This is a genomic window from Bacillus sp. LR--39, assembly GCF_053613335.1.
Window position 1 is genome coordinate 57,672 of record NZ_JBSIOT010000002.1, and the last position, 922,746, is coordinate 980,417.

Genomic DNA, 922,746 nt, shown 5'->3' on the forward strand with positions numbered 1-922,746 from the left:
TCCGCTCAGTCATGGTGTAAGAATCTCCTTTATCCTTCATTTTCACTTTCAGCATATGCCCCGGTTCCGATGTTGTTCCTGATGTTTTGAAGTTTCCAGAAAGGGAAAATCAATGTAAAGGAAATACGAAATAGAGGTGAAACTATATGTGGGACATGATAAAGAACTTCTTCCTTTTCAGCAGCGGGGTTTTGCAGGCGACCACTCTCTTACTTATCGTTATCGTCTTGTTATATGTACGAAAAACCAAAAAGAAAAACAGAGATACTTCTGGTTTCATGGATGATCAGGATCACTGATACAACGGGCATTCTTTCACTGGGATGTCCGTTTGTCTGTTTTCATGTTTCACATGGAACATTGCGGCTGTCCGCGCTCATTTTACTTGCGATTTCGACTTATGTTAAAATATATACGTGTATTTTGGAGAGTTTATGGAAAATTCAGGTCTTGAAAGAGACATTGCGGCGTCAAAAGAGCAGTCGTCTAAGCTGCTCTTTTCTATTCGTATGTTCGAATGATACAAGGTTTGAGGTGAGTAAGTGAAAAATACAAGGGCTCTAATAGAAGGCGCCATTTTGATCAGTATTTTTGCAATCATTTCCCTTTTGGTCGTGTACCTCCCTTTACTGGGGGCAATTCTTTTCTTTGCTTTGCCGCTGCCGATCATTCTTTACACCATTCGGAACGGTCTGAAGCCCGGGGTATGGATGGGGCTTGCCAGCCTTCCTGTCAGCTTTATTGTAAGTTCGTTTACCGGGCTTACAGGCGCTTTTACGGCGGCCTGTACGGGAATTGCCATGGGATATTATTTTAAAAAGAAAAAGCCCGGCTATGCGGTTGCTGCCGGCGCTATGGCGTATGTGCTGTGCGGCGTCGTTTTTTTTGTGGTCAGCATCGTGTTCCTTAACATGAATGTGGTTGATACCACCATGTCCCAGCTTCGGGAGTCGCTGTCTGTGGCTGATACCATGTCAAAACAGCTGGGTTACGGAGACCAGTTCGGGAAGCAGATCAAGCTGATGGAAAGTCAGCTGAGCACGGTTCAATATCTTTTTCCGACAGTGCTCGTATTGACCGGCATCGTTTTTTCTTTCCTCAGTTATGCTATGGCAAGGCCGCTTTTACGGCGATTTTCCCCTGATCTTCCGAAGATGAAGCCTTTTAGAGATCTCAAACTCCCGCAAAGCGTTGTCATTCTGTATTTTATTGTGACGATATTAGGGTTTCTGCCTTTAGAAAAAGGGCATATGCTGTATTCGGTTTCATTGAATGGGGGATTTATTCTCAGCTTGCTGATTTGTATTCAAGGATTAGCGTTTATTTTTTTCTATTGCCATGAGATGGAGATGCCGAAAGCCGTGCCTGTATTAGCAATTGTGCTGGGGGTGCTTTTTCCGCTCATCTTGTCCGTGTATCTCCTCTTAGGCATCATTGACATAGGCTTTAACATAAGAAATAAGGTGACGCGAAATTGAGTGTGACTTACAGGTGGGGAGTTGATAGAAATGCCTAGTTTTTATGAAAAACCGTTGTTTCGGTATCCCATCTATGCATTGATTGCATTGTCAATCATCATAATCCTCATCAGCATTTACTTTAACTGGCTGATAGGAGCCATCGGTGTTGTGCTGCTCGCCGTGATCTTGTTTTTCATCAAGCGTGCGGATTCTCTGATCAGAAAAGAAATTGACGATTATATCTCCACGTTATCGTATAGATTGAAAAAAGTAGGCGAAGAGGCATTAATGGAAATGCCTATCGGGATTATGCTGTTTAATGATCAATATTACATTGAGTGGGCGAATCCGTTTTTGTCTTCCTGTTTTAATGAAAGCACGCTCGTCGGACGCTCGCTATATGACACATGCGAGGCCGTCGTGCCGCTGATCAAGCAGGAGGTCGATTCGGAAACGATCACCTTGAATGAGCGGAAGTTTAAAGTAGTGATTAAAAGAGATGAGCGCCTGCTTTATTTCTTTGATGTGACAGAACAGATTCAGATTGAAAAGCAGTACGAAAATGAGAGAACCGTGCTGGCATATATCTTCTTAGATAACTATGATGACGTCACACAGGGGCTGGACGACCAAACGAGAAGCACGATGAACAGCCAGGTCACCTCATTATTAAATGCGTGGGCGCAGGAGTACGGTATTTTTCTGAAACGGACGTCCTCGGAGCGGTTTATCGCGGTGTTAAATGAACACATTTTAACGGAGCTTGAAAACGCGAAATTTTCAATTTTGGATGAAATCCGAGAAAAAACATCCGTCCACACTGTATCTTTGACCCTCAGCATCGGGATCGGCGCATCGGTTTCTTCCTTGAAGGAGCTTGGAGATCTGGCGCAGTCCAGCCTCGATTTGGCTCTCGGCCGCGGAGGCGACCAAGTGGCGATCAAAATGCCGAACGGCAAGGTGAAATTTTACGGCGGCAAAACGAATCCGATGGAGAAGCGCACAAGGGTGCGCGCCCGGGTGATTTCTCACGCGCTCAAGGAAATTGTCTCAGAAAGCAGCAATGTCATTATTATGGGGCACAAATTTCCTGATATGGACGCGGTCGGAGCCGCAATCGGAATATTGAAGGTGGCGCAGGCCAACGGCAAAGAAGGCTACATCGTCATTGATCCGAACCAGATCGGATCAAGCGTTCAGCGCCTGATTGAAGAAATTAAGAAATATGAAGAGCTGTGGTCGCGGTTCATCACGCCGGAAGAGGCGATGGAAATTTCAAATGATGACACGCTGCTTGTCGTCGTTGATACACATAAACCATCCCTTGTGATGGAAGAGCGTCTCGTGAACAAAATCGAGCACATCGTTGTGATTGACCACCACCGCAGAGGCGAGGAATTTATTAAAGACCCGCTGCTCGTTTATATGGAGCCATACGCTTCATCCACCGCAGAACTCGTGACGGAGCTGCTTGAATACCAGCCGAAGCGGCTCAAAATCAATATGATTGAAGCGACGGCCCTGTTAGCTGGTATAATAGTGGATACGAAGAGCTTTTCCCTTCGCACGGGCTCGCGGACGTTCGACGCCGCTTCTTATTTGAGAGCGAAAGGCGCAGATACGGTTCTGGTGCAGAAAGTTCTCAAAGAATCCGTCGGTTCTTATATCAAGCGGGCGAAGCTGATCCAGCATACGTCTCTTTATAAAGAACATATCGCGATTGCTTCTCTTCCTGAGAACGAAGAGGAGTACTTTGACCAGGTGCTGATTGCGCAGGCGGCTGATTCCCTCTTATCGATGAGTGAAGTGGAAGCTTCATTTGCGGTAGCCAGACGGGATGAGCATACGGTGTGCATCAGTGCGAGATCGCTGGGCGAGGTCAATGTGCAGATTATTATGGAGGCGCTGGATGGCGGAGGGCATTTAACCAATGCGGCAACCCAGTTATCGGGCATTTCTGTCTCAGAAGCGCTCGTCCGGCTGAAGGAAGCCATTGATGAATATTTTGAGGGAGGCGTTCAGAGATGAAGGTTATTTTCTTACAAGATGTAAAAGGTAAAGGAAAAAAAGGCGAAATGAAAAACGTAGCAGACGGTTATGCACATAACTTTCTCATTAAAAAAGGCCTCGCTGTCGAAGCAAATGCGACAAACATCAGCGCATTGAAAGGACAGAAAGAAAAAGAGAAAAAAGAAGCGATTGCCGAGCTTGAAAGAGCGAAAGATTTGAAAGAAACGCTTGAACAGCTGACTGTTGAGCTGAGTGCCAAATCCGGTGAAGGCGGCCGCCTGTTCGGGTCTGTCACAAGCAAGCAGATCGCAGAAGCGCTGCAAAAAACGCATAAGATTAAAGTGGATAAACGGAAACTGGAGCTCCAAGACGGTATCCGCACACTGGGATATACAAACGTTCCTGTAAAGCTGCACCCTGAAGTTCAGGCTGTGCTGAAGGTTCACGTAAAAGAAGAAGCGTAACACACAATGAAAAACCCGCCGATCCGGCGGGTTTTTTTTATGTCAGCAGACGGCGCAGCGCAAGAAAATGATGAGATTGTTTCATTTCCGATCGCTACCAGATTGCATATTATATTACATCATAACGAAGGATGTGTCGGTATGAAACGATTTTTTTCTGAAACATATTTTAATAATCCGGAGAATAAAAAGGCGCTGGAGCATTATCCGCTGATCGGAGACGGAAAAGACGGGGAAGTCTACCGCTTAACACACAACAAATGCATAAAATACTTCTTTGAAAAAGGGACATGCAAGAAGGAATTGGCGGCTTTAAAGACCGGACAAGGTTCCCCGGTGATTCCAAGACTGTATGAATACGGAGATCGTTATATTGTGATGGAATATGTCCAAGGCACCTCTCTTGCCCGCCATATCAGAAAAGAAAAATCCCTGTCCGTCAAACTGACTGCTGATATTTTAAATATGCTGGATGAATTAAAAAGAATCGGTTTTACCAGATGGGATGCCGAAATCAGGCACATTCTGATTAACGAACACGGAAATCTTAAGGTCATCGACCATAAAAGAGCTTTTTCCGCCATTACCCGGTTTCCCGTAAAACTATTAAAAGGACTGGACAAATACGGCTTGGCGGATGAGTTTTTGAACACTATAAAAAAATTAAATCCGTCACGTTACCTGGAATGGCAGCCGCACATGTAAGTTTCTGAAAATCCGCATATGTAAGTTTCCTTTTTTTAGGGTCGTCATATGATATTTGTAACATTTGTTTGGTGGAGTGTGGAAAAAATGGCAGAATACATTATGGTTATCGGCGCTCATCCCGATGATGAACTATTGGGAGCAGCGGGCACCATAAAACGGCTGATCAATGAAGGATATAAAGTGATTTCCATTATTACGGCATTAGGAAGAAAAGAAGAAGCTCATCATATTAAACAATTAGGCGAACGCGCGAATCAAGAGCTTGGAATTGAGAAAGTCATCTTTTTGGAGCATACGAATTTAGAGCTGGAATGTATCCCTCTTCATAAGCTTGTCAAAGAATTAGAGCAGCTCATTCGCGTCTATCAGCCTGATAAAATCTTTACACATCATTACGGCGATATCAATATGGACCACCAGAGAACATTCCAAGCAGTTTTAACAGCCGCCAGACCGCTTCCGAATCAAAAGCCTATCGAACTGCTTACGTTCGAAACGCTATCTTCAAGCGAGTGGGAGAGGAATACGGCTGATAAACTCTTCAAACCTAATTACTTCGTTAACATCACAGACACAATGGATGCCAAACTCGCGGCGCTTCACCACTATGACGTAGAAATGAGGGATTACCCTCATCCCCGTTCATATGAAGGCGTTAAACATTTAGGAAGAGTCAGAGGGATGACGGCGGGTGTAGAATACGCTGAAGCTTTTGAAGTCGTGCGGAGGATCTGGAAATGATCAAGACATTTTCCGTCCCGTATCCGTATATGGTTCAGACGCTTGACCGCTACTACGGGGTCAAAACGCTCCCTCAAAAAAAGGCGGCAGTAAAGACACAGTTAAAACATGAACATCATATTCCGCGGTTATACAGGAAAAAAAAGAAGTTATCCATTTTGATTGCCACGTTTTGGGACTACCCGCACACGGGCGGTTTATCAAACTATATTAAAACGCTTAGTGAAGGCCTGAAAAAGAGGGGTCATAAGGTCGATGTCATCTCCCCTAATCTGTTTCCGTCCGCACAGGTAAAAGAACTGCGGGCGGCTGTTGTTCCGAAGTTAAAAGATTTCTTTAAGGACAGATATGGGGATTATAACAATCATATTTTGAAAAATAATAGGCTGATGTTTATATACGAGCAAATGCTTCAAAAGATTCATTTGGAAAGATATGATGTGTTTCATGCTCAAGATTTATTTACAGCCAATATATTAGGCAGATTCAATCAAATCTATAAGAAACCTTTATTTTTCACACCGCATGGCATGTTTACTTTCAACAGACTTAAATTTCACATCTTTAAAAAAGGATCGGTAGAAGAGTTTTATTATAAAAAACTAGAGATGAAAGCCATTGAATACGCAGATCGCCTGATTATTATCAGCGATACGTTCCGCAGCCCGCTCATGAAGCTCGGAGCCGAACAGGAAGACATGACAACGGTGATCACAGGAATCGATTACGATGCAAAAACAGGCGGGAAAAGAAAAATCCCGCTGCCGAAAAATAAGATCATCATCTCGTGTATTGCAAGATTAGGCCCGAGAAAAGGACATAATCATTTGCTTGACGCACTTTCACGAATTCCGTCTGATGTGCTTGAACATGTTCAAGTGCTGATCGCGGGCGACGGAGAGATGAGGAGCGCCTTAGAGGAACAGGCTCGAAAACTGAATCTATCTATGGTCTCCTTTTTAGGAAAAAGAGATGATGTTCCCGCTATTTTGAATATGACGGATATATTCGTACTGCCGACCATTAATGATAGTCTGCCCATCTCGATTATTGAAGCGATGTTCAGCGGCTCGGCTATCATCGCGACCGATTGCGGGGGTATTCCGGATCTGATCCGCCATAACAAAACGGGACTTATTGTCGAGCCGGGAAATGCAAAGGTTCTTGCCCGGGCTTTAGCGTTTTTTATCTCTAACAAATCTGCGCGGGAGAAGGCTGCTTCAAACGCAAAGGCCTACGCGGAGAAATATTTAAGCAGTGAGACGATGATAAAAAATATCGAATCGATTTATCAAAATACCAACAGCTCGGAGGGAGATCATGAAACATGAACATGCAGCCGTTGTACTTGATTTCAGTGCAAACGGGATTGGGATCATTCGCAGTCTGGCCCGAAGAGGAATCGATGTTTACGCGTTTGACACGGAGGGACCTTATCGTATCGGAAAATCAAGATTGGCAGATTGCGGGATATGTCCCAGCCCTTTAACACAAGAGGAAGAACTGCTGACATTCCTGACTGATTTCGGGAAGCGATTCCAAGCAAAGCCGGTTCTGTACGCAGGATCTGATGATTATGCGGGATTTATATCTAAATTCCGCGAGACATTAGCCGGTTTTTTTTTATTTTTGCTCCCGAGCCGCTCTCTGTTAGAAACGGTCTTAGATAAAAGCAAAGCATATGAATTAGCGGTCAAGCATAACATCCCCTGCCCGAAAACCTTTTTTCCGAACAACCGGGATGAGCTGGAAGAGGCCATCGCCAATATTGACTTCCCGTGTATTTTAAAACCGGTGGCCGGCCATGAATACAGAAAAAAAGTAAACAAAAAAGCAATTGTAATGAAGGATGCCGCACAATTGCGCAAGGAGTTCAGCTCCTACAGAGAAAATGGAGAACTGCTCGTACAGGAGATCATCCCCGGAGACAACCAGTGTTTTTATAAAGTCGCCACTTTTTATGATGACCAAATGAAATTAATCGGTTTATTCTCTCTGCAAAAGAACCATCAATTCCCTGCTGATTTTGGCGCGGGGGCCCACGTCGTCAGCAAACGGCTTCCTGATTTAATCGAGAAGACCCTGCCGTTTTTTGAAGCGATTCAGCTGAAGGGAGTAGGCATGGCGGAATTTAAAAAGGATCCCCGGGACAATGTTTACAAGTTTATCGAAATTAATCCGCGCTTTTGGCTCAGCCATAGCCTGACAGAACCGGCAGGCATTCATTTCGTTTACATGTACTATCTGTATTTGACCGGACAACATGTGAAGCCCCAGCTCGAACAAAAAGACGGAATCAACTGGATTTATGAGGTGCGTTACTTCTTAACGTTTTTGAAGAAACGAAAAAGAGGAGAAATGACGTTCCGGGATTTTTGGAAAGGGTGTAAAGGAAAAAAAGAGTACGCTCTTTTTGCTTGGAATGACCCGATGCCATTTATCAGAAACACTTGGTCTCATCTCAAAAACAGCTGGAAACGGAAGCGGAAGGAAGATCGGCATGTATGAAAAGGAGATTTTGTATGGCGCATTTCAAAAACTGAGAATTGACGAAAAACTGTCGTATTCGTTCGGTGAAAGGGCTGCGGTGAATCCGGATGACATCACATGCCTGAAATCAACGGACAGAAGCTCCATTTATAAACTGTCTGTAAAGAAAAAATCCGGCACTGTTCCGCTGATATTGAAGGTATATAAATCTTCCCGTGAAAAAAACAAGGTCGAGATTAATATATACGGGAAAGCCCGTTCTGTTTTAGGGGATTTGCTGCCGGACATCTATCATATAGAAGAAAGTGACCATGAAACGTGGATATTTATGGAGTTTGTCAGCCAGATCAGGGGACAGCTTACATTTCACCCGAAGCATTTCAAGTATATTATTCCGTCTGTCGCAGAACTGCACAGCCGCACCTTTGAAAACAAGAATATTTCTGACGGTAAATGGCGGTCGTGGCTGCCGGTATACGAATCGGAAACCATGAGAAAAGGGCGTAAAAAGCAGATCAAAAAGACAGCGGAATTATTGGATAGAGCTCTTAAAGATGAGCGCACAAAAGATATCGTGAAGCCTCATTATCGGCAAATCACAAACTTGCTTGAGCAAGAGGAGCCGGATTTTTTCCCTGAATTGATACAAAACGGCTCAGCCATCACACACGGTGATCTTCATATGCAGAATATCTGCACCCACGATGCGTCCGGACATGAACCGTGGGATATTCAATTCATCGATTGGGAATCCGCAAAATACGCGCCGGTTTGGTTTGATATGACGGTGCTGGTCGAAATTCTGCTTGGCTTCAGAAAAGATTGGAGCCGGCACGCAGAAGATATTCGGACGTATTGCGTAAAAGTGTATACGAAAGAAATGAAAAAGCGGGGCATTCATTTTCAGACCCCTCCTATGACGCTTTATAAAATGGCTTATTTGCAGAGAACACTTGAGAAAGGGCTTCATACCCAATTGCGGAGAATCTTCGACAATCGGGGAGGGGAACTGCTGCCGTATCATGTTGACAAAGTGTCAAAATGGGGACGGGAATTAGGATTATAAGTTTGAGAGAGGGGGAGCGGATTTGAAAGAAGAGATTGGCAAGCCGAACGGTCTGGTGCCTCCAGCCTTATTGCGCGTCATGGATCAATCTTACGGGATCGAACATCAAGGTGAGCCAGAGATGCTGTATTCATTCTGTGCGGAAGGAAAAAGCTCCCCCAAACGAAAAAAGCCATTGCGTATTCTGTACGCAACCTTTCTCCGTTACCCGAATGTCGGAGGGTTGGCGAGTTATATCACATCAATTAAGACCGGTTTTGAGCGCATCGGTCATCAGGCGGATGTCATCTCGCCGCTCCAAATGCCGCCAACTTTTTTTCAGGAAGATATCCCGCGGGCCGCTGACGAGATCAGAGCGTTTCTTGTTGGCAGATACGGCGCCGCAAATGAAAAGTTTGTGAAGAATCTCAGCTATTTACATGTCTTTCAAAGATTTTTGAAGGAGAAAGACTTAGAACAATATGACCTGTTTCACGCGCAGGATTTATTTGCGGTATTTTTGCTGGGATACCTTAATCAAGCGTATCGGCGTCCTCTTTTTTTCACGCCGCACGGACATTTTACGAAAAGCCGGATGAAGTTTCATAAAATCCAAAAGGGTTCAATAGAAGAGGCATATTTCAGTGAAATAGAAAGGCAGGGTATTCGGGCTTCGGATAAAATCATTACAATCAGCGACTCCTTTCACGAGCCCTTGCTGGAGTACGGAGCGAAGGAGGCTCAGCTGACGACTGTTCATACCGGCATTGACATTCAGGATGCCCCTGAGTCAAAACGTGCTGAAAAGCTCGTGATTGCGTGCGTTTCCCGTCTGACCGAGCGAAAAGGACATGATGTGATGTTGGACGCTCTCGCCCGCATCCGGCACCATTTATCCGGAGTTGATATATGGATCATCGGAGACGGAAACATGAGAGGGTTTCTGGAGGAAAAGAAACGGAAACTGGGCCTCTCAAATGTGTTTTTCCTCGGAAAACGACGTGATGTGCCGGCGCTTTTGGCTGAATCATCTATATTTGTCCTGCCGACATTGAATGATAATTTCCCTATAGCGATCATCGAAGCGATGTTCTCAGGTCAAGCCATTGTCGCAACTGACTGCGGAGGAATCCCTGAGATGATCCGGCATGAGGCCACAGGGCTTATCTGTCAGCCCGGCAACAGCCGCGAACTTGCTGATGCTCTCGTAATGCTGATTACGGATCAGTCTCTCAGGGAACGGCTTGGAAAAGAAGCGCGCTCCTATGCGGGCCGGCATCTGCGTCAGGAACTGATGGTTTCAAAAATAGAAAGGATTTATCAATCATTTTTCTGAATGATACCGGCGCCGCATGACAGGTGCTTCAAGAGCAAAATAAAGAGGCCGGTGTTTAACTATCCAGCCTCTTTCCGAACTATTTTTTCATCTCATACAGAGTCTGCTGACTTTGTCCGCCCGGGCCGCCTGTCATTCCTTGCCGGGCTGAGCTTGTTTTTCCGGTGCTGTATTGGTCAGCTGAGATTTTTGTGCCGTTCTTTTTAATCCATGAGACAAGCTTCGTGTTGCCTGAACTGTTTCCGGATAATAAGAAATACTTCACTTTTCCATCATCAACAAGTTTTTTCAGCTGTGAGACTGTTTTACCAAAATTTTCTTTACGGAAAAAAGAGGCGGAAAGCCATCGCTTCCGCCTCCCGCACATATATATGAGAGAGCAGCCTTTATTTGTGATCGTTCTCTTTTTGGATTTCAGCTAATTTGGCAAGCAGAATGTGCTGAGGCATGTGCATGATTCTCTCAAGCGGCATATTCAGTGATTCTGCGAGCTTTTGCGCCGTTTCGGCGGAAATTTGCAGCGGTTTCATGTGATCACTCCTTCCGTTTCTTTATTGTACTAAAATCAGAAATCTATCGTAAGAGGATATGACAAAGGAATGGAGGTTTGAAAAGCGGGGCTTTATAACAGAATGGGGGAGGTTTTTTATGCAATCGCCATTGATGTTATTACAGCTGAAGCTGGCTGATTATCAGAAAAAAGCCGCAGAACTGCGGACAATTGACGAATTTATCATACTGAAACAGACATTGCAGGACATGATGAAAGTATTCGCCGCCTGTGAAGAATGGGAGCTGTATCAAAAAACGGCCGATCTCATGGCGCAGACGGTGCTGCACATCCGTTTCATCGAATAAGAAAAGCCCTCGCTCGGGCGAAGGCTTTTCTTAAAAGGACCGTTCTTCTTCAATGTTTTTATGCTGATCATAAATGACAAGCTTAGACGGGCTGTTCTCTTTAGCCGTCTGCTCCGCTTTCTCGATCGCCGCGTCCTTTGATGTATAAAGAGCCGTCGGCGCCACATTTTCCACCTTCACAAACCATCCGTCCGCATCAACACTGGGTGTTACTGCATATGTTTTCATCCTTCTTACCTCCTGGTTTCGATTTATTTATCAGTTTCCCGGCATTCAGAATGGCGAAACACGCAGCCGCTGTTTGACAAATACAGGGAAAGTGATATTTTTCTATTCTTTTTCATGAGAAATGGTAAAATGGAGTTTGGATATTTTTTAAGGAGAGGACGGTGCTTAGCATGACAGACCTTCTGAATGATCGGCTGCCGCCGCAAAACATAGAAGCTGAGCAGGCCGTGTTAGGTGCTGTTTTTTTACAGCCGTCTGCGTTGACACTGGCTTCTGAAGTGTTGATTCCGGATGATTTCTACAGAATGTCACATCAAAAAATTTACAATGCCATGCTCGTGCTCGGAGACCGCGGTGAACCGGTTGATTTGGTCACGGTAACGTCAGAGCTTGCGAATACCGATTTGTTAGAAGAGGTGGGAGGCGTCTCTTACCTGACGGACATCGCGAATTCCGTTCCGACAGCGGCTAATATAGAATATTACGCGAAAATCGTTGAGGAAAAATCCATTCTCCGCCGTTTAATCAGAACGGCGACCTCGATTGCTCAAGACGGGTATACGCGCGAGGATGAAGTTGAAGATTTATTAAGCGATGCGGAAAAAACGATTATGGAGGTCGCGCAGCGAAAAAATTCGGGCGCCTTCCAAAATATTAAAGACGTGCTTGTGCAAACATATGACAACATTGAGCAGCTTCACAACCGGAAAGGCGATATTACCGGGATTCCGACCGGTTTTATCGAGCTTGACCGGATGACGGCGGGGTTTCAGCGGAATGATTTGATCATTGTCGCGGCCCGTCCGTCTGTGGGGAAAACGGCGTTCGCCTTAAATATTGCGCAAAACGTGGCCACCAAAACGGATGAGAGCGTCGCGATATTCAGTCTTGAGATGGGTGCCGAGCAGCTTGTCATGCGTATGCTCTGCGCCGAAGGGAATATTAACGCCCAAAATCTCAGAACGGGAAATCTGACGGAAGAAGATTGGGGCAAGCTGACGATGGCGATGGGAAGCCTGTCAAACAGCGGTATCTTTATAGATGACACCCCCGGCATCCGCGTCAGCGAAATCCGTTCAAAATGCCGCCGGCTGAAGCAGGAAAACGGATTGGGCATGATTTTAATTGACTACTTGCAGCTCATTCAGGGAAGCGGCCGTTCGAGCGACAACCGCCAGCAAGAGGTATCGGAAATTTCACGGGCGCTAAAAGCGCTGGCGCGGGAGCTTGAAGTCCCGGTCATCGCTCTGTCTCAGCTCTCCCGGGGTGTTGAGCAGCGGCAGGATAAACGTCCGATGATGTCAGATATCCGTGAGTCGGGAAGTATTGAGCAGGATGCCGACATCGTCGCCTTCCTGTATCGTGATGATTACTATGATAAAGAATCCGAAAACAAAAACATCATCGAGATCATTATCGCCAAACAGCGTAACGGCCCGGTGGGCACCGTCTCACTGGCTTTTGTGAAAGAATATAATAAGTTCGTAAACCTGGAAAGGCGCTTTGATGACGGCGGTGTTCCGGCAGGTGCGTAAAGCCTCAAGCAATGTCTTGAGGCTTTTTTTCATCCGAAAGAATGAGAGAATGCCGTCCGTTCGGCAGACGAAAAAAAGAAAGCGCTTTTATATAATGGCATGAAGGGAGGGATGATGATGACAATTGAATTTCCGCAATTTCAAGCGGCGCAAATCCGGATTGCCCGGCCGACCGGACAGCTTAAGGAAATCATCAGATTTTATGAAGAGGGCCTCGGGCTGAAGAGGGTCGGCAGCTTTTCCGGACATAGAGGCTACAGCGGTGTCATGTTCGGCCTGCCCCATACGCAATATCACTTAGAATTCACCGAAGAAACCGGCTCGTCTCAACCAGCGCCCGTTCCGCACGGCGACAGCCTGCTTGTCTTTTACATCCAGGATCAGCAGGAGGTCATTCGCATCAGCACGAAATTAAAGCAGATGGGATATGAGGAGAAAGCACCCGAAAACCCGTACTGGAAAGAAAAAGGCGTGACCATCGAAGATCCTGACGGCTGGCGGGTCGTCCTGATGAATACAAGCGGCATATAAATGACTGTCTGAAGAACCCTGATTACGGGTTCTTTTTCTTATTAAAGCATGAAAGTTTCGGGAGTAATAGATAGCAAATGAAAGAGAAAACGCTTTTAATCATGTTTAAGGCGAACAAATATAGATTGATAAGATTTTAATGTTCGGATTTAAGATTGACTTTCTGTTTCGGCACTGATACACTTAATTTGTTTGAATGAGACATCGTTTTGAAAGGTTAACGGAGGTGCACGGATATATGTCTTCAGTAGTCGTAGTAGGTACGCAGTGGGGCGATGAAGGAAAAGGTAAAATTACAGATTTCCTATCAGAAAATGCAGAAGTGATCGCACGTTATCAAGGCGGAAACAATGCAGGACATACCATCAAGTTTGATGGCGTCACGTACAAGCTTCATTTAATCCCATCAGGAATTTTTTATAAAGAAAAAGCGTGTGTCATCGGGAACGGAATGGTTGTTGATCCGAAAGCGCTCATAACGGAGCTTGCGTATCTTCATGAACGCAATGTGAGCACGGATAACTTGAGAATCAGCAACAGAGCCCACGTCATTCTTCCATACCATCTGAAACTGGATGAAGTAGAAGAAGAACGCAAAGGGGCCAACAAGATCGGCACAACGAAAAAAGGCATCGGACCTGCTTATATGGACAAAGCGGCGCGGATCGGCATCCGGATCGCAGACCTGCTAGATCGTGACGTGTTTGCAGAAAAGCTTGAACGGAACCTTGAAGAGAAAAACCGTCTGCTTGAAAAAATGTATGAAACGGAAGGCTTCAAAATTGAAGATATTCTGGATGAGTATTATGAATACGGCCAGCAGATTAAAAAGTATGTATGCGATACATCCGTCGTCTTAAATGACGCGCTGGATGAAGGCCGCCGCGTTTTATTTGAAGGCGCTCAAGGGGTTATGCTTGATATTGACCAAGGGACATACCCGTTTGTCACTTCATCCAACCCGGTCGCCGGAGGGGTGACGATCGGTTCAGGCGTAGGCCCGACAAAAATCCAGCACGTCGTCGGTGTATCTAAAGCGTACACAACCCGTGTCGGTGACGGTCCTTTCCCGACTGAGCTGAAAGATGAAATCGGAGATCAAATCCGTGAAGTCGGACGCGAATACGGCACAACGACAGGCCGTCCGCGCCGTGTCGGCTGGTTTGACAGCGTTGTTGTCCGCCACGCCCGCCGCGTCAGCGGAATCACAGATCTTTCTCTGAATTCAATCGATGTGCTGACTGGCATTGAAACATTGAAAATCTGTGTCGCTTACCGCTACAAAGGTGAAGTGATTGAAGAATTTCCGGCAAGTCTGAAAGCTCTCGCAGAGTGTGAACCGGTATATGAAGAAATGCCTGGCTGGACGGAAGATATCACAGGCGCAAAAACATTAAGCGATCTTCCTGAAAATGCGCGCCATTATCTGGAACGCGTGTCTCAGCTGACAGGTATTCCGCTTTCTATTTTCTCTGTCGGTCCCGACCGTTCACAAACGAACGTCATCCGCAGTGTATACCGCGCTAACTAAGAATTTGCAGCAAACAAGCCTCCGGTCACGGAGGCTTGTTTTTTTATGTAGGAAAAAAATAATAGATTTTTTTCAAAAAAGTAGTTGCCACTTTCGAATGTTCTATGATATTATAAATCTCGTTGTTACGGAACAGCTTCAATAGAGTACTGCAAGAAAGCTTTTGTCTCAATGCTCTATGATACATAATCCGACACATCAAGAGCCATTAGCTCAGTTGGTAGAGCATCTGACTTTTAATCAGAGGGTCGAAGGTTCGAGTCCTTCATGGCTCACCACTTTTTATGGCCCGTTGGTCAAGCGGTTAAGACACCGCCCTTTCACGGCGGTAACACGGGTTCGAATCCCGTACGGGTCATTGATTTACTTTAGCGTTATTGCTAACTCCTTATTTGTCCTCGGAGGGCCGCCACGATACGGCTCTCCGGACAAATTACTGTAAGGTCCGGTAGTTCAGTTGGTTAGAATGCCTGCCTGTCACGCAGGAGGTCGCGGGTTCGAGTCCCGTCCGGACCGCCATTTTACTTTACTTTATAGTATAGAAAAGAAACATCTGGCTCGGTAGCTCAGTTGGTAGAGCAACGGACTGAAAATCCGTGTGTCGGCGGTTCGATTCCGTCCCGAGCCACTTACCCAAACGCATCTGCAATAGTAGGTGCGTTTTTTCTTTTGTTATAAAAAAAGGGAGAGCCGGCTTTTCAGCCGGCCCAGAAGAAGACGTCAAACACTAGACGGCGTTTTTTTTCGTGAGGTTTCAAAAAAATATTATTTTTTAAAAGAAAATAAAAAACATGACAAAAGGATGGCAGTTCAATACGTTTTTGCGCTGTTCTCTTTAATTTTTTTATCTTTTGACCTGAAACCGTTATAATAGACGGGGAACGTTTTTCACGATCCGAATTGTGATCATCATGAAACATCAATAGATGAAATGAAGTCATTCTGGCAGGAGGAAAATCAAGATGATGGATAAGAAAATCCTTGTAGTCGATGATGAAAAACCGATTGCAGATATATTAGAGTTTAATTTAAGAAAAGAAGGCTATGACGTGCATTGTGCGTACGACGGAAACGAAGCCGTGGAAATGGTGGAGGAGCTTCAGCCTGATTTAATTCTTTTAGATATTATGCTTCCGAATAAAGACGGAGTTGAAGTGTGCCGGGAAGTCCGGAAAAAATATGATATGCCGATTATTATGCTGACGGCAAAAGACTCGGAGATTGACAAGGTCATCGGGCTTGAAATCGGAGCGGATGACTATGTCACGAAGCCTTTCAGCACGCGTGAGCTTCTGGCCCGCGTCAAAGCGAACCTGCGCCGCCAGCTTACGGTTGCGCCGGCTGAGGAAGAATCAGCTTCTAATGACATTCATATCGGTTCTCTCGTCATCTTCCCTGACGCTTATGTCGTATCAAAAAGAGAAGAAACGATCGAGCTGACCCATCGTGAGTTTGAATTGCTTCATTACTTAGCCAAACATATCGGACAGGTTATGACGCGTGAGCATCTGCTGCAGACTGTGTGGGGCTATGACTATTTCGGTGACGTGAGAACGGTGGATGTAACAGTGCGCCGCCTTCGCGAGAAAATCGAGGATAATCCGAGCCATCCGAACTGGATCGTCACAAGACGGGGTGTCGGTTATTACTTGAGAAACCCTGAACAGGACTAACCGGCGATGAATAAGGTTGGTTTTTTTCGGTCGATTCAGTTTAAGATCACGCTGATCTATGTGCTTCTCATTATCATCGCCATGCAGATTATCGGCGTGTACTTTGTGAAACAGGTGGAGAATTCTCTTCTCAAGTCCTATGAATTATCGTTAAATCAGCGGATTGACAATCTATCCTATTATATTGAGCAGGAATATAAAGGAGATAATGACAGCACCGTCATTAAAGATGACGTCAAACGGATTTTGAATGATTTTACGAAGAATAATGAAATACGGGAGATTACATTTGTTGATAAAAGCTATGAGGTCGTCGGTTCTTCGAGGCCTTATGGCGAGGAAATAGCGGGGAAACAGACGACTGACCCGATTTTTAAACGGATTTTCTCAACAAAACAGGCCTATTCAAAAAAATATTATGATCCTAAAAGCAAAAACAGAGTGCTGATTTCAGCGAAACCTGTCGTCACAGAGAATCAGGAAGTTGTCGGCGCGATTTATGTCGTGGCCAGTATGGAAGATACCTTTAACCAGATGAAAACCGTCAACTCGATTCTTGCTTCTGGAACAGGCTTAGCCCTTGTTCTGACGGCTCTTCTCGGTATATTTCTCGCCCGCACCATTACCCATCCGCTGTCGGATATGCGTAAGCAGGCGATGGAACTGGCAAAAGGGAATTTCTCCAGAAAGGTGCGGAAATACGGGCATGATGAAATCGGTCAGCTCGCAACGACATTCAACCATCTGACGAGAGAGCTTGAAGATGCCCAAGCCATGACGGAAGGGGAGAGAAGAAAGCTTTCTTCCGTTATCGCGTATATGACGGACGGTGTTATCGCTACGAATCGCAACGGGGCTATTATTCTTTTAAACAGCCCTGCGCTTGAGCTTCTGAATGTTTCACGTGAAACGGCTTTAGAGATGCCGATCACGTCTTTATTGGGCATAAAAGAGAACTTTACATTTGAGGATTTAGTAGAACAGCAGGATTCAATGCTGCTGGAGATCGAACGTGACGATGAGACGACTGTACTGCGGGTGAATTTTTCCGTTATTCAGAGAGAGCACGGAAAAATCGACGGTTTAATCGCGGTTCTTTATGATGTCACCGAACAGGAAAAACTCGATCGGGAACGCAGAGAGTTCGTTGCCAACGTGTCTCATGAGCTGCGGACACCGCTGACGACCATGCGAAGCTATTTAGAGGCGCTTGCGGAAGGCGCGTGGGAAAACAAAGATATCGCTCCTCGTTTCTTAATGGTGACCCAAAATGAGACTGAGCGCATGATCAGATTGGTGAACGACCTGCTCCAGCTTTCTAAATTCGACAGCAAAGATTATCAGTTTAATCGGGAGTGGATTCATATGATCCGCTTTATGTCACTGATTATCGATCGTTTTGAAATGACGAAAGAACAGCATGTCGAATTTATCCGCGAGCTTCCGGACAGAAATCTGTACGTGGAGATTGATCAGGATAAAGTGACGCAGGTTCTCGATAATATCATTTCTAACGCACTGAAATACTCACCGGAAGGCGGACATGTCACTTTCTCAGTCGATGTGAATGAGAAAGAAGAGCTGCTTTATATCAGCGTAAAAGATGAAGGTATCGGCATTCCGAAAAAAGATGTGGAAAAAGTCTTTGACCGTTTCTACAGAGTGGATAAAGCGCGCACAAGAAAACTCGGCGGCACCGGGCTCGGCCTTGCGATTGCAAAAGAGATGGTTCAGGCTCACGGCGGAGACATTTGGGCCGACAGTGTAGAAGGCAAAGGAACGAAGATTACATTTACTCTTCCATATAAAGAAGAGCAAGAGGATGATTGGGATGAGGCGTGAAAATATAAAAACAGTCATACTGTCAGTGCTGGTCGTCATTAGTCTTGTTTTAACATGGGGAATTTGGACATTCCAGCCCAATTTTTCAGAAGGCACGGCCTCAACCAAATCGACTGTCCGGGAAAAGCATAAAATTGATAAAACGAGCCAAAAAGTATCGCAAACGGTAAAACCCCGGGATATGTTTATTCATACAAACGGCTCTCATTACAAAGTGAATGATGAGACGCTCTTTAATGACCTGTGGGCGGATTTGCCGCAATGGGAAGTAAAAGGGATGAAGGATATTTCCGATCAATACGACAAGCTCGGTTTTAAAAATTGGCTTTACGGCAGAAACGGCAACTCGGCAAAGCTCGATCTGCAATTCAATGACACCATTCCGATTGATTTCTTCCAAACGATGTTTAAATGGTCGAATCCGTCAATGGAATACAGCTCATTTGACCATATTGTCATTCCATTTAATGAGAATAAGACAAATAAAAAGATTTACATGGTCTCATACAGCAAGCAGCTGATTTTGGAAGTGACTGTGGAATCGGCGAATTACCGCAATCTGATGAATGAGCTGTACAGCAAAAAGTCGAGTATGCCGTTATACCACCTCTATTCGGTCGGAAAAAGCAAAGAATTTCTCATGCCGAATGCGCGGTTTAATATGAAGGAAAAAGAATTTATTACTGAAACCATTAAGACGAACCTGTTTAAGCAGACACTTTTTAATGATCCGAGCACGGTCAGAGAAGACCCGAATTACAATCGGAATGTGCTGACTGACGGAATCAGCCGTCTGGAAATCAATTCGACACAGCGGCAGATTCAATTCCAGCATCGGAACCTGGCACAAAGCGCTTCTTATCAAACAGGCGAGCTGATTAAGAAAAGCTATAAATATTTAGAGGATACGGGAAGCTGGACGGATCATTATCAATTTTTCAATGTGAGTGATAACCAGCAGCTGAGTTTCTACATGTTTAAAGACCAAATGCCTGTGATCAACAGCATGTCTAAGCCTTTCGGATCCGGACCTGTTTTGACCCTGCAATGGGCCAATGACGAGGTTCTCAGCTACAAGCGGCCGAACTATGTTCTCGGACCGAATCCGATTAAAACAAAAGACGTAAAAATGATGAACGGCAATGAGGTTGTGTCTCTGCTGGAGCAGCAGGATAAATACGACGTGAACAAAATCGACCAGATCTTCCTGTCCTATCAAATGGTCTCTTCATCAACGAATGATCTCGTTGAGCTGGAACCCGTCTGGAGTATGAAAATCAACGGGAAGATCGTCCCGATTACGAAAGATCTGCTGGGGAAGGAGGAGGACGATAATGGAGTGGAATAAGACAAAAACGATCTTCATCATTGCCTTCCTCATCCTCGATATTTTTCTCGGCTATCAGTTTTTTGAAAAACGCTCGAGCAGTGAATACGAAGTGATTAAAAATTCAAATGTGGAAAAAGACATGGAGATGGATCATATCACTTTCGGCAACCTGTCTTCTGATTCCGCGACGGGCTACCGGCTGACGGCGGGCCAAAAGGTATTTACCGCAGAAGATATTGATGCTTTGAAAGATCAAAAGCCTTTAATGGAGATGCCGGCGGATGATCATAAGGTTACGACGCTGAAAATGAAACTTACCGATCCGGTCGGTTTATCGAAGCAAAAACCGCAGGAGGATGCGGAATCGCTCGTCAGCTCTAAAATAACCGGCGGTGAAAAATATAAACTGTGGAAAGTCGACAAGGATAAAAAACAGATCATTTTTTACCAGATGTATGACGGCCAGTTTATATATCAGGATTTTGACTCGTCCACGGATGCGATCGGACAGGTGATTCTGCATCTGAACGATAAAAACGAGGTCGTATCTTACGAGCAGACCATGCTGGAGTCATTCAAGCGAATCCAGACGGAGAGCCTGATTCCTGAGCTTGATGCGGTCGAATTATTGTATTCTCAAAATTACTTAAAAGCGAATTGCGCCGTTAAAAGCGTTAAGTTCGGCTATATTGCCCAATATCCGCTGACAAGTACGCAGGTGCTGGCGCCGGTATGGAGAATTACAATCGAAGATAAGTCAAAAGGGACGAAGAAAAAGACACTGCAAACGTACACTGTGAACGCATTGGAAAGTACAGTCATTGATAACAATCAAAATAAATAATGGAGTGAGACACAATGGGCTTGCAATTTAGCGTGCTTGCGAGCGGGAGTACCGGAAATGCGTTTTATCTGGAGACAGATGAGCACTCTTTTCTGGTGGATGCCGGCCTGAGCGGTAAAGCGATGGACGGGCTGATGGAGAGAATCGGCCGCAAGATAGACGACGTCGACGGCATCTTTGTCACTCACGAGCACAGCGACCATATTAAAGGGCTCGGCGTCATTGCGAGAAAGTACGGACTTCCCGTCTACGCCAATGAAAAGACGTGGAAAGCGATGGAGAATCAGATCGGCAAGCTGGATACCGGACAAAAGTTTCTGTTCCCGATGGAAAGCGTGAAATCCTTCGGCGGGCTTGATGTCGAGTCATTCGGCGTCTCTCATGACGCGGCCGAGCCGATGTTTTATGTTTTCCACTACCAAGGCAGAAAGCTCGCGCTGATGACGGACACCGGGTATGTGAGCGACAGAATGAAAGGCATTATCCGTTCGGCCAATGTGTTTGTGTTTGAAAGCAACCATGATGTCGGCATGCTGCAAATGGGCAGATACCCATGGAGCATTAAGCGGCGGATTTTAAGCGATGTCGGCCACGTCTCGAATGAAGATGCGGCGCTCGCCATGACTGATGTCATTGGCGACGGCACATCGCGCATCTATTTGGCGCATCTGAGCCAAGACAACAATATGAAGGAACTGGCGAGAATGTCCGTGCAGCAGACATTGGCTGCGAAAGGATTTGTCGCCGGGGAAACGTTTCAGTTATTTGATACCGATCCGAAAATCCCGACGCCGCTGTGCGCCGTGTAATTTTTCCAAATGAATCATGATTATTAATCCGCGATCTGACCCACACTATAAGCAAATCGAGTAACCTTGAAAGGATTTGAGATAGGGTGGATTATAATCGCGATGATGAACAGTACGCCTCCGAACAGCCCCGCCGCAGCAAGAGAGGGTACTTTCTATCAAGTCTGATCGGCGTCATCGTCGGGGCCGCGCTCATGGCATTCCTGCTGCCGTACTGGACAGGCGGAGACCATGGGGAAAGCAGCAAAAGCACCAGCCAGCGTCTCGGCAGCGAACAGGTGAAAACAGTCAACGTAAATGTCAATGACGCTGTCACGAATATGGTCAGCCGTGTATCGGATTCGGTAGTCGGCGTTCTCAATATCCAAAAGACCGATATTTGGGGAGAGGGCGGCGAAGCGGGAAGCGGGTCGGGCGTCATTTACAAAAAGAACGGAAACACTTCTTATATCGTAACCAATCACCATGTCATTGAAGGTGCGACTGAGATTGAGATCAGCCTGAAGGATGGCTCACGCGTGCCTGCTGAGCTGATCGGGAGCGACCGTCTGATGGATCTCGCCGTGCTGAAGGTGAAGTCTGATAAGATCAAATCGGCCGCCCAGTTCGGCAATTCCGATCAGGTCAAAGTCGGAGAACCGGTCATTGCGATCGGAAATCCGCTCGGACTTGAATTTGCGGGATCAGTGACACAGGGGATCATTTCAGGCACGGAAAGGGCGGTGCCTGTTGACTCAAACGGCGACGGACAGCCGGATTGGAATGCGGAAGTGCTGCAGACCGATGCCGCGATTAACCCCGGCAACAGCGGCGGCGCTTTGATGGATATATCGGGCAAGGTGGTCGGCATCAACTCAATGAAGATCGCTGAATCCGCCGTTGAAGGCATCGGCCTGTCCATCCCGTCAAAGCTTGTCATTCCCGTTATTCAGGATTTAGAAAAATACGGAGAAGTCAGACGGCCTTTCCTCGGTATTGAGATGAAATCCTTAACGGATATTGCGAGTTACCATTGGAGCCAGACGCTGAAACTTCCGAAAGGCGTTAAAACCGGGGCGGTCATTATGGGTGTCGACGCGTTTTCACCGGCGGGAAAAGCGGGTTTGAAAAAGCTCGACGTGATTACCGGGTTCGACGGACATAAGGTCAATGACGTTGTGGATCTCCGTGAGCGCCTGTATCGCAAAAAGATCGGCGACCGTGTGAACATCACGTTCTACCGTTCGGGAAAGAAAAAAACAGCGGAAGTCAAACTGACAGAAGCGGATCGATTACAAAAATAAAAAAACAGCCCGGATATCCGGGCTGTTTTTTATTGATTTATTTGTTAATATTATACTATTGTGAAAACGGGAGGTGAAACACATGAAAACGGCTGATGTGATCATCGTATTGAATGAAATTGAAGGTGAATGTGAAGGAAGAATTATTTTAGAATGCAGAATTTAAGAACATGAAACATGTCATACCAAACGTCCTTTTTCAGGGCGCTTTTTTTATGCCTTTTTTCAGAGGCCATAAAAAAGAACTGAACGCGGGTCACAACACGTTCAGTTAAAAAATGGGTATATTTAGAAAAAGGTAGACATGAACTTAGAACTTTGTGATTGAAACAGACTGGTGCTGCTGAATTGAAGCGGCAGATGAAACTGCCGGCAGCTTTTTTGTTGTTATTTGCAGATGGCTCCGTTTTGAGCGTTTACTTTCACCAATTCAGCTTAGATTCCGTTTTGTTTCAGATAAAAGCGAATAATAGAAGGGGAAGCGAAAAAAATAAACACAGGCTGATACATCTAAGGAGAGACTGCATCATGGAGAAGTTGAAAGGCATCAAGCTGCTGAGTGCAGACGGCGAGTCTGCACTCATTGATTCTTTAACGATGGGGCTTCATCACGGAACGGTCCTCGGAGAAGACAATATCGTCGAGGTGTACATCCGTTCTTTGCGCGAAAAGCTGAAGGACAAAGAACACAAGGTGATTCGCACGGTTCGGGGCGCCGGGTACAGGGTGGATCTGGCATGAAACGGCTGTACAGAACCCTGCGATTCCAGCTCCTGTTCAGGTCACTGGCGATTTTGGCTTTGCTGTTATGTTTTATCGGCGGCACTCAGTACATGTTTATGACACGGACGATGTATGAAAATCAGGCGATCAGCATTCAGAGTGATATCAATTCAATGGATCAAAGCGTATGGAGGTCAATCACAACCCTTGCCCGTTCCGAAACACCGGCTCATCCGAATTTGATTTACCCCGGGGTGACGGTTGCTTTTATCAATCCATCATACAAGATGTCTGTTTTATCAGAAGACCCGCACGCGGGGGCCGCTCCTTCTTTTCCGAAAAAAGTGTATCAGGATGCGCTGAAAGATACAATGGCGCTTCACTATCAGGTGGCTCACAATAAGGCGGGTGAGGAAATCATCGTCGTGTTTCAGGCGATTTCCGTTGACGGAAGGCAGGCGGGAGTTGTGCAGATGAGCACGCTGACCCAGCCTCTGAATGATTCGCTTTTCCGCCAGATCAGCATTTTCGCGGTGCTTTCCTTTGCGGCTTTGGTCATCGGACTGTTTGTTTTCTTGCCGGTGATCCGGCTCACACTCAAGCCGCTGTCCCGCATTGTGCGTATGATGGGTGACATTCATGCCGGAAGTCTCGATAAACGGCTGCCGATCGACAGGAAGCAGGCCGAAATTGAGTCATTGGGCATCTCCATCAATCAGATGCTGGAACGGATTGAAACCTCTTTTCAAGCGGAAAAAGAAGCGAAGGAACGAATCCGGCAGTTTGTATCAGACGCATCACATGAGCTGAGAACGCCGCTTACCTCCATTCACGGCTTTATCGAAATTTTAATGCGCGGAGCGGCGGAGAAGCCGGAGCAGAAAGAAAAAGCGCTTCAAAGCATGTACGCGGAATCCGCCAGGGCAAATAAGCTGATAGAGGATCTTCTGTTTCTCGCGAAGATTGACCGGGTGCCGAGCTTTGAAATGAAAAAAGGCGCATTGGGAGACGTCATTTTGGAAATGGAGGCTCAGCTGAAGCTGCTCGCGAGAAACCGGAAGCTCGAGTTCTTTGTCGATCAAAAGATAGAAGCCGTTTTTGACAAAGACAAAATGAAGCAGGTCATTCTCAATCTATTTTACAATGCGGTGCAGCATACGGATGAAGACACGGGTGTCATCACCGTCTCCCTGCAGAAAGACGGAGGAATCATGCTTATGATTGCGGATAACGGAACGGGAATCGCTCCGGAGCATGTGCCTCATTTGTTTGACCGGTTTTACAGGGCGGAAACCTCCCGATCCCGTCAATCCGGCGGCGCGGGGCTGGGTCTTGCCATTACAAAAACCATTATCGACAGCCATAACGGAACAATTGAAGTGAAAAGTGAGCAGGGAAAAGGCTCCGTGTTCATCATCCGGCTGCCGGGATAAACCGGGAAGCAGGAAGAAATATCACAATTTATATATAAATTCTAAATTTTCAAAAAATAACTTGTCCTTTTCCAATATTGATGATAATATCTAGTTATTGGTAAAGGGGGTGTGTACTGATGAAGATTGAAGAACTTGATCTTGATACAGAAACAGCAAGCTTGGTGCATCGCTGCTAGTAAAGCCGTGACTCCCCTCATTGGGGAGTTATTATCTTTCAGGGGGTATGTCATGATGTCAACTGACTGTAAGCGCTGGAAGTTTAAAGACAGCGTGCAGGTGCTGACCTACACGGCGCATATTATCATTCAATATCGAAAGGCGATTAAGCTTGCGCATACGAGTGAGATCAAAGAGGCGGTTGAACGGCTGATCACCGGCTGTGAAAAACAAGAGCTTTCTGATCTTCTGGGGGAGGAAGCGGGAAACCAGTTTTTCGATGCGTTAATGAAATTGGATGCTTTAATAGAGCCATGGCAAAACAGCCGTGAAGGCCGCATCACTGAAAAGCAGCTGTACCATTTTGAGAAATACAACCAAAACCCCAATCTGATCCAAGAGAGATTAGACGGCAGCAGGGCAGCGATCGTGGGTCTGGGGGGCGTCGGAACGATCATTCTTCAAAACCTTTTGGCGGCGGGCATGCAGCATTTTATTCTCATTGATTTCGATGCCGTATCAGTACATAACCTGAACAGACAATTCGTCTATAATAAATCTTCTGTAGGCAAATTAAAGATCTCAGAATGCAGAGATTATATTGCGGGTATCAATCCCCATGCGGACGCAGCACTTTACCATAAGGAAATTACACAGCCGCAGGACCTGCGTGTGTTAGATCCGTATGAAATTGATATCGTCATAAATGCCGCTGACAAACCCCATAACATTTCTGAATGGGTTTACCGGTATTGCAAGGAGCGGAATATCGCGTTTATGACCGGGGGTGTCGGCAGCTTCAGCGGCCAATGGGGGCCTCTGCTCACGCCTGAATCCTATCAATCCGGCATCACCTATGAAAAAAACATGCCGGCCGGACTTCTGAACTGTTACCCCGATGAGCCGATCAAAGGTTCCTTAGGAGCGACAAACGGTATTATATCCTCGTTTATGTCTCATGACATTATCACATACCTTGCAGGCGGAAGCCCGAAATCCCTGAATACCCGCATCGGCCTGGACTTTGACGGACTTCATATTACAGAAACGAAGCTTTCTCAAAAGGAAAGCGCTTTATGAAGACGATGCATCGTACGGCGAGAAAACCGGGCGACCCTCTGAAAATAGAAATCGACACAAGCCCGATACGCTTGAACCCATTAGATACGCAGGATTACACAAGCAAGATGATTTGCAGCATTATGTATGAAAGCCTGCAGGACGGCTATAACTGCCGGATCATCCGCAAAGATCCCCGCACCTGTCAGGTGGACATTCACCCGGACTATTTAGGTGACGCCGAGGGTGTGGTTCAAACGATCATCTATCATCTGACGAAAGAAAATCAAAGCCCCCATCTCGGCAGTTTCCTGAACATAAAACAGGCCGTTCCGTATGTAAAAGGCCTTGTCTCATCCGATCAGCTCGGGGTGAACGTAACAGGCGATAAACGCTTTGAAGTCACCTTGGACGAGCCGTCTGATGAGATAGAAGCCGTTTTGCAGAGCAGCTTTCTGATTCCGGGGACCGCCGGGGGCGATGTGCCGGAAAACGGCCCGTACCGATTCAAGCGAACGTTTGAGAAGGGGCTGGAATTTGAGCGGAATCCGCAATATAAAATGACGCCCGCGGATCACCGCACGGTTCAGACCATCCAATTTATTTTGAATGATGATCTGGAAAAAAGCATCGGGCTGTACGAAGCGAATCAAACGGACGTGACCTGCCACACCCAGTTTCATCATTCAAACATGAGGTATCGGCAGTATGCTGATTTTAAAGAAAATCATTTGCCGATGTTATTTACCTTCAAGGTAAAGGACGGCATGCTGAGAACTTTCATTCAGCATTATTTTGATAGACAAAAGCTGGCCGGGGATTTGGGGCATATCATCACACCGACTGATTCACTGATCGGTATATGGGAAAGCGGGAGGACACCGCAGAAAGATCCGCCCCTTTTGACAAGAGAAGAGCCGATCCGAATCGTTTATGCCGATTATTATCCCAACGGAGAGATCATTGAAAGGCTGGCTGATCTGTTTCGGCGGGCCGGAGCGGACGTATCCGTCTCACGCGTCAGTCATTTCAATGATTATTATCATATGGATAAAAGCGGGTTTGATATTGAACTCCATTTGTTCCTGCCGGCTTACATGCATGAGCTGAGCTATATCAAATATTTCATCCGCGACATCAGCGATCCGGAGAAGAAAAAAACGATCATTGATGCCATAGGATCTGAAAAAAAGAAGGAACTTTTTGGGTTATTCGAGAATACAACTCATTATTGCCCAATTTGTTTTGGGAAAAGTCTGTATCTGCAAGATCCATGTATAGAGGGTTTTAGTGTAAAGACTGACGGGCTCCTTTCTGTTCATGATGTTAAATGCAGATAGCTGGAAAGGGGTATTCATTTGCGGAATCGAAATTTGCTTTACTTCTCCGGTTTTTTCGGAAACTTCTTTTTCGAACGGGGAATTTGGATTTTATATTTAACAAGCATGAATTATTCATTGTTTCTTGTGGGCATCCTGCAATCGGTCCTGAATTTGGCGATGTTTCTGGCGGAAGTGCCGAGCGGCGTCATCTCGGACAGAATCGGGAGAAAAAAATCGCTCTTGCTCGGCCATTTTATGGTCATTATCTATTTGGTGATGTTCCTGAGCTTCCATAACTTCATCGCCCTCTTCATCGCCCATATTATATACGGTATCGGGCTGACGTTTATATCAGGAACGGATCACGCCTTTTTGTTTGATTCACTGAAAGAACAAGGGAAAGAAAAGTGGTACGGCAAATCCATCGGAAATTATAACGGACTTGTCATCCTCGGTCTTGCGATTGCCATGGGCATCGGCGGCTACTTGCAGGAAATATCATGGTCATATGTGTTTATCGCCGGGATTGTCACTCAGCTGATTGCAATGGCGGTCATTACACAGCTGACGGAAATCAAATTTGAAAACAGTGAACACGAAACGCAGACGGTCGGTGACATCTTAAAAGAAGTCAAAGATTTCTTCAGACTGAACAAAGCCTTTAAATATCTGGTGCTGTCACTCTCCGTTTTCTTTGCGATTACATCGGTTTTTTATATGTACGGACAAGATTTGTTAAGTCAGGAAGGGCTGTCCGTGCGCAATATATCCATTATTTTTGCGGGACTGTCCATCTTGCAGGCGCTGTGCTCCATCTTTTCTTCCAAGCCGGCGGAAAAATTCACGCCGAGGCGCGTGCTTCTGCTGACATTCTGCATCATCGGGGCGGCCTATCTGTTTATACCTTCGGGCAGTCTGTACGTGACGATTGCAGCTTTTGTCGTCATTAACGCGCTCTATGATGTGATAGAACCCGTATCCAGTCAGGTGGTGAATAATGAGATTCCGTCCAGAACGAGAGCCACGCTGCTGTCCATTATCAGTTTGATGACCTCGCTCTTCATGTTCATTGCCTTTCCGTTTATCGGATTCTTAACGGACTATTTTGATTCAGCTTTGCTGCTGACCGCAATCGGGGTATTATCCATCTTATTGTCGCTGTTTATGATGCTCAGCTTTTACAAACTGAAAGCGAGCGTCGCCATCCAGAATAAAGTCGAGCTTTGAACCAGAATGACAAAGGGATGATGTGAGTTGCTGAATATTCATAATCTTACGGTAAATTTAGCAGGGGATACGATTTTCAAACAAGTTTCTTTTTTCATCAATGAAGGCGAAAAAGTGCTTGTGGCCGGGCCGAACGGTTCCGGCAAAAGCACGCTGTTCAGGGTGCTTTCCGGAGAGCTTGAGGCAGATGAAGGAACGATTGCGATCAACAAAGGGGCGAAAGTCGGTTTGCTGAAGCAGATCGCTGATCCCCATGAGGATCTGACGTTGTATCAATATCTGGAAAAATCGTTTGAAGCTCTCGCGGCGATCCAGAAGGAAATGAAGGCCATTGAGCTGAAACTTTCGGAACCGATGAGTGATGACGAGCTGACTGCTTTATTGGAAAAATACAGTCAATACACGGAAACATTTGAGCGGAACAACGGCTACCAGATGCATGCGATGATTGACGAGGTATGCAACGGGCTCAGCCTCAGCGAATTAAAGGATCAGCCGTTTTCAAAGCTGAGCGGCGGCGAAAAAACAAAAGCCGGCCTTGCCGAAATTTTAATCCGCAACGACGACGTTATATTGCTGGACGAGCCGACCAACCATTTGGACGTCCATGCGATTGAGTGGCTTGAAGGGTTTATTAAAAAATCGAACAAAACCATTCTGTTTACGACCCACGATAAAACGTTTGCCGACCAAACGGCGATGAAGGTGCTCGAGATTGACGATACCGAGGTGAAGATTTGGCCTTACGGTTTCAGCGAATACTTGAAAAAGCGGGAAGAATTCATCATCGCCCAGTTTGAGAAATATGAAGAACAGCAGAGAAAAATACAGAAGATGAAGGAATCCATCGCCCAGCTGAGAGATTGGGCCAACCGTTCAAATCCGCCGTCTGTCGGCCTGCACAGACGCGCGAATAATATGGAAAAGGCGCTGAAAAGGATTGAGCTGATTAATAAGCCGGTCCGGACGGAGCAAAAATTAAAAAACGCATTTCAGGAAGCGGGCGCCGGTTCAAAAGATATTGTGTTCATTGAAAACGGAAAGGTGACCAACGGATCTTCCCTTTTATATCAAAATGTGAACCTGCGCATAAAGCATAAAGACAGAATCGGCATCGTCGGCAGAAACGGCGTCGGCAAAACAACGCTGATCCGCTGCATCATCGGGGAAAGAGAACTGTCGGACGGCACCATTAAAGTGGGGGAAAATCTTAAAATAGGCTACATTGATCAAAAGAGCCATGTAGGAGATTCGAGCCAGACGATTCTGCAATTCTTTAAAGAAAATCTGCTGACTGAAGAGGGCATGGCCCGGAATATGCTGGCCAAGTACGGATTTTACGGGTCGTCGGTCTTTAAAAAACTTTCCGTCCTGTCGGGCGGTGAGAGAATCAGGCTGAAGCTGTCCATCTTAATGGAAAAAAAGCTGAATGTCCTGATCCTGGATGAGCCGACCAACCACTTGGATATTGAATCTCAGGAAATTCTCGAAAACAGCCTGATGCAGTTTCAAGGCACCATCATCTGCGTTTCTCATGACAGAAACCTGCTGGAGAAGTTCAACAAGATTTTCTGGCTTGAGAATCAAAACGTCACCATCTTTTCAGGTCCATACAGTTACGCCAAACAAAAAAAACGGCAGATTGCCGAATAAAAGGGGAATGGATATGACCATTGACAGACTGACAATCAATGAGTTATCGTACGATCTTTTTGTAAGCGAGTATGCTGATAAGAAACCTTTTATTTTGACGGGGGCAATGGATCACTGGGAATGCAGGCCGTGGACGCTTGAATACATTGATGAACACTATGGAGACAGAATGGTCACCATCCGGAAATCAGATATCGAAGGGGTCAAAACGTTTAAACAAGTAAAGCTTTCCAACTATATCGAGTACATTGATCAGAATGATGACAAATGGTACTGTGACTGGAATTTTACGCAGCTGAACCAAAATGACTTAGACCTTGTCTATTCCGCACCCGAATATTTTACAAAAGACACATTGAGAGCGGATGAAGAAACGGGACGGGATTGGAAATGGTTCTTTCTCGGTTCTAAGCAGACAGGCACACCGCTGCATCAGGATTTTAACAACACGCACGCGTGGAACGGCGTCATTTTCGGGGAGAAGGAATGGATCTTCTATCATCCGGACGACTCTCCGTATTTGTACGAAGGAAATATCAATGTCTTTGATGAAAAAGACATTGAGCAAAAACCGCTGGTGCAAAAGGCGTCTCCGATCCGCTTCAGACAAAAGGCGGGAGAAATCATTTACGCACCGCGCCATTGGTGGCATCAAGTCGAGAATACGGAACATACACTGGCAGTGAGTGAGAACTTTTGGTTTACCGGAGAGCGGCTTGCCAATCAGGTATAAACGAAAGGCTGAGGAGCATCTCAGCCTTTTTTTGTATGGATTCATTTCATCCGGTCCAGACCGAATTTTTTCAGGCGGTATTGCAGGCTCTGTCTGCTGATTCCGAGCTCGTTTGCCGTTTTGGAAATGTTATTGCCGTGTTTTCTCAGGGTTTTTTCGATCATGTATTTTTCGAAGTTTTCCATTTTGTCTTTTAAATCTGTGCCGGGCTGGGTGCTTGCGGCGGCTTTGCTTTCCGTGTCAGCGGGTTTGATTTTCATCCGGTATTGATAAGGCAGGTGGGCCGCCGTAATCGTCGTTTCATCCGTCATAAAGTTCATGGCGCCTTCAATCATATGTTCAAGCTCGCGAATGTTGCCTGGCCAGTCATATTCCAGGAAAAATCGCTGCACATCGTCACTGATCGAATCGACATGCATTTGAAACAGGTGATTGTTTTTCTGGATAAAGACTTCGGCCAGAGGCAGAATATCCTCCTTTCGCTCCCGGAGCGGGGGAATGATCAGCGTGACAACGCTTAAGCGGTAGTATAAATCTTTGCGCAGCCGCTCTTCTGAAATGGCGGTGATCGGGTCTTCATTCATCGTGGCGATGATGCGGACGTCAATCGGTTTGTCCTGAGCTGATCCGATGCGCCTGATTTTCTTTTCCTGCAGGGCGCGGAGCAGTTTTGCCTGCAGGCTGAGATTGAGCGAGTTGATCTCATCAAGGAGCAGGGTGCCTCCCTGCGCCTGCTCAAATAAGCCGGGCTGGTCGATGGCTCCGGTAAAGGCGCCTTTTTTCGTGCCGAATAAAATACTTTCGACCAGGCTGTCCGGCAGGGCGGCGCAGTTTTGTGAGATGAACGGGGCGCCTGAGCGCTGGCTGCCGTTGTGAATGCTTTGGGCGAACAGTTCCTTGCCCGTTCCCGTCTCGCCGGCCAAAAGCACCGATGATGAGGTGCGGGTTGCCCGTTTTGCGTTTTCGATGACTTCCCGAATAACCGAGCTGTTGCCGAGAATACTGTCAAACGTGTAGCTGTTCTGTTCTTTCCTGTGCATGTTCTCCCTGATCAGCCGTTCGAGCTTGGTGACGTCCTTGGCGATTTCCACGGCTCCCTTGATTTCGCCGTTTTGCACAATCGGGAAGGTGTGGTTGATCGTCGTGATTTCCTGGCCTTTGTTATTGAAATAGCTTTGCTTTACATTTTTAATCGTTTTGCCTTCTTGAAGGGCCTGAACGAGCGTGCTGTCCTGCTGATTGGAAAACATAAATACATCAGTCAGGTTTTTATGCAGGACGTCCCGTTCATCCATATCTTCAATCTGCATCATTTTCTTATTGTAAATGACGGTGCTGCCCTTCTCGTCCACCACATGCAGCCCGACATCAATCTCTTCCAGAATGCTTTGTAACACGAGTGTGTAAAATTCGCTGGTTGTGTGCAGGTCAATTCCCCCTCTCAATCGTCTTAACATTCATTATTTTAAAATAAATCGAACGGGAAACGCAAAAAAATTTTGCGCTTGGACGATGTTTAAAAATAAATGGAAATTGAGGTAATAAAACCATTGACTTTTTTAGGGAAATGATTGATATTTAGATATATACTTAAATATCTAAATCATGTACGTATGAGAGGGGGAAAGTTTTTGAATAAAGCTTTTAAAGCACTGGCCGATCCTACAAGGAGAAAAATTTTGGATTTGTTAAAGAAACAAGACATGACAGCTGGCGAAATTGCGGAACACTTCGACATGTCAAAACCCAGTATTTCTCATCACCTTACCATATTGAAAAATACTGATTTGGTTCACGATGAGAGGAAAGGCCAATTTATTATGTATTCATTAAATACCACTGTATTACAGGATCTTATAGGCTGGTTCTTTTCTCTGACTGATTCAGAACATGATAATAAGAAAGGCGGGGAATCATGAAAAAATATCTCTTTTCAGCAGGAATCATAGTTTTAACTGTTTTCACATGGGTTTGCACATATTCATCTTTACCGGACAATTTGGCGACACACTGGGGATTAAACGGAAGTGCAAATGATTACCAAACGAAAGCTAATGCGATGACGATGCTTATTGGCATCATGATTATTCTATATATTTTAATGGTTCTCACCCCTAAGATTGATCCTAAAAATAACTACAAAACATTTACCCGGCCATATATGGCTATATTTAATACAATGTTTGCGGTTCTGTTTGTCATTAATCTGATGACCATCTTGACCGGCCTGGGATATGATCTCTCTATATCTTATTTAGGAAACTTTATAGTGGGAGTCATTTTCATGGTGTTTGGAAACTTCATTCAGATCGTTAAGCCTAATTTCTTTTTAGGGATAAGAACACCTTGGACGCTGAGCAGTGAAAGAGTTTGGAAGGATACACACAGGGTTAGTTCGAAAATTTTTGTCTTAGCGGGCATACTCATGATGCTTGCAGCTTTTTTGCCGCCGGTATATAGAGTGTCAGTCATTTTCATTGCGGCAATCGGCTGTATCATATTATCTTTACTATATTCTTACATTGTATATCAGAGACAATTGAATAAATAATTGTTGGATAGGAGCAATCTAATTGGATTGCTCCTATTTTGTCAGCGGGAAACGCAAAAAAATTTTGCGCTTGGCTGAAGTTTGCACGCAAACTGCCGGAATATTTTGCAGGAAAAGAAAGAATGCTGGCGAAACATCCCGTTTTTTCGGATTGGCACGGAACTTGCTTTATAAAAAGGGAAAGCAAGATCTAATGTTGAATGATTACAAAACAAGGGGGAATCAGATTATGTCAGCTTTCACAAAATCTCAAGAAATTATCAGCCAAACTTCACATTACGGCGCGAACAATTATCATCCTCTGCCGATTGTTATTTCCGAAGCGCAGGGTGTTTGGGTAAAAGACCCTGAAGGCAATCAATATATGGATATGCTGAGTGCTTATTCTGCGGTGAACCAGGGGCACAGACATCCGAAGATCATTCAGGCGCTGAAGGATCAGGCGGATAAAATCACTCTGACGTCACGCGCGTTCCATAATGATCAGCTCGGTCCGTTTTATGAGAAAACAGCCAAGCTGACCGGAAAAGATATGATTCTGCCGATGAATACGGGGGCAGAAGCCGTTGAATCCGCTGTCAAAGCGGCGAGACGCTGGGCATATGAGGTCAAAGGAGTAGCGGATAATCAGGCGGAAATCATTGCGTGTATCGGCAACTTCCACGGCAGAACGATGCTTGCGGTATCCCTTTCTTCAGAAGATGAGTATAAACGCGGTTTCGGACCTATGCTTCCGGGTATAAAATTAATTCCATACGGAGACGCAGAAGCGCTGCGCCGGGCGATTACGCCGAACACAGCCGCTTTCTTATTCGAACCGATTCAGGGAGAAGCGGGCATCGTCATTCCGCCGGAAGGATTTTTACAAGAAGCGGCCGCCATTTGTAAGGAAGAAAATGTACTTCTGATCGCTGATGAAATTCAGACGGGACTCGGCCGCACAGGGAAAACATTCGCGGTTGACTGGGAAAATATCGTACCGGATATGTTCATCTTAGGCAAAGCGCTCGGCGGGGGCGTCTTCCCGATTTCGTGCATCGCGGCGAATCGTGACATTCTCGGCGTGTTTAACCCGGGCTCCCACGGCTCAACATTCGGCGGAAACCCGCTCGCTTGCGCGGTATCGCTCGCATCTCTTGAACTCCTTGAGGAAGAAGGGCTGGCAGAGCGTTCCCTTCAGCTTGGCCGTTATTTTAAAGAAGAGCTTGAGAAAATTGATAACCCGATCATAAAAGACGTGCGCGGTCGCGGCCTGTTTATCGGCGTTGAACTGACAGAAGCGGCCCGCCCGTACTGTGAAAAGCTGAAAGGCGAAGGGCTTTTATGCAAAGAAACACATGATACCGTGATCCGTTTTGCACCGCCGTTAATGATTTCCAAGGAAGACTTGGACTGGGCGATCCAAAAGATCACAAATGTGCTTCAAAACGCGTAAAACCTTGATGCGGCAATGCTTTCCCTCGGCTTGTATGGAATTTACAAATAAAAAATTCAGCACACTCTATTTGCGCGGCGACAGTATTTTAGTATAATGTATCTTTATGTACGAAAATGAATTTCATATAACATTCATATACAAATAGAGGCTCTTTGGACAGCAAATCGGTTTCAAAGCACCGGCTTGGTTCCAATACAAGTTGCTGAAGGGGTGCAGAATAGTGAATACAAATCAAAAAGAGAATCAGCTTCAGCGCACAATGAAATCACGCCATTTGTTTATGATTTCTTTGGGCGGAGTGATCGGCACCGGGTTTTTCCTGAGTACCGGATTTACAATTAACCAGGCGGGACCGCTGGGCGCGGTTCTGTCTTATCTGGTCGGCGGTTTTATTATGTTTTTGACAATGCTCTGCTTAGGCGAGCTTGCGGTTGCCCTTCCTGTATCAGGGTCGTTTCAGACGTACGCAACCAAATTCATCAGCCCCGCTTTCGGTTTCGCATTCGGCTGGCTGTACTGGCTCGGCTGGGCGGTAACATGCGCCATTGAGTTTTTATCTGCGGGACAATTGATGCTCCGCTGGTTTCCGCATGTTCCCGTATGGGTATGGTGCCTCGTGTTTGTCGGACTGATGTTTCTTTTGAACGCCATTACCACAAAAGCGTTCGCTGAGTCGGAATTTTGGTTTTCCGGTATTAAAATTTTAGTCATTCTGCTGTTTATTATTTTGGGCGGCGCCGCCATGTTCGGCCTGATTGACATGAAACACGGCGAGCAGGCTCCTTTCTTCTCTCATTTTTATGAGGATGGATTGTTTCCGAACGGCATTAAGGCTATGCTTATTACGATGATTACCGTAAACTTCGCGTTCCAGGGAACGGAGCTGATCGGGGTTGCCGCGGGAGAAAGTGAAAATCCCGAGAAAACGATTCCGCGCTCTATCCGGCAGACGGTATGGAGAACGCTTGTCTTTTTCGTTCTCTCCATCATCGTCATTGCCGGGATGATTCCGTGGAAGCAGGCGGGAGTGGTCGAAAGCCCGTTTGTCGTGGTGTTTGAACAAATCGGTATTCCATATGCGGCCGATATTATGAACTTTGTTATCTTAATTGCGCTGCTCTCAGTGGCCAACTCAGGCCTGTTTGCATCGACGCGTATCCTATATGCCATGGCGAACGAAGGACAAGCCTTTAAATCGCTCGGCAAAATAAATAAACGCGGCGTGCCGATGAACGCTCTGATCGTGACGCTGGCCGTCGCCTGCCTGTCCCTGCTGTCTAAGGTGGCAGCGCCGGAAGTCGTTTATATGTTTCTCTTATCATTAGCCGGACTAAGCGCGCAGGTCGGCTGGATTACGATTTCCCTGTCGCAGCTGATGTTCAGACGGAAATACATCCGCGAAGGCGGCAAAGTGGAAGACCTGAAGTTTAAAACACCGCTGTACCCGGTGCTGCCTATTATCGGGCTGACGTTAAATACGGTTGTTCTGATCAGTCTCGCATTTGATTCAGAACAGCGGCTCGCCCTTTATTGCGGCATCCCGTTCATGGCGGTGTGCGTTATCGTTTATCATCTGTATGTAAAAAAGCATAAGCAGTCAGAAAAACAGATAGAGCTTTAAATCTTTTCGTGTCCAAGTCATCTTTGAGAAACCCGCACAGGACAACATACAACATGTTGAGGTGGAAAAACGGATGAACAAGAATATCTCAGTTATTGGAATGCCGATGGATTTAGGACAAGCACGACGCGGAGTGGACATGGGCCCGAGCGCCATCCGCTACGCGCATCTCATTGAACGGTTATCTGACATGGGGTATGCGGTGGAAGACTTAGGCGACATCCCCGTCAATCGTGAAAAACTCAAAAATGATGAAGAGCTGAAAAATTTGAACTCTGTGCTCTCGGGGAACGAGCAGCTCGCCCAAAAGGTGGACAGCGTCATTGAGAATGAGCGGTTCCCTCTCGTCCTGGGCGGCGATCACAGCATCGCGATCGGAACGCTGACAGGAACGGCAAAGCACTATAAACAGCTCGGCGTCATCTGGTACGACGCGCATGGCGACTTAAACACCCTGGAAACATCGCCGTCAGGCAATATTCACGGAATGCCGCTGGCCGTCAGCCTTGGCGTCGGGCACGACACGCTGGTGAACCTGGGCGGGTATGCTCCGAAAATCAAGCCGGAGAACGTCGTCATCATCGGCGCGAGATCGCTTGATGAAGGCGAGCGTGAATACATTAAGGAAACAGGCATGAAGGTCTATACGATGCATGAGATTGACCGCCTCGGCATGACAAAGGTCATTGAAGAGACGATTGACTACTTGTCAGACTGTGACGGCGTTCACCTCAGCCTTGACCTCGACGGCCTTGATCCGAGCGACGCGCCCGGCGTAGGCACGCCTGTCGTCGGCGGCATCAGCTACCGTGAAAGCCACTTGGCAATGGAAATGCTGTATGATGCCGACATCATCACTTCAGCTGAATTTGTCGAAGTCAACCCGATCCTCGATCACAAAAACAAAACCGGCAAAACAGCGGTCGAGCTGGTGGAATCTTTGTTGGGAAAAAAACTATTATAAAATATACGCCTCCGCACTTGCGGGGGTTTTTTTTGTTGCCACGAGGAAACTAGCGGGCTGTCACCCTCTTTTTAGACCTGTAAATATGATATATTTATTACACAAAATGGGAAAGGGAGGTGTCCTGACAGATGGCTGAAGTGATGGCCCACGAAACAGTTGCGAAAAAAATCAGTGACTGGTATGAGGAAATCAAAAAGCACAACACTGAATCGGCTGAGGCGTTAAGAGAACAACTGCTTACGGATCTGCAAAATATGACACAAAATCAAACGGTGCTCCTTTATTTTAATTTAATTGATTCCCGCTATAAGCTTTTGATGGAAGAGTATGAGAAAACAGACGGCATTTTAAAAACGATCCAGCTGAACGCCGATAAAGAAAAAACAGACCAGATGATTCAATACTATTATTATTTCTTTTCCGGAATGCACGAGTTTTACCGTAAACGGTTTATGAACGCCATTAATTTTTACCGGATTGCTGAAAGCAGGCTTCGGCACATACCGAATGAGATTGAAAGAGCCGAGTTTAATTATCAAGTGGCGATTGCCTACTATGAAATCCGCCAAAACTACTTTGCGATGAACCATGCGGAAAAAGCGTTGGAGATCTACAAAGCCAATGAAATGTACGCGGTCAGAGAAGCACAGTGTTTAATGGTGATCGGCTGTAACAGAATGGACTTGTTTCACTACCAGAAAGCCGAAGAGCTCCTGCAGACGGCGGTTCATCAAGCCGCCAAAGCGGGCGATCCGCATATTGAGGCGCTCGCCCACTTTAACGCAGGCATTTGCTATGAAAGACAGGAAAAGCTTGAGGAGGCGCGGGTCGAGTTTGAAACGGCTCTCGATCAAAAGGAGCATTTGCAATCAGCATATTCGGTGCGGAGTCTGTACATGCTGGCCAGAGTGTTATTGAAACAGGAACAGATGGATGAGGGCCGGTTTTGGCTGCATAAAGCGCTGAATGCCGCTGAAGAAAAAAACGAGCCCGTATACACCCAAAAGCTGCGCATCTTACAGCATGTCTTTATTGACCGCAATGAAGAAGCGCTTGAATCAGCTTTCGCCGAGTTAAGAAGGAAAGAGCTGTGGAGTGACGTTTCCGATTTGTCGTATCAGGCCGCGGCGCATTTTAAAAAACAGGAGAATTACAAACTGGCGGCGAAGTATTTTCAGGAATCAATTGATGCCAATGACCAAATTTTGAGATTAACGGAGGGGATTCGTAATGAAAACATGTAAATTCATTGTACTCTCAGCAGCCTTGGCAAGTCTCATTTCGATTGGATTATTTGCGCAAACTGGTTCAACGGCACAAGCCGAACAAATCATAAAACCGGCGGAAAACGGAGCCTTCGGATAATACTTCATGATACCGCTTTCAATCCGTGTTTTGTAAGGAGTGATTCAATGGCTATCACGCTGCAGCCGATGACAGGACAAGAATTTCAGTCCTATCTCGCCCATTCAACCAAGCATTACGCTGAAGAAAAGGTAAAAGCGGGAACGTGGCTGCCTGACGAAGCGCCGGAGTTAGCGAAGCTGGCGTTTGAAGACCTGCTTCCTGACGGCTTGGAGACGGCCGATCACTATTTATGGACGCTGACATTGGACGGAAAGGAAAATGCCGGCTGGCTGTGGCTGCACGCCGATCCGGACCACCCGCAGCAGGACGCGTTTATTTATGATTTCGGCCTTCATCCGCCTTTCCGCGGCAAAGGCTATGCAAAAGAGGCACTCGCAAGGCTGGAGGACAAAGCCAAAGACCTGGGTGTCCGCAAGATTTCTCTCCATGTGTTCGCTCATAACGAAACGGCGCGGAAGCTGTATGAGAAGACGGGATTTCTGGAGACGGATGTCATCATGAGCAAAAAGCTGTCGTGAAAAGGGGCCCGCACGCTGGGCCTCTTTTGTTATTCATCTAACAATGTCATCATGTGTTCCGGATAACGCTCGCCGGCCGCGGTGCCGATCGGAAACATCTCATCCAATCGTGCCTTCACATCCTCGGGAAGCACAATGTCGAGAGCGGCGAGGTTCTCTTCCAAGTAGTGTTTCTTTTTTGTTCCCGGGATCGGAATGAGATCATCGCCGTTTGCGAGAACCCATGCGAGCGCAAGCTGAGGCGCGGTGATATTCATTTCCCGGGCAATGGCGGTAAGTTTTTGGACGAGCCCTATATTCACCGCCAAATTGTCTCCCTGGAATCTCGGCGTTCTTCTTCTGTAATCATCGGCATCCAGCTGCTCGGTCGACGTCATCTTTCCGGAAAGAAAACCTCTGCCGAGCGGACTGTAAGGCACAAATGAGATGCCGAGCTCACGGCAGGCGGGCAGCACATGCTCCTCCGCTTCCCTGCTCCATAAAGAATATTCCGATTGAAGCGCGGCAATCGGATGAATGCGGACGGCGCGCCTGATCGTTTCTGCGGAAGCCTCTGACAATCCGATAAATCTCACCTTTCCTTCGTCTATCAGCTCCTTCATGGCGCCGACGGTTTCTTCAATCGGCACCCGCGGATCAACCCGGTGCAGATAATAAAGGTCGATATAATCCGTCCCAAGGCGTTTCAGACTGGCGTCACACGCTTTTTTCACATAATCGGGCCGTCCGTTAATTTCGATAAACTCACCCTTTTTACTTCGGACATAACCGAATTTCGTCGCGAGGCACAGCTCCTTTCTGAATGGGGCGAGCGCTCTGCCGACAAGTTCTTCATTCGCACCCAATCCGTATTGATCAGCCGTATCAAACACATTCACGCCGAGATGAACGGCATGATGCAGTGTGGAAATCGACTCTTCCTCACTCTGGCTGCCATAGTATTCCGACATGCCCATGCACCCTAACCCCATTGCGGAAACCCGCATCGAACCGATCGTTCTGTCCTTCATATGTCCTCCCCCTTTCTTGTATGATAACCGGATTTCCTGATATTTGAAAATGATTTATGCATATGATTTACATATTGTTATAAAATTTTTAAAAATCTGTAAATTATATATTTTTTCATCACAATTTCGTCATATAATGAAAATGTGGAAAAATTATACTCAAAGAAAAGAGGCGAAGTCAATGTGTAAAAAGCTGTTCAAAGCCGTTCTCCCGTTTGCCCTGTCATTCACCATGGTTCTGTCGTTCTCCGGTATGAATGTAAAAGCGAAAGAAACAGAAGCAGCCCGCTACGCAAAAGAAATCGCAGACCTTCAGCAGGGCACGACTCCTCAAGACGTTCTCCAATCCGCCAAAGAGCTTGCCAAACAGAAGCACGTTTCAACAGAAGCAATTCTCAAGCAGTTTCATCAAGAAATCACGGCAGACAAGGTGCAAGGAAATGTAATCGCTTCCAAAGAAGGGCTCTCTACAATGGGCGGATCATCAGGCACAAAAAAACTTCCGAAAAGCACAAAAGGCAATATTTATTACACGAACTCATACACGGCTTATTACAACCACGGGCATGTCGGCATGTATTCATCCGCTGATAAAATTGTTGAATCCGTGCCGGGAGACGGCGTCCGCCAGATTGCTTATAACGGCAGAGAAGTCGAAGACAATTCAATCGTTCAGACCGTGAAAGTCACTGATGCCCAAAAACAAGCCGCCGCTGACTGGGCCGTATCAAGAGTGGGTGATGAGTACTCCTTCAACTTCGTCAATAACAGAAATACGGGCCATGAAGGCGCCAAAAACTGCTCAAAACTGCTGTGGTCGGCATTCCTTTTAAAAGCCGGGATTGATATCGACTCTAACGGCGGCTTAGGCGTATATCCGCGCGACATCACAAGCTCGTCCTACACAACCACGATTCTGACCATTCACTAAGGAGAATAACGTGAAAAAAATCATCTGGATACCCTTAGTGATCATCGCCGCCGCAGCGGTCTTATGCTTCTTCTATTTTCGCACGGAAGATCCTGCGGAGGTCGCGAGAAACACATTAAATGACCCTGATTTTCTGAAAGATAAAGAGGCGCTGCTGTATTTCTCCACTGCCGCTGACCAAGACACGTTCGGCGGCGGAAAAAGCTACGCCCTCTTCGCCGATGAAAAAGGGCGGCTCTCTTCTTATCAAATGAAGGGGCTTGAGCTCGGATCGGCCAAAGTGCATGACGAAAGCGTGCTGCTGGAGGACAAAAAAGGAATCTACACCGTTCAGGGCGGCCTTCACACGTATAAAAGAGCGTACCAGCATACGGGAGACAGCGCGGGATATATCGAGCGGGCGAAAGGCTTTTACACGCTGTATAATTCGGGCTACGACAAGAGCGGCGGCAGCTATCGCTCAGAGCTGTACCGCCAGATTGACGGCAGGTGGAAGCAAGACGTCATTCCGCACTACATCCGCGCTTCAGGCTTTTTTAAAGATCATCTTTTCGCGCTCACGCCGACAGATGACGAAAAAGGCTATCACATCCAAGACATTCAGGCCGATAAAGAGAAGCTCCATACAACATCAATCGCGACATGGACGTATAAAGAAGGCACGTCTGTCGAATCCCAGCTCGCCGCGGACGACAGCGCCATCTGCTTTGTCACCAGAGGGGAAAAAGCCGATCACATCTATCAAATGGTGAAAGTCATGAAACACAGCGGCGCTATCAAAACATATGACATCGCCACTTATAAAAATGACGAACAGACGATCTATGACTCCATGCCGTTCAGCTTCAAAAAAAGCTTTTTCATGGAGCAGCGCAGCTTCTATTTCGTTGACGGCTTCGGAACCGTCTACCGCATCAACCCTGAGACCGGAAAAAGCAAAAAGGCCTTCATCCTCCCCGCATCACGAATGAAAGCCGACTTCAAGGAGCTGACCCATCAAAACGGAAAGCTGTATCTGTTCACATACAGCTACAAAAAGCCCGCCAAAATCGAATCCTTCGACCTGAAAACGGGCAAAAAGCTGAACGATCTGGCCATTCCAAACCTGCAAGACATCGTCACGCCGAAAAGCCATCTTAAGCTGTACGATGTGCAGGTGATGGGTGGGTTTTGAAGAGTATAAACATTTCGGAAGAGCTTGCCGCTTTTGGTAAGCTTTTTATAATGAAACGTTACTGCAAGAAAGAAGGGGTTCATTTGAAATCATTCAGTATCTTCTTATTGTTGTCCGTCATTTGTATAACCATTGTTTTTGTCATAATGAATATGTTGATTGGATACCCTGAGGTGAGTAACGGGGCATTGATTATGATTGTATATATCGTTGTGACCCTCATGATAAGGCAATATAACAAGAGAAAAGCCGACCGAACATAGAGATAGAGGAATTTAGGAGGGAGCCGATGAAGAAAAAGCTTGCCGCGGTGACCGTCACCCGTAATAACCAACTCTTTTTTAAACGGCGGAAGGCTGGACTGGATAGATGTATGCTCTACACTGCTGGCGTATCTATTAGGAATTCTGTTCGTCCTTCGCTTAGAAAAAAGAGAAAACACGTAAAGAGCCGGATGCTGAAAACACCGGCTCTTTTTGCGCGTGATTTGCCGAATTGTGGATAAAACTCAGCCCGAAGCACTACTAACATGTGTATAAATAGGTTATATTGAAAAGAGAACAATTGCCGCGCGCAAAAGAAAACCGGAGGACGTAACTATGAAAACCGCTTATTATTCTTGTGAAGAACATATCGAAACCGTGCTGGACATGTACATAGATGATCATGAGCTTCCGCCCGAAATCAGAAAAATCGAACATACTAACAGTTTATCCACAGCCTGTGAATTATGTGGGGACACTGCAACATATCTAGTAGGGAACGAATGATCCTACACAAAATACAGAAAAGATATCCACAATTGTGGACAATATATATGAATAACTTGTTTCTAAAGTGGGGATGACCTGTGAATATCAATATTGTGACCATCGGAAAACTAAAAGAAAAATACCTCAAGCAAGGCATTGAAGAATACAAAAAACGACTCTCAGCCTACGCAAAAATCGACATCATCGAACTCCCGGACGAAAAAGCTCCGGAAAACCTGAGCGACCAAGACATGAAAATCGTCAAAGACAAAGAAGGCGAACGCATCCTGGCCAAAATCAGCCCGGACACCCACGTCATCGCCCTCGCCATCGAAGGAAAAATGAAAACATCCGAAGAACTGGCCGATACAATAGATAAGCTGGCGACATATGGAAAAAGCAAAATCACCTTCGTCATCGGCGGCTCACTCGGCCTAAGCGACGCCGTCATGAAGCGCGCAGACGACAAACTGTCATTCTCAAAAATGACGTTTCCTCATCAGCTCATGCGTCTGATTTTAGTGGAGCAGGTTTATCGGGCTTTTCGGATTAATCGTGGGGAGCCTTATCATAAGTGAGTGGGGTTTTTAAAAGATTCCTTTTTTATTATAGGTATTAATGGAAAGTGGAGTTATGATAAAAAACATACATACCCATAAATGTAATGAAATAATATGAGGGGAGTTGAAGTATATCAATGGCACAATCTTTAGAAAGTAAAAACTGTGAGTGTGAAGTTTGTAAAAATAATCATGAATTTATTCTTCCCAGAGATATTATTGAAGCAGTTCAAAATCGAAATCTAGTAATTTTTGCAGGAGCAGGAGTAAGTACTGAATCCAGAAGTGTGTATAACTATACACTATATGAGGAAATAAAAGATTTATTAAATTTAGACAAAGGTGCAAATTTGTCATTTTCTGAATTAATGAGTCAATTTTGTAAGCAACCAAATGGACGTGCAAAGCTCCTAAGAAAAATTAAAGATAGACTTGATTATGTAGGTTCTTTCCCAGAACTAGAAAGAAGAGCTTCGAAATTCCATAATGAGCTTTCAACAATACATCAAATTACAGAAATAATTACTACGAATTGGGACGACTTGTTTGAAAGAAAATGTGGAGCTGTACCTATTGTTACAGTTCAAGATTTTGCATTTTGGAATAATCCAGGAAGAAAGGTTTTGAAAATCCATGGTTCAATAAATAACTATGGGACAGTTATAGCGACTAAGGAAGATTATGATAAATGCTATCAATCTTTAAATAGTGGAATTATTGGAAGCTCGTTAAAGACTATGCTTGCTACAAAATGTGTTGTCTTTATAGGTTATTCATTTGGAGACGAGGATTTTAATAAGATTCATTACTCTTTAATAGAAGAAATGAAGGATTTTCTTCCACATGCATATATAGTTACCTTAGATAAAAAAGCTGAAGAAAAATTTAGCAATATAAATATTACACCTGTTATAACAGATGCAACATTTTTCATAAAGGTATTAAAAGAACATTTAATACATTTGAATTTAATAGTACCTGATGAAAACTTTGAAGATATATATGATGTTTTAGAGTTGGTCCAAGAGGAACATACTAGAATTTCATCTTCATTTAACATAAAAGAAAATCCTCAAGTAATTTTAACCTTATGTTATCAAGATGGTCTTATTCACTCGTTTGAAAGAATTTTAGCAATGAGGAAGACAGGTGATTATTCAAACCCTCAACAAGTAAGGATAATAATAAATAACTATGAAAATATAAAACAACAAAAATATAATAAAGGTGTTTATCATGATGTGGCTTATATTGATGGTTATATCACTGGATTAATATACTTCTTGTATAACGAAGAATTGGATTGCCTACCTTGTTATTATGTGTTTGGTCATGAGGAGGATATTTTTGATTTTGAAGAGTTTCTAGAAATTATAGTAAATTCAGAAATTATACATCCTGAATCTTATAAATATGCTTTGAATATTGCCAATAAAATTGATAATAAAAACGGAGATACTGTATTTCATCACACACCCTTTTTATAAAAAATTTTTATATGGAGGCTTTTTAAAGTGAGTGAAGTTATACCAAGAGAGATAGTTTTTGAGAAACTATTTAATGCATTTAACTATGGAAATTTAGGGATGTTCATTGGAGCGGGGTTTTCTAAGGCTGCTATTGGTGATGATTTTCCACCAGCTTTAGGTTGGTTTGAATTAATTAAAGAAGCAAGTGGAGAATTTGAGATAGAATTCCCGAACGATGAAGAATTAATTGGTGTTTCATTACCTGAGTTAGCAACTTTGATTTGTAAAAGGTTAGCGATTAAGCGAAGTATCGATTATGTTGAAGCTAAACGTATATTTAAAAAAGAAATTTGTAATTTATCTAACTGGCTTCCGAGTGAAGAAAGGACCTTAGAGTTTAGAGAAATCTTTGATATCTTAAGCCCTTCATGGATAGTTACCACAAACTACGATTTAGTTCTTGAAACTATTCTTACGGGGAAGAGTAAGAGTCTTAGTCCGATGAATTATTTATCTGCTCCTAAAAGTATTGTTCCCATTTATCATCTACATGGAACTAGATTAGATTCTGAATCAATTATTATTACTCAGGAAGATTATATACCGCTTTTTAGACCCAATGAATATAGGCAGGCTAAATTAGCAATGACGATAAGAGAATCTACTACCTTAATTCTGGGTTATGGGTTAGGGGATGTAAATGTTTTGTCAGCAGTTGATTGGTCTAAAAATATTTACACAGAAGAAAACGAATACCCTTATGAAATCATACAAGCTCTTTGGACATCCTCACCAAAAGAGGAAGCCTACAGAGATGAAAATGGAAATGTAATCATTGAAATAAGTGACTTAGAAAAGTTTTTAAATGAGTTGATTGTCTTTATTGTTGCAAAACAAGAAGATTATGATAATAAATTAGCTCAATTAAATAAGCTGATAGGTAAGTTAAAAGGAGGGAATGAAGAGTTCGTACAATCCTTTATAGACAATAGGGAGGTCAGATTAAAATTAATTGATGTTTTATCAAGATTTGAACACCATATGATTTCTCCATATATACAGTTCCTCACAGTTTGTATAAGTAAGGTTTGGGAAAAAACTTCTGAAAATGGAGCATTTAAAATGTATGATAAATATTTAACTATAATTTTAGACATTGTAGTTAATTATGATTACAGAAAAATGTCACCAAGGCTATTTCAGCTAACTGCACAATCGTTAGATAGGGTTCTAAACTATGTAAGTTCAAGTATATCTAGGATGTTATACGGACATAGTTGGTCGGCCACAGAATCATGGCACATCAGAAAGAAAGATGTTCCTCAAGAAATGATACATCAATTGTATCATTATTCTAAGCAACATATTCTTACTAACCTAAATCGACAATTAAAGGAACTTGTTGCAGAAGATGATAGATAACCTCATTTAGATACATCACGGAAAACTTTAACAGAAGTGAGCGAAGTTTTATAAGACAAATATCCTTTTGATTACAAACTAATCTAAAAGGATATTTGTTTAGGTAGAAATTATAATGTCTACTATGTTAAAGAAAGTGATGAAAATTCTCGAAAAATGTAAAATTAATGATATAAAGTTGATGAAATGGATCAGCCTCATTAAATCCAAACAGTACCACTTGTTCGAAAGACTTCTAGTTGAAATCTAATTTTGTCCATGAAAAACTCTGCATTTTTAAAATGAAATACACAAATGCAACTTATAATTCAAGTTTTCTATATATGGATGATGATGGGGGATAGTATGAACGGAAGGAAAGACATATTAAGTGCTTGGATTACGATAGAGCAACTATCAGAAGGTTCTATTAATAAAAAAGATAAAGCGCTAAAGCCTTTACATACGGTGGAGAAGGACTGGAATAAGTTTTTTTTAGACTTTTTAAGTAAACAAAAAGAACAGCAAAAGGTATCAGATAAGATCTTTAAGAAGTCGGGATTAGTATTATATTTTGATATATTCAATTTTCAAGAGATTGTTGACATATTGAGGGAGAAATATAAGATCGCTAAGAACTACGAAGAAGTTAGTAACTCTGACAAATTCACCTTCTCTGTATATTTTGATAACCAGTTAAATTTTATAGCAGAAAAATTGTTCTATACGATGAGCGGTTATATCCGCCGACATGGCGATTTACCGAAAGATATTTTAAAAGTTGAAAACTCATTTAGAGAAGACTTGAACAGGAAATTTGATGAGGATTTTAATACCGCAATTTCTGAACTCTTACAAAATTATAATGTTAATACAGAAAATTTCCGCTATGCATTTGTGAAAAACTTGGATAATGGAGATGTGAATCTACATTCGTTCTTTGTTGGAGATCTGAACAAAGCAAAGACAATCACTAATAAAAATTTGGATAGATATTTTAATGGCTTTTCTGGATACAGAAAAAATTTAGATGGTAAAAAAGAATCAACTCATTTTAATTCACATATTTTCGAGATGATTTTGCAACCTAAATTTTATCCGTCGGGACGTTTCCCAAGTAATCCTGATTTTGCGCTTTCATTCATGCAACAGGTTGCGGTAAATCTTGCTTTACATGATGAAAATGATATTCGTAGTGTCAATGGACCGCCAGGAACAGGGAAAACAACACTGTTAAAAGATATTTTCGCTGATTTAGTAGTGCAACAGGCAGCGGAAATCTCACAGCTGTCTGATAAAAATATTCAAGGTAGTCTAGTTTATTGGCAGAGTGCTAAACTTGGTGTTTTACCGCATTCCATTTCAGATAAGAATATTATTGTAGCAAGTTCAAACAATGGGGCAGTCCAAAACATTGTTAAGGAGCTACCAAAGAAAGAGAAGATTGCTGATGATTTTCAAAAGCAACTAGAGGAAGCGAATTATTTTAAAGATATTTCTAATTCTAAATTAACCGGTGAAGGTTTCGGAAAAAATCGCAAGATAAAAAGTGAGCTTTTAAATGAGGATAATTGGGGTACATTTTCGTTGGAAGGCGGAGCATCATCAAACATTAACAAGTTACTTTTAACTATCGAAGTAATTGAAAAGGATTTAGGAGAAAATTATGAAGCGAATACAGATGTAAGTGTATATCAAGAATTCTCACGTCTCTATGATGAATTAAAAACTGAAAGAGAAAAAATTCAAGAATATAGCGAGAAAATGTATTCTCTTCAAAAATTTAAAACCAAGCATAAGGAGCAAACCATTGCTTTTGAACAAGAAGTAACAGAGAAACGAGCAAATTTGATTTCACAGGAGGAAGAAGCACAGCGTGAACTTGAAAGGCTGGGACAAGAAAGCGTAAATCTCCAAAAAAAGTTATCGGATTGTTCCATTGAAATCAAAAATTTGAATGATTTACAAGCTCAAGCTGAACGAAATTATGATGTAGTTACTTCACAAAAGCCAAGTTTTTTATGGTTCCAGAAAATATTTAATAAATCAAAAGTTGAGCTGTATTTCAAAAATCTCAATAATACGAATGCCTATTTAAATCATCTTTCTCAACAAAAGACTAAATTGTTAAATGAGCGCATGAAATTCGAAAATGCACTAAAGGTAAATGCTGTTAAAATCGAATATACTCGGCAACAAATTCAGGACATAAAAGCTGATTTCGAACAATGGATGACTACTCAACAAAATGATTTTAAGAAATTGGAACAAGAAATTGCGTTATTGGAAAAACTCAAATTTCAAAGTGGAATAGAAGAACTAGATTTCTCACTATCATATGATGAACTTCAAAAGTCTAATCCATGGTTTACCAAGCGCTTTCGTATTTTACAATCAGAATTATTTATTTCAGCCTTAAAGGTTAGAAAGCAATTCCTGTATGTAAACAGAAAGAATTTGAGAGCGGCAAGAATTATTTGGAATAAACAGTCCGAATACATTGGAAAAGAGAATGGATATCAGTTAATTTCAGAATCATGGCAATGGTTGAATTTCGCTATCCCTGTTGTCAGTACTACCTTTGCCAGCTTTGGCAGGATGTTTAAAAACCTTAATGAAAACTCAATAGGTAACCTATTCATAGATGAGGCAGGTCAAGCACTACCGCAGGCAAGTGTTGGCGCAATTTTTAGAAGTAAAAAGGTTATGGTGGTTGGGGACCCATCACAAATAAAACCAGTATTGACGTTAGATTCAAATGTCCTGACATTGATTGGAAGATATTATAAAGTTGATGAAAAATTTGTCTCTGCTGATGCTTCTACTCAAACGATTGTGGATGCCGCAAGTCAGTATGGTTTTCAAAAAAATGAGGATGAATGGATTGGCATACCACTTTGGGTGCACAGACGTTCAAATTATCCGATGTTTACGATTTCAAATGAAATCTCGTATGATGGGTTGATGGTACAAGGTAAATCAGAAGATGAGTCACAAGGAAAATCACAATGGTATGATTCAACCGGAAAAGCAAATGACAAATTTGTTAAAGAACAAGCTGACTTACTGAAAAGTCTGATTGATAAGCGTTTGCAGGAAAATCCAGACTTAGCTGAAGAAATCTATGTTATATCTCCATTTAGAAATGTGGCTTATAAACTTGCACAAGTTTTAGATGAAATTAACTTTACGAAACACGAAAATGGGAAAACAACAAATATTGGAACTGTCCATACTTTTCAAGGAAAAGAAGCAAAAATTGTCTATTTTGTTCTTGGAGCGGACACTAATAGCAGTGGGGCAGCAAGATGGGCTGTTTCTGATCCAAATATGATGAATGTTGCAGCTACACGAGCTAAAGAAGAATTTTATGTTATTGGCGATAAGAAATTGTATGCCTCACTTGGGAGTGAAGTGGCAAATAAAACGATTTCGATTATTGAAGACTATAACAGGTAATCAGCGGTAGTATTCTAGTGAAATGTAACTGGCCTTAAGTCCTTAAAATATCCTTTTTATTGTGATGTAGAAAAGTTCAGAGAAACGTATTGTAGTCATCTGCCAAATTAAAATGTAATGGAAATATCATTTTTAATACTAACCAAGAATAGAATAAACTCTATTGTTGAACCGCTTTAAATCATAAAGGTAAACATACATTTTTAATAATCTTGAATCCGATCATTACTGTATTACTGTTTAAGCTTCATTTTAAGATTAAATAGGATTATTTTCTCGCTGAAACTAAACTTCCGCTCAAACATAGTGTTCAAAACCTAAGCTTCCTTTACCTGCTCTCAAGGTACAATAGAGAATAATAGCCTGGTTTCTGCTTATAGAATTCATTTTTATTTCCTACACATGGTAAAAGAAGCAACCTACTGTTGCTTCTCTTTCACCATCTTTATAAAGAGAAAGAAGACAATGAATACAATAAAATAATTCAATGGATTCTTAACGATGTTTATCTCCAGGGAAATCTGTAAGAGTATCCAGAGAATGAAGATGGCTAGTATTGAAGGAATGATGATTTTGTACATGTCGACCACCTTCCATAGTTAGTAAGAGAAAGGGGCGCGGGCCCCTTTTTCTTCATGGTTAAAAGCAAGATGCGGCAGCTCCTGTCATTGCACCGCCAACAGCGCCGGTAATTGCTCCAACGGCACCCGCTCCTACTGTTCCGATGCCGGGTATTGTGACTGTTCCTACAGCAGCTCCTGCGAGACCCAGTGTGCCGCCTCCAGTTACCGCACCGCCGCCAGTACCTAAAATACATTTCCCGACTGATTGGGTGCTGATTGAACCGCTCGTTTTTCCAGCGTCTTTGTTCATGACTTTGACTAAAACGCCATTTTTAATTTTTTCATATTTCAGTGTAACGGGTTCACCATTTTTGTCAGTAGAGCTTTTCGGAAGAGCCTGCTCCTCGCCCGTTATGTTGTCTTTTAGGGTTGCATTGCCTTTAGCGTCAATATGAACATCTGCATGATTGAACGTCATCTTCAGCTCACTGTCGTTGAGGTTTTCAACTTTGTATGTAGCTTGGGATTCTGCGGCAGCCGCAGAATGGGGTAAAACCGGGAGGGCAAAGGCACCTGCTAGGAATACCAAGGCTGCCAGTTTCACTGCGGTTAGCTTCATTTTGCTTTGCATAATTGATCCTCCTCCTTTGGTTGCCATACTAACAAAGGCATTCTGCTTCTTAAACCCTTACCATATAAAATGATAAAAAATTCACCCAATTTCATCACATTAACCAACAAGGTTTGTATGTTTCCCTTCGAAAGTCATAGGAGAGCAGGGTTCATATCTGATGCGAAGTTATCAAGGAGGGAAGAAACCAGAAGAGCCCAGAGAAGCACCTTTATTGCGACAACAGCTTCTTTCGCTTTTTCCATACAACAGTATAAATCCCTTTCCGTCACGGAAACCTAGTGGAAAAGGTTTCTGAAAGGAGGGGGCGTATGATGAAAGGTGAAAAAATTCAAAACAAAACATCTTTGGTTTGGAAGATGGCGATTGCCTCTGCGGTTTCTTGGGAAGCGGCAAAACTGGCGGGCTCTGATCACCCGTATTTAGCGCCGCTATCTGTTATCTTATGTTTGCAGCCAACGATAGATCAGTCGATTCGCTTTTCTTTTCATCGTATTGCGGGAACTGCGATTGGGATCATGTTAACGTCCTATCTTGTCAGTCACTTGCCAATGAATGGCTGGATGCTGGGGCTGTTCCTGTTAGGCGGGACCTATATTGCAAAGTGGTTACGAATAGATGTAACGGTTCTGCATCAGGTAGCGCTCACCATTTTATTGGTCTTTACGTTTGAACGGAACTCTAAAGATTATGCATTCGACCGAATAATCGATACGGTGATCGGCGTCATCATCGCCATTCTGGTTCACATGTTCCTTTTTCCGCCGGACTACACAAAAAAGGCAGCGGACTCTTTTCAAACATTGGCTCGTCAGCTTTCCGGCACACTTTCAGACCTTTCCAAATGGGTTCAATCAGAGTGGGGACAAGGAAAAGGGAACCTTATGGAATATAAAATGAACAATCTTCTGCAGGAGCTGCATACGGCAAAAGAGATGCTGCAAACAGCCTCTGACAGCTTAAAATTCAACCCCGTCAGAAAACACATCATTTCAAGCTATCAAATAGAGATGCAAAAGTTGAACGCCGGATTTGAGTATCTATCAAATATAGTGAAAACGTTAAAAGAATGGGAAACAGAGGGGGAGTTATCTGCCAGTGACAAAAGGGAGCTGGGGAATGATTTACAAGTGTTAAGTGAATACTTTGCGGGTTTTAAAGGAATACAGCAGGGTGAAACAGGCAACTGGAAACAGAAGGAACAGAGCGTGTTGTTGGAATCTCTCCGTTCCGACATGCTGTCGCACCCGCCGCCCGGTCATAAGGTCTATAAAGACTCTTTTTTTTTAGAAACGAAGAAATTGCTGAAGCGTTTGTAATGTTTTCCGGAAAAAAAGAATACGGATATACAGATGCAGATATGATCAGGTAAAAGCGGGGGACATGAAATGGATGATATACACCGGATTTTGGATGTCATCGCCAATTCTAAAAAAGCTAAGGTACTGGCTACCATCATTAAAACAGAGGGGTCCGCTTATAAGAAAGAAGGGGCTTCGATGCTGATTTTAGGGGATAAAACAAGAGTCGGAATGTTATCCGCCGGTTGTCTGGAAGAAGACCTCGTTGAACGGTCGGAACAGGTCTGGACTGCAGGAGAGCCGTTGATTGTCCGCTTTGATATGAGCTCGGAAGACGATTTATCCTGGGGACAGGGCGTTGGCTGTAATGGTGTTTTGACGGTTTTACTTGAGCCTGTAAAAGGGGAATTGGAACGAAATCTGATAACAGTCAAGACATGCTTAGATGAAAAAAAGTCTGTGACCCGAATGAAACGATTCACTAAAACGTTAGAGCCGAAGGAAGATCTGTATATAGCTGAAGACGGCAGCGTGTTTGGAACCGGGGATGTTATGGAACAAGGCCGTATTCAAAAACTGAGACAGACGGAAAAGGGAATCAAAAGGGATGAACATACCTCTGATTTATTTTTTATCCATCAGATGGTGCCAAAACCTTGTTTATATGTCTTCGGAGCAGGGGAAGATGCGAAGCCGTTAGTTTCGTTGGCAGCTCGTGCGGGTTTTCATGTGACGGTGATTGACTGGCGCCCCGCTTTATGTCATCACGGCCATTTTCCTGAAGCCGGACGTTTGATTACAGGAGCACCGGAAGAAGTCATGGAAGGTCTGAGCATGACAAAAAGGGATTTTGTTGTCATTATGACGCACAGCTTTCAAAAAGATCAGATCATTTTACATACATTTAAAAATAAGAATGTATTTTATAAAGGCGTATTAGGCCCCAGAAGGCGTACGGAGCGGCTTTTAGGCGGGGCTGAGATTCCGGAAGATATACATTCCCCTATCGGACTTCCCATCGGGGCACAAGGCCCTGAGGAGATTGCTGTAAGTATTGTCGGCGAGATGATTCAAAAAATGCGAAAACAAAGGTCTCGCTTATGAAAACAGCAGCCATTTACCTGGCAGCCGGTACAAGCAGACGCATGGGGACGGATAAGCGCAGTTTAGTTCTCAATGGCGTCTCTCTGGGAAGTATGGCACTTAAAAATGCCTTGTTATCTGAATTAGATCATATTTTCGTTATTACGAGAAAGGGAGATTCACTGCATTGGCTTTCGGATGTTTTCTTTTTAGATCCCATATCAAATAAGTGGAGTCAGGCAGAATGTGAGCAAGCGGGTAAAGGCCAAGGCCATTCTATACAATGCGGTGTGAAAAAAGCGGCAGAGTACGAGGCTGACGCCGTTATCATTCTCCTTGCAGATCAGCCGTTTGTCACCGCAGATATCATCAATACGTTAATTGATTCCTATCAAAAGGAGCGCCGTTATTCATTTATCGCCGCTGAAAATCATCATCTTCCTATGCCCCCCATTTTATTCTCCAATCAATGTTTTCCGGTATTGCATCAGTTAAAGGGAGACCAGGGCGCCCGGCATGTCATCCGTGAAAGTATGATCAATACGGGAAAAATGATCAGCTTTCAAGACCCTTTGCTTTTTTATGACGTCGATACAGCTGAAGATTATACGCTGCTGCTGAATAAATTCGGGGAGTGAATGAGTTGGAGTATATCGGGAAGAGTGTCATTCGGAAAGAGGCCCTTGAAAAAGTGACGGGTAAAGCGAAATATACGGATGATTTTCAAGAAACAGGCACATTACACGCAAAAATGCTGATCAGTCCATATGCTCATGCCGATATTGTGTCTATGGACTTTTCAGAAGCTTGGAAGATTCCCGGAGTGAGAGCGATATTGGGAGATGAACCTTTTCCGCTTGCAGGTGAGGAAATTAAAGACAGGTCGCCGATTGCTTATAAAAGGGTCAGATACCATGGTGAGCCGGTTGCTGTTGTTGTTGCGGAAAATCCGATTACAGCTAAAAAGGCAGCGGATGCCATCAAAGTATCCTATAAACCTCTTCCCGTCGTCAATTCCCCCCCGTGAGGCCTTTCAAAAGGATGCGCCGCTCGTCCATGAACATGCGGACCGCTATGAGAAGACAAAAGGTGTATTCCCGGTTCCGAAGACAAATATCGCAAACCTGGATAAGGTTAGAAAAGGAAATATTGAAGACGGGTTTAGGGAAAGTGATGTGACAGCAGAATTCCAGATTTCCTTTAACCCTTCTGATCACGCTGCGATGGAGACAAGATGCTCGATCGCTGAAATTCGCGCGGATGAGGAGATTATCATTACCACATCCTCTCAAGCTCCTTTTGCCATTAAAAAATTAATGCAGTGGTATTTTGGAATCGAACCCGGAAAGGTTATCGTCAAAACGCCTTTAGTAGGAGGAGCGTACGGGGGAAAAGCAGCCGTTCAGTTAGAGGTGATTGCCTATTTGGCATCAAAAGCAGTCGGAGGCCGGCCCGTCAAATTGTTTAATACGAGAGAAGAGGATCTGATCACATCTCCCGTTCATGTAGGATTGGATGCTATTGTCAAATTAGGGGCTACAAAGGATGGAATCTTAAAGGCGGCAGACATTCAGTTTTTATTTGATGGCGGAGCGTATTCTGATAAAGGAGTGGACATCAGCCGGGCTGCGGTGGTTGATTGTACGGGTCCGTACGCTATCGACCATATACGGTGTGATTCATATTGTATGTATACGAATCATCCATATCCAAGTGCATTCAGGGGCTACAGCCATGCTGAAGTGTTATTCGCCTTTGAGCGGACGATGGATGTATTGGCGGAAAAGCTGAACATGGACCCGTTAGAACTCCGCTATAAAAATGCCATTCGCCCCGGTGACACCACACCGACTCAAGTTCTTCTCAATTCAAGCACGGTCGGAAATGTGCCGAAGTGCATTGAAAGATTAAAGGAATTAATGAATTGGGACGAGGGACAGCGAATTGAAATCGATGGCCGGAAGATACGGGCGAAGGGAATCAGCTGCATTTGGAAAACTTCAACATTTGATACAAATGCAACGTCCGGGGTTCTTTTAACCTTTAATCCCGATGGAAGCATTAATTTGATGTCAGGCGTAGTGGAAATTGGAACAGGGACAAAAACAGTGCTAGCCCAAATCCTGGCGGAACGAATGAAAATGGATATAAACAAAATTCATGTAAAAATGCTTATAGATACACAAACAACACCCGAGCATTGGAAAACCGTGGGGAGCAGAGGGACGTTAATGGCCGGAAATGCCGTACTGAATGCAGCGGAGGAAGCCATTCGAAAGCTGAAAGACGTGGCATCATGTGTGTTGCGGGTTCCTGTCGAGGAATTGGAAGTGGCCGACGGAAAGGTTTATTTTATAGATCATCCTTCTGTACATGTTGACATAAAAGACATTGCTTACGGATATACGTTTCCAAATGGAAATACCATTGGCGGCCAAATCATTGCGAGCGGCAATTACACATTAACCCGGATGACGAATTTAGACCGGGAAACGGGAAGAGGAAAGCCGGGACCCGAATGGGCTGTCGGTGCTCAGGGAATTGAAGTTGAGTTGGATAAACGGGATTATACGTACCGAATTACAAAAGCCTATTCTGTTGTGGATATAGGAACTGTATTGAATGAAAAAGCTGCAAGGGGTCAAGTGATGGGGGGGATGAGTATGGGAATCGCATTTGGAGGAAGAGAAACCTTTGTATTTGATCCGTATGGCAGAGTATTAAATCCTCAGCTTAGAACATACCGCCCCCTTCACTATGGAGAGCAGCCTGAATATATCATTGAATTTGTTGAAACCCCGCATGTGATCGCGCCTTATGGAGCGCGCGGCGGCGGGGAACACGGACTGTTGGGGATGCCGGCAGCATTGGGAAATTGCCTTTCCGCCGCTTTAGGTGTCCAATTGAATCAACTTCCTCTCATTCCCGAACAATTATGGAGGACGCAAGAGGGGTGGAAAGATGATACCGTTTGATTTTAATTATTTTAAACCGAAGACCATTCAAGAAACAACCGGCCTGTTTCACTCGCTTGCGGCCGAAAAGAAAACACCAATGTATTATTCCGGCGGCACGGAAATTATCACGTTAGGAAGGCTGAATATCATCTATACGGATGCGGTGATAGATATGAACGCGCTTCCGGGATTTCAAACCATCCGATTTTATGAACATGATCTGGTGATCGGAGCAGGCGTGTCATTAACGAAACTGGAGGAAGAAAATCCATTTCCGCTATTAAGTAAAACGGTAAGTGAAATTGCGGATCGGACGACTCGAAATAAAATCAGCCTGGGCGGAAACATATGCGGGGGCATCTATTACCGTGAGGCCGTGCTGCCGTTGCTGATTTCTGATAGTTTGCTAGGGATTGCAGGGAGAGCGGGGATTCATTATCGCCCCATAAATAAAGTATTTAACAGGGAAATACAGTTGCGAAAAGGAGATTTTTTATTTCATGTCGTTGTCGATCGAGCGTATGTTGACCTGCCATTTGTCAGTATCAAAAGAAGACAGCAGTGGAATGTCGGGTATCCATTGGTGACAGTCTGTGCGCTGAAAAAAGATGATGAGATCAGAATGGCCTTCAGCGGCGTATGTCCATTTCCGTTTCGTTCTGCTGAAATGGAGGCTGTGCTTAACGATAAAAGCTATTCATTAGAAGATAGAGTGCACCGGTCTTTACAGTATGTACCCAAACCCGTTCTTGATGACGCAGAAGGCTCAAGTGAATACCGAATATTTGTCTTGCAAAATACAATTTTAGATGCCTTATGGGAATTAGAAGGAGGTCCAAATGTCTGATCCTATTACGTTGAAAGTAAATGGCGAGGAAAGACAGATTACGGTCAGACCGGCTGATACTTTATTATTTGCTCTTCGTCTTCGTCTCGGATTAACTGGTGCAAAGCCGGGCTGCTTAAATGGGGATTGCGGCGCCTGTACGGTATTAACGGACGGGGTGCCGATGAAATCTTGCTTAATGCTTGCGGCAGAAGGGGAAGGAAAGGACATTACGACAATTGAAGGACTGATCAATACACCGATTCAAAAGGCCTTTATTGAAAAATTCGCGTTTCAATGCGGTTATTGTACACCGGGTTTTCTCATGAATTGTCATGCTTTAGTGAATACTGAGCCGAATGCAAGTGATGACACGATAAAAAATTGGCTGGAGTCCAATATTTGCAGATGCACGGGTTATAGGGAGATTGAAGAAGCGGTTAAATCCGTTTTACATACAGGGAAAGGGACTTCTTAGTTCGCAACCGTAAAAAAAGAGCCCAGAGAATCATCCCTGAACTCCATATTCTTCACTTCATATACCGATACTCCCGCAGTTTCTCCAAAATCGCCACTTCTTTCATCAGTTCTTCACCGACGTTTGTTTCTTTCACTTTCTTCCGCTCCAGCTCTTTGTCGACTAATCGTTTCACTGTTAAGACGTCGGTTCCGGTGTTCAGCACTTCGGCCTTGGAGTTAAAGTGTTTATGGGCGACGAGCTGCATGCCGTAGGAGTTGTATAAGAGCGTGTAGCCGGCGATGCCTGTTGTGGATTGGTAGGATTTGGAGAAGCCGCCGTCGATGACGATCATTTTTCCGTTTGCCTTGATCGGATCTTCGCCTTCGATTTCTTTTACCGGTGTATGGCCGTTGATGATATGGCCGTGATCCGGGTTAAGGCCGAATTCCTTCAGGATGTTTCGGCAGGTTGCTTCGTCTTCACGCAAATAGTAATACGGGTTTTTCTTTTCTTTATGCGTTTCCTTCTCTTTAATGAAATACCGCTCAAAGGTGGTCATGGCGCGTTTTCCGAAGAGGGAGGAGTATTCGCCTGTCCATAAGTACCACGTCATATCTGTCGCCAGATCATCGGTTTCTTCCGGATGGGCAAACGCTTCCCGTAAGAACCGTTCAAATACATCGAGCAGCTCACGGCCCGCATAAGCTTTATCCTCTATCATCATCGTTTCCATGCTGCCGTTTTCATCGACGGGAATACAGCCGTGAATCAGCAGGTTGCCGTTATATTTTAGATAAAGGCTGCCTTTTTTCATCATAAAATTCATATGGCGGCCCAGCTTTTCGGAGTTCTGAACAGAGAACAGCAGCTTGTCCATGACTTCTGCTTCTTCTTCTAACAGCTCGTCAGGCTGTTTAGGATTCACCGTCGCAAAGCAGGTGTTTTCCAGTTGATATGTTTTTCCGTTCAGCGTGATTTCATTGCGGTCATAATCGATCTTTTCCAGTAACAGCCGTTCCTCCATATTAAAGTTCGGCCGTCTCTTAATAATCGGGCTCTCAAGCTTGAATTGGATCATCGCGATCGCCTGATGAATTTTTGTGATTTGTTTAATCTCATCTTCCGGTCTGTTTTCGTCCGCTTTCGGACGGAAAGACGGGTTATCATCGTAATACTTTTCGGCAAGGTTCAATAGCGGTCTCAGATTGATGCCGTAAACGTCCTCAATAATGTCCAGATTGTCATAGCGGGCACAGATGCGGATAATGTTTGCCAGGCATACTTTTGAGCCGGAATAAGCGCCTATCCAGAGAACATCATGATTCCCCCATTGAATATCCACTGAATGATAGTTGATCAGTTCTTCCATGATTTTATCCGGCTGTGGTCCGCGGTCGTAAATATCGCCGACAACATGCAGATGGTCGACCACCAATCGCTGCGTGCTGTAGGCAAGACCGGTGATCAGCTTATCGGCCTGACCGAGCGCAATGATCTGTTCTATGATTTCGGAATAGTATTGTTCTTTGTTGGCGGCTTGTTCTGTTTTGTACAGCAGCTCTTCAGAAATATAAGCAAATTGGGCGGGCAGTGCTTTGCGCAATTTGGAGCGGGTGTACTTGGAAGAACAATAAGAAACGAGCTTAATCATCCGATGAATCGTTTCTTTATACCACTCATTTAATGCCTCTTTCGTATCAAAGTCATGTTTGATCAGCTTTAGTTTGTCCTCAGGGTAATAGACCAAAGCCGCCAGTTCATCAATTTGTCTATCGTAAATGACGCCGCTGAAAATATCGCGGATCTTCTCTTTTACTCTTCCTGAACCGTTCCGCAGCACGTGCTGGAATGCCTGATACTCCCCGTGCAGATCACTGACGAAATGCTCGGTTCCTTTCGGCAGGTTCAGTATCGCTTTCAGATTAATGATTTCCGTGACCACTTTTTCTTCACAATCGTATTTTTGTGCGAGCAGATCTAAATATTTGGTTTCCAATCTCGTCCATCCCCTTTTTATTTACGAGCCATTGTATGGTAAGGTGAATTTAAAGTATGACATAAAGTTTACATCATTAGACCTTATATGATAGTACCGCAAATCGCCTTTTTGAGACAATGAAAACGGAAAATACGGCGCTTCAGGCATCGAAAATTGGACCGGGATAACGCCGTGAGCTCATCCCCCTATTGACAATGAATTCAACTTCCATTAAAATAAAAAGTTAGCTGATAGGTATTTCTATCATAAACTCAATACGTAGCAGGCTATGATTGCTGTGGGTCGCACTACAGCAGGAGCGGCTTCTGGAGAGACCGCGGATTTTCCGCGGCGCCGAAGGGTTCACAATCTCAGGCAAAAGGACAGAAGAGTACCGAATATGTATTTGTCATGCTGTTGATTGTCAGCGGCGCAGATATAATTTGATATTCTTATGACCATGAGATTGGAGGGCATCCAATCTCTTTTTTTATTGGCTTTTTTTGCTCGTCGTTCACTAGAGAGGTAAGGAGGAGTCAGATGTGGAGCAGCGAGAGCTAAAGAGGGACTTATCGAATCGGCACGTGCAGCTGATCGCCATTGGCGGCACGATCGGCACCGGATTGTTTTTAGGGTCTGGTAAGGCGATTCAGCTGGCGGGTCCTTCTATCATCTTTGCGTATTTTATTGTAGGTATTGCGCTTTTTTTCGTCATGCGGGCGCTGGGAGAACTGCTGTTATCTAAAGCGGGCTACCAATCATTAACGGATATTGCCGAGGCGTATTTAGGGCCGCGTGCAGCGTTTGTCACCGGCTGGACCTATTGGTTTTGCTGGATTATGACGGCTATGGCGGATGTGATCGCCGTCGGTGTGTATGTGAAATATTGGTTTGATATTCCGCAGTGGATTCCGGCACTTATCTGTTTGCTCATTTTATTAGGGCTTAATCTGTTAACGGTTAAGATTTTTGGAGAATTGGAGTTTTGGTTCGCCTTAATTAAGGTAGTCACGATTCTCGCGTTAATTGTCATCGGGGTGGTTCTGCTGGTGATTGGGTTCAAAACGCATACCGGAACGGTTTCAGCGGCGAATCTGTGGGATCACGGCGGTTTGTTTCCGAACGGATTTTCAGGCTTTTTGCTTTCGTTCCAGATGGTGATCTTCGCCTATGTCGGTGTGGAATTAGTGGGTGTGTCGGCGGCGGAAACGTCAAATCCGAAAAAAAATATTCCGTCCGCTATCAATAAAATTCCTTTACGGATTTTATTTTTCTACGTCGGGGCATTGCTCATTCTTTTATGTATTAACCCGTGGATGCAGCTGAATGCGGCGGAAAGTCCTTTTGTGAAGACCTTCAGTCTGGTCGGCATCCCGTTAGCCGCGGGAATCATTAATTTTGTCGTATTAACGTCTGCCGCTTCTGCTTGTAACAGCGGGATGTTTTCAACAAGCCGGATTTTGTATAACTTAAGCAAAACGAAACAAGCGCCTGCAAGTTTTGCGAAGCTGAATAAAAATCATGTGCCGAGCCGCGCATTATGGATATCGGTTATTGTGCTGTCAGCTGGCGCTCTTTTAAGCAAATTGATACCGGAAGCGGCTTTTGGCATCGTGACAACCATCAGCGCGATTTGTTTCATTTGGGTGTGGGGCGTGATTCTGGTCTGTCATATCAGATACAGGAAAACCCGTCCGGACTTACACGCAAGCTCGTCTTTCAAGGCGCCGTTTGCACCGTTTATCAATTACGCCGTGCTGGCGCTGTTTGCCGTCATTCTGGTGATTATGCTGTTTGCGGATGCGACGCGCCCGGCTTTGCTGCTGACGCCGCTGTGGTTTATTGGACTGTTTCTTATCTATCGGGCGAGAGGGAGAAAGACAGATTGAATTGCTTCAGACGGTGTACTGCCATGCAGTATGCCGTTTTTTGTTTTGATTGGAAAGCGGGAATATTTGTTAGAATTCAGGCTATAATGATTGTATAATTTAAAAAAGTGTATAATTTTAAATCAAGCGAGGTGATAATATGAAGTATGAGAAGTTATCTAAGCTTTTTTATAAAATGGATGCTGATTCATATGAGAAAGAATGTAAAAAGAGAACAAGCAGCTATGGCAGTTATTCAACATCACTAAACATACGGGGGTTCCGAAAAGGCCGACCCACGGACGATTCATTTGAGCTATTTTATGTGAATACACATAAACTCATGAAGCTGAATAATGAAGTGTTGTTAAACAGTTCCAAAATTTCATCCCTTATCAGTCAGCTCCCCGAATTTGCCGTCAAACCGTATTTTGATAAATTAATTATTAATGAAGCCCAGAGTAATAATGAAATTGAAGGAATCCGCAGTACAAAAAAAGAATTGAAAGAGGCTCTTAAAGCGTTAGAACAATCCGAGCCCTCACATAAGCGGTTTGTTGGATTGATGAAAACATATCAATTTATAGACCGAATTCCGTCGTTTACAAGCATTCATGACTTTAGGGAATTATATGACGAGCTGGTCGCAGATGAAATCGGAGCAGAAGATGCGCCGGATGGTGAGCTATTCAGAAAAGGCTATGTTGAAGTGAACGATGGGAACATGACCACCCATATCGGCGTTAATTCTGAACAGAAGATAACAGAAGCGCTTGAGGCTTTAATTGCTTATCTTCATGATGAAACACATCCCCAGCTGTATCGTTACATGACAGCTCATTACTACTACGAATACATTCATCCTTTTTATGACGGCAATGGAAGAACAGGACGCCTTATCGTTGGGAGTTATTTGTCCCGATACTTAGAAAAATATTCAGCCATCACTTTTTCTTACGCAGTTAATAAGAACAAAGATAAGTATTACAAGGCATTAGAGGAAATTCCCGCACCTTTAAACCGGGGAGAGCTGACTTTTTATTTAATGGATATGCTGGAATTGCTTCTGTCAGGACAAAAAGGGATTATTGAGGATCTTGAATTTAATTTAATGAAACTGAAACGAATTAGGAACTATATTGATAGCGATCAATGGGCTGATTATAAGGATGAACGTGATATTTTTAATATCATTATCACGATTAATGTATTTGTAAATGATCAGGTTACGCTGTCGGTGCAAGATTTAATGGAGCTCTCAAATAAATCGAGACATAAAATTAACAGAGTAATGGATTATTTAGAACAGCAAGGATTTGTTGAGCTGGTAAGCAGAAGGCCAAAATCTTATAAAATCAGCGAGGATTGTTTAGAGGAAATACTGCCTTCTTAATTAGTATATTTAAAAAGCCGCCATTCATATGGCGGCTTTTTTACATTAATTCCGGATCAAATAATCAAATGCGCCTAAAGCGGCAGTTGCACCTGATCCCATGGAGATAATGATTTGGTTGTACGGGCCGTCTGTGCAGTCCCCTGCGGCAAATAGGCCGGGAACGCTTGTCGCGCCGCTCTTATCGACGATGATTTCGCCGATGCGGTTGCGTTCGACAGTTTCGTCTAACCATTCTGTATTAGGCACGAGACCGATTTGGACGAATACACCTTGAAGTTCAACGTGTTTTTCTTCGCCTGTTTCACGGTCAACGAACGTAATGCCGTTTACGTTTTGGTCGCCTGTGATTTCTTTCGTTTGTGCATTTTTGTGCACAGTGACGTTTGGCAGGCTGTAGAGACGTTTTTGCAGGACTTCGTCTGCTTTCAGTTCAGGCGCGAATTCCAGCACAGTCACGTGATTGACGATACCTGCAAGGTCAATCGCCGCTTCGATTCCGGAGTTTCCGCCGCCGATAACCGCTACGTCTTTGCCTTCAAACAATGGTCCGTCACAGTGCGGGCAGTAAGCGACACCTTTGTTTTTGAACTCTTGCTCACCAGGTACGTTGACATTGCGCCAGCGGGCACCTGTTGAAAGGATCACTGTTTTACTTTTCAGTACAGCGCCGTTTTCAAGTTCAAGTTCGAAGAGGTCTTTTTTCTCAAGGCGTTTCGCACGCTGAAGGTTCATGACGTCAATATCATAATCTTTCACGTGCTCTTCAAGGCTTGCAGCGAGCTTCGGTCCTTCAGTCGCTTTGACGCTGATGAAGTTTTCGATGCTCATGGTGTCGAGTACCTGGCCGCCGAAGCGTTCAGCGACGACACCGGTGCGGATGCCTTTACGCGCCGTGTAGATCGCCGCGCTTGCGCCGGCAGGTCCGCCGCCGACAACAAGAACGTCAAACGGCTCTTTGTCGGCAAACTCAGACGCATCTGCGCCGCTGCCCATTTTTGCGAGAATCTCTTCGATGGTCATACGGCCGCTTCCGAAAGATTCACCGTTTAAGAAAACAGTCGGAACAGCCATAATGTTTTTGCTTTCTACTTCTTCTTTGAATGCCGCGCCGTCAATCATTGTATGTGTGATATTCGGGTTGAGCACGCTCATCATGTTTAATGCTTGGACGACATCAGGGCAGTTGTGGCACGTCAGGCTGATATAAGACTCAAAGCGGTATTCTCCGCTGATGTTCTTAATCTGGTCAATGACCTTTTGATCAGCCTTAGGCGCTCTGCCGCTGACTTGAAGCAATGCCAGCACTAATGATGTAAATTCGTGGCCGAGAGGAACACCGGCGAATGTAACGCCTGTGTCTTCTCCGGTACGATTAACGCTGAAGCTCGGTGTTCTGTTTAATTCAGTTTTTTCAACTGAAATTTTAGATGACATGGAAGCCAGCTCGTCAACGAGAGCCAGCATGTCCTTAGAAGTGTCATCGTCACCGGCGCTTACTTTGAGAACAATGTCGTTCTCAATTAGCTGCATGTATTGATTTAATTGTGCTTTGATATTTGCATCAAGTACCAATGGAATGCACTCCTTAGATTTTACCTACCAAATCAAGGCTAGGTGTAAGTGTTTCGCCGCCTTCTTCCCATTTAGCCGGGCAGACTTCACCTGGGTTTTGACGAACGTATTGAGCTGCTTTTACTTTGTTTACAAGGTTGCTTGCGTCACGGCCGATACCGCCTGCATTGATTTCAACTGTTTGGATGACGCCATCAGGATCGATGATGAATGTTCCGCGGTCAGCAAGACCAGTTTCTTCGTCAAGAACGTCGAAGTTGCGGGAGATCGTTTGAGATGGGTCACCGATCATTGCGTAAGTGATTTTGCCGATTTTTTCAGAGCTGTCATGCCAGCCTTTGTGTACGAAGTGAGTATCTGTAGAAACAGAGTATACTTCAACACCTAATTCTTTCAGTGCAGCGTATTGTCCTTGAAGATCTTCAAGTTCAGTCGGGCAAACGAAAGAGAAATCCGCTGGGTAGAAGCAGAAAACGCTCCATTGACCTTTCAAATCTTCGTTAGTTACATCGATGAATTCACCGTTTTTGAAAGCTTTTGCTTCGAATGGCAGTACTTCTTTTCCGATTAAAGACATAATATCTTCCTCCTGAAATGTGATTTGAAATATATTAAAAAGACAAAGCATTCACTTTATCTTTCAATAATAATTCTAATTATATATAGATTATTAAATAACATTTATTTTTTGTCAAGCTATATGGGGTATTATTTTCTGCTTTTTTTGCTTTAGACGTTCAAAAACACCTGGTATAAGCGGTTTGGCGCTGTTTGTCCTGTTTAGCGCCGGGCGAAAGGGGGATTCTCAATTGGTGCATTGAAACAGTAGGAATCAACCCTTCTATATGGCAGTATAAACCAAAGGGGGTATGATCATGCAAATAAATAACATTACTTTGTACAGTTGTGCGTTGGAGGAGACGAAACACTTCTATGAACGGGTGTTAGGTTTTCCTTTAATTGATGAGTCCGGTGATTCGTTTACAATCAAGGCGGGAGAAAGTGAGTTGGAATTCAGGCGCGCCGATTCTCACTCTCATCCGACGTATCATTTCGCGTTTAACATTCCGAATAATCGTTTTGATGAGGCGAAGGCGTGGATAAAGGATAAAGTCGTTTTTCAAACGGAAGATGGGGAGGATGAGGTGTATTTCTCTCATATTCAGGCGCGTTCCTTTTATTTCAAAGATCCGTCCAACAATCTGGCGGAATTCATCGCGAGAGAAACATCGCCGCCAAGCGCGGAACGTTTTTCGATTGAGTCCGTTCTGAATATCGGTGAGGTGAATCTGACGGCTGCCGGGGTCGTATCAACCGGGAGGGAGCTGCAGCGTTTCGGCATTCCGGTGAGAAAGCATGCGCCCCTTAGGGAAGACGGGTTTCATTTTATGGGTGATTACAATGATGGGGCGTTTTTGCTTTTAGGGGCGAGCGGCCGCCGCTGGATTTTTTCTGATCAGCATGCGGAGTTCCATCCGCTGTCTGTCATTGTGAACGGGACGGTCCGCATTGAGGCTGACGGAAAGGGCGGCATTGACATCAGGCGGGCACAGCCGTCATAAAAAAGCCCGGGCTCAAAAGGCCCGGACTTGAGGTCATTATTTATAGACAACACGGGTGCTGCACATGATGTCGTGCAGCGTTTTTTTCTCTCCGAAGGCGCCCATGATGAATCCGATATAAAGAATGAGCTTAGATATGATATATGCGAAAGCGCGTCCGAAGGCCTGGCCGATGGATATCCGTCCGCCATCCTCATTGACGACCTTAAGGCCGAGCAATGCTTTTCCCAGAGTCCCCTGCATCTTTGAGGCCGTGAGCAGGCTGAAATATAAGATACTGATCACAAAAGAGCTCACAAGAATCGGGATGACGCCGAACACCAGAAAAGAGATGTTAAACTGATTTTCGGTCATGAAGGGGTCAGCCGCCGCAACGCCTGCCGCAAATAAAAAAGAGACCATAAATTGAATGATAAAAATCGGAATTCCTATGATGATTTGATCAATGACGTAAGCCAGAAACCGAATCCAAAATCCTGCCGGTCTTTCCATGTATCTTTTTCTCTCCCTTGCTTTAATCTGGAATATTATACGTAATCATTCCGGATTTTGCAATGGAGCTTAAGCTTCTGCGAGCAGCCTCTTTCTCCATGCCAAGCGTCCCATGATCAGTCCGAAAGCCAGAAGGGCAAACATGATGCCGCACCACATCAGCTGATGGACTCCCAAATGTGAAATAAACCAGCCGCCCGCCGCCGTTCCGATGGTGATGCCGAGGTTGGAAAAGGAGACAAACAGGCTGTTGCCGAATTCGGGGGCCTCCTTTGCTTCCGCAGTAAGCCATGTCTGGCTGACAATGAGCCCGCCGGAATGAACGGCGCCCCATACGAAGACGAGGACGGCCATCGGCGCGAAAGACGTCCCAAACCCGTATATGAGCAAGTAGGCGGCTGTATAAAGAAGCGGAAACAGGATGACGGTCTTTTTCATATTTTTATATAACAAAGCACCGAAGACGAAATTCCCGGCTATCATAATCACTCCGAAGCCCATCAGCATGAAGCTGACCCATGTACCATTCATATGGGACACCCGTCCGAGGTACTCCGCAAAATAGCTGTAGACAGAAAACATGGCCGCAAAGAGACAGGTGACGGCAGCGATATTGAGCCACAAAGCCGGTTTGCGAAGGATGCCGAGCTGGCTTCTGAAAGACATTTTTTCTGTGACCGGCATGGATGGCAAAAAGAGAAGAATGCCCGTGAACGCGATGAGACTGATGATAGCGCCGAATAAGAAGGCGGCTTCAAGGGAGAGACGATCCGCCAGATAAGACGTGAAAGGCACGCCGAACGCAAAGCCGGCGGTGATGCCTGAAAAGACTTTCGTTACTGCTTTTCCGGATTGGCCGGCGGGGACAAGCCGGGCCGCGGCCGCAAGCGCTACAGAAAAGAACACCGGGTGGCATAAAGCCGGAATGATCCGAAACGCCAGCATGACACTGAAATGCGCCGTATACGCGTAGACCGCATTTGAAACGGCAAACATCAGCACCGCCAAAAGCAGAATGTATTTCCGGTTTATGCCTGAAGCAAGCAAGGTCAAAAACGGTCCCGACACAGCAACGATGAACGCGAAAATACTGACAAGCCACCCCGCTTTTGAAGCAGAAATATGAAATCTGTCCGCCACTTGCGGAAGAACGCCGATAATGCCCATTTCGGTCGTGATAATTCCGAAAACCCCTAATGCCAAAAACAGAATGAAGATGGAACTGCTTTTTTTCATTGTTATGTATGCCTCCTTTTATAACTACATATATAGATAAATAGATATGTTATAACAAAAAAAGCCCTCCTTTCATGGTTATAGCTGGTGCTGAACATAGTCAGCAAAGGCTTTAATTTGTTTTTCATTCCTTCTGTAATAGGTCCATTTTCCGATTCGTTCGGATTCCAGCAGGCCGGCTTTTTGCATGGTCAGCAGGTAGCTGGAGATGACGGACTGCGCAAGCCCCGACTTTGCCTGAATATCACCGACGCAAATTCCGGTGCGGAAACTGAGTCCCTGATCAAGATAAGGTCTTTCATCAAAATGGTCCTCCGGGTGTTTAAGCCACGTCATAATATCACTTCGTGTTTTGTTAGATAACGCTTTATGAATCAATATCGGTTCCATAACGTTTATTATATCTATTTTTCTGGATTTGTAAATTCGTTTTTGGGAAAACATTCTCAAATTAAGTAAATATCGTGCTAAAATATAACATATTATCAGATTACCGGTAAAAAAGCCGGGTTATTGTCAGGAGGATATTCACATGAATCAAAAGAAAAAAGGTGCGGTTGCGGTGACCTTGCTTTCCGCTCTGCTGTTTTGTTTATTGCCGGTCCTCGTCTCGCTTTCTCCGCTTGCGGAAACGGGGCCGAACGCGAATCGTTTTAATTCCGCGGGCATGTGGGCCGCCGTCGGCCAGATCCTTGTGATATATGCGGTCCCGCTCATTTTGTATATTCTCGGTATTCGTGTCATGAAAATCATCATGGCCGTTTTTTGCGGAATCGGGCTTATCATTTGCGCGGCTGTCTTGTTGGTGACGTTATTGACCGCAATTTCCTTAGGGCAGGAGCTGTCTCTTTATTACGGCCTTTTCGTTTGGTCAGGCGCGGCTTTTATCGTCAATGTGGTGTGGTATATTGCCGCGTTTCGATCATCCCCGAAGCATCAGCAGGCTATGTGACATTTGTTCTATAAATCTACCGAAAATACAAATATTTCATAGGTTAATTATGGTATGATCAAAGTGGTATAGCAGCTTTTAATAGAAACGGGAGGAACTGACATTGAAAAAAAAGACAGCTTCATTGCGAGTGAAAACATTGGCGGCCGGCGCTGCGGTTGCTGCGGCTTTATCTGTGGGAGCGGTTACTGATCTGCCGGGGGCAAAATGGCTGCATCCGGCGGCTGCTCAAGCCGCGGAAACGGTATTTAAACAAAATCATGCGGCATCCGGTTTCTTGGCGGGACGGTATGACGCGCAGGCGATGTCTCCGACGATGTTCAACTGGTCAAGAGAAAGCCGGTTTACAAGCACTGCCGATGGCGCATTAAAATGGGAAAAGAATGTTCCGGCCAATCCTCAAAACGGTGCGGGAGCCGCGGTTGATGGGGACGGCACCGTATTTATTCAATCAAAAGACGGGAAGCTCACGGCGTATCATCCGAACGGTACTGTGAAATGGGTGACGGAAAACCTTGGGACGACCTATACGCTGACTCCGGTGCTCGGAACAAACGGTGTCATTTATCTTCCTTCTCACGATAAAAAACTATATTTCATCGACAAAGAAACCGGAAACATTTTAACATCGGTTCCGCTGAGCGGAGCGCCGAGTTCCGATGCGGCTATCGGCTCTGACGGCACGCTGTATGTGTCGACGCTGGATAACTATATCTATGCGATTAAACCGACGTCGGCTTCGACATGGACGCAAAAGTGGAAGTTTAAAACAAACGGCGTGGTCGGCTCCGCTCCCGTGTTAGCATCAAACGGCACTCTGTATACGGCAACGTACAATAATATCTTTTACGCGATCAATTCCGGAACGGGCCAAGTGAAATGGTCAAAAACGACGTCCAACGGGTTTAAAGGTTATCCGGTTATTGATAGAGACGGCACCGTTTACGCCGGAAACCAGGACGGCAACTTATACGCCTATACATCAACGGGTGCTGTAAAGTGGACGTTCCCGTTAAACGGTTTCTCCAGCTCTTCATTAGCGATCGACCATAACGGCAATGTGTATATCGGTTCCGGAAGCGGCGAGCTGTTTTCCATCAGCAAAACCGGCAATATGAACTGGTCTTTCTATACGGACGGGCCTGTGAGAACGGCGCCGCTGATTGATGCGGACGGCAATGTGTACTTCGGTTCTGACGATAAAAATGTCTATGCGGTTGACGCTGACGGCAATGAAAAATGGCGCTATCAAACAGACAGCAATGTCATTTCCTCCCCGGTTCTGGCTGAAGACGGCACGCTCTATGTCGGCACTTATACGAAACTGCTCGCATTCGGAGCAAAAAAATAATAAAAAAGAATCCGCGTCGTCTGCGCGGATTCTTTTTTTATTTAGAGGCTTGAATAAATACGCCTTTTTCATGAGAGAATTCTTTAAAGCCGTACACACCGTGATATGAACCGATCCCGCTCGTATTGACACCGCCGAACGGAAGGTTGACGTCAGTGAAATGAACGACGACATCATTGACAGAAGCATTGCCGGACGTCGTATGCTGCAGCACATAATCGATCAGCTCCTGATTATGGCTGAATACATACAAGGCAAGCGGCTTGTCCCGTTCAGTGATGTAATCAACGGCTTCACTGATATCTTCGTAATTCATAATCGGCAGAATCGGTGCGAAGATTTCTTCCTGCATGATCTTCATATCAGGCGTGACGTTTGTCAGCACGGTCGGAGAAATCGTGCGGTCATGCGCATCGAATACGCCGCCGAACGCCGTTTTCGCCCCTTTTTCAATGGCATCATCATACAGGGCTTTGACACGGTTAAAGTTGCGGTCGTTGACAATCTGCGTGAATTTATTGCGGTCAACCGTATGATCATCCTCCATAAAACCTGCATTGACAATGGTTTGCAAGAGATCTGTAAAGATGCTCTGCACTTCTTTCTTCATAAGGAGATAGTCAGGTGCGATACATGTTTGCCCCGCATTGACAAATTTGCCGACGGCGATTTTTTTCGCCGCGTCCATCAAATCATAGCCGCTGTCGATGATCGTCGGGCTTTTTCCGCCAAGCTCAAGCGTGACGGACGACAAGTGCTTCGCCGCTGCCGTCATGACGATTTTACCGACATTCGTGCTTCCGGTGAAGAAAATGTGGTCAAACGGATGGTCGAGCAGTTCTGTGGCGACATCGACCTCACCTTCAAAAATGGCGACTTCTTCTTCGTGAAATGCCTCGCGAATAACTGTCGCGGCGATATGGCTCGTCTCCATCGTAAAATCAGACAGCTTCACAATCGCGCTGTTGCCGGCCGCAATGGCAGCCGCAAGCGGAGCCATCGTCAGCATAAACGGATAATTCCATGGGCCGAGAATTAAGGTGACGCCTTTTGGCTCATACATTAATACGCCGTCAGCGTCGGGGCTGACGGATGAGCCGACGCGTTTCGGCGCCATCCAGGTGTCGAGATTGTTCATATTATCTTTAATCGCCTTGATCGTTCCCTGCGTTTCCGCTCTTTTCACCTCATGATAAGGCTTGCGGACGTCCCGTCTGATCGCCTCGATGATTTCTTCTTCATGTGCGGTGACGGCATCTAAAAAGCGCTGAAGCTTTTCTCTGCGCTGCCCGGCTGTTGAAGCACGCAGCGTTTTTTGATTTTTTTTCTGAAGCTCAAAGACGCGTTTGATGTCTGCTTTTATATGCTGATCCATCGGTCTTCCTCCTCTGGTTGCTTTTTTGTTTCTTCAGGGCCTATTATAATGTGATGTGTTTTTGCGGCAAAGACAGCGTAAACACATCTATACGTTACCGTACAAATTGCGGTGATCTGTCTAATGAAAGGAGTGTCTCTTATGCCGGATTCTGTGACAACTGACATCAAACAAGCGCTTTTGGCCATGCTTGGAGAGCGGGATATCCGCCGTGTGACCATGAAGGACATCGCCGAACGGTCGCACGTGAGCCGGGGGACACTGTACCTTTATTACGAGGATAAATATGCGATTTTAGAGGATATAGAAGAAGAAATGAAAGACGGACTGAGCGAAGCGCTTTATGATTCACTGAAGAATAAAGATGTTCTTCATTTACATGGCGGATGGCAAAAAGTGCATCCGACCCTGTCTTTTGTTGACCGGCATCGGGAGTTTTTTCAAACGATGATGGACCGTCATAAAATGCCGTATTTTCACTTTCATGCTTTTTTAAAAGATGTGTTCCGGCATGATGTGCTGCTGTCACCGGTCAATGCGGATTTCTCACCGACTGAACAGGATATGTACATTCATTACCGCGCGTTATACACATATGCCATTGTGTTGTACTGGCTGAATGAGGAGCCCGGGGCATCCCCGGAAGCGATCAGCGGACAGGTGTGGGATTTGATTTCTCAAAAACGGTTTTACTGGCTGTTCGGCCGCCGGGTACCGGAACAAGAAGAAAAAAAGCCCGCCGACCGCCGGGTGACCCGAACGAGGCAGGCCTTGCAAGAAGCCATGATCGGCTTAATGGCGGAAAAAAAAGAGTACGCGGCGATTACGATTTCCGATATTGCCCGTCAAAGCAACCTCCGCCGTGCCACTTTTTATGACCATTACGCCAACAAAGAAGCATTGCTGAAAACGATCATCCATCAATCATGCCGGGATCTGATCGGATTATTGACCGTAAAAGGAGAGCCTGCCGACTGTTCCATGGAAGAAGCGGAAGCCGCGCTCGTCCGTCTCTTTTCCGCACTGTCGGACGGCATGCCGCTCGTCCATTTTCTGAGAGAGGGTTCCGGAGTGCCTGACGTCATCCCGGAAATGTTCAGAGCGCTGCAATCGTTTTATCTTCATCAGCCCCTGCACATTCAGGCGGGGAAAAAGCTCTATGCATATTATGTCGCGTCCATGCTCGTCGGTCTGATTCAATATCGTCTTCATGAAGGAAAAGACCACGCGCCGGACATGCTGGCCCGGGAGTTTCTGCAGTTTTTGGATGTGAAGAAGTATCGGGTGATTTTGCTGTGAGGATGATGAAAAAGAACTCAGCCGAAAACAGGCGGGTTCTTTTTTGCTGTTTTCTTTGAGAAGTGCCGATATGAAGTGTCCGGCTTTATCCCTTATAAAAAAGAAACCTTATGACGCCTGATCAGCATTCTGCCGCCAAACATGACAAATGTCATATTCGGGGCATGATGGCTGCTACTACAAAAGCGTCTGGCGCCCCGTTATACTTGGGATCATAATGAAAAAGAAGGGACATGACATTTATGATCAATCATGCCGCAACTCAAAAACAAGCGTCTTTAAAAAAGCAGGTTGCCGCATTTTCCGGCGCCGATACAAAGCATAGTGTCATTCAGCTTTTCAACACGTTTGTGCCGTTCTTTGCCCTTTGGTTTCTTGCTTACCTCAGCCTTGATGTCTCCTATCTTCTGACCCTCGCCTTTACTGTTATAGCAGCGGGATTTTTGACAAGAATCTTTATTATTTTCCACGACTGCTGCCATCAATCCTTTTTCAAACAAAAGAAGCTGAACCGGCTGTTCGGGTTTATTTCAGGTGTGCTGACACTGTTTCCGTTCCTTCAATGGCAACGCAGCCACTCCATTCATCATGCGACAAGCAGCAACTTAGATAAACGGGGCACCGGCGATATTTGGATGATGACTGTCAAGGAATACAACGAAGCCTCAGCTTGGACAAAAATACGCTACAGAATTTATCGCAATCCGTTTATTATGTTTATTCTCGGACCGATTTACGTATTTCTGATTCAAAACCGTTTTAATGTAAAAGGCGCCCGCCGCAAGGAGCGCTGGAACACCTATTTCACGAACGCGGCGATTGTCTTATTGGCTGCTGCGACGTGCCTGCTTGTCGGCTGGGAAAACTTTTTGCTTGTTCAGGGTCCGATTTTCCTTATTTCGGGGTCAATCGGCGTCTGGCTCTTTTATGTTCAGCACACGTTTGAGGATTCTTATTTTGAAGCAGATGAGCATTGGGATTATGTGCAGGCCGCGGTAGAAGGAAGCTCCTTTTACAAGCTTCCGAAGCTTTTGCAATGGCTGACGGGCAATATCGGCTACCATCATGTCCACCACTTAAGCCCGAAAGTGCCGAACTACAAGCTGGAAGCCGCTCATGAGGGGCACGAGCCTTTAAAAAACGTACCGACCATTACGCTTAAAACAAGTCTTGAATCCATGAAATTCCGTTTGTGGGATGAGGACGAAAAGCAATTTGTCACCTTTCGGGAGGCGCGGAAAAAACCGGCGCCCCATCCGGTGCCGAAAGAACCTTTAAAGAAAAATGCCTGATATGGCGCGCGGCTCTTTCTCTTATCAGAAAGAGCCTTCTCTTCATGCGTGAGGATGCAATGAAGGCGGTGTTTTGATAAAGTGATGGTAGACACAAGCAGCAGAAGGTGGAACAAAGATGAAGAAGTATTTTAAATTTCAAAAACTGAACGGGATTTCTCCTTATATATGGATGATTTTTTTCATCTTGCCTTTTTATTTTATTTTTAAAAGCTCTTCTACCTTTGTCATCGTGGCCGGCATCATTTTCACACTTGTTTTCTTTGGCGCATACCGCTTCGCATTTGTTGCAAAAGGCTGGCCGCTTTACTTATGGGCGCTTCTTCTGATCGGCATTTCGACCGGCTCAGCCATGCTGTTCAGCTATATTTATTTCGCCTTCTTTATCGCCTACTTCATCGGCCATATCCGAGACAAAGTTCCATTTTACATCTTATATTACATTCATATCATCAGTGCGGCGGTTGCCGTCAACTTCAGCCTTGTTCTGAAAAAAGAGTGGTTTTTGACACAGATTCCGTTTATCGTCATTACACTGATCAGTGCCATCCTGCTCCCGCTCAGCATTCGAAGCAGAAAGGCACGGGAGCGCCTTGAAGAGAAATTAGAATATGCAAATGAGCGAATCGCCGATCTTGTGAAGCTGGAAGAAAGGCAGCGCATCGCCCGGGATCTTCACGATACACTTGGACAAAAGCTCTCCTTAATCGGACTGAAAAGCGACCTCGCCCGAAAGCTGATTTACAAGGACCCTGAACAGGCCCGCACTGAGCTGAAAAGCGTGCAGCAGACGGCCCGCACCTCCTTAAATGAGGTCAGAAAAATCGTCTCATCGATGAAAGGCATCCGATTGAAGGATGAGCTCGGCAATGTTCGGCAAATTCTTGAAGCGGCAGGAATTGAATTTGTGTATGAAGAAAAAGAAGCGCCAAAACATATCTCTCTGCTGAACGAAAACATCGTCAGCATGTGCATAAAAGAAGCCGTCACCAATGTCGTGAAGCACAGCGGCGCCAAAGTATGCCATATCACCATTCAGCAGCTTTGGAAAGAGGTTGTCATTACGGTGGAAGATGACGGCAGCTTTCAATGCAAAGAAGACCGCTTTTTTTCAAAGGGGCACGGCCTGCTTGGAATGAGGGAACGTCTTGAATTCGCAAACGGCAGTTTAGCCGTCGATACAGCCGCCGGAACAAAGCTGACCATGAGAATCCCGAATGATTCAAAATCAAAAGAAAAGGATGGTAGCAGATGATCAACATCTTCATTGCCGAGGATCAGCAAATGCTGCTCGGCGCACTCGGTTCACTGTTGAATTTAGAAGAGGATATGACGGTTGTCGGCCAAGGCACAAGCGGCCAGGATGCCATCGATTTCGTGGGAAAACATGCGCCCGACATTTGTCTGATGGATATCGAAATGCCCGGGAAATCAGGCCTTGAAGCGGCAGAAGAACTCAAGGACAGCGGTGTGAAAATCATCATTTTGACGACCTTTGCCCGCTCCGGCTATTTTCAGCGGGCGCTAAAAGCAGGCGTCAGCGGGTACATGCTCAAGGACAGCCCGAGCGATGAGCTCGTCAGCGCCATCCGCAGCGTCATGAAAGGAAGACGCGTCTACGCACCTGAATTAATGGAGGACATCTATAGTGAAGAGAACCCGCTGACCGAACGGGAAAAAGAGGTGCTCGAGCTTGTGGCAGACGGAAAAAACACGAAAGAAATCGCAAACGCCCTCAGCATTAAAAGCGGCACAGTCCGCAATTACGTTTCGATGATCCTTGATAAATTAGAAGTGAAAAATCGAATTGAAGCCATTACCCGATCAAAGGAAAAGGGCTGGTTTAAGTAACCCGCCCTCAGCTTGTTCAGCCAGTGTTTTTGCACTGGCTTGTTTCTTTTTCACCGTCACTCCGTCTCTTCCTTCCACTTCTTATCAATCAGCATTTTCCCCGGCCAAGTGTATGCCATGATGCCGCCGTCTGCGGTGATGTCTTCTCCCGTGACGTAAGAGCTGTCGTCTGAAGCGAGGAAGAGCGCGACGGCTGCCATTTCTTCCGGTTTTCCGAGCCGGCCGAGCGGCGTGATCCATTTGTTGGCTTCACGGAACGCTTCGCCCATTTCGTCTTCTGTCGTGCCTGCCAATTTATCAATGAGCGGCGTTTCAATCGTCCCCGGCGATAAGGAATTGACGCGGATTCCGCTTCTGGCGTAATCAATGGCCATCGCTCTCGTCAGGTTCGTGATTCCGCCTTTTGCGGCGTTATAGCCGGAGCGGTCAAGGTCTGCGGCCCGGCCGGACATGGAGGAGGTGTTGATGATGGAGCCTCCTTTTTCGAGCATGAGCGGAATCAGGTATTTGCTGCACAGAAATGTGCCGCGCAGATCGACGGCGATGATCCGGTCAAACAGGTCGACCGGGTATTCATGGACTTTTCCGCCCTCTTGGTCAACACCGGCATTGTTAAACAGAATATCAATTGCTCCGTACTTTTGCTGAATGCTGTCCGCAAAAGACTTTACGTTTTCTTCGTCTGATACATCAAGGTGAAAGGCTTCTGCTTCTCCGCCGTTTTTTCTGATGGCGCTGACGGTTTCGTTCAGTTCGCTTTCATTGATGTCACCGCAGATCACGCGGGCGCCTTCATCGGCGAAAACCCGTGCCGTCGCTTGTCCGATGCCTGTCGCGGCCCCTGTGATGATTGCGGTTTTGTCTGTTAATCTTCCCATATTGCGATTCCTCCTTTTTTATATCTGTTCCCGCTGAATAGGGGGATAAACATATGGAGGTCTATTTCTAAATACCTATTAAATATGTTAATATTATGTATATATATCATTGGGAGGTTTACATATTTTGAAGATACAGCATAAGAAGGAGATAGCGTTTTATTGTTATGCCATTGTTCCTATGGGATTTGTGATTTACACCGTTATCTCTATTCTATTTCAGGACATCACATTTCCTCTCACTGTAAGAAATGTTCTGCATGAGTCTTTGCGAAACTTGGGATCTCTTATCTTATTTAGTTTGTTTTTCTACCCGTCATACATATGGATGAAGAAGGAATTCGGCCGCCGGAAAGAAGCAGAGAAGAGAGGATGATCAACATTCTCTCTTTTTTATTAATAAAATGGGTGAAATGAATCCATTAACATGTTAAATTTACAATATATGCATCTGCTAATGCTAGTTGACAATTGTCACTGTATATGATAAATAGATGCTGAAAAGATTTTACATAACATCAAAGCATAATTAAAGGAGAGATCTGAAGTGCGGAAAAAAAAGTTTAAAGCAGAATCCAAGCGATTGCTGGACATGATGATTAACTCCATTTACACGCAGAAGGAAATTTTTCTCCGCGAGTTAATTTCCAACGCGAGCGATGCGATTGACAAAATCTATTACAAGGCGTTAACCGATGATTCATTAACGTTTGATCAAGACAATTACTACATAAAAGTGACGGCGGACAAAGAAGCGAGAACGCTCACCGTCACAGACACCGGTATCGGGATGACAAAAGACGAGCTTGAACAGCATCTCGGCACGATTGCGAAAAGCGGTTCACTCGCTTTCAAGCAAGAAAATGACTCGAAAGACGGCCATGACATTATCGGCCAGTTCGGCGTCGGATTTTATGCGGCGTTTATGGTGGCTGATAAAGTCACGGTGAAAAGTAAAGCGCTCGGCAGTGACGAGGCGTATGTGTGGGAGTCGGAAGGGGCTGCCGGCTACACGATCGCGCCGTGTGACAAGGAAACCGTCGGTACGGAAATCACCTTGAAAATAAAAGAAAACACAGAAGATGAAAGCTATGATGAGTTTTTAGAAAACTACCGCATCAAAGCGATCGTGAAAAAGTACTCTGATTTTATCCGCTACCCGATCAAAATGGAAGAGACGGTCAACAAGCCGAAAGAGGGCAGCGAGAACGAATTTGAAGAAGTTCAGGAAGAACAGACGGTCAACAGCATGGTGCCGATCTGGAGAAAAAACAAAAGCGAGCTGACGGATGAGGATTACGAGGCTTTTTACGCCGAGAAGCATTACGGTTTTGATAAACCGCTGACCCATGTGCATATCAGCGTCGATGGAGCGGTGCGCTACAATTCGATTTTGTTTATTCCGGAAAACATGCCGTTTGACTATTATACGAAGGAATTCGAAAAAGGATTGGAGCTGTATTCCAACGGCGTGCTGATCATGAACAAATGCGCCGACCTGCTGCCGGATCATTTCAGCTTTGTAAAAGGCATGGTGGATTCTGAGGATCTGTCGCTGAACATTTCCAGAGAGATGCTGCAGCACGACCGCCAGCTGAAGCTGATTGCGAAAAACATCAATAAAAAAATCAAAGCCGAGCTGAAGAGCCTGCTGAAGAACAAAAGGGAAAAATACGAATCTTTCTATGAATCTTTCGGCAGACAGCTGAAATTCGGTGTCTATAATGATTTCGGCGCGAATAAAGACGTATTAAAAGATCTGCTTCTCTTCTATTCATCTAAGGAGAAAAAGCTCGTCACTCTGGACGAATATGTGTCCAGAATGCCTGAGGATCAAAAATATATCTATTACGCGTCCGGCGATTCATATGAGCGGATTGAAAAGCTGCCGCAAACTGAAATGGTGGCGGACAAAGGCTACGAGATTTTATATTTCACGGAAGATATTGATGAATTCGCGATCAAAATGCTGACAAGCTATGAGGAAAAAGAGTTCAAATCCGTATCCAGCGCCGACTTAGGCATCGACAGTGACGAAGATGAAAAGCAGACTGAAGCCGAAGAGAACGAATATAAAGACCTGTTCGAAAGCATGAAAGAGATTCTTGCGGATAAAGTAAAGAACGTCAGAGCATCGAAACGTTTAAAATCCCATCCGGTCTGCTTTGCGACAGACGGCGAAGTGACGATCGAAATGGAAAAAGTGTTGAACGCCATGCCTGACAGCCAGCAGGTCAAAGCGGAAAAAGTGCTGGAAATCAACCCGAATCACGAAGTGTTTGAGACGTTAAAGAACGCTCACGGACAAGATCGGGAAAAGATTGCATTATACACAAACCTTCTCTACAATCAGGCGCTTCTGATTGAAGGGCTGCCGATCCATGATCCGGTCGAGTTTACGAATGACATCTGCAAAGTCATGGTATGACGCTAAAAAGGAATCGCCCGGCGGGGGCGATTCCTTTTTTTATTACAGTGTGCGCTGTTTAAGAATTTGATTTTGTTTGCTGCGCTTCTTTAAGGAGAACCGTTTTTTCAAGTGCGTTTCGATTTCTTCTAAACTTCTGCCCTTCGTTTCAGGAACGATGTAAGCGGCGAAGAAGAAGGATGAGAGGCAAATGACTGAGAATATTCCGAATACCCAGCCGATGCCCATGGCGCTCAGCATAAGCGGGAATACCAGTGAAACGATCAGGTTGGTTGCCGACAGAATCAATGTCGTAAATCCTGTTGCGGCTCCGCGTGCGTTTGACGGGAACAGCTCCGGCATCAGGACCCACACAACGGGACCCCATGTCGCCTGATAGAAAACGATATAGATGCCGAGAAACAGCACGGTCAGCCATGCCGTTGAAGCTGACAGGCCGGCCAGAAGGAGAATGGCTGATAGTGACGCCAGGCTCAAGGTAATGCCGACACTTCCCCACATCAGCAGTTTTTTCCGGCCGATCCGGTCAATTAAGATCATGGCGGTGATACACATGATGACGTTTAAGACACCGATGCCCATCGTGCCGAGAACGGACGCCGAAGTGCCGAGTCCGGCCTTTGTAAAGATGGTCGGCGCATAGTAAATCACCGTGTTGATACCGACCGCCTGCTGGAAGATGGCGAGGCCGATCCCGATCAGCAGCATAGGGCGGATCCATTTGGCTTTCAGCAAGCCGAGTGTAGATTCTTTTTTCTCGGCTTCACCTTGTTTCATTTCCGCCAATTCAACGGCGATATCCTCTTTGTCGTGAGTCATTTCCATGACTTGTCTGGCTTCCTTCTCACGGCCGCGTTTGACGAGCCATCTCGGAGATTCCGGCATAAACGCGATTCCGATTAATAAAAGCGCCGCCGGTACTGCGGCGAGACCGACCATCCAGCGCCAAGCTTCAAACGGGGTGAATATGTAATTCACAATATATGCGAGTAAAATTCCGGTTACAATCATTAAGTTATTCAATGTGCCGAGCGTTCCGCGTATTTTTGTCGGCGCCATCTCAGATAGATAAACGGGAACCAGCGCCGTTGAGCCGCCGACGGCTAACCCGAGAATGACACGGGAGATAATCAGCATGGTGACGGTTTGCGAAGCCGCACACGCAAGCGCGCCGATAATAAAAATGAGTGAAAGGACGAAAACCACTTTTCTCCGGCCCCATCGGTCAGAGCATGTCCCGCTTAAGGCGGACCCGAAAATCGCACCGAGCAGCAGCATGCTGACGACCAATCCTTCGGTCAGCGTGTTTAAAGGAATATCATTGTTAATAAATAACAAAGCCCCTGAAATCACACCGGTGTCATAGCCGTAAAGCAGCCCGCCTAATGCTCCGAAAAAGTAAATCAGGTATTTTTTGGTGTTTTTCTTCACAGATGATCCTCCTCATCTTTTGGAACGCATAATAGTTTATTTAGATAACTATTTCATTCCCCGAAGAGAAAAATATAAACATAAAAAACACGCCCCTTTTAAAAGGCGTGTTTTTTTTTCTTTCTTAGGAAAACAGCTTGTCGATAAACGCGATTTCTTCAGCAGATAGCGTAATGGAGGCTGCTTTCATGTTGTCTTTTAATTGATCCGCACGTTTGGCGCCCGGAATCAGGATATCGATTTCAGGTCTCGCCAAGTACCAGGCAAGCACGATATGCGCCGTATCGGCATTGTGCTTTTCGGCAATTGGTTTGAGCTGGTTGACTTTTTTGATGTTTTCTTTAAACTGCTCCCCTTGGAAATGCGCCTGGTCATTGCGCAGGTCGCCTTCAGGGAAGGTTGTGTTCTCGTCGTATTTGCCGGCCAGCAGTCCGGATACGAGCGGGAAGTACGGAATGAATGAGATGCCGTGTTCTGTCGTATAAGGGAAGAAAGTCTTTTCCGCCTCACGGTTCAGCAGGTTGTATTCTCCTTGAATCACGTCGACTAAGCCGTCTTTATTGGCTTCTTTCAGCTGCTCCAATGAGAAATTGGATACGCCGATGGAACGGATTTTTCCTTCTTTTTTCAGCTCATTCAATGCTTGAACGGCTTCGTCCTTCGGCGTGTGCTCATCCGGGAAATGGATGTAGAATAAATCAATGTAATCAGTCTGCAGGCGTTTCAGGCTGTCTTCGACCGATTGTTTCAAAAAGGCCGGTGAGTTGTCGAAAACAAAGTCATCGCCTTCTTTTCTGTGAGCGGCTTTTGTGGCGATGAAGACATCCTCGCGGTTAAAGTCTTTCAGCACCTCGCCGATTAATTCTTCAGAACGGCCCACACCGTAAATATAGGCGGTATCTAACATGGTAACGCCGCTTTTAATCGCTTCCCGGACCAATTCTTTTCCTGTTTCTTCATTCAGATTCGGATAGAGATTGTGTCCGCCGACCGCATTTGTTCCCAAACCGATCGGAAATACCTGTAGGTCAGTTTTGCCGATTGTTACTTTGCTCATGTTTTCGCCCCCTGAAAAAATTGGATATCATAGCGACTGCCGGAAAAATACGGCAGCGTTCTCTATTAACTATAACGCTATGCCAAGTGAATGTCGATTTGATGCTCTTGGCAATACTTCGTATATTCCTCATCGAGCTGCTGAGAAGTGACGATGCTGTGAAGCCGGTCGAAAGGCGCGTATGTCAAAAGCGTGGATTTGCCGAATTTGGAATGATCCGCGAGCAGATACACTTCGTTCGCCTTTTCGGAAATTCTCTTTTTCACCTCGTATTCCAGTAAGTCGGAATTCGTCAGGCCGTGGGTGATCGTTGTCCCGGTAGCGGACATGAACGCCTTGTTAATGTTGTATTTATTGAGTGTGCTCGGATCATCAATGCCGACAAACGACCTTGTCTTCCGTTTGTAGTTATTGCCGATGATGATCAGGTCGATATTTTTCATGGATGAAGCCGCGTTAATAATATCAAGGCTGTTCGTCAAAACCGTTACATTCTTATCGGGATCAAGCGTCTCCAGCATCGATTTGGTCGTCGTGCCGGAATCAATAAACACAAGATCATGATCCTCGATAAATCGTGACGCATAGCGGGCGATTTTGATTTTTTCATCCTGATGTTGAATGGTGCGGTTTTCAAAAGGGACGAGCACAGATTTTTCGGCTGACGTCACGCCGCCGTATACCTTTTTGATAACCCCTTTTTCCGCAAGCTTATTAATATCGCGTCTGACCGTGTTTTTAGAGACGTTGAATACCTCGCACAGCTCATCCAGCGAAGTGGCTCCGTGTTTGAGAATGTATTCTTCCATCTCCTGAATCCGCATCAGTTTCATAAAAAAACTCCTTCTAGAATTCTTAAAGTAATTAAAATATATAATAAACACCAGAAGTTAATCAATAGTTACTTAACAAATGATAAAAAAGAGGGTTCACACCGTACGATTCGACACGGTTCTCCAAGTTCCTGTTTTCCCGTTCAAAAAAAGCATGATAAAAATAATGAAAAAATTTTGATTTTTTAGATTGACTTGAAGGTTTGTTGGGCTTACAATGTAACCAAGAAATGACCAAAATATAACCTATAAAATCAAAAGTGAAAGATGTAACCGTTTGCTTTTTTCCGTCACATGATCAACTTTTACATGGAAAGATTGGGAGTCACCATCATTTTAGCATTTGTAAGCGTTTAATTCATGTCTTTTATATGTAAAAGATGAATATATTCATCCGTTATTACCCAGTTGAACAGGATGCTTACTATTTAAGGAGGCAATGAGAATGGCAGAGATCAGAAAACTGAAAAACTACATCAATGGTGAATGGGTTGAAAGTAAGACAGATCAATATGAAGACGTTGTCAATCCGGCTACAAAAGAAGTGATGTGCCAGGTTCCGATTTCTACGCGGGAGGATGTGGAATACGCCGTCCGCTCAGCGTCAGAGGCGTTTCAAACATGGTCAAAGACGGCAGTGCCGCGCCGTGCGAGAATTCTATTTAACTATCAGCAGCTTCTCCAGCAGAACAAAGAAGAGCTTGCCCGTCTGATCACTTTGGAAAACGGTAAAAACACGACGGAAGCACTCGGTGAAGTGGGACGCGGAATTGAAAACGTCGAATTCGCAGCGGGAGCGCCGTCACTCATGATGGGCGATTCACTCGCCTCCATCGCGACGGATGTAGAGGCGGCGAACTACCGCTATCCGATCGGGGTGGTCGGCGGTATCGCACCGTTCAACTTCCCGATGATGGTCCCGTGCTGGATGTTCCCGATGGCGATTTCATTAGGAAACACTTTCATTCTGAAGCCGTCTGAGCGCACGCCGCTGTTAACGGAAAAACTGGCAGAGCTGTTTGAACAGGCCGGTCTGCCGAAGGGCGTCTTCAATGTCGTGCACGGCGCGCATGACGTCGTAAACGGCGTTCTTGAACATCCGGAGATTAAAGCCATCTCATTCGTCGGTTCAAAACCTGTCGGCGAGTATGTTTTCAAAAAAGGCAGCGAACATTTGAAACGCGTGCAGGCGTTAACGGGCGCGAAAAACCATACGATCGTGTTAAATGACGCCCACCTTGAAGATACGGTGACAAACATTATCGGCGCGGCATTCGGTTCGGCAGGAGAGCGCTGCATGGCATGCGCGGTTGTGACGGTTGAAGAGGGAATCGCCGATGAGTTTATGGCGAAATTACAGGAAAAGGTCGCAGACATCAAGATCGGAAACGGACTGGATGACGGCGTGTTCTTAGGCCCGGTCATCCGCGAGGACAACAAAAAACGGACGCACAGCTATATTGAAAAAGGCATCGAAGAAGGAGCGAGACTTCTTTGTGACGGGCGTGAAAACGCAACGGAAGACGGCTATTTCGTCGGACCGACAATTTTTGACAACGTGACGACGGATATGACGATCTGGAAAGATGAAATCTTTGCGCCCGTTCTGTCGGTCATCCGCGTGAAAAACTTAAAAGAAGCGGTGGACATCGCCAACCAGTCTGAATTTGCGAACGGCGCGTGTCTGTTCACTTCAAATGCGAACGCGATCCGCTACTTCCGTGAAAATATTGATGCGGGAATGCTCGGCATCAACCTTGGCGTCCCGGCGCCGATGGCATTCTTCCCGTTCTCTGGCTGGAAGTCTTCTTTCTTCGGCACATTGCACGCAAACGGAAAAGACAGCGTCGACTTCTATACACGTAAAAAAGTCGTGACGGCACGATACCCGTCTCCTGACTTCAATTGATCTGACAGCCGGCCCGGACGGCTTTGTGATTCCGTCCGGGTTTTCTTTTACCATCAATTAAGGAGGAATAAACATGAGTCATTTGCTGCGCAAACCGCAGGCCGATGAGATTTCTCAAGGCGTGAACATCATACATGACGTCACTTCAGCCAATTCAGACCTCAAATACGTCGGATTTAAAGTCGTTGACCTCACTCCCGGTTCCGCATATACAGAAGATTTGAAAAAGACGGAGTGCTGCATCGTTGCGGTAACGGGAAAAATCACCGTCACTGATTATGATCAGACATTTGAAAGCATCGGCACCCGTGAAAGCGTATTTGAAAGAAAACCGACGGACAGCGTTTATGTGTCCAATGACCGCTCTTTTGGAATCACAGCGGTCAGCGGGGCGAGGGTCGCGCTGTGCTATTCTCCGTCCGAACGCCAGCTTCCGACAAAGCTGATTAAAGCGGAAGACAACGGTGTGGAACATCGCGGCAAGCTGGCAAACAAACGAACCGTTCATAATATTCTCCCCGATTCAGATCCATCGGCAAACAGCCTTCTCGTTGTTGAAGTTTACACGGACAGCGGCAACTGGTCGAGCTACCCGCCTCATAAACATGACCAAGACAATCTGCCGGCTGAATCCTTTTTAGAAGAAACCTATTACCATGAAACGGACCCGCCGCAGGGGTTTGTCTTCCAGCGTGTGTACACGGACGACCGCTCGATTGACGAGACGATGACCGCAGAAAATGAAAACGTTGTCATCGTCCCGGCGGGCTATCACCCGGTTGGTGTTCCGGACGGGTATACCTCTTACTACCTGAATGTAATGGCGGGACCGACACGAAAATGGAAGTTTCATAATGATCCGGCCCATGAATGGATCCTGAAACGCTAACCAGTGAGGAGTGGCAGATAACGATGAAATATACGTTTAATGAAGAAAAAGAGTTTGATATTGTCGCGATCGGACGCGCGTGTATTGATTTGAACGCGGCGGAATACAACCGGCCGATGGAAGAAACGATGACGTTTTCTAAATATGTCGGCGGCTCCCCGGCAAATATTGCGATCGGCAGCGCCAAGCTCGGATTAAAAGCAGGTTTTATCGGCAAAATCCCGGATGACCAGCACGGCAGATTCATCGTTTCCTATATGCAGGAAAAGGGCGTTGATACGTCACAAATGACCGTTGACAGAGAAGGGCGCAAAGCCGGGCTCGCTTTTACGGAAATTCTCAGTCCCGAAGAGTGCAGCATTCTGATGTACCGGGATGACGTGGCGGATTTGTATCTTGAGCCGTCCGAAGTCAATGAAGGCTACATCGCAAACGCGAAAATGCTGCTCGTTTCAGGTACGGCGCTTGCGAAAAGCCCGTCGCGCGAAGCCGTCTTAAAAGCGGTGCATATCGCAAAAAAACATGACGTAAAAGTCGTGTTTGAGCTCGACTACCGTCCGTATACATGGCAATCGGCAGAAGAAACAGCCGTGTACTACACGCTGGCGGCGGAACAATCCGATATCGTCATCGGTACGCGTGACGAATTTGACGTAATGGAAAACCGCAGCGGCGGAGATAACGATGAAACCGTCCGCTATTTGTTTGCCCACTCCGCTGATCTTGTCGTCATTAAGCATGGCGTTGACGGATCATACGCATACAGCAGATCGGGAGAAGTTTTCCGGGCGCATGCCTATAAAACAAAGGTGCTGAAGACCTTCGGAGCGGGTGATTCCTATGCGTCAGCCTTCATCTACGGACTTGTCAGCGGCCGGGATATTGAAACGGCTTTAAAATACGGGAGCGCTTCCGCTTCCATCGTCGTCAGCAGACACAGCTCCTCAGAAGCAATGCCGGCTGCCGGTGAAATCATCGAACTGATTGAAGCGCAGCACAGTCTTAACGGTAAATAGAACGTATAAAAGGTGGGATCGTTTGTGGGTAATACAATTCGCTTAACGACAGCACAAGCGCTGATAAAATTCTTGAACCGGCAGTACATTCATGTTGACGGAAAAGAAGAGCCGTTCGTTGAGGGCATCTTCACGATTTTCGGCCATGGAAATGTGTTGGGGATCGGGCAGGCGCTTGAGCAGGACGCCGGGCACCTGAAAGTCTATCAAGGCAAAAACGAACAAGGCATGGCGCATGCCGCGATGGCATACAGCAAGCAGATGCTGAGAAGAAAAATTTACGCGGTATCGACTTCGGTCGGTCCGGGTGCCGCTAACTTGACGGCTGCCGCGGGTACGGCGCTGGCCAATCATATCCCGGTGCTGCTGCTTCCGGCCGATACCTTTGCGACGAGGCAGCCTGACCCGGTGCTTCAGCAGGTGGAGCAGGAATACAGTGCCGCCGTCACGACAAACGATGCGTTAAAGCCCGTGTCCCGCTATTGGGACCGCATCACCCGCCCCGAGCAGCTGATGAGCAGCTTAATCCGGGCATTTGAAGTGATGACAGATCCGGCAAAAGCGGGTCCGGCGACCATCTGCATTTCTCAGGATGTAGAGGGAGAAGCATTTGATTTTGATGAAAGCTTCTTTGAAAAACGCGTTCATTACATTGACCGGATGCAGCCGAGCGAGCGTGAGCTGAAAGGCGCCGCAGAGAGAATTAAGGAGAGCAGCCGTCCCGTCATTTTAGTGGGCGGAGGCGCGAAGTACTCCGGCGCGCGTGAGGAATTAATCGCGCTTTCTGAAACATACGGCATTCCGCTTGTCGAAACGCAGGCCGGCAAGTCAACGGTTGAAGCTGATTTCGCCAACAATCTTGGCGGCATGGGCATCACGGGCACACTCGCCGCAAACAAAGCCGCCCGCCAGGCTGATCTGATCATCGGTGTCGGCACACGGTACACGGACTTTGCGACATCCTCGAAAACGGCGTTTGATTTTGACAAAGCAAAATTTTTGAATATCAATGTCAGCCGCATGCAGGCTTACAAGCTTGACGCGTTTCAGGTCGTAGCCGATGCGAAAGTGACGCTCGGCAGGCTGCACGGCTTATTAGACGGATATAAAAGTGCATTCGGCACGGCGATTAAAGATTGGAAAGATGAATGGCTGGCTGAACGGGACCGGCTCGGCAAGGTCACTTTTACACGTGACGCGTTCAAACCGGAAATTAAAAACCATTTCTCACAGGACGTGTTAAACGAGTATGCCGACGCGCTCGAGACTGAGCTGCCGCAGACAACGGCGCTGTTGACCATCAATGACACGATTCCTGAAGACAGCGTCGTCATCAGCTCGGCGGGGTCTCTTCCGGGAGATTTGCAGCGGCTGTGGCATTCCAACGTCCCGAATACGTACCACCTCGAGTACGGCTATTCCTGCATGGGGTATGAAGTATCGGGCACACTCGGCCTCAAGCTGGCTCATCCCGACAAAGAAGTCTATTCTCTCGTCGGTGACGGAAGCTTTCTGATGCTGCACTCAGAGCTGATTACCGCGCTTCAATATAACAAAAAAATCAATGTCCTGCTCTTTGACAACTCGGGATTCGGCTGTATCAACAACCTGCAGATGGATCACGGGAGCGGCAGTTATTTCTGCGAGTTCCGCACCGAGGACAATCAGATTTTAAACGTTGATTACGCGAAGGTGGCAGAGGGCTACGGCGCTAAAACTTACAGAGCCAATACGGTTGAAGAACTGAAAGCGGCGCTTGAAGATGCGAAAACGCAAGATGTATCCACTTTAATTGAAATGAAGGTTCTGCCGAAAACGATGACGGACGGCTATGACAGCTGGTGGCATGTCGGCGTGGCGGAAGTGTCAGAGCAGGAAAGCGTTCAGCGGGCATACGAAGCGAAAGAGACGAAGCTGAAGTCTGCGAAGCAGTACTAGAGGGGAGGCATCACGATGGGCAAACAAGATATTCTGTGGGGCATCGCTCCTATTGGGTGGCGCAATGACGATATGCCGGAAATCGGAGCCGGGAATACGCTGCAGCATTTGTTAAGCGATATTGTTGTCGCCGGCTTTCAAGGTACGGAAGTGGGAGGGTTTTTCCCTGAACCCTCCGTCCTCAATAAGGAGCTGGCTCTCCGGAACTTGCGGATTGCGGGGAAATGGTTCAGCAGCTTTATCATACAAGACGGTATTGAAAAAACGGCTGAACAATTTACAGAACACTGTGATTATTTGCAGAAAGTCGGAGCGGATGTCGCCACCGTTTCTGAACAGACGTACAGTGTTCAAGGCTTGGACATTGATGTATTTAAGAAAAAACCGCACTTCTCAGATGAAGAATGGGATACGCTGTGCCAAGGCTTGAACCGTCTCGGGAAAATCGCTGACGAATACGGGCTGGATCTCACGTTTCATCATCATCTCGGCACAGGCGTCCAGACGGCGGAAGAAGTTGACCGGCTGATGGATGGAACGGACCCGCGGTATGTCCATTTACTATATGATACCGGCCATGCCTATATCTCGGACGGAGACTATATGACGATTCTCAACAAGCATATGGATCGGATCAGACACGTTCATTTCAAGGACGCGCGGTTTGACATTATGGAGCGGTGCAGACAGGAAGGCAAGTCATTCAGGCAGTCGTTTTTACAAGGCATTTTTACGGTTCCCGGAGACGGATGCATCGATTTTACCGAAGTGTACCGAGCGCTCGTCCGTCATGATTATTCAGGCTGGATCGTCATCGAAGCCGAACAAGACCCGGCAGTCGCCAATCCGCTTGAGTACGCGCTGATTGCGAGAAAGTACATCGACAGTGAACTGCTTGATCCTGCAAATTAGAGGGGGACTTATATGAATAGTGCCAAGGCGGAATCAGCTTTCAGCAAAAGGACTATCGCCGCAGCATTAGCAAATTACATTGATGCAGGTTCCATTGTGGCAGGATCAGCGGGTTTATCTATGTGGGTCAGCTACTTGAAGCTGTCCGACAGTCAGATCGGATTGCTCGGCGCCTTCAGCGCAAATGCGATATCAGCGGCCGTCGGAGCGCTGCTCGGCGGGTATTTGGCTGATAAGGTCGGCCGAAAAGCTGTATACACAAACAGTATGCTCGTCTACGCCTTAGGAATTTGTTTGGTTTTGTTTGGATTCAACTTTCCCATGTTGTTATGCGGATACATGATTGTCGGGATTTCTGTAGGCGCGGATATTACGGCTTCATGGACCATTATCGCGGAAAACGCCCCTGAGAAAAACCGGGCGAGGCATTGCGGAGTGGCGCAGGTGGCGTGGGCCGCCGGAGCCGTTGTGGTTCTGCTGTTATCCGTTTTGGTCGGTGACCTCGGGCTTTTAGGAAATAAAATTGTCTTTGCGCATCTATTGGTGATCGCCCTGATCACATATGTGATAAGAAAGCGTTTACCTGAGTCGGATGCCTGGAAAAACAGTGAAGAGCGGCCTGTTGCCGTAAAAAAAACATCTTATTTTGACCTGCTTCAGCCGAAATTTTTCAAGAACATTTTGTTTTTAATGGGTGTGTTTCTCGTATGGAATCTCGCAGCGGGCGTCATGGGATTCTTCATGCCGTACATCTACCAGCAGGTCGGCGGCGTATCCGCAAATACGGCCAACATTCTGCAGATGGCCCTGTTTATCTTCACCGGGCTCGGCGTCGTCTGTATCTTCATGCCTTTTGCAGATAAATATCGGAAAACGGTGTTCGGAATCTGCGCATGTATGGCCGTTGTCGGCTGGTCGCTGTTTTTGCTGCCGTTTCGGGGACTCCCGATGCTGCTTTTGTTTGTTTTAGCGATCGGCATCAATAACGGAGCCGGCCAGCAGGCGAACTACCAGCTGTGGGCAAGCGAGCTGTTCCCGACAGAACACAGAGCGTCAGCACAAGGGCTCATGTTCTTTCTCGTCCGTATTTCAATCGGCATTTGGAGTTTATTTGTGCCGGTCATCATGTCACAATTCGGCATCGGTTTTATGGCCGGTATTCTGCTCATATGTGTGACGGCCAGTATGATCATCGGGCTTGTCTTCGCGCCGAATACGTCCGGCAAGTCGCTTGAACAGATACAGGAGGAACTGTACGGCGCTCCTCAGGACGGCAGCGGGAAAAGAAAGACGAGAACCATTATTTGATTATCAGAAGGAGTGGCGATCAATGAATTTACGTATAGGTGTTATCGGAACCGGTGCTATCGGAAAAGAGCACATCAACCGCATCACAAATAAGCTGTCAGGTGCGGAAATTACCGCTGTCACAGATGTGAATCAGGAGGCCGCGCAGCAGACCGTTCAGGATTTCAATTTGAACGCCTCCGTTTATCCTGATGACGACAGCCTCCTCGCTGCTGAAAATGTGGATGCCGTCTTAGTGACAAGCTGGGGCCCGGCTCATGAGTCCAGCGTTTTGAAAGCGATTCAGCACGGCAAGCACGTGTTTTGTGAAAAGCCGCTTGCGACAACGGCAGAAGGCTGTATGCGCATTGTCGAGGAAGAAATGAAGACGGGAAAACGATTGGTGCAGGTAGGTTTCATGCGCAGATATGACAGCGGTTACGTTCAGCTGAAAGAAGCGATTGACAACCGCGTGGTCGGCGAGCCGCTGATGATTCACTGTGCGCACCGCAACCCGACAGTCGCATCGAATTATTCAACGGACATGGCCGTCGTCGATACGCTCGTTCATGAAATTGATGTCCTCCACTGGCTCGTCAATGACGACTATGAATCCGTACAGGTGATCTATCCGAAGAAATCAAAAAATGCGCTGCCGCATCTGAAAGATCCGCAGATGGTCATCATCGAAACAAAAGGCGGCATCGTCATCAATGCCGAAATCTACGTGAACTGTAAATACGGCTATGACATTCAATGTGAAATCGTCGGGGAAGACGGCGTTATCAAGCTTCCGGAACCGTCAAGCATCAGCTTGAGAAAAGAAGGGACATTCAGCACCGATATCCTGATGGACTGGCAGCGCCGATTTGTGGCTGCGTATGATGTGGAAATTCAAGACTTCATTGATTCGATCCGGAATAAAGGCGAAGTCAGCGGTCCGACGGCATGGGACGGTTATATTGCCGCGGTGACAACTGACGCGTGCGTAAAAGCTCAGGAATCCGGCCAGAAAGAGCCAGTGGCGCTTCAAGAGAAACCGGCATTCTACCAATCATTTACGACTGTGAACAAATAATAGATCGGGAGTGAAAGAAATGAAACTGGCCTTAGATCCATCCATGTACCGCGATGATTTAACTTTGGAGGAAACGGTCTATAAAACGGCGGAACTCGGATACGAATATATCGAACTGTCTCCGCGCGAGGATTTTTGTCCTTTCTATAAATATCCGAAAGTCGATTCAGCAAAAATCAAACAATTGAAGCGCCTTTTAAAAGATACAGGTGTGAAGCTGTCTTCTCTTCTTCCGCTTTACCACTGGGCGGGTCCTGATGAAGACCGCCGACAGGCCGCCGTGCGCAACTGGAAACGGGCGATCGAAATTGCGGTTGAACTTGAAGTGGATTTGATGAACAGTGAATTCAGCGGTTCAAAATATGATCCGTTGACAAGTGAAGAAAAATTCATCAAATCCATGGATGAACTGCTGCCCGTCTTTGAAAAAGAAGGCGTTAAACTCAATCTTCAAGCTCACCCGTATGATTTTATCGAAACGCACAAAGGCGCGATGGATATGATCCGCGCGCTTGACAAGGATTGGATCAATCTTGTCTACTCGACTGCGCATACGTTCTTCTATGATGACGGAAAAGGCGATATTGCGACCATGTTTGATGAAGCCGGCGACCGCCTCACACATGTTTTATTTGCAGATACTTTTAATCATAAAGCGGCGCATGGCCTGCGCTACATCGTCAACCCGCCTGACGCGAAAGTAACGGTTCACCAGCATTTGGACATCGGGCAAGGCGAGGTCGATTTTGAGACGATTTTCAGAAAGATGAGAGAGATGAAATTCGACGGAATCGCGACGAACGCCGTTTTTGCTTGGGTCGGCGAAAGAGCGGATGAATCAAGCCGGACCACGCTTAAGAAATTAAAGGAAGAACTGGGTATGGCATAAGCTGAGTATGGAGTTCGGTGGAGCGGGGCAAACAAGCCCTCCAGCCGGACTCCCTTCATATCGAAAACGCGGATGGGAGAGGCTGACATGAAACTTTGCTTTAATGAAGCGACTACGCTGGAGAATTCAAACCTGAAACAGGATTTAGAACTGTGCGAAAAGCACGGCTATGATTATATTGAAATCCGCACAATGGATAAGCTGCCGGAATACTTAAAAGACCATTCACTGGCCGATCTGGCGGAATATTTTCGAACCCATCACATTAAACCGCTTGCCCTGAACGCATTGGTTTTTTTCAACAACCGTGATGAGAAGGGCTATAGGGAAATCATTTCGGAATTCAAAAGCATGATGGAAACCTGCAGGACGCTCGGCGTGAAATATGTGGTGGCCGTGCCGCTTGTGACAGAGCAGAAGATTGTAAAAGAAGAGATCAAAAAGAGCAGTGTAGAGGTGCTGACTGAGCTTTCAGATATCGCGGAGCCGTACGGCGTAAAAATCGCGCTTGAATTTGTCGGCCACCCGCAATGTACGGTCAATACATTTGAACAGGCGTATGACATCGTGAACGCTGTCGGCCGCGATAATGTCGGACTGGTGTTTGACAGCTTCCATTTCCACGCGATGGGCTCCAATATTGAGAGCTTGAAGCAGGCGGACGGAAAGAAAATTTTCATCTATCATATCGACGATACAGAAGACTTCCCGATCGGCTTTTTAACGGATGAAGACCGCGTCTGGCCGGGACAAGGGGCGATTGACTTAGATGCCCACTTATCAGCACTGAAGGAAATCGGTTTTTCAGATGTTGTATCGGTTGAGCTCTTCCGCCCTGAATACTATAAGCTGAGTGCTGAGGAAGCCATTCAAACAGCGAAAAAAACAACAGTGGACGTCGTATCAAAATACTTCAATATCTAATGGAAAAAGGAGGGGTGAACATGGCTTTTGTCACCATGAAACATCTTCTTGCAGAAGCGAAACGGGAGCATTATGCAGTCGGCCAGTTTAATATCAACGGCCTCCAATGGACGAAGGCGATTCTGCAAGCGGCGCAAAAGGAGCAATCGCCGGTCATCGCCGCGGCTTCCGATCGTCTGGTCGACTATTTAGGCGGATTTAAAACGATTTCCGCCATGGTCGGCGCGTTAATGGAAGAAATGGCGATTACCGTTCCCGTCGTGCTCCATCTTGATCACGGAAGCAGTGCGGAACGCTGCAGACAGGCCATTGACGCCGGATTCAGCTCAGTGATGATTGACGGCTCCCATCATCCGATTGATGAGAACATCGCGATGACAAAAGAAGTTACCGCTTATGCCGCTAAGCACGGCGTCTCAGTAGAAGCAGAAGTCGGTACGGTCGGCGGCATGGAAGACGGGCTGGTCGGCGGTGTCCGCTATGCCGATGTCGCCGAATGTGAGCGGATCGTCAAAGAAACCAATATCGACGCGCTGGCCGCCGCCCTCGGCTCCGTCCACGGCAAATATCAAGGTGAACCGAATCTCGGATTTAAAGAAATGGAGGCTATCTCCCGCATGACTGATATTCCTCTCGTTCTTCACGGAGCATCCGGGATTCCGCAGGATCAGATCAAAAAAGCCATCACGCTCGGCCACGCGAAGATCAATATCAATACGGAATGTATGGCAGCCTGGACAGACGAAACACGCCGCATGTTTCAGAAAAACAGCGATCTGTACGAACCGCGCGGCTACATGACACCCGGCATTGAAGCCGTGGAAGAGACGGTGCGAAGCAAAATGAGAGAGTTCGGATCAGCCGGTAAAGCCGTAAAGCAGCAGGTCGGCTGATGAAAAGCACTCACAACATCGTGAGTGCTTTCGTCTTTCCGTTTATTTCCTTCTCGCGTTTCACCAAAGTATCACAATCAAATCAACCTGTTCAACCTTTTCAGGCACTTTCAATCCAAGCGAATTGTATACAGCTTGCCCCCTCGTTTACTATAGTTATGAAAACTAGAATTCGTTATTTTCCTTTTCTTTATCGATGACGTCGGTAACTGTCTTTTTTGTTAAAATAATCTATAAGTCATGTATCTTTATCTTTCGCAGTGATTTCATTATTACCTTGTCTCGAATTCTCATAAGTTTATACCGCATATACCCTACGTAAGGTCTCGTTTAGTAAAATTTCTTATTCCGTAAACCAGGAGACCGAGACATGTTATTACCATAATTGAGTAAAATAGGAAGCTTGATTGAATCGGTGATTCATCTTCGGGTGACATTGCTAACATAGGCTGTGTCCATGGATATACTTGACCTAATGGTGTACTGGCAATAATAATGGCCGGTAATGTAAAAACAATGCTAACAGCGAGTGGTATGCCAAATGTTTTAGACCTGATTGAAACAATAAGCTGCAATAAAATTAATGGTAAACAAGCTAAGATCCCTCTAATTCCATAACCTAGAATTGTAAGTAAAGGAAGAGTCCCGCTTATGCCTAACATATAACCGAATCCAATAAATAAGAGGATTAAAATGAACATACTAATGAATATCATGCGGACCACTGTCAGAAACTTTCCCAGTAAGATATCTGAGTGTTTGACTGGTAAGGCTAGAAGCTGTTTCCAACCGCCTCCTACATGTTCCCCCCTGCAAACAAGGGCGGCGAAAATTCCCACTACGATAGGCAATACAAAAGGGCCCATAAATAAGGCAACTTGTGTCCAAGCCTCTACCCAGGGATTGTCTCCAGGATTCATAAAAAGGTTATAGTTTTTAATAAAGTTAGTGTATGCCAGGGATACACCTAACAAAGGCCCTAATAAATAGATGATCCATAACTTTGATCGCTTAAGCTTTAAACGTTCTACAAATAAAATGTTTTTCAAGTATTTCGCCTCCTTTTTACAAAGCATCCCGTTTAGCAAAATGAATAGAGCCTAGAAATAATATAATTATCCCTAAGAAAAGGCTAATGCAAAGGTAAGATGAAAGATCTGGGTTATATCCTATCCCTTCATACTGCAGAATGACTGTCGAAGATTGACTAGGATAAGCCAGTGGAAACCACCTCGTTGATTGAGCAGCTGCCAAAAACAAACCCATTATAGATGATACTGATCCTACAAGAATTGAGAATGCCTGGTTGCTAAACACCATAGATAACCATATCTGGAAGGCCATTATAGGCAGTACTGTAACTAACATGCTGTAACTATCTCCAAACAAAAGTCCCCAAGGTACACTACCTTCGAAACCTACCAGTTTGCCCAGCAGTACCATGCCGAGCAAGAAGATTGTTGACGAAATAAATAAACTGACTACTAAGTAAATAAATTTGCTTACATAAATTCGCATTCTAGATACGGGAAAAGAAAGGGTTTGCTTCCATCCGTTTGCTTGATGCTCTATATTTGCTATTATTGACGCAGAAAGTGTGGCGGCTAATGGAAAACCCAGACCAAATAACAAACTGTTATCATACAGTAAATACATCCACATTGATCCAGCATGGAACATTTCAGCTTGTTTTTCCACGTATTCAGATCGATAAGTAAGATTTACCAACTCATATGCTATAATGAGTAAGGGAACCAATAAGACTACAATCAATAACGACGAACGTTTCAGTTTTAATTGATCTGCCCATAATAACTTTTTCATAGACTTCCCTCTGTACCGGTTAATTCTAAAAAAATATCCTCAAGTGATCGTGTCTTTTCTTCAAGTCGAAATACAGACAGCCCTGAATGAAGAAGTATGGAATTGATTTCTGAAACAAATTCCGGTTCTGTTTGAGACAGCCACAAATAATTTTTTTGTAAATCAACCTTTAATCCTTTCCTGTTTAGTATTGTTTTTGCTTCGATTACGTCACTAACACCGACTTTTAATAGTGGTTTTCGTTTTTGATGTAAACTTGCAATCGAGTCCTGAAAAATCATCCTTCCATTGTTGATAATTCCCACTTGAGTAGCCATTTGATCTATTTCACTCAATAAGTGGCTGGATACAATAACACTCATTCCCGATTTAGGCAATTCTTTAATTAGCTCTCTTATTTCTTGGATACCGGATGGATCTAAACCGTTTGTCGGTTCATCCAGAATTAATAAATCAGGACTGCTTAACAGGGCAACTGCAATTCCCAAACGTTGTTTCATTCCAAGGGAATACTCCTTAGTCAGTCGATTTGCTACTTTAGATAACCTTACAGTTTCCAATACTTCATTGACCCGTTGTTCCGGAAGTCCTCGTAACCTCCTAACAGCTTCTAAGTTTTCGTAACCTGTTAAATTACCATAATAAGTTGGAGATTCTACCAGTGACCCGATTCTTTGCAATATCTGCAAACGATTCTTGTTTAGGTTTTGGCCAAAGATTTCGATGTTTCCTTTTGTTGGTTTAATTAAACCTAATAACATTCGGATGGTTGTTGTTTTACCAGCACCATTCGGTCCAAGAAAACCATAAATTTCGCCGCGCCTCATCCTTAAGTTTAATCCATCAACAGAAGTATGCTTTTTATACTTTTTAGTTAGATCGTGTGTTACCACTATTTGATCATTCATTTGTCTCTCACCTCACTTTTATCATAAGCGATGTTCTTTAAACACAAACGAAACTCTTCCTAAACATTCACTTAACGACATCCCTTGTTTATTTTCTGTATGTAGTTATATTGATCCCTGAATATCAAGGTTAAAATATCAAAAGAATATTCTGAACCCTTAACGAAAGTTAAATTCTTTCCTTTTCCGACCTTTATGTCATTGATCTCATATAAAATAAGAAATAAAAAGGAGGATAACTTATGACGTTAGAAGAGAACAAAATCCTCATGGTGGATGATGACGAACATATCTTAAACTTATTAATAACTTGCTTTGAAAAGGAAGGTTTCAGCAATATTTCCACAGCTATGACAGGGAGCGAAACCCTTCTGAAAATCGATCAGGAACTTCCAAATATTATTTTGTTAGATGTCATGCTTCCGGACACTGATGGCTTCACCTTATGCAGCAAAATACGCTCCCATACAAATGTGCCGATACTCTTCTTAACAGCAAAAACAACAGATTTAGATAAATTGCAAGGGTTTAGTTTTGGGGGAGATGACTATATTACTAAACCATTTAATCCACTGGAAATTGTAGCTCGTGTAAAAGCCCAATTAAAGAGAACGACTCAGATCTCTTCTTCTTACCATCTAAAACAGGTATACGATTATGAACATTTTAAAATAGATCCCAATACCGGAAGACTTGTTGTTAACGGGACAAGAATCGATTGCCCTGCTCAGGAAATGAAACTTCTGATTTATTTCTGTGAACATCCCAATCAAATTTTAAGTAAACACCAAATTTATAAAGATGTGTGGGGGGAGTTTTACGGCGGAGATAGTACTGTAATGGTACATGTAAGACGATTACGTGAAAAATTAGAAGAAGACCCGAGCAGACCAAGATGGATTAAAACGGTTCGAGGACAGGGCTATATATTTGAAGCAGAGCCTATAGATGAGGATTTATTTTGAAGCTGAGAAATAGGATAGCATTTTACTTCGTATCGAGACTTTTTTTACTCATGTTTATTTGGGGTCTGCTCATTGTGGGCAGTATCATATTTTTCAGCCTCGTCTTAGGTCAGAATAAAATGGAAACGCCGCACTTATCCTTAAAAAAAATTGTTGACCAAACAGTTGTTGCAGATAAACAATTTTCAATAAATACGAAAGCAAAAGAAGATTTATTAGAGAACCGAATGTGGATTCAAATTTTAGATGAACAAGGAGATGAGGTTTTTTCTTTTAATAAACCTAAAAATATACCTAAGCATTATATTCTTGGAGAGTTAATATCAGATTACATGTATCCTGCCAAAAAAGGTTATCAATTATCTACGTGGTACGAAACGAAAAACAATCAGGATTTAACATGGGTATTGGGAAAGCCGATGGAAAAAAATAACCCTTTTTTCTATTGGGTGAATAACTTGTGGATAGTTTCTATTATTATGGCAGGGATTGTAATTGCAATATTTTACGGAAAAAAACTAGGTGCTCCCCTGCTGTTTATTGTATCTTGGATTGAGAATTTGTCTAAAGAAAAATATGAAGAACCTTATGATTGGAAGTTTCATTCAAGCAAATATAGACATAATAAATCTGGATATAAGACCTATCAAGAATTAATGCAGGCTCTGTCTGAACTTACCTCAACGCTTCAAAGGAATAAGGCTGAGCGAGAATTATTGGAAAAGACACGAGAAGAGTGGATGGCCGGTGTCTCACATGATTTGAAAACCCCTCTTTCGGTTATTAAGGGATATACGGTTCTTTTATCTTCAAATGAATATGAGTGGGAAAATCAGCAAGTGCGTGATTTTTCCTTAATAATGGAAGAACGTGTCGAATATATGGAAAAGCTGATTGAAGATTTCAACTTAACTTTTCAATTGAAAAATGAGTCGCTTCCAATCGATCTTGAAGAAAAAAACGTAGTGAAAGTAATTCATGACACTTTAGAAAAAATGAAGTTGCTACCGGAGTCAGAAAATAAGAGATTCGCTATAGAATCCAGTCACAATAAGATACTTTTTAATATGGATGAAAGGTACCTAAAGCGCGCAGTTGAAAACTTGATTGCTAATTGTATTAAACATAATCCTCCGGGCACTAAAATAAAGGTCATATTATATCAGGACGTGTTACATGACAATGAAATACAAATTATAATAGAAGACGATGGGATAGGAATGGACGAAGAGACGGTCGAATGTTTATTTGATCGGTATTTCAGAGGGACAAGCGCTACGTCAAATAACTCAGGGACTGGATTAGGAATGGCTATTGCTCAGCAAATTATCAAGGCACATGGGGGAAATATTGATATATATAGTCAGCCGGGAATTGGCACAAGATTTAAAATTACCTTTCCGAGTCCGCCATCTAAGTATAACAATGTCAATTAGAAATAATCGATCTTACATTGAGAAAGGGAGAAGCGGGTCTTTTATAAAGGCCCGCTTTCTCATGTTGCAGAGAACCGATGAAAGCATTATGATGGGGGCATCAAATAATGAGGGCTCCGAAAAGCCGTATCCTTTTGGAGGATGGTTGCATGAATAAAATCATGATTGTGGAAGATAGTGAAGACATTCGCGGACTATTGCAGAATTACCTTGAAAAATACGGATATCAAACCGTGGCCGCCGCGGATTTCACGGCTGTTCTTGATGTTTTTTTGCGGGAAAAGCCTGATGTGGTGCTGCTTGATATCAATCTGCCGTCTTATGACGGCTATTATTGGTGCCGCCAGATCCGCCAGCATTCTACAAGCCCGATCATTTTCATCTCAGCCAGAAGCGGGGAAATGGATCAAGTGATGGCGATTGAAAACGGCGGAGATGATTATATCGAAAAACCGTTTTCTTATGATATTGTGCTGGCGAAAATCAAAAGCCAGATCCGCAGGGCATACGGAGAGTACGCCGCCAAGCAGGGAGAGAAAGTGGTTGAATATGCCGGTGTGCAGCTCTTTGTGGAACGGTTTGAACTGCGCTTTCAGGACGAAAAAAGCGAGCTTTCTAAAAAAGAAAGCAAGCTTTTAGAAGTGCTGCTTGAGCGGGGAGAAAAGGTGACGAGTCGGGACCGTCTCATGGAAAAAACGTGGGACACCGACATTTTCGTCGATGATAATACACTTAACGTGTATATCACGCGGCTCAGAAAAAAACTGCGGGAGCTGAATGCGCCTGTTTCCATTGAATCGGTGCGGGGCGAAGGCTACCAGCTGAGGGCGCTGTCATGAAGCTGTTTCTCCGGTCTCATGCCGTGCTGATTCTGCTTTTTCTCCTTCAAGGGCTGTTTGTCTTCTTTTATTACTGGTTTGCGGGTCTTCATTCTTTTTCCCACCTGTTTTACATATTGGGCGTGCAGCTTCTTATTTTGGCGGGTTATCTTGCCTACCGCTGGTACAAAGACCGCGGCGTGTATCATTGGCTCAGCTCGGAGCAGGAAGGGACGGACATCCCGTATCTCGGTTCTTCAGTATTCTGTTCAGAGCTGTATGAAAAGCAGATGGAGCTGATCCGGCTGCAGCACCAGAAGCTCCATGAGACCGAAGCCAAGCTTGACGCGCGGGTGACGTATATGAACCAATGGGTGCACCAAGTAAAGACGCCGCTGTCAGTCATTAATTTAATCATTCAGGAAGAGGATGAGCCCGTCTTTGAACAAATCAAAAAAGAAGTCCGGCAGATTGAATTCGGGCTGGAGACGCTTCTTTATTCATCAAGGCTCGACCTGTTTGAGCGGGATTTTAAAGTTGAAGCGGTTTCCTTAGCAGAGCTTCTCCAATCGGTCATTCAAAGCTATAAACGATTTTTTATTCAATACCGCGTCTATCCGAAAATGGATATTCGCGATGATCATCAGATTTACACCGATGCGAAATGGCTCAAATTTGCGATCGGCCAAGTGGTCACAAATGCGGTCAAGTATTCGGCAGGCAAGAGTGACAGACTGGAGCTGAATGTCTTCCGCGATGAAGACAGGACGGTGCTTGAAGTCAAAGATTACGGTGTCGGGATTCCCTCGCAGGACATCAAGCGGGTGTTTGATCCTTATTACACCGGTGAAAACGGACGGCGTTTCCAAGAATCTACGGGAATCGGCCTCCATCTCGTCAAAGAAATTACGGGCAAGCTCAATCATACGGTGGACATCACTTCTTCCGCCGGTGAAGGGACATCGGTCCGATTTTCATTTCTTACAAAAATGTAAGACTGCGTTAAGAAAACAACATAGCTCGTTCTGTTTCCCCTTGATAACATGGATTTATGTCAAGGGGATTTTTTATGCTGAACGCCCCGGCGCTACATGAAAGCAGCCCAGATTAACAAGAATAAAACCATAAGGAGGATTTTCATGGCGAATATGCTTGAAGTCAAACATATAAATAAAACCTATAAAGGACAAGTGTCCTATCAAGCTTTAAAACAAATTTCGTTTTCAATAGAAGAAGGCGGGTTCACGGCGGTGATGGGGCCATCCGGGTCCGGAAAAACAACGCTTTTGAATATCATTTCAACGATTGACCGTCCGGATTCAGGCGATATCCTGATTCACGGAGAAAACCCGCACCGGCTGAAGCGGACAAAGCTCGCTCATTTCCGCCGCAAGCAGCTCGGATTTGTGTTTCAGGATTTCAACCTTCTGGACACACTGACCGTCGGTGAAAATATCATGCTGCCGTTAACGCTTGAAAAAGAAGCGCCGTCTGTCATGGAAGAAAAACTGCACGGCATCGCGGCAAAGCTCGGAATCGAAGACCTGCTCAACAAACGGACGTTTGAAGTATCCGGCGGACAGCGCCAGCGGGCCGCCATCGCAAGGGCGGTCATTCATAAGCCGTCACTCATTCTGGCCGATGAACCGACGGGAAACCTTGATTCCAAAGCGTCAAAAGACGTCATGGAAACGATGCAGAGCCTGAATCAGGATGATCATGTCACGGCTTTGATGGTGACCCACGATCCGGTTGCGGCAAGCTACTGCCGCCGCGTCATCTTTATAAAAGACGGCGAACTGTTTAATGAGATTTACCGCGGGGAAAACCGCCAAGTCTTTTATGAACAAATTCTCGATGTGCTGTCTATGCTGGGGGGAAACGCAAATGACCTTTCTTCAGTTCGCTTATAAAAACGTCACGAGAAACAAAAGGGCCTATCTTGCATTCTTCTTGAGCAGCGCTTTTTCCGTTTTGATTTTCTTTACCTTTGCGATGTTCCTGTTTCATCCGGCACTAAAGGAAGGCTACCTGAATAACATCGCCAGAAAAGGCTTAACCGCCGCGGAATGGATGATCTTTGTTTTTTCTTTCTTATTTGTTCTGTATTCGGTTAACGCATTTTTGAAATCGAGAAATAAAGAATTCGGTATTCTGCTGATGCAGGGCATCACGCCGGTGCAGCTGAGAAAGCTCATTACGGCGGAAAACATGATCATCGGCGTCATGTCGATCGCAGCCGGGATTATCGGAGGCTTCATTTTTTCGAAAACGTTCTTTACGGTCGGCGCTTATATTTTAGAAATGGACGCGCTGCCTCTGTACATGCCTTGGAAAGCGCTCGGTATTACGGCCGGCGGATTTCTGCTCTTATTTTTCCTTTTATCGCAGTTCACGATCCTTTTTGTCAGATCAAATACGGTGATCAAATTAATAAAGGGCACTGACAAGATCAAGCCGGAGCCGAAGCCGTCCGTGCTTCTGTCCTTATTCGGCATCGCCTGTCTTTGCGGCGGGTACGGCATGGTTTTAAAAGGCAATGTCCACGGGATCGAGCCGTTCATCATTTTACTGCTTACCGTTATCGGCACGTATTTCTTTTTCAGCCAAAGCAGCATCTGGATTCTGCGCGCGCTGAAGAAGTGGAAAACCTTTTATCTGCGCGGGAAAAATGTCATTTGGGTTTCTGACCTTGTCTATCGTTTAAAAGACAACGCCCGCCTGTTCTTTATCGTCAGCATTATTTCCGCGGTAGCGTTTACTGCGACAGGCGTGCTCGCGATGTACAAATCGACCGTCGGAGCAGAAGAGTCCGCCTATGAGATGGAGTATGTATCTTTCAGCAATAATCCAAAAGAACAGACTCATTTGAAAGATATTGACCATGAACTGAAAACACACGGCTTTACGTATAAGAAAGACAAAATAGATGTTTCCTATGTCCGCTATCAGAAAGGGGATACTGTTCCGCCTGTTTACATGATCAGCGAATCGGAGGCGGCGAAGTACTTCCATGTTAATCTAAACGGCCTGAAACATGGCGAGGCCGTCTATTTCCCGGGCACGTATGACCGCAATTTCAAAAACGAAGCGCCGGATCAGCTGAAGCTGCTGAACCAAAAAGGCAAGCCGTCTGACCAAAAACTGACGGTAAAAGAAGTCAAAAAACCGCTGATCTCATTGAATGCCATCATCGCGGTGAACGATCAAACCTTTGATCAGCTGAAATCACTCGGTGAGAAAGCGTCATTATACGGCTACAGCTATGATCATTGGAAAGACAGTCTAGGGATCAGCCAATCCTTGAAAAATGAGATTTACGGCAACTATATCGACGTCCATTCTGATTTTATGGCAAAAGCTGGGACGTACTATGATACGGTGCAGCTGCCGAGCCTGAGTTTATTCATCGGCCTGTTTATCGCGATCGTCTTCTTTGTCGCGGCAGCAAGTTTCTTATATTTCAGGCTGTTCACCGATTTAGATGAAGACCGGGAGCGCTACCGTTCACTGGCCAAAATTGGCCTGAGTGAGCGTGAAATGGCACAAAGCGTAACGATACAATTGGCGATTTTGTTCTTCTTCCCATTTGTCATTGCCGTCATGCATACGCTGTTTGCTTTGAGAACATTGGCCGTGGAAGGCTATTCCGATGTAGCGGGGCCGCTCAGTCTGACCATCGGAGGGTTTTTCATCTTTCAGCTTCTGTTCTTCCTCGCGGTGCGGACAAGCTATTTGAAAAAAATGAACAAGTAAGGGGAGTGCACAGATGAAAAAAGCATTGGCAATCCTGGCCGTCTTGGCGGCCGCTGCCGTCATATACGGACTTCTCTTTTTTCATAATGATGTTACAGACAGATTTAATCCGTTTATTCACCAGCAAGATGTCTATGTGCAGATTGATCGAGATGGCAAACATCTTAGCCCGGGCGGTACTGAGTATACATTAGACGGATATAATGCATCCGGGAAAAAAGAAGAAGTGACCTTTTTCGCCGGGAAAGACCTTCGAAAGAACGCGTATTTGAAGGTGAAGGCGAAAGGAAAGTATGTCGAGACCTGGGAAGAAGTCAGATTTGAAGATATGCCGGGCTCCGTACAGTCAAAATTAAAGTGAACATGAAAAGCGGCACAGTGTCATGACTGTGCCGCTTTTTTTATTTTTTATTTTCTTCAGCCCGTTTGATCAGCATGTCGGTGATGATATCCATCTGTTTGCTGACGGCAATCGGGTCATACGGATAGAAGGTGTTGAAATCGTTAATAAAGACACGATTGTGTTTTACGGCATCGAGATTTTTCCAAACGGATGAATCTTTCAGACGCTCAAATGTGTTGCTTTCTCCATTCGGATTGTAATCGGTAATGAACATATAATCAGCCGCATATTGAGGGATGACCTCTTGGGAAACCTGTTTCATGGCGCCCGTTTTCATGATGTTTTTTTCAATTTTGGCCGGCGCTTTCAATCCGAGCGCGTTATAAACGGCTTGGCCGCCGCGGCCGGAATTGTCATTGAAAACCCAGATCTCGCCTTTATCCGTCGTTTCATAAAGGCCGACTGTCTCGTCTTTGCCGATCACGTTTTTGAGGCGCTTTTGATTCGCTTCGGCTTTTTTGTTGAAGTCTGCCATAAAGCTTTTGGCTTTATCCTTCGCTCCGGCAATGTCGCCGAATAGGCTGACCGTATCTTTCGTATTCTTTGCGGTGTTAAAAGGAATGACAATCGTCGGCGCGATTTTTGATAGTTTCTCGTATTGGTCTTCCTTCATCAGCACGATTAAATCAGGCTTCAGCTGCATCACTTTCTCCACATTGACGGGATTGCCGATGTCAGTAATGTTTTTCAGCTGTTTTTTGATAAACGGATTTTTGAAAGTCCATGAGCCCGCCCCGACGACATTTGCGTCAACGGACAGCAGCTCACCTGCATAAAAGTCAGTGACGATCCGTTTCGGATGTGCGGGTATGTCAATATTTCCTTTTGTTGATTCATATGTACGCATGTCTGTCTTTCCTTTGCCTGATGCCGATCCGTTGTTCTCCTTCGCGCCGCTGCAAGCGCTTAATGCGAAAACAAGCAGAAGTGCCAGGCCGATCAGCCATGATTGTTTCTTCATAATGATCCCCCTATTTCAGTGATAATGATTATCATTATTAATATAGCAGGAAGTCGTCATTCCGTCTATGTTTTTTATAGAAAACCTTCCTTGATTATCCATGTTATAGTAGTAAAGGAGGAATGAATGTTGATTACGAAAAGAGGGATTTGGTGGGAAGTGCTGCACAGCTGGTGGCTGCTGCTGACTTTTGCGCCGTTTGCGCTGACCGCTTTCTTGGCCTTTTTCTATATCGGCTACCGGGCCAAGAACAAAAAATGGCTGAAATACGGACTTATCTATTTTATTAGCAATTGCTTTTGTGCTGCCGAGCACGCCGGGCGTGTATATCGTGCTGCCTTTATGGATCATCTCCATTATCCACGGGCTGAAAGTGCGGGCGGCTTATTTAATACAGCTTGATGTGTTTAAACAAAACGTCGAAGCAAGAGCGTTTGAAGCGGTAAGGCATGAGGCTGAAGCAAAATTCGGCGGAAAACCCGCTCATCGCATTGATCTGACAAAACAGAGATAAAAACAAATGACAAAGCCGGTATCTCGCGCTTTGTCATTTGCATGACCGGCCTATTGCTGGTATGAATGCTGCTGAAACGGTGTGTGATGCTGTGTTTGCGGGAATGAAGAAACATTAGTGTTCGCCATCGGTGCAGGCATGTGTCCGCTTACTTCCTGCTGAAGCTGATTGCACACATTTACGATTTGCTGGCATTTCTGAATGGCCCTTCATGCCCCTGCAGCGCTTGCTGAATGGTATGAACGGCATGCTGTTCATGGTTAAGCATCTGCTGAAGCATTTGAATGTTTTGCTGTTCCTGCTGGAGCATTTGCTTGTACTGCTGACTGCTTTGCTGTGTCTGCTGAATAAGCTGCTGTGCTGTTTGGCGGCATTGCTGCAGCTGATTTCCGCTGTATTGGTTTTGGTACATCATGAAGACCTCCCGGAGTGATTGATTTTACACATTTATCATGTGAAAGAATTGGAGAGGCATTCATGCAAGAAAAGGATTCAAATATTTACCTATTATGTACAGAGCGGAATACAAGGCTCGGGATGGCCTGTCGAGCTTTGTATTCCGGCCCTTTTTCTCAGAAGCCGCCTTCTGTAGCTTGAAAAGGAATATTGAGTCTGTTTTCGACTGCGCGCAGGCGCTGATTCAAACGGTTTAAGCGGCGGGTATGGATATCAATGGACTGGCTCAGCCGTCTGATCTGCTCATTCATACGCGTGATTTCCCGGTTTTGGCGCTGGTCTTCATTTGAGAGGCGGGTGAGCTCTCTCGATTGCTGGGCGTTTTGTCTTTCAAGCTGGGCGACTCTCCGTTCTAAAGCCGTCGGCTGCCGCTCTTCGGACTGAGGGGGCGCATAATAATAGCTTTCCTGCTGCTGATACGGCTCATACTCAACGCGGTTCACTTCGTATTCCTGCTGCTGAGGGAAATAGGCAGTCGGGGTGTAGTACTGATATGGGTTCATTCATCATTCTCCTTATCTAGTGAAGTCTTTATACACTATGTAGTCAATTGCACAGTGCCACGGCATCCGCCTAACTTACAGACGTAAAAAAAGCTTCAAAGGAAGGTGATCATGTTGCGGAACATACGGATTTTCATCATGACGGTTCTTGTTTTCGGATGCGTCATGATAACAGGCTGCTCGCAAAAGAAAGCAGACGATACCCCTTTTTATTACGGGACATGGGATGCGGGGCTGAAACCGGGCCCGATGGACGGGGTCAGATCTGAAACCGTCACGTTTACGAAAGACAGCGTGCTGACAAAGCAGGTCATTAAAGGCCGCGGCGAGGTTCCCATGCCCTCGGATGTGTACAAGGTGATCTCACAAAACACGGACGGAACGATCGAGATTGAATACCTCGGACATCCGCACCCCGTCAAAAGCACGTTGAAAAGAGGAAAAAACGGTACGCTCATTTGGAAGATATACGGAGAAACAAAAACAATGACAAGAATAAAAACCGGCGGGGAGGATGCACATGAGAAATAAGGCTGCCGACAGACTCGTTTTGACGGGTGTCATCGTACATATCATTCAATGGTTTTCACTGTTATGGTTATTTTTTATGCTTTTTGATCAGTTCGGGCGTTTTACCATTTACAATCCCAATGTCGTCAACGGCAGCATGCAGTCTTTTTCATTCTTTGATATGATGCGCGCTCTTCTGTTTTCCGGCACGCTGCGGAATACGCTTCTGCTGTTTCTGTTTGCGGCAATGCTCATTTACTTGTGGGTGAACGCTCTGTTTATCCTGCTGGAAATCGTTTCTTATATCATGATCAGGCGGAACAGCCGTTCATTATGGGCATACTTTCCCGCAGCGATGGGAATAAAGCTTGCCCTTCTGGACATAGCGGCCGTCCCTTTCTTTGCGGCGGGGCTGATGCTCTTGAAGCAGAAAACAGATGACGGCGGCGAACAAGCTGACAAGGGGAAAAGACGGCCCCGCATCCGGAGGCAGGCCCGGTATACGAAGAGAAGGCGGAGAAACTCGTCCGTTTGATTTTTCATTGAAACGAAAAAACGATATGATGAAAGCATAAGAAGAAAAGGATACAAAGGAGATGCAGGATGTACAAGTTAATCGCAATAGATATGGACGGAACACTACTAAACGATCATCATGAAGTGACGGCTGAAGTCCGCGGGGCGCTTGATGCCGCCAAAGCGGAAGGGGTCAATATCGTCCTGTGCACGGGCCGGCCGATCGGCGGCGTGCGTCGGTATTTGGAAGAGCTGAACTTACAGGAAGAAGGCGACTTTGTGATTGCCTATAACGGCGCACTCGTCCAAAATACGTATACAAACGGTGTCGTGGCCGAGCAGTCATTAGGTTATGAGGATTTGAAGTCGCTTTACGAGCTGAGCTTACAGCTGGATACTCCGATGCATTACTTTGACACAGCCAATCTGTACACGCCGAACCGGGATATCAGTGAATACACGGTATACGAATCATACATTACGAAAGTGCCGCTTCATTTCCGCACGATCGATGAAGTGCCGAAGGATATTCTGATTCCGAAAGTCATGTTCATTGACGATCCGGACAAGCTGGAGAAAGCGATCGCTTCCATTCCGGAATCATTCAAAGAAACATACACAATGGTCAAAAGTGCGCCATTCTTCCATGAGATTCTTCACCCGAAAGTCAGTAAAGGAAACGCGGTTAAGCTGCTGGCCGAAAAACTCGGCATTGAACAGAAAGACGTCATGGCAATCGGCGATAACGGCAACGACATGTCCATGATTCAGTGGGCCGGCTGCGGTGTGGCAATGGCCAATGCCATCCCGGAAGTAAGGGAGATTGCCGATTTTGAAACAAAATCAAATAACGAACACGGCGTGGCGCATGCGATTCAGGAGCTTGTGCTGAAAAAATAGGCACCCCATGAGAGGGTGCTTTTTTACCGCGTGTTTTGGTGATATGATAAGCGGAGAGGGGAGGCGCGACATGGATCGTGAAAAACAGCAGCTCAGCATAGAAGCGGCAAAACTATATTATCAATCAGATTACAGCCAGCAGCAGATCGCCGAACGGCTTAATCTGTCACGCCCTACCGTTTCAAGGCTGCTTCAGTACGCAAAGGAAAAAGGGTATGTGCAAATTCGCGTCATGGACCCATTTGAGGATCTGGACGAACTCGGCGCGAAGCTGGAAGAAAAATACGGGCTGCTTGAGGCGCACGTCGTCTTTTCTCCAAGCGACGATTACCAGGCCATTACACATTACTTAAGCCGCTATGGCGCAGACTATATGCATAAAACCGTAAAGGACGGCGATATACTCGGCGTAAGCTGGGGGACGACGATGTACCAGATCGCAAGCCGCATGGAGCCGAAGCAGGTAAAGAGCGTTGAAGTTGTGCAGTTGAAAGGCGGCATCAGTCATTCCAATGTCAATACGTATTCGTCAGAAACGATTCAGCTGTTCGCCGAAGCATTTCAGACGATGCCGAGGTATTTGCCGCTGCCGGTTATATTTGACAGCGCCGATGTGAAACAGATGGTCGATCGGGACAGACATATTAAGCGGATCATTGAAATGGGCAGACAAGCTAATATCGCCCTGTTTACGGTCGGAACCGTCCGGGATGAGGCGCTGCTTTTCAGACTCGGCTATTTCCGGGAAGAAGAGAAACAATTACTGAAAGCACGCGGAGTCGGCGATATTTGTTCGCGCTTTTTTGACGCGGAAGGCAGGATTTGCAGCAGCAGCATTAACGGCCGGACGATCGGAGTCGAGCTCAGCGACTTGAAAATGAAAGAGCGTTCGATTCTGGTGGCGGGCGGCAGCAGAAAATGCAAGGCCATTCACGGTGCCCTGAGAGGAAAGTACGCCAACGTTTTGATTACCGATCAGCATACGGCCAAAAAACTCATTCAAGAATTGTGACAATTCATGAACATAATTTCAATTACCAATTTACATATGTTCAAAATTCGGTTATTCTAAACGTATCCTAGGAAAAAGGAAGTGCATACAATGTCAATTGCAAGTCAAATAGACCATACTGCTTTGAAACCGCATACACAAAAAGCAGATATTTTACAACTGATAAAAGAAGCAAAAGAATATAAATTCGCTTCCGTTTGTGTAAACCCAACTTGGGTCAAACTCGCAGCGGAGGAACTGAAGGGCACGGGAGTTGACGTTTGCACCGTTATCGGATTTCCTCTCGGCGCAACGACATCGGAAACAAAAGCATTTGAAACGAAGGATGCCATCTCAAAAGGAGCCACTGAGGTTGACATGGTCATCAATATCGGCGCATTAAAAGACGGCGATGATGAAGTGGTTGAAGCTGATATCCGCGCGGTAGTTGAAGCAGCTGATAAAAAAGCGCTCGTCAAAGTGATCATCGAAACATGCCTTTTGACAGATGAAGAAAAAGAGCGCGCGTGCCGCTTAGCGGTATCAGCAGGCGCCGATTTCGTCAAAACGTCTACCGGTTTTTCTACAGGCGGGGCAACGGCTGAAGATATCGCTCTTATGAGAAAAACAGTCGGACCGGACATCGGGGTCAAAGCATCAGGCGGCATCAGAACAAAAGCTGATGTTGACAGCATGATCGCTGCGGGCGCGAGCCGGATCGGCGCAAGTGCGGGCGTCTCTATCGTGAGCGGCGGAGACAGCGGCAGCAGCGACTATTAATCAGCAGTGCGGAAGCTGAAAGCTTCCGCCATCCTCTTTCTTTGTTGATGCATAAAAAATTGTAAGCGAATACAAATAAAAGGAGAACACATATGAAGTATCTCATCGGAATTATCGGAATCATTGTGTTTTTAGGTCTTGCCTGGCTTGCCAGCAACGGCAAAAAAAGAATCAGAATCCGGCCGATCGCCGTCATGCTCGTGCTGCAGCTGATTCTCGGTTATATTCTCCTCAACACCGGTATCGGGAATTTTCTTGTCGGCGGTTTTGCAAAAGGATTTAACTACTTGCTGGAATATGCATCAGAAGGGATTAACTTTGTATTCGGCGGGCTTGTGAATGCGAAACAGACGACGTTCTTCATGAGCGTGCTTCTGCCGATCGTTTTTATATCCGCTTTAATCGGAATTCTGCAGCACTGGAAGGTCCTCCCCTTCATCACGAAGTATATCGGTCTTGCGTTAAGCAAGGTGAACGGAATGGGGAAAATCGAATCTTACAACGCTGTCGCATCTGCGATTTTAGGGCAATCAGAAGTCTTTATCAGTTTGAAAAAACAGCTCGGTTATCTTACTGAACAGCGCTTATATACGCTTTGCGCGTCCGCAATGTCGACGGTCTCAATGTCGATCGTCGGTTCTTACATGATGATGCTGAAGCCTGAATACGTCGTGACGGCGCTTGTGCTGAACTTATTCGGCGGATTTATCATCGCTTCTATCATCAACCCGTACACCGTCAGCAAAGAAGAGGATTTGATCGTCGTTCCTGAAGAAGAAAAGCAATCCTTTTTTGAAGTGCTCGGTGAGTATATAATGGATGGATTCAGAGTCGCCGTCGTCGTAGCGGCGATGCTGATCGGATTTGTTGCACTCATTGCCCTGGTCAACGGCGTTTTTAACGCGGTCTTCGGCATTACATTCCAGGCGCTGCTCGGATATGTATTCGCGCCGTTTGCGTTTTTAACCGGTATTCCGTGGAATGAAGCGGTGAGCGCCGGAAGCATTATGGCGACGAAAATGGTATCGAATGAATTTGTGGCGATGCAGACACTCTCATCCGGCGATTTCCATTTCAGTGCGCATACACAGGCAGTGGTATCTGTATTCCTTGTCTCATTCGCGAATTTCTCCTCTATCGGGATCATTACCGGTGCGGTGAAAGGGCTGCATGAAAAACAAGGAAACGTCGTCGCGCGGTTCGGGCTGAAGCTGCTGTACGGCGCAACGCTCGTCAGCTTCCTGACAGCGGCGATCGTCGGATTGATTCACTGAACATAAATGAAGGACAGGTGATAGATCATGAGAATGGTAGATCTTATTGTAAAAAAACAAAATGGAAAAGAACTGACAACAGAAGAAATTCAATTTTTCGTAAAAGGATACACGGACGGAAGCATCCCTGATTATCAGGCAAGCGCGCTGGCTATGGCGATTTACTTTCAGGATATGACGGATCAGGAGCGCGCCGATCTGACAATGGCGATGGTGAATTCAGGGGAAACGATTGATCTTTCCGCCATTGAAGGCATTAAGGTCGACAAGCACTCTACGGGCGGGGTCGGCGACACGACAACTCTCGTACTCGCACCGCTCGTCGCGGCGCTCGGCGTTCCCGTTGCTAAAATGTCCGGCCGCGGTCTTGGCCATACGGGGGGAACCATTGATAAGCTGGAAGCGATCGAAGGCTTCCACGTGGAATTGTCAAAAGATGAATTCATCAAGCTTGTGAACCGCGACAAAGTAGCGGTCATCGGACAAAGCGGCAATTTGACGCCTGCCGATAAAAAGCTGTATGCGCTGCGTGATGTAACGGGTACGGTGAACTCCATCCCGCTGATCGCAAGCTCAATTATGAGTAAAAAAATCGCAGCCGGAGCAGATGCCATCGTGCTTGACGTCAAAACGGGCGCCGGCGCGTTTATGAAAACGGATGAAGACGCCGTGAACCTCGCCAAAGCAATGGTCCGCATCGGAAACAACGTCGGCCGCCAGACGATGGCCGTGATTTCTGACATGTCGCAGCCGCTCGGTTTTGCGATCGGGAATGCTCTGGAAGTACAAGAAGCCATTGATACGTTAAGAGGGGAAGGGCCTGAAGACTTAAACGAACTCGTCCTCACGCTCGGCAGCCAAATGGTCGTATTGGCGAAAAAAGCCGAGACATTGGAAGAAGCGAGAACGAAGCTGCAGGAAGTCATGAAAAACGGCAAAGCGCTTGAAAAGTTCAAAGAGTTCCTGAGCAATCAGGGAGGAGACGCTTCTGTCGTTGACGATCCGTCCAAACTTCCGCAGGCGGCGTACAAAATTGACGTTCCGGCGAAAGAAGCGGGTGTCGTTTCAGAAATCGTCGCCGACGAAATCGGCGTCGCAGCGATGCTGTTAGGCGCGGGACGTGCGACAAAAGAGGACGAAATCGATCTTGCCGTCGGCATTATGCTCCGCAAAAAAGTCGGTGACAACGTCGAAAAAGGCGAGCCGCTCGTCACCCTTTACGCCAACCGCGAAAACGTTGATGACGTGACCGCCAAAGTCTATGACAACATCCGCATCTCAGAAAAAGCGGAAGCGCCGAAACTGATTCATACGCTGATTACGGAATAAGAGAAGAAAGGCACATACCTCATCAGTATGTGCCTTTTTTTATGGCATGGTTTTATCCAAATGAATGTCACGGACGGATTGTTTCGGCTGTTTCTTTCTCAAAAAACGAATGAGATAGCACAGGATCATACAAGGAATTCCGCAGAAGAGGGCGATTCTTTGATTGGGATCAAATGCAAGGCCTACGCATGAAGCGAAACATAAGATCACAGCGGCGATCGGAACGAGAGGGTATAACGGTGTGCGGAAGGTCAGATCCGAGACGCGTCCGCCATTTTTTACATAATGTTTTCGAAATAACAGCTGAGACAGGGCGATACTCATCCACACCACGACGCCGGCAAATCCGGCTATTGCCACAAGCACCACGTAGACCGTGCCCGGGGCGGCGATGCTTGAGATCAAGGATATGCAGGATACGGCCATGCTGGCGAGCAGAGCATTCAGCGGAATGCCTTTCGACGTGATTTTTTTGAACCGGGCGCTGATCATGTTTTCATTCGCCAGAGACCACAGCATCCGGGTGGAAGCATACAGTCCGGAGTTGGCGACAGAAAGCAAAGCCGTTAAAATCACGAAGTTCATGATATCTGCGGCGTATGGGATACCGATTTGGGAAAAGACCGCGACAAACGGACTTTCAATCACACCGGCTTCCTTCCAGGAGATCAGTCCGGACAGCACAAAAATGGCGCCGATAAAAAAGATAACCGTTCTCCAGGCGACATTCCGGATCGAACGCGGAATATCTTTTGCCGGATTGGCGGTTTCACCCGCCGTAATTCCGATCAGCTCCGTCCCTGAAAAGGCGAAGCTTACGGAAATCATTGCGATGAAAACCGCAAGAAAGCCGTTCGGAAACAGTCCGCCGTTTGAGGTGAAATTCGACAGCATTGGAGCTTCACTCGAACCGTGCAATGAAATCAAACCGAACATCGCGGCGCCGCCTAAGATGATAAATAAAAGGATGGTGACGATTTTGACGCTGGAAAACCAAAACTCTGTTTCTGCAAACAATTTAACGGAGAATGCATTGGCGGCAAAAAGGAGAGCCGCGAAAATCGCGCTCCACATCCAGACGCTGCTGTGGGGAAACCAGCGCTGCATAAGGATACCGGAAGCTGTAAACTCCGATCCTACCGTCACCACCCAATTCACCCAATACATGATACCGACCATAAAACCTGTGGACGGTCCGATAAACGTTGTCGCATACGTTTGAAATGAACCGGTCACAGGCATGGCTACTGACAATTCTCCGAGACACTGCATGACAAGATACATCATCAAGCCGCCGATCAGGTAAGCGGCGATCGTCCCGCCCGGCCCGGCCTGGCTCAATGTATACCCTGTGCTCAAAAACAGCCCCGTGCCGATGACTCCTCCCAATGAAATCATAAATAAGTGCCTGCTTTTCATCGTGCGCTTTAGTTGATTGCCGCCTTGATCAACATCCATCGTGATCTCCCCCTTTTTGCGTGGCGTGAGAATCTTCCGGCAGCAGAGAGCACGCGTGCCGGAATTGACTTTAACGTGACAATTTAAATCCCTTTAATGCATGTAAAATGACGTGTGCGGCTGCCCGGCTTGTCATATCGCGAAAATCAAGTGTCGGATCAACCTCAACGATCTCAATACCCGAGATGTCAGCCTCCTGGGCTAAAAACCTGACCGCCTGAAGCAGTTCTTCGGTATACAGACCTCCGGGGCCGATCGCGGGGCAGCCGGGCGCATGAGCTTGATCCAGCACATCCATATCAACCGAAATAAAAATGGTGTCGGTTCTTTTTTGAACGGCCGGCAAGACCTCTTGTATCGTTCGGAGGAGCCCTTTCTCCCGGATCATCTCCATTGTATACACTTCTGCCTGCCGCTCTTTTACATATTGTTCATATGCCAAGCTGTTGCTGAACTCCCTGATTCCAAGCTGAATCAGGTTTTGTCCGCTTATGATATTTTCATCTAACAGCCGGCGGAATGGCGTGCCGTTTGTCGGCCCTCCGTCTTTTGTGTTGCGGACATCGTGGTGGGCGTCGAATTGAAAGACGGCCGTTGTTCCTTTCGTTTCCGCAATGGCTTTAATGGTGGAATAACTGATGGAGTTGTCGCCGCCGAGAATGACGGGCACCCAGTCAGGCTGGTCCGTCAGAATGTCATGAATGGTCCGATAAATGTGTTCGTGAGATTTAACGACATCCGTGACATGAATCTGAATATCACCGATATCGTACAGATGGTCAATGACATGCTCCCGCAGCTCTGCGGAATATGCGGAAATCCCGCCGAGCGCCCGGCGGATCGCACCGGGGGCAAAGCAGGCACCGGAATGGCTGATTGACGACTTAGAAAGCGGAACGCCGATCAAAGCCGGCCCTTTGATCGTTTGTCCCGCCCACGCTTCCGTCACATCGCCGATCCTTGTCACATGGCGGTCGTTGAAGAGGGAGCCGGCTTTTTGCAGAAACGGATACTTATCCAAGAGCGGCTCCCTCCCTTGAAACGACCGTCTTTCCGTTCTTGATGACACGGTGTACATGATTGACGCCGTAATGATACGGGATATACATGTAATTCGGCGCTTCCCAAATGACAATGTCAGCCGCCCGTCCGGCTTTAATTTGTCCGGCCTCTTCGCCTTTTCCGATCGCATACGCGGCATTAACGGTGACAGCGTGCCAGATTTCTTCTGCGGTCATTTTTAAATGAAGCGCGGCAATCGACATGATGAGCTGGAGATTTTCCGTCGGTGAGCTGCCCGGGTTGAAGTCAGTCGCCAAACTGACCCGTACGCCCGCATCAATCATCTCCCGGGCTCTCGCATAAGTGTGTTTGCCGAGATAGAAAGTCGTGCCCGGCAGCAGGACAGCGATCGTTCCGGACTCCGCTAGCTTTTCGATGCCTTCGTCAGACGCCCCCACCAAATGATCGGCAGAAACAGCATGCAGCTCTGCCGCCAATTCCGCGCCGCCGAGCGGGTCAATCTCATCAGCATGGATTTTCAGGCCGAAACCAGCTTCAGCCGCCTTTTTCAGGTAGTCCCGTGACTGGCTGACGGTAAAGACGCCTGTTTCTGTGAAAATATCGGCAAATTGCGCGAGGCCTTTTTCTTTTATTTCAGGCAAAAGCTGCAGCATGCGATTCAGAAATTCGTCAGGGCTGTTACGGTACTCAGGCGGAATGGCGTGTGCCCCCATAAAGGTCGTGACAAGGTCGATCGGCTGGCGCCCGCCCAGTTTTTTCGCTGCGGTCAGCTGTTTCAGCTCCGTGTCTTTGTCGAGTCCGTACCCGCTTTTTACTTCCGCGGTCGTGATGCCGTATGACAGCATGCGTCCGAGGTGGAAAAGCCCTTTTTCAATCAGTTCTTCTTCGGAAGCGGCTTTCGTGTCTTTGACCGTTGACAAAATACCGCCGCCTTGCGCCAGAATATCCAAGTAGGACATGCCCTGAATTTTTAAATTCAGTTCTTTTTCCCGGGACCCCCCGAATACAAGATGGGTATGGGGATCGACGAGGCCGGGGGTGACGAGCCGTCCCCCGCAGTCGATGATGTCTCGTGCCTCGTATCCTTCCTCCGCTCCTTGATGTCCGGCAAAAACAATGCGCCCGTCGTGAATGCCGATGACGGCATCTTCCGTGACACGAAGATCTTGCATGCTTCCGCCTGATCGGGGGCCGCCGGATTCCATCGTCAGCAGCTGGCCGATGTTGGTGAGTATGGTATCTATTTGTTTCGGCATGTTACCGCTCCTTTTTCATCGGTATCATAATGTCTTGTTCCTCGGCGACTTGAGCCGCTTTTTCATAACCTGCGTCCGCATGGCGGATGATGCCCATTCCCGGATCGCTTGTCAGAACGCGGGAAAGCCGCTGTTCCGCAAGGATGCTGCCGTCAGCGACCGCGACCATTCCCGCGTGAAGGGAATACCCCATGCCGACGCCCCCGCCGTGGTGAAAAGAAACCCAGCTTGCGCCTGAGGCCGTGTTGATCAGCGCGTTCAGCACCGCCCAATCGCCGACCGCGTCGCTTCCGTCTTTCATCGCTTCTGTTTCCCGATTCGGAGAGGCGACAGATCCGCAGTCTAAATGGTCTCTTCCGATGACGATCGGGGCTTTCAGCTCGCCGTTTCTGACCAATTCATTGATGGCGAGCCCCATCTTTTCCCGTTCACCGTAGCCGAGCCAGCAAATACGGGACGGCAGGCCTTGGAATGTGACTTTTTTCTGCGCCATGTCAATCCAGCGGTGAAGGGCTTGATTTTCTGGAAACAGCTCTTTTAATAAAGCGTCCGTGCGGTATATATCTTCAGGGTCTCCCGACAGCGCAGCCCAGCGGAACGGCCCTTTTCCTTCACAAAATAACGGCCGGATGTAGGCGGGAACGAATCCCGGGAAATCAAAAGCATCGGCGAGCCCCTCATCTTTGGCAGCTTGGCGGATATTGTTGCCGTAATCAAAGACGATAGCCCCTTTTTTCTTGAAGGCGAGCATGGCTTCCACATGCTTTTTCATACTCTGCTTGGAAAGCCTTACGTATAATTCAGGCTGATCCCGGCGCAGGCAGTCGGCCTCTTCAAGTGAGTATCCTGCCGGAATATAGCCGATCAGCGGGTCGTGAGCGGAAGTCTGATCGGTTACGATGTCAATATGGACGCCGCGGTTCAAAAGCTCATGATGCACCTCAGCCGCATTGCCGAGAAGGCCGATTGATAAAGGTTCTCCGGCTTGTCTGGCTGCTTCGGCCCAGCGCAGCGCTTCGTCAATTGATGCGGTTTTACGGTCGCAATAGTTTGTTTCCATCCGTTTATCAATCCGTGTTTCATCCGCTTCAACGGCGATGACGACGCCGTCATTCATCGTGACGGACAGCGGCTGGGCGCCTCCCATTCCGCCAAGTCCGGCCGTCAGCGTTAGGGTTCCTTTCAGACTGCCGCCGAAATGCTGTCTCGCAAGCTCCGCAAAGGTTTCATAGGTGCCTTGCAAAATACCTTGTGAGCCGATATAAATCCAGCTGCCGGCCGTCATCTGCCCGTACATCATCAGCCCTTTTTTCTCAAGGTCATGGAAATGCTCCCAATCCGCCCATTTCGGCACGAGAACCGAATTAGCCAGCAGGACGCGGGGCGCGCGGCTGTGCGTGCGGAACAGTCCGACCGGTTTTCCGGATTGAATCAGCAGTGTTTCATCATCTTTTAACGTTTTGAGGGAGCGCTCAATCGCGTGAAAAGCATCCCAGTTTCGCGCGGCCTTGCCTATGCCGCCGTATACGATCAATTCCTCCGGCTTTTCGGCAACCTCCGGGTCAAGGTTGTTTCGGAGCATGCGGAGCACGGCTTCCTGCTCCCATCCTAAGCATTCAAGTTCGGTGCCGCGGCCGGCGCGGATTGATTTCTTTACATCAGTCATCTTGTAAGTCCCCCTTCATTGGTCATCAGTTTTTGGTGATGCTCATTCGGCAGAAAAGACTCCTTCTTCAGCCAGTCACTCAGATGCTCGATGTCATAAGAAAACACGCGGTCTTCTTGTATGGACGGCACGATGTTTCTCATTTCGTGATAGAGCTGTTTTGTGTACGAGGCGCAATGTTCCGCACCCCGGTATTCCACGGCCTGCAGCGCGCAAATGGCTTCAACGGCAAGCACCCGTCTCGTATTCGCAATGATCTGGTAGGCGTGCCTTGAGGCGATGGTTCCCATGCTGACGTGATCCTCCTGGTTTGCCGATGAAGGAATTGAATCGACACTGGCGGGATGGGCCAGGGTTTTATTTTCTGACACGAGGGAGGCCGCCGCATATTGCATGATCATCGCTCCGGATTGTAAGCCGGGCTGAGGGCTCAGAAAGGGCGGCAGGTCATTCAGCTGCGGATTCACAAGCCGTTCGATACGGCGTTCAGAAATATTCGCAAGTTCGGCCGCCGCCACTTTGAGAAAATCCATGGCAAAGGCGATCGGCTGTCCGTGAAAGTTTCCGCCTGAGATGATTTTGGCGCCGTCTTCGAAAATGAGCGGGTTATCTGTCGCGGCATTCATCTCAATTTCTAATTTTTCTTTTACATACGCTAATGTCTGCCATGATGCGCCATGGACTTGAGGAATACAGCGGATTGAATAGGCGTCCTGGACACGCAGCTCCCCTTGGACGGTCGTCAGCTTGCTGTCTGACAAGTAATAGCGGATTCGCTCGGCGACATCCATCTGTTCCTGATAACCGCGGGCGGCATGAATGTCCTCGTCAAACGCATCGATAATGCCCTGAAGGCCTTCGATCGTTAAGCTCGCGATCCGTTCCGACTGATAGGCCAGCTTTTCGGCTTCGAGGTAAGCGATCAGCCCCATCGCGGTCATGGCCTGCGTTCCGTTGATCAGCGCGAGCCCTTCCTTAGAGGTCAGGACGGCCGGCTGAAGGTTTGTCTTTTCTAAAGCATGAGCTGTCGGCATCCGGGCCCCTTCGTAAAAGACTTCGCCTTGCCCGATAAGCGCCAGTGCGAGATGAGAAAGCGGCGCCAAATCTCCGCTCGCCCCCAGTGACCCTTGCTGCGGGATGACCGGGTGAATGCGATGATTGAGATACGCGAGCAGTTGATCAATCAGCTCAGTCCGCACGCCGGAAAAGCCTTTCAGCAGGGCATTGGCTCGCAAAAGCAGCATGGCCCGCGATACAGATTCCGGAAACGGATCACCGACGCCGCACGCGTGAGAAAGAATCAGATTCAGCTGCAGATCCGCGGCGTCTTCTTTTTGAATCAGCACATCGCTGAACTTGCCGAATCCCGTCGTAATCCCGTAAATGGTCTTCTCTTCTTGAACGATCCGTTCAACCGCCGCCCTGCTTTTTTTCACACGTTTCATGCTTTCGGCAGATGCTTGAACCTCTTCAAAATCAAACAGCACACGCTGGGCATCTGCGGTTGTCAGTGAGGAACCGTCTAACGTCACCATCATTTCAACCCCTTTTCCTTTACTTTGGTAAAGCGCCCATACAAAAAGGAGCTATGCCATGAAAATGATATTTCACGCATAGCCCCCTATCATCTGAAATCTATGGGCTGATTCATATGTGATTAATTCCGACCCCGAATGTTTCGTGCTCAAGCCCCTTAATCGGAGCCCCGATCGTGCCGTAAAGTGAAACGGCGATCCAATCGCCTTCCGCCTCGCTTTCATACGGATTTCCCCGCAAGACGGCAAACTTCAGGCCCACGGTACGAAGCAACGAGCCAAGCAGCATTTCGCCCCGCGTCACTCCGTGCAAAGCTTCCATTGTGGCATGATACAGCGCATGTGATTCGCGATAACCCTCAGATTGAATGACACCGCTCTTTTTGGAAGCGGTTTCAATTGCAGCTACTACCTTATGCGCATCCATTGAACCCACCCTGCCGAGACAGACTTTCCAGCCGTCCCGTTCCAGCCGGCTGATCTGCTGGTTTTCTTCAGTCTCATGAAGCAGAAGAAGGACGGACAATCGCCCGATGCGGCGGTCTTTGTGTAAGGTCATATATGCTTCACTCAATTCTTAAATATTCTGATAACTAGTAACTGTTTTTTATATTAAGTGTTTGCGAATCAGAAGTCAAAACTTTTTTTCCAGTCTTTCACAAATCAGATTGCTATCGAAGTAAAGCGGTACATCGTGAAGTCGGCGCTGTTGATCACATATTTCCGCCATCCGCATCATAAAATGGAGCGTTGTCTTGAAAGCGTTTTAAGAAAAGAAGAGAGCGAGGCGATTTCAGAAAATGAAAACTAGTTTCTTTCGTGTGTGCCTGGTCTCAGCAGCGGTCATCGGGTTCACTCTGCCGCAGGCAAAAGCCCAGCATCCGGTTTTTTCAGAGGTCAGCGTGCATGATCCGTCCGTCATCAAAACAGGCGATACATATTATGTATTCGGCTCGCATTTGGCTTCCGCCAAGTCGAAAAACCTGATGCAGTGGCAGCAGATGTCTTCGAGCGTCAATCCCAATAATCCCCTGATCCCGAACGTCTACACCGAATTAAAAGAGACATTCGACTGGGCCCAGTCTGATACGCTGTGGGCGCCGGATGTCGCCCAGCTGTCTGACGGGAAATATTACATGTACTATAACGCCTGTAAAGGAGACTCACCGAGATCCGCTCTCGGTGTCGCCGTGAGTGACAAGATCGAAGGACCCTACAAAAACAAAGGCATCTTTTTGAAATCGGGCATGGAAGGAAAAAGCGAAGACGGCACGAGGTACAATGCAAACGTTCATCCGAATGTCGTAGATCCGCAAACGTTTTTTGACCATAAAGGCAAGCTCTGGATGGTGTACGGCTCTTACTCCGGGGGGATTTTTATACTAGAAATGAATCCGAAAACCGGTTTCCCGCTCCCGAACCAAGGCTACGGAAAAAAACTGCTCGGCGGAAATCACAGCAGAATCGAAGGCCCGTACATCAGCTACAATCCGGAAACGAAATATTACTATCTGTATCTGTCATTCGGCGGACTTGACACAGCCGGCGGTTATCATATGCGTGTGGCGCGTTCCAAAAATCCGGACGGTCCGTACTATGACGCCGCAGGCCATAACATGCTTGATGCCAAAGGAAAAGACGGCAGCTTCTTCGATGACAAAGCAATTGAACCGTACGGGGTCAAACTCATGGGCGGCTACAGCTTCGCCTCACAATCTGAAAAAGGCACGGGCTACGTATCGCCGGGACACAACTCCGTGTTTTACGACGGGAAAACGAAACGATCATACCTCATTTTCCACACCCGTTTCCCGAACAGAGGCGAAGAGCACGAAGTCAGAGTGCATCGGCTGTACATGAACAAAGACGGATGGCCCGTTGCAGCGCCATACCGCTATGCGGGAGAACCGGATACACACATATCGGCGGCCGCCGTATCCGGAACCTACAAACTCATCCAGCACGGAAAAGACATCACAGCTACGATCAAAACCCCAAAAAACATCCGGCTTAACAACGACGGCACCATTTCCGGGGAAATGACCGGAACCTGGACAATAACGGACAGCAGCAAAGCCCGAATCAACCTGAACGGCACAAATTATGACGGCGTCTTCCTGAAAGAATGGGACTCGGCGAGAGAGAAAGAAGTTGTGACGTTTAGTGTGCTGAGCGGTGATGGGGAGGCTGTTTGGGGAGTGAAGTGAGGTGGACTCAGAATCTTCTTTTAATTAAGAAGGTTCTTTTTTTTGTAATATAAAAAAGCACTTGAAAAGTAATTAATACTCTATAGAGTATAATATTGTTATAGAGATTGTTTTATTATAGTTGTAAGTTCTTTTAAAACAAGTTTATTTTTTGAAAGAGGAGAAATATGAGTAATGTTGTACTTCAAAGCTTTTTAGAAAAGGTTATAGCGAAAAAGATTTTAGATAAGTTAAATAGTATCCGGGATAATAGTAATATTAAACAAACTCATTTAAGTACAAAAGCCGGTAAGAGTGATAATGCTTTTAACAAAATGCTGAATGAAATGAAGGTTCCTAAAATATCAACAGTTTTGAGATACCTCGATGCTACTAATGAGCTGCTGAAAGAAAATAAAATGAATGAAATAACAATAGACGAGCTTTTGGATATTGAAATTCTAGAAATAGTGAGAAGAACAAATAACATTACAGATGGCGATTTTGACAGTTATATTGAACACAATAAGGATTTTTTAAAAGGTATAACGTTCTATTTTGAAATTATGAAAAAGAAAAAAATAATGAGTATTGAAGAAGAAAAACTTTATATGAAAATTAAAGAATTATAAACAGAAATGGAGACTGAGATATGGCAGCAGAAAGACTTATTTGGTTCATTACAAGGCCGGAAAGGGATCCAAAGTTTCACAAGGAAGCCATAAAGGCTTTATATAAAGCAACTGATGAATTAAAACTGACTTGGTCAGGTAATAGAGAAGTACACAAAAGATATGAACAAGAGTTAGCAGATATAGGTATTAAAAGACAGAATATAAGTGAGAGCGGATCGGGCGGGAGAACATGGATGGCATTACTAAGGACTTTTGCTTATTGTTATTTAGATGAAGAGGGAAAGGTTGTACTGACTAAAGCCGGAAGGTCTATACTAAAAGAGGAAAAAGTATATCAAAATATTCGGAAGCAGATACTCACCTTTCAATATCCAAATGCATACTTCTTAGAAAAAGGATTTAAACCTAAGTTTCATGAGGACTTTCAAATACGTCCCGTAAGATTTTTAATTAAATTAGTTAATCAAGAATCGCTAGATTATTATGTTACAAAAGAAGAAATTACCTATTTTGTAATGGTGGCCCAAAAAGATAATCAAATAAAAGAAATAACAGAAAGTATTATCAATTTCCGAAATTCTAGTGTTGAAGAACAAAATAAATTAAAACAAAATATAGCTGAAAAGTTCGAACATAGAGAGAGGTCAGATAAAGGAGCTCGAGATTTCAATACTGCTCATTCTGATGTTGCGCATACTTTTATGCTGATAAGCGAATATACAGGATTGGTGAAATATGTTCGAGGCAAAGCATTAATAGTTGAAAATTCCAAAAAAGAGGAAATAAAAAATGAGATGGAAATATTGGATGCAAAGTATCCGTTTAATAAACGCTATCTCATTTCTTTGCAAAGAATGTTTGAAAATAACGGATTAGATGTTGACAGCTACAAAGCAAGCTCCTTCCATAACATAAAACCTGCAACTAATTCATTAAAAACAAAAAGGAAGCTTCAAAGTATTCTTAAAAATATACCTACTCCGTCTATGCTTGATAAAGAAGATCTTGTTGGAATTCTAAATGAAGAATTTCCTCGGAGTGATGCAGAAGAGTATGCTGATGAAATCCTGGCTGATATTCAATATAAAGCCTTAAATATTAACTTTGTCGAGAGCTACTTAAATGAGAACAGCGATCATCAATTTGAAAAAAGTACGGGAAACATTTTTAAAGCGTTGGGTTTTGAGGTCACAATGCATCCTAAAGCTTTAAATGGGGAAAGAACAGAAATTGATATTTTAATCAGTTATGGTAACGTGTATGGAATAATAGATGCAAAGAGATACAAGGATAAGTTTACATTAAGTGCTTCTTTTGCCTCTCATATGGCTTCGGAATATATACCAAATTATAAAGGTTACGAGGATAAAGAAATGGTTTTTTATGGGTACGTAACAGCATCAAATGAATTTAGAGGTGTTAAAAATTTAGAAAAAATAAAAAGATTAACTGAAAGAAATCTTCAGGGATACTCTGTTGATGGTATTATGCTGAATTCTAAAACTTTATTAGGATTACTGGATTATTGTATAGAAAATGAATTAATGCCTGAACAAAGAGTAAGTATTTTTCTCGGAGCAGTAAAAAATAAGAGTTTTTCATCATTTGAACAATTACTAAAAGAAGTCAACAAAGGTTAAGAGATTGAATTATGCATTTAGAGTAGAAACTTTAAATTATCTATTAGTACTATGTTTTTAAGCGTGCTTACAGAGTTGTGCTTATATTTATAGAGTGCCTGAATTAGAAAAAGGAATCTGACTGCAGATTCCTTTTCCTTAAATCATATAAGGAACTTTTTCCTCTTTAACTAACTCTTTAAAAGTCCATTTTGGCTCAATAGAGTCATATTCAATACCAGCAAACGTTTTTAGTATCGCTTCTGCAATAATTTGAGCAGCTTTTGGAGGGACAGCCATGCCGATTTGCTGTCTTACCTTTTCTTTCTTTCCTTCAAATACAAAATGATCAGGAAAGGTTTGCAGGCGTGCCCGTTCTCTATTGGTTAAGGCGCGAGGCTCTTCCCAATGGTATACGTGAGTGCCGCCGCCCCCGCTTCCAGTCACCGTATAAGATGGTTCATCCGGATGAAGACGTTTATAAATCTGACTCATTCGGGCACCTTTCACTTTGAGTCGTAATTCTTCCGGGATGCCCTCATACCAGGCGTTCTTTCCGGGAGGAATATAGTTCAGCATCTCAATAGTTTTTTGATTATGTTTCGTAGGCTCATGATTTTCAGTAAAATCAAGAATAGGCGGATTATTGAGTGCGTCGTATGCAGTAACATACTGATTAGGAGTAGTAGGAGCAGGAATTTTGAATTCTAAATTCTGGTCTTTTCTGATACCTACTATAATAATACGGTGTCTTTTTTGCGGTACGCCGTATTCCTCAAATTTATATAAGTGAGGAGTGATTGTATAACCCATCCCCGCTTCTCCCAGTTCTCTCAATATCTGAATAAAAGCTTTACCTTCATTTGCACTTTGCAGACCGCCCACATTTTCAGCAATAAAAAATTTCGGATTATGATAATTGAGCACCTTTACACCATATGAGTAAAGAGGGCCGTAATCTCCGCTCATTCCTTTATGTTCTCCAACTATACTGTAATCATTGCAAGGGAATCCAAAGGCTAATGCATCTATAGGAGGGAGGCTTTCTATATCCAATTCTTGCACAGGACCCTCAATTACTGACGGGTCATCAATATTTTTGCAGATATTTCTTCTGTATGTTTTACATGCAGATTCGTCATAATCATTAGACCACTCATGTTTTATGCTGTATTCATTACCGGAACTGTCAACGACACGGGCACTTGTAATTCCTAAAGACAGTCCTCCTGGTCCGCTGAACAATTCTCCTTTTCGGAAGATCATATAAAAACCTCCATTTGTTGATCTCATACACATTATAAACTATAACACATCTTAACGCTAAAAAGAGAACGTTTGTTTCGCGAATTTAAAAGGAGAAAACTTTTGTTTTAATAGAAGATTTAAATGTTTTCATTGAGGGAAAACTTTTACAAATCGGGAGGGGAATCGTATGGCTGACACTCATACAAAAGAACAAAGAAGAAAGAATATGCAGGCGATTAAAGCAAAATCAAAATTAGAAGATAAAGTATCCGCAGCCTTATGGAACAGGGGGCTGCGATTCAGAAGAAATGTTTCATCTCTTTTTGGTAAGCCAGATATAGCTATTAAAAAATACAAAATTGTTATCTTTGTTGATTCTTGCTTTTGGCACGGATGCAGCTCTCACGGAAATCAGCCAAAAAGCAACAAAGTGTATTGGGAGAAAAAACTGAAGCGGAATAAGGAAAGAGATCAAAAGGTTACTTCCTACTATATAAAACATGGCTGGCATATATTAAGGGTTTGGGAACATGCTTTTAAAGAGAATTTTGAAAGAACAATAGATGAGATAGAAACTTTTATAAAAACGAATATGTAGATAACTGATTATAAATTTTCCGGTGATAAATAATTCCTTTTTCCTTTTCATCCAAATAAACCCATAGTGTAACATGAAAATAGTCTATAATGCCCAAAATTTACAAGCGAGGTGTTTACTTATACTAGCAGAGATGAACGCATTACATTCGGCAAGAGCCGACTTTGATATAAAACAAGAGCACATTCATGCCCTGAAACAAGTCAGACATGAAATAACAAATTTAAAACATGAGTTTGCAGATATCAACCATTTGATCAGTCAGCCTCATTTATCCCCGCATACGTGGAAAGGGAGCCATGCAAAGGCCTTTGAAGAGTGTCGCGAAGATATGGCACATGCCTGGGCTGATATCAAAAAGGACCAGGTGAACGGGATAATTGAACGCATTAATGAAAAGATTTCTATATTAGAGGGTGACGTGCATACACTTCAGCACAGAATACGATCAATTGAGAATGAGATCCGAAAACAAAAAGAGAAGAGATGAGGTGCGATATGGGACAGGAGATCAAGATGGATTTCCATATGGTAAAGCAGGGGACAAACTGAAGCTGTATCAAGCCCATTTTTGCAAAGTGAGGTTATGCCCTATGTGTGCGTGGCGCCGGTCGTTAAAAATTGCTTATCATAATAAATTAATTGTAGAAGAAGCTAACCGGCAGTACGGTTGCGGGTGGATTTTTCTCACGCTGACTGTCAGAAATATAGCAGGAGAAGAGCTGAAGTCTAAGATTTCTGACATGATGAAAGGGTTTAATCGTCTCATGAAATACAAAAGGGTCGATACAGCGGTACTTGGCTATTTTAGAGCTTTAGAGATTACTAAAAATCATGAAGAAGATACATATCATCCGCATTTTCATGTGTTATTGCCTGTGAAGAGAAGTTATTTTGGCAAAAATTATATCAAGCAGGCAGAATGGACAAGTCTTTGGAAAAGGGCGATGAAACTGGACTATACGCCGATTGTTGACATTCGAAGAGTCAAGGGAAGAGCTAAAATTGATGCTGAGCAAATTGAGAGCGATGTGCGAGAAGCCATGATGGAGCAAAAAGCAGTTCTCGAAATTTCTAAATATCCTGTTAAGGACACGGATGTGGTGCGTGGCAGCAAGGTGACGGATGATAACTTAAATACTGTGTTTTACTTGGATGATGCGCTTTCTGCGCGAAGGCTGATCGGGTACGGCGGCATTTTGAAGGAGATAGGAGATACATAAAGATCTGAGATCTGAACCTTGAAGATGCGGAAGACGGCGATCTGGTTAAGATTGATGAGGAAGACGATGAGGTGGCAAACAGCGCTTTTGAGGTCATGGCTTATTGGCATCCCGGCATCAAAAATTACATAATCAAGTGAAAGGGAGCAGGCCATGTGGCTTGCTCTCTTACTTTGTAGAACCGTTATTCAATACAAGCAGAAACGATGGCCGTAATGCCAAAGAAGTCCATTATCGCCTCTTTTATTTCAGGGCTGGCTTTTGAAGCTGCTTTGGAGACTGCTTTGTTCCAAGCGGTTTTTTTACTGCGGTATTTTTTCTTGTAATAATTGTAGTACTGATATGTTTTAGTGACGAATGTCTTTACTCCACCCAAGGCTTTTATTGCCTTTTTGATCTTTAACAATTTTGCAGGAGCGAAAGCTAGGCTGGCAAGTGCGGTACCAACAGCACTTATACAACCTAGTACACCTTGAGTCTTGAATGGTTTGTCCGATTGATGAAGCTCAGTTGCAGCGGCGTTCATATCATTGATTAGCGATTGATCATCGATGTTATTTCTGAACCAATCTAAAATTGCATCAGAACCTTGGTTGACCACTGAGTCAGGTATGTTTTCAATTGCGTATAATGCTTTTTGACTAGAAAGCAAACTTGAAAATTCTTTTTCGAGATTAGTGTCTCGAACTAATGATTGATTATTCGGTGATTCAGCGGCTTCAGCGGCTGTCGTTCCAAGGATTGAAAATAAAAACACTGAAACAACTGCCAAAATAATTTTACTTCTGTACTTTAGAACAAATTTCATATTATCCCCCTTTTTTACTTAAAAATACCTTGTAAATTATAAACCATTTTACCGCTTGATTCCATAGCGGAAATTGTGTCATGATGGATTTAGGTATATAAAGTGTTTAACAGAAAGAGTGAGGGGATCAGCAATGAGTGACAAAAAATATGAATCTATACACTGGTTTGCGTCAGTACTAGCGTTTTTATTAATAATTTTGAATAGCTTTTTTACAAAAATTGAGGGTGTAACTGTTGGTATTGCGATTGTATACATAGTGATCATGGGAATTGTTAGGAGTACATGGAAAAAAGCTAAAATAGATTAAGCAGGCCTTCAGGCCTGTTTTTTTATTGCGGTGCAAAAGAGAGAAAATTGTTATGCATGAGTGAAAAAATAAAAAAGTGGACTCGGTGAAAGTCTCCTTTTTTGTAACACGCCTGACGGAAATCGAGAGATTTAGCATGTACACAGGGTTGTGTGTATAAGTGCGCCATTTTCCGTGTGTTCTATTTCCAAAATTGCCACTACTTTTTTTGTTTAGTGGCTGCGATCCTTTTTTGTGTCTCTAGCGACTTCCGTAATGCCGCAGTGAGTGTCTCGTGTCTTTCATGCTGTCTTTTTTCGAATTGTTCCATCCGTTCTGCCATTCTTTGGTTGAATTCTTCCTGTCGCTTCATGAATTCCACCAAAGGATTGTCCTGTAGCGATGTAGCGGTATCCGATATGGTCAGTTTTGAACGATGCAGGCTTGCTATATGCTTTACCGTTTCGTCGAATGAGTGTCCATTGATCTTAGTCATTGTACATAGATACTCTAAAGTCTTTACGTCATCCTCGGACGATAATTTGACTCCCGAATCCATCACGAATCACCTCGTAAAATAGGTTCGCTATGGCGAGGTCAGACACCTTTAAGTGTTGCACCCTTTATTATGATTTGAGTTGTTTTGAAAAGGGTGCATTTTAAAAGGCGCTGCATACCTAAACGAGAGGAAAAATCCAGTCATGACAGGGGACTGACTGGGTTCTTTTGTGTTTGAGTTTGTTTTGGAATTTAGGAGCGGTCCGAGTGCCCAGTTATACGCACCAAATAAATTGGAGCGTACTGGCGAAAATGACCCGCAGGGCCTTTTGATAAAGAGGAGGGGGTAGTAATGCAAGAGATTGATTTTGAAATAGGGATGAAATATGTAAGAGCAACCCTTGGCTTTGAGGGCTTAGTGCTGACGGAAGAAGAGGAAAAGCTCTTAGAAAGGCGGTTTCATGGAGAAATCACAGAAGAAGAATACATACGAAAAGCGCTAGAGCTGTCTTATTCCGGTAGTTCAAAATAAGGGATGTGAAGTTTTCGAGGGGTTGGGAAGGAGCCGAAAAAATGAATGTTGATAAGAAGAGGGAAATCCAAAGAAAATATAAAGAGCAAATGCGAAGGAAAAAAGTGACCTACACTGTAGAAGCAGTGGTTGTTACTGCGATTGTTGTGTTAATTATTTTTTTGAATTGCGTTATTAAAGGATTTTAGGGAAGCAAGCGAATAGGGCATGAGTCAACGGTAACCGGACCGTAGGGAGGATTAAGGAGTTGACTCACTCAGCGCCACCCGAACCCTTTTAGAATGAAAAAACGCTACGGCTATATCTATGCCGACCGCGGTAATGATGGAAAAGGCACGTTTGAAAGAAAAAGAAAAGTTTTTATTGGTATAAAGACGTCATCGCTACAAACGGATAAAGTCTGTAAACGCAATGTTCCAAAGCAAGCCGGCAAAATTGACATTCAGCAAAGAGAGGAGGACAATAAAAGCAGAAAGGCGGGATTCATATGTTTAAAAAAATTCTTGCAGCAGTAGACGGTTCAGACATGAGCGGCAAAGCTTTGGAAGCAGCGATCCATCTGGCGAAAGAACAGCAGGCTGAACTCACCATTCTCTATGCGGGACGTGAAGCCGTTGTCTCCACATCAGCCTTAACAGGGATTGTCTATGTTCCGGAAAACTTCATTGAAGACATTAAACATGAAGTCGAGCAAAAAGGAGCGGCCATTCTGGAAGAGGCCAAGCAGAAAGCGGCTGAAAGCGGGGTAAACGCGGAAAGCCTGTACGTCCAAGGCGAACCTGCGCATCAAATTTTAAACATAGCGAAAGAACAGCATTTCAATCTGATTGTCGTCGGAAGCCGCGGAATCAGCGGATTTAAAGAAATGATGCTCGGAAGCGTGAGCCATAAGGTCTCACAATTGTCTCCTTGTCCTGTACTGATCGTTCATTAAACGGAAGACCCTGCTGATGCGGGGTTTTTTTAATGAGAAAGACCCCCGTCTTTCGAAAAATAGGATGAAATCTTCCTCTGAATCAAGTAAAATGGCTGTTAGTATTTGTCTGAATAAACAGTCAATGATATGGGGGAAGCAAATCAATGCAAGCTGAACAAACATCAAATGCCGTCATCAAAATGGTCATTTCCATGGTCATTTTCGGATCAATCGGCTTTTTCTCGGAACATACGAATGTGCCTTCAATTGAACTGGTCTTTGTGAGATGTCTGTGCGCCTCATTGTTTCTGGGCGTTTGCTGGTTTGGTTCCGGACGGCACCGCACCGAACAATGGAACCGGCGTGAGGTGCTGCAGACACTGGCCTGCGGATTTTTTCTCGTGCTGAACTGGGTGTTTTTATTTAAATCATTTGAGGAGACATCAGTGACGATAGCGATTTCCGTTTATCATTTGGCTCCGGTTCTCGTCCTTCTTCTAGGGAGCCTTATATACCGGGAGAAACTGCATATTGTGTCCGTCACTTCCATCGTGATTTGTTTTCTGGGCACCGCCCTGATTTCCGGCATCAACGGAAATACATCATTTTCTCAGCTGATGGGATCGGGTATTATTTGGGCCGTGCTGGCCGCCCTTTTTTACGCTTTTACGACACTGGCCGGGAAAGGCATCAACAGCCTCAGCCCATACGCCGTCACCTGTTTGCAGACCGGATTGGGCGTTATCATTCTTCTCCCGTTCGTCCGTTTCGGCGCTTTTTCTGATTTGTCGCATGTGAACTGGATCATGATTGTGTCAACCGGTATCATTCATACGGGAATTGTGTATTTGCTCTTTTTTGACAGCTTGCGGTTTTTATCCACCCGGTTTATTTCAATCATCGTATTTCTTGATCCGGCGGTGGCGATTGTGCTTGACACCGTATTTACGGGATTTCGCCCCGACCTTTATCAATCTTTGGGGATTGTATTGATTTTTGCGGGAATGGCGCTGTCCCTGATTCGAAAGCAAAAAGCCGTGCCGGCGGAAACTCAGGCAGACAGCACCCGTATATAGGCGGCCGTATCGGCTGCTTTTTTTGTTTTGGGGCTTTTCAGCCATAACGAAAAAGCAGACAAACAGATCATGGAAAAAGAGGATGGTAATTGTATAATACTTCTTGTGCTTACAATTTAAGAGATTAAAGGAGTGAAGGGCATGATAAAGAAGACGCGTCATCTCGCTTTCTTGGCTGCACTCGGCTTTGCGCTTTGTCTGACCATCGTATGTTCCGTATCAAAACAGGCAGAAGCGGCAGCAGCTTATCCGGATGTGATGCAGGGACTTACCGGATTCGCGGGAAATGCGAAGGATCATAACGGAAAAGCAAAATCCGCCGTATCGGGAGGCCAGGGCGGCCCCGTCGTCTACGTCAGCAATCTTAATGATCTGAATAACAATGCGGGCGGAACGGACCGCAAAACCATCGTCATCACAAGTGATATTTCTTCCCCGGGTAAAGCCGTTGTGACAGTCGGCGCCAATAAAACGATCGTCGGCTCTTATACCAGCCACAGGCTGACCAACATCTATCTGACCACCGGCTCCGGCTCAAACAATGTGATTTTCAAAAATCTCATTATCAGCCATAGTGCCGCCATTACGGGCAACAACGACATTCCGGTGTACATAGCGAACGGACAGAATTACTGGATTGACCACGTGTGGTTTGAAGGACACAGCTACAATCCGAACAGCCACAGTGATTTGGGAAAGCTTCTGTATGTCGGCGCTAAAGCGGATTTTGTGACGCTGTCTAACTCTAAATTCACAGACCATCTGTACGGCCTGATTCTCGGTTATCCGAATGATGATAACGAAGGGCGCAATTATATCGGCTATCCGCATATGACGATCACCAACAACTATTTTAATAACGTCTATGTCCGTTCACCGGGCCTGATGAGATACGGCTATTTTCATGCGAAAAACAACTATGTGACCAATTTCAATTTAGGATTCACCATTCATACAAACGCGACTGTCTTCTCAGAAGCCAACTATTTCGGTAACGGAAATGAAAAAGGCGGAATGATAGACGACTACGGGACGGCCCAATTCACCGACATCGGTTCATTCCCGTCGCTCAAAGCCCCGAAATCACCGCGCACCGGCTGGAATCCGAGATCAAATTACAGCTACGGCACCCTTTCAGCCCAGGACGCCAAAAACTTCGCCAAATCCTATGCGGGAGCGCAAAATACAAATCTCCGCTATCCATAATACGAAAAACCGCCGGCAGCCGGCGGTTTTTTTTATGATAAAAGGTTAGAAGTTCCAGTTATATCTAAAATAACCTTTAATGTCTACTTGTATTATGGATTTGTATTACAAGTGGGGTATCTGTGAAATTTTAAAAAAGAACAAGTGAAAAAGCAGTCCCCCGAATGGCCCGGCAAAACGTCAGGGTAAAGCGGCGGCATTTCGCGTATAATGAAGGGAGCCGGACAGAGAAGGAGTTTAGTCATGAATGAGTTTAATGAATATGCGATCAGCCCCGAGATCCGACGGGCGCTGAATGGCTTGCAATACACCGAGCCGACTGAAGTGCAGCGGCGCGTCATCCCCGCCGCGCTGCAAAAAAAAGACCTCGTCGTCAAATCGCAGACGGGCAGCGGCAAAACCGCGGCTTTCGGCATTCCGATCTGTGAGCTTGCGGAGTGGGAGGAAAACAAACCGCAGGCGCTGATTTTAACGCCGACCCGCGAGCTTGCGGCGCAGATTAAAGAAGATATCACGAATATCGGCCGTTTCAAACGGATAAAAGCCACGGCGGTTTTCGGAAAAGCTTCTTTTGACAAACAGAAAACCGAACTGAAGCAAAAAAGCCACGTCGTTGCCGGAACGCCGGGGCGTGTGCTTGATCATATAGAGAAAGGGACGCTGCCGCTTGAACGGCTGGCGTATGTAGTGATTGACGAAGCGGATGAAATGCTGAATATGGGATTTATTGAACAGGTGGAAGCCATCATTCAGCATCTGCCGAAAAACAGAGTCACCATGCTGTTTTCAGCGACGCTGCCGGATGACGTCGAGAAGCTGAGCCGCACATATATGAAAGACCCTGAATTGATTGAAGTAAAAGCGGAAGGCCTGACGACAAAAGACATTGAGCATTTTGTCACCAGAACAGAAGAAGAGGACAAAACATCCTTGCTGCGAGATGTCCTGATCACCGAAAACCCGGACAGCTGCATCATATTCTGCCGGACAAAAGAAAGAGTCATCCAGTTAACCGATGAGCTGGACAGGCTGGGCTACCCTTGCGATAAAATTCACGGCGGCATGGTGCAGGAAGACCGCTTTGACGTCATGAATGAATTCAAGCGCGGCGAGTTCCGCTATCTCATTGCGACCGATGTTGCCGCCAGAGGAATTGATATTGAAAACATCAGCCTCGTCATCAATTATGATATTCCGCTTGAAAAAGAAAGCTATGTACACCGCACCGGCAGAACGGGCCGCGCCGGACACCGCGGACTGGCCGTTACGTTTGTGACACCGTCTGAATCGCGGTTTCTGAATGACATTGAGACATATATCGGTTTCCGCATCCAGAAGCGGGAGGCGCCGTCTGAGAAAGAAACAGCGGAACGGAAAGCGGCTTTTGCGGAAAAATTGAACGCCCGCCCCGATGTCAAAACAGACAAAAGCGAACAGTTAAACAAAGACATCATGAAGCTGTACTTTAACGGCGGGAAAAAGAAAAAACTCAGAGCGGTCGATTTTGTCGGAACGATTGCGAAAATCGACGGCGTTTCAGCCGATGATATCGGGATTATCACGATTTTGGACAACGCATCGTACGTCGAAATTCTGAACGGCAAAGGCCCGCACGTTCTTGACATCATGAAAAATACGACGGTCAAAGGCAAAAAACTGAAAGTCCATAAAGCCAAGAAATAAAAAAAAAGCCTGCCGCGCGCAGGCTTTTTTTACGTCGTCTCCTCAGGCACGAACGCAAGGATGGCAATGCCGATCACAAATAACAAAATCAGGCTGAACACGGCGGCTGACGAATTTCCGGTCAGCTGGGCGGTCACGGCAATCAAAAGAGGGCCGATAATCGAAGCGAACTTGCCGAAGATATTATAAAAGCCGAAAAACTCATTGGCGTTCTGTTTGGGGACAAGCTTGGCAAAGTAAGAGCGGCTCAACGCCTGAATGCCTCCTTGGGAAGTGGCGACAAGCATAGCCAAGACCCAGAAATCAAAAGCGGAATCCATAAAATAAGCATACGTGCAGACAATCATATACACGCCGATTCCGGCATAAAGCATCGTTTTTCCTTTAAATCGTTCGGCCAGCCGTCCGTACAAAATCGAAAAAGGCGCGGCGACGACCTGAGTGACAAATAAAACAATCAGCAGATTTGCCGCGCTGATGCCGAGGTCAGCCCCGTATGACGTGGACATCGTAATGATGGTGCCGACCCCGTCGATGTAGAAGAAATAGGCGAGCAGAAACAAAAACAGTGCCCGGTGCTTCCTGATCTGCTTCAGCGTGCCGGCCAGCCGTATAAAACTGCTGAATACAAGCCGCGGCTCCCTCTCGATATAATAGCGCTGGCGGACGCGGAGAAGGAGCGGGATCGAAAACAGCCCCCACCATGCCGCCGTAATCAAAAAGGCAATGCGGCCGGCAGCCTGGGCGGACAGCGGAATCACCTCCGCTTGGGCTGAAAGAATGACGGCAATGCTGAGGAGAAAAGGGATCGTGCTGCCGATATAGCCCAGTCCAAATCCCCTGGCGGACACCATATTCATCCGCTCCTTTGCGGCCACATCAACGAGAAACGCATCATAAAACACATTAGACCCGGCAAAGCCGATCGTGGAAATCGTATAACAAATTAATAACAGCATCCAAGATTCGCCGGGAATCAAAGCCAGCGCGGCTGTACCCGCCACACCGATCAGAAGAAAGAAGGCAAAAAACCGTTTCTTGCATCCTTTGTAGTCGGCAATCGTTCCTAAGACGGGACCGAGCATCGCCAAAATAAAAGTCGCGGCGGCAATCGTATAGCCCAAATAAGCGGTGGAATCAGCCGCGCTGACACCGTTTTCCGCCGCCGCGGCTTTAAAAAACAAGGGGAAAACAGCCGTCATAATAATGACCGAATAAGCTGAATTGGCCCAATCATACAGCATCCAGCTGCTTTCTTCTTTCGAAAACCGTTTCATCACACACGCTCCTTCCCAAAAAACGGTTCTCTGCATTATATGCGCCTCATCCGCATCGTTGGACAAAGATTTCTGAACGGCGTTTTCTGATTGACCTGGAGATATTGAACTACTTTAAATGTGTAGCAGGTAAATGGTCAGGCGGGAGGGAGACAGAATTCAAGATTGCGAAAGTCATTAATAATGTCGTCAGTGTGCTCAAAGAAGGCAATCAGGAATTGGTCATCATGGGCCGGGGCATTCCATTTTAGTTTCCTTGTATTTATTTTGTCTTACATTCACATATGACTTGGTTAAGGCAGGCAAAACCTAAATTACAATGAGCGCAGATCATCTCTGTTTGTGCTGATGGTAATTTAGGTCTTTTTAAGTTTCGTTTTTATCATTATTCTGACTGATGTTCCCTTTTACAGAATCATGTATGATCGATAAAGAAATCGCTTTCAAAGAAAGGGGAATGCCAACATGTTTTATCGTATGAAACGAGTGCTGCTGCTTCTTGTCACTGGATTATTTTTGAGTTTGTGTGCGATCACTTCTACTGCATCAGCTCAAACAGGCGGATCGTTTTTTGAACCTTTTAACAGCTATAACTCCGGATTATGGCAAAAAGCAAATGGTTACTCCAATGGAGATATGTTCAACTGCACGTGGCGTGCAAATAATGTGTCCGTGACGTCATCAGGTGAAATGCGATTGGCGCTGACAAGCCCGTCTTATAACAAGTTTGACTGCGGGGAGAACCGCTCCGCTCAAACCTATGGCTATGGACTTTATGAAGTCAGAATGAAACCGGCTAAAAACACAGGGATCGTTTCATCGTTCTTCACTTATACAGGTCCAACGGATGGTACTCCTTGGGATGAGATTGATATCGAATTTTTAGGAAAAGACACGACAAAGGTTCAATTTAATTATTATACAAATGGAAAGGGAAATCATGAGAAGGTCGCGGATCTCGGATTTGATGCGGCCAATGCCTATCATACGTATGCGTTCGATTGGCAGCCAAACTCTATTAAATGGTATGTCGATGGGCAATTAAAACATACTGCGACAAGCCAAATCCCGACAACACCGGGAAAAATCATGATGAACTTATGGAATGGGATAGGTGTCGATGACTGGCTCGGTTCCTACAATGGTGTAAATCCGCTATACGCTCATTATGACTGGGTGCGCTATACAAAAAAATAATGTAATGTACAGAAAAGGATTTCCGCCATCGGAAATCCTTTTTTAATTAAAACGAAATAATCCCAATCAAAAGCGCCGCAATCGTCATCACAATCGTTGTCCCCACGGCCCATTTAATAGTGAATTTTTGATGATCGCCAAAGCTGACGCCCGCCATTCCGACCAGTAGATAGGTGGATGGCACAAGCGGGCTGAGCAGATGCACCGGCTGGCCCAGCAAGGAGGCTCTTCCGATTTCAGCGGCGTCTATTCCGTAAGCGGAAGCGGCTTCAGCGATGATGGGAAGCACACCGAAGTAAAAGGCGTCATTCGACATGAAAAAGGTGAAAGGCATGCTGGCAATCGCAGTGATCAACGGCAGATGCGGGCCCATGGCATCAGGGATGAGGGAAACGAGAGAATGCGCCATCGCATCGACCATTTTTGTGCCTGAGAGAATACCTGTAAATATGCCTGCCGCAAACACCATTGAGACAACGTTTAACGCATTACCCGCATGTGCCGAAATCCGTTTCTGCTGCTCTTTGACATTTGGATAGTTGATCATCAAGGCGATGGCGAACGCAATCATAAAAAGAACAGGGAGCGGCAGCAGGCTGGTGATCAGCGCGGCCATCAGAGCGACAGTCAGCAGCAGGTTGAACCATTGGAGAGCGGGACGCTTCAGCGGCGCTGCCTCCGGATCAGAAGACGGCGCGTGTTCAATCGAAATGATGCCGAGCCGCTTCCGTTCTTTTTTTCCGAGGAGATAAGCAACGGCGATCACCCAGAGAATGCCGGCGATCATAGCGGGAATCAGCGGCGTAAAAACTTCTGACGTGTCCAATTTCAAGGAAGCCAAAACCCTCGCCGTCGGCCCGCCCCACGGAATAATATTCATGACCCCCGAACCGAGCATCGCAATTCCCGCCAGCACCAAACGGTTCATGCCGAGCCGTTTGTAAAGGGGCAGCATTGCCGCAATCGTAATCATATACGTTGTTGTTCCATCTCCGTCCAGCGAAATGGTCATCGTCAGAACCGCTGTGCCGATGGCGATTTTTAACGGATCCCCTTTGACAAGCGATAGGATTTTGGCAATGAGGGGATCAAACAGACCTGAGTCAATCATAATGCCGAAATACAGGATGGCGAATAACAGCATGATCCCGGTTGGAGCGAGGTCTGTAACGCCTTGAATCATCATCTCGCCGAGATCTTTGCCAAATCCGCTGATCAGGGCAAACACAACAGGAACGACAATCAAAGCAATAAGAGCGGAAAGCCGGTTAGACATAATAAGATACATAAAGACAATCATCATCACAAAACCGAGTATGGCAAGCACGATATGACCTCCCCTGTTCAACAGCTGTATTGGTAAGCGCTTTCACGATTTATTTCTGTGAAAATGGCTTATTTCAAAATGTGTATGACCGCATATGTAAATACAGACCTAAAATCCTAATGAGCGGATCAGCAGTTTATATGAAGAACGCCGCGGGTAAATGTGCTATAGAATGTTTCGTTTTAAAAGGGGGAACTGACATGAGTGATGATCAAAACAAACGAGTAAATGAACACTCAAAGGACGAACAGCTGGAGCAGTACCGGTCTGGTAACAGCGGCAAAAAAATGACGACCAATCAGGGGCTTCGCGTGTCTGAGGATGAGCATTCTTTAAAAGCGGGCGTCCGCGGCCCCACGCTGATGGAGGATTTTCATTTTCGTGAAAAAATGACGCACTTTGACCACGAGCGGATTCCGGAACGGGTCGTTCATGCGCGCGGGTACGGCGTTCATGGGCATTTTCAGGTGTACGAACCGATGACGGAATATACACGGGCGAAATTTTTGCAGGACCCGTCCGTCAAAACGCCTGTTTTCGTCCGTTTTTCAACAGTGGCGGGTTCCAAGGGGTCAGCCGACACCGTCCGTGACGCCAGGGGATTTGCGACGAAGTTTTATACTGAAGAAGGGAACTATGATCTCGTCGGAAACAATATTCCGGTGTTCTTCATTCAGGACGCGATCAAATTCCCGGATCTCGTTCACGCCATAAAACCGGAACCGCACAATGAAATGCCGCAGGCCGCGACGGCTCATGATACGTTCTGGGATTTTGTCGCAAACAATCCTGAATCCGCGCACATGGTCATGTGGACGATGTCTGACCGCGGCATCCCGCGAAGCTATCGGATGATGGAGGGCTTCGGCGTGCATACGTTCCGTTTCGTCAACGAGAAAGGAAAAGCGCGCTTTGTAAAATTCCACTGGAAACCTGTGCTCGGCGTTCATTCCCTCGTATGGGATGAAGCGCAGAAAATTGCCGGGAAAGATCCCGATTTCAATCGCCGCGACCTGTGGGAAACGATTGAAAACGGCGGCAAAGTCGAGTATGAGCTCGGTGTTCAGATGATAGACGAAGAAGACGAGTTCAAATTTGATTTTGATATCCTTGATCCGACAAAACTGTGGCCGGAAGAATTGGTTCCCGTCAAGCTGATCGGAAAAATGACCCTCGATCGCAATCAGGACAATGTCTTTGCGGAAACAGAACAGGTCGCATTCCACCCGGGAAATGTCGTGCCGGGCATCGATTTTACCAATGACCCGCTTCTTCAAGGCCGGCTTTTCTCTTATACGGATACACAGCTCATCCGTCTTGGCGGGCCGAATTTTCACGAGATTCCGATCAACCGGCCGGTCTGCCCGTTCCATAACAACCAATACGACGGCTACCATCGGATGACGATTAATAAGGGCCCTGTCGCCTATCATAAAAATTCCCTGCAGAACAATGATCCGTCGCCGGCCTCAGAAGAAGAAGGCGGATACGTTCATTACCAGGAAAAAGTAGAAGGCAGAAAAATCCGCCAGCGCAGTGAGAGTTTCAATGACTATTTTTCTCAGGCCAAGATGTTCTGGAACAGCATGTCTCCCGCCGAGAAAGAACATATCATCTCCGCGTTCTGTTTTGAGGTCGGAAAAGTGAACAGCAAGGATGTGCAGCAGCAGGTGATTGATGTCTTCAGTCATGTCGACGCAGGGCTTGCCGAGTGTGTTGCGAAAGGAATCGGCGTGAACCCGCCGCCGAAGGATCGTGAATCTGACGAAACGTTCACTTCCCCGGCCTTAAGCCAGGAAAACACGGTGAAAACGGCAGCGACAAGGCAGGTTGCGGTTTTAACCGACCACGGGTTTTCTGATGAGAAAGTCAAACAAGTGCTTGACGCATGCAAACAGGCGGGAGTCAGAGCCGATATCATCAGCCCCGCGCTGGGAACTATCAAGGGAGAAAACGGTACGGAGCTGGAAGCGTCAGCCACTTTCCTGACAGCGGATTCCGTCCTGTACGACGCTGTTTTCATTCCGGGCGGAAAACAAAGCACAGACAGCCTCAAAGCCCAAAAATCGGCCAGAGACTTCGTCAGCGAAGCTTTCAGCCATTACAAAGCGATCGGCGCCTCCGGTGAAGGAAAAGAACTTCTCGCCCTCGCCGCCGGAACCGAAAGCGGCCCCGGTCTTGTTCCGGACGGAAACTGCGAACAATTTCTGAAAGCCGTGGCTGAGCATCGGCATTGGGACAGAAACATATAAGAATGAAAAAGCGCCTTTTATGAAGGAGGCGCTTTTTTCTTGTGAGAGTGAAATATCTGAGGAGAAAACGAAAATGCTTCCGTGCAAATCCGTACCTTCCGCTGTCCGGGACATTCAGACAACAGTTTTAGAGAGTCAGGGCATGCGCCATTTAAAGCAGGCGGGTTGATGAAATAATATGTTTCACCCTCTTTGGTTTACTTCCGCTCTGTGTTTGTGTATCTTAGGGGTAGATTTTCTGGAGGAGCGAATGATAGTGAAGCCGTTTACCGAAAAACAACTTGAAGAATATTACCGGCGTGACGAAAACATGATGATTTTGGTGTTTGCCCAATGGTGCGTCAATCATGACCTTGATCCGATGGCCATTTACAGCAAGGCTTATCCCGGACAGCCTTTAAACGAAGAGCTGCGAAAAACGGCTGAAGAACTTGTCGTGCCGAAGGAGGAATCAGAACCGATTCCTGATCAAACTGTCATCGGCGTTTTGGAGATGTTCGGCAACTCCGATTTGGCAGAAGCCGTTTATGAAGCCATTGCGCAAAGACCTTCACGGTAAAAGAGGCGTGGATTTTCCATGTCTCTTTTTTTTATGGAGAAAATGTGAAAGAAGGCCCAGAAACAATTTGCTGATCCGCGCTGTCTATAGAGTGTAACCCGTTTTCAAAAAGGGAACGGTAATGAAAAGGAGGAGTTGTGATGAAAAAGGCATTCAAAATGATGGCGGCCGTGCTCTTAACCGTGCTGACAGCCGCGCCGTTCGGAGGTTTCGCGCCTTCAGCCGAGGCCGCGCAAACCGCAAAGCCCGTTGTCAAAAGCCATACGTATAAGCATGTAAAACAGCTGACATACCCCGAGGTCACAAATACGGGAAACGCATCTTTTGAAAAGAAAATCAATCAGGACTTCAAACGTTATATTGAACAATCGTATCAAGAATATGTGAAAAACAAAAAAGACGGTGAAAAACAAGGCTACAAAGCGGAATACCAGGCAGATTTCAAGGTGAAGTATAATCAAGACGGCAAGCTCAGCATTCAGACGGAAGACTACAGTTACACAGGCGGCGCACACGGGCTGACATCCGTTCAGACCTTTAATTACGACTTGGCCGCAAAAAAACGGGTCACACTCAATGATGTGCTGAATACAAAAACGAAAGCTAACAAGACGAGAGACTATCTTTACGGCTACATCAAGAAACATGACGATCTGTTCGATCAGGACGTTAAAAAACAGGAGATCATCCTGAATAACGAAAGACCTTTCTTCTTTACGAAAAACGGCATTGCCGTTGTGTTCGGACAATATGATCTCGGACCGTACGCGGCAGGAATCCGGGACGTTTTCGTACCTGCATCCGTCTATCAATAAAAAAAAGCGATATCACTCCAAAACGGAGCGGTATCGCTTTTTTTCTTTTACCAGACAAACAATCCGACAATCGCCGCGCTCAATAAGGAAACGGCAATTCCGCTGACAAGCAGCTTCCAGACGTTTTTTCCGATGATGGCTGATTTTTCACCATCAAGCAGAGATTGATAAGATCCGTAGATCATACCGATGGTGCTGAAGTTTGCGAATGATGTCAGGAATGTCGTAGCCACGGCAATCGTGTGCGGCGGGAGTGAATTCAGCTGCCCTTTCAGATCGGCCATTGCCACAAATTCATTCGTCGCGAGCTTGATGCCCATCAGCTGTGCGACATACATCGCGTCATGTACGCCTAATCCGAGAAGGAAGGCAAACGGACTGAAGATGTATGAGAAAATCTTTTGAATGGTCAAACCGTGCACGAACAGTCCGAGTACGCCGTTTAACGCGGCCGTTAACGCCACATAGCCGATTACCATCGCTAAAATGACAATGACCATGTTCATGCCGACAAGCATACTGTTAGAAATCGTGGAGAAGAAGTCTTTTTTCTCCGCTTTTGAAGGAACGTAAATAATATCATCCTCTTTAGAAACGTCCACAGGATTCAGCATATTGGCGATTAAAAGCGCGTTTAAGCAATTCAGCGGGATGGCTGTAAACACATAAGTGGACGGAACCATCGTCAAGTACGATCCGATGATCGAGCCGCTGATGCTGCTCATGCTCATCAGCCCGAATGTCAGAAGCCGGTTGTTGCTGACGGCGGCAAGCTGCTGGCGGATGACGGCTAAAGCTTCCGTATTTCCTAAAAACATCATCTGGATGGAGAAAAAGCTCTCCAGTTTCGGCAGACGGGATATTTTAGAAATCAGCCAGCCGATTTTATCAATGAGCCACGGCAGAATACCGAAATACGACAGCATATCAAAGAAGGTCACGACGAAGATAATCGGCAGCAATGCGCTGAAGAAAAAATCAACCGTCGGGTTCGCCATGACAGACGGAAAAGCGAACGCAATCCCTTGACTGGCGCAGGAAATCAGCCATGTAAAGAACGCGCCGATCTTCCCGATGACAAAGCCGCCGATTTTTGTCCCTAACATAAACCAAGTAATCAGAAACTCAAAGACGAGGAGCATGACAATCGGACGCCATTTAATCTTCTTCTTGTTGGGAGAGCATAAGAAAACAACAGCCATGACAACAATGAGACCGACAATGTTCAATAAAAAGTACATGTGAGCAACTCCTATAAGGGTATTATGGAAATAAAAAAAGCTCTTATTCGTCACAAATTCCTGAAAGCCAGAAAGTGTGATAAATAAGAGCCAAAAGAAAAGAATAGACAGCGTCATATGCTTTTCACTCGTTCAAATTTATGCAAACTTTCTTGTAGTCTAGTCTTTTACGGCACTAGGTAGAAACAATCAGACCATATTACTGATCATATACAAGAATAACGATATTACATGAGATAGCAGTATTTTATCGTTTCAATTTTTGAAAATCAACCTTTTTAGATATTTTCAAAATAATAAATTTATATTATAAATAAAGAAAATAAAGGATGTCTATAAGTAATTGGATAATAAAGGTGTAAAAAACTCCTAAAAACCGTTCCGGTTCATTGTAAAGACGGGATGCAGCTGATAAAATGGATCTGAGGGCACAGCCTTCAAAAGACGGCAGAAAAGGGGTCATTTTCGTGATCATCCAATTCATTCGTTACAGATAATGAGAGGTATAGATAAATAGGTAAAACCTTCCAATTTGGCAAGGTTTATTTGTCTATGCCTTTTTCATTTCATCGGAATAACGAATGAATGAGGTGTTTTTTTTGACGTCTATAAAAAGAAAACGCGCGGAATTACTGCAATCATGCCAATCCGTGTTCAGGTGTCCGCTATGCCGGTCGGCCATGGCGGTCTCACGATACCGAAGCTTGATTTGCGGACAGGGGCATACATTTGATATATCAAAGCAGGGATATGTGAATTTCCTCAATAAATCGGTCAAAACCCGCTATGACAGGCAGCTGTTCGAAGCGAGACGCGAGCTTTTTGACAGCCGGGAATTTTTTGGGCCGGTTCAAAAGGAGATCGCCGCCGTCATCAGCCGTAAGCAATCTCCGCATAAACCGGCGGCGATATTGGATGCGGGGTGCGGAGAAGGCTCTCATTTAGCCGCCGTATGCAAATTGCTTCAGCCCGCTTTTTCCGTGACGGGAATCGGCATTGATCTCTCGAAAGAAGGTGTGCTGCATGCCGCAAAGGCCTTCGGGAATCATTTGGTTTTTGCCGTCGCTGATGTGGCGGATGCGCCGTTTGCCGACAGCTGTTTTGATGTCGTGATGTCTGTTTTATCACCTTGGAATTACAAGGAATGCAGCAGACTTTTACGAAAGGGCGGCACAGTCATTAAAGCGGTGCCGCGGCGTGATTATTTGAAGGAAGTAAGGGAATTTTTCTTCGGAGACAGCCCTCGGCGGAAAGACACCGCCGATTCTGCGGCCGGACGATTCCAAGCGGGCTTTCAAACCTTTGAGCGCAAACGGCTGTGTTACACGAAGACCTTAGCGCAGCCTGACCTCGAGCGGCTTGTGAAAATGACGCCCTTAACATGGAAATGTACTGATGACAGCATCCGGCGGTTTATCAGCCGGAAAGAGGCTGCTGTCACGATAGATATCGATATTTTAATCGGGACCGATCCGCTGTAAAACGGAAAAGACACGCTGATCGCGTGTCTTTTTTTTTATTTCCAGACTTCACCGGCAATGTTGACGACATGGCGCAGTTTCGCCCATTGCTGTTCTTCTGTGATCAGGTTTCCTTCCTCAGTGGAGGCGAATCCGCATTGCGGGCTGAGGCAAAGCTGATCCAGACTGACATATTGTGAAGCTTCTTCAATCCGGCGTTTAATCGCGTCCTTGTCTTCAAGTTCGCCATGTTTCGACGTAATCAATCCAAGCACAAGCTGAAGATCAGAGCGTTTGACATAACGAAGCGGTTCAAAGCCGCCGGAGCGGGAATCATCATATTCCAGGAACAATCCGTCAAGATCAAGCCCGTCAAAAATCGTTTCAGCCGCTGCATCATAGCCGCCTTCAGCCGTCCATGTGGATTGGAAGTTGCCGCGGCAGATATGCATCGTAACCTTCAGATCGTCAGGGCGGTCCTTGATGGCGTCATTAATGGAAGCTGCAAACAGCTTGCGCAGCTCATCCGGCGTTGTGCCGAAAGCTTCAATCTGACGAAGCCCCGCTTCCGATAAGAAAACGGCCCATGCGGTGTCATCGAGCTGAAGGTAGCGGCACCCGGCGTCATAGAAAGCTTGAATCGCTTTTTTATACGCCTTTGACACATCGTGCTGAAATTGTTTGTAATCATTCTGGTAGGACGCTTTTTCCAATTTTCCGCGGAAAAACAGCATATTCGGACTGGGGATGGTCATTTTCGGAACAGCATCGCCGGCAATGCTGTGCAGGAATTTATAATCTTCGAGCATCGGATGCTGAGAAAAATCAATATCTCCCGTTACTTTAATGCCGCGCGCTTTCGTCTGTACGTTGTGAAACTGAATGCCGCTTTCAGGCGTAAATGCCTCAACCCCGTCTAAATTTTCGAGAAAATCAAAATGCCACCAGGCACGGCGGAATTCGCCGTCAGTCACGACATTGAGGCCGGTTTCTTTCTGCTTTTCCACGCTGCGGATGATTTCTCTGTTTTCGATTTCGCGCAGCTGTTCTGCTGAAATCTCACCTGCCGCTCTTTGCAGGCGGGCTTGCTTCACAGCCGCCGGCCGCAGCAGGCTTCCGACCTGATCTGCGCGAAACGGCGGGTTTTTTCTTAGAAGAGTATGCAATGGTTGTTCTGTGTTTTGCTGTGACATGAACGATTCCTTCTTTCCTGATGAAATATAAAAAAACTCTTCCCTCGGATAGGGAAGAGCTTGCGTCCGCAAATCTCAACCTTATCTTCAGGATTTAGCACCATTCTGCTGAACAGCGGTTGCCGGGTATCATAGGGCCAGTCCCTCCACCTCTCTTGATAAGGAAATATGCTATTTTTCAGAATAAACTGTAATACTCTAATCTTAGTATGTTTTCTCATATTGTCAATATATTTCGATAAATATTTTTATTTGTCACCCTCAAATAGAATCATATCTATCACGATGGCGATCGCAAGACAAAGAGCAATATCCTCTTCCTTTTCAATCTGCAAATGATAGGAATCGCCCCAGCTCATCCATGATTTGGTGACGGTCATCCGGTTTGATTTTCCGTCTGTCACTTGAAAATTCCGCCCCCACACATCGCCGGTAAGGTCCCAGCCGACCCCGGAAATTTCAAATTTCGGTTTGAAAAACGTGACTTTCTTGATGACTTGGCAGACGGGTTTGCCGCTGACGGAAATCTCGTAACGGGGAACGAGCGACATCAGTTTCTGATTGACGCTGGCGAGCGTGCGGCCGTCCAAATCAGTCAGCTTCAGTTCATCACCGAATGAAAACAGCTTTCCTTCAACATTGTAGACTTCTTTTCCGCTTTCAAGAAACACTTGAAAACGATTCTTAAACGTAAACATTCGCTCTTTGATGTAAAAATGGTACATAAAAAAACTCCTTTTTTATGTTGTACGAAAAAAGGAGGCGGTTGGTTTCATATCGGCCGGGTGCATAAAAAAAAGGCTGCCGATTTTGCGGCAGCTGTCGTTTTTATGATAGCGGCATCCGGCGTTTTTGACGGATCGCATTTAAATCAATGATGTTATTCGTGTCGGCAGCTGTCACCAGCGGGCTTGTCTTTGGCGTTTTCCGGCGGTTGTCCTTACTGAAAGAGAAAACAAGATACCCTGTCAAAGCAGCAAAAATAAGTAGCATCATTTTACATACCTCCCAAAAAAAGTTTTGGTATTATTATTGTACGAAAAAACAAACGAAAAGTATTCAAACAATTGTCACTTTTTTAAAAAATAACGTCATTTTCCGTAAAAATAACTATGGGTTGAAGAAATTTTGCTCTTGTTGTGGTTCTATAGATTGTATCGGCTGATGGATGATGATCGTTTATATAACTTTTTCACTATTTTTTGTAAGTGTCTAAATAACTATTTCAGTGTTTTCGTTTGCCTTGTGTTATTCAGTACCCTAAAAAACCTTATAATATGCAAAATAACTGCTTCTAACAGATGACTGCGAGTTGACAGCGCTTTCTTTATTTTTTTAAAGAAAACGAGATGTTATCTTAAAAAAATCGTTTGAACATTTTCCGCAGTTTTTTAAAAGGGTTTGATTTTGTCTCCAGAACACGCGGGTCTTTTAAGGTTTTTTTCAATTCTTTCGCTACAGTCCCTCTTGCCATAGTCTTCACTCCTTCTTTCCAATTCATACCTTATATACGGAAAGAAAGAAGGAAAGGTTTCATGTGAAAGAAAAAAACCAAAGCATGGGGCTTTGGTTTTAAGCGCGCTCTTCAAAGAGCCTGGCGATTTCAACAATGACGTTTACCGCCTTTTCCATATGATCGACGGAAATGTATTCATATTTTCCGTGGAAGTTTTGGCCGCCCGTAAAAATGTTCGGTGTCGGCAGTCCCATGTAAGAGAGCTGTGATCCGTCGGTTCCGCCCCGGATCGGTTCGATAATCGGTTCGATGTCGAGGTTTTTCATGGCTTGATAGGCGACATCGACTATCTCTTTGACCGGTTCTATTTTTTCTCTCATGTTGTAATATTGATCACGCAGTTCAAGCTTGATGCTTTCGTTGCCGTATTTGGCCGCCAGCGCATCGGCGGTTTTCTGCATATATTCTTTTCGTTCTGCAAAGCGGTCTCTGTCAAAGTCTCTGATGATGTACGACAGGGCGGCTTCAGAAACGTCTCCGTTCATGGAAAGTAAATGATAGAAGCCTTCATACCCTTCCGTATATTCCGGCGCTTCTTCTTTCGGCAGCGCGTGGTGAAATTCCATCGCGATTTTTGAAGCGTTGACCATTTTGTTTTTCGCCGTTCCCGGGTGGACGCTTTTTCCGTAACAAGTAAGCTTTGCGGCTGCTGCGTTAAAGCTTTCATATTGCAGTTCGCCGAGGGGGCCTCCGTCTATCGTGTAGGCGAATGCGGCGTTGAAGCGGCCGACATCGAATTTGTGAGGGCCTCTGCCGATTTCTTCATCGGGCGTGAACGCGACCCGGATCGTTCCGTGTTTGATGTCCGGATGTTTGATCAAGTACGCCATTGCCGTCATGATTTCAGCAATGCCCGCTTTGTTGTCGGCTCCGAGCAGCGTCGTGCCGTCTGTTGTGATCAGCGTCTGGCCTTTATAGCGGGAGAGCTCTGGGAATTGCTCAGGCGACAGGACGACATTGAGTTTGTCATTCAGAACGATATCATGTCCGTCGTAGCTCTCAATAATCTGAGGATTCACATTTTTTCCGGTAAAATCGGTCGCGGTGTCCACGTGAGCCAGAAAACCGACAGTCGGCACGTCTTTATCCGTATTTGCCGGCAGAGTCGCCATGACGTACCCATTGTCATCGACTGTGATGTCTGTCATGCCGATCGACTTTAATTCATCTGCCAGCATGTTGGCCAATGTCAGCTGGCCGGGGGTTGAAGGGCAGTTTTCATTGTTTTCGTCAGACTGTGTATCGACTTTTACATAAGAGGTAAAGCGTTCAATGATTTCATTTTTCATACCGTCATCTCCTTTGTCTTATCTTACCATGCGCGGGGGAGGGATTTCTATTTCGCAACCGTTTTGAATCGAGGGCTCTGTTTTTTACGCGAATGAAAATAAATTATGAAGAAACGATGACTAAACGATTAAACTTTTTGGAAATGGATGATTGAGGAAGAAAAAACCGATATAATATGGTCAATTCATTCAATAGGGGAGGCTTTCTTCATGGCGATTTTAGTGACAGGCGGAGCGGGTTATATCGGAAGCCACACATGTGTCGAGCTGTTAAACGGCGGCTATGACATCGTGGTTTTGGATAATCTGTCAAATAGTTCACCGGAAGCATTGGAGCGTGTGAAAGATATTACCGGAAAAGGGCTTGTGTTTTATGAAGCGGATCTCCTTGACCGTGACGCCGTTCACCGGGTGTTTGCTGAAAATGAGATTGAAGCCGTCATTCATTTTGCGGGATTAAAAGCGGTCGGTGAGTCTGTGGCTGTTCCGCTTCGTTATTATCATAATAATCTGACGGGGACGTTTATTTTATGTGAAGCCATGCAGGCACACGGTGTGAAAAAAATCGTCTTCAGTTCTTCAGCGACGGTTTACGGCGTTCCGGAAACAACGCCGATCACTGAGGATTTTCCATTAAGCGCGACCAATCCTTACGGGCAGACAAAGCTGATGCTGGAACAGATTTTACGCGATCTGCATAAAGCGGACTCTGAATGGAGCATTGCGCTGCTCCGCTACTTTAATCCGTTCGGCGCGCACCCGAGCGGCCGGATCGGAGAAGACCCGAACGGCATCCCGAATAATTTAATGCCGTACGTCGCCCAAGTCGCTGTCGGCAAGCTTGAGCAATTGCAGGTGTTCGGCAATGATTATCCGACAAAGGACGGCACCGGCGTGCGGGATTACATCCATGTCGTTGACCTTGCCGAGGGCCACGTCAGAGCGCTTGAGAAGGTGCTGAACACAACAGGCGCGGATGCCTATAATCTCGGCACGGGAAGAGGCTACAGCGTTCTTGAGATGGTCAAGGCGTTTGAAAAAGTATCAGGAAAAGAAGTGCCGTACCGTTTTGCCGCCCGGCGCCCGGGAGACATCGCCGCATGCTTCGCAGACCCGGCAAAAGCGAAGGCTGAATTAGGCTGGGAAGCAAAGCGCGGGCTTGAAGAAATGTGCGCCGACTCTTGGAAGTGGCAGTCCTCCAATGTGAACGGGTACCAAAAGGTGTAAAAAGAAAGAGACCTTCAAATGATGAAGGTCTCTTTTTTTACGGTCATTATTTAATTTTCACTTCAACATCGTTGCTGAACTTTAATTTCCAAGTGCCTTTAGAGTATGCGTTTTTATCAACTTCAAAAGCTTTTACGTCAGTAACTTTAATGTTCGGGTTCAAGTCACTTAAAATTTTACTGTTGTCTACTTTTGTTTCTGTTGCATAGCTTGAAGAAGCATCAATATCTGAATCATAGGATGTTCCTTTAGAATCTACTAATTTCGCTCTTGGAATGGAGAAAGAGCTTAACGGCTTGTTTGAAACATTTTTAACTGTGTATTGAACAGCTACGATAACGCCGCCGTCAGACGCTTTTTTCTCGACAAATTGAGAGCCTACTGAATCTCTTTTTTCCACTTTGGTAACGGTAACTTCAGTTTTCTCAGTCTTAACAGTGTCACCGATGTTATACAGTTTTTCCTTGGATTCCGCAGCTTTTGAAGACGCGGTTTTAGATGATGAAGATCCGCCTCCGCCGCCGATGTTTACGAGAATGATAATAACCACTACCGCCAGAAGCAATGTGATAATTTTATGTCTCATAAAAAAGTTTCTCTGATCTTTACCGCAGTTTGGGCATTTTTTAACGCCTTTAGCGATTTCTTTGCCGCATGCCTTACAAGACACCAGGTTGCCTGCCATAATATTTCCTCCTATGTAAACTATTTCTTAAAAACTACATACTATAATGCCTGTAAAATAACCTATAGTCAATAATATTTTGAGAAAAAAAGTATTTTAATGATTTTTTAGTCATGTATTTTAAGGGCCTTTTTTAGTATCGGCAGATCGTTCGAATTTTTTATATGTTTATTGAAAAAAAGAGTGGTTGAACATGTTCGTGATTTCCCGTATAATCTTGAAAGATATACAAAAACTGAACATAAAAAACAGTGGTTTTCTAGGGTTCCGCAATGCTGAATTGGTCTGGACCGAGAGAAAACACACAGCAGGTTCCTGCTGTGACACGTTGGGATAAAAGCCCGGGAGTTTCTGCTCTTTTAATGAAGAGTGCTCTCCCGGGCTTTTTTGATTTTATATAAAGGGAGTGTCTGGGATGAAAAAGAGATTGCTGGATGTGCTGATGCTGATTATTGGGGCTTTTATCTTTGCTTTGGCCGTTAATTTATTCGCCATTCCGAATGATCTTGGAGAGGGCGGGGTAACGGGAATCACCCTGATCTTGTACTATGTGTTTGAATGGTCGCCCGGGGTGACGAATATCATTTTGAACGGGATCTTATTGATTATCGGATATAAATTTTTAGACGGAAAAACAACGCTTTATACGATCATTACCGTTGTTGCCAATTCACTGTTTCTGCATCTGACGCATGATTGGCACTCGCCTTCACATGAACTCATTATTAATACTATTTTTGCGGGTGTGTTTGCCGGTGTCGGAATCGGGATCATTATTCGAGTCGGAGGAACGACTGCGGGTTCTGCCATTTTGGCGAGGATTGCGAACAAATATCTCGATTGGAATATCAGCTATGCGCTTTTGTTCTTTGATCTGATTGTCGTCTTCAGTTCTTATTTCATCATCGGTGCGGAAAAAATGATGTTTACCATTGTCATGCTGTACATCGGAACGAAGGTGATGGACTTTATCATTGAAGGCCTGAATACGAAAAAAGCGGTGACGATTATATCTGAGCATAAGCACGAAATCGCTGAACAGGTCAACACGCTTATGGACAGAGGGGTTACGCTGCTGTCGGGTAAAGGAAATTACACGGGGCAGTCGAAGGAAATTTTATATATCGTCATCCAGAAACAAGAGCTTTCCATGCTCAAAAAAATTATTAAAAGCTGTGATACAAAAGCGTTTGTCATTGTTCATGATGTGCGTGACGTCTTTGGTGAAGGCTTCGTCGATATCTCTAAATAAAAAGGATCCCTCTGCCGGCGCGGAGGGTTTTTTCTTATGCCGGCAGAAGCTGTTATGATCCGTTTCCCGGGAAATAGCCTGAAAGCTGTTTCTTAAAACGAAGTGGATACAATCGGCCGGACGTTTTATACTGAAAATATGATAGAGCGATAGAGAGGAGCGCATATGAACCCGTTATTGGCAATTTACCCGAGGGCTGTGTTGTCTGATACGTGCTGTACGGCGGAGGATGTCTTTTGCTTTTATGATGAGAAAAGGCGGGTCTATGTCACCATTCCGAAGGAGGATATTGCCCCGAAGGAGAAACTGCTTCTGGAATCATTTTTGACGCCCGCTGAAGAAAAAGGCGATTTTTTTCCGGAGACGGCGGCAGCAAAGAGGTGGCGGCGGTTTCTGCTGGAAGAGGGTCCGGTGCCTGATGTCAAGGAGCCTCGTGTCCGTTTTATCCATTATGACTTATTGAGAGAACGGGACTGGGGGGCATTTACGGAAGCGCTGCGCCATTTCTGGCCGGTTTCATATACAGTTGTCCGGACGGGAAGGGATCAAGGCGTGATTGTGGAGGAAGAAAAGCTGGAAGCGCCAGATTCGGATGACATCGCATCTTTTGTGAAGATTCTCGAAGGCGATTTTTATTTCAGTGTCCGTTTTTTCATCGGAAGGTATTACGGCGCGGGAGAACGTCTGCGCCTTCATTATCGGAGAGAACAGCAATATTGTCAGATTGGCCGGCGACATCTCCCGCAGCTGAGCACGCTGACCGCGGAAACGGTATTTCCGGCCATGCTCATGGAAGAAAGCAGAGAAAAGCTCTCAGCCTTGCTTCACGAAGAAGCGGCGCTGCTGTTTCAGAAAGAACCGGGGCTGAAGCATACGATTCAGACTTTTATTGAACATAACTCGAACATGTCGCTCACATCGAAAAAACTGCATTTGCACCGCAACAGTCTTCAATATCGGATTGATAAATTCGCGGAACGCTCAGGTATTGATATTAAGACATATCGGGGCGCCCTGCTGGCTTATTTCATTTGTCTGCAGTCTGAAAAATCACATTAAATGGGAAATGTGCACGAAGGCAGCGGACTTTTTTTATGAACATTGCCTATATCCGCCGCCGTCTGACGCTGTTACAATCCTATTTAAGAAAGCGGTTACAAAAAAGGAGAGATGACATGGCGGAACTTCGGCTGGAGCATATTTATAAGTATTACGATCAAAAAGAAGCGGCTGTCGATGATTTTAACCTTCATATTAAAGATAAAGAGTTTATCGTGTTTGTCGGTCCGTCGGGTTGCGGCAAGTCGACAACTTTGCGGATGGTTGCCGGGCTGGAGGATATTACGAAGGGTGATTTCTATATCGGTGACACGAGAGTGAATGACATCGCTCCTAAAGACAGGGATATCGCCATGGTGTTTCAAAACTATGCGTTATATCCGCACATGACGGTCTATGATAATATCGCTTTCGGTCTGAAGCTGAGGAAGATGCCGAAACCTGAGATTAAAAAACGGGTCGAAGAAGCGGCGAAAATGCTGGGGCTCACAGAGTATCTGCACCGCAAACCGAAAGCGCTCTCCGGCGGGCAGCGGCAGCGGGTTGCATTGGGACGGGCGATTGTCAGGGATGCCAAAGTGTTCTTAATGGATGAGCCGCTGTCAAATCTGGACGCAAAGCTTCGGGTGCAGATGCGGGCAGAAATTATTAAGCTGCATCAAAGGCTGCAAACAACCACAATCTATGTGACGCACGACCAAACAGAAGCACTGACGATGGCGACACGCATCGTAGTCATGAAGGACGGAAAAATTCAGCAGATCGGCACCCCGAAAGACGTGTATGAACATCCGGAAAACGTATTTGTCGGCGGGTTCATCGGCTCCCCAGCGATGAACTTTTTCAAAGGAAAGCTGACGGACGGCGCCATTCAGATCGGTTCAGCCGCTCTCAGCGTGCCGGAAGGGAAAATGAAAATGCTACGGGAAAAAGGGTATGCCGGCAAAGATGTTATCTTCGGCATCCGCCCGGAAGACATACATGACGAGCTGATTGTGGTAGAATCCTATAAGAATTCATCCATCACAGCTAAAATCAATGTCGCGGAATTGCTCGGGTCAGAAATTATGGTCTATTCCCGGATCGGGGATCAGGATTTTATCGCCCGGATTGACGCCCGCCATGACATTCGTGCCGGTGAGGAATTGACCGTCGCTTTCGACATGAATAAGGCTCACTTTTTTGACAGTGAAACAGAAATCAGAATCCGCTCATAACGCAAAGCCGGACAGCTGGATGTCCGGCTTTTTTGATGTAACAATTTATGACGCATAACCGATATAAAAAGTAAATAGAAGACAGAAAGCAGGAAAACGATGAAACGCATGATCATGTGCATGTGCCTTTTGGCTGCCGTGTTTACGCTTGCCGCTTGCTCGGGCCATGAGGCAAGCGCCGAACAAAGCATTCCGAAGGCAGAAGCGCACCACGATAAAAAATCTGTAAAGCGCCAAATCAAAAAAGAGCCGGATACGTCCGCCTGGGTTAAAACGAAAGGAACGGCAAGACTGCCGATTCTGATGTACCACAGCATTTCTGAGGGAAACAGCCTGCGTGTGCCGAAGGAAGAATTCCGGCAGCATATGAAGTGGCTTCATGATCACGGCTATTATACGATGACTCCTGAAGAGGCCTATCTGATGCTGACGGAGGATAAGGAGCCGCGTGAAAAATGTGTTCTGATCACATTTGATGACGGCTATACCGACAATGTGAAAGCGGCCTATCCCATTTTAAAGAAATACAAGATGAAAGCGACAATCTTTATGATCGGAAACTTTATCGGGCATAAGAATCATCTGACTGAGAAGCAGATGAAGGAGATGGCCGCCCACGGCATTTCCATTCAGAGCCATACGATGAACCATCTCGAATTGAACGGGCTCACACCGCAGCAGCAGCGACGTGAAATGAGGGACTCTAAGCGTTTATTTGATCAAATGTTCGGGCAGCGGACGTCTATGATCAGCTACCCTGTCGGACGATATAATAAGGAAACATTAAAAGCCGCCGCCGCGTCAGGCTACCGTATGGCGGTCACGACGGAGCCGGGAGCGGCGTCAAGAGATCAGGGGCTTTACGGGCTTCACCGCGTCCGTGTGTCGCCGGGCATGTCCGGCGCGGCATTCGGCTCTTATATTCAAAATGTGATGAAATAACAGAGCCTCCGCATATGCGGAGGCTTTTTTCAGTTTAATAGAATTGATGAAGCAGCAGAAGGGTGACACTCACGGTAATCGCTCCGCCGATCCTGGTCGACACTTGGGCGAACGGCATCAGCTCAAGCCGTTCAGCGGCGCTCAAGATCGCGACGTCGCCGGTGCCGCCCTGGCCGGAATGGCAGGCATTAATAATCGCCGTCTCAATCGGATACAGATTCAGCCATTTTCCGGTCAGAAAACCGACGGCCATCATCGTGACGACGATTGATAAAATGGTAATGATGTTGCTGATCGTAAACGCCGCAATCAGCTTGTCCCACGGTGTCATTGAAACGCCGATCGCAAATAAGAGCGGATAGGTCACGGCTGTCGAGAAAAAGCGCGAGACGCCGAAGGCTCCGTTTTCAATCGAAGCCGGCGCCAGCCTGAACAGCTTAATGAGAACGGCAAGGACGAGCATCACGACAGGAGCCGGAAGCTGAAAGAAATCATGCGCCAGCATGCCGACCAAATAGAGGGAAACCGCTAAAATACCGCCCGAAGCGAAAAAGGACAAATCAAACGTTTTATCATTGGTAGGCTGTTCCAATGCGGGAGCGGAATGATCAGACTTATCAACCTTCCCGTTGCCCGTCCATTCCGGTTTGCGTTTCCCGATGACATTCAGCAAACCCGATAACATAATGGCGCACAGGCTGCCGAGCATGATGGACGGCAGCACAAGCGCAAAGGCGTCTCCCTGGGACATCGGCATCATATCGGAGTAGCCGATGGATAAAGGAATCGCGCCTTCACCGACACCCCCCGCCATAATCGGAACGACAATATAAAGCAGCGTGTGCTGAAAGCCGAGCCCGAGCAGCGTCCCGACGCATAAGCCGACGATGGCGGCCGCGATTGAGCCGGCGATCAGCGGAATAAAAATCTTGACGAAAGCTTTGACGAGCGTCTCTCTTTTCATCCCGAGAATACTGCCGACGACGATACCGGCAATAAATAGATAGAGAAAGTTGGAGCTTTCCGTGAATTTTGTTGTTGAAGTAATAATGTCTTTCGGAAGCAAGTGGTAGTAGACGACAGCGGATGGAATAAAGGTTGCGAGAATCGCAGGGCCGCCGATGGACCGCACGATCGGAATGGATTTTCCGATCTGGCCGAAGGTAAATCCGAAAAAACTCATGACGGCAATTGATGTCAGAATGTCGCTTTTTACATCACGGCTCATGACAAACACCGTAATAAGCAAAAAAAGCAGGATATAAATAGGAAGAGGAATAATGCCGATTCTTATATTCATTGCTCTGGCAAACCAGTTATCAGTCCGTTCCTGTTTTTGGATTGAATCCGTTTGCAATTTTGGTTGAAGTTCTCCCATGCTTGTTCCCCCAGTCGTTATGTAGTGAAAAAATATCCCCATTTAAAGTTTACTAAAAAATTTAAATTGTTCATATATTATGAATTTACTAGAGGACATGTTTTCTTCACATTTTCTTTCTCGAAATGGCAATTTGGCGGGCTTTTTCACCGAGAAAAGCATTTTGTTCGCCACACGAATAAAAAAGAGGTACGATATCAAAGGGACAAATATCCTATGTGCTGACATAAAATCTCTACAAATCCGACATTAATCGGTCACAATTTCAGCCTTATTTTAGGTATATTGATCTTTTTTTTTAGGCTGAATCGTTGTAAAGTAATGATATTGAATCATTTCTATGACAGCCGCTGTCCCCCAGGGTGTACAGGCTGATATTTCAATAGTTTTGACGAATTTGTGAAACATTGAGCAAATATATCATTTTTTGTGAAATACCGAGCAATGATTTCGCTATGTTTGTGAAATGTTGAGCAATTTACCAGATTGGAGGAAAAACATCATGAGTGAGTTGGTATTAGCCCGCATTCAATTTGCATCTACAACATTGTTTCACTTCTTGTTTGTGCCTTTGTCTATCGGGCTTGTGTTTATGGTTGCTTTGATGGAGACGCTTTATGTTGTCAAAAAACAAGAGACCTATCTCAAAATGGCTAAATTTTGGGGGCATCTCTTTTTAATTAACTTCGCTGTCGGCGTCGTCACAGGGATTCTTCAGGAATTCCAGTTCGGATTGAACTGGTCTGATTATTCCCGTTTTGTCGGAGACGTATTTGGTGCTCCGCTTGCGGTTGAAGCGCTTTTGGCGTTTTTTATGGAGTCTATTTTTATCGGATTATGGATTTTCGGCTGGGACCGTTTATCTAAAAAAGTGCATTTGCTTTGCATTTGGCTTGTGTCCTTCGGAACGATTATGTCATCTTTCTGGATTTTGACGGCAAACTCATTCATGCAGGAGCCGGTCGGCTTTGCGATTAAAAACGGCCGCGCGGAAATGAATGATTTCGGGGCGCTTCTGACAAACCCTCAGCTTTGGGTTGAATTCCCTCACGTCATTTTCGGGGCGCTTGCGACGGGTGCTTTCTTTATCGCCGGTGTCAGCGCATTTAAATTATTGAAGAAAAAAGAAGTGCCTTTCTTCCATAAATCTTTCAAGCTTTCGATGATTGTCGGTCTGATCGCCGGTATCGGCGTTGCGTTCAGCGGACATATGCAGGCTGAGCATTTAATGGAATCGCAGCCGATGAAAATGGCTGCCAGTGAAGCGCTTTGGGATGACAGCGGTGATCCTGCCGCGTGGACGGCTTTTGCGAATATTGATACGAATAAAGAAAAAAACACATCAGAAATTTCAATTCCTTACGCACTCAGCTACTTGGCTTACCAGAAGTTCAGCGGCAGTGTGAAAGGGATGAAAACACTTCAAAAAGAATACGAAAAAACGTACGGAAAAGGCGACTATATCCCGCCTGTTAAAACGACGTTCTGGAGTTTCCGCATTATGGCGGGAGCGGGCGCGCTTATGATTTTTGCCGCGATTGCCGGCTTTATTCTGAACCGCCGCAAAAAGCTTCATACGAGCAAGTGGTATTTACGGGGCATGATCGCACTGATCGCATTTCCATTCATTGCGAACTCTGCCGGTTGGATTATGACTGAAATCGGCCGCCAGCCGTGGACGGTCATGGGACAATTGACGACCGCACAATCCGTTTCTCCTAACGTAACGACGGGATCTCTGCTGTTTTCAATTATCAGCTTCGGCGTCATGTACTTGATTTTAGGCGCGCTGCTTGTTTTCCTATTCGTTCGTGAAATTAAAAAAGGTGCGGACCATGATGATCATAAGGATGTTCCTGTGTCAACGGATCCGTTCAGTCAGGAGGTCTACCATGGGGTCACTTCATGATCTTTGGTTTATACTCGTTTCAGTTTTGTTTGTCGGATTTTTCTTTTTAGAGGGTTTTGATTTCGGTGTCGGCATTTCGACCCGATTTCTTGGCCATAATGAATTAGAACGCAGAGTGCTGGTTAACACCATCGGCCCGTTCTGGGATGCGAATGAGGTGTGGCTTATCACAGGTACGGGAGCGATCTTCGCGGCATTCCCGAACTGGTATGCGACGATGCTGAGCGGATATTACATTCCGTTTATCATCATTCTTCTTGCCTTGATGGGGCGCGGCGTGGCATTTGAATTCCGCGGCCAAGTGAATAATCTGAAATGGGTCAAAACATGGGACTGGGTGATTTTCTTCGGCAGCCTTATCCCGCCATTTGTATTCGGACTTATTTTCACAAGCTTGTTCCGCGGTGTGCCGATTGACGGACATATGAACATTCACGCAGGTTTTTCAGATATTGTGAACGTGTATTCCGTTCTTGGCGGAGCAGCCGTCACCCTTCTTTCATTCCTGCACGGTTTAATGTTTATCACCCTGCGCACGATCGGTGATTTACAAGAGCGTGCGAGAAAAATGGCAAAACGCGTAATCGGTGTTATCTTTCTTGTTGTACTTGCTTTCTTTGCGATGTCTGCATACGATACGGATATGTTTACACGCCGGGCAAACATCACGATTCCGGTATTCGTGCTGATTGTCATCTGCAACGTTCTTGCCGTTGTGTTCATGAGCAAGAAAAAAGACGGCTGGGCATTCGGTATGACCGGCGCGGGTCTTGCTTTGACAGTTGCGATGATTTTTATCTCTCTGTTCCCGCGCGTCATGGTCAGCTCGCTGACAAGCGCGTATGACTTAACAGTAGCTAACGCGTCTTCCGGTGATTATTCACTTAAGGTCATGACAATTGTCGCACTGACTCTGCTGCCGTTTGTCATCGGCAGTCAGATCTGGAGCTATTATGTCTTCCGGAAACGCGTCAGCCATAAGGAGCCTATGACTTATTAATGGGAAAAGACCTGTTTCTTTATAAAGGAATGAAGCGGATTCTTGCGATCATTACGGGATTAACGATTATACAAACGGCCGCCATCATCTTGCAGGCGGAATGGCTGAGCCAGGCGGTAACCGGATTATTTAACGGGAAGCGGATTGCTTCTCTTTATCCGGTTATCGGCTTTTTCCTGCTTGCGTTTTTGGTCCGGCATGCGGTGACAACGGTCCGGCAGAAAATCGTGTACCAATATGCCGCGCAAACCGGCGCAGACTTAAGAAAAAGATTTCTTGAGCAATTGTTCCGTCTCGGCCCCCGCTTTGCGAAAAAAGAGGGGACGGGCCGGATGGTGACGCTGGCGATGGAAGGCATCAGCCAGTTCCGCCGTTATTTAGAGCTGTTTCTGCCGAAAATGGTCAGCATGGCGATTGTGCCGGCGGCCGTTGTTATTTACGTGTTTTTTCAGGATAAAACATCGGCATTGATTCTGATTCTTGCGCTTCCGATTTTGATTGTATTTATGATTCTGCTCGGACTTGTGGCACAGAAAAAAGCCGATCGCCAATGGAAGTCCTATCAGACGCTTTCCAATCATTTCGTGGATTCGCTCCGCGGACTGGAGACATTGCGGTTTTTAGGATTAAGCAAATCACACAGTAAAAACATCTTTCATGTCAGTGAGAGATACCGCAAGGCGACGATGAGCACGCTTCGGGTCGCGTTTTTATCATCATTCGCCCTGGATTTCTTTACGATGCTGTCGGTGGCGACAGTGGCGGTGTTTCTCGGCTTGCGGCTGATAGACGGACAAATTCTGCTCGGGCCGGCATTGACCGCGCTCATTCTCGCGCCTGAATATTTTCTCCCGGTCCGCGAAGTGGGGAATGATTACCACGCGACGTTAAACGGGCAGGAGGCGGGGAAAACCATTCAAGCGATTTTGGCGCAGCCCGGTTTTAAAGAAGAAAAGCCGCTCGAACTTGATACGTGGACTGACGGGGATGAATTACAGCTTACGCGTTTGTCCGTCCGAGAATCGATGTCTGAATTTCATTTGTCCTTTAAAGGGAAGAAGAAAATCGGAATTATCGGGGAAAGCGGTGCGGGAAAATCGACACTCATTGATGTGCTGGGCGGCTTTTTAGAGCCTGCGTCCGGTGAGATCAAGGTAAACGGTGAATCCCGCTCGCATCTGCAGTCGGACGGCTGGCAGAAGCAGCTGCTCTATATTCCGCAGCACCCGTACATTTTTGATGACACGCTTTTGAATAATATCCGGTTTTATCATCCTGATGCTTCCCGTGAGGAAACGGCGCAGGCCGCTGCTTCGGGGGGTCTTTCCGAACTGATCCGTGATCTGCCCGGCGGTCTTGACGGCCGGATCGGCGAGGGCGGACGGGCGCTCAGCGGAGGGCAGGCTCAGCGTGTCGCGCTGGCCAGAGCCTTTTTAGGAAACCGTCCGATTCTCCTTTTGGATGAGCCGACCGCTCACCTTGATATTGAAACAGAATATGAAATAAAAGAAACGATGAAAGACCTGTTTGAAAACAAACTTGTCTTTCTGGCCACTCACCGTCTTCACTGGATGCTTGAGATGGACGAAATTATCGTGCTTGATGACGGCGCGGTGGCGGAAATCGGCACCCACGACGAATTGATGGCGAAACAAGGCGTATACGCCAAACTTGTAAAGGCGCAACTGGGGGAAAGAACATGAGAAAAGAAGAATGGATTCTGCCGTATATGAAGCAAAATGCCCGTTTGTTTGTTCTTGTGATTTTTTTAGGCGCGGTGACGATTTTTTCGGCGGCCTTTCTCATGTTCACTTCCGGTTTTTTGATCTCTAAGTCGGCGACCAGGCCTGAGAATATCCTGCTGGTGTACGTTCCGATTGTGGCCGTGCGGACCTTCGGGATTGCCCGTTCGGTCTCACGGTACGCCGAGCGTCTGACGGGGCACCATATCATTTTGAAAATCGTGTCCGACATGAGGGTGCGGCTTTACAATATGCTGGAGCCGGCCTCGCTCATGCTTTCATCCCGTTTTCGGACGGGCGACATGCTCGGCATTTTGGCTGAGGATATTGAGCATTTGCAGGATGCGTTTTTAAAAACGATTTTCCCGGCGGTTTCCGCTTTGCTGCTGTATGCGGCCTCCGTTATCGGACTCGGCTTTTTTTCCTGGCCGTTTGCCGCTTTTGCGGCGATTTACCTGTTTATATTGGTTGTATTGTTTCCGGTTGTGTCGCTTCTTGTGACGAGAGCGAAAAACATGAGGCTGAAAAGCGGCCGGAATACGCTCTACAGCCGGCTGACAGATGCCGTGCTCGGCGTGAGCGACTGGATGTTCTCGGGACGCCAGGCGGCCTTTATTTCCTCATATGAAGAGAAAGAGAAGGCGTGGTTTGACCTTGAAAGCAAACGTCAGCGGTTTACGAGATGGCGTGATCTCGCCGCGCAATGTCTTGTCGGCGGCTTCATATTGATCATGCTGTTCTGGACGGCGGGTCAGTATGCGGACGGCAGCATCGCCAACACGATGATCGCGGCCTTTGTGCTTGTCGTATTTCCATTGACGGAGGCGTTTCTGCCCCTTTCGGATGCGCTGACGGAAGTGCCTTCTTATCAGGATTCCATCAAAAGAATGAGTAAGGCGGCTCCGGAGCTGCGAAGTGGTGAGGTGAAGCAGACGGATGAGAAACTGGATGTATCGGATGTGACACTTACATTTGATAACGTGACGTTTTCTTATGATCAGCACAGTCATGTGCTTGACCGTTTTTCCTTCACTCTCCGCCAAGGTGAAAAAATGGCGCTGCTCGGCAGGAGCGGCTCCGGTAAGTCGACCTCTCTCGCTTTAATTGAAGGCGCCTTAGTTCCCGATTCGGGCAAAGTGATGCTGAACGGGCTGGAAACTGCGGCCGTGCGGGAGCAGATTTCCTCAGCGGTGGCCGTTTTGAATCAGAAACCTCATCTCTTTAACACGAGCATTATGAACAATATCCGGCTCGGAAACGGCAAGGCGAGTGATGAAGATGTTAAGCGTGCGGCGCGGCAAGTGAAGCTGCATGATTATATTGAATCACTGCCTGACGGATATGAAACGTCCGTGCAGGAGACGGGGATTCGTTTCTCAGGCGGGGAACGGCAGCGGATCGCGCTTGCCCGTATTCTTCTCCAAGACACGCCGGTCATTATCCTTGATGAACCGACGGTCGGCCTTGATGCGGTCACTGAACGCGAATTGCTTGATACGATTTTTGATGTCTTTAAAGAGAAAACGATCCTCTGGATTACACACCATTTAGCTGGTGTGGAAACAGCTGATAAAATCGTCTTTTTAGAAAATGGAAAAGCAGAAATGGAAGGAACCCATCAAGAGCTGCTTGCAGAAAACGAACGGTACCGGAAGCTTTACCGTCTTGATGTTCCGATCAGAACATAAACAGCCGCAAACGAGCGGCTGTTTTTTTGTGCGGTTTAAAATCTCTTCTTGTTTGGAATATAAATAGGAGACAGAAGAGGAGGTACAGAGATGAATATAATGGATTGGACGGAACAGGATGTGAAAGATACGCTGCCGAAGCGGGAGGCAGACAGCCATAAAGGAACGTTCGGGACGGCGTTATTGCTGGCCGGGAGCGATGACATGCCGGGAGCCGCCCTTCTGGCCGGATTGGGCGCGATGAGAAGCGGTGTCGGCAAGCTCGTCATCGGTACATCGGCAGGCGTCATCCCGCTTATCGTCCCGGTGCTGCCGGAAGCGACGTACTGGCGTGACGGCTGGAAAAAAGCCGCGGCGGGCCAGCCCGGGGAAACCATCCGGGCCGCTGCCATCGGGCCGGGCCTTCCCCAAACAGACGAAGTGCAGCAGGCGGCTGATCAGCTGCTTTCTGCCGATTATCCCGTCATACTGGACGCGGGCGCCATTACGAAAAGAACCTATCCAAAGAGGAAAGCCCCTGTGATCTTGACGCCTCATCCCGGCGAATTTTCCAGAATGACAGGCCTTCCGATTCAAGAGATTCAGCAGAACAGAGCGGGATATGCCGCGGAATGGGCGGAGCGGCTTCACGCCACGATTGTCCTGAAAGGAAACGAAACCATTATCGCTTTTCCCGACGGGGAATGCCGCAGAAATACAACCGGAAACGGCGCGCTTGCAAAAGGGGGGACCGGCGACACGCTGACGGGAATGATTCTCGGCATGCTGTGCTGTCATCAAGACCCGAAACATGCCGTATTGAACGCCGTCCGCCTTCACGGCGAATGTGCGGAATTATGGACGAAAGAGCGCTCCGCCCATACCTTATTGGCGCACGAACTTTCTGAACTGCTGCCGCGTGTATGGAAGGAATATGAATAAAGAAAAGGCGTCTTCATAGGGAAGGCGTCTTTTCGGTTGCGGAAAAACTTTAACAGCAATTATTTTTGAGTATTCATTCTAATCCGATAAAATAAAAAAGATAGATTTCAAAAGATGGTGACTTTCTCATGTTTCGCAGGTCTGCTTGAAAAAGAAATTAACTAGATATCAACCATCCTTTTGGAATCACTGTAGCGGGAAGAGATGACCCGTTTTACACATACAACTACCCTAAAAAATTTTTGGTGTCGTTTTTATTTAATCTATGCATGATATGGTGTGCAGCCGTGTCTTATTCACTGATCCGCGTATTTTAAAAGTGAGTAGCAAAAAGCATGAATACACAAGAAGAACGAACGAACAAGATACACAAATATATATAAGCTATACTTTAAGGTTACTGTGTCAGACCAGACATGACTGAATATATTCTTTACCTAGAGATCCTATTATTGGGATTACACCAATTTACACATTGTTGCTACATAATATCAGCAATAAGAGGTGGTTATATTTTTGCTAAATATAAAGATTATATCAACTTAATTTAAATCATAATAGGTAATTTTTAATATTTAAGGGAATATTAAAGTGATTAATTATTGTGTAAATAATTCACCTATAATACTATATATAAGTAAATATTTATTAAAAGGAGTGATAATGGTGTGGACCATTTGTTTTAAAGAATTTAAAAGTCTGTTTAAGAGCGTGAAATCCATTATAACGATAGCAATTCTATTTGCAGTTTCGTATTTAGTTGCTGATTTAATGGAGAGTGTTTCTAAAATCGAAGATTTAGGATTGGATTCAAATGGATATGCGATGGGGATATTTAGTATTGTGTTTCTTATCGGTCTTTTATTAATTTCAGGGCTATCACACGATATTATAAATAGAGAAATTAATATGAGGACTATGCGGTTTTTAGTAACTAAATCATCAAGATTGAAAATTTTGTTGGGGAAATTTTTTGGAATATGGCTATTTTGGCTGTTTTGTATTATAGCCTCATACATATTAATCTCTTTTGTATCAAAAGAATTTTTTTGGTCAGGTGTCGCGGAATGTATGACGTTTATAACTGTTGGAATATCTTTCACGATACTTTTTTCTGTGGTTATTCCAAAACCCGGAGTATCAATGTTTTTTAGTATTATATTTTCTTTGGTTTTTCCTGCGATAAGTCTGTGGGCTCTCTTCTCATCGAATGGTTGGATTAGTTGGTTTAAGTATCTTACACCTTTTTATTACTCATATTTAGGCGGATACTTTATTTTAATAAATCTTGTTTACGCCACCATCATATTATATGTCGCAATAGTTCTATTTAAAAGGAGAGATTTGTAATGACCGCTATCGAAATTAATGATCTAACTAAAGTGTATGGTTCAAAAACTGTAGTCAATAAAGTCAGTCTTCAGGTAGAACGTGGGGAGATATATGGATTCTTGGGGAGAAATGGAGCCGGAAAATCAACCTTTATAAACATGATTACGGGAATAATTCGACCGACCTCTGGAAGTTTTAAATTGCTTAATGAAGAATCCCTTGACAAAATCAAAAATCGTATAGGTGTACTTCCGGACTATTCTACTTTGTATGACTCTATGTCAGCTGTTGACCATCTAAAGTATTTCTCAAAAATTAATGGAAGAAAAATTTCAACTCCCCAATGTGAGAATGTTTTGGAAAGAGTAGGATTGATCAAAGATGCAAATAAAAAAGTAGGTAAGTACTCATTCGGGATGAAAAAGAAACTTGGAATTGCGCAATCAATTGTACATGATCCTGACTTAATTTTCTTGGATGAACCTACATCAGGGGTTGATGCAGAATCTGCATTACTTCTTCAAAGTTTAATCGTAAGCTTACAAGAAGAAGGTAAAACTATTTTTATGACATCTCACAATTTAAACGAAATTGAAAAAATCTGTTCAAAGATTGCTATTATGAAAAAAGGAAGTATCTTCAATGAAGGTACTTTAATTGAGTTGAAAAAGCAATATACATCTAATATTAAAGTGAAATTTAAACACTCTGTAAAAGAAGAAAATCTTAATGATATTAAAGATGCAGTGGGCAACTTTGGATCCGATATTTTCATTAAGAAGAATGAATTCTCACTTTCTGTAAGTTCTGAAGACAAAATTCCAGCTATTATTAGGATATTAACTGAAAGGAATATCGATATATATAGAGTAATAGTTGAAGAGCCAAGCCTTGAGGAAATATTCATGGGATAATTAAAATAAGTCCCCCGTTTTTATAAAAGCGGGGGTTACTTTCCAGGTTGCAACAATAATTTTTTATAATAAGGGACTAACAAAAAAATTTCTTTATATAATGAAAAATTAAATTTATATCAGGAGTTTTTGTTTGAAAGCTTTAACAATAATCCCCACTCTGGTCTGCGCATTTAGTTTCTTGGATATCCGAGCTATATAATACTCGATCATCCTTTGAGAATAATTTAGTTTATCTGCAATTTGTTTATTGGGCATCTCACATGCAATTAACTTAATTATTTCTTGTTCAATTTCAGATATATTATTTGTTCTGTTTGCCATCACAATCTCCTTTTTGAATATATTATAACAAATTAACGGGAATTTTTTGCCAATCAGAGGTTTTAGGTACCTAAACCTATTTAATTTGTTGTTTTTATTAATTATTGTGTCATGAAAAGGTAAGGGAAACCTAGTTATAAAGTAACATCTTCACCTTTTTGGGTACTGACTTTCTAAATATTGAAAGAACCTAGTACAAAAGATCCTTGTGTTGTTTCTTTGTAAAAGTATGTTTGAAAGTGTGATTTTAATATGAATAAATTAAAAGTAATGATTTTAGAAAGCGATATATCCGATTTGTATAGATTAGTCAATTTAGTAAACAGTATATCTGAATTAGAGTTGGTTTTTGCTACTACAAGAGCAGAAGAGCTGCTGAAGGAAATTAACACAAATAAATTTGATATTGCCATCTTAGACCTGAGTATTTCAAATACTTATGGTTTTGAAGTTGCAGAGTTTCTAACGATTAATTATCCGAATGTGAAAATAATATTCATAAGTTCCTACATTGAGTTTGGAATTAGAGCTTATAAGTATTATCCGGAAGATTATTTGGTTAAACCAATTAATGTATTTCGTTTAAATCAAACTGTAAAAAGAATTATGAGTCATGCCTTTAATTTTTATAAAAGTAAAAAAATAGTGATAAAAAATAAGGGATTATCAAAGTTCATTGATATAGAAGATATAAATTATATTGAGAAAAAAAAAGACAATACGAAAATTCATTTAGTAAATGAGGAAATTATTGATAGTAAGGAAAGTTTGAATGATTTAGAAATTAAACTTCAGAGTTATGGTTTTTTCAGAATACATCAGTCCTATATAGTACCCTTTAAAAAAATAGAAGAAATAAAACCTGATAATTATATGAAATCATATAATCTTAAACTTAAAGATACAGATGAAATTTTATCACTTAGTCGGAATAAATATAAAATATTAAAAGATATGTTATTTGATTGATATAGCGCTTCATTAACAAACAATTCCATCTATAGATTAGATGGAATTGTTTGTTAAAGTCTGGACAGCAGTTTTGAAAATTATTATTTAAAAAAATCAATAATGGTATTTAGAATACCGGTGAATTTCAACAAAAGAAATATTACACAGATAATAGAGAAGCCCAAACTAATTTTCTCTAAAGTTGTCTTTTTCTCATTTTTACTTGACATAATATTAATCTCCTTTTTTTGATACATATGTTTTTTTGCTGTTATACAGCATAATAAATATTATTATTAATAGGGTTATTAATATAAAAATAGAACGGTTTGATAAATGATTTTGAAGAAGTGTTAAGTTAATAATTTCATATATGAGACTAAATGAAATTATTAAAGGAACATTCCATATAAGAAAATGAGTGAAAATAATAAAAGCTAAAGACCCATTATATCTATATCCATGAGAATTATAATTACTTTTTTGGAAAACTCTTCTCAGCATTACTTTTGAATTAATATATGTCAGAATCATCAATTCCAACAAGCCGAAAAGAAAATACTCCCATCTTAAAGATTCCGTTAAAAATACTATAACCAAATAAATTCCTGCGATGCCAGTCGATATCAAGTATAGGTATCGACTTCTTATTCTGTACAACGACTCCAAATCAAAAGGTATTGTAAACAATAAATCTTTATGATTAAGATCGTCTGATTGCACAAGAGATAATGAAATAGAGGTAATGACCATAGCAAAAACAGTAATAAAAATAGGTAACAAATGCTCCGAAGATACGAATTTATTTCTAATTTCAATTACACTGGTGAAAAGTATAGGTGTTATATATATTGAAAACATTTTCGGAGATCTAATGAGATAAAGAATATCTTTTTTCAAAAAATAGTTTTGAATATACTTATTAATAAATAAAGAAACTTTCCTTGCATAAAATGATTTTTCAAGCTCCCGGGATGAGATTGATAATAATCCTTTACGATAACAATGCTTTGTGAGATAAAAAGCGATTGCTGTTATTACTAAACTGTAGAAAATTATCAACAGGATAAAAATCAATACATCGGAGGCATCTGCATGATTTAATATTAAAAAGTCTGAATATTTCACAACTCCGTAAAGTATGTACTTTGTGGTGCTATTTTGTGCTATAAAATAAGATTTATAGTTATTTGAAAAGATTATTAATCCAATTACTGCGACTGCAAAAATAGTCATTAAAGTATAGGCAACAGTTTTTAGACCATGTCCTTTAGAGATAAGAAAGGCAAGGGCAAAGAAAATGTGAGTAAGAGAACTGCAAAAGAAAGATACAGAAATAATCTGAATCATTGTGGCTAATACAATATTAAATTCTAAATTCCCGGCGAAGAAATTCGCAATAACAAATGGAGTTAAGAAACATCCAGTTAAAATCATTGTTTCTAAAGTTACAACAAAAAATCTTGAAAGTATTATTTGAGATTTTTGGATTGGAGCTATAATTAATATCTCGCGTTCAATTGAAAGGAAGTACTCTTTATAATATTGTTTTACTGAAGAAGAAAAGGATATAAGACAAAGGAAAGCATAAAGCCCAAGGGTATACTTATTCATATTAACTTGTATATTATGAGGGAACAATTTTATAATGAAATAAAGGATTAATGTTAAAAAGGAAATTAAAATAACAAAAGCAATTCTTTGGGCGTATAAGTCAATCCTAGAATTTTTTTTGGTATTAGCAGTATTGCTGATTTTATATTTAAACTTTAAATAATTATAAAAATTCATACTTCTCTTCCTTCTACCGCAGAAACTAAATATTCTTCAACGCTGTTAAGCGTGTTACGTATTTCGCTTACTGAGATATTATCTCTAATTATTTTTCCTTTATCTATAATATATACAACGTCAGCAATTTCTTCAATAATATCTAATGAATGAGAAGATAAAAAAACAGTTCCACCATTATCAGTAAAGTCGTTCAGCATTTTTTTGAATTGTTTAATACTTAGGGGATCAAGGCCTAATGTAGGTTCATCATACAATAACAGTTTTGGTTGATGTATGATAGATGAGATAATACATACTTTTTGCTTATTCCCTCTCGATAAAGACTGAATAAGGGTATTTCTGTACTCTTCCATTTCATAGTGCTCTAGGTATTTGTCTATTGCTTCTTTTATTTGACCTTCATCTTTCATTCCATAAAGATAGGCTATAAAATTTAAATGTTCAAAAACAGTCAGCTTCTCAAAAACAGCGGGGTAATCCGGACAGTAACCAATATATCTCTTATAGTCATTTTGATTATAATTAATCTTATTATTTAAAAAGTAGACTTCACCTTGATTTGGCAATTCAATACCCATAACAATCTTAATAGTAGTTGACTTCCCAGCACCATTTCGTCCTAAATACCCACAAATCGTTCCCTTTTTTATCTTGAGAGATTCAATAGAAAGAATGTTTTTCTCGTCATAGGTTTTTTTAACATTTTCAATACGAAGAATTTCCAAGTAGATAAATCTCCTTTTTTATTATATATTATATGGATTATTCTTTTAATATATAATAACATTTAAAGAACTACACATCAAGAATGGGGTATAATCCAACTTGTTGTGTAGTTCATTTGTATTACTTAGCCAAGAATCATTTTAATAACGTCGTATACAGAATATCCTTTTAGGAACCAATCAACGATTTTTCCTGGGTGTTTTTGGATATACGCAAGGATTTTCTTTCCACTTGTATATGAATATTTAGCGGCTGCAGCAGCTAAGTTACCTGCCCATTTTAAGAATGATGCGACCTTACCCCACGGTACTTTAGATACAAGAGCTTTTAATGCTTTTAAAATTGGTCCGAACAATTTGTTTCCTCCTATTTTTCAAGAAATTATTTACAAAGGCCTTTGTCGCTTTTTATATTAACTAGAAAAATAAGCAAATTCAATATATTCCAGTTTTAATTTCGGTTATCCGAAATGTTTTATGGATAGAATGTTTGAAATATTGTTCTTTAGAACTTGCGGGAGAAGGATTAATTTAGGGATAAGGTATGGGTTAATTTAATTGATTTTTTTAGATTCATCTAGAACTTTCTTTCTAGAGATGATTTTGATCACACGTTGTTTCAGACGGTGCTTCATCAGGACATAATACAGCAGCGACGGAACGGCCAGGCCGATGACCCAGGCAATGTCGCCTCCGCCGAATATTTCAGCGAGCGGCCCGATGTAAAAGGATGTATTGATGAACGGGATTTCTAATATAATCGACAAAACGAAGGCGGCCGCTGTAATCCAATTGACCCTGCCATATTGTCCGTTGACGTCAAACATCGATTTGACGTGGTATTTTCCGCGTCGGATAAAATAGTAATCCACGAGGTTGATCGCCGTCCATGGAATTAAGAAATAACTGATGAAAAAGATGAAATTTAAAAACAGTTCCATGAAATTGCTTTGGCCCAAGAGACTTAATACAGTACCCGCTGCCGTCACACAAAGGATCATTACCACTCTCGTTTTCGGCGTCACCTTCAGTTTTAAAAACGGCTCCAAAGTAGTCGTCGTTGACATAAAGGCTCCGTATAAATTAAAGACGTTGATCGCCATTTGTCCGAACAGGACAATGATCAGCATAATAAAGGAAAACGGACCGAACAATCGGACAATCTCATTTCCCGCATTAGCGGTAAATTCCGGGAGCGCCGTCGTCAAAATGGCGCCGAGAAGCATCATCCAGATGGAACTGACTGACGTACCTGCGTAGCTGTACCAAAAGGTATGCGATGCCGGTGTTTTGACCGGCAGATAACGGGAATAATCTGCGACATATGGCGCATATGCCAGCTGCCATGTGGCCACCGCGCTGACCGCCACTAGAAAAACAGGCAGATCTAATGAGCCGGGCACCCAGCTTCCTGAAGGAATCGGCAGTTGAAAAATAAGAATCGTTGCAGCAAAAAAAACGGCAAAGGAGGTCCAAGAGAGGATTTTCTGCATTTTGTGAATCAGATCATGACCGTAGATCGTGAGTAAAAAACAGATGGCGCTTAAGCCGATAATACACCATGAAGCCGGAATCGGTACAAAGCTGCTCAGTGTACCGGCTGCGAGAATCGTACTGCTCGCAAAGAAGCCCAGGTAGATAAACATGACCAAAAAGAGGGGCAGAATCGCTCCGATCACGCCGAATTGCGCGCGGCTTTGAATCATTTGCGGAATTCCGAGCTGAGGTCCTTGTGCGGAATGAGACGCCATAAAGATTGCGCCGATAAAGGTCCCGATAATAATGGCGGCGATACTCCAAAAGAGATCGAGTCCCATTGTAACGGGCAGTGTGCCTGTGACTAACGTCGTAATATGCATATTAGCCCCGAACCAGACGGGGAATAAATCTTTAGCCTTTCCGTGTCTTTCGTCATGCGGAATATGTTCAATCGTTCGCCTTTCTACTTTCAATAGATAATCTCCTCCGTATGTTCTTCTTTAACATAAAGACATAGCTTAACAGATTGACCTGCCGTTTACAAATTCCAGCATGCAGGAAAAACATTGAAAAGCCTCGCTGACAGCCGTTCAAAAGTTTTTTTGAAAAACGGAACAAACACTGCCGCCAAAACGATTTGCCAGGGTTTAAAAGGCATGGATATGCTTACGGACTAATATGTATTAAGGAGAAATGTGTCAATCTTTTGACGAATGGAGCCATTATTCGTTAAGCTGAAAGAATAGTTTACTTTGTGTAAATTTCATAAATGAAAAGGGGATTGATGATATGTGTACAAGTCTTACATTGAAAACGACAGACGGTAATCACCTATTGGCGCGAACGATGGATTTTGCATTTCAGCTCGGTACGGACGTCGTGCTTTACCCTCGTCAGTACAGCTGGAAAAGCGAAGCTGACGGCAGGATGCATAAGACGAAATACGCATTTATCGGCATGGGGAGAAATCTCGGCAATGTTCTGTTTGCCGATGGCGTAAATGAAAAAGGGCTGTCGTGCGCGACGCTGTATTTTCCGGGCTTTGCGGGATACGAGAAAGCGGAACGGGAGGGCACCTGTCACATCGCTCCTCATGAGTTTGTCACCTGGGCCTTATCAAACTGTGAATCTCTTGAAGACATAAAGGAAAAGCTCTCAATGCTGACGATCGTAGAGAAGAAGTTAATGTTATTGGATACGGTGCTGCCTCTTCATTGGATTTTATCAGACCGCACGGGCGGCTGCATTGTCATCGAGCCGACACCGGAGGGAATGAAAGTATATGACAACCAACCCGGAGTGATGACCAACAGTCCGGAATTTCCTTGGCATGTGACCAATCTGCGCCATTATATCGGAATCAGGCCGCAGCAGTCAGAAAGCAAAACATTGGGCGGAATGACATTAACCGCTTTCGGCCAAGGATCTGGAACAATCGGGCTTCCCGGTGATTACACGCCGCCATCCCGATTCATCAGAGCCGCTTATCTGAAAGAGCATTTAGAGCCTGCCGCCCATGAAACGGATGGCGTTACGGCCGCTTTTCACGTGCTGTCCAATGTGAATATTCCAAAAGGCGCGGTGATCACGGAGGAGAATGAAATTGATTATACGCAGTATACGTCGGTTATGTGCTGTGACACCGGGAACTACTACTTTCATCTGTACGACAACCGGCAGATTCACAAAGTAAGTTTATTCCATGAAGATCTTGACCGTCCGGAGCCGAAAGTATTTGCGGCCGCGGCGGAGCAGAATATACAGGAGCTGAATTAGCTCAAAAAAAAACAGGACGCGATTGTCCTGTTTTTTTATTTAATACGGATCAGACGGATGGCTTTCCTGTTCAGCCTGTTTTGCGGCTTGTGCCGTATCAGTAGTGCCGATCGGCCCGCCGCTGTTGCTTTCGGAGGCTTTTTTCAGCCCTTCCGCAACACGTTTTCCGTAGTCCGGATCTGCTTTTGTGAAATTCTCAATCATTTGATCCTGAATGTCTTTCCGGCAGGAAGAAAGCGTATTGACCAAGTTTGTGATCAATTCGTTCCGTTCAAATTCCGAAAATCTGCGGTATGTTTCTCCGGCCTGGCCGAAGTTATTCGACCGGTCGATCGCTTCCCGCTTCACATCGCCTTCGACATGAGGTGTATGGTCTTTCCCATCCTGCTTTGCTTCGTTGAGTCCTCCCATAATGGACGGCTCATAGTTGACGTGCGGGTTTTGTCCTTCTGCCCGATCGACCCGATACTGCATTTGCCCGCCTTCCTGGTTGGTGGCGACATGCTTTTTCGGCGAGTTGATCGGAAGCTGCAGGTAATTTGCGCCGACCCGGTACCGCTGGGTATCTGAATAGGCGAATGTCCGCCCCTGAAGTAATTTGTCATCTGAAAAATCAAGGCCGTCCACAAGCACGCCCGTTCCGAATGAGGCCTGTTCCACCTCGGCATGGTAGTTTTCCGGGTTTTTGTTCAGAACCAATTTACCGATCGGCTTCCAAGGGAAATCGTCTTTATACCACAGCTTGGTCGGATCAAGCGGATCAAAATCCAGCTCGGGGTGTTCGTCATCAGTCATGATTTGCGCATACACTTCCCATTCAGGGTAATCGCCTTTTTCAATCGCTTCATACAAATCCTGTGTCGCATGGTTAAAGTTTTTCCCCTGAATCTCTTCCGCTTCCTTCTGTGTCAGGTTGCGGATGCCCTGTTTCGGTTCAAAGTGATATTTGACGAGCACGGCTTTTCCTTCTTCATTGACCCATTTGTAGGCATGGACGCCTGAGCCCTGCATCTGCCGGTAGTTGGCCGGGATGCCCCACGGCGAAAACAAGAAAGTGATCATATGAGTCGCTTCCGGTGATTGGGAAATGAAGTCGAAAATACGCTCGCCGTCCTGAATGTTCGTAACCGGATCAGGCTGAAATGCGTGCACAAGATCCGGAAACTTCAGCGGATCACGGATAAAAAAGATTTTCAGGTTGTTGCCGACCAGATCCCAGTTGCCGTCTTCGGTATAAAGCTTAACGGCAAAACCCCGGGGATCACGCAATGTTTCGGGGGAATGCTTTCCGTGGTTGACGGTAGAAAACCGCACAAACGCCGGAGTTTTCGTTCCTTTCTTTTGAAACACTTTCGCTCTTGTGTATGTAGAAATCGCCTCGTCTCCAAAACTTCCGTACGCCTCAAAGTATCCGTGTGCCCCGGCGCCGCGCGCGTGAACGACGCGCTCGGGAATCCGTTCGCGGTCAAAGTGGCTGATTTTCTCCAAAAAATCATAATTCTCCAATGTCGTCGGTCCTCTATTGCCGACTGTCCTGACATTCTGGTTGTCAGTGACCGGATGGCCCTGCCGGTTTGTCAGCGTGTCTTCTGACTCGCCTTTACCGGTCGTCTTACTGGAAAGCGTTTCTTCGCTGTTTTTGTTATTTTCCATTGTTGAACCCTCCTTTTTGAACGGTAACAATATGCCCAGCAGAGCCGTTTCTTAAAACCGATTTTCAAAAGAAACAGTTATTCCGCGATCGGCGTCAAGGACCCGCCGTTCCATATTTCGCCCTTGTTCAGCGTCCAGCTGTTTTGATAAAGGCTTTGCGCGCCTTGATTGGCCGCCGGACTTAATTGTTCATCCCATGTCAAAAAGTACGTTGTCTCGGGATACTTTTGCCTGATCGCATTGATAAAAGCATCATAATCAAAGCTTCCGATATTGCCGGACGGACCGGTTTCGGCAAAGGCAAACGGTTTTTTCAGAGACAGCATTTCATCATAGCCTGCTATCGCATACGGATCAGTGAAGTAAGCGTCCAGACCGGTAATATCCACATAAGATGAGCCTGGGTAGAAGTCTGTTTTAAAGTCTCTGTTGGCATCCGGCGAATACACCCACAAAAGGTTATCCAATCCTCTTGTCTCTGTCATATAGCGGTATATCTTCTTGTAAAGCTCTTTGTACAGCGAGATTCTTTCATTGTCTTTTTGGTTGTAGCCTGTCAGCCCCCACCAGAACCACTCGCCGTTCATTTCATGCAGCGGTCTGAACAGAACGGTGACGCCTTGATTTTTCAGCTGAGTAAGGCCGTCGGCGATTTTGCTGAGCAGCGCCTCAAGGCGTTTTCCTTCAACAGTTGAAGGGTCCAGGATGTTTTTGTACTGGCTGTTTGAGATGGCCGTTTTATAGTTTCCGGATGGAAAAGCCGGATTTGCGAGATGCAGGCTGACCTGAGGGAGGCCGCCGCTTTTCCAGTATGAGATTAAGCTGCTGTTGCAGCTGTAATCGATAGTATCGGTGATATCCGCTGTTTCAAGCCATCCTCTCCCATAGTCACAGCCGTAGATGGCGGGAGACTGTCCCGTCGCGTTTTTCAAACGGTTTTCCTCTGTCATTGAAAAAGTGACATCGCTGTACCCGCCGAACGCCCCGGACATGACCCTGTTTTCTGAACGGTTGGGCAGGTGCGCCAGCCAGTTCATGATATCTGTTGTCGTCTGCTGGGCATTTGGATTGACGGGATAAACGGTGTGAGCCGATATCGGACTGGCGGCTCCTAAGAGTAATAAAACGATAGACAGGCAGACTGCTAACTTTTTGAGCATAAAAAAGACCTCCTGATTTTTAGGGTGATGAAGGATGTGAAACGATAACCTCACAATCTCCTTCTATAACAAAATCTCCGGAATCCGCCGGCACGATAAAGTGATCGCCTTTGTGAACGGGGCATCCATCCAGTTCTCCGTGTCCTTTAATGACGCTTGCGAGTAAATACCGGCCGGGTGCGGGGAATGATGCTTTCCCGCTCACATTCCATTGATAAACTGAAAAGAACGGTGTTTCGGCGAGTGTTGTAATAAGAGCATCTCCGATCCGATGCTTTGTGCTTTTTACTTTTTCATCGGTATGAGGAATCTCTGTTACGTCAATTGCTTTCTGAAGATGAAGCTCGCGTTTATTCCCGTTCCCATCCGTCCGGTCATAGTCGTAAAGCCGGTAGGTGGCATCAGAGCTTTGCTGGATTTCAAGAACGAGCGTACCTTCACATAAAGCGTGCAGTGTGCCGCTCGGGACATAGAAAAAGTCGCCGGGTTTAATAGGGATGCGGCGGAGCAGGTGATCCCACTCGTTTCGTTCAATGAGCCGAACGAAGTCTTCTCTCGTTTGGGCGCGATGCCCTAAAATGAGCTCCGCGTCTTTTTTGCAGTCCAATATGTACCAGCATTCCGTTTTTCCGAGTTCTCCGTTTTCATGCCGATGTGCATATGCGTCGTCCGGGTGAACCTGTACGGATAAGTCCATATTTGCGTCAAGAATTTTTGTGAGCAGGGGAAAAGCGTCTTCTTTCGGATGTCCGAACAGGTCAGGGTGTTCATTCCAGAGACGGTGTAATGATGTTCCGAAAAAAGGCCCGTTCCGCACGATGGATGTGCCGTGCGGATGAGCTGAAATCGCCCAGCACTCTCCCGTCCGCTCAGAAGGAATCTCATACCCGAATGTATCGCGCAGCTTCGTCCCGCCCCATAATCTTTCTTTAAAAACCGGTTCCAAAAATAAGAGCTTCGTCATTTTCCCGCCTCCCGGTTTGCCGCTTCTAAGGCCTGCTCCGCCAATACGAGCGAACCGGCCGCACCGGAGTGAATCCCTAATTGAGGGGGAACGATGTATTTTTCAATATCGGGCAGATCAATATATTGATTCAGCCGCTTTTTCACGTGCTGACGGATAGAAGAGAACAGCTGATGCTGTTTCATAACACCCCCGCCGAGGATGATTTTTTCCGGCGAAAGTATGAGAATATACTGCACAAGCGCTTCGGCAATATAATAGGCCTCAAGCTCCCACACTTCCTGCTGATCCGTGAGCAGAAATGCTTTTTCCCCCAGCGTTTCTCTATGGCGGGGCCTGCCGCGAGGCCTTCCAGACAATCTGTATGGTAAGGGCAATTGCCTTTGTAGCCGTCGTCCGGATGTCTTCTGACATAAATGTGGCCCATTTCAGGGTGAGACAGCCCTTGAACAAATCTGCCGTTCATGATGGCGCCCGCGCCGATGCCTGTGCCGACCGTCAAATAGAGGCAGCTGTCCGCGTTTTTGGCCGCGCCGAAAGAAGCTTCTCCAAGCGCCGCCGCATTAACGTCGGTGGTGAAGCCTGCGGGAATATCCAGAGCGCTTTTGATCGTTTGAAGAATAGGGCAGTTCCGCCAGGCTGTCTTCGGCGTCGCGGTGATGCACCCGTATGTTTGACTGTCGGGACGGATATCAATCGGCCCGAACGACCCGATGCCGATGGCGTCTATCGGGAATTCTTCAAAGTAACGGATCACCTGTCTGAGTGTGTCATCCGGTTCTCCCGTCGGAAACTCTGCTCTGTCCAGAATGGTGCCGTCTCTTTGTCCGGCGGCACAGACAAATTTCGTGCCGCCGGCTTCAATACCTCCAAGCATGGCCGTCCCTCCTCATCTGTTAAAATCCGTTTTGATCGGAAACGGATTTGAACCAGCGGCCGCTTTTTTTGACGGTCCGTTCGCCCCCGTTTTCCAGATTGACAGATACAAAGCCGTAGCGGTTTTTATAAGCGTTTGTCCAAGACCAGTTGTCCATGAAAGTCCACAGGTGATAGCCTTTTACATTTGAACCTTCTCCGATGGCCCGATGCACCCATTTCAGATGTTCCTGGATAAATTCAATCCTGTAATCATCCTGAATGATGCCGTTTTCATCGCGGAAGCGTTCTTCGCCTTCTACTCCCATGCCGTTCTCAGAAATAAAACACTCGATATTTCCGTAATGTTCTCTGAGATTGGTGAGAATGTCATAGATTCCTTTTTCGTAAATTTCCCAACCGCGATGAGGGTTCATTTTCCGGCCGGGCATGACATACGGATCGAAGAAACGCTCAGGCAGGAAAGGGGCATGCGGATTCGGAACATGTTCTTTTGCCTTGACGCGCCTCGGCTGGTAGTAGTTCACGCCTAACAGGTCAACCGTATGCTCCTGAATGAGGCGGAGATCTTCTTTCTCATAATGCGGCAGAAAGCCTTCCGCCTTGAGAATCTCGACAAGCTCCTCAGGAAATTCGCCCTTTACGGCGGGATCTAGAAATGAACGGTTGAAAAAGGCGTCGGCAATCCGGGACGCTTTGACATCTTCAGGATGTGAGCTTCTCGGATAAGAAGGCGTCAGATTCAGAATGATTCCGATTTGTCCATCCTGTTTCAATTCTCTGTAGGCTTTGACAGCCCTTGCATTCGACAGCAGGGTATGGAAGCCGGCCTGCACCGCTTCTTGAAAATTAACGTGATTCGGGTAGTGAAAGTCGTATAAGTAGCCGCCTTCAATCGGCACAATCGGCTCGTTGTGAGTGAACCATTTTTTCACCTTGTCACCGAATAGCGAAAAGCATGTTTTGGCGTAATGTTCAAACGCGTCAACGGTGTTCCGGCTGACCCAGCCCCCCTTACGCTGAAGGGCGAGCGGCATGTCAAAGTGAAACAAATTGACAAACGGCTCAATGTGATGGGCAAGCATTTCATCGATGACGTCCTGATAAAACGCGACCGCTTTCTGATTGACCTCGCCAGTTCCGTCCGGAATCAATCTTGACCAGGAAATAGACAGCCGGAAGGAGTTGTGGCCGATTTCTTTCATCAGCCGGATATCCTCCTTGTATTGATCGTAAAAACGTGACGTGTCGCCGGGACCGACGCCGTTAAAAAAACGGCTCGGCTCTTTTTCATACCAGTAATCCCATATGTTTTGGCTTTTTCCGTCTCTGTCGGCGGCGCCTTCTGTTTGGGTGGCGGAGGCGGAAGACCCCCACCAGAATCCTTCCGGAAAACGATATTGAATATTTGATTCAGTCAATTGATTTCTCTCCCTTACTGCGATTTTGATTACATACTCATGCTGTCATCCCGGGCATGCTGCTCGGTCTCAGCTTCTTTTTCCTTTGCCATGTTTAATTTGTCCAGCGCTTTAAGAAACGGGAGCCAGATGACAAACACAATACAGAGGTTGACCAGCTGCATAATGCCGCCCATGACGGAATTGGTCGCCATAATCCCGTTAATGAATAGGGGGACGGTCCAAGGCACGGTCACGCCGGTAGGAGGGGGCACGATCCCCGCCGACATGGCCAGGTAGGTGACAAGGGTGACAACCATCGGCGCGATCACCCACGGAATGATAATGATCGGGTTCATCACGATCGGCAAACCGAAAATAACCGGCTCATTGACATTGAAAATGCCTGGCGCGAGACCGAGTTTGGATATCTGTTTCATCTGTTTGCTTTTCATAAAAAGCAAGATGGCGATCACTATGGCCAATGTCATTCCGGTTCCGCCCATTCCGACGGTGTAAATCTCCATAAACGGCTTAGAAATAATATGGGGAATCTCTTTTCCCGCTGTATACGCAGCCAAATTTTCGACCTGTAATGTATTCCAAATCGGGTCCATCACGGAATTGATAATGATTTGTCCGTGAAGTCCGAAAAACCATAAAATCTGAATAAAGAAAACAGCGATTAATGTAGGGATGATGCCGCTTCCAAGTCCGACAAGCGGGGCTTGAACCGTATGATAAATGACATCATGCAGATTGGTGTGAAAGATTTGGGTGACAGCCGCATTGATCAAGAGGAAGACGGTAAGCGTGATAAAAGCCGGAATCAATGCGGCGAACGATTTAGCAACAGCCGGAGGAACACCGGCAGGCATCTTAATCGTTAAGTTTCTCTGGACGATTCTTCTGTAGATTTCACCTGACAAAAACGCGGTAATCATGCCGAGAAACATCCCTTTTGCTCCAAGCCGGTCAACCGGAATGACGCCTGCGACCGCTTTGCCCGTTTCCGGCTCTAAGACGAACGGGGTGAGCAGCAGAAAAGAAACCAATGCGATCGCTCCGCCGAATACGGCCTCCACTTCGTAGCTTTTGGAAAGGTAATAGCCGATCCCGAAGACGACAAAAATGGACATAATCCCCATCGTCGCCGTCGAAGCGCCGCCAAATCCGGATTGAAAGACAGACAGTGCGGAGCTGCTCATGATTTTGTTTAAAAATGGCAGGTTCGTCAGCACGACGAACACCGAACCGAAAATGGTCAGCGGAAACGCCAGCATAAAAGCATCCCGTAAGACTTGCAAGTAGCGGTTATTGTTTAATTTGCCAGCGATCGGAATAAGGAATTGGCTGATTTTCTCAAACACGTCTTCACCCCCGGCTTTCTATAAATTTTTTGATTGAAATAAGTCGAGCATTTCTTTAACGAGCTCTTTCATTGAAAGCGCTGACATTAAGTGGTCTTCAGCATGCATAAAAAGCAGAGAGACATCCGTCTTGGCGCCGCCGGCTTCTTTTTGAATCATCTGAAAATGGATGTCGTGCGCTTTCCCCAGTTCTTCTTCAGCCTTTGTCAGAAAGGTGCCTGACTCATCTGTCCGGCCGTCTTTATATGCGCGTATCGATTGAATAATATTGCTGCGGGCATTGCCGCTGTGAAGAATCAGCTGAAAACTGATCTGTTCATCCGTGTACGTTTCCATGCTTATCGCCTCCTTTATTTGTTCTCTATCAAGGCAACGGCCTGTTCGTATGCTTTTTTGCCGTCCCCCATGCCGTATGCCATCATATCAATCACATCAACGGTGATGTGAAGCGGGTCCGCCTCTTTCTGAAGCTCACCTTTTAAAAAACTCATCTGCGGGCCGATAAGTACGACGTCTGCATCTTTCATCGCTTCTTTTGCTTTATCCTGTCCGACTGCCCAAATCTCGGCTTCCTCACCGATGGAGCGGGCGTAATTCTGCATTTTCGTGACAAGAAGGCTGGTGGACATGCCTGAGCTGCAGGCTAATAAAATTCTTTTCATGAGGAATCCCTTCTTTCGTAAAGTTAAAACGTTTTCATGAATATTATAATCTTTTCAAATTAAATGTCTATACTTTTAAAATATAAAAGTTTTACTTTTCGGATTTTTGACACAAAAAAACCTTTTAAGATTCAACTTAAAAGGTTTTTCATCTCAAGCGAGCCATAACAGCCATAAATAGAGTCCGATCAGGGTGATAAATAACGTCGGAATGGTTAATATCAGACCTGTCTTGAAATACATTCCCCAGGAAATTTTCACGTTTTTCCGGCTCAGCACGTGGAGCCATAACAATGTCGCCAGCGATCCGATCGGCGTGATTTTCGGCCCGAGGTCCGAACCGATAACATTCGCGTAAATCAATGCTTCTCTCATCAGCCCGTGAGTGCCCGTTCCGCTGATGGCTATGGCGTCAATCATCACCGTCGGCAGGTTATTCATAACGGAGGAGAGAATCGCAGCGATAAACCCCATTCCGAGTGTGCCCGCAAACAAACCGTGATCCGCCGCTTTCTGAATAAGCTGAGAAAGAAGATCCGTCAGTCCGGCATTCCGCAAGCTGTACACGACAACATACATGCCGACAGAAAAAAACACGATGGCCCACGGGGCGTCCTTGATGACTTGTTTCGCAGGGACGGCGGGGCTTCGCTGCGCCAGAATGAGAAAAATGACCGCGATGGAGCCGGCAACGAAGGAAACGGGTATCGACAGCAGTTCGCTGACGAAATATCCGATCAATAAAACGGCCAGCACAGCCCACGATAACCGGAAAAGGCGTTCATCCTTAATCGCGGATGCCGGATGTTTCACAAGACCGGTGTCATACCGTTTCGGAATGTTTTTTCTGAAATAGAGATACAGCACCAAAATGCTTGCCGCCAGAGAAAAAAGGTTGGGCACCAGCATGCGTGATGCATATTCAATGTACCCGATATGAAAGTAATCGGCGGATACAATATTGACCAAATTGCTTACAACGAGCGGAAGCGAGGTGGTGTCGGCGATGAATCCTCCGGCGATAATAAACGGAAAAACCAGCTTTTCAGGTAAATTCAAAGCCCGCACCATCGCCAGTACGATCGGCGTCAAAATGAGCGCCGCTCCGTCATTGGCAAACAGGGCGGAGACAACAGCCCCTAAGACCGACACATAGAGAAACATCCGCAGCCCGCTGCCTTTGGCCGCCATGGCCATATGCAGCGCGGCCCACTCAAAAAAACCGATACTGTCAAGAATCAATGAAATGATAATAATGGCGATAAAGGCAAGTGTCGCATTCCAGACGATTCCCGTCACTTCCGCGATATCGTGCAGGCTGACTGCTCCGGCGATCAAAGCGAGGACCGCTCCGCCGCAGGCAGACCAGCCGATTGATACATGTTTCGGCTGCCATATGACAAACACAAGTGTCAGCACAAAAATCAGCGCTGATAAAACCGCAACTCCCAAGAATATATCCCCCTTACCGGCATGTAACAGTGACTTCTTTTTGCCGCAATGTCTGTAAAACTTCGTCCTTTTCATCTATCTGCTGCAGAATCGAGCAAACCAGCGCGTATTTCGGACCGGACGGATGAATGGCATAGTACCGCCACTGGCCCTCGCGTCTTTCCCGCACAAGGCCGGCGTTCTTTAATTTCCGTAAGTGCTGGCTGATGCCGGGCTGACTTATATCAAAAATAGCTGTCAGCTCGCAGACACAATATTCCTTATCCTCCAGAAGCTTCAGCATCAAAAGCCTCGTCCGGTCGCTTAGAAGCTTGAGGCACTGGCTGATCCCTTCGGAACTTAAAACATGATGCCGCCGTTCCATGCGCTCACTCCTTTTTCACACTATTATATAAGCAGATGTTTATATAAGTAAACGACAATATAAAAAAGCCGGTCTTGCTCTTTTTGCAAAACCGGCTCATGTTTATTTTTGGAACAGTTTTTTCGCTTCATCCATTGCTAATTTATTTCCCAGTGCTGAATAATCAAGCCAAGGCTGATCGGCAATTTTATAGACGTGGTTTGATTTCACGGCCTTCAGCCCTTTCCATACAGCGCTTTTTTGCAATTCTTTATAGGCTTGCTGTGACTTGTCGTCTCTGTTAACGACGACGAAAATCGCATCCGCGTTGTAATCAGGCAGCACTTCTTGAGAAATGACTTCATAAGGGCGGGAGGTGTTCATTTCTTTAATGCCGTCAGCCGGTTTCAGCTTCAGATCGTCAAACAGAATCGGTCCCATCGGACGGCGTGTGCTGAAGACGCGAAGCTCTTTTGCGTTCACGCGGATCGCCATGACTTTGGCGTTTTTCCCTAATTCCTTATTCATCATGGATCTGACTTGTTTTGTTTCATCTTCGTAATCTTGAATAAATGTTTTCGCTTCTTTTTCACGGTTGACGATTTTTCCGATGTCTTTTAAATGATCGCGCCATGTGCCTTTATCAAGGTCGAAAACGTGTGTGTTTCCGATTTTCTTGTATTTTGACAAATCTTTTCCCGCAAATTCTTTATCAAGATAAATGTTGTCTGGATTCAGCTCAAGTAAAGCTTCCATATCCGGGTCTGAGGCAGGTCCGAGTTTTTTCGTGTCTTTCAGCTGATTTTTCACATGAGGGAGAAAATCTTTTAATTCTCCGCCCACGACGGAACCGGCCGGTGTAACGCCGAGAGCCAGCAGATCATTTGTCAGGTGAATGGACATCGAAGCGATTTTATGATCGCCGGATTTCTTTTTTGACTCCGGCTGTGTTGAATCGGATTGGCAGGCAGCCAATAAGAAAATACACATGAAACTGATGAGCGCAATTATTTTTTTCATGGGAATACTCCTTGTTTTATGATTTGATTTTCATGACGAGATAGAGAAAATACGGCGCGCCGATGGCTGCAGCAACCACGCCGGCCGGAATGGCGTTCGGCTGAAACAAAGACCGGCCGATGGTGTCTGCCGCGACAAGAATGACAAGTCCGATTAATCCTGCAATCGGAATAATATGCTGATGCATGGTGCCGACGAGCCGTCTTGCCAAGTGAGGGGCGGCAAAGCCGATAAAGCCGATTCCCCCGGCCATCGCAACGCTCGCGCAGGACAAGCCGACCGCTATGGCGATCAGCATGATCCTTTTTCTCTGCACGTGTGCGCCGAGCCCCGCGGCTGCCTGGTCACCGAGCATTAAAATATTCAAAGACCGGGCGTTCAGCCATGCAAGCGGTGCGAGAATGCCGATCCAGGGCAATAGCGACCACACGTGAATCCAATCCCTGCCCCAGACGTTTCCCACCAGCCAGCGGGAAGCGAATGTATAAGTTTCTTCATTCAGGCGCAGCGACATAAACAATGTAACGGCGCTGAAGCCTGCGGAAACGGCGATCCCGACTAACAGCATGCGGATCGTTAAAAAACCGTTCAGCCTGTCGTACGTAAGCACTACGATCAGCAGGGCGGCGAGTGTTCCGCCCGCAAACGTAAACAGCGGGATGAACATCGACGCCTGCGCCTCCAAGGAATGAAAGAATGTGATATACATCATCAAACCGAAGGAAGCGCCGGCATGCAGTCCGAGAATGCCCGGATCGGCAAGCGGATTTCGGGATACACCCTGCAAAATAGCGCCCGACACTCCTAAACCGATGCCGGCCAGCATCGTCACCAGAATCCGGGGAAGCCGGTAATCGAATAAAACGGTTGTGCTCTGAAACGTGCCGTATCCGAACAGCGTTTTTCCCACGGTGAGAGGAGAAAGCCGGAATGAGCCCGTATGCAGCCCGATCAGAATCATGCAAACGGCGATGACCAGCAGAATGAGTCCTGCCGCCGCCGCTTTTTTTGTTTCTTTCTGCACTTTCATTTATAAGTCTCTCCCTTCCTTGCGGGCAATATAAAGAAAGAAAGGGACACCGACAAGTGCGACCATAATGCCTATCGCCAATTCCCTCGGGGGACTGACCGTGCGCGAGGCCAGGTCAGCCAAAATCAATAGAATCGCGCCGAGTAACGCGGACATCGGAATAATCAGCCTGTACGTAACGCCGACGATCTTTCGCGCGATATGGGGAATAACCAGCCCGACAAAGCCGATCGCGCCGGCAGCGGAAACAGACACACCGGCAAGAACGACGGCGATCATTAATCCGGCGGCACGCGTCAGCACCGTGTTCACCCCTAAATTCGCCGCCACGTCATTTCCCATTGAGAGAAGGGTGACGGACCGGCCCATGAATGTCGCGAGAATGATGAAGACTGCAATCACGGGAACAAGGACTTGTAAATGAGCCCACTTGATCCCTGACACCCCGCCGGCGTACCAGAAGGCCAAATCCTGGCTTAAATCGTAATAAATCGCCACACCGGTACTGAGTGAATGTAAAAGAGCGGCCACGACCGCCCCGGCAAGCGTCACCTTTAAAGGTGTCATGCTGCCTTTTCCCGCCGCACTGATAAAGAAAATCAAGCCGGTGCTTGCCAGTGCTCCCAAAAATGACATCACCATCAGCAGGGCGTATGACAAATGAGGGAAAAAAGCAAAACTGAGCGCAACAACAAACATGGCGCCCGCGTTTACGCCTAAGACACCCGAATCGGCAAGCGGATTTCTCGTGACACCCTGCATGAGGGCGCCGGCTGCGGCAAAAGCGGCTCCTGTAACGGCCGCCCCTAGCACCCTCGGAAGACGCAATTCATGAATGATCTGCTGGCCCGTTATGTTCGGATTGTAATCAGCAGCAGCCGACCAAACCGTATGTAAAGTAATGTCTTTCGCGCCGAATGAGACGGCGAAAAAAATAGATACAAGCAGCCCGATCACCGCGATCAGGAAGAAAACCCCGTTTTTTAAGATGCTGATCAGACGGTTTGCGGACGTGACAGAATCGCTCAAAAATCAATTCACCTACTTTTATGATCATTGTCCGGTATTTATTGAATATGAGAATCATTTTCATTTGAACCATCATATTATACCGAGCCGATTTTCAAAACGCAATAGAGCGTTCAACAATGATGTCCTTTTTTTTCATGTTTATATTGTAAAAAAGAAGTGAAAAACGTGAAAGAGGAAATAGCTATATTCAGAAAGGAGGGAGGCAAATGGCGGGAGAACGAAAGCCTTTGCCGATTGAATTTTACCAGAGGCCGTCAGTGGAGCTTGCCCCTTTATTGCTCGGCTGTCTTTTGGTGAAGGAGACGGACGAGGGAACGGCTTCAGGTTTTATCGTGGAAACGGAAGCTTATATGGGAGCGGATGACCGGGCGGCGCACAGCTTCGGCAACCGGCGTACGAAACGGACGGAAATTATGTTCCATGAGGCGGGCCGCATTTATACATATGTCATGCACACTCATACATTAATGAACGTCGTCGCCGCGGACATCGGCATTCCGCAGGCCGTGTTAATCAGGGCGGCGGAGCCTCATGAAGGACAGTTCCTGATGGAGAGCAGGAGACCGGGCAGACCCCCGAGAGAGTGGACAAACGGCCCGGGAAAACTGACGAAAGCGATGGGCATTTCAATGAACGACTACGGCGGCATGATCACGGAACCGCCGCTGTATATTACCGAGGGCTTTACGCCTGAACATATATCAACAGGCCCGAGAATCGGGATTGACAACAGCGGAGAAGCCCGGGATTATCCGTGGCGCTATTGGGTGACGGGGAACCGGTATGTCTCACGCTGACCATGTTTATAACCGCTGATAACAGGGGAAAGACAAGGTAAAAGAAAGGGGATTCAGACATTGAAAAAATTTTTCAAAACGATTATCAAATGGGCGCCCGTCATCTATCCGATCATCAGAAAAATCATAAAAGAACGGAAGGCATCTAAGCGGAACCGCATGTCCGCATCCCGAACAGCCGGCTGATCCGGCTGTTTTTTTACGGGCTTGGCATCGGATTGCCGCATTGACTTGAAATCCTTCCCATTATAGAATTTACATACATTTACCCCTTCCTCATTCTTTTTGCCCATTTTTCACGTCTGCATCTGATCTGATAGGAGGTTTTTCTCATGCTTCATGGGCGGCTTCGTGAACTTCTGCGCTTGCTTTTAGCTGCTGAAACACCGGTTACAAGCTCAGTCATCGCTGCAAATGTAAAGGTAACGACACGGACGGTCCGCAATGACATAAAGGAACTGCAAACCATTGTAGAAAAACACGGCGCATCCATTCAATCTGTCAGAGGGAGCGGCTATAAGCTGCTGATCCGGAATGAACAGCCGTTTAAAAACTGGCTTCAGGACAATTTCCAGCAAAACAGCACCGTGCCGATTTTTCCCGATGAACGGATAGATTACCTTATGAAAAGAATGCTTCTGACCGACGGCTACCTCAAGCTGGATGACTTGGCGGAAGAACTGTTCATCAGTAAATCCACACTTCAATCTGATTTAAAAGAAGTCAAAAAACGGCTCCGCCCCTATGACATCATTTTGGAAACAAGGCCGAACTACGGCTTTAAGCTGCGCGGCGAAGAGCTCCGCCTCCGTTATTGTATGGCGGAATACTTAGTGGACGACCGCGAGCCTGAGCCTGATCTCCTGAGTGAAAAGGCCGGTATTCTGCCGAAAGACGACATTCATGTGATCCGCACAGCCATTATGAAGCAGGTTCGAAACCATAAGATCCCGCTTTCTTTCTTCGGCCTGAACAATCTCATCATCCATATCGCCATTGCCTGCAAACGAATCCGGACAGAAAACTATGTATCTCTCATTCCGGAAGATCTTCATGATATTAAGCTTGAAACAGAATATCAGTCAGCGGAAGCCATCGTAAAAGAGCTTGAATCTGCGCTTTCGGTCACCTTTCCCGAACAGGAAACCGCCTATATCGCCATTCACCTGCTCGGGACAAAGCGCATGACCCAGTCACAACTGGAAGGAAAAGAGCTTACAAGGCTGATAGACGGAGAAACCAGCCATTTGACGGAGGCCATGATCGAAGCCATTGAGCGGGAGCTGAAGCTCGGAATCACGGATGACAATGAGCTGAAAGCGGGTCTTGCGCTCCATATCAAGCCGGCGATTAACCGAAACCGGTACGGAATGAACCTGAGAAATCCCATGCTCGCCGCCATAAAGGAAAATTATCCGCTCGCATTTGAAGCGGGAGTGATTGCGGGAATCGTGATCAAGGAGCAAACCGGCATTGATATTCATGAAAATGAGATCGGATATTTGGCGCTTCATTTCGGAGCCGCCATCGAAAGGAGAAAGACGGAACGGCCGCCTAAGCGCTGTCTGATTGTCTGTGCGTCCGGCGCCGGCAGCGCGCAGCTTTTAAGAGAAAAGCTCCGTTCCCGGTTCGCAAAGCGTCTTGAAATCGTCGGAACGGCTGATTACTGCAGCCTTGACCAGCTTTCCTTTGAGTCGATTGATTTTGTGGTCAGCACAGTGCCGATCAAAAAAGACCTGCCAGTTCCCGTATTAAAGGTTCAGACGCTGTTGGGCGGCGGGGATTTTACAAAAATCGACGCCATGCTGGAAGAAAAGCGGGAACAATTGAACTTTCTGAAACCGGAGCTGGTATTTTTGCAGCAGGATCTGGAGACGAAGGAGGACGTTATCCGTTTTCTCGGACAGCAGGTTGCAGAAGCCGGCCTCGCTTCTGATTCTCTGACCGATTCTATTTTTGAAAGGGAAGCGATTTCTCCTACGAGTTTCGGCAATCTTACGGCGATTCCGCACCCGCTCGTTCCGCAGACAGACACGACGTTTTGGGCGGTATGCACGCTGAAGAAACCGATTGACTGGGCGGATAAGCGTGTCCAATTTGTCTGCCTGCTCTGCGTCGAGAAAGAAAGCAAGGCCGACCTCCAGCATATGTACAAATGGCTCGGCGGGATGTTAGATGATCCGGCCGCGGTAAGCCGTCTCTTAAAATGCACAACCTATCAGGAGGTTTTACGAGTATTCAGAGACAAACGATCAGAGAAAGACCGGGATACACCTTTTTTCCGTTAGCAGCGGAAAAAGCCTGAGTAGTTATGAAAGCGATTTCATAATATGATGGTACTAACATCGAGACATACAAAATATCAAACTTTCAGGAGGTCTTTTACATGAATATATTACTCGTTTGTGCAGCAGGGATGTCAACAAGCTTACTCGTCACCAAGATGGAAAAAAGCGCGCAGGAACAAGGAAAAGAATATAAAATCTGGGCGGTGTCAGGCGATTCAGTCAACCAGCATATTGATAAAGCGGACGTATTGCTGCTTGGGCCTCAAGTCCGTTATTTGCTTCCGCAGCTGAAAAAATTGGGTGAATCAAAAGGAGTGCCGGTTGAAGTCATCAATACCGTCCATTACGGCACGTGCAACGGAGCGGAGGTTCTGAAATCAGCGGAACAGCTCGGAAACGCATCGTAGAAAGGGGCGGGCCGTGTGAATAAGGTGAACCAGTTTTTAGAAGAGAAAGTCATGCCCATTGCCGGAAAAATTGCCTCCCAGCGGCATCTGCAAGCATTGCGTGACGGGATCATCCTCACCATGCCGCTTATCATCATCGGTTCGTTTTTTCTGATCATCGGCAACCTGCCGATTCCGGGATATGCGGATTTCATGGCAAAGACGTTCGGAAGCGCCTGGTCTCAAAAACTGCAATATCCGGTTGATGCGACCTTTGAAATCATGGGTCTTGTCGCCGCTTTCGGAATCGCCTACCGCCTGGCCGAAAAATACGGGGTGGACGCTTTATCGGCCGGTGCGATATCTTTGGCGGCGTTTCTCTTGGCAACGCCGTACAAAGTTCCGTTTCTGCCTTCCGGCGCCAAAGAGGAAATCATGGTGGGCGGCGGCATCCCGCTGTCTCTCATGGGAAGCAAAGGGCTGTTTGTCGCGATGATCATCGCCATGCTGTCGACGGAAATTTACCGCCTGATCATCCAGCGGAATTTCGTCTTCAAAATGCCGGACGGCGTGCCTCCGGCGGTCAGCAAATCATTTGTCGCTTTAATTCCCGGCTTTGCCGTCATCTTTCTGATCTGGGGCGCGCGTTTAATTGTCGAAGCGACGCCGTTTGAAAGCCTTCATAACATTGTAAGCGTTGTACTGGGGACGCCGCTCTCGATTCTTGGGGGAAGTCTCGGCGGAAGCCTGATAGCCGAAGCGGTTCAAATGCTCTTGTGGGCGTGCGGATTACACGGGGCAAACATAGTCGGCGGCGTCATGGCGCCGATCTGGTTCGGAGCGATGGATGCCAACCGGATTGCGTTTCAGGCGGGCGATGCGCTTCCGAATATTTTCACCCAGCAGTTTTTTGAAATCTGGATCAACATCGGCGGAAGCGGCGCGACACTGGCGCTCGTGGTCACCATGTTTCTCCGTTCGCGAAGCAAGCAGATGAAGCAGCTTGGGAAACTCGCCATCGGGCCGGCCGTCTTTAATATTAATGAGCCGATTATTTTCGGAATGCCGATCGTCATGAACCCGATGCTTCTCATTCCGTTCATTATCACACCGCTTGTCACACTGGTCTTTACCTATATCGGCATGAGCACTGGCCTCGTCGCTAAACCTGCCGGCATTGCCGTCCCATGGACGATGCCGCCGATTTTCTCCGGCTATCTTGCCACGGGCGGAAAAATATCAGGGGCTGTCATGCAGGCGATTAATATCATCACAGCCTTTATCGTGTACTATCCGTTCTTCAGAATGTGGGATTCGCAAAAGCTGAAAGAAGAAAACGAACTTGAACAATCGCAGGCGCCAGCCGTACAGGGAGACGAAAAAGCCGTGCTGTAGAGAAAGGGAGTGAAACACATGAATGAAAAAATGGAACAGACCATTTTTCAGATCATCCTGCATGGCGGCAACGGCAGAAGCGCATCAATGGAAGCCATTGCCGCCGCAAAGCGGGGGGACAGAGCCATGGCCGAGGAAAAGCTTCAGGAAGCCGCAAGGGAACTGACCGAAGCCCATCATTATCAGACAGAACTGATCCAAAATGAAGCCGGCGGAGAAAAAACAGACATGACGCTTTTGATGGTGCATGCGCAAGATCATTTAATGAATGCCATGACCGTGAAAGACTTGGCCGCTGAGTTAGTCGAGATTTACGAAAAAGTGAGTCTGCAAGGGGGAGCAAAAATATGACAAAAGGAATTAAAATTGTAACGATCGGCGGAGGTTCAAGCTATACACCGGAGCTTGTGGAAGGCATCATTAAGCGCTATGAGGAACTGCCTGTCAGAGAATTATGGCTCGTCGACATTCCTGAAGGCGAGAAAAAACTCAATATCGTCGGCACGCTTGCAAAACGCATGGTCGAAAAAGCGGGTGTTCCGATAGAGATTCACCTGACGCTTGACCGGAGAGAAGCTTTGAAGGATGCGGATTTCGTAACGACTCAATTCCGCGTCGGCCTTCTTGAGGCCCGCGCCAAAGATGAACGGATTCCGTTAAAATACGGCGTAATCGGCCAGGAGACAAACGGTCCGGGCGGTTTATTCAAAGGGCTGCGCACCATCCCGGTTATTCTGGAAATCGCGAAAGACATCGAAGAGCTTTGTCCGAATGCATGGCTCGTGAATTTCACAAACCCTGCCGGCATGGTTACCGAGGCCTTGCTCCGCTACTCGAATCTCACAAAAGTCGTCGGTCTCTGCAATGTGCCGATCGGCATTAAAATGGGCGTCGCAAAAGCATTGGATGTGGATGTCAGCCGGATCGAAGTGCAATTTGCCGGGCTGAATCACATGGTCTTCGGATTAGATGTTTTCTTAGACGGCGTCAGCGTGAAAGATCAAGTCATTGAAGCCATGGGAGACCCGGAAAACGCCATGACGATGAAAAATATTTCAGGCGCGGAATGGGAGCCTGAATTCTTGAAGGCGCTTGATTTGATTCCTTGCGGCTACCACCGCTATTATTTCAAAACGAAAGAAATGCTCGAGCATGAAATAGAAGCGTCACAGACGGAGGGCACACGCGCCGAGGTCGTGCAGAAGGTTGAGAAAGAACTGTTCGAACTGTACAAAGATCCGAATCTCGCTATCAAACCGCCGCAGCTTGAAAAACGGGGCGGAGCGTACTACAGTGACGCGGCCTGCAACCTGATCAGCTCCATCTATAACGACAAACATGATATCCAGCCCGTCAATACAATAAACAACGGCGCGATCGCCAGCATTCCGAATGACTCAGCGGTCGAAGTGAACTGTGTCATGACGAAAGACGGTCCGAAACCGATCGCCGTCGGTGATCTGCCGGTGTCTGTCCGCGGACTCGTCCAGCAAATCAAATCATTTGAGCGCGTCGCCGCTGAAGCAGCCGTCACGGGAGATTATCAAACGGCGCTACTTGCGATGACGATCAACCCTCTCGTCCCGTCAGACTCCGTGGCAAAGGCCATTCTGGATGAAATGCTTGAGGCCCACAAAGAACATCTGCCTCATTTCTTTAAGTCGATTGAAGCATAAGAGCAGTAAAAAAAACCCGGATTCGCTTCCGGGTTTTTTGCTTATTTTGATTCGCTTAGTGAGGCGACTTCTGTCGTCCAGCCGAACACGTCGGCTTCCGCGCCTTTTTGAATGCCTGTAATGGTATCGTACAATTTCTTCGAGATCTCTCCGGTTTCACCGCTGCCGATGACAAGACTTTCATCATTCCAGATCAGTTCGCCGACCGGAGAAATGACCGCCGCCGTACCGGTTCCGAATGTTTCTTCCAATCGGCCGTCACGATGCGCCTGAATGATTTCATCGATCGAAATCTTTCGCTCAGACACAGTCAGTCCCCAATGTTTGAGAAGGGTGATGACGGAATTTCTCGTAATTCCTTCAAGAATGCTTCCGTTCAGCTCCGGCGTCACGATCTCGCCGCTGATTTTGAAGAAGATGTTCATGCTGCCGACTTCTTCGATGTATTTTTTCTCAATGCCGTCAAGCCATAAAACCTGGGAAAATCCCTTCTCTTCCGCAACCTGCTGCGCTTTCAGGCTTGATGCGTAGTTGCCGGCGGTTTTCGCGTTTCCGGTGCCGCCTTTGACGGCGCGCACGAATTCGTTTTCCACGGCGATTTTTACCGGTTTAATGCCTTCTTTGTAATAAGAGCCGACCGGGGAAAGAATGATAAACAGCTTGTACGTATGGGATGCCGCTACACCGAGGAAAGGCTCAGTCGCAATGATAAACGGACGGATATAAAGGGAAGTGCCTTCCGCTTTCGGAATCCAGTCTTTGTCGATGGCTACGAGCTGTTTCAGGCCTTCAAGAACAAGCTCTTCATCAATGAGCGGGATGCAAAGGCGGTCATTTGACTGGTTCAGGCGCTCCATATTTTTCTCCGGTCTGAACAGAAGCACTTCCTGATCCTTCGTTACATACGCTTTAAGCCCTTCAAAAACGGTTTGGCCGTAATGATAAACCATGGCCGCAGGATCCATTGAGATGGACTGATAAGGGATAATTCTCGGATCGTACCAGCCTTGATCAGCATCGTAATCCATAACAAACATATGGTCGGTGAAAATTCTGCCGAACGCAAGGTCATGGGGGTCCGGTTTCGGTTTTTTGGCTGAAGTCAATTCAACACGAATATCTTGTTTCATAATGTTCTGTCTCCCTATTGGTGTTATTGTCAAACTTATTTGAAAATAATTTATATTCTATTGTATACCTTCAACAAATATTCGCAATAGTTTTCCTCAAATTTGTGAAAAAATCAAATCACATAAAAAGCAGGGGAGAGAATGCCCCCTGCTTGTTCGTTTTTACGTATTCTGTCATCACCGTGCTCAGTGAACCGTCACCTTGCCGGTTTTGTAAAACTGCTCCATTGCTTTATCGACGTACACCCAGCCCTTCCAGGCGATATGGATGGTGTCTTTCATAAAGTACGGATCATATTCGTGCCCGGATAAGTCGGCAACCTGAAAGCCCTTCGCTTTAATTTGCTTAGTGACTTTTTTGTAGTAATCAGTCCGGCCTTTTTTCGGGAAGCCGGTGTAGTCATACCATTTTCCGTTGACAGGAATAACCACGAACATCGGCTCAGCGCCGGCATCTTTCAGAATGTCCAGCATATCCGCAAAGTCGTGATATTCGACTGATTTGGCGTATGTTCTTTTTTTGTTGATTCCTTTCACTCTCTTTACTTTCTTCTTAATCTTTTTATAAGAAGCGTCATCGATATAGAAAGGATTGGACTTGGAGCTCCGTTCTCCTAATTGAGCGGCAGCTGTTTTTAACTCTGACCACGATTTCCCTTTCAGGTTTTCAGAGATCGTCCGTTCAGGGCCCTTGGTTTCTCCCATTGAATAATAAAGATCTTTTTTCTCAAGCAGAGAATAATAAGCTTTGGCAGCCGGCATGACCGCTTTCACTTTCCATGATTGTCCGTTGACCATTCCCTTGTATAATTCAGAAAGGACGGCATCATGCTGAACGACTTTAAAACGGAGCATGCGCTTCATCATGTTCTTTTTGACCGCGGGATCAATCTGGTTATTAAATGCTAAATCCAATGCCTGAAGTGATGAAAAATTCGGCGCAAAGTGCTGTTCATCAGAACCTTTTTTGATAAACCATTGCGGAGAAACAATGAATACCAGTTTTTTGCCCTTCAGCTGCTGATAATGCGCCGCAAAGTTCACGGCGTGTATCAAGGATTGGTCCCCGCCTTTTCCGACAAGATAAGGAGTAAAGCCTTGGTTGTTCACTTGGAAATAGTTGGACGGGTGAAACTCATCCAGTCTTGAAAGCTCGGAAGAACCGAAAATCGGCATATACTTCGAGTCTTCGAACATTTTGTTTTGCAGATAGAGCCCCTGGAACATATTCGGATTTAAGGCTGCCGCCGACTCTTCGACACGTTTTTCAGGAATGAAGCGCGTAAGCCATGAAGCCGGAACTGCGATAGCTCCGACAAACAGGACGAACGCTAAAATAATTGGTCCAAAGAAACGCTTTTTCATTTACTTCAACTCAGTCAGTTTGTTTACAATGTTGTTTGGCGTATTCCACTCGTCACGGTCAAATTCAGTGATCGGCACTGTAATGCCGAAGCGGTTTTCGATGGCGACCAGCAGTTCTACAGTTCCGAAAGAATCAAGCAGTCCTTCTTCAAAGATTTCAATATCAGGATTTTCTTTCACAGCGTCCTCCTGACAAACTTCAGCTAATACGTCTAATACTTCCTGTTTAAATTCCATGTGTTTTCAATCTCCTTTAGTGATGAAATGGTTTTCCTGAGAAAATATAAAATCCGAAACATACGAAATGGAATGTGATGACGATGGCTAAAAAGGCCGTAAAACGATTGGCGGGCAGCCATTTGTATTTCTTATTCCATTTCTCAAAAAAGTTATACCCGGTCATTAATACGGCGTGGTACAGGCCGTATACAATATATTGCAGGGCGAGTCCGTGCCAGACGCCCATCAGCATGAACAGCAGGAAATACCCGATGTTCGAGACGGCCATCCGGTTCTTTATCCATTTTTTCTTTGTCATCCAGAAAACAAAGCGCATAAATACGTAGTCTCTGAACCAGAAGGATAAGGACATGTGCCAGCGGTTCCAGAAGTCTTTAATGTTTTTGCTGATAAACGGCTTATTAAAGTTTTCCGGAGATTTGATACCCATGATATAGCTTACACCGACGGCAAACATCGTGTAACCCGCAAAATCAAAAAACAGGTACAAGCTGTATCCGTACATGTACAGCACATTACCCCACAGTTTGCTGTGGGTGATATGAGACAGATTCATAATGAAATACGTGTTAATCGCATATCCGATAATGAATTTGTATAAGAAACCGATAAAAATTTTATGAATGCCGGTATACAGTAAATCAGCGTATTCTCCCTTTGTCCATACTTTCTGTTCGTCCTTGGCAAATCTGCGGTATCTGTCGATCGGACCGGAAGAAATGGTCGGGAAAAACATAATAAAGTACAAAAGGCGGTGAAGCGGCATTTTTTCTTTAATCAGCCCGTCTCTCGTTTCCATGATCAGCTGGACGCCTTTAAATGTCAAATAAGAAATTCCTAAGAAACTGATCAGGTTATGAACCGGGTGATGAGGCGCCGGCGGAAAGAAAAACGGCCATAATTTAGATAAAAACAGGGGTAAAATGGACGCGATCACGGCCATACTGAAGACAAAGCCGCTGTTGGCTTTCAGTCTGTAAGCGAGATAACCCCTGATTAAAAGCACCTGCCACAGCGTAAAGATACATAGTGCGATCACGCCGTGCAGATCATGCGCGAAAATCAAAGCCAATACGATGATGGATATAAACATGTTGTATCCTTGGAATCTCTTGCCGTTCAGCCCTAAAATAATCGTCGGCAAAAGAAGGATTCCAAGTAAGATAAAGAAGAAAAACGAGCTGTAAGGCGTCATACAAGAACCTCTTCGCCAATGCGTTTACGGTCGATTTTTCCGTTCGCAGTCATTTGAATGTGATCCTGATAAATGAATTTTCTCGGAATCATGTAGGCCGGAAGCGAAGTAGCCAGTTCTTTCTTAATGGCGCTTGTCAGCTGGAATTCTTTTTCAAAATCATGTTTCTCAGGCACGATGGCGGCAATTAAATATTCGACAGGTCCGTTAGGCTGATACGGGATGACAACCGCCGTGCGCACATATTGAGACTGCCTTACATGTACTTCGATTTCCTCCAGCTCCATGCGGTAGCCGTGAAGCTTAATCTGGAAATCAAGGCGTCCTTGGCAGAAAATCTGACCATCCTGAACATAACCGGCATCACCCGTGTGATATGCCCACTGGCCGTCGATCGGGAAAAACGCTTTTTCCGTCAGAGAAGGCTCTCCGAGATAGCCTTTGCTTACGCTCGGGCCCGCGATGATGATTTCCCCTTTTTCTCCGTCCGGAAGCTTATTCCCGTTTTCATCCATGATGAAGATATCCATATCGGGTTTTGCAAAACCGACAGGCAGAGATTCATGTTCATCGATGATCTGCTGCGTAATTTCAACGGAGGTGACGGCAACCGTTGTTTCAGTCGGGCCGTATGTATTGAATACGCGCGCCTTCGGAAAACGGTTTAACAGCTCCTGTGCCACGGCAGCCGGAAGCGCTTCTCCGCAAAACATAAATACTTCTGCCTCAGGCAGGAGTTCCTGCGTAAAGCCGGGGTCCATCAGACACATTTGGACGAAAGACGGCGTCGATGTCCAGACGTTCAGTTTGGATTTCTCCAATTCTTCAAATAGTACTTTCGGTTTATTGATTTTGTCTTTCGTTACGCAGTGCAGCGTACCTCCCGTTTGAAGCGACGGGAAAATGTCCATGACCGATAAATCAAAAGAAAACGGAGCTTGGTTTAAGAATGTCTTACCCTCGCCCACAGGAAAATCCCTGCAGATCCAGTCAGTGAAGCTTTGCAGGTTATCGGCCGATATCTGCACGCCCTTCGGATTTCCCGTGCTGCCGGACGTGTAAATAATGTAAAACGTATCCAGCTCTTTTACCCAGTTCTCACGGCTGAGGTCTGCATCTCCGTCAGCTGCAAGCTCTTCGGGCGTAACGGTTTTAATCAGATTGCTTCCCGTATCGACTGCATCGCCCGATACGCTGATAAGCAGCTCTGCGCCTGAGCTTTCAATGATTTTGACGATCCGCTCCGCCGGAATGGAAACATCGACAGGGATGTAAGGGCGGCCCGCTTTGACGCTTCCTAAGAAAGAAACGATCATATTCGGCTCCATATGTCCGTAAACCAGGACAGGCGCTTTCGAACCGTCAGCTGTATGTTTTTGAATGCCGGAAGCAACCCGCTCCGACAAATCCCATAATTCCCCGTAAGTGAGGGAATGATCTAAGGAACGAAACGCTTCGGCCTGCGGCTTGGCGTCTGCGTATGTTTTTATAGCATCAAGTAGTTTCATAGTTATCCTCCCCGATTAGAAATCGTTGTAAATATAAGTGCCGGTATTCGCTGTATGAAATCCATACATCCAAAAGAGCAATACTAATATCAGAAAATAAAAGCCCGTATGAAACGTCCATTTGATCAATGTATTTTCATAAGCACGTTTTAATTTTTGCATCATATTCAAAATTCCTTCCCCGCGTATTCAATAATTACACCAGTATATGACGATTAGATTAACAAAAAGTTTCAAAATATGTCTAATATCCTAAGCTTAAAATTTCCTTAAAAATGAATGAGGAACAAAAGGATGGAAAACACGCATGTATAAATTGGCAAATGATCATACTAAAAAGGCGCTGTTCAGGCGGGATTTTTAACTTATCGTAAATATAAACGAGGTAAAAAAATTTTGGCGGCTTTTTCTTAAGCAGGCTTGTGCCGAACCCCAATGGAGAAGGGCGAAAAGCCGTTTCCGGCAGGATAGCCGATAAAGCGCCGCATCTTGTGAAATGAGGAAGAAATTATTATGATAGATAAGGTAGCAGAAACGTGAAAACCCCAATTCAACACTACTGTTATCGGCTGACTGTGAAAGCCTTTTAATAGAAAGGAAGAGGAAAATGAATCAAAACAATATGGGGGGCAGCCAAAAGACGCCCGAGAAAGAAAGCATGGGCCGCATTTTGTGGCAGCTAACCCGCCCTCATACATTGACGGCATCGTTTGTGCCCGTACTTCTCGGCACCGTATTGGCGATGTTTTACGTAAAGGTTGATTTCCTGCTGTTTTTGGCCATGCTGTTTTCCTGCCTTTGGATCCAGATCGCCACGAACTTATTCAATGAATATTACGATTTTAAACGCGGTTTAGATACGGAGGATTCCGTCGGTATCGGCGGAGCGATCGTCCGCCACGGCATGAAGCCGAAAACAATTCTGCAGCTGGCGCTCGGCTCTTATGCGATTGCCCTCGTGCTCGGTGTTTATATCTGCATGAGCAGCAGCTGGTGGCTTGCGGCTATCGGCCTTGCCGGCATGCTGATCGGCTATCTGTATACGGGCGGCCCGCTGCCGATTGCGTATACACCGTTCGGGGAACTGTTCTCCGGCATTTGCATGGGCTCTGTATTTGTCCTTATTTCTTTCTTCATTCAGACAGGCAGAATTAATGAACAGAGCATTTTGATTTCTATCCCGATCGCTATCTTGGTCGGAGCGATTAACCTGTCCAACAATATCCGTGATATTGAGGAAGATAAAAAAGGCGGACGTAAAACGCTGGCCATTTTGATGGGGCATAGAGGGGCCGTCATGATACTGGCCGCATCATTTGCCATCGCTTACATCTGGATCGTCGGTCTTGTCATCATGGGTTACACAAGCCCGTGGCTGTTCCTGGTCTTCCTGAGCGTGCCGAAACCCGTTCAGGCCGTGAAAGGCTTTGTGAAAAACGAAATGCCGATGAACATGATTATTGCGATGAAATCAACGGCGCAAACCAATACATTCTTCGGATTCCTGCTTTCAATCGGACTCCTGATCAGTTATTTCCGCTGATCAAATGAAAGGCAAATGCCATAACCGGCATTTGCTTTTTTTTATGACATAATCTTCACGATTTTGTAAAGAACCTGACTGAGGACTGACACGTCTTATATACGGACAGCAAAGCAAGGAGATGAAAAAAATGGACTTGTCAACAGCCCATATGGATGATTTGAAAACGGTCATGGAAGATTGGAAAAATGAATTGTTAGTTTATAAATTCGCTTTAGATGAGCTGGATACGAAGTTTTCTATCATCAGCCAGGAATATAATCTGATTCACGGGCATAACCCGATCGAGCATACAAAATCACGCGTAAAAAGTTTCGAGAGTATCGTCAATAAATTGATGCGCAAAGGCTGCGATGTGACGACGCAGGAAATGAAAGAGCATATTCATGATATTGCGGGTGTCAGGATTATCTGTTCCTTTATTTCCGATATTTATAATGTCGCTGAGGTTTTGAAGCAGCATAAGGACCTGAAGATCGTAAAGGTGAAGGATTATATCAAACATCCGAAGCCGAACGGCTACCGCAGCCTGCATTTGATTATTGAAATTCCCGTTTATTTGACGAATCGTGTGGAATATGTGAAGGCGGAAATTCAAATCCGCACCATTGCCATGGATTTTTGGGCGAGCCTTGAACATAAAATTTATTACAAATTAAATAACGAAGTCCCAAAGCATCTGACCGACGAGCTGAAGGAAGCGGCGGACATCGCCCATTATTTAGACGAAAAGATGCTTGGGATTAAGAAAGAAGTCGATTAAACGATTGACCCATCACAACCAGCCGGACCGCTATTATACGCAGTCCGGCTGGTTGTTTTTATGTTTACGTGTTTTCGCTTTCCCGCGCGATTTATTCTGACGATGATTCAGGCTGAAATGCTGATTGAATTTGAACAGAGAATGCAAAAGATATCAAATCGCAAACAGCACATTCCCCCAGAAAAAATGTGTAAGATCAAGGTTTACTTTTAAAAAAAAGGGAAAGACATTTGTACAACAAAAAGGGAGATGAATATCAGTGGGAAAGAATGAAACAATGCATATCGTATCATGTGCCGATGATCATTATGCTCGTCATTTGGGTGGGATGTTCGCTTCTTTATTGATGAATATGGATAAAACAAGGAATGCCAAATTATATGTGATCGACGGCGGAATTACTGCCGAAAACAAGGACAAGCTTGAACAGACCGCGATGTCATTCGGGACGCCGCTTGAATTTTTAGAAGTAGACGCTGATCAATACAAGCATGCAGTCGAAAGCAGCCACATTACAAAAGCGGCTTATTACCGCATTTCCATCCCTGATTTAATTAAGGATGAGTCCGTAAAGCGGATGATTTACATTGATTGCGATGCAATTGTGATGGAAGATATTTCGGTTTTATGGGATTTGGATATTTCCCCGGCAATAGTTGCGGCGGTAGAAGACGCCGGACAGCATGAAAGACTGAAAAAAATGAATATCAGCGACACTGCCAAGTATTTTAATTCCGGCATTATGATTATAGATTTCGAACCTTGGAGAAAACAAAATATTTCCGAAAAGGTGATTGATTTTATCAACGAAAACAGCTCGGAGGATTTTCTCGTGTTCCATGATCAGGACGCGCTTAACGCGATCTTATATGATCAATGGCATGAACTGCATCCGCGCTGGAACGCGCAGACGCATATTATCATGAATGAGAAAACGCCTCCTGAACTGATCGACCGTATACGTTACAGAGAAACACGTGCCGAACCGGCCATCGTCCATTTCTGCGGCAGCGACAAGCCTTGGAATACAGGCACCTCGCACCCGTATCGTGATCATTATTTCCGATATATGTCCTTTACGAAATGGAACACGATTGACCGCCCGGCCATGAACCAATAGGCAGGTATGATGAAAACGCTTGTGAAGCCGTTATCCGGCTCATAAGCGTTTTTTTTTATTATTTCACCCGAATCGCACGCATGCGTTTTTGCAGGCCGGTCTTTTCGGCAGACGGCTTCAATCGGCTGACTGCTGTTTGCGCCGCTGATTTTGCTTTTTTCGTCTTGTTTTTTTCCGCGGCTTTTACTTTGTCTCTAGCCTGCTGCCGGTTGAGTTTATCTTTTATCCGGCCAAGCCGTTTTTCCAGAGCAGTTTTTTCTTTTCCCGGCTGGATTTCGCTGACTGCTTTTTGGGCTTTTGCGGTGTTGGCCTCAGAGGTCTTTTTTTCCGCCTGCTTGACGCTGGCCTCAGCTGTTTTCAAAAGGCTTGAGTTGACAGCGTTCAGCCGTTTTTGCAGCCCTTTTTTCTCTGAACCGGCCGGTAATTTGCGAATGGCGCTTTGTGCGGCATTGACGGCGGTTTTTTTCTTTTGTTTTTCGGCAGTCCGGACTTTGTCTCTTGCGTCCGTCACATTTCTTGCCGTCTGAACTTTATTGATCCGGGACTCGAGAGCGGTTTTTCCCTTTGACTTGGACAGCTTGCTGACGGCCGTTTTTGCTTGATTGATATCTGCCTGTTTTTTCGTCTTTTCCGCTTTTATTACAGCCCGTTCGGCAAAGCTCTTTTGCTTTACGTGATATTGCACCAGGCCGTACCCAAATCGGCTGTCACGTCCGGGAGCGCCCAGATCTTTGACGTTTTGCTGCATCTGCTGCCGGAGCTGTGTATTTGTTTCCTCGGGATATTTTTGCCTGAGCAGCGCGAACATGCCGGTGACGTGCGGTGCGGCTTGAGATGTGCCGTCAGCTACGGCGTACATTTGATTCAGGTACGTGCTCGTAATATTGGTGCCGGGTGCGGCAAATTCAATTTGTTTTCCGGTCGTGGAAAAAGCCGCGAGCCCGTTTTTTTCAGTTGACGCTGAGACTGCCGTTACGCTGCTGTAGGCGCCCGGATAATTGACGGGTTTTTTGTTGCCGTCGTTTCCTGCGGCGGCTACGATCACGATTCCTTTTTTGTATGCTTTATCTACGGCGTCGTGAAGAATTTTGCTGTCAGCGTTAGTTCCGAGACTCATATTAATGATGTCCATTTTGTTGGCGATCGACCAGTCGATCGCTTTAAGAAGGCTTTTAAGATCCCCCGCACCCTTTCTGTCTAATGCTTTAACCGCATATAACCGGACATCCGGCGCGATGCCGTCAATGCCGTATCCGTCATGTTTGGCCGCAATGATTCCGGCGACATGCGTCCCGTGTCCGTTGTCATCTTTGTATGAGGAAGTATAGCTGACTGCGGAATAGCCTCCGGCAATGGAAAGGTCATCATGAGGGTAAATGCCGCTGTCAATGACAGCCACTTTCACCTTTTTTCCTGTCAAGCCTTCTTTCCACGCCTGCTTGACCTGAGTCGGTTCTATATCCCATTGCGGCAGCGCGTAACTGCTGCTTTGGGCCGCTGATAACGGGCGGATATCAGAACCGCCTGATGCCTGAAAAGATACATTGTCTTCTACATATAAGATGTCAGGGTCCTGTTTCAGGTCTTTCACCGTTTGTGAATCGGCTGACACGGCGACTGCCGGGAGATGCTGATAGGTCTGTTCCACATCCGCTCCGCTGTCTATAGCGGATTCCTTGCCGTCTTGATTTTTGTACACCACGATAACGTCCCGGTCGTGCGTCTCGGCGTGCGCGGGCGCCGCGGCGGAGAACAGGCTGACGCACAAGGCCGCGGCCATTATCGGTTTCAGGGTGTGATACATTGCAATTCCCCCTTTTTCTTTATATATCGGCAGTGCGGAATTCTTTTTTTCCTAAGGGATAAGGAAAATTTCTGTATGCAAATGTAAGCGTTTCCAAAATATGATGGAGAAAATGCTTTAAGACATCTGCGCAATGAACTCAAAAAGGGGGTTTTTGATAAATGAGTAAGTTCAATCGGGTCATGGAAGAAAAAATCATGCCTGTTGCCGGAAAAGTCGCCGGCCAAAGGCACTTAAGAGCTTTGCGGGACGGCATTATTTTGACTATGCCCCTTATCATCATAGGATCGGTTTTTCTGATTCTGACGAGTCTTCCGATTCCCGGTTATGCCGATTTTATGGCTGGTCTTTTCGGTGAAAATTGGGTTGAAAAGCTCGGGTATCCCGTGAATGCGTCCTTTGACATTATGGCGCTTGTCGCCGCCTTTGGGATTGCTTACCGGCTTGCGGAAAGCTATGAGGTGGATGCCCTGTCGTCAGGAGCCATTGCCCTTGCCGCCTTTTTATTGGCGACGCCGTATCAGATTCCGTTTATTCCTGACGGCTCGGCAACAGAGATTATGGTGGGAGGCGGCATTCCGATTTCGCTGCTCGGAAGCAAAGGTCTGTTTGTCGCGATGATCATTGCAATGCTGTCTACGGAAGTGTACCGGTTTATCATACAAAGAAATATCGTCATTAAGATGCCTGACGGAGTGCCGCCTGCGGTCAGCAAATCGTTCGTTGCGCTCATCCCCGGTTTCATTATTATTACGCTTGTATGGCTGGCCCGTCTGTTTATTGAAATAACTCCCTTTAAAAGCCTCCACAATGTCGTAGGCGATCTGCTGGGGACCCCGCTGTCTATTCTGGGCGGGAGTCTCGGCGGAAGTCTTATCGCCGAATTCGTGCAAATGCTGCTTTGGTCGTGCGGCATACATGGCGCGTCCATTATCGGCGGCGTCATGTCGCCGATCTGGTACGGGGCGATGGACGCCAACCGTTTGGCTTTTCAGGCGGGAGAAGCGCTGCCGAGCATTTTTACGACACAGTTCTTTCAAATATGGATTAATGTCGGCGGAAGCGGAGCGACGCTTGCCCTTGTGCTGACCATGCTTGTGCGCTCCAGAAGCAAACAGATGAAACAGCTCGGCCGTCTCGGCATCGGGCCCGCGATTTTTAACATTAACGAACCGATTATTTTCGGGATGCCGCTCGTCATGAATCCGCTGTTAATCGTGCCCTTTATCATTGCGCCGCTCTTGACCATTACGGCGACGTACATCGGGATGAGCACGGGGATGGTGGCAAAACCGGCGGGAATCGCCGTGCCGTGGACGATGCCGCCGCTGATTTCAGGTTATTTGGCGACGGGCGGGAAAATCTCCGGTTCGGTCATGCAGCTGATCAATCTCCTGATTACATTTATCATCTATTATCCGTTTTTCCGAATTTGGGATCTTCAAAAATGGAGAGAGGAACGGGCGGCGGAACAAAACGTCACTGAAGAAACATAAAAAAACGGGCGCCTTCGCCCGTTTTTTTTAACGCTGGAAAAATTCGATCCATTCGCCGTCAGGTCCTTCAATGTAAAAGTAGCGGTACCCGTTCGGAAGCGTCGTGATTTCTTCATCGATAAATACGGCGCCCTGACGCTTCGCATGCGTGAACTCCGCCGCGATATCTTCAGTTAATAAAGCGATGTGATGCACTTTTCCTTCTGCGGGAAGCTCGCTGCTATAGCCCTGGATCAGCTCAATTTCTGTCTCCGGCCCTTCTTGAAAGCCGAGAAAGGCAAGTTCAATAATGCCGTTCGTATGAGTGATACGATCCTTTAACTGCATACCGAGAACGTCTTGATAAAAGGCGATGGATGTTTCAATATCTTTGACCATAATGCCTGTATGGTCGATTCTTTTGGCTGTCATGGTTTTCCCCCTGTTTTGAATTTTTCGGGACAATGCGGTGTTGATCATGTTTTATGGTACGATAAGAGAAAGCAAAACGAAAGAGGAATGCACAATGAAGCTACTTACAGTGAAAGATACATTTGCCGGAAAGCTGAAAAAAGGATTCCCCCTGATTGAAAAAGACGCTCTGTCCGGAAGCTCGGCTCACTTAACAGAGGGCGATCTTTTTGATGTGACATCCGAGAAGGGTGAGTTTATCGGAAAAGGCTATTACGGCTTGCAGAATAAAGGAGTCGGCTGGGTGCTGTCCCGCGCGAGAGATGAACGGATCGACGGACGTTTCTTTCTGGACAAGCTGAAAAAAGCGGCTGAAGCAAGAGCCCATCTGTTTAAGGCGCCCGATACGACGGCGTTCCGGCTGTTCAGCGGTGAGGGCGACGGCATCGGCGGCGTCACGATTGACTTTTATGACGGTTATCTGCTGATTCAATGGTACAGTAAAGGCATTTACGCTTATAAGGACAGCATGATTGAGGCGATTGACGGACTGGAGCTTTCATATAAAGCGATCTATGAAAAGAAACGATTCGATACGGCCGGGCAATACGTGGAAGACGACGATTTTGTCAAAGGTGAAAGAGGAGATTTTCCGGTCATTGTTCAAGAAAACGGCATACAGTACGCGGTGGATTTAAACGACGGGGCGATGACGGGCATTTTCTTAGACCAGCGTCATGTGCGCAAAGCGATTCGGGATAAGTATGCAAACGGCAGACGGGTGCTGAATACGTTCTCTTATACGGGGGCATTTTCTGTCGCGGCGGCGCTTGGCGGAGCTGAGAAAACGACCAGCGTCGATGTCGCCAACCGCAGTCTCGCAAAAACGATTGAACAGTTCAGCGCCAACGGAATTGATTATGAGGCGCATGACATTAAAGTCATGGATGTTTTCAAATACTTCGGCTATGCGGAGAAAAAAGGGCTGGAGTTTGACCTCATCATCCTTGATCCGCCTTCTTTCGCCCGCACAAAAAAACGGACGTTCAGCGCAGCGAAAGATTATAAAAACCTGTTGAAGGAAACGATCGCCATCACTGCAAAAAACGGCATCATCGTCGCTTCGACAAACAGCAGCGCCTTCAATATGAAGAAATTTAAAGGTTTTATAGAGACCGCCTTTAAAGAAACAAATGAGCGTTACGACATTTTGGAAGAATACACGCTTCCGGAAGATTTCAAAACGATTCCCGCGTTTAAAGAAGGAAATTATTTGAAGGTTGTTTTCTTGCGGAAAAAATAGGATGATCATTTATAGCGTGGAAAGAGGGGAAAAGAAAACCCTCTTCCATCGCTTTAATACGGGATAAAATAATCTTCATATCTTACTGTTTAAAGAAACAACCCGCTATTACTTAGTATCTCATCTGTGCCAAGTAAAGTGGCCTCTCTAATCCCCACATTGTTGGCTTTCATGAAGGATTGCACCGCTTGGTAGCCAACCGCATAACCTGCAAACGGTGATAAGCCGACAGGCTGATAACCTTGTTCGGCTGCAAAGGTGTCACCAAACATGTAACTGCTGACCTCAGCAAACCCTTTCACATTTAATGAGTCTTTGATAATTTCTTTTGAGTATTCTAAGTCTTCTTTTTCAAAAGAAGTAACCCAGGGACCTAACAGAGCTTCTCCGTAAAGTTCTTTGGCAAACGATTCTGCCAGCCCCTCTATAATTAAGTAATCACCAACCGTTACGTTCCCATAGTCCCAATTGAAATACGAAAAACGAATATTATGATGAAATTCATGTGCGATTACAGCAGGCAGTCTCGGTATGTTATATGAATTGGGGAATATTGAAACTTGAATAAATCCCGGAATTCCTCCGAATCCACAATACCCTCTATGTAATTCAAGCTTTTTTTGATTAGCCAGATACATCCCAAACCTTATTTCATCAGCATTTATTTTTAAGCGGTTTTGTTTGATAAATTCTACACAATGAGTTAAAGTGCCATATGCAATTTGAAGAGCTTGAATTTCTTTTAGATTCTCTAATGCTTTTCTTCCGGTTTCCGTATCAAATATGCTCAGATAGCCCAGCATATTTGAAGCCATGATTACATCATATCCGTTAGGTTCCTTTGCCTTTAAGGGAACATTCATCTTTTTCCACATATCTTCAAAAGGTTTCATCATTGAATACCGATAATAATCTTCTCTATTTTCAATCATTGAAAATAACGTTTCGTATTGCCCAATTGTATCCTCGATAATGATTTTAATGGGCATCACCCTTTTTTTGAGTATCTATATAAATTGTAATGGCATCACTCATGAGCTTCGCCAACCCTTCACCATACCGGTCGATGTTCTTAGTGAAGCGTTCATCTTCAATATAGAGTTGACCTAATCCGTAAAAGGCATCAAAAGAATATTCACCAAAATTTTCATTGAGAAAATCAAACCACTCTTTGATAGCGGTTTGTACGTCTGGGGACTCAGGAGATTGGTTAATAAGGAGTGCAAATTTATTGAACATTGCAGTCCACTTATCAGATAAATCTTTTTGCTCACCATCAGTCATGTTTTTCAATCTAATATTTACCTTATCGACAGGTTGATCACCCCACCGTTTGCGGGCTTCTTGTTCATAAAGATTATCATTAAAGTTAATTCCCTCAAACCGCTCTTTGTTCGTCATGCAAATCTCTCCCATCATATGTTTGATTGATTTATCGATGGTTTCAATCATCTTATCGACTCTATTCCGTTTCTCAATCAGCATTTTCTTTTGTAAAATGAATGCCTCCCTTCGGTTAAATGAAGGATTAGTAATGATTTCTTTAATCTCTTTTAAGGAGAAATCGAGCTCCTTGAAAAATAGTATCTGCTGCAGCTGTTCAAGATTCTCTTCAGAATAAAGCCGATAACCGGAATCGGTCGTTTCCTGAGGAGTCAATAATCCAATTTGATCGTAATGATGGAGAGTGCGTATGCTTACTCCAATCAGTTCAGCTACTTCTTTTACTTTCATACCCATACGTTTGCCGCCTCCTTAATGGCTACTCTAAAGTATTACGCAACGTAAGAGTCAATAGTTGGTTAAAAATTTTTTGTATATAAAGGGGAACATATGAGGAGTTCATTGCTGAAATTAAAGAAAAAAAGCCGGGCGTGAAGCTCCGGCTTTTTTCTATTCAATAATGTGCTGCACCCGGCCGATTCGCCCGTCTTCAAGGCGGACCTTAATGCCGCGCGGGTGGAAGCTTGAGTTCGTCAAAATATCCTTCACGATCCCTCTTGTCAGCTTTCCTGAACGCTGATCGGCTTTCAGGACGATATCGACTTCAAGTCCTTTTCTGATGCTGCTTCGCTGCTGGCCGTTCATATGACACATCCGTTCTTCAGTCTTTTCACTTCATGTCTTATCATATCGTGTTTTCGTCTTTTTATGAAGGACAGACAAATCAATTCTTCATGGCAACTAAAAAAAGACCGCTCTGTAAGGAGCAGTCTTTTATGACATAAACGAAAGCAAAATCGGGGCCGCGCACAGTGTCATAATCGCGGCGAGGATCATCGACACGCTTGAGATCGTTCCTGATACGGAGCTGAGCTCAAATGCTTTAGATGTTCCCGCTCCGTGCGCGCTAGTTCCGAGCAGCACGCCCCGGGCAATTTCGTTATCAATGCGGAAATAGCGGATGACCATCGGCCCGATGATCGTTCCCAATAAAGCCGTTAAAATGACGAAAACCGCTGTAACGGCCGGCATCCCGCCGATCATTTCTGAAACGTTCATGGCAATCGGCGTCGTCACGGATCGCGGCACGAGACTGTCGACTAAGCTGCTGCCGAGATGGAACCATTTTGCGATAAAGGCTGTTGACAAAATGGCGATACATGAACCAACCGCTACGTTCAAAATAATTTCCACGGCGTATTTCTTTAAAATCGGGAAATATTTATAAAGCGGGATAGCGAACGCCACTGTTGCCGGCTGAAGCATATCGGTCAGCAGTCCGCCGCCGAGATTGTATGTCTGATACGGGACATTGACAAGAAGCAGCAGTACGACCAAAACAGCGGGCGTAATCAGAAGCGGCGACGTATACACCCGAGGAAAACGAATGTAGAGTTTTTTCGCGCCCAAATATACTAAGACAGTTAAGAATAAACTTATGATTCCGATGAACACGTTTGTTTTTTCTCCTTTCTTTTTGCTATCAGCTGTGTAAGCGTACCTGTTGAAACCATCACGACAAATGTGCTGATGACGACGACAAGTAAAATGCTTACGCCGAACTTAGACATAATATCTCCGTATTCAATCACTCCGACGGCAGACGGGATGAAAAACAGCAGCAGCTCACCGAGGAGCCATGCTGCGCCAAGCTCAATCCATTCAAGTTTGATAATCTTGAAATGCAATAATGTGAAAAGAATCACAATCCCGATTATACTGCCGGGAATATTTATATGAAGAGCCGCCGTGACCCAATTGATCAGACGCGCAAATATAAACAGCAGAGCGATTTGAATAACGGTAAGCAGCAATTTTTTCATAATGATGCCTCCCTTATATTTATATTGTACAGAAGGTTTTGCTATAGGTAAAATACATATAAAGAATAATGTGTATTCCTTTTGTCTATAGAAAGGATGAAATGTAATGGATATCCGGCACTTAACGTATTTCTTGGAAGTGGCCCGTTTGAAAAGCTTTACGAAGGCATCACAGTCGCTGTATGTTTCACAGCCGACAATCTCAAAAATGATTAAAAACCTGGAGACGGAGCTCGGCATTAAGCTGTTTTACCGCAATGGCCGGCAAGTTGAACTGACTGACGCCGGGCAGAGCATGTATGTGCAGGCGCAGGAAATCACAAAGTCATTCCAAAACCTGACGTCAGAGCTGAACGATATTATGGAAGTGAAGAAAGGGCACGTCCGCATCGGTCTTCCGCCGATGATCGGGTCCGGCTTTTTCCCGAGAGTGCTCGGTGACTTCCGCGTCACATATCCCGATGTGACGTTTCAGCTTGTTGAGGACGGCTCTATTAAAGTGCAGCAAGGGGTGGAGGACGGCTCGCTTGATATCGGGGTCGTCGTGCTTCCCGCGAATGAAGAGATTTTTCATACGTTCACAATCGTCAAGGAAACCCTTATGCTCGTCGTCCATCCGTCACATCGGCTCGCCGACGAGAAAGAATGCAGTCTTCACGAATTGAAAGAAGAGCCGTTCATATTTTTCAGGGAGGATTTTGTCCTTCATAATCGAATTATGACGGAATGCGTGAAAGCCGGATTCAGGCCGCACGTCATTTATGAAACGTCACAGTGGGACTTTATCAGCGAAATGGTATCCGCCAATCTCGGTATCGGCCTGCTGCCGGAAAGAATCTGCCGCGGTCTTGATCCTGACAAAGTCAGAACCATTCCGCTCGTTCATCCGGTTATTCCGTGGCATTTAGCCATCATTTGGCGGAAAGACCGCTATATGTCCTTTGCCGCCAGAGCCTGGCTGGAGCATACGAAATCGTATTTATGGAATCCGAAAAAGAGAAAAAAGGATGATTAAGCATGGACGCACAAACCGCAGCTCAACACTTGAGTAAAGTGCGGGATCAAAACCCGCTCGTTCACAGTATCACCAATAATGTCGTCACGAACTTCACCGCTAACGGACTGCTCGCGCTCGGCGCATCGCCCGTTATGGCTTATGCAATTGAGGAGGCCGCCGACATGGCGAAAATCGCAGGAGCGCTCGTCCTGAATATAGGCACCCTCAGTTCGGCGTCGGTTGAAGCTATGATTGCAGCCGGAAAATCGGCCAATGAAAACGGTGTTCCGGTCATTTTTGATCCGGTAGGCGCCGGCGCCACGCCGTTTCGGACGGCATCAGCCCGCAAGATCATACAGGAGGTCCGCTTGTCCGCCATTCGCGGAAATGCCGCGGAAATCGCCAATATTGCCGGCGCCCCTGATTGGAAGATAAAAGGCGTGGATGCGGGGGAAGCCGGAGGAGATGTGGTTCACCTCGCTAAGACGGCTGCAAGCGGGCTGAAGACGGTCATTGCGATTACCGGAAAAACCGACGTCATCTCCGACGGCACCGACACATACGCCGTACATAACGGTGATAAACTGCTGACGAAGGTGACGGGGGCGGGATGCCTGCTGACGTCTGTAATCGGAGCCTTCTGCGCAGCGGAGCAGGACGTTCTGCAAGCGGCCGTTTCAGCCGTTTCTGTATACGGAAGCGCCGCTCAGCTTGCCGCTTTGGACACCTCCCAAAAGGGGCCGGGCAGCTTCCAGATTGAGCTTTTAAACAAGCTGGCAAGCATCTCAGAACAAGAAGCGGCCGAGCTTGCTGCAATTGAAAGGGTGACAGAAAAATGACGCGTATTTCTCGGGAAATGATGAAGGATATGTTATCGGTTTATTTTATTATGGGATCAAACAATACAAGCGCAGACCCCGTTTCTGTGGTGAAAAAAGCCATTGAGGGCGGCGCTACGCTTTTTCAATTTCGGGAAAAGGGGAGCGGTTCTTTAACAGGGGATGAACGTGTCCTGTTCGCGAAGCAGGTGCAGGATGTCTGCAGGCAGGCCGGGATTCCTTTCATCATTAATGATGATGTCGAATTGGCCTTGCGCCTTCAGGCGGACGGAGTGCATATCGGACAGGATGACGCAGACGCCGAAGAAACGAGAGCGGCAATCGGCGATATGATTCTCGGTGTGTCAGCACATAACGTCTCCGAGGTGAAGCGGGCGGAAGCCGCCGGAGCCGATTACGTCGGAATGGGCCCGGTCTATCCGACCGAAACAAAAAAAGATGCTGAAGCTGTGCAGGGCGTTACATTGATTGAAGAGGTAAGGCGTCAGGGCATCACTATTCCGATTGTAGGAATCGGCGGCATTACGGCTGACAACGCGGCGCCCGTCATTGAAGCGGGGGCAGACGGCGTCAGCATGATCAGCGCCATCAGCCAAGCCGAAGATCCAAAAGCGGCGGCGCGGAAGTTTTCAGAGGAAATTCAGCGCTCCAAAGCAGGGCTGTCCCGATAGGGCGGCCCTTTTTCTGTGTGCGCAAAAAGGCAGTGACGGACTTGGAGAATATAAGCCGTATGTCAAGAACAGGGCAATCAGCTTGCAATATCGACCGAAGTGTTTGACGGCTCTATCGCTTTGCTCAAAGTGATGCCTGAACCAATCACCGCCGGCGCCGAAGGCTTAAAAGCACTCTATGAACCAGTAAAAAGCGCGCAGTGAGAGATCATTTCGAGGTCACGGAAAAACTTGATGCGGAATTCAGCGAATTTGAAGTTTTGATGTCGAAATCAAAACGTGCGATCAATCGTATACGTCTTGTGATACATTAAGTACAGATCAAATCAGAGAGATAAGCACGAAGCTGACGGCCCTTTCTGAAACCATGGCGAAGATTGCCGATGTGCTTTAAAAGGAGTTAAGACACAGCATGAGTGATGAACAAAACAAGGAAAAACAGATCCACAGACGGGATGTCCTGAAGTGGGGCGCCGTCGCGGGCGCCGCCGTCGCTGTCGGAGCGAGCGGCCTCGGAGGACTCGCGCCGCTCTTCAAACCGGCGGCCACCGCTTCAAAGAAGAATGATGAAAAAAGTGATCGTGATCAAATCGTTCCTTTTTACGGAAAGCACCAAGCAGGAATCACAACGGCGCATCAGACGTATGTGTATTTTGCAGCGCTTGATGTCATGTCAAGCGACAAAGCCGATGTCATCTCCCTTTTCAAACAATGGACAAGCCTGACGCAGCTGCTGACTTCAGGCGCCGTCCCGTCGGGCGAACAGAAAAATAAATATATACCTCCGCAGGATACCGGGGAGTCGCAGGATCTGGCCCCGGCGAATTTGACCGTTACCTTCGGCTTCGGCCCCGGGTTTTTCGAGAAAGACGGGAAGGACCGCTTCGGACTGAAAGATAAAAAACCGAAGCACCTCGCCGATATTCCGCCGATGCCTAACGACAAGCTCGATAAGAAACAAGGCGGCAGTGATATCGTCATACAGGTCTGCGCGGATAATGAACAAACGGCGTTTCACGCGGTGCGCAACCTGATGAAACAGGCAGCAGGCGTGTGCGAAGTCCGTTTTCTCAATAAAGGTTTCTTAAGCGGCGGGAAAAACGGGGAAACGCCGCGCAACCTCTTCGGATTCAAAGACGGCACCGGCAACCAAAGCACAAAGGATGAAAACCTGATGAATTCGATCGTTTGGGTTCAATCAGGAGAGCCGGACTGGATGACGGGCGGCACGTACATGGCGTTTAGGAAAATTAAGATGTTTTTAGATATATGGGACCGTTCATCCTTGAAGGAACAAGAGGACACGTTCGGGCGGGTGAAAAGCTCGGGCGCGCCTTTTGGACAAAAAAAGGAAACCGATCCCGTGAAGCTGAATCAAATTCCTGCCGACTCGCATGTCAGCGTGGCAAAATCAACCGGCAGACAGATCCTGCGCCGGGCATTTTCCTATACGGACGGAATTGATCCGAAGACGGGCTATGTTGACGCAGGCCTGCTGTTTATCTGTTTTCAAAAAGACCCGGACCGCCAATTTGTCCCGATGCTGAAGGCTTTGGCGGCAAAGGATGCGCTGAATGAATACACACAAACGATCGGCTCTTCCTTATTCGCCTGTCCCGGCGGCTGTAAAAAAGGAGAATATATCGCCCAAAGGCTGCTGGAATCGTGACACCTTCCATATGGAGGGTGTTTTTTAAAAAACACTTGTAACTATATATGTTACAACTTAAAATGAAAAGGAAAGGAGACTTACAATGACACTGCAGATTAAAGTATATTCTGATTATGTATGTCCGTTTTGCTTTGTCGGCAAAGCGGCGTTTGAAGAAGCAATCAAGGACAAGGACGTACAGGTGGAATGGATGCCGTTTGAATTGCGTCCGAGCCCCTCGCCGAAACTTGATCCGGTGAATGATCCCGCCAAGCGGCAGATGTGGAAAAACTCCATTGAGCCGATGGCGCAGTCTTTAGGCGTTGAAATCACGTTCCCCCGCGTGTCACCGCATCCTTACACGGATTTGGCATTTGAAGGCTTTCATTTCGCAAAGGAACATGGGAAAGGAAGCGAATACCATACACGCGTTTTTCAGGCGTTCTTTCAGGAAGAACAAAATATCGGTGACGTTGGCGTGCTGACAAAGCTTGCGGAAGAAGCCGGACTTGACGGCGCTGCCTTCAAAGAGGCGCTTGAGACAAGAGCGTACAGACACGTACAGCGGGAAGCGCTCCGCCATGCTTATGAGGAAGCCGGCATTACGGCAGTGCCGACGTTTATCATCGGCGATGAGAGAATCCCTGGCGCGGCGGGAAAGGAAACCTTTGAACAAATCATTGAGCGGGAACTGAATAAACGTTAACCCGAAAAAAGCCCTCTCGATCAGCGAGAGGGCTTTGCCATATAGTGTTTGACAAATGTTTGTCTGTCCGCTTCATAAGCCGCGGCGTCAAATGAGTCGCCGCAAAAATGAAGGCACCAAGGGTCTTTTTGGCAGGCGACGCCGACTTGATAGCCGTGTTTTTGAAATTCAAGCGACTGTGATGTGTCGTAAAAATGAAAGCCGCGAAACAAATCCTCCCGCCACTTCACGTCATATTGAGCCGCCATTAACAAGCCGTCAATGGCGTCAACGGGCGTAAACAGGCCGTCTTCATCACCGTGCTCAAAGACCAGCGGGTGATAAGCATTCCCCCGGTATTCAATCACTTTTCCCATCCGCTCTCCGCTTTCCCACCAAATGCCGTTCGGCGGCAGGGTTTTGCAGCCGGCGACACCGAGAAGGCCGAGCTCCTGATGAGATTGAAAGATATGAAGCATGTCATGAAGGAAATGCTGATGAATGATAAAGGTATCCTGATGCAGATAAATTTTATATTTGGAGGGGTGTCTCAGCGCTTTGTTATAGGACGAGGCCATGCTTGCTGAATCGTATATCGGCATGATATCAACGGAGTATGAAGGGGGGACGGTAAGCTGTATGATATGGCTTTTGCACCGGGAGTACAGCGACTCGTCATTCACACAGACGACAAACAGAAATGAATGTGAATCCATTACATGCTCCTCTCGGCCTCAATCACATATTGATACGCCGATGCTTCTGTCATAAAGTCATGCCTTATGCCAAGCTGTACGCATACTTCGTGCAATGATGCGGTGGCTTTGTGATAAGAGGGGTGATCAACGCGGATCGCTTCAATGCGTTTCACCTCATAGCCGGCGGCTTTAAATAATGAAAGCGTCTCTTCACGGGTAAAAAAACGCAGGTGGGTCTGATCCATTAATCCGGCGTCCCTGTAAGTCCATTTGCCGGCTAAAAGCTCCAGCACCACTGAGATGTGGCCGACATTCGGTATGCACGCAAGCACCGTGCCGTCTTTTTTTACATACGGGCGAAGCTTTTTCAGCACGGACCACGGGTCGATAAGATGCTCAAGAACGTCTCCGAACAGCATGCAGTCGAATTGTTCTGATTCGTACGGAAGAATGGCGGATTCAATGTCGCCGCAAAGGACGTGGCTCAATTTGCTTTCCGCCTTTTTCGCGGCTTCGGGATACGCTTCAATGCCGTAAACCGTTATTCCGCGGTCTTCGATCGCCGCTCCTAAATTGCCTGTGCCGCAGCCGACATCAAGCACTGTCCGCCAGTTTTCGTCTATTTTGTTCAATAAATAAGGATTCAGGCCTTCGTAGTAGTTCTGTTGTTTTTCATCATAATAGGGATTCGTATCCATCTGTGTATCACCTCATAAATGGGCATATACACAAGATATGCAGCGGGGGGATCTCATATCACCATGTTTGGCTGTTCAATTGCGGAATGCGGACGGGAATGGTTGTCCGGTATACGGTTTGTTCTCTGATTCCCCTCTTATTGCGGATGTTCCTTTGAAAACTCGGGTGCGGGCGGACTGTGGCAGGTCATATAGTAAAAGGATCCGCCTGTAATCTTACCGCTGGCGGATGGTGTTTTTCATTGGTGTTTTTTTCTTCACCGCTTTTTCAGTATTTAAGAAGCGCCTCACATCGTCAATGTGCAAACCCATGATTCTAGCCTCTTGAATTAACAATTGCCAATCTTGATCTATATCTTTCATTACATGAGTTTTCATAAGAACCTCCAATTGAAAAATTGATTTGCCCAGCTACAGCAGCCAATGTATAACAAATATCACACATAGTTGGCCGGTAATCCCAAATTGAAGATGAATTCACCTACCTATTCCCTAAGAAAATGACTGAAATAACCAAAATCCTTCAAGAATTCTTACGTATAATAATAAACAAATAAATACTGACTGGATAGTATGCAAATAAAAATAAATCATATGACCTATTAACATTTACCCTCAAAGCGTCGACTAGCATATTCTTTTTGCATAAAAAATACCGCAAAAGAATGATTCGGTGTAAGATAAAGTGAATGATCAAACAGCTGGGGTAAAAAATGAAAAAAAACAAATTTCAAATTAAGAGAGAAGAAACATTTGAAAGTTTTATTGACGCAGGCCTTCATCTCCTGATTGAAAGAGCTTACGATTCAGTCTCAATCGATGACATCAGTAAAGCGGCGGGTTTCAGCAAAGGCGCGTTTTACGTTCATTTTGAAAGCAAGGAAGATTTTCTGAAGCATTTGTTAGACAGGCGTCAGATAAAAAAAAGGATCATCACTGGCTATCTCGACGAATTAGAAAAGCAAACAGCACGGCCGTTGACGCTTTGTGAAGCTGCGGCAAGCGCGGCCAGCCTGTTGATGCGGTTTGTAAACAGCAAGCCTGCCTGGAATGTTGTGTCTTTTGCCGTTCATATGCCTACTTACAAAGTCGTCAGTGAATATGAAGCTTATATCCGTCTTTATAAGTTATGGATAGAAGAAAGCACCATGTACATAAATTGGCTCAAATCGAGAAATTTAATAGAAGACCATATAGATACCGAGCATACCGCTAACATGATGTGCGCGCTCATCGACGGGATGATTAAGCAATCCAATGTGCTGGGAAGGCCGGTTACATTCCGCAGCATGTTTGACGCGCTCTATGTTTTTGTCAGCGGCAGAAAATCGGGGTAACGTTCTTCTTGATTTGACAAAAGGTTTAGAAAAGTCTTTCAGAAAGCGAGGAACTGCCATGCGCTACAGAGAAATTATGATGTATATCATTATGGGGATATTCACGACCATCGTGAATATCGTCAGTTTTTACATTCTGACGTCGGCCTTTGAGATGGATTACAAGGCGGCGACCGTCGCAGCTTGGATTCTGTCCGTTCTATTTGCATATGTCACGAATAAACTGTATGTATTTCAGCAAAAGACCGCGGGGATGCGGAGTCTGATGAAAGAATTGACGGCCTTTTTCAGCGTGCGGGTATTGTCTCTCGCCATCGATCTCGCCATGATGATTCTTCTGGTCAGTCAATTTCATATGAACGAAACGTTGGCGAAAATCGCCGATAACGTCATTATCGTAGTCGTCAACTATGCGGCCAGCAAGTGGATTGTCTTCAGAAAAGCGAAAGAAGAGGGCGTGTCATAACGGTTTCTTTCCGCACCCCGGGGGAAAGTGTAATGGTGAAAGGGGATGCGTATGAAGCACAAAATAAAGAAAGCGTTTGCTGATGTATTCGGGGAATCGGAGGACCTGCGCATTTTCTTTGCGCCCGGCAGAGTGAATCTCATCGGAGAGCATACGGATTATAACGGGGGCCATGTCTTTCCGTGCGCGCTGACGATCGGTACATATGCAGCCGTCCGGGAGAGAGGGGACAGGCTCGTCAGAATGTACTCTCATCAATTTAAGGAAGCGGGCATAAAGGAATGCAGTCTCGATGATATCCGTTATCAAAAAGAGGACGGGTGGGCCAACTATCCGAAAGGGGTCATGGCGGAATGTCTCGGCAGCGGTTTTTCCCTTCCGCACGGCTTCGATATTGTGTTCTGGGGAAATATCCCGAACGGCGCGGGGCTGTCATCTTCGGCTTCCATTGAACTTGTTACGGCGGTCATTCTCAAGGAATGCCATGAGCTTGAGGCGGATATGCTCGACTTGGTGAAGCTCGCTCAGACGGCGGAAAATTCCTTTATCGGCGTCAGCTGCGGAATAATGGATCAATTCGCCATCGGAATGGGAAAGAAACATCATGCGATTCTGCTAAATTGCGGGACGCTCAGCTTTGAATATACAAAACTCGGGCTGTCGGGGCTGTCGATCGTTATTGCAAATACCAATAAAAAACGAACGCTTGCAGACTCAGGCTATAATACGAGGCTCAAGGAGTGCGGGGAAGCGCTTTGTGATCTTCAGAAGCATCTTTCCGTTCAATCACTGGGAGAGCTGACCCCTTCCGCTTTTGACGCTCATGCGGAGCTGATTCAGAATGAAGTGAACAGACGCCGGGCGAAACACGCCGTCTATGAAAATCACCGCACAATAGAGGCCGCCGACATGTTCAGTAACAATCAGCTTCATCATATCGGTGAATTAATGAGGGATTCGCATCTCTCTTTACGCAATGACTACGAGGTGACGAGTCATGAGCTGGATACACTGGCTGAAGCGGCCTGGCGCCACGGCGGGGTGATCGGATCAAGGATGACTGGAGCCGGTTTCGGCGGCTGTACAGTCAGTATCGTCAAGGACGATGCGGTTTCGGATTTTATTGAAACGGCAGGAGCCCGCTATGAGGAAAAGACAGGGAGAAAAGCTGACTTTTACACGGCGGATGTCGGAGCCGGAGCGAGAGAACTAAAGGGGGATGACGATGGCAATTGAGCGGCATGTGGAACGTTTAATCCGGTACGGATTGCAAAAAGAGCTGATTTCCTATCTTGATATTGAATATACAAGAAACCGTTTATATGAAGCTTTGCATATCACCCATCCGGAAGTTTCAGAACAGAAAGAAAATGAATCGGCGGCATCATTGCCGGACATATTGGCCCCGATTTATGAATGGGCGGCAGAAACGGGCCGGATTGCAGCCGATACAGACACCTATCGCGACCTGCTGAGCGCGAAGATCATGGGCTGCTTTGCCCCGCAGCCGTCCGAGATTGTCCGTCGTTTTGAAGAAACAAAGGCGGTGCACGGGCCGGAGCAGGCGACAAAGGCGTTTTACCGATTTTCAGAGGATGTGTATTATATCCGTTCGGACAGAATAAAGCGGAATGTCGGGTGGACGGCTGAGACGGCTTACGGAAAGCTGGACATCACGATCAACCTTTCAAAACCGGAAAAAGATCCGAAAGCAATTGCGGCTGCCAAAGAGCAGCCTCAATCCGATTATCCGAGATGTGTTCTTTGTAAAGAAAATGTCGGGTACGAGGGGAGACCGGATCACCCGGCGCGTCAAAACCTTCGTGTCATTCCGGTGATTCTCGGCGATGAGCAGTGGTTTCTGCAATTTTCTCCGTATGTGTATTACCGGGAGCATTGCATCGTTTTGAAAGACCGGCACGAACCGATGAAGATCAGCAAAAAAACGTTTGACCGGCTGCTGTCGTTCGTCAGCCAGTATCCTCATTATTTTCTCGGTTCCAATGCTGATCTGCCGATTGTCGGCGGCAGTATTTTAAGCCACGACCATTTTCAGGGGGGCAATTATGAATTCCCGATGGCGCGGGCGGAGACAGAAAGCCGGTACAGGCTGCCTGACTATCCGAAAACGGTGTTGGGAATTGTGAAGTGGCCGATGTCGGTCATCCGCCTGCAAAGCGAGAGTGCGTCTGAGCTTTCCGGCGCGGCGGATGCCATCCTGCGGGCATGGCGCGGCTATTCCGATGAGGCGGCTGATCTCCTCGCCTATTCAGGAGAAACACCGCACAATACAATTACGCCGATTGCCCGGCGGAGAAACGGTTTATTCGAATTAGATCTCGTCCTCAGAAATAACCGCACCTCTGATGAGCATCCGCTGGGAATTTTTCATCCCCATCAGGAAGTTCATCACCTGAAAAAAGAAAATATCGGACTGATTGAGGTAATGGGGCTTGCGATTCTGCCGGGCCGCCTTGAACAAGAAATGAAATACACGGCTGAAGCGCTGTGCTCACCGGACCCGGAAGCGGTCTTAACGGCAGACCCTTCTGCGGCAGCGCATAAAGATTGGGCGCTCAGTGTGCTGCATAAGCGGAAGATAACGAAAGAAAACGCGGAACAGATTCTGAAAGAGGAAATCGGCCATGCCTTTGCGCGGATACTGGAGCATGCCGGCGTCTTTAAACAGACAGAAGAAGGCAGAGCGGCTTTCCGGCGGTTTATCCGCCATTTGGGCGCTCTACCGGAAAAAAGCCCCATCCCATAAGGGACGAGGCTTTTTTTTTATCCTCTGCTTCTGGCGATCAGGCTGAATAAGAATACCACGATCGCAGCTCCGATGATTGCCGGAATGATGGCAAAGCCGGCAAGGTGAGGACCCCATGTGCCGAGCAGTCCGTGCCCGATCCATGCGCCGATCAGACCGGCGATCATTGACCCGATGATTCCTCCGGGCATACTGCCTTTTACAAATAAACTTCCGATCCAGCCGATAATAATAGCGACAATCAGAGATACGATAAAACCCATAAATATCACTTCCTATTTTTTATTTATTTATGCCTATATGTTACCTTCGTTTTGTCCATATTAAACATATGAATGCGTTTTTTATAATGAACATATCAAGGCGCGTTCCGGTCTTTTTTTTCACAATGCGTTGCGTTAAAATGGAAACCGTGTGAAAAGGTGTGAGCAAAGGAAAAAATATTTCTTTTGTAGAATGTTTAACAAAATGAAACTTTTTGTTGACCAGCGTTTTTTATTATGGTAAACCTTTATTTGGTATTATTCGTTCTCACTATCTTTTTTCTCTATATATGCTAAATGATCTAAAACTTTTTATGTTTGATTTGCGCAAGTGGAAAAAGTTCATGCATTTTTTGACGATTTTGTGACATTAGGTCGAAAAAAAGATGAACTTTAGAAAAAAATAAAGCTAATAAGGGCAGATTTTGATAGCATAACAAGGTAGATAGAGAAAAGATTTTGAGAAAGTACATTTCAGATTCACTACATCAATAGGAAGGATGGTGATCTTCTTGTTCAGAGCATTTAAACCGTTACTTTTAATAGCGATGTTGGCTGTTGTTTTCGTACTGGGCGGATGCAGCGACATTTCCGTTTTAGATCCGAAAGGACCTGTAGCAGACCAGCAGAAAGATCTGATTCTCTTGTCAATCGGATTTATGCTGTTCATTGTCGGCGTCGTATTCGTACTATTTACAATCATTTTAGTGAAATACCGCGACCGCAAAGGCAAAGACAGCGGAAATTACAAGCCCGAGATGCACGGCAACACGTTCTTAGAAGTAGTCTGGACAGTGATCCCAATTTTAATTGTTATTGCACTTTCTGTGCCTACCGTACAGACGATATATTCGTTAGAAAAAGCGCCTGAAGCGACAAAGGATAAAGAGCCTCTTGTTGTTTATGCTACTTCGGTAGACTGGAAATGGGTATTCAGCTACCCAGAGCAGGATATTGAGACGGTTAACTACCTGAACATTCCTGTAGACCGTCCGGTTTTATTTAAAATTTCTTCAGCCGATTCAATGGCATCGCTATGGATTCCTCAGCTTGGGGGACAAAAATACGCGATGGCGGGAATGCTGATGGATCAATACTTACAGGCTGACAAAGTGGGAACATATGAAGGCCGCAACGCGAACTTCACCGGCGAACACTTTGCCGACCAGAAATTCAACGTAAAAGCTGTTACGCAAAAAGACTTTAACAGCTGGGTGAAAAAAGCCCAAAGCGATTCTCCAAAGCTGACGAAAGAGAAGTATGACGAACTGATGCTTCCGGAGAATGTCGGTAAATTAACGTTCTCTTCTACACACTTAAAATACGTTGACCACGGCCAAGATGCCGAATATGCGATGGAGGCGCGCAAACGCCTTGGCTACAAAGCCGTATCACCGCACTCTAAAACAGATCCGTGGGAAAATGTAAAGAAAAACGAATTTAAAGTATCCGACGATAAACAAGATTGAAATTGAACAAGAAAGGAGGAAGCCCGAATGAAATTGAGATGGGATGAATTTTTTGTAACAGGTGACCCATTAATTCTGGGCGCACAAGTTTCCATTGCGCTTTCCACTATCGCTATCATCGTTGTACTCACATACTTCAAAAAGTGGAAGTGGCTCTGGTCTGAATGGCTTACGTCTGTAGACCATAAGAAACTTGGAATCATGTACATTATCTCTGCTGTTATCATGCTGTTCCGCGGCGGGGTCGACGGCTTGATGATGCGCGCCCAGTTAGCGCTTCCTAATAACAGTTTTTTAGACTCAAACCACTATAATGAGATCTTTACGACTCACGGTACGATCATGATTATCTTCATGGCGATGCCGTTTTTAATCGGTCTGATCAACGTTGTCGTACCTTTGCAGATCGGTGCGCGCGACGTAGCATTCCCTTACTTGAACAACCTGAGTTTCTGGACGTTCTTCGTAGGTGCGATGCTTTTCAATATTTCTTTCGTTATCGGAGGTTCTCCGAACGCAGGCTGGACGAGTTACATGCCGCTGGCAAGCAACGACATGAGTCCCGGGCCTGGTGAGAACTTCTACCTGCTCGGTCTTCAGATTGCCGGTATCGGTACGCTGATGACGGGTATCAACTTTATGGTGACGATCCTGAAAATGCGTACGAAAGGCATGACGCTGATGCGTATGCCGATGTTCACATGGACGACGCTGATTACAATGGTTATTATCGTATTCGCCTTCCCTGTTTTGACAGTGGCATTGGCGCTGTTATCATTTGACCGTTTGTTCGGCGCTCACTTTTTCACGCTGGAAGCCGGCGGTATGCCGATGCTTTGGGCTAACTTGTTCTGGATTTGGGGACACCCTGAAGTATATATCGTTATCTTACCGGCATTCGGTATTTTCTCTGAAATTATTTCAGCGTTTGCAAGAAAGCAGTTATTCGGTTACAAAGCGATGGTCGGCTCAATTATCGCCATTTCCGTCCTGAGTTTCCTTGTATGGACTCACCACTTCTTCACAATGGGGAACAGTGCGTCCGTTAACTCTTTCTTCTCGATTACAACGATGGCGATTTCGGTTCCGACCGGGGTTAAAATCTTTAACTGGCTCTTTACGATGTATAAAGGCCGGATCAGTTTTACAACACCGATGCTGTGGGCGCTTGCGTTCATCCCGAACTTCGTTGTCGGCGGGGTAACAGGGGTTATGCTTGCGATGGCTGCAGCGGATTATCAATACCATAATACGTACTTCCTCGTATCTCACTTCCACTATGTGCTGATCGCGGGTACGGTATTTGCATGTTTCGCAGGATTTATTTTCTGGTATCCGAAAATGTTCGGCCACAAGCTGAACGAAAGAATCGGAAAATGGTTCTTCTGGATCTTTATGATCGGATTTAATGTATGTTTCTTCCCTCAATACTTCTTGGGGCTGCAAGGTATGCCTCGCCGTATTTACACTTACGGACCGAATGACGGATGGACTGCATTGAACTTTATTTCAACTGTCGGAGCCTTCATGATGGGTGTCGGATTCTTAATCCTTTGCTACAACATCTACTACAGCTTCCGCTACTCTACTCGCGAGATCAGCGGAGATTCATGGGGCGTGGGACGTACGCTTGAGTGGGCGACTTCATCTGCGATTCCGCCGCATTACAACTTTGCGGTGCTTCCTGAAGTGAAATCTCAAGATGCGTTACTGCAATTGAAAGAAGACAAAACGGATATTCATCCGGAAAGCAAGTTCAAGAAAATCCATATGCCGCACAACTCCGGAAGACCGCTTATTATGTCAGTGGCGTTCGGTATTGCAGGCTTCGGACTTGTATTTGAATGGTTCTGGATGGGCATTGTCGGCTTGATCGGCATTCTGCTTTGCATGGTGCTTCGTTCATTTGAATATGACAATGGCTACTATATACCTGTTGAAGAAATAAAAGAGACGGAAAGAAAGATTTCCGAATAAAGGAGGCGTGATTTATGGAACATGCAGAACACGGCAATTCTAACGCGCCTATGGAATATCAATCTGAAACCGGCAGACTCAATATTCTCGGGTTTTGGATCTTTTTAGGGGCAGAGATTGTGTTGTTCTCAACACTATTTGCAACCTTCTTCGTTCTTCAAAGAAGAACAGCAGGAGGAGTCTTACCGGCTGAATTATTTGAAGTGAAGCTTGTCATGATCATGACATTCCTGCTTCTGATCAGCAGTTTCACCTGCGGGATCGCTGTTCATGAAATGCGTCGCGGAAGTTTAAAAGGCGTCGTCATTTGGACGATCATTACGCTTCTTCTCGGCGCGGGCTTCGTCGGATGTGAGCTTAACGAGTTCATCCACTATGTACATGAAGGAGCATCTCTCGGTACAAGTGCTTTCTGGTCTGGATTCTTCGTCCTTCTGGGAACGCACGGAACGCACGTAACGATCGGTATCTTCTGGATTGCCGGCATCTTACTGCAATTGAAGAAACGCGGATTAACGCCGCAGACGTCTTCAAAAATCTTTATCTCAAGTTTATACTGGCACTTCTTAGACGTTGTTTGGATCTTCATCTTTACAGGCGTCTATCTCATCGGATTGGGGGGACTATAATATGGCAAACAAATCTGCTGAACACAGCCACTTTCCGTGGAAGCATATCGTAGGTTTTGCGTTGTCTATTATTCTGACCCTGCTGGCCCTTTGGGTTGCGGTATATACGGAATTAAGCCCATCAGCAAAACTCTGGATCATTTTCGGATTCGCATTTATCCAAGCCGGTCTTCAGCTTCTCATGTTCATGCACATGACAGAAAGCGAAAACGGCGGAATTCAAGTCGGAAACACGCTCTTCGGATTTTTCGGAGCGATTGTTATCATCCTTGGTTCCATCTGGATCTTTGCGGCGCACTACCATCACGGTGACCATATGGATGGAAACCCTCCTGGCGGTGCGAAGCAACATTCCGAACATCAGGAATAAAAAGAAACCCTCTTCGTTCAGGCGAAGAGGGTTTTTTGTGCCTTTATTGGCTTCTTCTCCGGCGCAGGCGCGGGAGGCCGTAAATGATAAAGGCGGCGATATGGGCAACGATGACGTTGACGGCAAACAGGATGATCATAAGTGTGTGGCCGAGAGGGGATAGGCTGCTGGTTGCGTAAAAGTAGAAGAAAACCCACATGAGAATAATTGGCGGTATGGCCGAAAGAGCGACTTTTTTGTTATCCAGCCAGATAAAGAGGGGTGTTGCGCTTGCGACCAGTAAATAAGCAAAAAACATGTCCATCTTACATGTCTCCTTTCATTTTATGGGAGCGTTTCCAAAATGAAATACAGAGAGTGAAATGTGTCTGTTTTGTGGTCGTTTTTTGAACATTTTGTTACAATTATTATACCATGTTTTCCAATTTTTGATACCGCTTTTTCGAGAAATGTATTGCAACTATTGCCTCATTTTTGGATAGGTACAAGAAACCGGAAAGGCCAAATACCCTGTCACATTTCCGGACAATGGAATGGCGCAGGCTGTGAACCTTTGCTATGGTCAAAGAAAATATGCACAGCAAGGGTGGTTTGAAGTGGACGTAAGGAAAGAAGATGTCACAGCGCCGGATGTCATTGCGCTTTTACAGGAGCATCTGAAGAGCATGACCATGCATTCTCCTCCGGAAAGTATACACGCGCTCAATGCGGACCGGCTGCGTCAGCCTGACGTTACGTTTTGGAGTGTGAGGGAAAACGGCATCCTGCTCGGCTGCGGCGCCTTAAAGGAGCTAAACAGCCGGCACGGTGAGATCAAATCAATGAAAACCTTTCCGCATCATGTCAGAAAAGGCGCAGCCAACCGGATCCTCCGCCATATGCTTGAAGAAGCAAGGCGGCGGGGCTATCAGCGGATCAGCTTGGAAACCGGTTCTATGGAGGCTTTTCTCCCCGCCAGACGCCTGTATGAAAAAGCCGGGTTTCAATATTGTAATCCGTTTGCACATTATAAAGAGGACCCGAACAGCTTGTTTATGACGTTAAACATAGACTGAAACCCCTTTTCTGACGAGAAGGGGTTTTTTATCGGAAAAGTTTCGTCATGACCGAAACATTTCCTTTTCTGACACGTCATATGTCGTGTAGTCCCCAAACCGTAAAAAATAAAAAGGAAGCAACCTCATCATGTTTTCTTGAACAGTGTTCATGTATAATAAACAATAGTGACTTCCGATGAAAATGTAAGGCGGGATAGAATGAGTCGATATAAGAAACAGCAAAATCCCTATTATCAGGGGGATTTGATTTTTATATTTGGTGTGTTTTTAATAATTAGTGTTGCGGCGATTTATGCGGCCGGACAGTTTGGGCAGTACGGAAGTGATGCCTGGATGAGACAGATCGTCTTTTATGTCATCGGAGCCGGTCTCATGGTCAGTATCATGTATTTTGATTTAGAGCAGCTTGAAAAACTGAGTCTGTACGTGTTAATTGCCGGCGTGCTGTCACTGCTCCTTTTACGTGTGGCGCCGGAATCCATCGCGCCGATTAAAAACGGAGCGAAGAGCTGGTTTAAAATCGGCAGCTTCACTCTTCAACCTTCAGAGTTCACGAAAATAGGAATTATGATGATGGTCGCGTCCATTATATCGAAGGCGGGCCCGAAGGATCAAAGGTCGCTTCGGGAAGATGTGAATCTGCTTTTGAAAATTGCGGCATGGACGGTTATTCCGATCGGGATGATCGTCTTGCAGGATGCCGGAACGGGTGCGATCTGTCTGTTTATCGTTATGGTGATGGTGTTTATGTCAGGTGTAAACTGGAAGCTGATCACCATCATCGGCGGTTCGGCCGCGCTCGTGCTTGGCCTTTTCTTAGTTCTCGTGATTGAATTTCCCCATGTGGCGAATTCAATCGGCATTGCGGATTATCAAATTAACCGGATTACATCGTGGATGTCTGACTCCAGTGCGGCAACGACTCAGGCAGAGAGCGATAAAAGCTGGCAGGTGGATCAGGCCGTTATGGCGATCGGATCGGGCGGCATTACCGGAAACGGCGTTCATAATCTGAAGGTGTACGTACCTGAGGGGCAGACCGACTTTATCTTTGCGATTTTGGGTGAAAGTTTTGGATTTTTAGGCTGCGCCATTGCGGTCGTCATGTTTTTCTTTTTAATTTACAGGCTTGTGGTGCTGATTGACCGCTTGCATGCGTTTAACCGGTTTGGCGCGTTTTTTTGCGTAGGATTTACTGCACTTATCGTGATTCACACCTTCCAGAACATCGGGATGAATATCGGCATTATGCCGGTTACCGGTATTCCGCTGCTGTTTGTCAGCTATGGGGGGAGCTCGGTGCTTTCTACATTAATCAGCTTCGGGATCGTATATAACGCAAGTGTGCAGCTGACGAAATATAAAAGCTACTTGTTCAATTCTTAATGTGAGACGGCTCGTTTTTCGGGCTGTCTTTTTTTGTTTAGAGCATTTCGCTTTTGACATGATTCCCTTTGGGATATGATATAGAGAGAAGGAGGCTTTTATATGAACAATACCATCGAAACGATACTTAATCATCGGTCGATCCGATCATTTACTGACGAGCTTCTGACCGCAGAAGAGATAGATACATTAGTGAAAAGCGCTCAGGCGGCGTCAACGTCCAGTTACGTGCAGGCTTACTCCATCATCGGCGTAACCGATAAGGAGAAAAAGCGGAAGCTGGCGGCGCTGGCCGGAAACCAGCCTTACGTCGAAAATAACGGGCACTTGTTTGTGTTCTGCGCTGATTTGTACCGCCATAAAAAACTTGCTGAGGAAAAAGGCGAAAACATTACCGAGCTTCTTGAGAATACGGAAATGTTTATGGTCAGCGTCATTGATGCCGCACTTGCCGCACAAAACGTAAGTGTTGCCGCGGAATCAATGGGACTCGGCATTTGTTATATCGGAGGCATTCGAAATGAACTTGATCAGGTGACGGAAGTGCTTGGTACACCTGACCATGTGCTGCCGCTGTTCGGCTTGGTAGTCGGTCATCCCGCTCATCCGTCCGGTCAAAAGCCGCGCCTGCCGAAACAAGCCGTATATCATGAAAACACATACGATACGAATGAAGAACACTTCCGCAGTTATATGAAGGAATATGATGAAACCATTTCCGCTTATTATGATAAACGGACAAACGGCAAGCGGATTGAAACGTGGTCTGATCAAATCCTGCAGTTCATGAAACAAAAACCGAGAACCTATTTGAATCAATATGTAAAAGATAAAGGTTTTCAAAAGAATTAAGAAAAAACCTCTCCTGACCGGGAGAGGTTTTTTTATGTTTCACGTGTAACATATTTCGACAAAATGGAACAAGGTATATAAATGTTTATCATCAGGGATGCTTATAAGCATACAGAAAGAAAAAATGGCTTAGCAGTGGTACGATGTTGATGAGGTGACAGTGATGATTTCATTAAGCATATTAGATCAATCTCCTGTATCAGAAGGGAGTTCTGCGGAAAGCGCGCTGCGGAATACAGTAAGACTGGCGCAGGAGGCGGAAAAGCTCGGATATAAGAGGTTTTGGGTGTCAGAGCATCATTTTTCAGAGCGGTTGGCGGGTTCAAGCCCTGAAGTGCTGATCAGCCATATTGCGGCGAAAACGAATGAGATTCGTGTAGGCTCGGGCGGTGTCATGCTTCCGCATTACAGCGCATATAAGGTGGCGGAGAATTTCCGCGTGCTTGAAGGGTTGACGCCGGGCAGAATCGATCTCGGATTAGGGAGAGCGCCGGGCGGAATGCCGATCGCATCATGGGCGCTGAATGACGGCGGGAAGCGTAACGCTGATCAATATCCGCAGCAGCTTCGTGAGCTGGCGATGTATTTGCATGATGCAGCCGACGACAATCACCGTTTTCCGAATCTGACCGCATCACCCCTTATTAAGACGGCGCCGGAAGTCTGGCTTCTCGGTTCTTCGGGGGAAAGCGCGCTTCTGAGCGCAGAAACGGGAGCAGGCTATATGTTTGCCCACTTTATTAATGGAGAAGGCGGAGAAAGCACGACGGCACAATATAAGCGCAGATTTAAACCTTCTCTATTAGGAAAAGAACCAAAAACAGCCGTGGCGGTGTTTGTGCTGTGCGCGGACACGGAAGAGAAAGCGGAGGAACTCGCGGCCGTCATGGATTATACGCTGCTTGCGGGTGAACAGGGGATTCCGCTTCACGGCGTACCGTCTTACGAAACCGTCCGCGGCAATACGTATACACCGTATGAACAAAGACGAATTGCCGATAATCGGAATCGAATGATCATCGGAACGAAGCAGCAAGTGAAAGAACAGATTCTGGCTCTCAGTAAAGCATACGGAACGGAAGAAGTGATGGCTGTAACCATTACTCATCATTTTGAAGATAAACTTCAGTCATATCGCCTGCTTCGAGAAGCTTTTGCCGATTAATCAAAAAGAAACCCTGCTGATGCTCCAGCAGGGTTGTTCGGTTATTCAATGATAAAAGGTTTTTCAGTCAGCACCTGGCTTGATTTCCCTTTGTTCGCGGCATAGGCCAGCATATAATATTCTCCTGCCGGCAGTGCGGTGTCACCATTGACTTTGCCGTTCCAGTCGAAATATTGATAGCCTTTATCCTGCTTTTTGTAGATGCCGGCTTGGCCGACAAAGTCAAGATTGCTGTCATATACAAGGAAGGCAAGCTCTTCGGCTCCCGCCGGAAGATAGGTTTCAATTTGGTAGGTTCCCTGCGTTGTGCCGTCCTGCACGTCGATTGACGTCACGCGCGGATAGTCCGGCTCTTTTACAATCAGCAGCGTCGGCACTTTTGCGACTGTTTTTCCGCCTTCACGCACTGTGACGGTTCCCTCATAGGTGCCTGCCTTTACTTTTTTGGCATTGACCTTTACTTTCGCATTGACCTTTCCGGTTTGATGAGCGGGGATCACGACCCGGTCTGTGCCCGAAACGGTAATGCCCGTGCCGTTGAAAGAGTACTCGAGCTGATATGATTTTCTGATGGACGATTGGTTTTCAATTGTAAAGGTTTCTTTTTTCGTTTCATTGCCTTTGTCTTTCATAAACGTTCCGTAAGAATAACTTCCCGGGGCGACAAGGGAGTCTGCTTTGATCGCCTTCATGATTCTGATGCTTCCGGCGCCTTGCGCATTATGCGGGTATACGTCACCGTCCGCGTCCGTTAAGGTTTCCGCGGTGTTCATGAGAGCGGCTTTTATTTGTTCCGGGCTCCATTTCGGTTTGGCCTGCTTGATGACGGCAGCTGCGCCGGCTACATGCGGGGAAGCCATGCTCGTTCCCTGCTTCGATCCGTAGCCGTACGGGTCGGCCGGATCATGTGTCGGAATGGTGCTGACGATGTTTACGCCGGGAGCGGAGACGTCAGGTTTAATCATCCACGTGTCCATAACCGGACCGCGTGACGAAAAGTCTGCCATTTGTTCAGTGAGCGATTTAGCCACGGATAAATTGAAAGTCGCTTTTGTGCCGCCCGCTTTTAATTGGCTGACGAGTTTTTCGCCGTCTTCTGATGAAAGCTTAATCGTCGGCACGGACATGCCCGGTACGTTGGCTTCAATTTCTCCCGGGGCATTGTTATACACAACCATACCGATCGCGCCCGCTTTTTTGGCGTTGTCGGCTTTATCCACAAAGGCGATGCTGCCCCGTTTGACGACAGCGACTTTTCCTTTCAGATCTTTGCCTTCAAAATCCTTTTGCTCGCCGATACCCGCCTCTATGAGCTCTGTTTCTTTTTTATTCAGTGCTTTTATGTCATCTTCTTTGTTGTAGCCCATTACTTTCGCTGAGGAATAGGAACCGAAGGAGACGGCGTACTCGTTCAGCGGCAGCTGGGTCGCTCCGACGGAGATCGCTTCTCTGGACGTTCCCGGAGAGCCGACGGTCCAATTGTTCGGCCCGCTGTTTCCGTTTGATGTAACGGCCGTGACGCCTTCTGACATCGCCCAGTCAAGCGCCGTGCTTGTCGCCCAGTCTGGGTTATTCACAGAATTGCCGAGAGAAAGGTTCATGACATCCGCTCCGTCCTGTACGGCGCGTTCGATGCCGGCGATGACGTTCTCCGTTGTTCCGCTTCCGCCCGGACCGAGCACACGGTAGGCAAGGAGTGTAGCATCCGGCGCGACGCCTTTAATCGTTCCGTTTGCCGCTACCGTGCCCGCGACATGGGTTCCGTGGTCAGTCGACGCGCCTCTCGGATCACCGGATTGCGTTTCTTCAGGATCGTAGTCGTTATCCACAAAATCGTATCCTTTATATTGTCCGAAATTTTTCTTTAAGTCAGGGTGTTTATATTCGACACCGGTGTCAATAATGGCAACCTTGACGCCTTTACCCGTATAGCCGAGCTTCCACGCGTCATTTGCCCCTATATAAGGCGCGCTGTCATCCATCTGCGGGGACACGGCATCTTTAGATAGGGTGATGTCTTTATCTTTGAGCTGATCGGTATGATAGGTAACATTCGGATAAACCGCTTTGACATCCTGATCACTCAGCAGTTTGGGGATTTCATTTGCCGGGAGTTTCATGGAGAAGCCGGAAAACACTTGCTCATATTCCCTGTTGATTTTTCCGTGTTTAACGATTTTGAGCGCCTTCTTTTTCACTTTTGCGCGTTCGCTTTTCAGCTTGCTTTTTGTCTGTGCTTTACCGAGTTCCTTTGCTTCCGCCAGCGACTTTTCTTTCAGCTCCACGATGACTGTCGTTTGTTTGCCGGTGGTCATATCAATGTCACCGAACACCTCAGCCTTCTCAAGATCAGGAGTTTGCGGTTTTGAAGCCGGCACAGCCTGTGAACTTGTGGATAAGGTAAAGGATAAGACAAAAGCCGGAAGCAGATAACGGATGATTCCTTTTTTCAATCGTGTTTCCCCCTTTTTCTTTATCTAAATTAGAAATCTAGTATATATTTCTTGAAAATTCAAAATAATCCTTGTGACATATGACTCATTTATGGAAATTGGTCTGTGAATAAGGAGGGAGTTATACACAGAATCCTGTGCATAACTGAATAAATTTGTGTATATATATTGTTGGGAACGAACGTTCCTATACAAAATATAGACCGAGTTTGTGGATATGTGGATATACCCTGTGTTTAAGCTGTGCTTAACCAAGGGATAAAGTGTGTATAACTTTTTTTATCGGCTTTTCCATTTTTCAGGTCATTTCCATCAGCTTTCAACAAAACTTCTGAAAACTAGTTTGTTTTTTCACTCATATTGTGACAAACAATTCGACCGGCCGCGTCTATCATAGAGTCATAGGGTTGCTAGACCCGCTAGTTTTTAGCGGAGAAGGATCGGCCGCCTTTTCCGTTAAAGCGGAGAGAAAAACAGGCCTGCGAACAAGCTGTCTGTCAAAAAGAAGCGGAGGGATGATTTGCAATGAAACGTTTGCTAGTATCTTTACGGGTGTGGATGGTCTTTCTGATGAACTGGATGGCGCCGGGTAACGGAAGATATCCATTAGCCGCCGTGTACGGAAACCAAGCGGCTTATCATAAGAAAGCGAAGCGGACGGCTGGGGCTTTTTCGTTTGTGAGCCGTGTCCGATCGGCGGATTTGACCGATGAAACAAAATCGGCCCGCGGCAGGCTGGATAAAAACCGATGGATGCCTGTCCGCAAAGAATTGCCGAAACGGGAGCGCGCGGGTCCGACACCTTTACATCATATGAAAAAGAGGGTACAATCCCACTAAACATAAGAACGGGAGCGAACCTCTTGAGAATAGACAAAGTATTAAATAACAATGCGGCGTTAATAAAAGAAGACGGACGGGAAAAGATCGTAATGGGTCCCGGAATCGCTTTTCAAAAGAGAAAAAATGATGTGATTCAAAAACATAAAATTGAAAAAATATTTGTCGTGCACGACGAAAATGAAAAGTTCAAACAAGTGTTAGAAACGCTTCCCGAAGAGCATATAGAGGCGGCTGAAGATATCATCAGCCATGCGGAGGGAGAGCTTGCGGCACCTTTGAGCGATCACATCCACATTGCGCTGGCGGACCATTTATCCTTTGCGATCGAAAGGATTCAAAACGGCCTTCAGGTGCATAACCGATTGCTTCATGAAATTAAGGCGCTTTATAAAAAAGAATATGAGATCGGCCGCTGGGCGGTTGAACACGTGAAACAAACCCTCGGTATATCATTGCCTGATGATGAGGCGGGGTATATCGCGCTTCATATCCACACTGCCAAGGCGGATGCCAAAAGCATGTATTCGGCGATGAAGCATACAACCATGATCAAAGAAATGATCGAAAAGATCGAATCCTTTTTCGAACAGAAGGTGGATGAAGACAGTATTTCCTATCAGCGCCTCGTCACGCACTTACGGTATGCGGTCAGCCGGTTGGACTCAAATGAAGCACTCCATTCCATGGACGAGGAGATGCTTTATTTCATCCAAAAAAAGTATCCGTTTGCTTATCGGTGTGCGCTTGAACTGGCGGCGTTTTTAAAAAATGAATATGATTTGGAACTGCCGGAATCCGAGGCCGGCTATATTACGCTGCATGTCCAGCGTCTGCAAAAAAACCCGGAATAACGCGTCTGTTTCGAGAAACAGACTTTTTTTTTGAAAACATATTGACGAAAGCGCTGTCATGAAATAGAATGAAAGCGCATTAAAAAAACTGAATCCGCGGGATTGTGACTGGTAATGCAGGCAAGACCTAAAATTTGCGTACATGAAAAAGGGATCATGCTGACCTTTTTCGTTGGCGAATTTTAGGTCTTTTTTGATTTTAGAAAGGGGGATACATAATGAATTATCAAGAAACGGCAAAACAGCTTATCAAACATATCGGAGGGGAATCAAATATCATCAGCGCGACACATTGCGCGACGCGGCTCAGGCTCGTCATTCAAGATGAACAGAAGATCAGCCAGGCCGGCATTGAAGAAATAGAAGGCGTAAAAGGGGCTTTCAGCAGCTCGGGGCAATATCAGATTATATTCGGCACCGGCCTCGTGAATAAAGTGTATGACGCTTTTTCAAAAGAAGCCGATTTGGGGCGGGAAGATCGTGAGACACATCAGGACGCAGCGAAAAAAAAGCTGAATCCGGCCGCAAGATTTGCGAAGACACTGTCTAATATATTCGTTCCCATCATTCCGGCTATCGTGGCAAGCGGACTTTTAATGGGGCTGCTCGGCATGATGAAGGCTTTTCACTGGGTGTCTGAACAATCATCGCTGTTTAAGCTTTTAGACATGTTTTCAAGTGCGGCGTTTATCTTCCTGCCCGTATACATCGGGTTCAGCGCGGCGAAGGAATTCGGAGGTAATGCCTATCTCGGTGCCGTGCTCGGGGGAATTATGATCCATCCGGCGCTTTTGAATCCGTGGGGGCTTGCGGATGCATCACCTGATTTTATGCAGCTCTTCGGCTTCGACATTGCGCTGCTCGGCTACCAAGGGACGGTCATCCCCGTACTGTTAGCCGTTTACATTATGAGCAAAGTGGAAAAGGGCACGAGAAAAATTGTGCCTCACGCATTCGATTTATTGGTCACGCCGTTTGTCACGGTGATTGTCACAGGATTTATTACCTTTATCGCAATCGGTCCGCTTGGCAGGGCGATCGGATCAGGCATTACCGTCTCGCTGACATATGTGTATGATCATGCGGGAATTGTTGCCGGACTGCTTTTCGGCGGTCTTTATCCGCTTATTGTGCTTACCGGTGTGCATCACAGCTTTCATGCGATTGAGGCCGGCCTCATCGCTGATTTGGGCAGAAACTATATCCTTCCTATCTGGTCGATGGCGAATGTCGCTCAGGGTGCGGCGGGACTGGCTGTATTTTTCCTGACGAAAAAAGCGAAAATGAAAGAAATCGCTCTGCCTGCCGCATTTTCCGCTTTTCTCGGCGTAACCGAACCAGTCATTTTCGGTGTGAACCTAAGATACCGTAAGCCGTTTATCGCGGGAATGATCGGCGGAGCGCTGGGAGGAGCCTATGTCGTGGTGACCGGTGTCGCCGCCAATGCCTACGGTCTGACCGGAATTCCGATGATTGCCATCACGGCTCCGCTCGGTTTAGGAAATCTTATAAACTATCTGATCGGAATGGGCATCGCCTCTGTCTCGGCGTTTATTGCCGCTTACATTATGGGAGCTAAAGAAAAGGAGGCCGTCAAATGAGGACACCGGATCAAGAGCTGCGCCTGCAGGCTGAGGAAGCGAAAAAGAAGCGGGGAGAAACAGCCGCGTCAGATCCATACCGCCAGAACTATCATATTATGCCGCCGGTCGGGCTTTTAAATGATCCGAACGGCGTGATCCAATGGAACGGCGTATATCACTTGTTTTTTCAATGGCAGCCATTTCATACGGGGCACGGCGCGAAATTTTGGGCGCATGTGACGACGAAGGATTTCGTTGAGTGGAAAGAGGAAGAAATCGCGCTTGCGCCGGGTGAGTGGTATGACAAAAACGGCTGTTATTCCGGAAGCGCCATCGAAAAAGACGGGCGGCTCTGCCTGATGTACACAGGCAATGTCCGTGACGGAGAAGGCAATCGGGAAACGTATCAATGCCTCGCCGTATCTGAAGACGGGATCGTATTTGAAAAAAAAGGAGTCGTCGCGCGTCTCCCGGAAGGCTATACCGCTCATTTCCGTGATCCGAAGGTTTGGAAGAAAGGCGGAACGTATTACATGGTGCTCGGCGCGCAGACAGAAAAGCTCACCGGAAGCGCTGTATTGTTCACATCAGAGAACTTGACGGATTGGACGTTTCTCGGTGCGATTGCGGGGGCGGACTCCGGCGGTCTCGGATCATTCGGCTATATGTGGGAATGTCCCGACCTGTTTTCCCTTGACGGAACCGACGTGCTGCTCGTATGTCCGCAGGGGCTTGAAGCCGACGGGATAAAATATCATAACAGCCACCAGGCGGGCTATTTCCTCGGCAGGCTGCATACAGAGCCGCCAGAGTTTAAGCATGGTGAATTTACGGAGCTTGACAGAGGATTTGATTTTTATGCGGCGCAGACGCTGGAAGATGATAAGGGACGGAGAATTCTGTTCGCGTGGATGGGCGTTCCGGATCAGCATGAGGACAAACATCCGACACATGCGTATCACTGGATTCACTGCTTAACGATGCCGAGACAGCTGTCACTGTCCAACGGCAGAATCATACAGCGCCCGCTCCCGGAAATGAAATCACGCCGCACGGATGAACAAAAGCGCCGGCTTCAATTGAATTGCTCGTCTGTAAGCCTCCCGGTGAAAGATGCATCCCGGGCTGAAGTGCTGCTGGAAGACATCACTTGCGAATCCGGTTTTGAAATCTCAATTCGGGGCGCAGCCCGGTTTATATTTCATCAGGAAGAGGGGCTGGCTGTGCTGGAGCGCACTGCTTTCAGCGGAGAAGAAAAAGAAACGAGAAGCTGCGCCATTAGCGAGGTGCATTCCGTGCAGCTCTTTCTGGATGCATCCTCGATTGAATTGTTTTTGAATGATGGAGAAGAGGTATTCAGCGCCAGATATTTTCCTTTCCCGGGAAATGATGACGTAACCGTCACTTCGGTAGGAAAAACGGAAATAAATGGATCAATTTGGACACTTTTGTAGAAAATCGTTCTTTTTTCTTATGTGAAACCTATGCCATCTGTGCTATTCTTCAAACGAAAGCCTATGATTCCAGGAATAAAAGGAGTTGTTTTCTCAGTTTTGAAAAATCAGAAGATGACGCCGAAATGTTTACTTGTCAAAGCCGCAGAGCAAGTGGAAGATAAGCGGGAAGAATATAAAGAAGTATTGCTTCAGCTGAATCGCATGCTCAAGAGAGCTGAGCCGCACAATGAATGGAGTGATCGGCTAATGCATACATATGAACAGATGAAGGAATATGCGCTGTTTGTGCAGTCTATTGAGATGTTTTTGCGGTCATCCGCGAAAAAAATGAAATAATCCCCCTCGATCATGAGGGGGATATTTATTTTATTTTCCGCTAAGGCGCATCGCCGAATGTTTAGTCGGTCCGATGTATTGGTTCAGCGGGAAGGATTCTTTGATTGCCGCGGTTATAAATTCTTTTGCCGCATAGATGGCTTCCTTCACTTCAGCGCCTTTGGCCAGTTCTGCCGTCACGGCGGCGGAGAATGTGCATCCGGCTCCGTGTGTGTAAGGTGTATCAATCATTTCGCTTTCTAATACTTCCGCGGTTTCTCCGTCATACAGCACGTCGATCGCTTTTTCATGTTTCAATTTGCCTCCGCCTGTAATCAATACATATTTCGCGCCGAGTTCGTGAATTTTCTTTGCCGCTTCTTTCATGTCTTCCACTGTTTTTAATACATCCATACCGCTCAGCTGGCTTGCTTCAAACAGGTTTGGCGTGATGACGGTTGCCAGAGGCGCCAATTGGGTGCGAAGCGCTTCGGCATGCTCCGGATACAGCACTTCGTTCGCTCCTTTGCAGACCATGACAGGATCGATAACGACATTCTTCAGCTGTTTTTCTTTAATCGTTTTCGCCGCAAGCTCTATGATCTCCACGGTAGGGAGCATTCCCGTTTTCATGGCGTCTACGCCGATTCCGTCAACAATCGTCGCCAGCTGTGCGCGAATCGTATCGGCATCGATCGGAAATACTTGATGATCCCAGCTGTTCTCCGGGTCCATCGCTACGATCACGGTCAAAGCCGTCATTCCGTATACGTTTTTTTCTTGAAATGTTTTTAAATCGGCCTGAATTCCCGCGCCGCCGCTGGAATCAGAACCGGCAATAGTAAGTGCTTTGTGCATTGACATATCAATGGCCTCCATCAGTGTTTTATATCTCATTATAGTTAGATTTTCTCCCGATCACAATACGGAAGGCTTGGAGGAATGATTTGACAGCCGCGGGGGCTGTGCGTACAATACCTACATAAGAATACTAGGTAAGGGTGAGAAAATAAATGCTCAACAGGGAGCTTGTAAAGGGAAGCACGGTCATTCTGGTGCTGACGCTGCTGAATGAACGGCCCATGTACGGGTATGAACTTGTGAAAGAAATGGAGAAAAGAAGCGGGAATGAACTGCAAATGAAGGAAGGCACGCTGTACCCATCGCTTCATAAGCTTGAACGCCAAAGCTATATTTCTTCTTACTGGGAAAAGCAGACCAAAGGGCCGGACCGAAAATATTACCGGATCACCGATGAAGGAAAGACCATTCTAGCCGAACGGACGAAGGAATGGAATCTGTTCTCTGCTCTGATGGACCGGATGCTGAAGCGGGGCGGGCAGAATGGATAAGGACCTTTATGTGCAGGAAATCAGAAAAGGGCTGGAAGGCAAGGCCGGAAGCCGTGAATTATTAAAGGAAATCGAAAGTCATATTCATCATGCCATTTGTGATCATCTGAAAAAGGCAAAACCGAAAGCGAAGCGATGGCGCTTATTCTGCGGGAAGTGGGGACTCCGTCTGAAATTATCTCTGCTTTTCAAAAAGCTTCGGCGGTGCCCGCGCGGACTTTTATGCTCTTTTATCTGTTCTGCAACTGCGGTCTTTTTGTGATGGGGGCGATGATTACGATGATGCACGCGTGGCGGATTCATCCCGCTGTTGACGCGCTGTGGAAAGGGATTTCCGTGTCAGTATGGCTGATTATGATCAGTTATGTGCTGTATTGGTTCCAAATCGGCTATCAAGCTGGCAAAGAGTTCGGGGCTGGCGGCAAAAAGCTTGCTGAGCGGACGGTATGGGCTTCAATGGTGCCGAATCTATGTTTTATGTTTGTCTTTTTGTTCAATCTGGTTCCGGCTGGGCTGTTTCCTTCGGCGGTCACACCGAGTTTTGCGGCAGTATGCGCCGTTGTGACGGTATGTTTTCCGTTTTGCGGCAAAATAGGTTTTTACGCAGGCAGGCAGAGGCTTGCCTGATCTTTTTCACTATATACATAGGGAATCTATATAGGGGTGTTAAAATGAGATTAGGTTCGTGGATGTACGGCGCGTGCGCCCAAATAGCCGTTACCGTATTTACCGTCTGCGGCTTGGTTCTTGCATTGCCCGTTGTGAGTCTTTTTATTATGGTTCTGAATGGGATGCAAGATGCTATATTTGTTGTTTTCAGTATTTTGCTTCTTCTATTGTTTTATGCGCTGGGATGGATTTGGGCCGTTTCGTTTGCGCGTGAGTGGAAGGTGAAACTTTTCGAGATGCAGATCAGTTCGCTCATTCCGCTGGCGGGTATATTATACTTGTACATTGACAGCGGGGTGAGTATACCGGAACTGATTCATGATTGGGATGAGGATGGATGTGCGCTTGTCCCGCCGGCTTTTGTCTGTTTGTGCACATGCTATGCGATGGTGTTGGTGCCTGTTTATCAATCAAAACTTTGGAACGCCATGGAGGCGGGCAGGTTTAATGCCAAGGCGGTATGCACTGTTTGGGAAGACCTTCTGATCATTCTCGTTTTGCTGGCGGGTATGACCTGGATTTGTTTCTGAATGGGCCGAAATCAAAAATCCCCCCTGATCTCTCCGCCGCTTTATGTTTTAATAGAACATGAGAAAAAGCAGAAGGAGCGGGTCATGAATATATCAATTGTTATAGTCACGTATAACCGGATTCCGGCTTTGTGTGAGCTGCTGGAGTCGATTTCCATGCAGACCATAAAGCCTTATGAAGTGATCATTGTAAATGATGCCGGGGAATCGGTCGAACAAGCGAAGCAGCTGTACAGCGATCTGCCGATTCAGATTATTGATTTAGAACAGAATGCCGGACATGTGGAAGCGCGGAACGCAGGTGTGAAAAAAGCGTCGGGTGATTATATCATGCTGTGCGATGATGATGATTTCATTACGCCGGGCCATTTGGAAAGAATGGCGGCTGCACTTGCTGATGCGGATTTTGTCCATTCTGACGCGGAAATTGTGTCATTTGAAGAACGGGGCGGCACGAGATATCCGATGTCACGGAAGCCGTTCGCCTATACGGCGGATTATGCGGATATGCGGGTATTTTCCACGTACGTTCCGTCAGGCAGCATGTACAGGCGTTCTCTGCATGACACGTTAGGGTATTTTGATCCGGATGTCCATAATTATTGGGACTGGGACTTTTATTTGCGCGCCGCGAAACAGCACCGCGTGAAGCGTGTTCCTTGCGCGAGCGTCATATATGCGTTTTTTGAGGGAGGCGGCAATCAGTCCGCGGATCTCGGCGGCAAACGGAAGCGGTACTTAGACCGGTTAAGCGAAAAGCACGGGCTTGGGGAGCTCCCGACGAAAAACTTCGCGGTTCTTCTTGAAGAGCCGGACATGAAGAGGCGGGAGGCGCCGACTGACATTGTGTGGGACGGAAAGCCCGTCCATTCAAGACTGCACAGTTCATAAGGGGGACGGACAGTTTGAAACAGCTTTTAAAAGACAGCTGGTGGAATCAGCTGAAAGATGAATTTGACAAACCGTATTATCAAGAGCTGAGAGAAATGCTGAAACAAGAATACAGCAGCCAAACGATTTATCCTGACAGCCATGATATTTTTAACGCCTTGCATTATACGCCCTATGAGGATGTAAAAGCGGTCATTCTCGGACAGGACCCGTATCACGGGCCAGGACAGGCGCACGGGCTTAGTTTTTCCGTTCAGCCCGGGGTCAGACAGCCGCCGTCTTTGAAAAATATTTTCATAGAGCTTCAGGACGATATCGGCTGCTCCGTACCGAACCACGGATCGCTCGTCAGCTGGGCGAAGCAGGGAGTGCTTTTGTTAAACACAGTGCTTACGGTTCGCCGCGGTCAGGCCAACTCCCACAAAGGCAAGGGATGGGAGCGGCTCACTGACCGCATCATTGATGTGGTGAATGAAAGAGAGAAGCCGATTGTCTTTATCCTATGGGGGCGTCACGCGCAGATGAAAAAAGAGCGCATTGACACATCGAAACACATTATTATTGAATCGACTCATCCGAGCCCGTTTTCGGCAAGGAACGGTTTTTTCGGGAGCAGACCGTTTTCCCGTACAAACGCCGCCCTTGAAAAAATGGGGGAGCAGCCGATCGATTGGTGCATCCCCGACCTGCCGCAATAAACGTTTTTTTGAGGCGCTTCCGCCCGGCGGAAGCGTCTTTTTTGACGTTCAGGGCGATATGCCGTCAGAAAAAATAACAAACTCAATTCTGCGATTCGCTCAGAAATTTGATAAAATGCAGGAAGAAGACAAATTACTGCTGGAGGATTTACTCATGAACATACATATCTCTGCTTTGATTCAGAAGATGGAAGAAGAACTGAGGCAGGCGAAAACGGCGGCCCGCACCGAGGAGGTCAAAATGCACGCGGCCGCCATCCGCTCTCTGTGTGATGTCGTGCTCGGCACTCAGACGCACACCGATCCGGCGCCTGTGCAGAATCCGATTCCGAAAGCGGCGCCGAAACCTTCCGCGTCTCCTTCGACAGACCCGCTGCTGCTTGAAAAAATGATGGGCAGCGCCGGGCTGAACCAATATCAGAAAAAAGCGAAAGACGAACGTGAGGAAGACGGAAACGGGGATTCCATTTTCGATTTTTAACAGGAGAGGTTGATTGACTTGAAACTGATACTCGGGGGTTTGCAATGGACGGCATTTATGATTGCGGCTGCGATTGTAGTTCCTGTCGCCATCGCACAATCATTTCACTTGAACCATGCCGATTCTGCCGCATTGATTCAGAGCACATTTTTTGTGCTTGGCGTCGCCGCGGTCATCCAATGTCTCCAGGGACATCGTCTGCCGATTAATGAAAGCCCGGCAGGCTTATGGTGGGGCGTATACACGATTTACGGCGGACTGACGGGCACGGTGTTTGTGACATTCGGCGAGACGCTGCGGGCGCTGCAGGGGGCGCTGTTATTAAGCGCTGTCTTTTTCTTTTTGTTCAGCCTTTTTAAAGTGATTGAACGGCTGGCCGTGCTGTTTACGCCGGTTGTGACTGGTGTGTATCTGCTGCTGTTGGTCATGCAGCTGAGTCAGCCGATTGTGAAAGGCCTTTTGGGCATCGGCTATTTAAAAAACAGCGTCGACGGCCTTGTATTCGGGCTCGCCATGGTTGTGACGGCGGCGATGTTCATCATGTCCCGATCGAATGTTACGTTCTTAAGACAGTATGCGATTCTCCTTTCGCTTGCCGGCGGATGGATCTTATTCGCCGTCTTCGGCGCAGCCAAACCGATTCAAATACCGGACCGCGTGATTCAGCTGCCGGCTCTTTTTCCGTTTGGAAAACCCGTGTTTGACAGCGGCCTGATCATTACGTCACTCTTCATTACCGTTCTTTTGATTGTCAACATGCTCGCGAGCATACGGGTTGTAGAAGCGGCGGTGAAAAAATTCGGCGGCACCGTTGGAAAGCGGCGTGAGCGTCCGGCAGGGTTTGCGGCTTCGATCAGCCACCTTTTGAGCGGGCTGTCAGGAGGCATTGCGCCTGTGCCGATTTCAGGGGCGGCCGGTTTTATTGAGACGACGAAGCTTCCTTCGAAAAAGCCGTTTCTTTTGGGAAGTGTATTTGTCATGATCATCAGTATGATCCCGCTATTTATGAATGCGTTCGCGAGTCTGCCCTCACCGGTCGGATTTGCGGTAAACTTCGTCGTTTTCTCCACGATGGCGGGTCTTGCCTTTACAGAGTTTGACTCTTATGAGAAAGCGGAGCAAAAACGAATCCGCTCCATTATCGGTCTGGCGCTCCTGACGGGGGTCGGCGTAATGTTTGTGCCGGAGAGCGCGTTATCAGGGATGCACCCGATCCTGATTTCGCTCTTAAGCAACGGTCTTGTGCTCGGGACGCTGCTGGCGATAGCGATTGACCGAATCCAGCTTATCAAAAAGAAAAAATCCGACAATCTCGTGTCATCGCACGGCGGACGTTGAATTTTGCCGATGTTGGGTTATGATTGAATTGGAAACTTTAACGAAAAGGCGGGAGAAAAATAGATGAAAGTGTTTATTATTCTTGGTGCGATTAACGCTTTATTGGCCGTGGCGCTGGGCGCTTTCGGCGCGCATGGGCTTGAAGGGAAAATCCCCGATAAATATTTGCAGGTGTGGCACACAGGCGTGCAATATCATATGTATCACGCGCTCGGTCTTCTGGCTGTCGCGTTTTTGGCCGAAAAGCTTTCTGGCGCAGGCAGTGTTTCTGTTGCGGGCTGGCTGATGTTTGCGGGCATCGTTCTGTTTTCAGGAAGCCTGTACGTATTGAGCGTGACGCAGATTTCCATTCTCGGCGCGATTACACCGCTCGGCGGCGTGGCGTTTATCATCTCTTGGATTATGATTATCGTCGCGGCCGTCAAATATTTATAAAGAAAAAAAGCCAATCCTCTGTCAAGTGAGCGATTGGCTTTTTGATTTATCTCGGCGAATAAGAAGACATGGAGTACGGATAAGTATAAGCGATTTCCTCATCAAACGTGATGTAATCAAGGTAAATGGTCAGAAGCAGATAGCGGGTGCCCGTTTTCGGATCGCTGATGATGATATGGTCACGTCCCGCTGCCTGAATCACACCGCGGAAAATCTTTGAATTCCATTCTTTGCTGTTTTCAAATGTCATATAAATCGTCGCCGTTTTGCCCCGGTTCAACCGCAGAATATTTTCAATGTATGACTCTTCAATCGGCAGCATGCCGGGAACGTTTTGTGACGATGATGGACCTGACGGGATTTGAAAGCTGCCGCCGCCCTGCTGCTGCGGCTGACCGGGGAACCCCCCGCCGAAGCTCTGCTGGCCTTGCTGCATCGGCATTGTCATTTGCTGCTGCATCGGCATCATCTGTGATCCTTGGCCCTGTGGCTGCGGATAAGGATTAGGCCCGAGCTGCGGCTGGTATCCTTGCATATCCATTCCCATCCCCATCCCTTGCATTTGCTGATATTGATTCTTTTTCGGTTTCATATTGTTCCTCCTTTGATGAAAACCTCTTGATGCTGAAACCTCCTGAAAAGTATCAGACAGCCGACAGAGAGGCTGCTGTTTTTATCTATTCCACCATATGAGCCCAAAGAAAGATTTATGCGGAAAAAGAAAATACGCTCCAATAAGTCCGGACATCAGAGCCGGCTTTTTTTGTGCGCGCAATGCTGACTTTTCACATAATAGTCTGTATTCCTAGCGCATCTTCCGCATAAGGAACATATGATAGCGGTAGTTTCAGGTGCGAAAAGGGGGTGACGAGTTGCCTAAAGTGTCAGTGATCATGACGAGCTATAACAAAAGTGACTATGTGGCCCGCTCTATTAAAAGTATTCTGTCTCAGACGTTTACGGACTTTGAGCTGTTCATTATGGATGACAACTCAAATGAAGCGACATTGGCGGAAATACGTCCTTTTCTCACGGATGACCGCGTCCGGTTTTATCAAAGCGATGTATCGGGCGTCAAAGAAAGAACGGAAAAAACACGCTACGCCGCCTTGATTAATCAGGCAATAGAAATGGCGGAGGGCGAGTACGTGACATATGCGACCGACGACAACACGTATGTGCCGGAACGGCTTGAGAAAATGGTGAAAGAGCTTGATGAAGACCCGGAAAAAGCCGTCGTGTATTCAAGTTCCAAAACCTATCATCTGAATCAGCGGAAAGAGACGGTGAAGGAGACGGCCAGGCCCGCCGAACGGATCGTGTGGAACGCGCCGTGCGCCATTGACCATTGTTCGGTCATGCACCGGTTTTCCGTGCTGGAACAGGTCAAATCGGCATTCGGTTCCTATTGGGATGAAAGCCCCGCGTTTTACCGGATCGGTGACGCCCGTTTCTTCTGGAGAGTGAATCATTTTTATCCGTTTTACCCGATTTCTGAGGAGCTTGATATCAATTATATTACCGATCAATCCATCCATTATCAGCTTTTCGCGGCGGAGAAAAACGAGTTTGTGAACAGCCTTCCGCGGCAGACCACGTGCCGGGAGCTGAGGGAATCATTAAAAAAGCTTGGAAAGGGGTGAGGGCTTGTCGGCATACTTAGCGAATTATTGGGTGCTGTACCGGCAGTATATTGACCTTTTTCAGTCACTTCGCTACAAAGACATCCCGCTCGCATTGATCAGTAATTTTTATCAATATATCAGTCCGGCGCTTCGGGAGAGCATGGAGCAGAACCCAGAGCTTTTCGGTCCGGCTGATCAGCATATTCCTGAAGCCGGTATACAGCCATATTATGATCAAAAAAGGCAAAACATTAAGAAAACAGATGAGAAACCGGTAAACGGAAAAGTCATTCTGCATTTCGATCATCTTCGGTTCACCGAGGGAAATTACCGGCAGTTTGATCCGGCAAAAACAGCGGTACTGGCCAGATGGAGTCTGCCTGACCATTACGGGCTGCCCGTTATCTGCAAATTGGAGCTGACGGGAATGGGGCAAAAAGGGAACCCCGTCCCTTATATTGAAAAAGCCCATTCCATTTTGAAAGAGCTTCACAGCCATCCCGCTTTCGGAAACAGAGAATTTCAGGAACGTTTGTATAAAGACATTCCATTATTTATTGAAGCGATTGATGCCGTTGATATTTTGTTTACGGCCGAGAAGATTTCCGCCGTTGTAGTCGGCACGACGGAGGATATTTACAGCCGTGTGCTGGCGCTGATGTCCGCGAAAAAAAACGCCGTCAGCATCTGTCTGCAGCACGGAGCGCTCATGGGAGATGAAGCGTTTCTGCCCGTATTTACGGACTATCAGGCTGTATTCGGGGCTTATGAAGCGGAGTGGTATAAAGCAAAAGGCTGCAGGGATGAACAAATCATCATCACGGGGCATCCCCGTTTCGACGAGATTTTCTCAAGAGAACCGATAGATCAGGATACGTTTTACCGCAAACTTTCTTTTCTCCCGTCACAGCGGACGGTGCTGATCGCCACGCAGCCGTTTTCTGATGAATTTTATACGGGAGTGCTTGAAGAGCTTGTCGGCCAAAAGAACATGCAGCTCATTATTAAACCGCATCCGTGGGAAATCGGCAAAAACAAGCTGGATGCTTACAATCAGGTGCTGCGGAAATATAAAGCAGGAAAAATCATCAAAAAAGAGATGGAGCTGTATGACATTCTCCCGTATGTTGACGCTGCGGTGACTCAGACATCAACGGTCGGTCTTGAAGCGATGCTGTTTCAAAAGCCCGTGCTAATCGGAAAATCAGCGGGAACCCACAGATACCCTTATTATCACTCACTTGGAGCATTTGTCTTTGAGGACCCGCAGGCACTCGCTCAGGAATTAATCCGGATATGCGAAAGCCCCGCAGAATATCAAAAAGCGGAACAGGCGCGCCGTGCTTTTGTCGCCGCGAACTACCCGGTTCAGGATTCGCTTGCCGCTTTATGCCAAGTGCTTCAGGAAAAAACCGGAGTCAGCTTCAGACGGGTTGACCCTTCATAAAAAAGATAGGAGCGCAAAGAAAATGGTGCAAAAAAGATCAGCTTTTCTTCCCTATTCATTGCCCATGATCGGGAAGGACGAAATTCAGGAGGTTATTGATACGCTTGAATCGGGCTGGCTTTCAAAGGGACCGAAAGTAGAGGCGTTTGAAAAAGCCTTTGCTGCCTGGACGGGAGCAAAGCACGCGATCGCGCTGAACTCATGTACCGCCGCTTTGTTTTTGGCCCTGAAAGCGAAAGGGATCGGTCCCGGCGACGAGGTCATCACGTCTGCCGTGACGTTCAGTTCAACAGCCAATACAATCGTGCACACAGGCGCCGTTCCGGTGTTTGTTGACATCGATCCGCTTACGCTGAATGCGGACCCTGAAAAAATTGAGGCGGCCGTCACCCCGCGGACAAAAGCGATTGTACCCGTTCATTTCGCCGGCCAGTCGTGTGATATGGATCGGATTCTGGCCATCGCCGAAAAGTATCAGCTGTTTGTCTTAGAGGATGCCGCACATGCCGTGTATACCACTTATAAACAGAAAATGATCGGATCAATCGGTGATGCGACGGCATTCAGCTTCTACGCGACAAAAAACCTGGCAACCGGTGAAGGCGGCATGCTGACGACGGACGATGACGGGCTTGCCGATCAGATCAGGGTGCTCAGTCTTCACGGCATGAGCAAAGGCGCTTGGAACCGCTATTCTTCAAACGGAAGCTGGTACTACGAGGTCGAAACGCCCGGCTATAAAATGAATATGTTTGATCTTCAGGCAGCGCTTGGGCTTCATCAGCTGAAACGGATTGACAGCATGCAGCAAAGAAGAGCCGACATTGCGAGCCGCTACCAGGACGCCTTCAGACACATGAAAGGGCTGACCATCCCGCATGTCAGTGATGACGGGCGGCATGCATGGCATCTGTATGTTCTTCAAATAGAGGAGCAGGAGGCCGGGATCAGCCGGAACGATCTGATTTCCGCTTTAAAAGACCAATATAATATCGGCACAAGTGTTCATTTTATTCCGGTTCCGTTCCATCCGTATTATCAAAAAACGTACGGATATAAGGAAACTGACTTTCCGGCCGCGGCAGCGTATTATCACCGCACCGTGTCACTCCCTCTTTATCCGTCAATGACAGATGACGACGTTGAATACGTCATTGCAGCCGTTACCGATATCGTCAAAGGGGCTGATTAGGTGTACAGACTGAGGGAAAATCTTGCGCAGGACATGATTCATGCCTTCCTGCATCAGAAGGGCATCCAGCCGGAAGCCTATGAATCGTCGCTCTGTTTATTGGAAGAAAACAGCCTTCAAGGCGTGATTTTATATGAAAACTCTTCGTGGGAAAGTCAATTGTTCCGAAAAAATATCATCAATGTGAAGCTTGCAGCCGCAAACAGTACCGGACAGCTCAAAAGGCTGTTTCAGGAATTTTACGCGGCAAGGCGGGCGGCCGGCACTGATTTTATATTTATTAAAATACCGGCTGAAGATATCGGGGCGATGCAGGTCGTTCAGCAGCTTCCGAACGCTTATTTTGTAGGGAGTCTGCTCAAACTCGTCAGCCCGGTGCGTGTATATAACAGCACGCCGCCATTTGAGATTACAGAAGCCGGACCCGGCGACACGGAAGCGATCAGCCGGCTGGCCCGCGACGCCTTTACAAAAAGCAGGTATTACCAAGACCCCCATCTCAGCTATGAAAGTGCAAACCGCCTGTTTGAAGAGTGGGCGCGGAATAACGCGGAAGGCAGAGCTTCGTTACAATTCGCCGCCACATATAAGGGAGAGACCGTGGGCTTTGTTCAGGGGCTGTCTAAAGGCGATGAATTCGTCCTTGATCTGATGGCGGTAAAGCCGGGATTTGAAGGAAAAGGAGCGGGATTCCATTTAGCGGCGCACGTGATTGAACAATCATTGCGCTTTCAGCATAAGACTGTATCAGCGGGAACGCAGCTCCACAATGTAAGAGCCATCCGCCTGTATGAAAGAATGGGATTTAAAGCGGATGCGTCCTATTACTACTATCATGTGTGGCCCGGGAAGGAGGCGGACTGATGGCATCATGCAAAATCGGAACGAAGTCAATCGGCGAAGGTTCGCCCGTATTCATCATCGCCGAAGCCGGAATTAATCATGACGGAAAACTGAGCCAGGCGTTTGAATTGATAGATGCGGCCAGTGAGGCCGGCGCGGACGCGGTCAAGTTCCAAATGTTTCAGGCTGACAAAATGTATCAGAAAGACCCCGGCTTGTACAAAACCGCTGCGGGAAAAGATGTCTCGATATTTTCTTTGGTGCAATCAATGGAAATGCCCGCTGAGTGGATCGAACCGCTGCTTGAATATTGTAAGAAAAAAGGCGTGCTGTTTTTAAGCACGGTCTGTGACGAAGGCTCTGCCGACTTACTGTATGCGACTTCGCCTTCAGCCTTTAAAATCGCCTCCTACGAGCTGAATCATCTGCCGTTATTGAAATATGTCGCAGGACTGAAGACACCGATTATCTTTTCCACCGCGGGCGCTGATATTTCAGATATTCAGGAGGCTTATCAAACCATTACCGGCGAGGGGAACACAGAAATTGCGATCATGCATTGTGTGGCGAAATATCCTGCGCCGCCTGAATACAGCAATCTGAGCGTCATTCCCATGCTTGCCGCCGCATTCCCGGATGCAGTGATCGGTTTCTCCGATCACAGCGCCCATCCGTATGATGTGCCGTGCGCGGCGGTCAGGCTCGGAGCGAAACTGATTGAAAAGCATTTTACGATCGATAAAAACCTGCCCGGTGCTGATCACTCTTTCGCCCTCAATCCGGATGAATTAAAAGAAATGGTTGCGGCGATCCGCTCGGTTGAAGCGGAGTTGCGGCAAGGGCACCACGCTCCGGTGCCGGAAGTGTTGTCGGGAAGCTCCCATAAAACCACGACACCGATTGAAGGGGATATCAGAAGGTTCGCTTACAGAGGCATTTTTTCAACAGCGCCGATTCAAAAAGGCGAATGTTTTACGGCTGAAAACCTTGCCGTCCTTCGTCCCGGTCAAAAACCGCAGGGGCTCCACCCGAGATATTTTGAGCTTTTAACTGACGGCGCGCGTGCGGTCAGGGATATCCCCGCCGACACGGGCATCACTTGGGATGACCTTTTGACGAAAGGCAGCCCATATGATGACTGACATTTTGTTTATCATTCAGGCGCGGATGGGAAGCGGGCGTCTTCCCGGCAAAGTGCTGAAACCGATCGGCGGGTATACGATCCTCGATATGATTGTCAAAAGGGTTCGGCAAAGCGCGTATTATGATCAATCGCGGGATAATCTGATCGTCGCCTCGTCTGACAGCAAGACCGACGACATTCTGTCTGCGCACTGCCTCAGCAAGAACTACCGTGTGCACCGCGGCAGCGAGCAGCGCGTGCTTGACCGGTTTGCACAAGTCATCGAACAAGTAAAACCGGATATCGCAGTCAGACTGACGGGGGATAACCCGTTTGTCGACTCTTCGCTGCTTGATTTTCTGATTCAATCGCATTTAGACCAGCACGCAGACTACACGTATATTTGCGGTACACCGCTCGGCATCGGCGGCGAGGCGGTAAACGCGCGCCTTTTAACGGAGATCAATGCCGACAAAACGCTGGCGGACAAATATCAGGAGCATATCACGCTTTTAATAAGAGAATCTCCTGAGAAGTACCGGCTTCTCTTTCCTGAGCCCCCGCAGGAACTCCGGGCTCCCCACTTGCGGATGACCGTCGATACCGAAGAGGACTACAGGATGGCCCGCGAGCTGTACGTAAAAGCGGGCTCGCGTCCTGATATTCCGGCAAAAGAATTGATCCATCTGCTGAATCGTGATCCGGAGCTCAGGGCCATTAATCAAATGATCCGGCAAAAAGAGGCTGATTAGCATGCGGGTTTTGATTTTCGCGGACGGGGGCCGTGACATCGGCATGGGGCACGCGGTGCGGATGAAGCTGCTTGCCGGTGCCATTAAGAATAATTGCTCAATAACGTTCTACACAAATAAAGAGGCTTCTTCTTATCTGTCTTCTGATCAATGGGAAGTGATCATCAAGCCTGACAAGGGACAGAAGGAATTTATTGTCCGGGAAATAAACAGGCAGGCTCCTGACCTTCTCATATTCGATCTGCTCGATATACCGTGTGACTGGTTAGAGGAAATCAAAAAGCATTCATCGGCACGCATCGTCTTATTTGAAGAAAAACGGGAACATGTCATTCATATATGCGATGCCGTTATAAACGGCATTTACGGAGGGCTGAAAAGCCGGACGGTTCAAATGGGCAGCGCCGCGGTATATGAAGGCCCGGATTATATCATTCTTCATCCGGGTTTTGAAAAAGCCAAACAGCTTTATCAGCTGAATAAAGAATGCCGTACCATATTGGTCTCATTAGGAGGAAGCGACCCGAAGAAGCTTGTCTTTAAAGTGATGGAAGCATGCCGCCGCATCCCCGCCATTCAGCGAAAACGAGTGATCATCGTCATGGGCGGCGCTGCGCCTCATGCTGATGACGTGCGCGCGCATCTTATACAAATGCCGTATGCCGAGATGGTAAGGCAGACAAATGACATGGCCGCGCTTCTTTCGAGGGCTGATATGGCCGTCGTGTCCGGCGGGATCACTTTATATGAAACCATTTGTACAGGTGTGCCCTGCATCGTACTTTCTCAAGTGGAGCATCAAACTGAGACGGCGGGAAAATTCGCCGCACGGGGGGCCGCCGTTCACCTCGGCCTTGGTGAATGCATATCAGCGGACGTTCTCGCACGGCATATGTCTGACATGGCCGCTGATTATCCTCTGCGGACCGGACTTCATCAAAACGGAAAGCCGCTGGTTGACGGCAGGGGCATCAAACGGGCGGCGGCGATTCTTTATGATTTGTGATAAAACCACACGTAAGGAAGTGTTCATGTGAAAGGTGTTATCTTAGCCGGAGGCACCGGCTCACGCCTTATGCCGCTGACAAAAGCGGTCAATAAGCATTTACTCCCTGTCGGTCCATATCCGATGATTTACTGGTCGATCATGAAGCTGGAAGAAGCGGGGATTACAGATATCTTGCTGATTACGCAAAAAGAATATATTCCGCAATTTCATAAACTTCTCGAAACCGGAGAAGAGCTCGGCGTCTCAATCACATATCAGGTTCAGCCAGCCGCATCCGGCATTTCCGACGGTTTATCATACGCAAAGCGGTTTACCGGGCGCGATCCGTTCGTTCTGCTTTTGGGAGATAATATTTTTGAAGATTCATTAAAACCTTATACGGAGCGTTTCGCAAAGCAGGGAAAAGGAGCAAAAGTGCTGCTGAAAGAAGTGGACGATCCGGAGCGCTTCGGCATCGCCGAGATTGATGAGGAAAACAAACGGATCAAGTCGATCATTGAAAAGCCGGAGCAGCCGCCGACCAGACTATGCGTCACAGGGATCTACATGTACGACGCAGAAGTGTTTTCTTATATTGAACAAATTTCCCCTTCAAAACGCGGCGAACTGGAAATTACGGATGTCAATAATTTATACATTGAACACAGTGAGCTGACGTATGATGTGTTAACGGGCTGGTGGGTGGATGCGGGCACGCATGAATCGCTCTACCTCGCCGGAAGCCTGGCGCATCAGGTATTACAGAAAGGACAGGAGCATTAATCATGCCAAAATCATATTTAATTACAGGGGGCGCTGGATTTATCGGCCTTACCTTCACAAAGATGATGCTGAAAGAAACAGATGCGCAGATTACCGTCCTGGATAATCTCACGTATGCAAGCAGGCCGCTTGAAATAGAAGCCTTAAAAAAGAACGACCGTTTTCGTTTTATCAAAGGTGACATTTCTAAAAAAGAGGACATTGACAAAGTCTTTTCCCAAATGTATGACGCTGTCATTCATTTTGCGGCTGAATCCCATGTGGACAGAAGCATAAATCAGGCAGAGCCGTTCATCACAACAAATGTAATGGGCACATACCGACTGGCGGACGCGGTGTTACAGGGAAAAGCCGGCAGGCTGATTCACATTTCCACAGATGAGGTGTACGGAGATTTGGCGCCGGATGATCCCGCTTTTACAGAGACGACGCCGCTTTCTCCGAACAATCCGTATTCGGCCAGCAAGGCAAGCTCAGACCTGCTCGTCATGTCTTATGTGAGAACCCATAAGCTTCCTGCCATTATTACAAGATGCAGCAACAATTACGGGCCGTACCAGCATCATGAGAAAATGATTCCGACCATTATCAGGCATGCCGTAAACGGCACGCCGGTTCCGCTGTACGGCGACGGATTGCAGATCAGAGACTGGCTGTTTGCCGAAGACCATTGCCGCGCCATTAAGCTCGTCCTGGAAAAAGGAACACTCGGTGACATTTACAATATCGGCGGAGGAAATGAACGGACGAATAAAGAGCTTGCGTCATTTATCATGAAGGAGCTCGGTGTCGAGGAACGGTTTGCTCATGTCGAAGACAGAAAAGGGCATGACCGCCGTTACGCCATCAATGCTTCAAAGCTGAAAAATGAGCTGGGATGGCGGCAGGACGTCACATTTGAAGAAGGAATGAGAAGAACCATTCGCTGGTATACAGACAGCCAAGACTAATCGGAAAGAAGGGGATCCGATTGACGAAGGTATTAGTAACCGGAGCGGCCGGCCAGCTGGGGCGGGAGTTATGCCGCCAGCTGAAGCGGGAAGGGTATGAAGTGATCGCCTTGACAAAAGCGATGATGAACATATCCGACCAGCGTTCGGTGCGGCACTCGTTCAGCCATTACAAGCCGGATATCGTCGTCAATACGGCGGCATACACCTCCGTTGACAAATGTGAAACGGAACTCGACAAAGCGTATTTAATAAACGGAATCGGCGCTTATTATGCCGCGCTTGAGGCTGAAAACACCGGCGCGAAATTCATTCACATCAGCACCGATTACGTCTTCAGCGGCAAAGGAACACGGCCATACCAGACCGATGATCCCGCAGATCCGGGCACGATTTACGGAAAAAGCAAAAAACTCGGCGAAGAACTGATCCGGTTGACGGGAAAAAAACACACCATTATCAGAACATCGTGGGTGTACGGCAGCGGCGGGCACAACTTTGTCAATACGATGCTGAAGCTTGCGGATACACATGATCAGGTTCGTGTCGTTAACGATCAAGTCGGAGCGCCGACGTATACAAAAGATTTAGCCGAAACGGTGATCGGTCTGTTTGACAGGCCGCCGGGCTTATACCACGCCGCAAACAGCGGAGTGTGCAGCTGGTATGAATTCGCCAAGGCTATTTTTGAAGAAAGCGGCAGAACCGCCGCCGTGCTGCCCGTCACGACGGAGGAATACGGAAATGAGACGCCGCGCCCCGCTTATTCGGTGTTGAGTCTTGAGTCGATTGAACGGCAGGGGCTCGGCATGAGGCATTGGCGGGAAGCGCTGCGGGATTATTTACAAGGGGAGGGACAGTGCAAGTGATCGAAGGCGTAAAAATCAAAAAGCTGATCAAACACAGCGATGACCGGGGTTTTTTCTCAGAACTCGTCCGTGACGATGAACATCTCTTAGAGCGTTTCGGGCAGGCTTCCTGGTCCAAAAGCTATCCCGGCGTCATTAAAGCGTTTCACTATCATGAGAAACAGGATGACCTGTGGTTTTTCCCGACAGGCCATGCCCAGGTCGTGCTCCATGACCTTCGCGAAGAGTCGGCAACCAAGGGAGAAACGGATGTCTACTACATGGGAGAAGACAATCCGATGCTCCTTCTCATTCCCAAAGGCGTCGCACACGGGTACAGAGTGCTGGGTGAAACCCCGCTGACCATTATTTATTTCACGACGATGTCCTACAATCCGGATCAGCCTGACGAAAAAAGAATCCCGTGGAATGATGACACCATCGGATTTGATTGGCAGACGGCTCACCGGTAGCGCACAAGACGAAGACAGCGGATGTCTTCGTTTTTTTGTGTTTTGTTGACTTTGATATGAGTGGAGCCAGTGAATAAGATACGACCGCCCACTATATCATGATTGCTGGCCTGAAGGACAATTTCATCAAAAATGTCTTGGAAGATGGCGGTCAGTTAGGGACCTGAAATTTAAGAGATCCTCCCTTTCTTCTCCTATGGACATCATGCATCCTAAAAAACAAAAAATGATTTATAGAATGGGGATAGGATTTAATTAGAAAAATCTTAAGAAAAAAGTAATATTTGCTTAAGAGAAAAGAGAACTTTCCTTTATATAGTAGGAGTATATATGGAAAGGGGAAAGCGAATGACATACATCTTAAAAACGAGTCAGCTTACAAAAACATTTAAAGGAAAAGAAGTTGTTTCCGGGGTTAATATGCACGTGAAAAAAGGGGAGATTTATGGATTCTTGGGTCCCAATGGTGCAGGTAAAACAACCATTATGAAAATGATTACCAATTTAATCAAGCCAACAAGTGGTGAAATAGAAATTTTCGGTGAGAAATTAACAGATACGTCATTTGAAGTTTTAAAAAGAATGGGCACCATTATTGAATATCCCATTTTCTATGACAACCTCACGGCTAAAGAAAATTTAGATTTCCATTGTGAATATATGGGCTATTACGATAAAAAATCCATTGACCATGCTATCGAGCTTGTAAAGTTACATAATATTGATAATAAAAAAGTGAAAGAGTTTTCTTTAGGAATGAAACAAAGGTTAGGAATAGCCAGAGCTATTTCTACAAGACCAGAACTTCTCATTTTAGACGAGCCGATTAATGGCCTGGATCCAATAGGTATAAAAGAGTTGAGGGATCTCTTTAAGTTACTTTGCAGAGAATATGGAATTACATTATTAGTCTCCAGTCACATTTTAGCCGAAATGGAACAAATGTCAGATACTGTTGGTATCATACAGAATGGCAAGTTAATAAAAGAAGTTTCTATGAAGAGTATTAACGGAAAACAAACAGAGTATATAGAGGTAAAAGTCCAAAATATAAAAAAAGCGTTATATATTTTAGAGCAAAATCTGGGGATAAGAAATTTTAAAATGATTGATCAACAATTAATTCGTATCTATGAAACAGCAGTTACACAACAAGAAATCTCTAAAGCACTTATTCTGAATGACATTGGTATAGAAAGTATAAATAAAAAACACAGTTCTTTAGAAGAATACTTCTTAAATTCTATGAATGGGGAGGGAATACACACTAGATAGATTGCCCGTCTGTGTTATGCACCTATTTGCATTGTCTTAAATTCTTCAGCTGGAGGCTATTAGCATGTTAAAACTTATGAAATTAGAGTACAAAAAACATCACTTATCACAGTATTTTAAATGGGTGGCACTTTGGATATTCATCATCTTTGCCTTAGCGGCTTTTATGGGATGGGAATCTAAAAATGAAAATGAACTTATGTTTCGTGATTATGCAGATTTTATATCTCTAACTAATATTTTAATTAGAATTGTGTTTATTAGTTTTTCTGCTGTGATTTTATCCCGTTTAGTTATTGATGAATATAAAAATAAAACAATACAATTGCTGTTTACTTATCCTTTACAAAGAAAAAAATTAATGCAAGCTAAACTATCTATTGTCTTCCTATTCTGCTTTGTAAGTATTGTTATTGCTACGTTTGTTATTAACTTGTTAATTCTCTTCGTGAGTCCGCACTTATATTTATTCGAGAAGCCTGTTGAAATGAGTGAAGTTATTTCCGCTATGCCATCGACTCTTCTCACCGCTTTTATGATGGGAGGAGTGAGTCTGATTCCTTTATTTTTCGGCATGAGAAAAAAATCAACTTCTGCTACAATCACTTGGGCTGTCATAATCGGGGTTTTTATCAATGCAACAGTTTCCGACGGAGGAGAAACAGTCAGTTTAAGTCAATTTATTATCATTCCAATTATACTTTGTTTATTTGGTTTTTTAGTGGGTTATCTTTCTTACCGTAAGGTGGATCAGAAAGATTTATTGTAGATAAAAGGAGAAATTATACAATGAAGAAGATTATAGCATCATGTGCAGTGTTAATCGTAATCGGCGGAATTGTTTTAAGCCTTTATAAGACAGATACAAAAAACTTTAAAAAGAACGTGTCCTGCAATGTTGAAAAAATTGATACTTTAAAAGTATATACTGACTCATGGGATGTGAAGTTTAAAAAGAGTAATTCAAATAAGGCAACAATATCTGCTGAGGGGAAGCAGAAAGATAAGGCTCCAGTTACATTTCAAGGAGATGGGGGGGATTTGGTCGTTAGTCAAAAAGAACAAAAGAATGGCGGCTTTTTGGATGGATTTACTTTTGGGAAGCAGGGCGGCACAATCTATATTAATGTTCCCGATTCAGGTATGAACAATATTGAAATAACTAATAAGGATGGGAATATACAATTAAGTGAGATTTCAGCTGAAAATATTATCGTTGAAAATAATTCCGGTGATGAAAAAATCAATAATGTTTCGGCTCATACTGGAAAGTTTTCATCCAAGGATGGGGCGTTAAGCGTTGAAAATAGTTCTTTTGAGAAATTAAATATAACATCTGCAGGCGGCGATAACGAGATGAAGGAAATACATAGTTCCAATGTAAAGGTTACTTCTAAAGATGGAGCGGTTTCAATCAAGGACATAACAGAAGGAAAATCTTTATCAGTAAATACGAAATCAGGAGATATAGGTGTATCTTATAAAAAAGCGCCAACTTCACTTGCTGTTTTTGCTCAGAGTAATTCTGATGTAACGTTTGATTTAGATGGGCTTAATAAGAGCCATGATGGCGTAAAACTGAAAAAAGGTGAAATTGGCGCGGGAAGTAATAAAGTAAGTCTATCTAGTGAAGATGGTTCGATAAAGGTGAGATAAAAAGAGAAAAACACAAGACAACAATTCCCGCTATTGAAGAATGGTTGTCTTATTTGTTTGTATTTAAAATGTTTTGGAATATTTATCTCCTTTTGTATAAAAAATAATTATAATGAGATTAATTATCTGTATAATGATTGAAATAAACAGTGAATTAAGAATATCAGTTTTATATTTAAGGAGCGGAAAGCTTGGGTTACAAAATATTAATTGTAGAAGACGACCAATTCATAAGCGATATGGTAAGCGAAAGCTTAACGAAAGAAGGGTTTGAAGTAACAGCAGCTTTTGATGGTGAAGAAGCTTTAGACATATTGAACACCCAAAAGTTTGAGGTTATAATGTTGGATTTAATGCTTCCGAAGATAGATGGGATGGAATGTTTAAGAATGATTCGTTCCAAAAGTATGGTTCCCGTTCTTATCATGTCTGCAAAAGATGAAGATGTAGATAAGGCACTTGGTCTCGGCCTCGGAGCTGATGATTATATTTCTAAACCTTTTTCTATGCTGGAGGTAATAGCCAGAATTAAAGCAACCATTAGAAGAGAAAGACACTATAAGAGCTCCCTGTCTTCAAAGGAAGAAAAAATCATTAAAATAGGTGATTTAAGTGTTGACCTGCATGGCTTTTCTGTTAAAAAATTCAATGAAAAGATTAATCTCACGGCAAAAGAATTTAATATTTTAAAACTCTTTATTTCTAATCCTTCACAAGTATATACTAAGTCTCAACTTTATAAGTCCGTATGGGAAGATGAGTATCATGGAGATGAGAATGTAATTAATGTTCATATTAGACGGCTCAGAGAGAAAATTGAGGACGATCCATCTCATCCAACGTACATAAAAACTTTGTGGGGAATCGGTTATAAGTTGGGAGATTTTTGAATGTTTTATCTAGTGGTTATTTTATTTATATGCTCTGCAGCAGTAAATATATTTCTTTTCCGAAGCCGATTAAATCTAAGGACTGAGATTAAATATATAAGAAATAAACTTCGAAAAGTTGTAAATGAAGAGACAGGCGAAAGATTATTGCTTAACACGGAAGATAAATATATAAAATCCTTGTTAATTCAAATAAACCGTCTTTTAGACCATAATCAAAAGATCAAAGGGAACTGCAATAGTATTGAACTGTCCATGCGAAAAATGCTATCAAATATTTCACACGATTTAAAGACGCCTTTAACAGTTATACTAGGTTATATTGAAATGATAAATAACGATAAAAGTCTGACTTCGGAAAAGGTTATGAGTTTACTAAAAACAGTTAATTTAAAAACGGTCGAGGTATTAGCGTTAATAAACCGTTTTTTTGAACTTGTAAAATTAGAGTCAGGAGATAAAAAATTAAATTCTTCACGAATTGACATATGTGAAGTCAGCCGAAAAATAATTTTGGATTACTACGAAATTTTAATCAGCAAAGAATTTGAAGTAGTGATTGATATACCCGATGATTCTATCTTTGTTAGCGGAGATGAAGAAGCAATTGAGAGGGTTCTGAATAATTTAATTACGAATGCAATTCAATATGGTTCCGATGGTAAGATGGTGGGTTTAAAGATCAGAATAACTGATAATGATGTTTTTGTAGAAATATCAGATAAAGGAAAAGGAATAAATGAAATGCATAAAGACCGTGTCTTTGAACGAATGTACACATTGGAGGACTCGAGAAATACCAATTATCAGGGAAGCGGATTGGGGCTGACGATTACTAAGAGATTAGTAGAGCAAATGGAAGGAAGTATATCTCTAAATAGTGTCCCCTTCAAAGAAACAACGTTTTCTGTACGTTTAAGACGTATTAAATTTTAATAAAAGCAGTAAGGTTTCTTCTGTATACGTCTTCAAATCCCCTTTCTCTTTAATCTGAGAGGCTGACAACAGTCTCTTTTTTTTTTATACGCAAAAGGATGGCATGAATCTTGCATATAAAAAGGGGCGTAACGACAATGTGAAAGGGATTGATGGGTTTTGGTGTAAAAGCGCTTACATTTTGTTCTGCCGGTAATTGAAGCTTACACGTAAAATACGATGAGGTGATAAAACATGTCAGCCAACCCGCTTTCTAAAAGCAATCAGAAAGATGAAGAAAAAGAAGTTCTTAATTTGTTCTTGTCAACACAATCGATCATAAAAGAAGCTCTGCGCAAACTGGGCTATCCTGACAATATGTATGAACTGATGAAAGAGCCGATGCGGCTTTTAACCGTCCGCATCCCTGTCAAAATGGACAATGGCTCAGTACAGGTTTTCACGGGCTACCGCTCACAGCATAATGACGCAGTCGGCCCGACAAAAGGGGGCGTGCGGTTTCATCCGGAAGTCAGTGAAGAAGAGGTCAAGGCGCTTTCCATCTGGATGACTTTAAAATGCGGTATCACAAATCTTCCTTACGGGGGCGGAAAAGGCGGCATCATCTGTGATCCGCGGACGATGTCATTCGGAGAGCTGGAACGGCTGAGCCGCGGATATGTGCGCGCGATCAGCCAGATCGTCGGTCCGACAAAGGATATTCCGGCTCCTGACGTATATACCAACTCGCAGATTATGGCATGGATGATGGACGAATACAGCCGCCTGAGAGAATTTGATTCACCGGGATTCATTACGGGCAAACCGATCGTTCTCGGCGGTTCACAGGGGCGGGAGACGGCGACCGCGCAAGGCGTCACGATTTGTATTGAGGAAGCCGTTAAGAAAAAAGGGATTCCATTGGAAAATGCACGGATCATCATTCAGGGGTTCGGAAATGCGGGGAGCTTTCTCGCTAAATTTATGCATGACGCCGGCGCCAAGGTGATCGGCATCTCAGACGCCCACGGCGCTTTGTATGACCCTGACGGCCTTGACATTGATTACCTGCTGGATAAGCGGGACAGCTTCGGCACGGTGACGAATCTCTTCTCGGATGTCATAACGAACCGGGAGCTGCTGGAAAAGGACTGTGATATTCTCGTGCCCGCCGCAATCTCCAATCAGATTACGGCTGAAAACGCCCATCACATTAAAGCCTCAATCATTGTGGAGGCGGCAAACGGCCCGACAACGATAGATGCCACGAAAATTCTGAATGAAAGAGGCGTGCTTCTCGTACCGGATATTTTGGCAAGCGCCGGCGGCGTGACGGTGTCTTATTTTGAATGGGTGCAAAATAATCAAGGCTTTTACTGGTCTGAGGAGGAAGTCGCCGGAAAACTGCGCAGCGTCATGGTGAATTCGTTTGAATCCATTTATCAGACAGCGCATACCCACAAAGTCGATATGCGTTTGGCCGCCTATATGACGGGCATCAGAAAGTCGGCTGAAGCGGCCCGGTTCCGCGGCTGGGTATAAGTGTTATCCGCAAAGAGATTTTGCATCAGTTATATAGCAGATCGCAAAATTTCTTTGCATTTTCAGATTGCAGCTGACAGATTCGGACAAGCTTCGTCCGCTTTCGGCAAAGATTTTCTTATTTTTATCACAAATTGCTATGCTGGTATGCTTCTTGCATCTTCATAAAGCGTGAGCACACATTACAAAATACGGGGAGGAATTCTAATGACAGTTTCATACGCACACGAACCATTTACAAATTTTCAGGAAGAGACAAATAAACAATCGTTTCAGGAAGCGCTGGCTTATGTGAATTCACAGCTCGGCAAGCATTATCCGCTTATCATCAACGGTGAAGCGATTGAAACGGATAAAAAGATCGTTTCCGTCAATCCGGCAGATAAAAAAGAAGTGATCGGTTCTGTATCAGCCGCCGGAAAAGAACTTGCGGAAAAGGCCATGCAGGCTGCGCTGCAGGCATTTCAAACATGGAAAAAAGTACGGCCGGAACACCGCGCGAATGTGCTGTTTAAAGCGGCGGCGATCATCCGCAGAAGAAAGCACGAATTCTCCGCGTATCTAGTGAAAGAAGCGGGAAAACCGTGGAAGGAAGCGGATGCTGATACGGCGGAAGCGATCGACTTTTTAGAGTATTATGCCCGTCAGATGCTGAAACTGAAAGACGGTTCCCCTGTAAAGAGCCGTGACGGAGAATATAATCAGTATCACTATGAGCCGCTTGGGGTGGGAATCGTCATTTCTCCATTCAACTTCCCGCTTGCGATCATGGCGGGAACGGCGGCGGCAGCCATCGTAACAGGCAACACGATACTGCTGAAACCGGCGGATGCGGCGCCTGTCGTGGCGGCGAAATTCGTTGAAGTGATGAAAGAAGCGGGCCTGCCGGACGGTGTGCTCCAATTCATACCGGGCGACGGAGGAGAAATCGGCGACTATCTGGTTGAGCATCCGAAGACGAGATTTGTGTCGTTTACAGGCTCCCGCGCAGTCGGATGCCGCATCTATGAACGCGCCGCCAAAGTACAGCCGGGCCAAAAGTGGCTGAAACGGGTCATTGCCGAAATGGGAGGGAAAGATACGGTGCTTGTAGACAGAGATGCTGATCTTGATCTTGCCGCTTCCTCAATCGTGTATTCCGCCTTCGGATTCTCAGGCCAAAAATGTTCAGCCGGTTCCCGTGCGGTCATTCATCAGGACGTCTATGATGAAGTTGTTGAAAAAGCCGTCGCTTTAACAAAATCACTCACCGTCGGAAGTCCGGAAGATTTTGATACATACATGGGGCCAGTCATCCACGAAGCATCTTATAATAAAGTCATGAGTTATATCGAAATCGGCAAAACAGAAGGAAAACTCCTGACGGGAGGCGAAGGTGATGATTCAAAAGGATACTTTATTCAGCCGACCATTTTTGCGGATGTTGATGAAAACGCCCGCCTGATGCAGGAGGAAATTTTCGGGCCGGTCGTCGCGATCTCAAAAGCCCGTGATTTCGACCATATGCTTGAGATTGCCAATAATACCGATTACGGACTGACGGGCGCTCTGTTATCGAAAACCCGCGCGCACATTGAACGCGCCCGCGAAGATTTTCACGTCGGGAATCTATACTTCAACCGCGGATGTACGGGAGCGATTGTCGGATACCAGCCGTTCGGCGGTTTCAATATGTCAGGAACCGATTCAAAAGCCGGAGGACCTGACTATCTGATTCTTCATATGCAGGCAAAAACAACGTCTGAAGCCTATTAATCTTTCGGAAATAGCGCGATGAAAAAGAGAGTCGCGCTATTTTCTCTATATGAGGGTAAGGAGGATGGAACATGTATCAGCAGCTCAGCAAAATGCTTCCGGAGGAGAAAATAGAAGCCATTACGAAATCACTGGTGGCGTTAAACAGCATCAACGGCACATTGGGAGAAGGAAAAAAAGCCGACTATATCAAAGATATGATCAAGAGCTTTCCCTACTTTCAGGAGAATCCGTCACATGTGTGGGAGCAGGCGATTCCTGAGGACCCTTACGGCCGCAAAAATATTTTCGCATTTATTGAGGGAAACGGCGAAAGCCTGAATACGGTCATTTATCACGCTCATCTTGATACGGTCGGCATCGAGGATTTCGGCCCTTTAAAAGATATCGCTTTTGATTCCGACCGTCTCGCGGAGTATTTCTCAAACTATGAATTTGATCGGGATGTGCAGCGGGACGCCCGCTCAGGCGAGTGGATGTTCGGAAGGGGTTCGGTTGATATGCAGAGCGGTATTGCCGTTCATCTCGCCAATCTGCTTCACTTTTCTGAACGGCGCGATCAGCTGCCGGGCCATATTCTGTTCATGGCAAACCCGGATGAAGAAAGCCAGCATTCCGGCATTTTAACCAGCATTTCTGAATTAAAACGTCTGAAACAAGAAAAGCAGCTTCGTTATTTAGCAGCGATTAATAACGATTTTATCACGCCGCTGTATGAGGGTGACACGACAAGGTACATCTACACGGGCGCGGCAGGGAAGCTTTTGCCTTGCTTTGCGATTTACGGGCGGGAGGTGCATGTCGGTGATACGCTGTCCGGCATCGACCCGAATTTGATCGCATCAGAAATCACCAGAAGAATTCACAACAATATTCATATGGCGGAAAACATTGAAGGGGAGCTTGTGCTTCCGCCGACCTGCCTGTACCAGCGTGACAATAAGGAAGCGTATAACGTGCAGACCGCCGTCAGCAGCTATGTCTATTTTAATTATTTTATTTACGAGAAAACCGCCAAAGAAGTCATGGATCAGCTGACTGCCGTGGCTGACGAAGCTTGCAGAGAGACAGAGCGAAAATTATCTGATTATTATGACGAATACTGCGAGAGAACGAGCCTGCCGAAAAAAGAGATGTCATGGAACGTTCAAGTGTACAGTCTGGAAGATTACCTGAAAAGGCTGAGAAACCGCGGGATAGACCCTGCACAGTGTATCGAGCAGACATTTAAAACATATGAACATCTTGAACTGCGGATGAGATGCTTTAAAGCCGTCGAGGAACTGCAAAAACTCGATCCTGAGCAGGGAGCCAAGGTCATTATTTTCTATGCGCCGCCTTACCTTCCGCACAATTATCTGAAAGAAGAGAGCACACGGGACCGGCTTTTGCAGCATGTCATTCAAGAAGCGGTCGATAAAACAGCGGCATCAACCGGAGAAACATTCGTCTTTAAAAAGTTTTTCCCTTATTTAGCGGACGGAAGCTTTTTATCGCTGCATGAAACAGACGAGGAGGTCTCCGCCTTTACCGATAATTTTCCGGGCTGGGATGTCATCGGGACGATTCCTTTTAAAGAAATAAGGGAATTGAATATTCCGTCGGTCAATATAGGGGTATACGGAAAGGACGGCCATAAATGGACGGAACGCGTGTACAAGCCGTACACATTCCATGTGCTGCCGGAACTCATTCAGCAGACGACAATGCACCTTTTGCACAGCTGCCGATTAGACATACGCACAAATGGCTGACATAACGGAATAAGGGGGATGTATATGCAGGGAGATACCAATCAAACTGAATTGCAGCGCACGATGAAGGGCCGGCATTTGTTTATGATCGCCCTCGGCGGCGTGATCGGGACGGGGCTTTTTCTGGGCTCCGGTTTTACGATCAGTGAAGCAGGACCGATCGGCGCGATATTGGCTTATGTGATCGGCGGAGTTTTAATGTATCTGGTGATGCTTTGTTTGGGGGAGCTCGCGGTCGCCATGCCGGTCGCAGGATCATTTCAGGCGTATGCCGCAAAGTTTCTCGGGCCGTCGACGGGGTTTACGATCGGATGGATGTACGCATTCAGCTGGGCCAATACAGTGGGGCTTGAACTGACGTCGGCGGGGATTTTAATGCAGCGGTGGTTTCCGGCCGTTCCGATTTGGGTGTGGTGCCTTGTATTCGGCGTCGTCATTTTTTCCATTAACGCGCTGTCTGCGCGGAGTTTTGCGGAAATGGAATTTTGGTTTTCCAGCATTAAGGTCATGGCCATTGTATTGTTTATTATTCTCGGCTGCGCTGCGGTATTCGGCTTTGTCGGTTTTAACGGCGGGCAGACGGCTCCGTATCTGTCAAACTTTACGACGGACAAAGGGCTTTTCCCGAACGGCGCCCAAGCCGTGCTGTTTACCCTTGTCATGGTGAATTTTTCATTCCAGGGCACCGAGCTGGTCGGAATCGCCTCGGGAGAAAGCGAAAATCCGGAAAAGACGCTTCCCCGCTCAATCCGAAACGTCATATGGCGGACGCTGTTTTTCTTCGTGCTGGCGATGTTTGTTCTCGTGTCCATTTTGCCGTACCAAACCGCAGGCGTCATCGAAAGCCCGTTTGTGGCTGTGCTGGATAAAATCGGCGTTCCCTATGCGGCTGATATCATGAACTTTGTCATTCTGACCGCCATGCTGTCGGTGGCGAATTCCGGGCTGTACGCTTCGTCCAGAATGATGTGGTCCCTATCAAAAACTAAGATGGGCCCCGCTTCCTTAACGAAACTGACGAAAAAAGGCGTGCCTCTGAAAGCTCTTTCCATCACCATCGCCATCTCCGGTTTATCCCTGCTGACAAGTGTATTCGCGGCTGAAACGGTGTATGTGTGGCTCATTTCCATCTCCGGTATGATTACCGTCGTCGCGTGGATGTCAATCTGCGCTTCACAATTCGTTTTCCGGAGGCGCTTTCTCGCTGAAGGAGGAAATCTGAAAGACCTGGCATTTAAAACGCCTCTTTATCCGATCGTGCCGATTCTCGGATTTTCGGTTTACGGTCTTATCTTGATCAGTCTCATCTTTATCCCCGACCAGCGTATCGGTCTGTACTGCGGCGTCCCGCTGATGATCATTTGTTACGCGTATTATCACTTCGGTATCAAAAAACGCCTGAAGCGTGAGCCGGCTTCTTCGAAAAAAGGCGCTGCCGGATAAGAAAAAAAGCCCTTCGCTTAAAGCGGCGGGCTTTACTTTGTTTTTCGTTTTGCCGACAGCACATAGGATAGAACGGCACAGAACTCAAAACCGAAAATGCTGACGGCCATCGGCCAGGCATTTTCTTCTCCGGCAATACCGACAAGGGGAGCGGCAGCCGCACCGCCGATAAAGGGCAGGAGTCCGAGAAGAGCCGCAGCGCTTCCCGCGCCTTTCTCCTGTTTTTGCATAGCTAAAGAAAATCCCGTCGTCGTGACGATCCCGACAGAAGAAACAATGATGAATAAAGAAATGCAGACCGCCGTCAGGCCTAAACCAAACGCAAGTGATAAAAGCAAAGTGATGCTTCCGATGACGGCGATCAACAGCCCGGAGACAAACAGCTTCCGTTCATCATGTGTTTTAGCCATCCGTCCGGTGATTTGGGTGGCGCATATGATTCCCGCACCGTTTACGGCGAACAGCAGGCTGAACATTTGCGCTGATACGCCGTAGATGTTTTGCAGTACAAACGGCGACCCGGCAATATATGCGAACATGCCGGTCATCACAAATGCCTGGCTGAGCGCAAATCCCATAAACATCCGGTCGCCAAGCAGGCCGCGAAATGTCATCAGCGTCTCCCGGAGTCCGCCGCTTGTCCGCTTTTCCGGCGGGAGTGATTCAGGCAACGCCGTAAGCACGGCGGCGGAAATGATACAGCCGATCACCGCCAGCACGACAAATACGATTTTCCAGCCGGCAAACTGAAGGATAAATCCCCCTGTAATCGGCGCTAAAATCGGCGCCGCCCCATTGACGAGCATCAGTAATGAGAAAAAAGCCGTTAATTCTTTTCCGGAATACATATCGCGCGCGGAAGCCCGTGCGATGACGATTCCGGCCGCCCCGGTGAATCCTTGAATAAACCTCATGACAATTAAAAACGAAACAGAAGGGCTGAAGGCGCATAATAAAGAAGACAGCGTATAAAGCAGCAATGACAGAATGAGCGGCTTCCGGCGCCCGATCATATCACTGAGCGGCCCGACAACGATCTGCCCGACCGCCAGCCCCAAAAGACAAAACGTCAGGCTCAGCTGCGCAAGTGACGCTGTCGTATGAAGATCGGCCGCCACTTCAGGCAAAGCGGGCAGATACATATCGAGCGAAAGCGGCCCGAATGAAGCGAGCGTCCCGAGAATCAGTACCATGCCGAGGCCTGCGCGGGCGGCCTTTGAATCAGCGTTATTCATTCCATGACCCCCACCTTAACAAATGATTCTATCACTATAGCATAACCGGACGGTGTATTTTATATCATTTATTGAATACAAACTAAATATTTTATTTAAAATCTGAATGTAAATAAAAAATTAGAATTAGTTTTCATGTGAAATGTAAAATGAAATATAAGGATGCTAAACTATAAAGAAACAAAAGGTAGAAAAGTTTTACGGAAGAGGTGTTCAAAGAGCATGAACAGCAAACAAACCGATCACATCGAAACGAAACGCCGATTTCCGATCTGTCTCGCGCTTGCTTTGACATTAGGCGTATTTGCCGCCGGTTCTGAAGAGCTGGTGATTTCTCCGCTGCTTCCGGATTTAGCGCGGGCTTTCAGCTCGGATGTCAGTGTGCTGGCGCTTTCCATCAGTATTTACGGAGTGATGATTTTTATCGGGGCGCCGCTTCTCGTTCCGCTGGGAGATAAATATTCCCGGGAGCTCAGCCTGATGACGGGGCTGCTTATATTTACGGCCGGCACGGTGATCTGCGCGCTGGCGCACAATCTCTTTTTCTTCTTTCTGGGCAGGGCGCTTTCCGGGCTTGCGGCGGGTGCGTTTGTGCCGACAGCTTATGCGGTGGTCGGCGACCGTGTGCCTTATGCGTACCGCGGCAAGGTGATGGGTCTGATCGTGTCAAGCTGGTCGCTCGCTTTGATTTTCGGCGTTCCGATCGGCTCTTTTATCGGCGGCGTTTTGAATTGGCGGTGGACGTTTTGGATTTTCGCCCTCATGTCTGTCCTCGTTGCTTCGCTCATTTTCATTGAGGCGCGCCGCAGCACGGCGGATGGGGATAAAACAGAAGAGGAAAACGGACGGCAGGCAGGCACTTTCCGGGATGCGCTGAAGGTGCCCCGTGTCCCTGTATACCTCACGATCACTTTTTGCAACATGATCGGTTTTTACGGCATGTATTCCTTTCTCGGCACCTATCTTCACCGCGTGCTGCCGGGGGGGAATACAGCTTCAGGGCTGCTGATCATGGTGTACGGAATCGGTTTTTCCATGAGCGTGTTCACCGGAAAAATCGCAGATAAGGCGGGGAAAATGCGCGCTTTGATCGCGGCATTGGCCGTGATCAGCATATGGCTTTCTTGTCTCGCCTATGCGCCGTCATCAATGCCGTTTTTGGTCATCGGGTTATTCGTCTGGGGATTGATGCAAAGCCTGACGGTGACCTTGCTCAGCACCATTTTAAGTGATTGCTCACAGAGCCGCCGGGGCAAAATCATGGCATTTTACAGCCTGGCGTCTAATTTGGCCGTCACCTTGGGTTCTGCTGTCATGGGTCCGGTCTATGTCGGATACGGATATGCAGCTGTCGGATTTATCTGTGCGGCCGTCACCCTCATCGGCTTTGTCCTCAGTGTTTTCGCATACAGAAGGTATGGGAAATATGAGCATCAGGCCGACCAATCATTGTATCGGTAAAATAAAGTTTCTATAATTTTATAAATGTTAATTTTTAACACCTTATATCTTAAGGTGTTTTCTAATATATAGGAATAATTATCAATATTTTCAAATAATATTGACAGCTTGAACATCTATGGATAATATTTACTTAAAATTTAACAGATTGGTTGGTGCTCATGATTATATTGGATAATAGCATTCAAACAAAAAGCAAGGCTTATTCAATATCTAAACTGATTACGATCAACACGCTCGGTCCTGAAGGGACAAGCAGTGAGTACGCAGCAAAAAACTTCATCACCAATTTTACCCTTCTCCAAGGGGTGAACAGCAAATTATCACTGCATGATACATTTGAATCGTGCATTGAAAAAACGCTTCAAAGTCCGCTGGAATACACAATTGTGCCTCACGCGTATGACGGCATTAAGCACTTCTACATGAGACCGGATCTGCAGCTTCTGCAAATTTTCAGGTGCGACACCCCGATGTACGGCCTGGCTGTCCGGCCCGGTTTTGAATATACAGATGACATGCTTGAACAGGCTGTCATCGTATCCCACCCGTCTCCTATCAATTTGATTAAGTATTTTACCCGTAAAGATGTCACGTTTGATCTGGTGAACTCGACGAGCGCAGCCGCGAAAAGAGTGAAGGACGGTTTGTCCGACATCGCGCTGACAAATGAGCTGGCCAGACAAAAGTACGGCCTTCACTTTGTCAAAACATTTAAAAGCATTCCCATGAGCTGGTCATTATTCGGAAAAGGAGAGATTCATGATGAAAACTGAACAAGATTTGCAGGAACTTTATTTCCCGACGCCTAAATTAATAGAATGGGATAACGGAGTAAGACAATATTCGTCCGTCAGAGGAGATACGGAAGTTCTGCTTTCTTACGTTCCGCCGCATACAAACGTGGAACCGCATCAGCATAAGGAAGTCCAAATCGGCCTTGTCGTTTCCGGCGAGCTGTCCATGACTGTCGGAGATGTCACAAGAAAGATGACAGCGCTGGAATCAGCCTATATCGCGCCTCCTAACGTGCCTCACGGCGCAAGAAATGAGACGGATCAAGAAGTGATCGCCATTGATATCAAACGCCTGAAAGCCGGTGAAACCTACACAAGCCCCGAGGACTATTTTTTGAATATTTTTAAAACGAGAGACTTATTGCCTGGGATGGAAGTCACGTTCTTCGTGGAAGACTGGGTGGAAATCATGCTTGCCAACATTCCGGGCAACGGGGGAGAAATGCCGTTCCATAAACACCGCAATGAACAGATCGGCATCTGCATCGGCGGCGGCTATGATATGACCATTGAAGGCTGCAAAGTGGATATGACATTCGGCACAGCTTATTTCTGCGATCCGAGAGAAGATCACGGCGCCATCAACAGATTTGAAAAAGATTCAAAATCAGTCAATATCTTTTTCCCTCCGCGCTATAACAGAGCAAAAGCGAAAAAATTAGAGGCGAAAGAGTCATGAACCTGACGGATAAAACCGTCCTCATCACAGGGGGCGCATCAGGCATCGGTTATGCCGCGGTTCAGGCGTTTCTGAATCAGCAGGCGAATGTGGTCGTCGCGGATATTGATGAGGCGCAGGGAGAAGCGATGATCCGGAAAGAAAACAATGACAGGCTGTATTTTGTCCGGACGGATATTACAGATGAACCGGCATGTCAAAACGCCATCCGGTCAGCGGCGGACAAGTTCGGCGGATTGGACGTGTTAATCAATAACGCCGGCATCGAAATTGTCGCCCCGATTCATGAGATGGAGCTGAGCGATTGGAACAAGGTGCTCAACGTCAATCTGACGGGCATGTTTCTTATGAGCAAGCACGCGCTCAAGTATATGCTCAAAAGCGGCAAGGGCAATATCATTAACACGTGCTCCGTCGGAGGAGTCGTTGCATGGCCCGACATTCCCGCATATAACGCCTCTAAAGGCGGCGTATTGCAGCTGACGCGTTCGATGGCCGTCGATTACGCCAAACACAACATACGTGTCAATTGCGTGTGCCCGGGAATCATTGACACACCTTTGAATGAAAAGTCGTTCCTTGAAAACAACGAAGGCACGCTTGAAGAAATCAAAAAAGAAAAAGCGAAAGTCAATCCGCTGCTGAGACTCGGCAAGCCTGAAGAAATAGCGAACGTCATGCTGTTTCTCGCGTCGGATTTATCAAGCTATATGACCGGAAGCGCGATCACCGCAGACGGTGGATACACCGCACAATAGAGAAGGAGTGTTTACATATGGAGAGAAAAACAGTATTGGTTATCGCTGACCTTGGGGGATGCCCGCCGCATATGTTTTACAAAAGCGCAGCCGAAAAATACAACCTCGTCAGCTTTATTCCGAGACCTTTTGCAATTACAGCCTCTCATGCAGCTTTGATTGAAAAATACTCGGTCGCGGTCATTAAAGATAAAGACTATTTTAAGAGTCTGGCTGATTTTGAGCATCCCGATTCGATTTACTGGGCTCATGAAGATCATGACAAACCTGAGGAAGAAGTCGTCGAAGAAATCGTCAAGGTGGCCGGCATGTTCGCGGTTGACGCCATTACGACCAACAATGAACTGTTTATCGCTCCGATGGCAAAAGCGTGTGAACGTCTCGGCCTGCGGGGAGCGGGCGTACAGGCCGCTGAAAATGCCAGAGATAAAAACAAAATGAGAGCCGCCTTCAACCGGGCCGGCGTCAAGTCCATCAAAAACAAACGGGTGACGACGCTGGAAGATTTCCGCGCCGCGCTTCAGGAAATCGGAACGCCGCTCATTCTGAAGCCTACATATCTGGCGAGCTCCATCGGCGTGACGCTTATCAAAGAGATGGAAACGGCCGAAGCCGAGTTTAACAGAGTCAATGAATATCTGAAGTCGATTAACGTACCGAAAGCGGTCACGTTTGAAGCGCCGTTTATCGCGGAAGAATTTTTACAGGGCGAGTATGACGACTGGTACGAAACAAGCGGTTATTCCGACTATATCAGCATAGAAGGCATCATGGCCGACGGGGAATACTTCCCCGTCGCGATTCATGATAAAACACCGCAAATCGGATTCACGGAGACATCGCATATTACGCCGTCCATCTTGGATGATGACGCGAAGCGGAAAATCGTCGAAGCAGCCAAAAAGGCGAATGAAGGACTCGGCCTCGAAAACTGCGCAACACATACAGAAATAAAATTAATGAAAAACCGGGAAGCCGGACTGATTGAATCAGCGGCACGATTTGCGGGCTGGAACATGATTCCGAATATTAAAAAGGTCTTCGGCGTCGATATGGCGCAGCTGTTATTGGATGTTCTCTGTTTCGGAAAAGAAGCCGATCTGCCGAAAGGATTATTGGAGCAGGAGCCATGCTATGTCGCCGACTGCCACTTGTATCCTCAGCATTTCAAAGAGAACGGCCAGCTGCCTGAGACGGCTGTCGATTTCGTCATTGAAAGCATTGACATTCCCGACGGCGTCTTAAAGGGAGACACCGAAATCGTTTCTTTCTCAGCGGCCGAAGCGGGTACATCCGTCGATCTGCTGCTGTTCGAAGCGTTCAACAGCATTGCGGCGTTTGAGCTGAAAGGAAGCAATTCGGGTGACGTGGCCGAATCAATCAAACAAATTCAGCAGCAGGCGAAGCTGACTGCAAAGTATGCGTTACCGGTATGAAACAGCTGAAACCGAACTCTAAGTATTTGCTTTTCGGGCAGGCGCTTTCGTTTATGGGAGACTATTGCGTTCTCCCGGCTCTGCTCATTTTGTCTACATACTATCACGACTACTGGGTGACGTCCGGCGTCATCGCGGTCCGCAGTATTCCGATGGTGTTTCAGCCGTTTTTAGGCGTGCTCGTGGACCGGCTCGACAGGGTGAAAATCATGCTGTGGACGGATGTGATCAGAGGTGTCATCTTTTTGGGGCTGACATTTCTCCCGAAAGGCGAATATCCGCTGCTTTTTCTGGCGCTGCTGTTTGTTTCTTACGGAAGCGGCGTGTTTTTTAACCCGGCACGTCTCGCGGTCATGTCGTCTTTAGAAGCGGATATTAAAAATATCAACACTTTGTTTGCAAAAGCCACGACGATTTCGATTATTGTCGGCGCTGCAGCCGGCGGACTTTTTCTGTTGGGCGGTTCTGTGGAGCTTGCCGTCGCGTTTAACGGGGTGACCTATCTTGTCTCCGCGTTTTTCATCAGCCGCATTAAGCTTCAATACGTGCCGATTCAGTCAGAAAACGTGAGAGAAGCTTTTCAGTCGTTTAAAGAAGGCCTGAAGGAAATCAAAACAAATGCTTTTGTGTTAAACGCCATGTTCACGATGATTACGATGGCGCTTTTGTGGGGTGTCGTCTACAGCTATTTCCCGATTGTCAGCCGCTTTTTAGGCGACGGGGAAATCGGCAATTTCATCCTGACGTTCTGTATCGGCTTCGGCGGCTTTATCGGCGCCGCTCTTGTCAGCAAATGGGGCTTTAACAACAATAAAGGGCTGATGTATTTTACAGTGTTATCGATCGTCTCGCTTGCGCTGTTTTTGTTTACCCCGATTTTCGCCGTGTCAGTCATTGCCGCCATTCTTTTCTTTATCGCAATGGAATACGGTGAAGTGCTGGCAAAGGTCAAAGTTCAGGAGAACGCGGCGAACCAGATTCAGGGCCGGATCTTTTCGGTGGCGGAGGCGTCCATCGGATTGTGCATCGCCGTCGGTTCCATGCTGATCAACATTGTAGACGCGGCAGTCATCATGGCGTTTATCGTCCTTTTGGTCAGCGGGCTGTTTCTGCATACAAAACTGGTCAATAAATCCTTTTCAGAACGGAATAACGAATCAGAGCAAATTCATTTATAAGGAGCCTTTTCAGATGGAAATCATACCGTCCGACGTCATTAAGACACTTCCGAAACAGGAATTTTCGCTCGTTTTTCAAAAGGTAAAAGAGATGGAGAAAACGGGAGCTCAGATCATTAACCTCGGGCAGGGGAATCCCGATCTCCCCACACCGCCGCATATCGTTGAAACATTGCGGGAGGCTGCGCTGAATCCTTCGTATCACGGATACGGCCCGTTCAGAGGCTATCCGTTTCTGAAAGAAGCCATCGCGGAATTTTATGAGAGAGAGTACGGGGTATCGGTCAATCCGGAGACAGAAGTCGCGCTGTTCGGCGGAGGGAAAGCTGGTTTGTACGTTTTGACGCAATGCCTGCTGAACCCCGGCGATATCGCCTTAGTCCCGAACCCCGGCTACCCTGAGTATTTATCGGGCATTACAATGGCCAGAGCGGAGCTGCATGAGATGCCGCTTCATCCGGAAAACGGCTATTTGCCGGATTTTGAGCGGATTGATCCCGCCGTCCTGAAAAAAGCCAAGCTGATGTTTTTGAATTACCCGAATAACCCGACGGGCGCGACTGCAGATCAGGCGTTTTATGAAAAAGCGGCAGCGTTTGCAAAAAAACATGACATCCACCTTATTCACGATTTTGCATACGGCGCGTTCGAATTTGATCAGAACCCGGCCAGCTTTCTTCAGGCAAAAGAAGCGAAAACGGTCGGCGCGGAGCTTTATTCATTTTCGAAAACCTTCAATATGGCAGGCTGGAGAATGGCATTTGCCGTGGGAAATGAAAAAATCATTCAGGCGGTCAATGAGTTTCAGGATCACGTCTTCGTCGGCATGTTCGGCGGTCTTCAGCAGGCGGCAGCGGCGGCGCTGTCAGGAAATCCTGAGCATACCGAGCGTCTGAAGCGCACATATAAAGAACGGATTGACTTTTTCACGGCGTTATGTGAAAAGGAATTAGGCTGGAGCATTGAAAAACCGAAAGGGACTTTTTATGTATGGGCTGAAATTCCGAATGAATTCGAGTCTTCACACCAGTTTTCGGACTATCTGCTGGAGCATGCCCATGTTGTCGTGACGCCCGGCGAGATTTTCGGCAGCGGCGGAAAGCGTTATGTCAGAATATCAATGGTGGCCAAGCAGGGCGATTTGAGGGAATTTGTGGTGCGGATTCAAAAGCTCGGTTTGTCCTTTCCTTCATTACAAGAAACATCCCGCTGAGAGCGGGATGTTTTTATTATATGCTTTTCATGCTGCCGCCGTCGGCTGACACTTGCTGTCCGGTAATATAGGAGGCTTCTTCAGAGGCAAGAAAGGCAGCCAGCGCCGCGGTTTCTTCCGCAGTTCCGACACGCTTCATCGGGACGCCTGATGCAATCCGTTCTTCCGCTTCCGCTTTAGAAATGCCGTTTTGCTTCATGACATTCTTCACGAATTGGTGATAACGGTCTGTGGCGATAAACCCGGGATTCAGACAGTTGACAGTAATGTGAAAAGGCGCAAGCTGAATGGCGATGTTTTTGCTGGCATTAATTAAAGCGGCGTTCATCATGCTGTTGGTAAACATATTGGCGCCGGGTTCTTTCCATAGGTTTCCGACGATATTAATGATTCTGCCGAATTCGTGCTGTTTCATGATTGCTGCGGCCGTTTTCATAGAGTCGATATAGGCGATCGTTTTATTCGTAAAGGTATTTGTCATATCCTCTATATCACAGTTTTCAAAGGTATCCGGCGAGCCGCCCGGAATGTTGTTGATCAATACATCAAGCCGTCCGCATTGTGATCTGATCTCTTCAAAAATGCCGGCTCTTGTCTTCTGGTCCGACATATCCCCGGCCAGAACGGTGACGCCCGCATCCGGATGTTTGGCGAGGATCTCTTCTTTTACCGATTCGATATTTTCGGGAACTCGTGAATTAATGACGGTATGAAAGCCATTGTCCGCCAGTTTCAGAGCGATCGCTTTGCCGATCCCCTGACTGGCTCCCATAATAAACGCGGTTCTTTTTGACAACTGTCTGCACCCCTTTACCAAAATGGAATCTCCTTTACATCGTAAAAAAAAATGATAAAAATAGCAAATTTTATTTAAATTCTGACAAAGAAAAAACCCGCCGGACAGGCGGGTGGGTGGGTGTTACACGTGCAAAAACTTCGGAAGCGTGTCGAGGGACAAGCGGTTTCCGACAAAAAATGAACCGAATTCGCCGTAGCGCGCGCTGACTTCATCAAAGCGCATTTCGTAAACAAGTTTTTTGAACTGAAGCACATCATCGCTGAAGAGCGTGACGCCCCATTCGTAATCGTCAAAACCGACAGATCCCGTGATAATCTGTTTGACTTTGCCGGCATAGCTCCGTCCGATCAAGCCGTGGCTTCTCATCAGGTTTCTGCGTTCATCCATAGAAAGCATGTACCAGTTGTCATTGCCGCTTCTTCTTTTATCCATCGGATAGAAGCAGACGTATTTCGCTTCAGGCAGCTCAGGATACAGGCGGGCGCGGACATGCGGATTTTCATACGGATCGCCTTCTCCGCTTGCGAGGTAGTTGCTCAGCTCAACCACGGACACGTAAGAATAAGCCGGGATTGTAAATTCAGCAAGCTTTGATTTGTTAAATTCAAGCTCGATTTCGTTCAGCTCTTCCATTGTCGGGCGAAGAATCATCAGCATGAAATCAGCTTTCTGTCCGACGATGCTGTAGATGGTTTGCGAGCCTTTGCCTTCTTTTTGGGCGACGCCCCATTTTTCAAGCAGTCCCGTAAATTCGTGAATAATCGACAGGCGCTCATCGCTGGATAACATTTTCCATGACGTCCAGTCCATTGTGCGGAAATCGTGAAGCGCGTACCAGCCGTCAAGCGTTTGGGCGGCTTCGTTCGTTTTTTGCTGCTCACTCATGTATCTTCACTCCTATATCTTTTCATTGATGCCTTCACTATATCACAGTTTAACCGTTTCGGCTGTGGAGAAACCTTGAATAATCCGAAGCCTTGTGTCAGAAAATAAGCCGTGAAACAAACCGTCAATTAAATTAGTTAGAAAAATAAGATTTCTTTTTGAAAGCGCTATAATGGAAGTTGGTTATTTGAATTTAGCTGGAAGAAGAGTATGCTGTAAAAGTAAGCGTTTTTTGTCAACATAGAGGAGGGTATATCGTGGCAGATTTATTTACAAAAGTACAAGAAAAAGTCGCAGGAAAAGATGTGAAAATCGTATTTCCTGAAGGGTTGGACGAACGTATCCTGGTTGCGGTCAACAACTTGGCGGGCAACAAGGTATTAAAGCCGATCGTAGTCGGCAATAAAGAAGACATTCAAGCAAAAGCGAAAGAATTAAATCTTACGCTTGACGGCGTGGACATTTTTGACCCGCATACATATGAAGGCATGGAAGAACTCGTTCAGGCTTTCGTAGAACGCCGCAAAGGCAAAGCGACGGAAGAACAGGCCCGCAAAGCTTTGCTGGACGAAAACTATTTCGGCACGATGCTTGTGTACAAAGGTCTCGCAGACGGACTTGTCAGCGGAGCTGCACATTCTACTGCTGATACGGTGCGCCCTGCACTGCAAATCATCAAAACAAAAGAAGGCGTGAAAAAAACATCAGGCGTCTTCATCATGGCCCGCGGTGACGAGCAATATGTATTCGCTGATTGCGCGATCAACATTGCCCCTGACAGCCAGGACCTTGCCGAAATCGCCATTGAAAGCGCCAATACGGCTCAAATGTTTGACATTGACCCGCGCGTTGCAATGCTCAGCTTCTCTACAAAAGGATCAGCGAAATCAGACGAGACGGACAAAGTGGCTGAAGCCGTGAAAATTGCGAAGGAAAAAGCGCCTGAGCTTACGCTTGACGGCGAATTCCAATTCGACGCTGCATTTGTGCCGTCTGTCGCGGAGAAAAAAGCGCCGGACTCCGACATTAAAGGAGACGCGAATGTATTTGTATTCCCAAGCCTTGAAGCAGGAAACATCGGCTACAAAATCGCTCAGCGCTTAGGCGGCTTTGAAGCGGTCGGACCGATTCTGCAAGGATTGAATATGCCTGTAAACGATCTTTCCAGAGGATGTAATGCGGAAGACGTCTACAATCTTGCGTTAATTACGGCTGCTCAAGCGCTGTAATCCGCAAAATGCCGGCCTTTATGAGGGCCGGCATTTTTTTATAGAAAGAACGTCACTGCGGCCCAGCCGAACAGGGACAAACAGAGAGAACCGATCAAGCCTGCTGCGAGCGCGCGCCAGCCGTTATGACGAAACGCCGATATATGGACTTTCAAACCGAGACCCGCCATCGCCATGCCGATTAAAACATAAGACACTTGAACAAGAAACGCGGAAAACGAGGCTGAAATAACGCCTGATGTATGGATGGCGCTCATTCCGAGAAATCCGAAGATAAACCAAGGGATGGGGAGCGAAGCGGCAGAAGCCGTCTCTGACTTTCCGCTGCGGCGCGCCCGCATTCCGAGCATGAATGCGGCCGGGACGAGCAGCGCGACCCGGGTCAGTTTGACGATGACCGCCATCTCGACAGCTGCTTTTCCTCCGGCGCTGCCGGCCGCCGCCGCATGCGCCACCTCGTGAAGCGTTGCCCCGCAAAAGGCTCCGTAAGCCGCAGGAGAAAAGCCTAATCCATGATAAGCAAGAGAATATACAACAGTAAAAATGGTTCCTAATAACGAAACGGCGGCCGCGCTGATGGCGGCTGCGTTTTCATTTGATCTGATCTGCGGCGCGATCGCGGCAATGGCAGCCGCTCCGCAGATCGCTGTGCCGCAGGCTGTCAGCGTGCTGAGTGTCTGATCTATACGGAACAGCCGGGACAGTCCGTATACAACGGCACCCGCAAACATCATACAGCAGACGGCAATTGCAAATACGTGCCAGCCCGCATGATAGATATCCGCCAGATTCAGTCTCATGCCAAGCAGGATGATGCCTGCTTTCAGCAAGTATTTGCTTGAGAACGCGATCCCCGGCTCTAATGCCGCCCGCTGTCCGAATACGGCGCGCCAAAGCATGCCGATCAGCATTGCAAGGACAAGCATTCCGAGCATTTGCAAAAACGGCAGGCGGCTGACGTAGAAAGCCGCAAACGCAATTCCTGCGGTAACTGAAATACCTTTTACCATCTTCATCTCAGTCACTTCCCATTATCTTGATAACTCCACTTTACTGCGGTCTTAATCATTAGTAAAATATATTTATATGATCTAAACGATTAGGAAAAATAATGATTAGGGGCGATGCTTTTTGTATTATGGGGAACTGAAAACATTCATTGCCGTCGTGGAAGAAAAAAACTTTACAAAGGCGGCGCAGAAGCTGATGATTTCTCAGCCGAGCGTCAGCCTCCACATTAAAAACCTGGAGAAAGAATTTCAAACCGCTTTGCTGAACCGCTCTCCGAAGCACTTTACGACTACGCCGACGGGGGACATTCTCTATCAGCGCGCCAAGCAGATGGTCTTTTTGTACGAACAGGCGAAATCCGAAATTTACGCCCATCATCATTATGTCAAAGGGAAGCTCAAAATAGCCGCGAGCTTTACCATCGGCGAATATATTCTGCCGCCGCTTCTCGCAAAGCTTCATAATGAGTATCCCGAGCTGAACCTGGACGTCATGATCGGAAACACGGAGGAGGTCAGCGAAGCGGTTCGGATGCTTCAAGCCGATATCGGATTAATTGAAGGGCATACGGGGAAAAACGAGCTTGACATTCAGCCGTTTATGGAGGATGAATTGTGCATTGCCGCACCGAACGGACACCCGCTCGCCGGCAGAAAAAACATCCCGGCTGCCGAATTGCAAAATCAAGCGTGGGTGACGAGGGAGAAGGGTTCGGGAACGAGGGAATATTTAGACCACGTTCTTCAATCAAACGGACTGCGGCCGAAATCCATGATGACGATCAGCAGCAACCAGGGCGTCAAAGAAGCCGTGATCAGCGGAATGGGTCTTTCCGTTCTGTCAAAAAGCGTGGTGCAAAAGGATCTGCTTCACGGCAGCATTTCCGTGCTTGAGATAAAAGGATTCTCCTTAAAACGGAAACTGTCTATCATCCAATCTTCCATTATGGAGAACACAAAAAACAAAGAAATCTTCATCGCACTTTTGAAAAGCCAATTTCAATCATCTCAAGCGGAGTGATATAATAAATGCATAGAAAGCCTATGACGAAAGGGATTTAATATAGATGGGAAAGCAACCGATTGATTTACTGATGCAGCCGAGCTGGAGAATCATTGACCAATCCAGCCTCGGCCCTTATTTTGATGCGAAGCAGTCATTCGCAATGGATGATACGCTGTGCGCCTCCGTAGGCAAAGGGGAATCGCCTGCGACGGCACGCTCCTGGGTGCACCACCGGACGATCGTGCTCGGCATTCAGGACACGCGCCTGCCGTTTTTAGAGGACGGCGTGAAATTGCTGGAGGACGAAGGCTACCGTGTCATTGTCCGCAATTCCGGAGGCCTCGCCGTCGTACTGGACGAAGGCGTATTGAATATCTCGCTTATTTTTGAAGACGAGAAAAAAGGCATCGACATCGACAGAGGCTACGAGGCGATGACAGAGCTGGTGCGGCGGATGCTGCGTCCGCACAATGCCGAAATTGAAGCATATGAAATTAAAGGATCGTACTGTCCGGGCAGCTACGATCTCAGCATCGGCGGCCGAAAATTCGCGGGAATCTCACAAAGACGCCTGCGGGGCGGAACCGCGGTTCAGATTTACCTCTGCGCCGATAAAAGCGGAAGCGAACGCGCCGATCTGATCAGACGTTTCTATCAAGCCGCTTTAAAAGACAAAAGCAACGATACAAAAGGCGTATATCCCGATATCCGGCCCGAAACGATGGCTTCATTAAGCGAATTGCTGCAAACGGACATTACCGTGCAAGACTTAATGCTGGCGCTTTTGACCGAACTGAAGGAACTCAGCGGCCGCCTGTATGCAGCCGGATTATCGCCGGAAGAGGAAATGGTATTTGAAAAAAATCTGACCCGAATGCTGGAACGGAATGAGAAGGTGTTCGGCACGGAGGAAAGCTTGGACTGAGTCCGGGCTTTTTTGCTTTTTGGTAATTATATACTATTTAGTTATAGTAAAAAAGGAGTGTTATACCAAAACTAGTTTACATTATATACCTTATTTGATTAATATATTTATGTAGGTTCCAAATAATTCTATAAACTGAAGGAGATGGAGATATGAACTTTAAAAAAATAAAAGAAGAAAAAAGAATCACGATCCCGACACATTTGTTAGCCGGAGATGCGGAACAATCAGGCAATTCTTTCGCTTGGAGCGGCTGGGTGCTTGTAGTGCCGAGCCAAGAAGACAATCAAAACCCGAATTTAAATTTCTCTGATTTAGCCGCTCAAAAGTAGGATAATCACTGTTTGGAGCCTACACATCTGAGACGAGGCGGTGAGAGTGTGACACAAGAGTATATAACAGAAATTAAGCGGGGAGCACTGTCATGGATTGTTAAAAATATCCATTATTTTGATATGAATCATAAAGTAGCGAGTGATTTCAGGTGGCGCCTTAAAACATTTATAGAACTCATTTTTCTTACCAATTACCTGATCAGAAATCAGGCAGATGATAAGGAAGTTGCTGTTTTAACGGAGTTTATTACAGAAAGGCTCCATAATGATCAGCTTGAAGAATTTATTCATTTTGATCCGGACGGTCTCGCCGGATTGGCTATTGCGGGTGAATTTCTTACCTTGACTGATCATCCGTCACGGGCTTTGGTGATATGGGAGCTGGAAAAATTCACGGCAGCACGTTTTGATTGCAGCCTTGCTAAAATTCCCTTTCGGAAAATGGATCTGAAGTACAGTCTGCAAAGAGCAGGCGTAACCTCGGAAATAACGGATTTTTCTGACTTATATCACTACACAGCAGCTGGTCAGGATGTCCCAAATACATATATGACGGATCATGATGCGTACAGTATCACTCATACGATTTTTTATATAACAGACATGGGATGTTCTTCGCTTACGGATAAAGAGTATCATCTGCCGTCCTTAAAAGAAAAGGTCCTGAAATTTCTCGGGATCTATATCTGTCTTGAGAATTTAGATATTACCAGTGAATTATTGATGTGCAGCTCTTTTTTACATATCGACATGGATAAGGACAACCATAAACCGCTCTATGAAGCAGCCTGGAATAAAATCTATCAGGGCCGAATGAAAGAGGGGAATGTCCCGAGCGTCACCTATCAACATAAACCCGGTTTGAAAGGTGAACAGCGAAGAGAAGATGTGTTTAAACATTGCTATCATACAACACTTGTCGCCGCGGGTGCCGCGCATGCCTGTCTTAGAGCAGAAAGGAACGATTAACTTGAATAGATTAGCTGAAGAGACAGATCAATTTTTATTATCTTTTGCTGAACAATCGCTTCCGGATCAAAAGAGCATTCAGCTGTTTGCCGGCTTCTGCAAGTACTACAGGAAGACGAGCCATTCTTCCGCTGTAAAAGAACATACTGAAAGGATTGCCTCCGCTTTCGTTGATAAGTCATGCTGGGAAGATCTGTTTCACTGTAACACGGCCATTGTCAATGAGTTGATTCATATCTATTTAACGGCAAAAGCTTATAAAAAGAAGCAGGGAATGGATTCGGATGATCAGGTCATACGTCACGGATTGCAAAACGGCTATCTTATAAAAAAAGAATGGCCTTATTTTAAATACGCCGAATTCGTCGGTTTGCTGAGCGAGCTGGGATTGTCAACTGACCATGAAAAAGTGCGCTTTTACAAGAATTCGATGTTTCAGCCTTTGCTCCATGACGCATGGAAAAGAACAGCTGAAAACGAGCTGGAGTTTGTCGAGTACTGTCTTCTTCATTTAGATCAGGGAGAGCATCTGCTTCATCCCGGCTTGAAGGCTTCCATTCAAAAATGGCTTGTATTTTGTCTCGGCAACCGAAAAATGAAACAGCTGTGCAATATGTTATTTATCCAATCGTGTATCGATCCATTTTTTTATGGCTGTCAAGCGGCTCTTCATCATATAAATAACGAGAGTCCATCCATTCATTGTGCTCCGGCTCTTCTGCCGGCGATTGAGATTCTGAATCTGGAGTGTGGAACATGCGGATAGTCAAGGAACATTTTAATATAAAAAAAACAGAAGAATGGCTGCTGGGTTTTTGGAAGAACATTCAGCTGCAGCCGGAAGAAATAGAAGCAGATGATCTCATGCACCTGTTTTGCGGTTTAGCGGCATGTCATCACTTTGAAAAAAGAAAGGATACAGAAGAAGTCATTCTATTCTTAGACCGTTATTTTGGAGAAAAAACGCACGAATGCCATCCGGTCCTGTTCGCGTATGCGTATCATGTGTACCGCAGGATAGATGCCGCAAAAAGCATCTTTTTTCATAACGGACTTGAACAAATGGTCCGCGGTTTACAAGAGGAACTGAAATCACAGCCTTCCTCTATGATCCTCATGGTATTAGGGGCTTATTTTGGGGCGGTGACTCCGGAAGAACTGATCGTGTTCTTAGAAACCGGGATGAAACGTGAGGCCGATTTGCTCATGGCACCGGGCGGCATTCAGGAAGAACAGGCGGATGCCCTTTATGCCGTCACTTATTTGCAAATGAAAGAATTGCAGCCTTTTCTCACGGAATGGTACAAAACATCAGACTTTGCTTTTTCAGGTTTAATGTTAGCCGAGTGCAGAAAGTATCACATTGACGCCGTTGCAAAATACACAGCCATTATGAAATTTCTCCAATTCGATGAGGCGCTTTTTATACGGGAAGGGCGGGAATTTCTACGCTTTCAGCAGCGAAGCAGCGGGAGCTTCGGTTATTTGAACCCATTAGCGATGGACCAAGGGGCGGTCAGCGGCAAATTGCTGGCCCGTCAATATTTCCTGCCGTCCGCTCATTATGCCGCCGCCTCTCTGTCTATGCTGTAATGTCTCTCTTTTGAAAGACGGAAAAAGAAATCAATAAACAAATAAGAAAGTAGATCGCTATAACCGTCATGGAATAGGGGATGTTTAACGTTGAAATCGCATCACCCGCGCTTTTATTTACATAAGCAACGAGATTTAAATGCGGAAAGAGTGTAAATTTATACCATGTAAATTGGGCAAGCAAATCAGTTCCGCCCAATATACTGCCGGCAAACAGCAGTAAAATGGATAAGCAAAGGGAGAGCGCCTGGCTTTTGCACAATACTGACAAAGTGAACGCAATGGTGACAATACTTATAATTGATATGAAACGCAAAAGCAGAATGATTCCGGATGCTTTGATTGAACTGATGGTATACAGACTGTCATTTAAATGAGTATAGACGAGCGGATATGAAGCATTGGAAAAACCGAATAACACGCCGCCGATCAGCAAACAGCTCACACAGTAAAATAAGTAAACCATGCCGGTAAACAGAAGAGACGCCAGAAATTTCGATGTTAAAATCCGCCATCTTCGGTTCGGGCTTGTAGCGATAAACTTAATCGTCCCAAGGGCAAACTCTTTAGAAACAACCCCGCTGACGGTTAAAATTGCGGTTAAGCTTACGAAAATCTCAAGCCCGTTTGAAGTAACCGTGCCGAAAAACCTCCAGCCGTTCCATTCATAAGGGTTGATGTTATGCTCCAAATAATAGTCTTTATTCTTAACATCAGCAGAATAATAAACGCCTGTCGTTTCAGCCGGTTTATCAATTTCTTCCTGTTTTTTTTCGGCGAGAAGCCGTTCTTTCCAATTGTTATCCGAGGAAGCATCTAACTCATGATTCATAATAAGGCCGGCCAGCAAAACGATGAGAAACAGGAAAAAAAGAGATAAAAGTGTGCCTTTTTTTCGGGTTATTTTTATGAATTCGTTCTGCGCCAGATGAAATATGCTCATACCGCGTCCTCCTGATCTGTAATCATCATGTATTTCTCTTCCAATGACAAAGTTCTTGCAGAAACGCGGGAAATCAGAATCTCTTTCTCTGCCAAAGATTTAATGACATACGGGATGGTATCTTCTTCCGCTTCCAATTCAATGATGCGGCTGTCTTTTTGCTGTACTTGAAGAATACCGTCCTGCTCTAATATTTCTTTCGCCCTTGCCGGATGATCGACCGTGACGGTAAACAGCTTTTTCTGACCAAGGTCATGTCTGTTCTTCATGTCTTCAATTCCTAAAATCCGTCCCTTTTTAATATAGGCAACCCTATCGCAAATCTCCTCCATTTCCGACAATAAATGGCTTGATAATAAAATAGAAACCCCTTGCTTCGCTAAATCGGAAAGAATGGTGCGCAATTCTTTCATACCTTTAGGATCGAGGCCGTTCATCGGTTCATCCAGAATTAATAATCCGGGATTGTGAAGAAGAGAATAAGCGAGCCCCAAGCGCTGTTTCATACCTAATGAGAAATGTTTCACTTTTTTGCGGGCAGCCTGCTCCAATCCGACTTTTGCAAGGGTATTCATAAGCTCATCCGTTCGCAGCGAGGTGCTGCGCAGTTTAGTAAAATATTTTAGGTTTTGCAAAGCGTTCATATTCGGATACATATCCGGGCCTTCAATGATAACCCCGATATGTCTCATAAAATATTCAAAGTCGCTGTCCGGTCTGCCTCTGAATGAAATGGCTCCTTCTGTTTTTTTAATAAGCTGTACGATCATTCTGAAAATAGTGGTTTTTCCTGAGCCGTTCGGCCCTAAAAGGCCGAATATCTCGCCTTTTCTCACATCGAAAGAAATTGACTGTACAATAGGGGTATGATTGATTGTTTTAGAGACATCTTTTAATAACAGGGCTGGTTCAGTCATGATATTTGCACACCTTCCTTATGATTTAGGGTAAAAGCCGTCAAAACCGAAGAACATGCTTCCGATCAGGCCGGCAACGATTAAAATGAGAGCAATGCTATACCACATTTTTCGATTCAATGGTTTCCCTCCTTACAACGCTGACATTCCATTTGAAATAGCGCAAAAAGATGCGGAATATCAGTTTCGAAAGATCAAATCCGGCCATAAACACCGCCATACCCGCTCCAAGAACCATACATCCGTTAAAAATGGCTGTTACAATCGGCACTTTTACAAGGAGAAAGAATGATCCGGTCATCAGCATCAGGCCGATCGCCATCAAACTTAACACCGCAACAGAGGCAAAAAGAAACGGTGTCAGCATAAACATGAAGTTGAACATGCCCATCCCCAGCATCAGGCCGAATGCTTTGAAAAAGGAGCGCCATGTTTTCTGCTCCTCGGCATCACTGATGAAAATATCCGCTTTTAAGGCGCGCGCAAGTGTTTTGGGGTTTCCTAAATTGCCCGCGATTTGTTCATCGCTTTTTCCTTCAGCGCCGCCCATTTGGAATATTTCGCCGATATCGGCCAGTATCTCTTTTTGCTCACGTTCCGGCAGATCTTTTATTTCCCGCCGGAGATGTTTTAAATATTGGTCTTTACACATTCATTTTCCCTCCTTAATGATGCTGTTCACTTTTTCGGACAGGTCAAGCCATTCCGATTTTAATGTTTGATGATAAAAGGCGCCTTCTTCTGTTACTTTGTAATATTTGCGTGATGGGCCTTGATCGGAAGCTGCTGTATACGTTTTTAGGTAGTTATTTTTTGTGAGTCTTCGTAATATGGGGTAGATGGTGCCCTCCGATACAGGGAACGTTTCACTTATGATCTTGATTAATTCATAACCATATAAATCTTCATAAAGAAGCAGGGACAACACGCAAAGTTCCAACGCTCCTTTTCGTAATTGGCTACTCATTTACTATCATTCCCATCATATCTAATAATTGTATTCTCTATACAGTGTATTGCACAGTAGCTAATCGATCAATAATTCCCAAGAACCATTTCGGATGAGGAATTGAATCTTTATGCTTATGTGCGGGCGGGGACCGAGATGCGCACCCCTTGCGGGAAGAAGGCCTCCTGAACAATGTTTACATTAATATAGATCAGGATGCGCGTCATTGACAAATGGCAAAAACCCCTTTTTCCATGACAAGGAAAGGGGTTTTTCCATTATTCGGCCATTTTTTCTAAATTGCCGTTCCGGTCCATTTTAAAGGACGGAGAGGCATGTTCATCGTCTTCAAATAAAACTAGTTTTCTGGCTCTGTTCATAATTTTCACCAAGGTTTCGTAGTCTTCCTGAATGGTTTTTTGATCTTTTTCAAGCTTTTCGACGGCCGCTTCCAGCTGCTCGGTTTTAGACTGAAGTTCTTGGTTTTCCCGTTTTAAACGGTCATTTTCCATTTGCAGGGCGGAAGTTTGCTTTCCGCTGCCTTCATAGCTCTGCAGAAATTGAATGACATCTGCCATTGTGAGCTCCGCCTTTTGGCTCGGCTGCTGAGGCGCCAGCAAATGTGATAAACTAGCTAACTCTTCCTTGAAGCTTTCATCGACATAAGGCATATGTTCGCCGGACATGACGGCTTGCCGATCCTCTTTTGGCGCTTCCGTTTGAACCGTCTCTTCGGCTGCGGTTTCCTGCATGATATCCGCATCCGGTGCAGGCGGCTGATATAATAGTTTCTTCTTGGCCGGCTGGCCGTTTCCGAGCGCGCGCATCCGCTGTTTCCGCTGTTTTTTGGCGAGCTGAAGCGCTTTTTCGTATTGATGGCGGACGACGGCATTCCATCTGAAACCGCACGCTGCCGACGTTCTGTTTAATTTATCGCCTACCTCTTCAAAGGCGTTCAGCTGCGTGCTTCCTTCCCGAACGTGACGGAGCACGGTTTCCGCAAGCAGCAGGTCGTTTTCCTCCGACCAGGCGTCCTGTCTTTGTTTTGTCAATGTTCTCAACCCCCAATATCTTTGATGGTATTAGAATGTCCAGATTGGAAAATATTTATACAAATTGGCTGAAAGAATGAGAGATACGCAGAGCCTTGCAGGATAAGATGAATCCTTGTACAATGAGATGTGATGTGATTTTTTTCTTTTTTAAAATTAAGATTTAACATAGAGGAACATTGAATGAAGGGAAGCGTACATCATGGCTAATGAATTCCGAGTGTGTGATGATTGCCAGGCCACCAATATTAAGACTTTGCTGCCGCGTTTGAAAGAAGCTGACCCGGATGCAAAAGTGGAGGTCGGATGTCAGTCATATTGCGGGCCCGGACGCAAAAAATCGTTTGCTTTCGTAAACAACCGCCCGCTGTCGGCGCCGACTGAGGACGAGCTGATTGAGAAAGTGAAAAAGAAGATCAAAAAGTAAATGTGTATTTTTACGACAGCCTCGCCCGATGGGTCAGGCTTTTTTGCTTCAAAAAATCAATGTCGGAAAACTGGAACAAAACGCCGGACAAATTCAAGGATGTTTTCAAATTACAGAGCCGATATAATAGAATCACGGCTAAAAAAAAGAGGGAATGACGATGGCGTATCCAAACGGAAAATTATCAGAAGAAAAAGTGTTTAAAGATCCCGTTCACCGCTATGTTCATGTGCGGGACAAGCTGATCTGGGATTTGATCGGCACCCGTGAATTTCAGCGGCTGCGCCGGATCAAACAGCTCGGTACGACGTATTTGACGTTTCACGGCGCGGAACACAGCCGTTTTAACCATTCTCTCGGCGTCTATGAGATTGTCAGACGAATGGTTGATGATGTTTTTAAAGGGCGTCCTGAATGGGATGACAATGAACGCGAACTCTGTCTCAGCGCTGCGCTTTTGCACGATTTGGGACATGGGCCGTTTTCACATTCCTTTGAAAAGGTTTTTCATCTGGATCATGAAGACTTTACGAGGGAAATCATCCTCGGCGATACTGAGGTGAATCAGGTTCTCAGAAAGGCGGGGCCGGGATTCCCGCAGGATGTTGCCGAAGTCATTGCCAAAACATACAAAAACAAGCAGGTGGTCAGCCTGATTTCGAGTCAGATTGACGCCGACCGGATGGATTACCTTCAGCGGGACGCGTACTATACGGGCGTCAGCTACGGACATTTTGATATGGAACGGATTTTAAGGGTGATGCGTCCGCGTGAGGACCAGATCGTCATTAAGCAAAGCGGCATGCACGCCGTGGAAGACTATATTATGAGCCGCTATCAAATGTACTGGCAGGTGTATTTTCATCCCGTGACGAGAAGCGCTGAAGTCATTTTGACGAAAATTCTCCACCGTGCGAAGCAGCTCCATGAAGAAGGGTATATATTCACTCATGCTCCCGTTCATTTTTATTCCATTTTTGAAGGGAAGCTGACGCTTGCGGATTATCTGAAGCTTGATGAAGCCATCATTTTATATTATTTCCAGGCTTGGGAGGAAGAAGAGGACCCGATTCTGTCCGACTTGTGCCGCCGCTTCATTAACCGTCAGCTGTTTCAATATGCCGAATTTAACCCCAATGAGGAAATGTCGGCTTATTTTGAACTGACCGCTCTGTTTAAAGAGGCGGGAATTGATCCCAATTACTATTTAGTGGTCGATTCTTCATCGGATCTGCCGTATGATTTTTACCGGCCGGGTGAAGAGGAGGAGCGTCTGCCGATTCACCTGTTAACGCAGAACGGCCAGATCAAAGAGCTGTCCAGGCAGTCCGCCATTGTCGAATCCATTTCGGGCAAACGCCGGACGGACCATAAGCTCTACTATCCGATGGACCTCATTTGTGACGATTCAGAAAACCCTGAAGCAAAATTGAAAATCCGGCAGCTGCTGGGACTGACATAGAAGGATTTTGGTAAAGAAGGAAAAGGAGATGTCGGGAATTTGTTGAAAGAACATGCAAAACTGATGAAGGTGTTCTCGGATTCTGGAGAAATCATCGGGCGGAAAAAGCTGCAGAAAATCATTTATATCGCGAAGAAAATGCAGTATCCTTTCTACGAAAAATATGATTTTCATTTTTACGGCCCGTATTCCGAAGAACTGACGCTTCGAATTGAAGAGCTGTGCAATCTTGGGTTTCTGGATGAGGTGAAGGAAAAAAAGGGCGGCTACTTTCAATACCGGTACTCGCTGACGGAGACGGGAGCCGAGTTTTTACATCATGCGGAGCTTACGATGCCGGATATGAAGAAGTACATCGACAGCGTCAACAGCCGCTCATCGCGGTTTCTGGAGCTGGTGTCTACGATTTTGTATTTTGACGGCCTTGAAGCTGAGGAAAAGAAAGAGAAAGTGTTTACGATAAAAAGCAAACAGAAATATACAGATGAAGAATATGATGAGGCGCTTCACTACATAGAAGAGCTGAAACACATTTGTTAAAGGCGATGGCTTTCGTCTTTTTTGATGAAAAAACCAGGCCGCGATAAAGCGGGCCTGGTTTTGTTTATTGTCTCAATTTGCTGTGCTTGTACGAATATAAAAAGTAAACGATGACGCCGATGATCAGCCAGACAGCAAAATAAAGCCACGTTTTCAGCGGCAGATTGACCATTAAAAACAAACAGCAGATAATGGCCAAAATCGGCAGTACTGGTACAAAAGGCACTTTAAATCCCCGCGGCAGATCCTTATGGGTGCGGCGCAGAATCAGCACGGACAGACTGACCATGGCAAATGTCAATAGCGCGCCGATGTTTGAGAGATCTGACAGCTCTTTCAGATCAACAAAACCCGCGATGCAGGCGCTGATCAGTCCGATCAGCCACGTATTAAAGATCGGAGCTCCCGATTTCTTTCCGACAATGGTAAAGACTTTCGGCAGCATTCCGTCTCTTGCCATCGCAAAAGATATACGGGTCGCCGCATATGTATGGGCGAGAACGACGGCCATCAGTCCGATCACCGCACCGGCAGCGATAACGCCCGCCACCGCGTTTTGTCCTACAGTCTGTAACACATAAGACATGGCTTCCGGCACATTAAGCTGTGAATACGGAACCATACCCGTCATGACGAGACAGACGATGACGTATACAAATGTACAGATCACCAGTGAACCGATAATACCGATCGGCAGGTTGCGCTGCGGTTTTTTGACTTCTTCAGCCGAAGCGGAAATCGCGTCAAATCCGAGAAACGCAAAAAAGACGGCAGAAGCCCCCGTAATGACGCCTTTGATTCCAAAAGGCATAAAAGGATGCCAATTGCCCGGCTTTACAAAAAAGCTTCCTGTGATGATAAACAGCAAAACAATTCCGATTTTTACGAGAACCATTATATTATTAAAGGTTTTGCTCTCTTTGGAGCCGCGTGACAGAACGACGGCAATTAATAGAGTAATGATGATGGCAGGAAGGTTGACGATGCCCCCCTGGCTCGGCACGTGCAGCAGACTGTCCGGCAAAGGCATGCCGATTTCGGCTAACAGATTATTAAAATAACTTGACCAGCCGCTTGCCACCGCCGACGCCGTCACCATATAAACGGATAAGAGCGTCCAGCCCATTAAATGGCCGACAATTTCTCCCATGGTGGTATAAGAGTAAATATAGGCGCTTCCGTAAACCGGGAGAACAGAAGCGATTTCGGCGTAACATAATGCTGCAAGGCTGCAGACAACGGCTGCAATGATAAAAGAAAAGATTACGGAAGGCCCGGCATTTTTCGCGGCCGTAATGCCTGTAAGAACCATGACGCCCGTCCCGATGACGGCGCCGATGCCCAGTAAAGTTAAATCAAATCCACCCATCGTTTTGGCAGTCTGCCTGTTTCTGCTTTGTTCAAGCAGCTGGGTGATGTCTTTTTTTTGTAGGATATTCCGCAACACGCATCCCTCCATCCAAAAGCAAAAGCCAAGAGGGGCTCTTTGGCTTTTACCCGTGTCACATCTTCTGTGTAATCGACAATCCTGTGTTCTGTTTCCCCGTCTGTTCCGTTTCTTTTCCAGTCATATTGTCTGCCGCATCCGATCAGATTATCCTTTCCGTCAAACGCAGTCACCCTTAATGATTTTACCTGAATCATGTCTATAAAACCAGCATTGCATAAAAGGGATAGGTGAAAAAGTAGGAGATAATAGTCTGTATAGAGCAGGATAAAAGTTGCGGGCTTTCCGGCCGAAATTTTGACTTTCCCCGCGAGGTATCAGTAAAATGTAATAAAAAACAATCAAATGATGATGGATGCATCTTGAAATGGGGAGTTTCTGCATGGAGCATGATATATTGCAAGCAAATGTACTGGATTACGCGCTCACGAAATATTTAAAGAGCACTAAAAAGCTTGATGAGGCGACAATTCCGAAGAGTATAAACAATATCAGAGGATTTATTCTCAGGATTATTTACCGGCACGGCACGTGCACGATTAAAGATATATTGCAGGAAGTCACATTATCGCCTTCGGCCACGACAACCGCTCTGAATCATTTAGAAAAAGAGGGTTTCGTGGAAAGGTCGAGAAATAACGAAGACCGGCGCACGGTATGGATGACGCTTTCCGAATCGGGGAAAATGGCGGCCATGCAAATGATTGAAAACCGGCAGATGCTCATTGACGAGCTGTTTGAAGCATTGACAGAGGAAGAAAAGAACACCTTTTTCAGCCTCGTTGAAAAAGTAATGAAATAAGCCGGCCTGACATAGCAGCGCCGGCCGTTATCAAGGATTACTCCGTATCGCTGATCCGTTTGCCGGCGACGGCGTAATGATCCTTTCTCATTTCTTCAATCATGACAATGATCTTTTCTTCGGCTGCGCCTGTCGTTTCTTTTACGGCTTCTGTCACTTTTTCAACCAGATTCCGTTTTTGTTCATCTGTGCGGCCTTCAAGCATTTTAACGGTTACGAGCGGCATGGTGCTGATCCTCCTTTATCGTTTCCTCTCTTTGGAAGAGAGGTCACTTATAGTATACTGAATGAAGGACAATCTTGCATTTTTTAAAAAAGGGGATTTTTACATTTGGACAGATTTTTATATTATCCGCTGGAGCTTATGCCCTATGTCGTGATTACGCTGATCGTGGCATTTACGATGCATGAACTGGCGCACGCGTATGTCGCGTATCGGTTCGGAGACGATACCGCGGCGAGACAGGGCAGATTAACGCTCAATCCGATTAAACATCTTGATGTTTTCGGAACGATTCTAATTTTGGTCGCGGGTTTCGGCTGGGCCCGTCCGGTGCCGGTGAACCGCCGCGCCTTTAAAAGACCGCGGCTGGCGGGAGTGCTGGTTTCCGTCGCCGGGCCTGTAAGCAACCTGCTTCTTGCCTTTATCGGTTTCTTTTTGCTAGTGTTGATGCATGCTTACGGAATGGAGCTGCTTTCTGCATTCAGCATGGGGCTTGACCGCTTTTTCTCTATTTGGATTCAGCTGAATCTCGCGCTGTGTTTATTCAACCTGCTGCCGCTTCCTCCGCTTGACGGCTACCGGATTATTGAGGATCTCGTGCCGCCGCGGGTGCGCGCCAAAATGACTCAGTTTGAGAGCTACGGGATTATCGTGTTTCTCGTGCTGTTTGTGACACCGGTCGGCTCCTATGTCGTGTGGCCGCTGTTAAGCGAGGGGAGAGACTGGATTCTCAAGGTATTTGCCATTATATTTCAACCGCTTTTGTAGGAGGGTATTTTCATGGAAGAAAAAAAGAAGAAAACAATCGGATTTAATATTATTAAAAGTGATCCGACCGACGGACATGGCGGTTTTGGCGCCGGGGCGCTGAGCCTTGACAATATTTCTCCGGTATTTGTCGATGTGGAAGAGAAGGAAGCCTTCGTTGACATCGGCGCAATGCATGCCCGCAGTGTCGTTGAAAAAGGCATCAAATTCCTGCCGAACAAAGATGAAGTGCCGAACGGAAAACCGTACTGGCTCGTGTGGGTCACCATCGACAGAAAAGAAGAAGGCCCTTATTACGCGGGTGTGACGGCTTGTGAAATGACCGTGGACAGAAGTATCCGCAGAGGCTATAAGTCATTGCCGGAGCATGTGAATTTAATGGATAAATCAATGAAGCGCTGCATTATCGTGGACAAAATGGACGCCAGCTCAAAGCAGGTGCTTGCTGAATTTCTGCAGAAGCATGACCAAGGGCTCTGGGAACGTTCATCCGATGAATTGAAAACAGGTCTGCTTCCGAAAGAAAAATAATTTGTGAACTTTTTGTGAACTTTATAAATATTTGCACTATTTTGCAATTGTACTGAGTAAACTGTTGATACAGAATCAGGACATGGAAAGTCCCGAGCCGAACCAAGACTCGGGGTTTTTCATGTTTACGCGGAGGTTTCATCATGTTCACCGTCTTTGAAATCGGGCCTTGGGTCATTGAAGCAGATGCGGCGGAAACGAGAAAACAATACGAAAACTCATGGCCTGATCCTTGCGCGATTGCGGGAGCTGCCGGAACTTTTCCGAGGCGGTGAATCTCCTTTCCGCCGAGAAAACAAGGCTGTTTACGCAGTTTGGGATTCGTCCGGCTGTCTGTCACGACTTGGGGGAGCATGGAAAGGAAAACGGCCTGCATCATTATGCGGGCAGCTATCCGATTGTCGGCAGGTTTAGGGAAGGCTGGCCGAAGTTTCATATCGAGAGGGCGGGAGATATCCGCTTTTCGTTTTCATTGCCGAGTACAACATTTTTTATACCGAAGGGTTTTCCTGACCCTATTATCCATCTCGACTTTTCTCTTTTGCTCCCATGGGTGCTTGAGGAAGACGCGGATTAAAGCCCGGCGCGCAATGCACCGGGCTCAGTCTTTTTTGCCGAGCCACTTATCCCACCATTTTTTGCGCGGAGCTTCTTTGCGGGCGGGGGCGTGTTTCTTTTCTTTTTTAGACGGTTCCGCTCCGTAGCACACATCCGCGGGCTCAGTGCCTGCGATGAAATACGTATAATGCTTTGCGGCGCAGCCGGGTCCCGAAGTGTAGCCGGAAGCGGGATCGATATAGACGCCCGTGACGCCCTTCGGCGGTTTAAGCGCTATTTCCGGTTCTCCTTCGAGCGCCTTCTCCATAAAGTCCGCCCAAATCGTCTTCGCATAGCTTTTTTCTTCTACTGAATCAATCGTGCTGCTTTTGTCATAGCCTGTCCATACACCGGCGGCAAGAGCCGGGTTAAAGCCGATCATCCAGCTGTCTGCGCTGGTCGTGCCTGATTTACCGCCATAGGTTCGGGTCAGCCGGTCAGAAATGGTGCGTCCCGTGACGGAAGTATAGCCGTTTAAATCCTGATCAAACATGCCCGTCATCATGCTCGCCGTCACAAAAGCGGCTTTTTTATCAAGCGTCTGCTGATGTCCGCGCGGCTGTTCATACAAGACGTTGCCGGCGGTATCCGTCACTTTTGTGATAAAGGAAGGGGTGATTTGTTTTCCCCCGTTTGCGAGCATCGCGTAGGCATTAACCATCTCAATCGGGCGCACGGGTTCAGTTCCTAGCGCCAGAGACGGAAGGGGCTTTAAATGTTCGCTGATGCCGAATTCCTTTGCCGCCGACACGAGCTTATTCATGCCGAGAAAGAGATGGGTCTTCACGGCATAAATGTTGTCTGACAACGCAAGCGCCTGAAGCAGCGTAATCGGTTTATTGGCGTAGTAGCCGTTGTAATTGCTTGGAGAATAAGTATCTCCGTTGTCGTCAATCTGGAACTCTGTGGCTTCGCTTTTCATCAGCGTGACCGGTGTAAAGCCGCTTTGAATCGCTTTGTAGTACAAAAGCGGCTTGATCGTGGAAGCCGGCTGCCGTTTCGCCTGTGTCGCCCGGTCAAACGGGCTTTTTTCGTAGTCACGTCCGCCGAGAAGCGCAAGCACGCGCCCTGTTGCCGGATCAATCGCGGAAAAGCCGACCTGAATGTCAGAGCCGGTACGGATCGTATGTGCCACAGTGTTTTCCGCAATCCGCTGCATGCGCTTATCAAGCGTCGTATAAACACGCAATCCGCTCGTTGCGAGCTGTTCGCGCGTCATGCCGAGCTTTTTCTCGAGTTCTTTCATCGCATCATCGTAAAAATAAGGCGCCGTTTTCGCTGCGGTTCTGTTTTTCAGCGGCTGATAGGCAAGCGGCATTTTCTTAAGCCTTTCTGCCTTCGTTTTTGAGATCATTTTCTGTTCAGTCATCAGTCGGAGAATGGTTTCCTGGCGCTGTTTGGCCTTCTTTTCGCTGACATATGGCGAATAGCCGGACGGGCCTTTCGGTATGCCCGCCAGAAGCACGGCTTCCGCATCGTTCAGATCTTTGGCGTGTTTGCCGAAATACAGGCGCGAGGCGGCTTCAATTCCATATGCGCCGTGGCCGTAATATATCGTATTTACATAACCTTCTAAAATCTCGTTTTTAGAATAGTTCTGTTCAAGGCGGATCGTGTAAAATGCTTCGTTCCATTTTCGTTTCCATGTCTTATCATGCTCAAGGTAGAGATTTCTCGCGTATTGCTGGGTGATGGTGCTTGCGCCCTGAACCTTGGCCATTGCCTTTATGTCAGCCAGCGCGGCGGCGGCCATCCGCCGGTAATCAAAACCGTGGTGATTGTAAAAGTTTTGATCCTCCACCGCAATCGCGGCCTGCACCGCTATCGGATTGATATCTTTTAACCGGACCCAGTAGCGCTTTTCCCCGAAATCGGTCTCACCTAGCTTTGAGCCGTCATTTGCATAAAGAATCGTAGACTGAGGGACCCGGACGGAGGGGGCCCCCTGCCATTTCGCTGCAAGAAGAACGGATGTGAAGCAGACGCCGGCCAGCATCCCGCCGATCAGTGTCAGAAAGATGCAGGCGCGGATGATTTTGAACGTGATTCTGAGCTGTTTTCCAGATACTTTATCCACTTTTGGGAACCCCCTTTTTCATGATTCTATTATTATGTGAAAAAAGGGGGTTTTTTAAACATATCAAACCGGACACTTCTTTACTTTTTCCCCTCCATCCTCTATACTTTTTCCTTAGGTGAAAATGAGATTTTAACCGGAATAAAAGCGATACAGACGCTTACAATAAATGAAATAAGCCTTGAAAGGGAGATGACAATTGAGCGAGCTTTGGTATACGGAGAAGCAGACGAAGAATTTCGGCATTACATTAAAGGTGAAACAAACATTACATACGGAACAGACGGAATTTCAGCATCTGGAAATGGTGGAGACAGAAGAATTCGGCAACATGCTGTTCTTAGACGGAATGGTCATGACTTCTGAAAAAGACGAATTCGTCTATCATGAAATGGTTGCGCACGTCCCGTTATTTACGCACCCGAATCCGGAAAACGTCCTCGTTGTCGGCGGCGGAGACGGCGGTGTCATCAGAGAGATTCTGAAGCACCCAAGCGTAAAAAAAGCGACGCTTGTCGACATTGACGGCAAGGTTATTGAATACTCTAAAAAATTCCTTCCGTCCATTGCGGGCAAGCTTGATGATCCGCGCGTCGACGTGAGAGTCGATGACGGTTTCATGCACATCGCGAAATCAGAGAATGAGTATGACGTCATCATGGTTGATTCAACAGAACCGGTCGGACCGGCCGTCAATCTGTTCTCAAAAGGCTTCTATGCCGGAATTTCCAAGGCGTTAAAAGAAGACGGCATCTTCGTCGCGCAGACGGACAACCCGTGGTTTACACCGGAACTGATTACAAACGTACAGCGTGATGTGAAAGAAATCTTCCCGATCACCCGTCTGTATACGGCTAATATCCCGACGTACCCGAGCGGCCTGTGGACATTTACGATCGGTTCTAAAAAGTACGATCCGCTTGAAGTGGAGGACAGCCGTTTCTTTGACATCGATACGAAATATTATACGAAAGAGCTTCACAAAGCGGCATTTGTTCTTCCGAAATTTGTGAGCGATTTAATCAAATAAAAACGTACGGCGCAGGAGCGAATCTTGCGCTTTTTTACAGGAAAGCGAGGGTTTTATCATGAGGTTTGATGAAGCATATTCAGGAAAAGTATTTATCTCAAGCCGCCCCGACTGGAAAGAGGCGGACGCCATCCTTTACGGCATGCCGATGGATTGGACGGTCAGCTACCGTCCGGGTTCGCGGTTTGGCCCGGGGAGAATCCGCGAGGTGTCTATCGGTCTTGAAGAATACAGCCCGTATCTCGACCGTGACTTGGCTGATTTGAATTTCTTTGACGCCGGCGACATTCCGCTTCCGTTCGGCAATCCGCAAAGAAGCCTTGATATGATTGAAGAATACGTGGACGGCATTTTAGAAAAAGGAAAGTTCCCGCTCGGCATGGGAGGGGAGCACCTTGTATCATGGCCTGTCATAAAAGCCATGTATAAGAAGTTTCCGGACCTTGCCATCATTCATTTTGACGCGCACACCGACCTGCGCACGGATTATGAAGGCGAACCGCTTTCCCATTCTACTCCGATCCGCAAAGCGGCCGAGCTCATCGGGCCGCAAAACGTATTTTCATTCGGCATCCGTTCCGGAATGAAGGAAGAATTTGAATGGGCGAAAGAAAACGGCATGCACATTTCTAAATTTGAAGTGCTTGAGCCGCTGAAAAAAGTGCTGCCGCAGCTTGCGGGACGCCCTGTTTATGTCACCATCGATATCGACGTGCTTGACCCCGCTCATGCGCCGGGCACGGGCACGGTTGACGCAGGAGGCATCACGTCTAAAGAATTGCTCGCGTCCATCCATGAAATCGCGCGCTCAGAAGTCAACGTAAAAGGCGCTGACCTCGTAGAAGTCGCGCCGGTCTATGACCACTCAGAACAAACCGCAAACACGGCAAGCAAGATGATTCGTGAAATGCTGCTTGGGTTTGTGAAATAGAAAGAAGAAAACCCGGAATAACAGGGCAGAAGCAGCCTTTGTTCCGGGTTTTTTGTAATAGGAATTAAAACACTCGAGGGGATTGTACCCGTAAACCTAAAATGAAATCTTTCATCATAAATTTAGATCATGGCGCGTTCAGACACATAATAATGAGGAGTTAAGCTATTCATTATCCCTGCTGATACTAATATCGTACTCACAGCAAAACAGACTATAAGTAATTTATACTTCAATTTCATATAAATTCACTCCTCCTTCGATCTGCTGTCTGGCTTCTTCAACCTTTAAAAAGTAGACAGAAGCTTTTTTATATTCTTCTTGTGTGTAATAATATTTAGCTACATCAAGGGCTAATTCCTCAATATCAGCATACATCAATTTATTTTCAAGAAAATGCAGACAATCGTTTATTAATGTATCTCTTGGATCCGGCATATACAAGTATTCTAAAAATTTAAATTTTTCCTCGTAAATTATATCATCTATTTCCTTACATATTGAGATACCTTTTTTATGATAATCGTACGCGTTATCTATATTTTTTAACTTAAAATAAATCTGTGTAAGTAAGAAGTAGGGCTGCGGAAGTGAATGACTCATTTGAGCTTTTTCAAAAACAGCTATGGCTTCTTTTAAATGGGGAATAGCCTCGACTTTATTGTTTTGATTATTATGGCATAAAGCGATGTTAAAAAGTGTCCTCCCCATTAATTGCGGCTGCTGCTCCAATTCAGCCATCGTATATGCCTTTTGAAAGTGGGAAATCGCGTGATCGTATTGCTTTACATCAAGATAATTAGCCCCAAATAAAGAATGGCACTGGGTTAATCTAATATTATATTTTTCTGCATCTTTATAAATTAAATAAGCCTGCCGCGCATAATCCATCGATACATAAGTTTGTTTCATATAATAATAGACTTCTGACATTTTAAAGTAAAATTCAGCTTTTTCTATATGATCTTTAACGTACGTCAGTTTGCTTTCAGCTTTCTTAAAAAACTGAATCGCTGAAAGATATTCACGGCATTCCAGCTCATACATCCCCCGGAAAAAATTAAAATAATAATCAAGACGTCCGGTCAGCCGGGCCTGCTTTTTATCAATATCCGCGAGCAGATCCGATAGTCTCGGCTGTTCTTCTATCCGCTGCGATTCCAGCGGTTCGAGGTATTCGAGCATCAGATTGTGACGGAATTCCATGAGAGAATAGTATAGATGAAGATCCTGATCATCTTCCAGACCTGCAAGTTCTTCTTTGATTTCTCTCCGCAAGTACTCGGCGTCCGGGATGCTGAACCTTCGAATGTACATATACCATTCGTTGATTTTTTCTCCAACCGCTGAAGATGATAAAACACTCGCCACTATTCCCAATCCCTCCCTTCCACGTTATGTATATGACATATTTTATCATTTTCATTCGGAAGGATAGCGCAAAAATACCGCAATGTTTTCTTTCGTTAAAACCGCATGTCTGCGGATATCATTTCAAAAATCCACTATTATCCCCACAATTTGTACAAGCAAACAAATACACCTTCCCATATTCTGTTGTATCTGCGTGAGCAGTGTATGTCTGAAAAGGAAGTGAAGATATGAGAAATAACAAGCTTTCCTTTAAAGAAAAAGCAGGAGCCGCACAAGAAGAATGTTTATGTTTTTGCGAGGAAGAAGCAAGCCGTGAAGCGATGTTTCAAGCGCCGATTGAATTGCCTGAGGGATTTGTTGTTGATCCGGCTGAAGCTGTTGCAAACGTGACGTGGAATGCAGACAGCCTTTCTTGTGTCATTGAACGCTGTTTCATTGAGACGGGGCCAGAGCCTGATGAAACCGGTGTTCAATTCGCAGTGCGCCTGCAGGGAACTGTTACGCTTCTCGTCAGTGTCTCACCAGTGCGAAATCAATATGGACAAGGGAACGGGTCTGTTTCTGTCATCCGCAATGCAGAGATTGACCAAGTCGTCTATTATTCTGATGAACCAAATGATTGCCCGGATGTCAGTGACATTACGATCGAGAACCTTGTTGTCGTTCCGCCATTCTATGGCAGTCCTTTATCGGTGACGGGCACGATTGTGTTTGTTCCTGAGCCGGAACCCGTTTATGCGTTTACAGCGAATCCAAATGATCAATCAGTTTCTGTGATTGATACAAACACTCATACTGTTGTGACAACGATTGCTCTACCGTACCGGCCGACAGGTATTGAAATAACTCCGGATAAAAGCGCTGTGTTTGTTTTGCACTTCAACAATAATGTGATTTCTGTCATCGATTATGACACTTTAACAGTGACAGCATCCATACTGCTGGATCAGCCGCCTGGATCGATAAAATGTATCCCAAATCATGAGTTTGCTTATGTTCTCGGCGATACTGCGATTTATGTGATTGGAATTGATACGTTAACTGTGGATAGGTCGATTCCTGTGGAAGGATTTGATTTTGCAATTGATCCCAATGGGTTATTCGCCTATGTTCTTGATTTTGGTTTAGTGCAAAAAGCGGACCTATTCACCGGTGAAGTCACAGGAACGATTGAACGAGAGCTTATCGTATCATCTATAGAAACAAATTGGCCGGAGCGGTATGCGTATGTCTTAGAACAAGAATTCTTATTCAATTATTTGACGGTTATTGACTTAAATACGTTTACGATCAGCATTACCCAAGAGCTGGAGCCTGATGGCCAATATGTAATGTTTACGAGTGGATCAGAGGTGTATTTATATGACAGCTTCACTGGCAATTTATATGCTGTCAGTCCGAATGGTGCAGGCGTTATAGGTAATGTTCCGCAATCGGCAAGAGACTTTGCGTTTACTCCGAATGGCGAATTTCTGTATGCTGCTCATTTTTTAGAGCAGAACATCACTGTTTACAACACGGATGATTATTCTGTGGAAACTGTGATATCTCTTGGGGTTTCACCGGGAGCTATTGTGATTTAACCAACTGCATGCTGTACATTTCTAAAAGGACGTGAATTGATGAAAAAGAATGATCTGTCTGCTTTACAGGAAAATTGTTTCTGTTTTTGTGATGAGGAAATTAGCAGAGAAGCGCCGTTTCAAGTGCCGATTGACATTCCCGAGGGGTTCACCATTGATTCTGCCGAAGCAGCTGCGACGGTTACATGGAGTACTGCTCATTTATTATGTATCAGTGAGCCTTGCTTAATCCAGACTGGGCCGGAACCAGAAGATATCGGTGTTCGATATGCCGTGAGAGTTAAAGGGACCGTTACGCTTCTTGTCAGTGTGTCGCCTGTACGAAATCAATATGGACAAGGGGACGGGTCTGTTTCTGTGATTCATACTGAAGAGATTGATCAAGTTGTTTATTATGCAGCGCAGTCTGGCCGCTGTCCTGATTTCAGTCAAATAACAGTGGAAGATCTTCTCATTGTACCGCCTTTCTACGGCAGTCCGCTTACGGTGACCGGGACACTTGTTTTACCGCCATCGAGAGACCCTCAATCGTATGTGTTTACAGCCAATTCAGGAGACAGCACGGTTTCGGTTATTGATTCAGATTTAAACACTGTTGTAAAAACAATCCATTTTTCTGACGTGCCAACTAATCTAGGCGTTACTTTCGATAAAGCTTTCACGTATGTCCTCCATGGGAATACCAACCTTGTCTCAGTGCTAGATAATAAAACTTTAACCATCATAAATACCATCACTGTTGGAGGAGGGCCGAGAAAGGTTGAATTTGATTCAACAGATGAGTTCGCGTACGTGATGGCCGCCGGATCTATATATATGATCAACATGGCCTCTCAATCGGTCATTGATGTCATTCCGATACCCGGCGCTTTAGACTTTGCTCTTGATCCTAATGGACAGTATGTCTATACCGCTAATGGAAGCAGTTGGTCGGTTGATAAATATGATGTAAATACTGGGCAGTTGGTAGAAAGTATCATAGATACATTTGAATTTCCCAGTTTAATTGCCACTCCTTACGCTGGAAATTTTGCGTATGTGTTGAATGGTGAGCTGCTGCCGAAAGGTGTAACGGAGATCAGTTTGTCACCATTAAGCAGGGGAGGCGACTTCAACCGTTTATTTGAAACTCTGAGGACGATTGTATTTTCTCGCGATAGCACTAGGGCTTATTTTCTAGAGCCATATAGTGAACCGTTTCTCATTAATAACTTATACGTAGTTAATACGGCTGGACAGAGGATCATTGCAAACGTGTCTCTGCCCGGCGCCTTTGACCTCGCCGTAACACCTGATAATCAGTACATTTATGCAGCACAGCCCGACGACAATACCGTAACCGTATACCGCACGAGTGATTATACAGCCATGACGGTGATTCCGGTTGGGGCTGGTCCGTCAGCGATTGCGATGTAGCTTATTTCACAGGTTGAGAGAAGCAGAGCTGCGATAAAAAAATCGTTTATAAATAAATGAGCCGATCTGCTGGATGGCAGCCAGGATGATTAAAAACAGCAGTTCACTTATGGTGAAACTGAGCATCCACCAAACCCCGGCTCCTGTCAGCGCTCCCGCAAGCCCTTTTTTGAACAGGCTGCCATGCTGGAAAAGCTGCAGCAAGTACGTCCGCATAAAATACAATAAATACAAAATCAGTAACACCGTGAGTCCCATTGATACGGCAAGGGGCGTGTGAAAGCGGAAAGGGACGGCTTTGACGATTTCGAACACGCAGCCGAATATGATGACTTGGCATAATACAGCAGCCATCACGTGTGTTTGGCGGACGTTTTTATAGCTGTCACGCAGCGCTTTGACATCGTTGGCATTTCTGCTGCACAATCTATGCTGCTGGAAGTCGCAGCAGCTTCGATGAGACTGTTTGGGTTTCTGAAAAGCTGCTGTCATGTTTTTCACGGATTGGGTGACATAGTGATATGATTTTCTCTTCTCATAAGGAACTGCTTTTTATGAGGTTTATCTTCAAATCTAATGAGCAATGATGGTAAGATAGAAGCAGTTGAAGTTTACAAACTGAAGGATTATACTATTCAAGTCAAAGCGGAATGATGAAAAGGACGTGTCAAAATGAAACAAGAGACACCGATAACACTCCATGTGAAGTCTGTGATCGAGGATGACGGAAATGAGGAAGTCATCGAATTCCGTACTACCGGATTTTACTATGTAAAACAACAAAAAGTGTATCTATCTTATTATGAAGAACACGACCTGGGCAAAGTAAAAACGATTGTGAAGGTGAGCGAAGGCGAAGTCCTGATCATGAGGTCAGGCGCTGTTAAAATGAATCAGCGTTTCATAACGGGAGCTTCCACAATTGCGAAATATAAAATGTCATTTGGTGAGCTTGAGCTGCAAACAAGCACAAAATCGATTCAATCTGATCTCGGTGAAGAAAAAGGCCGAATCAGCATCGCATATGACATGCATGTCGGAGACGAGCAGCAGCATTTACATAATATGACGATCACGTATGAGGGAGGAACTCACGCATGAACATTGCGGAACAAATGAAGGACGTGCTGAAGGAAGAGATCAAAGCGGCCGTTCTGAAAGCGGGCCTGGCGGACGAAAGCCAGATTCCAAGCGTACTGTTAGAAACGCCGAAAGAAAAAACACACGGTGATTATTCCACAAATATGGCGATGCAGCTGGCGAGAATCGCAAAAAAAGCGCCGCGTCAAATCGCTGAGGAGATCGTGGCGTCATTTGATAAAGGCAAAGCTTCCATTGAAAAGATGGATATTGCGGGACCCGGCTTTATCAACTTTTACATGAACAACAGCTACTTAACAAAACTGATTCCGTCCGTGCTTGAAGCGGGTGAACATTACGGAGAGACAAACATCGGACAAGGCGAAAAGATTCAGGTCGAATTCGTATCGGCCAACCCGACGGGAGATCTTCACTTAGGCCATGCGCGCGGCGCGGCGGTAGGTGACGCGCTGTGCAGCGTGCTTTCTAAAGCGGGCTATGATGTGAGCCGCGAATACTATATTAATGATGCGGGCAACCAGATTAACAACCTGGCGCTTTCCGTTGAAGTCCGTTATTTTGAAGCGCTCGGTCTCGAGAAACCGATGCCGGAAGACGGCTACCGCGGCGAGGATATTATCGCCATCGGGAAAAAGCTTGCCGAAGATTTCGGCGACCGTTTCGTACATGAAGAGGAGAGCGAACGTCAGGCGTTTTTCCGTGAATACGGCTTAAAGTACGAGCTTGATAAACTTCGCTCCGACCTGGAAAATTTCCGCGTGCCGTTTGACGTATGGTATTCTGAAACGTCACTGTACGAAAACGGAAAAATTGATCAGGCGCTCGAGGCGCTTCGCGAAAAGGGCCATGTATACGAAGAGGACGGCGCGACATGGTTCCGTTCCACAACGTTCGGCGACGATAAAGACCGTGTGCTGATCAAAAAAGACGGCTCATACACTTATTTGCTGCCGGATATCGCATACCATAAAGACAAACTTGACCGCGGATTCGACAAGCTCATCAATGTATGGGGCGCGGATCACCACGGGTATATTCCGCGTATGAAAGCGGCAATTGAAGCGCTCGGTTACAAGAAAGGCACATTGGAAGTTGAGATCATTCAGCTCGTTCATTTATACAAAAACGGCGAAAAAATGAAGATGAGCAAACGTACGGGGAAAGCCGTAACGATGCGCGACCTGATTGAAGAGGTCGGCCTTGACGCGGTCCGTTATTTCTTCGCGATGCGCAGTGCTGATACGCACATGGATTTTGACTTGGATCTTGCCGTATCCACATCTAACGAAAACCCTGTGTATTATGCGCAATACGCACATGCACGTATTTGCAGCATGCTTCGCCAAGGGGAGGAGCAGGGACTTAAACCGGCGGCAGATCTTGATTTCAGCCATATTCAATCAGAAAAAGAATATGACCTGCTGAAAACGATCGGCGGCTTCCCTGAGGCAGTGGCAGAAGCGGCGGAAAAACGCATTCCTCACCGTGTCACAAACTATATTTATGATCTGGCTTCCGCTCTGCACAGCTTCTACAATGCGGAGAAAGTCATCGATCCGGAAAATAAAGAGAAGAGCCGCGCGCGTCTCGCTTTAATGAAGGCGACGCAAATTACGCTGAACAATGCGCTTCAGCTGATCGGCGTATCCGCTCCGGAAAAAATGTAATGATGATCAAAGGACAAAGTCTTCGGGCTTTGTTCTTTTTTTGTATATAAAGCGTGTGATGTAATTCACAATCCCGCACACTGAGTTTTTGTATGATAAGACTGATATTGAATCAGTGAAAGGGGCAAGCCGAATGATCAATCGTCAACATATTCAATTATCGTTGCAGTCATTAAGCTTAGTGGCAGGGTTTATGGTGTGGGTGCTGATTTCATCGCTCATTTCTCAAATGACATCAGATATTCATTTAAGCAAAGGCGAGATTTCATTGGTGACGGCGATTCCCGTTATTCTCGGATCGCTTCTCCGTATTCCTTTAGGATATTTAACGAACAGATATGGCGCGCGGCTGATGTTTATGATCAGCTTCATCCTGCTTTTGTTTCCTGTATTTTGGATCAGTATCGCGGATTCTTTATTTGATTTAATCGCGGGCGGCTTTTTCTTAGGGATCGGGGGAGCGGTATTCTCCATCGGAGTGACGTCCCTCCCGAAATATTATCCGAAAGAAAAGCACGGTGTCGTCAATGGGATTTACGGTGCCGGAAACATCGGAACTGCCGTTACTACCTTTGCGGCGCCGGTTATCGCTCAAGCCGCGGGATGGAAAGCAACCGTGCAGATGTATCTTGTTTTGCTGGCTGTTTTCGCATTACTGCACGTTTTGTTCGGCGACCGGCATGAGAAGAAAGTCAAAGTTTCCATAAAGACACAAATGAAAGCCGTTTACCGAAATCATGTGCTGTGGATGTTGAGCCTGTTTTATTTTATTACGTTCGGCGCCTTTGTCGCCTTTACCATCTATCTTCCGAATTTTTTGGTTGAGCATTTTGGGCTGAGCCCTGCGGACGCCGGTCTGCGGACGGCCGGCTTTATTGCGGTCTCTACACTGCTCAGGCCTGTGGGAGGGTTTCTTGCAGATAAACTGAGCCCGCTCCGTATTCTGATGTTCGTTTTCGCAGGGCTTACGCTGTCAGGCGTCATGCTGTCATTCTCCCCGACGATCGGTCTTTATGCGTTTGGATCGCTGACGGTGGCAGTCTGCTCAGGGATTGGAAACGGGACTGTATTTAAACTGGTGCCTTTCTACTTTTCGAAGCAAGCGGGGATTGCCAACGGTATTGTGTCAGCTATGGGCGGACTGGGCGGTTTTTTCCCTCCGCTGATTCTGGCAAGTGTATTTCAGGCAACAGGCCAATACGCGATCGGGTTTATGGCGCTTTCAGAGGTCGCGTTAGCCAGCTTTGTCCTTGTGATCTGGATGTATTGGCAGGAAAAAATGAAAACACATACGGAGAGAAACAGTCAGAGCCTCAATTCATAATGATCCATTCACAAGATTGTTAGTTTTTTCTGGGTGAGTGCAAATCAAGTCACGTTACAATATACATACGCAACGTGACTTTCTTCGAGGTGAGCTCATGAATATTCTCTCTGTCCGAAAATCTGATAAAGAACTTCTTTCCCGCGAACTGCATGAATTGCTGGAATCGATCAGTACGAAAAGGAAAATGAAAAAACACACGTATTTGTTTCAAGAAGGAATGGATGCAAAAGAGCTTTATCTGATTCAATCAGGACTCATTGAAATCGGCAAGCTGACGTCTGACGGAAAAGATCTGACGCTTAGAATCTGCCAAAAAAACGATATTGTCGGGGAATTGACGCTATTCACAGATGAGCCGAGATATATGCTCAGTGCGAAAGTGTTAGAGGATGGCGAGGTGCTCGTCATTAATAAAAACAAGCTGGAAAAGGAATTGATCCAAAACGGTGTTTTGACGTTTGAATTTATGAAATGGATGAGCACCCATCTTCGAAAAATCCAGTCCAAGATCAGGGACCTGCTTCTTCACGGCAAAAAGGGGGCGCTCTATTCCACCCTTATCCGCTTATCAAACAGCTACGGGGTGGATCGAAGCGACGGGATTCTGATTAACATTGTGCTGACAAATCAGGATTTGGCTAAGTTTTGCGCGGCGGCAAGGGAGAGCGTCAACCGCATGCTGGGAGACCTCCGCAAACAAGGGGTTATTTCGATAGACGAAACCGGAAAAATTATTTTGCACAAGCGGGACTATTTACGGTGTGAGATCGAGTGTGAAAATTGTCCGCTTGAGATCTGCAATATTGACTGAAAAAAACAAGGACAGCGGTGTCCTTGTTTTTTTACCTTGTGATAAACAGGCACATGACGGCAAGAAAGAAGCCGGCATTTACGATTTCCAGAATGCCGATCGTTTTCACCGGCCAGTCTCTTCCGTGAAAAAACCAGGCCCGCAGACTGCTTGGGATAAAAGCGAGAAACGCCCAGCCTGCCCCGAGAAGAGCCGATAAAAAGGGGAGCAAGAGGTGATATCCCCACGACCAGTATGCAAAGGTTCTGTTTTTTCTCTCCCGGATGACCGATTTCACATAAAAAGAACTCCCGACAAAAAATAAAGCGGATTGCAAGAATAGAAACCAGGCCCAGCCGTCAAGGGTTCCCGTTCCCAGCCAGCAGCTCGCAAGCCCGCCTGAACAAAAGAACAGAACACCTGCAATATCATTCGTGAGCGCCCGTTCGTTTTTTCGGCGGGCATAATGCGTATGTATGAGAAACAGCGGCAATAAAAAAACGCCGATCCAGACGAGCTGCGGCTTATGAAAGACAGAAATGATCAAAAAGCAGCAGGCCGGAAAACCGTAATACCATATCCACTTTTGATAGAGCTGAAGCTGTTTCTTTTTCAAAGCGAGCGAAACGGGATAAACCGTTAAGAAAGGAACAGCCAGCCCAAAAAGAGCGGAATATGCCAGAAAACCGGGCCTCCCTTGACCATGCCGAGTAAAAATGGAATCAGCAGCATCGCCCATGCGCCGTGCTGCTTCGGAATCATCGCCTTCATCGAAACCCTCCTTTTTATTTCATTATAAGTGCAAACACTCTCCTGATAAGTGACTTTTATCATACAAGCTGTGAAATACATCACTGCCGTGCAGGCTCAATCGGGCTACACTAAAGCTATCCTTAGCACAGGAGGCTTTCCTATGAATCAGTGTGACTATTTATTATTTCTGAAACAACTTCCTATGTTTAATGAAGTGCCTCTGTCCATTGTCGAAACCTTGCTGAAAAACGGGACGTTTATCCGCGGCTCATCTGACCAATCTCCATCCTTTCTTCATTCACAATCCGTTTATATTGTATTAAAAGGCAATATCCGTTTTACGGACAGCAGGCTCCCTGAAGGATCGCAAACCGTTGCGCTGTGGGAAAAAGGCGATGTGTTTCCGATTGATGAAAAAGGCGGGCTCTCTTTATCGCCTTTTATCTCAGTCAATGCCTCACCGGATATTCTGGTACTCCATATTCCATATTCCGTAATTAAGCAAATGATGTCTTACCATCCGCGGCTGCAAATGAACTTTTTGGCGATGCTTCAGCAAAATGTCTTCTGTTCCTATCAATTGTTTTTGCGGTACCTGCATACATCACGGGATGAAAACGCCGAACCCGGTTCTTAAACAGAACCGGTTTTTTTGATGACGCCGGGCGTCCCCATATCGTTTGAAAATCCTTCCTGCTGCTTTGTGTGAACGTTTTGTGAAAAAAGCAGAGTGTGTGACATAGTTCACAAGGTGATGCGCCGTCTCTGTTTATAGTGTACATAGCATTACCTGACTCGGAAGGAGTGAACGATCATGAAGAAAAAGAAAATGAGTCCGTTGCTCAGGAGATTAAACTATTTTTCTCCTATCGAACATCATTCAAATAACCATAGCCAAACGACAAGCGAAGATCGTGATTGGGAGAATGTATACAGAAACAGATGGCAGTACGACAAAGTCGTTCGCTCCACCCACGGCGTCAACTGTACGGGTTCTTGCAGCTGGAATATTTATGTGAAAAACGGAATTGTCACGTGGGAAGGACAAAACTTGAATTATCCATCAACAGGCCCGGATATGCCTGATTTCGAACCGAGAGGCTGTCCGCGGGGGGCCAGTTTTTCTTGGTACATCTACAGCCCGCTCCGTGTGAAATATCCATATGTCCGCGGTGTGCTGATCAATTTGTGGCGGGAAGCGTTGCAGGCGCATCAAAATCCGCTGGATGCCTGGAAATCGATCGTCGAAAACCCTGAAAAAGCGAAGTCCTATAAACAGGCAAGGGGGAAAGGCGGCTTTGTCCGCGCGGAATGGCCGGAGGTGCTGAAGCTGATTTCAGCCTCTCTGCTGTATACAGTGATGAAATACGGGCCTGACCGGAATGTCGGTTTTTCTCCGATCCCGGCGATGTCCATGATCAGCCACGCATCAGGTTCGCGATTCATGTCGTTAATCGGCGGCCCAATGCTCAGTTTTTATGACTGGTATGCGGATCTTCCGCCGGCGTCCCCGCAAATTTGGGGCGACCAGACGGACGTTCCGGAGAGCAGTGATTGGTACAATTCAGGCTATATCATCACATGGGGCTCCAACGTTCCGTTAACGAGAACGCCTGATGCGCATTTTCTGGCGGAAGCCCGCTATAAAGGCGCCAAGGTCATTTCAATCAGCCCGGATTTTGCGGAATCCTCAAAGTTTGCGGATGACTGGCTGAGTATCCGCCAGGGGACTGACGGGGCGCTTGCGATGGCGATGGGTCACGTCATTTTGCAGGAATTTTACGTGAACCAAGAAACTGAACGTTTTATTGAGTACGCGAAGCAATACACCGATTTTCCATTCTTCGTCACTCTGTCAAAAGAAAACGGCGTGTATACAGCCGGGCGGTTTCTGCATGCAAAAGACATCGGGCGGCAGACAAAAAATGATCAGTGGAAGCCGGCGGTCTGGAATGAACAGACAGGTGCGTTTGCCATACCGCAAGGAACAATGGGCTCCCGCTGGGACGGGCAGCAGAAATGGAATCTGCACATGATCGACGAAGACACCGGGGAACAGATTGAGCCCCGTCTCTCCGTGCTCGGAATAGAGGACGAAATCGGCATGGTGCGCATTCCGTATTTTTCAAATGACGGAAACAAAGTGCTGGAGCGGAATCTTCCTATTAAAAAATTGGATCTGAATGGTGAGGAGACGTACGTCACGACCGTGTTTGACTTGATATTGGCCAACTACGGCGTGAACCGGGGCATCGGCGGACAATCAGCCGCATCTTATGATGATCCCCGTCCGTTCACACCTGCCTGGCAGGAACAGATCACGGGAATTAAAAGAGAAGCCGTTATACAGATTGCCAGGGAGTTTGCCCAAAATGCGATCGATACAGACGGCAGATCCATGATTATCGTAGGGGCCGGCATTAACCACTGGTTCAACTCCGACACGATTTACCGTGCGGTGTTAAATCTTGTTTTACTCGTAGGCGCCCAAGGCGTAAACGGCGGAGGCTGGGCTCATTATGTCGGTCAGGAAAAGCTCCGTCCCGCTGAAGGGTGGCAGACGATTGCAACCGCAAAGGACTGGGAAGGCGTGCCTAAACTGCAAAACGGCACCTCGTTTTTCTACTTTGCGACAGACCAGTGGCGTTATGAAGACCAGCCGATCAGTGACTTGGCTTCACCGATCGCCGCGTCATCCCGCTACAAGCATCACGCCGATTACAATGTGCTGGCGGCGCGATTAGGGTGGCTTCCGTCTTACCCGACATTCAATCAAAACGGCATTGATCTGTACAAAGAAGCTGAGAAGGCGGGGGCGGCGACACCTGAAGACGTAGGTGCGTACGTGGCCTCACGGCTTCAAGAGAAAAAACTGAAATTCGCGATTGAAGACCCAGACAATGAAGTGAATTTCCCAAGGAATCTCTTCGTATGGCGGGCAAATCTGATCTCAAGCTCAGGAAAAGGGCATGAATACTTTCTTAAGCATCTGCTGGGGACGACGAACGGTTTGATGAATGACGACAGCGACAGCATTCGCCCTGAAGAAATCAAATGGAGGGAGCAGGCACCGGAAGGAAAGCTCGACTTGTTAATCAACCTCGATTTTCGAATGGCGGGTACGGCGCTGTATTCCGATATCGTGCTGCCGGCGGCGACATGGTATGAAAAACACGATCTCAGCAGCACGGATATGCATCCGTTTATTCATCCATTTGCTCCGGCCATCTCGGCGCCGTGGGAATCGAAGTCAGACTGGGATATTTTCAAGGCGCTGTCAAAAGCCGTTTCCGATCTGGCGGAAGAAGTCGATATGGAGCCGGTGAAAGAGGTAGTCGCCACGCCGCTCCTCCACGACACGATGCAGGAATTGGCCCAGCCGTTCGGCAAAATCAATGACTGGAGCAAGGGTGAATGTGAAGCCATTCCGGGAAAAACGATGCCGAACATCCATGTCGTTGAACGGGATTACAAACACATTTTTCATAAAATGACCGCGCTTGGTCCTCATACGGCTTTAAAACCGAGCGGAACAAAAGGGATGAGCTGGTCGATTGCGGATGAATATGAATCACTCAAACAGAGACTGGGAGAAACCGATTCAAACAGCGTTGCCAAAGGATGTCCGAATATAAGTGAAGCGAAGCAGGCGGCGGAAGCGATTTTAACCCTGTCGTCCACCTCCAATGGAAAAGTCGCCGTGAAAGCATGGGAATCGCTTGAAAACATCACAAACCTGAAGCTGAAAGACCTGGCGGAAGAGCGCGAGGAAGAATGCTTTACGTTCGAGCAAATTACAGCCCAGCCGAAAACGGTCATCACCTCTCCGGCCTTTACCGGCTCAGAAAAAGGAGGGCGAAGGTATTCGCCGTTTACGACGAATGTGGAAAAATTAATTCCGTGGCGGACGCTGACAGGCAGACAATCCTATTATGTCGATCATGAACTGATGATGGAATTCGGTGAAACGATGGCGACATTTAAACCGATCCTCCAGCACCGTCCGTTCCTAAGCAAGCGGCCTGATCAAGAGGGCAAAGAGATCGTTCTTAATTATTTGACGCCGCATAATAAATGGTCCGTCCACAGCATGTATTTTGATTCTCTGCCGATGCTGACGCTGTTCCGCGGCGGGCCGACCGTGTGGATGAATAAAGATGATGCTGCGGATACGGATATCAAAGACAACGATTGGATTGAATGCTTCAACCGAAACGGCGTTGTCGTCGCGAGAGCGGTTTTGTCTCATCGGATTCCTAAAGGAATGGCGTTTATGCATCATGCCCAGGACCGCCACATCAATGTGCCCGGCACAAAACTGACGAATAACCGCGGAGGCACCCATAACAGCCCGACAAGGATCCACGTCAAGCCGACCCAGATGATCGGGGGCTATGCCCAGCTCAGCTACGGCTTTAACTATTACGGTCCGACGGGGAATCAGCGCGATCTGAATGTCGTCATCCGCAAGCTGAAGGAGGTCGATTGGCTTGAAGATTAAAGCGCAAATCGGGATGGTCATGAACTTGGATAAATGCATCGGCTGCCACACGTGCAGCGTCACCTGCAAAAACACGTGGACAAACCGTTCCGGTGCGGAATATATGTACTTCAATAATGTAGAAACAAAGCCTGGCATCGGCTACCCGAAGCAATGGGAGGATCAGGACAAATATAAAGGCGGCTGGACGTTGAAAAAAGGAAAGCTTGAACTGAAGTCAGGCCCGAAAACAAACCGGCTTGCAGGCCTTTTCTATAACCCGAACCAGCCGACGATTGATGACTACTATGAACCTTGGAACTATGATTATGAAACGTTAACAAACAGCCCGCAGAAAAAACACCAGCCGGTGGCGCGCCCGAAATCGTCCTTAACGGGGGATTTCATGAATATCGAATGGGGCCCGAACTGGGAAGATGATCTCGCGGGCGGCCATATTACAGGGCTTGAAGATCCAAACGTTCAAAAAATGGAGGAATCCATTAAAACGGAATTCGATGAGGTCTTTATGATGTATCTGCCGCGTATTTGCGAACACTGCATCAATCCGGCGTGCGTGTCATCCTGTCCTTCCGGCGCCATGTACAAACGCGATGAAGACGGCATTGTGCTTGTGGATCAAAACGCATGCCGTTCATGGAGGTATTGCGTGTCATCCTGTCCTTATAAAAAAGTCTATTTTAACTGGCAAACGAACAAAGCGGAAAAATGCACACTCTGCTTCCCGCGATTGGAGGCGGGGCTGCCGACTATCTGCTCTGAAACGTGTGTGGGCAGAATCCGCTATCTCGGCGTCATGCTGTATGACGCGGACAAAGTGGAGGAAGCGGCATCGGTTGAAAATGAAAAGGATCTCTACCATTCCCAACTGGACGTTTTTCTTGATCCGAATGATCCTGAGATTGCCAAACTGGCAAAAGAACAAGGCATCCCGGCTGAATGGATAGAGGCTGCGCAGCGATCGCCGATCTATAAAATGATCATTGACTGGAAGATTGCGCTTCCGCTTCACCCTGAGTACCGTACGCTGCCGATGGTTTGGTACATTCCGCCGCTCAGCCCGATTATGAATCTCTTTGAAGGAAAAGGCAGCCGGCAAACGGCGGAAGCGATTTTTCCGGCTATCGACCAAATGAGAATTCCGATTGACTATTTGGCGCAGTTATTAACGGCGGGGGATACGGATCATATTCGGTCCACGTTAAAGAAAATGTCTGTCATGCGCCAGTATATGAGGGCGGTTCAGACGAATAAATCCATCGACCCGGCATTGGTCTCCAGTGTCGGCTTAACAGAACAGCAAATTGAAGACATGTACCGGCTGCTGGCGATCGCCAAATATGATGACCGCTTTGTGATCCCGAGCAGCCATCGTGAAGAAGTGTCTGATTTATACGCTGAACAAGGGAGCTGCGGCTTATCATTTTCAGGCGGCCCGGGCTCTTGTTTCTAATTTTTCATAAATGAGGTGTAATAACATGAACACCACAGACCGGCAAATGACGTTCTCCGCTCTTTCCGTTCTTCTCTCATATCCGGATGAAGAGTGGAGAGCCGGGCTTCCCGATTGGAAGGCTCTTATCCATGACATCACCAATCAGCAAATCCGGGAGAAATTGCTGCACTTTTTAGAGGCGGCAGCCGGCTTTTCTCCGGAAGCGCTGATTGAACACTATGTGTATACGTTCGATTTTGGGAAAAAAACGAATATGTACGTCACTTACTTTAACTCAGGCGAACAAAGGGAACGCGGCATCGAATTGCTGCATTTAAAAAACACCTACCAGCAATCCGGTTTCCTGCCGACAGATAAAGAACTGCCAGATTACCTGCCGCTGATGCTGGAATTCGCCGCAGTTGCGGAGATTGAAGCAGCGAGAAGCGTGTTTGAGAAATATCTTTCCAATGTGAGGGAACTGGCATCCCGCCTCGAAAAAAATGACAGTATATACGCTGAACTGCTGCACGTGCTGCTGGCCGCGCTTGAAAACATCGGTGTACGTGAAAGCACTGAAGAAGGGGCTGTTCAGGCATGAACGGACAGATCCTCTGGGGTATTATGCCATACATTGTATTGACGATCTTTATCGGCGGGCATATTTACCGCTATCAGCATGACCAATTCGGCTGGACGGCGAAATCAAGCGAGCTGTTAGAAAAGAAAAAACTCGCCGCTGGCAGCACACTTTTTCATTGGGGACTGCTATGCGTTGTCGGCGGACATGTCATGGGAATTTTGATCCCGGAAGGCGTGTATGCTTCTCTTGGCATTTCCGAGCATATGTATCACAAAATGGCGATTGGCGCAGGCCTGCCGGCGGGGATCGCGGCATGTACCGGACTTGTCATCCTGACGTACAGAAGGCTGTTTGACAAAAGAATCCGCAAAACCAGCTCGCCATCGGATATCCTGACGCTCATCCTGCTGCTTTTTATGATGCTGTCGGGCGTTGCGGCCACGTTCCTCAACATTGACTCGAAAGGATTTGATTACAGGGCAACAGTCGGGCCGTGGTTCAGGGAAATTGTTTTGTTCCGCCCTGACGCTTCTTTGATGGAAAGTGTCCCGCTATGGTTTAAGTTTCATATCATCATAGGGTACGTCGTTTTTATCCTTTGGCCGTTTACAAGATTGGTTCACGTGTTCAGCCTGCCCCTCAAGTATTTGACCCGCAGCTATGTTGTCTATCGGAAACGCACGTGAAAATCCCCCCTGCAAGAGGGGGATTTTTTATGGTGAAAAAATAAAAACATAAGATATTTTCTGCCAAGGTAATGGCTGGTAAGCGGGGATTCATGTTATGTTTTATTTGGAAATAACATCAACGAAAGGAGAGTGAAGAATGAAGCGGATTTTCCTCATTTTAGCCGCCTGTCTGATGACAAGCGCCGGCGTCCTGACACTCAGACATTCTCATGTATTAACCGGCGGCACAGCGGGACTGTCACTAAGCCTGTCATACGTGTTTCATTCCTCGTTTGCGATTATCTTCTTTCTGATTAATATCCCGTTTTATATATTTTCTCTCATCAGAATGGGAATCAAATTCACTCTATCCACCGTTTTTGCAGTCACAGTGCTGACTCTGTTTACCGGCGCGGATCACTGGCTGCCGCCGGTCTCTGTTTCACCGCTTGCCGGGGCGATTTGCGGCGGGGCGCTGATCGGGTTGGGCTTGTCGCTCATGTTTTATCATCAGGCATCGCTCGGCGGCGCCAATATCCTCGCTTTATTTCTGCAAAAGCGCTGCGGATGGAATCCGGGTGCCGTTAATTTCCTCTTCGATTTTGGCGTCGTGCTGGCCGGCATTTTCTCCGTCGGATTGCTGAAAGGGCTCTTCTCCTTAGTGTCGATAGCGGTCACCGGTCTGATCATCGGCATCTTCAAAAATAAAATCAAAGGCAGCTGCTCGCTCAATCCGGCATTGCTTCAGAACATCACACCCGGCCAATCACAAGAAGCTTCATCATAAGCCTTTCCGCTCGTGCGGAGAGGCTTTTTCATATGTTTACAAGCCGGAAAACAGAGGGTATACAGAGATATCGGATCAGATGGGAGAGAGTCGGGATGCTGAAAAGGAGACTGGAATTTTGCTTTTTATATATGATGCTTATCGGAGCATATGTCATATGGTTTTTTCCGGTTTCCAGGCTTGAGTTTTACGGAGGGGTGCTTTGCTATGCAAGCATTATTTTGTTCAGCATCTATTCGTTAATTCTTGAAAACCGCACCTCGCAGCACACGTTGTTATGGATTCATATTCTTGTGTTTTTTCCGATCGCCGGGTACTTATTTTACCTTTTTTCCGGCCAGCTTTATGAAAAAGGCAAGCTGTTCAGGTCGAAACGGACATACAACCGGGAAAAGCTGAGAACGATATTTGATATGGAACAGACACCCGATCTGACCGAGCTGAAAGGAAATCAGAAGCGTTTCTTTCAATATTCAATCAAGGCGTCCCATATGAATATCAATACAAAAAGCAGGCTGAAGGTGCTCAAAAACGGGGACGAAACATTTCCTGAGCTGTTTGAGGCGCTCCGGGAGGCCGCGTCATTTATACATATTGAGTATTACATGTTCAAATCAGACATGCTCGGGCACAAGATGATGGACATTATGATGGAAAAGGCGCGTCAAGGCGTGGAAGTGCGGTTTTTGTTCGACGCGGCCGGCAGCCTGAAGCTGGCCGGAAAAGATATTAAAAAACTGAAACGCGCGGGCGTGAACATCGTCCCGTTTCTGCCGCTGAAATACGGTTTTTTCAACCAAAAATTCAATTTCAGAAATCACCGCAAGATCGTCATCGTTGACGGGAAAACCGGTTTTGTCGGCGGGCTGAATGTCGGCAAGGAGTATATCGGCAAAGACCAAGATGTCGGCTTTTGGCGGGACACCCATATGAAAGTCGAAGGAGAAATCGTTCAGACGCTCCACAGCATTTTTATGCTTGATTGGGAATACGTTTCGGATGAGGTGCTGATTGATCAGAAAGCATACAGCCGCCCGGTCCCTGCAGAAAGCGGCGGCGTCTATCAAGTCGTTCCGACAGGCCCCGATATGAAGGAGCGGATGAGCGATCTGTATTACGCCATGATAGCGGCGGCCGAATCGTCTGTATGGATCGCGACGCCTTATTTCGTGCCGAATGAGCCGATCCGCACAGCGCTAAAGGAGGCTGCTGCCAGAGGCGTCCGGGTGCGTGTCATGGTGCCGGAAACCAATGACGGGTTTTTAACCCAGTACGCGACGAGATCGTATTTCCCCGAGCTTCTTCGCGAAGGAATCGAAGTCTATTCCTATCAAAAAGGCTTTATGCATCAAAAGGTGCTCATCACTGACGGAAACCTCGCCTCTGTCGGGACAGCGAATATGGACATGAGAAGTTTTCAGCTGAACTTTGAAGTCAATGTCTTTTTTACAGATCAAGAGGCGATCAAAGATCTTGAAGCGCATTATCTGGAGGATATGAAGGAGTCTGAAAAAATCAGCCCCGTCCGTTTCTATAAACGCACATTATGGGAAAGAACGAAGGAATCCTTCGCACGGTTATTTTCCGGCGTTTTATAAAAAACGCTTTTAAAACTCCTTGTGTATAGTATAATTGAGAAATATTATCATTAAGAACGAGGCACAAGGAGGACGGAATCGTGCTGCGACAATTTTTTTCTTATTATAAACCGTACAAAAAGCTGTTTTTTCTCGACTTCTTTTCTGCCATCGCCGGCGGATTGATGGAGCTGAGTTTTCCTCTGATTGTCAATTACTTTATCGATACATTGCTCCCGGGGCGGGATTGGAGTCTGATTATTTTGACTTCAGCGGCTTTATTCGGGGTCTACGCCCTCAGCTCGGCGCTTCAGTATGTTGTGACGTATTGGGGCCATATGCTCGGCATTAACATTGAAACCGATATGCGGAAAAAGCTTTTCGACCATCTGCAAAAGCTTTCGTTCAAATTTTACGATAACAACAAAACTGGCAGTTTAATGTCCAAGCTCACCAATGATTTGATGTATATCGGAGAAACCGCCCATCACGGACCTGAAGACCTGTTTATCGCGATTATGACGATTTTGGGCGCGTTCGGTGTGATGCTGTTTATTAACTGGCAGCTTGCGCTGTTGACTTTTATCATTATGCCGGTCGTCATTTGGCTTGCTTTGTATTTTAATAAAAAAATGACCTCTGCGTTTACAAAACTGAACAAAGACGTCGGGGACTTCAGCGCGAGGGTTGAAAACAATATCGGCGGCATCCGTCTTGTTCAGGCTTTCAGCAATGAAGCGTTTGAAATGAAGCGGTTTGACGTGAACAATCAGCGTTTCCGCAAAACAAAGCTGACGTCATATAAAATCATGGCGAAAAACGGCTCGATCAGTTACATGCTGACAAGATTCGTCACGCTGTTCGTCCTGTTGTGCGGGACATGGTTCGTGATCCGCGGATCGCTATCTTACGGGGAATTCGTCGCTTTTGTGCTGCTGACGAACGTTCTGTTCCGTCCGATTGATAAAATCAACGCGATTATTGAGATGTATCCGAGAGGCATTGCCGGTTTTAAAAGCTTTATAGAAATACTGGAAACGGAGCCTGATATCAAGGACGCCCCGAACGCGAGACATGTGTCCGGTTTAAAAGGGAATATCCGTTATGATCGTGTGTCATTCGGTTACGAAGAAAACAGTCCGGTTCTGTCGGGAATCAATTTGTCCATTCATGCCGGGGAGACAGTCGCATTCGTCGGGCCTTCGGGAGCGGGAAAATCAACGCTGACAAGTCTGCTGCCGCGCTTTTATGAGCCGTCTGAAGGCGTGATTTCCATCGACGGAATCGATATTAAGGACATGACGCTGTCATCTCTGCGCGGACAAATCGGCGTCGTCCAGCAGGATGTCTTTCTGTTTTCCGGCACATTGCGGGAAAACATTGCTTACGGGCGGCTCGATGCGTCTGAGGAAGAAATCTGGCAGGCCGTCCGCCAGGCGCATTTAGAGGATTTGGTAAACGGGTATCCCGACGGTTTAAACACGGTGATCGGCGAGCGCGGCGTGAAGCTGTCAGGCGGGCAGAAGCAGCGGCTTTCCATCGCCAGAATGTTTTTGAAAAACCCGTCGATCTTAATTTTAGACGAGGCTACATCAGCCCTCGATACAGAAACAGAAGCCGCCATTCAAAAATCGCTGCAAGAGCTGTCTGAAGGACGCACAACGCTTGTGATCGCCCATCGGCTGGCTACGATTAAGGATGCGGACCGGATCGTCGTCGTCACGAAAGAAGGCATTGCTGAACAAGGTCATCATAAGGAACTGCTGGCATCCGGCGGCATGTACCAGAGACTCCATCAGGCCCAATTCGGCGAGCTGATACATCAATAAAAGAAAAAGGATAGACAAAAGGGGCCGGGCAGCCTCCTGTCTATCCTTTTTTTATGTAGTCCGTATTTAATGGGCTTCTTTTTGCGCAGGTTCGATGATATGTTTGAAACGGTCAACAAGCTGCACCGCTTTCTTTCCTTCCACTACAATTAAATATTCTTGTTCTTTATGGGCCATTCTGAACGTTTCCAGCTCAATGATATCTTTGATTTTGCACATCGTTTTTTTAGAGTAGATATACAGCTCGTGGCCTCCCGTGTGGCAAAGCTGATAAAGCTGAAGCATGTTTCGCAAAGTGAACTTCTTAGCGGCTATTTTCAAAGATGTAATGTTTTTCATATGTTTTCTCCTCCGTCTGATGGTCTGTTATTTCGGAAATTCCCCATATAAACGGGTGATAAACCTGGTTATGCCTTCCACTTCAGCACTCCGCCCGCCAGGCGTTTGACTCCGCGGATGGCGCTTAATTCTTCGACGAGCCGTAGCAGCGCCCGGTCTTTCTCTTTCGCCTCAATCATAAAGTCGATGTCCGTATCCCATTGTCTGAACCGCTCCAGCACCGGCAGAATAAAATTCGCATCCACATAGTCCGCATGACTGCGTACGGCTGATTCTGATTTTGGCGAGGAGAGATGGACCTTCGGCTTTAAGCCGATCCGCTGCCATGTTTTGATCATCCGCGGAAGAATGTCATCTAAATCAGCGTCATCGGTCGGATTGGCGTAAAAATGGTGATAATCAAACACAAACGGAATGCCTTCTTGCTCACATACACTGAGTGTTTCCTCGGACGTATATGTTTTATCATCGTTTTCTAAAGTCATCCGCTGTTTGATGACATCGGGAAGTTCTTTCAGATTCACGCGGAAACGGCCAAGCGCGCTTTGTTTGTCACCGTAAGCGCCTCCGACATGGATGTTGATGACGGAACGGTCCGCGATGCCCATTGCGTCCAGCATGTCATAATGATAGGCCATATCCTTGACCGCATTTGCGGTGATCTCCTGTTTCGGGCTTGTAAAAAGCGTGAATTGGTTCGGATGAAAGCTCGTTCTGAGGTCATATTTTCTGACCAGCCCGCCGATCTCACGGAACTCCTGGCGAAACGGCGTGACAAAATCCCACAGCACATCCGGATGGGTGGCCAGCGGCACAATCGAGCTTGAGAACCTGTACAGCGGGATGCCGTGTCCGATCACATAATGGATCGTGCGCAGCGTATTGGTAAGATTGGCTTTCGTCACAGAAAGCAGGGCCTCTTTCCGCTCACTGCGGGAAAGCTTGGTATAGCGCGCATATGTTAAGGTTTTTGCGGGGGACGCGTCCCAAAGGCACATGGCGTTTGCGACGAATCCGAATCTGAACAGCATATGGTTTCTCCTTTATAAAAAGTAAGATATGGCCTTTCCCAGCCATTCTGCAGGAAGCTGTCTGACGGAGCGCTGTTTCACTTTTTCTAATGTGAGAAGCTCGGATTTTTCGATGTCCTGCTTTATGGTTGAAAGCACTTCCTTTGTAAAGGCTTCATCATGAATGATGACATTCACCTCTTCATTCCAGAACAGGCTCCGTTTATCAAAATTCGGCGTGCCGATAATGCTGATGCGGTCATCTATAATGAAGGCTTTGACATGATAAAAGCCTTGATAATACCGATAGATGAGGCAGCCGGCCTTCAGAAGCTCGGGATAATAGGTAAAAGCTGTTTCCCGAACGAGCGGGTGGTCTGATTTCATCGGAACGATCAAGATGACTTTGACGCCTTTTCGGCAGGCTGAAATAAGCGCTTCCTGAAGCTTTTTGCTCGGTACATAATAAGGCGTGCCGATAATGATTTTTTTTTCCGCCTTACGGATGCAGTTTTCATAATGCGATTCAAGCGAAAACCCGTCAGATGCATATGTCCTATGAGAGATATTCCCTTCGGATAATGCCGGATAAACCCCGGGTGATCCGGGTGCTTTTCCGGTGTTTCGTTTCAGATCGCTTACAAAAAGAGTCTGAAGATCCGCCGTGCCTTCGCCGGTCATCCGCAGGTGATAATCCTCCCAGTTTCCGAACTTCGCTTTTTTGCCGAGGTACTCTTCAGCGATATTAAAACCGCCGACATACCCGATTTTGCCGTCAATGACGGTCACTTTCCGGTGATTCCGTTTTTGCAGCCTGAAAAAAAGAAACGGAAATGCCGGTTTATTTAGAAAATGAACGTGAACGCCGGCTTTTTTCATCGTTTGAATGGAAGGCTTTTTCACTTGGCGGCTGCCCGCCCAATCGAGCAGCAGATATACGGAGACGCCGGCTTGGGCCTTTTCTTTCAATAAATCAAACATCTCATGGCTGACTTGGTCGTTCTTCATAATAAAAAACATCATATGAATAGAAGAGACGGCTTGGCGGATATCAACCGTCATCTGCCGCACAAGCTCGCTGCCGCAGTGAATGAGTGTGATATCACTCTTTTTCGGGTCAAAAACGGGCTCATACGCCTGTTTTTTGTACGCCGCCCGGCCAAGCAGCATATCAAGCAGTATAAGTGCGATCAATATGATAAAAATGACAAGCAACACAAAAATGACCTTCATACCGACGCTCCTTTCCGAAGTATTCGTAGTGTGCCCTGAGAATGTGAATTTAATTATTGACTGAACACTCATTCATTATTTATGATAAAGTAAAGATATGACAATGAAGAGGGGTATCAGAACAAAGGGGGAGACAAGATGAACGCATTTCTCATGGTAAACGCGCTGCTGTTTTCAGCTGTAACCGCTTACGCCGTTTATTTATTCGTTTACCTGATCAGAACGAGGATCGCTTATATTAAGCTCGGCCAAAGGGAAGAATTTGATAAACGCCTGAAAGAACGTCTTCAGAAGATATGGGTGAATGTGTTCGGACAGAAAAAACTGCTGAAAGATAAAAAGAGCGGAATCATCCACGTTCTGTTTTTTTACGGTTTTATACTCGTTCAGTTCGGCGCAATTGATTTTATTCTGAAAGGGCTGCTTCCTGACCGCCATCTGCCGTTCGGTCCGCTTTATCCGGCGTTTACCTTTTTTCAGGAAATCGTCACGTTTTTGATTTTAATCGCCGTAGTCTGGGCGTTTTACCGGCGCTACATTGAAAAACTCGTCAGACTGAAACGCGGGTTTAAAGCGGGGCTTGTCCTGCTGTTTATCGGCGGACTGATGGTGACAGTGCTTCTCGGGAACGCCATGAACCTTTTATGGCACGATCATTCTCTGTCTTGGACGGAACCGATCGCTTCCTCCATTGCGTTTGTGCTCGGCGGTCTTTCAGCGCCGGCGGCCGCCGCCGTGTTTTATGTTTCATGGTGGCTTCATCTGTTGTTTTTGCTCAGCTTTTTAGTGTACGTGCCGCAATCAAAGCATGCGCACTTAATTGCGGGTCCGGCGAATGTGTTCCTCAGCAGGCTGGATTCAAAAGGAAAGCTGGAAAAAATCGATTTCACCGATGAGACGAAAGAAAGCTACGGCGTCGGAAAGATTGAAGACTTCCGCCGCTCTCAGCTTGTCGACCTATACGCCTGCGTCGAATGCGGCCGCTGTACAAATATGTGTCCGGCCTCCGGTACGGGCAAGATGCTCTCGCCGATGGACCTCATTTTAAAGCTCAGAGACCATTTGACGGAGAAAGGCGCTGCCGTGACGTCAAAATCTCCGTGGGTGCCCGCGCCCGTTTTTCAGCACACGAAGGCGAATCAGCTCGCCGCGGCTTCCTCAGGGGGAGGATCGCGTGAAGCGGCGGCAGCCATTGATTACAACCCGAGCTTAATCGGCGAGGTCATCACGGAAGAGGAGATTTGGGCATGCACCACTTGCCGCAACTGTGAAGATCAATGTCCGGTCATGAATGAACACGTTGATAAAATTATCGATCTGCGCCGCTATCTTGTGCTTACGGAAGGGAAGATGGACAGCGACGCGCAGCGGGCCATGACAAGCATTGAAAGACAGGGAAACCCGTGGGGCTTAAACCGGAAAGAGCGGGAGAACTGGCGGGAGCAGGCCGATACAGAGATTCCGACAGTGAAAGAAATGAAAAAACAAGACAAAGAGTTCGACTACTTATTTTGGGTCGGCTCAATGGGTTCCTACGATAACAGGAGCCAAAAGATTGCCGTCTCATTTGCAAAGCTGCTTAATGAAGCGGGCGTATCCTTTGCGATTCTCGGCAATAAGGAAAAAAACTCAGGCGACACGCCGCGCCGTTTGGGCAACGAGTTTCTGTTCCAAGAGCTGGCGGAACACAACATCGGCGAATTTGAAAAACACGGGATCAAAAAAATCGTCACGATTGATCCGCACGCCTATAATATGTTCAAAAATGAATATCCTGATTTCGGATTCCGGGCCGAAGTCTATCATCATACTGAATTATTAGCCGAGCTTGTGTCACAGGGGAGACTAAAACCGCTTCACCCGGTGAATGAAACGATTACCTTCCATGACTCGTGCTATTTAGGAAGATACAATGAAGTGTATGAGCCGCCGAGAGCGATCTTAAAAGCCATTCCGGGCGTTCAATTGAAGGAAATGGAGCGCAGCCGCGAAAATGGGATGTGCTGCGGCGCCGGGGGAGGGCTCATGTGGATGGAAGAAGAAACGGGAGCGAGAATCAACACGGCCCGGACTGAGCAGGCGCTTTCTGTCAGTCCGACGGTCATCAGCTCCGGATGTCCTTACTGTCTGACCATGCTCGGTGACGGTACGAAAGCGAAAGAAGCCGAAGACGCGGTCGGCACTTATGATGTCAGTGAATTGCTCGCCATGTCTGTATTCGGCGCTGAAAAACAAGAGTCTTTATAGAAAGAAGCGGGCCGCCGGCGCATATGCCGGTGGCTTTGTTTTCGCACATCAGCCGATTTATGACGGGACGGCTCTAAAATTTCTTAAATTACGCTGTTAAGGGTAGCATATTCTGTTTTAATTTGTTTATAATGAGAGGTATGGTTTATGAACAAAACAATACAAATTCGTTCTTATTATAGGATAGAAACAGATACATATAAGTAATAGAAAGGGAGTGTCCGACCTTGAGTATCAAACAATATTCTCAGGAACAGCTGAAGCAGATGGCTTTAGTTGAAATCGCTCACGAAATTTTCTCAGAACATAAAAAACCGGTTCCGTTCCAGGAGCTGCTGAATGAAATGATCTCCTTGCTCGGTGTTACGAAAGAGGAACTGGGCGACCGTATCGCCCAATTTTATACAGACCTGAACATTGACGGCCGCTTTATTGCTCTGTCAGACCAGACGTGGGGGCTTCGCAGCTGGTATCCGTACGATCAGCTGGACGAAGAAACACAGCCGACTGTAAAAGCGAAAAAGAAAAAAGCGAAAAAAGTCGTTGAGGAAGATCTCGACCTTGATGAATTCGAGGAAGTTGATGAAGATGACATCGATCTCGATGAAATAGAAGAAGATATTGACCTTGACGCAGACAGCTTTGACGACGAAGATATCGATGAAGAAGATGACGACGAGCTTGAGATCGAAGACGATGTGATTGAAGAAGATGAGGAAGATTATGATGATGAGGAAGAGGAACGCAAAGACTGATTTTATATCAGCAAAACGATCTTGACTTTCATTGTCGAACTATGTAGTATGTATTTTGGGCTCTTCAAAAAGAAGAGAATTCATAAGAGTGCTACGCTCCCTTTCAAGAAATTGAAAGGGAGCTTTCTTATTTTCATCTCCCAAATTCTTTTACACATCATTTGTTTTTAGTGAAATGATTTTCTATAAAACGGCACATTTTAAGGAATGTAGCGCAGACCGAAGAGAGGAGCAAACGAAATGACGAAATATATTTTTGTAACCGGGGGAGTTGTATCATCACTCGGAAAAGGAATTGTGGCTGCGTCACTTGGCCGCCTTTTGAAAAACAGAGGCATGAGCGTCACTATCCAAAAATTTGACCCTTATATCAACGTTGACCCGGGAACGATGAGCCCGTACCAGCACGGTGAGGTATTCGTTACCGATGACGGCGCTGAGACTGACCTTGACTTAGGGCATTATGAGCGTTTCATTGACATTAATCTGAACAGATTCAGCAACGTGACGACCGGTAAAATTTATTCCGCCGTATTGAAAAAAGAGCGCCGCGGGGACTACCTCGGCGGAACGGTTCAGGTCATTCCGCATATCACAAATGAACTGAAAGACCGCGTGTACCGTGCAGGCAAAGAAACAAACGCAGATGTAGTCATTACTGAGATCGGCGGAACAGTGGGAGACATCGAATCCCTTCCGTTCCTTGAAGCCATCCGTCAAATGAAAAGCGACATCGGCCATGAAAACGTGATGTACATTCACTGTACGCTTGTTCCGTACATCAAAGCGGCGGGCGAGCTGAAAACAAAACCGACGCAGCACAGCGTAAAAGAGCTGAGAAGCCTCGGTATTCAGCCTAATATCATCGTCGTGCGCACGGAAATGCCGATTTCTCAAGATATGAAAGATAAAATCGCACTCTTCTGCGATATTGACACGAAAGCGGTCATCGAGTGCGAAGATGCGGACAACCTTTACTCCATCCCGCTTAACCTTCAGGAGCAGGGACTCGATAAGCTTGTCTGCGATCATATGAAATTAGAATGCAAAGACCCGGATATGACGGAATGGAAAGACCTTGTCACGAAAGTGAAAAACTTGTCTAAAACCATTACAATCAGCCTCGTCGGTAAATACGTCGAGCTTCAGGACGCTTACATTTCAGTCGTTGAATCACTGCGCCACGCCGGCTATGCGTTTGACGCTGATGTGAAGATCAAATGGATTAACGCCGAAGAAGTGACAGAAAGCAATATTCAAGAGCTGACTAGCGGCACAGACGGAATCATCGTGCCCGGCGGTTTCGGAGACCGCGGCGTAGAAGGGAAAATCATCGCCGCCAAGTATGCGCGTGAGAATAAAATTCCGTTCTTCGGCATCTGCCTCGGTATGCAGATTGCATCCATTGAATATGCGCGAAACGTATTAGGTCTGGAAGGGGCTCACTCTGCGGAGATCGATCCGTCCACTCCTTATCCGATCATCGACCTTCTGCCAGAACAAAAAGATGTCGAGGATCTTGGAGGAACGCTTCGTCTCGGACTGTACCCTTGTAAGCTCCAGGAAGACACGAAAGCCTTCGAAGCGTATGCGGATGAAGTGGTATACGAACGCCACCGCCACCGTTATGAATTCAACAACGAATACAGACAGCAAATGGAAGAGAACGGTTTTGTGTTCTCAGGAACAAGCCCTGACGGCCGTCTTGTGGAAATCATCGAGCTGAAAGACCATCCTTGGTATGTCGCTTGCCAGTTCCACCCTGAGTTCAAATCAAGACCGACAAGACCTCAGCCTTTATTCAAAGACTTTATCGGCGCTTCCGTACAAGCTGCAGAACAGAAGTAATAAAAAAAGACTTGCCTCCTTTAAAAGCGGCAAGTCTTTTTTCTGCATCAGGCATATTCCTGCATCATTTCCTTTAACGTAAAGGACAGTGCGTGATAGACATACAGGCCTGTCATTAATGAAGGAAAGCCGTATCTTGTCCCGTCTTCATCAGGCAGAAGCGGCATTTTTAATTTGCTGTCAATATGAACATCACAAAATGCCTCAATCCCGGTTTGATCTTTGATGACAGGAGATACGCCAACGAGGCCGATCCCTTTTTCATAAAGCTTTTGAGCCAGAGCCTGTTCTTCAGCCGTGCCCGGACCTGAACAAAACATCAGCACCCTGTCGCTTTCTGTAATCGAATCAGCTGTATCCGGAAACGCTTTGACGGAAGGCATCGGTTCTGAGCCGAGTTCCGCCTCGCACAAAATGCCCTGCATCTCATTTGCGCCGTATAAATAAATGGTATGACCGCTGACGGCTGCCTGCGCCAGCAGGCGCGCGCCGTCTTCTATTGCTTCGGATTCCTTATCCTGAATGCGGGAAAAAATGCCTGCAAGCTGCGTCGTAAATATCTTTAACATGAGTGAAACCTCCTTTACACATACAAGAACAGTATACAACAAAAGAGAAAATGCTCAGAAAATGTCGGAAAGTAGACTATTATAATTAAAGGAAATGTGAAAATCAAACAGAATACATAAACAACTGCTTCCTTTTGACGAAAATGATAATATTGGGGTGTAAAATGATGAATGAAAAGATTTTAATCGTAGATGACCAATACGGTATACGCATATTGCTCAATGAAGTGTTTCATAAAGAAGGGTACCAGACGTTTCAGGCCGCCAACGGCATACAGGCGCTGGACATCGTAACGAAAGAACGGCCCGATCTCGTGCTTTTAGATATGAAAATCCCCGGCATGGACGGAATCGAAATTCTCAAGCGCATGAAGATGATTGACGAATCCATCCGCGTCATTATCATGACCGCTTACGGAGAACTCGATATGATTAAGGAATCAAAAGAGCTCGGAGCGCTGACCCATTTTGCGAAACCTTTTGACATTGATGAGATCAGAGACGCGGTGAAAAAATATTTACCTCTAAAATCGAATTAATAAAATTAGAAACAATTATGTCATTGTGTTGCCGATTTGTCGAAAAGTTGGTATCCTAGAGATGGAGAAAAAGCGATCTGTTGTTTTACATATGACAGGTTTTTATGGTCATGCTATAGGTGGAAAGCTTTTTTCGAGAAGAAGCAAATCAGGCTACATAAGGAGGACTTTCGACATGCCTTTAGTTTCAATGACGGAAATGTTGAATACAGCTAAAGAAAAAGGATATGCTGTTGGACAATTTAACTTAAATAACCTTGAGTTCACTCAAGCTATTTTACAAGCAGCAGAAGAGGAAAAATCCCCGGTTATTCTTGGTGTTTCAGAAGGCGCGGGACGCTACATGGGCGGCTTCAAAACAGTGGTTGCCATGGTTAAAGCTCTTATGGAAGAATACAAAGTGACAGTTCCTGTCGCCATTCACTTAGACCACGGTTCAAGCTTTGAATCTTGTGCGAAAGCGATTCATGCAGGTTTCACTTCTGTAATGATCGACGCATCTCACCACCCGTTTGAGGAAAACGTAGCAACTACAGCTAAAGTGGTTGAGCTTGCTCATTTCCACGGCGTTTCAGTTGAAGCTGAGCTTGGAACTGTAGGCGGACAGGAAGATGACGTGATCGCTGAAGGCGTAATCTATGCTGACCCTAAAGAGTGTCAAGAACTTGTAGAGCGTACTGGCATCGACTGCCTTGCACCTGCACTGGGTTCTGTTCACGGTCCTTACAAAGGCGAACCGAACCTCGGTTTCAAAGAAATGGAAGATATCGGCAAATCAACCGGCCTTCCGTTAGTACTTCACGGCGGTACAGGAATTCCGACTGCCGACATTAAAAAATCAATCTCACTTGGTACGGCTAAAATCAACGTAAACACTGAAAACCAAATTTCTTCTGCAAAAGCTGTCCGCGAAACATTGGCAGCTAAGCCGAACGAATACGATCCTCGTAAATATCTTGGACCTGCTCGTGAAGCGATCAAAGAAACGGTTATCGGCAAAATGCGTGAGTTCGGTTCTTCAAACCAAGCTTAATCCAATGTAACATCCATAAACCGCCTGACAGCATTGACAGGCGGTTTTATGTCTTACCTTTAGAAAGCGCAATCATGTTTTACAGTTCTGAAAATTTATTACTGGGGAGGCTTTCCTTATGTTATTTTTCATTGATACAGCAAACATTGACGAGATTAAAGAAGCTTATGAACTTGGCGTTCTTGCCGGAGTTACGACAAACCCTAGTTTAGTGGCGAAAGAAGCTGACGTGTCTTTCCATGACAGACTTCGTGAGATTACGGAAGTCGTGAGCGGATCAGTAAGCGCGGAAGTCATTTCCCTGAATGCTGAAGAGATGATTGAAGAAGGTAAAGAACTTGCGAAAATCGCACCGAATATCACGGTGAAAATCCCGATGACGTCTGAAGGGTTAAAAGCCGTAAAAGCGCTGAGCGACCTGAACATTAAAACAAACGTAACGCTCATCTTCAGTGCCAACCAGGCGCTTTTGGCGGCAAGAGCCGGAGCGACTTATGTATCTCCGTTCTTAGGCCGTCTGGATGATATCGGCCATAACGGTCTTGAACTGATTTCAGAAATAAGACAGATTTTTGACATTCATGATATTGATACACAAATCATCGCAGCTTCCATCCGTCATGCGCAGCACGTGACTGAAGCCGCTTTACGCGGTGCGCATATCGGTACGATGCCGCTTAAAGTCATTCACCAGCTGGCGAAACATCCGTTAACGGATAAAGGCATCGAGCAATTCTTGGCAGACTGGAATAAATAAGGGTGAAAAGGGCGGCAAACCGGTTGCATCCGTTTGCCGCACCCTTATGTTTTCCTGTTTGGCAGCGGGCCTTCAGTATCAAAGTGAAGAGTGTGTTTCCCCGGAATGTGAACCCGGCGGGCCTCTGTGCATCCTGTGTTAAAAATGCCCCGCAAAGCTTCGCTATTTTCTTCCTGTTATTTTATAATGTCCTTGTATTCTTTCTCTTCGAATTGGCTACATTTTGGACAAGAGCTTTATTTGCAGAGACAGAATAAAATGCCATTTTATTTACGCTCCGCAGCTATCTTCTTATGGAAGGAGACTATCATGGAAAAGTTGAATATTGCCGGCGGCGATCCGTTAAACGGAACCGTACATATCAGCGGTGCGAAAAACAGCGCCGTCGCATTGATACCCGCAACCATTCTGGCAAATTCCGAAGTAACGATCGAAGGGCTTCCGGAGATCTCAGATATTGAAACGCTGCGTGACCTGCTGAAAGAAATCGGCGGAAACGTCCATTTTGAAAAAGGAGAAATGGTCGTCGACCCTTCCCCGATGATCAGCATGCCGCTTCCCAACGGCAAAGTGAAAAAACTCCGTGCTTCCTATTACTTAATGGGCGCGATGCTGGGCCGCTTCAAGCAGGCGGTCATCGGACTGCCGGGCGGATGCCATCTCGGGCCGCGGCCGATTGACCAGCACATCAAAGGGTTTGAAGCGCTTGGGGCGGAAGTCACCAATGAACAAGGCGCGATTTATCTGCGCGCCGAAAGGCTGAGAGGCGCACGGATTTATTTAGATGTCGTCAGCGTCGGAGCGACGATCAATATCATGCTTGCCGCTGTACTGGCTGAAGGTAAAACCGTGATAGAAAACGCCGCCAAGGAACCTGAGATTATTGATGTTGCCACATTGCTCACCAGCATGGGCGCAAAGATCAAAGGCGCGGGAACCAATGTAATCAGAATCGACGGCGTAAAAGAGCTGCACGGATGCAGGCATACGATCATTCCGGACAGAATTGAGGCGGGCACCTTTATGATCGCCGGCGCCGCGATGGGGAAAGAAGTCATTATTGATAATGTCATACCGACTCACCTGGAGTCATTAACGGCGAAGCTCAGGGAAATGGGTTTTCACATTGAGACGAGCGACGATCAGCTTCTTATGCTCGGCGGGCAGAAGCAGATAAAACCGGTCGACGTAAAAACGCTTGTTTACCCGGGATTCCCGACTGATCTTCAGCAGCCGATGACATCTCTGTTAACGAGAGCCAGCGGCACGAGCGTCGTAACCGACACCATCTACTCGGCCCGATTTAAACATATAGATGAGCTGAGACGGATGGGGGCCAACATGAAAGTGGAAGGCAGGTCGGCCATTATCACCGGTCCGGCTGAGCTTCAGGGCGCAAAAGTAAAGGCGAGCGATCTGCGTGCAGGCGCTTGTCTGGTCGTCGCCGGGCTCATGGCTGACGGCGTAACCGAAATTACCGGTCTCGAGCATTTAGACCGCGGCTACAGCAATCTTGAGAAAAAACTCGAAGGTCTGGGCGCCACAATCTGGCGGCAAAGACTGACGGACGAAGAGATAGAACAGCTCCAAAATTCATAGAAATGCGGACTTTTGAGAGGAGATCGTGTTGAAATGGAAAGAAGCTTATCGATGGAATTGGTTCGAGTCACTGAAGCGGCGGCTTTAGCATCTGCCAGATGGATGGGCCGCGGGAAAAAAGATGAAGCTGATGATGCGGCGACAAGCGCAATGCGTGACGTGTTTGACACGGTGCCGATGAAAGGCACGGTCGTGATCGGGGAAGGCGAGATGGATGAAGCGCCGATGCTTTACATCGGCGAAAAGCTCGGAAACGGATACGGCCCGCGCGTCGATGTCGCCGTCGATCCTCTTGAAGGCACAAACATCGTAGCGAGCGGCGGCTGGAATGCGCTGACGGTGATCGCGGTCGCCGACCATGGAACACTGCTGAACGCCCCGGATATGTATATGGAAAAAATCGCGGTCGGTCCCGAAGCGGTAGGCTGCATCGATATCGAAGCGCCTGTCATTGATAACTTAAAAGCCGTTGCGAAAGCGAAAAACAAAGACATTGAAGATGTCGTGGCAACCATTTTAAATCGTGACAGACACGAAAAAATCATCTCTGAATTGCGTGAGGCGGGCGCCAGAATCAAACTGATCAACGACGGTGATGTCGCGGGCGCCATCAATACGGCCTTTGACCATACGGGAGTAGACATTCTCTTCGGTTCAGGCGGGGCTCCTGAAGGCGTGCTGTCTGCCGTTGCGTTAAAAGCGCTCGGCGGCGAAATCATCGGCAGGCTTCTGCCGCAAAGTGCGGAAGAGCAGGCCCGCTGTGAGCGAATGGGCCTTGATGTATCCAAAGTGCTCCGGATGGAGGACCTTGTGAGAGGGGATGACGCCATTTTTGCCGCAACGGGCGTCACGGACGGAGAGCTGCTGAAAGGCGTTCAGTTCAAAGGCTCCGTCGGTACGACTGAAAGTCTGGTCATCCGTGCGAAATCAGGAACGGTTCGATTCGTTGACGGAAGACACAGCCTGAAGAAAAAACCAAATCTTGTGATCCGGCCATAAATAGAGAAAAGCGGGACGGAAAGTCTCGCTTTTCTTTTGCAATAAAGAGTCAACCCTATCATTTATATGTCAAAGCATTATTTAAGTTGAATAATTTTTTGAAATGAGGTAAAAATAAAGAGTGCTGCGATTTTTCTGTGTCATTCCTTCTTTTGAGTACTGGGAAATTTTCAAATTCTACCGCATACAGACGATATAAATATTGATCTTCTCAAGTTTTTGTCCTCGCTTCCTTCAAAACTCATTAAGACATTCCTTTTTTAAAAAAAGCGCCGATCATGGGTGGAAGTGTTACCGATAGAAGTTCCTTAACGTTTTATAAAAGAATGTGCTTTGGCGGAATCATGCGAAGCAGCCGATTTGAATGAAAACAGCAATACATTGACTATGAAAAGCGTGGTGTTTTTATGAAAGACGTATCTATTTCCTCTTTGGAAAATATGAAATTAAAAGAACTATATGAACTGGCCAGACATTATAAAATCTCCTACTACAGCAAACTGACTAAAAAAGAATTAATCTTTGCCATTCTGAAAGCCAACGCCGAGCAGGAGGATCTTCTGTTTATGGAAGGCGTGCTCGAAATCATCCAATCGGAAGGATTCGGCTTCCTCAGACCGATTAATTACTCGCCAAGCTCAGAAGACATCTACATTTCTGCTTCCCAGATCCGCCGCTTTGATTTAAGAAACGGTGACAAAGTATCCGGCAAGGTGCGTCCGCCGAAAGAAAACGAACGCTATTACGGACTTTTGCACGTTGAAGCGGTAAATGGAGATGATCCGGAATCTGCGAAAGAGCGCGTCCATTTTCCTGCGCTGACTCCGCTTTATCCGGACCGCCAAATGGTGCTTGAGACGAAACCGAATTATCTCTCAACAAGAATTCTCGATATGATGGCTCCCGTCGGTTTCGGCCAGCGCGGTCTGATCGTGGCGCCGCCGAAAGCCGGTAAAACCATGCTGTTGAAAGAAATCGCTAACAGCATTACGACAAATCAGCCTGACGCTGAATTGATCGTTCTCTTAATTGATGAAAGACCAGAAGAAGTAACGGATATTGAACGTTCCGTAGCGGGCGATGTCGTCAGCTCGACATTCGATGAAGTGCCGGAAAATCACATTAAGGTAGCGGAGCTTGTGCTTGAACGGGCGATGCGTCTCGTTGAACACAAAAAAGACGTTATCATTCTGATGGACAGCATTACCCGCCTGGCACGGGCCTACAACCTCGTTATCCCGCCAAGCGGACGTACGCTTTCCGGCGGGATTGACCCGGCTGCGTTCCATCGTCCGAAGCGCTTTTTCGGTGCCGCGCGAAACATTGAAGAGGGCGGCAGCCTGACCATTTTGGCGACGGCGCTCGTAGACACGGGCTCCCGGATGGATGACGTCATCTATGAAGAGTTTAAAGGAACGGGCAACATGGAGCTTCACCTTGACCGTTCTCTTGCGGAAAGACGGATTTTCCCGGCGATCGATATCCGCCGCTCCGGCACACGGAAGGAAGAGCTGCTCGTGCCGAAAGAGCATCTTGACCGTCTATGGGCGATCCGCAAATCGATGTCTGATTCTCCGGACTTCGCAGAGAAGTTTATGAGAAAAATGAAAAAAACAAAAACGAATCAGGAATTCTTCGATTTGATCAACCAAGAATGGAAGCAGGCAAACCTTTCATCATCAGCCCGCCGCTGATAAAAAATGTATTTGCAAATGCAGTAAATGACTGATATAATTCTCTCATATGCGTTCCGGATTACTCCGGAATAATAACTCTGTTTCCACACGGGATTCAGGGCGGAAGGAGATGGATACAATGAAAGCAGGAATTCATCCTAATTTCAAAAAAGCAACAGTTAAATGCGCTTGCGGAAATGAATTTGAAACAGGCTCAGTAAAAGAAGAGGTACGCGTTGAGATTTGCTCTGAATGCCACCCATTCTACACTGGACGTCAAAAATTCGCTTCTGCTGATGGTCGTGTTGATCGCTTTAACAAAAAATACGGTCTTAAGTAATAATAGATTTTACAGGCAGGCAAGAATTGCTTCTTGCCTGTTTTTTATGTCCATAAACAGGGAAAAAAGGGGAGCGGATAGCCTATGTACATAATGAAGCAAAGCGGATGGCTTGAGCTGATATGCGGCAGCATGTTCTCTGGGAAATCAGAAGAGCTGATCCGCAGAGTGAAAAGAGCGACATATGCGAAGCAGGAGGTCAAAGTATTCAAACCTGCCATTGATAATCGCTACAGTGAGGAGGCCGTCGTTTCTCACAACGGCACATCCATGACAAGCCACGTCATCTCGTCTTCGGCTGAAATATGGGATCATATCAGTGAAAGCACGGACGTCATCGCGGTAGATGAAGTGCAGTTTTTCGGCGAATCGATCATCGGCGACTTATCCTCGCTTGCGGATAAAGGCTATCGTGTCATCGCGGCCGGACTTGATATGGATTTCCGGGGAGAGCCGTTCGGCGTGGTGCCGAATCTGATGGCGGTTGCCGAATCGGTGACGAAGCTGCAGGCGGTCTGCTCCGTTTGCGGGTCGCCGGCAAGCCGTACGCAGCGTTTGATTGACGGGAAGCCCGCTTCCTATGATGATCCGGTCATTTTAGTCGGCGCGTCGGAGTCATACGAAGCGAGATGCAGGCATCATCACGAAGTGCCGAAAAAAACAGACTGATAAATAACCCTTTTCATGAAAACATCGGTAAAAAATCCGGTGTTTTTTTGACGTTTTTTCAAAAATTGTAGTTAAATAACTTAAAAAAGAGTATGAAAAAATTAAGTAATTTTCATCTCTTGAATTTTCATTTTTACAGGCATAAAATGACTAAGTAATGTAAATAGTTATGAGACATTGTTCGAATAATTGTCAAAAAAAGATATAGCAGATCGCGATCACACTAGCCAAAATGGGTAATTACTTAACTTTGTTAACTATTTGAAGAAAGAAGGAGATTTTCTTGAATAATATTAAAGTAACGAAGGAAGGCAACTTAGAAACTACTTTAAGAGGAAAAGAAGTTCTATCTATCCCTACTTTAAATAAAGGTGTTGCGTTTTCAGCAGAAGAAAGAAAAAGCCTTGGATTAGACGGGCTGCTTCCTCCGACAATTCTGTCTCTTGATGAGCAGGCAAAACGCGCATACGAGCAGTTTCAAGCTCAGCCGGACCGCCTTCGCCAAAACGTGTATTTGAATGATTTGCAAAACCGTAACGAAGTTCTTTTCTTTAAATTGCTTCAAAACCATCTTCGTGAAATGCTGCCGGTTGTTTACACACCGACTGTCGGTGAAGCGATTCAAGAATACAGCCATGAGTACAGAAGACCTCAAGGGATTTACCTTTCTATCGACAACGTGGAAGGAATCGAAGAGGCATTTGAAAACCTTCATGCCACTGCCGGAGATATTGATCTGATCGTTGCGACAGACTCAGAAAGCATCCTCGGAATCGGTGACTGGGGTGTAGGCGGTATCAACATCGCCATCGGTAAATTAGCGGTATACACAGCTGCTGCCGGTATTGACCCAAGCCGTGTTATTCCTGTCGTTCTTGACGTCGGTACGAACAATGAAAAACTTCTGAACGATCCTTTATACATCGGTAACCGCCATGAACGTATCCAAGGCGAACGTTACGAAGCTTTCGTTGACGCTTATGTAAAAGCTGCGCTTAAATATTTCCCTAAAGCTCTTCTTCACTGGGAAGACCTTGGAAACAAAAACGCGCGCAATATCATGAAGAAATACAACCATGAAATTCTTACATTCAACGATGACATTCAAGGAACAGGTGCGATTACGCTTGCAGGTGTGCTTGCGGCTATGAAGAAAACAGGCGCGTCTATTAAAGACCAGCGTGTGGTTGTCTTCGGTGCAGGATCTGCCGGAATCGGAATCGCTGACCAAATCCGCGACACTATGGTGCTTGCAGGTCTTTCTGAAGAAGAAGCCAACAAAGCGTTCTACACAATGGACTACAGAGGCTTGTTAATTGAAGGTATGGAAAACATTCTTGATTTCCAAGAGCCGTACCTGCGCACAGCTGAAGAAATTAAAGATTGGAAACGCGATGAAAACGGACAAATTCCTTTCATTGAAGTGATCCGTCAAGCGAAACCGACAATCTTAATCGGTACATCAGGCCAAAGCGGCGCGTTCAGTGAAGAAATCGTCAAAGAAATGGCAAAACACGTTGAGCGTCCGGTCATCATGCCGATGTCTAACCCGACACCGCTTGCTGAAGCCGTTCCTAGCGATCTTTTCAAATGGACTGACGGCAAAGTGCTTGTGGCGACAGGAAGTCCGTTTGACAATGTAGAGTACAATGGCGTTTCTCATGAAATCGGACAATCTAACAACGCATTCGCGTTCCCTGGACTTGGTCTCGGTTCAATCGTTGTAGAAGCGAAAGTGATTACTCCTGCAATGTTTGCGGCAACTGCTGACGCAATCGCAGAAAGCGTTGATTTTGAAACACCGGGTGCAGGCCTTCTGCCGAGCATGAGCGACTTACAAGAAGTTTCAATTAAAGTTGCGATCGCCGTAGCGGAAACTGCAATTAAAGAAGGCGTGGCAAACCGCATTCCTGAAAATGTAGAACAAGCCGTTCTTGATGCAATGTGGAAACCGCAATATAAGCAAGTTGTCGCTAAATAATTTTTACGATTAATTTTACAGTCCGAGGGAAAGCTTTTATGTAAAGGCTAAAGTATACGGACATTAAGGATTTGGAGGAGAATATTTTGAGCTTCTTAGATATTTTAATCCTCCTGGCGCCGATCTTTTTCGTGATCGTGCTGGGATGGTTCGCAGGTCGCTTCGGAAGTTATGACGCGAAGTCAGCAAAAGGGGTAAGCACCTTAGTTACGAAGTACGCGCTTCCGGCGCATTTTATCGCAAGTATTTTAACCACTTCAAGAAGTGCGTTTTTATCACAGGTTCCATTGATGGTCGCTTTGATCATTGGGATTGTCGGATTCTTTATCGTCATTCTGTTGGTTTGTAAATTTATCTTCAAGTATGATTTAACGAATTCATCTGTATTTTCTTTAAACTCTGCACAGCCGACATTTGCTTTTATGGGTATTCCCGTACTAGGAAGCTTATTCGGAGCAAGCGAAGTAGCGATTCCTATCGCCGTTACGGGTATCGTGGTTAACGCCATCCTTGACCCGCTTGCGATCATTATCGCTACTGTCGGTGAGTCATCTAAGAAAAAAGACACTGAAAACGAGAACTTCTGGAAAATGACTGGTAAGTCTATTCTTCACGGTCTTTCCGAACCGCTTGCGGCTGCACCGCTTATCAGTATCATTCTGGTACTCTGCGGTGTAACACTCCCTGGCTTGGGAGAAAAAATGCTTGATCAGCTCGGAAGCACAACATCAGGTGTTGCGCTCTTCGCCGTCGGTGTAACTGTCGGTATCCGCAACATTAAGCTCAGTCTGCCGGCTTTCGGTATCGCTTTGTTAAAAGTTGCCGTTCAGCCTGCGCTGATGTACTTGATCGCTCTTGCAGTCGGACTTCCGGCTGACCAGATCACTAAAGCGGTATTGCTCGTTGCATTCCCTGGATCTGCGGTAGCGGCGATGATTGCCACACGTTTCGAAAAACAAGAGGAAGAAACTGCGTCCGCGTTCGTGATCAGTGCGATTTTATCTCTCATCTCACTGCCGATCATCATTGCGCTGACTGCATAATCAAAAGCTCCCTGTTTCAGGGAGCTTTTTTGATTAGAATTGAAATTTAAAAGGCGAAAATCTCGTTTTTTTTCTGGGTTTCTTATGTTCTGAAGAAGCGGCTGTTTCTGAGAGGGGAGCTGTCTGGGAAAGTTCCTGGATGCGGGAGGCCAATGTCTGCAATTCGGTATTGAGGTCGTCAATTTCCCGCCTGTGCTGAAGAAGCTGATAAGACACCCCTTCATCCGCCTTTTGTTTCAGCTGGCGTTCAAGCTCCTCTATCCTTGAAAGCAGATGGTTCTCACCTTGTTTCTCTTTTGTGAGAATGTCCAGTTTGCGCTCCAGCTCTGCCAATCTTTGTTCAGCGCCGCCATTGATTTTCGGACGCTGCAAAATGAAGCCCGTCCGTTTTTTCGGCTGCCGGGGCACTTGAACGTCCAGAAGGGCAGTGCCTTCAGAAATTTGCCGTTTGACCGATTTCAGCACATCAAGATCCTCAGGTGTAAAGGAATAATGTCCGAGCTCATTCCGTTCAGCCGGAAGATTCAGCTGCTTGACCCACCTTTGCACCGTTTTTGCGGAGACACCGAGCTCTTTCGCGGCCATGTTTGTATTCATGATCACATACCTCCTTTTTGCTAGGTATTCGACCATGAGGCGGCGTTCCCTTCATGTTAGACAAAACAAGAAGGAATTCGCCAAAGAAAGCGGCATTTCTTCAAAAAACGTTACGCTTCATACAATTCAAGCGGAAGCTTGTCGGGATCAAAGAAAAAGGTAAACCGTTTCCCCGTCAGCGGATCGGTTCTGATCGGTTCTGTGCCGACGCCCTTTTCCTTTAACTCCCTGACGGCTGCTTCAAGATCGTTCACGGTGAAGGCAAGATGCCGGAGACCCGCGGCTTCCGGTCTGGTCGGCCGTTCAGGCGGATCGGGAAAGGAAAACAATTCAATCGCATACGCGCCGTCCAGCGCCAGATCAAGTTTATAAGATCCGCGATCCTTTCGGTATGTTTCTTTTATAATGCCGAAACCGAGAATCTCGGTGTAAAAAGCTTTCGACTTTTCATAATCAGAGCATATGATTGCTATATGGTGGATGGATTTCAGCATATCCGCCCCTCCTTTTTTGCTTCAGTATAACAGAGGCGAATTGCTTTTGACTGGCGATAAGCCCTATACTATAATGAGAATGTTACGCACAGGAAAACAGAGGTGAAGACCGTGTTAGACCGTTTACAGTCAATTGAACAACGATACGAAAAATTAAATGAGCTTTTAAGTGATCCGGAAGTGGTCAACGATCCGAAAAAGCTTAGAGAATATTCGAAAGAGCAATCTGATATACAAGAAACCGTTGAAGTCTATAGACAATACAGAGACGCATCAGAACAGCTTGCCGATGCGAAAGCGATGCTTGAGGAAAAGCTTGATGCCGATATGAGAGAAATGGTGAAGGAAGAAATCTCCGAACTGCAGGGAGAGACGGAAACCTTATCAGAGCGTTTGAAAGTGCTCCTCATCCCGAAAGACCCGAACGATGACAAAAACGTAATCATGGAGATCCGCGGAGCGGCGGGAGGAGAAGAAGCCGCGCTGTTTGCGGGAAATCTCTACAGAATGTACTCCCGTTACGCCGAAATCCAAGGATGGAAGACTGAAGTCATGGAAGCAAACGTGACCGGAACGGGCGGTTACAAAGAAATCATCTTTATGATTACGGGAAAAGGCGCATACTCCAAGCTGAAGTATGAAAATGGCGCGCACCGCGTACAGCGTGTTCCGGAAACGGAATCAGGCGGCCGTATTCATACATCCACGGCGACGGTGGCGTGTCTTCCTGAAGCGGAAGAAGTAGAAGTGGACATCCACGAAAAAGACATCCGCGTCGATACATTCGCATCAAGCGGACCGGGCGGACAAAGCGTAAACACGACGATGTCGGCCGTACGCCTGACGCATTTACCGACCGGTGTCGTCGTATCCTGTCAGGATGAAAAATCTCAGATTAAAAACAAAGAAAAAGCGATGAAGGTGCTCCGCGCCAGAATCTATGACAAATTCCAGCAGGAAGCTCAGGCTGAATATGATCAGACCCGTAAATCAGCCGTCGGTTCAGGCGACCGTTCCGAGCGTATCCGCACATACAATTTCCCGCAAAACCGTGTGACGGATCACCGTATCGGCCTGACGATTCAAAAGCTGGATCAAATCCTGGAAGGCAAGCTTGATGAAGTGGTTGAAGCGTTAATCGTAGAAGACCAGTCAAGCAAGCTCCAGCAGGCGGAAAATTAAGATGAAGACCGTTTTTGAAGCCCTAAGCTGGGCTTCTTCTTATTTAACCGAAGCGGGAAGAGAAAAAAACGCGGCCGAGCTGCTGTTGTTAAATGATACCGGAATGGATCGGAGCAAACTTCTCGCAAGTCTGCAGGAGCCCGTCGGCGAGGACGAGCTTTATCGATTCAGACGGCACGTGGAGATGCATAAAGAAGGTATTCCGATTCAATATATTATCGGGAAAGAACAGTTTTACGGCAGGGAATTTTTTGTGAATGACGATGTTCTCATTCCGCGTCCGGAAACGGAAGAAGTCGTCTTTCATCTGCTGGACAGACAGAAGCGGGTATTTTCCGAGGCAGAACGCCTGAACGTCATTGATATCGGTACGGGGAGCGGAGCCATTGCGGTGACGCTCGCGCTTGAATGCGGACATTTTTCAATATCGGCTTCGGATATTTCAAAAGAAGCGCTGCAGGTGGCGGAAAGAAATGCGCAGAACCTCGGAGCGGACGTCTGTTTTTTGCAGGGAGATCTGTTAACTCCTTTTATTTCATCAGGGAAAAAAGCGGATATTATTGTTTCCAATCCGCCGTATATTTCTGAAGAAGAAATGGCGGATTTGTCGGATATCGTCCGTTTCCATGAGCCGCTTCATGCTCTTACGGACGGCGGTGACGGTTTGAAATTCTACAAGCGGTTTATGGAGGAGCTGCCTCTTGTCATGAAAGATAAAGCGCTTGTCGTCTTTGAAATCGGATATAATCAGGGAAAAGCCGTGAAAGACCTGTTCCGTCATTCCTTTCCGAATGCGGAAGTGGAAGTCGTACAGGACATCAACGGAAAAGACAGAACCGTATCCGCGATCATCACATCATGAAAAAAGCCCGCCGGTGACGCACACGGCGGGCTTTTGTTACAATGGAAAGAAAATGAAAGGGGCATCCGCCTAGAAAAAAGCGTTCGCCTTCGGATGTATACTCGCCGCCGCAGCTTATGCGGCGGGGGTTTGTTCTGCCGTTTGGCTTTGACATCATTTTCGGCGCCGTTACGGCTGTTCTTATCGTCACAGCGATCATCGTTTCCGGGTTGGCCGTAAGCGGAGCGGAGCAGCGGGCCAATTATCATTCTGAAACAGAAGAAGGACGGCACGCCCGTTTAAAGATGGCCGCCGTTTTCTTTTGCGCCGCTCTCCCTTCAGCCGGCTGTCTGCTGATTACGCTTCTGTAGCCGGATTTTGTCTTTGCAGCAATACGGAATCCCATACCCAATAGACGACGGCTGTTAAAACCGCAAAGATATAAAAGGCTGAATTAGAAAACAGAGATTGGCCTGACGGCTGCAAAAGACCGAAGATGATCCCGTTTGCAATGAATGACACCCCTAAATAATAAAGAAGATACAGCGGATGAAATCTCTTCGGCTTTTTATTCAGAAAGTATTGAAGCGGCAGCGCAAAAATCAAATAAGGAAACAAAAAATAAAACGCCATCGAAATGAAAGCCGCGATAATGAATTGATGAACATACAAAATAGAATAAATGACAGACATGCATGCCGCCGACAGCAGCACGGTGTAATTATATTTCATCTGAAAACCTCCTATCAAAATAATATCGTACCATATTTTGAATCTGTCAATGCAGATTATCAGCTTGCTAGATTTTTTTCTTCCCGCCGGTTTAAACCTTTTCCGTCATGTCCATAATGGGACTAGATAAAAAAAGCACGGAGAGGAACGGTGGGGACCGATGAAACAGACAATGATGATCTGCATATATATTTTTCTTTTATTATCAGGAGCGCTTGCGGGTTTGACAAAAGAAGAAACGGCGCGGGCATCAGCCAATGAGCCCGTTGTCATACCGGATGAAGCGATCCGGCTCAGGATTTTGGCCAACAGTGATAACGATGAGGATCAAAAGCTCAAGCGCCAGATCAGAGATGCTGTAAACAAGCAAATCACGGACTGGGTGAAAGATATCACTTCCATTGAAGAAGCGCGGCGGCTCATTCGTTCGAAGCTTCCTGAAATTAAAGAAATCGTCAAACAAACAATGAAAGAAAAGGGTGCGCATCAATCCGTTTCAGTTCAATTCAATAAAATCTCGTTTCCGACAAAGCTCTACGGCAATATGGTCTATCCGGCCGGAAAATATGAAGCGATTTTAATTACACTCGGCAATGGCGAGGGCGCCAACTGGTGGTGCGTCTTGTTTCCGCCGCTGTGCTTCCTTGATTTCTCAAACGGCGAAGCGGTGAAAGATCAGGAAGACGGCGGACAGAAGCAGGAAGAAACGCAGAAACAGACTAAAAAAGTGCTGGATGACGTAAAAGCAAAGGCTGATAAAGCGAAGAAAGAAAATAAAGAAGACGATGATACAGAAGTGAAGTTTTTCCTCGTCGATTGGATTTCAGATCTATTTTCCTGAAGCAAAAGGCATAAATCCGGATTCGATTCATAGATTGGAAGAAAGAGTTGATCGAAACGGAGGGAAATATATGTTTTATCAGCTGAGAGTGGCAAGAGATCAAGATACGGAGGCGCTGGAGGCCTTTTTGAAAAAGGCTGATACGGCACATGCGGAAATCGATCAGCAGATCAGCCGGTTTATCGTGCTGGAGGACAGCGAAAAAAAGATTGCCGCCTGTCTCGGGATCGAAAAATTCAGCGGCGGAAAAGGGCTTCTCCGTTCACTCGTCATGTCGGACAGGCTGAATCAAAGCCATATCGTTACACTGTTTCAAAGTATGGATGTGCTGTGCAAAAAACATGAGATTCAAGATGTCTACTTAGTCGCCAATCAGCCCTCATCTGCTGAGTTTCTGAATGTGATGGGATTTGAAGCGTGCGCCGATGCGCCTGATGAACTGTATACGTCCGAACATTTCCGCAACTCGTTATACACAGAAGGTTCGTTTTTAATGGTGAAAACCTCTGCCTGATCTAACTTATACACAAGGTTATCCACTTATTAAAAAGTGTTGTCCACAGTTTGTGGATAACACTTGTTTTATTAAAGGACATCTTTTATACTTTCAAAAGGAATACACGAGAGAAAATAAAGTTTTACCGCTTTAAAATAAGGAGTTTGGTTATACATGAAAACAAAAAGATGGTTTGTGGATTGTTCGCGCGAATTATCCACAACCGATCCCCAGATTACACAAGCCGCGGAATTGCTCCGGCAGAATGAGGTTGTGGCTTTTCCGACAGAAACCGTTTACGGACTGGGCGCTAACGCTGAAAATACGGAAGCCGTAACGAAAATATATGAGGCGAAAGGAAGGCCGAGCGATAACCCGCTGATTGTGCATATATCCCATATCAGCCAGCTTGATCGTTTTATCAGCCATATTCCTGATACGGCGAAAAAGCTTATGAAGCTATTCTGGCCGGGGGCGCTGACCCTTGTCCTGCCGTGTAAGCCCGGTGTGCTGTCACCCCGTGTCACCGCGGGACTTGAGACGGTAGCGGTCAGAATGCCTGATCATCCGGTGGCATTAGCCCTCATCAGCTCGGCCGGACTGCCGATCGCCGCGCCGAGCGCCAATTTATCAGGGAAACCGAGCCCGACGAAGGCCGAGCATGTAGCTCATGATTTAAACGGCCGCATTGCCGGTATTGTGGACGGCGGCGCGACGGGAATCGGAGTGGAATCAACCGTTCTGTCCTGTACGGGGAAACAGCCCGTGCTGCTTCGTCCGGGCGGCGTGACAAAAGAGCAGATTGAATCCGCCGCCGGTCCGGTTCTTGTGGATAAAGGGCTGACCGAAGAAGATGAGGTTCCTATTTCTCCGGGTATGAAATATACACATTACGCGCCTTCTGCGCCGATGGCTATTGCCGACGGCGGCGCCCGGAGAATTCAAGAACTGGCAGACGTATATAAAAGCCGGGGAAAACGAATCGGCATTCTGACAACAGAAGAGAACGCCGATAGTTACCAGGCTGATTATATCAAGGTCTGCGGCAGACGCGCCGACCTTGAAACAGTGGCATCCGCCTTATACGATGCGCTCCGCAGCTTTGATGAAGCGGAAGTGGACATGATTATTTCTGAGTCCTTTCCGGATACCGGAGTGGGGCTCGCCGTGATGAACAGGCTGATGAAAGCCGCAGGCGGCACCGTTATCCATTAACTTGTTCTACCCCTTATCGGACATGCATAAGCTAAACATGCGGGCACGTCCAAGGGGGTTTTTATTTCATGTCGAATCTATTCATCGGGGAACTTGTCTCCTTAAGCATCATGGCATTTGCTTTGGGGACGGATGCCTTTTCCGTCGGACTCGGAATGGGAATGATTCAGCTGAAGAAAAAACAGATTTTTCATATAGGGGTTGTCATCGGGCTGTTTCATGTCATGATGCCGCTTGTGGGAATGGCGGCCGGGCATCTGCTGTCCGGTTTTTTGGGGATGCTCGCCGTTTACATCGGCGGATCTCTTCTTTTCATTTTAGGGGTGCAGATGATCATCGCCGCGTTTAAACAATCAGACGGGCCGCTCATATCTCCGGCAGGCTCGGGACTGTTGCTGTTTGCGGTCGGTGTCAGTCTGGACAGCTTTTCTGTCGGGCTCAGTCTCGGGATGAACGGCTCCAATCCGTTTCTGGCCGTTACGCTGTTCGGGGTCTTCAGCACCGTTTTAACATGGGCGGGCCTTTTGGCGGGAAGAAAGGTGCAGTCGTGGCTCGGCTCCTACAGCGAAGCGCTTGGCGGAGCCATTTTGATCGGATTCGGGCTGAAACTGCTTTTACCGATATAAGATACGTAAAAAAAGAAACGAAGATGCCGTTTCTTTTTTCTTCATTTATAATAGGCAGTAAGAGGTGACGGACATGAAAATAATCTTTGTATGTACAGGCAATACATGCCGCAGTCCCATGGCTGAGGCTCTTTTTAAATCCATTGCAGAAACGAAAGGGCTGGATGTCAGCGTAAGCTCGGCCGGCGTATTCGCGTCTCCGCACGGAAAAGCGTCGGCCCATGCCGTAGAAGCGCTGTTTGAAAAACGGATCGCTCTCAATCACAGTTCATCTCCCTTATCGGAAGAACATATCGAGACGGCTGATCTGGTGCTGGCGATGACGGAACAGCATAAACAGCTGATTGAAGGCCGGTATCAAAACAGTCAGGGCAAAGTCTTTACCATTAAAGAATACGTAACGGGGGAAAACGGCGATATCTCTGACCCGTTCGGCGGTCCGCTTGATGTTTATAAACAGACGCGGGACGAACTGGAGGAGCTGCTGACCCTTTTGGCTGATCAATTGCTTGACGGAAAAAGCAAGTAATCTGTCAGAAAATCTGCAAACAGGTCATTTGCAAAACGAATGTGAAAGAGTAGAATGAAATCAACGGATTTCGTAATAAAAAGGACAAGCACACTGGGCTGTCTTCGCCCAGCCACACCTAGGAGGTAAATGAATGAAAGTAGCTATTGCGTCAGATCACGGCGGCGTCCATATCCGCGAAGAAATAAAAAGTCTTTTGGATGAATTGCAGATTGAATACATTGATATGGGCTGTGAATGCGGCGCCGGCTCTGTCGATTATTCAGACTACGCTTTTCCGGTAGCGGAAAAAGTGGTGAACGGCGAAGCTGACAGGGGAATTTTAATTTGCGGCACAGGCATCGGCATGAGCATCTCCGCAAATAAGGTAAAGGGCATACGCTGTGCGCTTGCCCATGACACCTTCAGCGCAAAAGCGACGCGTGAACACAATGACACGAATGTTCTTGCGATGGGCGAACGCGTCATCGGCCCGGGGCTGGCGCGCGAAATCGCAAAAGTCTGGCTGACGACTGAATTTACGGGCGGCCGCCACGAACGGCGGATCGGCAAAATCGCAGATTACGAAGAAAAAAATCTGTAAGAGGTGCTGGACAATGGAAGAGATGAAGCAAAAATGGACGGACATGCTGACTGAGTTTCAAGAGCAGGCAGGACTGACGGACGGCAGTCTGCTGGTGATCGGGTGCAGTACAAGTGAAGCCGCCGGAAGTCGGATCGGCACCGCCGGAAGCGGAGATTGGGCTGAATTGATATACGGCGGACTTAACCGGTTTAAGGAAAAAACGGGTGTGCATCTTGCTTTTCAATGCTGCGAGCATTTAAACAGGGCGCTTGTCATTGAAGCGGAAACGGCCGAGCGGTTCAGGCTCCCCATTGTTTCAGCCGTCCCCGTCCCGAAAGCGGGCGGAGCGATGGCCTCTTATGCATACCGGCAGATGCGTTCTCCCGTGCTCGCCGAATCGATTCAGGCTGACGCCGGGATTGACATCGGTGATACGTTCATCGGCATGCATCTGAAACCCGTTGCCGTCCCTGTCCGGATATCAAGCCGTGAGCTTGGAGAAGCACATGTGACGATGGCCCGGACAAGACCGAAGCTGATAGGCGGAATTCGCGCCGTTTATGAATGCGAATGATGAAAATACTTTTCCTGTATAATGTTCGTGTTTTCTAATTAAATTTTGTGATTTTTTTAAATAAGCTGTTACATTCACCTGAAAAACCATGTACAATAAGGGTGGTAAAAATAAAGAACAGGAAACGGATAGGAGAGGATCTCGCTGATGAAACATTTACCTGTACAAGACAAACAAGTGTTTAACGCCATCAAAGATGAGCGTAAGCGTCAACAGACTAAGATCGAATTAATTGCTTCTGAAAACTTCGTGACGGAAGCGGTAATGGAAGCACAAGGCTCTGTTTTAACAAACAAATATGCTGAAGGCTACCCCGGCAAACGCTACTACGGCGGCTGTGAGCATGTTGATGTCGTCGAGGACATCGCCCGCGACCGCGCGAAAGAGATTTTCGGAGCTGAGCATGTAAACGTTCAGCCGCACTCAGGCGCTCAGGCGAACATGGCTGTTTACTTCACGATTTTAGAGCACGGCGACACGGTGCTCGGGATGAACCTCTCCCACGGCGGCCACTTAACACACGGAAGCCCGGTTAATTTCAGCGGCGTTCAATACAACTTTGTAGAATACGGTGTCGATAAAGACACGCAATATATAGATTATGAAGATGTGCGTGAAAAAGCGCTGGCGCATAAGCCGAAACTCATCGTTGCCGGAGCGAGCGCGTACCCCCGCACGATCGACTTTAAAAAATTCCGCGAAATCGCTGATGAAGTCGGCGCTTACTTCATGGTAGACATGGCGCATATCGCGGGTCTTGTCGCAGCCGGTCTTCATCCGAATCCGGTTCCTTACGCTGACTTTGTAACGACAACGACTCACAAAACACTTCGCGGACCCCGCGGAGGAATGATCCTTTGCCGTGAAGAGTTCGGCAAAAAGATTGATAAATCCATTTTCCCGGGAATCCAAGGCGGACCGCTTATGCATGTCATCGCGGCCAAAGCCGTTTCTTTCGGAGAAGTGCTTGAAGATGATTTCAAAACGTATGCACAAAACGTCATCTCGAACGCGAAGCGCCTGGCTGAGTCTCTGAACAAAGAGGGCATTCAGCTCGTATCAGGCGGAACGGATAACCACCTTGTGCTTGTCGACCTCCGTTCTCTCGGTCTGACCGGAAAAGTCGCTGAACACGTTCTTGATGAAATCGGCATTACATCTAATAAAAACGCGATCCCTTACGATCCGGAAAAACCGTTCGTCACAAGCGGAATCCGTCTTGGTACGGCAGCTGTGACAAGCCGCGGCTTTGACGGTGACGCGCTTGAAGAAGTCGGCGCCATCATCGGCCTCGCACTGAAAAATCATGAAGACGAAGCAAAACTTGAAGAAGCGAGACAGCGCGTATCTGCCTTGACTGAAAAGTTTCCTTTATATAAAGAACTGGACTATTAATAAGGAAGAAACCCGCCGGAACCTTAATCCGGCGGGTTTTTTTATGATTTTCTTGAAACTGTTTGTCTTTTTCTGTAGAATCAATAGAAGTGTGAAAAAGTCACTCGGACAACAAAAAAGGAGCTGAACACAGTATGGGAAAGGTTTACGTATTTGATCATCCTTTAATCCAGCACAAGCTGACATATATTCGGAATGAAAATACAGGCACAAAGGATTTCAGAGACCTTGTGGACGAAGTCGCGTCACTGATGGCGTTTGAAATTACACGTGATCTTCCTCTTAAAGAAGTGGAAGTGAAAACACCTGTTCAAACAGCGACATCCAAAGTGATTTCAGGGAAGAAACTCGGTATCGTGCCGATCCTGAGAGCGGGTCTCGGAATGGTTGACGGCATGCTGAAATTAATCCCGGCCGCTAAAGTGGGACATGTCGGATTATACCGTGATCCGGAAACCTTAAAACCGGTGGAATACTATGTCAAGCTTCCTTCTGATGTAGAAGAACGCGAATTTATTGTCGTGGATCCGCTGCTTGCTACGGGAGGTTCTGCGGTGGAAGCGATAAACAGCCTGAAAAAGCGCGGCGCGAGAAACATTCGTTTTATGTGTCTTGTAGCGGCTCCGGAAGGCGTGGAAGAGCTGCAGAAACATCACTCTGACGTTGATATTTATATCGCCGCCCTTGATGAAAAACTGAATGAAAAAGGCTATATCGTTCCGGGCCTCGGTGACGCGGGTGACAGACTGTACGGAACCAAATAAATCGGAAAACCTCATTCAGGGGGTTTTCTTTTTTTATCCAGATATTTGCTGAATGGGCAGACTTCATACATTTATAGGTGAATTTGTGAACATTCTGTGTATGCTTTCGGTATAAAAAGTTTTTTAACTTTAAACAGATTGACACATGTTAGGGGCTATTGTATGCTAAACGAGGGTATTATGAGAAGGTTTTCATTCCTTTCATTTCTAGTATCCATCCTCATTTTAAATCCTCCAAAAAACCCGTTATATGAGGATTTATCTAAGCGAATGAAACAGCATCCCGTGGCATCAGGAGGATGAGTGGTTTTTTCGAACAGGCCGTTTTGCGGGACAAAAAAAGGCCTTCTGCAAAGGGTTAACCGCATGTTTTGCCGTATCCAGGAATTATATTACATTTTCATCAGGAGACAGATAGTTGATGGACGATCCCAATCTTACATTCAGCAGACAACGGAGATATGTATTTGTGATCTTAGCAATCTATTTGCTGGGATATGGTCTTACGGCGTATAAAACTGTTTTTCTAGGCCTCTTTTTGGGAACTGTTTTCAGTTTGTTTAATTTATGGCTCTTGACCAGAAGAATGAATGCTTTTGACAAGGCCGTGGCGAAAGGAAAGTCCATACGATCACTCGGGAGCGCAGCGCGTTGGTGCAATGCGATACTTGCGATGGCTGTCGCCTTTAAATATCCCGATAAAGTCAGTGTGGCAAGTGTGATTATTGGATTAATGACAATTTATCCCGTCATTATGATAGATTCCATTATTCAGCTCAAACGTTCATCAATGGAAGAGAGGTGAAAACCCATTGAATCACGATTACAGAACTATGGATTTGTTTGGTCTTACTTTTAATCTGACAAACATTCTGATGATTACTGTGGCAAGTGTGATTGTGCTGCTGATTGCGATTCTCACTACGAGAACGCTGTCCATCCGTCCAGGAAAAGCCCAGAACTTCATGGAATGGATTGTTGATTTTGTCCGCAATATTATAGGCAGTACAATGGATTTAAAAACAGGGGCTAACTTCTTGGCGCTTGGTGTAACCTTGCTGATGTACATATTTGTATCAAATATGCTGGGGCTGCCGTTTTCTGTAACGGTCGGACACGAGCTTTGGTGGAAATCACCGACGGCCGATCCGGCTATTACTCTGACTCTAGCCGTTATGGTTGTGTCGTTAACGCACTATTACGGCGTGAAGATGAAAGGTTTGAAGGAATACTCTAAGGATTACCTCAGACCGGTTCCGCTTATGTTCCCGATGAAGATCATTGAGGAGTTTGCGAATACGCTGACACTCGGACTTCGTCTTTACGGTAACATTTTCGCCGGGGAAATTCTTCTTGGCCTGCTTGCGAATCTGGCGACGAATTTCTACTCAAACAGCTTCTTTCTCGGTTTGGTCGGCACAGTCGGAGCCATTCTTCCGATGCTTGCATGGCAGGCGTTCAGCTTGTTCATCGGTACCATCCAGGCATTTATCTTTACGATGCTGACGATGGTGTACATGTCACACAAAATCAGTCATGATCATTAAAATCATATATCCATTCGGATAACATTTTAAAGGAGGAACTTTTTCATGAATTTAATAGCAGCTGCAATTGCAATCGGTTTAGGTGCACTTGGTGCAGGTATTGGTAACGGTCTGATCGTTTCACGTACGGTAGAGGGAATCGCCCGTCAGCCGGAAGCAGGAAAAGAACTTAGAACTCTTATGTTCATGGGTATCGCATTGGTTGAGGCCCTTCCGATTATCGCTGTCGTTATCGCGTTCTTAGCGTTCTTTGGCTAAGCAAAAAAGCCTTATATGAACTAAAAATGGCGAAGATCACTCTAAGAGAACCTTCGCCATTGCTTTATGTCTGATAAGCAGGCCGTCCCGAAACGGCTTTTTATCAGCAGAGAAAACCTGCAGAAGGGAGTTGCCGTAGTAGATGTCTCAATTACCTCTTGAATTAGGACTGTCGTTTAACGGCGGAGATATCCTATTCCAATTGTTAGCTATGTTAGTTTTATTAGCGCTTCTCAAGAAATTCGCTCTTGGACCGCTATTAAATATAATGAAACAGCGTGAAGATCATATCGCCGGCGAAATTACGTCCGCTGAAGAAAGAAATAAAGAAGCGCAGAAGCTGATTGAAGAGCAGCGTGTTCTTTTAAAAGAAGCGAAACAGGAATCACAATCACTCATTGAAAATGCGAAAAAACTGGGTGAAAAGCAGAAGGAAGACATTATCCAGGCTGCACGCGCCGAGTCTGAAAGATTGAAAGAAGCGGCGAGAACCGAAATTGTTAAAGAAAAAGAACAAGCGGTTTCCGCACTTCGCGAGCAAGTCGCATCACTTTCTGTCTTAATCGCATCGAAAGTGATTGAAAAAGAGCTTGATGAACAAGCCCAGGAACAACTGATTCAGGACTATCTTAAAGAGGTAGGAGAAAGCCGATGAGTGGATCTGCTGTCTCTAAACGATACGCGTCAGCGCTTTTCGACATTGCCGTTGAGACTTCTCAAATCAATGAAGTCGAAGAAGAGCTTACCGTACTAAAAGAAGTGTTCCGGAACGAAGCCGGATTACAGGAAGTGTTAAGCCATCCGAAGGTATCGGCCGCTAAGAAAAAAGAGCTGATTCAGCAATCGTTCGGCGCACTGTCTGAGTCTGTGCTGCATACGATTTTTCTTCTGATTGACCGCCGCCGGTCTTCGATTGTGCCTGATCTCACAGACGAGTTTATCAAACTTGCCAATCAGGCCCGTCAGACAGAGGACGCGGTTGTTTATTCAGTAAAACCGCTGTCAGAAGCGGAAATGTTATCATTGTCTCAAGTGTTTGCAAAAAAAGCCGGAATCGCTTCGCTCAGAATCAGAAATGAAGTGCAGACGGATTTAATAGGCGGCATTAAAGTCCGCATTGGAAACCGGATATATGACGGAAGCGTAAGCGGAAAGCTTGAGCGCATGGAACGTCAACTTGCCGGAGGAAATCGATAGAAGGGGTGAAACCTAAGTGAGCATCAAAGCTGAAGAGATTAGCACGCTGATAAAGCAGCAAATTCAAAATTACCAATCTGAAATTGAAGTTCATGACGTAGGTACAGTCATCCAAGTCGGAGACGGTATTGCGCGTGTGCACGGCCTTGACAATTGTATGGCCGGTGAACTTGTTGAGTTTTCAAACGGCGTTTTGGGTATGGCTCAAAACCTTGAAGAATCCAACGTAGGTATCGTTATCTTAGGACCTTACAGAGATATCCGTGAAGGTGATGAGGTCAAAAGAACGGGCCGCATCATGGAAGTTCCTGTAGGTGAAGAATTAATCGGACGTATCGTCAACCCGTTAGGACAGCCGGTAGACGGACTGGGTCCGATTCTGACAAGCAAAACACGTCCGATCGAAAGCCAGGCTCCAGGCGTAATGGACCGTAAATCGGTACATGAGCCGCTGCAAACGGGTATCAAAGCGATTGACGCGTTAATTCCGATCGGCCGCGGACAGCGTGAGCTGATTATCGGTGACCGTCAGACAGGTAAAACATCTGTTGCGATTGATACAATCTTAAACCAAAAAGATCAAGACATGATCTGTGTGTACGTAGCGATCGGTCAAAAAGAATCTACAGTGCGCGGCGTGGTGGAAACACTTCGTAAGCATGGCGCGCTTGATTACACGATTGTCGTGACGGCGTCCGCTTCACAGCCGGCTCCGCTTCTTTACCTTGCACCGTATGCAGGGGTGACAATGGGTGAAGAATTCATGTACAACGGCAAGCACGTTCTCGTCGTATATGATGATTTATCCAAACAAGCGGCCGCTTACCGTGAGCTGTCATTGCTTCTTCGCCGTCCGCCGGGCCGTGAAGCATTCCCTGGGGATGTATTCTATCTTCACTCCCGTCTGCTTGAGCGCGCAGCCAAGCTGAGTGACGCAAAAGGCGCAGGATCAATTACGGCGCTGCCGTTCGTCGAAACACAAGCAGGAGATATCTCCGCTTATATCCCGACAAACGTCATTTCCATTACTGACGGACAGATTTTCCTTCAATCCGACCTATTCTTCTCAGGCGTGCGTCCTGCGATCAATGCCGGATTATCCGTATCCCGTGTCGGCGGATCAGCCCAAATCAAAGCGATGAAAAAGGTAGCTGGAACATTGCGTCTTGACCTGGCTTCATACCGTGAACTTGAAGCGTTCGCCCAATTCGGATCTGATCTTGACCAGGCGACTCAGGCGAAACTGAACCGCGGTGCGCGTACAGTTGAAGTGCTGAAACAAGACTTGAATAAACCGCTCCCGGTTGAAAAACAGGTAGCCATTCTTTATGCGCTGACAAAAGGATATCTTGATGATATTCCGGTTGCGGATATCAGACGTTTTGAAGAAGAGTACTACATGTACCTTGATCAAAACCATAAAGATCTGCTTGACGGCATTGCGAAAACAGGAAACCTTCCTGCTGATGAAGACTTCAAAGCTGCAATCGAAGGCTTCAAACGCACATTTGCACCAAGCAACTAACCCTTAGAAGATGAGAGAAAAAGGTTCTCTTTTTCTCTCTTTTTACGCAAATGAAGAATAAAGGTGGTGAAATCTTTGGCCTCATTACGCGATATTAAGTCAAGGATCACGTCAACGAAAAAAACAAGCCAGATTACAAAAGCCATGCAGATGGTATCCGCTGCGAAGCTGAACCGTGCGGAAACCAACGCAAAGTCATTTGCTCCGTATATGGATAAGATCCAGGAGGTTGTGTTTAACGTCGGAAAAGGCGCGAAAAACGCGAAACACCCGATGCTTGTCTCAAGAGAAGTGAAAAAGACGGCGTATCTCGTCATTACGTCTGACCGCGGGCTTGCGGGTGCGTTTAACAGTTCGGTTTTGCGAAACGCTTACCGCACCATTCAAGAACGCCATCAGTCTAAAGATGAATACACGGTGATTGCAATCGGCAGAGTCGGCCGCGATTTCTTCAAAAAACGGGAAATGCCGATTTTGTCTGAGTTAGTGGGGCTTGGCGACGAGGTCACTTTTGCTCAGATTAAAGATTTGACCCGTCAGACGGTTCAAATGTTTATCGACGGCGCTTTTGATGAACTGCATTTGGTGTATAACCATTTCGTCAGTGCGATTTCACAGGAAGTGACGGAGAAAAAAGTGCTGCCTTTAACGGATTTCGGAACGAGCGGCGGGAAGCGCACGGCTTCTTACGAGTTCGAACCGGATGAAGAAGAGGTGCTCGAAGTGCTGCTTCCTCAATATGCGGAAAGCTTAATTTACGGCGCGCTTCTTGACAGTAAAGCAAGTGAACACGCTGCGAGAATGACAGCAATGAAAAATGCGACGGATAATGCGAAAGAACTCATTGATTCACTTTCGCTTTCATATAACCGCGCGCGTCAAGCGGCGATTACACAAGAAATTACCGAAATTGTCGGCGGTGCAGCCGCTTTAGAATAGAAAGATTTTGTCAGGAGGGATAGCGATGAAGAAAGGACGCGTAAGTCAGGTGCTTGGACCGGTTGTCGACGTACGTTTCGAGGACGGCCATTTGCCTGCGATTTATAATGCGATTAAAGTTTCACAGCCAGCTACAGGCGAAAATGAAGTAGGCATCGACCTAACGCTAGAGGTTGCTCTTCATTTAGGCGATGATACAGTCCGTACAATTGCCATGGCATCTACGGACGGAATTCAGCGCGGAATGGAAGCAGTTGATACAGGTGCTCCGATTTCCGTTCCTGTCGGTGATGTGACTCTCGGACGCGTATTTAACGTACTGGGAGATAAAATTGATTTAAATGAACCGCTGCCTGCGGATGCTCAAAAGGACCCGATCCACAGATCAGCTCCTTCATTCGATGAGCTTTCAACTGAGGTTGAAATTCTTGAAACGGGAATTAAGGTTGTTGACCTGCTCGCTCCTTACATCAAGGGCGGTAAAATCGGATTGTTCGGCGGCGCCGGCGTAGGTAAAACCGTATTAATCCAGGAATTAATCAACAATATCGCGCAAGAGCACGGCGGTATTTCCGTATTCGCCGGTGTAGGAGAGCGTACTCGTGAAGGGAACGACCTTTTCTACGAAATGAGCGATTCAGGCGTTATTAAGAAAACAGCCATGGTCTTCGGACAAATGAACGAGCCGCCGGGCGCACGTATGCGTGTAGCACTGACGGGTCTTACAATGGCTGAGCATTTCCGTGATAAACAAGGACAGGACGTACTGTTCTTTATCGATAACATTTTCCGTTTCACACAAGCGGGTTCAGAGGTTTCCGCGCTTCTCGGCCGTATGCCTTCTGCGGTTGGTTATCAGCCGACGCTTGCGACAGAAATGGGTCAGCTTCAAGAGCGTATTACGTCTACAAACGTTGGTTCAGTTACATCTATCCAGGCGATCTACGTGCCTGCCGATGACTACACTGACCCGGCTCCGGCGACAACGTTCGCTCACTTGGATGCGACGACTAACCTTGAGCGTAAATTAACTGAAATGGGTATCTACCCTGCGGTTGATCCGCTGGCTTCCACTTCCCGCGCGCTTGCTCCGGAAATTGTCGGAGAAGAGCATTATGCGGTGGCGCGTGAAGTCCAGTCAACGCTTCAGCGTTACAAAGAACTTCAGGATATTATCGCGATTCTCGGTATGGACGAATTAGGTGAAGAAGACAAGCTTGTCGTTCACCGCGCACGCCGTATCCAGTTCTTCCTTTCTCAAAACTTCCACGTAGCTGAGCAGTTTACGGGACAAAAGGGTTCTTACGTGCCTGTTAAAGAAACGGTACGAGGCTTTAAAGAAATCCTTTCCGGTAAATATGACCATCTTCCGGAAGATGCATTCCGTCTTGTGGGACGCATTGAAGAAGTCATTGAGAATGCAAAAGAGATGGGTGTAGAAGTTTAATCTGGTCCTAGGAGGGTAAAAGCATGAAGACCGTTAAAGTCAATATCGTTACTCCCGACGGCCCAGTATATGATGCTGATATTGAAATGGTAAGTGTAAGAGCCGAGAGCGGTGATCTCGGTATCTTGCCTGGCCATATTCCGACCGTGGCTCCGCTTAAAATCGGCGCTGTCCGCCTTAAAAAAGACGGGCAGACCGAATTGGCGGCTGTCAGCGGCGGATTTTTAGAAGTCCGTCCTGATCAGGTCACTATCCTTGCACAAGCCGCTGAAACAGCGGAAAGCATTGATAAAGAGCGCGCCCTTGCTGCGAAAAAGCGGGCGGAAGACCGTTTGAACAAACGATCAGATGATACTGACATTCGTCGGGCTGAGCTTGCGCTACAGCGGGCTGTAAACAGATTGGATGTTGCAGGAAACTAAAAAAGAATCCTTCTCGGCTGTCTGAGAAGGATTCTTTTTCTATATTAACGCATAAGAGATTCATAGACGCAGATAAGCGGATGATCCTCTTCTTTTTGCAGATATAAATGTTCGCAGCAGTTGTCGGTGTGCCACGTTTTGTTTCCTCTCCGCACACCCGTCGTATAAGCGCCGTCCGTATACGGATAAGGTTTGACGACCCATTCGGCATCGTCATGGTGTCTGATGGCGCAATCGATGACATACACACTGAGCATTTTCTCAAATTCGTCAATCGGCAGGTTCCAATCCGCCAAAAGCAGCTCTTGTATGCTGCGGAAGTAAAGAGCTTCCACTTCCAGCAGGCTGCCGCGTGAATAATCAAGAGAAATGTTGAAAAACTGACATAATTCTTTCAGTTCCTCTGTTTGAGACTGTCTATAATCATAGTAGAATGCTATCGCTTCCCACTCGTGGTCAAATACGGGAAGAGTTTCTCCATACTGCTTTTCCGGATGAAAAAAGGAATGATTCATATTCCCATCTCCTTTCCAAAAAAGTATATCATGCCGGAGAACGGACATTTAAGCGGGGATTGCCCCTAATTTTGGATAAAAATTCTGATGTAAAAATGATCATCTTTCTCTCTTCTTCTTATATAATAAGAGAGGATATGAGGGGCGGAAAAAATGAAAGGAGATGGAATTTGTGAATGTATTGGGGCAGCAGGCCGCAATCAGCATCCTGGTTCACCTGGTATGCATTGCGGTGACATGGTGGGCGCTTCAGGCCGTCAACTTTGATCCGCTGATCCGAAAAGGAAAAATAGTGCAGGCGAGGCTGCTGATCATTCTTCTTACCATTGCGATCGGTACGGCAGTCGCTGACTTCTTTTTAGATTATCTTACCTATTCGAAACAGCTTCCATACTTATTTTAAGATGTTTCGTCTGTTAAAATGAAGGGAATCGCTGGGTGAGAAACCAATTTTTCTTCACCCGCTTGGCGAGTTTTGACGAAGTTTTCCATGTATTGCTTTCCCCGGCTCCGGCAAAAATGGGAGTAAGGGGGAGAGATCGATATGAAGAAAAAAAGAGCAGGCCGCATCATCTTGTTTTTTGTTTTTTTAAGCGCCTTAATAGCGGTATTTCATTCCATTCATGCAAGTGAGCTGTCTCCGCTTGCCCAGATTGCCGAAGGAATGGAGCGGCAGCAGGTCACTGTAGATGAATGGACGCTTCATGCGAAAAAAAATCTGAACCTGTCACTGAGTGAATTTGATGACAAGGTAAAAGAACTGAAGACGCAGTATCCGCAATATCATTGGGAATCCGCGCGGGAAGATAAAATCGTAAAGGCCGTCGGCACGTATTCTGACAAAAAAAATCACACAACTTTTAAACTGCAGCTCGTCACTACCCTCAAAAACCAGAACCCAACTTCGTATTTATTATATGAGCAAATGAGCCCGGAGCAACCGAAAAACTGGAATGATACATATGAACAGTTTGAACGGCAGGCACATGACATATTTCAAAATAAAGTATTTATTTTTACTTGTCTAAAGGGTCATTTAAATGATAATATGAGTATTGTTTTGCAAAAAAAAGCAGAACAGCTCATGAAAGAATTTGAAGCAAGTCCAGTTGAACATGTAGTTGAGCCTCATTTCGTTTCTGTTTCTGCATTTACATATAAGTGGACAGATTACATCATGACATCGAAACATAAGATGAATGTGCAAGTTGCGCTTAGAAGTGCGGGAATGGGCGAAAAACATACCGTTACGGTTGGCACACCAATCGTGACGACTGAATATTAATATAGAGAATATAGGGACGCGGAGGGGAATACCTTGGAAAAAATCATCGTCCGCGGCGGTCAGAAGTTAAACGGCACAGTGAAAGTTGAAGGAGCAAAAAATGCCGTTTTACCAGTTATCGCTGCATCTTTATTAGCAAGTGAAGAAAAAAGCGTAATATGTGATGTACCTACGCTCTCCGATGTATATACAATTAATGAAGTGTTGCGTCATTTAGGAGCAGATGTGCATTTTGAGAATAATGAAGTTACCGTAAACGCTTCTTACGCTTTAGAAACAGAAGCACCTTTTGAATATGTGCGCAAAATGCGCGCGTCAGTGCTTGTTATGGGCCCTCTGTTAGCCCGTACGGGTCATTCAAGAGTAGCGCTTCCGGGCGGCTGCGCAATCGGCTCAAGACCGATTGATCAGCATTTAAAAGGCTTTGAAGCAATGGGTGCAAAAATCAAAGTAGGCAACGGCTTTATTGAAGCAGAAGTGGAAGGCCGTCTGCAGGGCGCAAAAATCTATTTAGATTTCCCAAGTGTGGGTGCGACAGAAAACTTGATTATGGCAGCTGCTTTAGCTGAAGGAACAACAACGCTTGAAAACGTGGCAAAAGAGCCTGAAATCGTTGACTTAGCGAACTATATCAATGCGATGGGCGGAAAAATCCGCGGAGCCGGCACAGGCACCATTAAAATTGAAGGTGTCGAAAAGCTTCACGGCGTAAGACACAACATCATTCCTGACCGTATTGAAGCGGGTACTTTCATGGTGGCTGCGGCGATCACGGAAGGAAATGTATTAGTCAAAGGTGCGGTTCCTGAGCATCTTACGTCTTTAATTGCGAAGATGGAAGAAATGGGAGTCAAAATTACGGATGAAGGAGAAGGCCTTCGTGTCATCGGTCCTGCCCAGCTGAAGCCGATCGACATTAAAACGATGCCTCACCCAGGATTCCCGACTGATATGCAGTCGCAAATGATGGCGCTGCTTCTCCGTGCGAGCGGAACAAGCATGATTACTGAAACTGTGTTTGAAAACCGTTTTATGCATGCTGAAGAATTCCGCCGGATGAATGGCGACATTAAAATTGAAGGACGTTCTGTGATCATTAATGGTCCTGTACAGCTGCAAGGCGCAGAAGTTGCCGCTACGGACCTGCGTGCGGGCGCGGCGCTGATTCTTGCGGGATTAGTGGCTGAAGGTCATACACGTGTCACGGAACTGAAGCACTTGGATCGCGGTTATGTGAATTTCCATCAAAAACTTGCGGCTCTCGGCGCTGACATCGAGCGTGTCGTTGATGAAACGGCCGCTGAACAAGAAAGCAAAGAAGTCGTAACTGACCTAAACGCATAATGGCTGTAAAAACAGTATGTCAATCTGGCATACTGTTTTTTTATGGTTTATCATCATTATTATGCTCTGATTTCCAAAAAAGAATACGTTTTTCGCGTGAAAAATGGAATAAAGATTCTGTCCAAAAGGAAGTCATATTAGCTTGTCCCTGCCCATAAGATGAAGTAGAGTCGAATCCCAAGCAGGAGGCAGCTGATATATGAAACCGATTGTATTTCTACTATCCGGGCTGTGTATACTTATTCTTCTTGTCCCCACCATTCTCGTCCTTCCGTTTCAGGCAGAAAAAGGAGCAGCCGTAAATAGAGAGCCCGGACACAAAACAGCACACACCACACGAGAAACAAAAGGAGCAGAAACATTGAAAGAATCACCTGTATCCATTCCGGTTTATCGGACATCCAATCATTCTGTAGAGAACATTCCGCTTGAAGAGTACGTGGTCGGTGTCGTGGCTTCCGAAATGCCCGCAAACTTTAAACCGGAGGCCTTAAAAGCCCAGGCGCTCGCCGCCCGGACATTCATCGTCAGACTGATGGTCGCTGACTCAGCCGTTCAGGCGCCGAAAGGATCACTGGTGGATGATACGCAAATGTTCCAAGTCTATCAAAGCAAAAGCCAGCTGAAAAAAGAATGGGGTTCTAAGTACGCACACAACCTCAAGAAAATCACAAACGCGGTGGCCGGCACGCAAGGAAAGATTTTAACGTACGATAACAAGCCGATTGAGGCATCTTTCTTCTCTACGAGCAACGGGTATACGGAAAATGCGGAAGCCTATTGGACAAGCGCCATTCCTTATTTAAAGAGCGTGAAAAGTCCGTGGGATAAGCAATCGCCGAAATATCTCGCCACCCAGACCTTCAGTGTGCCGGAGTTTCAGCAAAAGCTCGGCGTACAGCTCTCGGGACAAAACACGGTGGGACAGATTACAGCCAGAACGCCGGGCCATCAAGTGGCGACGGCCGTTATCAACGGCAAAAAGCTGAAGGGAAGAGACATCCGGGAAAAACTCGGACTCCGTTCTGCCGACTTTGAATGGAAACGGAACGGCGGCAGCATCACCATTACGACAAAAGGATTCGGCCACGGCGTCGGGATGAGCCAGTACGGGGCCAATTACATGGCGGAGCAGGGAAAATCAGTGGCGGACATCGTCAAGCATTATTATCAGGGAGTGGACATTTCCGAAGCAGATTCATTTTTAAACAAATATATGGCGAAAAAATAGACGCTTTCATGAGCGTCTATTTTTTTGAAAACTATTCCATAAACGGTAAAGCAACCAACAGACTCATATAACGAAAGCCTAAAGGCTGACAAATGTCGATTGAAGGCTGAGCGCCGGGTGTAAATCACTGATAAAAATGCCGCTTCTATGTGAATATACGCAAAAATAATGAGGAACGCCGTCCTATTTATTTCCCTATTCATCTCATTTACGATAAATATTGTTCGGCGTTGAACGTAAATCTATTGAAAAGGGGAAAAAGCAATGAAAAAAACATTTTCACTCATACTCATGCTCGGATTGATGCTGACTGCTGCATCTCCTGCTTTTGCTGCCGAGAATGCAAACGAGAAGACTCTTTCATTTAAAAACAATACAGCCATTTTACTTGATGCGAGCGGCAGTATGGCAAAACGGATTGACGGTGTTTCTAAATACAACATGGCAAAAGAAGAAATTGTCCGTTTTGCGGATCAAATTAAATCTAAATCACAGGTCAGAATGACGGTTTTCGGTTCGGAAGGCAATAATAAAAACTCCGGAAAGGTTCAATCTTGTGAATCCATTCGCGGTGTGTACGGATTCCAAAGGTTTGACAGACAGAGCTTCCTTAACTCTCTTAACGGAATCGGGCCTACGGGCTGGACACCGATTGCAAAAGCATTAGAGGATGCGAAGGCTTCCTTTACCGGTTTGCACAAACTTGGCAGTAAATCCGTTTTCCTGTTGACGGACGGCGAGGAGACATGCGGAGGAGATCCTGTTAAGACAGCGAAAGAACTTCGCAAACAGCATATTAAAGTCAACGTGATCGGCTTTGACTTTAAGGAAGGCTTCAACGGCCAGCTTCACGAGATTGCCAAAGCGGGCGGAGGAAAATATTACGAAGCTCACAGCCAAAAGGATATGAACCGCATCTTTACAATGGCAGCGAGTTCATTAGCGGAATAAGAAAAGGTGCCGTTTATCGGCCCTTTTTTTTATTTTTATTTAACAAAAATTTCAAGAAAAGGTGAAGAGAAAACTGTAAAAAGAATCAGATTCCGGACTTATATTACAAAAAGGGCGAAAAAGGCATTAAATCTGTCATCATTTATCCAATCTTTTTAGGATGATGCGCATAATTCTGTTCATTTTTAACGGCATACAGCCGCTTATACAAAAGGAATCCCGCCCTATATCTTTTTGCATACTCGTCATCTAGCATAGAGAAGAGCCGGGGGCCCATCGGCCAAAAACAAACGGAGAGGAATGAAGGAAATGAAAAAAATGTTCACTGCGGGGATTGTCGGACTTTTGACGCTTTCACTCGGATCACCTGTTTTTGCAGCTGAGAAAAAGCACGAAGAAACAAACGTTGCCGTGCTGTTTGACGCAAGCGGAAGCATGATACAAAAAACAGGGGGAGAGCGTAAAATAGATGTCGCGAAAGAGTCTGTCACTTCTTTTGCGGAAGTTCTTCCTGAAGACACGAATCTGATGCTTCGGGTATTCGGGCATAAGGGCAATAATAAAAACTCAGGCAAAGCCGTATCATGTAATGCGACAGAAACGTTATACGGCCTTCAGCCGTACGCCGTGACTCCATTTGAGCAATCACTCAGCAAGATTAAACCGACCGGCTGGACACCGATAGCGAAAGCGCTTTCTGATACGCGTGAAGAATTTGAGCGGGCCGGCGCCACGGGGAAAAACGTCGTATATCTGATCACAGACGGTGAAGAAACATGCGGCGGTAATCCTCAGGCCGAAATTCAAAAGCTCCGTAAAGCGAACGTCAACACGATCGTCAATATCATCGGCTTCAACTTCGGCATGAAAGGAAGCGAAAGCCTTGAAAAAGCGGCGGAAGCGGGAGGCGGCACATATGTCTCAGCTGACAGCGCGGACGAGTTCAAACAGGCTTGGGAAGACGCTGCAAAGGATTTAGCAAAAGAATAGGTTAAAAAAGGACGCCCGCGCGGCGTCTTTTTTGTTTAGAAAACGGAACCGTGGGAATGATACGGATAAAAGGAGATGAACGCTGTTGTTAAAAGGAGCAGGCATTATATTAGTGCTGGCGGCAGTCGTTTTTGTTCTGATCGGAATTTTTCTGAAGCTTGCCGCCTTCATATTCGTCAGTATATTGGCCATTATCGCCGCAGTTATATTATTCACCATTCTGAGCAGACATCATCGCAATGAAACATAGAGTCCTAAGAGGGCTCTTTTTTTAAACCGCAAATTCGACAAAATACAGGGATTGTGGAAGAATAAAAGAGAAGGATACTGCGGAGGGGAAAACAGTGGATAAAAGAACAACAGCGGTAAGGGACATATACCGCTATGAAAAAGGGGTATTAACAAAGACGGCGGATCGGATGGTTTCAGAGTATCCGCTGACCGTCATGGTGAACGGACAGGAATTTGTTACACTCGTCTGCACGCCTGACCATTTAGAGGAACTCGTCATCGGATTTCTTGCATCAGAAGGCGTCATTCGTTTTGAAAAAGAAATCAAAAGCTTTACTATAGATGAAAGTCTCGGGTTTGCATATGTTGAACTGACGAATCCCGGGGTGCTTGAGCAAAAAGACTATACGAAGAGGGTCATCGGTTCATGCTGCGGGAAAGGCCGCCATTTTTACTTTCAGCAGGATGCGAAAACGGCCAAAACCGCCGTCAGCCGTATCACCATAACTCCTGAGACGTGCCTTCGCCTGATGAAGGAGATGCAAAGCGGAAGCGGCACCTTCCGGGAAACGGGCGGCGTCCATAATGCGGCGCTGTGCGATACGGAAAAGCTGCTCTTTATGAGGACGGATATCGGGCGCCACAACGCGCTGGATAAGCTGTACGGCTGCTGTTTGAAAAACGGAATACCGGTCCGTGACAAGCTGATCGTCTTCAGCGGCCGGATTTCCTCAGAGGTTTTATTAAAAGCCGCAAAAATCGGCGTGTCGATTGTCATTTCAAAATCGGCGCCGACGGAGCTCGCGCTGCAAATGGCGGAAGAGCTGAACATAACCGCGATAGGTTTTGTCAGAAACGGATCATTTAACATATACACACATCCTGAACGGGTTGAACAATAGAAAGGGGTCTTGGGCTTATGAATACAGAAACGCGCCGGGTGACAGACAAAAGGGAAAGGCCGCTCAGGGATCTTCGTATCTCTGTAACCGACCGCTGCAACTTCAGATGCACGTACTGTATGCCAGCCGAATTATTCGGACCGGATTATCCATTTTTACAAAAGACGGAATTGCTCTCCTTCGAGGAGCTTGAGCGGCTTGCGAAGCTGTTTGTCGGCCGCTTCGGCGTTGAAAAAATCAGGCTGACGGGCGGAGAGCCGCTCATGAGAAAAGATATGCCTGAATTGATCAAAAAACTTGCGCGCATCCCCGGACTTAAAGATATCGCGATGACGACAAACGGCTCTCTGCTTCCCGTGTATGCGGAAAAACTGAAGCAGGCGGGGCTGCATCGCGTGACAGTCAGCCTCGATTCTTTAGAGGATGAGCGGTTTAAGGCCATTAACGGCCGCGGGGTTTCGGTGAACAAGGTGCTTGAGGGCATTGAGGCGGCAAAAGCGGCCGGACTCGGTGTGAAAATCAATATGGTTGTTCAAAAGGGCGTCAATGAAAAAGATATCCTGCCGATGGCCCGCTATTTTAAAGAAAAGGGTCATATTCTCCGGTTTATTGAATTTATGGATGTCGGCAATACGAATCAATGGAATAAAAAAGACGTGATCACGAAGGCCGAGATTATTGATTTGATCAACCAGCACATGCCGACGGAGCCGATAGAAGCGAATTATAAAGGAGAGGTCGCTTCCAGGTTCGGCTATCTTGACGGTTCCGGCGAAATCGGCGTGATTTCCTCCGTCTCGGATGCATTCTGCGCCTCCTGCAACAGAGCGCGCCTGTCGGCGAGAGGCGAGCTGTTTACGTGCCTGTTTGCGTCAAGCGGCTATGATGTTCGGAAACTCGTGCGCGGCGGTCTGACCGATGACGAATTGACGGAATCCATCGCCTCTGTCTGGAGAAATCGCACGGATCAGTATTCAATTGACCGCGCGCTTTCTAAAACGGATGGGAAAAAGAAAGTGGAAATGTCTTATATAGGCGGATGAAGAAAAGCTTGCCCGGACAAGGGCAGGCTTTTTTATTCACAATATGAGAGCGGTCTGTTCAAAAAATACCGATGACAGCCGAAATATATGATAGGAATTTTGATGCAGGACAATCAAGTTATGCAATTCCAAAGCCATACAATATGTTAAAATATAACCAATAGAAATTAGAAAAGGTTGTGAAAGGGGCATGACCGCATACGAGATTCCGTCATCTCAAGTTGGAGTTAAGATCAACAAATGGTACAAGCACATTTTAGCGTTTCAAGCGGCTGATGCCATAAAGCTGAAAGAGGAAATTGATGAGGATATACAACGTATGGAGGAAGACCAGCTGCTGCTGTTATATTATCAGCTGATCAGCTACCGCCATCATATTATGCTTGATTACGTCAAGCCGGAATGCACCGAACAATCACAGATTCAGTACAGCGAGCTGCAAAAGACGATCGAAAGCACGGACAGCATATCGGGACTGTCTGAGTATTATTTCCATTTGTTCAGAGGGATGTATGAATTCGATCACAATAACTATGTTGCGGCTATTTCTTTTTACCGGAAAGCGGAAAAACTCCTTTCATTTGTCGAGGATGATATAGAGAGGGCGGAATTCCATTTCAAGATGTCTGAAGTGTTTTATGTCATGAAGCAGACTCATTTTTCCATGAATCACGGGATTCAGGCGCTGGATACGTATATGAAACACGATTTCTACAGAGTGCGGAGAATTCAATGCCATTTCGTCATCTCAGGAAACTACATCGACTGCAAAAACTACGACAAAGCGCTTGAGCATTTAGACGAAGCCCTCCGCCTTTCTTTGCTTGAAGGACAGCCCCGCCTGATCGGGTCTTCGCTTTACAATCTGGGGAATTGTTATTCTGAAAAGCGCGATCTGGATGAAGCGGCCCGGTACTTTAGAAAAGCGGTTCCCGTTTTTGAAGAGCATCAGCTTGAACAGCTTCCGAAGGCGCTGTTCAGCTTAACGCACACCCTTTTCAGGCTGCATGATGACCAAGCGGCCCTTACCTATTATGAAAGAGGGGTCATGATCGCGAAAGAACGGGGCGACCGATTCAGTTTAGAGAAGTATAAGTTTTTACAAGCGCTTTATTTGGAGTCACTCAATATGGATTTAATCCATGAAGTGTTTGACTATATGAATGAAAAATCGCTGTATGTGTATATTGAAGATTTCGCCTTGGAGGCCGCCGTTTACACAAGCGCACATGAGCAATATAAAGAAGCGGCGTATTTTTATGAAAAAGCGATTCGCATGAGAGAAAACATTCAAAAAGAACAGTGTTTATACGATATATAATTTTCTTAACCATCTGCTCAGCAGATGGTTATTTTTTTATGCACATCATAACGTTTGACCATAGGAAAAAACGGAAAAATCGCAAAAGAGAGAAAAAAGCACGAGGGGAAGGAGGGATTTGTTGTTCGGATTCAATGATATGATAAAGTTTTTTGTATCATTTCTCATCATTCTGCCGATGGTGTCTGTCATCCATGTGGCGGGACACAGCTTTATGGCCATGCTGTTCGGAGGCAAGGCATCATTGGATATCGGAATGGGGAAACGTCTTTTAAAAGTAGGGCCGATTCAGGTTCGGCGTATCTACTTCATAGATTCTTTCTGCAAGTTCGGCGAATTGCGGATAGATAACCGTCTGACGAGCGCGCTCGTCTATTCCGGAGGCTGTCTGTTTAATCTCGCTTCTATCTTTTTAATAAATCTGCTGATCATAAAAGATGTCCTTGAGCCAAACTTATTTTTTTACCAATTTGTCTATTTTTCAACTTATTATGTTTTCTTTGCTCTTCTGCCGGTGCAATACGGGGATAATAAGCTGTCAGACGGATTGGCCGTTTACAAAGTGCTCCGCTACGGGGAACGCTGTGAAATCAATAATTGAGAGTTTACATGTTTGTGTTCGGGCTGAAAGGGAAGAAAACAAGTACACAGAATAAAAAAGGAGCTGAAGAGATCATGAGTGAAGATAACGGTTTAAAAGACAAAGTAAAAGGCGGCATGAACAAAATGAAAGGGGAAGCAAAGGACAAAGCAGGTGACATGGCAAACAAGTCCGACTTAAAAGCGGAAGGTAAAAAAGACAAAGCGAAAGGCAGCCTGCAAAAGGGTGTCGGCAAAACGAAAGATAAACTCAGTGATGATTAATTTGATAGTGAAACACAGCAAAAGCCCAAAATATTTTGGGCTTTTTGTTATGAGAAATGACAAAAATTCCAGTTCATTTGGTTAATATTCACTAAATTTTTAAATATTCTATAAATTTATCGACGATTTCTTTATAATATTCACATAGAATGTAACCTTTCTTCACATTTGATTAAACGTTTGTTGAAGAAAAAAATGAGAAATCGGTAATTTCTGCAAAAGGAATCGGGCCGTTCACCGTCGAATAACTTTTATCACTTAACATTTCATGAGGTGAAGGGGGTGACGGCCGCCTGCATCGTTTCGGTATGACCATGCGGATTGTGTTTGACTATCACTAAGGGGGAATACAGATGAAACTGACACCGGTTGAACAAGAAAAATTGCTTATTTTTACGGCGGGAGAGCTCGCTAAGCAGCGGAAGGCGCGCGGCGTTCTGCTGAATTACCCTGAAGCCGCCGCATATTTGACCTGTTATCTGATGGAAGGCGCGAGAGACGGAAAAAGCGTTGCTGAGCTGATGGAATCCGGCCGCAATGTATTGACGGAAAAAGACGTTATGGAAGGCGTTCCGGAAATGCTGGACAGCATTCAGGTGGAAGCGACGTTCCCGGACGGGGTTAAGCTTGTCACCGTTCATCAGCCGATCAAAGCGGAGGTGAAGTCATGAAGCCGGGAGCGATTCAAGTCGCAAAGGGGACCATCACCATTAACGAAGGCCGGAAGACGCTGGAGGTGTCAGTCACCAATAACGGAACACGGTCAGTGCAGGTAGGATCGCATTTTCATTTTGCCGAGGCCAACGGCGCCCTTTCCTTCAATCGGGACAAAGCAATCGGCATGCGCCTTGATATCCCGTCAGGCACATCTGTCCGTTTTGAACCGGGAGAAGAGAAAACCGTCACGCTTGTGGAAATCGGAGGGCGAAAAACGGTCAGAGGTCTCAACGGCATGGCCGATACTTATATGGATGAGCGGGGAAAAGAGAAGACGCTGTCAAATCTTAAAAAAGCCGGATGGATGGAGGAGGCGATCCGATGAAAATGTCACGTGAGCAATACGCAGAACTGTTCGGACCGACAACGGGAGACAAAGTCAGACTCGGAGATACGGATTTATGGATTGAAGTCGAAAAAGATTTCACGAATTACGGTGAAGAAATGATTTTCGGCGGAGGGAAAACAATCCGGGACGGCATGGGGCAGAACGGGCGTATCACCGGGAAAGACGGAGCGCTTGATCTGATCATTACAAACGCCGTTATCCTGGATTATACCGGAATCGTCAAGGCGGATATCGGGGTGAAGGACGGCCGGATTGTCGGCGTCGGAAAAAGCGGCAACCCTGATATTATGGATGGGGTGGACCCGCACATGATTATCGGTGCCGGAACAGAAGTCATTTCCGGCGAAGGGAAAATCGTAACGGCCGGCGGGGTGGATACGCATATCCACTTTATCTGCCCGCAGCAGATGGAAGTCGCGCTTTCTTCAGGCGTGACCACGCTTCTCGGCGGCGGAACGGGTCCTGCGACGGGAAGTAAAGCGACGACTTGTACATCCGGTGCATGGTACATGTCGAGAATGCTGGAAGCGGCCGAGGAGTTTCCGATCAACGTCGGTTTCTTAGGAAAAGGGAATGCATCCGATAAAGCGCCGCTGATCGAGCAGGTGGAAGCAGGCGCGATCGGCCTGAAGCTGCATGAAGATTGGGGATCAACGCCAAGCGCCATTAAAGCTTGTATGGAAGCGGCGGATGAGGCGGACATTCAGGTGGCGATTCACACAGACACGATAAATGAAGCGGGCTTTTTAGAAAATACGCTTGATGCGATCGGCGATCGGGTTATCCATACATATCACATAGAGGGAGCCGGCGGAGGCCACGCACCGGATATTATGAAACTCGCATCTTACGCCAATATTCTGCCGTCCTCTACGACGCCGACGATTCCATATACCGTCAACACGATGGACGAGCATCTTGATATGATGATGGTCTGCCATCATTTAGATTCAAAAGTGCCTGAAGACGTGGCATTCAGTCATTCACGCATCAGAGCGGCCACCATTGCGGCGGAGGATATTCTGCACGATATCGGCGCGATCAGCATGACGTCATCTGACTCGCAGGCGATGGGCAGGGTGGGAGAAGTGATTATCCGGACATGGCAGGTGGCCGATAAAATGAAAAAGCAGCGCGGCGCTCTATCAGGAGAAAACGGCAATGACAATGTGCGCGCCAAACGCTATATCGCCAAATACACGATCAACCCGGCCGTCACTCACGGCCTGAGCCATGAAGTCGGTTCCGTTGAAAAAGGAAAGCTCGCCGACCTCGTACTATGGGACCCGGTTTTCTTCGGCGTCAAACCTGAACTTGTGCTCAAAGGCGGCATGATCGCCCGCGCCCAAATGGGAGATCCGAATGCTTCCATTCCGACGCCTGAGCCCGTGTTTATGCGGCAGATGTACGCATCATACGGTAAAGCAAACCGAAATACCTCTATTACATTTATGTCCCAGGCCGGTATCGCAAACGGTGTGCCGGAAAAGCTCGGCCTTGAAAAAATGATTTCTCCCGTACGGAATATCCGTAAGCTGAGTAAGCTCGACATGAAGCTGAATGACGCGATGCCGAATATACAAGTCGATCCGAAAACCTATCAGGTGTTCGCCGACGGAGAAGAGCTGGCATGCCAGCCCGTCAGCTATGTTCCGCTCGGACAGCGTTATTTCTTATTTTAATCCCTCTCAGGCCGGTTTCCCGCCGGCCTGTTTACACCTCTATTGCCAACTTGATTTCATCCTGCCGCCCGTTTTAGTGTATATTAGTAGTTGACAAACAAATGAAATGTAACTATTGTGGTTACAACGGTGGTGAAAAACATGATTAACAGCCGTCTTGCTGTGGCCATTCACATTCTATCGCTGATCTCAACGGATGAACGGGCGTCATCGGACATGATTGCGGGCAGCGTAAACACCAATCCCGTCGTCGTGCGGAGAACGATCAGCCAGCTGAAAAAAGCGGGTATTCTGACATCCCGGGCGGGTGTTCCGGGAGCCAGCCTGAAAAAAGATCCGGCGGAGATCACCCTCTTAGAGGTTTACAAGGCGGTGCAGAATAAGGAAGAGCTTTTTGCGGTTCACGACAATCCGAACCCCGACTGTCCGGTCGGCAAAAATATTCAGCGCGCGCTCGATGAGACGTTCGGAAGCGTACAGCGGGCAATGGAGAATGAACTTGCGAGCAAGTCCCTTTATGATGTAATGAATCATCTCTTTTGTTAAAAAGAGATGGTTCATCCCGCTATCGGTGTAACAAGGATGGTTACAATGGGTAATGAGGAAATCACGGTATTGGCTCTATATTCAGACAAGCCTGGATGCGGGATTGCGATCTGTTTAATGAAAAAATCCTCCGAAACTAAAGGAGGCGGTTACCGGGATATTTTTATTTTGCTTAAGGCTTATGTGAAGGTGTCAGCTGTGAGCAAGTTAAACAAAAAATGATATCCTGCTTCCAGCAATGCCAAAACCGTTCGCCTCTTAATAATCATTATAAAATGTCTCAAGGAACGATCAGCAGCCCGTTAGCTGCCCCTAATTAAAGATGAGCTGTTACCACACTGTTACATTAGAACTTCCGCTGCTTTTATATCCTTCTGTCGCTAAGACTTGATAAGCCCAATTACTGCCCAGATTCATTCCATGGCTCTTCCAGGCGTTAACATGATTGCTGAAAGTGATTGCAGCGTTGCTTCCGGTTGGTCTCTTCGACTGGCGAACACTCCAGTACTGCGTAAAAGTAGTGTTATCGCCATCAATGGAAGGTGCGTTATAACGTGTCGTTGTATATATGTCATATGTACCTCCATCACTTTTTACGGTACCTTTATACGTTCCGGTAGGTCTGTAAGTACCCCATGAATCCACCACATAATATTCGATGAGAGGTGCTCTCGTCCAGCCATATAAAGTCAAATATCCATTCCCATTCGGCGCCCAGACTCCGGCATTATAGTTTATTGTTCTAAATGGCGAGCCTGTAGTCCAGCCTTTACCAACAACGAAATTTCCGGTATTAGACCAATTAACACTGTAATTCCCGCCAGATCCATTGACTGCGTTTACTGTTCCGCCCCCATCAGTCCAATTTTGCCAGTAATCTGTGCCAGCTGCAGAAGCGGTTGCCGAAAACATGCTGATACTCATGAAAGCTGCCGTTAATCCAACTAAGAATTTCTTTTTAAACTTAAACATATGTTACCTCCTATACTATTTTTTCTGACTTTGACATGAGGCAGCACTCGTAAATATTTAACGAACGCCAACGCTTTTGATCGTTCCTTTCAATATAATAGCATGAATACATGAGTGAATATTAAGAACAATTGTAATTTAATTACAAAGACCCAAAAAAATGTATGATAAGCGGTCTTGTTCCACCATGGCTTTTATCCTTATTTTGCAGAATCACAATTCTTGCTTCTAAACCTGATCAGGAACAGGCGAACAATTGAGTGATTTCAGCTGAAACTCTGAGGAAAAGCTTTTTTGATGTGACGGCGACACGTGTGGCTGAAGCCGGAATGTCTGAAAGAATATCTGCAGACAGCGTCTCAGCTGCGCTATTATGCCATCGCCGTATTGGCAAATCCAAAGCAGAAAAACTTTCCCGTTGTCGAAGAAGCGGAATAAGAAAAAATCCCGGGCGGATGCGCCGGGATTTTCCTTTTTAATATGTATTGGCATCAATATTATTAAACACGCCGTCCATGATGCCGAGCGTCATGAGGACAATGAAGAGAACGATACCGAGAACGGACAAGCCGACCGTCACAATCAGGTAGATCCCCTGCATTTTCACGAACTTTGCATAATTCTCCAGCATATGTTCCTCTGTCAGTTCATTGAACTGCTCCGCCATCTGTCCCGCTTCATTTGCCGAGCGCATCAGAAAAATGCCGGCAATGATCTGCAGAACGCCGGGAATGGCTCCGATTAAAAAGAAAAACGCGCCCGACAGCGCCGCAAACGCACCCATGATAATAAATAAAATACCTGTCGCTTTTCCCCATTTCGAAATAGAAATAAGCGAACGATTCACTGATTCAGGTTTCAAACTATGGCACTCCTTTACAAAAAAATACTCACTTTTCATTTATACACTATTCGGTCATTCTTTTGAATATAAAATGTGTTTTTTCGTGCCGTGTCCGTTTTTATATCAGAAAATTCCCGAGAAACACCCCGGGAATTACAAAATCGGCGAAAGAAGTCTTGAAATCGATTCTTTAATGCGGATCCGCAGCGAACGCTCCTGATATTCTTCATACGTATATTTTCTGGAGACGAGCAGATCTTCTTTAAATGAGGAAATGAGTTTTTTCGCGATGGTGACGTCATAAATAAAGGCGTTGACTTCAAAATTAAGTCTGAAGCTTCTGACGTCGATATTCGCCGTACCGACTGAAGCCGTCTCATCATCGACGACAATCGTTTTTGCATGAATAAAGCCATTATCATAAATGTAGACTGAGGCTCCGGCTTTCAAAAGGTCGCCGATGTAAGATAAAGTCGCCCAGTAAACGAAAGCGTGATCCGGCTTGTTCGGAATCATGATTTTGACGTCGATGCCTGACAGACAGGCGATCCTGAGGGCATCTAAAAGACTTGAGTCAGGAATAAAGTAAGGCGTCTGAATCAGGATCGACCGTTTGGCCGTTGAGATCATCTTGATATAGCCGTTTTTAATTTGTTCCCATTCTGAATCCGGTCCGCTCGTGACAATCTGCATCCCGACATTGCCCTTCGGCTCGCATTCCGGAAAATGATTCGGAACGTATGTGAGCGTATGATGATGGGAGGCTTGGTTCCAATCGAGGATAAACCGTGTCTGAATGGCGTGTACCGCCGTGCCTTGAAGCCTGAGGTGCGTATCGCGCCAGTAGCCGAATTTCGGATTCAGGCCGAGATACTCATCTCCGACGTTAAAGCCGCCGACATAGCCGGTTTCGCCGTCAATGATGACGAGCTTGCGGTGATTCCGATAATTGAGCCGCAAATTAATCGGACGAAGCCTGGAAGGAAAAAAGACTTCCACATGGCCGCCGGCGTCCCGCAGCGGTTTGAAGAATTTTTTTCTGAGTGATCTTGAACCGAGTTCATCATATAACACTCTGACTTTTACGCCTTCGCGTGCTTTTTTCACTAAGGCATCGCGCAATTTTTTTCCCAGTTCATCACCTTTATAAATATAGTATTGAAGGTGAATGTGATCTTTTGCGTTGGAAATGTCCTTCATTAAGCGTTTGAACTTATCGCGCCCGTCCGTCAGAATCTCCACCGAATTATCCTCTGTAAAGACTGCGTGGTTGTTCATGACAAGCATATAGATGAGGTCTTTATTATCCACAGTCGCTCTGTTGTTAAATTGGAATTGCCTCGACTTCAGATCTTTCAGCTGAGACTTCAGCAGCTTTTCAATCCCGATTTTTTTACGGTCTTCCCATTGAAACAGATGCTTGCGTCTCAGGTTATGGCCGAATAACAGGTATAAAATAAACCCTAAAATGGGAATAAAAAAAAGAACCAAGAGCCAAGCCCATGAAGCGCTGGCATCGCGTCTTTCTTTGAAAATCATGATGACGGCCAAAAGTATATTTAAAACGAAAAAAAATCCGAATAAAATAAATGAAATGCTCACTTTGCAACCCCGCTATATCATATTTATCAAGACTGTGCCCATTAGTATTCCGACAAGTGCAGCAATCTGATTCCCATTTCAAATTATAACATTGACATTTTGAAAGAATAAAGAGCCGGAATCAAAGTTGAATGCAGTTTTCTTTCAAAGGAAGTTCCGGGTGCGTTAAAATATGCATATATGAAAAAGAAGACAAAAATGACAGCAAAGGGGAGAGGGCATGAAGCTGGAGCATGCGGAACAATTGCCGGGATTCATAAAAAAAGAAATTCAGAAAATACAAATCGCCATTGCGCCGCTGATGAAAAAAAGCATCATTTACCGTTTTCTTGCTTTCCCGCTCGCCGCTTTTAGTCTGTTTCATCTGGCATCGCTTTTGATTCAGGCCCCTTCCGGGAGAGGAGCTCTCGTGTCGGCCGGCATTTTTGCACTCCTTGCGGCCTTGGGTCTTGCGTTGTTTAAGGAAGCCGGCTATCAGCGGAAACAGGTGCAAAAAACGATCCGCCTTTATATGCTGAACAGAATCAGAAAAAGCGATATTCTGTCCGAGGAACGGAAAAGCGCCTATACCCGGCTGATTGCCGAGGAGCCGTCTGCGATGAAGAGCTTTATTGAATTTTTAACGGAAGAAGACCGGAAAAAAGAAATGCTTTATTAAAAAAGAGCTGACGCGCGATCAGCTCTTTTTGTCATTCAAACACCGGGTCGTTCTCATAGTAATATGAATCAGGCGTGTCATACGTATCAGTGCTGTGATAAGCGATAATTCCGATGACAGCGAAGATGACGACTAAAATAAAAGCGAGAATGCCCAATACCACACTGGATGCCGCATAAAAAAACTGCATTTTGATAAATGAGGCGTAATGTGCAAGCATATTTTCTTCCGCGTTTTCTTCTAGTCCTTCCTGAAGGGCGGCAGCCGCTTTTGCCGAGCGCATCAGCATAACGCCGGAAATGATGAGCAGAACCCCCGGAATGGCTCCAAGCAGCGTCACAATCGCTGACAGAGCGGAAAGAGAGCCCGTGATGATCAGAAACACGGCGGTGATCTTTCCCCATTTGGCGATGTCGGCAAGGGAACGGGTTTTTTTATTGAGCGGCTGGTTTTCGTCTTTGTCTTTATCGATGGTGATCATGACAGTTCTCTCCCTAAAATGTTCAAGTCATATCGTTTTCCGTCCATTTCGGCGATACCCGGGAATACGCCCCATTCGGTAAAACCGAATTTTTCAAACAGCTTAATGCTCGGCACATTATGTCCGAAGATAAAAGCCATCAGGCTGCGGATGCCGATTGCCGGAGCGAGTGCCAGGGCTTCTTTCAGCAGAAAGCTTCCTGCTCCTTTGCCGCGGCAATCCTGATGCAGATAGATGCTGATCTCCGCCGTTTTGTCATAGGCCGGACGGCCGTAAAACGTTTCAAAGCTGATCCAGGCCGCCACTTTGCCGGTTTCATCTTCCGCGACCATCAGCGGGCGCCGGTCCGTGTGCCGCAAAAACCAATCCATCCGGTCTGCGGGCGTCACTTCTTCCGTATCAGCCGTTACCATTCGTGAGGCAATCGTCGAGTTGTAAATGGCCACCACCGCATCTAAATCCTCCAATACGGCTTTGCGCAGGGTCAAATTCATATTCCGGGATCTCCCTTCACATTTCATTACATAAATAAGTGCAATCTGCACATACTATTTCCAAAAAAGTTTTTTATGGATGTGTATATATTTTCAGAAAAGTGTTCAGAATGTTGCTGAGGTGATGAACAAATGAGAGAGGAAGAAAAGAAAACTTCTCAAGTCAAAAAACTTCAGCGGTTTTTTCGCAAACGCTGGATATTCCCTGCAATCTACTTAGTCAGTGCGGCCGTCATTTTAACAGCTGTCCTTTGGTATCAATCCGTTTCGAATGATGTGAAGGACAATCTGACGAACAACGGCGGAAACTCCGCGTATGACAGCGGCAAAGACGATGCCATCGAAGTAGGCAAGTCAATGGAAAACGTCGCAATGCCGGCTGCTCATTCTGAAAATGTTTCTGTTGTGAAAAAGTTTTATGAAACTGATGCCGCAAAAAAAGAGAAAGAAGCAGCACTTGTTAACTATAATAACACGTACAGCCTCAGTAAAGGAATTGACTTAGCTGAGAAAGACGGAAAATCATTTGATGTTTCTGCTTCTCTGAGCGGTACGGTTGTTAAAGCTGCTAAAGACCCGGTGCTGGGATATGTGGTTGAAATTGAACACTCAGACGGCCTGTCTACTGTCTATCAGTCTTTATCTGAAGTCAGCGTGGATCAGGGCGACAAAGTAAAGCAGAACCAGGTCATCGGTAAATCCGGAAAAAACCTTTACAGTGAAGAAAGCGGAAATCACGTGCACTTTGAAATCCGCAAGGACGGCGTAGCGATGAACCCGCTCAATTTTATGGACAAGCCGGTAACATCTATTGAAAAAGCGGCGGCTGAAGAGAAAAACGCTGTGACAGAAGAAACGGAAGGGGCAATTCAGCAGTCTTCCGAGAAAAAAGATGTGACGCCTAAAAAAGAAACCGAAGAAAAACCAGGTGACAAAGAGGACGGCACAAAAGACAAGACAGATGGTAAAGATGACGGCTCAATGAAAGATTCGGGCAAGTAATCTTGATCCCAAAGCGCCTATCAGCTCTGATAGGCGCTTTTCATATTGCCGCATGTGCCTTTATACTAGTAGAAAACGAGGAGATGCTGAATGAATAAATGTCTGGCGGCCGGGTGGCTCGTCTTTGTTTTCGTTTCTGCTTTGACTGAAAGCTTTCACGATATGATTGTGTCGCAGACGGTGTCCTTCCGTTTCACGCCCCATCCGGATGTGTCCGGTTTCTTTGTGTTCGATATGGCGGAGCTCGCCATACCGGAAGCGGCGATTCAAAAGCTTGGGCACGCGTTTTCATTTTTTGTGCTCGCCTATTTGTTTTTCAGGGAGCGCAGGCGCATGAAGAGGGCGGTGCTGTATGCATTGGCCGCCGCTTTCCTGACAGAAATCGTCCAGCTCTTTTTCGGCAGAAACGGATGCCTCCGCGATGTGCTGATTGACAGTCTCGGCATTGCCGCATTCTGTGCTTTACAAAGGAAAAAGCATACAGCCAAACATACAAAAACCGGCAGTCTGTGACAGACGCCGGCTTTTTTTTATATATTATGGTTTGTCGATTTGCTTTTATGAACGATACTTTCATAGATTCGCACGATCAGATCGACAATCGGACGAAGCACATTTGAAAATCTGAACAGCAGGAATCCGACAATGAGGGAAACGATAATGCTTCCGAGCACATCGATCGGATAATGGTGGCCGACCCAAATTCTTGAGAAGCCGGTCAAAAGGCCGAAAATCACAAGCGGCCAGCCGAGTTTTTTGTTGCGGAACAGAATCGCAATTGAAATCGCCAAAGCGCCTGTCGTATGGTCACTCGGAAATGAAGCATCCGCGGCATGAGGGATCAGCGTATGAACCGTATGCTCGACAAAGGGGCGCGGCTCGACATAGACTTTCGTGATGAGGTAGTTGATGATAAGCGCCGCAACACCCGTGAAGCCCGCGTACAGGGCGTTTTGTCTGCCTTTTGTGCTTCCGAACAGCCACATGGCAAGCAGGAAAAGGGCGTAGGCGTAAATGGCGTATTCCGTTATAAATACCATGATAGAGTCGAGAATGGCGCTATGGTGCGACAAACCATTGATCGCTTTAAATAGTTCGTAATTCACAAATATCACCTTTTATCTTTATTTTATATGAACAGTGTAATGCTTTTTTCTATGAGACACAATTGGTATTAAAAATAATCATAAAAAAGTAAACAGAATGAAACGTGACTGTATTACTGTGCGTCAAGTATGCGGGAAAAGAATAGCCGAAGGAGTTTTGTCCGTTGCTGAAACGTTTGAAAAACGCCGATCTGCCGCTTGTGTTTGTCATTATGCTGCTTTGCGGATTCGGCTTGTTAATGGTGTACAGCGCCAGTGATGTGATGGGGTCTCAGCGGTACGGAGATCCATCCTATTTCTTCCATAAACAAAGTACCTCTTTACTGATCGGATTATGCTTATTTCTATTTGCCGCCTGTCTGCCGTATAAGCGGTATGCGCGGCTTGTACCGCTGTTTGTGGTCGGTTCGCTGGTATTGCTGCTGCTCGTATTGATACCGGGAATCGGGCTGGAGCGGAATTTTTCCCGCAGGTGGCTGGGAGCGGGCCCGCTTGTCGTACAGCCGTCTGAATTGGCGAAGATCGCCATGATTTTGTATTTCGCTTCGATTTACACGAAAAAGCAGCCGTACATTCATCAATTTGTGAAAGGGGTTCTGCCGCCTTTAGTGATTTTGGGGACCGCTTTTCTGCTGACATTGGCGGAGCCTGATTTAGGGACGGCTTCCTTAATCCTGGCGGCATGCGGGTCGATTTTATTATGTGCCGGCTTGAAAAAGCGCCATCTGTTCGTGCTCGGCGCGACGGCGGTGTCCGGGGTTGTTTATCTCGCATTTTCCGCTTCCTATCGTGTGAAGCGCCTCGTTTCCTTTACCAATCCGTTTGGTGATGCGAACGGGGACGGCTATCAGCTGATTCAATCCTATTTTGCTATTTCCGGAGGCGGGTTTTTCGGAAGAGGGCTTGGAAACAGTGTTGAAAAAATGAACTATCTGCCTGAGGCGCATACCGATTTCATTATGGCCGTGATCAGCGAAGAGCTGGGGATATTCGGTGTTCTGATCGTTTTGGGATTATATTTTGCGTTAATGCTTCTCGGCGTAAAAACGGCCGTGCGGGCTGATGACCCGTTCGGGAAGCTTCTTGCCATCGGAATTACGTTTCAATTAATGTTTCAGGTTGTATTGAATTTGGGAGCGATGAGCGGACTCCTCCCGGTTACGGGTGTACCGCTTCCGTTTATCAGCTACGGCGGTTCTTCATTGATTATGACGCTGTTTTTATGCGGCATACTGGTCAATATCAGTACATATGCGAAAAAACAACCCGTACGGCATAAGCGGCCTGTCCCGCATGAAAAAAAGGCTTCTTCTTTTTAATGAAGCCTGAAAAAAACGCCCGGGACATTTCTGTCTCCGGGCGTTCTGTCTGTTTATAAAGCTTCTGGTCCTTCTTCTCCGGTGCGGATATTAATCGTGTTTCCGATTTCATAGACGAATATTTTGCCGTCTCCGGGCTCTCCCGTTTTCAGCACTTTTTTCGCCGTTTCCACGACTTGATCAACGGGAACCTTGCTGACAACGATTTCCACTTTCAGCCGTTCATACACATTGCTTTCAATTTTGACTCCGCGGTACAGTTCGGTGTGGGCTTTTTGAAGGCCGCAGCCGTGTACGTTGGAGAAGGTCAGCGATGTGACTCCGATTTTACCGAGTTCCTGTTTCAATGTTTCAAACTTAGCCGGACGCGTAACGATTTCTACCTTGAACATTTGACCGCTCATCTAAGCCACTCCTCACTTTATAAGTCCTGATATGCTTTTTCCCCGTGCATCGTTAAATCAAGCCCAAGTGACTCTTCTTCTTCACTGGCGCGAAGGGGAATGAACAGACCTACAATTTTAATGATAACGAAAGTGACAATAAATACAAATACATAGGTTGCCGCAATGGCCGCAATCTGCTTCCAGAGCAGTCCCGGATCGCCGTAAAACAGCCCGTTTGCCCCGCCGTCATTGACGGAAGTGGTGGCGAATAAACCGGTCGCAATGCCGCCCCATGTCCCGCCGATCCCATGCAGGCCGAAAGCGTCAAGCGCATCATCATAACCGAAAGTCTTTTTGAGCCAATACACGCCCCAGAAGCAGACAAGCCCGCCGATGAAACCGATTACGATGGAAGAGAATGGCGTAACGAACCCGGCAGCCGGCGTAATGGCGACAAGCCCGGCAATAGCGCCTGATACAGCACCCAGCATGGTCGGTTTTTTGTTCAGCATCCATTCGATTAAAATCCAGCCGATAATTCCGGCCGCAGCCGCGGTGTTTGTGTTAATGAAGGCAAACATCGCGATACTGTCAAGCGTGAGGGCACTGCCGACATTGAAGCCGAACCATCCGAACCAAATGAGCGCTCCGCCCAAGAACGTGTAAATTAAGTTGTGAGGGGAAGCCGCCGTGCCGTCCTTGCGTTTCCCGAGCACAATCGCCAGCACGAGCCCGGCGACTCCGGAAGAAATGTGGACGACGTTTCCGCCTGCGAAGTCAAGAGCGCCCATCTGGCCGATCCAGCCGCCGCCCCATACCCAGTGCGCAACGGGGGTATATACGAGGGAAGCCCACAAAAAGGAAAATACAAGAAAAGCACTGAATCTCATGCGTTCAGCAAATGCTCCGGAAATAATGGCCGTCGTCAGTACGGCAAACGTCATTTGGAACATCATGAACAAGGAATGCGGGATCGTATCACTATAACTTCCGGGTTCAAAGCCGACCCCCTTCAGCCCCGCCCATTCAATCCCGCCAAGCCATGTATTCCCGGGGGCAAAAGCAAGTGAATATCCGTACAAAACCCAAACGACGGATACGATGGCGAGAGAAGAAAAACTATGCATCGCCGTGCTGAGCACGTTTTTGCTTTTTACCATTCCGCCGTAAAACAAAGCCAGCCCGGGGGTCATCAGCCACACGAGTAAAGCGCAAAAGAACATAAATACTGTATCGCCCATCTGCATGTTGTATTCCTCCGTCTCATTCAGAATGTAATTGTGATTAATTCATTATTATAGAGAAAAAAGAACGATAAAACATTGTCGTGTAAGGTTATCTGACATGGTTTTTTGCGTTCATAATGCTGCTTTTTCAAATGGGTGCCGTGCGACTTTATATCCATAAAAAGAGTGCCGGAGCATGGCGGAAGAAATCCTGTCCGGGAAAGAGTAAAATAAACGGGGTGAGAAACACTAACTGCATCAGGAGGAATCATTATGACAACATCATTAAATCTGCAATTTGAAAAAACGGCTTTGGTCCTTATTGATTTACAAAAAGGCATTGTGCCGATGGATAAAAGCGGTACCGTTGTGCCGAACGCGAAAAAATTAATTGATGTGTTCCGGGAAAAAGGCGGATTTATCAGCTTTGTAAACGTGGATTTTCATGACGGAGCGGATGCGCTGAAGCCGCTGACGGATGAAGAGGCGGCGGGCCATTCGGCTCCGCCGGCGGATTGGGCTGAATTTGTGCCTGAAATCGGAGTGAAAGAAAACGATTATACGGTAACAAAACGGCAGTGGGGCGCGTTTTTCGGCACGGACCTGGACCTTCAGCTCAGAAGACGGGGAATCGACACAATTGTGTTATGCGGGATTGCGACAAACATCGGTGTGGAAAGCACGGCGCGAGAAGCTTTTCAGCTCGGGTATCAGCAAGTTTTCGTAACTGACGCGATGGCGACATTCAGCGATGAACAGCACGAAGCGACACTCAAGTTTATCTTCCCGAAAATCGGCAGAAGCCGGACGACGGAAGAATTTATCGCACAGACAAAATGACAATCTCCAAAAAAAGCCGCGTCCTGTTTTTGACGGCCGTGGCTTCGGGGACGATGCTGAACCCATTGAACTCGTCGATGATTTCTCTTGCGCTTCACAGTATTCAGCATGAATTTCACCTGTCGTTTACAACGGTGTCCTGGCTGATATCGTCCTTTTATCTTGCCAGCGCGGTGGCGCAGCCTGTTACCGGGAAGCTCGGTGATATGCTCGGCAGGAAGAAGCTGTTTTTGATCGGGCTTCTGCTTGTTGCCGTCTCGGCGGTCGGCGCGCCGTTTGCGCCGACTTTTATGACTTTGCTGATCATGCGGCTTTTTCAATCGATCGGAAGCAGCGCGATATATCCGTCCGGCGTCGGATTGATCCGTTCAAATATACAGGAGAAGCAGGCTTCGGCGCTGGCCGTCCTGTCAATCTTTGCATCAGCCATGACGGCGCTCGGTCCGACTCTCGGCGGTTTTCTGATCGTTTGGGGAGGGTGGCCGGCAATCTTTTTCGTCAATCTGCCGTTTATCATTCTCAGCTTTTTTCTCGGAATGTATATGTTTCCGAAAGATGAAAAACGCGAGATCGGCGGCTTGAAAGGCGTGCTTCGCCAGCTTGATACGATCGGGATACTCCTGTTTGCCGGAGCGATTATCCTTCTTCTGTCGTTTTTATTGTCCTTCAGTACGAAGCCTCACTATACAGAAGGCGTATTCGGGCTTTTGTTTGTCGGGCTGTTTATCTGGCGCGAGCTGAAAACAGAGAAGCCGTTTATAGATGTCAGGCTGTTTAAAACGCACCGGAAACTATCGTCGGTGTATATTCAATTTATTTTGCTGAATATATTCTTTTACTGCATCTTTTTCGGGCTTCCGAGCTATTTTCAGGATGAAATGCATTTGTCCGTTCAGACAAGCGGATTGATTATGCTGTTTATGTCGGGCATGAGTATTCTGGTGTCGCCCCTGACCGGAAAATGGATAGATAAGAAAGGGCTTCTTCAGCCGATTGTTGCCGGAACCTGTCTGACCGCGATCGGGGCGGTGCTGTTAACGTTTTTCTTTCTTCAGGCGCCTATGATAGGAAAAGGGCTGATCCTATCCGTGCTGGGTGTCGGCTACGGCTTCGGAAATGTCACGTTTCAGGCGGCCATGCTGAAAACGAGCCCCGCCGACATGGTCGGAACAACGTCCGGCCTGTTTCAGACCTGCCGGTATCTCGGTTCGATTTTGTCTTCTGTCATTTTGGGCATTCTTTTCGGAAAAGAAATTACCTCCGGCCATTTTCATATGCTCGGCACGATTCTTATCGTTGTCGGCGCCGTAAGCCTTTTGATGGCGTTCCGGTTTTCGGTTCTCCTCAAAAAAGCCTCTTAACAGGCGCAAAAAAAAGAGACGGGCTCTCCCCGTCTCTTTTTTTGTGTAATGTGCTCAAAAATTAAAACGATTATTGTCGACAGCGACCAATGTTATTTACGGAATTTTCAGTTATATTTTTTCACATGTGATGTAAGGAAAACGTACATGTGGGAGGGAGAAAATGAAAAAAACAACGAGTGATCGGCTAAGCAACAAAGATTTACTGCCTTTAGAAGACGGCGAACGGACATGGAAAGCGGTGAATTTTGCATCCATTTGGATGGGCTGTATTCATAATATCCCGACCTATGCGACTGTGGGCGGGCTCATTGCGATCGGCCTTTCTCCGTGGCAGGTGCTTGCCATTATCGTGACGGCGTCACTCATTTTGTTCGCCGCTTTGGCCTTGAACGGCCATGCCGGAACGAAATACGGCCTGCCTTTTCCGGTCATTATCAGGGCTTCTTACGGAATATACGGAGCTAACATTCCGGCGCTTCTCAGGGCGTTTACAGCCATCATGTGGCTCGGAATTCAAACATTTGCCGGAAGCACGGCTTTACACATTCTGCTTTTGAACATATGGCCGGGCTGGGGGAGTCTCGGAGGAGATTGGAATATATTCGGGCTTCATCTGCCGGGCTTTCTGTCGTTCATTTTCTTTTGGGGCATTCATCTGCTTGTGCTGCGGCACGGCATGGAATCAATCAAAAAATTTGAAGTGTGGGCGGGCCCGCTTGTTTATCTCGTCTTCGGCGGCATGGTCTGGTGGGCGATAGATATTGCCGGCGGGCTCGGACCGATTTACTCACAGCCGGGAAAGTTCCATACCTTTTCTGAAACGTTTTGGCCGTTTGCCGCCGGAGTGACGGGCATTATCGGGATATGGGCGACATTGATTCTGAATATTCCTGACTTCACCCGGTTCGCCGCGTCGCAAAAAGAACAGATTCGCGGCCAGTTTTACGGCCTGCCGGGAACGTTTGCGCTGTTTGCGTTTGCGAGCATTACAGTGACATCCGGATCACAGGTAGCATTCGGAGAACCGATTTGGGATGTGGTGGAGATTTTGGCCCGGTTTGATAATCCTTTTGTTATCGCTCTTTCGGTCATCACACTTTGCATCGCCGCCGTCTCGGTTAACGTGGCGGCAAACATCGTGTCACCGGCCTATGACTTGGCGAATGTCCTGCCGAAGTATATTACATTCAGGAGGGGAGGGTATTTGACCGCCGTTTTGGCCCTGTTCACAATACCGTGGAAGCTGATGGAGAGCGCCACGAATGTTTATGCGTTTCTCGGGCTCATCGGCGGGATGCTCGGACCGGTGGCCGGGGTGATGATGGCTGATTATTTTATCATCAGAAAAAGGCAGCTCTCAGTTGAAGACCTTTATTCGGAAACCGGACAGTATACTTATTACAAAGGCTATAATTACCGGGCCTTTGCCGCGACTTTTCTCGGCGCGTTTATTTCTTTAATCGGGATGTACGTCCCGGCGTTCGCCGGCATCTATGATATCTCCTGGTTTGCGGGTGTCATTTTGTCATGTCTCGGTTATACGGCGCTTATGTATATTCATCCTCCTTATGTAAAAGCGGCGGGACGAATCGCGCGGGAAAGAGCGGCCGAATAAAAAAAGCCGGGGCTGCCCCCGGCTTTTTGTCATATCAGTCTGCGATTGAAACGTTTCCGTCCGCTTCAAGCGGCGTTCTTTTTTTCTGGCTCCAGCCATACAGGAGTAAAGCAATCAGGACGAACAGCCCCGCGGCCAGATAAATCGAATGGAATCCGGCCGAAGCGACGAAGAGGCCGAATACATAAGACCCGCCGGCAATCCCGCTGTCAAAGAAAGTGAAGAAGGTAGCCGTCGCAAAGCCTGAACGGTGTCCGGGCGAGTTCTGAATCGCCAGCGTCTGCATACACGGTACGATAGAGCCGTATCCGAGACCGATTACGGCACCGGACAAGAGAAGCATGAGGGCGCTGTTTGTCATCGCCAGCATGCAAAGCCCCGCGGAGAACACGATAATCGACGGATAGATGACGATTCCCGGCCCCACTCTGTCAAACAGCTTTCCTGTGAAAGGACGGGCGGCCATCATCGTCACGGCGAAACAGACGAAGAAATAGCCGCTGACATCCAACAGGTGGATCGTCTTTGCATAAACGGATAAATATGAAGTCACACTTGAATAACAGAAAGAAATGGACAACCCGACAATCGCGATTTTAAGCGCGCCTTTTTCAAACATGTCGGAGAAAGAAAAACGGAAGACAGTCGTTCCGCTGTTGTTTTGATCCGGCACACGAATCATAAAAGCAATCAGCAAGCCTAAAGAAACAAATACGGCAAAAATCGTAAAGAAAACCGGGAACGAAATGACCTTCACAAGGCTCAGCCCGAGAAACGGACCGATCGCCATGGCAAGGTTCATAGACATCGCGAAATAACCGAGCCCCTCGCCGCGCCGCTTGGCGGGAATAATGTCAGCGGCAATTGCGCCCGTAACCGTCGTTAAAATGCTGAACCAGATGCCTTGGAAAAAACGCAGTCCGAGCAGCAGATAGAAATTGTGTATCGGCAAATACAGATAAGAAGACAGGGCGAACAGCGCCAAGGATACAATCGTCATTCTTTTCTTGCCGAACCGTTCAATAATCGCCCCTGAAAAAGGACGGGTGATAATAGCAGATAACAGGAACAGGCTGATCAAAAGCCCTCCTTGCGATTCACTGCCGCCAAGCTCCTGAATCATATAGATAGGCAGCACGGCCAAAAATGTATAAAAGAACACAAAGACAAATAAATTCACGAGTACGACCATAATAAAATCTTTGGTCCAGATCGAGTCAGATTTACTCAAAAGTACAGCACTTCCCTTTTTATTATTTCGTTAAAAACACATTCAGAAACTCAGAAAAAGCTTCCTTATCTCCATCTTGGAAATCCGCAAGCATGTCTTCCTCGAACTTCAGCATCTCTTGATTGATGCTGTCGTATTTCAATTCAGCTTCCTTCGTCAGGACGACGAGCTTTTCCCGCTTGTCTTCTCCCTGTTCCCGCTGAATCCAGCCGTTTTCTTCAAGGCGTTTGATCGTTCTGGTAACGGTCGGCGCCTCAACGTTCAGATAGGACCAGATTTCTTTTTGGGTCATCGGTCCGATCGTTTTTAAGCAATATAGGATTGACCATTGAGAGGAGTACAGGCCGAATGGTTCCAGCCGTTCATTGGCTTTCTTCGTAATCAGGCGGGCGCATTGATTGATTTGATGAATGAGGCGTCTGTTGACGTGGATCATTTCCGTTCTCCTTTTCAAAAAACTTACCTAAGTAACTAATTGCGCTGTTTCATTCTACAGCAGGATCGCGCGGATGTAAACCCCCCGATCAAAAAGCAGAAAATTATGACCCGCCCCTTGTCCTTATTGAGTTTTTAGCATATTCCCAATTCATTGCTAATACACTGTTACAAACCTATCAAAGAGAGTGTTTGAGGTGAGGGATCGTGGGCATATTTCTAAAACCTTCTTATATAATCGGACAACGAAGAAGCTGCATCATCAGTGAATCTGTTACAGAATACGGATCTCATTTCACACTTCTCACATCCAACTGGGGAGGTCGAGTGGTGTGCACGATTACATCAAAGAGCGAACAATCAAGATTGGTAAGTATATCGTGGAGACGAAAAAAACCGTTCGTGTCATTGCGAAAGAGTTTGGTGTTTCCAAAAGTACCGTACACAAAGATCTGACAGAGCGCCTGCCTGAAATCAATCCTGACTTGGCGAATGAAGTAAAAGAAATACTCGATTATCATAAATCCATCAGACATTTAAGAGGGGGAGAGGCGACGAAATTAAAGTACAAGAAGGATGAAATTCTTGAAGGGGAGCCCGTTCAGCAGCCGTAGCGCCTGACGTCTGCCGGGCCCTTTTTTCTCCTCCCGGGCGGTTTCGCGAATATCCGCAAAATTTTGTCAAGAACTTATATCGTTCAGCAGCTTTTTTTTGATAAATTATGATAATATATATAATTAGGGCACAATGTGGATATTTTACTGTGAAACAGATATCAAGGAGGATATAAATAGATGTTTGCAAGGGATATTGGAATTGACCTCGGTACTGCAAATGTACTGATCCATGTAAAAGGAAAAGGAATTGTTCTGAATGAGCCTTCCGTTGTGGCACTTGATAAAAACAGCGGCAAAGTGCTGGCTGTCGGTGAAGAAGCCAGACGAATGGTTGGACGTACACCTGGGAATATTGTTGCGATCCGTCCGCTGAAAGACGGCGTAATCGCAGACTTCGAAGTAACAGAAGCCATGCTGAAACATTTCATTAATAAGCTGAATGTAAAAGGACTTTTCTCAAAACCGCGCATGCTGATCTGCTGCCCGACGAATATTACATCCGTTGAGCAAAAAGCGATTAAAGAAGCAGCTGAAAAAAGCGGCGGAAAGCATGTGTACCTTGAAGAGGAACCAAAAGTTGCCGCTATCGGCGCGGGTATGGAAATCTTCCAGCCGAGCGGTAACATGGTTGTTGACATCGGAGGCGGTACGACAGATATCGCAGTTATTTCTATGGGCGATATTGTCACCTCCTCTTCTATTAAGATGGCTGGGGACAAGTTTGACATGGAAATCTTAAATTATATCAAACGCGAGTATAAGCTGCTGATCGGTGAACGTACCGCTGAAGATATTAAGGTGAAGGTCGCAACGGTTTTCCCAGACGCACGTCATGAAGAAATCACCATCCGCGGCCGTGACATGGTTTCCGGTCTGCCGAGAACGATTACAGTAAACAGCAAAGAAGTAGAAGAAGCCCTTCGTGAATCAGTTGCCGTCATTGTGCAGGCCGCCAAGCAGGTTCTTGAAAGAACACCGCCTGAATTGTCCGCTGACATCATCGACCGCGGCGTTATCATTACCGGCGGGGGAGCGCTGTTAAACGGGCTTGACCAGCTTCTTGCCGAAGAGCTGAGGGTGCCTGTTCTTGTCGCTGAGAACCCGATGGATTGTGTTGCGGTCGGAACCGGCGTCATGCTGGATAACATGGACAAGCTTCCAAAACGCAAACTGAGCTGATGATAAAACCCCATTCTGAAAAAGAATGGGGTTTTTTTCTGTCAAACCCTTCACGAACGGGAATGTAAATCCGATAATAAGAAAAAATGCTGATTTTCATTATAGAACAAATGTTCCGGTGAGGCAACTGGAAATAATGCTATTTCAGAGGTGGAAGACTTGTTAAAAGGATTATATACCGCAACGTCCGCAATGATTACACAGCAGAGAAGAACGGAAATGCTGTCAAATAACATCGCAAACGCGAATACATCAGGGTACAAAGAGGATCAAGGTTCAATCCGCGCCTTTCCCGAGATGCTTCTGAGCCGAATAGAAGGCGACAAAAAAACGAAAATCGGTTCCGTCAACACAGGCGTATACATGCAGGAGCTGAAACCGTTGTTTACGCAGGGAAGCCTGAAAACGACCGATCAGCCGACGGATATCGCACTGATGGAGAATCAGGTTCCCAAGAATGCCGAAACGAATGAAAACGCCGAGCTGTTTTATCCCGTGCAGACCGCAGGCGGCGTCCGCTATTCAAAAAGCAGCACTTTCTCATTAAATGAAAACAATCAGCTTACGATAAACGGAAACCTTGTGTTATCAACAAACGGACAGCCGATTACAGCCAACAATGAAAAATTCACCGTATCAGAAAACGGAACGGTCACGACAAACGGCCGGCCGGCGGGGCAGATTGACATCAGAATGGAAGAAGACGTGCGCAATCTGAAACGGGACGGCAATGACCTATACAGCACGGCCGACGGCTCTGAACTGCCGAGCGCGGCGGCGAATCCCCAAGTCTCGTATTCATTAAAGCAAGGCGTCTCGGAGCTTTCGAACGTGGATGTGACGAGCACGTATACAGAAATGACGGAAGCATACAGATCATTTGAAGCCAATCAAAAAGTCATTCAGGCTTACGATAAAAGCATGGATAAAGCCGCAAATGAAATCGGCAAAGTGTAACAAAATGGGGGACATTCAATTATGATGCTCAGATCAATGCTGACGGCTTCAACAGCCTTAAATCAGCTTCAGCAGCAGATGGATACAGTCAGCAGCAACCTTTCAAACAGTGATACGACAGGCTATAAAGCGAGGGACTCCCGCTTTTCCGAGCTGATCAGACAGCAGTATGACCATATAGATGACAAAAAGGAAAATTCGCCGAACATGCGGAAAACGCCGCCCGGCCTGCGTCTCGGCGCCGGAACGGTCATGACTCCGCAGCTGGACTCAGGGCAGGGAAGCATCAAAAAAACCGACCGTGACCTTGATATCGCGTTCACATCACCTTATCAATATCTTCAGGCAGAAGCGGACGGACGGCGGGTGTATACAAGGGACGGCTCACTTTCCCTCAAGCCGGCCGGCGGAAATGACCGGCTGCTTCAGCTGATGACAGCGGGAGGCAATCCCATTCTCGATGAGAACGGTCAGCCCATACAAATTGACAGTTCGCTGACTCAGCTGAAAATCAGCAAAACCGGAACGCTGACTGCTTCAGACCAGGCGGGAACCCGTTCGCAGACGTTTAATCTCGGCATCGTCAATGTCAATAATCCTCAGGCGCTTCATGCGGAAGGGGATAATCTGTTTTCCGTAAACGGCGCGGGGGCTTCAGCGATTGAAGAGCTTACCGGCGCAAACCGGCAGGCAATCGGCATGGAGCAGGGCGCGCTTGAAGGTTCAAATGTCGATATGTCAAAAGAAATGACCGACTTAATCGTGTCTCAGCGTTCCTATCAGCTGAACAGCCGCACGATTACATTGGGAGACCAAATGCTGGGCTTAATCAACTCAGTCAGATAAAAGAAGGGGCGTTTTGATCAGCCGCGCATGATAAAAAATGCGGCTTTCTCAAAATCGCCCTTTTTTTTGTAGTAATCAGTAATATCCTGAAGCAGCACTTCCAAATCCACCCACGCTTCAATTTTCTGCAGCTCCAGCACGAGCTTCTGCAATCGGTCGTACGGGTCCTCCTGAGCGGTGTACAATATGTTGAGCGCGGTCAGCTTCAATTTCATAATCTTGTTCTGCACTTTTTCAGATATGTATAAACCTTTCTGCAGCACGGTTTGTCCTTCGGCGTCAGATCCGGTTTTAAAAAGTGCTCTGACCGCTTCGTATACACAATGCAGGTAGGAAACGGGAGACTCTTTCTCGAAACGCTGATTGCCCAATACCTTTTTGTAAAAAGGGAGGGCCTCTTTATCTTTTTTCTGGGCTGTCTTTAAAAAACCAAAATTATAATAGGCGTGGCACAGCAGGTTATTGTCATTGATCCGGTCCGTTATCTTTATGGATTCATTAAAGAGCTGTTCTGCGTCGTCATAGCGTGCCTCGTCTATATAATTCACGGCGAGAAGCAGCCGGCAGCTGAGCGTTTTTTTGATGTAGCCGGCTTCATCTTGATAGATTTCCAGCGCTTTATTGACATATTGAATGGAGAGCGCAGGCGACTTCATCATGTAATATGCACCCGCTGTTTTATAATAAAATTCAGCGGCTTCGAAACGGTCCTGAATGGCCGGCAGGTACTGTTCAGCTTCTTTAAAGCGGCAGACAGCACGGTTCGGAGCGCCATTCACCATATGGAATAATCCTTTGAAAAAATAGAAATAATAAGTTAATTCATGATCCATCTCATCTTTGCGCCGCTTCAGCTCGCAGAACAGCTTATTCAGACCGTCTTTTTTCTCAAACAGCAGCTGAAACCGTGCGAAAAACAGCTGATATCTGAGTTTGAGCTTTGCATTCTTTTGTAATTTGGGGAGATGCTGATTGATTTGTTCGTGAAGGGAACGGGCTAGATCGAATTGGCGTTTTCCCATGGCGTCATACCACTCATTCAGCATCACCAGCGTACGTTTTTCAGTAAACTTAGCAATCATCTTCCAACCTCTTTGCATAGGGTAAAAATCTTTATTTATCATAACACATTAATGGACGAGGCTCATTGCCAGCTGGTTACAGTTTACAGCGCGGTTGAAAAAGAAATTGATTCATAATATACTTCCAAATGTACAGATTGGTTGCCACATATGCCTTCTATACATACTATTGTCGATGAAGGAGATGTCAAGAGAATGCTTGATACTCAGCAAATTAAAGAAATTATTCCCCATCGCTATCCGTTTCTTCTGGTAGACAGAATTACGGAAGTCGAAGAAGGAAAACGGGCGGCGGGATATAAAAATGTGACGGCGAATGAAGATTTTTTCAACGGCCATTTTCCTGAATACCCTGTTATGCCGGGCGTATTAATTGTAGAGGCTTTGGCGCAGGTCGGAGCGGTTGCGATGCTGATTAAAGAAGAAAACCGGGGCAGACTCGCATTTTTTGCGGGGATTGATAACTGCCGTTTCAAAAAGCAGGTAAAACCGGGTGACAAGCTGGAGCTTGAGGTTGATATTACCCGCGCGCGCGGTACGATCGGACGCGGCAAAGGCGTTGCCAAAGTTGACGGCGAGCTCGTGTGTGAAGCTGAATTAACCTTTGCGCTCGGAGAATAAAAACAAACAAATGGGCTTATAAAAAAGCCCATTTTGTATAGAAAGAGGTGAATGTAATGTGGTCAGAATTTAAAAGCTTTGCGATGCGGGGCAATATCATGGATCTGGCTATCGGTGTCGTCATCGGCGGCGCTTTCGGCAAAATCGTGACGTCGCTCGTTGAAGACATCATCATGCCGCTGGTCGGCCTGCTTCTTGGCGGTCTTGACTTTTCAGGGCTGGCCGTGACATTCGGCGATGCTCATATCAAGTACGGAAGCTTCATTCAAACGATTGTGAACTTCTTCATTATTTCATTTTCTATTTTTATCGTGATCCGCACAATAGGCAAGCTGAGACGTAAAAAAGAAGCAGAAGAAGAGGCTGAAGAAGCAGAAGAAACAGATCAGCAGACAGAACTGCTGACTGAAATCAGAGATCTGCTGAAACAGCGGGCTCCTCACAATGACTAGGGCACAAAAAAAGGCTGGATGATTAACGTCCGGCCTTTTTCATATGATTATAATTTTTGTTTAAACGCTTCAATCAGCCGGCTGCCCGAGTAGCCTTCTTTCACGAGCGACTCCAGAATGCTTTCTGATCCGGGGTGGTTTCTTGACACCATTTGACCGTAAATTAAAACTTGTATACTCTTTTCCAGCTCCACGATATTTTTGATGCTTCCCGTCAGCTGGGCGGGGCGGTTGCTTTTTTTCGTAATCGTTACAAACACCTTCGCTTCTTTCTGGCTTTTCATCAGCATGTTAAAAAAAGACAAGTGTTCGGCCGGGACCAGTGCTTCAATTAACCAATGATTTTCTCCGTCCTCTTTGTTAATAATCAATCCGTCTAAAAGGGGAAACTGTTCAATCGGCTGATCGTCTTTATCTAAACGTTCCACATTCAGATCAACCAGTTTAAAGGTTTTCATCTCTTATTTTCACCCCTATTGTCCATGTTTTTCGTTCATTTATTATAACACATATCATTTTTCCCGGGAAAATGCTGTAAGACATGCTTCATCATTTTTGTAGGCGGTCAACATTTAATCATTTCTATTTTTTCATTATAATGTAAAAGAATATGGTCATGGAGAGATGCTTATGAATCAATTGCGCCTGAAGGAAATCTATATAGAAGACGGTTCAAGGCGAAAAGACGATCATTCCTACTTGGTATGCAAAAAGGAAGATTGTGAGGTGCATCTTAACAGAAGGGGAAATGTCGTCTTTTTATATGAAACAAAAGACCGCATGGAACAGTATAAAATTCAGCTTTCACTGACTGATAAAAAGCTGAGTTTTTACTGGTTCGCATGGGACGGCGGAAAGTTTGTCCGCATGTTTGAGAAAGACTGGCTTAAAACGAAACTTTTCTCGCGGCTGCTCAAAAATACATATTACATAAGCGGTCAAAAACAAAAGTTTTTTTTATCAGAAAGAAAAACGAAAACATAAGAGCAGCCTGAACGAATAACGGCTTTATCCGCTTTTTGCTTTCACGAGCCCTTGTACTACAATGAAGCCAGCCTCGAAAAAGAGAGGAGGAGACGGCTTGTTTAACCACGTTATGCTTGTCGGCCGGCTGACGAAAGACCCGGAGCTCCGTTTTACATCAGCGGGCATTCCCGTCGCTCATATTACGTTGGCGGTAAACCGCAATTTTAAAAGCGCGTCGGGTGAAACCGGAACCGACTTCGTCAACTGCACCATCTGGAGGAAAAACGCTGAAAACACGGCATTGTACTGCCAAAAAGGGTCAATGGTCGGTGTAAGCGGCAGAATCCAGACGAGAAGTTATGAAAAGACAGACGGCGTAAAAGTTTATGTGACCGAGGTCATGGCTGATACCGTTCGGTTTATGGATCAAAAACGGAAAGAGCCGCTGGCTGAATAGCATGCTTTTTTCCTCGATTTCCCGCCTTTCAGCGGGCCCCGCAATACCACCTTCCCACTCGCCAGTCGAAAGACTGGTTTTTTTGTGCGGGAGCTGAAAAATGGTTAAAAAGAAGTGATTTCGCTTATGAATACTTAAAAACATTGAATATATTGGGATAAAAACTTATAATTACTTACAGATAAGTGACGAAAAAGGGAATGAGGACGTGTATCAAGAAGAAAGACTGATTGCGATAATGGAATATTTGAAACAGCATCGGCGGATTACCGCTGAACAGATATGTTCGCTGCTTCATATTTCAAGAGATACCGCAAGAAGGGACCTTGTAAAGCTGAAAGAGCGCGGGGCCATTATCAGAACACGGGGCGGCGCGATTCTGCCGTCGGTGAATCAGGAGGTTCCTGGCTATTCGGGCCGGCTGAAAACTGTTTCTGAAGAGAAAAACAAAATCGGCAAGCTGGCCGCATCCCTGATCCATAAAGGAGACCGGATCATTCTGGACACCTCGACAACCGTGCAGGCCTGCGCGGAGCATTTAAATGTCACCGGCTGCACTGTTATTACAAATTCGATCAATCAGGCCGATATCCTTTCCGCAAAAGAGGGAATTGATATTCATCTGCTCGGCGGAAAGCTCCAGAAGGAACATCGGTTTTTATACGGGGCTTCCGTCGTAGAAAAACTGGGGGATTATCACGCCGATAAGGTGCTGATCGGCGTTGTCGGCATCTCGGAAAACGGCCTGACGATCCCGCATGAAGAAGACGGCATGGTAAAGCGTAAAATGATCCGACAGGCGGAACAGGTGATTGCGCTGAGCGATCACTCCAAGCTTGGCCGTACGAGTTTTTATCAGTATGCAGACCTGCACGAGGTTGACCTGCTGATTACCGATCGGCTGCCTGATCAGGATTTTTGCGATCTGCTCGACCGGCACGGCGTAGAATTGCTTGTAACTGAATCTGAAGAAGAGGATGAGGACATGTGAAACTGATTGCCATAGATCTGGACGGCACACTGCTGAACAGCAGTCATCAAGTAAGCGATGAAAATGAGCGGGCTTTAAGGGAAGCCCGGCAAGCGGGAATTGAAATCGTGGTTTCCACGGGACGCGCGCATTTTGACGTGCACTCCATCTTCGAACCGCTCGGCATAAAAACATGGATTATCAGCGCAAACGGAGCCGCCATTCATGCTCCTGACGGCAGCCTGTACCACTGTGATGCGATTGCAGAAACAAGAGCCCGCGGCATTTTGTCATGGCTTGAAGAGAATCAATATTACTATGAGGTGTTTACAAACAAAGCCATCTATACGCCTGAAACCGGCAGGCAGCTGCTCGATATCGAAATGGACCGGGTGAAAAGCGCCAATCCGGAAACCGATCTTTCCGTTTTGGAACAGGCGGCTTCAGTGCAATACAGCCAGTCCGGCTTTGCTTACATTCATTCATACCGTGAGCTCTTTGAGAAAGAAGAGCATCTGGATTTTTATAATATTCTCGGATTTTCGTTTGATGAGCGGAAGCTGAAAGCGGGCTGGGACCGATTCAGCGGTCAGAAAGATCTCACCCTTGTCAGCTCTGCCGATCACAACTTTGAACTGGCGTCTCGAAACGCCTCTAAAGGGCAGGCGCTCAAACGGCTGGCGCAAAAGCTTGGCATTCCGATGGCTGAAACCGCCGCGGTCGGTGACAGCTTAAATGACTATTCAATGCTTCAGGCGGCCGGAAAAGGCATAGCGATGGGGAATGCGAGAGAAGATATTAAAGAGATCGCTGATGCCGTTACATTGACAAATGATCAAAACGGCGTTGCGCATATGATCAGGAATTTACTGTGAAAGGTATGGCGATACTGTTCATGACTGGCGTGACGCATTCATGGCAAATGCGGCGTAACAGTAAGGACGACATAAAAGACCGGCTCTTCTGAGAGAGCCGGTCTTTTTGCGTTTAATGTGATTGCGCTGATGCGCTGAGGGTGAATAATTCTTCAAGCTCAGCGGATGACAGCTCGGTAATCCAATTTTCACTTTGGATAATCTGATCGTTCAGCGTTTGTTTCGTTTCGAGCATGGCATCAATTTTTTCTTCAATCGTTCCCGTCGTAATGAGTTTGTGAACATGGACGAACCGTTCCTGGCCGATTCGGTAGGCGCGGTCGGTCGCCTGGTTTTCCACCGCCGGATTCCACCATCTGTCATAGTGAATGACATGATTGGCAGCCGTCAGATTAAGGCCGGTTCCGCCCGCTTTCAGTGACAAAATCAGCGTCGGGTATTCTTTCTTCTGGAACCGTTCGACGAGAGAATCGCGTTCCTGCTTGGATAGGCTTCCGTTTAAAAACTGAACCGGTTCTCCGAATGCTTTTTCCAGGAGGCGCTTCATCATGTTGCCCATCTGAATGTATTGGGTGAAAATGAGGCAGCTTTCCCCTTGTCCGCGGATCGCCGCCATTAAATCAAGCAGCTTTTCCAGTTTGACGGATCTCCCGTTTAACAGCTCTGTCTGTTCTTCCTTCAAATAGAGCGCGGGATGATCGCATATTTGCTTCAAGCGGCCGAGCATGCTCAGAATCAGCGCTTTCCGCTGCATCCCGGTCAGAGAAGCCATATGTTCAAATGTATCTTTGACAAGCTGTTCATAAAGGGATGCCTGTTCGGCTGAGAGCGGGATAAACTCTTTTTGTTCCAGCTTGTCAGGAAGATTAAGCGCTACTTCTTCATCCCGTTTTGTCCGGCGCAGTAAAAACGGCCGGATTAACTGCTGAAGCTGGTTGATTCTTTTTTCGTCACGGTCTTTTTCAATCGGCAGCACATAGCGTTTATGAAAGCCGGTCAGACTGCCGAGATAGCCTTTGTTCATAAAATCAAAAATCGACCAAAGCTCTGTCAGGCGGTTTTCCATCGGTGTTCCGCTCAGCGCGATATGATGGACGCCTTTCAGCTTTCTGATCGCGCGGGACTGCTTCGTATGCGCGTTTTTAATATTTTGCGCTTCATCAAGGCAGATGGTGCTCCATGTCACGGAAGAAAGCTCTTCCTGATCGGCGTGCGACAGGCCGTAAGAAGTAAGAACAACATCCGCGTCCTGATAGGCCGGGACAAATGCTTCCCCCTTCGGCCGGCGGGGGCCGTAATGAAGCATGGCCTTCAGCTGCGGCGCGAAAGTCTGGAGCTCACGCTGCCAGTTGCCGAGCACAGATGTCGGCGCAATGATTAAGGCAGGCGCTTTTTGCCGGCCGCTTTCCTTCACATGGAGAAAATAAGCGATCATCTGAATCGTCTTTCCAAGTCCCATGTCATCTGCGAGACAGGCGCCGAAGCCGTTTTTCCGTAAAAACAGAAGCCAGTTCATGCCGTACATCTGATAAGGGCGGAGCTGGCCCTGAAACGCGGCGCTGACTTCATGCTCCGGCAGATCCCGGGCTTCCGTCAGTTTGCGGATCAGGCTTCTGAGCTGCTTTGATAATTCGATCTTGATCCCGGCAAATGCCGATGAGTCAATGATGTCTGTGTCCTCGGCTCCGTTTTCCCCGTGATCCATCAGTTCGCGCGCCAGCACGTCGGACATGTGGAGGCCCTCAGATTCCGCTTTTTCCATCAGTTTTTTCATTTGTTTAATGAATTGAGGATCAATTTTCACCCATTGGCCGCGGATGTTGACGAGACGTCTGTTGTTTGCGACGAGCTCATTGAATTCATCCTCTGTCAGCTCAATTCCGTTTGTGGCGAATCTCCAGTTGAAATCAAGCAGAGCATTCATGCCGACGAAGGACTCGCCCCGCGGGGAGGATGACACTTTCGCTTTGAGCATCATATTGCTGTCCCGGACAATCTGCCACCATGATGGGAGAAGAATCTCCACACCCATATCGACAAGCGTCTCACTCGCTTCCGATAAGAAGATCCAAGCCTCTTCTTCAGAAATCAGCGTCGTTCCTGAATCAAACGAAAGCCAGGGAACCGTTCTGCGGAAGCGGTCCTGTTCGCGCGCGATTTTTCCGCCGTATGCCTGCCACGCTTTTTTCAGTCCCTTCAGTCCGTCGAAAAAGGTGATGGAGCCGGTTTTTTTCTCACGTAAAAACATTTCGATTTTCCAGTCGTCACCGTCAAAATCAGGCTCGTTTAATCGGAGCCCGACGGTAAACGGCGTCAGATCGTCATGCCAGCCGATTCCCTCGAGAAAATCATCTTCATCCAAAAAGGAGCCTTTAAACGTATGAACGGCCGGTGAGCGGGTTTCGATCTGCCGCCATTTTTCCAGCAGGTCATCATTGTACTGAATGTAGTCCTGGACCGCGGCTGAGAACCAGTCTGCCGTAAAGCCCTCCAGCAAAAGCTCGCGGTCTTTGAAGCGCAGGACACCATTTTGCCAAGCCTCATAATCCGGAAGAAAATCGCCGTCGGCAATAAATTCGTATATCGTCGAAGCCGCTTCAATTAACGGTTCCGTTTCCTTTGTCAGCTGCACGGTGCTGAATGAATTGAACGAGTTTTTTCCGAGCAGCTCGACGGTCATCCACGGGCTGAGCAGAACGGCCGGGGTGCCGATGAAGCTGACGTCTTCAAGAAACGTTCCGTAAAAGGTGGACTCATGCCATTGGAACAAATGAGTCTTCATCTGACTGAGAGTAAGCGGCTGCTCCTTCTCATCATGGCTTGACAGCGTAAATGTCCAATCTTCCATTTGTTCTACATGAATGAAAATTTCCTTAAGACTCGCCATCAATCAACTTTCCTTTCTGCAATTCTTCTTGAAGGGCGCGCAGCCTCTTGTAACTTGCGCTCAGCCGGCTGATATACCGCTCCCATACCTGCTGTTTTTTTGCCTTTTTATAAAGCGTCCGCAGTTTTTTCAGATGGCGTGCAGCCTCTTTATAGGCGCTGCGGTTTTTTTGATCGATAAAAAAGGCCGCCGCCCGGTGATAGGAGGGGATGAGCGCTTCCGGATCACTGGCGGCAATTTCCTTCAGGATGTCCTTTTCGATTTCCCAGACGGAAAAACCGACGAGGCTGTGAATCTCCACCCACTCCGCGTACCGCCGTTTTTCGTACAGGTACTGGCTGTATTCGGTAAAGGTATAGGGAAGGCAGCCGGAAGCAAACCGTTCAAACAGCTGATCATCCCGTGAGTGCCGCGCATAATCCGCCAATAGCGCAAACAGCTCTCCGATAATGTCGCGCATTTCTTTAAACGGCTTATCAAGCTTCGTATAGTTCACGGCAAGCGGCTCGATCCGGCCATACCATGTTTTCAGCCGTTTCCAGTCTTTTTTCGCGGTGAGTTCACCGAGCCATTGAAAGGTATACGGCAGCGCTTCAGGAGGGAAGCGGGACATATCTTCAAAGACAGATTCATCATCTTTTTGTAAAAAGGCCAGATGAAGCCGTCCGAACCGCACTTCCGGTGAAAAACGGCGCCCGCTTTCCTGTGCGAGAATCTCCTGTTCACGCGCGACCCATTTCGGCCGGTTCAAAAGCGCGCTCCACATTTCACCGAATACCCGGAGGCGTTCGTATTGAAAAAGCTCTTCTTTCACAAGCAGTCTGCGGAGCACCGGAGGCGTCCGGTCTAAAAAAGGATCGAGTGAAAAAGACAAGGCGTACGTTTTCAGTCTGTCAATGGAGGAATAAATTGTATCCATCAGCTGTTCCACGTATGGATTGATGCTGTAATAATCTTTTTCGGCATCCAATCTGCCTGACTCAATCAAAGTGAACATGTGAAGCCAGACGGCAAGCGCCGAATGAATCTGATATAAGCTTTTAAGCTCGGGTTTTTTCGGGGCGTGCTTTTTGAGCGCTGACAGATAGCCGTAATAAAGGCCCTGCATCGTCTGGCTTCCGGCCGGCGTCCGCGCCTCCCACAGCGAGAATTCCGAATCAAAAAAAGCGAGCCAGCTTGACAGCGACTCTTCATTCGGCAGCACTTTTTCCTGAAACTGCCGGCGGACAAGCTCCCTGCTTTCCTCAAGCTTTTCTCTTTCCAGCCAATGTTCGGTAAAGGTACCGACCCGCTCGAATTGGGCATATACGTAAAGAAAAACGGCCAGCACGTGGCGGCAGATCGCCTCAGACGGGCATGCGCAGCCGCTTTTCACCATGAAAAATAAGTTCAGCGTGACCCTTACAGGCACAACATCCTGCACATATGCGGAAATCTCTGTCGGGGTTTGAACCTGTATACGATAGACGGAATCCTGCCGATATAAAATGAGTGCTTTCTTCATCAGCTGAACATTGTCTTCATTGTAAGGAAGAAGTTCTTTAAGCTGTTCAGCCGCTGCGAGCACATCTTCTTTAGCAATCATATCCTGAAGCATGATTATCGCTCCTAACGAGTCACAAAATAAAAAGATTCCAATTCCTCTATTATATCGCAACACATGGCTCGGAAAAAGTTTTTCCTAAAAAAGGACATAAAAACCCGGATGTGTCGAATGATGTATTAGAGATTGCAAAACAGCACCCGACAGCATATAATAATCTTGTTTTCAATTTAATGGAAGCCGAAAGGAAACGAATGATGAAGAAAACGAAGTTAGATCAAGAGGAGTTTCTGAAGATTTTAATGCATGCGCACGACATTGGTGAGCAGTCCTCTGAGATGACCACAAAAGAAATGCTTGAGAATTTGATTTCTTATATTAAAAATGGATATGCAACATAAAATCCCGCAGGCTCTTGACCGCGGGATTTTTTAATCTTCCTGTAACACCATTGTTTAAAGCGCTTACAAAAATAAAACGAATTGAAGTGATTGTCTATTTTTGTCGAATTTTGTCATTTGAAAAGGTTAGAAATGACAGTTTAAAGCTGTATAATCATAATTGGAAAAGATCATTGGAGGGAATGGGAATACGCGGAAAGTGATATGGAGGTTATATGGGAGAATCTACAAGCATAAAGGAAATATTCGCAATACTGAGAAAGCGTCTGCTGTTTATACTTATTATTACCGCGGCGGCATCTGCCGCAGGCGGACTCATCAGTTTCTTCGCTCTTACGCCGGTCTATGAAAACTCAACTCAAATTTTGGTCAGTCAATCCAAAAACAATCAAAAAGAAGTCCAATTCAATGACGTTCAAACCAACCTCCAATTAATCAACACGTATAATGTCATCATCAAAAGCCCGGTCATCCTCGATGAGGTGATTAAACAGCTGAATCTGTCCATGACTTCGAAAGAGCTGGAATCGAAAATCACGGTGTCCAGCGAGCAGGATTCACAAGTCGTGACGATTGCCGTGAGGGATACGGATGCTAAGCGGGCGGCCGTTATGGCAAATGCGGTTGCAGCCGTTTTTCAGGACAAGATCACCGCCATCATGAACGTGGATAATGTCAGCATCCTTTCAAAGGCCGAAGCGGCGGACAGCCAGTCACCGGCAGAGCCTAACCGTAAGCTGAACATCGCGATTGCGTTTGCCGCCGGACTTTTGGGCGGAATCGGTCTCGCCTTTTTGCTGGAACATCTGGATAATACGATCAAGTCGGAAGAACAGCTGGAATCACTGCTCGGCATCCCGGTCCTGGGAACGGTTACTTCAATCAGCACTAAAGACAGCGTTGCCAAAAACTTGAGGATGGCGGAAACCAAACAAGCGGGGGGCGGACATGTTGACGCGTAAAAAAGACAAACTCGGAAAACGAAGCGTGATTGCGATGTCTGAGCCGAAATCCATCAACTCAGAACAATATCGCACGATCCGCACAAACATTGAATTTTCTTCCGTTGATACGGAGGTGAAGTCCCTTTTGATCACATCCGCCGGTCCGGAAGAAGGAAAATCGACAACCGCGGCCAACCTTGCCGTCGTATTTGCACAGCAGGGGAAAAAAGTGCTTTTAATTGATGCGGATCTGCGCAAACCGACGGTTCATTTCACCTTCAAATTGGACAACGGAACCGGATTAACGTCGCTGCTGTTAAAACAGATGCCGTTTCAGAAAGCCGTCCTGCCGGCTGATGAAGCAAACCTGGATATTTTAACGAGCGGGCCGATCCCGCCCAATCCGGCGGAGCTTTTATCGACGGGTGCCATGAAAGATCTTCTGTCAGAAGCCGGCGCAGTTTATGATAAAGTGATTTTGGATACGCCTCCCGTTTTGGCCGTAGCCGATACGAAAATATTAGGCAGTTACACTGACGGGGCTATTATGGTGATCTCGAGCGGGAAAACGGACAAGGAAAAAGCGGCCAAGGCGAAAGAAGCACTCGATTACTGCCCGTGCAAGCTCCTTGGGGCCGTGATGAACGGGAAGAAACAAACGAAACATTCGGACTACGCCTACTACGGACAATAATGTCACAATGGGCGCGGTCCATTCTTTTTAAGGAGGGATTGAAATATGATAGATATCCATTGTCACATCCTTCCTTCCATAGACGACGGCGCGGCGGATGATACAGAAAGTCTGAAGATGGCGAGAGAAGCGGTCAGACAGGGGATTGATACGATCATCGCGACGCCGCATCATGTGAAATACCGCTATGACACGGACCGGCATACGGTCAACGAAGCGGTCACCCTGTTAAACAAACGTTTGAACAAGGAAGGCATTCCGCTGACTGTTCTGCCCGGCCAGGAAATCAGAATAGACGGAGATCTGCTGGCAGGTCTTCAAAGCGGCTCGCTTGTCCCGCTCCATAATACGAAGTATGTGCTGGCGGAATTTCCGGCGGATCATGTCCCGGCCTACGCTGAAAGGCTGTTTTATGAACTGCAGCTGAACGGATATGTCCCCATCATTGCCCATCCGGAGCGGAACAGAGAAATTCGCGAAAACCCTTCCGTCCTATACAGTCTTGTGAAGAAAGGCGCGGCCGCCCAAGTAACGGCCGGCTGCATTGCCGGAGCATTCGGGCGGAAAGCGAAATCCTTTTCGCTGCAGCTGATTGAAGCGAATTTGATCCACTTTCTCGCATCTGACGCCCATAATCTCGGACCGAGAAATTTTTATTATCAGGAGGCGCTCGGCGTTCTGAAAAAAGAAGCAGGGACAGAGCTGATTTACATGTTCACGGAAAATGCGGCGCTTCTCGCTGAAAACAAAGCCGTTTATAAGGAACCTCCGCTGCCTGTGGCCCGCCGTAAGCGCTGGGGTCTTTTTTAATCGTCGTCTCCATCCCGTTTAAATGAAGCGTAAGCGGCTGTTTTGCAAGATGATTCTTTTATGCTTATGCTATTATCAGCGGCCGGCACCGTTTTTTCCTATCATGACCTCAGGCTTCCGGCATTCAGCCGGCGCCGGGATCATATGATAATAACGGTAAGCTGCCCAGCAGCAATTTCTAAACGGTTGGGGGAACACGATGAAAATAACAGTGATCGGAACAGGCTACGTCGGTCTTGTGACAGGAGTGTCTCTTTCAGAAATCGGCCATGACGTAACATGCATAGATATTGACGAACGTAAGGTTGAGCAGATGAGAAAGGGATTGTCCCCTATCTTTGAACCGGGCCTTGAAGATATGATGAAACGAAATATCGGCCGGCATCGGCTGGCATTTGAAACAAGCTACGAAAAAGGGCTTGCGGAAGCGGACGTTATTTTTATAGCGGTCGGAACGCCGCAAAAAGAAGACGGGCACGCAAACCTTACTTATATTGAAAATGTCGCCGAACGGATTGCCGAACATATTTGTAAAGATGCGATTGTCGTGACAAAAAGCACGGTTCCCGTGGGAACGAATGACAGGATCAGCGAAGTTATTCATTCACGGCTGAAAGCGGACGTGAACATTTCAATCGCCTCGAATCCGGAATTTCTCCGTGAAGGTTCAGCGATTCACGATACCTTTCACGGCGACCGCATCGTGATCGGGGCTGAAGACCGGCAGACGCGGGAAACGCTTGACCGGGTTTTCGCGCCGCTTGCGATTCCGGTATATCATACGGACATCAGAAGCGCTGAGATGATCAAATATGCGTCAAACGCTTTTTTAGCCGCAAAAATCAGTTTTATTAATGAGATTTCTCATATATGTGAAAAAGTCGGTGCGGATGTGGAATCAGTCGCACACGGAATGGGATTGGATAAACGGATCGGCAATCAATTCTTAAGAGCCGGCATCGGTTACGGCGGTTCCTGCTTTCCGAAGGATACAAACGCCCTCGTGCAGATCGCGGGACATGTGGAGCATGATTTTGAATTGCTGAAGTCCGTCATTAAGGTCAACAATAACCAGCAGTCCATGCTGGTTGATAAAGTGCTGAACAGGCTCGGCGGTGTGACGGGGAAAACCATCGCGTTATTAGGGCTGTCTTTTAAGCCAAATACAGATGATATGCGGGACGCGCCGTCCATTGTCATTGCGGATCGTCTGGCGGCTCTTGATGCCCGGATGACAGCGTACGATCCGATTGCTTCATTCCGGGCTTCCGGGCTGCTTCCGGCTGCGGTTTCCTATCGGGAGTCCATAGAAGAAGCCGTCAGGGGAGCGGATGCCGTCCTGATTCTGACAGATTGGGAACAAATTAAACACTTCCCGCTTGATGCGTACAAAGAGCTGATGGAAACCCCGGTTATTTTCGACGGGAGAAACTGCCACTCGCTTGAGGAAGCGGAACAGGCGGGCGTGGAATATATCTCAATCGGAAGAAGAGCCGTCGTGCCTCAGACTGATTCTGTCACTTGAAAGGCCGGCGGACCGCGCCGGCCTTTTATCATACAATCATTAGAGACGAAGGAGATATTAATCGTGGAAAACACATGGAAATTGCCGAAGCAAATGGAATCATCCCGCGGTCTGCTGGAAACGTCAGCACGGCGCTTTATTAAACTGCACGTCAAAAAAGCTGAAACGGGTCGGTATGACAGTAAAATTGCCGGAGACCCCTATTTTCCGAAACATGAACCATACCCTGAAGATGAAAGCGGCAGGCCGATGAAGCTTCTCGCTCAAATCAATTTTGCGGATATGCCCGGACTTCCTGATTTTCCGGACACCGGCATTCTTCAGTTTTACATATCGGTCAGTGATGACGTATACGGTTTGAATTTTGACGACGGGTGCGCGCAAACGGGTTTCTGCGTTAAATATTTTGAACATGTGACAGCAGAAGAAGCGGAGCTCATGGATGATTTTTCTTTCGTTCAGGTTGAAGAGGAGTACGATTTTCCGATTCAATCCGAAGCGCTGATCACCCCTGAGCTGTCTGCTGAATGGGTGCTCCCGTCTGATTTTCAATTCAGGCAGTATGCCGGGATGGATGCCTTTGACTATTTCGAGCATTTTGACGATGAGGTGTATGACGAATATACGGCGAACGCATTCGGCCATAAAATCGGCGGCTATGCGTCCTTCACCCAGGAAGATCCGCGGTCTTACTCCCATCAAAACCATACGATTCTGCTTTTGCAAATTGATTCAGATGATGACATTGATTCGATGTGGGGAGATGTGGGAATCGCCAATTTCTTTATCAGACCGGAAGATTTGAAGAAAAAAGATTTCTCAAACGTTTTGTACAACTGGGACTGCAGTTAACGACAGTATGATGATCATGATACAAGGCAAAGGAGACGGTTCATCACTGTCTCCTTTTTTTTAGGGAATTTATCATGGATACATAGAGGAGATCAATGAATGGATATGCCGTTTATGTGAGTCTTTTGGCGTTAATGATGAACATCTCGGCTGCTGAAAATAAGCCATTTAACCTATTTAAGCCGCTTTCTGTCTATTTTAAAATATAATATATGGAAATATAGTATGGAAAAGTCTGTGCTTTTTGTACGACTTTTTGCGTAAGACGAGGTGAAAAAGATGAGCCATTCAAGCACATTAAGCCATATTAACAGCACAATCAGCCATAAACTGGGCGAGGTTGAAGACCAAATTGATAAATTAAAAGAAGCGAAAAGAGAGATAGAATCTCTGCAGGAAGAGGGCGTGTCTGAAATCAGGGACATCCTCAGGCCGCACCTGGATCATCATTGGACCGGCACTTTTGCTGAAGAATTTGATGACCGGCGCGATCAGGCCCATACAGAAGCATACAGAATCGTTACAGACAAATACGACGGTTATATTTACCGAATCGGCTTAAAGATGACACAGCTTGAAATTGAAAAAGGAGGGCTCCTTGCCGCCAGAAGCATCGCGAGAGAGGCAGAGCACCTGCTGACGCTGGGAGAAGAAGCCCTTGACACAGTCGGAGAAAAAATACAATCAATCAAAAGAAGCTGGAGTTGGTTTTAATGGCAGAAATAAAACTCAAATACGGAGCTGTCATGAAGCAGCTTGAATCCGTCAGCAGCGCTTTGGAGGCCGTTTCGGTCGGGAACGCCGGTTCAAACGGAAAAAACAAGCTCGACTATACCTCCAAATATCAATCCCGCGAGGCAAAGCTTGTATCGATGATCAGCGAATACAAGCAGGCCGTTCATAAGAATATCGCGGACGTTAAAGACAACGTAGATTCTTTGAAAGAACAGGACGAGGCGATCGCCGTAAAATAACGAAAGAAAGGACTTGCCGATGAGCAAAGTGTTTGAATCACAATCGTTAACGGACGAAGCAGATAAGAGAAAGAAACAATACGAAGCCCTTGAAGAGCAGCTGCGTGCGCTCAAACAAGCCTTTCAAGGCGTGGCCGATCTGGGTGATGCTTTGAAAGGGAAAGGCGCAGACAATATAAAAGATTTTTTTCAGGGACAAGCGGAAATCGCCGACAGCTGGCTGACGCTTGTCTCTGCTCAAATTGCGTTTTTAAATGGCATTTCAGGTGACATTAAAGATCAAGAACTCAGCGATACATATGCGGAGACTTCATTTTTGGAGCATGAGCTGCCCAACGCGGATTTGAAAGCTTCAGAGATTGTCTCCGCTCATAAAGCAGAAATCGATTCAATTTTGTCAGGCATCAGCGATATTATTCATCTCGACACATATACGCTGGATGATTACGCTGATAAAATGGGCGATGCCCAGAAAACCAGACGCGATACGATCACGGCAGTCGATACGCTTGATGAATCCCTGACCGCTGAATATCAAAACTTAGAATCTCTGGACAACGCAGTGCTCAGCAAATATTCCGTTCTCATGCAGGCCACCAGCAACGGGAAAAGCGCATCCCCTATGTACTATGACAAAAAAGCCTTCCACAGCAATGAAATCTACAAAAGCGTCATGGCGACAGAAAAACAGGGCACGGACTATATTGACGCAAAAGCCCAGCAGGCCGAAGCAAGACGGCTTCAGGAAAAGGCTGAAGAAGAAGCCAATAAACCATGGTACGAAAAAACATGGGACGGCATCTGCAACTTTACCGGCGAAGTCACCGGCTATTATGATTATAAAAGAGCAGCCGAAGGCGTTGATCCGGTGACCGGCGAAAAACTCTCCACCGCAGAACGCGTCACAGCAGGAGCGATGGCCGCCGCCGGATTCATACCGGTCGTCGGCTGGGCGGGCCGCGCTTTCAAAGGCGGAAAAGCCATTTACAAAACCGGAAAAACCGTCATTGCCGCAGAACATGCTTTAGATGCCTATAAAACCGGAAAATCCTTAGACATTCTCAAAATGACAGAAATGGGCGCATACGGCCTTGTCGCCTCAAACGGATTCTCAGAAGCCGTCACAGGCAGAGATATGTTCGGAAACAAAGTGTCTGAGGAGAAGCGGAAGCAAGGGGCGCTGGAAGCTGCGCTGAGTTTGGTTGGAGCGGGTGCATTGGCGAAGCATGTAAACAAAGGCATACCGCTTGCAAAATCGCCACAAGCATCAAAAGTTGAAAAAGGGAAAAAGATTCTAGACCAAGTAAAAGAATTCAAAGTACCGACGAATGTAAAAATTCGTGTCCACAAGACTGTCACACCGGATGGCGCAACTTTCCCAATCATTCATGCTGATGTGAAAACCAAAGCTGTGAAAGATCTTGGGATTGTGAAGATGGCTGGTAGTGGTGGCGGGAATAGTAAGAAACTTTTCGGTCAAAATGGAACTCAAATTGCAAGTAAGACAACATGGCAAAATGGGAAGACAGAAAGAATAGACATTGAAAACCCAAATCCAGGGCAAAGAGAAGGTCAAATTCACTATCACGAGCCAAACAATAAAAAATGGTATTTTGATGTAGAAACAAAAAAGTTTTATGACCAAAAAACAGGTGAAGATGCACCTAGCAAAATTCAAAAAGTACTTAAAGACAAGAGTGTTCAGAAAGCTATAAATAAGGGATTGAAATTTTTAGGTGAGGATCCTGTATTTTAGTATAGGAGTGAAGATTATATATGGAATATACAAATAAAAATATGAAAAGACTAAAAGAACGACTTGAAGATCTGAGCAATGCAAATAAAGTTGACCTATCTAATTTAAAGGATATTATTTCACCTAATATAGTTAAAGTAGACGATTGCTATATTCTAGATCTAGAGTATGAGTTAACTGATAAGACAACGATAAATTGGAATAGAATTTTGAAAATGTACGGGGATAAAACGGGGTATGAAGCATCGTGTAATGAGCTCCGCATAAACGATTATTTAGACTACAGTGATTTGTCTGATGAAGAGATTTCACTTTATGCGTTTCAGATAGTAGACGGTTGGGAACAACATTTAAAAGAAAAATTTCCTGAACATAAATTTGTTGTGATTATAAGTATTGATGAAGGTTTTGCGACACTTAGATTTTATAAATATAGAGAAGAGGAAAGCAGTTGGCTAAAGGCCGACATTGAAGAGTACGGAAACGAAGCTATCCTTGTAAAAGAAATTAACTTTGATAATAAAATTTAAGTAAAAAAGCAGGTAGTTATATTGTACCTGCTTTTTTAGTTTTTACCTTTTGAAAGCAAAAAACATTACAAATGATCAAGCTTTTACAGGATTAATGGTAAAACTAATTCAAAACTGTTGATTTATAGAGAAAAAAATTAAAGATTAAGTTTTGTGAAAAGTGAAATAAAATGATTCGAAAATGTAAAGGAGAGAATGTAATGTCGCAAGAACAGAAGTTAATTATATTGAATGAAATGTTTAAAAAGAAGGCGATGAAGAGGACGTTGAAGGGTTAACAAACAATAATGATTGATGGGGTTATCAAGCAAGTTTTTAATAAAATAAAAAATGAAAGAAATTTTAAAAGTAATAATGAAGTTATGAGAGATATTATTTTTGAAGGAATTAATAGTATAGTTGAAAAATCTTGAAGGTTTTAATGCAAAATAGAAACGCCTTCATTATCTCTTTTATATTTCACATGGATAGCTACGGAAACTCTGGTTAACGGATGGAAAAAAAGCTGCTGTCCACTCTACAAAATTCCCAAATGAGCATCAAGCTGGTCATGGAATAGGTTCAACAACAAACACCCAATTTAAAGGGAGAAAAAATAATAGGCTAGAATTTACTAAGGTAAACCATGAAAATAGTTTAAAACAAAACTAAAGAGGTTCTGTTAATGGTAAAATATGTTAAGTTAGATGTTCCAAAAGCAAATTTACATCCCCTAAGAATAACACAAGGTTGGAAAGTGAATTATAATCATTTTGTTGAAATAGATCCAAGAACTTTAGAACCGAATGATGATTCCTGGTTTTTGTTCACAGACAGTTTGTTGCAGCTTTATCATGAACAATCCTCAATAACGCTTGATTTAGGCTGGGTTCCTGACATTTCACCTGAAGGTAACTATCTGGTTTTAATAGTCAAAAATAATGATTGGGAAGATCCTATTAAAGAATTTTCATCAGATGATTATAAAAAAGTAATTTTATATATTGAATATTATTTAAAACAAGTAACAACAACTTGGTGGAAGTAGTTAAATAATAATGGCTGGAATAGTTCGAACATGGAATCAGATTTATTAATGAATACCCTGAAATCGGTGAACTGCTTAACCGTCTATTTGTGAATAGGGAATTAGACGAATGGTACAAGAACAAATGTGCAGATAAAATAAAAGTGCCTGATGAATTTAGTCAAATAAAAAGTCTAAAAAAATTGAAGTTAGAGATTTAAACAATCCTTCTGGAAAAATCAATATCCACATGCAAGATCTTTCTGGGGAAAATGGATTTCATCTAGAACAGCAAAACAATATGAAAGTATCTAATCTGGTTCCTGTTTATGTACCAGATTATAGTTATTCCCTTAGACATGAATTAATCGACGGGGCTTATGATATTGTAGGTACCGCTGAATCTTTAGAATTCATTCAGGGAACGAACTATATCAATAAAGTAATGCAAGAGAAAGGGTTTATCGAACTCAGTATTTGTATGATTACTACGATACTGTGTATGAGGGGAGTGAATTGCCCCATATACAGTCTTTCAATAGGAGATTAACATTAGGAGATGCCTTGTTTACTGATGTATTAGAATTGCTATAGTTAAGAGCTTGCCCTGTTGTCATCGGCAAGTTTTTTTATAGATAGTATAACAATGTGGAGTACAAGGAGAAACTGGATGGACAGAAATCAAATTTCTCAATTGCAGCCATTGAAAATCTGTAATGGCTGGTCTGTAGTACAGAACAATTTAAATTCAGAAAAAAGAATGGAAGAAAAATATGAACTGCTAAAACTACAAAATGAAAAACGTAATGCTGTTATTAAGGCAATATTTGAAAATGATCAATATCATGTCAAAGTAGCGGGCTTAAAAGCAGATAAGATTTATAAAGAAGACTCTTTTAATGAAATGGAACAATTATTGGAAGAGCTAGAATATCAAATCTGGACTGTGGGAAGCGGGGTTTTAGAGGGTTTGCAACAGCTAAGCCAACATGTTCCCAATTTCTTAAGGCTTAAGATACCGGCGGGCTGGACTGTTGATTATATTACATTAAAAGATACTGACCCTAAAACTCTAGAGGAAAATGATGATGCTTGGTTATTTGACTTTAATCAAGACCTCCTGCAGATTTCTCATAAAACTAAAAATTTGCTGCTTGATGTAGGGTGGTACCCAGAAGGCGATCCAACCGGCAGTTATGGCATTGAACTGATAAAAAACGAAGATTGGGAAAATCCTTTAGAAGATATTATGTGTACTGAACTTAAAGAATTACTTAAACAATTGGACCTTATTTTTATGAAAGAAATGAAAAATGAATTTTAATAAAAGATATAATTTGTTGAAGGAGTCTTCGTTAGATCGAAACGCAGGACGATTGAGCACGAAGACTATTTTTAGAGAGGAAAACAAGTGAAATGAAAATACATCAAATTCACGATTTTGATCTAAAAGATGAATCGGATTTTGTTCAAACACAACAATCCCTTATACATAAAATCAACCTATCCCCCGTCATCCATCCAGACTCCGTCAACACCTGCGCAGGCGTCGACCTCGCTTATTGGGAGCGGGACGGGGAACCGTACGGCGTATGCAGTATCATCGTGATTGACGCTGATACAAAAGAAGTGATTGAAAAAGTGCACAGCATGGGGAAAATCAGCGTGCCGTATGTTTCCGGTTTTCTTGCGTTTCGCGAGCTGCAGCTGATCATTGAAGCGGCCGAAAAGCTGGAGGCGGAGCCGGATGTGTTTTTGTTTGATGGCAACGGGTATCTGCATTACAATCATATGGGCGTTGCCACCCATGCGGCTTTTTTTCTGGGTAAGCCGACGATAGGGATTGCGAAAACCTATCTCAAAATCAAAGGCTGCGATTTCAAGATGCCTGAAAATGAAGTCGGCGCCTACACCGATATTCTCATTGACGGCGAGGTATATGGCCGGGCGCTTCGGACACGGCGGGACGTGAAGCCTATCTTCTTGTCTTGCGGACATAACATTGATTTAGAAAGCAGCTATCAGATCACAATGAAAATGATCAATCGAGAAAGCAGGCTGCCGATCCCTGTCCGTCTGGCTGACCTTGAAACGCATGTTTTGCGAACGTTTTATCGGGAAAATCACGTGTAACACTTGGGGCTTTAAGCCACCAAGTGTTTTTTTTGTATGCCTGGTGTCTGCTTTATTAAAAACTTTGTCGTCCTTGCAGATAGGTTTTTATTTGAATGTTTTTCGCGTCAAATCGATAAAAGCCTTTAATGGCGCAGACATCCACTTGTCCTTATGCCATGCTAGTTGAGTAAAAACAGGGCATTCATTCTGCCAATTGAGTTCTTTCATCCGTCCTTCGGCAATATCGTCTTTTACTGTCATTTCAGGCAATAGTCCAATTCCAAGTCCGGCCATCACGCATTGTTTGATGGCTTCTATGCTGACGAATTCTAATTTGTTAGGATAGACTCCGGCGTCATGTAAAGTGTTCTCAAAGAGCGTGCGGTATGAACAGCCGTCCTCTGTCAGCAGAAGGGTTTCATTTTGAAGATCCTTCAATGTTGCTGGTGAGTCTGCTGGAAAAGGATGGTCATTGGCGGCTACCATTTTGATTTCATCCTGAATCAAAGATTCAACGTGCAGTGCGTCTTCCGTCCGATTCACATCCAAAATGAAAGTGATATCAAGCTGGCCCTGTAAGAGCTGTTCTTTCGCTTGTTCGTTGGAAATATACGGTTTGAATATGAGCTTTACTTGAGGAAAAGCCTGTTTGAATTCTTTTATGATAGGCGGAAGACGGTATGTGCATTGGCTTTCCGTCGCGCCGATTTTCAAGGTTCCGGTTGTTTCTCTTACTTGATTTGCGGCCATTTTTGCTTCTTCTGTTAACGCAATGATCTTCTCCGCATAGGATTTGAATGTTTTGCCGGCTTCTGTCAGGATGAGCCGCTTGCCGAGCCGTTCAAATAAAGGAGTCCCGATTTCTTCTTCAAGTGATTTGATCTGAGAGGTAACGCTTGATTGTGCATAGTTAAGCATCTTGGCGGTTAGGGTGAAGTTTACATGTTCTGCTGCGGTAATAAAGGTGATCAGCTGCTTCAATTCCATAAGTTCTCGCCCTTTCTAAATCGGTTTTTCCGATTGGAATAATCGAAATAATCATCTGTATTGATTGATGAATCCATTATATGATGAAGAAAATCATTCGTAAACAAAGGAGCAGATGCATCATGAAAATTGCGGTTATTAACGGCGGAACTCGGCCTGGCGGAAATACGGATATTCTTGCGGAGAAGGCTGTTCAAGGATTCGATGCGGAGCACATTCATTTGCGGAAATATCGGCTTCAGCCAATTGAAGATCTGCGTCACGCTCAAGGCGGCTTTCGTCCTGTTCAAGATGACTGCGATTCTATTATTGAGCGGATATTGCCGTGCGATATTCTTGTATTCGCCACCCCAATTTATTGGTTTGGCATGTCAGGGACATTAAAGCTGTTTATTGATCGCTGGTCACAGACGCTGAGAGATCCGAGATTTCCTGATTTTAAACAGCAAATGTCAGCGAAGCAGGCATATGTAACAGCAGTGGGAGGAGACAATCCTAAACTAAAAGGGCTGCCGCTGATTCAGCAATTTGAACATATTTTTCATTTTATGGGGATGTCCTTTAAAGGCTATGTGCTGGGAGAAGGCAATCGTCCCGGTGATATTCTTCACGATCATCAGGCGCTGAGCGCGGCGAGCAGCTTATTGAAAAGAAGTGATGCTCTATGAAGCTGCTGCTGGTTATCTCTGGTATGTTGATTCTTGCACTCTTTTTAGCTTGGAAAGCGCCGACTTCTGTTTGGATACAGGCTGAAACCAATTCGCCTCAGGTTCAGCAATTTGTGAGAATGGCAGGCGCAACGCTGCAAGTTAAGCAAATCATCAAGAGTGATGCAGGCGAAGAAACAGTTGTCATATCAAATGGTATTTCCGGGCCAAAATAAAAAAGCACCTGTCCAGGTGCTTTTCTTTATAAATGAGGAACCACAAGCCCTCCATACAAAAACGCCGCGATAATCAGGAAGGCCGGATGCATCTTGAATTTTGTCAAGGCAAGGAGGGAAATCCCCGCAATCACTATCGCTTGAACCCAGCCGATCGCTTTGATGCCGTCTGCGCCGATTTGCCAGGTAAGAATGAGCATCATGACGGCGATGACAGGCTGGACGGACAGCGTCATACCTTTGATGACGGGGGATTGGCGGAAGCGCTGAATGATGCGCAAGAGGACGATCAATGCGAGCGCCGACGGTACGACGGTAGCGATCAGCGCAATCAGGAACCCGGGCCACCCGCCTGCGCTGTAGCCGACATACGCCGCGATTTTGGTTGCGATCGGGCCCGGCAATGCGTTCGCAAGTGCGAGCATATTTGAGAACTGATCGTTTGAGAGCCAGCTGTATCTGTTGACGACTTCTTCAAACATCAGCGGGATCGACGCCGGTCCGCCTCCATATCCGAGTACGTTTGCGACAAAAAACGCCATAAATAAATAGATCATGATCATGAGGCCGACATTCCTTTATCTTTTGAACGTTTATTTGTGATTTTGTCCTTTAATTTAAAATGAAACGCGCCGTACGCCAAGAAAATGATAATGACAAAGCCGGGATTGATCTGCAGCGTTTGCAGGCCGATAAAAGCGATGATAAAAAACAGGATGCCCGTGACCCAGCCGAAACCTTTAAGCGCTTTTTGGCCAAACTCGTACGCCATAATGCCGAGCATGACGGCGATCACCGGTGTTACAGCGCCAATCATGCCGGCAACAATTGCTGAGCGGCTTAAGACATTGACAGCCGCAAACAAGCCCGCCATAGCAAGGCATGTAGGCAGAATGTGGGCGAGGGTTGCCAAGATTGCGCCTAACGTGCCTTTCAGCTTGAAGCCCAGATACGCAGCCATTTTTGTGGCAATCGGTCCGGGAAGCGCATTAGCGATCGCTAATATTTCTCCGAATTCATCATCATCTATCCATTTGTATTTATTGACGGCTTCATGGCGGATGAGCGGGATCACCGACGGGCCGCCCCCGAATCCGAGAATGCCCGTTCGGACCATCGCCGCCGTAATGTCCCAATAGGGATGTTTCATGGCTATGTCCTCCTTACAGCTTCATGCCCGTTCTGCTTTTATACCGTTTAATCAGCATTTGGCAGTCGACACTGACGACGCCTTTTTGCGTATAGAGCCGTTTTGTCAAAAACTCTTCCATCTCCTGATCATTTGCGAAAATGCCGTGCATATGCAGCTTGCTCGGTCCGGTCATATGATAAAGGCTTGTCACGGCCGGCTCCTTTTCAAGCTTTAATGCGGTTTCCTCCAAATACTGCGGCTCCACCTCCACATTAAAAAACACGGACACATGACGGCCGATTTTCGCCGGGTTGATGACAGCGGTGAATTTTTCAATTACGCCGGCATCCAGTAAATGCTGAATGCGGTGCTGAACCGCCACTCGCGACAGGTTAACCCGCTTTCCTACGTCTGTATAGGAAATCCTCCCTTCCTCGTGCAAAATCGAAAGAATCTGTTTATCCGTTTCATCAAGGACAAGATTCGGAATGCTGTATTCATGTTCCAACCCGCTTCACCTTCCTTCATTTGGTAGACATTATTGTATCATGAAACATTACGGTATGAAGGGAGAAATTTTTTATTGTTTTCGATATGTAATAACTTAGAATCATTTCTTATCGAAAAGTAAATAGTGTGTGAGATTTTCTTTCAGGAATGTGGATGGCCGCGAAGCCGCTTTTTATAATTGAGAAAATTTGTAAAGGGGCTTGTCATGAATACTTCAACCATCGGAACGAAACAAATGGTCGTCAGTCCGCATTATCTCGCTTCTCAGGCGGGGGCCGGCATTCTGGAAAAGGGCGGAAACGCGTTTGACGCGGCAGTGGCGGTCAGCGCCTGTCTGGCAGTCGTGTATCCGCATATGACGGGTCTTGGCGGGGATTCATTTTGGCTCACTTACCATAAAGAAACGGGACGAATCAAAGCTTATAACGGGAGCGGACGTTCAGGGAAGCATGTGACGAGAGACTTGTATCGGGGCAGAGAAGCGATCCCTCTGCGCGGGACAGAAAGCGCCATTACCGTTCCGGGCATGGCGGACAGCTGGGATGCCGTGCTTTCGGCGTACGGGCGTCTTTCTCTCGCTGAGGTGCTGAAGCCAGCTCTTGATTATGCGGCAAACGGATTTCCGGTGTCCGCCGACCAGTGCGTCCACACAGAACGCAATCTCGCTCTTTTAGCCTCGACGCCTTACACCTCGGCCATTTTTACGAGAAACAAAAAAGCGCCCATGCCCGGTGAACGGTTTGTCCAGAAGGATCTGGCGGCCAGCTTGGAGCAGCTTGCCGAGAAAGGCAGAAGCGCTTTTTATGAAGGAGATCTCGCTCAACGCATCATATCCTTTCTGCAAAACAACGGCAGCCGTCTGACACTTGATGACTTTAAAGCCCACCGCGGCGAGTGGACGAACCCGGTATCCTCCGATTACCGCGGGTGCAAAATCTATCAGGCTCCGCCGAATTCACAGGGCTTTACAGGCTTAATGACGCTCAATATATTGGAAAACTATGATTTTTCTCAGATCGAACACGGTTCCTTTGACTATTATCATCTGCTGATCGAGGCGCTGAAGAAGAGTTTTCAGCACCGGAATGAAGTGCTGACTGATCCGGCATTTTCTCATATTCCGCTGGATCGGCTGCTTGATAAACGGTATGCAAAGCAGCTTGCGGAAGAAATCGGTGACGTGGCTGCGCCGGCGGTAAGCCGGCCGGTCGGAAGCGACACAGCTTATGCCGCCGTCGCCGATGCGGAAGGAAATGCCGTTTCCTTTATTCAGAGCCTCTATTTCGAGTTCGGATCTGCCGTTACAGCGGGGGAGACGGGCATTCTGCTGCAAAACCGCGGGTCATTTTTTTCGCTGGATGAATCCCATGTCAATACACTTGAACCCGGCAAGCGGACGTTCCACACCCTCATGCCGGCGATGGCCTGTAAAGAAGGAAAGCCTCACATCCTGTACGGAACCCAGGGAGGAGAAGGCCAGCCGCAAACTCAGACAGCGATGATTACGCGCATCATTGATTACAAAATGGACCCCCAGCAGGCGATCAATGAGCCGCGCTGGGTCTGGGGACGGACATGGGGAGAGGAGTATGAAGGGCTGAGGGTTGAAAGCAGAATCAGCCCTGAAACGAGAGAAGCCCTAAGGCAGAGCGGCCACCGCGTCGAGACCGTTGGTGATTTTGACGGGCTTATGGGCCATGCGGCAGCGATCGTCATTGATGAAGAAGGCTTTCTCCAAGGCGGTGCCGACCCGCGCGGCGACGGAGCGGCCGCAGGAGTATAGAGCTGCGCTAACTGATAAAAAAATAAGCACGCCAAGCGCGGCAGAAAGACCCGCGTAAAACGAATCGTACACATATTGCTTTTCCTCCCGCCGGTGCCGCCATTCCATTATGCCGGTGCAGCAAAATAGCATGAAAACAACTCCCGCAAATACGTACATTTCATTGAAAAAATTCACCGCTGCGATGCCCGTAATAAGCAGTGTGATTTCGATTAATCGATGTGTGCCGTTTATCGGCTTCTGCTTTTTAACAGGCTTTGGCAAATTGAGAACTTTGACGGCAAATACTTGAAACATAAGGCTGAGCAAAATAAATACGGCTGAAAAAATCAGTAACTGTCTGCCTCCTAAAAATGTGTCACTCGTTTCATACGGGTGAGGGGCTTGTAAGTTTCGCCATTCTATAAGACATTAGGCTGAGTTTAATGGTAAAAGACTCAAAAAGACCCCTTTTGAAAGGGGTCTTTTTGACTAGTTTCTTCTATTATAAAGGTTCCTGCTTCAGGTCGGGCGGACAAGCGTATATGTCTTCCCGAGTCTGGCGTATTCATTCCCCGCGAGCCTTGCCGCAGGCTTCAGCTCATCTGTCCGTATGTAGCCTTTATCGGCGTCATATACTTGGTCATTCAAATGAAAACAAACGACTCTGCCGATGATGAGGTCTGTCGTCGTTTCTCCGCTGTCATTTTGGAACGTAAGATGGCGTTCGAGTATACATTCAAACCTGACTTTTGCTTCTTTTATACCGGGAACGCTGATGCAAGCGCTGTCTGTCACAGAAAGGTCTGTCATGCCAAGCTCACTGACATCAGGATCAAGCCTTGCCGCCGTTTTGTTAATGTCTTCAATAATGGACTCATCACTGACGTGTACGACGAATTCCCGATGAGCGATTGCGTTTCTCGCGGTGTCTTTCTGCCGTCCGTCCGCGCGGCTGACTGAGATGGCCAGAAGCGGCGGTTCTGCGGAGACAACGTTATAGAAACTGAAGGGCGCCGCGTTTACGGCGCCGTTGATGGATGACCGCGTAGTGACAAATGCGATCGGCCGGGGAACGACTGTGCCCGAAAGCAATTTGTAAGTGTCTTTTGCGTTCAGTTCGTCTGCTCGTAAGATATGCATGATTTCGGCCGCCTTTCTTTATCGTATGACCTGATTATACAGAAAGAAAATTCGGAAACACAACAAAAGAAAACCGGCTGCATATCTTATCACGTGGCATATATCTGATTGAGGAAAAAGGCTTCCGTTTAGCCGGCAGCCTATTTACGAACGGTGTTACTTGTAGTTTTTCTTTACAACCCAGATGTTCCCGTCTTTCCAGTACTCTGTTTTGCTGCAGTAATCGTCTTTTTTGCAAGGGTCTTTTTTATGAGGACGATAAGGTTTTTTCTGCGTGCGTTTTTTCTTGCGGCGGCATGATTTTTTGTGGCTGCGAGATTTTTTGTGAGAACGGCATGATTTTTTACGGCTGCGAGATTTTTTGTGAGAGCGGGATTTTTTATGGCTGCGAGATTTTTTGTGGGAACGGGATTTTTTATGGCTGCGAGATTTTTTGTGAGAACGGGATTTTTTATGGCTGCGAGATCTTTTGTGAGAACGGGATTTTTTATGGCTGCGAGATTTTTTGTGAGAGCGGCACGATTTTTTATGACTGCGAGATTTTTTGTGAGAGCGGCATGATTTTTTACGGCTGCGAGATTTTCTCTTCTTACTGCTTTTTGGTTCTTGGTACAAATAATCTTCCAATCCCTCGTTGCTTGCGGACTTTACTGCTTCTTCGATATCAGAATGGGAATAGTGGCCCATTTTGAAACCTCCTCATGATATATGTTTTAAGGATGCGATCCTTACTACCACATAGTACGCATGAATGAAAAAAGTGTATGTGTGATTCGCTGAGTTTTATATAAAAAGCACAGCCTAAATTAATACAGGGAGGGTTACTGATGAAAGACCAATCAACATTGCCTCTATACCAGCTGTTTATTCACCCGAAAGACTTAATGGAGCTGAAAAAAGACATTTGGGATGAGGATCCGGTGCCCGCGGTGCTGAGAGTGAATCAAAAACGGCTTGACATTGATCTGGCGTACCGCGGCTCTCATATAAGAGATTTCAAGAAAAAATCGTATCACATCGCTTTTTATTCGCCGAAAACATTTCGCAGGGCGAAAGAGATACATTTAAACGCTGAATACAAAGATCCGTCGATGATGCGGAATAAGCTGTCTCTCGATTTCTTCGCGGAGCTTGGGACGCTGTCACCAAAGGCGAATTTCGTAACCTTGCAAATCAATGGCAGACATGAGGGGGTGTATCTTGAGCTGGAGTCAGTGGATGAATATTTTCTGGCGAAACGGAATTTGGCGGACGGCGCTGTTTTTTACGCGGTTGATGACGACGCCAATTTCTCCCTCGTCAGTGATCTGGAGCGGGATACGAAAACATCGCTCGAACTTGGTTATGAAAAGAAAACGGGAACGAAAGAAGACGATTTATACTTGCAGGATATGATCTATAAAATTAATACCGTGCCGAAGTCAGAGTTCAAGGGGGAGATCGTCAAACACTTGGACGCCGATAAGTATTTGCGGTGGCTTGCGGGCATCGTGTTTACCTCAAACTACGATGGATTTGTTCATAATTACGCTTTGTACCGGAATCATGAAACGGGACTTTTTGAAGTCATTCCGTGGGATTACGATGCGACGTGGGGAAGAGACATTCATGGTGATCGGATGGAGGCCGATTATGTCAGAATACAAGGGTTTAATACCTTGACTGCAAGGCTTCTGGATGAACCGTATTTCCGCAAAGCGTACAAACGGCTTTTGGAAGAGACGCTTCAGACCCGGTTTACCATTGAACATATGAAGCCGAAGGTCATGTCACTGTATGAGCAGATCAGGCCGCATGTCGCGAAGGATCCTTATAAGAAAGAGGAGATTGATAGCTTTGACCGGGAGCCTGAAGTGATTTGCGAATACATTAAGGAGCGGTCCGCCTTCATCAGCAGTGAGTTAGAGCGGTGGAATATCTGATTTGGGAAAGAAGCAAGATTTTTTACAAATAGGCTGGTGAATCAGTTCCCGAAAATAATCGTGATACGTATATATGCATTATGCTTTTTACATTATGAGAAAAATGACTAGGAGGACAATAGATGAAACGCAATACGAAGCGGCAGCGGTCTGATGACAACTTTTTGCATGCGATGGAAGGAAAAGTAATTACTGTCTACCGGGGAGGCCCGGAGTCCAAGACAGGGAGATTAGCAGACATTCAATCGGATTATATCGCTCTTCAGGTTGATAATAAAATCGTTTATTATCAATGGAAACATGTGAAAAGTGTGACGGAAAATACGAGTGAAACCATATCGCCGGCCGAAGCGGCAGAATGTGAAAAAGCTGATGATTTTCAAGACCTGATCAGCCGGATGACCAATCGCACGGTGCAATTGAATCAGGGAGGTCCGGAATCGAAAAGAGGAAAGCTTCACGAAACAGGGGATGATTTTCTCGTGCTGGAAACGGAAGATGACGGAATTGTATATTTTAACGCCGACCATGTCAAAAGCATCAGCGCGGAACAAGAAGAGGACGGCCAAGAGGAGGAGCGCCCGGAATTTGAAATGGCTGATGATTTTCACGGCATATTTAAACGCCTGATCCACAAATGGGTATCCATCAACCGCGGAGGTCCTGAAGCCGTTGAAGGTATACTTGTGGATAATTCCGACGGCCACTACACTCTTGTGAAAGATAAAGAAGTGCTGCGGATCTATCCTTTTCATATCAAGAGCATCAGCGAAGGGGCAAAAGGAGCAGCTAAAAAAGAGGAGAATAAAGACGGCGAGAATAAAGGTGAGAAAGAGAGCGCCGAAGAAGAAAAGCCGCATGAAGAAGAATCACGCGAAGAGCAGCGTACTTCCTCTAAAAAGTCGAAAAGATCATCAAGATCCGTTCGATCCTCAAAACGGGAGGAAGAGAACTCTTATAGCTACGCCACTGTATTAAGGACAATAGATTATCGGTGGAAACACGGCCGTAAATGATTGGAAAGATTGTCCGTAAACGCGGGAGAGGGGGGAATGAAATGGCTGGATTAAGCAGATTTCTGGATAAACAAGTCGATATTGAGATATCGGGGAATACGACATTTTCAGGAACTCTTTTGGATATCGGTCAGGATATCATTGTGATTCATGACGGCCGGACGTTTCTTTATATTCCGCTGCTGCATCTTCAGAGGATGACATTGACGCTCCCGGACGAAGAGAATAAAGAACCGTACGCAAGAAAAAAAAGTCCGCATCCCGAAAAACAGGAACATTCCTTTTCTTACCGGAATACCCTCCAGCATATAAAAGGCAGATTCACAGAAATATTTGTTACGGGAGACCGTTCCATTCATGGGTATGTGACAAGTGTTTTAAATGATTATTTTGTTTTCTTCTCTCCGGTTTATAAGACTCTTTTCATCTCGATGCATCATTTGAAATGGCTGACACCCTATTCCGATGAGCAGACGCCGTATACATTAAACAGTTCAGAGCTGCCGGTTGTTCCCGCTAATGTGCCCCTTGTCCGGAATTTTGAGGAGCAATTAAAAAGATATATCGGGAAGCTGATTATTCTGGATTTAGGAGATATACCGAATAAAGTGGGGCTGTTGCAGGATGTCTCAGATAATATTCTTGAACTGACCAATGCAGACGGCGATACTGTTTTTTGGAAATTGAATCATTTAAAAACCATGCACCTGCCATAAATGATAAAACTGCCTCTCTTATACAGCAGGCAGTTTTTTTCATGGGGGCTAAAGGTAAATCCAACTGATCCAAACATATAAAACGGTAATGGTAAACACGACGGTGAGAGGGACAACGATAATGGTCGTTTTGATATATTCTGACCAAGAAACTTTTTCGCCGTGCTGTCTGATGATATGCATCCAGATCAGCGTGGCTAATGTCCCGATCGGCAGAAGCAATGATCCGATATCACTGCCGATAATATTAGCCAGATAAATGATTTTTACGGTTAATGGGTCGATGGACATTTCAGTTAATGTCAAAGTGCTGATCATTAAGGCGGGATGGTTATTGAACAAATTAGAGAGGACGGATGTAGCAATGCCCATAATAGATGCAGCGTGGGCAATACTTTGTGAGACATACGGCTCAATAGACTGAACAAGCAGCGCCGTCAGTCCGATATTATGCAGTCCGTAGATGATAATGTACATCGTGAAGGCAAAAATAAAGATATGCCAAGGCGCTTTCCTTAATAAGTCTGCCGGTCCGATTTTTAAATAAAACCATCTCCAGCCAAGCAGGATGACTGAACTGATGACAGCCACGAGCGAAACGGGTATGCCGTTGTAAGAAGCTGCAAACAGACTGATCCGGACGAACAATACAAATACCAAAACACAAAACATGATGTTCGTACGGCCGTTTTGGGTCGGGTCTGGCGGAGGCTGAAGCGGATGATATCGTTTGTGTTCCAGCGAGTCAAAGTGAACCGGAATATCGGGGAGCTGTTTCGGCAAACGGCGGTAAAAAACGGCAAACAGCAGAAAGGCCATAAACACCAGTCCCAGCGTGCCGGGGATAAACATCATATTGGTGTACAAATAAAGGTCCATGCCTATCATTTTGAGAGAAATCAAATTGACGATATTACTGACGCCGATCGGGGTGCTTGCCGCCGTCGCAATTAATACGCCGCTAATTAAATACGGTGTTTTCTGATGTCTTTTAAGTCCGAGATATTGTAAGACCAACAGTAAAATAGGAGTGGTGATTAAGACGCTGCCGTCATTATTCAGAAAGAGCGTCATTGAAAAACAGAGCAGGTTGGTCAGCCAAAAAAGCCGGATGCCCGATCCCTTGGCGCGGTGAAGCAGTTTGGCCGCCGCCCAGTTAAAAAAACCGAAGCTTTCCAGCGCGATTGCCATAATCATTGTGGAGATAATGGTGATTGATGCTCCGGTGACTTTTGACCCTATATCCCCCAAATCATGAAAGGAAACGGTTCCGCATAACAAAACGAGAATGGCGCCCAGCGACGCCGGAACGGCTTCATTTAATCCCCCGGGTCTCCAAAATATAAAGATAATGGTCACAAAGAAAGAAATCAGGGTCAAAATGACGGTAATATGTGTAATGTGTTCTGCCTCCTTTTAGATGGGTCATTGCCGCCCCGTTATTTTTATCCCTCCTGATCAGTTGTACTGTATGTATACGGGTACAGGTCGTAAGGTGTACTGAGCGTTTCTACCAATTTAGTAAAAATCCATAAAAGCACAAAAAAAAGAGGCTGCTTTCGGCGGCACTCTTTTTTATGCATTTTCCTTATCCGCCTGCAATAAAGCCTGGCGCTTATTCATAATATCCAGAAAATGTTTCAGAATCGGATTTTGATTATCCTTGCGGTAGGCAATGACCCATTCGGCTGTGAGCTGCACCTGATTAATGCCGCGATAGGCGACTTCGAGGTTAAACAGCTTTTTAGCAGAAGAAGGCACGAAGGTCACACCGATGCCGGCACTAACCAATCCGATCACCATTTGATACTCCGTCGCTTCCTGAACGATTTTCGGTTTGAAGCCCGCCTGCTCGCAGTAGTTTACAAACTCTAGGTATAAAGTCGGCCATGTTTCTTTCGACAGTGTGATAATCGGTTCATTTTTTAAATCCTGAATGTCGATTGTCTGTTTAGCGGTAAGCGGGTGCTGCTTCGGCAAAGCCAGAATGCACGGGCTGCTCTGCACCTTTTCCATATGTAACGCGGAATGCTGTAAAGGCGGATGAAGGATGCCGATATCAATGTTCCCCTTCAGAAGTTCTTCCTGCTGTCTGAAAGAAGAAATTTCACGCAGATCAAGCTTGACGGAGGGGAATTTTTCGCGGAATTCCCGAATGATCGGCGGCAGAAATTCATATGTGGCCGAGCCGACAAAACCGACGACAAGGCGGCCGAGCTCTCCCCGCGCCGTTCTCTGCGCCATTTCAATCGCTTTGTCTATTTCTTCGATCGCGTTTCTGCTGTGTTTTAAAAAACTTTCTCCGGCAGCTGAAAGCTCTACAACCCGTTTCGTGCGCTTTAATAAGGTCACGCCGACTTCCTTCTCAAGCTGTTTGATCTGCTGGCTGAGAGGCGGCTGTGTCATATTTAACCGAAGCGCAGCTTTGCCGAAATGAAGTTCTTCGGCAACGGCAATAAAGTATTGAAGATGGCGAAGCTCCATCCTTATCCATTCCTTTCTCTTTGTTAATTATTCGTGAAACATATTAATCATACGGCGAATTGATATTGGAGGTCAATTTCCAAAGAGTGTATAGTGAATAATATCACAAATTACTTAAAATTTTATATTTAATATGCATAATAAGGAGTGAGGGTGTTGGCAAAAGCAACAAATGAACTAAAAACCTCTGGAAAAAATCGGGGGGCGGAGCTTGTTGTTGATTGCTTAGTGGAGCAAGGTGTCACACATGTTTTTGGCATTCCGGGTGCAAAAATTGATGCAGTATTTGATGCGTTAAAAGATAAAGGACCTGAACTGGTTTTATGCCGTCACGAACAGAACGCTGCATTTATGGCTGCGGCTGTCGGAAGACTGACTGGAAAACCAGGCGTTTGTCTCGTTACTTCAGGCCCGGGGGCATCCAACTTGGCGACCGGCTTGTTAACGGCTAATACAGAAGGTGATCCGGTAGTGGCGCTGGCGGGTAACGTAATTCGCGCAGACCGGTTAAAACGGACACACCAATCATTGGACAATGCGGCACTATTTCAGCCGATTACAAAATACAGTGTAGAAGTACAGGAAACAGGGAATATACCAGAAGCGGTAACAAACGCCTTCAGGGCAGCGTCAGCAGGTCAGGCAGGCGCGGCTTTTGTGAGCTTTCCGCAGGATGTTGTGAATGAAATCACAAACGTGAAAAACGTACGCAACGTGCCGGCGCCGAAACAAGGCCCTGCACCGGAAGAAGCGGTCAGCGCGGCTATCGCGAAAATCCAGACGGCGAAACTTCCCGTTCTGTTAGTCGGCATGAAAGGCGGAAGACCGGAAGCGGTAAAACAAATCCGCAAACTGCTTGCCAAAACAAAACTGCCTTTCGTAGAAACGTACCAAGGGGCCGGCACATTGTCCAGAGAGCTGGAAGACCAATATTTCGGCCGGATCGGACTGTTCCGCAACCAGCCGGGCGATCTTCTGCTTGAACAGGCGGATGTCGTATTAACGATCGGTTATGATCCGATTGAATACGATCCGAAGTTCTGGAACGTAAACGGCGACCGTGCTATTATCCATCTTGACGAAATCCAGGCCGATATCGATCATGCCTATCAGCCGGAATTAGAATTATTAGGCGATATCGCCGCTACGGTTAAACAAATTGAACACGACGCTGTGACATTTGATATGGGCAGCCGTGAACAAGAAGTGCTGAGCGAATTAAAACAGATGCTCACAGACAGCGAGAAGGCGCCAAGCGACCATAAATCTGACAGAGTGCATCCTCTGCAAATCGTCCAAGAACTGCGCAATGCAATTGACGACGACGTAACCGTCACTTGCGATATCGGTTCTCACGCGATCTGGATGTCCCGCTACTTCCGCGCTTATGAGCCGCTGAAACTGTTGATCAGCAACGGCATGCAGACATTGGGCGTAGCGCTTCCTTGGGCGATTGCCGCCACATTGGTGAATCCGGGTGAAAAAGTCGTATCCGTTTCAGGAGACGGAGGATTCCTGTTCTCTGCAATGGAATTGGAAACGGCAGTCCGCTTAAAAGCGCCGATCGTTCACCTTGTATGGAATGACAGCACATATGATATGGTCGCATTCCAGCAAATGAAAAAATATAACCGTACATCATGCGTAGATTTCGGAAACATTGACATCGTAAAATATGCAGAAAGCTTCGGCGCCACCGGCTTGCGCGTTGAGTCACCGGAACAGCTGGCAGACGTGCTGCAAAAAGGCTTGAACACAGAAGGCCCTGTCATCATTGACATTCCTGTCGATTACAGTGACAATGTCCATTTATCAAGCGACATGCTTCCGAAGCAATTCAAAGAAAAAATGAAAGCAAAAGCTCTCTAGCACTCTGCGCACCATGACCTGTTTTCTAAAACAGCCCAATTTAAAAGGAGTGAAGGGAATATGAAAAACGCAAGCGACATCCATATGATGAGCCGCGGAGAAAAAGGCTCACCTGAGGATCAGATCTATCAAGTCTCAACAATGACATCTCTGCTGGACGGAGTATATGACGGAGATTTTGATATGGCTGACATTCCGAAGTTCGGTGATTTCGGAATCGGCACGTTCAACAAATTGGACGGCGAATTAATCGGATTTGACGGAGAATTTTACCGTCTGCGCGGCGACGGAACGGCTACGCCTGTTAAAGGCGGAGACCTGTCACCATTCTGCTCATTCACATTTTTCACGCCGGATATGACGCATACGATCGACGGCGAAATGACCCGTGAAGAATTCGAGCAGGAAATCGCCAGCCTTCTGCCTAGTAAAAACTTATTTTATGCGATCCGTTTAGACGGCGTATTTAAAAAGGTGCAGACAAGAACGGTAGAACGCCAGGAGAAACCGTACGTTCCGATGATCGAAGCGGTGAAAACACAGCCTGTGTTCAACTTTGACGACATTCAGGGGACAATCGCCGGCTTCTGGACGCCGGGTTACGCAAACGGCATCGCTGTTTCCGGATATCACCTGCACTTCATTGATGAAGGACGCAATTCCGGCGGACACGTGTTTGACTATGTCATTAAAGATTGTAAAGTGACCATTTCTCAAAAAATGAATATGAACCTCAAGCTTCCGAATACGGCGGACTTTTTCAACGCAAATTTAGATAATCCGAATTTTGCGAAGGATATCGAAACAACCGAAGGAAGCCCGGAATAAATTAAAAAAGAAAGCCTCATTTTTCTCGGGGGCTTTCTTTTTATTTGGCTGAACCGGCAAAGATTAGGTAAAATACAGTCAAAAGGGAAAGGTGTGGTAGCTGTGAAAGTATTGGTATTAGCGGTTCATCCTGACATGGACAACTCAGCGGTCAATAAGGCGTGGACAGAAGAATTAAAAAATCATGATGAAATCACGGTCCGTGAGCTTTATAAAGAATATCCGGACGGGAAAATAGATGCGGAAAAGGAACGGCAGCTGTGTGAACAGTATGACCGGATCGTATTTCAATTCCCGCTGTACTGGTACAGTGCGCCTCCGCTTTTAAAAACATGGATGGATCATGTGCTGGCGTATGGCTGGGCTTACGGTTCTAAAGGAAAGGCGCTGCACGGCAAAGAATTGCTGCTGGCTGTTTCCGTAGGTGCCGGAGAGGATGCATATCAGGCAGGCGGGTCCAACCATTTTTCACTGAGCGAGCTCTTAAGGCCGTTTCAGGCAATGGCTAATTTTACGGGTATGACCTATTTGCCGGCTTTCGCGATGTACGGGGTAAGCAGCGCCGATGCTGCGGCTATCCGTGACAATGCCAAACGCCTGGCGGATTACGTAAAGAAGCCATTTTAGAGTCGTATGCATTCATCTTCATCCGACAATATTTCCTGAGAAATATTTCGAACCTTAGACGCTTCTGACTGCCAAGAAAGAAAAAAACGGATTTCGCGCTGAATTTGCGAAATCCGTTTTGATATTATGTCAGTTTTTGCAGATCTTTTGTGCTGATATATCCCGTGGCGCCCCCGTAATCGACAAGCGCCCAGCCGAAGTCAATGCCGCCGCCGGCTGTCTTTTTCCATCTGAGGAAAGAAACGCTCGTGTTTTTGGCAAGGGAAGCTTTGACCGCTTGTTTGTCTGTATATACTTTTGTTTTTGCCGTCGTTTTTACGGTTGTTGCTTCTTTAACAATATAATGAGTAGATACAAATCCTGTTTTTCCGTTTTTATAATGTACTTTTGCCCAGTCAGCGTTCTGGAACGAAACGATCTTTAAGCTGTCGCCTAAATGAAGGGTATCAGCTCTCGGACTGGCTGCTGATGCTTTTGTTCTGACGTTCAATGCTTCCGCGGAAACGAGATAAGAGTCAAGCGGGTAGCTGTACAGATCGTCAATTTTGACCGCTTCTTGCGCGTGTGTCTCCGGAAGAGGCGTTATTCCGGCAGCTGAAGCCGCTGATATTCCCGCTGCAAGGGTCAGAATGGATGCCGCTTTGGCTGTTTTCTTCATCTGTATCTCTCCTTTTACTACATCCTTTCACGTTTTACCGGAAGTCTAAACATCGGCCGGTTATTTTTGTGTTTGAAGTTTCAATGGAGCGGAAATGGTTTTTTTGACTTTTTCTCCTTTGAGCACCTGCTCCGCCGCTTCGGCCGCCAGTTTTCCGATCAGCTCCGGCTGCTGGGCGACCGTGGCTGTCAGCTTTCCGTTTTTAATGGAAGAAATCGCATCTTTATTTCCGTCGAAACCGACGACCAAAATGTGTTTGCCCGAGCTGTTAATCGCTTCGAGCGCCCCGAGTGCCATTTCATCATTATGGGCGAACACGGCTTTGATATCCGGCTGTCCCTGCAGCAGGTTTTCCATGACGGTCAATCCTTTTGTACGGTCAAAATCCGCCGCTTGCTTTGTTACGACATCCAGCTTTTTGTCGGCAATATGATGAAAGCCCGTTCCGCGTTCCCGTGTCGCGGATGCGCCCGGCACCCCTTGCAATTCAGCCACTTTGGCGCCTTTTCCGAGCTGATCGGCGAGGTAGTCGGCCGCCATTTCTCCTCCTTTGACATTGTCAGAGGCGACAAGCGTTTCGACTTTGCCGTGTTCGGCTGAACGATCAAGCGCAATGACAGGAATGCCGAGGGAATTTGCCGATTCGACGGCTGTTGAAATCGCTGATGAATCGGTCGGATTGATCAGCAGCGCATCGACTCCTTGCTGTATCAAATCTTCTACGTCATTTGACTGTTTAGATGAATCATTTTGAGCATCGACAATAATGACCTTCATGCCCCGTTTTTTGGCTTCCTTTATAACGCCTTCTTTTAATGAAACGAAGAACGGATTGTTCAATGTGGAGACGGAGAGCCCGATAGTGAATTCTTTTTTATGTTTTGTGTTTGACGGTTTTGCCCATTGCGGCGGTTCAAGTGAACAGGCGGACAGCAAAAACAGTGATAATGCCGCGATCGTGATGATGGCTTTCTTCATAATGGTCCTCCTATTATGCCGATTTTTTGCGGTCCAGCAGCACCGCGATTAAAATGACGATTCCTTTGACGACGAGCTGATAAAAAGATGATACGCCGAGAAGGTTCAAGCCGTTGTTCAGCGTACCGATAATCAAAACCCCGATCAGCGTACCGATGATGCGCCCTCGACCGCCGGACAGGCTCGTTCCGCCGAGAACGACCGCCGCGATGGCGTCCAGCTCGTATGATTCCCCGGCCGTCGGCTGTGCGGAATTTAAGCGTGATGTCAGAATCGCTCCCGCCAGCGCCGATAATAAACCTGTCAGAGAATAGATCATGATCTTGATGCGGGACACTTTGATTCCCGATATCAGCGCCGCTTTCTCATTGCCGCCGATGGCGTATGTCCGGCGGCCGAACGGTGTTTTGTGCAGAAGAACCCACAGGGCCGCAAATGCAATCAGCATCGTAATGGCAGGTACGGGAATGCCGAGAAAATAACCGCGCCCGAACAATTGAAATGCGTAATTTGAACCGAGCCCCGTAATCGGATTTCCGTCCGTATAGACGAGGGTCAGTCCGCGAAAGACGGTCATTGTCGCCAAAGTGGCGATGAACGGCGCCATTTTTCCTTTTGTGATTAATAATCCGTTTATCATGCCGAGTACGGCGCCGATCACGCAGCCGATGATGACGGCTAAGATCGGGTCGATGCCTGAGACCATCATACCTGCGACCAATGCGCTCGATAAGGCGAGGATGGCTCCGACAGAGAGATCAATGCCTCCCGTTAAAATGACAAACGTCATTCCGAAAGCAATCAGAGCGTTAATCGCAACCTGCCTAAGAAGGTTGAGAATATTGAGGGGTTCAAGAAAACTCGGGTTTAAAACGGAAACGATCAGCACAAGAATCAGTAAGCCGAGAAACGGACCGAGTTTTTGCGTAAAGGTATGAATGGAAAATCGCTTTTGTTCAGTTGATGTCATTGGTTCAGTTTTCATTCTGCTGCCCTCCCGTGGCAAGTGTCATGATGTGTTCTTGTGTTGCGCCGGCCGCATTGATTTCTCCGCTGATGCGCCCTTCGTGGACGACGATGATTCTGTCACTCATGCCGAGAATTTCCGGCAGCTCGGAAGACACCATGATGATGGCGACTCCGCGATCGGTCAGTTCATTCATTAATGAATAGATTTCCCTTTTCGCGCCTACGTCGACGCCTCTTGTGGGTTCATCAAGGATGAGAACTTTCGGGCCGATTCCGATCCATTTGGCAATGACGACTTTTTGCTGGTTCCCTCCTGATAAATGCCGGGCGGCGGTTTCAGGAGATGCGGTCTTAATGGTCAGACGCTTGATGAGCAGCTCAACGAACTCCGCCTCGCGTTTTCGGTCAATGATGCCTTTCGGAGAGAAGCTGGTCAGGTTCGGCAATGAGATATTTTCACGAATGGACGTATCCAGCAGCAGCCCTTCATCTTTGCGGTTCTCCGTAATCAGGCCGAGTCCCTTGCGGATGGCATCGTACGGACCCCGAATGCCGGTTTTTCGGCCGGAAATCCAGATCTCTCCGGAATCGAGCCGGTCAATTCCGAACAGCGCCCTCATGATTTCTGTCCGTCCGGCACCCATTAAGCCGGAAACGCCGAGGATTTCTCCGGCTCTCACATGGAAACTGATCTGTGAAAAGCTTCCTTTTTTTGAGGCGTTTTTCACTTCGAGCACCTTATCGCCGAGTGACGGCGTGCGAGTCGGATACCGATCGGTCAGCTCCCGCCCGACCATTTGTTTGACCACTTCATCAAAATTAGTATCTTTAATATGCGTCGTATCGACAGTGAGGCCGTCCCGCATAATGGTGATCTGGTCGCAAATCGAAAATATCTCTTCCATTCGGTGTGAAATATAGACGATGGATACGCCGTCCCGCTTTAACGCCGTCATCACGTCAAACAGTTTGCTGATTTCCCGTTCGGTCAGCGCCGCGGTCGGTTCGTCCATAATAATGACTTCGGCGTTTGTCATCAGCGCTTTGGCAATCTCAATCATCTGCTGCTGGCCGACGGAACATTGTCCGGCTTCCCGGTCAAGAGGAAGAGAGACTCCCAGTTTTTCAAGCTGTGATTTTGCTAGCGCTTTCATTTTCTTCGTTTCCAAAACGCCGAACGCCGTCGTCAGCTCTTTGCCGATAAAAAGGTTTTCAAGCACCGTCATGTCCGGCCATATATTCAGTTCCTGATGGATAAAGGCGATTCCGTGCTTTTCGGCTTCCTTTGGATTGGAGAAGCTCATATTTGTTCCGTTTATCGTAATGTTTCCCTTGTCGAGCCGGTGGAGCCCGGTGAGCAGATTCATTAACGTCGATTTGCCCGCTCCGTTTTCTCCCATTAAAGCGTGGATTTCTCCCGGCAGAAGCTCAAATGAGACGCCGGAGAGCACTTGGTTTTTGCCGAATGCTTTATGAATGTCTGTCATGCCGATGTGCATGCTGGATCCCTTCTTTCTAGAAAATCACACCCGCCTGCAGGATGCAGTTGGCGTATGGTGTCATTTCACCCGTTCGGATGACGGCTTTTGCTTTCTGTGTGAGCCGTTTGAATTCCTCGTGGGACATGTACTCGATCGTCTGCGCTGAGAAATGGCTTTCTATGAAACTTGCATTCTCAGGGTTTGCGTCTTTGATTTCAGAGGCGGCCATCACCTTTTCGACTGCCATCTCCCCGGCTACCAGGCTGGTTACGTCCCGAAAGGCGGGAACGCCCGCCGTTAAAGACAAATCAATTTTAGGGACACCGTCAGGGACGGGGAGACCCGCATCGGCGATTGCGATGAGGTCTGTATGCCCGAGATCGGCTAATACTTTGGCAATGTGGCTGTTTAACATTCCGTGTTTTTTCATGACAGCAGCTCCTCAACTTCTTTTCTGGCCGGCATCCCGCCTTGGGCGCCGAAGTGCTGCACGGACAGGGAGGCGGCGCGGTTGGCAAACAAGAGCGCTTGCTCGATGTCCCGACCTTCCGCGAGTGCGACGGCAAGTGCCGCATTAAAGGTATCGCCGGCTCCCGTCGTGTCGACCGCTTCTGCAGGGAAGGCGGGAACAAGCCGTTCCGCGGTGCCGTCTGAGTAGCGTACGCCTTGTTTTCCTTCGGTAATGAACAGTTTGCCGGGATAGCCGGCGAGCGCTTCTTCTTTCGTCCGGTCAGGAAATAAAATGGATGCTTCATGTTCGTTCGGCGTAAGATATGCGGCATCCTCAATCGTCGATTGTTTCAGCGGCCGGGCCGGCGCGGGATTCAGGATAACCGGAATTTGCTGAGCGCGGCAGTAGCTGCACACTTCTTCAACGGTTTCTTCAGGAATCTCCTGCTGGATCAGCACGATATCAATGCCGGGAAGTTTTGCCAGCGCACTTTTGGCATAATCGGGGGAGATGTCATCGTTTGCGCCTTTTACGACGACGATGCTGTTGTCTCCTTCTGCGAGCACAATATGAGCCGTTCCGCTTTTTTTATGTGTAACCGTTTCCATATAGTCCGTATTGACACCGTTTGCCTTCAGGTTTTCAATAATCGCTTTTCCGTAGCTGTCATTGCCTGCTTTTCCTACCATATATACGTTTGCGCCCAGGCGGGAAGCGGCTACGGCCTGATTTGCGCCTTTTCCTCCGGGCACAGTTTGAAAGTCTGTGCCCAGTACGGTTTCTCCGGCTTTCGGACGCCGTTCAGATGTGACGACCAGATCCATAGAACAGCTTCCGATAACACAAATTTCACTCATGGTGATCATCCTTTCTCGTCGTTTGTCTTCTTATGTAAGTCACGGGCAGTTGAATGGCCGTCTCTTTCGGCGGCTCTTTCTTTATCAATTGCAGCAGCAGGTTTGCCGCTTTTTTTCCCATCTCATATGCAGGCTGGCGGATGGTTGAAAGCGGCGGGAACAAAAGCCTGCTCTGCGGAATATCGTCGTATCCGATGATCTGAATCTCCTCCGGAACTTTTTTGCCGAGCCGCAGCGCCTCATGGAGGACGGCAGCCGCCGCAATGTCGTTGCTGGCAATGACTCCGTCGGTTTCCGGGTATGCTGCAAACAATTCTTCTGCTAAAATGGCGGCATCCTTGATGGAAAATGAAGCGGCGGAGATGACATTGAACGGCGCGCCCGCTTTTTGCAACACGTTAAGTGCGCCGTTAAAACGTTCCTGAGCGGTTGGAAGGTGGGCTGGGCCTTTGACAAGCGTGATGCTTGTGCTTTTGCCGCGAAGCATTTCCTCAGCCGCCCGTTTTCCGCCTGCCCGCCCGTCACTGAATACGGATGGGGCGCCTTCTTTTGTCCGGTCCAGAAATACGACCGGGTAAAGGCTGCCGCTGTATTCGGGAAGGTCGGGATAATGGGTGGCCGCCAAAATACCGGCAACTTGATTTTGTTTAAATGTTTGCAGGTAGTCGAGTTCTTTTTCCAATTCTTCATCGCTGTTGCCGATGATCAGCCGGTATCCTTCCCGCTGCAACTCGTCTTCAGCGCCGCGGGCAAGCTGAGGGAAAAAGGGATTCGTAATATCCGGAAGCAAAAGCCCGACCAGTCTGGATTCTCTTTTATAAAGAGAGCGGGCAACTTCATTCGGATAATAATTCAGCTTCTCCATGGCAAGCATGACCTTCGTTCGTGTATCTTCATGCACGTAGCCGTTGTCATTGAGGACACGCGAAACCGTGGCAACAGAGACGCCGGCAGCGCCTGCGACATCTTTAATCGTTGCCAACAAACACTCCTCCTTCATTTATGTAACCGTTTACATAAAAAGAGTAACACGAATCATTTCGGTTGGCAACAAAAAAAGAGACCGGGGTCTCTTTTAGTTCACGATGCCGATTTGTGAGATATTCACTTTGATATCAGGGATTATCTCGATGGAAGGATAGACCTCACGCCAATTGAGCCGCTTGCCCCGCTCATAATAATGGGTTTGATATTTACGGCCGATGCCGAGGATATCCGAGTTGTGCTCCTGAATATGGCTGATCACCGATCTGGCCTGGCTGTTCAAATTTGCTGATGCTTGTTTGTTCATTTGGTCGATTGCCGTATAAGAATTCAGCTTGTCCTTTGGATATTCCAAGACGCGTGCATTCAGTTTTAAACGGATTTTCACTTTTATATGCTGCGGATCTGTATCTATAAATACAATCTTTCGCGTGGCATCCGTGATGCCGAGAGAAAGATAATTTTCAATATCCATTTTGTATTTGTCCCACAGCTTCAGATTAATATTAGCCGATTTATTAAATTGCCCGCTTAAAAGGGTCAGGAGGGTTGAATCCTGACCGAGCACCTCAGTCACTTTCCGCTGGCCGCTGAACAGGGCAGAACCCTCTATCTTTATCGTCTGTCCGTTAATCGATAAATAAGGAAGGGCGAAATCCTTATCAGCCGTCAGCATGCTTGAACGGATGGATTGCAAATTTTCCATGCTGATATTTGATTCCGCATTAGCGCTTGTTAATAAATTCGTTAAATACTTGCTGACGATCAATTTCTGCCGGACGATCAGCTTCAGCACTTCAATCGCCTCACCGTCTTTGACAACCGCCGGATGAGCGAGAAGCGGGCTTTTCGGATCTCTGTAAAAGACATCGAGATAAGGAAAAAGCGGTTTTTCCGCCATTTTCTCACCGATTAATAAGACTCTTTGCTTGGACGTGTCAATGCGCTGATCGACAAGCTTATCCAATTGAAACCGCGCTTCACGGATGGTATGCCCGGAAGCGCTGAGCACCGTCGTAATGAATGAGCCGCCCGTTTCCTGTTCCGCCTGGGAGGACTGAACCTTCCGATAGGTGATGCCGATTTTATTTTTACCGTCATGATCAACATCAAGGCTTGCGGTCAGCACGAGAGAAATATCTTTCAGCAAATTTTGATCCCAGCAGCCCGCAAGTGTCAGGCTTGCACACATGAGACTGATAAGAACCGCTTTTTTAATGCGCATGGCGGACACCCTTTTTGCGTACAAGGACAATCAATACCATAAACAACGGAAACAAATACACAAACACAATATCGGAAATGCGGAAAAACTGATCCAGCTGCTGTATCGTTTTATCTGTGCTTGTGGCCCAAATAGACAGAAGGAAGACGAGCAGGGCCAGCGGATAAACAAACCGGCTGTGGTCTTTTTGATTGAACAGCTTGGCAATGCCGGTGCTTGCCAAGTAAAACACGTTGGCCAGCGTTGAAAAGACGGTCACGAACCAAAACGTCAAAAAGAGCAGATCCGTCCGTTCGATAATTCTGAATGAAACGGTTTTTAACAGGTACAGCACAGGCTCCGGGATCATTTTTATTTCTTCGGGGCTGATTGTGACAAAGCAAGCAAGGGTGATATACAGGTAATAAAGGATAATCAAGATGTTTGAAATCGTCAGTATTTTGTAGCGCTGGCTGACGGTGCAGTTGATAAGGGGCCCGATTACGAGCGCCGCCTGAAAGCCGGTAATGCTGACAAGTGTTTGCTGCACCCCGGTAAGCATGTCTTTTGCGGTTCCGTGAAAAATCGGCATAATGTATGTGATATCGGCTTTTCCCAGCGTGTATAAAATCGGCAGAGAGATCAGCAGCAAAAACGGTGTTAAGATAAAGCTGAACCTGGCGATCGCATTCAGCGGGGCTTGGGCGATATAGACAGAACCGAGGATCAGCATTAAGCTGACCACCCAATTCGGAGTCTGCGGGAGCACCCAGATATCCAATATCCGTGTAAATACAGAAAGAATGAGCGTGCAGAGAAACGCGAAATATAAAATATACAGCACCTGCACCCCTTTGCCGGCAAGTGTTCCGAACACCTCCTCCAGCATTTCGTACAGGTTCAGCTTCGGAAACCGGTGAAATAATATCATATACAGGCTGAATGTAAGCTGGACGAGCAATCCGGTAAGCAGAATGGAAATCCATCCGCTGCTTCCCGATTTCATCATCAGTAAATGGGGCAGCGCCAAAATGCCGATGCTGATCTGCGTCTGATTAATGAAAAACACGCCTTGAAGCCGGCTTATTTTTTTAGGCTTCATCTTTTCTCCACCCCCGAACATGTTTCATCTGCTTTGAGTCTTGCGGTCTCAAATAAAACGGCCTTCTTTTAATAAACCAAGCCGGCAGCCGGATAAATGCATCCTTCAAGTCGCTGAAATGAAACGGCGTCAGAGATGATAAATAAGGAACGCCGAGTGATTCAAGCTTACACAGGTTCATCAGAATAAGCCCGAAGCCGAGTGCGATGCCGATAAAACCGAACGACGATGCCAGAAACATAAGCGGAAACCTGAGCGTTCGGATGGACGTGCTCATTTCATATGAAGGAAGCACAAAAGAAGATACGGCCGTAACGGCTACGACGATAATCATCATATTAGAAATGAGTCCCGCCTGAACGACTGCGTCACCGATCACGAGACCGCCGACAATGCCGATCGTCTGACTGATCGGTTTCGGCAGCCTGATACCGGCTTCGCGGATCAGTTCAATTGTAATCTCCATAATCATGGCTTCTATCAGCGGAGGGAAGGGAATATCAACAATCGAATTTTTCATGGTGATAATCAGATCGTTGGGAATGACTTCGAAATGAAACGCAATCAGCGCGATATAAAAAGCGGGCAGCGTAATCGCGATCATAAAGGCGAAAAATCTCAGCACTCTTAAAAAACTGGCGGAAATCCATCTCGTGCTGTAGTCATCCGGAGATTGAAAAAAAGAAAAGAATGTGATCGGCGCAATCAAAGCCGACGGACTCCCGTCCATCATGATCAGTACACAGCCTTCCATCACGCATGCTTTTGCTTTATCCGGACGTTCCGTATGAATGATCTGCGGAAAAATGGAAAACGAATTATCTTCTATTGATTCCTCGATAATCCCGGGCGCAAGCACGCTGTCTATACGCAGGTATGACAGGCGCCGCTTCACTTCCTCCACAATCTCCGGATTGGCGATATTCTCAACAAAGATAACCGCAACTTTTGATTTGGCTCTTTCTCCGATATCCATATAATGAACGGAGAGATGGCGGTCCTGTATGTGAAACCGCAGCTGATGAATGTTCGTTTCCAAACTTTCCACAAACCCGTCATGGGCGCCGCGGATGATACTTTCAGATTCGGGTTCCATAATGGAACGTAGCGGATTCTGCCCGACGGAAAACAGCTTCGCTTTCCTCGATGCATCGCTGAGAAAAACAACCTGCCCGGCCAAAATCCCGTCAATGAGTTTTCTGGTTTCATCCGTTTCCGCACTGCTGACGGCATTCATCGTTTCCTCGAGCGGGCCGTTCTGCAGGGTGTCGCTTAACAGAAACTCATTCAGCTTCTGTTCTTCTATCATTTGTTCAATATAAAAGAAAGCGGTATGACGGTCCTGCAGTTTGATCCTTCGTATTTTAAAATCACCGCAAACACACATCAGCTCCTGCATTTCCCGTACAGCCGATTCAAAATCGCCGGGAATCCGTTTGTTTTGTTTATCCGCAGACATCAGACCGCCTCCTTTCCCGGTTATCTGTAGTTTTCAGCGGGTATTCCTTTTTTATGCATTTTATAAAATAGAGGAGCTCCTCGATGTTTTACCAAGAACTTCACATTTATGGATGAATATTTCTTGAACGAATATAAAGATTTATTAAAATTATTTCAAAAGAGGGATAAATGTCCTGTAAATGGTTTAAAAGGAGAAAGGCTTTCCGCATATAAAATGTGTATTTCTTGTAAACACTCCGGACCCGTCTTATTCTGTCATGTACCAGTCATTCCGCTAGTTATTTTGGAATGGGACTGAAAGCAGGATACGGGGGAAAATGAATGACTTTATGACCTTATCCTTAACAAAACAGGCAGTCTGCACACAGCGGACAGAGAGTCCCGAAACGTATGCGCAGTGCGAAAAACGCTGATACAAACGGGCTGGAAAAGATGGATTATCATTACATCTTTTTCTTCCGGAACGCGAATAGTTCCATTGGTCCAAATGAATTTCTTTGTGCAAATGTAAACGCATTCATTTTTCTTTTGAAAAATTGAAGTAAGGTTGAAGTCCTGCCTATTCCCAAAAAAAGCAATTCGATAATAGGAAGAATAGCGTCACTAATAGAGAAGTTTGGCTCAGTGAAAGCGGGAACATTATGTTACATAATGCCGATTGAGAATTCATAGTGAAGCTATATACTGATGAATGAATTTATCAATACAGAAGGAGATGTCAAAAATCAATGTGGTTACTCATTATAGCCTGTGCTGCCGTACTAATCATCGGAATCATTGAAAAAAGGCGGCATCAGAAGAATATCGATGCTCTGCCAGTACGCGTCAATATTAATGGTATCCGCGGAAAGTCAACCGTAACGAGGCTGACGACCGGAATACTGATGGAGGCGGGCTACAAAACAGTCGGAAAAACGACGGGAACAGATGCAAGGATGATTTATTGGGATACACCTGAGGAGAAACCGATCAAACGGAAACCGCAGGGCCCGAATATCGGCGAGCAAAAAGAAGTAATGAAGGAAACCGTAGAACGGGGCGCCAATGCCATTGTCAGTGAATGTATGGCGGTAAACCCGGATTATCAGATTATCTTTCAGGAAGAACTCCTTCAAGCCAACATCGGCGTCATCGTGAATGTGCTTGAAGACCATATGGACGTCATGGGGCCGACGCTTGATGAAATCGCTGAAGCATTTACCGCGACGATCCCGTATAACGGTCACCTTGTCATTACAGACAGTGAATACACAGACTTCTTTAAAGAAAAAGCCGCAGAGCGAAATACCGAGGTCATTATTGCGGATAACTCTAAAATTACAGATGAATACCTTCGTAAATTTGAATATATGGTCTTTCCTGATAACGCTTCCCTTGCGCTCGGCGTTGCCCAGGCTCTTGGGATAGATGAAGAAACGGCGTTTAAAGGAATGCTGAATGCGCCGCCTGATCCTGGCGCCATGAGAATCCTGCCGCTGCTCAGCACGAAGGAGCCCGGTCATTTCGTAAACGGCTTTGCCGCAAATGATGCATCTTCTACTTTAAATATATGGAAACGTGTAAAGGAAATCGGCTACCCGACAGATGAACCGATCGTTATCATGAACTGCCGCGCCGACCGTGTGGACAGAACGATTCAGTTCGCAAACGACGTGCTTCCGTACATTAAAACGAAGGAACTCATACTCATCGGCGAGACGACTGAACCGATCGTCAGAGCTTATGAAGAAGGCAAGATTCCTGCCGATACACTGCACGATCTGGAATATAAATCAACAGACGAAATCATGGACGTGCTGAAAACAAGAATGCAAAACCGTGTCATATATGGCGTCGGCAATATCCACGGTTCAGCGGAACCATTAATTGAAAAAATTCAAGAGTATAAGGTGAAACAGCTCGTTAGCTAGGAGGAAAAGGATAAATGTTCGGATCAGATTTATACATCTCACTTATTTTAGGCGTGTTAATCAGTTTAATTTTCGCGGAAAAAACAGGTATCGTACCTGCCGGTTTAGTTGTGCCGGGTTATTTAGGGCTCGTTTTTAACCAGCCGGTCTTTATTTTACTCGTACTGCTGGTGAGTCTTCTTACATACGTGATCGTCAAATACGGTTTATCCAGATTTATGATTTTGTACGGACGCAGAAAATTCGCAGCTATGCTGATAACGGGAATCTGCTTAAAAATCGCCCTTGATTTCCTTTACCCGATCGTACCGTTTGAGATATCAGAATTCCGAGGAATCGGTATCATCGTACCTGGTCTGATCGCCAATACCATTCAAAAACAGGGATTAACGATTACATTTGCCAGCACGCTGTTCTTAAGCGGCGCAACTTTTGCCATTATGTTTGCTTACTACTTAATCTAATGTAAGGTGTGTCAAACGATGAAAAAACAATTAAGCTTTCAAGAAAAACTGCTGAAGCTGACCAAACAGCAGAAAAAGAAGACCAATCTTCACGTTTTTATCGCGCTGCCGATCGTCTTTTGTCTGATGTTCGTCTGCATTCTGACAGGGAAGGCGGAAACGCCGAGTGTGAAAAGAAATGCCGATGACCTTGTATCAGCCTCATTCGTCGGAGATATTATGATGGGCCGGAATGTCGAGAAAGTGACAAAGCATAAAGGCACGGAGAGTGTCTTCCGTTACGCAAAGCCATTCTTCGAAGCATCCGACTATGTGTCGGGGAACTTTGAAAACCCGGTTACATATAAAAAGAACTACAAAGAAGCAGAAAAAAATATCCACCTTCAGTCAAACAAAGATGCCGTAAAAGTATTGAAGGACATGAATTTCACCGTTCTCACGGCAGCCAACAACCATGCGATGGATTACGGCCCTCAAGGAATGCGGGATACGGTTGAAGAGTTTTCAAAGCAAAATCTTGAACTTGTCGGCGCAGGCCTCACGCTGAAGGAAGCCGAGCAGAACATTTCTTATCAAGATGTAAACGGAATCAAAATCGCAACACTGGGTTTCACTGATGTTTCCGGAAAAGGCTTTGCAGCTAAACGAAATGCGCCGGGGGTGCTTCCGGCCGATCCAGAGCTGTTTATTCCGATGATTTCTAAAGCCAAAAAGAAAGCCGATCTTGTCATTGTTCAAACACACTGGGGACAGGAATACGATAATGATCCGAATGACAGACAGCGCCAATTGGCAAGAGCAATGTCAGATGCCGGAGCGGATATTATCGTCGGACACCATCCGCACGTGCTAGAACCGATCGAAATGTACCACGGCACCGTTATTTTCTACAGCCTGGGCAACTTCGTATTCGACCAGGGGTGGACAAGAACGAGAGACACGGCGCTTGTTCAATATCATCTGCAGAAAAACGGCACGGGACGCTTTGAAGTCACGCCGATGAATATTCATGAAGCAACGCCTGCACCGGTTAAAAAAGGCAGCATCAATCATAAAACGATCGTACGTGAACTGACGAAAGAATCGAATTTCGATTGGAGCGTCAAGGATGGAAAATTAACGTTTGATGTGGATCACAGCGATATCTTAAAAAAGAAAGCGGAGTGAAAAACAAATGAAAATCATTAAAGCGGGATGGCCGTTTGCCGCGATCATTATGGTATTTATGTTTATGTCAGCGTTTAAATACAATGATCAGCTCACAGATCAGGAAAAACAAAAAATTGATACGGAAATGCAAAAGATTCAGCAAGAGGACACAGCGGGCGCAAAATAAGCGCATGATTCCGCTTGCCGGCATATTGTTTGTTCCGAATCCAGTAAAGAATGCCCATAACGGGCATTCTTTTTTTGTGTGCTCTCCTAAACATTTGTTAAAAGTTACCGATGTAAAAACTACTAAAAATGAGGAGAGTGAATAGAAAACATGCTCACAAGCTGGAGGAAGTACATCCTTGCCGGCCTTATGATTTGTCTTGTGGCACCTGCAGTAACGAGAACGGAAATTGCTGAAGCGGATTCTCAAGTTTCTGTCCTGATGGTTTCAGACGCGCAAAAACTTGTCGGAAATAAATATGTTTACGGAGGCGAAGAGCCTGAGGACGGTTTTGATCCGTCCGGATTGATGCATTATCTTTTCAGCAGACAGAACATCCATCTGCCGAGAACGGTCAGTGATCAATGGAAAGTCGGAGCCGCCGTCAAAGAAAATGACCTTTTACCGGGAGATCTTGTGTTTTTCAAAAAGTCGGATTCCACACAAAACGCGCCCGTCCATGACGGTCTTTATATCGGAAACGGAGAGATGATACACAGTTCTCCGTCAGAAGGCGTAACCGTCACACGCTTTCAAAAAAGCAGTTATTGGATGAATTTATATCTTGGCGCAAAGCGGATTACAAAAGATCCGGAACTGGCTGATGATCCGATCGTTCAGGAGGCAGCCCGTTATCTCGACATTCCGTATGTATTCGGCGGAAGCACGCCCGAGGAGGGATTCGACTGTTCGGGGCTGGTCCAATATGTTTTTGAAAACAAGCTTCACATTTACCTGCCGAGATCTGCGGAACAGCAGTGGCTGGTCGGTGAGAAAATCAAACTGAGCGATATAAAGCCCGGAGACGTGATTTATTTCAGCGACACGTATAAAAAAGGAATTTCCCATGCGGGCATTTATGCGGGAGAGGGAAGGTTCATCCAAGCAAGCCGCTCCGCAAAAGTCACCATTTCTTACTTGTCGGAAGATTACTGGAAAAAACATTTTACGGGGGTGCGCCGATTCAGCAATTTAGCCATTTCTAAAGAAAATCCCGTTGTGTCCACAGCGGCCGATCATATCGGAATTTCTTATCTGAAAGGCGGCGTTTCACCGGAAACCGGCTTTGATACGGCGGGATTTGTTCAATACATCTATCAAAAAGCGAAAGGAATCAGCCTGCCGCGTTATGCGGACAAGCAGATGCAGGCGGGCGTTCCGGTCGATAAACAAGATCTGAAGCCCGGCGATCTGGTCTTCTTTAAAGCGGAAAGCCTGAATCCGGCCATTTATATCGGGAACGGACAAGTGATTCATGTCACCGTGTCCGCAGGCGTTACCATAACAAATATGAACACAAGCGCTTATTGGAAGGACAAATATGCGGGCAGCATCCGGCTTCCGTAAAAAAAGACGTCAGAGAGTGTCTCTGACGTCTTTTTCTTTTACCGTTTCGGCGCTCTGTATCCGGCCGCTACCGCATCCTCTACGGAACAGAACATTTCCGCGGGATCTGTCGTCCGGTCGTAGTATGTACTTCCCGGCGTGTGATAAATGCCGTTCCGGCTGCCTTTAATGTCGCATCCCTGTGAGGTGCCGGCTGCTTTCGTTTCGGCATGTCCGCCGGAGGAAGGGGCATTGTTTTGCGCCGTTTCCGCGTTTTCGGATGTTTTTGTTTCTGCTTTCTGCCGCTTTAAAGTTTTATTTTCTGACTGAAGCGTTTCAGCGGTCTTTTCGAGCTTCTTTTGTGAATTTTTTAATTTCTCATTGTCTTGTTTGAGTGATTTGTTTGTTTTTTTCAGCTCACTTATCTCTTGGCTGAGTTTGCTGAGTTTTTCTTCATTGCCGGCTTCGGCTTCGGATTTCTCCTTTTCGGCCGCGGCACTGATGCTTTCATATTTTTTCTCAAGCGCCTGGTGTTCCTTCGTCAATTTTTGATAAGCGGTATCAAGGGTGCTGTATTTCTCCTCTGCCTTCTCGGCCGAGGCGTCCGGTTCTGCGAGGGAGGCGCCGGTCAGAAGCAGGATAAATCCGCCGATGAGAAGGGGCCAAAACAGCTTTTTTGAAAAATGTTTTTCTTTTTTTGCCGCTTTGCATATGAGATGGAATATTCCGTATCCGACTGCGCAGAGAAAAGCTAAACATCCTATAATAGCGATTGCATTCGACATCATGAAACTCCTTTTTTCTTTATCTTACAATTTATTTTCATTTTTGGGAATTTCTTTTTTCGGAATTTCTTTTTTCGGAAACATGAAAAACCAGGCCGTGAAAGACCTGGCTTTTGCCTTTTATTGATCGTTGTCGAGAAGCCGGTTTATGAAATATGCGACGCCGTTTTCATCGTTGCTTTTTGTAATATACGTGCTTTTTTCCTTCAGTTCATCAATCGCATTGCCCATGGCGATGCGGTTTCCCGCCGCTTCAAACATGGAGAAATCATTCGGGCTGTCGCCGATGGCGTAAATATCCTGTTTTTCAATTCCGTACAGTGAGGCAAGCTCCGTCAGAGCACGTCCCTTTCCGGAACCGGCAGGGAGGATTTCGATAATGTGTTTCCCGGAAGATGTCTGGGATAATTTCGGATGATGTGTAATTTCTTCTTTGGCGTTTCTCAGTTTTTCCATATCAAAAGAGAAACAAAGAAGCTTGTAAACATGTTCGTCTCCGTTAAAAATCGCCTGTATATCCTGCACGGGTTTAATGCCGAATTGTTTGAACTGCGTCTTTGCGCCCTCCCATAATGTCCGAATATCTTCCTTGGGATTGGCGCTTTTCAGAATGTCCAGTTCTGCCTGCAGTTTGGACTCGCCGTCAAATGGGGACAGCAGATGATCATCTGTATAGACCTCAAAGTAAATGTCTTTGTCCGTTAAATAAGCGGCGATATCCTTCCCGGCCTGCTGATCCATTAAGAGCCGGCTGACGAGGCGGTATCCTTTGTCATGGACTGTCCCGCCGTTTGCCGCAATGATCGGAATATCCAAATCCTTTAAGAGCGCTTTTACATCAAACGTGGCTCTGCCCGTGCAGATGGCCACGAGAATGCCCGCTTCATCCGCTCTTTGTAAAGCCGCTCTGTTTTCCGGAGAAATCACACTGTCCGAGTTCAGTAATGTGCCGTCTAAGTCAATGGCTATCAATTTCATATGTATGGATGCCCTCCTTTAAAATAAAGCTGCTTCATGTAGTATGTTCAGCTTTGTGCGAAATCAGCAGAAAGCCGTCAGTTAAAAGGCTATACCTTCATGTCCTTTTTTTCAACAGAAAAACGGCGGGATTTGCTAATCCCGCCGTGACATCTTACGCGTTTAAATCATTTTTTAATTTCGTTTTCACTTCTTGAAGGTTTTCCTCATTCAGCTTGAAATAATAAATATTTTTGCCGTACTGAGGAGTGTAAATATAGCTGTCTGAACCTGTCAGCTGCAAAGAATCCACCGATTTCAGCGATGTGATAAACGGGAACAGACCGATGGCGTCATTAAGAGATAAGTTCATTTTTAAGTTTTTCCCTAAGCTGTCGACGATATCGTCATAAGATGGGATCGAGCTTAACGATTTAGATTTTTTAATAATGGCGCTCAGCACTTCCATCTGTCTTTGTCCGCGCATCAGATCGGTGTCCGCTTTGCGTGTTCTTACATAAGCCAGCGCCTGCTCACCGTCAAGCGTCTGGACGCCCGGCTTCAGCACGACTTTTCCTTTTGTATCGACTTTAATACGATCGGCAATTTTCTGGCTTTTCACATTTACCGTAACGCCGTTCAATTCATTGACGACATCTCGGAACGCGTCGAAGTTGCTCTCAACCACATAATCTACCGGAATATCAAGCATGTTTTCTACTGTTTTATAAGTTAAATTATAACCGCCGTAAGCATGTGCGTGCGCGAATTTGTCATAGCCGTGTCCCGGGATGTTGACATAGGAATCCCGCGGAATGCTGAGCATCGTCGCTGTTTTCTTTTTCCGGTTGAAGGTGACGAGCACGTTGGCGTCACTTCTTGCGTCATCTACTGATTCGCCCTTATTGTCACGGGCGTCTATTCCTAAAAGCAATACGGTGAAAGAATCCTTCTTCGGGTCAAATTCTTTGATCCGTTTTACGGACTGGTCGCCGCGGTCAAGGCTGACGTGCGCTTCTTTGGTCGCATTATTCAATTTCACAAATGCGTAGGTGCCGACGGAACCGGCGATCACCAATAAGAAAGCGGCGAATACCAGTACAAATTTCACCCATTTTCTGAGGCGTCTTTTCTTTTTTCTGCGTTGAGATCGTTCTTCCATATCATTACCTCTCGTTTCTATTCTTTGTGAAGCGTACCATAATTGTTGACTTGGAGCAAATCTGCAAATGAGAAAATTCCAAATCTTTCTCTCTATTTCGACAACATCTACTGTTATTTTTGCATCAGGTTCACATTATATTGGACGGCAGGAAGCGGGAAATGTTTCGTCGCTTTGTAAAAAATAATTAGTAAAATAATGGATATTAACGGTGCGGAAGGTTTGAAACGGACGGAAACAGGTAAAAGAAGCAGTAGAACAATTCCGCGCGTTACAGCGTTGGATGAAGGGAGTCTACATAACATGAAAAGCATACACTCGAATAAATGGCTCTATTTTTTCGGCGCACTCGGCGGCGCGTTATACGGATATGATACCGGAGTCATTTCCGGAGCTATTTTATTTATGAAAAAAGAACTGGGACTGAACGCCTTTACAGAAGGCCTCGTCGTCAGTTCGTTATTGGCGGGGGCGATTCTCGGATCGGGATTTGCCGGCAAACTGACCGACCGGTTCGGCAGGCGGAAGGCCATCATGGGAGCGGCGCTGCTGTTTTGTATAGGCGGTTTAGGAGTCGCTTTTGCCCCGAATACAGAGGTGATGGTTCTTTTCCGGATCATTCTCGGACTGGCTGTCGGAACATCTACAACGATCGTTCCGCTCTATTTATCGGAGCTGGCTCCGAAGCATAAACGGGGGGCGCTTTCTTCGCTGAATCAGCTGATGATTACGGTCGGAATCCTCGTTTCTTATATCGTGAACTATATATTTGCCGATGCAGGCGCTTGGCGCTGGATGCTTGGACTTGCGGTTGTGCCGTCAGTCATTCTGCTGATCGGAATCTTATTTATGCCGGAAAGCCCGCGCTGGCTGTTTACGATCGGCAAAGAAGAGAAAGCAAGAGAAATCCTTTCATCATTGCGGGGAACGAAGAATATTGATGATGAGATTGATCAGATGAAAGAAGCGGAAAAGGAAAACGAAGGCGGCTTGAAAGAATTGTTTGAGCCGTGGGTGAGACCCGCGCTGATTGCCGGCCTCGGACTTGCCTTTTTGCAGCAATTCATCGGGACAAATACAATTATTTATTACGCCCCGAAAACATTTACCAGTGTCGGGTTCGGCAATTCCGCGTCTATATTGGGAACGGTCGGAATCGGCGCCGTCAATGTCATCATGACGCTTGCGGCTATTAAAGTCATTGATAAAATCGGCCGGAAGCCGCTGCTGCTGGCCGGTAATGCGGGCATGGTCATCAGTCTGCTCGTATTGGCCGCGGTCAATCTCTTCTTTGAACATTCAGCAGCCGCATCATGGACAACGGTGATTTGTTTAGGCCTGTTTATCATTGTGTTTGCGGTCAGCTGGGGGCCTGCCGTGTGGGTCATGCTTCCTGAATTATTCCCGCTGCATGTCCGGGGTATCGGGACGGGTGTCTCCACTTTGATGCTGCATGCCGGAACATTGATTGTCTCATTAACCTATCCGATGTTAATGGAAGCAGTCGGCATCAGCTATTTATTTCTCATTTATGCCGCGATCGGGATACTGGCATTCCTGTTCGTCCGGTTTAAAGTGACCGAGACGAAGGGGAAAAGCCTTGAAGAAATTGAGCAGGATCTGAAAAGCCGTAACGGAGGCTCGGGATCAGAATCAAATCGGCGGACAGTTCATTCGTAATATTCAGTTTTAGGGGGGCGGTTATTTCACCGGCCCCTCAAAACGGATGCCGAGCGGGCGCCCGGTCACATAAATGACGGGGATATGTCATACGTTGTATAAAGTCACGATAAAGGCGGGGATGCCGGTGAAAACGAGTATTATTATCCTTACATATAATGAACTTGAGCTGACGAAAAAATGTCTGGCCAGCATTGAACGATACACCGACAAAGATAAGATTGAACTGATTATAGTTGACAACGGTTCCTCAGACGGAACGAGAGAATACATATCAAATCTGCCTGACGTCAAAGTCATCCTAAATGAAAAAAACCTCGGGTTCGCCAAAGGGTGCAACCAGGGAATCGAAGCGGCAGGGGGAGAAAATCTGCTGTTTCTGAACAACGATACGATGGTCACGAAAAATTGGCTCACCTCCATGCTGAGGGTGCTGTATCATTCTGAAAAAGCCGGTATGGTCGGGCCCGTCAGCAACTATGTCAGCGGCGCGCAAATGATCCATGACGCATATCATTCGCTTGATGAGCTGGAGTCATTCGCGGAGGCGTATTGCGCACGGAAAAAGCATCATACAAAGCGGGTGCTGCGCCTTGTCGGCTTCTGTCTTCTGGTGAAAAGAAGCGTCATTGAAGACATCGGCCCGTTCGATGAGCAATTCGGATACGGTTCTTTTGAAGATGATGACCTATGTCTGCGCGCCCTGCAAAAAGGCTACAGCCTGCACATCGCCCTCGATGCTTTTGTGCATCACCACGGGCACGCGACGTTTACGGCTAATCAGGATATCAATATCAATCAGTTATATTCGGAGAACCGCCAGCGGTTTACGGAAAAATGGGGCACTGATTTTACGTACTTTACTCATCCGAGACCGGAAATTGCGGAGCTCGTTCCCCGGGAGGCGAAACGGATACTTGATGTCGGCTGCGGGGCGGGGGCTACGGGGCTGGAACTTCAAAACAGACAGCCTTGCGAACTGTACGGAATAGAACTGCACCCGCTGGCGGCGCAAGCGGCAAAAGGGCACTATGAAGCGGTGCTGCAGGAAGATGTCGAAGAAGTGAAGCTGCCTTATCCGGAAGGCTTTTTTGATTGCATCATTTTCGCGGACATCCTTGAGCACTTAAAAGACCCGTGGCGCGTCATTGAAATGTATTCATCCTATTTGTCGCCTGCCGGATCAATCGTTTGCAGCATTCCGAATATTTCCCACGCCGAAGCGCTGTTCCCGCTTCTGCTCGGTGACTGGACATACAGAGACGCCGGCATTCTCGACCGCACCCACTTGCGGTTTTTTACGCCGCAGACGGTGTGCACGCTCTTTCCGGAAGAGACATTTGCTGTGAAAAAGCAGTCCTATACGTATGTTCACGTGGATGAGCGGGTGCAGCTGTTTTTACAGGAAATCACACGAATGGCGCAATCGATGCAATTTCCGGTGACACAGCTGCCCGAACAAAGCCGGATTTATCAAATTCTCCTCCGTGTCGAAAAAACAGGCTGAAGGCTACCGTCCCATCGTTCCGAAGTTGGTAATCTGAATGGAAACATCATAGTCAAAAGCCGCTTCGGAGAAGGTCTCATCCCAATGATGCTTTACTTTCTTCCAATAGTCGGGATATTGAATGCGGACTCTGTCAGAAAAGAATACAGGGTCCGTTTCATATTGATTCTGCAGCTTATCGATGACTTCTTTCACATCGCTTTTCAGTTTTTTTTCGAAAATCTTTTCCAGCCCGTTTAAATAGTGCTGATCGAATGAATCTTCTCCGGCATATTGATCCTCTGACAAAAGTCCTTTTGTTTTTACCGCTACATGAAATGACAGCTTCCCATTTTTCAGCCTGGGAGTGATGGTAGATGTTGATTTTTTGATCTCGAAGGTAATCGGGTGCCCCCCTTTATCCAAAGCGGGCAGCACGCCGCCCCGTATCGTCCCCATCAGCCAATTCAGGCTCTGTATTTCGTATGATGACAGAAAGCCCGCCAATCTGTTTTGTTTTGCGTTTTTGATAATGGCCGCTCCGTCATACACCGTTTTTCCTTTTTGATTGCTGACGGCCTGAATGAGAAAACTGAGTTTATTATGGCAGTAAATCGAAGCTCTCCCGATTCGGAGCGGTTTTAAAATCTTCCCGTTGTAGCCGCCGTTGTTCGTAAGGTCGATCAGCTTTTCCGCGGCCATGGGCTGCTGCTGATTCGGCGTCGGCTCCGTCAGAATATCGGACGCTTTTCCTCTTGCCGCGAAGAGATAGCTGCTCCGCCGTAATTCATCATCGCGGATAAAATGATTCATCATCTGCAGTATATTTTGGTCGGCCAGCAATTTGTCGCTGAATATCAGCACCTTTAAATGATCGCTGTAAACGGGTGGATCTTTTAAAGAGACTTCACTGACGGCTTCAAGTATGGTATCCCCCCGCGTCGTCACATTGACAAACATGGGCCGGCCGGAAGCCTGGCTGTTTTCGCTTTGGGGCAGCAGGTTTTGATAGGTTAATTTATATCGGCGGTCACTCGTCTCGTCTATCGCCAGCCCCCGGGCGAAAGACAGCTTTTCGACTTCCTTCGCGTCCCAGCATCCTGAAAGCGTCATCAGTATGAAAAGCGCAGCCGCCCATTTTATGAAAAGTGTCATGACGTCTGTTTCCTCCCGGCTATTTTTTTCATCCAGCTGACAAACCAGATGAGAAAAGGAATCATAATGACGGCAAAAAACGCATATCCGAGAATATTCGCGAATGCAAACACACTGTTGATATCATCGGGGTACATTGAAAGGCCGAATGTCACTGCCAATAAGCCTCCCAGCAGCCAGGCATTGTTTTTATTTTTCAGTTTGAAAATGGTGTTTAATCCGAGATGCGCTCCTTTAAAAGAACCGAGCATACAAGTAAACTGCTGGCATGTCCACGTAATTAAAAGAAAGATATCAAACCGCTCTATGAAAATGCCCCGGATTTCCAAGGCGTGAATCAGGGAAATGGTCGGATACGTCACCGTTTTGGCTTCAGCGACCGACATACAGCCGATGACGACAAGCAGCGTAATGCTGTAAAATAACCCTGCGCCTGCGATGCCGAAGACAGCAGCCTTTTTCGCCTGCTTCGGATTTTTCATAAACGGCACCAGATACAGAATCACCTCAAGTCCTGAAAAATACAAAAGGGTCCGCGGAAACATCTCAAAAAAGCTTTTGTAGCCTCCTTCCATGACCGGGCGGACGAAATCCAGATTAAACAGTCTCAGGCTGAATATAAGCAGCATAATCAGAATGACGATCGTAACCGGGAACAAATAGGCATAAAGCTTTGAAATGGGATAGACCCCGCCGGTCACATGGTAGATGCCGACCGCCAGAAAGATGAATATGACGGCACCCATCGGCGTATTTTTCAGTAAAAAGTAATTGATGACTTCACCGAGAAAACGGGCTTGAAAACAGACGGTGACGACAAAATAACAGCTGATGAATAAATTCAGAAGAGAACCGATAGCGCGGCCCATGATGCTTTGATTCAGCTCATAAATGGTTTCCCCGCTGTTTTTCTGCAAAAACGGCATAAAGAGCAGGACGATGCCGATAAACACGACACTCTGCACAAGAATAATGATCCATCCGCTCGGACTGTCCGCTGTTGCGGCGGAGCGCGGCAGTGTTAACACGCCCGCTCCGATCATTGTTCCGCTTACCATGAGAAGTGTCTGCATAAACGACAGCTTGTCTTCCGGTTTTTTCATGGGGATCACCTTTGCTTGATTTTATCTTTCGTCTCTTTTCTGGTCGGCCGTTTTTTCAAAAGAGGCGTCGGCAGTCTGACGATCGTATCTTTTAAGTCTTGGCCAGGATGCGCCATGATCGGAATAAGATAGTCCTGGCCGAAGCTTTTCAGACGCATCAGATGGCCGATGACAAGCAGATAGCACATGATCAGTCCGTATAAACCTAATATCGCCGACAGAATCATTGAAAAAATACGGATGAGCCTCAGCGGAAAATTGAACGCATAGGAGGGCGCCGTAAAAGAAGCCAACGCCGTAACGGATACGACAATAACCATCATCGCGCTGACAATATTCGCCTGAACGGCGGCCTGCCCGATCACCACGCCCCCGATCAGGCCGATCGTCTGTCCGATCGGCTTCGGCAGCCTGAGTCCGGCTTCTCTGATCATCTCGATCGTAAAAATCATGATGAACGCTTCAACAAAAGGAGGGAACGGGACATTCAATCTGCTCCCGGCAATCGTAACCGCCATTCTCGTCGGCAAAAGCCCCGTGTGAAACGTAACGAGCGATATGTAAAGGCCGGGTAAATAAATCGTGATTAAAATACATGTATACCGAAGCAGCCTGAGAAAGGTAACCGGAACCCACCGCTGATTATAATCGTCAGGGGAGTGGATAAATTCATCAACGGTAGCCGGCACCAAAAGGGTAAAAGGCGTTCCGTCTACAAGAATGGAAACCCTTCCTTCCAAAAGAGCGCCCATAACCCGGTCGGGCCGTTCGGTCGTCAAGACGGTCGGGAAAATAGAATACGTGTTATCTTCAATAAGCTGTTCGATCGCTCCTGATTCCGGAATGTCGTCAATGGTGATGGACTCCAGTCTTTTCATCACTTCTTTTACAACATCATCAGGGGCAATATCCCGAATGTAGGCAACGGCGATCCGCTTTTTTGTACGTTCGCCGATTGTGATCTCTTTGATCTGGAGGTTGGGATCACCGGACTGCTCGCGCAACAGCGCCGTGTTTGTTCGGAGCTTTTCGACAAAACCTATCCTCGGTCCTCGTTCAAGCACTTCTGAAGACGGTTCTTCAATATCACGCATTTTAAATGTTTCCGTCTCAAACGAAAGGGCTTCCTCCCATCCCTCCGCCAGCAAAACCGATTTGCCGGAGAAAATGTCTGCCTCCGCGTCCTTAAGTGAAGAAAGCCGGGTATGACGATAGCCGAAAGAGATGGATGACGGCGGTGTTTCAGCCGGTTCCTCTTGATGCCGGGCGGCCGCCTGCACGGGCGAAATAATATATTCCGCAAGCAATTGATTGTCGGTCAGTCCGTCTATATATATAAGACAGGCGTCACATTTGCCGTTTCCGTACGTAAACGAATAAAACATCATGTCATCGCTTTGGCCGAACCGTTTTTTCAGCACTTCAAGGTTTTTGCCGAGCTCCGCATGTATCGTCACAATGTTCCCCCCTTTTTCCATCAGTTATTTTAATTTGCGACAAACAAGGCATTTTATTCTGGAATAGGAAATGACTGAGCATTCCGCCCCATCCGAATGGTATAATGAGCAGGTCAGCCATTTTATACATATTGTTTTTAACTGCGGCTCCCTCCGTGTTTTAAAAAAAACACAGGGGGAATGGGATATGAGCCGCTTTTTAAGGGGAGGGGAACGAACATGACGCAAGAGCCGATTTTTTTACAGCCTGTATATAAAGAAAAACTATGGGGCGGCACGTTATTACGCGAACGATTCGGATATGACATACCTTCAGAAACAACCGGCGAATGCTGGGCGATTTCAGCCCATCCGCACGGAATGAGCACGGTCAAAAGCGGTCCGTATCAAGGGAAAACCTTGATGGAACTGTGGGATCAGCATAGAGAATTATTCGGCGGAACGGAAGGGGACCGGTTTCCGCTGCTGACGAAAATACTGGACGTCAAACATCATCTGTCTGTTAAAGTCCATCCTGACGATTATGACGCCGAGGAGCATGGACTGGGCGAAACGGGGAAATCTGAGTGCTGGTACATTATTGACTGTAAAGAAAATGCGGAAATCATATACGGTCACACGGCCCGTTCGAAAGCGGAACTTGTCACCATGATTAACAGCGGTGACTGGGAAGGCCTGCTGCGCCGCGTGAAGATCAAACCCGGCGATTTTTATTATGTGCCGAGCGGAACCATCCATGCCATTTGCGCGGGGGCGCTCGTGCTTGAAACACAGCAGAATTCAGAGGCGGCCTACCGGATATATGATTACGGGCGTACAGATCAAAACGGCCAGCCGCGTGAGCTGAATATCCGCGATGCCGTCAACGCCGCCACCGTTCCGCATGTGGACGGATTTTTGGATGAATCAACTGAAACGAGAAAAGGCGTCACCATCAAAACCTTTGTGCAGGGAGAATATTTTTCTGTATACAAATGGGATATCAGCGGGACGGCGGAAATGACCCAGGACGCTCCGTTTATGCTGTGCAGCGTCACAGAAGGAAGCGGCTCCATCATCTGTGAAGGCAAGTCTGCCAAGCTTGAAAAAGGCGCGCATTTCATACTGCCGGATCAGATGCCTGACTTTACGATAAACGGAGATTGCACGCTCATCGTTTCTCATATATAAAACCAAACTTAATCCCAGCTCTGGGATTAAGTTTTTTTTATTTGGAAAATTGGGTGGTTTCTCTCTGTAAAAATGAAGAAGGCCGGCCGATAAATAAACTAGTTTGATAGAAACCAATTGAATCAGAAAGAGGAGAAGGAATGAAAAAGAGATTCGTTGCACCTATGTTATTGTCCGCCGTTTTCCTTGTCTTTTGCACCCTTACACAGCCCGCTGAGGCCGCATACAGCGACTACTCCGTTTACGAGCTGGAAACGAAGCAGCAATTTGCTTCTGAGAACGGGGCGCTTCAAGCGGCAGCGAAATTGAAAAAGGATACGGGGTGGCAGGCTGACGTAAAGAAAGCCGGAAATACGCCGCTCACTTATCAAATCTCAGCTTCAGGCTTACACGATGAAACGGATGCGAAAACCGTGCTGAAAGATTTTACGAAGCAGACGGGCGTGACCGGCACTTACAGCGCAAGCGGAAGCAAACAGCCGTACGTGACCGTCACATCAGGCGTTCTATCAGACGAGCGGCAGACGAAAAATCTTCTTGCCGAACTGACGAAAAAAACGAGCGTGACCGGCGCCGTCAAGCCGGCGGGGACAAAACAGCCGTACATGCAGGTCGTGACTGCTGAGATGGCGGCCGAAGCGGACGCAAAAGCGCTCTCGCAAGCGTTGACGAAGCAGACGGGCGTGAAAGCGTCATACCGTCAGGTCAAACGGGAAACAGCCCGGTTTCAGATCCAATCAGGAACAATCTCCGGCGATCAAAAAGCCGCTCAAATCCAAACTGATTTTCAAAAGGAAACAGGATTGCAGTCGTCGCTGAAAGTCACGGCAAAGGCCAGTCCGAATATCACCGTGACAGCCTCTGACATCTCAAACGCAAATGTTGCGGCAGGTTTAGCGAAACAGCTTCAGCAGAAAACGGGCGTCAAAGGGAACGTTCAAAAGTATGCCCAAAACAAAACAGCAACCGTGTACAACGTGCAGTCAGGATATTTTAACGGAGTAAGCGCCGTACAAAATGCTATCACCCAAATCAAGAAGAATACGGGTGTCAGCGGAAGCTATCAAAAAGCCGGCAAGAAAAATAATTATACGGTCGGGATGAGCGGACTGACGGCTAAGCAGCTGCAAAGTGTTCAAGCTTTCTTTAAAAAGAAAAAATGGCATTGCGACGCATCGCCTGTCAAAAAGACAGCAACAGTGTCCGTTTATCGGATCACGGCAGGGCAGCTTACCGCTGCACAGGCAGATCAAGCGGAGGCGTTTTTCCGCCAGCAGCATGTAAAGACGGCAAGAACAGCGGCGGGAAAAACAGCAGAAAACGAATATCAGCTGCTTTCTCAGCAGACGGCAGACCAGTCGAAGATAAAAAAAGGATTGAATCTGCTGGCGGGATATAAGCTGACTGCCAATACAAAAACGATATCCAAGCAGACGGACACAACGTACCAAGTCACAACCGAATCACTGCTTGATACGGCAAAGATCAATCGTTCGCTGGACTTTTTCAAAGGGAAAAAAGTATCCGCCTCCGCACAGAAAACAGGTGAAGCGGCGTATACACAATTCAGAATTGAAACGGCACCGCTGCTTAAAAAGGAAGACATTGACCGCGTAACTGCTTTTTTCAAGCAAAACAAAGCGGCCGGAACTGTGAAGGAGACGGGGAAAACCGGCTCTGCACAGTACGTCATCAAAACCGAAACATTCAGCAGTAAAACCGTTTTAAATAAAAGCATGAGCTTTTTCAGCGCCAAACAATTACAGGCCGGCTATACGAGTGAAAGCCATCCGGTTTATGAACTCCGCATTCGCGATCAATTCACGGGAGCGCAGTCAGCGGACGCCGCCTCCCAAAAGCTGAAAAAGCTGTACGGATGGACGATGGCTATTTTGAAAATAAAAAACGGACCGCAAATCATGAATACCAATTACAACATCTCGCTGGCAGATATGGTCAAAAAACAAATGACAGTCAGCCCGCAGACTGATGCCGCGGCTTATGCATCGCTTACGTACATCAATACGGCCTCCGGAACGGTCACAGCCGACGTCCTGAACGTCCGGTCAACCCCGGAAGTCAGCTCCGGCAATATTATCGGGCAGTTGAAAAAAGGCGATAAAGTCAGCATCACAGGCCAGACAAACGGCTGGGCCAAACTCAGCATGGGCTGGAGAAACGCCAGCAGTGACGAAGTCGGGCAGTATGTCAATCCGGCTCACTTCGCACAAGACAGCAAGTATTACTTTCAATTTCTGAAGCTCTCTCAGGCAGCCGGACTGAACGCATCGGAACTGAATCAAAAAGTGCTGGTCAATAAAGGAATACTGACAGGGAAAGGCCAGGCCTTTATTACAGCCGCCGGCAAATACAGCATCAATGAAGTGTATTTGATTTCGCATGCTTTGCTTGAAACGGGCAATGGCACGTCAGAGCTTGCGAACGGCATTATGTATAATGGTAAAAAGGTTTACAACATGTACGGCATCGGGGCTTATGACAGCAACCCGAATTACTACGGCGCACAATACGCGTATAATCAAGGGTGGTTTACTCCGGAAGCCGCGATTATCGGCGGAGCCCAATTTATCGGTGCCTCTTATATTCACAATCCTTCATACGAGCAGGATACGCTGTATAAAATGAGATGGTCTCCAGCCGCGGCCCATCAGTATGCGACAGACATCGGCTGGGCGTATAAGCAGGTAAACCGCATGTACAGCTTATACTCACTGCTGGATGACTATACGCTTTACTATGATGTTCCCGTGTATATGAAAGTATAAAAAAAGGGCTGAGTGTATGCTTCAGCCCTTTCTTCATGCAAAAAACACCCGCCGTCGGATTCAGGCAGGTGCTTCAGCACAATTTTTCATTTTTGTTTCCGCAAATTTCAATAACGCTTCACTCGAATTCCCATCTGAATACATATTCCATTTGTCCGAGAACCGCTTCATTTCTTCTGCACGAAATGGCTTTTTCGTCATTTCCTCCAGAAGGGCTTCGCTGTCATGACAAGCCTTTCCGGGAATGACGGAAGTATAATTGTCGATTAAACCGCGTTTTTGATCATATTCCTCCAGATCATATGTGAAAAAGAAAATCGGTTTATTTAAAAGCGCGAATTCAAAAGGCACGGAAGAGTAATCCGTAATTAAAATATCAGCCGCTTTCAAGAGATCATGCAGACGCATGTCAGACACGTTCTTGATCAATTCGCTTTCAAACGAAGCCGAAATATGTTGCAAAACGGCAGGATGAAGCTTTACAAGCAGCATATACTCTCCGTTTAACGCGTTTGTGAGCTGTTCTTCGGTGAATGGCAGCCGAAAGGATTGCATATCATAATCCCTGAATGTCGGTGCGTACAAGATGATTTTTTTCGGCCATTTGTGCTTCAGTTCAGGCTTGTCTTCATAATAGACGTCAGTCAGGGGGACACCCGTTTTTAACAGCTGGCCGTCCCGTATGCCGAACGACTTTTTAAAAACGTCAGCCATCGCGTCTGAGCCGACGGTGACAAAGTCAAACGAGCGGTACACTTTTTTAAAACGGCTGATGTCTGATGCCGGGCGGTTTTGATTCGTCACATCCTCAAGGCCGAACTTTTTCAAAGAGCCGTTCGCATGCCACACCTGAATGCATGTCGTTTGCGGCCGGCGGTTTAAGACGCTTGTCATGAGGAAATAGTTATCCGTTATCACCACTTTGCTCTTAAAAAGGATCAAAACAGCCTTCAAAAGATGCAGCGGATGTTTTTCGTTCAGATAAAAAGAGCCGATACCTTCCACCTCTTTTTTCAGACTGACGGCGTGTCTCGTATACACAACCGTCACTTCATAAGAAAGCGATTCAGCGTGCGCTTTGTAAGAACGGATGAGAGCCTGCGCATTCTCTTCAAAAGATACCAGCAGGGTCAAATGGTTCTTGGGCTTTACAGGCTTGAACAAAACGCCGAGAACAGACAGATATATAGAATAAAAAGCGGCGAATAAAGATCGCAAGTTCATAGATTACCAATCTCTTTTGCTGTTTTATTTGTTTAAAGCTGTTTCGTTTGATCTTCTGCCTGCTTGGAATACAGGCTTTTATTTGATTTATTATTTCTCAAAACGGTAAAAGCATACTTCGGAATGTTCAGCATCCTTTTCCATCTCCACGGATTCGTCACCAGTCTGTACAGCCATTCCAGATTCGTTTTAATCATCCATTCAGGGGCGCGTTTCACCGTTCCGCTGAACACATCAAAGCTTCCGCCCAAACCGATCGATACAGCCTGAGGGAAAAGATGTTTGTATTCATAAATAAATTGTTCCTGATGGGGATATCCTAAGGCGACAAACACGAGATCGGGTTTCGCCCGGGAAATCTGTTTGGCGACGAAGCGTTTATCCGCTTCATAACCGTTGCTGGCTCCGACAACCTCAATATTCGGATACTCTTTGCTGATCCGGTTCAAAACGGCGTCAAGCACGTCTTGTTTAGCTCCGTATAAAAATATTTTTTTAGACTGCCGGTTTGCGAGGCCGAGCAGCGCAAGAAACACATCGAATCCCGCAATTCTTGATTTCAGCGGGTGCTGCGTCAAACGTGACATTAACACGACGCCGATACCATCCGGCAGGACGAAATCCGCGGATGAAATGACTTGATGATAACCTTTGTCTTTCGCCGCAGCGTATCCGATCTCAGGATTGACCGTCGCAATGACGGCTCCTTGCTTTTGTTCGATATAATAAGTGTCTAAATATGAAATAAACTCCTGTAAATTTCCATTAACATAAGAAAGGTTGTGCACCATTTCAGTCTGCATCTGCCGTCCTCCTTTTTGTACGGGATTTTCTTTCACTTTTTCGTGACTTAGGCTAAGCTTTATTTTAACATAATACCTTCAGATAAACTTAACAATAGTTTTACAAAAATATAAATAAGATAACAATTTCTTTAATCACACGCGCAAAAACCCTGCTAAACTCCTATTGTAATAACATTTGTTAATAAGTGGATTTTAACTTCGTTTTACATTGGCTTAACCTTTTCAGGGCTATGTGATATAATGAGGTTCCATGAGTACGAAATTGGCACTTTAGTGATTAAGGATACAGCTGCGCAGCATTTCAGGGCAGTTGCTTGTTATACGTATGATGATAGAAAGGAGCTTTTGTTTCATGAAGAAGGTCATTACTTACGGTACGTTTGATTTACTGCATTGGGGTCATATTAAACTGCTTGAGCGCGCAAAGCAGCTTGGGGATTACCTTGTTGTTGCCATCTCAACAGACGAGTTCAACCTGCAAAAACAAAAAAAGGCCTACCACAGCTATGAACACAGAAAGCTGATTCTGGAAACGATCCGTTATGTCGACGAAGTCATTCCGGAAAACAGCTGGGATCAAAAAGTACGTGACGTAGCGGATCACAACATCGATGTGTTCGTAATGGGAGACGATTGGGAAGGCAAATTCGATTTCCTTAAAGATCAATGCGAAGTCATCTACCTCCCTAGAACCGAAGGCATTTCCACCACACAGATTAAAAAAGAAATTGCCGGGGTGTAATTGAAACATTCGGATATACAGATGATAAAGAAGTACTCCCTCCGGATAGGGAGTACTTCTTGTAATATAAGGTTATTTTCGCTATATTTGTTATGCGCTTTTGAAAAAAAGCTAGACAATAAGAGGAGAATTTAAAGATGAATCTTAGTAACTTTTTTAAGTTGAATAAAAAAGAGTCCAAGCCGTCCGTAGAAGAACGCGAATATACCATTTTAAACAAAGAAGCATTGGCGGAAGAGAAGAAGGTAGCGGTAGTCGTTCCTGTTTATAATGCAGAAGAATATGTAAGGAAAACAGTTGATTCAGTGATCCTTCAAAACATCGGCTTTCAGCATATTTCTTTAATTCTGGTCGATGATTGCTCTACTGATGATTCCAGAAACATCCTGACTGAGTACGCCGAATTGTATGAAAATATTACAGTCGTCTTTTTGAAAGACAACACGGGAACTCCGGCTTATCCGAGAAACTTGGGAATTGAGCTGGCAAATGCGAAGTACATTACATTTTTGGATGCAGATGATTGGTTTGCGCCGAACGGAGTTAAAATCTTATTCGACATGCTCGAAAGAGATCAGGTAAATTATGCGGTCGGAAAAACGATCGAAATGCAGGTGAACGGTCAAAAAACGATCGGGAAACATGAGTCTTCGCTGAACAGAGCGAAGGTATCGCCTTTTTCAATCCGGCATATTTTCTATCATCTCGGCCCGCGGGCAAGAATGATGAACTTACAATTTCTAAAAGATAATGATATCAGATATCCGGAAATGAAATTTGCTGAAGATAAGCAATTTTTTATGGATGTTCTTTTGGCGTGCGGAGATATTTCAACGTCAACCGAACCGGTCTATTATCTGAACAGAATGGACAATAATGAGTCGCTGACAAAGCAGACTAATATAATGGAAAAAACCGATACGAACATAGCCGTAATGAAGTATATTCTGAACAAAAAATTAGATACTGAAAAAGAGAAGATGGCGATGAACCGCCTGATCGAATTCGATTCCATTACGCGCCTTTTCGATCGGATGCACTTCCTGAAAAGCGAAAACAAAGAAGCCTACTACAATAAATTCAATGAAATTCTGAATGTGTTAAAGAAGACGAAATACGATATTTCTGAGACATTTTTTCATCCGATTCATAAAACAGCCTTCCGTCTGCTGACTCAAAAACGGTATGACGAGGTCGAAAAGCTGTTCCGCTGGTCCAAAAAAGAGCCCGATAAAAACATCGTGACGAAAGGCGGACTGGCTTATTTAGAAAGCCCGCTGACGGATGAAGAAAATAAACTGGTCGAACTTCGCATGCACGGAGAAACGGAAAGCGCGGTGTTCGCCGATCATAAATTCACCGTTACGTTCCGCTTGTTCGGACAGGACAGAAATAATGCCCATTATATTCAGTTTCAGCACAGAGATAACATGAAAGTATTCCACCAGTTTCCGGTTCAGTCACTGGGAGACGGGCGGTACGTCCTTGAAATCCCGTTAAGTGACATTGAAAAAGTCGGACTTGGCGGTTATATTATGTATGTCATTTATAACGATTATGAACGTGTCATGTTAAACAGAGAAGACGGTGAAAAGGTGACGGCAGAAGTGAACGGACTGCAATATCAATTCTACCGGAGGGTGAAGGAGAACCTTTCGCTGAAAGTAACAAAATGATGATTGTGATTGGATATGTTTAATTGAAACAGAGGAGTAGACTTATTTTATGGGTATAGAAAATCCTGTCAGATACAAGTTAAAACATCTTAACATAAAGGAAGAGACATTCAGCATTACGATATCCTGTGAAAATGTCACTGCAGGGGAAGAGCCTTCTCTTCAGATTATAAATCGTAAGACAAAAGCGGAACTTTCCGTCCCTCTGAAACGGTTGGCAGGAGAAGGCGGGGAGTACCATGCTGTCATGAGCACGGATCTGCTTTCTGACCATACGGACGGCAAAGGATGTCTGGATTTCTATGTCTCCTTTATCAATGATGACAGTGATATTAGTAAAAAACGGTTAAAATCCAGCCTTGAACCTATTGAACTGTCTTCTTATAAAGATGAGGCTCATCATATGTTCTTTTTCCCTTACACGACGAAGAAAGGGAATTTCTCCTTAAAGCTGCTGCAGAAAAAGTTCGTCACGCGGATTGATGAAATGGAGCTCGAATCTGACGGCAGCTTACATCTGAAAGGTTTTGCATTCCGGCTGAATGCGGCAGAAGCCTTAAAGATAAAAGAAAAAAACCTGATTCTGAAAATGAAAAAAGGAAAAGAAGAGGAGCCTCTCATTCTGAAGTATCCGCTTCACGACGTGCCGAGACACGACCTTGATGAATATGTTCAGGACACAACGATGCTTGACACGATAGGCTTTGATACAAAAATTGATTTGAATGCCGTTTATAAAGAATTGAATCAGCAGCTAACCTTTCAATTCCATATTCAATTCATTTTTGAAGATGTCGGGACGGGTGAAGAGATTATCACCAACAGCAAACCGTTAAAGGTTCTGAAATCTGAACATGTAAACCCTAACCAATTCACGATTTTGAAAACGGAGAAAGGGCCTGCCAGATTTCACGTTTTCACGAAAAAGAAAACGAAAAATCTCCACCTGAGAATGAACGATTACAGCTTCAGCACCCGCGTGGAGTATTTTGTGAAAGGAAAGCTGAAACGGGGCGCTTCCTTTGTACGCAAGAGAAAGAATAAGCTGAAAAAGTTCATTGAGAAAAGAATACAAAACACTTATAAAGCGGGATTCAGGGTTGCGGGGAAACTGCCTGTCAAACAGAAATTTGTCATGTTTGAAAGCTTTGCCGGAAAACAGTACAGCTGCAACCCGCGGGCGATTTATGAATACATGAGCAAAGAGATGCCGGAATACCGTCTCTGCTGGAGTGTAAACCCCGCTTACTCACAGACATTTAAAGATAAAGGAATTCCTTATATCGAACGCTTTACGTTCAAATGGCTGTTCGCCATGGCAAGAGCCGAGTACTGGGTTGTCAACAGCCGTATGCCGCTGTGGATTCCGAAACCTGAGCATACGACATATGTCCAGACATGGCATGGCACGCCCTTAAAGCGCCTTGCAGTAGATATGGATGAAGTGCATATGCCGGGAACAAACACTGAAAAATACAAGCGCAACTTTACGACAGAGGCTTCAAAGTGGGATTACCTGATTTCACCGAACGCATATTCAACCGAAATATTCGCCCGGGCGTTTCAGTTTAATAAAACCATGATTGAATCGGGATATCCGCGGAATGACTTCCTTCAAACGGATAACAGCCCTTCTGTCATCAAAGCGCTGAAAGAAAAAATGAATCTTCCGCAAGATAAAAAAGTGATTATCTACGCACCGACATGGCGGGATGACCAATTTTATAAGAAGGGAAAATACAAGTTTGATCTTGATTTAGACCTTCATCAATTGAGAGAAGCGATCGGCGACCGTTATGTCATTATTTTACGAATGCATTATCTCGTGGCGGAAAACTTTGATCTCGGACCGTATGAAGGATTTGCTTATGATTTCTCCAGCTACGAAGATATCCGTGAGCTGTATATGGTCTCTGATTTACTCATAACGGACTATTCCTCTGTCTTTTTTGACTATGCAAATCTGAAAAGACCGATGCTGTTTTATGTGCCTGATATCGAAACGTACCGGGATAAACTCAGAGGGTTTTACTTTGACTTTGAAAAAGAAGCGCCCGGCCCGCTAGTCAAAGAAACAGGTGACGTTATCAAATGGGTCAATGAAACGGAATCAGATGATTATAAGCTTCCGGATTCGTTCGGGCCTTTTTACGAGAAGTTCTGTTATTTAGAAACCGGAGAATCGTCTGAAAAAGCCGTAAAAGTGATTTTCGGGGACAAGTAAATAAGTGCAAAAAAGCATAATTTAACCACGTTAATTATGCTTTTTTGCTTAAGTGACGGCATGTTGCGCTCATTGGACTCAGGCTTGTTATGAAGTGAAAAATACATCGTAATCTGTTACAATTATGAGCGGTGCTTTTGTAAGTCAAAGCTATTACCTAAAACTTACGACTAAGGAAGATTAGAATGAATGCATTGGTAAAAATTCTGAAAGAGCAATTCAACTCATTTCCGCTGATTATGCGGCTTGCAGTGTACGAAACGAAATCAAAGTATCAAGTGAACTATTTGGGTATATTGTGGCAGTTTCTCAACCCCATGATTCAAATGCTGGCATACTGGTTCGTATTTGGTCTCGGGATTCGCGGCGGACATGATATGGTGCTTGGAAATGGAGACAGCGTACCGTTCATTGTCTGGATGCTGGCCGGCTTAATTCCTTGGTTCTTTATCAGTCCGACGATACTGGATGCATCTAACAGCGTTTTTAAACGGATAAATTTAGTGTCGAAAATGAACTTTCCGATCAGTTCACTGCCTTCTGTAGTGATAGCATCGAATTTATTCAGTTATTTTGTGATGATGGGGATTTATATTATTGTGCTGCTGAGCAACGGTCTTTTTCCGACGCTGCATTGGCTGCAATATATTTATTACCTGTTTTGTATGATCAGTTTTATGTTTGCTTTCGGCCTGTTTAATTCGACTATCAGCGTATTAATCAGGGATTACCAGTTTTTGCTTCAGGCCGTCACAAGGCTGCTCTTTTTTCTTCTGCCGATTTTTTGGGATATTGCGGAGAAATTTGGAAACAGACCTGAAGTTTTGACCATCTTGAAGTTAAACCCTCTTTTCTATATTATCGAGGGCTTTAGAGACAGCTTTATGGAAGGGCAGTGGTTTTTCCACGATGTGAAATACACGCTGTATTTCTGGTTTGTCACACTGCTGTTGTTAACAGTCGGTTCACTTCTTCATATGAAATTCAGAGATAAGTTTGTTGACTTTCTTTAATATAGTAAGGAGATTATACGATGAAACTAAAAGTTTCGTTCAGAAATGTTTCAAAACAGTATTTTCTATATAAAAAACAGTCTGACAAAATTAAAGGATTGTTTTTCCCAAACAGAAATCAAAAAGGTTTTTTCGCTGTCCGAAATGTTTCTTTTGACGTCTATGAAGGGGAAACGATCGGATTCGTAGGGATCAACGGGTCGGGAAAATCAACGATGTCCAATCTGCTTGCAAAGATTATTCCGCCGACAAGCGGTGAGATTGATATGAACGGGCAGCCGTCTTTAATCGCGATTTCTGCCGGATTAAACAATCAATTAAGCGGTAAAGACAACATTCGTTTAAAATGCTTGATGATGGGTCTCAACAATCGGCAGATAGACGAGCTTTATGAAAAAATCGTTGAATTCGCGGATATCGGCGACTTTATAGATCAGCCTGTTAAAAGCTATTCAAGCGGTATGAAATCCCGTCTCGGTTTTGCCATATCGGCGCATATGGACCCTGACATCCTTATTATTGATGAGGCGCTCTCAGTAGGGGACCAGACTTTCTATCAGAAATGTGTGGACCGCATTACGGAATTTAAAGAACGCGGCAAAACGATCTTTTTCGTCAGTCATTCCATCGGACAGATTGAGAAAATGTGTGATCGGGTGGCTTGGATGCATTACGGCGAAATGCGCATGTTCGACGAAACGAAAGCTGTTGTGAAAGAATATAAAGCTTTTGTGGATTGGTTCAACAAGCTTTCAAAGAAAGAAAAAAAGAAATATCAAAACGAGCAGATTGAAGGCAGAACGCGGGCAGCCGAGGAACAGAAAATCACTCAGGCGCAGCAAAAGAAAGCGAAGCCTAAATTCATTGCCAATACGATACAGATTACGCTGCTTGCATTGCTGGCTGTCGGCGCAGGCGCTTCGATGTTTTCAGACAAGCCTCTGCGTGCGATCACATCTTTCGGTCACGTCAAACAGAGCGATGCCGGACTTTATGAGTCTGTGAATAAACCTGCTTTGGTAAAAGCTGAAAAGGCGGACCTTTATACTGAAAAAGATATAAAAGGAAAAGCCTCCGCAAGTGTAAGTTTCGGCACGAAGGTGCAGGTAGAAGCCGAAAATAACCAGGCGGCCAAAGTGAAATTAAACGATAAAGAGTACTTTATGAAAAAGACTGATCTGTATAAAGTGAATGCTTTAAAAAAGACGGATGTTCAGCTTAATGATTTCAGCGGCAGTTTATCAAGCCAAACAGCAGAAGAGTTTCTCTCATATCTCAATAAAAGCGGGGACGATGTACAGATTAAATTGAAAAATCCAGCTGCCGGACAAACGGCTGACGGACGGAACGTATTAAAAACATCCGATGCAAAAACGGAGGTAGTGATTGACAATGATACAGTCTCCGAAGTGGTTTTTCATTTATCGCGTCCTGCAGACATCTCAGCTTTAAGTGAAAAAGGCGGCAGCAAAATCAATCAGAATTTGCTCATGCTTAAAAACCAGGAATATACTTTTTCTGTGAACAATGCTGATCAAACACTGACGGTAACGTCTAAAAAGTAAAGATCACATAAAAAAAGCTGCCGGATTCGGCAGCTTTTTCTATTCGTCAGCTTCTTCTTTTTCAAGAAGATCCTTCATGAACGGAATTAATTTATGGCGGATATCCTGATCCTGTAAGGCGAATTCAAGTGTCGTCTCGATAAATCCGAGTTTTTCACCGACATCGTAACGTTTTCCTTCGAAATCATAAGCGAAGACACGCTGAATGTCATTGAGCTTTTGGATGGCGTCCGTTAATTGAATTTCTCCTCCTGCACCGACTTCCTGCTGTTCCAGGTACATGAAAATTTCAGGAGTGAAAACGTATCTTCCTAAAATAGCCAAGTTGGAAGGAGCTGTGCCCGGTTCAGGCTTCTCTACAAAATTTTTGACCTGGTAACGGCGGCCTTCATTTGTTAACGGATCGATAATTCCGTAGCGGTGTGTGTCGCTTTCAGGAACTTGCTGAACACCGATGATTGAAGACAATGTTTTTTCGTATTCATCCATCAGCTGACGAAGTCCCGGTTTTTCAGCCTGGACAATATCATCGCCGAGAAGAACGGCGAAAGGTTCATCGCCGATGAAGTTGCGTGCGCACCAAACGGCATGACCGAGTCCTTTTGGCTCTTTTTGGCGAATATAGTGGATATCCGCAATATTTGACGATTTTTTCACTTTTTGAAGAAGTTCAATTTTCCCTTTTTCTTCTAAATTGCGTTCCAGTTCAGGGGCATTGTCGAAATGGTCTTCTATTGCTCTTTTTCCTTTTCCGGTTACGATAATAATATCTTCGATGCCGGATTCGACAGCTTCTTCGATAATATACTGAATTGTCGGCTTATCAACGATTGGAAGCATTTCTTTAGGCATTGCTTTTGTGGCCGGCAAAAAACGAGTGCCTAAACCTGCTGCCGGAATAATGGCTTTGCGTACTTTCTTCACTGAATAACACCATCCTTGTTTCTGCAAAATCTTTTTTTCAGAACTATAACCTAGTCTTTTTCCACTTTACCACAATTGATTAAAATTCACACCTTTTAATCCGCTTTCAAAGAGTCTTGTAACGGTTTTTGCTTTGTTTGCCATTAAGCTTTACAATATCTAAGAAACGGCATAAATATGTTAACATGAAGGGATATCCGACATATAAAACGAGGTGCAGACAAACCGTTGAAAAAACTAAAAGTAATGACCGTATTCGGTACAAGACCTGAAGCAATTAAAATGGCTCCGCTCGTATTAGAGCTTGAGAAATATCAGGAAATTGATTCGCTGGTGACTGTAACCGCACAGCACAGACAGATGCTGGATCAAGTGCTTGAAGCATTCAGCATTACGCCTGATTTTGATTTGAATATTATGAAAGAGCGTCAAACGCTTTCAGAAATTACATCTCATGCTTTGCTGAAACTGGACAAGCTGTTCCAAGAAGTAAAACCAGATATCGTGTTGGTCCACGGAGATACGACGACAACGTTCGCCGGAAGCCTTGCCGCCTTTTATCATCAAATCGCTGTCGGCCATGTGGAAGCCGGTCTGCGTACGCAAAATAAATACTCTCCTTTCCCCGAGGAAATCAACCGGCAGATGACGGGCGTGATCGCTGATGTGAATTTTGCGCCGACAAGCCAGGCTGAACAGAATCTGCTTGCTGAAAATAAAAAGCCGGATTCTATATTTGTCACGGGAAATACGGCGATAGACGCGCTTCAAACGACAGTGCGGGAAGACTATTCTCATCCGATTTTTGACAAGCTGGACGGAAGCAGGATGATTCTTTTGACAGCGCACAGACGTGAAAATTTAGGCAGGCCGATGGAACAGATGTTTAAGGCCGTCAGAAGAGTCGTTGAGGAGTTTGAGGACGTACAAGTCGTTTATCCCGTTCATTTGAATCCCGCAGTTCGTGAGGCCGCAGAAGCCCATTTCGCTGATTCGGACAGGGTGCATTTAATAGAACCTCTGGAGGTCGTGGATTTCCATAACTTCGCTGCGAAAGCAAATTTCATTTTGACCGACTCGGGCGGAGTGCAGGAGGAAGCGCCTTCTCTCGGAAAGCCGGTCTTGGTGCTTCGGGACACAACCGAGCGCCCCGAAGGAGTGAAAGCCGGGACATTAAAGCTGGCGGGTACAGATGAAGAAACGGTGTATCAGCTGACAAAACAGCTCTTAACCGATCAGACTGAATATGAACGGATGTCAAAGGCGTCAAACCCTTATGGTGACGGATCGGCTTCAAAACGGATTGTGGAAGAACTGCTTTATCGGTACGGCTATAGAAAAACCCGTCCGCAGCCTTTTACAGAATAAAAAAACTCTGCATCATATGCAGAGTTTTTTATTATTTCAGGCTTTCTTTTAATTCTTTTTTGACTGAAGCGAGGCTTGCTTCATCTAATTTGTAATAATAGATATTGTTGATTCTCGTTCCCGTTCCCTTCAGTTCATGCTGAGTGACTTTGCTGCGGGCGTTTTTATAGTCAGTCATAACCGTCCACATATCATCGAATGACATGTTTGTTTTCATGTTGTTTTCAATGACCTTAAACATATCTCCGAATTTTGTGACAGACGAGATGTTTGCCCCTTTAGAAATAATCCCTTCAATCACTTGGCGCTGGCGCTGCTGCCTGCCGAAATCCCCCCGGGGATCTTCTTTTCTCATACGCGTGTAGGCAAGCGCTTCTTCGCCGTTCAGGCTGATGTTCCCCGTTCCGAAAGAGTGCCCGTCGTAGTTGAAGGCAAACGTGCTGTTCACCGTAATCCCGCCGAGTGTATCCACGGTATCTTTGAAGCTCTCCATGTTTACTTTCACAAAATAATCTACCGGCACGTCAAGCAGGTCCTCGACGGTATCCGCGGCCATCTGCGTTCCGCCGAAAGCATAGGAGTGGTTGATTTTATCCATCGTACCTTTGCCGGAGATTTTCGTATACGTATCACGCGGAATGCTGACCATTTCTGTTGTATTCGTTTTAGGATTGACGGTCATATAAATCATCGTATCCGCGCGCCCTTTGTCATTTTTCCGCTCATCGACGCCCATGATTAAAACAGAAATCGGATCCTTCTTTCCGAGATCTATATCCGTGTCACGTTTGTCCGATTTTTTCAAGTCTTCCTGAATGCTTGCCACCGTTGAAGCCGCTTTGTGCCACAAGTAGTAGACGTAGCCTCCTGATGATAAAACTAACAGCCCGATGATTGTTACGATTGTCAGAAGAACTTTTTTCTTCTTTCTTTTTCGTTCAGCTCTCATTTGTCATCACCTTTTCTATTAACTTTCCTGATGCAATTTACTAATCTTTATAAACCCAGTCATATTTTTACTTATAACCATGTAATAGACGAAATTCTTAAAAAAAGGTTACAAAAAGACCTTAAAATTACCTTAAAAAAAAGTTAGTATAAGACGATACATAAAGATGAGGTGAAAAAAATGAAAAAAACTATTGCAGCTTCGTTCTTAATACTGCTTTTTTCTGTTGTGTTGGCAGCGTGCGGAACGGCGGATCAATCAAAGAAGGGAAGCGGTTCTGCGGAGAACCAGGCTCAAAAAGAAACGGCATATTATGTCGGTATGGCGGATACGCACACAATTGAAGTAAAAGTGGATGATCAGCCCGTCAGCTTTGAGTTTTCTGATGACTTCTCTGATGTTCTGAATAAATTCAGCGAAAATGACAAAGTCAGCATCACTTATTTCACAAATGATAAAGGCCAAAAAGAGATCAAGGAAATCGAGAAAGCAAAATAATACACCATGATCAGCAAAAGGCGGGATAAAAATTGAAGAAAACAATATGGGCTGTCTGTTTTTCTGTGATATTCAGCCTGGCTTTATTACCGGAAAGCACTTTTGCGGCCAGTTCTGATATTTCAGTAAAACTGACGAATTATATTGGTAATAAATCGACTCTGAATATCGAACCTTCAGGAACTTATAAACTGACGGGAAGCGATGTCTCCTCCGTTGTCAGATTAGGAGGCGCATCCAAATATGATACGGCTAACACTGCGACATCTAAGTATTGGAAAAATCCGTCCAACGTGGTCGTCGTTAATACGGACGCTTATTTTGCGGATACGCTTTCCGTCATTCCTTTAGCGAATAAACTGAAAGCGCCTGTTCTGCTGACTGAAGCGAAAAAACTGAGCAGCAGCACAGAAGCGCAAATCAAGAAATTCAATCCGGATAATATTTTAATCATCGGCGGGACGAACAGTATTTCGTCAGCCGCGGAAAAGACATTGAAGAAATACGGCCGCACGAAACGGATCAGCGGAAAAAACAGATATGATCTGTCCAAAAATATTGCGGCCGAAATGGGCAGCTATGACCAAGCGGTCGTAGTAACGGGGGATGTTTATACGGATGCGCTGGCAATCGCGCCTTATGCTGCGCAAAACGGCTATCCGATTCTCCTGACGAAAAAAGACTCCCTCCCGAGCTACAATCTGCCTAAAAAAGTAATCATCATGGGAGGCACTTCAAGCGTCAGCAAAGATGTGGAGAATCAAATTAAAAAGAAGGCCTCGGTCACCAAAAGAATTACCGGATCAAATAGATATCAAATATCAGCAAACGCAGTCACTTCGCTTGGCATGGATGCAAGCAAAACGGTGGCTGCCAACGGGACTAAATTAGCGGACATCGTTGTCGGATCAAATATTGCCGCCGCAAATCACATGCCGCTTGTATACATCAAAAAAAGTGAAACACCCGCAGACGAGGCCAGCCTTTTTAAAACGAAAGGCACCTATTCTTATACATTAATAGGCAGCGCGAATTCAATTGCCGATTCAGTTAAGGCTGCTTACGCAAAAGAGTTTTATCTCGTAAATGGAAAGACGTACCGTATTGAAACGTCCGGCGGCAAATTAGGTGTTGCAGGCATTAACAGCGGAAAAACGTCTTTCAAGGCGGTTCCAGAAAAATATTCAACAGCAAACACAATCAGCATTGACGGGAAGCCATATTTGGGGAATATGAGTTTCACTGCGGAATCCGGCAAATATGTAAGACCTGTTAATGAAAACATTCCTTTTGAGGACTATCTGAAAGGTGTCCTGCCGAATGAAATGCCGGGAAGCTGGCCGACAGAAGCGCTGAAAGCCCAGGCTGTTGCCGCCCGCACCTACTCTATCGGCAAGATGGGACAAACAGTCGCGGATACAACGGCCTTTCAGGTTTACGGTGGATACAGCTGGTATCCAAACGCAACCGCAGCCGTTAACGGAACAAAAGGGAAAGTGCTCACTTATTCCGGCAGATTGATAGATGCCACTTACTCATCAAGCAATGGCGGTTACATGGAAGCCGGCGATGAAGTGTGGGGATCGAAAGTGCCGTATTTAGTAGCTAAAAAGGATACAAAAGATCCGGAAATCAGCTGGTCTTTAACATTGCAGAAGCAGCAGCTGCCAACGGGTCTGGATATGAAAAATCCCGCATCCTGGTGGTCTAAAACAAACGAAGCAAATGCCGCGCAGCTCAACGGAATAAAAAATTGGCTGATGAAAAATAAAGAAACCAATGCAAGTTCCATAAAAATTGCAAGCATCTCTGATCTCTCGCTCACCGGAAAAACAAAAGGCCAGCGCGCGGAAGACGCCGCGGTGAAGGTCACGTACCATGTGAATGACAAGTCGAAGGGCTATGTCATGAACAAGACTGCATCTGTTGAGGTGAAAGCGTCTGAACTCAGAACGATGATCGGAGCTTCATCTTTTAAAAGCACATACGCCAGTGCGTCCGGTAATTCTTCGCAAATCACGATATCAGGAAAGGGATACGGTCACGGCGTAGGAATGAGTCAATACGGAGCAAAAGAAAGAGCGGAGGCCGGAGAGCCGTATACTTCTATTCTTGCGTTCTATTATCCTAATACAGCACTTACAAACTACTAAACTTCTGTGGAGGAGATCGGATTGAAATTCATCATAAAATGTCTCCCCGTCTTTATTCTCGGGGTCATTCTATTTGTCCCTTCCGCTTTGGCTGACAACACGGTTAAAAGGATCGGCGGAAGCACCCGGTATGATACGGCTGTACTGGCGGCAAAACAATCATGGGGTGAAGCGAAAACGGTCATTATCACCGGCGGAACTTCATATGCCGATGCAATTGCCGCTGCGCCGCTTGCATATCAAAAAAATGCGCCGCTGCTGTTTACAAATAAAGATCAGCTGTCTGCGGGCACAAAAAAGGGATTAATTGATTTAAAAACGAAAAATGTGATTATCGTTGGCGGCACACCTGCCGTTTCGAAAAATACCGCAAATCAAATTGCTAAATTAGGCATCAGTGTCAAACGGTTATCAGGGAGCACGAGATATGCCACAGCCGCAAAAGTGGCGGGTGAAATGACAAGATCTTCTACAGCCCTTGTGGTCAACGGGTTTGTTGATGCAGATGGAATGGCTGCGATTTCTTATGCGTCCGCTAAAAAATATCCGATTTTATTTACTAATGATTCGACATTAAATGGTTCTACGTCCAATGCGATTAAAAGCTTGGGGATTAAAAACACGATTGTCATCGGCGGGACAAGCAGCATCAGCAGCTCACTTTATAATAAGCTGCCGAACCCTTCAAGAATCAGCGGTAAAAACCGCTATAACCTGTCTGTGAATCTTGCAAAAAAGACAGGCTTAAGCACAGGCTATACGTTTGTTACCAATGGTTTTAAAGAGGCGGATACCATCGTCGGAGGCGTGCTGAGCGCCAAACAGGGGAGAGTTCACCTGCTGACGAATGGAGACAGTCTGTCAAAAGACGTCCGGACGTATATCGGAAGTAAAAACATCACCAGCTTCACCGTCATAGGAAGTGCTTCATCTTTAAGCAACAATGCCGCGTCGCAGCTTAAAAATCCGGTTGTCGGCAAAACGGTCTTTATTGATCCGGGGCATGGCTATCAGGATTCAGGTGCAACCGGAAACGGCTTGCTTGAGAAAAATGTAAACCTTGATATCGCTACGCGTCTTAACAATCAATTATACGGTGCGGGCGCGCTTACTGTAATGTCAAGAAAGGGCGACACCTTTGACTCGCTTGAGGAGAGAGTGAACAAAGGGGCGAAGGCGAACGCCGATATTTTCATCAGCGTCCATGCAAATGCGAATGATAACAGCAGTGCAAACGGTACGGAGACGTATTATGATAAAACGTACCAATCCGCAAACAGTCTGAGGCTTGCCCAAAATATTCAGCCGAGAATGGTTTCTGCTCTCGGCACGCGTGACCGCAGTGTGAAAACTGCCGGATTTTACGTCATTAAGTATTCTAAAATGCCGAGTGTCTTGTTAGAAACCGGTTTTGTCACAAGCCCAATTGATGCCAATATTTTAAAACAATCAACGAAAAAGGACAGACTCGCGGCGGGGATCACCCAAGGCGTTTCCTCCTATTTCAGATAATATTTTTCATGGAAACAGACCGGTTCATACCGGTCTGTTTTTTATTTTTCATTATGCTTTGTCTCAAATATGGATATGAATAGATTTACAATAAAAAAACAATAATCGAAACATTCTAATAAACATTAACGCTTCCTTTACTTCCAATTAACATCCATCTGCTAAACTCACGGCATAGGTCATCAAACATCCCAACAAATCGTGAGGTGTGTGTCAGTGGGAGCAGAGAAAAGCATGAATGTAAATAATAACTATGCAGTGCGGCAGGGGACTTCCGCTGCCGTTACGGAAAGAACGGCCCGTTATTTGGCTTTTAAGCGATTCATGGACATTGTGTTTGCGCTTGCGGGGCTCTTGGCGGCACTCCCGATGATGGGCCTGTTCTCCATACTGATTCGTTTGGAGTCGCCCGGCCCGGCTTTTTATAAGCAGGAGCGGGTAGGCAAAGACGGGAAGCCGTTTTATTTGTATAAGCTCCGCTCTATGAAAATAGATGCTGAAAAATCGGGGGCGGTTTGGGCGCTGAAAAAGGATCCCCGCGTGACAAAGGTCGGCGCTTTTATCAGAAGGACCCGTATTGATGAGCTGCCGCAGCTGGTAAATGTGCTTCGGGGAGAAATGAGCCTGATCGGCCCGCGTCCCGAGCGTCCCGTGTTTACGGAACAGTTTCAGGCTGAGATTCCGGGGTTTACGGAGCGGCTGGCCGTTAAGCCGGGATTAAGCGGCTGGGCACAGGTCAACGGGGGATATGACATGACACCGAGGGAAAAACTGATGTTTGACTTATATTATATCCGCAACCTGACCTTTTCATTGGAACTGAAGATTATGCTCAAAACGTGCAAAGTGATCTGGACCGGTGACGGGGCGCGATAAAAATTCTGGTCAGCAGACAAAAAAGTAGGGAAAACGATGCCTAGTATTACAAATCAAATCTTGAGCGGCGCCAAATGGACAAGTATTTCGACAGCGTGTATTACGGTCATTCAAATCGTCCAATTCGCCCTGCTCGGGCGGGTCATGTCACTGGCTGAATTCGGCCTTGTCGGCATGATCACAACGGTAGTGGTGTTTGCCCAAATTGCGCTTGATATGGGTTTTGGCGCCGCGCTCATTCAAAAAGATCATGTGACTGATAAACAGATGTCTTCCTTGTACTGGCTGAATATCATAACGGGGCTTGCGCTGTTTGCGCTGCTGTTTTTCAGCAGTCCGCTCATCGCCGATTTTTATCGGCGGGAGGAGCTTGTCTATTTAATCCGCGTGCTGGCCGTCATGTTTTTAATCGCGCCGATCGGTCAGCAATACCAGTATATGCTGCAAAAAGCGCTGGCATTTAATACGTTAAGCAAGATTGAAATCTTTTCAAATGTGCTGTCCTTCGTGTATTTGGCGGCCGCGGTTTTTTATAAGGACCCGATTCTCGCCTATGTGATTTCCCAGGTGCTGCTGCAATCGTCAAAAGGCATTCTGTACTGGATGTCCTGCAGAAAAACATGGAGACCGGCGTTCGTTTTTGATCTGAAAGGAATGAAAGGCTTCTTTTCTTTCGGGGCCTTTCAGCTGTCTTCCCGGCTTGTGAACCGGCTCGGAGCGAATATTGATATGATTCTGATCGGCAGTTTTATCGGCGCCGAGGCGCTCGGCATTTACAATCTGGCCTACCAGATTGTCACGCTTCCGGTTTTAAAAATTAATCCGATCATTACGAGAGTCGCGTTTCCCGTCTTTGCGAAAAACAAGCATGAAAACAGCGTTATCAGAGAAGGATTTCTTAATATGACCAAAATACTCGCGCTGATATCCTTTCCGCTTTTGCTCGGTTTGGTTTCAGTGTCGGATGCATTCGTGGCTTCGGTATTCGGAGAAAAATGGCTATCGGCTGTCCCGGTTTTAAACGTTCTCGCCATCGTCGGGATTTTAAGGGTCCTGATGAATCCGAACGGATCTGTGCTGCTCGCAAAAGGGCGGGCCGATCTGGCGTTTTATTGGGACGCCGGGGTGATGCTGCTGTATGGTGCATCTTTGTACGCCGCCGTGCTGTCCGGAAATCTCTTGACGGTAGCCTGGACGTACGCTTTCATCAGCATCCTGAATTTCCTGATCGGGCGCTGGCTGTTGGCATATGTCATTAAGCTGCGGCTGTCGGCTTACTTCAAAGCCGTGGCCAAACCGTTTCTGCTTACGGCGGCAATGGGTGTCATCGCTTTTACAGCCAGCTTCGGAACGGAGCGCATCAGCCTTGATGTCAAGCTGCGGCTGGTGATCTCCGTAGCCTGCGGCGCGTTGTGTTATTTATTCCTGTTAGGAAAAGCTTATCCGCATATGAAAAGTAAATTAAGAAAAGGACGTTTGCTATGAAGGTATTGTGGATGACAAGTGTATATCCGAGCAGTGAGAAGCCGGGGGAAGGCGTTTTTCATGAAACACAGGCGCAAGAACTGAGAAAGCTTGGCGCGGAGATGACCGTCATTTGTCCGCGGCCGAAACTCGCCGCGCCATTCCGGGTGCTGAAAAAGACATATCGGAAAAAGGATATCAGGCCGGCACATGAATGGCGGAAAGGCGTGTCCGTCCACCGGCCGTTTTATCAGGCGGTTCCCGGGCAGCTGAAATGGGCGCAGCCGCATAAAAGAATGGCGTCATCGGTTCTTTCCGCGATTAAAAATCAAGGCCTGAAGCCCGATCTGATTCACGCGCATTTCGCCATGCCGTCAGGCGGAGCGGCCGCCATTGTGTCAAAGGCTTTAGGCATCCCGTATGTGCTGACCTTGCATGGCAGTGATGTCAATGTCTATCCGCATTACAGCAAAAGCGCTCATCGCGCATTTACATTTGCGGTGCGGGAAGCAGCCGATATTTACGCTGTGAGCGGCAGTCTGCGGGAACAAATGAAAAAGCTCATCGAAGCGGAGTGCAGCGTGCTTCCGATCGGCATCACGCTTGACGCCTTCCGAGAAAGGAACGAGACGAAAGAAGCCGTCAGAAAACGGCTCGGCCTTCCTCCGGATAAAAAACTGATCGTGTTCATCGGCAGGCTTGTCAAAGAGAAAGGTGTTTTCGACTTATCAAAAGCCGTTCAGTCATTGGATGAAAATTATGAAGCCGTCTTTGTCGGTGACGGTCCCGCCGCATCTTCATTGCGGGAAGCCGCTCATATCGTCACGGGGCAAGTGCCGAACGACAAGGTACAGGACTATCTGCTGGCCTCGGATGTAATGGCGCTGCCGTCCTACAGCGAAGGCATGCCGACTGTGGTCATTGAGGCGCTCGCTCTGAAGGTGCCGGTGATCTGCACCGATGTCGGAGGATTGGCTTCTTTATTCGGGAAACACCGGGGGTTGCTGATCAAGCCGGGTTCACCTGAGACGCTGGCAGAATCGATTCTGCGATATGACGGAGGAGAGGCTTGGACGCCGCAAACAGCCGAGGAACTTTATCAAACCGTCCGCACGTATTTTGACGCAAGCCAAAACGCGAAAGCGCTGAAAGAGAAATACCGATCCGTAATGAACCGGGCCGGGCAAGAGGAGAACCTTTCGAAAGAGGGATGAAGCTGTGAAAAAAATCGCTGTATTAGGAACAGGGTATGTAGGTCTTGTATCTGGAACTTGTTTTGCGGAAATCGGCCATCATGTGACTTGCTGTGACATCAATGAAGCGAAAATCAGAAGCTTGCAAAATGGAGTCATCCCGATATATGAACCGGGGCTTGAGGAATTAGCCGAAAAAAATGTCAGTGCCGGGCGCTTATCCTTTACGGCCGGCATTGAGCCGGCTGTGAAAGCCGCTGATATCATCTATATCGCCGTCGGTACGCCGATGTCAAAGACGGGTGAAGCCGATCTGACCTACATTAAGGCAGCGGCGCAAACAATCGGAGAACAGCTGAACGGATACAAAATCATTGTCACCAAAAGCACTGTTCCGGTCGGGACGGGAAAGCTCGTTTATCAAATCGTCAGCGAAGCGTCAAAGGGAAAATATCCGTTTGATGTCGCGTCAAATCCTGAATTCCTCCGCGAAGGTTCGGCGGTGCGGGATACGATGCAGATGGAGCGGGCGGTTATCGGCGCCACAAGCGAACATGCCGCTTCGGTCATTGAAGAGCTTCATAAGCCGTTCCGTACGAAGATCGTAAAGACCAATCTTGAAAGCGCGGAAATGATTAAGTATGCCGCAAATGCTTTTTTAGCCGCCAAAATATCTTTTATTAATGATATCGCCAATATTTGCGAACGTGTCGGGGCGGACATTTCCCACGTGTCAGAAGGCCTCGGTCTTGACAGCCGGATCGGGAATAAATTTCTGCAGGCGGGCATCGGATTCGGCGGATCCTGCTTTCCGAAGGATACAACGGCTTTATTGCATATCGCAAACGCCGCCGGCTATCCGTTTCAAATGATGGAAGCCGTCATTGAAACCAATCAGAAGCAGCGGGTCCGTATTACGGAAAAATTGAACCGCGCCATTGGTCCCTTAAAAGGGAAAACCGTGGCCGTACTGGGGCTGGCCTTTAAACCGCACACAAATGACGTCCGCTCCGCCCCGGCTCTTGATATCATCACAAGTCTTAAAGAGCAGGGCGCTCACGTGAAAGCGTATGATCCGATCGCGATTCCCGAAGCGTCAGCGATATTAGGAGACGGCGGCATTGAATATCACACAGAGCTGTACAGTGCCATCAAAAACGCGGACGCATGCCTGATTACAACAGATTGGCCGGAAGTCAAGGAGATGGATCTTCAGAGAGTGAAGCAGCTGCTCAAACAGCCGGTCATCATTGACGGCAGAAATATGTTTCCGTTGGAGTATATGAGGGTTTTAGGATTCACTTATCATTCCGTCGGACGTCCAGCGGTTCATGCCGATCGGCAAATAAAAGAACTGGCAAGATAGAAAAAGATTTGTCTTCAGGCTCTCGGCAGCCCGGCTCGGCTGCCGGTTTTGGAAAGGGGTTTGCCATGTGAGTATCAAACGTTCAGCGGCACATGTTCTTGTGCTGCTTGCCGCTCTCATTACAGGAGGATTTATCATGCTGGAGGCGGTCAGGGCGGATGCCGGCTTCGGAAAAATCACCGTGCTGCTGCTTGCCGCCATGATCGGCATTGCCGGACTTGCTTTGCTATCCGCCTTTACAACAAACGGTCAGATGTTTATGGGGCTCATTTATATACTGATCGCGTGTACATTTTTAAACCAGGCCTTCTTTGCGGTTCATCTCGGATTTTTCAGCTTATTTATATACCGGCTGTTATTAATCGGAGCTGGCGCCCTTCACATCGCCGGCATCCTGACAAACCGTCATCATATTGACAGATGGAATCGGGTGAATGTAAAAGGGATTCTGATGTTTTTCGCCTTATGGTTTACATACGGTCTCCTATCGTTATTGTGGGCAAAATCCGTGACGTACGGGATTAAATATTTAGCTTTAATGGGAATGGGCATGTTTTTGATTTATCTTATTGTCATGTTCATTCAGCGCTTTGATCAGCTGATGGTTTTTTACGGCATATGGCTTGTGATGACCATTTTTGTGATGGCGGTCGGCTTTTACAACCATTTTACACACAACCATCTGCCGAGCTCCACGCTTTATAACGGCCCGCAGTACAAACAGCATTATCCGACGTCCGTTTTCTTTAATCAAAATGATTTCGCCACCTTTTTGTGCATCAGTTTCTTTCTGTATGCAACGGCGGTGAAAAATATGAAAAACGGCTATGTGAAGGCCGTCAGCCTGCTCTTTGCAATCAGTGCTTTGTATTTAATCATTTTGACCGGTTCGCGCGCGAGTCTGCTGGGCATATGCGCGGGGGCGGCTGTATACGTCTTCATCCTGCTGCCTTCCCTGTTGAAAAAACTCGCGCTGTACGCTGCGGGAGCGGGTGTTGCGCTGTTTGCGGTTTTATTTGCGGGCCGTATCACCAATGCCGTCTTGAATCTGTTTTCAGCTCCGCAGGCGATACCGGGACAGCAACCGCTTCCTTCCAACCTCGCGAGGGCGAATCTTTTAAAGAACGCCTTTCACTATGTGATTGATTCCTGGGGGTTCGGAGTGGGTGCCGGAAACGTCTCGTATTATTTAAAAGCTGAGCCCGTTTATGATACGGGCGGCGTAGTTGAGGTGCACAACTGGCTCGTCGAGATTATGGCGAACTTCGGCGTGCTTACGATGCTCGGTTACCTGACAGTCTATTTGTTCCTTTTTTGGACACTTTATAAATGTCATGAAAGAAAATCGGAAAATCAGTCAAGACTGATCACAGAAGGACTTATCACGGCGATGGCCGGTTTTTTGGTAAGCAGCATCAGCCCAAGCTCCGTATCAAATTTATTTTTCCACTGGGTATTTCTCTCGCTCGTGATCGCGGCGGTCAATATTCTGAGGCGTTTACAAAAGGAGCCTGCCGTCACGGCGTACTATGAAAAACAGGGAGATGCGAGATGAAGGATATGTTGACAAGAATAACCCGGCGTATCAAAAAGAATATCATTTGGATCATTGCGCTGCCCGTTGTGTTAGGGGCGGCGGGATATGTATTGCCGTCAAAAATCAGCGGAAACAGCAGTTTTACATCAGAAGCCGCGATCGCCGCGGGAAACTATGATCATCCGCTTTATAACAATACAAAAGAAATCCCGCTCCTGTTGACGAGCGATGCCTTTTTAAAGCAGGCTCTGCCTGATAAAACAGATGAAGAAAGAGCGGCCGTGAAAAGTAAACTGACTGTCGAAACACAATCAGATTCATTGATCACGGTCAGCTACAGCGGCCAAAACAAACAGGATACTGAATCGGTGTTTCAAGCCGTCATAACAACTTTTCTGAAGAATGATCAGGACCTGTTTGAAAAACGGGCAAAAGTAGTGCGGCAGAGTATTGCTGCGCTTGAAGGAGAAACCGTCAGTGCGGACGCCAAAGTGGATAAGGAACGATTTTTATACGAATTGAAAAATACGCAGCTGAACCTGAAAGCGGCCGGCATCATCAATTCAGAGCCGATGAATGAAACGGCGGGACAAGGCATGCCGCCGAAAAAGAAAGCGGTTCTGGGCGTTTTAATCGGCATTGCAGTTGCATTTATGTTCATTGTCATTCCTGAGTTTTTTAGAGAGTCCTTGTAAAAATCTGCGATGGAGATGTGACCATGACAAACTGGAAACCTTTCGTATCTGTCATTACACCGTCTTATAACGCAAGTGAATATATCGAAGACACGATCCAATCCGTTTTACATCAGAGCCACCCGCATTGGGAAATGATTATCGCGGATGATTGTTCAACGGACGGAACGAGAGATATTTTACGGCAATATGAACAAAAGGATGAGCGGATCCGCGTCGTTTATTTAGATCAAAACGGGGGAGCCGCGGCTGCCAGAAATACAGCCCTTAAACATGCCAAGGGCCGTTATGTCGCATTTCTGGACAGCGATGACAGATGGAAAAAGGAAAAGCTTCAAAAACAGCTTGCGTTTATGGCAGAGCGGTCCTGCGCTTTTTCATTTACGGGCTACAGCGTCATGGAGCAGGACGGAACGCCGACGGACAAAACGATTCAAGCTCCTGAAAGCCTGTCATATGATGAAGCTTTAAAAAACACGATTATAGGATGTTTAACGGTCATGATTGACAGAGAGCAGACGGGGCAGATTCAAATGCCTGATATCAGAACGCGGCAGGATTTAGCGACATGGCTTTCCCTGCTGAAAAGGGGATTTACGGCTTACGGCCTGAATGAGTGCCTTTCAGAATACAGGCTTGTGCAGAATTCGATTTCAAGCAACAAGTGGAAAGCCGCAAGAAAAACGTGGTTTGTTTATAGAGAAATTGAGCGCCTGCACTTTATCAAGGCTTCGTGGTGTTTTATGCAATATGCGAAAAACGCGGTCATGAAAAGACTGTAGGCGTCAGAGGAGCTGGGTGATGAAGGTGGAACCGATTATTCACGTAATCGTCGGAGCGGCGGAATGGGGACATGACCGGCTGAGATACAGACGGCACCGGCTGGCTGAATTTCTCGCCCGGCAAAAAGAAACGAAAAGCGTCATTTGGGTATGCCCGTCTCCGCGAGCCAATGATGGTCAGATGGCCGGGATCGCCGAGGGAATCCGGCAGTTCACTGTAAAGGATATCATGCAGCAAAAAGCTTTCCGCTTCGGCAGGTATACAGACATGTGCTACAGGCATAAGCTTTCACCATTGGTGAACATGCTGAAGGAAGAAGGAGAAGGGGCCCGCTGCTGCTTATGGTACACCTTCCCCGGTTTTCCGCTTCTGGCAGATATGTTTCCTTGGGATGAAGTGATTTATGATTGCAGTGATCTGTGGGCCGCTCCGATCAGCGGCCGATCCGGGGTGTTGTCAAATGTTAGAAGAAACATCATTAAACAGGCGGAAATGAGAATCATTCAGCGTGCCGATTCCATTACGTGTACATCTGACTGTCTGCACCAGGAGGTCGGAAAAAAGCTGGAGAACCCGCACCAGAAAGTGTTCACCATTGAAAACGGAGTGGAATATGACCTGTTTTCACGGGAAAATAAACAGCCGGATGAAGACATTTTACGGGGACGGAACGGAACGGTTCTCGGTTTTATCGGCGGAATCAAACCGAAGCTCGATTTTGCGCTTATGGCGGAAACGGCAGATTTGAGGCCTGACTGGACGATTTTATTGGTAGGCCCGAACACGGCTCAGGACGATCCGGATTTCAAGTCGCTTCTGGAGCGTCCGAATGTCATCTGGACGGGACCTGCCGCGCCGAATGAAGTGCCGTCCTATATGCAGCTTGTCGACATCGGCATCATGCCGTATAAAAATTCACCTTATAATGACGCGGTATTTCCGCTTAAGCTTTTTGAATTTTTAGCCGCCGGGAAACCGGTTGTCGGCTGCAATCTTTCTTCTACTTCAAAAATCAAAAGGCCTTTCGTTTATGAATACGTTGAAGGCAGTGATCCCGCAGATTTCATCGCGGCCTGCGACGCGCTTCTGGCAGCGGACCGCAGCGGGTCATATGAGGCTTTGCGCCGTGAATTGGCCCGGAGACGGGATTGGAATGTTTTATTCGGCCGAATGCTCGAATGCACAGGTATATTGAAAAATGCGCAATCCCATTAAAAGGGAAAGCGCATTTTTTGATTTGCGTGTTTCTTTTTGATGATGCTTGTTATAATAACTAGTAAGAATTATAATGGAAGGAACGGTTCAATATCAGAAAAGACTTCATATAATTCCAAAGGAGACTTCTTTATGCTTGACGAACGCATGTTTCGCATAGTTGTTGCGTTTTTTGTCTCTCTGCTAACGGTTTTAATCCTAACTCCTATCGTAAAAAAAATTGCGATCAAAATAGGTGCAGTTGACCAGCCCAGCAACCGAAAAGTACATGATAAAATAATGCCCCGTATGGGCGGCTTGGCCATCTTTATCGGCGTAGCGGCGGGTGTGCTCGCGGCCGGCATATATAATGAAACGAAAATGACCGCCATCACGGTGGGTGCGTTTATTATTGTTATTTTAGGAATCCTTGATGATAAATACCAATTAAGCGCAAAGGTAAAGTTTTTCGTCCAGCTGGCCGTGGCCATTATGATTGTGAGCACGGGACTGAAAATGGACTTTTTCTCCGTACCGTTTTTAACGGAACGTTTAGAATTGGGATGGGTCGCTTACCCGCTGACTGTGTTATGGATCGTCGGTATTACGAACGCGATGAACCTGATTGACGGTTTGGACGGACTCGCTGCCGGCCTGTCGGTCATCGGACTCTCCACTATCGCCGTTATGGCGTTGTCCGGAGGGAAAATCCTTATTCTGTCACTTTCACTTGTCGTGATAGGAAGCACACTCGGATTTTTATTTTATAATTTTCACCCGGCAAAGATATTTATGGGAGATACCGGATCGCTCTTTCTCGGATACGTCATCTCAGTACTCTCATTATTAGGTCTTTATAAAAGTGTTACTTTATTCAGTATCATCATTCCGATCATCATTTTGGGCGTGCCGATTTTTGATACGACATTCGCCGTCATCAGGCGGATTTTAAACAAACAGCCGATCTCAGCGCCTGATAAGTCACATATACACCACCGGCTGATGGCCTTCGGGCTGTCACACCGCACGGCTGTCATTATCATTTATTTAATCGGCTTCATTTTCAGCGTCAGTGCCATCCTGCTGAAAAGCGCGACCATATGGCTTTCGCTGTTTATTATTTTTGTATTGATTGTATTTATGCAAATCATAGCAGAGGTCACAGGGTTAGTAAATGAACAATTTAAACCATTTACCAAGTTTTACAAGAGATTGGTAAAGAAAAATTAAAAAGAGCAGATCATGCGAATGGTCTGCTTTTTTGTGGATTCTGCTATTCTCTTATTATATAAAAAAACCCGATCCTGCTCAAAGGATCGGGTTTACTCTTAATAGCCTGTTGTGCCGCCGGACTGTGTGCTGTCCGTACCGTTTGCACCAGCAGTACCGTTGGTTGAATCGGTTGTACCGCCTGTTCCCGTGCTGCCGGAAGTCGAATCAGTCGTACTGTCCGTTCCGGTGCTGTCAGAAGCAGGATCGGACGCCGTGCTGCTTCTGGACGGGTAATCCAGGTGTTTCTGCAATTCCTGCCGTACTTTTTCGAGATTGGTCGGATCCGGCTGGAAATAATATGTTCCGCCTGTAGACGCGGTTCCGCCGCCGCCTAAATATAGATCTGATCCTGTTATGCTCAGTGTATCAATCTTTTTGCTGGTAAAGCCGCTGTAAATCTGCTGAAGGGCAAGTCCTTCAGTGATTCGGATATTCGTTTGGACGTTATTGCTTGCTGTTTCAGCGATTTTATCGATTTTAGCAATATTTCCAGCTTTAGACATTTGGTCGATCAGTGCATTTAGGATTTGCTTTTGGCGGTCATTCCGGCCGAAGTCTCCGCGCTTATCCTGCTTTCTCATCCGCGCGTAAGCCAGAGCCTGCTCACCGTTCAAATGCATGTTTCCTTTCTTGAAGTAGATCCGTTTCTTTTTACTGACGTCACTCATTTCGTCGAAGTCAAACGGCACTTTTACATTGACTCCGCCGACTTCATCAATAACATCCTTAAAGCCGTTAAAATCGACAGTGACATACTTATCAATCGGTATGCCTAATAAGTCTTCGACGGTTGAGACGGTTTCATCCGCCCCGCCCTTAGCAAAAGCCGCATTGATTTTTGATTTTTTACCGGTTGTATCGCCGGCAAGCGTCACCCGCGTATCACGCGGAATACTCAGCATTTTCATTGTTTTATTTCTCGGATCAAGGGTAACGACAATAAGAGAGTCTGATCGTCCGCCTTTTCCGCTTGTGGCATAATTTTCGATCCCCATAAACAAAATGGAGAACGGTTTTTTCTTCATATCGATGACTTTATCCCGAAGTTTTGATTTGTCTCCGCGGGAAAGGGCATCATATGCATTATCTGCCGCATTGATCGTTTTGTATACTTTGTATCCGCCAAACCCGGCAGCGACTAACAAAACGAGGGTAAGCAGCAGCAAAATCCGTTTGAATATGATCTTTCGTTTGCTTTTCTTTTTCTTTCGAACACGCACTCTTACACGTTCAGCCATTACATTAGTCTCCTTTAGGGCTGACGTCTGTTTCTAAATACGTCAGTTCTCCCTCTGTATTCTTACTCTTGCCGTTCGTCAGTTCTGTCATCCATTTTATAAACTCGTCTTTGTCTTTTTCTTCAACGTACGTTTCAAATTCGACATGATCCGCATAATGGATATCTTTCAGTAAAAAAACTGATTCTCTCAGTTCGTTCTCTATCTTGCCGAGCCACGTATAATCCGCTGATGTATGCATAATCCGCATCAGCTTCCGCTCCGTAACTCCTATATGATTTAAGCCTTCAGACACTGACTTCCCATATGCACGAATCAATCCGCCTGCACCGAGCTTTATTCCGCCGAAATACCGGGTAACCACCGCGCAGGTATCTTTCAGACCGCGTTTTTTCAGCACTTCCAGCATGGGGACGCCGGCTGTGCCGCTTGGTTCTCCGTCATCATTCGCCTTTTGTATATGGTCGGTTTCGCCGATCAGATAAGCTGAGCAGTTATGAGTCGCATTCCAGTGCTGTTTTTTTATCTTTTGTATAAATTCCTGCGCTTCCTCTTCAGAAGCAGCACGGCTCAGGTGACAGATAAAGCGCGATTTTTCAATCACAATCTCATGTTCACCCGTTTCTTTAACTGTTAAATAGCTGTGCAGCATGATTGCTGGACCCTCCTGACAAGCATTAAAAGACTTGTTTCTACAAATTCGAACAGACTTTAGAATTTTTGCGCATATTTTGGTATCATGAAAGAGTAAGATACTATATAAAAATGTTTTTTTCTAGAATATACGCATTCTTTCATTATAATTCGACATAAATTGCAGTTCAATTACATTTATAATAAAAATACATAACAACACCGTTACGGAGGGAGACAGATGAATAAATCGAAGATGGACTCCAAAGTTTTGGATTCTATACTTATGAAAATGCTGAAAACCGTGGACGGGAGCAAGGACGAGGTTTTTCAAATCGGAGAGCAGTCGCGCCAGCAATATGAGCAGCTGGTTGAAGAACTCAAACAGATCAAACAGCAGGTGTACGAAGTCATTGAGCTGGGCGACAAACTTGAAGTTCATACGCGGCACGCACGAAACCGCTTGTCTGAAGTAAGCAGAAATTTCCATAAGTTCAGCGAAGAAGAAATTCGCAACGCCTATGAAAAGGCGCACAAACTTCAAGTGGAACTGACGATGATCCAGCAGCGTGAAAAGCAGCTGCGGGAGCGCAGAGATGATTTAGAACGCCGGCTTTTGGGGCTTCAGGAAATTATTGAACGGTCAGAATCATTGGTCAGCCAAATAACCGTCGTTCTGAATTACCTGAATCAAGACCTTCGCCAAGTAGGGCTTCTTCTTGCCGATGCGCAGGCTAAACAAGATTTCGGTTTAAGAATCATTGAAGCCCAAGAGGAAGAAAGAAAAAGAGTTTCCAGAGAAATTCATGACGGTCCCGCGCAAATGCTGGCAAATGTCATGATGAGATCGGAATTAATTGAACGGATCTTCCGCGACCGCGGCACGGAGGACGGATTTCAGGAAATCAGAAATCTACGGCAGAATGTGCGGAATGCCCTTTACGAAGTCAGAAGGATTATATATGATTTAAGACCGATGGCATTGGACGATCTCGGGCTGATTCCGACACTGAGAAAATATCTTTATACAACTGAAGAATACAACGGAAAGGTGAAAATACATTTTCAGTGCATCGGAGACACAGAGAACCAAAGGCTTGCCCCGCAATTTGAAGTGGCGCTTTTCCGTCTCGCTCAGGAAGCCGTCACAAATGCACTCAAGCATTCAGAATCAGAGGAAATTACAGTAAAAGTGGAAGTAACCGCTGATTTTGTCGTTCTCATCATTAAGGACAATGGAAAAGGCTTTGATATTAAGGATGCTAAACAAAAGAAAAACAAGTCATTCGGCTTGCTGGGAATGAAAGAAAGAGTAGATCTGCTTGAAGGAACGATAACGATAGACTCTAAAATAGGTCTTGGGACATTTATCATGATTAAGGTTCCGTTATCTCTCGGCCTATAATTTGTTAAATAGAGCCAAAAGACATATTGACCGAACAGCGGCGTATATAGAACAATAGGATAAGGAGGCGTAGCGTGTGACTAAAGTAAATATTGTTATTATCGACGACCATCAACTATTCCGTGAGGGTGTAAAAAGAATATTGGATTTTGAACCTACCTTTGAAGTGGTAGCAGAAGGTGACGATGGAGATGAGGCGGCTCGAATCGTCGAGCATTATCATCCCGATGTTGTCATAATGGACATTAATATGCCGAATGTAAATGGTGTAGAGGCTACTAAACAGCTTGTTGAGCTGTACCCTGAATCTAAGGTGATTATCCTCTCCATCCATGATGATGAAAACTATGTGACTCATGCTTTAAAAACAGGTGCAAGAGGCTATCTCCTGAAAGAGATGGACGCAGATACTTTAATCGAAGCAGTGAAAGTGGTAGCCGAGGGCGGTTCTTACCTTCACCCGAAAGTAACCCACAATCTTGTCAACGAATTCCGCCGTCTTGCGACAAGCGGAGTTTCTGCTCATCCTCAGCATGAGGTTTACCCGGAAATCCGGAGACCATTACATATATTAACGAGACGGGAATGTGAAGTGCTGCAAATGCTTGCAGACGGAAAAAGCAACCGCGGAATCGGTGAATCATTGTTTATCAGTGAGAAAACAGTGAAAAATCACGTGAGTAATATTTTGCAGAAAATGAACGTTAATGACCGGACACAAGCCGTTGTCGTGGCCATTAAAAACGGCTGGGTAGAGATGCGTTAGTCATGTGTGAGAAGACTTGCCTGTTATGGCAAGTCTTTTTTTACAGCTGCATATCTATTAAAATACTTATTAAGTACTTAATAAGGCAGGTAAAGTGATGAAGATTGCAGTTGTAACAGACAGTACAGCATATATTCCGAAAGAGATGAGAGAAGAACATCATATTCATATGATCCCTCTCCAAGTGGTTTTCGGTGAAAAAACATTCCGCGAAGAAACAGAACTCGACTGGAGAAGTTTTTATAAAGAAGTAAAAAATCATGATGAGCTGCCGACTACGTCTCAGCCTTCTTTCGGTGAATTAATCGCATTGTACGAAGAACTGAGCAAAACATATGATGCAGTCATAAGCATACATTTGTCCAGCGGAATCAGCGGAACATATAACAGCGCCGCCTCAGCAAACACTATGGTTGATCATATTAAAGTTTATCCCTTTGATTCAGAGATCAGCTGTTTGGCACAAGGTTTTTATGCATTAAAGGCAGCACAGCTCATTAAAGACGGTGTTGACTCACCGGAAGAGATTATAAAAGAGCTGGAAGAAATGAAAAAAACAGTCCGTGCGTATTTTATGGTGGACGATTTATCACACCTCCAGCGGGGCGGGCGTCTAAGCAGTGCTCAGGCTTTTATCGGCGGTCTGTTAAAGGTAAAGCCTATTCTTCATTTTGACAATAAGGTAATTGTTCCTTTTGAGAAGATTCGGACACGCAAAAAAGCGATTTCGAGAATTTTTGAGCTGTTTGGGGAAGATGCAAGTAAAGGAATCCCGATGCGGGCCGCTATCATCCATGCAAACAGGGAAGAAGAAGCGGCGGATATTATACAGGAGTTAAGCGGTAAGTATCCTCATGTCGAATTCTATAACAGCTATTTCGGTGCCGTGATCGGAACCCATTTGGGCGAAGGTGCCATCGGAATCGGCTGGTGCTTTAAAAACTAAGTGAAAATCTCCGTTTTCAAGGGCGGAGATTTTTTTATTTTTTAATTTTGGCAATTCGACAAGTGGGTTCCCGACAAGGCATACTTTGAGCAGAAAGGAGGCAGGGAGATGTCCGAAGGTGCTTCAGAATTTTCAGAGGTGCGGGATTTCTTTTACGGCCGGCATTTATTGAGATCTGAGATACCGTTTTCAGATCAGCGCATCAACGGTTTTATAGAAAAAGAGTATATAACGGCCGAGCCGTCAATCATCCGCCGGAAAAACCGTTACGTCTGCCAACGATGCGGTCAGTCTGATCAAGCCTGCTTTGCGGCATTTTGGGCGTCCTTTGCCAAAAGGCAGATTACCTATTGCCGTGCCTGTGTCATGATGGGAAGGGCTGATGAACTGACATCATTATATTCTTGGAATCAAGCCTCTGAAAACAGCTGGGAGCCTGTAAAGCTTTCTTGGGAAGGAACACTGACAGACGGACAGAAGCAGGCGGCCGCCGCGCTTACAGATGCGATAAAAGAGAGACAAGAGCTGTTAGTATGGGCGGTTTGCGGATCGGGGAAAACAGAGATGCTGTTTCCGGGTATCGAGTTTGCGCTGAATCACGGTTTGCGCGTCTGTGTCGCGACTCCGCGTACAGATGTCGTACTTGAACTGCTGCCGAGACTGAAAAAAGCATTTGAGAAAGTCGAAGTTTCTGCTCTGTACGGCGGCAGCGAGGACAAAGGCCGTCTGACTCCGCTGATGATTTCAACCGCTCACCAGCTGATGCGCTACCGAGACATTTTTGATGTCGTGATAATAGATGAAGTAGATGCGTTTCCTTTTTCCGCCGATGAGACATTAAGATTCGCTGTTGATAAAGCGAGGAAGAAAAACAGCGCCCTTGTTTATGTAACGGCAACTCCTTCAGACACATTAAAAAAGAAGGCTGAAGCCGGTTTGCTGAAAAGCGTCCGCATACCGGCCAGATATCATCGGAAACCCCTCCCGGAGCCGCGTTTTTTGTGGTGCGGCAATTGGAAGAAGAAGCTTCAGAAAGGAAAACTGCCGCGCTCTGTAACTGATTGGGTTTGCCAAAAACTTCAATTACAGCTGCCGGTTTTCTTATTCGTTCCGTCTGTACACGTATTGAAAAAGACAACGGATTATTTTCAGAAATTAAACATACGGGCAGAAGGCGTACATGCGGAAGACACATTCAGAAAGGATAAAGTGAAACGGTTCAGAGACGGCCGGCTTGACCTGCTGGTAACGACTACGATTTTAGAAAGAGGGGTTACCGTGCCCAAAGTTCAGACATGTGTCCTCGGCGCAGAAGCACCTATCTTTACTGAGAGCGCGCTCGTACAGATCGCAGGCAGAACGGGAAGGCATTATAAACATTTCAGCGGTGATGTCATCATGTTTCATTTCGGAATTACAAACGGAATGAAAAAAGCAAAAAAACATATTGAACATATGAACAAATTGGCACAAAAAAGTAAATTGTTGGACTAGTTAATTTCAGAAAACGTGATACAGTATACTCATACTTTCCTATGAGGAGCTGTCAGCATGCTTGTCAATTCTAAAGAAATCATATTAAAGGAACTTCTCGACCGCCATATGCCTAAGCTTCATATGAAATGCACATGCCGGGTATGCAAAAATGATGTACTGGCACTTTCACTAAACCGGGCTGAACCGGCATATGTTACAGATAAAAAGAAAGTTGCTTATGCAAAAGCAGAGATAGTTGATAAACAGAAAAATACGGCGCTGCTTGTCATTCTGGCTGAATCAGCGGCGATTGTTTCGGTTAATCCAAGCGAGTTCTGTGAAACTCGGGAAGGAGCGTAATATCTCTGAATTGTTTATTGTGTGACTCACCAATTTCAAGTTCATTGACTTGGAGATCTCTGTTTTCTCTGGCGCCCGAGCAAGAGGTATGCAGCATATGCAGCAGCCAATTCGAAAAAATTGAAGGCCCCGTATGCAGTATATGCGGGAGGCCTCAGGAGTCAAATGAAAAATGCGCTGATTGTGCGGCCCGGGAATCAAAAACGGAAAAGCGCTTTTTGCTGCGGCAAAACCGTTCGGTATATTTGTATAATGATGCGATGAAGGACTCATTGGCCCGGTTTAAATTCAGGGGTGATGCGAAAATCATTCAAGCATTTGAACGTGACTTTGCTGCCGGCTTTAAAGCGGCATATCCATCAAATACACATACTCTCATCCCTATTCCGCTGAGCGGCGAACGGCTGGCCGAACGCGGATTCAATCAATCCGAGCTGCTGGCCTCTCTGCTCGGAATGCCCGTCATTTTCCCCCTCATCCGACTGAACAACGAAAAACAATCCAAAAAGAGCAAAACAGACAGGCTGTCTGCAGAAAAAAAGTTTTCAGCAGCCGAAAACTCCGCCAAAGGTATGAACGTCATCTTAATAGATGATATTTATACGACGGGCGCCACACTTCACCAAGCCGCCGAAGTCCTGCTGACAGCGGGCAAAGCGTCATCGGTCTCCTCTTTTACTTTAATCAGGAGCTAAATCATTCTTTTTTTCTGCCGATATAATTGATAGAAATATAAGGCAGATTAAAGAAGGAATAGGAGTTAATACGATGGGTGAATTGGCGAATTGTCCAAAATGCAATGCTTTATTTTTTAAAACGAACCTGCAGACCGTGTGCCAGGCATGTATTAAAGAAGAAGAAAAAGCATTTGAAACCGTCTATAAATTTTTGAGAAAGCAGATCAACAGACAGTCGACGATGCAGCAGATCACTGAGGAAACAGGTGTGGATGAAGAGCTGATCCTCAAGTTTATCAAACAAAAAAGGATTCAGATCAGCCAGCTTCCAAATTTGGCATATCCTTGCGAAAGGTGCGGAAATCCAATCAGGACGGGGAAATTTTGCAAGTCCTGTCAGACAGATATTGAGTCGCAATTAGACCATATGAACCAAAAAACAGCCGCTGAATTCGAAGAGAAAAACAGTACAAAAGACACATACTATGCCTATAATACCAAAAACACCTGATTCCCTAAACTAACTGATAACGCAGTCGATAAAAGAATTAGACTGCGAACAGAAAGCGAGAGGAATCCTATGAAAATCAATCAGTACGGAACACAATCCGTTAATCCATACCAAAAAAATTACGAAAAGCAAGCCGTACAAAAAGAGGCTGCAAAGCCGAAGGACAAAGTGGAAATTTCTTCTCATGCAAAAGAGCTTCAAAATGCGTCAGATGCGGTCACTAAAACACGTCAGGAAAAAATCGCTCAGCTTAAAGCGGATATAGAGAGCGGAACATATAAAATAGATTCAAACAGCATCGCTGAAAACATAGTGAATTTCTATAAAAAGCAATAAAAAGGAGAAAGTCAATGTCAGCAAAGCCAATTATTGATCAACTGAAGCGACTTTGCGCTCTGCATGAACATCTGCTCACGCTGTCTGAAGAGAAAACGGAAGCGCTGAAAGCAGGCAAAACAAAAGAGCTCTCCAACATTTTGACCAAAGAGCAAAAGTATATTCAGGCAATCGGGCAGACTGAGGAAGAGCGCATCAGGTTAACTTCTCAGTTTCTCAGCCGCAGTGAGGACAATACAATTGCTGCATGCATCTCCAGAACTTCAGGCAGTGAAAAACAGGAGCTTGAAGGGTTATTTCACTCTTTGTCTGCGCTTCTTGACCGTCTGAAAGAAGTGAATGAGATGAACAAACAGCTCACGATTCAGGCTTTACAATTCATCTCCGGGGCATTCGATATGATCATGCCGGGTGAAAAAGAGAATATGAATTATAAAGAGCCGCAAGCGGCACGCAAGCCTGTCAGCCGTTTGACATTATTCGATTCAAAAGCTTAGAACGGAGGATTTTTAATGCCATCGACTTTTATGGGGCTCGAAACAGCAAGGCGTGCATTGAGTGCGCAGCAGACTGCATTGAGCACAGTTTCAAATAACGTTGCAAATGCAAATACAGAAGGATATACGAGGCAGCGCGTTACATTACAATCGACGAGCCCTTATCCCGCAGTATCAAAAAACAGTGATCTGACGGCCGGGCAAATCGGAACAGGAGTAAAAGCCGGTTCAGTTGAGCGCGTCAGAGACAGTTTTTTAGACTATCAGTACAGAACTGAAAATACAAAATTAGGGTACTATACAGCCCGTTCCAATTCATTGTCACAAATGGAAGGCGTCATGAAAGAGCTTGACGATAATGGATTAAACGGATCGCTCAGTTCGTTTTGGAATGCCCTTCAGGATCTGGCGACGAATCCGGAAAATACGGGAGCGCGCTCAGTTTTGCAGGAGCAGGGGAAATCTCTTGCCGAAAGTTTTAACTATATATCTACCTCTTTGACTAACATTCAGGGTGATATTAAAAAGAACCTGGATAACACAGCGGATCAGGTCAATTCCATTCTCAATCAGCTGAATGACATTAACAATCAAATAGCGGCAGTTGAGCCGAGCGGTATGCTCCCTAATGATTTGTATGACCAAAGAGACAGATTGATTGATCAATTATCTTCTATGGCAAATATTAAAGTTTCATATAATAAGTCGGGCGGACATGCCTTGGCGACTGCTGAGGGCACGGTTAACGTCGAATTGCTGAACGGAAACAACAATTCTCTCGGTACGCTGCTCGACGGTAACACAAAAACAGTTTCAGAAATGAAAATAAACTACGACAAGGACAGCGGTCTCGTGTCGAGTGTGTCAGTCGGCAGCAGTACGGTCAATGCGGATGCATTTACCGGTAAAGGCTCACTTTTAGGTCTTATTGAATCATACGGCTATATGTCAAACGGAGAAGAAAAAGGTCTTTATCCTGAAATGCTGACGGCTCTTGACAATATGGCGCTGTCCTTTGCTGACGCGTTTAATGCAGTTCATGAAAAAGGAAAAACCTATACAGGCGAACAGGGCGCAGCATTTTTTGATTTCAGCGGTGGTGAAGCGGTGCCTGCAAAAGGTGCGGCAGCGAAAATAAAAGTCAGTGACAAAATTCTTGCGTCTACTGATAATATCGCAGCGTCGTTAAACGGAGAAAAAAGTGACGGCACAAACGCGACAAATCTTGCAGCCGTACAGAACAGCAAGCTGACTATTAACGGTGAAACCACTACAATTAATGACTTTTATGAATCCCTTATCGGAAAGCTGGGCGTTAATTCACAAAAAGCGGCCAATCTTATGAACAACTCTGAAAGCAACACCCTTTCAGCCGATGAACGGAGACAATCAATCAGTGCAGTGTCTTTAGATGAAGAAATGACAAATATGATTCAGTTTCAGCACGCTTATAATGCGGCTGCGCGGATTATAACGATGCAAGATGAAATATTCGATAAAATTATTAACGGTATGGGCACCGGAGGAAGATAGGAGATAAATAAATGAGAGTAACTCAAGGGATGATCGCAAAAAATTCTCTTCGATTTATCGGCTCAAGTTATGACAAGCTCGATCGGCTTCAGCAGCAAGTATCTACGGGGAAAAAAATCACGAAAGCTTCTGATGATCCGGTCGTTGCAATGAAGGGAATGCAGTACCGTACTCAGCTTGCGCAGGTAAACCAGTATCAGCGGAATGTTTCGCAAGGCTTTACATGGCTGGAAAACTCGGAATCAAGCGTAAACTCGGAAACGGATATTATGGGGAAAATCCGGGACTTGATGGTTCAGGCGAAAAGTGATTCGAACGGTGAAACAGAATTGAAAGCAATCGGTACAGAAATCGGCCAGCTGAAAAAGCAGCTCGTTTCTGTCGCGAATACTCAGGTAAACGGACGTTATCTGTTTAACGGAACAAATTCAGATGTCCCGCCGATCACTGAAAATGCCGACGGCACATATACGTACAACTATGAGAATTATACCGGTGCTTCGGATGTTAACATTAACATCTCGAACGGAGCAGTGCTGAAAGTGAATTCTGATCCAAACTCAGCTTTCGGAGGCGTCGCACAAAATGGAGATAATGTATTTGAATTTCTAAACTCCCTAGAAGCTTCTTTAAGCAAAGGCACGCTGTCCGAAGCAGATTCAAATCAAATTCTGTCAGATATCGACGGTTTTACTGACAAAATGAATGCTGAAAAATCCAATATCGGCGCACGCACAAACCGGTTGGAACTCATTCAGACAAGATTGGAATCACAAGCGGCAACCGCTGAAAAAGTATTGTCCGATAATGAAGATGTAGAAATGGAAGATGTGATTGTTGATTATTTATCTCAGCAGACGGTCCATAGAGCAGCGCTGTCAGTGAATGCGAATATCATTCAGCCGTCACTGATTGACTTCCTGAAATAATAGAACTGACCGTCTTCAATATATAAAAAAGCGACTCACACCAGGGAGATCGCTTTTTTTACTAAAATACTATAAACAGGAGGGATCTCTGTGCAGATGCCGAGATTGATTATTGACAGTGTGCCTGCTAAAATCGGTATAACCTTTCAAAAGGAAGAAATCGAGATGGAACAGCCGCCCGCTGACTTGGAAATCGAGCAGCCGCCGGCAGAGCTGAACATAGAAAGCACGCCGGCCAAACTGACGATTGACCAGACGAGGGCGTGGGAGAACTTGAATCTCAAATCATTTGAAAAGCTGAACGCTGAAGCCGCTCAGAAAGGTGCGGAAGCCTGCAGCGAGTTTATTGCAAAAACAGTCAGGGAAGGGAAGGAAATGGCGGCTATCGAAAAGAAAACGGGCAATGTGATGGCCCGGCAGGCAGCGGATGTCAGACCGCCCGATCCATTCGGCGAATTCAGCGACTTTCTGCCTGCGCAGTTTCTCGTCGACATTGACTGCATTCCTTCAAAGCTTACGATTGATATTGAAGCCCGCAAACCTTCAATTGAAGCAGCCGTCAATAAACCTGTATGGAATTATACGCCGGGGAAAGTTCAGATTGATATGATGCAAGACCCTAAGGTGACGATTTCGGTTGACGATGGCAACGCAGAATAAAAGATGAAAGTGGTAAAGGATTGTGAAGCATGATAATTAAAACAAAATATCACGGAGAAATCAGAATAGACGAAGGGCAGATTATCTCATTTGAAAACGGCCTGCCGGGATTTAATGACGAGACTCAATTTGTTGTTCTTCCTTTGTCGGAAGATTCACCGTTTTTGGCGCTGCAGTCTGTCAAACAGGAGCATATCGCCTTTATTGTCGCCAGTCCGTTTATTTTCTTTAAAGGGTACGAATTTGACATTGACCATGCGACGCTTGAACTTTTGCATATTGAAGATATAGAGGACGTCGAAGTGATGGCGATTTTAACGCTGGAAGAGCCTTTTGAAAACACGACCGCCAATTTAAAAGCGCCGATTATCGTCAATAAAAAGGAAATGAAGGCGAAACAAATCATTTTACATGATGCTTCCTATGAAACAAAACATCTGATAGGAGGAGGATCATGCTAGTTCTCTCAAGAAAAGTGAATGAGTCCATTCAGATCGGGCCGGATATTGAAATAAAGGTGATCGCCATCGAAGGAGAACAAGTGAAGCTGGGAATTGAAGCGCCTCAGCACGTAGATATTCACAGGAAAGAAATCTACTTGTCGATCCTGGAAGAGAACAACAGAGCTGTATCTTTTAATACTGATTTATTACTTAACTTATCCTCACAAAAAAAGTGAGGATTTTTTTATTTTCAATATAAACAATGGAAGCGGCCGTCCGATATATATATTGTAGCCAATGAGAGGAAAAATTTTCTTCAGAATGACGCTGCGTAAATGCACAAGGACGTGCGAAAAACAATTCAGGGAGGAAATACAAAATGAGAATCAACCACAATATCGCGGCTCTTAACACTAGCCGTCAGCTGAATGCAGGTTCAAACTCTGCTGCAAAAAACATGGAAAAATTATCTTCAGGTCTTCGCATCAACCGCGCTGGTGATGACGCTGCGGGTCTTGCGATCTCTGAAAAAATGCGTTCCCAAATCCGCGGTTTAGACATGGCTTCTAAAAATGCTCAAGACGGAATCTCTCTTATCCAAACATCTGAGGGTGCATTGAACGAAACTCACAGCATTCTTCAGCGTATGAGCGAGCTTGCTACACAAGCGGCGAACGATACAAACACTGATTCTGACCGTTCTGAGCTTCAAAAAGAGATGGACCAATTAGCGTCTGAAGTAACAAGAATCTCTACTGACACTGAGTTCAATACGAAGAAACTTCTTGACGGAACTGCGCAAAACCTTACGTTCCAAATCGGAGCTAACGAAGGCCAAACAATGAGCCTGTCTATCAATAAAATGGACTCTGAAAGCCTGAAAGTTGGTACGACTTATACTGTATCTGGTGATCAAAATACACTTACAGCAACTGATGGAAGCACTGCTACTTGGGCTGACGAAGAAAAAGACGGAACTACTGGTGAAGTCACAAAAGCTGCTGGATATTATGATGATAAAGGTAAAGTTGTTGCATCTGAAAAATTAGCTGCAGATTCTAAAGTAACAAAAGGTATCGACATCTCATCTTCAGCTAAAGCTGCGTCTTCAGCTCTTACAACAATCAAAACAGCTATCGACACAGTATCTAGCGAGCGCGCTAAACTTGGTGCAGTTCAAAACCGTTTAGAGCACACAATCAACAACCTTGGTACTTCTTCTGAGAACCTGACTTCTGCTGAATCACGTATCCGTGACGTAGACATGGCTTCTGAGATGATGGAGTACACGAAAAACAACATCCTTACTCAGGCTTCTCAAGCTATGCTTGCGCAAGCTAACCAACAGCCTCAGCAAGTTCTTCAATTGCTGAAAGGTTAATGACGGAAAGATCCTGGTTCTCCAGGGTCTTTTTTTTATTTCTTCAGCTATCTCCCCCTTCAGCAAGCCAAAGAACCCTATTGACAAAATGAAACATTATATTTTGCAGTTAAATTATTGAAAACCTTTTAATATGACCGATATAAGAATAAGATCATACATTTATGGAGCTGTGATATGATAAACAGTCGGAAACTCACTGTTGTCATAGAGCCGTCTACGACTAAACGCCGAAAAGGAGAGGGTACATATGGTCACAAGAATCACAGGCCTTAATTCCGGTCTTGATGTAGATTCTCTGGTGAAAAAAATGATGGATGCCGAAAAGCAGCCGCTTAATAAATTAAACCAGCAAAAGCAGACGCTTGAATGGAAGCGCGATGCTTATCGGGAAGTGAATACTCAGATTGCCGACATGTATTCTACGACATTTAATAATATGCTGATGTCCACAAACTGGAATAAAAAAACAGTAACAAGTTCGGATTCCAGTGTCAGCGCGGCGGCCGTCAGTGCTGAGCAGAATATTTCAACGAGTATGTCTGTACAGCAGCTGGCTACGCCGACGACTTATAAATCATCAGGCGCCATCAATTTCACTTCGGGTCAGAGCCAAACATTGAAATTCAATGTCACAAATCCGGGTGAAACGAAGCCGACTGAGGTAAACGTCACGATTGCCGCAACCGATACGATTGACGATGTCATTTCCAAACTGAACAGCTCGGGTCTCGGAGTGACGGCTTTAAAAGAGAAAATTTCCAACGGCACGGATTATGTGGATACGATTGCGTTCACTTCCAATAAAACGGGGGAAGGATTTACCCTTGCCGCAGGTGATGACGCAACCAAAAGCTTTCTGAAAGATCAGCTCGGTTTTGCCGTTGATGATGCAACAAATGAACTGACGGCCAATGCCGAAGGGAAAAACGCGAAGTTTACGTTCAACGGGCTTGAAATGACAAAAACGTCAAATAACTTTACGATCAACGGCATCAAATACACGCTGAACAGCGTGACGGACAGCAATAAAACGGTTACGATTAACAGCACGACTGATACGGACGGCATTTTTGACAACATTAAAGATTTCGTTGATAAATACAATACGTTAATTAAAAGTGCAAACGAGAAGGTAACAGAATCAAAATACCGCGATTATAAGCCGCTAACTGATGAACAAAGAGAAGCGATGACCGATAAGCAGATTGAGCAGTGGGAGGCAAAGGCTAAAAGCGGGTTATTACGGAGCGACAGCACGCTGCATAACGGTTTGGCTGAGATGCGGCTTGATCTGTACTCAACGGTTACGATTGACGGGAAAAAATATCAGCTTGCCGATTTCGGAATTGAGACGTCTGATAGTTATACGGATCAAGGAAAGCTTGTCATTAAAGACGAAGCGAAACTGAAACAGAAAATTACCGAGAATCCTGCTCTCGTGGCTAAACTGTTTAATGCAGACAGTCCTGATACAGCGAAAACCAAAAACCCGGAGGAACAGGGGATTGCCCGGAGATTAAAAGACACATTAAACAAAATGCAGACCCAAATTTCAAAACAGGCGGGTACGGAAAGCTCGGTATCAACCAGCTTTGCCATCGGAAAAAGCCTGAATGAAATAGAGACGAATATTTCCAATATGAAAACGAAGCTGGATGACATCGAAACGAGATATTATAAAAAGTTCAGCGCACTGGATACGGCATTGGAGAAATTGAACAGCCAATCTTCATATCTCACGTCAATGTTAGGATCTTCAACATCATAACCTTGGAGGTTTTATAAAAATGGCAATAAATAATCCTTTTGCTGCTTATCAGCAGACATCCGTCTTTACAGCCGCTCCGGAAGAGCTGACCCTTATGCTTTATAACGGCTGCCTGCGATTCATTAAGCTGGCAAGGCAGGCGATGAAGCAAAACAACCTTGAAGCCAAAAATGAAAATATCGTAAAGGCGCAAAACATCATTCAAGAGCTCAGCATCACGTTAAACCGGGAGATTGAGATTTCCGAGCAGATGTCATCCATTTATGATTACATCCGCCGCCGGCTGATCGATGCGAACGTGCAGAATAACGGAGAGTTTTTAGATGAAGCGGAAAAGCTCGTTACTGAATTTCGCGACACGTGGAAGCAGGCCATGCAGAGTGAACGGAAAAACAGCCATGGCGCGGGCGGCCTTGCCTGATGAACAGCAATGTCTTTTCTTTGTATAACGAAACGAAGAACATGTACGCCGCACTGAAGGACGCCCCGGAAAGCGACGGTCTTATCAGCAGCGTTACGGCATTTACGGAGAAAAGGGAGGAGATGCTTGCGGGCATAAAGCCGCCTTTTTCCGAAGAAGAAAAAACGCTGCTTCAGCAGGTGGCCGCGATGGACCGCCTGATTACAGGCGAAGTAAAACGGATTCAGGATGGTATCCGAAATGAAATAAAAACGCTTAAGAAAAAACGAATCTACCATAATACGTATTTCAATCCGTATCATCAAACGACAAGTGACGGCCGTTATTACGACAAACGCAAATAGGTGAGTGTTTTGAGAAGTTTGAACGATTACCATTTGGTGTCAGCCTATTACCAGCTTCTTTTTACGATTGATGAGGGGCTTTGCTACCTGTTGGACACGCAGGATGATTTTTTTAAGACGGAGGGCGAGCGGATTTACAACGATTTGATTCAGGCTTTTTTTCATCTCGATTCCTCTCATGCGCTTCTGCTGTCTATCATTGAGTGCCGATGCGTGGAGACGGCGATCCGCTCATTTGACGAGATCTTTCAGGATTTCAGCATGTTAAATGATTATGATTTCCCGTCCGCCCCTTTTCAGGAGTTTTTAAAAACCATCTTTCTGCCGCATTATAAGCTATGGATGGAGCAGACGCACGACTGCATCAAACCGTATGTTCTTCACTAGACCTGCTGCAAGCGGCAGGTCTTTTGCCTGCGTCTTCCGCATATACTTATAATCCTGCCGGAAGCTGCGGGATAAAACCGACACCATTCGTCATCGTTCACCGAATTTACACATTATTTTAACGTTTCAGCAGGGATCAGAAGGGGTAAAAGAGAAATAGTTACATATCCTTAGATAAAGGGAGGCGTTCTTTGATGAACTACAATATCAGAGGAGAAAACATTGAGGTTACACCTGCGTTAAAGGATCATGTGGAGAGAAAAATCGGCAAGCTGGAACGATATTTCGAGCAGAGCGTCAATGCCGATGTGAACGTCAACTTAAAATTCTATAATGATAAGGAATCTAAAGTTGAAGTCACCATTCCGATGACTGATCTGGCGCTTCGTTCTGAAGTGCATAACGAGGATATGTACAATGCAATTGATCTCGCAACAAACAAGCTGGAACGTCAAATCCGAAAGCACAAAACAAAAGTCAACCGAAAATTCCGCGACCAGGGTCTTCCGAAACATTATTTCGAGAACGGCAGCGCTGGTGATACGGGCGTAGCGGTTCAGGACGAAATTGAAGATGACAGCCCGGAAATTGTCCGTCAAAAGCGTTTTAATTTAAAACCGATGGATAATGAAGAAGCGATTCTCCAAATGAATATGCTCGGCCATAATTTCTTCGTATTCACCAACGCGGAGACGAATCTCACAAACGTCGTTTACCGCAGAAATGACGGCAAATACGGATTAATTGAACCGACTGAATAAACCCATCCAGCCTTCCGTGAACGTGCGGAAGGTTTTTCTCTATCTTTACCTGCAAATTCTTTGGAAATGGCAAAAGGTATGTTATGATAATGAGAGGTATACATGGACAGAAAATTATCATTTATTCCATGCAAAATCTGCATGTGAACATAGAGGAGCGTTATAGATGCTTGGGATTTTAAATAAAATGTTTGATCCGACCAAACGTGCGCTGAACAAATACGAAAAAATAGCAAATGACATTGATGCCGTAAGAGGAGATTATGAAAATCTCTCTGACGAGGCGCTTAAACATAAAACGGCAGAATTTAAAGAGCGGCTTGAAAAAGGAGAAACGACGGATGACCTTCTTGTCGAAGCGTTTGCCGTCGTTCGTGAAGCTTCCCGCCGCGTAACCGGCATGTTCCCGTTTAAAGTGCAGCTGATGGGGGGCATCGCCCTTCATGAGGGGAACATCTCCGAAATGAAAACAGGGGAAGGGAAAACGCTGACGTCCACGCTTCCCGTGTATTTAAATGCGTTGACAGGAAAAGGCGTTCACGTCGTAACGGTCAACGAATATCTGGCGAGCCGTGATGCCCAGCAAATGGGAGAAATCTTTGCGTTTCTCGGGCTTACAGTCGGCCTTAACCTGAATTCGATGTCAAAAGACGAAAAACGCGAAGCTTACGCAGCCGATATCACGTATTCAACGAACAATGAACTCGGCTTTGATTATTTGCGTGACAACATGGTGCTCTATAAAGAACAGATGGTGCAGCGCCCGCTTCATTTTGCCGTTATTGATGAAGTCGATTCAATTTTAGTCGATGAAGCGAGAACGCCATTGATTATTTCCGGACAAGCTCAGAAGTCCACAAAACTGTACGTGCAGGCAAATGCGTTTGTCCGCACACTCAAGAAAGATCAGGATTATACGTATGACGTCAAAACGAAAGGCGTTCAGCTGACGGAAGAAGGAATGACGAAGGCTGAAAAAACGTTCGGCATCGACAACCTGTTTGATGTCAAAAACGTGGCCTTGAACCACCATATCAACCAGGCTTTAAAAGCCCATGCGGCGATGCAGAAAGACGTGGATTATGTTGTTGAGGACGGCCAGGTCGTCATTGTTGATTCCTTCACCGGCCGTCTGATGAAAGGACGCCGCTACAGCGAAGGTCTTCACCAGGCGATTGAGGCGAAAGAAGGCCTGGAGATTCAAAATGAAAGCATGACATTGGCGACGATTACGTTCCAAAACTATTTCCGTATGTACGAAAAGCTGGCCGGTATGACCGGTACCGCAAAAACGGAAGAGGAAGAATTCCGAAATATTTATAACATGCAGGTTGTATCCATTCCGACCAACCAGCCGGTCATCCGTGACGACCGTCCGGACTTGATCTACCGCTCAATGGAAGGGAAATTCAAGGCGGTGGCGGAGGATGTCGCCCAGCGCTACATGACCGGACAGCCGGTTCTTGTCGGTACGGTTGCCGTTGAAACGTCTGAATTGATTTCTAAACTTCTGAAAAACAAAGGGATTCCGCATCAGGTGCTGAATGCCAAAAACCATGAACGTGAAGCTCAGATTATTGAAGAAGCGGGACAAAAAGGCGCTGTCACGATTGCGACCAACATGGCGGGACGCGGAACCGACATTAAACTCGGCGAAGGCGTAAAAGAGCTTGGCGGCCTTGCAGTCGTCGGTACGGAACGCCACGAATCCCGCCGGATTGACAATCAGCTCCGCGGACGTTCAGGACGTCAGGGAGACCCGGGCATCACACAATTTTATCTTTCAATGGAAGATGAATTGATGCGCCGTTTCGGAGCTGAACGGACGATGGCGATGCTTGACCGGTTCGGTATGGATGACTCCACGCCGATCCAGAGCAAAATGGTGTCACGCGCCGTGGAATCATCTCAAAAACGTGTCGAAGGAAACAACTTTGATTCACGTAAACAGCTTCTTCAATATGACGACGTGCTCCGTCAGCAGCGCGAAGTCATTTACAAGCAGCGTTTTGAAGTCATTGACTCTGACAACCTGCGTGACATTGTTGAAGGCATGATCAAGTCTTCTCTGGAACGTGCGATTGCCGCTTATACGCCGAAAGAGGAGCTTCCGGAAGAATGGAATCTTGACGGCCTCGTGGAGCTGGTGAATACAACGTATCTTGATGAAGGCGCTCTTGAAAAGAGCGATATCTTCGGAAAAGAACCGGATGAGATGCATGAGATGATCATGGACCGCATCATGACGAAATATAATGACAAAGAAGAGAATTTCGGCGAAGAGCAGATGCGTGAATTTGAAAAAGTCATCGTATTGCGTGCCGTTGATTCAAAATGGATGGATCATATTGATGCGATGGATCAGCTGCGTCAAGGGATTCACCTCCGCGCTTATGCGCAGACAAATCCGCTGCGTGAATATCAGATGGAAGGTTTCGCAATGTTTGAGCACATGATTGAGTCCATTGAGGACGAAGTTGCGAAATTCGTCATGAAGGCCGAGATTGAAAGCAATCTGGAACGCGAAGAAGTGGTTCAGGGCCAAACGACGGCTCATCAGCCGCAGGACGGCGATGAGGCCAAACAAGCGAAAAAAGCGCCGGTGCGAAAAGTCGTAGATATCGGACGCAACGCGCCTTGCCATTGCGGCAGCGGAAAAAAATATAAAAATTGCTGCGGCCGGACAGAATAGTCTCGACTGTATGAAGCGAACATGACCGGGTCTGCGTCTTATGGCGCCCCGGATCTTTTAATGAGGTGAATGGAATGGAATTATCAGAAATCAGGGCAGAGCTCGAAAATATGGCTTCTCGTTTAGCGGACTTCAGGGGGTCTCTTTGACCTCGAATCAAAGGAAGCCCGCATTGCAGAATTAGATGAAAAGATGGCGGAACCGGAATTCTGGAATGACCAGCAGAAGGCCCAAACCGTCATTAACGAAGCGAACGGTCTGAAAGAATACGTGAACTCCTATCATCAGCTGAGCGAGTCTCACGAAGAGCTGCAAATGACACATGATCTTTTAAAAGAAGAACCTGACCAGGACCTTCAGCAAGAGCTTGAAAAAGAGCTGAAGTCATTAACGAAGGAATTGAATGAATTTGAGCTTCAGCTGCTGCTCAGTGAACCATATGACAAAAATAATGCGATTTTAGAACTTCACCCGGGCGCCGGCGGTACGGAATCTCAGGATTGGGGTTCCATGCTGCTCAGAATGTATACCCGCTGGGCGGAAAGACGCGGTTTCAAAGTTGAAACGCTTGATTATCTCCCGGGAGATGAAGCAGGAATTAAGTCTGTCACACTGCTTATTAAAGGCCACAATGCATACGGCTATTTAAAAGCGGAAAAAGGCGTACACCGCCTCGTGCGGATTTCTCCATTTGATTCATCAGGCCGCCGCCACACGTCATTCGTGTCATGTGAAGTCATGCCTGAATTCAATGAAGAAATCGACATTGATATTCGTACCGAAGATATTAAAGTTGATACGTACCGGGCGAGCGGTGCCGGCGGACAGCACGTCAATACGACTGATTCAGCCGTTCGGATCACCCACCTGCCGACAAATGTAGTCGTCACGTGCCAGACGGAACGTTCACAAATCAAAAACCGCGACCGGGCGATGAAAATGCTCAAAGCGAAGCTGTATCAGCGCAGAATTGAAGAACAGCAGGCGGAGCTTGACGAAATCCGCGGCGAACAGAAAGAAATCGGCTGGGGCAGCCAAATTCGCTCGTACGTCTTCCATCCGTACTCCATGGTGAAAGATCACCGTACCAATACCGAAATGGGGAACGTGCAGGCGGTTATGGACGGAGATATCGATATCTTCATTGACGCCTATTTACGTTCTAAACTGTCGTAATCCGGGAACACACCTGCCTTTGGCAAGGTGTGTTTTTTTATCCGTTCTCTTTCTCCATTTTTCACAACAGCGCTTTAGCAAATTAATACGGTATTTGGCTGTTATTTACTTCTAAGCCGGGAAGACTTAAAATGCTATCGAGAGAAAATCGGAGAACGGAGGATTTTGCATGGATGTGAATCACAATAAGCCGCTCCGTCTGATCAAAGATTATATATACATCATGATCGGCGCGGCGATTACGGGGGTCGTGTTTAACGTATTTTTGCTGCCGAACCGTATAGCAGCGGGGGGAGTAAGCGGGATCAGCACCATTTTAGAAACGTTTGGTTTTGAACCGGCTTACGTGCAGTGGATTATTAACATCCCTTTGTTTATCGCCGGAGTGATCATTCTCGGCGGGAAGTTCGGAATGAAGACACTGGTCGGTTCCATCGTTCTGCCGCTCGCAGTCTATTTAACAAGAGATCTGCCTGCCGCGACGACCCATGAACTGCTGGCGGCGATTTTCGGAGGCGTCGGGATCGGAACGGGAATCGGCATCGTGTATCTCGGCAAAGGCTCCACGGGGGGAACGGCTCTGGCGGGGCAGATCATTCACAAATACACGGGGCTGTCGCTGGGAACGTGCCTTGCCATCATGGACGGATTAATTGTGCTGAGCGCGATGCTCGTATTCGGAGTGGAGCAGGGATTGTATGCGATGCTCGGGGTATTTATTTCAAGCAAAACGATTGATGTCGTGCAGGTCGGGTTCAACCGCTCCAAAATGGCTTTAATCATTACGCAGCATGAAGAAGCCGTCAGGTCGGCTGTGTTTAAAGAAATCGACAGGGGTGTGACGAAGATTTCCGCAGTCGGCGGGTATACGGAACATGACCGGCCGATCTTAATGTGTGTCGTCGGCCAGACTGAATTCACAAAACTGAAACAAATCGTCAAACAGATTGATGAGTCAGCCTTTGTCATTGTCGCAGACGCAAGCGAGGTGCTCGGCGAGGGTTTCAAACGCGCGTAAACGGGGTTATAATAGCGAAGGGGTGCATCTTACATATGAAATCAAAATGGGCGCTGCTGGCGCTGGTTCTGACCATGTCCGTCCTGCTGGCGGCATGCGGCGGATCCAATGAATCGAAAAAAGAAAGCTCTGACAGCTCAGGCGGATCAAAAGCATCTGCGTCAGCAGGAGAAGAGCTTTATCAGCAAAGCTGTATCGGCTGCCACGGAAAAGACTTAGAAGGCGGCGGAGGTCCGAATTTACAGGAAGTCGGCGGGAAGTATGATGAAGCTAAAATTGAAAGCATCATTAAAAACGGACGCGGCAATATGCCGAGCCATCTTGTAAATGATAAGGAAGCCGCTGAGATCGCAAAATGGCTGTCACAGAAAAAATAACAGAAAAACCTTGCCTGTTATAGGGGCAAGGTTTTTTCACGGTCTGGGAATGAAAAGAAACTGTAATAGTAATATGTCTAAATTTGACGTATAATGAAGTGTACTGAGGAAAAGGAACTTTCAGATTTTTCATCTGTTTCCTGGTAAATCGGCCATAAACCGCTGTACGTTTGCGAACTCTATGGCTGCAAGACATAATTAAAAGATTAGGTGATTTCATGATAGAGATGAAAGAAGTATATAAATCCTATCCGAACGGTGTAAAAGCGATTAACGGGCTGTCAGTCATGATTCATCCCGGAGAATTTGTATATGTCGTGGGACCGAGCGGAGCCGGTAAATCTACTTTTATTAAAATGATTTACAGAGAAGAAAAGCCGACAAAAGGGCAAATATTGATTAATCATAAAGATCTCGCGTCTGTGAAAGAAAAAGAGATTCCTTTCGTGCGGCGTAAAATAGGCGTTGTTTTCCAAGATTTCAAACTTCTTCCGAAATTGACGGTATTTGAAAACGTCGCGTTTGCACTTGAGGTTATCGGAGAGCAGCAGTCAGTCATTAAAAAACGCGTGCTCGAAGTGCTCGATCTTGTGCAGCTGAAGCATAAAGCGCGGCAGTTTCCCGACCAGCTTTCCGGAGGAGAACAGCAGCGTGTTTCCATCGCAAGATCCATCGTCAACAATCCTGACGTCGTGATAGCTGACGAACCGACGGGCAACCTTGATCCGGTCACATCATGGGAAGTCATGAAGACACTGGAAGAGATTAATAACCGCGGAACGACCGTTGTGATGGCGACACACAATAAAGAAATAGTAAACACCATGAAGAAACGGGTCATCGCGATCGAAGACGGAATTATTGTGCGTGATGAGTCAAGAGGGGAGTATGGTTCTTATGATTAAAATTCTCGGGCGCCATTTGCGTGAGAGTTTTAAATCTCTCGGAAGAAACACATGGATGACATTTGCATCCATCAGTGCCGTTACCGTTACATTAATTTTGGTCGGCGTGTTTTTAGTCATTATGCTGAATTTAAACAACATGGCTAAAAATGCTGAAAAAGAAGTGGAAATTAAAGTATTAATCGATCTGACGTCGAATAAGAAAACGCAGGATACGCTGCAGAATGAGATTAAAGACATCTCGGGAATCCAAAGCGTAGAGTTTTCATCTAAAGATAAAGAGCTTGATCAATTGGTCAAAAGCTTCGGCGACAGCGGAAAGGCCATGAAAATGCAAGATCAGGAAAACCCGCTGAACAACGCGTTTATCGTCAAAACGACAGATCCGCATGATACGCCGAAAGTTGCGAAAAAAATTGAGAAGCTGGATCATGTGTATAAAGTGACATACGGGAAAGAAGAAGTCAGCCGTCTGTTTAAGATCGTCGGGGTGTCACGCAACATCGGGATCGCGTTAATCATCGGCCTTCTGTTCACGGCGATGTTCTTAATTTCAAATACGATTAAAATCACGATTTTCGCCAGAAGAAAAGAGATTGAAATCATGAAGCTTGTCGGCGCGACAAACTGGTTTATCCGCTGGCCGTTCTTCCTGGAAGGGCTGCTGCTGGGGGTATTCGGTTCTATCATACCGATCGCTCTCGTGCTGAGTACGTACCAGTCGATGGTCGCTTGGGTGGCCCCGAAAGTTCAGGGATCATTTGTTTCACTTCTGCCGTACAGTCCGTTTGTGTTTCAAGTATCACTTGTGCTCATTCTGATCGGCGCGGTTATCGGAGTATGGGGAAGTCTGACTTCCATCCGGAAATTCCTTCGTGTATAAATACAAAAGCCAGTCTGATATAGACTGGCTTTTTTTAATGGTTTCGTTACTGAATGACGGGCAGGGCCGGTGATCCGGGCTTTAATGTAAAGTCATAAGACGCTTCGTCACGGTACATCGGGTCCGCATAAATGGAATCCGAATCGTTTGCCGTTCCTTTTTGGTACGCTGTGAATGAATCATATTCTCTGTTCTTCCAATTCCAAATGCTGTCTTTTCCTGCTTCTTTGTGATAGACGTTATGATTAACGGTATTGCCTTCGTTTTTCGTATAATCATTTGCGATAAAAATCCGTGAACCGCTAGCCGTCATGATGTTTTTTTCGATCGTGTTCCCTTTTGTGCCGTACTGCAGCAGCAGCTGGCCGCCGTCAAGGTCCTTCGTGTCATTTCGGTACATGATGTTGTGAGCGATCACTGAATTGATGGTTCCGCCGCGTTTCGTGTCATAGCCTCCGATTGAAATACCGGTGTAAGCATTGCCGTACACCTTGTTATCCGTAATCCGGATATCTTGTGCGTATTTCCCTTTATGTTCGGAAGTGGCTTCAATCCCGAGGTCATTGTTGTAAACGGTGTTATTCTTAATGTCCACATGTTCTGCGCCGTCAACGTAAATACCGCCCGCTGAATATTCATCTCCGTAAGCGGGATTTCCGTAAGAAGAGTTATGGCTCACCGTATTGTTTTCAATGACGCCGTTTCGCGCATAGTCGTTTTGCTTGGACGTTCCTTCGTATCCGATCACGTCAATCCCGATATTGTTATTGTCCCGGATGGTATTGCCGGCAATCTTAAATCCGTCAACATTCCCGTTCAGCACGACCGCTTCGCTTGCGCCGAGCGTCAATTTTTCAACCGTATTATTTGTGATGCTGACATCCTTCATGGCGCCTGTGCCGTAAAACGCGATGCCGTGTGCATTTCCCTCATCAGCCGTGGTTTTAATGTTTCGGATATGGTTGCCGTCAATGTTGATATGACTGCTCGACCCGGTGACGCAGATCCCCATGGCCGTCGCATCTTCTGATGATACGGAGAGATTCTCAAGCGTAACGCCGTGAATGGTAATGTACTGTTTATTGCGGATTTGAATTAACGGAGTTTCAGAATCGCTTTTTGGCGCAGATTTGCCGCTGATTGAGACATGCTCATTCTGATAGTTCCGAAATGTAATCGGCTTTTCGGCCGTGCCGCTGTGCTTTACTTCAAACGTTTCATCGTACGTCCCTTCCCGAATCAATACGGTTGTCCCGGCCTCTGCCTTTTCAGCCGCATGTTTTAATGTGCGGAACGGCTTTTCTTTCGTTCCTTCATTTTGGTCGCTGCCTGCGGGAGAAACATACAGGGCGTCCGTCTGCGTTTTTTCATTGGCCTCTGTTTTTGGCCAGACAAAGGCGGTAATGCCTGCGGCCAGAACCGCCGCGGATAAAATCGATAATTTTATTTTCATATCGCATTCTCCTGTATATTTAATGAATTGCATACAAAATATTATACGTTACCCATATATATGTAACAATCTCGCGTTTTCATTTTTTTGTTGCCGTTACATGAATTCTTTGCAATTTACACATACTATCTCCAGGTTTTCGTAAAAGGACTAAGAGGAGGTAAACGATGAAGCAGAAAATGATCGCAGTGATAGCGGCCGTCAGCATCATGTGCGGCGGAGCTCATATTGCCGGGGCGGCACAGCCGAATTCAACAGACGCAGAAAGAAGCCGGGCAATGGAAAAAATCGAAAAAGCATATGAGCTGATCTCGAACGAATACGTGGAAAATGTAGATAAAGAAAAGCTTCTTGAAGGAGCGATTCAGGGGATGCTGTCTACATTAAACGACCCTTATTCCGTTTATATGGACAAGCAGACCGCTAAGCAGTTTTCCGATTCTCTTGATTCTTCTTTCGAAGGGATCGGCGCTGAAGTCGGTATGGAGGACAATAAAATCATTATCGTATCACCGTTTAAGCAATCTCCGGCGGAAAAAGCGGGACTCAAGCCGAATGATGAAATCATCAGCATAAACGGCGAGTCAATGAACGGGAAAGGTTTAAACGAAGCCGTGCTGAAAATCAGAGGAAAAAAAGGATCGAAGGTTTCTATTAAAATACAGCGTCCGGGTACTGAAAAACAGCTGTCATTCCGGATTAAAAGAGCGGAAATCCCGCTTGAAACCGTATTTGCTTCCCGCAAAGAATCAGGCGGTCATCATGTCGGCTACATCGGAATATCGACATTTTCCGAGCATACCGCCCAGGACTTCGCCGCGGCGCTGAAAAAGCTTGAAAAACAAGGGATTGACGGTCTCGTCCTTGATGTAAGAGGGAATCCCGGCGGCTACCTTCAAAGCGTCGAACAAATTTTAAAGCATTTCATCACAAAAGACATGCCGTATATCCAAATTGCGGAGCGTAACGGCGATAAAAAACAATATTTCTCAACCTTAAAACATAAGAAGCCGTATCCCGTCAATGTCATCACGGATAAAGGAAGCGCCTCCGCTTCAGAAATTCTTGCGGGTGCGTTAAAAGAAGCGGGACATTATGACGTTGTCGGTGACACTTCTTTCGGTAAAGGAACGGTTCAGCAGGCCGTGCCTATGGGAGACGGGAGCAACATTAAATTGACGCTTTACAAATGGCTGACACCGAAAGGCAATTGGATTCACAAAAAAGGCATTGCTCCGACAATCGCTGTGAGCCAGCCGGATTATTTTGCGGCGGGACCGCTTCAGCTGAAACAGCCGCTTCAGCCTGATATGAACAGCGCGGATGTCAAGCACGCTCAAATCCTGCTGAAAGGCCTAGGCTTCGATCCGGGCAGAGCAGACGGCTATTTCAGCAAAACAATGAAAAAAGCCGTTCTGGCGTTTCAAGACCGGTACAAGCTTGATAAAACAGCGGTCATTGATAAAAAGACAGCGGAAAAAATGAATCAGCTGATGAATGAACAGAAATCTGACGAAAAAAATGATTTACAGCTGCAAATGGCGTTAAAATCATTATTTGTAAAATAAATGAAAAGGAGGCGTTTTTTACGTCTCCTGTTTCTTTTGTCACACTCTAAAAATGAACTAAAAGACATATAATTATGTCGGTTTTGACAAGATATTAAAAAAATTTTCACATTTAAACATTTATAAAGGACAAACATTACCCGATATTTATAGAGAAGAGAGACTTTATGCCGAGTTAATATGTATTCAAAATGAAACTTTTGAAAGTTGCCTCAGTCAGTTTTAGTTCTTACAATAAAAGAAGGTTCTAATAGAGAACAGTTTTAGTTTGGCAGCTGCATTTCAGTATCGAAAGCAGAAGTGTTTGCGGCGCTTCAGCACGGCAGCTGTAATCACCCGTGCTTATCTGGATAAAAAAATGGGGGTTCACAATTGAAGAGGGCAAGTATTGTGCGTGAAAAGAAATATTATGAATTAGTGGAACAACTAAAAGACAGAACAAAAGACGTCACATTTTCATCAACAAAAGCACTAAGTCTTCTTATGCTGTTCAGCAGATACCTGGTCAATTACACAAATGTTGAATGCGTTCACGAAATTAATGAAGAGTGTGCAAAGCATTATTTCACTTACTTAATGAAAAACCATAAGCGTTTAGGAATCAATCTGACGGATATTAAACGGTCCATGCTTTTGATCAGCGGTGTAATCGAGGTGGAAGTCGACCACTATCTGAAAGATTTCTCTCTATCAAATGTGACGTTGTGGATGACGGAAGAGAGATAGACGTTTGAGATATTCAAGCCAATGATTATTTGGTAGAATAGAATTAAAATGTTTGGCTTGAGGCGGTGAAAGCAGTGTCTGTTCAATGGGGAATTGAACTTCTGAAAAGTATCGGTCTGTTTTTTTTGCACCCGATGTTCTGGTTTTTTATCATCATAAGTCTCGCATGCGGATATTTGCGGATCAAACGTGAACGCCATACGTTTCATACAAAAATCGCGGATATGTATGACGAGCTTATCTTTACATACATAAAAGGACTTATACCGGGTATTCTTCTCTCCGTATTATTTTTTGGACTGGGAATTTCGATTCCATTCGGTCTTCTCGGCATAATCGCGGCTGTGACGGCTTTGGCTTCGCTGACGTTCCGTATGAATTGGCTGTCCTCAGCTTATATTGTCAGCGCCGGCATGTTCATTGCGTTTATCCTTCAGTATACCCACACAGTGCCGTTTGCGGATCGGTTTCCGCAGGCATTCGGCGTGAATTGGGCATCGGCGGCCGTGTTTATGGGCCTTTTGATTATCACGGAGGGAGCGGCTGCCTGCCGTTCAGCGCATCTGAAAACATCTCCGGCGCTTGTCGTCAGCAGCAGAGGCCTGCCCATCGGCCGACAATTGGCGAATCGCGCATGGCTGCTTCCGCTTTTCTTATTGGTGCCGGGCAGCGGGCTTGAGTCACACCTTTCTTGGTGGCCTGTCTTTACCGTGCCGGGCGGCTCTTTCCATTTGATCTGGATTCCTTATATCGCCGGCTTCGGACAGCGTGTGCAGGGGTCACTTCCGGAAGTCAGCATAAGGATAACAGCGAAACGTGTCATGATTCTCGGGGTTATCGTGACCGCATTCGGGGCAGCGGCCCTTTGGTGGAGTCCGCTTGCCGGTGCTGCCGCTTGTATTGCGGTGCTCGGACGCCTGTTCTTATCATTGAGACAGCGGCTGAACGATAACGCGGCTCCGTTTTATTTCTCTAAGCGGGATCAGGGCTTAATGGTGCTCGGCATCATTCCGAATACGCCCGCGGAAGATCTTGAGCTGAAGATCGGTGAGATTATAACGAAAGTAAACGGCATTCCCGTAAAGCATGTATCGGATTTTTACGAAGCACTTCAAAAAAACCGCGCATTTGTAAAAATGGAGATCATCGGCCTGAATGGTGAGATCCGGTTTGATCAGCGCGCGTCCTATGAAGGCGAACATCATGAATTAGGTATTTTATTCGTGCAGGATGAACACGAGCACGAAGAAATGACAGCATTATAATGTGATTTTTCATAATTATTCGGAATAGTTTCAAGAACTCCTAAACTAGATTTCAAAATCAGCTATAAAAGTAAAACGGCTAAGAAAATTATATTTTCTTAGCTGTTTTATTTTGAAATAATAAAAAAATAAATGAAGGAGAGGTATGGCTTATTGGAAAGGTTATTGCTAACTCCAAAACCTTTAGAAGATGAATCTTTAGCAGGATATATATTAAGAATAACTGATTATAATGGTTATGTTGGATAGGGGGGAGTACATTATAAAAAAGCTTTTACTTAAGAGATTACCGTTGATTTCACTTGGAGTTATAGCTTACATACTGACAAAATACGCGCAGAACCATCAGGATTGGGCGGAAAAATACAGTAGGTCTGTATATCCGTTATTGTCAAAAATAGTAGGATTTGTACCTTCTTGGGTCAAGTTTTCTGTTAGTGAATGGCTCGTCGTGTTGGTTGTGTTACTTTTTCTATTTTATATCGTTTATTATGTGCGCAAGGTTATCATGAGTAAAGGTGTGCGTAGGATGGTAGTTTATCGTGGTGCTCTAGGAATCGTTACGATCTGTAGCGTGATATATTTTTGTTATACTATTTTGGGTGGGATAAACTATTACAGGTATTCTTTTTTGTCTTATACCGAATATAAAGAAGAGAACTACAGCAAGGAGGAACTGGTCAAATTGAGTAAGTCGCTTGCCGTTGAAATGGAATTGGCAAGGGAAAAGTTAGCGGACACTGATCTTTTGGCTCATGTACCAGAGGTTTTTGATTATTATGCACAACACGCAGTGTTCTCGATGCAAATGTTATCAAAGAAATATCCTGTTTTGGAGCATTCATATTCAACACCAAAACCAGTGGTGATGTCAAAACTAATGTCGCATGCAGGGATACATGGTATTTTTGTCCCTTTTACTTATGAATCCAATATCAATGTTAATGTGCCAGTTTTTTTGGTGCCTGCTACTATGGCGCATGAATTGGCACATCAGAGTGGTTTCATGCATGAGGATGAGGCTAATTTTATAGCTTACCTGGCATGTAAGCAGCAGGATGATCCAATGATACTATACAGTGGTTTATTTCTGGCATTTGATTATTCTATATCTGAGCTAAAGAAAGTGGATCCAGATAAGGCGTCTGATATAATGTCCAGTCTGTCCAAAGCGGTGCGGCATGATATAGAACAAAATGAGCAGTACCGGGATAAGTATGAGGGTGTTATTTCAAGTATTTCAAGAAATGTAAATGACGTATATCTGAAGGCAAATAATCAGACAGACGGTTTGAATAGCTATAGTGATATGGTGAATTTGTTGCTGGCAGAGCAGCGAGAGATAGAGAAGTACAATTAAATGTATCTTGAATACTTATAGGTTTATATAGTAATGATAGTGGGCTCAAGTTGAACATAGGAGTGAGTGAAATAAATAAAATAAAAGTATTTCCTATTCCATATGCTGGAGCCTCGGTAAATGCATATTATGAATGGAAAAAACTACTGCCGGATAGATATGAATTGTGTATATGTGAATTGGCTGGAAGAGGAACTCGATTCACAGAGCCTTGTTACCAGTCTGTTGGTGAAGCAAGTGAAGATATCGCCAAAAGAATAAGTGAACAATTAGAATATGACGATGAATATGTTATATTTGGACACAGCATGGGAGCCTTATTGACTTATGAGATATATTATAAACTTAAGCAAATGGGAACTAAGGAACCAAGGCATCTGTTTTTTTCTGGGCGAGATGCTCCACATATTTTTGAAAAGAGAGAAGACATTGAAAATATGACTAATGAAACTTTCTTGACAAAGGTGGAACAATATGGGGGAATACCAGAGGAGTTTTATACAAAAGAGATTATGGATATGTTTCTTCCGATTTTGCGAGCAGATTTTATAATTTTGGACAATTATAAGTTTCAGCCCAAAGCAGAAAAAATAAGTTGTGGAGTAAGCGTTTTTTATGCGGATAGCGATTTTTCGACTCATATCAATGAAATGCATAAATGGAGTGAAGTTGTTGAAGGAAACGTGAAATTTCATAAGTTTAAAGGAGAACATTTTTTTTTGAATCGGTATCCTAATGATATTGTAAATACTATTGTTAAAGATACAGAGACTCAAAATATTTACCAGGCCACCCACCTGGATCGCCTAGATTTTGGTTTAGACTTTCTTGTCCCAATCAAGTTCCAAAAATAAAAATTTAGACTTTCTTTTCTTTGTACAGTTTGAATGTGTTTTGAAATATTATATTTAAAATAAATTTTATCAGTCTGAGAATCCTTCAATGATTGTTACTTAATTTTGCTTAATTATAAAAGTAATATTCAATAATTGTTTTAGGTAGGTTTTAGTAAGGAGAATTATGAAAAAAATTAAGAAAAAACATTGGAAATAATAAGCTTTCAGTTTTATTAATTATGAAAAATCACATATAAAAAGCCCGGTGCCGCTAACAACACGGCGGCCGGGCTTTTTTTACGGCAGCGCCGAACTTGATCGGAATTCTCAGCCATTTACATTGCAACGGCATTGCGGTGACACTCTGAGAGAGAAAAATAAGAAGGAAAACTGGAAAAGGTTCCGGAAAGCGGGTGCTCACGGAACCTTTTTTTGTTTACGCCGAATGGCTTTTTTTCGTCTGAACGGTTTCCCCGGACTTGATACCAAGCGATACGAACAAGCCGATCACAGAAACTCCGATCAATATGATAAACAGAATATGAAACCCGGAGATTAAACCGATCAGTGCTGAAGAAATAATGCTTCCGAAATAACGGAAGGTGGAGAAAATCCCGGATGCGATGCCGGACATGCCCGGTTCTACCGTCGCAAGAGAAGATACCTGCATGCTCGTCAGCCCCGCACCTGACGCGATGCCTCCGACAATAAGCGATGCCATAAGAAACGGAACGGAATGGGAATAAACCAAAAGCAGAAATAAGAGATTGGCTACGGCCATCAGCCCGAAGGATAGAAAAATCATTCTTCGCGCGCCCCATTTCTGATGCAGCTGAGCTCCGCCCCAGTTGCTGGCGGACATGAAAACAGAAAAGACTGACAGCGCCATGCCGCTGTGCGACGTATTCATGCTGAAGTGGCCGGTCATAAAGAGCGGCATAATCAATAACACGGCGTACATCATTAAATTGCTTAATAGAACCGACAGATTGGCGCTCGTAAAGGTCGTGTTTTTAAACAGGTCAAAATCAATAATCGGATGTTTCGTGCGCAGCTCCCGCCTGAAAAATAGCGGAACAAATATGAGAATGAGCAGCGCGTACACCCAATAGCCCAAAGAGCTTTCATTTTTCGTCAGAAGAATAATAGATACAATGCTTCCGGCAAGCAAAACGGACCCGATGATATCAAGCGGAGCGTCAGACGTTTCTTCTTTATATTTAGGAAACATCACTAATGCCGTCACGAGTGCGATTGCAAGAAACGGAATGTTGACCCAAAAGATCGAATGCCAGCTGAAGCTCTCAATTAAAAGAGAGCCGATAAACGGACCGAGAGCCGCGCCCAGCCCGGCACCGAGGCCGAAAAAGCCGAATACTTTCGGAAGCCGTTTTTCAGACACGACATGGCGGATGATGGCGATGCTGTTTGGCGTAAGCAAAGCGCCGCCGGCAGCCTGAAGCGCCCGGAAGAAAATCAATAAGAAAAGACTTGGCGAGAGGGCGCACCCCAATGATGCGATGAGAAAAAGGCCGACGCCCCATAAATACATTTTTTTGTTTCCGTACATATCACCGAGTTTGCCGGCAATGGGCTGTGTCACGGCCATCACGATTAAATACACGGTCACTACCCATGTGATGCTGGCAATTGATTCGCTGAATGAGCGGGAAATGGATGAAAGGGCGACTGCGATCATCGTAGAATTGATGGGAACGAGTATGGCTCCCAGCAAAAGCGAAACGATCAGCGCCCATTCTTTCTTTGAACCCATCCTTCATCCTCCTTGGAGCCGGAAAATGACCGGCCGGTAATGCCTTTCATGAAAATCTCAGTGCTGTGTTTCAGCATCGTTTCCTCAGAGAGAGTAATGACTCTTTTCCCCAGCTGCAGCCGGTGTATAAAATAACCGAAAATCATCGTCATAAAGACGTCTGCATTAGCTTCTTCGCTGCCGGGGCTTATCATATTTTTCTTTGTCAGCTCCTTAAAGTAAACGATTAAATGCTTTTTCACGGATTGCGGATATACGACAATATCCTGCAGGACGTCTTCGAATAGTTCCGGTTCGCGCAGGCAGATGCGGAACACTTCTTTTTTTTGTTCCAATTGCTGAAGAAGGGTCGCGGCGAAATGAAGAAGATCCTCATACAGATCGCCTTCCGCCTTAGTGATCATGCTTTCCGGAACCGGCGTCTGCTGTTCAATCATGGCTTTCATTAATCCTTGTTTGTTTTTAAAATTACGGAAAATCGTTGCTTCGCTTACTTTTGCTTTTTCTGCGATTTCTTTTGTTGTCGCTGCGCGGTATCCTTTTTGGATGATCAGATTCATCGCGGCGTCAATAATTCTCTTGTTCGTCGTTCTCAACATGTTTCACCTCGCGTAAATACTGGCAGGACAAGTATACACCCGCCCTGGCCGTCAATAAAGAGGGAAACCTAGCATGAAGCGCGTTTGACAATCGTAATCTTGCCGTTTGTCCCGTCCACCGTGACGATATCTCCGTCGTTGAGCCTGTCAGTCGCGGCACGTGTGCCGAGAACGGCCGGGAGCCCGTATTCTCTCGCGATGATCGCCGCATGTGACAGGATGCCGCCCGTGTCCGTAATGACGGCCTTTGCATCCTGGAACAGACTGGTCCACAGCGGTGTCGTCATTTTGCAGACAAGAACGTCTCCTGTTGAAAAACGGGAAAATTCACTTGCGTCACGAATGACTTTCACCGGGCCGCTTGCGATTCCGCTTGACGCCGCAAGTCCGTAAATTTGATGTTCAGTGTTTTTTTCATCTTCTGTGATGGAGCCGGTAATCTGTTCAGCCGTTTTCAGCTGTTCCGAAGTCGGAGTCCCGAGATAAGCGGGGGCTTCAAGCAATTGATATTGCTGGAAGAGCTGTTTTCGTTGAGCGGCTTTTTCCTGCATCGGAACCGGCGACGCCAGCGCTTTCTCGACTTCATCGCTGTATAAGTACCACATATCCTCCCGATCATCGATTACGCCTTGTTTTTGAAGCAGCTCGCCGATTTTCAGAAGGCAGAGGCGCGCTTTGGCGTCCAGCATCGCATCAATATAAAAATGGTGATCATCTTTGATGATGGATGAAGACAATGTCCACTGATAATAGCGGTCAAACGTCTCCCGGAAGCCGTCATCTTCAATTCTATCCATAAAGTCGGTGTAGAGCTGTTTTCGTTTTTCTATCGTTTTATGAAACTCACTGTCAAAATCGTATCCGTTCCGGACATAGTTCTGAATGTTGGCCAAAGCGAAATAAGGGTTTTCCGCCCAAGTTTCTTCAATGAGATCATGACTTTTCACGGATCTCCAGCCGTATTCCTGTAAAAATTCACCGACTTGTTCGAGAAAGCGTTTTCCCTCATTTGATTGCAGAAGCGTCTGATGCAGCTCGTCGGCATGAGAAACCGTAAAGACGCGCCGCAGCTCAGGGCTGTCTTTTACTTGTCCGGAAAGCAGCCAGAGCTGTCTGTCGGTCTCCAATGACTTATTCATGACGCCTGCCAGCATTTCGTACAGAAGGGAGGTGTTTTCTTTCTCAACCTGTCCGTACATGGATTCCAGTATCATGTTTAACGCAACCTGCGGAAAGACAATATTGAAATGTTCTGCGTATCCTTTTAAATAGAAATCTTGCAGGTTTCGGAATGCATCAAGGGCAGTCTCCGGCGTATGGTCTGTATGCGCCAGTTCGTCCAGCTTTTGATAAAAAGGCAGAAAGGTTTCCTGAATAATATCGTACATGCGGTCAGCCAAGACGGGGAAAAGCGCTTCCAACTGTTCTGCGGGCAGCTTGTCGTCCGTCTTATGCTGTCTGGAAAAAACACGGCCCTGATGAAGTTTGACACGCTCGATTTCGATGCCCATTACAGGGAATGTCTTCGTGCTCTCTTTGAGGCCGTATTCCAAAGCCGGCACAATGAGTGAGGCGAATAACGGGCTGACGGGGCCTTCTATATTGGCCTCCATATTGAGCCAAAAATCTTTCTGATCCCGGGGCGTCATGATAAATTCCCGTTCTTCGTCTGCCGCTTTCTGATCCTGCACGATCGTTGTAATCGGTCTGGCCTGAAGCAGATACAGCTTATTTTCGGCAAATCCGAATTCGAGATCCACGGGATAACCGTACAGTTCTTCCGTCTTTATCGTCAGCATGGCAAGCTCTTTGACGCTCTCGTCATCAAGGCAGAAGCGGTTTCTCATGTCAGCGGACGTCTCTTTTTCCGTCACGCCTTCGTCTTTAGAAACGATATACATTTCTTTTAAGCCGATTTCTTTTTCAATCTGAAATGTGTCTTTATTGACGATAAATGTGTCGGGCGTCACGCTGCCGGAGACGATTGCTTCTCCGAGACCGTAGCTCGCGCTGATCATCAGCTCTCCGTCATCATGTGTGACCGGGTTGCGGCTGAAAATGACTCCTGAAACCTCGGAATTGATAAGCCCTTGCACGACAACGCCCATTAACGGTTCTGCGGTGTCATTGTTCATTTTCTCTTTATAACCGCTGACCCGCGCCGAGAAGAAGGAAGCCCAGCATTCTTTCACTTTTCCGAGAAACTCTTCTTCTGTTTTGATATTTAAATAGGTTTCGTACTGGCCCGCGAAAGAAGCCCCTTCAAGATCTTCGGACGCGGAGGAGGAACGTACGGCGACAGAGGCGTATGATTCTCTCAATTCATAAAACGACGCGGTCAGTTCCTCCCGAAGCTCTTTTGAAAACGTGCCGTTCATAATGGCGCGCTCCATCTGTTCCTGATCTGCTTGAAGCCCGTTGTCTTCCATAAAACGTGTCAGGGCATTCGTCTGAATGATGAAACCGCCGGGAACGGGCAGCCCGTTTTTCGTCAGTTTAATCAGGTTCATTCCTTTTGCTCCTGCAGAGCGGCTCGATTCTTCCGCTTTTTGAAATCGCACTGAATACATGCGGTATGACCCCCTTTTTTTCTTCATCCAAGAAAATGATAGTAAACACTATCATTACATTGTAAAGAGGGAGGAAGAAACTGTCAAAGATACAAAGACCTAAACCTTCTCATCCTTTCGGCTGAAGAAAGGTAATTCGATTCATCTGGTTAATGGTTCAATGGATTTATATTCACAATTTTTTTGACAGATGATTGAAGACTGCTGAAAAAGGGTATTGTGATAGCAGGGGAACGATTGTCCGATTCTTCATTTTTTACTATAATCAGATGAGATGAAGAATTCCCGAGGAGGGTTTTTGTGATTACAAAAGCCGTTTTTGCATTATGTTTCCCTTTTATGCTGGTCGTCCTTTTTACGCGCGTCACGTTTAACCACTATGTGGCGATCGCTCTCACAGCCGCACTGCTTTTCGCATCCTATTTAAAGGGTTATACCGAAACGTATTTTATCGTTGGATTGGATGTCGTATCGCTGGTGGCCGGAGGGCTGTACATGGCCAAAAAAGAAGCAGACAAAAAGAAAGACAATGCCTGACATGGTGAATATGAAATAGAATGCCTGCTTTTACGCCATAAAAGCAGGTTTTTTATACAAAAATTGACTTGGTAAAAACAAACCATCGAACTTTAGTTCGTATTTTTAGTGATTTTGCCCGTCATTGTGTTACTATATCAATAGGAAGATTTCGTAAAGAAACGGAGGCTTTTTTGTGAAAGATCGTTTTGAGTTAGTCTCGAAATATCAGCCCCAGGGAGATCAGCCGCAAGCGATTGAGAAGCTTGTCAAAGGCATACAGGAAGGCAGAAAACACCAGACTCTCCTGGGTGCGACAGGGACGGGCAAAACCTTTACCGTGTCCAATCTGATTAAAGAAGTGAATAAACCGACACTGGTCATTGCCCATAACAAAACCCTAGCCGGACAGCTGTACAGCGAGTTTAAGGAGTTTTTCCCGAACAACGCTGTCGAATATTTTGTCAGCTATTACGATTACTATCAGCCGGAGGCGTACGTGCCTCAAACGGATACTTTTATAGAGAAAGACGCAAGCATTAATGATGAAATTGATAAACTGAGACACTCCGCGACATCCTCTCTGTTTGAACGGAGAGATGTCATTATTATTGCGAGTGTGTCATGCATATACGGTCTCGGTTCACCTGAAGAATACCGGGAGATGGTTGTGTCGCTCAGACCGGAAATGGAAATTGAGCGGAACGAGCTGCTGAGAAAGCTTGTGGATATCCAGTATGCCCGCAATGATATCGACTTTCAGCGCGGGACGTTCCGCGTGCGCGGAGACGTTGTGGAAATCTTTCCGGCTTCCCGTGATGAACATTGTATCAGAGTGGAATTTTTCGGAGATGAAATTGAGCGGATCAGAGAGGTCGACGCTTTGACCGGAGAAATTCTCGGCGACCGTGACCATGTCGCAATTTTCCCGGCTTCCCACTTCGTCACCCGGGCGGAAAAGATGGAAAAAGCGATTCTGAATATTGAACAGGAGCTTGAGGAGCGCTTGAAAGTGATGCACGAAAACGGCAAGCTCCTTGAAGCGCAGCGGCTTGAGCAGCGGACGAGATATGATCTTGAAATGATGCGGGAAATGGGTTTTTGCTCAGGGATCGAGAACTATTCAAGACATTTGACACTCCGTCCGCCGGGCTCTACGCCGTATACGCTGCTTGATTATTTTCCGGACGATTTTATGATTGTCGTTGATGAATCACATGTGACGATTCCGCAGGTGCGCGGCATGTTCAACGGTGACCAGGCGAGAAAACAGGTGCTTGTCGATCACGGGTTCCGCCTGCCGTCAGCGCTTGACAACCGTCCGCTCCGATTCGAGGAATTTGAGAAACACATGCACAATATCGTGTACGTGTCGGCGACTCCAGGACCGTATGAAATTGAGCATACGCCGGAAATGATCGAGCAGATCATCAGACCGACGGGACTCCTCGATCCCCTCATTGACGTCCGTCCGATCGAAGGACAGATTGATGATCTGATCGGCGAGATTCAGGCGAGAATTGAACGGAATGAGCGCGTTCTTGTGACGACTTTAACGAAAAAAATGTCAGAGGATCTGACCGATTATCTCAAGGAAATCGGCATCAAGGTCAATTATCTGCATTCCGAGATTAAGACGCTTGAACGGATTGAAATCATCCGTGACCTCCGCCTCGGAAAACATGATGTGTTAATCGGCATCAACCTGCTGAGGGAAGGGCTTGATATTCCGGAAGTGTCACTTGTCGCCATTCTCGATGCGGATAAAGAAGGCTTCCTCCGTTCCGAACGTTCGCTGATTCAGACGATCGGACGGGCGGCACGAAACGCGGAAGGCCGCGTCATCATGTATGCCGATAAAATCACGAATTCGATGGAAATCGCGATTAATGAAACGAAGCGCCGCCGGGAACAGCAGGAGCGCTTTAACGAAATTCACGGCATTACGCCGCAAACGATCAATAAGGAAATCCGCGATGTGATCCGCGCGACGCAGGCCGCTGAGGATAAAGAAGAATATAAAACAAAAGCCGCGCCTAAACTGGCGAAGATGACGAAGAAAGAACGCCAGAAAGTCGTTGAGCAAATGGAGCACGAAATGAAAGAAGCGGCCAGAGCGCTTGATTTCGAGCGGGCGGCAGAGCTTCGTGATTTACTGTTAGAGCTTAAAGCGGAAGGATGATGAACACATGGCAATTGACCGGATCGAGGTGAAAGGCGCGAGGGCGCACAATTTAAAAAACATTGATGTAACGATTCCGCGGGATCAGCTCGTCGTCGTGACGGGGCTGTCCGGATCGGGAAAATCATCCCTTGCCTTTGACACCATTTACGCGGAAGGACAGAGGCGGTATGTTGAATCGCTTTCTGCCTATGCGCGCCAATTTTTAGGGCAAATGGATAAGCCGGACGTCGATGCGATCGAAGGGCTTTCTCCGGCGATCAGCATTGATCAGAAAACGACGAGCCGCAATCCGCGGTCAACCGTCGGAACGGTAACGGAGATTTATGATTATCTCCGGCTGCTGTACGCGAGAGTCGGGAAGCCGCACTGCCCGGAGCACGGCATTGAAATTACGTCGCAAACGATTGAACAGATGGTTGACCGGATTCTTGAATATCCGGAGCGGACGAAGCTTCAAGTGCTTGCGCCGATCATCTCAGGCAGAAAAGGCGCCCATGTCAAAGTGCTTGACCAAATCAGAAAGCAAGGTTACGTAAGGGTGCGGATTGACGGAGAAATGGCCGAGCTTTCCGACGATATTGAACTTGAAAAAAACAAAAAGCATTCCATTGAAGTCGTCATTGACCGGATTGTCGTCAAGGAAGGGGTTGCCGCCCGGCTTTCCGACTCACTGGAAACCGCGCTCCGCTTAGGGGAAGGCCGTGTCATGATAGATGTCATCGGTCAGGAGGAGCTGATGTTCAGCGAGCATCACGCCTGTCCGCTGTGCGGTTTTTCTATCGGAGAGCTTGAACCCCGGCTGTTTTCGTTTAACAGCCCGTTCGGCGCCTGTCCGACTTGTGACGGTCTCGGCTTAAAGCTGGAAGTGGACCCTGAGCTCGTCATTCCCAATCCTGAGCTGTCATTAAAAGAACACGCCATCGCGCCGTGGACGCCGATCAGTTCACAATATTATCCGCAGCTGCTTCAGGCGGTCTGCCGCCATTACGGCATTGATATGGAGACTCCGGTCAAAGACCTGCCGAAGCATCAGCTTGATAAAGTGCTGTACGGTAGCGGCGATGAACGGATCTACTTTAAATACGAGAATGATTTCGGACAAGTGCGCGAAAATGAAATTGAATTTGAAGGCGTGCTGCGCAATATTGAGAGACGGTATAAAGAGACAAGCTCCGATTATATCCGTGAACAGATGGAGCAGTACATGTCACAGAAGCCGTGCCCGACGTGCAAAGGCTACCGGCTGAAGAAAGAAGCGCTGGCCGTTTTGGTCAACGGGCGCCACATCGGCACCATTACCGAGCTTTCCGTCGGCGATGCGCTGGAATTTTTCAAAAGACTGACGCTGTCTGAGAAAGATATGCAGATTGCCGATTTAATTTTAAGAGAGATTGTGGAGCGGCTCAGCTTCTTAGATAAAGTCGGTCTTGATTACCTGACGCTGAGCCGGGCGGCGGGAACGCTGTCAGGCGGAGAAGCTCAGCGCATCAGGCTTGCAACACAGATCGGCTCCCGTTTGTCAGGCGTTCTGTACATTCTTGATGAGCCGTCCATCGGCCTTCACCAGCGTGACAATGACCGTCTGATCAGCGCGTTGAAAAACATGAGGGATCTCGGCAACACACTGATTGTCGTGGAGCATGATGAGGATACGATGATGGCTGCCGATTATTTGATAGATATCGGTCCGGGCGCCGGCATTCACGGCGGCCGCGTCATATCGGCGGGGACGCCTGAAGAAGTGATGAATGATGCGGACTCTCTGACCGGACGTTATTTGTCAGGGGCTCAATTCATCCCGATGCCTCCGGAGAGAAGAAAGCCTGACGGCCGGTTCATTGAAATCAAAGGCGCGTCAGAAAACAACCTGAAAAAAGCGAACGCCAAATTCCCGCTCGGCACTTTTACGGCGGTGACAGGTGTGTCCGGTTCCGGAAAAAGTACGCTTGTGAATGAAATTCTGCATAAGGCGCTTGCGCAAAAGCTTCATAAAGCCAAAGCGAAACCGGGAAGCCATAAAGAGATCAAAGGCCTCGACCACCTTGATAAGGTGATCGACATCGACCAGGCGCCGATCGGCCGGACACCGAGATCAAATCCGGCAACTTATACGGGTGTGTTTGATGATATCCGCGATGTATTCGCGCAGACAAATGAAGCAAAGGTGCGCGGTTATAAAAAAGGCCGGTTCAGTTTTAATGTAAAAGGCGGGCGCTGTGAGGCCTGCCGCGGCGACGGCATCATTAAAATTGAGATGCATTTCCTTCCTGACGTGTACGTCCCGTGTGAAGTGTGCCACGGCAAACGTTACAACCGGGAGACGCTTGAGGTCACATACAAAGGAAAAAGCATTTCTGACGTTCTGGATATGACGGTGGAAGATGCTCTGTCTTTCTTTGAAAATATCCCGAAAATCAAACGCAAGCTTCAAACGCTTGCCGATGTCGGACTCGGTTATGTGACGCTCGGCCAGCCGGCGACGACGCTGTCAGGCGGAGAAGCGCAGCGCGTCAAGCTCGCTTCCGAACTGCATAAGCGTTCCACCGGCCGGACGCTGTATATTTTGGACGAACCGACGACAGGCCTCCACGTTGATGATATCGCAAGGCTTTTGGTTGTGCTTCAAAGACTCGTCGATAACGGTGATACCGTTTTGGTCATTGAACATAATCTCGATATCATTAAAACGGCTGACTACATCGTCGATCTGGGACCTGAAGGCGGATCGGGCGGCGGCACGATCGTAGCCTCCGGGACGCCTGAAGAAGTTGTCGAAGTGAAAGAATCATATACGGGCCGTTATCTGAAACCGGTAATGGAACGTGATAAAAAACGGATGAAAACATTGCTGGCCGAAAAAGAAACGGCAGCCACGTAATAGATCAATAAAAACAGCCCAAAACTCATCGGTTTTGGGCTGTTGTTGTTACAGGCTTTTTTTCTGTTGGGGAAGCTGTCTGCTTAAATGCATTAAGTCCTGCAGAATATGGGTGCTGCTGCTGTCCAGCAGCACTTTTATATATTGGATATCATGGGAAATGGGAAGAGGGGCTGCTTTGATCTGTTCCAATTCAGCCAGCATTTCGCTGTTCATTCTTTTCTGTTCGCGAATTAAATTTCGAAGACTCTCTTCCGTTACTTGGGCGTTTTTGGGATCTTTCTCCATTTGTATGTCCTCCTTGCATACGGTCAGGCTTTGTTACATATTGTAATCGGTTCGGGGAAAAGATTCTATAGTGAAATCTCTGAAATCAAAAATTACGTATAACGAAGCATGTCCTTAGCATGAAAATGAAACCCGCCCATTCGTCATACGTATGTATAAGGAAGGGTTTTTACATCACGGCACAGGGAGTGTTTTTATTGAACCGAAATCAAGCGATTATCGCATCAATCTGTTATTTCAGCGTGTTTCTCGCGCCGCTCATTCTTCCGATTGTGGCTTACTTTGTCGTCGATGAAAAAGAGACGAAGCGGCATGCCATGCGCGCTCTGATTTCCCATATCATTCCGTTTGCGGGATTGCTGATTGTGACCGCGGGTGTTGTCGGCGGATTGATTACGGCTCAGGGGGAGAGTATGGTGCCCGTTTTTGTTATGATAACAGGAGCAGCTGTTTATTTTCTGATCCTCATCGGAATGGTCATTTGGAATATCGTGCAGGGAATTAAGGTGTTACGCCAGGTGTAAGAAAAGTCGGGGGAGGCGTTTTGTATGAAACAGGAGAAAGAACGGATTTTAAAGCTTGTGGAAGACGGCATGCTGACGGCGCAGGAAGCACTGACGCTCATTGAAAAACTGGATCATGAATATAAAGAAAAAGAAGAGCAGATCACCGCATTATCTGCGGAGGTCCAGGAACCTGCGGAAGATTTCGAAAGCGGGGCAAAAGGAAGCCAAAAGCCGTCGCTCGGGGCGAAGCTGTTCGACTGGATTGATTCTGCCGTCAAAAAAGTGAAGGAAGCGGATCTTGATCTGAATTTCGGCCACGCACACGAAGTGCAGCATATTTTTCAATTTAAAGACAGTGAATTCTCGGCCATTGATATGCAGATTGCAAACGGCAGCGTCAATATCGTGCCGTGGGCGGATGAAGATATCAGAGCGGAGTGCCAGGCGAAAGTGTACCGGGCGGACAGTCAGGAGGCGGCGCGCACCGCATTTCTTCAGCACATTGAGTGTGAAGTGAAGGGCAATAAGTTTTTTGTCCGCACGGAAAAGAAAACGATGAAAACCAATGTCACGCTTTATGTTCCCCAGAAAGAGTACGATAAGATAAGAGTGAAGCTGTTTAACGGACCGATCAGAGGGGAACATTTACATGTAAAAGAATTCTCGGCGAAAACGACAAACGGCGTTCTGTCATTCTCTCATTTGACGGCTGATAAAGCATCGGCGGAAACGGCTAACGGACAAATCAAGCTGGCCGGACATCAATGCGGAGCGATTGAAGCGGAAACGATCAACGGCTTGATTGATTTGCGCGGATCGAGTGAATCCATTGACGTTCAAAGCTTTAACGGCAATATCATGCTTACCGTGACAGCGCCGCACTGCCGCTCCATCTACACGAAAACGACGACCGGAAACGTGGATATCGCTCTGCCTGATGATTCGGCGGTGAAAGCGGAGCTGAAAAGCAATCTCGGCTCTCTCAGCCATGAGCTGATTGATGCGGAAATTTTAAAGGAAAAGAATGATACCATTCAAAAAGAACTGATGCTGGCATCAAATCAAGGCCATGATCAGCATCTCTCGATTTTCTCAGAATCGTTAACAGGAGCCATTAAGCTCAAGCATACTCAGAGGTGATTGGATGAAAAGACTTTACCGTTCAGAAAAAAACCGTAAAATCGCCGGCGTTGTCGGCGGTTTGGCGGAGTACGTCAATATGGATGCGTCGCTTTTACGCATTATCACCGTTGTATTAGCGCTTGTCACGAGCGGAATCGTGCCGATTGTATATATTATCTGGTGTTTTGTTGTACCTTTAGAAGGAGATTTGAAATAAATGATCAAATGGGCAGTCAGCATTTTAGTAAATGCTTTATTATTAATCGTTATCGCGGGATATTTTGATTCCGTCCATATCAGCAGTATCGGAGCGGCTGTCATCGCCAGTGTGATTCTTTCTGTGTTAAATGTACTGATCAAGCCGATCATCGTCATATTGACATTGCCCGTCACGGTTGTGACCCTCGGCCTCTTTCTGTTTGTCATCAACGCCATTACGTTAATGATGACCGCAGCCTTGATGGGAGACAGCTTTCAGATTGATGGGTTCGGCACTGCCATTTGGGCATCCGTCGTGCTGTCCGTTTTCCACTTGCTGATCCAAAAAGGCATATTGGAGCCGCTTAGAAAAAGGTAAAAAACGAGCTGTCCCGAGAGGGCAGCTTTTTTATGTGTGATTTACATAAGCGGCAGCCTCCTGACGCAACATAATGCATAGGGAGGTAATGAGATGAAACTTGTGATGACGCTCTTTTTTCTGATTGGTTTGCTTTGTGTGAGTCCTTCTGCGGATGCGGCGCGCAAAGAATCGGCAATCCCCGTGAATCAGCAGGAATTCGGACAGCCGCCTCATTACATACCGCTTCTGGAGAATCCTCCCCAAATCGAAGTAAAGGCGGAAATGAAAAGAAACCTGTTCATACAGGCTCATGTACGGAATGCTGACTATCAAGCGTTTTCGGCGTTTCTTTTTTATAAACAAAGCAATGAGCTGGGATTTAAAATGGTGCCGATGGAGCCCGCGCCAGGCGCAATCCGGCTGTTTACGGCCCAGGTTTCAAAGCGGGATATCTGGAATGGAGAATTGGAATATTACCTCGTTTTCACCAACGGCAGACAGCGGGCGGAATCGGAGAAAAAGCGGCTGAAGCTGGACGGCTATCAAGCCGATTTGAATCATATTCCCGAGCTGATGATTACGGAGCTTGCGGTTGATACGAAAAATGAAGACGGCGCTGATGCCTATGAATTTATCGAGGTGTATAACACGACGGACAGACCCATTCATTTTAAAGACTATCACATCCGCTACCGCTATCCGAAGGAAGGGCCGGAATCAGATATGATATGGAGACCGAAAGAAGATACCGTCATTCCGTCAGGCGGGACTTACGTGTTTTGGCTGAGACGCGCCGCATCAGAACTGACGATAGATGATTTCAATCGCTATTACGGGACACGCCTGAAGGAGGGAGAACATCTCGCCGTCATCGAAGGGACGGACGGAATGTCCAACGGCCGCCCGCGTACGGTGGTGCTGTCGGCAAATACCGGAAAGGGTATCGCCTCAGCGCATTACCGGAAACACGCTTTCCGCCGGCTGACTTCTTTGCTGTACAAATATCCGCTGAACGGAACGGGAGAATTGCTGAGGATCTCCACGAGCGAGCATAAGCCGTCACCGGGCTCTGTTTTTCAGGCGCAGATCCCGCAGCAGAAAAGGGTGATAAAACCCGACAAGAAAAAACCGGTCATCGAAGACCTTACAGACAGAAAGCCCGTCCGGCCCGCTGAAAGCATTGAATTAAAGGCTGACATAAAAGACAAAAACCTTGTCAAAACAGCCGCGTTTTATTACCGGACCAATGAGAAAAAACCATTCAAACGAATTCTGGCCGAAAAAGACCGCAACGACAGCTTATACCATCATATTCTTTATTCCCCGGAACTGCTCGGTCAGGATCAGCTTGAGTATTATATCGCAGCCAGTGATGGAGAAAATGAAGCAAAAACGCCCGTCAAGATGATTGACATTGAACAGACGAGCAAATCACACGGACTCAGAATGAATGTTGAACCCGAAGATACGATATCCGGCACCTATCTGCTCAAAGCGACTTCCGACGTCAGCCCCGATAAGATCAAGCTGTGGATTGACGGCAAACGGCAGGAGACCCGGCCGGCGCTGGAAAAAGAGGTCTATTTCGCCTTCGATGCCCGGAAAACGAATCTTTATTTTCAAAACACCGTCATAATGGAAAATGAGGTGCTGCACATTTTTGACGATCCGTCTCACCGTTACAGAACGCACTCGGTTCTCCTTCCGGAACGTCTGCTACAAAAAGGGGGCAAAACACAGAAAGTATCCATCCGTTCGGGCTCAAAGGTTTCTCCGTATGACACGGGAGAGAATCGGGATGATTTTGTGGTGAAACATGCCCGTCTGGTGCTTTCGGATGGAACGGTGATCAAAGACGGGAAGACGGATCCGGCTGAGCAGCTGTTTATCGGTGACGGCAGGCGGGCGAATCAGCAGAAGACCTTCTCATTCAGCCTGCCGGATCATTTGTTTACGTCACGGCTGCTGCCGTGGAACACGGCGAAGCTTTCTGAAGGCTATCACCATATTTTTGTTAGCGACGGTGAGGAGCAGCTGAGCCAATCTGTGCGGGTGGACAATACGGGGCCGAAGATTGTCCCGGGTATCAAAGAAGGCGCGGCGCTGAAAGGTAATGTTGAGCTGAATGCGGACATCCGTGATAAATGGAGCAAAGTGGAAGAGGTCAAAGCGTTTTTGGACGGAGAAAGCATTACGCTCCCGCATCACACGTCATCAGCCGATCTCAAGCCCGGAAAACATACCCTTACCATCATTGCGGCAGACCTTGCCGGAAATGAAACAACGTCCGTCCGCACCTTCCATATCAAACGGGAGGAGCCGAACCAGCCGGAGCTTGCGGATCAAAAAATCGGCGCCCACAAAGCAAAGCTGTCCGTCCGGGTAAAAGACCCGACGAAGGATGACATGAATGTATCATTTTATCGCGGCTTCCGTTATACCGCGCGGAATCCGGGCAGCGTGAAAGTGTATAAACACGCCTCATTAACGGAACCGCCGAGGGGCATAAAAGAAAATGAAATGCCGTTTACCCTGCCGGAAATGAACCGCATCTCGGCAAATGACGGAAAAACCGTATCGACGGAAAGTGTGGAGCGTTTTCCTTATCACCGATTCGAAGTCTCCGTTGACCCGTCTATCGACGAAACGGATCTGGCCGAGGCGGTCTGGAAAGGAAGCTCTCTGCCCGGCCGAAAGGTAACCATGTATATTTGGAATTACCGGACAAGCCGCTGGCAGGAGGCGGACAGCGTTCTTGCCAAAGATAAAAAGCCGTTTACATTAAAAGCCGCCGTTTCCGCAGCGGATGCGGTGAAGAACTCAAAAATGAATGTCATCGTGCAGGATCAAATACCGGCGAAAGGCAATTACACGTTTGTCTGGATGTCGGATACACAATATTACGCACAAGGACACCCGCACATTTTTGACAAAATGACGGAGTGGATCAAAGAAAATAAGGAAAAGCACAATATTAAATATGTCTTTCATACCGGTGATATCGTCGATGATTCAATGGTGATGAAACAGTGGAAAAACGCCGATCACTCCATGCGGACACTTGACAAGGCGGGGATTCCGTACGGAGTGCTTGCCGGCAATCACGACGTCGGCCATAAAGACGGCACATATCGAACCTTCGGGGATTTCTTCGGGAGCCGCCGGTTTGAACAGAACATGCATTACGGCGGATCATATAAAAATAACCGCGGGCATTATGACCTGCTGTCGGCAAGCGGGAACGATTTTATTATGATTTATATGGGCTGGGGCATTGCGGAACAAGAGATTGACTGGATCAATCAAGTGCTGAAGAGGTATCCGGACCGAACCGCCATCTTATGCTTTCATGAGTACTTGCTTGTCAGCGGAAATCGAAGCCCGATCGGGGAAACGATCTATCGAAAAGTCGTCAAGCCGAATCGCAATGTGGCGATGGTATTAAGCGGCCATTACCATAACGCCATGAAAAAAACCGATGCGCTTGACGATGACGGGGACGGAAAACCGGACCGCCTCGTTCACCAAATTCTGACCGACTACCAGGACGGTCCGGAAGGGGGGCAGGGCTTTATGCGCATGATGCAATTCGATCAGGCCGCCAATCAGGTTCACATGTTCTCCTACTCGCCGTACACGGATGACATCAATTACTATGACACCGATCTGTTCGCTGATAAAGACGAATTCTCAGCAGAAATGGATTTACAGCCGAAGAGGAAAAGGGTGGCGACCGATTATTTTGAATGCAACGTCTATACGAACGAACTGCTCGGTCATAAAAAACACGTAAAAAGCGGAAAAACCGCAAATTGGGTCTGGGACGGCCTGCAGCCTGATTCCGTTTATTACTGGTACACCGTCGTTAAGGACCCGTACAACGGCAAAACAATATCACCGCTGTGGATGTTCAAAACGGGAAATACGCCGTATCGCCCGGCTCCGGATCAGTTTGATTTCAGGCATGCCTCAAACCCATAACGAAAAAAATACAGCCTGCTGATCGCTCAGAAGAAAATCTGACGGTCAGCAGGATTTTTTCTGTGCGTAAATGGCGGCGCCCTGCTGTGATAAGTGCTTTTGACTTTTTTATGTCCCTTTTCTATACTAAAATCGATTGGTTTTCGTAATATGCAGGAGGAAACATAATGAACAGTAAAACCGGGACAAAAGAAAGAATTATTCAAACCTCTGCATATCTTTTTCAGATTCAGGGATATCATGCGACTGGTTTGAATCAAATTATAAAAGAGAGCGGAGCACCCAGAGGGTCTGTGTATCATCACTTTCCAAACGGAAAAGCAGAACTCGCCATTGCGGCGATCAAATATACGGGAAGATGCGTTGAAAAGCAAATACAGAATAGTATGTCTCAATTCGCGGACCCTATAGAAGCGATTCAGCACTTTATTCATGTAACGGCTGAACAGTTTAATGATCCGCAGAATATTGAGGGCGTGCCGGTTGGATTGCTGGCGGGTGAGACCGCTCTGATCAATGAAACGTTAAGATGCACATGTGTTGAGGTGTTCAAAAAGTGGACGGATGTGTTTGCGGCAAAATTTCTTGAGCATGGGTTTGAACAAGAGGAAGCGGAGAAGCTCGGGGTGACAATCAACTCGATGATTGAAGGCGCAATCATGTTTTCGCTGGCTCATAAAAACAAAGAACCGCTGCTACTGGTTTCAAAGCAGGTTCCGTATATTGTCCAAAACAGAGGGTAGCATTTTATTACTCTTTTCTTTATAAAAATAGATGCCAGAACCACAGCCTCTTCGTTTTGCCAGAGTCATAGAGAACATTCACCGGCTTGATTTGAAAATGGCAGATCAAAAAAACATCTCCAACCCGTAACGGTTGGAGATGTTTCATTTCACCCTGTCCATATAATGCACGAATGTGTAGCGGTCGCCTCTGTAGGCGGATCTGACGTGCTCAAAGGCAGTGCCGTCCTGCAGATAAGTGGTCCGCTTGATATAGAGGACGGGGGCGCCGGGCTGGATACCGAGCAGCTCAGCTTCTTCCTCGGAAGCGGCTCCCGGTTCAAGCTCTTGTTTTGCCCGTGAGATCGGCATCTGATTGTACGCTTCAATATGCTCATACATGGATGATTGAAAATGAGAGGCGTCCAGTTTTCCCGCTTTGTCAAACGGAATGTACGAGGCTTCAATCGCCATCGGGATATCATTTGCCAGCCGGACGCGGATGATTTTATGAAGCGTTGCCGGATAGCCGCATCCCAGGATAGAAGATAATTCTTCCGTCGCCTGAATCAGCTGGTATTCGGCAAGTCTGCTCCCCGGCTTCATGCCCCGGCTTCTCATATCTTCCGTAAAGCTTGTCAGCCCTTGAAGCGGCTGTTCCATCTTCAGTTTGCTGACGAACGTTCCCCGGCCTTTCTGCCTGTATAAAAATCCTTCATTCACCAGATTGGAAAGCGCCTGGCGCACCGTCATTCGGCTGATGCCGAATTGTTCGGCGTATTCCCGCTCCGACGGAAGCAGCGCATCCGCTTTCAGCTCGCCGTTTTTGATTTGTGTTTTTAATTGTTCCATAATCTGAAAGTAAATCGGAATCGGAGATTGTTTATCAATCTGCATAGGTCAAATCCTTTCAATCGCCGCCCGCAGCCTTTTCATCAATCAAGACCGTCACATCCGGATGCGCGTGCAGGGCGGAGGCGGGGAATGCTTCGCTGACGCACCCGTCCAGAAGCTGCTTCACCGCTTGGGCCTTGCTTTTTCCGGATGCCATGATCAAAATCCGTTTGCCGGACAAAATCGTCCCGATCCCCATTGTCAGGGCTTTTACAGGGACCTGATCAATTGACGGAAAGTACCGCGCATTCGCCTGTCTTGTCTCTTCATTCAGCTCAACGACATGGGTTCGGGATTCAAATAGCGTCCCGGGTTCATTAAAGCCGATATGGCCGTTGTGTCCGATGCCTAAAAGCTGTATATCCGCTCCGCCGAGTGTTTGAATCAATCGGTCATAGCGTCCGCATTCGGCATCAAGATCGTCTGCCCGTCCGTCAGGGAGAAAGTGGCGGTCCTTTCGGCTGTCGATATGTGCAAAAAAATGTGTATTCATATAATAATGATAGCTGTTTTTGTCCTCGGGAGAAAGCCCGGCGTATTCATCAAGGTTGATCGTCGTGACATTCCGGAATGACAAGCCTTCTGAGCGGTGCATCCGCACAAGTTCTTTGTATACGCCTTCAGGGGTGCCCCCCGTCGCAAGGCCGAGAACGGCATCCGGCTTTTGTTTCACTGTTTCAGCAATAATCGCTGCGGCTTTTTCACTTAATTCTTCATAATGTCTGCATGTGATAACGTTCATGTCCAATCAGCCTCCCTTGAGATATATGCGGTGTTTCCGCGGCAAATCGTTGCCAGCACGCCGCACTGTCCGTCCGTCAGAACAACGTCGGCGTCTTTTCCTTCCGCGATGCTTCCTTTACGGTCGAATATGCCGAGGCGGCGGGCCGCATTTGCCGATGTCATATTTGCTATATCCAGCCATGAGCAGTTTGTAAACCTGCGCATGAGCGCCGCGCCTTCATTCATTTTTAAAATGGAACCGGCCAGCGTCCCGTCAGAGAGAAGCGCCGTGTCCCCGCGAACGGTGACTTTTTGTCCGCCGAATTCGTATTCTCCGTCCTTAAGCCCTTTTGCCCGCATGGAGTCTGTAATCATGATCAGGTTTTGGCTTCCTTTCGCCAAATAGGCAAGCTTAACGGCCAAAGGATGAGAATGAATGCCGTCGGTGATCAGCTCCGCCGTGATACGGCCGCAGGCGAGAGCCGTACCGATGCCCCCCGGCTCACGGTGATGAAAGGAGCTCATGGCGTTGAAGAGGTGCGTCATATGCACTGCCCCGGCATCCGCCGCTTTTTGTAAAAGCTCGGCTCCCGCGTCTGTGTGTCCCATTGACGGGATGATGTTTTGGTCTTTTAAATAACGGATCAGGCTGAAATCAGAATCTTCTTCCGGCGCAAGCGTCACGATTTTGATCAGCCCTCCCGAGAGCCGCTCCCATTTCTGAAAGAGCCCGGCATCAGCAGGAGTAATCCATTGTTTCGGCTGTGCTCCCGCCTTTTTCGGAGAGACAAACGGTCCTTCTAAATGAATGCCGATCAACTCAGCGCCTTTTTGGGCCTGCGGTGAGGAAGACGTCCATTTTTTGGCGTTGACGAGCGCTTTTTCAATGTTTTCGTGCTGCTGTGTGATCGTTGTCGCTAGAAAAGAGGTTGTTCCTTCTTCGGGCAGCCGGGCGGACATTGTATCAAGAGCTGCAACATCAGCATCCATCGTATCCGCGCCGTATCCGCCGTGAATATGAATATCAATCATTCCGGGAAGCGCATATGAACCCTCGGGCGCCTTCCATTCCTTCTCATACGTTTCTTGCGGTCTTGTTTTCCCCGCGTAAGAAATGATGCCGTTCTTTATACCAAGAAATCCGTTTCGGATGATTTCTTCTTCTGTTACGATGTCCGCACCGCTGATTAACAAGCTTTCAGCCACTTTAAAACACGCCTTTCTGGTTAGTTGTTAGTTTTATTTTACTCCTTTTCAGACTAGTTATCTATACCAGTTATGCCGGAATTGTATAAATCTGTTTTGGTTCAGACGGTAAAGTGATAAAATATAACTGTTCAAAGCTCGGAACATCCCAGAACAGGAGGAACATATCTTGGCAAAGGTTCGGACCAAAGACGTAATGGAGCAGTTCCATTTAGAATTGATCAGCGGAGAAGAAGGGATTAACCGCCCGATTACGATGAGTGATTTATCACGGCCCGGTATTGAAATCGCCGGTTATTTTACATATTACCCGAGAGAACGGGTGCAGCTTTTAGGAAAAACGGAGCTGTCATTTTTCGATCAGCTTCCCGAGGAAGATAAGAAACAGCGGATGAAATCGCTGTGCACCGATGTGACGCCGGCTATCATACTTTCCAGAGATATGCCGATCCCGCCGGAGCTTGTAGAAGCTTCCGAGCAAAACGGTGTGCCTGTGCTCAGATCCCCTCTGAAAACAACCAGGCTGTCAAGCAGGCTGACGAATTTTCTTGAGAGCCGTCTCGCGCCGACAACCGCCATTCACGGCGTGCTTGTGGATATATACGGCGTCGGCGTGCTCATAACGGGAAAAAGCGGCGTCGGTAAAAGTGAAACGGCGCTGGAGCTCGTCAAACGCGGCCATCGTCTTGTTGCGGATGACTGCGTCGAAATCCGGCAGGAGGATCAGGATACGCTCGTCGGGAATGCGCCTGATCTGATTGAGCATCTGCTTGAAATCAGGGGTCTCGGCATTATAAATGTCATGACGCTGTTCGGAGCGGGCGCCGTCAGAAGCAATAAAAGAATTACAATCGTCATGGACCTTGAGCTTTGGGAGCAAGGGAAGCAATACGACCGTCTCGGACTTGAAGAAGAAAAAATGAAAATCATTGATACGGAAATTACAAAACTGACCATTCCAGTCCGCCCTGGGCGAAATCTCGCCGTTATTATCGAAGTTGCGGCGATGAACTTCAGATTGAAGCGGATGGGCTTAAATGCTGCCGAGCAATTCACGAATAAGCTGGCGGATGTCATTGAGGACGGCGAACAAGACGAATAGGAGTTGGCAATGATATGAATGAAGCAGGAACACCAATCAATCCGATTGCCTTTCAGCTCGGGCCGTTATCCGTGCACTGGTACGGAATCATTATCGGCGCGGGCGCGTTATTAGGGCTTTGGATGGCCATGAGGGAGAGTGAAAAGCGGGGGCTGAAAAAGGACATTTTTATTGATCTTGTTCTTTTCGCCATCCCGATCGCAATCATTTGCGCAAGGGCATATTATGTGCTTTTCGAGTGGAGCTATTACTCGGAACACCCCGGGGAAATCATTAAAATTTGGAAAGGCGGCATTGCGATTCACGGCGGATTAATCGGCGCGATCGCAACGGGAATCGTCTTTTCAAAAGTAAGAGGCATCTCATTCTGGAAGCTGGCGGATATTGCCGCGCCGAGTATTCTGCTTGGCCAGGCCATCGGGCGCTGGGGGAACTTTATCAACCAGGAGGCTCACGGTGAAGCGGTCAGCCGGTCATTTTTGGAAAGTCTGCATCTTCCGGATTTCATCATTAATCAGATGTACATAGACGGACAATATTATCACCCGACGTTTTTGTATGAATCGCTGTGGAGTTTTGCGGGCGTCGTGATTCTGCTTCTGCTCCGCCGCGTGAACCTGCGCAGGGGCGATCTGTTTTTGACGTATGTGATCTGGTATTCGATCGGCAGATACTTTATTGAGGGAATGCGGACGGACAGCCTGATGCTTACGAGCCAGCTTCGGATCGCGCAGGTCATTTCCATTGTGCTGATTGTACTTGCGATTATTTTAATGATTTTCAGACGCATGAAGGGGTATGCCGATAAGCGGTATGCAGATACGGACTGACGTCTGAAATCGGAAAGGACATAAGATGACTGATAAACGTGTAACCGCCATTTTATTTGATCTCGACGGCACGCTGATTGACACGAATGAACTGATTATCGCTTCTTACCTTCATACGCTTGATCATTATTGCCCGGGGCAGTTCAAAAGGGAAGATGTGCTTCCGTTTATCGGCCCGCCTCTGTATGAAACGTTTGCAGGCATTAATGCTGAAAAGTGCGATGAGATGATCAGCATGTACAGAGCATTCAACCATGAAAAGCACGATGAGCTCGTCACGGAGTACGAAACGGTTTATGAAACGCTTGATGAATTGAAAAAAGCGGGGTATCAGCTGGGTATTGTCACCACGAAGCTGAGGGATACAGTCAATATGGGATTGAAGCTGACAGGCATCGGGGCGTTTTTCGATACTGTCGTCACGCTTGATGATGTCAAGCATCCGAAGCCTGACCCCGAGCCTGTGCGGCTTGCGCTCGGCCGGCTTGGGTGCGATCCGTCGGAAGCCATAATGGTCGGTGACAATTATCACGATGTCATGGCGGGCAAAAACGCCGGCACGAAAACAGCCGGCGTCGCGTGGACGATTAAAGGCGCACAGACGCTTTCCGCCTATGAACCCGATTATATGCTCGAGAAAATGAGTGATTTATTGCACATCACCGGAGTGAAGTAATCCATGAGAAAAACAGACCGCCATCCGGTTTCAGGTGAAAATTCATTGTGGCATGTTTATCAGACGGTTCCCTTCCTGAAGGTGATGAAAAATTTCATCATCATTCAGATCGCAAGGTATACGCCGTTTTTAAGCGTGAAAAACTGGCTGTATCGAACCTTTTTGAAAATGAATGTCGGAAAACAGACGTCATTCGCGCTGATGGTGATGCCGGATATCATGTTTCCCGAAAAAATCACTGTCGGAAAAAACAGTATCATCGGCTACAATACGACGATTTTGGCTCATGAATATTTAATACATGAGTACCGGACCGGTTTTGTCACAATCGGTGACGAGGTGATGATCGGGGCAAACACAACGATTCTGCCCGGCGTCACCATCGGGAGCGGAGCCGTTGTATCAGCCGGCACGCTGGTGCACAAAGATGTCCCGGCCGGGGCGTTTGTCGGAGGAAATCCGATGCAGGTGATCTATACGGACGAAGAAATGAAAAAACGAATGGAAAACCCCGCTGATTAACGTCAGCGGGGTTTTTTTATGACTTGATCACAATGGCCTGGCTGCCCATCTGCTTCCAGGCTTTTTCAAAGTCAGATCGGTCTGTTTTTCTGTTTTTATAGCCGTAAGGATCATTAACGTATACATAATCGTGATCATAACCGGTAACGGCTACGCTATGCATGCTGAACGTAATGTCGATTTTTCCGTTCGGCGTATTCCAAGTCTGCATATTATCAACCGGCTTAAAGGATGTGGTGGTAATCACCCAGACCGGCCGCCCTTTTTCAAGCTGGCGGTACACTGAAGAAATGTCTTTTCCCGTCAGGTCGTATACTTTGTTTCCCGCATATTCTTTGGCAAGTTTATCAATCGGCTCATGATAAACGCCTAAACCCGGGCCGTTTTCCATATCTCCGGCAAATCCTTCATTCGGATCTCCCTTCAGCCCGCTGCTGTAAGTGAGCGGAACTTTATTGATCTTATCCGCCAATGTATTTTTTGACACATGATATCCGGCATTATTCAAAATCATGGCAAGGCTTGTCACCTCACAGCCATTGTACAGTCTGGGAGAATCCATCTGTCTGTACAGAACGACATTCAGCGGTGACGCGCTCCCTTTTAACGGTGTTTTCTCATCAGGCTCGTCGGACTGCTGATTAAAAAAATTCAAATGAATATCGTTTGTATAGATGTTATACCCGAGATAGACAAGGATGGCTGTCAGAATCAGCACACATAATGTTCCAAGCGTCTTCATTATTACTCTCCCTTGTTCTGATGAAGCTATTCTATGTATTATAGCACTTCTGCTCAATATGATTCGATCGTTCCGATATGTTTACAGGTTTGTTCATTCTTTAGCCATGTTTATGGAAAAGAATAGGCGGACATTGGGCGTTGCAATTCATTCTTTTATCTGCTAACATATTATCATATTAGCGAACTAAAGGATTCGGAATTTTCCTTCAGACAAAGCGGAGGTGTGAAAGGCAAATGTTTATGTTTGAGAAACCGCATGGCATGAGAGATACGCTGCCCGGTTTATATGAAGCAAAGAAAAAAGTCCGTTCCACACTGACGGATTTAATTGATAAATGGGGTTATCAGTTTATGGAGACGCCGACCCTTGAATTCTATGAAACAGTAGGCGTCCAGTCAGCCATTGAAGAACAGCAGCTGTTTAAGCTTCTCGACCAGGACGGAAAAACGCTTGTGCTTCGGCCTGACATGACCGGACCGATTGCCAGGGTGGCGGCGTCTAAGCTGCACAAACACAATCATCCGCTCAGAGCGGGGTACGCGGCAAGCGTCTATCGCGCTCAGGAGCGGGAAGGCGGACGCCCGGCCGAATTTGAACAGGTCGGCGCGGAGCTGATCGGCGACGGATCAACAAGCGCGGACGCCGAGGTGATTGCGCTGGCGGCCGGCGCTTTGAAAAACGCGGGATTGCACCAATTTAAAATCGCGATCGGCCATGCCGGACTCGCAGATGAGCTGTTTGTCGAGGTTTTGGGCAATGCCGAACGGGCGGATGTTCTGCGGCGCTTTCTCTTTGAAAAGAATTACGTGGGATACAGGGAACATGTCAAATCGCTTCCGCTTTCTTCAATAGACAAAAGCCGGCTGCTCGCACTTCTGGAATTGCGAGGCGGGAAAGAGATCTGCGCCAAGGCGGAGGAGATCATCGGCATCTCCGGACAAAGCTTGATTCAGGAGCTGGAAGACCTGTGGGACATTCTTGAGGATTACGGATGTGCCGAGCATATTCGCCTTGATCTGAATATGGTAAGCCATATGAGTTATTACACGGGAATTTTATTCGAAGTGTATGCGGCCAATGTCGGTTTTGTCATCGGAAGCGGCGGACGCTATAACAATCTACTCGGCCATTTCGGCAGCCCCGCTCCCGCCACGGGTTTCGGGCTCCGTATCGACAGGCTGATTGAAGCGCTCGGCATCCAGGAAGAAACTAGTGAAGCGGACGCCGTGATTTTCAGCAAGGAGCAGCGGGCGCAGGCCATTTTATTCGCGGAGGAAGAAAGGGCGAGAGGCAGAAAAGTCGTCCTGCAGGATCTGGCGGGCATTGAAAATATCGATCATATGACAAAATCATTCGCAAACGTCACATACTTTATCGGTGCCAGAAAGGAAGAGCAGAATGGGTAAGGTACTCACAATGGCAATGCCAAAAGGACGGATATTCGAAGAAGCGGCCGGGTTGCTGCGGCAGGCCGGGTACAGGCTGCCCGAGGAGTTTGAAGAATCGAGAAAGCTGATCATTGACGTTCCTGAAGAAAATCTCCGCTTTATTCTGGCAAAGCCGATGGATGTGACGACTTATGTCGAGCATGGCGTCGCTGATGCCGGTATTGCCGGAAAGGATGTCATGCTTGAGGAAGAGCGTGACGTGTATGAGGTGCTCGATCTGAAAATCAGCAAATGCCATCTCGCCGTTGCGGGGCTTCCCGGAGCGGATTGGAACGGAGTCGCCCCGAGGATCGCGACGAAATATCCGAATGTTGCGTCAAGTTATTTCAGAGAGCAGGGCGAGCAGGTGGAAATCATTAAGCTGAACGGTTCGATTGAATTGGCGCCTTTAATCGGGCTTGCTGACAGAATCGTAGATATCGTATCAACCGGGCGGACATTAAAGGAAAACGGTCTCGTTGAATCAGAACATATTTGTGACATCACATCGCGTTTTATCGTCAATCCGGTCAGCTACCGCATGAAGGATGATGTAATCGACGAAATGGCGGCCAGGCTGGCCAAGGTTGTGGAAGGAGAAACGGCAAAATGAAAATAACCGCAATAAATAGAAGCGAGCGGTTCTCACTGAAGCGTTCCATCGACAGCGGAACCGAAGAGCAGCGGAAAACCGTCAGGGGGATTATTGAAGACGTCAGACAAAACGGTGACAAAGCCGTTTTGGCCTATACAAAAACATTTGACGGCATCAGCCTGAACCAAATGGCCGTGAGCGCAGAGGAAATCACCGAGGCATACCGTCTGCTTGATGATCAGCTGCTGGAAGTGATCAGACAGGCGATTGCCAATATTAAAGAATATCACGAACGCCAGCTGCAATCCTCTTGGTTTTACCATCGCAAAGACGGCACGATGCTCGGGCAGAAAATAACGGCGCTCGATTCCGCGGGCGTATATGTGCCGGGCGGGACGGCCGCTTATCCGTCTTCCGTTTTAATGAATGTCATCCCCGCTCTCGCTGCGGGAGTGGAACGGATCGTTCTCGTCAGTCCTCCGGGAAAAGACGGCCGCCTTTCACCGGGCGTTCTGGCCGCGGCGTCTGAGCTCGGCATAAAGGAAATTTACAAAGCGGGAGGCGCACAGGCGATTGCCGCGCTCGCTTACGGAACTGAAACGATACAGCCTGTTGATAAGATCACGGGCCCCGGAAATATATTTGTGGCGCTCGCAAAGCGCGAAGTCTTCGGCGTTGTGGATATTGACATGATTGCCGGGCCCAGTGAAATCGTGGTTCTGGCAGACGATACGGCGGTGCCCAAAGAAGTCGCCGCTGACCTGCTTTCACAGGCCGAACACGATACGCTCAGCTCAAGCGTGCTTGTCACCGACTCACGGAAGCTTGCAGAAGCGGTAGCCGATGAAGTGGATAAACAGCTTCAGACGCTGCCGCGTAAAGAAATCGCCGAAGCGTCGATCAGGGATCACGGCCGCATTTATATCGCGGAATCGATGGAAGATGCAGTGGACACGGTGAATGCGCTGGCGCCCGAGCATTTAGAAATCATGACGCATTCGCCGGAGGCTTTGCTTGGAAGCATCCGACACGCGGGAGCGATTTTCTTAGGACGATACAGCGCTGAACCGGTCGGCGATTATTTTGCCGGACCGAATCACGTTTTGCCGACAAACGGAACGGCGCGGTTTTCAAGCCCGTTGAATGTAACAGATTTTCAAAAGAAATCGAGCATCATCTCATACAGCCGGAAGGCTTTTGAAACACACGCGGACAGCATTTCCGCCTTCGCGAGACTGGAAGGGCTTGAAGCGCACGCAAGATCGATTGAAGCGAGAAACGGAGGAATGACCGATGAGAAAAGCGGAACGCGCCAGAACAACAAATGAGACGGATATTAAGCTGGCTTTCGAAATAGACGGAGAAGGAAAAGCCGACATCAGCACGGATGTGCCGTTTATGACTCATATGCTTGATTTGTTCACAAAGCACGGGCAATTCAATTTAACTGTTGACGCAAAAGGCGATACGGAGATAGATGATCACCATACGACTGAAGATATCGGCATCTGTTTAGGGCAGGCTTTTTTGGAGGCGCTCGGTGATAAAAAAGGGATCAAACGGTACGGATCAGCGCTTGTGCCGATGGACGAAGCGCTCGCCCAAGTCGCCGTAGACCTGAGCAACCGGCCGCACCTTGAGATGCGCGCTGCATTTCCGCAAGCGAAAGTCGGAACGTTTGATACCGAGCTGGTACATGAATTCCTATGGAAACTGGCGCTGGAAGCGAGAATGAATCTGCACGTCATCGTTCATTACGGCACGAATACTCATCATATGATAGAAGCCGTGTTTAAGGCGCTTGGCAGAGCGCTTGATGAAGCGTCATCCATTGATCCGCGCGTCAAGGGTGTGCCGTCTACGAAAGGAATGCTGTAAATGATCGGTGTAATTGATTACGGCATGGGCAATTTATTCAGCGTATCGAAGGCGCTGGAACGCGTCGGCGTCCCGTATGTCGTATCAGACCGGCCGGAAGAGCTTGAAAAAGCGGATGCTTTTATTCTTCCCGGTGTCGGATCATTCAGTGATGCCATGGACAATTTACGCAGCACAAAGCTTGATCAATTCATACACCGTATGGTTGACGAGGGTAAGCTGCTCCTCGGCATCTGCCTCGGCATGCAGCTCATTTTCGAGGAAAGCACCGAAAACGGCTCTGCAAAAGGACTTGGTTTATTAGCCGGAAAAGCTGTGAGACTCAAAGACAGAGATGCCGAAGGAAACAAGCTGAAGGTGCCGCATATGGGCTGGAACCGGCTGACGTTTCACCAAACGTCTCCTTTGCTTTCGGAAGCGGAAGAAGGCTTCGTTTACTTTGTCCATTCCTATTATATAGACGGGATGGAAGACGGCGATCTTCTGGCAAGCGCTGAGTACGGCGTTCGTGTTCCGGCGGTCGTCGGGAAACGCAATGTCTTCGGTGCACAGTTTCACCCGGAAAAAAGCGGTACGGCCGGAATGGCGATTTTAACGCAATTTACAAAAATGGCAGCGGAACAGAAGGTGAAGAAATGAACGCTTTTACATTATATCCGGCAATCGATATGAGAAACGGCAAATGCGTCCGCCTCATCCAAGGCGATTACGGCAAGGAAACGATATACGGTGACTCTCCTTTAGACATGGCGGCGCAATTTGCACAAGAAGGTGCCGAGTGGATTCATCTCGTGGATCTTGACGGCGCGAAAGCAGGCAGGAAAGTAAACGACAGGCATGTTCTTGACATTGCGCGGCAGCTTGATATCAAAGTCGAGATCGGCGGCGGGATCCGTTCTGAAGCGGATGTGTACGGTTATTTATCACAAGGTGTTGATCGTGTCATTCTCGGCAGCTCGGCCGTATCCGATCCGGCATTCGTGAGGAGCATGCTGAAACAATACGGCGGCAAAATCGCGATCGGCCTTGATGCAAGGAACGGATATGTCTCCACGGAAGGCTGGCTGGAAACATCCTCGGTAAGGGCGGCCGATCTGGGCCGTGAATTGGCGGCCGAAGGAGCGGAAACCTTCATTTTCACGGATATTGCAACTGACGGCATGCTGTCAGGACCGAACATCGAAAGCACCGTTCAGCTCGCAAAAGCAACGGGAAAAAACGTCATCGCTTCAGGCGGAGTCAGCTCAGTCGCCGATCTCAAAGCACTGGCCCGCTTCAAAGACGCCGGCGTATCGGGAGCGATTATCGGAAAAGCGCTGTATACAAAACAATTTTCATTGGCTGAAGCGCTCAGCGGGGTGAAGGACGCATGATCACGAAACGAATCATTCCGTGTCTCGATGTGAAAGAAGGACGCGTCGTCAAAGGCATTCAATTTCTCGGGCTGAAAGATGCGGGCGATCCTGTCGAGCTGGCCGAAGCTTACGACAGGGAGGGCGCTGACGAACTTGTTTTTCTCGACATTTCCGCCTCTCACGAAGGCCGCAAGACGATGACAGACGTCGTAGAACAGGTTGCGGCAAAACTGGCGATTCCGTTTACGGTCGGCGGCGGGATCAATCAATTAAGCGATATGAAACGAATGCTTCGCGCCGGCGCTGATAAAGTATCCGTTAATACAGCGGCCGTCCTCCGCCCCGAGCTGATTACGGAAGGAGCGGATTTTTTCGGCTCGCAATGCATCGTCGCGGCGATTGACGCAAAGTATGACGAAGATTCGGATTGCTATAAAGTGTACACACACGGCGGCAGAAAGAAAACCGAGTGGGAAGTCACGGCCTGGGCAAAAGAAGCCGTCAGCCGGGGAGCGGGTGAAATCCTGCTGACAAGCATGGACGCAGACGGTGAGAAAACAGGCTTTAATCATACGCTCACACAGCTTGTCACACGTGCCGTCCCGGTGCCCGTCATTGCGTCAGGGGGAGCCGGCAGCGCGCTCCATATGCTTGAAGCCTTCACGATCGGTGAAGCGGACGCCGCGCTTGCAGCTTCCATTTTCCATTACAAAGAGACATCTATAAAAGAAGTGAAAGATTATATGAAGAAACACGGGGTGAATGTGAGATGAAACGGGCAGATGAACTGCGGTTTGACGAGGCCGGACTGATTCCCGCCATCGTACAGGATGCGGCAAGCAAAGAAGTGCTGACACTGGCTTATATGAATCGTGAATCCTACGAAAAAACGATAGAAACGAAAGAAACCTGGTTTTACAGCCGTTCACGCGGGGAGCTGTGGCATAAAGGAGCGACATCAGGGAATACCCAAAAGGTGAAAGCCATCCGTTATGACTGCGATCAAGATGCCCTCATCGTGCTTGCGGAGCCCTCAGGACCCGCCTGCCATAAGGGAAGTTACAGCTGCTTTTCTCCGGAAAAAGCGGACGCGCAGGATCGTTTCGGCATCTTAAACGAACTGGAAAGCGTAATCGCCAAACGGCAGGCGGAGATGCCTGACGGAGCCTACACAACGTATCTGTTTCGGGAAGGCGTCGATAAAATCCTCAAAAAAGTCGGCGAAGAAGCCGCAGAGGTTATTATCGCCGCGAAAAACCGCGACCATGAAGAATTAAAATGGGAAGCGGCGGATTTGCTGTATCATTTGCTCGTTCTTCTGCGTGAGCAGTCGCTTCCTTTGGACGACGTGCTTGACGTCCTTGCGAAACGCCATTCAGCATCTGAGTAAAACAAACCTCACGGAGAGATCCGTGAGGTTTTTAATCTGTCAAACTTAAACATTCAATTAAATATTTCTTATTTCCGCAACCGGAGGCAGATGAATTTGATAATATTGACTAATAGAGTTTATTTTGGTTTTTATCAAAAATATACGTTTTGTTCATATTCCGTTCATGCACATCCGTTATAGTATAAACAGTGATATAGGAGGAAAACATATGCCGAATAAACAACCAAAACCTAAAGGGAAATTCAGTTCATTCTTTTCATTAGTCAAAAAAACAAAACCATCATACGGTATGCTGGCCTTCGCGCTGTCTCTCAGTATTGTGACAACGCTCGTCAGCCTGCTGATTCCGCTGTTGACAAAACAGCTCGTTGACGGCTTTTCCATGTCGTCGCTGTCAGGCGTGCAAATCGGAATCATCGCAGCCGTGTTTATCGTACAGGCCGCATTAAGCGCCTACGCCACCTATGCCCTGAACTACAGCGGCCAGAAAATCATCTCGGGACTGCGTGATTTATTGTGGCAGAAATTAATTAAACTGCCCGTCTCTTATTTTGACAAAAACGCCACAGGAGAAACGATCAGCCGTGTCACCAATGACACAATGGTGGTAAAAGAGCTGATCACAAACAATATCAGCGGATTTATTACCGGAATCATTTCCGTTATCGGGTCACTGACGATCTTATTTTTCATGAACTGGAAGCTCACATTGCTCGTGCTGATCGTCGTGCCGCTGGCTGCGGTGATTTTAGTGCCGATCGGCCGGAAAATGTTTAAAATTTCTCGGGAAACACAGGATGAAACGGCGAAATTCACCGGATTATTAAACCACATCCTCCCGGAAATCAGGCTTGTAAAAGCGTCAAACGCTGAAGAAGCGGAATACGGACGCGGAAAAGCAGGCATCATGGCGCTCTTTAAACTCGGGCTGCGTGAAGCGAAGGTGCAGTCGCTCGTAGGCCCGCTTATTACACTTGTATTAATGGCGGCGCTGGTCGCTGTCATCGGGTACGGCGGGATGCAGGTGTCATCCGGTGAATTGACAGCCGGCGCACTCGTTGCCTTTATCCTGTATTTGTTTCAGATCATTATGCCGATGGGCCAGATCACTTCATTTTTCACACAGCTTCAAAAATCCATCGGCGCAACGGAACGGATGATTCATATTCTTGCAGAAAAAGAAGAAGATATCCAAACCGGAAAAGCCATTGAAAACGCGGATCAGCCGATTAAGCTTGAACAAGTCTCATTCGGCTACAAAACAGATCAAACCATCTTAAAAGACATTACGGCTACGATTGAGGCCGGCAAAGTCACCGCGATCGTCGGACCGAGCGGCGGCGGAAAAACAACGTTATTTAAGCTGCTTGAACGATTCTACAATCCGACTGCGGGCAGCATCCTGCTCGGAAATGAACCGATTGATGCGTATTCCCTTGAGTCATGGCGGGAGCATATCGGCTACGTGTCGCAAGAAAGCCCGTTAATGTCAGGCACCATCCGCGACAATATCTGCTACGGATTAAAACGCGAAGTGACAGATGAGGAACTGAGGCAAGCGGCCGACATGGCCTACGCCCTGCAATTTATTGAAGACTTACCGAAGAAATTTGAAACCGAGGTCGGTGAGCGGGGAATTATGCTGTCAGGCGGACAGCGCCAGCGCATCGCCATTGCCAGAGCGCTCCTTCGCAACCCGAGCATTCTGATGCTTGATGAAGCGACATCAAGTCTGGACAGCCAATCTGAAAAATGGGTGCAGCAGGCGCTCGAAGTCTTAATGAAAGGGCGCACCACGATTGTGATTGCCCACCGTTTATCCACGGTTGTGGATGCAGATCAGCTTCTCTTTGTCGAACAGGGTGAAATCACCGGACGGGGCACACACCATGAATTAATGGCATCCCATTCGCTGTACCGCGATTTTGCAGAGCAGCAGCTGAAGCTGAATGCCGACTTAGAAAACAAAGCTGTGTAAAGCAAGACTTTATGAATAAAAAGCAGCTGAAAAAGCTGCTTTTTATTTTGCAGCCGGAGTCCTGTTCATACGGGTGTACGGTCGGTAACGATGAAGAGCCAAGCCATAAGCGTGTATGCCGGTACAGGAGACAATGAAAAAATTCGGTTTATAGACATCATGTCGATTCATGAAAAGAAAAAAGCAGAAGGAGGGATTTTCATGGCTGTCATATTGGTTGCGGATGACGACCGCCATATCCGTGAGCTTGTCCGCCTTATGATGGAGCAGAGCGGTTTTGACGTCGCAGAAGCGGAAGACGGGGAAGCGGCGGTGCGGCTGATCGAATCAGTACCTATAGACCTCATCATACTGGATGTGATGATGCCGAAAATGGACGGGTTTGAAGTCAGCGAAGCCGTCCGCAGCTTTACGGACATTCCGATTTTGATGCTGACGGCAAAAGGCGAAACGCTGGACAAAGTGCAAGGTTTTACTTCCGGAGCGGATGATTATCTCGTCAAACCATTTGAGCCGCTCGAGCTGGAAGCAAGGGTCAAAGCATTGCTGAAACGGTACCGGATCACCGCTGAAAAACTGCTGACCATCGGAACGGTCACATTAGATAAGCAATCCCGCACCGTAACGCGCGGCGGCGGAGCGGGATTAACATTGCCCCGGCGTGAATTTGAGCTTTTATTTAAGCTCGCCGGTTATCCGAATAAGACGTTTTCAAGAGAACAATTAATAGAAGATATTTGGGGCTTTGATTATGAAGGTGACGAGCGGACGGTTGATGTGCATGTTAAAAGGCTGAGGGAACGATTTCCGGAAAAGGACTATCCGTTTGCCATCCATACGGTGCGGGGGCTCGGGTATCGGTTTGTGGTGACAGAATGAAACGGATCTTCAGAACGGCTGGAAAAATCATCATCCTTCTCACCGTCACCGCATTCTTATGGCTGGCGGCTCACCTGATCGTTCAGGGTTTCGGTCTCATATGGCCGATTTTGCTTGTTCCGTACGCCGAGCAGATTCTGACGCTTTGGCTTGTTTTCGGCCTGCTGTTTGTAACGATGTTTATTTTTTCAAAGTCAGCACGTGAAAGGCATCATGCGATCTGGGATTCGCTGACCGCCACGATTAAGCAAATGTCGAGCGGCAACTTCACAGCGGCCGCTTCCCGGAAAATGGAGAAGATTGAGCGGAACCACCCCGTGACGAAATTAGCTGATGAACTGTCGACACTCGCCGCGGAACTGAGTGAAATGGAAAAACTGAAACAAGAATTTATTTCGAACGTTTCCCATGAAATCCAAACCCCGCTCACTTCATTAAAGGGCTACGCACATCTTCTGAAAAAACCGGATTTATCATATGAGGAGCGGGGGCGCTACTTACACATCATCGAGACAGAAACAGAACGATTATCAAAAATCAGTGAAAATCTGCTGAAGCTCACTGCGCTCGAACGCCAAACCGAACCGATACAAAAAAAACCGTTCCGCATTGACAAACAGCTGCGGCGCACCATATTGACCTGTGAGCCTGAATGGTCCGCCAAACAGATTGAGTTTCTCATTGATTTACAGGAGTCGTATGTGTACGGAGATGAAGCACTGCTCAGCCAAGTATGGATGAATCTGATTCACAATGCCGTGAAATTTACCGGTGAAGGCGGCCGCATTTCCGTTAAAATTGCAGATCTGCCGGGAGCGGCGGCTGTCGAAATCGCCGACGACGGAATCGGAATGGAGCCTGAACAGGCGGAGCGTGTATTTGAACGGTTTTATAAAGCGGACAAGGCGAGAAACGCAGGGGGAAGCGGGCTCGGCCTGTCCATCGCCCAAAAAATCGCAGAGCTGCACGGCGGTTCGATAGAGGTTGAGAGCAAACGCGGCGAAGGAACCCTTTTCCGTGTCATTCTTCCAGCCGAGCCTCGTGAAAAAAACAGCTAAAATCTGGTCGAACCAGCCAGTAAAAAACGAAGCCGATCCTGTCTTTTGAACTATTGAGGTGAAACCGTTTTATGGTATACTACTGACGGTAATACGTATAAAACGGAGGATATTTGTGGGAAAACACACTTCTGAACAGAAAAAGCACGCGCAAATTGTCCAGCTGCTTCAGGATGGACAATATTTTTTTCATAAAGGCTTAAAAGCATATAAAGAGCGGAATTTAAAGCGGGCCAGCAAACTGATTCAGCGGGCCGTCCACCTCGAGCCGAATGATTCCGAAATGCTGTCCCGGCTGGCCGTCATTTATTCTGAAATGGGCCACTACCAGCAGTCAAATGAGCTGTTCGACTTTATTTTGGTGAACCTGAAAGAAGAAATGCCCGAGTGTCATTACTTTAAAGCGAATAATTTCGCGCATTTGGGACTCTTTCAGGAAGCATACAAAGAAGCGGCGGCTTATTCAGATGCCGATCCGGACGGGGAATTCAGCGAAGAGATTGAAAATCTGATGGAGCTTTTGGATTTCGGTGAAGCGGGTGAAGACGAATCGCTCTACGACCAGGATGAGCTGCTGATCAGGCAGGACCGGGCAAAAACGCTTCTTGAGAGCGGCCAGCTTCATGAAGCGGTTGTCATGCTTGAAGAGATTACGGCCGATTACCCCGAGCTTTGGTCTGCATACAACAATCTGGCGCTCGCTTACTTTTACTCAGGCAATGTCACAAAAGCGAAACAAACGGTATTCGAAGTGCTTGAGAAAAATGAAGGCAATCTCCATGCCCTGTGCAACCTCCTTGTATTCTGCTATTACGAGAGAGAAGATGAAAAAGTCGGAGAATTGAGCGGAAAACTCGCCAACGTGTATCCGATTTTATTCGAACAGCGCTATAAGCTGGGAGCGACGCTTGCGCTTGTCGGCAGACATGATCTCGGTTATAAATGGCTCCGTTCTCTTTACAAAAGCGGGTTCGAAGGCGACGACACGTTTTATTATTGGCTGGCCGCCTCAGCCTACGGGACAGGCCGCACAGAATTTGCGGAAACCATTTGGAAAAAGGCCGAAGCCGAATTTCCCGAATCAGACCGGCCCGCGCCTTGGGCGGAGCGGCAGGAACCGCTGCCTGCTTCACTTGAACAGCGGCTTGCCGCCTATTATATCAGCAGCGCTGAAGGAGAGCGGGACCAGCTTGAAAAAGTTCTGACGGCAAAACGCGCCGTTTCACCGTTTGAACAAGATTTCGTCAGACTGCTGCTTTCCGGTGAAAAAGGCGCTTCTGGCGTCTCCGGTGATGCGGTGTTCACGTATCGGACGGTCAAGCTTCTGGAGAAAGCGGAAGCCGACAGTTTAAAAACTGACGTCATGAGCTGCTGGGTTTTTCACGTCATTCAGCACATCCGCGCCGCCGCTGCCGTACAGAATGAGCGGGCATGGGCAGCAGCCATCGCATATGTATGGAAAGAAGCAAACGGCGAAAAAACGACGAAAAAAGAAACAGCAGCCGTTTACGGTATAACGCCGGCAACCCTTTCGAAATACATCAGACAAATAGACGATATTTTAGAATAAAACCGATTCTTTCTATATAAAGAGTCGGTTCTTTTTTTATCAGAAAAGGGCAAAACAGAACTTTACCGCCGAAAAAAGAGGTATTCATACGTATTTTTTTGCTTTTCGAATCGAAATCAGGCCGTAATCACCGTTTATTTTGCAAAATATGAGATTTGCAATCACATTGAAATATAACTGTAATAAAAATTGTCGAAACATGATGGTATAATGAGTCTCGTACATAAGAGATTAGTTTATTTTACATGTGCTGTATAATCTATACCAATTTAAAAGATTTAAAGATTCATACATAAAAATCATCAGCCTCACGGGTATGTGAGGGAGCGTAACTTTGATGTTCATAATAGAATTCCAAATGAGAACAGGTTTAAAGTAAAAGGGAGGAAAGAAAAAGTGAAAAAGAGTTTATTAACACTTGGTTTGGCTTCCGTCATCGGGACAAGCAGTTTTTTGATCCCGTTTACAAAAACTGCATCGGCGGAAACATTAGACAGCAAAAAAGCAAAAATCGAAAGCAAGCAATCTGAGGTGGCTTCAAGCCTTGAAGCAAAAGAAAGAGAATTGTCTAAGCTTCAGGACAAGCAGGCTAAGATTGAAAAAGAACTGAAAGACATTAACGCTAAAGCGTTGGATACAAGCAATAAAATCGAAGATAAAAAAGCTGAAAACGAAAAAACGAAAAAGCAGATCGCTGATTTGAAAAAAGAAATCAAAGAAACAGAAGCGCGTATTGAAAAACGCAATGAAATCCTGAAAAAACGCGTTCGTTCTTTACAGGAAAACGGCGGTTCTCAAGGATACATAGATGTTCTTTTAGGGGCGACAAGCTTCGGAGACTTCATTTCCCGTGCGACTGCGGTATCTTCTATCGTTGATGCGGATAAAGACCTGATCAAACAGCAGGAGCAGGATAAAGCGAAACTCGAAGATGCAGAAGCTGAACTTAACGTGAAGCTGAAAAAAGTTCAAGATGATCTTGCGAAACTCGAGTCTATGCAAAAAGACCTGAACAAACAGCTTGATCAGAAAGACAAGCTTTTCGACGAAGCGAAAAACGGCCAGAAAAAAGCGGCTTCCGCTATCTCTGATCTGAAAAAAGAAGCATCAAAGCTTGCAAACGAAAAAGCTGACACTGAAAAAGAACAGAAGCGTATTAAAGCTGAGCAGGCTGCAGCAGCTGCCCTGATCAAAAAACAGGAAGAAGCGCAAAAAGCTTCTGAAGACCAAAACCAAAAAGATGACAGCCAGCCGGCACCGGCGGTTAAAACTGTGAAAAAAGCGGCTGTTTCAACATCATCTGATGACAGCTCAAGCAAACCGAAGAGCACTTCAGGCGGATCATCTCATAACAGCGGCGGTTCAGATGATTCTGACGGCGGATCTGTTATTTCAAATTCAGGCGGTATTGAAGGCGCGATCAGCGTAGGATCAAGCCTTGTGGGTCAATCCCCGTACAAGTTCGGCGGCGGACGCACTCAATCTGATATTAACAACCGTATTTTTGACTGCTCTTCATTCGTACGCTGGGCTTATGCTAACGCAGGCGTTAACCTCGGACCTGCAAGCGGCACAAACACAGATACATTAATCGGAAGAGGTAAAGCAGTAAGCGCGTCTGACATGAAACGCGGAGACTTAGTATTCTTCAATACGTATAAAACAAACGGCCACGTCGGCATCTACTTAGGTAACGGAACGTTCCTGAACGATAATACATCACACGGTGTATCCATTGATTCTATGAGCAACCCTTACTGGAAGAAAGCATTCAACGGCAATGTAAGACGTGTCGTGCAATAATGAATAAGACAAGGGCCTTCTATCCCGGAAGGCTCTTTCTTTATTTGTATACCCGCTCAGGAGCTGCCTAATCACGGTTTTTCAGAAAAATGAGCAAAAAAATAGCGAATTGCTCTCAGATTTAATAGGATATGGGTAAGGAATACGATTGATGGGGATTCTTAGTCATATAGGGTGCGCCCCATTTCGAAAAGGAGTGAATCATGGTGTCAGAAGAAAAAATTTATGATGTGATCATTATCGGCGCGGGTCCGGCGGGGATGACCGCTGCTGTTTACACATCACGAGCGAACTTATCCACATTAATGATCGAAAGAGGAATTCCGGGCGGCCAGATGGCCAACACGGAGGATGTTGAAAACTATCCGGGTTTTGAAAGCATTCTCGGCCCTGAACTTTCTAATAAAATGTTTGAACATGCGAAAAAATTCGGTGCGGAATATGCGTACGGCGATATCAAAGAAATCGTTGACGGCAAAGAATATAAAACGGTCAAAGCCGGTTCAAAAGAATATAAAGCGCGCGCCATCGTCATTTCTGCCGGAGCGGAATACAAAAAGATCGGCGTTCCCGGCGAAAAAGAACTGGGCGGCCGCGGCGTATCGTACTGCGCGGTTTGTGACGGCGCGTTCTTTAAAAATAAAGAGCTTGTCGTTGTCGGCGGCGGAGACTCCGCCGTTGAAGAAGGCGTCTATCTGACACGCTTCGCTTCAAAAGTCACCATCGTTCACAGACGTGACAAATTGCGGGCGCAAAGCATTCTTCAGGCGCGTGCCTTTGACAATGAGAAAATTGACTTCAAATGGAACAAAACCGTAAAAGAAATCCATGAGGAAAACGGAAAAGTCGGCAGACTTACTCTTGTGGATACCGTGACGGGAGAAGAGGAAGAATTCAAAGCTGACGGCGTCTTTATTTATATCGGTATGCTTCCGCTTTCTAAACCGTTCGAAAACTTGGGCATCACAAATGAAGAAGGCTACATTGAAACAAACGCTCAAATGGAGACAAAAGTTCCAGGCATTTTCGCCGCGGGAGACATCCGTGAAAAAACGCTCCGCCAGATCGTAACGGCGACAGGCGACGGAAGTATTGCGGCTCAAAGCGTTCAGCATTATGTGGAAGAGCTTGAGGAAACGCTCAAAACCGTTAAATAATCACTGTAATGTTCAGTTTTTGAATCGTTACTGTGTTTTAATTACGCTGTAACACGGGTGAAATACTGATGTTTTAAGATGAATGTAGTAATTGACCCCCTTTTTAATGAATACACTTTGGCACGGATTCCAGTATCCGTGCCCTTTTTTTGCGATTTTCTGTTTTCTGTCAAATAAAAGAAAAGGATGTCGGTGTCTCTGCATTGTGAGAGACATGCCGAAACGGTATAATGAAGAGACGATGATTTGTTGAGAAGGTTAGGTGACGTACTTGTGCAAAGAGTGACAAATTGTGTGCTGCAGACAGATGATCAGGTTCTCCTTCTCCAAAAGCCGAGACGGGGCTGGTGGGTCGCGCCTGGCGGGAAGATGGAAAGCGGCGAGTCCGTCAGAGATTCCGTCATCAGAGAGTACAGAGAAGAGACGGGCATTTATATACTAAATCCGCAGTTAAAAGGCGTATTTACCTTTATTATTAAGGAACAGGAACAAATCGTGTCAGAGTGGATGATGTTTACTTTCGTCGCCGACTCCTACACGGGGCGGAATGTCGCTGAATCAGAGGAAGGCGTTCTGAAGTGGCATGACGTAAAAGATATCCACAGCCTTCCGATGGCCCCCGGAGACGGGCATATCCTTGATTTTATGATCAAGGGCCAAGGGCTTTTGCACGGCACCTTTACGTATACGCCGGACTTCGAGCTGCTCAGCTATCGTTTAGATCCGCAGTTTATTAAATAAAAGAAAGACCGCAGGGGGGAGAAAGATGAGTATGAATGAAAACCATGATATTCAGCTCGTCATCATTACGGGAATGTCTGGAGCGGGGAAAACCGTCGCCATTCAAAGCTTTGAGGATCTCGGCTATTTTTGCGTCGACAATCTGCCGCCTTCCTTGCTGCCGAAATTTTTGGAGCTGATGAAAGAATCAAGTTCAAAAATGAGCAAGGTCGCGCTTGTCATGGATCTGCGGGGACGTGAATTTTTTGACAGGCTGATTGAGGCGCTGGATGAAATGGCGGAAAATCCGTGGATTACACCGCGCATTCTCTTTTTAGACGCTAAGGATTCCATCCTTGTGACGAGATACAAAGAAACGAGGCGTTCTCACCCGCTGGCCGCTACCGGGCTTCCTCTCGAAGGAATCGCGCTGGAACGCCAGCTGCTTGAAGAATTGAAAGGGCGCTCTCAGCTGATCTATGACACATCGGATATGAAACCGCGTGATCTGCGTGAAAAAATCGTGGCGCATTTCGCCACGAACCAAGGTGAAACATTTACAGTGAACGTAATGTCATTCGGGTTCAAATACGGGCTTCCGATAGATGCCGACCTCGTGTTTGATGTAAGGTTTCTGCCGAATCCGTTCTACATTGAAAGCATGAGGCCGCTTACGGGGAAAGATGAGGAAGTGTCATCCTATGTGATGAAGTGGAACGAAACACAAAAGTTTATTGAAAAGCTTGTTGATCTGCTCGGCTTTATGCTTCCGTCTTATAAGCGGGAAGGTAAAAGCCAGCTTGTCATCGCGATCGGCTGTACGGGCGGCCAGCACCGCTCCGTCACGCTCGCTGAGTATTTGGCTGACTATTTTAAAAAAGATTTCTATACTCATGTCACTCACCGGGACATTGAAAAGAGAAGCCGGAAATGAATAAGAAGCCGAAAATCGCAATCTTCGGCGGCGGAACGGGTCTGTCCGTGCTGCTTCGGGGGTTAAAGCATAAGCCCGTTGATATTACGGCGATTGTGACAGTTGCTGATGACGGCGGAAGTTCAGGCCGTCTGCGGGATGAACTTCAAATTCCGCCGCCGGGTGACATTCGTAACGTACTGGCCGCTTTGTCAGATGTTGAGCCGCTCGTTGAAAATCTGTTTCAGCACCGTTTCAACAAAGGAAGCGACTTAACCGGACATTCGCTCGGCAATTTGATTTTGGCAGCGATGACAAATATAACCGGTGATTTCTTTCACGCTGTCACCGAAATGAGCAAGGTGCTGAATGTCCGCGGCAGAGTGCTGCCGGCTGCCAACACCAGTGTCGTTCTTCACGCTGAAATGGAGGACGGGCAGGTCGTCTCCGGAGAATCGACAATCCCTTCTTACGGCCAGCGGATTAAACGGGTGTTTCTTACGCCTGAAAAAATTGATCCGCTCCCGGAAACGATTGACGTCATCCGTCAGGCCGATTTAATCATTATCGGTCCGGGAAGCCTGTACACAAGCATTCTTCCGAATCTGCTCGTACCGAAAATCGGAGAGGAAGTCGTCAAGGCTGCGGCCAAAAAAGTATATATATGCAACGTCATGACACAGCCCGGAGAGACGCTGCAATACAGTGCGGCCGACCATGTCAAGGCGCTGAACGATCATATGGAGCAGCCGTTTATCGACACGATCTTAATCAACAATGAGGAGATCCCTGACGAAATCAAAAACAAATATGCGAAAGAGCTGGCCCGGCCCGTCGACTTCAATGTTGAAAAGCTGAAATCCATGGGGCTTGAGGTCATCAGGGATCAGATTATCACGTATAAAAATGGCGTAATCCGTCACGATACACATAAAGTGGCTTCTCTTCTTGTCGATTTATTAAGGGACTAGAGGCCTTTTGAAATGAGGTGGCTAATATGTCATTTGCATCGGAAACAAAAAAAGAACTGACGAATCTGGAAGTGAAGGACTGCTGCGCCAAGGCGGAGCTGTCCGCGCTGATTCGGATGAACGGTTCCCTGTCATTTTCAAACCGCCATCTCGTGCTTGACGTTCAAACCGAAAATGCGGCGATTGCCCGCCGCATTTATACATTGCTGAAGAAACAATATGATGTATCGGTCGAACTGTTAGTCAGAAAAAAAATGCGGCTGAAAAAAAACAATGTTTATATTGTGCGCTTTTCTGAAAATGCAAAGCTGATTTTAGAGGAATTGAAAATCCTCGGGGAGAACTTTATATTTGAACGGAATATTTCTGAGGAACTGGTGGCGAAACGGTGCTGCAAACGTTCTTATATGAGAGGGGCGTTTTTGGCGGGGGGGTCTGTGAATAATCCCGAAACATCGTCGTACCACTTGGAAATCTTCTCGCTTTATAAGGAACATAACGATTCATTATGCGCGCTGCTGAATGAATTTCATCTGAACAGCAAAACGCTTGAACGGAAAAAAGGCTATATTACGTATTTAAAAGAGGCGGAAAAAATCACTGAATTTCTGAATGTCATCGGCGCTCACAATTCACTGCTGCGTTTTGAAGATGTGCGGATTGTCAGAGATATGAGAAACTCAGTGAACCGCCTCGTCAATTGTGAAACAGCAAACTTAAACAAAACCATCGGGGCTTCGCTCAGACAGGTGGAAAATATTAAATACATTGATGAACGGATCGGTCTTGAAGCGCTGCCGGAAAAGCTTCGCGAAATTGCGCAGCTGCGGATTGATTATCAGGAGGTCACGCTGAAAGAACTGGGGGAAATGGTTGCAAGCGGGAAAATCAGCAAATCCGGCATCAATCACAGGCTGAGAAAGCTCGATGAAATCGCAGAACAGCTGCGTACAGGACAAAGCATCACTTTGAAATAACCGTACAGAAAAGGGGAGATCTTATGGTTCAGGGGAAAGTGGAAGTGCGTTTAAAGACGGGATTGCAGGCGCGCCCCGCTGCATTGTTTGTACAGGAGGCAAATCGTTTTGCATCAGATGTGTTTCTTGAGAAAAACGGCAAGAAAGTGAATGCCAAAAGCATTATGGGATTAATGAGTCTGGCTGTCAGCACGGGGACGGAAGTCACTCTGATCGCTGAAGGCGATGATGAAAAGGAAGCGCTGGAAAAGTTGTCCGCTTATGTGCAGGAAGAAGTGTAAACACTTTGTAAGGGGGACGGAACGATGAATGAGTTTCTGAAAGATTGTTATCAAACGATAGGCTGGGAAAAGGATTCCCTCGATTTCAGCAACCTGCCGGAGTTTTTAAAGGCGCTCGCGTATCGGTTTCCGTTTGAAAATCGCGCGGTTTTGTCCAAAAAAGAATATGACGTCACGAAAGAAGGACTGTGGCGGCACATGGTGAAGGAACCTCATGGCGGCCTTTGCTATGACTTGAACGGACTGCTTTATTTCATCCTGAAAGATGCCGGATTGGATGTCAAATTGATCCGCGGAACGGTCTGGAAAAACGGCTGGGCGCTGCCCGGCACACATGCGGCCGTACTTCTTTCCGCCGGGGAGAATGAGTACATCGCTGATGCAGGCTTCGGCCTCAATCTCGCCATGCAGCCTGTGCCGATGTCGGGAGACGAGACGGTATCAGCGGCCGGAGCGTTCCGCGTGAGGATAGAAGAGACGGAATTCGGAACATACCTGCTTGAAATGAACAAAGGGGACGGCTGGCAGACAGGTTACGCATTTTCGCTTGAAGAAATCGATGAAAAGGACCTCAAGTCTATGAAACAAACAATCTTTGAACATGAACGCTCTCCTTTCAACAAACGCCTGCTTGCTTCTAAGCGGACACCGGAAGGCCACATGGTTCTGTCTGAACGCAATATAACAATAAAAAAACACGATGGCACGGCGGAAAACAGCAGAATAGACCGGTCAGAGTTTGAAGAAAAATTTACTGCTCATTTTATATGAAGCTCGCAGGTTCTCTGCAAAAAAAAACGGCCTCCGCAGGGAAGCCGTTTTTTGTATATGTTTATCTCATTTTTGTAAAGGTTTTATAATGATCTGTCGTCTTATAAATCAGCCAGTCGCTTGAGTAAAGAATCCGGTCTGAATTTCTGAAGCCTGATGTATAGTTAATATCCGCTTCACGCCACGTCCGTCCGCTTTTGGCAGGGAGTTTGCCTTCCCTGTTTGAGAAGATGTCTCCGCCGATGCTTTTCCCCGGAGCGACGTCTGCAAGATTCCCCTTTGATGCAACCCAGCCGAGGGCCTGCGCTTCTGACTTTGTAATGTAATTATCAGGAAGCTTATGATAGGTCTGAAGATAATCCGCAACCCCGTCAAACGTGTTGATAACCTGTGCTTCAGTGTGCGCCTTGTGAGAAGATGTATCCGTCTTGGCAGCCGTGGAAAACAGCATCCCCGCCGCGGAGAACAGCACCAGCAAACAAACGGAAATCCACGATAATCGTTTTTTCAAAGCAATACCTCCCATTTTTATCATGTGAAGCTGATTCCTTTTCATTGTATCAGCATCGAGAGAAAGGAATAGAAAGAATTTAAAAATAGTACTTTTGATCTAGCGAAAAATAAACCCCGGCTGAAAGGCCGGGATTTTTCATCTCATTGAAATTCCTTCGTGAGGTTTTTCGGCGTTTTTCCGTATACGGCGTCAATCATGTTTTGTGCGGCTTGCTTGAACATATTCAAGCGGATTTTTGCCGTTGCTGACCCAATATGCGGAAGCAATGTGACGTTTTCCAGCTGCAGGAGCGGATTGTCTTCGGCGATCGGCTCTTTTTCAAACACATCTAAACCGGCGCCTTTTATCCAGCCCTCCTGCAATGCGCGGATGAGCGCTTTCTCATCAACCGTCTTTCCCCGGGAAATATTGACGAAATATGCCGTATCTTTCATCAATTTAAATTCCCGCTCTCCCATCATATGATACGTTTCGTCAGTAAGCGGCGTAATTAAAAGCACAAAGTCTGATGTTTTCAGCAGTGTATCTAAGTCGCCATATGTAACCCCGAGTTCCTTCTCAGCATCCGGTTTTCTGCTGCGGTTATAATACAGCACGTCCATATCGAAGCCGAATTTTGCCCGTTTGGCAGCTTGTTCACCGATTCTGCCCATGCCGATAATTCCTAATGTCTGATGGTGGACATCCATACCGAAAAGAGATTCTTCCTCAACGGTTCCCCATTTGCCGGCGCGGACGAATCGATCCAATTCGGCAACCCGTCTGGCGGAAGACAGGATTAATGAAAAAGCCAGATCAGCGACAGTGTCATCTAAGGTGTACGGCGTATGCGTGCCGACAACCCCGCGTCTTTTCATTTCTTCAATATTAAAATTATCATAGCCGACTGAATTATTGCTGACGACCTTCAGCTTCGGCGCGTGATCCAGCAAATCACTGTCAATCGCCGTTCCGGATGTCAGCAGCCCTTCAGCATCTTTCATTTTTTCGTACAGTTCCTCTTTTGGAATGGTATCTTCTTTCCAGATGTCATATCGGCAATGCTCGCCTATCATTTGTTCGACTTCCGGCGGTATCGGTTTCGCGATGAATACATAGGGTTTCAACGGGCTTCTCCTCCTTTGTCTTTCTTCTCTATTTTATTATATAAGAGAAGCGGTAACGTGAGAAATATTCAAACGCATTACGATAAATTTCTGGTTCTTTTGAACTTAAAATGAAAGAAAAAGAAATGTACATGCTTGATTTCTCCAAACAATAACAGAATCCGCCTATATTTCTGAAGGCAAAATGAGCGGAACCGCTGTTTTCAAAAGCTTTATAGGTTGGTGTAAAGATAAATTTTATTATTTTTGAAAGATATAAATGAACATAATCTGAATTTACAGTCAAATTATCGTGTCTTTTGTTGAAAGCGCTTTTGAGGCCTTTTTCTGTGCTATAATTCCTTACTGTAAGCTGGGTAAGAAGGCTTGCAATACAATCGGATGGGAGATGAATAGAAAAATGGTTTCTTTATCAAGCATTTTGGAGCACAACCAGCAGTTTGTCCAAGAAAGGAAATATGAACCTTACCAAACGACAAAATTCCCGAAAAAAAAGCTTGTCATCGTATCCTGTATGGATACAAGGCTGACGGAGCTTCTGCCGCAGGCGATGGGACTCAGAAACGGCGATGCCAAAATCATAAAAAACGCGGGAGCCATTGTTTCTCACCCATTTGGAAGTGTGATGAGGAGCATTTTGGTTGCCGTTTATGAACTGCAGGCAGAGGAAGTCTGCATCATAGGTCACCGCGAGTGCGGAATGTCGGGATTGAATGCGGCTTCCATATTAAATAAAGCAAAAGAGCGCGGCGTTGAGGACAAATGTCTCAGCCTTCTGCAGCATGCGGGAGTCGATTTGGAAACATGGCTGACCGGTTTTCACAGCGTCGAAGAAAGCGTGGCTCACAGCGTGAATATGGTCAGGCATCATCCGCTCTTGCCTGAAGAGGTGCCGGTGCACGGGCTGGTGATCGATCCGGGGACGGGGACGCTGGATGTTGTCGTTGACGGTTATGAAACAGTCAAAGGAGGATGCAGCTGACGATGCAATTTACCGGCAGATATCAGGGATACAATTTGCAGAAATTTCAGAAAGACCTAATCGCAGGAATTGTGGTCGGAATTGTAGCGATTCCATTGGGAATGGCCTTTGCCATCGCTTCGGGGGTCGGTCCGGAATACGGGCTTTACACCGTTATTGTGGCCGGAATTCTGATTTCGCTGTTGGGCGGCTCTAAATATCAGATCGGCGGGCCTACGGGGGCGTTTGTTCCCATTTTATTTGCCATTGTGATGCAGTATGGTTTTGAGAATTTACTTGTAGCCGGTTTTATGGCAGGCGTCATGCTCGTCCTGTTTGGCGTATTTAAGCTCGGAAAGATTATGAAATTCGTGCCGAAGCCGGTGATCGTCGGATTTACGGCCGGAATCGCGGTGCTGATTTTCTCGGAGCAGATTGCCCATTTTCTCGGTCTGCGCGATATTCAAAAGCATGAAAGCTTTATCCTCAACATTGCAGAAATCGGCAAGAAGCTCGGAACCTTTAATTTGTACAGCATCCTCATCGCGGGAATTGCTTTGGCCATTTTGCTGTTATCAGCCAGGCTGATGCCGAAGATTCCGGGCGCGCTTGTGGCGCTGCTTGTCTCTACAGCCGCGGCGGTGGTGTTTTTCCCTGACAAAATGGCGACAATCGGTTCTGCTTACGGGGAAATCCCGCGGCAGCTTCCGGCTTTCCAGCTTCCGGATTTCTCAATCGATAACATGATCATGATGTTTCCGTCGGCTCTGATCATTGCGCTTCTCGGCGGACTTGAGTCCATATTATCGGCGATGGTCGCGGACAATATGAAAGGATCACGGCATGACAGCAATAGGGAGCTTGTCGGGCAGGGCATCGCCAATATGGCAGCGCCGCTTTTCGGCGGCATACCGGCAACGGGAGCGATTGCGCGGACCGCAACAAATATTAAAAACGGCGCAGTTTCTCCGATTTCCGGTGTTGTCCACGGAGTCACCGTCCTCCTCGTCCTGCTCGTCTTCGCCCCGCTTGCCGTTCACGTACCGCTGGCAAGCATGGCGCCGGTATTGATGGTTGTGGCTTGGAACATGAGTGAGCGGAGGGAAGTCGCCAATATGATGCGGCTGAAAAACACTGATTCATTCGTACTGGCGGCAACCTTTTTACTGACGGTTCTGTTTGATTTAATCATCGGCGTTTCTGCCGGTCTCGTGCTCGCTTTTGTTTTCTTTATCAGAAAAATGAGCGAATCAACAAGCATCAAAACACCGCATGCCGCTGTCAAATCGGTTAAAAATGATTCATCCGTCAGCACATATTCCATTGAAGGGCCGCTGTTTTTCGGTTCAATTGATTCACTGGAATCATCGCTGCTGGAGAGGCTTCAGGAAAAGCCGAAGACGCTTATTCTGCTGATGAATAATGTGCATTACATGGATACCTCCGCAGAAGCGGTGCTGGGGAATGTGATGAACCGGATCAAACGGCATAACGGGAGATTGATGATCGTCGGATTGCAATCACAGCCGAGAGAGCTGATCCGAAAGACGGGGCTGTTTCATAAAATCGGGAAACAGCATTTCTTTGAGCATCAGGACGAGATAACAGGATAAATTCAGATACGGCCTGTCCATGAAAATGCGGACAGGCCGTGTTTTTATTCGGTTTCAAAGCGCTTGATCAGTTTTTCCTGATGGGCTTTCATCGCATCTTCTAACGTGATTCCGTACTTATCGGCAAGGATAGCCAGATTTCCGAGGACGTCACCCATTTCTTCAATCAGCTCCTGCCTGCGTTCAGCCTGGGTTGCGTCCTTTTCATCCGGCCGGTCTCTGCCGATTTCATATGCTCTTACCGCCCGGGCGAGCTCACCCGCCTCTTCCATTAAAAAGCCGATTCTGATAAATGGTCCGTACGCCGTCCATCCTCGTTTTTCATAAAAATCTTTCGTCCATTGTTCTGCTTCAGCCATCTGCATGTGAAACACTCCTTATGTCCTGTATGATTCTTATTGATATTATCATATAGAGATGGGACAATATATAGTGTATTTTGATTTATTGATGTACATATATAGATACGGAGATGAAAAAATGAAAACCATTTGTGTATTTGCGGGGTCAAACCCGGGGGTAAATGAAGAGTACAAACGCAAAGCGGCCGAACTGGGTGAATATATGGCGGAGCAGGGAATCGGCCTTGTTTACGGCGGCTCACGGGTCGGTCTGATGGGAACCGTCGCCGACGCGTTAATGGCAGGCGGCGGAAAAGCTGTCGGCGTCATGCCGAGCGGGCTGTTCAGCGGAGAGGTTGTTCATCAGAATCTGACGGAGCTGATTGAAGTCAGCGGCATGCATGAGCGGAAAGCGAAAATGAGTGAACTTGCCGACGGGTACATTGCCATGCCCGGCGGCTTCGGAACATATGAAGAGTTATTTGAAGTGCTGTGCTGGGCGCAAATCGGCATTCATCAAAAACCGATCGGACTGTACAATGTGAACGGGTATTTTGAGCCAATGATGAAGATGGTCAAGTACAGCATTCAGGAAGGATTTTCGAATGAGTCTCATTTAAAACTGATACACAGTTCCTCCCGGCCGGATGAGCTGATTGAGCAGATGAACAATTACTCGTACCCGATCCTTCAGAAAAAATGGACGGAAATATAAAAAAGAGCCATCTGGCATGTGTGTGAGTGCCGGGCGGACTTCATTAAAATCGAGTGTATTTGACAATGTGAGATTTCCTTAGGGAAATCTTTTTTTATGTCCAGATTACCATCGTAGTATAATTTAACTAATTCGGATTGGCTATCTAAGCAAAAGCGGAAGGAGACGGAAAATGGCGACGTTGTCAGATGTGGCTAAGAGAGCGAATGTTTCGAAAATGACGGTGTCACGTGTGATTAATCACCCTGATACGGTAACAGATGAACTGAAAAAGCTCGTTCATTCCGCAATGAAAGAGCTGAATTACATCCCTAATTATGCGGCAAGAGCGCTTGTGCAAAACAGAACACAGGTTGTCAAATTGCTGATTCTTGAGGAAATGGATACGACCGAACCCTATTACATGAACTTGCTGACCGGAATCAGCCGGGAGCTGGATCGCCATCATTATGCTTTGCAGCTTGTGACAAGAAATTCACTCAATATCGGGCAATGCGACGGCATTATTGCCACCGGCTTAAGAAAGGCCGATTTTGAATTTGTCATCAAAGCTTTTGAAAAGCCGTTAGTCGTATTTGGAGAAAATGAAATGGGCTATGATTTTGTCGATGTGAATAACGAAAAAGGGACTTTTATGGCAACCCGCCAAGTCATGGGGCTGGGGGAGCGTGAGGTTGTCTTTTTCGGCATTGATTTGGATGAGCCATTCGAACGCTCAAGAGAACAGGGGTATATTCGGGCGATGAAAGAGAGCTGCAGAGAAACGAAGCTGTTTCGGATCGCTAACAGTTCAAAAAAAAGCGAAAGCCTGGCAAGAGAAGTTTTGAAAACGCTCGGCCGGCAAGCCGCGTTTGTCTGCGCCACCGACCGAATCGCGCTCGGGGTCATTCGTGCGGTGCAGTCACTCGGAAAACGAATTCCCGAAGATGTGGCCGTTACTGGAAATGACGGTGTTTTTCTTGACCGCATTTCCTCCCCGCGGCTGACTACGGTCAGACAGCCGGTTGTGGAAATGGGAGAGGCCTGTGCGAAAATGCTGCTGAAAAAAATGAATGAAGGCGGCGCAGCTCAAGGTCATTTGTTTTTTGAACCGGAGTTAATTGTGCGGGAATCAACTTTGTGAAAGCTTGATTCTGTTATCGGTAACAAGAGAAAAACGATTGCCTCTCCCGATTTCATCATGCTACCTTCAAAGCATAAGCCAGCCTATAAAAAGGGGGAAACATGATGGAATATGCCGCAATACACCATCAGCCGTTCAGTGCTGATGCTTATTCTTATGACGGGCGAACGGTGCATATCAAAATCCGGACGAAAAAAGGTGATGCTGATCAGATTCGATTGGTGTGGGGCGATCCTTATGAATACAGCGGCGGCAGATGGTCGGCAGCCGAGCAGCCAATGAGAAAAACAGCCGCAACCCAAAACCATGATTATTGGTTTGCTGAAGTGTCGCCGCCATTCAGGCGTTTGCAATATGCATTTATTGTCTCAGACCAGCATGAAAACATCTTTTTCGGAGCGTCAGGGGTCTGTCCTGTAAATAAAAAAACGCTGGAAACGATTCATTATTATTTTAAGCTTCCGTTTGTTCATGAGGCGGATACATTTCAAGCGCCTGAATGGGCGAAATCAACGGTTTGGTATCAAATTTTTCCGGAACGTTTTGCGAATGGAAGAGAAGACCTGTCACCGGAAGCTGCACTGCCTTGGGGGAGCAAGGACCCGGACGTTAATGATTTTTTTGGCGGAGATTTGCAGGGGATTATTGACAAGCTCGACTATTTAGAAGAATTAGGGGTGAACGGAATTTATTTGACTCCGATCTTCTCCTCTCCATCCAACCATAAATATGACACGCTGGATTACTATTCCATCGATCCGCATTTTGGGGATCGGGAGCTTTTCCGGACATTGGTCAGCCGGCTTCATGAGCGGGGAATGAAAATTATGCTTGATGCTGTTTTTAATCATATAGGCAGCGCTTCTCCGCAGTGGCAGGATGTTGTAAAACACGGGGCCCGGTCCCGCTACAAAGACTGGTTCCATATTCACTCTTTTCCTGTGAAAGAAGACAATTATGACAGGTTTGCGTTTACGCCTGATATGCCGAAGCTGAATACGGCTAATCCGGAAGTACAAAGGTATTTGTTTGAGATTGCTTTGTACTGGATTCGTGAATTTGACATTGACGGCTGGCGTTTAGATGTGGCAAATGAAGTGGATCACGCTTTTTGGAAGGCATTCAGGCAGGCTGTAACGGCCGAGAAGCCCGATCTTTATATTTTGGGAGAGATATGGCATTCATCGGAACCTTGGCTCAGAGGAGATGAGTTTCACGCCGTGATGAATTATCCTTTCACAGAGCCGATGATTGCTTATTTTGCTGACCGGGAGATTTCTGCTTCATCCATGGCCTATCGATTAAACGCGCACTTGATGAATGGGATGCGGCAGGCCAACGAGGTGATGTTTAATTTACTGGACAGCCATGATACAGAACGTCTTCTGACAAGGTGCGGAAATGATGAGAAAACAGCCCGCGCTCTGCTGGCCTTTATGTTTGCCCAGACAGGAGCGCCCTGCATCTACTACGGAACGGAAATCGGTCTGGACGGCGGGAGAGATCCATTATGCCGGAAGTGTATGATTTGGGAAAAGGAAAAGCAAAACCGGGAAATGCTCAGCTGTATGAAACGCTTAATCACCTTGCGCAAAAAAGAAAACGCTTTATTGACGTACGGGAGTCTTGAGTGGCATCTGCTTGATGATCAAAACGATTGTATCAGTTTTTCTAGGGTTTTCAATGGCAGGCAATTGATTTTCTATTTTAATCAGGGGAACCGGGCCGGGGAAATCCGTTTGCAAGATTTTAATATGGAGAGAAGCAGAAAAGTTTACGATGCGTGGACGGATCAGATCCTTCAACATGATGATGCTATTACTGTTCAGCCGGGAGAATTTTTGATTTTGAGCGCTGACGCCCCTGTCTGAATTCTGTTATCGGTAACAGGCTGAAAGGCTTTGAAACCGCTTTCTCTAACAGAGTAGAATTGTAATAGATTCATAATAAAAGGGGGAAAAGATATGGCGGGGTTCGTCAAAAAGGGATTGGCTTTATTGACGGCATCAGTTTTGGCATTCTGTCTCGGCGCCTGTTCAAATTCAAAGGAATCGGCCGGCGCTGACGGCAAAAAGGTACTGACCGTGTCCGTTGAAGAAACCTATAAAAAATATATTGAAAGCATTAAAGGAGAGTTTGAAAAAGAGAATCACGTCACAATCAACATTGCAGAAAAGCAAATGTTCGATCAGCTGGAGGCGCTTCCTTTGGACGGCCCGGCCGGCAATGCGCCTGACGTTATGCTTGCCGCATATGACCGGATCGGCAGTTTGGCGCAGCAAGGTCATTTGCTTGATCTAAAACCTGCCGATACAAAAAGCTTTGGAGATAAAGAGATGCAGCAGGTAACGTTTAACGGAAAGGTGTACGGAATGCCGCTGGTGATTGAGACGCTTGTTCTGTATTACAACAAAGATCTTATAAAAAAAGCGCCGGCAACATTTAAAGACCTTGAAGCATTAACAGAGGATCCCCGCTTTTCATTTGCTTCTGAAAAAGGAAAGTCAACGGGATTTTTAGCAAAGTGGACTGACTTTTATATGTCGTACGGTTTGCTATCCGGTTACGGCGGATATGTATTCGGGAAAAACGGCACAGATCCCGGGGATATCGGCCTGAACAATAAAGGGGCTGCAGAAGCGGTGAAATATGCGGAGAAATGGTTTAAAACGTATTGGCCAAAAGGCATGCAGGATAACTCAAGCGCAGACGATTTTATTCAGCAAATGTTTTTGGATAAGAAAGCGGCTGCAATCATCGGCGGGCCTTGGTCGGCTGCCAATTTTCAAGAGGCCGGCCTGAACTATGGAGCCGCTCCTATTCCGACATTGCCAAACGGAAAAGAATATGCTCCGTTTGCGGGCGGCAAAGGCTGGGTTGCTTCAAAATATACAAAGGAACCCGAGCTGGCTGAAAAATGGCTTGAGTATGCTGCAAATAATGACAATGCGTTCGCTTTTTATGAGGATACAAATGAAGTTCCGGCCAACACAGCCGCAAGGAAGAAAGCGGGGGAGCAAAAAAATGAGCTGGCGTCTGCTGTTATTAAACAATATGAGTCAGCGGCACCTGCGCCGAATATTCCTGAAATGGCCGAGGTATGGACTGGCGCTGAAAGTTTAATGTTTGATGCGGCTTCGGGGAAAAAAACAGCAAAAAAATCGGCGGATGATGCGGTAAACGTCATAAAAGAAAACATCAAAGAAAAGTATGTGAAATAAAATCGGAGGGGAAGTGTCCGTAAGAATAGAGGGCGAAAAATGAATAAAGATGGTACACTTTTACACCAAAAACGGAAGGCGCCATGGTTTTTATCGATCATTCCGGGAATTGGACAGATCGCGAATCAGCAGATATCAAAGGGGATCTTATTTCTGGTCATTACGAGTTTGTTTGCTGTTGAATTATGCGTCTTCGGTATTGAGGCGCTGACCGGATTGATTACCTTGGGAAGTGTTCCCGGTGAAGATCACTCACTGTTTATGCTGATTGAAGGCACGCTGCAATTGATCTTGACGCTGATTTTTCTCATGTTCTATATCTTTTCAGTTTATGATTTCCGTCATACCGCCGCTATGAAAGCGGCGGGTTTGAAGGTGAATACAGCGGCCAAGGATATCATCCGCCATGCGGGAGATAAAGGGTTTCCTTATTTATTTACACTGCCGGCATATCTCATGATGGTGTTTGTGATTATTTTTCCTGTTCTGGTGACTCTGTTTGTTGCTTTAACAAACTATGATTTTTATCATATACCGCCTAACAGTCTGATTGACTGGGTCGGCTTTAAAAATTTCTTGAATATCTTTTTTGTCGGTTCTTACCGGGAAACATTTGTGAATGTGCTGGGCTGGACCATGATATGGACAATCTGTGCAACAACGCTGCAAATCATTTTGGGGATCGTGACGGCACTTTTCGTGAACCAAGATTTTATTAAAGGCCGACGGATATTCCGAATGATTTTCTTATTTCCATGGGCTGTTCCGGCCTTTATCACAATTATGAGCTTTTCCAATATTTTTAATGACAGTATAGGGGCGATGAACACGCAGGTGATTCCATTAATAAACCACCTGCCGTTTGTGGAACTGCCGGCGATCGCGTGGAAGACTGATGCTTTCTGGACGAAGACCGCTCTGATTATGATTCAGACCTGGCTTGGCTTTCCTTATATTTATGTCATGGTAACGGGGGTCTTGCAGTCGATTCCGGGTGAATTGTATGAAGCCGCAAAGATTGACGGGGCTTCTTTTATGCAGCGCTTTCGCAATATTACATTACCGATGATTTTATTTGCGACAGCACCGGTGATGATTACACAATACACATTTAACTTTAATAATTTTTCGATCATTTATTTGTTTAATGAAGGCGGTCCGGGAAGCGCGGGAGCCGGTGCCGGGTCGACCGATATTTTAATATCCTGGATCTATAAACTGACAACCGGCACTTCTCCGCAATATGCTGTGGCAGCGGCCGTGACATTGTTAATTTCTTTCGTGGTCATTGGAATTTCCCTGATTGCTTTTAAAAAGTCAAATGCTTTCGGTAATGAGGAGGTGATGTAGATGGGTTCCAGAACGGCCGGAATGCTTACGAAAATCTGCACCTATTTGTTTTTGCTGGTTTTAAGCATTGTCATTTTATATCCGCTGCTGATTACGGCTTCCTCCGCTTTCCGTGCTGGAAATGTGACGGCTTTTCAGCTCGATTTCTCAGGTCCCTGGACTTTTGATCATTTTAAGCGGCTGTTTGAAGAGACGCTCTATCTTCATTGGTACAGCAATACGCTGATTATCGCGGTGTCAGTCATGGTATTGCAGGTCACGATTGTAACGCTTGCCGGGTATACGTACAGCCGCTATCGGTTTGCGGGGCGAAAAAAGAGTCTTGTCTTCTTTTTAATCATTCAAATGGTGCCCACAATGGCAGCGCTGACTGCTTTTTATGTATTGGCCATGCTGATAGGCGCTCTTGATCAATACTGGTTTTTGACAGCGATCTATATCGGCGGCGGAATTCCGATGAACACGTGGCTGATGAAAGGTTATTTTGATACAGTTCCGAGAGAAATTGATGAGGCTGCGCGAATGGATGGAGCGGGGCACTTCAGGATATTTGCCTCCATTGTGCTGCCGCTTGTGAAGCCGATGCTTGCCGTTCAAGCGCTTTGGGCGTTTATGGCGCCGTTCGGGGACTATTTACTGGCGAAGTTTTTGCTTCGCTCGCCGGAAAGGCTGACCATTGCAGTAGGATTGCAGTCGTTCATTTCAAATCCGCAGCAGCAAAAAGTCGCCCTGTTTGCGGCGGGGGCTATACTTGCCGCACTGCCGATATGCATCTTGTTCTTTTTTCTCCAAAAGAACTTTGTATCCGGGCTGGCGGCGGGCGGAACAAAGGGGTAGTTCAATGAAGAATGTGCAAAATGAAAGCTTTATGATCCGCAGTCTTAAAGCATCGGTGTCTCCGTCAGGTATTTGCCGTTACGGGAAAACATTCAGCTGGCTTCAGCTTTCCTTTCTCTTTATGTTTTTGACGTCCTGCCTTATGGCGCCGTTTACGATGTCGTTTTTGAAAATGGATCGCTTCAGCCTCAAATTGGTTATGCCTGCGGCGCTTTCTGCAGTGAATGATCGTTTTGCCGAACAATTAAACGGTATTCAAATCAGGAACGGAAAACTGACAGGCGGACAGCGTTTTGATCAAATTGAAGAGGGCAAACATCTGCTGGCAGTCGATATGGAGCATGAATGGAAACCAAACGGTGAAAATGGACGTTTGCGTGTAAAAGGATATGACAACGCGATCATATTCCAGCCTGACCGGCTGATTATGACCGACCAAAACGGAATGGGGTTTTCAGTTCGCTATGGGAAAGCGGACGCCAGGCTTACGGACCCGGGCGTATATGAGACGGAGGCTGTTATCGGGCAATTGTGGCTGGCACAGTATAAGCCGATGATCATGATGCTGGGGTGCGCAGTGATTTTTTTGATCCAGCTGTTTTTTACAGCTGTGCTTGCGGGAGGCATCTGGATGGCAAAATTATCAAAAATGATCGATATCGCGTCATGTAAGGAAGCAGCTTCTGCAGCGATTTGCGCATCGGCTCTGCCTGCATTCGCGGCAGCTGCTATCGGGCTGATCCGCTTTGATTTGATTACTGTATTAATGGTTCATACATGCGGCGTCACGTTGATGATTGCTTTTTTATTCAGATATATGGCCAAAACCCGCCGTCATTATGAAAATGTTCATTCGGGAGGAAGACATGATAAATCAGCGGTTGTTTGAGATTGATGAATGGAAAATCAAAACCAATACATTTCAAAAAGAGTATATACGGCTGCAGGAAAGCCTGACTTCTCTTGCCAACGGCTATATGGGCATCAGAGGGAATTTCGAAGAGGGGTATTCAGGCGGCAGCCATCAAGGCACATATATTGCGGGCGTGTGGTTCCCTGACAAAACGCGGGTAGGCTGGTGGAAAAACGGGTATCCGGACTATTTCGGAAAAGTGATCAATGCGATGAATTTTATTGGTATAGATGTGTATGTTGACGGTGAAAAAGTCGATCTCTATCAAAACCGACTCGAATCATTTGAGTTAGAGCTTCATATGAAAGAAGGAATTCTGAGGAGGAGCGCTGTTGTCCGTATTCAGGATAAAACCGTGCGAATCAAATCAGAACGATTTCTCAGCCTGGCCGTAAAAGAGCTATGTGCGATTCATTATGAAGCGGAGTGTCTGACAGGGGACGCCGTTATTACGCTTGTCCCTTATCTTGATGGCAATGTTGTAAACGAAGATTCAAACTATCAAGAGCTGTTTTGGCAGGAAAAAGAGACAGGAGCGGACTACCGCCGCGGTCACATAACGGCAAAAACGCTCGACAATCCGTTCGGAACGCCGCGTTTCACCGTCTCCGCCTTAATGGAAAATTTGACAGAAGGCTATGTCAGTCAAAGCTTTCAAACTTCCGGCATGTATGCTGAAAATCGCTTCAGCTATCAAAACAAAGCTTCATTGAAAAAGTTTATTGTTGTCACGACTTCACGCGATGTTCAAGAAGCAGAGCTTACTTCGAAAGGGGAGGAGCTTTTGGCGGCTATTCTTAAGCAAGGTTATGAAGAAGCGAGACAGCAGCATATTGCCAAGTGGAAGGAAAGATGGGCAAAAGCGGATATAGAGATAAAGGGAGATGAGGAACTTCAGCAAGGCATTCGCTACAATATCTTTCAGTTATTCTCGACATACTACGGGGCAGATGCCCGTTTGAACATCGGACCGAAAGGATTTACAGGCGAAAAATACGACGGTGCCGCCTATTGGGACACTGAGGCGTATGCCGTTCCGATGTATTTGGCGACAGCCGAGCCGGAAGTCACGAAAAACCTGCTTTTGTACCGCTATCACCATTTGGAGGCTGCCAAACGGAACGCCGCCAAGCTGGGGATGAAGGGGGCGCTTTATCCGATGGTGACGTTTACCGGAGATGAATGCCACAATGAGTGGGAGATTACGTTTGAAGAAATTCACCGCAACGGCGCGATTTGCTATGCGATCTGCAATTATGTCCAATATACAGGCGACCGTAACTATATGGAACAATACGGGATAGACGTTCTTGTGGCAGTCAGCAGGTTTTGGGCCGACCGTGTTCACTTCTCGAAACGAAAAAATAAGTATATGATTCACGGCGTCACAGGGCCGAATGAATATGAAAACAATGTCAACAACAATTGGTATACGAATGTCATTGCGGCTTGGACTTTGGATTATACTCTACAAAGTCTCGAAAGTATCTCAGCGGAGAAACGCCGCCTTCTGGATGTGCAGGAAGAAGAATTGAAAGTCTGGAGAGAAATCATCCAGCACATGTACTATCCGTATAGTGAAGAACTGCAAATTTTCGTTCAGCATGACACATTTTTGGACAAAGACCTGCAATCAGTTGACGAATTAGATCCAGCTGAACGGCCTCTTTATCAAAATTGGTCATGGGACAAAATCCTCCGCTCCAGCTTTATTAAACAAGCCGATGTGCTGCAAGGCATTTATTTATTTCCTGACCGTTTCTCTATAGACGAAAAACGCCGCAACTATGAATTTTATGAACCGATGACGGTTCATGAATCAAGCTTATCGCCCTCCATTCACGCGGTGCTCGCTGCCGAATTGAGGATGGAAAAAAAGGCGCTTGAATTATATAAGCGTACAGCAAGGCTTGATCTCGACAATTACAATCGTGATACGGAGGAAGGCCTTCACATTACTTCAATGACGGGAAGCTGGCTGGCGATCGTCCAAGGGTTTGCCGGTATGCGTACTTTAAAAGGAACGCTCTCATTCACCCCATTTTTGCCGAATGAATGGGACGGTTACTCGTTCCATATCAATTATCAAAACCGCTTGATCAAGGTGACGGTCGAAGAAAGGCGCGCCATTTTTGAGCTTGTCAAAGGCGAACCGGTGTCCATCACAGTTTATGGAGAGCCAATGGTGCTGAATGAACGATGTGAAAGGAGAATGCCTGATGAGTGAGTGGTGGAAAGAAGCTGTCGTGTATCAAATTTATCCGCGCAGTTTTTATGATTCCAATGGAGATGGATTTGGGGATTTACAAGGCATTATCAAAAAGCTTGATTATATCAAAAGACTTGGCGCGGATGTGATCTGGCTGTCGCCCGTGTTTGATTCTCCGCAGGATGACAACGGCTATGACATCAGTGACTACAAAAACATGTACGAAAAATTCGGAACAAATGAAGATATGTTTCAGTTAATTGATGAAGTGCATCAGCGCGGAATGAAAATCATCATGGATCTGGTCGTGAACCACACGTCGGATGAGCATACCTGGTTTGTTGAAAGCCACAAGTCGAAGGATAATCCTTACCGGAACTATTATTTTTGGAAAGACCCGAAACCGGACGGTTCTGAGCCTAATAATTGGGGATCGATTTTTTCAGGCTCGGCGTGGACGTTCGATGAAGGGACGGGACAGTATTATTTGCACTACTTTTCGAAAAAACAGCCTGATTTAAATTGGGAAAATGAAGCCGTTCGCCGGGAAGTGTATGATCTGATGAAGTTCTGGATGGATAAAGGCGTTGACGGCTGGCGGATGGATGTGATCGGCTCCATTTCCAAACATACCGATTTTCCGGACTATGAAACAGATGCCAGCCGCCCCCATATTGTCGGCCGTTATCACTCTAACGGCCCCCGTCTGCATGAATTTATTCAAGAAATGAACAGGGAAGTGCTTTCTCATTACGACTGCATGACAGTCGGAGAGGCAAACGGTTCTGATATTGAAGAGGCGAAAAAATATACGGATGCAGGCAGGCAAGAGCTGAATATGATCTTTACATTTGAACATATGGATATCGATACAGAACAAAACTCGCCAAATGGGAAATGGCAGATCAAGCCGTTTGATGTGATTGCTTTAAAACAAACGATGACAAGGTGGCAGACCGGGTTGATGAATAGCGGCTGGAATACCTTGTATTTTGAGAATCATGATCAGCCGCGGGTGATTTCCCGCTGGGGCAATGACGGTGAGCTGCGAAAACAGTGTGCGAAAGCATTTGCAACGGTTCTCCACGGGATGAAAGGAACGCCGTTTATTTACCAGGGAGAAGAAATCGGCATGGTCAACAGTGATATGCCGCTGGAGATGTATGACGATCTCGAGATCAAAAACGCATACCGTGAACTAGTCATCGAAAACAAGACGATGACGAAGGAAGACTTCCGGAAAGCCGCGGCGAAGAAAGGGCGGGATCACGCGAGGACGCCGATGCAATGGGATGCAGGAAAACATGCCGGATTCACAGCCGGAGACCCTTGGTTAGCGCTCAATTCCCGCTTTCAAGAAATCAATGTGAAAGAATCCCTGGAAGATCAAGATTCAATTTTCTATTACTATCAGAAGCTCATTCAATTACGAAAGCAATATAAGATCATGGTATACGGAGATTATCAGCTGCTGCTGGAAGATGATCCGCAAATCTATTGTTATATCCGTAAATATCAAGGGAAAAAGCTTCTCGTCGTTGTGAATTTATCGGAAGACAAGGCCCAGTTCGAAGCGCCTCCGGAACTGATTCATGAGCGTTGGAAAGTGCTGATTTCGAACTATCCGGAGGAGCGGGCTGACTTGAAGCGTATCAGCCTCAAACCATATGAAGCTGTGATGGGCATCAGCATATGAAAGCGGTTATTTTTGATTTAGACGGAGTGATAACAGATACTGCTGAATATCATTTTCTCGCTTGGAAATATACGGCGGAACAAATCGATATTCCCCTTGACAGAAGTGTGAATGAAAGCCTGAAAGGAATCAGCCGGGAAGCGTCACTTGAAAGGATCCTTATTTTTGGCGGAGCGGAAAAAAGGTTTACACATGCGGAGAAACAAGAACTGCTGCATCAAAAAAACCAATATTATCAAACGTTGATCAGCAGATTGACGCCGGAAGATCTCTTGCCGGGAATCGGCAGGCTTCTTTGTGAATTAAAAAATGAAAATATAAAAATCGGGTTAGCATCTTCTAGTCGCAATGCCCGCGCGATCTTAAAACGTTTGGCGATTATCGATGATTTTCAAGCCATTGTTGACCCGGCGGCTCTTGCGAAGGGGAAGCCTGATCCCGAAATCTTTTTAACAGCTGCAGCGCTGCTCGGTGTTTCCACGGCTGAATGCGCGGCAATAGAAGATGCTGAAGCAGGAATAGCTGCAATCAAATCTGCTGGGATGTTCGCGGTCGGTGTCGGGCGTGAACAGTCGATGCTTGGTGCTGATCTGGTTGTGAGGCAAACCGGTGAATTGTCGTTTGAGCTGTTGAAGGAAGAATGGAAGCAGTATAGGGGAAAGGTTTTAAAAAGCACCAGAGAGTGAAAAAAACCTGCAAGAGACATCATCTCTTGCAGGTTTTTTGGGCATTACTTCTGGTCTTCTGTATTGCGTGTCAGCACTTTATCGATTAAGCCGTATTCTAAGGCTTCATCAGCTGATTTGAAGTTGTCGCGGTCTGTATCGCGCTCAATGACTTCAAGCGGCTGGCCGGTACGTTCAGCAAGCACTTTGTTTAATTTGTCGCGAAGCAAGAGAATGCGTTTTGCAGCGATTTCAATTTCTGTCGCCTGTCCTTGCGCTCCGCCAAGCGGCTGGTGAATCATAACTTCACTGTTAGGAAGCGCGTAACGTTTGCCTTTTTCTCCGGCTGCAAGTAAAAATGCTCCCATAGAAGCGGCCATACCGATGCAGATCGTGGATACTTTCGGTTTAATGAACTGCATTGTATCATAGATTGCCATACCGGCAGTGATTGATCCGCCAGGGCTGTTAATGTAAATGGAAATATCTTTTTCAGGGTCTTCCGCTTCAAGGAATAAAAGCTGTGACACGATGGAGTTCGCAACGTTGTCATCAATCGCAGATCCAAGCATGATAATACGGTCCTTCAAAAGACGGGAGTAAATATCATAAGCTCTTTCTCCGCGGTTCGTTTGTTCAATGACTGTAGGTATTAAATTCATAATGCTCCTCCTTCACCTTTTAGGTAAGTATGTATTTACATGATACATTTTTGGTCAATAAAGGTCAAACAAAACGCTGACCAAAATGCCAACCTTTTCTTCTAACACCATTTTTCCCATAAAACAAAAAGTTCAAACAGCAAAGTGGAAATGAGGATGATCAGCACCGGCGCTTGAGAAAATGATATGGCGGGAGCGCTCAAAATAGACCGCAATCGCGTCGCTACGTACTGAAGGGTCTGACTACGTTGTCCGCCCTTCCAAAAGCCGTACCGGCAAATACGTTTCCAGCGGCAAATCATCAAATTCGCCTTCAATTTCTTTTGCTAAAATCTCGATGGCTGTTTTGGAAATCAATTCAATCGGCTGCTGGATGGTTGCCAAGTCCGGCAGAACCGATTGAACGGTTTCAGTGCCGTCATAACCGATCACTTTTAATTGATTCGGGATGTCTATTCCCCGTTTTTTGGCCTCGGTCATCACGGCAGCCGCCATGATATCATCGCTGGCAAAAATTCCGTCGGTGTCAGGCTGTTCATCGAATAATGTTGAAATAATGTCATGGTAATGCTGATAAAAGGGTACTTCATATGTAATAGGCTTTTGTCCGTGTTCATGCATGACGTCTTCGTATGCTTTTCTTCTGAGGTTTGCCGGTGTCTCGAGTTCAAGCGGGCCGTTGACATGGACGATGTGCCGGCACCCTTTTTCAATCAGCAGTTCTGCCGCCTTTTTTCCGCCGTTATAGTTGTCTGAGCCGACGACGGGAATCGTGTCCGATAAGTAATGATCAATGGCGACAATCGGCAGATTTTGCTTGTGATAATTGAGAATTCCCCGGTTGTAAGTCACGGCGATCACGCCGTCCACTTGGTTTCTTATCAGCATCTCCAAATATTTTTCTTCCTTATCCTTTCGATGTAAACTGTTGCAAAGCAGCAGTTTGTAGCCCATGGACGTACAAATGCTTTCAATATGAAAGGCGAGTTCGCCGAAAAACGGATTGCTGGAGTTTGGGATGATAAGTCCTATTAAATTGGTTCGTTTTCGGAATAAAGAGCGGGCCAGATCGTTTGGAAAGTAATTGATTTCTTCCATCGCCTTGTACACTTTTTCTTTTGTTTTTTCGCTGATATAGCCGCGGTTATTTAATACCCGCGAAACGGTTGTGGATGAAACTCCCGCTATTTTCGCAACATCATGAATGTTAGGCTTCATTCCCGTGCCCTCCTGCTTACTGAAATGGCTTACAATTTCCGTCACGCACTTATTTTAGAGAATCAGGCTGACATGTGCAAGGACATTCCATGTTTCTGTTTTCATATAAAGAGGGTGCGTTTTGTTTGATTGAAATAATCAGAAAATTGTATGTCAACCGATTGACATATGAAACCGGTTGACATACAATTCTTTTTGAAAGCGCTTTATTTGCGGAGTGAAGGGAAGTGACGGGTATGGAGAGATGGCTGGCGGCAATAAAGTGAAAGAATTAAGCAGCGATAGAAAGTAAGCGCTTACTCGGAGCTCGCATGTATGTGATGAAAATGAAGAAGGAAGTATGCGGCTCTAAAACGGCTATTAAAAGGTCCTCTAAAAGGAGCGGTGCAAATGAAAAGCTCAAAAAGTCTGTATTGGAAACTGAGTGCTTATTTCTTCTTTTTCTTTTTTACTTGGTCTTCCAGCTATTCTTTATTTGCGATTTGGTTAGGGCAGGAAATCAATTTAAACGGATCAGCGACAGGCATTATCTTTTCTGTAAACGCCGTATTTGCCCTGTGCATGCAGCCTCTTTACGGTTTTATCTCTGACAAATTGGGGCTGAAGAAAAAGATATTGTTTATGATCAGCTGTCTTCTCATATTCACGGGTCCGTTTTATATCTTCGTCTATGGGCCGCTTTTACAATACAACGTCTTTCTTGGCGCCGTTGTCGGAGGCTTATATTTGGGAGCCGCTTTTTTGGCGGGGATAGGCGCGATTGAAACGTACATTGAAAAGGTCAGCCGTAAGTATGATTTCGAGTATGGAAAATCAAGAATGTGGGGCTCGCTGGGCTGGGCGGCGGCTGCATTTTTTGCAGGGCAGCTTTTCAATATCAATCCCAATATCAACTTCTGGATCGCGTCTGTTTCAGCCGTCATATTAACGGCCATTATCATGTCTGTGAAAATAGAAATGACCGATCATGAGAAAAACAGAGCGGATTCGGTCCGGTTAAAAGATGTGGGGCGGCTCTTTTTACTAAGAGATTTCTGGTTTTTTATGATGTACATTATCGGGGTGACTTGCATTTACGGTGTATATGATCAGCAGTTCCCGATCTATTATGCGTCTTTGTTTCCTTCAGTGTCGACGGGTAACCAAGTATTCGGCTATCTGAATTCATTCCAGGTGTTTTTGGAGGCCGGCATGATGTTTCTTGCGCCTTTTATCGTCAATAAGTTCGGGGCGAAAAACAGTTTGATTTTAGCGGGGTTTTTAATGGCTTTCCGCATCGTCGGGTCCGGAATTGCAGTTGAGCCTGTAGGCATTTCATCAATGAAACTCATCCACGCACTGGAATTGCCGATTATGCTGATCGCCGTTTTTAAATATTTGGCTGCCAATTTTGATACGCGTCTGTCGTCCGTCCTTTATCTCGTCGGTTTTCAATTCGCATCTCAGGCAGGCGCGTCGATTCTGTCGCCGCTTGCGGGAGGATTATATGACAGTGCGGGGTTCCGTCAAACCTATCTCATCATGGGAATCGTCGTCTTTGGTTTTACCGTCATCTCCATATTTACTTTATTGGGCCCGAAACAAAACAGCAGGCGTGTCCAGCGTCTGCAAAAAATCGGATAGAGAGGATGTTACAAATGGATAGAATTCAGCAGGCGGAAGAAGCTTTGAAGGAAGCCGAGGGTAAAGTGAAACAAAGATATCGATTGGGGTACCATATTATGCCCCGGGCGAATTGGATCAATGATCCGAACGGGCTTATTCAGTTTAAAGGAGAATACCACGTCTTTTTTCAGCATCATCCGTATGATGAGCATTGGGGGCCGATGCATTGGGGACATGTAAAAAGTAAAGATCTCATTCATTGGGAGCACCTGCCGGTTGCCTTAGCTCCGGGGGATGAATTCGACCAAAGCGGCTGTTTTTCGGGAAGCGCGGTCGATGATCATGGAAGATTGGCCCTCATCTATACAGGCCATAATATAATTGATCAAGAGAAAGACCTATTCTATCAAACTCAAAATATCGCTGTCAGCCAAGATGGAACCGTGTTTGAAAAGCTTCAGGAAAACCCCGTTATTGCGGAACCGCCGGAAGACAGCGCCCGTCATTTCCGCGATCCGAAAGTATGGAAGCATCGCGATGTTTGGTATATGGTCATCGGCAACTCTTCAAAAGAAAACGTCGGACGGGTCGTTTTATACCGTTCACCTGATTTGCGTGATTGGGAATACGCGGGGGTTCTCGCCCAAAGTGACGGGAATCTCGGCTATATGTGGGAATGTCCTGATTTCTTTGAATTAGGCGGCAAGCATGTCCTGCTGATTTCGCCCCAGGGGATCGAGGCGGACGGTGATTCCTATCAAAATTTACATCAAACCGGTTATTTAATCGGTGACTATCATGATGAAACAAACAAATTTACACACGGCGCTTTTAAAGAACTGGATCACGGCCATGACTTTTACGCCGTGCAAACATTATTAGATGATAAAGGACGCAGAATTGCTATCGGCTGGATGGATATGTGGGAATCTGAGATGCCGACAAAAGCGGACGGATGGTGCGGTGCACTGACTTTGCCGCGAGAACTGACTTTGCGTGATGATCATAAACTTTTGATGAATCCCGTGGAAGAAACCAAGCAACTGCGGAAAATAGAATATCGGGAATGTGCCGGACGATCGCTTTCAGGGAGTTACTTGGCAAAGACGTCGGAAGACCTGCTTGAAGTCCGAGTCGTGTTTGATATAAACGATTCTGATGCCGAAACGGCAGGTTTTAAGATTCGCGGCCTTGACGAAGAAGAACTTGTGCTGACATACAATCTAACGGATAAAAAGCTGACACTTGATTGCTCCAAGATGGGGAAAGCGAAAGACGGTGTGAGAAGGGTGCAGACGGATACAAACGGCAAGCTGGCACTGCGTATCTTTATTGACAGATCCTCGATTGAAGTATTCGCCAATCATGGAGAAACAACGATGACAAGCCGTATCTATCCGAATGAAGGCAGATTGGGGATTGAGCTGTTTTCTGAGAAAGGCGCCGTAAAGGTTGAGGAATTCACCTATTGGACGTTAAAGGACATTTGGAAAAGAAGCTGAAACGTGTTTTTTCTGAAGTGACTGGAAATGTACCGATCCGGGGGCAGTCCGCCTGAAATGAGTTTTTTGTGAAAATCAATGCCGGTAAACGATGCAGGATTATGCTGCATGAGGACGCTGCATAATCCTGTTGTGTATTATCAAAAAAGAGTTGCTTTCTGTGCGTTTCTTTATTATAATATAAAGGTATCTGATTGAAAAAATGTGCGCTCGTAGCTCAGTTGGATAGAGCGGTGGTTTCCGGTACCACGTCTGTCGGGGGTTCGAATCCCTCCGAGCGCGTCTCAGTTAAGACGATAGAAAAAACCTCGCAGATGATAAATCTGCGGGGTTTTTTTATTTTATCTTGTTTTGAAACTGTTAACGAATGTGTCTCTGTTATGTTCGGTTCCGGCAATCAGCCGCGCACTTTCACTGATCCGCTGTGCGAGAGCTTTTTGCGCCTTACCTTCAAAGCTGTTCAATAGTGCTGAATACACTTCATATAATTCATCTTTCAACGTATCCATTTCGAATGTCGGTTTCAGCGTTCGGCGCACTGTCTCCAGTTTTGTCCCCGCTGCCTGTGTCATGACGGTTTTCAGCATCTGCCGCTGTAGCCTTTTCTTCATCGGGTCGTCCTTGTGTTCTAAAAGTTCGTCTAATGTCGGCATTATGTATCCACCTCTATCATCTTAACCAGTTTGCGAGCATCTGGTCTTTTTCCTGAAATTCATCCGCTATTTTATGTAAGAATCCGCCAATCTCTTCAAGGTCCGTAATCGCCGCCTGCAAGGAATCAATAAACGCCTGCTCAGCCTGAGTGTCATAAAAAATCGGGCCTTTATCGTAGGATTGCGCAATATCTTCAATGGTATTGGTCACGTCCTGTGCTTGAAGCTGATCAAACAAGCCGTGTCCGACTTGGCCGTAAAATTCTGTTTTCAGCTCGGCGACTTTTTCATCGTGCTCCTGATAGGCGTTTTGCGCTTCTTTTTTCATCGTCCGCAAATCCTCAGTCATAGCCTGCACCTTTTCAGCCAGCTTCTTTGCGTTTTTCGGCGTTACTTTTATTGTATCTGCGCTTCCGATCGCACCGGCCGGCAGAAGAGCGCCGAGGTTTTTATCGAAGACTAACTCATCTCCGTTCGGATTTGCAATAGTGCCGTTTCTATCGAACACGAAATTTGCTTCGTTTAAGCCGTGTGTATCCGGATTTCTCAGAATGACGGTAGTGAAGAAATAAGCGAGATTTTTTCCGATCTGCTCGCTCAATTTCCCATCAAGCCGCTGCTTCCGGCTGAACTGTGAGAGCGAGGGGTTTTTCGTATAAATCGTTGTCCCGTTGTGGCGGTCATATTCGTTCCAATAACCTGCCCCGACCATGTCGTCCGGATTGATAATTGACCGGATGTAAGGATCATATATGCCGCTGTTGATGTCTTTCTGTGTTTCTTCATCGTGCAGTTTTACGACGGAAGGACTGTTAAACGCGACGGCGTACACATCATTATTCACCGCGCTGTATTCGGCCTCAGCGCCGCCGAGTGAATGGCCGGTTGTTGAAATAATCGTTGACGTTCCGGCATACTTTTTCTTTACGCTGCGTACCAGCTGATCGGCTTGATCAATTTGCGATGTTTTCGTCATCAGCTTATACTTTCCGGTTGTGAGCATGGCGTCTTGAGAGGGCGTTCCATTGTATTTTCCGAGTGTTTTCGAGGTATCCTTTGCGTCTTTTTTTACAATATAATGTACTTCTTTTTTCGGATCATTTCCGAAAACAATATTGCCGCCGTCCGCTTTTACGCCGTCATTGATCGGGTCTTTTCCGATATCGGTTCCCGCAAAGGCGACGACCACGTTTTCGGGGTTTTTTGATTTTATCCATTTTCCGTTTTTGGACTTGATGCCTTTTGAGAATACAAAGGCATCAAGACCCGTACCAGAATCCTGCTTCACTTTCTCAACGTACCAATATGACGTCTTACTTATTTTATAAGGAGTTTTATATTTCATATGCAGGGCTAACATTTTATAATTGTAAGCTGCTTGACTCAAACGGTAATATTCTTTATCTGTGACATTAGAGACGGTTATTTCTTTTCCTTTTGGCATATATACATCACCTTTCTTATATTGTAAAATAGTTCCGAAAGGATGATACGCATGAGAAAATACATTATTATCCTAATTGTTATAATTATAGCAGTGGGAGGGTTTTTCGTGAAGCGTCAATATGATAAACATAAAAACGAAGAAAAACTTGTGATTGAGGCGCAAGAGCACATGAAGAATTACTTAAAAAAAGACTATAAAAATGTGCAGGAAGTTCATTTTTCAAAAGACTACAATATCGATCCGACAGGCGGAGTTGAAGTTTCAGGCTACATAAATAATAATAAAGAAAAAGAATTTTCCGGTATATATGATCCAACGAACAAGGAGATAGGTATTTCAGTGGTCAATGCCGAAGAAAGGTAAAATACCCACCTCAGGGATGAGTGGGTATTTATTTTGTTTAATTATCTTACAAAATTCGTGATATGTTTCTCATACAGTTCAAACCTATTCCTGAGACCAATCGCCTCAACCGTCTCATTTGTCGAGGTATCCCCGATATTAATGGTACAAATATCATGACAACTCAACGATAGGAAAAACGTCAGATCAGCATTTCACTCGCTTTAAGTTCCAATCTTAACTTGTCAGCAACAATCGCGATGAATTCTGAATTGGTTAGCTTTGCTTTTGACATGCTGAAAGTATATTCATATCAAGTTTTCAGTAGTTGCGTTTACTTAATCCATGAGGGGAAGTCCAAGAAGCACTGCAATATTAAGCTATCAAATATTTAGGTGAGCAAATTACTATTGTAGGTTCCGACCGTTCGATGTATCCTCCGTATCTTCTTTTACAAAATAATACACTTCTTTTTTCGGATCATTTCCGAAAACAATATTCCCGCAGTCAAAGATCGGGCCATTTGTAATATCGGTTCCCGCAAAGGCGACGACCACGTTTTCGGGATTTTTTGATTTTACCCATTTTCCGTTTTTCTTCACTGCTTGTACTAATACAACCGCATCAAGTCCTGTATTATCGTCTGATTTTATTTGATCGACGTACCAGTGAGTAGTTTTTGAAATGGAAGAATTAATGCGTATATAATCGTTCTTCTCTAATTTCCTTTTAAGATAGTCATAGTTATAAGCACGTTGACTCATCCTGTAATATGTTTCATCTGTCAGGCTTGAAGTCCAATTTTTCTTGCTCAAGATATATAGCGCCTTTCTTCATGTAAAATAGGGTAGGGAAAGGGATGATTTTTTTTGAATAAATACCTTATTATTGTACTGGTGTTAATTATAACCGTTGGAGGGTTGATTATGAAGCATCAATATGATGTGAAAAAGGAAGAAAAGGCTCTTTTTGAAAAAGCCAAAAGTAAAATGACCGAATACTTGCATCACGAGTACAAGGGAATAGAGAAAATTTCTTATGATGATTATTTTATTGATCCAACTGGCGGAATTACAGTTGAGGGGTATCTAAACGGCGATAAAACTAAGGAATTTGACGGTTTATATGATCCTGTAGGTGACAAAATAGGGAGCTCCTCTGTGGATGCGGAAGAAAAATCTTAAGACGCCTAAATGCACCGGATGTCATCACCATTTTTCTAGTCCGCGAGCTTCATCATAACTTATGAAACGGATGATTCTGTGAAAAAATACATTATGATCTTCATTATCTTAATAGCAGCCGGAGGTTTTATAATGAAGAGTATGAATGATAAAAATGTTCAGGCTGAAGAGATAAAGATTGCTCAGGAACGAATGGAGAAATTTATCAAAGCGAACTACGACGGAATACATAACGTTACATTTAAAGATAAATACGAGATAGATCCAATGGGCGGGATAGAGATATTTGGCTATTACAACGATGATACATCGAATAAATTTGACGGTATTTATGATAAGGCAAATGACAAGATTATGGGACACACTATAGATGCTGTGAGAAAGAAAGAATGCAGAGATAGAGATTGCGATTACTAAGAAGACGCTCGTCTGGCGTTTTTTGATAGGAGCATACACTAAACGAAAAGACAAGGGGCCGGCATTTGCCGCCCTTGTCTTTTTTCATTGAACATTGGAGAACATAATCAGAAACAGCTCATTATTTGACAGTCCATTTTAACAGCGTTACAATTAAACGTGTAAATAGTTACATGTTTAAGTAAACATAATAACTCGGGAGGTGATACGTCCTTGAATGAACCTTCTTTAAAAAAGTCATTTATGAGTCAGTGAACCGCATCATTGATCCCGAGCATGTTTATTTCCGTACTGTGCCTGTGTTTGAAACAAGCAGCGAGGCATATCAGCATCTGCAGGACCGACTGTTTATCGGGGGCTGCGGTCCGATTGCCGGATGACATTCGGTTAGATATTTATGAAGTTCAATAATAATATGGAGAGTGAGTCAACATGGAAAACTTTATCGGAAGCCATATGATTTACACGTATGAAAACGGCTGGGAGTATGAAATCTATATTAAAAATGATCATACGATCGACTATCGGATTCATAGCGGAATGGTAGGCGGCCGCTGGGTGCGCGACCAGGAAGTGAATATCGTCAAGCTGACAGAAGGCGTATACAAAGTGTCATGGACTGAACCGACAGGCACAGACGTTTCCTTAAACTTTATGCCGAATGAAAAACGGATGCACGGAATTATTTTCTTCCCGAAATGGGTGCATGAGCATCCGGAAATCACGGTGTGCTACCAAAATGATTACATTGACGTGATGAAAGAGTCACGTGAGAAATATGAAACATACCCGAAATATGTCGTTCCCGAGTTTGCGGATATTACGTATCTCAACAATGCGGGAATCAATAACGAAACACTGATTTCAGAAGCGCCGTACGAAGGAATGACCGATGATATCCGTGCGGGAAAATTAAAATAAGAGAAAAAACCCGGCAGCTTGGCCGGGTTTTTTTGTATCCTTTTACGACAGGGTTTTGGTCATGATAATGTCGACTTGTTTATCATCCCCCATATAAAAAGAGTGTTCTCCAGTTTGGACAAACCCCATTTTTTGATAAAAGGCAATTGCATTTTCGTTTTTTTCCCATACGCCCAGCCAGATGTTCTTTTTATTGTGTGCTGTTGCGATTTTCACAGCTTCATTCAGCAGATATTTGCCAAGCCCGTGTTTCTGATGGTTTTTTCTTATATAAATTCTCTCAATCTCAAGAGAATCTTCCCCCATTTTTTCTGACTGTGCTTCGTTCATGTTGACTTTTACATACCCCGCAAGGTCATCATGATAATAAACAAAATAGAATTGAGAAGACAGATTGGATAATTCCTTTTTCAGCTGTTCAGAGCGAAATGCATTTTCCAAATAAGCTTTCATATTTTCAGGTGAATTTTGATCCTTAAATGTATCATTGAATGTTTCAATGCTTATCTCCCGGAGCTCTGTTATATCGTTAAGGCTGCACTTTTTTAATTGAATACTCATGGTCATACAGCTCCTTTCTTCATTTATCATATCAGCTGATTTTTTGTTGTATTTGCAATGAAAATACCGTATAGTAAACATATCGTATTTTTGTTGTATTTGCAACATAAATAAGAAAATGAGGACGATAAAGTGAAATATGTTTTTTATGTTTTAGGAATCATGATCTTGACCTTTGGTGTTTCTGTCACGATTCAATCAGGGCTTGGAACGTCGCCTTTTGATGCGCTTATTGTGGGATTGTCCGTCCATGCAGGGCTTACCGTGGGAAGCTGGGAAATCATCATCGCTTTCCTGTTAATTTGCTGTAATTCAATGTTAAAAAGGCAAAGGCCGGAATTTTCAGGGATGATTACGGCGTTTATAACGGGAATCGGGATTGATATGTGGCTTTTTTTTCTGCATCGAGTCATAACGCCTGAACTGTGGTACGGAAAAGCGGGCTGTTTTGCAATCGGTGTAGTTGTGATAGGGATAGGAACCGCAACCTATCTGCATACAAATTTCGCCCCGATCCCGGTTGATCGGTTAACGCTAATTGTCCGCGATTTAACCGGGAGAAGCATCTTTTTTTCAAGAACGGTCATTTACTTCATATTTTTCATACTGGCCGTGATGCTAAAAGGTCCGGTAGGCATCGGAACGTTATTAACCGTTTGTTTAGGAGGGATCATCCTTCATTTCTTTATGCCGATTACCGGAAGATGGATAGACGGCATATTAACAGCATCTCCAAAACAGGAAGAAACGAAAACCCGGTAACGGGGGTTTTTACCCGATTCTATCATTTTTTCATTTCATCCGTATGTTCAAGGTATAATAAAAAAGGGGGAGGGATTTTTATGAGCGGTCAAAGAAAACTCGTTTTTTACGGAGCTGTCAGCGCAGATGGTTATCTTGCGCGGGAAAATCATTCTTTAGATTGGTTAATCGGAACTGAAGGTGAAGACAGCACCGATTATGAAGCTTTCTATGAATCTGTCGATACGATCATCATGGGCAGAAAAACATACGAAGAAATATTGGTTTTATTGCCTGAGGAATTTCCGTACAAAGGTAAAGAATGCTATGTGTTTTCGCGGACATTGACCGGGCGTACTGAACATGTGCGGTTTATTCATGAAGAGCCTGCCGATTTTATAAAAGCATTGAAACGCCAAGAAGGCAAGCGGATTTGGATTGTCGGCGGGAGTGATCTGCTGCACCCGGTTTTGGAGGAAAAACTTGTCGATGAGTTTATCATTCAGATCGCCCCCGTTCTGCTCGGCCGCGGAATTTCTTTGTTCAAACCAGGAGACCGGGAGACAGGGCTGAAGCTGACTGATGTCAGGCGCTATAAGCAATTTGCGGAGTTGCATTATGAAGTGAGATGAAAACGAAACGCCAAGGGAGCCAGCTCCCTTGGCGTTTTTTATGCTTGAAACAGGATGCGGCGTTTTGCTGAATCGGGATCACTTTCGACAGCGGTATCCGTGTTGAAAAGCAAAGTTTCGCGTGAATCGGTTTCATATTCAGGCCAATTGAAGTGAGAGGTGTTCGGGTTTCCGGTTTTTGCAAAAGCGAGCCATGCGGATTGGATTTGTTTGGAAAGCTGTTCTGCGTCATCACCGAGCGGTTCTTGCAGCGTCTTTCTCAAAGAATCAAAGTTTCCGAACACAAACGGCAATTCCAGAGCGTGAACGGCTTTATGAAACGGCGGTGTTTCGCCATGCCAATCAAAGCGGTACATCCAGACCGGTGCGTGCTGCGACTGTCCTTGTGCGAAAGCGACAGCCGGCCGCCAGAAAATCAGATCCGTCATCATATCGATTTGTCCCTTTAATGAATGCGGATATAAATCTGCCGCTTGCTCGGTGCAGTTCTCTCCGAGGTGATAATGCAAATAATCTTGCTGCTTTTTCTCGGAATGAATGTCTGTATCAGGGGTGAAAAACAAATATGCTTCATCACGATTGGTTCCGATGATCATAGGTATGCCTTCTGCGGCCCCGTCTGCTATGGCTTTCACCGGTTCCGCAGGCAATGTGGCCGGATCGATAGCGGGCTGAAACAAAAGCTGAAAAATGTTTTGATCTAGTGAGCGCCGCACTTTATCCGCAGTCTTAAGCAGGTCATTAACGGAAAGCTCCTGCAATTGATCAGTGCCGGCTTCATGAATAAATGCTGCCGCGATGTCTTTTGCCATGTCCGCCGGGATCGTATGAGAGGCGCCGCTTTCTAAAATGGCTTTATGAAACAGGCCTTTTGCGTCAGGCATTGCCATAAGGGAGGCGATGCTCATGCCGCCTGCCGATTCACCAAATATCGTGACGTTATCCGGGTCCCCTCCGAATTCGGAGATATTGTCCTTCACCCAGCGCAGGGCGGCGATCTGATCGAGCAGCCCGATATTGGCGGAATACGCGTCATGAATAGAAGACAAATGTAAAAAGCCTAACGGTCCGAGCCTGTAATTGAGTGTCACTACAATGACATCTCCGTCAGCGGCAAGGGCAGATCCGTCGTAAAGCGGTTCGCTTCCGGCACCTAAATAAAATGCTCCGCCATGTATCCATACCATGACAGGCTTTTTTTCGCCCTCTGAATCGGGGGCGAAAACATTGAGGTAAAGGCAATCTTCAGATTGAGCCGGTATATCTCCGGAAAACGATATAGACAGCATATCATCCGGCTGCGGACAAATCGGCCCGAACGAGTCGGCATGTTTTACGCCGTCCCAAGGTGCGGGAGGTTCCGGCGCTTTAAATCTGAGCTCTCCGACGGGCGGCTTCGCGTACGGTATGCCCTTCCATGTGCGGACACCGCGGCCGGCAGTTCCTTTCAGTGCGCCGGAGCGGGTTTGAACGGTAAGTTTTGTCATCATTTCATCCCCTTTTTCTTTTCATTATAAACAGAGATGAAGACATGAAGCGAATAAAAGCCTTTTCATCAGCATATCATCAGTAACGCTTCCGTTCTAAAAATGATCTGACTTCCTGAACGGACAAGCCGAGTTCTTTGGCTTCCTGCATCAGCGCTTTCCATTCCTCAATGTTGGATTCAGTCAGTTTTCTGTTGCGGTAGGGTGCGGGCTCCGAGCGTTTTTCAGTCAGTTTGTTCGTAAAGGTGAACAGTTCTTCTTTCGGCATGCCCGACTGCACGGCCTGCACAAGATGGATGCGCCACTCATCTTCCGTGTCTCCCATGTGATGCAGCATCGTTTCGGCATCAAAAAGCTCCGTCAGATCGACCTGCAGGGTGGCGGATACTTTTTTCAGAAATTGGATGGACGGATTTGAGTGAACCCCCCGTTCTATCTTGCTTAAATAAGATTTAGAGACACCTGCTTCAACTGCTAGCTGATTAATAGAGTAGCCTTTTCTTCTGCGGTATAAACGAATTATTCTTCCAATCATTGTGCTGAATTCTCCCCTGTATACTGGCTTTTTTTGTTCATTATAAGAAATCTTTCGTTCTTTATAAAATTTAAAATTATAAGGTAAGTGCAGTAAATAAGAGGAAAATCATGATAATGTTCTCTAAAAAGAACCAAATGGCTTAATTTGAAATTTTCAAATTTCGACCTTTTCTTTTATAATCCAATCATTAACAGAAGGGGGCGTTTAAGCCTGATGCAATAAGGATGAGGCTGTAATTACATGAATGAGAATATGAGTTTCAAAGAATTATTTGACATTATTAAACACAGATTTTTACTGATTTTTATCATGACAGCAGTTGTAACGCTGGTGACGGGATACATCCAATTCCGGGTGATTTCGCCCGTTTATCAGTCATCGACCCAAGTGCTCATTCATGAAACAAGCGGTGAAAAAAATTCGAATCTCAGCGACGTTCAGCTGAATCTTCATTACAACAATACGTTTCAAACGATAATGAAAAGCCCGGTTGTGCTTGAGAAAGTGAAGCAGACGCTGCATCTTTCTGAGACGGCATCCGCTTTAAAAGCAAAGATCACGACAAGCAGCGAAACCGATTCAGAGATCATTACCGTAGCGGTGCAGGACGAGAATCCGAAACAGGCCGCCGCTATAGCGAACACGCTGATGAAGACATTTAAAAAAGAAGTCCGTGACAGGATGAATATAAAAGGCGTCATTGTTTTGTCTGAGGCAAAAGCATCGGAAAGCCCGATGGTCAAGCCTTCGCGCATCCGAAATATCATGATGGCGTTCGGTGCGGCTCTCATGGCGGGTGTGACGCTTGCGTTTTTTCTCCACTTTCTTGATGAAACCGTTAAAAGCGAGCGGCAGCTCAGCGAAAAAACAGACTTGCCTGTTTTAGGGGTTGTGTATGACATCAAAAATCAGCAGACACGGTCTGATGAAAAACATTTCGGGGAGTGAGGCGTTTGGGATTCAGAAAAAAGAAATCAAGAAGGGGACTGGCTCAAATATCCGTTTTACATCACAAATCATTGGTGGCTGAACAATACCGCACCATTCGGACAAATATTGAGTTCTCCTCTGTTCAGACCCATTTGCGCTCTATTCTCGTCACTTCTTCCGTTCCGGGAGAAGGAAAATCATTCAGCGCCGCCAACCTTGCCGCGGTATTTGCGCAGCAGGAAAAAAAGGTGCTGCTCGTCGATGCGGATTTACGAAAACCGACGATACACGAGACCTATCAGCTTGAAAATGTACAAGGCCTTACGAATGTATTAGTCGGAAACGCTTCCCTCGGCGAAACGGTGCAAAAAACGCTGATTGACAACCTCTATGTCTTAACGAGCGGGCCGACGCCGCCGAATCCGGCCGAGCTTTTATCTTCAAAGGCGATGGGAGAGCTGATTCAGGAGATGTACAGCCGGTACAGTCTGGTTATTTTCGATTCACCTCCACTTTTGGCTGTGGCGGACGGACAGATTTTAGCGAATCAGACAGATGGAAGCGTTCTCGTCGTCTTGAGCGGAAAAACGAAAATGGATACCGTCCAAAAGGCGAGAGACGCGCTCCAGCAGTCAAAGGCAAAGCTTTTGGGGGCGCTACTGAATAAAAAGAAAATCAAAAAAACGGAGCACTACTCGTATTGAGCGGTGCAGGTGATGTCTCCTTACCTTTATCAACGGAGGCACTCGGCTCTGCTGTGGGCGGCGTTTTTCGCTGCCTTAGATGCTGGTCGTCGGTGGCGGGGTGTGAGGACGGGTTAAATGCCCAATTTATCTTAAGATGATGCATTGTTATCGGCTTAGCTGTTATGTCTGTTTTTACGAAAACCGTATCAGCTAAACCGATAAATGAGGAGGGGAAAGATTGACTTACCGGAGAAGACTTTCAATGATTTTTGCATTGGATACGTATCTCGTTTTACTTTCCGTTGTTATAGGATATCAATTTTTTGAGGATTCTTATCACTTTTATGACTCCGGAGCGTTGCTGCTGACTGCCGTGAGCATGCTGATCAGCCATCATGTATGCGCTTTTATGTTTCACCAGTATAAGCAGGTATGGACGTACACGGGAATAGGCGAGCTGCTTGCCTTGATGAAGGGGATCACGCTGTCAGCAGCCGTAACGGCGGCCGTCCAATACGGGGTGTTCCACACGATTTTGTTCCGGCTGTTGGCCGTCAGCTGGATGGTTCAGCTATTGTTCATCGGAGGAAGCCGGATGATTTCACGGGTGCTGAAAGAAACGATCGGCAGGAAGCAAAATGACTCTTCCCGGGCGCTGATCATCGGCGCAGGTTCGGGGGGGACGCTGCTCGTCCGTCAGCTTACCCAGAAAAACGATCTCGGAATCATGCCTGTGGCTTTTATTGATGATGATCAGACGAAGCATAAGCTCGAAATCATGGGCCTGCCCGTCATCGGCGGAAAAGAAAGCATTATGCCGGCGGTGCAGAGGCTGAGAATTCACCATATCATCATTGCCATTCCGTCTCTTTGCACCCATGAGCTTCAGACGTTATACAAAGAATGTGTGCAGACGGGCGCCCATATTAAAATCATGCCGCAATTTGACGAGATCCTGCTCGGAACGCAGGCTGCCGGACACATCAGAGATGTAAAAGCCGAAGATCTGCTCGGCAGAAAGCCGGTCACCCTTGATACGAGCAAAATTTCTGACAGCATCAAGGGAAAAACGATTCTGGTCACGGGCGCCGGCGGCTCAATCGGTTCTGAGATCTGCCGCCAGATCAGCGCGTTTCTTCCGCGGGAAATCGTCCTTCTCGGCCACGGAGAAAACAGCATTCATTCCGTACATACCGAGCTGTCCGCACGCTTCGGCAAAGAGGTGCTCTTTCACGCGGAGATCGCCGATATTCAGGACAGAGATAAAATCTTTACTTTGATGAAAAAATACGAGCCGCACGTCGTCTATCATGCGGCTGCCCATAAACATGTGCCGTTAATGGAACATAATCCGGAAGAAGCCGTTAAAAACAACATTATCGGCACGAAAAATGTCGCCGAAGCCGCCGACATGTGCGGAACGGAAACATTCGTGCTGATTTCTTCTGATAAAGCGGTCAATCCGGCCAATGTCATGGGCGCGACGAAACGGTTTGCGGAAATGGTCATCATGAACCTCGGAAAGATCAGCCGCACCAAATTCGCCGCCGTCCGTTTCGGAAATGTGCTCGGAAGCCGCGGCAGCGTAATCCCGATTTTCAAAAAGCAGATTGAAAAAGGCGGACCTGTCACCGTCACGCACCCGGCGATGACAAGATATTTTATGACGATTCCCGAAGCGTCAAGACTCGTCATTCAGGCGGGGGCGCTTGCAAAAGGGCGGCAGATTTTCGTTCTGGATATGGGAGAACCCGTCAAAATCGTCGATCTGGCCAAAAACCTGATTCATTTATCAGGCTATACGACAGAACAGATTCCCATCGAATTCTCCGGCATCCGTCCGGGAGAAAAGATGTATGAAGAATTGCTGAATCATAATGAAGTACATACGGAGCAGATTTTTCCGAAAATCCATATCGGGAAAGCGGTGGACGGGAATTGGGCCGTGCTCATCCGTTTTATGGAGGAATTCAGCCGTCTGCCTGAAGATGAGCTGAGAAAACGGCTGTTTGAGGCGATCGAATCAGTACATGAAGAAGCGGCCGCAGGCGTGTGATGGGAGGACAGAAAGATGACGAAAAAAGTATTATTCTGCGCCACTGTCGATTATCATTTTAAAGCCTTTCATCTTCCGTATTTTCAATGGTTTCAGGATATGGGGTGGGAAGTGCACGTCGCGGCAGGCGGCAATATGAATCTTCCGTTCGTTGATGAAAAGTTTTCCATTCCAATCCGGCGCTCGCCGTTTCATCCCGAAAATCTTTCTGTTTACAGGCGGCTGAAACGGCTCATTCAGGACAACGGCTACGACATGATTCACTGCCATACGCCGGTCGGCGGCGTGCTCGCACGCCTTGCTGCGAGACAAGCGCGCCAAAAAGGGACAAAGGTGCTGTACACCGCGCACGGTTTTCACTTCTGCGACGGAGCGCCTCTGAAAAACTGGCTTCTTTATTACCCGATCGAAAAATTTCTTTCTTCTTATACGGATTGTCTGATTACGATTAATGAAGAGGATTACGAACGGGCCAAGCAAATGAAAAAAACAGCTTGCGGCGCGAAAAAAATACACGGCATCGGGGTGAATACAGACAGGTTTCGCCCTGTGAGCCGGGAAGAGAGTGAACGTCTGAGAGAAAAACACGGCTTCAGCGCCGGGGAATTTATTCTCGTATACCCCGCTGAATTAAACGGCAATAAAAACCAGGGACTTCTCATTGAGGCTGCGGCATTGCTGAAGAACCGCATCCCGGAGCTGAAACTCGTATTTGCCGGAGAAGGCGCGATGGAAGCGCCGTACAGAAAAAAGGCTGAATCACTCGGTGTATCCGACATGGTGCGGTTTTACGGTTTTTGCCGCGATATTCATGAACTGATTCAGCTTGCCGATCTGTCTGTCGCCTCAAGCATCCGCGAAGGACTCGGCATGAATCTGCTTGAAGGAATGGCTGCCGAAAAGCCGGCCGTTGCCGCGGACAACAGGGGGCACCGTGAGATCATCGAAGACGGTGTGAACGGTTTTCTCGTGCCGGCCGGGGACAGCGCGGCGTTTGCCGATCGGATTGAAAAGCTGTACCGCTCCCCGGGGCTGCGAAAAGCAATGGGGCAAGAAGGGCGCAGGACGGCGGAATGTTTTTCAGAAACACGTACGGTAAAGGAAATGGCGCACATTTACGCCGGTTATATGGATAAAAAGGAGAAAAGCGTATGAATGCAGGAGCACAACCGAAAATTTCCGTGATCATGGGAATTTATAATTGCGAAGAGACTTTAGCGGAGAGTATAGAATCCATCCTGAGCCAATCGTATAAGAATTGGGAACTGATTATGTGTGATGACGCGTCAACTGACGGAACGTATCAGATTGCGCGCCGTTACGCGGATCATTACGGCGACCGGATCACGCTGATTCAAAATAAAACAAATCAACGGCTTGCCGCTTCGCTTAACCGCTGTCTGACATACGCAACGGGGGATTATATCGCCAGGCAGGACGGTGATGACATCTCCAACCCGAGGAGACTGGAAAAACAGGCCGCTTTCTTAAACAAGCACGCCCACTATCAAGTCGTAGGCACGGGAATGCTCGTATTTGACGAATTCGGTGTAAGGGGCGCCCGCCTTTTGCCGCCCGTGCCGAAACCGGGAATTATGGCGAAAGGCACACCGTTCTGCCACGGCACCATTATGATGCGGGCTGAAGCGTACAAAGCGCTTGGCGGCTACCGGTCAGTCAGGCGGACGCGGCGGATGGAGGATATCGATTTGTGGCTGCGCTTTTTTGAAGCGGGTTTCCGGGGGTACAATCTCCAAGAAACGCTGTATAAAGTCAGAGAGGACAGTGATGCGTTTAAAAGGAGATCGTTTACGTATTCCATTGATAATGCGATCCTCGTTTTTCAGGCATGCAGACGGCTGAAGCTGCCGCTTTCCCATTACGCGTATATCGCAAAACCGCTCATCCGCGCCATTACGCCGCCCGCGGTCATGAACCGTTATCATAAAAACAGGGACATCCGCCAAAAAGAAGGGCTTGCCGAACATGACTGACAAACCGATGCGGGTGCTGCACGTCTTCAGCGGTATGAACAGGGGCGGCGCAGAAACGATGATGATGAATTTGTACCGGAAGATGGACAGAACGAAGGTGCAGTTTGATTTTTTAACCCATAGGAACGATCCGTGCGCTTATGATGAGGAAATTCTCGCTCTCGGCGGACGGCTTTTTTATGTGCCGAGCATCGGCAGCACAAACCCAGTTACATTTGTGAAACAGGTCAAGCGGGTGATTAAGGAAAAAGGCCCGTTTGCCGCCGTGCACGCCCATACCGATTTTCAGTCTGGATTTATCGCATTGGCCGCTCGTTTAGCCGGCGTCCCGGTGCGGATCTGCCATTCGCACAGTACGTCGTGGCGGGGGCGGGCGTCGCGGCTTGCCGGGATGCAGCTGTTTGTTTTCAGACGGCTGATCACGGCAAACGCCACGGCACTGTGCGCCTGCGGAGAAGACGCGGGCCGTTTCTTATTCGGGAAAGAAAAAGACGTGCATCTTTTGCCGAACGGCATTGATCTCGACTTATTTGCCGGCGGGTGCGCGGACACAGAAGCTGAAAAAAGGAAGCGGGGCATTGCAGACGGCCGTTTGGTGATCGGCCATATCGGCCGCTTTACAGAAGAAAAAAACCATGAATTTCTGCTCCGGCTGGCCGCTGATATGAAAGAGCGGGGCATCGGTTTACAGCTGATTCTCGCCGGAGACGGTCCGCTTCGCACCGACATGGAAAATCTGGCGGCGAAGCTGGGGCTTGATGATGAGGTGCGTTTTATCGGCATAGAAGACCGCGTTCATGCCCTGCTGAAAACGCTGGATGTATTTGTCATGCCGTCTCTTTATGAAGGGCTGCCCGTCACGCTCGTTGAAGCGCAGGCCTCCGGGGTGCCGTGCGTGATATCAGACGGCATAACGGAAGAAGCCGATGCCGGGCTCGGGCTGGTCAAAAGGCTCAGCCTCAAAGAACCGCCCGGACAATGGGCATCCGCGGTTTTACGGGCAGCAGAGGCGGCAAAGCCTGACGGGGCGCGCATTAAAGAAACCCTCAGACGGCAGGGATATGACGCGGGAGAAAATGCGGGGGCTGTTATGAAGCTTTACAATATGAATTGGAAAAAGGAACAGTAACGAATGATTGTATACGTAGTCAATATGGGAATTGTGTATATTTGGTCATGGTTCGCCAAAATGTGCGGCGGGCGTGATCAATCGCTTTCGACCGGATACCGGCCGAATCAGCTCGTCATGATCGTTCCGCTGCTATCGCTCGTATTGGTCTCCGGCTTGCGCTACAGAGTCGGGACGGATTTTCAGACGTACGCGCTGATGTACAAGCTGGCGGGAAATTACGGCAGCATTTGGGAGATCTTCGGGTTCGGAGCGAAAAAAGCAGCCGTTGATCCGGGGTTTACGGCTCTCATCTGGCTCATGAATTTTATCACGAAAGATCCGCAAATTATGTATTTCACCGTGGGGGTCGTGACGTGCAGCTTTATTTTAAAGGGGCTCGTTGAGTTCGGCCGTCCGTTTGAGCTGAGTGTGTTTTTGTTTTTGGGCACGTATCACTATTACGCTTCCTTTAACGGGATCAGGCAGTATATGGTGGCGGCCGTTTTGTTTTGGGCCGTCCGCTACGTGATCAGCGGAAGCTGGAAGCGTTATATGTCAATCGTGCTGCTGTGTTCGCTTTTTCATTCCTCAGCGCTGATTATGATTCCGGTTTATTTTCTCGTCAGAAAAAGAGCCTGGTCGCCCGCGATTTTCGGACTGTCGGCATTGTTTCTTCTTATGACGTTCCTGTATCAGAAGTTCATTTCGCTGTTTGTCGTCGTGCTGGAAAACAGCTCGTACGGCCATTATGAGAAATGGCTGATGACCAATACGAATGGGATGAACGTCGTAAAAATCGCGGTGCTGCTTCTGCCGCTGTTTTTGGCTTTCTGCTATCGGGAGCGGCTGCGGAAGCTCTGGCCTGACATTGATGTCATCGTGAATTTCTGTCTGCTCGGCCTGCTCTTCGGTCTTTTGGCGACAAAGGATGTTATTTTTGCCCGGTTTAATATATATTTCGGCCTGTACCAAATGATCCTGATCCCTTATTTTGTGAGAATTTTTGATGAAAAATCAAATGCGCTGATTTATATCGCCATTATTGTCTGTTATTTTCTTTACAGTTACTTGCTTATGCCGGTCGATTCGTCTGTGCTTCCGTACAGAACGATTTTTTCCCGGTAATGGACACTGGAGGTTTATATGGAAACACCCGCGGTCAGTTTATTAATTGCTGTGTATAATACGGAAACTTATTTAGAAAGATGCTTAGATTCATTGCTCAATCAGTCGCTCGCCAATATCGAAATCGTGGCCGTTAATGACGGGTCAACGGATCAAAGCCCGGCGATTCTTGAAACCTATCAGAAGCGGGATGAGAGAATCAGGGTCATTCATCAGCAAAACCGGGGGCTCGGAGCCGTCCGCAACAGGGGAATCGAGGCGGCGCGCGGCGAATTTATCGCTTTTATTGATGCGGACGACTGGGTTGAACCTGATTATTGCCTGCGCATGTATAAAAAAGCGAAGGCTGATCAGGCTGATCTCGTGATTTGCGAATATGCGGCCGAGTTTGCGGATACGGGGAAAACCGCCGTTTCAACGATTGCTTCAGCGTACGAGGGCCGCCCGAAACAACGGTACCTGAGAGATTTATTTGAAGGAAGAGTCAGCGGTTTTTCATGGAACAAGCTGTACAAAAGAACCATGATCGAGCATCATCAGCTGCGCTTTCCGCTTCGTGATGAGCTGGAGCACGTGGAGGATCAGTACTTCAGCCTCCGGGCGCATGTTTTCGCAGGTGCGGTCTCGTACGTGGATCAGCCGCTCTATCATTATCGGATTCACTTGACTTCCATTGTGCAAAGCTATCAGAAAAAGCTGTTTGACTCAGGTCTCGTTCTCTATCGGCTGAACGAGGCTTTTTTGCGTGAAAACGGCTGCTTACAGGAATACCGGCAGGAGCTGGATTTTTTCATCGTTCAGCACGGAACAGTCTGCCTGCTGAATGAATGGAAGCGGAATAACGGCGGCCGGTTTTCTGAGAAGTGGAAGAATATCAGCCGGATATGCGCTGATCCCGTATTTCGCCTGAGCCTTTCCAAAACCGGAACGGCGCCGTTTGACGCCAAACGTTCATGCCTTCTGCTTTTGGCGAAGCTGAAGCTGATTCCGTTCGTGTCGCTGGCATCAGCCGCGTATCAGCGGGCAATCGAGTACAAAATGAAAATCAGAGGGTGAAGACATGTCGATACAATCTTTAAAAATCAATCTCGCGGAATGGCTATTGCTTAAGGTCAAATACCCGTCCCAATTTCACTTCGGAACGGCAGCGGATGGGGCGGGGCTTACAGCGGCAAGAAAAAAGATCATTCTGACGCTGCTCCCGTCCCACGATAATCTCGGCGATCACGCCATCGCCTACGCAAGCAAAACGTTTCTTGAACGGGAGTATCCCGATTTTGACATTGTCGAAGTGGATATGAAGGATATCTACAGATCGGCAAAAGCGCTGATCAAAAAGCGCCACCCCGATGATATGGTATTCATCATCGGCGGCGGGAACATGGGGGATTTGTACAGGTATGAGGAATGGACGCGCCGCTTTATCATCAAAACATTCCGGGAATATCGGATCGTTCAGCTTCCGGCGACGGCTCACTTTTCTGAATCAAAAAAGGGACGGAAGGAGCTGAAGCGCGCCCGAAAAGTGTACAATGCGCATCCCGACCTTTTGTTAATGGCGAGAGATGAGACGACGTATCAATGGATGAAGCGTCATTTTCCCGGAAAAACAGTGCTCAAACAGCCTGACATGGTCTTATATTTGGATAAAAGCGAGCGGCACATCCCGCGGGAAGGGATCTACCTCTGTTTACGGGAGGATAAGGAGAGTGCGCTGACGGCTGAGGACAGAACGATGGTAAAAGAAGCTTTGGCAAAAGAGTACGGCGAGCTGCATTCCTTTACCACGACGGTCGGCCGGAGGGTCAGCCGCCATACACGTGAAAAGGAGCTGGAGGCGCTTTGGAATACGCTGAAAGGCGCGGAAACCGTCGTCACTGACAGGCTTCACGGGATGATTTTTTGTGCGCTGACGAAAACGCCTTGTGTCGTCATTCGTTCGTTTGATCATAAAGTGATGGAAGGCTATCAATGGCTGAAAAACATACCGAACATGACATTGCTTGAACGTCCAGACCCTGAAACTGTAACGGCCGCCGTAAACCAGCTGCTCAGCGGCAAGCATGAGGAAGGCGGTTCTTTGCGAAGTGTTTATTTTGCCGGGCTGCGCTCGAAAATCAGCGGTGATGCCCAATGACCGCGCCGCTTGTGAGCGTGATCGTGCCGATGTATAAGACAGAGCCTTTTATTAAAGAATGCGCGGTTTCTTTAACAAAACAGACGCTGAGAGACATCGAAATCATTTTCGTCAATGACGGCTCACCGGATCAGTCAGGCCGGATTGCTGAACAATTCGCCGCAGAAGATGCGAGAATCCGGGTGATTCATAAAGAAAACGGCGGCCTCAGCTCGGCCCGCAATGCCGGAATAAAAGCCGCCCGCGGCCGTTATATCGGTTTTGCGGACGGCGATGACTATGTGACGGAAACGATGTTCGAAAGGCTTTATGAAGAAGCGGAGAAGAACCGGCTGGATATCGCCGGCTGCGGTTATTATAAGGAAACGCCGTCTAAAGAAAGAACATATATGCCGCCGTCCATTCCGCCGGGCCGCGTCTTCACAGCGGATGAAATGACTGCATTGCTGACCCGCGCGCACGAACATCGGTTTATTTGGTATGTGTGGCGCTATATATACCGGCGGGAATCATTGCAAGGACTGTTGTTCCATGAAGATATCCGGTTTGCCGAGGACTCTCCGTTTAACTTGGCAGCGTTCCGCCAAGCCGCGCGTGTCAAAGTGATAGACGAAGGGCTGTATATCTACCGGGAAAATCCGCAAAGTCTCACAGAAACACCGTTTAAGCCCCACTTAGATCAAGAACTGCAAAAGCAATATGCAGCGAAAATGGCTTTTTATGAGGCGAACGGGCTGACGGACGCCTGCCGGAGCGATATCGATACATATTTGTGCAAGCATCAGATTCCGATGCTGATCGCCAACGCATGCGCCGCCCCGCAGCTGTCACATCAGATTACGGCGCACATCGGCAGAATCTTAACGTATGACATGGTAAAAATGGCGGTGCGCAGGACGCCGTGCCGCCATAAACAGCTGCTGGCGGGGGAGCGCGTGGTGCTCGGCCTGTGCAAAATGCGCCTTCCTCTTCTTCTGCATGCGTTTTTCGAACGGAAATCGAAAGAGAAAGGCAGTGCGGAAGGAGCATGAAATTTGCCATTAATTTCGGCGCCAATGTGACGGCGTTTTTACTATCGGTGTTTTTATCAGTGTGGATGACGCCCTTTATTGTGAAAACATTAGGTGTGGAGGCTTTTGGGTTTGTCCATCTGACACAGAATATCATTAACTATTTCTCTATTATCACCGTTGCGCTGAGCTCTGTCGTTGTGAGGTTTTTCTCCGTCGCCGCCCACAGGGGGAACAGGGACGAGGCCAATGCGTATGTAAGCAATTATTTAGCCGCGTCTGTCGTGATATCTCTATTACTCGCTGTGCCGCTCGCCGGGACGGCTTTTTTTATTGACAAGATTATGAATGTGCCGGCCGGGCTGCTAACGGATGTGAGGCTGTCCATCGTAATCGGCAGCGTGCTGTTTATGCTGACATTTTTTATGGCGGGATTCGCGACGGGGCCGTTTTTTGCCAACAAGCTTTATATCACAAGTTCCATTCAGGCTGTGCAAATGCTGGTCAGGGTGCTGTGTGTGCTCGCTCTGTTTACGTGCCTGCCGCCGAAAATCTGGCAGATCCAGCTTTCGGCATTAGCGGGAGCTGTCTGTGCGGCTGTGCTGACTTTTTTCTTCTTTAAGAAATTGATTCCGTGGTTTTCTTTCAGCCGTAAAACCTTGTCATTACAAACGAGCAAAGTGCTGTTTTCGGCCGGTGCCTGGAGCTCTGTCAACCAGATCGGCGTGCTGCTGTTTCTGCAGATTGACCTCATGACGGCCAACCTTGTGCTGGGGCCGTCTGAAGCGGGTGTCTATGCGGCGATTATTCAATTCCCGCTCCTGCTCAGAAGTCTTGCCGGGACGCTTGCTTCACTGTTTGCGCCGGTTTTGACTTCCTACTATTCAAAAGGCGATATGGAAGGTCTCCTGTCTTACGCCAATAAGGCTGTGCGGATGAACGGGCTTCTGCTCGCGCTTCCCGCCGCATTATTAGGAGGGCTTGCCGAACCGTTTCTGGCGATTTGGCTGGGCCCGTCGTTTGTGCAGACGGCGCCGCTTTTATACATTCACGCCGCGTATTTGGCGGTCAGTCTCTCTGTCATGCCGCTTTTTTACGTATGGACGGCTTTTAATAAACAAAAAACACCCGCCGTCGTTACTTTATGTTTAGGCGGACTGAACGTCATATTGGCCGTGGTTCTCAGCGGACCGGCACATCTCGGGCTGTACGGCATCACCATTGCCGGTGCAGTCTCTCTCATTTTGAAAAATGCCGTCTTCACGCCGCTGTATGTTTCGCATATTACGGGCTTTCAGAAAACCGCGTTTTATAAAGGCATGTTCGGCCCGTTGGCGGCGGCCGTATTTGCCTGGGCTGTTTGCCGGGGTATCCGGCTGTTTTCACCGCTTGACAGCTGGGCCGGCCTGATCGCCGCAGGGCTTGCCGTATGCATAAGCTATGCCGCATTCGCTTTTTTCTTCATTTGTACGAAAGAAGAAAGGCGGCTTGCTTTACAGAAATACCGAAAAGTGAAAGGAGCTGTTCAGATTTGAAGGCGAAACGTGTATTTGATATAGCGGCCGCGACGTTGTTATTGTGCGGCGCGAGCGTCATCCTTCTCTTCGCCATGGCCGCCGTCAGATGCGCCATCGGGTCTCCGGTATTGTTCAAACAGACGAGACCGGGGCATAACGGGCGTCCGTTTACGTTGTATAAACTCAGAACGATGACGGATGCGCGTGATGAAAACGGTGTGCTGCTTCCGGATCATCTCCGCCTGACCAAAACGGGAAGGCTGATCAGAAAACTGAGCATCGATGAGCTTCCCCAGCTTTTTAATGTGCTCAAAGGAGATATCAGTCTGGTCGGCCCCCGCCCTCTGCTGATGGATTATCTGCCGCTTTACACGGCGGAGCAGGCGCGGCGCCACGAGGTGAAGCCGGGGATTACGGGCTGGGCGCAGATTAACGGGAGAAACGCGATTTCATGGGAGGAAAAATTCAAGCTCGACGTGTGGTACGTCGACAATCGCACATTTCTTCTCGACTTAAAGATTCTGCTTTTAACAGTGAAAAAAGTTCTCGTGTCAGAAGGCATACATCAAGCCGGTCATGTGACGGCAAAGCGCTTCACAGGCAGCGGAGATATGTCATCGTGAAAAAGGTCGTGCTGATCGGAAACGGCGGACACGGAAAAGTCGTGAGAGAAATCGTGCAGGCCCGTTCCGATATGGAGCTTGCGGGCGTATTGGATGACGGATTCAGCGGTTTTGCCGTTCGGAACGGTTTATATACGGGCCGGACGGAAGACGTGCACATGCTTCGGAAGCTCGTCCCCGAGGCCGTATTCACGATATGCATCGGCCGCAACGGCGTCAGAAAGCAGTTCGCTGAAACGCTTGGGCTTGAAGATGATGATTATGCCGCACTCATTCACCCCGGAGCGATCGTCAGTGAAACGGCTTCCGTCGGACACGGAACGGTTGTGATGGCGGGCGCCGTCATTCAGGCGGGCGCTGACATCGGCGCCCATTGCATCATCAATACGGGGGCGGTTGCCGATCATGACAATGCAATCGGAGATTACGTCCATCTTTCACCGCGCGCGGCGCTTGCCGGCGGAGTGAAAGTCGGGGAAGGAACGCACATCGGAATCGGCGCGTCCGTCATACCGCAGATTGACATCGGCCCTTGGTCCGTTATCGGCGCGGGGGCTGCCGTCATCAGCCGGATTCCCGGCCATGTGACGGCGGTCGGCGTTCCGGCCCGCATCATCTCCCCTATCCATAATGAAAAAGGATGATTTCATGCAAACAAACAAACGGATTTATTTGTCTCCGCCTCATATGAGCGGAAAAGAACAGGAATACATTGCAGAAGCCTTCCGCTCCAATTGGATTGCCCCGCTCGGTCCGCTCGTCAATTCGTTTGAAGCGCGGCTCGCGGAATATGCGGGAGTGAAAAGCGCGGCGGCCGTAAGCTCGGGAACGGCCGCCATCCATCTTGCCCTGCGGCTTGCGGGTGTGAAAAAAGGAGACGCTGTATTTTGTCCTTCCTTTACGTTTGTCGCCACGGCGAATCCGATTGTGTATGAGCAGGCTGAGCCCGTTTTTATTGATTCGGAATGGGAGACGTGGAATATGTCGCCCGATGCGCTTGAGCGGGCGCTGCGGGATGCAAAGCGGCGCGGCAGACTCCCGAAAGCGGTGATCGCCGTCAATCTTTACGGCCAAAGCGCGAAAATGGATGAATTAATGAGCCTTTGTGACGCATACGGCGTCTGTCTGATTGAAGACGCTGCCGAGTCCTTAGGATCAACATATAAAGGCAGGCAGAGCGGCACGTTCGGCCGTTTCGGCATTTATTCCTTTAACGGCAACAAAATCATTACAACATCGGGAGGCGGCATGCTCGTGTCTGACGATGAAGCCGCGATTGAAAAAGCGAGGTTTCTTGCGTCACAGGCGAGAGATGCCGCCGTTCATTACCAGCACAGCGAGCTCGGGTATAACTACAGGCTCAGCAACATTCTCGCGGGCGTGGGGATATCGCAGCTGGAAGTGCTCGAAGATCGCGTCCGGGCGAGGAGAGAAATCTTTCACAGGTATCGGGAAGCGCTGGAAACGTATCCGGGCATCCGCATGATGCCGGAGCTTGAAGGAACGGTTTCAAACCGCTGGCTGACGGCTCTGACGCTTGATAACGGCGTGACGCCGGAAGAAGCAGTCGCCTGTCTTGCGGAACAGAATATTGAGGCCCGGCCGCTGTGGAAACCGCTGCATACGCAGCCGCTTTTCTCATCTTCCGTCTTTTATCCTCACAGCGAACATGAACGGGTCTCTGAAAATCTTTTCAGCCGGGGCATCTGTCTGCCGTCCGGGTCTGACTTGTCTTCTGAGGAGCAGCAGCGTGTCATTGACGCACTTGCGCAACTGTTTGAAACGAAAGGGGAGAAAACATGGACAACCGCCATGTTATGAGCCGATTAAAAGAAACGTTGACGGGGCTGCTCAGCGTTATACCGCCGCAATCTGACATCATATATGCCGACTATCCCCTCTACGGAAATGTAGGGGATTTATTGATTATGAAGGGGACGGAGGCGTTTTTTAAAGCGCACGGCATCCGCGTGAAACAGCGCTGGAATCCCGACAATTTTCCATTCGGGCGCCGGGCGGACAAAAAGACAATCATCGTCTGTCAGGGTGGCGGGAATTTCGGGGATCTCTATCCGTACTATCAGACGTTCAGGGAAAAAATCGTCAAATCCTTCCCGGAAAACAGGATCGTCATCCTGCCGCAATCCATTTATTATCAGGATGAGACACGGCTGCAAAAGACAGCGGCGCTTTTTGCGGAGCACAAGGATCTCCATCTGTTTACGAGGGATCATGTGTCATACGAGACCGCGAAACGCTTTTTTTCGGCGAATCATATCGGGCTTATGCCTGATATGGCCCATCAGCTGTATCCGATGGCGGCGTCAGCGGCTCCGTCACGCGGCAGGCTTCATTTTATCCGCACGGATGGGGAAATCAATCCGAAGCTGCAAACCAATTCTTCCGTTAAAAGCTGCGACTGGCAGGATGTGCTGTCAGCAAGCGACCGCAGGGGAATCGCTTTTTTCCAAACACTGAATGTTTTGAATAAAAAAGCGGGAAACCCGCTGTCGATTGCGCGGTTTTGGAAACGCTATTCCGATTTCTTAACGAAGAAAGCGGTCCTGTTTTTCAGCAGATACGAATCGGTGGAAACGTCAAGGCTTCACGGTCACATTCTGTCCTCGCTTCTCGGGAAACCTAATACCGTCATTGATAATTCATACGGGAAAAACGCCAACTATTATTACACCTGGATGCACGAAGCGCCGGATGTCCGTCTGATCGGGGAAACCGCCGGCACGAAGGAAAACCTTCCGCTTTGAATGAGCGGAAGGTTTATTTTGTTTCACCGCGTTTTACTTTGTTGTACGCCTCATCCAAATGCTGAATTCTTTTGAGCACAACCGAGTTTTTTGTCAGCTGATCCTGAACAAGGGTTGAAACGACGGAACGGTAATAGCTGTTCATCGCATGAATTCGGTCTTCATTCGGATTCATTTCAATGTGCTGTGTAAAGTTTTCAATAAAATAAGGAACAGAAAAAAGTTCTGACATCTATAAAGCAACTCCTTTTAATAAGTATATACGGTATGAAACCAATCATGTACAATGAAAAAAGGGGAGTGAGCATGATGGATATCAAACTTCAGCAAACACAAATGTTAAAGCCTCAATTAACGCAAGAGCTTAAACAGGCTATCACATTACTCGGATACAATTCCGCGGAACTGGCCGGATATATTGATGAGCTCTCACTGGAAAACCCTCTGATTGAACGAAAGGAAACAGACACGCCGCTACTATCTTACCATAAAACAAATAAAAACAGGATGAAAGAACGGGACGGAAGCCAGCAGATCAGACTTACCCGCAAAACGCTTCAGGATTCGCTCAAACAGCAAGCCTTAGACATGAAGCTGTCCGATGATGAGAAAAAAATTTTCAATTATCTGATACATTCATTGGATTCAAACGGATATTTAAAAGAGGATATACCAGCCGCCGCCGACCATGTATCCGCTTCACAAGAGGAGACGGAAGCGGTTCTGAAAAAGCTTCAATCCCTTGAGCCCGCGGGAATCGGCGCCCGGTCTTTGCAGGAATGCATCCTTCTTCAGCTCCGCCGCTTGCCCGAGCGGAACGAACAGGCGGAATGGATTGCCGAAGCCTATTTTGAGCTATTTGCAAGAAAGAACTGGAAAGCGCTTACACTAAAAACGGGCATTCCGCTTAAAGACATTCAGGACATCGCTGACATGATCAGCGCGCTTGATCCGAGGCCGGGGCTCTGTTATGCGCATGAGGAGCCGGGTTTTTACGTGGAACCGGATATTTTCATCACAGTGAAAAACGGCATCATTCAAGCGCGGCTCAACAGCCGTTCGTTTCCTGACATCCAGCTTCATACCCATTATCAGCCGCTGCTGTCAGCTGCCGGGTGCCGTGACACGAAAAATTATCTGTCGGCAAAATATCAGGAATGGCGCTGGCTGAACCGGGCTTTGTCGCAAAGAAAACAAACGATCACGAGAATTATCGGCGTCCTGACTGAACGGCAGGAATCCTTTTTTCTCACAGGAAAAAGCGGAATGCAGCCGCTGACCTTAAGAGAGGTGGCGGAAACGCTGGAGCTCCACGAATCAACGATCAGCCGGGCAATCAAAGGGAAGTACGTTCAGACGCCGTACGGACTGTATGAAATGAAAACATTTTTCTCGGCGAAAGCTGAATCATCGGGGGACGGCGGTGCCTCCAATTATGCCGTGAAAGCGCATCTGGAGGCATTGGTCGGTAAAGAAGATAAAAAGAAACCTTTTTCAGACCAAAAGCTTGCCGATCTGCTGCATGAACAATATGACATCCGAATCTCAAGGCGCACCGTCGCCAAGTACCGTGACCAATTAAATATTCCGCCGTCATCGGCGAGAAAACGGTACAGCTGAAACCTCCCCGAGCCAAACCCCGGGGAGGTTCTCCGTGTTACGGGATCATCCATGAAAACAGATGATGCTGTAAAAATGTAATGAGACAGACGAGCAGAAGCAAAAACAGACTGTGCTTAATCGTAAAGCGGAAAAGGTCGGCTTCCTTGCCCGCCAGACCGACAGCGGCACAGGCAACCGCAATGGATTGCGGAGAAATCATTTTTCCGGTGACACCGCCTGAAGAATTGGCGGCGACGGAGAGAACCGGGTCCATCCCGACAGAGAGCGCCGTTACCTTTTGCAATCCGCCGAACAATAGGTTGGCCGACGTATCAGAGCCGGTAATAAATACGCCGAGCCAGCCGAGCACCGGCGAAAAAAAGGTAAACATCGCGCCCGTCATGGCAAGCGCAAGACCGAGTGTCGTGCTCATGCCGGAAGCATTCGTCACATAAGCAAAGCCGACAACAGAAACAATGGTCACGACCGGAAGCGTTAATTCTTTCACCGTTTCTATAAACGCTTCGCCCCAAGTCTTCCACGACATGCCGAGGGCGAACTTGGAGATGACGGCGGCAATCAGAATCGCCGTCCCCGCTGAACCGAAAAGCTCAAGTTTGTACACGGCTTCAATAGGCGTGCCGTCCGCCTGAAGAATCTGCTGATTTACAAATGGGACGGGAGGCGTGAAGGTCAATGCACGCCCGGCTGCATTCAGCCAGGAAAGCCACATTGACGTTCCTTCGTAATGACCGGTTAAGGCAGCCTTCACGCCGGGAATCCCCCAGACGGATATCATGGCCGTCAGAAGAAGGAAAGGAGACCACGCTTTAAACACCGCGGCGCCCCCGTACTTGATCGGCGCCCGGTCAGCGGCCGCTGCTGATTCCCGTTCTGCCGCGAAACGAAAGGCCGTTTTCGGTTTCCAAAATTTCAAAAACACAGCGAGCGCGGCCATGGAAACTAGCGCCGACAGCACATCCGGAAGCTCAGGCCCTAAAAAATTCGAGCTTGCGTACTGCACGGCCGCAAAGGAGACGCCGGAAACAAGAATGGCCGGCCATATCTCAAAAGCCTTTTTAAACCCGCTCATCAAAATGATTAAGTACAGCGGAATAAAGACGGATAAAAACGGAAGCTGCCGGCCGACCATTTGAGAAATTTCCATTGCCGGTATCCCGGTCGGACCTTCGACGGCGGTAATCGGAATGCCGATCGCGCCGAAGGCAACGGGCGCCGTATTGGCAATCAGGCAAATTCCCGCCGCATACAGCGGCTGAAAACCAAGTCCGACGAGCAAAGCAGCCGAGATCGCGACGGGAGCGCCGAAACCGGCGGCGCCTTCTAAAAACGCCCCGAATGAAAAGGCGATGAGCAGCGCCTGCAAACGCCGGTCATCTGTAATTGACAGCACCGAACTCCGGATAATCTCAAACTGTCCCGTTTTCACGGTGATTTTATACAGAAAGACCGATGTGACGATAATCCAGCCGATCGGAAGCAGCCCGTACACCGCTCCTTGAGAAGCCGACATCACCGCTTTTTCCGCCGGCATGCCGTAAACAAATACAGCGATTAAAAGTGAAACGGCTAATGTTAAAAGCCCCGCTATGTACCCCTTCATCCGTTTCACCGCAAGCGCCCAAAAAAAGAAGATAATCGGCACGAGCGCGCAAGCTGCCGATAAAAGCAAATTTCCCCCTAAAGGAGCGTACCCCTGTGTCCATTGCATCCCTAAAAAACCCCTCCTTATGTCATGTAAGCGATTACTTTTTATGATAAGGTCATCTGATGACCGGGTTAATTAGCATTATATTTTGAAAGTTTTGAAAGTACAATACTTTTCTTGAACAAATTGTCTGAACCTGTCGGCAATACAAAAAAAGAAGTATAATAGACGATAAACATCAAGATTCACAAGTGACGGGGTGATCGCGTTGAAATATAAACAAATTAAAACGAAAAAAATCTACGAGGAAGTCGCTGACGCATTGCTGGAGAAGATAAAAGCGGGCGAGCTTAAGCCGGGTGAAAAGCTTGATTCCGTTCAGGCGCTTTCTGAGAGTTTTCAGGTCAGCCGCTCGGCGGTCAGAGAAGCGCTGTCGGCTTTGAAAGCGATGGGGCTCGTCGACATGAAGCAGGGAGAAGGCACATACATAAGAGAATTTGAGCCGTCTCATGTTTCCCAGCCGCTTTCTTCCGCCCTCTTGATGAAAAAAGAGGATGTCAAACAGCTGCTCGAAGTCAGAAAGCTGCTTGAACTCGGCGTCGCCGCCATGGCCGCTGAAAAACGCACCGAAGATGATTTACAAAAAATCCGCCAAGCTCTCATGGAGATGAAAGACATTGACGGAGACGAAGAATTGGGCGAAAAAGCTGATTTCTCCTTTCACATGGCGCTGGCGGAAGCATCACAAAACGGGCTGCTCAAGCATCTCATGAATCATGTCTCCGCGCTTCTTTTGGAAACGATGAGAGAAACGAGAAAAATTTGGCTGTTTTCTAAACGAACGAGCGTGCAGCGATTGTATGAAGAGCATGAACGCATTTACAGCGCCGTCGCCGCCGGAGACGCGGATGAAGCGGAAGCCGCGATGACCGCGCACCTGACGAATGTGGAAGAAGTGCTGGGGGCTTATTTTGAAGAAAATGTATAGAAGCTGACTTGTGAAAGGGGATAACATCACATGCAGGCCGAATCTTTTTTTTCTGACCATGTAAAGAAAGCTCTGACAAACGATCCTCCCGGGGAATGGATGCCGGCAGTTCCGAAAGCGTGCATCCCCCTGCATTCCGGCTATCCCAATCCCGCACTCGTTCCTGATAAGGAGCTGAAAGAAGCCGCCGCCCGCCTTCTGGATGAGGAGCGCGATCTGCCGCTGCATTATATGGGAAGCCCGAGGACGGCCGTTTTAAAAAAGCAGATTCAAGAACGGGCAGCCACCCGTGGCATTCACTGTCGGGACGATGAGCTGCTCGTGACGTCAGGCGCCTGTCAGGCGATAGATCTGGCTGCACGGGTTTTCCTCGATGAACAAACCGCCGCTGCCGTTGAAGCTCCGGTCTACATGGAAGCGCTCGAGATTTTTAAAAATTACACACCGCATATCATGAGCATTCCGACAGATCAAGAGGGCCTGCAAACAGAAACATTAGCGCTCATGCTTGAGGAAAGAAAACGAAAAGGGCTTCTGCTTCCCCGTCTTCTCTACACGATACCCGCTTTTCAGAATCCTGCGGGAACCGTAATGTCAGCGAAGCGGAGAACCCGCCTGCTTCAGCTTGCCGAAGCGTATGATTTTCTCATCTTGGAGGATGATGCATACGGCGAGCTCGGATTCACCGATATTCCGCCGCCCTTAAAAGCCATGGATCAAAACGGCCGGGTGCTGTACGCCGGTTCATTATCAAAAGTCATCGCCCCGGGTATGAGGATCGGCTGGATTGCAGGGGACGCCGCATTCATCACGGCATTGTCATGGTTAAAAAAAGACTTAGGCCACCCGTTTTCCCAAGCGGTGACCGCCGTCTATCTGGAACAAACGAATGTTGAAAAACGGCTCGCCGTCTTGCGGGAAGCATATCAAAGCAAACGTGACGTTTTGCTCGCCGCATCAGAGAGATATCTTCCGAAATCCGCATCCTGGCACGTGCCTGAAGGCGGTTACTTTGTATGGGTGAAAGCGCCGGGAGCGGATACATCCGCAATGCTGGCGAGGGCTCTTTCTCACGGCGTTTCCTATGTACCCGGTAAATATTTTTTTCTGCATCATGAAGACGGTGCGGAATATCTCCGCCTGTCGTTCAGTTATGCCGGTAAAGCCGCGATAAAAGAGGGTGTGCAAAAACTGGGACGTCTGCTGGAAAACGGGATGTAGAGCAGCTTGAGGAGCTTTCGGGCTTCTCTTTTTTTTGTCCCCTTCAGCGCATCGGACGAAAGGATTTTTCAGAAAAACCTTCCAATCCATATTCAGAATAGTGTAGGATATTCATAGAGCTTTTCCTAAAAACAGGTCATCAGATGACCGGATCACATATTGAGGATGAAAGAGGGGTTCATCATGAAAGTCTCATTATTTGTCACGTGCCTTGTGGATATGTTCCAGACCAATGTCGGAAAGGCGACGGTTGAGGTGCTGGAACGGCTCGGGTGTGAGGTGGATTTTCCCGAGGGGCAGATCTGCTGCGGGCAGCCCGCATACAACAGCGGGTATGTGACGGATGCGAAAAAAGCGATGAAGCGGATGATTGCCGCGTTTGAAGAAGCGGAGTACGTCGTCAGTCCGTCAGGTTCCTGTACGACGATGTTCCGTGAATATCCGCATCTGTTTCAGGACGATCCGAAGTGGGCGGCAAAAGCGCAGCAGCTTGCGGACAAAACATATGAGTTAACAGATTTTATCGTCAACGTTCTCGGGGTGGAGGATGTCGGGGCGGTGCTGCAAAAAAAAGCGACAGTCCATACATCGTGCCACATGACGAGGCTGCTCGGCGTGTCGGAGGAGCCGATGAAGCTTTTGCGCCATGTCAAGGGGCTCGAGCTGACCGCGCTTCCCGGAAAACATCAATGCTGCGGATTCGGAGGAACGTTTTCTGTGAAAATGGCGCAAATCTCTGAACAAATGGTGGATGAGAAGGTCGCCTGCGTGGAAGACACGGAGGCCGAGGTGCTGATCGGGGCGGATTGCGGATGTCTGATGAATATCGGAGGGCGTCTTGACCGTAAGGATAAAAACGTCAGAGTCATGCACATCGCCGAAGTGCTGAACAGCAGATAAGACGAGAAACAACAAGGGGGGAAAATCATGGCGATGAAAATCGGTACCGCCGCTTTTAAAGAGCGGGTATCAGAAGGAATAGATAATGAGTTTATGAGAGGAGCCGTCTCCGGAGCGCAGGAACGGCTCAGGACAAGAAGGCTTCAGGCGGCCGAAGAATTGGGAAACTGGGAGGATTGGCGTTCCCATGCGGAAGAAATCAGACAGCATGTGCTGGACAATCTTGATTTCTATTTGGAACAGCTCGCCGAAAACGTCGCCAACAGAGGCGGACATGTCTTTTTCGCCGAAACGGCGGAAGAAGCGTCCTCCTATATCCGCGATGTCATCCGGCAGAAAAACGCCAAAAAAATCGTAAAATCCAAATCCATGGTGACAGAAGAAATCAATATGAACGAAGTGCTTGAGGAAGAGGGCTGTGAAGTCACAGAAACGGATCTCGGCGAATACATTCTCCAGATTGACGACCACGATCCGCCGTCACATATCGTTGCTCCCGCTCTTCACAAAAACAAAGAGCAGATCCGTGACGTGTTTAAAGAGAGACTCGAATATAAACAGACGGAAAAACCGGAAGAGCTCGTTATGCACGCGCGCAGCGTTCTCCGGAAAAAATTTCTCGAAGCGGATGTCGGCATTACAGGCTGCAACTTTGCAATCGCGGATACCGGATCGGTCAGTCTCGTGACGAACGAAGGAAACGGCCGCCTTGTGTCCGCGCTGCCGAAGACGCAGATCACCGTGATGGGAATGGAGCGGATCGTTCCTTCATTTTCTGAGTTTGAAGTGCTTGTCAGCATGCTGACGAGAAGCGCCGTCGGCCAGCGGCTTACAAGTTACATTACGGCGCTGACGGGACCTCGTCAGCAAGGAGAAGCTGACGGGCCTGAGGAATTCCACCTCGTGGTTGTGGACAACGGGCGTTCCCGCATACTCGGCACGGAATTCCAATCGGTGCTGCAATGTATCCGCTGCGCCGCCTGCATCAACGTCTGTCCCGTGTACCGGCATGTCGGCGGACACTCGTACGGGTCCATCTATTCGGGTCCGATCGGCGCCGTCTTATCGCCTCTTCTCGGCGGATATGACGAATACAAGGAGCTCCCGTACGCATCTTCCTTATGTGCGGCCTGTACGGAAGCATGTCCCGTCAAAATTCCGCTGCACGAGCTGCTGCTCAAGCATCGGCAGAACATCGTGGAAAAAGAGGGCAAAGCGCCGATCAGCGAAAAACTGGCGATGAAAGCCTTCGGGCTCGGCTCGTCATCCCCGTCCCTTTATAAAATGGGATCGAAATGGGCGCCTGCCGCCATGACGCCGTTTACGGAAGATGACAAAATATCAAAAGGGCCGGGGCCGTTAAAAGAATGGACGGCAATACGGGATTTCCCGGCGCCGCATAAATCGAGGTTCAGAGATTGGTTTAAAGACCGGGAAAAACAAAAGGGGGAAGAATGATGATGAAAGGGACGGTTACACATCAGGAATCCTTTTTAAACCGGATCGCCGAAAGTCTGGGCAGAGAGCGCAGGAAATCAGGCGTGTCCCTGCCTGAATGGAAGTATCAGCCACAATATCAAACGCATGCGGACTGTACGGAAGACGATCTTGTCACGATGCTGAAAGACCACTGCGTCAACATTCATACCGAACTGATCGAAACGGATGCAGCCGGGCTTTACGACGCTTTGCGCACGCAGGTGAACCGCTTTGAAGGAGGGCCTGTCATCATTCCGAAGGACAGCCGGTTTGAAACGTACGGCTTGCAGACCCTTATGACAGAAGAGTGGCCGGACGAAGGGATTCCCGTTTGGGAATGGGACGCGGAACAAGGAGCGAAAAATATTGAAAAAGCGGAACAAGCGAATGTGGGCATTACATTCAGCGAGATCACGCTTGCGGAATCAGCCACCGTCGTTTTGTATGCGTCAGAGCATGCCGGCCGTTCTGTCAGCCTGCTTCCGACCACCTATATCGCAATCATCCCGAAATCTTCCATTGTGCCGAGAATGACACAGGCCAGCGATATACTGAAACAGCAGATCAGAGACGGCGTCACCGTTCCTTCCTGCATCAACTATATTACTGGACCGAGCAACTCGGCCGATATCGAAATGGATTTGGTTGTCGGCGTCCACGGACCCGTTAAAGCCGCTTATATCCTTGTGAATGACCGATAAAAAAACAAACCCCGGTTTTCTGATATGATCCCCTCATAGCAGACAGAAAAAAGAAAGCATACTGATCTGTCTGCAATGAAGGGGATTTTTTATGGGGAAAATACGTAAAACTTATGATATTCACTTTAAGAAAAAAGTTGTTGATCTTCACCTAAATGATGGGATGGGTTATCAGACAATCGCCAGAGAAATGAACAAGCACAACTCAAAAAGCAAAGCAATAAAATTAATTTGCGGATAATTAAGGAGAGGGGGAAGAAATACCCCTCTTTTTTACCATTATAACGATGCATTGAAAATGATTAGGCGAATATTATAAGATTTAGGAAATATTGTTATAAGGTGGTTTTGAACAACTTATGAACAGTATTCAAAAAGAAACTGAAAAGATCAATGCATCTAGGGACTGGTTGATTTATATCACAGTATCAGTAATCTTTTTAATAGCAGTATCGATATTTAGCTTTTTTGAGTCGGAAGTTGATTTTAACGTTATGGCTCTCCGATTATTTGATGCTTTGATCAGCTGTATCTTAGTTATAAACGGTCTTTATTTTATGCAGAAAAACAAAGGGATAGCCGTCGTTTCCTTCCTTTTAGGAATAATTAATCTAGGGATATTAGCTGTTCTTTTGTTTCGTTAAAGAAAGAGGAGCCCAGCTCATATTGATATGATCCCCTCATAGCAGACAGAAAAAATAGAAAGCATACTGATCTGTCTGCAATGGGGGGGATTTTTTATGGGGAAAACACGTAAAACTTATGATCTTCACTTTAAGAAAAAAGTTGTTGATCTTCACCTAAATGATAGGATGGGTTATCAGACAGCTGAAGCAGTTCAAGAAGCAGTATGTAAATATATTTATTTTTACAACCATCAACGGTTCCAAAAGAAGTGAAACAACCTGAGCCCATATCAATACAGGACTCAGGCTGCTTCGTGTTTTTTTAACACTGTCTGCTTGACAGGGGTCACTTCATGCGGCCGGGGTTTGTTTTTATATAAACGCGTTAATGATCATGATAAAACAGATCGCACTGACAGAAATAATCGTTTCCATCGCCGTCCATGTCAGGAACGTTTCTTTTACCGTCATTCCGAAATACTCTTTAATGAGCCAGAAACCGGAGTCATTGACATGTGACAGAATCAAAGAGCCTGCTCCCGTTGCCAAAACGAGAAGCTCGCTGCTGACGCCCGGCATGACAGATGCAATCGGAGCAACAATGCCGGCCGCCGTCATCATGGCGACAGTCGCTGAACCTGTGGCGACACGGATGACCGCCGCGATCGTCCAGCTTAAAAGAACGGGAGAGAAGCTTGAGTGTTTCGCCATGTCAGCGATATACGTGCCGACGCCTGAATCAATCAGGACGTTGTTAAAAGCGCCGCCGGCTCCGATCACAAGCAGAATGGAAGCGATCGGCCCGAGACAGTCATTGCTGAATTTTAAAATGCTTTCTCTGTCAAAGCCCTGATAAAAACCAAGGCTGAAAAAGGAGTAAACCGTGGCGATCAAAAGCGCCGTGACAGGGTCGCCGATAAATTTAAAAGTTTCATAGAGCGTGCTTTTTTCCGGAAGCGCAATTTCGGCAAGCGTTGCCATAAGCATCAGGATCACCGGTACCAATATCGTAAACAATGTATTTGCGAATCCCGGAAGCTTGCGTTTTTCATTCCGTTCAATAAATTGTTTTTTCAACAGTTCGGGAACGGGTTTATGAATGCGCTTACCAATCCATTTTCCGTAAAGCGGCCCGGCGATGATGGCAGTCGGAATGCCGACGATTAAAGAAAACAAAATCGTTTTTCCGACATTGGCGTGATAAATGCCGACAGCTGCCATCGCCGCCGGGTGGGGCGGAACCAATCCGTGCACGACGGAAAGCCCCGCAAGGAGCGGAATCCCGATCGTCACTAATGAAACCCCGGTTTCAATTGCAATCGTAAACAAAAGCGGCACGAGCAGGACGAAGCCGACCTGGAAAAAGACCGGGATGCCGACGATAAAAGCGACGGCCATCATCGCCCAATGCACTTTCTTTTTGCCGAAGCGGCCGATCAGGGTGTGGGCGATACGCTCCGCACCGCCTGATTCAGCCATCATTTTTCCGAGCATCGTACCGAGGGCCAGCACGATCGCAAGCAGCGACAGCGTATTGCCGAGCCCGGTTTTCATCGAAGCGATAATGTCCGGCAGATTCATGCCCGTTGCGAAACCGACAAGGATGGATGTAATCAGCAGACTGATAAACGGATTTAATTTAGCGACCGTAATCAATAAGAGTAAAACGATAATAGCGGCAATGACAATAAACAGTAACATGACCTTTTCACCCTTTCAAAGAAGAATTAACGGCTTTGTTTGAGCTGAAATTCACTGATGACGTCAAATTCATCTTTGAGCTTGTCATACAGCCGCTCGTATAAGTAAAACAGCTCAATATATGTTTCGCTGTTTTTGACGTTCGGTTCATGGCGGTGAGAAATTCTGATCCAGTCCTGAACATCCTCGATCCGTTCCATTTCGCCAAGGCTGTGCAAAGCGAGAACGGCAGCTCCGAGCGCCGAGGCTTCGTAACTTTCCGGAACGAGGACTTCCCGTCCCATCGTATCGGACAAAATCTGCCTCCAAAGCGGTGATCTCGCAAATCCTCCCGAAGCCCGCACGTCTTTTGCAGGGCCCGCCAAATCTCTCAGTGCGACACCGATTGAAAAGACGCTCATGATGACGCCTTCCAGCACCGCTCTGATAAAATGCTCCCGTTTATGGCGGAGGCTGATGCCGAAAAACGTTCCGCGGGCATTCGGATTCCAAAACGGCGCGCGCTCCCCTGATAAAAACGGCAGAAACAGCAATCCCTCAGAGCCTGCGGGCACTTTATCAGCGATATCAATCATTAAATCGTACGGATCAATGCCGAGCCGCTTCGCCGTTTCGACTTCCGGAGAAGCGAATTCGTCTCGAAGCCAGCGCAGCATAATGCCTCCGTTATTCGTCGGGCCTCCGATGACCCAATGCTTGTCAGTCAGCGCGTAACAGAATGTCCGCGCTTTTTCATCCGTAATCGGCGCATCCGTCACCGAACGCACGGCTCCGCTTGTTCCGATCGTAACGGCCACTTCGCCTTTGCCGATCGCGCCGACTCCAAGGTTGGCGAGCACGCCGTCATTTGCGCCGATAATAAACGGTGTATCCGCATGAATGCCCATCCGTGCAGCGATTTCCGGCGCAAGGCCGCGCAGCTGATGAGTGGTCGGCACGATGTCCGACAGCTGATCTTCCCGGATTCCGGCAATCCGGAGCGCTTCTTCATCCCAGGAAAGCGTATCTAAACGGAACAGCCCCGTTGCCGAAGCGATCGAATAATCGACGACATAAGTTCCGAAAAACTCGTGCAGAATATATTCTTTAATACTGATGAATTTGGCGGTTTTCGCGAATGTCTCCTTGTCCTGTTCTTTCATCCACACAATTTTGGAAAGCGGAGACATCGGGTGAATCGGCGTACCCGTTCTTTTATAAATATCAAAACCGTTCATCTCTTTTAAAATCCGTTTTGATTGCTCGGCGCTGCGGTTGTCCGCCCAAATGATGCTTTTGGTCAGCAGGCCGCCGTTTTGATCGACAGCTATCAATGAGTGCATGGCGGTGCTGATGCCGATTGCAAGCAGATTGTCAGGGCTCAGTCCGGCCTTTGTGACGGCGTCCCTGATGCTTCCGATCACCGCTTCCAAAATGTGCTCAGGATCCTGCTCGGCCCATGCCGGCTTTGGCTGTATTAAATCATAGTGAACCGAATGCTTGGCTAACACTTTGCCTCTTGGTCCGAACAGAACGGCTTTCGTACTGGTCGTGCCGATATCCAGACCGATAACAGCTTGGGTTTCCTTCATAATATATCCCGCCTAATCTGATTGAATAATAAGATAGATTGATAATGTATGCCCTTACAAAGTCAATTATAGGAATAATTTTTTTATAAATCAACGATGAAGAAGAAAAATTTTTTCATAAAATTGCCTCAATTCCCGCTGTATCGGCATTTTCTCTTTTGAAAAATAAATATTACAAACGTTTGTGCGCGATCATTTTTCTGATTTGCTGCAAGTTGGCGAGCGTTTTCTCCTGCCGCAGCCGGGCCGTGGCGAAATACAGTGTATCAATGACCGACAGCTGGGCAAGCCTTGCGGACATCGCTTCCGTTCTGAAAGCCGTTTCCCTTGTTGACGTATACAGCACCACGTCGGAAATCTGGGTGAGCGGCGACTTTTGGTAGCTAGTAATGCCGATCGTGCCGGCGCCGAGCGATTTGGCCGTTTTCACCGCGTCGAGCACGTCCTTGTTGCTTCCCGAATGAGAAATGCCGATGACTGCGCTATCGGGACCGAGAAGACCCGCTGACATCGCCTGAAAGTGAGAATCCGTGTGCGCGATGCAATTTATACCCGTACGCATAAATTTATGATACGCGTCTGTGGCGATCAGCCCGGAACCGCCGTTTCCGTAAAATTCGATTCTGTCTGCGCGGTGGATCATTTCTACCGCTTTTTCAACATCGGCCGGATCTAATAATTGAAAGGTATCGGTCAGCCCGGAAATGTTTGTGCGGAAAACTTTCCGGATGATGACTTCGATATCGTCGTCGGGGCTCATTTCTTCATGAATGTGCTGCACCGGCTCCTGAACGATCTCCTGAGCAAGCGCGATTTTTAAATCCTGATAGCCGGAAAAACCGAGCCGTTTGCACAGCCTGAAAATCGTCGCTTCAGAGCTTTTCGTTTTTTCCGCCAGCTGAATGATGGAAAGGTGAATCACGTCTTTCGGTTCCTTCACGATATGGTCTGCAATCGCTCTCAATTTTGGCGACAAACCTTTGCTGGCCGCCTGAATCTTCCCGATGCTGCTTGAATTCACAGGGGTCATGCTATAACCTCCCTACTCGAATGTAAACGCATACTTTTATGATAAAGCAAGTTCTGTCATAAGGGAATCAGGTTTTGTTTTCTTTACCGCAAATGAAAGAAAAGAGAAAAGTATATCGGGGACACCGCCTCAATGAAACTTCATACATCCGATTTTCACAAAAAGTGATCGTTCTCTGAAAAGTGCCGGTGCCCAATTCGCCGGCCATAAGTGTAAGCTGTCCTGTTACAGTTCAGTTTCTAGTGAGTTGCCGGCGCTTGAAGTTCCGGATGAATTTCTTCAAATTAGTGTTCCGCCATTAGCAGTCAGTTCTTTATTAACTGGATTGATCAAAAGAGAAGGATTATTAAGCAGGAGAACACTTGAGAAACACAGGCCTAATCAGTTTCTGGAGAAAAACTTCAAATTAATATAATAATCTAATTGCTCTGAAACGCGTACCATACATTATACTTTCAATGATTTTTAAACTCTGAGGAGGAAATTCACATGAAAGTAATTGCAATTGACTTAGATGGCACGCTGTTATCAGAGAACTTAACTATCCAAGAACAAGATGTAAGAGCTTTAAAGCTTGGACAAAAACAAGGTCATCTTGTAACAATCGCTACAGGGAGAGCTTTATTTGATGCAAAACACATCATCAATAAATATGATTTGGATTTTCCGATTATTGCTTCAAACGGCGCTCAAATTGATGTGGGAAATCAGGTAATATTCGAACATTTTATGGATTCAGATGTAATCCAACCTATCATCACTTGGTTAAATAAAGAAGAAATCTATTATCAGCTCTATTTATCTGACAAAATTGCCGTATCAAATCAAGGAATTCAGCAGCTTGAAAAAGAACTTTACAATACAGTAATGGAAGAACCTCATTTTAATCAAGAAGTATTTTGGAATTCTATTAAAGCTCAAATCCATCAATACGGGTTAGAGGAAATACCGGGTACAATTGACCCTATCGATTATCGGTATGTCATAAAATGTATGATCGTTTCGCCAAACCAAAGAAAATTAAAAAAAGCTAAAGAATATTTTGGACAACTGAAGGAGTGTGCCGTAACGAGTTCAGGAGCATTCAATCTTGAAATCACAAGTGCAGGAGTAGATAAAGGAGCGTCATTAAATAAACTTTGTGAACATTATGGAACGGATGCGCGGAATGCAATCGCAATAGGTGATAATTTAAATGATCTGCCTATGTTTCAGGCAGCAGGAATAGGGATAGCCATGGGGAATGCAGATAAGAAGCTTATTCAATTGGCTGCTTTTAAAACGTTATCGAATGATGAGTGTGGTGTATCTTATGCTTTTGATCATTACATTCTGACGAAAGAAGAAGACCCTAAACCGCGGAGTATACAGCCATGAGCCATTTTGTGAAAAGATGTTTAATCTATATTGCCGGATTGTTTATTTTATCCATAGGGGTTGTATGTATGATTAAATCTAATACCGGGATTGCCCCCTGGGATGCTCTAAACGTGGCTTTATCAGAAATAATTGGCCTTACAATCGGGTCATGGGTTTTCATTGTCGGAGGAATCCTTATCTTTATAAACAGCCTCATAAAAATGCGGTTTCCTAATCTAGCCGGTTTTATTCCGATTTTTATTATTGGAAGTTTTGTTGACCTTTTAAACTTAAAGGTTCTTTCGTTCTTAAAAACAGATTCTGTAATTCTTCAATGGAGTTTATTTTTGATAGGGTTGTGTATATTGGCTATGGGAATCGCTATTTATTTAAGAGCATCTTTTCCTTCGATACCGAATGATGAATTAATGTTGGCTATTACTGAACGTACAGGTTGGGGTATTAATATTACAAAGACGATAGGGGAAGCTTTAGCTTTTGTGCTTGCAATCATTCTTCAGGGGCCGATTGGGATAGGAACCATCATTGTGCTGCTATGTCTGGGGATATTAGTAGGTTTATTTGACAAACTATTACACAAGATGGGGAAGCCCCGTTCTATTTATAGTGTGGGACAGGAAGGCGCACATATTCATGCAGGCCATGATAAAACTATTATTTAAATGCTTTTTTTCCCCTTGTGTTATTCAGTGTGAAATCCTGATAACGCTGTCTAAGAAGGAGTAACAGTAATGACAAACATTACAGAGATAGCAAAGAAAGCGAACGTTTCCCGGACAACAGTTTCTAGAGTTCTCAATAATCATCCTTATGTAAAACCTGAGAAGCGGGACGCTGTGTTAAAAGCTATGAAGGAATTAAATTATGTACCAAATTTCAACGCGATTAACCTATCCAGGGGGAAGACAAATGTATTCGGAGTCATTGTTCCTAAAATCAACCATCCGTTTTTCAGTAAACTGATTGCCGGAATAGGCGAAGAGTGTAATAAACATAATTACAGTTTGCTTGTGCACCAATCAAATAACGATCCTGAACAAGAAATGGAGTTTTTTAACAGATTGAAATACAAACTTATTGACGGTCTTATTTTGGGATCCTGTGTAAGCCCCCATCACGTACTCGACGAGATATCTGGGTTTGGCAATATTGTTTCCTGTGAAGCTTCTGCAAGCAAACAGGTTGCACATATATTTATTAATCATGAGTCAGGAATCAAAATGGCAATTGATCATCTGCGAAATCAAGGACATCAATCCATTGGTCTATGTATAGGAAATCCTAAGAGCGGTGTTGGCATAAGCAGAAAAAAATCATTTTTTCACTTTCAAAATGAATACGGATTGAAATGGAGTGATAATTGGTACTTTGAGGAACAGTACACTATTGAAAATGGTATAGAAATAGCAAAATTATTACTAAATAAGTCACCTCGTCCTGAGGCAATGGTTGTAGGAAGTGATTATGTTGCGGCAGGGATCATTTATGAAGCGAAAAGACAGGGAATACGAATACCTGAAGAACTGGCGATTATAGGATTTGATAATCAGCCGATATCTAAGGTAATAGAACTTTCAACGATACATCAACCGATTAAAGAGTTGGGACAAACAGCAGCAAATTTATTATATAACTTAATGAATAACAAAGATGTCCCCAATATAAATAAGTTGAACCTAAAACTTATTAAAAGAAAGTCAACTTAAAAAGACCACTTTATGGTGGTCTTTTTTGCTTAGCGCAGAATCAGCTCTGGGGCAGGCGCTTTGAAATGAGCTCTTTTTTTCGTTTCATCTATAAAACTGAAGGGCTTCATGGAATCGTAGAAGCTTTTCGGAATTTCTGTTTGAACAATATATATAAAGTGCTGATTACGCCATATTAGGGGCCGGCTCACCCCGCATATGAATATAAACATGGTCAGTCAAAATGTCTTAAATAGGTGATAAGAAAACCAGCGGCAAAAATTAGTATTGACTTTGAAAATAGAAGACTGTATATTATGTTACTATATTCAGAAAATAAAAACTCAAGAGATTCATTTAACATAAAACACTGTGAACGGGAGCAGTAAAAGAATCCAGTCAGAAAAAGAGAGCCGCGGGTTGGTGCAACGCGGACTGATTGTTCTTTGAACTCGCCCGGAAGTGGCAGGGCGGAACGGAATTGTCGGAATATTCCCTATGTCCTAACGGCTGACCTTCGTTAAAAGGTTTTTAAGCTGGATTCCGGATATTCGGGATCAACAAGAGTGGTACCGCGGCTGCCTGAGGCACGCCGTCTCTTTTCCCAAAGAGGCGGCGTGCTTTTTTATGTGATGAACACTTTTTGCGAGAGGGCGTGTGATAGATGGAAAAGGACAAGCAAACATTAAAACGGACGATGTCGTCCAGACACATTATGATGATGGCGCTTGGAGGCGCAATCGGGGCCGGGCTCTTTAAAGGCAGCAGCACGGCGATTGATGAAGCGGGGCCATCCGTGTTATTGGCCTACCTCCTCGGCGGAATCATTCTGCTGTTTATTATGCAGGGGCTGGCCGAAATGGCAGTCAGAAACAAACATGCAAGGACGTTCCGTGATTTGGTTCAGCAGTCTCTCGGGTCGTACGCTGCATACTTTTTAGACTGGATCTATTGGAAAATGTGGGTGCTCAATATTGCCGCGGAGGCGGTCGTAGCCGCCATTTTCATTCAATATTGGCTGCCGGAATGTCCGATATGGATATTGGCTTTGATCATTTCCATTGTGGTGACGGTCGTAAACATGCTTTCTGTGAAACTGTTTGCCGAGACGGAGTACTGGCTCGCGCTCATTAAAATTACAGTGATTGTCATCTTTATTTTATGCGGGATTCTGCTATTATTTTTCTCATTCGGCAATCACACGGCGCCGGGGCTGTCTCATTTAACGGATCACGGAGGGTTTTTCCCGCATGGAGCGGGGGGCGTCATTACGGCGATGCTCGTCGTGATCTACTCATACGGCGGAACGGAAATCATCGGCGTCACGCTGGCGGAGACAAAAAATCCCGAAAAGGTGATCCCGAAAGCTGTCCGAAGCACGTTAACGCGGATTGTCGCTTTTTACTTGCTGCCGTTTTTCATCATCGTCAGCCTGATTCCTTGGAATCAAGTCAACAGCGTTCCGGAAAGCCCGTTTGTCATAGTATTTAAGATGATAGGGATTCCGGGTGCCGACCATATTATGAATGCCGTCATTCTTCTTGCGATTATCTCGTCTATGAACTCGGGACTGTACGGATCATCCCGCGTCTTGTTTACACAGGCTTCTGACGGCCGGGTGCCGAAAATCTTTTCAAAACTGTCGAAGAAAAAGGTTCCCGTTTATGCGATTCTGACTTGTACGTCATTTTTATATGTAGGCGTCCTGATTTCTTTATTCGCAGGAAGCCAGACGTTTAATTATTTGATGGGTTCCCTCGGCTATACCGTGCTGTTCATCTGGCTGATTATCGGATTCGCCCATTTGAAATCAAGAAAACATTCAACAGAACAACCGGCTTATTACGTCAAATGGTTCCCGTACACGACATGGTTCGCGGTGCTTGCGCTTTTGGCCATCTTGGTCGGCGTGATTGCCACGACATCCATCGTCATTACATGCATCACTGCGGCCATCTATCTCCTCATTACGGCTGCGTATCTCGTGAAAGGGAGACGTCAATAAATAAAAAAACTCTTGCCCCGCGGCAAGAGTTTTTTTAATGAACGGCCTTTTTTTCTGCGGCCAGAGCAGGTGTTTTCAGTTTCTTCGGTGTTATATTCACAAAACAAATGCTTGTGACGATCAGAAGCAGTCCGGCTAAAAGGCTGACGGTCAGCGGCTCATGCAGGAATATCGAGCTGACGGTAATGGATATGAGCGGGATCAGGAAGGTGTAAGAGGCGACCTTGCTTGCTTCCCCTGAACCGACAAGCGTAAAAAAGGCGAGCCAGCCGAGCGCGATAACAAAAACTGAAATGAACAGAAGGCTCAGAATGAACGGAGCTTTCCATTGAATCGCTGAAAAGCTTTCTGAAAAATGGCCGGAGCTGACAAGCAGCACGCCGCCGATCAGAAGCTGAAGAGCGACCATCCAGATAGAATCCGCGCGTCCGCCCGTTCTTTTCACATATACCGTGCCGAGCGCCCAGCTGACCGCGGAGCCTAAGGCCAAAAGAATGCCGGCGATGGAAATATGGCCTCCGAAACCGGCTGCGCTGATGACGGCGACACCGGCAAAGCCCAGAATAAGACCGGCTATTTTTAAAGGATACATCGATTCCCCGAGCCACAGCCAAGAAAAAACGCCCATTAACACCGGCTGGAAAAACACGATGGCTGAAAATAAGCCGGCAGGCAGGTAATTCAAGCCGACCGTTTGCAGGCCGTAAAATAAAGTAATATTTAAAATGGCAGAAATAAGATAGATCGGCCACGTTTCTTTAAAACGCAGCTTTTTAAAACGGGGCAGCGCAACCATTAATAATAGAAGTCCGCCGATCAGCGTGCGGATTCCGGCAAACAGAAGGGGCGGCGAATAGGCAAGCGCGGCCTTTGTCAGCGGCCAGTTAATTCCCCATACCGTGACTAGAAACGCCAGCATAAGAGCCGTCTGTATTTTCGAAAGCTGTTTCACGTCGTTCACTCCTTGTAGAACAATTCCATCATATGATACGGTAATCAGTAAGATAAATAAAATGAATCTTTTTTATAAGGAGCATAAGTAAAACGTTATGACGATTACACAACTGCGGGTTTTTGTTCAAATCGCTGAAACGGGAAGCTTTACAAAAGCGGGGCAGGCGCTGAATATGACGCAGCCCGCCGTCAGCCATGCCATCTCTGCGCTTGAGTCAGAGCTCGGCATCAAGCTGATCGTCCGCGAGCGCCGCAACGGCGTAAGGCTCACGGACACGGGCGGAAAAATTCTCGTCCATATCAGAGAGGTGCTCAAAGGCATAGAAAAAGCCGAGCAGCTGGCGGCAGCGGAAAGAGGGCTTGAACAGGGAACGATTCACATCGGCACATTTCCGGCCGCTTCCGCTTATTTCATTCCAAAGCTGATCAGCGTGTTTAAAAAACGGTATCCGAAGCTTGAGTTGGTGCTTCATGAAGGAACGGTTAACGAAGTAAAGGAATGGCTCCGCTCCCGGGTAATAGATGTGGGTATCACTCTTTTTCCTACGGAAGACATGGAATATCTGCCGCTGAAAAAAGATAAAATGGCCGTCGTGCTTAGAAATGATCACCCGCTTTGCAACTGTGAGTCAATCACTCTGAAAGATCTTGACCGCCAGCCGATGATCATCTGTGACGGAGGATACGAATCACCGTTTATTGATATGTTTAAGGAGGCAGGATCTGAACTGACTGCCGCATTCACTGTTTACAACGTCAATACGTCCATCAGCATGATCAAAGAGGGACTGGGAATTGCGATATTATCACAAATGTCTATGTCGGGAATATCGCTGCCGGAAAATGTCGTGACAAGGGAACTCAATCAGGCGGTGTACCGTGATGTTCTGCTTGCCGTTCCTTCTATAAAGGAGGCTTCATTGGCGGCAAAACTTTTTATTCAAATCGCACAGGAACTCACAAAGAACGAATAAAAAAAGACCCTAATCATCATAGGGCCCTGAATCTTATCGGTTAATTTTAAAAGAGTTAGTCGTATTGACAAGTTTTGAACCGCTGAACGTAGCTTTGACACGATAATAACCTGTCTTGCATCCTTTTAAAGAGAATGACTTAGTCACCCTTACTGAGAAAGAAAAGGTTGTTTTTTTACAAGTCGTCCATTTCTTTCCGGACTTTCGCTGTAAGTATAGGTTTCCTTTAAAAGTTCGATCTGACGGATACGCTGTACTGAGAGTAAAATCGACACTTTTCGCTTTTTTAGTGTAGTAGGAGGCATCGGTAAATCCGCTTACATTTAAATTCTGCTCAGTGCCGGAGTAAAAGTCTGCGGCATATGCCTTATCGGTGTTTCCTGTAAAGAAGATTGCTGCCAGTAAAGCTGTTGTGAGTGCCATTAAGATTTTTTTGCGCATATAGACTATGACTTCCTTCCTATTCAATATCATACATATCTTAACATTATTGGGTTTGTTCTTTCAACGATAGATTTTCACTTTTATAGGATGAAAAGCTCGTCATATCTGAATGTAATAGATTCATTCATACAGAGTTCACTAGTGACGACCGCTGACTGATTGTTCGAAGATCATCGAATCAAATTGTTTAACTCACGGGAAAAGCTGTGGTAAGGTGTGTGGTAGAGACCTTGTTTAAGATCTGCTTACACTAAACCATAAAGGAGAAAACGATGGCTGAACATACATTGAAAGATACTGCGTTTTCCGTATTGAATTTATCGCCGGTCGTACAGGGGGGAACGGTTGCTGAATCGTTCCGCAACAGCATGGATTTAGCGCGCCGCGCCGAGGAGTGGGGCTATAACCGCTATTGGCTTGCGGAGCATCATAATATAGAAGGCGTCGCCAGCTCGGCAACGGCGGTGCTGATCGGCCACATCGCCGGCGGCACGAAAAAAATCCGCGTCGGTTCTGGGGGTATTATGCTGCCGAATCATTCTTCACTTGTGATCGCGGAGCAGTTCGGAACCCTTGAAACGTTATATCCGGGGCGGATTGATCTGGGGCTCGGACGCGCGCCGGGGACCGACCAATTAACGGCGAGAGCCTTACGAAGAAACATAAACAGCGGGGAAGATTTTCCGGAGCAGCTTGAAGAATTGAGAAATTACTTCAAACCGACAGGCAATGTGCGCAATCAAGTCCGCGCCATTCCGGGCGAAGGGCTGGACGTGCCGATCTGGCTTTTGGGCTCAAGCGGCTTCAGCGCGCGTCTTGCGGGAGAGCTCGGGCTTCCGTTCGCCTTTGCGGCTCACTTCTCACCGAAAAATACCGTGCCCGCTCTTGAACTGTACCGCAGCTCCTTCCGTCCGTCAGACGTACTGGATCAACCGTACGCGATGGTCGGCGTCACCGTCATTGCCGCCGATACGGATGAAAAGGCGGAGCATCTGGCAACATCGCATTATCAAAGATTTTTAGACCTCGTCCGCGGCACGCCGAACCAGCTGAAGCCTCCTGTTGAAGACATGGATCAAATCTGGTCGCCGTATGAAAAAGCGATGGTCAATGATCAGCTCAGTTCAACGATCGTCGGCGGACCGGAGCGTGTGAAGGAAAAGCTGGAAAGCTTCATCCGGACAACACAGGCGGATGAAATCATGGTGAATTCAGAAAGCTTTGAGCATGCCGACAGAATGAGATCATTTGAAATCATCGCCGAATTAAAAAACAGCTGAGCAAAAAAAGCAATGTGCCGCGCACATTGCTTTTTTTATTCGCCGATCCGCTTGACTGAATTCCGGATGACGAGTTCCGGTTCATACACGACGTCATCCTTCTTCGGCTTTTTATGTTCTAAGCAGTCGATGACATATTTTGCCGCCGCTTTCCCCATAATGGATTTCGGATGCTTGACAGAGGTGAGTTTCACCTCGGAAATCTGGGCGAAATGTGAATCGTCATAGCCCATGACCGATACGTCATCAGGCACCTTTAACCCGATTTCCCTGAGAAGATTAATCGTCTTCAGCGCAATTTCGTCATTGTAGCAAAGAATGGCCGTCGGGTATGATCCGCTGTTTTGCTCAAGGGTATGCTTAATTTTTTGGAGAAGCACGGTTTCTTTTTCCTCAGTCGTGTAAGTCACGATCATGTCCGGAGACGGGAAAATCCCGCGCTCCCGATGCGCCTGAAGATAGCCGTTCATCCGTTTGACGCCCTGCGTGTCATCCGCTTTAAAGATTCCCATAATGTGCGTGTGGCCGAGGGACATGACGTATTCGCAAGCCATCATGCCGCCTTTGACATCATTGACGGAAAAGCTCGGGGCGGCCAGCTCCGCATAAGAGGCGTTAATCATGGCAAACGGAATGCCGTTTTTCTCCAGATTGAGATAGTAGCCGATGTTGGGCGTCTGCAGCGCGCTTTTTGTAGGCTCGACAATCAGCCCGTCTATATTTTTGGACAGCAGGTTTTCAAGGCCGCGCCGCTCACTTTCTGTATTGTTGTTGGTGCTCGTCAGCAGCATGGAATAGCCCTGTTCGCTTAAATAAGATTCAATTCCCCTGATGATGCTCGGAAAAATATAGTCTGATATGTACGTTGTAATGACGCCGATCGTTTTGTTTGAATGCATGGCTGATTTCGCCGTGCGTGAAGCGACAAAGGTGCCTCCGCCCTGAACGCTGTACAGCAGCCCTTGCGAGACCAAATCTCCGATCGCCTTTCTGATGGTATGGCGGCTGACGCCGAACTGCTGCATCAGCTCATTTTCCGTAGGCAGCTTTTCGTCCGGCTGTATTTTTCCCTGATTCAGCCATGAACAAATTTCTTCTTTTACTTGAGCATATTTCGGTAGCATATCAATTCCTCCAAAATGTATACGGACAAATTCCAGTATAACATAGTAAGCCCTTTCATCAAGCTGTAAAAATAATTGACAGATTATGAAAAACTGCTTATTCTTTATTTGTACGTACTAATTTTCCTTATTTTTAGATAAAATTCTTTATAAGTACGTACAAATGTGGCGGTTCTGAAGAAAACAAAGCAACATCAAGCGCCGCACTCTGTTTTGTAAGCGTTTTTATTCTATTTTTCGCGGGAGGGTAAAATTCATGAAGAATCACCCGGCACCAATTGGCTCAAATGTACCTGTCACTCGGCAGCATTCCAAGTGGTTTGTCATTCTCATCTCATGCGCGGCCGGACTGGGAGGGCTTTTGTACGGTTATGACACGGCGGTGATTTCCGGCGCCATCGGTTTCCTGAAAGATTTGTACCGCTTAAGTCCTTTTATGGAAGGGCTCGTGATTTCAAGCATTATGATCGGCGGTGTTTTCGGCGTCGGGATTTCCGGATTTTTGAGTGACCGTTTCGGACGGAGAAAGATTTTGATGGCAGCGGCGCTGTTGTTTGCGGTGTCAGCGGTTGTCTCTGCGCTTTCTCAAAGTGTGTCTTCCTTAGTGATCGCCAGAGTCATCGGCGGTCTGGGAATCGGCATGGGCTCCTCGCTTTCTGTCACGTATATTACCGAAGCCGCTCCGCCGGCCATACGCGGCAGTCTGTCTTCACTGTATCAGCTGTTTACGATATTAGGGATATCCGGCACTTATTTTATTAACCTTGCCGTCCAGCAGTCCGGCTCGTATGAATGGGGGGTGCACACCGGCTGGCGGTGGATGCTCGCTTACGGCATGATTCCGTCCGTCATCTTTTTTATCGTGCTGCTTATCGTGCCGGAAAGTCCGCGCTGGCTTGCGAAAGCGGGGCGCCGGAATGAAGCCCTCGCCGTGCTGACGCGCATTAACGGCGAGCAGACCGCGAAAGAAGAAATCAAACAAATCGAAACGTCTTTGCAATTAGAAAAAATGGGGTCATTGTCTCAGCTGTTTAAACCGGGGCTGAGAAAAGCGCTTGTGATCGGGATTCTGCTGGCTTTATTCAATCAGGTCATCGGCATGAACGCAATTACGTATTACGGGCCGGAAATTTTCAAAATGATGGGCTTCGGACAGAATGCGGGGTTTATCACGACATGCATCGTCGGTGTCGTCGAAGTGATTTTCACCGTCATCGCCGTTCTTTTAGTGGATAAAGTAGGCCGGAAAAAGCTGATGGGGGTCGGATCTGCCTTTATGGCGCTGTTCATGATCTTAATCGGGGCAGCCTTTTATTTTCAGCTGGCGAGCGGTCCGGCTTTAGTCGTCATCATATTGGGATTCGTCGCCGCTTTCTGCGTGTCAGTCGGGCCGATTACGTGGATCATGATTTCGGAAATCTTTCCGAACCACCTCCGCGCACGCGCCGCCGGTATTGCGACGATATTCTTATGGGGGGCCAACTGGGCGATCGGCCAGTTCGTGCCGATGATGATCAGCGGGTTAGGGCTCGCGTACACCTTCTGGATATTTGCCGTCATTAATATTCTCTGTTTCTTGTTTGTCGTGACGATCTGCCCTGAGACGAAAAATAAATCATTAGAAGAAATAGAAAAACTCTGGATAAAATGAAAGCGTTTTACGACAAAAGTCTGCTCCGGCGGGCTTTTGTCTGTCACCTTCATTCCGTTTCTGTATATAATGACTGTATCAAGGAGATACTGGAAAACCCTGCGAAGAATGTCGAGGAATTGACCTTTAACAGTTGAATTAACAATGTCATCCTGTTAAAATAATTAAAGAAAGCAGACATAATTTTTTTTGGCTATGATGGGACGTTTTTTGTCATAGCGGGACATTTTTTGTCCAGTATGAATAGGAAGGAACGTTTGAGTCATGAACCAGTTAATACAAGCTCAAAAAAAATTATTGCCTGATCTTTTGCTTGTGATGCAGAAAAGATTTGAAATCTTGCAGTATATCAGGCTTACCGAACCGATCGGCCGCAGAAGTCTTGCAGCCAGTCTCGGATTGACCGAGCGCGTTCTCAGAAGCGAGGTTCAGTTTTTGAAAGAACAGAATCTCATCGATATTAAAACAAACGGCATGACAATGACGGAAGAGGGCTATTCACTGCTTTCGATTCTGGAAGATACGATGAAGGATGTTTTAGGATTGACGCTTCTGGAAAAGACATTAAAAGGGCGGCTTAATCTGAAAGACGCCATTATCGTTTCCGGAGACAGCGACCAATCTCCTTGGGTCAAAAAAGAATTAGGGAGAGCGGCCGTTGCATGTATGAAAAAGAGATTTTCAGGCAAAAATATCGTCGCTGTAACCGGCGGTACGACAATTGAAGCCGTCGCCGATATGATGACGCCGGATTCAAAAAACCGCGAGCTCCTGTTTGTGCCCGCAAGAGGCGGTTTAGGCGAAGATGTGAAAAACCAGGCGAACACCATATGCGCGCATATGGCGGAAAAGGCTTCAGGCACTTATCGGCTTTTGTTCGTTCCCGGACAGCTGTCACAAGGCGCCTACTCATCTATTATTGAAGAACCTTCCGTAAAAGAGGTGCTTCACACGATTAAATCAGCGAGTATGCTCGTTCACGGAATCGGCGAAGCTAGAACAATGGCGGAGCGAAGAAACACGCCTTTGGAAGATTTGAAGAAAATAGATGACAATCATGCGGTGACAGAGGCATTCGGCTACTACTTTAATGCGGACGGAGAAGTCGTTCACAAGGTGCATTCAGTCGGAATGCAGCTCGATGACCTCGATGCCATTCCCGACATTATCGCGGTAGCGGGCGGATCATCAAAAGCAGAAGCAATCGAAGCTTATTTTAAAAAGCAGCGAAACACGGTTCTCGTCACGGACGAAGGAGCCGCAAAGAAGTTATTAAGGGATAACAGTCCCTCAATATAAATATCTCTCACTTATTTAAAGGAGGAAATAATCATGGCAGTAAAAGTCGGTATTAACGGTTTTGGTCGTATTGGACGTAACGTATTCCGCGCAGCATTAAACAATCCTGAAGTTGAGGTAGTAGCGGTTAACGATTTAACAGACGCTAACATGCTTGCTCATCTTTTACAATATGATTCCGTACACGGAAAATTAGATGCAGAAGTTAAAGTTGACGGCAGCAACCTTGTTGTTAACGGCAAAACAATCGAAGTTTCTGCTGAGCGCGATCCTGCGAAACTCAGCTGGGGCAAACAAGGCGTTGAAATCGTAGTTGAATCTACTGGTTTCTTCACAAAACGCGCAGACGCTGCGAAACACTTAGAAGCAGGCGCGAAAAAAGTTATCATCTCTGCACCTGCTAACGAAGAAGATATCACAATCGTTATGGGTGTTAACGAAGACAAATACGATGCGGCTAACCACCATGTTATCTCTAACGCATCTTGCACAACAAACTGCCTTGCGCCGTTTGCAAAAGTACTTAACGACAAATTCGGCATCAAACGCGGTATGATGACAACTGTTCACTCTTACACAAACGATCAGCAAATTCTTGATCTTCCGCACAAAGACTACCGTCGTGCGCGTGCAGCAGCTGAAAACATCATTCCTACATCAACTGGTGCTGCTAAAGCAGTTTCCCTTGTTCTTCCTGAACTGAAAGGCAAACTGAACGGCGGAGCTATGCGTGTGCCGACTCCAAACGTTTCTCTTGTTGACCTAGTTGCTGAACTTAACAAAGACGTAACGGCTGAAGACGTAAACGCAGCTCTTAAAGAAGCGGCTGAAGGCGATCTTAAAGGAATCCTTGGCTACAGCGAAGAGCCATTAGTATCCGGAGACTACAACGGCAATGCTAACTCTTCTACAATCGATGCTCTTTCTACAATGGTTATGGAAGGCAGCATGGTAAAAGTAATCTCTTGGTACGATAACGAAAGCGGCTACTCTAACCGCGTTGTTGACCTTGCAGCTTACATCGCAAAACAAGGTCTTTAATTCATAGCTCCCGGAAAGGGCCGGACTTGGTTCTTTCGGACAGAAACGCTATAATGAAAGCGGACAAGGGAAGGGGACGGACTCCCTTTCCCTTTTTCCATGAGAACCGGCTTTCAGAAAGCGCCGGATTGCTGCAGAACGTCCGCGTTTTGAAGTTTCCGCGGCACTTTCGTTTTCTGAGCCGCCTGCCCTGGCTCAGAAGACGATCTGCCCCGTGCCCGGAAGCTGCAATCTGCCCCCGCGGCGGAAGCATCATGAGGCGGTTTCACGTTTCACGTTTTTCGTGCTATGCAAACCATTTTGAAGGAGGATCTCCTAAGGCATGAATAAAAAAACAGTAAAAGACATCGACGTAAAAGGCAAAGTCGTATTCTGCCGCGTTGACTTTAACGTTCCAATGAAAGACGGGGAAGTAACAGACGATACTCGTATCCGCGCTGCGCTTCCAACAATCAAACACCTTGCAGACCAAGGCGCGAAAGTCCTTCTTGCGAGCCACTTAGGCCGCCCGAAAGGCGAAACGGTTGAGGAGCTTCGTTTAACTCCTGTCGCTGCACGCTTAGGCGAACTGCTCGGCAAAGAAGTGAAAAAAGCGGATGAAGCTTACGGCGATGCTGTAAAAGCACAAATTTCTGATATGAAGGACGGAGACGTTCTTGTATTGGAAAACGTACGTTTCTACCCTGGTGAAGAGAAAAACGATCCTGAGCTTGCTAAAGCATTTGCTGAGCTTGCGGATGTATATGTCAATGACGCATTCGGTGCTGCCCACCGTGCTCACGCATCTACAGCCGGAATTGCCGAGCATCTGCCGGCGGTTGCAGGATTCCTGATGGAAAAAGAGCTTGACGTTCTCGGCAAAGCCGTGACAAATCCTGAGCGCCCGTTTACGGCAATCATCGGCGGCGCGAAAGTAAAAGACAAAATCGGCGTAATCGAAAGTCTGCTTGATAAAGTGGACAACTTGATCATCGGCGGAGGTCTTGCTTACACATTCGTAAAAGCGCTTGGCTATGAAGTCGGTAAATCTCTTCTTGAAGAAGATAAAATCGAACTTGCAAAATCATTCATGGACCGCGCGGAAGAAAAAGGCGTTAAATTCTATATGCCGGAAGACGTTCTCGTTGCTGATGATTTCTCTAACGATGCAAACGTTCAAATCGTGCCGATCTCTGAGATCCCAAGTGATTTAGAAGCGATCGACATCGGAACGAAAACCCGCGAAACGTATGCTGAAGTTATCAAAAACAGCAAACTTGTCGTATGGAACGGACCGATGGGCGTATTCGAAATCGACTTGTTCGCTCAAGGCACAAAAGCAGTGGCTGAAGCATTGGCAGAGGCAAACGATACATACTCTGTCATCGGCGGAGGAGACTCTGCGGCAGCCGTTGAAAAATTCGGCCTTGCTGACAAAATGAGCCATATCTCAACAGGCGGCGGCGCATCCCTTGAATTCATGGAAGGCAAAGAGCTTCCAGGTGTAGCTGCGCTGAACGATAAATAAAAACTGCTATAAGGAAGTGGAACAGATGAGAAAACCAATTATAGCCGGTAACTGGAAAATGAACAAAACACTCGGCGAAGCTGTCAGCTTCGTTGAAGAAGTGAAATCTTCCATTCCAGCAGCAGACAAAGCGGAAGCCGTCGTTTGCGCACCAGCTCTTTTCTTAGAAAAGCTGACTTCTGCTGTTAAAGGAACTGACCTGAAAGTCGGCGCCCAAAACATGCATTTTGAAGAAAACGGTGCGTTCACAGGTGAAATCAGCCCGGTCGCTCTGAAAGACCTTGGCGTGGATTACTGCGTCATCGGCCACTCTGAGCGCCGTGAAATGTTCGCTGAAACTGATGAAACAGTTAACAAAAAAGCGCATGCTGCTTTCAAACACGGCATTGTGCCGATCATTTGCGTAGGTGAAACGCTTGAAGAGCGCGAAGCCGGAAAAACAAATGATCTTGTTGCCGATCAAGTGAAAAAAGGTCTTGCGGGTCTTTCTGAAGAGCAAGTTGCCGCTTCCGTTATTGCGTACGAGCCAATCTGGGCAATCGGAACAGGCAAATCTTCTACAGCGAAAGATGCTAACGACGTCTGCGCGCATATCCGTAAAGTCGTTGCTGAAAGCTTCAGCCAGGAAACTGCTGACAAGCTCCGCATTCAATACGGCGGCAGCGTAAAACCTGCAAATATTAAAGAATATATGGCAGAGTCCGATATTGACGGTGCTTTGGTCGGCGGCGCAAGCCTTGAACCGCAGTCATTCGTTCAATTATTGGAGGAAGGTCAATATGAGTAAAAAACCAGCTGCACTCATCATTCTTGATGGGTTCGGATTACGCAATGAAACAGTCGGAAACGCAGTCGCACAAGCGAAAAAACCGAATTTCGACCGTTATTGGAACCAATACCCTCATCAGACGCTGACGGCATCAGGCGAAGCAGTCGGACTGCCTGAAGGACAGATGGGGAACTCTGAAGTCGGTCATTTGAATATCGGCGCAGGACGTATTGTGTACCAAAGCTTAACACGCGTGAACGTTGCCATCCGCGAAGGCGAATTTGAACGCAATCAAACGTTCCTTGACGCCATCAAAAACGCGAAAGACAACGACAAAGCGTTGCACCTGTTCGGCCTTCTTTCTGACGGAGGCGTACACAGTCATATCAATCATTTATTCGCGCTGCTGAAGCTTGCGAAAAGTGAAGGACTGACGAAGGTGTATATTCACGGTTTCCTCGACGGCCGCGATGTAGGTCCGCAAACAGCGAAAACTTACATTCAGCAGCTGAATGAGCAGATCGAAGAAATCGGTGTCGGCGAAATCGCCAGCATTTCCGGACGCTACTACTCCATGGACCGCGACAAACGCTGGGACCGTGTGGAAAAAGCGTACCGCGCAATGGCTTACGGCGAAGGCCCGTCTTACCGCAGCGCGATGGATGTAGTCGACGATTCTTATGCGAACGGCATTCATGATGAATTCGTCATTCCGTCCGTCATCACAAAAGAAAACGGTGAACCCGTTGCGAAAATTCATGACGGCGATTCTGTGATTTTCTATAATTTCAGACCGGACCGCGCCATCCAGATTTCAAACACGTTTACCAACAAAGATTTCCGCGATTTCGACCGCGGTGAAAATCATCCGAAAAACCTGTATTTCGTCTGCCTGACTCACTTCAGTGAATCTGTTGACGGATATGTGGCTTTCAAACCGGTAAACCTTGACAATACGGTCGGTGAAGTATTAGCACAGCACGGGTTAAAACAGCTTCGCATTGCAGAAACTGAAAAGTATCCGCACGTTACGTTCTTTATGAGCGGCGGCCGCGAAGAAGAATTCCCGGGCGAAGAGCGCGTCCTCATTAACTCGCCGAAGGTCGCGACATATGACCTGAAGCCTGAAATGAGCGCGTATGAAGTGAAGGATGCTCTTGTAAAAGAAATCGCGGCTGACAAGCACGACGCGATCATCCTGAACTTTGCAAACCCTGACATGGTCGGCCACTCCGGAATGGTCGAACCGACGATTAAAGCAATTGAAGCAGTGGACGAATGCTTAGGCGAAGTGGTTGACGCCATCATCGCTAAAGGCGGACATGCCATCATTACCGCTGATCACGGTAATGCGGACATTCTGATTACAGAAACAGGCGAACCGCACACTGCCCATACGACAAACCCAGTCCCTGTCATTGTGACGAAAGAAGGCGTGACGCTGCGCGAAGGCGGAATCCTAGGCGACCTCGCACCAACGTTATTAGACCTTCTCGGTGTTGAAAAACCGAAAGAAATGACCGGAACATCTTTAATTCAAAAATAAGCGTAAATCAAAAGGAGAGACAAACTCATGCCATACATTGTTGATGTTTATGCACGCGAAGTCCTTGACTCACGCGGCAACCCAACAGTTGAAGTTGAAGTATATACAGAAACAGGAGCTTTCGGCCGCGCATTAGTGCCAAGCGGAGCTTCTACAGGTGAATACGAAGCGGTTGAGCTTCGTGACGGCGACAAAGACCGTTACCTTGGAAAAGGCGTGTTAACTGCTGTTAACAACGTAAACGAAATCATTTCTCCAGAGCTTCTCGGCTTTGACGTAACTGAACAAAACGCAATCGATCAGCTTTTAATCGAGCTTGACGGAACTGAAAACAAAGGCAAACTCGGTGCGAACGCAATCCTTGGTGTATCTATGGCTTGTGCGCGCGCAGCTGCTGATTTCTTACAGATTCCTCTTTACCAATACCTTGGAGGATTCAACTCAAAAACGCTTCCTGTACCGATGATGAACATCGTAAACGGCGGAGAGCATGCTGACAACAACGTAGACATTCAAGAATTCATGATTATGCCTGTAGGTGCGCCTAACTTCCGTGAAGCGCTTCGCATGGGCGCTCAAATCTTCCACAGCCTGAAATCAGTTCTTTCTGCTAAAGGAATGAACACAGCTGTAGGTGACGAAGGCGGATTCGCTCCGAACCTTGGTTCTAACGAAGAAGCGCTTCAAACAATCGTTGAAGCAATCGAAAAAGCCGGCTTCAAACCTGGCGAAGAAGTGAAGCTTGCTATGGATGCTGCATCTTCTGAGTTCTACAACAAAGAAGACGGCAAATACCATCTGTCTGGCGAAGGTGTTGTGAAAACATCTGCTGAAATGGTTGACTGGTACGAAGAAATGGTTTCTAAATACCCAATCATCTCTATCGAAGACGGACTTGACGAGAACGACTGGGAAGGCCACAAACTTCTTACAGAGCGTCTTGGCAAAAAAGTTCAGCTTGTCGGTGACGACCTTTTCGTTACAAACACGAAAAAGCTTGCTGAAGGTATCAAAAACGGCGTAGGCAACTCTATCCTGATCAAAGTAAACCAAATCGGTACATTGACTGAAACATTCGATGCGATCGAAATGGCGAAACGCGCGGGCTACACTGCCGTTATCTCTCACCGTTCCGGTGAAACTGAAGACAGCACAATCGCTGACATCGCTGTGGCAACTAATGCAGGACAAATCAAAACAGGTGCTCCGTCCCGTACGGACCGTGTTGCGAAATACAACCAGCTTCTTCGCATCGAAGATCAGTTGGCTGAAACTGCTCAATACCACGGTATCAACTCTTTCTATAACTTAAATAAGTAATGGAATGGACGCCGGGAGAATATCTCCCGGCGTTTTTTTATGGTCCCGGGCTTTTCCCTCCTTTTTCTCCATCTTCATTTGGTCAATAATATTCATTTTCCCCCTTTTTAAAGGAATCAGTGTTCTTCAATCGAAAGGGAAGAGGTGTTAATAAGAGGAGGGATTATGATGAAATTTTCATTTATGTCAGCCGCGGTGGCAGCAAGCGTCATATGGGGCGCATCTGCCGGGCCGCTGTCCGAAACTCATGCTTATTCAACTGTGACCGCGCCGGTTTTTGATGCTGATGAGGCATTGGACACTATGCGTGATCTGAGTGAAACCATCGGTCCGCGGGAAACCGGAACTGCGAAAGAAAAGGAAGCGGCTGAATACATATCGAATCGTCTGCGGGCTCAGGGCGCCAGTGTCAAAGTACAATCATTTCCTTTGAAAAAGTACTTTTCAGGTTCAGTCACAGCGGGAGATCATGAATTCCCGCTCCGCTCCGCTGATCAATCCGCTGTTGAAAAAGAGCTCAAAATAGAAGGCGGGATTTTTGACGGCGGCTGCGGATCACGCAATGACGTAACAGGAGCCAAAGGAAAAATTGCAGTGATACGCGAAGGAAAGATCCCCGTTTCTCAAAAGATCAAACATGCCGAACAAGCGGGAGCCAAAGCAGTCATTATTTATAATCAGACAACAAAACCGCTCGCCGTCCGTCCGCATACCGATAAAGGAATCACGATACCGGCAGCGGGTATGAAAAAAGAAGACGGTGAAGCATTGCTGCAGGAAAAGCAGGCAGTCATTCAATTTAAAAACTATAAAAACCGCACCTCACAAAATATCATAGGAACGCGCAAAGCGGCACAGGCCGACCCTTCTGATGCTGATATTATTTATGTCACAGCGCATTATGACAGCGTAAAAGGCGCGCCCGGAGCGGATGATAACGCCTCAGGCACATCTGCCGTTCTGGAAATCAGCAAGCAATTGACACACATACCGAAAGACAAAGAGATCCGCTTTATCCTGTTCGGTGCAGAAGAATTATGGTCTGCGGGTTCATCTTATTACGTCAGTACACTCACGAACAATGAAAGAAAGCACAGCCAGGCCAATTTTAATGCCGATATGATTGCGACTGACTGGGAAGAAGCGAGTCAAATGTGTGTCACGACTCCTGACGGCAGGGAAAACCCGAGTGTCCGGTACGCTGAAAAAGCCGCTGAAAAATCCCGGTTGGTCAAGCCAAACCTGATTCAGCTCGGTTACTCAGACCATGTCTCTTTTTATGAAGCGGGGATTCCGTCGGCTAACTGGATTTGGCTCAGCCCCGATACACAGGAGCCGGGGCCCTGGTACCACACTGAGAATGATAATATGAAACACATCAGCAAAGAACGGCTAGAGAAAGCCGGGGCACTCGTTTCCGCAGCAGTAACTGAGGCAATGAAAGAATAAAAAACAGGCTTCGGCCTGTTTTTTATATTATTTTCTGTATATTCTATCAATTAAGGGAGATTTTCTCACTCGTTACCAGATATATACCATTTAACAGGATTTTACTTTACAAATAAAAGAAAAATAAATAGATAATACCTAATTCACAAAAGGATGTAAAACTCATTTATCAAATTTTAACTTTTGTTATAATTGCGATATCGATCGATATTTGTTTTAAATTGTAAAAAACAATACTCTTTTCTATCTATTAGGGGGCGAAAAATGAATACTGTCACAAAAGAAGCCAGCAACCTTGGTCAAAAACGGCTGTTACATCTGATTGAAACGAAGCAGGCGATAGTAGGCGTGTTAGGCATGGGATATGTGGGATTTCCTCTTGCGCTGGAATGTGTCGATAAAGGATACAATGTGATCGGATTCGACAAAAACAGTGAAAAGGTTTCCTTGTTAGCCGCCGGAAGCAGCCATATTCAAGATATAGAGGACGGCAGACTGAACTCGGCTTTACAAACAGAACGCTTTCAAATCAGCGCCGACATGTCGCTCATCCAAAAATGCGACATCATTGTGATATGTGTGCCGACACCCCTGAACAAAAAAGACAAGATCCCCGATTTAACCTACATCGACAGTGCAGTTGACAGCATGATCGCTTATGGAAGGCAGCATCAGCTTTTAATTTTAGAAAGCACCACCTATCCCGGAACAACGAAAAAAAAGATTGCCGACAGAATGGCATCAAGCCGCGGCATGAAAATAGGAACAGACTTTTTTACGGCTTATTCTCCGGAAAGAATCGATCCGGGCAACAGGCAATATGAAGTTTCAGATATTCCTAAAGTAGTCGGCGGAACCACACAGACTTGCACAGAACTTGCCTCAGCGTTTTACAGCACCATTGTTACAAGCATTCACCCGGTCACCTCACCCGAAGTAGCTGAAACAGCTAAACTCCTAGAGAATACTTATCGTTATGTCAATATAGCTCTTATCAATGAAATGGCGCTTAATTGCCGTGAACTCGATATTGATATATGGGAAGTCATCTGCGCGGCGGACACGAAGCCGTTCGGCTTTCAAAAATTTATCCCTGGCCCCGGAGTCGGAGGCCATTGTATCCCGATTGATCCTTTTTACTTCAAATGGATCGCGAATGAAAAAGGGCTGCAGACAAAATTAATTGATCTGGCGGACGAAATCAATTCTAACATGCCGATTTCTGTCTCTGACTATGCTTTGAAACTGGCGGGCAAAGACAAATGCAGCATCTTAATAATAGGGGCCGCTTATAAAAAAAATACAAATGACCCGCGTGAATCCTCAGTGTTTACGATAATGGAAGAATTGATGGACAAGGGATGCGCGATTGATTATCATGATCCGTTTATCAGCGAGATCCGCTTGAATGACGGAAGCCGCAAACAATCTGTCCCTTTCACAAAAAAACAAATCAATCAGTACGACGTCATCATCATTCATACAGATCACGATGTAATCGACTACAGTATTTTGAAGGATGCCTCACCGATTATCTTTGACACAAGAAATGTATGCAAGGAAAAATCAGCCGACAATTGCAGAGTTGTCACTTTATAAGGAGGGAACGGTCATTAGTAATCGATTTATCTCTTTTCACAGACCTGATATGACAAACGAAGAAATCGCAAGCGTAACCGAAACGATTCAGTCGGGCTGGATTTCGAAAGGCCCGAAGGTAATCGATTTTGAAAAAAAGCTGGGAGAATGTATAGGAGCCGAACACGTCATCAGCTGTAATTCAGGAACCGCTGCATTACACATGGCTTTATTGGCGCTCGGTGTGGGAGAAGGCGATGAAGTCATCGTGCCGAGCTTCACGTTCTGTTCCAGCGTCAATGTCATCCTGCACGCCGGAGCCGTTCCTGTGTTTGCGGATATATGCGAGAAAAGTCTTTGTGCCGATCCTGAAGATGTCAGGAAGAAAATAACGCCGCGCACAAAAGCGGTAATTGCGGTTCATTTTGCCGGCTATCCGGCTGATCTGGAAAACTTGCAATCCATTTGTAAAGAAAACGGATTGTATCTGATTGAAGACGCCGCTCATGCGCTCGGTACAAAATATAACGGAAGCATGATCGGCACTCATGGCGATGCCGTGTGCTTCAGCTTTTATGCCACCAAAAATATTACAACGGGGGAAGGCGGAGCCCTCGTCATGAAAGACGAACAGGCCGCAGAAAGAGCGAGGCTGTACGGCTGGCACGGCATCACAAAAAATGCCTGGAACCGGTACGGTGAAAAAGGCAGCTGGAGATACGACGTTTTACTGCCGGGCTTTAAATATAATATGACGGATATTCAGGCCGCGCTCGGTCTGGTTCAATTGAAACGCGCAAACGAAATTCAAGAAAAACGGGAACAGATCGCTCAATTTTATGTACGTGAACTGTCAGGCCAATCTGACAAAGCGGCGCTTCCGCTTTCTGACATTCCAAGCGGCATAACGCACTCATGGCATTTATTTATTTTACGCATTCGAGAAAACGGCGGTATGGACAGAGATTTGTTTATTGAGAAAATGAAAGAAAAACAAATCGGGCTGAGCGTGCACTTTATTCCCGTGCATTTGCATCCTTACTATAAAAAACATTTTCCTGCCGAGCTTCCGGTAACTGAACGTGTTTTCCGGGAGATCGTATCACTGCCTCTTTACAGCCAGTTATCAGATGAGGATTGCAGCTATATTGTCAAGTCTATAAAAGAAGTTTTGACTATCAGCCAGGAGGTTGGATCATGAAACATATTGCGATTATCGGAGGAGCCGGTTTTATCGGAAGCGAACTGGCGGCATTATTACAGGCTAAAGGTTATCACACCATCATTGCAGACCAAAAGGAGCCGGCTTTTGACACTGAATACCGCCAAACGGATATTCTTGACCGGACGTCCCTCCGCGAATCACTGCGGGGAGCGGATGCAGTTGTCCATTTGGCGGCAATGGTCGGAGTGGACAGCTGCCGAAGCAATGAAGAAGACGTCATACGGGTCAATTTTGAAGGAACGAAAAACGTCACTGAGGTATGCGGTGAATTAGGAATCAGCACACTTCTTTTCTCATCGAGTTCAGAAGTGTTCGGAGATTCACCGGATTTTCCTTATACCGAGACAAGCAGAAAGCTTCCGAAATCGGCTTACGGAAAAGCCAAACTGCAATCAGAGGAATATTTGAGAGAACAGGCTTCCGACAAACTTCATATTCGGGTCGTCCGGTACTTTAATGTATACGGGCCGAAACAGCGCGAGGATTTTGTCATCAACAAGTTTTTCAGCCTGGCCGAGAATGGCTCTGAGCTGCCTCTTTACGGGGACGGCGGACAAATACGCTGCTTCAGCTACATCAGTGATATCGTCACCGGAACTTATCTCGCTCTCATTCATGAAGGAGCCGTCTTTGAAGACTTCAATATCGGGAATGACCAGCCGATCACGATAAAAGAACTGGCTGAAAAAGTCAATGTGCTTTCAGGCAGAGAGAAGGATAACTATCTGTTTAAAAAGCTGGGCGAAGACGGCGTGAGGGGAAAAGACATCGAGATTTTTAAACGGGCGCCGTCAATCGAGAAGGCGAAACGTTTGCTCGGTTACGCTCCGAAAGTAAGTCTGAATGAAGGCCTGGAGATCATTAAAGATGAGAGACACAAGTACAAACTTTCACTTTCCTAAAAACCCGGAAGTGGTCAAATATCCTGTTTATCCCGGACAGCTTTCCGTCAGGGGCCGTCTGCGCGCGGTGAAGCACTTGCTTACTGCCGGACAAAGCGGACTGACTGAAAAACTGGAAAAACGTTACGGGAAAGGGATTGTGCTGACCTCCAGCGGCAGTGCGGCACTGGTGCTCGCATTAACTTATTCGGGAGCCGGGCCGGGGAAAGAAGTGATTTTCTCATCCTTCAGCTGCCCGAATGTCATTGATGCCGTGCTGCAATCCGGTGCGGCGCCTGTGTTTGCGCAGCTGGATGAGCATCTATCCTTATCGTTTGAGGATGTCAAAAAAAAAGTGACAAGGCAGACGTGTGCGGTTATCCTCACGCATGTATACGGCCGGAGAGAAAATACCGCTATCATTGACTGGGCGAAGGAAAACGGAATTGCTGTCATTGATGATGCCGCTCAAGCCATGTTTACAAAACAAGCGGATACATTTGCCGGCGGTTTGGGCGATTTCGGCATTTTAAGCTTCGGCCCCTCAAAGCCGCTTGCGAGTATCGGAGGCGGCGCGTTAATCGCGCCGAAAGAATGGCTTCGGCAAAAAGCAAATCTCCCGATGGAACAGCGCAGCCAAGTGGCAGCTGACTATCGAATTTATATCAGAAATCAAAGAATCCAGGCTGTAATGAAACGGAAACGGCATCATCCTATTTCATATATGTTTAGAAAAGCGGGCGCCATGCCTTCCATGAAAGCCACAAAGCTCGAAGCTCTGCCGGATAAACCGGCTGTTGTACCCGTGCTTCGCATGCATCCGGCAAGGGAAGCCATTATTGATGATCAGCTTTCACGTATGGATCAGCTTGTAACAGCTTCGCTCCGAAACTTAGAGACGGCGGGAGAAGTCTTTGCAAAGGCGGAAGAAACAAACGGCGTAAGAATGATTCAGCCCCAAGAAGGAGAACATCTGAATTATTTAACAATTGTATTTCCCCGGGATGAAGAGCGGTACGGGTGTTCCGTTTATTTAGCTGAAAGAGGCATCCAAACATGCTGGAACTATCTTCCCCTCGGACGTATTCCGATTTATGAAACATACGCGGGGGAAGGCGGGGAAGACCCGCTTTGGAAGAGAGTTCTTTCTCTGCCGTTTAAACCCCCTCTTCAAAAGGAGCAAGTCAGATATATAGCCGAATCCGTTTTATCATATTATGAGCAAAAGAATAAGACTGAATAGTGGTGATAACTATGCAAAAAACAGCAGTATACACGACCCGCCAGGCATGGGATCGGGCCGCTGACATGTATCAGGCGGGATTGTTTCAAAGCTATGATTGGGGAATCCTCATGGAAGAGCTTCCCGGCACGTCATTTCACCCTGTCAGACTGACAACGGACGGAGGACAAGTCATCTATCTTCCGCTTTTTGAACAGAAGGGCGTATTATCCGGCAATATGATCGGATACGGCGGCGTTATTTCAGATCGCCCCATCTCATTTGAATGGCTTCAAAGTGAAATTCAGGCCATATTCAGCCGGAACATATCCCGGATGCTGCTGCCGTACGGTCAGACTTCTTTTACAGAAGAAATCGGGGAAGGGTGGACGGAAAAGGCGACACGGATTCTTTCGCTTCCGGACACGTTTGACGAACTTTGGACGGGCATTTCCGGAAAAGCCCGGACGGCAGTCAGATACGCTGAAAAAGAGAATATTGTCACCCGGCTGATCGGGCAAAAAGAACTTGGCGCATTTTATGACCTCTACAAAGAGCATACGTCGGCAATCGGCGCGGCTTATGTACTGAGCCAGGGCTTTTTCCAAAAGCTGCTTGACACGTTTGCGGATCGAATGTTTTGGGTCGGAGCATATCAGGATGAGACGCTGATCAGCAGCAGTATTTTTCTCTATGACCGCTCTCATTTCTATTATTGGCAGAATATAAACAGCCTGGCGGGAAAAAAATCGCAGGCCTCTTACTTATTGATGCGTGACGCCCTGCAATTCGCCATTTGCCGCAAGCTTCAATGGGCTGATTTTGGCTATTCACACAGTAAAGAAATCGCAAGACCGAAACGATATTGGGGAGCTGAAGAAAAACAATGCCGACTTTTTACGAAACCGGAATGAAAACAATAAGCGGCCATCAATCCAGTTATCTGCCGTGGTACGGTTTTTTTGAAAAAATGTATAAGTCGGATCTGTTTGCCATTCATGACACAGCTCAATTTGAGAAAAAAGGATTTCTCAACCGCAACAGAATCAAAACGCCGCAGGGCCCCAGATGGCTGACGGTGCCTTTGCAGATGAAACAATATAAAGACATAGAGCTTCGGCATATGAAAATCGACCAGACACAGGATTGGCGGAAAAAACATTGGATGGCGATTAAAATGAACTATGCGAAAGCTCCATATTTTGAGCGGTACCAGCATTTTTTTCAAGATGTCTATCAGAGGGAGTGGGAATATCTCCATGATTTGAATATGCACATCATTGAATTTTTCCGAAAAGAGCTCCGAATTGAAACGCCGCTCTGTTATGTCTCTGAGCTTGAATGCCGGAAGGAGAAAAAAAGCGATTTTGTTTTAGCGCTTTGTCAGGAGCTGGGGGCGGACCGTTATTATTCAGGCAGTCAGGGTTCCGACTATTTAATAGAAAGCGATTTTGAAAGAAACGGAATTGTCATTGAGTATCAGCAGATCCGACATTTTGGCTATCCTCAATTATTCGGGGAGCATATCCCTCACCTCTCCATGCTTGATATGCTGATGAACTGCGGAGCGGATACAGCTGAAATGTTAGTTAAAGGAGGGCAATATGATGAAAGTAATGGTATTTGCAGCGCATCCCGACGATGAAATTATCGGCGTCGGCGGCACGCTCGCCAAACATGTCCGCCAAGGTGACAGCGTGTCGGCAGTCATTATGGCGGAAGGCAAGTCATCAAGAAAAACGGATTACAAAAAGCCTGAAGATTCCGTTATGGAGCATTCTAATCAAGAAACGGAGCAGGCGCTCAGCACTTTGGGCATCCATGATTTTGTCAGGCTGAACCTTCCTGATAACAGAATGGATTCAATGGATTTGCTGGATGTCGTGAAGGAAGCGGAGAAACAAATCAATCGTTTTCAGCCTGACATTGTGTATACCCAGTACGGCGGTGACATTAATATTGACCACTCCGTCGTATTCAGAGCGGTCATGACGGCAACCCGTCCGCTTCCCGGTCATACGGTAAAACGGGTTTTTGCCTATGAAACATTGTCTTCGACGGAATGGAATTACTGTCAGAAGGATCAGTTTCATGCCAATTTCTTCGTTAATATTGAAGACGAGCTTGAAACGAAATTGAAATCGATGGCGTGTTACGGTTCCGAGCTCAGAGACTTCCCTCATCCCCGCTCTTTGCAGGCGATCGAACATAATGCCCGTGTGTGGGGAGCAAAATCGGGTTTTACCGCTGCGGAAGCGTTTATGCTTGTGAGAGGAACATGGTGACTGTCCTATGATTGCTCAAATTCCGTTTTTCGGACTTGATCCGAAGCAAATCGATGAGAAATGGGTGGAAGCGGGATACGGTCTGGAAGCGAATATTTTTGACGGCCATTCCTTTAGTGAAGCGGATTATCTCAAAACATTCAATCAGACGCTGGAATATGCGAAACAGCTTGATCCTTCATTATTGACGCTGCATTTCCCGACAGATCATGCCGATTATGTGAATGAAGATCACATCAAAAAACAGCTTTATCACTTTGCGGAGCTCGCTGTGAAATACGGCGCCAAAGGCATAACCGTTCATGCGAATCAATTTATGACGGTTGAGGAATTTCAAGTCTATGACCTGGAAGGAAACCGTAAAAAAATCGTTGAGTTTTTCGCGGAGTTTGATGAGCGGCTGAAAGGGACGGACATCTGGATCGGTGTGGAAAACCTTCCGATCATCGGGAATCTGGGAGAGGATTTTGATCCGATTTTCATTTATCCTGAGGATTTTACAGAGCTGGTGCAGCTGGATCTGAAGCATGTCGGTATTACGTGGGATCTGTGCCATTGGGCGATTACCTATCAGACTCACTTGTCTTCCGCCCTTATGTTCAGAAATGATCAGCTGAAATATCCCGATTTCTTTCAGTTTCTTTCGATAAAAGAGAGCATTAAGCATTATCACTTCAGCTCATTTCGCCAGCTTGCGTTCCCGCATGGCGGCGTCCGCTGTTTTGAGGGCCGCCATCCGAGTGAAGGGACGATCGCTGAGGAGCTGCTGAGAAGGGCTGCAGATACTTTGCAGGAGCTTTATCGGAATCAAGATACCGGCATTGTATTTGAGGTGATGGAAGAGGATTATACGGAAAGACGGGAATCATGGAGAACGCTGGAATGGTTCGGCGGTGTTTCTGATGACGAGGATCAAAAAAGGGTCTGATATGACATATCGAACACCGAACTATGCAAAGCTTTGGTGTGCACAGGTGTTTTCTTCAGCGGCGGACGGGGTCTGGCTCATTGCTCTGCCGCTGCTAGTGCTGGAATTGACCGGCAGCAAAATTCTTGTCGGCGTTATTTCTTTTATCGAACTCGTGCCGTTGACATTTGGCGTGCTGGCGGGGCCGCTGATTGATTTATTCCGAAAAAAGTCGATCTTGTATTTGTGCAATACGGGCCGGGCCGTCATCATGATCCTCTTGGCGGTGCTCAGCGCGAACGATTTATTAACCGTGTGGATAGCTGGGGTGTGCGCCTTTTGTCTATCTCTGCAATCGATGCTGTTTGCGCCGGCGAAAGTTGCGATCATTCCGCTGCTCGTCCGCAAACAGCATCTTGATCAGGCGACATCTCTGATCAATACGAGTGACTTGATCGGACTCATCGTCGGAAAATTGATCAGCGGGATCATGATTGCGGCTATTCCGTTCGGGCTGCTGTTTGCCATAAACGGAACTGCTTTTTTTATCTCCGCGGCGTTTATCGCGTTCATTCGTATTTCAGAACAGCCCAGTGAAAAAAGCAACGGAACTGAAGATGTAAAAGCCGGTTACAGAATGCTGAAAGGAAATGCGGCATGGCTGACATCGGTCGGATACTTTTTCGTCGTAAATCTCGTCATTGCCGGCCTTATTTCAGTAATGGGGCCGATTCTTGCTGTGGAGCGTTTTCAGCAGAACTATTCTGTATGGTTTGCCGTCATGTATTCAATGTTTCAGGCGGGGATGCTTTTGGGCAATCTGGCCGTATTTTTCAAATGGAATACAAAACGCTTGAACCGGCTGTACCCGCGGACGTTAACGGCAGCGGGACTGCTCATTATGCTCCTGTTTTTTCCCCTTCATGGGTTTGAGTGCATCATCTTCCTGGTGCTTGGCATTATCATCTCGTATATTGATGTGCAAACGGTGCTGTATTTCCAAAAGACGGTTCCGGCCGCATATTTCGGAAGGGTCTTTGCACTGATTTTTTCCATTGTCAAAATGGGTGAACCGCTGTCGGCCGCTGTCTATACAGGGCTTCTGCTGTTGATGAATGCGGATTATATTTTTGCGGCGGTCGGACTGACCCTTACGATCGTTTTTGCTATTTTTTCAGTCAGACAAGGGAGTCAAAGAAATACAGAGAAGCAAGCGGATCAATCCGTCTGAATGGTAAACGAAGGGGCGCCGATGTCAGCCGGCGCCCTTTTTATCATAAATCCAAATAAAGCCGTATCATATCCCGGCATTGAATGCCGTTTTCAAAAATGTCTTCATCATAATGTCTGATAAAAAAATCATGGTCGACAGCCTGAATGCGGAATCCGCATTTTTGATAGAGTGACAGCTGATGAATACTGGAATTTCCGGTGCCGATTTCAATCGTGTCAGCTCCCGATTGTCTCGCTTTTTCAATGGCATCTTGCACCAGCTGTTTTCCGAATCCCCTGTTCTGCAGCGATTCTTTTACCGCGATGTTTACGATTTCAATCGTTTTAGGCCTTGTTTGCAATAAAACGTAAACCCCTGCAAGCTCGTCTGACGTCCAAGCCGTATAGCATTCTCCTCTTACAAGATAATCATCGACAATCTCCCTCGACGGATCGGCCAGCAGCAATAGTTCATACAGCGCTTCATCCGGCTCCGCGGCTTTTCGGATACTCAGTTTTTGCATGTCCGTTTCTCCTCCTCCGTTATGATCGACAGCTATTTTTCAAAATAACTCCAAAATCATTCTACTTTATTATAAAATATGAAACATAGGAAAAGTTATACAAGTTTTGCAGATTGAATAGGAGGAAAGTCATGTTTTTTTGTAAGTATTGCGGCCAGCAGAACAACGAAGAGGCGCATTTCTGTAAAGAATGCGGAAAACCGATCGGGAAAGGAAGCCGGCTGGAGCGGCAGGCGGCTGTAAGAGCGGCTGAACCTGCTTCACAAATGAGAAAGCCGATCCCTAAAAAAACGCTCTTCATATGGGGCGGCATTGCCGCAGCGCTGATCTTATTGATTGCCGCATATAAAACCGGAGCCTGGCTGACATCTGAAAAAAGGCTCACAGATCAATTCGAACAGGCGGTTCATGACGGGGACACGAAAAAGCTCGCAGCCCTGCTCACTCCTTCAGACAAAAAACTGAAGCTGAATGAGACCAATGTCAAACCGCTCCTTGCATACGCAAAGAAACACGATGAACTGCTGGCATCGCTTCGCGGCAATTCATCAGAAAAAGATGCGGTATACGTCAAAAAAGAGGGTAAAACCCTTCTTTTGTTTGACCATTACGAATTGAAAGTCGATCCGGTTTATTTCCGCGTCACCAGCAATTATAAAGGCGCCGATCTTTATATCAACAGCGAGAAAACAGGTACGGTCAAAAAAGCCGATGAAACCCAAATCTTCGGTCCGTATACACCGGGTGTCTACACGGCGGAAGCCAAGCTTAAAAATGAGACGGTTGACGTTGTCAAAAAGCAAGAGGCAGAGGCGGCCGGCAGCCGGAATGTTGAGTTTGACCTGCCGTTAGACGCCGAGGATGTGACATTCACTCCGGCAGACAGCTTCAAAAGCGCGAAAGGCGATCTGCTGATAAACGGCAAGTCCGTCCATAAAGATCCGTTTACATCCGTTACATACGGTCCGCTCTTAACTGACGGTTCCATGACAGCCGCCGTGGAGGCTGATTTTCCTTGGGGGAAAACAAAAACTGCCGATGTTCCGATCAACAGCACTGATATGGAATTAACGCTTATTCCGGATCAAGATACACAACAAACAATCATGGACACGATTGTCAAAACAACGAAACAGTATACAAAAGCGATGGCAGACGGAAATACCGATCAGATGACCGAGGCTGGTTCCGCCTGGAAAGAGCAGACGAAAGAAGTGGTATCCGGCATGAAGAGCTCCGGCACCTTTTTGAAGGATCAGTATAAAGAGACAAGCTTTGACCTGGATTCATTTGCGATTTCTCAAGAGAACGGCCGCTGGCAAGTAACTGTTACGGGTAAAGAGCTTCATGAGTCTGCTTATTTCGACGGGAATACGAAGCCTGATATGGAAGAGGCTGAGCCGAGCTTTCATTATGTACTCTCATATGATACAAAACATAAAAAATGGGTTTTCGAAAAAGCTGACCCTGCCTCAGATTCTTCTGGGACAAATGTAAAAAAAATAAAAAACGACCAGCCGAAAACCTATACATCAGCATGGGCATCTTCCAAAGGAAACACAGCTTCAGGCAGCGTGACAAACGAGCAAGTCACATCGTTTATGACTGATTACCTGACAAATCAATCAAGCGCCGTCAGCCTTAACAATTTTGCCATCATGGCGGGCAATTTAGAAGAGGGAAGCCCTTTGTATGCAGATCAGCAGAAACTGGTCAAAAAACTGCACAGCGAGGGGACGACCGAAGTATTTAATGAAGTGAATGTCAAAAGCTTTTCACAGAAAGGCTCTCATCTGACGATTCATACGTACGAGGAGTTTTATATTACGAAAGCCGGCGGCAGTCCGAAGCTCAGAACATACAATTGGACGTATGGCGGCGTTGTTAAAGACGGAAGAATTTATTTAACATCCATTCAATAAAAAAACCCCCCGCGCCAATCAGGCGGCGGGGGTTTCCGTTTTTAAAAGAAGAAATAATTCATGAGTTCTTTTATATAATGCTTGATCGTGAATTGAAACGTTACACAAATGATCAAATAGATGACGATAACAGAATAAATGATATCCGCCTTAGTAGTGAGCTGATGCTGATAGCTCGCCAGCATGAGCGGAGGCACGGCAAACGCCGCTCCTAAAAGACCGACAGCCAGAATGGTGAAGCAAACGGTTGTATGAAGCAGCATAAAAATGAGGGCAAGAAGCAAAATAGCTGTAAACGGAATCAAAAATGCTCCGAATCTGGACAGCGAATCTTTAAATGACACCTGCGCGGCGCCGGCCTTCAAAGCGATAAAAATCAAGAGATACAGGCAGAAAACGCATAATGCAAAGGTAAGCGCCGGTTTGATCACAACCGCGGTAAAACTGACGTCACGAAAGCCGTCTGATAAGAGAATATAAAACATAATCGGCGTCACCAGGCAGAAAAGCACCATGTTGATGATGCTGCTGACAAGCTGTTCGCCGCCTGTCGTTTTACATGTTTGGTACGGTCTCTTTAACACATCAAGCACGAATAAGGCAAATTGCTTTGAAGCCTGCTTAGCGGCGGCGCCGGCCTGAGCGGCCTGGCCTTGCGTTTGGCCTGCGCCTCCCTGCCCGGGCTGGGGCGCCCCGCACTTTTCACAAAACTTTCCGCCATCAGTTTGATGGCCGCATTGAGAACAATACATTCTAAAACTCCTTTTACAAGTAATATAGGGATTTTGTTCAATATTTACATTATAAAAGAAAATAGGGCGGATGTAACGGAGTTTTCTAAAGATATACAAATCACTTTCTCTATGAATTGATAATAGAGAAAAAGTACCCATTATGGTAGAATTTTAATGAAGCTGATGGATATCATGTCTCTCGGCGCATTGATTCAGAGTAAAAAAGGAAATTAACGCATGCTAAAAAAATTGAAAATGCTTTATCGGCTGTTGAAATTCGGAAAAGGCTTATGGAGATAACAAACAGAAAAAACCGTCCTTACAAGGACGGTTTTTTTCTGTTTCCGGATCGTCCGGCTGAGGTTATAAAAAGCAGACCCCGGGGTAAAAACCATGCATAAGAAACAGCGGAGAACAAAACATAACTCAATAACGGCAAGTCATAAGGAGGTACGCATGTTTTCATTCATCATTCATGTCTTCATTTCACTGTTTGCAGTCTCCAATCCCATCGGAAACGTGCCGATTTTTCTTTCACTGACGGAAGGGTACTCGGAGAAAGAACGGACAGCGATCGCGCGCAAGGCTTCCGTGCTGTCGTTTATCATCTTGGCGGCTTTTTTAATCTTCGGCCATCTGATCTTTAAACTGTTTGACATTAACATTCATGCCTTACGTATCGCGGGCGGCATTTTTATTTTCGGCATCGCTTATAATCTTCTGAACGCGAAGAAATCTCATGTACAGTCCCTTCATCATGAAGAGAAAGGGGAAAGCAAGGAGAAAGCCGATATATCTGTGACGCCTTTGTCGATTCCGATTATCGCCGGACCCGGTACGATCGCGACGGTGATGAGTCTGTCGGCCGGCCATGGCGGCATCTTCCATTACATCAGCGTGCTTATCGGCATTGCGGCCGTCATCGCGATGACGTTCATCTTCTTTCACTATTCATCTTTCATCAGCAATAAGCTCGGGAAAACCGAAATGAACGTCATTACCCGACTGATGGGGCTGATTTTGGCGGTGGTGGCGATCGGCATGATCGGCGCCGGTCTGAAAGGCATGTTCCCGATATTGGTTTCCTGACTTAAAAAAGCAGCGCCCGGTTATCTTCGGGGGCTGCTTTTTTCTATTTTCGGCACATGCTGAAACACTTCTTCACTCTCAAAAAATTCTATCAAACGGCTCAGCCAGTCATAATAATGGAGCCAATCCGTCAGTTCATCCAAAAGCTGACGGGCTTTTTCTTCAATATCGGGATTGAGATTTTCCGATTCCAGAAGCTCAGTCAGCTCGCGGTTCAGCTTTTTATAGAGCATTTTGTTTTTGCTGACCGCCTTTGTCCAATTTGCCGTAAACAGGGAGATAAACGTCTGGTAATAATCACGCTCCACGTCATAAAGGTCTTTGCGAACGCCTTTTTCAAACACTTTTTCAGCCAGATTGGCATCGGTCATTTCGCGGACCACCTGGCTCATCCTCGTTTTGCTCATCCCGGTTGCCTCTGACAGCTCATTTAACGTCATCGGCTTGCGGTTCATATAAATAATACCGAGCACACGTCCCAGTGTGGCCGGCATTCCGAATGTATGCATATTCTCGGCGATTCTCTCAATGAGATGCTCTTCAGCATGTCCGATGATATCAAGAGCGTTTTTTTCCACGGCTGATCATCCCTTCACTGGCTTTTCATGCTGACAATATATCATATTTTTTACAGTTGATGAAAAAGATGATGCGGCAGGATATGCGAGCTATCGGGAGCGATTGTAAGAACATCCGCATTGTCAGCGGGATAACATGAAAAAATACGTATATTGTATATAATTTCAACACATTGTAAACTTTTTATTTTACAAATTTCATCTTATAATAAAGATTATACTTTTCAGAAAAATAACGGAACCCTTCGGAGGTGCACGGATTGCTGAGATTAGAAAATGTATCGAAAGTCTATAAAGGCGGAAAAAAAGCTGTCAACAGCATTGATTTAAATATCGAAAAAGGCGAGTTTATTTGTTTTATCGGGCCGAGCGGCTGCGGAAAAACGACGACGATGAAAATGATTAACAGACTGATTGAGCCGTCATCCGGAAAGATTTTTATCGATGGCGAAAACATTATGGAGCAGGACCCGGTGGAGCTGAGACGGAAAATCGGCTACGTCATTCAGCAGATCGGACTTTTCCCTCATATGACCATTCAGCAGAACATTTCCCTCGTGCCGAAACTGCTGAAATGGCCGGAACAAAAGCGGAAGGAACGGGCGCGGGAGCTTTTGAAGCTCGTCGATATGGGCCCGGAATATTTAGACCGCTATCCTCACGAGCTGAGCGGGGGACAGCAGCAGAGAATCGGCGTGCTGCGCGCCCTTGCAGCGGAACCGCCTCTTATTCTTATGGATGAACCGTTCGGAGCGCTTGATCCGATTACGCGGGATTCCCTTCAAGAAGAATTCAAAAAACTGCAAAGAACATTGAATAAAACGATTGTGTTTGTAACCCACGATATGGATGAAGCTATTAAGCTGGCTGACCGGATCGTCATTTTAAAAGCGGGAGAGATCGTTCAGGCCGGCACTCCTGATGACATTCTCCGGAATCCGGCTAATGAGTTTGTCGAAGAATTTATCGGCAAAGAACGGTTATTGCAATCAAGACCGGATATTGAACGCGTCGAGCAGATGATGAACAAAAAGCCTGTCACCGTTACGGCGGACAAAACGCTTTCGCAGGCGATACAGGTGATGCGGGAACACCGTGTCGATTCCCTGCTTGTCGTTGATGACCTGAATGTGCTGCAAGGATATGTGGATGTCGAAATCATTGATCAGAACCGGAAAAAAGCGAGCCTCGTCGGCGACGTGCTCCGCTCTGATCTGTATACGGTCGAGCAGGGGACACTGCTGCGCGATACCGTACGCAAAATTTTAAAGCGCGGAATGAAATATGTACCCGTCGTTGATGAACAAAGGCATTTAGTCGGAATTGTCACGCGAGCGAGCCTTGTCGACATCGTTTACGATTCAATCTGGGGCGAGGAAGACCAGCTGGTGACAGGCTGACAAGGGGAGGAACGCTTACAATGAATGAATTGATCAAGTTTTTGCAGACGAACGGCGGAGAACTGTTATATAAAACGTGGGAGCATTTATACATTTCGATCATCGCCGTCATATTAGGCATTGTCGTCGCCGTTCCGCTCGGAGTGGCGCTGACGAGAATGAAAAAGGGCGCAGGCGCCGTCATCGGCGCCGTCAACATTGTGCAGACCTTGCCGAGTCTCGCGATACTGGCGTTTTTTATCCCGTTGTTAGGCGTGGGAAAGGTGCCCGCGATCGTCGCGCTGTTTTTCTATTCGGTGCTGCCGATTCTCCGGAACACGTATACCGGCATTCAAGGCGTAAACAAAAATCTGCTGGAATCGGGAAAAGGCATCGGGATGACGGTCTGGGAGCAGATCAGGCTTGTGGAACTGCCGCTTGCGGTTCCGGTGATCATGGCGGGCATCCGCACATCCACCATTTATCTGATCGGCTGGGCGACGCTTGCTTCCTTTATCGGGGGCGGCGGGCTCGGAGACTATATTTTTATCGGCCTGAATCTCTATCAGCCTGAATATATTATCGGCGGCGCTGTGCCGGTCACCATTTTAGCTATTATCATTGATTATCTGCTAGCGGCGACGGAACGGAAGGTGACGCCGAAAGGGCTGAAAGGACTGAAGGAAGTATCATAAGGAGTTGGCTGTTTTGAAAAAAAACCAAAAGAGATGGATGTGCGCACTGGCGCTGTCAGCTGCTCTGCTTCTAGGCGGCTGTTCCCTTCCCGGCCTGAGCGGGGCTTCCGATGATACGATCAAAATCGGGGCGCAAAGCATGACGGAATCAGAAATTATCGCCAATATGATCGCACAGATGATTGAACACAATACAGACTTGAATACGGCATTAATTAAAAACCTCGGATCGAACTATGTCCAGCAGCAGGCGATGCTCGGCGGTGAAATCGATATCGCCGCGACGCGCTACTCGGGAACGGATTTAACGAGCACCCTCGGCATGGAAGCGGAAAAAGACCCGAAAAAAGCATTATCCATCGTCCAGAAGGAATTTGAGAAACGCTTCCATTACAAATGGTTTGATTCTTACGGATTTGAGAACACATACGCTTTTACCGTCACGAAAGAACTTGCGGAAAAAGACCATTTAGACAAAGTGTCCGATATTAAGAAGCATGCGGATCAATTTAAGCTCGGTGTAGACAATGCGTGGCTGAAAAGAAAAGGTGACGGCTATAAAGGCTTTACCGACACGTACGGCTTTGAATTCGGCACAACCTATCCGATGCAGATCGGACTTGTATACGATGCCGTGAAAAACGGGAAAATGGATGCTGTCCTCGCCTATTCAACGGACGGACGGATTAAAGCGTACGATCTGAAAATTTTAAAAGACGACAAGCAGTTTTTCCCGCCGTATGACTGTTCGCCGGTCATTCCCGACAGCGTGCTGAAGCAGCATCCTGAACTGAAGGGCATTGTGAATAAACTGATCGGCAAAATCGATACGGAAACGATGCAGGAATTGAATTACGAGGTGGACGGCAAGCTGAAAGAACCGTCCGTCGTCGCTAAAGAATTTTTGGAGAAACATCATTATTTTGAATAAGAAATGAGGTGGGGCAAATGGAAGTGCTGCAGCAGCTCGGCACTTATTATTCTCAAAACGGCGCCTATGTGCTTCAGGAGTTTTACCGCCATTTTCTCATGTCGGTATACGGCGTTTTATTTGCGGCGATCGTCGGGGTTCCGCTCGGCATCTTCATTGCCAGGTACAGAACATTAAGCGGCTGGGTATTCGCGGTGACAAACGTGATTCAGACCGTGCCGGCGCTTGCGATGCTTGCGGTGCTGATGCTCGTCATGGGGCTCGGCGCCAATACGGTGATTTTGTCGCTGTTTTTATATTCGCTTCTTCCGATCATCCGGAATACGTACACGGGAATCGCCAGCATTGAACACGCTTATCTTGAATCGGGAAAAGCGATGGGCATGACCAAATTTCAGGTGCTCCGCATGGTGGAGCTGCCGCTTGCGCTTTCCGTCATCATGGCGGGGCTGCGGACGGCGCTCGTCATCGCGATCGGCATTACGGCAATCGGTACGTTTGTCGGCGCGGGCGGACTCGGTGACATTATTGTCAGGGGCTCAAACGCCACGAACGGAACCGCGATTATTTTGGCCGGCGCCATTCCGACAGCGCTGATGGCCGTTATCGCAGATCTTGTGATGGCGTGGCTGGAGCGGGCGCTGAGTCCGGTGAGAAAGAAAAAACGAACCAAAGCGCCGAATGCGGCATGAAAAAAACGCCTTGCGGGTCAGGGCGTTTTTTTCTTATGGCTTCGGAACATGCTTGAAAATTTCTTCGCTTTCAAAAAACTCGATCAGACGGCTGATCCAGTTGTAGTAATCAAGCCAATCCTTTAATTCTTTCAGCAGTTCGTTGATTTTTTCCTCAGCTTCTTCCGGCACGCCGTTTTCAAGGACAGCCGTCAGTTCGCGGTTCAGCTTTTTATGCATCATTTTATTTTTGCTGACGACCTTGCTCCATGTGGCCGTAAACAGCGTAATAAAGGTTTGGTAATAATCCTGCTCGACGTCGTATAAATCTTTGCGGACGCCTTTTTCAAACACTTTTTCCGCCAGATTGACGTCAAGCATTTCACGGACCGCCTGACTCATTCTCGTCTTGCTCATGCCTGTCGCTTCTGATAATTCAGTTAAGGTCATCGGCTTGCGGTTCATATAAATAATGCCTAAAATGCGCCCCACCGTCGCGGGCATTCCGAATGTATGCATATTTTCAGCGATTCGTTCTATCAAATGATCTTCAGCTTGTTCGATTACGTGTAACGGATCTTTCTCCAACAGTTTCAATCCTTTCAGTCAGCAATTCCGATGTCAATATACCACATTTTTAAACCGGCGGAAATGCTCTTCCGAGAGAATCTGGCAGTAATCCGGAGCAATAAGAAGAACTTTGCCGGTCAATACGGGTAAATCAGTGCTTACACAACCTTTATATATAATATGGACAAATTGTAAACTTTTTAATTTACAAAGTTTAATTTATAATGGGAAACGTTCAATTGTCTGAAAAGTTAAATTTGAATTTAACGAATTGAATAAACTTAATCATGGAGGTGTGAGTGTTTGCTGACATTAGAAAATGTCTCGAAAATGTATAAAGGCGGGAAAAAAGCCGTCAACAGCATCAACCTGAATATCGCCAAAGGTGAATTTATTTGTTTTATCGGACCGAGCGGCTGCGGAAAAACGACGACGATGAAAATGATCAACCGCTTAATTGAACCGACAGAAGGCAGAATCCTGATAGAGGGCCGAAACATTATGGAACAAGACCCGGTGGAACTCAGAAGAAGCATCGGCTATGTCATCCAGCAGATCGGGCTGTTTCCGCATATGACCATTCAGCAGAACATTACCCTCGTTCCGAAGCTTTTAAAGCATCCTGCCGAAAAACGGAAGGAACGGGCGCGGGAGCTTTTAAAGCTCGTTGATATGGGGCCTGAATATTTAGACCGTTACCCTCATGAACTGAGCGGAGGACAGCAGCAGCGAATAGGTGTATTACGGGCACTTGCCGCAGAGCCGCCGCTCATCTTAATGGATGAACCGTTCGGGGCGCTTGACCCGATTACGAGAGATTCCCTTCAGGAAGAATTTAAAAAACTGCAAAAAACCTTACATAAAACCATCGTATTTGTTACCCATGATATGGACGAAGCCATCAAGCTTGCGGACAGAATCGTCATTCTGAAAGCGGGAGAAATCGTCCAGGCCGGAACGCCTGATGAGATTCTCAGATTTCCGGCGAATGAATTTGTTGAGGAGTTTATCGGCAAGGAACGGCTGATCCAATCATCCAGCCCTGATATTGAACGGGTGGAGCAGATCATGAATCCCGATCCCGTGACGGTAACACCTGAGAAAACACTGTCAGCCGCCATTCAGCTGATGCGTGCCGAGCGGGTGGATTCGCTGCTCGTCATTGATGAAAAGAACGTTCTCCAAGGTTATGTCGATGTGGAGATGATTGACCGCAATCGAAGACAAGCGGTAACCGTCGCGGAAGTACTTGAACGGGATCTATACACGGTCAGAAGCGGCACTCTGCTTCGCGACGCCGTCCATAAAATTTTAAAAAGAGGCATGAAATTTGTGCCGGTCCTTGATGAAGCCGGCCGTTTAACGGGAATCGTGACAAGGGCAAGCCTCGTTGACATCGTCTATGACTCCATCTGGGGAGAAGAGAATCAGCTCGCGGTGATGTCATGAGGAGGCTTCAATTGATATGAATCAGACCGTGCAATTTTTACAGGCAAATGGAGGAGAGATGCTTTATAAAACATGGGAGCATCTGTACATCTCATTAATCGCCGTCATGGCGGGCATTCTCGCCGCCGTTCCGCTCGGCGTCCTGCTGACGAGGATGAAAAGAGGAGCCGGCGCCGTCATCGGCATCGTCAACATCATTCAAACCTTGCCGAGTCTTGCCATTCTTGCGTTTTTTATTCCGCTTTTAGGCGTAGGAAAGGTCCCGGCCGTTGCGGCGCTGTTTTTCTATTCCATGCTGCCGATTCTCAGAAACACGTATACGGGGATTCTCGGCGTCAATCGGCATCTTCTGGAATCGGGAAAAGGAATCGGCATGACGGCATGGGAGCAGATCAGGCTTGTAGAGCTCCCGCTTGCCGCTCCGGTCATCATGGCGGGCATCAGGACGTCTTCGATTTATTTAATCGGCTGGGCGACGCTCGCCTCCTTTATCGGCGGAGGCGGACTCGGGGATTACATTTTTATCGGCTTGAACCTTTATCAGCCGGAGTATATTATCGCAGGCGCTGTTCCGGTCACAATGCTGGCGGCCGCTGTCGATTATATGCTGGGGATGACAGAACGGAAAGTCACGCCTGACGGGCTGAAGAGCATAAAGGATGCTTCATAAGGAGGAGGTCTCTCATGGGGAATAGATGCAAAAAACGGCTGCTCGCAATCGCCTGTATCGGCATGCTGCTCCTTGGCGGATGCTCACTCCCGGGATTGAGCGCCGCATCGGAGGATACCATTAAAATCGGCGCGCAAAGCATGACCGAATCAGAAATCATCGCGAGCATGCTCGGGCAGATGATCGAACATCACAGCGGGTTGAAAACATCCGTTATTAAAAATCTCGGTTCCAACGCCGTACAGCAGCAATCCTTGATCAACGGTGATATTGATATCGCCGCTACACGCTATACAGGTGACGCGCTGACCGGGACGCTTCGCATGGAGCCGGAAAAAGACCCGGAAAAAGCGCTGCGGCTCGTTCAGCGTGAATTTCAAAACAGATATGACATGAAATGGTTTGATTCTTACGGCTTTGATAATATATACGTCTTTACCGTTTCCGGACAGCTTGCCCGCAAGTACCATTTAGAATCGGTATCCGATGTCAAAAAAGAAGCGTCTCATCTGAAATTCGGCGTAGATAACTACTGGATGAAGCTGAGAGGCAACGGATATCAGGATTTTATGAAAACGTACGGAATGTCATTTGAAGGCACGTATCCGATGCAGATCGGCCTCGTTTACGACGCGCTGAAAAGCAGGAAAATGGATATCGCGCTCGCTTATTCCACCGATGGAAGAATCATCGCTTACGGACTGAAAACGCTGAAGGATGATAAGCGGTTCTTTCCTCCGTATGACTGTTCACCCGTCGTTCCGGACCATGTATTAAAAGAGCATCCCGAACTGGAGGGCGTGATCAATCAAATGATCGGCGCGATTGATACAAAGATGATGCAGAAAATGAATTACGAAGTTGACGGCCGATTAAAAGAGCCGTCCGTCGTGGCTAAGGAATATTTAGAAAAACATCATTACTTTGAATAACGGAAAGGAGATGTGCGGATGGACACGATGAAGGAGCTGTTTACGTATTACGCTCAAAACGGCAGCTATGTTCTGTATGAATGCTGGCGGCACTTTCTCATGTCGGCGTACGGCGTCGTTTTCGCCGCCGTTTTCGCCATTCCGGCCGGAATTGTGACAGCAAGGCACGGGCGTCTCGCCGGTTGGGTGTTTGCTGTGGCGAACGTGATTCAAACCGTTCCGGCGCTTGCGATGCTCGCCGTCCTGATGCTTGTCATGGGACTCGGCGCCAATACGGTCATCACGGCTTTGTTTTTGTATTCCCTGCTGCCGATTCTCAGAAATACGCACACGGGCATTATCAATATCGAGCACGCTTATCTCGAGTCGGGAAAAGCGATGGGCATGACGAAATACCAAATCCTTCGTATGGTGGAGCTGCCGCTTGCGCTTTCCGTCATTATGGCGGGTCTTCGAACGGCGCTCGTCATTGCCATCGGCATCACGGCGATCGGCACCTTCGTCGGGGCGGGCGGCCTCGGCGATATGATCGTCAGAGGGTCGAACGCGACAAACGGAACCGCCATTATTCTGGCGGGCGCCATCCCGACCGCGCTGATGGCGGTAGCCGCAGACCTGCTGATGGCGTGGCTGGAACGAGCCCTCAGCCCGGTGAAAAAACAAAAAAGAAAGCTGATCGTACGCTCAGCCTCATGAAAAAAGCATTCTTCCGCGTGAAGGATGCTTTTTTTTGATTTCTTGATTAAATTTTGATAACTGCGCTGTAAAGTCTTACATATCAAATAACAAAGCAAAGGGGTAATCAAATGAGCAACATCTTAGAAACGAGACAGCTGCAAAAATCATTCGGCAGACAACAGGCAGTGGCTGATGTGTCTCTATCAGTAAAGCGCAACAGTATATACGGCCTGCTCGGTCCGAATGGCGCGGGAAAATCAACGACACTTAAAATATTGACCGGCATGCTGCAGCAAACATCCGGCGAGGTTCTGTTCGACGGACATACATGGAAGCGCGAAGATTTGAAAAGCATCGGTTCCCTGATTGAAGCGCCGCCGCTTTACAGCAACCTGACAGCCGCTGAAAATCTGAAAGTCCGCTGCGTTATGCTCGGACTGCCTGCCTCAAGAATTGCGGAAGTGCTGGAAATCACGGGATTAACGGGAACCGGAAAAAAGCGCGCCGGACAATTTTCCATGGGAATGAAACAGCGTCTCGGCATTGCGTTAGCATTATTAAACCGTCCGTCGCTCTTAATTCTTGATGAGCCGACAAACGGATTGGACCCGATGGGAATTCAGGATTTGCGGGAATTTATCCGCTCCCTGCCCGGACAGGGAATGACGGTTATTTTATCAAGCCACCTGTTATCAGAAGTCGAGCAGATCGCAGACCATATCGGAATCATCAGTGACGGCGTTTTAGGATATCAGGGAGAAATCAGCCGGGAAGACGATCTGGAGCGGCTGTTTCTGGAGGTTGTCAAATCAACACGGGAGAAAGCGGGGACTGGGAAATGATTCAGTACATGCAGGCGGAACACCTTACATCTAAAAGAACATTTATCAGAAAGCTGATCATTCTGATTCCGCTTCTAAACACGGCTTTTTCTTTTCTGCTGAATACGGCTTATTTTATGACGGGCACGTTCAATTGGTGGGCGGTTATTTTCATGCCGCTCATGGTTGCTCTAATGTGCGGTTTATCTGTTAAAAAAGAGAAAAAGTCAGCGAATGACCGTGCGGTGTACTCACTGCCGGCTGACTTGAAGAGCATTTGGTTCTCAAAAATAAGCTTGATCGCGCTGTATTCACTCCTGTCGCAAATCGTCTTTTTAGTCATCGTGTTTTTGCTTGGCCTTGTGTTTCCGGCAATTGCTGCGGTTCAGCTGAAAGGTATTGAAGCAAGCTCCCTTTTGTGGCTGTCTACGCTTTGGGAAATTCCGTTCTGCTTATGGATTGCCAGACAGTTCGGGTTTACGGCAGTCATTCTCGTGAATATGATCGCCGCTTTTGTTTTGGGTATTGTGCCGGCGTCCGGTTCATTGTGGTGGCTGAGCCCATGGAGCTGGTCAGTCCGGGTGATGTCACCGATTCTCGGGATCCATCCGAACGGAATTCCGCTTCCCGCAGACAGCGGCTTATTAAACGGAAACGTGATCTTTCCGGCTATTATTCTTTCTATCCTTTCTTTTATCGCAATAAGTTTTGTTTCCGCCGTGTCTTTTGCAAAAGGGGGAAACCGGTCATGACCGTGCTTTTAAGATATATGTGGGCCGATGTATTAAAAATGAAGCGCACGCCGCTCATATGGATGCATGCTGCGGCGCCGGTTTTATGCGCGGGATTTTTCCTTTTGTATATGTATGGAAGGGTTCAGGAGCCTTATATGCTGTACAGTGTGTTTTTCAGCGTGATTGCCGTTTTATACCCTTTAATCATCAGTATTGTCTGCGGCATGTCTGCCTCCGTTGAGGAACAGGCGGGCCATTTTCAGATGATGCTGGCGGTTCCGTATTCTAAAATCGTCAGTTTTGCGGGCAAGCTGCTTCTATTGCTGCTCTTGAATGTGTTATCGATAGGTCTCGCCATCTGTCTTTATTTGGCGGGGATGAAATTTGTTCTTCACATCAATGACCTCCCGTATCTTCTCTTTTTAAAAGGAGGGGCGTGGCTGATTGCCGGCAGTCTTCCGCTTTATATGATGTCTTTTTTTGTCGGCATAAAGTACGGCATGGGACCGTCCGGGCTTTTAGGAGGTGCGGGATTATTAATGGCGGCGCTCATGAATACGGGACTTGGCGATATCATATGGCGTTTTGTTCCGTGGGCATGGAGCGTGCGGCTTTCAGGCCTTGCAGGACTGCTGCATTTTGACAAAGTCAAAAAAGAGTTCCTCCCTTATGTAAGATACGATATGAGATACGGAGAAATAATGTTATATTTTTCTATAGTGATATTATGTCTGGCCGGCCTCTATTGGTGCAGAAGATGGGAAGGGCGGCGTTCATATGAATAAAGGCAAGGAGCGATTCGGCCGGTGGCAAACATTTTAGCAATTGATGATGAAAAAGATATTCTCGTTCTGATCAGAAACATTTTACAGCGTGATCAGCATTCAGTAACGATTCTGGAAAAAGCGGAGGATCAGTCATTGGATTTTTTTCAAGGCTATGATTTGATTCTTCTCGATGTCATGATGCCCGGAACAGACGGGATTGAACTCTGCCGGCGGATTCGGCCGCTGGTGGACAGCCCGATCCTGTTTTTAACGGCAAAGTCTGACGAAGAATCCATTGTGAAAGGCCTCATGACAGGCGCTGATGATTACATCACAAAGCCGTTCGGTGTACAGGAATTGATGGCAAGGGTAAACGCGCATGTCAGAAGGGAACGGCGGGAAAAGCATCAGACGAAACGGCTGATATCAGGCTTCATGTTTGATTTTGACAATAAAGAAGTATGGATTGATGACCGGAAACTGCCTCTTACGAAAAACGAATATAAAATCGTTGAATGTCTGGCACAGCATAAAAACAGAACATTCTCACGGGAGCAGATTTACGAGGAAGTGTACGGCTTGGACGGCGATGCGCTCTATTCAACCATTACGGAGTTTATCAGAACCATCCGGAAAAAATGTAAAGAACACGGGGCTGATCCGATCAAAACGGTGTGGGGTGTCGGATACAAATGGGAATAGCAAAAGGAAAATCAAGCATCCGCAAAGAGCTTGTCAAATTTACCATCACGCTGTGTCTGAGCACGATGGGGGTGGCGGCATTATGTGTCACCTTAAATGCCATTGCCATGAATGCCGGAGCGATCCTGCCCGCAAATTACAGCGAGCATGAGGCGGAACAGATCAAACCCCGCCTGAAATCAGCGGAAAAGATAACAGAAGACATGATCCCCGCAGGTATGACATACGCCGTTTTTGATAAAAAAACAAAGCGGATGACAAAAGGAACGATGACGGAACAAGATGCGGCCAACGCCAGAAAAAAAATTCAGCATCAGCCGTATTTTAATTATGCCCAAAAAGGATTCATGGTGATAAATCGGAAAGATGAATATGGCGTTCTCCAATATTCACTCAGGTCGGAATTTCAGTCGCCGCTGTTAAGGCGTTATCTGCCGAATTATGAATGGACGGGGCTTACGATTCTGATCACTTTGCTTCTTTTGACCGTTTTTATCGTGACGACGCGTTTCGCCAATCAGCTGAGACGGCATTTCAGCACACTCAGCTCCATTACGGCAAGCATTCAAAAACAGAATTTAAATATCAATCCAAAAAGGTCGCGTATAAAAGAATTTGACGATGTCATTGACTCTCTGCTGAAAATGAAAGACGCGCTTCAGGCATCTCTGGCGGCGCAATGGGAGGCGGAGCGGATCAAGAAAGAACAAATCGGCGCGCTTGCGCATGATATTAAAATTCCGGCAACGATTATTAAGGGAAATGCCGAGCTGCTTCAGTTAACAGAGCCTGATGAGGAGCAGGCGGAATATGCGCAGTATATTCTGGATGCCGGAAACAAAATCGAGCATTATGTCGGACAGCTGATCCAGCTTTCTAAAGCGGAGGAATCAGTTGCCGTTCATGTCGAATATACCGACCTCAAAGAGTGGATTCAAAATATATATCGTGACGCGGCGGCGCTTGCGGGGCCGAAACAGATTGATCTCGCCCTCAGCGAACGGGGAATTGACCGAAAAGAAGCGCCGATCGATCATGAGCTGCTCCACAGGGCGGTCATGAATATCGCGGCAAATGCCGTCGACTATACGCCGGAAGGAGGGGAAATCCGTGTGGACGTCCTGTGCACCGATTCCGCCCTCCATCTTGCTGTATCCGACAGCGGAAGCGGGTTCTCACAGGAAGCGCTGAAAAGAGCGACACAGCTTTTTTACACGGAGGATAAAAGCAGACATTCGGCGGGGCATCACGGCATGGGGCTTACATTCGCCCATCATGTCGTACATCTTCACCACGGAGAATTAATACTTGAAAATCAGGAGTCTGGAGGAGCCCGGGCGGAGATTCGAATTCCGCTGGAAGGCGTCAGACAAAAACAAGCCCTGCACGCCTGAGGGCTTGTTTTTCTGTTTAAGAAAAGCAAAAATAAAAACGGCTGTCCGTTTGAGAGATCAGCCGCTTATGCGGAAAAGAGTTTATTAGGAAGGATCAATCCATTGTGAAGACCACTTGGAAATTTCCTCTAAAATAGGGGCTAATGCGCAGCCTTTTTCCGTTAATGAATACTCAATGCGGACAGGCGTTTCGGGGATAACATCCCGTTTGATGACACCTTCTGTTTCAAGTTCTTTCAGACGTTCTGACAAGACTCTTCCGCTTAAATTCGGAAGCGCCGCTTCAATTTCGCTAAATCGCTGCTGTCCGTTCAATAACTGAAAGACGATTAGAGCCACCCAGCGTTTACTTAGGATGTCGACCGCTTTTTCGAATCTGGGGCACATTTCTGATTGGTTCATGCTTTTTCACCTCGTCTTCTGCTATTATACCGCAAAATCGGAGGGAACGTACGTCTGGCGCTTGTTAAGTTGAGGAGAGGATCAAAAAGAGGATGAGGAATCCGGGGAGCGCTTTTTCGCTTCAGCCGCAATAAAATCAAAGTATTTGCTGACGCTTTCAATATCTTCTTTTGTGAAGTGCTGCCACTTTTTGCTGTCAAACAGCGGCAGATGCTCCGCGCCTCTGTCAACGGCGGTCTGATAGATGGCGCAGATGGATTGATAGCTTTCGGAGGTTTCGCGGATTTCCTCCTGAAATGCCTTGATGTGTCCGGCCCGCGCCATTAACTCCTCGTACGGAATTTTTAATGTGTCCGCCAATTTTCTGATGGTCGCGGGTTTAGGAATGCCGCGGTGCCCGTTTTCAATTCTGGAAATCGTCGCCGAGCTGACGCCGGAATAAACGGCAAGCTGATTGACGGTAAGCTTCCGGGCGCGGCGCAGCTCTCTTAATTGCTTTCCGAATGTGTTCAATAAGATCGCCTCACATGTGCAAAGTCATGAGTCTTCGTTTGTTCTTTTTTTGGCTTCCGCCGATAAGAACGCAAAGTATTTATCAAGCAGAACCAAGTCTTCTTTCGACAGGTGCCGCCAGTTCTCCCGCTCCAAAAGGGATAAATCATGCAGCTCATACGTTTCGGCTTTTTCCAGCAAGGTGCAGCCTGTGTCGTACGGGGCTCTCGTTTCCTGGACGGTCTCTATGTATCCCGCCGTCTGCATCAGTTCCTCATACGGGATTTTTAACGCATCTGCGAGCTTTTTAATGGTTGCAGGTTTCGGCACCCCGCGTTTGCCGTTTTCAATCCGCGAGATTCCCGCGGCGCTGACGCCTGAATACGTTGCCAGCTGGTTCACTGTCAGATGCCTTTTTTCCCGCAATGTCCGCAATTGTTTCCCGAAGCTTTCCACAGTCTCTCCCCCTCCCGCGGTCTATTTATATTCTAGTATGTTTATTGACTAAAGGGAATAGCCAGGCTGGAAAAGTATTGACAAAAGTTAACAAAAGCCGTATCTTATGTATAAGAAAGAAAGTATTTGACAGAACGGAAGGTGAAGAAAGTGGTCGAAAAGATACAGATCAGAAGAGATTATGTGCTGCAGTATATGGTCAATAATGACTACTCGTTAAACCAGCTCGCCCTGGAGATCGGAATATCTCCCGCCACACTGAGCCGTGTACTGAATGGAGAGCGGAGGCCGGGCCAGCTGGTCATCGGAAAAATGCTCTATTACTTTGACATGAAATTTGAAGATCTTTTTTACTACGACTTTGTTGACAAAAGTCAATGATGATGGAAGATTCAAACGCATTTCCGTTTTTCTGACATGATGTGCACCGATACGGCGTGACATGCCTTTGTTTTTCATGTAAAATAGAAGCAATGTAGGCCAGTCAGTCTGGAGGTGTATGGGATGCACACATTATTGATTACCTTATTGGTTATCGTCAGTATTGCACTTATTATTGTCGTATTGCTTCAAACCAGCAAAAGCGCCGGATTATCGGGTGCAATTTCAGGCGGGGCGGAGCAGCTTTTCGGAAAACAGAAAGCAAGGGGCCTTGATCTGATTCTTCACCGCACAACCGTTGTGCTGGCAGTCTTGTTTTTCGTGTTGACGATTTCGCTGGCGTATATCGTATAAGGCAATGTTTGTATAAGGTCTGATTTAATATCAGGCCTTTTTCTTGTTGAGAGACGGCGTTTGTTTCTCGCAAAACTGTGGAAAACTAAATTGAATGTGCAAAAAAGGGGTTATGAGCATGAAAATTGTGACACCAAAACCATTTACATTTAAAGGCGGAGACAAAGCGGTGCTTCTGCTGCACGGATTTACGGGAAATACGGCAGACGTCAGAATGCTCGGCCGCTACTTGAATGAGCGCGGCTACACTTGTCACGCGCCTCAATATAAAGGGCACGGCGTTCCGCCGGAAGAGCTGGTACATACGGGGCCGGAAGATTGGTGGAAAGACGTCATGGACGGTTATGAATATTTACGGTCTGAAGGCTATGAAAACATTGCGGCCTGCGGACTGTCGCTTGGCGGGGTTTTTTCATTGAAATTGGGTTACACTGTACCCATAAAGGGAATTGTTCCTATGTGTGCGCCGATGCACATTAAAAGTGAAGAGGTTATGTACGAAGGAGTTCTCTCCTACGCGCGCAATTATAAAAAATTCGAAGGAAAACAGCCGGAGCAGATTGAAAAGGAAATGAAGGAGTTTGAAAAAACACCGATGAATACGCTCAAATCGCTTCAGGAGCTGATTGCCGATGTGCGCAAGAACGTCGACATGATCTATTCCCCGACATTTGTGGTTCAGGCACGGCATGACCATATGATCAATACAGAAAGTGCGAACATCATTTACAACGAGGTGGAAACGGACGACAAACAGCTGAAATGGTATGAAGAATCAGGCCATGTCATTACGCTCGATAAAGAACGGGACCTCGTTCATCAGGATGTGTACGAATTTTTAGAGAAACTCGATTGGTAACAAACAGGAGGTCGAATAATGGAAAAAGAAGCGTTTATGGACCGTCTTCTCGCGTTTATGAAGGAAGAGGCGTACAAGCCCCTTACCGTTCAGGAACTCGAGGAGATGCTGAACATCACGGAAGCAGATGAATTTAAAGAGCTGGTAAAAGCGCTGGTGGCGCTCGAGGAGACGGGACAGATCGTCCGCACCAGAAGCAACCGCTACGGGCTTCCGGAAAAAATGAATTTAGTAAAAGGAAAAATTTCCGCGCATGCAAAGGGATTCGCGTTTCTATTGCCGGAGGATACCTCTTTAAGCGATGTGTTTATTCCGCCGAATGAGCTGAATACGGCCATGAACGGCGATATCGTCATGGTGCGGCTCAATTCCCAGTCAAGCGGATCGAGACAGGAAGGCACGGTCATCCGCATCCTGGAAAGAAGCATCGACCGCGTCGTGGGCACATACACAGAAACGAAAAGCTTCGGCTTTGTCATCCCGGATGATAAGAAAATCACGAGTGATATTTTTATTCCGAAACATGCCAATAACGGCGCTGCGGAAGGCCATAAAGTCGTCGTCAAACTGACAAGCTACCCTGAAGGCAGAATGAACGCCGAAGGAGAAATCGTTGAAATACTCGGCCATAAAAATGATCCGGGCATCGATATTTTATCCATCATCCATAAGCACGGCCTGCCGGGAGATTTTCCGGCTGAAGTGATGGAGCAGGCAACAAGCACGCCCGATACCATCGATGAAAAAGACATCAAAGACCGCCGTGATCTCCGCGATCAGGTCATTGTCACCATTGACGGCGCCGATGCGAAGGATCTGGATGACGCCGTCACTGTAACAAAACTTGATAACGGCAGCTACAAGCTCGGCGTTCATATTGCCGACGTCAGCCATTACGTCACGGAGAATTCCCCGATTGACAAAGAAGCGCTGGAAAGAGGGACAAGCGTGTACTTGGTTGACCGGGTCATTCCGATGATTCCGCACAGACTGTCTAACGGAATCTGTTCTTTAAATCCGAAGGTCGACCGGCTGACGCTTTCCTGCGAAATGACAATCAACCAGCAGGGACAGGTGACAGAGCACGAGATCTTCCAAAGCGTCATCAAAACGACGGAAAGAATGACCTATTCAGATGTCAACCGGATTCTCACAGAAGACGACGCCGAGCTGAAAGAAAGATACGAGCCGCTCGTCCCGATGTTTAAAGACATGGAACGTCTGGCGGAAATTCTCCGGGCGAAACGGATGGACCGCGGCGCCGTGGATTTTGATTTCAAAGAAGCGAAGGTGCTCGTCGATGAGGAAGGCGCCGTTAAAGACGTCGTCATCAGAGAGCGCTCAGTAGCGGAAAAGCTGATCGAAGAATTCATGCTTGTCGCAAACGAAACGGTGGCCGAGCACTTCCATTGGATGAACGTGCCGTTTATTTACCGGATTCACGAAGAGCCGAACGCCGAAAAACTGCAAAAGTTTCTGGAGTTCGTCACGACATTCGGTTATATCGTCAAAGGGAAAGCCGGAGACATTCATCCGCGCGCGCTGCAAAGCATTCTTGACGAAGTGCGGGACCGTCCGGAAGAAACGGTGATTTCAACCGTCATGCTCCGTTCCATGAAGCAGGCGAAATACGACCCGCAAAGCCTGGGCCATTTCGGGCTGGCGACTGAATTTTATACGCACTTCACATCGCCGATCCGCCGCTATCCTGACTTAATCGTTCACAGGCTGATCAGAACGTATTTGATCAACGGACAATCGGACGAAGCGACTCAAGAAAAGTGGGCCGAACGCCTTCCGGAAATCGCTGATCATACGTCAACGATGGAACGTCGCGCCGTTGATGCCGAGCGGGAAACGGACGATCTGAAAAAAGCGGAATATATGCTTGATAAAATCGGCGAGGAATTTGACGGCATGATCAGTTCCGTCACGAATTTCGGAATGTTTGTCGAGCTGCCGAATACGATTGAAGGGCTTGTGCACGTCAGCTTTATGACGGATGATTATTACCGTTTTGACGAGCAGCATTTCGCCATGATCGGTGAACGCACGGGCAACGTTTACCGCATCGGAGACGAAATCACGGTCAAAGTCGTCGACGTCAATAAAGATGAGAGAAACATCGACTTTGAAATTGTCGGCATGAAAGGCACCCGCCGTCCGAGAGAAACAACAGGCGACCGCAGAAAACGAGGCAGACCGGCGCGGAAACGCGTGTTAAACAGCAATACCCCGGCTTCACCGCCGAAATCGGAGGAAAAAGGGGAATGGTTTACAAAACCGAAGAAGAAAAAGAAAAAACGCGGTTTCCAAAACGCGCCGAAACAAAAACGCAAAAAGAAGAAGTAAATGCGAAAAGCAAATGGGGCAAAATGCTCTGTTTGCTTTCTTTCGCAAGCCGCATTTTCATTGTCGCGGAACGCTCCTTTTGCTAAAATAAAGCGTATCGCACACATGAACGGTTTTTGCGGAGAGAGGAGGATAAGGCATGCCAAAAGGATCAGGCAAAGTATTATCGCAAAACAAAAAAGCAAACCATGATTACTTTATAGAAGAAACCTATGAAACAGGCATCGTGCTGCAGGGAACGGAGATTAAGTCCATCCGCGCCGGCCGCGTAAACATGAAGGATTCCTTTGCGAAAATCGAGCGCGGCGAAGTGTTCCTCCACAACATGCACATCAGCCCGTACGAGCAGGGAAACCGCTATAACCACGACCCGCTCCGGACGAGAAAGCTTTTGATGCACCGGAAAGAAATCAATAAGCTGATCGGCCTGACGAAAGAGAAAGGCTATTCCCTCGTGCCGCTGAAGCTGTATTTGAAAAACGGCTTTGCCAAAGTGTTAATCGGCCTCGGAAAAGGGAAGAAAACATACGATAAACGCGAAGATTTAAAACGAAAAGACGCCAAAAGAGAAATCGAAAGAGCGTTCAGAGACAGACAAAAAGGCTTCTGATGCATGAGCCTTGATGTGATGACTGCCCTATGCTATACTGTTCACACATCAGATTCACAGGCTGTTTATTGAAGACATTCCCAATTGAATTTGTCTGTGATCATGATATAATAACAGTACAGCCAGTTGAGCAAGAGCTTGATAGATCTCCCGTATACCCTTAACAAGGGGACGTTACGGATTCGACAGGGATGGATCGAGCTTGAGCTGCGAGCCGAGAGGCGATCTCGTTAACACGCACCTAAATATAACTGGCAAAACTAAAAGTTTTAACCAAAACTTAGCACTAGCTGCCTAATAAACGCAGCGAGCTCTTCCTGACATTGCCTATGTGTCCGTGAAGAGCACATCCAAGTAGGCTACGCTTGCGTTCCCGTCTGAGAACGTAAGAAGAGACTGACAGACTAGCTCTCGGAAGGCCCGCCCGCAGGCACGAAGACGAGTGAAACACAAAATATGCAGGCTACGCTCGTAGACGCTTAAGTAATCGATGTTTCTGGACGTGGGTTCGACTCCCACCGTCTCCATACATAACGCCAAACCACGCTGTTATCAAGGGTTTCAACGCCTTCGGTAACAGCGTGGCAACATTTTGGCAACATTTTAAAAAAATTCTTTGTTCATAAGCTCAACCATTTCCCTTTGTGCAGAGGGGTAAAGGTGGCTATATGTGTTTAATGTTTCTGCCACATTTTTATGCCCTAGTCTCTGAGCAATGACAAGAGGATTGCATCTATTATGAATCAAATATGATGCATGAGAGTGTCTAAATTCATGAATGAGGATTCTTTTGACACCAGACAGCTTTAAATATTTCTCGTATCGTCTATCTATTGTACTTGTTGCGATACTGTCATAAAACGAACCAAAAACCTTATAATCAGGTTTAACCGGCGCTAACTTTTCAGCGCTTTTTTTTATGCTCTTCAATAAGTCCATGACCTTTTGAGGTATCATAATCCTCCGGATAGATGACTTTGTTTTGGGTTTGGTAACTTCTCGGTTAATCGGCTTATTGTCGTTATCGGAATACAGGAACGGTCGGAGGTGCTGGGCATGAATCAGGCAGTCAATGCCGAAAGGTTTGAACTGGCTTTAGAAAATATGAATTATGAATGGTCAATGGTCCAGCTGAAAAGGTCGTTCAATACTGGCATGATGGGAAATCAATTCTTGATATGTCGGAATTATTAAACAGGGATTCGGATGAAATCATTTTGTTGGTCATGGATTTTGCAAGAAAAAACGTCCTGCCCGCCCGCAAGAACGGCTTATGCGCCAATAACAGGATAAGAATATCTGAGAAAACGATGAAAGATGAAAGAGAAAATGATTCGGCTACGCTATTTATTTGAAGAAAGCCCGGTGTATATCCCTTTTCAGGAACTAAACTTCATGTTTTATGACAGCGAAATCAGGCGTTTCCGGGAGCTATGGGCGGCAAATGAGTCTTATCTCAACATAGCAAAAGAGCAAAACGGAATGAAGACGAAACGTTATTCCTTATCATCAACCAAGCAAAAAGAGATCTCATAGAGCCGCGGGAATCCGGCTTGCTCGGAAGGGAAGCGACAGAAGATGCACGCAACAAGCAAAAGCTTCCGTTTTGAAAAAGAAACGGTCCCGAAACTTATGGTCATCGTGCAATATGAAGACTGTACCCCGGAGGTACGGAACGCGGCTTCGCAAATGTTGATGATGAAGGGAGTGGCAGACGTTGGGACAGGAAAAACGAAAGCATTTAATTGAATGGCTTTTGCTTATCGGCTCTTATGGCAGAGATTTTTTAGACCGAATTATCATATCTGGCGTTGTGTTTCGTAAGGATTTTTCAGGGGCTGGTTATAACTGGCTGAGGTCTGACAGCATTCCACTCGGCATGGATCAGGCGTTAAACCTAGTTGCGGATGAAGCTTTTGAAATAAAGGAAATCATTTGACGGAAACAAGCTTCAGTAGGATATAACGATTACAATTCCGGCAACCGGGAAAGATATTCAGCAGCTAAATACGGCAATGACAATTTCTGAAGATTGATTGTTACTTTCATTGGTGAAAAGACAGCCTTTCGGAGTTGTACAGCGTGCGTTAAAACGGTTAGTTTCCTGCTGAATAGGAGAATTATGCGAATAACAATATGTCTGACCGACCAACAAAGAAGATTAAAAAATAAAAAATTTGAACATTAGCCTCGAAATTTGATGAACGAAAATCAAATTTTATTGATTCAAAAATGTTTTGTGTTTTACGAATTAGTATATAATGTTTTTAACGAGAAATGAGAGCGGGGTTAATATGAAAATAGAAATAAAAAATTTGGGTCAAGTTAAACGTGCATCAATTGATGAAAAAGACTTAACAGTAATTGTTGGTGACAACGGCTCTGGAAAGACGTTACTCTTAGAGGCGAAGACCTTTATTGTTAATTATTATAAAAAGAATGCAGAAAAAATTATTCGTGACATTAATAGGAAATTTTCAGGCGATTTTGAGTTTGAGACAGATTGGTCCAACATTAGAAAATTTATTTCTGAAAGCATCGAAACTGTCAAAGTAGGAAGTAAAAACCCCCCATCTTCTAATTTTATTTTAGAGAACAAGCTTAAAAATCATGTGCTAGAAAATATAAATAAATTTATTAAGGAACAGTTTGAGGAACTTAAACAGCAAACAATTAATGAATTGAACAGGGAAATTCTTATGGTTGATGAGTCAGAGTTGGATTTTACATGGTTTGAGACTCCTCCAACCGTTTTTTCAGTTAATCACATTAAGTGTACCCTTACTTTACTGGACAAACATTTATTAATACTAGAGATGTCCTCTGAGGATGCTGAAGATTATGAAGTATTAAATTCAGTTATTATCAATTTGATCCCCAAAGAAGACTATATAATGAAAAGCTCTATGGATCCTGAGATTATCAAAGAAAAAGAGAAATTGTATGACCCGATAAATCAAATAAAAATTGCAATGAAAAATAATTTTATTTTTGGTTTTTTTAAAGAAATAACACATAGCGGCAATACACTTTATCTTCCTTCTGAGAGAAATTTATTTATGGATGATGCATTAACAAAGACTTTGAAAGAAAGTTACGATAGTCGTTATTCTTTTAACCGGAATAACTCAAAAATAAGATTTAGTGAATTTTTATTTAATATGGCGTACTTAAACCATAAGGATAGGTTAAACCGTCTTAAAAAAATGGATTTTGAATTAGAGCCAGAATTACAAAAAATATTCGGTGGTCAGATTGTCTTTGATGAGGAAGGAGATATAAAGAGTATAGTTAAAAAAGATGGGAGCACCATCAAGAGGGAACTTTTTTCTACAAAACAAAACAGGTTGATTCCATATCTTATAATAAATACACCTTTTATACATTACAGTAACGTGATTATTGAGGAACCCGAAGCCCATCTATCTTTAAAAAGTATAAGGGAATTATTGGGTTACTTTAAATTTTTAATTGATAGGGGGATTAAGATAACCATCACAACACATAGTGATGTATTCTTCAATCACTTGAACAATTTCATCTTAAAGGATAAATCGCTTGAGACTAAAGTTTATGAATTGAAGTTCTATGGTGATGAATCAATTCTTGAAGAAAAAACACTAACTGAGTTAGGGTATGAAATTGACCTGTTTACAGAAGAATTAAATAACTTGTATGATGAAACACTGTCTATTCAAGATAACAACGAACAGGCAGAAAATTGAGGGTAGATTTATGATTCCAACAATGTCTTTAATAAGAGAAAATGATATAATAACAATTGACAATAGTATTGACATTTCTGAATTTGTTAAAGATAAAAATGCAAAAATGGTATTGAAAATTAACAACGAATCAAATTCAGTCCTTTTTAAAGCTTTCTGTTATCAAAAAACGAAAAATCCAGAATCAAGCAGGTTGGATTTTTTCCATATTGATCAATTCCCTGATGGTATATTTTTTAAAGATAATGGAGATGGCACCTATCATTGTTATATATTCGAATTAAAATATACAGGATCCAATGACTTGCCTAAGCTAACTAAACAACTCTTCTCAGGGTATGTACATTGTAAATCCCTTTTATCTGTATTAGATATTGATATTACCAAAATTACTTATTCCTTTCATGTTGTTTTTGTCCGAGAAAACAGTAGTCAAGACAGGTTTAATAAAAAAGTGGCAGCTAGAAAAATTATACCTGGAAAAAAACTGAATTCGAATTCAGTTTTTGATAACTGGTTAAATAATTCTTTAGTTTATAGCACAAGTGAGTATGAAAAAATTATGAAAATTGATAAGGTAGTTTTGGACATTACAAAAGAAGAAGAAAAGTATATAGTACATTATAGTAATTTTATAATTTAAAAAGTTTCAAGATGAAGATGCCTGAGGACACTAATCGATGTACAGAGAGATCTGTACTTTGGGTCGGTGTCTGTTTTTTTAGCGATTGGAGAGACTTTTAAAAAGCTCAGAAGACCAGCTTTGAGGACAACTGATGTGATAGGACAAGGCTAAGAAGGAAAAAAGGCGGGGCTTTAAGAAAAAGTAAATGAGAGGGTAAATATATGAATCAATTAATATTAAATATTCCTTAGGTTGACGAAGAAGCAACAAAAAGTACCGGAAGATTTCTTGCCAAAAGTGACCGCAACATATAGCCTTGTCCCTCCCAGCTTTTCGAATGAATTTCATTCCTCCATAGAAGATGCAGCATTAAACGCATGGATTGGGAGGTTAAAAGGGAACAGTTTTTAAAGAGAATGCAAAGAGCGGTTAACCGGCTTTCCCAAAAGGAGCGGCAAATTCTTGTTATGCTCTATATGCAGAATGAAGAGATATTTTATGGGATTGTCTGACAGGCTGGATCGAACTTCCGCTGACTTTGGTGTGGAAGAATTTTGAGATCAGTCAGAAGGCATTGGGTTCGGATGCTGATGATGTCTTGGAGCTGTTTCAAGAGGCTCAGGAAGAGTTAGGGAATCGATTTGTCATTCAAATCGATCAGCCGTCAGCCAGGACAACGGACAGGCACTAAAAAGTGCGTACTTCCCCTCATCCATTTTTCTATCCGATAATAGGGACGGAAGGTTTCAGGCTTTCGATTTCTGTCCATATATAAGAAGAAACTTGCGATAGGGAGGAATGAATGATGGATTTGCAGTTGAAAGGGAAGACGGCGCTTGTGACGGGATCTACGTCAGGCATCGGGAAGGCGATTGCGGCTTCGCTGATTGCAGAAGGTGCGGCCGTGATCATTAACGGCCGCCGTGAAGAAAAGGTGAACGAAACGATCCGGGAACTAGAGAAACAGACGCCGGATGCCCGTCTCTATCCGGCCGCATTTGATTTAGGCACGGCGGAAGGATGCGGCGCGATTTTTCAGCAGTATCCGGATGTGGATATTCTCGTCAACAATTTAGGAATCTTTGAACCTGCGGAATACTTTGATATTCCTGACGAAGAGTGGCTCCGGTTTTTCGAGGTGAATATCATGAGCGGCGTGCGGCTGACACGCCGGTATGCAAAGCGGATGATTGAGCGTAAGGAAGGGCGGGTGATCTTTATCGCGAGTGAAGCGGCCGTCATGCCTTCTCAGGAAATGGCCCATTACAGCGCTACGAAAACGACGCAGCTGTCGCTGTCACGCAGTCTGGCCGAGCTCACGGAAGGGACGAATGTGACGGTGAATACAGTCATGCCCGGCTCCACGAAAACAGAGGGCGTCGAAACAATGCTCGAGTCGCTTTACCCCGGTGAAAACCTGAGTGCGGCGGAGGCGGAGAGACGATTTATGAAGGAGAATCGTCCGACGTCCATCATTCAGCGGTTGATCCGTCCGGAAGAAATCGCTCACTTTGTTGCCTTTTTAAGCAGCCCGCTGTCGTCTGCCATTAACGGATCTGCATTGCGGATCGACGGCGGCTTGGTGCGGAGCATTATATAAGATGAACGTACAAAAACCCCCGTAAAGCGGGGGTTTTTTTAATGCGGATCACGCTGAAACCGGCTGATGATCCTGCTGATTAAATCTTTTGTGGCGGAGTCAAAATGCTCTTCTTTTTGGTTTGTCAAAAGCCCGACCGGCGGAGAAATTGTTAAGTTATGGATCGGAATGACCTTCGTGCCCTCGATCGGTTCTGAGTGCGCCGTCGCCGTAAAGATTGAGACGCCGATATTTTCCCTGACATAGTATTGGTGAGCCATGCTGCTGGTCAGCTCCATTTTTCGATAGCGGCTGCCGATGGCCCGCTGCAGGTGCTGTTCAATTTGAATCCGGATCGGGCAATTGGCGGGCGTGAAAATCAGGCATTCATTTTCTAAATCCTCGAGATTAACGCTTGCTTTGGCGGCAAGGGGATGTCTGTCTGACACGATGACATTGAGCGAGTCATGGAAAAACGGATCGAAATAATTTTCCAGAATCAGCTCCGGCTCGCCGCATACGGCAAAATCAATGGCGCCCTCCAGCAGTTTGCGGCTGCATGTATTGGCATCATCCACGCTGATATTGACCGACATGTCAGGATAATCATGTAAGAAACCCCGCAGTACGGCAGGGAAGATCAGACTTGCCGTCGGTTCGGATATGCCAATCTGAATAAGGCCGGCCTGGCCCTGTCTGATGTCAGCCAGAGTATGGTCAAGCACCTCGTATTGCGCGAGAAGCTGCCCGGCCCGCTCATGAAACAGCCGCCCCGCCCTTGTCAGCTTCAGCTTCTTTCCCCGTTCAAACAGCTGCGCGCCTACATCCTGTTCCAGCTGTTTAATCCGCATTGAAATCGTCGGCTGTGAGTAGTTCAGAATTTCGGCGGCCTTATAAAAGCTGCCTGACTGTACGATCGTATGAAACGTTTTAATGGTGCGTAATTCCAACGAAATCCCCTCCCGGCTGTTCATTAATTTTCTTGAATCTTTCCTTTACTTTTTTTGATTAGTCAAATAAATCAGTTTGCTTTATAGTATAAACAATCAAAGCTTAGTAAACAAATTGGAATTATATATTTTGTGGGGAGAGTGACCGGAATGAGTGAAGACATATTTCGATTGGCTGAGAAAAAGGATGCGCCGGAGTTTTTAGAGCTGCTGTACAGCGCGTTTCAGCCGATCCGCAATTTGGAGATTGACTGGCCGTCGGCGCGGGCCGACATCGATATGGTAACTGAAAATATTGAAAATCATTCAGCCGTCGTGCTCGAACGGGACGGACGGCTTCTTTCAACCATTACGATCCGTTTTCCGTGGGAGAGTGACACGCCTCCGTCAAAATATCCGTTTGTCTGGTGGTTTGCGACGCTTCCTGAGCTGAAGGGGCAGGGCATCGGCAGCATACTTTTGACTTATGTGGAGGAACACGTGCTGCGGGATACGCTGAAGGCCCCGGCCATCACGCTCGGCACTTCGGCGCGCAAGCATCCCTGGCTTGTGGATATGTACAGACGGAGGGGGTATGAAGTGTATTTTGAGCAGGAGAAAGACGGAGACATCGGAGTCATGATGAGAAAGGTGCTCATACCGGAGCGGTTTGACGCGTCGCTGTTAGGCACACCGAGCTGGGCGCAATGATAAAAAAACGGATCAGAGCCGGCTGTCTGCTTCTGCTGCTCGGCGTGCTGGCCGGCTGCGGGCAAGGAGAAAGCACAAAAGCCGGGAGCGGCGTGCAGACCGTCATTGTCGGCACGGGAACTGATTTTCCGAACATTGCTTTTATGGATGAAAAAGGCGAGCTGACCGGCTATGACATTGAAGTGATGAAAGCCATTGATAAACAGCTGCCGCAATACAAATTTGTCTTTAAGACGATGGATTTCTCGAATCTGCTTACAAGTCTGGCAAACCGGAAAATTGACGTGATCGCGCACAATATGGCGAAAAATAAGGAACGGGAAAAGCGCTTTTTGTATCACAAAATCCCGTATAACTACTCGCCGATGTACATCACGGTGAAGGCGGATAATAACGCGATACACACGCTCCGGGATTTAAAAGGGAAAACCGTCATCGTCGGCGCGACGTCAAACGCGGCGGATTATATGACGGCATACAACAAAACCCACGGCAGCCCGATACATTTGAAATACGCCGGGCAGGGCGGCAATGACACAGCGAACCAAATGGAGACAGGACGCGCTGACGCCACCGTATCCACGCCGTTTGCCGTCGATTTTCAAAATAAGACGCACGGGTTCAAACAAAAGACGGTCGGTGATGTGCTGCTGGATACCGAGGTGTATTTTATGTTCAATAAAAACAGCCAAACCCTGGCGGACGATACGGATCGTGCGATTCAAAAGCTGGAGAAGGACGGCACATTGAAAAGGCTGAGTGAAAAATGGCTCGGCGCGGATTATTCAAAATCAAGTTTCACGAAATAACTGAAGCAGAAAACGGGGCGATCACATGAAAATAAGACTGGCGGTCATGTCATTAACAATTGCCGCAACGGCGGCGTTATCAGCCTGCGGCGCGGGCGGAGAGGCGGCAGCAGGCAATCAGAAAAACGTGAAGAACATCACGGTCGGCACCGGCACTCAATTTCCGAATATTTGCTTTATTGATGATAAAGGCAAATTGACGGGCTACGACGTTGAGCTGGTGAAAGAGCTTGACAGGCGCCTGCCGGACTATCGTTTCACCTTTAAAACGATGGATTTCTCCAACCTGCTTGTCAGCCTCAGCCAGCATAAAGTCGATATCGTAGCCCATCAAATGGAAAAAAGCGCCGAACGGGAGAAAAAATTTCTGTTCAATCAAGTCGCATATAACAACTTCCCGCTGAAAATCACGGTGCTTCAAGAAAACGGGAACATTCACGGCATTGAGGACTTGAAAGGGAAGCGGGTTATTACGAGTCCCACGTCAAACGGCGCGCTTGTGCTGAAGAAATGGAATGAAAAACACGACAGTCCGTTTGAAATCGCTTATGCCGGCCAAGGCTCCAACGATGCGGCCAATCAGCTGAAATCCGGCCGCGCCGATGCGACGATTTCAACGCCGTTTGCCGTCGATTTCCAAAACAAAACGAGCGCGATCAAAGAAAAAACAGTCGGCGGGGTGCTGTCAAATGCCAAAGTGTTCTTTATGTTTAACAAAAATGAACAAACGCTGAGCGATGACATTGATAAAGCCCTGCAGGAAATCATTGATGACGGCACGCTTAAAAAGCTGAGTGAAAAGTGGCTCGGCGCGGATTATTCAAAGGAGCAATATTAAGTGAAAAAGAGAGGGATCGGCAATGGAAAAAGCGTTTGATATCAGTATGATCTCATCCTTTGTGCCGACATTGCTCGGGTATTTGCCCGTCACGCTGTATATATTGGCGGTGTCTTTGCTGTTCGGCTTTCTATTGGGGCTGCTTTTGGCGCTGCCCCGCATCTATCGCATTCCCGTTTTGAATCAGTTTGCGAAGCTGTATATCTCTTTTTTCAGAGGAACGCCCATCATGGTGCAGCTGTTCATTGTATTTTACGGTATTCCGGCGCTCACGGCGCTCGCCGGAATTGATACCTCCAAAATGGACCCTTTGTATGCGGCAATCGCCACGTACGCGCTGAGCAGCGCGGCAAGAGCGGCGGAAATCATCAGGGGAGGTGTGAACAGCGTCGACCGCGGGCAGGCGGAGGCGGCGTTCAGCATCGGGCTGAACGGGGGGCAGACATTCCGGCGCATCATTCTGCCGCAGGCGCTTGTGCAGGCCTTTCCCAACATCGGGAATATGGTGATCGGTTTCTTAAAAGATACATCACTCGCTTTTTCGATCGGGGTGATGGATATGTCGGGCAGAGGACAGACCTTGATTACATCGAGCAATCATTCTTTAGAAGTGTATATCTCGCTTTCTGTTCTGTATTATGCGGCCGCCCTTTCATTTGAATGTGTCTTCAGATGGGCCGAAAAACGAATCAAGAAAGATGAGACGCGCCTTGTGACGGTTTTTGACATGAGCGCGCACGGCTGAAAAGGAGGGAGAACAGTGGAGCTGGACATTCCATTTATCGGCACTGCGATAAAACAAATGATGAAAACCGTTCCGCTTACATTGGCGATGACGGTCATTCCGCTTATTGCCGGATTTTTCATAGCTCTCGGCAATATCACGGTGCGTATATTCCGCATCAAATGGCTGCTGGCCTGCTCAGCGTTTTACGTGTCTTTTTTCCGCAGCACCCCGGCGATTCTCCATATCATGCTGATTTATTTAGGGGTTCCGCTGATTGCCGATCAATTCAGCCGCGCGTTTCATCTCGGCTGGTCGGCCAATCAGATTCCGGTAGCCGTGTTTGTCATCATGGCACTGTCATTAACGGCAGGCGCTTATATGACGGAAATTCTCCGATCCGGGATCATGGCCGTCGATACGGGGCAGGCGGAGGCGGCATATTCAATCGGCCTGACGCGGGGACAGATGATTCGGCGCGTGGTTCTGCCGCAGGCGTTCATGATATCTCTCCCGAACTTCACCAATATAGGCATCGGCTTTTTGCATACCACTTCCATCGCGGCAATTGTTGCGGTGCCTGAAATTACAGGAACGGCGACGATTGCGGCATCCGATAACTATGCGTTTCTGGAAGCATTTATCGGGGCGGCCGTGATTTATTGGGGATTAACGCTGATTCTCGAAGCTGTAAACAGTCTGGCGGAAAAAAGGGCAGTCAGATATCAAGGAGGCGCATTATGATCGAAATCCGAAACATTCAAAAACATTTTGGCAGTCATCACGTGTTAAAGGGGATCAATTTAAGTGTCCGGAAAGGAGAAGTCGTGACCATCATCGGCCCGAGCGGTTCCGGGAAAACCACTTTTCTGCGCTGCCTTAATTTACTTGAGCGGCCGGATGAGGGCGCCATTTCGCTGCACAGTGAAGTCATTAACTGCAAAAAGCCTGCCAAAAAAGACATTCTCAGACTGAGGAAACAGACGGCGATGGTTTTTCAGCAATATCATTTGTTTTCGCATAAAACGGCGATTCAAAATGTCATGGAAGGCCTGACGGTCGCAAGGAAAATGAAAAAACCAGATGCGTACGCCATTGCCGAGCGGGAACTGGCCAAGGTGGGGCTTCAGGATAAATTGCACGCCTATCCGAATCAACTGTCGGGAGGCCAAAAGCAGCGGGTCGGGATTGCCCGGGCGCTTGCTATTCATCCTGATGTCATGCTGTTTGACGAACCGACCGCAGCCCTCGATCCGGAGCTTGTCGGCGAGGTGCTCGAGGTGATGCTTAACATTGTGCGGACCGGCGCCACCATGATCATTGTCACACATGAAATGGAATTCGCCAGAAGAGTGTCCGACCGAATTGTGTTTATGGATGAAGGAGCAATCGTGGAACAAGGAACGCCTGAGGAAGTCTTTTACAAGACGAAAAAAGAAAGAACGAAGAAGTTCCTCCGCCGCGTGCTGCCTGATTACGGTTATGACATAAAAGAGCGCATAAAGGAGCCTGTCGTATGATTCGTTTAAGCATTTTAGACCAAAGTGTCACCGCGGAAAACCAAACCGCAGAAGAAGCCTTGCGGCAAACGGTGAAATTGGCTCAGGAGGCCGAACAATACGGATATGACCGTTTCTGGGCGGCGGAACATCATAACAATGAAGAGATAGCGGGATCAGCGCCGGAAATTGTTCTGGGGTATCTTGCCGCAAGCACGAAAAAAATCCGTCTCGCGTCCGGCGGGGTGATGCTGCAGCATTACAGTCCCTATAAAGTGGCGGAGCAGTTTCGGGTTCTGTCCGCCCTTGCTCCCGGCCGTGTGGCGCTCGGTGTCGGCAAAGCGCCCGGCGGATTTCAGCTGTCAACCGATGCGCTGCAGCGGGAGCTTATCCAGCCCGCCCGTTTGTTTGAAGAAAAGCTTGAGGAGCTGACTCATTTCATTCGAAATGATTTTCCGGACTCGCACCGCTATGCGTCATTGCGGCCGACGCCGCATACTGAGTATGCGCCTGACATCTTTTTGCTCGGCGGCAGCGCGGAAAGCGCGATATCCGCGGCCAAACTCGGCATTTCCTTCGTTTTCGCCTATTTCATAAACGGTGAAGAGGCTGCGTTAGAAAAAGCGCGCCACGCCTTTGACGAGCATCTGCCGAAAGGATCGAAGGCGGAATTTCACCTTGCGCCGATGGTCTTTACCGCGCATACAAAAGCAGAAGCTGAAAAACACGTGGTATCGCGTGAGTCGGTCAAAATCATTCTCAAAGACGGCAAAAAGGTGAATGTCGGTTCCCGGGAACAAGCGGAAGCGTTTCTTGAACAAGTCACGCAGCCGTATAAGCTGATCACACAAAAGACGGGTGTGATTGCCGGGACAAAAGAAGAGACAGCCGCCGAGCTGAGACGATTATCGGTTCAATACAGCATTACCGATTTTGTGATTTTGTCGCCTATCAAAAACGCTGAGGAAAAACGATTGTCTTACCGGCTGTTAAGCGAAGCGGTGCAGCCGGCCCCACAATTATAGGAGGGATGAACATGAGTCATGAAGTAAACGTAGTGGTCTGGAGCAAACAGGGCTGCTCCTATTGCGATGAAGTGAAAGGATATTTGCGGGAAAACGCCGTGGCATACGAAACAATTGATGTGACAGAACGGGATGAATTGCGTGACGTGCTGCAGACGAAGTACGGCATCCGTCATGTCCCCGTCGTTGAAATCGGCAGCGGTGACAGCCGTGCGTATCAGGCCGTTACTCAAGTCGGCATTGAACATGTAGAACGGGCGCTTGCCGATTACGAGGGGAAAAAGGGGGAGAGAAAATGAGCCGGACGGATCTAATTCAATTCGGAGCCATGATTCACGGTGTCGGCGGCACAACAGACGGCTGGCGCCATCCCGACGCCGATCCGACAGCAAGCACGAATGCGGCGTTTTACAGGCAAAAAGCGCAGACTGCTGAAAGAGGGCTGTTCAGCTTTGCTTTTATTGCGGACGGCTTGTTCATTTCTGAAAAGTCCATCCCGCATTTCTTAAATCGGTTTGAGCCGATCACCATTTTATCGGCGCTTGCCGCCTCTACAACCCATCTTGGTTTAATCGGCACATTTTCCACATCGTTCACTGAGCCGTTCACCATCGCAAGACAGCTGATGTCTCTTGACCATATCAGCGGCGGCCGGGCGGGCTGGAATCTCGTCACCTCTCCGCAGGCGGGAGCCGCGCGCAATCACAGCAAAGAAAGCCTTCCCGACCACAGCCGGCGCTACGCCATCGCCCAGGAACATGTGGACGTGGTGCGCGGTCTGTGGAATTCCTGGGAAGAAGATGCCTTCGTCCGCAACAAAGAAACCGGGCAGTTTTTTGACCCTGACAAACTGCATCGCCTGTATCACAAAGGCGAGTATTTTCAAGTGGAGGGCCCGCTGAATATCGGCCGGTCCAAACAGGGAGAGCCGGTCGTTTTCCAGGCGGGGTCTTCAGAAACCGGCCGGTCGTTTGCCGCGAGGAATGCAGATGCAGTCTTTACGCACTCCAATTCACTTGAGGAAACGAAGGCTTTTTATGATGATGTGAAGAAGCGGGCGGCGGATTACGGCCGGGACGCTTCCAAGCTGCGGATTTTTCCGGGAATCAGTCCGATTATAGCCGGCTCACAAGAAGAAGCAGAAGCGAAATACCAAGAATTCGCCGAGCTGATTCCCATAGAGAACGCTGTTAAGTATGTGGCCAGATTTTTTGACGATTATGATCTGAGCCGGTTTCCATTGGATGAGCCGTTTCCTGATTTGGGCGACGTCGGGAAAAACGCGTTTCAAAGCACGACAGACCGTATCAAAAGAGAGGCGAAAGCCCGGAATCTTACGCTGCGTCAAGTGGCGCGCGAAGCCGCGTTTCCGCGAACCAACTTTATCGGGACACCGGAACGTGTGGCGTCATTAATTGAAACATGGTTTCAGCGGGAAGCGGCGGACGGGTTTATCATTCATTCTGACATCCCGGGCATGCTTGAAGCCTTTGTGGATCAAGTCATACCGATCCTCCAGGAAAAGGGGCTGTACCGAAAAAGCTATCCGGCCGATACACTGCGGGGGAATCTCGGATTGGATATTCCGGCCTGCAGACCCAATCCGATTTTGAGCAGAAACTGAGGTTTCTGCTTTTTCTGCTGCTTGCCATTCCCGTCATTACAGCCTTTTTTAAAAAAATATACTGATTTCAAGATATTATTGTTGCTAAATGATTTTTTTGTAACTATAATTATTACAGAACTGATCAGTATAAAAAAACATTCATATTTCATAATAAATGTGTGTGTAATCTGAAAACGAAAGGGCTGTTTACAATGGCAAAAGTACTTTATATCACTGCTCATCCTCATGATGAAAAGACATCTTACAGCATGGCAACAGGAAAAGCGTTTATCGATTCTTATAAAGAATCAAACCCGAATGATGAGGTTGTACATATCGACCTTTACAAAGAGAACATTCCTCATATCGACGCGGATGTATTCAGCGGCTGGGGAAAACTTCAATCCGGCACAGGTTTTGAAGAGCTTTCTGAAAACGAAAAAGCGAAAGTCGGCCGTCTGAACGAGCTGAGCGATCAATTCGCGTCAGCTGACAAATACGTATTCGTCACACCGCTTTGGAACTTCTCATTCCCGCCTGTTATGAAAGCGTACCTTGATTCTGTGGCTGTAGCCGGAAAATCATTCAAATATACAGAGCAAGGCCCGATCGGTCTGTTGACTGACAAAAAAGCGCTCCACATTCAGGCGCGCGGAGGCTATTACTCTGAAGGGCCGGCGGCTGACATGGAAATGGGCCACCGTTACATCGGCATCATGATGAACTTCTTCGGCGTTCCTTCTTTTGACGGTTTAATCGTTGAAGGCCATAATGCTGAACCGAATAAAGCACAGCAAATTAAAGAAGATGCGATTGCCCGCGCGAAAGAAGCCGGAAAATCATTCTGATCTTAAAAAAACCTCCCCGCCGTACGGCTGGGAGGTTTTTCATATTAAAGGGCAATCGTCCGTTTTTGCTCGCTGCTTTTCATCGCCGCTTCAATGACACGGATGACATCGATGCCTTCTTTTGCCGTAACGGGAAGCGGTTTTCCGTTTAAGATGCTGTCTGCCAGCAGTTTGTAGTACGTAAGGTAAGAGCCGTTCTCAGAGGGGATTGTTTCTGTATGCCTTTTTTCATCCGCTGCGATTGTCAGCTCTCCGAAGTTGTCAGGGTCATCGGCGCCCCAGCTGTCGTCGATCGGCTTTTGTCCGGCTGAAAGCGCCTCTTCCTGTCCGTCCTTTCCGTATTTGATAAAGCTTGCATTCCGTCCGTGAATCTGATAGCGCGGGCCGCTTGCCGCATTCATGGAGCCTGATTGAAGAATGACCTGAAGCTTGCCGTAATGGAGAGCGGCCAGAAAATAATCGACGGTTTCACTGTTGTCCCGCTGTTTCATCACATGTGCCGTGACGGATTCCGGCATTCCGAAAAGCAGGAGTGTCTGGTCAATAATATGTGAACCGAGATCATACAGCGTTCCCGTGGCGGGTCCGTTTTTTTCGCGCCATCTTTCTTGTACAACCGGGTTGTACAGATCGTAGTTGACTTGATATGTATGAATGTCTTGAAGCGCCCCGTCCCGAATCAGCTTTTGTATTGTTAAAAAGTCATTGTCCCACCGCCGGTTGTGGTACACGCTCAGTAAGACGCCTTTATCTTCAGCCGTTCTTCTCAGTTCCTCCGCTTCTGCTGAAGTCGCCGTCATCGGTTTTTCCACGACGGTGTGTTTTCCCGCCAGGAGGCATTTCATCGCTGATTCATAATGCATTCCGCTCGGTGTCGTGACGATGACGAGATCAATGTCAGGATCACCGGTAATGTCTTCAATCGCGCGCACGGCTTCAGCCCCCGGCAGATCACGTTTGACCTCCTCCGTTCTGGAGGTCATGACTTTTTTGATCTGATAATGATCAAGGACGTCCAAAAGCGGCGCATGAAAAACTTTACCCGACAAACCATATCCCAATATGCCAACCTGTATCGTTTTCAATGAACTTCCCCCTCATGATATGTGATAACATTATATACCCCGCGGGAGTACTGGTAAAACTTGTGTGTTGAAAATTTTTTACACCGGATTTTCAAGTCTGTATAATGAAGATAACGAAGAAAAAACCGAGGTGGAAAATGGACAAACATACCGAACATCAATCGTTAAATCATAAAAGCGCCAAAGAAAAAGACCAGATCCTGAACCGGCTGAAACGGATTGAAGGCCAAGTCAGGGGCATTCAGAATATGGTGGATAACGAACGATACTGCGTGGATATTCTCGTGCAGATTTCAGCCGTACAGGCGGCCATGCAGAAAGTCGCGTTTCATCTGCTGGAAGATCACGCCCATCACTGCGTAGCCGGCGCCATTGAGAGCGGAAACGGGGAGCAGGCGATTGCCGAGCTGCTTGATGTTGTGAAAAAAATCGCAAAATCGTAAAATAAAATGTTTTGAAATACCCTACAGGGGTATGGTAACATGAAGAAGAAAAAACAAGACGTGGAGGGAATCATCATGGAACAAAAAACACTGCAAGTCGAAGGCATGTCCTGTCAGCACTGTGTCAAAGCAGTAGAGACCGGAGTAGGAGAACTGAACGGAGTGACGGCGGTTCAGGTGAAATTGGAAGCCGGACAGGTGGATGTGGCGTTTGATGAGAACAAAGTCTCCGTATCAGATATAAAAGACGCGATTGAAGATCAAGGTTATGACGTCGTATAGGATTTATCGCGCTGCGGAAACGGGCGCGGTTTTCTTTTATCATAATTATACCCCCCTGGGGTTTATGAAGAGAGATGAGGATATTGAGTGAACCGAAAGAAATGACCATTCAAGTGGGGGGCATGACATGCGCCGCCTGCGCTTCAAGAATCGAAAAAGGGCTGAAACGGATGGACGGGGTTAATGACGCTTCCGTCAATCTTGCGCTTGAGACCTCAAATATTACTTATCACCCTGACAAAATCGAAGCAAGCGCCATAAAAGAAAAAATTGAAAAACTCGGCTATCACGTCGTGACGGAAAAAGCCGAGTTTCAGATTGAAGGCATGACATGCGCCGCTTGCGCCAACCGGATTGAAAAGCGCCTGAACAAAATAGGGGGAGTTGACAGCGCACCGGTGAATTTCGCCCTGGAAACGGTCACCGTTGAATACAATCCGAAAGAGGTGACACCGAAAGAGCTGAAAGAGACCGTGGCAAAACTCGGCTACAGATTAGACGAGAAGAAAGCGGTTGATGGAGCCGGCGGATTTTCCCAAAAGGAGAAAGAGCAGCGAAAGCAGCTGATCAGGCTGATATTTTCTGCCGTTCTCTCCTTTCCGCTTCTATGGTCGATGGTCAGCCATTTTTCTTTTACTTCTTTTATCTGGATGCCGGATATCCTGATGAATCCGTGGCTGCAATTCGCGCTTGCCACCCCGGTGCAGCTCGTCATCGGCTGGCCTTTTTATATGGGAGCGTACAAGGCGCTGAGAAACAAAAGCGCCAATATGGATGTTCTCGTTGCGCTCGGAACGACGGCCGCTTACGCATACAGCCTGTACATGACGATTGCGTCTCTCGGACGAGACGGACATGTTGAGGGGCTTTATTATGAAACGAGCGCCATTTTGCTGACTTTGATTTTGCTTGGAAAGCTTTTAGAGATGAAAGCGAAAGGCCGCTCATCAGAAGCGATTAAAAAGTTAATGAAGCTTCAGGCGAAGACGGCGGCGGTTGAGCGGGAAGGGAAGGTACAGGTGATTCCGATTGACGAGGTCCGGACGGGGGACATCGTATATGTGAAACCGGGAGAACGCGTCCCTGTCGATGGCGAAGTGATTGAGGGCCATTCCGCGATTGATGAATCGATGATTACGGGAGAGAGCATGCCTGTCGATAAGTCTCCCGGAAGCACTGTCACCGGGGCGACGATCAATGCAAACGGCTTTCTCAAAATCAGAGCGGTGAATGTCGGGAAAGATACCGCGCTTGCACACATTATTAAAATCGTAGAAGAAGCCCAAGGGTCAAAAGCCCCCATTCAGCGGCTCGCGGATCACATTTCAGGCATTTTCGTCCCGATTGTGCTGGGGCTGGCCGTGCTGACTTTTCTCATTTGGTATGTATGGGCCGCGCCGGGACAGTTTTCTGAAGCGATCGGCAAATTCATCGCCGTGCTTGTCATTGCCTGTCCGTGCGCACTCGGGCTCGCCACTCCGACGAGCATTATGGCGGGCTCCGGCCGCGCAGCTGAATTCGGCATTCTTTTTAAAGGCGGAGAGCATTTAGAAAAGACCCAGCGTCTGACGACAATCGTACTGGATAAAACAGGAACGGTGACAAACGGCAGACCGGTTCTGACAGATGCCGTACCGGCAGAGGGAATGAACGAAGAGGAACTCCTGCGTCTGGCGGCGGCCGCCGAAACGGGATCAGAGCACCCGCTTGGAGAAGCCATCGTGTCAGGAGCCGAAAAACGGGGGATTGCCATCCCGAAAATCACCCGGTTCCAAGCCCGGATCGGTTCCGGAATATACGCCGAGGCTGACGGCAGAACGATTCTTGCCGGATCAAGACGGCTGATGGAATCAGAACACATTGAACATGAAGCGCTGCTTCCGCACATGGCCCGCTTGGAGGCGGAAGGGAAAACGGTGATGCTTATTGCGACAGACGGTAAAGCGGCGGGGCTTATCGCAGTCGCCGATACGATCAAGGAAACATCTCCGGCCGCGGTGAAACGTCTGAATGATATGGGGCTTGACGTCATCATGATGACCGGTGACAACAAAAAGACCGCGGAAGCCATTGCAAAAGCCGCGGGCATCGGCAGCGTGATCGCCGAAGTGCTTCCCGAACAAAAGGCGGCGGAAATTTCCCGGCTGCAAAAAGAAGGCCGGCGCGTGGCGATGGTCGGTGACGGCATCAATGATGCTCCGGCGCTGGCTGTGGCCGATATCGGAATGGCCATCGGCACCGGCACAGATATCGCAATGGAAGCGGCGGATATTACGCTGATCCGCGGTGACCTGAACGGCATTGCCGACGCCATCGGCATGAGCAGGCTGACCATGAGAAACATCAAGCAGAATTTAGGCTGGGCATTGGGATACAACAGCATCGGCATTCCGATTGCGGCGTCCGGCTTTCTGGCCCCGTGGGTGGCAGGCGCTGCCATGGCGTTCAGCTCAGTATCGGTCGTGCTTAATGCTTTGCGTTTACAGAAGGTGAAAAAAGACAAAATGGGCTGAGGCCTGTTTTGTCTTTTTTATTGACACTTTATTCAAAGCCTGCATATAATAGAGAAAACACATATATGAGTATATGTTCATATATATAAAATCGTTTAGCTGTATTGATGTTATGGGAATCCTATTACGGAAAGTAGGGTGAGTCGAAAATGAAAGCAGCCAAAGGTGAATTTGTATTAGACGGACTTGATTGCAGCAACTGTGCAAAAAAAATAGAAAACGGCGTAAAAGCCATTGACGGCATAGACGGCTGTGCTGTCAATTTTGCGGCAAGCACCATCACGGTCTCAGCCGGCGGCAAAAACGAGCAATGGATGAAAGACGAAGTCGCTAAAAAAGTAAAGTCCATTGATCCTCATGTGACCGTCCGTGCGAAACATGAAGACAAACCCGGCGAGGATGAGTACCGCAAAAAGCTGCAGCTGATGTTAGTGAGATTGGCAGCGGGAGCCGTTTTGGCCGTCATCGCTTACTTCGCGCACACGGGCGCCGTCCTTGAGTTTCTGCTCTTTTTTGCTTCATATTTGATCATCGGCGGCGATATCGTAGCCAGAGCGGGAAAAAACATTGTCCGCGGCCAGGTATTTGATGAGCATTTTCTGATGGCGCTTGCCACGATCGGCGCATTTGTGATTCATCAGTATCCGGAAGGTGTCGCGGTCATGCTGTTCTACCAAATCGGTGAACTGTTTCAGGGAGCGGCCGTCAGCCGATCCAGAAAATCGATCAGCGCGTTATTGGACATCCGTCCTGAGTACGCCAATGTGAAAACGGAAAACGGCATGGCTGCCGTTCCGCCGCAGGACGTCAAAGTCGGACAGGTCATCGTCGTGAATCCCGGAGAACGGATTCCGCTGGACGGAAAGGTGCTGAGCGGTTCTTCGATGGTTGATACATCCGCTTTAACGGGCGAATCCGTGCCGAGAAAAGCGGAGCCGGGGCAAGATGTGATGGCCGGATTTATGAATCAGAACGGCGTGCTTCATATTGAAACCTCTAAAGGATATGAAGACTCTGCCGTGTCAAAAATATTGGATCTGGTCGAAAATGCGGCCGGACGTAAAGCGAAAACGGAAAACTTTATTACGAAGTTTGCCAAGTACTATACACCGGCCGTTGTCATTGTTGCGGTGCTTCTCGCCTTTTTACCGCCGCTTCTCGTGCCTTCAGCCGCGCTATCCGACTGGGTGTACCGCGCGCTGATTTTCCTTGTGATTTCTTGTCCGTGCGCACTCGTCGTCTCCATTCCGCTCGGTTTTTTCGGCGGTATCGGAGCTGCGTCTAAAGCAGGGGTGCTCGTGAAAGGCAGCAACTATTTAGAAGCGCTCAATCAGGTGGCATACGCCGTGTTTGATAAAACGGGAACCTTAACGAAAGGCAATTTCGCCGTTACTGATATCAAGCCGGCGGCAGGGTTTACAAAAGACAGCCTGCTTCATGCGGCCGCGCTCGCAGAAGTCCATTCCAATCATCCGATTGCTTCTTCCATCCGTGAAGCTTACAATCGACCGCTCGCGGCAGACGAGATTGAAGAATATGAAGAAATACCCGGACACGGCATTCGAGTGAAAACCGGCGGATCAACGATTTTGGCCGGAAATCAAAAACTGATGGCAAAAGAACAAATCGCTTCCGGCACAGCTGAAAATAACGGAACAGTCGTCTATGTCGCCGTTGATCAGCAGTATGCGGGGGCGATCGTGATCGCCGACGAAATCAAAGAGGACGCCAAACAGGCCATTGCCAATTTAAAAGCGCTCGGCGTGAAGCGGACAGTGATGCTGACGGGTGATTCAAAGCAGACCGGAGAAGCTGTCGGCCGAGAGCTCGGTATTGATGACGTGTACACAGAGCTTTTGCCGGGTGACAAGGTAGACCGCGTCGAAGAACTTGAAGCGGCGCTTTCACCGAATGAAAAACTGATGTTTGTCGGTGACGGGATTAATGATACGCCTGTGCTTGCCAGAGCTGACATCGGAGCTGCCATGGGGGCTCTCGGCTCTGATGCCGCCGTCGAAGCGGCCGATGTCGTCCTGATGACAGACCAGCCGTCAAAAGCAGCCGAAGCCATCCGGATTGCACGCCGCACACGCCGGATCGTCTGGCAGAACATCGGATTTGCTTTAGGCGTAAAAATCATTTTTCTCCTGCTTGGCGCATTCGGATTCGCCACCATGTGGGAAGCGGTCTTTTCAGATGTAGGCGTCACGCTGATCGCCGTTGCCAACGCGCTGCGCGTCATGAGAGTGAAAGCGGAATAATTGTCAAAGATAATTCGTTTTTCAGGGTTTTCTTAAACAAGGTTGTCTTGGTAAAATAGAGAAGCGGTCCATCCGGCATCCGCTTCTTTTTTATTTTAAAAACAATGAGGTGTCTGAGTGAAAAAGAAACAATCGTCTGCGAAATTTGCGGTGATACTGACGTTAATCGTTGTCGTTTTATTTGCGGCCATCGTAATTATTAACAACCAAACGGAAAAAGCGGGCGAAACAGTCGCCGAACAGCCTTCCATTAAAGGACAGCCCGTGCTCGGCAAAGACAGCGCGCCTGTTACGGTAGTTGAATTCGGAGATTACAAATGTCCGTCATGCAAAGTATTTAACAGCGATATCTTTCCGAAAATCAAAAAAGATTTTATTGATAAAGGCGACGTGAAATTTTCATTTGTGAACGTCATGTACCACGGAAGCGGCTCGCGTCTGGCGGCTCTTGCTTCAGAAGAAGTGTGGAAAGAAGACCCGGCATCATTCTGGGCATTCCATGAAAAGCTGTTTGAACAGCAGCCGTCAAGCGAACAGGAATGGGTCACGCCTGCATTGCTTGAAAAAACGGTCAAAAGCACCGCGAAAAAGGTTGATCCTGACAAGCTGAAGGAAAACCTTGATAAAGAGACATTTGCAAAAGAGCTGAAAGCTGACACTGACCTGAATGATAAATTAAACATTACGGCGACACCGACGATTTACGTAAATAACAAAGTGATTAAAGAATTCTCTAACTATGATGAGATTTCAAAAACGATTAAGAAAGAGCTGAAAAATGAAAAATAGAATCGTATTTTTATATGCTTCTTGGGTGATAGCTCTTGCTGCCATGCTCGGCAGCCTATATTTCAGCGAGATCAGAAAATTCATACCGTGCGAGCTGTGCTGGTATCAAAGAATTCTCATGTACCCGCTTGTCCTGATTTTAGGAATCGCCACCTTTCAGGGTGACACGCGCGTGAAAAAATATGTGCTGCCGATGGCCGTCATCGGCGCGTTTATATCGATCATGCATTACCTTGAGCAGAAGGTGCCCGGTTTCAGCGGCATCAAGCCGTGTGTCTACGGCGTGCCTTGCTCATCTGAATATATTAACTGGTTCGGTTTCATTACCATTCCTTTCTTGGCATTGACGGCATTTATTCTCATTATGATCTGCATGTGTTTTGTCAAAACGGAACGCACGGCAAAATAAAGAGCCTGCTCCATGGGAGCGGCTCTTTTTCTATTATTTGTACCAAGCTTTGTTTGTCGCAATCTGTCTGTTATGGGAGCTGTCCCAAATATCCACGGAATAGGCATAATCATAATTCATGACGCAGCGGATACCGCTGCCTTGGGCGTCATGCTGAAGCCCGAAGTTATGGGAAAACTCGTGCTGTGCCGCTTTCGCCGTGTTGGCCGTTCCTTGATCAAGGTTCACGCTGAAAGCCGGGCCGCTCGGTTTGCCGTTATATACATACGCGATACCGCCGGCGTCAAAACTTGATTTTGCGGTAAAACCGACGACAAAATGATAATTTTGATTTCTGAAGCTGCCTTGGAGATTCGATAAAATCTGAGAACTGTTTGAGCCGGAAGAATTCCAAGCCTGCACGGCCTGTACGACGAAATCAATGTTGTGATCACGGTTAAAAGCGACATCCGCCTGCTCCACGATCTGGACGATTCGCGTTTGCCAGTCGCTGTATTTGGCGCGGTATTCAGCGTCCGCCACCGCCAAAACTCTGACCTTCTGAGAGCCCGTGCCGGCTTTAGTTGAGGCTTTATCCTGACTGACATTGGCATTGAATCGTTTCGTGCCGACCTGCTTGCCGTTTTCATCCAGATTTTTTGTGTCAACCGTCTGTTCAACTTGGACCGGGCCCTTCAAATCTTTAAAATGATCGGCTTTCGGAAGCGGGTCCGTATACACCGTTTTCGCCGGCTCCGCATGAGTGTGCGAATGCGTATGGCTTTCGGCTGACGGCAGGCCGGGAATTAATCCGGCGGCCAATAAAACAGGAAAAACAAGTGAACTGATTTTCATCTCATAACCCCCTTTTTGTTAGAGAAAGTATTCAATGAAACTTCCAATAAACCTCCCGAAATAGTATAAAATAGGTAAATGTTCTTGCTCCCAGCCGTTGCGGGTGGGGTTGTCCCGGGTTAGGAATCAGAATCTTTCAAAAATAAGGTTGATTTTAAGAGAAAGCGATTATAAAATCTAATGGTCGTCAGAAAATTTAACAAATAAAAAGGAGCATATGGAATGGCCTGGGAGCTGCTTAGTGTAATCGGCATCATTGCGTTTGCGGTCAGCGGAGCGATTGTTGCGATGGAAGAGGAGTATGATATTTTAGGCGTGTATATTTTGGGGATTGTAACGGCGTTCGGCGGCGGAGCCATCCGAAACCTGCTGATCGGTGTTCCGGTCTCCGCCTTGTGGGAGCAAGGCGCGTTTTTTCAAATCGCTCTCGCATCAGTTACGATTGTCTTTTTGTTTCCGAAGCTGCTGTTAAGGCATTGGAGTAAATGGGGCAACCTATCCGATGCCATCGGGCTTTCGGCGTTTGCTATCCAAGGCGCTTTATATGCCGTGAAAATGGGCCATCCGCTCAGTGCGGTGATTGCGGCAGCGGTCCTGACCGGCAGCGGGGGCGGCATCATACGGGATCTTCTTGCCGGACGAAAGCCGCTTGTGCTGAAAGCGGAAATTTACGCGGTCTGGGCCGCGCTCGGAGGGTTAATCGTGGGCTTGGGCTGGTTGGGAAATTCGTTTGGCTTGTACGTTCTGTTTTTCGTGCTTGTTGTTTGCCGCGTTTGTTCCTATATGTTTAAGTGGCAGCTGCCAAACCGTTCTTTTCGTTTAGATAACTAACATCAAAAAAACCGATTTCAAAGCGAAATCGGTTTTTTTGCATATAAATAACCCATATCTTGATTGATATTGGGTGAATGTGCTAAGATGAATTGTATTTGCCTATTTTATTATATATTAAATATATGTATCCAATTATATTTTACAGTATTTCGTATGTGTTTGTCAACTATTTTCTGGAGGTGCCGTTCATGAATCAGCAGGATAAGGAATGGAAGGAAGAGCAGTCAAGAATAGATGAAGTGCTGAAGGAGCTCCGCAAAAAAGAGCGGTCTCTGGAAACATCATCGGGCGGATTAAAGCAGGATATTGTGGGCTTGAGAAAAACGTTTTGGGATGATGTCACCGTGAATATGGATGATGCCCACGAAGCGGCTGAGACATTTTCAAGCATTAAACAGCAGGCGGAAATGCTTTCAGAACGTGAACGGACGCATCGGCTTCAATACCGGCAGCTTCAAAAAATCCAAAAGCTGAAAACCTCTCCTTACTTCGGCCGTGTCGATTTTAAAGAAAAAGGGGAGTCCTCTGGCGAGCGGATTTATATCGGGCTGACTTCTTTAATGGATGAAAACAATGAGCATTTTCTCATTTATGATTGGCGCGCGCCCATCTCGTCTCTTTACTATCAATATTCCCCGGGAAAAGCCCGCTATGAAGTTCCCGAAGAAACGATAGAAGGAGACATCACACTGAAGCGGCAGTTTATCATTAAAAACGGGACGCTTAAAGCGATGTTTAACACGGATATGACGATTGGTGACGAAATGCTGCAAGAGGTGCTGAGCGGCCATTCCGGACAGCATATGAAAAACATCGTGTCAACCATCCAAAAAGAACAGAACGAAATCATCCGGGATGAAAAAAGCAAATATCTCATTGTTCAGGGAGCCGCCGGAAGCGGGAAAACATCCGCGGCGCTTCAGCGGGCCGCTTACTTGCTGTACCGCGGGCGCGGGGTGCTTGATGCCCGTCAGATTGTATTGTTTTCTCCGAACATTTTGTTCAACAGTTATGTGTCCGCCGTATTGCCGGAATTGGGAGAAGAGAATATGGAGCAGGCCACCTTTCAGGAATATATCATCCGCCGTCTCGGACGAAAGTTTGATTGTGAAAGCCCGTACGAGCAGCTTGAATATTGCCTGACTGAACAAAATCAGAACGCACTTTCCGTAAGGCTCGCAGCCATTGCTTACAAAGCGTCATCAGCTTTTCAGGCCATGATTGATTGTTATGCCGGGTCGCTTTCAGTCTCCGGTCTGATATGTAAACAGATCAGTTTCCGGGGAGACATCCTGATTTCAAATGAGCGGATTGAAGCCTATTTTTATTCGCTTGATCAGCAGCTGCCGATTCCGAACAGAGCGGAGCTGACGGCGGAATGGCTTCTCGCGGAAATCAGCGCACTCGAAAAAAAGGAGCGTAAGAAGGAATGGGTGCTGCAGGAGAGTGAGCTGCTTGATAAGGAAGATTATGCTGAGGTTTATCAAAAACTTAAGAAGCAAGCGGCGGATGACGAACCTGCATTTGACGACCACCTGCGCGAACAGCGCCTGCTTGGCGCCATTATTGTCGGCAAAGCCTTTAAACCGATTAAGCAGGCCGTCAGACGGCTCGGCTTTCTCGATATAAAACGGATGTATCTCCGGCTGTTTTCAGACTGGGGAGCTGCTGAAAAGCCCGATCATTGGGAGGGCATCGGCGCTTTGACCAGAAACGCATTTGCAGAACGGTCACTTCCGTATGAAGATGCCGCTCCGTATCTGTATTTGCAGGATCTGTTAGAAGGAAAAAGAAAAAACACACAAATGAAGCACGTCTTCATTGATGAAGCGCAGGATTATTCCCCATTTCAGCTCACGTATATTCAAAGCATCTTCCCAGCGGCAAAGATGACGGTGCTCGGTGATGTCAGCCAGTCGATTTATGCCCACACCATTACGGGCCCTTCTTCCCTCGCCGGCTGCTTTCGCAATGGTGCAGAAAAGTATGTCAGCCTGAAACGGACTTACAGATCGACGCGGCAGATTGTTGAATTTACGAAAGCGCTGCTGGCTGACGGCGATGACATTGAGCCTTTTAACCGGAACGGGGAAAAACCGCGTGTTTTGCGGACGGATACAGAAAAAGCGCGGCAGGAACAATTGGCGGATACAATCCGGGAGCTCAGACAAAAAGGCTGGGAGACGGTCGCCGTCATCTGCAAAACGGCCGAGGAAGCCAAAAAAGTGTTTCAGGCAGTCAGCGCCGGGAGCGGTGTGCGTTTGATCAATAAAGAAAACCAGCCTTTTCAAAAAGGGGTATGCGTCATTCCCGTTTATTTGGCAAAAGGCATTGAGTTTGACGCCGTCATTGCCGCTGACGCCTCTGCTGCCCAGTACAAAAGCGAACATGACCGTAAGCTGTTATATACGGCCTGTACGCGGGCGATGCATCATCTGACCGTATTGTCTCCGGGAGAACCCTCTCCTTTTATAAAAGAAGTGCCCGCCGGCTTATTCGTGTAAGCCCTTTGCCAAGTGCAAAGGGCTTTTTATCATTAGTAATCTTAATCATTGTCATCATGATTATATATTTTACTTACATACAAACTTTCGGTAAAGTTTCAATTAGAATATTATTTTGACAATTCCTATAGAAATAACGTACGTTACGTTTAATTCCTTGTGAGGTGGATATCGTTGCAACTTCAGGTCATGAACAGTCCGTTTAATCAGGAGCAGGCAGAGCTCCTTAACCGCCTTCTGCCGACCTTGACAGAATCACAGAAAATCTGGCTGAGCGGTTATTTGGCTGCGGCCCGGTCCGAATCCGGTGAAACAGCCGCACCCGCTGCTCCGACTCCAGCAGAAAGCCCGGCAGTCTCAAGAGAAGTCACCGTATTATACGGATCGCAAACGGGAAATGCGGAAGGTCTTGCGAAACAGACGGTAAAGACGCTTGAGGAACGGGGATTCCAGGTCACCGTCGCGTCGATGAACGATTTTAAGCCGAATAATCTGAAAAAAGTAAACAATTTACTGATCGTGGTGAGCACGCACGGAGAAGGCGATCCGCCGGATAACGCGCTGGCCTTTCATGAATTTCTTCACGGCAGACGCGCGCCGAAGCTTGAAGCACTCCGTTACTCCGTTTTGGCGCTCGGGGACAGCTCGTATGAATTTTTCTGCCAGACCGGCAAAGAGTTTGACGAGCGTCTTCAAGAGCTCGGCGGCACCCAGCTTGCGCCGCGGGTTGATTGCGATCTTGATTATGATGAGCCGTTTTCGGAATGGCTTGACGCGGTCATCGGCGGTTTGAACGAAGGAGCGGGAAATCAAACAGCCGAAGCGCCTGCCGAGACGCCCGCTCTCGGTGAATCCGTTTATTCCAGAACGAACCCGTTTCGGGCGGAGGTTCTTGAGAACATCAATCTGAACGGACGCGGTTCGAATAAAGAAACACGCCATCTCGAGCTTTCGCTTGAAGGGTCGGGCCTCGCGTATCAGCCCGGAGACAGCCTCGGCATCTATCCGGAAAATGATCCGGCGCTCGTTGATGAGCTGATCAATGAGCTGAAATGGGACCCAAAACAGGAAGTGGCGGTGAATAAACAAGGAGAGCGCCTCCCTTTGAAAGATGCGCTTACTTCTCATTTTGAAATAACCGTCTTAACAAAACCGTTCCTGCAAAAGGCCGCACAGTTTACGGCTGACCAAAAGCTGAGTGAACTTCTGGACGAAGGAAACGAAGAGCAGCTGAAAGCGTACATCAACGGCCGTGATCTGCTTGATCTCGTCCGGGATTTCGGGCCGTGGGAAGCTTCCGCCGAAGACTTTCTTTCCATCCTGCGTAAAATGCCGGCTCGGCTCTATTCGATCGCAAGCAGTTTAGAAGCGAATCCGGAAGAGGTGCATCTGACAATCGGAGCGGTCAGATATGACGCGCACGGCAGAGAACGAAAAGGCGTCTGCAGCATTCTGTGTGCGGAAAGACTCCAGCCGGGAGATACGCTTCCGATTTACATTCAGCACAACCAAAACTTCAAGCTGCCGGATAATCCGGATACACCGGTCATTATGGTCGGGCCGGGGACAGGCATCGCGCCGTTCCGTTCCTTTATGCAGGAGCGTGAAGAAACCGGAGCTGAAGGGAAAACATGGCTGTTTTTCGGGGATCAGCACTTTGTCACTGATTTTCTGTACCAGACGGAATGGCAAAAATGGCTGCAAAACGGTGTTCTCACAAAAATGGACGTCGCTTTTTCCCGGGATTCGGAGGAAAAGGTATATGTGCAGCACCGCATGAAAGAACAAAGCAAAGAGCTGTATGAATGGCTGCAGCAGGGAGCCGCCGTATACATCTGCGGTGATGAACAGCATATGGCGCATGACGTGCACCAGGCGCTTCTCGATATCATTCAGGAAGAAGGCGGCATGAGCCGTGAAAAAGCGGAAAGCTTCCTGGCAGACATGCAACAGAAAAAACGCTATCAGCGTGACGTATATTGATTTTGGTTTGAAAGGAGCTTATTCAGCATGGTGAACAACATTTTAAAAGCGCCGGAAGGCCCTCCAAGTGATGTTGAGGAAATTAAAGAAAAAAGCGATTATTTGCGCGGCACATTGAAAGAAGTCATGCTTGACCGGATTTCAGCCGGCATCCCGGACGATGACAACCGGCTGATGAAGCATCACGGAAGCTACTTGCAGGATGACCGCGATCTCCGTAATGAACGTCAAAAACAAAAGCTTGAACCGGCTTATCAGTTCATGCTGCGCGTTCGGATGCCAGGCGGCGTGTCAACTCCGGAACAATGGCTTGTCATGGATGAACTGGCGCAAAAATACGGAAACAATACATTGAAGCTGACAACGCGTGAAACGTTTCAAATGCACGGAATTTTAAAATGGAACATGAAAAAAACGATTCAGAAAATCAATGCGGCGCTGCTTGATACCATTGCGGCCTGCGGAGATGTCAACCGAAACGTCATGTGCGCTTCAAATCCGTATCAGTCTGAAATCCATGCGGAAGTGTACGAATGGTCGAAAAAACTGAGTGACGACCTTCTTCCGCGCACGAGAGCCTATCATGAAATCTGGCTTGATGAGGAACGGGTGGCGGGCACTCCTGATACGGAAACGGAACCGATGTACGGGCCGCTGTATTTGCCGCGGAAATTTAAAATCGGAATCGCCGTGCCTCCGTCCAATGATATTGATGTCTTTTCTCAAGATCTCGGCTTCATTGCGATTGTAGAAGAAGGCAGACTTATCGGATTCAACGTGGCAATCGGCGGCGGTATGGGAATGACGCACGGTGATACGGCCACTTATCCGCAGCTTTCAAAAGTCATCGGCTTCTGCAAACCGGAGCAGCTGTATGATGTAGCGGAAAAAACCATTACGATTCAGCGTGATTACGGAAATCGTTCCGTCAGAAAGAATGCCAGATTCAAGTACACTGTTGACCGTCTCGGTCTGGAAAATGTAAAAGCCGAGCTGGAGAACCGCCTCGGCTGGCAGCTGGATGAGGCGAAACCTTATCATTTTGACCATAACGGCGACCGTTACGGATGGGTGAAAGGCGTAAAAGGAAAATGGCATTTTACGATGTTCATCGAAGGCGGCCGTGTTACGGACTATGAGAATTATAAGCTGATGACGGGATTGCGTGAAATCGCCAAAGTCCATACCGGAGATTTCCGTCTCACCTCTAATCAAAACCTGATTATCGGCAATGTCTCGAGCCAGAAAAAGAAACAAATCAGCGCATTAATCGAACAATACGGTCTGACAGACGGCCGGCAGCATTCCGCCCTCCGCCGCAGTTCAATGGCTTGCGTCGCGCTTCCGACATGCGGGCTCGCCATGGCCGAAGCCGAGCGGTATCTGCCGAAATTGATTGATAAGATTGAAGCCATTGTTGACGAAAACGGGCTGCGGGATGAAGAAATCACCATCCGTATGACCGGGTGCCCGAATGGCTGTGCCCGCCATGCGCTTGGCGAAATCGGATTTATCGGAAAGGCGCCCGGAAAATATAATATGTATTTAGGAGCGGCGTTTGACGGCAGCCGTTTGAGCAAAATGTACCGGGAAAATATCGGTGAAGAGGAAATTCTGAGTGAGCTTCGCACCATTCTCCCGCGCTACGCGAAAGAGCGTGAGGAAGGCGAACACTTCGGCGATTTCGTCATCCGCGCGGGCATCATTAAAGCGACGACAGACGGCACGAATTTTCACGAATAAGATGAGCACTTAAAACCAAGGATAGAGACACACTGACGGTGCGTTCTCTATCCTTTACTAAGCAGCATAAACGCTGCACCGCGTCATGAAACAGATGACGCAGCTTGCGAAAAAGCCTGTTTTCAGAGAAAACAGGCTTTTTCTTTTTCCGGAAAAAATGTAGCTGAAGGAAAAAAAGTTCGCCGTGAGCACGTTATGAGAAATTTTAAATAAAAACGGGTAAAATAAAAGAAGAATGGTTGCGTGCGGAAAATATATTGAATCTGCCCGATCATCGGCTCCGGCCTTTGGCAAAGGCAGAGAACAGGCAATAATGATATGATGCAGCAGATGAAGGAGGTCATGCTTTGGACATATTTTTAGTCGTACTCGTACTTTTAACCATCATCGCGATCTCAAATATCGTAAATCGGTTTGTCCCCTTTATCCCGGTGCCTCTGATTCAGGTGGCGCTCGGTATCATTGCGGCGTCATTTCCGCAGGGGCTTCATTTTGAACTGAATACCGAATTATTTTTTGTTTTGTTTATCGCTCCGCTGCTTTTTAACGATGGAAAACGGACGCCGCGTGCGGAACTTTGGAATTTAAGAGCGCCGATTTTGCTGCTTGCGCTCGGGCTCGTGTTTGCCACGGTGATTGTCGGCGGTTACACGATTCATTGGATGATTCCGAGCATTCCGCTGGCTGCTGCATTCGGGCTGGCGGCGATACTGTCACCGACTGACGTTGTCGCAGTCAGCGCGCTGTCAGGGCGAGTGAAGATGCCAAAAGGCATTCTGCGTCTCCTTGAAGGAGAAGGACTGATGAATGACGCATCCGGCCTGGTCGCTTTTAAATTTGCGATTGCGGCTGCCGTGACGGGCGCATTTTCGCTGGCGCAGGCCGCCTTCAGTTTCGTTCTGATTTCAGCCGGCGGTTTACTCAGCGGTGTCGTCATTTCTTTTTTGATTATCCGTTTCCGGCTGTTTTTGCGCCGCCTCGGCATGCAGGATGTCACGATGCATATGCTGATTCAAATTCTGACGCCGTTTGTCATCTATCTCGCGGCTGAAGAAATCGGCGTTTCCGGCATTTTAGCCGTTGTGGCCGGCGGCATCACGCATGCGGTGGAGCAGGACCGTCTTGAATCAACGATGGTCAAATTGCAAATCGTCTCTTCAAGTACGTGGAATATTATTTTGTTCATTCTGAACGGTCTTGTTTTCGTTATTTTAGGTGCGCAAATACCGGATGTGGTTTCCGTCATCTTTAATGATACCGCGTTTAACAATATGATGGTCATCGGGTACATTATCGTCATTACGCTGACGTTAATGATTCTCAGGTTTTTGTGGGTGCTGTTTTTTTGGAACGGCAAGTGGTTTTTTAACAAGGATCAGAGCATTTATAAACCCGGCCTGCGCTCGACTCTGCTGATTTCGGTTTCAGGCGTCAGGGGAGCGGTCACGCTTGCGGGTTCCTTTTCCATTCCTTACGTGCTCTCTGACGGCTCACCGTTTCCTGAACGGAATTTGATTCTCTTTTTAGCCGCGGGTGTTATTATGTGCACATTGGTACTGGCGACAATCGTACTGCCGATTTTGACAGATAAGCCGGAAGACAATGTGAAAGAGAAGAAAGTCAAATTGCTGACAGCGAGACGGAAGCTGATAAAGGCTGCCTTAACGGCCATTAAAGAAAATATGAATGAGACAAACAAAACGGCTTCTTTTGCGGTTATTGCCGAATACAATGAGAAAATGAAAAATCTCAGATTTCAGCAGTCCACCGTCAAAAACCGCACGAAAAAAGATGAGCGGAAAGTCCGCGCCCAAGGGATACAGGCTGAACAGGAAGAACTGCTGCGGCTGATTGAGCGGGGCGAAATACCGGAAGAAACGGCAGACAGCCTTCAGGAACGGTTTGATGAACTGGAAGTGCTGTATACGAATCCGTTTAAAGTCGGCTTATCTAAGAAAAAGCTGAAACGCCTGATGTACTGGATCTTTTTCGGTGAACAAAAAAAGCCGGAAATGTCGATTTTAAATGAAGAAGGCCTCATCCGCACCACAAGGGTTAAAACGGCAAAAGCGGCCATTGAAAGCCTGAAAAAACACATGACTGAAGAAAATAAAGATGTGACGCTTGCCGTCATTTCCTTTTACAATCACTTGATTTTCAGGCTGGGGCACTCGTATCACGAACAGAGTCCGAGCCGCCGTTTTGAAAATCAAAAACTCGAAATCAAACTGCGGGCCGTGCAGGCCATCCGCAACGAAATCCAAACATTATTCGAAGAGCGGGAAATTTCCCGCGATATGTCACATGAGCTTCGCCAATACATCAATGATGTGGAAGCGGCCATGCTTGACGGAGGTGAATAAAAAAAGTCCGGCATCTGTTCGCCGGACTTTTTTTGATTACGGACGATGGAATTCGACGTGATCGCCGTCGCGGTCAAACCAGCCTCTGAAGGCCCAGTTGATCCAGCCGCCATCACCTTTGTTGGTGAAGCTTCCGTCTTCAAACACCCAAATGCCGTACGTGATGCCGTCATAAACGGCGGAACCGTAAAACTGAACGCCGTTAAAATGATCTTCATATTCCTGGCTTAAATTAAACACCATGACGTTATATTTTTGTCCGGAAGCGTAGAATGAAGATTCCATTAAGTTTTTGACGAAGCCGTCACGGTTTTGCGCCGACTTAATCGCGTCAGCAATCGAATTGCCGATGCCGAGCAGGTCAACGTCAATGTTTAATCCGACATCTTTTGCTGAGACATCTGATGTTTGCTGCGCCATGTTTTGAGGGGCCGGGTTTTCTTTTGCGGATACAAAGGACAGAGGAGTCAGAGACAAAGCGGCGCCAAGGGCAACGGACATTGGGATACGCATACGTTTCATATGATTTCCTCCTTCAATTGTGTGGTGGCTACAGTAGCGATTTACCCGGACAGTTACCCAACTAACCGTAATTTTTGAAAAATAGGAAAATAATAACGTCAGTGGTGCTTGGGCACTAAAGATGGTTTTTGTGATAACGATGAGCGTATAATTGGTTTCTTACGGCGGAAATGTGAGATAATAATAACCGTTTACATAATGACTAGAAAGGATGGTTCAACGTGGCAAAAAGCTTAAAAGATACTGTAAAGCTTCATAATGGCGTTGAAATGCCGTGGTTCGGCCTTGGCGTCTTCAAGGTGGAAAACGGAAGCGTAGCGGCGGACTCCGTCGAAGCGGCAATCAGAAACGGCTACCGCAGCATTGATACGGCGGCTATTTATAAAAATGAAGAGGGTGTCGGCGAAGGCATCAGAGCTGCGGGCGTTGCCAGAGAAGAGCTGTTCATCACGTCAAAAGTGTGGAATGAAGATCAAGGATACGAGTCGACACTTGACGCGTTTGAGAAAAGCCTTGAGCGCCTCGGCCTCGATTACCTCGATCTGTACCTGATTCACTGGCCGGGCAAGGATAAATATAAAGACACATGGCGCGCTCTTGAAAAGCTGTACAAAGACGGCAAAATCCGCGCCATCGGCGTCAGCAACTTCCAAGTGCATCATTTAGAAGAGCTGCTGAAAGATGCTGAAATCAAGCCGATGGTCAACCAGATTGAATTCCACCCGCGTCTGACTCAAAAAGAAGTAAGAGATTTCTGCAAAGCGCAGGGCATTCAAGTGGAAGCTTGGTCTCCATTGATGCAGGGACAGCTCCTCGATAACGAAGTGCTGTCACAAATTGCGGAAAAACATAACAAATCAGTTGCTCAAGTGATTTTGCGCTGGGATCTTCAAAACGAAGTCGTTACCATTCCGAAATCCATTAAAGAGCACCGCATTATAGAAAATGCCGATATTTTTGATTTCGAACTGTCACAGGAAGAAATGGAAAAGATCAGCGCATTGAACAAAGACGAGCGTGTCGGCCCGAATCCGGACGAGCTTCTGTTCTAAGAAAAAACAGCCCTTTACGGGGCTGTTTTTCTTTACATGAATGTCTGTGTCTGACGTTTTACGCTGAACCTGTATGCGGCTATTAATAACAGGGCGGCGGCGAAGGCTCCCAAAATGATGATGTTCAGCACCAGGCTTTGGAGCGTGCGGCCGTGCTGCAATTGATCGACCGTATCGAGCACCCAGCGCTGAGGCAGAAATTCGGCGATTGTCTGCACCGTTTTCGGCATAATATTGCTCGGAAAGAAGCAGCCGGCGAGCAAGCATGTCGGCACGACGATCAAATTCAAAAGCGCCGATGTTGAAGCGCTGCTGTTGGAAAAACCGACGGCAATAAAGGCGATTCCGATCGCGCTTAATGCAAACAGCATCATCAGGATGAACAGCTGCCACAGCGGGAATGACGGATGAATATGAAAAGCGGCGCCCATAAAGAGAACGGCGAATAGAATTTGGACGGCCATGATAATGATATTCACCGCCGCGTTTGCCAGTACATACTGCTTTGATGTGATCGGCGTTGACAGAAGTCTGTAGTACGTTCTGTTTTCCCGCTCTTTAATCATCAGTTCCGTCAGGTTGCCGGCGGAATAGAGCATAATGATAATGAGATACCCGATGACTGAGTAAGTCATTTCTTTATGATTCGATGTATCTTGTAAAACAGCAGACTCCGTTTGAATCGGAGAATGCTTGAAATCGGCGTACATCGCCTGAAAGGCTTTTGCGTCTCCGCCGGAAGATTTGCCGATTGAGGCGGCGCTGTTCATATAATTGTACAAATAAGAGCTGACATATCCGGTGACCTGGGCGCCTTTCAGCGAGGTCATGCCGATGTGAGCCGGTTTCCCGTCTTTTACGCTTTGGGAGAAGCCTTTTTCAAACGTAATGAGCGCCTCCATTTTTCCTGAAGCGATCTTTGATGAGGCGGACGCAGCCGTTTCCTCCGAAATCTTCACATGATCCAGTCCTTTTAAAAACGTGACCGTATCCTGTGCCACTTCTCCGCCGTCCTGATTGAGAATGCCGATATTGAGCGTTTCGGCTCCGCCGTTGGCATTGGTCATGAAGGAGAGGAAGACGCCGATCAGCGGAGCCCCGATATAAAGAATGAGCTGTTTTTTGCTTTTTGTAATCCCTTTGAGAGTGTGTGCAAACAGCCACCAGAAGTTTTTCATATTACAGTCCCTCCCGTCTTTGAAACGTAAATGCGGCGATCAGCAAAAAGAGTGCCGCCAATGCTGTATTTAAACCGAGTGCAGGCCATGCCGCTGATACATCATTTGCGTAAATGATGTTGTTAATCGCCTTATTGATCCAGGATAAGGGCGACAGGGCGGAAATTCCTCCGCCTTCATATTTGTAATAGGCGCCGCCGATAATGGACATCACCTGAACGATGATGACGGTGATTAATCTGGCGCTTTCGGGTTTTCTGGTCAAATAGCTCAGGCTGAGCCCGAAGCTGACGGCCAAAAGAATTTCAGAAACGAGAATCAAAAGCACAAGGCCCATGTGGCTGCCCCAATTCGCTTTTAAGATAAATTTGCTGAAGGCGACAACGGCAAGAATCGTCAGAACATTCACAGCCAAAATGCCGAGCATCTTTCCGAGAAAGATATCGCTTTTCCGGAGCGGGGCGGCGATCAGGCGATCTGCGGTGTGCCGTATTCTTTCCCCGCGGAATAAGCTGCTTGCAAAAATCGAGGCGTACAGCCCGATCATCGTCGTCATGGATATCGCATAAAAATCTTTCGCTTTCGGCTCTTTCGCTTTGTGTAAAGACGTCTGCTTCATATAATCGCTTTTGATTTGTCCGGCGGAAGGCGCCTTATGCGCCTTGTAAACGGCGGCGCCTGCTTTGTACTGATTGGTAAAAGCGGTCAGCATGCCTTGGACGATCGTGCCGTTTATACCGCTCCGGTCATTTGTATAGACTTGAAAACCAGTGTTTTTTACAGTGACGAAAGCATCCGCCTGATTTTCTCGAACCTCGTTTTTGCCTTTTGCCTCCGTGTCCGCTTTTTGAAAATAGACATGCTCTTTTTTGGCGGCTTTCATAAACTCAGTAAAATCATGAGAAAGAGGGCCGTTTGACTGGTCCGTATATACGACCTTGATGTTCCCGACCGTCACCTCTGAATCAAAGGCGTTTGATAATGCCGCAGTAAAAATCAGCATGAAGACGATCGGAAAAGCAAGCATGAAAATAAAAGTCCGTCTGTCGCGGGAGCTGATTTTGATTTCTTTCCCGGCGATGTGCAGAATATTCATTTGCAATCCTCCTTTCAGTGAGGTCAGTCGCGCAGGCTTCTGCCTGTCAGCGTGAGAAATACCGTTTCTAAGTCAGGGGCCTGTTCCTGCAAGGAGCGGATTTCAATTCCTTTGTCCATGAAGTACCGGATCAGGCGGTTTAAATTGTTGACCCCTGTGTCAGAGCTGATTTTCACGCTGTTTTCTTCCAGTGCGGCGGCTCTGACGCCGGGCAGCTCCTGAATATCGCCGAGGCTGATGCCGTTTCCGGATGACAGCTCAATCACGACGTCCTTCGTGTCGGTAATGATGGAGGTCAGCTGTTCTTTTGTGCCTTCTGCGATGACTTTTCCGTGGTCGATGATGGCGATGCGCGTGCATATTTCTTCCACTTCCTCCATGTAGTGGCTCGTGTAGATGATCGTGCAGCCCATTTCATTCAGCTTTTTCACTGACTGCAGAATATAATTTCTTGATTGCGGGTCAATACCGACCGTCGGTTCATCCATGATGATCAGTTTCGGCCGGTGGGCAAGGGCGCAGGCGATATTGAGCCGGCGTTTCATTCCGCCGGAGAAATGCTTCGGCAAATATTTGTGTTTATCGCTCAAGCCGACGAATGTCAGGGCTTCCTCGACCCGTTCTTTCAGAGCCGCCCCTCTCAGGCCGTACAGCCCGGCGAAGAACTTCACATTTTCATAGGCGTTTAATTCTTCGTAAATCGCGAGGTCTTGAGGGACGATGCCGATATTCATTTTCGTTGCTTTGCTATATTTGAAAATATCTTTTCCGAGAAACAGAATGTCTCCGCCTGAAGGTTTTAAAAGACCTGAGATCATATTGATCGTCGTGCTTTTTCCGGCTCCGTTTGCGCCGAGAAACCCGAAAATCTCACCTTCTTTTACGGCAAGCGACATTTGGTCAACGGCGGTATAATCACCGAATTTCTTACTCAGCTGTTTGAGCTCCAAAATGTTCATGTTTCCACCTCTATGTCTTGTGATGTTCTTATTATAAAAAAAAGAATGAACGGCCGTTAGTGCAGCTGTTCATTCCTTTGACATGAGAATCTTCATATTTTTCACATGAAAACATTCACTTATTCAACCGGAAGCAATGTCGTGACGGAAAAACCGGCCGTGCCGTCAAAAATAACGGTTCCGCGCAGGACGGCCGACCGTTCTTCCATACCGAGCATGCCGAGGCCTTTTTTAAAGCGGACGGCGCCGTTTCCGTTATCTTTCACTTCCGCTTTCACGGCTTTATTCAGCACATGGATATCAATGAAAATCTGCGTGGCATCGGCGTATTTCATTGCATTGGTCAAGGCTTCGGTTACGTTTTCCTGAATGACTCTCCAATGCATTTGCGTCAGCCTGTCCAAATCGCCTTGATGCGTAAACGGAACCGGCATCCCGTTTTTGGCCGAAAATTCATCAATAAACGTTCTTAATCTGTGAATGCCCATTTGTTCAGCGGGCGGTTTCATATTTTTCAGCGTAATGCGGATATCCTCTATGCCCTCTTTGGAAATGGTAATGGCGTTTTGGAGCAGTTCAGCCGCTTTGTCCGGATGGGAGCCGAGCATCCGTTTCGCCGCTTCCATCTGAATGAGCGCGCCTGTCATGGAATGGCCGATTTTGTCATGGATGGCTTGGGACAATCTGTTTCTTTCTTCGAGTTTGCCGGTATACTCCGATTGTTTGATATATTCTGTGCTGCTGTGCAGCTGTTTCGTCAGTTTTTCAATGCTTGAGCGCATGCTGTCTGACTGCTCTTCATATTTTTTCAGCCGATTGCTGGACCGGGCGGCCAAAACGAATATCGCCAAGCAGAACAAGGTCATGATGATATAAGTCGGAAGGTCGCCGTACGGGATAAATAAAAACGGCAAAAACACGAGCAGGCAGAACACATAGCGGTGAACCGGATATTCGGCAAGAACGGCAAAAATGGCGGGCGGTAAAAGAAATAGAAACGCCGGATGGCCTAAGGCGGAAAGCCAGGCGGTCAATGCCAGCGCCAGCAGGGTGATCCCGCGCCTCCAAGCGGGCGGCCTGATCATGCAGACCCCAATGCCCAAAGACAGATAAAGCAGCAGAAACAAGACGGCGTACGGTGTGTAAAGGCGGTCTGCCGATACGAACAAAAAAGCCGTATAAAAAATGGCGATCAGTCTGCTCATCAGCATCCAAAAATCCATACCGTTCAACGCCCGTTATCCACCTTCCCGGTGATATAATAAATCGCGATCTGCGTTCTGTGCTCAAGCCCCGTTTTCCCTAAAATAGAGGAAATATAATTGGCCGTCGTCCCTTCAGAAATGAAAAGCTGTTTTGAAATTTCCCTGTTCGAGAATCCTTTCGCAATAAGCGACATGATGCTGAGCTCTCTTTCAGTAAACTGGCTTTCATCAATCTGATGCGCGGCTTCCGCCGGCCGGGAAAGGCTGTCTTTTATTTTATCCAGTACGGTGTCCTGAAGAATGCTGTGCCCGTTGAAGACGCTTTTGATCGCATCGCGGATCCGTTCCGGTTCGGTATTTTTTAATAAATATCCTTTCGCGCCGTTTTTAATCGCTTCTAAAATATACTCATCGTCGTCAAATGTCGTCAGGATCATCGGCTTCGTATCCGTTTCCTCCGCGATCCGTTTTGCGGCTTCGACACCGTTCATCACCGGCATGCGGACGTCCAACAAGGCGATATCGACGGGATTGTGTTTACAATACTCTGCCGCCTCGAGTCCGTTTTCCAACGTTGCCGATACAGTAAATTCCTCATATGTATGCAAAATGATTTTCATTCCTTCTCTGATGAAAGAATTATCATCCGCGATAATGACATTAATCTTCATGGCCGCACCCTTTGTGTGTTTTTTGTTTCATTATATACCATCCGAATTTAAATCAAAAAGCCTCCCGGCGAAAGGTGCGCGGAAGGCGGAGCGGTCAAGCGGGTTTTTTCAATTGGATGAAAAACAGCATCAGAAAAGAAATGATCACAATACAGATCACCCACACCCAGGCGAGTGTTTCATTGCCGGAGTCCATCGCGACGTAAATCGCTGTCGGCAGCGTTTGGGTGACGCCGGGAATATTTCCCGCAAACATTAAAGTCGCCCCGAATTCACCTAGCGCCCTTGCAATACTGAGAATGCTTCCGGTCAAGAGGGAGGGAAAGGCAAGCGGGACGGAAATACGGGTGAACACCTGCCACCTGCCGGCTCCGTCTACTTTCGCCGCTCCCTCGATGTCGGCATCAACCGCGGCGAAGCCCGTTTTAGCGGACTGATACATAAGCGGGAAGGCGACAATGGCCGAAGCGATCACCGCGGCCGACCACGTGAAAATGACGGGCTGGTGAAAAATCCGCTCAATCGCCCGGCCGAAAAAGCTGTGTTTTCCGAAAATGATAATGAGAATGAACCCGACAACGGTAGGCGGAAGAACGAGCGGGAGCATAAACAGCGTCTCCACAGCCGTTTTTCCGGGAAATCGCGCTTTCGCCATCCAGGCGCCGGCAAGCGTTCCGAGAATGATGACGGCGAAGCCCGACGCCAAAGCCACCTGAAACGACAGTACGACTGGGGTGAAAAACTCCGAAGCCGTAATGTTACTTGGCAGTAAATCCATATTTCTTAAACACTTTCATCGCTTCATCCGACTGCAGATACTGATAAAACGCTTCTGCTTCTTTACGGTGCTTTGTATCCTTGACAATGCCGAGCGGATATACGATCGGATCGTGCGTTTTCGCCGGCGCTTCATCGGTGATTTTCACCTTTTTCGAAATCAGCGCGTCTGTTTTATAGACAAGCCCTGCATCGACATTTCCGGTTTCAACATAAGACAGCACCTGGCGCACGTCTTTTGCATAGACGACTTTATCTTTTACCTTGTCCCACAGGGATAATGCCGTCAATGATTGTTTGGCGTATTGTCCGGCCGGAACGGATTCAGGTGTGCCGAGCGCGATTTTTTCCGTGCTGTCTTTTTTCAGGTCATTCAGGTGTGTCAGGTGTGCGCTGTTTTTCTCAGGCACGATCATGACGAGATCATTTTTCAAAAGATCCGTGCTGTCCTTTTTATCGATATCTCCGTCATGAACGAGCTTTTCGAATTTATCTTCGGCTGCCGAGAAGAATAAATCAGCTCCCGCGCCTTGTGAAATTTGTTTTTGCAATGTGCCTGATGATCCGAAGTTGTCTTGAATGGTTACGTTTGAATGTGATTTTTCGTAGTTGGTCTGGATTTCTTCAAGTGCATCCTGAGCGCTGGCTGCCGCAGAAACGGTGAGCGTGACTTTTTCGTTTTGTCCGCCTTTGGACGATTGTCCGGAAGAGCAGCCCGCAGTTGCGAGGAAAACGGCCATAGCCGCAGTTGTGAGTAGTGTCGCTTTCTTTTTCAACATTGTGCACCCCTTATAGCTAAATATCATTAGATCAAACTAATTATAACGCAATTGTACGTGATGGTGCGGTTTTTTTTCAATATCTGAACAGTTATAATAAAAACGGAGCGTGATAATATGACAGAAGCCACTTCCTATACAATAGAAGAAGTTGCGGGCCTTTTGAAGGTCTCCAAACTGACAGTATATGATTTGATAAAAAAAGGACTCATTCCGGCGTACAGGGTCGGAAGACAGATGAGGGTCGATGAAGAGGACTTAAAACAATATAAAGCAAACATGAGAATGTCAAAAAAGCCATCCGCAGCAGAAGGGCCTGACCCGTCCCGCGGGCGGGAGCCGGAAAAAAGGCAGTCCGTTATCATCAGCGGGCAGGATGTGTCGATGGACCTCCTCAGCAAACAGCTGGAACAAACAATACAGGCGGCTCCGCTCCGCAAGTACAGCGGCAGTTTGAACAGCCTGATCGAGATGTACCGCGGGGCTTGTGACATCGTCAGTCTGCATTTGTACGATGGGGAGACGGGGCAGTATAACATCCCGTATGTGAAGCGCATTCTTTCAGGGGAGCCGTTTGCGCTTTTTCATGTCGTACTTCGTCAGGCCGGATTATATGTGAAAAAGGGCAATCCGCTGAACATTCAGGGCTTTCAGGATTTGAGCCGAAAGGATGTCCGTATCGTCAATCGCGAAAAAGGATCAGGCGCGAGGGTCCTGCTGGATGAACAGCTCAGATCATTCAGCATTACGCCGAATGATGTCGCCGGATATCATGACATTGTCATGGATCATCTGTCAGCGGCTTCACAAGTATCAAGCGGAAAGGCGGATATCGGAGTCGGGTCGCAGCATGCGGCGCATATGGCAGGCACGGACTTTATCCCGGTGATCAGTGAACAGTACGATGTGGTTGTGTTAAAACAAAACCGGGAGCTTGTTCAAAGCGTGCAGGACATCCTCAATTCTGAGGAATTCAAGTCTCAGCTTTCTCAATTATCCGGATATGATACGAAAATGACCGGACGGCTCATATATGAAACATGAAAAATCCCTCCTATATGGAGGGATTTTTTTTTTGCTTATAAAACCGCAGCAGGTCGCCGTTTAATATTTTATCGGAAAGCATCAGCTCTTGTTCAGCTTTTTCTTTCTCATCGCTGCACGCGCTCATGTCAGAAAGCGGTTCGCCCGTTTTACGGCTGTAACACGTATTTTTCGTATAAATATGATCATCCGTGATAAAGCTGCCGTTTCTCAGCACCGCAAACGGGGTCCGCTCTCCGGAAAACAGATCATTGCCGAACTGAATGCTGCCTTTCGTTTCAATGCCGAGCAGGTGAAGCAGCGTCGGCCTTACATCAACCTGTCCCGCGGCGGAAGCAATCGTTTCCGGCTCACGGTCGGTCACCCCGGGAATATGAATGATAAACGGCACGCGCTGAAGCTGAACCGTATCAAACGGAGTGATTTCCTCTTTCCCTAAGAATTCGGCAAGTCCTTGATTATGGGCTTCGGATATACCGTAATGATCTCCCATCAGGACGATCATCGCGTTGTCATACAGTCCTTCTTTTTTCAGCTTCTTGAAAAAGTGTTTCAGGGCCTCATCTTCATAGCGGACCGTCGTCACATAGCGGTTTAATAACTCGCTGCTTGTGTCCGGTTCTTCAATGAGCTGATCCTGTTTTTCAATTTCAAAAGGAAAATGGTTGGTCAAAGTCAGCAGGCTCGCGTAAAACGGCTGCGGAAGCTTCTTTAATTTTTCCGCTGACTGTTCGAGAAATTCCTTATCCTTCAGGCCCCAGCCTGTTGAATTTTCCTGCGTCACCTTAAATTCATCCGCGTCGAAAAAACGGTCAATTCCGAATGCCCCGTACATCTCATCCCGGTTCCAAAAGGCCTTATGATTGGCATGCAGAACGGCTGAATAGTATTGACGGTCTTTTAACATATGGTACATCGTATTGAACCGGTGGCCGCTTTTTGTAAAAAAAACGGCGCCGCTTGAAGACGGATACAGCGAATTCGCAGTAATGAATTCTGAATCTGAGGTTTTTCCCTGTTCAGTCTGCTGATAAAAATGAGTGAAGTCATAACTTTTTTCCCGCAGTTTATTTAAAAACGGGGTAATCTCCCGTCCGTTGACCCGCTCATCCATTACAAAACGCTGTGTTGATTCGAGTGTAACAAAAATCACATTGCGTCCCTTGGCGAGCCCGAATTTTGAATCGGACGGCCTGCTGTAGTCGGCTTGAGTGTAATTTGCGACCGCCGCAAGGCTGTCTTCATCGGCAAACGCTTTAGCCCCTGCATTCAGCGTCTGCGAAATGGTGTCATACAAATGAAAGTGGAACAGGCCGATTCCTTTTACGAGCGCTTCACGATCAAAAGGGTGCTTGAACAGCTTCGGCTGCTCGGCCTCAGACAGTGCAAGGTTGCACAGCATGAGGCCGGCTGATGCCCACGCATACGCTTTAACGGTACGGGCGCCCGCTTTTCCTTTACCAGCTTTATGCCTTTTACCAAGATAAAACAAAACCGCAATATCCAAAAATAAAGCGATGTAAAGCGGGTGAAACAGCTCTTGGACGCTGCTTCCCATATCACCCATATTGCTCGCCTGAAACAAAACCGGTATGGTGATAAAATCGATATAAAACCCGTAAAACACCGTATTCGCGATTAAAATTCCCGTCAGCACCACATTCGCCGCAAGCAGAAAGATCCGCTGTTTTTTTTCTGTCAGCAGCAGGGCGATGCCGAACAGCGGCACAATGAAGCTCAGCGGATTAATGAGAAGCAGACATTCCTCAAGAACCGAATTGTTCTGCAGATCAAAACCGAGCTTATAAACGGCATAGGTTTTCATCCACATGAACAGGATGGACAGGCATAAAAACCGATGATTGCTGAAAAAGGTTTTCTTCATATGTATGACTCCTCACCCTAAAAGCGAAAAGACGCTTTTTGTTTAAGAGATGCGGCCGTGAACCAGTTCGTATAAATAATAGCAGGATACAATCGTTAAGCCGGCCAGCACAAGCTGCTCCGAAAAGCTCCCCGTTCTCATATAAAGGGGAAGACGGAAGCGGATGGCGGACGGAAACAGCAGTTTAATGCCGTTGACGGTCCATGCGTCAAGCACAAGATGGCTCGCCATTCCGATCATCAGTCCGGCGGAAATGCTCGGATTCGGAATATAGGATGCCGTAATGAAAAACATAATAAGCATAAACAGCAGGCTGTGTGTAAACGTTCTGTGGCCGAACACCGTGCTTACGATTTTGGACAGAACGGGCAGCGTTCTGCCGATTTTGCTTTTCGTATGGCATATGTCGGGAATCAGCGCCCCGAGGGCACCCGCTGAGGTCATAAGGACCGGATCATACCCGTAATAATACGCAATTGCGGAACAAGAAGCGATGCCTCCCATGATGTGTGTTTTTCCTGTCATTTTTCGCTTCTCCTTTTTATTTTTGCCAAAATCCCCTGAATTACAAATATATCAAGAGAATGCATGTTTGATCAACAAACTTTACCTGTTCCGCCAAAAGGAAGGAGACGCGGATTCCGCATATTCTGCCGCGGAAAAAGACACATTATAGGTGTACCTATATTTGATAAAGAGGTGATACAGATGGCTTTCTTTAACAAAGAAAAAGGAAAAAACAGCGATAAAAACAAAAATGTCATTCAAGGCGCGCTTGAAGACGCCGGTGCAGCTCTGAAAGACGATCCGCTTCAAGAAGCTGTTCAAAAGAAAAAAAACAACCGCTGACCATATAAGACGGGTAGGGCGAACGCTCTATCCGTTTTCCATCTAATTTTTCCCTTTGACAGATCTTTTTATCTCTGATAACCTCTGAGTAGAATTGAATGATAAAAATCCTCACTCTTTCTCGGTGAGGTAGAGGTTGCGCTTGATGATGAGTCGCACATGCCAGGCTGATAGGGGCCGCAAAACATGTGTTAAAGGCATCAGCGCCGAAGTGTAAAGAAAGCCGATCCTTCTTTATGCTGGGACTGTATCTGAATAAGTGCAGGACTGCCGCGTGCTTTTTCGCGGAGGGCTATCCGGAGATCAAGGGTGTGTGTGTTTCTTTAAGCATGGACTTTTGTTCAGGCTTTTTTTGCGTGTAAATATGATCTCGGGGTCTGGTCCGTACGAATGAACAACCAGGAGGTACAGGAATGGAACAGACGAAAAAATGGGGTTTTTGGTTATTAACGGCGTTTGTCGTAGGAAATATGGTAGGCTCGGGCATCTTTTCGCTTCCGAGTTCGCTCGCAAAAATCGCGAGCCCGTTCGGCGCCACATCGGCATGGCTTTTAACGGGAGCCGGTGTGTTAATGATCGCGCTGGTCTTCGGCCACTTATCCATCCGCAAGCCTGAGCTGACGGCGGGGCCGCAAAGCTATGCGCGTGCGCTGTTCAGCGATCGGAAAAAAGGGAATGCAGCGGGCTTCACGATGGTGTGGGGCTACTGGGTGGCGAGCTGGATCAGCAACGTGGCGATCATCACGAGCCTTGCCGGATATTTAACATCATTTTTCCCGATTTTAACGGATAAGCGTGAAATGTTTTCGATCGGCGGTCAGGCGGTTACGCTCGGCCAGCTGCTGACGTTTGCCGTATGTACGGTTTTATTATGGGGCACTCACACGATTCTCGTCACCAGCATTAACGGTGCGAGTAAATTAAATTTCGTCACGACGTTTTCAAAAGTATTAGGATTTATTTTCTTTATCATTGCAGGTTTATTTGTGTTTCAAACGTCGTTTTTCGATCATTTTTATTTTCCGGTTCAAACAGGTCCTCACACAGTTGAGGGAATCGGCGGGCAGATCCACAATGCGGCGATTTCAACATTATGGGCGTTCGTCGGAATTGAATCGGCAGTCATCTTATCCGGGCGCGCCCGTTCGCAGCGCGATGTGAAACGCGCCACTATTACCGGATTATTGATCGCGCTTGGCATCTATATCATCGTAACATTGATTACGATGGGCGTGCTTCCGCATGGTAAGCTTGTCGGCTCGGAAAAACCGTTTGTTGACGTATTGTACGCGATCGTCGGCAATGCGGGAAGCGTCATCATGGCGATTCTGGCGATTTTGTGTCTGTTCGGAACGATGCTCGGCTGGATTCTTCTCGGCTCTGAAGTTCCGTATCAAGCGGCGAAATCAGGAGACTTTCCGGCTGCTTTTGCAAAAACGAATAAACAGGGAAGCCCGGTTGTGTCGTTAATCGTAACGAACGTGATGTCACAGATCTTTATCTTTTCAGTTATTTCCCGGACGATCAGTGACGCATTTACGTTTTTAACGACGGCGGCGACGCTCGCTTATCTGATTCCGTATCTCGTATCAGCGTTTTACAGCCTGAAGCTCATTTTTACGGGTGAAACGTATGACGAGATAAAGGGTTCAAGAGTAAGAGACGGTATCATCGCCATCCTTGCCTGCATTTATTCTTTTTACGTCATTATTACCGGAACGGCCGATTTAACGACCTTTATTCTCGGTATCGGGCTGTTCTTCGTCGGTTTGCTGTTATATCCTTTCGTCTCAAAGAAATTTGCAAACAACAGACAATCGGTATGACAAAAAGACATCTCACGTCTGTGAGATGTCTTTTTTGTTTGCGGCGGCGGGTTACGTTTTGACGGCGTGTATATAATGAATGGTCTCGAATGCGGTTAAATGGTCAGTGCGTCCGCTGAAAAAACGGTCAAGTGTAAAGCGTAATAAAAAGCCGCTGTGACAGCGGCTTCGGGGTTACTTCGTTAAGCTTTTTGTGATGTAGTCGAGCTGGCCTTCAAGTGAGATCGGGTCTGAGAAATAGAAGCCGATCGGATCAATGTGATAGACATGGTTTTGTTTGACGGCATCGAGGTTCTTCCAGATTGAGCTGTCAAGCACGCCTTTGTCGTCACCGCCGGCCTGCCATGGCCCCATAAAGATGTAGTCTCCCGCGAAGTCAGGCAGTTTCTCGAGTGAAATGCTGGCGTAGCCCGGCCCTTGATTAATGGCTTTTTCCTGCGTCAGTTTTGTGGCCTTCAGCCCGAGTTTGTCATAAATGATGCTTCCGCCGCGGCCGAAGTCTTTACCGAATACATAGATGTCTTTTCCGTTTGTCTGCATGATGGAGATGGTTTTTGAGCCGACCGCTTTTTGAACCTTTGTTTTAGCGGCAGCGGTTTTCTTATCCCATTCAGCCAGCCATTTGTCTGCTTTATCTTCAGTGCCTGTCATTTTCGCAAACTCTTTGAATTGATCAATGTTGCTGAGCTTGTCATATTTAATGGCGATTGTCGGCGCGATTTTTTCCAGTTTTTCAATATCGGCGCCTTGTGTCGTCCAGACAACGATTAAATCCGGCTTTAAGTCAATGATTTTTTCAACGGACGTGCCGTCGCCGATGTTTGTCACACCTTTTGTTTTCCCTTTGTAATAAGGGTTTTTAAATACGTTTTGCGGCGCGCCGACAACATTGATGCCGAGCTGTTTGAAGTCGCCGTAGTAGCCGTCAGCCATGACGACGACCCGTTTCGGGTGCTTCGGAATTTTAATATTGCCGTTTTCGGCTTTATACGTGATGGTTTCTTCTTTTTCAGAAGAACCTTTCGTGTCTGAAGAATTGCCGCATGCGGCCAAAGCGGCGATGAGCAGCATGGTAATCAGCGCTGCGCCGATTTTCTTGTATGTATGGAACATCTGACATTCCTTCTTTCATAAAAATTAGTGATAAAGAGAATCATTATCAGTGTGATTATATCACTGCTTTCATAGAGAAGCACGCTCTTTTTTAAGAAAAACTTTCTTTTTTTATATGAAATTAGGTCTATTAAAAGAGAAGATAAAAGTGCTATACTGAAACAAGTCATTGATAATCATTATCATTACCATTCTTGTTTTGAGAAAGGAAGAACGAGTGTTGGGTCTATTGAAAAAGAAACAGACAATGACGGCTCAAGGGGCATCAGGGAGTGAAATCCAGTGGACGGCGCGTTCATTCCGGGCGGCTGTGCTGCTGTGTGCCGGTATTGCGGTTTTATTGATCGGCGCGGCTCTGTCTGTTTCCATCGGAGCTGCCGATATTCATCTGCGGACGGTGTGGGATGCTCTCTTTCACTTTCAGCCGCAAAATACATCTCATCAAATCATACGCGATCTGAGGCTGCCGAGAACCGCCGCCGCCGCGCTCGTCGGGGCTTTTTTAGCTGTGTCCGGGGCGATTATGCAGGGGCTGACGCGGAACCCGCTTGCTGAGCCTTCCATTATGGGCGTGACGTCGGGGTCAGGATTTGCGATCGCATTGGCATTTGCTTTTTTTCCGGGACTGTCTGCGGCGGGACTTGTTTTGTGGTCCTTTGCGGGAGCGGGAATCGGAGCGCTTATTGTGTTTGGCATCGGCCTGTTTTCAAAAGGCGGGCTGACACCGGTGAAGCTCGCGCTGGCCGGTACGGCAGTCGGCTATTTCTTAACGGGGCTTTCAAGCGCGATTGCGATCCGTTTTGATGTCGCCCAGGATGTGAAGTTCTGGTACGCCGGAGGAGTCGCTTCCGTGAAATGGGAAGGCGTGCAGCTGCTGTTGGCGGTCGGGGTTATCGGACTTTTGCTGGCATTTCTGATTGCGCGCTCAGTAACGGTGCTGAGCTTGGGTGAGGAGCTGGCCAAAGGGCTCGGGCAGTACACATCGCTTGTGAAAGTAATCGGAATGTTTGTCGTTGTCCTCTTGACGGGGGCTTCAGTCTCAGTCGCCGGAGCCATTTCTTTTATCGGCTTGGTGATTCCGCATATCACCCGATTTTTAGTCGGGGTAGATTACAGGTGGATCATTCCCTGTTCGGCGGTATTCGGCGCCGTTCTGTTAGTCTTCAGTGATATTGCCGCAAGACTCGTCAATGCGCCGTTTGAAACACCGGTCGGCGCTTTAACCGCCCTTATCGGCGTTCCCTTTTTCTTTTATTTGGCGCGCAGGGAAAGGAGAGGGCTGTAATGAATGTAAAATCGAAAAAACCGCTGGCGGTCATGGCCGTTACGTTTTTGCTCATATGCATCGTCTTTTTTATCAGTTTAAACATGGGTGTGATCCGGATTGCGCCTCTTGATACGCTACGTGTCTTTTTCGGACAGGGGGATGCCCGGGATCAGCTCGTTTTATTTGAATTCAGACTGCCTCGCATGGTGCTGTCATTGCTGGTCGGCGCCGGAATCGCGGTTTCAGGCGCGATTTTTCAAAGCGTGTCTCAAAATGACTTGGCGGAGCCGGGCATTCTCGGTATTAACGCCGGGGCGTCTTTGGCGGTCGTTTTGTTTATCTTCTTTTTCCAAGGATCAGCTGTTGATTTAAGCATGGCCAGTACATGGCTGCTTCCGGTGAGCGCTTTGGCGGGGGCTTTTCTGGCTGCGCTGCTCATCTATGTGCTGGCTTGGAAAAAAGGCGTTTCACCTGTCCGGCTCGTTTTGGTCGGGATCGGCGTCAATGCGGGGTTTAATGCGCTTCTCTTGATTTTTCAGCTGAAAATGGACCCGCGGGATTTCATGCAGGCGCTTGTATGGATTTCCGGTTCGATTTGGAACGCCAATTGGAAAATGGTGCTGTCCATTTTGCCGTGGCTGCTGGTTCTTTTACCGTTCAGCCTCTATAAAGCCAGGTATTTAAATGTGCTCCAGCTCGGTGATCAGCTGGCGGCGGGGCTTGGCACCCGGGTTGAAAAGGAGCGGCGCGTTCTGCTGATGTGCGCCGTTGCCCTGACCGCGTCATGTGTTGCGGCAGCCGGCGGAATCGCTTTTCTCGGACTCATTGCGCCGCATTTGGCCAGAAGGCTTACCGGCCCGCGCCACCAGACGCTTATCCCGGTTTCGGCTTTAATCGGAGCATTTTTATTTCTGCTTGCCGATACGCTGGCGAGAAATGTGCTTGCACCGTCCGAAGTTCCCGTCGGCCTGGTGATTTCCGTGCTCGGAGCGCCGTATTTTGTATATTTGCTGATGAAAACGAAATAGAGGAAGGAGACTGCCGCGATGAACTCATTATCGGCGGAACAGCTTACTGTCGGTTATGGCGACCGTTTGATAGCGAAAGAATTGGATATCGCCATACCGAAAGGAAAAATTACAACGCTGATCGGTCCGAACGGCTGCGGAAAATCGACGGTTCTTAAAACGATGTCAAGAATCATGAAACCGAAATCCGGCGCCGTCTATTTAAACGGACAGGCGATCATGCAAAAATCCACGAAAGACATCGCCAAGGAAATGGCAATTCTTCCGCAGACGCCTGAAGCGCCGAGCGGGCTGACGGTGTACGAACTTGTTTCTTACGGCAGGTTTCCGCATCAGTCCGGAATGGGCCGTTTGAGTGATAAAGACCGTGACATGATCAAATGGGCGCTTGAAGAGACGGGGATGGCCGAATTTTACGACCGGCCGATCGAAGCGCTTTCCGGGGGGCAGCGGCAGCGTGTGTGGATCGCCATGGCGCTCGCTCAAGAAACGGAGCTGCTGCTTCTTGATGAACCGACCACTTATTTAGATCTCGCCCATCAGCTTGAAATTTTGCAGCTGCTGGACAAATTAAACAAGGAGCAGGGCCGCACCATCTTAATGGTCATTCATGATCTGAACCATGCCGCCCGTTTTTCCCATTACATGGTCGCCCTGAAAAAAGGGCGCGTCATCAAGGAAGGAACGGCGGAGGAAGTCATGACTCCCGGTATATTGGAAGACGTGTTTCAGATTGACGCACAGATTGTAAAAGATCCGCGCACGAACAAACCGGTCTGCTTAACCTACGATTTAATCCGGCATGAAAACGCAACGGTATGATGAAAAAAAACGCAGAGCCATTCCGGCCTGCGTTTTTTTATTGCGCCCGGGGCTGCTTTTGTCCGGAGACGCATTTATCCAAAACGAAAAAAACCCCCGCCACAATCAGCTCCTCCGTCGTTGACAGCCAAATCTTTTCAATCAGTTTATCCGTCGTATACGCGGTCATCCAGAGGAACAGCAGCTGAACGGTGCTGGCTAAAAGGAGAAAAGGCAGCCTGCCCGTCCCAAAAAAGGTAAAGCTATGTATCATCAGCCGCTCAAGCGGTTCAAAACATAAACCGAGAAAAATAAAAAGCACGGAAAAAAGCAGGACGTACGCCATCGATCCGTAGCTCGTCCCGGCTAATGAAAATACAGCCATCATCACGATAAAATACCCGAATAATACGGCAGCGGCTGCCAGGGCATACCGGAGCACCTGAAGAAAAAACATTTTCGTCCCGTTTTGATTGATCATCTGTTCAGCTCCTTTTCACACAGAGGAGACTTGCAGAGACGGAACTCTGCAAGTCGATGTATCTTCAGCATTTCTTTTTGACGACAGGGTGTTTCTCTTTCGAAAGAATATCCGTAAAGTCTTTGCCCAGATCCAGATGCTGCTGGACGAATTTCTCAGGAAGCATGGCAAGCCATTGGTTCAGGGACACATCGGCATAGTGGTCATCCTTGAAGATTTCCAGGAAGACGAGCGGCTCATCTCCCAAATTCTCCACATAGTGGCCCATTGCGAACGGAACGTAACCGACATCCCCGGCCTGATAGTTAAATGTTCTCGCATGGCCGTCCGATGCAAAAACCGTCATCCGTCCTTTACCGGAAATATAATACTGCCATTCATGCGTGTTCGGATGCCAGTGAAGCTCTCTCATTGCGCCCGGTTCGACCACGACAAGCGCTGAAGCGATCGTTTTGGACACTTTAAAGTTTGTGGAATCCGCGATATATACTTTGCCGCCGTCCGTCTCAGCGGTCGGGCCTTCATCCAGCAGGCGGTATGTGAACGGGTAAGGCACTTCGCCGTTCGGTCCTTCCACAATGTCATCTTTCAGCTTGCCGGGAACAGGCTCTTCAAAGATGTATTTTTCTTTCCCGGGCAGGCCGGCGAGGTCTTTTTCTGAAACACCGAAATTGTTGGCGATGACATCAAGCGGCGTGTGGGCAAGCCAGTCAGTTAATTGGAATGTGCTGTTTTCTGAGAAGGAACCGTCATCAAAAACCAGGAGGAATTCACAGCCTTCTTTCAGCGCCTGAATGGAGTGCGGCAGGCCTGACGGGAAGTACCACAGATCTCCTTCCTTCACGTCATCGATAAAACTGCGTCCCTGTTCATCAACAATCGTGACCCGCGCTTTGCCCGTCAGCATATATGCCCATTCCGCTTCTTTATGCCAGTGCAGCTCACGGATGGCGCCCGGTTTTAAACGCATGTTGACAGATGCCAGATTTTCAGAAATCGGCAGCTCGCGAACGGTCACCTCACGCGCGTATCCGCCCTTTTCCAGCCGGTTGTGCACATCTGAGAAAGAGAATTTCATATTATCCACTGTGCCGTGATCCGTTTCCGGCGGCGTCAGCATATCCGGATTTTGGCGGTCTCTTTCAAGGTTGCGCGGAATCGTGACGGTCGCCCCTTTGTCTCCTCTGATCGGCTGCGGGATATTGCAGTTGTTTTCTTTTGACATGTAAATCGTCTCCTCTCAAGCTTTGTTTTTTCAGAAAGAGAATGTGAAAGGCCTTTCGTTTTCCCTTCTGCTTTGTTAAGTGATGCGTTCCGATGAAAAGTCAACTTGCTGTGAAAATTAATTTTTCATTTTCTGATCTTTCAGTTCCGTCATCAGTTCGATCAGGGCGTCAAACTTCTTCTCAAACCGTGTGAGAAGATACATGGCAATCAGAGCCGGAAAGCCGAGATTGCCGATCTGTCTGACCGTTTCTTCTATAAAAACCTGATCCATTATCAGCCACCTCCTGACTTGACCTGCAGTCATGTATATAAGTGAAAGAAAGAGCGGCTCCTGTAAACCTGATATCCCGGTTGAGGGTCTTTTTTTTTGTTCCGGCAAATCCGGGACATAAGGAGTGCGGAATCTTAGTCGGAAAGGAGTAGTTTACTTTTTTTTGCTTTCTTTCATTTAATTTAAATAGGGGGCGGTTTTATGGACTATCAAGTTCTTTTACGGTCAAAATGCAAGGAAATTATGAAACATCCGATCGTTAAACATTTTTTAAGTGACCCAAAGCATTACGAGAAATTTAAAAATGTGCTGGAACATTCAGACGAGAAGGATGCAAAATCATTGGACGACCATTTTAAGCAGTTTTATAAGGAAATCCGGATCATCAAATATATGAACTCTATGATCCGGATTTTCTCCATCGATTTTGACAAACGCATCCGTAAAAATCAGAAGCGCTATCCGCTGACGGTGGATCAGCCGGAGGGAGGTGAAGCGCTTCCCTATGAAATGGGAAAAGACGCGTATGAAGAGTTTCTGCGGAAGCAGGGGGATTTGAGCCAGCATGTCCAAAACCGTGATTTATACGAAGCGCTTCAGACGTTAACCGATAAACAAAAAAGCGTGCTGACGAATATTTATCTTCACGGAGCGACGATGAAGGAAATTGCCGAGTCGCTGGGTGAATCACGGCAGAACATTTCTAATATTCATAAAAAAGGGCTCGATAATCTCAGAAAGCAGCTGGACAAGCAAAAAAAGGGGGAAAATAAGCAGTGAACGGGCCATTTGACTTCAACAAAGAGAACACAGATACCGACGAAATGGAACTTTTGATTTCGCGTTTTTCGCCAATGATAAAAAAAAAACTGAGCAATACATCATACCAGGAAAGAGAAGATCTTGAACAAGAATTGAAGATTAAAATAGTTGAAAAAGCGGACATGCTGTTATGCCAGGAAGTACCGGGTTTTTGGGAATTTATTCTTCATCTTATAAATGAAAGCTCCTGACAAAAGCGGCGGGATGATTGATATTCCGCTCTGACAACGTGAGAAAAACGAGAAGAGATGTACGTCTCGTTTTTCTTTTCTGTTTCCCCGCAAGACCTCCGCACTAAAAAGGTACCAAATCTTATCCATATAATGATATGATGAAAAAAACAAAGAGAAAGGAACGTCCAAGGTGGAAAATGCGTCAATTTTAATTGTAGACGATGAGAAGGCGATCGTTGATATGGTCAAACGCGTTCTCGTCAAAGAAGGCTATCACAACATTAAGACAGCCGGAAGCGCTGAGGAAGCGATCGAGTTTGTTAAACATGAAACCGCGGATCTGCTCGTGCTGGATGTGATGATGGAAGGCATGTCCGGTTTTGAAGCATGCACCGAAATCCGGAACTATACCGACGCTCCGATCTTTTTTCTGACTGCCCGTTCTTCTGATGCGGATAAGCTGTCAGGATTTGCATTGGGAGCTGACGATTATATAACAAAGCCGTTTAATCCGCTCGAATTGGCGGCGCGGATCAGGGCGACGTTAAAGAGAACCTATAAGCGCGAAGAGAAAACGGCGTTAAAGACGTATTCATACAGCCATTTTTCCTATTCGCCGCAAAACGCCGAGCTGATCGTCGGGGGCGAGCCCGTCAGCTGCTCCGCACAGCTTCTGCAATTGCTTCAATATTTCTGTGAACACCCTGATGTGGTGCTCTCAAAAGATCAGATCTATGAAAAAGTATGGGGATATCCGTCTTACGGCGACAACAACACCGTCATGGTGCATATCCGCAAACTCAGAGAAAAGATTGAAAAAGACCCCAGCAATCCGTCTTATATTGTAACGGTGCGCGGCCTCGGCTATCGGTTTATTCCCGATCAAGGAGAAAAAGGAACCCGGTCATGAGAATGCGCGGAAAATTTCTGCTCCACTTTTTCGGTCAGCTGCTGCTTGTCATCCTGCTGATGTCCGTTTTGGCCGTCGCTTCTTTCTTCTATTTGGATTGGCGTTTCAGCGAAGCGGAAGCCAATGCGGGACTGACCAAAGCGACGGCAGACTCGTTTGAAGCGTGGCTTGATAAAAATGAAGACGGCACATGGGATGTCGATGAATTTTTAAAGATGTCGGTCAGAAAGCAGAAGGGCTGGCTGCAGATCATTAATGACAATGAAAAAACGGACTACGCCTACAGAGTGCCGAAAGACGTCCCGAGCCATTACAGCAGAAAAGACCTCTTATCCATTTATCAGTACCGGAATTTTGACAACTACAAGCTGAATTACTGGACGGTCACGATAAATGATGAGACCTATTTGATTCTGTTCGGCTGGAAATCCGCCAGTGAGCAGCTTCTCACTTACATCGAATCACAGGAGCCATCCCTCGCTTCCCTTTCTCAATATAAAAAAAGCACGGTTGATTATATTAAACGGGAAAAAGGGGCGGTCTACCTTCTCGAAGACAGCGGCAGACTGCTCGGGGATATCAACAGCACGAAAAAAGAACGGAACACCGTCAATGAGCTTGAATTACTGAAATACAGTTCCAAGCCGTGGAATTACAAACGGGAAATTTCTTTTAAAAGACTCGATAAAACGAAATGGATGGTTGCATCGGTGCCGAACCCCGTGTACATCCCCGATCACGAGTTTAACAAATCATTTTTGAGAAATGTGATGAAAACCCTCTTTCTCTTGATCGGAATCTTAGTATTTATGATCTGCATCCTGACCATCTGGTACTCTTTCCGTTTCGGCTGGCCGCTGTTTCATACCATCAAATGGCTCGTCAATTTATCAAAGGGCCGGCTTGAAGAGCCGAAGAACCGCAAAGGACAGCCGGTCAGCAAAAACAAAAAAGGCAAAACAAAACAGCCGTTCCGCTTTTTCGCCGAGATTTTCGAATCGATGGATCAGCTGACCGACACGCTGAAGCGGGATAAGAAAAACAGAGAAAAAATCCAGGCGACAAGGGAAGAATGGATCGCCGGGCTGAGCCATGACTTAAAAACCCCGCTGAGCACGATTTACGGCTACAGCATGATGCTTGAATCGAAGCAATACGATTGGACCCCCGAAGAAGTCAAAGAGATGGGGCAGATCGTCCGGGAAAAATCAGAATATATGTCCAAGCTGATTGAGGACTTAAACTTAACATACCGCCTCAAAAACGCGGCCCTCCCGATCGAACGGCGGCTGATCAACGTCGTGCCGTTTATCAGAAACGTCACGAACGATTTCACGAAAAACACGTTCTCGGAAGGCTATGACATCGCCTTTGAAACCAAAAAGGAAGACATTCTTTTCGCCATTGATGAAGCGTGGTTCCGCCGTGTTCTGGAGAATCTGCTGGCAAACGCGGTTAAGCATAATAAGAAAGGGACCGCCATTCGGGTCGTGCTTGAGGAATCAGCCGAACAGCTCATTCTGAAAGTGAAAGATAACGGAAGAGGAATGGACGACGAAACGATTCACCAGCTGTTTAACCGTTATTACCGGGGAACGAATACGAAAGGCCCGTCAGAAGGAACGGGACTCGGACTCGCCATTGCCAAGGAGCTGGTACACCTTCATAACGGAACCATCCATGTCAACAGCAGAATCAGCGCCGGAACGGTGATCACGATTCTTTTTAAAAAAGATTAAGTTTGGACGCCGCTTTGTCGGGAATAACAATAGAAGACTGACAAGCAAAAGAGGTGTTCACATATGGAAGCAGCATTACGAGCAGATACGAGAGCAGTTATCGGAGAAGGCCCTTTATGGGACAAGGATAAGGAATGCCTGTACTGGGTGGATATACTGGGCAGCCAGCTCCATATCTTCACTCCGGCTGACGGAATCAACCGTTCCGTTAAATTCAAATCATTTGTCACGGCTCTGGCCTTGTATTCAAAGGAAGAGCTGGTGATGACGATGAAAGATGGGTTTTACCTGTACAATCTTCGGGAAGATACATTGACGAAGATGAAGCAGCCGAGAGACATGCGGGAAGATATCCGTTTCAATGACGCAAAATGCGACCCGTCCGGCAGATTATGGGCGGGAACGACGAGCATGGAAGGCAAAGAAGAGGAGGCTTCGCTGTACCGTCTGAATACGGACGGCAGCCTTGCCAAAATAAAAGACCAGGTCTCCACCTCGAACGGTTTGGATTGGGATCGGGACCGAAACCTGATGTACTATATCGATACTCCGACGCAGGAAATCGTCTGTTATTCATATGATCCTGAAACCGGAGCCGTATCAGATCCGAAAACGGTCTACCGCTTTCCGGAGTCGCAAGGATCTCCCGACGGAATGACCATTGACCGTGACGGAATGCTGTGGGTGGCTCTGTTCGGAGGCGGCCGTGCCGTCCGGATTGACCCGTTTTTGCATAAGGAAATTGCATCTATCGAAGTTCCGGCGAAATACGTCACCTGCTGTGCGTTCGGGGGCAGAGACTTGAACACGTTATACATTACGACCGCGACGGAAAAATTGACGGAAGCCGAAAGACTTGAGCAGCCGCATGCGGGCGGCCTGTTTTCAGCAGAGCTTGAGACGGGCGGCTGGGAGCCGGTTCCGTTTGCAGGCATGATGTAAAAAAAAGCCCTGGCATATGGGGAAGTTCCCATTGTGCTGGGCTTTTTTGTGTTAAATGGAGCGGATGATGCCGCCTTCAACCCGCTGTGCGGTGCCATTAATGGCAGAAGCCGCTGATGAAGCGAGAAATACAATCGTATTGGCGACTTCTTCCGGGGTTGCATAGCGCTGAATCAAAGATGTCGGCTCATTCACTTTAAAATAATCCCGGACGAAGCTGTCCGTGTCTTCTCCGGCAGCCTTTGCGGCTCCTTCCATGTAAGAAGCGACGCCTTCGGTCCATGTCGGTCCCGGCAGCACGGAGTTGACCGTGACATTTGTGCCTTTCGTCATTTCAGCCATTCCCCGGGACAAGCTGATTAACGCCGTTTTCGTCATTGAATAAGGAATCATTTGCGCAAGCGGTTTGACTCCGGCTTCACTGGAGATGTTCAGAATCCGTCCGCTGTTTCTTTCGAGCATTTGCGGCAGAAAACGCCGGCACAGGCGCACGGCGCTCATAACATTCACTTCAAAATACCGAGTCCATTCGTCATCAGACACCTCAGCGAAGTCCTTTACTTCAAAAAAGCCGAGGTTATTGACGAGAATATCGACTTCCCCGATTCCGCCGGCGCGCTTGATCAAGTCATCCGCCTCATCCTGACGCGATAAATCCGCAGCGATGCCGTGAACCGTTCCGTAAGCGGAAAGCTCCTCAACCGTCCGTTCCACAGTTTCTTTTTTTCTTCCGTTTACAATCACCTCGGCGCCTTCGGCTAAAAAGCTTTTTGCCGCGGCTTTTCCGATGCCTGAAGTCGATCCTGTAATCAACACGAGCTTTCGTTCAAGCTGTAATTCCATGATAATCCTCCTTTTTACGCCAATGTGTAACAGTATACATGATGAATTTTAGTGTGTACGAACAATTTGCTTTCATGCAAAAAGGCCGGATATACAAGCCTTAAAGACTTATAGTATAATTACTGCGAAAAAAGGATACGAATGTCAAAGAGACAATCGTTTACCATAATCAGGGGGAGTTAAAAGAATGAAGAAGATCACTGCCGTCTGGGCGGCGCTCTTGGTCACCGCCTTTGTGATCGCCGGCTGTTCCGGCGCACAGGAAGAAGGAAGCGCGGCCAAACAAAAAGCCGTCTCAACCGAAGCATTCCCGGTAACCATTAAGGATGCCGTGAACGAAAAAGTAACCATAAAGCAGGCACCGGAAAAAATCGTTTCCCTCATGCCGAGCAATACGGAAATTACATACGCGCTCGGACTGGGAGATAAGGTCGCAGGCGTTACGACAAATGATACATATCCGAAAGAAGCGGTAAAAAAACCGAAAGTCGGAGATATGAATGTGAACGCTGAAAAAGTCATCGCGCTGAAGCCGGATCTCGTGCTTGCCCACGCGTCCTCTATGTCCGCTTCCGCCGATGCGATGAAGCAACTGAAAGATGCGGGCATCACCGTCTTAACGGTCAATGATGCGCAATCGTTCCAAGACGTATACAAATCTATCAGCATGATCGGAAAAGCGGCCGGCAAAGAAAAGCAGGCGGATAAGCTGATCAAATCGATGAAATCCGACCTTTCCGGCATAGAAAAGAAAGCGGCGGCCATTTCTGAAAAAGACGAAAAGAAAGTATTCGTCGAAGTGTCTCCTGACGGCTACACGACGGGGAAAGGCACGTTTATGAACGAAATGCTTAAAGATATACACGCGAAAAACGCTGCCGGCAGCCAGACCGGCTGGGTGCAATTGACGGATGAAGCGATTGTCAAAATGAATCCCGACGTCATCATTACGACAGACGGCGTAAAGGCCGCTGAAGTGGAAAAACGCGCCGGCTGGGGTGCCGTCAATGCGGTCAAACACCACAATGTCTATTCTGTTGATCCCGACCTTGTCACACGCTCAGGCCCGCGCCTTGTCAAAGGGGTCGAGAAGCTTGCAGAAAGCGTTTATCCTGAAACGTTTAAAAAGTAACCGCCCGCTGGCCTACACGGTCAGCCTGCTGTTTTTAGCCGTTTGTACGGCACTCGGCATTTCAATCGGCAGTCTGCATATTCCTTTATCCGACGTTTTTTGGATCGGGATCGGCCGGACATCCTCTGTTGATCCCATGAATGTAAATATTATGATGAATATCCGTTTGCCGAGAGTCGTTCTGGCCGCTCTTGTCGGAGCTGCGTTATCCATTGCCGGGGCGGCGTTTCAGGGACTTCTGAAAAATCCGCTCGCCGACCCTTATACACTCGGGGTATCTTCGGGAGCCTCGGCGGGAGCCGTTATCACCTTGTTTTTCGGCATTCAGATTCCCGTCATCGGCCGGTTCACACTACCGGTTGTCAGCATCGCCGCAGCGATTGCGGTCATGGCGGCGGTTCTGTTTTTCAGCCGCCTCGTTCATGCGTCGATGTCGGTTTCGACGCTCATTTTGACAGGCATCATCATGAATTCTTTTCTCGGGGCTCTCATTTCGCTTGTGATCGCTTTAACGGGAAATGATCTGCTCCCGATTGTCCACTGGCTGTTAGGAAGCGTGTCAATGAGGGGCTGGGGCTATGTCGCGCTGTTTCTGCCTTTTTTTCTGGCCGGGACGGCGCTTCTGCTTATCAATGGCAAAGAATTAAACATTATGACTTATGGAGAAGAAAAGGCAAGGCTGTTAGGCGTCAGTACGGGAAAAAGAAAACTGCTGATGATCGCCGCCGGATCTCTGCTGACGGGAGGAGCGGTTGCCGTCTCGGGGACGATCGGATTTGTCGGCCTTGTCATTCCCCACGTGACACGGCTTTTATGGGGAACGGATCATCGCCATTTACTGCCGCTGTCAGCATTGACGGGCGCCGGGTTTCTCATTTTGGCGGATTTGATTTCCCGCACCGTCATTGAGCCTGTCGAATTGCCGATCGGCATTATGACGGCTTTGGCGGGAGCGCCTGTGTTTGCCTTGATTCTGCTTCGCCAGCATCATGGAGGGAAACGCTTATGATCAGGGTGAGCAGCCTGTCCGGCGGGTACGGAGGCCGGATGATTGTGGAAGATGTCAGCTTTACCGCCGGAAAAGGTGAATTTGTCGGCATACTCGGTCCGAACGGCTCGGGAAAAACAACGCTGATGAAATTGCTGACGGGAATGCTCTCTCCGTCAAAAGGCGAGGTGCTCGCAGCAGGCAGGCCCGTCGGCGGATACAAGCCGCGGGAGCTTGCGAAAATCATGGCCGTTTTGCCGCAGCATACGGAGCAAGCTTTTACATTTACCGTTAAGGAAACGGTGTCCTTCGGCAGATACCCGTATCAAAAAGGACTCTTCAGACAGATGGATCAACATGACGAAGACATTGTCCGGGAAGCGATGGAAATGACGGGCATCGACCGATATGCGCAGCAATCGGTCCGCAATCTGAGCGGAGGGGAGCGGCAGCGCGTCTATCTGGCGCAGGCACTGGCTCAGCAGCCTGAGGTGCTCTGTCTGGATGAGCCGACGACCTTTCTTGATCTCAAATATCAGAAAGACCTGCTTGATACGGTAAAGCGGCTGACGAGAGAAAGAGGCCTGACGGTCATCAGTATTTTTCACGACCTCAACGCAGCAAGCCAATATTGTGATCAGCTCCTGATGATGAAAGACGGACGCGCTATTCCGAAGCAGACGCCGGATCAGGCTTTAAAAAAAGAGACGATTGAAGACATTTACGGCATCACCGTCAGCGCTGTTGCCCAGCAATCGTCGCCGAAACCGCTGATCTCTTTTATGCCGGAAGCGCGGGAGGAAGGAGAGCCCGCCGGCGTTCCGTTCGCCTCTCTGATAAACAAAAGCGGAAATACCGTAACGCTTCATACAGAACGGCCGTTCAGAATGCTGTCAACCGCATCTGACGGCCCGGGCTTTTCGTGGAGCCGCCGGCTTTCCGGCTCGGCGGCAGCTGGTTTGATCTGCCGTACGTTTGATTCGGTTACGATAGCCGTGACTGCGCAGTATACCGTTTGGGTGCTGATCAGCGGACATTTATCGGAACAGGGATTTGTTCGGCTGTTAACGGCAGCGGCTGAAGCGAGAATGCAGGCCCTTTCCGGCAGACAGGCAAAAGGCGACATTGTCATTTGTGCCTTGCAGACAGGAGAGGCGATGGACGTCCCTCACGCGGAAAGAGCCGTCAGAAGAGGAACCGCTGCATGTGTAAAAGCGGCGGAAGAAGGAGGAATACAACGATGAAGCTGTATACAAAAACCGGCGATAAAGGACAGACAAGCCTGATGGGCGGCAGAACGGATAAAGACAGTCTGCGGGTTGAAAGCTACGGGACGATCGATGAGCTGAACAGCTTTATCGGGCTTGCGCTTGCGGAGCTTGATGATTGTGAGAATTGCGGTGATGTGAAAGCCGAACTTCGAAACATTCAGCATGAGCTGTTTGACTGCGGCGGCGACTTGGCGACGGTCACTGAACATAGAAGCTATACATTAAGAGAGACATCGATTTCCGCATTGGAAGACTGCATAGACCGTTACACGGCTGAAGCGCCCTCGCTTGAGAAATTTATTCTTCCGGGCGGGCATAAGGCGGCTGCTCAGCTTCACATCGCGCGGACTGTCACGAGACGGGCTGAGCGTCTCGTCGTGAAACTGGGTAAAACAGAAGAGATAAACGATACGGTGATGCGTTACTTGAACCGCCTGTCTGATTATTTTTTCGCGGCGGCAAGAGCGGTTAACGCAAGACAGGGCGTTCAGGACATAGAATATGAAAGAAGCGCCGCGGTATTCCGTGATGATGAATAACGTTTTGTTCAGCCGGCAGCTGCAAGCCGGCTGTTTTTTTATAGAGATATCCATCAATTGAACCTTTATTGACAGAAGGAAAATGTATCTTATGCATTATTGACTGAAAAATTAAAAAATGAGATATTATAAGAAACATTGTAAAATAATGGGGGATTTGATAGATGGATACATATAATAAGAGCGAGAGCATCTGGAATAAAAATTTCACCCTTCTGTTTATCTCAAGGCTAGTTAAATTGTCAGGCGACGGTTTTGCCTTTAATTCCATTCTGTGGTTTTTGATTTTTGACGGGGAAGGCGCGATCGGCACGTCCCTGTTAATTGCGGTCACGTTCCTTCCGGAGGCGATGCTGGCGCCGATTACCGGGCCTTTTATGAAGCAGCATACGCTGAAATTCTGGATGTATTTCTCCGACCTCACGCGCGCGGCGGTCGTGTTGATCATTCCGATCTGTTATTTTAACGGTTTTTCTCCTTTATGGTTTGTCATGCTTCTCATGATTGTGCATTCAGCCACGGGAGCCGCTTATAATCCCGCATCTATCTCATTAATCCCCAATATTGTCGGAGAAAACAGCCTGCAGAAAGCGAATGCGGTCATCCAGTCATCAGGCCAGATCGTCAGGCTTGCCGCCATTACGCTGAGCGGGGTATTCTTAACATTTATCAGTCCCGCTTATTCTTTGTTTATCGCTCTTATATTCTATCTTCTATCAGGTTTTCTCGTACTCTTTATGTCATACCAAGTCCGGCATGCCAAACAGGATACAGTCGCCGTCAGACAGCGCGGGACGTATTTCGGAAGGCTCAAACGGGGTTTCGTTCTTGTCAGGAAACACCAGATTTTATACCCGCTCGCCATCTATTGTATCTTCATGAATTTTGCGGCCGCTCCGTGGGAGGCGCTCTCTGCCGTTTATGTCGCCGAAGATTTAAACATGCCGCCGATCATCTACTCGCTTTTGAAAGCGACAGGCACGGGCGGAGCCTTTTTAATGGGTTTTATTTTGGCTAAGGTGAAGGTGAACAAATACGGTCTCCTGTTTGTGTCAGCAGGAATCATAGAAGGGGCGGCATTTTTCATCACCGGCCTCAACACTTTTCTGCCGCTCGTCTTCCTCGCCGCGTTTGCGTTCGGATCTGCCGTCAGCGCGATTAATGTGCCGGAATATACGATTATTCAGACGTCTGTGGACCATGATGACCAGCCGCAAGTCTATGCCGTCATCCATATGATCTCAAACATATCCATTCCGCTCGGCGCGGTTCTTTGCGGATACGCGGCTAACGCCTTCGGTTCCGGAAAAGTCATTGCCGCCGGCGGTCTCGTTGAAGTCCTGTCCGGTCTCGGAATATTGTTCTTTACGAAGCTGGCCAAAGCCGAACGCTCAGATCTCATCAGAGAAAAAGAAGCGAGCATCAGAATATAGATTTTTCGTAAAACGCCCTGCGCCGTCCGGTGCAGCGGCGTTTTTTTATGCGAAGGTCCGGGGGCTTATACGACTCCGGTCTGATATGAAAATCAATCTCTGACTCGTTTTGCCGGCCGCGGGATTTGTTTATAGTAAAGACAAGGAAAACGAAAGGAGGATCTGCATGAATATAAATGGTAAAACGGCAGGCGGCTTTCTGCTGATTGTGTTCGGACTTTCTGTCTTTTTCGGAGGAGGCCATTTCGCATTTATCATCCCGCTGGTGATCGGAGGCCTGATGCTTTACTGGGGAATCAAACGTTTTTCAAAAGGCCGGGCGGTATCGGGTATCATCGCGGGCGTCATCGGAGCTATGATTCTCGTCGGTTCTCTTCCATTTATCGTTGCGATCGGACTGGCCGGCGCCATGGTGTATTTCGGATGGAAGATGATGAAGCAGGGCGGCTCAGACACCGCTTCCCGCCAGTATGAACCGGAAGCGGCATCACCGGGATATCAATCCGGATTTGACTCTGAATGGGAAGAATTTCTGAAGAAAAAATAAGGAGGAAGACAAAATGGTCTTAAAAAGAATAAGAAATATGTTCGTCGCATCTGTTAACGAAGGGCTTGATAAATTAGAAAATCCGAAAGTCATGCTGAATCAATATGTGCGTGATATGGAAAGTGACATCGCTAAGGCGAAACAAACGATTGTCAAACAGCACACGATCGTCCATCAGTTTAAGAAAAAACAGGAAGATGCCTCTGAAACGGCGGCAAAACGGAAAAACCAGGCTCAGCTTGCTTTTGACGCCGGGGAAGAGGAGCTAGCGAAAAAGGCTCTGACTGAAATGAAATACCTTGAGGGAAAAGCGGCCGAACATGAAAAAGCGTATGAGCAGGCGAAAACACAGCTGGCAGAGCTGAAAGAGCAGCTGGAAACTTTAGAAACGCGCCTCCGCGACGTAAAGGATAAAAAACAGGCGCTCATCGCCCGCGCGAACGCGGCAAATGCGAAGGAACATATGAACGCTTCTTTCGACAAAATTGACAGCGAAAGCGCCTACAGAGAGTTCCTTCGAATGGAAAGCCGCATTGAAGAAATGGAAGTCCGCGTCAAATACGGCACTTCAGCTGAGGCGAACACAGAATACAGCCGCTCCCAATATTCAGACGAGGTGGAAGCTGAGATTGAAAAAATGCGCTCGCTTTCTCTGGAAAAAACAGAGCGTCAAAAAGCGGCTCATGAATAATGTGCACAAGGGAAGATCGGCGCGTTTACGCCTCTTCCCTATACGCACACGTATCAATTCTCCGGCTTTTCCTTTATAATAAAATGAATGAAAAAGGATGGAACGTAATGAAGCGTAAGATTGCCAAAGGACTGATGGCGGCGTCCGTTTTGATCTGCTGTCTGTTTTTGGTGAAAGAAGTGTTTGCCGGGCGTTTTTTTCCGCTGTACGAAACAGAAGCGGAGTCGGCAAGCATACCGCCGCGTGCCGTCAACAGCCTGTCGGTTTCATCGGAACAGACGGATGTGAAAATCATCGCGGAAGCGCGGAATGATATCGCGGCAAACATGACGGGACCGGCGGGGAAAATGTTTGTCCAAAGCAGGGGAAAGACCCTCAATCTCAAAGCGAAGGAGAAAGGGTTCCAATTTCTGAATCTCTTTCAGCGCCCTCTGCTGATTGTCCGCATTCCGTATGATTATCATCGGGATATCACCGTCCATACATCAAACGGCAGCATTGCCGTTGACGGAAACAAGGGGCTGTCTCTTGCGCACCTCGGCGTCCGTTCTGTAAGCGGGAATATGTCGCTGAAGCACGTGAAGACGGATGTGTTTGAAGCGAAGGGGCTGTCGGGCAATCTCACAGCAGCAGGCCTTGCGGCAAAAACGGGGGATGTCCGCTTATCCTCGGGACATGTCGGGCTTCAACATGTGGCGGGGGCCCTTGACGTGCGGGTCGCTTCCGGCAGTGTCGACGCCTCGCTTGAGACGGCTGATGCTCCCGTATCCGTCAGGCTTGCGAGCGGCAGCGCAGCGATCAGCCTGCCGAAAGACGGAAGTTTTACGGTGAACGCCGAGACGGCAAGCGGAAGGATCCGGCCGTCTTATTCCTTTGAGAAAACGAGTAAGGAAGGCGGGGCATTTACCGGCATGAAAGGCAGCGGCGCCAGGCCGATTGATATAAAAGTGACGAGCGGCAATATTGCACTGCAATAGTCAAGGAAAGGAGGGGCAAGCAGCTGATGGCAAAAAAACAGATTCTCGGACTTATCATCGCCTTATTAGGCGTCAGCATGTTTTTGCGTATTATCGGCATCGGCGACTTCTTGTTTTGGCCGCTCTTTTTTCTGATCACAGGCTATATTTTTAATAAATATTCCCGCGGCTGGCTCGGCTCCGTCCTGTATATCTTCGCCGCTTTTTTATTTTTGAGGAACCTGTTCAGCGCCACCTTTAACCTGTTCGGCTATGCCTTCGCCGCCTTTCTCATCTACGCGGGCTACAGGCTCCTGAAAGGAAAGCGCGTCTATGAACATAAAGAGAAGAAAATCAATCTTGAAAAAGAAGAGCAGCCAAAGTCTTCCGCCCAGACGGAAAGCAGACAGCCGGACCTCCGCAGCTTTTTTATCGGCGAGCTGCGGATGATGAAGGACCCGTTTGAGCTGAATGATTTAAATGTTTCCGGATTCATCGGCGATGTGAAAATTGATTTGTCAAAAGCGATGATTCCCGAAGGAGAAAGCACGATGACCATCAGCGGTGTCATCGGCAATGTCGATGTGTACGTCCCGCCGGATATCGAGGTGTCCGTCAGTTCATCGGCTTTTATCGGCGATATGAACCTGCTCGGCTCTAAGAAAAGCGGCATGAGCCCGAATCTGTATAAAGTATCGTCTGAGTACGGCGACTCGCCGCGGCGGATTAAAATTTCAATTTCGTTATTCATCGGCGATGTGGATGTGAAGTATTTATGAGGAAAAAATTACTCGCCAATATTCAGTGGCGCGCCATGCGGATGACCGCGGGGCTCAGTCTGCTCCTTTGCGCGGTGTTTATTACGCTGATGCTGCTGTATTACGGGCTTGACCCGATGCTGTTGTTTTCTTCCGGCTGGTTCGGTATTCCGTTTGTGGTCATCCTGCTTTTGGCGTCTCTTTCGGCGGGATTGATTTCCGGTTATGTATACGGCGGCCGCCTGAAAACAAGAATGGATACACTGATTGAAGCGGTTTTGAAATTTGAAAACGGCAATTTTGCTTATCGGGTGCCGCCGCTCGGCGATGATGAAATCGGTCTGGCGGCAGATCAGCTCAACGAAATGGCCAAGCGGGTCGAGCTCCAGGTCACATCGCTGCAAAAGCTCTCCAACGAACGGGCGGAATGGCAGGATCAAATGAAAAAATCGGTCATCACTGAAGAACGCCAGCGGCTGGCGCGCGATCTGCACGATGCCGTCAGCCAGCAGCTCTTTGCCATTTCTATGATGACATCCGCCGTCTTAGAGCAGGTGAAAGATGCGGATGACAAAATCGTCAAACGGATTCGCATGGTTGAACATATGGCGGGGGAAGCGCAAAACGAGATGAGAGCGCTGCTATTGCATTTGCGGCCCGTCACTTTAGAAGGAAAAGGCTTAAAAGAAGGGCTGATTGAGCTGTTAAAAGAGTTCAAAGCGAAGCAGCCGCTGGATATTGAGTGGGACATCAGCGATACGGGTGTGTCAAAAGGCGTTGAAGACCATCTGTTCCGCATCGTGCAGGAGGCGCTTTCCAACGTTTTCAGACATTCAAAGGCGACCAAGGTCACCGTCAGGCTCGGCGCGAAACATCAAAAACTTCAGCTTAAAGTTATTGATAATGGGGCGGGTTTTACGATGGATCAAGTGAAAGCATCTTCATACGGCCTGCATTCCATCAAGGAAAGAGCGAGTGAAATCGGCGGCATAGCGGAAATCATCTCCGTAAAGGGAAAAGGCACGCAGATCGACGTGAAAGTCCCGATTTATCAGAAAACAAAAGGAGAGAACGACAGTGATTCGAGTGTTACTGATTGATGATCATGAAATGGTCAGGATGGGTCTGGCCGCATTTTTAGAAGCACAGCCGGACATTGAAGTCGCCGGTGAAGCATCAGACGGGCAGCAGGGCGTCGATCTGGCCGCAGAGCTTTTGCCGGATGTGATTTTAATGGACCTTGTCATGGACGGCATGGACGGCATCGAAGCGACAAAACAGATCTGCGCGAAACTCAATGACCCGAAAATCATCGTGCTGACGAGCTTCATTGATGACGACAAAGTGTATCCGGTGATCGAAGCGGGAGCGCTAAGCTATTTGCTGAAAACGTCCAAGGCTGCAGAAATAGCCGAAGCCATCAGAGCGGCTGCCAAGGGCGAACCGAAGCTTGAATCGAAGGTGGCGGGAAAAGTGCTGTCAAGGCTCCGCCATTCAGAGAATCAGCTTCCGCATGAAACACTGACAAAAAGAGAACTGGAAATCCTCTGTCTCGTCGCGGAAGGCAAGACGAATAAAGAGATTGGTGAAGAGCTGTTCATTACGATTAAAACGGTGAAAACCCACATTACGAATATATTGTCAAAGCTTGATGTCAGTGACCGCACGCAGGCAGCCGTATATGCCCACCGCAACCATCTCGTGACATAAGAAAAGGAGAGCGGCGCCAGCACACTCTCCCGAGGGACGGGGTCATTGGGACATTCCCTTTGTTCCGAAATCCCTGATGGCGACTTTGACTTTGTATTCAATATCCGATTCACTGAAATGATGATCCCAGTCAGAGGATATCTTTTTCCATTTACCGGGATAATGAATTCGGACTTGATCGCCTAACCCGGTAATATCCACTTTCAACTCATGCTGCATGTAATCAATGAATGCCATGACATCTGAATGAATGCTGCGTTTTACCGCGTTTTTGATTTCATTTATATAGGACTCCTTGAAAGAATCTTCTTTCGGGTTCCAATCCTCAGACAGACGGCCTTCAACAAACCGGGTGACGATAAACTTGAATTTTCCATTTTTATATTTTGTTTTTACATTATATTTGCTGGAAAATACCTCGAAGGATAAATAATGATTGTCATGCTTTGCAAACGTGACGCCTCCCTTTACCGTGCCTGTGAACAGGTTCATATTCTGGACTTGTAAAGGCGTTAAATTCGCATACCAGAATTTATTTTTAATAATGGTAGCGCCCCAGATTTCCAGTCTGCTGCCCACTTGGCGCACTTGAGGAAGGGCAAAGGTCTCGCCTTTGGCGATTTTCTCTGATATTTCCCCCAATGTCACGGGCTCCATCATCCGGATGGTGACCGAATTATTCTCCGTTAAGTCATAGATCGTATTTGACGCAGGTTCTCCCTGGTCACTGATTTTGAAAATATCTTTCGTTTTATCCGGCACCGTCATCACATTGCAGCTTCTTCTCGTACCGTTGTCTCTGATAAATTGGTTCATCAATGCGTCAAGCGGAATGTCGTCCTTTAACAGCGCTTCGGAAAACAGCATGATACGCAAGTGCTGGGAGAAAGCGGGGTGGTTTTTTAACGACGCCGTCCTTAAGGCTTGGTGAACGGTTTCCCCGGAAGTGGAAGTCACCTTTGTCGGATTGCTTGATGTCGACTGCTGGGAACTTGCTTTTTGAGGGATCAGAATCTGCTGCGTCACTTCCACGTTTTCTTCCTCAGGTTTATCGAGCCCGACTCCGATAACGAGGCTCAAGTCTTCTATATTACGGCTGTCCCAGCATCCCGTCAAAAGCAATGAGCAAAGAAAGATTACGATGTATTTCTTCATTGTGCTTTTTTCACCTTCCTTTTCACAGCGACGACTCCAAACATCAGCAAAGGCAGCAAAAAGAAAACCAAGAAGATATAGCCGAGAATATCACTGAACATCAACAGCTTGTTGCCGTCTTTTGGCATCAATGATCCGAAGAATGTCGCAATCCCTACGAAGATGATCCCTTTTTTCTGCTTCAGCCCGAAAATTTTATTCAGGCCAGATGTCGCGAAATACCCGTACGAGACATAGGTGGCGAAAAATTGGATGATCCAGACAACAAGCAAAAAGGACTCGAACCTTTCAATAAAAAGCCCTTTGATTTCAAATGATTGAAAGAGCGCGATCGTAGGCCAGATCATTGTTTTGACATCCTGGGTGGTTAACGCGCCGACGACGAGAACGTAGGTAATGATGTATAAAATAATCGGGATGCCAAAGCCCATGGCCGACATGCGGAATGTGTGCTTTTTATTTTTGAGGTACTCGGGGAGAAACAGCATAATCTCAATTCCCAAGAAGGAAACAGAAACGACGGTCAAGGAAGCCATAACGGGAGAAAAACCCTGCCCGAGCACCGGCCGCAGGTTGTCCAGATCAAATATTTTAAAGCTGAAGGAAAACACCACCAGCAAAATAATGATCGTAATCGTTAAATAGAAAGGAAAGAGCCTGCCGATATCGCTCATGCCGCCGATAATTAAATAAACGGAACAGGCGATAAAGATAAACAGCGTGACCGGCACGGGCGTTCTTTCCAATAAAAAGAACTTGACCATTTCCGCCATCGCCCGGGCTTCGAAGCTGGCGACTCCTATAAAATAGAGACAGATCATAAGATTGACGATATTTCCCGCCCATTTGCCGAGTCCTTCATTCATATAATCAAATAATGATCCGTACTGATGCTTTTTCATAATGAGCGTATTGAGATAAATCAAAAAGATAAAGATGACGCCTTCCAGACATAACGCGATCCAGCCGTCCGGCGAATTTGCCCTTGCTGACAGCGCACGCGGCATGGTGAGGAGTCCCGCGCCGAGCATCGTGTTTGAAATCAATGCTGTCCCTTGATAGCTTGTAAGCTTATTGTGAGTTGTTTTCTGGCTCATTTATGTTTTTCGCCTCTTTTGGTTGATTTTTAATAGGGAGACGGAGAATAGAGTCGTTTGCGTTTTTTAAGCTGAAAAATCCATTCGGCGAGAAATACGGAGAACCGAAGCTTCGCTGTCTCGATAAATGAGTGTAGATCGCCAGCATAAATAAAATCATGCCGTACAGCCCGAAAGCTGCCGCGGTAAACATCGAAATGAAACGGAGCACACGGAACGACAGACCCATCCCGTACTGCGGCACTGTAAATGAAGCGAGCGCGACAATGCTGACCACGATGACCATGATGGAGCTGACAATATTCGCTTCAACGGCCGCCTGGCCGATGACGACTCCGCCCACCAATCCGATCGTCTGGCCGAGCGGGCTGGGAAGCCTCAAGCCCGCTTCTCTCAGCAGCTCTATCGTAATTTCCATTACCATCGCTTCAATGATAGGCGGGAAGGGAACGTTTTCTCTGTTCGCCGCGATGGTGACTGCGAGCGTCGTCGGCAGCAGCCCTTGGTGAAACGAAACGAGGGCGATATAAATGGACGAAAAAAACAGCGTGATAAAAATAGATGTAAACCGCAGCGCCCGGATGAGCGAGGCGGAAATCCACCGTTCATAATAATCATCGGGCGACTGCATTAAAATTCCTAAAGAAGCCGGGACCACCAGCGCAAACGGCGAGTTGTCGACAAGGATGGCGACGCGGCCGTTGAACAAGGCGGAAGAGACTTTATCAGGCCGTTCCGTATTTTGTATTTGCGGAAAGGGCGAATACTTATTATCCTCAATAAGCTCCTCAAGCGTTCCGGAATCCTGGATGTCGTCCATCTTCACTTCGCTGAGGCGCTTTACAACATCGCTGACGACAGACGGGTCCGCTTTATCATCTATGTACATGACCGTGGCGTATTTTAACTTATTTTCTCCGATCGGAATCTTTTTCGTTTTCAGCTTCGGATGGTTCGTGCGCTGCCTGATCATGGCGACGTTTGTATCAGAATCTTCTATGAAGGCGGTTTTCGGACCTCTTACGACCTTTTCGGATGTGGGTTCATTCACGCTTCTTTTTTCTCTTTTTCCCGTGGACAAAATGTATACGCTGTCAAGTCCGTTAATAAACACGGCGCATTTTCCCCGCAGAATGGAGATGACGGCTTCCTTCGACGTAAAGACGGGACGGGCGTCGATTTTATCAAGACGTTTCGCCACCGTATCTAGCGTCAGAGTGTCTTCCTCCCGAAGCAGCGTTTCAATCGCTTCTTTTATTTTGTCTTCGTCGTTCATTTCACTCAGATACATATAATAAAAAACAAGCCCGTTCGGAAGCATCTTTTTATTTTGAACCAGGTCATCATTCTGCTCTACGTGGGGAAGCACCAGTGCCAGATTAACGTGTATGTATTCCTTGAATTCCGATTGCGCCATCGACAGTCACCCGCCTTCCAATCCTTAATTGAGGTTATCTTTTCCTGTTAAAAAAATGATATACTATGATAAAGTATTTAATGGTACAAGTTTTTTTATGAAAGCGGAGGAGAGATGTGGCACAAGTCAGACTGGCAGGAAATGCCGAAGAAATTGAACAGCTCATCAAATCATTTGAAGCGCATTACGAAGTGGCTTACACGTCGAAAGAATACCGTAAAACAAATCCGAAGTATAAATACTCTAAGGATTCGCGCGTCTATCTTGAGCTGAAATTAAAAACGGCCAAGGCCGAAAAATAAAAAGGGTTTCATCTGTTACTGGCGAATAATACTCAGGGTGAAGCAACTGTTATGGAGGGATACATAAATGGACTACAGAATTGAAAAAGACACCATGGGAGAAGTTAAAGTTCCGGCAGATAAATTTTGGGGCGCTCAGACACAGCGCAGCAAAGAGAACTTCAAAATCGGTTCAGAAAAAATGCCTCAGCAAGTTGTGAAGGCGTTTGCAATATTGAAAAGAAGCACAGCGATCGCGAACGAACGCCTCGGCAACTTAGAGTCTGAAAAAGCACAGGCGATTGCCGCTGTATGTGACGATGTTTTAAACGGAAAATACGACGATAACTTTCCGCTCGTTGTCTGGCAGACGGGAAGCGGCACGCAAAGCAACATGAACATGAATGAAGTGGTGGCCAACCGCGCGACTGCTTTATTGAAAGAAAAAAATTCCGAGCTGAAGATTCATCCGAATGATGACGTTAACCGCAGCCAAAGCTCAAACGATACATTCCCGACGGCGATGCACGTTGCGGCGGTTCTTGCCGTATATGAGCAGCTCGTTCCGGCGCTTGATCAGCTGCGCGCGACGCTTGATGAAAAAGCGAAAGCTTATCAGGATATTGTGAAAATCGGACGCACGCATTTGCAGGACGCCACTCCGCTGACGCTCGGACAGGAAATCAGCGGCTGGGTATACATGCTTGACCGTTCGAAAGAAATGATTCTTGAGTCAACGGAAAAAATCCGCGCGCTTGCCATCGGAGGCACGGCAGTCGGCACGGGAATCAACGCCCATCCGCAGTTCGGTGAATTCGTCGCGGAAGAAATCACAAAAGTAACGGGGCAGACATTCAAGAGTTCGCCTAACAAATTCCATGCGCTGACAAGCCATGATGAAATCACTCACGTTCACGGCGCGTTAAAAGCATTGGCTGCCGACCTGATGAAGATTGCCAACGATGTCAGATGGCTGGCTAGCGGCCCGCGCTGCGGAATCGGCGAAATCGTCATTCCTGAAAATGAGCCGGGAAGCTCTATCATGCCGGGCAAAGTCAACCCGACGCAAAGTGAGGCGCTGACAATGATCGCCGCGCAAGTGATGGGAAATGACGCGACAATCGGATTTGCGGCCAGCCAAGGAAACTTCGAGCTGAATGTCTTCAAACCGGTTATCATTTATAACTTCCTGCAGACCGTGCAGCTGCTCAGTGACGGAATGAATTCCTTCCATGACAAATGCGCTGTCGGTATTGAGCCGAACCAAGAGACGATTCAGGAAAATCTCTCTAACTCATTAATGCTTGTTACGGCGCTTAACCCGCATATCGGTTATGAAAACGCCGCGAAAATCGCCAAGCTTGCCCACAAAGAAGGCCTGACGCTGAAAGAAGCGGCATTACAGCTGAACCTTCTGACAGAAGAACAATTTAATGAAATGGTGCGTCCGGAAGATATGGTGCACCCGAAAGCATAAAATGAAAGAACGGCTGCAGTCATTGCGGCCGTTCTTCTAAATAAACTGCTGTTTCAGTAAAAATCTGAGCTGTTCTGCATCTTCAGCCAGCAGGTCGGATTCCTTCAAATTCAAAATCATTCCTTTGATGATTGCCGGTTTCGGCGACTTTTTCTTCATTTCCGCTTCCAGAATATCCAAGCTCTCGGTAAATTCAGATGCTTGCGCCTTGTCCATCGTGCCGATGCGCGTGCGGAGGGTCTGCAAGATCGATTGACTTAAAGGATCGGGCTGCCCGTTATGAAGGGGCCCAAACAGTGAGCTTGCCTCATCAAGAGAAATAAACGCTTCATCATGTCTGTCCGCCATTCCGTTTACGATGTCATCAATTCTGTGAATCACGGTATTTGCCAGAAGCGAAGGCTGTACGGACCGGCCGGTCAGAATGAGATATTCAAGATACATCTGACTGATTCCTTCTATTAAAAAACAAAGCTCGGCTGTGTATGGTTCAGCTTTTTCTCCGTAAATAGCAAGAAGACTGTCGATATGAAACTGCAGGATCGACCGGCGGATTCTCTTTCCGCACTGCGCCGCTTCTTCGGTATAAGGAAGTGAACCGTCTTTCATCTGCACGGTAATAAAATCCTGATGGGCGAGAATCGATTCGTAAAACACCGCAAGCTGTTTTTGGTAAGCGGCTCTCGGACTGTCACCCTCCGTTTGGATCGTCGTGATTCGGGTAAACGTTTTATCATAGTAGTAATTCAGCATGGATAGAAGCAGTGCTTCTTTGGAAGGAAAGTAAAGATAAAAAGCGCCTTTTGAGATTTTGCATTCATCGGCGATTTCCTGAACCGATGTAGATTTGTACCCTTTTCGGGCAAACAGTTTTATTGCTGCTTCAATGATCAGCTTTTCTTTTTCCTTCAATGGTTCCACCCTTTCGGAGCCAGGAGGCTGGCTTGTGCTTCTCATGTATGACTATATGGTCATATTGATATTCCGTAAATTTAACCTGATTGTAACTTGTTTTTTTGTTTTGTTTTATTTATATTATAAAGTGAGCTGACCGAATGGTCAAAGTTCTGGCGAAAGGGTGAATCTGAAAATGAAAGAATTAGATGAAATGATCAGCCGCTTGCGAAACAGAGGAATTAAAGTCGAAAAGGTGAAATATCCGAAAAAGACAATTTGTGAAAAGAAATGGGTTCATCAATGCCAAAAACCGCTGAAAACAAACTACAGAGATTTTAACGGCTACTCCTTCACATAAAAAAAAGACTGCAATGAAACACTACAGTCTACTTTGGTATGATAATTCGGTAGATTACACCCGATTGGTCATTTTCAATTGAAATTGATGCTTTATGCAGGGTTAAAATCCGTTTTACGATGCTGAGTCCTATGCCGAACTCGCCTTTCTTCCCTTTATTAAAAGGCTCGTACAAGCTGGATAGCATCTCATCCTCAATCGGAGGCCCGTCATTTTCAACCGTCATGACAATCTGCTGCTGATTTTGGCTGATCCGAATGTGAATCGCCGTCTCTGCATAGCGGATTTGATTTTCGAGAATGTTTTCAAGAAGTTTGCTCCATTGTTCCGGATCACCGGGCATCATTAATGCATCTTCTGTTTCAACGGTCCACGATAATTCCTTCCGGGCCCATTTGAGCCGTTCAATGACTTCTTCCGTGACCTTCACAATGTCAAATGTCTCATGGTGCACCCGCTGCTTCATTAAATAATCAAGCTTCGTTAAATATAATAAATCCTTAATTTTCTTCTCAAGTTTTTCTGCTTCGCCTTCAATGACATCAATTGTGGTTTCCAAATCCCCCTTAGGAAAAATCCCGTCCTTTATTGATTGAGTATAGCCCCTTATCACCATGACAGGCGTTTTTAAATCATGAGAGATATTTTGCAGGAGCGTTCTTTCCGTTTCGTCTTTTTGCACCAGCTTGCTCCGCATGTCTTCAATGGTATGGCCTAATTTTCCGATTTCGTCTTTTCTGTCGACGATGACCGGATCATCCCAATCCTGTTTTGAAATCCGTTTGACATGCTTCTCTAAGGAAACGAGCGGCCGCGAGAGATATTTGGCAAGCCAAATCGCCGGAATCCAGCTTAACAAAATCACGCCGGCAATGATAAAGAGCAGCTGCTTGAACAGGGTGAATGCCAGATCATCACGATAAGAATCAAGGGCGTAAGACAGCATCATCGCATCCTGGCCGTTAATGGTGAGGCCTTTTTTAATGACGAAAAACACTTTTTCCCCGCTGATGTCCGCGCTGTATCGTTTCGTGACGCTGTGCTGACGGCCCGCGAGCTTGTACACCTTATGGATAAAGGAAGAAGAAAAGTAGTTCAAGTCTTTGTCACTGGCCGATTCCTCCCGTTCAGGCAGAAGAACGTGCTGAACGGATCGGAAAGTCGTCGGAGCGGTCGCATCCTCGCTGTAATATCCACGCTCGATCGATCCGGGCAGCCGGTACTCCGTCAGTACATGCTGTTCATTTTCAATGGTCGTATACGTTTCATCCGTGAAAAAATTACGCAGCGTATTTGAGAACAGCACGAGAAGCAGAATCGAAATGGCTAAGAGGATGCCTGAGATGACCACCCATATTTGAAAAGCAAGCGGCTTATTTTTCATGACGTCATCATCCTGTAGCCGAATCCGTAAATGGTCTCAACCTTTAGCCCGGGCATTTTTTTTCTCAGCCTCCGCACAAGATCATCGACCACCCGGTCAGTGCCGAAATAATCATGGCCCCATATTTTCAGCAGAATGTCTTCCCTGGAAAAGGGGTGTCCTTTATGGTGAAGAAATAAAAGCAGCAGATCAAATTCCTTAGACGTCAAATTGACCAGGCTGCCGGTTTCATCATAAACCTCTCGGGCGTCTTCGATCACATTGTAGGAAGAAACGGTGATGCCGGTTTTTTTGGGAGCGGGCTGTTCTTTATACACGAGCTGGAGCAGCTTCTGGACCCGTATAATAAGTTCTCTCGGCAAAAAAGGCTTGGCGATATAATCATTGCTTCCAAGCTCTAACCCGAGGACTCTGTCAATATCGGCATCCCGCGCGGAAATGAAAATGACCGGCACATCGGGATCTTTTTCTTTTATTTCTTTTATCAATGTATAGCCGTCCGTATCCGGAAGCATGATGTCAAGAATCCACAAGTGGGGAGACGGCTGCATCTGCTTTCTGGCATCTTCGCCTTTTGTGAAAGATGTAATGTTCCAGCCTTCATTCTCTAAATATTTTGTGAGCAGTTCATTCAGGTTATCCTCATCTTCAACTAGATAAATGGTGTATGACAAGGCATTTCACATCCTTTCAACGTCATTATACTAGTTTTAACACACTCAAGCCGCATTTTCATAATTTCACATATTCTTTTCATTTTTATCCCACAATGTTTGTTTATGATGTGTATAAGGGAAGAAAGGAAGAAAAAAAGCGGGGAAGATAACATGTTCAAACACATTTTGTTTTGGAGCTTTGCTTTTCTCCTTATTATTGGGACAATAGAATTTGTACATGCGATGAATATGTAATCGATAGAATGAAAACATGCTGAAGGAGTGTGCGTGAATATGAATGATCATCGAGATGACGGCAGAAGCCGCGATCAGTCAGATCTTTCACATACGGAACAAAACAGAAATGAACAGCAGCGGATCAGCCATCAGGAGCCCGAGCTGCTTGAAGAGCCCGTCTCGAAAGAAGCGGAAAACGAGACGGCGGCCGGTACGGAATTTGAAAAAACGGCTGCCGTGAAAAAAGAAAAAAAACGGAGAGCTGCTTGGCTGAGCCCGGTTTTAGGCGGCATTATCGGCGGCGGCCTCGTGCTTGGCATTGTGCCGAACCTGCCGAGTGAGCAGCATAAGACAGAAGCCGTTTCTGATACGAAACAAGTTCAGTCTTCGAATTTTACGTCAACGCCTTTGAAAAATACCTCAAGCGTAGCGGATATGGTGGAAGATTTGGAGCCCGCGATTGTGGGAGTGTCCAACTACCAAGCTTCGCAAAGCAGCCAGTTCGGACTTGACGGCGGTTCAAGCTCTGAAACGGAGAGCGGCACGGGATCAGGCGTCATCTTCAAAAAAGACGGCGAAAAAGCGTACATCATTACAAACAACCATGTCGTAGAAGGGGCGAACAAACTGTCGGTCACTCTTTACAATGGGAAAACCGAAACGGCAAAGCTTGTCGGAAAGGATGCCATCAGTGACTTGGCCGTATTGGAAATCAGCTCGTCCAATGTCAAAAAAGCGGCCAGCTTCGGGGATTCCTCCAAGCTCCGCATTGCCGATAAAGTGATTGCCATCGGCAACCCGCTCGGCCAGCAGTTTTCCGGCACCGTCACACAAGGTGTCATCAGCGGGCTGAACAGAACGGTAGACGCCGATACATCCCAAGGCACGGTGGAAATGAACGTGATTCAGACGGATGCGGCGATTAACCCCGGAAACAGCGGCGGCCCGTTAATCAACTCAAGCGGCCAGGTCATCGGGATCAACAGCATGAAAGTCAGTGAAAACGGCGTGGAGTCACTCGGCTTTGCCATTCCGAGCAATGATGTAGAACCGATAGTCGACCAGCTCCTTGCAAAAGGAAAAGTCGAGCGCCCATTTTTAGGTGTGCAGATGATTGACATGTCGCAAGTGCCGGAAACCTATCAGGAAAACACGCTCGGACTGTTCGGCGACCAGCTGTCTAAGGGTGTTTACGTAAAAGAAGTGCAATCCGGCTCACCGGCTGCGAAAGCGGGCATTAAATCCAATGACGTCATTGTACAATTGAACGGCAAAGATGTCGGCAGCAGCGCCGATATCAGACAGATCCTATATAACCAGCTGAAAATCGGCGATAAAACGACTGTTCAAGTGCTCAGAAACGGAAGCAAAAAGACGCTGAACGTCACATTAACGAAACAAACCGAAAGCGCAAGCTGAACGCATAAAAAAAGCTGAACCTTCAACTGAGGTTCAGCTTTTTTCGTCATTCTCCCAAGTAGGCTGACAGCATCCACACGTGCTTGTCCGCTTCTTCAACTAATCCGACAAACAGGTCGGCAGTTGACGGGTCATTTTGTTCCTCGGCGATGCCGATGACAAATTTTGATTCGCGGCTGATTTGTTTATAGTCTTGAACCAGTGATTCCACCATTTCAGAAGCCGTTTTTTCCTGGCCTTCATCCGTAATGGAAGCTTGTTCAAGGTAAGTGTGTAAAGTCGCCGCAGGCTGTCCGCCGATGGCCAGAAGTCGCTCTGCGATGGCATCCGCCGTTTCCGCCGCTTCGTTATACAGTTCTTCAAATTTTTCATGAAGCGTAAAGAAGTGAGGGCCTTTTACATACCAATGAAAGCGGTGCAGTTTAGAGTAAAGGATAAACCAGTTTGATAATTGTGTGTTCATTGATTTCTCAACAAGAGTTTCAGTATTTTTCGCGTTTTGTGTATTCATATTCATCGTCCTCCCTGTGATCTGTTAATTTAATTATACCACATATCAAATAAAAATCAATACTAAATTATAATAATTATAATTTAGGTTCAAGTGAACAGCTTTTTCTTTATAATCGATTCCCAGGCGGACCACGGAAAGAGTGAGCGGAAAGCCAATGTCAGCTTAACGCCCCTGCCGATCGGATACCGCAGTTTCTTCAGCCGTTTCCTTTGTGCCAATTGATAAATCAGCTCCGTTACGTCATCAGGATCGCCGCTTTTGGATGCGTTGGCTTTGAAGTAAGCTTCGATTTGCTGATAATAGCGGTAATAGGGCGAATCTTTGCCGGGTGCCGTAAGATGATTGGAGAGAGACGTTTCCCATATAGACGTTTTATAGGAGCCCGGTTCTATTAAAGCGGCATCAATTCCTAAAGGCAGCAGTTCGAGGCGCAGGCTCTCTGTAAAACCTTCAACCGCGAATTTGGAAGAGACATACGGAGATAGAGCCGGGAAACCGGTCAGTCCGCTGATACTGCTGATATTGAAGATTTTTGCCCCGCCATGTTTTCGCATATAAGGCAGCACGGTTTTTGTGACGTGAATCAGGCCGAATACATTCGTTTCATACTGCTGTCTGTAATGTTTCATCAGCACATCTTCAATAAACCCCCCGTACGCAGTGCCAGCGTTATTGACGAGCAGGTCAATCGGTCCGAAACCGCTGATGGTGTTCCCGAAGTCAGACACCGACTGCTCATTTGTCACATCTAAAGAAACGACCGTAATATGTTCGGATGCACCCGCTTGAGCGGCGGCCTCTTTCAGTATTTCAGCTTTCTCCGGCTGTCTGGCTGTTGCGATGACGTGATAAGACCGGACGAGCTTCAGCGCTGTCAGCAGCCCGAATCCGCTCGTCGCGCCGGTTACAATGGCAATTTTTCTGTTCATCTTATAATCCTCCCCGTTTGTTCTTATCTCATAGTGTATATCATCTCGCGGAAAGAAGGAGAAATCGTTCGGAAATATGTCAGAATTGTTTTATAATGGAGTCAGCTTCGGATAGAAAGGGGTAAAGAAAAGATGGCATTAGAGGGATTGAAGGAAACATGGGATTTAAACTCCATTTTTGAGGGCGGGAGCCGGTCGGAAGAGTTTCAGCAATACATACAAGAGCTCAAAAAGCATCTAAGCGCTTTTCAACATGCGGCTGAAGCGTTTACAGTTCCGACGCATGCGGATGAAAGCCGGGAGCTGATCAATCTGATTGATAGGTTTGAACGGTCAGCGATCATGATCAGGCAGGCGGGAGCGTTCGTCGGCTGTCTTCAGGCTCAGAACACTCATGATCAGAAAGCGAATGAATGGAGGGCGCGGATCAATCAGCTGAGCAGTGATTTTAAATCCGCTCTGGTCACCCTTGACGATACACTTGCCCGGATTGACGAGCGGGTCTGGGAGGAGCTGCTGCAAAAACCGGAACTTCAGGATCTCACATATGTTTTAAATGAAAGAAGAGACCGGGTCAAAGAGAAGCTCAGCGCTTCAGAAGAAAGGCTGATTGAAGGCCTGGCCGTTGACGGCTATCACGCATGGGGCGATCTGTATAATGCGGCTGTCGGCAGAATGAAGATTCCATTTGAGGATAAAGAGCTGTCGGTCGGCCAAGCGGAAAATATGATGGCGCACCCGGATCGCCGCATCAGACATCAAGTGTTCAAAGAGCTTAATGAAGCGTGGAAAGGAGAAGAGGAGCTTTTCGGCAGCACGCTGAACCATCTGGCCGGCTTCCGCACGGAAATCTATAAAGCGCGGGGCTGGAAAAGCGCTTTGGAAGAGCCGCTTGCGATCAATCGGATGAAAAAAGAAACGCTGGATGTCATGTGGCAGGTCATTACCGATCATAAAAAGCCTTTTGCCGAATACCTGAATCGAAAGGCATCTCTTTTAGGGCTTGAGCGGCTGAACTGGTATGATGTGGGCGCGCCGATCGGCGAGGCTCCGAAAGAATACACATTTGATGAAGCGGCCAATCTGATCGTCAGCCAATTTTCGACGTTTGGCAAAAAGCTGTCCGCATTTACGGAAAAAGCGTTCCGTGATCGGTGGATAGAAGCGGAAGACCGCAGCGGTAAACGGGTCGGCGGTTTCTGCACCAGTTTTCCCGACAGCGGAGAATCCCGGATTTTCATGACGTTTTCCGGAAGCGCTTCGAATGTATCGACGCTGGCGCATGAGCTCGGTCACGCGTTCCATCAGGAGGCCATGCTTCAAGTGCGGCAGCTGAACAGAGCCTATGCTATGAATGTCGCTGAAACAGCCTCGACCTTTGCGGAAATGATCGTCGCCGACGCCGCTTTGAAACAAGCGGCGACAAAGGATGAAAAGCTGTTCTTGCTTGAAGATAAAATTCAAAGAAGCGTAGCCATGTTTATGAATATTCATGCGAGATTTTTATTTGAAACGCGTTTTTATGAAGAGCGGAAGCAGGGCGTCGTTCCGGCTGAGAAACTGAATGAACTGATGGAAGCGGCGCAGAAAGAAGCGTTTTGCGATTCATTAGGGGAATACCACCCTCATTTCTGGGCGTCAAAACTGCATTTTCATATTACGGGAGTGCCGTTTTACAACTTTCCGTATACGTTTGGTTATTTATTTTCGCTTGGAATATATGCAAGAGCTCTTCGGGAAAAAGCGGATTTTGAAGAAAAATATATCGCGCTTTTGTGTGACACGGCTTCGATGACTGTTGAGGATTTGGCGATGAAGCACCTTGGCGCGGATCTGACGGAACGGTCGTTTTGGGAAGACGCGGTCCGCCTTGCCGTACAGGATGTGCAGGAATTTTTAGAGCTGACTGAATGATAATCTGGAGATGAACCGGCCGGAGTGTTACCGCTCCGGTTCTTTTTTGTTTAATGAATGACAGCCGCCTCCCTTGGAAATACCTAAAAACGATCGGAATGGAATGGGAGTGAATCGCATGAAATGGTTCAGGACGGCGGGCGTTTTATGTCTTATGCTGATGCTGATTGCCGGCTGCCGATTGAATGAAGAAAAACGGGAAGCGGAACAAGACAGCACACCCGTGTCATCCGCGAAGCCGGTTCCTTACAGCAGCTTTTCCCTTCGCGTTAACTACGGAGCCGGGGAGCATAACCGCTATGAAGGTTTGTATGAGAGAAAAGGCGGTCATGAAAAGGCGGACATCCGGGACAAGCTCTCAGGGGTTCACAGAGAGGGCGAGGAAGCGCTTGATGAAATGAAGATGATCCTCGGAGAACTTGCCGTAAACAGCCGGATGCAGGAAAGCGAGATCGTCCGGCAGGTGCTCTCGGCTTTTAATTTGGACAGCCGCTATGACCATTTTTATCTGAAACTGAAAAAGAATGATGGAGAAATGACGGAAATAAAAAAATAACCGCCGTCCGCTGCTTTTTTGCCCAAAACTAATTGATAATGATATTCAGAGTCATTAATTTCTGTTACAATATAATCATGATCTCACGTTGAATGTTTAGGCAATTTGTTTATATACATAGTGTTGGGAAACTCAAAAAAGGAGCGGTTAGCGGTATGAGTGCAATTTCTACAGAGACGCTGAGCTTAGGGTACGGAGAGACTGTTATCATTGACGAATTGGATGTCGCGATTCCAAAAGGCGAAATCACTGTATTGATCGGAAGCAACGGCTGCGGAAAATCGACGCTTTTACGTTCATTGGCCCGGCTGATGAAACCGAGGGGCGGTTCTGTGCTTTTAGAAGGAAAAGCCATCGCTAAGCTTCCGACGAAGGAAGTGGCAAGAGAGCTCGCTATTTTGCCGCAGAGTCCGTCAGCTCCCGAAGGCCTGACGGTGCATCAGCTTGTGAAGCAGGGAAGATACCCTTATCAAAGCTGGCTGAAGCAATGGTCCAAAGAGGACGAAGACGCAGTGGCAAAAGCGCTTAAAGCGACGAAGCTTGAGGAAATGGCCGACCGTCCGGTGGATTCCTTGTCAGGCGGACAGCGCCAGCGCGCATGGATTGCGATGACACTCGCTCAGGATACGGATATCATTCTGCTTGACGAGCCGACAACCTATCTCGACATGACGCATCAAATTGAAATTCTTGATTTGCTGTTTGAATTAAATGAAAAAGAAAAACGCACAATCGTCATGGTGCTGCACGACCTCAATCTGGCATGCCGTTATGCCCATTATCTGGTCGCCATTAAGGATAAACAGATTTACGCAGAGGGCCGTCCCGAAGAAGTTATCACTTGCGAGCTTGTACAGCAGGTCTTTGCGATGAACTGCCAGGTAACGCAAGACCCGCTGTTCGGCACACCGCTTTGCATTCCGCACGGACGCGGCAGATGTATCGTGCAGGAAGCGGCCCTCACCGCCCGATTGTCATAATCATGAAAAAGGGAAGGGAACGGTATGGAAGAGAAACTGCAGCAGCAGCTGGACGGCCTGCTTGAGAAATACACGGAACTATTGCTTGGCGAAACAAACCCGGATGTAAAGGAAGAAGTCAGGCAGTGGATTTTGTATACACATATCGCAAAAAGCATGCCTCCGCTCGTCAAACATTGGAATCAATCCTACCCGGACGCCAAAGAGGGCATCAAAGCTGCGATACAGCATATTAAACAGCTCAATGAAGCACACAGAAAAAAACAATAAAAAAGCTTTCGGCATCAAAGAGAGGTGCCGGAAGCTTTTTTTTTGCTGAAAAGGAATCAATAAAGGCTTCGTTCAATTCATAGGCGAAGAACTTTAATGTAACTAATGCACCCGTTTGTTTACGTATATTTCTTCCGCTTGCTGAACCAAGAAAAAAGGACCGCCGCAGCAATCCCTTTCTCTCTTTCCTATATATCACATTTCCTTTCGGCTACGTAATAACTCTTCAAATGCTTTTATATTTGTATCAAAATTGGGCACTGTTTGAGATTCCTCGGCACATTTGACTTGTGCCACAACCAAATCATGAAAAGGTGTTGAAATGCCAGTACCTTCTGCCATTTTGGGAATAACTCCATTAATATAATCAATTTCAGTTTTGCGTTTTTTCTCAAGATCCTGGAGCATACTTGCTCTTAGCAGCCTAGATGGTTCCATGGCTGACCTAAATGTTTGGATACGTTCAGGAATATCATTTTCACTTCTTAATTCCAAAGATTCTAAATCAAGGCCGCCCATTTTCGCAAATTTGACACCATTGGCGTGTCCAACCTTAATCGTCTCATCTGCGATATGGACTGCGCTAACAATGCCGATTTCATGGTCAAGAATGTCTCCGTATTCTCCGTTTAATGCTGCCGATAAACCACTGAATGCATTATTGATAAGTAATTTTGACCACTTCGTTCCAACTAAATTATCGGAAATATGTGTTCCGCCGATAAGGTCTAAAACCGATTTAATACGCAGGATTCTTTCTGTTGTTTCACCATGTAATTCTCCAATTTGAAAAGCGTACTCTTTAAATTGAGTATACTCAGTTGTAAGTCTGGATACGCCCGGCTCAATAAACGTAGCACCAAATTCAACAGAACCTGCAATAACACGTTCATCACCAACGATCGAAGCAACTTTCTGTTCAGGTATACCGTTTTGCAAGGAACATACTACACTGTCATCCTTTAAAAAAGGCAGCAACTCTTTAAGAATGGAGTCATTATATAATTGTTTCGTCAGAAGTAATATTAAATCATACTTGCCTGACTTGTCTTCAGGGGTAATGGCTTTCACTTTTGCTTGAAATTCCGTTGTACCAACTACTTTAGCACCTATTTGATTTAGAGTATCTACATGTTCTTTGTACGAATCAATCAATTCGACATCCATTCCGCCAGCAGACAGATATGCTCCAACTATGGTTCCTAAAGAACCTGCTCCTAAAACTGCAATTCTCATTGTAAACGTCTCCTTATTTTTCCTCTAAGTAGTTATAAACCGGCTGTGCTGCATTTAAGGTTAAATCTGTAAGGATATGAGATGCTGAAACGACTTCTAATACAGGCAAATCTGCAAGAGGTGCCAGAGCATGTTCAAATAATTGAAGCCGCGCCGGTCCAGTCCAGGCACCTTTAACTTCTATATTCGTTATTTGCGTTCGCACCAAATCACAAACCCTTAAATCACCATTGTAATCAGTAGCAATCTTAACCATAAAATTAGGTCGGCAAATTTCCCTTTTCGCTTTTTCCTTGTCCATTTCGAAATGTTTATATCCCATAGTCGCAGTTGCCACACGAAGACTGCCATAATCCAATGTGCCGACAAGAGTATCAGAGTCTATATACAGCTTAGGGGCACCCAATTTCTTTGGATATGCAGTAAGTTCCCGTCCGCTTGCAATAGCCGGGAAATTGTCAACATACATAGAATGTACATAATCTCCTTCTTCACCATTAAAGCTGACAGGGATGACTTGTCCAGCCTCTGTATAGGCGCCAAGTCCGGAAACATCGGGCATCCACATCACTTCGAATTTCACTAAAGGTTCAGTAATTTCAAGAGGTTCTGGCACTGCCGCACGTAAAGCTTTTTCATCCGTTCGGTAAATAATATTAAGGTATTCCCGGTTAACAAATTTATAGGTTGGCACGGGGTAAGCAGGTGATGTTAAAGGTGTGTTTAAATTTTTCACAATGTTATTCACATCAATTTTCATAGTATGAGACCCCTTTCTTTTTCTTTTTTATGTTTTTTAATTTAACTATGCTATTATCTTACATTCGCATTTACATTTAATCCAATACATAATAAGGTATATATATATTTATTGAAATAAATGAGGGGGTGCAGACAGATGGAATTGCTGCAGCTAAAATACTTTCAGACAGTTGCCTATACTGAACATATTTCTAAAGCGGCAGAACAATTAAAGATTGCCCAGCCTTCTTTAAGTCTCACTATAAAAAGACTTGAGAATGAACTGGGAACAACCTTGTTTGAGAGAAAAGGCAGAAATATTAAGCTGAGTTCAGCAGGGAAAATTCTTTTAAAACATGTAAACAGGATTTTTACTGAGATTGAAAATGCCCAAACAGAAATTCAATTGGAGGAACATCAAATTTCTGACAAGATAAGAATATCTATTTCCAATCCAAGATTCCTTGCAGGACTGATGAGTGAATATATCAACCGCTCCCCTCAATCAAAAATTCTCCAAGCAATCGGAGTTAAAAGCGAGATCATAACAAGTTTAAAAAAAGGGGACATTGATTTAGGAATAACAGGTCATCCGATTCAGGATGAAGAGATAGAGAGTTGTGTGCTGGTAAATGAAGATATTGTTCTGGCTTTGCCCTCAAACCACCGATTTACGGGTAAAACAGAAATTTCTTTACGCCTTGTCGCCAATGAACCATTTATTACCCTTGCTAATAATGAAGAGTATAGCGGTTTTACAGCCTCGCTTTGTGGGAAAGCCGGTTTCACCCCGAATATTGCGTTTGAGGCAGATTCTCATTTACTGGTCGAGATTTTAAAGCTGGATCAAGGTGTGGCGTTGCTTCCCATTTCAGTTTGCAGAACATTGGGGCTGAATTTTATAAAAGTGACTGATCACTCTGCTTCATATCCAGTCGGCTTATCTTGGATGAGACATAAGCTGTTGTCTTCTTCGGTAAGAAATTTTCGTGACTTTATTATGTCGTACTATAAAGATAACTATGAAATGTTTAAAGTTTATTAAAGGGTTTCATCATTACTTTTTTGAATTTTTTCCCCCATTTCCCGTTTCACTTGTTGCGGGATGGGTACTTGCGATTGTTGTTTTCTTAATTTTAAAGTTTTCGAACGGAAGCCCTTGGTGTTATACAACGTTGCTTTTTGCAATGCCGGCTTCCTTTGACACGCTGTTAAAAATTAATGTTTTTTAGTTGGTTTTAAAAGCCTACTATTATCCGTTTTGCTATACGGATCTCGTGAATTTTTTCAATTGTTCTTTTCGATCATAATTAGATATTTACTGAGCGTAAAACATTGGAACGAATCCTGTCCGGGCACCAAAGAGGGCATCAAAGTTGCGATGCGATACAGCACATTAAACAGCTCAATGAAGCTCACAGAAAAAAACAATAAAAAGCTTCCGGCATCAAAGAGAGGTGCCGGAAGCTTTTTTTGCTGAAAAGGAATTAATAAAGGCCTGTAATGCACTGCTCATATATGAATCCTTCCGCGTGACGAATTCTGTTTTCATCAGGCTGAAAGATTCGGGAATGGTCCATAACCGAACAGCACCCAGTGCGGCGTGCTGCGTAATTACGCTTCGCGGGAGCAGCGTAATGCCGAGCCCCGCCGTCACTCCCCCGATAATCGCTTCAAGGGTGCCGAATTCCATAATGGCCGGATGCGCCGTTCCAATGGAATGAAGCCACCGCTCTAATGTGTCACGATACGTGCATCCCGTACTGTACACAAGAAGCGGCTTTTTTACCGCTTCTTCTATAGCGGTGACGGCAGCGGGAGTCACGACAACGGCTTCTTCTTCAAAGGCCGGGATGGAGTGCAAATCCGGATGATGAAAGTGACAGCCGATAAATGCGCCGTCCAATTCATAGCGAAGAACTTTATCAGTTACATATTGTGTATGCCCTGTCGTAAGGGACAGCTCCACATCAGGATACCGCTCATAATAAGAGGCTAAAAGTTTCGGCAGCCTGACGGCGGCTGTTGTCTGGGTGGAGCCGATCATGAGCGGTCCGCTCGGCTTGTCTGTTGAAGCGAGCGCCATTTTGGCTTCTTCTATCAGACCGACGACCTGATCCGCATAATGGAGGAGCACTGTGCCGCTTGAAGACAGCGTCATCCCGCGGTTATGGCGGAAAAACAGCTCGGTTTTCAAATCTTCTTCCAGCTGGCGGATTCTGGCCGTCACGTTTGACTGCACATAGCCGAGACGCGCAGCCGCCTTTGTAATGGAACCTTCACGGGCCACCATCTGAAAAATCCGCAAATCTCCGCTTTCCATTGTCATCTCTCCCTCTTTGCTATCATTTTTTGTGATATAAAACATCTTTAACAATCATTATACGAAAATGCAGATCTCCATTACAATAAACATATCAGCTGATGAACATCGAACGTAAAAGGAGAAGAAGCCATGAATTTACAACATAAAACGGCACTGGTCACAGGCGGCGGTACAGGAATCGGAAGAGCGGCGTGCCTTGCCTTAGCAAAACGGGGAGCGGCAGTCGTCATTAACTATTCACATTCAAAAACGGAAGCGGAACAAACGGCGGAATTCATAATAAAAGCAGGCGGACACGCGATGACCATTCAAGCGGACGTTTCTATAGACAAACAGGCGAGAGACATGGTGAACGAAGCGGCCAGCCGATTCGGAAGCCTCGATTTACTCGTAAATAATGCGAGCATTACCAGACATATCCCGCTTCATGATTTGGAATCTGCAACGAAAGAAATATGGGATGAATTATTTGCTGTCAATGTAAACGGGATGTTTCATTGCGCCAGAGCGGCAGCGCCTCATATGAAAAAGCAAAAGTCAGGTGCTATTGTGAATGTCGGGAGCATCGCCGGTCTGACGGGAGCGGGTTCTTCCCTTCCGTATGCCGTTTCCAAAGCGGCGGTGCATGGCCTGACAAAATCATTGGCCCATGCGCTGGCGCCGGACATCCGTGTATGCTGTGTCGCGCCCGGAGCCGTTGCAACAAGATGGTGGACGGGGCGGGAAGAGACGATGTACCGGCTTGCCGGAAGCCTTCCGCTGGAACGGATCGCCGCTCCGGAAGATATCGGAGAACTGATTTGCTCTGTGCTGGAGCAGGAATCACTGACGGGACAAATCATAACAGCCGATTGCGGCCAGACGATGTGACGAAAGGAGAGAGAAATGATGCCGTTTGTACAGATCCATTTACAGAAAGGAAAAAGCGGACTTTGGCTCAAAAAAATGAGCACCGTTATTCACACCGCCATGACGGAGATGATTGATGTTCCGCATGATGACTATTTTCAAGTGGTGCATCAGCACGAAAAAGGGGAGTTTTTCTATGATCCGTCATATCTTCAAGTCGAGCGGAGCGATGAACTGATGTTTATCCGCTTTACTTTGAAAAACTCCAGAACAACTCATCAGAAACAAGCATTCTATCAGCATTTGGCTGACCGGCTGCACGAAAAGCTGGGCGTCAGAAAAGAAGATGTGTTTATCGTCCTCTCAGGCAATGCGGCGGAAGACTGGTCATTCGGAAACGGGGAGGCCCAGATGATATAAAAAAATCCCGCGGCATCCGCGGGATTTTTCTTTGTTAAACGGCTTTCGCCTTTTCTTCTTGTTTGCCTGTCTTTTTGTTTGTCAGTTTAATTGATTTAACAAACAGCGTGAGGATCAATCCGGCAGCGATAAAGGCCAGGCCTGTGAAAAACACGCTGTGAAGCGAATCCATCAGTGACGTTTTCAAAACCGGCACGATATGGGAAGAAAATGCGGCCGGAATCTGCTTAATCGATTCCTGGCTGAACAAGGATTGAAGCAGCCCTTCAGGATTCTTGTCAATCATACCTTTAAACTGGGCGGCAAAGGCACTTGCCTGTTTCGGCAGTGAGTCTAAGTAAGGCACCAGTCTGTCGGTTAAAAGGCTTCCTGATCTGGCATTCATGACAGCGCCGAGCACCGTAATGCCGAACGTTCCCCCGATCATCCGGAAAAATTGGCTTGAAGAGGTCACAACACCCAGCTCTTCTTTTGAAAACGTTTCTTGCAGAGCGAGTGTGAGAAGCGGCATGACGAGCCCCATTCCCAGACCGATCACGGCCATATAGCATGTAGCCGCGAGCTTGCTTGTATCCAGCTGCAAAGTCGTTAATAAGAAGAAGCCGACGGCCATGATCAGCATGCCGATCATGATTTGCGGTTTAATACCGATCTTATAAACCAGCTGGCCTCCGATAATACTTGTGATAATCATAGATACCATCATCGGCGTCATAATCGTGCCGGACGCGGTGGCGCTGACTCCGATAATTCCCTGCATAAAGAAAGGAACAAACGTGACGGCGCCGAACATGCCGATACTCATGAAAAAGCCGATCAGATTCAGTACGGTAAACGTTCTGTTTTTAAACAGGTACATCGGCAGAATCGGTTCTTTTGCTTTGATTTCAGCGAAAATGAATCCGACAATCCCGGCAAGTGCAAGCGCAAAGAGACCGAGAATCTGCCAAGAGCCCCATGCGTAATCCTTTCCTCCGAAGCTGAGCGCGAGGAGGAGGCTGACGATTCCGACGATCATTGTGAAAATGCCGGCGATGTCAAAGTTAATCGGCCCGGTCTGTTTTCTGCCTTGAAGTCCTCTTGCGATAAAGATGACGGCTAAAATTCCGACAGGCAGGTTGATATAGAAAACCCATTTCCAATTTAATGAGTCAACAATCCATCCCCCGATTTGCGGGCCGATCACGGAAGCAAGCCCGTAAATCGCCCCGAAAAGCCCTTGGAACTTGGCACGCTGTTTCCCTGTGAACAAATCCCCGATGACGATCATAGCCATCGGCATCATGACACCGCCGCCGATTCCCTGAAGTCCGCGGAAAATAATCAGTTCCGTCATGTTGCTGGCCATTCCGCACAGTGCGGAAGCTCCCATAAAAATCAATAAACCTGATACATAGACGACGCGGCGCCCCAATAAATCTGCAAGTTTCCCCGCAATCGGAACGATCGTCGTCGAAGTTAAAAGATATGCTGTGGTCAGCCACGTCATCATGCTTAATCCCCCGAGGTCACCCACGATTTTAGGAATCGCCGTTCCTACGATGGTGCCGTCAAGGGCTGAGAAAAACATGGCGATGATTAAGCCGGTTATTAATAATGTGCGTTTTGGATCTTTCTTTTCAATGCTCATGTTTCGGCAGCTCCTCTTTTCTATTCGTTTTCTTTTTGATCAGCCGCGTATTTCTCGGCTGCTTCAGCTACTTTGCGGATGATGTTCACGGACTGAATCAGTTCATCGTCAGTCAGAACGGACAGGTTTCGCGCCAGTATCGCTTTCCGTCCTTCCACAACTTCTTCGAATTTTGTTTCGCCTTTTTTGGTGAGGCTGATGTCGATGACGCGTCTGTCCTGCTGGTTATGTTTGCGGACGATAAGTCCTTTTTGTTCGAGGCGGTCGGCCATCAGCGTCACTGCGCTCGGTTTTACCTCCATGCGTTCCGCAATTTCGGAAACTTTGCAGCTCCCGTATTTTTTCAGGCTGGCTAAAACAAATAATTGGGCAGGCGTCACCTCGTGTTTTGCCATGCTTTCCACCATTTCAGGCTGTATGTTTTGCAGCAGCGTCTGAAGAGATTTCTGGATGTCAGACACATATTGATCCGCGTTTTTCATAACTCCTCCTCATCTTGTTCCTTGAGAAAATAATTAACATTAGTTAAATATAAATAAGGATTAATGATAAGTCAATCTTTTTGTGCAAAAATAAAAAAAGGATTGATGCTTGTCGAAAACATCAAATCCTTATTCGTTTTATTGCTGGTAGGGAGACTGCTGCTGAATAGTCTGCTGGAACTTCTGATACGATTGCTGAAGCTTTTGGGTATCGGCTGCTTCAATGGAATACCAGCCATTTTGAAACATCACATCGTATAATCTTCTTTGCGCTTTTTGTGACTCATCGAAAATCGCCTGAATATCTTGATAAAGAGACTCGTGGCTGAACTCGTGCAGGGCTGTGCAATATGAAGCCGTGATGTATTTTTCCGTCGTCAGCAGCTCATTCACCAAGTCTCTGTCATTCATTTGCGCCGTATTGGGCACGGGCGTCTGCGGATTCGTGATTTTTTGATTTTGCTGTTCCATGTATTGTCCTCCTATTGCATATAGCCTGTTGTTGTCTGTCCGCCTTGATCGGGGTTCAAGCGGCCCAATATGTGCTGATAATGTTTCTGATGCATCCGGCCGATTTGATCAAGCTCTTGTTTTAACGTCTGATTCTGGCAGTGTTCCGCCATAAAATGCGCTTTTTTCATGGCAAGCAGATTCCAGTTCAGCATGTCCTCAAGATACAAATGGTCTTTCGTTGAGATGACGGCAGGCGGCAAGTTTCCGTGCTGCTCTTGGTTGTTCATATAAACGCCTCCTTCAATTCTGTTCTTTTTAGCTTTCTCTGCGACCGGAAATTCATACACGAATAAAAGAAAAAGGAGGGAGTTCATCTTTGCTGCGGAACATATGTTTATTTTTGTCGAAAAATAAAATGCTTACAAAATTCGCCCAGGCTTACGGAATCCGCTTCGGCGCGGGAAGGTTCGTTGCAGGGGAAACACTCGCGGAAGCTGTGAAAACGGTAAAGCGGCTGAACCAAAAAGGGCTGTCGGCTTCGATTGATTATCTAGGTGAATATGCGGGTTCAGAGAAGGATGCGAAAAGGACGGCGGTAGAATGTAAAAAAGCAATCAGGGCGATTGCCGAGAATCAACTGGATTGTGAGCTGTCTCTGAAATTAACATCCATCGGTCTGGATATTTCCGAGAAACTCGCGGAACAGCATGTCAGAGACATATTGACGGAGGCAAAAGAACGCGGCGTGCCTGTAACGATTGATATGGAGGACTATTCAAGATGCGGCCGTACGCTTGAGCTGTATAAGCGGTGCAAGCCGGATTTTCCGATGCTCGGCACCGTCATTCAGGCTTATTTGTACCGGGCAGCTGAAGACATCAGCGGTCTGATGCCATACAAGCCGCGGCTCAGGCTTGTAAAAGGCGCTTATAAAGAATCGGCGGCCGTTGCATTCCCTGATAAAAAAGCAACCGATCTTCATTTTCAGCAGCTGATTAAGCTGCAGCTTTTGAGCGGCCATGAAACGGCGGTGGCGACACATGATGATGACATCATTTCTTATACGAAAACACTCATCAGCGAGCATCAGATTCCCCGAGAGCAGTTTGAATTCCAAATGCTGTACGGCATCAGAACGGAGCGCCAGAAGGAGCTTGCCGAAGAAGGATACAGGATGAGGGTGTATGTCCCGTACGGAACCGATTGGTACGGGTACCTGATGAGAAGAATTGCCGAGCGCCCGGCAAACGCGGCATTTGTGCTGAAAGGGATCTTCAAAAAATAACGGCTGCTCCAAAAAGCAGCCGCAGCATGTTATTCCATGTTTTCTTTTTTATATTGCTGATTTTGGCTCGTCCGTTTGCCGCCGCCGTATTTTTGCTTCGGTCCCGCATTTCCTTTCATGCTGGCCGCGCTCACTGCGGCAGAAGACGGATCTTTTCTCCCTCGCACCATTCCCTTCACCTCCGGGTTTAAGTTTCCCGCCCGCGCCATGGAACATGCGGAAGCCGAAAAATTTAAAAAAATTCCATATTTGCTATTGAAGTCATCCTGAAAATCTTTTAAGATGAAAGAAGAAAAGGGTTTCATTTTTTTTGCCGAAAAAATGAATGACTATTCATTCAAAGTTCAAGGGGGATGACTCATGCACAAGTTTATAAAGAAAGCAGCCGTTCTCGGATCAGGCGTTATGGGGTCCGGAATTGCCGCGCACTTGGCTAACATCGGAATTCCCGTCCTGCTGCTTGATATTGTGCCAAACGAGCTGACAAAGGATGAGATGAAAAAAGGGCTGACATTAGAAAGCCCGGAGGTCCGCAGCAGACTGAGCCGATCGGCCATGCAAAAGCTGCTGAAGCAAAAACCGGCGCCGCTGACTTCGGCTGCCAATCTCGACTATATAACGGCGGGGAATTTGGAAGATGACGCAGCTCAATTGAAGGATGCTGATTGGATTATTGAAGTCGTCGTCGAAAATCTTGACGTAAAAAAACAGATTTTCTCACTCGTTGATGAATACCGGAAACCGGGAAGCATCGTGTCGAGCAATACGTCCGGTATCTCCGTCACAAAAATGGCGGAAGGCCGATCTGCCGATTTTAAAGCTCATTTCTTAGGAACCCATTTCTTTAATCCGGCCCGCTACTTAAAGCTTCTGGAAATCATTCCGATTCAGGAAACAGATCCTGACGTACTGGAGTTTATGACTTCATTTGCAGAAAACACGCTTGGGAAAGGTGTCGTCATCGCAAAAGACACGCCTAACTTTATCGCCAACCGCATCGGTACGTACGGCCTGCTGGTCACGGTAAGAGAAATGCTTTCTTCCGGCTGCCGCATCGGCGAGGTGGACACGGTGACCGGGCCTTTGATCGGCAGACCGAAAAGCGCGACCTTCAGAACCCTTGACGTTGTGGGGCTTGATACGTTCGCCCATGTGGCAAAAAATGTGTATGATAAAGCCGACGGCGCTGAAAAAGACATGTTTAAGCTTCCTGAATTTATGAATGACATGCTGAAAAACAATTGGCTGGGCAGCAAATCAGGCCAAGGTTTTTACAAAAAAGAAGGTAAAACAATATATGAACTCGATCCGCTGACCATGACATACGGTGAGCGTTCGAAAATGAAGACGCCCGCTTTAGAAGCCGCCAAACAGGCAAAGGGTGCCAAAGGCAAAATGAAAGCGCTTGTATATTCCGATGACCGCGCCGGACGCCTGCTTTGGAATATCACATCGCAAACACTCTTATACTCAGCCCGGCTTTTAGGTGAGATCGCTGATGATATCAAAGCAATTGATGACGCCATGAAATGGGGCTTCGGATGGGAGCTCGGGCCGTTTGAGATGTGGGATGCCATCGGCGTCAGAAAATCAGCGGAGCGGCTCGAAGAAGAAGGCGCAGCACTCCCCGGCTGGGTGAAAGAAATGCTTGATCAGGGCCATGAAACATTTTATATGAAGGAAAACGGAACACCATTTTACTATTCAGACGGCCAATACAGGGCCGTGAAAGAAAATCCGAAACGGATCAGCCTGCAAACGTTAAAAGAAACAAAAGGCGTGATCAGTAAAAACAGCGGCGCAAGTCTGATTGATCTCGGCGATGATGTCGCGCTGCTGGAATTTCATACGAAAAGCAACGCGATCGGCTTAGACATTATTCAGATGATTGACAATGCGCTTGAGGAAACGGAGCGGAATTATAAAGGACTTGTCATCGGAAACCAAGGCAGACATTTCTGCGCGGGAGCAAACCTTGCGATGATTTTGATGGAAGCTCAGGATGATAACTTCATGGAAGTCGATTTTGTCATCCGCCGTTTTCAGCAGACGATGCTGAACATCAAATACAGCGCTAAACCCGTTGTCGCGGCGCCATTCGGGATGACACTCGGCGGCGGCACGGAAGTCTGTCTCCCGGCGGCACGCGTTCAGGCGGCGAGCGAATCGTATATGGGTCTCGTTGAAACCGGCGTCGGCCTTATTCCGGGCGGCGGAGGAAACAAAGAGCTGTACATGAATTATTTGGACGGCGGAAGTGAACTGATGGACGCAGCGATCAAAACCTTTGAAACAATCGCGCTTGCCAAAGTGTCCGGTTCGGCACACGAAGCCCGTGATATGAAGATTTTGTCCGCGGCAGACCGTATCAGCATGAATCAGGATCACCTGCTGCACGATGCGAAACAGCTGGCTGCTTCCTTATATGACAGCGGATACCGCCCGCCTGCCCGCAAAAAAGTGAAAGTCACCGGAGAAACCGGCTGTGCGGCATTACTGCTCGGAGCAGACCAAATGAGACGGTCGGGTTATTTATCCGATCACGATATGAAGATTGCAAAGAAGCTGGCCCATGTCATTGCCGGCGGAAGAGTCCCGTTCGGCACGGAGGTTTCTGAAGAATATTTACTTGAGATTGAAAGAGAAGCCTTTTTAAGCCTCGCTGGCGAGGCGAAATCTCAAGCGAGAATGCAGCATATGCTCGTCAAAGGCAAACCTTTACGGAACTAGGAGGGTGTTTATGAGAGAAGCAGTCATTGTGGCCGGTGCGAGAACCCCGGTCGGTAAAGCGAAAAAAGGATCGCTTGCAGCCGTTCGTCCTGATGATTTAGGCGCGCTTTGTGTAAAAGAAACGCTGAAACGGGCAGGCGGCTATGAAGGAAATATCGATGACTTAATTATCGGCTGTGCAACACCTGAAGCCGAACAAGGATTAAATATGGCGCGGAATATCGGTGCGCTGGCGGGGCTTCCTCATACGGTGCCGGCCATTACGGTGAACCGCTACTGCTCTTCCGGTCTCCAATCCATCGCTTACGGTGCTGAAAAAATCATGATCGGCTCGGGAGACACCGTCATTGCGGGCGGTGCGGAATCCATGTCGCAAGTTCCGATGATGGGGCATGTGACCCGCCCGAATATCGCTTTGGCGGAGCATGCGCCTGAGTATTACATGAGCATGGGGCACACAGCGGAGCAGGTCGCCGAAACGTACGGCGTATCCAGAGAAGACCAGGATGCATTTGCCGTCCGCAGCCATCAGAATGCCGCTAAAGCCCTTAAAGAAGGTAAATTCAATGACGAAATCGTGCCGGTTGAAGTATCGCTGACAGAAGTCGGTGATGACCATAAGCCGCGGAAAAAACAATTTACCTTTTCTCAAGATGAAGGCGTTCGTCCCGGCACATCGGCTGACGTCTTGGCGAAGCTCCGTCCGGCTTTTTCTAAAACGGGAACCGTGACGGCCGGGAACTCTTCACAAACAAGTGACGGCGCGGCGGCTGTCATGCTGATGGATCGCGAAAAAGCATCGTCGCTCGGATTGGCGCCGCTTGTCAAATTCCGTTCGTTTGCCGTAGGCGGCGTTCCGCCTGAGGTAATGGGGATAGGTCCGATTGAAGCTATTCCGCGGGCGCTCAAGCTTGCCGGACTCGAATTACAGGATATCGGGCTTTTTGAATTGAATGAGGCCTTTGCTTCACAGGCCATTCAAGTCATCAGATCGCTTGGGATAGATGAAGAAAAGGTGAACGTCAACGGAGGCGCCATCGCGCTCGGACATCCGCTCGGATGCACGGGAACGAAGCTGACCCTGTCACTCATTCATGAAATGAAACGGAGAAACGAGCAATTCGGCGTGGTGACGATGTGCATCGGAGGCGGCATGGGCGCTGCCGGCGTATTTGAGCTCATTTAAAACAAGGGGGAAACGAAGCATGAAACAGGATACGGTCAACGTCAAAAAAGGCGGCAGCTTTCTGATTGAAGAGACGGGATATGATCAAATATTCACTCCGGAGGACTTTACAGACGAACATAAAATGATCGGCAAAACGACAGAAGACTATGTCGTAAACGATGTGCTTCCTTATATCGATGAAATTGAAAACCATCAGTTCGAGCATTCGGTCAGACTGTTGAAAAAAGCCGGAGATCTCGGCCTCCTCGGAGCAGACGTGCCTGAAGAGTACGGCGGAATCGGCCTGGATAAAATCAGTTCAGCCTTCATTACGGAAAAGTTTTCACGTGCCGGCAGCTTTTCGCTGTCTTACGGCGCTCACGTCGGTATCGGCTCATTGCCGATCGTGTTCTTCGGAACGGAAGAACAGAAGAAAACCTATTTGCCGGACTTGGCTTCAGGACAAAGAATCGCGGCATACGCCTTAACTGAGCCCGGTTCAGGTTCAGATGCCCTCGGCGCGAAAACGACAGCTGTTTTGAATGAAGCAGGCACACACTATATTCTTAACGGAGAAAAGCAATGGATTACAAACTCCGCCTTTGCAGATGTCTTTGTCGTCTACGCTAAAGTGGACGGAGATAAATTTTCCGCATTTATCGTAGAAAAGAACTATCCGGGCGTGTCAACGGGCCCGGAAGAGAAAAAAATGGGGATTAAGGGTTCATCGACAAGAACGCTGATTTTAGATCAGGCGGAAGTCCCGAAAGAAAACCTTCTCGGCGAAATCGGAAAAGGCCATGTCATCGCTTTTAATATTCTGAATATCGGGCGCTACAAGCTTGCCGTCGGCACAATCGGCGCTTCAAAACGGGTGATTGAGCTGTCTGCCGCTTATGCGAACCAGCGCCGGCAATTTAAAACGCCGATCTCAAGCTTCACGCTCACTCAGGAAAAGCTTGCGACGATGTCAGCGCGGCTTTACGCGATGGAGAGCTCTGTATACAGAACAGTGGGTTTATTCGAAGATAATATGAGCAGATTGACGGAAGAGGAGCAAAAGGACGGACGCGAAGTCGCGAAGTCAATCGCCGAGTACGCGATTGAATGCTCGCTCAACAAAATGTGCGGTTCTGAAACGCTTGATTACATTGCCGATGAAGGCGTTCAAATTCACGGCGGTTACGGATTTATGCAGGAATATGAAGTGGAGCGTGCCTATCGCGACTCAAGAATCAACAGAATTTTTGAAGGCACAAATGAAATCAACCGCCTGATCGTAACGAGCACGTTCCTGAAAAAAGCCGTAAAAGGTCAGCTGCCGCTCTTTGAAAAAGCAAAAGCGCTCCAAGAAGAACTCATGATGCTGATGCCTGAAGAGCCGGGCTCAGAACCTCTCGAACAGGAAAAATACATTGTCAGACAGGCGAAAAAGATCGCCCTCTTGACAGCGGGTCTCGCGGCGCAGAAATACGGCAAAGAGATCGAAGGCGAGCAGGAAATCATGGTGAACATTGCCGATATTGTCAGCGCGCTGTACGCTTTGGAATCTTCCGTCCTCAGAACGGAAAAAGCAATTGCGGCGGACGGTGCCGAAAAAGCCGCGCAGAAGCTGTTATATACGGAAATCTTTGCCCAGGAAGCCCTTCAGAACATTGAAGCGCACGCCAAAGAATCACTGATCGCCATGGAGGAAGGGGATTCCCTCCGCATGATGCTTTCCGTGCTGCGCAAACTGACGCGCCTGACGCCGAAAAACCTCATTCAGAAAAAACGTGAAGCGGCAGCCGCCGTCTTCCGTGAAGAAAAATATACGGTCTGATCACATGCTGAAAGCGCTCCTTCATCAGGGGCGCTTTTTCACGAAGCAACGTTATAGGTTTTTACAAGTGATTGTGTTAAAATAACGACGATCATTTACAAGGGGTGAAGAAGATGTCGTTAAATTTTTACTGGTACCCTAAATGCGGAACGTGCCGTAATGCGAAAAAATGGCTGGAAGACCGCGGTAAGGAAATAAACGAAATACATATCGCGGAGGAAACTCCGTCGAAAGAAGAAATTAAAGACCTCTATGAGAAGAGCGGTCTTGAGCTCAAAAAGTTTTTCAACACGAGCGGAATGAAATACCGCGAGCTGAACTTAAAGGAAAAACTGTACCACATGTCAGAGGATGAACAGCTTGAACTCCTGGCATCAGACGGTATGCTCCTGAAACGCCCGATTACGACAGACGGCGAAAAAGTCACTGTCGGCTTTAAAGAAGACCAATTCGAAAAATATTGGATGTAATGCCAGGTTCAAAGAATTATGGTATCTTCTTATTATAAGAAAAAAATGGAGGGATTTAGATGAGCACACCGAAAGATATGCGTTATTCCAAAGAGCACGAATGGGTCAAAGTTGAGGACGGAAAAGCCCGCATCGGGATTACACATTTCGCGCAAGCCGAACTTGGCGACATCGTCTTTGTCGAGCTTCCGGAAGTCGGCGCCGAAATTAAAGCGGACGAGCCATTCGGCAGCGTGGAATCCGTCAAAACCGTATCCGAACTGTACGCACCGATTAACGGAACGGTGACGGAAGTGAACGAAGACCTTGATGACAGTCCTGAATTCGTAAACGAGTCTCCGTATGAAAAAGCGTGGATGATCGTCGTGGAACCGGCTGATGCTGAAGAAATCGAAAACCTCATGACTTCCGAGCAATATGACGAAATGACACAGGAAGACTGATCGGATAGCAAACGGGCCATTTGGACATTCTATCTGTAACGGGAGGTGTCTAAAATGGCTTTTGATAAACAAAAGGTCGATGTGACGGAGAACGTTACGGGCCGCTTTCAAAACGGCCGGTTTTCCTTGTTTCATGAAAATGAAGCCATCGGCGAGATGACAGGCATGGACCAGTACGAGCTCAAACAGGGCTTTTCATTTGAAAATCAAAAATTTTATAAAACAGCCGATGTCATAAACGGCAGCGATCCGAAATATGTCGATTGCGATTATGAGAGTGGCTGGTGTTAACAGTTGGCGGTGAATTTCACTGCCTTCTTTTTCAATCTGACGCTAAAACAATCGGCAGGTGACGCGCTTATGTACAACGGAGATGAAAAGGTCATTATCGTAGAAGGAAAATCTGATAAAATCAAAGTCAGGGAAGTGCTCATCGAACCCGCAGAAATCGTCTGTACAAACGGGACGATCGGCCAAACCGAACTGGAAGATTTGGCGGACCGCCTGTTTGACAGAGACGTCTATATTTTAACGGACGCAGATGACTCCGGAGAAAAATTAAGAAAACAGCTGAAACGGGAGCTTCCCGAAGCGCGCCATATTTATATAGACAGAACATACAGGCAAGTCGAGTCGTGCCCAGGCCATCATCTCGCATCTGTGCTGATCAGAGCCGGCTTTGATGCTGACACTGTATTTTTGAAAAAGAACGACCTGAGGTGGTAAACATGAAAGAACTCCAAGAAAATGAACTCGAATCGATTCAGGATGACGTTTATCTCCTGTATTTGTACACCCCGTTTTGCGGCACATGCCAGCTGGCGTCCAAAATGCTTACTGTCGTCGAAGAAATGCTGCCCGGCGCCGCCTTCTATAAAAACAACGTGAATTATTCCCCCGCATTCGCCAAAGCCTATCAGATTGAAAGCGTTCCGTGCTTTTTGCTGTTTAAAGGCGGAGAGCTTGTTGAGAAAGGATACGCCTTCCGCTCCGTTTCCTATTTATATGAGCTGATTAAACAAAAAACATCGCAAACGTTCCCGATGTGACAATATTTACAGGAAAATGTCGTGCGGTTTATAAAGGGTTCTGTCCGTTAAAAAGAGAAAGTGTATGTATGGCCATTAAAACGGGAGGTTATACGAGTGGAGAAAATAGAAGTTTCAGAGAATGACGGACAGCATCTGTTTTTGAAACCGCTATTAAACGCCTCAACGCTGCTGATTACATTCCAAGGAGAAACAGAAGCCTTAACGGTCTCAATTAACGGACAGGGAGAAATGAGAAAAACGTCGGTTTCAAAGGAAAAATCTAATTTGACCTTTTACGGAAACCAGACGGAAATCATCCATCTCCTGCATGGTGATGTCTCTTTGCAAAAGCTTATCCAAAGCGGAAAACTCAAAGTGAAAGGATCATTCAGAGCTCTGCTGAAGCTGGAGGCCATCCTCTGGCTGACAAACGGATTTTTTCAGGCGATCAGTAAACGGCCTTAAACTGCCAATCTACTATGTGACAATAGCTTCCAATATTTATTTTATTGACTTTTTATCATTCGCCGTGCTATTCTACAGTAAGAATTTCCGGACGAAAATACGATATGTTTTCTCTTATCAAGAGAGGTGGAGGGAAGTGCCCTATGAAGCCCGGCAACCATCAACAATGTTGAAATGGTGCCAATTCACTCGAAGCGGTCTGCTTTGGAAGATGAGAGAAAGGCCTTTTTCAATAAGCCTTTCTGCTCATTTTTGCAGAAAGGCTTTTCTTTTGCGGAGAAACCCGGAAGATTTCTTAGAATAGTGTAAGGCGGGTGATTGCTTTGATCCATCTTCAAAATGTTTCAAAAATTTACAAAGCGAAGCATGGGGATGTCAATGCTGTCCAAGATGTCACTCTTGATATCAAAAAGGGCGAAATATTTGGAATTATAGGATATAGCGGAGCTGGTAAAAGTTCCTTAATCCGTCTCCTGAACGGCCTTGAAAAGCCGACGTCGGGAACCGTGGAAGTCGCGGGGACGGAATTAAATAAAGTAAGCAGCCGCGGACTGAGAAAAGCGCGCCAGGAAATCAGCATGATCTTCCAGCATTTTAACCTTCTGTGGTCGCGCACCGTCCGGGAGAACATTATGTTCCCGCTGGAAATCGCCGGCGTGAAAAAAAGCGAACGGGTCCGCCGCGCTGATGAATTGATTAAACTGGTCGGATTAGAGGGGAAAGAAAAGTCTTATCCGTCGCAGCTGAGCGGCGGTCAAAAGCAGCGTGTCGGCATCGCCCGGGCGCTCGCCAATAATCCGAAAGTCCTTCTGTGCGATGAAGCGACATCAGCGCTTGATCCGCAGACGACCGATTCAATTTTGGATCTTTTATCCGATATAAATGACAGACTCGGTCTGACGATCGTGCTCATTACCCATGAAATGCACGTCATCCGAAAAATCTGCAACAGAGTCGCCGTCATGGAAAACGGGAAAGTCGTTGAAGAAGGCGAAGTACTCCAAGTTTTCAGAAACCCGCGCGAACCGATGACCAAGCGTTTCGTTCAGCAGGTGACAGAACCGGAGGAGACGAAAGAAACCATCCAGCATTTTCTGCAGGAAACAGCGACAGGAAAAACGATTCAGCTTTCATTTGTCGGGCAGGCAGCTGAGCAGCCCCTCATTACGGAAATGATCCGAAACTTTGATGTGGACGTCAATATTCTGCAGGGGAAAATTTCACAGACGAAGGACGGAGCCTACGGTTCTTTATTCATTCATATTGACGGTCAGGAAAAAGAAGTAGAAAACGTGATCCGGTTCATCAAAGACAAACAGGTAGAAGCAGAGGTGATCACAAATGTTTGAAAAATGGTTCCCGAACGTTGATATAACCGAGCTGTGGACGGCCACATACGAGACCCTTTATATGACGGTCATTGCTTTAGTTTTTTCATTTATCATCGGAGCGATTCTCGGTCTTCTGCTCTTTTTAACGGGCAAGGGAAGCTTATGGGAAAATAAAATCATTAACACCGTGATTGCGGCGGTCGTTAATATTTTCAGGTCTATTCCGTTTCTTATTTTAATTATTCTGCTTCTCGGTTTTACTAAGTTTTTAGTCAGATCGATTTTAGGGCCGAACGCCGCATTGCCGGCGCTGATTATCGGCTCCGCGCCGTTTTATGCCCGACTTGTTGAAATCGCGCTGCGGGAAGTCAATAAAGGAGTCATCGAAGCTGCCAGATCAATGGGAGCAAAGACACCGACAATTATCTTCAAAGTGCTGATTCCTGAATCAATGCCTGCGTTAATTTCAGGTATCACCGTTACGGCCATCGCCCTGATCGGATCTACCGCCATTGCCGGCGCCATCGGTTCAGGCGGACTCGGAAACCTTGCATATGTAGAAGGCTACCAGTCCAATAATACGGATGTAACGTTTGTAGCGACAGTATTTATACTCATCATCGTCTTTATCATTCAGATTATCGGTGATGTGATTACAAATATAATAGACAAAAGATAAGGGAGGATTTACATTGAAAAAGATTGTATTAAGTGCGCTGCTGCTTGTGTTCGCGGGAGTTTTGGCCGCCTGCGGATCAAACGGCTCAAATAAAAAGGAAATCGTCGTCGCCGCGACAAAAACACCGCATGCTGAAATCTTAAAAGAAGCGGAACCGCTCTTGAAGGAAAAAGGCTACACATTAAAAGTAAAAGTGCTGAACGATTACAAAATGTACAACAAAGCGTTAGCTGATAATGAAGTGGATGCGAACTTCTTCCAGCACGTTCCTTACCTTGAACAGGAAATGAAAGAAAATAAAGATTACAAACTCGTGAATGCCGGAGCCGTTCACCTTGAGCCATTCGGAATTTACACGAAAAAATACAAATCACTGAAAGACCTGCCTAAAGGCGCGACCATCATCATGACTAACAATGTCGCTGAACAAGGCCGTATGCTGGCGATGCTTGAAAAAGCCGGACTGATCACACTTGATCCGAAGGTAAAAACGATTGAAGCCACTACGAAAAACATTACGAAAAACCCGAAAAACCTGACATTCAAAAAAATCGCCCCTGAATTAACGGCGAAAGCATATAATGAAGAAGAAGGCGATGCAGTCTTCATTAACGTCAACTATGCGATTCAAAACAAACTGAATCCGTTAAAAGATGCGATTCAAGTGGAATCAACGAAAAACAACCCGTACGCAAACATCATCGCCGTACGCAAAGGTGACGAAAAATCAGAGAAAATCAAAGCGCTTATGGAAGTGCTTCACTCTAAGAAAATCAAAGACTTTATTGAGAAAAAATACGACGGAGCCGTGCTTCCCGTATCTGAATAAAACGAAAACCCCGGATGAATCATCCGGGGTTTTTTTCGGGTATTAATCGGAGAACTGTCCATAATAAAAAGGAAGGTTAACGATTGGAGGGAATGGCAGTGGCTCAATACCAGGAAAACGGAAAAAGCGTGCATGACGCATTGAAACAATATAAAGAAGGTTTAGGTATATTCGAGCAAAAAATGCCGATGATGGGGCGGAAGTTTAATGAATTTACTGAACAGTGTTTCTCAGCGGATTCATTAACTGAAAAGGAGAAACAATTAATCGCTCTGGGCATCAGCATCAGCGCTCAAGATGAATTTTGCATGATTTATCATACGAAGGGCTGCCTTGACCAAGGGGCGACAGAAGAAAACATCCTTGAGGTCATCGGCGTCGCGGCGGCATTCGGGGGCGGCGCGGCTCTCAGTCAGGGAGTGACCCTCGTACAGCAGTGCATTCAGGAATTCGGACATACGACGCATTAGAAAGAGCAATCGTGTGAATACCGTTTTTCAGATAAAGCGAGCGCCGGATTCCGGCACATTCGAAAGGATTCAGGGGCACACTCTCTTTGGCCGGAGCAACGGATCATTGTTACAATAGAAACAAATAGATGAAGGGATTGATTCATTATCTGCACCAGCCACGAGAGACTGGACCTTGACTATACGCCTGAAATGGAAAAAGCGATGCAGAAGTCACACGGCATCGGCTACGAGGAATACGGACGGCGTCTTTCAAAAAGGATGGAAGTCGAACGGCAGAGGGAGCTTGAATATCAAAAAAGCAAGTTCCTCGCAGCGCAGCTTAATGAGAAAATCGGTCAGTAAAAAAGGGTGGATTTCCGCCCTTTTTCTGTTTCAAACAGCTTTAATTACGCCTTGATCTTTGATAAACTTTAGGAATGTTCCGGGTAATATAAAAAGTTGTATTTACTTTTCATTTGTTATAAAATTAGAATGAGAATAAATTGAGAATAATGATTATATATTTTGGAGGTATAGATATGGCTGCTTCAACATTAACGATCAAGGATCTTCACGTTGAAATCGAAGGAAAAGAGATCTTAAAAGGTGTAAACCTTGAAATAAAAGGCGGCGAATTCCACGCTGTCATGGGGCCGAACGGTACCGGTAAATCCACGCTCTCAGCAGCGATTATGGGACACCCGAAATACGAAGTTACAAAAGGCAGCATCACGCTTGACGGCAAGGATGTACTGGAAATGGAAGTGGACGAGCGCGCTCAGGCGGGTCTTTTCCTTGCGATGCAGTACCCAAGCGAAATCAGCGGTGTGACAAATGCCGATTTCCTTCGCTCTGCGATTAACGCACGCCGTGAAGAAGGCGATGAAATTTCTCTTATGAAATTCATCCGCAAAATGGACGAAAACATGGAGTTCCTTGAAATGGACCCTGAAATGGCGCAGCGTTACCTGAACGAAGGTTTCTCAGGCGGGGAGAAAAAACGCAACGAAATCCTTCAGCTTATGATGATCGAGCCGAAAATCGCCATTCTTGACGAGATCGATTCAGGCCTTGATATCGATGCGCTTAAAGTCGTTTCTAAAGGAATCAACAGAATGCGCAGCGAAAACTTCGGCTGCTTAATGATCACTCACTACCAGCGCCTTCTGAACTACATCACGCCTGATGTCGTTCACGTTATGATGCAGGGACGCGTAGTGAAATCCGGCGGCGCGGAGCTTGCACAGCGCCTTGAAGCGGAAGGTTATGACTGGATTAAACAAGAACTGGGCATTGAAGACGAAACTGTAGGCCAAGAAGCGTAAGCGTTAGGGGGATAATCATGACATTGGAAACGAAACTATCCGTAGATCAGGAATATGTCAAAGGCTTTTCCGAAAAGCATCAAGAACCTGCCTGGCTGAAAAACCTGCGCTTACAGGCTCTTGAAAAAGCTGAAGATCTGCCGCTGCCTAAGCCTGATAAAACAAAAATCACAAATTGGAACTTTACAAAGTTCAACAAGCATACAGTAGAAAATGCGCCGCTTGCTTCTTTAGAAGATTTAGCTGATGAAGCAAAAGCGCTGATCGATATCGAAAACGAAGACAAAACGTTATATGTGCAGCGTGACCAAACGCCCGCTTTCCTTTCTCTTTCTAAAGAACTGAAAGACAAAGGCGTCATCTTTACGGACATCTTAACGGCTGCCCGTGAGCACAGCGACCTCGTTGAGAAGTATTTCATGAAAGACGGCGTTAAGGTCGACGAACATAAACTGACTGCGCTTCATGCAGCATTAATGAACGGCGGGGCATTCCTTTATGTTCCTAAAAACGTTCAGGTGGAGACGCCTGTTCAGGCCGTTTACGTTCATGAAAGCAATGACACGGCATTGTTCAACCACGTGCTGATCGTCGCTGAAGATCACAGCTCCGTCACTTACGTTGAGAACTACATCAGCACGGTGAATCCGAAAGAAGCTGTATTCAACATTATCAGTGAAGTGGTCACAGGTGATAATGCCAGCGTGACGTACGGCGCCGTTGACAACCTGTCAGCAGGCGTCACAACATACGTCAACCGCCGCGGAGCCGCGCGCGGACGCGACAGCAGAATCGAGTGGGCGCTCGGACTGATGAACGACGGCGACACGATTTCTGAAAACACGACAAACCTCTACGGAGACGGCACATACGGCGATACGAAAACCGTAGTTGTCGGAAGAGGAGAACAGACGGAAAACTTTACGACGCAGATCATCCACTTCGGTAAGGCTTCTGAAGGCTATATCCTGAAGCACGGAGTCATGAAAGATGCCGCATCTTCCATCTTTAACGGAATCGGCAAAATCGAGCACGGCGCGTCTAAAGCAAACGCTGAACAGGAATCCCGCGTTTTGATGCTGAGTGAAAAAGCACGCGGAGATGCAAACCCGATTCTTTTAATTGATGAAGACGATGTAACTGCAGGACATGCGGCATCTGTCGGCCGTGTGGACCCGATCCAGCTTTACTACTTAATGAGCCGCGGAATTCCGAAAGAAGAAGCGGAGCGCTTAGTCATTTACGGATTCCTTGCTCCGGTGGTAAAAGAGCTTCCGATTGAAGGAGTTAAGAAACAGCTCGTCTCCGTCATCGAAAGGAAAGTAAAATAATGAATATCACCGATATTCGTGAACAGTTCCCGATCCTTCATCAGCAAGTGAACGGACATGACCTCGTGTACCTTGACAGCGCGGCGACTTCCCAGAAGCCGCGTGCTGTCATTGAAGCAGTGGATCAGTATTACAGCAAATACAATTCCAATGTCCACAGAGGCGTTCATACTCTTGGCACGAGAGCGACAGACGGCTATGAAGGTGCGCGTGAAAAAGTCCGTAAGTTTATCAATGCGAAGTCAATGGCTGAGGTCATTTTCACAAAAGGCACGACAACTTCACTGAATATGGTGGCGCTGAGCTATGCCCGCGCCAGCTTAAAACCCGGTGATGAAGTGGTCATCACCCAAATGGAGCATCATGCGAATATCATTCCGTGGCAGCAGGCAGTAAAAGCAACCGGCGCAACTTTAAAATATATCCCGATGCAGGAAGACGGCACGCTTTCGTTAGACGACGTCCGGCAGACTGTCACAAGCCATACGAAGATCGTGGCAGTCGCTCATGTGTCAAACGTGCTCGGCACGATCAACCCGATTAAAGAGATCGCCAAAATCGCTCATGACAATGGCGCGGTCATCGTGGTGGACGGGGCGCAAAGCACACCGCACATGAAAATCGACGTTCAGGACTTGGATTGCGACTTCTTCGCGCTTTCTTCCCATAAAATGTGCGGCCCGACGGGAATCGGCGTGCTGTACGGCAAGAAAGAACTGCTTGAGAATATGGAGCCGGCCGAATTTGGCGGCGAGATGATCGACTTTGTAGGGCTTTATGAATCAACTTGGAAAGAGCTTCCGTGGAAATTTGAAGCAGGCACGCCGATTATCGCAGGCGCGATCGGATTGGGAGCCGCGATTGATTTTCTTGAAGAGATCGGACTCGACGAGATTTCCCGGCATGAGCATAAGCTTGCGGCCTATGCGCTTGACCGTTTCGAGCAGCTAGACGGCGTGACGGTATACGGTCCGAAAGAGCGGGCGGGACTTGTGACATTTAATCTTGATGAGGTTCACCCTCATGATGTCGCGACTGTCCTCGATGCTGAGGGCATTGCGGTCAGAGCCGGCCATCACTGCGCCCAGCCGCTCATGAAATGGCTGGATGTATCTGCTACTGCGAGAGCGAGTTTTTATCTGTATAATACAGAGGAAGAGATCGATAAGCTCGCGGAAGCCCTCCAAAAGACAAAGGAGTACTTTACAAATGTCTTTTAATGCAAATTTAGATACATTATACAGACAAGTGATCATGGATCATTACAAAAATCCGCGCAACAAAGGGGTTTTGGATGACAGCATCGTCGTCGATATGAACAACCCGACTTGCGGCGACCGGATCAGACTGACAATGAAGCTTGACGGCAATACCGTTCAGGAAGCGAAGTTTGAAGGGGAAGGCTGTTCTATCTCCATGGCTTCAGCTTCCATGATGACGCAGGCGATTAAAGGAAAAGATATTGATACCGCCCTTTCCATGTCTAAGATTTTCTCAGACATGATGCAAGGGAAAGAGTATGACGACTCAATAGATCTCGGGGATATTGAAGCTCTTCAAGGCGTTTCGAAATTCCCGGCCCGGATTAAATGTGCCACCCTTTCATGGAAAGCACTTGAAAAAGGAGTCGCTGGCGAAAAAGGCGGCAATTAAAAGATTGGAGTGAAAATGGATGGCTAAAAAAATGCCTGAAATTGGTGAATACAAGTACGGTTTTCACGATAAGGACGTTTCCATTTTCCGTTCAGAGCGCGGATTGACAAAAGAAATCGTAGAAGAAATTTCACGCATGAAAGAAGAGCCTCAATGGATGCTTGATTTCCGCCTGAAATCTCTTGAGCATTTCTACAACATGCCGATGCCGCAGTGGGGCGGGGATTTAAACTCTTTAAACTTTGACGAAATTACGTATTACGTAAAGCCGTCTGAGCGTTCAGAGCGTTCTTGGGATGAAGTGCCTGAGGAAATTAAACAGACATTCGACAAACTGGGTATTCCTGAAGCTGAGCAAAAATACCTTGCCGGTGTTTCTGCACAGTACGAATCCGAAGTTGTTTACCACAATATGAAAGAAGATCTTGAAGAGCAAGGCATCGTCTTCAAAGACACAGACAGCGCGCTGAAAGAAAATGAAGACATTTTCCGCGAGCACTGGGCGAAAGTCATTCCGCCGACTGATAACAAGTTTGCGGCGCTTAACTCAGCTGTTTGGTCCGGCGGATCTTTCATCTACGTGCCTAAAGGCGTGAAGGTTGAAACACCGCTTCAAGCTTACTTCCGCATCAACTCCGAAAACATGGGTCAGTTCGAACGTACGCTGATCATCGTTGACGAAGAAGCAAGCGTTCATTACGTAGAGGGCTGTACGGCTCCTGTGTACACAACAAACTCGCTTCACAGCGCAGTTGTTGAAATCATTGTCAAAAAAGGCGGCTACTGCCGTTATACAACAATTCAAAACTGGGCGAACAACGTTTACAACTTAGTAACGAAACGTACGGTTTGTGAAGAAAACGCGACGATGGAATGGGTTGACGGAAACATCGGTTCTAAATTGACGATGAAATATCCGGCTGTCATTCTGAAAGGTGAAGGCGCGCGCGGCATGACGCTCTCTATCGCTCTTGCGGGCAAAGGGCAGCATCAGGACGCAGGTGCGAAAATGATTCACCTTGCACCGAATACGTCATCCACAATCGTATCAAAATCGATTTCTAAACAAGGCGGAAAAGTAACATACCGCGGTATCGTCCACTTCGGACGGAAAGCGGACGGCGCCCGTTCAAACATCGAGTGTGATACGCTCATTATGGATAACAAATCAACTTCTGATACAATTCCTTACAATGAAATCCTGAACGACAACATTTCATTGGAGCACGAAGCAAAAGTATCAAAAGTTTCTGAAGAACAGCTTTTCTACCTGATGAGCCGCGGTATTTCTGAAGAAGAAGCAACAGAAATGATCGTTATGGGCTTCATCGAGCCATTCACAAAAGAACTTCCGATGGAATACGCAGTTGAAATGAACCGTTTGATTAAGTTCGAAATGGAAGGTTCTATCGGTTAATAGTAAAACCCCGCCATATGGCGGGGTTTTTTTGTTTATTGAATAGTGAAATTACCGTATTCGCTTGACCGGACATGAATCGGCCCGTTTAAATTGTAGTTCTTCTCTTTGACAATATCGCGGAAAACGTCGACACGGGCAACCGATTCTCTCCATTCATCCTGAGTGTCCTCATCTGACGGATTCATCAGATCGTCATAGCGCACATCCAAGAATTTATTGAGCCATTTCTTCTCATCAATTCCATCTTTCGGTGACCCGCCCATTTTTTTGTTCGTGCGTTTAATCAGGGCATAAAAGGAGTCTGGATCATCGCCGTCGCCATGCTGAATCACCGTATCGTACATCACCGCTTTTGCCAAGGCCGTTTTCAGTCCGGCATTTTCTGAACGTTTCATCGCCGGCTGATAATACAAGCTGTCATTTACCTTATCTTGGGCAGCGCGGAAGGCTTTATCATTGCCAAGTGAGCGCCAAGCAGAAGCGAATCCTTTCAGATTGCTGATGTCATCGCTTTCGTCCTTCGCAAGACGACGCAATTCAGGCAAATACTTTTTCAATTTGTTATTCGGCACCGCTTTCGTGTATACTTCGACTACTTCCAGCGCATCTCCGGTAGCCGTCGTAAAGCCGGCCCGCCCGCAAGTGTAACCTCTTCCGTCATCCAACGCTTCAACATATCCGTATTGGATTTCCGTCTTTCCGTTTTCAAAGATGCTGGTCAGCTGTTCCGCCCGGCGCTTCTGATCCGTATTCAGCCCGGCCGCAAAAACCGTACCGCTCATCATCAGGGTAAAAAACATGGTGAAAATAAGTGACGAAACCGCCGTCTTCTTCCAAAAACCTGCTTTTTTCTTCAAGCTGATTTTCATTGCCATACCCCTTTCATATGTGAGTTACGCACTCAGTATACATGAGGGGGTTGTTTTTTTTAAACACACGAATTTGTCAATATTTTGAATCCTAAGCCCTATCCGGCGCTTCATAAAAAGAACGCACCTTCATCAGACAGACAATCCGGTTCTCGCGTCATTCTCATCTGTAACATAGTCAACGCGGTGAAACCCGCATTGTACAGCCTGCTGATAAAGGGCTTCGAGCATATCCGGATCTTTGCAATATAACGTTACATACGAGCAATCTGCAATGAGAAGCACAAGCTCACAGGAACTCTCCAAATATTCATCATATGTATTGATTTCCGTTACCATCCCGCCCGAGAAAGCTTTCAATTCAGCAAAAATCATATAATAAGGGTCTCCTTCCAGACGCTGACGGAGTTCTTGACCCTGAATGATGCGCTGATTTTGCGGAAATAGGTCTGTATCGGTGTCTTCTTTGAATTCAGTATACGCCTCTCCATCACCGATAAACCACGCATAGGAAGAGATGGGGAACGGTTGTAATATATCTGCCGCAAACCGTCCGAATTCATTTGGAATGTCAAAAGTAATGCCGCGTTTCATAATAAAATGAGGAAATCGAATAATTAATAACTGACTATTTTGAAATTAAATCCATAGGAACTTTATTTTATTACTGTAAAATTGCTATAATAATAGCTAATATATTTCTAAATTGGAGGACTATTGTTATGAAGGGGAAAAAGATTATTATTTGTTTATTGGTCATCTGTATTATTTTCATAATCAGTTTGTTTTTTATTAAGAATAATGAAACTCCTGATTCAGCGAAAAAATTTAATACTGAACATGAAGCTTTACAGTATGCTAAACAAGAATCACCTTATATCACTGATTTTATATATGAAACAAAGGAAATTGACAATGAAAAAGTTGTGATATACAAATTTGAAGAAAATAAACAAATGGGTATAGGAACAGGAACATTGGCATGGAAAGATAAAAAAGTTATATGGGTAAAGAATGGAAATGGTGTAGCGCTTAAAAATCAGAATAATAAGACGGATATTTCATTTGATGTAAAGTCGTATTCAGGTAAAAAATATAAGTTATATGCTGGATTTAACAAAACGAAAAATCTGAAAATTGAAACTCAGACAGATAACAATTTAACCCCTCATGTGGATAAGAAATCCGGAATATATTATTTGTTAATTCCTAGTATAAATTAATCACACTCGGTTTACAAAAATATGCTCCTCTGGTAATATTTTAATGTGCCATAAAAATAAGGAGGGTGTATATGAAAAAGAAAGTTACGCTTTTGATTGCAGTTTTCGTGGTATTTTTGATGATTTTTGGAAATCCCTCGAAAGGATTCGCTGTCGAGCAATATACTATTAATCTATCTGATTCAAATGTAGAAAAATTTTATGATGAGGAACAAGGTGCAGTAATCGCACCATTCAAAGCGTCAGAACATGGGCTTGTACCTGTTTCAAAAGATGAATATGAAAAAACGACTGAAATAAAAGAAAACGAAGATTTAGAGAATGAGTTTTTTGTTTCTGAGGAAAGCAATGACGAATTAGAATTTAAGCCCTATGCTGACGTTGATCTTAGATATTGGAGATATAAAGAAAAATCAGCCACTAAATATTATGGAGACCCTATAAAAGTTTCAGCAACAATTAAGTGTACTACATCATCGTGCAGAGTCGATAAACAGACGCAAGCTACTGTATCTAAGTCTTACAGTGTTAATGCTTCATCAGAAATTCAAGCTATAAACTATGGAGCTAGTTTTAATTTTACGTCAGCAAAATCTTATTCTACTACATATTCCTTTACGCTCAAAAAAGGCCAATCTGGATATATAGCCTTTAAACCATACAAAAGAAAGTCTACAGGTACCCTAACGCAGTATTCTACAATGCATGGTAAAATCAGCAGTAAATCAGCCTATGGAAGATCAGCGATTAAGATGAAAACTGGAGAAGCTGATGGATACTATACTTTTGTTTTTACTAAAAAATAGTATGATAGATCAGTTTATATAGTGGAAGGATAATAGTGATAATGCCTTTATCCTCCAATCTTTTTTTAAAAAAAAAGGACGGGGTTGATACTTAGCCGCGTTCTTTGATGTTCTCTTTTGTTCTTGATCTGTATATACGTTGACTATGACTTTTGAATTGATACTAAACGAAGAGATTGGTCAGCCTTCCACTTTTTCATATGGGGACAAAAGGTCGAAGCAAAGTGCTCCATTTGTTAAAATAAATAAGACAAAACAGATAGAAAAGGTGTTATACATGAAGTCTTATTTGATTATCGGGGCCGGCATTCTCGGTGCGTCCGCGGCTTATCATCTCGCAAAGGCCGGGGCGGATGTAACGGTCATTGACCGGAAGCACCCGGGGCAGGCGACTGACGCCGCGGCGGGGATCGTCTGCCCGTGGCTGTCACAGCGCCGCAATCAGGCATGGTATGCGATCGCAAAAGGCGGAGCCCGTTATTATGAACGATTGATACAGCAGCTTGAAGCTGACGGAGAAACAGAAACCGGTTATCAAAAGGTCGGTGCTGTCAGCCTCCATACGGATGAAAAAAAGCTCAGCCAAATGGAGGAAAGAGCTTATAAAAGAAGAGAGGACGCCCCTGAAATCGGTGACATTACAAGACTGACTCCGGAAGAAACGAAGGCGCTGTTTCCCGCGCTGTCGGAGGAATACGGAGCGGTTCATGTCAGCGGCGCGGCCCGGGTGAACGGGAGAGCGCTTCGTAAGGCGCTGTTAAATGCGGCCGTTAAGCACGGAGCGGCTGTTTACAATGAAGAAGCGTCAATATTGACAGAGGACGGTGCCGTCATCGGTGTGAAAACTGCAGAACGCACGCTTACTGCCGACCAGGTTCTCGTAACGGCCGGCGCTTGGGCGAGAGAGCTGCTTGAGCCGCTCGGCATCCGTTTTTCAGTATCATACCAAAAGGCGCAGATCGTTCATTTAGAGCTTCAGGGAGAGGAGACGGGCGGCTGGCCCGTCGTCATGCCCCCAAACGATCAATACATTCTCGCCTTTGACAGCGGCAGAATCATAGCGGGCGCGACTCATGAAAACGATACCGGCATGGATTTGCGGGTGACGGCCGGCGGTCTCCGCGAGATTTTTGACAAAGCATTAACCGTGGCGCCGGGGCTTTCAGACAGTACTATGATAGAGACAAGAGTCGGGTTCAGGCCGTTTACTCCCGGTTTTCTTCCCGTCATCGGCAAAGTGCCGAATATCAGCGGACTCCTCGTTGCCAACGGGCTGGGCGCCTCAGGACTGACGAGCGGGCCGTATCTGGGGGCTGAACTGGCGAAACTCGCGCTCGGGCAGCAGACGGAAATTGATTTGAGCCTTTATGATCCGGCCGGGGCGCTTGAATAAAAAATAGCTTTTGGCGCATTCTTATGATAGGATGGAGCTTTAATGAATAAGAGGACGTGACCCATTTGATAAAAATAAACCTTCCTGCTCCTGATGTAACCATTACGGAACGGCAGCAGTCACCGTCGGAGAATGAACCGGCGATTAAAGCGATTTACGGTTTCATTGATTTTCACCAAATTCCGAGAGACAAAGGCGGCATCTTTATGTTTTATAACATTCATGATGAGCTGCTGTTTGTCGGGAAAGCCCGTAAATTAAGACAAAGAATCAAAAAGCATTTTGAAGACAATGTGTCGCCTGTTAAACATCACAGGGACGAAGTGTATAAAATTGAAGTATGTGTCGTAAATGATCCGATGGAAAGGGAGATTTACGAAACGTACGCGATCAATACCCTTCAGTCGAAATACAACATTGAGAAAGTATTTTATAAATAAGAAAAACCGGAGCTTAAGGGCTCCGGTTTTCTTTATGTTTACAGTGCCAGCCACATCACGGCAATATGCACGATCAGCAGACAGTAAACGACGAGGAATAGCTGGACGACCTTTTTTCTGAATAACATGCAGATCATCATGAGCACGGGAAAAATCAGGACGCCGGCTGTTTTATTGATTGATGTATTCGGACGGTTCGACACGTCATAGTGAATGGCCATATCAGCAGGAAGAAACGGATAAAACACAATCGAAAGAATAAAGGCGAGAACCACAGCTCCCCACAGCACTTTATCATTCATCAAAAACATATGAACACTCCCCTTTTTTACATATAATAGTATATTAGTCTGAAAAATCTAATTAATCAATATTTTACTTGTTGAATGGTGTATAATCATGTCAATGAAATTTCCATACGCTAGGAGGGTTTCAATTGACTGACAAGAAGCAAACCAGCATGTTTTCATTCTTTCTTTTTATCATGGCCGCCTGGATCATCGTTTTGCTTTTTACCATCATCGCGGCATTGCCAAGCTCCGCCATCCAATTAACCAAGCATCAATCCAAAACCGTTTCCATGATTTATCCGCAAAGCTGGGGATTTTTCAGTAAAGATCCCAGAGAAGACAGCTTGAACATCTATCTTCTTGATGCCGATGAGGAGCTCAGATGGCCGAATAATTCTCTGAAAAATGTCATCGGCTTAAACCGCTACGGCCGGACGCAAGGGATAGAGCTCGGCCTTATGCTGGAAAAGCTGCCTTCCAAAGAGAAGTGGAACGACTTCACGACTGGCCAAGACATTAAGGATACCACATTTTTGAAAATGAAAAATGAGTCTCCCTCCCCAAGGCTGAAAGGGAAAATGATCATTACATATGAACGCATTACCCCATGGGCATGGAGCCAGCATACCGAAACGAAAAGAACCATCAAAAAATACATCGGAGTGGATGTCAATTGATTCAGGATGCAAAAAAGGAGCTCACCTTATGGATGATGAAGAATCCGCCTTGGACAAATGTGTACGGGCTTGCCAGAAGCTTAATCGCGCTCGGCACGCTGCTGACATTGCTGTTCAATCCGGCGTCTGTCTTCTTCAAAACGCAAAATCAAATGCTCAGCTTTTCCGACACGTTCAGCCTGTTTCTGCTGTTTCCCGATTTCCGTTACATTGAGATCGTCAAAGCCGTTTGTATCTGTATGTTAATCCTTGTTGTCATTGGCTGGCGGCCCCGCCTCACCGGTTTTTTTCACTGGTGGATTTCGTACAGCTTCCAAAACTCCGCCGTTACTCTTGACGGGGGAGATCAAGTGGCTGCCGTTTTTACGCTGCTGCTGCTTCCGCTGACATTAACCGATCCGCGGAAATGGCACTGGTCTCCGTACGAGACGTCTTTTGAGAAAAGACCGCTTGAGCCTTATTACCGCTCCTTATGCTGGGCGACACTGACAATCATCAGAATACAGGTCGCGATGCTGTACTTTAACTCTGTCATTGCCAAACTGATGGAAGAAGAGTGGCAGAACGGAACCGCCGTTTATTACTATTTGAACGATCCGATGCTGGGTCTGCCGGATGCGCTTCACGGTCTGTTTGACTTTATCCTGCAGTCCAAGCTTGTCATCATCCCGACGTGGGGCACGCTCATTGTGCAAACCATTATGTTCTGCGCTTTGTTCGCTCCGAAAACATATTGGCGTTTGATATTGTTTATCTCCATTTTTATGCACGAAATCTTTGCCGTTATGCTGGGGCTTACCTCGTTTTCCATTACGGTGGCTGGTATTTTGGTCCTGTTTTTGGTGCCGGCAGAGAAAACAGTAGCTTTGAACCATTACAATCCCCTTTTTATCAGATACAATTTTCTCAATAAAAGGAAAAGGAGGAAATTATATGGTTAAAAGCAAGAAGTCCGCAGCTGCCATGATGCTGGTGTTTGTTTTAATGGTCGCATTAGTCGGCCCGCATGCCGCGGCGAAAACTGAGCCGTCGGTCTCTTATTCGGGTGAAGACATTTTTTCCGGCATCTTTTTCGGACAAGGTGAGGTCGCAAAGCTCCTTCCTGAAGTGTGGGATACCAAGGCTGTTAAAAAGATTGATCAGGATGAATTAAAGCAAGTTTCCGATCAGGTGATCGCTGATATTAAAAAGTCATCGCCGGATTATTTTAAAGAGTTAAAAGCGGCGGTCTACAGCGGCGATTATGAAAAAGTGAACAGCGTCATTGATCAAGGTTCGCAGATTATGGCGAAAGTGCTGAAAGAAGAGTTTGACAAAAAGAGCATGGACAAAGGAAAATCAACGGCCATCGGCCAATGCGCAACGGCTGTCTGGGTATTTTTAAACGCGGCGGCCGCCATTGAGACGATCGCTCTTGCGGTAGCGGCCATCATTTTGACAGTAGCAAGCGTTGACGAAGATTCCGACTTAGGAAAAGAGCAGCTCATCGCTAATGTCGTTGACCGCATTAACGCGCAGCACTGAGGCTGAAGAAAGAACACGCTAAGGAGACGAACCTTAGCGTTTTTTTGATTGAAGCATCTGTTTTAAATATGCTTCTGAATCAAAGCCGAGTTCCTCGTCGGCTTCTTTTTTCAGTTCAAGCTGAAGTCGCACGTACGTGTCATATTTCGGGCTGAGCTTTTGAAGAAGATTGCTGAAAGGCGATCCCGCCTTCAGCGCGGGCAGATCAGAAGCTGATTCTCCGACCTTGATCAGGCTTTCTCTGTATTCTTCATCTGTCTGCACTCTTTTCACAAGCTGAATGATGATGTTTTTATGAGTGTCCCAAGTGGCGGGGTCTCTCTCCAAAATCCGCTCGATAAATTGATCATGCTGGACTTTGTGCTGCTGGAGCTGAGCCGGATCTTCCTTGCCGACCAGCTGCATCATCGGGTGTGCAGCCGGAACTTCTTCCATATCATCCAATACTTTGATAAGCTCCGCCCATATCGTTTTTTTCTCATCTGTATCAATAGAAAAGTCGAGGAACGGTTCAAACAGCGCGGCGATAAATTCTCCAAAATCTCCCGGGAACAGTTTTTTCAGCTGAAGTCCCATATATTTCGGTTCATCTATTTTAACCTCGCCGATATCATGCAGAATGGAATCGACATTTTCCGCATCTTCCACGCGCTTGATCAGCATTTCAGTCAGTTTCCGTTCCTGTTCAAGCTCTTCAATCTGCCGGCTGAGCTTTTGATGCTGCTGGCGCAGTATATCATGCAGACTGCTGCCCTCTAAGAGGAACGCTTTAATATCGCTTACAGACAGTGCCAGCATTCGGAGGGCGGCAATCATTTTCAGCGTATTCACGTTCTGAGCGGAATACTCACGGTATCCGTTATCAGGGTTTTTGCTGACGGTGATTAAACCTTCCTGCTCATAATATTTGATGGCTTTTTTCGTGAGACCCGTCTGCCTGGCGGCTTCTTTTATATTCATTCTGAATCACTCCCTGCTTTTCATTCTAAACGTGTCTCTAAGGGTCAGGTCAAGAGAGGGCGGGAAATAAGACGTGTCTATTTTATATTTTAGAAATTTCAGAAAATATTATTGACAACACGCCTTTGTTGCGATTAATATAACGTTATATAATGTTATATAACATTATATAATAAAATACTGAGGAGTGAAGGATTTGAGTCAAACTGCCGCACAAGTGAATCACAAGGTTCAGGCTTTCTTGGATGATCTGAAAGGAAAAACGATTGATCACGTCTTTTTCGTCGCCTGCGGAGGTTCTTCAGCCATTATGTATCCGAGCAAGTACGTGTTTGACAGAGAGGCGAAAGCCATCAGCTCTGATCTCTACAGTTCAAATGAATTTATTCAGCGCAATCCGGTTCAGCTCGGAGAGAACTCTCTCGTGATTTTATGTTCTCAGTCAGGCAATACGCCGGAAACGGTGAAAGCCGCCGGTTTCGCCAGAAAAAAAGGCGCGCTTACAATTGCGATGACCTTTGAGCCTGATTCGCCGTTAGCGAAAGAAGCCGAATATGTCGCGGTTTATGACTGGGGTGAGAACGCACAGGCGATAAATACGAATTACGGAGTTCTGTATCAAATCGTGTTCGGCGCTTTACACGTGCTGGAAAACCATCCCGCGTTTGAGCAGGCCATCGACGGACTCAATAAGCTCCAGACCGTATATGACAAAGCGCTTAAACAAGAAGCGGATCACGCAAAGGCATTCGCGAAAACCCACGAAAAAGAAGATATCATTTACACGATGGCAAGCGGTGCGAACTACGGCGTCGCTTACTCCTACAGCATCTGCATTCTCATGGAAATGCAATGGATTCATTCCCACGCCATTCATGCCGGAGAATATTTTCACGGACCGTTCGAAATCATTGATGAATCCGTTCCATTTATTATCCTGCTCGGCTTAGACGAAACAAGACCCCTTGAAGAGCGGGCGCTTTCCTTCTCAAAAAGATACGGCAAAAAACTGACTGTGCTTGATGCGGCAGCATATGATTTTTCCGGAATTGACGATTCTGTAAAAGGCTACCTGGCTCCTCTCGTATTAAACCGGGTGCTCAGAAGCTATGCGGATGCGCTGGCGGAAGCAAGGAACCATCCGTTAAGCAAGCGGCGTTACATGTGGAAAGTCGAATATTAAGAACGCGCATTATATTTCATCGGACTATAATGATATATAACGTTATAGTCCGGTGACAAAGGAGGAAAAGCATCTGAAAAAGCTCATCTGCCTGTTCGTTCTGTTAGCTGTATGTCTGTCAGCCGCCGCCTGTTCAAGCCAAAGCAGTTCCTCTGACGGAAAAGTGACCCTGAAGTTTTTTCACAGGTGGCCGAAGGAGCCGGAAAAAAGCTATTTTGAAGAAGCGGTCAAAGAATTTGAAGCCGCTCATCCGGATATTCATATCCAAACGGAAGCGGTCTTAAACGATTCTTATAAAGACAAGGTGAAAGTCATGCTCGGAACAACGAGCCCCCCTGATATTTTCTTTTCATGGAGCGACCGGTTTGCTTATAAATTCATCAAAGGAAATAAAGCCCTCGATCTGTCGTCTTACTATCAGCAGGATAAAGATTGGTCCTCACAGCTTGTGCAGTCACAAATCAAACCCTTTACGCATGACGGAAAACAGTACGGTGTTCCGTGGCAAATGGACGCTAAATCATTCTTTTATAATAAGGACATTTTTAATGCATTACATTTGAAGCCCCCGGCGACATGGGATGAACTGATCACAGTCTCTGAGAAATTGAAAAAGAACGGATATATTCCGATCAGTTTCGGCACAAAAGCGCCTTGGACCATTTCTCATTATATCGGGACGCTGAACCAGCGTATGGTGGATGAAAAAACGCGGGCGAAGGATTACAGCCCGGAAACCGGGGAGTTTACGGACGAAGGCTATGTCAAAGCGCTTGAAAAGCTTCAGGAACTTCTGCCGTACTTTACAAAGCACGTGAACTCCGTCGATCACGAATACGTGCGCCAGCAGTTTACGAGCGGCAAAGCGGCGATGATTTATGCGGAAACGGCAGAAATTAAGCTCGTCGAACCGGTCAATCTGGGCTTGTTTCCTTTCCCGAAAATCAGCGGCGAAAAGGGATCTCCCCGTGCACTGACCGGATCTCCGGAAGGATTTATGATTTCCTCAAAAACGAAGCACCCGAAAGAAGCCATGGAATTTCTGCAGTTTTTAACCTCGAAAAAAATGGGAGAGAAGCTGATAAAAGACGTCGGTAAATACAGCGCGGTTCAAGGAACGGCGACAGAAAACAATTCCGCCCCGATCCAGCGCGAAGCCGTGCAGGATATCGTCCGCGCAGAAACAATGGTGCCGTGGTTTGATATGGATGTTGACGTTGAAATCGCCGATGTGTATGCGGCAGGCGTTCAGCAGATGCTCGGCGGCACAATGACACCGCGCGAGGTGATGAATTCCGTGCAGAAAGCGGCGCGTCAGGTCAAAGCGTCATCTGAATAGAACAGATTTCTTTGGAGAAAGGAGATGAGGATTTCCTTGGTCAGCCGAAAACGTTTCATTCCGTATCTGTTTCTCGCGCCCGCGCTGATTTTTCTGCTGTTCGTTTACATTCCGATTATTGAGAATGTGTTTTTCAGTCTGTTTGAATGGAGCTCATTTCAACCCGAAAAGACGTTTATCGGTCTGAAAAATTATATTGACCTGTTTCACGATCCCGTGTTTTTTACAGCACTCCGCAACAATGTGCTGTATGCGGTCATATCGCTGATTTTCCAGGTTGGCGGCGGCTTAATTCTGGCGGCTGTGCTGGAAGACAGACTGGTAAGAAAATGGTCGCCTTTTTTCCGTACGGTCTTTTTTCTTCCGGTCGTCATTTCCATGACCGTCATTGCGCTGTTGTTTGATTTTATTTATAACCCGGAAATCGGGCTTTTGAATCAGCTGCTGGAAGCCGTCAGACTTGATGAACTGACCCGGGCGTGGCTGGGCGATGAAAACACCGCTATGCTGTCTGTCATTTTTGTGTCTCAATGGCAGTCTGTCGGTTACATCGCCATGCTGTACATTGTCTCGATTCAGAGCATTCCCGCTGAATTATATGAATCGGCGCAGCTGGACGGAGCCGGAAAAATCCAGCAGTTTTTTCACATTACGGTGCCGCAGACGAAAGAAATGTCGTTTGTTGCCGTGGTGATGACGCTGACCGGCGCATTTACCGTATTTAATGAACCGTATATTCTGACCGGCGGAGGGCCGGGCAATGCTTCAGAAGTGCTGAGCACATTTTTGTATAAGAGCGCTTTTACAAAGGATATGATGGGCTACGCTTCTGCGATCGCGACGGTGGTGCTTTTGCTGACGCTTGCTCTGTCGCTTATTCAGATGAAATTCTTTAAGACCGGAAAGGAGGAGTAGCCGATGCTTCCTGAAAAGACGGACTTGCGTCATGCCCGTCAGGCCGTCAGAACAGGCGGAAAACCGAGAAAATGGTATGTCGGGGAAACATCTGTGTGGCTGTTTCTCTTTATCTACCTCATTGCTGTTGCATATCCGCTGTTATGGATGGCGGTCAGCGCCTTTAAAAGCTCGGATGAGATTTTTGAGCACAGCTGGTCGCTGCCCTCTGTCTGGCATCCCGAAAACTTCGTATCCGCATGGAACCAAGGGATTTCCGCTTATTTTATGAACAGCGTCATTGTGACCGTGCTGACTTGTCTCATCACCGTATTTGTGAGCGCCTGGGCGGCATACGGGCTGGCCCGTTTTCAATTTAAAGGAAAAGGGTTTGTGCTGATCATTTGTCTTGGCGGCTTGATGCTGACGCCGCAGGTCAGTCTTGTGCCGCTGTACTCCATTATCCAGTCATTGGGACTGTACAATACGTATTGGGCATTGATTCTTCCGTACGCCGCCTACCGTATTCCGTTTACCGTGATTCTGATCCGTTCCTATTTTTTGTCGATTTCCAAAGAGCTTGAGGAAGCTGCCTATCTGGATGGATGTACAAGTTTCGGAATATTTTTCAGAATATTCTTACCTATGAGCGTGCCGATTCTGGTGACATCAGGCATTTTGACGGCTTACCATACATGGAATGAGTTTATGTTTGCGATTATTTTTATCGATGATGAAAATTTACGGACGATTCCGGCCGGGCTGATGCAGTTCAGAGATGCGCTGCAGACGGATTGGGGCGTGCTGCTGGCCGGGCTGACGATTTCTGCTGCTCCGATCATAGCGCTGTTTCTATTGATGCAGAGATATTTTATCCGCGGCATTGCAGCGGGAAGCGTGAAAGGATAAGGAGGATGAAAAGATGAAACTGATAGCGGCCGGAGATAATGTAGTAGATTATTATCAGGATCAGGAAACGTTTTACCCGGGCGGAAATGCGTTAAACGTAGCCGTGCTTGCCCGGCGCTTAGGCCACGAAACTTCTTATATCGGGATTCTCGGCAGTGATGAAGCGGCGGATCACGTATTGAATGTGCTGAAACTGGAAAAGGTGAATGCCGATCTGATCCGCCGGGCATACGGAGAAAACGGGATGGCGGTCGTCACGCTTGATGAAAGAGGGGACAGAATATTTGCCGGATCAAATAAAGGCGGCGTGCAATCGCGTCTGACACTCGCTTTTCAGGAGAATGACATCTCATTTATCGCCGGACATGATCTGCTGCATACGAGCGTATACAGCAGGATAGAACGTGACCTCCCGATGCTGAGCGGGCATGTGCCGATTTCCTTTGACTTCTCTGTAAAACGTGACGAAGCCTATTTAGAAGCGGTCTGCCCGTACGTGACGTATGCGTTTTTTTCCGGGAGTGATTTGAGTGAAAGTGAATGTGAGCGGCTTGCCGAAAAAGCCCGCGGTTTCGGAGCGAAAATCGTCTGTCTGACAAGGGGAGAATATGGCGCGGTGTTATCGGATGGGGAACGCGTCTATCATCAGCCGGTGGTAAGAGCTGATATAATAGATACATTGGGCGCGGGTGATTCTTTTATCGCCGGGTTTCTTACCGATTTCTTCGAGCATCAGGATATTCGGCGAGCGCTTACTGCGGCCGCCGGGACGGCTGCCAAAACATGCGGAGGGTTCGGAGCATTCGGTTACGGGCATCCCTACAGGCCGGGCGGCGGGAAAAGCAGTGAAAAAACGAGAATACGATAAGCATTGTCTCGTTTTTTATACTTGTTACACATAGGGACTGTTAATGGTAAACGTGACGCGGTCGGTATGCATTACAAACAGCGAGCTGTATATCGGCTGGTCTTTTGACATAAAAGCGGTTTTGTCAATTTCAAAAAGCGCATCCCCGATATCACAAGCCAGATAGCGGCTTTCTTCCTGCTTGGCGTATACGACATTTAACAGCTTCGTATTATGGGTGGGCACCACCTGATAGTGCTGTTTCAAAATGTCATGCATCGACACGCCGCCTTTAATATGCTTGCCGATGTCGGGAAATAAACTAAGCGGATAGTGGGCGATTTCGAATGAGAGCGGCTGGTCGTCGTGAAATAAAATGCGTTTTAATTCAAGAACGGGACTTTCGGAAGCGACGCGAAGTTTTTGGGCGATGGATTTAGGCGCTTCAATGATTTCATGGGAAAGGATCTGGTGTTTCGGTTTTTTCCCCGTTGATTCCATAAATTCAGAGTAGCCGTTGACCGCGATGAGCTCCCGCTTCAGTTTAGGGCTTTTAACGAACGTTCCCTTTCCCTGCTGCCGGACGAGCCAGCCTTCTTCCACAAGATCAAGGATGGCCTTCCTGACCGTTATGCGGCTGACGTTGTACGTTTCGCACAGCTCATTTTCAGTCGGCAGTTTTACGGACGGCGAATAAACGCCCTTCTTGATATCATCCGCGATAATTTGTTTCAGCTGAATATATAAAGGTTTCGAGCTCCCGTTATTTAACAATGGGACGGACCTCCTTTGTCAAGTAGTAGTACTATTATATGTATTATGACGTTATAATACAAATTTGCTTTTTATTTATGAATCTGTCAGAAACCCCGAACATTTTTAACATAACAGAAAGATGTGGCGGTTTCCAGTATTGGAGGAGGTTTCGAATGGCATCATTAACATTTAACCATATCAAAAAAACATACGGCGCCCAATCAGCGGCAGTGAAGGATTTTCACTTAGATGTAAAAGATGAGGAGCTGCTGGTGCTTGTCGGTCCCTCCGGCTGCGGCAAATCTACGACACTCAGAATGATTGCCGGACTGGAGAGCATTTCTGAGGGGAAGCTTTATATCGACGGAGACGCGGTAAACGATCTGCCCCCGAAGGATCGTGATATCGCGATGGTTTTTCAGAATTACGCGCTGTATCCCCACATGACGGTGTTTGACAATATGGCGTTCGGTTTGAAGCTCAGAAAGCTGCCGAAAAAAGAAATTGCAGAGCGAGTCCGGACGGCCGCTGATATTTTGGAAATCGGGCATCTGCTCAAGCGGAAACCGAAGGCTCTTTCAGGCGGACAGCGGCAGCGGGTTGCGCTCGGCCGGTCGATCGTGCGGGAGCCGAAAGTGTTTCTGATGGACGAGCCGCTTTCCAACTTAGATGCGAAATTGCGAGTGACGATGCGCGCGGAAATCAGCAAGCTCCATCAGCGTTTGAAAGCGACCATCGTTTATGTGACGCATGATCAGACGGAAGCGATGACAATGGGCGACCGGATTGTCGTGATGAATGAAGGAGATATTCAGCAGGCCGCAAGCCCCCATGAGATTTATCATTATCCGGCGAATATGTTTGTGGCGGGTTTTATCGGTTCTCCGAGTATGAATTTTATAAAAGGCGTCATTGAAGAAAGTCACGGGCAATGGTATTTTGCCGGTTCGTCCGTTCGTCTGCCCATTCCGAAAGAAAAAGCGGCCGTTCTTGTGCAGAAAGGATACAGCGGTAAGGAGATGATTGCGGGGCTGCGTCCGGAGCATTTGACGCTTGCCGGACAATCAGAGCACCCGCCTGAAGCGGCGTGCCGCGCTGTGGCGGAAGTATGTGAAAACTTAGGCGCGGAGATGTACGTTCATGCGGTGAGCGGAGATGACCGCATGACGATCCGTCTTGACGGCGCCTCACAGGTGAAACCCGGCGATGCCATTCTGCTTGCGGTCAATATGAACCGGGCCGTCTTTTTTGATGCCGACACTGAAAACGCCGTATATTGAAAAAGGGAGCCTGATGATCAGGGCTCCCTTATCACTTCTTATGATACGATTACCAGATTTCGTCCGCCCATTCCGGATGGTCGATAAACGGATTGCGGTTATGCTGATAGTCTTCGTAAATGATTTCGTTCCGCCGTTTTTCCTTACTGTCGACGGGGTCTTGTTGATTCCATTTGAGCAAAACGGACAGTTTTCCCATGTAAGGAGCTGAGCCGTTTCCGGTTTTATCATTCAGCTCAAGGTCGGGATACCCGTCTTCTCCTTCATAACGCACCGCCATGTAAAACAGCATACGGGCGACGTCTCCTTTAACTTCATCGCGCGGCTCCCAGGAATCACCGTCGTAATAATTGCCCGGCGCTTTCGGGTATTCTGAGCCGCCGTTATCAAAATCCATGTTTCCTCTGGCACTGTTCACCTGGACGTCTGCAGGGCGCAGATGATGAATGTCCGTCCCGGGGCCGGCAGCTGTTCCGAAGTTTCCGTGTGACTTTGCCCACACGTGTTCGCGGTTCCAGTCCCCGACGCTGCCGCCGTTTTTACTTTTGGCCCGTGATTCCTGGGTGTAGAGCAAGATGACATTGTTCGGATTTGCCGGATCTTCGTCAGTTTCCTTCAATGCATTCCATACTTGGCTGTAAGACAGCTTTGTATGTCCGCTGATGATGCGGTGCAGGGCGCTCTTTAAGGCTGTTCCGCTTTTTCCGGAAGCTTCTTTGTAATATGTGTCCGTATCCGCAGACGGAGTGATGACAGCTGAGGCAGTTTGCGGAAAAAGAGTTGTGCCGCCGGCAGTTGAAACCGCCATCCGGCTGTACAGATTCGTGTCAGCCGGCGCGCCCGCAGAGGCTGACGGCGCGGCCCATCCAAAAATGAAAAACAGGCAGACAATCGGCAGAAACCAAAGTTTTTTTGTCATGACTTGCCCTCCTTTACCTCTATTATCCAAAAAATAAATCTAATATTCTATCTTTTTTGAAAAATAGTTCCTTCGGCTTATTGGTCAAAGTATCCGGAAAATCATTGATTTTTTGGAAGATATGATAATGAACTCGTTATGCGCTCCTTCTATAATGAAGATCATCTTGTCAGTTTTTTCAGTTTAAAAGGAGGGCGTGTATGGAACATCAGCAGCTTTCGGCGGCGAATATTGAGATTTCCGATGACATACAATGGCTGTCTCAATTCGGCGCTTCCGCTTCCGGCGGAGTGACGAGGCTTTTATATACGAAAGAATGGATGGACGCCCAGCTTGCCGTCAAAAAGAAAATGGAGGCGTTCGGGCTGGAAACGGCATTTGACGATGTCGGTAACGTGTTCGGCCGGCTGAACGGCACAGAATCGCCTGATGAGGTGATTCTGACCGGATCGCATATTGACACCGTTATTGACGGCGGAAAATATGACGGTGCGTTCGGCGTGCTGGCGGGCATGCTGGCGATCCGGCACTTGCATGAGACGTGCGGGCGTCCGAAAAAAACGCTGGAGGCTGTGTCGCTCTGTGAAGAGGAAGGGAGCCGTTTTCCCATCACCTATTGGGGCTCAGGCAATATCACCGGTGCTTTCTCGCTTTCAGATGCGGAAACACCGACAGACGCGTCCGGCATTTCTCTGAGAGAAGCCATGCGGCAGAACGGCTTCGGTGCAGGCCGTTATCCAGCGCCGCTGCGCACTGATATTAGTGCCTTTCTGGAAATTCATATTGAACAGGGGCAAACGCTTGAACGATCAGGAAAGGATATCGGGATTGTCACCGAGATTGCCGGACAGAGACGCTATACCGTTACGCTTGACGGTGAATGCAACCATGCCGGCACCACTTCAATGAAATGGCGGAAAGACCCGCTCGCGGCGGGAAGCAGCATCATCCACGAACTGATGCTTTCAGCGGAAAGACAGCCGGAAGAGCTCCGTCTGACGTGCGGGAAAATGACGGTTGAACCGAATATGGCGAATGTCATTCCGGGCCGTATCCAGTTTTCCGTTGATATTCGCCACCGGCAGGAAGACGTGCTGGCAGCCTTCCATCAGAAACTGGTATCGATTGTTGAATACATCAGCCGAGGCAAAGGAGTCAGACCCTTTATTGATGAATATATGAGGATAGAGCCGGTTCAAATGGATCAGACACTGACACGAACCGCAGCAGAGGCTGCAAAAGAGCAGGGGGCGGACCCGGAGAAGATCGTAAGCGGAGCGGGACATGACGCCCAGATGCTCGGCAGAACCTTTCCGGCCTGCATGCTGTTTGTGCCGAGCCGTGGCGGGATCAGCCACTCACCGCTTGAATTCACACCCGCACATCAGCTTGAAACCGGCGTCCTTACGCTGGCGAATGTATTACATAAACTTGCCTATTAACGTAAAGGGGGAATCGGCGTGGAGACAAGAAAAGAATTGTGCATTCCGCAAAGAACGATTATGACACCGGGACCGACAGAAGCTGAACCGAGGGTGCTGAGGGCGATGGGCGCTCCGATCATCGGCCAGTTTGACCCGGCATTTACCGGCATTATGAACGAAACGATGCAAATGCTCCGTGAATTGTTTCAAACGGAAAACCGCTGGGCCTATCCGATTGACGGCACATCAAGAGCGGGGATTGAGGCTGTTCTCGCAAGTGTGATAGAACCGGGCGACAGCGTGCTCATTCCGATATACGGACGCTTCGGATACCTGCTGACTGAAATCGCCGAGCGATACGGAGCGGACGTTCATACGATCGAGTGTGAATGGGGAACGGTCTTCCGGCCTGAAGAGGTTATCAGCGAGATGAAAAAGATTTCTCCGAAAATCGTCGCTATGGTGCACGGAGAAACATCAACGGGGCGGATTCACCCGCTGAAAGAAATCGGGGAAGCGTGCCGCGCCCAAGACGCACTCTTTATCGTGGATGCCGTGGCCACGATCGGAGGCTGCGCCGTAAAAACGGATGAGTGGAAGATTGACGCAGTCATCGGGGGAACGCAAAAATGCCTGTCGGTCCCTTCCGGAATGGCGCCGATTACTTATAATGACAGGACGGCCGCTGTCATTGCCGCGCGTAAAAAGGTAGAACGGGGCATTGCGACGGCGGCTGACGGCAACATGCTGTCCGGTCATCGCCCGATTACGAGCAACTATTTTGATCTGAGCCAGCTCGAAGATTATTGGAGTGAAAGAAGGCTGAATCACCATACAGAAGCGACAGCAATGCTTTATGCGCTGCGGGAGGGTGTGCGTCTTGTCTTGGAAGAAGGACTTGAAGAACGGTTCCGCAGGCATCAGCGTCATGAAAAAGCGCTTACGGCGGGACTTGCAGCGATGGGCCTTAATTTATTCGGCGATCCGGGGGCGAAGCTGCCTGTCGTCACATGTGTGAAGATTCCGCCGGAAGCAGACGGCGAATCGATCAGAAGGATGCTTTTGTCTCAATTCGGAATTGAAATCGCCAGCTCGTTCGGTCCGCTGCAGGGGAAAATTTGGCGAATCGGAACGATGGGCTACAGCTGCAGAAAGGAAAATGTGCTGTTTGTGCTGGCCGGACTTGAAGCGGTTCTGATCAGACACGGAGTTGCCGTTAAAGCCGGGGAAGCGCTGCAGGCGGCCCTTAACATATATGATCTGCCGGCTGAAACCGGTGTGCTGTCATGAGACTTGAAAACGAGATTGAAATCATCTGGACTTTTTTCCCTTTTGCCCGTTATACTGAATGGTATAAAAAATGACAAATATGGAATGATCATCTGTTTGTCTGGGGAGAAGGTAAGAAATCATGGCGTACATAGGCCGATTGTCAATTTTAATGCTGAATATGTTTATTGCGATGCTTGGAATCGGATTGATTATTCCGATTATGCCCACCTATATTACCGAATTCGGCGCGACGGGGAGCACGATGGGTCTGCTTGTTGCGGCGGCGGGGCTTACACAGCTTTTATTCGCGCCTATTGCCGGGGAAATAACCGACAAATACGGACGGCGGAAACTGATTATTTTCGGCATCGCCGCCTTTGCCGTGTCACAATTGATCTTCGCCTTTGCCGGAAGCCTCTGGCAATTGTTCGCATCCCGCCTTTTGGGCGGAATGGGCGCGGCGTTTTTAATGCCGTCAATGTTCGCTTACATTGCGGATATTACGACCGAAGAAGAACGCGGGAAAGGAATGGGGCTGTTCAGCGCGGCGATGACGCTCGGTGTCGTCATCGGGCCCGGTGTGGGAGGCTATTTGGTTCATTACGGCATGTCTGTGCCGTTCATCGTGTCTGCAAGTCTCGCCTGCTTTTCAAGTGTGCTTTCATTTTTCTTTCTGCCCGAAACGCTGGGACGTGAAAAGCAGCTGGAAGCCCGGGCAAAAACGGAAAAACGTGAGCATCTGTTTAAGCAAATGTCACGCGCGCTCAAGTCGCCGTTCGCGTTTATGCTGATTCTGGTTTTTGTGCTGAACTTCGGAATTATGAACTTTGAATCCGTTTTCGGCCTTTACGTTGACCATAAACACGGATTTAAAGCGTCTGATATTGCCTTTATTATTACGGCTGCGGGTCTCATCGGCGTGTTTGTGCAGGCGGTCGGCGTCAGTTATCTCGTCCGCAAGTTCGGGGAAAAACGCGTGATTAACGTGACGTTGATCGGGGCTGCTGCAGGACTTGTGTGGTGCCGGTTTGCGGGTTCATATTGGGCCGTTTTTGCCGCGGCAATCTTTTTCCTGACGCTGACATCGCTGCTCCGGCCGGCGGTTAATACGATGCTGTCGAAGCTCGCCGGTGACCAGCAGGGGTTTGCCGGCGGGATGAACACCTCATTCATCAGCTTAGCGAATATCGCCGGACCGTCTGCTGCCGGTTTTCTCTTTGATGTAAATATGGAATTTCCATATATGCTGGGAGCGGTCATTCTCGCCATCAGTTTTCTGGCCGCGCTTGGCTGGGGCAAAAAGACACAAACCCGGCCGTTCACGCAGCAAGGATAAGAATCAAAAGCCTCCGGGTATCCGGAGGCTTTTTGCTATTGTCGTTTATTCTTCGGCTGTCTGCATCTCTGAAATTGCAGAGATGCGCATAGAGGGAAAATCATATCGAACGCCATTATGAATTATAGGGAAATCAGTTGTTCCGTATGCTCAAGCATAGCGCGAATGGAAACCGGAACAGGTGTAGATAAAGTAAAACCAGCTTTATCTCTTGAGGAGTCTGACAAATTTGATCTGCCGGAAGTTGATCAAAAAAGAAGGCAGTCAGGCGGGAACAACATAGATCGACGTAAATGAAGAAAGGGAAAAAGCAGCGGTGTTGGTATTTGCTGTTTCGTATGCAGAGTGAGAACAGTCTGCCTAAACGGGTCATTGGGATAATAAGAACCGTTCACCGGGTGTAGGGGTTGATTGGTGACAACAAGGAGAGGTTAGCTTATAAAACCTCTCACGGAAGATGTTGTGATGGCTCCCCTGCACGGATTTTGCAGGCTAAAACCCGCAATTAGGCCAACACACAATTATGCAAGAGACAATCATCTAAAAAGGGTGTCGGTAAGTACAATATGGTGTACGGAAAAGGAGTTGAAAATGTTGTATTATTACCCGTCATTCCATTTGTATCAGCGGCAAGAATTTAATTATTATCCATGGGCCCATCAATTGACTCATTCAGGGAGCTCCCCCTATGTTTCCGCGCGCCCTCCTTTTTATAATTCTCCATGTTACAGAGAGTGCATAAGAAGCGGAGCGGATAGTTATTTCTGCTGCTATATCTGCGGTTTCTGTTAAAAAGAAAGACTTATAGAAGTAAGTGATTTTTCCAGGATGACAGTGAGACCATCATCCAGACAGCCAGTAGCCAACACACGAAGCTTCATTACGATTCACGGAGGGGAACCGTCCCTCCTTTTTGGAGAGTTTTTTTCCGCTGTGAACGGAGAATGTATCAGTGTAGCCAAAACTCCGCGTGAAAAAGGAAAAGAGCACTTCCTCTTTCCTTTAGGAGAAAGTCATTTCTACGTATCAAAATTTAAACTATGAGATTGGAGAGAGTGGCCTGCTTAAAGTGTTTACGACTGTTGTTAACGATCCATGTTGGGGATAGGCTGCGGCAGAAGCTCTATTAAATATACAATAATAGGGTAAGCACCCGTAAACGGGATGCTTTTTTGTTTGGAGGTTAAAATATGATAATAAAATCCATTCCCGTTGAGGTCAGGGATCAAAGCTGACAGAGACCTCTAAAACATATAGGCGATGGGTGAAGCGGCGCCCGTCAGATATCACTATAGGAGATATAACGAAAAGGACAGAGGGGAAAGAAAGTCATTTCAATACTGTCCTGGTCAAAAACAGTCTTGTGCGCCTACTTTGGCCAGTAACTCTGTTTTCATACGTTATGAACCTTACTATATCTCTGAACGGGATATCATCTTAATGCAGTCGTTCCCATTGGATTATGATTTCATGGACGCTAACAAACAGTATTGTTTGTGGAATGAGCGTCCCACCTATCATGATGAAGAGGATTGCGGAACAGATTTATTTGCAATGGCTAAAAATTGTATAGAACTTCTGTTCTTTAAGTGACTGATTTTAATCTAATGTAGATCAGTTGATATTAAAGGAGAGTAGCTAATATGAGATATAAAATAGATATTGTAATTGATACCGTTTCACAGGTTTATAATGAAGTTCTTCAGACCTTAGCAACTCATCATACTATTAGAGATCTATTAAATTATATTGAAGATGTCGGTTCAGTCCTTGAGGGATTTTTAAAGGAATCTATTTACAAAAGTGAGAAAAATAGGGAAAATTTTTTCAGCCTCATTAATGGTCTTTCAAAATTTGGGCTATCTGAGGATTTAAAAACATCACTACATGAATTAAGAAAACTATACAATAATGCTAAACATAGTCCAACATATAAGACCTCTACAGATAAAATACTAGAAATACTAAAAGAAACGATAAGTTGTTTAAAAGAAATTAAAGAAAAAAACTTAGGGTTTGATCCTATAGTAAACACATATAGAAGGACAGTATGGATCGCTGGTTGGGATCACTATACAACAGGTGATACAGAAGTTCACATTATGATTCCTTACGATGGTGATAGATATATTCCTTCAATTGATTACTTCAATATTACATGGTCAGGATGGGATGAAATAATAAATAAGTTTGTGTCAACTGAAGAATTACTTATGGGAAAAGAATATTTCCCAAGAAAAGTATATTCAGATTTGGAGTCAGAAAGAGACTTTGTAGATGCAGGTGTCTTTAAGGGCGATTATAAAACCTTGGTTTTAGAATTATCTAAATATGTTGATGAAAAAAATGAAAAGTCTCTTCTACCTTTTTTTCAAAGAGGGAATAATCCCAGGGCTATGTTTTATGGAGTCATTTATGCAGTTTGTGAGGCTATTAATGAAAAAGGATTCCGAAGAAACAATATTGAAGAATTCCGAAAATCAGTACAACTTTTGGCTAGTTATAAATATGCTTGTCCGAGAAATTCAGAAATTGTTCAAAAATATATAATTTCTGTAGCTGATTTTCTAATGGGGTTAAATGATGAACACACAAAAAGAATAGAAGGACCACTATTCTTTACACAGAGGAGGTTTGAAATGCAGAAAAACGCTGCATATCTAAAAAGTAAAGAGCTTCCACTTATCATTACTAATCAAGGTGAATTTATTGTTGAAATAATTTAGTGGATAAAAAGAGGATGCTGCTAACACCCTTCATTCACAACAGAGAAAGCTCCCTGTCATGATCACGCTCTGATTCATATTGTAATAGAGGACAGGGAGCATGACAAGAGAAAAAGCGAACATAAGTTACTATCCTGATGACGAAAAAGAAAATCTCCTTCTCCTGCATAGTGCCGATTTGTTAGAGAACATCAGTCAATCTAAAGAGAAATATCAAAAAATCGTTCAGAAAGGTATCGCCTAGTGAGTAAAAGACTTCCAAAGTGGCCATATCAAGGTGAATAATATGGACGATTTAATAAAGCTCATAGAGCTCGATATAGAGCTTCAGAAAGATGAGGAAATTTGATTATCTATGTGAATGAGACGAATATCCGTAATCAATTACTATTCTATTAGGGTTGACATTTGCGGCTTCCAATTGGCCATTAAATCATAGAGGACTCTAACTTTGCTACCTCCATAGCAGGATTTCGAATATAAACTCTTTGTGAATTTTCAAATATGCCTTCTATTGAAGCATTAATAAAGGAATCGGGTATGAATGTCGGCCTAAATTCTGGATATTCAGGATAATCATTAGGTTGGTTTTGAGAATAGTAACGGTAATCACATGGAATTGGAACAAGTTGATATTGTGGGTAATAATAATACACTTTAAATCAATCTCCTTCAAAGTTAATTTACAAAATATGTATGTGAAGGACGTTCTCCTACTCGGAACAGGAGAAAATACTCATTTTGAAATCAAAGAAACATCCGAACTTTTACAAGGAAGTAAAGATCCTTGTGAAAGAAGCAGACGAGCAAAAACTTGTTAACGGTATCGTTTATGAGCCGGACACAGTTGATGCTCACGGGGATGTTATGACAGCTGCAGAAATTGAGAAGGTCCGCTCACGGCTTCCTGATAGATGCTCGTGAAATTGACAAGCAGCATGACTTTCAGGGCGGCGTTGGTGAAGTGGTTGAGTCTTGTATCGCCCCCCGCTGATTTTCAAATAAATGGCGAAACCATCAAAAAAGGGTCATGGGTGCTTGTGACAAAGGCTCCCGAGGCAGTTTAGGATGACATTTAAAAGGGTGAGATTATCGGTTGCATCCCGGATATCGAAAAAGCCTGATGATATCAATGGAAGCTGATTTTGACGGCAGCATTTTTTGAGGATTTAGCTGAATGAATCCCCCTTAAATAGGATGCGGGAGAACACCCGCATCCCTATCTCTAACGATTCCTTAACCAATCAGCCGCTGCATTCTCAGCGCGAGCCGCAGGCGCATCGTCGTCTCCGGATCTTTTAAGCTTTTGCCGAGCAGTTCCTCGCATTTTTCTAAACGATAGATCACCGTATTTCGATGGACGTACAGGCGCTTAGCCGTTTCTGAAATCTGGCAGTGGGTCTCCAGGTAAACAGACAGCGTATGAAGCAGGCTCTGGTCCTCCTTTTGCCGGTCGGCCAGGCTTTGTAGGGTGGCTTCGTAAAACTTCTTCACATCTTCCGCCGGAAGCAGGCGGAGCAGCTCCGGCACGTCTTTGGCATGATAGATTTGAATAAACTCCGCGCTTCTGGACAAATGCCCGGATGAAATGGCGTCTGAAGCTTCGGTAAAAGCGTCAGGGACGTCGATCAGCTTTTGGCATATGTTTGAGATGCCGAAGGAGACAGTCCGTTTAAACTGCGCCCGGACCTGCTTTTGAAACTGCTCCAAAAAGCTGATGACAGACGCGTGCATTTCATTCCAGCTGTCTGTCGCTTCAATTAAAAGAATACCGACATTTCCTTTAATAAAGAGATGAGGGGGAAACGGAAAGGATGACAGCTCCCCTTCAAGCAGATCAAATACATGATCAGAAACGAGCTGATTTTCGGTAAAGCTGATCGTTTTCTCATTTCGGTCAAGTTTTCCGCAAATGCACATGTATTTTTGATCCCAGCGGAGCCGGAATTCTTTGGCGCGGCTTTTGATTTCTTCATGGCCGGTAAACGAGCGGTCGATGAAATTGCTGAAAAATTCATTGCGCGCCCGTCTACCGAATTGTTTGACGGCATTTTCTTTCAGCAGTTCAAAGGAAATGACGTTGGCCGCCTGTTCAATTGTCAAAATCATGCCTTTATCAGCGGTCTGCACCAGCTCCGGAATCACCAGATAACCGCAGTTTTTTTCAACATTCAGAATCGGCAGGACAGAATACGCCTTTCTGTCGGACAGCATGGAAAAGCAGGTGAAATAAGGCCCGGAAAGGGAATAACAGATGTTTTTCAATACAGACGTGTCAATGGGTATGCGGTGGGACGATGATAAGAGTTTTGTATGCTGATCCAAAAGCAGCACGGGAAGCCGGAGAATGTCTGAGAGCTTCTTAAGCAGGGATTGAAGCCCCTTGCCGCTCATGATGTGGTTTGTGAATTTTTTATGGGCGTAAATGGCCTGCTGCAGCTCATTTGAACGCATATCAAGAATATGGCTCAGTGTGGCGTTGACGATATCTCCCAGCCGGATGTCTTCCGGCAGCTCAATAATCGGAAATTCATACCGGTCGGCAAGCTCCGCGGCATCTTTCGGAATGACATTAAGATAGCGCTTCGTTTTGATCCCCAGTCCTGCGCAGCCCCGTTTTGCCATGAGGCGGATCAAATCTTTCAACAGCTGCGGGCGGTCCTTCAAGTGGTAAGCCGTCGTGACGAGCAATTCGTTTTTATGTAAAAAATCAGCGATGTCCGGCGCATCCATCATGTTGACGTGCTGCACCTCCCTCCAGCCGCCGGATTTGCCTGCGATTATTGCGGCCCGCTCATAAGCGGGAATCTTCATCACATCATAAATGTTCATCAGTCAATCTCCTTTCAGGTTCTAAAGACAACCATTGGTTAATATGAATAAAAATCATCAAAAATTATAGCGGTTTTGCTGATGTATTACGATCATAGTAGCAGTAAACTGGCAATCATAGACGCATGTTGTGATAAAAACTGACAGAAAATCGTCATCCTTACAGGGAGGAAGATAAAATGGCCTATGACGTAATTGTAAAGGGTGCGAAAGCTGTGCGAAAAGGCGGGACAGAGCGGGCCGATATCGCCGTCAAGGACGGGAAAATTGCCTTGATCGGGCCCGGCATTGACGAAAACGCGGAACAAGTGGTGCAGGCTGACGGCATGTATGTGTTTCCGGGCGCGGTCGATTGTCACGTGCATTTCAATGAACCCGGTCGCGAAGAATGGGAAGGCATTGAAACCGGCTCAAACATGCTGGCTGCCGGCGGCTGTACGTCTTATTTTGATATGCCGCTTAACTGCATCCCTTCGACGGTAACTGCTGAAAACCTGCTGGCAAAGGCGGAAATCGCCGAACGGAAGTCAGCGGTTGATTTTGCGCTTTGGGGCGGTTTGATGCCTGGATATACCGAACATATCCGGCCGATGGCAGAAGCGGGGGCAATCGGGTTTAAAGCGTTTCTGTCTAAATCGGGAACGGATGAATTTCAATCAGCCGATGAACGGACTCTTTTAAAGGGAATGAAGGAAATCGCGGCGTGCGGCAAGATTTTGGCCCTGCACGCAGAAAGCGACGCCCTCACCCGATTCCTTGAAGCCGAGTACGCGCTCCAAGGGAAAATTGATGCCCGCGCTTACGCTTCCTCCCGTCCGGAAGAAGCCGAATGCGAGGCTGTGCAGCGGGCGATTGAATATGCGAGAGCGACGGGATGCGCGCTTCATTTTGTACATATCAGCACGAAACGGGCCGTGCTCTCCATTCAGCAGGCGAAAAAAGACGGGTTGGATGTCACCGTTGAAACGTGTCCCCACTACTTATTATTCAGCTTTGAAGACTTCCTCAAAAAAGGGGCGGCCGCCAAATGCGCTCCGCCGCTCCGTTCAGAGGCTGATAAAGAGGAATTGATCGGAGTTTTGGCTGAGGGCCAGATTGATATGGTGTCTTCGGATCATTCTCCCTGTCATCCGTCTTTGAAACGCGAGGATAATATGTTTCTGTCGTGGGGCGGGATCAGCGGAGGCCAATTTACGCTTCTCGGCATGATTCAATTAGCGATCGATCATGGGATTCCGTTTGAACATGTGGCCCGATGGACGGCCGAAGCACCGGCCGAGCGCTTCGGTTTAACGAATAAAGGACGGCTTGAAGAGGGATTTGACGCTGATTTTGCCATTGTCCGGCCGGAACCTTTTACCGTCACAAAAGAAACGATGTTTTCCAAACATAAGCAAAGCCTGTATGAAGGCCGCACCTTTCCATACCGAATTGCTGCGACCTACAGCAAGGGGCGCTGTGTGTACCAGGATGGCGTGGGTAAGCAGAGCGGGGCTTTCGGAACATTCCTGAAGCCTTCTGAAATAAAAGAACCGATTCTCTGAGGAGAATCGGCTTTTTTTGTCGTTTGGAAAGCGGGTCTCGTGGTATCTTTTTATAAAAAGGAGTAAAACACATTGTATAATCAAATCTTGAACATATTAACGGCATCCTGGTCGCGCAAGACTAGTACAAAATGGACGGAAGATTGCCCGGCCAAAGGCCAGTGCGGCGTAACGGCTTTAGTCATCCAAGATGTTTACGGCGGTGACATTCTCAAAACAAAAACCGGCACAAGCTGGCATTTTTATAACCGAATAGACGGGGAGATATATGATTTCACGAGCGGTCAGTTTTCAGAGCCGATTGTCTATCAGCACATTCTTTCTTCCAGAGATGAGGCATTTTCGGACACCAATGAACATCAGTACCGGTTCCTGAAAAGTGCATTCAGAAAAAACATGGAAACAGAAAGAGAAAAACACCTGTGATAAACTAGAGTGAGAGGTGAAGGATTGTGATTTATATCGGACTGACGGGGTGGGGGGATCATGACAGCATCTATCCGCCGAAAACAGCGGGCCCGCAAAAACTGCAGGTGTATTCCTCCCATTTTCCCATCGTTGAGCTGGACGCGAGCTTTTACGCGATACAGCCCGCCCGTAATAATGAAAGATGGGTCAAAGAGACGCCGGAATCTTTTCAATTTGTCATTAAGGCATATCAAGGAATGACGGGCCATCAGCGCGGCGATATTCCCTTTGAATCGAAGGAAGAAATGTTTGAGGCGTTTAAGCTGTCATTATCGCCGTATATAGAGCATGGAAAGCTTGCCATGGTGCTGTTCCAATTCCCGCCGTGGTTTGACTGCAAGAAAGAAAACGTCGCATATTTAAGATGGTGCAGGCAGCAGATGGGCGATATTCCGTGCGCGCTTGAATTCCGCAACCGGTCGTGGTTTTCCCCGCCATTTTATGAACAGACGCTTTCCTTTATGAAGGAGGAAGGCTGGATTCACAGCATATGTGACGAGCCGCAAATCGGCGAGGGCAGCATTCCGACCGTCCTGAAAGCAACGGATGAAGAAAAAACGCTTGTCCGTTTTCACGGGCGGAACAAGCAGGGCTGGATCAAACCAGACGGCGGACAAAACTGGCGTGAGGTCAGATATTTATACCGCTATAACAAACAGGAGCTCAAAGATTGGAAAAACAATCTTCAGGAGCTGAAAAAGCAGTCGCGCAATCTGTATGTGCTCTTCAACAATAACTCAGGCGGAGACGCCGCCGATAACGGGCTTGAGATGCTTGAAATGTTAGATATCTCATATACCGGGCTTGCTCCGAAGCAGCTCGACCTATTCAGCTAGAAAAGAGGTTTCAAGACACATGTCTTATCTTATTTTGATCATATTGGGATTTATCGCGGGAACGGTCGGCAGCCTGATCGGGCTTGGGGGAGGAATTATCATCGTGCCGGCGATGCTCTATTTAAGCACGATGACTCCGTTTTTTCATGACGTAACACCGCAGACTGCCATCGGCACGTCCCTTTTGGTGATTATTTTTACGGGACTGTCATCAACTCTGGCCTATATGAAATATAAAACCGTTGACTACAAAAGCGGACTGATCTTTTTTATCGGTTCCGGCCCGGGAAGCATCATCGGCGCGTATTTGTCTAAACTTTTTAATGCGCATACGTTTTCCGTCTGGTTCGGATTTTTTATGATTTTGATTTCCATTACATTAATGCTGAAGGCGAAAGCAAAACCGGTCAATAAAGCGCATAAAGGCATGATCCGGACATATGAGGATGAATCAGGTGAGCTTTATACATATTCGTACCGTATTTTCACCGGTATCGTGATTGCCTTTTTCGTCGGTTTATTGGGCGGTCTTTTCGGCATTGGCGGCGGCTCTCTTATGGTTCCGGCCATGATGCTGTTATTTTTGTTCCCGCCGAAAGTGGCTGTGGCGACGTCAATGCTCATTATTTTCTTATCCTCCGTGACGGGTTCCGTGTCACATATCGCAGAGGGCCATGTCAATTGGCTGTATGCGCTGTGCCTCGTTCCGGGCGCGTGGTTCGGCGGCAAAATGGGCGCGTGGGTCAATAAGCGGGTGCAGACGAAAACGATCGTGCTTTTCATGCGGGTCGTCTTGATTTTGATCGGCTGTGAATTAATTTATCAAGGGATATTCAGCTAAAAGGTAGGAGAGATGGTATGTTAGAGAAGCTCCGTTTATATCATACGAATGATTTGCACAGCCATTTCGAAAATTGGCCGAAAATCGTACATTATATTGAGCAGAAGAGAAGTGAGCATGAAAAAAACGGGGAGGAAACACTCGTATTTGACATCGGCGATCATATGGACCGATTCCAAATGATAACGGAAGCGACCTTCGGCAAAGCGAATGTCGGCTTGTTAAACCGGCTTGAGATCGATGCGGCTGCCGTCGGGAATAATGAAGGAATTACGCTGCCTCACGATGAGCTGGCGGATTTATATACCCATGCCGCGTTTCCCGTCATTGTGTCCAACCTGTTTGACGCGGACGGACAGCGGCCGGAATGGGCCGAGCCCTACGTGATTAAAACGCTGAAAAACGGGATGACCGCCGGCATACTCGGCGTCACGGTGCCGTATTATCCCGTCTATCAAAAACTCGGCTGGACGGTGACGGATGCGGAAAAAAGCATTCAAGAATCACTTGACGATATCAAGGGCAAAGCGGACATCATCATTCTGCTTTCTCATTTAGGCCTGATCGATGACCGGGCAGCAGCGGAAAAATTTCCGGACATCGATGTCATTCTTGAATCACATACGCACCACCTTCTTGAGGACGGACAGGACATAAACGGCGTATTGCTTGCATGTGCGGAGAAATACGGGAACTATGTCGGCTGTGTCGAGCTGACGATAGAAAGTGAATCACGAACCATTGTCAGCAAACAGGCATCTGTACAGAAAATGGCTGATTGGCACGGGGAATCTGAAGATACGGCGGCTTTTCTGAAAGAGAAAGAACGGGAAGCGGAAAACCTGCTCTCCGAACAAGTCGCCAATCTGAATGAAGAAGCCGGCGTGAAGTGGTTTGAGGAATCGCCGCTCCCGCTTCTATTAGCCGAAGCGCTGAAAAGCTGGTGCGGCTGTGAAGTCAGCATGGTGAATTCAGGCGTCATTTTGGGGCCTTTACAGAAGGGGCCTGTCACAAAACTTGACCTGCACCGCATCTGCCCTCATCCGATCAATCCGGTCGCCGTGCGTCTTTCAGGAAGGGAACTCCAGGAAACAATCAGCCAGGCCGCCTCGGAACAAATGGAGCAGCTGCGGATAAAAGGCCTCGGCTTCCGCGGGGAAGTGATGGGCAGGATGGTATATGCCGGAGCGGAGGCAGAGGCCGGCATTCTTGAAGACGGTGTGACGCATCTCCTCAATGTGAAAGTGAACGGAGAAGAGATTGATCCGGAGCGGATATACTCGGTTGCCGTTCTCGACATGTTTACACTCGGAAAGCTGTTCCCTTACATCCGCGATTCAAAAGAAAAGCAATACTTTATGCCGGAGTTTTTAAGAGATCTGCTCGCCTGGAAGCTCGCGCAGCAGCCGTAATGTCATATAGCTGTCCGCCATTCCATTTCACCCGAGTGAAGGTAAGCGGGACTTTTTAAGAGTGAAAATAAAATACTATGTCCCCTCTTACAAGCATACATTGTGATATGTAAGGGGGGATTTTTCTTGCCTAGATACCGGAGCGCTCTTCGCAAGAGAGGGCCTTTGCCTTTTCGATATGTGCTTCTTCTGTCGTTTGCTTTTTTTATCATATCAACAGTCATCAGCCTCTGGATGATCAACTCCTCAATCAAACCGGTGCTGATGAACATCGGAGAAATGGAAACTAAACGGGTGGCGACAGAGGTCATTACGGAATCCATTGAGGAATACATGTCTCACAGCGACAATGTGAAAGATATGGTCGATATGAAAACGGATGAAAACGGAAAAGTCACAACGATGGATTTTAATACACAAATGGTCAACAGCATGAAGGCGAAAGTGACAAAGCAGCTTCAGGCTCATCTGAAGGAAGTGGAGTCGAACAATAAGCAGCATGAAACAGAAAAAGGCGCGAAAACGGCCGATGAAATTATGATCGATATTCCCTTAGGGCAGGTCACGGGAAACAGCATTCTCGGAAATCTCGGGCCGAAAATCCCCGTGCGCTTTAACTTGATCGGCGATGCGTTAACTGATGTGAAAACAAAAATAAAGCCGTACGGCATTAACAATGCCCTGATTGATATCAGTATTTTCGTGGAGATTAAAGTGAAGGTCATTATTCCGTTTGCCAGTAAGACTTCAGTCGTGACAAATAATATTCCGGTCTCCATTAAAGCGATTCAAGGAGAGGTGCCGCAGTTTTATAACGGAAGCGGCGGGTCAGGTGTGACGCCTTCCGTCCAGCTGCCGAATGAAAAACAGAAGAAAGATAAATAAAAACACACAGCCGCAATCTTTCCTGGCGGCTGTGTGTTTACTTTTTCCTGCGGATTTCTTTACGTTCCCATGCCCTTAAATGAGGATACGGGTCAAAGGACCATTCCGATCTGCCGTTATCTTTATACATCCCGTAGTGAAGATGCGGCGGAAATTTTCCCGCGGTGCCCGGCGGTCCGTATCCGGAACTGCCGACAGAGCCGATCACTTCTCCGGGTTTGACGATCTGGCCTTTATGCACACCTTTTGCAAAGCCGTTCAGGTGAGCGAAGTAGTGATACGTGTTATTGATATCCCTGATGCCGATTCTCCAGCCGCCGAAACGGTTCCAGCCCTTCATTTCAACAATACCGTAGCAGGTCGATCTGACGGGAAGCCCGTAATGAGCGAACAGATCCGTTCCTTCGTGAATCCGGCGCCCGCCGAAACCCCGGGCGGCGCCCCACGTGCTGCGGTAGCTGTAATCCGTCTTCACGGGAAGCGGAAAGGCGTGCTCTCCGAGATCAAGGCGGCCGAACGTTTTAAACAGTGTCATGAATTCGGTGATAATGCCGACCGTCTGATCACGGCGGTAATAATTCCAGAGGCCGATGCGGATATGGTCAAGATCCGTTCCGAATCCCGCTAAATACTGAGCAAATGTATAAAGGATATCCTCATCATTGCTGACCTCGGCTTTTCCGTCGCCGTCGCCGTCCAGGCCGATCCCGTCAAATACTTTAATGCTGAGAGGCGCATCGTCCTTAGGATTTGGATTTTCGGGGCCGCTCCACAAATGATCCGGAATATAAATGCTGATGATTCCCGCTTTTTCCGGCAGATCCTTTCGGTTCGAGCGGACATTTTCTTCATATTGATCAACCGCCGCAAGCACATACCAAGGAATCTGCGTGACTGCTTCGGCTTTGCGGTACAACTGCATCCGTTCGCCGTAAACAGGAGCCGATTGTTCTTTCCCGCTTGCAGCCGGACAGAAAACTGATAAAAGGAGAAGAGCAGATAACAGAACTTTCACAACATGATCTCCTTTCAGGATTGAATACACATAGTTTGCGGCAACAATCCGAGAAAATGTAAGTAATTCTCTTCCCTTGTCGAGAAATTTTTCCTATGTTAAAGTGACTATTGAATAGAAATCCGCAAGTTTTACATCCATCGTGAAATAGAAATTTTTCGCACACGAACATGAATAAAGGGATAATGGAGATGATGGGGAAATGGCAAAGAAAGACGAGCATCTGAGAAAGCCGGAATGGCTCAAAATAAAGCTGAACACGAATGAAAACTATACGGGCCTGAAAAAATTAATGCGTGAAAATAATCTGCATACCGTATGTGAAGAAGCAAAATGCCCGAACATCCATGAATGCTGGGCTGTCAGACGTACGGCGACGTTCATGATTCTCGGTTCCGTCTGTACGAGAGCATGCCGCTTCTGCGCTGTAAAAACGGGACTGCCGACTGAGCTGGATCTGCAGGAACCGGAACGCGTAGCTGATTCCGTCGCGCTGATGAATTTAAAACACGCCGTCATCACGGCCGTAGCGCGTGATGATCAGAAAGACGGCGGAGCAGGCGTCTTTGCGGAAACGGTCCGGGCGATCCGCAGAAAAAGCCCGTTCACGACAATTGAAGTGCTGCCATCCGATATGGGCGGAAATTACGACAACCTGAAAACATTAATGGATACCCGTCCTGATATTCTGAACCACAACATTGAAACCGTCCGCCGCCTGACACCGAGAGTCCGGGCCCGCGCAACATATGACCGTTCTTTGGAATTCTTGCGCCGTGCGAAAGAAATGCAGCCTGACATCCCGACGAAATCAAGCATTATGATCGGTCTCGGCGAAACGAAGGAAGAAATTATTGAAGTGATGGACGACCTGCTTGCGAACAATGTCGACATCATGGCGATCGGCCAATACCTGCAGCCGTCGAAAAAACATTTAAAAGTCCAAAAATATTATCATCCGGACGAATTTGCCGAACTGAAAGAAATCGCGATGCAAAAAGGCTTCAGCCACTGTGAAGCAGGCCCGCTTGTCCGTTCTTCCTACCATGCGGATGAACAAGTGAACGAAGCGTCTAAAAAACGTCAGGCCCAAGCATAAGATAAGCCGAAAAAACCCAAAACGCCGCAGGTTTTGGGTTTTTTGTGATGGAGCCGTTTTTGCAGGGAAAAAGTCATTCTTGAATAAGGATCGTCTGAACCGCTACACTGGATATAAAGAGGAAAAATTCTCCGTCCGTCCGAACCGTCTCATTTTGCAATTGATGGACAGAAGTCAATGAATTATGATAGTAAAGAGTGATAAAAGAGGTGAAGACATGATTCTTATTCAAAATGCCGAGTTTGAACTCGTACACGATTTTAAAAACGGCTTTAATGAAGAAGCGTTCAAAGCCCGCTATTCGGACATATTAAATAAATATGATTACATTGTGGGAGACTGGGGATACAGTCAGCTGCGGCTCAAAGGCTTCTTTGATGACCAGAATCAAAAAGCAACCTTTGAAACGAAAATCAGCACATTGGACGAATACATTTACGAATACTGCAATTTCGGCTGCGCGTATTTTGTTTTAAAACGAATCAGAAAATAATTGATGCAGAAGGGGATGCTGTCACGTGTATTTTGTTGACAGAAATAATATCGAACAAACACTCCGTTTTTTTGAGACCCAGCTGGCGCTGTTTGACAGCACGCCTGCATGGCAGAGCGAAATCGAAAAAAGGGCGCTTGAGCGGATCAGCCATCTTATGATCGAATGCATTCTCGATGTCGGAAATGATATGATTGACGGCTTTATCATGCGCGATCCGGGCAGTTATGACGACATCATGGATATTCTGACGGATGAAAAGGTGGTAGCTGAGGATGAAGGGAATAAGCTGAAGCAGCTGATCTCTTCCAGAAAGCAGCTTGTCCAGGAATATCAGCATGCCGACCATCAGGAGCTGTTTACGCTGATCACGTCAAACAGAGATGTGCTGAAAGCCTTTCCGGCCCGTGTAAGAACCTACCTGGAATCAGAATTAGGGCCTGTTTCCGCATTTAAATAACAACGAGTGAGAAAATCCACAGGAGTGTTGAGTATGAAGGATTATAAAGGATATTTGATAGATTTGGACGGCACAATGTACAACGGGACGGAAAAAATCGAAGAAGCGTGTGAATTCGTGAGAACGCTTAAAGCGCGCGGCATTCCGTATTTATTCGTGACGAACAATTCTTCCCGGACGCCGAAGCAGGTGGCGGACAAGCTGATGAGCTTTGACATTCCGGCATCTGAAGAGCAGGTCTTCACGACGAGCATGGCGACTGCGCAGCATATCGCCCAGCAGAAAAAACACGCGTCGGTGTATGTAATTGGCGAAGAAGGCATCCGTCAGGCCATTGAAGAAAACGGGCTGAGCTTCGGAGAAGAAAACGCGGACTTTGTCGTTGTGGGAATCGACCGCGGCATTACATATGAAAAGTTGGCAACGGGATGCCTTGCGATCAGAAACGGTGCCCGGTTCATTTCAACAAACGGCGACGTCGCCATTCCGACTGAAAGAGGGCTTTTACCAGGGAACGGTTCGCTCACATCCGTTTTGACGGTGTCAACGGGCGTTGAGCCTGTCTTTATCGGCAAGCCTGAATCCATTATTATGGAACAGGCGATGCGTGTGCTCGGAACGGATATTTCCGAAACACTCATGGTCGGCGATAACTATGCAACGGATATTATGGCCGGCATCAATGCCGGAATGGATACGCTGCTGGTTCACACCGGAGTGACAAAGCGTGAACATATGGCCGGTTATGACCAAAAACCGACATATGCGATTGACTCTTTAACCGAATGGATTGAACATCTATAAAAAAAGGGACGGCCATGACGGCCGTCCTTATTCTGTATTTCTGGCGCTGTGAGCAAGCCGGCTTGAAGCCGCTGCTGCGATTGCGCCGACGATATCATCAAGAAACGTATGGCATTCGCCCGTAGATTTATCATTTAACCGCCCGAGAATGCCGGGTTTTTCTTTGTCAATGTAGCCGTAATTCGTAAAGCCGATCGAGCCGTATATATTCACGATAGAGAAGGCGAGCACCTCGTCAACCCCATACAGGCTTTCATCAATCGCCAGAATGGTCTGAAGCGGTTCAGACAGCTTTTTTTGTTCGGCGAGCACATCTAATTCTATTCCTGTTAAAATGGCGTTTTGCACCTCGCGTTTTGCGATGACACGGTCCACATTGAGCCTGCATACCTCCATCGTCAAATCAGGATGATATTTTTTTTGAAGGAAATACACCAGCTCGGCGATATCGGCCGTCTCAACCCCCCGTTCTTTTAAACGCGCCCTGGCGACAGCTTCCACCTGATTCAGTTGTTCCTTTTCTGACATTTGCTTCACCCAATCTTTTTTTACTAGTTTATACAACATCCTTCCGATGTGTACGATGTTTCTCCACTTGATTCAAAGGATTACAATATGTATTCATAATTCCGCCGGCGTATGACTACGATGTGAATAGCTCTAATTTTTCAGGCAGGTGATTATGATGAAAAGCATCATTAAAGAAAAGTACGGCATCCACGTCAGACAGCTTTCCGTTTATCAGAAATACCAATGCTTCCAGACGCCTAATTCCTTCTTTCTTATAATTCCCGTTTCCGGGTTTTCGCAATCAGAGCTGACGGAGCTTTACTACATGAGTCAGTATTTACAAGAACAAAGTGACCCATACGTTTCAGTGTTTATCTTTACGAAGGAAGGAGAACTGACCTTTGAGGACGAAGGCAAAACGTATGCGCTCTTAAAAGCGCCGATTCCCGTCTCAAACCGGTCGTTTTCTGTCGGAGGGGAGCTTGCCGAATTTCACAGAAAAGGGCGGGGTTTTCCGTACGAAGTGAAAGAAGCGGGCAGGATCGGCCAATGGAAGGACTTATGGGGAAAACGGGTGGATCAGCTGGAATCATTCTGGATGCAGAAAATTCATATGTCTCCGCTTGAACCGTTCGAAAAGAAAATGATCGAAGCATTTCCTTATTATTCGGGCTTAGCGGAAAACGCCATTCAATATTTAGTGGATACGGAGCTGGATGACAATCCCGGCGCAGAAGACTCGGGGACAATCTGCCATCAGCGGATGGAACGGGATACCTGGTCGGAGGAATCACTGATCCGCATTCCGGGCGATTGGGTATTCGACCATGCCGCCCGTGATATTGCGGAATATATGCGCAGCACATATTTGTATCATCGTGACGACCTGCTCAAAGATGGTTTTTTGTTTCTGCAGGAATATGAGCAAGTTACGCCGTTATCCTCCTTTTCCAAGCGCCTGTTTTACAGCCGCCTGCTGTTTCCGCTCCATTTCTTCGAGACGGTGGAGAGCTATTACATTTCTCATGATTCTGAAAAACAGTTTTACGAAGAGCAGCTTGACTACATTCTTGCCGACTGCACCCGCTATGAACAGTTTTTACAGACATGTCACAACATGATGAATGTCAGGTCGGCGCAGGTTTTTGTCCCGCCTGTGGCGTGGCTCGGAAAAGGAATCAGTTCGTAAGAAAATATGACGTAAAAATATTTAGAAAATAGGGAATCTTGTCATATCAGTGTGTTAAGCGTTTTCATAGCCGTAGAAACAATATTCAGCCGCTTGTCAAAACAAATACGGGCTTATATAATATTTGTAACTTAAATGTCTGTGAAGGGTTAACAATTGTCCTTTTCTAGTGGACGAAAGGAAGAAAGGTGGAGTTTCTCTTTGGAAGCGATTCGTATTGGACTGTTAGGACTGGGAACCGTGGGAAGCGGAGTCGTCAAAATTATACAAGATCATCAGGATAAGCTTATGCACCAGGTCGGCTGTCCGGTGACGATCAAAAAAGTGCTAGTTAAAGATATTGATAAAAAACGAGACGCAGACCTGCCGAAAGAAGTGCTGACGACAGAAGTCTATGATGTAATCGATGACCCTGAGGTCGACGTGATTATTGAAGTCATAGGCGGTGTCGAACAGACGAAGCAATATCTTCTTGACGCCTTGAAAGCGAAAAAACATGTTGTGACCGCAAATAAAGATCTGATCGCCGTATATGGCTCGGAGCTTTTAGCCGCCGCAAAGGAAAATGGCTGTGACTTGTATTATGAAGCGAGTGTCGCCGGCGGAATCCCGATTTTACGCACGCTCGAAGAAGGCCTTTCCTCTGACCGGATCACAAAAATGATGGGAATCGTCAACGGAACGACGAACTTCATCTTAACGAAAATGATTAAAGAAAAAAGCCCGTATGAAGAAGTGCTGAAGGAAGCGCAGGATCTCGGATTCGCGGAAGCGGACCCGACCGCCGATGTAGAAGGGCTCGATGCCGCGCGCAAGATGGCGATTTTAGCCCGTCTCGGCTTCTCTATGGACGTTGATCTGGACGATGTCAAAGTAAAAGGAATTTCCCGGATTACGGATGAAGATATCAGCTTCAGCAAACGGCTCGGCTATACGATGAAGCTGATCGGCATCGCCCAGCGTGATGACAATAAAATCGAAGTCAGCGTTCAGCCGACACTGCTTCCGGATCATCATCCGCTCTCTGCGGTGCATAACGAGTTTAATGCCGTTTACGTGTACGGAGAAGCCGTCGGCGAAACGATGTTTTACGGCCCCGGAGCCGGAAGCATGCCGACTGCGACATCGGTCGTTTCCGATCTGGTCGCGGTCATGAAAAACATGCGTCTCGGCGTAAACGGAAACAGCTTTGTCGCCCCGCAGTTTGAAAGAAATCTGAAGCAGCCGTCTGATATCTATGCCCAGCAGTTTTTAAGAATTCACGTCAAAGACCAGGTCGGCTCTTTTTCAAAAATCACATCGGCCTTCTCAGAGCGCGGCGTCAGCTTTGAAAAAATTCTGCAGCTGCCGATTAAAGGCCACGACGACCTCGCGGAAATCGTCATCGTCACGCATCATACATCGGAAGAAGATTTCAGTGACATTCTGCAAAACTTAAATGACCTCGAAGTCGTACAAGAAGTAAAAAGCACATATCGCGTAGAAGGGAACGGTTGGAGCTAATGTGGAAAGGACTCATCCATCAATATAAAGAATTTCTGCCGGTGACGGATCGGACGCCGGCCCTGACATTGCATGAAGGCAACACGCCGTTGATTCACCTGCCGAAGCTTTCCGAAAAGCTCGGAATTGAACTGCATGTGAAAACAGAGGGCGTTAATCCGACGGGATCCTTTAAAGACCGCGGCATGGTCATGGCGGTCGCCAAAGCGAAAGAAGAAGGCAATGATACCATCATGTGCGCCTCTACAGGCAACACATCCGCGGCGGCTGCGGCATACGCGGCGAGAGCCGGCATGAAATGCATCGTCATCATCCCGGACGGAAAAATCGCCTTCGGAAAACTTGCGCAGGCCGTCATGTACGGTGCGGAAATCATTGCGATTGACGGAAACTTTGACGACGCGCTGGCCATCGTCCGGTCGATTTGTGAAAAATCACCGATTGCATTAGTGAATTCAGTAAACCCTTACCGGATTGAAGGGCAAAAAACAGCGGCCTTTGAAGTATGCGAACAGCTCGGCGGAGCGCCGGACATTCTGGCGATCCCGGTAGGTAACGCCGGGAATATCACGGCCTACTGGAAAGGGTTCAAAGAATATCATGAGAAAAAGGGCACCGGACTTCCGAAAATGCGCGGTTTTGAGGCGGAAGGTTCTGCGGCCATCGTCCGCGGCGAAGTCATTAAAAATCCAGAAACCGTTGCGACGGCAATCCGAATCGGGAATCCCGCCAGCTGGGACAAAGCCGTGCTCGCTGCGGAGGAATCAGCCGGAAAAATTGATGAAGTCACAGATGAAGAAATTCTTCACGCTTATCAGCTGATTGCCCGTGAAGAAGGCGTGTTTGCCGAACCGGGCTCCTGTGCATCCATCGCCGGCGTTTTGAAACAGGTGAAATCCGGTGAAATTCCAAAAGGCAGCAAGGTTGTCGCAGTTTTGACCGGAAACGGCCTGAAAGATCCGAACACGGCTGTAGACGTATCTGACATAAAACCGATCACGCTGCCGACAGATGAGGACAGCATACTGGAATACTTAAATGGAGCGGCGCGTGTATGAATGAGGCGGAGATGCTGTTTTCCATTACGGTTCCGGGAAGCACAGCCAACTTAGGGCCCGGGTTTGATTCCGTCGGGATGGCGCTCAGCAGATACTTGAAGCTTTCGGTTTTCCGAAACGATGAATGGCAGTTCTCGGCGGAAACCGAAACTGTCGCGGGCATCCCTCAAGGAACGGACAACCTCATCTACCAAGTCGCCAAACGGACGGCTGACCGCTATCAAAAAGAGCTGCCGCCCGCCCATGTCAAAGTATGGAGTGACATCCCCCTTGCACGGGGTCTCGGAAGCAGCGCGGCCGCTATCGTCGCCGCCATTGAGCTTGCGGATGAGTTATGCGGCCTGCAGCTGTCGGAAAGCGACAAACTGCACTTAGCCAGTCTTGAAGAGGGGCACCCTGATAATGCCGCTGCTTCCCTTGCAGGAGGGCTTGTGATCGGCCTTCACGAAGAAGGTGAAACACATATCGTGCGTGTTGCCGAAGCGGATATCGACGTTGTGGCAGTCATTCCGTTTTACGAAGTTCTGACCAGGGACGCAAGAGACGTGCTCCCGAAAGAGCTGCCGTATCGACGCGCCGTTAAAGCAAGCGCCGTCAGCAACCTTCTCGTTGCTGCGATCATGTCAAATGACTGGGCGCTCGCCGGGAAAATGATGAGAAAAGACATCCTCCATCAGCCGTACCGCGCCATGCTTGTTCCTGAGCTTTCAAAGGTGGAACATGCGGCCGAAATGAAAGGCGCTTACGGAACGGCGCTGAGCGGAGCGGGACCGACGATTCTTGTCCTGATTGAAAAAGGAAAGGGAGAAGAGCTGAGAAAACAGCTTTCTGAGCATTTCCCCCACTGTGAGATTGCGGCGCTTACCGTCCCGTCAGAAGGAAGCGTAATTGAACGGAATCCTTTAGAGCAGGTGAAAAGTGTATAATGATAAAAAAGCGTTCTTCCCATCAGAGAAGGACGCTTTCTTTTTCTGGAGAAGGATTTTTATTTAGGGAAGCGAAATAAAAAAGAAAAGGAGGAGAAACGATTTGAAAAAACTCATAACCGAGGAGGACATTGCGACTCTCGTATCCGTGACAGACCCGCAATATGCCCCTGACGGCAGAAGAGCCGCTTACGTCCGGACAACAGTCAATCATAAGCGTGATGCCTATTCCTCAGCCATTATGGTATATGACACAGAATCCGGCATCTCAAACCCTTGGACTTTCGGGGACAACAGAAATACAAGTCCGCGGTGGTCGCCTGACGGACGGCGACTCGCCTTTGTTTCTGACAGGGAGAACGGCATCCCTCAGCTGTACATCATCGACGCTGCCGGCGGAGAGGCGGAGCAGGCGGCCGATATTCCTTGGGGTGTATCAGATCCGATATGGGCGCCCGACGGCAGATCCGTGCTTGTGTCCGTCAGTCTGACATCAGCGGAGCGCGCCGATGAGAAAGAAAAAAAGAAGCATGACGAGTATGAGCCGGTTGACATCCAGTCATTAACATATAAACGTGACGGGAAAGGCCTGCTGAACGGAAGCTGGGTCCAGCTTGTGCTGATTCATCTTGAAACGGGGGAGATTCAGCAGCTGACGGATCATGAAGCGGATCATTATGGCGCGGCCTTTTCAACGGATGGCAGGCAGCTTGCGTTTACCGCCAATTTATACGAGCCGGGTGACGCCGGAAAGCCGAGCGATGTCTATCTGATGAATCTGGCGGACGGAAGCCTGAAGCAGATTACGCCGCACCGCGGTTCTTTCGGTTCCTGCGTGTTTTCACCGGACGGTTCTTATATCGCGATGCTGGGCCATGAAAATGAATTTCGCAATGCGACTTTAGAAAAAGCGTGGCTGTACGACGTGAAAACTGAGCGGCTGTCCTGCCTGACCGACATGCTGGATGTTCATTTGAGCGATGCGCTGATTGCGGATTCAATCATAGGAGGAGTGACGCCCCGGCCGGTATGGACAAACGACGGGCAGGGCTTTTACGTTCTCGGGAGCGAGCAGGGAAGCACCGGTATTTATTATATCTCGATTGACGGCCTCGTATATCCGATCCGATTAGAAGAAGAGTATGTGAACGGTTTTGCTTTTCATCCTGATCAGAAAAGCTGTATCGCTGTCATTGCCAAACCCGCACAGCCTTCCGAGCTTTACAGCATTTCACTTGAAGATGGGGAAGAGAAGCAATTGACATTTGACAATGATCGGTTTATTGAGGAGCGTATCATATCCGTGCCGGAAAAGCTGCAATATGAAACAAAGGACGGGCAGACGGTAAACGGCTGGTTTTTAAAGCCCGCCGTTTTTGAAGAAGATCAAACTTATCCCCTCATTCTATACATACACGGCGGGCCTCACATGATGTACGGCCATACGTATTTTCACGAATTCCAAGTGCTGGCCGCACAAGGATATGCTGTCGTGTATGTCAACCCAAGAGGAAGCCATGGCTACGGGCAGGATTTTGTCAATCGTGTCAGGGGTGATTACGGAGGCGGAGATTACCGTGATGTCATGCAGGCGGTGGATGAAGCCATTCAGGCGTATCCGTTTATTGACAGCGGCCGTCTCGGTGTGACGGGCGGAAGCTACGGAGGGTTTATGACGAATTGGATTGTCGGGCAGACAGACCGTTTTAAAGCAGCCGTCACGCAGCGCTCCATTTCAAATTGGTTCAGCTTCCACGGTGTCAGCGATATCGGTTTCTTTTTTACCGACTGGCAGCTCGGGCATGATTTGTTTGAGGAAGCGGATAAGCTTTGGGATCGTTCTCCTGTAAAATATGCGTCCCGCGTTTCGACGCCGCTTTTGATTCTGCACGGTGAGCGAGATGACCGCTGTCCGATAGAGCAGGCCGAGCAGCTCTTTACCGCGTTGAAGAAACTGAACAAAACGACGTCGTTCATCCGGTTTCCGAAAGCCACGCATGAGCTGTCGAGAAGCGGCCATCCGGAACAGCGGATGAAACGCATCCGTTATATTTGTTCATGGTTTGATGACTATTTGTAAAAAATAAAAAAACCAGGCTGTCATGCAGCCTGGTTTTATGATTAAAATACTTGTTCTACTTCAACGACACCCGGTACTTCTTCAAGAAGGGCGCGTTCAATTCCGGCTTTCAGCGTAATCGTTGAACTTGGGCAGCTGCCGCATGCGCCAAGGAGGCGAAGCTTTACGATGCCTTCGTCTACGTCAACAAGCTCACAGTCACCGCCGTCACGAAGCAGAAACGGACGTAATTTATCCAATACTTCCTGTACTTGCTCTTTCATTTCAACCTCAGTCATGAGATTCGCTCCTTTCATATACATAAAACCATTATATTCACAGTAACGGTAAAAATCTAATGTTTGGTTTGCAAAGCTGCTTTCCCCATTATAGCATATTTAAACTTGAACATAAAAACCGTTTTTTATACAAAAGCTGCTCCGTCCTTTGTATACTGGTGTAAAGGGGATGATATACATGACAAAGCCGGTTACGCTCAGTGTTTACGGCGCTGAAACGCTTTGCGCAAGCTGCGTGAATATGCCGAGCGCCAAAGATACGTTTGAATGGCTGGAGGCGGCGCTGAAACGGAAATATCCGGAGCAGCCTTTTAACATGCGGTATATTGATATTGACGCACCGCCTCAGCAAAAGGAGACAGAAGAGCTTGCGGAGCGCATCAGAAACGATGAATTTTTCTACCCGCTCGTGCTGGTGGAGGATGTCATTGTGGGGGAAGGGAATCCGCATTTAAAAGATATATATGAAGAAATGGAAAAGCGCGGCTATGTTGCAGGCTCTTAAAAATGGCCGCTGATCGCAATCAGCGGCTTTTTTCTTATCAGCCGTTATGATGCTTGTACATCCATAAAAGGCCTGATTTTAATAAACGGGGCACACGCCCGATGAGCGGACGGTCGTTGACAAGACCGAAGCCCGCTTTTTTTCCGAGTGAACCGAGAACGCCTTTCAGCTTAAATTGCGGCATTGTTTCCGGCAGCTCTTCATTGTTCCAGCGTTTCAGGAGAATCTGCACAATTTGTTCCGCTTGCGCTTCAGCCAGCTGGGCGCTCGGCGCATGCGGCAGGCTCGCGCAATCACCGACGACGTAAACATGCTCATCGCCCGGAAGGTTGTGATGCGGTGTTAAAACGATGCGGCCTTGCGGGTCTTTTTCAGCGTCCAGTTCTCTGACGGCTTTATTCGGCTGAATTCCCGCCGTCCACACGATGGCATCGGCCGGTATTCCTTCATCATGATTATAAACGATGCCGTCTTCCACTTTTGTAATATTCGCATTATTGATAATGGTGACGCCGTGTTCTTCAAACCATTTTTGAACGTACTTGCTGAGTCTTTTCGGAAAGCTTGATAAAATCAGGTCGCCCCGGTCAAATAACATAATCTTCAGATCGTCACGGCTCTCTCTTAATTCACTGGCAAGCTCCACGCCGCTTAATCCCGCTCCGACGATAGCGACAGATGCATTGGCGCCGAGGTTGTTCAGCTTTTGATAGGCCTCGCGTGACTGATCAATGGTCTGAATGCTGTAAGTATGTTCCGGCGCGCCGGGCACGTTATGATACTTATCCTCGCAGCCCAGTCCGATCACCGCGTCATCGTAAGAAATCGGTTCGCGGTCATGAAACAGAACCTGTTTGTTTTTCGTGTCGACGGAAGCCACCTCACCGTATTGAACATCCAGATTCGGATGCTCAGGAAAAGACACCCTGATATGATGATCAGAAATCGTGCCGGCGGCGAGCGCATAATATTCTGTTTTTAAGCAGTGATACGGGTTTCTGTCAATCAGCGTGATGGATATATCTGACGGAAGCTGGTTCGGCAGTAAGCGGTGCAGCACCCGCATGTTTCCGTAACCCCCGCCGATCAAGACCAATTTTTTCATAATGATTCCCCTTTTGCCCGAAAAATATGGTAGTCAATGTTGTTACAAAATAACGAACTATGTAAAATAACATCTAGAATTATATCGAATTTGATCTAAAACCACAATAATAGTTTTAAAATAACCTACAAATTGACCAGAAAACACGTAATAGTAAAACCTTTAACCTGAATTAATATGTTACGATAACATTGAGCGTGAAACCGGATCTTTGACGAATAGAGGAAATTCCGTTAGGATAAGGTACATATGTGAGGTGAAACCGCATGAATCCGATGATTGAATTCTGTGTCAGCAATTTAGCGCGCGGTTCCCAGGAAGCACTTGAGATCTTAGAGAAGGATCCGAACTTGGACGTGCTTGAATACGGCTGTTTAAGCTATTGCGGGAAATGCATGGAGTCCCTGTTCGCCCTGGTCAACGGCGAAGTGGTCACGGGGGGCACGCCTGCTGAATTGGTTGACAACATATATACATTCATAGAAGAAAATCCGATGTTTTAATCAGAGGCTCCGAACGGGGCCTCTTTTTTATTGCGCCCGGGTTTTGGCAAAATAAAAAATTTGTAGACAGCAAAAATAAATATTGTTATCTTAATAAAGACTTTTTTTAAATAAAATTTTAGAGGTGGATTCATTGAATATCGTTTGGGGGCTGCTCGGGGCAGTTGCTATATTAGCCATTGCTTTTTTGTTATCAGAGAAGAAAAGCAAAATTAACCTGCGAACCGTCATTGTCGGTTTATGTTTACAAATGGCCTTCGGATTCATCGTATTAAAGTGGGACGCCGGACGGGCCGTATTTTTATGGTTCTCAAGCCGTGTGCAGCTTCTCATTGATTATGCGAACGAAGGCATCAGCTTTATTTTTGGCCCGCTGTTAAAAGTGGGCAGCAGCCCGGCTTTTGCGCTGAGCGTTCTGCCGGTCATTATCTTTTTCTCAGCGCTGATTGCCGTTTTGTATCACTTGAAAATCATGCAGCTCATCTTTCGCGTCATCGGAGGCGGACTGTCAAAGCTTCTTGGGACAAGCAGAACGGAATCGCTTGCGGCGGCTGCGAATATTTTTGTCGGACAGTCTGAATCACCGCTTGCCATTAAACCGCTGATTGCGGGATTGACCCGTTCCGAGCTGTTTACGATTATGACGAGCGGCCTTTCGGCTGTAGCGGGTTCGACGCTTTTCGGTTACGCCCTGTTAGGCATTCCGATCGAATACTTGCTGGCGGCCAGCTTTATGGCGGCTCCCGCCGGTCTCGTGTTCGGAAAAATTTTAATACCTGAAACGGAAAAAACGCAGACGATAAAAGGCGATTTTAATATGGACGAAGAAGGCGAAGGCGCCGCTAACGTGATTGATGCAGCGGCAAAAGGCGCGTCCACGGGCCTTCAGATTGCTCTAAATGTCGGCGCCATGCTGCTTGCGTTTGTCGCGCTCATCGCCGTAGTGAACGGAATTCTCGGCGGAATCGGCGGCTGGTTCGGTTTCAAACATATTACATTAGAATCCATTCTCGGTTACGTGTTTTCACCGATCGCATTTGTAATCGGCGTTCCTTGGCATGAAGCGCTCGGAGCGGGAAGCTATATCGGACAGAAACTTGTGCTGAATGAGTTTGTCGCTTATTCAAACTTTGGGCCGCATATTGCGGACTTTTCTAAAAAAACGTCTACGATTATCAGCTTTGCGCTGTGCGGATTTGCCAACTTCTCTTCGATTGCGATTATGCTCGGCACACTGGGCGGTTTGGCCCCAAGCCGCCGTTCGGACATTGCGCGCCTCGGATTAAGAGCGGTTATTGCGGGAACACTCGCAAACCTTCTCAGCGCGGCGATTGCCGGCATGTTTATTTAGTAAACGATAAAAGCTCCCTGCATATGCAGGGAGCTTTTATGTATGAAAAACGGGGGATATTTGTATTGTGTCCGAGCAGAAGAGCTTTTATACTAAGTAAAAGAAAAAAAGTTGGAGGCCGATATGAATTCATTCCGTTTTACCAAGATGCACGGTCTTGGAAACAGTTATATATATGTAAATCAATTTGAAGAACAGCTGCCGGAAGAACGGCTGGCTGAGATTGCCGTTAAAGTGTCCAGCATTCACACGGGCATCGGCTCTGACGGAATGATCCTCATCTGTCCGTCAGAAAAAGCGCCCGTCAAAATGCGGATTTTTAATAATGACGGCTCAGAAGGGAAAAATTGCGGCAACGGCCTTCGCTGTGTGGCAAAGTATGCATACGAACATAAGCTGACAGAAGAAACGTCCTTTTTCATTGAGACGCTTTCAGGTCTTGTGAAAGCAGACATTACAGAGGACAACGGGATTGTGCGTGAAGTCGCCGTTGATATGGGCGAACCGCGCCTCACCAAAAAAGAGCTGCCGATGCTCGGCAATGAAGATGAACGGACGATCGATGAAACCTTTGTTTTTGGAGAAACGGAGCTTTCCGGAACAGCCGTATCAATGGGAAACCCCCATATTGTTTTTCCGGTTGCGGATATCAATCAAGCGCCTCTTACAACGCTCGGCCCCGTCATTGAAAAAGACCCGAGATTTCCGGAAGGCGTCAATGTCGAATTTGTGGAAACCGTCAGCGCCGATGAACTTCATTTCCGCGTATGGGAACGCGGCTCCGGCATTACACAGGCTTGCGGAACAGGCGCCTGTGCGGCGGCTGTCGCATCCGTATTGAACGGTGTTTCTGAACGAAACCGGGATATCACTGTTCATTTAGCGGGAGGCGACCTTGTGATTAATTGGCAGGATAACGGGCATGTGCTGATGACGGGACCCGCCGAAACCGTATGCAGCGGCGTCTTTTATTTGTAAACAGCTCGTTTGAGAAATACTCTCCTCAAGGTTTATAATAGATACTAGCATCGTTTTTAAAAAAGGAGGTCTACCTATGATTGTTCCAGTAACCATCACTGAAGCAGCGGCTTTGCATATAAAAGATATGATGAAAGAGCATGAAGAAGAAAACGCGTTTCTCCGTGTGGGCGTAAAAGGCGGCGGCTGCAGCGGCCTGTCTTACGGAATGGGATTTGAGCACGAAAAAGGCGAAAAAGACAGTATGTTTGAACAGCACGGAATCACCGTTTTGGTCGACAGCGAAAGCCTTGATATTATGACCGGCACGATCATTGACTTCAAACAGTCCATGATGGGCGGCGGTTTCACTATTGACAACCCGAATGCCATCGCTTCCTGCGGCTGCGGATCTTCTTTCCGCACGGCCAAAAACGCCGGTACGCCGGAAGAGTGCTAAGGGTCAACCCGCTATTCTTAGGATGAAAAAATATGACGTCTTTCTTTTCGATGGCGCTTCCACCATTGTTAAGAAAGGCGTTTATCTGTTTAATAAAAATAAAACCCGCTCAACAGAAGCGGGTTTTCCTTTTGCAAAGAGGTTATTCAATTGTATGTTTCATCGCATTGTACATATTTGCCGTATGTTCATCGGCTTTATCCCGTGGCATGCGCAGCCGTTCGACTGAAGAACCATACCCGATTTCTTGTTTGCCCTCTTTCAGTCCTTTAAAAATCCCATCAGCGAATTGATCCAGCGGTTCTCCTTGAGTATGCAGCCCTGCTCCGCCTAAATCTGTATTCACCGCCGGAGGCGCAACTTCAATCACTTCTACAGATGAATCAGAAAGCTGATGTCTCAGACTCATTGTAAATGAATGAAGCGCCGCTTTCGTTGCTGAATAGATCGGTGCAATGGCAAGCGGTGTAAAAGCCAATCCCGAAGAGACGTTAATGACAGCCGCATCTTCTTTTCCGGCAAAAAACGGAGCGAACAGCATAGACAGGTGGAAGGGAGCTTCAATGTTCGTAGTGATTTCTTTATTGAAATAGTCCCAATTGTCCTTCGCATCCGCTTTCAGCACATGAAAACGTTGTTGAATCCCCGCGTTGTTTACTAACACATTCACTTCCGGATAATTTTCTTTCACCCAATCAAACAGTGATATACGTTCAGATGGAATGCTCAAATCACTGACATATGTAATAAGATCCGGGAATGTTTCCTTTGCTTTTTGAAGAGCGTGCTCACGCCGTCCGGTCACAATGACTTTATTTCCCGCTTTTAAAAACCGTTCTGCGAAAGCCAATCCTATTCCGGCATTTCCGCCTGTAATCAGTATTGTATTTCCCGTCAGTTTCATATTAACTCCTCTTTTCCGATTGTTTCATACTTCTTAGATAACATTTCAGCTCCCGCTTCTATCCTGCAGCTGCAATCCAATCAATATATTTTTTGGATCATCGGGAAACCCGCCAAAACTATTCTTTCCTTGTCACAATATGATGATACGGCTTAAAGCACGGTTTAAGTCAACAAAAGAACCTTGTGATTCCGTTTCGGTTACTCACATCAGACATAGGTCACGAAAGGAAAGGTGAATGTGAAGTCTTGGAATTTTCTTGATGTGATAAAGCGTACCGTATAACATGGGTGAGAGACAATTAAAAAACGTTTCTGATCAAAACAAAAGGACGGCGATGCATGTGCAGGAAGGGAACAGCGTTGATATCAGGCCGCTCAGCCTGAATGATGCAGAGCGAGAACTGGTTTTGCAGACGGAAAACCGCATGTTTTTTGAACGGTTTGCCATGTCGAGACAAGAGGATTTTTATACGCTGGAAGGCCGGAAAAAACGAATTGAACAATCACTGAAGAATGGGGAAAATGACACAGAATACAGCTTCGGCATTTTTCTTCAAGATCAGACCCTGATTGGCACGATCAGCCTTTTTCAGGTGGTTCGGGGTTCCCTCCAAAGCGCTTTTATCGGTTATTTTTTAGATGGCAAACATAACGGGAAAGGCTATGCGACGAAGGCTGTTAAGCTGGCAGTCGATTATGCATTCAATGAGCTGAAACTGCATCGGATAGAAGCCGGAGTCATGCCGCACAATAAGGCGTCAATCCGGGTGCTCGAAAAAGCTGGCTTTCATAAAGAAGGCATTGCGAGAAAAAATGTAAAAATAAATGGAAAATGGGAAGATCATCAGGTGCTGGCGATCATACATCCGGAGGATACATGACGATATCCTCCTTTTTTATATCCTTCGTCTCTTTCGACAGGTTCTTTCTAAAACTTCAAATCAATTGTCTAAATCATACTATTTGCAAATTCAAAAAAAAATAAAGGGTATATAGAACTGAAAAATCTGAAAGATGTGCTCATTGTCAACACGTCCTAAAGTCATATTTTTCGAAAGGATATTGATTTTTTGATAGGATTAAACTAAATTGTAAAAGTATAGAATAGTTAATTTATTTTGTAAGAAAAGGATGATGATATGATAGGTCAATTGAGCAATAAAAAAATATTTTTAAGTTCTTTTTTCATCATTTTGATCTGTTCATTACTCTTCCAATTCAGTATTTCAGATAAAGTTCTGCAGTCGTATTATTCTTCCGTCGGAGAAAGTACCTATGATATCGGGGAGAAAAGTGTTCGTACGATTGTCATGTTTCTGCAAGGGTTTATGATCTTCACAACTTTTGTGGAAATTCTGATAGGCGGATTTCTGTTATTCGTTGCCGCTTTTATTCTCGGTACAAAAAAACCGAAAAAAATATATTTGCTTCTATATACACTGACTTCTTTAATCTCGGCATTTAAAATGTTGATTCTTTCAGTTGTTAATTACTTAACGGCTGATTCCTCGCTTATATATTCTGCCGGCGGCACCAGCTTGAGTCTGCAGCTGCTGGACCCATTTCTGCTCATATCAATCGCGGCTCTTTATGCTGCCGCAGGAAAACTGACCGATCTCAGTAAAGGCAAGAGAATCATTTTGACTGGATGTTTTGTTTTACTAAAACTCTTTACTATTTTCTTAAACTATTTTATGGCGGATAAAATTTAGCTCGGGAGAGAGTCAATTAAGCTGAATTTTATTATAAATTAAAAAACAGAGTAGGGAGATGTTATGATGAACTTAGTAAAATCTAATAAAAAGTCTTTCATTTTGTTTGGCGCGGCTCTTGCTGCAGCAACATTGGTTTATGCACTATTATTAACGGGAACTGAATTAAACGTGGCGGCGGCTCATGCATTCTCAGCCAATGCTGAATTAGCTTCAACTCTAGGCATCTCTACAGCAGCAGCTAAAAAAGCAATTGATATTATTGATGCGGCATCAACAATTGCTTCTATCATTTCTCTTATCGGTATCGTTACAGGCGCAGGCGCGATTTCTTATGCAATCGTTGCAACAGCAAAAACAATGATTAAGAAATACGGCAAAAAATACGCAGCTGCTTGGTAAAATCGATCAATAAATAATTGCTCTTTTTGTACAAGCTGCAAAAAGAGCCTCTCTCCCAAATACATATGTAAGGATTGAAAGTATGATAGTCAAACAAATTGCGGCTCTTATCAAATATAATACCCTGTCATCGTTTCGAAAAAGAAAGGAAGATTGGGGCATTCCTCAACTCAACAGCAAACTGCTGTCTGCCATTATTATTTCTCTGTTATGTTTATATCTCGTTTTCCTGGGATGCGGTGTTGTATTCGGGACAAAACTGATTCAGCTGCCCCTAAGCGCATGGGGGCAATTTGTTTTAATCGCCGTTTCACTTGAGCAGCTTTTTTGGGCTGCCGGCTTCTTTAAAGAACATCACAATGCCTTTCTGCTGGATACGCGTAAGGTCATTCATCAATTAAAAAAGGTTCGTTTTTTACAGCTGTTTTCTGTTTTTGCCGGCCAGGCGATCAAAAAAACCATTTTCGTATGGTATCTTTTTGTTTTTCCGGTTTTTTTGTTTTTATCAAGCGCAGGCATGACGGGGTCTGCGGCGATCATCGTATTTTTCTTGGGCTTCGTTTATTTTCTTCTCAATTTATTTTTATCTATGCTGTTTTCTTATGTTGTTTATCTTCTTACAAATATGTGGAGCAAATTGTTTTACTTGAAAATCATGAAAGGCGTTTTATTCAGCGTCAGCCTGCTGGTTCCGCTTGCAGTCGGGTATGCCGTTTATCTTCTCGTGTTTGGGGAGTATACCGCAAAGGATATTTCAAGCTTTACGGAGACACCGGCTTTCCGGAACATCCTCATGAATACGCCGTATGTATGGTTAGCATTCAGCTCACATTCCGCGCTCGTTTTCGCTGCGGTGTTTGCGGCCGCCGTCCTTTTAACGGCGGGGATGTTTAAACTGTGGTCGGCCACCCTGAAGAAAATGGACCTTATTCCTTATATGTTTTTGACAAACGCAGATTTTACGCCAAAGCTGAAATTATATAGAAATAACAAAATATTTCATGCCGTTTTTCAAAAGGATCTGCTGTTCTTATCGAGAATTGACGGGTTTTTTATCAGGAACTTCGGCAGTATGCTGTATTTGTTCATGCTGTTTTTAGGTTTTTGTATTCCGCTTCTATCGCATCACTTTCTCGGGTATTCGGCAGCCGCCATCGTGTCTGCGGCGGTTATCATTGCGAACTTTTCGTATCAGCTCGTCGGAGATGCGCTCAAAACAGTATTATCAGTTGACGGGGAAATAAAAAATCAGCATTTGTTTCACCGGAATATCAAACATGCGTGGCAGCTGGTATTTCCGAAAGTATGTATTTATAATCTCGCCGCTCTTATCTATTCGTTCATCATCACCATTTTGATTACGGTGTTTTTTCCGTCTTCCGCGGCACTGACGATTTACTTGTTTATTGTGTTTTTATGTTCGGGTTTTTTATACAGTCTTGTCCAGATTTCAAGCACCGCCCTGTATCCTAAGAAAAACTGGGAGCATCTGTACGAAATTGGAGAAGCGGGGAAAGCAAAGACGTATAACAACTTATACAGTTCTTTCATTTTCATTGTGTCGCTTCAAATCGCTGCGATCACGTCGTATTTTATCTATAAAAAGCCGGAACTTGAAACGATGCTTATTCATTCGGCATCAGGTATTTTTGTCCTGTTCACACTATTAAACTATGGAGTCATGTTTCTGTTTCTTCGCAGAATCAATATGGCGGAAAGGTTTGCGAACAATGATTAAATTAGTGAATATACAAAAAAACTATAGTGAAAAACAGGTGTTGAAAGATATTTCGTTTGAGGTGAAAAAAGGCTCAATCTATGCTTTGCTGGGGACTAATGGAGTCGGGAAAACAACGACTTTGAAAATCATTTCGGGCCTGCTTAAACCGACTTCAGGCCGCGTCATGATTGACGGCAAGGAACTGGATTCAGAAGAGGGGGGGCAAATATCGGCTGATATCGGTTTTGTGCCCGACCATGCTTTTTTATATGATTACTTAACGGGAGTCGAATACTTGCGTTTTACAGCGGAGATGTTTCAAGTGCCGTCTCAGCGGACAAATGATTATATAAAGAATATGTTAGAGACGCTGAAGCTTGCTCAAGACGGAAATCAGCTGATTAAAACATATTCACATGGAATGAAACAAAAATTATCAATTGCGGCCGCGCTCATTCATCAGCCAAAGATATTAATTCTTGACGAGCCGCTGACGGGCATTGATTTAATCAGCGGTAAAACGATACGGACGTTATTAAAGGAGTACGTCAAGCAGGGAAATACGGTCCTGTTATCAACTCACCTGCTGGAGCTGGCGCATTCGCTGTGCGATACGATCGGTATTATACATGAAGGCGTTTTTGCGGCGGAGTATCAGTCATCCGAGCATTCATTAGAAGAGATTGAAGAATTGGCTGAGAGTATCTATACATGATGAACCGCATGTTGCCGGCAATCAGAACGTCCGCCATTCCGTTAACCGCGTCATTGCTGTTTTTTTCAGGCGGTGTGATCGCTGCGTTTTTTTCCGATCACTTTGTTTCGACCGCGTCTTACAACGGCTCGTCAGGCGCGGTTGAACTGCTGAAAAACAATGCAATCGCCTGTCTGTTTTTAGCCGCGGGTTTTTTTACCTTTGGGTTGACCTCAATCTTTTATTTATTCACCAACGGGTTTATTTTAAGCGGCTCTATTATAGAAAATCTGCATAGCGGGGTTCCTTTTTATCAGATTTTTTTACTGCTAATTCCTCATGGTATATTTGAAGTTCCCGCGTTATTATTAAGTGGCGCCATTGGTTTTAAGGGCGTTGAATTGGTCATCAGGCTGTGTTTTTCTAAGGAAAAAAAGATAATGGCTTCAATGTTCAGGCATATTGGAATATTGGTGCTCATAATTATTTGTCTGCTGATCGCCGCTGCCATTATTGAAGCTTACATCACACCAATTTTTAAGTAAAAGGGGCAGAAATCATATGAGAAGTAAATTATCATTAATCGGTGTGCCGATTGTTATGATTATCGGTTATATCATTTCTTTATCCTTTGAGTGGCTGTTTCCTGTTCTTACTTTTGGGGTGGCAGGACTATATCTCTTTATATTTGCACCGGTGCAAAATAAATTCATTCGTTACATCTTTTTGTTTATTTTTGTGATTAATCTGTTGGCCAGTGCGGCTCTTTATTCCGGTATTTAATAAAAAAAATGACATTCATATTGAATGTCATTTTTTTATCTTCGAGCGGCTCTGCTGTGTGTTAAAATCTGTCGCCGTTGAAAATAGAGTTTTTTACGATCACGTAGTCGACATTGCGGATGGCTTCGAGTGTATTGCCGCCGGCGTAAGAGATGGAAGATTGCAGATCCTGCTCCATTTCAATCAGCGTGTCCTGTAAAGACCCTTTATGTTCGACATGCATTTTTTTGCCTTCGACGTTTTTCTTTTCGCCTTTTTGAAATTCGGAAGCGGAGCCGAAATATTCTTTGTACAGCTTGCCGTCGATTTCGATCGTTTGGCCCGGTGATTCCTCGTGGCCGGCGAATAATGATCCGATCATGACCATAGATGCGCCGAAACGGATGGATTTCGCGATATCGCCGTGCGTGCGGATACCGCCGTCAGCAATGATCGGTTTGCTCGCCGCTTTTGCGCACCAGCGAAGCGCGGCTAATTGCCATCCGCCGGTTCCGAAGCCGGTTTTAATCTTTGTGATGCAGACTTTCCCGGGGCCGATTCCCACTTTTGTCGCGTCGGCGCCCGCACGTTCCAGCTCCCTTACAGCTTCAGGCGTTCCGACATTCCCTGCGATGACAAAGCTTTCCGGGACATGTTCTTTAATAAATTGAATCATGCTGATCACGGCATTGGAATGGCCGTGCGCGATATCAATGGTAATATAATCCGGCACAAGCTCCTGTGCTTTCAGCTCCCGGATGAATTCGTAATCATTTTCCTTCACGCCGACACTGATGGAAGAAATCAGTCCGCGCGCTTTCATATCCCGAACAAAAGTCAGGCGTTTTTCCGGCTCGAAGCGGTGCATGATATAAAAATACCCGTTTTCCGCGAGCCAGGCCGCGATGTTTTCATCTATAATCGTCTGCATGTTGGCCGGCACGACCGGAAGTTTAAACGTGTGTCCGCCCAATGTAACTGATGTATCACATTCAGATCGGCTGTCCACAATGCATTTTGCAGGAATCAGCTGAATATCTTCGTAATCAAATACATTTTCCATATATAACACCCCTAAAAGCGAATAATATAATTAAATAAAATTAAAATGTTCGTCTTTTTATAATGTACTTTGTTTTGTCAGGAATGTCAAATGATTTCATGCTGCCTCATATCCGGTCAGCTTGTCATCCATTTGCAGTTTGGTTATCATAGTAGTATTGGGTGTTGTAAGACATTTGTTACGATAGATAGATTTGCAGAAGAAGGGAGGGGCCGGTGTGGAACAAAAACAGCCCGGGCACAGCCCGAAAGCCCAGAAAATTCAGGACCGGATTATTTTAGGCACGATTTGGGTCGTGTCGGCGCTTGTCATTGCGCTTGTTGTCGGAACCGTCATGAATTATATTTGGATGTTTAAATAAAAAAGAGTCTGTGCCGGTATGACACAGACTCTTTTTTATTATTTTTCAAACATGCTTGTAGAATGCAGAGGCTGGACGCGCGCTTTCGGGTCCATGTAAGCCTTCGCGTTGTTCACGGCTGTCGGAGCTTCGCCGAAACCGCTGGCGATCAGCTTGACCTTGCCTTCATATGTGCAGATATCTCCGGCGGCAAAGAAGCCTTCAATATTCGTTTCCATTGTGCTTTTGACGACGATGGAATTTTTCTCGATTTCAAGGCCCCAGTTTTTAATCGGTCCGAGAGAAGAAACAAAGCCGTAGTTTACGATCAGGTCATCAATTTCGATGATTTCTTTACGGTCGCCTTTCACTTCTTCGAGAACGAGCTGTTCGATCCGGTCTTCACCGACAAGTTCAGCGGGAACAAACGGTGTCAGCACGTTGACTTTAGAATTATGCAGGTTTTCGACACTGTGCTCATGCGCGCGGAATTTATCACGGCGGTGGATGATGCTGACTTCTTTGGCGATCGGCTCAAGCATGAGCGCCCAGTCCACCGCGGAATCGCCGCCGCCCAGAACGGCAACGCGTCTGCCTGCGAATTGATTGAGGTCGTCAATGAAGTAGTGCAGGTTTTTGCCCTCATATTGTTCCGCTGATTCCAGCTCAAGCTTTCTCGGCTTAAATGCGCCGTTTCCCGCGGTGATAATGACCGTTTTTGAATAATGCGTTTCTGAATTCGTGACAAGCTTAAACACACCGTCCGCCTGTTTTTCAACAGATTCAACGGCCTGCTCTAAGCAGATGGTCTGATCGAACTTTGCCATTTGCTCTTTTAAGTTGTTCACAAGTTCCTGGGCGCGGATTTTCGGGAATCCGGCTACATCATAAATATATTTTTCAGGGTACAGCGCGCTGAGCTGGCCGCCAAGCTGAGGCAGGCTCTCGATGATTTTGACGCTCGCCTGTCTCATTCCCCCGTAAAAAGCGGTAAACAGGCCGACCGGGCCGCCGCCGATGACCGTAATATCATAAACCTTTGAATCCTCTTGCATACCAAATTGCCTCCTAATTGAAAATTGTTATTAATTATAACATACAATTTAAAAGGATGACGAGTGCCGAAAACCGCCCGGCCGCTTCATTCTTGAAAAAAATTGCGGCCGCCGCTAATATGGGGACAAATTCCAATCTGTTTTTTCCTGAATGTTTTCTGATTCTTCCGGATAGTATGGTGATATGCAGACATGTGCGGTTTTCTAAAAAATTTTATATTTCATTTCATAAAATCCCGCCAATAAGCTGAAGCTAATACAAATGTTGATTTGATTATACGTCTAACAGCAAAAAAAAGAAGGTGGATGTGATGGCATTGAATAAACCCAAAATCGTGGTTTTAGGTGCAGGTTATGGTGGATTAATGACAGTAACAAGGCTTCCGAAGCATATCGGGGCAAATGACGCTGACATTACTTTGGTCAATAAACACAATTATCATTATGAAACGACATGGATGCATGAAGCGAGCGCAGGAACACTGCATCATGACCGCTGCAGATATCAAATAAAAGATGTAATCAATGAATCACGGGTCAAATTTGTGCAGGATACCGTAAAAGCGATAGATGTGCAAAATAAAAAGGTGACGCTTTCACAAGGGGACATCCCTTATGATTATCTTGTCATCGGGCTTGGCGCCGTCCCTGAAACATTCGGGATTAAAGGCTTAAAAGAATTCGCTTTTCCGATCGCGAATATTAATACGTCGCGCCAGCTGAAAGACCATATTGAGCTCCAATTTGCGACATACAATACGGAGGCTGAAAAACGCCCTGACCGCTTAACCATCGTTGTCGGCGGAGCGGGCTTTACGGGAATTGAATTTCTCGGTGAGCTTGCGAACCGCAAGCCGGAGTTATGCAGATATTATGATATAGATGAAAGTCTCGTCCGGATCGTCTGTGTCGAGGCCGCCCCGACGGTTTTGCCGGGATTTGATCCGGAGCTTGTCGATTACGCCGTTCAATACCTTGAGAGCAAAGGCGTTGAATTTAAAATCGGCACCGCGGTTCAAGAATGCCGCGCAGACGGTGTCACAGTCGGCAAGAAAGATGAAGAGCCGGAAGAAATCAAATCCCAGACCGTTGTCTGGGCGGCGGGCGTGCGCGGACATCCGATCGTGGAGGAAGCGGGTTTTGAAAATATGCGCGGCCGTGTCAAGGTCAACCCTGATCTTCGGGCGCCGGGTCATGATGACGTTTTTATACTCGGCGACAGCTCGCTCTTTATCAATGAAGAGACGGAACGGCCGTACCCGCCGACTGCTCAGATCGCGATGCAGCAAGGAGAAACGGTCGCCAAAAATCTGGGCGGTTTGATTAAAGGAGGCCAGCTTGAAGAGTTCAAGCCTGACATTAAAGGAACCGTCGCCTCCCTCGGTGAGCATAACGCTGTCGGAGTCGTATACGGCAGGAAGCTCAAAGGCATGCCGGCGTCCTTTATGAAAAAGGTCATTGACAACCGATCGCTCTTTATGATCGGCGGGCTGGGCCTGACGCTGAAAAAAGGGAAGTTTAAATTCTTCTGAAAACCCGCGGCCGCGGGTTTTCTCTTCTTTTAAAAAAGAGCGCTATCAAAAGCATGTAAAAGAAAAAAAAGAATGTTTCCGCTTACATGAGTTGTTTTGTTACATATTCTGACTTGGTGCTTGACAAGTAAATATGATATATTATCAGAAAATTAAGAAAAAGGGTGATCCGCATGAAAACGACAGCAAAAAGCACGGCGGCGTGTCCGTTCTGCTCAGGTAAAGGGTATTTTCAATTGCTTCTTGGCGGCTCCGAAACATGTCCCTCCTGCCAGGGAAGCGGCAAAGAGAGACGATGATTTTTCCAGACGTTGACTTTTTTACCGCCCCCGAGGTACACTGAAAGTGCTGTAGGGGGTGGATGTTTGTGATTAGTTTGCCGGTTGTCCTGATCTCAATCGTACTATTTTTTGTACTGTTTTTCGGCATAGGCTTTCTGTTGAACATGCTGCTTAGAATGTCGTGGATTATGGCTGTTGTCTATCCGATTGTATGCCTTTTCATTATCAGCAATAAAAAGATGATCAGTTACGTGCAGGCGCCGGGGGAATCCTTTCAAAGCCTGTTTCAGCGTATCATGTCATTAGCGGTTGCGGATGTCGTGATTTTGGCGGGCGGACTGGCGGGAGCCATCACGTCAGGCATTGCCATAAAGGCGCTCAGAAAAAGAGGATATCAAATGTTTTAAGCCGCTTTCTTATTTGAGAAAGCTTTTTTTGTGTCGCGGCGCTTTTTGTATAGCACCTCACCGAGTTGGGAACAATGACTCGGAGGAGAGTGATTTCAGATTGACGATAATCAGACGCGTATTCATGATCGTGCTCTTTTTGGGCGCATGCCATGCGACATACTTTTCCATAACCGGTGTTGAAGCAAAGGATCTGACAAACTGGATGACCGAGCATCGCGGCGCCGTTTTGAAAAACATGGGCACTCCGTTTCAATCCTTACAGAATCAGCCGGAAAAGAAGGCATCAGGCAGGATAAAACCGCTGGAAGAAGCTTTTGACTGGGAACGCTATCCCTCACATAAGGTGACGGCCACCGGTTATACCGCCGGAGCGGAATCTACCGGAAAATCTCCGGGTCATCCGCAGTACGGAATTACATATTCAGGCGTGAAGGTCAAACGCGATTTATATTCAACTGTTGCGGCCGATCCGTCTGTTTTCCCGATCGGGACGATTCTGTTTATACCGAATTACGGTTACGGGGTTGTCGCCGATACCGGCTCAAAAATTAAAGGCAGCCGCCTTGACCTCTACTTTGACACCGTCAAGGACGTCTATAACAATTGGGGCAAAAAAACACTTGAGGTCTACATGATTAAAAAAGGGAACGGCACAGTGACCGAGGACGAACTTGTAAAGCTGAACGAAACAAAGTCGATGCAAGTGTTCAGAAATCAATACAAAACGGTAAAAGAATAAAAACGCTTCAGCATCCGCTGAAGCGTTTTTTACATAAAGAGATAATCTAAAATCAATGTCAGCACAATACCGGTGACGCCGCCGAAGAATACTTCAATCGGCTGATGGCCGAGCAGTTCTTTCAGTTTCTTCTGTTTTTCCTTCTCTTCCGCTTTCTGAAAGTCCTTCGCTTCGCTGACAAACCGATTAAAGTCGATGACCAGTTTATTAATGACCGTCGCCTGTTCACCCGCATGCCGCCTGACACCTGTAGCGTCGAACATCGTAATGACGGCGAAAATCGCGGCGACTGCAAACAGGGGCGAGTCCAGCCCCTGTTGCAAAGCGACTCCGGTTGACAGCGCAGTGACGGCGGCGGAATGGGAGCTCGGCATGCCGCCGGTGCTCGTCACAAGAGACCAGTCAAGTTTTTTGGATACGATAAATTGAATAGGCACTTTTACAACTTGGGCAAAAATAATGGCGGCAAAACTCGCCAGTAAAGGAAAATTCATAAGTACATCCATATGCGACATCCTTTCTGTATCTGCTGATTCCGATCGTATCGAAAAACTGCAGAAAACGCCCTTAGTTTGGTAAAATAAAATCAATGAAAAATGTTTTTTCATTATACCACTTTACATAACAAATACCCACATAAGGAGTGTGTACTCATGTTTTATGCATCTGATCAACTGCGGCATCCCGAAACACTGGTCATCGGTCTTTTTCAAAAAAGCACGCTGAACGGATTTACGAAGGAATTGGATGATAAATTGGACGGTCATCTGACCCAGCTGTTAAAGGATGGTGATGTGTCCGCCAAACGCAATCGTGTATCAAAAGTATACCCTCCGGCTGCGACCGGTATGAAACGTATTTATTTTATCGGTCTGGGAAGAGAAGCGGATTATTCGTTTGAAGATACGAAAGAATGCTTTGCGCGAGTATTTCAGCAGATTCATCAAGATAAAAAACAGGAAGTATCCGTTTTGCTCGATACATTCGTCTCCGGTGAAGTGCCTGCCGCCGATGCCGCTCATGCGCTTTCAGAAAGCTGTCTGCTTGCGGTTTACGAAGTGCAGGATTATAAACATAAATCGAATGAGCCGGATCAGGAACTGAAATCAGTCTGCGCCGTGACCGAAGAAGACCTGAGGGAAGTGCAGGCCGGCCTGAATGTCGGCGCGGCATACGGCCAAGGGACGAATTCAGCCCGCACGCTTGTAAATATGCCGGGTAATATGCTGACGGCCACCGATTTGGCGTCATATGCCGCTGAGCTGGCGGCAAAATACGATTTTGAGTGTGAAATTTTAGAAAAAGATGAAATGGAAGAGCTCGGCATGGGCGGGCTGCTTGCTGTTAACAAGGGCTCATCCGAACCGCCGAAAATGATCGTTCTGAAGTATCAGGGCAAAGATCAATGGGAAGACGTCATCGGCCTGGTCGGTAAAGGAATTACCTTTGATACGGGCGGATATTCAATTAAGCCGAAAACCGGCATCGTCGGCATGAAAAGCGATATGGGAGGAGCCGCTTCGGTATTGGGCGCGATGGAAATTATCGGCGAACTGCGGCCTGAACAAAATGTGCTCGCTGTCATACCGTCTACGGACAACATGATTTCGTCCGATGCTATGAAGCCGGATGATGTCATCGTTTCGCTCAGCGGAAAAACCATTGAGATTCTGAACACCGATGCGGAAGGGCGTCTCGTGCTTGCCGACGGCATCACATACGCCAAGCAGCACGGAGCCTCTGTCCTCGTAGACGTCGCAACGTTAACGGGCGGTGTCATTGTCGCCTTAGGAAACGAAATGACGGGCGCCATGACCAATCACGCCGCGTTTTATGAACAGGTGGCTGAATCGGCGAAAGAATCCGGCGAGCCGATCTGGCAGCTTCCGATTACAGAAAAGGATAAAAAACGGGTGAGAAACAGTCAGATGGCTGATTTGAACAATTCTCCGGGAAGAGAAGGCCACGCGATTATGGCGGGGGCATTCATTGGTGAATTCGCGGAAAACACGCCGTGGGTTCATCTCGATATTGCGGGAACCGCGACGGCGAATAAAGCGACATGCTTCGGCCCTGCCGGCGCAACAGGCGTCATGGCAAGGACGTTGGCTGTTTTGACTGAGCGCTTTACGCCCGAAAGATAACAGCAACCCGCTGCCTTGATGCAGCGGGTTTTTTGATTTCCAAAATCTTTAGTTGACTAAAGCACAGAATATATGGTAACTTTAATTATCTACTACATTAGCAAACTAAAGGATTTTTGGAGGGACTCATCAATGAATGCTGTTGTTGTCGCAGTATTGCTTATGCTCGTCTTAAGCCTGCTGCGTGTCAATATTATTATAGCTTTAATGATCGGCGCGCTTGCCGGCGGGCTGACCGGCGGCTTAGGCCTCGGAGAGACGGTGAAGGCTTTTACGGACGGTCTCGGCGGAAATGCCACCGTCGCGGTCAGCTACGCGCTGCTCGGAGCATTTGCCGCGGCGCTGACAAAAACGGGGCTTCCCGATGCAATGGTGGAAGCGTCTGTCAAACTAATCGGAAAAAAGGAAGATTCGCGGAAAAAAGCACTGTCAAAAGTGTTAATCGTACTGATTATTTTAATCATATCCTGTTTCTCGCAAAACGTGGTGCCCGTTCACATTGCGTTTATTCCTGTATTGATTCCGCCGCTTTTAAAAATATTTAACGAACTTGAAATAGACCGCAGGCTGATCGCGTGTGTGATGACATTCGGACTGACTGCGCCGTATATCGTTCTGCCTGTCGGATTCGGACAGATTTTCCAGGGGATGCTGAGAGATAATATGGCGTCAGCCGGTTTAAAGGTGCCGCTCAGTGATATCCCGTATGCTTTAATCATCCCGACGGCCGGGATGGCGGTCGGTTTAATTTTAGCCGTCATCGTCTTCCGGAAACCGAAGAAATATGAGACGAAGGAGATTGCCGGACTATCGTCTTCTCCTTATACGAAAAAAAGCATTGCCATCGCCTTGATCTCCATTGCCGTGTCGCTTGCCGTTCAGCTCTATCTGTCACAAGTGCTCGGAGTGGAAGGTATGATCATGGGCGCGCTTGCCGGCTTGTTTACGCTGTTTATAAGCGGAGTCATGAAGCGCAATGAAGCGGATAAGCTGATCACGGACGGCATGATTCTGATGGCTTTTATCGGGTTTGTCATGCTTGTTGCGGCCGGTTTTTCAAATGTATTGAATAAAACGGGCGATGTGGCTTCCTTGGTCAAAGCATCAACAGGCTTTATCGGCCACAGCCAATCATTGGGCGCGCTCCTGATGCTGGTGGTCGGTTTATTAATCACGATGGGAATCGGATCATCATTTGCAACCGTACCCGTCATTACGACCATATTCGTTCCGCTGTGCGCTCAGCTCGGATTCAGCCCGATGGCAACGATCGCCGTAATCGGAGCGGCCGCCGCGGTCGGCGATGCGGGTTCTCCTGCAAGTGACAGTACGCTCGGCCCGACGTCAGGCCTCAGCGCCGACGGACAGCACCACCACATATGGGATACGTGCGTACCGACATTTATTTTCTATAACATTCCGCTTGTGATATTCGGCTGGATTGCCGCGCTTGTTCTGTAAAAAAAGGCTCCCGAAAAGGGGAGCCTTTTTGTATGCTGAGAACATCCTACGCCGGATTTCTGCTGAACCCCGTCGCTTTATGAATAGACCTGTATACGGCAGGCGCGATTGATGCCAATAACAGTGCTAAAACGATATCTTTTATGAAAAACCATATCATGTAAAACCAGGCCATTCCGTAGCTGATCGGAGCATGAAGCCATAATTTCAGCGCAATATACGTATAGGTCGTGCCAATGATATAAATGACGGCGGTACCGATCAAAGAGGCCCATGCATAATGCAGGCGGCCGGGTTTTTTTGTTTTTTCCAGCAGCCATCCGGCTGCAAATGCCGCCGGGATGTAAGCGAGAATAAATCCGCCGCTCTTTCCGATAAACGGCGCAAAGCCTGCTGAGAATTGGGCGAAAACAGGCGCCCCCGCGAGTCCGGCCAATGCGTATACCGTCATTGCGATGGCTGCCCGTCTGGCGCCGAGAAGCATCGCGGCTAACAGACAAAAGAAAGGCTGCAGCGATAACGGAATTCCCGCAACTTGCAAAAAAGGAGCCATTGATGTAATGTTGGCGCCGACGGCCATCAGTGCGGCAAACATGCCGATAAGTGCCATATCGCCCGCGCGAAGGTTGCGTTGTTTCATTTGTTTTTCCCCCTTACACTTGTACCAGATTAGCGTAATCGAAGGGTGATTGATTGTCAACACAGATTTAATGTAGGTTTACTAAATGGAGGGAGCCATATGTTTTTCGGGAAAACGAAACAAACAAAACAGTCGGAACGGATTCCGCCAAACCAAAATGTCACAACGAAGTTTCCCGTGCTTCACGCCGGAAATGTTCCTTATTATGAAGATATGTCAAAATGGAACCTGCAGGTGTACGGGCTTGTTGACCGTCCTATGCTGTTAAGCTTTGAAGATATCAAAGCCTTTCCTGAAGCCGAAGTGAAAAATGATATTCATTGCGTCACGGGCTGGTCCCGTCTTGATAATATCTGGCAGGGAATACGCGCGAAAGACATCGCTGAGAAAGCGGGCGTGCACAAAGAAGCCGGTTTCGTCATTCTGCACGCTGAAGAGGGCTGGACGGCCAACCTGCCGCTTTCTGATTTTACGCGGGAAACATCCCTGCTGGCATATGCGCATAACGGCGAGCCGTTAACGCCAGAGCACGGCTATCCGCTAAGAGGCGTTTTCCCCCACCTTTATTTTTGGAAAAGCGCCAAATGGCTGCGCGGCATTCAGTTCACAAAGGAAAACCACCCCGGCTTTTGGGAGAAAAACGGCTACCATATGAGGGGAGATCCATGGAAGAACGAGCGCTTTACATGGGATTAAGCCCCTATCACTATATAGTTCTTAGGTACCTTATTGAAATAAGGTGCTTTTTTTATATCAAAAATCCATTGACTTTGTTTGGCAAAAAACCTATTATTTGAGGTGTCTTTTGATATTGAAAATCATTATCAATAAGGATAGATAAAGCAATTGCCGCAAAGGGGATGAACACATAATGGACGGAAAACAAATAAAGCGGGGTTTCACGCCGGCCGGCCGATACGCAGTTCCGGGCACAGAAGTAAGAGAAATGCGCTCTAAAGGAGGCCGTACATATCGTATCTTTGTCTCTTTTCCTCAGGAAGAACCGCCTGTATCCGGTTTCCCCGTCATATACCTGCTCGATGCGAATTCCGTATTCGGCACAATGGCCGAAGCTTTGCGGGTGCAAAGCCGACGGCCTGAAAAAACAGGCGTTGTTCCGGCGGTGATTGTCGGAATCGGCTACCCGACAGATCAGCCGTTTTCCGCCGAACGTCACAGTGATTTTACGATGCCGCTTTCTGAATCAGAACTGCCGGTGCATCCGCACGGCGCGGCATGGCCCGAACAGGGAGGGGCGGAAGCGTTTCTGAGTTTTATAGAAGAAAAAGTAAAGCCCGCGATGGAGCGGGATTATCCGATCGACAGAGGCAGGCAGACGATTTTCGGCCATTCGCTGGGCGGTCTTTTTGTGCTGCAAGTGCTTTTGACGAGGCCGGACATGTTTCAGACCTATGTTGCCGGGAGTCCGTCAATTCACTGGAACAAGCGTTTTATTCAGGAAAAAGCGGAACGTTTGTCAGACCGGCTCTCTGCGGAAAATCTTCAAGTCAGCGTATTGCTGGCTGCGGGAGAAATTGAAAAAACACATAAAAGCAGAATCCCGCAGCACGCAGAGGCGCTGTACTCTTTATTATCCGGTTTTGAAGATGATGGAGTCCGTACTGAATACAGCGAGTTTGAAGGAGAGGGCCATATTTCTGTCCTGCCCGTTTTAATCAGCAGGGCCCTGCGTTTCTGCCTGAATCCGGGAGGGCCGCATACCCCGTATTCTCCCGCATGAGAAAAAACAGGCCCTTCGAACTAAATACGGCTGATTCTAATTTTCTAATTGACTGCGTGTTTTGATTTGGATATGATTGTCTTGAATCATAATTGATAATGATAATCATTATCAATATAGAAAGGGAATGATAATATGGACGCATTGGGAATGAAAGGGAAAACGGCCGTTGTCACCGGCGCCGCTCAAGGCATCGGAGAAGCAACAGCGCTTGCCCTTGCTGAACAAGGCGTAAATGTGGCAGCTATAGATACAAATGAAGACCTGCTTCTCAGGCTTACTGACAGACTCCGGCAAAAAGGCGTGCAGGCGCAGGGGTTTGCCGCAGATGTATCTGACAGTGCGGCTGTCAATAATATCATCGCCGCCGTTGAACGCGACATGGGGCCTATTGAAATATTGGCGAACGTTGCGGGCGTGCTGCGGCCGGGTCCGGTGCAATCTCTCAGTGATGAAGATTGGGATCAAACATTTTCAGTTAATACGACCGGCGTATTTCATGTGTCGCGGGCTGTAAGCCGGTACATGATTGAGCGGAAAAAGGGCGCCATCGTTACGGTCGGTTCGAATGCAGCCGGCGTTCCGCGTGCTTCCATGGCGGCTTATGCGGCGTCAAAAGCGGCTGCCGCCATGTTTACGAAATGCCTCGGACTGGAGCTTGCGGCCCATCATATCCGCTGCAACATCGTATCTCCGGGTTCAACGGAAACCGACATGCAGCGGGCGCTGTGGCAGGACGAGAACGGAGCCCGGGACGTCATCAGAGGTTCGCTTGATACATATAAAACGGGAATTCCGCTTCAAAAGCTGGCGAAGCCTTCTGATATTGCAAATGCCGTTTTGTTTCTGGCTTCTGAACAGGCAAACCATATTACGATGCATGATTTATGCGTTGATGGCGGCGCTACTTTAGGCGTTTGATTTAACGAGAAGGAGGGACAAACATGACAAATCAACATGTATTGACGGAAGTGTCAGCAAAAGAGGTGCTGGACGCTTACAAGCCCGGGGCGTTCTTTTTAGCTTCCCCGAAAAGTACGATGCTTGCGGAAGGAATGTTTGCGGAAGTGCCTGATACAGACACGGAAAATCAGCTGGATTCACTGCCTGAACGCGTGAGACAGACGCTTCTTGAGGCAAAGCAAGCCGGCATCAAACATCCGATTGCGGCCGGCGCCATTCCTTTTGACGGCAGAAAAGCTTCCCGGCTTTTTGTACCGAAGAATGTCCATACGGCAGGCCCGCTTTCGTTTGCGGAATCTTCCGCAGAAAAGCCGCAATCCAATACATATGACATCCGTCCCGTTCCGGAGCCTGAGGGCTTTATGAGCGGTGTGGAACAAGGCGTATTCAACATTACGGACGGTCCGCTCAGCAAAATCGTGCTGTCAAGGACGCTTCATCTGACCGCTGAAAAGGATATCGACATTCCTCAGGCCGTCAAGCATTTGGCGCAGCACAACCCGCGCGGCTATACATTCGCTGCGGATGTGACGGGAACGTCAGAAACAAGAAAAACGCTTTTCGGCGCAAGTCCTGAACTGCTGCTGTCCAAAAATGGAACATCGATTCTGTCCAATCCGCTGGCAGGTTCCAGACCTCGCAGCACAGATCCCGCCGAGGATCAGAGAAGAGCGGAAGAACTGCTGCAATCAGCAAAAGATCTGCATGAACATGCCGTAGTTGTGGCCGCCGTGGCCGCCGCCCTTAAACCGTTCTGCCGTGTGCTTGATGTGCCGGAAAAACCGTCACTCATTAAAACTGAGGCGATGTGGCACCTGTCCACCGAGGTAAAGGGAGAGCTTCGTGATCCGTCAACGACATCACTTGAGCTGGCCATCGCCCTGCATCCGACGCCCGCGGTATGCGGAACACCGACGGATGCGGCGAGAGAAGCGATTCAGGATATTGAACCGTTTGACCGCAATTTCTACACGGGAATGGCGGGCTGGTGTGATGCTGAAGGTGACGGAGAATGGATTATCGCACTCCGCTGCGCCGAAGCGGAAACAAGGTCTCTCCGGCTCTTTGCGGGTGCCGGGATTGTCGCCGGATCAAAGCCGCAGGATGAATTGGACGAGACATCGGCGAAATTCCGCACTATGCTCCGGGCGATGGGGCTTTACCAAGATGAGTTGTAAAAAAGGAGGGAACGGATCGTGCTGACTGGATTTACGCCATGGCCGGAAGAATGGGCTGACAAATACCGAAAAGACGGCTGCTGGAAGGGTGAGACGTTCGGAGGAATGCTGAAAGAGCGCGCGGCTTTATACGGAAATCAAACTGCCGTGACGTGTAAAGATGTACATTGGACCTACAAAGAATTAGATGAAAGGGCCGATCGTTTAGCGGCGGGACTGCATAAGCTCGGAATTCAAAAGGAAGACCGCGTTGTCGTGCAGCTGCCGAATATCGCTGAGTTTTTTGAAGTGATTTTCGCGCTGTTCCGCCTCGGAGCACTGCCCGTTTTCGCGCTGCCTTCTCATAGAAGCAGTGAGATCACGTATTTCTGCGAGTTTGCAGAGGCGAAAGCATACATCATTCCTGATATGCATTCAGGTTTTGATTACAGGGCGCTTGCCAGACAGGTGAAAGACAAACTTCCGGATTTGGCGCATGTCATTGTGGCCGGCGAAGCTGAAGAGTTTCAGGAACTGAGCAGCCTGCATAGAGAGGCTGTTCAGCTGGAAGATGTAAGCCCGGCGGAAGTCGCCTTTTTACAGCTTTCAGGAGGCAGTACGGGGCTGTCCAAGCTGATTCCGCGAACACACGACGATTACATATACAGTTTGCGCATCAGTGCGGAAATATGCGGCTTGGATCATCACAGCGTTTATTTGGCCGCTCTGCCGACAGCGCATAATTATCCGCTCAGCTCGCCGGGTGTGCTGGGAACTTTATATGCCGGAGGCCGGGTTGTTCTGTCACCGACGCCGAGTCCGGATGACTGCTTCCCGTTAATTGAAAAAGAACGTGTCACGATTACAGCGCTCGTCCCGCCGCTTGCGATGGTGTGGATGGACGCATCCGGTTCGCGAAGTGATGATTTATCAAGCCTTCAAGTGCTGCAGGTAGGAGGCGCCAAATTCAGCGCTGAGGCGGCCCGCCGCGTGAAGAGCGCTTTCGGATGCACCCTTCAGCAGGTTTTCGGAATGGCGGAAGGATTGGTGAATTATACGAGACTGGATGATCCTGAAGAGATCATTGTCAATACGCAAGGCAGACCGATGTCACCTTTTGATGAGGTCAGGGTTTTAGACGATGACGGGCGGGATGTCGCCCCCGGTGAAGCGGGACATTTGTTTACACGCGGCCCTTACACGATTCGCGGATATTATAAAGCGCCAGAACATAATGAAAGATCATTCACAGCCGACGGATTTTATCAGACCGGCGATATCGTCAAACTGACGGCGGACGGCTATATCATCGTCGAAGGACGTGCGAAAGATCAAATCAATCGGGGCGGTGAAAAAATAGCCGCTGAGGAGGTGGAAAATCACCTTCTTGCGCACCCTGCCGTTCATGATGCGGCCATGGTTTCAATGCCGGATGATTTTCTCGGGGAGCGGTCCTGTGTGTTCGTCATCCCGAAAGGAGAAGCGCCGAAACCGGGAGAGCTGAAAGCATTTTTACGTGAGCGCGGACTGGCGGCATATAAAATCCCCGACCGGATTGAATTTATCGCTTCTTTCCCGAAAACCGGCGTCGGCAAGGTCAGTAAAAAGGATCTTCGCGAAACGATCGCCCAAAAAGTAAAGCCGGCTGAAATCAAACAATCTTAAAAAAGGAAGTGTTTACATTGGCTATACCGTCTATTCCCGCATATGCGCTGCCGACAGCGTCAGATATGCCTGAAAATAAAGTATCGTGGACGCTGAATCCGAAACGCGCGGTGCTTCTGATCCATGACATGCAGAATTATTTCGTCGATGCTTTTGCGAAAGGTGTCGCTCCGATCACAGAGGCGTCTCAGAATATCAAAAAAATAAAAGAGCAATGCAAAGCACTCGGCATTCCGGTGGTGTATACCGCGCAGCCGGGCAGCCAAGACCCGGCGGACCGCGCGCTGCTGACGGATTTTTGGGGACCGGGGCTAAAAAGCGGGCCTTATGAAGAAAAGGTCATTCCGGAGCTTGCCCCGGATGATCAGGACATTGTCCTCACAAAGTGGAGATACAGCGCGTTTAAACGGACGAATCTCCTTGAGATCATGCGTGAAAGCGGCAGAGACCAGCTCATGATTACGGGAATTTATGCACACATCGGCTGCCTCGTCACAGCATGTGAAGCATTTATGGATGATATCCAAAGCTTCTTTATCGGAGATGCCGTTGCTGATTTTTCTTCAGAAAAACATAAGATGGCCATCGAATATGCGTCTCAGCGCTGCGCTTACACAGCTTTGACAAACGAAGTGCTGGAGCTGCTGGGCGGCGCGCCGGTTACTGAAGGAGAAAAGAAGGCTTCCGCCGTATTGACAAAAGACCGGGTGCGGGAACAAATTGCGGCGATTCTTCAAGAATCACCGTCTGATATTCCGGATCATGAAGACCTGCTGGACAGAGGTCTTGACTCCGTCAGAATCATGAGCCTTGTCGAACAATGGCGCCGTGACGGAGCTGAAGTGACGTTTGTGGAACTGGCGGAGAACCCGACGCTGGAAGAGTGGTGGAGACTTCTTTCTTCCCGATCTCAAAAAGTCTTGCCGAACGCAGATTATTTATAAAGGGAGAGAATAGAATGCATGATACACAACAGCTGCCTCTGACAGGCGCACAGGCCGGTATCTGGTTTGCGCAGCAGCTTGATCCTGATAATCCGATTTACAATACAGGCGAGTACGTTGAGATAAACGGCGCGATCGATGTGAACATATTTAAAACCGCTCTCGAACGCGTGCTGACGGAAGCCGCGTCATTACACGCCCGCTTCGAGGAGGGAGCAGACGGGCCGAAGCAGATCATCAATCCTCCATTTGAGGCTGCGATCGATGTCATAGATGTGAGTTCAGAAGCTGATCCGCAGCAGGCCGCACTCAGACTCATGCAGACAGATTTGGCTGAGCCCGTTGATATGGCGGCCGGGCCTTTGTTCCGCGACATTTTATTTCAGGCGGGACCGGAACGCTTTTTCTGGTATCAGCGCATTCACCACATTGCGATAGACGGCTACGGTTTTTCACTGCTGGCACGGCGTACGGCGCAAATGTACACCGCAATACGGGAAGGACGTCCGGATAACGGGCGCTCCTTCGGCTCTTTGGAGGAGCTGGTAAAAGAAGAACAAGAATACCGCGCGTCTGATCAATTCCTGAAAGATCGGGAATTTTGGATGGAGAAATTTGCGGATGAACCTGATGTCGTCAGTTTGGCGGAAAGAGCGCCGCGAACGTCAACAAGTTTTCGGAGAAGTACGGCTTATCTTTCTGAAACGGCTTTACAGCATGTAAAAGCGATTCCGAACTGGCATGAAGCCGTTACTGCCGCAGCGGCGGTATATGTCCACCGGATGACAAACGCAGGGGATATCGTGCTCGGTTTACCGATGATGGGACGGATCGGCTCGATTTCACTGAATATTCCGAGTATGGTCATGAATCTTCTGCCTTTACGGCTTTCTCTCCGCCCGGATATGAATTTTCATGAGGCCGTCAGCCAAGTGGCAAAAGAAATCCGAAACATCCGGCGCCATCAGAAATACCGCCATGAAGACATGCGCCGCGACCTTAAATTGCTCGGAGAAAATCGCAGGCTGTTCGGCCCGCAAGTCAATGTGATGCCGTTTGACTACGCGCTTGACTTCGCCGGAGCGCGGGGGACCGTTCATAACTTATCAGCCGGGCCCGTTGATGATTTGTCAATTAACGTTTACGACAGAGCGGACGGAAGCGGAATGCGTGTGGACTTTGATGCGAATCCGGAAGTGTACAGCGCCGAAGATATTGAAAACCATCAAAAACGATTCCTGCTTCTGTTGGAATCAGCTGTGAAAGACCAGACACAAAAAATCGGCACACTCAACCTTCTGCTTGAAAGTGAACGTCTCCGCGTACTGGAAAGCTGGAATGACACGCGCAAGGCCGAGAAGCAGAAAAGTCTGCCGGAGCTGTTTTACGAACAGGCCGTAAAAACACCGGACCGGCCGGCAATCATCACCGAAAACGAAGAGCTCAGCTATGCCGAATTGAACAAGCGCGCGAACCAGCTTGCCGGCATGCTAAAAGAAAAGGGGCTCGGACCGGAACAATTTGCCGCTTTGCTGCTTCCGCGGTCACAGGAGTTGGCCGTGAGCATGCTGGCCGTTTTGAAAACGGGAGCCGCATACCTGCCGCTTGATCCTGATTTTCCTTCTGAGCGGATCACATACATGCTCAAAGATGCACAGCCTGCCTGCCTGATTACAACGATGGAATTATCCGGCCGCATGCCGGAAGACAGTGATGCAAAAAGAATCATTCTCGATGACCCGGATACGGTAAAAACCGTTGCCGCTCAAAATGCTGACTGTCCCGCTCAGGCGGAATGTTCGCCTTTGCACCCCGCTTATATCATCTATACATCGGGTTCAACGGGCAAACCGAAAGGCGTAGTCGTGACATTAAAAAGCGTAAGCAATTTCCTCTTATCCATGCGGGAAATGTTCCCGCTCGGCGAACAAGACCGCCTGCTTGCCGTTACGACTGCGGCGTTTGATATTTCCGGACTTGAGCTCTTCCTTCCGCTCATCAGCGGGGCAGGGTGCGTTATCGCACATAAAGAGACGATTCAGGAACCGCGGGCGCTTGCGCACATGATTCACTCATACGGTATTTCAATCATGCAGGCAACGCCGACATTGTGGCATTCATTAGTTACCAATGAACCGGATTCTCTCCGGGCGCTGCAGGTGCTTGTCGGAGGTGAGGCGCTTCCGAAGGCGCTTATGCATGCTCTGCTTGAATCAGGCTGTACGGTGACGAATCTGTACGGGCCGACTGAAACAACAATCTGGTCGGCCGCACAGCCGCTTGCAAAAGGCCATACAGGGGCGCCTCCGATCGGAAAGCCGATTTGGAACACGCGGGTATACGTGCTGGACGCCGCATTGCAGCCCGTCCCGCCGGGAATTGCGGGCGAGCTTTATATAGCGGGCGAGGGGCTTGCCAGAGGTTATTATAACCGTCCTGATTTAACAGCTGAAAGATTCATTGCCGATCCATACGGCCCCGCGGGCGCGAGGATGTACCGGACGGGAGATCTCGTGCGCTGGCGTGAGGACGGCTCGCTTGATTATATCAGCAGAGCCGATCACCAAATTAAAATCCGCGGGTTCCGGATAGAATTAGGAGAAATTGAGTCAGTGCTGTCGAAATATCCGGGTATTTCGCAGGCCGCCGTCATTGTCCGTGAAGACCAGCCGGGAGATAAGCGGCTGGCGGCTTATGCTGTCGCGGATCGGCCCCTTGATATCGGCGAACTTCGTGCATATATGGCCGAAAGCCTGCCGGATTATATGGTGCCGGGCGCGTTTGTACAGCTGAAGGAATTGCCGCTGACGCCGAATAAGAAGCTCGATCGCAGCGCTCTGCCTGCACCTGATTTTTCCGCTGTCCTGTCTGACAGAGGGCCGCGGACACCGCAGGAAGAAATATTATGCGATCTGTTTGCCGAGGTTCTCGGTCTCGCGCGGGTCGGAATTGATGACGGGTTCTTTGAATTGGGCGGACATTCGCTCTTAGCCGGACGCCTGATGAGCCGGGTTCGGGAGACGATGGGCGCAGAGCTTGGCATCGGCCGTCTGTTTGATACGCCGACCGTTGCCGGGCTCGCCGCACAGCTTGACACCGCAAAGAGTGCGCGGCCTAAGCTCAAGCCGTTTGACCGGCCGGAGCACATCCCGCTGTCATTTGCGCAGCTGCGTCTTTGGTTTCTCTACTGTCTTGAAGGGCCAAGCCCGACTTACAACATTCCGGTGATTGTCCGCATGTCAGGCAAGCTTGACCAATCAGCGCTGAAACACGCCTTTTACGATGTGGTCAGCCGTCATGAAAGCCTGCGCACCGTTTTTCCGGAAAATAAGGGATCATCGCATCAGCTCATTTTATCTGCTGAAGAAGCCCGCCCTGTGTTTACAGTGACACGTGCAGACAAAAACGAGCTCCAAGACATGCTTGCCGCTGCGGCACGATATCGGTTTGATCTCGCTAAAGAGCCGGCCGTCCGGGCTGAGCTGTTTGATCTTGGTGACGGCGAGTATACGCTGATGATTCTCCTGCATCACATCGCAGGTGACGGCTGGTCCTTGAATCCGCTCATGCGTGACTTATCCATAGCCTATATCGCCCGGCAAACAGGTGAAAAAGCAGAATGGGCGCCGCTGGCGGTTCAATATGCGGATTATGCGCTTTGGCAGCAGCAGCTTTTAGGCAGCGCGTCTGATTCTGAGAGCTTAATTGCGCGCCAGCTGGATTTCTGGAAGAAAACGCTTGAAAATGTACCGGATCAGCTGGAGCTGCCGTCTGATTTTCCGCGTCCCGCTGAATCAAGCTACAGGGGCGGCGTCATTCCGGTCAACATCGGCCAAGAGCTTCATGCCCGTCTTCTCTCACTTGCCAGAAAGCAGCGCGTAAGCCTGTTTATGGTGCTTCAATCAGGGCTTTCCGCGTTACTGACCCGGCTCGGTGCAGGGACCGATATTCCGATCGGCAGTCCGATAGCCGGCCGCAGTGATGACGCATTGGGAGACCTTGTGGGTATGTTCATTAATACACTCGTGCTGAGAACCGATACCTCTGGCGATCCGAGCTTTTGTGAGCTCCTTGAAAGGGTCAGAGAAATGAATCTCGCAGCATATGAACATCAGGATGTGCCGTTTGAACGTCTCGTGGAAGAATTGAATCCAAGTCGTTCCCGATCAAGACATCCGCTGTTCCAAGTGATGCTCGCATTCCAAAATACGCCTGACCCTGTACTCAGTCTTCCTGATATGGAAACAAGCCTGCAAATCAGCAGTGTCGGATCGTCCAAATTTGATTTGACGCTGGAATTGGCGGAACAGCGCCATGACGACGGCACGCCTGCCGGTATTGAAGGCCTGCTGGAGTTCAGTACGGACTTATTCAGAAAAGAAACGGCCGAAGCACTTGCCGGACGCCTGCTTCTTCTGCTCGAAGATGCTGCATCACATCCGGAAAAACCGATCGGAAGCTTAACCATTCTTTCTGATGAAGAGCGCCGGAAGCTTTTGCCGGTTAAACAGGCAAAACAGCATATTCAGCCTCGGCAGACACTGCCTGAACTGTTTGAAATACAGGCCGCCGCAAAATCGGATGAAACGGCGGCAGTATTTGAAGAGAGCGGTCTCACTTATAAAGAGCTGAATGAAAAAGCCAATCAGCTCGCGCACATGATGATTGCCCGCGGCGTCGGCCCGGAGCAGTTTGTCGCACTGGCGCTGCCGCGTTCTTTAGATATGATTGTCGGGCTGTTAGCCGTCCTGAAGACGGGGGCAGCGTATTTGCCGCTTGATCCTGATTATCCCGCGGACCGCATTGCTTTTATGTTACATGATGCCAAGCCTGTATTTATGCTCACCAATCGTGAAGGCGCAAGTAAGCTCTCTATCGAAAGCGGCATGCCGGCCTTCATCTTGGATGATCCGCAGAACAAGGAAACACTTCGGCAATATGCCGTCACGAACCCTGAGAATGCCGACCGTATTCGTCCGCTGTCACCGCTTCACCCGGCCTATGTCATTTACACGTCGGGATCAACAGGTGTGCCGAAAGGTGTCATCATTCCGCACAGCAATGTTATCCGGCTGTTTGAGTCGACGCGGCATTGGTATCACTTTCATTCTGATGATGTATGGACGATGTTTCACTCCTACGCTTTCGATTTCTCTGTCTGGGAAATGTGGGGGCCGCTGCTTCACGGCGGACGTCTCGTCGTCGTGCCGCATGACATCAGCAGATCGCCGGAAGCGTTTTTACATCTTCTCGTGAAAGAGCGGGTGACCGTGCTTAACCAAACGCCGTCAGCGTTTTACCAGCTGATGCATGCGGAAAAAGAACACAAAGAGCTGGGGCGTCAGCTCGCACTCAGATATATCATCTTCGGCGGCGAGGCGCTTGAGCTGAGCCGGCTTGAGGATTGGTACAGCCGCCACGCAGACAATCAGCCGGTGCTCGTGAATATGTACGGCATTACGGAAACGACGGTGCACGTCAGTTACCTTGAATTAGACAAAAACATTGCCGAACTGAGAGCAAACAGCCTCATCGGCTGCGGTATTCCTGATCTGAACGTATATGTGCTTGATGACCGGCTGGAGCCTGTGCCCCCGGGCATCACTGGCGAAATGTATGTTGCCGGAGGAGGCGTGGCACGCGGCTACTTAGGGCGGCAAAGCCTGACCGCCGAACGCTTTGTGGCTGATCCGTACGGCCCGCCGGGAACGAGAATGTACCGGACGGGGGATTTAGCCCGCCTGCGGACGGACGGTTCTCTTGATTATATGGGCAGGGCGGACCACCAGATTAAAATCCGCGGCTTCCGGATTGAATTGGGAGAAATCGAAGCGGTTCTCGTCAAACATCCGGATGTCGAGGATGCCGCCGTAGTCGTCCGTGAAGACCGGCCGGGAGATAAACGGCTGGCCGCCTACCTTGTCCGATCTGCCGGCAGCACCTTGGACACGGGGGACATGCGCCGGTTTGCCGAAGAAAGCCTGCCGGATTACATGGTTCCGTCAGCTTTTGTCCAAATGAATGAACTGCCGCTGACACCGAATGGAAAGCTTGACCGAAAAGCGCTCCCTGCGCCTGACTTCCAAACGGAGGTCACCGGCCGGGGACCGAGAACGCCGCAGGAAGAAATGCTGTGTGAGCTGTTCGCAGAGGTGCTTCATCTGCCGCGTGTCGGTATTGATGACAGATTTTTTGATTTAGGCGGCCATTCTTTGCTTGCGGTTCATTTAATGAGCCGTATTCGGGAAGCGATGGGAGCCGAGCTCAGTATCGGAACACTATTTGAAGCTCCTACGGTGGCAAGCCTTGCTGAAAGACTTGAGTCAGGAACGGGCGCAAGCGCGCTTGATGTTCTTCTTCCGCTCAGAACGGCAGGAGAAGAAACACCGTTGTTCTGTGTCCATCCGGCCGGCGGTCTCAGCTGGTGTTATGCCGGGCTGATGTCTTCTTTAGAGGCTGATTATCCGATATACGGCTTACAGGCGAGAGGCATCGGAAAAAAAGAACCGCTTCCGCAAAGCTTAGATGACATGGCGGCGGATTATATTGAAAAAATCCGCACCGTGCAGCCGAAAGGGCCGTACCGTCTGCTCGGCTGGTCTCTCGGAGGGAATGTCATTCAGGCCATGGCGACACAATTACAGAGCCGGGGGGAAGAGGTTTCGCTTTTGGTGATGCTTGACGCGTATCCGAATCATTTTCTGCCGATAAAAAATGCGCCTGATGACGAGGAAGCCGTCATCGCGCTGCTTGCCCTGGGAGGGTACGACCCGGACAGCCTCGGGGATCAGCCGCTTGATTTTGACACCGCGCTGACCATTCTCCGCCGTGAGGGAAGCGCATTAGCCAGCCTGGACGAGTCAGTGATGATGAATCTGAAAGACACGTACATTAATTCTGTCGGGCTGTTAGGAACATACAAGCCGAAGCCGTTCCACGGAGATGTGCTGTTCTTCAGATCCACGATTATTCCGGAGTGGTTTGACCCGATTGAGCCGGATACTTGGAAACCGTATATTACGGGGAATATCGAGCGGTATGACTTAGACTGCCGCCATAAAGATATGTGCCAGCCGGGCCCGCTTGCCGACATCGGCGCGATTCTGGCAGAGAAATTAAACGGACGGCGTACAGTCCGGTAGAGAAAGGAAAGAATGATATGACAAATCCATTTGAACGGGAAGACGGCTCATACCATGTGCTCGTCAATGCTGAAGGCCAGTACTCACTGTGGCCGGCCTATCTGGATGTGCCGGACGGCTGGGAAACCCGCGTCACGAATGAAACCCGCCCCGTTTGTCTCGAATATATTGAAACAAACTGGCGTGATATGAGGCCGGAAAGCCTGAAACAGGACGAAACCGCTAAAATGTAATAAGAAAAGCCTGCCGTTATTTCGGCAGGCTTTTTATGCGGACATCAGCCGTTAAGCTGTGTATGATCACAAAATGTATAAGGGTGGCCTTCTTCATTCGTGCACCATGACTGAGACAGAAAAGCCAAAAAGACCGCGGCCCACTGGTCTGCAAACTGGATTAAAATACCGCCGTCGTGCCACGTTCCGTTATCCTTCTTCCAGCGTGTATCAATTGGGTTTCCCTGATTCATATGAATATTATGCATGCCGTTTGTCGGCTTGAACCCGAAAATCTTATCAGCGCCCGGCTCCGGCCCGAATTTAGAGCCGTAAATATAGACGGTGGCTTTTTCTGATTTGGCTTTTTGCATGTACGTCTCAATAAAGTCATTTAAGTCATTATCCGGACCGGTGACTTCATGCGGGAGGGGCACCATGTTCCGGGGATCAAACAATCCGCCGCGGACATAATCCAGCGCCAGCTCACGGCTGGTTTCATCAATTGGGGTATATCCATACGGAATGTTGGGCAGCAGGGTGATCGCGCTTGCGTCAAAATGATCGCGTGCCGCATACAGAACCTCTGATTCTTTTGAACTTGACATGACATTGATCGCACAGCGATAGCGCGTATCAGGCTCGCCTAGCACCTCGACTTGAAAATGCGGAGAATCATCATCTGTTTCCCTTTTCATATCTGACACAGTGCCTTTTAATACACCATAGTGCTGAACAGCCATATGAATCCTCCTTTTTCTTTCGGGATATGAATTGATATTCGAGACAGGGGGCCGTTTTTCCTTTTATGAGAAAGAAAAAAGGACAGCCCGCTGATCAGGCTGTCCTCTTCATATCTATTAAGCTTTTGCAGCCGAACCTTGCATTGCTTTTTCAGCAGGCACGTAGTCATAGCCTAAGTCTTTGGCTACCGCTTCATACGTGACATGTCCGTTAGCCGTATTTAAGCCCGCTTTAAGCGCAGGGCTGTCTGCAATGGCTTGTGCCGCGCCTTTATTGGCGATTTGAAGCGCGTAAGGAACGGTTACATTCGTTAATGCGAGCGTAGACGTACGCGGTACGGCGCCCGGCATATTGGCGACAGCGTAGTGAACGACGCCGTGTTTTTCGTAAGTCGGATTATCGTGGGTTGTAATATGATCAACGGTTTCCACAATGCCGCCCTGATCGATGGCAACATCAACAATGACGGAACCCGGTTTCATTTGTTTAACCATTTCTTCCGTAACGAGAGTCGGCGCTTTGGCTCCCGGGATGAGCACGGCGCAGATCAGAAGATCCGCTTCCGCGACGGAATCTGCAATATTTACAGGGTTTGACATCAAGGTTTTAATCTGATGCCCGAAAATATCATCAAGCTGACGCAGGCGGTCTGCGTTTAAATCGATCATTGTCACATCGGCACCGAGTCCGACAGCCATTTTCGCGGCATTTGTTCCGACGCCGCCCCCTCCGATGATCGTGACTTTTCCGCGGGATACACCCGGTACGCCGGCTAATAAAATTCCTTTTCCGCCCTTTGGTTTTTCAAGAAACTGAGCCCCGATCTGCGCGGCCATTCTGCCGGCCACTTCGGACATCGGCGTAAGCAGCGGAAGGGAACGTCCGTCCGTTACCGTTTCGTACGCGATAGCTGTCACGCCTTTTTCTGTAAGCGCTTTAGCTAATTCCGGCTCTGCAGCTAAATGAAGGTAAGTGAATAAGACCAGACCTTGACGGAAATACGCATACTCTTCAGCCAGCGGTTCTTTTACCTTCATGACCATTTCCGCATCCCATACTTGCTTTCTGTCCTCCAGAATTTCCGCCCCTGCTGATACGTAATCTTCATTTGTAAAGCCGCTTCCGAGTCCCGCTCCGGATTCCACAAGAACCCGATGGCCGTTTCCGATAAGCTGTGAAACGCCTCCAGGTGTTAATGCCACTCGATTTTCATTGTTTTTGATTTCCTTTGGAACCCCGATAATCATGTCTGTTTCCCCCAATGTTTGTGTGATACTTCAAGTGTAGCGCGATTTTTGCGAAAATTCTTTGTTTGAAACAGAAAATAAAAAAACACGGATTTGTGAAATTTCACGAACCCATGCTGCGAAGTTTGATATCAAGGTAAATCGTAAACTTTTCATTCACATTTTTTAAGTCGATTTCTGCGATCTGGCTGATTCTTTTCAGCCTGTAATTCAATGTATTGACATGGATGTTAAGCGCTTTAGCGGCGGTGTTGACGTTGCTGTCGGCATCAATAAAATGTTCGAGCGTTTTTACCATATCGGCTTGGTGCTCCCTGTCATACTGCTCAAGCTTTGAGAGGGAATAGTTCATATAGCCGCTGTGCTTGCGTTTTTCATCCAACACATCCAGGTACTGATAAATGCCGAGTTCCGAGAAGCTGAAAAGGTGTTTGGTTTCTCTCACAAACCGCTCTTTCGCTTTTAATACGGAAAGCGCTTCCTGATAGGAGCGGTAAACGTAAGAAATCGATTCGTAAATACCGCCGACCGCAATCGACGCATCCTCAATTTTATATCGTTCCTTCAGCTGTTTTTGAATATGAAGGGCGAAGTGCTTTAAATCTTTAAAAGGCTGATCGGTTTTCGGCGCGGCTAATAAGATTAATTCATTTGAATCGACAGTCGCCAGCATGACATGAATCTGCTGTGTCGTTTCCTGCAAATATTGCAGCTGCTGTTCTGTCTTTTCAGTCAGCTCATCATGTAAACGGATGATCATGACGCTGAACACGGACGGCAGCGCCATTCCGAGCTTATGAAACCCTTCGGCCATCTCGGCTTCCTGATAAATATGGCCGGTCAGCATTTTCCAAAAAAACTCCTGGCCCCGCTCTTCGATTTTCGTTTTGCGGATCTGCAGGTGCAAAAGTTTGTTCCGCACCGCTTTGGCTGCCAGCTGAAGTGTCTTCAGATCTTCGTCATTGAGATTTTTTTTGATCTCAAGCGCCCAAATAAATCCGAGAACCTGACTGTTTTTCCAGATGGAAATCGCCACGCGGTTGCTTAGGCCCACCTCGTCAATTTCTTTCACTTTGATCGGCTGGTCCGTTTTTAAAAGAGCCGGAATGGTTCCGTCTTTCCACAGTTTGTTGATGACTTTCTCCGGCACCCTCCGCCCGATAATCGTCGACGTCCGGGCCGGATCTGTACAATCGCTGTGCGTGCTGTATGCAAGCAGTTTATGATTAACGTCTTCTATTGTAATGGGGCATTGAAGAACTTCACTGATATGGTCGGCAACATCTTCAAGCCTGTCGAAACTGTACTTAAATGGATCCTTTGGATTGGTCATCTGTATCCCTACTTTTTCATAGCTTCATATCTTGATCTTACCATCTTGCTTTTCAGACTGAAAGGCATCTTTGCAGGGAAATAGACTAGGACAATAAGATCATTCGATGAAAACGAAAATAATGAGAAAATCATACTACTTCATTTACAAAATGTGTAAATATACCGAAAAATCCAATATATCATAAGACTCATTTTGTAAAATTAAAACAGATTTGTTTGACTGTGCCGAATGGTTGTTTTTATAATAATGACGTTCAAAAAATAAGTGAATTAGCCCATATTTAGGCTGATGACACAGGAGGGTATAAGGAATATGTCTGGATTAATTCGTGTCACACCCGAAGAGCTAAGAGCGATGGCTAAGCAATATGGCGTTGAAAGTCAGGAAGTCATGAATCAGGTTGACCGCCTGAACCGCATGATTTCTGATTTGAAAAGCATGTGGGAAGGTGCTTCAAGTGAAGCATTTGCAGATCAATATGAGCAGCTGAAACCTTCATTTATTAAAATGTCTGAATTGCTTCAAGATGTGAATCATCAGCTCGATCAAACGGCAAATACGCTTGAGTCTACTGACCAAGATATCGCTAACCAAATTCGCGGATAATAAGATGAATGAAGAAACGGAGCGCCTGATTCAATCAAGAAGACGGCGCTCTTTCTATGTAAGGGTGATATGAATATGTATATCGATATTACAATAGATTTAACACATTATAACGGCAGCGTCTTCGATCTCAGATTGTCAGATTACCATTCTGTGAAAAAAGTCATCGATATTGCCCGGCAGGCTCAGCATGTATCTGTTCCGCCGCGTGAAGGCTATTGGATCAGAGTGGTCAATAAAGAAGCCGTTTTTTCCGGAGAACAAAAGCTATCTGACTGCGGCATTACGAACGGAGACCGCCTTGAAATTTTATGAAAGGACATGGTGGAATGACAGATCATAACCGATCTTATTTAGAAACAGAATTAGACGCCGTCCGGGAAGAAACCGAATCAGGCTTCACGTTCACCTTCCAGCGGGAAAAAATCAAGCTTCTTGACGGGCTGGAAGCAAACGTGATTAAAGATGCTGATCCTTTTTTTCAAAAAGAGGTCTCAGTTTCAGAAGACGAAGTAACCATCACAATCAAACCTCCTTCTTCTTATCAGGCTTTCCGCTATATAAAAGGAAAAGATAAAAAAAGCAGGTGGCAATTTGCCTACCGTCTCGTCCAAGCCGTGAAACAGCATAAGCTGAAACGTCTCAATCTGATTGCCGCCCCTGAAAATATCGTGTTTGATAAAGCGCTGACGCCTTACTTTCTTCATTACGGCGTAAAGGAGAGCCTTCCGCCTTATGAGGAAGATAGAGAAAGGGTGTTAAAAGAGCTCAAAGCCTGTGCGGCGCTTGCAGCTGACGGGGCGTACACCTTCGATGAATATTTGAAGTACAAGGAGACGCTTCACTTCTCTCCTGAGGTGAAAAGCGTGCTAGAGGCGGAGACGATTGAAGAACTGGAAGAAACCATTCAAACCGCAATTGATTCCCTCGAAGAAAGGGACAAGACATACATAAAACTGCCGAAAAAGAAATGGAAAATCCAAAGATACGCCGGTCTGGCGCTTGCCGTCCTCCTTGTGCCGACACTTCTTTACTCCTTATACGTTCTGTTTTTCGCCCAGCCAAAGCAAGAGGCAATTACGGAAAGCAACCGCTATTTTTTAAATCAGCAGTACAGCAAAGTCATTGACACACTCGCTAAATACGATGCGGAAAGCCTCCCGGAATCTGTCCAGTACGAGCTTGCTTCCTCTTATGTGGCAGTTGAAAATCTGAGGGAAGAACAGCGGAAAAACATCGGGAATCTGGTGACGCTGCAATCAGACCCGAAGCACTTCCTTTATTGGATTGATATCGGCAGAGGGGAAAATGAAGAAGCCATCAAAATCGGCCGCAATCTTGAGTACAACCCGTACATCTGGCTCGGACTTACAAAATATAAACAGCAATTATTAGCGGATGACAGTATGAAAGACGACGAAAAGCAGAAAGAACTGGACGCCGTGGAAAGCGAGCTTGCGAAGGCGAAAAAAGAGGCGGAGGAGCAGCATAAAGAAGCGGAGGAAAACGGTGACACCGCCGAAGCTTCCGCCGGACAGGATGAAAGCAAACAAGACAAAGCGAAAGATAACAAAGAGAACGACAAGAAAGATGAGAAAAAAGATGAAAAAAAATAACAGCACACATCAAATGGCCGCAGGTAACGATCAGGCTGTCAGGAGGTTCGCCATATGAGTCTGTTATGGGTTTTTTACCGAGAGCACGTACAAAAGATTCAGCTGTCTGAACTCCCGCCGTCTCAGCCGATTACGATCGGTCCGGATATGAAAGATACTATCACGGTCGGCACACTTCCATTACGGCAAAACGCCGCAACCCTTTATCGAAAAGAAACAGATCGTTATGATGTTTTCCTGGGAAATAACTGTGCCGGCGAATTGACAATAGGAAATGAAATGCCCTGCCGGATTGAAGAAGAGACGATGCGGCTTCTGCTCACCCCTGACAAAGAAGAATCCTCCGTTTATTTTATCGGCGGGAAGGATGAGATCGTTTTCTCATCAGAAATAGAGGAAGCGGATATATACAAAGAGCCGTCCTCCGCTCAAACAGGGGCTTTTTATCTGCGAAAGTCGGGAGGATGCTGGTCTGTCGTCCCTGATGGCCAAGACGTTTATGTGAACGGAAAGCTTGCAGAAGCTAAAGGAAGGCTCCGGACGGGAGATGAGCTGCTGTGGAATTTTCTGCGTGTGAGGCTGACGGAGGACGACCTTTTAGAAGCCGTTCATCACGAAAAGCTTCATACCGGTTTAACCAAAACGGTAAAACCAAGCACCGAAATGAAAAAGAAATACCCGCAATATCGAAGAACGCCGCGCATGGTCTACGATCTTCCAGAAGACCGCGTTTCATTCAGCTTTCCCTCGCAGGAAAGCGAACAGAATAACCGGGGGCTGTGGCTCGTCATTCTGCCTCCTTTGGTCATGCTGATTGTAATGGGGGTTGTCGCCATTATACAGCCGAGGGGCATATTCATCCTAGTCTCTTTGGCGATGTTTATGATGACTCTCATTACCTCCACCGTGCAGTATTTCCGTGAAAAAAACCAGCGGAAAAAACGGGAGGAGAAGCGGGAGCGTGTGTACAAGCAGTATTTAGAAAACAAAAGGAAAGAACTTCAGGCGCTGTCGGAAAAACAGCTGCAAGTGCTGACGCATCATTTTCCCACGTTTGAAAAAATGAAATATTTAACCTCTGAAATCAGCGGCCGCATTTGGGAGAAATCGCTGGAAAGCAGGGATTTTCTGATGCTTCGGCTCGGAACGGGCACGGTCCCGGCAAGCTACGAGATTTCAATGAGCGGCGGAGACCTGGCGAACCGTGATGTGGATGACTTGATGGAGCAGTCGCAGCACATGCAGCGCGTGTATAAAGATATCCGCCATGCGCCCGTGACTGTTGATTTACAAGAAGGGCCGATGGGGCTTGTCGGGAAACCTCAGATCGTCAAAAATGAAATTCACCAGCTGATCGGCCAGCTCGCGTTCTTCAACAGCTACCATGATCTGCGGTTTGTCTTTATCTTTCATGAGGACGAATATAAGGAATGGGAATGGATGAAGTGGCTGCCGCAATTTCAGCTGCCTCATATGTACGCGAAAGGATTTATTTACAATGAACAGACCCGCGATCAATTGTTATCGTCCATTTACGAGCTGCTGCGTGAGCGGGATTTGGAAGAAGATAAAGAAAAGAAGATCTTCCAGCCGCATTTTGTCTTTGTCATCACAAATCAGCAGCTGATCGCAGAGCACGTCATTTTAGAATACATCGAAGGCCGGCATGAGCATCTCGGCATCTCGGCAATCATCGCCGCGGAAACGAAGGAAAGCCTGGCGGAAAACATTCACACCCTCGTCCGCTACATTAATGAAGATGAGGGAGACATTCTCATTCAGCAGAAAAAAGCGGTGCAGATCCCGTTTAAGCTGGACAGGCACGAACGGAAAAACAACGAGCGTTTTTCCCGGACGCTTCGGACATTGCATCATCAGGTCGGAATGACGAATTCCATTCCTGAAACGGTCTCATTTCTGGAGCTGTTTCATGCGAAGGAAGTAAAAGAAATCGGCATCAGGCAGAAGTGGGAGACAAGTGAGTCTGCAAAATCGCTGGCTGTTCCGATCGGCTATAAAGGAAAAGACGACATCGTCTATTTAAACCTGCATGAAAAAGCGCACGGGCCGCACGGATTGCTGGCGGGAACGACCGGCTCCGGGAAAAGTGAATTTCTGCAAACGTACATCCTGTCATTGGCAGTTCACTTTCACCCGCATGAAGCGGCGTTTTTGCTGATTGACTATAAGGGAGGAGGAATGGCCCAGCCGTTCCGCAAGATGCCGCACCTTCTCGGGACCATCACGAATATTGAAGGAAGCAGAAACTTCAGTATCAGGGCGCTTGCATCCATTAAAAGCGAGCTGAAAAAACGGCAGCGTCTGTTTGATCAATATCGCGTCAATCACATCAATGACTATACAAAGCTGTATAAACAGGGAGAAACGGATATTCCGATGCCGCACCTGTTTTTGATTTCAGATGAATTCGCCGAGCTGAAAAGCGAAGAGCCTGACTTTATCAGGGAGCTTGTCAGCGCGGCCCGCATCGGACGGAGCCTTGGTGTGCATTTAATTCTCGCCACGCAAAAGCCGGGCGGCATCATTGACGACCAAATATGGAGCAACTCACGCTTTAAGGTCGCGCTGAAAGTGCAGGATGCAAGTGACAGTAAAGAAATCCTGAAAAACAGTGATGCGGCGAATATTACGGTCACCGGACGCGGCTACTTGCAAGTCGGAAATAACGAAGTGTATGAGCAGTTCCAGTCTGCCTGGAGCGGCGCCCCTTACATGGAAGATGTATACGGCACCGAGGATGACATTGCCATCGTTACCGACACCGGCTTAATTCCGCTGTCTGAGGTGGACGCGGATGATGCGGCGAAAAAAGACGCCCCGGCAGAAATAGAAGCCGTAGTCGAAGAAATCGAGCGGATTCAAAATGAAATGGGCATTGAAAAGCTGCCGAGCCCGTGGCTTCCGCCGCTTGCCGAACGTATCCCGCGCACGCTTTACCCTGCGCAGGAAAAAGACCGCTTCTTCATCGCCTGCGTGGATGAGCCTGATCAGCAAAGACAGGCGCCTCTCGCTTATACGATGATGGATGACGGCAACATCGGCATTTTCGGCTCATCCGGCTACGGCAAGTCAGTGGCTGCCATCACCTTCCTGATGAACTTCGCGGAAGGATACACGCCGGAAGAGCTTCATATGTACATCTTTGATTTCGGAAACGGCACGCTTTTGCCATTGGCAAAGCTTCCGCACACCGCAGACTATTTCTTAATGGATCAAATGAGAAAGATCGAAAAATTCATGATCCGCATCAAGGAAGAAATCGAGCGGCGGAAACGGCTGTTCAGAGAAAAAGAAGTCAGCCATATCAAAATGTACAATTCGCTCAGTGAAGAAGAGCTGCCGTTTATATTTATCACAATTGACAATTTCGACATCGTAAAAGATGAAATGCATGAATTAGAAACGGAATTTATCCAGATTTCACGCGACGGGCAAAGCTTAGGCATTTACTTCCTGCTGACCGCAACGAGGGTAAACGCCGTCCGCCAGTCGCTGTTAAACAACATAAAAACGAAAGTCGTCCATTATTTAATGGATCAGTCAGAAGGATACTCCATTTACGGGCGTCCGCCGTTCAGTCTCGAACCGATCCCGGGCCGCGTCATGATCCAAAAAGAAGAACTGTATTTCGCGCAAATGTTTCTTCCGGCTGAAGCGGAAAATGACCTCGAGATGTTCCAGGCGCTGAAAGATGATGTAAAAGCTTTAGCTGAGCGCCACGCCGGAACAGCCGGCCCACACCCGATTCCGATGCTTCCGGATAGGCTGACGGCCGGAGAATTTTCACTCCGTCTCGGCCCGGATCAAGAACCGTTCCGCATTCCTGTCGGGCTTCATGAGGAAAAGGTCAGCCCTGTGTACTTTGATCTGGGCAAAAATAAACATTGTCTTATTTTGGGCCAGACACAGCGTGGAAAAACAAACATTCTGAAAGTGATGCTGAATCACCTGCTGCGTGAAGGTACGGAACGGGTCGGGCTGTTTGACTCGATTGACCGCGGACTGTCGCAGTATGCGCAGGAAACAAAGGTCAGCTATCTGGATACAAAAGAAGACGTCCGGCAGTGGATCGAAACGGCAGAAGCCATTTTCACGGAGCGCGAAGCTCAGTATGCGCAGGCCGTCAAAAATGGCGATGTGCACAAACTCAGTTTCTCTCCGGTCGTGTTAATGGCCGACGGCATTACAAGATTCCAGCAGACGATCGACACCGCCATTCAGGACAAACTGGCGATGTTTATGAAATCTTACGCGCATGTGGGCTTCAGTTTTATCCCGGCGGGCAATCACAGCGAATTCTCAAAAGGCTATGATTCCTTAACGACGGAAATGAAACAGATCCGCCACGCGATGCTGCTTGTGAAAAAATCCGAACAAAATGTCATTCCGCTGCCTTACCAAAGGCAGGAACCGGACATTCAGCCGGGCTTCGGCTATTTGGTTGAAAACGGGAAGGAGCAAAAAATCCAAATACCTTTATGTTCAGCGGAAAGGGAGGCCGTCAGATGACTGAACAACGAAAAAGCCTGATCAAATTAATAGCCGCGGTCGTCATCATTCTGCTGCTGCCGGTGCTGTTTTTCCGGTTTATCGGCGATGACCCGGGAAAACAAAAAATCAACGCCACCCGCCAAATCGCAGTCGTGAATGAAGATATGGGCTTACAAACAGATGAAAATGAGGAAGAGGAATCCGTCCATTTCGGCAAAGAAGTAGCGGCCGCTCTTGGCGGCCGTCCGGATTATTCATGGACGGTTGTCAACAGGAGCGCGGCTGAAAACGGTCTGGCGGCTAAGAAGTATGACGCCGTCGTTTACATTCCCTCCGATTTTTCAAAAGACATCTTAAGCTATGACAAGGAGCGCCCGCAAAAAGCCACGCTGACATTCAATATTCAAAGCAACCTGAACGCCGTCAACAAAGAAAAAGTGCAGCGTGAGCTAGAAGACGCCCAAAAATCAATGAATAAAAAAATGTCGGCATTATATTGGAATTTCGTCTCACAAAAAGTGAACAATGTCCGAGGCGATTTTGACAAGATCGTCAATAAAGAATCAGAGTTTCAAAACGTCATGTACAATTTTTACAAGCCGAGCTCCAATGACTTGGCAGGTGAAATCAAGCGGCAAAAAGACCTGATTGACGAACTGAAAAAATCAATGAATGAAGCGCAGGGCGCGGCAAAAGAAAAATTGACTTCGGCAGATGAAGCCAAAACCACGCTCAAAGACTTTGCCGATACGGTCGAGCGCTATAAACAATATCAAGAAAATCAGAAAAAACTGCTGATGGCCGCGCAGGAACAAAATCAAAAGCAAATCACAACCGGACTGAATGCCATTAAAGCACAGCAGGCCGCCAACCAGTTCAGCACGATGATGAGCGGGCTGTCTTCAGGCATAAACCGGGCGCAGACACAGCTTGACCAGACAGGATCGGCTCTTCTTGCCGCCCAACAGGTGAGAGAAGCGCAGGTTCCTGATCAGGAACGCGGGATGGCAGATATTCAATCTAATTTACTGAACAATTTTTTGACTCAATATAAAGCTCAAGCAAGATTTGAAACACTGAACAGCATCCAAACCCTTATGAAAAGGGATCGGCAGGCATTAACCGTTCCGGAAAAGGACCCGGGTGATGACGGATCGGATGAACCGAAAGAAGAAGAAAAACCGGAAAAAGAAAATCCCGGCGATCTGAAAATTGACCTTGATGATCAGCGTGACGAATTAAAGCGCATCTCCGCTGAAATCAATCACATTTCTGACGGATTAAAAGAACCGGAAAAAGAAAATCCGGCCCCTGAAAAACCGGGCCAAGGTGATGACGGTGAAAACTCCGGCGATACCGATCCGAATAACGGAACAAATCCCGGAGAAGACGGAAAAACGGAAGACGGTACAAAAGAAGAGCAGCCTGCCTCCGATAACACAAGCGATCAGGAGCCAAAAACCGTCCAGACCGCCACTGCCGCTAAAAACGTCACTCCGCCTGCTGATGAGCCGGCGGACGATCCAAACGATTCTGAAGGGGACGGCGGCACGGACATATCTGAGGCGAAAGAAAGGCTGAACCAAGCCGCAGAGCGCATTCAGCAAATTGAAAAAGAGCTGGAAGAGAAACAGCAGACTCATAATGAAGAACTGAAAAAACGTCTCGATGCTCTTGATGAAGAAATCCAAGGCCTTCAAGACCAGATTGATGACGTCAAAAAACGGGCAGACAAATTAAAGAAAAAGCTGGAAGAATCAGAAGGAAAGAGAGAACAAGATTTCAATACCATTTACAGAATGATTGTAAAAACAGAACAGAACATTCTGAACTACCCGTCATTGGATAGCGGCCGCAAATCTGCTCTTGAACAGATATTTGCCGCTGACATCAATACAAAAGAAATATCCGATTTAATGAGTTACTATAATGATTTATCCCTGTATGAGGCGACACTTTATCACTCTCTTGACGCGGGCCCGCTGCCTGATGTGAAAAACAGGGTGCTGAAAGCCCAGCAAGGCGAAGTTCAAACCGTTCTCGCCATCAAACCGGTGGAAACGGCAAGCTGGGAAAACCTGAAAAAGAACAAGATGCAGACAGATGAAGACATCAGCAATTTCATTAAAGGCATGACCGAATTCTCGGATAACTACAGTTCGTATATCAGAGATGAACAAGCCGGAGTGCTCGATGAGCTCGCCAGCATTTCAGACAGCGCGGCGAAAGCATCCGATCAGCTGGCTGAAGGCGCTGTGCAGGAAGCGGCCGCATTCAGCGGAGACGGATTAACCGGAACGATGGCGCTCGGCGCTCAGGATACCGTCGGCCGCGAAGTCCTGCAAATGTCTGACACGATGGGCCATCTGTCAGAACGCCAGTCCGGCATCATCAGCTATACCGACAATATGCAGCAAAGCGTAAATGACGTCCAGCAAAAAGCGGACACCTTAAACAGCAACTGGGGCAAAAACGTCGATTCCACGAAATTGATCAGAAATGACGTGTACGGCATTTTAGGGAACGCGCTCGTTGATGGACAGGAAAACGGCTACGTTTACGATTATCTCGCCAACCCGCTTAAAATCAGCGGAGAGGTGCCGGAAGACCGGGTTCAGAATGTTCCGCCGGTCGTCATTTTGGTGATCGTCCTGATCAGCAGTCTTCTGATCGGCTATTTCAGCTCGTATTATCAGCAGGCGCCGCTTCTTGTCAAAGGCGCGCTCTTTGGGATTTTAAACATTATGGTCGGATTGATGATCAGTCTGTTCGGTCTGAATATCTACTCGCTTCCGGATGATCAGACGATTAAATGGTCAGTCTTTACGATTCTCTTGCTTGCGGCGAGTTCTGCTTTTATCCGGGCAGCCTTTGTCTTCGGCTCGATTACCGGATGGATTGCATCATCCGCGCTCATTCTCTTTTATGTGGCGCCTTTGATCGACCTGATTATGCCGAACTTCACCTTTGACAGTCCGGTTTCGAAAGTCTATATCGATATTCAATACGGAACGGGGCATCTGTTTGCGATGGGGGTAACGGTTCTTGCGATCATTACGCTGATTGCGGCGGCGCTTCCGCTCGTCATTCGGCTGTTTGCGGAAAAAACGGAGGAAAGTGATCAGTCTTATGAGGCGTAACACAATCATGGAAAAAGGATTGCTGCTGTTTGCTCTCTCCTTTTTCCTTTTCCTTCCCCAAGCCGCAGCCGCGAATGAGGAAAATACTGATGTCAAGCCGAATGAATATGAAAAGAAAGACATTGAAATTCGTACGGATTACCTGCACGACGATGCCTACTCTGAGGAAAAAACGGCGCTTCCGAAAGAACAGAAGGATATCACGTTTGATCAGCCGGCCGAAAACCCGGATGACAAACTGATATCAAAGTTGTTTACATCGTCAGACACGGAGCCGAATACGATCAAAGCGCAATCGAAAAAACTGGGTATCACATTTGCCGAGCCTGCGGTGCGGCATACCTCGGCAGATATGGAAACGGAAGAGAAAAAGACTTCTTATCTGCTTCCTGTCATTTATGCCGTCTTGATCCTCCTCGGGATTGCGGCGATGATCTATCTGATCCCGAAAGTCACGGCGCAGGAAAAGGCAAAGCGGTAAACGGATCGCTTGTGTTTGCGGGAAGACAGCCCGTAAAATAAGAAAAAAAGGAGGAGTTTCATGCAGTTTTTTCTTATAACAGGCGCGTCAAAAGGCTTGGGCCGGGCGCTTACGGAACAGGCGCTTCAAGAAGGAGCCGAAGTCGCCGCGCTTTCAAGAACGATAAGCGGGGAAAAGCGCGAGGGGCTGACAGAATACAGTGTTGATTTAACCGATCTGGCAGATACCGGGCGGCAGATGAAGGCGATTCTTGATCAAGCAGAGGAGAAGGGGTACTCCGCTGTCACACTGATCAACAATGCCGGAATGGTGGAACCGATCAAGCGGGCGAAAGAGGCTTCCGCCGAAGAATTAAACCGCCATTACACCCTTAATCTGACGGCGCCCGTTTTGCTCAGCCAAATGTTCACAAAGCGTTTCGAAGCGTTCAGCGGCAGCAAAACAATTGTCAACATCACATCGGGCGCAGCGAAAAATCCTTATAAAGGCTGGAGCGCGTATTGCAGCTCAAAAGCGGGGCTTGATATGTTTACGAGAACATTCGGGTTTGAACAGGAAGATGAAGAACTGCCGGTCCGCATGATCTCATTCTCGCCGGGAGTGATGGATACAGACATGCAGGCTGTCATCCGTTCTTCGTCAAAAGAAGATTTTCATGACATCGAACGGTTCCGCAATCTGAAAGAAACGAAAAACCTCAGAAGTCCTGAATACATCGCCGGCGTCATTCACTCACTGGTCGCGGGCGAGCCGGAAAACGGACGGATATACGATATCAAAGAATTTTTGTAGAGCAGCGTTCACGCTGCTCTTTTTTGTTTGTACAATCACTTCGGGGTCCGGCGGCATATGATGAATGAAACAACGTATAAGGGGTATAAGAAATGTATCAGATGAATTGAGTTTCTTCTCGATTTATGTTAGGATTCTAAAAATATAAATAAGGAGGGGTTTCCATGAGAAATGTAACGTTAATGGATGTCTTCACCCATCCAATCGCACAAAAGTATTTACAGCGTTCCGGTGTCGCACATGCGATCGCCTGCGCGTTTCATGCATACCGTCTTGCCGTAAAAGCAGGTGTCAGCCCGGATCTTGCGGCGAAAGCGGCTTTACTGCATGACGTCGGCCATTATGAATGGTACACAGACGGCAAATGGGATTATGAAAAGTACAGAAGAAACGATATCCATGCCATTAAAGGCGCGGAACGGGCGCATAAGCTGCTCATCCGGCTCGGTGAAGAACCGAAAGCGGCGAAGGACATTGCGCTGGCGATTCTGCTTCACACCGATTCCTATCTGCCTGAAGGCGAACTGGACAAGAATACGCTCCAGCAAATCGTGAAACAAGCGGATGAACTCGATGAAGAACCCGGCGGACATCACCATTACCGCCAAATGGATCACACGGCCGCGCTCAAACAAATCCAAAAGCTTGATCAGTTAATTGACCAAGCCCAATATCCCATAAGAAGCTCAGTCTAGGCCACTCATGCGGCCTTTTCCGCTTACATAACTCCGCATGCTCACTAACACCTTTTCCGCTCCGATAGACGTACTGTGTCAAAGCCTTTGTCCGCTGCATATGCTGAAGGAAAACATAGTAAAGGGGATCAGCGAAAATGGCCCATCAAGGAAGCCCGCAAATCGTCTCGTTAGTGGACCCTTACGTTTATCAGACCATCCATAAGCTTATCGGCTCAAGGTTTATCATTCAAACCGTCAGACGCATTATCAGAGGACGGCTGATTGATGCCACTCCGGATCACATCGCCATTGAAGAAACGCATGACCGTGTATTTTATATCAGAAACCGCCATGTGGTTTCCGTCATGCCTGATTATACCGAACGCGTGTAACAGCCCGAATAAGGCGCAAACCGGAGGCGGCCCTATAGAACCCCGGTGCGTCTTCTTTTTTGAGATACATAGATGCACGGCGGCTTTTTTTGGTACAATCACAGTACAAGTTCACATGACAATAGGAGGAAACCGCTTGTTGAAATCAAAGGTCCATTTTTGGACGCTGCAAATTTTGCTCGTTTTGCTCATTATTTACGTATCAACGAAAGTCTCGTTTATTTTTCAGCCGTTTTTCGGTTTTATCACCACTCTGTTTTTTCCGATTTTGATCTCGGGCATTTTGTTTTTCATTTTTAATCCGATCGTGCGCCTGCTTGAGAAAAAAATCCCCCGGACATTGGCGATCCTGCTCATTTATCTCGTTTTCATCGGCCTGATTGCCTTTATGTTCACCGCCATCGGACCGATTGTGGCTTCCCAGGTCACGGGGCTGATTAACAATTTCCCTGATTACATTCATCAGATTCAAGTCTTGACGGCGCAATTATCCCATTCCAAATGGTTTACGTGGATGATGACGCAGGATTATGTGTCGATAGAAAAAATCCAGCAGTCTCTGACGGGATTTTTACAAAGCCTTCCGCAAAATATTACGGCAAGCCTGTCGGCCGTGTTCGGCGTCGTTACGAATATCACGCTTGTCGTGATCACCGTTCCGTTCATTTTGTTTTATATGCTGAAGGACGGCCGGCGGTTTCCGCTCTTGGCGGTCAAAATCCTGCCTTCTTCCTACCGGGCGGAAGGTCGGAAAATATTTAATGACTTATATGTCACATTGGCCGCCTATTTCCAAGGCCAGCTGCTGATTTGTCTCTTTGTCGGAACGGCATGCTTTATCGGATATTGGATCATCGGCCTGCAGTATGCGTTAATTCTCGGGATGGTGATCGCCGTCACCAATATCATTCCGTACCTGGGGCCGTTTCTCGGGGCGGCGCCCGCGGTGATTATCGCGTTTATGGATTCGCCGGCTAAGGCGCTGTTTGCCGTTATTGTTGTCGTTGTCGTCCAGCAGCTTGACGGGAACCTGCTTTCTCCGCTTGTGATTGGGAAACGGCTCAATACCCACCCGCTCACCATTATTCTTCTGCTTATCGGAGCGGGCAGTTTCGGCGGCATTCTCGCAATGATTCTGGCCGTGCCGGTTTACGCGGTTTTAAAAGCTTTTGTCTTAAATATCGTCCGGCTTATCAAACTTCGTCAGCGGTCAAAGCTTGAAGACAGCCGCAAGCCGAAATAAAAACGGGCACAACTCCCGATGCAGCGCATAAAATGCTGTAAAGAAAAGCGGAGGTGTGGGTATGCCTGCAATTGTGGGACCGATTTATATTATGAGTTTAGCCGGAGACGCTGCGGCGAGCTTCGGTGACGTGTTTGCCATTTCTCCCAAAGCCGTTGACCACTCAGGCGCGGGGGCAGGGGCGTTTCATTCCGGAGATTTTATCAAAGTCACTAATAAATTCAGCAAAACGCGCTTTGAAGACATCGATGTGTTTGACGAACCTGATTGGTTTAACGCGTGACAGCCTCCTTTTAGGAGGCTGTCGCTTTTTTGTAGTATAATAGAATCAGTCTTTATAAAAGGGGAATTTTTATGAAAATCAGAAAAGCGAATATTACCGTGCAGTCCGGAATGATCGGTGATGTATATCTGCATGAAAATAAAAAAGAACAGCATACCCTTGTAGCCGTTCCGGAACTTGAGTGGAGCACGATCATTTCCTATGAGGAAGAGAAAAAGGCGCTGGCGCAGCGGCTTTTACAATCGTTCAGCAAGCTGATTGAAGAAGAGCCCGCCGGAGAGCTCGCCGGCAAGATCTCCCATTGGGTGGCTGAAATGTAACGAAGCGGTTTACCGCGTCCCGTCCGGGGCGATAATTGTAAAACAAGCTGAGGAGGGACAGGCCGATGAGCGACAAAACGGTTGACCTTTATTTACAGCAGGGGATGTACGGCCCTCTGCAGACGAAACCGGATGAGCGCCATTTATTTTTAGGCTCGCTCCGTGAAAGAGTCATCATTGCCCTGACGAAGGGGCAGGTGCTGCAAAAGCAGCCGTATGAAGAAGTGAAACAGGCGCTGAAAAGCCGAAAAGACGCGGTGCTCTATATAAACGGAAGGCTCCCGTATCATGCTTATTCACCATATATGAAGCTTGCCGCACTTGCCGGTGTCCGAAGCTCCGTCATTTCGGACCTTCAATTCGAAACGCCGCTCGGCCTGGTTTTTGCCGCCGATTATGCCGTGAACCTTGACGGCATTTACGTTCAGGATGACATTTTTCAGCGCTCACTCCTGAAATCTTAAAAGGGCAAAACACCGTTTGTCATTTTACAATGCCAATTCACTTACAAGTGGAGATAGGATATAATGGTTTTCATATGAATGGCGGGGAGGCCGGCTATGAAAAAAGCATTTATATGCATTGATTATACGAATGATTTTGCAGCTGAGAACGGGGCATTAACCTGCGGGGAACCCGCGAGACAGATTGAAGATACGATTGTCAGTTTGACGCAAGCATTTATAGAAAATGGTGATTACGTTGTCTTTGCGGTAGATTCGCATGATGCAGACGATGACTTTCATCCCGAGACACGCCTGTTTCCTCCGCATAATATCAACGGCACGGAGGGCAAAGAGCTGTACGGAAGGCTATCGCCTCTTTATGAGAAACATAAACACGCAAAAAACGTAAATTATATGGAAAAAACGAGATATTCTGCTTTTGCGGGAACGGATTTAGAGCTGAAACTGCGGGAACGGCAGATCACTGAGCTGCATCTTGCGGGCCTGTGCACGGACATCTGCGTTCTTCACACGGCGGTTGATGCCTACAACAAGGGCTTTCAGATCGTCATTCATCAAAACGCTGTGGCCAGCTTTAATCCGGAAGGGCATGAATGGGCCCTGTCCCATTTTAAGAACAGCATCGGAGCGCAAGTGGCAGAGTAAGGAAGGGGAAAACAATTTTGGTGGAGCATGGTTTTAAAGACGACAGTTTGTCTTTACATACAGATCTTTATCAAATTAATATGGCCGAAACGTACTGGAGAGACGGCATTCATGAGAAAAAAGCGATTTTTGAGCTTTTTTTCAGAAAGCTTCCCTTTGAAAACGGCTATGCGGTATTTGCGGGCTTAGAAAAAGCAATCGAATACTTGGAGAACTTCAAATTTACCGACAGCGATCTGAATTATTTAAAAACGGAATTGCACTATGCTGATGATTTCATTGATTATTTACGGGATCTTTCTTTTACCGGATCTCTTTACAGCATGAAAGAAGGCGAGCTCGTTTTTAACAACGAACCGATTATGCGGGTCGAAGCGCCCCTGATCGAAGCCCAGCTGATTGAGACGGCTCTGCTTAACATTGTGAATTACCAAACATTAATCGCCACGAAAGCGGCCCGCATTAAAGGCGTTGTCGGTGACGAAGACGCCCTCGAATTCGGAACACGGCGCGCCCATGAAATGGATGCCGCTATGTGGGGAGCGAGAGCGGCTCTGATCGGCGGCTTCAGCGCGACGAGTAATGTAAGAGCCGGAAAGCGTTTTAATATACCCGTATCCGGCACGCACGCTCATGCGCTCGTACAAGCGTACCGCGATGAATATACGGCATTTAAGAAATATGCGGAGACCCACAAAGACTGCGTGTTTCTCGTAGATACGTACGATACGATCCGTTCGGGTATGCCGAATGCGATTAAAGTCGCAAAGGAATTCGGCGACCGGATCAACTTCATCGGCATCCGTCTGGACAGCGGGGACTTGGCGTACCTGTCAAAAAAAGCGCGTGAAATGCTTGATGAAGCGGGTTTCACAGACGCAAAGGTCATTGCTTCAAGCGATCTTGATGAGCACACGATATTAAATCTGAAATCGCAAGGAGCGAAAATCGATACGTGGGGCATCGGCACGAAGCTGATTACCGCATACGATCAGCCGGCTCTCGGCGCGGTTTACAAGCTTGTCGCCATTGAAGAGGACGGCAAACTGACCGACACCATTAAAATTTCGTCAAACCCTGAAAAAGTGACAACGCCGGGAAGAAAGAGAGTATACCGGATTATCAACAAGCTGAATCACCACTCGGAAGGTGATTATATCGCGCTTTATGACGAGCGGGTAAATGATCAGAAACGCTTAAAAATGTTCCATCCCGTCCACACGTTCGTCAGCAAATTCGTCACTGATTTCTATGCGAAAGACTTGCATGAGCCGATCTTTGAAAACGGCGTTTTATGCTATGATAATCCCGAAATTACCGACATCCAGCAATATGTGCAGGATAACCTCAAACTTCTGTGGGAGGAATACAAACGGATCAGCAAGCCGGAAGAATATCCGGTCGATTTAAGCGAAGACTGCTGGAGCAACAAGATGCAGCGGATTCATGAAATCAAAAGCGAGCTGAAACGGGAACTTGAATAGAAGACAAAGCGGCCTTTCCTTTCTCTGGAAAGGCCTTTTTGTTGTGATAATATTTTTCACATTTAGACAAATTTCGTCAAGTTATTTGATATACTTATGTTCGAAGGCCGCATCTAAGGGGGTAAATGAATGAAGGTGTTTGTTGCGAGACAGCCTATCTTCAACAGAAACGAACAGGTTGTTGCTTATGAACTTCTTTACCGGGAGAGCGAAGAGAACCGTTATTCGGCCGCTGACGGAGATAAAGCTACGACGGATCTCATTATTAACAGCTTTATCAACATCGGAATCGAAAAGCTGACTGAGGGGAAACGCTGCTTTGTGAATTTTACAGAAAGCCTGATGTTTTCAGATCTCCCTACCTCCTTTGATCCTGACCAGCTTATTATCGAAATTCTTGAGGACATACCGATCACTCCGGCACTCATCTCAAGATGCAGACAGCTGAAGAAATTAGGATATACATTAGCACTTGATGATTTTTACGCCATCAATCCGGAAAATGAAGAGTTAGTGGAACAGCTGATGAAATATATTGATATTTTAAAAATCGACTTTTTGCAATCCTCGCGTCTGGAGCGCAAAAAAATCATTCAGACGTACAGCTGTAAAAGTCTGATTTATTTAGCGGAGAAAGTGGAGACGAGAAAAGATTATAAACAGGCGGCCATAGACGGCTTTCACCTGTTTCAAGGATATTTTTTCAGTGAACCGCGTGTCATCAGCGGAAATGATCTGACGTTTCATTTTCATTCTTACTACCAGCTTTTAAGCGAATTAAACAATGACCAGCCCAATATACAGCGCGTGACGGAATACATAGAGCGGGACGTCAGCTTATCGTATCAGATTCTGCGTTTTTTAAACGGATCGCAAACAAGGCTGAAAAAAAAGATAGACAGCATCCAGCAGGCCATCATGATGCTCGGGCTGAATGAGATTAAGCGCTTGATTTACATTCTTTCATTCAGAGATTTAACGGCGAAAAGCCACTCAAGCCAAAAAGAAATCATTAAGATTTCCTTAATCAGGGCCAAACTGTGCGAACTGCTGGCGAAAAGAACCGGAAGGCCCCAGCCCTCTTCTTACATGCTGATCGGCATGTTTTCGCTCATCGATACGCTTCTCCACAGGGAGCTGGAGGATATCATCAAAGAACTGCCTTTAATCGATGAAGTCGGACAGGCGCTGCTCGGTTATGAAAACGATTATTATAAGATGCTCGCGCTCGTCAAGGCCATTGAATGCAACAACTGGGACTGTGACGAGTGGGGAAAAGAACTGAACAAAGAAGAAGCGTATGACTGTTACTTACAGGCGATCGAATGGTGCCGGCAGCTGATCGTGGATTGAGCCGCTTTAAGCCGACCACCTGAAGGCGATGATAAACCGGCTTTGCTCTCTGACCAGACTGACACGGATGCCGTCGGGATTATACGTCACGTCAAAGTCATTTTTGATGCCGGTCTGCTTAATGAGCCGCTTGACCGCTGCGGTGTCAGAGGATTGCGCTGCGGTGAGGATGCGGCGTGCAAGCTCTTTTGACGCCGTCAGCCGCGCAAGGAGCAGGCGCGCATCCTCCAGCATGCCCGCAGCTTCATTTGCGGACGCTGTCAAAATATCTGCGTGAACCGGGGGACTGGGCGCTGGATGCCGGTATGGCGCGGCGAAAACAGGGCAGCATGGATACACATAATGCATACGGCGGCCTCCTTCCTGAGAAAACATTCGTTATACATGAGTATAGGCGGCGTGATAATGAGTTATGACATGCAAAAAGACCACAATGCGGGGGTTGAGGTCTTTTCGGTGTTTGTCGGTGGTTATGCGACGCTGTTCGCCCATTCTGTTTTGAAATTGCGACGGCAGGGACTATAGTCCTTGCCGGTTTGTCGGAAAACCGTTAAAAAAACAGCAGAACCGCCAGATTGGTCTGCTTCATCCTAAACGTCTGCCTTTCTGGTAGTTATATAGTCCTGTTCGCTAAATGCTCCATTCGGGACTATGGGATTACCCCGGTTTGCGGTGTCACGCAGATACTTTTACACATACTTTTCGGTGAAAAATCCCGCAAAAACGTTTACACTATTAGTAACAGATCAAATACCTAGGACTCGTTCACCATACACAATTCATTGATCTTTCAAAAAAAGGAGTGTGGAAACGGTGGAAAACAAATTAGAAGAAGTAAAGCAATTATTATTCCGACTTGAAAATGATATCAGAGAAACAACCGACTCATTACGAAACATTAACAAAAGCATTGATCAGCTCGATAAATTCTCATATGCAATGAAAATTTCTTAAAAAGACTTGGAAACAAGTCTTTTTTTTGTGCATTTGTTATACAATTAATGGATAAAGTATTATATGATTGTTAAAAAACAATAAACATGCTGTATTTGAACAAAAGGGTTTAGTAAAATAAAGTGAGGGATTCATATAGCTAAGAAATTAACTCTAGAAGCAGAAGATGTAAAGGACACAATAAACCATATTCTCAAAAAAAATGATGTGAATAAAGAAGTAAGTAAACATGTTTTGAATTTTGCTGATACAAAAAACAACTTTCCATTTGCTGAGTTAGCTTTAGATCATTATTTGGCTTTTGGAGGGAATGATTTTGAAGAAATACTAGATTTAGGATCAGGGATTGAACTGCTTATCTTAGCGGCTGATATTTTTGATGACATACAAGATAAGGATCGTCCAAATGCAGAATGGATGAAAATGGATCAGGCTGTATCTTTAAATATTGCAACCTTAATTTATACAATAGCTCTCCAAGTTATATCATCTCGAGATCCGGAAGGGTTATTACTCAAGACAGCTCTAAAATATACAGTTCAAGCTATGGAAGGACAACACATTGATTTGGTCGATAATACTTTAACTGAAAATCAATGCATTGAAATGATTAAGAAAAAGTCAGGGGCTTTGACAGCTTTAGCAAGTATGCTGGGTGCTGTACTTGCAACTAAACGTTATCAATCAGATGTGGAGCAGTATGCTTTCTATATAGGGGTTGCAGCTCAATTAAAAAATGATTTATTTGAGATAATGTATGTGAATAATACGGAAACCTTTTTCAAAAAGACAAATTTGGCAATTCAGTTCTTAGAGAAAAAATTCAACACAGTATCCACAGAATTGTTAAACAACAACTTTCAACAATCAGAGTTAAAACGGCTTCTCTTAGAATCTGGTGTTATCCATTATATGTCAGTTATGATTAATGTATATAATTTGAAAGTGAAAAATGGACTCGAAAATTTAAATTTGACTTTAGAGAACAAAAACTATTTAATTAAAAAAATTTGCGAGAATGAGAAGGTGGATAAAAATGCAGGAAATAGTAAATTATTTAGTTCGTAATCCCGAAATTGTTCAAAAATTGAGAAGAGAAGAAGTCAGTATCATAGGTTTAGATAAAGAAGAGGTGAAAGGGGTATTGCTTGGATTTGATCAATTAATCTCAATGAGTTCAAAAGACGAGATATATTGGAAACCGTCATGAAACAGGGGTAAATATGAAGTTATCTAAAAATACGTATTCCATTTTATTAATTTTACTCAGCTTGTCTTATATTTTCTATTTAACTTATATAAATGTAAATAATTTATTTGTAGGAGCCACCGCAAATGTTAATAACAAGAATCAAATAGAGATTACCAAAGTATCAGATTACACAATGGCTTATTATGCTGGTGTTAAAAAAGGTGACATTGTAATTAAAATTAATCAGAATAAGAGCGTTGAACCAAAAGATTTAAAACAAAATACATTGAAAAACGTAAGATCTATGACAGTTGAAAGATCTGGTGAAATAGTTGATCTCAAAAATTTAAGTTTATTAAGTGAAGACAACTTATTTGTTTATTTAATACCTGTTATTTTTTTCTTTGTATGCCTTAGTTGTATTATCCTTATTTTAAAAATTAATAAGGAGCAAGATTCAGTTTCAGCTTTTATATTGATCATCTTTTTACTCACTACTGGTATAGCATATGTAAGTGCGGGAGGTTCATCAAAAGGAGATATAATAAGCCGATACGTAAATGTCATAACTTTAATATCCGTACCGGTAAATTATCTCTTGTTTATTTACCAATATATCAAAGAATTTGGATACAAGATTTTTAACGGGAAAGTTTTTGTTGCTTTATATACAGTCCCTGTTATTAATATAATACTAGAGTTTTTTAGGCATTGCTTTGAAAGAGGAGTAGTTGGGAAAGTTAATTTAGTATCAATATCTCTCCTTTATTTAATAGCTCTATTTTTCATTACTGTAGGTTTAATAAAGTACAAAAAAACAGAGCAAGCAAATATTCTTAAGACTTTTCTTTTAATTAATATTTTTGCTTTCTCACCATTTGTATTCTTGTATGTGGCACCCTACATCATTTTTAATGACTATTATGTTTCTTCTTTTTTAGTTGCGCCTTTTCTTTTATTAATTCCTTTTTCTTTAGTTTATCAATTTATGACTAATAAAATCTATGAAATTGATTTTATTATTGGGCGGTTGAAATATTATAGTCTTTTAGCTGTCACTCCTACTTTACTTATTATTACAATTTATGATCTTGTACAAGATCCAAACTCAGAGTTTTATACGTTTAAACTAACTTTGCTGACATATATTATTATGTTGGCTGTGTTTTATTCAAAAGAGATCTTAGATTTTCGTTTCCGTTTAAAGCGTTTTTCTGAAAAACATAATTATCAGGACAGCATATTCAAGTTTACTCAAATAATTAAAGGAGCTTCATCCTTAAAGCAAGTATTCACTGAACTTGAATCTACTCTACTTGAAGTTTTGATGGTTAGTAAAGTATGTGTTTTAGAAGTAGAAGGAGACTTAAATGTAAGGTATTTTTTTAATGATAATGAGAAAAAATTATGGGAGCCGTATTCTCATCAATTAGCTGAAACGACAAGCGAAATTGGCAAAATAGTTCAAGTGGATAAAGGGTTTTTAATGAAAATAGGGGAACGGGGCACTAAATCATACATTGTACTGTGTTTATCATTTATGAATACTCCGAAACTAACTTGGGATGAGATTTCTTGGTTAAAAACCTTATCATTCTACACCAGTATTACGATGGAGAATGTGCTTAAAATCGAAGAACTTATGAATCATCTCGAAGATTTAAAGAAACAAGAGACAAACCCGGTCTGGCTCAAAAAGCTGATGTTTACGATCGAGGAAAAGCAGCGTTCGGATTTGGCCCGTGATCTGCATGATTCAGTGCTGCAGGACTTGATTTCTTTGAAGCGCCAGTGTGAGCTGTTTCTGGCCGATTTTAAGAAAGAGGAGCCTTGCCAGTTAGAGGTGCAGGACAAGCTTCATCAGATGAATGAGCAGATGTCGGATGTCATTTTGATGACCCGGGAGACGTGCCATGAGCTGCGTCCTCAGCTGCTGTATGATTTGGGTCTGGTCAAGGCGGTATCCAAGCTTGCCGCACAGCAGCAGGAGCGTGCGCCGTTTCATATCCGTCTGAATACGGGCCGGTTTACGGCGGCGCTGGATTTGGATACGCAGCTGAATTTGTACCGCATCATTCAGGAATTTCTTTCGAACGCCATGAAGCATTCACAGGCGAATGAGGTGCTGATTATGCTGATCAGCATTCAAAATAAAGTGATTCTGCATTATGAAGACGACGGTGTCGGCTGCAATCAGGAAGAAGGCGGCGGGCAGTCGATGAGCATGGGGCTTTCGGGTATTAAGGAGCGCGTCCGTGCGCTTGACGGACGGATGAAAATCGACACAAGTGAAGGAAACGGTTTTAAAGCGGATATTGAAATGGAATTGTAACCAATTTATCACCAAATCGACTTGGCAGAAGCCAAGTCTTTTTAATAAAATGGAAATGAGTGAGTAAAAGGGAGGAAACCATGAAAAAGATACTAGTGATTGATGATCATCCGGCTGTCATGGAGGGCACCAAGACGATTCTGGAAACGGACACGAATCTTTCTGTCGATTGCCTCAGTCCTGATGCCAGTGAACAATTTGTTCTCCGGCATGATTTTTCAGCTTACGATCTCATATTAATGGATTTAAATCTGGGTGATGACATCAGCGGCATAGAGCTTTCCAAGAAAATCTTAAAAGAGAATCCTCTCTGTAAAATCATTGTCTACACAGGCTATGAGGTTGAAGATTATTTTGAAGAATCCATCCGCGCGGGCCTGCATGGCGCCATCAGCAAAACCGAATCTAAAGAGAAAATCATGCAATACATATATCACGTGCTCAACGGACAGATTTTAGTTGATTTCTCCTATTTCAAACAGCTGATGACCCAGCAAAAAACAAAAACGTCTTCTTCCCCTCAAAGTGAGCAGGATCGGTTAACCCCGAGAGAGCGCCATATTCTCCAAGAGGTCGAAAAAGGTTTGACCAATCAGGAAATCGCAGATGCGCTTCACTTAAGCAAGCGGTCGATTGAATACAGTCTGACATCCATTTTTAATAAGCTGAATGTCGGCTCCCGCACTGAAGCGGTGCTGATCGCCAAGTCAGATAACGTACTATAAATCTTGAAGGGAGAATAACCTATGAATCTGAACAATACATTGCTCGGCGCACTCGGTATTGAAATCACTGAAAACACGCCGGAGAGATGCGTGGCGGTGATGCCGGTGGATAAGAGAACGGTGCAGCCTTTCGGATATCTGCATGGGGGCGCGTCAGCAGCGCTGGCGGAGACTGTTGCAAGTGTCGGGGCCCAGCATTTTATTGACCGGTCGAAACAGGCGTGTGTCGGGCTTGAGATTAATGCCAATCATTTAAAATCCGTGAAAGAGGGCGGGACGGTCACGGCAATAGCAGAACCCGTTCACACGGGCAGAGCAACCATTGTGTACGGGATTAACATTTTCGATGAACGGGAAAGGCTGATCTGTGTTTCCCGCTGCACGCTGGCTGTTATAACAAAATAAACAAACAGCCGGAACCCTGAATCGTCCGGCTGTTTGTTTTTACAAATATGAATCTTCTTTTCGTTTGATCACAAAGTTTCTGATCCCTTTGTAATCATCCTGAACGCTTCTTTTATCAAGCGCCGCTCCCGAATTGTACGCGGCCCTGCATATGAGGTGCGCTCCGACCGGCGCCGTCAGCAGGATAAAAATGATGCCGAGCAGTATTTTTACAGAAATTTCTCCGGTCAGCATCCACAAGTAGCCTAACACCCCGAGCAATACCAAATTAACGCCGAGTGTCGAGCCTTTTGAAGAGGCGTGGGCGCGCGTATACACATCAGGAAGCCTGAGTGTGCCGAAAGACGCGACCAGGCAGATCAGCGATCCCATCAGAATACAAATGCCGACGGCCCATTTAACGATTTCGATCATTTTCGATAATCTCTCCTTTCTCCAAAAACTTAGCAAAGGCAATCGTGCCGATAAACGATAAAATGCCGAGCAGCAGAATGATGTCCAAAAAGGCCGATGTGTTTAAGAGAATGGATACAAGCGCGGTCATGGCAATCAGATTAATGCCGATCCCATCAAGCGCGACGACCCGGTCCGGAACCGTAGGACCTTTTATGACGCGAATGACGTACAGAAGAGTCGAGACCGCCATAATGCCGAGTGATAATTGCAGAATAAACGTAAACATCAGCGGCTCACCTCCTGAATGGCTTTCTCAAAAGAGACGCGGATGTCATGGATCGCTTTCTCCGCATCTTCAATGTCCATGGCGTGTATATAGAGAATCGACCGGTCATCGGAGATATCCATCACAAGCGTACCCGGCGTTAAAGTGATTAACAGCGAGAGCAGCGTGATCTCCCAATCCTCCGTCAATTCCGTCTTAAACGCGAAAATGCCCGGGCGGATGTTCAGTTTCGGCGATATAACGGTTTTCAGCACGCTGACATTGGCCAAATATAATTCCTTTATAAAGATCAGCGCCAGTTTGATGACTGACCATATTTTCCAAATGTAAAACGGCCGCGAGAAGAAGCGCCGGAAAAAAAACAGCGCCGCCAAGCCCGCGATAAATCCGGTCATAAAACCCCCGGCGCTGAGGCTGTTTGTGAGAAACATCCAGCAAACAGCGAGAAGAACATTTAATAATAGTTGAAAAGCCATGCCATCTACTCCTTCAAAACAGCTTCAATGTATTTTTCCGGATTCAGCAGATTCTCAGCCGTCTGATTGACATACGGTGAAACCCATTCGGTTCCGAGCCCGAACAGAAGCGACAAAAGGAGAAAAGCGGCTGCCGGATAAAGAAGTCCTTTTGCGGAACGTCCGCCTGCGCCCGGAATTTCTTTTTCTTCCCCCCAAAAAGCCGTCGTAAAAACCTTCAGCACGGAATAGAGCACAAGCAGGCTTGATAAGAGAATCAATACGGAAAACAATGTTTCCCCCTTATCGAACCCGCCTTCCGCGATCTTCAGCTTGCCCACAAATCCGCTGAACGGCGGGATGCCGGCCAAAGATATGGCTGAGATAAAGAACATCCATCCCAAAACGGGATAACGGGTGATCAGTCCGCCCATTTTATGCAGGCTGGCAGTGCCTGTCAATGCGATAAGCGTGCCGGCAAGCATAAACAGCGCTCCTTTAATCAGCATATCGTGAATCAAGTAATAAACCGCTCCTTGAATGGAGGCCGGCGTGTTCATGGCAATGCCGAACAAAATCACGCCGACGGCTGTAATAATATTGTAGATGACGATTTTCATGACATCCGAAAAGGCGATAGATCCGATTACGCCGAATAGCACCGTCAGCATCGCAAGCCACATCATCAATTGGTGGGTAAAGCCCGTATCATGAATAAAGATCAGGGTGAATACTCTTAAAATGGCGTACAGGCCGACTTTCGTCAAAAGAGACCCGAATAAAGCCGAAATCGCAGCCGGCGGGGCGTAATAAGAGCCCGGCATCCAGAAATACAGCGGGAATATCCCGCCCTTTAAACCGAATACAACGAGAAGAAGGACGCCGATGACGGTGATCAGCCCGGTCTGGCCCGATTCGCTTATTTTTACGCTTAGATCAGCCATATTCAGCGTGCCCGTCACCGCGTATAAGTAACCGACGCCGATGACAAAAAACGCGGATGACACAATGTTAAACACGATATACTTCAATGATTCTCTTAATTGAATTTTCGTTCCGCCAAGCACGATCAGCATGTAGGACGCGATAAGCAGAAGCTCAAAAAAGACGTACATGTTGAACAGGTCGCCCGTCAAAAACGCTCCGCTTACGCCGGCCAGAAGAAACTGCACCCCTGAATAATAGAAAGCGCGCTCCCTTTTTTCTCCGATGGAGCGGAAGGAGTACAGGATGACGAGCAGCCCGATTATGGCGGTTGTCAAAACAAGCAGTGCGGCGAGCTGATCCGCGGCGAGCACAATGCCGTACGGCGCTTTCCAGCCGCCGAGTGTCAGCGTCTGAATCCCGTGTGTGAAAACCGTCTGAACGAGAGCGGCGCTGATGACGATGGAAACACAGGAAGCGGCAGTGCTGAATATCCGCATCAGCATCACGCGCCTGTTCATAAAAATCAGCAGCACTGCGGCAAGCAGCGGCACCAGGATAGGCAATATCACAAAGTTATTCATGTTGATCATTTCCCCTCATTCGATCCATTTCGTCCGTTTTCAGTTCCTGATAGGCGCGAAACGCCATCACAAGCAAAAAGGACGTGACGCCGAACGAAATAACGATCGCCGTCAGTATGAGTGCCTGCGGCAGCGGATCGACAAACGACGTGCTTTTTCCGCCCAGTATGGGAGGAGCGCCTTTTTTCAGTCCGCCCATGGTCAGGAGCAGCAAATGGACGCCGTGGCTTAAAAGCGCGGTGCCGATAATCACGCGCAGCAGACTTTTAGAAAGCAGCAGGTAGGTTGCCGCCATAAACAAAATACCGGCAATGACAGACATTAAGATTTCCATTATTCTTCCTCTCCAATCGTTTGAATAATGGTCATCGTCACGCCGACAACAACGAGATACACACCTAAATCAAACAAAGTGGCCGTCGCAAGCTCCGTATTCCCAAGCACCGGGAGATGAAAATGGCCGAATGTATGGGTGAGAAAGGGTGCTCCGAATAAGAACGAACCTGCACCCGTTGCAATCGCGATAAGCAGACCCGCGCCCGCCACATAAATAAAATTGACGGGCAAAATCGATTTGACGGTTTTTAAATCAAAGGCCAAAAGCAACAGCACGATGGCCGAAGACGTAATCAGTCCGCCGACAAATCCTCCGCCGGGAGCGTTATGCCCCGATAAAAATAAATAGAAAGAGAAAAGCAGAATGATAAAAGATACAAGCTTCGTTGCCGTCTGAAGGATGATGTCGTTTGTTTTTTGCTGTCTCAACGCTCTTCTCCCTCCTCTTTTACTTTCGTTCTGATCATGCCGTAAATCCCGAGTGCGGCAATCGACAGCACCGTGATTTCAAACATCGTATCAAATCCCCTGAAATCAACGAGGATGACGTTGACGATATTGTTTCCTCCCCCGAGCTTATGGCTGTAAGCGGTGAAAAAGGAGGAGATGCTGTCTTTTGTTTTTTCGCTGGAAGACGCGATTCCGAGCATTGTCACGATGACGCCGACACCGAGAGAAATGATAAAATTCGTCATCCGGAATGTTCTTGTCTTCTTTTTCCGCCGCATTTTCGGCAGATGGTAAAAACAAAGAAGAAACAAGGCGACGGATATCGTCTCAATGACTAGCTGCGTGAGCGCCAGATCGGGCGCTCTGAAAATCACGAAAAACAGCGCGAGTGTGTACCCGACAACACCGAGTGAGATAATGGCCGTCAGCCGCGATTTGGCGAACACAGTCGCAATCGTTGCGCTCACCATAACGAGGGACAGCACGATTTCATACAGGCCGATCTCAGCCATGCCTTTCGCTGTCATGGAAAAGCCGCCTTTCATCACGAACGCCGCTCCGATGAGAATGATAAACGCCGCAAAGATATACAGCAGATAATCCCGCAAAAATCCGGTCATATAAGATGACGTCAGCTGGTAAGATCTTTTTTCCATACTGCCCCTCACCGCATCGTAAAGCTTGTTCAGCGTCAGTTTTTTCGGAAACAGACCGTACAAACGCTCCCATTTAGACAGCGTTACGTAACCGATCGTGCCGACAATGATAATGCCGAGGGTCATCATTAGCTCAGCCGTCACCCCGTGCCACTGGGAAATATGAACATGAAATGTATCTCCGCCGGTTAACAGAGCCGGATAAATGGAGTTCATCGCCGGTTCAATCAGGCTGTAAGACAAAACGTTCGGTGCAAAAAACAGACTGACGGCGCAAGCGGCAAGAATGACCGGCGAAATCAGCATGCCGAGCGGTGCTTCATGCGGCGTCTTTTCAAGCTGATCAGGTTTGCGCGCGCCGCTGAACGTTCTGAAAAACAGCTTCATGCTGTAGATGAAAGTGAAGACGCTCCCGATCCATGCGAGAACGGGGAACAGCACGCCCCACGTATCCAGGCTGAAAATATCTGCATGAGCAATCCGCAGCATACTTGTAAAGAACATTTCTTTACTTAAAAAGCCGTTAAACGGAGGGAGGCCCGCCATGGAAAACGTTCCGATCAGTGAAACGGTGAACGTTACCGGCATAAGCGCCATCAGGCCGCCGAGCCTGCGGATGTCCCGTGTTCCCGTTTCATGGTCGATAATGCCGACCGCCATAAATAAACTTCCTTTAAAAGTAGCATGGTTAATTAAGTGAAACACAGCCGCGGTGACAGCCGCCGTAAAATACTCTGAATGCTGGTAATGAAGCGCGGCGGCTCCTGCGCCGAGCATCGATACAATCATACCGAGCTGACTGACTGTGGAAAATGCCAGAATCGCTTTTAAATCGGTTTGTTTAATCGCATTGAAGGAAGCCCATACCATCGTGATCAGACCGACTGAGGCAACCGTCCAAAACCAGACGGGTGAAAATGCAAAAACCGGACTGAATCTGGCAATCACATAAATGCCCGCTTTCACCATTGTAGCCGAGTGCAGATAGGCGCTGACAGGAGTCGGCGCCTCCATGGCATCAGGCAGCCAGATATAAAACGGAAACTGCGCTGATTTCGTAAAGGCCCCCAATAACAGGAGAACCATCGCCGGAATAAAGAATGGATGGCCTGCGATAATATGCACCTGGTTGACCATTTCCCTGATACTGAAAGAATCCGTCATCAGATACAGCAGGATAAAGCCGCCGAGCATGCACAGCCCGCCGCCGACGGTAATCAGCAGTGACTTTTCCGCACCGTAGCGTGATTTCTTCCGCTTATGCCAATACCCGATTAATAAGAAGGATGACAGGCTTGTCAGCTCCCAGAACATATAAAGAACGATAACGTTATCGACGAGCACAACGCCGAGCATCGCGCCCATAAACATCAGCAGGTACACATAAAAGGGGCCGAGCTTTTCTTTGTCCTTCGATAAGTAAAAAATACTGTAAAGCGTCACCAAAGAGCCGATGCCCGTAATCAATAAAGCGAATAACAGCCCGAGTCCGTCAATATAAACGGTATAGTTAATACCGAGGGACGGAATCCATTCGGCCGCATACCGGACGGTTTCCCCAGCCATTGTGACAGGGAGCTTGCTGATAAAGTAAACAAACAGCACAACGGGCACTATCAGCACAAACCAGCCTGTATGGACTTGTTTTACCCGTTTATAAAGAAAGGGAACGATAAATGCAAATAAAAAAGGCGCCAAAATCGCGAAATGTAACAGCTGCAACAGAAGACCTCCTTTGCTTGTTTTTTCATCAAGCAACTGCTTTATGTAAGAGTGAATCAATCAATTCACGGTCATAGGACCCAGTACAAATTATATCGCACTTTTTTTTACCCTGCTACGGCATAATGTATTCCTTTCTGTGTTTTTGTGGTCTTTTGAACCCAAAATAAATTTATCAAATATCCTGATCTTTGTATATACATTTATCTTTCAGATCAAGCTTTTAAAAAAGGAGCTGATCAGATGAAGAGAAAGGCGGCGGCCTGTATTGGAATATTTTGTTCTATTATTGCAGGAACATTCATAGCGGATGATTTCTGCAAAGAGCGGCAGCAGACGGAGGTAGATGAATGGGAGCGTTTTTTTCTCGGTGCGGAATACGCGGAAGATAAACTGAGTGCGGCTGAATCAATGCAAACACCGTTTCAGCCGCGTGAGTATATCAGAATCGTTTATAGATGAAAAGAGTTCCGGCGCCGGGGCGCGGAACTCTTTTTTTGTGGTGATCAGCGTTTTCCTTTAATGTAAGGGATGCCGTTGGCTTTAGGCGCGTCCGCGCGGCCGATGAAGCCGGCAAGCGCGAGAATGGTCAGAATGTAAGGAGCCATCAGCATGTATACATTCGGAATGTCTTTGAACAGGGGCAAAAGCGAGCCGATAATGCTCAAACTCTGCGCAAACCCGAAGAACAGCGCAGCCCCGAGCGCGCCGATCGGATGCCATTTGCCGAAAACCAGTGCGGCGAGAGCGATAAAGCCTTGCCCGGAAATGGTGGAGTGCGTGAAATCAAGCGCGATCGTGGAAGCATATACACCGCCGCCGAGCCCGCCGAACAGCCCGCTGATCATGACGCCGATATAGCGCATGCCGAACACGTTGATTCCCATCGTATCGGCCGCCATCGGATGTTCCCCGACAGAACGGATGCGGAGGCCGAACGGCGTTTTGAATAAAATAAACCAGGAAACAAAGGCCAGTACGATGGCTAAAATCGACGTATAATATACGTCGGAAAAGAAAATCTTTCCTAAAACCGGAATATCGCTTAACCCGGGAATGTTCGTTTTGTAAAAGGGCTCCGGGATTTTATCAGTCTGCGCCTTTCCGTAGATCAGCTTGACGATAAACAGTGTCGCTCCTAACGCGAGCATATTGATCGCCACACCGGTTACCGTCTGATCGGCGCGGAAAGAAACCGCGGCGGCCGCGTGGATCAGTGAGAACAGTCCGCCGGCAATCATTGCCGCAGCCAAGGCGAGCCACGGAGCGGCGGCGCCAAGCTCGCGTCCGAAAAATAAGTTGAACATGACGCTTGTAAAGGCGCCGATAATCATCAGTCCTTCAAGACCGATGTTGACAACTCCAGATCTTTCAGAAAACACACCGCCGAGAGCAGTTAAAATAAGCGGAGCCGCATATACGAGTGTTGCCGGGACAATAATGGATAAAATCTGCAGGAAGTCCACTTACTTCGCCCCCTTTTTCTTCAATTTATCAAGGATGAGACGGATGGCGTAGCTTGATGCCACAAACAAAATAATAATGGCGATGACGATGTCAACGACTTCAGAAGGCACCCCGGATTCAATCGGCATATTTAATGCCCCGACTTTAAGGCCGCCGAGAAGACATGCCGCCAGAACCACGCCGATTGCCGTGCTGCCGCCGAGAAGCGCAACCGCAATGCCGTCAAAGCCGACGCCGGTAAAGGCGCCCTTAACCGCCGCGTATTGAAAGGTTCCGAGTCCTTCCATCGCGCCGGCAAGCCCTGCGAAGGCGCCGGAAATCATCATGGCGTACATCATATTTTTTCTGACGCTCATTCCGGCGTATTGTGCGGCGTGCTGGTTAAAGCCGACAGCCCGGAATTCAAATCCGCTTTTTGTTTTATGAATGATAAACCACATGAGGACTGCCGCAAACAGAGCGATCAGAATGCCCCAGTGAAGGCGGGAGTAATCTGTCAGCTGCTCTAAAAACGGCGAGCGGAGCGACGCGCTTTCATGAATTTTGTCTGTTTTGTCCCGGTGGTCCGTCATGACATCGGAAATGAGATAATTGGTTAAATGAAGAGCGATATAATTCATCATGATCGTGACAATCACTTCGTGGACAAAAAAACGGGCTTTTAAAAATCCGGGAATCAGGCCCCAAATGCCGCCTGCAGCAGCAGCCGCCAATAACGAAAGCGGAAGGTGGATGTAAGCGGGGGCGTCAAAGGAAGCGCCGACCCACACCGCGGCGGTCCAGCCGACAAGGAGCTGTCCTTCAACCCCGATATTAAACAGGCCGGTCCGAAATGCGAATGCCACGGCCAATCCGGACAAAATATATGGCGTAATCTGCCGGATCGATTCCCCGATGTAATACACTTCACCGAAAATGCCGCTCCAAAGAGCCGAATACCCGCTTACGACATTGTAGCCGCTGGCGAGCATGATGACCGCACCCGCAGCTAACCCAAGGATGATCGCAATCAGCGGCACAGCCAGGTGAGAAAGTCGATTAATCATGTGTTTTCCCCGCCTCCATTTGCTTACTTCCCGCCATTAAAAGTCCGAGCTCCTGCTCGTTTGTTTCAAGCGGATTGACGTTTGCGATGATGCTGCCTTCAAAGATGACGGCGATGCGATCGCTGAGATTCATTATTTCATCAAGTTCAAAAGATAACAGAAGCACCGCTTTACCGGCGTCACGCTGCTCAATGAGCTTTTTATGGACGAATTCAATCGCGCCGACATCGAGTCCCCGCGTCGGCTGGGCCGCAATTAAAAGATCAGGATTTCTGTCCACTTCCCGGCCGATAATGGCCTTTTGCTGATTCCCTCCGGAGAGCGCGCGCGCAGGCGTATATTCATCAGGTGTTCTGACATCGTATTCTTCAATCAGGCTTCGCGCTTTGTCATAAATCGTGTGTTTATTTAATATGCCGAAAGAAGAGTAGGGCTTTTGGTAATAACTTTGCAGCACGATATTTTCTCCGATCGGAAAATCAAGGACGAGCCCGTGTTTATGCCTGTCCTGCGGAATGTGCCCGATGCCGGCTTCAGTGACTTTCCTGGGCGGCATGTTTTGCAGCTGTTTGCCGTTTAACGTGATCGTGCCGGCATTCGTTTTTCTGAGGCCTGTAATGGCTTCAATTAATTCAGACTGGCCGTTTCCGTCAACGCCCGCAATGCCGACGATTTCACCGGCTCTGACAGAGAGGGAGAGCTGCTTGACCGCCTCAACGCCGCGCGCGTCCTTCACCGTTACATCAGAAAGCGAAAGCACTTCTTGTTTCGGATCGGCCGGCTTTTTATCCGTCTTGAATGACACTTCGCGTCCGACCATAAGGCTTGCCAGTTCATCTTGATCCGTATGTGCGACATCGAGTGTTGTAATGCCTTTTCCTTTCCGGATAATGGTGACACGGTCGCAGACTTCCATAATTTCTTTTAATTTGTGAGTGATGAGGATAATCGATTTTCCTTCATTGACAAGATTTTTCATAATCTGAATCAGTTCTTGAATTTCGTGCGGAGTCAGCACCGCGGTCGGCTCGTCAAAAATGAGAATGTCGGCGCCCCGGTAGAGGGTCTTTAATATTTCCGCCCGCTGCTGCATACCGACGGAAATATCGGCAACTTTGGCTTCAGGATCAATGTGCAGGCCGTAACGGTCGGAAATATCGCGCACGTCCCGGTCGGCGCGCTGTCTGTCAATTCGGCCGAATGTTTTCGGCTCTTTTCCGAGAATGATATTTTCTGAGACGGTAAAGGTGTCCACAAGCATAAAATGCTGGTGCACCATCCCGATGCCGAGATCGTTGGCTTTGTTCGGGCTGTTGATGTGAACGCGTTCGCCCCGCACCCGGATCTCGCCTTTTTCCGGCTGATACAGACCGAATAAAACGTTCATGAGTGTCGATTTTCCGGCGCCGTTTTCACCGAGAAGGGCGTGTATTTCGCCTTTTTTCACTTGAAGCGTGACGTCATCATTGGCGACGATTCCGGGAAACTCCTTGCGTATATTCAGCATTTCAATGATATAATCCACCGATTTTTGTCGCTCCTTTTCAGAGATACTTTGATGAGAAAGAGCTTGGCAAAAGAAAAGCTGCAAGAGATGCAGCTTTTCCTTCACCGCTCTTTTCATAAAAGAGAGGGGATAAGCACGGAAGTCTCCTTATCCCCTGGTTCTTACTCAGCCTTGAAGGATTTCAATTCTTTTTCAGTTGAAGGGATCTCGAGTCCGTCCGCGATTTTCTTCTTCCAATCGTCTGTTGCTTTGATGACATCGTCAGAAAGGTTCTCCTTGTGATCCGAGATGCCGACTGCATCTTGCGCCAAACCGTATGTTAATGTTTTGCCGCCCGGGAATTTCCCGTCACTCGCTTTTTTCGTTAAGTCCTCTACGGCTGTATCCACTTTTTTGACCATTGATGTCAGAGTGACATTGTCTTTTGTGCCTTTGACTTGACCTTCCGCGTACTGGTCTTTATCAACACCGATAACCCATACGTTCCGCTTCGGATCTTCTTTTTTCAGATTTTTCGCTTCTGTGAAGACGCCCGTTCCCGTTGCGCCGGCCGCGTGATAAATGACGTCAACGCCTGATTTGTACATGCTTTCAGCCGTCGCCTTGCCGACATCGGCTTTGTCAAATCCGCCCGCATATTTCACTTCGACGGTCGCTTTCGGATTTGCGGCTTGTACACCCGCGCGGAAGCCGATTTCGAATTTTTTGATCAATTCAGACTCCATTCCGCCCACGAATCCGACTTTTCCCGTTTTGCTCGATAGCGCAGCGGCCGCTCCCACGAGGAATGAACCTTCCTGCTCCTTAAATGTAAGGCTCGCCACGTTGTCTTTTTTGACAACGGCGTCAATGATCGCAAAATTTGTGTCTTTGCGCTGATCGGCGATTTCGCTGATGGAATCCTGCATCAGATACCCGACGCCGTAAATCAGGTCAAAGTGCTCCCGCGCTAATTTATTTAAGTTCGTTGTATAATCTGCATCTGATTTTGATTGAAGATAGTCAAAACCGCTTTTGCCTTTTGTAAGCCCGTTGTCTTTTCCGAATGCCTGGATGCCTTCCCAGGCGGACTGGTTAAATGATTTGTCATCGACACCGCCGATATCCGTTACCATGCCGACGGTAAAGTTTTTGCTGCCGGAGCCGTTTGCTTTGTCACTTGAACCGCATGCGCTTAATATGGTTCCGGCCGCCGCGATGAGCGCCATCGCCATTCCGATTTTGCGTTTTTTCAAAGATATAACCCCCCTGTAAAATATGGCTGTGCCGTTCAATTCAGTCTTGAGTCCCCGTACCGGATGCGGAATCGAAAAAACTTTCTGATAATAACGATGAGACGTCTCTCTTTTTCCCGCCTTAAGCGGCTGTCTCTTCCAGGTTCGGGACTTATGACTTACCTGAAAAGATCTGCTAACCAATCATAATTTATCATTTTACCCGCCATAAATAAATAGAAATTTGCTTATTTTTTAAAAAATATCAATTTTATGAATCGTCTTCCTCATCTGGATAAAACAGAGGAGGATCAGCCAGGTCATTATCCTTATATAGCATACAAAAAAGGAATCTCAAGCCTTTTGTCACGGGATATGACAGTAAAAAAGCACCGTTCACAGCGGAACGGCGCTTTTTGACATTATAAATATTGTTTGATGCTGCTGACATTGCCTGTGTTGATATGGTATTGAAAGACGGGCCTTCCGATTGTGCCGTACGCCATCTCTACATTCAGCACTTGAATGTCTTCCAGAAATTTAAGATACTTCCGGATGGAGACTTGCGAGATTTCAGTATGCTTGGCGAGATCTTCCGTAGTAAAAGAACTGTCGCCGAAAGACTCAATGCTCGCCCAGATGAGTTTAAGCGTGCTCTTTGTCAATCCTTTCGGAAGGTGAACCTTTTCCGCCGCTTCTTTCTTTTGAAAAAGCTCGGCATCCAATTCTTTCTGTGTCATGCTTCTGTGTGATTGATAAACTTTCTGCTTGCGTCTGTAGTCGGAAAGAGCGGTTTGAAAGCGGTCAAATTCAAATGGTTTGATTAAATAATCGACGGCGCCGTACCGAAGCGTTTTTTTGATGACGTCCAGCTCGCTTGCGGCCGAAATGACGATGACATCAACCGATTCATTCTGCTTGCGGATTTCCGTTAAAAGCTCAAGCCCGTTTTTTCCCGGCATGTAAATGTCAAGAAGGATGAGATCGATATGATGCTCGCTCAGCACGTGCAGCGCGCTTTGAAAGGATGATGCGATCCCTTTCAGCTGAAATCCTTCAATCTGGCTGAGATAGCGCTTATTTAATTCACCCACCATGGGGTCGTCTTCAACTATGAGTACATTAATCATCATTTTCCTCCTTCGGTTCATACGGAATGCGAAGACTGAAAGTCGTTCCTTCATTCTTTTCACTTGTCACAATCATATGGCCTTTTAAATTTTCTGTTGCCTGCTGGGTGAAATAGAGGCCGAACCCCCGGTTTGTCCCTTTCGTGGAATAACCTTGTTCAAAAATACGGGCTTGGTCTGCCGCAGACATTCCGGCTCCCGTGTCCGTAATCTCTATATCAAGCTGGCGATCCTGAAACCGCATCGAGCACGTAATGTTTTTTTTCGGCATCTGCGCCACCGCGTCGAGCGCGTTGTTTAACAGATTTCCGATAATCGTAATGAGCTCATGGATGACGGCCGGATCTGCCGCATTCGGGATCAGGCTGCCGAGCTGAATGTCCAGATCAGCGCCCTGCTCGCGTATGTAGCTTTGTTTTCCTAGAAGAAACCCTGCGAGAACCGGACTTTTGACATCACTTATAATCTCGCTTGTTTCCGTCTTCTGCTGAATGGCAATGTCTTTAATGTAAGTGCCGAGATCATCGTATTCTTTTAACTGGACAAGCCCTAAAATGACATGAAGCTTATTCATGAATTCATGAGACTGGGCTCTTAATGCGTTTGCATACATTTTAACACCGGACAGCTGTTCTGCTAAATGTTTGACCTCCGTTTTGTCCCTGAACGTGGCGATCGCTCCGACGGTTTGTCCTTTCAGATGAATCGGAACCTCATTAAAGACCAGCTCAAGTCCGTTAATGCGGATATCCCTGTCCTGAAGCGGTTTTTTCTTTTCAATCACCTGTTTCAGCCTGCTTTTCGGGAGAATATCGTTCACATCTTGATCGACCGGATTAGTCGGAATACCCATTTTAATAAAAAGCCGTTTCGCTTCCGCATTGGCGAGCTTTATTTTTCCCCGCGCGTCAACCGCCAGAATGCCTTCCTTCGTTGATTCGAGCATGGCGCTCCGCTCTTCCAGGAGGGTGGCGATTTCATAAGGCTCAAGACCGTACATAATGTTTTTGACGGTGCGGGCGACAATGACGGCTCCGATGACGCCGACAAAAATACTTACGCAGATGATGAAATAAAGCGGTCTCAAACTGTGGCTGACGACATCCTGTATTTTGTTAAGCGAAATTCCGACCGAAACGACGCCCACTTGTTTTTTATCTTTTCCATAGATCGGTACGAAGGCTCTCATGGATTTTCCGAGCGTCCCCGCTGATGTGCTCGTTTTGATATGGCCGTGCATCGCCGGCTGTTCGTCTCCGCCGGTGAATTTCTTCCCGATTTTATTTGCGTCGGGGTGGGTGAGGCGGATGCTGTTCATATCCATCACCACGACAAATTCGGTTCCTGTCGTATGCTGGACGTCTAATGTATAATCCCGGAGCTCTTTCAGCCCTTTTCTTGTTTGCAATGCCTGCGCGACACTCGGTGTTTCCGCGACCAGCTTTGCGGTGCGCAGCGCGGTTGTCCGTTCTTCTTCTTTCACGCGGTCTGCTGTTTGGACGCTGATCGTGAAAAAGGTGATACAAAGTGCGATAAGGACGACAATACAGACGAATATCGTTAATCGGGTTTGCAATTTTAATGTTTTTTTCATAACAGCCTTCCTTACGTTTATCATTCCCGCGTTCTACTTTACTCCGAAAAAGCCGGTTTGTGAAGATCAGGCCCTTATTTCGTAAAAGTGAGGAAAAATGGTATTTTTTATCTTGTCAATGTGTTTTAAGTCCTCCATAATAAGTGAGGTAGATTACAGAAAGGGACTTTTTATATGAAAAATACTTATTGGACGGGTTATTTTCCGCTCGTTGCGATTCTGCTTTTTAGTTCGTCATTATCCATTTCTACCTCGCTTTATGTCATGAAGATACTTCAGACGCTCGGCATGTATCAGGGGATGCTGGATTATTTCTCTGAGAAAGGGATCAGACTGGCGCTTTTTGCAGCGTTCGCCCTTGTGTTTTTTATGCTATTTTCGGCTTTGAAGCTGATTGCAAACACAGTGACAGAGCTGTCTCTTTTGTTTTTCACAAATGACCCTGAGGGGGACAATCTGAAAAAAATCAGATTAGGCTCTTTAATTTATGTAGGCGGAGGAATTCTTTCCTTTGCGCTCGTGCAGAATGGTTTTTGGATTGCGGCGTTATTTGCCGTTGTTACGCTCGTTTATTTGATTTTCATGGTGTACAGAATCTATTCGACACTCTCTATCGTTTCGCTGATCGGTTTTATATTGCTTGAAATTTTGTTTTGGTTTACTTTTGTTATCGGTATTTTGTACATCTTTATCAAGCTTTATAATAGCATAATGGCTAGCTTACCTGTGTAAGCTAGCCATTTTTGTTAAGACAGAAATCTATTTTTGATCTCAGGGGAGGGGAGCATGCATGCTTCCCTTTTTCCGAACCATTTGTAACGGCGCCGGGCGATGAAAGAATAGGCTCTGTCCCTGAGGGGGCGGGGCACCGCGAAAAAAACCGCTGACAGCCGCCAGGCTCCGCGGAGATGACGGGAAACTTTTAACACGGCTGCGGATTTTTTGTATATCCGCCCGTTCTCGATAAAAATCATGCTGTCAAATTGTTCTGTCGGAAGTCCTTCTGATGCCAAAAGCTCCCGGGCGGTATCTGATTGCAATGAAGCAAATGAGATTTTGCCGGCCGGATCGCGTTTAATGATGAATTGAACGGCGCCGTTGCATAAGTTGCAGACGCCGTCAAACAAAAGCACGCGGTCCGGAAGCTGAGCTGGTTTCAAAGCGGATCCCCTCCGTTATCTTTAATAAGCTGCCTGCAGCGTGTTTTTCCAGATCGAAAGCTGAGGGCTTGCGTCATGAAGGTATTCGACGCTTGACGGTGTATCCTTTCCGACCCATACCCCCATCGTATAAGCGTCCGTCAGGCCGACAAACCACATATCGTGATAGTCATTTGACGTTCCTGATTTTCCGCCGACGTACGGAGCTTTAAAGTTCGCTTTTTTTCCTGTACCGCTTTTGACGACGGCTTTCATCATTTCTTTGATCTGCATGTTGGTCCGCACGCTGAATACCTGCGTCGGCTCATCTTTCCATTTTAATATCGTTTTTCCTTTTAAATCAGTCACTTTTGTAATCGCGTGACTCGGCGTATAAACGCCGTTGTTGCCGAACGTGGTGTACGCATTGGTCATTTCAAGCGGCGTCATGCCGTTTGTAAAACCGCCAAGCGCCGCGGGCAGACGGTAATCCGCGCTGACCAGCTTCGCGAAATGAAACGGTTCAAGGTAGCTGAACGCCTTATTGACGCCGACGCGGTCCATGATTCTGATGGCCGGTGTGTTGTACGAGTATTTAAACGCCGTTTCCAGCGTGACCGTACCGTACGTGCGGTTATTGTAGTTCTGCGGGCAGTAATCCGCACTGCAGAATTTGCTTGCGTCAATCTTGCTGTGTGGCGTTGCGCCGGTCTTTTCAATGTAAGGTCCGTAATCAAGCAGCGGCTTAATGGAAGAACCGGGCTGTCTGTATGCTTGATAGGCGCGGTTGAAATCATATTTATGATAATCTTTCCCGCCTGAAAGCGCGATAATCTGATGTGTCTGATGATTAATCACGGCCGCTCCGCCCTGGACGCCTGCATACGGCAGATTTTGATTCACTTGGGCGACGACCTGGTTTTGCATATACGGATTCAGCGCCGTATAAATCTTCACGCCGTCTTTTAACAATGTGCTGACTCTGTCGGAAAGCTCACTCTGTATTTTTTGTTTCGCCTTTCCGGAAGCTTTTTCAAGACGTTTGTCATAGCCTTCGGATGATGAAACAAGCTGTGTGAATTCATCATTTACATAGGAAACATAGTCAGGATATTTATTTGTTTTTTCGTTTATATCAAGCTTGATCTTTTCTTTTTCGGCTTTTTTCAGCTGTTTCCCGGATATAACGCCTGCTTTTTTTAATCCGTTAAGCAATCTGACTTGTCGTTTTTTCGTATAATCAAAATGCTTGAGAGGATCATATAATGTAGGGTTATTAGGGATGGCGCAGATAAAGGCCATCTCTCCCAAAGTGAGAGATTTCAGCGGCTTGCTGAAATAAAATTGTGCCGCCGAACCGACACCGTATACGCCGTTATTAAAATAAATCGTATTTAAGTAGCCTTCTAAAATCTCATCTTTGCTGTATTTTTTCTCAAGCTGATAGGAATAGGCCAGCTCCGTCAGTTTTCGGCTGAAGGTGCGTTCATGGCTTAAATACACATTCCTTGCCAGCTGCTGGGTGATGGTGCTGGCGCCCTGGTCAATTTTATGATCTTTGAAATTGGAGGCGGCCGCCCTGACCATCCCCATAAAGTCAAACCCTTTATGCTCATAAAAATGACGGTCTTCAGAGGTTAAAAACAGCTGTTTTACCTCATTCGGTATTTTATTAAAGGGCACGATCACGCGGTTCTCATGATCGCTGACAATCTCAGAAACAAGGCTTCCGTCCCTGTCATACATGTAACTGTTTTGAACCAGGTTGATCGCTTTTAAATCAATATGTTTATCGAGCACCTGATCAAAAGGCTTGATTTGTTTTACCTCTTTGCCGGAAGCAATAACTGTAAATGCACACAACGGGATAATGCCGAGCAGCAAAATCCATCCGATTATTTTACGTACCATGGTCACTCTCTTTTCTCCTGATTTCTAGCCATATCGTATCATTCTTTTAAGAATACGAGAAGGTTAAATTTAGAAGAAATCGTGATCGCTGCCGGTCAGCCCGCATTTGACGCTGTATCCTTTTGCAGATGTCCCGCCATCCATAAAAGCCCCGCGCCTATTAAAAAGAGAAAGGCGGTGACGTAGAAAGCAGCCGAAATGGAAAAACCGCTCGAGACCGCACCTCCGAGCAGAGGGCCGAGCACATTTCCGAGAAAACGAAAGCTGACGTTATAGCCGAGCACCTCTCCCTGGATGCTGCCCGGCGCCCTGACGCGGATCGCGGCCGTAATGCAGGGGAGCGTGCCGCCCATGACCATGCCGAACAGAAATCTGAAGACTAACAGAATGGAGAGGGAGGAGGCGAGCGCCTGCGGAATGAAAAACACCGCTGAGGCAATCAAAAGCACGATTAAGATCCGGCTGTGGCCGAAGCGGTCGCCGAAGTCCCCCCATTTCCGGGCAAGCAATAAGCTTCCGAGTCCGGTCGCTGAAAACGCCATTCCGGAGAAAAAAGCTAAATTAACAGGTCCGTGCAGCTCATTGACATATAAAGCGAGCAGCGGCTGAATACTGAAATTGCCGGTCTGCACGATCATGGTAAGCACCATCATCGCCCAAAGCGCGGGCTGGTGAAAAATATAGGAGAGCACCTGTTTTCTGGAATAGGTTTTCCGCTTGTTTTGTTTCTCGCCGAGCGGCTGCTCATTCACCTGAAATAAAACGAGAAGCACGGATACGAAAATAACAAAAGACGTAATAAAAAACGTGTACGTAAACCCGAAGCTGTCAGCGAGCAGCCCGCCCAGCATCGGCCCGAATAAAGTGCCTGACACCTGACCCATCTGCAGCGTGCCGAGCGTTTTCCCGGCAGTCTCTTTCGGCGTCTGCGCCGAAATCATGGCAAGCGATGTCGGAACAAAGCCTGTTACTAGACCCATAAGCAGCCGCAGGACAAACAGCTGATAAACGGATGTCACAAACCCCATCAATAAAATGCTGACGGCAATGCCGGTGCCTGTAATCAAGAGAATTTTTTTGTAGCCGCGCTTATCGCCGAATCTGCCCCAAAACGGGGAAATCACAAACGCCATTAAAAACGTGACGCCGAACACATACCCGCTCCATCTCTGCACATACCCGCCCGAATGGGGGCTGATCGTTTCGATATATAACGAAAGAAACGGAACAATCATGGTCATGCTGGCGGAAATAAAGAAATTTGTAATCCAAATGACAACGAAGTTCTTCTTACGGACAGAAATAACATCACCTTCTTTACTTTTCGTGTGTCTAATCATAAGTATATAGGAATAAATCCGGTATTTGTATTTTCGATGCGGATATAGGAAAATTCATTATTTTTAGAAAATGAAGAAAGTTTCAGAGGGGAAACTGATATACTATCATAAAATATCATTTTTGATCGGAGGAAAGGCAGGTGTAAAAAAAGTGGATCAGCGCAGTCTGCTCATTATTGATTTTGAATTTACAATGCCTGACGGAAAATACAGCCCGCAAAATTTCTTTCCCGAAATTATTGAAGCGGGAATTGTCAAGACGGTGAATGATGAAGTGACTGAAACGTTTTCGAGTTATATCAAACCGAAAAAATTTCCGAAGCTGACGAAACGATGCAAAACCTTTCTGAACATCACCCAAAAAGACGTGGACGGCGGAATCACGTTTAATGAATTCATCCGCAAATTAAATGAGCTTGATCCTGATAAAAACTGCACGATCGTCACCTGGGGCAATATGGATATGAAAGTGTTAAAGCAAAATTGCATGTTTAACCACATCCCTTTTCCGTTCAAAGGAGAACTTCGGGATCTGTCCCTTGAATACAAAAACTTCTTCGGCGACAGAACATTGACCGGCCTTTGGAAAGCGGCAGAAGAGTATGGCGATAAAGGGACGGGCACGCATCATAAAGCGCTGGATGATGCGCGGACGACATACAAATTATTCAAGCTTGTCGAGCGGGATAAACAATATCTTGAAAAACCGAAACCTCCGACGATCGGTGATCGCGTCGATCTGACTGAACTGTTTCGCCGGGCCACATAAAAAAACCCAATCATGCCGACTGGGTCAAGTTCTTTTAAAATAGTCACGCTCTAACGCGGCCAAGTTGGTAAGCGAACGTTCCGCCCATTCTGAGCCGTCCGCTGTAAGCTGATCTTTCAGCCGGGCAGACGCCGCTTGTAAGGAAGCCGTATAATCAGGCACCTCGCCATCAAACGGTTTGACCATCTGATGCGGTATGTTTGTCTGTTCCCCGAATGCAAGCGCTCTTCTTTCATGAAAAAACGGAACATCCGCCTGCTTCGGATGATGAAGATCTCCTTGAGCGGGATGCGTCAGAACGGCTTTAATTTTCACTAAATAGTGATTGGGCCTGACGTCTGTCACTTCCCCTATGTATGCTCCTGTTTTATAAAACCCTTTTACGATTGTGCCGATTTCAAACGTATTCATAGCGTTCACCTCTCTCTAGTTATTCTATAAAAGATCAACGCGGTTGGCTAGTGAACAGCTGCCGGAAGCCTGACTGAGGCCGTTGTGCCCGAGTGCTCGCCGCTGGTGAAATAGACGGAGCCTTCATGATGCTGAATAATCGAGAATGTCACGGTAAGCCCGAGCCCGGTGCCGTTCGTTTTCAGCGTATAATACGGTTTGCCGAGTTTCTGCAGTTCTTCATCGGACATGCCGATTCCGTTATCCGTAATCTGAATGAGAATCATCTCTTCCTGTTTTTGGACGGAGACCTCGATTCGGCCGTTTTCAGAGGGCACGGCTTCAATACTGTTTTTAATCAGATTAATGAAGGCCTGTTTCAGTTTTTTTACATCGCCGAACACATATAAATCAGGCTCGCTTTGAACAGTCACGGTCACCGATTTAAAATGGGCATAAGACTCCATTAAGGAACCTGTTTCCTTTACGAGCAGAGAAATATCAAACTTTTCTTTTTCATAGTCATCCTGCTTCGCCATATCGAGATAATTCGTAATGATCGTCTGAGCCCGGTCGAGTTCGGACAGCACAAGTTTCTGATATCCGGAGTGGGATTTGTCCTGAAGCTGCTCGCCGCTGAACAGCAGCTGCACAAAACCTCTGACGACCGTAAGCGGATTGCGGACTTCATGGGCGACGCTTGCCGCAAGCTCGCTGACGACGGCCATTTTTTCTGAGTGAATCAGCCTTGCCCGCATGGATGCATTCTCATCGATGATCTCAATCAAATAAATGCACAGCAAAAGGGAGCTGACTTGAAAAAAAACAGATACTGCCGCCTCATAGTAAACGGAAGATGGATTTTGAAAATTGAAAATATTGGTCGCGGAATAGATGAAGACAGATGCGGTTAATAAGGCGGTTTCAGTGCAGCCGATGAGAAGAGCGAAAAGCAGTTTCTTCCGCTTTGAAAAAAAAGGCCATTTCGTTTGGAGCTGGATAGGGATGATGATTAAAAAAGGAATTAAGGATAAGAAAAAAAGAGCGGAAGGTTCAAACCATATGAGCTGAAAAAAAACGGATGCCGCCCCTGCGGCAAGTCCTGCGGCGGTACCGGAATAAAGCAGGCAGACGATAATGGGAATCAGCTGCAAACCGTAACGGACGGAATGAAGCTCCTGGATGGGAAAAGCCGTACATAATAAGGAAGATGACGCTGCAAATACGGCGACCAGCAGGCGGTTCGCTCTCGGCACAAGCAAATCAGGCTTGCTGAGCCAGAAGACTTGATAAAGAAAAATAGGGAATAGAATAAAAGAGAAGTGAAGCAGGTAATCCTTTACAATCTCCATTTATGCGAAATCCTTTCCTATGTAAATATGAATCTATTATAACATCTTTACCGGAAAAAAAAGTATATATTTCTCTAAAGCGAACGCCCTTATCTCATCTGATAAAGGCGTTCTTTCCGCTGCTAAGCGAGCGCTGCTTTCATTCTCTCAAGCCCTTCTTTTACGGCGGCGGCTGAACAGCCGACATTAAGTCTCATAAATCCTTCGCCGCCCGGTCCGTATTTTGTTCCCGGCTCTAATATGATTTTCCCTTTTTTGAGCATTCTTTCTTTGAGCTCGGCATCCGAAAATCCGTATTCGCTGAAATCCATCCAGATCAAATAGGAAGCGTCAGGCTTCATCATGCGGACTTTCGGCAATTCTTTTCTTAAAAAGTCCTCAGCCAATTTCATATTCCCTTCAATGTAAGGAATCAGCGCGTCAAGCCAAGGGCCTCCCTTTGTATAGGCCGCTTCGATTGCTGCAACCGCAAATGTGTTGAGGCTGGAAATCCCGTTCTGATGCAATGCGGCGGAGAATTTCGCCCGCTTATACCGATCGGGAATGATAATGGCGGATGCCTGAATGCCGGCAATATTAAACGTCTTGCTCGGCGCGACACAAGTAACGGAAATCCGCGCAAACTCCTCAGACAGAGAAGCGAAAGGCGTATGCGGCTTTCCGTACAGCATCAAGTCGGAATGTATCTCGTCAGAAACGACGGTGACGTTATGGGCGGCGCACAGCGATCCGAGCTTCATAAGCTCATCCCGGCTCCACGCTCTGCCGGACGGATTGTGGGGATTACAAAGAATCATCAGCTTGACCTCAGAATCGCTCAGTTTTTTCTCAAGATCCTCAAAATCCATGCAGTAGACGCCGTTTTCTTCCCGTAATGGGTTATGTAAAACCTGCCGTTTGTTTTCCTTGATCATCTGATAAAAAGGCGTATACACCGGTGATTGAATCAACACCGGATCGCCCGGTTCGGTAAAGGCTTGTACGGCCATGCTGATTGCCGTGACAACACCGGGACTGAACGCGATGCTTGCGGGATCGGGTCGGTAGCCGTGCCGCGTCTCAAGCCATGAAGCGACGGCTTCTCTTGTGTTTTCGTCAGGAGACGTATAACCGAATATGCCGTGGTCAAGGCGGGCTTTTAAGGCGTCAGTGACCGCTTCGGGAGCGCGGAAATCCATATCGGCAACCCACATCGGAAGCGCATCCGATACGCCGAATAACGCTTCCGCCTTGTCCCATTTCACCGATTGTGTGCCAAGACGGTTTTCTCGAAGATCAAAGTTCATGTATGTCACTCCTGTAGTATCATTATTTTGCACAGCGTATCTATGATAAAATAGAATTGCAAACTTTATTATAAGCGGTGATGAAAATGGAAGAAAGCCAAGCGGTCATGGAAATGATGAAAATCATTGCCAAGTGGGACCCGTTTAAATATGGAGAAGATTTTTATGAGACAGAAGCCGTCGATATCGTTCAGGCCGTCTACAGTGAAGACCGTGCCGACAAGCTGGCAGCAGCCATTCAGGATATCTTTGAAGCTTCATTTGAGCAAAAGCTTCCGATCGAAGGCTGCCAAAAGGCCGCCGAGCAGCTTCTGTTCATAAAAGAAAGCAGCTCCTGCACCCCTTAAAAACCGGCGGTTCCGCCGGTTTTTTTATTGAATAAATTCAAAAATCCGCTCCGAAACAAACTCTGGGCGCTCTTCGGGTACGAGGTGCCCCGTATCCTTGAGTGAATACAGAATGGAATCCGGCAGGTCGTCATGAAGCCGTTTTCCGACTGAGACCGGAACGACCCGATCTTCTTCTCCCCAGATTAAAAGAGCGGGGTTTTGCACTTTCTTCAAATCCTCGGGCTTTAAATCGCCCTCCCTGTGTCTGATAAACCTTGTCATCGCTTTGAAAATCTGGCGGTCTGTAAATGGTTTTTCGTAACCGTCAATCATTTCCTGATCGATAAGCGTCCGGTCGTGAACGACATTTAACAGGTTGTTCAGCACGCCGTCTTTTGAAAGCCAATACTTAAGGTACAGGTCAAAACAAGGGAGATGCGTCCCGAATATAATCGACGGGTGCGAGCGCTTTAAATACCCCGAGCTGCACAACAGGACGATTTTAGAAAAAAGCTCGGGTCTGAGAAGAGACGCGGATAAGGAAATCTGGCCGCCCATTGAATGGCCGATGAGTGCGGCCCGGCTGATACCGAGCTTTTCCAGAAGTCCGATCAGAAGCTTGGCGAGGTTTGCGTAAGTATATACGAAAGTCCGTGACTTTTCCGATTGCCCGAAAGGAGGCAGGTCAACGGCGATAATATCATAATGGTTTCTGAGCAGCGGGATCAGTTTTCTGAAGCTGAATGCCGAAGATAAAAAACCGTGTACGCAGACGAGTGTCTGTCTGCCGGGATTTTCATAATGCTCGTAATACAGCTCAACTCCGTCTATCGCGGCCCGTTTAATCGGTGAAACAGCTTCCATGAGAGCCTTCGCCGTCCTTTCTTTGTTGTAATGTAAAGGCTTTTTTGATTGTCAGATTTTAGCTCTGGTTTCTTTCGGGTTTTTCTTAGCATTTGTCGAAAATCGTGATATAATGTCATGAAGATTTTTGATAATGCAAAGGTGTGAAACGTATGAAGCTGACCGAAAAAGAAACAGAAATATTAGAAATTTTAGACGAAAACAGCCGCGTTGATGCGGAAACGATCGCGAAAATGGCAAACATTCCCGCTGAAGAAGTTAAAAGCATCATTGAAAAGCTTGAAAAGGAAAAAGTCATCATTGATTATGCGGCGATGATCGACTGGCGCAAAGTCGACGGTTTGGAAGGCGTCACGGCGATGATTGACGTAAAAGTCACTCCGAAACGAAATGTCGGCTTTGATGAAGTCGCTGAGCGGATATACAGATTCCAGGAAGTTGAATCAGTGTACCTGATGTCAGGGGTGTATGACTTATCCGTCGTTATTCGCGGCAACACGATGTCAGACGTGGCAAGCTTCGTGTCTGAAAAATTGTCCACCCTTGAGTCTGTCGTTTCCACGACAACGCACTTCATCCTGAAAAAATATAAGCATGACGGCAAAGTCTTTGAAAGCGGAGACGATGACAAAAGAATCGTGGTGTCTCCGTAAATGGAAACGAAGACTTCTTATTTATCTGACTACGTGCAGCAGATTAAACCGTCAGGCATCCGCAAGTTCTTTGATCTGGCCGCTACGATGGAAGGCGTCATTTCACTGGGAGTGGGAGAGCCTGACTTTGTGACGGCCTGGAATGTGAGGGAAGCGAGTATTCTTTCTTTAGAACAGGGGTATACGGCTTATACGGCAAATGCGGGTCTTTATGAACTGAGAGAAGAAATCAGCCGCTACTTAGATCAGCGGTTCGGCCTGAGTTATTCGCCTGACAGTGAACTGATCGTTACTGTAGGGGCAAGCCAGGCGCTTGATCTCGCTGTCCGCGCCATTATGAATCCTGGAGAGGAAATGTTAATTCCCGAACCGTGTTTTGTCGCATATGAATCACTCGTGACCCTGACGGGGGCGAAGCCGGTGCCGATTCAGACTGTCGCTGCAAAAGGTTTCAAAGCATCAGCCGCCGATTTTGAAGCGGCCCTGACGGACAAAACAAAAGCGCTGCTTCTATGCTCGCCGTCAAATCCGACAGGTTCTGTCTATTCGAAAGAAGAGCTTGAATCCATCGCTGCTTTCGCTGAAAAACACGACTTGATCGTGCTTGCCGATGAAATTTATGCTGAGCTGACGTATGATGAGCCATTCACGAGCATGGGGGCCATCCGCGGCATGAAGGAACGCACGGTTCTCATTTCCGGCTTCTCCAAAGCATTTGCCATGACGGGATGGAGACTCGGATTTACGGCGGCGCCTCCCGTAATCAGGGATGCGATGCTCAAAATTCATCAGCACGCGATGATGTGCGCGCCTTCCATGGCGCAATACGCGGCGCTTGAAGGGCTGAAAAACGGCCAGGAAGACGTCGAAAGAATGAAGAAAAGCTATCGGAGACGCCGAAACCTGATTGTGGAGACATTGAACGAAATCGGACTCGGCTGCCACCACCCCGGCGGAGCATTTTACGCGTTTCCTTCCATTCAGTCGACCGGCATGAGTTCAGAAGAATTCGCGGAACAGCTGCTCATTGAAGAAAAAGTAGCCGTCGTTCCGGGGAATGTATTCGGCCCGAGCGGCGAAGGCTACATCAGATGTTCCTATGCGACATCCATTGAGCAGATTCAGGAAGCGCTCGTCAGAATCAAACGGTTTGTTGAAAAAAGGGCATAAAAAAAGATACGAACCCGGTTCGCATCCAAATAAAAGGGGGGAATACTAGAAAGCCTTCGTAATCATAGTATACCCCCATTTTTCTGTGCTTAAACATGATCATGTAAAAAAGTTCTCTTTGCGAAAAACAAACTTGTATGATATAATTTTAAATTGCGTATAATCTGTATTTAATTTAACTTAGGAGTTGTTATGAATGGCAGCAAAATTTGAAGTGGGCAGTGTTTACACTGGTAAAGTAACAGGATTACAAGCGTATGGTGCGTTTGTTGCATTAGATGAAGAAACTCAAGGACTTGTTCACATTTCTGAAGTCACTCACGGTTTCGTAAAAGACATTAACGAGCACCTTTCAATCGGTGACGAAGTACAAGTAAAAGTACTTGCGGTTGACGAAGAAAAAGGCAAAATCAGCCTTTCTATCCGTGCGACTCAAGCGGCGCCTGAAAGAAAAGAAAGCAAACCAAGAAAACCGAAAGCGGCTCAAGCTTCTGAAGAAACATCTGCTCCGCAAGGTTTCAACACATTGAAAGATAAGCTTGAAGAGTGGATTGAACAGTCCAACCGCAAAGACCTTATCAAAAAATAATCATTAAAAAAAGCACCGGATATGTATGTTCGGTGCTTTTTTTATGTTTGTTTATCTGACTTCCGGATTTGCCGCTTCCTCGCGGGATGTTTCTTCGTTCGGCTTAAACAGCAGGCCGAGATTGATCAGACCGGCGATGCCGACAAGACCGTAAATAATCCGCGACAGAGCTGATCCTTGGCCGCCGAAGATGGCTGCTACTAAATCAAATTGGAAAAATCCGATCAGTCCCCAGTTAATAGCGCCGATAATCGTTAATACGAGACAGATACGCTGAATAACACTCATGTAAACAACCTCCTCTATGAATTCGTGAAACAGTTATAGATTGTGACAAAGCAAAGAATCTATGCATACTACATTCTCCGCTGTGTAAATCACACACTGTCTCAAGCTGCACAAGTGCCTTTCCCGCGAAGCCGCTGCCTGTAAACCGTGTGATGTGCCGTCAAAAAAGCGGATTGCTTTACATTGAATGTCATCTTTCTGCATAATATAAATCCAAAGGAGGAGATGTCATGCAAAACTTTACATATTGGAATCCGACCAAATTGATTTTCGGAAAGGGAGAGGTCGAAAAACTTCCTGAAGAAATCAAGCCGTACGGAAAGAACGTACTGCTCGTATACGGGGGCGGCAGCATTAAGCGCAGCGGTCTTTATGATCAAGTAACCGAACTGCTGAAAAAAGCAGGAGTTACCGTACATGAATTGGCAGGCGTAGAGCCGAATCCGCGTGTCTCAACGGTGAACAAGGGTGTTGCGCTCTGTAAAGAAAACAGCATCGATTTCTTATTGGCCGTCGGCGGCGGAAGTGTCATTGACTGCACGAAAGCCATCGCGGCGGGCGCTAAATATGACGGCGACGCGTGGGATATCGTCACGAAAAAACACCAGCCGAAAGAAGCGCTGCCGTTCGGAACAGTGCTGACCCTTGCGGCAACCGGTTCAGAGATGAACTCCGGATCAGTCATCACAAACTGGGAGACACAAGAGAAATACGGATGGGGAAGCCCGCTCGTTTACCCTAAATTCTCTATTCTCGATCCGGTAAACACATTTACCGTTCCGAAAGACCACACCATTTACGGCATGGTCGATATGATGAGCCATGTGTTTGAACAATATTTCCACCACACGTCAAACACGCCGTATCAGGACCGGATGTGTGAATCGCTTCTGCGCACGGTGATTGAAACAGCGCCGAAGCTGATCGATGATCTGGAGAACTACGAGCTTCGTGAGACGATTTTATATACAGGCACGATCGCATTAAACGGAATGCTGTCAATGGGCGCAAGAGGGGATTGGGCCACACACAACATCGAGCATGCGGTATCAGCGGTTTACGATATACCGCACGCCGGAGGTTTAGCGATTCTGTTCCCTAACTGGATGAGACATGTGCTCAAAGAAAATCCGGCCCGCTTTAAACAGCTTGCCGTCCGTGTCTTTGATATTGACGAGACAGGCAAATCAGATGAAGAGATCGCACTTGAAGGAATCAGCAAGCTGTCTGATTTCTGGACGAGCCTCGGCGCTCCGAACAGACTCGCTGATTATGATATTTCTGATGAGAAGCTGGATACGATTGCAGATAAAGCGATGGCAAACGGAGTATTCGGACAGTTCAAGTCACTGCAGAAAGAAGACGTGCTTGCGATACTGAAAGCATCATTGTAATAACATAAAGGGGGCGGCCGGATTGGCAGCTCCTTTTTTTCTGTGTTATAGTAATTCCCTTACGATTTTTTTGGAGGTCATGATAAATGGAGAACTTTACGTACTACAATCCGACGAAACTGATTTTCGGAAAAGGTCAAATCGACCAATTGAAAAAAGAGCTGAAGCAATACGGGAAAAACGTGCTGCTTGTTTACGGAGGCGGCAGCATTAAGCGAAACGGCCTGTATGACCAAGTAACAGGCATCTTAAAAGAAGAAGGCGCAACCGTTCATGAGCTTGCGGGTGTTGAACCGAACCCGCGTCTGGAAACGGTAAATAAAGGAATTGAGCTGTGCAGACAGCATGAGATTGATTTCCTTCTCGCAGTCGGCGGCGGAAGTGTCATTGACTGTACAAAAGCGATTGCGGCCGGTGCGAAATATGACGGTGACGCATGGGACATTTACAGCAAAAAAGTAACGGCGCAGGACGCGCTCCCGTTCGGCACGGTGCTGACGCTTGCGGCGACAGGCTCTGAAATGAACCCTGATTCCGTTATCACAAATTGGGAAACAAACGAAAAATTCGTATGGGGCAGCAATGTCACTCATCCGCGTTTCTCCATTTTAGATCCTGAGAATACTTTCAGCGTTCCGGAAAACCAAACCGTATACGGCATGGTGGATATGATGAGCCACGTATTTGAACAATACTTCCACAATGTTGAAAACACGCCGCTTCAGGACAGAATGTGTTTTGCGGTCCTTCAGACGGTAATTGAAACAGCGCCGAAACTTTTGGAAGACCTTGAGAACTATAAGCACCGTGAAACGATTTTATACGCGGGTACGATCGCATTAAACGGCACGCTGCAAATGGGCTATTTCGGCGATTGGGCTTCCCATACGATGGAGCACGCCGTATCAGCGGTTTATGACATCCCTCACGCGGGAGGACTTGCGATTCTGTTCCCGAACTGGATGAGATACACGCTTGATACAAATGTAGACCGTTTTAAAAACCTCATGCTCAACATGTTTGACATTGATACTGAAGGCAAAACGGATAAAGAAATTGCGCTTGAAGGGATCGATAAATTGTCCGCGTTCTGGACAAGCCTCGGCGCACCGTCCCGCCTTGCGGATTATGACATTGGTGAAGACAAGCTTGAGCTGATCGCAGACATCGCCGCAAAAGAAATGGAATACGGCGGATTCGGCAATTTCCAAAAACTGAACAAAGATGACGTACTTGCCATCTTAAAGGCGTCACTGTAAGATACATTCCCGCCCGGGGTGAAGATGAAATAGATTTTCAAGCTGCAGATGTAACCGTTTTGGGGAGTCCCTCTTTCCATATTTTCATTAATGCATCAAGAGCAAGTGAAACACCCCTTGCCATGAGACAACTATGGAAATCTCACATGATGCGGTTTTGACTCCCTGTTTCTGTACATTTAGCAGAAAAGGATCAATTAACTTTGCGATTGCCGATCATCTTTTTACACAAAATCTAAATCATGAAGATGAAGAGCCTTGCTATACTTCGAATTTAAAAAAGGGGCGCTGATTCAATCAGCGCTCCTTTTATGCATTTTGTGTACTAAGGTCCCGCTGCGCCCCCATATAGCTTCCCATTAAGTTTTGATAACCGGGAAGATGACTGGAGATTAATGCGCCAAAACCTTCAACATCGTTGCGCCAATCACGCTGAAGCTCGCACGCTACGCTGAACCAGTTCATAAGCTGCGCGCCGCCATGAGCCATACGCGTTAATGATGCATCTGCTACTTGCTTATTAAACGTCCCCGAAGCATCTGTCACAACAAACACTTCGTAGCCTGCTTTAATGGCAGAAAGCGCAGGAAAAGCAACGCAGACGTCTGTTACGACCCCCGCAATAATCAGCTGTTTTTTGCCAGTCGCTTCAATGGCTTTAACAAAGTCTTCATTGTCCCATGCATTAATTTGTCCAGGACGGGCTATTTTTGGCGCATCAGGAAAGAGATCAACGAGTTCTTGCATGAGCGGTCCGTTGGGTCCATTTTCAAAGCTGGTTGTTAAAATAACCGGTAAATCAAAGAATTTAGCCGTATCACCGAGAGCCAATACATTGTTTTTAAATTCATCAACGCCATAGTCACGCACGAGACCGGAAATAAGGCCGGTTTGATGGTCAACTAAAAGCACGGCAGCATCATCTTTTGAAAGACGGGAATATAGATCAGACATTTTATAATCCTCCTTGAATTAAGGCAAGTAAGTTTGTGAATTGAAAACGGTAAATCTATTCATATGCTGTGTAGATAGAAAGTTATTTCTGAGGTGACTTTTCGTGAGGGTGATGATCCTTCAATTAATCTGGAACGGGAACCGGAGCATGATCAATCCAATGGATGAACTGTTGTAAATAGCGTTGAAGATAACGTTTTGTTTGTTCATCCGTAAGTATGTTTTGAGCGGAATCAATTTTCTCATGGACTTGCGAAATCAGCATTTTTTGAAATGGCAAAACATTGACTTGCATAGCTTCGAGTACTTCTCTCAATTGCGTTTGACCAAAGGCAGTGCCGAACCCTCCGGGGGTTGCTCCGATTAAGCCAACTGGTTTTCTGTTTAAAACAGAAGAGGTCCGCGGTCTCGATGCCCAGTCCAATGCATTTTTTAATACCCCCGGAATTCCGGAATTGTACTCTGGACTTACAATGATGACGCCGTCAACGTCTTGTATATCAGTTCTAAAGGATGTTACGGAGTCTGGTGCTCCGGCAATTTCTAAATCTTCGTTAAAAAAAGGAAGACTGTCTATTTCAACCCAGCGAAATTGAGCCGCATTATCTAAGTCAATCAATGATTGAGCAATCGCTCGATTATACGAGTTTTTTCGTAAACTTCCACAAATAAGACCAATGGTTTTAGTCATAAAATCACCTCCCGGTATAAAATCACTTTCATCTTAACACGATACCCCAAATATAGACACTATTTTTAAAAATGGACATTTATGCCTTAATATTCCTGTGCGGCAGCCTCTCAAGAGGAGTACTATATAAAAAGAACCGTCCCCTCGGGATTGGCGATGGATGTCATCCTGCTCCAAAGTAAAGGTGATACATTCCTGGATCACCAACATTCGATTCGTTATCCCTCTCACAGTTAATACAAATATAACCATCTCGAATCCGGAATATTGTATAAAAAATGAACGCATCTTTAGCGCAAATCCCGTATTCATCCGCCCTTCTTCATGACTTGATTTAGCGGGTGAGTTCATATAAAGTGAAAGAGAAAACAATTCACCGTGATGGAGGGACAAGCAAATGACGCATGTACGCTTTGATTACTCAAGAGCGTTACCTTTTTTCAATGAACATGAACTTACATACGCACGTGATTTCGTAAAAACGGCACACCATAATATCCATGAAAAAACAGGCGCCGGAAGCGACTTTTTAGGATGGGTGGACCTCCCTGAAAACTACGATAAAGAAGAATTCGCGCGCATTAAAAAAAGCGCTGAAAAAATTAAATCAGATTCAGACGTGCTTCTCGTCGTGGGTATCGGCGGTTCATACTTAGGCGCCCGCGCGGCGATCGAAGCGCTCAATCATTCTTTCTATAATGTTCTGCCGAAAGACAAGCGCAAAAACCCTCAAGTTATCTTTATCGGCAACAATATCAGCTCAACTTATATGAAAGATGTTATGGATCTTTTGGAAGACGCTGATTTCTCTATCAATGTCATTTCTAAATCAGGCACGACGACGGAACCTGCAATCGCTTTCCGGATTTTCCGCAAACTTCTTGAAGAAAAATACGGAAAAGAAGAAGCGAAAGCGCGGATTTACGCGACGACAGATAAAGAGCGCGGCGCTTTAAAAACGCTTTCTAATGAAGAAGGCTTCGAATCATTCGTTATTCCTGATGATGTCGGCGGACGTTTCTCCGTTCTGACTGCGGTAGGTCTTCTGCCGATTGCGGTAAGCGGGGCTGATATCGATGAAATGATGAAAGGCGCTCTTGATGCAAGCAAAGACTTTTCCAGCTCGGAATTAGAGGAGAACGCGGCTTATCAATACGCCGTCGTCCGCAACGTTCTGTATAATAAAGGAAGAACTATTGAAATGCTCATCAACTATGAGCCTGCGCTGCAATACTTTGCGGAATGGTGGAAGCAGCTCTTCGGCGAAAGTGAAGGAAAAGATGAAAAAGGCATCTATCCTTCTTCCGCTAACTTCTCAACAGACCTTCACTCTCTCGGTCAATACGTGCAGGAAGGCAGACGCGATCTGTTTGAAACTGTATTAAACGTTGAAAAACCGAAGCATGAGCTGACAATTGAAGAAGCGGAAAATGATCTCGACGGCTTAAATTACTTAGCCGGCAAAACGGTCGATTTCGTCAATAAAAAAGCGTTCGAAGGCACGATGCTTGCCCATACAGACGGAAAAGTGCCGAACTTAATTGTCAATATTCCGCAGCTTAATGCATATACATTTGGATATCTCGTCTATTTCTTTGAAAAAGCGGTGGCGATGAGCGGTTATCTGCTCGGAGTCAACCCGTTTGATCAGCCGGGTGTTGAAGCCTATAAGGTGAATATGTTCGCGCTTCTCGGCAAACCGGGCTTTGAAGAGAAAAAAGCAGAGCTTGAAAAACGTCTTGAAAAATAAAAAAAAGTGCTGGCCCTCAGCATGACGGGTCAGCCTTTTTTAAACCGTGAAAGGTGTGATGATGAATTGATGCGGCTCTTATGTAAGCATGCCGTCATTTCCGTCTGTTCCGCCGCTATTGTCTATTCGGCACTAAAACTGTCTCCTGAATCCCTCTTACAAACCATCCTGTTTTTCGCTTTCCCTCTCGGCTTGTTTACGGACATGGTCCGGCTGAAACTGAAGATTGGCCGGATGCATACGCTGATGACGAAGTGCTGTCTCTATTCCGCCGTTTTCTATATTTCAACGGAAGCCGTTCTCTCCGCAATTGTGACGTATGTTCTGATTGAATGCGCCGTTACCTCTTTCCGGCGTCTGTCTGCCGCTCCCGATTCTTCCCAGACGCCGTATGAAGATGCCGCAGAGCGGGGACGCTAAAGACAAAAAGGAGTATATGCACATGATCAGCATTCCATCTTCACTTGAAGGGCAATCGTTTTTACTCCGCGAATTGGAACAGGTGCTGAAACCGATCGGTTATACCATCGGAGGCGGCTGGGAGTATGACCGCGGGTTCTTTGATTACAAAATTTCCGATCAGGACGGCTATTTATTTCTCCGCATCCCTATTGAAGCAAATAAGGGACACCTGGATGAACGGGGGGCCGCCGTTACAATCGGCACACCCTTTTTGCTGAGGCACGTCTATCAGCAGGAAACGGATGATCACGCAGGCGGCGGTGTTTTTGAGTCATTATTCAACCAATTCTCCGAGCCGAAACGGCGGGATGCGGCAATTGACCGCTCATATACAGATATCGGCATCTCGCTTGTGAAAGAGCTGGAAGACGTCCTGCTGCATTAAAGAGCCAAAAACAGATCAGTATCGAGCACCTGGTATGACAGGGGAGGGGTCAGCATCGGCCCCTCTTCTTTTTGTATGCCGATGATCGTGGTATTCCGTTTGAGATAATAGAGCGCACAGTCATGATAAGATGAACCCTTTAATTCCTCGGGGACGGGAATGATGCGCACCTTTTTCTCCAGCGTCAGATCTGACAGCGTTTGCGGTTTGGCAAGCTGCAGCTTGACCCGGTAATGCTCAAACATCACCCGGCTCGACAGCCGTGATGTGCACAGAATCTTATTGGCTCCTGCGCGCTCGGCGTTTTTGACATACCGTTCCGTTAAAATTTCCACGATACAATAAACGGACGGGTGCAGCCCTTTGATGGCGAGAAGCGTTAATACCGACAGCATATCAGCTTCGGATTCATTTTTCTGCTGATCCGCTGTCAGAATGACGGTATCGGCTTCCGTAATATTCGCTTTATTGAGCGTGCTGTCATCAGCGGCATGTCCGCGGATGAAATGGACGTTTTCAATAAGCGGCCCTTCCCTTAATGAATCATCAATCAGGACGACAGTTTTTGACGGTGCGATGTGCTGCAGTTCTTTCAGCAGCATATGCGACTTCTCATTCCATCCGATAAGAATGACGTGCCCCTTGCCTTTAAAGGCGACCTTCCCTTCGACATAGCGGTGCTGTTTGCTGAACACGGCTGAAGAAAGCGTGGCGAAATAGGCGGTCACAAAACTCGCTCCGCTTAATACAAGCACCATACCGGCAATCTGCCCGAGCGGTGTCTGGGGAACGTAATCGCCGTAGCCGACTGTGGCCACCGTAATCACCGCCCACCAAACCCCTTCAAACACAGACGTGAATTGCTTCGGTTCGAGCATGTAAATGAGTTGGCCGAACAATAAAATCAAGGCGATAATGATCAGCCCGATCCGAACATATAACGGCCATCTCAGCCAGGAAATAAATAAACGGTTTGATTTCATTCGTCCGGCTCTTCTTTCGACAGAGAGATGGATAAAATCTGTTTAATAATGGTGTTTAGTTTTTCGTCCAGCTGTTCCTGGCCGTATGAGTCACGCGCATGTCTGATTAAATCGGCCGTCTCATCTTCAAACTGAATGAGAGGTTCATCGTTTTCCGCTTCATTATAGAGCTGGATGAAGGCGTCAAGCCCTTCGTTCATTCTGTCTATCGCATTGCTCAGCTGTTCTTTCTCGCCATTTGTCACTTTCATGTCGATCACACCTGTATCTTTTTTTATACAGTATGTCCCAGTTCGTTTGATGTCTTTCAAAAATCGCCGAAAACATATTCACCCTCATTTTTTCATATGATAAAGAAAGCGGACCGAAAAAGGGTGAGTCAAATGACAGTCATTCAAAAACTGCTGGCGGCGCTGGCCGGAGCGCAGCTGCTCGCTTCGGCGGCCGTATTGCTTATTTTTGATTTGAATGGATACAATCACATGTCAGGCGGATTTTCATGGCTTGTTTTTGTAAAAGAGACCGCAGGCACGTTTCCGTTTTACATCGGATTGGCCGGGTGTATCCTCATCATGCTCGGAGGATTGATTCCTGTCAGAAAAAAGAAGCGGATTTCTGTACAGGAAAGCGGACAATCATTAAAATAATATATAAGCAGATCGTACGATATAAGAGAAAAAGGAAGAGGATAATATGCTGTTTATCTTTTTAACAATTGCTGCATTGGGATTGTCGTTTTGGGCACAATTTAAAGTGAAAAGCAATTTTCAGAAATACTCAGACGTGGAAGCTTCCAGTCAGCGGACGGGGGCGGAAACGGCAAGACGGATTCTTGATATTAACGGTTTATATGATGTGCCGGTAGAACCGGTAAGAGGCACTTTAACAGACCATTACGACCCGACGGAGCGGGTGGTGCGTTTATCTGAGCCGGTATATTACGGCCGCTCCATTTCCGCCATTTCCGTCGCTTCCCATGAAGTCGGACATGCTTTGCAGCATCAGGAATCATACGGCGCGCTTGTGCTGAGGCACAAAATTTTTCCGGTCGTCAATTTTGCCTCCGGGGTTGCCCCTCTGCTTTTCTTGGGCGGGATGCTCCTGGGCAGCTTGAACTTAATCGGACTCGGCATTATTTTGTTTTCGGCCGCTGTTTTTTTCCAGCTTGTCACACTGCCTGTCGAGTTTAATGCCAGCGCGAGGGCGAAGCGGATTATCGTGTCGGAAGGATTCATTCGCAACAGTGAA

The 922,746-nt window shown here is 46.7% G+C and carries 911 protein-coding genes, 5 tRNA genes, 1 other RNA gene, 27 pseudogenes, 6 riboswitches and 1 other annotated feature (2 of these 951 running past the window's edge); of the genes and pseudogenes, 675 read left to right on the plus strand and 269 right to left on the minus strand.

Going from position 1 to position 922,746, the window contains the following annotated elements:
- Positions 1-13, minus strand: the start of a protein-coding gene (locus ACWHAR_RS10005; RefSeq protein ID WP_007407913.1) for a spore coat protein. It extends 473 nt beyond the left edge of the window; 13 of the gene's 486 nt are visible here — the first part of the coding sequence; the start codon lies at positions 11-13; its stop codon lies off the left edge, out of view.
- A 133-nt stretch (positions 14-146) separates the two neighbouring features.
- On the opposite strand from ACWHAR_RS10005, the gene ACWHAR_RS10010 reads away from it, so the two are divergent.
- The 10 genes from ACWHAR_RS10010 (at position 147) to ACWHAR_RS10055 (ending at position 10,254) form a co-directional block, all read left to right on the plus strand.
- Positions 147-299, plus strand: a complete 153-nt coding sequence (locus tag ACWHAR_RS10010) for a hypothetical protein (protein WP_004393059.1) — start codon at positions 147-149, stop codon at positions 297-299.
- Positions 300-542: 243 nt separating this feature from the next.
- Entirely contained in the window at positions 543-1,478 is a 936-nt protein-coding gene (locus ACWHAR_RS10015) for a YybS family protein (protein ID WP_032875396.1), read from the plus strand.
- A 30-nt stretch (positions 1,479-1,508) separates the two neighbouring features.
- Positions 1,509-3,488 carry a DHH family phosphoesterase gene (locus ACWHAR_RS10020; RefSeq protein ID WP_007407911.1) on the plus strand — a complete coding sequence of 660 codons (1,980 nt, stop codon included), beginning with the start codon at positions 1,509-1,511 and terminating at the stop codon, positions 3,486-3,488.
- A complete protein-coding gene (rplI, locus tag ACWHAR_RS10025; RefSeq protein WP_004393063.1) occupies positions 3,485-3,934 on the plus strand; it encodes a 50S ribosomal protein L9 in 450 nt (149 codons plus the stop codon). The genes ACWHAR_RS10020 and rplI overlap by 4 nt, the downstream gene beginning before the upstream one ends.
- 6 nt (positions 3,935-3,940) lie before the next feature.
- Positions 3,941-4,639 carry a protein kinase family protein gene (locus tag ACWHAR_RS10030; RefSeq protein WP_077723107.1) on the plus strand — a complete coding sequence of 233 codons (699 nt, stop codon included), beginning with the start codon at positions 3,941-3,943 and terminating at the stop codon, positions 4,637-4,639.
- An 87-nt stretch (positions 4,640-4,726) separates the two neighbouring features.
- Positions 4,727-5,383, plus strand: a complete 657-nt coding sequence (locus ACWHAR_RS10035; protein ID WP_004393067.1) for a PIG-L deacetylase family protein — start codon at positions 4,727-4,729, stop codon at positions 5,381-5,383.
- Positions 5,380-6,714 (plus strand): glycosyltransferase family 4 protein, encoded by a 1,335-nt coding sequence (locus ACWHAR_RS10040; RefSeq protein WP_032875399.1) that lies wholly within the window; start codon positions 5,380-5,382, stop codon positions 6,712-6,714. The genes ACWHAR_RS10035 and ACWHAR_RS10040 overlap by 4 nt, the downstream gene beginning before the upstream one ends.
- The gene (locus tag ACWHAR_RS10045) at positions 6,704-7,891 is read left to right on the plus strand and encodes a carboxylate--amine ligase (protein ID WP_032875403.1); all 1,188 of its coding nucleotides are present in this window, start codon (positions 6,704-6,706) and stop codon (positions 7,889-7,891) included. The genes ACWHAR_RS10040 and ACWHAR_RS10045 overlap by 11 nt, the downstream gene beginning before the upstream one ends.
- Positions 7,884-8,939 (plus strand): phosphotransferase, encoded by a 1,056-nt coding sequence (locus tag ACWHAR_RS10050; RefSeq protein ID WP_032875406.1) that lies wholly within the window; start codon positions 7,884-7,886, stop codon positions 8,937-8,939. Before ACWHAR_RS10045 ends, ACWHAR_RS10050 begins: the two co-directional genes overlap by 8 nt.
- Before the next feature lie 22 nt (positions 8,940-8,961).
- On the plus strand, positions 8,962-10,254 hold the full coding sequence (locus ACWHAR_RS10055) for a glycosyltransferase family 4 protein (RefSeq protein ID WP_032875409.1): 1,293 nt from the start codon (positions 8,962-8,964) through the stop codon (positions 10,252-10,254).
- A 79-nt stretch (positions 10,255-10,333) separates the two neighbouring features.
- On the opposite strand, the pseudogene ACWHAR_RS10060 reads toward ACWHAR_RS10055, so the two are convergent.
- Positions 10,334-10,558 (minus strand): annotated as a pseudogene (locus tag ACWHAR_RS10060) (mannosyltransferase); the annotation flags it as partial.
- An 82-nt stretch (positions 10,559-10,640) separates the two neighbouring features.
- Positions 10,641-10,784, minus strand: a complete 144-nt coding sequence (locus ACWHAR_RS10065; RefSeq protein WP_014306172.1) for a YycC family protein — start codon at positions 10,782-10,784, stop codon at positions 10,641-10,643.
- Positions 10,785-10,902: 118 nt separating this feature from the next.
- On the opposite strand from ACWHAR_RS10065, the gene ACWHAR_RS10070 reads away from it, so the two are divergent.
- Complete coding sequence (locus tag ACWHAR_RS10070) at positions 10,903-11,112, plus strand: hypothetical protein (RefSeq protein WP_015418617.1); 210 nt, start codon at positions 10,903-10,905, stop codon at positions 11,110-11,112.
- 30 nt (positions 11,113-11,142) lie between these two features.
- On the opposite strand, the gene ACWHAR_RS10075 is transcribed toward ACWHAR_RS10070, so the two are convergent.
- Entirely contained in the window at positions 11,143-11,340 is a 198-nt protein-coding gene (locus tag ACWHAR_RS10075) for a DUF2188 domain-containing protein (RefSeq protein WP_007407900.1), read from the minus strand.
- A 170-nt stretch (positions 11,341-11,510) separates the two neighbouring features.
- On the opposite strand from ACWHAR_RS10075, the gene dnaB reads away from it, so the two are divergent.
- The 20 genes from dnaB to ACWHAR_RS10175 all read left to right on the plus strand — a co-directional run bounded on the left by dnaB (position 11,511) and on the right by ACWHAR_RS10175 (position 31,027).
- The gene (gene dnaB, locus ACWHAR_RS10080) at positions 11,511-12,875 is read left to right on the plus strand and encodes a replicative DNA helicase (RefSeq protein WP_004393100.1); all 1,365 of its coding nucleotides are present in this window, start codon (positions 11,511-11,513) and stop codon (positions 12,873-12,875) included.
- Positions 12,876-12,992: 117 nt separating this feature from the next.
- The gene (locus ACWHAR_RS10085) at positions 12,993-13,406 is read left to right on the plus strand and encodes a VOC family protein (RefSeq protein WP_032875416.1); all 414 of its coding nucleotides are present in this window, start codon (positions 12,993-12,995) and stop codon (positions 13,404-13,406) included.
- A 238-nt stretch (positions 13,407-13,644) separates the two neighbouring features.
- Positions 13,645-14,937, plus strand: coding sequence for an adenylosuccinate synthase (gene purA / locus ACWHAR_RS10090; RefSeq protein WP_012118894.1), 1,293 nt, complete (start codon positions 13,645-13,647; stop codon positions 14,935-14,937).
- 202 nt (positions 14,938-15,139) lie between these two features.
- A tRNA-Lys gene (locus ACWHAR_RS10095) sits at positions 15,140-15,215 on the plus strand.
- 8 nt (positions 15,216-15,223) lie between these two features.
- Positions 15,224-15,295: transfer RNA gene (locus tag ACWHAR_RS10100), tRNA-Glu, on the plus strand.
- Between the two features lie 84 nt (positions 15,296-15,379).
- Positions 15,380-15,456 (plus strand) — tRNA-Asp (locus tag ACWHAR_RS10105).
- A 36-nt stretch (positions 15,457-15,492) separates the two neighbouring features.
- Positions 15,493-15,565 (plus strand) — tRNA-Phe (locus tag ACWHAR_RS10110).
- A gap of 337 nt (positions 15,566-15,902) precedes the next feature.
- Positions 15,903-16,610: a cell wall metabolism DNA-binding response regulator WalR gene (gene walR, locus ACWHAR_RS10115; protein ID WP_004393104.1), complete on the plus strand. Its 708-nt coding sequence runs from the start codon at positions 15,903-15,905 to the stop codon at positions 16,608-16,610.
- A 6-nt stretch (positions 16,611-16,616) separates the two neighbouring features.
- Positions 16,617-18,452 carry a cell wall metabolism sensor histidine kinase WalK gene (gene walK, locus ACWHAR_RS10120; protein ID WP_004393106.1) on the plus strand — a complete coding sequence of 612 codons (1,836 nt, stop codon included), beginning with the start codon at positions 16,617-16,619 and terminating at the stop codon, positions 18,450-18,452.
- On the plus strand, positions 18,442-19,800 hold the full coding sequence (gene yycH, locus ACWHAR_RS10125; protein WP_032875419.1) for a two-component system activity regulator YycH: 1,359 nt from the start codon (positions 18,442-18,444) through the stop codon (positions 19,798-19,800). The genes walK and yycH overlap by 11 nt, the downstream gene beginning before the upstream one ends.
- Positions 19,787-20,626, plus strand: coding sequence for a two-component system regulatory protein YycI (locus ACWHAR_RS10130; protein WP_007614971.1), 840 nt, complete (start codon positions 19,787-19,789; stop codon positions 20,624-20,626). The genes yycH and ACWHAR_RS10130 overlap by 14 nt, the downstream gene beginning before the upstream one ends.
- 14 nt (positions 20,627-20,640) lie before the next feature.
- Entirely contained in the window at positions 20,641-21,435 is a 795-nt protein-coding gene (locus ACWHAR_RS10135; RefSeq protein WP_007614969.1) for an MBL fold metallo-hydrolase, read from the plus strand.
- 86 nt (positions 21,436-21,521) lie between these two features.
- A complete protein-coding gene (locus tag ACWHAR_RS10140) occupies positions 21,522-22,718 on the plus strand; it encodes a S1C family serine protease (RefSeq protein ID WP_007614967.1) in 1,197 nt (398 codons plus the stop codon).
- A gap of 528 nt (positions 22,719-23,246) precedes the next feature.
- Positions 23,247-23,459: a winged helix-turn-helix domain-containing protein gene (locus ACWHAR_RS10145; RefSeq protein WP_032875422.1), complete on the plus strand. Its 213-nt coding sequence runs from the start codon at positions 23,247-23,249 to the stop codon at positions 23,457-23,459.
- Entirely contained in the window at positions 23,456-24,874 is a 1,419-nt protein-coding gene (locus ACWHAR_RS10150) for a sensor histidine kinase (RefSeq protein ID WP_032875425.1), read from the plus strand. Before ACWHAR_RS10145 ends, ACWHAR_RS10150 begins: the two co-directional genes overlap by 4 nt.
- Before the next feature lie 231 nt (positions 24,875-25,105).
- Entirely contained in the window at positions 25,106-26,113 is a 1,008-nt protein-coding gene (locus ACWHAR_RS10155) for a ThiF family adenylyltransferase (protein ID WP_032875428.1), read from the plus strand.
- Positions 26,110-27,432 carry a periplasmic substrate-binding domain-containing protein gene (locus ACWHAR_RS10160; RefSeq protein ID WP_032875431.1) on the plus strand — a complete coding sequence of 441 codons (1,323 nt, stop codon included), beginning with the start codon at positions 26,110-26,112 and terminating at the stop codon, positions 27,430-27,432. The genes ACWHAR_RS10155 and ACWHAR_RS10160 overlap by 4 nt, the downstream gene beginning before the upstream one ends.
- A gap of 18 nt (positions 27,433-27,450) precedes the next feature.
- The gene (locus tag ACWHAR_RS10165) at positions 27,451-28,641 is read left to right on the plus strand and encodes an MFS transporter (protein WP_012118887.1); all 1,191 of its coding nucleotides are present in this window, start codon (positions 27,451-27,453) and stop codon (positions 28,639-28,641) included.
- Positions 28,642-28,668: 27 nt separating this feature from the next.
- On the plus strand, positions 28,669-30,294 hold the full coding sequence (locus ACWHAR_RS10170; protein ID WP_007614956.1) for an ABC-F family ATP-binding cassette domain-containing protein: 1,626 nt from the start codon (positions 28,669-28,671) through the stop codon (positions 30,292-30,294).
- 13 nt (positions 30,295-30,307) lie between these two features.
- Positions 30,308-31,027 (plus strand): cupin-like domain-containing protein, encoded by a 720-nt coding sequence (locus tag ACWHAR_RS10175; RefSeq protein WP_032875434.1) that lies wholly within the window; start codon positions 30,308-30,310, stop codon positions 31,025-31,027.
- 41 nt (positions 31,028-31,068) lie between these two features.
- On the opposite strand, the gene ACWHAR_RS10180 is transcribed toward ACWHAR_RS10175, so the two are convergent.
- The gene (locus ACWHAR_RS10180; RefSeq protein ID WP_007614954.1) at positions 31,069-32,484 is read right to left on the minus strand and encodes a sigma-54 interaction domain-containing protein; all 1,416 of its coding nucleotides are present in this window, start codon (positions 32,482-32,484) and stop codon (positions 31,069-31,071) included.
- A gap of 174 nt (positions 32,485-32,658) precedes the next feature.
- On the opposite strand from ACWHAR_RS10180, the gene ACWHAR_RS10185 reads away from it, so the two are divergent.
- The 8 genes from ACWHAR_RS10185 to ACWHAR_RS10220 all read left to right on the plus strand — a co-directional run bounded on the left by ACWHAR_RS10185 (position 32,659) and on the right by ACWHAR_RS10220 (position 39,490).
- On the plus strand, positions 32,659-32,946 hold the full coding sequence (locus tag ACWHAR_RS10185) for an autorepressor SdpR family transcription factor (RefSeq protein ID WP_032875437.1): 288 nt from the start codon (positions 32,659-32,661) through the stop codon (positions 32,944-32,946).
- Entirely contained in the window at positions 32,943-33,578 is a 636-nt protein-coding gene (locus ACWHAR_RS10190; RefSeq protein WP_032875440.1) for an SdpI family protein, read from the plus strand. The genes ACWHAR_RS10185 and ACWHAR_RS10190 overlap by 4 nt, the downstream gene beginning before the upstream one ends.
- A 229-nt stretch (positions 33,579-33,807) precedes the next feature.
- Positions 33,808-35,013 carry an ornithine--oxo-acid transaminase gene (locus ACWHAR_RS10195; protein ID WP_032875444.1) on the plus strand — a complete coding sequence of 402 codons (1,206 nt, stop codon included), beginning with the start codon at positions 33,808-33,810 and terminating at the stop codon, positions 35,011-35,013.
- A 223-nt stretch (positions 35,014-35,236) separates the two neighbouring features.
- Positions 35,237-36,637, plus strand: coding sequence for an amino acid permease (locus ACWHAR_RS10200; protein WP_012118885.1), 1,401 nt, complete (start codon positions 35,237-35,239; stop codon positions 36,635-36,637).
- Between the two features lie 73 nt (positions 36,638-36,710).
- Positions 36,711-37,601 (plus strand): arginase, encoded by an 891-nt coding sequence (gene rocF / locus ACWHAR_RS10205; RefSeq protein WP_007407883.1) that lies wholly within the window; start codon positions 36,711-36,713, stop codon positions 37,599-37,601.
- Positions 37,602-37,732: 131 nt separating this feature from the next.
- Positions 37,733-38,848, plus strand: a complete 1,116-nt coding sequence (locus ACWHAR_RS10210; protein WP_032875447.1) for a response regulator aspartate phosphatase — start codon at positions 37,733-37,735, stop codon at positions 38,846-38,848.
- Positions 38,835-38,969: a hypothetical protein gene (locus tag ACWHAR_RS10215; protein WP_007407881.1), complete on the plus strand. Its 135-nt coding sequence runs from the start codon at positions 38,835-38,837 to the stop codon at positions 38,967-38,969. The genes ACWHAR_RS10210 and ACWHAR_RS10215 overlap by 14 nt, the downstream gene beginning before the upstream one ends.
- A gap of 47 nt (positions 38,970-39,016) precedes the next feature.
- Positions 39,017-39,490 carry a GNAT family N-acetyltransferase gene (locus ACWHAR_RS10220; protein WP_007614944.1) on the plus strand — a complete coding sequence of 158 codons (474 nt, stop codon included), beginning with the start codon at positions 39,017-39,019 and terminating at the stop codon, positions 39,488-39,490.
- A 29-nt stretch (positions 39,491-39,519) separates the two neighbouring features.
- Here ACWHAR_RS10220 and ACWHAR_RS10225 read toward each other — a convergent pair whose 3' ends face one another.
- Entirely contained in the window at positions 39,520-40,500 is a 981-nt protein-coding gene (locus ACWHAR_RS10225; protein WP_032875449.1) for an aldo/keto reductase, read from the minus strand.
- Positions 40,501-40,681: 181 nt separating this feature from the next.
- On the opposite strand from ACWHAR_RS10225, the gene ACWHAR_RS10230 reads away from it, so the two are divergent.
- The 8 genes from ACWHAR_RS10230 to ACWHAR_RS10265 all read left to right on the plus strand — a co-directional run bounded on the left by ACWHAR_RS10230 (position 40,682) and on the right by ACWHAR_RS10265 (position 50,246).
- On the plus strand, positions 40,682-41,431 hold the full coding sequence (locus tag ACWHAR_RS10230) for a YiiX/YebB-like N1pC/P60 family cysteine hydrolase (protein WP_032876896.1): 750 nt from the start codon (positions 40,682-40,684) through the stop codon (positions 41,429-41,431).
- A gap of 10 nt (positions 41,432-41,441) precedes the next feature.
- Positions 41,442-42,605: a hypothetical protein gene (locus ACWHAR_RS10235; RefSeq protein WP_032875452.1), complete on the plus strand. Its 1,164-nt coding sequence runs from the start codon at positions 41,442-41,444 to the stop codon at positions 42,603-42,605.
- A 289-nt stretch (positions 42,606-42,894) separates the two neighbouring features.
- Positions 42,895-43,110: a hypothetical protein gene (locus tag ACWHAR_RS10240; protein ID WP_032875455.1), complete on the plus strand. Its 216-nt coding sequence runs from the start codon at positions 42,895-42,897 to the stop codon at positions 43,108-43,110.
- Positions 43,111-43,204: 94 nt separating this feature from the next.
- A complete protein-coding gene (locus tag ACWHAR_RS10245) occupies positions 43,205-43,375 on the plus strand; it encodes a CxxH/CxxC protein (RefSeq protein ID WP_004393147.1) in 171 nt (56 codons plus the stop codon).
- An 80-nt stretch (positions 43,376-43,455) separates the two neighbouring features.
- Positions 43,456-43,935 (plus strand): 23S rRNA (pseudouridine(1915)-N(3))-methyltransferase RlmH, encoded by a 480-nt coding sequence (gene rlmH, locus ACWHAR_RS10250; RefSeq protein WP_025650077.1) that lies wholly within the window; start codon positions 43,456-43,458, stop codon positions 43,933-43,935.
- A 119-nt stretch (positions 43,936-44,054) separates the two neighbouring features.
- Positions 44,055-45,404: an SIR2 family protein gene (locus ACWHAR_RS10255; protein WP_032875458.1), complete on the plus strand. Its 1,350-nt coding sequence runs from the start codon at positions 44,055-44,057 to the stop codon at positions 45,402-45,404.
- A gap of 27 nt (positions 45,405-45,431) precedes the next feature.
- Positions 45,432-46,808, plus strand: a complete 1,377-nt coding sequence (locus tag ACWHAR_RS10260) for an SIR2 family NAD-dependent protein deacylase (RefSeq protein WP_045555133.1) — start codon at positions 45,432-45,434, stop codon at positions 46,806-46,808.
- Between the two features lie 345 nt (positions 46,809-47,153).
- A complete protein-coding gene (locus ACWHAR_RS10265) occupies positions 47,154-50,246 on the plus strand; it encodes a DEAD/DEAH box helicase (RefSeq protein WP_032876905.1) in 3,093 nt (1,030 codons plus the stop codon).
- A 419-nt stretch (positions 50,247-50,665) separates the two neighbouring features.
- On the opposite strand, the gene ACWHAR_RS10270 is transcribed toward ACWHAR_RS10265, so the two are convergent.
- Together ACWHAR_RS10270 and ACWHAR_RS10275 are read right to left on the minus strand one after the other, a co-directional pair.
- A complete protein-coding gene (locus ACWHAR_RS10270; RefSeq protein ID WP_017418518.1) occupies positions 50,666-50,827 on the minus strand; it encodes a hypothetical protein in 162 nt (53 codons plus the stop codon).
- A gap of 58 nt (positions 50,828-50,885) precedes the next feature.
- Positions 50,886-51,440: a hypothetical protein gene (locus ACWHAR_RS10275; RefSeq protein WP_032875461.1), complete on the minus strand. Its 555-nt coding sequence runs from the start codon at positions 51,438-51,440 to the stop codon at positions 50,886-50,888.
- 311 nt (positions 51,441-51,751) lie between these two features.
- Between ACWHAR_RS10275 and ACWHAR_RS10280 the strand changes: the two genes are divergently transcribed.
- The 6 genes and pseudogenes from ACWHAR_RS10280 (at position 51,752) to ACWHAR_RS10305 (ending at position 58,085) form a co-directional block, all read left to right on the plus strand.
- Entirely contained in the window at positions 51,752-52,759 is a 1,008-nt protein-coding gene (locus ACWHAR_RS10280) for an FUSC family protein (protein WP_032875464.1), read from the plus strand.
- A gap of 69 nt (positions 52,760-52,828) precedes the next feature.
- The gene (locus ACWHAR_RS10285) at positions 52,829-53,845 is read left to right on the plus strand and encodes an XdhC family protein (RefSeq protein WP_032875467.1); all 1,017 of its coding nucleotides are present in this window, start codon (positions 52,829-52,831) and stop codon (positions 53,843-53,845) included.
- Positions 53,842-54,462, plus strand: coding sequence for an NTP transferase domain-containing protein (locus ACWHAR_RS10290; protein ID WP_032875470.1), 621 nt, complete (start codon positions 53,842-53,844; stop codon positions 54,460-54,462). The genes ACWHAR_RS10285 and ACWHAR_RS10290 overlap by 4 nt, the downstream gene beginning before the upstream one ends.
- Positions 54,463-54,467: 5 nt before the next feature.
- Positions 54,468-56,799, plus strand: a pseudogene (locus tag ACWHAR_RS10295) (xanthine dehydrogenase family protein molybdopterin-binding subunit).
- Positions 56,786-57,628, plus strand: coding sequence for an FAD binding domain-containing protein (locus ACWHAR_RS10300; RefSeq protein ID WP_032875473.1), 843 nt, complete (start codon positions 56,786-56,788; stop codon positions 57,626-57,628). The pseudogene ACWHAR_RS10295 and the gene ACWHAR_RS10300 overlap by 14 nt, the downstream one beginning before the upstream one ends.
- The gene (locus ACWHAR_RS10305; RefSeq protein ID WP_014419315.1) at positions 57,621-58,085 is read left to right on the plus strand and encodes a (2Fe-2S)-binding protein; all 465 of its coding nucleotides are present in this window, start codon (positions 57,621-57,623) and stop codon (positions 58,083-58,085) included. Before ACWHAR_RS10300 ends, ACWHAR_RS10305 begins: the two co-directional genes overlap by 8 nt.
- Before the next feature lie 52 nt (positions 58,086-58,137).
- Here ACWHAR_RS10305 and fbp read toward each other — a convergent pair whose 3' ends face one another.
- Positions 58,138-60,063, minus strand: coding sequence for a fructose-1,6-bisphosphatase (gene fbp / locus ACWHAR_RS10310; RefSeq protein WP_032875476.1), 1,926 nt, complete (start codon positions 60,061-60,063; stop codon positions 58,138-58,140).
- A 298-nt stretch (positions 60,064-60,361) separates the two neighbouring features.
- Positions 60,362-60,442, plus strand: a riboswitch (glycine riboswitch).
- A gap of 145 nt (positions 60,443-60,587) precedes the next feature.
- On the opposite strand from fbp, the gene ACWHAR_RS10315 reads away from it, so the two are divergent.
- The gene (locus tag ACWHAR_RS10315; protein ID WP_032875479.1) at positions 60,588-61,934 is read left to right on the plus strand and encodes an amino acid permease; all 1,347 of its coding nucleotides are present in this window, start codon (positions 60,588-60,590) and stop codon (positions 61,932-61,934) included.
- A gap of 139 nt (positions 61,935-62,073) precedes the next feature.
- Positions 62,074-63,306 (plus strand): Fic family protein, encoded by a 1,233-nt coding sequence (locus ACWHAR_RS10320; protein WP_032875482.1) that lies wholly within the window; start codon positions 62,074-62,076, stop codon positions 63,304-63,306.
- Between the two features lie 45 nt (positions 63,307-63,351).
- On the opposite strand, the gene ahpF is transcribed toward ACWHAR_RS10320, so the two are convergent.
- Positions 63,352-64,881 carry an alkyl hydroperoxide reductase subunit F gene (ahpF, locus tag ACWHAR_RS10325; protein ID WP_007614902.1) on the minus strand — a complete coding sequence of 510 codons (1,530 nt, stop codon included), beginning with the start codon at positions 64,879-64,881 and terminating at the stop codon, positions 63,352-63,354.
- 13 nt (positions 64,882-64,894) lie between these two features.
- Positions 64,895-65,458, minus strand: a complete 564-nt coding sequence (gene ahpC, locus ACWHAR_RS10330) for an alkyl hydroperoxide reductase subunit C (RefSeq protein ID WP_004393188.1) — start codon at positions 65,456-65,458, stop codon at positions 64,895-64,897.
- Positions 65,459-65,756: 298 nt separating this feature from the next.
- Between ahpC and ACWHAR_RS10335 the strand changes: the two genes are divergently transcribed.
- A complete protein-coding gene (locus tag ACWHAR_RS10335; protein WP_032875485.1) occupies positions 65,757-66,443 on the plus strand; it encodes a VOC family protein in 687 nt (228 codons plus the stop codon).
- Positions 66,444-66,479: 36 nt separating this feature from the next.
- On the opposite strand, the gene ACWHAR_RS10340 is transcribed toward ACWHAR_RS10335, so the two are convergent.
- From ACWHAR_RS10340 to ACWHAR_RS10350, 3 genes are all read right to left on the minus strand, one after another.
- Entirely contained in the window at positions 66,480-66,935 is a 456-nt protein-coding gene (locus ACWHAR_RS10340; protein ID WP_004393190.1) for an RDD family protein, read from the minus strand.
- 69 nt (positions 66,936-67,004) lie between these two features.
- Positions 67,005-68,171 (minus strand): MFS transporter, encoded by a 1,167-nt coding sequence (locus ACWHAR_RS10345; protein WP_032875488.1) that lies wholly within the window; start codon positions 68,169-68,171, stop codon positions 67,005-67,007.
- Positions 68,172-68,249: 78 nt separating this feature from the next.
- Complete coding sequence (locus ACWHAR_RS10350; RefSeq protein WP_007407855.1) at positions 68,250-68,561, minus strand: ArsR/SmtB family transcription factor; 312 nt, start codon at positions 68,559-68,561, stop codon at positions 68,250-68,252.
- Between the two features lie 142 nt (positions 68,562-68,703).
- Here ACWHAR_RS10350 and ACWHAR_RS10355 point away from each other — a divergent pair, with 142 nt between their 5' ends.
- Positions 68,704-69,123: a DUF5391 family protein gene (locus ACWHAR_RS10355; protein ID WP_007614895.1), complete on the plus strand. Its 420-nt coding sequence runs from the start codon at positions 68,704-68,706 to the stop codon at positions 69,121-69,123.
- Positions 69,124-69,226: 103 nt separating this feature from the next.
- On the plus strand, positions 69,227-70,474 hold the full coding sequence (locus ACWHAR_RS10360) for an outer membrane protein assembly factor BamB family protein (protein ID WP_032875490.1): 1,248 nt from the start codon (positions 69,227-69,229) through the stop codon (positions 70,472-70,474).
- Between the two features lie 37 nt (positions 70,475-70,511).
- Here ACWHAR_RS10360 and ACWHAR_RS10365 read toward each other — a convergent pair whose 3' ends face one another.
- Entirely contained in the window at positions 70,512-71,849 is a 1,338-nt protein-coding gene (locus ACWHAR_RS10365) for an aldehyde dehydrogenase family protein (protein WP_032875494.1), read from the minus strand.
- Between the two features lie 141 nt (positions 71,850-71,990).
- On the opposite strand from ACWHAR_RS10365, the gene ACWHAR_RS10370 reads away from it, so the two are divergent.
- The 4 genes from ACWHAR_RS10370 (at position 71,991) to ACWHAR_RS10385 (ending at position 76,291) form a co-directional block, all read left to right on the plus strand.
- Entirely contained in the window at positions 71,991-73,148 is a 1,158-nt protein-coding gene (locus tag ACWHAR_RS10370; protein WP_032875496.1) for a TetR/AcrR family transcriptional regulator, read from the plus strand.
- A 242-nt stretch (positions 73,149-73,390) separates the two neighbouring features.
- Positions 73,391-74,440, plus strand: coding sequence for a fatty acid desaturase (locus tag ACWHAR_RS10375; protein ID WP_032875498.1), 1,050 nt, complete (start codon positions 73,391-73,393; stop codon positions 74,438-74,440).
- A 118-nt stretch (positions 74,441-74,558) separates the two neighbouring features.
- Complete coding sequence (locus ACWHAR_RS10380) at positions 74,559-75,695, plus strand: sensor histidine kinase (protein ID WP_032875502.1); 1,137 nt, start codon at positions 74,559-74,561, stop codon at positions 75,693-75,695.
- Complete coding sequence (locus tag ACWHAR_RS10385; RefSeq protein ID WP_032875505.1) at positions 75,692-76,291, plus strand: response regulator transcription factor; 600 nt, start codon at positions 75,692-75,694, stop codon at positions 76,289-76,291. Before ACWHAR_RS10380 ends, ACWHAR_RS10385 begins: the two co-directional genes overlap by 4 nt.
- A gap of 56 nt (positions 76,292-76,347) precedes the next feature.
- Here the strand turns inward: ACWHAR_RS10385 and ACWHAR_RS10390 are convergent, their stop codons facing one another.
- Positions 76,348-77,169, minus strand: coding sequence for an SDR family oxidoreductase (locus ACWHAR_RS10390; RefSeq protein WP_032875507.1), 822 nt, complete (start codon positions 77,167-77,169; stop codon positions 76,348-76,350).
- A 127-nt stretch (positions 77,170-77,296) separates the two neighbouring features.
- On the opposite strand from ACWHAR_RS10390, the gene ACWHAR_RS10395 reads away from it, so the two are divergent.
- Positions 77,297-77,545 (plus strand): hypothetical protein, encoded by a 249-nt coding sequence (locus ACWHAR_RS10395; protein WP_032875510.1) that lies wholly within the window; start codon positions 77,297-77,299, stop codon positions 77,543-77,545.
- A 171-nt stretch (positions 77,546-77,716) separates the two neighbouring features.
- Positions 77,717-79,597, plus strand: a complete 1,881-nt coding sequence (htpG, locus tag ACWHAR_RS10400) for a molecular chaperone HtpG (RefSeq protein WP_032875513.1) — start codon at positions 77,717-77,719, stop codon at positions 79,595-79,597.
- A 42-nt stretch (positions 79,598-79,639) separates the two neighbouring features.
- Here htpG and ACWHAR_RS10405 read toward each other — a convergent pair whose 3' ends face one another.
- The 3 genes from ACWHAR_RS10405 to ACWHAR_RS10415 all read right to left on the minus strand — a co-directional run bounded on the left by ACWHAR_RS10405 (position 79,640) and on the right by ACWHAR_RS10415 (position 82,918).
- Positions 79,640-81,028 (minus strand): sugar porter family MFS transporter, encoded by a 1,389-nt coding sequence (locus ACWHAR_RS10405; RefSeq protein ID WP_032869301.1) that lies wholly within the window; start codon positions 81,026-81,028, stop codon positions 79,640-79,642.
- A gap of 124 nt (positions 81,029-81,152) precedes the next feature.
- Positions 81,153-82,085 (minus strand): aldo/keto reductase, encoded by a 933-nt coding sequence (locus tag ACWHAR_RS10410; protein ID WP_032875516.1) that lies wholly within the window; start codon positions 82,083-82,085, stop codon positions 81,153-81,155.
- Between the two features lie 77 nt (positions 82,086-82,162).
- Positions 82,163-82,918 (minus strand): DeoR/GlpR family DNA-binding transcription regulator, encoded by a 756-nt coding sequence (locus tag ACWHAR_RS10415; RefSeq protein ID WP_007614879.1) that lies wholly within the window; start codon positions 82,916-82,918, stop codon positions 82,163-82,165.
- Positions 82,919-83,363: 445 nt separating this feature from the next.
- On the opposite strand from ACWHAR_RS10415, the gene iolA reads away from it, so the two are divergent.
- The 10 genes from iolA to iolJ all read left to right on the plus strand — a co-directional run bounded on the left by iolA (position 83,364) and on the right by iolJ (position 94,653).
- Positions 83,364-84,827 (plus strand): methylmalonate-semialdehyde dehydrogenase, encoded by a 1,464-nt coding sequence (iolA, locus tag ACWHAR_RS10420; RefSeq protein ID WP_032875519.1) that lies wholly within the window; start codon positions 83,364-83,366, stop codon positions 84,825-84,827.
- Positions 84,828-84,900: 73 nt separating this feature from the next.
- Positions 84,901-85,716 carry a 5-deoxy-glucuronate isomerase gene (gene iolB, locus ACWHAR_RS10425; RefSeq protein ID WP_032875521.1) on the plus strand — a complete coding sequence of 272 codons (816 nt, stop codon included), beginning with the start codon at positions 84,901-84,903 and terminating at the stop codon, positions 85,714-85,716.
- A gap of 23 nt (positions 85,717-85,739) precedes the next feature.
- On the plus strand, positions 85,740-86,732 hold the full coding sequence (gene iolC / locus ACWHAR_RS10430) for a 5-dehydro-2-deoxygluconokinase (protein ID WP_032875524.1): 993 nt from the start codon (positions 85,740-85,742) through the stop codon (positions 86,730-86,732).
- A gap of 24 nt (positions 86,733-86,756) precedes the next feature.
- On the plus strand, positions 86,757-88,670 hold the full coding sequence (gene iolD / locus ACWHAR_RS10435) for a 3D-(3,5/4)-trihydroxycyclohexane-1,2-dione acylhydrolase (decyclizing) (protein WP_032875527.1): 1,914 nt from the start codon (positions 86,757-86,759) through the stop codon (positions 88,668-88,670).
- A gap of 15 nt (positions 88,671-88,685) precedes the next feature.
- Positions 88,686-89,582: a myo-inosose-2 dehydratase gene (gene iolE, locus ACWHAR_RS10440; protein WP_032875530.1), complete on the plus strand. Its 897-nt coding sequence runs from the start codon at positions 88,686-88,688 to the stop codon at positions 89,580-89,582.
- 12 nt (positions 89,583-89,594) lie between these two features.
- The gene (locus tag ACWHAR_RS10445; protein ID WP_032875534.1) at positions 89,595-90,890 is read left to right on the plus strand and encodes an MFS transporter; all 1,296 of its coding nucleotides are present in this window, start codon (positions 89,595-89,597) and stop codon (positions 90,888-90,890) included.
- A gap of 22 nt (positions 90,891-90,912) precedes the next feature.
- Positions 90,913-91,947 carry a Gfo/Idh/MocA family protein gene (locus ACWHAR_RS10450; RefSeq protein WP_032875537.1) on the plus strand — a complete coding sequence of 345 codons (1,035 nt, stop codon included), beginning with the start codon at positions 90,913-90,915 and terminating at the stop codon, positions 91,945-91,947.
- Positions 91,948-91,966: 19 nt separating this feature from the next.
- On the plus strand, positions 91,967-92,836 hold the full coding sequence (locus ACWHAR_RS10455; protein ID WP_032875540.1) for a sugar phosphate isomerase/epimerase family protein: 870 nt from the start codon (positions 91,967-91,969) through the stop codon (positions 92,834-92,836).
- Between the two features lie 87 nt (positions 92,837-92,923).
- Positions 92,924-93,760, plus strand: a complete 837-nt coding sequence (gene iolI, locus ACWHAR_RS10460; protein WP_032875544.1) for a 2-keto-myo-inositol isomerase — start codon at positions 92,924-92,926, stop codon at positions 93,758-93,760.
- 20 nt (positions 93,761-93,780) lie between these two features.
- Positions 93,781-94,653, plus strand: coding sequence for a 6-phospho-5-dehydro-2-deoxy-D-gluconate aldolase (gene iolJ / locus ACWHAR_RS10465; RefSeq protein ID WP_032875546.1), 873 nt, complete (start codon positions 93,781-93,783; stop codon positions 94,651-94,653).
- A gap of 314 nt (positions 94,654-94,967) precedes the next feature.
- Here iolJ and ACWHAR_RS10470 read toward each other — a convergent pair whose 3' ends face one another.
- Genes ACWHAR_RS10470 through ACWHAR_RS10480 form a run of 3 tightly spaced genes read right to left on the minus strand, consistent with a single transcriptional unit; the run spans position 94,968 to position 97,385 of the window.
- On the minus strand, positions 94,968-95,702 hold the full coding sequence (locus ACWHAR_RS10470) for an ABC transporter permease (protein WP_223204429.1): 735 nt from the start codon (positions 95,700-95,702) through the stop codon (positions 94,968-94,970).
- 16 nt (positions 95,703-95,718) lie between these two features.
- Complete coding sequence (locus ACWHAR_RS10475; RefSeq protein ID WP_032875549.1) at positions 95,719-96,477, minus strand: ABC transporter permease; 759 nt, start codon at positions 96,475-96,477, stop codon at positions 95,719-95,721.
- Complete coding sequence (locus ACWHAR_RS10480) at positions 96,474-97,385, minus strand: ABC transporter ATP-binding protein (protein WP_007614842.1); 912 nt, start codon at positions 97,383-97,385, stop codon at positions 96,474-96,476. Before ACWHAR_RS10480 ends, ACWHAR_RS10475 begins: the two co-directional genes overlap by 4 nt.
- 242 nt (positions 97,386-97,627) lie before the next feature.
- On the opposite strand from ACWHAR_RS10480, the gene ACWHAR_RS10485 reads away from it, so the two are divergent.
- From ACWHAR_RS10485 to ACWHAR_RS10515, 7 genes are all read left to right on the plus strand, one after another.
- Positions 97,628-98,350, plus strand: coding sequence for a response regulator transcription factor (locus ACWHAR_RS10485; RefSeq protein ID WP_007614840.1), 723 nt, complete (start codon positions 97,628-97,630; stop codon positions 98,348-98,350).
- Positions 98,347-99,786, plus strand: a complete 1,440-nt coding sequence (locus ACWHAR_RS10490) for a sensor histidine kinase (protein ID WP_032875552.1) — start codon at positions 98,347-98,349, stop codon at positions 99,784-99,786. The genes ACWHAR_RS10485 and ACWHAR_RS10490 overlap by 4 nt, the downstream gene beginning before the upstream one ends.
- Before the next feature lie 149 nt (positions 99,787-99,935).
- On the plus strand, positions 99,936-100,625 hold the full coding sequence (yxdJ, locus tag ACWHAR_RS10495; RefSeq protein ID WP_032875556.1) for a two-component system response regulator YxdJ: 690 nt from the start codon (positions 99,936-99,938) through the stop codon (positions 100,623-100,625).
- Positions 100,622-101,599 carry a two-component system sensor histidine kinase YxdK gene (yxdK, locus tag ACWHAR_RS10500; protein WP_032875559.1) on the plus strand — a complete coding sequence of 326 codons (978 nt, stop codon included), beginning with the start codon at positions 100,622-100,624 and terminating at the stop codon, positions 101,597-101,599. Before yxdJ ends, yxdK begins: the two co-directional genes overlap by 4 nt.
- Before the next feature lie 144 nt (positions 101,600-101,743).
- Positions 101,744-102,517 carry an ABC transporter ATP-binding protein YxdL gene (yxdL, locus tag ACWHAR_RS10505; RefSeq protein WP_032875562.1) on the plus strand — a complete coding sequence of 258 codons (774 nt, stop codon included), beginning with the start codon at positions 101,744-101,746 and terminating at the stop codon, positions 102,515-102,517.
- Positions 102,492-104,360 carry an ABC transporter permease YxdM gene (gene yxdM, locus ACWHAR_RS10510; protein ID WP_032875565.1) on the plus strand — a complete coding sequence of 623 codons (1,869 nt, stop codon included), beginning with the start codon at positions 102,492-102,494 and terminating at the stop codon, positions 104,358-104,360. The genes yxdL and yxdM overlap by 26 nt, the downstream gene beginning before the upstream one ends.
- A 13-nt stretch (positions 104,361-104,373) precedes the next feature.
- On the plus strand, positions 104,374-104,721 hold the full coding sequence (locus ACWHAR_RS10515; protein ID WP_004393256.1) for a YxeA family protein: 348 nt from the start codon (positions 104,374-104,376) through the stop codon (positions 104,719-104,721).
- A 40-nt stretch (positions 104,722-104,761) separates the two neighbouring features.
- Here ACWHAR_RS10515 and ACWHAR_RS10520 read toward each other — a convergent pair whose 3' ends face one another.
- On the minus strand, positions 104,762-105,724 hold the full coding sequence (locus tag ACWHAR_RS10520; RefSeq protein ID WP_032875568.1) for an iron-hydroxamate ABC transporter substrate-binding protein: 963 nt from the start codon (positions 105,722-105,724) through the stop codon (positions 104,762-104,764).
- Between the two features lie 126 nt (positions 105,725-105,850).
- On the opposite strand from ACWHAR_RS10520, the pseudogene ACWHAR_RS10525 reads away from it, so the two are divergent.
- Positions 105,851-106,238: pseudogene (locus ACWHAR_RS10525) on the plus strand (hypothetical protein).
- Between the two features lie 50 nt (positions 106,239-106,288).
- Here the strand turns inward: ACWHAR_RS10525 and ACWHAR_RS10530 are convergent.
- Positions 106,289-106,650, minus strand: a pseudogene (locus ACWHAR_RS10530) (hypothetical protein).
- A gap of 160 nt (positions 106,651-106,810) precedes the next feature.
- Positions 106,811-107,197, minus strand: a complete 387-nt coding sequence (locus ACWHAR_RS10535) for a hypothetical protein (RefSeq protein WP_032875571.1) — start codon at positions 107,195-107,197, stop codon at positions 106,811-106,813.
- A 111-nt stretch (positions 107,198-107,308) separates the two neighbouring features.
- Between ACWHAR_RS10535 and ACWHAR_RS10540 the strand changes: the two genes are divergently transcribed.
- The 7 genes from ACWHAR_RS10540 to ACWHAR_RS10570 all read left to right on the plus strand — a co-directional run bounded on the left by ACWHAR_RS10540 (position 107,309) and on the right by ACWHAR_RS10570 (position 113,497).
- Positions 107,309-107,728 (plus strand): lipocalin family protein, encoded by a 420-nt coding sequence (locus tag ACWHAR_RS10540; RefSeq protein ID WP_032875574.1) that lies wholly within the window; start codon positions 107,309-107,311, stop codon positions 107,726-107,728.
- On the plus strand, positions 107,718-108,242 hold the full coding sequence (locus ACWHAR_RS10545; RefSeq protein ID WP_015240896.1) for a hypothetical protein: 525 nt from the start codon (positions 107,718-107,720) through the stop codon (positions 108,240-108,242). Before ACWHAR_RS10540 ends, ACWHAR_RS10545 begins: the two co-directional genes overlap by 11 nt.
- Positions 108,243-108,310: 68 nt before the next feature.
- Positions 108,311-109,123, plus strand: coding sequence for a sugar-phosphatase (gene yidA / locus ACWHAR_RS10550; protein ID WP_015240895.1), 813 nt, complete (start codon positions 108,311-108,313; stop codon positions 109,121-109,123).
- A 70-nt stretch (positions 109,124-109,193) separates the two neighbouring features.
- Entirely contained in the window at positions 109,194-110,135 is a 942-nt protein-coding gene (locus tag ACWHAR_RS10555; RefSeq protein ID WP_032875578.1) for a sugar-binding transcriptional regulator, read from the plus strand.
- A gap of 90 nt (positions 110,136-110,225) precedes the next feature.
- Entirely contained in the window at positions 110,226-110,894 is a 669-nt protein-coding gene (deoC, locus tag ACWHAR_RS10560) for a deoxyribose-phosphate aldolase (RefSeq protein ID WP_032875581.1), read from the plus strand.
- A 92-nt stretch (positions 110,895-110,986) separates the two neighbouring features.
- Positions 110,987-112,168: a NupC/NupG family nucleoside CNT transporter gene (locus tag ACWHAR_RS10565; protein WP_004393280.1), complete on the plus strand. Its 1,182-nt coding sequence runs from the start codon at positions 110,987-110,989 to the stop codon at positions 112,166-112,168.
- Between the two features lie 27 nt (positions 112,169-112,195).
- Complete coding sequence (locus ACWHAR_RS10570) at positions 112,196-113,497, plus strand: pyrimidine-nucleoside phosphorylase (RefSeq protein ID WP_007614811.1); 1,302 nt, start codon at positions 112,196-112,198, stop codon at positions 113,495-113,497.
- 39 nt (positions 113,498-113,536) lie between these two features.
- Here the strand turns inward: ACWHAR_RS10570 and ACWHAR_RS10575 are convergent, their stop codons facing one another.
- From ACWHAR_RS10575 to hutP, 6 genes are all read right to left on the minus strand, one after another.
- Complete coding sequence (locus ACWHAR_RS10575; protein WP_032875584.1) at positions 113,537-114,955, minus strand: amino acid permease; 1,419 nt, start codon at positions 114,953-114,955, stop codon at positions 113,537-113,539.
- 70 nt (positions 114,956-115,025) lie between these two features.
- A complete protein-coding gene (gene hutG / locus ACWHAR_RS10580; protein WP_032875587.1) occupies positions 115,026-115,976 on the minus strand; it encodes a formimidoylglutamase in 951 nt (316 codons plus the stop codon).
- Positions 115,969-117,234, minus strand: a complete 1,266-nt coding sequence (hutI, locus tag ACWHAR_RS10585; RefSeq protein WP_032875590.1) for an imidazolonepropionase — start codon at positions 117,232-117,234, stop codon at positions 115,969-115,971. The genes hutG and hutI overlap by 8 nt, the downstream gene beginning before the upstream one ends.
- A 1-nt stretch (position 117,235) precedes the next feature.
- A complete protein-coding gene (hutU, locus tag ACWHAR_RS10590) occupies positions 117,236-118,900 on the minus strand; it encodes a urocanate hydratase (RefSeq protein WP_032875593.1) in 1,665 nt (554 codons plus the stop codon).
- Positions 118,897-120,435 (minus strand): histidine ammonia-lyase, encoded by a 1,539-nt coding sequence (hutH, locus tag ACWHAR_RS10595; protein ID WP_032875596.1) that lies wholly within the window; start codon positions 120,433-120,435, stop codon positions 118,897-118,899. The genes hutU and hutH overlap by 4 nt, the downstream gene beginning before the upstream one ends.
- A gap of 112 nt (positions 120,436-120,547) precedes the next feature.
- Positions 120,548-120,994: a hut operon transcriptional regulator HutP gene (gene hutP, locus ACWHAR_RS10600; RefSeq protein ID WP_004393292.1), complete on the minus strand. Its 447-nt coding sequence runs from the start codon at positions 120,992-120,994 to the stop codon at positions 120,548-120,550.
- Between the two features lie 241 nt (positions 120,995-121,235).
- On the opposite strand from hutP, the gene ACWHAR_RS10605 reads away from it, so the two are divergent.
- The 3 genes from ACWHAR_RS10605 to ACWHAR_RS10615 all read left to right on the plus strand — a co-directional run bounded on the left by ACWHAR_RS10605 (position 121,236) and on the right by ACWHAR_RS10615 (position 124,896).
- Positions 121,236-122,642 carry a glycoside hydrolase family 43 protein gene (locus ACWHAR_RS10605; RefSeq protein WP_032875602.1) on the plus strand — a complete coding sequence of 469 codons (1,407 nt, stop codon included), beginning with the start codon at positions 121,236-121,238 and terminating at the stop codon, positions 122,640-122,642.
- Between the two features lie 167 nt (positions 122,643-122,809).
- Positions 122,810-123,253 carry a hypothetical protein gene (locus ACWHAR_RS10610; RefSeq protein WP_049589291.1) on the plus strand — a complete coding sequence of 148 codons (444 nt, stop codon included), beginning with the start codon at positions 122,810-122,812 and terminating at the stop codon, positions 123,251-123,253.
- A gap of 20 nt (positions 123,254-123,273) precedes the next feature.
- Positions 123,274-124,896: an AlwI family type II restriction endonuclease gene (locus tag ACWHAR_RS10615; protein ID WP_032875605.1), complete on the plus strand. Its 1,623-nt coding sequence runs from the start codon at positions 123,274-123,276 to the stop codon at positions 124,894-124,896.
- Between the two features lie 138 nt (positions 124,897-125,034).
- Here ACWHAR_RS10615 and ACWHAR_RS10620 read toward each other — a convergent pair whose 3' ends face one another.
- Positions 125,035-126,141 (minus strand): DNA cytosine methyltransferase, encoded by a 1,107-nt coding sequence (locus ACWHAR_RS10620; RefSeq protein WP_032875608.1) that lies wholly within the window; start codon positions 126,139-126,141, stop codon positions 125,035-125,037.
- Between the two features lie 169 nt (positions 126,142-126,310).
- Here ACWHAR_RS10620 and ACWHAR_RS10625 point away from each other — a divergent pair, with 169 nt between their 5' ends.
- From ACWHAR_RS10625 to ACWHAR_RS10635, 3 genes and pseudogenes are all read left to right on the plus strand, one after another.
- Positions 126,311-126,721, plus strand: a complete 411-nt coding sequence (locus ACWHAR_RS10625; RefSeq protein ID WP_032875610.1) for a very short patch repair endonuclease — start codon at positions 126,311-126,313, stop codon at positions 126,719-126,721.
- 73 nt (positions 126,722-126,794) lie between these two features.
- Positions 126,795-127,211, plus strand: coding sequence for a YwqH-like family protein (locus ACWHAR_RS10630; RefSeq protein ID WP_235588106.1), 417 nt, complete (start codon positions 126,795-126,797; stop codon positions 127,209-127,211).
- A 55-nt stretch (positions 127,212-127,266) separates the two neighbouring features.
- A pseudogene (locus ACWHAR_RS10635) lies at positions 127,267-128,084 on the plus strand (protein rep); the annotation flags it as partial.
- Between the two features lie 44 nt (positions 128,085-128,128).
- On the opposite strand, the gene ACWHAR_RS10640 reads toward ACWHAR_RS10635, so the two are convergent.
- Positions 128,129-128,752: a hypothetical protein gene (locus tag ACWHAR_RS10640; RefSeq protein WP_032875613.1), complete on the minus strand. Its 624-nt coding sequence runs from the start codon at positions 128,750-128,752 to the stop codon at positions 128,129-128,131.
- Positions 128,753-128,885: 133 nt separating this feature from the next.
- On the opposite strand from ACWHAR_RS10640, the gene ACWHAR_RS10645 reads away from it, so the two are divergent.
- Complete coding sequence (locus ACWHAR_RS10645) at positions 128,886-129,062, plus strand: hypothetical protein (protein WP_024085988.1); 177 nt, start codon at positions 128,886-128,888, stop codon at positions 129,060-129,062.
- A gap of 199 nt (positions 129,063-129,261) precedes the next feature.
- Here ACWHAR_RS10645 and ACWHAR_RS10650 read toward each other — a convergent pair whose 3' ends face one another.
- On the minus strand, positions 129,262-129,537 hold the full coding sequence (locus ACWHAR_RS10650; protein ID WP_265606019.1) for a hypothetical protein: 276 nt from the start codon (positions 129,535-129,537) through the stop codon (positions 129,262-129,264).
- A 354-nt stretch (positions 129,538-129,891) separates the two neighbouring features.
- On the opposite strand from ACWHAR_RS10650, the gene ACWHAR_RS10655 reads away from it, so the two are divergent.
- The 7 genes and pseudogenes from ACWHAR_RS10655 to ACWHAR_RS10685 all read left to right on the plus strand — a co-directional run bounded on the left by ACWHAR_RS10655 (position 129,892) and on the right by ACWHAR_RS10685 (position 134,952).
- Positions 129,892-130,071, plus strand: a complete 180-nt coding sequence (locus tag ACWHAR_RS10655; protein ID WP_032875617.1) for a hypothetical protein — start codon at positions 129,892-129,894, stop codon at positions 130,069-130,071.
- Positions 130,072-130,112: 41 nt separating this feature from the next.
- Positions 130,113-130,259 carry a hypothetical protein gene (locus ACWHAR_RS10660; protein ID WP_024085986.1) on the plus strand — a complete coding sequence of 49 codons (147 nt, stop codon included), beginning with the start codon at positions 130,113-130,115 and terminating at the stop codon, positions 130,257-130,259.
- A 93-nt stretch (positions 130,260-130,352) separates the two neighbouring features.
- Positions 130,353-130,468 (plus strand): annotated as a pseudogene (locus ACWHAR_RS10665) (family 1 glycosylhydrolase); the annotation flags it as partial.
- Positions 130,469-130,558: 90 nt separating this feature from the next.
- Positions 130,559-131,005 (plus strand): universal stress protein, encoded by a 447-nt coding sequence (locus ACWHAR_RS10670; protein ID WP_032875620.1) that lies wholly within the window; start codon positions 130,559-130,561, stop codon positions 131,003-131,005.
- Positions 131,006-131,151: 146 nt separating this feature from the next.
- Complete coding sequence (locus ACWHAR_RS10675; protein WP_004393303.1) at positions 131,152-132,063, plus strand: DMT family transporter; 912 nt, start codon at positions 131,152-131,154, stop codon at positions 132,061-132,063.
- A 141-nt stretch (positions 132,064-132,204) separates the two neighbouring features.
- The gene (locus ACWHAR_RS10680) at positions 132,205-133,269 is read left to right on the plus strand and encodes a polysaccharide lyase family 1 protein (protein ID WP_032875623.1); all 1,065 of its coding nucleotides are present in this window, start codon (positions 132,205-132,207) and stop codon (positions 133,267-133,269) included.
- Between the two features lie 243 nt (positions 133,270-133,512).
- Positions 133,513-134,952 carry a DEAD/DEAH box helicase gene (locus ACWHAR_RS10685; protein WP_015418533.1) on the plus strand — a complete coding sequence of 480 codons (1,440 nt, stop codon included), beginning with the start codon at positions 133,513-133,515 and terminating at the stop codon, positions 134,950-134,952.
- A gap of 29 nt (positions 134,953-134,981) precedes the next feature.
- On the opposite strand, the gene ACWHAR_RS10690 is transcribed toward ACWHAR_RS10685, so the two are convergent.
- Entirely contained in the window at positions 134,982-136,232 is a 1,251-nt protein-coding gene (locus ACWHAR_RS10690; RefSeq protein WP_087920813.1) for an MFS transporter, read from the minus strand.
- A 101-nt stretch (positions 136,233-136,333) separates the two neighbouring features.
- Between ACWHAR_RS10690 and ACWHAR_RS10695 the strand changes: the two are divergent.
- Positions 136,334-136,477, plus strand: a pseudogene (locus ACWHAR_RS10695) (CAT RNA binding domain-containing protein); the annotation flags it as partial.
- Positions 136,478-136,694: 217 nt separating this feature from the next.
- Entirely contained in the window at positions 136,695-137,426 is a 732-nt protein-coding gene (gene bglS / locus ACWHAR_RS10700; RefSeq protein WP_032875626.1) for a beta-glucanase, read from the plus strand.
- 46 nt (positions 137,427-137,472) lie between these two features.
- Here the strand turns inward: bglS and citH are convergent, their stop codons facing one another.
- Entirely contained in the window at positions 137,473-138,753 is a 1,281-nt protein-coding gene (gene citH / locus ACWHAR_RS10705) for a citrate transporter CitH (protein WP_032875629.1), read from the minus strand.
- A gap of 200 nt (positions 138,754-138,953) precedes the next feature.
- On the opposite strand from citH, the gene ACWHAR_RS10710 reads away from it, so the two are divergent.
- The 3 genes from ACWHAR_RS10710 to ACWHAR_RS10720 all read left to right on the plus strand — a co-directional run bounded on the left by ACWHAR_RS10710 (position 138,954) and on the right by ACWHAR_RS10720 (position 142,379).
- Positions 138,954-141,005: a catalase gene (locus ACWHAR_RS10710; RefSeq protein ID WP_032875632.1), complete on the plus strand. Its 2,052-nt coding sequence runs from the start codon at positions 138,954-138,956 to the stop codon at positions 141,003-141,005.
- A gap of 250 nt (positions 141,006-141,255) precedes the next feature.
- A complete protein-coding gene (locus ACWHAR_RS10715) occupies positions 141,256-141,564 on the plus strand; it encodes a hypothetical protein (protein WP_015418528.1) in 309 nt (102 codons plus the stop codon).
- Positions 141,565-141,704: 140 nt separating this feature from the next.
- Complete coding sequence (locus tag ACWHAR_RS10720) at positions 141,705-142,379, plus strand: DUF3298 and DUF4163 domain-containing protein (protein ID WP_032875635.1); 675 nt, start codon at positions 141,705-141,707, stop codon at positions 142,377-142,379.
- A gap of 47 nt (positions 142,380-142,426) precedes the next feature.
- Here the strand turns inward: ACWHAR_RS10720 and ACWHAR_RS10725 are convergent, their stop codons facing one another.
- Positions 142,427-143,620, minus strand: a complete 1,194-nt coding sequence (locus ACWHAR_RS10725; protein ID WP_032875637.1) for a NupC/NupG family nucleoside CNT transporter — start codon at positions 143,618-143,620, stop codon at positions 142,427-142,429.
- A 135-nt stretch (positions 143,621-143,755) separates the two neighbouring features.
- A riboswitch (purine riboswitch) is annotated at positions 143,756-143,856 on the minus strand.
- Between the two features lie 363 nt (positions 143,857-144,219).
- Here ACWHAR_RS10725 and ACWHAR_RS10730 point away from each other — a divergent pair.
- The gene (locus ACWHAR_RS10730; RefSeq protein ID WP_032875639.1) at positions 144,220-145,101 is read left to right on the plus strand and encodes a methyltransferase domain-containing protein; all 882 of its coding nucleotides are present in this window, start codon (positions 144,220-144,222) and stop codon (positions 145,099-145,101) included.
- A 35-nt stretch (positions 145,102-145,136) separates the two neighbouring features.
- Here the strand turns inward: ACWHAR_RS10730 and ACWHAR_RS10735 are convergent, their stop codons facing one another.
- The 4 genes from ACWHAR_RS10735 to pepT form a co-directional block, all read right to left on the minus strand.
- Positions 145,137-146,273: a 5-methyltetrahydropteroyltriglutamate--homocysteine S-methyltransferase gene (locus ACWHAR_RS10735; RefSeq protein ID WP_029972954.1), complete on the minus strand. Its 1,137-nt coding sequence runs from the start codon at positions 146,271-146,273 to the stop codon at positions 145,137-145,139.
- Positions 146,274-146,351: 78 nt separating this feature from the next.
- Positions 146,352-146,438, minus strand: a riboswitch (SAM riboswitch).
- Positions 146,439-146,521: 83 nt separating this feature from the next.
- Positions 146,522-146,998: an LURP-one-related/scramblase family protein gene (locus ACWHAR_RS10740; protein WP_032875642.1), complete on the minus strand. Its 477-nt coding sequence runs from the start codon at positions 146,996-146,998 to the stop codon at positions 146,522-146,524.
- Between the two features lie 103 nt (positions 146,999-147,101).
- A complete protein-coding gene (locus ACWHAR_RS10745; protein ID WP_003150808.1) occupies positions 147,102-147,269 on the minus strand; it encodes a hypothetical protein in 168 nt (55 codons plus the stop codon).
- Between the two features lie 576 nt (positions 147,270-147,845).
- A complete protein-coding gene (pepT, locus tag ACWHAR_RS10750; RefSeq protein WP_025285494.1) occupies positions 147,846-149,078 on the minus strand; it encodes a peptidase T in 1,233 nt (410 codons plus the stop codon).
- A gap of 210 nt (positions 149,079-149,288) precedes the next feature.
- Here pepT and galE point away from each other — a divergent pair, with 210 nt between their 5' ends.
- The gene (gene galE, locus ACWHAR_RS10755) at positions 149,289-150,305 is read left to right on the plus strand and encodes a UDP-glucose 4-epimerase GalE (RefSeq protein ID WP_014419237.1); all 1,017 of its coding nucleotides are present in this window, start codon (positions 149,289-149,291) and stop codon (positions 150,303-150,305) included.
- 46 nt (positions 150,306-150,351) lie between these two features.
- On the opposite strand, the gene ACWHAR_RS10760 is transcribed toward galE, so the two are convergent.
- Positions 150,352-150,891, minus strand: a complete 540-nt coding sequence (locus ACWHAR_RS10760; RefSeq protein WP_119834765.1) for a DUF4352 domain-containing protein — start codon at positions 150,889-150,891, stop codon at positions 150,352-150,354.
- A gap of 347 nt (positions 150,892-151,238) precedes the next feature.
- Positions 151,239-151,340: riboswitch (guanidine-I (ykkC/yxkD leader) on the plus strand.
- 65 nt (positions 151,341-151,405) lie between these two features.
- Between ACWHAR_RS10760 and ACWHAR_RS10765 the strand changes: the two genes are divergently transcribed.
- The 4 genes from ACWHAR_RS10765 to ACWHAR_RS10780 all read left to right on the plus strand — a co-directional run bounded on the left by ACWHAR_RS10765 (position 151,406) and on the right by ACWHAR_RS10780 (position 155,460).
- Positions 151,406-152,242: a YitT family protein gene (locus tag ACWHAR_RS10765; protein WP_003150818.1), complete on the plus strand. Its 837-nt coding sequence runs from the start codon at positions 151,406-151,408 to the stop codon at positions 152,240-152,242.
- A 165-nt stretch (positions 152,243-152,407) separates the two neighbouring features.
- Positions 152,408-153,301 (plus strand): PucR family transcriptional regulator, encoded by an 894-nt coding sequence (locus ACWHAR_RS10770; RefSeq protein WP_032875645.1) that lies wholly within the window; start codon positions 152,408-152,410, stop codon positions 153,299-153,301.
- 116 nt (positions 153,302-153,417) lie between these two features.
- The gene (locus ACWHAR_RS10775; RefSeq protein WP_029325758.1) at positions 153,418-154,518 is read left to right on the plus strand and encodes an ABC transporter ATP-binding protein; all 1,101 of its coding nucleotides are present in this window, start codon (positions 153,418-153,420) and stop codon (positions 154,516-154,518) included.
- Positions 154,519-154,617: 99 nt separating this feature from the next.
- A complete protein-coding gene (locus tag ACWHAR_RS10780) occupies positions 154,618-155,460 on the plus strand; it encodes a polysaccharide deacetylase family protein (protein ID WP_032875648.1) in 843 nt (280 codons plus the stop codon).
- A gap of 34 nt (positions 155,461-155,494) precedes the next feature.
- Here ACWHAR_RS10780 and ACWHAR_RS10785 read toward each other — a convergent pair whose 3' ends face one another.
- Complete coding sequence (locus tag ACWHAR_RS10785; RefSeq protein ID WP_032875651.1) at positions 155,495-156,838, minus strand: 2-hydroxycarboxylate transporter family protein; 1,344 nt, start codon at positions 156,836-156,838, stop codon at positions 155,495-155,497.
- A gap of 502 nt (positions 156,839-157,340) precedes the next feature.
- Here ACWHAR_RS10785 and ACWHAR_RS10790 point away from each other — a divergent pair.
- From ACWHAR_RS10790 to ACWHAR_RS10810, 5 genes are all read left to right on the plus strand, one after another.
- Positions 157,341-158,747, plus strand: a complete 1,407-nt coding sequence (locus ACWHAR_RS10790; RefSeq protein WP_007614697.1) for a cytochrome ubiquinol oxidase subunit I — start codon at positions 157,341-157,343, stop codon at positions 158,745-158,747.
- Positions 158,731-159,747, plus strand: a complete 1,017-nt coding sequence (gene cydB / locus ACWHAR_RS10795) for a cytochrome d ubiquinol oxidase subunit II (RefSeq protein ID WP_007614694.1) — start codon at positions 158,731-158,733, stop codon at positions 159,745-159,747. Before ACWHAR_RS10790 ends, cydB begins: the two co-directional genes overlap by 17 nt.
- The gene (gene cydD / locus ACWHAR_RS10800) at positions 159,747-161,450 is read left to right on the plus strand and encodes a thiol reductant ABC exporter subunit CydD (RefSeq protein WP_032875654.1); all 1,704 of its coding nucleotides are present in this window, start codon (positions 159,747-159,749) and stop codon (positions 161,448-161,450) included. The genes cydB and cydD overlap by 1 nt, the downstream gene beginning before the upstream one ends.
- The gene (gene cydC, locus ACWHAR_RS10805) at positions 161,447-163,177 is read left to right on the plus strand and encodes a thiol reductant ABC exporter subunit CydC (protein ID WP_032875657.1); all 1,731 of its coding nucleotides are present in this window, start codon (positions 161,447-161,449) and stop codon (positions 163,175-163,177) included. The genes cydD and cydC overlap by 4 nt, the downstream gene beginning before the upstream one ends.
- 90 nt (positions 163,178-163,267) lie before the next feature.
- Positions 163,268-164,098: an NAD(P)H-hydrate dehydratase gene (locus ACWHAR_RS10810; RefSeq protein ID WP_032875660.1), complete on the plus strand. Its 831-nt coding sequence runs from the start codon at positions 163,268-163,270 to the stop codon at positions 164,096-164,098.
- Positions 164,099-164,697: 599 nt separating this feature from the next.
- Here the strand turns inward: ACWHAR_RS10810 and ACWHAR_RS10815 are convergent.
- Positions 164,698-165,201, minus strand: coding sequence for a hypothetical protein (locus ACWHAR_RS10815; protein WP_322975840.1), 504 nt, complete (start codon positions 165,199-165,201; stop codon positions 164,698-164,700).
- Positions 165,202-165,447: 246 nt separating this feature from the next.
- Between ACWHAR_RS10815 and ACWHAR_RS10820 the strand changes: the two genes are divergently transcribed.
- Positions 165,448-166,344, plus strand: coding sequence for an ABC transporter ATP-binding protein (locus tag ACWHAR_RS10820; RefSeq protein WP_017418608.1), 897 nt, complete (start codon positions 165,448-165,450; stop codon positions 166,342-166,344).
- Positions 166,345-166,458: 114 nt separating this feature from the next.
- On the opposite strand, the gene ACWHAR_RS10825 is transcribed toward ACWHAR_RS10820, so the two are convergent.
- A complete protein-coding gene (locus ACWHAR_RS10825) occupies positions 166,459-166,668 on the minus strand; it encodes a response regulator transcription factor (RefSeq protein ID WP_017418609.1) in 210 nt (69 codons plus the stop codon).
- A gap of 252 nt (positions 166,669-166,920) precedes the next feature.
- Between ACWHAR_RS10825 and ACWHAR_RS10830 the strand changes: the two genes are divergently transcribed.
- Complete coding sequence (locus tag ACWHAR_RS10830) at positions 166,921-167,637, plus strand: LytR/AlgR family response regulator transcription factor (RefSeq protein ID WP_032875666.1); 717 nt, start codon at positions 166,921-166,923, stop codon at positions 167,635-167,637.
- A 216-nt stretch (positions 167,638-167,853) separates the two neighbouring features.
- Here the strand turns inward: ACWHAR_RS10830 and ACWHAR_RS10835 are convergent, their stop codons facing one another.
- The 4 genes from ACWHAR_RS10835 to ACWHAR_RS10850 all read right to left on the minus strand — a co-directional run bounded on the left by ACWHAR_RS10835 (position 167,854) and on the right by ACWHAR_RS10850 (position 172,090).
- Positions 167,854-169,410 (minus strand): elicitor-associated permease-like protein, encoded by a 1,557-nt coding sequence (locus ACWHAR_RS10835; protein ID WP_032875670.1) that lies wholly within the window; start codon positions 169,408-169,410, stop codon positions 167,854-167,856.
- The gene (locus tag ACWHAR_RS10840) at positions 169,407-170,138 is read right to left on the minus strand and encodes an ABC transporter ATP-binding protein (RefSeq protein WP_017418613.1); all 732 of its coding nucleotides are present in this window, start codon (positions 170,136-170,138) and stop codon (positions 169,407-169,409) included. The genes ACWHAR_RS10835 and ACWHAR_RS10840 overlap by 4 nt, the downstream gene beginning before the upstream one ends.
- A 125-nt stretch (positions 170,139-170,263) precedes the next feature.
- Positions 170,264-170,494, minus strand: coding sequence for an AMEP412 family response elicitor (locus ACWHAR_RS10845; RefSeq protein ID WP_017418614.1), 231 nt, complete (start codon positions 170,492-170,494; stop codon positions 170,264-170,266).
- 198 nt (positions 170,495-170,692) lie between these two features.
- The gene (locus ACWHAR_RS10850; protein WP_032875674.1) at positions 170,693-172,090 is read right to left on the minus strand and encodes a purine-cytosine permease family protein; all 1,398 of its coding nucleotides are present in this window, start codon (positions 172,088-172,090) and stop codon (positions 170,693-170,695) included.
- Positions 172,091-172,406: 316 nt separating this feature from the next.
- On the opposite strand from ACWHAR_RS10850, the gene ACWHAR_RS10855 reads away from it, so the two are divergent.
- Positions 172,407-173,393 carry a choloylglycine hydrolase family protein gene (locus ACWHAR_RS10855; RefSeq protein WP_007614685.1) on the plus strand — a complete coding sequence of 329 codons (987 nt, stop codon included), beginning with the start codon at positions 172,407-172,409 and terminating at the stop codon, positions 173,391-173,393.
- Positions 173,394-173,432: 39 nt separating this feature from the next.
- Here ACWHAR_RS10855 and katX read toward each other — a convergent pair whose 3' ends face one another.
- From katX to ACWHAR_RS10920, 13 genes and pseudogenes are all read right to left on the minus strand, one after another.
- A complete protein-coding gene (gene katX, locus ACWHAR_RS10860; protein ID WP_032875677.1) occupies positions 173,433-175,046 on the minus strand; it encodes a catalase KatX in 1,614 nt (537 codons plus the stop codon).
- Between the two features lie 77 nt (positions 175,047-175,123).
- Positions 175,124-176,206: a glycosyl hydrolase gene (locus ACWHAR_RS10865; protein ID WP_032875682.1), complete on the minus strand. Its 1,083-nt coding sequence runs from the start codon at positions 176,204-176,206 to the stop codon at positions 175,124-175,126.
- 19 nt (positions 176,207-176,225) lie between these two features.
- Entirely contained in the window at positions 176,226-177,170 is a 945-nt protein-coding gene (manA, locus tag ACWHAR_RS10870) for a mannose-6-phosphate isomerase, class I (RefSeq protein WP_032875685.1), read from the minus strand.
- A pseudogene (locus tag ACWHAR_RS10875) lies at positions 177,167-178,047 on the minus strand (ROK family protein). The gene manA (ACWHAR_RS10870) and the pseudogene ACWHAR_RS10875 overlap by 4 nt, the downstream one beginning before the upstream one ends.
- 19 nt (positions 178,048-178,066) lie before the next feature.
- Positions 178,067-179,467 carry a glycoside hydrolase family 1 protein gene (locus ACWHAR_RS10880; protein WP_032875688.1) on the minus strand — a complete coding sequence of 467 codons (1,401 nt, stop codon included), beginning with the start codon at positions 179,465-179,467 and terminating at the stop codon, positions 178,067-178,069.
- A gap of 29 nt (positions 179,468-179,496) precedes the next feature.
- Entirely contained in the window at positions 179,497-180,816 is a 1,320-nt protein-coding gene (celB, locus tag ACWHAR_RS10885) for a PTS cellobiose transporter subunit IIC (RefSeq protein WP_032875691.1), read from the minus strand.
- 18 nt (positions 180,817-180,834) lie between these two features.
- A complete protein-coding gene (locus ACWHAR_RS10890) occupies positions 180,835-181,152 on the minus strand; it encodes a PTS lactose/cellobiose transporter subunit IIA (RefSeq protein ID WP_032875694.1) in 318 nt (105 codons plus the stop codon).
- Positions 181,153-181,166: 14 nt separating this feature from the next.
- Positions 181,167-181,478 carry a PTS sugar transporter subunit IIB gene (locus ACWHAR_RS10895; RefSeq protein WP_007614670.1) on the minus strand — a complete coding sequence of 104 codons (312 nt, stop codon included), beginning with the start codon at positions 181,476-181,478 and terminating at the stop codon, positions 181,167-181,169.
- A 153-nt stretch (positions 181,479-181,631) separates the two neighbouring features.
- Entirely contained in the window at positions 181,632-182,930 is a 1,299-nt protein-coding gene (locus tag ACWHAR_RS10900) for an arsenical efflux pump membrane protein ArsB (protein ID WP_032875696.1), read from the minus strand.
- 13 nt (positions 182,931-182,943) lie between these two features.
- Positions 182,944-183,294, minus strand: coding sequence for an ArsR/SmtB family transcription factor (locus tag ACWHAR_RS10905; protein ID WP_032875699.1), 351 nt, complete (start codon positions 183,292-183,294; stop codon positions 182,944-182,946).
- A gap of 102 nt (positions 183,295-183,396) precedes the next feature.
- Positions 183,397-184,293 carry an ABC transporter substrate-binding protein gene (locus ACWHAR_RS10910; protein ID WP_032875702.1) on the minus strand — a complete coding sequence of 299 codons (897 nt, stop codon included), beginning with the start codon at positions 184,291-184,293 and terminating at the stop codon, positions 183,397-183,399.
- Between the two features lie 16 nt (positions 184,294-184,309).
- Entirely contained in the window at positions 184,310-185,323 is a 1,014-nt protein-coding gene (locus tag ACWHAR_RS10915; RefSeq protein WP_021494727.1) for a FecCD family ABC transporter permease, read from the minus strand.
- The gene (locus ACWHAR_RS10920; RefSeq protein WP_032875707.1) at positions 185,324-186,352 is read right to left on the minus strand and encodes a FecCD family ABC transporter permease; all 1,029 of its coding nucleotides are present in this window, start codon (positions 186,350-186,352) and stop codon (positions 185,324-185,326) included.
- 209 nt (positions 186,353-186,561) lie between these two features.
- Between ACWHAR_RS10920 and ACWHAR_RS10925 the strand changes: the two genes are divergently transcribed.
- From ACWHAR_RS10925 to licH, 7 genes are all read left to right on the plus strand, one after another.
- Positions 186,562-187,152: a DNA-3-methyladenine glycosylase gene (locus tag ACWHAR_RS10925; protein ID WP_032875710.1), complete on the plus strand. Its 591-nt coding sequence runs from the start codon at positions 186,562-186,564 to the stop codon at positions 187,150-187,152.
- 51 nt (positions 187,153-187,203) lie between these two features.
- On the plus strand, positions 187,204-187,338 hold the full coding sequence (locus ACWHAR_RS10930) for a hypothetical protein (RefSeq protein ID WP_369719122.1): 135 nt from the start codon (positions 187,204-187,206) through the stop codon (positions 187,336-187,338).
- A gap of 146 nt (positions 187,339-187,484) precedes the next feature.
- Positions 187,485-189,440, plus strand: a complete 1,956-nt coding sequence (gene licR, locus ACWHAR_RS10935; protein ID WP_032875713.1) for a transcriptional regulator LicR — start codon at positions 187,485-187,487, stop codon at positions 189,438-189,440.
- A gap of 98 nt (positions 189,441-189,538) precedes the next feature.
- Positions 189,539-189,847, plus strand: a complete 309-nt coding sequence (licB, locus tag ACWHAR_RS10940) for a PTS lichenan transporter subunit IIB (protein WP_003150863.1) — start codon at positions 189,539-189,541, stop codon at positions 189,845-189,847.
- A gap of 15 nt (positions 189,848-189,862) precedes the next feature.
- Positions 189,863-191,221, plus strand: coding sequence for a PTS cellobiose transporter subunit IIC (gene celB, locus ACWHAR_RS10945; protein WP_032875716.1), 1,359 nt, complete (start codon positions 189,863-189,865; stop codon positions 191,219-191,221).
- 18 nt (positions 191,222-191,239) lie between these two features.
- On the plus strand, positions 191,240-191,572 hold the full coding sequence (gene licA, locus ACWHAR_RS10950; protein WP_003150867.1) for a PTS lichenan transporter subunit IIA: 333 nt from the start codon (positions 191,240-191,242) through the stop codon (positions 191,570-191,572).
- Positions 191,569-192,897 (plus strand): 6-phospho-beta-glucosidase LicH, encoded by a 1,329-nt coding sequence (gene licH / locus ACWHAR_RS10955; protein ID WP_003150870.1) that lies wholly within the window; start codon positions 191,569-191,571, stop codon positions 192,895-192,897. The genes licA and licH overlap by 4 nt, the downstream gene beginning before the upstream one ends.
- 41 nt (positions 192,898-192,938) lie before the next feature.
- Here the strand turns inward: licH and ACWHAR_RS10960 are convergent, their stop codons facing one another.
- From ACWHAR_RS10960 to ACWHAR_RS10985, 6 genes are all read right to left on the minus strand, one after another.
- Positions 192,939-194,030 carry a branched-chain amino acid aminotransferase gene (locus ACWHAR_RS10960; protein WP_025650062.1) on the minus strand — a complete coding sequence of 364 codons (1,092 nt, stop codon included), beginning with the start codon at positions 194,028-194,030 and terminating at the stop codon, positions 192,939-192,941.
- Positions 194,031-194,213: 183 nt separating this feature from the next.
- Positions 194,214-195,392 carry a D-alanyl-lipoteichoic acid biosynthesis protein DltD gene (gene dltD / locus ACWHAR_RS10965; RefSeq protein WP_032875719.1) on the minus strand — a complete coding sequence of 393 codons (1,179 nt, stop codon included), beginning with the start codon at positions 195,390-195,392 and terminating at the stop codon, positions 194,214-194,216.
- A complete protein-coding gene (dltC, locus tag ACWHAR_RS10970) occupies positions 195,393-195,629 on the minus strand; it encodes a D-alanine--poly(phosphoribitol) ligase subunit 2 (protein WP_003150875.1) in 237 nt (78 codons plus the stop codon).
- Between the two features lie 16 nt (positions 195,630-195,645).
- Positions 195,646-196,827 (minus strand): D-alanyl-lipoteichoic acid biosynthesis protein DltB, encoded by a 1,182-nt coding sequence (gene dltB, locus ACWHAR_RS10975; protein WP_012118762.1) that lies wholly within the window; start codon positions 196,825-196,827, stop codon positions 195,646-195,648.
- Complete coding sequence (dltA, locus tag ACWHAR_RS10980; protein ID WP_032875723.1) at positions 196,824-198,335, minus strand: D-alanine--poly(phosphoribitol) ligase subunit DltA; 1,512 nt, start codon at positions 198,333-198,335, stop codon at positions 196,824-196,826. The genes dltB and dltA overlap by 4 nt, the downstream gene beginning before the upstream one ends.
- Positions 198,336-198,350: 15 nt before the next feature.
- Positions 198,351-198,500 carry a teichoic acid D-Ala incorporation-associated protein DltX gene (locus tag ACWHAR_RS10985; RefSeq protein ID WP_003150882.1) on the minus strand — a complete coding sequence of 50 codons (150 nt, stop codon included), beginning with the start codon at positions 198,498-198,500 and terminating at the stop codon, positions 198,351-198,353.
- Between the two features lie 442 nt (positions 198,501-198,942).
- Between ACWHAR_RS10985 and ACWHAR_RS10990 the strand changes: the two genes are divergently transcribed.
- The 3 genes from ACWHAR_RS10990 to ACWHAR_RS11000 all read left to right on the plus strand — a co-directional run bounded on the left by ACWHAR_RS10990 (position 198,943) and on the right by ACWHAR_RS11000 (position 201,761).
- Positions 198,943-199,878: a 1,4-dihydroxy-2-naphthoate polyprenyltransferase gene (locus tag ACWHAR_RS10990; RefSeq protein WP_003150884.1), complete on the plus strand. Its 936-nt coding sequence runs from the start codon at positions 198,943-198,945 to the stop codon at positions 199,876-199,878.
- 130 nt (positions 199,879-200,008) lie between these two features.
- The gene (locus tag ACWHAR_RS10995; protein WP_007407732.1) at positions 200,009-200,641 is read left to right on the plus strand and encodes a GTP pyrophosphokinase; all 633 of its coding nucleotides are present in this window, start codon (positions 200,009-200,011) and stop codon (positions 200,639-200,641) included.
- Between the two features lie 259 nt (positions 200,642-200,900).
- Positions 200,901-201,761, plus strand: a complete 861-nt coding sequence (locus ACWHAR_RS11000) for a glycosyltransferase family 8 protein (protein ID WP_029325753.1) — start codon at positions 200,901-200,903, stop codon at positions 201,759-201,761.
- Positions 201,762-201,819: 58 nt separating this feature from the next.
- Here the strand turns inward: ACWHAR_RS11000 and ACWHAR_RS11005 are convergent, their stop codons facing one another.
- A complete protein-coding gene (locus ACWHAR_RS11005; RefSeq protein WP_032875725.1) occupies positions 201,820-203,565 on the minus strand; it encodes a S8 family peptidase in 1,746 nt (581 codons plus the stop codon).
- A 161-nt stretch (positions 203,566-203,726) separates the two neighbouring features.
- Here ACWHAR_RS11005 and celB (ACWHAR_RS11010) point away from each other — a divergent pair, with 161 nt between their 5' ends.
- Complete coding sequence (gene celB / locus ACWHAR_RS11010; RefSeq protein WP_032875728.1) at positions 203,727-205,061, plus strand: PTS cellobiose transporter subunit IIC; 1,335 nt, start codon at positions 203,727-203,729, stop codon at positions 205,059-205,061.
- Positions 205,062-205,088: 27 nt separating this feature from the next.
- Here the strand turns inward: celB (ACWHAR_RS11010) and ACWHAR_RS11015 are convergent, their stop codons facing one another.
- Entirely contained in the window at positions 205,089-205,472 is a 384-nt protein-coding gene (locus ACWHAR_RS11015) for a VOC family protein (RefSeq protein ID WP_032875731.1), read from the minus strand.
- A 94-nt stretch (positions 205,473-205,566) separates the two neighbouring features.
- On the opposite strand from ACWHAR_RS11015, the gene ACWHAR_RS11020 reads away from it, so the two are divergent.
- Positions 205,567-206,754: a class I SAM-dependent rRNA methyltransferase gene (locus ACWHAR_RS11020; RefSeq protein ID WP_032875734.1), complete on the plus strand. Its 1,188-nt coding sequence runs from the start codon at positions 205,567-205,569 to the stop codon at positions 206,752-206,754.
- An 89-nt stretch (positions 206,755-206,843) separates the two neighbouring features.
- Here ACWHAR_RS11020 and ACWHAR_RS11025 read toward each other — a convergent pair whose 3' ends face one another.
- The 5 genes from ACWHAR_RS11025 to ACWHAR_RS11045 form a co-directional block, all read right to left on the minus strand.
- On the minus strand, positions 206,844-207,743 hold the full coding sequence (locus ACWHAR_RS11025; protein ID WP_205067862.1) for a DUF2268 domain-containing protein: 900 nt from the start codon (positions 207,741-207,743) through the stop codon (positions 206,844-206,846).
- A complete protein-coding gene (locus ACWHAR_RS11030; RefSeq protein ID WP_032875736.1) occupies positions 207,733-208,494 on the minus strand; it encodes a MerR family transcriptional regulator in 762 nt (253 codons plus the stop codon). The genes ACWHAR_RS11025 and ACWHAR_RS11030 overlap by 11 nt, the downstream gene beginning before the upstream one ends.
- Positions 208,495-208,647: 153 nt before the next feature.
- A complete protein-coding gene (locus ACWHAR_RS11035; protein ID WP_003150901.1) occupies positions 208,648-208,842 on the minus strand; it encodes a YwbE family protein in 195 nt (64 codons plus the stop codon).
- Positions 208,843-208,971: 129 nt separating this feature from the next.
- Positions 208,972-209,652 (minus strand): CidB/LrgB family autolysis modulator, encoded by a 681-nt coding sequence (locus tag ACWHAR_RS11040; RefSeq protein WP_012118753.1) that lies wholly within the window; start codon positions 209,650-209,652, stop codon positions 208,972-208,974.
- Positions 209,634-210,020 (minus strand): CidA/LrgA family holin-like protein, encoded by a 387-nt coding sequence (locus ACWHAR_RS11045; protein ID WP_007407725.1) that lies wholly within the window; start codon positions 210,018-210,020, stop codon positions 209,634-209,636. Before ACWHAR_RS11045 ends, ACWHAR_RS11040 begins: the two co-directional genes overlap by 19 nt.
- A 106-nt stretch (positions 210,021-210,126) precedes the next feature.
- Here ACWHAR_RS11045 and cidR point away from each other — a divergent pair, with 106 nt between their 5' ends.
- The 6 genes and pseudogenes from cidR to ACWHAR_RS11075 all read left to right on the plus strand — a co-directional run bounded on the left by cidR (position 210,127) and on the right by ACWHAR_RS11075 (position 214,884).
- Positions 210,127-211,035 carry a cidABC operon transcriptional activator CidR gene (gene cidR / locus ACWHAR_RS11050; protein WP_003150908.1) on the plus strand — a complete coding sequence of 303 codons (909 nt, stop codon included), beginning with the start codon at positions 210,127-210,129 and terminating at the stop codon, positions 211,033-211,035.
- 2 nt (positions 211,036-211,037) lie between these two features.
- Positions 211,038-211,856 carry a hydroxyethylthiazole kinase gene (thiM, locus tag ACWHAR_RS11055; protein WP_032875739.1) on the plus strand — a complete coding sequence of 273 codons (819 nt, stop codon included), beginning with the start codon at positions 211,038-211,040 and terminating at the stop codon, positions 211,854-211,856.
- On the plus strand, positions 211,853-212,527 hold the full coding sequence (gene thiE / locus ACWHAR_RS11060) for a thiamine phosphate synthase (protein ID WP_032875742.1): 675 nt from the start codon (positions 211,853-211,855) through the stop codon (positions 212,525-212,527). Before thiM ends, thiE begins: the two co-directional genes overlap by 4 nt.
- Before the next feature lie 75 nt (positions 212,528-212,602).
- A pseudogene (locus tag ACWHAR_RS11065) lies at positions 212,603-212,921 on the plus strand (Efem/EfeO family lipoprotein); the annotation flags it as partial.
- An 18-nt stretch (positions 212,922-212,939) separates the two neighbouring features.
- Positions 212,940-214,196 (plus strand): iron uptake transporter deferrochelatase/peroxidase subunit, encoded by a 1,257-nt coding sequence (efeB, locus tag ACWHAR_RS11070; protein WP_032875744.1) that lies wholly within the window; start codon positions 212,940-212,942, stop codon positions 214,194-214,196.
- Between the two features lie 85 nt (positions 214,197-214,281).
- A complete protein-coding gene (locus ACWHAR_RS11075; protein WP_012118748.1) occupies positions 214,282-214,884 on the plus strand; it encodes a DsbA family oxidoreductase in 603 nt (200 codons plus the stop codon).
- A gap of 20 nt (positions 214,885-214,904) precedes the next feature.
- Here ACWHAR_RS11075 and ACWHAR_RS11080 read toward each other — a convergent pair whose 3' ends face one another.
- The 3 genes from ACWHAR_RS11080 to ACWHAR_RS11090 all read right to left on the minus strand — a co-directional run bounded on the left by ACWHAR_RS11080 (position 214,905) and on the right by ACWHAR_RS11090 (position 216,637).
- Positions 214,905-215,579, minus strand: coding sequence for a glycosyltransferase family protein (locus ACWHAR_RS11080; RefSeq protein WP_032875747.1), 675 nt, complete (start codon positions 215,577-215,579; stop codon positions 214,905-214,907).
- Positions 215,579-216,259: a class I SAM-dependent methyltransferase gene (locus ACWHAR_RS11085; RefSeq protein ID WP_032875750.1), complete on the minus strand. Its 681-nt coding sequence runs from the start codon at positions 216,257-216,259 to the stop codon at positions 215,579-215,581. The genes ACWHAR_RS11080 and ACWHAR_RS11085 overlap by 1 nt, the downstream gene beginning before the upstream one ends.
- Before the next feature lie 216 nt (positions 216,260-216,475).
- On the minus strand, positions 216,476-216,637 hold the full coding sequence (locus ACWHAR_RS11090) for an anti-repressor SinI family protein (protein ID WP_003150917.1): 162 nt from the start codon (positions 216,635-216,637) through the stop codon (positions 216,476-216,478).
- A 335-nt stretch (positions 216,638-216,972) separates the two neighbouring features.
- On the opposite strand from ACWHAR_RS11090, the gene ACWHAR_RS11095 reads away from it, so the two are divergent.
- The 4 genes from ACWHAR_RS11095 to galT all read left to right on the plus strand — a co-directional run bounded on the left by ACWHAR_RS11095 (position 216,973) and on the right by galT (position 220,829).
- The gene (locus tag ACWHAR_RS11095; protein ID WP_007614590.1) at positions 216,973-217,596 is read left to right on the plus strand and encodes a TetR/AcrR family transcriptional regulator; all 624 of its coding nucleotides are present in this window, start codon (positions 216,973-216,975) and stop codon (positions 217,594-217,596) included.
- Between the two features lie 79 nt (positions 217,597-217,675).
- Positions 217,676-218,062 carry a GtrA family protein gene (locus ACWHAR_RS11100; RefSeq protein ID WP_029325749.1) on the plus strand — a complete coding sequence of 129 codons (387 nt, stop codon included), beginning with the start codon at positions 217,676-217,678 and terminating at the stop codon, positions 218,060-218,062.
- Between the two features lie 51 nt (positions 218,063-218,113).
- Complete coding sequence (locus ACWHAR_RS11105; protein ID WP_032875753.1) at positions 218,114-219,298, plus strand: galactokinase; 1,185 nt, start codon at positions 218,114-218,116, stop codon at positions 219,296-219,298.
- Positions 219,288-220,829 (plus strand): UDP-glucose--hexose-1-phosphate uridylyltransferase, encoded by a 1,542-nt coding sequence (gene galT, locus ACWHAR_RS11110; protein ID WP_032875756.1) that lies wholly within the window; start codon positions 219,288-219,290, stop codon positions 220,827-220,829. Before ACWHAR_RS11105 ends, galT begins: the two co-directional genes overlap by 11 nt.
- A gap of 17 nt (positions 220,830-220,846) precedes the next feature.
- On the opposite strand, the gene ACWHAR_RS11115 is transcribed toward galT, so the two are convergent.
- A complete protein-coding gene (locus ACWHAR_RS11115; RefSeq protein ID WP_003150926.1) occupies positions 220,847-221,092 on the minus strand; it encodes a GlsB/YeaQ/YmgE family stress response membrane protein in 246 nt (81 codons plus the stop codon).
- Between the two features lie 503 nt (positions 221,093-221,595).
- Between ACWHAR_RS11115 and qoxA the strand changes: the two genes are divergently transcribed.
- Genes qoxA through qoxD form a run of 4 tightly spaced genes read left to right on the plus strand, consistent with a single transcriptional unit; the run spans position 221,596 to position 225,537 of the window.
- Entirely contained in the window at positions 221,596-222,561 is a 966-nt protein-coding gene (gene qoxA, locus ACWHAR_RS11120; protein WP_087920812.1) for a cytochrome aa3 quinol oxidase subunit II, read from the plus strand.
- A gap of 27 nt (positions 222,562-222,588) precedes the next feature.
- The gene (gene qoxB / locus ACWHAR_RS11125; protein WP_007614578.1) at positions 222,589-224,538 is read left to right on the plus strand and encodes a cytochrome aa3 quinol oxidase subunit I; all 1,950 of its coding nucleotides are present in this window, start codon (positions 222,589-222,591) and stop codon (positions 224,536-224,538) included.
- Positions 224,539-224,552: 14 nt separating this feature from the next.
- Positions 224,553-225,167 (plus strand): cytochrome aa3 quinol oxidase subunit III, encoded by a 615-nt coding sequence (gene qoxC / locus ACWHAR_RS11130; protein ID WP_003150930.1) that lies wholly within the window; start codon positions 224,553-224,555, stop codon positions 225,165-225,167.
- A gap of 1 nt (position 225,168) precedes the next feature.
- A complete protein-coding gene (gene qoxD / locus ACWHAR_RS11135) occupies positions 225,169-225,537 on the plus strand; it encodes a cytochrome aa3 quinol oxidase subunit IV (protein WP_014419185.1) in 369 nt (122 codons plus the stop codon).
- Between the two features lie 43 nt (positions 225,538-225,580).
- Here the strand turns inward: qoxD and ywcE are convergent, their stop codons facing one another.
- Positions 225,581-225,841 carry a spore morphogenesis/germination protein YwcE gene (gene ywcE / locus ACWHAR_RS11140; protein ID WP_003150937.1) on the minus strand — a complete coding sequence of 87 codons (261 nt, stop codon included), beginning with the start codon at positions 225,839-225,841 and terminating at the stop codon, positions 225,581-225,583.
- Between the two features lie 292 nt (positions 225,842-226,133).
- Between ywcE and ACWHAR_RS11145 the strand changes: the two genes are divergently transcribed.
- The 4 genes from ACWHAR_RS11145 (at position 226,134) to ACWHAR_RS11160 (ending at position 229,998) form a co-directional block, all read left to right on the plus strand.
- On the plus strand, positions 226,134-226,592 hold the full coding sequence (locus ACWHAR_RS11145) for a GNAT family N-acetyltransferase (protein ID WP_032875758.1): 459 nt from the start codon (positions 226,134-226,136) through the stop codon (positions 226,590-226,592).
- Between the two features lie 201 nt (positions 226,593-226,793).
- Complete coding sequence (locus tag ACWHAR_RS11150) at positions 226,794-227,981, plus strand: FtsW/RodA/SpoVE family cell cycle protein (protein WP_007614568.1); 1,188 nt, start codon at positions 226,794-226,796, stop codon at positions 227,979-227,981.
- A 102-nt stretch (positions 227,982-228,083) separates the two neighbouring features.
- Complete coding sequence (nfsA, locus tag ACWHAR_RS11155; protein ID WP_032875761.1) at positions 228,084-228,833, plus strand: oxygen-insensitive NADPH nitroreductase; 750 nt, start codon at positions 228,084-228,086, stop codon at positions 228,831-228,833.
- A gap of 163 nt (positions 228,834-228,996) precedes the next feature.
- On the plus strand, positions 228,997-229,998 hold the full coding sequence (locus ACWHAR_RS11160) for an LLM class flavin-dependent oxidoreductase (protein WP_032875763.1): 1,002 nt from the start codon (positions 228,997-228,999) through the stop codon (positions 229,996-229,998).
- A gap of 41 nt (positions 229,999-230,039) precedes the next feature.
- Here ACWHAR_RS11160 and ACWHAR_RS11165 read toward each other — a convergent pair whose 3' ends face one another.
- Positions 230,040-232,451, minus strand: a complete 2,412-nt coding sequence (locus ACWHAR_RS11165; RefSeq protein WP_032875766.1) for a S8 family peptidase — start codon at positions 232,449-232,451, stop codon at positions 230,040-230,042.
- Positions 232,452-232,976: 525 nt separating this feature from the next.
- On the opposite strand from ACWHAR_RS11165, the gene ACWHAR_RS11170 reads away from it, so the two are divergent.
- The 5 genes from ACWHAR_RS11170 (at position 232,977) to ACWHAR_RS11190 (ending at position 237,521) form a co-directional block, all read left to right on the plus strand.
- Positions 232,977-233,291, plus strand: a complete 315-nt coding sequence (locus tag ACWHAR_RS11170) for a hypothetical protein (protein WP_032875769.1) — start codon at positions 232,977-232,979, stop codon at positions 233,289-233,291.
- A 23-nt stretch (positions 233,292-233,314) separates the two neighbouring features.
- The gene (locus ACWHAR_RS11175) at positions 233,315-234,145 is read left to right on the plus strand and encodes a PRD domain-containing protein (RefSeq protein WP_012118737.1); all 831 of its coding nucleotides are present in this window, start codon (positions 233,315-233,317) and stop codon (positions 234,143-234,145) included.
- A gap of 218 nt (positions 234,146-234,363) precedes the next feature.
- Positions 234,364-235,746, plus strand: coding sequence for a sucrose-specific PTS transporter subunit IIBC (locus ACWHAR_RS11180; protein ID WP_032875772.1), 1,383 nt, complete (start codon positions 234,364-234,366; stop codon positions 235,744-235,746).
- Positions 235,743-237,182, plus strand: coding sequence for a sucrose-6-phosphate hydrolase (locus ACWHAR_RS11185; RefSeq protein ID WP_032875773.1), 1,440 nt, complete (start codon positions 235,743-235,745; stop codon positions 237,180-237,182). Before ACWHAR_RS11180 ends, ACWHAR_RS11185 begins: the two co-directional genes overlap by 4 nt.
- A 63-nt stretch (positions 237,183-237,245) precedes the next feature.
- Positions 237,246-237,521, plus strand: coding sequence for a hypothetical protein (locus ACWHAR_RS11190; RefSeq protein ID WP_042635591.1), 276 nt, complete (start codon positions 237,246-237,248; stop codon positions 237,519-237,521).
- A 30-nt stretch (positions 237,522-237,551) separates the two neighbouring features.
- Here ACWHAR_RS11190 and ACWHAR_RS11195 read toward each other — a convergent pair whose 3' ends face one another.
- The gene (locus ACWHAR_RS11195) at positions 237,552-238,364 is read right to left on the minus strand and encodes a bifunctional hydroxymethylpyrimidine kinase/phosphomethylpyrimidine kinase (protein ID WP_032875776.1); all 813 of its coding nucleotides are present in this window, start codon (positions 238,362-238,364) and stop codon (positions 237,552-237,554) included.
- A gap of 149 nt (positions 238,365-238,513) precedes the next feature.
- Between ACWHAR_RS11195 and ACWHAR_RS11200 the strand changes: the two genes are divergently transcribed.
- The 8 genes and pseudogenes from ACWHAR_RS11200 (at position 238,514) to ACWHAR_RS11235 (ending at position 243,894) form a co-directional block, all read left to right on the plus strand.
- Positions 238,514-238,852 carry a PadR family transcriptional regulator gene (locus tag ACWHAR_RS11200; protein ID WP_007614551.1) on the plus strand — a complete coding sequence of 113 codons (339 nt, stop codon included), beginning with the start codon at positions 238,514-238,516 and terminating at the stop codon, positions 238,850-238,852.
- Positions 238,845-239,479, plus strand: a pseudogene (locus ACWHAR_RS11205) (permease prefix domain 1-containing protein). The gene ACWHAR_RS11200 and the pseudogene ACWHAR_RS11205 overlap by 8 nt, the downstream one beginning before the upstream one ends.
- A 44-nt stretch (positions 239,480-239,523) precedes the next feature.
- Entirely contained in the window at positions 239,524-240,051 is a 528-nt protein-coding gene (locus ACWHAR_RS11210; protein WP_032875781.1) for a hypothetical protein, read from the plus strand.
- Positions 240,052-240,135: 84 nt separating this feature from the next.
- A complete protein-coding gene (locus ACWHAR_RS11215) occupies positions 240,136-240,942 on the plus strand; it encodes a glycosyltransferase family 2 protein (RefSeq protein ID WP_032876926.1) in 807 nt (268 codons plus the stop codon).
- Positions 240,943-240,956: 14 nt separating this feature from the next.
- Positions 240,957-241,640, plus strand: coding sequence for a uracil-DNA glycosylase (locus ACWHAR_RS11220; protein WP_012118732.1), 684 nt, complete (start codon positions 240,957-240,959; stop codon positions 241,638-241,640).
- 58 nt (positions 241,641-241,698) lie between these two features.
- A complete protein-coding gene (locus ACWHAR_RS11225) occupies positions 241,699-242,121 on the plus strand; it encodes a YwdI family protein (protein WP_032876928.1) in 423 nt (140 codons plus the stop codon).
- Between the two features lie 18 nt (positions 242,122-242,139).
- Positions 242,140-243,459 carry a purine/pyrimidine permease gene (locus ACWHAR_RS11230; protein WP_032875783.1) on the plus strand — a complete coding sequence of 440 codons (1,320 nt, stop codon included), beginning with the start codon at positions 242,140-242,142 and terminating at the stop codon, positions 243,457-243,459.
- Positions 243,460-243,522: 63 nt separating this feature from the next.
- Complete coding sequence (locus tag ACWHAR_RS11235; RefSeq protein WP_003150969.1) at positions 243,523-243,894, plus strand: DUF423 domain-containing protein; 372 nt, start codon at positions 243,523-243,525, stop codon at positions 243,892-243,894.
- Positions 243,895-243,940: 46 nt separating this feature from the next.
- Here the strand turns inward: ACWHAR_RS11235 and gerQ are convergent, their stop codons facing one another.
- Entirely contained in the window at positions 243,941-244,486 is a 546-nt protein-coding gene (gene gerQ, locus ACWHAR_RS11240) for a spore coat protein GerQ (protein ID WP_007614539.1), read from the minus strand.
- Positions 244,487-244,766: 280 nt separating this feature from the next.
- On the opposite strand from gerQ, the gene ACWHAR_RS11245 reads away from it, so the two are divergent.
- The 20 genes from ACWHAR_RS11245 to ACWHAR_RS11340 all read left to right on the plus strand — a co-directional run bounded on the left by ACWHAR_RS11245 (position 244,767) and on the right by ACWHAR_RS11340 (position 266,148).
- Complete coding sequence (locus ACWHAR_RS11245; protein WP_032875786.1) at positions 244,767-245,537, plus strand: glycosyltransferase family 2 protein; 771 nt, start codon at positions 244,767-244,769, stop codon at positions 245,535-245,537.
- A gap of 4 nt (positions 245,538-245,541) precedes the next feature.
- Positions 245,542-246,966: a capsular polysaccharide export protein, LipB/KpsS family gene (locus tag ACWHAR_RS11250; protein WP_032875790.1), complete on the plus strand. Its 1,425-nt coding sequence runs from the start codon at positions 245,542-245,544 to the stop codon at positions 246,964-246,966.
- 22 nt (positions 246,967-246,988) lie between these two features.
- Positions 246,989-248,158, plus strand: coding sequence for a DegT/DnrJ/EryC1/StrS family aminotransferase (locus ACWHAR_RS11255; protein ID WP_032875793.1), 1,170 nt, complete (start codon positions 246,989-246,991; stop codon positions 248,156-248,158).
- Complete coding sequence (locus tag ACWHAR_RS11260; protein WP_032875796.1) at positions 248,159-249,022, plus strand: GNAT family N-acetyltransferase; 864 nt, start codon at positions 248,159-248,161, stop codon at positions 249,020-249,022.
- Positions 249,022-250,143: an N-acetylneuraminate synthase family protein gene (locus ACWHAR_RS11265; RefSeq protein ID WP_032875799.1), complete on the plus strand. Its 1,122-nt coding sequence runs from the start codon at positions 249,022-249,024 to the stop codon at positions 250,141-250,143. Before ACWHAR_RS11260 ends, ACWHAR_RS11265 begins: the two co-directional genes overlap by 1 nt.
- The gene (locus ACWHAR_RS11270) at positions 250,136-250,876 is read left to right on the plus strand and encodes a cytidylyltransferase domain-containing protein (RefSeq protein WP_032875802.1); all 741 of its coding nucleotides are present in this window, start codon (positions 250,136-250,138) and stop codon (positions 250,874-250,876) included. The genes ACWHAR_RS11265 and ACWHAR_RS11270 overlap by 8 nt, the downstream gene beginning before the upstream one ends.
- Position 250,877: 1 nt before the next feature.
- Complete coding sequence (locus ACWHAR_RS11275) at positions 250,878-251,882, plus strand: PseG/SpsG family protein (protein WP_032875805.1); 1,005 nt, start codon at positions 250,878-250,880, stop codon at positions 251,880-251,882.
- Between the two features lie 27 nt (positions 251,883-251,909).
- Positions 251,910-252,647: a sugar phosphate nucleotidyltransferase gene (locus tag ACWHAR_RS11280; protein WP_032875808.1), complete on the plus strand. Its 738-nt coding sequence runs from the start codon at positions 251,910-251,912 to the stop codon at positions 252,645-252,647.
- A gap of 2 nt (positions 252,648-252,649) precedes the next feature.
- The gene (gene rfbB / locus ACWHAR_RS11285; protein WP_032875811.1) at positions 252,650-253,597 is read left to right on the plus strand and encodes a dTDP-glucose 4,6-dehydratase; all 948 of its coding nucleotides are present in this window, start codon (positions 252,650-252,652) and stop codon (positions 253,595-253,597) included.
- Positions 253,598-253,617: 20 nt separating this feature from the next.
- Entirely contained in the window at positions 253,618-254,466 is an 849-nt protein-coding gene (gene rfbD / locus ACWHAR_RS11290) for a dTDP-4-dehydrorhamnose reductase (protein WP_032875814.1), read from the plus strand.
- Entirely contained in the window at positions 254,463-254,918 is a 456-nt protein-coding gene (locus ACWHAR_RS11295; protein ID WP_003150986.1) for a dTDP-4-dehydrorhamnose 3,5-epimerase family protein, read from the plus strand. Before rfbD ends, ACWHAR_RS11295 begins: the two co-directional genes overlap by 4 nt.
- A 348-nt stretch (positions 254,919-255,266) precedes the next feature.
- Entirely contained in the window at positions 255,267-256,193 is a 927-nt protein-coding gene (locus tag ACWHAR_RS11300) for an ABC transporter ATP-binding protein (protein ID WP_032876931.1), read from the plus strand.
- A gap of 64 nt (positions 256,194-256,257) precedes the next feature.
- Positions 256,258-256,962 (plus strand): ABC transporter permease, encoded by a 705-nt coding sequence (locus tag ACWHAR_RS11305; protein WP_012118718.1) that lies wholly within the window; start codon positions 256,258-256,260, stop codon positions 256,960-256,962.
- A 20-nt stretch (positions 256,963-256,982) separates the two neighbouring features.
- Positions 256,983-257,849 carry a DUF4097 family beta strand repeat-containing protein gene (locus ACWHAR_RS11310; protein WP_032875817.1) on the plus strand — a complete coding sequence of 289 codons (867 nt, stop codon included), beginning with the start codon at positions 256,983-256,985 and terminating at the stop codon, positions 257,847-257,849.
- Positions 257,850-258,040: 191 nt separating this feature from the next.
- Positions 258,041-258,739, plus strand: coding sequence for a response regulator transcription factor (locus ACWHAR_RS11315; RefSeq protein WP_032875820.1), 699 nt, complete (start codon positions 258,041-258,043; stop codon positions 258,737-258,739).
- Positions 258,740-259,675 (plus strand): sensor histidine kinase, encoded by a 936-nt coding sequence (locus tag ACWHAR_RS11320; protein ID WP_032875822.1) that lies wholly within the window; start codon positions 258,740-258,742, stop codon positions 259,673-259,675.
- Positions 259,676-259,909: 234 nt separating this feature from the next.
- A complete protein-coding gene (locus tag ACWHAR_RS11325) occupies positions 259,910-261,196 on the plus strand; it encodes a Glu/Leu/Phe/Val family dehydrogenase (RefSeq protein WP_003150991.1) in 1,287 nt (428 codons plus the stop codon).
- 207 nt (positions 261,197-261,403) lie between these two features.
- Positions 261,404-262,951 (plus strand): L-glutamate gamma-semialdehyde dehydrogenase, encoded by a 1,548-nt coding sequence (gene pruA / locus ACWHAR_RS11330; RefSeq protein ID WP_032875826.1) that lies wholly within the window; start codon positions 261,404-261,406, stop codon positions 262,949-262,951.
- 71 nt (positions 262,952-263,022) lie between these two features.
- Positions 263,023-264,705 (plus strand): M20 family metallopeptidase, encoded by a 1,683-nt coding sequence (locus ACWHAR_RS11335; protein WP_032875829.1) that lies wholly within the window; start codon positions 263,023-263,025, stop codon positions 264,703-264,705.
- 24 nt (positions 264,706-264,729) lie between these two features.
- Complete coding sequence (locus ACWHAR_RS11340; protein ID WP_032875833.1) at positions 264,730-266,148, plus strand: amino acid permease; 1,419 nt, start codon at positions 264,730-264,732, stop codon at positions 266,146-266,148.
- Positions 266,149-266,180: 32 nt separating this feature from the next.
- Here the strand turns inward: ACWHAR_RS11340 and ACWHAR_RS11345 are convergent, their stop codons facing one another.
- A complete protein-coding gene (locus ACWHAR_RS11345; RefSeq protein ID WP_032875836.1) occupies positions 266,181-267,383 on the minus strand; it encodes a multidrug effflux MFS transporter in 1,203 nt (400 codons plus the stop codon).
- Between the two features lie 222 nt (positions 267,384-267,605).
- On the opposite strand from ACWHAR_RS11345, the gene ACWHAR_RS11350 reads away from it, so the two are divergent.
- The 7 genes from ACWHAR_RS11350 (at position 267,606) to ACWHAR_RS11380 (ending at position 274,905) form a co-directional block, all read left to right on the plus strand.
- Positions 267,606-268,844 (plus strand): MFS transporter, encoded by a 1,239-nt coding sequence (locus ACWHAR_RS11350; RefSeq protein ID WP_032875839.1) that lies wholly within the window; start codon positions 267,606-267,608, stop codon positions 268,842-268,844.
- Between the two features lie 161 nt (positions 268,845-269,005).
- A complete protein-coding gene (locus tag ACWHAR_RS11355) occupies positions 269,006-269,620 on the plus strand; it encodes a bacilysin biosynthesis protein BacA (protein WP_032875842.1) in 615 nt (204 codons plus the stop codon).
- Positions 269,610-270,320, plus strand: coding sequence for a cupin domain-containing protein (locus tag ACWHAR_RS11360; protein WP_003151000.1), 711 nt, complete (start codon positions 269,610-269,612; stop codon positions 270,318-270,320). Before ACWHAR_RS11355 ends, ACWHAR_RS11360 begins: the two co-directional genes overlap by 11 nt.
- Positions 270,317-271,078, plus strand: a complete 762-nt coding sequence (gene bacC, locus ACWHAR_RS11365; protein WP_032875845.1) for a dihydroanticapsin 7-dehydrogenase — start codon at positions 270,317-270,319, stop codon at positions 271,076-271,078. The genes ACWHAR_RS11360 and bacC overlap by 4 nt, the downstream gene beginning before the upstream one ends.
- A 17-nt stretch (positions 271,079-271,095) precedes the next feature.
- Positions 271,096-272,514, plus strand: coding sequence for an ATP-grasp domain-containing protein (locus ACWHAR_RS11370; RefSeq protein WP_032875848.1), 1,419 nt, complete (start codon positions 271,096-271,098; stop codon positions 272,512-272,514).
- Complete coding sequence (locus ACWHAR_RS11375; RefSeq protein ID WP_007407671.1) at positions 272,511-273,692, plus strand: MFS transporter; 1,182 nt, start codon at positions 272,511-272,513, stop codon at positions 273,690-273,692. Before ACWHAR_RS11370 ends, ACWHAR_RS11375 begins: the two co-directional genes overlap by 4 nt.
- A 13-nt stretch (positions 273,693-273,705) precedes the next feature.
- Entirely contained in the window at positions 273,706-274,905 is a 1,200-nt protein-coding gene (locus ACWHAR_RS11380) for a pyridoxal phosphate-dependent aminotransferase (RefSeq protein WP_032875852.1), read from the plus strand.
- 16 nt (positions 274,906-274,921) lie between these two features.
- Here the strand turns inward: ACWHAR_RS11380 and ACWHAR_RS11385 are convergent, their stop codons facing one another.
- Together ACWHAR_RS11385 and hemQ are read right to left on the minus strand one after the other, a co-directional pair.
- Positions 274,922-275,701, minus strand: coding sequence for an SDR family oxidoreductase (locus ACWHAR_RS11385; RefSeq protein WP_007407669.1), 780 nt, complete (start codon positions 275,699-275,701; stop codon positions 274,922-274,924).
- A gap of 123 nt (positions 275,702-275,824) precedes the next feature.
- The gene (gene hemQ / locus ACWHAR_RS11390; RefSeq protein WP_003151011.1) at positions 275,825-276,589 is read right to left on the minus strand and encodes a hydrogen peroxide-dependent heme synthase; all 765 of its coding nucleotides are present in this window, start codon (positions 276,587-276,589) and stop codon (positions 275,825-275,827) included.
- 257 nt (positions 276,590-276,846) lie between these two features.
- Between hemQ and pta the strand changes: the two genes are divergently transcribed.
- Positions 276,847-277,818, plus strand: a complete 972-nt coding sequence (gene pta / locus ACWHAR_RS11395) for a phosphate acetyltransferase (protein WP_003151012.1) — start codon at positions 276,847-276,849, stop codon at positions 277,816-277,818.
- 38 nt (positions 277,819-277,856) lie between these two features.
- Here the strand turns inward: pta and ACWHAR_RS11400 are convergent, their stop codons facing one another.
- Entirely contained in the window at positions 277,857-278,834 is a 978-nt protein-coding gene (locus tag ACWHAR_RS11400) for a YeiH family protein (protein WP_045555059.1), read from the minus strand.
- Positions 278,835-278,949: 115 nt separating this feature from the next.
- Here ACWHAR_RS11400 and ACWHAR_RS11405 point away from each other — a divergent pair, with 115 nt between their 5' ends.
- The 6 genes from ACWHAR_RS11405 to ACWHAR_RS11430 all read left to right on the plus strand — a co-directional run bounded on the left by ACWHAR_RS11405 (position 278,950) and on the right by ACWHAR_RS11430 (position 283,656).
- Entirely contained in the window at positions 278,950-279,849 is a 900-nt protein-coding gene (locus tag ACWHAR_RS11405; RefSeq protein ID WP_007614474.1) for a LysR family transcriptional regulator, read from the plus strand.
- Positions 279,850-279,895: 46 nt separating this feature from the next.
- A complete protein-coding gene (locus ACWHAR_RS11410) occupies positions 279,896-280,759 on the plus strand; it encodes a lipoate--protein ligase family protein (RefSeq protein ID WP_032875859.1) in 864 nt (287 codons plus the stop codon).
- Positions 280,760-280,911: 152 nt separating this feature from the next.
- On the plus strand, positions 280,912-281,091 hold the full coding sequence (locus tag ACWHAR_RS11415) for a hypothetical protein (RefSeq protein ID WP_003151018.1): 180 nt from the start codon (positions 280,912-280,914) through the stop codon (positions 281,089-281,091).
- A 48-nt stretch (positions 281,092-281,139) separates the two neighbouring features.
- Positions 281,140-282,063 (plus strand): DUF6895 family protein, encoded by a 924-nt coding sequence (locus tag ACWHAR_RS11420; protein WP_032875862.1) that lies wholly within the window; start codon positions 281,140-281,142, stop codon positions 282,061-282,063.
- Positions 282,032-282,829, plus strand: a complete 798-nt coding sequence (locus ACWHAR_RS11425) for a hypothetical protein (protein ID WP_032875865.1) — start codon at positions 282,032-282,034, stop codon at positions 282,827-282,829. The genes ACWHAR_RS11420 and ACWHAR_RS11425 overlap by 32 nt, the downstream gene beginning before the upstream one ends.
- The gene (locus ACWHAR_RS11430) at positions 282,820-283,656 is read left to right on the plus strand and encodes a hypothetical protein (RefSeq protein WP_032875868.1); all 837 of its coding nucleotides are present in this window, start codon (positions 282,820-282,822) and stop codon (positions 283,654-283,656) included. The genes ACWHAR_RS11425 and ACWHAR_RS11430 overlap by 10 nt, the downstream gene beginning before the upstream one ends.
- On the opposite strand, the gene ACWHAR_RS11435 is transcribed toward ACWHAR_RS11430, so the two are convergent.
- From ACWHAR_RS11435 to ACWHAR_RS11455, 5 genes are all read right to left on the minus strand, one after another.
- Positions 283,646-284,599: an ABC transporter permease gene (locus ACWHAR_RS11435; RefSeq protein WP_007407660.1), complete on the minus strand. Its 954-nt coding sequence runs from the start codon at positions 284,597-284,599 to the stop codon at positions 283,646-283,648. The two genes, ACWHAR_RS11430 and ACWHAR_RS11435, sit on opposite strands and share 11 nt — an antisense overlap.
- Entirely contained in the window at positions 284,596-285,516 is a 921-nt protein-coding gene (locus ACWHAR_RS11440) for an ATP-binding cassette domain-containing protein (RefSeq protein ID WP_032875871.1), read from the minus strand. Before ACWHAR_RS11440 ends, ACWHAR_RS11435 begins: the two co-directional genes overlap by 4 nt.
- Positions 285,517-285,613: 97 nt before the next feature.
- Complete coding sequence (locus ACWHAR_RS11445) at positions 285,614-286,168, minus strand: HAAS signaling domain-containing protein (RefSeq protein WP_032875875.1); 555 nt, start codon at positions 286,166-286,168, stop codon at positions 285,614-285,616.
- On the minus strand, positions 286,169-286,483 hold the full coding sequence (locus tag ACWHAR_RS11450; protein ID WP_007614461.1) for a PadR family transcriptional regulator: 315 nt from the start codon (positions 286,481-286,483) through the stop codon (positions 286,169-286,171). It lies immediately after the preceding gene.
- A gap of 260 nt (positions 286,484-286,743) precedes the next feature.
- On the minus strand, positions 286,744-287,517 hold the full coding sequence (locus ACWHAR_RS11455) for an RsfA family transcriptional regulator (RefSeq protein ID WP_012118695.1): 774 nt from the start codon (positions 287,515-287,517) through the stop codon (positions 286,744-286,746).
- A gap of 202 nt (positions 287,518-287,719) precedes the next feature.
- Between ACWHAR_RS11455 and ACWHAR_RS11460 the strand changes: the two genes are divergently transcribed.
- From ACWHAR_RS11460 to ACWHAR_RS11470, 3 genes are all read left to right on the plus strand, one after another.
- Complete coding sequence (locus tag ACWHAR_RS11460) at positions 287,720-287,944, plus strand: DUF1450 domain-containing protein (RefSeq protein WP_003151034.1); 225 nt, start codon at positions 287,720-287,722, stop codon at positions 287,942-287,944.
- A 160-nt stretch (positions 287,945-288,104) separates the two neighbouring features.
- Positions 288,105-289,406, plus strand: coding sequence for an HD domain-containing protein (locus tag ACWHAR_RS11465; protein ID WP_032875878.1), 1,302 nt, complete (start codon positions 288,105-288,107; stop codon positions 289,404-289,406).
- 39 nt (positions 289,407-289,445) lie between these two features.
- Positions 289,446-289,946 carry a YwgA family protein gene (locus ACWHAR_RS11470; protein ID WP_007407653.1) on the plus strand — a complete coding sequence of 167 codons (501 nt, stop codon included), beginning with the start codon at positions 289,446-289,448 and terminating at the stop codon, positions 289,944-289,946.
- A 64-nt stretch (positions 289,947-290,010) separates the two neighbouring features.
- Here ACWHAR_RS11470 and ACWHAR_RS11475 read toward each other — a convergent pair whose 3' ends face one another.
- Positions 290,011-291,390, minus strand: a complete 1,380-nt coding sequence (locus ACWHAR_RS11475) for an amino acid permease (protein ID WP_032864567.1) — start codon at positions 291,388-291,390, stop codon at positions 290,011-290,013.
- 385 nt (positions 291,391-291,775) lie between these two features.
- Between ACWHAR_RS11475 and ACWHAR_RS11480 the strand changes: the two genes are divergently transcribed.
- Positions 291,776-292,195: a MarR family winged helix-turn-helix transcriptional regulator gene (locus ACWHAR_RS11480; protein ID WP_007407650.1), complete on the plus strand. Its 420-nt coding sequence runs from the start codon at positions 291,776-291,778 to the stop codon at positions 292,193-292,195.
- Between the two features lie 37 nt (positions 292,196-292,232).
- On the opposite strand, the gene ACWHAR_RS11485 is transcribed toward ACWHAR_RS11480, so the two are convergent.
- Complete coding sequence (locus ACWHAR_RS11485; protein WP_003151042.1) at positions 292,233-292,421, minus strand: 2-hydroxymuconate tautomerase; 189 nt, start codon at positions 292,419-292,421, stop codon at positions 292,233-292,235.
- Between the two features lie 105 nt (positions 292,422-292,526).
- Between ACWHAR_RS11485 and ACWHAR_RS11490 the strand changes: the two genes are divergently transcribed.
- The 3 genes and pseudogenes from ACWHAR_RS11490 (at position 292,527) to ACWHAR_RS11500 (ending at position 294,294) form a co-directional block, all read left to right on the plus strand.
- Positions 292,527-293,186, plus strand: coding sequence for a site-2 protease family protein (locus ACWHAR_RS11490; RefSeq protein WP_003151043.1), 660 nt, complete (start codon positions 292,527-292,529; stop codon positions 293,184-293,186).
- 12 nt (positions 293,187-293,198) lie between these two features.
- Positions 293,199-293,717 carry a YwhD family protein gene (locus ACWHAR_RS11495; protein WP_007614452.1) on the plus strand — a complete coding sequence of 173 codons (519 nt, stop codon included), beginning with the start codon at positions 293,199-293,201 and terminating at the stop codon, positions 293,715-293,717.
- Between the two features lie 143 nt (positions 293,718-293,860).
- Positions 293,861-294,294 (plus strand): annotated as a pseudogene (locus ACWHAR_RS11500) (hypothetical protein).
- A gap of 24 nt (positions 294,295-294,318) precedes the next feature.
- On the opposite strand, the gene ACWHAR_RS11505 reads toward ACWHAR_RS11500, so the two are convergent.
- Positions 294,319-296,391, minus strand: a complete 2,073-nt coding sequence (locus tag ACWHAR_RS11505) for a transglycosylase domain-containing protein (RefSeq protein WP_032875881.1) — start codon at positions 296,389-296,391, stop codon at positions 294,319-294,321.
- Between the two features lie 199 nt (positions 296,392-296,590).
- On the opposite strand from ACWHAR_RS11505, the gene speE reads away from it, so the two are divergent.
- Together speE and speB are read left to right on the plus strand one after the other, a co-directional pair.
- Positions 296,591-297,421, plus strand: a complete 831-nt coding sequence (gene speE, locus ACWHAR_RS11510; protein ID WP_003151052.1) for a spermidine synthase — start codon at positions 296,591-296,593, stop codon at positions 297,419-297,421.
- 58 nt (positions 297,422-297,479) lie between these two features.
- A complete protein-coding gene (gene speB / locus ACWHAR_RS11515; RefSeq protein WP_032875884.1) occupies positions 297,480-298,352 on the plus strand; it encodes an agmatinase in 873 nt (290 codons plus the stop codon).
- A gap of 122 nt (positions 298,353-298,474) precedes the next feature.
- On the opposite strand, the gene ACWHAR_RS11520 is transcribed toward speB, so the two are convergent.
- Both ACWHAR_RS11520 and ACWHAR_RS11525 read right to left on the minus strand, forming a co-directional pair.
- Positions 298,475-298,594, minus strand: a complete 120-nt coding sequence (locus ACWHAR_RS11520; protein WP_017418707.1) for a PhrC/PhrF family phosphatase-inhibitory pheromone — start codon at positions 298,592-298,594, stop codon at positions 298,475-298,477.
- Positions 298,578-299,723, minus strand: a complete 1,146-nt coding sequence (locus tag ACWHAR_RS11525) for a Rap family tetratricopeptide repeat protein (protein ID WP_074534220.1) — start codon at positions 299,721-299,723, stop codon at positions 298,578-298,580. Before ACWHAR_RS11525 ends, ACWHAR_RS11520 begins: the two co-directional genes overlap by 17 nt.
- A 230-nt stretch (positions 299,724-299,953) precedes the next feature.
- Here ACWHAR_RS11525 and ACWHAR_RS11530 point away from each other — a divergent pair, with 230 nt between their 5' ends.
- The gene (locus ACWHAR_RS11530; protein ID WP_032875887.1) at positions 299,954-301,309 is read left to right on the plus strand and encodes a YncE family protein; all 1,356 of its coding nucleotides are present in this window, start codon (positions 299,954-299,956) and stop codon (positions 301,307-301,309) included.
- 39 nt (positions 301,310-301,348) lie between these two features.
- The gene (locus ACWHAR_RS11535) at positions 301,349-302,725 is read left to right on the plus strand and encodes a YncE family protein (RefSeq protein WP_032875890.1); all 1,377 of its coding nucleotides are present in this window, start codon (positions 301,349-301,351) and stop codon (positions 302,723-302,725) included.
- Positions 302,726-302,731: 6 nt separating this feature from the next.
- Here the strand turns inward: ACWHAR_RS11535 and ACWHAR_RS11540 are convergent.
- Positions 302,732-303,244, minus strand: a pseudogene (locus ACWHAR_RS11540) (bacteriocin biosynthesis protein AlbG); the annotation flags it as partial.
- Between the two features lie 153 nt (positions 303,245-303,397).
- Between ACWHAR_RS11540 and ACWHAR_RS11545 the strand changes: the two are divergent.
- The 4 genes from ACWHAR_RS11545 (at position 303,398) to ACWHAR_RS11560 (ending at position 307,631) form a co-directional block, all read left to right on the plus strand.
- The gene (locus ACWHAR_RS11545; protein ID WP_032869448.1) at positions 303,398-303,826 is read left to right on the plus strand and encodes a DUF1934 domain-containing protein; all 429 of its coding nucleotides are present in this window, start codon (positions 303,398-303,400) and stop codon (positions 303,824-303,826) included.
- Positions 303,823-305,493 (plus strand): arginine--tRNA ligase, encoded by a 1,671-nt coding sequence (gene argS, locus ACWHAR_RS11550; protein ID WP_007407633.1) that lies wholly within the window; start codon positions 303,823-303,825, stop codon positions 305,491-305,493. Before ACWHAR_RS11545 ends, argS begins: the two co-directional genes overlap by 4 nt.
- 133 nt (positions 305,494-305,626) lie before the next feature.
- Entirely contained in the window at positions 305,627-306,817 is a 1,191-nt protein-coding gene (gene narK, locus ACWHAR_RS11555; protein WP_032875893.1) for a nitrate transporter NarK, read from the plus strand.
- Between the two features lie 97 nt (positions 306,818-306,914).
- Positions 306,915-307,631, plus strand: coding sequence for a Crp/Fnr family transcriptional regulator (locus ACWHAR_RS11560; protein ID WP_032875896.1), 717 nt, complete (start codon positions 306,915-306,917; stop codon positions 307,629-307,631).
- A gap of 31 nt (positions 307,632-307,662) precedes the next feature.
- Here ACWHAR_RS11560 and ACWHAR_RS11565 read toward each other — a convergent pair.
- Positions 307,663-308,381: pseudogene (locus ACWHAR_RS11565) on the minus strand (YwiC-like family protein).
- 142 nt (positions 308,382-308,523) lie between these two features.
- On the opposite strand from ACWHAR_RS11565, the gene ACWHAR_RS11570 reads away from it, so the two are divergent.
- From ACWHAR_RS11570 to ACWHAR_RS11605, 8 genes are all read left to right on the plus strand, one after another.
- Entirely contained in the window at positions 308,524-309,000 is a 477-nt protein-coding gene (locus ACWHAR_RS11570; RefSeq protein ID WP_032875899.1) for a cyclic nucleotide-binding domain-containing protein, read from the plus strand.
- A 177-nt stretch (positions 309,001-309,177) separates the two neighbouring features.
- Complete coding sequence (locus ACWHAR_RS11575; protein WP_032875902.1) at positions 309,178-312,864, plus strand: nitrate reductase subunit alpha; 3,687 nt, start codon at positions 309,178-309,180, stop codon at positions 312,862-312,864.
- Positions 312,854-314,317 (plus strand): nitrate reductase subunit beta, encoded by a 1,464-nt coding sequence (gene narH / locus ACWHAR_RS11580; RefSeq protein ID WP_032875905.1) that lies wholly within the window; start codon positions 312,854-312,856, stop codon positions 314,315-314,317. The genes ACWHAR_RS11575 and narH overlap by 11 nt, the downstream gene beginning before the upstream one ends.
- 25 nt (positions 314,318-314,342) lie before the next feature.
- A complete protein-coding gene (gene narJ, locus ACWHAR_RS11585; RefSeq protein WP_032875908.1) occupies positions 314,343-314,900 on the plus strand; it encodes a nitrate reductase molybdenum cofactor assembly chaperone in 558 nt (185 codons plus the stop codon).
- Complete coding sequence (gene narI / locus ACWHAR_RS11590; protein WP_032875911.1) at positions 314,897-315,568, plus strand: respiratory nitrate reductase subunit gamma; 672 nt, start codon at positions 314,897-314,899, stop codon at positions 315,566-315,568. The genes narJ and narI overlap by 4 nt, the downstream gene beginning before the upstream one ends.
- Before the next feature lie 139 nt (positions 315,569-315,707).
- Positions 315,708-316,337, plus strand: a complete 630-nt coding sequence (locus tag ACWHAR_RS11595; RefSeq protein ID WP_032875913.1) for a YitT family protein — start codon at positions 315,708-315,710, stop codon at positions 316,335-316,337.
- Positions 316,338-316,432: 95 nt separating this feature from the next.
- The gene (gene cls, locus ACWHAR_RS11600; protein ID WP_032875916.1) at positions 316,433-317,935 is read left to right on the plus strand and encodes a cardiolipin synthase; all 1,503 of its coding nucleotides are present in this window, start codon (positions 316,433-316,435) and stop codon (positions 317,933-317,935) included.
- Positions 317,936-318,015: 80 nt separating this feature from the next.
- Positions 318,016-319,743, plus strand: coding sequence for an ABC transporter ATP-binding protein (locus ACWHAR_RS11605; RefSeq protein ID WP_032875919.1), 1,728 nt, complete (start codon positions 318,016-318,018; stop codon positions 319,741-319,743).
- A 66-nt stretch (positions 319,744-319,809) separates the two neighbouring features.
- Here ACWHAR_RS11605 and ACWHAR_RS11610 read toward each other — a convergent pair whose 3' ends face one another.
- The 3 genes from ACWHAR_RS11610 to cls (ACWHAR_RS11620) all read right to left on the minus strand — a co-directional run bounded on the left by ACWHAR_RS11610 (position 319,810) and on the right by cls (ACWHAR_RS11620) (position 322,325).
- On the minus strand, positions 319,810-320,082 hold the full coding sequence (locus tag ACWHAR_RS11610) for a hypothetical protein (protein WP_003151087.1): 273 nt from the start codon (positions 320,080-320,082) through the stop codon (positions 319,810-319,812).
- A gap of 68 nt (positions 320,083-320,150) precedes the next feature.
- Complete coding sequence (gene uvsE, locus ACWHAR_RS11615) at positions 320,151-321,113, minus strand: UV DNA damage repair endonuclease UvsE (RefSeq protein WP_014419117.1); 963 nt, start codon at positions 321,111-321,113, stop codon at positions 320,151-320,153.
- 12 nt (positions 321,114-321,125) lie between these two features.
- Positions 321,126-322,325, minus strand: coding sequence for a cardiolipin synthase (cls, locus tag ACWHAR_RS11620; RefSeq protein WP_032875922.1), 1,200 nt, complete (start codon positions 322,323-322,325; stop codon positions 321,126-321,128).
- 138 nt (positions 322,326-322,463) lie between these two features.
- Here cls (ACWHAR_RS11620) and ACWHAR_RS11625 point away from each other — a divergent pair, with 138 nt between their 5' ends.
- The 3 genes from ACWHAR_RS11625 to pyrG all read left to right on the plus strand — a co-directional run bounded on the left by ACWHAR_RS11625 (position 322,464) and on the right by pyrG (position 327,175).
- A complete protein-coding gene (locus ACWHAR_RS11625; protein WP_032875925.1) occupies positions 322,464-324,572 on the plus strand; it encodes a heterodisulfide reductase-related iron-sulfur binding cluster in 2,109 nt (702 codons plus the stop codon).
- A gap of 227 nt (positions 324,573-324,799) precedes the next feature.
- Positions 324,800-325,327, plus strand: a complete 528-nt coding sequence (gene rpoE / locus ACWHAR_RS11630) for a DNA-directed RNA polymerase subunit delta (protein ID WP_032875929.1) — start codon at positions 324,800-324,802, stop codon at positions 325,325-325,327.
- Between the two features lie 240 nt (positions 325,328-325,567).
- Positions 325,568-327,175, plus strand: coding sequence for a glutamine hydrolyzing CTP synthase (pyrG, locus tag ACWHAR_RS11635; RefSeq protein ID WP_007407615.1), 1,608 nt, complete (start codon positions 325,568-325,570; stop codon positions 327,173-327,175).
- A 47-nt stretch (positions 327,176-327,222) separates the two neighbouring features.
- On the opposite strand, the gene ACWHAR_RS11640 is transcribed toward pyrG, so the two are convergent.
- Complete coding sequence (locus ACWHAR_RS11640; RefSeq protein ID WP_007614394.1) at positions 327,223-327,744, minus strand: DUF2529 domain-containing protein; 522 nt, start codon at positions 327,742-327,744, stop codon at positions 327,223-327,225.
- Between the two features lie 164 nt (positions 327,745-327,908).
- On the opposite strand from ACWHAR_RS11640, the gene spo0F reads away from it, so the two are divergent.
- From spo0F to ACWHAR_RS11695, 11 genes and pseudogenes are all read left to right on the plus strand, one after another.
- On the plus strand, positions 327,909-328,283 hold the full coding sequence (spo0F, locus tag ACWHAR_RS11645; protein ID WP_012118670.1) for a sporulation initiation phosphotransferase Spo0F: 375 nt from the start codon (positions 327,909-327,911) through the stop codon (positions 328,281-328,283).
- Positions 328,284-328,458: 175 nt separating this feature from the next.
- Positions 328,459-329,316, plus strand: coding sequence for a class II fructose-bisphosphate aldolase (locus ACWHAR_RS11650; protein ID WP_003151102.1), 858 nt, complete (start codon positions 328,459-328,461; stop codon positions 329,314-329,316).
- Positions 329,317-329,434: 118 nt separating this feature from the next.
- Positions 329,435-330,073 carry a fructose-6-phosphate aldolase gene (gene fsa / locus ACWHAR_RS11655; protein WP_007407613.1) on the plus strand — a complete coding sequence of 213 codons (639 nt, stop codon included), beginning with the start codon at positions 329,435-329,437 and terminating at the stop codon, positions 330,071-330,073.
- A 309-nt stretch (positions 330,074-330,382) separates the two neighbouring features.
- On the plus strand, positions 330,383-331,672 hold the full coding sequence (locus tag ACWHAR_RS11660; protein ID WP_007407612.1) for a UDP-N-acetylglucosamine 1-carboxyvinyltransferase: 1,290 nt from the start codon (positions 330,383-330,385) through the stop codon (positions 331,670-331,672).
- 33 nt (positions 331,673-331,705) lie between these two features.
- On the plus strand, positions 331,706-332,671 hold the full coding sequence (glpX, locus tag ACWHAR_RS11665) for a class II fructose-bisphosphatase (RefSeq protein ID WP_003151105.1): 966 nt from the start codon (positions 331,706-331,708) through the stop codon (positions 332,669-332,671).
- Between the two features lie 201 nt (positions 332,672-332,872).
- Positions 332,873-333,082, plus strand: a pseudogene (locus ACWHAR_RS11670) (hypothetical protein).
- Positions 333,079-334,365, plus strand: coding sequence for a transcription termination factor Rho (gene rho / locus ACWHAR_RS11675; RefSeq protein WP_003151107.1), 1,287 nt, complete (start codon positions 333,079-333,081; stop codon positions 334,363-334,365). Before ACWHAR_RS11670 ends, rho begins: the two are co-directional and overlap by 4 nt.
- 121 nt (positions 334,366-334,486) lie before the next feature.
- On the plus strand, positions 334,487-334,687 hold the full coding sequence (gene rpmE / locus ACWHAR_RS11680) for a 50S ribosomal protein L31 (protein ID WP_003151132.1): 201 nt from the start codon (positions 334,487-334,489) through the stop codon (positions 334,685-334,687).
- An 84-nt stretch (positions 334,688-334,771) separates the two neighbouring features.
- Positions 334,772-335,356, plus strand: a complete 585-nt coding sequence (locus ACWHAR_RS11685) for a thymidine kinase (protein WP_007614390.1) — start codon at positions 334,772-334,774, stop codon at positions 335,354-335,356.
- A 283-nt stretch (positions 335,357-335,639) separates the two neighbouring features.
- Positions 335,640-337,337, plus strand: coding sequence for an oxaloacetate-decarboxylating malate dehydrogenase (malS, locus tag ACWHAR_RS11690; protein WP_007407609.1), 1,698 nt, complete (start codon positions 335,640-335,642; stop codon positions 337,335-337,337).
- Between the two features lie 86 nt (positions 337,338-337,423).
- Positions 337,424-338,380, plus strand: coding sequence for an AEC family transporter (locus ACWHAR_RS11695; protein ID WP_007407608.1), 957 nt, complete (start codon positions 337,424-337,426; stop codon positions 338,378-338,380).
- Between the two features lie 33 nt (positions 338,381-338,413).
- On the opposite strand, the gene racA is transcribed toward ACWHAR_RS11695, so the two are convergent.
- Together racA and gloA2 are read right to left on the minus strand one after the other, a co-directional pair.
- Positions 338,414-338,977, minus strand: coding sequence for a chromosome-anchoring protein RacA (gene racA / locus ACWHAR_RS11700; RefSeq protein ID WP_029325733.1), 564 nt, complete (start codon positions 338,975-338,977; stop codon positions 338,414-338,416).
- Positions 338,978-339,087: 110 nt separating this feature from the next.
- Positions 339,088-339,471, minus strand: coding sequence for an SMU1112c/YaeR family gloxylase I-like metalloprotein (gloA2, locus tag ACWHAR_RS11705; RefSeq protein ID WP_007614387.1), 384 nt, complete (start codon positions 339,469-339,471; stop codon positions 339,088-339,090).
- A gap of 111 nt (positions 339,472-339,582) precedes the next feature.
- Between gloA2 and prfA the strand changes: the two genes are divergently transcribed.
- The 3 genes from prfA (at position 339,583) to ACWHAR_RS11720 (ending at position 341,865) form a co-directional block, all read left to right on the plus strand.
- Complete coding sequence (gene prfA / locus ACWHAR_RS11710; protein WP_003151139.1) at positions 339,583-340,653, plus strand: peptide chain release factor 1; 1,071 nt, start codon at positions 339,583-339,585, stop codon at positions 340,651-340,653.
- A 1-nt stretch (position 340,654) separates the two neighbouring features.
- Positions 340,655-341,515 (plus strand): peptide chain release factor N(5)-glutamine methyltransferase, encoded by an 861-nt coding sequence (gene prmC / locus ACWHAR_RS11715; protein ID WP_032875933.1) that lies wholly within the window; start codon positions 340,655-340,657, stop codon positions 341,513-341,515.
- Positions 341,516-341,631: 116 nt separating this feature from the next.
- On the plus strand, positions 341,632-341,865 hold the full coding sequence (locus ACWHAR_RS11720; RefSeq protein WP_045555081.1) for a DUF5316 family protein: 234 nt from the start codon (positions 341,632-341,634) through the stop codon (positions 341,863-341,865).
- Here the strand turns inward: ACWHAR_RS11720 and ACWHAR_RS11725 are convergent.
- Positions 341,852-342,226: a UPF0715 family protein gene (locus ACWHAR_RS11725; protein ID WP_032869468.1), complete on the minus strand. Its 375-nt coding sequence runs from the start codon at positions 342,224-342,226 to the stop codon at positions 341,852-341,854. The genes ACWHAR_RS11720 and ACWHAR_RS11725 overlap by 14 nt on opposite strands.
- Positions 342,227-342,386: 160 nt before the next feature.
- Between ACWHAR_RS11725 and spoIIR the strand changes: the two genes are divergently transcribed.
- From spoIIR to ACWHAR_RS11815, 18 genes are all read left to right on the plus strand, one after another.
- The gene (spoIIR, locus tag ACWHAR_RS11730) at positions 342,387-343,067 is read left to right on the plus strand and encodes a stage II sporulation protein R (protein WP_032875936.1); all 681 of its coding nucleotides are present in this window, start codon (positions 342,387-342,389) and stop codon (positions 343,065-343,067) included.
- A gap of 70 nt (positions 343,068-343,137) precedes the next feature.
- A complete protein-coding gene (locus ACWHAR_RS11735) occupies positions 343,138-343,581 on the plus strand; it encodes a GNAT family N-acetyltransferase (RefSeq protein WP_032875939.1) in 444 nt (147 codons plus the stop codon).
- A 156-nt stretch (positions 343,582-343,737) separates the two neighbouring features.
- Complete coding sequence (locus ACWHAR_RS11740; RefSeq protein ID WP_032875942.1) at positions 343,738-344,778, plus strand: L-threonylcarbamoyladenylate synthase; 1,041 nt, start codon at positions 343,738-343,740, stop codon at positions 344,776-344,778.
- A 68-nt stretch (positions 344,779-344,846) separates the two neighbouring features.
- A complete protein-coding gene (locus ACWHAR_RS11745; protein WP_021494810.1) occupies positions 344,847-345,404 on the plus strand; it encodes a manganese efflux pump MntP in 558 nt (185 codons plus the stop codon).
- Positions 345,405-345,477: 73 nt separating this feature from the next.
- Positions 345,478-345,933 (plus strand): low molecular weight protein arginine phosphatase, encoded by a 456-nt coding sequence (locus tag ACWHAR_RS11750; protein WP_003151148.1) that lies wholly within the window; start codon positions 345,478-345,480, stop codon positions 345,931-345,933.
- A 133-nt stretch (positions 345,934-346,066) separates the two neighbouring features.
- Complete coding sequence (gene rpiB, locus ACWHAR_RS11755) at positions 346,067-346,516, plus strand: ribose 5-phosphate isomerase B (protein WP_003151149.1); 450 nt, start codon at positions 346,067-346,069, stop codon at positions 346,514-346,516.
- Between the two features lie 13 nt (positions 346,517-346,529).
- Entirely contained in the window at positions 346,530-347,072 is a 543-nt protein-coding gene (locus ACWHAR_RS11760; RefSeq protein ID WP_007407598.1) for a TIGR01440 family protein, read from the plus strand.
- Between the two features lie 147 nt (positions 347,073-347,219).
- Entirely contained in the window at positions 347,220-348,467 is a 1,248-nt protein-coding gene (glyA, locus tag ACWHAR_RS11765) for a serine hydroxymethyltransferase (protein WP_007614376.1), read from the plus strand.
- 134 nt (positions 348,468-348,601) lie between these two features.
- Positions 348,602-349,231 carry a uracil phosphoribosyltransferase gene (gene upp, locus ACWHAR_RS11770; RefSeq protein WP_032875946.1) on the plus strand — a complete coding sequence of 210 codons (630 nt, stop codon included), beginning with the start codon at positions 348,602-348,604 and terminating at the stop codon, positions 349,229-349,231.
- A 421-nt stretch (positions 349,232-349,652) separates the two neighbouring features.
- Positions 349,653-350,036, plus strand: a complete 384-nt coding sequence (gene atpI, locus ACWHAR_RS11775) for an ATP synthase subunit I (RefSeq protein WP_003151155.1) — start codon at positions 349,653-349,655, stop codon at positions 350,034-350,036.
- Between the two features lie 7 nt (positions 350,037-350,043).
- Positions 350,044-350,778, plus strand: a complete 735-nt coding sequence (gene atpB / locus ACWHAR_RS11780; protein ID WP_029325729.1) for a F0F1 ATP synthase subunit A — start codon at positions 350,044-350,046, stop codon at positions 350,776-350,778.
- Positions 350,779-350,823: 45 nt separating this feature from the next.
- Positions 350,824-351,036: a F0F1 ATP synthase subunit C gene (gene atpE / locus ACWHAR_RS11785; RefSeq protein WP_003151167.1), complete on the plus strand. Its 213-nt coding sequence runs from the start codon at positions 350,824-350,826 to the stop codon at positions 351,034-351,036.
- Between the two features lie 142 nt (positions 351,037-351,178).
- Entirely contained in the window at positions 351,179-351,691 is a 513-nt protein-coding gene (gene atpF, locus ACWHAR_RS11790; RefSeq protein ID WP_003151168.1) for a F0F1 ATP synthase subunit B, read from the plus strand.
- Entirely contained in the window at positions 351,688-352,233 is a 546-nt protein-coding gene (locus ACWHAR_RS11795; RefSeq protein ID WP_032875948.1) for a F0F1 ATP synthase subunit delta, read from the plus strand. Before atpF ends, ACWHAR_RS11795 begins: the two co-directional genes overlap by 4 nt.
- A 16-nt stretch (positions 352,234-352,249) precedes the next feature.
- Positions 352,250-353,758: a F0F1 ATP synthase subunit alpha gene (gene atpA / locus ACWHAR_RS11800; protein WP_003151170.1), complete on the plus strand. Its 1,509-nt coding sequence runs from the start codon at positions 352,250-352,252 to the stop codon at positions 353,756-353,758.
- Positions 353,759-353,833: 75 nt separating this feature from the next.
- Entirely contained in the window at positions 353,834-354,697 is an 864-nt protein-coding gene (gene atpG, locus ACWHAR_RS11805) for an ATP synthase F1 subunit gamma (RefSeq protein WP_003151172.1), read from the plus strand.
- Positions 354,698-354,722: 25 nt separating this feature from the next.
- Positions 354,723-356,144, plus strand: a complete 1,422-nt coding sequence (gene atpD / locus ACWHAR_RS11810) for a F0F1 ATP synthase subunit beta (RefSeq protein WP_003151173.1) — start codon at positions 354,723-354,725, stop codon at positions 356,142-356,144.
- Positions 356,145-356,167: 23 nt separating this feature from the next.
- On the plus strand, positions 356,168-356,566 hold the full coding sequence (locus ACWHAR_RS11815) for a F0F1 ATP synthase subunit epsilon (RefSeq protein WP_003151176.1): 399 nt from the start codon (positions 356,168-356,170) through the stop codon (positions 356,564-356,566).
- A 44-nt stretch (positions 356,567-356,610) separates the two neighbouring features.
- Here ACWHAR_RS11815 and ACWHAR_RS11820 read toward each other — a convergent pair whose 3' ends face one another.
- A complete protein-coding gene (locus tag ACWHAR_RS11820; protein ID WP_032875950.1) occupies positions 356,611-357,081 on the minus strand; it encodes a hypothetical protein in 471 nt (156 codons plus the stop codon).
- A 172-nt stretch (positions 357,082-357,253) separates the two neighbouring features.
- Between ACWHAR_RS11820 and ACWHAR_RS11825 the strand changes: the two genes are divergently transcribed.
- The 17 genes from ACWHAR_RS11825 (at position 357,254) to ACWHAR_RS11905 (ending at position 370,759) form a co-directional block, all read left to right on the plus strand.
- Positions 357,254-357,484: a DUF1146 family protein gene (locus ACWHAR_RS11825; RefSeq protein ID WP_007614366.1), complete on the plus strand. Its 231-nt coding sequence runs from the start codon at positions 357,254-357,256 to the stop codon at positions 357,482-357,484.
- A 141-nt stretch (positions 357,485-357,625) separates the two neighbouring features.
- Positions 357,626-358,366 carry a YwmB family TATA-box binding protein gene (locus tag ACWHAR_RS11830; RefSeq protein ID WP_032875952.1) on the plus strand — a complete coding sequence of 247 codons (741 nt, stop codon included), beginning with the start codon at positions 357,626-357,628 and terminating at the stop codon, positions 358,364-358,366.
- Between the two features lie 33 nt (positions 358,367-358,399).
- Positions 358,400-359,710: a UDP-N-acetylglucosamine 1-carboxyvinyltransferase gene (gene murA / locus ACWHAR_RS11835; protein ID WP_007614362.1), complete on the plus strand. Its 1,311-nt coding sequence runs from the start codon at positions 358,400-358,402 to the stop codon at positions 359,708-359,710.
- Between the two features lie 199 nt (positions 359,711-359,909).
- Positions 359,910-360,941, plus strand: a complete 1,032-nt coding sequence (spoIID, locus tag ACWHAR_RS11840; protein WP_007614360.1) for a stage II sporulation protein D — start codon at positions 359,910-359,912, stop codon at positions 360,939-360,941.
- Positions 360,942-361,205: 264 nt separating this feature from the next.
- Positions 361,206-361,892, plus strand: a complete 687-nt coding sequence (locus ACWHAR_RS11845; protein ID WP_007407590.1) for a VWA domain-containing protein — start codon at positions 361,206-361,208, stop codon at positions 361,890-361,892.
- Positions 361,893-362,201: 309 nt separating this feature from the next.
- The gene (locus tag ACWHAR_RS11850; RefSeq protein WP_012118657.1) at positions 362,202-362,882 is read left to right on the plus strand and encodes a VWA domain-containing protein; all 681 of its coding nucleotides are present in this window, start codon (positions 362,202-362,204) and stop codon (positions 362,880-362,882) included.
- Positions 362,883-362,967: 85 nt separating this feature from the next.
- Positions 362,968-363,132: a hypothetical protein gene (locus tag ACWHAR_RS11855; protein WP_003151191.1), complete on the plus strand. Its 165-nt coding sequence runs from the start codon at positions 362,968-362,970 to the stop codon at positions 363,130-363,132.
- A gap of 94 nt (positions 363,133-363,226) precedes the next feature.
- On the plus strand, positions 363,227-364,015 hold the full coding sequence (gene fdhD / locus ACWHAR_RS11860; RefSeq protein WP_032875955.1) for a formate dehydrogenase accessory sulfurtransferase FdhD: 789 nt from the start codon (positions 363,227-363,229) through the stop codon (positions 364,013-364,015).
- Positions 364,016-364,032: 17 nt separating this feature from the next.
- On the plus strand, positions 364,033-365,058 hold the full coding sequence (gene moaA / locus ACWHAR_RS11865; protein WP_032875958.1) for a GTP 3',8-cyclase MoaA: 1,026 nt from the start codon (positions 364,033-364,035) through the stop codon (positions 365,056-365,058).
- A 190-nt stretch (positions 365,059-365,248) separates the two neighbouring features.
- A complete protein-coding gene (locus ACWHAR_RS11870) occupies positions 365,249-366,379 on the plus strand; it encodes a response regulator aspartate phosphatase (protein ID WP_007407584.1) in 1,131 nt (376 codons plus the stop codon).
- 121 nt (positions 366,380-366,500) lie between these two features.
- Complete coding sequence (locus tag ACWHAR_RS11875) at positions 366,501-366,980, plus strand: hypothetical protein (protein ID WP_012118654.1); 480 nt, start codon at positions 366,501-366,503, stop codon at positions 366,978-366,980.
- A gap of 74 nt (positions 366,981-367,054) precedes the next feature.
- Entirely contained in the window at positions 367,055-367,243 is a 189-nt protein-coding gene (locus ACWHAR_RS11880; RefSeq protein WP_003151197.1) for a CsbD family protein, read from the plus strand.
- Positions 367,244-367,596: 353 nt separating this feature from the next.
- On the plus strand, positions 367,597-367,914 hold the full coding sequence (gene ureA / locus ACWHAR_RS11885) for an urease subunit gamma (RefSeq protein WP_007407581.1): 318 nt from the start codon (positions 367,597-367,599) through the stop codon (positions 367,912-367,914).
- A complete protein-coding gene (ureB, locus tag ACWHAR_RS11890) occupies positions 367,911-368,285 on the plus strand; it encodes an urease subunit beta (RefSeq protein ID WP_003151199.1) in 375 nt (124 codons plus the stop codon). Before ureA ends, ureB begins: the two co-directional genes overlap by 4 nt.
- On the plus strand, positions 368,282-369,991 hold the full coding sequence (gene ureC / locus ACWHAR_RS11895) for an urease subunit alpha (RefSeq protein ID WP_032875961.1): 1,710 nt from the start codon (positions 368,282-368,284) through the stop codon (positions 369,989-369,991). Before ureB ends, ureC begins: the two co-directional genes overlap by 4 nt.
- A gap of 141 nt (positions 369,992-370,132) precedes the next feature.
- A complete protein-coding gene (locus ACWHAR_RS11900) occupies positions 370,133-370,537 on the plus strand; it encodes an Rrf2 family transcriptional regulator (protein ID WP_032875964.1) in 405 nt (134 codons plus the stop codon).
- Between the two features lie 45 nt (positions 370,538-370,582).
- The gene (locus tag ACWHAR_RS11905) at positions 370,583-370,759 is read left to right on the plus strand and encodes a hypothetical protein (protein ID WP_223204425.1); all 177 of its coding nucleotides are present in this window, start codon (positions 370,583-370,585) and stop codon (positions 370,757-370,759) included.
- 108 nt (positions 370,760-370,867) lie between these two features.
- On the opposite strand, the gene xynA is transcribed toward ACWHAR_RS11905, so the two are convergent.
- A complete protein-coding gene (gene xynA, locus ACWHAR_RS11910) occupies positions 370,868-371,509 on the minus strand; it encodes an endo-1,4-beta-xylanase XynA (protein WP_007407578.1) in 642 nt (213 codons plus the stop codon).
- A 312-nt stretch (positions 371,510-371,821) separates the two neighbouring features.
- Here xynA and ACWHAR_RS11915 point away from each other — a divergent pair, with 312 nt between their 5' ends.
- Positions 371,822-371,947: a hypothetical protein gene (locus ACWHAR_RS11915; RefSeq protein WP_255322061.1), complete on the plus strand. Its 126-nt coding sequence runs from the start codon at positions 371,822-371,824 to the stop codon at positions 371,945-371,947.
- Positions 371,948-371,984: 37 nt separating this feature from the next.
- Here the strand turns inward: ACWHAR_RS11915 and ACWHAR_RS11920 are convergent, their stop codons facing one another.
- Together ACWHAR_RS11920 and cls (ACWHAR_RS11925) are read right to left on the minus strand one after the other, a co-directional pair.
- Complete coding sequence (locus ACWHAR_RS11920) at positions 371,985-372,371, minus strand: DUF5362 family protein (protein WP_032875973.1); 387 nt, start codon at positions 372,369-372,371, stop codon at positions 371,985-371,987.
- A 135-nt stretch (positions 372,372-372,506) separates the two neighbouring features.
- A complete protein-coding gene (gene cls / locus ACWHAR_RS11925) occupies positions 372,507-373,955 on the minus strand; it encodes a cardiolipin synthase (protein ID WP_007407575.1) in 1,449 nt (482 codons plus the stop codon).
- Between the two features lie 220 nt (positions 373,956-374,175).
- On the opposite strand from cls (ACWHAR_RS11925), the gene ACWHAR_RS11930 reads away from it, so the two are divergent.
- Positions 374,176-374,613, plus strand: coding sequence for a DUF5392 family protein (locus tag ACWHAR_RS11930; protein WP_014419085.1), 438 nt, complete (start codon positions 374,176-374,178; stop codon positions 374,611-374,613).
- Between the two features lie 31 nt (positions 374,614-374,644).
- On the opposite strand, the gene ACWHAR_RS11935 is transcribed toward ACWHAR_RS11930, so the two are convergent.
- Positions 374,645-375,094: a DUF5362 family protein gene (locus tag ACWHAR_RS11935; RefSeq protein ID WP_032875976.1), complete on the minus strand. Its 450-nt coding sequence runs from the start codon at positions 375,092-375,094 to the stop codon at positions 374,645-374,647.
- The gene (locus ACWHAR_RS11940; protein ID WP_087920810.1) at positions 375,091-375,582 is read right to left on the minus strand and encodes a GNAT family N-acetyltransferase; all 492 of its coding nucleotides are present in this window, start codon (positions 375,580-375,582) and stop codon (positions 375,091-375,093) included. Before ACWHAR_RS11940 ends, ACWHAR_RS11935 begins: the two co-directional genes overlap by 4 nt.
- A gap of 138 nt (positions 375,583-375,720) precedes the next feature.
- Between ACWHAR_RS11940 and ACWHAR_RS11945 the strand changes: the two genes are divergently transcribed.
- On the plus strand, positions 375,721-376,590 hold the full coding sequence (locus ACWHAR_RS11945) for a M23 family metallopeptidase (protein WP_032875980.1): 870 nt from the start codon (positions 375,721-375,723) through the stop codon (positions 376,588-376,590).
- Between the two features lie 90 nt (positions 376,591-376,680).
- Positions 376,681-377,103: a VanZ family protein gene (locus ACWHAR_RS11950; RefSeq protein ID WP_007407570.1), complete on the plus strand. Its 423-nt coding sequence runs from the start codon at positions 376,681-376,683 to the stop codon at positions 377,101-377,103.
- Between the two features lie 17 nt (positions 377,104-377,120).
- On the opposite strand, the gene ACWHAR_RS11955 is transcribed toward ACWHAR_RS11950, so the two are convergent.
- Positions 377,121-377,696: an undecaprenyl-diphosphatase gene (locus ACWHAR_RS11955; protein ID WP_003151220.1), complete on the minus strand. Its 576-nt coding sequence runs from the start codon at positions 377,694-377,696 to the stop codon at positions 377,121-377,123.
- Between the two features lie 164 nt (positions 377,697-377,860).
- Between ACWHAR_RS11955 and ftsW the strand changes: the two genes are divergently transcribed.
- Entirely contained in the window at positions 377,861-379,015 is a 1,155-nt protein-coding gene (gene ftsW, locus ACWHAR_RS11960; RefSeq protein WP_032875983.1) for a putative lipid II flippase FtsW, read from the plus strand.
- 53 nt (positions 379,016-379,068) lie between these two features.
- On the opposite strand, the gene ACWHAR_RS11965 is transcribed toward ftsW, so the two are convergent.
- Together ACWHAR_RS11965 and ACWHAR_RS11970 are read right to left on the minus strand one after the other, a co-directional pair.
- A complete protein-coding gene (locus ACWHAR_RS11965) occupies positions 379,069-379,419 on the minus strand; it encodes a P-II family nitrogen regulator (RefSeq protein ID WP_014419080.1) in 351 nt (116 codons plus the stop codon).
- A 17-nt stretch (positions 379,420-379,436) separates the two neighbouring features.
- On the minus strand, positions 379,437-380,648 hold the full coding sequence (locus ACWHAR_RS11970) for an ammonium transporter (protein ID WP_003151223.1): 1,212 nt from the start codon (positions 380,646-380,648) through the stop codon (positions 379,437-379,439).
- A gap of 252 nt (positions 380,649-380,900) precedes the next feature.
- Between ACWHAR_RS11970 and ACWHAR_RS11975 the strand changes: the two genes are divergently transcribed.
- The 3 genes from ACWHAR_RS11975 (at position 380,901) to ACWHAR_RS11985 (ending at position 384,446) form a co-directional block, all read left to right on the plus strand.
- The gene (locus ACWHAR_RS11975; protein ID WP_003151227.1) at positions 380,901-381,467 is read left to right on the plus strand and encodes an isochorismatase family protein; all 567 of its coding nucleotides are present in this window, start codon (positions 380,901-380,903) and stop codon (positions 381,465-381,467) included.
- Positions 381,464-382,828: an MFS transporter gene (locus ACWHAR_RS11980; RefSeq protein ID WP_032875986.1), complete on the plus strand. Its 1,365-nt coding sequence runs from the start codon at positions 381,464-381,466 to the stop codon at positions 382,826-382,828. Before ACWHAR_RS11975 ends, ACWHAR_RS11980 begins: the two co-directional genes overlap by 4 nt.
- A 163-nt stretch (positions 382,829-382,991) precedes the next feature.
- A complete protein-coding gene (locus tag ACWHAR_RS11985) occupies positions 382,992-384,446 on the plus strand; it encodes an NCS1 family nucleobase:cation symporter-1 (protein WP_032875989.1) in 1,455 nt (484 codons plus the stop codon).
- 34 nt (positions 384,447-384,480) lie between these two features.
- Here the strand turns inward: ACWHAR_RS11985 and ACWHAR_RS11990 are convergent, their stop codons facing one another.
- Positions 384,481-385,677, minus strand: a complete 1,197-nt coding sequence (locus ACWHAR_RS11990) for an MFS transporter (RefSeq protein ID WP_014419077.1) — start codon at positions 385,675-385,677, stop codon at positions 384,481-384,483.
- A 22-nt stretch (positions 385,678-385,699) separates the two neighbouring features.
- Positions 385,700-386,113: a MarR family winged helix-turn-helix transcriptional regulator gene (locus tag ACWHAR_RS11995; RefSeq protein WP_007407562.1), complete on the minus strand. Its 414-nt coding sequence runs from the start codon at positions 386,111-386,113 to the stop codon at positions 385,700-385,702.
- 331 nt (positions 386,114-386,444) lie between these two features.
- Between ACWHAR_RS11995 and spoIIID the strand changes: the two genes are divergently transcribed.
- The 4 genes from spoIIID to ACWHAR_RS12015 all read left to right on the plus strand — a co-directional run bounded on the left by spoIIID (position 386,445) and on the right by ACWHAR_RS12015 (position 389,711).
- Positions 386,445-386,726, plus strand: a complete 282-nt coding sequence (gene spoIIID / locus ACWHAR_RS12000; RefSeq protein WP_003151236.1) for a sporulation transcriptional regulator SpoIIID — start codon at positions 386,445-386,447, stop codon at positions 386,724-386,726.
- 180 nt (positions 386,727-386,906) lie between these two features.
- A complete protein-coding gene (gene mbl / locus ACWHAR_RS12005; protein WP_003151237.1) occupies positions 386,907-387,908 on the plus strand; it encodes a cell shape-determining protein Mbl in 1,002 nt (333 codons plus the stop codon).
- Between the two features lie 159 nt (positions 387,909-388,067).
- Positions 388,068-388,865: a flagellar hook-basal body protein gene (locus ACWHAR_RS12010; protein ID WP_032875991.1), complete on the plus strand. Its 798-nt coding sequence runs from the start codon at positions 388,068-388,070 to the stop codon at positions 388,863-388,865.
- A 24-nt stretch (positions 388,866-388,889) separates the two neighbouring features.
- Entirely contained in the window at positions 388,890-389,711 is an 822-nt protein-coding gene (locus ACWHAR_RS12015) for a flagellar hook-basal body protein (protein WP_032876942.1), read from the plus strand.
- Between the two features lie 17 nt (positions 389,712-389,728).
- On the opposite strand, the gene ACWHAR_RS12020 is transcribed toward ACWHAR_RS12015, so the two are convergent.
- Positions 389,729-390,793 carry a tetratricopeptide repeat protein gene (locus ACWHAR_RS12020; RefSeq protein ID WP_032875994.1) on the minus strand — a complete coding sequence of 355 codons (1,065 nt, stop codon included), beginning with the start codon at positions 390,791-390,793 and terminating at the stop codon, positions 389,729-389,731.
- A 195-nt stretch (positions 390,794-390,988) separates the two neighbouring features.
- Here ACWHAR_RS12020 and fabZ point away from each other — a divergent pair, with 195 nt between their 5' ends.
- Positions 390,989-391,414: a 3-hydroxyacyl-ACP dehydratase FabZ gene (gene fabZ / locus ACWHAR_RS12025; RefSeq protein ID WP_003151242.1), complete on the plus strand. Its 426-nt coding sequence runs from the start codon at positions 390,989-390,991 to the stop codon at positions 391,412-391,414.
- A gap of 56 nt (positions 391,415-391,470) precedes the next feature.
- A complete protein-coding gene (mscL, locus tag ACWHAR_RS12030) occupies positions 391,471-391,866 on the plus strand; it encodes a large conductance mechanosensitive channel protein MscL (protein ID WP_003151243.1) in 396 nt (131 codons plus the stop codon).
- A gap of 47 nt (positions 391,867-391,913) precedes the next feature.
- Here mscL and ACWHAR_RS12035 read toward each other — a convergent pair whose 3' ends face one another.
- Entirely contained in the window at positions 391,914-392,324 is a 411-nt protein-coding gene (locus ACWHAR_RS12035) for a YwpF-like family protein (protein WP_032875997.1), read from the minus strand.
- Positions 392,325-392,496: 172 nt separating this feature from the next.
- On the opposite strand from ACWHAR_RS12035, the gene ACWHAR_RS12040 reads away from it, so the two are divergent.
- The 4 genes from ACWHAR_RS12040 to ACWHAR_RS12055 all read left to right on the plus strand — a co-directional run bounded on the left by ACWHAR_RS12040 (position 392,497) and on the right by ACWHAR_RS12055 (position 395,134).
- Positions 392,497-392,850 (plus strand): hypothetical protein, encoded by a 354-nt coding sequence (locus ACWHAR_RS12040; RefSeq protein WP_003151247.1) that lies wholly within the window; start codon positions 392,497-392,499, stop codon positions 392,848-392,850.
- 97 nt (positions 392,851-392,947) lie between these two features.
- Positions 392,948-393,289, plus strand: coding sequence for a single-stranded DNA-binding protein (locus ACWHAR_RS12045; protein ID WP_003151249.1), 342 nt, complete (start codon positions 392,948-392,950; stop codon positions 393,287-393,289).
- A 208-nt stretch (positions 393,290-393,497) separates the two neighbouring features.
- A complete protein-coding gene (locus ACWHAR_RS12050; protein ID WP_003151250.1) occupies positions 393,498-394,280 on the plus strand; it encodes a DeoR/GlpR family DNA-binding transcription regulator in 783 nt (260 codons plus the stop codon).
- On the plus strand, positions 394,277-395,134 hold the full coding sequence (locus tag ACWHAR_RS12055; protein WP_007614285.1) for a Cof-type HAD-IIB family hydrolase: 858 nt from the start codon (positions 394,277-394,279) through the stop codon (positions 395,132-395,134). The genes ACWHAR_RS12050 and ACWHAR_RS12055 overlap by 4 nt, the downstream gene beginning before the upstream one ends.
- 112 nt (positions 395,135-395,246) lie before the next feature.
- On the opposite strand, the gene ACWHAR_RS12060 is transcribed toward ACWHAR_RS12055, so the two are convergent.
- Both ACWHAR_RS12060 and ACWHAR_RS12065 read right to left on the minus strand, forming a co-directional pair.
- Positions 395,247-398,021: a DEAD/DEAH box helicase gene (locus ACWHAR_RS12060; RefSeq protein WP_032876000.1), complete on the minus strand. Its 2,775-nt coding sequence runs from the start codon at positions 398,019-398,021 to the stop codon at positions 395,247-395,249.
- Positions 398,008-399,618, minus strand: a complete 1,611-nt coding sequence (locus tag ACWHAR_RS12065) for an SWIM zinc finger family protein (protein WP_032876002.1) — start codon at positions 399,616-399,618, stop codon at positions 398,008-398,010. Before ACWHAR_RS12065 ends, ACWHAR_RS12060 begins: the two co-directional genes overlap by 14 nt.
- A 203-nt stretch (positions 399,619-399,821) precedes the next feature.
- Between ACWHAR_RS12065 and ACWHAR_RS12070 the strand changes: the two genes are divergently transcribed.
- The 14 genes and pseudogenes from ACWHAR_RS12070 to ACWHAR_RS12135 all read left to right on the plus strand — a co-directional run bounded on the left by ACWHAR_RS12070 (position 399,822) and on the right by ACWHAR_RS12135 (position 411,189).
- A complete protein-coding gene (locus ACWHAR_RS12070; RefSeq protein ID WP_003151259.1) occupies positions 399,822-399,965 on the plus strand; it encodes a hypothetical protein in 144 nt (47 codons plus the stop codon).
- Between the two features lie 215 nt (positions 399,966-400,180).
- On the plus strand, positions 400,181-400,927 hold the full coding sequence (locus ACWHAR_RS12075) for a YveK family protein (protein WP_032876005.1): 747 nt from the start codon (positions 400,181-400,183) through the stop codon (positions 400,925-400,927).
- The gene (locus ACWHAR_RS12080; protein WP_021494829.1) at positions 400,914-401,603 is read left to right on the plus strand and encodes a CpsD/CapB family tyrosine-protein kinase; all 690 of its coding nucleotides are present in this window, start codon (positions 400,914-400,916) and stop codon (positions 401,601-401,603) included. The genes ACWHAR_RS12075 and ACWHAR_RS12080 overlap by 14 nt, the downstream gene beginning before the upstream one ends.
- Positions 401,604-401,648: 45 nt before the next feature.
- Positions 401,649-402,413 carry a tyrosine-protein phosphatase gene (locus ACWHAR_RS12085; protein ID WP_032876008.1) on the plus strand — a complete coding sequence of 255 codons (765 nt, stop codon included), beginning with the start codon at positions 401,649-401,651 and terminating at the stop codon, positions 402,411-402,413.
- 199 nt (positions 402,414-402,612) lie between these two features.
- The gene (locus tag ACWHAR_RS12090) at positions 402,613-403,938 is read left to right on the plus strand and encodes a UDP-glucose dehydrogenase family protein (RefSeq protein WP_032876011.1); all 1,326 of its coding nucleotides are present in this window, start codon (positions 402,613-402,615) and stop codon (positions 403,936-403,938) included.
- Between the two features lie 63 nt (positions 403,939-404,001).
- Positions 404,002-404,790 (plus strand): YwqG family protein, encoded by a 789-nt coding sequence (locus ACWHAR_RS12095; protein ID WP_049589297.1) that lies wholly within the window; start codon positions 404,002-404,004, stop codon positions 404,788-404,790.
- Positions 404,791-405,069: 279 nt separating this feature from the next.
- The gene (locus ACWHAR_RS12100) at positions 405,070-405,504 is read left to right on the plus strand and encodes a DUF5082 family protein (RefSeq protein ID WP_032876014.1); all 435 of its coding nucleotides are present in this window, start codon (positions 405,070-405,072) and stop codon (positions 405,502-405,504) included.
- Positions 405,504-405,764: a YwqI/YxiC family protein gene (locus ACWHAR_RS12105; RefSeq protein WP_032876017.1), complete on the plus strand. Its 261-nt coding sequence runs from the start codon at positions 405,504-405,506 to the stop codon at positions 405,762-405,764. The genes ACWHAR_RS12100 and ACWHAR_RS12105 overlap by 1 nt, the downstream gene beginning before the upstream one ends.
- A 19-nt stretch (positions 405,765-405,783) precedes the next feature.
- Positions 405,784-407,520 carry a ribonuclease YeeF family protein gene (locus ACWHAR_RS12110; protein ID WP_032876020.1) on the plus strand — a complete coding sequence of 579 codons (1,737 nt, stop codon included), beginning with the start codon at positions 405,784-405,786 and terminating at the stop codon, positions 407,518-407,520.
- A gap of 20 nt (positions 407,521-407,540) precedes the next feature.
- Positions 407,541-408,050, plus strand: a complete 510-nt coding sequence (locus tag ACWHAR_RS12115) for a hypothetical protein (RefSeq protein WP_032876023.1) — start codon at positions 407,541-407,543, stop codon at positions 408,048-408,050.
- Positions 408,051-408,714: 664 nt separating this feature from the next.
- Complete coding sequence (locus tag ACWHAR_RS12120) at positions 408,715-409,077, plus strand: hypothetical protein (protein ID WP_022553898.1); 363 nt, start codon at positions 408,715-408,717, stop codon at positions 409,075-409,077.
- Between the two features lie 35 nt (positions 409,078-409,112).
- A pseudogene (locus tag ACWHAR_RS12125) lies at positions 409,113-409,650 on the plus strand (hypothetical protein).
- Positions 409,651-409,726: 76 nt separating this feature from the next.
- Positions 409,727-410,380 (plus strand): hypothetical protein, encoded by a 654-nt coding sequence (locus ACWHAR_RS12130; protein WP_032876026.1) that lies wholly within the window; start codon positions 409,727-409,729, stop codon positions 410,378-410,380.
- A gap of 92 nt (positions 410,381-410,472) precedes the next feature.
- Positions 410,473-411,189: an endonuclease V gene (locus ACWHAR_RS12135; protein ID WP_032876029.1), complete on the plus strand. Its 717-nt coding sequence runs from the start codon at positions 410,473-410,475 to the stop codon at positions 411,187-411,189.
- 87 nt (positions 411,190-411,276) lie between these two features.
- Here the strand turns inward: ACWHAR_RS12135 and ACWHAR_RS12140 are convergent, their stop codons facing one another.
- The gene (locus tag ACWHAR_RS12140; protein ID WP_032876033.1) at positions 411,277-412,158 is read right to left on the minus strand and encodes a LysR family transcriptional regulator; all 882 of its coding nucleotides are present in this window, start codon (positions 412,156-412,158) and stop codon (positions 411,277-411,279) included.
- Between the two features lie 122 nt (positions 412,159-412,280).
- Here ACWHAR_RS12140 and ACWHAR_RS12145 point away from each other — a divergent pair, with 122 nt between their 5' ends.
- Complete coding sequence (locus ACWHAR_RS12145; protein WP_032876036.1) at positions 412,281-412,826, plus strand: flavodoxin family protein; 546 nt, start codon at positions 412,281-412,283, stop codon at positions 412,824-412,826.
- Entirely contained in the window at positions 412,823-413,041 is a 219-nt protein-coding gene (locus ACWHAR_RS12150; RefSeq protein ID WP_017418770.1) for a hypothetical protein, read from the plus strand. Before ACWHAR_RS12145 ends, ACWHAR_RS12150 begins: the two co-directional genes overlap by 4 nt.
- A gap of 26 nt (positions 413,042-413,067) precedes the next feature.
- Here the strand turns inward: ACWHAR_RS12150 and chrA are convergent, their stop codons facing one another.
- From chrA to ACWHAR_RS12165, 3 genes are read right to left on the minus strand one after another with little or no spacing between them, the layout of a single operon-like run.
- The gene (gene chrA, locus ACWHAR_RS12155; RefSeq protein WP_032876039.1) at positions 413,068-413,604 is read right to left on the minus strand and encodes a chromate resistance efflux protein ChrA; all 537 of its coding nucleotides are present in this window, start codon (positions 413,602-413,604) and stop codon (positions 413,068-413,070) included.
- The gene (gene chrB / locus ACWHAR_RS12160) at positions 413,601-414,191 is read right to left on the minus strand and encodes a chromate efflux transporter subunit ChrB (RefSeq protein ID WP_032876041.1); all 591 of its coding nucleotides are present in this window, start codon (positions 414,189-414,191) and stop codon (positions 413,601-413,603) included. The genes chrA and chrB overlap by 4 nt, the downstream gene beginning before the upstream one ends.
- A 13-nt stretch (positions 414,192-414,204) precedes the next feature.
- On the minus strand, positions 414,205-414,681 hold the full coding sequence (locus ACWHAR_RS12165) for an Lrp/AsnC family transcriptional regulator (protein ID WP_007407537.1): 477 nt from the start codon (positions 414,679-414,681) through the stop codon (positions 414,205-414,207).
- Between the two features lie 207 nt (positions 414,682-414,888).
- Between ACWHAR_RS12165 and ggt the strand changes: the two genes are divergently transcribed.
- Positions 414,889-416,466 carry a gamma-glutamyltransferase gene (gene ggt / locus ACWHAR_RS12170; protein ID WP_032876044.1) on the plus strand — a complete coding sequence of 526 codons (1,578 nt, stop codon included), beginning with the start codon at positions 414,889-414,891 and terminating at the stop codon, positions 416,464-416,466.
- 18 nt (positions 416,467-416,484) lie between these two features.
- Here ggt and ACWHAR_RS12175 read toward each other — a convergent pair.
- The 3 genes and pseudogenes from ACWHAR_RS12175 to cotG all read right to left on the minus strand — a co-directional run.
- A pseudogene (locus ACWHAR_RS12175) lies at positions 416,485-416,763 on the minus strand (DUF4181 domain-containing protein); the annotation flags it as partial.
- 204 nt (positions 416,764-416,967) lie between these two features.
- Complete coding sequence (locus ACWHAR_RS12180) at positions 416,968-417,588, minus strand: flavin reductase family protein (RefSeq protein WP_032876047.1); 621 nt, start codon at positions 417,586-417,588, stop codon at positions 416,968-416,970.
- Positions 417,589-417,744: 156 nt separating this feature from the next.
- Positions 417,745-418,275 carry a spore coat protein CotG gene (gene cotG, locus ACWHAR_RS12185; RefSeq protein WP_032876049.1) on the minus strand — a complete coding sequence of 177 codons (531 nt, stop codon included), beginning with the start codon at positions 418,273-418,275 and terminating at the stop codon, positions 417,745-417,747.
- A gap of 140 nt (positions 418,276-418,415) precedes the next feature.
- Here cotG and ACWHAR_RS12190 point away from each other — a divergent pair, with 140 nt between their 5' ends.
- The 3 genes from ACWHAR_RS12190 to ACWHAR_RS12200 all read left to right on the plus strand — a co-directional run bounded on the left by ACWHAR_RS12190 (position 418,416) and on the right by ACWHAR_RS12200 (position 421,242).
- Positions 418,416-419,510, plus strand: a complete 1,095-nt coding sequence (locus ACWHAR_RS12190) for a CotH kinase family protein (RefSeq protein ID WP_032876052.1) — start codon at positions 418,416-418,418, stop codon at positions 419,508-419,510.
- Between the two features lie 122 nt (positions 419,511-419,632).
- Positions 419,633-420,526 carry a hypothetical protein gene (locus tag ACWHAR_RS12195; protein WP_032876055.1) on the plus strand — a complete coding sequence of 298 codons (894 nt, stop codon included), beginning with the start codon at positions 419,633-419,635 and terminating at the stop codon, positions 420,524-420,526.
- Between the two features lie 41 nt (positions 420,527-420,567).
- Positions 420,568-421,242: a hypothetical protein gene (locus tag ACWHAR_RS12200; protein ID WP_007407530.1), complete on the plus strand. Its 675-nt coding sequence runs from the start codon at positions 420,568-420,570 to the stop codon at positions 421,240-421,242.
- 48 nt (positions 421,243-421,290) lie between these two features.
- Here the strand turns inward: ACWHAR_RS12200 and ACWHAR_RS12205 are convergent, their stop codons facing one another.
- Positions 421,291-422,622 carry an arsenic transporter gene (locus ACWHAR_RS12205; protein ID WP_032876058.1) on the minus strand — a complete coding sequence of 444 codons (1,332 nt, stop codon included), beginning with the start codon at positions 422,620-422,622 and terminating at the stop codon, positions 421,291-421,293.
- A 195-nt stretch (positions 422,623-422,817) separates the two neighbouring features.
- Positions 422,818-423,726 (minus strand): acetoin biosynthesis transcriptional regulator AlsR, encoded by a 909-nt coding sequence (gene alsR / locus ACWHAR_RS12210; protein ID WP_007407528.1) that lies wholly within the window; start codon positions 423,724-423,726, stop codon positions 422,818-422,820.
- Positions 423,727-423,882: 156 nt separating this feature from the next.
- Here alsR and alsS point away from each other — a divergent pair, with 156 nt between their 5' ends.
- The 3 genes from alsS to ACWHAR_RS12225 all read left to right on the plus strand — a co-directional run bounded on the left by alsS (position 423,883) and on the right by ACWHAR_RS12225 (position 427,050).
- A complete protein-coding gene (alsS, locus tag ACWHAR_RS12215; RefSeq protein ID WP_032876061.1) occupies positions 423,883-425,595 on the plus strand; it encodes an acetolactate synthase AlsS in 1,713 nt (570 codons plus the stop codon).
- Between the two features lie 60 nt (positions 425,596-425,655).
- Entirely contained in the window at positions 425,656-426,423 is a 768-nt protein-coding gene (gene budA / locus ACWHAR_RS12220) for an acetolactate decarboxylase (RefSeq protein WP_003151318.1), read from the plus strand.
- Positions 426,424-426,525: 102 nt separating this feature from the next.
- Entirely contained in the window at positions 426,526-427,050 is a 525-nt protein-coding gene (locus ACWHAR_RS12225) for an NAD(P)H-dependent oxidoreductase (RefSeq protein ID WP_007614216.1), read from the plus strand.
- Positions 427,051-427,174: 124 nt separating this feature from the next.
- Here ACWHAR_RS12225 and ACWHAR_RS12230 read toward each other — a convergent pair whose 3' ends face one another.
- The 10 genes from ACWHAR_RS12230 to ACWHAR_RS12275 all read right to left on the minus strand — a co-directional run bounded on the left by ACWHAR_RS12230 (position 427,175) and on the right by ACWHAR_RS12275 (position 437,193).
- Positions 427,175-427,708, minus strand: coding sequence for an SH3 domain-containing protein (locus ACWHAR_RS12230; RefSeq protein WP_032876065.1), 534 nt, complete (start codon positions 427,706-427,708; stop codon positions 427,175-427,177).
- A 60-nt stretch (positions 427,709-427,768) separates the two neighbouring features.
- On the minus strand, positions 427,769-428,686 hold the full coding sequence (gene rbsB / locus ACWHAR_RS12235) for a ribose ABC transporter substrate-binding protein RbsB (protein WP_032876068.1): 918 nt from the start codon (positions 428,684-428,686) through the stop codon (positions 427,769-427,771).
- 13 nt (positions 428,687-428,699) lie between these two features.
- Positions 428,700-429,671, minus strand: coding sequence for a ribose ABC transporter permease RbsC (gene rbsC, locus ACWHAR_RS12240; RefSeq protein WP_032876071.1), 972 nt, complete (start codon positions 429,669-429,671; stop codon positions 428,700-428,702).
- Positions 429,661-431,154: a sugar ABC transporter ATP-binding protein gene (locus ACWHAR_RS12245; RefSeq protein ID WP_032876074.1), complete on the minus strand. Its 1,494-nt coding sequence runs from the start codon at positions 431,152-431,154 to the stop codon at positions 429,661-429,663. The genes rbsC and ACWHAR_RS12245 overlap by 11 nt, the downstream gene beginning before the upstream one ends.
- Before the next feature lie 16 nt (positions 431,155-431,170).
- On the minus strand, positions 431,171-431,566 hold the full coding sequence (rbsD, locus tag ACWHAR_RS12250) for a D-ribose pyranase (RefSeq protein ID WP_020956442.1): 396 nt from the start codon (positions 431,564-431,566) through the stop codon (positions 431,171-431,173).
- Positions 431,563-432,444 (minus strand): ribokinase, encoded by an 882-nt coding sequence (rbsK, locus tag ACWHAR_RS12255; protein WP_007407520.1) that lies wholly within the window; start codon positions 432,442-432,444, stop codon positions 431,563-431,565. Before rbsK ends, rbsD begins: the two co-directional genes overlap by 4 nt.
- The gene (locus tag ACWHAR_RS12260) at positions 432,437-433,426 is read right to left on the minus strand and encodes a LacI family DNA-binding transcriptional regulator (protein WP_032876078.1); all 990 of its coding nucleotides are present in this window, start codon (positions 433,424-433,426) and stop codon (positions 432,437-432,439) included. The genes rbsK and ACWHAR_RS12260 overlap by 8 nt, the downstream gene beginning before the upstream one ends.
- Before the next feature lie 93 nt (positions 433,427-433,519).
- A complete protein-coding gene (locus ACWHAR_RS12265) occupies positions 433,520-434,653 on the minus strand; it encodes a Ger(x)C family spore germination protein (protein ID WP_007614183.1) in 1,134 nt (377 codons plus the stop codon).
- The gene (locus ACWHAR_RS12270) at positions 434,643-435,734 is read right to left on the minus strand and encodes a GerAB/ArcD/ProY family transporter (protein ID WP_032876081.1); all 1,092 of its coding nucleotides are present in this window, start codon (positions 435,732-435,734) and stop codon (positions 434,643-434,645) included. The genes ACWHAR_RS12265 and ACWHAR_RS12270 overlap by 11 nt, the downstream gene beginning before the upstream one ends.
- Complete coding sequence (locus ACWHAR_RS12275) at positions 435,724-437,193, minus strand: spore germination protein (protein WP_032876084.1); 1,470 nt, start codon at positions 437,191-437,193, stop codon at positions 435,724-435,726. The genes ACWHAR_RS12270 and ACWHAR_RS12275 overlap by 11 nt, the downstream gene beginning before the upstream one ends.
- A gap of 730 nt (positions 437,194-437,923) precedes the next feature.
- On the opposite strand from ACWHAR_RS12275, the gene pgsB reads away from it, so the two are divergent.
- From pgsB to ACWHAR_RS12300, 5 genes are all read left to right on the plus strand, one after another.
- Positions 437,924-439,105 (plus strand): poly-gamma-glutamate synthase PgsB, encoded by a 1,182-nt coding sequence (pgsB, locus tag ACWHAR_RS12280; RefSeq protein ID WP_003151337.1) that lies wholly within the window; start codon positions 437,924-437,926, stop codon positions 439,103-439,105.
- 14 nt (positions 439,106-439,119) lie between these two features.
- Entirely contained in the window at positions 439,120-439,569 is a 450-nt protein-coding gene (gene pgsC, locus ACWHAR_RS12285; protein ID WP_003151340.1) for a poly-gamma-glutamate biosynthesis protein PgsC, read from the plus strand.
- An 18-nt stretch (positions 439,570-439,587) separates the two neighbouring features.
- Complete coding sequence (locus ACWHAR_RS12290; protein WP_007614174.1) at positions 439,588-440,736, plus strand: CapA family protein; 1,149 nt, start codon at positions 439,588-439,590, stop codon at positions 440,734-440,736.
- Positions 440,737-440,743: 7 nt separating this feature from the next.
- Entirely contained in the window at positions 440,744-440,905 is a 162-nt protein-coding gene (locus ACWHAR_RS12295; RefSeq protein WP_003151344.1) for a hypothetical protein, read from the plus strand.
- A gap of 150 nt (positions 440,906-441,055) precedes the next feature.
- Positions 441,056-442,291, plus strand: a complete 1,236-nt coding sequence (locus ACWHAR_RS12300) for a C40 family peptidase (RefSeq protein ID WP_032876086.1) — start codon at positions 441,056-441,058, stop codon at positions 442,289-442,291.
- A gap of 38 nt (positions 442,292-442,329) precedes the next feature.
- Here the strand turns inward: ACWHAR_RS12300 and ACWHAR_RS12305 are convergent, their stop codons facing one another.
- The 3 genes from ACWHAR_RS12305 to ACWHAR_RS12315 all read right to left on the minus strand — a co-directional run bounded on the left by ACWHAR_RS12305 (position 442,330) and on the right by ACWHAR_RS12315 (position 445,174).
- Positions 442,330-443,055 carry a sunset domain-containing protein gene (locus ACWHAR_RS12305; RefSeq protein WP_032876089.1) on the minus strand — a complete coding sequence of 242 codons (726 nt, stop codon included), beginning with the start codon at positions 443,053-443,055 and terminating at the stop codon, positions 442,330-442,332.
- Between the two features lie 120 nt (positions 443,056-443,175).
- Positions 443,176-444,033: a Cof-type HAD-IIB family hydrolase gene (locus ACWHAR_RS12310; protein ID WP_032876094.1), complete on the minus strand. Its 858-nt coding sequence runs from the start codon at positions 444,031-444,033 to the stop codon at positions 443,176-443,178.
- Positions 444,034-444,187: 154 nt separating this feature from the next.
- Entirely contained in the window at positions 444,188-445,174 is a 987-nt protein-coding gene (locus tag ACWHAR_RS12315) for an LCP family protein (protein WP_007407510.1), read from the minus strand.
- Positions 445,175-445,477: 303 nt separating this feature from the next.
- On the opposite strand from ACWHAR_RS12315, the gene ACWHAR_RS12320 reads away from it, so the two are divergent.
- Together ACWHAR_RS12320 and ACWHAR_RS12325 are read left to right on the plus strand one after the other, a co-directional pair.
- A complete protein-coding gene (locus ACWHAR_RS12320; protein ID WP_032876096.1) occupies positions 445,478-446,854 on the plus strand; it encodes a sugar porter family MFS transporter in 1,377 nt (458 codons plus the stop codon).
- Between the two features lie 94 nt (positions 446,855-446,948).
- Positions 446,949-448,361, plus strand: coding sequence for a glycosyltransferase (locus ACWHAR_RS12325; protein ID WP_079891110.1), 1,413 nt, complete (start codon positions 446,949-446,951; stop codon positions 448,359-448,361).
- 3 nt (positions 448,362-448,364) lie between these two features.
- Here ACWHAR_RS12325 and ACWHAR_RS12330 read toward each other — a convergent pair whose 3' ends face one another.
- Genes ACWHAR_RS12330 through ACWHAR_RS12340 form a run of 3 tightly spaced genes read right to left on the minus strand, consistent with a single transcriptional unit; the run spans position 448,365 to position 452,055 of the window.
- Positions 448,365-449,495: a Ger(x)C family spore germination protein gene (locus ACWHAR_RS12330; RefSeq protein ID WP_032876098.1), complete on the minus strand. Its 1,131-nt coding sequence runs from the start codon at positions 449,493-449,495 to the stop codon at positions 448,365-448,367.
- Positions 449,492-450,598: a GerAB/ArcD/ProY family transporter gene (locus ACWHAR_RS12335; protein WP_032876101.1), complete on the minus strand. Its 1,107-nt coding sequence runs from the start codon at positions 450,596-450,598 to the stop codon at positions 449,492-449,494. The genes ACWHAR_RS12330 and ACWHAR_RS12335 overlap by 4 nt, the downstream gene beginning before the upstream one ends.
- Before the next feature lie 5 nt (positions 450,599-450,603).
- Positions 450,604-452,055 carry a spore germination protein gene (locus ACWHAR_RS12340; RefSeq protein WP_032876103.1) on the minus strand — a complete coding sequence of 484 codons (1,452 nt, stop codon included), beginning with the start codon at positions 452,053-452,055 and terminating at the stop codon, positions 450,604-450,606.
- Positions 452,056-452,274: 219 nt separating this feature from the next.
- On the opposite strand from ACWHAR_RS12340, the gene manA (ACWHAR_RS12345) reads away from it, so the two are divergent.
- Both manA (ACWHAR_RS12345) and ACWHAR_RS12350 read left to right on the plus strand, forming a co-directional pair.
- Positions 452,275-453,225 carry a mannose-6-phosphate isomerase, class I gene (manA, locus tag ACWHAR_RS12345; protein ID WP_032876948.1) on the plus strand — a complete coding sequence of 317 codons (951 nt, stop codon included), beginning with the start codon at positions 452,275-452,277 and terminating at the stop codon, positions 453,223-453,225.
- Between the two features lie 140 nt (positions 453,226-453,365).
- Positions 453,366-456,011 (plus strand): N-acetylglucosaminidase, encoded by a 2,646-nt coding sequence (locus ACWHAR_RS12350; RefSeq protein WP_032876105.1) that lies wholly within the window; start codon positions 453,366-453,368, stop codon positions 456,009-456,011.
- 60 nt (positions 456,012-456,071) lie between these two features.
- On the opposite strand, the gene ACWHAR_RS12355 is transcribed toward ACWHAR_RS12350, so the two are convergent.
- Together ACWHAR_RS12355 and ACWHAR_RS12360 are read right to left on the minus strand one after the other, a co-directional pair.
- The gene (locus ACWHAR_RS12355; protein ID WP_032876107.1) at positions 456,072-457,235 is read right to left on the minus strand and encodes a CDP-glycerol--glycerophosphate glycerophosphotransferase; all 1,164 of its coding nucleotides are present in this window, start codon (positions 457,233-457,235) and stop codon (positions 456,072-456,074) included.
- Between the two features lie 32 nt (positions 457,236-457,267).
- Complete coding sequence (locus tag ACWHAR_RS12360) at positions 457,268-458,038, minus strand: WecB/TagA/CpsF family glycosyltransferase (RefSeq protein ID WP_032876110.1); 771 nt, start codon at positions 458,036-458,038, stop codon at positions 457,268-457,270.
- Between the two features lie 355 nt (positions 458,039-458,393).
- Between ACWHAR_RS12360 and tagD the strand changes: the two genes are divergently transcribed.
- The 5 genes from tagD to tagH all read left to right on the plus strand — a co-directional run bounded on the left by tagD (position 458,394) and on the right by tagH (position 465,261).
- Positions 458,394-458,783 carry a glycerol-3-phosphate cytidylyltransferase gene (tagD, locus tag ACWHAR_RS12365; protein ID WP_003151361.1) on the plus strand — a complete coding sequence of 130 codons (390 nt, stop codon included), beginning with the start codon at positions 458,394-458,396 and terminating at the stop codon, positions 458,781-458,783.
- Between the two features lie 137 nt (positions 458,784-458,920).
- Positions 458,921-460,459, plus strand: a complete 1,539-nt coding sequence (locus ACWHAR_RS12370; protein WP_452087568.1) for a glycosyltransferase family 2 protein — start codon at positions 458,921-458,923, stop codon at positions 460,457-460,459.
- A 49-nt stretch (positions 460,460-460,508) separates the two neighbouring features.
- A complete protein-coding gene (locus tag ACWHAR_RS12375) occupies positions 460,509-462,683 on the plus strand; it encodes a CDP-glycerol glycerophosphotransferase family protein (RefSeq protein WP_032876115.1) in 2,175 nt (724 codons plus the stop codon).
- A gap of 185 nt (positions 462,684-462,868) precedes the next feature.
- Positions 462,869-463,696, plus strand: a complete 828-nt coding sequence (locus tag ACWHAR_RS12380) for an ABC transporter permease (RefSeq protein ID WP_007614137.1) — start codon at positions 462,869-462,871, stop codon at positions 463,694-463,696.
- A gap of 20 nt (positions 463,697-463,716) precedes the next feature.
- Positions 463,717-465,261 carry a teichoic acids export ABC transporter ATP-binding subunit TagH gene (gene tagH, locus ACWHAR_RS12385; protein WP_032876118.1) on the plus strand — a complete coding sequence of 515 codons (1,545 nt, stop codon included), beginning with the start codon at positions 463,717-463,719 and terminating at the stop codon, positions 465,259-465,261.
- Positions 465,262-465,300: 39 nt separating this feature from the next.
- On the opposite strand, the gene galU is transcribed toward tagH, so the two are convergent.
- Positions 465,301-466,185, minus strand: a complete 885-nt coding sequence (galU, locus tag ACWHAR_RS12390; protein WP_003151367.1) for a UTP--glucose-1-phosphate uridylyltransferase GalU — start codon at positions 466,183-466,185, stop codon at positions 465,301-465,303.
- Between the two features lie 228 nt (positions 466,186-466,413).
- Here galU and wecB point away from each other — a divergent pair, with 228 nt between their 5' ends.
- Positions 466,414-467,553 carry a non-hydrolyzing UDP-N-acetylglucosamine 2-epimerase gene (gene wecB / locus ACWHAR_RS12395; RefSeq protein WP_032876121.1) on the plus strand — a complete coding sequence of 380 codons (1,140 nt, stop codon included), beginning with the start codon at positions 466,414-466,416 and terminating at the stop codon, positions 467,551-467,553.
- Between the two features lie 31 nt (positions 467,554-467,584).
- Here wecB and tagU read toward each other — a convergent pair whose 3' ends face one another.
- Positions 467,585-468,502 carry a polyisoprenyl-teichoic acid--peptidoglycan teichoic acid transferase TagU gene (gene tagU, locus ACWHAR_RS12400; RefSeq protein WP_003151369.1) on the minus strand — a complete coding sequence of 306 codons (918 nt, stop codon included), beginning with the start codon at positions 468,500-468,502 and terminating at the stop codon, positions 467,585-467,587.
- A gap of 180 nt (positions 468,503-468,682) precedes the next feature.
- Between tagU and ACWHAR_RS12405 the strand changes: the two genes are divergently transcribed.
- The 12 genes from ACWHAR_RS12405 (at position 468,683) to ACWHAR_RS12460 (ending at position 483,003) form a co-directional block, all read left to right on the plus strand.
- Positions 468,683-469,000: a hypothetical protein gene (locus ACWHAR_RS12405; protein ID WP_032876125.1), complete on the plus strand. Its 318-nt coding sequence runs from the start codon at positions 468,683-468,685 to the stop codon at positions 468,998-469,000.
- 32 nt (positions 469,001-469,032) lie between these two features.
- A complete protein-coding gene (locus ACWHAR_RS12410; protein WP_032876128.1) occupies positions 469,033-471,153 on the plus strand; it encodes a SpoIID/LytB domain-containing protein in 2,121 nt (706 codons plus the stop codon).
- A gap of 21 nt (positions 471,154-471,174) precedes the next feature.
- Complete coding sequence (locus ACWHAR_RS12415; protein ID WP_015418344.1) at positions 471,175-472,665, plus strand: N-acetylmuramoyl-L-alanine amidase; 1,491 nt, start codon at positions 471,175-471,177, stop codon at positions 472,663-472,665.
- A 216-nt stretch (positions 472,666-472,881) separates the two neighbouring features.
- The gene (locus tag ACWHAR_RS12420; protein ID WP_032876131.1) at positions 472,882-473,541 is read left to right on the plus strand and encodes an exopolysaccharide biosynthesis polyprenyl glycosylphosphotransferase; all 660 of its coding nucleotides are present in this window, start codon (positions 472,882-472,884) and stop codon (positions 473,539-473,541) included.
- Between the two features lie 36 nt (positions 473,542-473,577).
- On the plus strand, positions 473,578-475,026 hold the full coding sequence (gene tuaB / locus ACWHAR_RS12425; protein ID WP_032876134.1) for a teichuronic acid biosynthesis protein TuaB: 1,449 nt from the start codon (positions 473,578-473,580) through the stop codon (positions 475,024-475,026).
- The gene (gene tuaC, locus ACWHAR_RS12430; RefSeq protein ID WP_032876138.1) at positions 475,023-476,219 is read left to right on the plus strand and encodes a teichuronic acid biosynthesis protein TuaC; all 1,197 of its coding nucleotides are present in this window, start codon (positions 475,023-475,025) and stop codon (positions 476,217-476,219) included. The genes tuaB and tuaC overlap by 4 nt, the downstream gene beginning before the upstream one ends.
- A 4-nt stretch (positions 476,220-476,223) precedes the next feature.
- Positions 476,224-477,564: a UDP-glucose 6-dehydrogenase TuaD gene (gene tuaD, locus ACWHAR_RS12435; protein WP_032876141.1), complete on the plus strand. Its 1,341-nt coding sequence runs from the start codon at positions 476,224-476,226 to the stop codon at positions 477,562-477,564.
- Positions 477,565-477,631: 67 nt separating this feature from the next.
- Positions 477,632-479,119, plus strand: a complete 1,488-nt coding sequence (gene tuaE / locus ACWHAR_RS12440) for a teichuronic acid biosynthesis protein TuaE (protein ID WP_032876144.1) — start codon at positions 477,632-477,634, stop codon at positions 479,117-479,119.
- Positions 479,116-479,796, plus strand: a complete 681-nt coding sequence (gene tuaF / locus ACWHAR_RS12445) for a teichuronic acid biosynthesis protein TuaF (protein ID WP_032876147.1) — start codon at positions 479,116-479,118, stop codon at positions 479,794-479,796. Before tuaE ends, tuaF begins: the two co-directional genes overlap by 4 nt.
- Positions 479,797-479,819: 23 nt before the next feature.
- Positions 479,820-480,578 carry a teichuronic acid biosynthesis protein TuaG gene (gene tuaG, locus ACWHAR_RS12450; protein ID WP_032876151.1) on the plus strand — a complete coding sequence of 253 codons (759 nt, stop codon included), beginning with the start codon at positions 479,820-479,822 and terminating at the stop codon, positions 480,576-480,578.
- 19 nt (positions 480,579-480,597) lie between these two features.
- Complete coding sequence (tuaH, locus tag ACWHAR_RS12455; RefSeq protein ID WP_032876154.1) at positions 480,598-481,794, plus strand: teichuronic acid biosynthesis protein TuaH; 1,197 nt, start codon at positions 480,598-480,600, stop codon at positions 481,792-481,794.
- A 132-nt stretch (positions 481,795-481,926) separates the two neighbouring features.
- Positions 481,927-483,003 carry a glycosyltransferase family 4 protein gene (locus ACWHAR_RS12460; protein WP_003151382.1) on the plus strand — a complete coding sequence of 359 codons (1,077 nt, stop codon included), beginning with the start codon at positions 481,927-481,929 and terminating at the stop codon, positions 483,001-483,003.
- A gap of 98 nt (positions 483,004-483,101) precedes the next feature.
- On the opposite strand, the gene ACWHAR_RS12465 is transcribed toward ACWHAR_RS12460, so the two are convergent.
- Positions 483,102-484,283, minus strand: a complete 1,182-nt coding sequence (locus tag ACWHAR_RS12465; RefSeq protein ID WP_032876157.1) for an LCP family protein — start codon at positions 484,281-484,283, stop codon at positions 483,102-483,104.
- 4 nt (positions 484,284-484,287) lie between these two features.
- Positions 484,288-484,935 carry a YigZ family protein gene (locus tag ACWHAR_RS12470; protein WP_007614107.1) on the minus strand — a complete coding sequence of 216 codons (648 nt, stop codon included), beginning with the start codon at positions 484,933-484,935 and terminating at the stop codon, positions 484,288-484,290.
- Between the two features lie 222 nt (positions 484,936-485,157).
- Here ACWHAR_RS12470 and degS point away from each other — a divergent pair, with 222 nt between their 5' ends.
- From degS to ftsX, 26 genes are all read left to right on the plus strand, one after another.
- Positions 485,158-486,321: a two-component sensor histidine kinase DegS gene (degS, locus tag ACWHAR_RS12475; RefSeq protein ID WP_007407484.1), complete on the plus strand. Its 1,164-nt coding sequence runs from the start codon at positions 485,158-485,160 to the stop codon at positions 486,319-486,321.
- Between the two features lie 76 nt (positions 486,322-486,397).
- Positions 486,398-487,087: a two-component system response regulator DegU gene (gene degU / locus ACWHAR_RS12480; RefSeq protein WP_003219701.1), complete on the plus strand. Its 690-nt coding sequence runs from the start codon at positions 486,398-486,400 to the stop codon at positions 487,085-487,087.
- A gap of 97 nt (positions 487,088-487,184) precedes the next feature.
- Entirely contained in the window at positions 487,185-488,033 is an 849-nt protein-coding gene (locus ACWHAR_RS12485; RefSeq protein WP_032876160.1) for a DegV family protein, read from the plus strand.
- Between the two features lie 108 nt (positions 488,034-488,141).
- The gene (locus tag ACWHAR_RS12490; protein WP_032876163.1) at positions 488,142-489,527 is read left to right on the plus strand and encodes a DEAD/DEAH box helicase; all 1,386 of its coding nucleotides are present in this window, start codon (positions 488,142-488,144) and stop codon (positions 489,525-489,527) included.
- A 57-nt stretch (positions 489,528-489,584) separates the two neighbouring features.
- A complete protein-coding gene (locus ACWHAR_RS12495; protein WP_003151389.1) occupies positions 489,585-489,869 on the plus strand; it encodes a late competence development ComFB family protein in 285 nt (94 codons plus the stop codon).
- 5 nt (positions 489,870-489,874) lie between these two features.
- The gene (locus ACWHAR_RS12500) at positions 489,875-490,564 is read left to right on the plus strand and encodes a phosphoribosyltransferase family protein (RefSeq protein WP_196770545.1); all 690 of its coding nucleotides are present in this window, start codon (positions 489,875-489,877) and stop codon (positions 490,562-490,564) included.
- 73 nt (positions 490,565-490,637) lie between these two features.
- Positions 490,638-491,057 (plus strand): TIGR03826 family flagellar region protein, encoded by a 420-nt coding sequence (locus tag ACWHAR_RS12505; protein ID WP_012118571.1) that lies wholly within the window; start codon positions 490,638-490,640, stop codon positions 491,055-491,057.
- 69 nt (positions 491,058-491,126) lie between these two features.
- The gene (flgM, locus tag ACWHAR_RS12510; RefSeq protein WP_003151393.1) at positions 491,127-491,393 is read left to right on the plus strand and encodes a flagellar biosynthesis anti-sigma factor FlgM; all 267 of its coding nucleotides are present in this window, start codon (positions 491,127-491,129) and stop codon (positions 491,391-491,393) included.
- A gap of 14 nt (positions 491,394-491,407) precedes the next feature.
- A complete protein-coding gene (locus ACWHAR_RS12515; protein WP_032876168.1) occupies positions 491,408-491,890 on the plus strand; it encodes a flagellar protein FlgN in 483 nt (160 codons plus the stop codon).
- Positions 491,891-491,905: 15 nt separating this feature from the next.
- On the plus strand, positions 491,906-493,423 hold the full coding sequence (gene flgK / locus ACWHAR_RS12520) for a flagellar hook-associated protein FlgK (protein WP_032876170.1): 1,518 nt from the start codon (positions 491,906-491,908) through the stop codon (positions 493,421-493,423).
- A gap of 11 nt (positions 493,424-493,434) precedes the next feature.
- Positions 493,435-494,352 (plus strand): flagellar hook-associated protein FlgL, encoded by a 918-nt coding sequence (gene flgL, locus ACWHAR_RS12525; RefSeq protein WP_003151396.1) that lies wholly within the window; start codon positions 493,435-493,437, stop codon positions 494,350-494,352.
- Between the two features lie 90 nt (positions 494,353-494,442).
- Positions 494,443-495,012 (plus strand): DUF6470 family protein, encoded by a 570-nt coding sequence (locus tag ACWHAR_RS12530; RefSeq protein WP_007407476.1) that lies wholly within the window; start codon positions 494,443-494,445, stop codon positions 495,010-495,012.
- A 29-nt stretch (positions 495,013-495,041) separates the two neighbouring features.
- Entirely contained in the window at positions 495,042-495,473 is a 432-nt protein-coding gene (fliW, locus tag ACWHAR_RS12535) for a flagellar assembly protein FliW (RefSeq protein WP_007407475.1), read from the plus strand.
- A complete protein-coding gene (gene csrA / locus ACWHAR_RS12540; protein ID WP_003151402.1) occupies positions 495,467-495,691 on the plus strand; it encodes a carbon storage regulator CsrA in 225 nt (74 codons plus the stop codon). Before fliW ends, csrA begins: the two co-directional genes overlap by 7 nt.
- 143 nt (positions 495,692-495,834) lie before the next feature.
- Positions 495,835-496,836, plus strand: coding sequence for a flagellin N-terminal helical domain-containing protein (locus ACWHAR_RS12545; RefSeq protein ID WP_032876173.1), 1,002 nt, complete (start codon positions 495,835-495,837; stop codon positions 496,834-496,836).
- Positions 496,837-497,086: 250 nt separating this feature from the next.
- Positions 497,087-498,607, plus strand: coding sequence for a flagellar hook-associated protein 2 (locus ACWHAR_RS12550; RefSeq protein ID WP_032876175.1), 1,521 nt, complete (start codon positions 497,087-497,089; stop codon positions 498,605-498,607).
- A gap of 19 nt (positions 498,608-498,626) precedes the next feature.
- The gene (gene fliS / locus ACWHAR_RS12555) at positions 498,627-499,028 is read left to right on the plus strand and encodes a flagellar export chaperone FliS (protein WP_003151407.1); all 402 of its coding nucleotides are present in this window, start codon (positions 498,627-498,629) and stop codon (positions 499,026-499,028) included.
- Positions 499,028-499,372 (plus strand): flagella biosynthesis regulatory protein FliT, encoded by a 345-nt coding sequence (fliT, locus tag ACWHAR_RS12560; protein WP_007407472.1) that lies wholly within the window; start codon positions 499,028-499,030, stop codon positions 499,370-499,372. The genes fliS and fliT overlap by 1 nt, the downstream gene beginning before the upstream one ends.
- A 9-nt stretch (positions 499,373-499,381) precedes the next feature.
- Positions 499,382-499,759 (plus strand): hypothetical protein, encoded by a 378-nt coding sequence (locus ACWHAR_RS12565; protein ID WP_003151412.1) that lies wholly within the window; start codon positions 499,382-499,384, stop codon positions 499,757-499,759.
- A gap of 194 nt (positions 499,760-499,953) precedes the next feature.
- Positions 499,954-500,520 (plus strand): ribosome hibernation-promoting factor, HPF/YfiA family, encoded by a 567-nt coding sequence (hpf, locus tag ACWHAR_RS12570; RefSeq protein ID WP_032876178.1) that lies wholly within the window; start codon positions 499,954-499,956, stop codon positions 500,518-500,520.
- Between the two features lie 166 nt (positions 500,521-500,686).
- Positions 500,687-503,212: a preprotein translocase subunit SecA gene (gene secA, locus ACWHAR_RS12575; protein ID WP_032876181.1), complete on the plus strand. Its 2,526-nt coding sequence runs from the start codon at positions 500,687-500,689 to the stop codon at positions 503,210-503,212.
- 74 nt (positions 503,213-503,286) lie between these two features.
- A protein-coding gene (gene prfB, locus ACWHAR_RS12580) for a peptide chain release factor 2 (protein ID WP_096034905.1) occupies positions 503,287-504,388 on the plus strand; the annotation gives its coding sequence in 2 pieces (ribosomal slippage) (positions 503,287-503,358 and positions 503,360-504,388; 1,101 coding nt in all).
- 169 nt (positions 504,389-504,557) lie between these two features.
- Entirely contained in the window at positions 504,558-505,406 is an 849-nt protein-coding gene (locus ACWHAR_RS12585; RefSeq protein WP_007614078.1) for a YitT family protein, read from the plus strand.
- A 35-nt stretch (positions 505,407-505,441) separates the two neighbouring features.
- Entirely contained in the window at positions 505,442-505,783 is a 342-nt protein-coding gene (gene cccB / locus ACWHAR_RS12590; protein ID WP_007614074.1) for a cytochrome c551, read from the plus strand.
- Positions 505,784-506,001: 218 nt separating this feature from the next.
- On the plus strand, positions 506,002-506,688 hold the full coding sequence (ftsE, locus tag ACWHAR_RS12595; RefSeq protein ID WP_007407465.1) for a cell division ATP-binding protein FtsE: 687 nt from the start codon (positions 506,002-506,004) through the stop codon (positions 506,686-506,688).
- Positions 506,681-507,571: a permease-like cell division protein FtsX gene (gene ftsX, locus ACWHAR_RS12600; protein WP_007407464.1), complete on the plus strand. Its 891-nt coding sequence runs from the start codon at positions 506,681-506,683 to the stop codon at positions 507,569-507,571. The genes ftsE and ftsX overlap by 8 nt, the downstream gene beginning before the upstream one ends.
- Positions 507,572-507,617: 46 nt before the next feature.
- Here the strand turns inward: ftsX and ACWHAR_RS12605 are convergent, their stop codons facing one another.
- Positions 507,618-509,024, minus strand: a complete 1,407-nt coding sequence (locus tag ACWHAR_RS12605; RefSeq protein WP_032876184.1) for a right-handed parallel beta-helix repeat-containing protein — start codon at positions 509,022-509,024, stop codon at positions 507,618-507,620.
- Positions 509,025-509,233: 209 nt separating this feature from the next.
- On the opposite strand from ACWHAR_RS12605, the gene ctpB reads away from it, so the two are divergent.
- The 5 genes from ctpB (at position 509,234) to ACWHAR_RS12630 (ending at position 514,797) form a co-directional block, all read left to right on the plus strand.
- Complete coding sequence (gene ctpB / locus ACWHAR_RS12610; protein ID WP_370465912.1) at positions 509,234-510,592, plus strand: carboxy-terminal processing protease CtpB; 1,359 nt, start codon at positions 509,234-509,236, stop codon at positions 510,590-510,592.
- A gap of 372 nt (positions 510,593-510,964) precedes the next feature.
- Positions 510,965-511,318, plus strand: a complete 354-nt coding sequence (swrA, locus tag ACWHAR_RS12615; RefSeq protein ID WP_014305920.1) for a swarming motility protein SwrAA — start codon at positions 510,965-510,967, stop codon at positions 511,316-511,318.
- 74 nt (positions 511,319-511,392) lie between these two features.
- Positions 511,393-512,583 (plus strand): S1C family serine protease, encoded by a 1,191-nt coding sequence (locus tag ACWHAR_RS12620; protein WP_032876189.1) that lies wholly within the window; start codon positions 511,393-511,395, stop codon positions 512,581-512,583.
- A 292-nt stretch (positions 512,584-512,875) separates the two neighbouring features.
- On the plus strand, positions 512,876-513,943 hold the full coding sequence (locus tag ACWHAR_RS12625) for a DUF3810 domain-containing protein (protein ID WP_032876952.1): 1,068 nt from the start codon (positions 512,876-512,878) through the stop codon (positions 513,941-513,943).
- Between the two features lie 50 nt (positions 513,944-513,993).
- Positions 513,994-514,797, plus strand: coding sequence for a thioesterase II family protein (locus ACWHAR_RS12630; protein WP_074534232.1), 804 nt, complete (start codon positions 513,994-513,996; stop codon positions 514,795-514,797).
- A gap of 418 nt (positions 514,798-515,215) precedes the next feature.
- Here ACWHAR_RS12630 and ACWHAR_RS12635 read toward each other — a convergent pair whose 3' ends face one another.
- The 3 genes from ACWHAR_RS12635 to ACWHAR_RS12645 form a co-directional block, all read right to left on the minus strand.
- Positions 515,216-516,553, minus strand: a complete 1,338-nt coding sequence (locus ACWHAR_RS12635) for an MFS transporter (RefSeq protein ID WP_022553858.1) — start codon at positions 516,551-516,553, stop codon at positions 515,216-515,218.
- Positions 516,526-517,149, minus strand: a complete 624-nt coding sequence (locus ACWHAR_RS12640) for a TetR/AcrR family transcriptional regulator (protein ID WP_015240677.1) — start codon at positions 517,147-517,149, stop codon at positions 516,526-516,528. The genes ACWHAR_RS12635 and ACWHAR_RS12640 overlap by 28 nt, the downstream gene beginning before the upstream one ends.
- A gap of 71 nt (positions 517,150-517,220) precedes the next feature.
- A complete protein-coding gene (locus ACWHAR_RS12645) occupies positions 517,221-519,722 on the minus strand; it encodes a PEP/pyruvate-binding domain-containing protein (protein WP_032876192.1) in 2,502 nt (833 codons plus the stop codon).
- 300 nt (positions 519,723-520,022) lie between these two features.
- Here ACWHAR_RS12645 and ACWHAR_RS12650 point away from each other — a divergent pair, with 300 nt between their 5' ends.
- The 3 genes from ACWHAR_RS12650 to uvrA all read left to right on the plus strand — a co-directional run bounded on the left by ACWHAR_RS12650 (position 520,023) and on the right by uvrA (position 525,301).
- Positions 520,023-520,259: a CsbA family protein gene (locus tag ACWHAR_RS12650; RefSeq protein ID WP_003151438.1), complete on the plus strand. Its 237-nt coding sequence runs from the start codon at positions 520,023-520,025 to the stop codon at positions 520,257-520,259.
- Positions 520,260-520,434: 175 nt separating this feature from the next.
- On the plus strand, positions 520,435-522,420 hold the full coding sequence (gene uvrB / locus ACWHAR_RS12655; protein ID WP_003151439.1) for an excinuclease ABC subunit UvrB: 1,986 nt from the start codon (positions 520,435-520,437) through the stop codon (positions 522,418-522,420).
- Between the two features lie 7 nt (positions 522,421-522,427).
- Complete coding sequence (gene uvrA / locus ACWHAR_RS12660; RefSeq protein WP_032876195.1) at positions 522,428-525,301, plus strand: excinuclease ABC subunit UvrA; 2,874 nt, start codon at positions 522,428-522,430, stop codon at positions 525,299-525,301.
- A gap of 48 nt (positions 525,302-525,349) precedes the next feature.
- On the opposite strand, the gene ACWHAR_RS12665 is transcribed toward uvrA, so the two are convergent.
- A complete protein-coding gene (locus ACWHAR_RS12665) occupies positions 525,350-525,589 on the minus strand; it encodes a hypothetical protein (RefSeq protein WP_032876198.1) in 240 nt (79 codons plus the stop codon).
- A gap of 197 nt (positions 525,590-525,786) precedes the next feature.
- Here ACWHAR_RS12665 and ACWHAR_RS12670 point away from each other — a divergent pair, with 197 nt between their 5' ends.
- The 6 genes from ACWHAR_RS12670 to ACWHAR_RS12695 all read left to right on the plus strand — a co-directional run bounded on the left by ACWHAR_RS12670 (position 525,787) and on the right by ACWHAR_RS12695 (position 532,500).
- Positions 525,787-526,113 carry a hypothetical protein gene (locus ACWHAR_RS12670; protein ID WP_003151444.1) on the plus strand — a complete coding sequence of 109 codons (327 nt, stop codon included), beginning with the start codon at positions 525,787-525,789 and terminating at the stop codon, positions 526,111-526,113.
- A gap of 24 nt (positions 526,114-526,137) precedes the next feature.
- Positions 526,138-527,235 carry a DUF4097 family beta strand repeat-containing protein gene (locus ACWHAR_RS12675; protein ID WP_007614045.1) on the plus strand — a complete coding sequence of 366 codons (1,098 nt, stop codon included), beginning with the start codon at positions 526,138-526,140 and terminating at the stop codon, positions 527,233-527,235.
- 4 nt (positions 527,236-527,239) lie between these two features.
- A complete protein-coding gene (locus ACWHAR_RS12680; RefSeq protein ID WP_007407447.1) occupies positions 527,240-527,434 on the plus strand; it encodes a PspC domain-containing protein in 195 nt (64 codons plus the stop codon).
- Entirely contained in the window at positions 527,435-527,794 is a 360-nt protein-coding gene (locus ACWHAR_RS12685; protein ID WP_007407446.1) for a phage holin family protein, read from the plus strand.
- 93 nt (positions 527,795-527,887) lie between these two features.
- A complete protein-coding gene (locus ACWHAR_RS12690; protein WP_032876201.1) occupies positions 527,888-531,757 on the plus strand; it encodes a metallophosphoesterase in 3,870 nt (1,289 codons plus the stop codon).
- A 167-nt stretch (positions 531,758-531,924) separates the two neighbouring features.
- Positions 531,925-532,500, plus strand: a complete 576-nt coding sequence (locus ACWHAR_RS12695) for a TetR/AcrR family transcriptional regulator (RefSeq protein ID WP_015418312.1) — start codon at positions 531,925-531,927, stop codon at positions 532,498-532,500.
- Between the two features lie 144 nt (positions 532,501-532,644).
- Here ACWHAR_RS12695 and ACWHAR_RS12700 read toward each other — a convergent pair whose 3' ends face one another.
- From ACWHAR_RS12700 to nagA, 3 genes are read right to left on the minus strand one after another with little or no spacing between them, the layout of a single operon-like run.
- Positions 532,645-533,376 (minus strand): GntR family transcriptional regulator, encoded by a 732-nt coding sequence (locus tag ACWHAR_RS12700; protein ID WP_032876204.1) that lies wholly within the window; start codon positions 533,374-533,376, stop codon positions 532,645-532,647.
- A gap of 13 nt (positions 533,377-533,389) precedes the next feature.
- The gene (gene nagB / locus ACWHAR_RS12705; RefSeq protein WP_032876207.1) at positions 533,390-534,115 is read right to left on the minus strand and encodes a glucosamine-6-phosphate deaminase; all 726 of its coding nucleotides are present in this window, start codon (positions 534,113-534,115) and stop codon (positions 533,390-533,392) included.
- Positions 534,112-535,302 (minus strand): N-acetylglucosamine-6-phosphate deacetylase, encoded by a 1,191-nt coding sequence (nagA, locus tag ACWHAR_RS12710; RefSeq protein ID WP_032876210.1) that lies wholly within the window; start codon positions 535,300-535,302, stop codon positions 534,112-534,114. The genes nagB and nagA overlap by 4 nt, the downstream gene beginning before the upstream one ends.
- A 169-nt stretch (positions 535,303-535,471) precedes the next feature.
- Here nagA and hprK point away from each other — a divergent pair, with 169 nt between their 5' ends.
- From hprK to ACWHAR_RS12730, 4 genes are read left to right on the plus strand one after another with little or no spacing between them, the layout of a single operon-like run.
- The gene (hprK, locus tag ACWHAR_RS12715) at positions 535,472-536,404 is read left to right on the plus strand and encodes an HPr(Ser) kinase/phosphatase (protein ID WP_003151456.1); all 933 of its coding nucleotides are present in this window, start codon (positions 535,472-535,474) and stop codon (positions 536,402-536,404) included.
- A gap of 14 nt (positions 536,405-536,418) precedes the next feature.
- Positions 536,419-537,234, plus strand: coding sequence for a prolipoprotein diacylglyceryl transferase (gene lgt, locus ACWHAR_RS12720; RefSeq protein WP_032876213.1), 816 nt, complete (start codon positions 536,419-536,421; stop codon positions 537,232-537,234).
- A gap of 25 nt (positions 537,235-537,259) precedes the next feature.
- Positions 537,260-537,910, plus strand: coding sequence for a pyrophosphatase PpaX (gene ppaX / locus ACWHAR_RS12725; RefSeq protein ID WP_032876215.1), 651 nt, complete (start codon positions 537,260-537,262; stop codon positions 537,908-537,910).
- Between the two features lie 3 nt (positions 537,911-537,913).
- Positions 537,914-538,432 (plus strand): acyltransferase, encoded by a 519-nt coding sequence (locus tag ACWHAR_RS12730; RefSeq protein WP_032876217.1) that lies wholly within the window; start codon positions 537,914-537,916, stop codon positions 538,430-538,432.
- Between the two features lie 16 nt (positions 538,433-538,448).
- Here ACWHAR_RS12730 and ACWHAR_RS12735 read toward each other — a convergent pair whose 3' ends face one another.
- Positions 538,449-539,174 (minus strand): C39 family peptidase, encoded by a 726-nt coding sequence (locus ACWHAR_RS12735; RefSeq protein WP_007614029.1) that lies wholly within the window; start codon positions 539,172-539,174, stop codon positions 538,449-538,451.
- A gap of 236 nt (positions 539,175-539,410) precedes the next feature.
- On the opposite strand from ACWHAR_RS12735, the gene ACWHAR_RS12740 reads away from it, so the two are divergent.
- From ACWHAR_RS12740 to ACWHAR_RS12835, 20 genes are all read left to right on the plus strand, one after another.
- Entirely contained in the window at positions 539,411-540,583 is a 1,173-nt protein-coding gene (locus ACWHAR_RS12740) for an ATP phosphoribosyltransferase regulatory subunit (protein ID WP_032876219.1), read from the plus strand.
- Positions 540,576-541,217, plus strand: coding sequence for an ATP phosphoribosyltransferase (gene hisG / locus ACWHAR_RS12745; RefSeq protein ID WP_032876221.1), 642 nt, complete (start codon positions 540,576-540,578; stop codon positions 541,215-541,217). Before ACWHAR_RS12740 ends, hisG begins: the two co-directional genes overlap by 8 nt.
- Positions 541,214-542,527 carry a histidinol dehydrogenase gene (gene hisD, locus ACWHAR_RS12750; protein ID WP_032876224.1) on the plus strand — a complete coding sequence of 438 codons (1,314 nt, stop codon included), beginning with the start codon at positions 541,214-541,216 and terminating at the stop codon, positions 542,525-542,527. Before hisG ends, hisD begins: the two co-directional genes overlap by 4 nt.
- Positions 542,493-543,077, plus strand: coding sequence for an imidazoleglycerol-phosphate dehydratase HisB (gene hisB, locus ACWHAR_RS12755; protein ID WP_007614023.1), 585 nt, complete (start codon positions 542,493-542,495; stop codon positions 543,075-543,077). The genes hisD and hisB overlap by 35 nt, the downstream gene beginning before the upstream one ends.
- Complete coding sequence (hisH, locus tag ACWHAR_RS12760) at positions 543,078-543,716, plus strand: imidazole glycerol phosphate synthase subunit HisH (protein ID WP_029973526.1); 639 nt, start codon at positions 543,078-543,080, stop codon at positions 543,714-543,716.
- On the plus strand, positions 543,713-544,450 hold the full coding sequence (gene hisA / locus ACWHAR_RS12765; RefSeq protein WP_032876227.1) for a 1-(5-phosphoribosyl)-5-[(5-phosphoribosylamino)methylideneamino]imidazole-4-carboxamide isomerase: 738 nt from the start codon (positions 543,713-543,715) through the stop codon (positions 544,448-544,450). The genes hisH and hisA overlap by 4 nt, the downstream gene beginning before the upstream one ends.
- Complete coding sequence (gene hisF, locus ACWHAR_RS12770; protein ID WP_032876230.1) at positions 544,447-545,205, plus strand: imidazole glycerol phosphate synthase subunit HisF; 759 nt, start codon at positions 544,447-544,449, stop codon at positions 545,203-545,205. Before hisA ends, hisF begins: the two co-directional genes overlap by 4 nt.
- Entirely contained in the window at positions 545,202-545,822 is a 621-nt protein-coding gene (gene hisIE, locus ACWHAR_RS12775) for a bifunctional phosphoribosyl-AMP cyclohydrolase/phosphoribosyl-ATP diphosphatase HisIE (protein ID WP_032876234.1), read from the plus strand. Before hisF ends, hisIE begins: the two co-directional genes overlap by 4 nt.
- Before the next feature lie 211 nt (positions 545,823-546,033).
- On the plus strand, positions 546,034-547,803 hold the full coding sequence (locus tag ACWHAR_RS12780) for an ABC transporter ATP-binding protein (protein ID WP_032876237.1): 1,770 nt from the start codon (positions 546,034-546,036) through the stop codon (positions 547,801-547,803).
- A 201-nt stretch (positions 547,804-548,004) separates the two neighbouring features.
- Positions 548,005-548,682, plus strand: coding sequence for a response regulator transcription factor (locus ACWHAR_RS12785; protein ID WP_032876958.1), 678 nt, complete (start codon positions 548,005-548,007; stop codon positions 548,680-548,682).
- Positions 548,679-549,740, plus strand: coding sequence for a sensor histidine kinase (locus ACWHAR_RS12790; protein ID WP_007407426.1), 1,062 nt, complete (start codon positions 548,679-548,681; stop codon positions 549,738-549,740). Before ACWHAR_RS12785 ends, ACWHAR_RS12790 begins: the two co-directional genes overlap by 4 nt.
- A 115-nt stretch (positions 549,741-549,855) precedes the next feature.
- Complete coding sequence (locus tag ACWHAR_RS12795) at positions 549,856-551,310, plus strand: tetratricopeptide repeat protein (protein WP_032876240.1); 1,455 nt, start codon at positions 549,856-549,858, stop codon at positions 551,308-551,310.
- A 396-nt stretch (positions 551,311-551,706) separates the two neighbouring features.
- Positions 551,707-553,113 carry a C40 family peptidase gene (locus ACWHAR_RS12800; protein WP_032876243.1) on the plus strand — a complete coding sequence of 469 codons (1,407 nt, stop codon included), beginning with the start codon at positions 551,707-551,709 and terminating at the stop codon, positions 553,111-553,113.
- A gap of 206 nt (positions 553,114-553,319) precedes the next feature.
- Positions 553,320-554,270 carry a thioredoxin-disulfide reductase gene (gene trxB / locus ACWHAR_RS12805; protein WP_007407423.1) on the plus strand — a complete coding sequence of 317 codons (951 nt, stop codon included), beginning with the start codon at positions 553,320-553,322 and terminating at the stop codon, positions 554,268-554,270.
- Between the two features lie 273 nt (positions 554,271-554,543).
- Positions 554,544-555,011 (plus strand): 8-oxo-dGTP diphosphatase, encoded by a 468-nt coding sequence (locus tag ACWHAR_RS12810; protein WP_029325815.1) that lies wholly within the window; start codon positions 554,544-554,546, stop codon positions 555,009-555,011.
- Positions 555,012-555,036: 25 nt separating this feature from the next.
- Positions 555,037-555,924 (plus strand): RNase adapter RapZ, encoded by an 888-nt coding sequence (gene rapZ, locus ACWHAR_RS12815; RefSeq protein WP_012118535.1) that lies wholly within the window; start codon positions 555,037-555,039, stop codon positions 555,922-555,924.
- Complete coding sequence (locus tag ACWHAR_RS12820; RefSeq protein WP_032876246.1) at positions 555,921-556,874, plus strand: gluconeogenesis factor YvcK family protein; 954 nt, start codon at positions 555,921-555,923, stop codon at positions 556,872-556,874. Before rapZ ends, ACWHAR_RS12820 begins: the two co-directional genes overlap by 4 nt.
- A gap of 26 nt (positions 556,875-556,900) precedes the next feature.
- A complete protein-coding gene (gene whiA / locus ACWHAR_RS12825; RefSeq protein ID WP_017418846.1) occupies positions 556,901-557,851 on the plus strand; it encodes a DNA-binding protein WhiA in 951 nt (316 codons plus the stop codon).
- Between the two features lie 23 nt (positions 557,852-557,874).
- Positions 557,875-558,132 (plus strand): HPr family phosphocarrier protein, encoded by a 258-nt coding sequence (locus ACWHAR_RS12830; RefSeq protein ID WP_003151495.1) that lies wholly within the window; start codon positions 557,875-557,877, stop codon positions 558,130-558,132.
- Positions 558,133-558,156: 24 nt separating this feature from the next.
- Positions 558,157-558,903, plus strand: a complete 747-nt coding sequence (locus tag ACWHAR_RS12835) for an arylamine N-acetyltransferase family protein (RefSeq protein ID WP_032876249.1) — start codon at positions 558,157-558,159, stop codon at positions 558,901-558,903.
- A gap of 61 nt (positions 558,904-558,964) precedes the next feature.
- Here the strand turns inward: ACWHAR_RS12835 and ACWHAR_RS12840 are convergent, their stop codons facing one another.
- A complete protein-coding gene (locus tag ACWHAR_RS12840) occupies positions 558,965-559,354 on the minus strand; it encodes a ribonuclease (protein WP_223204413.1) in 390 nt (129 codons plus the stop codon).
- A 203-nt stretch (positions 559,355-559,557) separates the two neighbouring features.
- On the minus strand, positions 559,558-560,523 hold the full coding sequence (locus tag ACWHAR_RS12845) for a 2-hydroxyacid dehydrogenase (protein WP_032876252.1): 966 nt from the start codon (positions 560,521-560,523) through the stop codon (positions 559,558-559,560).
- Positions 560,524-560,923: 400 nt separating this feature from the next.
- Here ACWHAR_RS12845 and ACWHAR_RS12850 point away from each other — a divergent pair, with 400 nt between their 5' ends.
- Together ACWHAR_RS12850 and ACWHAR_RS12855 are read left to right on the plus strand one after the other, a co-directional pair.
- Complete coding sequence (locus ACWHAR_RS12850; protein ID WP_003151503.1) at positions 560,924-561,505, plus strand: beta-class carbonic anhydrase; 582 nt, start codon at positions 560,924-560,926, stop codon at positions 561,503-561,505.
- A 2-nt stretch (positions 561,506-561,507) separates the two neighbouring features.
- Entirely contained in the window at positions 561,508-563,097 is a 1,590-nt protein-coding gene (locus ACWHAR_RS12855; RefSeq protein ID WP_029325817.1) for a SulP family inorganic anion transporter, read from the plus strand.
- 44 nt (positions 563,098-563,141) lie between these two features.
- Here ACWHAR_RS12855 and ACWHAR_RS12860 read toward each other — a convergent pair whose 3' ends face one another.
- Positions 563,142-563,462, minus strand: a complete 321-nt coding sequence (locus ACWHAR_RS12860; RefSeq protein ID WP_003151506.1) for a MazG nucleotide pyrophosphohydrolase domain-containing protein — start codon at positions 563,460-563,462, stop codon at positions 563,142-563,144.
- A gap of 115 nt (positions 563,463-563,577) precedes the next feature.
- On the opposite strand from ACWHAR_RS12860, the gene ACWHAR_RS12865 reads away from it, so the two are divergent.
- The 10 genes from ACWHAR_RS12865 to pgmB all read left to right on the plus strand — a co-directional run bounded on the left by ACWHAR_RS12865 (position 563,578) and on the right by pgmB (position 576,188).
- On the plus strand, positions 563,578-564,153 hold the full coding sequence (locus tag ACWHAR_RS12865; RefSeq protein ID WP_014418959.1) for an LOG family protein: 576 nt from the start codon (positions 563,578-563,580) through the stop codon (positions 564,151-564,153).
- 172 nt (positions 564,154-564,325) lie between these two features.
- The gene (locus ACWHAR_RS12870) at positions 564,326-565,276 is read left to right on the plus strand and encodes a LacI family DNA-binding transcriptional regulator (RefSeq protein ID WP_032876255.1); all 951 of its coding nucleotides are present in this window, start codon (positions 564,326-564,328) and stop codon (positions 565,274-565,276) included.
- A gap of 101 nt (positions 565,277-565,377) precedes the next feature.
- Positions 565,378-567,147 (plus strand): glycoside hydrolase family 13 protein, encoded by a 1,770-nt coding sequence (locus ACWHAR_RS12875; protein WP_032876258.1) that lies wholly within the window; start codon positions 565,378-565,380, stop codon positions 567,145-567,147.
- Between the two features lie 93 nt (positions 567,148-567,240).
- Entirely contained in the window at positions 567,241-568,497 is a 1,257-nt protein-coding gene (locus ACWHAR_RS12880; RefSeq protein ID WP_032876261.1) for an extracellular solute-binding protein, read from the plus strand.
- 39 nt (positions 568,498-568,536) lie between these two features.
- On the plus strand, positions 568,537-569,847 hold the full coding sequence (locus ACWHAR_RS12885; protein WP_032876264.1) for a carbohydrate ABC transporter permease: 1,311 nt from the start codon (positions 568,537-568,539) through the stop codon (positions 569,845-569,847).
- Positions 569,848-570,684: a sugar ABC transporter permease gene (locus tag ACWHAR_RS12890; protein WP_032876267.1), complete on the plus strand. Its 837-nt coding sequence runs from the start codon at positions 569,848-569,850 to the stop codon at positions 570,682-570,684. It begins immediately after the preceding gene.
- A 4-nt stretch (positions 570,685-570,688) separates the two neighbouring features.
- On the plus strand, positions 570,689-571,573 hold the full coding sequence (locus ACWHAR_RS12895; RefSeq protein WP_032876269.1) for a DUF1189 family protein: 885 nt from the start codon (positions 570,689-570,691) through the stop codon (positions 571,571-571,573).
- Positions 571,551-573,824 carry a glycoside hydrolase family 65 protein gene (locus tag ACWHAR_RS12900; RefSeq protein ID WP_119516448.1) on the plus strand — a complete coding sequence of 758 codons (2,274 nt, stop codon included), beginning with the start codon at positions 571,551-571,553 and terminating at the stop codon, positions 573,822-573,824. The genes ACWHAR_RS12895 and ACWHAR_RS12900 overlap by 23 nt, the downstream gene beginning before the upstream one ends.
- Complete coding sequence (locus ACWHAR_RS12905) at positions 573,817-575,502, plus strand: glycoside hydrolase family 13 protein (RefSeq protein WP_032876276.1); 1,686 nt, start codon at positions 573,817-573,819, stop codon at positions 575,500-575,502. The genes ACWHAR_RS12900 and ACWHAR_RS12905 overlap by 8 nt, the downstream gene beginning before the upstream one ends.
- On the plus strand, positions 575,499-576,188 hold the full coding sequence (pgmB, locus tag ACWHAR_RS12910) for a beta-phosphoglucomutase (RefSeq protein WP_032876279.1): 690 nt from the start codon (positions 575,499-575,501) through the stop codon (positions 576,186-576,188). The genes ACWHAR_RS12905 and pgmB overlap by 4 nt, the downstream gene beginning before the upstream one ends.
- Before the next feature lie 44 nt (positions 576,189-576,232).
- Here pgmB and clpP read toward each other — a convergent pair whose 3' ends face one another.
- A complete protein-coding gene (gene clpP / locus ACWHAR_RS12915) occupies positions 576,233-576,829 on the minus strand; it encodes an ATP-dependent Clp endopeptidase proteolytic subunit ClpP (RefSeq protein WP_003151513.1) in 597 nt (198 codons plus the stop codon).
- A gap of 243 nt (positions 576,830-577,072) precedes the next feature.
- Positions 577,073-578,047, minus strand: coding sequence for a LacI family DNA-binding transcriptional regulator (locus tag ACWHAR_RS12920; RefSeq protein WP_032876282.1), 975 nt, complete (start codon positions 578,045-578,047; stop codon positions 577,073-577,075).
- Between the two features lie 390 nt (positions 578,048-578,437).
- On the opposite strand from ACWHAR_RS12920, the gene ACWHAR_RS12925 reads away from it, so the two are divergent.
- From ACWHAR_RS12925 to ACWHAR_RS12935, 3 genes are all read left to right on the plus strand, one after another.
- Entirely contained in the window at positions 578,438-579,670 is a 1,233-nt protein-coding gene (locus tag ACWHAR_RS12925; RefSeq protein WP_007613980.1) for an MFS transporter, read from the plus strand.
- 14 nt (positions 579,671-579,684) lie between these two features.
- Positions 579,685-581,154: a glycoside hydrolase family 32 protein gene (locus tag ACWHAR_RS12930; protein WP_032876285.1), complete on the plus strand. Its 1,470-nt coding sequence runs from the start codon at positions 579,685-579,687 to the stop codon at positions 581,152-581,154.
- A 206-nt stretch (positions 581,155-581,360) separates the two neighbouring features.
- Positions 581,361-581,436 (plus strand) — tRNA-Arg (locus ACWHAR_RS12935).
- Between the two features lie 59 nt (positions 581,437-581,495).
- On the opposite strand, the gene ACWHAR_RS12940 is transcribed toward ACWHAR_RS12935, so the two are convergent.
- Entirely contained in the window at positions 581,496-581,807 is a 312-nt protein-coding gene (locus tag ACWHAR_RS12940; protein WP_007613966.1) for a hypothetical protein, read from the minus strand.
- 16 nt (positions 581,808-581,823) lie between these two features.
- On the minus strand, positions 581,824-583,251 hold the full coding sequence (locus ACWHAR_RS12945) for a lipase (RefSeq protein ID WP_032876288.1): 1,428 nt from the start codon (positions 583,249-583,251) through the stop codon (positions 581,824-581,826).
- 51 nt (positions 583,252-583,302) lie between these two features.
- Between ACWHAR_RS12945 and ACWHAR_RS12950 the strand changes: the two genes are divergently transcribed.
- Complete coding sequence (locus ACWHAR_RS12950; RefSeq protein WP_012118522.1) at positions 583,303-583,617, plus strand: DUF1433 domain-containing protein; 315 nt, start codon at positions 583,303-583,305, stop codon at positions 583,615-583,617.
- 181 nt (positions 583,618-583,798) lie between these two features.
- Here ACWHAR_RS12950 and ACWHAR_RS12955 read toward each other — a convergent pair.
- Both ACWHAR_RS12955 and ACWHAR_RS12960 read right to left on the minus strand, forming a co-directional pair.
- A pseudogene (locus ACWHAR_RS12955) lies at positions 583,799-583,909 on the minus strand (sporulation transcription factor Spo0A); the annotation flags it as partial.
- 96 nt (positions 583,910-584,005) lie between these two features.
- Positions 584,006-584,411 (minus strand): annotated as a pseudogene (locus ACWHAR_RS12960) (lipase); the annotation flags it as partial.
- Positions 584,412-584,465: 54 nt separating this feature from the next.
- Here ACWHAR_RS12960 and ACWHAR_RS12965 point away from each other — a divergent pair.
- The 4 genes and pseudogenes from ACWHAR_RS12965 (at position 584,466) to ACWHAR_RS12980 (ending at position 586,118) form a co-directional block, all read left to right on the plus strand.
- Entirely contained in the window at positions 584,466-584,780 is a 315-nt protein-coding gene (locus tag ACWHAR_RS12965) for a DUF1433 domain-containing protein (protein ID WP_032876294.1), read from the plus strand.
- A 132-nt stretch (positions 584,781-584,912) separates the two neighbouring features.
- Positions 584,913-585,197 (plus strand): DUF1433 domain-containing protein, encoded by a 285-nt coding sequence (locus ACWHAR_RS12970; protein ID WP_045555104.1) that lies wholly within the window; start codon positions 584,913-584,915, stop codon positions 585,195-585,197.
- A gap of 248 nt (positions 585,198-585,445) precedes the next feature.
- Positions 585,446-585,608 (plus strand): annotated as a pseudogene (locus tag ACWHAR_RS12975) (DUF3237 family protein); the annotation flags it as partial.
- 21 nt (positions 585,609-585,629) lie between these two features.
- Positions 585,630-586,118 carry a phenolic acid decarboxylase gene (locus ACWHAR_RS12980; RefSeq protein ID WP_014305882.1) on the plus strand — a complete coding sequence of 163 codons (489 nt, stop codon included), beginning with the start codon at positions 585,630-585,632 and terminating at the stop codon, positions 586,116-586,118.
- 42 nt (positions 586,119-586,160) lie between these two features.
- On the opposite strand, the gene ACWHAR_RS12985 is transcribed toward ACWHAR_RS12980, so the two are convergent.
- Complete coding sequence (locus ACWHAR_RS12985) at positions 586,161-586,679, minus strand: GNAT family N-acetyltransferase (RefSeq protein ID WP_029325823.1); 519 nt, start codon at positions 586,677-586,679, stop codon at positions 586,161-586,163.
- A gap of 132 nt (positions 586,680-586,811) precedes the next feature.
- On the opposite strand from ACWHAR_RS12985, the gene ACWHAR_RS12990 reads away from it, so the two are divergent.
- A complete protein-coding gene (locus ACWHAR_RS12990; protein ID WP_032876301.1) occupies positions 586,812-587,441 on the plus strand; it encodes a YczE/YyaS/YitT family protein in 630 nt (209 codons plus the stop codon).
- Positions 587,442-587,521: 80 nt separating this feature from the next.
- The gene (locus ACWHAR_RS12995) at positions 587,522-588,052 is read left to right on the plus strand and encodes a dihydrofolate reductase family protein (RefSeq protein WP_025853511.1); all 531 of its coding nucleotides are present in this window, start codon (positions 587,522-587,524) and stop codon (positions 588,050-588,052) included.
- Positions 588,053-588,090: 38 nt separating this feature from the next.
- Here ACWHAR_RS12995 and ACWHAR_RS13000 read toward each other — a convergent pair whose 3' ends face one another.
- Positions 588,091-589,539: a carboxylesterase/lipase family protein gene (locus ACWHAR_RS13000; RefSeq protein ID WP_032876305.1), complete on the minus strand. Its 1,449-nt coding sequence runs from the start codon at positions 589,537-589,539 to the stop codon at positions 588,091-588,093.
- Between the two features lie 79 nt (positions 589,540-589,618).
- Positions 589,619-590,074, minus strand: a complete 456-nt coding sequence (gene slrR, locus ACWHAR_RS13005; RefSeq protein ID WP_032876308.1) for an HTH-type transcriptional regulator SlrR — start codon at positions 590,072-590,074, stop codon at positions 589,619-589,621.
- 243 nt (positions 590,075-590,317) lie between these two features.
- Here slrR and ACWHAR_RS13010 point away from each other — a divergent pair, with 243 nt between their 5' ends.
- The 15 genes from ACWHAR_RS13010 (at position 590,318) to ACWHAR_RS13080 (ending at position 606,031) form a co-directional block, all read left to right on the plus strand.
- On the plus strand, positions 590,318-591,025 hold the full coding sequence (locus tag ACWHAR_RS13010; RefSeq protein WP_031378299.1) for a YveK family protein: 708 nt from the start codon (positions 590,318-590,320) through the stop codon (positions 591,023-591,025).
- Positions 591,026-591,030: 5 nt separating this feature from the next.
- Positions 591,031-591,711, plus strand: a complete 681-nt coding sequence (locus ACWHAR_RS13015) for a CpsD/CapB family tyrosine-protein kinase (protein WP_007407393.1) — start codon at positions 591,031-591,033, stop codon at positions 591,709-591,711.
- A 220-nt stretch (positions 591,712-591,931) separates the two neighbouring features.
- Positions 591,932-593,749 (plus strand): polysaccharide biosynthesis protein, encoded by a 1,818-nt coding sequence (locus ACWHAR_RS13020; RefSeq protein ID WP_171006736.1) that lies wholly within the window; start codon positions 591,932-591,934, stop codon positions 593,747-593,749.
- A 15-nt stretch (positions 593,750-593,764) separates the two neighbouring features.
- Positions 593,765-594,904 carry a glycosyltransferase family 4 protein gene (locus ACWHAR_RS13025; RefSeq protein WP_032876311.1) on the plus strand — a complete coding sequence of 380 codons (1,140 nt, stop codon included), beginning with the start codon at positions 593,765-593,767 and terminating at the stop codon, positions 594,902-594,904.
- Positions 594,901-595,743: a glycosyltransferase family 2 protein gene (locus tag ACWHAR_RS13030; RefSeq protein WP_032876314.1), complete on the plus strand. Its 843-nt coding sequence runs from the start codon at positions 594,901-594,903 to the stop codon at positions 595,741-595,743. The genes ACWHAR_RS13025 and ACWHAR_RS13030 overlap by 4 nt, the downstream gene beginning before the upstream one ends.
- Positions 595,736-596,872 (plus strand): glycosyltransferase family 1 protein, encoded by a 1,137-nt coding sequence (locus ACWHAR_RS13035; protein ID WP_032876317.1) that lies wholly within the window; start codon positions 595,736-595,738, stop codon positions 596,870-596,872. The genes ACWHAR_RS13030 and ACWHAR_RS13035 overlap by 8 nt, the downstream gene beginning before the upstream one ends.
- Before the next feature lie 3 nt (positions 596,873-596,875).
- Positions 596,876-597,979 carry an EpsG family protein gene (locus tag ACWHAR_RS13040; protein WP_032876320.1) on the plus strand — a complete coding sequence of 368 codons (1,104 nt, stop codon included), beginning with the start codon at positions 596,876-596,878 and terminating at the stop codon, positions 597,977-597,979.
- 18 nt (positions 597,980-597,997) lie between these two features.
- Positions 597,998-599,035: a glycosyltransferase family 2 protein gene (locus ACWHAR_RS13045; RefSeq protein ID WP_032876323.1), complete on the plus strand. Its 1,038-nt coding sequence runs from the start codon at positions 597,998-598,000 to the stop codon at positions 599,033-599,035.
- Between the two features lie 4 nt (positions 599,036-599,039).
- Entirely contained in the window at positions 599,040-600,116 is a 1,077-nt protein-coding gene (locus ACWHAR_RS13050; RefSeq protein WP_032876326.1) for a polysaccharide pyruvyl transferase family protein, read from the plus strand.
- Positions 600,113-601,147 carry a glycosyltransferase gene (locus ACWHAR_RS13055; RefSeq protein WP_032876329.1) on the plus strand — a complete coding sequence of 345 codons (1,035 nt, stop codon included), beginning with the start codon at positions 600,113-600,115 and terminating at the stop codon, positions 601,145-601,147. Before ACWHAR_RS13050 ends, ACWHAR_RS13055 begins: the two co-directional genes overlap by 4 nt.
- Entirely contained in the window at positions 601,144-602,661 is a 1,518-nt protein-coding gene (locus ACWHAR_RS13060) for an MATE family efflux transporter (protein WP_032876333.1), read from the plus strand. Before ACWHAR_RS13055 ends, ACWHAR_RS13060 begins: the two co-directional genes overlap by 4 nt.
- Positions 602,658-603,266, plus strand: coding sequence for a sugar transferase (locus ACWHAR_RS13065; protein ID WP_032876336.1), 609 nt, complete (start codon positions 602,658-602,660; stop codon positions 603,264-603,266). Before ACWHAR_RS13060 ends, ACWHAR_RS13065 begins: the two co-directional genes overlap by 4 nt.
- Complete coding sequence (locus ACWHAR_RS13070) at positions 603,263-603,910, plus strand: acetyltransferase (protein WP_032876338.1); 648 nt, start codon at positions 603,263-603,265, stop codon at positions 603,908-603,910. Before ACWHAR_RS13065 ends, ACWHAR_RS13070 begins: the two co-directional genes overlap by 4 nt.
- Positions 603,911-603,914: 4 nt before the next feature.
- Positions 603,915-605,087: a DegT/DnrJ/EryC1/StrS family aminotransferase gene (locus ACWHAR_RS13075; RefSeq protein ID WP_032876341.1), complete on the plus strand. Its 1,173-nt coding sequence runs from the start codon at positions 603,915-603,917 to the stop codon at positions 605,085-605,087.
- Positions 605,066-606,031: a polysaccharide pyruvyl transferase family protein gene (locus ACWHAR_RS13080; RefSeq protein ID WP_032876344.1), complete on the plus strand. Its 966-nt coding sequence runs from the start codon at positions 605,066-605,068 to the stop codon at positions 606,029-606,031. Before ACWHAR_RS13075 ends, ACWHAR_RS13080 begins: the two co-directional genes overlap by 22 nt.
- Before the next feature lie 13 nt (positions 606,032-606,044).
- On the opposite strand, the gene yvfG is transcribed toward ACWHAR_RS13080, so the two are convergent.
- A complete protein-coding gene (yvfG, locus tag ACWHAR_RS13085; protein ID WP_003151570.1) occupies positions 606,045-606,263 on the minus strand; it encodes a protein YvfG in 219 nt (72 codons plus the stop codon).
- A 77-nt stretch (positions 606,264-606,340) separates the two neighbouring features.
- Here yvfG and rpoN point away from each other — a divergent pair, with 77 nt between their 5' ends.
- The gene (gene rpoN, locus ACWHAR_RS13090; protein WP_032876964.1) at positions 606,341-607,651 is read left to right on the plus strand and encodes an RNA polymerase factor sigma-54; all 1,311 of its coding nucleotides are present in this window, start codon (positions 606,341-606,343) and stop codon (positions 607,649-607,651) included.
- Positions 607,652-607,688: 37 nt separating this feature from the next.
- On the opposite strand, the gene lutP is transcribed toward rpoN, so the two are convergent.
- Positions 607,689-609,365 (minus strand): L-lactate permease LutP, encoded by a 1,677-nt coding sequence (gene lutP / locus ACWHAR_RS13095; RefSeq protein ID WP_007613900.1) that lies wholly within the window; start codon positions 609,363-609,365, stop codon positions 607,689-607,691.
- A 205-nt stretch (positions 609,366-609,570) separates the two neighbouring features.
- On the opposite strand from lutP, the gene ACWHAR_RS13100 reads away from it, so the two are divergent.
- The 8 genes from ACWHAR_RS13100 (at position 609,571) to ACWHAR_RS13135 (ending at position 615,490) form a co-directional block, all read left to right on the plus strand.
- Positions 609,571-610,290: a FadR/GntR family transcriptional regulator gene (locus tag ACWHAR_RS13100; RefSeq protein ID WP_024085825.1), complete on the plus strand. Its 720-nt coding sequence runs from the start codon at positions 609,571-609,573 to the stop codon at positions 610,288-610,290.
- A gap of 30 nt (positions 610,291-610,320) precedes the next feature.
- A complete protein-coding gene (locus ACWHAR_RS13105) occupies positions 610,321-611,511 on the plus strand; it encodes an aminotransferase-like domain-containing protein (protein WP_032876346.1) in 1,191 nt (396 codons plus the stop codon).
- A gap of 183 nt (positions 611,512-611,694) precedes the next feature.
- On the plus strand, positions 611,695-612,411 hold the full coding sequence (locus ACWHAR_RS13110) for a (Fe-S)-binding protein (RefSeq protein ID WP_014418920.1): 717 nt from the start codon (positions 611,695-611,697) through the stop codon (positions 612,409-612,411).
- Between the two features lie 27 nt (positions 612,412-612,438).
- Positions 612,439-613,869, plus strand: coding sequence for a LutB/LldF family L-lactate oxidation iron-sulfur protein (locus tag ACWHAR_RS13115; RefSeq protein WP_007407375.1), 1,431 nt, complete (start codon positions 612,439-612,441; stop codon positions 613,867-613,869).
- Positions 613,869-614,591, plus strand: coding sequence for a LutC/YkgG family protein (locus ACWHAR_RS13120; RefSeq protein WP_025649302.1), 723 nt, complete (start codon positions 613,869-613,871; stop codon positions 614,589-614,591). Before ACWHAR_RS13115 ends, ACWHAR_RS13120 begins: the two co-directional genes overlap by 1 nt.
- A 91-nt stretch (positions 614,592-614,682) precedes the next feature.
- Entirely contained in the window at positions 614,683-614,832 is a 150-nt protein-coding gene (locus ACWHAR_RS13125) for a transposase (protein ID WP_032876349.1), read from the plus strand.
- A gap of 118 nt (positions 614,833-614,950) precedes the next feature.
- A complete protein-coding gene (locus tag ACWHAR_RS13130; protein WP_032876353.1) occupies positions 614,951-615,235 on the plus strand; it encodes a hypothetical protein in 285 nt (94 codons plus the stop codon).
- A gap of 96 nt (positions 615,236-615,331) precedes the next feature.
- Positions 615,332-615,490: a hypothetical protein gene (locus tag ACWHAR_RS13135; RefSeq protein WP_174514581.1), complete on the plus strand. Its 159-nt coding sequence runs from the start codon at positions 615,332-615,334 to the stop codon at positions 615,488-615,490.
- A 99-nt stretch (positions 615,491-615,589) separates the two neighbouring features.
- Here the strand turns inward: ACWHAR_RS13135 and ACWHAR_RS13140 are convergent, their stop codons facing one another.
- From ACWHAR_RS13140 to ACWHAR_RS13150, 3 genes are all read right to left on the minus strand, one after another.
- A complete protein-coding gene (locus ACWHAR_RS13140) occupies positions 615,590-616,918 on the minus strand; it encodes a GntP family permease (RefSeq protein ID WP_007407373.1) in 1,329 nt (442 codons plus the stop codon).
- A gap of 26 nt (positions 616,919-616,944) precedes the next feature.
- Complete coding sequence (gntK, locus tag ACWHAR_RS13145) at positions 616,945-618,489, minus strand: gluconokinase (protein ID WP_032876357.1); 1,545 nt, start codon at positions 618,487-618,489, stop codon at positions 616,945-616,947.
- Positions 618,490-618,661: 172 nt separating this feature from the next.
- A complete protein-coding gene (locus ACWHAR_RS13150) occupies positions 618,662-619,519 on the minus strand; it encodes a MurR/RpiR family transcriptional regulator (protein WP_032876360.1) in 858 nt (285 codons plus the stop codon).
- Positions 619,520-620,008: 489 nt separating this feature from the next.
- Here ACWHAR_RS13150 and ACWHAR_RS13155 point away from each other — a divergent pair, with 489 nt between their 5' ends.
- From ACWHAR_RS13155 to ACWHAR_RS13170, 4 genes are all read left to right on the plus strand, one after another.
- A complete protein-coding gene (locus ACWHAR_RS13155; RefSeq protein ID WP_032876363.1) occupies positions 620,009-620,896 on the plus strand; it encodes a Cof-type HAD-IIB family hydrolase in 888 nt (295 codons plus the stop codon).
- Complete coding sequence (locus ACWHAR_RS13160) at positions 620,893-621,561, plus strand: YczE/YyaS/YitT family protein (RefSeq protein ID WP_032876366.1); 669 nt, start codon at positions 620,893-620,895, stop codon at positions 621,559-621,561. The genes ACWHAR_RS13155 and ACWHAR_RS13160 overlap by 4 nt, the downstream gene beginning before the upstream one ends.
- A gap of 69 nt (positions 621,562-621,630) precedes the next feature.
- Positions 621,631-622,605 carry a LacI family DNA-binding transcriptional regulator gene (locus ACWHAR_RS13165; protein WP_032876369.1) on the plus strand — a complete coding sequence of 325 codons (975 nt, stop codon included), beginning with the start codon at positions 621,631-621,633 and terminating at the stop codon, positions 622,603-622,605.
- A 342-nt stretch (positions 622,606-622,947) separates the two neighbouring features.
- Positions 622,948-623,187: a binding site (T-box leader), on the plus strand.
- Between the two features lie 61 nt (positions 623,188-623,248).
- Positions 623,249-624,589 (plus strand): amino acid permease, encoded by a 1,341-nt coding sequence (locus ACWHAR_RS13170; protein ID WP_007613881.1) that lies wholly within the window; start codon positions 623,249-623,251, stop codon positions 624,587-624,589.
- 34 nt (positions 624,590-624,623) lie between these two features.
- Here the strand turns inward: ACWHAR_RS13170 and ACWHAR_RS13175 are convergent, their stop codons facing one another.
- Positions 624,624-625,541 (minus strand): DMT family transporter, encoded by a 918-nt coding sequence (locus tag ACWHAR_RS13175; protein WP_032876372.1) that lies wholly within the window; start codon positions 625,539-625,541, stop codon positions 624,624-624,626.
- A gap of 97 nt (positions 625,542-625,638) precedes the next feature.
- Between ACWHAR_RS13175 and ACWHAR_RS13180 the strand changes: the two genes are divergently transcribed.
- The gene (locus ACWHAR_RS13180) at positions 625,639-626,517 is read left to right on the plus strand and encodes a LysR family transcriptional regulator (protein ID WP_032876375.1); all 879 of its coding nucleotides are present in this window, start codon (positions 625,639-625,641) and stop codon (positions 626,515-626,517) included.
- 33 nt (positions 626,518-626,550) lie between these two features.
- On the opposite strand, the gene ACWHAR_RS13185 is transcribed toward ACWHAR_RS13180, so the two are convergent.
- Positions 626,551-626,958, minus strand: a complete 408-nt coding sequence (locus tag ACWHAR_RS13185; protein ID WP_032876379.1) for a hypothetical protein — start codon at positions 626,956-626,958, stop codon at positions 626,551-626,553.
- Between the two features lie 275 nt (positions 626,959-627,233).
- On the opposite strand from ACWHAR_RS13185, the gene ACWHAR_RS13190 reads away from it, so the two are divergent.
- Positions 627,234-628,241, plus strand: a complete 1,008-nt coding sequence (locus ACWHAR_RS13190) for an LLM class flavin-dependent oxidoreductase (RefSeq protein WP_032876383.1) — start codon at positions 627,234-627,236, stop codon at positions 628,239-628,241.
- A 35-nt stretch (positions 628,242-628,276) separates the two neighbouring features.
- Here ACWHAR_RS13190 and ACWHAR_RS13195 read toward each other — a convergent pair whose 3' ends face one another.
- Positions 628,277-629,365 (minus strand): GntR family transcriptional regulator, encoded by a 1,089-nt coding sequence (locus ACWHAR_RS13195; protein ID WP_032876386.1) that lies wholly within the window; start codon positions 629,363-629,365, stop codon positions 628,277-628,279.
- A 256-nt stretch (positions 629,366-629,621) separates the two neighbouring features.
- Here ACWHAR_RS13195 and ACWHAR_RS13200 point away from each other — a divergent pair, with 256 nt between their 5' ends.
- The 17 genes from ACWHAR_RS13200 to ACWHAR_RS13280 all read left to right on the plus strand — a co-directional run bounded on the left by ACWHAR_RS13200 (position 629,622) and on the right by ACWHAR_RS13280 (position 649,276).
- A complete protein-coding gene (locus ACWHAR_RS13200) occupies positions 629,622-631,016 on the plus strand; it encodes a sugar porter family MFS transporter (RefSeq protein WP_032876389.1) in 1,395 nt (464 codons plus the stop codon).
- 264 nt (positions 631,017-631,280) lie between these two features.
- Positions 631,281-632,315, plus strand: a complete 1,035-nt coding sequence (gene cggR / locus ACWHAR_RS13205; protein WP_032876392.1) for a gapA transcriptional regulator CggR — start codon at positions 631,281-631,283, stop codon at positions 632,313-632,315.
- Between the two features lie 33 nt (positions 632,316-632,348).
- The gene (gene gap / locus ACWHAR_RS13210) at positions 632,349-633,356 is read left to right on the plus strand and encodes a type I glyceraldehyde-3-phosphate dehydrogenase (protein ID WP_003151611.1); all 1,008 of its coding nucleotides are present in this window, start codon (positions 632,349-632,351) and stop codon (positions 633,354-633,356) included.
- A 322-nt stretch (positions 633,357-633,678) separates the two neighbouring features.
- Positions 633,679-634,863, plus strand: a complete 1,185-nt coding sequence (locus tag ACWHAR_RS13215) for a phosphoglycerate kinase (RefSeq protein WP_032876395.1) — start codon at positions 633,679-633,681, stop codon at positions 634,861-634,863.
- Positions 634,864-634,888: 25 nt separating this feature from the next.
- Positions 634,889-635,650, plus strand: coding sequence for a triose-phosphate isomerase (tpiA, locus tag ACWHAR_RS13220; protein ID WP_003151618.1), 762 nt, complete (start codon positions 634,889-634,891; stop codon positions 635,648-635,650).
- A complete protein-coding gene (gpmI, locus tag ACWHAR_RS13225; RefSeq protein WP_032876398.1) occupies positions 635,643-637,178 on the plus strand; it encodes a 2,3-bisphosphoglycerate-independent phosphoglycerate mutase in 1,536 nt (511 codons plus the stop codon). Before tpiA ends, gpmI begins: the two co-directional genes overlap by 8 nt.
- A gap of 27 nt (positions 637,179-637,205) precedes the next feature.
- Positions 637,206-638,498 carry a phosphopyruvate hydratase gene (gene eno, locus ACWHAR_RS13230; protein ID WP_007409956.1) on the plus strand — a complete coding sequence of 431 codons (1,293 nt, stop codon included), beginning with the start codon at positions 637,206-637,208 and terminating at the stop codon, positions 638,496-638,498.
- Positions 638,499-638,666: 168 nt separating this feature from the next.
- On the plus strand, positions 638,667-639,947 hold the full coding sequence (locus ACWHAR_RS13235) for a M28 family peptidase (RefSeq protein ID WP_032876401.1): 1,281 nt from the start codon (positions 638,667-638,669) through the stop codon (positions 639,945-639,947).
- Between the two features lie 264 nt (positions 639,948-640,211).
- Positions 640,212-641,546, plus strand: coding sequence for a nucleotide sugar dehydrogenase (locus tag ACWHAR_RS13240; RefSeq protein ID WP_032876404.1), 1,335 nt, complete (start codon positions 640,212-640,214; stop codon positions 641,544-641,546).
- Positions 641,547-641,595: 49 nt separating this feature from the next.
- Entirely contained in the window at positions 641,596-642,726 is a 1,131-nt protein-coding gene (locus ACWHAR_RS13245) for a DegT/DnrJ/EryC1/StrS family aminotransferase (RefSeq protein WP_032876966.1), read from the plus strand.
- The gene (locus ACWHAR_RS13250; RefSeq protein ID WP_032876407.1) at positions 642,723-643,652 is read left to right on the plus strand and encodes an NAD-dependent epimerase/dehydratase family protein; all 930 of its coding nucleotides are present in this window, start codon (positions 642,723-642,725) and stop codon (positions 643,650-643,652) included. Before ACWHAR_RS13245 ends, ACWHAR_RS13250 begins: the two co-directional genes overlap by 4 nt.
- On the plus strand, positions 643,618-644,874 hold the full coding sequence (locus ACWHAR_RS13255; RefSeq protein WP_032876410.1) for an aminotransferase class V-fold PLP-dependent enzyme: 1,257 nt from the start codon (positions 643,618-643,620) through the stop codon (positions 644,872-644,874). The genes ACWHAR_RS13250 and ACWHAR_RS13255 overlap by 35 nt, the downstream gene beginning before the upstream one ends.
- An 11-nt stretch (positions 644,875-644,885) precedes the next feature.
- A complete protein-coding gene (locus ACWHAR_RS13260; protein WP_032876413.1) occupies positions 644,886-645,767 on the plus strand; it encodes a GNAT family N-acetyltransferase in 882 nt (293 codons plus the stop codon).
- Positions 645,740-646,498, plus strand: coding sequence for a WbqC family protein (locus tag ACWHAR_RS13265; RefSeq protein ID WP_007409964.1), 759 nt, complete (start codon positions 645,740-645,742; stop codon positions 646,496-646,498). The genes ACWHAR_RS13260 and ACWHAR_RS13265 overlap by 28 nt, the downstream gene beginning before the upstream one ends.
- On the plus strand, positions 646,461-647,138 hold the full coding sequence (locus ACWHAR_RS13270; RefSeq protein WP_023357140.1) for a PIG-L deacetylase family protein: 678 nt from the start codon (positions 646,461-646,463) through the stop codon (positions 647,136-647,138). The genes ACWHAR_RS13265 and ACWHAR_RS13270 overlap by 38 nt, the downstream gene beginning before the upstream one ends.
- A 7-nt stretch (positions 647,139-647,145) precedes the next feature.
- Positions 647,146-648,066: a sugar phosphate isomerase/epimerase family protein gene (locus ACWHAR_RS13275; RefSeq protein WP_032876416.1), complete on the plus strand. Its 921-nt coding sequence runs from the start codon at positions 647,146-647,148 to the stop codon at positions 648,064-648,066.
- Positions 648,041-649,276, plus strand: a complete 1,236-nt coding sequence (locus ACWHAR_RS13280) for an MFS transporter (protein ID WP_032876419.1) — start codon at positions 648,041-648,043, stop codon at positions 649,274-649,276. The genes ACWHAR_RS13275 and ACWHAR_RS13280 overlap by 26 nt, the downstream gene beginning before the upstream one ends.
- Before the next feature lie 43 nt (positions 649,277-649,319).
- Here the strand turns inward: ACWHAR_RS13280 and ACWHAR_RS13285 are convergent, their stop codons facing one another.
- Positions 649,320-649,781, minus strand: a complete 462-nt coding sequence (locus ACWHAR_RS13285; protein WP_007613857.1) for a GNAT family N-acetyltransferase — start codon at positions 649,779-649,781, stop codon at positions 649,320-649,322.
- Positions 649,782-649,912: 131 nt separating this feature from the next.
- Here ACWHAR_RS13285 and ACWHAR_RS13290 point away from each other — a divergent pair, with 131 nt between their 5' ends.
- Positions 649,913-651,703 carry a zinc ribbon domain-containing protein gene (locus ACWHAR_RS13290; RefSeq protein ID WP_032876423.1) on the plus strand — a complete coding sequence of 597 codons (1,791 nt, stop codon included), beginning with the start codon at positions 649,913-649,915 and terminating at the stop codon, positions 651,701-651,703.
- Between the two features lie 41 nt (positions 651,704-651,744).
- Here the strand turns inward: ACWHAR_RS13290 and ACWHAR_RS13295 are convergent, their stop codons facing one another.
- The gene (locus tag ACWHAR_RS13295; protein WP_032876426.1) at positions 651,745-652,455 is read right to left on the minus strand and encodes a hypothetical protein; all 711 of its coding nucleotides are present in this window, start codon (positions 652,453-652,455) and stop codon (positions 651,745-651,747) included.
- A gap of 438 nt (positions 652,456-652,893) precedes the next feature.
- On the opposite strand from ACWHAR_RS13295, the gene ACWHAR_RS13300 reads away from it, so the two are divergent.
- Positions 652,894-653,526, plus strand: a complete 633-nt coding sequence (locus tag ACWHAR_RS13300; RefSeq protein ID WP_007409973.1) for an NAAT family transporter — start codon at positions 652,894-652,896, stop codon at positions 653,524-653,526.
- A 20-nt stretch (positions 653,527-653,546) separates the two neighbouring features.
- Here ACWHAR_RS13300 and ACWHAR_RS13305 read toward each other — a convergent pair whose 3' ends face one another.
- Complete coding sequence (locus ACWHAR_RS13305; protein WP_032876429.1) at positions 653,547-654,104, minus strand: GbsR/MarR family transcriptional regulator; 558 nt, start codon at positions 654,102-654,104, stop codon at positions 653,547-653,549.
- A 260-nt stretch (positions 654,105-654,364) separates the two neighbouring features.
- On the opposite strand from ACWHAR_RS13305, the gene opuCA reads away from it, so the two are divergent.
- Genes opuCA through opuCD form a run of 4 tightly spaced genes read left to right on the plus strand, consistent with a single transcriptional unit; the run spans position 654,365 to position 657,801 of the window.
- Positions 654,365-655,504 carry an osmoprotectant ABC transporter ATP-binding protein OpuCA gene (gene opuCA, locus ACWHAR_RS13310; protein WP_003151651.1) on the plus strand — a complete coding sequence of 380 codons (1,140 nt, stop codon included), beginning with the start codon at positions 654,365-654,367 and terminating at the stop codon, positions 655,502-655,504.
- A gap of 20 nt (positions 655,505-655,524) precedes the next feature.
- Positions 655,525-656,178 carry an ABC transporter permease gene (locus tag ACWHAR_RS13315; protein WP_032876432.1) on the plus strand — a complete coding sequence of 218 codons (654 nt, stop codon included), beginning with the start codon at positions 655,525-655,527 and terminating at the stop codon, positions 656,176-656,178.
- Positions 656,179-656,215: 37 nt separating this feature from the next.
- On the plus strand, positions 656,216-657,109 hold the full coding sequence (gene opuCC, locus ACWHAR_RS13320; protein WP_087920808.1) for an osmoprotectant ABC transporter substrate-binding lipoprotein OpuCC: 894 nt from the start codon (positions 656,216-656,218) through the stop codon (positions 657,107-657,109).
- A 17-nt stretch (positions 657,110-657,126) separates the two neighbouring features.
- Positions 657,127-657,801, plus strand: coding sequence for a glycine betaine/carnitine/choline/choline sulfate ABC transporter permease OpuCD (opuCD, locus tag ACWHAR_RS13325; RefSeq protein WP_003151658.1), 675 nt, complete (start codon positions 657,127-657,129; stop codon positions 657,799-657,801).
- Between the two features lie 33 nt (positions 657,802-657,834).
- On the opposite strand, the gene ACWHAR_RS13330 is transcribed toward opuCD, so the two are convergent.
- A complete protein-coding gene (locus ACWHAR_RS13330; protein ID WP_003151660.1) occupies positions 657,835-658,368 on the minus strand; it encodes a GbsR/MarR family transcriptional regulator in 534 nt (177 codons plus the stop codon).
- Between the two features lie 285 nt (positions 658,369-658,653).
- On the opposite strand from ACWHAR_RS13330, the gene ACWHAR_RS13335 reads away from it, so the two are divergent.
- The 9 genes from ACWHAR_RS13335 to ACWHAR_RS13375 all read left to right on the plus strand — a co-directional run bounded on the left by ACWHAR_RS13335 (position 658,654) and on the right by ACWHAR_RS13375 (position 666,497).
- A complete protein-coding gene (locus ACWHAR_RS13335) occupies positions 658,654-659,799 on the plus strand; it encodes a betaine/proline/choline family ABC transporter ATP-binding protein (RefSeq protein WP_029973568.1) in 1,146 nt (381 codons plus the stop codon).
- Positions 659,800-659,815: 16 nt separating this feature from the next.
- Positions 659,816-660,469, plus strand: coding sequence for an ABC transporter permease (locus tag ACWHAR_RS13340; protein ID WP_014305838.1), 654 nt, complete (start codon positions 659,816-659,818; stop codon positions 660,467-660,469).
- A gap of 14 nt (positions 660,470-660,483) precedes the next feature.
- A complete protein-coding gene (locus ACWHAR_RS13345; protein ID WP_032876435.1) occupies positions 660,484-661,401 on the plus strand; it encodes an osmoprotectant ABC transporter substrate-binding protein in 918 nt (305 codons plus the stop codon).
- Between the two features lie 18 nt (positions 661,402-661,419).
- On the plus strand, positions 661,420-662,097 hold the full coding sequence (locus ACWHAR_RS13350) for an ABC transporter permease (RefSeq protein WP_007613829.1): 678 nt from the start codon (positions 661,420-661,422) through the stop codon (positions 662,095-662,097).
- A 110-nt stretch (positions 662,098-662,207) separates the two neighbouring features.
- Entirely contained in the window at positions 662,208-662,921 is a 714-nt protein-coding gene (locus ACWHAR_RS13355) for a lantibiotic protection ABC transporter ATP-binding protein (protein ID WP_032876437.1), read from the plus strand.
- Positions 662,918-663,652 (plus strand): lantibiotic immunity ABC transporter MutE/EpiE family permease subunit, encoded by a 735-nt coding sequence (locus ACWHAR_RS13360; protein ID WP_032876439.1) that lies wholly within the window; start codon positions 662,918-662,920, stop codon positions 663,650-663,652. The genes ACWHAR_RS13355 and ACWHAR_RS13360 overlap by 4 nt, the downstream gene beginning before the upstream one ends.
- Positions 663,649-664,419: a lantibiotic immunity ABC transporter MutG family permease subunit gene (locus ACWHAR_RS13365; protein WP_032876441.1), complete on the plus strand. Its 771-nt coding sequence runs from the start codon at positions 663,649-663,651 to the stop codon at positions 664,417-664,419. The genes ACWHAR_RS13360 and ACWHAR_RS13365 overlap by 4 nt, the downstream gene beginning before the upstream one ends.
- A gap of 21 nt (positions 664,420-664,440) precedes the next feature.
- Positions 664,441-665,103 (plus strand): response regulator transcription factor, encoded by a 663-nt coding sequence (locus tag ACWHAR_RS13370; protein ID WP_032876444.1) that lies wholly within the window; start codon positions 664,441-664,443, stop codon positions 665,101-665,103.
- Complete coding sequence (locus ACWHAR_RS13375; protein WP_032876447.1) at positions 665,094-666,497, plus strand: sensor histidine kinase; 1,404 nt, start codon at positions 665,094-665,096, stop codon at positions 666,495-666,497. Before ACWHAR_RS13370 ends, ACWHAR_RS13375 begins: the two co-directional genes overlap by 10 nt.
- Positions 666,498-666,581: 84 nt before the next feature.
- Here the strand turns inward: ACWHAR_RS13375 and ACWHAR_RS13380 are convergent, their stop codons facing one another.
- The 3 genes from ACWHAR_RS13380 to ACWHAR_RS13390 form a co-directional block, all read right to left on the minus strand.
- The gene (locus ACWHAR_RS13380) at positions 666,582-666,899 is read right to left on the minus strand and encodes a winged helix-turn-helix transcriptional regulator (RefSeq protein ID WP_007613812.1); all 318 of its coding nucleotides are present in this window, start codon (positions 666,897-666,899) and stop codon (positions 666,582-666,584) included.
- An 81-nt stretch (positions 666,900-666,980) separates the two neighbouring features.
- The gene (locus ACWHAR_RS13385) at positions 666,981-667,412 is read right to left on the minus strand and encodes a helix-turn-helix domain-containing protein (RefSeq protein ID WP_003151674.1); all 432 of its coding nucleotides are present in this window, start codon (positions 667,410-667,412) and stop codon (positions 666,981-666,983) included.
- A gap of 24 nt (positions 667,413-667,436) precedes the next feature.
- Entirely contained in the window at positions 667,437-667,847 is a 411-nt protein-coding gene (locus tag ACWHAR_RS13390) for a helix-turn-helix domain-containing protein (protein ID WP_003151677.1), read from the minus strand.
- 195 nt (positions 667,848-668,042) lie between these two features.
- Between ACWHAR_RS13390 and ACWHAR_RS13395 the strand changes: the two genes are divergently transcribed.
- The 6 genes from ACWHAR_RS13395 to ssrA all read left to right on the plus strand — a co-directional run bounded on the left by ACWHAR_RS13395 (position 668,043) and on the right by ssrA (position 672,933).
- On the plus strand, positions 668,043-668,228 hold the full coding sequence (locus ACWHAR_RS13395; protein ID WP_087920807.1) for a helix-turn-helix domain-containing protein: 186 nt from the start codon (positions 668,043-668,045) through the stop codon (positions 668,226-668,228).
- A gap of 123 nt (positions 668,229-668,351) precedes the next feature.
- Complete coding sequence (gene secG / locus ACWHAR_RS13400) at positions 668,352-668,582, plus strand: preprotein translocase subunit SecG (RefSeq protein WP_003151681.1); 231 nt, start codon at positions 668,352-668,354, stop codon at positions 668,580-668,582.
- A gap of 118 nt (positions 668,583-668,700) precedes the next feature.
- Entirely contained in the window at positions 668,701-669,441 is a 741-nt protein-coding gene (locus tag ACWHAR_RS13405; protein ID WP_007409986.1) for an alpha/beta hydrolase, read from the plus strand.
- Between the two features lie 18 nt (positions 669,442-669,459).
- Complete coding sequence (rnr, locus tag ACWHAR_RS13410) at positions 669,460-671,793, plus strand: ribonuclease R (RefSeq protein ID WP_021494134.1); 2,334 nt, start codon at positions 669,460-669,462, stop codon at positions 671,791-671,793.
- Positions 671,794-671,932: 139 nt separating this feature from the next.
- The gene (gene smpB / locus ACWHAR_RS13415; protein WP_003151688.1) at positions 671,933-672,403 is read left to right on the plus strand and encodes an SsrA-binding protein; all 471 of its coding nucleotides are present in this window, start codon (positions 671,933-671,935) and stop codon (positions 672,401-672,403) included.
- 167 nt (positions 672,404-672,570) lie between these two features.
- Positions 672,571-672,933: a transfer-messenger RNA gene (ssrA, locus tag ACWHAR_RS13420) on the plus strand.
- An 82-nt stretch (positions 672,934-673,015) separates the two neighbouring features.
- Here the strand turns inward: ssrA and ACWHAR_RS13425 are convergent.
- A pseudogene (locus ACWHAR_RS13425) lies at positions 673,016-673,408 on the minus strand (tyrosine-type recombinase/integrase); the annotation flags it as partial.
- A 712-nt stretch (positions 673,409-674,120) separates the two neighbouring features.
- Here ACWHAR_RS13425 and ACWHAR_RS13430 point away from each other — a divergent pair.
- From ACWHAR_RS13430 to ACWHAR_RS13455, 6 genes and pseudogenes are all read left to right on the plus strand, one after another.
- Positions 674,121-674,342 (plus strand): hypothetical protein, encoded by a 222-nt coding sequence (locus ACWHAR_RS13430; protein WP_032876451.1) that lies wholly within the window; start codon positions 674,121-674,123, stop codon positions 674,340-674,342.
- Between the two features lie 355 nt (positions 674,343-674,697).
- Positions 674,698-676,128, plus strand: a complete 1,431-nt coding sequence (locus ACWHAR_RS13435; protein ID WP_032876454.1) for an AAA family ATPase — start codon at positions 674,698-674,700, stop codon at positions 676,126-676,128.
- Positions 676,129-676,138: 10 nt separating this feature from the next.
- Entirely contained in the window at positions 676,139-676,771 is a 633-nt protein-coding gene (locus ACWHAR_RS13440) for a hypothetical protein (RefSeq protein WP_032876457.1), read from the plus strand.
- 203 nt (positions 676,772-676,974) lie between these two features.
- Positions 676,975-677,250 (plus strand): annotated as a pseudogene (locus tag ACWHAR_RS13445) (ArpU family phage packaging/lysis transcriptional regulator); the annotation flags it as partial.
- Positions 677,250-677,444 (plus strand): annotated as a pseudogene (locus ACWHAR_RS13450) (barstar family protein); the annotation flags it as partial. The pseudogenes ACWHAR_RS13445 and ACWHAR_RS13450, both read left to right, overlap by 1 nt.
- A 114-nt stretch (positions 677,445-677,558) precedes the next feature.
- The gene (locus ACWHAR_RS13455) at positions 677,559-678,353 is read left to right on the plus strand and encodes an SDR family NAD(P)-dependent oxidoreductase (RefSeq protein ID WP_032876460.1); all 795 of its coding nucleotides are present in this window, start codon (positions 677,559-677,561) and stop codon (positions 678,351-678,353) included.
- A gap of 38 nt (positions 678,354-678,391) precedes the next feature.
- Here ACWHAR_RS13455 and ACWHAR_RS13460 read toward each other — a convergent pair whose 3' ends face one another.
- Complete coding sequence (locus ACWHAR_RS13460; protein ID WP_032876463.1) at positions 678,392-679,282, minus strand: LysR family transcriptional regulator; 891 nt, start codon at positions 679,280-679,282, stop codon at positions 678,392-678,394.
- A gap of 150 nt (positions 679,283-679,432) precedes the next feature.
- Between ACWHAR_RS13460 and ACWHAR_RS13465 the strand changes: the two genes are divergently transcribed.
- The 10 genes from ACWHAR_RS13465 (at position 679,433) to azoRB (ending at position 687,321) form a co-directional block, all read left to right on the plus strand.
- Positions 679,433-679,972, plus strand: a complete 540-nt coding sequence (locus ACWHAR_RS13465) for a GNAT family N-acetyltransferase (protein WP_032876466.1) — start codon at positions 679,433-679,435, stop codon at positions 679,970-679,972.
- Complete coding sequence (locus ACWHAR_RS13470) at positions 679,969-680,781, plus strand: amino acid ABC transporter substrate-binding protein (RefSeq protein WP_032876469.1); 813 nt, start codon at positions 679,969-679,971, stop codon at positions 680,779-680,781. The genes ACWHAR_RS13465 and ACWHAR_RS13470 overlap by 4 nt, the downstream gene beginning before the upstream one ends.
- A gap of 25 nt (positions 680,782-680,806) precedes the next feature.
- A complete protein-coding gene (locus tag ACWHAR_RS13475; protein ID WP_032876473.1) occupies positions 680,807-681,619 on the plus strand; it encodes an amino acid ABC transporter substrate-binding protein in 813 nt (270 codons plus the stop codon).
- Positions 681,620-681,641: 22 nt separating this feature from the next.
- Positions 681,642-682,364 carry an amino acid ABC transporter permease gene (locus ACWHAR_RS13480; protein ID WP_032876476.1) on the plus strand — a complete coding sequence of 241 codons (723 nt, stop codon included), beginning with the start codon at positions 681,642-681,644 and terminating at the stop codon, positions 682,362-682,364.
- A 15-nt stretch (positions 682,365-682,379) separates the two neighbouring features.
- Positions 682,380-683,087 carry an amino acid ABC transporter permease gene (locus ACWHAR_RS13485; RefSeq protein WP_032876479.1) on the plus strand — a complete coding sequence of 236 codons (708 nt, stop codon included), beginning with the start codon at positions 682,380-682,382 and terminating at the stop codon, positions 683,085-683,087.
- Positions 683,084-683,863: an amino acid ABC transporter ATP-binding protein gene (locus ACWHAR_RS13490; protein ID WP_032876482.1), complete on the plus strand. Its 780-nt coding sequence runs from the start codon at positions 683,084-683,086 to the stop codon at positions 683,861-683,863. The genes ACWHAR_RS13485 and ACWHAR_RS13490 overlap by 4 nt, the downstream gene beginning before the upstream one ends.
- Positions 683,860-684,867 carry an LLM class flavin-dependent oxidoreductase gene (locus tag ACWHAR_RS13495; protein ID WP_032876485.1) on the plus strand — a complete coding sequence of 336 codons (1,008 nt, stop codon included), beginning with the start codon at positions 683,860-683,862 and terminating at the stop codon, positions 684,865-684,867. The genes ACWHAR_RS13490 and ACWHAR_RS13495 overlap by 4 nt, the downstream gene beginning before the upstream one ends.
- Positions 684,868-684,878: 11 nt before the next feature.
- Positions 684,879-685,166 carry a glutaredoxin family protein gene (locus ACWHAR_RS13500; protein ID WP_032876487.1) on the plus strand — a complete coding sequence of 96 codons (288 nt, stop codon included), beginning with the start codon at positions 684,879-684,881 and terminating at the stop codon, positions 685,164-685,166.
- Positions 685,163-686,491 (plus strand): LLM class flavin-dependent oxidoreductase, encoded by a 1,329-nt coding sequence (locus ACWHAR_RS13505; RefSeq protein ID WP_032876489.1) that lies wholly within the window; start codon positions 685,163-685,165, stop codon positions 686,489-686,491. The genes ACWHAR_RS13500 and ACWHAR_RS13505 overlap by 4 nt, the downstream gene beginning before the upstream one ends.
- Positions 686,492-686,685: 194 nt before the next feature.
- Positions 686,686-687,321: an FMN-dependent NADH-azoreductase AzoRB gene (gene azoRB / locus ACWHAR_RS13510; protein WP_003151719.1), complete on the plus strand. Its 636-nt coding sequence runs from the start codon at positions 686,686-686,688 to the stop codon at positions 687,319-687,321.
- A gap of 44 nt (positions 687,322-687,365) precedes the next feature.
- Here azoRB and ACWHAR_RS13515 read toward each other — a convergent pair whose 3' ends face one another.
- Positions 687,366-688,406, minus strand: a complete 1,041-nt coding sequence (locus tag ACWHAR_RS13515) for an oxidoreductase (RefSeq protein ID WP_032876492.1) — start codon at positions 688,404-688,406, stop codon at positions 687,366-687,368.
- 137 nt (positions 688,407-688,543) lie between these two features.
- Here ACWHAR_RS13515 and csoR point away from each other — a divergent pair, with 137 nt between their 5' ends.
- From csoR to ACWHAR_RS13545, 6 genes are all read left to right on the plus strand, one after another.
- On the plus strand, positions 688,544-688,849 hold the full coding sequence (gene csoR, locus ACWHAR_RS13520) for a copper-sensing transcriptional repressor CsoR (protein ID WP_003151723.1): 306 nt from the start codon (positions 688,544-688,546) through the stop codon (positions 688,847-688,849).
- 75 nt (positions 688,850-688,924) lie between these two features.
- Positions 688,925-689,131 carry a copper chaperone CopZ gene (gene copZ, locus ACWHAR_RS13525; protein WP_032876972.1) on the plus strand — a complete coding sequence of 69 codons (207 nt, stop codon included), beginning with the start codon at positions 688,925-688,927 and terminating at the stop codon, positions 689,129-689,131.
- 83 nt (positions 689,132-689,214) lie between these two features.
- The gene (locus ACWHAR_RS13530; protein WP_032876495.1) at positions 689,215-691,644 is read left to right on the plus strand and encodes a heavy metal translocating P-type ATPase; all 2,430 of its coding nucleotides are present in this window, start codon (positions 689,215-689,217) and stop codon (positions 691,642-691,644) included.
- A gap of 149 nt (positions 691,645-691,793) precedes the next feature.
- A complete protein-coding gene (locus tag ACWHAR_RS13535; RefSeq protein ID WP_032876498.1) occupies positions 691,794-693,905 on the plus strand; it encodes a heavy metal translocating P-type ATPase in 2,112 nt (703 codons plus the stop codon).
- Between the two features lie 117 nt (positions 693,906-694,022).
- A complete protein-coding gene (locus ACWHAR_RS13540) occupies positions 694,023-694,694 on the plus strand; it encodes a DsbA family protein (RefSeq protein WP_032876501.1) in 672 nt (223 codons plus the stop codon).
- Entirely contained in the window at positions 694,684-695,103 is a 420-nt protein-coding gene (locus ACWHAR_RS13545; RefSeq protein WP_014305812.1) for a disulfide oxidoreductase, read from the plus strand. The genes ACWHAR_RS13540 and ACWHAR_RS13545 overlap by 11 nt, the downstream gene beginning before the upstream one ends.
- Before the next feature lie 33 nt (positions 695,104-695,136).
- Here the strand turns inward: ACWHAR_RS13545 and ACWHAR_RS13550 are convergent, their stop codons facing one another.
- Positions 695,137-695,937 carry a zinc-dependent metalloprotease gene (locus ACWHAR_RS13550; RefSeq protein ID WP_032876506.1) on the minus strand — a complete coding sequence of 267 codons (801 nt, stop codon included), beginning with the start codon at positions 695,935-695,937 and terminating at the stop codon, positions 695,137-695,139.
- 222 nt (positions 695,938-696,159) lie between these two features.
- Between ACWHAR_RS13550 and ACWHAR_RS13555 the strand changes: the two genes are divergently transcribed.
- The 5 genes from ACWHAR_RS13555 (at position 696,160) to ACWHAR_RS13575 (ending at position 705,364) form a co-directional block, all read left to right on the plus strand.
- Positions 696,160-696,768: a trimeric intracellular cation channel family protein gene (locus ACWHAR_RS13555; protein ID WP_032876509.1), complete on the plus strand. Its 609-nt coding sequence runs from the start codon at positions 696,160-696,162 to the stop codon at positions 696,766-696,768.
- A gap of 191 nt (positions 696,769-696,959) precedes the next feature.
- Complete coding sequence (helD, locus tag ACWHAR_RS13560) at positions 696,960-699,275, plus strand: RNA polymerase recycling motor HelD (protein WP_032876512.1); 2,316 nt, start codon at positions 696,960-696,962, stop codon at positions 699,273-699,275.
- Between the two features lie 174 nt (positions 699,276-699,449).
- Positions 699,450-701,258 carry an assimilatory sulfite reductase (NADPH) flavoprotein subunit gene (locus ACWHAR_RS13565; RefSeq protein ID WP_032876515.1) on the plus strand — a complete coding sequence of 603 codons (1,809 nt, stop codon included), beginning with the start codon at positions 699,450-699,452 and terminating at the stop codon, positions 701,256-701,258.
- Between the two features lie 27 nt (positions 701,259-701,285).
- Positions 701,286-703,001 carry an assimilatory sulfite reductase (NADPH) hemoprotein subunit gene (gene cysI, locus ACWHAR_RS13570; protein ID WP_032876519.1) on the plus strand — a complete coding sequence of 572 codons (1,716 nt, stop codon included), beginning with the start codon at positions 701,286-701,288 and terminating at the stop codon, positions 702,999-703,001.
- A gap of 347 nt (positions 703,002-703,348) precedes the next feature.
- Positions 703,349-705,364 (plus strand): Na+/H+ antiporter, encoded by a 2,016-nt coding sequence (locus ACWHAR_RS13575; protein ID WP_032876522.1) that lies wholly within the window; start codon positions 703,349-703,351, stop codon positions 705,362-705,364.
- Positions 705,365-705,400: 36 nt separating this feature from the next.
- Here ACWHAR_RS13575 and ACWHAR_RS13580 read toward each other — a convergent pair whose 3' ends face one another.
- Entirely contained in the window at positions 705,401-705,886 is a 486-nt protein-coding gene (locus ACWHAR_RS13580; RefSeq protein ID WP_003151740.1) for a hypothetical protein, read from the minus strand.
- A 221-nt stretch (positions 705,887-706,107) separates the two neighbouring features.
- On the opposite strand from ACWHAR_RS13580, the gene ACWHAR_RS13585 reads away from it, so the two are divergent.
- Positions 706,108-706,938, plus strand: coding sequence for an aldo/keto reductase (locus tag ACWHAR_RS13585; RefSeq protein ID WP_032876525.1), 831 nt, complete (start codon positions 706,108-706,110; stop codon positions 706,936-706,938).
- Positions 706,939-706,970: 32 nt separating this feature from the next.
- Here ACWHAR_RS13585 and ACWHAR_RS13590 read toward each other — a convergent pair whose 3' ends face one another.
- The 7 genes from ACWHAR_RS13590 to modA all read right to left on the minus strand — a co-directional run bounded on the left by ACWHAR_RS13590 (position 706,971) and on the right by modA (position 713,603).
- Entirely contained in the window at positions 706,971-708,116 is a 1,146-nt protein-coding gene (locus ACWHAR_RS13590; protein ID WP_032876528.1) for an ABC transporter permease, read from the minus strand.
- A gap of 1 nt (position 708,117) precedes the next feature.
- Entirely contained in the window at positions 708,118-709,212 is a 1,095-nt protein-coding gene (locus ACWHAR_RS13595; protein ID WP_032876531.1) for an ABC transporter permease, read from the minus strand.
- 23 nt (positions 709,213-709,235) lie between these two features.
- Positions 709,236-710,171 (minus strand): ABC transporter ATP-binding protein, encoded by a 936-nt coding sequence (locus ACWHAR_RS13600; RefSeq protein WP_007613736.1) that lies wholly within the window; start codon positions 710,169-710,171, stop codon positions 709,236-709,238.
- 119 nt (positions 710,172-710,290) lie between these two features.
- Entirely contained in the window at positions 710,291-711,394 is a 1,104-nt protein-coding gene (locus tag ACWHAR_RS13605; protein ID WP_032876975.1) for a sensor histidine kinase, read from the minus strand.
- Between the two features lie 5 nt (positions 711,395-711,399).
- Positions 711,400-712,047, minus strand: a complete 648-nt coding sequence (locus ACWHAR_RS13610; RefSeq protein WP_007613734.1) for a response regulator transcription factor — start codon at positions 712,045-712,047, stop codon at positions 711,400-711,402.
- Positions 712,048-712,141: 94 nt separating this feature from the next.
- Positions 712,142-712,825: a molybdate ABC transporter permease subunit gene (gene modB, locus ACWHAR_RS13615; protein ID WP_032876534.1), complete on the minus strand. Its 684-nt coding sequence runs from the start codon at positions 712,823-712,825 to the stop codon at positions 712,142-712,144.
- The gene (gene modA, locus ACWHAR_RS13620) at positions 712,806-713,603 is read right to left on the minus strand and encodes a molybdate ABC transporter substrate-binding protein (protein WP_031378355.1); all 798 of its coding nucleotides are present in this window, start codon (positions 713,601-713,603) and stop codon (positions 712,806-712,808) included. The genes modB and modA overlap by 20 nt, the downstream gene beginning before the upstream one ends.
- A 117-nt stretch (positions 713,604-713,720) precedes the next feature.
- Here modA and ACWHAR_RS13625 point away from each other — a divergent pair, with 117 nt between their 5' ends.
- On the plus strand, positions 713,721-714,647 hold the full coding sequence (locus tag ACWHAR_RS13625) for a substrate-binding domain-containing protein (protein WP_032876537.1): 927 nt from the start codon (positions 713,721-713,723) through the stop codon (positions 714,645-714,647).
- A 10-nt stretch (positions 714,648-714,657) separates the two neighbouring features.
- Here ACWHAR_RS13625 and ACWHAR_RS13630 read toward each other — a convergent pair whose 3' ends face one another.
- Positions 714,658-716,532, minus strand: coding sequence for an LTA synthase family protein (locus tag ACWHAR_RS13630; RefSeq protein WP_032876539.1), 1,875 nt, complete (start codon positions 716,530-716,532; stop codon positions 714,658-714,660).
- A 42-nt stretch (positions 716,533-716,574) separates the two neighbouring features.
- Entirely contained in the window at positions 716,575-717,057 is a 483-nt protein-coding gene (locus ACWHAR_RS13635) for a metal-dependent hydrolase (RefSeq protein WP_032876542.1), read from the minus strand.
- 183 nt (positions 717,058-717,240) lie between these two features.
- On the opposite strand from ACWHAR_RS13635, the gene sspJ reads away from it, so the two are divergent.
- Both sspJ and ACWHAR_RS13645 read left to right on the plus strand, forming a co-directional pair.
- Positions 717,241-717,381: a small acid-soluble spore protein SspJ gene (gene sspJ, locus ACWHAR_RS13640; RefSeq protein WP_007410034.1), complete on the plus strand. Its 141-nt coding sequence runs from the start codon at positions 717,241-717,243 to the stop codon at positions 717,379-717,381.
- A 122-nt stretch (positions 717,382-717,503) separates the two neighbouring features.
- A riboswitch (Lysine riboswitch) is annotated at positions 717,504-717,684 on the plus strand.
- 110 nt (positions 717,685-717,794) lie between these two features.
- Complete coding sequence (locus tag ACWHAR_RS13645; RefSeq protein WP_007613722.1) at positions 717,795-719,207, plus strand: amino acid permease; 1,413 nt, start codon at positions 717,795-717,797, stop codon at positions 719,205-719,207.
- A gap of 174 nt (positions 719,208-719,381) precedes the next feature.
- Here ACWHAR_RS13645 and ACWHAR_RS13650 read toward each other — a convergent pair whose 3' ends face one another.
- Entirely contained in the window at positions 719,382-720,320 is a 939-nt protein-coding gene (locus ACWHAR_RS13650) for an iron-hydroxamate ABC transporter substrate-binding protein (RefSeq protein WP_032876544.1), read from the minus strand.
- Between the two features lie 247 nt (positions 720,321-720,567).
- On the opposite strand from ACWHAR_RS13650, the gene ACWHAR_RS13655 reads away from it, so the two are divergent.
- From ACWHAR_RS13655 to ACWHAR_RS13665, 3 genes are read left to right on the plus strand one after another with little or no spacing between them, the layout of a single operon-like run.
- Positions 720,568-721,605 carry a FecCD family ABC transporter permease gene (locus tag ACWHAR_RS13655; protein ID WP_029973587.1) on the plus strand — a complete coding sequence of 346 codons (1,038 nt, stop codon included), beginning with the start codon at positions 720,568-720,570 and terminating at the stop codon, positions 721,603-721,605.
- On the plus strand, positions 721,605-722,615 hold the full coding sequence (locus ACWHAR_RS13660; RefSeq protein ID WP_032876546.1) for a FecCD family ABC transporter permease: 1,011 nt from the start codon (positions 721,605-721,607) through the stop codon (positions 722,613-722,615). The genes ACWHAR_RS13655 and ACWHAR_RS13660 overlap by 1 nt, the downstream gene beginning before the upstream one ends.
- Before the next feature lie 18 nt (positions 722,616-722,633).
- A complete protein-coding gene (locus ACWHAR_RS13665; RefSeq protein WP_032876548.1) occupies positions 722,634-723,437 on the plus strand; it encodes an ABC transporter ATP-binding protein in 804 nt (267 codons plus the stop codon).
- A 37-nt stretch (positions 723,438-723,474) separates the two neighbouring features.
- Here the strand turns inward: ACWHAR_RS13665 and ACWHAR_RS13670 are convergent, their stop codons facing one another.
- From ACWHAR_RS13670 to ACWHAR_RS13680, 3 genes are all read right to left on the minus strand, one after another.
- On the minus strand, positions 723,475-723,897 hold the full coding sequence (locus ACWHAR_RS13670) for a YrvL family regulatory protein (RefSeq protein WP_032876551.1): 423 nt from the start codon (positions 723,895-723,897) through the stop codon (positions 723,475-723,477).
- A 64-nt stretch (positions 723,898-723,961) separates the two neighbouring features.
- Positions 723,962-725,122, minus strand: a complete 1,161-nt coding sequence (locus ACWHAR_RS13675; RefSeq protein WP_007613711.1) for an oxalate decarboxylase family bicupin — start codon at positions 725,120-725,122, stop codon at positions 723,962-723,964.
- A 117-nt stretch (positions 725,123-725,239) separates the two neighbouring features.
- Positions 725,240-725,395, minus strand: coding sequence for a YvrJ family protein (locus tag ACWHAR_RS13680; protein ID WP_014418860.1), 156 nt, complete (start codon positions 725,393-725,395; stop codon positions 725,240-725,242).
- A gap of 243 nt (positions 725,396-725,638) precedes the next feature.
- Between ACWHAR_RS13680 and ACWHAR_RS13685 the strand changes: the two genes are divergently transcribed.
- From ACWHAR_RS13685 to ACWHAR_RS13705, 5 genes are all read left to right on the plus strand, one after another.
- Positions 725,639-726,175: a sigma-70 family RNA polymerase sigma factor gene (locus ACWHAR_RS13685; protein ID WP_087920805.1), complete on the plus strand. Its 537-nt coding sequence runs from the start codon at positions 725,639-725,641 to the stop codon at positions 726,173-726,175.
- Positions 726,172-726,408 (plus strand): sigma-O factor regulator RsoA, encoded by a 237-nt coding sequence (rsoA, locus tag ACWHAR_RS13690; protein WP_003151778.1) that lies wholly within the window; start codon positions 726,172-726,174, stop codon positions 726,406-726,408. Before ACWHAR_RS13685 ends, rsoA begins: the two co-directional genes overlap by 4 nt.
- Positions 726,409-726,580: 172 nt before the next feature.
- On the plus strand, positions 726,581-727,300 hold the full coding sequence (locus tag ACWHAR_RS13695; protein ID WP_032876557.1) for a response regulator transcription factor: 720 nt from the start codon (positions 726,581-726,583) through the stop codon (positions 727,298-727,300).
- Positions 727,297-729,039, plus strand: a complete 1,743-nt coding sequence (locus ACWHAR_RS13700; RefSeq protein ID WP_007613700.1) for a HAMP domain-containing sensor histidine kinase — start codon at positions 727,297-727,299, stop codon at positions 729,037-729,039. The genes ACWHAR_RS13695 and ACWHAR_RS13700 overlap by 4 nt, the downstream gene beginning before the upstream one ends.
- A gap of 63 nt (positions 729,040-729,102) precedes the next feature.
- Positions 729,103-729,981, plus strand: coding sequence for an SMP-30/gluconolactonase/LRE family protein (locus ACWHAR_RS13705; protein ID WP_022553757.1), 879 nt, complete (start codon positions 729,103-729,105; stop codon positions 729,979-729,981).
- 51 nt (positions 729,982-730,032) lie between these two features.
- Here the strand turns inward: ACWHAR_RS13705 and ACWHAR_RS13710 are convergent, their stop codons facing one another.
- Positions 730,033-730,824: an SDR family NAD(P)-dependent oxidoreductase gene (locus ACWHAR_RS13710; protein ID WP_003151783.1), complete on the minus strand. Its 792-nt coding sequence runs from the start codon at positions 730,822-730,824 to the stop codon at positions 730,033-730,035.
- A 187-nt stretch (positions 730,825-731,011) separates the two neighbouring features.
- On the opposite strand from ACWHAR_RS13710, the gene ACWHAR_RS13715 reads away from it, so the two are divergent.
- From ACWHAR_RS13715 to ACWHAR_RS13765, 11 genes are all read left to right on the plus strand, one after another.
- A complete protein-coding gene (locus ACWHAR_RS13715) occupies positions 731,012-731,956 on the plus strand; it encodes an ABC transporter substrate-binding protein (RefSeq protein WP_032876560.1) in 945 nt (314 codons plus the stop codon).
- Positions 731,919-732,965, plus strand: a complete 1,047-nt coding sequence (locus ACWHAR_RS13720; protein ID WP_032876563.1) for a FecCD family ABC transporter permease — start codon at positions 731,919-731,921, stop codon at positions 732,963-732,965. The genes ACWHAR_RS13715 and ACWHAR_RS13720 overlap by 38 nt, the downstream gene beginning before the upstream one ends.
- On the plus strand, positions 732,962-734,188 hold the full coding sequence (locus ACWHAR_RS13725; RefSeq protein WP_032876566.1) for an ABC transporter ATP-binding protein: 1,227 nt from the start codon (positions 732,962-732,964) through the stop codon (positions 734,186-734,188). The genes ACWHAR_RS13720 and ACWHAR_RS13725 overlap by 4 nt, the downstream gene beginning before the upstream one ends.
- A complete protein-coding gene (locus ACWHAR_RS13730; protein WP_032876568.1) occupies positions 734,185-734,754 on the plus strand; it encodes a cob(I)yrinic acid a,c-diamide adenosyltransferase in 570 nt (189 codons plus the stop codon). The genes ACWHAR_RS13725 and ACWHAR_RS13730 overlap by 4 nt, the downstream gene beginning before the upstream one ends.
- 164 nt (positions 734,755-734,918) lie before the next feature.
- Entirely contained in the window at positions 734,919-736,187 is a 1,269-nt protein-coding gene (locus tag ACWHAR_RS13735; RefSeq protein ID WP_032876570.1) for an MFS transporter, read from the plus strand.
- A gap of 166 nt (positions 736,188-736,353) precedes the next feature.
- Positions 736,354-736,734 carry a protein liaI gene (locus ACWHAR_RS13740; RefSeq protein WP_032876573.1) on the plus strand — a complete coding sequence of 127 codons (381 nt, stop codon included), beginning with the start codon at positions 736,354-736,356 and terminating at the stop codon, positions 736,732-736,734.
- A 13-nt stretch (positions 736,735-736,747) separates the two neighbouring features.
- Positions 736,748-737,425, plus strand: coding sequence for a stress responsive protein LiaH (liaH, locus tag ACWHAR_RS13745; RefSeq protein WP_007410057.1), 678 nt, complete (start codon positions 736,748-736,750; stop codon positions 737,423-737,425).
- Positions 737,426-737,532: 107 nt separating this feature from the next.
- On the plus strand, positions 737,533-738,402 hold the full coding sequence (gene liaG / locus ACWHAR_RS13750) for a LiaG family protein (RefSeq protein WP_032876577.1): 870 nt from the start codon (positions 737,533-737,535) through the stop codon (positions 738,400-738,402).
- Between the two features lie 26 nt (positions 738,403-738,428).
- Positions 738,429-739,160, plus strand: coding sequence for a cell wall-active antibiotics response protein LiaF (gene liaF, locus ACWHAR_RS13755; RefSeq protein WP_032876580.1), 732 nt, complete (start codon positions 738,429-738,431; stop codon positions 739,158-739,160).
- Positions 739,157-740,239 (plus strand): two-component system sensor histidine kinase LiaS, encoded by a 1,083-nt coding sequence (gene liaS, locus ACWHAR_RS13760; RefSeq protein WP_003151796.1) that lies wholly within the window; start codon positions 739,157-739,159, stop codon positions 740,237-740,239. Before liaF ends, liaS begins: the two co-directional genes overlap by 4 nt.
- Positions 740,217-740,849, plus strand: a complete 633-nt coding sequence (locus tag ACWHAR_RS13765) for a response regulator transcription factor (protein ID WP_003151798.1) — start codon at positions 740,217-740,219, stop codon at positions 740,847-740,849. The genes liaS and ACWHAR_RS13765 overlap by 23 nt, the downstream gene beginning before the upstream one ends.
- A 42-nt stretch (positions 740,850-740,891) precedes the next feature.
- Here the strand turns inward: ACWHAR_RS13765 and ACWHAR_RS13770 are convergent, their stop codons facing one another.
- The 3 genes from ACWHAR_RS13770 to ACWHAR_RS13780 are packed head-to-tail and all read right to left on the minus strand — an operon-like array spanning position 740,892 to position 744,518.
- Positions 740,892-742,004: a Ger(x)C family spore germination protein gene (locus tag ACWHAR_RS13770; RefSeq protein ID WP_007613667.1), complete on the minus strand. Its 1,113-nt coding sequence runs from the start codon at positions 742,002-742,004 to the stop codon at positions 740,892-740,894.
- Positions 742,001-743,101 carry a spore germination protein gene (locus tag ACWHAR_RS13775; RefSeq protein ID WP_032876583.1) on the minus strand — a complete coding sequence of 367 codons (1,101 nt, stop codon included), beginning with the start codon at positions 743,099-743,101 and terminating at the stop codon, positions 742,001-742,003. The genes ACWHAR_RS13770 and ACWHAR_RS13775 overlap by 4 nt, the downstream gene beginning before the upstream one ends.
- On the minus strand, positions 743,076-744,518 hold the full coding sequence (locus ACWHAR_RS13780; protein ID WP_032876586.1) for a spore germination protein: 1,443 nt from the start codon (positions 744,516-744,518) through the stop codon (positions 743,076-743,078). The genes ACWHAR_RS13775 and ACWHAR_RS13780 overlap by 26 nt, the downstream gene beginning before the upstream one ends.
- 116 nt (positions 744,519-744,634) lie before the next feature.
- On the opposite strand from ACWHAR_RS13780, the gene ACWHAR_RS13785 reads away from it, so the two are divergent.
- Positions 744,635-744,820: a YvzF family protein gene (locus ACWHAR_RS13785; protein WP_003151806.1), complete on the plus strand. Its 186-nt coding sequence runs from the start codon at positions 744,635-744,637 to the stop codon at positions 744,818-744,820.
- 67 nt (positions 744,821-744,887) lie between these two features.
- On the plus strand, positions 744,888-746,276 hold the full coding sequence (gene fumC / locus ACWHAR_RS13790) for a class II fumarate hydratase (RefSeq protein ID WP_032876589.1): 1,389 nt from the start codon (positions 744,888-744,890) through the stop codon (positions 746,274-746,276).
- Positions 746,277-746,312: 36 nt separating this feature from the next.
- Here fumC and ACWHAR_RS13795 read toward each other — a convergent pair whose 3' ends face one another.
- Positions 746,313-747,188 carry a TetR/AcrR family transcriptional regulator gene (locus ACWHAR_RS13795; RefSeq protein WP_017418948.1) on the minus strand — a complete coding sequence of 292 codons (876 nt, stop codon included), beginning with the start codon at positions 747,186-747,188 and terminating at the stop codon, positions 746,313-746,315.
- 178 nt (positions 747,189-747,366) lie between these two features.
- Between ACWHAR_RS13795 and spxO the strand changes: the two genes are divergently transcribed.
- Positions 747,367-747,531: an anti-adapter protein SpxO gene (gene spxO / locus ACWHAR_RS13800; RefSeq protein WP_007410067.1), complete on the plus strand. Its 165-nt coding sequence runs from the start codon at positions 747,367-747,369 to the stop codon at positions 747,529-747,531.
- A 28-nt stretch (positions 747,532-747,559) separates the two neighbouring features.
- Here spxO and ACWHAR_RS13805 read toward each other — a convergent pair whose 3' ends face one another.
- Both ACWHAR_RS13805 and ACWHAR_RS13810 read right to left on the minus strand, forming a co-directional pair.
- On the minus strand, positions 747,560-748,915 hold the full coding sequence (locus ACWHAR_RS13805) for a sensor histidine kinase (protein ID WP_032876591.1): 1,356 nt from the start codon (positions 748,913-748,915) through the stop codon (positions 747,560-747,562).
- Positions 748,912-749,589, minus strand: a complete 678-nt coding sequence (locus ACWHAR_RS13810; RefSeq protein WP_032876594.1) for a response regulator transcription factor — start codon at positions 749,587-749,589, stop codon at positions 748,912-748,914. The genes ACWHAR_RS13805 and ACWHAR_RS13810 overlap by 4 nt, the downstream gene beginning before the upstream one ends.
- Before the next feature lie 276 nt (positions 749,590-749,865).
- Here ACWHAR_RS13810 and ACWHAR_RS13815 point away from each other — a divergent pair, with 276 nt between their 5' ends.
- The gene (locus ACWHAR_RS13815) at positions 749,866-751,227 is read left to right on the plus strand and encodes a S1C family serine protease (RefSeq protein ID WP_032876597.1); all 1,362 of its coding nucleotides are present in this window, start codon (positions 749,866-749,868) and stop codon (positions 751,225-751,227) included.
- 46 nt (positions 751,228-751,273) lie between these two features.
- On the opposite strand, the gene ACWHAR_RS13820 is transcribed toward ACWHAR_RS13815, so the two are convergent.
- Both ACWHAR_RS13820 and ACWHAR_RS13825 read right to left on the minus strand, forming a co-directional pair.
- Positions 751,274-751,738: a Dps family protein gene (locus ACWHAR_RS13820; protein WP_032876601.1), complete on the minus strand. Its 465-nt coding sequence runs from the start codon at positions 751,736-751,738 to the stop codon at positions 751,274-751,276.
- A gap of 89 nt (positions 751,739-751,827) precedes the next feature.
- Complete coding sequence (locus tag ACWHAR_RS13825; protein ID WP_032876604.1) at positions 751,828-752,670, minus strand: oxidoreductase; 843 nt, start codon at positions 752,668-752,670, stop codon at positions 751,828-751,830.
- A gap of 132 nt (positions 752,671-752,802) precedes the next feature.
- Here ACWHAR_RS13825 and ACWHAR_RS13830 point away from each other — a divergent pair, with 132 nt between their 5' ends.
- From ACWHAR_RS13830 to ACWHAR_RS13845, 4 genes and pseudogenes are all read left to right on the plus strand, one after another.
- On the plus strand, positions 752,803-754,584 hold the full coding sequence (locus ACWHAR_RS13830) for a M3 family oligoendopeptidase (protein ID WP_032876606.1): 1,782 nt from the start codon (positions 752,803-752,805) through the stop codon (positions 754,582-754,584).
- Positions 754,585-754,702: 118 nt separating this feature from the next.
- Entirely contained in the window at positions 754,703-755,140 is a 438-nt protein-coding gene (locus ACWHAR_RS13835; protein ID WP_032876609.1) for a YusW family protein, read from the plus strand.
- Between the two features lie 155 nt (positions 755,141-755,295).
- Positions 755,296-756,120 carry an ABC transporter ATP-binding protein gene (locus tag ACWHAR_RS13840; RefSeq protein ID WP_012118397.1) on the plus strand — a complete coding sequence of 275 codons (825 nt, stop codon included), beginning with the start codon at positions 755,296-755,298 and terminating at the stop codon, positions 756,118-756,120.
- A gap of 2 nt (positions 756,121-756,122) precedes the next feature.
- Positions 756,123-756,390, plus strand: a pseudogene (locus tag ACWHAR_RS13845) (YusU family protein).
- A 195-nt stretch (positions 756,391-756,585) separates the two neighbouring features.
- On the opposite strand, the gene ACWHAR_RS13850 reads toward ACWHAR_RS13845, so the two are convergent.
- The gene (locus ACWHAR_RS13850; RefSeq protein WP_032876614.1) at positions 756,586-757,626 is read right to left on the minus strand and encodes a ketopantoate reductase family protein; all 1,041 of its coding nucleotides are present in this window, start codon (positions 757,624-757,626) and stop codon (positions 756,586-756,588) included.
- Between the two features lie 13 nt (positions 757,627-757,639).
- The gene (locus ACWHAR_RS13855; RefSeq protein WP_007613633.1) at positions 757,640-758,386 is read right to left on the minus strand and encodes an acetoacetate decarboxylase; all 747 of its coding nucleotides are present in this window, start codon (positions 758,384-758,386) and stop codon (positions 757,640-757,642) included.
- 138 nt (positions 758,387-758,524) lie between these two features.
- Between ACWHAR_RS13855 and ACWHAR_RS13860 the strand changes: the two genes are divergently transcribed.
- The gene (locus ACWHAR_RS13860) at positions 758,525-759,412 is read left to right on the plus strand and encodes a LysR family transcriptional regulator (protein ID WP_032876618.1); all 888 of its coding nucleotides are present in this window, start codon (positions 758,525-758,527) and stop codon (positions 759,410-759,412) included.
- Here the strand turns inward: ACWHAR_RS13860 and ACWHAR_RS13865 are convergent.
- Together ACWHAR_RS13865 and ACWHAR_RS13870 are read right to left on the minus strand one after the other, a co-directional pair.
- Positions 759,409-759,555 carry a hypothetical protein gene (locus tag ACWHAR_RS13865; RefSeq protein WP_221930794.1) on the minus strand — a complete coding sequence of 49 codons (147 nt, stop codon included), beginning with the start codon at positions 759,553-759,555 and terminating at the stop codon, positions 759,409-759,411. The genes ACWHAR_RS13860 and ACWHAR_RS13865 overlap by 4 nt on opposite strands.
- Before the next feature lie 259 nt (positions 759,556-759,814).
- The gene (locus ACWHAR_RS13870) at positions 759,815-760,690 is read right to left on the minus strand and encodes a LysR family transcriptional regulator (RefSeq protein WP_032876621.1); all 876 of its coding nucleotides are present in this window, start codon (positions 760,688-760,690) and stop codon (positions 759,815-759,817) included.
- A gap of 132 nt (positions 760,691-760,822) precedes the next feature.
- Between ACWHAR_RS13870 and ACWHAR_RS13875 the strand changes: the two genes are divergently transcribed.
- A complete protein-coding gene (locus tag ACWHAR_RS13875; RefSeq protein WP_032876624.1) occupies positions 760,823-761,563 on the plus strand; it encodes an SDR family NAD(P)-dependent oxidoreductase in 741 nt (246 codons plus the stop codon).
- A gap of 18 nt (positions 761,564-761,581) precedes the next feature.
- On the plus strand, positions 761,582-761,962 hold the full coding sequence (locus ACWHAR_RS13880) for a tautomerase family protein (protein ID WP_031378375.1): 381 nt from the start codon (positions 761,582-761,584) through the stop codon (positions 761,960-761,962).
- Between the two features lie 34 nt (positions 761,963-761,996).
- Here the strand turns inward: ACWHAR_RS13880 and ACWHAR_RS13885 are convergent, their stop codons facing one another.
- The 4 genes from ACWHAR_RS13885 to ACWHAR_RS13900 all read right to left on the minus strand — a co-directional run bounded on the left by ACWHAR_RS13885 (position 761,997) and on the right by ACWHAR_RS13900 (position 764,814).
- The gene (locus ACWHAR_RS13885; RefSeq protein WP_007410079.1) at positions 761,997-763,592 is read right to left on the minus strand and encodes an MDR family MFS transporter; all 1,596 of its coding nucleotides are present in this window, start codon (positions 763,590-763,592) and stop codon (positions 761,997-761,999) included.
- Between the two features lie 20 nt (positions 763,593-763,612).
- Positions 763,613-764,074 (minus strand): MarR family winged helix-turn-helix transcriptional regulator, encoded by a 462-nt coding sequence (locus tag ACWHAR_RS13890; RefSeq protein WP_032876626.1) that lies wholly within the window; start codon positions 764,072-764,074, stop codon positions 763,613-763,615.
- A gap of 138 nt (positions 764,075-764,212) precedes the next feature.
- A complete protein-coding gene (locus tag ACWHAR_RS13895) occupies positions 764,213-764,545 on the minus strand; it encodes a spore coat protein (RefSeq protein ID WP_007613617.1) in 333 nt (110 codons plus the stop codon).
- A gap of 11 nt (positions 764,546-764,556) precedes the next feature.
- Entirely contained in the window at positions 764,557-764,814 is a 258-nt protein-coding gene (locus ACWHAR_RS13900; protein ID WP_015418171.1) for a hypothetical protein, read from the minus strand.
- 89 nt (positions 764,815-764,903) lie between these two features.
- Here ACWHAR_RS13900 and ACWHAR_RS13905 point away from each other — a divergent pair, with 89 nt between their 5' ends.
- Positions 764,904-765,812: a proline dehydrogenase family protein gene (locus tag ACWHAR_RS13905; RefSeq protein ID WP_007613615.1), complete on the plus strand. Its 909-nt coding sequence runs from the start codon at positions 764,904-764,906 to the stop codon at positions 765,810-765,812.
- A gap of 29 nt (positions 765,813-765,841) precedes the next feature.
- On the opposite strand, the gene ACWHAR_RS13910 is transcribed toward ACWHAR_RS13905, so the two are convergent.
- Positions 765,842-765,982 (minus strand): YuzL family protein, encoded by a 141-nt coding sequence (locus ACWHAR_RS13910; RefSeq protein ID WP_074534247.1) that lies wholly within the window; start codon positions 765,980-765,982, stop codon positions 765,842-765,844.
- 190 nt (positions 765,983-766,172) lie between these two features.
- Here ACWHAR_RS13910 and ACWHAR_RS13915 point away from each other — a divergent pair, with 190 nt between their 5' ends.
- The 19 genes from ACWHAR_RS13915 to sufB all read left to right on the plus strand — a co-directional run bounded on the left by ACWHAR_RS13915 (position 766,173) and on the right by sufB (position 782,958).
- Positions 766,173-768,542: a 3-hydroxyacyl-CoA dehydrogenase/enoyl-CoA hydratase family protein gene (locus tag ACWHAR_RS13915; protein ID WP_032876630.1), complete on the plus strand. Its 2,370-nt coding sequence runs from the start codon at positions 766,173-766,175 to the stop codon at positions 768,540-768,542.
- A gap of 10 nt (positions 768,543-768,552) precedes the next feature.
- Positions 768,553-769,728 carry an acetyl-CoA C-acetyltransferase gene (locus tag ACWHAR_RS13920; protein WP_032876632.1) on the plus strand — a complete coding sequence of 392 codons (1,176 nt, stop codon included), beginning with the start codon at positions 768,553-768,555 and terminating at the stop codon, positions 769,726-769,728.
- A gap of 19 nt (positions 769,729-769,747) precedes the next feature.
- Positions 769,748-771,532, plus strand: coding sequence for an acyl-CoA dehydrogenase family protein (locus ACWHAR_RS13925; protein WP_032876633.1), 1,785 nt, complete (start codon positions 769,748-769,750; stop codon positions 771,530-771,532).
- 113 nt (positions 771,533-771,645) lie between these two features.
- Entirely contained in the window at positions 771,646-772,002 is a 357-nt protein-coding gene (locus tag ACWHAR_RS13930; RefSeq protein ID WP_003151843.1) for an arsenate reductase family protein, read from the plus strand.
- 59 nt (positions 772,003-772,061) lie between these two features.
- A complete protein-coding gene (gene gcvH, locus ACWHAR_RS13935; protein ID WP_003151844.1) occupies positions 772,062-772,445 on the plus strand; it encodes a glycine cleavage system protein GcvH in 384 nt (127 codons plus the stop codon).
- A gap of 54 nt (positions 772,446-772,499) precedes the next feature.
- On the plus strand, positions 772,500-772,736 hold the full coding sequence (locus ACWHAR_RS13940; protein ID WP_032876635.1) for a YusG family protein: 237 nt from the start codon (positions 772,500-772,502) through the stop codon (positions 772,734-772,736).
- 69 nt (positions 772,737-772,805) lie between these two features.
- Entirely contained in the window at positions 772,806-773,171 is a 366-nt protein-coding gene (locus tag ACWHAR_RS13945) for a toprim domain-containing protein (protein WP_007410083.1), read from the plus strand.
- Positions 773,172-773,173: 2 nt separating this feature from the next.
- Positions 773,174-773,494, plus strand: coding sequence for a thioredoxin family protein (locus tag ACWHAR_RS13950; RefSeq protein ID WP_003151847.1), 321 nt, complete (start codon positions 773,174-773,176; stop codon positions 773,492-773,494).
- Between the two features lie 96 nt (positions 773,495-773,590).
- Positions 773,591-773,941, plus strand: a complete 351-nt coding sequence (locus ACWHAR_RS13955; RefSeq protein ID WP_007410085.1) for an SCP2 sterol-binding domain-containing protein — start codon at positions 773,591-773,593, stop codon at positions 773,939-773,941.
- Between the two features lie 111 nt (positions 773,942-774,052).
- Positions 774,053-774,159, plus strand: a riboswitch (SAM riboswitch).
- Positions 774,160-774,264: 105 nt separating this feature from the next.
- The gene (metN, locus tag ACWHAR_RS13960) at positions 774,265-775,290 is read left to right on the plus strand and encodes a methionine ABC transporter ATP-binding protein MetN (protein ID WP_003151850.1); all 1,026 of its coding nucleotides are present in this window, start codon (positions 774,265-774,267) and stop codon (positions 775,288-775,290) included.
- Complete coding sequence (locus ACWHAR_RS13965; RefSeq protein WP_032876638.1) at positions 775,283-775,951, plus strand: methionine ABC transporter permease; 669 nt, start codon at positions 775,283-775,285, stop codon at positions 775,949-775,951. The genes metN and ACWHAR_RS13965 overlap by 8 nt, the downstream gene beginning before the upstream one ends.
- 13 nt (positions 775,952-775,964) lie before the next feature.
- A complete protein-coding gene (gene metQ / locus ACWHAR_RS13970; protein ID WP_032876641.1) occupies positions 775,965-776,780 on the plus strand; it encodes a methionine ABC transporter substrate-binding lipoprotein MetQ in 816 nt (271 codons plus the stop codon).
- Positions 776,781-776,872: 92 nt separating this feature from the next.
- On the plus strand, positions 776,873-777,250 hold the full coding sequence (locus tag ACWHAR_RS13975) for a carboxymuconolactone decarboxylase family protein (protein WP_007613607.1): 378 nt from the start codon (positions 776,873-776,875) through the stop codon (positions 777,248-777,250).
- Between the two features lie 192 nt (positions 777,251-777,442).
- Positions 777,443-777,595, plus strand: a complete 153-nt coding sequence (locus ACWHAR_RS13980; RefSeq protein WP_003151857.1) for a hypothetical protein — start codon at positions 777,443-777,445, stop codon at positions 777,593-777,595.
- Positions 777,596-777,771: 176 nt separating this feature from the next.
- Positions 777,772-778,557, plus strand: coding sequence for a Fe-S cluster assembly ATPase SufC (gene sufC / locus ACWHAR_RS13985; protein ID WP_003327022.1), 786 nt, complete (start codon positions 777,772-777,774; stop codon positions 778,555-778,557).
- A gap of 17 nt (positions 778,558-778,574) precedes the next feature.
- Positions 778,575-779,888: a Fe-S cluster assembly protein SufD gene (gene sufD, locus ACWHAR_RS13990; protein WP_007613603.1), complete on the plus strand. Its 1,314-nt coding sequence runs from the start codon at positions 778,575-778,577 to the stop codon at positions 779,886-779,888.
- Positions 779,888-781,108 carry a cysteine desulfurase SufS gene (sufS, locus tag ACWHAR_RS13995; protein WP_007410089.1) on the plus strand — a complete coding sequence of 407 codons (1,221 nt, stop codon included), beginning with the start codon at positions 779,888-779,890 and terminating at the stop codon, positions 781,106-781,108. Before sufD ends, sufS begins: the two co-directional genes overlap by 1 nt.
- On the plus strand, positions 781,098-781,541 hold the full coding sequence (sufU, locus tag ACWHAR_RS14000; protein ID WP_032876645.1) for a Fe-S cluster assembly sulfur transfer protein SufU: 444 nt from the start codon (positions 781,098-781,100) through the stop codon (positions 781,539-781,541). The genes sufS and sufU overlap by 11 nt, the downstream gene beginning before the upstream one ends.
- A 19-nt stretch (positions 781,542-781,560) precedes the next feature.
- A complete protein-coding gene (sufB, locus tag ACWHAR_RS14005; RefSeq protein ID WP_007410090.1) occupies positions 781,561-782,958 on the plus strand; it encodes a Fe-S cluster assembly protein SufB in 1,398 nt (465 codons plus the stop codon).
- A gap of 35 nt (positions 782,959-782,993) precedes the next feature.
- On the opposite strand, the gene csn is transcribed toward sufB, so the two are convergent.
- Positions 782,994-783,830 (minus strand): chitosanase, encoded by an 837-nt coding sequence (csn, locus tag ACWHAR_RS14010; protein ID WP_032876648.1) that lies wholly within the window; start codon positions 783,828-783,830, stop codon positions 782,994-782,996.
- 132 nt (positions 783,831-783,962) lie between these two features.
- Complete coding sequence (locus ACWHAR_RS14015; RefSeq protein WP_032876651.1) at positions 783,963-784,424, minus strand: DUF2691 family protein; 462 nt, start codon at positions 784,422-784,424, stop codon at positions 783,963-783,965.
- Positions 784,425-784,552: 128 nt separating this feature from the next.
- Here ACWHAR_RS14015 and ACWHAR_RS14020 point away from each other — a divergent pair, with 128 nt between their 5' ends.
- The 4 genes from ACWHAR_RS14020 to ACWHAR_RS14035 all read left to right on the plus strand — a co-directional run bounded on the left by ACWHAR_RS14020 (position 784,553) and on the right by ACWHAR_RS14035 (position 787,692).
- A complete protein-coding gene (locus ACWHAR_RS14020; protein ID WP_032876657.1) occupies positions 784,553-785,053 on the plus strand; it encodes a hypothetical protein in 501 nt (166 codons plus the stop codon).
- A 71-nt stretch (positions 785,054-785,124) separates the two neighbouring features.
- Positions 785,125-785,859, plus strand: a complete 735-nt coding sequence (locus ACWHAR_RS14025) for a DUF6060 domain-containing protein (RefSeq protein ID WP_032876661.1) — start codon at positions 785,125-785,127, stop codon at positions 785,857-785,859.
- Between the two features lie 277 nt (positions 785,860-786,136).
- The gene (locus ACWHAR_RS14030; RefSeq protein ID WP_032876664.1) at positions 786,137-787,252 is read left to right on the plus strand and encodes an NAD(P)/FAD-dependent oxidoreductase; all 1,116 of its coding nucleotides are present in this window, start codon (positions 786,137-786,139) and stop codon (positions 787,250-787,252) included.
- Positions 787,253-787,317: 65 nt separating this feature from the next.
- Positions 787,318-787,692 (plus strand): nucleotide excision repair endonuclease, encoded by a 375-nt coding sequence (locus tag ACWHAR_RS14035; RefSeq protein ID WP_007410094.1) that lies wholly within the window; start codon positions 787,318-787,320, stop codon positions 787,690-787,692.
- A gap of 38 nt (positions 787,693-787,730) precedes the next feature.
- On the opposite strand, the gene ACWHAR_RS14040 is transcribed toward ACWHAR_RS14035, so the two are convergent.
- Positions 787,731-788,003, minus strand: coding sequence for a DUF1648 domain-containing protein (locus ACWHAR_RS14040; protein WP_007410095.1), 273 nt, complete (start codon positions 788,001-788,003; stop codon positions 787,731-787,733).
- Positions 788,004-788,128: 125 nt separating this feature from the next.
- Here ACWHAR_RS14040 and ACWHAR_RS14045 point away from each other — a divergent pair, with 125 nt between their 5' ends.
- The 3 genes and pseudogenes from ACWHAR_RS14045 to ACWHAR_RS14055 all read left to right on the plus strand — a co-directional run bounded on the left by ACWHAR_RS14045 (position 788,129) and on the right by ACWHAR_RS14055 (position 790,183).
- Positions 788,129-788,659, plus strand: a complete 531-nt coding sequence (locus ACWHAR_RS14045; protein WP_032876667.1) for an SdpA family antimicrobial peptide system protein — start codon at positions 788,129-788,131, stop codon at positions 788,657-788,659.
- A 32-nt stretch (positions 788,660-788,691) separates the two neighbouring features.
- A pseudogene (locus ACWHAR_RS14050) lies at positions 788,692-789,508 on the plus strand (sporulation-delaying protein SdpB family protein); the annotation flags it as partial.
- An 84-nt stretch (positions 789,509-789,592) separates the two neighbouring features.
- The gene (locus ACWHAR_RS14055; RefSeq protein WP_007410098.1) at positions 789,593-790,183 is read left to right on the plus strand and encodes a sporulation delaying protein family toxin; all 591 of its coding nucleotides are present in this window, start codon (positions 789,593-789,595) and stop codon (positions 790,181-790,183) included.
- A gap of 33 nt (positions 790,184-790,216) precedes the next feature.
- Here ACWHAR_RS14055 and ACWHAR_RS14060 read toward each other — a convergent pair whose 3' ends face one another.
- Positions 790,217-791,143 carry a MerR family transcriptional regulator gene (locus ACWHAR_RS14060; RefSeq protein ID WP_032876674.1) on the minus strand — a complete coding sequence of 309 codons (927 nt, stop codon included), beginning with the start codon at positions 791,141-791,143 and terminating at the stop codon, positions 790,217-790,219.
- Positions 791,144-791,339: 196 nt separating this feature from the next.
- On the opposite strand from ACWHAR_RS14060, the gene ACWHAR_RS14065 reads away from it, so the two are divergent.
- The 5 genes from ACWHAR_RS14065 to ACWHAR_RS14085 all read left to right on the plus strand — a co-directional run bounded on the left by ACWHAR_RS14065 (position 791,340) and on the right by ACWHAR_RS14085 (position 796,336).
- Positions 791,340-792,326: an SIS domain-containing protein gene (locus tag ACWHAR_RS14065; RefSeq protein WP_032876677.1), complete on the plus strand. Its 987-nt coding sequence runs from the start codon at positions 791,340-791,342 to the stop codon at positions 792,324-792,326.
- A 73-nt stretch (positions 792,327-792,399) separates the two neighbouring features.
- Complete coding sequence (locus tag ACWHAR_RS14070; protein ID WP_032876977.1) at positions 792,400-793,665, plus strand: ABC transporter substrate-binding protein; 1,266 nt, start codon at positions 792,400-792,402, stop codon at positions 793,663-793,665.
- A 24-nt stretch (positions 793,666-793,689) separates the two neighbouring features.
- A complete protein-coding gene (locus tag ACWHAR_RS14075; protein ID WP_370465873.1) occupies positions 793,690-794,580 on the plus strand; it encodes a carbohydrate ABC transporter permease in 891 nt (296 codons plus the stop codon).
- A 3-nt stretch (positions 794,581-794,583) separates the two neighbouring features.
- On the plus strand, positions 794,584-795,468 hold the full coding sequence (locus ACWHAR_RS14080) for a carbohydrate ABC transporter permease (RefSeq protein WP_003151895.1): 885 nt from the start codon (positions 794,584-794,586) through the stop codon (positions 795,466-795,468).
- Between the two features lie 13 nt (positions 795,469-795,481).
- Entirely contained in the window at positions 795,482-796,336 is an 855-nt protein-coding gene (locus tag ACWHAR_RS14085; RefSeq protein WP_032876683.1) for a PfkB family carbohydrate kinase, read from the plus strand.
- A gap of 24 nt (positions 796,337-796,360) precedes the next feature.
- On the opposite strand, the gene ACWHAR_RS14090 is transcribed toward ACWHAR_RS14085, so the two are convergent.
- Entirely contained in the window at positions 796,361-797,089 is a 729-nt protein-coding gene (locus tag ACWHAR_RS14090; RefSeq protein ID WP_015240525.1) for a GntR family transcriptional regulator, read from the minus strand.
- A gap of 155 nt (positions 797,090-797,244) precedes the next feature.
- Between ACWHAR_RS14090 and ACWHAR_RS14095 the strand changes: the two genes are divergently transcribed.
- A complete protein-coding gene (locus ACWHAR_RS14095; protein ID WP_032876687.1) occupies positions 797,245-798,351 on the plus strand; it encodes an ABC transporter ATP-binding protein in 1,107 nt (368 codons plus the stop codon).
- Between the two features lie 49 nt (positions 798,352-798,400).
- On the opposite strand, the gene ACWHAR_RS14100 is transcribed toward ACWHAR_RS14095, so the two are convergent.
- A complete protein-coding gene (locus tag ACWHAR_RS14100; RefSeq protein ID WP_032876691.1) occupies positions 798,401-799,270 on the minus strand; it encodes an endonuclease I family protein in 870 nt (289 codons plus the stop codon).
- 200 nt (positions 799,271-799,470) lie between these two features.
- Here ACWHAR_RS14100 and allC point away from each other — a divergent pair, with 200 nt between their 5' ends.
- From allC to ACWHAR_RS14135, 7 genes and pseudogenes are all read left to right on the plus strand, one after another.
- Entirely contained in the window at positions 799,471-800,712 is a 1,242-nt protein-coding gene (gene allC, locus ACWHAR_RS14105) for an allantoate deiminase (RefSeq protein ID WP_032876693.1), read from the plus strand.
- A gap of 60 nt (positions 800,713-800,772) precedes the next feature.
- Positions 800,773-801,984 carry a pyridoxal-phosphate-dependent aminotransferase family protein gene (locus tag ACWHAR_RS14110; RefSeq protein WP_228549705.1) on the plus strand — a complete coding sequence of 404 codons (1,212 nt, stop codon included), beginning with the start codon at positions 800,773-800,775 and terminating at the stop codon, positions 801,982-801,984.
- A 121-nt stretch (positions 801,985-802,105) separates the two neighbouring features.
- Complete coding sequence (locus tag ACWHAR_RS14115; protein WP_032876699.1) at positions 802,106-803,302, plus strand: MFS transporter; 1,197 nt, start codon at positions 802,106-802,108, stop codon at positions 803,300-803,302.
- 1,216 nt (positions 803,303-804,518) lie between these two features.
- A pseudogene (locus ACWHAR_RS14120) lies at positions 804,519-804,875 on the plus strand (DNA (cytosine-5-)-methyltransferase); the annotation flags it as partial.
- Positions 804,876-804,945: 70 nt separating this feature from the next.
- Positions 804,946-806,028 carry a hypothetical protein gene (locus ACWHAR_RS14125; RefSeq protein ID WP_032876701.1) on the plus strand — a complete coding sequence of 361 codons (1,083 nt, stop codon included), beginning with the start codon at positions 804,946-804,948 and terminating at the stop codon, positions 806,026-806,028.
- 100 nt (positions 806,029-806,128) lie between these two features.
- A pseudogene (locus tag ACWHAR_RS14130) lies at positions 806,129-806,377 on the plus strand (hypothetical protein).
- A 389-nt stretch (positions 806,378-806,766) separates the two neighbouring features.
- A pseudogene (locus ACWHAR_RS14135) lies at positions 806,767-807,092 on the plus strand (XkdF-like putative serine protease domain-containing protein); the annotation flags it as partial.
- Positions 807,093-807,264: 172 nt separating this feature from the next.
- On the opposite strand, the gene ACWHAR_RS14140 reads toward ACWHAR_RS14135, so the two are convergent.
- Positions 807,265-808,860, minus strand: a complete 1,596-nt coding sequence (locus ACWHAR_RS14140; protein WP_032876704.1) for a PucR family transcriptional regulator — start codon at positions 808,858-808,860, stop codon at positions 807,265-807,267.
- A gap of 179 nt (positions 808,861-809,039) precedes the next feature.
- Here ACWHAR_RS14140 and ACWHAR_RS14145 point away from each other — a divergent pair, with 179 nt between their 5' ends.
- From ACWHAR_RS14145 to yunB, 6 genes are all read left to right on the plus strand, one after another.
- Positions 809,040-810,404, plus strand: coding sequence for an allantoinase (locus ACWHAR_RS14145; protein ID WP_032876707.1), 1,365 nt, complete (start codon positions 809,040-809,042; stop codon positions 810,402-810,404).
- 72 nt (positions 810,405-810,476) lie between these two features.
- Positions 810,477-810,830: a YunG family protein gene (locus ACWHAR_RS14150; protein ID WP_007613566.1), complete on the plus strand. Its 354-nt coding sequence runs from the start codon at positions 810,477-810,479 to the stop codon at positions 810,828-810,830.
- 26 nt (positions 810,831-810,856) lie between these two features.
- On the plus strand, positions 810,857-811,708 hold the full coding sequence (locus tag ACWHAR_RS14155; RefSeq protein ID WP_007613564.1) for a DUF72 domain-containing protein: 852 nt from the start codon (positions 810,857-810,859) through the stop codon (positions 811,706-811,708).
- Between the two features lie 19 nt (positions 811,709-811,727).
- Positions 811,728-812,549, plus strand: coding sequence for a sulfite exporter TauE/SafE family protein (locus ACWHAR_RS14160; RefSeq protein ID WP_032876710.1), 822 nt, complete (start codon positions 811,728-811,730; stop codon positions 812,547-812,549).
- Positions 812,550-812,566: 17 nt separating this feature from the next.
- On the plus strand, positions 812,567-813,961 hold the full coding sequence (locus ACWHAR_RS14165; protein WP_032876713.1) for a bifunctional metallophosphatase/5'-nucleotidase: 1,395 nt from the start codon (positions 812,567-812,569) through the stop codon (positions 813,959-813,961).
- 126 nt (positions 813,962-814,087) lie between these two features.
- Positions 814,088-814,846 carry a sporulation protein YunB gene (gene yunB, locus ACWHAR_RS14170; RefSeq protein ID WP_032876717.1) on the plus strand — a complete coding sequence of 253 codons (759 nt, stop codon included), beginning with the start codon at positions 814,088-814,090 and terminating at the stop codon, positions 814,844-814,846.
- Between the two features lie 37 nt (positions 814,847-814,883).
- On the opposite strand, the gene lytH is transcribed toward yunB, so the two are convergent.
- Entirely contained in the window at positions 814,884-815,861 is a 978-nt protein-coding gene (gene lytH, locus ACWHAR_RS14175) for an L-Ala--D-Glu endopeptidase (RefSeq protein ID WP_032876720.1), read from the minus strand.
- A gap of 202 nt (positions 815,862-816,063) precedes the next feature.
- On the opposite strand from lytH, the gene lipA reads away from it, so the two are divergent.
- From lipA to ACWHAR_RS14195, 4 genes are all read left to right on the plus strand, one after another.
- Positions 816,064-816,960, plus strand: a complete 897-nt coding sequence (lipA, locus tag ACWHAR_RS14180; protein WP_003151923.1) for a lipoyl synthase — start codon at positions 816,064-816,066, stop codon at positions 816,958-816,960.
- A gap of 217 nt (positions 816,961-817,177) precedes the next feature.
- Positions 817,178-817,453: a YutD family protein gene (locus ACWHAR_RS14185; RefSeq protein WP_003151928.1), complete on the plus strand. Its 276-nt coding sequence runs from the start codon at positions 817,178-817,180 to the stop codon at positions 817,451-817,453.
- A 25-nt stretch (positions 817,454-817,478) separates the two neighbouring features.
- Positions 817,479-817,913 carry a DUF86 domain-containing protein gene (locus ACWHAR_RS14190; protein WP_032876724.1) on the plus strand — a complete coding sequence of 145 codons (435 nt, stop codon included), beginning with the start codon at positions 817,479-817,481 and terminating at the stop codon, positions 817,911-817,913.
- Between the two features lie 33 nt (positions 817,914-817,946).
- Positions 817,947-818,717 carry a TIGR01457 family HAD-type hydrolase gene (locus tag ACWHAR_RS14195; RefSeq protein WP_032876727.1) on the plus strand — a complete coding sequence of 257 codons (771 nt, stop codon included), beginning with the start codon at positions 817,947-817,949 and terminating at the stop codon, positions 818,715-818,717.
- 27 nt (positions 818,718-818,744) lie between these two features.
- Here ACWHAR_RS14195 and ACWHAR_RS14200 read toward each other — a convergent pair whose 3' ends face one another.
- Entirely contained in the window at positions 818,745-819,245 is a 501-nt protein-coding gene (locus ACWHAR_RS14200; protein ID WP_032876729.1) for a phosphatidylglycerophosphatase A family protein, read from the minus strand.
- A gap of 154 nt (positions 819,246-819,399) precedes the next feature.
- Between ACWHAR_RS14200 and yutH the strand changes: the two genes are divergently transcribed.
- The 5 genes from yutH (at position 819,400) to ACWHAR_RS14225 (ending at position 825,983) form a co-directional block, all read left to right on the plus strand.
- Positions 819,400-820,416, plus strand: a complete 1,017-nt coding sequence (yutH, locus tag ACWHAR_RS14205; RefSeq protein WP_007613555.1) for a spore coat putative kinase YutH — start codon at positions 819,400-819,402, stop codon at positions 820,414-820,416.
- A gap of 201 nt (positions 820,417-820,617) precedes the next feature.
- Positions 820,618-821,919: a homoserine dehydrogenase gene (locus ACWHAR_RS14210; protein ID WP_007613551.1), complete on the plus strand. Its 1,302-nt coding sequence runs from the start codon at positions 820,618-820,620 to the stop codon at positions 821,917-821,919.
- Positions 821,919-822,977 carry a threonine synthase gene (thrC, locus tag ACWHAR_RS14215; RefSeq protein ID WP_032876733.1) on the plus strand — a complete coding sequence of 353 codons (1,059 nt, stop codon included), beginning with the start codon at positions 821,919-821,921 and terminating at the stop codon, positions 822,975-822,977. The genes ACWHAR_RS14210 and thrC overlap by 1 nt, the downstream gene beginning before the upstream one ends.
- On the plus strand, positions 822,974-823,903 hold the full coding sequence (gene thrB / locus ACWHAR_RS14220) for a homoserine kinase (protein ID WP_032876737.1): 930 nt from the start codon (positions 822,974-822,976) through the stop codon (positions 823,901-823,903). Before thrC ends, thrB begins: the two co-directional genes overlap by 4 nt.
- Positions 823,904-824,006: 103 nt before the next feature.
- Positions 824,007-825,983: a S9 family peptidase gene (locus tag ACWHAR_RS14225; RefSeq protein WP_032876739.1), complete on the plus strand. Its 1,977-nt coding sequence runs from the start codon at positions 824,007-824,009 to the stop codon at positions 825,981-825,983.
- Positions 825,984-826,024: 41 nt separating this feature from the next.
- On the opposite strand, the gene ACWHAR_RS14230 is transcribed toward ACWHAR_RS14225, so the two are convergent.
- Positions 826,025-826,360, minus strand: a complete 336-nt coding sequence (locus tag ACWHAR_RS14230; RefSeq protein ID WP_169510385.1) for a NifU family protein — start codon at positions 826,358-826,360, stop codon at positions 826,025-826,027.
- A 79-nt stretch (positions 826,361-826,439) separates the two neighbouring features.
- Here ACWHAR_RS14230 and ACWHAR_RS14235 point away from each other — a divergent pair, with 79 nt between their 5' ends.
- Positions 826,440-826,766, plus strand: a complete 327-nt coding sequence (locus ACWHAR_RS14235) for a YuzD family protein (protein WP_017419453.1) — start codon at positions 826,440-826,442, stop codon at positions 826,764-826,766.
- 37 nt (positions 826,767-826,803) lie between these two features.
- On the opposite strand, the gene ACWHAR_RS14240 is transcribed toward ACWHAR_RS14235, so the two are convergent.
- Positions 826,804-827,871, minus strand: coding sequence for an NAD(P)/FAD-dependent oxidoreductase (locus ACWHAR_RS14240; protein WP_007613539.1), 1,068 nt, complete (start codon positions 827,869-827,871; stop codon positions 826,804-826,806).
- Between the two features lie 266 nt (positions 827,872-828,137).
- Here ACWHAR_RS14240 and ACWHAR_RS14245 point away from each other — a divergent pair, with 266 nt between their 5' ends.
- The 4 genes from ACWHAR_RS14245 to ACWHAR_RS14260 all read left to right on the plus strand — a co-directional run bounded on the left by ACWHAR_RS14245 (position 828,138) and on the right by ACWHAR_RS14260 (position 831,142).
- On the plus strand, positions 828,138-828,374 hold the full coding sequence (locus ACWHAR_RS14245; protein ID WP_007408721.1) for a YuzB family protein: 237 nt from the start codon (positions 828,138-828,140) through the stop codon (positions 828,372-828,374).
- A gap of 133 nt (positions 828,375-828,507) precedes the next feature.
- Positions 828,508-829,725, plus strand: a complete 1,218-nt coding sequence (locus ACWHAR_RS14250) for a NupC/NupG family nucleoside CNT transporter (RefSeq protein ID WP_012118346.1) — start codon at positions 828,508-828,510, stop codon at positions 829,723-829,725.
- A gap of 123 nt (positions 829,726-829,848) precedes the next feature.
- On the plus strand, positions 829,849-830,703 hold the full coding sequence (dapF, locus tag ACWHAR_RS14255; RefSeq protein WP_014418790.1) for a diaminopimelate epimerase: 855 nt from the start codon (positions 829,849-829,851) through the stop codon (positions 830,701-830,703).
- 76 nt (positions 830,704-830,779) lie between these two features.
- The gene (locus ACWHAR_RS14260) at positions 830,780-831,142 is read left to right on the plus strand and encodes a HesB/IscA family protein (protein ID WP_032876743.1); all 363 of its coding nucleotides are present in this window, start codon (positions 830,780-830,782) and stop codon (positions 831,140-831,142) included.
- A gap of 142 nt (positions 831,143-831,284) precedes the next feature.
- On the opposite strand, the gene ACWHAR_RS14265 is transcribed toward ACWHAR_RS14260, so the two are convergent.
- On the minus strand, positions 831,285-832,046 hold the full coding sequence (locus tag ACWHAR_RS14265) for an SDR family oxidoreductase (RefSeq protein WP_032876745.1): 762 nt from the start codon (positions 832,044-832,046) through the stop codon (positions 831,285-831,287).
- 337 nt (positions 832,047-832,383) lie between these two features.
- Here ACWHAR_RS14265 and ACWHAR_RS14270 point away from each other — a divergent pair, with 337 nt between their 5' ends.
- The 7 genes from ACWHAR_RS14270 (at position 832,384) to ACWHAR_RS14300 (ending at position 837,359) form a co-directional block, all read left to right on the plus strand.
- Positions 832,384-832,929: a GNAT family N-acetyltransferase gene (locus tag ACWHAR_RS14270; protein WP_032876980.1), complete on the plus strand. Its 546-nt coding sequence runs from the start codon at positions 832,384-832,386 to the stop codon at positions 832,927-832,929.
- A gap of 258 nt (positions 832,930-833,187) precedes the next feature.
- Positions 833,188-833,760, plus strand: coding sequence for a hypothetical protein (locus ACWHAR_RS14275; RefSeq protein ID WP_007613520.1), 573 nt, complete (start codon positions 833,188-833,190; stop codon positions 833,758-833,760).
- Positions 833,761-833,826: 66 nt separating this feature from the next.
- Positions 833,827-834,162 carry an uberolysin/carnocyclin family circular bacteriocin gene (locus ACWHAR_RS14280; RefSeq protein ID WP_003151973.1) on the plus strand — a complete coding sequence of 112 codons (336 nt, stop codon included), beginning with the start codon at positions 833,827-833,829 and terminating at the stop codon, positions 834,160-834,162.
- Positions 834,163-834,244: 82 nt separating this feature from the next.
- Positions 834,245-835,900, plus strand: a complete 1,656-nt coding sequence (locus tag ACWHAR_RS14285) for a hypothetical protein (protein ID WP_032876748.1) — start codon at positions 834,245-834,247, stop codon at positions 835,898-835,900.
- Positions 835,893-836,597 (plus strand): ABC transporter ATP-binding protein, encoded by a 705-nt coding sequence (locus tag ACWHAR_RS14290; RefSeq protein WP_007613514.1) that lies wholly within the window; start codon positions 835,893-835,895, stop codon positions 836,595-836,597. The genes ACWHAR_RS14285 and ACWHAR_RS14290 overlap by 8 nt, the downstream gene beginning before the upstream one ends.
- Positions 836,594-837,121, plus strand: a complete 528-nt coding sequence (locus ACWHAR_RS14295; RefSeq protein WP_015418130.1) for a stage II sporulation protein M — start codon at positions 836,594-836,596, stop codon at positions 837,119-837,121. The genes ACWHAR_RS14290 and ACWHAR_RS14295 overlap by 4 nt, the downstream gene beginning before the upstream one ends.
- Positions 837,122-837,137: 16 nt before the next feature.
- Positions 837,138-837,359 carry a DUF5970 family protein gene (locus tag ACWHAR_RS14300; RefSeq protein WP_032876751.1) on the plus strand — a complete coding sequence of 74 codons (222 nt, stop codon included), beginning with the start codon at positions 837,138-837,140 and terminating at the stop codon, positions 837,357-837,359.
- A 61-nt stretch (positions 837,360-837,420) separates the two neighbouring features.
- Here ACWHAR_RS14300 and guaC read toward each other — a convergent pair whose 3' ends face one another.
- Complete coding sequence (gene guaC, locus ACWHAR_RS14305; protein ID WP_032876754.1) at positions 837,421-838,401, minus strand: GMP reductase; 981 nt, start codon at positions 838,399-838,401, stop codon at positions 837,421-837,423.
- A 217-nt stretch (positions 838,402-838,618) separates the two neighbouring features.
- On the opposite strand from guaC, the gene ACWHAR_RS14310 reads away from it, so the two are divergent.
- Entirely contained in the window at positions 838,619-838,762 is a 144-nt protein-coding gene (locus ACWHAR_RS14310; protein ID WP_003151982.1) for a hypothetical protein, read from the plus strand.
- Positions 838,763-838,800: 38 nt separating this feature from the next.
- On the opposite strand, the gene yumC is transcribed toward ACWHAR_RS14310, so the two are convergent.
- A complete protein-coding gene (gene yumC, locus ACWHAR_RS14315) occupies positions 838,801-839,796 on the minus strand; it encodes a ferredoxin--NADP reductase 2 (protein ID WP_007613496.1) in 996 nt (331 codons plus the stop codon).
- Positions 839,797-840,107: 311 nt separating this feature from the next.
- On the opposite strand from yumC, the gene ACWHAR_RS14320 reads away from it, so the two are divergent.
- From ACWHAR_RS14320 to ACWHAR_RS14335, 4 genes are all read left to right on the plus strand, one after another.
- Positions 840,108-841,328 (plus strand): NAD(P)/FAD-dependent oxidoreductase, encoded by a 1,221-nt coding sequence (locus ACWHAR_RS14320; RefSeq protein WP_007408709.1) that lies wholly within the window; start codon positions 840,108-840,110, stop codon positions 841,326-841,328.
- A gap of 173 nt (positions 841,329-841,501) precedes the next feature.
- Entirely contained in the window at positions 841,502-841,627 is a 126-nt protein-coding gene (locus tag ACWHAR_RS14325) for a YuiA family protein (protein ID WP_007408708.1), read from the plus strand.
- 68 nt (positions 841,628-841,695) lie between these two features.
- Positions 841,696-842,016, plus strand: a complete 321-nt coding sequence (locus tag ACWHAR_RS14330; RefSeq protein WP_025285206.1) for a YuiB family protein — start codon at positions 841,696-841,698, stop codon at positions 842,014-842,016.
- Positions 842,017-842,116: 100 nt separating this feature from the next.
- A complete protein-coding gene (locus tag ACWHAR_RS14335; RefSeq protein ID WP_032876757.1) occupies positions 842,117-842,758 on the plus strand; it encodes a 3D domain-containing protein in 642 nt (213 codons plus the stop codon).
- Between the two features lie 29 nt (positions 842,759-842,787).
- On the opposite strand, the gene ACWHAR_RS14340 is transcribed toward ACWHAR_RS14335, so the two are convergent.
- Positions 842,788-843,264, minus strand: coding sequence for a divergent PAP2 family protein (locus tag ACWHAR_RS14340; RefSeq protein WP_014418782.1), 477 nt, complete (start codon positions 843,262-843,264; stop codon positions 842,788-842,790).
- 147 nt (positions 843,265-843,411) lie between these two features.
- On the opposite strand from ACWHAR_RS14340, the gene ACWHAR_RS14345 reads away from it, so the two are divergent.
- Together ACWHAR_RS14345 and ACWHAR_RS14350 are read left to right on the plus strand one after the other, a co-directional pair.
- A complete protein-coding gene (locus ACWHAR_RS14345) occupies positions 843,412-844,902 on the plus strand; it encodes a leucyl aminopeptidase (protein ID WP_007613484.1) in 1,491 nt (496 codons plus the stop codon).
- Positions 844,903-845,034: 132 nt separating this feature from the next.
- Positions 845,035-846,363: a Na+/H+ antiporter NhaC family protein gene (locus ACWHAR_RS14350; protein ID WP_007613482.1), complete on the plus strand. Its 1,329-nt coding sequence runs from the start codon at positions 845,035-845,037 to the stop codon at positions 846,361-846,363.
- 46 nt (positions 846,364-846,409) lie between these two features.
- Here the strand turns inward: ACWHAR_RS14350 and ACWHAR_RS14355 are convergent, their stop codons facing one another.
- Positions 846,410-847,003: a biotin transporter BioY gene (locus ACWHAR_RS14355; protein WP_007408702.1), complete on the minus strand. Its 594-nt coding sequence runs from the start codon at positions 847,001-847,003 to the stop codon at positions 846,410-846,412.
- Between the two features lie 99 nt (positions 847,004-847,102).
- Between ACWHAR_RS14355 and ACWHAR_RS14360 the strand changes: the two genes are divergently transcribed.
- From ACWHAR_RS14360 to ACWHAR_RS14395, 8 genes are all read left to right on the plus strand, one after another.
- On the plus strand, positions 847,103-847,699 hold the full coding sequence (locus ACWHAR_RS14360) for a sulfite oxidase-like oxidoreductase (RefSeq protein ID WP_012118333.1): 597 nt from the start codon (positions 847,103-847,105) through the stop codon (positions 847,697-847,699).
- Between the two features lie 175 nt (positions 847,700-847,874).
- Positions 847,875-848,744, plus strand: a complete 870-nt coding sequence (locus ACWHAR_RS14365; protein ID WP_032876760.1) for an alpha/beta hydrolase — start codon at positions 847,875-847,877, stop codon at positions 848,742-848,744.
- 135 nt (positions 848,745-848,879) lie between these two features.
- Positions 848,880-849,665: a 2,3-dihydro-2,3-dihydroxybenzoate dehydrogenase gene (locus ACWHAR_RS14370; RefSeq protein WP_032876762.1), complete on the plus strand. Its 786-nt coding sequence runs from the start codon at positions 848,880-848,882 to the stop codon at positions 849,663-849,665.
- Between the two features lie 23 nt (positions 849,666-849,688).
- Positions 849,689-850,885, plus strand: coding sequence for an isochorismate synthase DhbC (gene dhbC, locus ACWHAR_RS14375; protein WP_032876765.1), 1,197 nt, complete (start codon positions 849,689-849,691; stop codon positions 850,883-850,885).
- Between the two features lie 18 nt (positions 850,886-850,903).
- Positions 850,904-852,529: a (2,3-dihydroxybenzoyl)adenylate synthase gene (locus tag ACWHAR_RS14380; RefSeq protein ID WP_032876768.1), complete on the plus strand. Its 1,626-nt coding sequence runs from the start codon at positions 850,904-850,906 to the stop codon at positions 852,527-852,529.
- A 17-nt stretch (positions 852,530-852,546) separates the two neighbouring features.
- Positions 852,547-853,473: an isochorismatase gene (locus ACWHAR_RS14385; RefSeq protein ID WP_032876771.1), complete on the plus strand. Its 927-nt coding sequence runs from the start codon at positions 852,547-852,549 to the stop codon at positions 853,471-853,473.
- 14 nt (positions 853,474-853,487) lie between these two features.
- A complete protein-coding gene (locus ACWHAR_RS14390; protein WP_032876774.1) occupies positions 853,488-860,615 on the plus strand; it encodes an amino acid adenylation domain-containing protein in 7,128 nt (2,375 codons plus the stop codon).
- Positions 860,616-860,632: 17 nt separating this feature from the next.
- The gene (locus tag ACWHAR_RS14395) at positions 860,633-860,848 is read left to right on the plus strand and encodes an MbtH family protein (RefSeq protein WP_032876777.1); all 216 of its coding nucleotides are present in this window, start codon (positions 860,633-860,635) and stop codon (positions 860,846-860,848) included.
- Between the two features lie 44 nt (positions 860,849-860,892).
- Here ACWHAR_RS14395 and ACWHAR_RS14400 read toward each other — a convergent pair whose 3' ends face one another.
- From ACWHAR_RS14400 to ACWHAR_RS14410, 3 genes are all read right to left on the minus strand, one after another.
- The gene (locus ACWHAR_RS14400; protein ID WP_007613467.1) at positions 860,893-861,570 is read right to left on the minus strand and encodes a YukJ family protein; all 678 of its coding nucleotides are present in this window, start codon (positions 861,568-861,570) and stop codon (positions 860,893-860,895) included.
- A 117-nt stretch (positions 861,571-861,687) separates the two neighbouring features.
- The gene (gene ald, locus ACWHAR_RS14405) at positions 861,688-862,818 is read right to left on the minus strand and encodes an alanine dehydrogenase (protein WP_003152011.1); all 1,131 of its coding nucleotides are present in this window, start codon (positions 862,816-862,818) and stop codon (positions 861,688-861,690) included.
- Between the two features lie 103 nt (positions 862,819-862,921).
- The gene (locus tag ACWHAR_RS14410; protein ID WP_032876780.1) at positions 862,922-864,151 is read right to left on the minus strand and encodes a PucR family transcriptional regulator; all 1,230 of its coding nucleotides are present in this window, start codon (positions 864,149-864,151) and stop codon (positions 862,922-862,924) included.
- 315 nt (positions 864,152-864,466) lie between these two features.
- On the opposite strand from ACWHAR_RS14410, the gene ACWHAR_RS14415 reads away from it, so the two are divergent.
- The 16 genes from ACWHAR_RS14415 (at position 864,467) to ACWHAR_RS14490 (ending at position 882,165) form a co-directional block, all read left to right on the plus strand.
- Complete coding sequence (locus tag ACWHAR_RS14415) at positions 864,467-864,760, plus strand: WXG100 family type VII secretion target (RefSeq protein ID WP_015418116.1); 294 nt, start codon at positions 864,467-864,469, stop codon at positions 864,758-864,760.
- Positions 864,761-864,835: 75 nt separating this feature from the next.
- Positions 864,836-865,075, plus strand: coding sequence for an EsaB/YukD family protein (locus ACWHAR_RS14420; RefSeq protein ID WP_007408690.1), 240 nt, complete (start codon positions 864,836-864,838; stop codon positions 865,073-865,075).
- Positions 865,076-865,089: 14 nt separating this feature from the next.
- Positions 865,090-866,376 carry a type VII secretion protein EssB gene (gene essB, locus ACWHAR_RS14425; RefSeq protein ID WP_032876983.1) on the plus strand — a complete coding sequence of 429 codons (1,287 nt, stop codon included), beginning with the start codon at positions 865,090-865,092 and terminating at the stop codon, positions 866,374-866,376.
- Positions 866,377-866,430: 54 nt separating this feature from the next.
- Positions 866,431-870,906: a type VII secretion protein EssC gene (gene essC, locus ACWHAR_RS14430; protein WP_032876783.1), complete on the plus strand. Its 4,476-nt coding sequence runs from the start codon at positions 866,431-866,433 to the stop codon at positions 870,904-870,906.
- Positions 870,903-874,028 (plus strand): type VII secretion protein EsaA, encoded by a 3,126-nt coding sequence (gene esaA / locus ACWHAR_RS14435; protein WP_032876786.1) that lies wholly within the window; start codon positions 870,903-870,905, stop codon positions 874,026-874,028. The genes essC and esaA overlap by 4 nt, the downstream gene beginning before the upstream one ends.
- A 7-nt stretch (positions 874,029-874,035) precedes the next feature.
- Positions 874,036-874,509, plus strand: coding sequence for a type VII secretion protein EssA (gene essA / locus ACWHAR_RS14440; RefSeq protein ID WP_015418112.1), 474 nt, complete (start codon positions 874,036-874,038; stop codon positions 874,507-874,509).
- A gap of 60 nt (positions 874,510-874,569) precedes the next feature.
- Positions 874,570-875,301 carry a (S)-benzoin forming benzil reductase gene (locus ACWHAR_RS14445; protein WP_032876789.1) on the plus strand — a complete coding sequence of 244 codons (732 nt, stop codon included), beginning with the start codon at positions 874,570-874,572 and terminating at the stop codon, positions 875,299-875,301.
- A gap of 164 nt (positions 875,302-875,465) precedes the next feature.
- Positions 875,466-875,996 (plus strand): HD domain-containing protein, encoded by a 531-nt coding sequence (locus ACWHAR_RS14450; protein ID WP_007613450.1) that lies wholly within the window; start codon positions 875,466-875,468, stop codon positions 875,994-875,996.
- A gap of 137 nt (positions 875,997-876,133) precedes the next feature.
- The gene (locus tag ACWHAR_RS14455) at positions 876,134-876,370 is read left to right on the plus strand and encodes a DUF2642 domain-containing protein (protein ID WP_014418770.1); all 237 of its coding nucleotides are present in this window, start codon (positions 876,134-876,136) and stop codon (positions 876,368-876,370) included.
- 136 nt (positions 876,371-876,506) lie between these two features.
- Positions 876,507-877,613, plus strand: a complete 1,107-nt coding sequence (locus ACWHAR_RS14460; RefSeq protein ID WP_014418769.1) for an AI-2E family transporter — start codon at positions 876,507-876,509, stop codon at positions 877,611-877,613.
- Between the two features lie 61 nt (positions 877,614-877,674).
- A complete protein-coding gene (locus tag ACWHAR_RS14465) occupies positions 877,675-877,896 on the plus strand; it encodes a spore germination protein (RefSeq protein WP_014418768.1) in 222 nt (73 codons plus the stop codon).
- Positions 877,897-877,967: 71 nt separating this feature from the next.
- Positions 877,968-878,216 (plus strand): YueH family protein, encoded by a 249-nt coding sequence (locus tag ACWHAR_RS14470; protein WP_003152028.1) that lies wholly within the window; start codon positions 877,968-877,970, stop codon positions 878,214-878,216.
- Between the two features lie 65 nt (positions 878,217-878,281).
- A complete protein-coding gene (locus ACWHAR_RS14475; RefSeq protein WP_003152031.1) occupies positions 878,282-878,680 on the plus strand; it encodes a YueI family protein in 399 nt (132 codons plus the stop codon).
- A 96-nt stretch (positions 878,681-878,776) separates the two neighbouring features.
- Positions 878,777-879,328 (plus strand): cysteine hydrolase family protein, encoded by a 552-nt coding sequence (locus ACWHAR_RS14480; RefSeq protein ID WP_003152033.1) that lies wholly within the window; start codon positions 878,777-878,779, stop codon positions 879,326-879,328.
- Positions 879,329-879,345: 17 nt separating this feature from the next.
- Positions 879,346-880,812: a nicotinate phosphoribosyltransferase gene (locus ACWHAR_RS14485; protein ID WP_014418767.1), complete on the plus strand. Its 1,467-nt coding sequence runs from the start codon at positions 879,346-879,348 to the stop codon at positions 880,810-880,812.
- Positions 880,813-880,941: 129 nt separating this feature from the next.
- On the plus strand, positions 880,942-882,165 hold the full coding sequence (locus ACWHAR_RS14490; protein WP_032876792.1) for an EAL and HDOD domain-containing protein: 1,224 nt from the start codon (positions 880,942-880,944) through the stop codon (positions 882,163-882,165).
- Between the two features lie 6 nt (positions 882,166-882,171).
- Here the strand turns inward: ACWHAR_RS14490 and ACWHAR_RS14495 are convergent, their stop codons facing one another.
- The gene (locus ACWHAR_RS14495) at positions 882,172-882,513 is read right to left on the minus strand and encodes a hypothetical protein (RefSeq protein WP_032876795.1); all 342 of its coding nucleotides are present in this window, start codon (positions 882,511-882,513) and stop codon (positions 882,172-882,174) included.
- Between the two features lie 465 nt (positions 882,514-882,978).
- On the opposite strand from ACWHAR_RS14495, the gene degQ reads away from it, so the two are divergent.
- The 6 genes from degQ to ACWHAR_RS14525 all read left to right on the plus strand — a co-directional run bounded on the left by degQ (position 882,979) and on the right by ACWHAR_RS14525 (position 887,773).
- Entirely contained in the window at positions 882,979-883,119 is a 141-nt protein-coding gene (degQ, locus tag ACWHAR_RS14500; protein ID WP_003152043.1) for a degradation enzyme regulation protein DegQ, read from the plus strand.
- Positions 883,120-883,326: 207 nt separating this feature from the next.
- On the plus strand, positions 883,327-884,187 hold the full coding sequence (locus ACWHAR_RS14505) for a polyprenyl synthetase family protein (protein WP_142925231.1): 861 nt from the start codon (positions 883,327-883,329) through the stop codon (positions 884,185-884,187).
- Positions 884,156-884,329 (plus strand): competence pheromone ComX, encoded by a 174-nt coding sequence (gene comX, locus ACWHAR_RS14510; RefSeq protein WP_012118314.1) that lies wholly within the window; start codon positions 884,156-884,158, stop codon positions 884,327-884,329. Before ACWHAR_RS14505 ends, comX begins: the two co-directional genes overlap by 32 nt.
- A gap of 13 nt (positions 884,330-884,342) precedes the next feature.
- Positions 884,343-886,643 (plus strand): histidine kinase, encoded by a 2,301-nt coding sequence (locus ACWHAR_RS14515; RefSeq protein WP_032876801.1) that lies wholly within the window; start codon positions 884,343-884,345, stop codon positions 886,641-886,643.
- Positions 886,644-886,723: 80 nt separating this feature from the next.
- On the plus strand, positions 886,724-887,368 hold the full coding sequence (locus ACWHAR_RS14520; RefSeq protein WP_003152052.1) for a response regulator transcription factor: 645 nt from the start codon (positions 886,724-886,726) through the stop codon (positions 887,366-887,368).
- Positions 887,369-887,389: 21 nt separating this feature from the next.
- The gene (locus ACWHAR_RS14525; protein WP_007613430.1) at positions 887,390-887,773 is read left to right on the plus strand and encodes a hotdog fold thioesterase; all 384 of its coding nucleotides are present in this window, start codon (positions 887,390-887,392) and stop codon (positions 887,771-887,773) included.
- A gap of 39 nt (positions 887,774-887,812) precedes the next feature.
- Here the strand turns inward: ACWHAR_RS14525 and mnhG are convergent, their stop codons facing one another.
- The 7 genes from mnhG to ACWHAR_RS14560 are packed head-to-tail and all read right to left on the minus strand — an operon-like array spanning position 887,813 to position 893,582.
- Positions 887,813-888,187: a monovalent cation/H(+) antiporter subunit G gene (mnhG, locus tag ACWHAR_RS14530; RefSeq protein ID WP_007613429.1), complete on the minus strand. Its 375-nt coding sequence runs from the start codon at positions 888,185-888,187 to the stop codon at positions 887,813-887,815.
- Positions 888,171-888,455 (minus strand): Na(+)/H(+) antiporter subunit F1, encoded by a 285-nt coding sequence (locus ACWHAR_RS14535; protein ID WP_017419420.1) that lies wholly within the window; start codon positions 888,453-888,455, stop codon positions 888,171-888,173. Before ACWHAR_RS14535 ends, mnhG begins: the two co-directional genes overlap by 17 nt.
- Entirely contained in the window at positions 888,455-888,931 is a 477-nt protein-coding gene (locus ACWHAR_RS14540) for a Na+/H+ antiporter subunit E (RefSeq protein WP_007613428.1), read from the minus strand. The genes ACWHAR_RS14535 and ACWHAR_RS14540 overlap by 1 nt, the downstream gene beginning before the upstream one ends.
- A 5-nt stretch (positions 888,932-888,936) precedes the next feature.
- Positions 888,937-890,418, minus strand: coding sequence for a Na+/H+ antiporter subunit D (locus ACWHAR_RS14545; protein ID WP_032876804.1), 1,482 nt, complete (start codon positions 890,416-890,418; stop codon positions 888,937-888,939).
- Positions 890,411-890,752: a Na(+)/H(+) antiporter subunit C gene (locus ACWHAR_RS14550; protein ID WP_032876807.1), complete on the minus strand. Its 342-nt coding sequence runs from the start codon at positions 890,750-890,752 to the stop codon at positions 890,411-890,413. Before ACWHAR_RS14550 ends, ACWHAR_RS14545 begins: the two co-directional genes overlap by 8 nt.
- Positions 890,752-891,183, minus strand: coding sequence for a Na(+)/H(+) antiporter subunit B (locus ACWHAR_RS14555; protein ID WP_007613424.1), 432 nt, complete (start codon positions 891,181-891,183; stop codon positions 890,752-890,754). The genes ACWHAR_RS14550 and ACWHAR_RS14555 overlap by 1 nt, the downstream gene beginning before the upstream one ends.
- On the minus strand, positions 891,180-893,582 hold the full coding sequence (locus ACWHAR_RS14560; RefSeq protein WP_032876810.1) for a Na+/H+ antiporter subunit A: 2,403 nt from the start codon (positions 893,580-893,582) through the stop codon (positions 891,180-891,182). The genes ACWHAR_RS14555 and ACWHAR_RS14560 overlap by 4 nt, the downstream gene beginning before the upstream one ends.
- Before the next feature lie 243 nt (positions 893,583-893,825).
- On the opposite strand from ACWHAR_RS14560, the gene ACWHAR_RS14565 reads away from it, so the two are divergent.
- On the plus strand, positions 893,826-894,044 hold the full coding sequence (locus ACWHAR_RS14565) for a hypothetical protein (protein WP_032876813.1): 219 nt from the start codon (positions 893,826-893,828) through the stop codon (positions 894,042-894,044).
- A 44-nt stretch (positions 894,045-894,088) separates the two neighbouring features.
- On the opposite strand, the gene nupQ is transcribed toward ACWHAR_RS14565, so the two are convergent.
- From nupQ to malK, 6 genes are all read right to left on the minus strand, one after another.
- Positions 894,089-895,048 carry a guanosine ABC transporter permease NupQ gene (nupQ, locus tag ACWHAR_RS14570; RefSeq protein WP_003152071.1) on the minus strand — a complete coding sequence of 320 codons (960 nt, stop codon included), beginning with the start codon at positions 895,046-895,048 and terminating at the stop codon, positions 894,089-894,091.
- Positions 895,049-896,095 carry an ABC transporter permease gene (locus ACWHAR_RS14575; RefSeq protein ID WP_012118308.1) on the minus strand — a complete coding sequence of 349 codons (1,047 nt, stop codon included), beginning with the start codon at positions 896,093-896,095 and terminating at the stop codon, positions 895,049-895,051.
- Entirely contained in the window at positions 896,088-897,620 is a 1,533-nt protein-coding gene (locus ACWHAR_RS14580; protein ID WP_032876989.1) for an ABC transporter ATP-binding protein, read from the minus strand. Before ACWHAR_RS14580 ends, ACWHAR_RS14575 begins: the two co-directional genes overlap by 8 nt.
- A 143-nt stretch (positions 897,621-897,763) precedes the next feature.
- Positions 897,764-898,837, minus strand: coding sequence for a BMP family lipoprotein (locus tag ACWHAR_RS14585; protein WP_007408665.1), 1,074 nt, complete (start codon positions 898,835-898,837; stop codon positions 897,764-897,766).
- 401 nt (positions 898,838-899,238) lie between these two features.
- The gene (locus tag ACWHAR_RS14590; protein ID WP_029326021.1) at positions 899,239-899,946 is read right to left on the minus strand and encodes a response regulator; all 708 of its coding nucleotides are present in this window, start codon (positions 899,944-899,946) and stop codon (positions 899,239-899,241) included.
- On the minus strand, positions 899,939-901,540 hold the full coding sequence (gene malK / locus ACWHAR_RS14595) for a malate sensor histidine kinase MalK (protein ID WP_032876816.1): 1,602 nt from the start codon (positions 901,538-901,540) through the stop codon (positions 899,939-899,941). Before malK ends, ACWHAR_RS14590 begins: the two co-directional genes overlap by 8 nt.
- 174 nt (positions 901,541-901,714) lie before the next feature.
- On the opposite strand from malK, the gene ACWHAR_RS14600 reads away from it, so the two are divergent.
- Positions 901,715-902,272 carry a YufK family protein gene (locus ACWHAR_RS14600; RefSeq protein ID WP_007613405.1) on the plus strand — a complete coding sequence of 186 codons (558 nt, stop codon included), beginning with the start codon at positions 901,715-901,717 and terminating at the stop codon, positions 902,270-902,272.
- Positions 902,273-902,286: 14 nt separating this feature from the next.
- Here the strand turns inward: ACWHAR_RS14600 and ACWHAR_RS14605 are convergent, their stop codons facing one another.
- From ACWHAR_RS14605 to ACWHAR_RS14615, 3 genes are all read right to left on the minus strand, one after another.
- Positions 902,287-902,700, minus strand: a complete 414-nt coding sequence (locus ACWHAR_RS14605) for a thiol-disulfide oxidoreductase DCC family protein (RefSeq protein WP_007408661.1) — start codon at positions 902,698-902,700, stop codon at positions 902,287-902,289.
- A 21-nt stretch (positions 902,701-902,721) separates the two neighbouring features.
- A complete protein-coding gene (locus ACWHAR_RS14610; RefSeq protein WP_012118304.1) occupies positions 902,722-904,596 on the minus strand; it encodes a transglycosylase domain-containing protein in 1,875 nt (624 codons plus the stop codon).
- An 89-nt stretch (positions 904,597-904,685) separates the two neighbouring features.
- A complete protein-coding gene (locus ACWHAR_RS14615; RefSeq protein WP_074534242.1) occupies positions 904,686-905,930 on the minus strand; it encodes a multidrug efflux MFS transporter in 1,245 nt (414 codons plus the stop codon).
- A 151-nt stretch (positions 905,931-906,081) separates the two neighbouring features.
- Here ACWHAR_RS14615 and kapD point away from each other — a divergent pair, with 151 nt between their 5' ends.
- Positions 906,082-906,699: a 3'-5' exonuclease KapD gene (gene kapD / locus ACWHAR_RS14620; RefSeq protein ID WP_003152084.1), complete on the plus strand. Its 618-nt coding sequence runs from the start codon at positions 906,082-906,084 to the stop codon at positions 906,697-906,699.
- A gap of 24 nt (positions 906,700-906,723) precedes the next feature.
- Here kapD and ACWHAR_RS14625 read toward each other — a convergent pair whose 3' ends face one another.
- The 3 genes from ACWHAR_RS14625 to ACWHAR_RS14635 form a co-directional block, all read right to left on the minus strand.
- Entirely contained in the window at positions 906,724-907,110 is a 387-nt protein-coding gene (locus ACWHAR_RS14625) for a kinase-associated lipoprotein B (RefSeq protein WP_032876819.1), read from the minus strand.
- A gap of 47 nt (positions 907,111-907,157) precedes the next feature.
- Entirely contained in the window at positions 907,158-908,441 is a 1,284-nt protein-coding gene (locus tag ACWHAR_RS14630; RefSeq protein WP_032876822.1) for a sensor histidine kinase, read from the minus strand.
- Between the two features lie 122 nt (positions 908,442-908,563).
- Positions 908,564-909,727 carry a MalY/PatB family protein gene (locus tag ACWHAR_RS14635; protein ID WP_007613397.1) on the minus strand — a complete coding sequence of 388 codons (1,164 nt, stop codon included), beginning with the start codon at positions 909,725-909,727 and terminating at the stop codon, positions 908,564-908,566.
- An 86-nt stretch (positions 909,728-909,813) separates the two neighbouring features.
- Here ACWHAR_RS14635 and ACWHAR_RS14640 point away from each other — a divergent pair, with 86 nt between their 5' ends.
- Positions 909,814-910,074: a DUF1871 family protein gene (locus tag ACWHAR_RS14640; protein WP_003152094.1), complete on the plus strand. Its 261-nt coding sequence runs from the start codon at positions 909,814-909,816 to the stop codon at positions 910,072-910,074.
- A gap of 24 nt (positions 910,075-910,098) precedes the next feature.
- Here the strand turns inward: ACWHAR_RS14640 and ACWHAR_RS14645 are convergent, their stop codons facing one another.
- A complete protein-coding gene (locus tag ACWHAR_RS14645) occupies positions 910,099-910,920 on the minus strand; it encodes an alpha/beta fold hydrolase (protein WP_032876825.1) in 822 nt (273 codons plus the stop codon).
- A gap of 152 nt (positions 910,921-911,072) precedes the next feature.
- Here ACWHAR_RS14645 and ACWHAR_RS14650 point away from each other — a divergent pair, with 152 nt between their 5' ends.
- The 3 genes from ACWHAR_RS14650 to yugI all read left to right on the plus strand — a co-directional run bounded on the left by ACWHAR_RS14650 (position 911,073) and on the right by yugI (position 913,332).
- Positions 911,073-911,573: an Lrp/AsnC family transcriptional regulator gene (locus ACWHAR_RS14650; RefSeq protein WP_003152098.1), complete on the plus strand. Its 501-nt coding sequence runs from the start codon at positions 911,073-911,075 to the stop codon at positions 911,571-911,573.
- A complete protein-coding gene (locus tag ACWHAR_RS14655; RefSeq protein WP_025285179.1) occupies positions 911,574-912,743 on the plus strand; it encodes an aminotransferase in 1,170 nt (389 codons plus the stop codon).
- Positions 912,744-912,939: 196 nt separating this feature from the next.
- Complete coding sequence (gene yugI, locus ACWHAR_RS14660) at positions 912,940-913,332, plus strand: S1 domain-containing post-transcriptional regulator GSP13 (RefSeq protein WP_007408653.1); 393 nt, start codon at positions 912,940-912,942, stop codon at positions 913,330-913,332.
- Positions 913,333-913,383: 51 nt separating this feature from the next.
- Here the strand turns inward: yugI and ACWHAR_RS14665 are convergent, their stop codons facing one another.
- Positions 913,384-913,620: a DUF378 domain-containing protein gene (locus ACWHAR_RS14665; protein WP_003152104.1), complete on the minus strand. Its 237-nt coding sequence runs from the start codon at positions 913,618-913,620 to the stop codon at positions 913,384-913,386.
- Positions 913,621-913,850: 230 nt separating this feature from the next.
- Between ACWHAR_RS14665 and ACWHAR_RS14670 the strand changes: the two genes are divergently transcribed.
- A complete protein-coding gene (locus ACWHAR_RS14670; protein ID WP_032876828.1) occupies positions 913,851-915,014 on the plus strand; it encodes an iron-containing alcohol dehydrogenase in 1,164 nt (387 codons plus the stop codon).
- Positions 915,015-915,100: 86 nt separating this feature from the next.
- Entirely contained in the window at positions 915,101-916,273 is a 1,173-nt protein-coding gene (locus tag ACWHAR_RS14675; RefSeq protein ID WP_003152109.1) for an iron-containing alcohol dehydrogenase, read from the plus strand.
- 309 nt (positions 916,274-916,582) lie between these two features.
- Here ACWHAR_RS14675 and ycaC read toward each other — a convergent pair whose 3' ends face one another.
- Together ycaC and ACWHAR_RS14685 are read right to left on the minus strand one after the other, a co-directional pair.
- Positions 916,583-917,227, minus strand: coding sequence for an isochorismate family cysteine hydrolase YcaC (ycaC, locus tag ACWHAR_RS14680; protein ID WP_014418745.1), 645 nt, complete (start codon positions 917,225-917,227; stop codon positions 916,583-916,585).
- Positions 917,228-917,351: 124 nt separating this feature from the next.
- A complete protein-coding gene (locus tag ACWHAR_RS14685; RefSeq protein ID WP_032876830.1) occupies positions 917,352-917,918 on the minus strand; it encodes an NADPH-dependent FMN reductase in 567 nt (188 codons plus the stop codon).
- Between the two features lie 397 nt (positions 917,919-918,315).
- Between ACWHAR_RS14685 and ACWHAR_RS14690 the strand changes: the two genes are divergently transcribed.
- From ACWHAR_RS14690 to ACWHAR_RS14700, 3 genes are read left to right on the plus strand one after another with little or no spacing between them, the layout of a single operon-like run.
- Positions 918,316-919,668: a glucose-6-phosphate isomerase gene (locus ACWHAR_RS14690; protein WP_032876832.1), complete on the plus strand. Its 1,353-nt coding sequence runs from the start codon at positions 918,316-918,318 to the stop codon at positions 919,666-919,668.
- Between the two features lie 21 nt (positions 919,669-919,689).
- Entirely contained in the window at positions 919,690-920,088 is a 399-nt protein-coding gene (locus ACWHAR_RS14695) for a hypothetical protein (RefSeq protein WP_032876834.1), read from the plus strand.
- A 22-nt stretch (positions 920,089-920,110) separates the two neighbouring features.
- On the plus strand, positions 920,111-920,515 hold the full coding sequence (locus ACWHAR_RS14700) for a YugN-like family protein (protein WP_032876836.1): 405 nt from the start codon (positions 920,111-920,113) through the stop codon (positions 920,513-920,515).
- On the opposite strand, the gene ACWHAR_RS14705 is transcribed toward ACWHAR_RS14700, so the two are convergent.
- Together ACWHAR_RS14705 and ACWHAR_RS14710 are read right to left on the minus strand one after the other, a co-directional pair.
- The gene (locus tag ACWHAR_RS14705; RefSeq protein ID WP_007408644.1) at positions 920,512-921,498 is read right to left on the minus strand and encodes a potassium channel family protein; all 987 of its coding nucleotides are present in this window, start codon (positions 921,496-921,498) and stop codon (positions 920,512-920,514) included. The genes ACWHAR_RS14700 and ACWHAR_RS14705 overlap by 4 nt on opposite strands.
- The gene (locus tag ACWHAR_RS14710; RefSeq protein WP_015418086.1) at positions 921,495-921,749 is read right to left on the minus strand and encodes an Atypical membrane-integrating protein; all 255 of its coding nucleotides are present in this window, start codon (positions 921,747-921,749) and stop codon (positions 921,495-921,497) included. The genes ACWHAR_RS14705 and ACWHAR_RS14710 overlap by 4 nt, the downstream gene beginning before the upstream one ends.
- A 132-nt stretch (positions 921,750-921,881) precedes the next feature.
- Here ACWHAR_RS14710 and ACWHAR_RS14715 point away from each other — a divergent pair, with 132 nt between their 5' ends.
- Positions 921,882-922,145, plus strand: a complete 264-nt coding sequence (locus tag ACWHAR_RS14715; protein ID WP_032876839.1) for a hypothetical protein — start codon at positions 921,882-921,884, stop codon at positions 922,143-922,145.
- 46 nt (positions 922,146-922,191) lie between these two features.
- On the plus strand, positions 922,192-922,746 hold the 5' portion of the coding sequence (locus tag ACWHAR_RS14720) for a zinc metallopeptidase (protein WP_003152125.1). Its footprint extends 123 nt past the window's final position; only the first 555 of its 678 coding nucleotides appear in the window; the start codon lies at positions 922,192-922,194; its stop codon lies off the right edge, out of view.

Bases quoted from the DNA above. Each gene is read 5' to 3' on its own strand.
- ACWHAR_RS10010 (WP_004393059.1), top strand. From the start codon at position 147: ATGTGGGACATGATAAAGAACTTCTTCCTTTTCAGCAGCGGGGTTTTG.
- ACWHAR_RS10020 (WP_007407911.1), top strand. From the start codon at position 1,509: ATGCCTAGTTTTTATGAAAAACCGTTGTTTCGGTATCCCATCTATGCA.
- rplI (WP_004393063.1), top strand. From the start codon at position 3,485: ATGAAGGTTATTTTCTTACAAGATGTAAAAGGTAAAGGAAAAAAAGGC.
- ACWHAR_RS10030 (WP_077723107.1), top strand. From the start codon at position 3,941: ATGAAAAACCCGCCGATCCGGCGGGTTTTTTTTATGTCAGCAGACGGC.
- ACWHAR_RS10035 (WP_004393067.1), top strand. From the start codon at position 4,727: ATGGCAGAATACATTATGGTTATCGGCGCTCATCCCGATGATGAACTA.
- ACWHAR_RS10040 (WP_032875399.1), top strand. From the start codon at position 5,380: ATGATCAAGACATTTTCCGTCCCGTATCCGTATATGGTTCAGACGCTT.
- ACWHAR_RS10045 (WP_032875403.1), top strand. From the start codon at position 6,704: ATGAAACATGAACATGCAGCCGTTGTACTTGATTTCAGTGCAAACGGG.
- ACWHAR_RS10050 (WP_032875406.1), top strand. From the start codon at position 7,884: ATGTATGAAAAGGAGATTTTGTATGGCGCATTTCAAAAACTGAGAATT.
- ACWHAR_RS10065 (WP_014306172.1), bottom strand. From the start codon at position 10,784: ATGAAACCGCTGCAAATTTCCGCCGAAACGGCGCAAAAGCTCGCAGAA.
- ACWHAR_RS10070 (WP_015418617.1), top strand. From the start codon at position 10,903: ATGCAATCGCCATTGATGTTATTACAGCTGAAGCTGGCTGATTATCAG.
- ACWHAR_RS10075 (WP_007407900.1), bottom strand. From the start codon at position 11,340: ATGAAAACATATGCAGTAACACCCAGTGTTGATGCGGACGGATGGTTT.
- dnaB (WP_004393100.1), top strand. From the start codon at position 11,511: ATGACAGACCTTCTGAATGATCGGCTGCCGCCGCAAAACATAGAAGCT.
- ACWHAR_RS10085 (WP_032875416.1), top strand. From the start codon at position 12,993: ATGACAATTGAATTTCCGCAATTTCAAGCGGCGCAAATCCGGATTGCC.
- purA (WP_012118894.1), top strand. From the start codon at position 13,645: ATGTCTTCAGTAGTCGTAGTAGGTACGCAGTGGGGCGATGAAGGAAAA.
- walR (WP_004393104.1), top strand. From the start codon at position 15,903: ATGGATAAGAAAATCCTTGTAGTCGATGATGAAAAACCGATTGCAGAT.
- walK (WP_004393106.1), top strand. From the start codon at position 16,617: ATGAATAAGGTTGGTTTTTTTCGGTCGATTCAGTTTAAGATCACGCTG.
- yycH (WP_032875419.1), top strand. From the start codon at position 18,442: ATGAGGCGTGAAAATATAAAAACAGTCATACTGTCAGTGCTGGTCGTC.
- ACWHAR_RS10130 (WP_007614971.1), top strand. From the start codon at position 19,787: ATGGAGTGGAATAAGACAAAAACGATCTTCATCATTGCCTTCCTCATC.
- ACWHAR_RS10135 (WP_007614969.1), top strand. From the start codon at position 20,641: ATGGGCTTGCAATTTAGCGTGCTTGCGAGCGGGAGTACCGGAAATGCG.
- ACWHAR_RS10145 (WP_032875422.1), top strand. From the start codon at position 23,247: ATGGAGAAGTTGAAAGGCATCAAGCTGCTGAGTGCAGACGGCGAGTCT.
- ACWHAR_RS10150 (WP_032875425.1), top strand. From the start codon at position 23,456: ATGAAACGGCTGTACAGAACCCTGCGATTCCAGCTCCTGTTCAGGTCA.
- ACWHAR_RS10155 (WP_032875428.1), top strand. From the start codon at position 25,106: ATGATGTCAACTGACTGTAAGCGCTGGAAGTTTAAAGACAGCGTGCAG.
- ACWHAR_RS10160 (WP_032875431.1), top strand. From the start codon at position 26,110: ATGAAGACGATGCATCGTACGGCGAGAAAACCGGGCGACCCTCTGAAA.
- ACWHAR_RS10175 (WP_032875434.1), top strand. From the start codon at position 30,308: ATGACCATTGACAGACTGACAATCAATGAGTTATCGTACGATCTTTTT.
- ACWHAR_RS10180 (WP_007614954.1), bottom strand. From the start codon at position 32,484: ATGTTAAGACGATTGAGAGGGGGAATTGACCTGCACACAACCAGCGAA.
- ACWHAR_RS10190 (WP_032875440.1), top strand. From the start codon at position 32,943: ATGAAAAAATATCTCTTTTCAGCAGGAATCATAGTTTTAACTGTTTTC.
- ACWHAR_RS10195 (WP_032875444.1), top strand. From the start codon at position 33,808: ATGTCAGCTTTCACAAAATCTCAAGAAATTATCAGCCAAACTTCACAT.
- rocF (WP_007407883.1), top strand. From the start codon at position 36,711: ATGAACAAGAATATCTCAGTTATTGGAATGCCGATGGATTTAGGACAA.
- ACWHAR_RS10210 (WP_032875447.1), top strand. From the start codon at position 37,733: ATGGCTGAAGTGATGGCCCACGAAACAGTTGCGAAAAAAATCAGTGAC.
- ACWHAR_RS10215 (WP_007407881.1), top strand. From the start codon at position 38,835: ATGAAAACATGTAAATTCATTGTACTCTCAGCAGCCTTGGCAAGTCTC.
- ACWHAR_RS10220 (WP_007614944.1), top strand. From the start codon at position 39,017: ATGGCTATCACGCTGCAGCCGATGACAGGACAAGAATTTCAGTCCTAT.
- ACWHAR_RS10225 (WP_032875449.1), bottom strand. From the start codon at position 40,500: ATGAAGGACAGAACGATCGGTTCGATGCGGGTTTCCGCAATGGGGTTA.
- ACWHAR_RS10230 (WP_032876896.1), top strand. From the start codon at position 40,682: ATGTGTAAAAAGCTGTTCAAAGCCGTTCTCCCGTTTGCCCTGTCATTC.
- ACWHAR_RS10240 (WP_032875455.1), top strand. From the start codon at position 42,895: ATGAAGAAAAAGCTTGCCGCGGTGACCGTCACCCGTAATAACCAACTC.
- ACWHAR_RS10245 (WP_004393147.1), top strand. From the start codon at position 43,205: ATGAAAACCGCTTATTATTCTTGTGAAGAACATATCGAAACCGTGCTG.
- ACWHAR_RS10255 (WP_032875458.1), top strand. From the start codon at position 44,055: ATGGCACAATCTTTAGAAAGTAAAAACTGTGAGTGTGAAGTTTGTAAA.
- ACWHAR_RS10265 (WP_032876905.1), top strand. From the start codon at position 47,154: ATGAACGGAAGGAAAGACATATTAAGTGCTTGGATTACGATAGAGCAA.
- ACWHAR_RS10270 (WP_017418518.1), bottom strand. From the start codon at position 50,827: ATGTACAAAATCATCATTCCTTCAATACTAGCCATCTTCATTCTCTGG.
- ACWHAR_RS10275 (WP_032875461.1), bottom strand. From the start codon at position 51,440: ATGCAAAGCAAAATGAAGCTAACCGCAGTGAAACTGGCAGCCTTGGTA.
- ACWHAR_RS10280 (WP_032875464.1), top strand. From the start codon at position 51,752: ATGATGAAAGGTGAAAAAATTCAAAACAAAACATCTTTGGTTTGGAAG.
- ACWHAR_RS10285 (WP_032875467.1), top strand. From the start codon at position 52,829: ATGGATGATATACACCGGATTTTGGATGTCATCGCCAATTCTAAAAAA.
- ACWHAR_RS10290 (WP_032875470.1), top strand. From the start codon at position 53,842: ATGAAAACAGCAGCCATTTACCTGGCAGCCGGTACAAGCAGACGCATG.
- ACWHAR_RS10300 (WP_032875473.1), top strand. From the start codon at position 56,786: ATGATACCGTTTGATTTTAATTATTTTAAACCGAAGACCATTCAAGAA.
- ACWHAR_RS10305 (WP_014419315.1), top strand. From the start codon at position 57,621: ATGTCTGATCCTATTACGTTGAAAGTAAATGGCGAGGAAAGACAGATT.
- ACWHAR_RS10320 (WP_032875482.1), top strand. From the start codon at position 62,074: ATGAAGTATGAGAAGTTATCTAAGCTTTTTTATAAAATGGATGCTGAT.
- ahpC (WP_004393188.1), bottom strand. From the start codon at position 65,458: ATGTCTTTAATCGGAAAAGAAGTACTGCCATTCGAAGCAAAAGCTTTC.
- ACWHAR_RS10335 (WP_032875485.1), top strand. From the start codon at position 65,757: ATGCAAATAAATAACATTACTTTGTACAGTTGTGCGTTGGAGGAGACG.
- ACWHAR_RS10340 (WP_004393190.1), bottom strand. From the start codon at position 66,935: ATGGAAAGACCGGCAGGATTTTGGATTCGGTTTCTGGCTTACGTCATT.
- ACWHAR_RS10345 (WP_032875488.1), bottom strand. From the start codon at position 68,171: ATGAAAAAAAGCAGTTCCATCTTCATTCTGTTTTTGGCATTAGGGGTT.
- ACWHAR_RS10350 (WP_007407855.1), bottom strand. From the start codon at position 68,561: ATGGAACCGATATTGATTCATAAAGCGTTATCTAACAAAACACGAAGT.
- ACWHAR_RS10355 (WP_007614895.1), top strand. From the start codon at position 68,704: ATGAATCAAAAGAAAAAAGGTGCGGTTGCGGTGACCTTGCTTTCCGCT.
- ACWHAR_RS10365 (WP_032875494.1), bottom strand. From the start codon at position 71,849: ATGGATCAGCATATAAAAGCAGACATCAAACGCGTCTTTGAGCTTCAG.
- ACWHAR_RS10370 (WP_032875496.1), top strand. From the start codon at position 71,991: ATGCCGGATTCTGTGACAACTGACATCAAACAAGCGCTTTTGGCCATG.
- ACWHAR_RS10375 (WP_032875498.1), top strand. From the start codon at position 73,391: ATGATCAATCATGCCGCAACTCAAAAACAAGCGTCTTTAAAAAAGCAG.
- ACWHAR_RS10380 (WP_032875502.1), top strand. From the start codon at position 74,559: ATGAAGAAGTATTTTAAATTTCAAAAACTGAACGGGATTTCTCCTTAT.
- ACWHAR_RS10385 (WP_032875505.1), top strand. From the start codon at position 75,692: ATGATCAACATCTTCATTGCCGAGGATCAGCAAATGCTGCTCGGCGCA.
- ACWHAR_RS10390 (WP_032875507.1), bottom strand. From the start codon at position 77,169: ATGGGAAGATTAACAGACAAAACCGCAATCATCACAGGGGCCGCGACA.
- ACWHAR_RS10410 (WP_032875516.1), bottom strand. From the start codon at position 82,085: ATGAGCAAAGTAACAATCGGCAAAACTGACCTACAGGTATTTCCGATC.
- ACWHAR_RS10415 (WP_007614879.1), bottom strand. From the start codon at position 82,918: ATGAAACTGATGCGGATTCAGGAGATGGAAGAATACATTCTCAAACAC.
- iolA (WP_032875519.1), top strand. From the start codon at position 83,364: ATGGCAGAGATCAGAAAACTGAAAAACTACATCAATGGTGAATGGGTT.
- iolB (WP_032875521.1), top strand. From the start codon at position 84,901: ATGAGTCATTTGCTGCGCAAACCGCAGGCCGATGAGATTTCTCAAGGC.
- iolC (WP_032875524.1), top strand. From the start codon at position 85,740: ATGAAATATACGTTTAATGAAGAAAAAGAGTTTGATATTGTCGCGATC.
- iolE (WP_032875530.1), top strand. From the start codon at position 88,686: ATGGGCAAACAAGATATTCTGTGGGGCATCGCTCCTATTGGGTGGCGC.
- ACWHAR_RS10445 (WP_032875534.1), top strand. From the start codon at position 89,595: ATGAATAGTGCCAAGGCGGAATCAGCTTTCAGCAAAAGGACTATCGCC.
- ACWHAR_RS10450 (WP_032875537.1), top strand. From the start codon at position 90,913: ATGAATTTACGTATAGGTGTTATCGGAACCGGTGCTATCGGAAAAGAG.
- ACWHAR_RS10455 (WP_032875540.1), top strand. From the start codon at position 91,967: ATGAAACTGGCCTTAGATCCATCCATGTACCGCGATGATTTAACTTTG.
- iolI (WP_032875544.1), top strand. From the start codon at position 92,924: ATGAAACTTTGCTTTAATGAAGCGACTACGCTGGAGAATTCAAACCTG.
- iolJ (WP_032875546.1), top strand. From the start codon at position 93,781: ATGGCTTTTGTCACCATGAAACATCTTCTTGCAGAAGCGAAACGGGAG.
- ACWHAR_RS10475 (WP_032875549.1), bottom strand. From the start codon at position 96,477: ATGAAAAAGTTATTATGGGCAGATCAATTAAAACTGAAACGTTCGTCG.
- ACWHAR_RS10480 (WP_007614842.1), bottom strand. From the start codon at position 97,385: ATGAATGATCAAATAGTGGTAACACACGATCTAACTAAAAAGTATAAA.
- ACWHAR_RS10485 (WP_007614840.1), top strand. From the start codon at position 97,628: ATGACGTTAGAAGAGAACAAAATCCTCATGGTGGATGATGACGAACAT.
- yxdJ (WP_032875556.1), top strand. From the start codon at position 99,936: ATGAATAAAATCATGATTGTGGAAGATAGTGAAGACATTCGCGGACTA.
- yxdK (WP_032875559.1), top strand. From the start codon at position 100,622: ATGAAGCTGTTTCTCCGGTCTCATGCCGTGCTGATTCTGCTTTTTCTC.
- yxdL (WP_032875562.1), top strand. From the start codon at position 101,744: ATGGCGAATATGCTTGAAGTCAAACATATAAATAAAACCTATAAAGGA.
- yxdM (WP_032875565.1), top strand. From the start codon at position 102,492: ATGACCTTTCTTCAGTTCGCTTATAAAAACGTCACGAGAAACAAAAGG.
- ACWHAR_RS10515 (WP_004393256.1), top strand. From the start codon at position 104,374: ATGAAAAAAGCATTGGCAATCCTGGCCGTCTTGGCGGCCGCTGCCGTC.
- ACWHAR_RS10520 (WP_032875568.1), bottom strand. From the start codon at position 105,724: ATGAAGAAACAATCATGGCTGATCGGCCTGGCACTTCTGCTTGTTTTC.
- ACWHAR_RS10535 (WP_032875571.1), bottom strand. From the start codon at position 107,197: ATGAACCCATATCAGTACTACACCCCGACTGCCTATTTCCCTCAGCAG.
- ACWHAR_RS10540 (WP_032875574.1), top strand. From the start codon at position 107,309: ATGTTGCGGAACATACGGATTTTCATCATGACGGTTCTTGTTTTCGGA.
- ACWHAR_RS10545 (WP_015240896.1), top strand. From the start codon at position 107,718: ATGAGAAATAAGGCTGCCGACAGACTCGTTTTGACGGGTGTCATCGTA.
- yidA (WP_015240895.1), top strand. From the start codon at position 108,311: ATGTACAAGTTAATCGCAATAGATATGGACGGAACACTACTAAACGAT.
- ACWHAR_RS10555 (WP_032875578.1), top strand. From the start codon at position 109,194: ATGGATCGTGAAAAACAGCAGCTCAGCATAGAAGCGGCAAAACTATAT.
- deoC (WP_032875581.1), top strand. From the start codon at position 110,226: ATGTCAATTGCAAGTCAAATAGACCATACTGCTTTGAAACCGCATACA.
- ACWHAR_RS10565 (WP_004393280.1), top strand. From the start codon at position 110,987: ATGAAGTATCTCATCGGAATTATCGGAATCATTGTGTTTTTAGGTCTT.
- ACWHAR_RS10570 (WP_007614811.1), top strand. From the start codon at position 112,196: ATGAGAATGGTAGATCTTATTGTAAAAAAACAAAATGGAAAAGAACTG.
- ACWHAR_RS10575 (WP_032875584.1), bottom strand. From the start codon at position 114,955: ATGGATGTTGATCAAGGCGGCAATCAACTAAAGCGCACGATGAAAAGC.
- hutI (WP_032875590.1), bottom strand. From the start codon at position 117,234: ATGCCGAAACAAATAGATACCATACTCACCAACATCGGCCAGCTGCTG.
- hutU (WP_032875593.1), bottom strand. From the start codon at position 118,900: ATGACTGATGTAAAGAAATCAATCCGCGCCGGCCGCGGCACCGAACTT.
- hutH (WP_032875596.1), bottom strand. From the start codon at position 120,435: ATGGTGACGTTAGACGGTTCCTCACTGACAACCGCAGATGCCCAGCGT.
- hutP (WP_004393292.1), bottom strand. From the start codon at position 120,994: ATGACCTTACACAAAGACCGCCGCATCGGGCGATTGTCCGTCCTTCTT.
- ACWHAR_RS10605 (WP_032875602.1), top strand. From the start codon at position 121,236: ATGAAAACTAGTTTCTTTCGTGTGTGCCTGGTCTCAGCAGCGGTCATC.
- ACWHAR_RS10610 (WP_049589291.1), top strand. From the start codon at position 122,810: ATGAGTAATGTTGTACTTCAAAGCTTTTTAGAAAAGGTTATAGCGAAA.
- ACWHAR_RS10615 (WP_032875605.1), top strand. From the start codon at position 123,274: ATGGCAGCAGAAAGACTTATTTGGTTCATTACAAGGCCGGAAAGGGAT.
- ACWHAR_RS10620 (WP_032875608.1), bottom strand. From the start codon at position 126,141: ATGATCTTCCGAAAAGGAGAATTGTTCAGCGGACCAGGAGGACTGTCT.
- ACWHAR_RS10625 (WP_032875610.1), top strand. From the start codon at position 126,311: ATGGCTGACACTCATACAAAAGAACAAAGAAGAAAGAATATGCAGGCG.
- ACWHAR_RS10630 (WP_235588106.1), top strand. From the start codon at position 126,795: ATGAAAATAGTCTATAATGCCCAAAATTTACAAGCGAGGTGTTTACTT.
- ACWHAR_RS10640 (WP_032875613.1), bottom strand. From the start codon at position 128,752: ATGAAATTTGTTCTAAAGTACAGAAGTAAAATTATTTTGGCAGTTGTT.
- ACWHAR_RS10645 (WP_024085988.1), top strand. From the start codon at position 128,886: ATGAGTGACAAAAAATATGAATCTATACACTGGTTTGCGTCAGTACTA.
- ACWHAR_RS10650 (WP_265606019.1), bottom strand. From the start codon at position 129,537: ATGACTAAGATCAATGGACACTCATTCGACGAAACGGTAAAGCATATA.
- ACWHAR_RS10655 (WP_032875617.1), top strand. From the start codon at position 129,892: ATGCAAGAGATTGATTTTGAAATAGGGATGAAATATGTAAGAGCAACC.
- ACWHAR_RS10660 (WP_024085986.1), top strand. From the start codon at position 130,113: ATGAATGTTGATAAGAAGAGGGAAATCCAAAGAAAATATAAAGAGCAA.
- ACWHAR_RS10670 (WP_032875620.1), top strand. From the start codon at position 130,559: ATGTTTAAAAAAATTCTTGCAGCAGTAGACGGTTCAGACATGAGCGGC.
- ACWHAR_RS10675 (WP_004393303.1), top strand. From the start codon at position 131,152: ATGCAAGCTGAACAAACATCAAATGCCGTCATCAAAATGGTCATTTCC.
- ACWHAR_RS10680 (WP_032875623.1), top strand. From the start codon at position 132,205: ATGATAAAGAAGACGCGTCATCTCGCTTTCTTGGCTGCACTCGGCTTT.
- ACWHAR_RS10685 (WP_015418533.1), top strand. From the start codon at position 133,513: ATGAATGAGTTTAATGAATATGCGATCAGCCCCGAGATCCGACGGGCG.
- bglS (WP_032875626.1), top strand. From the start codon at position 136,695: ATGTTTTATCGTATGAAACGAGTGCTGCTGCTTCTTGTCACTGGATTA.
- ACWHAR_RS10710 (WP_032875632.1), top strand. From the start codon at position 138,954: ATGAGTGATGATCAAAACAAACGAGTAAATGAACACTCAAAGGACGAA.
- ACWHAR_RS10715 (WP_015418528.1), top strand. From the start codon at position 141,256: ATGATAGTGAAGCCGTTTACCGAAAAACAACTTGAAGAATATTACCGG.
- ACWHAR_RS10720 (WP_032875635.1), top strand. From the start codon at position 141,705: ATGAAAAAGGCATTCAAAATGATGGCGGCCGTGCTCTTAACCGTGCTG.
- ACWHAR_RS10725 (WP_032875637.1), bottom strand. From the start codon at position 143,620: ATGTACTTTTTATTGAACATTGTCGGTCTCATTGTTGTCATGGCTGTT.
- ACWHAR_RS10735 (WP_029972954.1), bottom strand. From the start codon at position 146,273: ATGTCACAGCAAAACACAGAACAACCATTGCATACTCTTCTAAGAAAA.
- ACWHAR_RS10740 (WP_032875642.1), bottom strand. From the start codon at position 146,998: ATGTACCATTTTTACATCAAAGAGCGAATGTTTACGTTTAAGAATCGT.
- ACWHAR_RS10745 (WP_003150808.1), bottom strand. From the start codon at position 147,269: ATGATGCTACTTATTTTTGCTGCTTTGACAGGGTATCTTGTTTTCTCT.
- pepT (WP_025285494.1), bottom strand. From the start codon at position 149,078: ATGAAAAATGAAATCATTGAACGCTTTACCTCTTATGTAAAAGTCGAT.
- galE (WP_014419237.1), top strand. From the start codon at position 149,289: ATGGCGATTTTAGTGACAGGCGGAGCGGGTTATATCGGAAGCCACACA.
- ACWHAR_RS10760 (WP_119834765.1), bottom strand. From the start codon at position 150,891: ATGAGACATAAAATTATCACATTGCTTCTGGCGGTAGTGGTTATTATC.
- ACWHAR_RS10765 (WP_003150818.1), top strand. From the start codon at position 151,406: ATGAAAAAGAGATTGCTGGATGTGCTGATGCTGATTATTGGGGCTTTT.
- ACWHAR_RS10770 (WP_032875645.1), top strand. From the start codon at position 152,408: ATGAACCCGTTATTGGCAATTTACCCGAGGGCTGTGTTGTCTGATACG.
- ACWHAR_RS10775 (WP_029325758.1), top strand. From the start codon at position 153,418: ATGGCGGAACTTCGGCTGGAGCATATTTATAAGTATTACGATCAAAAA.
- ACWHAR_RS10780 (WP_032875648.1), top strand. From the start codon at position 154,618: ATGAAACGCATGATCATGTGCATGTGCCTTTTGGCTGCCGTGTTTACG.
- ACWHAR_RS10785 (WP_032875651.1), bottom strand. From the start codon at position 156,838: ATGGGAGAACTTCAACCAAAATTGCAAACGGATTCAATCCAAAAACAG.
- ACWHAR_RS10790 (WP_007614697.1), top strand. From the start codon at position 157,341: ATGAGTGAGTTGGTATTAGCCCGCATTCAATTTGCATCTACAACATTG.
- cydB (WP_007614694.1), top strand. From the start codon at position 158,731: ATGGGGTCACTTCATGATCTTTGGTTTATACTCGTTTCAGTTTTGTTT.
- cydD (WP_032875654.1), top strand. From the start codon at position 159,747: ATGGGAAAAGACCTGTTTCTTTATAAAGGAATGAAGCGGATTCTTGCG.
- cydC (WP_032875657.1), top strand. From the start codon at position 161,447: ATGAGAAAAGAAGAATGGATTCTGCCGTATATGAAGCAAAATGCCCGT.
- ACWHAR_RS10810 (WP_032875660.1), top strand. From the start codon at position 163,268: ATGAATATAATGGATTGGACGGAACAGGATGTGAAAGATACGCTGCCG.
- ACWHAR_RS10820 (WP_017418608.1), top strand. From the start codon at position 165,448: ATGACCGCTATCGAAATTAATGATCTAACTAAAGTGTATGGTTCAAAA.
- ACWHAR_RS10825 (WP_017418609.1), bottom strand. From the start codon at position 166,668: ATGGCAAACAGAACAAATAATATATCTGAAATTGAACAAGAAATAATT.
- ACWHAR_RS10830 (WP_032875666.1), top strand. From the start codon at position 166,921: ATGAATAAATTAAAAGTAATGATTTTAGAAAGCGATATATCCGATTTG.
- ACWHAR_RS10835 (WP_032875670.1), bottom strand. From the start codon at position 169,410: ATGAATTTTTATAATTATTTAAAGTTTAAATATAAAATCAGCAATACT.
- ACWHAR_RS10855 (WP_007614685.1), top strand. From the start codon at position 172,407: ATGTGTACAAGTCTTACATTGAAAACGACAGACGGTAATCACCTATTG.
- katX (WP_032875677.1), bottom strand. From the start codon at position 175,046: ATGGAAAATAACAAAAACAGCGAAGAAACGCTTTCCAGTAAGACGACC.
- ACWHAR_RS10865 (WP_032875682.1), bottom strand. From the start codon at position 176,206: ATGCTCAAAAAGTTAGCAGTCTGCCTGTCTATCGTTTTATTACTCTTA.
- manA (WP_032875685.1), bottom strand. From the start codon at position 177,170: ATGACGAAGCTCTTATTTTTGGAACCGGTTTTTAAAGAAAGATTATGG.
- ACWHAR_RS10890 (WP_032875694.1), bottom strand. From the start codon at position 181,152: ATGGAAACGTACACGGATGAACAGATCAGTTTTCAGCTGATTCTTCAC.
- ACWHAR_RS10895 (WP_007614670.1), bottom strand. From the start codon at position 181,478: ATGAAAAGAATTTTATTAGCCTGCAGCTCAGGCATGTCCACCAGCCTT.
- ACWHAR_RS10905 (WP_032875699.1), bottom strand. From the start codon at position 183,294: ATGGAACGGCGGCATCATGTTTTAAGTTCCGAAGGGATCAGCCAGTGC.
- ACWHAR_RS10910 (WP_032875702.1), bottom strand. From the start codon at position 184,293: ATGAAAAAAATAATTGCGCTCATCAGTTTCATGTGTATTTTCTTATTG.
- ACWHAR_RS10915 (WP_021494727.1), bottom strand. From the start codon at position 185,323: ATGAAAGTGCAGAAAGAAACAAAAAAAGCGGCGGCGGCAGGACTCATT.
- ACWHAR_RS10925 (WP_032875710.1), top strand. From the start codon at position 186,562: ATGGCGGGAGAACGAAAGCCTTTGCCGATTGAATTTTACCAGAGGCCG.
- licR (WP_032875713.1), top strand. From the start codon at position 187,485: ATGCTTCATGGGCGGCTTCGTGAACTTCTGCGCTTGCTTTTAGCTGCT.
- licB (WP_003150863.1), top strand. From the start codon at position 189,539: ATGAATATATTACTCGTTTGTGCAGCAGGGATGTCAACAAGCTTACTC.
- licA (WP_003150867.1), top strand. From the start codon at position 191,240: ATGAATGAAAAAATGGAACAGACCATTTTTCAGATCATCCTGCATGGC.
- licH (WP_003150870.1), top strand. From the start codon at position 191,569: ATGACAAAAGGAATTAAAATTGTAACGATCGGCGGAGGTTCAAGCTAT.
- dltD (WP_032875719.1), bottom strand. From the start codon at position 195,392: ATGAAAAAGCGTTTCTTTGGACCAATTATTTTAGCGTTCGTCCTGTTT.
- dltC (WP_003150875.1), bottom strand. From the start codon at position 195,629: ATGGAATTTAAACAGGAAGTATTAGACGTATTAGCTGAAGTTTGTCAG.
- dltB (WP_012118762.1), bottom strand. From the start codon at position 196,827: ATGACGCCTTACAGCTCGTTTTTCTTCTTTATCTTACTTGGAATCCTT.
- dltA (WP_032875723.1), bottom strand. From the start codon at position 198,335: ATGAAACTACTTGATGCTATAAAAACATACGCAGACGCCAAGCCGCAG.
- ACWHAR_RS10985 (WP_003150882.1), bottom strand. From the start codon at position 198,500: ATGATGCAAAAATTAAAACGTGCTTATGAAAATACATTGATCAAATGG.
- ACWHAR_RS10990 (WP_003150884.1), top strand. From the start codon at position 198,943: ATGAATCAAAACAATATGGGGGGCAGCCAAAAGACGCCCGAGAAAGAA.
- ACWHAR_RS10995 (WP_007407732.1), top strand. From the start codon at position 200,009: ATGGACTTGTCAACAGCCCATATGGATGATTTGAAAACGGTCATGGAA.
- ACWHAR_RS11005 (WP_032875725.1), bottom strand. From the start codon at position 203,565: ATGTATCACACCCTGAAACCGATAATGGCCGCGGCCTTGTGCGTCAGC.
- celB (WP_032875728.1), top strand. From the start codon at position 203,727: ATGAGTAAGTTCAATCGGGTCATGGAAGAAAAAATCATGCCTGTTGCC.
- ACWHAR_RS11015 (WP_032875731.1), bottom strand. From the start codon at position 205,472: ATGACAGCCAAAAGAATCGACCATACAGGCATTATGGTCAAAGATATT.
- ACWHAR_RS11020 (WP_032875734.1), top strand. From the start codon at position 205,567: ATGAAGCTACTTACAGTGAAAGATACATTTGCCGGAAAGCTGAAAAAA.
- ACWHAR_RS11025 (WP_205067862.1), bottom strand. From the start codon at position 207,743: ATGCCCATTAAAATCATTATCGAGGATACAATTGGGCAATACGAAACG.
- ACWHAR_RS11030 (WP_032875736.1), bottom strand. From the start codon at position 208,494: ATGGGTATGAAAGTAAAAGAAGTAGCTGAACTGATTGGAGTAAGCATA.
- ACWHAR_RS11035 (WP_003150901.1), bottom strand. From the start codon at position 208,842: ATGAACGGCCAGCAGCGAAGCAGCATCAGAAAAGGACTTGAAGTCGAT.
- ACWHAR_RS11045 (WP_007407725.1), bottom strand. From the start codon at position 210,020: ATGAAAAAATTGCTGCTTACCGTTATTCAAATCGCTCTGCTGTTTATA.
- cidR (WP_003150908.1), top strand. From the start codon at position 210,127: ATGGATATCCGGCACTTAACGTATTTCTTGGAAGTGGCCCGTTTGAAA.
- thiM (WP_032875739.1), top strand. From the start codon at position 211,038: ATGGACGCACAAACCGCAGCTCAACACTTGAGTAAAGTGCGGGATCAA.
- thiE (WP_032875742.1), top strand. From the start codon at position 211,853: ATGACGCGTATTTCTCGGGAAATGATGAAGGATATGTTATCGGTTTAT.
- efeB (WP_032875744.1), top strand. From the start codon at position 212,940: ATGAGTGATGAACAAAACAAGGAAAAACAGATCCACAGACGGGATGTC.
- ACWHAR_RS11075 (WP_012118748.1), top strand. From the start codon at position 214,282: ATGACACTGCAGATTAAAGTATATTCTGATTATGTATGTCCGTTTTGC.
- ACWHAR_RS11080 (WP_032875747.1), bottom strand. From the start codon at position 215,579: ATGGATTCACATTCATTTCTGTTTGTCGTCTGTGTGAATGACGAGTCG.
- ACWHAR_RS11085 (WP_032875750.1), bottom strand. From the start codon at position 216,259: ATGGATACGAATCCCTATTATGATGAAAAACAACAGAACTACTACGAA.
- ACWHAR_RS11090 (WP_003150917.1), bottom strand. From the start codon at position 216,637: ATGAAAACTCATGTAATGAAAGATATAGATCAAGATTGGCAATTGTTA.
- ACWHAR_RS11095 (WP_007614590.1), top strand. From the start codon at position 216,973: ATGAAAAAAAACAAATTTCAAATTAAGAGAGAAGAAACATTTGAAAGT.
- ACWHAR_RS11100 (WP_029325749.1), top strand. From the start codon at position 217,676: ATGTATATCATTATGGGGATATTCACGACCATCGTGAATATCGTCAGT.
- ACWHAR_RS11105 (WP_032875753.1), top strand. From the start codon at position 218,114: ATGAAGCACAAAATAAAGAAAGCGTTTGCTGATGTATTCGGGGAATCG.
- galT (WP_032875756.1), top strand. From the start codon at position 219,288: ATGGCAATTGAGCGGCATGTGGAACGTTTAATCCGGTACGGATTGCAA.
- ACWHAR_RS11115 (WP_003150926.1), bottom strand. From the start codon at position 221,092: ATGGGTTTTATCGTATCTCTGATTGTCGCTATTATTATCGGCTGGATC.
- qoxB (WP_007614578.1), top strand. From the start codon at position 222,589: ATGAAATTGAGATGGGATGAATTTTTTGTAACAGGTGACCCATTAATT.
- qoxC (WP_003150930.1), top strand. From the start codon at position 224,553: ATGGAACATGCAGAACACGGCAATTCTAACGCGCCTATGGAATATCAA.
- qoxD (WP_014419185.1), top strand. From the start codon at position 225,169: ATGGCAAACAAATCTGCTGAACACAGCCACTTTCCGTGGAAGCATATC.
- ywcE (WP_003150937.1), bottom strand. From the start codon at position 225,841: ATGGACATGTTTTTTGCTTATTTACTGGTCGCAAGCGCAACACCCCTC.
- ACWHAR_RS11150 (WP_007614568.1), top strand. From the start codon at position 226,794: ATGAGTCGATATAAGAAACAGCAAAATCCCTATTATCAGGGGGATTTG.
- nfsA (WP_032875761.1), top strand. From the start codon at position 228,084: ATGAACAATACCATCGAAACGATACTTAATCATCGGTCGATCCGATCA.
- ACWHAR_RS11160 (WP_032875763.1), top strand. From the start codon at position 228,997: ATGATTTCATTAAGCATATTAGATCAATCTCCTGTATCAGAAGGGAGT.
- ACWHAR_RS11170 (WP_032875769.1), top strand. From the start codon at position 232,977: ATGAAACGTTTGCTAGTATCTTTACGGGTGTGGATGGTCTTTCTGATG.
- ACWHAR_RS11180 (WP_032875772.1), top strand. From the start codon at position 234,364: ATGAATTATCAAGAAACGGCAAAACAGCTTATCAAACATATCGGAGGG.
- ACWHAR_RS11185 (WP_032875773.1), top strand. From the start codon at position 235,743: ATGAGGACACCGGATCAAGAGCTGCGCCTGCAGGCTGAGGAAGCGAAA.
- ACWHAR_RS11190 (WP_042635591.1), top strand. From the start codon at position 237,246: ATGATTCCAGGAATAAAAGGAGTTGTTTTCTCAGTTTTGAAAAATCAG.
- ACWHAR_RS11195 (WP_032875776.1), bottom strand. From the start codon at position 238,364: ATGTCAATGCACAAAGCACTTACTATTGCCGGTTCTGATTCCAGCGGC.
- ACWHAR_RS11200 (WP_007614551.1), top strand. From the start codon at position 238,514: ATGCTCAACAGGGAGCTTGTAAAGGGAAGCACGGTCATTCTGGTGCTG.
- ACWHAR_RS11210 (WP_032875781.1), top strand. From the start codon at position 239,524: ATGAGATTAGGTTCGTGGATGTACGGCGCGTGCGCCCAAATAGCCGTT.
- ACWHAR_RS11215 (WP_032876926.1), top strand. From the start codon at position 240,136: ATGAATATATCAATTGTTATAGTCACGTATAACCGGATTCCGGCTTTG.
- ACWHAR_RS11225 (WP_032876928.1), top strand. From the start codon at position 241,699: ATGCCGTCAGAAAAAATAACAAACTCAATTCTGCGATTCGCTCAGAAA.
- ACWHAR_RS11235 (WP_003150969.1), top strand. From the start codon at position 243,523: ATGAAAGTGTTTATTATTCTTGGTGCGATTAACGCTTTATTGGCCGTG.
- gerQ (WP_007614539.1), bottom strand. From the start codon at position 244,486: ATGAAACCGAAAAAGAATCAATATCAGCAAATGCAAGGGATGGGGATG.
- ACWHAR_RS11255 (WP_032875793.1), top strand. From the start codon at position 246,989: ATGGTGCAAAAAAGATCAGCTTTTCTTCCCTATTCATTGCCCATGATC.
- ACWHAR_RS11265 (WP_032875799.1), top strand. From the start codon at position 249,022: ATGGCATCATGCAAAATCGGAACGAAGTCAATCGGCGAAGGTTCGCCC.
- ACWHAR_RS11270 (WP_032875802.1), top strand. From the start codon at position 250,136: ATGACTGACATTTTGTTTATCATTCAGGCGCGGATGGGAAGCGGGCGT.
- ACWHAR_RS11275 (WP_032875805.1), top strand. From the start codon at position 250,878: ATGCGGGTTTTGATTTTCGCGGACGGGGGCCGTGACATCGGCATGGGG.
- rfbB (WP_032875811.1), top strand. From the start codon at position 252,650: ATGCCAAAATCATATTTAATTACAGGGGGCGCTGGATTTATCGGCCTT.
- ACWHAR_RS11300 (WP_032876931.1), top strand. From the start codon at position 255,267: ATGACATACATCTTAAAAACGAGTCAGCTTACAAAAACATTTAAAGGA.
- ACWHAR_RS11305 (WP_012118718.1), top strand. From the start codon at position 256,258: ATGTTAAAACTTATGAAATTAGAGTACAAAAAACATCACTTATCACAG.
- ACWHAR_RS11310 (WP_032875817.1), top strand. From the start codon at position 256,983: ATGAAGAAGATTATAGCATCATGTGCAGTGTTAATCGTAATCGGCGGA.
- ACWHAR_RS11320 (WP_032875822.1), top strand. From the start codon at position 258,740: ATGTTTTATCTAGTGGTTATTTTATTTATATGCTCTGCAGCAGTAAAT.
- ACWHAR_RS11325 (WP_003150991.1), top strand. From the start codon at position 259,910: ATGTCAGCCAACCCGCTTTCTAAAAGCAATCAGAAAGATGAAGAAAAA.
- pruA (WP_032875826.1), top strand. From the start codon at position 261,404: ATGACAGTTTCATACGCACACGAACCATTTACAAATTTTCAGGAAGAG.
- ACWHAR_RS11335 (WP_032875829.1), top strand. From the start codon at position 263,023: ATGTATCAGCAGCTCAGCAAAATGCTTCCGGAGGAGAAAATAGAAGCC.
- ACWHAR_RS11340 (WP_032875833.1), top strand. From the start codon at position 264,730: ATGCAGGGAGATACCAATCAAACTGAATTGCAGCGCACGATGAAGGGC.
- ACWHAR_RS11345 (WP_032875836.1), bottom strand. From the start codon at position 267,383: ATGAATAACGCTGATTCAAAGGCCGCCCGCGCAGGCCTCGGCATGGTA.
- ACWHAR_RS11350 (WP_032875839.1), top strand. From the start codon at position 267,606: ATGAACAGCAAACAAACCGATCACATCGAAACGAAACGCCGATTTCCG.
- ACWHAR_RS11355 (WP_032875842.1), top strand. From the start codon at position 269,006: ATGATTATATTGGATAATAGCATTCAAACAAAAAGCAAGGCTTATTCA.
- ACWHAR_RS11360 (WP_003151000.1), top strand. From the start codon at position 269,610: ATGAAAACTGAACAAGATTTGCAGGAACTTTATTTCCCGACGCCTAAA.
- bacC (WP_032875845.1), top strand. From the start codon at position 270,317: ATGAACCTGACGGATAAAACCGTCCTCATCACAGGGGGCGCATCAGGC.
- ACWHAR_RS11370 (WP_032875848.1), top strand. From the start codon at position 271,096: ATGGAGAGAAAAACAGTATTGGTTATCGCTGACCTTGGGGGATGCCCG.
- ACWHAR_RS11375 (WP_007407671.1), top strand. From the start codon at position 272,511: ATGAAACAGCTGAAACCGAACTCTAAGTATTTGCTTTTCGGGCAGGCG.
- ACWHAR_RS11380 (WP_032875852.1), top strand. From the start codon at position 273,706: ATGGAAATCATACCGTCCGACGTCATTAAGACACTTCCGAAACAGGAA.
- hemQ (WP_003151011.1), bottom strand. From the start codon at position 276,589: ATGAGTGAGCAGCAAAAAACGAACGAAGCCGCCCAAACGCTTGACGGC.
- ACWHAR_RS11400 (WP_045555059.1), bottom strand. From the start codon at position 278,834: ATGAAGATGGTAAAAGGTATTTCAGTTACCGCAGGAATTGCGTTTGCG.
- ACWHAR_RS11410 (WP_032875859.1), top strand. From the start codon at position 279,896: ATGGGAAAGCAACCGATTGATTTACTGATGCAGCCGAGCTGGAGAATC.
- ACWHAR_RS11415 (WP_003151018.1), top strand. From the start codon at position 280,912: ATGAACTTTAAAAAAATAAAAGAAGAAAAAAGAATCACGATCCCGACA.
- ACWHAR_RS11425 (WP_032875865.1), top strand. From the start codon at position 282,032: ATGCCTGTCTTAGAGCAGAAAGGAACGATTAACTTGAATAGATTAGCT.
- ACWHAR_RS11430 (WP_032875868.1), top strand. From the start codon at position 282,820: ATGCGGATAGTCAAGGAACATTTTAATATAAAAAAAACAGAAGAATGG.
- ACWHAR_RS11435 (WP_007407660.1), bottom strand. From the start codon at position 284,599: ATGAGCATATTTCATCTGGCGCAGAACGAATTCATAAAAATAACCCGA.
- ACWHAR_RS11440 (WP_032875871.1), bottom strand. From the start codon at position 285,516: ATGACTGAACCAGCCCTGTTATTAAAAGATGTCTCTAAAACAATCAAT.
- ACWHAR_RS11445 (WP_032875875.1), bottom strand. From the start codon at position 286,168: ATGTGTAAAGACCAATATTTAAAACATCTCCGGCGGGAAATAAAAGAT.
- ACWHAR_RS11450 (WP_007614461.1), bottom strand. From the start codon at position 286,483: ATGAGTAGCCAATTACGAAAAGGAGCGTTGGAACTTTGCGTGTTGTCC.
- ACWHAR_RS11460 (WP_003151034.1), top strand. From the start codon at position 287,720: ATGGCTAATGAATTCCGAGTGTGTGATGATTGCCAGGCCACCAATATT.
- ACWHAR_RS11465 (WP_032875878.1), top strand. From the start codon at position 288,105: ATGGCGTATCCAAACGGAAAATTATCAGAAGAAAAAGTGTTTAAAGAT.
- ACWHAR_RS11480 (WP_007407650.1), top strand. From the start codon at position 291,776: ATGGAGCATGATATATTGCAAGCAAATGTACTGGATTACGCGCTCACG.
- ACWHAR_RS11485 (WP_003151042.1), bottom strand. From the start codon at position 292,421: ATGCCGCTCGTAACCGTTAAAATGCTTGAAGGCCGCACAGATGAACAA.
- ACWHAR_RS11495 (WP_007614452.1), top strand. From the start codon at position 293,199: ATGGAAGAAAAAAAGAAGAAAACAATCGGATTTAATATTATTAAAAGT.
- speB (WP_032875884.1), top strand. From the start codon at position 297,480: ATGAGGTTTGATGAAGCATATTCAGGAAAAGTATTTATCTCAAGCCGC.
- ACWHAR_RS11520 (WP_017418707.1), bottom strand. From the start codon at position 298,594: ATGAAATTGAAGTATAAATTACTTATAGTCTGTTTTGCTGTGAGTACG.
- ACWHAR_RS11530 (WP_032875887.1), top strand. From the start codon at position 299,954: ATGAGAAATAACAAGCTTTCCTTTAAAGAAAAAGCAGGAGCCGCACAA.
- ACWHAR_RS11535 (WP_032875890.1), top strand. From the start codon at position 301,349: ATGAAAAAGAATGATCTGTCTGCTTTACAGGAAAATTGTTTCTGTTTT.
- ACWHAR_RS11545 (WP_032869448.1), top strand. From the start codon at position 303,398: ATGAAACAAGAGACACCGATAACACTCCATGTGAAGTCTGTGATCGAG.
- argS (WP_007407633.1), top strand. From the start codon at position 303,823: ATGAACATTGCGGAACAAATGAAGGACGTGCTGAAGGAAGAGATCAAA.
- narK (WP_032875893.1), top strand. From the start codon at position 305,627: ATGATCAATCGTCAACATATTCAATTATCGTTGCAGTCATTAAGCTTA.
- ACWHAR_RS11560 (WP_032875896.1), top strand. From the start codon at position 306,915: ATGAATATTCTCTCTGTCCGAAAATCTGATAAAGAACTTCTTTCCCGC.
- ACWHAR_RS11570 (WP_032875899.1), top strand. From the start codon at position 308,524: ATGAATCAGTGTGACTATTTATTATTTCTGAAACAACTTCCTATGTTT.
- ACWHAR_RS11575 (WP_032875902.1), top strand. From the start codon at position 309,178: ATGAAGAAAAAGAAAATGAGTCCGTTGCTCAGGAGATTAAACTATTTT.
- narJ (WP_032875908.1), top strand. From the start codon at position 314,343: ATGAACACCACAGACCGGCAAATGACGTTCTCCGCTCTTTCCGTTCTT.
- narI (WP_032875911.1), top strand. From the start codon at position 314,897: ATGAACGGACAGATCCTCTGGGGTATTATGCCATACATTGTATTGACG.
- ACWHAR_RS11595 (WP_032875913.1), top strand. From the start codon at position 315,708: ATGAAGCGGATTTTCCTCATTTTAGCCGCCTGTCTGATGACAAGCGCC.
- cls (WP_032875916.1), top strand. From the start codon at position 316,433: ATGCTGAAAAGGAGACTGGAATTTTGCTTTTTATATATGATGCTTATC.
- ACWHAR_RS11610 (WP_003151087.1), bottom strand. From the start codon at position 320,082: ATGAAAAACATTACATCTTTGAAAATAGCCGCTAAGAAGTTCACTTTG.
- uvsE (WP_014419117.1), bottom strand. From the start codon at position 321,113: ATGCTGTTCAGATTCGGATTCGTCGCAAACGCCATGTGCCTTTGGGAC.
- cls (WP_032875922.1), bottom strand. From the start codon at position 322,325: ATGAAGGTCATTTTTGTGTTGCTTGTCATTTTTATCATATTGATCGCA.
- ACWHAR_RS11625 (WP_032875925.1), top strand. From the start codon at position 322,464: ATGAACGCATTTCTCATGGTAAACGCGCTGCTGTTTTCAGCTGTAACC.
- pyrG (WP_007407615.1), top strand. From the start codon at position 325,568: ATGACGAAATATATTTTTGTAACCGGGGGAGTTGTATCATCACTCGGA.
- ACWHAR_RS11640 (WP_007614394.1), bottom strand. From the start codon at position 327,744: ATGTTAAAGATATTTACGACGCAGCTTGCAGGCATTTTTTCCCGCATT.
- spo0F (WP_012118670.1), top strand. From the start codon at position 327,909: ATGATGAATGAAAAGATTTTAATCGTAGATGACCAATACGGTATACGC.
- ACWHAR_RS11650 (WP_003151102.1), top strand. From the start codon at position 328,459: ATGCCTTTAGTTTCAATGACGGAAATGTTGAATACAGCTAAAGAAAAA.
- fsa (WP_007407613.1), top strand. From the start codon at position 329,435: ATGTTATTTTTCATTGATACAGCAAACATTGACGAGATTAAAGAAGCT.
- ACWHAR_RS11660 (WP_007407612.1), top strand. From the start codon at position 330,383: ATGGAAAAGTTGAATATTGCCGGCGGCGATCCGTTAAACGGAACCGTA.
- glpX (WP_003151105.1), top strand. From the start codon at position 331,706: ATGGAAAGAAGCTTATCGATGGAATTGGTTCGAGTCACTGAAGCGGCG.
- rho (WP_003151107.1), top strand. From the start codon at position 333,079: ATGAAAGACGTATCTATTTCCTCTTTGGAAAATATGAAATTAAAAGAA.
- rpmE (WP_003151132.1), top strand. From the start codon at position 334,487: ATGAAAGCAGGAATTCATCCTAATTTCAAAAAAGCAACAGTTAAATGC.
- ACWHAR_RS11685 (WP_007614390.1), top strand. From the start codon at position 334,772: ATGTACATAATGAAGCAAAGCGGATGGCTTGAGCTGATATGCGGCAGC.
- racA (WP_029325733.1), bottom strand. From the start codon at position 338,977: ATGAATACAAACATGGCCGCGAAAGAGCTCGGTGTCTCCGCAAAAACG.
- gloA2 (WP_007614387.1), bottom strand. From the start codon at position 339,471: ATGCTGAAATCCATCCACCATATAGCAATCATATGCTCTGATTATGAA.
- prmC (WP_032875933.1), top strand. From the start codon at position 340,655: ATGAAGACCGTTTTTGAAGCCCTAAGCTGGGCTTCTTCTTATTTAACC.
- ACWHAR_RS11720 (WP_045555081.1), top strand. From the start codon at position 341,632: ATGCGGCGGGGGTTTGTTCTGCCGTTTGGCTTTGACATCATTTTCGGC.
- ACWHAR_RS11725 (WP_032869468.1), bottom strand. From the start codon at position 342,226: ATGAAATATAATTACACCGTGCTGCTGTCGGCGGCATGCATGTCTGTC.
- spoIIR (WP_032875936.1), top strand. From the start codon at position 342,387: ATGAAACAGACAATGATGATCTGCATATATATTTTTCTTTTATTATCA.
- ACWHAR_RS11735 (WP_032875939.1), top strand. From the start codon at position 343,138: ATGTTTTATCAGCTGAGAGTGGCAAGAGATCAAGATACGGAGGCGCTG.
- ACWHAR_RS11740 (WP_032875942.1), top strand. From the start codon at position 343,738: ATGAAAACAAAAAGATGGTTTGTGGATTGTTCGCGCGAATTATCCACA.
- ACWHAR_RS11745 (WP_021494810.1), top strand. From the start codon at position 344,847: ATGTCGAATCTATTCATCGGGGAACTTGTCTCCTTAAGCATCATGGCA.
- ACWHAR_RS11750 (WP_003151148.1), top strand. From the start codon at position 345,478: ATGAAAATAATCTTTGTATGTACAGGCAATACATGCCGCAGTCCCATG.
- rpiB (WP_003151149.1), top strand. From the start codon at position 346,067: ATGAAAGTAGCTATTGCGTCAGATCACGGCGGCGTCCATATCCGCGAA.
- ACWHAR_RS11760 (WP_007407598.1), top strand. From the start codon at position 346,530: ATGGAAGAGATGAAGCAAAAATGGACGGACATGCTGACTGAGTTTCAA.
- glyA (WP_007614376.1), top strand. From the start codon at position 347,220: ATGAAACATTTACCTGTACAAGACAAACAAGTGTTTAACGCCATCAAA.
- upp (WP_032875946.1), top strand. From the start codon at position 348,602: ATGGGAAAGGTTTACGTATTTGATCATCCTTTAATCCAGCACAAGCTG.
- atpI (WP_003151155.1), top strand. From the start codon at position 349,653: ATGGACGATCCCAATCTTACATTCAGCAGACAACGGAGATATGTATTT.
- atpE (WP_003151167.1), top strand. From the start codon at position 350,824: ATGAATTTAATAGCAGCTGCAATTGCAATCGGTTTAGGTGCACTTGGT.
- atpF (WP_003151168.1), top strand. From the start codon at position 351,179: ATGTCTCAATTACCTCTTGAATTAGGACTGTCGTTTAACGGCGGAGAT.
- ACWHAR_RS11795 (WP_032875948.1), top strand. From the start codon at position 351,688: ATGAGTGGATCTGCTGTCTCTAAACGATACGCGTCAGCGCTTTTCGAC.
- atpD (WP_003151173.1), top strand. From the start codon at position 354,723: ATGAAGAAAGGACGCGTAAGTCAGGTGCTTGGACCGGTTGTCGACGTA.
- ACWHAR_RS11815 (WP_003151176.1), top strand. From the start codon at position 356,168: ATGAAGACCGTTAAAGTCAATATCGTTACTCCCGACGGCCCAGTATAT.
- ACWHAR_RS11820 (WP_032875950.1), bottom strand. From the start codon at position 357,081: ATGAATCATTCCTTTTTTCATCCGGAAAAGCAGTATGGAGAAACTCTT.
- ACWHAR_RS11830 (WP_032875952.1), top strand. From the start codon at position 357,626: ATGAAGAAAAAAAGAGCAGGCCGCATCATCTTGTTTTTTGTTTTTTTA.
- spoIID (WP_007614360.1), top strand. From the start codon at position 359,910: ATGAAACCGATTGTATTTCTACTATCCGGGCTGTGTATACTTATTCTT.
- ACWHAR_RS11845 (WP_007407590.1), top strand. From the start codon at position 361,206: ATGAAAAAAACATTTTCACTCATACTCATGCTCGGATTGATGCTGACT.
- ACWHAR_RS11850 (WP_012118657.1), top strand. From the start codon at position 362,202: ATGAAAAAAATGTTCACTGCGGGGATTGTCGGACTTTTGACGCTTTCA.
- moaA (WP_032875958.1), top strand. From the start codon at position 364,033: ATGAATACAGAAACGCGCCGGGTGACAGACAAAAGGGAAAGGCCGCTC.
- ACWHAR_RS11870 (WP_007407584.1), top strand. From the start codon at position 365,249: ATGACCGCATACGAGATTCCGTCATCTCAAGTTGGAGTTAAGATCAAC.
- ACWHAR_RS11880 (WP_003151197.1), top strand. From the start codon at position 367,055: ATGAGTGAAGATAACGGTTTAAAAGACAAAGTAAAAGGCGGCATGAAC.
- ureA (WP_007407581.1), top strand. From the start codon at position 367,597: ATGAAACTGACACCGGTTGAACAAGAAAAATTGCTTATTTTTACGGCG.
- ureB (WP_003151199.1), top strand. From the start codon at position 367,911: ATGAAGCCGGGAGCGATTCAAGTCGCAAAGGGGACCATCACCATTAAC.
- ureC (WP_032875961.1), top strand. From the start codon at position 368,282: ATGAAAATGTCACGTGAGCAATACGCAGAACTGTTCGGACCGACAACG.
- ACWHAR_RS11900 (WP_032875964.1), top strand. From the start codon at position 370,133: ATGATTAACAGCCGTCTTGCTGTGGCCATTCACATTCTATCGCTGATC.
- ACWHAR_RS11905 (WP_223204425.1), top strand. From the start codon at position 370,583: ATGGGTAATGAGGAAATCACGGTATTGGCTCTATATTCAGACAAGCCT.
- xynA (WP_007407578.1), bottom strand. From the start codon at position 371,509: ATGTTTAAGTTTAAAAAGAAATTCTTAGTTGGATTAACGGCAGCTTTC.
- ACWHAR_RS11930 (WP_014419085.1), top strand. From the start codon at position 374,176: ATGAAGCTGGAGCATGCGGAACAATTGCCGGGATTCATAAAAAAAGAA.
- ACWHAR_RS11935 (WP_032875976.1), bottom strand. From the start codon at position 375,094: ATGATCACCATCGATAAAGACAAAGACGAAAACCAGCCGCTCAATAAA.
- ACWHAR_RS11945 (WP_032875980.1), top strand. From the start codon at position 375,721: ATGAGAGAGGAAGAAAAGAAAACTTCTCAAGTCAAAAAACTTCAGCGG.
- ACWHAR_RS11950 (WP_007407570.1), top strand. From the start codon at position 376,681: ATGAATAAATGTCTGGCGGCCGGGTGGCTCGTCTTTGTTTTCGTTTCT.
- ACWHAR_RS11965 (WP_014419080.1), bottom strand. From the start codon at position 379,419: ATGAGCGGTCAAATGTTCAAGGTAGAAATCGTTACGCGTCCGGCTAAG.
- ACWHAR_RS11970 (WP_003151223.1), bottom strand. From the start codon at position 380,648: ATGCAGATGGGCGATACAGTATTTATGTTCTTTTGCGCTTTACTCGTG.
- ACWHAR_RS11975 (WP_003151227.1), top strand. From the start codon at position 380,901: ATGACAACATCATTAAATCTGCAATTTGAAAAAACGGCTTTGGTCCTT.
- ACWHAR_RS11980 (WP_032875986.1), top strand. From the start codon at position 381,464: ATGACAATCTCCAAAAAAAGCCGCGTCCTGTTTTTGACGGCCGTGGCT.
- ACWHAR_RS11985 (WP_032875989.1), top strand. From the start codon at position 382,992: ATGAAAAAAACAACGAGTGATCGGCTAAGCAACAAAGATTTACTGCCT.
- ACWHAR_RS11995 (WP_007407562.1), bottom strand. From the start codon at position 386,113: ATGATCCACGTCAACAGACGCCTCATTCATCAAATCAATCAATGCGCC.
- mbl (WP_003151237.1), top strand. From the start codon at position 386,907: ATGTTTGCAAGGGATATTGGAATTGACCTCGGTACTGCAAATGTACTG.
- ACWHAR_RS12015 (WP_032876942.1), top strand. From the start codon at position 388,890: ATGCTCAGATCAATGCTGACGGCTTCAACAGCCTTAAATCAGCTTCAG.
- ACWHAR_RS12020 (WP_032875994.1), bottom strand. From the start codon at position 390,793: ATGATTGCTAAGTTTACTGAAAAACGTACGCTGGTGATGCTGAATGAG.
- fabZ (WP_003151242.1), top strand. From the start codon at position 390,989: ATGCTTGATACTCAGCAAATTAAAGAAATTATTCCCCATCGCTATCCG.
- mscL (WP_003151243.1), top strand. From the start codon at position 391,471: ATGTGGTCAGAATTTAAAAGCTTTGCGATGCGGGGCAATATCATGGAT.
- ACWHAR_RS12035 (WP_032875997.1), bottom strand. From the start codon at position 392,324: ATGAAAACCTTTAAACTGGTTGATCTGAATGTGGAACGTTTAGATAAA.
- ACWHAR_RS12040 (WP_003151247.1), top strand. From the start codon at position 392,497: ATGAATCAATTGCGCCTGAAGGAAATCTATATAGAAGACGGTTCAAGG.
- ACWHAR_RS12060 (WP_032876000.1), bottom strand. From the start codon at position 398,021: ATGGCGAGTCTTAAGGAAATTTTCATTCATGTAGAACAAATGGAAGAT.
- ACWHAR_RS12065 (WP_032876002.1), bottom strand. From the start codon at position 399,618: ATGCTTCAGGATATGATTGCTAAAGAAGATGTGCTCGCAGCGGCTGAA.
- ACWHAR_RS12070 (WP_003151259.1), top strand. From the start codon at position 399,822: ATGAAGAAAACGAAGTTAGATCAAGAGGAGTTTCTGAAGATTTTAATG.
- ACWHAR_RS12075 (WP_032876005.1), top strand. From the start codon at position 400,181: ATGGGAGAATCTACAAGCATAAAGGAAATATTCGCAATACTGAGAAAG.
- ACWHAR_RS12080 (WP_021494829.1), top strand. From the start codon at position 400,914: ATGTTGACGCGTAAAAAAGACAAACTCGGAAAACGAAGCGTGATTGCG.
- ACWHAR_RS12085 (WP_032876008.1), top strand. From the start codon at position 401,649: ATGATAGATATCCATTGTCACATCCTTCCTTCCATAGACGACGGCGCG.
- ACWHAR_RS12090 (WP_032876011.1), top strand. From the start codon at position 402,613: ATGAAAATAACAGTGATCGGAACAGGCTACGTCGGTCTTGTGACAGGA.
- ACWHAR_RS12100 (WP_032876014.1), top strand. From the start codon at position 405,070: ATGAGCCATTCAAGCACATTAAGCCATATTAACAGCACAATCAGCCAT.
- ACWHAR_RS12105 (WP_032876017.1), top strand. From the start codon at position 405,504: ATGGCAGAAATAAAACTCAAATACGGAGCTGTCATGAAGCAGCTTGAA.
- ACWHAR_RS12110 (WP_032876020.1), top strand. From the start codon at position 405,784: ATGAGCAAAGTGTTTGAATCACAATCGTTAACGGACGAAGCAGATAAG.
- ACWHAR_RS12115 (WP_032876023.1), top strand. From the start codon at position 407,541: ATGGAATATACAAATAAAAATATGAAAAGACTAAAAGAACGACTTGAA.
- ACWHAR_RS12120 (WP_022553898.1), top strand. From the start codon at position 408,715: ATGGTAAAATATGTTAAGTTAGATGTTCCAAAAGCAAATTTACATCCC.
- ACWHAR_RS12130 (WP_032876026.1), top strand. From the start codon at position 409,727: ATGGACAGAAATCAAATTTCTCAATTGCAGCCATTGAAAATCTGTAAT.
- ACWHAR_RS12135 (WP_032876029.1), top strand. From the start codon at position 410,473: ATGAAAATACATCAAATTCACGATTTTGATCTAAAAGATGAATCGGAT.
- ACWHAR_RS12140 (WP_032876033.1), bottom strand. From the start codon at position 412,158: ATGGAATTGAAGCAGCTGATCACCTTTATTACCGCAGCAGAACATGTA.
- ACWHAR_RS12145 (WP_032876036.1), top strand. From the start codon at position 412,281: ATGAAAATTGCGGTTATTAACGGCGGAACTCGGCCTGGCGGAAATACG.
- ACWHAR_RS12150 (WP_017418770.1), top strand. From the start codon at position 412,823: ATGAAGCTGCTGCTGGTTATCTCTGGTATGTTGATTCTTGCACTCTTT.
- chrA (WP_032876039.1), bottom strand. From the start codon at position 413,604: ATGATCATGATCTATTTATTTATGGCGTTTTTTGTCGCAAACGTACTC.
- chrB (WP_032876041.1), bottom strand. From the start codon at position 414,191: ATGAAACATCCCTATTGGGACATTACGGCGGCGATGGTCCGAACGGGC.
- ggt (WP_032876044.1), top strand. From the start codon at position 414,889: ATGAATACTTCAACCATCGGAACGAAACAAATGGTCGTCAGTCCGCAT.
- ACWHAR_RS12180 (WP_032876047.1), bottom strand. From the start codon at position 417,588: ATGCATATCTTACGAGCAGACGAACTGAACGCAAAAGACACTTACAAA.
- cotG (WP_032876049.1), bottom strand. From the start codon at position 418,275: ATGGGCCACTATTCCCATTCTGATATCGAAGAAGCAGTAAAGTCCGCA.
- ACWHAR_RS12190 (WP_032876052.1), top strand. From the start codon at position 418,416: ATGAAAGACCAATCAACATTGCCTCTATACCAGCTGTTTATTCACCCG.
- ACWHAR_RS12195 (WP_032876055.1), top strand. From the start codon at position 419,633: ATGAAACGCAATACGAAGCGGCAGCGGTCTGATGACAACTTTTTGCAT.
- ACWHAR_RS12200 (WP_007407530.1), top strand. From the start codon at position 420,568: ATGGCTGGATTAAGCAGATTTCTGGATAAACAAGTCGATATTGAGATA.
- alsR (WP_007407528.1), bottom strand. From the start codon at position 423,726: ATGGAGCTTCGCCATCTTCAATACTTTATTGCCGTTGCCGAAGAACTT.
- budA (WP_003151318.1), top strand. From the start codon at position 425,656: ATGAAAAACGCAAGCGACATCCATATGATGAGCCGCGGAGAAAAAGGC.
- ACWHAR_RS12230 (WP_032876065.1), bottom strand. From the start codon at position 427,708: ATGAAGAAAACAGCCAAAGCGGCATCCATTCTGACCCTTGCAGCGGGA.
- rbsB (WP_032876068.1), bottom strand. From the start codon at position 428,686: ATGAAGAAAGCCATCATCACGATCGCGGCATTATCACTGTTTTTGCTG.
- rbsC (WP_032876071.1), bottom strand. From the start codon at position 429,671: ATGAAAACTGAACCAATGACATCAACTGAACAAAAGCGATTTTCCATT.
- ACWHAR_RS12245 (WP_032876074.1), bottom strand. From the start codon at position 431,154: ATGCACATCGGCATGACAGACATTCATAAAGCATTCGGCAAAAACCAA.
- rbsD (WP_020956442.1), bottom strand. From the start codon at position 431,566: ATGAAAAAACACGGAATGTTAAACAGCCACATTGCCAAAGTATTAGCC.
- rbsK (WP_007407520.1), bottom strand. From the start codon at position 432,444: ATGAGTGAAATTTGTGTTATCGGAAGCTGTTCTATGGATCTGGTCGTC.
- ACWHAR_RS12265 (WP_007614183.1), bottom strand. From the start codon at position 434,653: ATGCGCATTAAAAAAGCGGTTCTTATCAGTCTCATGTGTGCAAGCCTG.
- ACWHAR_RS12270 (WP_032876081.1), bottom strand. From the start codon at position 435,734: ATGAAGCCTAAAAAAATAAGCCGGCTTCAAGGCGTGTTTTTCATTAAT.
- ACWHAR_RS12275 (WP_032876084.1), bottom strand. From the start codon at position 437,193: ATGTCTGCGGATAAACAAAACAAACGGATTCCCGGCGATTTTGAATCG.
- pgsB (WP_003151337.1), top strand. From the start codon at position 437,924: ATGTGGTTACTCATTATAGCCTGTGCTGCCGTACTAATCATCGGAATC.
- pgsC (WP_003151340.1), top strand. From the start codon at position 439,120: ATGTTCGGATCAGATTTATACATCTCACTTATTTTAGGCGTGTTAATC.
- ACWHAR_RS12290 (WP_007614174.1), top strand. From the start codon at position 439,588: ATGAAAAAACAATTAAGCTTTCAAGAAAAACTGCTGAAGCTGACCAAA.
- ACWHAR_RS12295 (WP_003151344.1), top strand. From the start codon at position 440,744: ATGAAAATCATTAAAGCGGGATGGCCGTTTGCCGCGATCATTATGGTA.
- ACWHAR_RS12300 (WP_032876086.1), top strand. From the start codon at position 441,056: ATGCTCACAAGCTGGAGGAAGTACATCCTTGCCGGCCTTATGATTTGT.
- ACWHAR_RS12305 (WP_032876089.1), bottom strand. From the start codon at position 443,055: ATGTCGAATGCAATCGCTATTATAGGATGTTTAGCTTTTCTCTGCGCA.
- ACWHAR_RS12310 (WP_032876094.1), bottom strand. From the start codon at position 444,033: ATGAAATTGATAGCCATTGACTTAGACGGCACATTACTGAACTCGGAC.
- ACWHAR_RS12315 (WP_007407510.1), bottom strand. From the start codon at position 445,174: ATGGAAGAACGATCTCAACGCAGAAAAAAGAAAAGACGCCTCAGAAAA.
- ACWHAR_RS12320 (WP_032876096.1), top strand. From the start codon at position 445,478: ATGAAAAGCATACACTCGAATAAATGGCTCTATTTTTTCGGCGCACTC.
- ACWHAR_RS12330 (WP_032876098.1), bottom strand. From the start codon at position 449,495: ATGACACTTTTCATAAAATGGGCGGCTGCGCTTTTCATACTGATGACG.
- ACWHAR_RS12335 (WP_032876101.1), bottom strand. From the start codon at position 450,598: ATGAAAAAACCGGAAGACAAGCTGTCGTTTATGCAGACACTTCTCATG.
- manA (WP_032876948.1), top strand. From the start codon at position 452,275: ATGACGCAAGAGCCGATTTTTTTACAGCCTGTATATAAAGAAAAACTA.
- ACWHAR_RS12350 (WP_032876105.1), top strand. From the start codon at position 453,366: ATGAAAAAGAGATTCGTTGCACCTATGTTATTGTCCGCCGTTTTCCTT.
- ACWHAR_RS12355 (WP_032876107.1), bottom strand. From the start codon at position 457,235: ATGAACTTGCGATCTTTATTCGCCGCTTTTTATTCTATATATCTGTCT.
- ACWHAR_RS12360 (WP_032876110.1), bottom strand. From the start codon at position 458,038: ATGCAGACTGAAATGGTGCACAACCTTTCTTATGTTAATGGAAATTTA.
- tagD (WP_003151361.1), top strand. From the start codon at position 458,394: ATGAAGAAGGTCATTACTTACGGTACGTTTGATTTACTGCATTGGGGT.
- ACWHAR_RS12370 (WP_452087568.1), top strand. From the start codon at position 458,921: ATGAATCTTAGTAACTTTTTTAAGTTGAATAAAAAAGAGTCCAAGCCG.
- ACWHAR_RS12375 (WP_032876115.1), top strand. From the start codon at position 460,509: ATGGGTATAGAAAATCCTGTCAGATACAAGTTAAAACATCTTAACATA.
- ACWHAR_RS12380 (WP_007614137.1), top strand. From the start codon at position 462,869: ATGAATGCATTGGTAAAAATTCTGAAAGAGCAATTCAACTCATTTCCG.
- tagH (WP_032876118.1), top strand. From the start codon at position 463,717: ATGAAACTAAAAGTTTCGTTCAGAAATGTTTCAAAACAGTATTTTCTA.
- tagU (WP_003151369.1), bottom strand. From the start codon at position 468,502: ATGAGAGCTGAACGAAAAAGAAAGAAGAAAAAAGTTCTTCTGACAATC.
- ACWHAR_RS12405 (WP_032876125.1), top strand. From the start codon at position 468,683: ATGAAAAAAACTATTGCAGCTTCGTTCTTAATACTGCTTTTTTCTGTT.
- tuaB (WP_032876134.1), top strand. From the start codon at position 473,578: ATGCCTAGTATTACAAATCAAATCTTGAGCGGCGCCAAATGGACAAGT.
- tuaC (WP_032876138.1), top strand. From the start codon at position 475,023: ATGAAGGTATTGTGGATGACAAGTGTATATCCGAGCAGTGAGAAGCCG.
- tuaF (WP_032876147.1), top strand. From the start codon at position 479,116: ATGAAGGATATGTTGACAAGAATAACCCGGCGTATCAAAAAGAATATC.
- tuaG (WP_032876151.1), top strand. From the start codon at position 479,820: ATGACAAACTGGAAACCTTTCGTATCTGTCATTACACCGTCTTATAAC.
- tuaH (WP_032876154.1), top strand. From the start codon at position 480,598: ATGAAGGTGGAACCGATTATTCACGTAATCGTCGGAGCGGCGGAATGG.
- ACWHAR_RS12460 (WP_003151382.1), top strand. From the start codon at position 481,927: ATGCTTGACGAACGCATGTTTCGCATAGTTGTTGCGTTTTTTGTCTCT.
- ACWHAR_RS12465 (WP_032876157.1), bottom strand. From the start codon at position 484,283: ATGGCTGAACGTGTAAGAGTGCGTGTTCGAAAGAAAAAGAAAAGCAAA.
- ACWHAR_RS12470 (WP_007614107.1), bottom strand. From the start codon at position 484,935: ATGCTGCACAGCTATTTAACAGTTAAAGAAACGGGTGAACATGAGATT.
- degS (WP_007407484.1), top strand. From the start codon at position 485,158: ATGAATAAATCGAAGATGGACTCCAAAGTTTTGGATTCTATACTTATG.
- ACWHAR_RS12485 (WP_032876160.1), top strand. From the start codon at position 487,185: ATGAAGATTGCAGTTGTAACAGACAGTACAGCATATATTCCGAAAGAG.
- ACWHAR_RS12490 (WP_032876163.1), top strand. From the start codon at position 488,142: ATGTCCGAAGGTGCTTCAGAATTTTCAGAGGTGCGGGATTTCTTTTAC.
- ACWHAR_RS12495 (WP_003151389.1), top strand. From the start codon at position 489,585: ATGCTTGTCAATTCTAAAGAAATCATATTAAAGGAACTTCTCGACCGC.
- ACWHAR_RS12505 (WP_012118571.1), top strand. From the start codon at position 490,638: ATGGGTGAATTGGCGAATTGTCCAAAATGCAATGCTTTATTTTTTAAA.
- flgM (WP_003151393.1), top strand. From the start codon at position 491,127: ATGAAAATCAATCAGTACGGAACACAATCCGTTAATCCATACCAAAAA.
- ACWHAR_RS12515 (WP_032876168.1), top strand. From the start codon at position 491,408: ATGTCAGCAAAGCCAATTATTGATCAACTGAAGCGACTTTGCGCTCTG.
- flgK (WP_032876170.1), top strand. From the start codon at position 491,906: ATGCCATCGACTTTTATGGGGCTCGAAACAGCAAGGCGTGCATTGAGT.
- flgL (WP_003151396.1), top strand. From the start codon at position 493,435: ATGAGAGTAACTCAAGGGATGATCGCAAAAAATTCTCTTCGATTTATC.
- fliW (WP_007407475.1), top strand. From the start codon at position 495,042: ATGATAATTAAAACAAAATATCACGGAGAAATCAGAATAGACGAAGGG.
- csrA (WP_003151402.1), top strand. From the start codon at position 495,467: ATGCTAGTTCTCTCAAGAAAAGTGAATGAGTCCATTCAGATCGGGCCG.
- ACWHAR_RS12545 (WP_032876173.1), top strand. From the start codon at position 495,835: ATGAGAATCAACCACAATATCGCGGCTCTTAACACTAGCCGTCAGCTG.
- ACWHAR_RS12550 (WP_032876175.1), top strand. From the start codon at position 497,087: ATGGTCACAAGAATCACAGGCCTTAATTCCGGTCTTGATGTAGATTCT.
- fliS (WP_003151407.1), top strand. From the start codon at position 498,627: ATGGCAATAAATAATCCTTTTGCTGCTTATCAGCAGACATCCGTCTTT.
- fliT (WP_007407472.1), top strand. From the start codon at position 499,028: ATGAACAGCAATGTCTTTTCTTTGTATAACGAAACGAAGAACATGTAC.
- hpf (WP_032876178.1), top strand. From the start codon at position 499,954: ATGAACTACAATATCAGAGGAGAAAACATTGAGGTTACACCTGCGTTA.
- secA (WP_032876181.1), top strand. From the start codon at position 500,687: ATGCTTGGGATTTTAAATAAAATGTTTGATCCGACCAAACGTGCGCTG.
- ACWHAR_RS12585 (WP_007614078.1), top strand. From the start codon at position 504,558: ATGGATGTGAATCACAATAAGCCGCTCCGTCTGATCAAAGATTATATA.
- cccB (WP_007614074.1), top strand. From the start codon at position 505,442: ATGAAATCAAAATGGGCGCTGCTGGCGCTGGTTCTGACCATGTCCGTC.
- ftsE (WP_007407465.1), top strand. From the start codon at position 506,002: ATGATAGAGATGAAAGAAGTATATAAATCCTATCCGAACGGTGTAAAA.
- ftsX (WP_007407464.1), top strand. From the start codon at position 506,681: ATGATTAAAATTCTCGGGCGCCATTTGCGTGAGAGTTTTAAATCTCTC.
- ACWHAR_RS12605 (WP_032876184.1), bottom strand. From the start codon at position 509,024: ATGAAAATAAAATTATCGATTTTATCCGCGGCGGTTCTGGCCGCAGGC.
- ctpB (WP_370465912.1), top strand. From the start codon at position 509,234: ATGTGCGGCGGAGCTCATATTGCCGGGGCGGCACAGCCGAATTCAACA.
- ACWHAR_RS12635 (WP_022553858.1), bottom strand. From the start codon at position 516,553: ATGGGTTCAAAGAAAGAATGGGCGCTGATCGTTTCGCTTTTGCTGGGA.
- ACWHAR_RS12645 (WP_032876192.1), bottom strand. From the start codon at position 519,722: ATGTATTCAGTGCGATTTCAAAAAGCGGAAGAATCGAGCCGCTCTGCA.
- uvrA (WP_032876195.1), top strand. From the start codon at position 522,428: ATGGCAATTGACCGGATCGAGGTGAAAGGCGCGAGGGCGCACAATTTA.
- ACWHAR_RS12665 (WP_032876198.1), bottom strand. From the start codon at position 525,589: ATGGAGAAAGATCCCAAAAACGCCCAAGTAACGGAAGAGAGTCTTCGA.
- ACWHAR_RS12675 (WP_007614045.1), top strand. From the start codon at position 526,138: ATGAAACAGGAGAAAGAACGGATTTTAAAGCTTGTGGAAGACGGCATG.
- ACWHAR_RS12680 (WP_007407447.1), top strand. From the start codon at position 527,240: ATGAAAAGACTTTACCGTTCAGAAAAAAACCGTAAAATCGCCGGCGTT.
- ACWHAR_RS12685 (WP_007407446.1), top strand. From the start codon at position 527,435: ATGATCAAATGGGCAGTCAGCATTTTAGTAAATGCTTTATTATTAATC.
- ACWHAR_RS12690 (WP_032876201.1), top strand. From the start codon at position 527,888: ATGAAACTTGTGATGACGCTCTTTTTTCTGATTGGTTTGCTTTGTGTG.
- ACWHAR_RS12695 (WP_015418312.1), top strand. From the start codon at position 531,925: ATGAACAGTAAAACCGGGACAAAAGAAAGAATTATTCAAACCTCTGCA.
- ACWHAR_RS12700 (WP_032876204.1), bottom strand. From the start codon at position 533,376: ATGCAGATTGATAAACAATCTCCGATTCCGATTTACTTTCAGATTATG.
- nagB (WP_032876207.1), bottom strand. From the start codon at position 534,115: ATGAACGTTATCACATGCAGACATTATGAAGAATTAAGTGAAAAAGCC.
- lgt (WP_032876213.1), top strand. From the start codon at position 536,419: ATGAATGAAGCAGGAACACCAATCAATCCGATTGCCTTTCAGCTCGGG.
- ppaX (WP_032876215.1), top strand. From the start codon at position 537,260: ATGACTGATAAACGTGTAACCGCCATTTTATTTGATCTCGACGGCACG.
- ACWHAR_RS12730 (WP_032876217.1), top strand. From the start codon at position 537,914: ATGAGAAAAACAGACCGCCATCCGGTTTCAGGTGAAAATTCATTGTGG.
- ACWHAR_RS12735 (WP_007614029.1), bottom strand. From the start codon at position 539,174: ATGAAGACGCTTGGAACATTATGTGTGCTGATTCTGACAGCCATCCTT.
- ACWHAR_RS12740 (WP_032876219.1), top strand. From the start codon at position 539,411: ATGTTTATGTTTGAGAAACCGCATGGCATGAGAGATACGCTGCCCGGT.
- hisG (WP_032876221.1), top strand. From the start codon at position 540,576: ATGGGTAAGGTACTCACAATGGCAATGCCAAAAGGACGGATATTCGAA.
- hisD (WP_032876224.1), top strand. From the start codon at position 541,214: ATGAAAATAACCGCAATAAATAGAAGCGAGCGGTTCTCACTGAAGCGT.
- hisB (WP_007614023.1), top strand. From the start codon at position 542,493: ATGAGAAAAGCGGAACGCGCCAGAACAACAAATGAGACGGATATTAAG.
- hisH (WP_029973526.1), top strand. From the start codon at position 543,078: ATGATCGGTGTAATTGATTACGGCATGGGCAATTTATTCAGCGTATCG.
- hisA (WP_032876227.1), top strand. From the start codon at position 543,713: ATGAACGCTTTTACATTATATCCGGCAATCGATATGAGAAACGGCAAA.
- hisF (WP_032876230.1), top strand. From the start codon at position 544,447: ATGATCACGAAACGAATCATTCCGTGTCTCGATGTGAAAGAAGGACGC.
- hisIE (WP_032876234.1), top strand. From the start codon at position 545,202: ATGAAACGGGCAGATGAACTGCGGTTTGACGAGGCCGGACTGATTCCC.
- ACWHAR_RS12780 (WP_032876237.1), top strand. From the start codon at position 546,034: ATGCCGAATAAACAACCAAAACCTAAAGGGAAATTCAGTTCATTCTTT.
- ACWHAR_RS12785 (WP_032876958.1), top strand. From the start codon at position 548,005: ATGGCTGTCATATTGGTTGCGGATGACGACCGCCATATCCGTGAGCTT.
- ACWHAR_RS12790 (WP_007407426.1), top strand. From the start codon at position 548,679: ATGAAACGGATCTTCAGAACGGCTGGAAAAATCATCATCCTTCTCACC.
- rapZ (WP_012118535.1), top strand. From the start codon at position 555,037: ATGAGTATGAATGAAAACCATGATATTCAGCTCGTCATCATTACGGGA.
- ACWHAR_RS12820 (WP_032876246.1), top strand. From the start codon at position 555,921: ATGAATAAGAAGCCGAAAATCGCAATCTTCGGCGGCGGAACGGGTCTG.
- whiA (WP_017418846.1), top strand. From the start codon at position 556,901: ATGTCATTTGCATCGGAAACAAAAAAAGAACTGACGAATCTGGAAGTG.
- ACWHAR_RS12830 (WP_003151495.1), top strand. From the start codon at position 557,875: ATGGTTCAGGGGAAAGTGGAAGTGCGTTTAAAGACGGGATTGCAGGCG.
- ACWHAR_RS12835 (WP_032876249.1), top strand. From the start codon at position 558,157: ATGAATGAGTTTCTGAAAGATTGTTATCAAACGATAGGCTGGGAAAAG.
- ACWHAR_RS12840 (WP_223204413.1), bottom strand. From the start codon at position 559,354: ATGCTGTTTTCCACGGCTGCCAAGACGGATACATCTTCTCACAAGGCG.
- ACWHAR_RS12850 (WP_003151503.1), top strand. From the start codon at position 560,924: ATGGTTTCTTTATCAAGCATTTTGGAGCACAACCAGCAGTTTGTCCAA.
- ACWHAR_RS12855 (WP_029325817.1), top strand. From the start codon at position 561,508: ATGCAATTTACCGGCAGATATCAGGGATACAATTTGCAGAAATTTCAG.
- ACWHAR_RS12860 (WP_003151506.1), bottom strand. From the start codon at position 563,462: ATGCAGATGGCTGAAGCAGAACAATGGACGAAAGATTTTTATGAAAAA.
- ACWHAR_RS12865 (WP_014418959.1), top strand. From the start codon at position 563,578: ATGAAAACCATTTGTGTATTTGCGGGGTCAAACCCGGGGGTAAATGAA.
- ACWHAR_RS12870 (WP_032876255.1), top strand. From the start codon at position 564,326: ATGGCGACGTTGTCAGATGTGGCTAAGAGAGCGAATGTTTCGAAAATG.
- ACWHAR_RS12875 (WP_032876258.1), top strand. From the start codon at position 565,378: ATGATGGAATATGCCGCAATACACCATCAGCCGTTCAGTGCTGATGCT.
- ACWHAR_RS12880 (WP_032876261.1), top strand. From the start codon at position 567,241: ATGGCGGGGTTCGTCAAAAAGGGATTGGCTTTATTGACGGCATCAGTT.
- ACWHAR_RS12885 (WP_032876264.1), top strand. From the start codon at position 568,537: ATGAATAAAGATGGTACACTTTTACACCAAAAACGGAAGGCGCCATGG.
- ACWHAR_RS12890 (WP_032876267.1), top strand. From the start codon at position 569,848: ATGGGTTCCAGAACGGCCGGAATGCTTACGAAAATCTGCACCTATTTG.
- ACWHAR_RS12895 (WP_032876269.1), top strand. From the start codon at position 570,689: ATGAAGAATGTGCAAAATGAAAGCTTTATGATCCGCAGTCTTAAAGCA.
- ACWHAR_RS12900 (WP_119516448.1), top strand. From the start codon at position 571,551: ATGATAAATCAGCGGTTGTTTGAGATTGATGAATGGAAAATCAAAACC.
- ACWHAR_RS12905 (WP_032876276.1), top strand. From the start codon at position 573,817: ATGAGTGAGTGGTGGAAAGAAGCTGTCGTGTATCAAATTTATCCGCGC.
- pgmB (WP_032876279.1), top strand. From the start codon at position 575,499: ATGAAAGCGGTTATTTTTGATTTAGACGGAGTGATAACAGATACTGCT.
- clpP (WP_003151513.1), bottom strand. From the start codon at position 576,829: ATGAATTTAATACCTACAGTCATTGAACAAACGAACCGCGGAGAAAGA.
- ACWHAR_RS12920 (WP_032876282.1), bottom strand. From the start codon at position 578,047: ATGAAGCCTAACATTCATGATGTTGCGAAAATAGCGGGAGTTTCATCC.
- ACWHAR_RS12925 (WP_007613980.1), top strand. From the start codon at position 578,438: ATGAAAAGCTCAAAAAGTCTGTATTGGAAACTGAGTGCTTATTTCTTC.
- ACWHAR_RS12930 (WP_032876285.1), top strand. From the start codon at position 579,685: ATGGATAGAATTCAGCAGGCGGAAGAAGCTTTGAAGGAAGCCGAGGGT.
- ACWHAR_RS12940 (WP_007613966.1), bottom strand. From the start codon at position 581,807: ATGCCGACATTAGACGAACTTTTAGAACACAAGGACGACCCGATGAAG.
- ACWHAR_RS12945 (WP_032876288.1), bottom strand. From the start codon at position 583,251: ATGCCAAAAGGAAAAGAAATAACCGTCTCTAATGTCACAGATAAAGAA.
- ACWHAR_RS12950 (WP_012118522.1), top strand. From the start codon at position 583,303: ATGAGAAAATACATTATTATCCTAATTGTTATAATTATAGCAGTGGGA.
- ACWHAR_RS12970 (WP_045555104.1), top strand. From the start codon at position 584,913: ATGAAGAGTATGAATGATAAAAATGTTCAGGCTGAAGAGATAAAGATT.
- ACWHAR_RS12980 (WP_014305882.1), top strand. From the start codon at position 585,630: ATGGAAAACTTTATCGGAAGCCATATGATTTACACGTATGAAAACGGC.
- ACWHAR_RS12985 (WP_029325823.1), bottom strand. From the start codon at position 586,679: ATGAGTATTCAATTAAAAAAGTGCAGCCTTAACGATATAACAGAGCTC.
- ACWHAR_RS12995 (WP_025853511.1), top strand. From the start codon at position 587,522: ATGAGCGGTCAAAGAAAACTCGTTTTTTACGGAGCTGTCAGCGCAGAT.
- ACWHAR_RS13000 (WP_032876305.1), bottom strand. From the start codon at position 589,539: ATGACAAAACTTACCGTTCAAACCCGCTCCGGCGCACTGAAAGGAACT.
- slrR (WP_032876308.1), bottom strand. From the start codon at position 590,074: ATGATTGGAAGAATAATTCGTTTATACCGCAGAAGAAAAGGCTACTCT.
- ACWHAR_RS13010 (WP_031378299.1), top strand. From the start codon at position 590,318: ATGAATGAGAATATGAGTTTCAAAGAATTATTTGACATTATTAAACAC.
- ACWHAR_RS13025 (WP_032876311.1), top strand. From the start codon at position 593,765: ATGACGAAAAAAGTATTATTCTGCGCCACTGTCGATTATCATTTTAAA.
- ACWHAR_RS13030 (WP_032876314.1), top strand. From the start codon at position 594,901: ATGAATGCAGGAGCACAACCGAAAATTTCCGTGATCATGGGAATTTAT.
- ACWHAR_RS13035 (WP_032876317.1), top strand. From the start codon at position 595,736: ATGACTGACAAACCGATGCGGGTGCTGCACGTCTTCAGCGGTATGAAC.
- ACWHAR_RS13040 (WP_032876320.1), top strand. From the start codon at position 596,876: ATGATTGTATACGTAGTCAATATGGGAATTGTGTATATTTGGTCATGG.
- ACWHAR_RS13045 (WP_032876323.1), top strand. From the start codon at position 597,998: ATGGAAACACCCGCGGTCAGTTTATTAATTGCTGTGTATAATACGGAA.
- ACWHAR_RS13050 (WP_032876326.1), top strand. From the start codon at position 599,040: ATGTCGATACAATCTTTAAAAATCAATCTCGCGGAATGGCTATTGCTT.
- ACWHAR_RS13055 (WP_032876329.1), top strand. From the start codon at position 600,113: ATGACCGCGCCGCTTGTGAGCGTGATCGTGCCGATGTATAAGACAGAG.
- ACWHAR_RS13060 (WP_032876333.1), top strand. From the start codon at position 601,144: ATGAAATTTGCCATTAATTTCGGCGCCAATGTGACGGCGTTTTTACTA.
- ACWHAR_RS13075 (WP_032876341.1), top strand. From the start codon at position 603,915: ATGCAAACAAACAAACGGATTTATTTGTCTCCGCCTCATATGAGCGGA.
- ACWHAR_RS13080 (WP_032876344.1), top strand. From the start codon at position 605,066: ATGGACAACCGCCATGTTATGAGCCGATTAAAAGAAACGTTGACGGGG.
- yvfG (WP_003151570.1), bottom strand. From the start codon at position 606,263: ATGTCAGAACTTTTTTCTGTTCCTTATTTTATTGAAAACTTTACACAG.
- rpoN (WP_032876964.1), top strand. From the start codon at position 606,341: ATGGATATCAAACTTCAGCAAACACAAATGTTAAAGCCTCAATTAACG.
- lutP (WP_007613900.1), bottom strand. From the start codon at position 609,365: ATGCAATGGACACAGGGGTACGCTCCTTTAGGGGGAAATTTGCTTTTA.
- ACWHAR_RS13105 (WP_032876346.1), top strand. From the start codon at position 610,321: ATGCAGGCCGAATCTTTTTTTTCTGACCATGTAAAGAAAGCTCTGACA.
- ACWHAR_RS13110 (WP_014418920.1), top strand. From the start codon at position 611,695: ATGAAAGTCTCATTATTTGTCACGTGCCTTGTGGATATGTTCCAGACC.
- ACWHAR_RS13115 (WP_007407375.1), top strand. From the start codon at position 612,439: ATGGCGATGAAAATCGGTACCGCCGCTTTTAAAGAGCGGGTATCAGAA.
- ACWHAR_RS13120 (WP_025649302.1), top strand. From the start codon at position 613,869: ATGATGAAAGGGACGGTTACACATCAGGAATCCTTTTTAAACCGGATC.
- ACWHAR_RS13125 (WP_032876349.1), top strand. From the start codon at position 614,683: ATGGGGAAAATACGTAAAACTTATGATATTCACTTTAAGAAAAAAGTT.
- ACWHAR_RS13130 (WP_032876353.1), top strand. From the start codon at position 614,951: ATGAACAGTATTCAAAAAGAAACTGAAAAGATCAATGCATCTAGGGAC.
- ACWHAR_RS13135 (WP_174514581.1), top strand. From the start codon at position 615,332: ATGGGGAAAACACGTAAAACTTATGATCTTCACTTTAAGAAAAAAGTT.
- ACWHAR_RS13140 (WP_007407373.1), bottom strand. From the start codon at position 616,918: ATGTTACTGTTTATTGTCATTGCCGCTATTATCGTTTTACTCTTATTG.
- gntK (WP_032876357.1), bottom strand. From the start codon at position 618,489: ATGAAGGAAACCCAAGCTGTTATCGGTCTGGATATCGGCACGACCAGT.
- ACWHAR_RS13150 (WP_032876360.1), bottom strand. From the start codon at position 619,519: ATGACCCCTGTGAATTCAAGCAGCATCGGGAAGATTCAGGCGGCCAGC.
- ACWHAR_RS13155 (WP_032876363.1), top strand. From the start codon at position 620,009: ATGAAAGTAATTGCAATTGACTTAGATGGCACGCTGTTATCAGAGAAC.
- ACWHAR_RS13160 (WP_032876366.1), top strand. From the start codon at position 620,893: ATGAGCCATTTTGTGAAAAGATGTTTAATCTATATTGCCGGATTGTTT.
- ACWHAR_RS13165 (WP_032876369.1), top strand. From the start codon at position 621,631: ATGACAAACATTACAGAGATAGCAAAGAAAGCGAACGTTTCCCGGACA.
- ACWHAR_RS13170 (WP_007613881.1), top strand. From the start codon at position 623,249: ATGGAAAAGGACAAGCAAACATTAAAACGGACGATGTCGTCCAGACAC.
- ACWHAR_RS13180 (WP_032876375.1), top strand. From the start codon at position 625,639: ATGACGATTACACAACTGCGGGTTTTTGTTCAAATCGCTGAAACGGGA.
- ACWHAR_RS13185 (WP_032876379.1), bottom strand. From the start codon at position 626,958: ATGCGCAAAAAAATCTTAATGGCACTCACAACAGCTTTACTGGCAGCA.
- ACWHAR_RS13190 (WP_032876383.1), top strand. From the start codon at position 627,234: ATGGCTGAACATACATTGAAAGATACTGCGTTTTCCGTATTGAATTTA.
- ACWHAR_RS13195 (WP_032876386.1), bottom strand. From the start codon at position 629,365: ATGCTACCGAAATATGCTCAAGTAAAAGAAGAAATTTGTTCATGGCTG.
- ACWHAR_RS13200 (WP_032876389.1), top strand. From the start codon at position 629,622: ATGAAGAATCACCCGGCACCAATTGGCTCAAATGTACCTGTCACTCGG.
- cggR (WP_032876392.1), top strand. From the start codon at position 631,281: ATGAACCAGTTAATACAAGCTCAAAAAAAATTATTGCCTGATCTTTTG.
- gap (WP_003151611.1), top strand. From the start codon at position 632,349: ATGGCAGTAAAAGTCGGTATTAACGGTTTTGGTCGTATTGGACGTAAC.
- ACWHAR_RS13215 (WP_032876395.1), top strand. From the start codon at position 633,679: ATGAATAAAAAAACAGTAAAAGACATCGACGTAAAAGGCAAAGTCGTA.
- tpiA (WP_003151618.1), top strand. From the start codon at position 634,889: ATGAGAAAACCAATTATAGCCGGTAACTGGAAAATGAACAAAACACTC.
- gpmI (WP_032876398.1), top strand. From the start codon at position 635,643: ATGAGTAAAAAACCAGCTGCACTCATCATTCTTGATGGGTTCGGATTA.
- eno (WP_007409956.1), top strand. From the start codon at position 637,206: ATGCCATACATTGTTGATGTTTATGCACGCGAAGTCCTTGACTCACGC.
- ACWHAR_RS13235 (WP_032876401.1), top strand. From the start codon at position 638,667: ATGAAATTTTCATTTATGTCAGCCGCGGTGGCAGCAAGCGTCATATGG.
- ACWHAR_RS13240 (WP_032876404.1), top strand. From the start codon at position 640,212: ATGAATACTGTCACAAAAGAAGCCAGCAACCTTGGTCAAAAACGGCTG.
- ACWHAR_RS13245 (WP_032876966.1), top strand. From the start codon at position 641,596: ATGACAAACGAAGAAATCGCAAGCGTAACCGAAACGATTCAGTCGGGC.
- ACWHAR_RS13250 (WP_032876407.1), top strand. From the start codon at position 642,723: ATGAAACATATTGCGATTATCGGAGGAGCCGGTTTTATCGGAAGCGAA.
- ACWHAR_RS13255 (WP_032876410.1), top strand. From the start codon at position 643,618: ATGAGAGACACAAGTACAAACTTTCACTTTCCTAAAAACCCGGAAGTG.
- ACWHAR_RS13260 (WP_032876413.1), top strand. From the start codon at position 644,886: ATGCAAAAAACAGCAGTATACACGACCCGCCAGGCATGGGATCGGGCC.
- ACWHAR_RS13265 (WP_007409964.1), top strand. From the start codon at position 645,740: ATGCCGACTTTTTACGAAACCGGAATGAAAACAATAAGCGGCCATCAA.
- ACWHAR_RS13270 (WP_023357140.1), top strand. From the start codon at position 646,461: ATGAAAGTAATGGTATTTGCAGCGCATCCCGACGATGAAATTATCGGC.
- ACWHAR_RS13275 (WP_032876416.1), top strand. From the start codon at position 647,146: ATGATTGCTCAAATTCCGTTTTTCGGACTTGATCCGAAGCAAATCGAT.
- ACWHAR_RS13280 (WP_032876419.1), top strand. From the start codon at position 648,041: ATGACGAGGATCAAAAAAGGGTCTGATATGACATATCGAACACCGAAC.
- ACWHAR_RS13285 (WP_007613857.1), bottom strand. From the start codon at position 649,781: ATGCAAAAACTGAGTATCCGAAAAGCCGCGGAGCCGGATGAAGCGCTG.
- ACWHAR_RS13290 (WP_032876423.1), top strand. From the start codon at position 649,913: ATGTTTTTTTGTAAGTATTGCGGCCAGCAGAACAACGAAGAGGCGCAT.
- ACWHAR_RS13295 (WP_032876426.1), bottom strand. From the start codon at position 652,455: ATGTATTGTTCTCAATGCGGCCATCAAACTGATGGCGGAAAGTTTTGT.
- ACWHAR_RS13300 (WP_007409973.1), top strand. From the start codon at position 652,894: ATGTTTTCATTCATCATTCATGTCTTCATTTCACTGTTTGCAGTCTCC.
- ACWHAR_RS13315 (WP_032876432.1), top strand. From the start codon at position 655,525: ATGAATGAATTGATCAAGTTTTTGCAGACGAACGGCGGAGAACTGTTA.
- opuCC (WP_087920808.1), top strand. From the start codon at position 656,216: ATGTGCGCACTGGCGCTGTCAGCTGCTCTGCTTCTAGGCGGCTGTTCC.
- opuCD (WP_003151658.1), top strand. From the start codon at position 657,127: ATGGAAGTGCTGCAGCAGCTCGGCACTTATTATTCTCAAAACGGCGCC.
- ACWHAR_RS13340 (WP_014305838.1), top strand. From the start codon at position 659,816: ATGAATCAGACCGTGCAATTTTTACAGGCAAATGGAGGAGAGATGCTT.
- ACWHAR_RS13345 (WP_032876435.1), top strand. From the start codon at position 660,484: ATGGGGAATAGATGCAAAAAACGGCTGCTCGCAATCGCCTGTATCGGC.
- ACWHAR_RS13350 (WP_007613829.1), top strand. From the start codon at position 661,420: ATGGACACGATGAAGGAGCTGTTTACGTATTACGCTCAAAACGGCAGC.
- ACWHAR_RS13355 (WP_032876437.1), top strand. From the start codon at position 662,208: ATGAGCAACATCTTAGAAACGAGACAGCTGCAAAAATCATTCGGCAGA.
- ACWHAR_RS13360 (WP_032876439.1), top strand. From the start codon at position 662,918: ATGATTCAGTACATGCAGGCGGAACACCTTACATCTAAAAGAACATTT.
- ACWHAR_RS13365 (WP_032876441.1), top strand. From the start codon at position 663,649: ATGACCGTGCTTTTAAGATATATGTGGGCCGATGTATTAAAAATGAAG.
- ACWHAR_RS13375 (WP_032876447.1), top strand. From the start codon at position 665,094: ATGGGAATAGCAAAAGGAAAATCAAGCATCCGCAAAGAGCTTGTCAAA.
- ACWHAR_RS13380 (WP_007613812.1), bottom strand. From the start codon at position 666,899: ATGAACCAATCAGAAATGTGCCCCAGATTCGAAAAAGCGGTCGACATC.
- ACWHAR_RS13395 (WP_087920807.1), top strand. From the start codon at position 668,043: ATGGTCAATAATGACTACTCGTTAAACCAGCTCGCCCTGGAGATCGGA.
- secG (WP_003151681.1), top strand. From the start codon at position 668,352: ATGCACACATTATTGATTACCTTATTGGTTATCGTCAGTATTGCACTT.
- ACWHAR_RS13405 (WP_007409986.1), top strand. From the start codon at position 668,701: ATGAAAATTGTGACACCAAAACCATTTACATTTAAAGGCGGAGACAAA.
- rnr (WP_021494134.1), top strand. From the start codon at position 669,460: ATGGAAAAAGAAGCGTTTATGGACCGTCTTCTCGCGTTTATGAAGGAA.
- smpB (WP_003151688.1), top strand. From the start codon at position 671,933: ATGCCAAAAGGATCAGGCAAAGTATTATCGCAAAACAAAAAAGCAAAC.
- ACWHAR_RS13435 (WP_032876454.1), top strand. From the start codon at position 674,698: ATGAAAATAGAAATAAAAAATTTGGGTCAAGTTAAACGTGCATCAATT.
- ACWHAR_RS13440 (WP_032876457.1), top strand. From the start codon at position 676,139: ATGATTCCAACAATGTCTTTAATAAGAGAAAATGATATAATAACAATT.
- ACWHAR_RS13455 (WP_032876460.1), top strand. From the start codon at position 677,559: ATGGATTTGCAGTTGAAAGGGAAGACGGCGCTTGTGACGGGATCTACG.
- ACWHAR_RS13465 (WP_032876466.1), top strand. From the start codon at position 679,433: ATGAGTGAAGACATATTTCGATTGGCTGAGAAAAAGGATGCGCCGGAG.
- ACWHAR_RS13470 (WP_032876469.1), top strand. From the start codon at position 679,969: ATGATAAAAAAACGGATCAGAGCCGGCTGTCTGCTTCTGCTGCTCGGC.
- ACWHAR_RS13475 (WP_032876473.1), top strand. From the start codon at position 680,807: ATGAAAATAAGACTGGCGGTCATGTCATTAACAATTGCCGCAACGGCG.
- ACWHAR_RS13480 (WP_032876476.1), top strand. From the start codon at position 681,642: ATGGAAAAAGCGTTTGATATCAGTATGATCTCATCCTTTGTGCCGACA.
- ACWHAR_RS13490 (WP_032876482.1), top strand. From the start codon at position 683,084: ATGATCGAAATCCGAAACATTCAAAAACATTTTGGCAGTCATCACGTG.
- ACWHAR_RS13495 (WP_032876485.1), top strand. From the start codon at position 683,860: ATGATTCGTTTAAGCATTTTAGACCAAAGTGTCACCGCGGAAAACCAA.
- ACWHAR_RS13500 (WP_032876487.1), top strand. From the start codon at position 684,879: ATGAGTCATGAAGTAAACGTAGTGGTCTGGAGCAAACAGGGCTGCTCC.
- ACWHAR_RS13505 (WP_032876489.1), top strand. From the start codon at position 685,163: ATGAGCCGGACGGATCTAATTCAATTCGGAGCCATGATTCACGGTGTC.
- azoRB (WP_003151719.1), top strand. From the start codon at position 686,686: ATGGCAAAAGTACTTTATATCACTGCTCATCCTCATGATGAAAAGACA.
- csoR (WP_003151723.1), top strand. From the start codon at position 688,544: ATGGACAAACATACCGAACATCAATCGTTAAATCATAAAAGCGCCAAA.
- copZ (WP_032876972.1), top strand. From the start codon at position 688,925: ATGGAACAAAAAACACTGCAAGTCGAAGGCATGTCCTGTCAGCACTGT.
- ACWHAR_RS13535 (WP_032876498.1), top strand. From the start codon at position 691,794: ATGAAAGCAGCCAAAGGTGAATTTGTATTAGACGGACTTGATTGCAGC.
- ACWHAR_RS13545 (WP_014305812.1), top strand. From the start codon at position 694,684: ATGAAAAATAGAATCGTATTTTTATATGCTTCTTGGGTGATAGCTCTT.
- ACWHAR_RS13550 (WP_032876506.1), bottom strand. From the start codon at position 695,937: ATGAAAATCAGTTCACTTGTTTTTCCTGTTTTATTGGCCGCCGGATTA.
- ACWHAR_RS13555 (WP_032876509.1), top strand. From the start codon at position 696,160: ATGGCCTGGGAGCTGCTTAGTGTAATCGGCATCATTGCGTTTGCGGTC.
- helD (WP_032876512.1), top strand. From the start codon at position 696,960: ATGAATCAGCAGGATAAGGAATGGAAGGAAGAGCAGTCAAGAATAGAT.
- cysI (WP_032876519.1), top strand. From the start codon at position 701,286: ATGGTGAACAACATTTTAAAAGCGCCGGAAGGCCCTCCAAGTGATGTT.
- ACWHAR_RS13580 (WP_003151740.1), bottom strand. From the start codon at position 705,886: ATGAAACGTATGCGTATCCCAATGTCCGTTGCCCTTGGCGCCGCTTTG.
- ACWHAR_RS13590 (WP_032876528.1), bottom strand. From the start codon at position 708,116: ATGAAAAACTTCTGGTGGCTGTTTGCACACACTCTCAAAGGGATTACA.
- ACWHAR_RS13595 (WP_032876531.1), bottom strand. From the start codon at position 709,212: ATGAATATTCTGCACATCGCCGGGAAAGAAATCAAAATCAGCTCCCGC.
- ACWHAR_RS13600 (WP_007613736.1), bottom strand. From the start codon at position 710,171: ATGAACATTTTGGAGCTCAAACAGCTGAGTAAGAAATTCGGTGATTAT.
- ACWHAR_RS13605 (WP_032876975.1), bottom strand. From the start codon at position 711,394: ATGGATTTTTGGATGCTGATGAGCAGACTGATCGCCATTTTTTATACG.
- ACWHAR_RS13610 (WP_007613734.1), bottom strand. From the start codon at position 712,047: ATGAAGATTAATGTCATTATCGCGGATGATAATTCTTTCATCAGAGAA.
- modB (WP_032876534.1), bottom strand. From the start codon at position 712,825: ATGGATTTACTGCCAAGTAACATTACGGCTTCGGAGTTTTTCACCCCA.
- modA (WP_031378355.1), bottom strand. From the start codon at position 713,603: ATGTTGAAAAAGAAAGCGACACTACTCACAACTGCGGCTATGGCCGTT.
- ACWHAR_RS13625 (WP_032876537.1), top strand. From the start codon at position 713,721: ATGACAGAAGCCACTTCCTATACAATAGAAGAAGTTGCGGGCCTTTTG.
- ACWHAR_RS13630 (WP_032876539.1), bottom strand. From the start codon at position 716,532: ATGAAGAAAACCTTTTTCAGCAATCATCGGTTTTTATGCCTGTCCATC.
- ACWHAR_RS13635 (WP_032876542.1), bottom strand. From the start codon at position 717,057: ATGACAGGAAAAACACACATCATGGGAGGCATCGCTTCTTGTTCCGCA.
- sspJ (WP_007410034.1), top strand. From the start codon at position 717,241: ATGGCTTTCTTTAACAAAGAAAAAGGAAAAAACAGCGATAAAAACAAA.
- ACWHAR_RS13645 (WP_007613722.1), top strand. From the start codon at position 717,795: ATGGAACAGACGAAAAAATGGGGTTTTTGGTTATTAACGGCGTTTGTC.
- ACWHAR_RS13650 (WP_032876544.1), bottom strand. From the start codon at position 720,320: ATGTTCCATACATACAAGAAAATCGGCGCAGCGCTGATTACCATGCTG.
- ACWHAR_RS13655 (WP_029973587.1), top strand. From the start codon at position 720,568: ATGACGGCTCAAGGGGCATCAGGGAGTGAAATCCAGTGGACGGCGCGT.
- ACWHAR_RS13660 (WP_032876546.1), top strand. From the start codon at position 721,605: ATGAATGTAAAATCGAAAAAACCGCTGGCGGTCATGGCCGTTACGTTT.
- ACWHAR_RS13665 (WP_032876548.1), top strand. From the start codon at position 722,634: ATGAACTCATTATCGGCGGAACAGCTTACTGTCGGTTATGGCGACCGT.
- ACWHAR_RS13670 (WP_032876551.1), bottom strand. From the start codon at position 723,897: ATGATCAATCAAAACGGGACGAAAATGTTTTTTCTTCAGGTGCTCCGG.
- ACWHAR_RS13675 (WP_007613711.1), bottom strand. From the start codon at position 725,122: ATGTCAAAAGAAAACAACTGCAATATCCCGCAGCCGATCAGAGGAGAC.
- ACWHAR_RS13680 (WP_014418860.1), bottom strand. From the start codon at position 725,395: ATGGATCAGGTTTTTATAGAAGAAACGGTCAGACAGATCGGCAATCTC.
- ACWHAR_RS13685 (WP_087920805.1), top strand. From the start codon at position 725,639: ATGAAACATCCGATCGTTAAACATTTTTTAAGTGACCCAAAGCATTAC.
- ACWHAR_RS13700 (WP_007613700.1), top strand. From the start codon at position 727,297: ATGAGAATGCGCGGAAAATTTCTGCTCCACTTTTTCGGTCAGCTGCTG.
- ACWHAR_RS13705 (WP_022553757.1), top strand. From the start codon at position 729,103: ATGGAAGCAGCATTACGAGCAGATACGAGAGCAGTTATCGGAGAAGGC.
- ACWHAR_RS13710 (WP_003151783.1), bottom strand. From the start codon at position 730,824: ATGGAATTACAGCTTGAACGAAAGCTCGTGTTGATTACAGGATCGACT.
- ACWHAR_RS13715 (WP_032876560.1), top strand. From the start codon at position 731,012: ATGAAGAAGATCACTGCCGTCTGGGCGGCGCTCTTGGTCACCGCCTTT.
- ACWHAR_RS13725 (WP_032876566.1), top strand. From the start codon at position 732,962: ATGATCAGGGTGAGCAGCCTGTCCGGCGGGTACGGAGGCCGGATGATT.
- ACWHAR_RS13730 (WP_032876568.1), top strand. From the start codon at position 734,185: ATGAAGCTGTATACAAAAACCGGCGATAAAGGACAGACAAGCCTGATG.
- ACWHAR_RS13735 (WP_032876570.1), top strand. From the start codon at position 734,919: ATGGATACATATAATAAGAGCGAGAGCATCTGGAATAAAAATTTCACC.
- ACWHAR_RS13740 (WP_032876573.1), top strand. From the start codon at position 736,354: ATGAATATAAATGGTAAAACGGCAGGCGGCTTTCTGCTGATTGTGTTC.
- liaH (WP_007410057.1), top strand. From the start codon at position 736,748: ATGGTCTTAAAAAGAATAAGAAATATGTTCGTCGCATCTGTTAACGAA.
- liaG (WP_032876577.1), top strand. From the start codon at position 737,533: ATGAAGCGTAAGATTGCCAAAGGACTGATGGCGGCGTCCGTTTTGATC.
- liaF (WP_032876580.1), top strand. From the start codon at position 738,429: ATGGCAAAAAAACAGATTCTCGGACTTATCATCGCCTTATTAGGCGTC.
- liaS (WP_003151796.1), top strand. From the start codon at position 739,157: ATGAGGAAAAAATTACTCGCCAATATTCAGTGGCGCGCCATGCGGATG.
- ACWHAR_RS13770 (WP_007613667.1), bottom strand. From the start codon at position 742,004: ATGAAGAAATACATCGTAATCTTTCTTTGCTCATTGCTTTTGACGGGA.
- ACWHAR_RS13775 (WP_032876583.1), bottom strand. From the start codon at position 743,101: ATGAGCCAGAAAACAACTCACAATAAGCTTACAAGCTATCAAGGGACA.
- ACWHAR_RS13780 (WP_032876586.1), bottom strand. From the start codon at position 744,518: ATGGCGCAATCGGAATTCAAGGAATACATACACGTTAATCTGGCACTG.
- fumC (WP_032876589.1), top strand. From the start codon at position 744,888: ATGGACTACAGAATTGAAAAAGACACCATGGGAGAAGTTAAAGTTCCG.
- spxO (WP_007410067.1), top strand. From the start codon at position 747,367: ATGAAAGAATTAGATGAAATGATCAGCCGCTTGCGAAACAGAGGAATT.
- ACWHAR_RS13805 (WP_032876591.1), bottom strand. From the start codon at position 748,915: ATGAAAAATAAGCCGCTTGCTTTTCAAATATGGGTGGTCATCTCAGGC.
- ACWHAR_RS13815 (WP_032876597.1), top strand. From the start codon at position 749,866: ATGAATGATCATCGAGATGACGGCAGAAGCCGCGATCAGTCAGATCTT.
- ACWHAR_RS13820 (WP_032876601.1), bottom strand. From the start codon at position 751,738: ATGAATACACAAAACGCGAAAAATACTGAAACTCTTGTTGAGAAATCA.
- ACWHAR_RS13825 (WP_032876604.1), bottom strand. From the start codon at position 752,670: ATGAACAGAAAAATTGCCATTGTAACCGGCGCGACGAGCGGATTCGGG.
- ACWHAR_RS13830 (WP_032876606.1), top strand. From the start codon at position 752,803: ATGGCATTAGAGGGATTGAAGGAAACATGGGATTTAAACTCCATTTTT.
- ACWHAR_RS13835 (WP_032876609.1), top strand. From the start codon at position 754,703: ATGAAATGGTTCAGGACGGCGGGCGTTTTATGTCTTATGCTGATGCTG.
- ACWHAR_RS13840 (WP_012118397.1), top strand. From the start codon at position 755,296: ATGAGTGCAATTTCTACAGAGACGCTGAGCTTAGGGTACGGAGAGACT.
- ACWHAR_RS13850 (WP_032876614.1), bottom strand. From the start codon at position 757,626: ATGAGAATTGCAGTTTTAGGAGCAGGTTCTTTAGGAACCATAGTTGGA.
- ACWHAR_RS13855 (WP_007613633.1), bottom strand. From the start codon at position 758,386: ATGAAAATTGATGTGAATAACATTGTGAAAAATTTAAACACACCTTTA.
- ACWHAR_RS13860 (WP_032876618.1), top strand. From the start codon at position 758,525: ATGGAATTGCTGCAGCTAAAATACTTTCAGACAGTTGCCTATACTGAA.
- ACWHAR_RS13870 (WP_032876621.1), bottom strand. From the start codon at position 760,690: ATGGAAAGCGGAGATTTGCGGATTTTTCAGATGGTGGCCCGTGAAGGT.
- ACWHAR_RS13875 (WP_032876624.1), top strand. From the start codon at position 760,823: ATGAATTTACAACATAAAACGGCACTGGTCACAGGCGGCGGTACAGGA.
- ACWHAR_RS13880 (WP_031378375.1), top strand. From the start codon at position 761,582: ATGCCGTTTGTACAGATCCATTTACAGAAAGGAAAAAGCGGACTTTGG.
- ACWHAR_RS13885 (WP_007410079.1), bottom strand. From the start codon at position 763,592: ATGAGCATTGAAAAGAAAGATCCAAAACGCACATTATTAATAACCGGC.
- ACWHAR_RS13890 (WP_032876626.1), bottom strand. From the start codon at position 764,074: ATGAAAAACGCGGATCAATATGTGTCTGACATCCAGAAATCTCTTCAG.
- ACWHAR_RS13895 (WP_007613617.1), bottom strand. From the start codon at position 764,545: ATGGAACAGCAAAATCAAAAAATCACGAATCCGCAGACGCCCGTGCCC.
- ACWHAR_RS13900 (WP_015418171.1), bottom strand. From the start codon at position 764,814: ATGAACAACCAAGAGCAGCACGGAAACTTGCCGCCTGCCGTCATCTCA.
- ACWHAR_RS13910 (WP_074534247.1), bottom strand. From the start codon at position 765,982: ATGGTGCGAGGGAGAAAAGATCCGTCTTCTGCCGCAGTGAGCGCGGCC.
- ACWHAR_RS13915 (WP_032876630.1), top strand. From the start codon at position 766,173: ATGCACAAGTTTATAAAGAAAGCAGCCGTTCTCGGATCAGGCGTTATG.
- ACWHAR_RS13920 (WP_032876632.1), top strand. From the start codon at position 768,553: ATGAGAGAAGCAGTCATTGTGGCCGGTGCGAGAACCCCGGTCGGTAAA.
- ACWHAR_RS13925 (WP_032876633.1), top strand. From the start codon at position 769,748: ATGAAACAGGATACGGTCAACGTCAAAAAAGGCGGCAGCTTTCTGATT.
- ACWHAR_RS13930 (WP_003151843.1), top strand. From the start codon at position 771,646: ATGTCGTTAAATTTTTACTGGTACCCTAAATGCGGAACGTGCCGTAAT.
- gcvH (WP_003151844.1), top strand. From the start codon at position 772,062: ATGAGCACACCGAAAGATATGCGTTATTCCAAAGAGCACGAATGGGTC.
- ACWHAR_RS13940 (WP_032876635.1), top strand. From the start codon at position 772,500: ATGGCTTTTGATAAACAAAAGGTCGATGTGACGGAGAACGTTACGGGC.
- ACWHAR_RS13945 (WP_007410083.1), top strand. From the start codon at position 772,806: ATGTACAACGGAGATGAAAAGGTCATTATCGTAGAAGGAAAATCTGAT.
- ACWHAR_RS13950 (WP_003151847.1), top strand. From the start codon at position 773,174: ATGAAAGAACTCCAAGAAAATGAACTCGAATCGATTCAGGATGACGTT.
- ACWHAR_RS13965 (WP_032876638.1), top strand. From the start codon at position 775,283: ATGTTTGAAAAATGGTTCCCGAACGTTGATATAACCGAGCTGTGGACG.
- ACWHAR_RS13975 (WP_007613607.1), top strand. From the start codon at position 776,873: ATGGCAGTGGCTCAATACCAGGAAAACGGAAAAAGCGTGCATGACGCA.
- ACWHAR_RS13980 (WP_003151857.1), top strand. From the start codon at position 777,443: ATGGAAAAAGCGATGCAGAAGTCACACGGCATCGGCTACGAGGAATAC.
- sufC (WP_003327022.1), top strand. From the start codon at position 777,772: ATGGCTGCTTCAACATTAACGATCAAGGATCTTCACGTTGAAATCGAA.
- sufD (WP_007613603.1), top strand. From the start codon at position 778,575: ATGACATTGGAAACGAAACTATCCGTAGATCAGGAATATGTCAAAGGC.
- sufS (WP_007410089.1), top strand. From the start codon at position 779,888: ATGAATATCACCGATATTCGTGAACAGTTCCCGATCCTTCATCAGCAA.
- sufU (WP_032876645.1), top strand. From the start codon at position 781,098: ATGTCTTTTAATGCAAATTTAGATACATTATACAGACAAGTGATCATG.
- sufB (WP_007410090.1), top strand. From the start codon at position 781,561: ATGGCTAAAAAAATGCCTGAAATTGGTGAATACAAGTACGGTTTTCAC.
- csn (WP_032876648.1), bottom strand. From the start codon at position 783,830: ATGAAAATCAGCTTGAAGAAAAAAGCAGGTTTTTGGAAGAAGACGGCG.
- ACWHAR_RS14015 (WP_032876651.1), bottom strand. From the start codon at position 784,424: ATGAAACGCGGCATTACTTTTGACATTCCAAATGAATTCGGACGGTTT.
- ACWHAR_RS14020 (WP_032876657.1), top strand. From the start codon at position 784,553: ATGAAGGGGAAAAAGATTATTATTTGTTTATTGGTCATCTGTATTATT.
- ACWHAR_RS14025 (WP_032876661.1), top strand. From the start codon at position 785,125: ATGAAAAAGAAAGTTACGCTTTTGATTGCAGTTTTCGTGGTATTTTTG.
- ACWHAR_RS14030 (WP_032876664.1), top strand. From the start codon at position 786,137: ATGAAGTCTTATTTGATTATCGGGGCCGGCATTCTCGGTGCGTCCGCG.
- ACWHAR_RS14040 (WP_007410095.1), bottom strand. From the start codon at position 788,003: ATGTTTTTGATGAATGATAAAGTGCTGTGGGGAGCTGTGGTTCTCGCC.
- ACWHAR_RS14055 (WP_007410098.1), top strand. From the start codon at position 789,593: ATGGTTAAAAGCAAGAAGTCCGCAGCTGCCATGATGCTGGTGTTTGTT.
- ACWHAR_RS14060 (WP_032876674.1), bottom strand. From the start codon at position 791,143: ATGAATATAAAAGAAGCCGCCAGGCAGACGGGTCTCACGAAAAAAGCC.
- ACWHAR_RS14075 (WP_370465873.1), top strand. From the start codon at position 793,690: ATGAGGATTTCCTTGGTCAGCCGAAAACGTTTCATTCCGTATCTGTTT.
- ACWHAR_RS14080 (WP_003151895.1), top strand. From the start codon at position 794,584: ATGCTTCCTGAAAAGACGGACTTGCGTCATGCCCGTCAGGCCGTCAGA.
- ACWHAR_RS14085 (WP_032876683.1), top strand. From the start codon at position 795,482: ATGAAACTGATAGCGGCCGGAGATAATGTAGTAGATTATTATCAGGAT.
- ACWHAR_RS14095 (WP_032876687.1), top strand. From the start codon at position 797,245: ATGGCATCATTAACATTTAACCATATCAAAAAAACATACGGCGCCCAA.
- ACWHAR_RS14100 (WP_032876691.1), bottom strand. From the start codon at position 799,270: ATGACAAAAAAACTTTGGTTTCTGCCGATTGTCTGCCTGTTTTTCATT.
- allC (WP_032876693.1), top strand. From the start codon at position 799,471: ATGGAACATCAGCAGCTTTCGGCGGCGAATATTGAGATTTCCGATGAC.
- ACWHAR_RS14110 (WP_228549705.1), top strand. From the start codon at position 800,773: ATGACACCGGGACCGACAGAAGCTGAACCGAGGGTGCTGAGGGCGATG.
- ACWHAR_RS14115 (WP_032876699.1), top strand. From the start codon at position 802,106: ATGGCGTACATAGGCCGATTGTCAATTTTAATGCTGAATATGTTTATT.
- ACWHAR_RS14125 (WP_032876701.1), top strand. From the start codon at position 804,946: ATGAGATATAAAATAGATATTGTAATTGATACCGTTTCACAGGTTTAT.
- ACWHAR_RS14140 (WP_032876704.1), bottom strand. From the start codon at position 808,860: ATGAACATTTATGATGTGATGAAGATTCCCGCTTATGAGCGGGCCGCA.
- ACWHAR_RS14145 (WP_032876707.1), top strand. From the start codon at position 809,040: ATGGCCTATGACGTAATTGTAAAGGGTGCGAAAGCTGTGCGAAAAGGC.
- ACWHAR_RS14160 (WP_032876710.1), top strand. From the start codon at position 811,728: ATGTCTTATCTTATTTTGATCATATTGGGATTTATCGCGGGAACGGTC.
- ACWHAR_RS14165 (WP_032876713.1), top strand. From the start codon at position 812,567: ATGTTAGAGAAGCTCCGTTTATATCATACGAATGATTTGCACAGCCAT.
- lipA (WP_003151923.1), top strand. From the start codon at position 816,064: ATGGCAAAGAAAGACGAGCATCTGAGAAAGCCGGAATGGCTCAAAATA.
- ACWHAR_RS14185 (WP_003151928.1), top strand. From the start codon at position 817,178: ATGATTCTTATTCAAAATGCCGAGTTTGAACTCGTACACGATTTTAAA.
- ACWHAR_RS14195 (WP_032876727.1), top strand. From the start codon at position 817,947: ATGAAGGATTATAAAGGATATTTGATAGATTTGGACGGCACAATGTAC.
- ACWHAR_RS14200 (WP_032876729.1), bottom strand. From the start codon at position 819,245: ATGTCAGAAAAGGAACAACTGAATCAGGTGGAAGCTGTCGCCAGGGCG.
- yutH (WP_007613555.1), top strand. From the start codon at position 819,400: ATGATGAAAAGCATCATTAAAGAAAAGTACGGCATCCACGTCAGACAG.
- thrC (WP_032876733.1), top strand. From the start codon at position 821,919: ATGTGGAAAGGACTCATCCATCAATATAAAGAATTTCTGCCGGTGACG.
- thrB (WP_032876737.1), top strand. From the start codon at position 822,974: ATGAATGAGGCGGAGATGCTGTTTTCCATTACGGTTCCGGGAAGCACA.
- ACWHAR_RS14235 (WP_017419453.1), top strand. From the start codon at position 826,440: ATGACAAAGCCGGTTACGCTCAGTGTTTACGGCGCTGAAACGCTTTGC.
- ACWHAR_RS14240 (WP_007613539.1), bottom strand. From the start codon at position 827,871: ATGAAAAAATTGGTCTTGATCGGCGGGGGTTACGGAAACATGCGGGTG.
- ACWHAR_RS14245 (WP_007408721.1), top strand. From the start codon at position 828,138: ATGAATCCGATGATTGAATTCTGTGTCAGCAATTTAGCGCGCGGTTCC.
- dapF (WP_014418790.1), top strand. From the start codon at position 829,849: ATGAATTCATTCCGTTTTACCAAGATGCACGGTCTTGGAAACAGTTAT.
- ACWHAR_RS14260 (WP_032876743.1), top strand. From the start codon at position 830,780: ATGATTGTTCCAGTAACCATCACTGAAGCAGCGGCTTTGCATATAAAA.
- ACWHAR_RS14265 (WP_032876745.1), bottom strand. From the start codon at position 832,046: ATGAAACTGACGGGAAATACAATACTGATTACAGGCGGAAATGCCGGA.
- ACWHAR_RS14270 (WP_032876980.1), top strand. From the start codon at position 832,384: ATGCATGTGCAGGAAGGGAACAGCGTTGATATCAGGCCGCTCAGCCTG.
- ACWHAR_RS14275 (WP_007613520.1), top strand. From the start codon at position 833,188: ATGATAGGTCAATTGAGCAATAAAAAAATATTTTTAAGTTCTTTTTTC.
- ACWHAR_RS14280 (WP_003151973.1), top strand. From the start codon at position 833,827: ATGAACTTAGTAAAATCTAATAAAAAGTCTTTCATTTTGTTTGGCGCG.
- ACWHAR_RS14285 (WP_032876748.1), top strand. From the start codon at position 834,245: ATGATAGTCAAACAAATTGCGGCTCTTATCAAATATAATACCCTGTCA.
- ACWHAR_RS14290 (WP_007613514.1), top strand. From the start codon at position 835,893: ATGATTAAATTAGTGAATATACAAAAAAACTATAGTGAAAAACAGGTG.
- ACWHAR_RS14295 (WP_015418130.1), top strand. From the start codon at position 836,594: ATGATGAACCGCATGTTGCCGGCAATCAGAACGTCCGCCATTCCGTTA.
- ACWHAR_RS14300 (WP_032876751.1), top strand. From the start codon at position 837,138: ATGAGAAGTAAATTATCATTAATCGGTGTGCCGATTGTTATGATTATC.
- guaC (WP_032876754.1), bottom strand. From the start codon at position 838,401: ATGGAAAATGTATTTGATTACGAAGATATTCAGCTGATTCCTGCAAAA.
- yumC (WP_007613496.1), bottom strand. From the start codon at position 839,796: ATGCAAGAGGATTCAAAGGTTTATGATATTACGGTCATCGGCGGCGGC.
- ACWHAR_RS14320 (WP_007408709.1), top strand. From the start codon at position 840,108: ATGGCATTGAATAAACCCAAAATCGTGGTTTTAGGTGCAGGTTATGGT.
- ACWHAR_RS14325 (WP_007408708.1), top strand. From the start codon at position 841,502: ATGAAAACGACAGCAAAAAGCACGGCGGCGTGTCCGTTCTGCTCAGGT.
- ACWHAR_RS14340 (WP_014418782.1), bottom strand. From the start codon at position 843,264: ATGGATGTACTTATGAATTTTCCTTTACTGGCGAGTTTTGCCGCCATT.
- ACWHAR_RS14345 (WP_007613484.1), top strand. From the start codon at position 843,412: ATGTTTTATGCATCTGATCAACTGCGGCATCCCGAAACACTGGTCATC.
- ACWHAR_RS14350 (WP_007613482.1), top strand. From the start codon at position 845,035: ATGAATGCTGTTGTTGTCGCAGTATTGCTTATGCTCGTCTTAAGCCTG.
- ACWHAR_RS14355 (WP_007408702.1), bottom strand. From the start codon at position 847,003: ATGAAACAACGCAACCTTCGCGCGGGCGATATGGCACTTATCGGCATG.
- ACWHAR_RS14360 (WP_012118333.1), top strand. From the start codon at position 847,103: ATGTTTTTCGGGAAAACGAAACAAACAAAACAGTCGGAACGGATTCCG.
- ACWHAR_RS14365 (WP_032876760.1), top strand. From the start codon at position 847,875: ATGGACGGAAAACAAATAAAGCGGGGTTTCACGCCGGCCGGCCGATAC.
- ACWHAR_RS14370 (WP_032876762.1), top strand. From the start codon at position 848,880: ATGGACGCATTGGGAATGAAAGGGAAAACGGCCGTTGTCACCGGCGCC.
- dhbC (WP_032876765.1), top strand. From the start codon at position 849,689: ATGACAAATCAACATGTATTGACGGAAGTGTCAGCAAAAGAGGTGCTG.
- ACWHAR_RS14390 (WP_032876774.1), top strand. From the start codon at position 853,488: ATGCATGATACACAACAGCTGCCTCTGACAGGCGCACAGGCCGGTATC.
- ACWHAR_RS14395 (WP_032876777.1), top strand. From the start codon at position 860,633: ATGACAAATCCATTTGAACGGGAAGACGGCTCATACCATGTGCTCGTC.
- ACWHAR_RS14400 (WP_007613467.1), bottom strand. From the start codon at position 861,570: ATGGCTGTTCAGCACTATGGTGTATTAAAAGGCACTGTGTCAGATATG.
- ald (WP_003152011.1), bottom strand. From the start codon at position 862,818: ATGATTATCGGGGTTCCAAAGGAAATCAAAAACAATGAAAATCGAGTG.
- ACWHAR_RS14410 (WP_032876780.1), bottom strand. From the start codon at position 864,151: ATGACCAATCCAAAGGATCCATTTAAGTACAGTTTCGACAGGCTTGAA.
- ACWHAR_RS14415 (WP_015418116.1), top strand. From the start codon at position 864,467: ATGTCTGGATTAATTCGTGTCACACCCGAAGAGCTAAGAGCGATGGCT.
- ACWHAR_RS14420 (WP_007408690.1), top strand. From the start codon at position 864,836: ATGTATATCGATATTACAATAGATTTAACACATTATAACGGCAGCGTC.
- essB (WP_032876983.1), top strand. From the start codon at position 865,090: ATGACAGATCATAACCGATCTTATTTAGAAACAGAATTAGACGCCGTC.
- essC (WP_032876783.1), top strand. From the start codon at position 866,431: ATGAGTCTGTTATGGGTTTTTTACCGAGAGCACGTACAAAAGATTCAG.
- esaA (WP_032876786.1), top strand. From the start codon at position 870,903: ATGACTGAACAACGAAAAAGCCTGATCAAATTAATAGCCGCGGTCGTC.
- essA (WP_015418112.1), top strand. From the start codon at position 874,036: ATGGAAAAAGGATTGCTGCTGTTTGCTCTCTCCTTTTTCCTTTTCCTT.
- ACWHAR_RS14445 (WP_032876789.1), top strand. From the start codon at position 874,570: ATGCAGTTTTTTCTTATAACAGGCGCGTCAAAAGGCTTGGGCCGGGCG.
- ACWHAR_RS14450 (WP_007613450.1), top strand. From the start codon at position 875,466: ATGAGAAATGTAACGTTAATGGATGTCTTCACCCATCCAATCGCACAA.
- ACWHAR_RS14455 (WP_014418770.1), top strand. From the start codon at position 876,134: ATGGCCCATCAAGGAAGCCCGCAAATCGTCTCGTTAGTGGACCCTTAC.
- ACWHAR_RS14465 (WP_014418768.1), top strand. From the start codon at position 877,675: ATGCCTGCAATTGTGGGACCGATTTATATTATGAGTTTAGCCGGAGAC.
- ACWHAR_RS14470 (WP_003152028.1), top strand. From the start codon at position 877,968: ATGAAAATCAGAAAAGCGAATATTACCGTGCAGTCCGGAATGATCGGT.
- ACWHAR_RS14475 (WP_003152031.1), top strand. From the start codon at position 878,282: ATGAGCGACAAAACGGTTGACCTTTATTTACAGCAGGGGATGTACGGC.
- ACWHAR_RS14480 (WP_003152033.1), top strand. From the start codon at position 878,777: ATGAAAAAAGCATTTATATGCATTGATTATACGAATGATTTTGCAGCT.
- ACWHAR_RS14490 (WP_032876792.1), top strand. From the start codon at position 880,942: ATGAAGGTGTTTGTTGCGAGACAGCCTATCTTCAACAGAAACGAACAG.
- ACWHAR_RS14495 (WP_032876795.1), bottom strand. From the start codon at position 882,513: ATGCATTATGTGTATCCATGCTGCCCTGTTTTCGCCGCGCCATACCGG.
- comX (WP_012118314.1), top strand. From the start codon at position 884,156: ATGCAGGAAATAGTAAATTATTTAGTTCGTAATCCCGAAATTGTTCAA.
- ACWHAR_RS14515 (WP_032876801.1), top strand. From the start codon at position 884,343: ATGAAGTTATCTAAAAATACGTATTCCATTTTATTAATTTTACTCAGC.
- ACWHAR_RS14520 (WP_003152052.1), top strand. From the start codon at position 886,724: ATGAAAAAGATACTAGTGATTGATGATCATCCGGCTGTCATGGAGGGC.
- ACWHAR_RS14525 (WP_007613430.1), top strand. From the start codon at position 887,390: ATGAATCTGAACAATACATTGCTCGGCGCACTCGGTATTGAAATCACT.
- mnhG (WP_007613429.1), bottom strand. From the start codon at position 888,187: ATGATCGAAATCGTTAAATGGGCCGTCGGCATTTGTATTCTGATGGGA.
- ACWHAR_RS14535 (WP_017419420.1), bottom strand. From the start codon at position 888,455: ATGTTTACGTTTATTCTGCAATTATCACTCGGCATTATGGCGGTCTCG.
- ACWHAR_RS14540 (WP_007613428.1), bottom strand. From the start codon at position 888,931: ATGGCTTTTCAACTATTATTAAATGTTCTTCTCGCTGTTTGCTGGATG.
- ACWHAR_RS14545 (WP_032876804.1), bottom strand. From the start codon at position 890,418: ATGAATAACTTTGTGATATTGCCTATCCTGGTGCCGCTGCTTGCCGCA.
- ACWHAR_RS14550 (WP_032876807.1), bottom strand. From the start codon at position 890,752: ATGGAAATCTTAATGTCTGTCATTGCCGGTATTTTGTTTATGGCGGCA.
- ACWHAR_RS14565 (WP_032876813.1), top strand. From the start codon at position 893,826: ATGAAGAGAAAGGCGGCGGCCTGTATTGGAATATTTTGTTCTATTATT.
- ACWHAR_RS14575 (WP_012118308.1), bottom strand. From the start codon at position 896,095: ATGATTAATCGACTTTCTCACCTGGCTGTGCCGCTGATTGCGATCATC.
- ACWHAR_RS14590 (WP_029326021.1), bottom strand. From the start codon at position 899,946: ATGATTAATGTACTCATAGTTGAAGACGACCCCATGGTGGGTGAATTA.
- malK (WP_032876816.1), bottom strand. From the start codon at position 901,540: ATGAAAAAAACATTAAAATTGCAAACCCGATTAACGATATTCGTCTGT.
- ACWHAR_RS14600 (WP_007613405.1), top strand. From the start codon at position 901,715: ATGAAAAATACTTATTGGACGGGTTATTTTCCGCTCGTTGCGATTCTG.
- ACWHAR_RS14615 (WP_074534242.1), bottom strand. From the start codon at position 905,930: ATGATTAGACACACGAAAAGTAAAGAAGGTGATGTTATTTCTGTCCGT.
- ACWHAR_RS14625 (WP_032876819.1), bottom strand. From the start codon at position 907,110: ATGAATACGTTTGAAATCGGCACAATCGTAAAAGGGTTTTATAAAACA.
- ACWHAR_RS14630 (WP_032876822.1), bottom strand. From the start codon at position 908,441: ATGGAGATTGTAAAGGATTACCTGCTTCACTTCTCTTTTATTCTATTC.
- ACWHAR_RS14635 (WP_007613397.1), bottom strand. From the start codon at position 909,727: ATGAACTTTGATCTTCGAGAAAACCGTCTTGGCACACAATCGGTGAAA.
- ACWHAR_RS14640 (WP_003152094.1), top strand. From the start codon at position 909,814: ATGGAAGAAAGCCAAGCGGTCATGGAAATGATGAAAATCATTGCCAAG.
- ACWHAR_RS14645 (WP_032876825.1), bottom strand. From the start codon at position 910,920: ATGGAAGCTGTTTCACCGATTAAACGGGCCGCGATAGACGGAGTTGAG.
- ACWHAR_RS14650 (WP_003152098.1), top strand. From the start codon at position 911,073: ATGAAGCTGACCGAAAAAGAAACAGAAATATTAGAAATTTTAGACGAA.
- ACWHAR_RS14655 (WP_025285179.1), top strand. From the start codon at position 911,574: ATGGAAACGAAGACTTCTTATTTATCTGACTACGTGCAGCAGATTAAA.
- yugI (WP_007408653.1), top strand. From the start codon at position 912,940: ATGGCAGCAAAATTTGAAGTGGGCAGTGTTTACACTGGTAAAGTAACA.
- ACWHAR_RS14665 (WP_003152104.1), bottom strand. From the start codon at position 913,620: ATGAGTGTTATTCAGCGTATCTGTCTCGTATTAACGATTATCGGCGCT.
- ACWHAR_RS14670 (WP_032876828.1), top strand. From the start codon at position 913,851: ATGCAAAACTTTACATATTGGAATCCGACCAAATTGATTTTCGGAAAG.
- ACWHAR_RS14675 (WP_003152109.1), top strand. From the start codon at position 915,101: ATGGAGAACTTTACGTACTACAATCCGACGAAACTGATTTTCGGAAAA.
- ycaC (WP_014418745.1), bottom strand. From the start codon at position 917,227: ATGTCTGATCTATATTCCCGTCTTTCAAAAGATGATGCTGCCGTGCTT.
- ACWHAR_RS14685 (WP_032876830.1), bottom strand. From the start codon at position 917,918: ATGACTAAAACCATTGGTCTTATTTGTGGAAGTTTACGAAAAAACTCG.
- ACWHAR_RS14690 (WP_032876832.1), top strand. From the start codon at position 918,316: ATGACGCATGTACGCTTTGATTACTCAAGAGCGTTACCTTTTTTCAAT.
- ACWHAR_RS14695 (WP_032876834.1), top strand. From the start codon at position 919,690: ATGACGGGTCAGCCTTTTTTAAACCGTGAAAGGTGTGATGATGAATTG.
- ACWHAR_RS14700 (WP_032876836.1), top strand. From the start codon at position 920,111: ATGATCAGCATTCCATCTTCACTTGAAGGGCAATCGTTTTTACTCCGC.
- ACWHAR_RS14705 (WP_007408644.1), bottom strand. From the start codon at position 921,498: ATGAAATCAAACCGTTTATTTATTTCCTGGCTGAGATGGCCGTTATAT.
- ACWHAR_RS14710 (WP_015418086.1), bottom strand. From the start codon at position 921,749: ATGAAAGTGACAAATGGCGAGAAAGAACAGCTGAGCAATGCGATAGAC.
- ACWHAR_RS14715 (WP_032876839.1), top strand. From the start codon at position 921,882: ATGACAGTCATTCAAAAACTGCTGGCGGCGCTGGCCGGAGCGCAGCTG.